This is a genomic window from Methylocystis sp. S23, from assembly GCF_054106005.1.
The window spans coordinates 880,001-1,772,572 of record NZ_CM134185.1 but is presented as its reverse complement, the minus strand read 5'-3'; the positions used below and the strand labels follow the sequence as shown (position 1 = coordinate 1,772,572).

Below are 892,572 nucleotides of genomic sequence, written 5' to 3'. Positions count from 1 at the left end.
CCTACGCATACCCGCAAGCTCGCAAAGACCATGGAGGCTGGTGCTGCAAGAGAGGATTGAACTCTTGGAGCGTATTTGCAAGCATCTGATTTTGCGTGATGTTATCCAACAGCGGAAGGTGATTGTGTAGCAGTTTTGCGCTGCAAAGCAAGCGCGATAGGGCTGCTAGCAAGTGCCTCTAGATACCGGAGCCTACCGAACCCTACGGGAAGCTACCGGAAGCTACCGAAGGTTACGGGAGGATACCGAACCTTATGGGAAGCTACCGGAAGCTACCGGAAGCTACCGAAGGTTACGGGAGGATACCGAACCTTATGGGAAGCTACCGGAAGCTACGGGAAGCTACCGAAGGTTACGGGAAGATACCGAACCCTACCGGAAGCTACAGGAAGCTACCGGAAGCTACGGGAAGCTACCGAACCCTATGGGACTTCGTCACCTTTAATCGATGTCAAGCTTGAACTGTCCAGCGTTTCCAGTTTGCTCCTCCACTGACTTGATTGCGTTTATCCAAGTAGCAAAAGACCTTGTGGGAAGCTTGTAAAAGCCACGCCGACTTTCATCAGCGATGATGATGTCCCGACCCCTGAGAGCTTTTAGCGCGTTGTCCACGTTTGTCTCGCCGACGCCCGACTCCAAGATTATCTCTTGCCTTGAGACCCAGCTATTCTGATGAGCTGCCATTGCATTAAGTACTCTTCTATAATTCTCTGAGTTTATCTGCTCAAAATACATCTTATTAAAATATTTATGCCCAAGTTGTTCAAGCGCTCCATTCTGTTGGTATGCTCCTCCAGCTACATCTGATACATCTATAACGTTATCTGTATCCTTCTCGAAAGCACAGTAGGCAAACTGTTGTATGAAATGCGGGTATCCTTCTGACAAAAGGGCGATCATTTTAGATGCATCGGGAGTAATATCTGTTTTTTGGTTGTTCCTCTTGTTTGCATCTGCAATGCCCCTGTTGATTACGTCAATGCGCTCCAACTCTTCCAACGGCTCCAATGTCATCGCTTCAAAAACCCTAGGGGAAGACTCGTGGCTCGCTCTAAGCTTAGGGACGAGCGTCGGAAGGCCGGCCAACCCCATCAAGCAGTTGCCGCACTCTTTCCTAGTCAATCGTTCAGTGAATAGCTTCAGAAACAAGCCAAGACCGGCCTCCTCGCTCGGGCGGTCAGCTTCGTCGATAAGGATCAGCACCCCATCAAGAGAGTCCTTAGCTTCCACCAGAACGTCTGCCACTGTATCGACCAAGCCAGCAAGATTTGCCGAGTCATCGCCTCTTTCTCGATCTTTTTTGTATTTAACGCCCATGACCTCCCAGTTTGTAAGAAAATCAAAAGCTTTTTTGGCTAGCTCCTTGATGTTGTTTCGATCTGCAATAGCCGACTGAAGAGCTTTACCAATTTCTCTTACAATATCTATTTGGTCTTCACATTGTCCTAGATCAAGTGAAACCACCAAAAAATTAAATGTTGAGCCGTCCTCGCGTTTAATTCTGCCAGATGCGAGTAATTGAATAAAATAAAATAGGGAGCTTTTCCCGATGCCCCGCTCACCTTCGATTAAGAAGTGCTGTGGATTCCCGTGCTTTGCTTGAAAAAGACAACGCTCTATCGAGTGAAGCTCTTCCCCTCTCCCACTAAACATCCCTATTGAAACCAGAGAGTTTGGTCGAAAGGGATTAAACTTCATCAGTTTGCCTCTACTAGGGGGTGCGGTCGGGCCGAGAAGGGTTCGTCCGACTGATGGCGAGGTAGCAAAGTTCATTCGGAGCGCGCCACCAAAAAAATAGCAAAGTGCGTGAGCGCCTCCGTTTAATGGATCGAAACGCCTCTTTCCCCCTGCTCCCCGGCCCGCTCTATCATTGGGTAGGCAGGGAGTCGCACTCAGGGGGCTACAGGCGCTTTTGAAAGCCTACTAAGGATGTTCCTTATGCTAGTTGCTGTCCACGCCCCGCCCCGCGCTGACGCTATGCCACGATGGTTCAGCTCCTTGGCAATAGCATTGAGAGGCAAGCCTTGAGACTGCATCTCGTTGAGCAGCTTCTCAAGACGCTTAGCCCGCTCGTCCGCTTCTTTAACGACGGCTTGGCTTCCCTTGATGCGGCCAGCAGCGGCTACCTCATTGAACTTGCCTCTGTTTCCACCTAGCTTCACGCCTCTGGCCTTGGCTGACTGTAGAGCTGCCTTTGTGCGCTCGCTAATGAGTTCCCGCTCCTTCTGAGCTAACTGGGCCATGATACCGATCACGAAGCTGTCGGCCTGAGGCATGTCACAGCAGACGAACTTCACGCCTGATTTGACGAGACCAAGCAGGAAGTGAGCGTCACGGCTGAGGCGGTCGAGACGAGCTATGACGAGTGTGGCGTTGTAGAGCTTGCAGGCTTCGATAGCCTCCTGAAGCTTTGGCCTATCGTCACGCTTGCCGGACTCGATTTCCACGAAGGTAGAGACGAGGGACCAGTCACCGCCGTTTAGGTAGCTCTCAACTGCTCTCTGTTGAGCTTCTAGGCCGAGGCCGCTTTGACCTTGTCGAGCGGTGGAAACTCTGAGGTAGGCGACGAAATTGCCATGAGCCATGACCTTGTAAGTCCTAACTACCAGCGTTGTGAGATTTTACATAGACTCATTTCAGTCAACGGTCAACGGGCCTGCGCTTGTAGACTTTTCACATACGTTTTCGATTGGTTGCAGACCAGCATGCAAGGTCGAAAGTTGTTTTCGATTGGTTGCAGTCTAACACAGGCATCGAAATACGATGATCCTCGTATGAGTCAAAACACAAGCTAATAATATAAGAACTAAGGAGTATCAATGGGATATAAACAAGGTAACATTTGCTTTATGCAATCGTCTATGACTCATAGAGACGACAACACAAGCAAAGTTAGGCCTAAGCGAAAGCATGTGAAAGACAGTGCTAGGGTAATGGTTGGCACTCGCCTTACGGATGAGCAGGTAACTAAGCTTGATATGTTGGTTGGCTACTACACTCTGGTGACCGGTGTTCAGGCTACGAGGGCAAGCGTCATCGCTGATCTAATTGATATGGCTGAGGTATGAGGTAATAGCTACGTGGTTGCTGTGCGTTTGTTTTTGGTGTTGTTCGAAATCTTGATAAACAGGATAAGGTTAAAATATAGATATGAGCATAAGTCGGCTCAACAACAAGGTATGCATGGAGATTGATCAAGGTAAAATGGATATGACTGAGATAAATACTAAGGATATTGCTAAGGTCATCGCTGAGGCTAGGCAGGAAGTCAAAGGTGTTAAGGGGGTTGAACCCTTTCTTGGGACTGATGCGGACCTTGTGGAAGCGTATGAGCAGCATAAGGAATGGCAGAAGATAAATCAGCTCGATAGCCTTAGCTACGTTCCCGAACCTTTCAGAAAGAAGCAGCTGAGGCTGGTTAGTGCTGGCGCTCTGTTAGACGCTGATGTTCCGCCTCGTAAGCTGATGCTTGGGCCTTGGTTCAAGCGTAACCGCTGTTTTCAGGCCACGTGTTTGAGAGCGACCGGCTGCGCGTAGGCCCATGGCATGAGCTCGTCGAGTTTGCTCGCGAGATGTCCGTCGACGATCTTCGCGAGGACATCGGCCATATAGGCCATCGGATCGACGCCGTTCAGTTTGCAGGTCTCGATGAGCGACGCGACGATCGCCCAGTTTTCGCCGCCTCCGTCCGAACCCGCGAAGAGCGCGTTCTTGCGATTGAGGGCAATGGGACGGATCGCGCGCTCGACGATATTGGAGTCGATCTCGGTGCGCCCGTCGTCGATAAAGCGCGTCAAGCCGTCCCAGCGTGAAAGCGCGTAGCGGATCGCCTCGGCGAGCTTGGTCTTCTGGCTGATCAGCGCGAGCTTCTCGCGCAGCCATGGCTCGAGGGCGTCGAGGATCGGGCGGGATTTTTCCTGTCGCGCTGCGCGCCGGTCGTCCGGGTTCTGCCCGCGGATGTCGCTCTCGATGGCGTAGAGCGCGCCGATGCGCGCCAGAGCCTCACTGGCGATCGGCGCGGGACCTGCTGCGGCGAGTTCGTAGAAGCGCCGGCGGACGTGAGACCAGCAGAAGGCGAGCGACACGCTGTTCTTCTGCGTCAGCGCGCGATAGCCGGCGTAACCGTCGACCTGCACGACGCCCGTGAAGCCGGCAAGATGCGTGAGCGGCTGCTCGGACTTTCGGTTTTGCGCATAGACATAGACTGCGATTGGCGGATCGGCGCCGCCCCATGGCCGGTCGTCACGCGCATAAGCCCAAAGTTGGCCGGTCTTGGTGCGCCCGCGCCCGGGGTCAAGCACCGGCGCCCTTGTCTCGTCGGCGAAGATTTTTGTCGACGATCTGATGTGTTCCAGAAGCCGCTCGTGCACGGGCCGCAAATGCCAGGCGGCGCGGCCAACCCAGTCGGCGAGCGTCGAACGGTCGAGGGCGATCCCCTGCCGGGCGTAGATCTGTGCTTGGCGATAGAGCGGCAAGTGATCGGCGTATTTGGAGACCAGACATGGGCGATTGTCGCCTCGGTCGGCAGGCCGCCCTCGATCAGCCGCGCCGGGGCCGACGCCTGCACGATAGCGCCCTCGCAGGCGCGGCAGGCGTATTTGGGACGCCGCGTCACCAGCACGCGGAACTGCGCCGGCACGACGTCGAGCCGCTCGGAGACATCCTCACCGATCTGATGGAGCGCCCCTTGCAGCAGGGACAGGCTTTATCCTCGATGTCGACGATGGTTTCGATGCGCGGGAGATGCGCAGGCAGCGCGCCACGGTTCGTGCGGCGCTTTCTGGACGCCTTCTCGCGTTCGGTGGCGGACTTGGCTTCCTCCTCCGCGGCGGCGCCCGCTTCCGTCTGTTCGACCTCTTCGAGCGCGAGCAGCATCTGGTCTTCGGGAAGGGTCTCGGCGCGTCGTCCAAAGCGATGGCGCTGCATCTCCTTGATGATCTGCACGAGACGATCGTTGCGCGCCCGCTCGGCGAGGAGCATCGCCTTCAGTTCGTTAGGATCGTCGGGAAGCGTCTCGACCGCCTGCGCCATAGACGCAGAAGACCATATTTTGTGCCGTCTTTCGACGCTCTCCGACGCCCTGATTCACTGTGTCGCATCATCCCGACAAGGCCGGCGCCGACGTCTCCTTCGCGCAGTACGCGCCGCCAGTCTAGCCCCTCCAGCAGCGCCGAAAATTGCGCCGCCGACAACCGCATCACCCCGTCTTCGATCTTCGGCCAGCGGAACTCGCCGTCCTCCAGTCGCTTGGCGAAGAGGCACACACCCGTGCCGTCCCAGAAGACAAGCTTGATGCGGTCCGCCCTCTTCGCGCGAAAGACGTAGATCGCGCCGTCGAAGGGATCGCACTGTATCGTCTCGCGCACCAGCGCCGCGAGACCCTCCGCGCCCTTGCGGAAGTCGACCGGCTTCGTCGCCACCATCACGCGCACCGCGCCCGTCGGACCGATCATTTGGCGGCTTTCAACGCCCGGATCACCGCAGCGATGGTCTTTGCTTGCGCGCCGCGTCCGACCCGAACCGTGACGCCATCAACTTCAAGTTCGATCGTCGGCGTCGAATCGACTTCCTGGCGCACAGCGCGTCGTTCGCGTTTGGTGAGCGGCGCGGGCGCAGGCCCTTGCGTGACTGCGGGAACGAACAATGGCGGCGCGCCTACGTCCTCGCGAGCCTCGGTCTCTTTGCGCGCCTGACGACGCCACGTAAAAGCTGCTGCGGCGTCAGACCATGCCGCCGCGCCACTTCACAAACGCTCGCGCCCTCCGCGAAGCTCTCAGCGACAATCGCCGCTTTCTGATCCGCGCCCCACGTCCTCCGACGCCCCGAGCCCGTGAAGACCTCGATCCGCCGCGCCGGAAACGCTTCAGGCTCCGGCATATGTTTACGCTCTGAAATCGACATGTGTCGGAGCCCTCTATCGCTCCGATTATCGTCCCTACCGCTCGCTCAAAACAGGTGGGAGCAGAACAGCGCTTACGTTCAAGCTGGGTGATGCTGCAATGATTTATGCGCCAGCGGGCATTGGGAAGAGCTTTCTGACTTTGACGATCGCTATGGCGGTTGCTGGCGGTGGGACGATCAAAGGGCTGAACTGGAAGGCTGAGACGCCGACAAAGGTTTTATACATTGATGGCGAGATGCCAACGCCTGACCTTGCCGAGAGGATGAAGATGATCCTTGAAGGTGAGTGGATTGAGGGGTTGGACATTGCTCGGATGCGGGAGAACCTGTCGCTGTTTCCTCGCCTTGGTCAACCGGATGATGACGGGTTTATTGACCTCGCTAAAGAGGAGCATCACCAAATCATTGGTGGTTATGCGGTGAGGGCGGGGAGTGAGCTTGTCGTGTTCGACAATCTTTCGACGCTGACGGAAAGCATGGAAGACGAGAATAGCTCGACTCAGTTCAGGAAGATCAATGCTTTCATATCGAAACTCAAGAGGCGGGGTGTTTCGTGTCTTGTCGTGCATCATGCAAACAAGGAAGGGTTTGCCTATCGAGGGTCGTCGGCGCAAGGGGTGATCTATGACAGCATTATTCAGCTAGGCAAAGCTGATGATGGCGGGGATGCTGAACGCGATGCTGAGGAGGTCACTAAGTTCAGGATTAGCTTCGAGAAGAGTCGGGCTAAGAGGTGTGCTGAGACGTCAACTAAGGTCGTCGCAATGACGGACTTTGGTTATGCGTTGGCTGACGGTGTTGAGCATGATGCTAACCTGGCTAAGGTTATTGAGCGTGTTAAGTCGTTAGCGACTAATGCTCGCCTAGGTGAACATAAGAGGTTGTCTAAGCGACAGGCTCAGGATGCATTTGGGCTCAATCCGGATACGATTTGGAAGAAGGTTGTGATTGGGTTGGACAGGGGTTTGATCAAGGCTGATGAGGTGGAGGCGGTGTTTAGCTGCCCGCCAGCGGATGTTAGGGACGCTATGCTTCGGCAAGCGGATGATCAGGCTGAGTTCTAAGCAGCGTCAACGCTATTGCTCACGCCCTGTTGGACGGGGCGGGCGGTGTGATGGCGGATGTGAAAGGTTGGGGGAGGAGCGTTAGCTCCCCCTCACACCTGAGCGGATAGAACTATTCGTATCGACTCTTGGGTTAGCGGGTGGGCGGTTGCCCCTTCTTTTCTAGGGGGGCGACCACCGACCACTCGTCTCTGGGTGTCTAAAATGTCAGCGCCAAAGCTCGCCCCTTGTAAGAGGAACTATCACGAATAAGCGGTTTAGGATGATTACATACACAATTGAGAACGACGCCACGCGCCAGCGGGCGAAAGAGACAATTAAACTCAATACCATTGCCAATGAGAAGTTGACTTGCAGCGTCCCCGGGTGCGAGGCCAATCGGCGTAAAATATCGAAGTTCTGTAAAACCCATGCTCACTTTCATCAGGACCGTGGACACCCTCTGCTGAGACTGCCAATGGGGGACAAGCGTAAAGCCCTGTTAGCTGAGGGTGAGAAGATGTTGACGTGGCTTTCTGAGCAGCATGGAGCGGAGCGGGTAGAGGGGTGGCTTAAGGCGGCGGCTAGACGAATTAACGCCCCTCGTAGCTCGGCTATTCCACCAAGGAAGATACAGAAGCAAATGACGCAGCGGTCAAGGGCTGAAATCGTACTTGCTTGGTATCTCCATAAGCGTGGAGGCGACGCTCTAGACATTGTGAAGCTGTATTTGGCTGCTGAGCTTTACACTTGGAGGAATGATCCATTCTTCGGACCACAAATCAGGAATGGCTACACCAATCGAGTGGTCGGAACCATCGTAGCCCGGTGGGCTAAGGTCGAACAAGAGCGAGAGGTCTATCAAGTCAGGCTTGAGAAGCAGCCTTCGTGGGCTAACTCCGAGTTTAGAAGGGCTGAGGAAAGTGTGACGGTCAAAGATAGGTATAAGCCTCAACAGTCCGTCTATAAGATGCTCGGTAAGATGGTGAGGGAAATACTAAGTGAGGAAGGGCTATTGATGAGTGTGAAGTCTTATTATGATCATACAGTAAGAGAGTTGTATGCATGACTAAGGGAGGCATTGAGATTGATGCTGTCGATATAAGTCTGCTTATGCAGTCCGTAGCAAGGGTGGAAGCTAAGTTAGACGTGTTGCTCGCACAGGATCGGCCTTCGGATACGCCCCATTCCACAGCCTATATGGACGATGATGACGAGGATTGGATTAAGGGGCTTGATCCAATGACAAGGTTCAACTTGGAACGCGGGTGGACGACGAAAGAGGAGGTTCGGAAGGCGTTGAGGGAGGAGTGAATTTGATGCTCACTCAAAACCGCCCTTGTCCTTCGACAATAATTGGTTTCAATTTTTCAAGCTCCCGCTGCAAGACGAGAAGCTCATAGACGCCGTAGGCCCTTCCTTGTCTGCCCGACGAATGGCCGTCCATTGCATCAACATATTGCTCCTCAATGCCGACGCGCCTTGCACAGGTTATAAAGCGGTGACGGATTGCATGGAGGGGCTGCTTCAAATTTGGATCGGTAAGAACGCCGTCTCTCAACCAAGCTACAACCTTAGAGCCCATGAGGTCGGCTTGAGGCGTGCTTGCCTTCTGGTTTCGTCTATTGGATGGGTCACAAAATAATGGCCCATCGTTAGCAGACTGCACAAACGCTAAGAAGCCAAGCTCTATCAGTCGGGAGTGGACGGGAACCTCTCGAAACTCCCGATCCTTTACCGTTCCTGCATCAGGCGTGAATTTGAAATGTGGGAGGGGGCTCTGTCTGATGTCTTCCTTACGTAGCTGGGCAACTTCCCCACGCCGTGCGCCGGTATAAAGACAAATCAAAGGAAGCCAGCGTTGTGCCGCTTCTATTGTCCCTTGAGCGGCTGTTGCAGGAATTGCAAGGCAAGCTTTGGTGAGCGCCTTGGCTTCTTCGTCGGTCAATCCGTTCTGCCTTAGAAGCGCGGGCTTCCTGACCTTGATATGAACTTCTTTAGCGGGGTTTGCAGGGACAAGCTTCTTGCCTACCGCCCAGTTATAAACCGAGTTCAGTGCGGCCTTCTGCACGTCCCTTGCTGTGCGAGGCTTCATCCCGTCTGCCATGCGTGCGTCAATGTAGGACTGCACGTCTTCAGTCGTCACTTTCCGAGCGTCGGGGTTTTTTAGAAAGGCTGCTAGGGCGTCGAAGACACCACGATAGCGGCTGACTGTTCTAGGTGCTTGGTCAGCTTGCTCAGGGTGTTTAGCCCATTGCTCGAATAGGTCTGACAGAGTGAGTTTTTTACCGCTCTCCCTGCCGGGTTTGCTTGCAGGGTTATTCCACGATGGGAACCTGTTGGCGTCTTCGTCGGGGCGGTAGTCGCCCTCGGCATTCTTTCGGAGCTTCAGATAGGCTTGGTCCGTAGCGCTTGCTACCTCGTCGATTAGACGTGTTCTACTATCATTATCGATGAGCAGACATTCCTTAGCGAGAGTTGCATCAACGAGTGGGCCGAAGTGGGACTCCATTGAAGCGCGCCGCTTAGCTTCTTGACCTATGAGCAACGGTCCCCTGCCCAACTTCCCAGCCTTTGCAACGACGTTGCCGATAAGCAGCTTCTCCCATTTCTCAGCCGCGCCGGGATTGTCCTCTAGGCTTTCGGCGTAGGCCCGGTAGATCGTCCCCGCTAGGGCGACGGCTTCCTTTTGGCTGAGGGCTTTTACCCCAGCCCGTAGGGCGGCAAAGCGGGCCTCGACATCAGCACTGATCCGCGCGTGTTCAGCAGCGGCCTTACGTTTGTCAGGCGTTCTTAGACTGATGACAATTTCATTCTTCCCCCAGCCGGTAGGCCGGTATGAGGCGGGGAGCTTGTCGAGGATGCGCTTTATGTCTTCGGGGATGCGCTTCCTAAAGGCGGGATTGTTCGTCCCTTTACGGGTAATTGGGCGGGCCATTCTGAGGACCATTGTGTAGCAGCCTTGTGTAGCAAGGTGGCTGCGGAACGGTCAACAAAACCAGAAGGTTGCGGTCTATCAATGGGATAGGATGGTGCTGCAAGAGAGGATTGAACTCTCGACCTCTCCCTTACCAAGGGAGTGCTCTACCACTGAGCTACTGCAGCGCTGAGGTTCGCGAGGCCTGCGGCCAGCGACGACGAGCGCCTTTTGCCACAGCGCGGCGCGAGTCGCAAGCGCGGGGCCGCGCGGGATCTTCAGGCCAACAGACCTAAGCGGGCCCGCCGCCAGGCTTTCCCCTTATGGCGAAGGCCGTGTTGACAAGAATACAACCTACAGTAGCATTCATTCGTGATGATTTGCGCCGGCGGCGCTCGTTTCGCGAGCCCGCCGCGCGTTTGCGGCCAGGGGGCTGGCCGCGTTTCGGGCGATGATGGAGGCTGGGGTGGTTGACAGGATTTTATCCGACGATCTTTGGGCGGCCGTGGCGCCGCTTCTGCCGGGGAAGGAGGGAGACCCCGGATGCCGCGGCCGCGACAACCGGCTTTTTCTCGAAGCCGTTTTCTGGATCGCGCGCACGGGCGCGCCCTGGCGAGAGCTGCCGCCGGAATTCGGCAAATGGTATACAACCTATACGCGCTATCACCGATGGGGAAAGAAGGGCGTATGGCCGGGCGTCGTGGAGGCGCTGCAAAAGCGCGGCGCCGCCGGATTGCGCTATGACGCGGTCGGGCTGCGCTGGCCGCAAGGCGGCCAAGCCGCCGGCCCGGCCTCCGCGAGCGGCCAGGGCAAGGCGGCGTGAAAGCCTGAAGCCCGCGCCTATTGAGACTGTGACTGGCTCTGGCTCTGCGTCGGCGCCATGCGCACCTTGACCTCCATGGTCTCGCCGGAGCCGCCGGCGCGCGCGCCGCGGATCGGCGCCGCGCTCAGATAATCGAGGGCGATGGCGAGCCGGACATGGCGTTCGCCCGGCGAGACGCCATGCGCCGGATCGAAGCCCACCCAGCCGAGATCGGGCACATGGGCCTCCGCCCAGGCATGGCCGGCGACCTGCTCCTCGCCATCCGAGCGCAGGTAATAGCCGCTGACATAGCGGGCCGGCGCGCCGATCGCTCGCGCGCAGGCGATGAAGAGATGGGCGAAGTCCTGGCACACGCCCTTGCCATGCTCGAAAGCCTCGGCCGCCGTCGTCGCGGCGTGGGTGGCGTCGGCGTCGAATTCCATTCTGTCGTAGATCGCCGAAAGCAGCGCGTGCAGCGACGCCAGCGCGCCGTTTTCGCCCGCCGTGGCGGCGCGGGCGAAATCGGCGATGGCCGGGCTCGGCGCCGTCAGCGGCGTCGCGTGCAGATAGAGCATGGGCGGGAAGCGCTCAAGCGCGCCCGAGGCGACGCCCGCCGTATCGAAAGTGGTGACGTCGCCCTCGACCATGGTCGCGATGGAGTCAAAGGGACCGTCCGCGGTGAAGCGATGCACGATATTGCCGAAGGCGTCCTCGGCGCTGATCAGCCGGCAATCGCGATCGACGTCGATGCGCCAATCCTTCACATGCTGGCCGTCATAATTGCGCGGCGTCAGGCGCAAATGCTGGATCGCGGATTTCGCGGGCTCCTGATAGCGATAGGTCGTTTCGTGGCGGATGCGGATGCGCATGTGCGGTCCATCGGAAAGAAGAAGCCGCCGCGCGCCGAGGGGGAGCGCGCGGCGGGCCGCCTTACCCATCTATCCATGGGAAAGGCGGCGGAAATCAGAAGAGATATTGCTCCGAGATCAGCGCGCCGAGCCGGTTGTTCTCGCTGATGAAGCTCTGCACGAATTCGTGCAGCCCGCCCTGGAAGACGCTTTCCATGGTGAGCGTCTCGAGCTTGCCGTAGACGCTGCGCGCCTGCCGCTGCGCCGCGCCCTGGCGTCCATGGGCGCGGGCCAGGCTGTCGAGATTGCGCACGATGCTCTCGTAGCAGGAAATGAGGGAGCGCGGCATTTCCGGGCGCAGGATCAGAAGATCGGCGACGAGCCAGGGCTTCATGCTGGTGCGATAGACCCAGTGATAGGCCGTATGCGCCGAGACCGCGCGCAGAATGGCCGACCATTGGAAATAATCGAGCGAGCCGCCGACGACTTCCTTCTCGGGGAGCAGCACGTGATATTTCACGTCGAGCAGGCGCGCCGTATTGTCCGCGCGTTCGACGAAGAGGCCGACGCGCGAGAACCAATAGGCGTCGTTGCGCAGCATGGTGCGATAGGCGCCGCCGTCATAGGTGAGCGAGGTCTGTTTCACGAATTCCAGGAAGCGGCCGAGCTCGTCCGACGAATAGGCGCCGCGGCGCGCCTCCATCGCCTTCAATTCGAGATAGGCGCCGTTGATCGCCTCCCACATCTCCACCGTCAGCGCGGTGCGCACGGCGCGGGCGTTGGTGCGCGCGCTTTCGAGACAGTTGCGGATGGAGCTCGGATTCTCGCGGGAGAAGGTGAGGAACTCGACGACATTCGCCTCGGTCACGGGCTTGCCGGTCTTCTCGAAGGCGACCGCGGCCCCCGAGGAGAGCAGCACGCTGCCCCATTCCGTATCCTCGCCGCCATAGGCCTTGGGCAGCGCCGCGAGGCGCCGCGAGGCCTCGATGGCGCGCGCCAGGAAGTCGGCGCGCTCCATGTAGCGCGCGAGCCAATAGAGATTGTCGGCGGTGCTTGACAGCATGGGGCGTTCCGTTTGCGCGCGCTCGCGGCTGATGTCTTGCCTGATCGTCGCGAGAGCGGCGGGGAGAATGTGAGCGGCCTCGGCGTCCTGGCTGCGCCGCTCGAATTCCTCGAAAGAGCGCGCGCCGTCGAGCATCAGGCCTGCCCCATGATTGCGTCGTCGATCACCCAGGTGTCCTTGGTCCCGCCGCCCTGACTGGAATTCACCACGAGCGATTTCTCGGTCATGGCGACGCGGGTGAGGCCGCCCGGCACGACGCGCACGCCATTGGCGCCCGAAAGGACGAAGGGCCGCAGATCGACATGGCGGGGCGCGACGCCCTGCGCCACGGAGATCGGACAGGTCGAGAGCGCGAGCGTGGGCTGGGCGATGAAATTGTCCGGATGCGCTTTCAGCTTCGCGCGGAACTCCTCGACCTGCGCCCTGGAGGCGTGCGGGCCGACCAGCATGCCATAGCCGCCCGAACCGTTCACTTCCTTCACCACCAGCTCTTCGAGATGGTCGAGGACGTAAGCAAGCGCCTCCGGCTCGCGGCAGCGCCAGGTCGGGACATTCTGCAGCAGCGGCTCCTCGCCGAGATAGAAGCGGATGACGTCCGGCATGTAGGTATACATCGCCTTGTCGTCGGCGACCCCGGCGCCGACTGCATTTGCGAGCGTCACATTGCCTGCGTGATAGGCGCCGATGAGGCCGGCGACGCCGAGCGCCGAATCCGGACGGAAGGTCAGCGGATCGAGGAAATCGTCGTCGATGCGGCGATAAATGACGTCGACGCGGCGCGGCCCCTCGGTCGTGCGCATATAGACGACGTCGTCCCTGACGAAGAGATCGCGCCCCTCGACGAGCTCGACGCCCAGCTTGTCGGCGAGGAAAGAATGCTCGTAATAGGCCGAGTTGAACTGGCCGGGCGTCATCAGCGCGATGGTCGGCTCGCTCGACGCCTTGGGCGGCGCGACGGAGCGCAGCGTCGCCAGCAATTCGTCGGGGTAGTCCTCGATCGGCGCCACGCGGTGCATGGCGAAGAGATCGGGGAAGAGCCGCATCATCACTTCGCGGTTTTCGAGCATGTAGGAGACGCCGGACGGCGTTCGGGCGTTATCCTCCAGCACGTAGAAGCCGTGATCGTCCGTGCGCACGATGTCGACGCCGGCGATATGGACATAGACGTCGTGCGGCACGCGGCGGCCCGCCATCTCCGGGCAATAGCCGGGATTGCCGTAGACGAGCTCGCTCGGAACCTTGCCGGCCTTGAGGATTTCGCCCTTGCCGTAAATGTCCTTGAGGAAAAGGTTCAGGGCCGTGACGCGCTGGACGAGGCCTTTTTCCAGCGCCGTCCATTCGCTGCGGGCGATGATGCGCGGCAGAATGTCGAAGGGGATGAGGCGCTCGGTGGCCTCCTGCGCCCCGTAAACGGCGAAGGTGATGCCGATGCGCCGGAAGAGCAGCTCGGCCTGTTCGCGGCGCGAGGCGAGGAGGGCCGGCGGCGTCGCGGCGAGCCATTGGGAAAGCTTTTGATAGGGAGCGCGGGTCGCGCCGTCGGCGCCGCCCATTTCGTCGAATTGCGTCACGCGATGATCCACTTGTCGACGCTCCTCTCTCTGCCGCGCGCGCTTCTCTTACGAGCGCTTCGGCGTCACGCTGCAGGGACATGACACAAGAAGCGTGCCAGCCGGCCGCCGGGCTGGGCGTCCGCGCTGTCACAGGATTCACACAGTGAAGATTTATCCGGCTGGATGGAAGGACGTCCGGAGGGACAGCCGTTCCTCCTCTTTGTTTTCTGCGGTAGACGGCGTGTATGAAGGCTTCGCGACGAGTCGCCGCATGTCGGGGTTCGCACGCCGCGCGCGCATTCGCCGCGGCGGCTTGCGCGCTGGCCGGGCCCGCCGCTCGCGCAGCCGAGCCCCCGCCGCCGCTCTTCAACTGGGCGGGCCTCTATGTGGGCGCGAGCCTCGGAGCGGGCGTTCCCCTCCATGGCGGCGAGCGCGTGCAGGCGGGGGCCGGCTTCATCTCATCCGCTTTCGATCTTTATCCGATGTCGAATGCGCGCGCCGGCGTCACGGCCGGCGCACAGGCGGGCTATAATTGGCGGAGCGGCCCCTGGGTTTGGGGCTTTGAGACCGATTTCAGCCTGCTCGACGGAAGGCGCGCGCCGAACGGGGCCTTCGTCTCGTCGCCGGTCTACGCCGATCCGCCGGTCTTCGCGCTGACGCCGCTGTCGAGCGCCAATTTCTTCGCCACCATTCGCGGCCGCGCCGGCGTCGCCTTCGACCGCGCGCTGGTCTACCTCACGGGCGGCGTCGCGGCGGGCGGCGCGCGCGGCCCCTCGACGCTCGCGATCAACGGCGCGACCTTCGCCGCGCCATGGTCGCAATCGTCGCGCATGAAATATGCGGTGGGCGCGGGCCTCGAATACGCCTTCGCCGACGCCTGGTCGGCGCGCGCGGAATATCTCTTCCTCAGCCAGTCGCTCAACACGCAGATTTTCGACGACGGCGCGGGGTCTACCTATTATTCGCGCATCCGCAACGAGAACCATATTCTGCGTTTCGGCCTGAACTATCATTTCGGCGAAAAGAACGAGATTCCCGGCGCCATTCAATATGGCCAGCATACGAACGGCAATGGCGCCGGCGAGGGCAAGGAGGAGCAATACAGCGTCCATGCCCAGACCACCAATGTCGCGCAGGCCTATCCGCGATTCCGCGCCGCCTATGACGGGCCCAACAGCTTTCCTTCCGGCGGTCTCGCCAATGTCGGCTCCACCTCCAATATCTTCGCCGGCCTGCGGCTTTGGGAAGGCGGCGCCGTCTATCTCAATCCGGAGGTCGACATCGGATATGGCCTCGCCAATTCCGTGGGCGCGGCCGCCTATGTGAACGGCGCCGTCGCCAAGGTCGGACGCGCCGGGCCCTATATGCGCTTCCAGCGCTATTTTCTGCGCCAGATCATCGGGCTCGGCGACGGCCGCAAGGAGCGCGATCCGGACGAAGGTTCGCACAGCGAGGTGCTCGAATCGACCCAGAACCAGATTTCGGGTCTCGTCGATCGGAACCGCCTCGTCGTCACTCTCGGCAAATTCGCGGTGGGCGACGTCTTCGACGACAATATCTACGCGCACGACCCGACGACGGGCTTTCTGAACTTCGCCTTCAATTCGATGGGCGCGCTCGATTACGCGGCCGACTCCTGGGGCTATACGCATGGCCTCGCCGTCGAATGGAAGCAGGATTGGTGGACGGCGCGCGGCGGCGTCTTCCAGCTCTCGACCGTTCCGAACGGCGTCGACATCGAGCCGCAGCTCTTCCGCCAGTTCATGAGCATCGGCGAGTTGGAGGCGCGATACGAGCTTTTCGGCGAGCCCGGCGCGATCAAATTTCTTTTCTATGGCGACAATGGGTATCTCACCAAGGTCGGCGACGCGATCAACTATTCCTTTCTCACCGGCGACTTCCCCCCGCGCTTCGACACGGCGCGCCGCCGCGCGGTGAAGACCGGCGGCGGAATCAACGTCAAGCAGCAGCTCATGCCGCATCTCGGCTTTTTCCTGCGCGCGAGCATGGACGACGGGCGCTACGAGACCGTCGACTACACCGATGTCGACCGGCAGCTCTCCATGGGCCTTGTCGCGGGCGGCGCGCTATGGGGCCGCGACGACGACGAGATCGGCCTCGCAGGCGCCTTGAGCGGCCTGCACGGCGACCGCGTGCGCTATTTCGCGCTGGGCGGCACGAGCGTCTATATTGGCGACGGCGCGCTTTCCTATGCGGGCGAGAAGAATATGGAAGCCTATTACAAGCTCGGCTTCGGCAAGAATATGGACGTCACTTTCGACTACCAGCTTCTCGTCAATCCGGCGCATAACGCCGCGCGCGGACCGATCAATGTGTTCGGCCTGCGCTATCGCGCGGCGTTCTGACGCCGTCATTGCGAGCGCAGCGAAGCAATCCAGGGGCCGTGACGAGGCTCTGGATTGCTTCGCTGCGCTCGCAATGACGGGCTAACCCAGATAATCTGGCAGACGCTTTTCGAACTCCGGAAAATAGCGCGAAATCGCGCTGACGTCGAAGCCGGAGAGAATCGATTCCTTGGGCTCGCGATCGAGCAGGAAGCGGAAAGCCGCTTCCAGAATCGCTTCGGCTTCGGCCCCCGCGCCGAGCCGCGCGACTTCGCTCCGCGCCAGCGTCACGCGATGGCGCGTCTCGCCCGCTCCCTCTCGGATCGTGACGTCGAAGACGAGCGGATCGCCGGCGCCGGCGCGCGTGACCGAGATCGTCGCGCTCACAGCGCCGCCTCTATGTCCTTCTCGATCGATTGCGGCGCATCGGTGGGCGCATAGCGCTTCACCACCTTGCCGTTTTTGTCCACGAGGAATTTGGTGAAGTTCCATTTGATCGCCTCGGAGCCGAGAATGCCCGGCGCCTCGCGCTTCAGAAGCTTGTAGAGCGGATGGGCGTTGTCGCCATTGACGTCGATCTTGGCGAACATGGGAAAGCTCACGCCATAGGTCGCGGAGCAGAAGGACGCGATCTCGCTTTCCGAGCCCGGCTCCTGCGCGCCGAACTGGTTGCAGGGGAAGCCGAGAACGACGAGGCCCTTGTCGGCGAATTTCTCATGGAGCGCCTCGAGCCCGGCATATTGCGGCGTGAAGCCGCATCTGCTCGCGACATTGACGATGAGCAGCGTCTTGCCCGCATAGTCGCGCAAGGACCTGGTCTCGCCGTCGATGGTCCTGGCCTCGATATCGTAAAGCGTCGCCATGCGCGCCTCCTTTTGGGCCGGAGGCTCGCATAAATTCTCGTCTCACGCCACCAGGCTGTCCGAGGCGCCGGACTCCGTCCCTTCTTCTTCGAGGCCGTATTCCTTCATCTTTCGATAAAGAGTCGAGCGGCCGATGCCCAGACGCCGCGCGATCTCCGACATCTGCCCGCGATAATGCGTCAGCGCGAAGCGGATCGTCTCCTTCTCCAATTCGTCGAGCTTGCGCATCTCGCCATTATTGGCGAGAAGCGGCAGCACATTGGGGTCGCGGATCTCGACGCGCACGATCTCGCGTTCGCGCGGCGGATCCGCCGCGGGCGCGAATGCCGGCGCGGGCGGCACGCGGACGTCGTAGCCGTCGACATGCGCCGCGATTTGCGGAAACTCGGCGACCGTCAGCTCGTCGCCGTCGGCGAGCACCACCGCGCGGAACACGGCGTTTTCGAGCTGGCGCACATTGCCGGGCCAGTCATAGCTTGCAAGCAGCGAGAGCGCCTCGGCCGTGACGCCGCGAATATTGCGGCCCTCTTCCGCCGCGAAGCGCGCCGCGAAACGCCGGGCGAGATCGGCGATGTCCTCGCGCCGCGCCCGCAGAGGCGGAATGCCGATCGGGAAGACGTTCAGGCGATAGAACAGATCCTCGCGGAACTGCCCGCGCTTCACCAGCTCGATGAGATTTTGATTCGTCGCCGAGACGAGGCGGATGTCGACGCGCGCGGGGCGCTTGGCGCCGACCGGATCGATCTCGCCCTCCTGCAATGCGCGCAGAAGCTTGACCTGAATATCGAGCGGCAATTCGCCGATCTCGTCGAGGAAGAGCGTGCCGCCATTTGCCTCAAGGAACTTGCCCGTATGCTTCTCCGTCGCGCCGGTGAAAGCGCCCTTTTCATGGCCGAAGAGAATCGACTCGACGAGATTGGCGGGCAGCGCGCCGCAATTCACCGTGACGAAGGGCTTGCCCTTGCGGTCGGAGCCGCCCTGGATCGCGCGCGCGACCAGCTCCTTGCCGACGCCCGATTCGCCCTCGATCAGCACCGGAATGTTGGAATGCGCCGCGCGCTCGCCCAGGCGAATCACGCGCTGCATGTCGGGGCTGCGCGAGATCAGATCCTTGAAGGTGAGGCTGCCCTGGGCGCGGCGGCTGATGCGGCGGATCTCGCCCGCGAGCGCGTCGGCGGAGAGCGCGTTCTTGATCGAGATCTGAAGGCGTTCGGCCCCGACCGGCTTCACCACGAAATCATGCGCGCCGGCGCGCATGGCGGAGATCACCGCCTCGATCGAGCCATGCGCCGTCTGCACGATGACCGGCGCGCCGATCTTGGCGTCGCGCATGCGCGTCAAGACGCCCATGCCGTCGAGATCCGGCATGACGAGATCGAGGATCAGCAGCGCGACCGGCGCGGCGCCGGGACGCGTGAGGCGCGCAAGCGCCTGCTCGCCGCCTTCGACCGTTTCCGCCTCATAGCCGAAGCGCGTGACCATGGCCTCGAGCAGGCGGCGTTGAACCGGATCGTCGTCGGCAATCAGAATAATGGATGTCATCGCGTTCCTGGCGCCCCCGCCGGCGTCGCCGCGGGGAGTCGATTTTGTCAGCGCGCTATCCTTGCCAAACAGGGTAAAGGGCGGGTTAACTTGCGCAGGGCCGCGCCCCACTATGGGACGCGAAGGGGCGACGGCGCGCGAAAATTCCCAACCGATACGGCGCCGTTCGAGCCCGGCGCGCAAGAAGCCTCCACCGCTTCGGGTTGATCGCGCTTGGGCTTTGCACATATGAAAGGGCGGTCCGTCCCGAACGCTTGCAGATGGTTTCCCCCATGCGCTTCCTCCCGCACGTCACTCGCTCTCCGGCCGAAGCCGAGGCGGCTCCTTCCGAGACTTTGCCCGAATGGAATCTCGCGGATCTATATCCAGGAGTCGACTCGCCGCAACTGAAGGCGGACCTCGCGCGTCTTTCCGGGGAGGTGGCGCAATTCGGCAGGGACTATCGCGGCAATCTCGCCGCGCTCGCCGGCGGCGCGGAGGCCGGCGCGACGCTCGGGGCGGCGCTCGCGCGCTACGAAGCCTTGCAGGACCTGCTCGGCCGGCTCATGTCCTATGCCGGGCTTCTCTATAGCGGCGACACGACCGATCCCGCGCGCGCCAAATTTTATGGCGACGTGCAGGAGAAGGTCACGAACGCCTCGGCGCAGCTCCTCTTCTTCCAGCTCGAGCTTAATCGTCTCGACGACGCGACGCTCCTCGCCGCCGCCGACAAGGCGCCGCTGTCACGCTGGAAGCCGTGGCTCGAAGACATCCGCAAGGAAAAGCCCTATGAGCTCGACGACAAGCTCGAAGAGCTCTTCCATGAGAAATACATCTCCGGCGCGGCGGCGTGGAACCGGCTCTTCGACGAGACCATCGCTTCGCTGCGCTTCAAGGTCGACGGCGAGGAGCTGGCGATCGAGCCGGTCCTCAATCTCATGCAGGACCCGCGCGAAGCGAAGCGCAAGGAGGCGGCGCAGGCGATCGGCGCGACGCTGAAGGCCAATCTTCGGACCTTTTCCCTCATCACCAACACGCTCGCCAAGGACAAGGAGATATCCGACCGCTGGCGCGGCTTTCAGGACGTCGCCGATTCGCGGCATCTTTCCAATCGCGTCGAGCGCGAGGTTGTCGAAGCGCTGGCGAAAGCCGTGAGCGACGCGCATCCTCGGCTCTCGCATCGCTATTACAAGCTCAAGGCCAAGTGGTTCAAAAAAGACGCGCTCGATTATTGGGACCGGAGCGCGCCGCTGCCGGCCGCGCCGAGCAAGCGCTACTCCTGGGAGGAGGCGCGCGGCGTCGTGCTCTCCGCCTATAAGAGCTTCGCGCCGCGCATGGCCGAGATCGCCGGCGATTTCTTCGACAAGAAATGGATCGACGCGCCGGTGCGTCCCGGCAAGGCGCCGGGCGCCTTCTCGCATCCGACCGTGCCGTCGGCGCATCCTTATGTGCTGCTCAATTTCCAGGGCAAGACGCGCGACGTGATGACGCTCGCGCATGAGCTCGGCCACGGCGTGCATCAGGTGCTCGCGGCGCGCCAGGGCGCGCTGATGGCGCCTACTCCCTTGACCCTTGCGGAAACGGCCTCCGTCTTCGGCGAGATGCTGACCTTCCGCTCGCTGCTCGCCCAGGCGGCGGACAAGGCCCAGCGGCGCTCGCTCCTCGCCTCAAAGGTCGAGGACATGCTGAGCACCGTCGTGCGCCAGATGGCCTTCTACGCTTTCGAGCGGAAGGTGCATACGGCGCGCCGCGACGGCGAGCTCACCGCCGATCAGATCTGCGATATCTGGATGAGCGTGCAGGGCGACAGCCTCGGCCCGTCGATCCGCTTGGGGCCGGGCTATGAGGCCTTCTGGGCCTATATCCCGCATTTCATCCATTCGCCCTTCTACGTCTACGCCTACGCCTTCGGCGATTGCCTGGTGAATTCGCTCTATGGCGTCTATCAGAAGGCGCATGAGGGTTTCGCCGAGCGCTATTTCGCGCTGCTGGAGGCGGGCGGCGCCAAGCCTTATGACGAGCTGCTGAAACCCTTCGGTCTCGACGCGCGCGATCCGGCCTTTTGGAACATCGGCCTCGAAATGATCGAGGGGCTCATCGGCGAGCTGGAGGCGATGGAGGAATAAGAGGCGAGGCCGAAAGGCGCGGAAATGGAAAAGGAAAGAAGCGCCTTCGAGCAAGGGATTGACGCCTTTGAGCGCGGACGGGCGCGTGAGGATTGCCCCTATGCGGCCGAAGACGAAAGGCGAAAGCTCTGGATCGAAGGCTGGGACAAAGCCAAACGCGCCGACGATCTCCATGTGGACGGCGTGCCTTGAAGGGACGGCCGCCGCTGCAAAAACGGACTCCAAATTAAAACGCCGGCCAAAGGCCGGCGTTTGGCGATCCGGGATCGTGGACCGCTTATTGCGCGCCGGCGCGGATCGAGAACTTCTCGCTGCCGCAGGTCACGGGGCCCTCATAGACCTTGCCGCTCTCATTCGGCTTGCCGGTCCAGACGCAGTCCTTCTTGCCGTCGGTGCGGTCGGTAAGGTTCAGCGTGTAGACGCCGCCCTCGATCTTGCCATCGAGCTTGTAGGTGACGACCGAGCCGTTATCGAGCTGCAGGTCGGCCTTGCCGCTGACCTTGTCGCCTTCCGTCGTCAGCGTCCAGGCGCCGTTGGCGCGCTTGATGCCCGACGTAGCGATCTCCGTGACGCTGAAGCCCGCGGCGAAAGCCGAGGCGCTGAAGGCCACGACGGCGACAGCCGTGGTCAAAGCAAGCTTGATCATCTGTTTCGCTCCCATAGATTTCGGCGTGCTGGCGGATTCGTCGGCCACAGGGAAGACTGTGCTCGAGAAACGGGGCCGTCACGCCTTCCCTGTTTCGCCGCGTGATGCGAGCGAGAACGGCGGCACTTGGCACGAAGAAGCGCTCAAGGTCAAATAAATTCGAAGTCATCTAAAGTAGGATTCCGATCGCATGAGGAGGCGCGTCGATGACTGACGAATGGCGAAAGGTCGATGATTATATCGCGGGCAAGCTGATCGCGCCCGCGGAGGGACAGGCCGCGACGTCGGAGGCCAACCGGCGAGCCGGCCTGCCGGCGATCGACGTTTCGGCCCCCCAGGGCAAATTGCTTCATCTGCTCGCCGGGTCGATCGGCGCCCGGCGCATTCTCGAAATCGGCACGCTCGGCGGCTATTCGACCATCTGGCTCGCCCGCGCGCTGGGCCAAGGCGGCATGGTCGTCACCATTGAGTTCGATCCCCGCCACGCCGAGGTCGCGCGCGAAAATATCGCTCGGGAAGGCGTGTCGGAGAAGGTCGATCTTCGCGTCGGCGCGGCGCTCGACTTATTGCCGAGGATCGAGGCCGAGGAACCGGGGCCGTTCGACCTTTCCTTCATCGACGCGGACAAGGCGAACAACGCCGCCTATTTCGACTGGGCACTGAAGCTGTCCCGGCCCGGCGCGCTCATTATCGTCGACAATGTCGTGCGTGAAGGCGCGGTCGCCGATCCGTCGACGAAGGACGATGGCGGACTCGGCGCCCGCAGGCTCTTCGATCGCGTCGCCGCCGAGCCCCGGGTGACGGCGACCGCCATCCAGACGGTCGGCGCCAAGGGGTGGGACGGGTTTCTGATCGCGCGGGTGAAATGAGAGCGCCCCCGGGCCCGCGAATATGGGGGCGGCCTCTCCGTCAGACTTCCGCCGGCCGCTTGAGCGGGCGGCGGATCGGCGCGCCGTCGGCGCCGAAGAAGGCCGCTTCGATGCGGCGGCCGTCCTCGTCATAGCGCCAGGCGATGCGGGCGGCGCCGACGTCCTTGGGGACGGTCGGCTTTCCTTCCGCGTTAAAATAGGCCTCCTCGACCTGATTGCCCTTGGCGTCATAAGCCCGGGCGACGCGCGCCGCGCCCACGCTCTTGCGCTTGGCCGGGCGCCCGTCCGCGCCGAAATACATCTCCATCACCTCGACGCGGCCTTTAGCGGGTTGCGTTTCCGCCGGCTCGGGCGAAACCCGGATGGAGCCGTCAACGGCGGCGGTCAGCTTGCCATTTTGCGAGCAACGACGCTCGCGGGAGGAAACGCGGGCGACCGTCTTGACCGGCTTTCGCGTCGTTTGCGGTTTCTGTTCCATGATCCGAAGTCACTGAAGGCGCTCCAGTCGGCCGCAGCTAGGCGGAATATGCGCGGGTGCTCTCGCCCCGCGATAGAGCTGTTTCTCAAAGCTCAACTTCCGATGGAGACGCTGCCTGCATCGGCGCGCCCGCGCGAGCGGGGAGCGCCATTCGACGCCGCTGGCCGCGGCGGGGCTTCAGATCAGGCCAGGGGGCGCCCGCGAGCCAAGCGGCGGCGTCGCGGCTTCGGCGTTCGGCAGCGCATGCTCGAAGGCGAGTCGCGCCTCGACATAAGTGAGCGCCGGCGGAATCTCGCCCACGAAAGGCGACGGCGCCGCCGCGCCGCCAAAGCCCGCGAGATGGACGACGCAGCAGGCGTCGCCATGGCGGGAGGGACGGATGGGCGCGCCGTCGAGCGGAGCGGAAGCCTTGCTGAGGCAGATGGCGTCGGCGAAGAGCGCCGCGCCGCGCGCGCTGGTGACGGCCCCGGCCGCGATACCCTGCAGGATGAGCAGATAGGCGACGAGCAGCGTCGCCGCTGTCGAGCCGAAATGCCGCGTCTTTTCGCTGCGAGGGTTCATGACGACACAAAGCTAGTCACTGACCCCGTCAAGGTCAATGGCGGCCAACGGCCAAGTTGGGACAATCGGGCGAACGACGATCTTGGACGATCAGCCTTTTACGGGAGGGCGGCCGTCCCGCAGCCATAATATGGCGGGGCTCGATCCAACCCGGCCCTGCTCCGCAGGACAACCCGGCCTCCATCCGGCCAGGAGGAGCTCAGGGGCGCCATTCCGGGGACGCCTCGGCGGCGCTTTCCTCCGTCCGGGAAATGTCGATAGCGGCGCGGACGGCCCGCAGGGCGTCGGCGACGCCGGCGCCCGTCGCCGAGGACAGGGTCAGGAGCCCTCGCCGGCTTCCAGCCGGCGGGCCGGCGCTGGCGATGGCGCGCTTCAGGCGCTCCCGCTGCTTCTTCAAATGTTCGGGATCGACGGCGTCGATCTTGGAGAGGGCGACGATCTCGGGCTTCTCGTCCAGCCCCGCGCCATAGGCGGCGAGTTCGCCGCGCACGGTCTTGTAGTCCTTGCCGGCGTGCGCGCCGGCGGCGTCGACGAGATGCAGCAGCACGCGGCAGCGCTCGATATGGCCGAGAAAGCGGTCGCCGAGGCCATGGCCCTCATGGGCGCCCTCGATCAGGCCCGGAATGTCGGCCAGAACGAATTCCCGCCCGTCCTGGCGCGCGACGCCGAGGCCGGGATGGAGGGTCGTGAAGGGATAGTCGGCGATCTTGGGCTTCGCCGCCGTGACGCTCGCGAGGAAGGTCGACTTGCCGGCGTTGGGCAGGCCGACGAGGCCGGCGTCGGCGATGAGCTTGAGGCGCAATATGATGGTGCGCTCCTCGCCCGGCTGACCGGGATTGGCGCGGCGGGGGGCGCGGTTGGTCGAGGTGGTGAAATGGGCGTTGCCGAAGCCGCCATTGCCCCCCTTGCAGATCACCACGCGCTGGCCGACCTCGGTGAGGTCGGCGATCAGCGTCTCCTCGTCCTTTTCGAAGATCTGCGTGCCGACCGGCACTTTCAGCACGGCGTCGGCGCCGCGTCCGCCGGCGCGGTTCTTGCCCATGCCGTGCATGCCGGTCTTAGCCTTGAAATGCTGCTGGTAGCGATAGTCGATCAGCGTGTTGAGGCCGTCCACGCATTCGGCCGCGACATCGCCGCCACGGCCGCCGTCGCCCCCGTCCGGCCCGCCGAACTCGATGAACTTCTCGCGCCGGAAGGAGACGCAGCCCGCGCCGCCGTCGCCGGAGCGCACATAGACCTTGGCCTGATCCAGAAATTTCATGTCAGCTCACGTGGAGGTCAGTTTGGGCCGCCGCGCGCCGAAAGCGGTATGCGCGCCGCCGCGCGTCAGCCGCGTGCGCACGACCTTCACTCGTCCGCCGCGGGCCGGCGCGTCGATCTCGATTTCCCCGAGGGTCGCGAAGCCGAGCTTCTCCTGGACCCGCCGCGACGCGGCGTTGCCGGGCAGCGCATCCGCGACGATTTCCCCGAGCGACGTCATCCCGAACACCAGATCGACGAAAACGCACGCGGCCTCCGTCATCAACCCCTGGCCCCAGAATTCGCGGCCGAGCCAATAGCCCAGCAGCGCGGTCCCTCGAAAGTCCGATCCATGGGCGCCGATGACGCCGATCGCCTCATTGGGCTGGCGCTTCAAGGCGAGCGCCAGCACGAGCCCCTGGCCGGATTCGTTTTCCGCGCGCGCCCGGCGGACGAACTGCTCGGCGTCCGCAATATTGTAGGGGTGGGGGATGGAGGCGGTTTGCGAGGAAACGGCCGGATCGCCCGCGAGCCGCGCCAAAGCCTCCGCGTCGGCGGCGCGCGGCCAGCGCAGCCACATCCGCTCCGTCTCCAGCCTGAAAACGTCGTCGTGGGTAATCTCGGGAAACATAAAAGGCTCCAAGCGAAAGACCGAATGCGGCCCCGGATTTGACAAAGGGGAAAGCGTCGGCCGCTTTCCCCTATCGGCCCAGTTGGGCCTTTTCCGGACATTTCGCTTGGAAGCTTTTCAGCTTCTTGCGCGGGGTCGAGACCTGTCCGCCGGGGAAGGACCGGCGGCGGGTCGATCTCGATCCGTCCGCCTTACTCTGCGGCCTGCGCGGCCGGGACCACGGCGACGCTGGAGCGGCCGCGGACCGATTTGAATTCCACGACGCCGTCGACAAGAGCGAAGAGCGTGTGGTCCTTACCCATGCCGATATTGCGGCCGGGATGCCATTTGGTGCCGCGCTGACGCACGATGATATTGCCGGCCACGACGGATTCGCCGCCGAATTTCTTGACGCCGAGGCGCCGGCCGTCCGAGTCGCGGCCGTTACGCGACGAGCCGCCCGCTTTCTTGTGAGCCATTGTCCTGCTCCGACTTGTTCCTTTGCGGCGGCGCCGGGGCCGCCTCGAATTCCGTTTTTAGATCGAAAGGATCTTGACCAGCGTCAAGTCCTGGCGATGACCGCGCTTGCGCTTGGAGTTCTGGCGGCGGCGCTTCTTGAAGGCGATCGACTTCGGGCTGCGCGCCTGCTCGACGATCTCGCCGGAGACGCTCGCGCCCGCCACGGTCGGGGCGCCGATCCGGGGGGAGTCGCCCCCGACCATCAACACCTCGTCGAAGGTGACCTTGTCGCCCGGCGCGCCGTCGAGCGCCATGACGGTGATGATATCGCCAGCGGACACGCTATATTGCTTGCCGCCGGTTCTGATGACTGCGAACATCGTTTTTCCCTGTGTTCGAGCCCGGCTCTCGCAATTTTCGCATGGAGCGGCCCAAAAAGTCTGCAACTTTCTGGGCGCGATGCGCTGCGGGCCGGCTTCTTGGCAGTTGGACCGGTGCTTTTGCGCGGAAAGCGCAAATGAAAAGCGCGGCGAAACCGCCGCGCCGTAGCGCCAGACACTTAGCCCGCGGGCGCCGCTTTTGTCAATGGGGCGCGGGAGCGCGCGCAGGGCAATCGGGTGAATGCCGGGCATGAACGAATCCCTCCCCTTTACGGGGAGGGTGGCTCTGCGAAGCAGGGTCGGGTGGGGTCAAGCCCGCCACTATTATGGCGGCGCAAACCCCACCCGGCGGTCTTCGACAGCCGACCTCCCCGTAAAGGGGAGGTATGGGGCGGCTAACCGCTCGAGATCGTTGTTCGCCCGATTGCCTGGGAAGGCGCGCGCGGCGTTCCGCGTTGTCCTTGGCGGCTTTCATATAACCTTATTTGGAGCATTGCCATGAAGAAGATGTTGCGCGCGGCCGTGGCCGCTATCGGCTTTTTTGCCTTCACCCTTCCGGCGTCGGCCGCCAAGATCGGCGAAATATGCGGCGGAATCGCCGGAATCCCCTGCGACAAGGATCTCTGGTGCGATCCGGAGCCCGATAGATGCGGCGGCGCCGACATCGCCGGGACCTGCGTCAGCGTTCCGACTTTCTGCACGCGGGAGTTCCGGCCTGTCTGCGGATGCGACGGCAAGACCTACGGCAATGACTGCGAGCGCCGCGCCGCGAAAGTCGCCAAGAAGTCCGACGGCGCCTGTCCCGGTTATGGCAAATAGGCGCTGAGCCGGACGCGCAGCGAAATCCGGTGAAGGCTTCCTCGTCCTGAGGAGCCGCCGGAGGCGGCGTCTCGAAGGGCGAGGAAGCCTTCACCGGACGGCCCCGCGCCTCGGCACGCCGCTTGCGATGGCGCCTCCCGAAGGGGCGCGCCCGATGCTGGATGTCGCGATTGTCGGCGGCGGAATTTGCGGTCTCGCGCTCGCGCGCAGCTTGGCGCGCGGGGCGTCAATCGCCCTTTTCGAAGCGCGCGGGCGGCTCGGCGGGCGCGTCCTTTCTGTCGAGAATCGGACAGCCGGCCTGCGGCTCGATCTCGGCCCAACTTGGTTCTGGCCGCGGACGCAGCCGGCCATTTGCACATTGATCGAGGAGTTGGGCCTCGAAGCCTTCGACCAGCACGACCCGGGCTCGGCGCTGTACTTGGCCGACGCGAAGGCGCCGCCCGTCATCCGCGCCGCGCCCGGCCTCCATGACGGGGCGCGACGGCTCGAGGGCGGAATGGCGTCGCTGGTCGAGGCGCTCGCTGGAAGGCTTCCGCCCGGCGCGATACGTCTCGGCCATGTTCTGCGCGCCGCGCGGGACATGACAGACCATGTCGAATTGCGGTTCGACGTCGGCGGGAGGCAAGTCGGCGTCGCCGCCCGCCGCGTCGCGCTCGCCGTCCCGCCGAGGCTCCTTGCGGAAAGGGTCGACTTCGCGCCGGTGCTGCCCGCCGACCTGCTCGCCGCGATGCGCGACGCGCCGACATGGATGGCGGCGCAGGCCAAGGCTGTCATGGGTTTCGCCGATTCGCCGATCTGGCGCGCCTTCGGCCAGTCAGGCGCCGCCTTCGTCACGCATGATCTCGCAATATTGGGCGAGGTCTTCGACGCCTGCGACGCGAGCGGAAAGCGGGCGGCGCTCGGCGGCTTTTTCGCGCTCTCCCCGGAATTGCGCGAAAAGTTCGGCGACAGCCTGCCGATGCTCGCCGCGCATCAATTCTCGGCGCTGTTCGGCAAGCCGCTCGAAGGCGGCGAGGTTCAGGTCCATGACTGGGCGGCGGAAGCCTTCACCTGCACGAACGCCGACCGCGTCCCGCCGGGCGCCCATCCCGATTATGGCGCGCCGCTTCTGAGCGAACCTCTCTGGAGCGGGAGGCTTCATTTCGGCGCGTCGGAGACGGCGCGCGAGGGCGGCGGCTATGTCGAAGGCGCGCTCAATGCGGCGGCGCGCATCGAGAAACGGATCGCCGCGCGACAGGAGGCTGCGGTCATGACGATGTCGGATACGCCGGTCGAAAGCGGCGTCAATCAAATCTCTCTCGAACGCTTTCGCCAATGGGTGGCGTCGCAGCGCGAGCCGGTCTTCGCGGACTATCGCAAGCGGCTCCATCACGCCTTGTCGCATGGCGCGCGCGACCAACTGACCCAGCGCGCCATGCTCGGCGCGATGGAGGATGTTTTCGCTCACGCTCTCGCGGTGATCGACGAACTGCCCTTCGATCCTGCCTGCGTCGCGATCGAACGCGGACGCTCCGACCTCATGCCGCGCGTGCAGGCGGCGTTCGACGGATTCATTCAGGGCTTTCTGGACGCCGTGATCGACTTCAACCGCACGTCCTGCGCCTTGTCCAATTTTCCGCAGGAGCACCGTCTCTCGAAGGATTATGTGTCGGCGACGCTGCGCGACGTCGCCGCCGCATGGCGGGAATTCTCTCTCGCGGCCAACAGCCGGCTTCTCGCCAGGCGCGCCGACGCGTGACGGCGTCCTCGCGCCCTGGCCCGCAACATGCTTCGTCTTCGCGGATAGCGACATTATGTGCGGAGGCGGACAGTCATGGCCGTGGATCTGAAAGGCGAATGGACGGACGCCGACATCGCGCGGCTCCTCGGATCGGTGGTTGACGATCGGGATTGGCGTCTCGAAGTGAGCAGGGACGGCGTGGCCGCTCTCGTCGACAAGACCGCGAATCCGACCGGCGTCGATTACGACGCGACGCTTCATTGCTTCTTCGAAACCTGGATGGCGGGAACCGATTTCGTCGGTCCCTCGGCTGCGGGCGACAAGACGCTTGTCGGAAAAATCTCGAAAGCGCTGCGCGACAATTTTCCGACGCTCAAGGCCAATAAATTCGTCTTCGTCGATCTCTGATACGGCTTCCGCCGGATCGCTTCGCGACAATGCTCGCATCGCATTGCGAGGAGCATATGCGAAGTCGGGCATGCCCGACTTCGAAAAATGCGACGAAGCAATCCAGAGCGTCATCGCGGCTCTGGATTGCTTCGCTCCGGCCGCAATGACGGCGCACAAGAATGAACCGGTATGAAAGGAGAAATAATGGCGCGCGCGAAAGCCTGTCTCGAACGCGCGAGCGTTCCCGATCGCACGGCGCTTCAGGCCGCCGTCAAGGCGCTCGGCTTCAAGCTCGTCGTGGAGGATTCCTACAAGCCCTTCGCGGCCAAGGGCTATGTTTCCTGCACGCTCGACGGCGAGGACGCCGGTTTCGATCTGCGCTTCGGCGAGATTGAAAGCCCGCCGCCCGCTCTCGCCGCCGCGCTCGGCGCGCGGGATGTCGCGATGACATTCCGCTGGGCGGGCGATCCGCGCGAGCATTACGCCGCCATCGCCGTCTGCGCGGCGTTGGCCGACGCCTTCGGGGCGGTCGTTCACGATCCGGAGCAGGACAGGCTGCTGTCGCGCGACGACCTGATCGCGACGGCGCGCAAGATCGGCGGCGCGTTATAGATATGCGCCGCTCGCGCCCTCACCGCACGCAATTGTTCTGCTGAATGGCGTAGAGCCAGCGGGCGCATTCGGCCTGTTTGGAGAGGGCGCGCCGTTGGCGCCGCTGTCCGCGATAATAATCGTAACCATCGTCCCAGCCGCCGCCGTCCCAGCCATGGCCATAGCCGTCCCAGGCGTTCTGGCGCCGCGCCTGCTGCATGCAGACATTATAGCTGTTCTGCAGGGAGAGGCAGAGCGGAACATTGGGGCCGGCCTGCGCGGCGGACGCGGCGAGAAGCGTGGTCAAGGCGGCGGCGAGGAGAGCGAGGCGTTTGGCGGGCGGCGTTTTCCCGAGCGGCATGGCGTTTCCCTTTATCGAGGCGCCGACGCGCCTTCTCGTCAAACATAGCCGCGCCGGCTGAAGCGGGTCTGAACGTCACCAGCCCGCGACGCGCCGGCAGGCGCTGGAGCCGCCGTCGAATTCGTAATGGTCGCCGCAGGCGAAGGCGACGGGCGGCTGACCGGTCTGCTCGAAAATATCGTAGCCTTCCTTGAGGTTTTTCCAGAACCCCGCCCATTGCTGATAATTGCCGCCGCCGACGAAGGAGAGCCAGCCGCCGCCGGTTTCGCGCGCAATGTTCCCTTCCGTCATGCGGAAAGGGAAGATATGGACGGGAATGTCCTTCTGTCCCGCTTTCAGCGCCGCTTCGACGAAGCCGTAGATTTCCTCGATGCCGCGGTCGGTCATGGCGAAGCAGCCCACAGACTTGCAGGCGCCGTGCACCATCACGAGCCCCCCGGTGCGGCCGTTCTGGCGGTCGAAGGCGTTGGGATAGCCGACATTGAAGGCGCGGTAATAGTTGGAATGCGGGTTCAACTGCTTGGCCGAAACGCTGTAGAAGCCTTCGGGCGACTGGTAGTCCGCCTCTTTCACTTTCGGCCCGAGCCGGCCGGACCATTTGCAGATCGGGAAGGTCTTGTAGAGCGCATAGCGGCCGTTCTTCTTCAGCCACAGCTCCAATTGTCCCTCCTGCTTGAAGATGCGCACGAAGACCGGATCGCCCATGCCGAATTTCGGCGGCGGCGGCTGGAAGGCGTCGTCGGGCGCGGGCCGCAGCGTCGGCTCGGGCAGGCGGGCGACCTGCGGGCCGGCGGGCGCGGCGGCCTCTGCGGGCGCCGGAGCGGCGGGCGTCTGCGCCGGGGCGGCGGCGGGAGCCTCCTTTGCCGGGGCGAGCGCCGCGAGCTTGTCGAGGTCGGCCGGGCGCGCTGGCGGCAGGGGCGCGTCAATGTAATTGGGCGCGGGAGCGGCGGCCGTCTGCGGCGGTTCGGCAGGCGCCTGGGAAGCGGACGGCCATTGCGGAAACCAGGACGAACCCGCCGGCTGGCCGGCTTGTGGCTGCGCGGCTTGTGGCTGCGCGGCTTGGGGCTGGGCAGGCGCCGCCTGCGCGGCGGGGGCCGGCTGTTCGGGCGGCGCTTCGAGCGCGGCGAGATCGCTCGGGCGAGTCGGGGGCAGCGGCGCGACGGTCTCGGCGGCTTGGATGTCGCCGGGCCGCTGAGGCGGGACCGGCGCGACGGGCGGGAAGGACACGACGCCCTCAACGCCCGTCTCCTGTTCGAGCGGCGGCGCCTCGGCGATCGGGGCGGGCTTTTCGTCGAGGGTCGCGGCCGCGGGCGGCGGCGCGGTTTGGGGCGGCAAGGCCGCGACGGGCGCAGGCGGCGGAGAAGCGGGAAGAACAGGCGCGGGGATAGGCTCCTGCGCCGGGGGCGCCGCCGCGCGGCGCAGGCCGGGCAGGATCGAGCCGCCGGCCGGATGCGGCGCGCCGAGAATGGCCGCCTTGTTCGGCGACCCGCCGCCGCGCCCGCCCGCGGCCGGCAGAAAACGCAGCGCCGCGACGCCCATGGCGAGCGCGCCCAGCGTAACGGCCGCCAAAAGGAGATAGGTGGAACGCGGCTTCATAAGCTTTGTGGTTCAATCCTATAGGCGCGGCCGCCGGCTGGCGATGTCTCCCTAGTGACCTGCATCAGTCGAATTGACGGGCTTTTTGGAGGACGTTCATTCGCGGCCGTCATTGCGAGCGAAGCGAAGCAATCCAGGGGCGTCACCGGGGCTCTGGATTGCTTCGCCAGTATTGCGAAGTCGGGTATACCCGACTTCGAGAAAAGGCTCGCAATGACGGTGGAAAACATCAACAAAAAGCCCGACAATTCGAGTGACGAAACCACTAATGCCCCTCGAAGGCGACAAGGGTGCGCACCGGCACGCCCAGCGCCTCGATCTTTCTCGCGCCGCCGAGGTCCGGCAGGTCGATCACGAAACAGGCCGCGACCACCTTGGCGCCCATCTTCTGGAGAAGCCGGATCGCGCCTTCGGCGGTGCCGCCCGTGGCGATGAGGTCGTCGACGAGGATGACCTTCTCGCCTTGCGCGACGGCGTCGACATGCATCTCCATCTCGTCGGTCCCGTATTCCAGCTCATAGGACACGGACACAGTCTTGTGCGGCAATTTGCCTTTTTTGCGAATCGGGACGAAGCCCGCCGAGAGCTGATGGGCGACCGCGCCGCCGAGAATGAAGCCGCGCGCCTCCATGCCGGCGACCTTCTCGATCTTCGCGCCAGCCCAGGGCTGCACCAGCTCGTCCACCGCCTTGCGGAACGCCTTGGCGTCTCCGAGCAGCGTCGTGATGTCGCGGAAGAGAATGCCCTTTTTCGGATAGTCCGGAATGGTGCGGATGGCGGCGCGTAACGGCATGGCGAACCTTTGATCGTCGTCTATGACATGCTCAAGCATAGGCTGAGCCCGCGCTGGCGCGCGCAGCCAAGCTGCATACACGCAAGACGGCTCGGCTCCAAGGATTTCAGGAGAAGCGCCGAGGCCGCCCGCCTGTTTCGGCGTCGCGCCCGGCTCACGCCGACCTTGCGTTCAACCGCGCCATCACCGCGTCGAGCTTCTTCAGCAGTTCCGGATCGCGCGCTTCCGGCGCCGTGAGAATGGCGTTGTCCAGCGCGCGGTCGGAACCGATGGGACAGGGCTCATGCTCCCGCGGGAAATCCTTCAGCACGCGGGCGACGAGCCGAGCCGCGGCGGCGGAGTTCTTGCGCACGATCTCGATCACGGACGCGACGTCCACATGGTCATGCTCGGGATGCCAGCAGTCGAAATCCGTGACCATGGCGATGGTGGCGTAGGAAATCTCCGCCTCGCGCGCGAGCTTCGCCTCCGGCATCGCCGTCATGCCGATGAGGTCGAAGCCGCTGGCTTTGTAGTGCAGCGATTCGGCGTAGGTCGAGAATTGCGGGCCTTCCATGCAAACGTACGTGCCGCCTTCCGCGATCTCGATTCGCTCGTCGCGCGCGGCCTTCGCGATGCGGGCCGAGAGCCTCGGCGCGATCGGATGCGCCATGGAGACATGCGCCACGCAGCCGTCGCCGAAGAAGGAGGATTGCCGCGCGAAAGTGCGGTCGACGAACTGGTCGACGAGCACGAAGAGTCCTGGAAAAAATTGCGATTTGAACGAGCCGCAGGCGGAGACCGAGATGAGGTCGGTGACGCCGGCGCGCTTCAGCGCGTCGATATTGGCGCGATAGTTGATCGTCGAGGGCGAGAGACGATGACCCCTTCCGTGGCGCGGCAGGAATACCGCCCGCGTGCCGCCAATCTCGCCGAAGACCAGTTCGTCCGAAGGCTCGCCCCAGGGCGTCGTCACGCGCTCGCGTCGGACGTTCTCGGCGCCGGGCAAATCGTAAACCCCTGATCCGCCGATGATGCCGACGACCGCGCGCGTCATGCGCCCCTCCATAATCGAAAAATGCGACGACGGCGAACTTATCCGTCCCCGCGCCGAAATCAAAATCGCGCGTCGCGGAGGTTACCTCGTCCCGAGGCGCAAGCGAGGCTCACGTCTCGAAGGACGAGGAAATTCCCTCCCGCCGCCCGATCGCGCTGGGCGCCGTCGCCTTTTGTCAAAATGCCGCAGCCCGATCCGGGCGATCCGCCGCGACGGGCGGCCGCCGCCCGGGCTGATTATTTTCGCGGCGCCCGCCCGCACTGCCCGGAAAACCAGCGACTCGCGCGCGCAAAGCGATGCGCGGCGTGGCGAAGCCGCTTTCGCATGGGGTCATTTGCGCCGCAACATCGCGACCGCCCAAGCGCTTTCGCGCGCGAATTCTGGGCGCCGGACAGGGTTGCGCCGCAAAATTCGCTGTGTTAGGGACCCATCGCCTTGGGACTGGGGCGTTGCCGCTCTTAGTTCCTTGCCCCTGCAGCATCCGTCGCTTCCAAGCCTGCCGCCCATCACGCGAGCGCATCATCGCGTCACGGCGCGGCTTTGAACGATGCGAATTTGACGAGCGATCCAAGTGGCTCAAGACGGAGTTTCGCTTTCCGGCGTCGCGGGACGTTACGCCTTCGCCCTTTACGAACTGGCGTCGGAAAAGAACGCCGCCGACGAGGTCGCCGCGGCGCTCGCCGCGTTCCAGAGCCTCATCAATGAAAGTCCCGACCTCAAGCGCCTTGTGAAGAGCCCCGTCTTCACTGCGCAGGAGCAGGTCAAGGCGCTCGACGCCGTTCTCGACAAAGCGGGAATTTCCGGCGTCGCCGCGAATTTCATCCGGCTCGTCGCCTCCAAGCGCCGCCTCTTCGTTCTTCCCGACATGATCGCCGCCTATCAGGCCCTGCACGACAAGGCGAAGGGCCTCGTGCGCGCCGACGTCACCGTCGCCGCCCCGCTGCGTCCCGATCATGAGTCGGCGCTGCGCCAGGCGCTCGCCGCGGTCACCGGCGGCAAGTCGGTCAGCCTCAATGTTCGCACCGATCCGTCGATCGTCGGCGGCATCGTGGTCAAACTCGGTTCGCGCATGGTCGACGCTTCCGTTCGCACCAAGCTCAACTCAATCCGCACACGCATGAAAGAGGTCGGCTGATGGATATCCGCGCCGCTGAAATTTCCGCGATCCTCAAGAACGAGATCGCCAACTTCGGCAATGAGGCCGAAGTCACCGAGGTCGGCCAGGTTCTGTCCGTCGGCGACGGCATCGCCCGCGTCTACGGCCTCGACAACGTCCAGGCCGGCGAGACGGTCGAGTTCGAGAACGGCGTGCGCGGCATGGCGCTGAACCTCGAAAGCGACAATGTCGGCATCGTCATTTTCGGCTCCGACCGCGACATTAAGGAAGGCCAGACGGTCAAGCGCACCGGCGCCATCGTCGACGTGCCGGTCGGCAAGGAGCTTCTCGGCCGCGTCGTGGACGCGCTCGGCAATCCGATCGACGGCAAGGGCCCGATCAAGGCGACGCATCGCGCCCGCGTCGACGTCAAGGCTCCCGGCATCATTCCGCGCAAGTCGGTGCATGAGCCGATGGCGACCGGCCTCAAGGCCGTCGACGCGCTCATCCCGATCGGCCGCGGCCAGCGCGAGCTGATCATCGGCGACCGTCAGACCGGCAAGACCGCCATCGCGCTCGATACGATCCTGAACCAGAAGCCGCTCAATGACGGCGACGACGAGAAGGCCAAGCTCTACTGCGTCTATGTCGCCGTGGGCCAGAAGCGCTCCACCGTCGCGCAGTTCGTGAAGGTGCTCGAAGAACGCGGCGCGCTCGAATATTCGATCATCGTCGCAGCCACCGCGTCGGACCCGGCCCCGATGCAGTTCCTGGCGCCCTTCGCCGGCTGCGCCATGGGCGAATATTTCCGCGACAACGGCATGCACGCCGTCATCATCTATGACGATCTGTCCAAGCAGGCCGTCGCCTACCGCCAGATGTCGCTGCTGCTCCGCCGTCCGCCGGGCCGCGAAGCCTATCCGGGCGACGTCTTCTACCTGCATTCGCGCCTTCTCGAGCGCGCCGCCAAGCTCAATGACGATCGCGGCGCCGGCTCGCTGACCGCTCTGCCGGTCATCGAGACGCAGGCCAACGACGTGTCGGCCTATATTCCGACGAACGTCATTTCGATCACCGACGGCCAGATCTTCCTCGAAACGGACCTCTTCTATCAGGGCATCCGTCCGGCCGTGAATGTCGGCCTTTCCGTGTCGCGCGTCGGCTCCTCGGCGCAGACCAAGGCGACGAAGAAGGTTGCTGGCAAGATCAAGGGCGAGCTCGCCCAGTATCGCGAAATGGCGGCCTTCGCCCAGTTCGGCTCCGACCTCGACGCGGTGACGCAGCGCCTGCTCAACCGCGGCGCGCGCCTCACCGAGCTTCTGAAGCAGCCGCAATTCTCGCCGCTGAAGATGGAAGAGCAGACCTGCGTGATCTATGCCGGCGTCAACGGCTATCTCGATCCGCTGCCGGTGGGCCGCGTCCGCGCCTTCGAGGACGGCCTGCTGGCCCTGCTGCGCTCGCAGCACGCCGACATTCTCGAAAGCATCCGCTCATCGAAGGATCTGTCCGACGACACGGCCGCGAAGCTCAAGAGCGTCGTCGAGACCTTCGCGAAGTCCTTCGCGTGATGTTGTCCCCTCTCCCCGTTCACGGGGAGAGGGTTAGGGTGAGGGGCAAGGCCGCCATCGCCGCTCCGCCCCTCACCCCGGCCCTCTCCCCGCATGCGGGGAGAGGGGGAAACGCCTCCTCGGGCGCGAACTCTTAAACAAGAAGCACGCTCATGCCCTCGTTGAAGGATCTTCGAAACCGGATTTCTTCCGTCAAGGCGACGCAGAAGATCACCAAGGCCATGCAGATGGTCGCGGCGGCCAAGCTGCGCCGCGCGCAGACGGCGGCCGAGGCCGCGCGTCCCTATGCCGAGCGCATGGAATCGGTGCTCGCCAATCTCGCCGCCGGCGTCGCGACCGGCGGCCCGCAGCTTCTCTCCGGCAATGGCAGGGACGACGTACATCTCCTCGTCGTCGCCACGGCCGAGCGCGGCCTGTGCGGCGCTTTCAACTCCTCGATCGTGCGTCTCGCCCGCGATCACGCCCAGCGCCTGCAGGGCCAGGGCAAGACGGTCAAGATTCTCTGCGTCGGCAAGAAGGGCTACGATCAGCTTCGCCGTCAGTTCGAGAAGGAGATCATCGAGCTGATCGAGCTGCGCGGCCTCAAGACCATCGGCTTCGACAACGCCGACGAGATCGGCAAGAAGGTCATCGCGCGCTTCGAGGCCGGAGAATTCGACGTCGCCACGCTGTTCTTCTCGAAGTTCAAATCGGTGATCGCGCAGCTTCCGACGGCGCAGCAGCTCATCCCGGCGCAGATTCCGTCGAACGAGAACGCGCCGGCGCAGGAAGGGCCGCAGGCTTCCTACGAATATGAGCCCGGCCAGGACGAGATTCTCTCGACCCTTCTGCCGCGCAACATCTCGGTGCAGGTGTTCCGCGCGCTGCTCGAAAACGCCGCCTCCGAGCAGGGCGCGCGCATGAGCGCCATGGACAACGCCACGCGCAACGCCGGCGACATGATCAAGAAGCAGACGACCCTCTACAACCGGTCGCGCCAGGCGATGATCACCAAGGAACTCATCGAAATCATCTCGGGCGCCGAAGCGCTCTGATCGTTAAAATAGACGAGGACGTAAAATGGCCGCCAACAAGCCCACGGGCCGCATCACCCAAGTCATCGGCGCCGTCGTCGACGTGAAGTTCGACGGCCACCTGCCCGAGATTCTCAACGCGCTCGAGACCACGAATCAGGGCCAGCGCCTCGTGCTCGAAGTCGCCCAGCATCTCGGCGAGAATTCGGTCCGCACCATCGCCATGGACTCCTCCGAAGGCCTCGTGCGCGGCCAGGAAGTCACCGACACCGGCGCGCCGATCTCCGTGCCGGTCGGCGAGGAGCTGCTCGGCCGCATCATCAACGTCATCGGCGAGCCGGTCGACGAAGCCGGCCCGGTCCATTCCAGCGGCGTTCGCGCCATCCATCAGCCGGCGCCGTCCTATGCCGAGCAGGCCACCGAGGCGCAGATTCTCGAGACGGGCATCAAGGTCGTCGACCTGCTCGCGCCCTACGCCAAGGGCGGCAAGATCGGCCTTTTCGGCGGCGCGGGCGTCGGCAAGACCGTGCTCATCATGGAGCTCATCAACAATGTCGCCAAGGCGCATGGCGGCTACTCCGTCTTCGCCGGCGTCGGCGAGCGCACGCGCGAGGGCAACGACCTCTATCACGAGATGATCGAGGGCGGCGTCAACAAGAAGGGCGGCGGCGCCGGCTCCAAATGCGCGCTAGTCTACGGCCAGATGAACGAGCCGCCGGGCGCCCGCGCCCGCGTCGCGCTCACCGGCCTCACCGTCGCGGAGGAATTCCGCGACAAGGGCCAGGACGTGCTGTTCTTCGTCGACAACATCTTCCGCTTCACCCAGGCGGGCTCGGAAGTGTCGGCGCTTCTCGGCCGCATTCCCTCGGCCGTGGGCTATCAGCCGACCCTCGCGACCGACATGGGCGCGCTGCAGGAGCGCATCACCACCACGACCAAGGGCTCGATCACTTCGGTGCAGGCCATTTACGTGCCGGCCGACGACTTGACCGACCCGGCGCCGGCCACCTCCTTCGCCCATCTCGACGCCACGACGGTTCTGTCCCGCTCCATCGCGGAAAAGGGCATCTATCCGGCCGTCGACCCGCTGGACTCGACTTCGCGCATGCTTTCTCCGGCGATCGTCGGCGAGGAGCATTACGATGTCGCCCGCAAGGTGCAGTCGACGCTGCAACGCTACAAGTCGCTTCAGGACATCATCGCGATCCTGGGCATGGACGAGCTTTCGGAAGAGGACAAGCTCGTCGTCGCCCGCGCCCGCAAGATCGAGCGCTTCCTGTCGCAGCCGTTCCATGTCGCCGAGGTCTTCACCGGCTCGCCGGGCAAGCTCGTGGCGCTCGCCGACACGATCAAGGGCTTCAAGGGCCTCGTCAATGGCGACTATGATCACCTTCCGGAGGCCGCCTTCTACATGGTCGGCTCTATCGAGGAGGCGATCGAGAAGGCCGCCAAGCTCGCCAAGGAAGCGGCGTAAGAATTGGACTGCGGGCCTTCGGGCCCGCAGTCATCGCGCAAAGACTCGCATCGTCGTCAGGCGAGCCCGAAGGCTCGCGGTCCAAACATCGGGACAGCCATGGCCGCTTTTCACTTCGAACTCGTTTCTCCGGAGAAGCTCCTGTTCTCAGGTGATGTCGAATCCGTTGTCGCGCCGGGCGCCGAGGGCCAGTTCACGGTCCTCAAGGATCACGCGCCGGTGATGACGACGCTGAAGTCGGGCGTCGTCACGGTCGCCGGCGGCGACGGCAAGGTCGAGAAGCTCTTCGTGCGCGGCGGCTTCGCCGATGTGAACGCCGCCGGCTTCACCATCCTGGCCGAACTCGCCGTTCCGCTCGCGGATATCGACGTGGCCAAGCTCGACGCCGACGTCAGAAACGCCAAGGAAGACCTGGCCGACGCCAAGACCGACGAGGCGCGCCAGGCCGCGAGCCTGAAGCTCGCCCAGCTCGAAGAGATGCGAGCCTCCGTCGGGTAAGACGACGACGCGTTCCGCTCCCGTCATCCAAACGCCGCGTCTTGGACGCGGCGTTTTTTATGGAGCCCCAGGCGAGGAGCGAGGACCAGCCTCCCGTCTCACCGGCGCCCGCCCAGGTTCAACAGCCGCAGCACGAGCCAGGCCGGCACCACGATCGCCGCGCCGGCCAGCACATAGCTCACGAGCTTCCCGATCGCGTCGAAGCCCAGCATGTAAATACGGTCGAAGAACGCCTGGACGCCGCGAATAATGTCCCTCGGCTCGATGTCGAGCCACATGAGCAGCGCGCCGACGACGAGGGAGATGAAGAAGAGCCTGACCGCCACATTGAGCGGCGAGCCGCCCAGAAAATCTTCGAACGCGTTCTTGGACGCCATGGAGGAAAATTCCCTGTTGGATTCAGATTGGGAAGGAATCAGCGCAACCTCGCGCCCGGGGCGCGGCGTTTTCTTGTCGAGATGCGGCCAGTTGGCGAAAGGTCCCCGATCGGTCATGAGCGCGCCAGGCCCTTGCTCATAGGCTCCCTCCGGACGGCGTCTCTTCCCTGAAGAGCCGCATTATGCGCCGCATGAAGCGCTCGGTAAAGGAGAGCGCCCTTTCGAACTCCTGCTCGCTCGGCAAGGCTGAGGGAGGCGCCGCAGGCGCGGCGACGGCTTTCAGCCGGGCGTTCTCGACGCGCAGCCTTTCTATTTCCGCCTCGAGCGCGGCGCGCTCGTCGGCGCTCAGGCGGCAGACGGAAACGCCCTCTTTCACCGTGCAGAAGGAGACGGCGCCCGTCTCCCTGTTCAGGCGTAAAAAGCCGCCTTCGGTCGGCTGCAGCGTGAAGCGCTCGCCCTCGGGCGCGATGATCGACGGCGTCTCGCCAGCGCGCGCGGCGAAGGGCAGGCATCCAAGCGTGAGCCATAAGATGAGAAGGCGCATGACAGGGGGACCCGCGCATGGATCGACTGACCGCAAATGGGGGCCGGCGCGGCTTGCGTCAATGGCGGCGCGGGCGCGGCGGCCTCGGTCCCCGCTTGATTGCGGCGCCGCGCTCGGCCATAAAACGCGGCAGGGACGCCGTTCGCGGGTCCCGCAAGGCTCGAGGCGCCAGAAGGGCTTCACGACATGTCGCGTCCGCCGCTCAATTCGCCGTTTCTCCTGGGGTTCGACGAAATCGAACGCGCGCTGGACCGCGTCGCGAGGAGCGGCACGGACGGCTATCCGCCCTACAATATCGAGCGCATTCCGCGCACCGACGCCGAGCCGGAGCGGCTGCGCATCACTCTCGCCGTGGCGGGCTTCACCCGCGACCAGCTCGACGTCTCGCTGGAGGAGAGCCAGCTCGTCATCCGCGGCCGCCAGGTCGACGACCGCGAGCGCCATTTCCTGCATCGCGGCATCGCGGCGCGCCAGTTCCAGCGCGCTTTTCTCCTCGCCGACGGCATGCAGGTGCTCGGCGCCGATCTCGTCAACGGTCTCCTGTCGGTCGATCTCGCTCGGCCCGAGCCGGCGCGGGTGATCAAGAAAATCGACATCGCCGCGCGGGATTGACGATTGCGCCGCCGGCCGGCGGGAACGCGAGGACCGGCGTCGCAGAACATGTGCGGCCGCAGGCCGCGGCGCCCCGAGCGGAAAGCTTCCATTTTTATGGGAGTGGAATGGCGGGTTCTTCAGAAATTTGCGGCATAAGGACAGAGCGGCGGCTCATGAATATGAGGCGGCGAGAGCGCGCCGCGTAAGAACCGTCCGCGGCCCGCTTGCCGGGATCTTTGGATGATTGCAGAGCAGCACATCGTCGCTCCGACCGCCGAGGAGGCGCTGGCCCACGCGCAAACGGAGCTGCGCCGCCTCTACGCGGCCCTCGACAATGTCGACAGCGGCCTCCTGATCCTCGACCGCGATCTGCGCGTGCTCTATCTCAACCCCGTTCTCTACCGCATATTCGGCATTGCGCGGCCCGAGGAGATTTTCGGCCGCGAGCCCGCCTATGAGGAATTCCTGCGCGCCGCCCATAGCGTTTGCGCGGTGGATCTCGAGGATTATATCGAAAGGCGGCTGGCCTGGGTGCGCTCGGGCGACCTTCGGCCCATGGATCTGAACATGAGCAGCGGCAAGGTGATCCGCTGCCATCTTTCCGTCCTGCCCGATGGCGGGCGCATGCTCACCTATAGCGACGTGACCGATCTGGTGGAGCAGGCGCGGGAACTCGAGCGGCTCGCCACGACCGACGCGCTGACGGGTCTTTTCAACCGGCGTCATTTCCTCGCCCTTGCGGAGATGGAATGGATGCGCGCCCGCCGCTATGGGCGGCCGCTATCCTTCCTCATGCTCGACATCGACCACTTCAAGACCATCAACGACAGTTTCGGGCATATCGTCGGCGACCAGGCGATCGTGCATCTGACGCATATCTGGCGGGAGCGCCGGCGATCCTCCGACGTCGTCGCAAGGATCGGCGGAGAGGAATTCGGCGTCCTCCTGCCGGAGACCGACCGGGAGGGCGCCGTCAGAGTCGCCGAGCGGCTCCGGCTCGACGCCGCCGCGAGCCCCCTATCCTTGCCGGAAAGCGTCATTCGCGCGACGGTCAGCATCGGCGTCGCGTCCTGCTCGGCGCTGACGCCGGCCTTTTCGAGCCTGATGGAGGCGGCCGACAGGGCGCTCTACAAGGCGAAACGGCTCGGGCGCAATCGCGTCGTCGTCGAGAACGCGCCGGCGGCCGCCTGAGGATCGGCTATTCCGCCGGCGCGCGCATTGGCGGCCGAGCGCTCATCGCCGTGAGCTTCGTCGCCGCCACGATGGCGGCGATCGTCAGCGCATAGACGACGACCTGCATCTGCGAGGGCTGATCGGCATAGCCGATGAGCGTGTGCAGCACGCGGCCGGGAATGCTCTTGTCGGAGAGAATCCAGGACGTGTCCCACAGCGTGTCGGCGAGCGCCGTGACGGCGCCCGCCTGCTGGAGGAAGGCGACCGCCTGCGCCGCGAGCCCCGCCGCAAGCAGGGTGATGAGCGCGGTTGTCACGGCGAAGAGCTTTTTCGGCGGAATCGAAACGAGGCCGAAAAAGGTCGCGACGCTCGTCAGGGCGCCGAGCGCAAGGCCGGCGCCGCCGCCGACGAGCACGCTCGCCCCCGATTCGCCGGAAGCGAGAACGCCATAGAGGAAGAGCGCGACCTCCGAGCCCTCGCGCAACACGGCGAGGCCGACGACGGCCGCCAGCGCGAAGAGCGTGCGGTCGCCCTGCGCGACCGCCTTGCCGACGACGGAGAGCTCCTGCGCGAGCTCGCGCCCATGCCGCGCCATCCAGATATTGTGCCAGGCGAGCATGGCGACGGCGAGCATCAGCACGCCGGCGTTGAACAACTCCTGCCCGCTGCCCGCGAAGGCCTTGGAAAGCTGCTCCGCGAAGGCCGCGACGATCAGCGCGCCGAGCACGCCCGCGGCGACGCCGCCCGCGATAAAGACGCGGGAGCCCGCCACGCCGCGCGTCACCGCCGCGACGATGCCGATGATGAGGCCCGCCTCGATGGCCTCGCGAAAGACGATGATCAGCGCGCCAAGCATTATTCGACGACCACCTCTCCCTTGGCGCTGTCCTCGTGGAACTCGCCGACGAATTTGTAGCGGCCCGGTTTGAGCGCGCGGAGCGGGAAGGTCGCCTCGCTATTCGCGGGCACGACCTTCTCGATGCGCAGCGGCTTCGACTCAAATTCCTCCGGCGTCGCGTCGAGATTCTTCACGACGAGCGTCGCCGCCTTGTCGGCGGGAATTTTGAGCTCGGCGGGATCGAATTTGTGATCCTTGATGGTGAGCGTATAGGTCTCGGCGAAAGCCGCGCCCGAGAATCCCGTGATGAAAGTCAAAACAGCCGCCACAACCTTGTTCATGCGCGTTTCATCCTGATCGAATACTTCCGCCAAGCAACGTAGGGACCAGCAGCGCGGCCGTCAAAGGGGCGTAATCTGGATTGTTTCCAGAGTGATGCATTGGCGTTTTTCTTACATGCGGCTGTTCGAATTCTTACGGCTAGCCGTCGGGATAGCCATGACGGGCCTTGGAGGCGCGCAGGAGCGAGACCGCTTTCGCGTCCTGCCCCGCGGCGCAGGCGGACGCGGCTTCCGAAATCTCGCCTTGGATCTGGCCGTAGACGCCCTGATTGACATGGCCCATGGCGAGATCGTTCTCGATCACCGCCTTGTAGCGATTGACCGCCGCCGAGCAGCCCGCGCCTTCGGGAAGCGTCGCGCTCGCCGGCGCGGGACGCGGCGGGTCGATTGCGGGTTGCGTCTGCCGGGGCGCGTTGCAGGCGGCGAGCGCCGCGGCGGCGGCGAGGGCGAAAAAGCCGGAAAGGCGCATCTTCTGGTCTCCACTGCTTCGCATTGCGGCAAGTCTTAACCGCAGCGCCAGGAGCCGGCAATGGCGGGACGCGTCAGGTCGTCGCCGCTGCGCCCCCTCTCCCCGTGAAAACGGGGAGAGGGTCGGGGCGAGGGGCAAAGCGGCCGCATGCGCGCTGAGATTTCGGCGGCATGCTACATTCTTGGCGCGGCTTCGCCCTCACCCCAGCCCTCTCCCCGCGCGCGCGGGGAGAGGGGGTGCGCATCGGCGCGAAATGGAGTCCCCATGCCCCTTCCCCCTCCGGGCTATTTCGCCGCCGGCCTCGACGCCGATCCCGAGCTCGCCGCCGCCATCAATGGCGAGCTCGCCCGCCAGCGCGACGGGATCGAGCTCATCGCCTCCGAGAACATCGTGTCGCGTCTCGTGCTCGCGGCGCAGGGCTCCGTGCTCACCAACAAGACGGTCGAGGGCGCGGCCTATGCGCGCTATTATGGCGGGGCGGAATTCGCCGACGCGATCGAGGCGCTCGCCGTCGAGCGCGCGAAAAAGCTGTTCGATTGCCGTTTCGCCAATATGCAGCCGCATTCGGGCTCCAACGCAAACGCCGGCGTGTTTCTCGGGCTGTTGAAGCTCGGCGACGGCATTCTCTCCATGAATGTCGCGGCGGGCGGCCATATCAGCCACGGCCATCCCGCGACGCTCACGGGGCGCGATTACGCCATCGCCCATTATGGCGTCAATCGCAAGACGGAGCGGCTCGATCTCGACGAGCTGCGCGATCTGGCGTGCGCCGCGCGGCCGAGAATGATCGTCGCCGGCGGCTCCGCCTATCCGCGCGCGATCGATTTTGCGGGGCTGCGCGCGATTGCGGACGAAGTGGGCGCCTACCTTCTCGTCGACATGGCGCATTTCGCCGGGCTCGCGGCGACGGGACTTTATCCGAATCCCTTTCCGCACGCCCATGTCGCCACGACCACGACCTATAAGTCGCTGCGCGGCGCGCGCGGCGGCATGGCGTTGTGGAACGACGAGGCGCTCACCTCGCGCATAAATGCGGGCATATTCCCCGGCGTGCAGGGCTCGGTGATGCTGCACGCCGTCGCCGGCAAGGCCGCGTGCCTGGGCGAGGCGCTGAAGCCCGACTTCCGCGCCTATAACGAAGCCGTGCTCGAAAACGCCCGCGCGCTCGCCGAAACGCTCGGCCGGCACGGCCTGCGCATCGTGACGGGCGGGACCGATATGGGGCTGATGCTCGTCGATCTCGCCGCGACGGGCGTAACCGGCGACGTCGCCGCCAAGGCGCTGGAGAAAGCCGGACTCGCGACGAACAAGAACATGATCCCCTTCGATCCGCGCCCGCCGGAGGCGCCCTCCGGCCTGCGACTGTCGAGCAACGCCGGAACGACGCGCGGCTTCGGCCGGTCGGAATTCGAACGGATCGGCGGCTGGATTGCGCGCATTCTAGGCAATCCCTCCAATCTTCACGCAATCGACGCGACGCGCGAAGAAGTGCTGGCGCTGTGCCGGGCTTTTCCTATTTACTAGCCGCGTCACTTCAATCGCGGCGGTCATGGCTTCAAAATTCACGGCGCGCTTCGTTCAGTCGCTCGAAAAGGTCGATGCGGCGGCGTGGGACGCCTGCGCCAATCCCCGGACGCCGGCGGCGGATGACGGCGAACGCTTCAATCCTTTCGTCGCGCACGCCTTCCTCGACGCGCTGGAGCGCTCGGGCTCCGTGGGCGCGCGCACGGGCTGGTCGCCGGTTCATGTGCTGGTGGCGGACGATGCGGACCGCCTCATCGCCTGCGCGCCCGCCTATCTCAAGACGCACAGCCTCGGCGAATATGTCTTCGACCAGAGCTGGGCGCAGGCCTATGAGCGGGCCGGCGGACGGTACTATCCGAAGGTGCAGGTCGCGGCGCCTTTCACGCCGGCGACGGGGCGCCGCCTGCTCGTCGCGCCTGACGCGCCCGAGGGCGCGCGCCAGGCGCTGGTCGCCGCGCTGCGCGGCCTGTGCAAGGCGACGCAGTCCTCCTCGATCCATGTCGCCTATCCGACGCGCGCGGACGCCCATGCGCTGCGCGAAGCGGGCTTCACGCTCCGGGCGGGCGAACAGTTTCACTTTCTCAACGACGGCTATTCGAGCTTCGACGATTTCCTGAACGCGCTCTCCGCGCGCAAGCGCAAGGGCGTGAAGCGCGAAAGGCGCGAGGCGCTCTCCGACGATCTTTCGATCGAGCGTCTCACGGGCGCCGACATTAAAAGCCGTCACTGGGACGCTTTCTTCGCCTTCTATACGGATACGGGCGCGCGCAAATGGGGGCGGCCCTATCTCACGCGCTCCTTCTTCGACCTCGTCGGCGCGGCGATGGCGGACCGCATTCTTCTCGTCATGGCGAAACGCGACGGCGACTATGTCGCGGGCGCCATCAATTTTCTCGGCGACGACGCGATCTATGGCCGTAATTGGGGCGCGCTGATCGAACGGCGGTTCCTGCATTTCGAGGTCTGCTACTATCAGGCCATCGATTATGCGATCCGTCATGGCTATAAGCGCGTGGAGGCCGGCGCGCAGGGCGAGCACAAGCTTGCGCGCGGCTATCGGCCGGTCCTCACCTGGTCGGCGCATGATTTCGCCGATGCGGGATTCCACGCCGCGATCGCCGATTATTGCCGGCGCGAGCGGCGCGCGCTCGACGAGATGATGGCGGAGCAGGAAGCCGCGCTGCCCTTTCGAAAGGCGGAGGAAGAGGCTTGAAGCCTCGCGGCGGCGAAGCGTTTCGGGAAAGGAGCGGCGCATGGCTACGGTTCGTCTGTTGAGCGACGAAGAACTCTCGCCGGAAGCGCAGGCGGTGTTCGCCGACATACGCGCGACGCGCGGGAGCGACTTCGTGAATAATTTTTGGCGCGCGCTGGCGCATGATCCCGCGACGCTGAAGCGCATATGGGAGAGCGTGAAGGCGGTGATGGGCCCGGGCGCGCTGGACCCGAAGGTCAAGGAGATGATCTATGTCGCCGTCTCCGTCGCGCATGGCTGCCCCTATTGCATCCATTCGCACACCGCCGGCGCGCGCGCCAAGGGCATGACGGAGGCCGAATATGCCGAGCTTGTCGCCGTCATCGGCATGGCGTCGGAGACGAACCGCCTCGTGACGGCGCTGGGCGTGCCGGTCGACGAGGCGTTCGAGATTCGCTAGATCGACGCGCGTCCGCCGAAAAGCCGGCGTTCCTTTTCGCCGCGCTCTAAACCTTTAAAATCGATCATATTGTCTGCGTTTAGGCGATTCCGCCTAAACGCGGCGCGATCTATCGCTGCGGCCCGCTTTCGTTCAGCGCCGCATAGGGAATGACCGGCCAGTCCGGATTGTCGCAATTCCTCGCCGCGCGCGGGAAGGACGCGCCGACATAAAGCCCCTTGTCGGTGAGGCGCCAGGCCGGAAAGCTCCAGACCTCTGCGTCGGAATAGTCGCAATCGTCCTTATGCGGCGCCATCTCCTTTGGATGGAAGCGCTTGAGCAAGGCGACGAGCGCCGGCGCAAAGGTCTTGGAGCGATAGTCGAGCCACGCCTCCGAGTCCTTTTTCGGAACGGGCGCCTTGCCGAATTTTAGAAGATCGTCGAGCTCCAGCTCCTTGCCCGTATGCGCGTCGAAACTGTGCCCCTCCAGGCTGAAATCGGGATGCGCGGCCCCGGCGCAGCTCCAGGCCTCGTTGATCGCAAAGCTGACATAGGCGTCCGAAAGATAGGGTCCTTCAACCTCCAAGCTTTCGACGCCCGAGCCGCCCGTCGCGCTCGCGCAACTGAAATATTGCGATATGTTCGCCCATTGTATCTGCGCCAGCCGCCTGTTCATCGCCGCCATGACGGGCGCGGGATAGCCGCCGTCGATTCGAAAGAGACGGACCCCGCTCACGGGCTCGACATGCCAGCGGACCGTCTTCCCGGCGACGACCTCGAGCTTTTGCGGTTTCAGAGTCAGGCCGGCGAGTCGCATCTTTTCATAGAGGTCGAGCTCGTCCGGCGCGTCGGCGGGCGAATCGTCGGCGGCCTCCGGCCCGACGGCGCGCAGCCGGACCGGAAGGGTCTTGCCCTTCGCCGTCGTCAGGCTTCCCTCATATCCCGAAGCGCCGGGCTTGAGGCTGAGCTTGTCGCCCGTCGCGTTGGACTCGAGCTGAACGACGCCCTTTTTGACGTCGCCGCTGAGATCGATGTCGAAACGTCTCGCGCGATAGAAATAACGGCCGAAGACGGAATCGCCCGAGCGCTCCAGCGCCACGACCACGGGCGACGCGCCGACGGCGCCTTCATAAATCTTTTCCGCCGGCTCGCCGTCCTTCGCCGTGGCGTCGCCGGGCGAGAAGAGGGCGGCGGACAGAGAAGCCAGAACGGCCAGCGCGATGCGAAACATGTCGACCCCGATAATGTTGCGGAACGGTTTGGATTAGAAGCCATGGCCATTTGCGCGCGGCTTCGTCAATCCGCCATCATAAACCGCGCCGCCTCCGCTTTGCCGCGCCGGTTCCGGCAAGCGGCGACCTTCGTGGCGCGGGGATGGCGGACCGCGTCCCTCTCGGCCAGGCCGGGGAACAAAGAGCGCCGCGCGGGGATTTAACCGCCTTCCGGGCTGCGCGTCTTCGCCGCCCTCTTTTCGCTCGGAGGACACAAATGCGCCGCTGGCTCGTTTCCGCCTTCGCGCTTGTCAGCGGCTTTTGCTTCGCGCAATTCGCAGCGGCGCCGCCGGACAGGGCGGACATCCGATCCGTCCTTCGCCGCGTCAGCCTGCCGGAGGGCTTTACGATCTCGCTCTACGCGCTCGCGCGCGGCGCGCGGACGATCGCGGTCGGTCCGAAAGGCGATGCGATCTTCATCGGGACCGGCTCCGAGAACCGCATCTATGTGCTGACCCCGGACCGGGGCCACGCCGGAAAGGTCGACGTCCTGAAGACCGGACTTGCGCTCGATCTGCCGCACGGCCTGTGCTTTTCCGAGAGCGGAACGCTTTACGTCGTTGAGCGCAACCGCGTCATCGCCATTCCGCATGCCGAGGAGGAGTGGCGGCGGCCCCGCGCGATCGTCGTCGTGAAGCGGGGCCGGCTCATCCCCAAAGCCGAGGAGCGCGACGGCCATACGCTGCGCGTCTGCCGGATCGGCCCCGACGACAGGCTCTATGTGTCGCTCGGCCAGCCTTACGACGTCCCGCCCAGGGAAAAACTCGCGCTTTACGACCGCACGGGCGTCGGCGGGATCATCCGCATGAATCTCGACGGTTCGGCGCGCGAGGTCTACGCCCGCGGCGTCCGCAATTCCGTCGGCATGGATTTCAACCCCGCCGACGGGGCGCTCTGGTTCACCGACAATCAGTCGAATGAGATGGGAGACGACGCGCCGCCCGGCGAGATCAACCGCGCCGACCGGCGGGGGCTCCATTTCGGCTTTCCGTGGTATGGCGGCGGCCATGCGCGCACGCCGGAATATGCGCGGGAAACGCCGCCGGCCGACGTCGTCTTTCCCGAGGCGGAGGAAGCCGCGCACGCCGCCGATCTCGGCATGGCCTTCTATTCGGGGACCGTCTTTCCCGAGAAATATCGCGGCGGAATCTTTTCCGCGCAGCATGGCTCCGGCGCGCGTGGGGCGCCGGTCGGCGCGCGCGTCATGTTCACGCGGCCCGGCCCGGACGGCAGAGGCGGGATCAGCGAACCTTTCGCCGAAGGCTGGAACACGGGCGCCCTCCCCTATCTCGGACGGCCGGTCGATGTGGCGCAGACGCCCGACGGCGCGCTGCTCGTGACCGACGACGAGAATGGGGCGGTCTACAGGATCTCCTATCAGGGGAGCCTCGTCGCCGGCCGGTGAGCCGCCATCCGCCGGCGAAGCTCGGCTCCCGCTTTTTCGAGCGCGCGCCAATTGCGGCGCAGACCGCCGCGAACCATCTATCGCCCATGCGATTTTTCAGCGAGAGGCCCGATATGCGGATGGCGATCAGGCGGGCCGGCGCGCGGGGCGCGGCCAATTTCGGCTGGCTCGACAGCCGGCACAGCTTCTCCTTCGGCGAATATTACGACCCGGCCCATATGGGCTTCGGGCCGCTGCGGGTCATCAATGAGGATCGCGTGGCGCCGGGCGGCGGCTTTCCAACCCATCCGCATCGCGACATGGAGATCGTTTCCTATGTGCTCGAGGGCGCGCTGGAGCATAAGGACAGCATGGGGACCGGCTCCGTCATCCGCCCCGGCGACGTGCAGCGCATGACCGCCGGGACCGGCGTCACGCATAGCGAATACAACGCCTCCGACGAGGAGCCGACGCATTTCCTGCAAATATGGATCATCCCCGAGCGCGTCGGCCTCGCGCCGGGCTATGAGCAGAAACGCTTCGAGCCCGAAGAGAAGCGCGGAAAGCTGCGGCTCGTCGCCTCGCGCGACGGCCGCGAGGGCGCGATCACGATCCATCGCGACGTCGATCTCTACGCGACGCTGCTCGCCAAAGGCGAGCGCCTGATGCATCGCCTCGCGCCGGGCCGCGCGGCCTGGGTGCAGGTGGCGCGCGGCGCGATCGCCGTCAATGGCGAACGGCTCGAGGCCGGCGACGGCGCCGCCGTGAGCGATTCAGCCGATTTGCGGCTCGAGGGCCTGGCCGAAGCGGAGGCGCTGGTCTTCGACATGGCGATGTGAGGCCCCGGGACGACCGCGTTTACAGGCCCAGCGCCAGCCGTCCCGGATCCTCCAGCGTCTCCTTGACGCGCACCAGGAAGGTCACGGCCTCCTTCCCGTCCACGATCCGGTGATCGTAGGAGAGCGCCAGATACATCATGGGGCGGATTTCGATCTTGCCGTCCGCCGCGACGGGGCGCTCCTGTATCTTGTGCATGCCCAGAATGCCGGACTGCGGCGCGTTGAGGATCGGCGTCGACATCAGCGAGCCGTAGACGCCGCCATTGGAGATGGTGAAAGTGCCGCCCTGCAGATCGGAAATGTCGAGCGCGCCCTCGCGCGCCTTCTTGCCGAGCGCGCCGATAGCCTTCTCGATCTCTGCGAGCGACAGGCGGTCGGCGTCGCGCACCACCGGCACGACGAGCCCCTTATCGGTGCCCACCGCCACGCCGATATGGCAGAAGCGCTTATAGACGATGTCCGTTCCGTCGATCTCGGCGTTGACGGCGGGAATCTCTTCGAGCGCCTGACAGCAGGCCTTCACGAAATAGCCCATGAAGCCGAGCTTCACGCCGTGCTTCTTCTCGAAGAGCTCCTTGTATTTGTTGCGCTGCGCGATCAGCGCCGACATGTCGACCTCGTTGAAGGTCGTGAGCATCGCCGCGACGTTCTGCGCTTCCTTCAGGCGCCTTGCGATGGTCTGGCGCAGGCGCGTCATCTTCACGCGCTCCTCGCGGGCGGCGTCCGCCTGCGGCGCGGGCGCGCGCGGCGCGGGCGCGCGCGGCGCGGGCGCCGGGGGCGGCGCCTCGACGGCGGGCGCGGGAGCGAAGACCTGCTGCGCGGGCGGCGCCGGCGCGCGGGCGGCGAAGTCGATCACGTCGGATTTGAGCGCCTGTCCACGCTTGCCGGAGCCCGCGATCTGCGAGACGTCGACGCCCTTCTCGGCCGCGATCTTGGCGGCCGCCGGAGAAGGCGGCGTCGCCGCGACCGGGGCGGGCGCGGGCTGAGCCGCCGGCGCGGGCGCGGCGGCGGCGGGCGCGGGCTGGGCGGCGGGCGCCGGAGCGGCGGCGGCCCCGCCGGGCGCGATCTGGCCGAGCAGCGCGCCCGGCGCGACCGTCTCGCCTTCCTTGGCGACGATCTCGGCGAGCACGCCGGCGGCGGGCGCGTTCACTTCGAGCGTCACCTTGTCCGTTTCGAGCTCGGCCAGGGTCTCGTCGGCGCGGACCGGATCGCCGGCCTTCTTGAACCAGCGGCCGATCGTCGCCTCGGTGACGGATTCGCCGAGAGTCGGAACGCGAATTTCAGTCATGTCTCTTCGTCCTTGGCGGCGTCTGCTCCCTCTCCCCGCTCGCGGGGAGAGGGCTGGGGTGAGGGGCAAGCAAGCTCAGTTTTTTCCGATACGAACTACGAAAACGGCGCCGGGGCGAAAGCGGCTTCGCCCTTCGCCCCGACCTCTCCCCGCACGCGGGGAGAAGGAATCAGGCCCCGAAGGCGTCGTCCTGAAAGGCCTTTAACTGCGCCAGATGCTTCGACATCGTGCCCGCCGCCGTCGAGGCCGCCGCCGGGCGGCCGACATAGCGCGCACGCTTCGTCTTGCCGCTCACCTGACCGAGCACCCATTCGAGATAGGGCTCGACGAAGAACCACGCCCCCATATTCTTGGGCTCCTCCTGGCACCAGACCACATCGGCGCCCTTGAAGCGCGACAAGGCGGTGACGAGGCTCTTCAGCGGGAAGGGATAGAGCTGCTCGACGCGCAGCAGATAGACGTCGTCGATCCCGCGCTTTTCGCGGTCCTCGAGCAGATCGTAATAGACCTTGCCGGAGCAGAGAACGACGCGGCGAATTTCCTCGTCCGGCCGCAGCGTCGCTTTTTCATGCGTCTCTCCGTCGTCGAGCAGGATGCGCTGGAAGCTCGAAGCCATGCCCATCTCGCCGAGACGCGAGACGCAGCGCTTGTGGCGGAGCAGCGATTTCGGCGCCATGAGGATGAGCGGCTTGCGCATGTTGCGGTGAAGCTGGCGGCGCAGAATGTGGAAGTAGTTCGCTGGCGTCGAAACGTTCGCGACCTGCATATTGTCCTCGGCGCAAAGCTGCAGATAGCGCTCGAGCCGCGCGGAGGAGTGCTCCGGCCCCTGCCCCTCATAGCCGTGCGGCAGCAGGCAGACGAGGCCCGACATGCGCAGCCATTTGCGCTCGCCCGCCGACAGGAACTGGTCGAAGACCACCTGCGCGCCATTAGCGAAGTCGCCGAACTGCGCCTCCCAGAGCACGAGCGCGTTGGGCTCCGCGAGCGAATAGCCATATTCGAAGCCGAGCACGGCCTCTTCCGAGAGCATCGAATTGATGACCTCGAACTTGCCCTGGCGGGGCGAGAGATGATCCAGGGGGATGTAGCGGGCTTCCGTCTCCTGATCGATCAGCACGCTGTGGCGCTGCGAGAAGGTGCCGCGCTCGCTGTCCTGCCCGGAGAGGCGAACCTTGTAGCCCTCGGTGAGCAGCGTGCCGAAGGCGAGCGCCTCGGCCGTGGCCCAATCAATGGCCGTCCCCTCCTCGATGGCGGCGCGCCGATTGTCGAGGAAACGCTGAATCGTGCGATGCAGCCTGAAATCCGGGGGAACGCTGGTGAGCTTCGCGCCGATGTCGCGCAGGGATTCGAGCGGCGCGCCGGTCTTGCCCTTGCGCTCGTCCTCGGTCGCCTGATAGCCGGGCTTCAGCCCCGCCCAGCGGCCGTCGAGCCAGTCGGCCTTGTTCGGCTTGTAGGATTGGCTCGCCTCGAATTCCGCTTCCAGGCGGGCGCGCCAATCCTCCTTCATCCTGTCGGCTTCGGCCTTGGAGAGCTGGCCCTCATTGGCGAGCTTCTCGCCGTAAAGATCGAGCGTCGTGCGATGCGCCCGGATCTTCTTGTACATCAGCGGCTGGGTGAAGCCCGGCTCGTCGCCTTCATTGTGGCCGAAGCGGCGATAGCACCACATGTCGATGACGACGGGCTTCTGGAACTGCTGGCGGAATTCCGTCGCGACGCGGGCCGCGAAGACCACGGCCTCGGGATCGTCGCCATTCACATGGAAGATCGGCGCCTCGACCATCTTCGCCACATCCGACGGATAGGGCGAGGAGCGCGAGAAGCGCGGATAGGTGGTGAAGCCGATCTGATTGTTGATGATGAAATGCACGGAGCCGCCCGTGCGATGGCCCTTGAGCCCCGACAGGCCGAAGCATTCCGCCACCACGCCCTGGCCCGCAAAGGCCGCGTCGCCGTGAATGAGCAGCGGCAGCACGATGCGGCGGTCGCCGCCATGCTGATCCTGCTTGGCGCGCACCTTGCCGAGCACGACCGGATCGACGATTTCGAGATGCGACGGATTGGCGGTGAGCGAGAGATGGACCCTGTTGCCGTCAAATTCGCGGTCCGACGAAGCGCCGAGGTGGTATTTGACGTCGCCGGAGCCCTCCACCTCGTCCGGCAGGACGGAGCCGCCCTTGAATTCATGGAAGAGCGCGCGATGCGGCTTGGCCATCACCTGGCAGAGCACGTTGAGGCGGCCGCGATGGGCCATGCCGATGACGATCTCCTTCACGCCGAGCGCGCCGCCGCGCTTGATGATCTGCTCCAGCGCGGGAACCATCGCCTCCGCGCCGTCAAGGCCGAAGCGCTTGGTGCCGGTATATTTGACGTCGAGGAACTTCTCGAATCCTTCCGCTTCGACGAGCTTGTTGTAGATCGCGCGCTTGCCCTGGTCGGTGAAGACGATCTCCTTTTTCGGGCCCTCAATGCGCGCCTGCAGCCAGGCCTTCTCGTCCGGATTGGAGATATGCATGAATTCGAAGCCGATCGGGCCGCAATAGGTGCGGCGCAGGATCGTGACCATTTCGAAGACGCTGGCGTATTGCAGGCCGAGAACGCCGTCGATGAAGATCTTGCGGTCGTAATCCTCGTCCTTGAAGCCGTAGGTCTCGGGATGCAGCTCGCCATGGTCGTGGCGCTGCTCGAGGCCGAGCGGATCGAGATTGGCGTGGAGATGGCCGCGCATGCGATAGGCGCGGATCATCATCAGCGCGCGCACCGAGTCGCGCGTCGCGCGCTGCACCCCGTCGGCGGTGACCGCGGTCGGCGGCGGAACGGGAGCGCCTTTGGGCGCGGGCTTGGCGGCGGGCGGGGGATAGTCGCCGGTAAGCGCGCTCACCCATTCGCCATTGGCGGCGGGCGGCCAGTCCGGGCGCGCCCAGGAAGGACCGGAAGGCTGCACCGCGCCGGGGACGGCGCCCATTTCGGAGAAGAACCGGGCCCATTCGGGGCCGACCGCCGAAGGGTCGGCTTCATAGGCGTCAAGCAGGCTCTCAATATAGGCGGCGTTCGCGCCCTGGAGAAATGAAGTGGTTGCAAAGCCGTGATTTTGCGCAGAACGCGGGCCGCCGGGAGCCGCCGGTCCGGCCACGCCATCAGTTTCAAGACGCGCCATAATTCTCGCTTCTCTTGAAGCCGAGGGCGGCGCATTAGCGGGCTCGCTCCGCCCGCCGCCGAAGGCTTGTTTGGGGGCGCCGCCAAAAGCGGCGACGCCCTTAATCTAAGTTCTCCGAGGCGGCAAAGAAGAGCGCGGCAGCGCCTAACCTTTAAGCACCTCGACCAAAGTCTTGCCCAGTCGGGCCGGAGACGGCGACACGCGAACGCCCGCCGACTCCATCGCCGCGATCTTGCTCTCGGCGTCGCCCTTGCCCCCGGAGATGATCGCGCCGGCATGGCCCATGCGCCGGCCGGGAGGCGCCGTGCGGCCGGCGATGAAGCCCACAATGGGCTTCCTGCGGCCGCGCTTGGCTTCGTCTTTCAAGAATTGGGCCGCTTCCTCTTCCGCCGAGCCGCCGATCTCGCCGATCATGATGATCGACTTGGTCGCGTCGTCGGCGAGGAACAGCTCCAGCACCTCGATGAAGTCCGTGCCCTTGACGGGATCGCCGCCAATGCCGACCGCGCTCGTCTGGCCGAGGCCCTCGCGGGTCGTCTGGAAGACGGCCTCATAGGTGAGCGTGCCGGAGCGCGACACGACGCCGACCGAGCCCCTGGAGAAGATGTTGCCCGGCATGATGCCGATCTTGCTCTCGCCCGCCGTGACGACGCCCGGACAGTTCGGCCCGATGAGGCGGGATTTGGAGCCCGAGAGCGAGCGCTTGACGCGGATCATGTCCTGCACCGGCACGCCCTCGGTGATGCAGACGATCAGCGGGATTTCCGCGTCGATCGCCTCGCAGATGGCGTCGGCCGCGCCCGGCGGCGGCACATAGACCACCGAAGCCTGCGCGCCGGTCTTGTCGCGGGCCTCGGCCACCGTGTCGAAGACGGGCAGGCCGAGATGCGTGGAGCCGCCTTTGCCCGGGGAGACGCCGCCGACCATCCTGGTTCCATAGGCGATCGCCTGTTCCGAATGGAAAGTGGCGGTCTTGCCGGTGAAACCTTGCGTGATGACTTTGGTGTTCTTGTCGATCAGGACGGACATGCAGCGATTCCTAAAGAGAACGGGCGGCGCGGAAAGCGCGGGCGCCTCGCCCCCCGGGAGAGGAGCGCGGCCCCGCGCCGCGAATTTCGCGGCCGCCAAATTATTGGGAAGAGCGCCCGCTTACAAGGCGGAAAGCGCCCGGAAGACGCGCATGCGACCGGCTGTCGCGACGCCATGCCGGGCGGAGCGCGGCGGCGGGCGCCTCAAAACGGCCAGCGCGGATAGCCCGTCGGCTCCGCCGTCTGGGCGCGGCGCCTGGCCGAGGCGATATAGACCTCGCGGCGGAGGCGATTGATCCCGCCGAGCGGCTGATGCTCGACGAGGCCGTGCCAGGGCGTGAAGACGAGATGCTCGCATTCGCTCGCCTGCAGGGGCTGGTCGAAATCCTGCGGCCGGATCGTGATGACGGCGACGTTCTGATAGGCCGCCGTCCCGTCGGATTTGGGCTTCCATTCCGTATTGGCGCTTTCGATCGGATAGGCCTCGTCATCGGGCTGCAGCCCGTCGGGCCGTAGCTGGACCTGGAAATCGAAGATCACGGGCTCGGCGCCGACGGCGAGGCTCTTCTTCATGGCGAGGCGCAGATAGTCCTTGTCGGGACTGTCCGGCGTCGGCGACGGATTGGCCGGCGCTCTTGGCTTCGCCGCGAATTTCGCGGCCTTGTCCTTGCCAAAGAGGAAAGGCGCGGCCGAGAAGTAGGCGGCGTCGAGCGGGCTCGCGAGCTGGGCCGGCTGAATGACCCGGGTGACGATCCCCGCGATCTTCATCCGCGCTGGATTCTTGGGATCGAAGAAGATCGGCAGGAATTCGCGCGTATTGTCCTTGTGCTCGACCTGGAGCCTGGTGAAGGCGTCATATTCCGCAACGTCCGGAAAGGCGAACATGGGCTGGTTGATGAGCAGGAAGTCCTGCGTCTTGCCGCCGGGCTCCTTCAGGAGCGTCTCGCCCTCGACGCCCATGAGCTTGATCGCCATGCCGCGGCTGTCGGCCTTCTTGTCGTTGACGTCCGGCGCGAGCACGGCGGTGGCGTTGGAGTAGCGAATCCAGGCCGGATAGGTTCTGCCCGGCGTCGCGAAGACGCCCACGCGATATTTCTCCGGCAGGTCGGCCCTAACGGCGAAATCGGCCTTCACGCAGCCATGCGCCTTGGGATGGACGGCGCGGCGGGCCATGGTCTCGCCCGAGGCCGCGCCGTAGCGCTGCTCCAGGAGCTTGCCCGTCAGCTCGACCATTTCCGCGATCTGGGCGCTTTCGCCCGGGGGAACGGCTTCGAAATTCGTGGCGAGGAACTCGTCCGCGCTCGCGCGCGAGAACGGGGCCAAAGGAGCCAGGCCGGCGGCCAAAGCCAGGATCGTCAGTCTCCTCATCTGAAATACTCCAAATATTCGGGCCCCGGAACGGGCCCAGGCAAATGAGTCGCCAATAAACCGGCGCCGCCGCAGGCGCCGGAAACCCGGCCCCGCCTGCGGCGCTTCAAGGTTCAGCGATCGTCAAGACGGTGTCAATGCTGGATTTTTCAGCTTCGACCGCATGACGGAACAAAAAAGCCGGCGGGTCTCCCCGCCGGCTCAATTCGCCGATACGTCCGAGGCGGCCCCCTCCTTCGAGACGCGAACTTCGCTCGCGCTTCGGGATGAGCCTAAGCGTTTGACGCAGATGCGGAAGCCCCTCATGCTGAGGAGGCTCCGCAGGAGCCGTCTCGAAGCGCGCGAGGGGCGTCAGCGCGAACTATCAGCGGTCTGAGCGGGCGGGTTTTCCCGCCCGCTCCATAACCGTCGGATCGGCTCTCCGCCTTACGCCGTGACCGCGCCCAGCGTCGCGACGTCCACCTTCACGCCCGGACCCTGGGTCGAGCTGATGGCGACGCGCTGGATATAGGTTCCCTTCGCGCCCGTCGGCTTGGCCTTGGCGACCGCGTCGACGAAAGCCTTGATGTTCTCGACGAGCTTGCCGTCGTCGAAGGAGGCCTTGCCGACCGTGCCCTGAATGATGCCGGCCTTCTCGACGCGGAACTCGACCGCGCCGCCCTTGGAGGCCTTCACCGCGCCGGCGACGTCCATGGTCACCGTGCCGACCTTCGGATTCGGCATCATGCCGCGGGGGCCCAGCACCTTGCCGAGACGGCCGACGAGCGGCATCATGTCGGGCGTCGCGATGCAGCGGTCGAACTCGATCGTGCCGCCCTGGACGATATTGACCAGGTCCTCGGCGCCGACGACGTCCGCGCCCGCCGCCTTCGCCTCGTCCGCCTTGGCGCCGCGCGCGAAGACGCCGACGCGGAGCGTCCGGCCCGTGCCGTTCGGCAGATTGACCACGCCGCGCACCATCTGATCGGCATGCTTGGGGTCGACGCCGAGATTCATGGCGATCTCGACCGACTCGTCAAACTTGGCCGTGGCGCGTTCGCGCACGAGCTTCACGGCCTCGTCGACCGGATAGAGCCGGGTGCGCTCGACGCCCTCGCGGGCCTTGGCGATTCTCTTTCCAATATGCGCCATGGTCTTACTCCACCACCTGGAGGCCCATCGCGCGGGCCGAGCCTTCGATCATCGACATTGCGGACTCGACCGAAGCGCAGTTGAGGTCGACGAGCTTCTTTTCCGCGATCTCGCGAATCTGCGCCTTGGTCACCTTGCCGACGACGTTGCGGCCCGGCGTCTTCGAGCCCGAGGCCGGCTTCTTGCCGATCTTGAGGCCCACGGCCTTCTTCAGGAAGAAGGAGACCGGCGGCTGCTTCATCTCGAAGGTGAAGGAGCGGTCCTGATAGGCGGTGATGATGACGGGGATGGGGGTCCCCTTCTCGACCTGCGCCGTCTTGGCGTTGAACGCCTTGCAGAACTCCATGATGTTCAAGCCGCGCTGACCGAGCGCGGGACCGATCGGCGGCGAGGGATTCGCCGCGCCGGCCGGCACTTGCAGCTTTATGTAGCCGGCAATTTTCTTCGCCATTTGCTTTCTCCAACGAATGACGGCGCCCGGGCTTCAAAGCCCGTGCGTCGCCGGTTGCAGTTCGTGGTCCGGTCCGTTCTCCCCGATGGCGTCGAGGCGGACCCGCCACGTTTTCCCCCCTCTCCCCATTTATGGGGTGAGGGCCGGGGTGAGGGGCAAGGCGACGCCAAACCCCTCGCCCCTCACCCTAACCCCCTCCCCGCAATGCGGGGAGAGGGAAACGATCAAACCTTCTCGACCTGTCCGAACTCCAGCTCCACAGGCGTCGGACGGCCGAAGATGGACACCGCGACCTTGAGGCGCGAGCGGGCTTCGTCCACTTCCTCGACGAGGCCGTTGAACGACGCGAAGGGGCCGTCCGCGACGCGCACCGTCTCGCCCACCTCGAAGCTGATCGTGGGCTTGGGGCGCTCGACGCCCTCGGCGACCTGGCCCTTGATGCGCATCGCCTCCTCTTCGGAGATCGGCATCGGCTTGTTGTCGGCGCCGAGAAAGCCCGTGACCTTCGGCGTGTTCTTGATGAGCGAGAACACCGGGTCGGTCAGATTGCACTTCACCAGCACATAGCCGGGAAAGAACTTGCGCTCGGTGGAGACCTTGCGTCCGCGGCGCACCTCGACGACCTGCTCGGTCGGCACGAGGATCTCCTCGAAAGCGTCGGTCAGGCCCCGCTGCGCGGCGCCCTCGCGGATCGACTCGGCGACCTTCTTCTCGAAGTTCGAATAAGCGTGGACGATATACCAGCGCATGGCCATGGGGCGCGCTCAGCTCCTGAAAATCACTGTCCCACGCGCAACATCAGGCCGACGCCGAAGCGCAGGGCCGAGTCCACCAGGACGAAGAATAGGCTCGCAAACAGCACCATGAGGATCACGAGTCCGGTCGTGATCATGGTCTCGCGGCGCGTGGGCCAGGTGACCTTGCCCGCTTCGGCGCGGACTTCCTGCAGGAACGTGAACGGGTTGACCATTTCGCTTGCCCGATTTCCCTTGGCGGCGCAGCCTCTTTCGGCGATGCAAAAGAGACGCGAGCCGCAAAACAGTCGCGGCGCGGGACCTTCCGGCCACGCGCCACGCTAGCGGGCTTATAGCGGGTCCCAGCCGGAACGCCAAGGGAAATCTCCGGCGGGAAATCTCCGGCGGCCTGTTGGCCCCCCGGCTTTATCGGCCCATGGCGGCGTCCTTGCGCGGAGCCCGCCCGCAAAGATCGTTTCCCTCCTTTCCCATACGCCTTACCTTCCCTCCCATGAGCGAGCCCAAACCTTACCGCCTCGTCCCCGGCTCCCTCGGCGCGCGGCGGGATTTCCGCATCACGGTCGGCCTGCGCGAGGGATGGGACCCGGAGGGACGGGTCTATGACGTCTCGGAGGCCGTGCGCACGGCGCGGCGCTGGATGCGGCGGCGGGTGGAGGAAGGCAAACCCGCCCTCTCCGGCATGGCCGCGCGCGCCGAGGTGACCTACGCCTGGCGCAGGGAAGACGGCGCGGTGAGCTCCGACCGGGAGCCGGTGGCGATCTTCACGGGCGAGGCGGTCCATGCCTATCTCGGGGCGCTCCCCGACGCCGAGATCGAGGCCATGCTCAATGAATTGGCGGTCGAGCTCGGCCAGGCGCTGGGGCAGGAGCGCATTTATGTCGCCTTTTGCGACCGCACCTGGATTTTGAGCTGCGAGGCGGACCCCGCTTGAAAGACGCCGCGCCGCCTCCGATATGCGGCGAGGCCGAGGGCGACGCGCCCGAGGCCCGGCTCCCGCTCCTTGCGGAATCCGATGTTAATGTGTATAACATTTACATCGGCCGCGCCCGGAAAGCCGGGGCCGACCGCCAACTGGAGCCAAATATGAGCTGCGATCGTTATTCCCGAATGTCCGCGTCTCCCTGGGGACGTCAGGGTGGATGCGCGCATTGGAGGCCGTTCGAAGTCGCGGCCGTGGTCATCGGCTTCTTCATCTTCTGGCCGATCGGCCTAGCCCTGCTGCTCTTGAAGCTATGGGGCAGGAGCTTCGGCTATGAGGGCGATCTGTTCTCCTTCGCGGCCGAGCAGGGCGCGAAGGTCAAGAGCGCTTTCGGCGACGCGGCGCGCGAGAGCGGGCGCGGCTGGGCGGGTCCGTCCTTCATGCGCTCGACCGGCAATGTCGCCTTTGACGAATGGCGCGAGGGCGAGCTCGCCCGCCTGGAGGAGGAGCGCCGCAAGCTCGCCGAGGCGGAGCGCGAATTCGCCGAGCACATCGCCGAGCTGCGCCGCGCCAAGGACAAGGATGAGTTCGAAAGCTTCATGCGCGCCCGCAAGGGGAACGCGCAGTAAGACGCGGTAGAAGCGTCCTCCCCCGTGGCCGGCCCCGCGCCGGCCACAATCCTTTATGAGGCCGCCCGGACGCAATGCGAAAATATTTTATAATTAACTAGATTTTTCGACCTCCGATTAACGGCCCGTTCGTAACGCTACGCGTCATGTTCGGCCGCGTCGCCTATCTCCTGCTTTTGCTCGCCGCGACGCTCGCGGGCTGCTCCGCGCCGTTCAAGCCGCAGCGCCCCGCCTGGCGCGCCCAGGCCGAGAACGCCTGCATCGCGCAAAGGCGCGTGCAGCCCTCCGAATGGGTCGCGCTGGCCAATGAGCTCGAGGGCCCCGGCATTTGCGGGATGACCCGGCCCTTCAAGGTGGCGGCGCTGCAAAATGGCGCGGTCTCCTTCAACGCCACGGCGACGCTCGACTGCCCGATGGTCGCGGAGCTCGAATCCTGGGTCGCCGACACCGTGCAGCCCGCCGCCCAGGCGCGCTTCGGCCAGCGCGTCGCGCGCATCGACTCCATGGGCTCCTACGCCTGCCGGGGCATGAACAATCAGCGCGGCGCGCAGCTCTCCGAGCATTCCTTCGGCAATGCGCTCGACATTGGCGGCTTCGTGCTGGAGGATGGTCGCCAGATCACGCTGCTGCGCGACTGGTGGCGCGGCGACGAGCAGGCGCGGGCCTTTCTGATGGATGTGCATCGCGGCTCCTGCGCGCATTTCTCCACCGTGCTGTCGCCGGGCTCCAACGCCTTCCACTACAACCATATCCATGTGGATCTCGCGCAGCATGGCCGCTCCGGGCGCTCCATCTGCAAGCCCGCGCCGCAGGAGACGCCGCCGCCGGACCAGTCGCCGCTCGTCGCGATGCAGAACGCCAAGCCGATCATGGGCGAGGAAACGGACAATGACACGACCGGCAAGCCGCCGGCCGCGGCTTTCGAGGGCGCCGATTCGCTCGGCCCGATCAACGCGCCGGATGCGCCCCCGCCCCCGCGCCGCGACGATCCGACCGCCGGCGAGGCGGATCTCACATCGTCGATCAGAAGGCGCTGACGGCCTTCACTCCAATGGCCCGGCCTGAGGCTGCCGGAGCTCCGCGTCGATCATGTCGCCGCGCTGCGCGTCCGCTGCGAGCTCGGAACGGTCCGCGGCGATCTCCCGGATCGCCTCGCCGATCTCCGGATTGCGCAAGATCAGCGTCTGCAGGTCATAGGCGTCGAGGATCAGAAGCTTCGTCGGCTCGACCGCGCGAACATTGGCGCTTCTCAACGTTTTGTGCAGCACCGCGATCTCGCCGAAGAACTGACCCTCGCCGAGGCGCACGGGCTCATTGGGCAATTCGACCTCGACCTCTCCCTCCGCGACGAAATACATGGATTGCGCCACGTCGCCGCGCCGCACGATCAGCGCGCCGGCCGGCACGGATTGGGCGTTGAGATAGCGCATGATCTCGGCGATCGCGGTCGCGTCGAGGGAGCGGAAGAGCGGCACGCTCGCGACCATGCTCCATGTGACTACGAATTCCCGGCGATGAATCTCCTCGGCGAAGGCGGTCGCGACGATGCCAACCGGCAGACCGAGCATCACATAGCCCGTCACCATCGTGACCGAGGCGATCACGCGCCCCGCGAGCGTGATGGGCGTCACGTCGCCATAGCCGACCGTGGTGATGGTGACGATCGCCCACCACATGGCGGCGGGAATCGAGCCGAAATTCTCGGGCTGCGCTTCATGCTCGGCGATATGGATGGCGCTCGCCGAGAAGAGGATGGCGCCGAAAAGCAGGATGCCGGTCGCAAGCAGCGCCTTGCGCTCCGCCTCCATGACCGCGACCAGCGTGCGGATGCCGGCCGAATAGCGCGCCAGCTTGAAGAAGCGCAGCAGGCGCAGAATGATGAAGACCCGGAGATCGGCGGCGAAAAAGAACGAAATATAGACAGGCAGAATCGTCAGCAGGTCGATGATCGCGGAGCCCGACCTGACGAAGGCGAGCCGCGCGCCCATGGGCGTGCGGTCCGAATAGGGCGTGTGCTCCGGCGCGCTCCACAGGCGCAGCAAATATTCGACCGTGAAGACGCAGACGGCGAGATATTCGACCGCAAGGAACAGCCGCCGGAATTGGCGATCATATTCCGGCACGGATTCCAGTATGACGGACAGGACCGACAAGGCGACGAGGGCGATGAGCGCGCGATGCACGAAGCGCGTCGCGCGGTCATGCGCTCCCCCGTCCAGAACCACGTGAACGCGACGGCGCAACTGGCGGCGCCAGTGACGTCGCTCGCCTTTCGTCACTGCGCCGCCTTGCCGCGCAGCGCATCCTCGACGGAGGCGAGCGCCTGTTCGATGGCGGCGGCGTTGGGTCCGCCGGCCTGAGCGAGATCCGGCCGGCCGCCGCCGCCCTTGCCGCCCAGCGCCGCGCTGGCGACGCGGACGAATTCGACGGCGCTGTATTTCTCCGTGAGATCGTCGGTGACGCCGACGACGATGCCCGCCTTCCCGTCCGGCGAGGCGCTGGCGATGGCGACGACGCCGGAGCCGATGCTCTTCTTGGCGTCGTCGACGAGCGATTTGAGGTCCTTGGCGTCGACGCCCTCGACGGCGCGGGTGAGAAGCTTCACGCCTCCGACCTCGCGCGCGTCCGGGCCGCCCTCCTTGCCCGCGCCGCCGCCCATGGCGAGCTTGCGCTTGGCGTCGGCCAATTCGCGTTCGAGCTTCTTGCGCTCATCGAGGAGCTGCGCCAGCCGGCTCGGCGCTTCCTCGACCGGCGCGCGCATCAGCGCCGCAATGTCCTGCAGGGCGCGGGCCTGGGACGACAGATGGCGGCGGGCTCCTTCCGCGGTGCGCGCCTCGATGCGGCGCACCCCCGAGGCCACGGCGCCTTCGGAGACGATCGCGATCAGCCCGATGTCGCCCGTGCGCGAGACATGGGTGCCGCCGCACAGCTCGACGGAGAAGGGGTGGCGGGCGCCCGGATCGGGCCGGCCCATGGAGACGACGCGAACCTCGTCGCCATATTTTTCGCCGAACAGCGCGCGGGCGCCGGACTCGATCGCCTCCTCCTGCGCCATGACGCGCGTGTCGACCGGCGCATTGTCCTGCACGATCTCATTGGCGAGCCTCTCGACCCGCGTCAGCTCCTCAGGCGTGAGCGGCTTCGGATGGGTGAAGTCGAAGCGCAGACGTTCCGGCGCCACGAGCGAGCCCTTCTGCGCCACATGCTCGCCGAGCACCTGACGAAGCGCTTCATGCAGAATATGGGTCGCGGAGTGGTTGGCGCGCGCGGCCTTGCGGCGTTCGTGATCGACCTCGAGCTCCAGCGCGAGGCCCGGCGTGATCTCGCCTTCCTCGACGACGCCTTCATGGACAATGAGGTCGCCGAGCTTTTTGAGCGTGTTTTCGACCCTGAAGCGCGCGCCTCGGCCGCGGATGACGCCGACATCGCCGACCTGGCCGCCGGATTCGCCATAAAAGGGCGTCTGGTTGAGGATGATCGCGCCGCGCTGGCCCGGCTTGAGGATGAAGGCCTCGGCGCCGTCATGGACAAGGGCGGTGACGACGCCTTCGCTCTTTTCGGCGTCATAGCCCAGAAACTCCGTCGCGCCCAGCCGCTCCTTCAGCGCGAACCACAGCGTCTCCGTGGCGGTTTCGCCCGAGCCGGCCCAGGCCTTGCGGGCTTCGGCGCGCTGGCGCGCCATCGCCGCGTCGAACGCCTCCTTGTCGACGACGATGCCGCGCGGGCGCAGGGCGTCCTCGGTGAGATCCAGCGGAAAGCCGTAGGTGTCGTAGAGCTTGAAAGCCGTTTCGCCGGAGAATTTGGCGCCCCGGCCCAGCCCCGCGGTCTCCTCGTCGAGAATGGCGAGGCCGCGCGCAAGCGTGGCGCGGAAGCGGGTTTCCTCCGTCTTCAGCGTATCGACGATGAGCGCCTGGGCGCGCGCCAGCTCGGGATAGGCCTGGCCCATTTCGGCGACGAGGGTCGGCGCGAGGCGCCACATCAGCGGCTCCCGCGCGCCGAGGATCTGGGCGTGGCGCATGGCGCGGCGCATGATGCGGCGCAGCACATAGCCGCGTCCCTCGTTGGAAGGCGTGACGCCGTCGGCGACGAGGAAGGACGAGGCGCGCAGATGATCGGCGATGACGCGATGGCTCGCCGCCTGCGGGCCGGCATAGGGCGCGCCGGTAAGATCGGCCACAGCGCTCGTGAGCGCGCGGAAAAGGTCGATGTCGTAATTGGAGGTCACGCCCTGCATCAGCGCGGCGATGCGCTCGAGGCCCATGCCGGTGTCGATCGACGGGCGCGGCAGAGGCGCGCGCCGCCCCGGGGCCGCCTGTTCATATTGCATGAAGACGAGATTCCAGAATTCCAGGAAACGGTCGCCATTCTCGTCCGGGCTGCCGGGCGGGCCGCCCGCGAGCGCCTCGCCCTGATCATAGAAGATTTCGGAACAGGGTCCGCAGGGGCCGGTGTCGCCCATGCTCCAGAAATTGTCGGAACTCGCGATGCGGATGATGCGGCTGTCATGGAAGCCGGCGATCTTCTTCCACAGATCGAAGGCTTCGTCGTCGTCGTGATAGACGGTGACGAGAAGCCGGTCGACGGGGAGCTGGAACTCCTTGGCGATCAGGCCCCAGGCGAGCTCGATCGCGCCTTCCTTGAAATAGTCGCCGAAGGAGAAGTTCCCGAGCATTTCAAAGAAGGTGTGGTGGCGGGCGGTGTAGCCGACATTGTCGAGGTCATTGTGCTTGCCGCCGGCGCGCACGCATTTCTGCGCGGAGGCGGCGCGCGCCTGATGGCGCTTCTCGACGCCGGTGAAGACGTTTTTGAACTGCACCATGCCCGCATTCGTGAACATGAGGGTCGGGTCGTTATGCGGGACAAGCGAAGAGGACGCGACCTTCTCGTGGCCGTTGCGCACGAAATAATCGAGGAAGGCGGAGCGTATCTGGTTGACGCTGCTCATTTTGCGTCTCTCTGAGGCGTGATCGGGATCATTGACCGATCATATGGTGAAAGGGGTCGCCGGGCGTAAGCAGGCGCCGCGGGTTCGACCCGGAAACGCCGTCGGTTGCGCGCGATATGCCAGTCCGCAGCCAATTCGGCAATGAAAAAGGCCCGAAGACCGGGCTTTAAGAATGCGGACGAAGTCGTGTCGGCGCCCCTCGCGCTTCAAGACGCCCGCCATGCGGGCTCTCCTCGGCATGAGAGGCTTCTTTTTCTGCGCCAAACAGTTAACGCGGCTTACGAAAAAGCGGAAACCGGCCTTTCGCGGAAAGCGCGATCTAAACCTTTAGAATCGGTTGCTTATCTGCGTTAGGCGTTCCGCCTGAACGCAGCGCGCTCCATTTGCCCCATTCTAAGGAGTGAGCGAAGCTCGCGTCTCGAAGGACGAGGCCGCCCTCGGAGGCAACGAACTGAAGGGCCGAAGATCGCGCCTCGGGATGAACGCCCGCTGATTTGGGCCCCCGGAACGCCCCTCACTCGTCCCCGTCGCCATCCCCGCCGGCGTCGAGAATCTTCTCGGCGATCAGACCGGCGTTCTCGCGGATCGCCAGCTCGATGCGGGCGGCGGCGTCGGGATTCTGGCGCAGAAAGGCCTTGGCGTTTTCGCGGCCCTGACCGAGGCGCTGGCTGTCATAGGAGAACCAGGCGCCGGACTTCTCGACGACGCCGGCCTTCACGCCGAGATCGATCAGCTCGCCGACCTTGGAGACGCCCTCGCCATACATGATGTCGAACTCGACCTGCTTGAAGGGCGGAGCGACCTTGTTCTTGACCACCTTGACGCGGGTCTGGTTGCCGATCGTCTCGTCGCGCTCCTTGATCGCGCCGACGCGGCGGATGTCGAGACGGACCGAGGCGTAGAATTTCAGCGCATTGCCGCCCGTGGTCGTCTCCGGCGAGCCGTACATCACCCCGATCTTCATGCGAATCTGGTTGATGAAGATGACGAGCGTGTTGGAGCGCGAGATGGAGGCGGTGAGCTTGCGCAGCGCCTGGCTCATCAGGCGCGCCTGCAGGCCCGGCTGCACCTCGCCCATCTCGCCCTCGATCTCGGCGCGGGGCGTCAGCGCCGCCACCGAATCGACGACGAGAACGTCCACCGCGCCGGAGCGCACCAGCGTATCGGTGATTTCGAGCGCTTGCTCGCCCGTGTCGGGCTGGGAAATCAACAACTCGTCCAGATTGACCCCGAGCTTGCGGGCATAGACCGGATCGAGCGCATGTTCGGCGTCGACGAAGGCGCAGACGCCACCCGCCTTCTGCGCTTCCGCGATGACATGGAGCGTCAGCGTGGTCTTGCCCGAGGATTCGGGCCCGTAAATCTCGACGATTCGGCCGCGCGGCAGGCCGCCGACGCCCAGCGCGATGTCCAGGCCGAGCGAGCCGGTCGAAATGGTCTCGATCTCGACGGCCTTTTGATTCTTGCCGAGCCGCATGATCGAGCCCTTGCCGAAGGCGCGTTCGATCTGCGACAGGGCGGCGTCCAGCGCCTTGGTCTTGTCCACGGACGATCCTTCCACGAGGCGGAGATTGGCTTGGCTCACGGCTGAAAATCCCTTCTGGCACGATTTCAAGGGCTGGGGCAACGGCTCCCCCATTGTGCATGATTTGTTCTCAATGCCAAGTTCTTTTTCCGTTCTTTCGGCAAGGTGAGGAGGCCGATCCCCCTGAGAGCCTGAACGGCCGGCGGAGCGCCGGCGGCGGCGTCACCGGCTTCCGCATCTCATATGCAGCGGAACCGACACCGGCAGAGCCGGCGGCCTCTTTTCCCATGCCGCGACGAAATCCGCCTCCATCGCCTTCAGCGGGTCGCGGCCGTGGCGCTCGCGATATTTCTTCACCGCCGACCATGTGCTCAGAAATTTCAGCAGCTCGCCGCAGGAGCCGGCGATCTCGGCGGGAAAGACCGGCGCCTCGCGCTCGGCGAAGGGGAAAGGCAGTTCTTCATAACCGCTGAAATAATAGCGGGCGTTGTCGCCCCAGAACGGACCCAGAATGTCGGTCTTCAGCCGCTCCAGCACGTCGTCGAGCGGGCGGACCCCGGCCCAGGGCCAGTCATAGGTCCATACGGCGATGACGCCGTCCGGCTTCAGCGCCTCGCGCGCGCGCTCATAGAAGCGCGGCAGGTCGAACCAGTGGACCGAGCAGGCGCAGGCGACGAGATCAACCTGGCCCGCGAGCCTAAGATCGGCTTCGGCGGCGGCGAGGCGGTAGTCGATATTGCCGCGCCGCGGGGCCATTGCGAGCTGGCGGGGGTCGGGGTCCGTCGCGACGACGCGCGCGAAATGCGCGGCGAGGCCCTGCGCCGCCTGCCCGCTTCCCGTCCCGCAATCCCAGGCGAGCGCGCGCGACGGCGCGACGCTCGCCAGCCATTCGAAGAGCGCTCGCGGATATTGCGGCCGGAAGGCGCGATAGCCTTCCGCGTCCGCGCCGAAAAGGAGCGTCTGGCAGGGATCCAAGGCATTTTCCCCTTGGGGGAGGAAAGAGGCGCCCCCTAACGCCGGCGCGCGAAGCATAGATCACGCGGCGGCCCGACGGAATCGCCTCGTCGAAGCGTGATCGCCGCGGCCGCGCCAATCCCCTTCAGGCGCGGCTTCGCGACTCGCGCGGCCGGCGGGCGCCCGCCTCTCACGCAAGGGGCGCCCCGAAGCGGCTCCGCTCCGCCTTTCCCCTCCCGCGACCCCCGCAGCGCCGGCGGCTTCTCCGCGCGGCGCCTTTCCTTGAGGGAAAGCCGGAGCGCGACCGCAGAATTGGCCGCGCCGGCCTCTTTAAAACCCCTCAAAAGCGACACACATCTAACCCCAAGACGCGCTGCGCGGCAGGCGTCGACGGGCGGGTCGCAACGGACGCCGAGGAGGAGCGAATGGACGCTAAGATAGCAATCGAACGCAAGGCGCCCTTGCTGACGCCGGAGCAGTTCGCCAATCTGGGCGACGGCATGATCGCCTATGTGAAGGCCATGCGGTCGGAAGACGTGAACCGCCTTTACCCGCAGGCGCCGCAAATTCAGCCCGGCCTGACCATTTTCGCGCTGATCGGCGCGGACGGCGCGCCCATCGTGCTCGCCGATTCGGAAGAAGGCGCGATCGGCAACGCCCGCGAAAACGATCTGACGATGGTCAGCCTGCATTGACGTCACGCGCCGATTCGGCCTGCGGGGAGCCGGAGGGCGCCGATCTTCTTTTCAGCGGTAGATTTCCGTTCTTCCCGCCGCCATCCCCAAAGGCAGGGATTTTGCTTCCCTGGAAAAAAGGGGCGCGCGCCCCGCCATGGAGGCGTTCATGCCCACAACCGAAATCTACGCAGTCTGTCACGTAAACGACGTCGCCAAGCGCGGCGCCGTCGGCTTCGTCCTCGCGCGCCGCGACGGCGACAAGTCCGCGCCCTTTCCGATCTTCGTCCTGCGGCAGGGCAAGACCTACTACGCCTATGTCAATCGCTGCCCGCATCAGGGGGCGCGGATCGACTTTCAGCCCGGCCACTTCCTCGACCAGGGGCACCGCGCGATCATCTGCGGCAAGCATGGCGCGCTGTTCGAGCTGACCACGGGCAAATGCTATGACGGCCCATGCGCGGGCGCGGCGCTCGAAAAGATCGAATGCGTCATCGACGGCGAGGACGTCTGCATCACGGGCGTCGAGCTCGCCGAGGAGGACGGGCTCGATCGTGAGGAAAATGACGAGATGCCGCCGGTCATGATCACGTCGGACTGACCGGCCCGTCGCGCTCTCACCCCTTTCCCCGACCGCAGGCCGAGCAATCCGGAGCCGCTCCTGGATCGCTTCGTCGCAGGCCGCCAAGCCTGAGCCGGGGAAAATCGCCGTTATAGCCGCCTCCGTCATTGCGAGCGAAGCGAAGCAATCCAGGGCGTCATTACGGCTCTGGATTGCTTCGTCGGCTTCGCCTCCTCGCAATGACGGAGGGCGGCCATGCTCCTGGTCGGAGCCGGCGGAGAATCGCCGGCCGATCGCCGTCATTGGGCGCGCAGCGAGGCAATCCATAGCCGCATCACGGCCCCTGGATTGCTTCGCCGCGCTCGCAATGACGGGCGCGCAAGCGTCTCTTATCCGCCTCCGAAGAGCTGCTCGAAAATATTCTTCTCCCGCGCCGCCGGACGGCGGCCGCGCGGGGTCGGCGGGGGGACGGCGCCGGCGTTGGGGATGTCCTCCGGCGGCAGCAGCTCGTCGGCCTCCCGGGCCGCCGCGCGGCCGTGCGGCGGCGGCGGGATCGTCGCCGTCTCGTCGGGCGCGGCGGATGCGGCGTCGCCGGGCGGGGGAGCGGCGGCGCGCTTCTGGGGCTTCGCCGGCTGCGCGGGCGGCTTGTCGTCGCCGGTAAAGATGCCGATGAGATCGTCGAGCGGCCGGGCGACGACCTCTTCCGCCTCGGAGCGCCACGCCCCCGCCGGCAGGCCGGCGACGGGCGCGCCCTTGTGGGCGATCGACATATAGCGGCTCCAAATCTCGACCGGCAGATTGCCGCCCGAAGCCTTTCTGGTCGGCGACGAGTCGTCATTGCCGAGCCAGACGCCCGTGACGAGCCGGCTCGTATAGCCGATGAACCAGGCGTCGCGGAAATCCTGGCTGGTGCCGGTCTTGCCCGCCGCCTGCCAGCCCGGCAGCTCCGCCTTGCGCGCCGTGCCGGTGGCGAGCGTCTCCTGCATCATCGTGTTCATCATCGCCACATATCGCGGCTCGATCACGCGGCCGAAGGTGGAGCCCTTGCGCTGATAAAGCGTTTTGCCGCTCGCCGTCTTCACGCGCGCGATGATGTGCGGCTGCACGCCGATCCCGCCATTGGCGAAAGGGGCGTAGGCCGCGACGAGCTCGAGCGGCGTCACTTCCGACGTGCCGAGCGCGATGGAGGCGTTGGGCTGCAGCTCCGACTGGACGCCGAGGCGGTGGGCCGTCTTCACCACCGCTTTCGGGCCCGCTTCCATGCCGACGCGCACGGCGACCGTATTGAGCGACAGGGCCAGCGCCCGGGTGAGCGTGACGGGGCCGAAATATTCGCGGCTGTAGTTTTCGGGCGTCCAGCCCTTGATGTTGAGCGGCCCGTCCTCGCGCACGGAATCGGGCGTCAGCCCATGTTCGAGGCCCGCGAGATAGACGAAGGGCTTGAAGGCGGAGCCCGGCTGGCGCCTCGCCGAGACGGCGCGGTTGAACTGGCTTTCGGAATAATCGCGCCCGCCGACGAGCGCGCGAATGGCGCCGTTGGGGTCGATCGAGACGATGGCGCCCTGCGTGACGTTGAACTTCGCGCCCTTCCTGTCGAGCTCCTCCTTCAGCGCGCCTTCGGCGATGGCCTGCAGGCGCGGGTCGATGGTCGTGGTGACGACGATGTCCTGGTCGATGGCGCCGATCGTGTCGTCGAGCATGTCCATGACATAGTCGGCGGCGTAGTTGATCGAGCCCGCGCCCAGCTCCTTCACCGCCCGCGCGGGATGGCCGAGGGCGGTTTTCGCCATGGCCTCGGTGACATGGCCCTCCTGCGCCATGGCGGCGACGACCTGGGCCGCGCGCTCGGACGCCCCTTCCGGATTGCGGTCGGGCGCGAGCTTGCTCGGCGCCTTCATCAAGCCGGCGAGCACGGCGGATTCGGAAAGCGTCGCCGTTCGGGCGCTATGGCCGAAATAGCGTTGCGACGCGGCCTCCACCCCATAGGCGCCGGAGCCGAAATAGACCCGGTTGAGATAGAGCTCGAGAATCTGGTCCTTGGAATATTTATGCTCGAGCCACAGCGCCAGGATCGCCTCCTGGATCTTGCGCGAGATGGTGCGCTCCTGGGTGAGGAAGAGATTTTTCGCGAGCTGCTGGGTGAGCGTCGAGCCGCCCTGCATGCCGCCGCGCCCCGAGACGTTGCGCACGACGGCGCGGCCAATGCCGAGCGGATCGACGCCCCAATGCGAATAGAAGCGGCGGTCCTCTATGGCGATGAAGGCCTTGGGCAGGTAAGGCGGCAGGTCGGAAATGCGGATCGCCGCGCCGCCCGTGTCGCCGCGATTGGCGAGAAGCTCGCCGTCCGAGCCCATAATGGCGATATTGGGCGGGCGCTTGGGCACGGCGAGCTGGTCGATGGGCGGGAGCTGCGAGCCGTAATAGACCGCGAGCGCGCCGCCGCCGATCGCGGCCCAGATGGAGAGGGTGAAACCCCAATAGAAAAGCGCGCCGATCATCGAACCCGTTCGCCGTTTCGGCTTCAGTCTGGCGGAGCCGGGGGCGTCGTCGTCCGCGAGTTCCTCCGGCGCCCGGCGGGCGCGCGGCGCGGGCCGCTTCTCCGCGCGCAGCGCGCCGTCATCCGCCGCCTTGTCGAAACTCGGTTCCCGACGTCCGCCGCCACCCGCCATGATCTCGCCTCGAGGCTCTCCGCCGCCGCCTCTCGCGTCATGAGTTCAATTTAAGGAAGGCGCTTTAAGGGCCGGTTAAGAAATCCGGATGGCGCGGGCCGATTAATATTCGTGATTTGCCGCCGGGCCGGGCTGAGCGGCTAAGGCGTGGTCGGGCGGCAAGCGAGCCAGCGGGAGTCTTTTTCCCTCTCTCCGCTCGCGGGGCTAGCAGATTCACACATCTGTGTTGGTTAGCGGCGGCGTTGGTTGGGTGACGGCGATGGCGTATTTTCCGTGCTGGAATTTGAGCCATCCGGCGAGCATGACGACGGGGCCGGGTTTTCCGTAATAGCCGGTCCAGCCGCCGAGGCGGGCGAGCACCCAGGACGCATAGGCCAGGGACCCTCGCGGATGTGGGTTCTTCTGACGCTGCGTCTTGCCTTCGAGGGTGGCGCAATAGGCTTCCAGCAGCGGTTGGTCCTTGGGCTCGAAGGCGTCGAGGAGCGGGCGCAGACGTTGCGGGTCGCCGCCGTCCCGGGCGTGGACGAGTTGTTGGATCGTCACGGCCGCGATCAACGTCGCGGCCGCCAGGGTCTGGCGCGGCGCGTCGTCTTCCATCCGCACGGCCTCGATGTCGAAGCCGCCGGTCTTCATCGTGCGGAACAACTGCTCGATCGCCCAACGGCGTCGATACAGATCGACGACCTCGAGCGCTTGCGCGAGGCGGTCGACGGGGCGCGTCGTGATCAGACGCCAATGGACGTTTTCGCCTGGGGGCGGGTCGATCTCGCGCACGTCGACGAGATGGACCGCGATCGTCGAGGGGTCGTTCTGGGCCGCGCCGTTCCGGGGCCGCGCGAGATCAAAGCGCCCATGCCGGACGGCCAGTGTCGCTTCGCGCGCCGGCCGTCCGGGCCTCGCCGGAAGCGACAGCGTCGCCCGCCCGGCCTCCTCCAGCGCATCCAGGCGCGCAAACAGCCGCTCGCCATCCTCCAGCGCGCGGTCCTGCGCGGCGCGCACGAGGAGGTGAACTCCCGGCGGGCGCCGCGCGAAGGCGGAATAAATATCGCTCTCGCGATCGGCCACGACCGTGACCTCGCGCGCCAAAGCGCAAACTTTCGCCGCCGCCGCCGCGCCCTCCAGCCAGCGCCGGCTTTCCTTGTCCTCGATCGGCCGCTGACGCCGATCCGCCTTGCGTCCCGTCGCGCGTTCAAGGAACTGCGCGTGCGCCAGACCCACGATCGAACCGTCCTCGGCGTCGACGACGAGGGTCGGATGCAGATAGAGCCCGCCGCCGCCCCGGACTTGACGACCGTCGTGTCCTGTATCGCCAGGACCGCGCGCCCGGCGCAACGCGCCGACGCGCGCGCGGCCGCCGTGGCGAACATCTCCGCGCCGGTCACCGCCCGATTGCGAAGAAAGCGCGTGATCTTAATCTCACCGGCCCGGTCGCCGCCGAGCCGACGAATGCGTATGCCCCCGCCGCCCTCCGCCACCAGCCGGGAAAGCAGAAAGGCCCCCTTTTCCAGTCGCGCGTCGCCAAAGCGACCCAGCGTCCGTCCGTCCATCGTCCGTCCCTCCGATTCCTTCAAATGGAATCAGACGCCCAGGCCACATGCAACCAAGATGTGTGAATGCGGTAGGCTCGCGGGGAGAGGGCAGGGTGAGGGGCAAAGCCGCCATGCGAATGGGATTGTCGGTTGAATTCTATAGCAAATTGGTGATTTTCGCGTTGTCGCCTCGCCCCTCACCCCAGCCCTCTCCCCGTTTTCACGGGGAGAGGGGGGCCGGCCCGCTGAAATTCTCCACAAGCCCCGGCCCGCCGCCCCTTGCGATTCCTTGCCCGCCTTGTCAAAGTCTCCGCCCCCGGCGCGAAGCGCCCAATAAGACGCGGACGGTATTGCGGCGATGAAGGTCACGATCGAGAGAGCGGCGCTGTTGCGGGCGCTCGGCCATGTTCACCGTGTCGTCGAACGCCGCACCACCATTCCGATTCTCGCCAATGTGCTTATCGACGCGCGCGACGGCGCGCTGACGCTGAAGGCCACGGATCTCGACCTCGAAATCACCGAGAAGACCGCCGCCGAAGTGGGACAGGCGGGCGCCACGACCCTGCCCGCGCATACGCTCTACGACATTGTCCGCAAGCTCCCTGAGGGGGCGCAGGCGTCGCTCGACGCGAGCGGCGAGACCGGCCAGCTCGCGCTGCGCTCCGGCCGCTCGCGCTTCAACCTCTCCACCCTGCCGGAGAGCGATTTTCCCGACGTCACCTCGGGCGAGTTCAGCCATAAGTTCTCCCTGCCGCCGGCCGACCTCAAGCGGCTGATCGAGAAGACGCAATTCGCGATCTCCAACGAGGAGACCCGCTATTACCTCAACGGCATCTACATCCACGCCATGGAGGTCGACGGCCAGCTCATGCTGCGCGCCGTGGCGACGGACGGCCATCGTCTCGCGCGGCTCGAATTGCCGGCTCCGGAAGGCTGCGCCGGCATGCCGGGCGTGATCCTGCCGCGCAAGGCGGTGCAGGAAGCGCAGAAGCTTATCGAGGACGCGCAAAGCGACGTGCTCGTGGAGCTTTCGACCAACAAGATGCGCTTCTCCTTCGGCGACGCGCTGCTGACGACCAAGCTCATCGACGGCACCTTTCCGGATTACGCCCGGGTCATTCCGGCCAATAACGACAAGCGCCTCACGGTGGAGCGCGACGCCTTCGCCAAGGCGGTCGACCGCGTCTCGACCATCTCCTCCGAACGCGGCCGCGCTGTGAAGCTCGCGCTCACTTCGGGCAAGCTCGTGCTTTCGGTGACGAACCCGGATCAAGGCTCGGCGGTCGAGGAGATTGAGGCGGATTATGACGGCGAGCCGCTCGACGTCGGCTTCAACGCCCGCTATCTGCTCGACATCACGCAGCAGCTCGACAGCGACACGGCGCTCTTCAAGCTCGCCGATCCGGGCTCGCCGACGCTGATCCAGGACCGGGACGGCGCAAGCGCGCTTTACGTGCTGATGCCGATGCGGGTTTGACGTTCCTGTCATTCCCGGGGCGCGAAGCGCGACCGGGAATCCAGAAGCAACGATGTGAAACCCTTGGAGGCGACTCTGGATCCCCGGCGCTTCGCTTTGCGAAGCGCCGGGGATGACAGGAGCGCGGCTAGCGCAAGGGCCGCTTAGGGTTGATAAACGTCCCGGCGAAGAGCCCGAAGCCGAAGCCCGAGAGATGGGCGGCGAGGCTCGACATGGGCAGCAGGAAGTCGGCGGCGATCTGCGCCAGCATGGCGAGGCCCAGCGCCGTGGCGCGGAAGGCGTCGAGACTGGCGCGGTGGCGCAGCCAGTCCTTGACGCGTAGCGCGCCCACGACGCCGAACAGCGCGAAGATGGCGCCCGACGCGCCGACATAGAGCCCGTAGCCCACGAGCCCGCTCGCCATCAGAGCGAGCACGAAGACCGAGGAGAAGAGCGCGCCGCCGAGATAGACGGCGAAAACGCGCGGCGATCCAACCTCATGCTCCAGCTCGCGGCCGATCAGCGCCAGCATCATCATATTGAGCGCGAAATGCAGCGGCCCGTAATGCAGGAAGGTCGAGGTCAGCACGCGCCAGCCTTCCCCATGCAGGGCGAGCGGCGCCCAGAGCGCGCCGAGACGGATCAGCGTCCCGGCGTCCTGCGAGCCGCCCAGCGCCAATTCCGCGGCGAAGGCGGCGGAATTGGCGATGACGAGCAGCAGGGTCACGGGCGGCAGCCGCCAGCCGCGCGCCTGTCTCGCGCTTTCCGCCGCGACGCGCAGGGCGACGCCCTCGACGATCTCCCGCGCGCGCGACGACAGATGCGGGGGCGCCACGGAAATCCTGGCGAGCTGGCGCCGCGCGGCGATGGCCGCGGGCGTCTCCTTGCGGCTCATGGCGAGGCCTTCAAACTCCGCCCGCGCGCCCGCCTCGTCGCCGGCATGGCGCTTGGCGACGGCGACCCAGTAATCTGCCGTGTCGGCGTCGAGACGCATCACGCGCGCCGCGAGCTCTTCCACCTCGCGCGGGCGTCCGGCGAAAGCGAGAACGAAGAGCCAGGAAAAGACCGTCTGCTCCAGCGGCGTCGAGTCGGCGGAGCGCGCATAGTCGCGGATCATCTCCTCGATGCGGCCGGTCTCCCCCAGCGCGCGCAGGCGATAGCCTGAAAGCTGGCGGGCGTTCTCCGGATTCTGCGCGAGGACGAGCGCTTTTTCCCAATCGCCGCGGTCGGCGAGGAGGCGCGTCTCGATCGCCGCCGCCTGCTCCGCCGGCGCCCGCGCGGCGAGCGCGGCGAAAGCCCGGGCCTTCTCGCGAGGATCCTCGATGGCGGCGGCGCGGGCGAAGGCGGCGGAAAGACGCATGGCCGGCGTCGGATGAAAAAAGGCGACGAGATCGGCGCAGCGCGCCGCCGCCTCCAGCCGCCCGGCGCGGGCGTAGCGCGCCTGAAGGGCGCCGAACGCCGTCGGCGCGGCGATGAGCGGAAGAAAGACGAGCGAGACGAGGCCCCCGGCCTCCTGCGGAAAGCTCCACAGCGCGAAGCCGCCGACGACGAGCACCAGCGCGTTCGCCGCCGCGAAGGAGCGCAGCTCGCGCCGGCGCTGCAACAGGCCGAGGAGTAGCGACAGGGCGGAAAGCGCCATCAGATTGACGGCGAGAATGGTCTGAAAATCCATCGGCGTCCCGCGCGCTCGGCAAGTCACGACAAGTCTTGCGCGAGCATGTCCGAGGCGCTGTCGACGAGTCAAATCCGGGGGCCGCGCTTGCGATCGACCATCCGGCGCCCCATTGTTGAAGGCGCGGCCTTGGCCCGCGCAAAAGGGCGCCATGCTGGATTTCTACGTTTTTCTCTGGCCCTGGCTCGCCGCCTGCTTCCTCGCGGGCGCGGCGACGGGGGCGCTCGCCGCCGGAGCGCCGACCCGCCGCGGGCCGGCGCGCTGGCTCGTCTGGGCGGGTCTCGCATTTCTCGCGGCCGTCGCCGCCGCGGCGCTCGGCGCGGTCCAGGGCGCGATCTCGATCTATGTGGAAAGCGCGCTCGGCTGCTTCGCGGCCTTCATCGCCGGCTGCGCCGCGGGCGCCTATGGCTTCCGCCGCAGCTTCGCCGCGCATGAGCGTTGGGCGCTGGGCCTCGCGCCGGCCGCGCTCTTGTGGTGGGGCGCGACGCATCTGGCGCAGCCCGCTTATCAGGCCGTTTTGGAAAAGCGCGTGGCGGCGCTGGCGCAGGCGTCGGGCGTCGATCCCTCCGGCGTCTCCTTTTCCGGCCGCGACGTCGCGGCCACGCCCGCCATCGCCGGGAATGAAAAGCTGATGGCGCGGATCGCCGCCGCGCCGGGCGTGCGCCGCATCGTCGCCGCCAATGTCGGGGAAACGGAAAGCCCGCTTAAGCCCGCGCCGCCGCCGAGCGAATCCGGATCGGACGCCACGGCGACCATCGCGCCGCCGAGCGATCCCAAGGAGATTCTCGCGGCCTTGCCCGCCGGCGATCTCGACGCCGCGACATGCCAGCGCGCGCTCGACGCCGTCGCCGCTTCGGAGCCCGTCGCCTTTCGCCCGGCGCGCGCGACCGTCAATCGCCGCGTCGCGGCCGCCCTCGACAAGGCGGCGGAAATCATCCGCCGCTGCCCCAGCGCCACGATCGAGGTGCGCGGCCATGGCGACGAGGGCGCCGTCGAGGATACGCTCTCGCATCGGCGCGCGGCGGCGGCGGAGCGCTATCTGCGCCGCGAGGGCGTCGCGGGCCGGCGGCTCGTCGCCGTCGGATGTTGCGCGCGCGAGGAACGCCGCGCCGGCGCGATCGATTACATCCTGCGCTGACGCCGTTCTCTTTTGCGCAACCATGTTCGAACGTCGATGAAACTATGGGCGCCGCCGCCGGCTTCCGGTTTACCTCGCGAACTCCCTTGTTTAATCTTTGTTATGCGGCGCGCCGCCAAGCTTGATCCCCTGAAATGGCGGCCCGCCCTTTTTTCGGGGCGCGCAGCGCGCCCCCGACGCCGCGCCGCGGCGACATGCCGGACGGCTTGCTTGCGAGAACGGACTTGAACGCGATCGACCCGACCAATCACGCCCACGCCGCCACCGTCGCCGCGCTGAAGGACGACGTCCTGAGCCGGCTCACCTATACGATCGGCAAGGACAGCGCCACGGCGAGCCCGCGCGACTGGTTCGTGGCGACGGCGCTGGCGACGCGCGACCGCGTCGTCGAATCCTGGCTCGGCTCGACGAAGCGCAATTACCGCGAGGATCGCCGCCGCGTTTACTATCTCTCGCTCGAATTTCTCATCGGCCGCCTGCTCATCGACACCTTGACCAATCTCGGCCTCACCGGCGCCATGCGCGAGGCGCTCGCCGAGCTCGGCGTCGATCTCGACAGGCTGCGCGAGGTGGAGCCCGACGCGGCCCTCGGCAATGGCGGCCTGGGGCGCCTCGCCGCCTGCTTCATGGACAGCATGGCGACGCTCGAGATCGCGGCCATGGGCTATGGCATCCGCTACGATCACGGCCTTTTCCGTCAGACGATCAAGGACGGCTGGCAGCACGAATACCCGGAGGATTGGCTGTCTTTCGGCAATAGCTGGCAGTTCCCGCGTCCCGAGATCACCTATGACGTCGGCTTTGGCGGCCATGTCGAAAGCGCGCGGCTGACCGACGGCTTGCTCGCCCATGTCTGGCGCCCCGGCGAGACCATCGTCGCCGTCGCCTATGACACGCCGGTCGTCGGCTGGCGCGGCAAGCATGTGAACACGCTGCGCCTGTGGTCGGCGCGCGCGCTCGATCCGCTGCGTCTCGACGCCTTCAACCAGGGCGACCATGTCGGCGCGCTCACCGAGCAAGTGCGCGCCGAGGCGATCTCGAAAGTGCTCTATCCGAGCGACTCGACGCCGGCCGGCCAGGAGCTGCGGCTGCGGCAGGAATATTTCTTCGTCTCGGCCTCCTTGCAGGACCTCATCCGCCGGCACATGAAGCAGACCGGCGACATTGCGAAGCTCGCCGAGAAGAACGCGATCCAGCTCAACGACACGCATCCGGCGATCGGCGTCGCCGAGCTGATGCGGCTTCTCGTCGACGTGCATGGCGTCGAGTGGAAGGAGGCGTGGAGGATCACGCAGGCGACCTTCTCCTACACCAATCACACGCTGCTGCCCGAAGCGCTCGAGACCTGGCCCGTGTCGCTCATGGAGAGGCTGCTGCCGCGCCACATGCAGATCATCTATCTCGCCAACGCCGTCCATCTCGACGGGCTGCGCGAGAAGGGCGTGCAGGACGCGGGCGTTCTTTCCTCCGTCTCGCTCATCGACGAGCATAATGGCCGCCATGTGCGCATGGGCCATCTGGCCTTTCTCGGCTCGCACAAGGTCAACGGCGTCTCGGCGCTGCACAGCGAGCTCGTGAAAGAGACGGTCTTCAAGGATTTCCACCGCCTCTATCCCGACCGCGTCGTCAACAAGACGAATGGCGTGACCTTCCGGCGCTGGCTGCTCGAGGCCAATCCGGCCTTGTCGCGGCTCCTGGCGGAGACGATCGGCGCGGGCGTCTTCGACGATCCGGAGAAGCTGATCGGACTCGAAGCCTTCGCCGACGATCCCGGCTTCCAGCAGCGTTTCGCGGCGGCCAAGCGCGAGAACAAGGCGCGCCTCGCCGCCAAGATCTTCGATACGGTGGGCGTGCGCGCCGATCCCGACGCGCTCTTCGACGTGCAGATCAAGCGCATTCATGAATATAAGCGTCAGCTTCTCAACGTGCTCGACGCGGTGGCGCTTTATCTCGACATCAAGTCGCAGCCGTCCCGGGATTTCGTGCCCCGCGTGAAAATTTTCGCCGGCAAGGCGGCGGCGAGCTACACTCAGGCCAAGCTCATCATCAAGCTCGCCAATGACGTCGCGCAGCTCGTGAACGCCGATCCGGCGACGCGCGGCCTGCTGAAGATCGCCTTTCTGCCGAATTACAATGTGAGCCTCGCCGAGACGATCATTCCGGCGGCCGATCTCTCCGAGCAGATCTCGACCGCGGGCATGGAGGCGTCGGGCACCGGCAATATGAAATTCGCGCTCAACGGCGCGCTCACCATCGGCACGCTCGACGGCGCCAATGTCGAGATCAAGGAGCGCGTCGGCGACGACAACATCTTCATTTTCGGCCTGACGGCGCGGGAGGTGGAGGAAAGCCGCGCGAAGGGCATCGACGCGCGCGAGACGATCGCCGCGAGCGCGCGTCTCTCCGAGGCGCTCGCGGCGGTCGCGGGCGGCATGTTCTCGCCCGACGACAGGCATCGCTATGCGCAGCTCGTCGATACGCTCACCTATTACGATCATTTTATGATCACGAAGGATTTCGACGGCTATTGCGACGCGCAACGCAAGGTCGACGCGCGCTGGCGCGATCAGAAGGCGTGGCGGAAATCCTCCATTCTCAATACGGCGCGGGTGGCGTGGTTCTCGTCGGATCGCGCCATTCGCGAATACGCCCGGGAGATCTGGAAGGTCGAGGCGTGAAGGCGGCGCGCTTGCATGAAAAAGGCGGTCGCGCCAAGGCCCGGCCGCCCTGCTCGAATTTAAGAATGAAGGCGAAGATCAAGGAAAGAGTCAGCCCACCGACCGGCGCGGCGTGCGGAGGTTGAGCTTGGTCAGCCGGGGCGCTTCGCGCAGCGGCGCGACGACGGCGGGCGCCGGCGCCTCATATTCCTCTTCCTCGACAAAATCCGGTCGGAAGGCCGCCGGGGCCGGCCCCTCCCGGCGCGCGCCGCTGGTCGTCTCCGTCACGCGCGCCGCGCCGTTGAGAACGCCGCCGCGCGCAACCTCGATCGCGCCGCAATCCCACTTGCCGTCCACGCGGCCGGTGGCGCGCACGGCGAGGAGATGCTTGACGGCGATCTCGGCGCTGACCTGGCCCGAAATGTCGGCGCTCGACGCATTGACCTTTCCCTTGACCGTCCCGCCTTGCCCGACGACAAGAAGATTGCAGGTGATTTCGCCGTCGAACAAGCCGTCGACGACAACGTTGTCGCGCGCCTGAATGACGCCCGTCAGCTCCGCGCCCTCGCCAATATAGACGGACTTTGCCTCTTCATGCCTGAACGTCGCCATTTCGCTTCCCTTCTCGCGAATCGCGCCTGACGGCGAGGTTAAACCTTTCCCGCGCCCGCGCGGCAAATTCATGTCGCGACGGAACAATCGGGTGAAAAGGAGGACAAAGCTCGCTCCGCTCGCAATGGCGGCGGAAAGACTTGAGCAAATGGAAACCGCTAGGCGGGCGTGTCCTTCTCAACGGCGCGAACGAGTTGGACGAAAGCGTCCGCGGCGGGCGAATGGGTTCGGCCTCGCTTCCAGACGAAGCCGTAATTCAGGCGCATCCAGGGCAGGTCGATCGGCAGCAGGGCGCACAGGCCGTCCCTCAATTCCCGTTCGATCAAAGCCGGCAAAGTCACCGACAGGCCATCGCTGGCGAGGACGATGTCTTTCACGGCCGGGATGGATCCGACGACGATCCGGGGTCGAAAGCGATTATTGACCTCGCTGAAAAGGCCGAAAGGCTTCTCGGCCCGCGGCATCTCCATCCGCATGCGCGCGGGCGCCGTCGGCCCGACCCACGGAAACGCCGTCAAATCTTCAAGGCGCAGCTTTGAAAGCCCGGTAAGCGGATGGCCGGTCCGGCAATAGAAATGGAGACGGGAAGCGCGAATGAGCTCGGTCTCCAGTTCCGAATGCTCGATGGCTTCGGAGATGTCGGCGAATCCGAGATCGGCGCGTCCCTGGAAGATGTCGTCGACGACCCGCGTCCAGTCCGTCGTCGAGAGCTCAAGCTGGAGGCCGGGATGGCGCGCCGCAAGCATCCCCATCGCCTTCTGAGCGGAGATTTCGGCGGGAAAGGGGGCGACGGCGACCGTCAGCTCGCCAATGTCCAACCCCTTCGTCAGGGTGATCTCCCGCAAGAGCTCCGAGTGATTGCGGAGCAGCGTTTCTCCTCTTTCGATCACGATCCGCCCGAAGAGAGTCGGCGTCACGCCGTCGTAACGTTCGAAAAGTCGGACGCCGAGCGTATCTTCAAGATGTTTGAGCGTGCGGGTCAGGGAAGGTTGGGACACGCCCAGGGCCTTGGCCGCGCGCCCAAAATGGCGATGCTGGGCCAGGGCGCGAACCATCTCCAGATGGCGCAATGACTGTAAGACCATGAACAGGCGTCCTGACATATCGCCTATGTTATCGATCTATACCATCATTGATATTGGACGATCGAGGGTTCGGCTGTCATTGTCATTGTCTGGCGAATAACTGACAAGCCGGCGTTTTACGCGATTTTTTGCGGGAGAAATGGACCATGACACGGCAGTCGATCCGTTGGCTCGCGCTCTGCGCGGGCTTCGCGCTTGCAACGGCGTTTCCGGCGAGCGCCGCGCCCGAGCAAGGCAAGAAGCCGAACATTCTCGTCATCTGGGGCGACGACATCGGCATGTGGAACATCAGCGCCAACAGCCGCGGGATGATGGGCTACAAGACGCCGAACATCGACCGCCTCGCAAAAGAAGGCCTGTCCTTCACCGATTATTACGGTCAGCAGAGCTGCACGGCGGGCCGCGCCGCCTTTATCGGCGGCAATGTGCCGGTGCGCACCGGCATGACCAAGGTCGGCCTGCCCGGCGCGAAAGAGGGATGGCAGAAGACCGACGTCACCGTCGCGACCGTGATGAAGAGCCTGGGTTACGCCACGGGACAATTCGGCAAGAACCACCAGGGCGACCGCGACGAGCATTTGCCGACGATGCACGGCTTCGACGAATTCTTCGGCAACCTCTATCATCTCAACGCCGAGGAAGAGCCGGAAAATCTGGACTATCCGAGGAATCCCGAGTTCCGCAAGAAATTCGGCCCGCGCGGCGTCATCAAATCCTTCGCCGACGGCAAGGGCGGCCAGACGATCGAGGACACGGGCCCCTTGACCCGGAAGCGCATGGAGACGATCGACGAAGAGACGATCGCCGCCGTCAAGGATTTCATCACGCGCCAGGCGAAGGCGGGCAAGCCCTTCTTCGCCTGGTGGAACGGCACGCGCATGCATTTGCGCACCCATGTGAAGGCGGAGCACCGTGGAATTTCCGGCCAGGACGAATATAGCGACGGCATGGTCGAGCATGACATGCATGTCGGAGAGCTTCTAAAGCTCGTCGACGATCTCGGAATCGCCGACGACACGCTGGTCTTCTATTCGACGGATAACGGCCCGCATTACAATAGCTGGCCGGATGCGGGCACGACCATCTTCCGCAGCGAGAAGAATTCGAACTGGGAGGGCGCCTATCGCGTGCCGGCCTATGTCCGCTGGCCGGGGCGCTTCCCCGCCGGAACGACGCTGAACGGCATCGTGGCGCATGAGGACTGGCTGCCGACGTTCGCCGCCATTGGCGGCGACGACGCGATAAAGGACAAGCTCGCCAAAGGCGTGAAGCTGGAAGGCCGCAAATATAGAAATTACATAGACGGCCAGGATATGTCCGATTACTTCTCGGGCAAATCGAAGGATTCGCCGCGCCACGAGTTCGTCTATGTCAACGATGACGGCCAGATCGTCGCGATCCGCTATGACGACTGGAAAGTGGTCTTCCTCGAAAATCGCGGCCAGGCGTTCGGCGTCTGGCGCGAGCCCTTCACCGAGTTGCGCGTGCCGCTGCTGTTCAATCTGCGCCGCGATCCTCTGGAGCGCTCGCAGCATAATTCGAACAGCTATAATGATTGGTTCCTCGACAGGCCGTTCGTGATCGTGCCGCTGCAGAAGCTCGCGGCGGATTTCCTGACGTCGATGAAGCAATATCCGCCGAGCCAGACGCCGGGCTCCTTCAATCTGGAAAAGATTCAGAAGGAGATCGAAGCCGCCGGACGCGGACATTGACAAGCGCAGGCCGTCGCGCGACGCGCGGCGGCCCCGACATGGACGGCCGACGCGGTGACAAATGCGGATCAAGAAATTCTATCTTCTTCTCGCCTTCGTCTCCGTCTCGATCATCGGGCTGCTCTACGGCGTTTCGCCGGACTGGTTCGCGCGAACCTTCCTCGGCGTCGCGTCGCTCGACGCCGACCTCGCCCATATTTTCCGGGCCATGACGGGGCTCTATGTCGCGCTCGGGCTCTTCTGGCTCTACGCCGCCTTTCACGACGCCTACCGCAAAGCGGCTGTGCTGACGACGGTGGTCTTCTGCGCGGGACTCGTCTCGGGCCGGCTGATCAGCCTGCTTGTCGACGGACGACCGGCCCCGCTATTGATTCTCTATGTGTTCGTGGAGCTCGGGCTCGTCCCCATCGGCTATTGGGTTCTTCGACGGCCGGATTGAGCGCCCTCGATATGGCGGGCAGGATTGACATGACGTTCAAACCCAAGGCGATCATCGTCCTTCTCCTCGTCCTTTGCGCGCCGGCGCGCGCCGAGGACGCCTTGCCCTCCTGGAATGACGGGCCCGCCAAGCAGGCGATCCTCGCCTTCGTCGCCAAGACGACCAAAACCGACGGTCCCGATTATGTGAAGCCCGAAGAACGTGTCGCCGTCTTCGACAATGACGGCACGCTATGGACGGAATAACCGCTTTATACGCAGGCTTTCTTCGCGCTCGATCGCCTCAGGGAGATGGCGCCGCGGCATCCCGAATGGCGCAAGCGGCAGCCCTTCAAGGCGGCGCTCGCGGGAGATCTCAGGGCCTTGGCGGCGCGCGGCCCGAAAGGCTTCGCCGAGATCGTCGGGGCGACGCACGCCGGCGACACGCCGGAGGCTTTTCAGGCCACGGTTTCGCAATGGCTGGCGACGGCCGAGCATCCGAAATTCAAGCGGCGTTACGACCGCCTCGCCTATCAGCCGATGCTCGAGCTTCTCGCCTTTCTGCGCGCCGAGGGCTTCAAGACCTTTATCGTCTCGGGCGGCGGCGTCGAATTCATGCGCGCCTTCGCGGAACGCGTCTATGGCGTGCCGCCCGAGCAGGTGGTGGGCTCCTCCATCGTCACCCGATATGAGGTCGTCGACGGCGAGCCCATGCTGAAGCGCGAGGCGAAGATCGCCTTTATCGACGACAAGGCCGGCAAGCCCATCGCCATCAATCAATATATCGGCCGCCGGCCGATCGCCGCCTTCGGCAATTCGGACGGCGACTTCCAGATGCTGGAATGGACGACCGCCGGCGCGGGACCGCGCTTCGGCCTGATCCTTCATCACGACGACGCGGCGCGCGAAGCCGCCTATGACCGCAAATCCCCCGTCGGGCGCCTCGATCGCGCGCTGGATGAGGCCGGCAAGCGCGGCTGGACGCTCGTCAGCATGAAAAGCGATTGGAAGACGATCTTTCCGCCCCCGACGCGCTGAGCGGATTCAGCGCTGGCGCACATAGCTCCCCGGCGCCGGCTCCAGCGGCACGAGGCCCTTTTCCGGGGCGCCCATGGGCGGCGGCGCGACGCGCTCCTTGGCGCTCGCGCGCGTCAGCCAGGACGCCCAGGCCGGCCACCAGGAGCCTTCGAAGAGCTTTGCGCGCTCGCGCCAGCGCTCGGCGCTGACATAGCGATCGCTGCGCGCGCGCACGCCGAGATGATAGCGGCGCCCCGGATGGCCCGGCTCCGAGACGATCCCGGCATTGTGCCCGCCATTGGTGAGAACGAAGGTGAGGTCGTTATCCGTGAAGAGATGCGTCTTGTAGACCGAGCGCCAGGGCGAGATATGGTCCGATTCCGTCCCCACGACGAACATGGGAACGGCGATGTCCTTCAGGGCGATCACTTCGTCCTCGACCGCGTAGCGCCCGGCGGTCAGCCTGTTTTCGAGGAACAGGCCGCGCAGATATTGCGCATGCATGCGGTAGGGCATGCGGGTCTGATCGGCGCTCCAGGCCATGAGGTCGGTGGCGCGCTCTCTCTCGCCGAGCAGATATTCCGTGATGGCGCGCGCCCAGAAGAGCTCGTTCGAGCGCAGCGCCATGAACACGCCCGACATCTGATAGGTGTCGAGATAGCCCTGGTCCCACATCATGTCTTCAAGGAAGGCGACCTGCGCGGCGTCGACGAAGAGCATGAGATCGCCCGGCTCGCTGAAATCGATCTGCGAGGCGAGCAGCGTGACGGAAGCCAGCCGATTGTCGCCGTCGCGCGCCATCGTGGCGGCGGCGATGGCGAGCAGCGTGCCGCCGAGGCAATAGCCGGCGGCGTGGATCGGGCGGCCGGGCAGGATCGCGTTGATCGCCTCGAGCGCCTCCATCACGCCGCGCTTGCGATAGTCGTCGAAGCCGATGTCTCGATCCTCGGCGGTGGGATTGCGCCAGGAGATCATGAAGACGGTGAAGCCGCGCTCGACCAGATAGCGCACCAGCGAATGATGCGCGGCGAGGTCGAGCACGTAATATTTCATGATCCAGGCCGGAACGACCAGGATCGGCTCGGCGCAGACCGTCTCGGTCGCGGGCTGATACTGGATCAACTCCATGAGATGGTTGCGATGGATCACCTCGCCCGGCGTCGCCGCGACGTCCTTGCCAAGCTCATAGCCATTGCCGCCGTTCTGAGACTGGGTGGCCGCGTCGAGGAAATCCTCCGCGAAATATTTGGCGCCGCGCAGCAGATTGGCGCCGGCCTCGCGGCGCGTGCGTTCGATGACGACCGGATTGAGCCAGGGAGCGTTGGAAGGCGAGAAGACGTCGAGATATTTCGACGCGAGGAAGGAGACGCGCGCGGCGTTGTTCGGCCGCATGCCGCGCACTTCCCGCGTCGCCTTCCGCCACCATTGCTGCTGGGCGAGAAAGGCCTGCTCGAAGAAGAGATAGGGGAAGGTCCCCCAGGCCGGATCGTCGAAGCGCCTGTCCGACGGCTCGGGCGCGAAGGGACGCTCCGCCTTGTCGCTCACGAGATTATGCGCGCCGAAATGCGCAAGGCGCGCGGCGGAGGAGAAGGCGTCGATCGCGAGCTCGAGCTGCCGGCCGGGCGACTCCGCGAGATGCGCCGCCCAATCGATCCAGGCGGACATTTGCGCATGGGGCGAGATCCCCTGCGTGAAGCGCGCCGCCGTCGCCTGAGCGGCGCGGTCGAGCGTCTCGAAGGAGGCGGCGTGCAGGAAGGACATGAGGGGCGACGGCGCGCGGCGCCCCGGCGCGCGCGGCGCGTCGGGCTTGCGTGTTTCGAGAGCGGAATTCATGGCGCGTCCAATCTGTCGCGGAAATATAGCAAATGCGTGAAGACGCCTCAGGGGCCGTCCGCGAGCAATTGCGTGATCGACCCGCCTTCATGGCGGCGCTTGATCGCTTCTGCGAAAAGGGAGGCGGCCGGAATCACGGAGAGCTTCTCCTTCAGGGCGGCGGCCGTCGGATCGTTCGGCCGTTGGGGAATGGAGTCGGTGACGGCGACGCCGTCTATCGGCGCGCTCCGCAGGGTTTCGGGCGCCGCCGACGCGAAGATCCCATGCGTCGCGGCGACGAAGACCTGCGCCGCGCCATGCGCGCGGCAGGCCGACGCGGCGCGCGCGACCGTGTCGCCGCCGGCGATGAGGTCGTCGAGGATAATGACGGCCCGTCCCGCCACGTCGCCCGCGAAAATGTCGCCCGTCACGACCCCTTCGCTGCGGGTCTTGTCCAGGAAGGCCTTGGCCACGGGACGCGCCGACAGGCGCTCGAGACGCCGCCGGAAGATTTCGGCGCGCTTCTCGCCGCCGAGATCTGGCGAGACAACGGCGAGGGGCGCCGCGCCGATGCGAGGAAGAAAATGCGACGCGAAGAGCGCATGGGCGTCGAGCGGAATGGTCTCGCAGCGGAAGGCGTTCTCGAAGGCGGCGATGTTGTGCGCGTCGATCGTGATCACGGCGTCGGCGCGCATGGCCTCGAAGAGCTGCGCGACATAGCGCGTGGCGATCGGGTCGCGCGGCTTGGTGCGCCGGTCCTTGCGCGAGAAGCAGAGATAGGGCGTCACCGCCGTCACGCGCGCGGCGCCGCTGTCCCGCAAGGCGCCGATGAACATCAGGAGCCTCAGCAGCTTGTCCGCGCCGCTCGCCTCCGCTTCGCCATGCAGGCTCGATATGGCGTAGACGTCGCGGCCGCGAACGCATTCGAGCGGGCGTAATTTGAACTCGCCGTCCTCGAAGGCGCGCGCCTCCAAAGGCGAAAGCGCCGCGCCGAGCCTTGCGGCGACCTGCGCGCCGAAAGCATGGCTGGAGCCGAGGGCGAAGAGCGCGACGTCAGGCGCCATCTTTCGACTCCTTGCCTGAAAGCCACGCCGCGATGCGCGGCCATTCATTTTCGATCGTGCGCCGGCCCATGAAAAGCGCCAGGTGCCCGCAAGGCGCAAGCGCCGTCTCCACTTCGCCTCCAATGAACTCCTTGACGGCGAAGACCTGAGCCGGCGGCGCGATGGCGTCCGACGCGCCGGCGAGCAGATAGACGGGCCGGTCCAGCCCGCGCAGCTCGACCCGCTTGCCGAGCGCCGGGAAGCGCCCCTTCGCCAGCAGATTGTCGCGGAAGAGATATTGGAGAACTTCCCGAAAATAAGGCCCGGGCAGATCGAGGCGGCGGCGGTCCCACGCCCGGAAAGCCGCGACGGCGTCCCTCGCGAAGGGAGCGTCGGTCGGAAGCTCGATTTGCAAGCCGTCGGCCAGACGCCGCTCTTCGCTTTCCTCGCGCGGCCAGAGCGGCGCCATGTGATCGCCCTTCACGACGCCGCCGCCGGCGAAAATCAGGCGCTCGATCGAAAGATCCGTCGTCTCTTCGACCCGCCCCGCCAGCGCCGAGCGCGCCGCCGCGACGTCGACCGGCGCGCCGACGGCGACGAGGCGCCGCGTCTTTTGCGGAAAGCGCGCGGCATAGGCCAGCGACAGCCAGCCGCCCTGGCACAGGCCGACGAGGTCGACAGGCGCGCCGATCTCGTCGACGGCGATTGTGAGCTCCGCGAGCAGGGCGTCGATTCCGTAAAGCTGCGTTTCCGCCGTCGCCGACGCCCATTCGACGAGATAGAGCCGTCCGCAGCCGCCACGCAGCAACGCCGCGACGAGACTATGGCCGGGCGCGAGGTCGGCGATCTGCGCGTCGTGCAGCGCATAAGGCGAAACGATCATGACGGGCGCCGCCGCCTCGTCCGTCGCAAATTCCCAGAGGCGCAACAGGCCGAGTCGAAGGATCAGGCGCGCGGGCGTCGACCATTGGGGACCTTCCTTGCGCGCGTCGGCGAGCGGCAGCTCCAGGGCGCGGCGCCAGAGATCCATCGTCGCGATCGGCCAGGCCCAGAGATCTCGCGTCCAAATGTCCCAGCTCATCGCCTTTTCCGTCGTGATCGAGGGCGGGCTATCATATGTGAACATTCAGCAAAAAGGCGACGGCCTTCGAGGCGCGCGAAGCGGTGACGAGCGATGGCGATCGATCCCCAAACGGTCTCTGCGGCGGCGCCGTCGCTTGCCGACAAGGTCCGGTTTCTGACGGATCCCGCGGCTTACGGGCAGGAAAGCGCGAAGGTCGAGCTGGTCGAGACGCATATGTCCTATGTCTTTCTCGTCGGCGCGCGCGCCTACAAGCTCAAGAAGCCGGTTCGCTATCCCTTCCTGGATTTCTCGACGCTCGCGGCGCGGGAGCGCGATTGCCGAGAGGAGCTGCGCCTCAACCGGCGTCTTGCGGCCGAAGTCTATCTCGACGTCGTCCCGCTTACGGCGAATGGGACAGGTTTCGTCATTGGCGGCGCCGGCCTCGTCGTGGATTGGCTGGTGGCGATGCGCCGATTGCCGCAGGAGCGGATGCTGGACACGATGATCGGATCGAAGCGCGTCGAGGCCGCGCATGTCGACGCGATTTGCGACGCTCTTGCCCGTTTCTACCGTCACGCCGAGACGACCAGCCTCGCGCCCGAGGATTACGCCGCGCGCTTCCCGCGGGAGCAGGCGCTCAATCGCGAAATTCTGACGCGCGCGGCTTTCGGGCTCGGCGCCGAGCCGCTGCGCGCGCTTGATCGCCTCGAGGCGCGTCTCGACGCGTCGCGGGCGAGCCTCGAGGCGCGGGCGCGCGCCGGCCGTGTCGTGGACGGCCACGGCGATCTGCGCCCCGAGCATATCTGCCTCGTCGAGCCCGTGGCGATCTTCGACTGTCTCGAATTCAATGCGGAGCTGAGGCAGGTCGATCCTTTCGACGAAATCGCGCTGCTCGGCGTCGAATGCGCGCGGCTCGGGGCGCCGCGCCTTCTGCGCAGCTTCGCGGAGGGCCTTGCGAGCCGCCTCGGCTGCGCGCCGCCATGGGAGACGATCGCGCTTTATGCGGGCTGGCGCGCCGTCCTGCGCGCGCGCCTCTCCCTCGCCCATTTGCTGGAGCCTTCGCCGCGCGCGCCAGGGAAATGGGCGCCGCTCGCAAGGCTTTATCTCGACATCGCGGCGCGCGCGCTTGCGGGCGCCTTTCCGGAAGGAGACGAAAGTGCCGTTTCGTGATCGCGCGGAGGCGGGCAAGCGGCTCGCCGAAGCGCTCCGTCGATTGAAGGGACAGGACGCCGTCGTCTTCGCCTTGCCGCGCGGCGGCGTTCCCGTCGCGGCTCCCGTCGCGGAAAGCCTGCGGGCGCCGCTCGATCTCGTGCTCGTGCGCAAGATCGGCGTTCCCTACCAGCCCGAGCTCGCCATGGGCGCCGTCGCGGATGGCGGAACGCCGGTGGTCGTGCGCAATGACGACGTCGTCGCGCTCGCCGGCGTCAGCGAAACGCGTTTCGAGCGGGCCTGCGCGGAGCAATTCGCCGAGATCGAAAGACGCCGCCGCCTCTATCTCGGCGGACGTCCCCGCGTGGCGGCCAGGGGGCGCGTCGCCATCATCGTCGATGACGGAGTCGCGACCGGCGCGACGACGCGCGCGGCCTTGCAAGCCGTCCGCGCCCAGGCGCCTGCGAGGCTCATCCTGGCGACGCCGGTGGCGCCGAGCGAGACGCTCGACATGCTGCGCCGCGACGCCGACGAGATCGTCTGCCTGGAGGCGCACGACTATTTCATGGGCGTGGGCTGCTATTATGAGGATTTTCGCCAGACCGAGGACGAGGAAGTGATCGCGCTTCTCGAGCGTAACCGCGCAAGGGCGGCGCGCGGCTAAATGCCTCACGCCGACGTCGCGCAGGCGCAAGGCGTCCTGCTAAGCTCGAAAGCGCATTGTCAAGAAAATGACGCCTCGGCGTGCGTCCTTGCGTCCGACGCGCCACATCCGACGGTTTCCGCATGAACGACAAGACACAGCAGACCAACGACCCGAAGGGCGGCGACGGCCGCTATGTCCGTTTCTTCTCGCGGATCGGCATCGGCGACGTGCCGCTTGTCGGCGGCAAGAACGCCTCGCTCGGCGAAATGTATCGCGAGCTGACGGCGAAGGGCATTTCCGTTCCCAACGGCTTCGCGGTCACCGCCGAGGCCTATCGTCATGCGCTCGACGCGGCGGACGCCTGGCCGGCGCTGAAGGCGTCGCTCGACGGGCTCGATGTGGACAATGTCGACGATCTCGCCCGCCGCGCGGCGCGCGCGCGGGAGATCGTCTACGCCGCCGGCCTGCCGGCGGAGGTTGAAGCCGACATTCGCGAAGCGCTCGCGCGCCTCGTCGAGGAATATGGGGCGGAGCTGACCGTCGCCGTGCGCTCCTCCGCCACGGCCGAGGACCTGCCGAGCGCGAGCTTTGCGGGCCAGCACGACACCTATCTCAATGTTGGCGGCGCGGCCAATGTGCTCGACGCCGTGCGTCACTGCTTCGCGAGCCTCTTCACCGACCGCGCCATCCGCTATCGCGTCGATAATGGCTTCGACCATTTCAAGGTCTTCAACTCCGTGGCCGTCATGAAGATGGTGCGCTCGGATCTCGCGGCCTCCGGCGTCATCTTCACCATCGACACGGAGACCGGATTCCAGGACGTGGTGTTCATCACCGGCGCCTATGGCCTCGGCGAGAACGTGGTGCAGGGCGCCGTCGATCCCGACGAGTTCTATGTCTTCAAGCCGACCTATCGCGACGGGAAGCGCGGCGTCCTGAGACGCGCGCTCGGCCCGAAGAAGATCAAGATGATCTTCTCCAATCGCGGCCGCGCCACGACGCGCAACATCCCGACCGATCGAAAGGAGCGCGAGAAGTTCTGCATCACGGACGACGAGGCGCTGACGCTCGCGGGACAGGCGATCGCGATCGAGGAGCATTACAGCGCCAGGGCCGGCGCGCATCGCCCCATGGACATAGAATGGGCGAAGGACGGCGTCGACGGAAAGCTTTACATCGTGCAGGCCCGGCCCGAGACGGTCGCCTCGCGGCGCAACCGCAACATCGTCGAGGAATATAAGGTCGGGAAGCACGGGCGCGTGAAGGTTGAGGGGCGCGCAGTGGGCGCCAAGATCGCCTTCGGCAAGGCGCGCGTCATCGAGCATCCGAGCGAGCTGTCGCGCTTCATTCCGGGAGAGATCCTCGTCGCCGACACGACCTCGCCCGATTGGGGCACGGTGATGAAATCGGCCGCCGGCATCGTCACCAATCGCGGCGGACGCACCTGCCATGCGGCGATCGTGGCGCGCGAGCTCGGCATTCCGGCGATCGTCGGCACGGATCGCGCGACGCATGTCATTCGCACCGGCGATCTCGTCGCCGTGTGCTGCGCCGAAGGCGACGTCGGCAGAGTCTATGAGGGCGAGATCGAGTTCGAGATCGTCAAGACAGACCTTTCAAATCTCGAAAGGCCCGCGACGCATGTCATGATGAATGTCGGCAATCCCGACATCGCCTTCGGCGTCTCCGCGCTGCCCAATGACGGCGTCGGCCTCGCGCGCATGGAGTTTATCATCGCCGAGTCGATCAAGGCGCATCCGATGGCGCTCGTTCATCCGGAACGCCTCGATCCCAAGGAGCGCGCCGAGATCGAGCGGCTGACGGCGCAATATGAAAGCCCGGGCGCTTTCTTCGTCGAGCGTCTCTCGGAAGGCGTCGCGACCATCGCGGCGGCCTTCTATCCCGAGCCCGTCATCGTGCGCATGTCGGACTTCAAGAGCAACGAATATGCGTCGCTGCTGGGCGGCCGCGCCTTCGAGGGCGGCGAGGAAAATCCGATGATCGGCTTCCGCGGCGCCTCGCGCTACGCGCATCCGAACTATCGCGAAGGCTTCGCGCTCGAATGCGCGGCGATGAAACGCGTGCGAGAGGATCTGGGCCTGACCAATGTCAGGCTGATGATTCCTTTCTGCCGCCGCATCGACGAGGCGGAGAAGGTCCTTTCGCTCATGCGGGAGCTTGGGCTCGAACGAGGCAGGGACGGACTCGAAATCTACGTCATGTGCGAGATTCCGAACAATGTGATGCTCATCGACGAATTCTCGAAACATTTCGACGGATTCTCGATCGGCTCCAACGATCTTACCCAGCTCACCCTCGGCGTCGATCGCGATTCGGAAATCGTCGCCTTCGATTTCGACGAGCGCGATCCGGGCGTGAAGAAGATGATCGCGCTCGCGGTGGAGGGCGCGCAACGCAATGGCCGCCATTGCGGCATTTGCGGCCAGGCGCCGTCGGATTATCCGGAGATGGCGGAATTCCTCGTTCGCCTCGGCATCGATTCGATCAGCCTCAATCCCGATACGATCCTGCATACGACGACGCGCATCGCCGCGCTGGAGAAGACGCTCGGGCGAAGCCGAAGGTAGGCGATGAGCGACAGGCGCCCTGGGGCTTGAAAGAGAGGGCGGCGGCGACAGGTTTCGTCCATCGCGTTTCGCGCCGCCTCGGCGGCCGGGGCGCGAATCTCCGTTCCTTGCACATGCTGCGGCGAATGCGTTCAGAGTTTGAGCCGCAGCCTTGCAGAGAGGATGATTGGCATGAACACCCCCGTCAAAATCGCAATCTCGGCCGCCTTCGTCTGCGGCTTCTCGGCCCTCGCCGCTCCGCCGGCCTCGGCCATGCCCGTCGCCAATATCGGCCTCGCGCCGGCGACGGAAGAAGCGCACGCCGTACGCGTCTGCAATCGCTGGGGCCGCTGCTGGTGGAGCTATGCGGGCCATTATCACGGCCGCTATGGCTATGGCTGGCGGCGCCCCTATTACGGACCTCGCTATGGCTGGCGGCATCCCGGCTATGGCTGGCATGGACGCCGTTACGGCTATGGCTGGCATGGCGGCCATGGCTGGCGCGGCGGCCGCGGCCACTGGCGCTGACAAACGCGAAAAACGGCCCGTCGGTACATCCGCGCTCGGGCCGTTTTTCTCCAACGGATCGGTTCCGTCGGCTCATCGAAGAGTTAACGTCCGATCGGGCGATTGCAAGGCGAGCCGTTGTCGGTTCGGCGCCTGCCCGCTTTTTCACGGCTGTTGCCCGCATGTCATTGTGAGCGCCTTTCGAAACGTGCAGTCTCGGCGGCGGCGATTCTGCGCGGGGGAAGGTCGTGGCGAAGAGGCGCTTTCCATATCTGGCGCTCGCGATGGCCCTCGCCACGCAAGCGGCCGCGAAAGAAGCAGACGGCGCGAAGAGCGACGCCGTTTCGCCGCTGACCCGGAAATCGCTCGCCGACATTCCCGGCGGACCGAAGGAGCAGCTTCGCCGCTTCGGGATCGAAACGGATGTCTGGGTCACGCAGTTCTTTCAGGGCGTCGCCGCCGGCGCCAATAACGGCGTGTCGCGCTATGGCGGCAAGCTCGACCTCTTCCTCAAGATCGACGCCGAAAAGCTCGGACTGTGGCGAGGCCTGCGCGTCAATGCGCAATATGAGCATTATATCGGCGACAACATCAACCAGCTCGATTACGCGCTCGTTCCCGTGAGCGCCGCCCAGGCCTTTGTCGCGCGCGACAATTATCACTCGGCGCTGTCGCTCGTCGTGACGCAGCAATTGAGCGAGCGGCTCTCCGTGAGCGTCGGCAAGTTCAACACCATGACGCTCGCGGCGCAGACGCCGCTCATCGGCGGCGGCGGACTCGACACCTTCATGAACCGCGCCTTCGCCTTGCCGTCGACCGGCATCGGCGTCGCCTCGCCCGGCACGGTCGCGGACCGGCTCATCGTGTCGCCGCCCTATATTCTGGGCGGCGCCGCGACGTTGAAGACGGATCTCGCGACCTTCAATCTCTTCCTTGTCGATCCGCGCAACGCGGCCAATCCGCGCGTGCTCCAGCGGCCCTTCGAGCGCGGCGTCGGCGTCGTCGGCGGCGTGACGGTTCCGACGCAAATTGCGGGGCTCAAGGGCTTTCACACCATTCGCGGCGGCTACAGCAACGCCCGCGGCTTCGATCTCGACGATATTGGAGAGCTGCGCACGCGGCTCGCTTCGCTCGTCGGCGTCACCAGGAAGGGCTTCTGGCTCGCTTCCTACGCCGTGCAGCAATATCTCGTGCAGAGCGCCGACAAGCCGAACGCCGGCTGGGGCCTCTTCACCCTGGCGACGCTCTCCGACGGCAATCCGAACCCAGTGAGATGGAGCGTGCTCGCGGGGCTCGCCGGCAATAATCTCCTGCCCGGCCGCGAGAACGACCAATGGGGCGTCGGCTTCTTCCATTACGGCCTGACGACGCCGCTCCTCGCCGGCCTTGCCGAGCGGCGCATCTATCGGCGCAGCGAAGGCGGGATCGAGGCCTTCTATAACTGGGCGATCACGCCATGGCTGCGGCTTACGGGCGATTTGCAGATCGTCGAGCCCTGGACCGCGAACCGGCCGCGCGCGACCTATATGGCGCTGCGGCTGCAGACGCGATTTTAAAGGGCGCCGTCATTGCGGGGAGGCGCAGCCGACGAAGCGATCCAGAGCGCGAGCGCGGCCGCTGGATTGCTTCGCTTCGCTCGCAATGACGGGGCGCTGCGATTAAAGCGGGACCGTTGTTCTCAAAGACCCGCGAGCTTGCTGAAGAGCATCTTCGCGAGGTCGGCCAGCGGATAATCGAAGAGAAGAAGCGGTAGCAGGGGAAGCGCCGCCGCGACGCCGATCGTGGCGACGAGCCGTATGCTGATCGGCGCGAGCCGCATATTGCGCATCGCCTCCACGCGGTTGGCGAGATCGGCGAGCGATTGCAGATCGGCCGTTCCGAGCAGCGGCTCGTCCGGGGGCGCGCCCGCGATCCATTTCCGCTCGAAGCCGTGCACATAGCGCGCGCCCAGCGCCGTATAGTCGCGCAGGCCCTTTTCCTGGCAGGCGCGCAATTTGAACAGGAACAGGCAGGGCGGCGCGAGAAACAGGGCGAAGCTGAGGAGCAGCGTCGCCGCGAGCGCGGGATAGGCGTCGCTCAGAGCCTGCTCGCCAAGCGCGATCTCCTCGGCGAAAGTCGCGGCGACGACGACGGAGATCGCCAGGGCGAGCGGCGCGAAGCGCGAATGCACGGTTTCGAGATAGCCGAGCCCGCCCGCGCCGTCGGGATGCGCGGCGGAGAGGTCGAGCTCCATCCGCGTCAGGCCCCAAAGGAGGCGCCACCAAAGGACGAGCCGCCAGGCCCAGCGAAACAGCAGGAAACGGAACAGGGGCAGGCAAAAGAACCAATACCATGCGCCCGCGAGCGGCAAGGCGCGCAGGACGCGGCCGGTGTCGATCTCGGCCGGAAGTCCCGCATGGCCCAGAAAGCTGACCGCCAGCGCGGCGGCAAGGCTCGCCCCGTCCGGCAGCCAGGAATTCGTCCATCCCGAAAGTCGGCCGGCTTCGGCTTCGAGTTCGGGCAGCGCTTTGGCGCCGGCGATCTCGGCGCGCACGAGCAGCGCCACAAATTCGTCGAGCTTGGCGTCGAGCGCCGTCTCGGCCATGAAGAGCAGGGGAATGGCGAGAAGAAGCCGCGCATGGACGGCGATGGCCGGGACCGTGAACAGGTCATGCGCGCCGCCCTTGACGACAGCCAGCGCGACGAGGACGAGCCAGCATAGCCAGCCGAGCGCAAGGCCCATGGGAATCGTATTGCGTCCGAGGCGAACGAGGCCGAGGCGGGCGCCGAGCTGGAAGAAGGGACCGCCCAGAAGAGAGAAGTGTTCCAGGCTTCCCGCCACGGCGGCTCCCTTCGCGAAATGAAAACGGAGCCGCGCGGGCTCCGTTCATGCGTCAGACCGCCTGCATGGCCTCGGGCTTGGCGCGGCCGCGCTTCACCATCAGCTTGTTGAGCGCCGAAACATAGGCGCGCGCCGACGCGACGAGCGTGTCCGGATCGGCGCCGCGGCCGGTGACGGATTTGCCGTCCTCGGACAGACGCACCGAGACCTCAGCCTGCGCGTCCGTGCCTTCGGTGACGGCGTGGACCTGATAGAGCTCCAGCGTCGCCTCATGGGGCGCCAGCGCCTTGATGGCGTTGAAAATGGCGTCGACCGGGCCGTTGCCCGTCGCCTGATGGGTGACCTTGTCGCCGTCAATGTCGAGCGTCAGCGCCGCCGATTGCGGACCATGCGTGCCGGCCATCACCATCAAAGCGAGCACCTTAATATGGTCATGCGCGCTGACGATCTCGTCGTCCACCAGCGCGATCAGGTCCTCGTCATAGACGAACTTCTTGCGGTCGGCCAGATCCTTGAAGCGGTTGAAGGCGTCCTGCAACTGGTTCTCGCCGAGATCGTAGCCCAGCTCCTTCAGCTTCTCGCGGAAGGCGTGCCGGCCCGAATGCTTGCCCATGACCAGCGAGGTCTTCGACACGCCGACGCTTTCGGGCGTCATGATCTCATAGGTGTGCGCATTTTTGAGCATGCCGTCCTGATGGATGCCGCTCTCATGCGCGAAGGCGTTCCGGCCGACGATCGCTTTGTTGTATTGCACCGGGAAGGACGTGACCGCCGAGACGAGCTTCGAGGCGCGCGTCAGCAGCTTGGCGTCGATATTGGTGTGGTAGGGCAGGATGTCGTGGCGCGTCTTCAGCGCCATGACGACCTCCTCCATCGCGGCGTTGCCGGCGCGCTCGCCGAGGCCGTTGATGGTGCACTCCACCTGACGCGCGCCGCCACGCACGCCGGCCAGGGAATTCGCGACGGCGAGGCCCAGATCGTCATGGCAATGCACCGAGAAGATCGCCTTGTCGGAATTGGGCACGCGCTCGCGCACGGCGCGGAAGAGGGCCTCATATTCCTGCGGCGTCGTATAGCCGACCGTATCGGGAATATTGATCGTCGTCGCGCCGGCCTTGATGGCGGTCTCGACGCAGCGGCACAGGAAATCGATCTCCGTGCGCGTGCCGTCCTCCGCCGACCACTCCACATCCGCGACATGGTTGCGCGCGCGCGTCACGGAGGCGGCGACCAGCTCCAGCACCCGCTCCGGCTCCATTTGGAGCTTGTATTTCATGTGCACGGGCGAGGTGGAGATGAAGGTGTGGATGCGCGGACGCTTCGCCTCGCGCAGCGCCTCGGCGCAGCGGTCGATGTCCTTGTCCGAGGCGCGCGCCAGGCCGGCGACGGACGCGTCCTTCACGCGGCGCGCGACTTCCGCGACGCTCTCGAAATCGCCGGGGCTCGCGATGGGAAAGCCCGCCTCGATGATGTCGACGCCCAACTGGTCGAGCAGATCGGCGACTTCCAGCTTTTCCTCCAGCGTCATGGAGGCGCCGGGCGACTGCTCGCCGTCGCGCAGGGTGGTGTCGAAGATAACGACGCGCTCGCTGTCGTTGGAGCCGTTCGCGGAATGAGTCATGTGGGAAAACTTTCTAGAGCTGCTGCGCCCGATTCCGTCGGGCCGATCCTGGCGGCGTTGCATCCCCTGACGGCCTGGGCTCGCGAGCCCTGCGGGCGGTCAGGGGCGACGAAGCAGCAGCAGCCCGGCAAGCGCGCGCGAGGAAAGCAGGGCGCGCGCGCAAATCGCGCCGCGCGGCTGGCGCGCCTTTTCGGCTCCATATGTGGCGCTCGCGACTGCCACGGTCCAAATCCTCGCTTCGCCGGCCGGGGGACATGCGCCAAGGGGCGCCCGCCCCAGCCGAAACCGCCCCAGAATAGAAAATTGCGCCGCGGCAGGCAAGTCGAAGCCCGCGCGCCCGCAGGGGCGATCGGGTGAAAGTTTCCTCATGCTTCGAGACGCCGCCTTCGGCGGCTCCTCAGCATGAGGGCGAGGATGGTCGTCCTTCCCCCCGATCGCACTGCGCGCCCGGCATGGCCGAAGGTTAACAAAAGTTAAGCCGGACCGCATTTGTTTTTTTACGTTTTCGACCTTTTGCGCCTCTTGCCGAAAGGCCGAAATGAGCCCTAACATCCGTCATGGTCAAAACCGCCTTCTCCATTCGCCACGCGCGGCCCGGCGACGCCGAGGAAATCGCGCGCGTCCACGACGCTTCCTGGCGAGACGCCTATCGCGGCGTCATTCCGGGCGTGGAGCTCGAGCGGATGATCGCGCGGCGGGGGCCGGCCTGGTGGCATTCCGCCATCATGCGCGGCACGGGGCTCCTGGTTCTCGATTTCGACAATCGGATCGTCGGCTATTCGACCTATGGCCGCAATCGCGTCCCCTCCATGCCCTATTCGGGCGAGATCTTCGAAATCTACCTGTCCCCGCAGCATCAGGGGCTCGGCCTCGGCCGCCGCCTCTTCGCGGCCGCGCGCCGGGAGCTCGCCGAGCACGGCTATCTCTCGACCATCGTCTGGGCCCTCGCCGACAATGAGAAGGCGCTCGCCTTCTATCGCAGCCTCGGCGGCCAGACGGTGCGCCGCGCCGAGGAGCGCTTCGGCTCCGACATGCTGACCCGCGTCGCCTTCGGCTTCGTTTCCGCGCCGGTGCGCTAATTCCCTCTCCCCGCTTGCGGGGAGAGGGCTAGGGTGAGGGGCGAGGCGGCATTGCGGGCGATAGGGCTTTGCCCCTCACCCCGGCCCTCTCCCCCTAAACGGGGAGAGGGGGTTATTTCCCCCGCAGCCGCGCCAAAATCTCCTTCGTCGCGAAGCCGTCCGCCGGCTGAATCCCCTCCGCGATCTGGAAGGCGTGCACGGCGTTGCGGCTCGTGCGGCCGAGCTTTCCGTCGATCGTCCCGCCGTAATAGCCCTTTTGGGTCAGAAGCCGCTGCATCGCCTCGACATCGGCGGTCGCGAGCGGCGCGACCCGGGGCCAGGGCGCGAGCGGCATGTCGCGGCCGGCGATGCGCTCGGCGAGAACGGCGACCGACATGGCGTAGGCGTCGGAGGTGTTGTACTGGCGGATGACCTCGAAATTGTCCGAGATCAGAAAGGCCGGTCCGCTCGCGCCCGCCGGCAGATAAAGGCTCGCCGCGCCGCTCGCGGGCAGGGCCGCGCCGTCCGCCCGCGTCGCGCCCAGCGCCCGCCAGCGGGGGAAATCGAGATCGAAGGCGGCGTAGTCGAAGCCCTCGGGCAGGCGAATCTCCGCGACGGCGGGCAGGCCTGGAACCCAACCCGATCTCGCCAGAAAATTGGCGATCGACGCAACGGAGTCGGCATGCGAGCGCCAGATGTCCGGCGCGCCCGCGCCGTCGTCGCTTTCAGCGAATTTCAGATAGGCGGAGGGCATGAATTGCGGCTGCCCCATCGCCCCCGCCCAGGAGCCGCGGAGCTGCGCGCGGGTCGCATAGCCCTTTTCGAGCATGAGCAGCGCGTCGACGAACTCGGCGATGAAGGTCTCGGCGCGATGCCCCTTCCAGGCGAGCGTGGCCAGCACTCTCAGAACGTCGGCGCCGCCGGCGGCCGTCCCGAAATTGCTCTCGACCCCGAGAATTGCGACGACGATCTCGCCCGGAACGCCGTGGCGCGACGTCGCGCGCTGGAGCGGTCCGGCGAGCTCCGACGACGCCGACCGGCCGCGCGACACGCGACTATTTGTCACTGCCCCGGCGAGATAAGCGGGGATGGAGATGGTGAACTCGGCCTGCGTTTTCGGCCTGGCGAGGACTCCGGCCTCCGGCGCCAGCCCGGAAACGGCGGCTTCAAAGGTCTCGCGCGACACGCCCGCGGCCTGCGCCTGGGGCCACAGTCCTTGAAGAAAGCCCGCAAAATCCGCCGCCCGCGCGGGGCCGGCGGCGGAGAGGGCGCCGAGCGCCAAAGCGAGGAGCGCGCGGCGCCGGTCGAGCGCGTCGAGGGAAAAATCGCCTGGCTTCAGGGTCATGGAGGGGCCCTTGTTTGGAAATCTTGTATGTTGCGTCGTTTGACAGGGCCACCGCGCTGCCGTCTACTGTGAACTACACGGTTTATTAGGGGCGAGTAACCTCGTTGTGGGTTTAAGATGACGCATCAGCCGGTAGCCAGGAGCTTCGATAATTCCCGCCGTCTGCGCGAGCAGCCCGCTGGCGTGCCGGTGGATCCGAAGATGCGGCTGCGCAACGCCGGCCTGCGTCCCACGGTGCAGCGCCTGGCGCTGAGCAAGCTCCTCTTCGGCAAGGGCGACCGCCATGTCAGCGCCGAGGCGCTCCACGCCGAGGCCCGCGAGGCCGGCCTCACCATGTCGCTTTCCACCGTCTACAATACGCTCAACCAATTCGCGGAGGCCGGTCTTTTGCGGGAAATCGCGGTGCAGGGCCCGCGAACCTATTTCCATACCCGCACCGCCCCGCATCACCATTTCATGGACGAGGCGACAGGCCGCATGTTCGACGCCGCCGACGGCTCGGTCGAATTCTCCCGCCTTCCGGCGCCGCCCGAAGGCATGGAGATCGTGGGCTGCGACGTCATTATCCGCATCCGCCCGAAGAAGGGCTGAGCCGGGCCGGCCGGCAAATCCGGCGTCTTCTCCCGATGATCAAATTCTCCGTATGGAGCGCCGCTTCGTCGCGCGCGCTCTGACGATTGCGGCATGAACCGCCCGCGCGCTTGGAGCGATTCGCATGCGAATCCGTGGCCCCCGATATCCGCGCCGGCAGCCTGCCGGGCGGTCGGCGTCAGCGGCGCCAAAGAGCCCCGCGCCTTCTTCATAAATTCGAGCGCGCGCGCTTCGCCGCGACGACTTTTTTTCTCGCCGATGCGAAAGCCGCCGCCGCCGGACGAGTCCGCGCGTCTCAAAATTCCGTTGGTCCGTTTGGCTTCGCGTCCATTGTGCGGGAGCGACGAAAACGCGCGGCGCGACAGCGTTGCGGGATGAGCGGTCGTCGGTTAGCATCAAGCTCATGCGCGGCGGGTCTGCCGCGCGTCAAACCAAGATCTGGGAGCATTCCGATGGCGAGCAATCGCGGGTCGGCGTCGACGGACGCCGACTGGGCCGAACATGAAAAGACCTACAAAGGTTTCCTCTGGCTGCTGAAGTTTTCGGCGGCGGGATCCGCGATAACGCTGCTGGCCCTGTACTTCCTCTTCGCGCGGTAAGAAAAGCCGAGCCCCTCACGCCAAGCCGTCAGGGGCCACCGTGACGGCGACGGTTTTCGTTTCCAAGAAACCGGAGTTCGTCATGCGCATCGCCGTATTGGCCGAAACGGACGCAGCAGAGCCGCGCGTCGCGGCCACGCCAGAAACCGTCAAGAAATTCATCAGTCTCGGCGCCGAGGTCGCGGTTCAGTCCGGAGCCGGCGCCGGGTCCGCCCTATCGGACGCCGACTACGCCGCCGCCGGCGGGCTGATCGGACCGGACGCCGCGACGACGCTCTCCGGCGCCGACATCGCCCTGCGCGTGCGCCGCCCCGCGGCGGCCGAGCTCGCCGGCGCCAAGCAGAATCTCGCCCTCATCTGCATCCTGGACCCGTTCGGCAACGAGGCGGCGCTGGCCGATCTCGCCAAGGCGGGCGTCACCGCCTTCGCCATGGAGTTCATGCCGCGCATCACCCGCGCGCAATCCATGGACGTGCTCTCCTCGCAGGCCAATCTCGCGGGCTATCGCGCGGTGATCGAGGCGGCGGCCGAATATGGCCGGTCGTTCCCGATGATGATGACGGCCGCCGGCACCGTGCCCGCCGCCAAGGTCTTCATCATGGGCGTCGGCGTCGCGGGCCTGCAGGCCATCGCCACGGCGCGGCGCCTCGGCGCCATCGTCACCGCGACCGACGTGCGCCCGGCGACCAAGGAGCAGGTCGAATCGCTCGGCGCGAAGTTTCTCGCCGTCGAGAACGAGGAGTTCCAGCAGGCGCAGACGGCGGGCGGCTACGCCAAGGAGATGTCGAAGGAATATCAGGCCGCGCAGGCGGAACTGACCGCAAGCCACATCGCCAAGCAGGACGTGGTGATCACGACGGCGCTGATTCCGGGCCGACCGGCGCCGAGACTCATCTCGGCCGACATGGCGCGCGCCATGCGCGCGGGCTCGGTGATCATCGATCTCGCGGCCGAGCGCGGCGGCAATTGCGAGCTGACCAGGCCCGGCGAAACGGTGGTCGAGAACGGCGTCAAGATCGTCGGCGCGGTCAACCTCGCCGGCCGCATGGCGCCGACCGCGTCGAGCCTCTACGCCAAGAACCTGCTCGCCTTTGTCGAGACGCTCGTCTCGAAGGAGACGAAGCGGCTCGCGATCAATTGGGACGACGAGCTCGTGAAGGCGACCGCGCTCACGCGCGACGGCGCCGTCACGGATGAGCGTTTCAAACAGGCCTGAGCCCAACAAGCATCCCTCTAACGAAGGGCGTCGAACCATGACCGACTCTACCCAGCAATTGCTCGATAAGGCGCGGGCGGCGGCGGAGGCCGCCCGACATCTCGCGGATCAAGCACAGCAATATTCGGACCAGATCGCGCAAACGGCCGCCGCCGTCACCTCGCATGGACTGGGCGGCGGGGCCATCGACCCGGTCGTCTTCCGTCTCGCGATCTTCGCGCTCGCGGTCTTTGTCGGCTATTACGTCGTCTGGTCGGTGACGCCGGCGCTGCATACGCCGCTCATGTCCGTCACCAACGCCATCTCCTCCGTGATCGTCGTCGGCGCGCTGCTTTCCGTCGGCGTGGAAGCGTCGAGCGTCAGCGACACGGGCGCCGACTGGGCGCGCTGGTTCGGCTTCATCGCGCTCATTCTCGCCAGCGTGAACATATTCGGCGGCTTCCTCGTCACCGAGCGCATGCTCGCCATGTATAAAAAGAAGGGCTGACCGCCATGAGCGCGAATATCGCAGCCCTTCTCTATCTCGTCGCCGGCGTGCTGTTCATCCTCGCGCTGCGCGGCCTCTCCTCGCCCGCGACCTCCCGCGAGGGCAATCGCTACGGCATGATCGGCATGGCGGTCGCCGTGGCGACGACGCTGCTGCTGCATCTGCCGCCGCTCGCGGGCTTCGTGCTGATCATTATCGGCGCGGGGGCCGGCGGCGGCGTCGGCGCCTACGTGGCGCAGCGCATTCCGATGACGGCGATGCCGGAGCTCGTCGCCTTCTTCCATTCGCTCGTCGGCCTCGCCGCCGTGCTCGTCGCGGGCAGCGCCTTTTTCGCGCCGCACGCTTTCGGCATCGGCGCGCCGGGCCATATCGAAGGCGGCAGCCTTTTCGAGATGTCGCTCGGCGCGGCGATCGGCGCGGTCACCTTCACGGGCTCGATCATCGCCTTTCTGAAGCTCTCCGAGCGCATGAGCGGCAAGCCGATCCTGCTGCCCGAGCGTCACACGATCAACATCATGCTCGGCCTCGCCCTCGCGGCGCTGATCCTGCTGTTCGTGGCGACGGAATCGGGCTTCTGGCTCTTCCTGCTGATCCTCGTGTCGCTCACGCTCGGCGTGACGCTGATCATCCCGATCGGCGGCGCCGACATGCCGGTCGTCGTCTCCATGCTCAATTCCTATTCGGGCTGGGCGGCGGCGGGCATCGGCTTCACGCTGGGCAATCTCGCGCTCATCATCACGGGCGCGCTGGTCGGCTCCTCGGGCGCGATCCTCTCCTACATCATGTGCAAGGGGATGAATCGCAGCTTCATAAGCGTCATTCTCGGCGGCTTCGGCGGCGAGACGGTCGTAGCCAGCGGCGCCAAGGAGACGCGCAACGTCAAGCAGGGCTCGCCGGAAGACGCCGCCTATATCATGCAGAACGCCGGCAAGATCATCATCGTGCCCGGCTACGGCATGGCCGTGGCGCAGGCGCAGCACGCGCTGCGCGAGATGGCCGACCTGCTCAAGAAGGAAGGGGTCGAGATCAGCTACGCCATTCATCCGGTCGCCGGCCGCATGCCCGGCCATATGAACGTGCTGCTCGCCGAAGCCAATGTGCCTTACGACGAGGTCTTCGAGCTCGAGGACATCAACTCCGAGTTCGGCCAGGCCGACGTCGCTTTCGTGATCGGCGCCAATGACGTGACCAACCCGGCGGCGAAGACCGACAAGTCCTCGGCGATCTACGGCATGCCGATCCTCGACGTCGAAAAGGCGAAGACGGTGCTCTTCCTGAAGCGCGGCATGGGCTCGGGCTATGCCGGCGTCGAGAACGAGCTTTTTTTCCGCCCCAATACGATGATGCTGTTCGGCGACGCCAAGAAGACCGTGGAGGCAATTGTAAAATCGCTGGCGCATTGAGGCCCTCGCCTCTGCCGTCATTGCGGACGAAGCGAAGCAATGACGGCGGATCGGCGGTTACAAGGGCGTTTCCCCGCCGCCGCCGACCACGCATATGAACCGCCACCCGTCATTGCGAGGAGGCGTAGCCGACGAAGCAATCCAGGGCGGCATCATGGCTCTGGATTGCTTCGCTTCGCTCGCAATGACGGTGGATCGGGGCTGGTCATGAAGGCGATTCGCCATCGCCGCCGACCAAGCATATGAGCCACCTCCCTGTCATTGCGAGGAGCGAAGCGACGAAGCAATCCAGAGCAAACATCACGGCTCTGGATTGCTTCGCTCCGCTCGCAATGACGGCGACCGATCAGTCGATCGCGAAGGCCACTGGCTGGAACCAGTTCCTCACGTCCGGCAGGCCGCCTTCATTGTCGACATAGAAGATGCCGCGCTCCGGATGCTTGCTCGCGCCGTAATCATATTTGGCGGCGAAGAAGAAAGTCCGCTGCGGGAAGGGGTGGAACAGGAAGTATTTGTAGTTGCCGATATTGTCGATGCCGAAGTCGAAGGACAGGCGGTCGTTCCATTTGTAATTGACCTTGGTGTCGACGACGAAGAAGGGATCGAAGGCGAAATAGATCCCGTAGGCGCGGTCGTTGTTCGCCATGGTGCGCCAGAGCTTGCTCTGGTAGCGGCCGGCGAGCGTGAAGGCCCAGCGGTCGTCCGGCCGATAGGTGAAGGCGAGCGTCCCGCGCCATTCGGGAACGTTCGGCACCGTCTTGCCGGCGACCGAGGTCGCCCAGGGGAACTCGAAATTGGCCGCGCTCGGCGCCCAGGTCGGATTTGAGATGATCCGCGCATTGAGCCAGGTGCCGCTGCCGAGCACTTCCAGCCCGTGCATGAAGACATTGTCCTTCTGGAACGCCACCTCGACGCCGCTGTTGCGGATGCGCTGGACATTGGTCGGCGTCTGGACGGGCGCGATCGCGCCCACCACGAAAGTCTGCTGGTTGATGATGGCGTCGCGCACTTCTTCGTCGAAGAAGGACACGCGCGCCGTTCCATCGCGCCCGAGCTTGCGTTCGACGGTCAACTCCTTGCTGAGCGCCGACTCGGGACGCAGGTTCGGATTGGGATTGGTCGCCACGCCGCCGACGGCGACGGTCGAAAGATTGTAAAGCTCGCGCACCGTCGGGAAGCGGTTCGCCATGCCCACCGAACCCGTGATCGTCCAATTGTCGTCGACCGTATATTGCAGCGAGCCCTTGGGCGAAAAGCGCGTGCTGTAGCGGTTCGGCTGATAGATCGGCAACCAGTTGGCGACGCCCCCCGTCAGGCCGGTGCCGACATTGTTCACGCCCGCCTGCTGGTTGTAGCCTTCCGACGCCGTCCAATGCTCGCCGCGCAAGCCGGCCGTGAATTTCAGGCTCGGCGCGATATGGAAAGCGTCCTGGAACCAGAGCGCCTGCGTGCGCGTCGTGCCCTGCGCGATCGAAACGGCGGCGCCGGTGCTTGCGGCTGTTCCCGCGGTCCAGTTCGTCGTCAGCCACACCGGATTGTTCAGGTGGAACTGGTCGCCATGCACGCCGAAGCTGATATCGTGGCCCGTGAGCAGGCCCTCCGGCGGCCGGACGATGCCCTTGGCGTCGAACAGCGTCCAATAGGTGCCGCCAAAGACCGTGTCGCGGCCTGTCTGCGTATAGCCGGCGGGAATCGCCGCCGACCAGGGCGAGACCTGATCCGACTGCAGATAGGTGAAATTCGACGCCGAGACCTCGAAATCGAACAGGCCGCCGCTGTTCGACCGCACGGCCGCGGCGTTGACCATGATCTTTTCCTGGACGCGATAATAGCCCTGGGTCGCGAAGCTCTGCAGGATGGCGTTGTTGAGGCCGCGGCCGGCCGTCGTCGCGCCCCAGACCGGGCCATAGCCGGAATAGAGATAGTTCTCGGGAATGGACGTGCCGTCATTCGACCAGAAGCCGAAAGTATAGGTGCCGCGAATGTCCTTGGTGAAGTCATAGGCGAGCTTGAGTTTCGCATTCACCTGGTCATTGGCCAGATTGCCCGTCGAGCCGATGACATTGGCGAAGGTCGTGCCGTAGACATTCGTCGCGAGATAGGCGTTCGGATAGAAATTCGGCGAGGTGACATAGGTGAGCGGCTGCTGCGAGCCGCGCTGCCAATTGCCCGAGATCGTCCAGGAGAAATCGCCCATTCTGTCGCCGGCGAAGAAGCTCGTCACATTATTGACGAGGCCCTTGGACGTTCCCCAGAGCGAGAAATCCTGCACCGAGAGCGTGTCCTTGACCGACACTTCCAGCTTCTCGGGCATGCGCGTGGTGATCTTCAGCACGCCGCCCATCGAGTTGCCGGGATATTGCGCGGCGTAGGGGCCGTAGAGGAAGTCGACGCGCTCGATCTCCTCCGGGGCGACGAGGCCCCAGCGCGGGGCGCCGATCGTGTTGTCGTTGCCGATCAGCGCGGTCAGCAGAAGGTCGTCGGCGTAGACGAGGCTGCGCGCCGAGGAGCCGACGCCCCAGGTGCGGGTCTGCAGCACGGCCTGCGTATCGCCATTATTGCGCTTGCGCACGAAAAGGCTCGGCATGTATTTCACCGCGTCTTCCGTGTCGACGATATTGATCTGCCGCTCGATCTGCTTGCGCGTGACGCTCGCGACCGTGTTCGGCAATTGCCATTTCTCGACGAAGGCCGGGCGGCCGTCCGGGAGCGTCGGCGACCAGCGCGAGACGATGGGCGAGGGAGCCGCGGCCGGCGCCGCGATCGGGGCGGAAGGCGCGGCGGGCCGCGCCGGGCCGCGCGCGGGCGTGGCGGGGCCGCGAGGAGCGCCGCGATGCTGGCCGCTGACGTCGATGGTCGGGAGCGTATGCATGGCGAGCGCCGGCAGCGCGGCGAGAGTCAAGGCGCCGGCGGAGACGCCGCGCAAAAGCACGTAACGGAACATATTCCTGGTTTCCTTCCCTGCGCCGGCGAAGCGGCGGGTCTGATCCGGGCGCGGCGCGCCCTTGCTGGCGAATCAGGCTTGGGAAGGCGGCGCGCGGGCCGGCGCGCTTTTGTTGAAGGCGGACCGTAGCGGCGGCGCTTCCGCGGCGGCGGGAGGACTGCGCCAGTCGAGCGCGATCGACCGCGCGGGCAAAACCGGCGCCTCGCTGTCGATGACGGTCAGTCCGAGCTGGCAGAGCGAGCAGGAAGCGTGGTCATGCGGGACCGGCGCGCCGGCCGGAAGGCTTTTGCCGCCGGCCGGCCGCGCGGCGGATTCGGCGATGGAGGCGATCTGCCGGTGGCAGGGCGCATAGCCCTCGCGCGCCGCCGCCGCGCCCCAGAAGGACGCGCCAATCTGCGTCAGCAAGGCGACGCAGACGATCAGCGATGCGAGGAGCCTTTTATGCATGGGCCGCCGGCGGTTGTCGTGAATCGTGCGGCGCCTGCGAAAAAACGCCTCACGGCGTCGCAGCAATTTCAGTCGGTTGCGAAAATTAACCTTAGTTGCGCGACCGGATGACTTTGCCGCCGGAGACGAGGCTTTCCAAGGTTGCTTGCGTTGTCAAAGATTAAAAAATCCATTAAGAGACTTTTATGTCACAGTTGCGGGACATCGGCCTTAAAATACGCGCGGCGATCGCGATCGTCGCGGTGTGGGCGCTGATGTTCGGCGTGTCCGTGACGGGCGCCGCGACCGCGAGCGCGACGGACGTCGCGCTGAAACGCAACAGCGCCGTCAGCGGCGGGCTTTTCGCCTGCTTCAAGCGTCACCTGACGCAGCGCGCAGACGCCGACGCGGGCGACAAGGCGCCGGCCGAGAAGCATGGCGGCAAGCATCATTGTCCCTGCTGCCTCGCGGCGAGCGCCGGGGCGGCCCTGCTTCCGGAGCGCATTGCGACAGGCGCCGGGCCGGTCCCGTCCCCCAAGCCCGTCTTTTACTGCGTCGCGAGCGGCGACGCGCTTGAGAACGTCTCGTCTCGATCCGCGCACGGCGCCAGAGCGCCGCCATTTCCAGCTTAGAATCTTTCCGATCGGCGAACCCCTGCGCTGGCCCATCGGCTGCATGCGGGTAGAATGTCCGATCAGGGACGCCTTTCGCGTCTGGATCACAACAAAAATCAAAGCAGACGCAGCCGTTGCGCAGATGCGCGCGCGTGTCATCGAAGATGAGTGAAGTTCCATGGATCATACGTCGCTTTCTCCGCTCGCCATGTTCTTGAACGCCGGCCCGGTCGGCAAGGTCGTCATGGCGATGCTGCTGCTCGCCTCGGTCTGGACCTGGGTCCTGATCATCGAAGCGACTTCCGCCGTCATTCGGATCGGCAAGGCGGCCAGGGAAGCTCGCGCGGGCGGGCCCGTCGGCCTGCTCGAGCCCATCGCCGCCGCGGGCCGCGAGTCCTTCGCGCTCGACCTTCCCGACGAGACGATCGGCGACAAGCGCGAGCGCATCGCCGAGAATATGAGCCGCGCGGCGCGCGAATTCCTCACCAAGGCCGAAGGGGGCCTGCCGAATCTCGCGGTGATCTCCTCCGTCGCGCCCTTCGTCGGCCTGTTCGGCACGGTCTGGGGCATCATGACGAGCTTCGCCGGCATCGCGCAGTCGCAGGATACGAGCCTCGCCGTCGTCGCCCCCGGCATCGCCGAAGCGCTCGCGGCCACCGCCTATGGCCTGGCCGCCGCCATTCCCGCCTCGGTCGGCTACAATCGCATCGGCGCCGCCTTTGCGCGTCTCGGCCAGCAGGTCGCTCATTATATTGAAGACGAAGCGCTCCGCATGACGAGCCAGCCCGGCGCCCGCCGCCAATCGCAGAAGGAGGCCGCGTAACATGGCCCTCCCCACCCGCTTCAAAGGCAATAACGACCTTTACCAGCCGCTCGCCGACATCAACGTCACGCCGCTCGTCGACGTGATGCTGGTGCTGCTCATCATCTTCATGGTGACGGCGCCGCTGCTCGCGAAAGGCGTGAAGGTCAATCTGCCCCAGGCCAGCGCCGCGGCGCCGATCAACCAGAAGGATCCGATCGTCGTCACGGTCGGCAAGGACGGAAAGGTCTCGCTCGGCGCCGACGAAACCACGCCGGACGCGCTGATCGACGGCATCCGCGCCATGATGGGCGACGACCATACGCGCGTCGTGCATGTGCGCGGCGACACCGAGGCCGTCTATGGCGAGGTCGTCGCGGTGATGGACAAGCTGGCGACCAACGGCATCACCCATATCGCGATCATGACCAATTCGCGCAGCAAGACGGGCGCGGCGGCCAAGGCCGCCGCCCCCGCTCCGGCTGCGCCCGCGACCGCGGCGGGAGGGGCTAAATGACGGATTTCGCCCTCAGCCCCGAATACGCCAGCCGGCGCGACGAGCCCCCGCCAGGGCCGCCGCCGGTCAATCCGCCCTGGCTGCGTCCGGTCGCCGTCGTCGCCATCGTGGCGCTCCACGCCGCGATCTTCGCGGCCTTCATTCTCGGTCCGAAGCCGGAGCCGCTGGCCCTGTCCGAGAACTATGTCGATCTCGAAAGCGGCGACTTCGTCGAGCAGCAGGAAGTGAGCGCGGCGGAAGACACGCCGCCGCCGGTCGATGTGGAGCAGCCGGAGATCGCGCTGCCGCCGCCGGTCGTCATGGCGCCCGACGCCATTCCGCTGGCGATGAAAAAGGACGACGCCGAAAAGCTCAAGAAGAAGGAAGAGGAAAGCAAGCAGGTCGAGCGCGCGGAGCAGCGTCGGGAGGCGCAGGCGCGGCGTCACGCGGGCTCGCCCGAAGGCAATGGACGTTCCGGCGGCGCCGCTTCCGCGACCTGCCTCGCCCATGTGGCGGCGTCGCTGCGCTCGCATACGCCGGGTTCGACGAGCCTCGGGCCGGGCTCCGCCCATGTGACCTTCCATGTCAATCCGGGCGGCGGCGTCTCCGGCGTCTCCGCGTCGGGTTCGACGCCGGCGCACGCCGCGCTGGCGAGGCGCATCGTCGCCTCGTCGCACGGCCCCAGTAGCTGCGGCTCGGCCTTCGTTAGCCAGAGCTTCGCCTTCCATTGACGCCTCGCGGCGGGTCCCTCGGGAGCCCGCCGCGCCTATTTCTGGAAGCTAGGCCAATGAACGCCCTTCAATGCGGACGAGCGGCGCTCGTCTGCTTTCTCGCCCTCGCCGGCGCCGCGCGCGCCCAGGCGCCCAAGCCCATGCCGGCCGCCGCGCCCAAGCCCGCGGCGGCTACTCCCGCGCCCGCCGCCAAGCCGGCGGCGCAGCCGGCGCCGGCGGGCTCCGGAATGTCGGAGAGCAAATATCTGAGCGCGCTCTACGCCGAGATCGCCAGGCACACGCCGGAAGACAATCCGGCCGGCCCCGGCGAGGTGACGGCGAGTTTCGTCGTCGGCCCGTCGGGCAAGGTCGAAAAGGTCACCATCGACAAGACATCGAGCCCCGCCCATGCCGAGATCGTCAAGAAGATCCTTGCGGCGGTCCTGACGCCCCCGCCCCCCGGCGGCGCGATGGATGTCGGCCAGACCTTCAAATTCCGGTGAGCGATGCGAAAATCCGCCGCCCTTCTCCTTCTTGCGATCTCCTCCGCTTCGGCGCGGGCGTTCGAATGGGACGACGGGCGCGGCGCCTTTCCATTCCGGCCGGTCACGACCCGCCAATATGAGCAGGCGAAGGATCTTGACCATATGAACCGCTTCCGCGCAGGAAGCGGCGATTACGGCGCGGCGGTCGCAAAGCGCATTCTGGCCCGCACGCCGGGCGCCGCGCGCGCCGGCCCCGGCGAGGCGACGGCGCGCTTCCATATCGGCCCGAGCGGCCGGGTGGACGCGATCCATGTCGTCTCGTCCACGCGGCCCGCCCATGCGCGGATCCTGCGCGCGATCTTCTCGTCGCTGCGCGCGCCGCCGCCCCCCGGCGGCTCCTATGAGAACGAGCAGACGATCCGGTTTCACTAGCGCGCGGCGAAAGGCGGGAGCCGCGAGACCGGCTTCGGATTTGGAATCGATTATGCGGCTGCGCGACTGCGCCGTCGCCGCGTGGTTCGGAGCGCAAATGCGCAAAACAAAAGCGGCGCGCCAAGACGCCGGGACGTTGAAAGGCGAGGAAATGAACAGGAGCCGCTTCTTGCAACGCGCCGGCCTTTTCGCCGCGCTGTCGTTTGGCCTGTCCGCCCCGGCGCTGGGCGAGAACGCCGCCGCGCCCGCCGGCGCCGAGGCAAGGCCCGCCGCCGCGGCGGGCCACCAACATGCCGCCGCCGCCTGCGCGGACCCGAGGCCCGAATGCGCCATGACGGCCAATCCGGCCTTCGACGCCAAGGGCAGGCTCTGGATCGCCTTCTCGGTCGGCAAGACGGTCTATGTCGCTTCCTCCCCGGATGGCGGCAAGAGCTTCTCCGCGCCCGCGACCATCGCAACGGCCGCCGACGGCGTGATCGACGCCCATGGCGACGCGCGCCCCAAAATCGTCGCGCTCAATGACGGGACGCTCATTGCGAGCTACACGACGCGGCCCGACAAGCAGATGATCGGCACGATCTTCACATCGCGCTCCACCGACGGCGGCAAGACCTTTTCGGCGCCGCAGGCCATGCTCGCCGAGGGCGGCCAGCGTTTCGAGACCTTCGTCGTCACGCCCAAGGGCCGCATCTACGCCGGCTGGCTCGACAAGACGAATGCGCTCAAGGCGAAGGCCGAGGGCAAGGCGTTCGAAGGCAGCGGCGTCGCCTTCGGCTGGTCGGACGACAAGGGCCAGGCTTTCAGCGGCAAGAAGATCCTGATGGATCACGCCTGCGAATGCTGCCGCACGGCCTCGGCGCTCGACCGCGACGGCCAGCCCGTCTTCGTCTGGCGCCAGGTTTTCGACGGCAATATTCGCGACCATTACGCGGCGAAGCTCTCGGCCGACGGCGCGACGCTCACGGGCGGGCGCGTCTCGGACGACAATTGGGCGATCCATTCCTGCCCGCATCACGGACCCGGCCTCGCCGTCGACGCCAATGGCTGGCACGTCGTCTGGTTCACCAAGGGCAAGAACCGCGAGGGCCTCTTCTACGCGCGCAGCAATGACGGCGGGAAGACCTTCTCCAGCCCGGAGAAATTCGGCGACGACGCCAAGGCGCCCGGCCATCCGGTCGCGCTCGCCGCGAAGGGCCGGCTCTATCGCGTCTGGAAGGAGTTCGACGGAACGACGACGACGATTCCGATGCAGATGTCGCGCGACGGCGGCAGGAACTGGAGCGCGCCGCGCGTGATCGCGCAGACGGAGGACGCGTCGGATCATCCCGAGCTCGTCGCGAACCGGAACGCCGCCTATCTGTCGTGGGTCACGCATAAGGAAGGCTATCGCCTCATCCCGCTCCCGCGCGATGAAAAGAGCGCGGCGGCGCAATGATGGCGATGACGCGTTTTCTTGGACTCGCTCTCGCCTTCGCGCTCGCCTCGGGCGCCGCGCAGGCGCTCGATTTCCAGCCCTATGGCCGCGGCGCCTTTGCGCGGATCGTGAAGGCGCATGCCGGCAAGCCGCTGATCGTTCATTTCTGGTCGGTGACCTGCCCGCCCTGCATCGCCGAACTGCCCCAATGGGCGACGATGATCGGCGAACGCAAGGATATCGACGTCGTCTTCGTCAACACGGATGGCGACGAGGACCGCGCGCGCGCGGAAATGCGCGCCGAAAAGGCCGGGCTCGGCAAGGCGGCGCATTACGGCTTCTCCGACGATTTCGTCGAGAAGCTCTATTTCGAGGCCGACAAGACATGGCGCGGCGAACTGCCCTTCACCGCGCTCGTGGCGCCCGACGGCGGCGTGACGTCGGTGACGGGCGCGATCGACGATCCGCTCGTGACGAAATGGCTGGAAAAGCGCGGCGGGAGGTAGCTTGATTGCTTCGCTATGACGCTCCCCGCGTCATTGCGAGGAGCGTGAACGACGAAGCAATCCAGGGCCGTGATGTCGCTCTGGATTGCGTCGTCGGCTTCGCCTCCCCGCAATGACGGCGCCCGCGAGCGGAAGGCTTGTCCCCAATCGGCGGCACGTCGCCTGATCGCCTCACGACAATGCTCGCAATGACGCGAAGGAAGCAATCAGCCTTATCGCGTCGCGCCCGGCTTCCACAGCACGTCGCCCCTCTCGCGATTGACGTAGCGCGAGGCGACGAAGAGGAAGTCGGAGAGGCGGTTCACATAAGCGAGCGCGGCGGGCGACAGCTCCTCGCCCTCCGTCTGCATCAGCGTCACCATCACGCGCTCGGCGCGGCGGCAGATGGTGCGGGCCATGTGGAGATGCGCGGCCGCCGCCGTCCCCCCCGGCAGCACGAAGGAGCGCAGGGGCGCGAGATCGGCGTTGAGCGCGTCGATTTCCTTTTCCAGCCGCTCCACCTGCGACGGGACGATCACGAGGCGCATGGCCGGATCGAGCGGCTTCTTCGGATCATGCGGCGTCGCGAGCTCGGCGCCGAGATCAAAGAGATCGTTCTGAATGCGCTCCAGCATCGCGTCGAGCAAAGCGTCTTGCGGTTCAATCGCGAGGCGCGCCACGCCGATCGCGGCGTTGGTCTCGTCGATCGCGCCATAGGCCTCGACGCGGATGTCGTCCTTGCGGCGGCGCGCGCCGGTCGCGAGCGAGGTCGCGCCCTTGTCGCCGCCGCGCGTGTATATTCTGTCCAGCTTGACCACGTGATCAACGTCCCCGGAGGTAGAGCACCGTCAGCGCAATGGCCAGCGCGAGGAATTGCAGGCCGACGCGCCAGCGCATCAGGATCTGGGAGCGCTGGGGCGAGCCGGCGCCGCCGCGGAACAAGTTGAAGAAGCCCGCGAGCAGCACGAGAAACACCGCCGCCGCGGCGATAAAGACCACAAGATTGGACAAGGCCGTCTGGCTCCCCGCCGGTTCGTTCAGAGCAAGTAGAGAAAGGCCCGCATGTGAGCAAGCCCGTTATCGGCTGAGCAGCCTTTGCAGATAGTCGAGCTCCTCGGAGGGCCGCTCGGGCTGGCCGAGGCGGCGCCTCAGCTCCTCCTGCACGCGATGGGCCCGCTGGGCGGGCGGCAGGCCGAGCGGGTCGTATTTCTCATGGCCCGCCCGCTGGCCGCCCTGCGACCGGCCCAAAGGATCGCGCCCCTGCCCGTAGCGGCCCCGCGCGCGTCCGCGCTTGCCCTGACCGTCCTGGCCGTCCTCGCCCTCTTCGCCTTCCTGGCCGTCTTCCCCGCGCATCTGCTCGGCGAGCTTGTCGGTCCCCTTGCGCAAGGCGTCGACCGCGCGGCCTTGCGCGTCGACGGCCTTGCCGCGGCCTTCGCCGCCGGGCTTCAGCGCCTCCTCGGCCTCTTTCATCGCCTTGCGGGCGTCGTCCAGCTCCTCGCCGGCCTCGCCCGCGTCGCCCTTCAGCGCGTCCTGCTCGCGTTCGAGCTTCTCGCGAAGCGCCTGCTGGCGCTGGCGCTCGGCGCCGGCGTCGTCGCTTTGCTGCGGCTGTCCCTTCCGGCCGCCGCGCTGCGTCTTGCGCGCATCGTCATCCGTGGGATTTTTCATCCCCTGGAAGGTGTCGTCGCGCAATTGCTGCTCCTCGCGGGAGAGCTGGTCAAGCTCGCTCAAGGCGCGCTGCATCTCGCGGCGGCGCTGCTGCTGCGCGGCGCTCCGCGCGCCGCTTTCGTCGCCGGTCTGGGCGTTTTCCATAATGTCCTGCAATTCGTCGAGAAGCTTTTGCGCCTGCGCCATGTCGCCGGACTTCATCGCTTTCTCGATGTCGTCGAGCATCCCCTGCAAATCCTCGGGCGTGACGCTGTCCGGATCGCCCGAGGCCTCGCGCGGCGGCTCGCCGGGCTGGCGCGGACGCGCGCCGAGCTGCTCCAGGAATTTGTCGAGCGCCGCGCGCAGCTCCTGCGTGCGCTTGGCGATCTCCTCGTCGGAGGCGCCGCGCTGCATGGCTTCGCGCAGGGCCTGCTCGGCGGCGCGCAGATCCCGCTCGGCTTCGGACGTATTGCCGTCCTCGACGCTCAGCGCCATGGCCCAGAGCATATCGGCGACGCCGCGCAATTCGTCGTCGCTGCGCGGCCCTTCGAGCCCGCGGCGCGCCGAGCGCAGGCCGAGATGGATGGCGGAGGGCGTTTCGAAAGCTTCCGGTGCAAGGGAGAGCGCCTCCAGCGCCGCGCGGACATTGGCGCGGGCGTCCGGATCGAGCGCGAGAACGCGCCGCTGCTCGGCGAGCGCCCTGGCGAGCGGCTTGACGAAGCGGCGCTGCGGCAGCGTCGTCTCCACCGGCTCCGACGACCCTTCGTTGCCGGCGGCGTCTTTGGCGACAAGGCGCATCGCGACCTTCGCGCCTGCGTAAGGGCTGTCGGCGAGATCGAGCGTCGCGCGTCCCTCTCCGAGCCCGCCGGCGCCCGCCGGGAGATCGAGCGGCAGGCGCGGCGGATCGTAAAGGGCGCGGCGGCTCCCGCTCCTGCTGAACGCGGCCTCCGCGCTCGTGACGCCGTAATCGTCCTCGGCGCGGAAGGAGAGCGTCATGGAGCCGCGCGCATTGTTGCGCGGCCGGCCGGAAAGGACGATCGCAGGCGCGCGGTCGGGAATGGCGGTCACCTCGAAATCGCGGCCGTCCGGCAGATAGAGCCGCGCCGCGCCGGCGAGGGCGAAGCCGCGCTCCCGCTTGTCCGCATTCTCCACCGGCGCCAGCGCGCCGTCGACGGAAACGGAAGCGTCGGCGGGGCGCAGGCGCAGGGTCGAATTCACGGGCGCCTCCACGGCGCCGCTCTCCTGCGCGAGCACGATGGGCGGGCGGCCCGTATAGGCCGGGGGATCGAACCAGGCGTCGACGCGCTGCGCGGGCGCGAAGATCTGAACCGCGCGCCAGTCGAAGGCGGCGGCGATCCGGGCGCGCTTCTCGTCGCCCGCGACGAAAGCCGCCGCCACGGCGGCGACGAGCGCGACGGCGCGCAAGGCGTAAGGATCGCGCTCCGGCAGGCGCGGCCGCGGCGGCGCGATCGGCGTCAGGGCCAAGGCTTCTTCGAGCCGCTTGCGATGCAGCGCCCAGAGCGCGGCGGTCGCCGGATCGGCGGCCTCGGAGGCGGCGAGCGTGTCGTCGAGCGAGGCGGCGGGCTTCAGCGGACCCCGGGCCGTTTCGTCGAGACGCGCGGCGGCGGCGCGGCGGCGCGGCGGGCCGCGCGCGATTTCGCGGCCGACGAGATAGAGCGCCGCGAAGCCGAAAAGCGCGACGCCCGCCATGCGCGCCTGGAGCGGAGCCGCGCGCCAGAAATCGAGCCAGGAGAGCGTGAGGAAAAGGAGCGCGAGCGTCGCCAGCCCCGCGCCGAGCCGCAACAGGCGTTCGGCGAGGATCGCAAGGGCCGAACGGCGCAGGGCGTGCTCGAGCGCGGCCTCGCCGCCGGGCCGGCGCGCTTCGTTTTCGGCAAGATCGTCCATTCGCTCTCCGGCGAGACGCATAGTCGCCTAGATGGCGGCTCTCCGCCGACTATACAATCTCGCGACGGTCAGCGCTAAGCATGAGAGCAGGAATTCGCCTTTTGCGGGGCGGCGGGGCTAATATGCGCCATGGCGCGCGCGCGACGACAATTTCCAGCCGAGATCGTCTCCGGGCCCTCGACGGACCTCGCCGCCTTGCCGGCGCCGGTGCGGGCGATCCGCGACAAGATCCTTGCGGCGCTCGAAAAGAACGACGTCGAGGCGCTGCGCGTCCCGATCGACTGGAACGAGGTTCGTCCGCTCTTCGCGCGGAGCGGCGCCTTCAAGGCGGGGACGGATCCGATCGAAATCCTGAAGGCGCTGTCCTTCGACGGCAAGGGGCTAGAGACGGTCGCCGTCGCGCGCGCCGCGCTGGCGCAGCCCTATGTGAAGATCTCGCGCGGGCCCGTCACGCTCTATGAATGGCCGGCCTTTGCGCGCCACGCCCCGCCGCCGGCCGACGAGGAAGAAGCGCAGGCGAGATGGCGCTGCGTGCGCTTCGCGGATCTCCCGCGCTCGAATTTCGAGCGCAGGCTTCGTCCGGCGCGTATCGGAATCGCGTCGGACGGCGTGTGGCATTATTTCTGGAGCGAGGATTAGATCACGCCGCGTTTAGGCCGAATCGCCTGAACATGATCCACTAGATTTCCCGTTGCTGCTCGTGCGGCTTCGCGTGCTTGCGGCCTTCCTCCTCGGCGCGTTTCAGCTCCTCGGCCTCATTGGTTTCGAGCGCATGCTCCGCGTCCTTTGCGGCAGGCTCGACCTTGCCGCTTTCGACGAATTTGCGCTGCGCCTCGTTATACTGTTTCGCCGCCGTGCGATTGCCTTCGCCTTCGTTGCGGGGCGCGGTGTCCTTCGTATTGCTCATGCGCGTCTCCTCGTGGTGAGCCATTGAGCTAGCGCCGGGGCCGCAAGTGGAAATCCTCGGCCGTCGCAATTTTTCCGAAAGGGGCCGTTTCCTGCGCCGGCGCGCGTCGCGGCCGGGCGCAGCGCGGCCCGCCCGCTCAGGAAATTTAGGAACATCAAAACCGGGTTCGCGTTGCAGGGAGTGGCGTTGGGGCTGTGGCGAACAGGGACCCAGGAGATGTGGCGATGAGGAATCTACGAAAGACAATGATTGCCGCGCTCGCGGCGACGACGCTGGTCGGAGCGTTTTCCGTCACGACGCCGGCTTCGGCTTGGGGCCGTTACGGATGGGGCGGCGGATGGGGTCGCCCCGGAATTGGCTGGGGCGGCGGATGGGGCCGCCCGGGAATCGGCTGGGGCGGCGGATGGGGTCGTTATGGCTGGGGCGGCGGATGGGGCCGCGGATGGGGCTGGGGCGGCGCCGGGGCCGGCCTGCTCGGCGGTCTGGCGCTGGGCACGATCGCCGGCGCGGCGGCGGCCTCGCCTTACGGCTATGGCGGCTACGGCTATTACGGCTCGGGCTATCCGGCCTATGGCTATGGCGGCGGCTGCACCTGCTGGTGACGCGTCGCGCGGCCTGGTCTATGATGACGCCGGGCTTTAGCAACAACAGGCAACCGCGTTCCTGGCCGCGCGGTTGCCCTCCGGACGGCAAATGTTACGGCGGCGCCATCTGATCCGTTTCGCGCTTTTCCCGCTCTTCGCGGCGGCTCCCGCGAGCGCGTTCGCCGGGTCGGCGGCCTCGTCCAACTGGATGGTCCCGAACAAGGACGTCGCCCTGCATTGTTCGCCGCTTCCCTATAAGATTCACTGCTCGATCTCGCGAATGGCCAATCCCCAATACAGCTCCTTCTGCTTCTATGTGGACGGAAACGGCTATTCCTATCCGATGAAGCGCGACTATCGCTTCGGCTTCCATAATGAAATCGTCAGCGTCAAGGTGCATGACGGGCTGCGCATCACCGGGCTTTTGACGGAAGCGCGGACGGGGAGGAAGGCGAGCTGTTCCGAATAGCCGCGCAACCTCGCGGCGGCCCCTTCCCCCGACGCTACGGCGCCGCCTGGAAGCGCACCGGCTTTCCCGTCGACGGCGTCGCCAGCTCGCCCTCCCACATCACCTTCTTTCCGCGCACGAAGGTTCCGACCGGCCAGCCCGTGACCTCGGTTCCGTGATAGGGCGTCCAGCCGACGCGCGAGGCGACCCATTCGTTGCGGATGATCTCGCGCCGCTTGAGGTCGACGACCGTGAAATCGGCGTCATAGCCCTTGGCGACGCGGCCCTTGCCGGCGATTCCGAATATCCGGTTGGGCCCCGCGCTCGTAAGATCGACGAAGCGCGCGAGGGTGAGCTTGCCCTTATTCACGGCGTCGAGCAGCAGCGGCAGGATGGTCTGCACCCCCGTCATGCCCGAAGGGCTTTTCGGGTAAGGCTGCGCCTTCTCTTCGAGCGTATGCGGCGCATGGTCGGAGCCGATGACGTCGACGACGCCCTGCCGCACGCCTTCCCACAGCGCGTCGCGATGGCGCGCCTCGCGCACCGGCGGGTTCATCTGCGCGAGCGCGCCGATCCGGCCATAGGCTTCGGCGTCGAGCATGAGATGGTTCGGCGTCGCCTCGACGCTCGCAATATCCTTGTGCTGCGCCAGCAGGTCGATTTCCTCGGCGGTCGTGACGTGCAGCACGTGGACGAGCGCCCGCTTCTCGCGCGCGATCTTCAGGAGCCGCCGCGTCGAGCGCAGCGCCGTCTCCACGTCGCGCCAGACGGGATGCGAGCCCGGATCGCCCTCGACGCGCAGACCTTTTCGCTCGTTCAGACGATCTTCGTCCTCGCTGTGGAAGGCGGCGCGGCGGCGCGTATGGGAGAGCACTTCCGCGACGCCTTCATCATCCGCGACGAGAAGCGAGCCGGTCGATGAGCCCATGAAGACCTTGATCCCCGCCGCGCCCGGCAGGCGCTCCAATTCGCCGAGGTCTTTCGCGTTCTCATGCGTGCCGCCGACCCAGAAGGCGAAGTCGCAATGCATGCGCCCCGTTCCGCGCGCGACCTTGTCGGCAAGCGCGGCCTCGCTCGTGGTGAGCGGGCTGGTGTTGGGCATCTCGAAGACCGCCGTGACGCCGCCCATCACGGCGCTGCGCGAGCCGGATTCGAGATCCTCCTTGTGCGAAAGGCCCGGCTCGCGAAAATGCACCTGCGAATCGATCACGCCGGGGAGAATGTGCAGGCCCCGGCAGTCGATCGTCTCGCCGGCCGAGGCGCGGGAGAGGTCGCCGATCGCGGCGATCCTGCCGTCGCGGACGCCGACGTCGCGCGGGCCCTCGCCGTCCTGGTTGACGAGGACGCCTCCGGAGAGGATGACGTCGAAAATTTGCGGCATCGATGGCGCCTCGCTTGCAGTGTCAACGCCCTAGATAAGCACAAGTCGCTGATGCGCCAAGCTGTGCGCGCTCGAACCCATGGGAAAAGAACAATGACCACGGCGATCCTGCTCAAGGACCGCGGCGTTCTCGAAGTCACTGGCGAAGACGCGGCTAAGTTCTTGCATAATCTCGTGACGAACGACATCGCCGCGCTGAAGGCCGGCGAGGCGCGTTTCGCCGCCCTGCTTACGCCGCAAGGCAAGATCCTGTTCGATTTTGTCGTCTTTGCGCTGGGTGAGGGACGTTTCCTACTCGATTGTCCGCTTTCGCTCGCGGAAGACCTCGAGAAACGCCTCAACGCCTATAAGCTGCGCTCGAAGATCGCGGTCGCGAATCTGAGCGACGCGCTGGAGACGATCGTTTTCCCCGACGCGGCGGCGCGGCCCGAGATTGAAGCGGTCGCGCTTGCGCCGGATCCGCGTTCGGAGGCGCTGGGCTGGCGCGCCCTCGCCGAAAAAGGCAGGATCGCCGCGTCCGGCCCGCTCGAGGACTATGAGGCGCGCCGCATCCGCGCCGGCGTGCCGCTCGGCGGCGTGGATTTCGCCTATAGCGACGCTTTCCCGCATGAGGCGGACATGGACCTCTTCGCCGGGCTCGACTTCAAGAAGGGCTGCTATGTCGGCCAGGAGGTCGTCTCGCGCATGAAGCACCGCAATCTCGTGAGGAAGCGCGTGACGCCCTATCGCGCGGCCGGCGCCGCGCCGGCGCCGGGCCAGTCGATCCGCGCGGGCGGGATCGAGATCGGCGTCACCGGCTCCGCCATTGGCGAAGAAGGCCTCGCCCTCATCCGTCTCGACCGTCTCGCCGACGCCAGGGAAAAGGGCGACGCGCCCACGGTCGGCGGCGTCGCTCTGGCCTTCGTCGAGAATAATTGACGACGGAAAGCGGCCGCCCTTCGACTTGGGAAAGTCGAAAGGCGGCCCGAGCTCGACAACTCGAAAGTCACGGAACGCGCGGCCTCTGGCGCGGCGCGCGCGTTTTTCACGTCACTCGGTGAGAAGCGCGACGCCTTCCTTGCCGATCAGGCGATGGATGTTGAGCAGAAGCTGCAGCACCACGCCGAAGACGCCGAGCGCCATCCAGCCGAAGAACACGAAGCCCCAATGCAGCGGCGCGACGAAGAGCTCCTCCATGAACCAGAAGGTATGGCCCCATTCATTGAGGCCGACATTCGGGATGATCATGAAGGGGCCGATCGAGACGATCAGATAGGCGAGCGAATAACCCTTCGAGAAATAGGGAATCCGCGTCTTCGCATGGAAGAAGCAGCCGATCGCCAGCACCGAATAGATCGGGTAGCTCATATAGAATTCGATGATGTGCGACGGCGTGAAGTCGGTGTCGCGGATCACCGTCATGTGCCAGGTGCCGTCCTGCTCGGTGAAGAAGGACGCGCCCCAATAGATCGCCGCCGCATAGACGACGAGCCATTTCACATTGTCGACGATGGCGCGCATTTCCTGGCGCGGCGTGACGGCCGACATGTCGCGCACGCGCGTCTTCCACAGATAGCCGGCAAGCGCGATGCCGGAGACGAGCTCGAGCGGGATTTCCGACCACAGGATCGACATCCAGTAGGTCTGGAATTCCGGCGCGAAGGAGTCGAGGCCGGCGCGCCAGCCATAGATCTGCTCATAAACGCGCACGAGCAGATAGAAGCTGTTGAGAAGCGCGAGGCCGATCCACATGCCCCTGAGATCGACGATGGGCTTTTCGGCGGCGGCGACGCCTGCCGCGGTCTGCGTTGATACGCTCATATTTTCTTCTCCGTTTCGACCGGGAAGCGCCTGTGCGCTTCCGGTGAATGGGAGGATACGGAACGGTAGCCGCTTGCCAGCATGGCGGACTTGCCATTAGTCTTGCAAAGTCGGACAGCGTTTTTGCCAATGGAGAGGCAATTTCCGCCAGCGGGAGGCAAGAGATGGACGTCGCCATTCTCGGTTACGCGGATTGCCTTGGGCAGGGCTTCATCGGCGCGGCGGATCTTCTCGCCATGAGCCTGCGCATGTTGAAGTCGAAGACGCGGCCCGAGCCCTATCGCGTCGTCACGGTCACCCATGACGGCGCGCCGTTCCGCGACGGTTTCGGCCGCGCCCACGCCGCCGACGCCTCCTTCTCGTCGCTCGACGCCTGCGCGGCGGTGATCGTTCCCCCCTTTCTCTGCAGCTGCGACGATCCGCTGCCGCCAGCCGCCGATCTCAACGCGGCGGCCGGCTGGCTCAGGCGCCAGCACGCCATGGGGGCCATCGTCGCCGGCTCCTGCAACGGCGTTTTCCTGCTCGGGGAAGCGGGGCTTCTCGACGGCCGCCGCTGCACGACGACATGGTGGCGTCATGACGAGCTGCGCGCGCGCTATCCGCGCGCCGACGTCGCCTGGGGCGCCGCGCTGATGGAAGACCGGCGCGTCGTCACGGCCGGCGGGCCTTTATCCTGGATCGATCTTTCCCTGCATGTCATCCGCGAGCTGTGCGGGGCCGAGGCGGCGAAGAAGGCCGCCGATTTCACGGTCGTCGACACGGTTCCCGCCACGCAGACGATCTATATTCCGCCGGGCCATCTCACCGCGTCCAATCCCTTCGTGCTGGAAGCGGAGCATTTCGTGCGCCAGGCCGGCGATTCGCCCATGACCTCGACGCAGCTCGCACGCGCCCTGAACGTTTCCGAACGCACGCTGCATCGGCGGCTGAAGGAGGCGACCGGCGAAACGCCGAAACATTTCCTCGACCGCGTGCGCTTCGAGGCCGCGCGCATGTTGCTGGAAACGACGCAAAGCTCCGTGAAGCAGCTCGCGACGGCGTCGGGCTATGCGGATGAAACAAGCTTCCGCCGCGCCTTTCGCCGCTACGCGGGCATGACGCCCGGCGCCTATCGCAACTGGTCGCTGGCGAGACGCGGCGTGAAGGCGTGAGCAACGCCTGGCCGCGATGACCGGACGGCTCTTGCGGAGCCTCAGCATGAGGGCTCTTTCTTCCCCCTCTCTCCGCTTGCGGGGAGAGGGTTGGGGTGAGGGGCAAGGCCGCCCCGACGAACTCGAGCGGCGACTCGCGGAATGGATCTCACATCTTTGTCGCGGACGCTTCGCCCCTCACCCTAACCCTCTCCCCGCTTTCGCGGGGAGAGGGAATGAGCCCGCCTCCCTCTTCCCGCAAGCGGGGAGAGGGTGAAAACGTCCTTCATTCGAACCTACATCGCCAGCGTCATGCGCTCGGGCGCGGCGGCGCGGGGCGGCCGCGTTGACGGCGCGCGCCCCTTGAAGACGAATTTCTCGCGGGCGAGATGATAGGCGGGATCGGGCCCGAAGAAATTCACCTTCATCCAAGCGAGTTCCTCTGCGCGATAGGCCGCGAGCGGCTTCGCCCGCTCGTCGCGCACGCGCCTGTCGTGCTTCTCGCGTAGAAGGTTCCAGAAATCGGCGCGCTGCGCGATCGCCGCCGCCTGCGCCGCGACGTGGCGCTCGAAGGCCTCCGCATCGCCCGCTCCTATTTCTTCCTAGAAAGTCGACTGAAAACGCTCCCGATATTCATCCGGCCCGACATTCAGGTTGCGCTTGAAGGCGCGCCGCATGCGCTCGATCGTCGAGAATGAGCAACGTCAAAATGACGCCAAATTCTGCCACAGCCCGGCTGCGCTAAATCACCCATTCGGGTGACGGCGCGTAAAAAATCCGATTGAGCGTCTTGAAAAGGGGAAGCTTTTCCGCCGAGACAAGCAGAAGGCGCGTCTATAGCTCGAATGCGGCCGATGGGCAGGCTCAGCGGTGGATCGTATCCAGCGCGGCGTCGAGGGCGCGCACCACTCCCAGATTGGCGAAGACGACCGCCGCGATGGCGAAGAGCACGATGGCGAGGTCGCGGGCGGAGACAGGCTTCGCCTCGCGGGCCGGCGATCGATCGATGTCCCGATTGTCCATGTCGGCGGTCCCGAATTGACGCCGCGATGCGCCTACGCGCGTTTCATGACGCTTCCATGAAGCCGATGCGACGCCGGTCGGAACTTCGCGACTTTTGGCCGCTTTCGTTTGGCCGCAAAGCCCGATAAGTTCCGCCCGCGCGACCCGCCGGCGGCGCTGTTTCGCTCTAAAGCAGCGAAATTGCGAACGGTAGATCCACAAAATTTTCGAGGGAAGGACCACAAGTGAGCGCAAGCGACAATTCCGGCCGCGTGACGGCCAGCGTCAACACTCTCGCGGGCGAGATCGTCGACCGGCTCGTCGCCGGCGCCGACCGCTACCGCGTCGCGGTTTCCCGCGGCAGCCTCGGCGAATTGCTGATCGACGCCGGCGCGAAGGCCGCGGGCGGCGTCGACGCCGGCCTGCTGCTCACGGAAATCTGCATGGGCGGCCTCGGCAAGGTCACGCTCTCTCATGCGCCGGGCGCCGCCAAATGGCCGTTCTGGCTGACGGTCGCCAGCAACGACCCGGTCGTCGCCTGCCTCGCCAGCCAATATGCCGGCTGGAGCCTTTCGCACGAGAAGTTCTTCGCGCTGGGCTCGGGCCCCGGCCGCGCCCAGGCGCGCGTCGAGAAGCTCTTCGAGGAGCTTTCCTACAAGGACCAGGCCGGCCGCGTGACCATCGTGCTCGAATCGGGCTCGCCGCCGCCCAAGGAGGTCGTGGAGAAGGTCGCCGCCAAATCCGGCGTCTCGCCCGACAAGGTCGCCTTCGTCTATGCGCCGACGCAGTCGCTCGCGGGCGGCGTGCAGGTCGTGGGCCGCGTGCTCGAAGTGGCGCTGCATAAGGCCCATGAGCTGCATTTCCCGCTCGACAATATTATCGACGGAATCGCCACGGCGCCGCTCTCTCCGCCCCATCCGGACTTCGTGACGGCGATGGGCCGCACCAATGACGCGATCATCTATGCCGGCCGCGCCCATCTCTTCGTGAAGGGCCCGGCCGACGCGGCCAGGGAGCTCGCCGAGAAGCTGCCGAGCTTCAATTCGCGGGACTACGGCCAGCCCTTCGCCGAGATCTTCAAGGCTTACAAGGGCGATTTCTACAAGATCGACGGCAGCCTGTTCTCGCCGGCCGAAGCGCTGGTGACCGCGGTCGAGACCGGCGAAACCTTCCGCGCCGGCAAGATCAATGAGGAACTGCTGGACAAGTCCTTCGGGGGCTGATCCTGTCCCCTCTCCCCGCTTGCGGGGAGAGGGTTAGGGTGAGGGGCAGGGCGTCAGTGGCGGCGTTGAAAGATTTGAGTCATCCCCCTGCCCCTCACCCCGGCCCTCTCCCCGCAAGCGGGGAGAGGGAGAGGCCCCGCGTCGCCGTCTTCACCGACAAGCTCGACTGGCATGTCGATCACACGCTCGCGGCCTTTCGCGCGCTGGGGGCGACGCCGGTCGCGGTGCGGCTCTTCGCCTGCCGGATCGACACGAGCCGGCCCCACGGCCTCGCCATTCCCGGCTTTCACGCTCTCCCCGACCTCGCCATTGTGCGCGCCATCGGCGACGGCTCGCTGGAGGCCATCACCATGCGCCTCGGCGTGCTGCATGCGCTGGAGCGGCTGGGCGTACCTCTCGTCAACGGCGCCCGCGCCATCGAGCGCTGCACCGACAAGAGCATGGCGAGCTTCCTGCTCGCCCGCGCGGGCGTTCCCGCGCCCGAGACCTTCGCCACGCAAAGCCTCGCCCAGGCGCGGGCGATCGCTCGGCGCGAATGCCCGAACGGCCCCCTCGTCATGAAGCCGCTCTTCGGCGCGCAGGGCTGGGGCATAAGGCTCATCGAAAAAGAAAGCGACCTTCCCTCCGCCGAGGAGGCGCGCGGGGTTTTCTATCTTCAGCGCTTCGTGGGCCCGAGCCGCCCGCCCTATGAGGACATGCGCATCCTCGTCTCACGCGGGGAGGCCGTCGCCGCCATGAAGCGGCGCTCCAGCCATTGGATCACCAATGTGCGGCAAGGCGCGAAGCCCGTCGCGGCCGAACCGACGCCGGAGGCGCGCGACATGGCGCTCGCCGCCTCGGAAGCGATGGGAACGGTCATGGCGGGCGTCGATCTGATCGTGAACGCCGAGGGCCGGCCCATGGTTCTGGAAGTGAACTCCATGCCCGGCTGGAGCGGCCTGCAGCGCATCACGCCCTTCTCCATCGCCGAGCGGCTCGCGGCCGACGCGCTGAGCTTGTCCCCTCTCCCCGCGTCGCGGGGAGAGGGCTAGGGTGAGGGGCGAGGCGTCATCGACAATCTTCCACGCGTTCCCGGATTTGGGCCGACAGATTTGACTCTTCCCCCTGCCCCTCACCCCCACCCTCTCCCCGCAAGCGGGGAGAGGGAGAACGCCCCCGTCCCTCACGCCGCAGGCGAGGATGTCGCGGCCGCCTTCGTCGCCGCCTGCGAGGCGGAGCTCGCGGCTCCCAAGCCGGGCAATGTCCATCATTTCGCGCCCGGCCACGGCATGGAGGCCGGCGATTTCATCGCGAGCGCCCGCGCCGCCGCGCCCTTCATCGCCGCGCCCGGCCTGAGCGTCGGGAGCCGCATTCTCGGCGCGGTGGAGGCCACATGGGCGGCGGTGAACCAGAACACCAATCTCGGCATTGTGCTGCTCTGCGCGCCGCTCGCCCATGCGGCGCTGACCGCCGAAAGCCCCGATCTCTCCCGCGAGACGGCGCGCGTGCTCGCCGCGCTGGACATAAGCGACGCGGACGCCGCCTTCCGCGCCATTTCGCGCGCAAGCCCCGCCGGGCTCGGTTCGGCCGAGGCGCATGACGTCGCCGGCCCCGCCGACGTGACATTGCTCGAAGCCATGCGCGCCTCGGCGGACCGCGATCGCATCGGCTACCAATATGCGCATGATTTCGTCGATATTTTCGAGACCGGCCTCGCCGCGCTCCGCGACGCCCGGAGGCGGGGCCATGACGCGCCGCGCGCGACGCTCGACGTCTATATGGCCTTCCTGGCCGCCTTCCCCGACAGCCACGTCGCGCGCAAATACGGCCTCGACGCCGCCCTCGCCTTGCGGAGGGAAGCGGCGCGGCGCATGGCCCAAATGTCGGGCGCCGGGCGCGACGAGGCCTTCGCGCTGGCGCTTGCCTATGATCGCAAGCTTAAGGAAAACAGGCTCAATCCCGGCACCAGCGCGGATCTGACCGTGGCCGTTCTTTTCGCCGATTCCCTTACGGCCATCTTGGCAAGCGCGCACAAAAATGGTTGAGTCCGCGCCGCGCGGGGTGGTCTCGCGGCTATCTGGCCAACCGGTCGGGCCTTTTCGCCTGACGCCGAAAACGAAGGATAGGAGCGCTCGCGGCGCATAGCGCGCGAAACGCTCAGGGGGAACTGGAAAGGAAACGCACATGGCGAAGATCAACAAGATGCTGGTGGGCGAGTCGCTCGTCGGCGAGGGCAATGAAGTCGCTCACATCGACCTGATCCTGGGCCCGCGCGGCTCGGCCGCCGAGCTCGCTTTCGCGAACGCGCTCGTCAACAACAAGGACGGCTTCACGACCCTGCTCGCGGTCGTCGCCCCGAACCTGCTCTGCAAGCCCAACACGATCCTCTTCAACAAGGTCACCATCAAGGGCGCCAAGCAGGCCGTCCAGATGTTCGGCCCGGCCCAGCACGGCGTCGCCAAGGCCGTCGCCGACTCGGTCGCCGAGGGCGTGATCCCCGTCGACGAGGCGGACGACCTCTTCATCTCCGTCGGCGTGTTCATCCACTGGGACGCCAACGACGACAAGAAGATCCAGGACTACAACTATCAGGCCACGAAGGAAGCCATCGCCCGCGCCATCGCCGGCGAGCCCAAGGCCGCCGAGGTCGTCGCCAAGCGCAACGAGGCCAAGCACCCCTTCGCCCCGAACTGAGTTCGGGCGCCGATTGGGTCGCGCTTCGGGGAGCCGTCCGCCGGCTCCCCGTTCGGCCGTTCGAGAGACGCCGCGCAAGCCGGGCGTCTGATAAAATGAATCGGGCTCCGCGCGTGCGCGAACAACAAGACGCCGCAGGACGCGAATGGCGCCGGGAGGGATGAGAACAATGGCTTCTTTCTTTGAAAAGATTCTGGGCGCGCTGTTTCCGAAGCCGGCGACGGGCTTTGGCGGCTCCTCCAGCGCGAGGACCGGCGTCGGCGAGTCGCTCGTCGGCGACGGCAATGAAGTCGCCCATATCGACCTGATCATGGGTCCGCGCGGCTCGGCGGCCGAGAAGGCTTTCGCCAACGGCCTCGTCAACAACAAGGACGGCTTCACGACGCTGCTCGCGGTCATCGCGCCGAATCTGCTCGTCAAGCCCTACACCATGATGTTCAACAAGGTGACCATCAAGAACGCCAAGCAGGCGGTTCAGATGTTCGGTCCGGCGCAGCACGGCGTCGCCAAGGCCGTCGCCGATTCGGTCGCCGAAGGCGTCATTCCGCTCGAAAAGGCTGAAGACCTCTTCATCTGCGTCGGCGTCTTCATTCACTGGGACGCCAATGACGACCAGAAGATCCAGGACTTCAACTATCAGGCCACGAAGGAGGCCATCGCCCGCGCGATGAAGGGCGACCCCAAGGCCGAGCGCGTCGTCCAGGAGCGCGTCACCGCGAAACATCCCTTCGCCGCGAACTAATCGCGACGCCAATCGCGATCACAAAGGGGAGCCCGCGCGGCTCCCCTTTCATTTTTCGGCGAGGCGGGAGAGATCCGCGCGCGTGAGCCGCCCGTCATGCAGCGCGCTCGCGACGAGCGCGCCCGCGGCTCCGGCCTTTTCGAGCGCCAGCAGATCCGCCCCGCCGCGCACGCCGCCCGCGGCATAGACGCCGCGTCCTTGCGCGCGTGCGGCGATCGCGCCGAGGCGCGCAAAGTCGGGCCCGGCATTCGCGCCGACGCGCGCGAGCGTCATGACGATGAGCCGCCGCGGCCAGCCGGCCTCGAATTCCAACAGGGAGGGATGACCCAGAAATTGCTCGCCCATGAAATCCAGCGAGAGAATGATGCGGGCGTCGTCCCGCAATATCGGGAAAGACGGCGCGTCCCGGCAATTCTCGCTTCCGAGCACGAGGTCGACGCGCGCCGGCCGCGCGCGGTTCGGCGCTTGCTCCCAGTTCTTGATCCCGGCGTCGACCCAGAAGCGAAGCTGCGGGAGCGCGGACGTGATTTGGTCGATCGCGGCGGAATTGTCGCCGCGTCCTTCGATTGCGTCGAGATCGGCGATATAGAGCGTTTCGAAGGGATAAAGCGACAGGAGCCCGCGCGCCACGTCGAGCGGCGCGCTCGTCGCGGCGAGCGGCGTTTCGATCGGCGCATATTCGTCGCGCCGGCCGGCCACGGCGCGCATGGCGGCGCCGTTGCGAATGTCGATGACGGGAATGACCTGCATGAGGCATTATAAGCGCATGCCGACGCCGCGAACGACCTGTCTCCTCCCTTTCGTCACGCTTTTCCTTCTCGCGCTCGGGGGAGCGCCCGGCGCCGCCCAGACGATGCAGGGCGACTGGCCCTGCAAGGCCGTGCGCGTTCCCGAGATCGCGCTTGGCGGCGTCTGGAGCGGACCCTCGATCGAGCAGGAGAGAAAAAGCTGGCGCGACGATCCCGGCGTCGCCGATCTCGTCGCCCGCATCGCGCCGCGCCGCACGCCGCTGGAGGAAGCGGAAAGGCTCGTCGCCGATTTTGCGAGAGACGCCGGCGCAAATCGCAAGCCGCGCCTGACCCTGCTTTTCGCGGGCCTCTATGAACGCATGAACGGCGAGCGGCTGGAGGTCGTGAACGGCCTCGACCGATTCGGCCGCCGCCTCAAGGAAATGGCCGAGAAGACGCGCGAGGAGACGCAGGCCTTCTACGATCTGCAAAACAAGAAGCCGCCGGAGCCGGAGGCCGTCAAGAAGGCCGCCGAGACGCTGCAATGGCGCGTCCGCCTCTTCGACGAGCAGCGTAAGATGGTGGCCTATGTCTGCGAAAGCCCGGCGCTGATCGAGCAGCGCCTCGGCGCGCTGGCGCGCAGGATTTCCTCGGAGATGGAGTAGCCTGATCGCCTCGCCGCGACGCCCCCGCGAGCCGAAGGCAATCCGGGCGCTTCGCAGCGCGGACGCCGGGATTCCCGGCGAGAGCCCCCGTCATTGCGAAGAGCGTAAGCGACGAAGCAATCCAGAGCCGTGATATGGCTCTGGATTGCGTCGCTTCGCTCGCAATGACGCCGTGAGCGTTATCGCAAAGCGACAAGGAAAAACCGCAGAAGGGACGAGGGCGATCCGGCGAGGGTTTCCTCACACCGTCCTTCGCCCCGATCGCATCGCTCGCGATGACCTATTCCCGCGGCTCCGGCTTCTTCTCCTCCAGCGGATGTTCGGCCTTCGCCCAGCCGTCCGCGCCCTCGGGATACCAGGAAACATTTGCATAGCCGAGCGTCAGGGCGCGCTTGGCGGCGTTCCAGGACATCCAGCAATCCGTCAGGCAATAGAAGACGAGCGGCTTCGCCCTGTCCGCGCCGGTCGCCTTTTCGAGCCCCTTTTCGAAGTAGCGCCGCGTCGTCTCCGAGAGCGCGCCGAAGCCCGTGTCCGGAAGCCAGACGCCGCCGGGTATGTCGAAGCGCGGCTGCTCGCGCCATACCGCGTTCCTCGGCAATCCTTCGGGCTTGGGGGCATGCGGCAGGACGTCGACGAAGACCGCCGCTTTCGACCGCCACAGCTCGAAGGCCCCGGCCGTGTCGACGACCGTCGCGCCTTTCAGCGTCGCCGGCACGGGCGCGCGATAGGCGTCCATGCGGTAGCCGTCGGGCTCGGGCGGCCGCCTCCCGGTCTCCGCCTGCGCAAGCGAGACGAGCGGCGGAAGGAGCGCCGCGAGAGCGAGGCGCCTCATTTCGGCGCCTTTTGGGCCGGCTGGCCGGCCTCGTCGAGCATGGGCACGCCATAATCGGCGAGGATCCTGTCGATCTCGGATTTGTTCTGGGCGAGAAGCGTATTGAGCTCGCGCTTCCAGTTCTGGTCCGAATGGCGGACGCCGAAGGCGATTCGGAAGGCCATGCGCGCGCCGGGCGTCTCCGGGAGCGGCGCGACATCGAGCTTCGCGCTCGACTTCTTGGCGTAATAGCCCGCGATCGGCCCCCAAAGCAGCGCCGCGTCGATGGCGCCGGTCTCGAGATCGTGAATCATCGCGGCGCTCGAGGATTCGACGCGCGTATCGATCATCAGCGGATAGGGCTTCACGAGGCCGATCATGCCGTTCCTGGCAAGGACGTTGCCCGGCGGCGTATTGGCCACGAGGCCGATGCGGCCCTTCTTTTCCTTCAGGCGCGGATCATCGAGATTTTGAATCCCGTCGAGATCGGAGCCCGCGCGGGTCACGATGGCGTAGGTGGTGCGGTAATAGGGATTGGTGGCCTGAACGAGGTCGTTGCCCTGCGGCATGCCGAGAATGACGTCGCAGAGATGCGCATTGAGCGTATTGCGCACGAAGCCCGTCGCGCCGGGATAGAAGGCGTAGGCGAGCTCCTTGTGGAGCTTGGCGGCGAGAAGCTCTGCGATCCTGTTTTCGAAGCCTTCCCCGCTCTCGTTGGAGAAGGGGAGATTGTTCGGATCGGCGCAGACGCGCAGCACTTTCGGATCGATCAGCTCGATGCCGGCGGCGTTGTCCGAGCCCTTTGCGCCGGCGTCGGGACCCATATGCTGGGCGGGAGCGGAAGCGGCCGCGACGCTCAGAACCAAGGCGAGGAATGGCGGGCGCCAGGCGCGACGGAGAAAGGCGGATCGGTTCACGCGAGATAACTCCTGTTGTCGACGGCCCCCCACGCGGCTGGAGCGCGCGGCGAAAAAGCGGGTCCGCGATTGCGCGGTCGCGGCGTGATCCGGCCGGCGGCGATGAACCACGCCGGCGGATCGGACCCGAATATAGAAACCGTCGCTCCGGCCGGAAACATCCCTGCGCTCGCCGGTCGGCGTGACTTTCGGGCCGGGCAAGGACGGCTTCCCGGAACGCAGACGACCCGGCGACATCGCCGCCGGGTCGTTGCAATTCAGATGAAGGCCGTCCCGGCGGCGGGCGCCCTTACTTGCCGCTCATGCAGGCGGCTTCGGCCTTGGCGAAGGCCTCGGGACGGGCCTCCTTCTTCTCCGGACGGCCGGGCTGGACCGCGCCGGTCGAAAGCGCGCGCAGATACACATAGAGGTCGTCAATATAGCAGACGGCGTTCTTGTTGTCGGCGAAGGCCGGCATGACGCTGTTGCCGTTCTGACGGCCGCCGATGACGATGCCGGCGAATTCCGCGTAGTTGAAGCGCTTCACCGACTCCTTGAGCGCCGGAGCGTAGGTCGAGCCGCCGCCATTCGGGCCGTGGCAGACATGGCATTCGGCGTGATAACGGCGATAGCCGGAGAAGGTGTACCAATCGACCGTGCCGTCGGCGCCGACATTGTAGGTAGGATCGCCCTTCGCGTCGAAATATTTGCCGTCCTGGGACTTGACGGCCTTGGGATCTCCGGGCGCCTCGGCCATGGCGGAGGTTCCCACAAACATCATGACGCCCAGGGCCAGCGCCCCGGCAAGCGGCGATCTCATCATTCTCTCCCTAATCAGGTTCTTCTTCACCATCTAAACGATGGCGCCCGGCGTGACCCTTAGATGAGGGGAACGCCGAGCGCCAGTTTTTCCCGGTGCGACCTTACGTCCTGCTTTAGTTGGGCAGGGCGAAGACGGTCAGCACGCCGCCGAGGGCGGTGTAATTGGCGAGCGAGGCGTAGTTGCCCACCGCGCCGAGGCCTTCATTCGACTTCGACAGGCCGGCCGCGAGGCCGATGCCCGCCCAGCCGCCGACGCCCGACAGAACCGCCACATACTGCTTGCCGGCCGATTCATAGGTGATCACGTTGCCGATGATGCCCGACGGCGTCTTATACTTGTAAAGCTCCTTGCCGGTCTTCGTGTCCACCGCCTTCAGATAGCCCTCAAGCGTCCCGTAGAAGGTCACCCCGCCATCCGTCGACACCGCGCCGCCCCAGGCCGAGAACTGCTCCTTGTTCGACCAGACGATCTTGCCCGTCTTGGCGTCCCAGGCGATGAAGTTGCCCGTGTGGTTCGTGCCGTCGCCCAGCACCTTCCCCGCCGGGAACATTTCCAGCGTCGCGCCGACATAGGGCTGGCCCGCCGTGTAGCTCACGCGGAACGGCTCATAGTCCATGCACACATGGTTCGTCGGAACCAGGAACAGGCCCGTCGCCGCATCGTAGGAAGCCGGCTGCTCGTCCTTCGACCCCAGCGCCGCCGGGCAGACGTTCTGCGTGTTCGTGTCCTCGCCATTGTGCTGCGTCGAATATTTGTCGACGACCAGCGGGCGCCCATAGGTCTTGGACGACTTGTCCAGATCGACCTTCGTCGCCCAGTTCACCGCCGGATCGTATTTCTCGGCGACCAGCAGCTCGCCATTGGTGCGGTCGAGCGTATAGGCGAAGCCGTTGCGGTCGAAGTGAACGGCGGTCTTCACCGTCTTGCCGCCAATGTTCTGGTCGGCGAGGATCACCTCGTTGATGCCGTCATAGTCCCATTCGTCATGGGGCGTCATCTGATAGACCCACTTCACCTTGCCGGTGTCGAGGTCGCGCGACCACAGCGTCATCGACCAGCGATTGTCGCCCGGGCGCTGCACCGGGTTCCAGGTCGAGGGATTGCCCGAGCCGTAGAAGATCTGGTTCAGCTCCGGATCGTAGCTATACCAGCCCCAGGTGGTGCCGCCGCCCGTCTCCCACTGATTGCCTTCCCAGGTGGTGATGCCCGAATCCTTCTCGACCGGCTTGCCGAGATGGGTGGTCTTGCCCGGCTCGATCAGCGTGTCGGCGTCCGGGCCCATGGAGTAGCCGCGCCACACCTGCTTGCCGTCCTTGATGGAGTAGGCGGTGATGTGGCCGCGCACGCCGAACTCGCCGCCGGCGATGCCCACCAGCACCTTGTCCTTGAACACATGCGGCGCCGCGGTCGAGGTCTGGCCCTTCGCCGGATCGCCGTTCTTCACCGACCAGACCAGCTTGCCGGTCTTGGCGTCGAGCGCGATCAGCGTCGTGTCCGCCTGGGCCAGGAAGATCTTGCCGTCGCCATAGGCGAGGCCGCGATTGACCGTGTCGCAGCACATCACCGGAACCACCGACGGATCCTGCTTGGGCTCATATTTCCAGAGGATCTGATGCGCCGGGTCCTTCGCGTCCAGCGCGTAGACAATGTTCGGGAACGGCGTGTGAAGATACATCACGTCCGTCGTCAGCGTCTTCCCCGACGAATCCGTCACCGAAACATTGTTGAGAACAAGCGGAGCCCCCTCATGCCCGCGCAATACGCCCGTCGAAAACTGCCAGGCCGGAGCCAGCTTGCCGACGTTCTCCGCCGTGATCTGCTTCAGGCCCGAATGACGCAGATTGGCGTAGTCGCCCGTCGGAGAAACCCACTGCTTCGGGTCCTTCGACAGCGTCAGCAACTCGTCATCCGCGTTCGCGGCCCCGGCGGCAAACAGCGCGAGAACACCAACTGAAGTCGACAACAACAGCTTATGCATGAGCTTTTCCTCCTGACGACGCCGCGGCGCGCCTTATCGTTGCGCCGCCGCCGACGTCGCGCCTCTCAGGGCGCCTCGACATTGGGAAGGCGTTTTCCGTTTTCGCCTCGCGCCGTTCGTGCGAAAAACTCGATGGCGTCGAGCTGCTCCCGGTTCCCGTCCGGGAGACATCTTCTAACTCGGAAACGCCGGGATAATATGTCGCGAGCGGTTGAATCGCAATCGCAAAAAACGTAAGCCTCGGCATGACCCTCCGTGGCGCTGAAGCTCCAAGGTAAATCAAGATGTTGCGTCGTTTTTTGGCCTTTGCCGCGCCGGTCGCCGCGCTCCTTTTCGGCGCCGTTCCCGCATTGGCCGGCGCGACTTTCAAGCTCGACGAGATCGCCCCCGGCGTCTATGCGCATCAGGGCGAAACATCCCTGATGAGCCGGGAAAATCTCGGGGGCATCGCGAATATCGGCGCCATTGTCGGCGACGAGGCGGTCGCGGTCGTCGACACGGGCGGGAGCCTCGTTCAGGGCGAGGCCTTTCTCGCGGCGCTGCGAGAGAAGACGCAAAAGCCCATCCGCTACGTCATCAATACGCACGCCCATCCCGACCATGTCTTCGGCAACGGCGCCTTCGTCGGGACGGGCGCGACTTTCGTCGGCCACAAGAACCTGCCGCGCGCGCTCGGCGCCCGGGGCGCGTATTATCTCGCCGCCTTCCGCCGGATCATGGGCGACGCGCTTGACGGCGTCACGATCGTCGCGCCGACGCTGACCGTCGCCGATTCGACGACGCTCGATCTCGGCGGGCGCGAGATCGCGCTGCGGGCCTGGCGCACCGCCCATAGCGAGGCGGACCTCACCGCGCTCGATGCGAAGACCGGCACGCTCTTCGCCGGCGATCTGCTCTTTCTCCAGCATGTGCCGGTGGTGGACGGAAGCCTGCTCGGCTTTCTGGACGTCGCCGACAAGCTCGCGGCCGTCAAGGCCGAGCGCGTCGTGCCGGGACATGGGCCGATGGTCGCGCCCTGGCCCAAGGCGCTCGACGACGAGCGCGCCTATCTCACGAGGCTCACCGCAGGCCTGCGCGCGGCGATCGGGGAGGGCGGGAGCGTGACGGATGCGGCGCGAAGCGTCGGCGCGGAGGAGCGCGGGAAATGGAGCCTCTTCGACGACTACCACGCCCGCAATGTCACGGCGGGCTTTGCGGAACTGGAATGGGAGGGGCCGTGACTTTGTCTCACCCGCCCGCCCCGACCTGCGCTAATCTCGCGCCAAAGTCCGGGAGGAAATCCATGTCCATCGCCCGCGCGGCGCTCGCCGCCGTCCTGCTCGCCGCCGCTCTCGCCTCCTCCGCCCTCGCCGAGGCCGACGCCCCCGATCCCTGGCCGGGCCTCGTCACGGATATTTTCCAGGGCCGGGAGATCGCGCCGGCCGACGGGACCATCTCGCTCGACGCGCCCAAGCGCGCCGAGGACGCGGCCATCGTGCCCATGACCCTGCATTTCGCCGACCCGGCCGGAGTGAAGGCGGCGACGCTCGTCATCGACCAGAATCCCATGCCCATGGCCGCGAGCTTCACATTCGGCGAGAAGGCGGGCGTCGATTTCATCGAGACGCGCGTGCGGGTGAACAGCTACACCAATGTCCACGCCGTGGCCGAGACGCGCGACGGCAGGCTGCATTCGGAAGTCAAATTCGTGAAGGCCTCCGGCGGCTGCTCGGCCCCCGCGGGCAAGGACCCGGACGAGGCGCTCGCCAATATGGGCAAGATGAAATATCGCGAGTTCAAGAGCGCGGCCGCGGGAAGACGCGAGGCGCAGATCATGATCCGCCACCCCAATCATTCCGGCATGCAGATGGATCAGATCACGCGCGCCTATACGCCGGCGCATTATGTCGACGCCGTCGAGGTCTGGCAGGGCGATGCGCTGATCTTCAGGATGGAAGGCGGAATCTCCCTGTCGGAAGACCCGAATTTCCGTTTCGTCTATGCGCCGAACGGCGCCAAGACGTTGCGCGTCGTCGCGCATGACAATAAAGGGGGCGTCTATCGGGGCGAATGGCCCATCGCCGACGCGTCGTAGCGCATGGCCAAAAGGGAGCGCCGCGCTCCCTTCTCTAACTTTCCGGCTCAGCCGAAGATGGTGACGGCCGCGCAAAACGCCAAGGGCAGCGTCGCCAGGGCGCAGATCGCCGTCACGCAAGCCACTTTCTCGAATTCAGGCGCCTCCTGGCGCATCTTTCTGACCAACGCCATCTCACTCACTCCCGAAAAGCCACGCTTGTTTATCGCGCGCTCGCTGACGTTTGCGCGCCCTGATTAACGCGCATCCGTGGGAATTGGTTTCAATTGTAATCGTCGCCGCGACATTTTCATCGCGGACCCGTCATATGAAACCATGGTGAAGCTTCGGTTAAGCGCGCGCCGCGACGAGCGGCGCCGGGCGCGCGCGGGCCGGAGCGGGCGCCGGCGGCGTTACATTATTCTCGCTGAAGAGCTCGGCGAGCTTCTCCGTCATGGCGCCGCCCAGCTCCTCGGCGTCCACAATGGTCACGGCGCGGCGATAATAGCGCGTGACGTCATGGCCGATGCCGATGGCGATCAGCTCCACGGGCGATTTGGTCTCGATGTCGTGGATGATCTGGCGCAGATGGCGCTCGAGATAATTCCCCGGATTGACCGAGAGCGTCGAATCGTCCACCGGCGCGCCGTCGGAGATCATCATCAGAATGCGCCGCTGCTCGGGCCGCGCCAGCAGCCGGCGATGCGCCCAGTCCAGCGCCTCGCCGTCAATATTCTCCTTGAGCAGTCCCTCGCGCATCATCAGGCCAAGATTGCGCCGCGCGCGCCGCCAGGGGGCGTCGGCCGCCTTGTAGATGATGTGGCGGATGTCGTTGAGGCGGCCCGGATTGGGCTTCTTGCCCTCATTGATCCATAGCTCGCGCGACTGGCCGCCCTTCCAGGCGCGGGTGGTGAAGCCGAGAATCTCGACCTTCACGCCGCAGCGCTCCAGCGTGCGGGCGAGAATGTCGGCGCAGGTCGCCGCGACCGTGATCGGGCGCCCGCGCATGGAGCCCGAATTATCGAGCAGCAGCGTCACGACCGTGTCGCGGAACTCCATGTCCTTCTCGCGCTTGAAGGACAGAGGCTGCTGCGGGTCGATGATGATGCGCGGCAGGCGGGCGGGGTCGAGCATGCCCTCTTCGAGGTCGAACTCCCAGCTTCGGCTCTGCTGCGCCATCAGCCGGCGCTGCAGGCGGTTGGCCAGCCGGCCGACGACCGAGGAGAGATGCAGGAGCTGCTTGTCGAGATAGGCGCGCAGCCGGTCGAGCTCCTCCGCGTCGCAAAGCTCCTCGGCGCGCACGGTCTCGTCGAAGCGGTTGGTATAGGCGTGATAATCCGCGCCCGAGCGGTCGGCGTTGGTCGTGGCGGGGCGGCGGGCGTCCGAAGCTTCCTCGAGATCGCCATCCTCCGACTCCTCGGCGGTTTCGCCATAAGGCGCCTCGGCCGATTCGCTCTCGCCCTCCTGCTCGGAATCCTCGGCGGCGAGCGCCGTCTCCATCTCGGCGGCGCTTTTCGCCTTGTCCTCTTCCTGCTGCCGCTCTTCGCTCTCGTCCGGGTTCTGGGGGGTCTCTTCCGTATCGTCCTCGGCCTCGGTCTCCTCCGGCGCCTGGGCGCCGGCCATGTCGAGATGGGACAGGAGCTCGCGCACGATCTGGGCGAAATGCTTCTGGTCCTCGACGGCGCCGACGAGCCGGTTGAGGTCGCCGCCGGCGCGCGCCTCGACGAGGTCGCGCCAGAACTCGACGATCTTCGCGCCATGGGGCGGCGGCGCGAGGCCGGTGAGACGCTCGCGCGCCATCAAAGCGAGCGCGTCCTCGAGCGGGGCGTCGTCGCGGCTCACGATCTTTTCCGAGTGGCTGCGCGTATAGCGATCCTCCAGCATCGCGCCGATATTGGCGGCGACGCCGGCCATGCGGCGCGCGCCGATCGACTCGACGCGCGCCTGCTCCATGGCGTCGAAGGCGGCGCGGGCTTCGAGCGTCTCCGGCGCGTAGCGGCGATGCACGAGGTCATCATGGCAGGCGAGGCGCAGCGCGAGCGAGTCGGCCTGGCCGCGCATGATCGCGGCCTCCTTGACGGTGAGCTTTCTCGACGGCTCCGTGATCCGCGCCTTGGCGCCTTCGTCCGTCTGAATCAGCGAAGGCCGCTCGGGCGCGAAGCTCACTTCGAGCTTGGGCGACTTCGCCATGGCGCGCATGGCGCCGGCGACGGCCCTCTTGAAGGGCTCCTGCGGGGCTTCCTTGGGAGTTGCGGGGCGGCGGTTCGTCGGCGCGGGAGGCATTCGCCACTATATGCGCGGGCGCGCGGAAAGGAGCAAGTCGGAGGGGTTATCGTTGATGTTCAGTTTGGCCGGACTCTTGATGAAGGCCCGCGCGCGCTCCTCTCCCCGCGTGCGGGGTGAGAAGCGGGGCTCACGATCTGTGTCGCCAATCAGGCGAGACGCCTCAAAGCTTCCCGCGCTCGGCCTTGCTGAAATTCGACAAATCCCCCTCGGCGGCCGCGCGCCGGCGCCAGGATTTGGCGATGGCCGGATATTTGATCTCCTTGCAGATGCGGGAAACCTGCTGCGTCAGCTTCCGCGACTGGCAGGCCGGGCATTCCGGCGTGTCGGAAGAGCGCACCAGAAGCTCGAACTCGGCCTCGCAATCGTTACAGGAATAGGCGTAGAGCGGCATGATTCTCCTCGCGGGAAGGGTCGTCGCGGGGAGGAAAGCAAGAAATATTCCACCACAAGAGCGCGCGATGACAATTCTAACCCGTCCAATTGTCAGGGCCGTACGAGAGGTGAAGTCAAGGCGCTCCGTTGATCAATCTCAGCGCATCCGCTCTGGTCATTCTCTGGGGCTGCCCCCACCGTCCGTTTGGCGACGATCGTGTGAATACCCATACGAGATTAGAATCGATCGTAATAACCCGGAATTCGACATGCGCCCGGGGCGAAGGCGCGCCTCCGATCGCCAAGGCGCGAGCGCGGCCAGCGGTTGGCTTGCTCTTGCGCGTCGCCGCTTTCTTTGGCGTTCTCTTTTTCGCAGTAGCCTTTCTCGTGGTCATTGGTCACGCTCCCTTTGAAAAAGCGGGATTACGGGGAAATATTGAGGAGATTATTGGCGACCGATAAACCGATCTGAGAAGCGAGATGCGCGTTTTGCGCAGCCGTCGTCGGCACGAGCATTTCCTTGACGACCGTCTTGCCCGCCACCTGTTTGACGGGAACCGGTTCGCCTTTGGTCGGCCCGAGAGTAATCGTCAAATCTTGAGTGCGTGAGCGGGTTGCGCCGAAGAACGAGCCGGCGCCATTTGCGGTTATGCGGACGAGCCTCCAGGTCGGCGTTATGTCGCCGCCAGTCTCTATGACGAACTTAACCTGATGTGAGATCACGTCCTTCTTGTTGGGGTCGGTAGGGAACGTGACTAAGTCCGTCTGACTGGGCGTGACGGCTGCGCGGAGCCAGTCCTTCAGCTTCAAATCGCTGTCGACGATCAGATAGCTCCCCGGGATCGGGTCCATCGTGCAAGCGCGATCTTTGCGCAGTTCGGCGACCGTGTAGAACCAGTTGATCTTGTCGATCCGCGACGCCGTGGAGTTGAATTTTCCGCCGAGGCCGAGCGTATAGAATTGACTTGCCGGCACGGATATTCCCGCCGGGAACCACGTCTTCGCGCCGATCATCGGCGTATTGAACACCACGCCTGGATTGACATTGGTCTTTTCGTCAATGCTCAAAGTGAGCGTCACTTGCGCGCCCCACTTTTCCAACCATTCGAGAAGGCGGGTCTGGCCTTTGAACTGGCGTGCGTCTCTGAGATCGTCGTCCAGAACGGTATTGACCGCCTCGCTTATCTCGCAGCGAATGCGTTGCGCAATCGAATTGACGATAATTTGCTCGTCGCCTTTTTGGCCCCATGCTTCCATGATGTCCGGCGTATAGGTGCCGCATGCGCTCAGGGCGCCGAGCACGGAAAAAACCATCCCGCATTTCAAAATATTTCGCATCATAACTTCGCCCGAGTGAGAAAAATAGAACGCAAAACGCCACTAACAATAATAGCTACGCTCTCATGACTCGCGCGATTTGTCTGTCACGTTTTCGCAACAAGCATTAACTTTTTGGTAAGCCGCGGCCGACCTCAATCCTCCGACAATCGCGTCTTCCCCGGCCCATGCGGCTCGACCAGCGCGCCGAAATCATGCGGCTCCTTTCTGGCGCGCCGGAGCGCCGCGTCCAGAAACCCGGTAAATGCGTCGATATCTTCCTCATGCGTCCGGTGATTGATGATCGCCGCGCGGATGGCGGGGACGCCGTCGAGGATGGTCAGCGAGGGCGCGGCCTCGCCGCGTTCGTGCAGCTCCATGACGATTTCGCGGGCGAGCGAGCCGTCCGCATCGCCTTTCACGCCGAAGCAGACGATGTTGAGCGCGACCGGCGCGCGCATGACGAAGCTGTCGGATTTCCCGATCCACGCCTCGAGCCGCTTGGCCATGCGGCAGCATTGCTCGATGCACGCCGCAAGCTTCCGCGCGCCGAAGGTCTCGATGGTGATCCAGGCCTTGAGCGCGCGGAAGCCGCGCGAAAGGTCGGGGCCGAGATCGCAGGGCCAGGTGTCGCCCGCCGCGAGCCCGCGCGGGGCGCGGGAGAGATAGGCGGCGTTGGCCGCGAAAGCGCGCTTATGCGCCTTGGGGTCGCGGACCAGGAAGAAGCCGGCGTCGTAAGGAACGTGCATCCATTTGTGGAAGTCGAAGGCGATCGAGTCCGCCCGCTCCAGCCCCTTCACCAGCGGCTTCAACTGGGGCGAGAGCGCCGCGAGCGCCCCGAAGGCGCCGTCGACATGGAACCACATATCCTCGGTGTGGGCGACGTCGGCGAGCCGGTCCAGCGGATCGACCGCCCCCGTATCCACCGTCCCCGCCGTGCCCACGACGAGGAACGGCCTGAAGCCCGCCGCGCGGTCGGCCGAGATGGCGTGGCGCAGGGCGCTGATCTTCACCCGGCGCTTGTCGTCGGAAGGGATGAGCCGCAAATGCCGCGCGCCGAGCCCGGCGAGCTCCATGGCCTGCCGCACGCAATTATGCGCCTCGCGCGAGGCGTAGGCGATGAGCTGGCCCTCCCGCGCGCAGAGGCCGTTGAGCCGCACATCCTTGTCGCCATAGGCCTGGTCGCGCGCGACCAGGAGCGACAGGAAATTCGCCATGGACGCGCCGGTGACGAAGATTCCGGAGGCGTCGCCGGGAAAGCCGAAGGCCTGCGCCATCCATTTGGCGATCTGGCGCTCCACGTCGATCGCGATGTGATTGCGCCCGCCGCAATTGGAGTTCATGCCGGCGGCGAGCATTTCCGCGACCATGCCGACCGGCGTGCCCGCGCCCTGCACCCAGCCCATGAACATGGGATGGACGTTGCCGGTCGCGAAAGGCTTGATATAGCGGTCGAAATCCTCAAGCACGGCCGAAAGGTCGCGCCCCTCGGCCGGCAGGTCGCGGTCGAAGCGCGCCTTGGCCTCCTCGCTCGGCGGAATCCAGACGGGGCGCGCCCGCAAATCCCGCAGATAGTCGATCATGGAATCGAGCGCGCGGTGGCTCTCGGCGCGGAAAGCGTCCCAATCCTCGGGGTCGAGATCGACCGGCTTGGTCATTGAGCGGCGCTCGCAGGCGCAAAGGCGGTCTGAAAGGGCATGCGCCGCGCGTCTCCCGGCCTATTCAACGGCGAAGCCAAATAGCCGCTTTTCCCCGCTCTGCGCAACCATGCGTGAGATCGCGCCGCTTGCGGTCAGGGGACCGCGTCCGCGAAACGGGCTCACGAGCCCTCCGATCTGATCAAAGCCAAAAATGCGGCCGGCTCGCGGAGCTCGGCGAAAAGCGGATCGTCGAGGCGATCCGGCGGCGAGGCCGCGAGGGCGTGAAGCGCCGCATCCGCCGCGACGGCGCGCGGGGGAATGCGGAGCCGCCGCGCGATCCGCAACCGCTCGGCTTCGAACGCCCGCAGCAGCCTGGCCTGCGCGACGGTGAGCGCCCGCGCCGGCGCGGGGGCCGTCTCGAAAACCGGCTCCGGCGGCGCTGCGGGCTCCGGCGGCGTTTCCTCCATTCCGCCGGCCGCAATATGAGCCAGCCGGCTCTCCGCCGCCACGCGCCATCCCATCGCCGCCGCCCACGCCCGGCGCGGCCAGGCGAGCGGGCCGCCGCGGCAGTGATCGCATTTGCCGCAAGGCGCGCTCTCCTCGCCGAACTCCGCGAGCAGGGTCCGGGCGCGGCACGCCGGGGTCACGCAGAGCCGGGCCATGGCCTTGCGGCGGGCGTAATCGCCCGCAGCGGCCTCATTCTCCGCTGCGATCTCGGGCGTCCGCCAGCGCAGCGCCAATTCGCGCGGATCGAATAGAGCGAGGGCGCGGGCCGGCGCGCCGTCGCGGCCCGCGCGGCCGATCTCCTGATAATAGCCTTCGATCGAGTTCGGCAGATCGGCATGGACGACGAAACGCACGTCTGGCTTGTCGACGCCCATGCCGAAGGCGACGGTCGCGACCATCACGACCCCCTTGCGCGCAAAAAAAGCGTCCTGATGGGCGCTGCGCGCATAGGCGTCGAGACCGGCGTGATAGGGCAGCGCGTCGAGCCCCAGCCGCGCGAGATTCACGGCGAGCAGATCGGCCGTCCGCCGGGAGCCGCAATAGACGATCCCGCTTTGTCCTCCGCGCCCGATGAAATCGACGATCCGCCGCAACCCCGCGCGCTTGCGCCGGAAGGAGAGGGCGAGGTTGGGCCGCGCAAAAGAACGAATGAAAACATCCGGCTCCCGCGCAAAAAGGCTGCGGCGGACATCGTCGCGCGTGCGCGGTCCCGCCGTGGCGGTGACGGCGAGCACCGGCGCGCCGAGCTTGCGCGCGATCTCGCCGAGACCCCGATAGTCGGGGCGGAATTCATGGCCCCAATGCGAAACGCAATGGGCCTCGTCCACCGCGAAGAGCGTCACGCGGCTCCTGCGCAGCAAATTCTGCGTCCCTTCCGTCGCCAGACGCTCCGGCGCCGCATAGAGAAGCCGCGCGCGCCCGGTCGAGACGGCGTCATAGGCGGCGAGCGCTTCGGCGTCGTCCTGCGCGGAATGCAGGGCGACGGCGGGCAGGCCCTTGTCTTGGAGCGCCCGCAACTGGTCGCGCATGAGGGCGATGAGCGGCGAGGCGACGACGACAAGGCCCGGCCCCGCCGCCGCCGGCAGCTGATAGAGCAGCGATTTTCCGGAGCCCGTCGGCATGACCGCGAGCGCGTCGCGGCCCGCGAGCAGCGCCTCGATCACCTCCCGCTGCCCGGGCAGAAAAGCCGAAAAGCCGAAAATGCTGCGCAGCAATTCGCGCGCGTCGACGCCCGCCCGCCCGCTCATGCACGGCCTTTTTCAAGGAGAGCGGCGGCGATCTCGCGCCATTCCTCGGCCAGAGCGCCCGGATGAGGCGGCCGCCCGGCGCGGCGATACCAGTAGCCGGCGTTCCATTGGTCGCCTTCCTTGCGGTGGAGAAAAGCATGGACCCACATGGCGTCGGCGTCGGCCGATCGATCGACGCATCTATGCGCCTGGTCCCAGTCGCCCCGCGCGTCGAACCAGAGCGCCCGCAGGGCGGGGTCGGCCGGAGACGCGTCCTCCCGGTCGACGGAGGCGAGAAAGGATTCAAGCGAAAGGGTCATGGCGCAAGCCCGCAATTTGCTCGGCCATTATGGCGCGGCCGCCGGCGCCGCGCCATGCGCGGATTGACAGGCGCGGGCCGTCTCGGCCAATTGCCGCCCAATGCGCGAGAGGCCTCGATGATCCCAAGTCCTTGCAACAAGATCTGCACGCTCAACGCGAACCATGTCTGCGTCGGCTGCGGCCGCTCGCGCGAGGAGATCGGAAGCTGGACGCAGCTTTCGGACGCCGAGAAAAAGCAGGTCGTTCGGCGGGCCGAGGCGCGCCTCGACGCCCTGCGCGGCGCGAAGAAACCTTCGGCGGCGAAGGCCTGAGGCGCCCAATGTCGATCCCGGGCAAGCCCGGGACCGAGGCGGGCGCCTTCAGCTCCAAGGAGCGCCCCCGTAAATCTCGATCACAGCCTCTCCAGCGTCGATTCTGCGCTGGAGACGGTCGTAACGCTGGAATTCTCCTCGATATTGATCCAATCGACGACGCCGTCCTTCACGACCGCCGAATAGCGCTTGCCGCGCAGGCCGAGGCCGAATTGATTGAGGTCCAGCTCGACGCCCATGGCCTTTGCGAGCGCCGCCGAGCCATCCGCGAGACCGTCGATCTTGCCCGCCGCGCCGCGATCCTTGAGCCAGGCGTCGAGCGTGAAGACGTCGTTCACCGCCGTAACCGCCACGGCGTCGACGCCCTTGGCTTTCAGCGCGTCGTAATGCGCGACGAAGCCCGGCAGATGCTTGGCGTGGCAGGTCGGCGTGAAGGCGCCGGGCACCGAGAAAAGAGCGATTTTACGGCCTTTGAAATAATCGGAGGTCTTGATGGGCTCGGGGCCGTTCTTGCCCATGATGGTGACGGTGACGTCGGGAATTTTGTCGCCAGCTTTGATGGTCATGCGCTGTCTCGCTTGTGCAGGGGTGAAGCCACCCTTACTTAGCGCGTTTTCGCCGCTTGTCTTCCGTGAAGACTCCGCTTTCCGGGCCTTGCCGCCGTCGGCCGCCTCCCGCCGCGGCGCAGGGCGCTTGTGAGCGGGGGCGATGCGATGCAACATATCTTCCGCCGCAGCTCGACGGAGAGCGCGCGCTTCTCGGGAGAATCAGGAAATGGCCAATACGGAAGGACCGGAAGGGCAGCCCCCGGCCGCTTGGGTCTGGAGCCAGTATCGCGGCGTGCAGCCGGCGGAGCCGCCGGCCGCCGAAGCGCCCGCCGAAGAGGTGGCCGCGCCGTCGGCCGAACCGCTTGGCGCGCCTGAGGCTGACGCGCCCGTCCCGGCGAGGAATTCGAGCCTGATCGGTCTCGGCCTTGCGGCGGCGGTGATCGTCATCGCCGGCCTGACCTGGCTTTTCACGACGAAGCCGGCCTCGGGGCCGACCCTGCCGGAAACGCCGCCGACCGCCGAGGCGCCCGCCCAGAAGAGCGAGGCCGCGCCGCCCGCGCCGGCCCCCGACCCGGCCGCCTCAGCCACGCCCGCCGCGGCGGCTCCCGCCCAGGAGGCCCCCAAGCCCGCCGAGCCGGCTCCCGCGCACGGCAAGAAGAAGAAGCACAGATAAACGGATCACGGCGCGATTGGGCGGTTAGCCCAATCGCGGAAAGACGCGACGAGGCGGCCCCCCGTCCGGCCGCCGCGCTCACGTCCGCCAGGGATGCGCCGGCAGCTCGCCGACGCCGAGCGTCGCGACGCCGGCCTGGGCCACGGCGTGATCATTCTCGACGGACGAGCCGCTGACGCCGACGGCCCCGATCATGACGCCGTCCTTGTCGACGATGGGCAGGCCGCCGGGGAAGGTGATGAGTCCCTCATTCGAATGCTCGATGCCGTAGAGCGGGCCGCCGGGCTGGGAGAGCTTGCCGATCTCGCCCGTCGGCATGCCGAAGAAGACGGCCGTCTTCGCCTTCTTCATGGAAATGTCGATGCTGCCCACCCAGGCGTCGTCCATGCGGTGAAAGGCCTTGAGCACGCCGCCGGAATCGACGACGGCGATGCACATCTGCGTGCCGAGCTCGGTCGCTTTCCGGCGCGCGGCGGCGATGGCCTGCTCGGCCTGATCGATCGTGACATGCATGAAACCGCTCCTCTTGCGCCCGGCGAAGGCCAAGGCCGCATGAGAAGAGATAGGGCGTCGCGGCGCTATTTTGAGGCCGCCTCCGCCGCCTTCGTCACCAGCGCCACGGCGTCCGCCGAACGCCAGGCGGCCGGGCCGTTCATGAGCCCCACCTGGCATCCCTCGGGGTCGATCAGCATGGTGACCGGCAGGCCCAACGCCTTCCCGGCCTGTTTCAGCTCGTAGAAGATATTGGCCTTGGGGTCCGAATAAAGCGTGAGGGCCTTGACGCCCGTCTCCTCGAAGAACTTCTTCGGCCGTTCGGGGCGGGAGGTGTCGATGTTCACGACCACGACCTGGAATTTGTCGGAGCCGAGCTCCGCCTGAAGCTTGTCGAGCTCCGGCATTTCGGCGCGGCAGGGCGCGCACCAGGTGGCCCAGACATTGAGCAGCACGGTCTTGCCCTTGAAGGAGGAAAGCGCGACGGATTTTCCTTCCGGATCGCTGAAGGCGAAATCGGCGAGCTTGTCGGGCTTCCCCGAAATGCTCATCGCGGCGACCTCGCCCTTGGCCATGTCCTTCACGGCCTCGGCGATTTTCGCCGCCCCCGCGCAGTCCTCGGCGCGGGCTTCCTTTACGCTCGGCCCGCCCGCGTATAGAAACCCGGCGCCGGCCGCCGCAAGAACAAAGGTCGCGAGGCTACGCGGAAAGGCGGCGGGCTTTTTCATCAGGCGCAGGCTCCGAGGCGGAAAATGACGAGCAAGATATGGGGCGGGCGCTTCCAGAGCGCAACCGATGCGGTTCTGGAGGCTATCAACGTCTCCATCGATTTTGACAAGCGTCTGGGGCCCCAGGACATTCGCGGCTCGCTCGCCCATATCGCCATGCTGGCCGGGCAGGGCGTCGTCTCGCGGGAGGACGCGGCCAGGATCATCGATGGATTGACGCGTATCGCCGGGGAGATCGAGCGGGGCGAGTTCGTCTTCTCCCGGGCGCTCGAGGACATCCATATGAACGCCGAGGCGCGGCTCGCCGAATTGATCGGCCCCGCCGCCGGGCGCCTGCACACGGCGCGCTCGCGCAACGATCAGGTGGCCACGGATTTCCGTCTGTATATACGCGACGAGATCGACGCGCTGGACGCGCAGCTCGCGGATCTGCAGCTCGCGCTCGCCAAGCGCGCCATGGAAGAAGCCGGCAGCGTCATGCCGGGCTTCACCCATTTGCAATCCGCGCAGCCCGTCACGCTCGGCCACCACCTGCTCGCCTATGTCGAGATGATCGGCCGCGACCGGGGGCGCTTGCGCGACGCCCGCGCCCGCCTCAACGAATGCCCGCTCGGCGCGGCCGCGCTCGCCGGCACATCCTTTCCGATCGACCGCCATATGACGGCGAAGGCGCTGGATTTCGACCGGCCGACCGCCAATTCGCTCGACAGCGTCTCCGATCGCGACTTCGTGCTGGAGACGCTTTCGGCCGCCGCCATCTGCGCCACCCATTTGTCGCGCTTCGCGGAAGAAATCGTCCTGTGGACGACGCCGCAGTTCAATTTCGTCTCGCTCTCGGACAAATTCACCACCGGCTCCTCCATCATGCCGCAGAAGCGCAATCCGGACGCGGCGGAGCTGGTGCGCGGCAAATCGGGCCGCATCATCGGCGCGCTGCAGGCGCTGCTCATCGTGATGAAGGGCCTGCCGCTCGCTTATTCCAAGGATATGCAGGAGGACAAGGAAGGCGCCTTCGACTCGCTCGATTCGCTCTCCCTCTGCATCGCCGCCATGGCCGGCATGGTTCGGGACATGAAAGTGAACCGCGAACGCATGAAGGCGGCCGCCGGCGCCGGCTTCGCCACGGCGACCGACCTCGCCGACTGGCTGGTGCGCAAGCTGAACCTGCCCTTCCGCGAGGCGCATCACGTCACCGGCCGCGTCGTGGCGCTGGCCGAGGGCAAGGGCCTGGAGCTCGAAGACCTCACGCTTGCCGATCTGCAGAGCGTAGAGCCGCGTATATCCAAGGATGTCTTCGCGGTGCTCGGCGTCGAGAAATCCGTCGAAAGCCGCGTGAGCTTCGGCGGGACGGCGCCGGAAAATGTGCGCAGGCAGGCGCAAAGCTGGCTCGATCGCCTGAAGGACAAGGAATGAGCGAAGCGGCGCGCCTTTATCTCGCGACCCCGCCGCTGGCGGACGCCCGCGAATTCCTGCCCGCTTTGACGAGCGCGCTCTCGGCGGGGGACGTCGCCTCGCTCCTCATCCGTTTCGCCGTCGGCGATCCGCGCAAGCAGGAAGAGATCGTCCGCCTCCTCGCGCCCGCCGCGCAGGACAAGGGCGTCGCGGTTCTGGTCGAGGGCTCCGTCACCGTCGCGCTGCGCGCCAAGGCGGACGGCGCGCATATCTTGGGGGCCGGAGAGGCGCTGGCCGAGGCCGTCCAGAAGCTCTCGCCCAAATATATCGTCGGCGCGGGGGGGCTGGCGCTGCGCGACGACGCCATGTGGGCGGGCGAGGCCGGGGCCGATTACGTGCTCTTCGAGGACGACGAGCTGGAAGCCCTCGCCGAGCGCGTCGCCTGGTGGGCGGAGCTCTTCAACACGCCCTGCGTCGCCCGCGCGGCGCGGCTCGCCGATGTGGCGCCGCTCGCCGAGGCGGGCGCGGATTTCGTGATGCTCGACGACGCTGTCTGGGCCGATCCGCGCGGGCCCGCCGTCGCGGCCGCGGAGGCGCTGAAAATTCTTGAAGGAGCGCAGGCATGACGCGCCGTCTCGTCGCGCCGTTTCTTTTCCTCGCGGCCGCCGCGCCCGCTTTCGCGACGCCGGCCGATATCGCCGCCTCCGCGCGCGATCTCGCCTATGGCGCCTATCAGCGCGGCGACTACCGCGCCGCGATGGCCGAGGCGAGGAAGCGCGTCGACGCCAATCCGAAGGACGCGGCCGCGCTGACCCTGATCGGCCGGCTCTATCTCGAGGGCGACGGCGTCAAGCGCGACATGAAGGCGGCGATGGATTGGTTCCGCCGCGGCGCCGACGCGGGCGGCGCCGAGGCCGCCTATCTCTACGGCGTCGCCTCGCTCGAAGGGATCGACATTCCCAAGGACCGCGCCAGGGCGCGCGCCTATCTCGAAAAGGCCGGCGCGCAGGAAAATGCGGCGGCGCTGCATCTCCTTGGCGAGCTGGCGCTCGAGAATGAGGGCCGGGATCCGGATTTCGAGAGAGCCATTGGCTTCTTCAAGCGCGCCTCGGCGGCCGGGAATCCCGACGCCGATTATGCGATCGGCGTGCTCTACAAGACGGGCAAGGGGGTCGCGAAGGACGATCGCGCCGCGGCCGAATGGTTCAAGCGCGCTTCGGACGCCGGCCTCGGGCCCGCCATGGTCGAATACGCCATCATGCAGTTCAACGGCGTGGGCGTCGATCGCGACAAGGCGGCCGCCGTCGATTTGCTGCGCAAGGCGGCGCTCAAGGGCAACGCCGTGGCGCAGAACCGTCTCTCCCATCTCTACGCCGAGGGGCTCGGCGTCGAAGTTGACCTCAAGGCCGCGAAGGAATGGCGCGACAGGGCCAAGGCGGCGGGGCTCAGCGACCCGTCGCTCGACTTCCTCTCCAACGCCCCCGCGCAGCCGAAATCCGCTCCCGCAAAATGACCGCGACGCAAGGGAGTTGCGCGGCGCGGGGAACCGTCCGGCTCCTGCGCCGCTTCGTCAAGCCGAGGCTCGAAAAGCTCGTCTCCCGGGCCGCCGCCGCGCAGCGCCGGCTCGATCCGTTTTTTGCGCAGCAAAAGGCGCCCTTCGCGCCAAACGTTCCCGGCGAATGGACGCCGGCCGAGGGCGCGCCCGTGGCGACGCTCTTCTATCTGCATGGCGGCGGCTTCGTCGTCGGCTCGCCTCGCCTGTTCCGTTTCGCCGCGCGCGGCTTCGCGCGAGCGGGCTTCGACGTCTTCGCCCCGGCCTATCGTCTCGCGCCCGAGCATGTCTTTCCGGCGGCGCTCGACGACGTCTTTCGCGCCTATGAGGCGCTTGTCGCCGCTATACCGGGGCCGGTCGTCATCGCCGGGGATTCGGCGGGCGGCGGTCTCGCCGTCTCGCTGATGGTCCGGGCGCGCGACGCAAGGCTGCGCCCGCCGGCCGCCGCCGCGCTCTTCTCTCCCTGGACCGACATGGCCGTCGCCGGCGCCTCGGCGCGGGAGAACGAAGCGCGCGACGCCTTCTTCACCCGCAGCGCCATCTATATCGGCGCCCGCGCCTTTCTCGGCCGTACGAGCGCAAAAAATCCGCTCGCCTCGCCCGTCTACGCCGACCTAGCGGGCTTGCCGCCGCTCATCATACATACAGGGATGCACGAAGCCTTGCGCGATGATTCGACAAGGCTGGTCGAGAAGGCGCGGGCGGCGGGGGTCGAGGCGGAAATCGAGATGTGGCCCGACGTCCCGCATGGCTGGCAGATGATGGGGTTCCTCCCCGAGGCGCGGGAGTCGCGCGCGAAAGCGATCGCTTTTTTGAAGGAGCGCCTGAAGGTTTCGGCTTAACCCCGAAGAAAGTGAACGACCATCCGGGATGGCTGGGGCCTACCGCATGCACACATCTCGACAGCCAACGCGGTCATGGCCGGGCTTGTCCCGGCCATGACCGCGTTGGCCATGACGGCTGGAGATGCGTGACTCCCATAGCCCTCTATGGAGAGGCCGGCGTTCATGTGATTGTCTCAGCCTAACCCCAAGGCCCGCGGCGCGGAGGATCGAGCGGGTGACTTCCATCCGGCGGCAGGAAGGAGGCTTCGCCTTCGGCCGGCGGCTCGATCGACTCCGGCGGCTGTTCCTCGATCTTGGCCTGCTCCCGATGGACGATCGCGGCGTCCCGCCCGCCCGCGAATTCGATCAGCGCCCGCACCCGCTCGTCGACGGAAGGATGCGTGGCGAGCCAGCCGGATTCCTGCGCCCGCGCCGGGCTCTCGATGAAGAAGGCGTGCATGCGCGACGGCATGTCGGGGATGACGGAATGCGCCTCGATCTTGCGCAGCGCCGAGATCATGGCGTCGGGATTCTTGGTCAGTTCCACCGAGCCGGCGTCGGCAAGATATTCGCGCGAGCGCGACAGCGCGAAGCGGATCAGCACCGAGGCGCCCCAGCTCAGCGCGATGATGAGCAGCGCGACGAGGATGGCGAGGCCGGCGCCGTTTTCGCGCCTGTTGTCCGACCGGCTCGGCGGACGATGGGGCGAGAAGCCGAAGGGGAAGTCCCAGCGCCGGATCGTGAGGTCCGCCGCAAAAGCGAATATGCCCGCGAAGATCACCGCGATCACCATCATCTGGACGTCGCGGTTGCGGATATGGGTCAGCTCATGAGCGAGCACCGCCTCGATTTCCGCGTCGGTCAGCTCCATGAGCAGGCCGCGCGTGACGGCGATCTTATATCGTCCCTCCCTCAGCCCCGAGGCGTAGGCGTTGAGCGCGTCGCTCTCGATGATCTGCAGGGCCGGGATCGGGACGCCGCGCGAGATGCAGAGATTTTCAAGGAGATTATAGAGGCGCGGCGACTCGGCGCGGGAGACGGCGCGCGCGCCGGTCGCGAAATCGATCATCCTCTGATGGAAGAGATAGGCGATCGCGAACCAGGCCCCCGCCGCGGCGACGCCGATCGGCCAGCCGCGCTGGAGGTCCCTCAAGGCCCGCGCGACGATCCAGTCGAAGGGCGCGCCAGGCGGCGCGTCGAAGGCCTCGACGAGCAAGGCGAAGGAAAACATCAGCGCCAGCAGCAGCGCGACGAAGCCCGCGAGCAGAAAGGCCGAGCGCAGCCGGTTGGCGCGGATATGGCTGTAGAGGCCGTAGGCTTTGAACATGGACGTTCCCGCGAGAGGCCAGCCAGATCGCCGCCGCCGTCATTGCGAGCGAAGCGAAGCAATCCAGCGCGCCGCCATCGCCCCTGGATTGCTTCGTCGCATTTTTTTGAAGTCGGTTATACCCGACTTCGCCATACGCTCCTCGCAATGACGGGGCTGGCCGATGGTTAAAACTGCACCTTCGGCGGCGCTTCGACCGCCTTCTGCTCCGTTTCCCCGAGCTCGAAATATTCGATCGGCTGGAAGCCGAAGCGATCGGCGATCAGAAAGCCCGGGAAGCCTTCGCGCATGGCGTTATATTCGGCCACCGTATTGTTCAGGAAGCGCCGCGCGGCGGAAATCTTGTTCTCTATGTCCGAGAGCTCCGCCTGAAGCTGCTGGAAATTCTGGTTCGCCTTCAGCTCGGGATAGGCCTCGGAGAGGGCGATGAGGCGGGAGAGCGCGCCGGTCAGCGCATTTTCCGCAGCGCCCTGGGCGTTCGGTCCGGCGGCGGCGACGGCGGCGTTGCGCGCCTTGACCACGTCCTCGAGCGTCGTCCGCTCATGGGTGGCGTAGCCCTTCACCGTCTCGACGAGATTGGGAATGAGATCGTGGCGCTGCTTGAGCTGGACATTGATGTCCGAAAAGGCCTGCCTGGCGCGCTGCCGCAGATTGACGAGCCCGTTATAGACGCCGACGAGCCAGAAGCCGACCACGGCCGCGAGGCCCAAAAAGACGAGAAGCGCCATGCCCGATCCCTCTCTTGTTCATGCGCCTTCGGCGCCGCTCGCCCGTCGCGGCGCCGCGCCGGCCGGGCGAGCCATGTTAACGGCCGGACCGCGCGAGGCAAAGGCGGTTCCATTTGACGTTGAAGCCGCTCGCGCCTATCTCTTGAGACAATGCTCGACGGTCGCGAAACGCGACGAAACCGACAAGAAACAGCGATGGCTCTTCTGCCGATCATCACCCTTCCCGATCCGCGCCTGCGCAAGGTGTCGCAGCCCGTGGCGCGCATCGACGCCGAGATCCAGCAGCTTCTCGACGACATGCTGGAGACGATGTACGAGGCGCCCGGCATCGGGCTGGCCGCCATTCAGGTTGCGGTGCCGAAACGTATCGTCGTCGTCGACATCGGCAAGACGGAGGAGGAGCGCAATCCGCTCTTTCTCATCAATCCCGAGATCGTCTGGGCTTCGGAGGAGCTTTCCACCTACAATGAGGGCTGCCTCTCGGTGCCGGATTATTTCGACGACGTGAAACGCCCGGCGATGGTGAAGGTGCGCCATCTCGACCGCAATGGCGAGACCAGGGAGCTCGACGCGGTCGGCCTGCTCGCCACGGTCGTGCAGCATGAGCTGGAGCATCTCGAAGGCGGGCTCTTCATCGACAATCTCTCGCGGCTGAAGCGCGAAAGGGTCGTGAAGAAATTCGCCAAAGCCGCGCGGATGGACGGGATCGCCGCGCAGCGCCGCGCCGAGGCCGTCCGCCAGGCGGAAGAAGCCGAGGCCTGACATTTGCGCCTGATTTTCATGGGCACGCCGGACTTCGCGACGGCGCTGCTGAGAGAGCTATGCGCCCGCGGCCATGAGGTCGCGGCCGTCTATACCCAGCCGCCGCGTCCGGCCGGGCGCGGCATGTCGGAAAAGAAATCCAGCGTCCACCAGTTCGCGGAGGCCCAGGGGCTCTCCGTGCGCACGCCGAAAAGCCTGCGCAACGCGCAGGAGCAGGAGGCTTTCAGGGCGCTGAAGGCCGATGTCGCGGTGGTCGCGGCCTATGGGCTTTTGCTGCCGCCGCCCATTCTCGACGCGCCCAGATATGGCTGCCTCAATCTCCACGGCTCGCTCCTGCCGCGCTGGCGCGGCGCGGCGCCGATCCAGCGCGCCATCATGGCGGGCGACAAGGAGAGCGGCGTCGAGGTGATGAAGATGGACGCCGGGCTCGACACCGGTCCCGTCGCGCTCTCCGCCAGAGCGCCCATCGGCCCGGATATGACGGCCGGCGAGCTGCATGACAGGCTCGCGGAGCTGGGCGCGCCGCTGATGGCGGACGCGCTCGATCTTCTCGCGAAGGGCGAACTGCATTTCACGCCGCAGTCCGAAGAAGGCGCCTGCTACGCCGCCAAGATCGACAAGGCCGAAGCGCGCATCGACTGGCGGCGGCCCGCGCAGGCGCTGCACGATCATGTGCGTGGCCTCGCGCCCTTTCCCGGCGCCTTTTTCGAGGGCGATCTCGGCCATGGCGCCGAGCGCGTGAAGGTTCTGCGCACGAGGGTCGAAGCGGGCGAAGGCGCGCCGGGAACGGTTCTCGACGACGCCGGCCTCGTCGCCTGCGGCGAGGGCGCGCTGCGGCTTCTTCGCGTCCAGCGCGCCGGCAAGGGAGAAATGGGGATCGAGGAGTTTTTGCGCGGACGCAAGCTCGCCAAGGGCGCCGTGCTGGAATGAGGGCGGGCGTTCAGACCGCAGCGCCGTTCATGCTGAGGCGCCCCCCACCCTTAATCCCTCCCCGCCACTCCGTGGGGGGAGGGAGGCGGCTCACGCCCAGGACCGCTTCTGTTGTTTCCCGGTTATCCCGAACGGCGCCGCATCTTCCCTCCCCCCACGAAGTGGCGGGGAGGGGCAGGGGTGGGGGGCGGCGCCTGTTCCCGGACCTCGCCCAGCGGCCCGCGCTTTGACATGCCCCGCTATGCGCTCACCATCGAATATGACGGCGGTCCCTTTGTCGGCTGGCAGCGGCAGGCCAATGGCGTGTCGGTGCAGCAGCGGCTGGAGGAAGCCGTCCGCGCTATCAATGGCGAACGCGCCGTCATCCACGGCGCCGGGCGCACCGATGCGGGCGTGCATGCGCTGGGGCAGGTCGCCCATGTCGATCTCGTCCGCGACTGGCGACCGGATCGCCTGCGCGACGCGCTCAACGCGCATTTGAAGCCCGACCCGGTCGCGATCGTCGGCGCCCGCGCCGTCGCACAGGATTTCGAGGCGCGCTTCTCCGCGATCCGCCGCCATTATCGCTATGTCATCGAAAATCGCCGCGCGCCGCTCACCGTGACGTTGGGGCGCGCCTGGCATGTGAAGCGTCCGCTCGATGCGGGCGCCATGCGCGAGGCGGCGCAGCGTCTCGTCGGCCGTCACGATTTCACGACCTTTCGCGCCTCCGAATGCCAGGCCAATTCGCCGGTCCGCACGCTCGAAAGGCTGGATGTGCGCCGCGAGGGCGACCGCATCGAGATCGTCGCTTGCGCTCGCTCCTTCCTGCATAATCAGGTGCGGTCCATGGCCGGTTCGCTCGAACATGTCGGGACTGGCAAATGGACCGCCGACGATCTTGCGGAAGCCCTCGCGGCAAGAGACCGCGCGCGCTGCGGGCAGGTCGCGCCGCCGCACGGTCTCTATCTCGTCGCCGTCGACTATTGAGTCACGGTCGCGGGCGCGCCGGCTCCGCTCGCCTCCGGCTTCGCTGCCTCGTCCTTCGGGGCTTCCGGCTTGTCGACCTTATGCGCGGCCGGATGGTCCGTCTTCTTGGCGGCGGTCTTGTGGGGCGCGGGCGCCTTCTCCTTCGCGAGCGCGCCATGGGTCGGAACAATGCTCGCGGAGAGCACGGCGGCGAGAATGCCGTTCACGCAGCTTCGATTCTGAATCATGAAATCCCCTCTGATCGAAGCCCCCGCGCCGATTCGAATCGGCCGCCCGAGGCAATGAGGCCAAAGGACCAAGGAGATGTTGGGCCTCGCGCTTGGCGAGGCTGCGATTATTTCGTGGCGCAATGGCCACGAACAAGGCTGCGCCGCCGCAAAGATGAACGAGCGCGCGTTCTGGCGACAACGGCGCCTGTGCTAAGGCTTCGCAATTTCGCGCTTGAAAAAATAGATCACTAAAGGTTATGGGGGGCGCTCAAAGGAGCGCGCGTCGCTCGGACGCCCCCGCGATTCACCCCATTTTCTGACGCCTGTGGCGGGCGTTGTGTTATTCTGAACGGCAAAAGCGCCCGAGGGAGGAGCTATGACAATTCTCGCCACAGCACAGACGCCGACGGGCGCCGATCGTGTCATTGAGACGTCCGATCCTCGTTGGGAACGCCTCCATTCTCTTATCGATCGCCACTCTCTTAAGCGCGGCGATTTCATTCTCGCCTCCGGCCGGTCCAGCAAATACCTGTTCCAGTTGCGCCAAACCACGATGCTTCCCGAGGGAGCGAAGCTCCTCGGGGACATCATCGTCGACTATATGAACAAGCAGGGCATTGATTGCATTGGCGGCCTCGCTGTCGGCGCGATTCCGTTGGTCTCCGCTGTTTCGGTTATGAGCTTCCTGAAAGACTCCGCCAAAGACGCTTTCTTCGTCCGGAAGGAACCGAAAGAGCACGGCGCCAGGGAGCGGATTGACGGCCACGTCAAAGCCGGCGGGCAAGTGCTGATGATCGACGACGTCGCAACATCCGGCGGCTCGATCCTGAAGGCTATCGAAGGGATGAACGCCGAATATCCGTCTTGCTACGTTCGCAAGGCTCTGGTGATCGTGGATCGCCAGGAAGGCGCGGCTGAAACGCTAGCGCAGCGCGGCGTCGAGCTGGTTTCGATCTTTCGAAGGGAAGACTTCACTATCTGATAGCCTGTCCGTCAGGCGGCTACGCGAAGGCTTCGGCAAATACAGACGCGGCTCCGCTTCGCGAAATGGCGAGGCTTGCAGACGGGCTTCATGCATTCGCGCCGTCGCGCATCATGGCGCCGAACGCCCAAGACGGCCGCGCGGCGCCTCGGACGCGATTCAAGGCGACTGACATTCAAGGCGACTCATGCGCGTTTTCATCACCGGCGCCGCGGGCTTCATCGGCTTTCACCTCGCGCGGCGCCTTCTGGCGCAAGGCCATATGGTCGACGGCTTCGACGGCATGACGCCCTATTACGATCCCCGGCTGAAGGAGGCGCGGCGGGAGATCTTGCGGCGCAGCAACGGCTATCGCGACACGGTCGCCATGCTCGAAGACGTGCAGGCCTTGACCGAGGCCGCCGAGCAATGCGCGCCCGACATCGTCATCCACCTCGCCGCCCAGGCGGGCGTGCGCTACAGCCTCGAAAATCCGCGCGCCTATGTCGAGGCCAATCTCGTCGGGACCTTCAACGTCTTGGAGATCGCGCGCACGCTTAAGCCGCGCCATCTTCTCATCGCCTCGACGAGCTCGGTCTATGGCGCGAATCCGACCGTGCCCTTCTACGAGACCGATCGCACCGACCATCCTCTGACGCTCTACGCCGCGAGCAAGAAAGCGGGCGAGGCCATGGCGCATTCTTACGCGCATCTATGGTCGATCCCCACCACCATGTTCCGCTTCTTCACCGTCTACGGCCCCTGGGGACGGCCGGACATGGCCCCCCTGAAATTCCTGGACGCGATCGAAAGCGGCCGGACGATCGACATCTATAATCACGGAAACATGCTGCGCGACTTCACCTATATCGACGACCTCGTCGAGGCGATCGCGCGGCTGATGGAATGCGCTCCCGCGCGAGACGGCGGCGACGAGTCGGTCTCGCCTCAGGCGCCCTATCGCATCGTCAATATCGGCCGTGGCGCGCCGGTCCCTCTGCTCGACTTCATCGACGCGCTGGAGGCGGCGGTCGGCAAGAAGGCGGTGCGCAACTATCTCGACATGCAGAAGGGCGACGTGCCCCGCACCTTCGCCTCCGCCGATCTTCTGGAACGGCTCACGGGCTACCGGCCGCAGACTTCCGTTGAAGAGGGGGTGAAGGCGCTCGTCGCTTGGTATCGCGATTATCGTGTGAAGAACGGGCCGTTGCGGCTATAGGCCTCGTTCTTCGTCATAAAATGGCTTCGATTCCTTTGCGATCCGCAAGCGACAGGAGTTTGAGGGAAGGACCGCTCGGGCGCACTTCGCCGCGCTCCCATTTGCTGACGAGAACCTTGGTTACGTTCAACGCCAGTGCAAAGGTAGCTTGGCTCATATGCGATTTCTCGCGGATGCGTTTGATCGCTTCGGGTTGCAGAGGCTCCACGGGCGTCAGGCAGCTCAGATCGAAATCCCGCATTGTGGCTTTATCGATCGCGCCTATCTCGTGGAGATCCGCCGCAACTTCATGAAGCGACCGGAGCGCGCCGCTCCGATAGCGCTTCGTCTGCGTCATATTTCTATCTCCCTCCAACCTTTCTTGGCGCCCAGTTCCTCAAGCTGAGTTTTGGTCAGCTTTTCCAAGGTTTGGGCAAGCTTCAGATAAGCCGCCAGTTCCGATTGCGTCAGATTGGCTTTGCCGCTCTTGGGGAAAATGTGCAGGAAAACCGCGACATTCCCTCTTTTGTAGAAGATCACCGAGCGCAATCCTCTTGATGCGCCCTGGTTGCTCCTTGGAATTCGTTGCTTGATCAGGCGCCCGCCAAGATCGGCGTCTATTAGGCCGGACTCGGCCCGCCTTATTGCTTCCTTGCAGTTTTCTTCAGTAACTTCTTCTCGGCTCGCGTCGCGCCAGAACGACTTCGGAATGTGGATTTTCATCTATGCTCCTTGCGCTAAATCCGCGCAATCTCGGACTGTAAGGGTTCAAGTTTAGGCTCCGTTTAGGTGATGGCGGTCAGAGGAAGTTCCTCCTGACATGCAACCAATATATAATAATCCCTATTACACCGCAAGACCATGGCTCGCCGGGTAATCGATTGATTCCAAGATTGCGCCGGTTCGCTTGGCGATAATTTATTTCGGCATATTCGGACCGCGTTGTTCCGATGTCGCGGCCGTGGCCGACCAGCCGCTCGATGCGCCATGCCTATGATAAGGAATGGCGGCGCAGCTCAGCGCAGCGGGCGCTTGTTCTCTACTTCGAAGACTGGATCGACGCCTTCAAATCCAGTCCGGCGCGCGGTCCATCGCAATAAGCTCCGCGACGCTCGGGCGCGGGCGGATCACGGCGTAGCGGACGCCGTCGACCAGCACTTCAGGGATCAGCGGGCGGGTGTTGTAGGTGCCCGCCTGCACGGCGCCATAGGCGCCCGCCGTCAGCACGGCCAGAAGCTCGCCGGGTCTCGCTTCCGGCATTTTGCGCTCCAGCGCGAGATAGTCGCCGGTCTCGCAGACCGGGCCGACGACATCGGCGACGATCTCCGCGCGGTCCTTCGATTCGCGAACGGGAAGGATATCGTGATGCGCGTCGTAGAGCGTCGGGCGAACGAGATCGTTCATGCCGGCGTCGACGATGACGAAGGTCTTGGCCTCGCCCTGCTTTACGTAAATGACGCGCGTGACGAGCACGCCCGCATTGCCGACGATGAGGCGGCCGGGCTCGAAGACGAGCTTGCATCCGAGCCCGCCGAAATGCTTCCGCACGATCTCGGCGTAGCGTTCGGGATGGTAGGACTGCGGATCGTCGCCCTCATGATAGGGAATGCCCAATCCCCCGCCGAGATCGACATGGGAAATGCGATGGCCGTCGGCGCGCAGCTCGCGCACCAGCTCGGCGAGCAGCGTGAAAGCCTCGTCGAAGGGTTCGAGATCGGTGAGCTGCGAGCCGATATGCATGTCGGCGCCCGCGACCTCGATCCCCGGCAGCTTCGCGGCGCGGGCATAGACCTCGCGGGCGTGGGAGAGCGGCACGCCGAATTTATTCTCGGCCTTGCCGGTCGAAATCTTCTTATGCGTGCGGGCGTCGACGTCCGGATTCACGCGCAGCGACACCGGCGCCGTCACGCCTTTGGCCGAGGCCACGCGGGAAATGGCGCCGAGCTCCGGCTCGGATTCCACATTGAAGCAAAAAATGCCGGCGTCGAGCGCCGCGGCGATTTCCTCCTCCGTCTTGCCGACGCCGGAGAAGGTGATCTTCGACCCCGGCGCGCCGGCGGCCAGCGCGCGGGCGAGCTCGCCGCCCGAAACCACGTCCATGCCCGCCCCCTCCTTGGCGAGAAGGCGCAGCACGGCCTGATTGGAATTGGCCTTCATCGCATAGCAGACGAGGGCGTCGAGGCCGGCGAAGGCTTCCGAGAAGACGCGGAAATGGCGGCGGATCGTCGCCGCGGAATAGCAGTAGAAGGGCGTTCCGACCGCGCCGGCGATGTCGGACAGGGCGACCTCTTCGGCGAAAAGCGCGCCGCTGCGATAGTCGAAATGGCGCATCGCTTTTAAAGCAGCGGGTCGAGAGGGAAGGGATATTGCTCGGGCGGCCGGTTGCCGATCGTGCCGGGAATCGGCGGCGCGGGCGGCTCGGGCCGCGCCCCGCCGGGCGCGGGCGCCGGCGCGTTGCGCCCCGCTTTGGCCTGGGCGGCCGCCTGTTCGGCCTTCAGCGCCTCGCCGCGCGCCTGGACCTCCGGCGGCAACTCCAGCGGGCCGCGTCGCCCGCAGGCGGAAAGGCTCGCGGCGACGGCGAGCGCGAGGAGGATCGGCAGGCTGGATCGGCGAAACGTCACGGGGCGGGTCCGGCGTTTGGAGCGCCTGACGTAAAAGTCGACGGACTTTACGAATACGCTCCAGGAATCGCGCGAGGCGAGAACGCCGGCAATATACCGATCCGGCTCGAAAAGGCGAGAGCGCCGCGCCGACTCGCCGGGGGCCGACGCTTGGCTTCGCCCGATCGCCCGCGTCAGCTCGCCTTGCGCCTCAGCAGGCGGTTCGCGGCGCGCTTGGCGACCTCGCGGATCTGGCGGCGCGTCTGATCGCGGCGGCAGCTCGCAAGGAAGTCGCCCTCGCGGCGCGCGCGCAGCGAGACGGCGAGATCGCAGACGCCGATGCGATCGGGCCAGAGCTTGTCGATCATCGGATGGTTGGCGATGGCGCAGCTATCGACGTATTCGAGGTCTCCCCGCTCCAGATGCGCCTTGGTCTGCTCATAGACGAGCTGGACGCCGGGCGCCTGGGAGCGCATCGATTCGTCGAAGGCGATCTTCCAGCAATAGCTGCGGCCCTGGCTCTCCAGCACGATCGCCATGGCGATGGGCCGGCCGTCGAGGCGCAGAGACTGGATCCTGCAACGATTCTCGCGCGCGAGCATGCGGGTCGCGCTGCGCAGGAAGGTGGCGAGCGCGGGCTCGGAAAGGAAGGCGCCGCGCCCGGCCTTCCAGCCCGAGGCTTCGAGCGCCATGAACTCCTCCGCGGCGACCCGAATCTCTTCCGGCGTCTCGTGCGATTCGAAGGTCAGCCGGCCCATCTCGCGCAGGCGGCGCGCCTGCCGCCGCATGTCGGCGAGCTTCTTCTTGGAGCCCGCCCGCGCGCAAAGCTCGTCCGCGTCGCCGCCGGGCAGCAGCGCGGCGCGCTGATAGGACTCCAGAATCCGCGCCTTGCGGGCGCCCGCCGCCGCGGCGCGCTCCAGCGCCAGCCGGAAGCGGCCGTCGGCCGGCATGCGCGAAAAGACGACGCCGGCCGATTTGCCGTGCGCCTCCATCCATTCGAGGAAGGCCTGGATGGTCTCGGAGGCCAGGTCGCGGTCGACGAGGGGCGTCGCCAGCGCCGCCTGCTTATGGAGCCACATGCGGGTCAGGCCGTCGCCGATCAGCGGAGCGGCGGTCATGATCGGGAACAGCCCCATCATCCGGCCAAATCCGTTCGTCACCACGATGAAGCGGGGCCGCTCGCTTACGGGGAAGTGGCGCGCCGCCGAAAGAGCGAAGCCCGGCTCGTAGAAGGCGTTGGGCTCCAGCGCGCGGGCGGCGAGATCGGCCCAGTCGGCCTGGGCGGCGTCGAGCTGCTCGATGGAAAATTCCCCGGCCTCAAGGCCGGCCTTGGCCGCTTCGAAATCGACGCCCGCCACCAGGCGCGGCGTATGGCGGCCGCTCGCGCGGCCGTCGCCCAATCCGAGTTCCGCCATGGCGAGAGCGACGCCTTTCATGTTCAGGAACGGCGCGACCATCTTCGACAATCCCCTCTCCTGTGCCAATTTGAACCTGCCAGGGAGAAATTCGGGACGCTTGCCCGCGTCTTTCCCCCGTTCACGGGAGCCGGTTCAAAGCCGGCGCCGCTCCGTCAACCCTGGCGCCGCCTCTCGCTTTACGGGGGCGGCGCGCCATGTTTAGGTCTTGCCATGAACACGCTCCGGCTTCTCCTCGTCGCGGCCGGCCTTCTCGCATCGGCCTCGGCCCAGGCGACGGTCCGCATCTCGATCGACCTGTCCAAGCAGCGCCTCACGGCCACCAATGGCGGCGAGACGGTGATGTGGAAAATCTCCAGCGGCCGGCGAGGCTATGAGACGCCGACCGGGCGCTATTCGGTCATGCGGATGGAGGTGGACCACCATTCCGACGAATATGAGCAGGCGCCGATGCCCTATGCGATCTTCTTCTCGCCGCGGGGCCTCGCGATTCACGGCAGTTTCGAGCGCGGCCTCGGCAGTCCGCGCTCCCATGGCTGCGTCCGCCTCTCCGTCGGCAACGCCCAGAGGCTCTTCGAATGGGTGGAGCGGCACGGCGGCGCGACGATCGAGATCGTCGGCGAGACCCACGGGCGCGGCTTCCGGGACGAGCCGGCGGGGGTTGAGCGCATCCGCCCGGCGCGGCGCGCGCGGCCCAGCGAGCCGGCATATCCGGAATACGCGCCGGATCAGACGTACCGATACTTCTGATTTTGCGCCTATTCCGGGCGAAACGTTGCGACTTCGCAACAGTCCCGGAAGAATCAAGGCTAATGTGCGGCTGCGCATTTGCCGCGCCCGGGCTTAACGGCTATCCCTAGAATTTGTGTAATTGCGGACAGCCGAGACGAGAGCAAGCCTTTGACGACATCGAAGACCCCCCTTCTCGATCAGATTCCGAACCCGCAAAAGCTGCGCAAGCTTCAGCCCAGTCAGCTCAAGCAAGTCGCGGAGGAGCTGCGCCGCGAGACGATCGACGCCGTGTCGGTCACGGGCGGTCATCTCGGCGCGGGTCTCGGCGTGGTCGAGCTGACGGTGGCGCTGCACTATGTCTTCGACACGCCGCGCGACCGCATCATCTGGGACGTCGGCCACCAGACCTATCCGCACAAGATCCTCACCGGCCGCCGCGACCGCATCCGCACCTTGCGCATGGGTGGCGGGCTTTCGGGCTTCACCAAGCGCGCGGAAAGCGAATATGACGCCTTCGGCGCCGGCCATTCCTCGACCTCGATCTCGGCCGGCCTCGGCATGGCGATCGCCCGCGACCTTGCGGGCGGCGACAATCATGTCGTCGCGGTGATCGGCGACAGCTCCATGTCGGCGGGCATGGCCTATGAGGCCTTGAACAACGCCGGCGCGCTGGATTCGCGCCTCATCGTCATCCTCAACGACAACGACATGTCGATCGCGCCGCCGACCGGCGCCATGTCGGCCTATCTCGCCCGGCTCGTCTCGGGAGGCGCCTATCGCTCCATCCGCGACGCCGCCAAGCAGCTCGCCTCGCATCTGCCGCGCTTCATCTACGACAAGGCGCGCAAGGCCGAGGAGTTTTCGAGGAGCTTCATCACCGGCGGCACCATGTTCGAGGAGCTCGGCTTCTATTATGTGGGGCCGATCGACGGGCATAATCTCGACCATTTGCTGCCCGTGCTGACGAATGTCCGCGACAAGGACGACGGCCCGGTGCTGGTCCATGTCGTGACGCAGAAGGGCAAGGGCTACGCCCCGGCCGAGGCGGCCGACGACAAATATCACGGCGTCGTGAAGTTCGACGTGGAGACCGGCAAGCAGTTCAAGCCCAAGGCCAACGCCCCGTCCTATACGGGCGTCTTCGCCAAGGCGCTGATCGCCGAGGCCGAGCATGACGACAAGATCGTCGCCGTCACCGCGGCGATGCCGTCCGGCACGGGGCTGGACGCTTTCGGCAAGCATTTCCCGAGCCGCACCTTCGACGTCGCCATCGCCGAGCAGCACGCCGTGACCTTCGCGGCCGGCCTCGCCTGCGAGGGCTACAAGCCCTTCTGCGCGCTCTACTCGACCTTCCTGCAGCGCGGCTACGACCAGGTCGTGCACGACGTCGCGATCCAGCATCTGCCGGTGCGTTTCGCCATCGACCGCGCTGGCCTCGTCGGCGCCGACGGCCCAACTCACGCCGGCGCCTTCGACATCGCCTATCTCGGCTGCCTGCCGGGCATGGTGGTGATGGCCGCCGCCGACGAGGCGGAGCTGATGCATATGGTCTCGACCGCCGTCGCCTATGAGGAAGGACCGATCGCCTTCCGCTATCCGCGCGGCGAGGGCGTGGGCGTGGAGCTTCCCGAGCGCGGCGAGGTCATCGAGATCGGCCGGGGCCGCGTCCTGCGCGAAGGCTCAAAGGTCGCGCTGCTGACCCTCGGCACCCGTCTCTCCGACGCGCTGAAGGCCGCCGAGGAGCTCGAAAATTACGGCGTCTCGACGACGGTCGCCGACGCGCGCTTCGCCAAGCCCATCGACCGCGACCTCGTGCGCCGCCTCGCGGCCAATCACGAGGTCCTCATCACGGTCGAGGAAGGCTCGATCGGCGGCTTCGGCTCCCAGGTATTTCAGGCGCTCTCCGACGACGGCCTGCTCGACGGGACGCGCGGCGTCTTCAAGTTCCGCAGCCTGACCCTGCCCGACGCCTATATCGACCACGACAAGCACGAAATGATGATCGCCAAGGCGATGCTCGACTCCAAAGCCATGGTCGCCAAGGCGCTGGAGCTTCTCGGCGACGAGAAGGGCGCGGCGCGGGCGATGATCGCGTAAGGAAACGCCGCGCTTTAAGGCGTAGTCCGACAGTAAGTAAGCCAGCAATCGCAGGAGTCTTTCCTCTCCCCGCTCGCGGGGAGAGGGTAGGGTGAGGGGCAAGCCGCCATGCGAATGGATGGCGGTCGGATTCCGTAGCAAATCCGCGATTTTCCCGTCGCCGCCTTGCCCCTCACCCCAGCCCTCTCCCCGTTTTCGCGGGGAGAGGGGGACGGCCTAGGACGGATCGACATTCAGGATTCCCAAACGGCGTAAGTGCTGATTCATAGGGTTCCGCGATTTGAGCGGAGGCCAATGATGGGCGTTAAGCGATATGAGTTGAGCGAGGCACAATGGGCGCGGATTGCGCCGTTGCTGCCGGGCAAGGCGAGTGATCCGGGACGCACTGGCTCGGATAACCGATTGTTTGTGAACGGATGTCTGTGGGTTCTGCGGTCGGGCGCGCACTGGCGCGACCTGCCCGATCGCTATGGCAAATGGAAGACGGTGCATCGCCGCTTCAGCCGCTGGTGCCATGCGGGGATATGGGAGCGCGTGTTCGAGGCGCTGACCGCGGACCGGGACAACAAGTATCTGATGCTCGACAGCACCATCGTCCGCGCACATCAGCAGGCGGCGAGCGGAAAAGGGGGCCAAGAATCAGGCGCTGGGGCGTTCCCGAGGGGGACTGACCACCAAAATCCACATGCTCGCCGACACACTGGGCCGACCACTGCGCCTCATCGTCACTGCCGGCCAGGTGGGCGACGTCACCCAGGCTCCCGCCCTGCTCGAAGGACAGACAGGCAATGCCGTGCTGGCCGACAAAGCCTATGACAGCAATGCCTTGCGCGCCATCATCGCCGATATCGGCGCGAAGCCGTGATCCCTTCAAATCGCACCCGCAAGATCATCATCCCGCATGACGCCATCGCCTACAAGCAGCGCAATCGCATCGAGCGATGCTTCAACCGCCTCAAGCACTTCCGACGCTTCGCCACCCGCTACGAACGTCGAACCATCCACTTCGCCGGCTTCGCTTTCCTCGCCGCAGCCATTCTCTGGTTACGCTGAATGTCGATCCGTCCTAAGGCGTTTCATTGTCCCGCACGAGCAGGCGCGGATATTTCTTCGCGCCCGGCTTCGTAAGATCGCCCGGCAAAAAATTCATGCCCGCCGTGGCGACCACCGCCCCTTTCCGCGCGCTGATCCTGTTGCGCGCGACGAGCGCGTCGCCGGCGCCCTCGCCCGTCGCCAGCGCGATTCCGTAGTCGACGCCCGAAATCTCATTGGCTTCGGCGCGCAGATTTTCGCGCCAGCCGCCGAGCGCCACGCCGATCCAGCCCGGCCCGACGATCCGGTTGCCGGTCACGTCGACATTCTTCTCGGCGAGAATGCCGGTGAGCCAGAGCATTTCCGGCCCGAATTCCGGGTCGTTCACGCCCTTGCGCATATTGACGATCATGTTGCCGGAAACAATGGCGCCGTCCGTGCCCTTATCGGTGTTGGCCACCGCAATGCCGGCGCCGGCGTCCTCGATGCGATTGTCCCTGAAGGTCGAGTTTTTGGCCCCGAATTCGGCGTACATCGCCTTCTCGCCGAAGGTCTTGCAGTCGTTTCCAATCACCTCGACATTATGCGCGCCGTTGTTCCGCACGGCGGTGTAGACGCAGCGCCGGATGCGGTTTTTCTCCACCCGAATGACGCCCGCGCCCCAGACCAGGACGCCATTGCCATAGGGCCCGTTGCCGCCCGAGCGGTTGTCGATGTCCTCGATCAGATTATTGCGCACCCGCGAGCCGTCATAGCGGCCGGCGGAGGTGGCGTAGATCAGCACGCCATTGTCGCCGCAGCGGCTGACATGGTTGTTGTCCATGTCGACGCCGAGCCCGTCGAGCGAATAGAGGCCGACGTCTGCGACGTCCGAAATCTCGCTCTGCGCAAAAACGCCCCCGCAGCGCGCGAGGTTCAGTCCGCGCGCGGAGGATTGGCGGATGGCGCAGCCGTGAATCGAGAGATCGACGACGTCGGAAAAATCGAGCAGGCCCTTTTCCTTCGGGACGAAGCCCGCGCCGCCGTCAAAAATGATATTTTCGAGCGTGATCCGCCGCGCCATGCTGGCGGAAAGCAGCGGGCCGAGGCCGGATAGCTTCAGCACGGTGCGGCCGGGCGCGCCCTTGAGGACGGCGCCGTCCGGGAGATCGAGCCCGGTGAGCGCGATCTCGCCAGCCGGCAAAGAGACCGCCGCGCCCTTGCGCGCGGCCTCGCGCAGGCGCCGGGCGAGATCGTCGGTCCGCGCCATGGCGAGCGGAGACGCAAGACACAATGACGCGCTCGCGGCGCCGCAAAGGCGCAGCAAGCGGCGGCGGGAGAGCGGAGCGGGGCGAAAATTGCTGCGCGACATTTTCCGGAATGTGCCGGGTTCCGGCGCGACGGTCGAGGACGGCGTTAAAGAAAGGTAAACGGAGCCTCTTGCGATGATCGGCTTTGTGGCGACCGCCTCCGACGCCTCCGCCGCGCCGGGCGCCTATGCGCTGTGGCTGCGGCTCGGGTCGCCGCTCACCGTCAAGGCCGGCGGGAGCGCCGCCATCCTCGAGCCGGGCGACTATCTCTATTGTGGTTCCGCCAACGGCCCCGGCGGCCTGCGCGCCCGGCTCGCGCGCCATATGCGACAGGAAAAGCGCGCGCATTGGCATGTCGACCAACTGACGGCGGCGGGCGAGATTCTCGGCGCTTTCGTCGTCGCGGGCGGAAGCGAATGCGCGCTGAACGCCGCGCTTTCGGACTTCCCCACGCCGTTGCCGGGCTTCGGCAGCTCCGACTGCCCGCGCTGCGTTTCGCATTTGCGCTATTTTCCGCGCGGCGCGCGGCTTCCTTACGTCTGGGAAAGTGCTAGGAAGGCGGCGAATTCACTGACCCCACCTCCCCCTTGAGGGGGAGGTCGCACGGCCTTCAGGCCGCGCGGGAGGGGGTGACTCCCCGTTTCGGGCGTTCACCCCACCCCGCATCGCTAAAGCGATGCGACCCTCCCCCTCAAGGGGAGGGTGGAGCGCTCGCTGGAAGCAGTCTGTCGATGTCCAAACAAGATTCCACATTTAAGGTCGAAGCCCGTAGCCCGCGCGGCTTCGCGGATCGCGAGGCGGGAGAGATCGCGGCGACGAACCGCATGCTCGACGTCATCCGCTCGGTCTATGAGCTTTACGGCTTCGAGGCGCTCGAAACCCCGGCCTTCGAATATACGGACGCGCTCGGCAAGTTCCTGCCCGATCAGGACCGGCCCAATGAAGGCGTCTTCTCCCTTCAGGACGATGACGAGCAATGGCTGTCGCTGCGCTATGACCTCACCGCGCCGCTCGCGCGATATGTGGCGCAGAATTTCGACCGTATCCCCAAGCCCTATCGCTCCTATCGCTGCGGTCCGGTCTTTCGCAACGAGAAGCCGGGGCCGGGGCGCTTCCGCCAGTTCATGCAGTTCGACGCCGACACCGTGGGCTCCGCCTCGCCCGCCGCCGACGCGGAAATCTGCATGATGGCCGCCGACGCGCTGGAGAAGCTGGGCATTGCGCGCGGCGATTACGTCGTCAAGATCAACAGCCGCAAGGTGCTGGACGGCGTGATGGAGGCGATCGGCGTCGGCGGCGAGGAGAACGCCGCGCGCCGCCTCGTCGTTCTGCGCGCCATCGACAAGCTCGACCGGCTGGGGCCGGACGGCGTGCGTCAATTGCTCGGCGAGGGCCGCAAGGACGAGAGCGGCGATTTCACGAAAGGCGCCGGCCTGCCGCTGCCGGCGATCGACACCATCCTCTCCTTCAGCCTGGGCGGACAATATAAGGACGGCAAGCCGCAATTCGATCTCTTCGGCCTGCTCGGCAAGAGCGATATCGGGGCGCAGGGCGCCGAGGAGCTGCTGGAGATCGAGGATCTCGCCCGCGACGCGGGCTATGGGCCGGACCGTATCCGCATCGATCCTTCCGTGGTGCGCGGTCTCGAATATTACACCGGGCCCGTTTTCGAGGCCGATCTCACTTTCGAGACGCGCGACGAGAAGGGCCATCCGGTGCGCTTCGGCTCGGTCGGCGGCGGCGGGCGCTATGACGGGTTGGTGGGCCGATTCCGGCCGGAGAACACGCCGGCGACCGGCTTCTCCATCGGCGTCTCGCGCCTCTTCGCGGCCTTGAAGCTCGTCGGCAGCCCCATCGTCACGGCGCGGCCGCATGTCGGCCCCGTCGTCGTGCTCGCGCTCGACCGCGACCGGCTCGCCGATTATCAGCGCATGGTCGCGCAATTGCGCGCGGCCGGGATCGCCGCCGAGCTCTATCTCGGCGCGGCGGGCATGAAGGCGCAGATGAAATACGCCGACCGGCGCCGCTCGCCGCTCGTCGTCATTCAGGGCTCCGACGAGAAGGCGAAGGGCGAAGTCCAGATCAAGGATCTCGTCGCCGGCGCCAAGGCGGCGGCGGCCATCGCCACGAACGAGGAATGGAAGGCGGCGCGGCCCGCGCAATTTTCCGCGACCGAGAGCGAGCTGGTCGACGAGGTGAGAAAGGCGCTCGCGGCGCAGAAGGCGCCGGAGTGAAGCGCAGCCTCGCCGCCGTCATTGCCGAGGCGGCGCAGCCGCCGAAGCAATCCAGAGCTGTGGGACGGGCGCTGGATTGCTTCGCTTCGCTCGCAATGACGGCGGAAGGGCATGACCAAGAAGGCCGGCGATTCGAATGCCGAAAACTGGAGTGCTTCGCTTCGCTCGCAATGGCGGCTTCAGGCGCCTTGCCTGCGACAACGCCGGTCTAGGCGCGCTACCCTCGCCGATATAGGTTTAGCCTAAAGAGCAAAGGGAGATGCGCAATGTTCGGCGAACCGCCCAAATCCATCGTCCATCCGACGGACCTTTCCTTCGCGAGCCAGGACGCCTTCGCCCATGCGCTGCGCATCGCCGTGGCGACGCAGGGCCTGCTGCATCTCCTGCATATAGAGGAAGCCGAGCAGCAGGACTCCGACGACTGGGATCGCTTCCCCCATGTGCGGGAAATGCTGGCGCGCTGGCGCATGATCGAGCCCGCCGCCTCGCGCGCCGACGTCGCGGAGAAGCTCGGCGTGAAATTCGTCAAGGCGTCGGTCGAATCGGCCTCGCCCGTCCATGGCGTCGCGGCCTATGTCACGCGGCATCTCTGCGACCTCATGGTGCTGATGACCCACAACCGCACCGGCCTCGAACGCTGGCTCGAGGATTCGATCGCGGAGGAGGCGGTGCGCGAGACGCGCACGCCGGCCCTCTTCCTGCGCGAGGATCAGACCGGCTTCGTCGATCGAGAGACGGGCAAGGTGACGCTCAACACCGTGCTGATGCCGGTGGAGGCGAGCGTTCCGCCCCTCGACGCCTTCCGCCACATCGCCGATTTCGCCCATGCGATGAACCCGGCCGCCGACGTCATGCTGCTGCATGTCGGCGACGATCTGCCGATCTTCGAGGGGCTGCTGCCGCATATCGAATTGCGCAGAGGCCCGGTGATCGAGACCATCCTGGCTTATGCGAGGGAGACCGGCGCCGATCTCATCGCCATGCCGACGCAAGGCCGCCGCGGCCTGCTCGACGCGCTGCGCGGCTCCACGACCGAGCGCGTCCTGCATGAGAGCCCGTGCCCGGTTTACGCCGTGCCGGCGAAGTAGGAGGCGGCCGTCATTGCGAGCATATTTTCGAAGTCGGGCACGCCCGACTTCGCAGAAGCGCGAAGCAATCCAGAGCCACATCGCAGCCCTGGATTGCTTCGCTTCGCTCGCAATGACGGATCAGGCTCCTTTTACAGCGACCGCTGGAACTTCAGCACGCCGCCCTTGAAGCCCTTGAGGGTCAGTTCGTCGCCCTTCACGTCCCAATAGGGGCCGGAGAGCAGCACGTTCCAGTAATCGCGCTCGACGCCCGCAAGCGCGCCGTCGCATTGGCGTTCGTTGACGGCCGGCATGGCCTTGGGGCCGAGGCGGTCGGGACCGATGACGAAAACGCCCGACCAGTTCTTGCAGCCCGAAAAGCCGTTGGCGCGGCCCGTCGAGTCGATGTTGATCCACATCTCGACCGGCGGCGCCTTGCCGTTGATCTCGACGAGGTTGAAGTTGCGGTTATGGGGGAAGGGCACGTAGCGCGGAATGCCGCCCGTGTCCTTGTTCTGAGCCTCGCCGCCCTGCTGCTGCTCCTGACCCTGGCCCTCCTCCGCCGGCTTGGCGCGCTTCTTGGCGTCGGCGGGGCCGGCGATCGCCGCCGCGCACAGGGCCACGGCGAGGATCGAGAAAAATTTGTTCATATGCTTCCTCTCCCCGGCGCGCCTGTCGCTCGCACGAACCATGCGAGCGACAGGAAATCGCGCCAAATCAGATTGCCCGAGCGCATTCATATCGCAAAAGCCGTCAACTTTGGCGCAAGGCGCTCCGGGAATGCTTCCGATCTCACGCAAAATTGCCCGAATCGCGGCAGGCCGCCGCCCCCTTTCCCCGTGAAAACGGGGAGAGGGAAAAGACTCTCGCGACTGCTGCTCACTTACTGTCGGACCACGTCTAAGAACCTCTCCGCCCTTATCACAACATGCTGGGCAGCACGCGGTCCGGCGGGCGGTGGCCGTCCATGAAGGTCTTGATGTTGATGATGACTTTCTCGCCCATATCGACCCGGCCCTCGATCGTGGCCGAGCCCATATGCGGCAGCAGCGTGACCTTGCCGGCCTGGGCGAGCTTGAGGAGCTTGGGCGACACGGCGGGCTCGTGCTCGAAGACGTCGAGGCCGGCGCCCGAAATCTCGTTCGCCTCCAGCATGCGCACCAGCGCGTTCTCGTCGACGATCTCGCCGCGCGCAGTGTTCACCAGAATGGCGTGCGGGCGCAGATGCTTCAGGCGGCGCGCCGAGAGCAGGTGATAGGTCGCAGGCGTATGCGGGCAGTGGATCGACACGATGTCGACCCGGGCCAGCATCTGGTCGAGCGATTCCCAATAGGTCGCCTCGAGCTGCTCCTCGATCTCGACCGCCGCGCGGCGGCGGTTGTGATAGTGGATGGAGAGGCCGAACGCCTTGGCGCGGCGGGCCAGCGCCTGGCCGATGCGGCCCATGCCGACAATGCCGAGGCGCTTGCCGGTGATGCGGTGGCCGAGCATCCAGGTCGGGGACCAGCCGGCCCAATTGCCCTCCGGAATGGCGCGGGCGCCCTCGACGAGACGGCGCGCCACGGAGAGAATCAGCGCCATGGTCATGTCGGCCGTGTCTTCCGTCAGCACGCCCGGCGTGTTGGTCACGGTGATGGAGCGGCCGAGCGCCGAGGCGACGTCAATATTGTCCACGCCATTGCCGAAATTGGCGATGAGCTTCATCTGCTCGCCCGCCTGGGAGATGAGGCCCGAATCAATCCGGTCGGTGATGGTCGGCACCAGCACCTCGGCCGTGCGCATCGCCTCCACCAGCTCATCGTGGCTCATCGGCCTGTCGCTCTCGTTGAGCCGCGTATCGAAGAGCTCGCACATGCGGGTCTCGATCACTTCGGGCAAACGGCGCGTCACGACAACGAGCGGCTTCTTCTTCGGCATCTTGCGCTTCGTCCTCTCGGCTCGCTCGATGGTTGCTGCGTGGCGAAAACTCAAAAACTTCGTTACAACGCATTTGGACCGCGACGTTCGAGCCGGCCAGCCGGCCTGGCCTCTGCACGCGACGCGGCGGCGCCTGCTTCAACCCGGTCTTAACGACGGCAGGCGACAAAAAGACGATGCCGCCCGGCGCTGCATTTTCGTTCCTAGCAGATGGCGGGCCAAAGACAAGACGAGCGATCATTTCCATCATGCGGCAACGGGAAAGCGAAACTTTGACAGGCTTGTGCGCAACGCTCGGCCTCATCGCCCTCATGATCGCCGCGGCGGCGCGGGCGCAGGCGCAGGAGCCGCAGAAGGGGCCGGTGAGCAATCTGCCCGTTCCGCGATATGTCAGCCTCAAATCGGACCGCGTGAATGTCCGCGAGGGGCCGAGCAAGGAGCACCCGACCGTCTGGATCTACCAGCGCGCCGGCCTGCCGATTGAGATCACCGCCGAATTCGAGACTTGGCGCAAGATCCGCGATTCGGAAGGCTCCGAGGGCTGGGTGCTGCATTCGCTGCTCTCCGGGCGCCGCACCGCGCTCGTCGCGCCCTGGAAGAAGGAGCCGCAGACCCTCGTCGCCGCGGATCACGCGACGCCGGTCGCCAGGCTCGGGCCGGGCGTGATCGGCAATTTGCGCGGCTGCGACGGCAAATGGTGCCGCCTCGCCGGGCAGGGCTTCGACGGCTATATGCAGCAGGAGAATTTGTGGGGCGTGTATCCCGGCGAGAAGGTCGAGTAGGATCGCGATCCAAGATCAAGGCGTTCTCCCCTCTCCCGTTCACGGGAGAGGGTGGATGAGGGTTCTATCCCTCTTCCCGCCGCAGCCGCACCACCACGTCCACGCGGTCGATCCTGAGCCCCTTGGGCGGGGTCGGGAGGTCGGCGACGGTCACCTTGGCTCCCGGAATGTCGTGGAGCTCGCCATCCTCCTCGATCAGGAAGTGGTGGTGGTCGCTGACATTGGTGTCGAAATAGACCCGCGCGCCGTCGACGGCGATCTCGCGCAGGAGACCCGCGTCGGTGAACTGGTGCAGCGTGTTATAGACGGTCGCGAGAGAGACCGAGAGATTCGCCGCCACCGCCTCGTCAAAGAGGCGCTCCGCCGTCACATGGCGGTCGCAGCCCTGAAATAGAAGCTCGCCGAGCGCGAGGCGCTGCCGGGTCGGGCGCAATCCGGCCTCGACCAGCATGTCGTGGACGGGTTTGCGCGCCGGAAGGTCGGGCGAGAGCGGTCGGTTGGCGAAAGCGTCCATCGGCGGGCGGCTCATGAGACCTTGGATTTGTTTGATCTATACCAAAAAGACCTGCGAACCTCAACTTCCGGCGCGGCTTTGCGCGCTACGGCGATCGAGCGAAGGTTTCCTCGTCCCGTGGAGCGAGCGAAGCTCGCGTCTCGAAGGATGAGGAAACCTTCATTTCCCGAGATCTGGAACTCGCCCTCGCGCTTCGAGACGCCGCCTTGGCGGCTCCTCATGCTTCGAGACGGCTCCTGCGGAGCCTCCTCAGCATGAGGGCGAGAATTGTCGTCCTTCACCCGGTCGCCCTGCCTTGCGAGCCACATCGGTTTCGCGGCCCCGCAAAAAAGCAGGCGCTTCCGGCGCGCCCCTGGCTATGTTACGGATCACCGGCCCCATAAAACGCGGCCTTCGTCCATTTTGGGCGGAAGACGGCCGAAAACAAGCGGGCGGCGCGCGCTTTCGATTGAGGAGCCGCGCGCATGGGAGAACAGGGCTTTCCAAAAGCTCCAGCGGAGGCGGTGAGATCATGAGCGAGAGGCGCTCGTCATTCGGCTATGAGGATTTGTTGGCCTGCGGGCGCGAGGAGCTGTTCGGCCCCGGCAATGCGCAATTGCCCCTGCCGCCGATGCTGATGTTCGACCGCATCACCGAGATTTTTGAGGAGGGCGGCGAGCACGGCAAGGGCTATATGCGCGCCGAGCTCGACATCAAGCCGAGCCTCTGGTTCTTCGACTGCCATTTCAAGGGCAATCCCGTCATGCCGGGTTGCCTCGGCCTCGACGCGCTGTGGCAGATGGTCGGGTTCTATCTCGCCTGGCTCGGCAATCCGGGCCGCGGCATGGCGCTCGGCGTCGGCGAGGTGAAATTTTCCGGCCAGGTGCGCCCGACCGTGAAGACCGTGACCTATGGCGTCGACCTCAAGCGCGTCCGCACGGGCAAGCTCGTGCTCGGCCTCGCCGACGGCTGGGTGGCGGCGGACGGCCAGCGCATCTATGAGGCGAAGGATCTGAAGGTCGGCCTCGCCAACGCGCCGGCGCCGGAGTGACGCCGCGTCTTTGAAATCGACGGGGAGAGGTCGAGCGAAGCGAGGGTGAGGGGCGAAGCCTCGCTAACGTCCTTTGCAGCCGGAAGATGTCGCGACGAGAATCTTGAGCCGGACATGCTTGCCCCTCACCCCAGCCCTCTCCCAGTGAACGGGGAGAGGGAGAGAAAGAGACAGGGAGAAAGAAGATGAGACGAGTCGTCGTCACCGGCATGGGCATTGTGTCGTCGATCGGCAATACGACGCAGGAAGTGGTCGCGTCGCTGCGCGAGGCGCGCTCGGGCATTGTGCGCGCGGAGAAATACGCCGAGCTCGGCTTCCGCTCGCAGGTTCACGGCATGCCGACGCTCGATCCTTCGACGGTCGTCGACCGCCGCGCCATGCGCTTCCACGCCACCGGCACGGCCTGGAACCATGTCGCGATGGATCAGGCGATCCGCGACGCCGGCCTGACCGAGGCGGAAATCTCCAATGAGCGCACCGGCATCATCATGGGCTCGGGCGGCCCGTCGACGCATACGCTCGTCGAATCCGCCGACATCACCCGCTCGAAAGGCCCCAAGCGCGTCGGCCCCTTCGCGGTGCCGAAATGCATGTCTTCCACCGCCTCCGCCACGCTCGCCGTCTGGTTCAAGATCAAGGGCGTGAACTATTCGATCTCTTCCGCCTGCGCGACGTCGAACCACTGCATCGGCAACGCCTATGAGCTGATCCAATACGGCAAGCAGGACATGATCTTCGCCGGCGGCTGCGAGGAGCTGGAATGGGAGCTCTCCGTTCTCTTCGACGCCATGGGCGCCATGTCCTCTTCCTATAATGACCGCCCGGCCACGGCTTCGCGCGCTTACGACAAGAACCGCGACGGCTTCGTCATTGCGGGCGGCGCGGGCGTGCTGGTGCTCGAAGAATATGAGCGCGCGAAAGCCCGCGGCGCGAAGATCTACGCGGAGGTCGCGGGCTATGGCGCGACGTCGGACGGCCACGACATGGTGGCGCCCTCCGGCGAAGGCGCCGTGCGCTGCATGCGCCAGGCGCTCGCGACCGTGAAATGCCCGATCGACTACATCAATCCGCACGCCACCGCGACGCCGGTCGGCGACGCCAAGGAGATCGAGGCGCTGCGCGAGGTTTTCGGCCGCGAGGACAAGTGCCCGCCCATCGCCGCGACCAAGTCCCTGACCGGCCATTCGCTCGGCGCGACCGGCGTGCAGGAGGCGATCTATTCGCTGCTGATGATGCAAAACGGCTTCATTTGCGAGAGCGCCCATATCGAGGAGCTTGATCCGGAATTCGCCGACATGCCGATCCTGCGCGCGCGCCGCGACAATGTGAAGCTCGGCGCCGTGCTGTCGAACTCCTTCGGCTTCGGCGGCACCAACGCCACCCTCATCTTCAAGCATCCGGATGCGTAAAGGACTGTTGCGGGCCGCCGCTCTCGGAGCGGCCCTCCTCGCCGCGGGCGCCGCCGCCGCCTTTGAGGGGCGCTATGTCGCGGGCTCGAAGGCCTATTCGCAGGAATTGCGGATCATGAAGCGCGCCGACGGGCGTTTCGGCGTCACGGCCGACGTCGCGACGCGCGGCTGCGCGGGAGAGGTCGACGCCGTCGGCGCGGGCGATGGCGACACGCTGAAGGCGGAAGCCAAATTCGACAATGAGACATGCGCGCTCACCCTTCGCCGCACGAGGAAGGGCGTCAGCGTCGAGGAAGACCACTGCGTGCCTTTTCACGGGGCGGCTTGCGAATTCAGCGGCGACTACCGCAAGAAGCGCTGAAGGGCGCGCGGCGGATCGATAGAGAAGGAATGCGATGACGGTTGCGACTGGTTTGATGCAAGGTAAGCGCGGGCTCGTGATGGGCGTCGCCAACGACCATTCGATTGCTTACGGCATTGCGCGCGTCTTGGCGCGCCACGGCGCGCAGCTCGCCTTCACCTATCAGGGCGAGGCGCTCGGCAAGCGCGTGAAGCCGCTCGCCGAGGAGATGGGCTCCCATCTGGTGCTTCCCTGCGACGTCGAGGACATTTCGACGGTTGACGCCGTCTTCGCGCGGCTTCAGGAGGAATGGGGCGGGATGGACTTCCTCGTTCATTCCATCGCCTATTCCGACAAGAGCGAATTGAAGGGCCTCTACGCCGACACTTCGCGCGAGAATTTCATCCGCACGCTCGTCATCTCCTGCTTCTCCTTCACGGAAGCCGCGCGCCGCGCCGCCGCGATGATGAAGGACGGCGGCTCGATGGTGACGGTGAGCTTCGGCGGCGGCACCCATGTCATGCCGAACTACAATGTGATGGGAGTCGCCAAGGCGGCGCTCGACTCCAGCGTGCGCTATCTCGCGGCGGATTTCGGGGATCGCGGCATTCGCGTGAACGCGATCTCGCCGGGGCCGGTGCGCACCATGGCCGGCGCCGGCATCACCGGCGCGCGCGCGATGGGCGCGTTCCAGAAGCAGCACTGCCCCCTGCGGCGAATGATCACGCTCGATGAAATCGGCGGCTCGGCGCTTTATTTCCTGTCCGAGCTTTCCGGCGGCGTGACGGGCGAAATCCATCTCGTCGACGCCGGCTACAATATCATGCTGCAGCCGCGCCCCGAGGATTTGAACGGGGGCGAATGATCGCGGGAGGAGAGGAAATGAGACTGGCGCTTCTGTCGATTGCCGTTTTCCTCTCCGCCGCCGCGCCGGCGCGCGCGCAGAGCGCCGATCCGAGCGTTGGCGCGCGCCTCGTTCAGGAGACCTGCGCGGCCTGCCACGCCGTCGGCGCCGACCCGGAGGCCAAAAGCCCCGACCTCAAGGCGCCGCGCTTTATCGACGTCGCCAAAATGCCGTCGACGACGGAACTGTCCCTCAAGGTCTTCCTGCGCTCCTCGCACAGGAACATGCCGAATTTCATCCTCTCGCCGGAGGAGATCGATTCGACGGCGGCTTATATTTTGGGGTTGAGGAAGTAAGCTGTCAGAGCATGCGGGTGGGCATGCCGAGCGCCGGCCCCGCTTCAAAAAGCTTCCCTGGTGGAGGGTGATGCATGAAGGGTGAGCTATTTCTGCCCGGAGTCCCTATTGACTATGTGCTGGACCGCCTCGCAAAGGCTGGCGGCAAAGAGATCGAATCGGGCAAGTTTCTGAGTTCAGAAAGCTCCGCTGCTCTTGCAGTGAACTGTTTTGGTTGGTTTGTCGAGCAACCTGACCAACTGCCGCCTTTAAAAGGTCTCGAGAGGGCGGGAGTTCCTGAAATGGTGGACATAGAATTTTGTGCACGATTTCCCTGGACTGGCGGACGCCATCCTTGGCTCGACGCTGTTGTGCAGACGTCCTCGACCCTCATCGGGATCGAAAGCAAGCGCTTTGAGCCATTTCGAGACGTAAAAGCCGTTAGCCTTTCAGATGCTTACGACCGTCCTGTCTGGGGCCCAAATATGAAGGGTTTCGAAAGAATGCGAGACCGCTTGCGTTCTGGGGAAGATAGGTTTGTCCATCTGGACGCCGCGCAACTGGTCAAGCACGCATTTGGCTTGGTGACCGAAGGCCGCCGGCGGAACAGGGTTCCGGCCTTGCTCTATCTTTTCGCTGAACCGGCTTCGCAAAACGGTCGCCCCATTGCGCAGAATGATCTTGTCCGGCATCGGGACGAAATTGCTCACTTTGCAGAGGCGGTTGCTGGCGACGACGTAACGTTTCATTCGACAAGCTACAGGGAATGGCTCGAGACTTGGCGTGGGCTCGACAGCCGAATCGCTGCGCATGCTCGGACAATCATCGAAGCGTTCGCGCCATAAAAGAGGAATGGCTAACCGTCTGTGAGATTCAGTCGTTTTTCGATCCGTTCAATTCTCAAACTGGATGGAAGCGATCGAGCCATCTTGTGCGACTTCGCTTTGCATGAATGCGGCCATGTGGCCTTTCATCCCGCGCATGTCCGCTTTCAAATCGACGATATCGCTCGCGATGTCGGCCAGCTTCGACGGGATCGCCTTGAGCGTTTCCAGCAGCAGCTCATTCGTCACATTGTCAGCCATCGCGTCCTCCAACTCCATTGTTCAACATTCTAACTGCTGCGCAGTTTTTAGGAACATGCGCGTCGCCCGGCGGATATATCTGGCTGGCGTCGGACTATATGCCCTTCGGGGCAGTTAGCACGGGAGACGCGCGCCCGACTCTTTTGCTTGACTCTTTCCGGCGTGAGAACAAATATCGAACATACGCCTCGGCGCCCCTCGCAAAACCAGGGTTTCAGGACCGATGTCGCAGAGCGGCCTCTCGGAACGCATCGGCTTTTTGCGGGCCCGCATCGCCGCCATCGAGGCGCGGGGCGGCGCGCCGCCGCCCGCGCGGGAAGCCGGAGGCGAATTTCTCGACGCGCTGCTTGGCCCCGGGCGGGGGAGCTTGAGCGAAATCTTTCCGGCCCGCCCGCCGGACGCGCCGGCGGCCGCGGCCTTCGCCCTCGCCATGGCGCTCCGCGCGAGGGCGGTTCGCGGCGGCGGGGCGCTGGTCTTCATCATCGAGGATCTGAGCGCGCGCGAATTCGGCCTGCCTTACGGGCGCGGCCTCGCGGGGGCGGGGCTCGACCTCTCCTGCTTCGCGCTCGTGCGCGCGCGCCGGCCGCGCGAGACGCTCTGGGCCATGGAGGAGGCGCTGAAAAGTTCCGCCTGCGCGGCGGTCGTCGCCGAAAGCTCTCTTGGTCCCCGGCTTTACGATCTCTCGGTCTCGCGCCGCCTCCTGCTCGCCGCCAGGCGCGGCGGGGCGCTGGGGCTTCTCGCGCCGCAGGGGACCGAGGCCGCGCGCTTTTCCAGCGCCGCCGAATTGCGCGTCGAAGTCGCCGCCGCGCCGCCGCCCGTCTTCGCGTCGCGTCCCCCGCTTGCGCCATTCGCTCCTTTCCGCTGGCGGCTGCGGCTGCTGAAGGCCCGCGCCGGCGTCTTCGGCGAAATCGATCCGTCGCAATGGCGCGGCATTGTCTTCGACCCCGAAAGAGCGACGTTCCGTCATGCGTTTCCTGAGCGTCTTCCTGCCGAGGCTTGCGACCGACCGGCTGCTGCGCCGCCGCGCCGGCGCCGCGCCTGAGGCCTTCGCCCTCTACGCCCGCGTGAAGGGGGCCGAAAGGCTGACTTCCATCGACGCCGGGGCGCAGCGGCTCGGGCTTCTGCCCGGCATGGCGGTCGTCGACGCCCGCGCGCGCCGACCCTCGCTCGTCCTCGCCGAAGCCGATCCCAAGGCGGACGCCGCTCTGGTGGCGGCTCTCGCCGATTGGAGCCGCCGCTTCACGCCGCTCGCCGCCCCCGATCCGCCGGACGGGCTGCTGCTCGACGTGACGGGCGCGGCGCATCTTTTCGGCGGCGAGGCGGCGCTCCTCGACGAGATCGAGGCCCGCCTGCGGGGCCTGGGCTTCGCCGCTTGCGCGGCGCTGGCGCCGGGGCCGGCGCTCGCCCGCGCGCTGGCGCGCTTTTCCGATGTGAAGCTTGTCTCCGACGCGGCGACGCAGGCCGAGCTGGACGCTCTCGTCGCGGCGCTCCCCGTCGACGCGCTGGAGCTGGAGGCCGGGATCCTCGCCGGCATGCGCCGCGCCGGCCTGAACTGCGCCGGCGATCTGCTCTCGCGCCCCCGCGCGCCCCTCGCCGCGCGTTTCGGCCGGGAGGCGCTGGCGCGGCTCGACGCGCTCGCCTGCCGCAGCCGCGATCCCATAACGCCGCGCTTCGAGGCGCCCGCCTTCATCGCCGAGCGGCGCTTTCCGGACGGCCTCACCCGGCGCGAGGACATCGAGGCGACATTGCGCCGCCTCGCCGCCGATCTCTGCCCCCTGCTGGAGCGCGCCAGCGTCGGGGCCCGGCGGCTCGAGGCCGTCTTCTACCGCGTCGACGGGGCGGTGAAGCGCCTCGTCGCCGGGACGAGCCGGCCCTTGCGCGATCCCGCGCGCCTGGCGGCGCTCCTCAATGAGCGGCTCGCTTCCGTGGCGGAGGAGGGGCTCGATACGGGCTATGGTTTCGACGTGCTGCGTCTTTCCGCCATCGAGGTCGAAAGCGCGACGTCCCCGCAGACGGCCCTGGTCTCGCCGGATTTCGGCGCCGGCGACGACGACCGGGACCTCGCCGATCTGCTCGACCGGCTCGGCGCGCGGCTCGGCCTGCGCCGCGTGCAGCGGCTCCATCCGCGAGCCGCGCATCTGCCGGAATGCGCGGTCGCCGCCGCGCCGGCCGCCTTTGGCGCGCCGGAGCGCATTCCGCAAAAGCTGACGGATGCTTGCGATGAGGATGCGCTCCGACCCATGGAAAGGCCCTTGGAAAAAGGCGCGCAGGCTTTCCCGCCGCAGGGCGCGCGCCCGCTGCGGCTCTTCGAGCGTCCCGAGCCGATCGAGGCGACCGCGCTCGTTCCCGACGGCCCGCCCTTGCGCTTCCGCTGGCGGCGCGTGCTGCGCGAGGTCGTCGCCTTTGAGGGGCCGGAGCGCATCGCGCCGCCCTGGTGGGGCGCGGCGCAAGACGGCCTCACCCGCGACTATTTTCACGTGCAGGACAGGGACGGCCAGCTCTTCTGGCTTTTCCGCGAGGGGCTTTATGCGACGGAGACCGCCGCGCCGCGCTGGTTCGTGCACGGTCTCTCCTGAACCGCGGCCTTGACTCGGGGCCTTGCGCCCCCAAGCTAGTAAGCGCGTCATTCTGGCGTCATCTTTTCGAGACGAAGTCGTTCAGCGGCGCCGCTTGCAAAAACCGGCTCCGCCACTCATGCGGGCGTTAGATGCGCAAAGACGAGGATCTCGCCATTTCTTCCCAACCCGGACTGCCCGCCGTCGTACGGCGCAAAAGCTTCTTCGAGACCTTGCAAGACCGACTGCCCCATGGCGCGGCCCATCTTCTCGGGGCGCTCGCCAGTCTCGCGCTTTTCGCCGTCGCGGCCTACATCCTCGCCAGCGTCCTCTCCAACATACGCTACGCGGACGTCGTCGAGGCGCTGAAGGCGACGAGCGGCGCACAGATTCTCGGCGCCCTGCTCTTCACCGCGCTCTCTTACGTCGCGCTCACGGGCTATGACGTTTCGGCCCTGCGGCAGATCGGCCATTACGCCCCCTATCGCGTCGCGGCGCTGGCTTCCTTCGCGAGCTACGCCACCGCCTTCAATCTCGGCTTTCCCGTCGTCACCGGCGCCGCCGTGCGCTACTGGATCTATTCGCGCGTCCAGATGACGGCGCTACAAGTGGCCAATGTCACGGTGATCACCGGCGTCACCTTCTGGCTCGGCATGACCACGGTCGTCGGCGTCACGCTGGTCAGGGCCGCCGAATCGCTGGCCGCGCTCGACCGTCTTCCTGTCGCCCTGCATATGGCCGCCGGCATTCTGATTCTCGCCGGGGTCGCGGGCTATGGCACCTGGGTCGCGCTCGAGCCGCGTCATATCCGCCTGCGCGGCCATGTGCTGGAGATGCCCGGCGTCGGGTCCACGGTCGCGCAGATCGGGGTCGGCGCCGCGGATCTCTGCGCCGCCGCCGCGGCGCTCTATATGCTCATGCCGCAGGGCGTTCACCTGGATTTCACGGCCTTTCTCGCCGTCTATGTCCTCGCCTGCATCCTCGGCGTCATCAGCCATGCGCCGGGGGGCATCGGCGTTTTCGAGGCGACCATGCTTCACGCGCTGCCCGGCGCTTCGCAGGAAAGCGTGCTGGCGTCGCTTCTCCTGTTCCGCGTCGTCTACTATTTCCTGCCCTTCATCGTCGCCCTGGCGATTCTCGGCGCCGACGAAGGCGCGCGCCGCTGGGGCGCCTTGCGCGAGGCGGTCGCGCGCATCATTGACGAACGCACGCCTTGATCGACCTGAATTGAAAGCCAGACGCCTATGCCGCCGCTAAAATGGCCCGCCGAGGACATGCTCGGCCCGGTGATCGAGGCGCTCCCGGAACCGGTCTTCGTCATCGACGCGGAGACCCATGCGCTCGCCTTCAACGGGCCGGCGCGCGCGCTCGCGCCGACACTGAAGCTCGGCGAGCCCATTTCGCGCAGCCTGCGCTCTCCCGACATGATCGACGCCGCCATGCGCGTGCTCGCCGGCGGCAAGGCGGAGAAGGCGGCCTGGGTCGAGCGCCTGCCGCTCGAACGCTGGTTCGAGGCGCATATCGCGCCGATCCGCTTTCCCGGCTACCAGACTGCGGCGATGATCAGCCTGCGCGACCTCACCGAAGCGCATCGCATCGAACGCATGCGCGTCGATTTCGTCGCCAACGCCAGCCATGAATTGCGCACGCCGCTCGCCTCGCTGCTCGGCTTCGTCGAGACGCTGCAGGGGCCCGCGAAGAACGATCCGGCCGCGCGCGACAGATTTCTGAGCATCATGCGCGAGCAGGCGCAGCGCATGGCGCGGCTGGTCGACGATCTGCTCTCGCTCTCGCGGATCGAGCAGCATATGCATGTGCCGCCGGCCGAGGCGGTCGACCTCACAATGCTCGTCGCGCATATCGTCGATACGCTGACGCCGATGGCGGAGGAAAACGGCATCCCCCTCGCGCTCGATCTCGAACCCAACGTCATCGTGCCGGGCGACCGCGACGAGCTGGCGCGCATCATCGAAAACCTGATCGAGAACGCGCTGAAATACGGCCGCAGCGAAGGCGAGCCGCGGCCCGTCGAAATCTCGCTGTCGCGGAGGGGGACGTCCGCCGTATTCTCGGTTCGCGACCACGGGCCGGGAGTCGCGCAAGAGCATATTCCGCGCCTGACCGAGCGCTTCTACCGCGTCGACGCCGGCAAGAGCCGGGCGAAAGGCGGGACGGGGCTCGGCCTCGCCATTGTCAAACACATCGTCCTGCGCCATCGCGGAAGGCTCGGGATCGAGTCCGAGCTGGGCGCGGGATCGCTGTTTCGGGTGACGCTTCCGGCGGTCGACGCCATGTCCCTGAAAATGAGATAAGCACTTGATTTATAAAGAGTTAATCATGTCATAAAACTGTAATGTCATTGTCACAAAACTCTCTTGCCCGGTCGCTAAGAACTGAGCTGTGACAGGCGCCCGGCGCCTCTCTTGTATTGTTCTCGAGCTGAAAGCGATCCTCGCATGATCTCCAAGTTTTTGAAACGGGCCGCCGTCGCGACGGCCGCGCTTGCGGCGATGGCCGCCGCGGCCGTCACGAACCCGGCCCTGGCGCTGGACATCTCCGGCGCCGGCGCCACCTTCCCCTACCCGATCTACGCCAAATGGGCGGAGACTTATAAGAAGGAGACCGGCAACGGCCTCAACTATCAGTCGATCGGCTCCGGCGGCGGCATCAAGCAGATCAAAGCCCGCACCGTGACTTTCGGCGCGACCGACCAGCCGCTGAAGGCCGAGGATCTCGAGGCGGCCAATCTCATCCAATGGCCGCAGGTCATTGGCGGCATCGTGCCGGTCATCAATCTCGAGGGTGTCAATCCGGGCGATCTCGTCCTCGACGGCCCGACGCTCGCCAAGATCTTCCTCGGCGAGATCAAGAGCTGGGACGACGCCGCCATCAAGAAGCTGAACCCGAAGGCGAAGCTCGCCGCGACCCCGATCGTCGTCGTCCATCGTTCGGACGGCTCCGGCACGACCTTCAACTTCACCAATTATCTTTCCAAGGTCTCCGAGGACTGGAAGAGCAAGGTCGGCGAGAATTCGGCCGTGGAATGGCCGGCCGGCATCGGCGCCAAGGGCAATGAGGGCGTGGCCAACAACGTCGCCAACACCAAGGGCGCGATCGGCTATGTGGAATATGCCTACGCCAAGCAGAACAAGCTGACGCACACCAAGCTCGTCAACGCCGCCGGCAAGGTCGTCGCGCCGGGCATTGAGAGCTTCCAGTCGGCCGCCGCCAGCGCCGATTGGGCGAAGTCGCCGGGCTTCTACCAGATCATCACCAATGAGCCGGGCGCCAAGTCCTGGCCGATCTCGGCCGCGACCTTCATCCTCCTTCCCAAGGACTCGAAGGACGAGGCGGCCGCGACGGAAGCGCTGAAATTCTTCGGCTGGGCCTTCGCCAACGGCGCGAAGCAGGCCGAGGAGCTCGATTACATCCCCATGCCCAAGCCCGTCGTCGAGCTCATCAAGAAGAGCTGGGCGAATGTGAAGGGCGCCGACGGCAAGCCGCTGGCGAAATAAGCCGCGCCGCCGCATTCGCGGCGCAGGCCAAGGCGGTTTAGGAATGAGCCGTCTTAATGAAAACGGGCGCCGGTTCGCGACGAACCGGCGCCGGGAGCTCCAAATGACGACGACCGAGCCATCGCGGCGGGAATCCAGTGAGGCGATGAAAATGTCTGATGCAATAATGGAAGGCGTCGCCATGTCTCCTGCGACGACAGCCGACCGCGCAAAGGCGCTCTCGGGCATCGCGCTGTTCGACCGCATCTTCCATCAGATCACGCGCGCAGCGGCCATCATCGTTCTCATCATACTGGGCGGCGTCATCGTTTCGCTGATCCACGGCTCGCTGCCGGCCGTCAAGGCCTTCGGCGTCGGCTTCCTCTTCTCGCAGGCCTGGAACCCGGTCACCGACAATTTCGGCGCCATGCCGGCGATCTACGGCACGATCGTCACCTCGATCATCGCCATGCTGATCGCCGTTCCCGTCGGGCTCGGCGTCGCGACCTTCCTCACCGAGCTCTGCCCCCATCCGCTGCGCCGGCCGATCGGCATCGCCATCGAATTGCTCGCCGGCATCCCGTCCATCATCTACGGCATTTGGGGCCTCTTCGTCTTTGCGCCCTTCGTGCAGACCTATGTGCAGCCGGGGCTGATCTCGCTCTTCAGCGACGTGCCGGTGCTGTCGGCGCTCTTCGCCGGACCGCCCTACGGCATCGGCATGCTGACGGCGGGCTTCATCCTCGCCATCATGGTGCTGCCCTTCATCGCCTCCATCTCGCGCGACGTTTTCGAGACCGTCCCGCCGGTTCTCAAGGAGGCGGCGACGGGCATCGGCTGCACGACATGGGAGATGATGCGCTTCGTCGTGCTCCCCTATACGCGCGTCGGCGTGATCGGAGGCGTCATGCTCGGCCTCGGCCGCGCGCTCGGCGAGACCATGGCCGTCACCTTCGTCATCGGAAACGCCCACAAGGTCTCGGCTTCGGTGCTCGCGCCCGGCACGACGATCTCCGCGACCATCGCCAATGAATTCACCGAGGCGGTCGGCGACCTCTACACCTCGGCGCTGATCGAGCTCGGCCTCATCCTGTTCGTCATCACCTTCATCGTCCTCGCGATCGCGCGCTACATGCTGATGCGCATCGAGCGGAAATCGGCATAAGGGAGGCGCGTCATGTCGCTTTACGCCACGCGCCGCCGGCGCAATTCATTCGCGACCGGCCTTGCCTGGGGCGCGGCGGTCTTCGGCCTGTCCTGGCTTCTTCTGATCCTGCTCGCGCTGCTCTATGAAGGCGTCCGCGGATTGTCGCCCGACGTCTTCACGCAGATGACGCCGCCGCCGGGCAGCCAGGGCGGCCTGCTGAACGCCATCGCCGGCTCGCTCGTCATGACGGCGATCGGCGTCGCCATCGGGACGCCGCTCGGCATGCTCGCCGGCACCTACATGGCCGAATATGGGCGCTACACCAAGCTCGCCGTCGTCGTTCGCTTCATCAACGACATTCTGCTCAGCGCGCCGTCGATCGTGATCGGCCTCTTCGTCTACACGATCCTGGTGCATCCCATGGGGCATTTCTCGGGCGTGTCGGGCGCGGTGGCGCTTTCGCTTCTCGTCGTGCCGGTCGTGCTGCGCACGACGGAGGACATGCTGCTGCTCGTGCCCGGCTCGCTGCGGGAGGCGGCGGCGGCGCTCGGCGCGCCGCGCGCGCATGTCATCTCGCGCGTCGCCTATCGCGCGGCGAAGGCGGGTCTCGTGACCGGCGTGCTTCTCGCGGTCGCCCGCGTCTCGGGCGAAACGGCGCCGCTCCTGTTCACCGCGCTCAACAACCAGTTCTGGAGCACGGACCTCAACGCGCCGATGGCGAGCCTTCCGGTTGTCATCTTCCAGTTCGCATTGTCGCCCTACAAGGACTGGCAGCAGCTCGCTTGGACCGGCGCGCTGCTCATCACGATCGCCGTTCTCGCCCTGTCTGTCACAGCCCGCGCCCTGAGCGCCGGCCGGAGAAACGCAAAATGAACGCCCCCGCTCAGGTGAAGGAACCCGCAACCAAGGTCTCGGTGCGGAGCCTGGACTTCTATTACGGCGCCACGCGATCGCTGAAATCCATCTCGCTGCCGCTGCACGCCAACAAGGTCACCGCCTTCATCGGTCCGTCCGGCTGCGGCAAATCCACCTTGCTGCGCGTGCTGAACCGCATGTACGATCTCTATCCCGGCCAGCGCGCCGAGGGCGAGGTCCTGCTCGACGGCGAGAACATTCTCGATCCGGCGATCGACCTCAACGCGCTGCGCGCCCGCATCGGCATGATCTTCCAGAAGCCGACGCCCTTCCCGATGTCGATCTACGAGAACATCGCCTTCGGCATTCGCCTCTATGAAAAGCTGTCGCGCGCCGACATGGACGCCCGCGTCGAGCAGGCGCTGCGCGGCGCGGCGCTGTGGGACGAGGTGAAGGACAAGCTGCAGGCGAGCGGCCTCGGCCTTTCCGGCGGCCAGCAGCAGCGCCTGTGCATCGCGCGCAGCGTCGCGGTGCAGCCGGAGGTCATGCTGTTCGACGAACCCTGCTCGGCGCTCGATCCGATCTCCACGGCGAAGGTCGAGGAGCTCATCGAGGAGCTCGCCGCGCAATACACCATCGCCATCGTGACGCATAACATGCAGCAGGCGGTGCGCGTCTCCGACTACACCGCCTTCATGTATCTCGGCGAGCTCGTCGAGTTCGGCGACACGGACGAGGTCTTCAACAAGCCTCGCGAGAAGCGCACGCAGGACTATATTACCGGCCGCTTCGGCTGAGGAAGGACGTTCCATGAGCGAACATACCGTCAAATCCTACGATCGCGATCTCGAAGCGCTGGGACGTCGCATTTCCGAGATGGGCGGCGTCGCGGAGAAAATGCTCGCCGAGGCGATGGAGGCCCTGTCCGGCCTCGACGTCGAGCTCGCCAAGCGCGTCGTCGCGAGCGATACGCGCCTCGACGCGCTTCAGCGCGAGATCGAGGAGAACGCCGTGATGACGATCGCGCGGCGTCAGCCGCTCGCGATCGATCTGCGCGAATGCATCGCCGCGATCCGCATTTCGGGCGACATTGAGCGCATCGGCGATCTCGCCAAGAATGTCGCCAAGCGCACGCTCAAGATCGCGACGGAAGCGCGTTTGCCGCGCGCCATCGTCGGACTGAAGTCCATGCATGAAATCGCGGCGACGCAGCTCAAGGACGCGCTCGACGCCTATGCCGAGCGCGACGTCGAGCGCGCCCGCGCCGTATGGGAAAACGACGCCGATCTCGACGCGCTGGAAGACTCGGTGTTCCGCGACCTCCTCACCTTCATGATGGAGGATCCGCGCAACATCTCCTTCTGCACGCATCTCCTGTTCTGCTCGAAAAATCTCGAACGCATCGGCGATCACACGACGAATATTTCCGAAACCATCGTCTATCTCGTGACCGGCGAAGCCATGCCGATGGAGCGGCCGAAGGCGAGGCCCTGCACTTTGGGGAGCGGCGAAGGCGAACCCACGCAATGAACGAGACCGCATCGAGCCAACCCGTCATCCGCGAGGGCAAGAGCGACCGCGCGCCGCGCATCCTCGTCGTCGAGGACGAAATCCCGCTTGCGACGCTCCTTGTCTACAATCTCGAGGCCGAGGGCTATCAGGTCGAACATGTCGACCATGGCGACGAGGCGGAGCTGCGCATCGCGGAGTCGCCGCCGGACCTCGTCCTGCTGGACTGGATGCTGCCCGGGGTCTCGGGCCTCGAAATCTGCCGCCGGCTGCGGGCGCGCGACGTCGCGCGCGACATGCCGATCATCATGCTGACCGCGCGCGGCGAGGAGGCCGAGCGCGTGCGCGGGCTTTCGGTCGGCGCCGACGATTATGTGGTGAAGCCCTTCTCGACGCCGGAGCTGATGGCGCGCGTGCGGGCGCTTCTCCGCCGGGCGCGACCGGAGCGCGTCGCCTCGAAGCTCACGCTCGGCGATATCGACCTCGACCGTGAGACGCGCCGCGTGCGCCGGGGAGGCCGCGAGATCCATCTGGGACCGACGGAATTCCGCCTTCTCGAATATTTCATGGAGAAGCCCGGCCGCGTCTTCACCCGCGCGCAACTGCTCGACAGCGTCTGGGGCATGTCCGCCGAGATCGACGAGCGCACCGTCGACGTCCATGTCGGGCGCCTGCGCAAGGCGCTCATCCGGGGGCGGGAGAAGGATCCGATCCGCACCGTGCGCGGTTCGGGCTACTCCTTCGACGAGACCTTCGGCCGCGATTGATCGCGCGCGCCATGATCTCGGTCTGGATCATATCGCAGGGCCGCCATCCGCAGCGTGGATCATGAGCCAAGCCCCCTCGCCCCGTCTTTGCGAGAGGGTTGGGGTGAGGGGCGAAGCCGCATTATGCGCGGATCACGCGTAGCGCGGCGCCTTGAGCTGCTCGCGCGCGCGGCGGCGGTCTTGCGCCGGCTGATAGGCGATGCGCGCGTGATGGGCGCAATAGGGACCGCCGCCGATCGGCGATTTGCCGCCGCAGAAACGGAACTCGGGCGTCGTCGGATCGCCCATGGGCCAGCGGCACATCGACTCGCGCAGCTCCATCAGCGTCACCCGCTCGGACATCGGAATGACGACCTCCTCCTCGGGATTGGCGCGGGCGACGACCACCGTCTGCGGCGCGAAGGCGAGCGCGACATTGCCGTGCACGGCGTGGCCGCCGCGCGGCGCGGGAGCGGCCGCGACGGCGGTCGTCGCCGCGCGCGGCGCCTTGGCGGCGCGGGGCCGCGGCGCGCTCGCCGTCTTGGCGCGCTCGGCCAGGCCGAGACGGTGGATCTTGCCGATGACGGCGTTGCGCGTGATGCCGGGACCCAGTTCGGCGGCCACCTGACTCGCGCTGAGGCCGTCGCTCCAAAGTTTACGCAACAGCTCGACGCGTTCATCGGTCCAAGACATGTTTGATCTCCAAGCGGCCGGTTCGAGCGTGGATTTTCAAGGAATCCTTCATCGTTCGCTGCGCCGGCGTGAACCAGCGGCGATGCGACGCGCACCGAAACACGAGAAGCGCCATACGGGAGAAACGCGCCCGATCCGGCGAGAAAACTAACGCATTCTTTTGAATCACGGGCGCGAGTCGCTGGCAAGCAAAACGGGGCGTTCTCAACAGGGTTTGTGCGCGCTTTCCCCCGCAACTGTTGCCCGGGCGACTCACCGCGTGGCGATTTTCAAGCAAAACTGAGGCCTTGGCGGGAACGGCGCGCCGCCGCGCGCCTCTGTTAACATTTGACCCGATGCGCCCGCGCGCTTAAAATCCGCCTTCAAATTGCCGCCCCGCCAAAGGGCGGCGCTTTGTTTTTTGGGCGGCGTCGCGGCGCCCACTGGGCTTGGAGCATGATTTTGACTTCTGCGCTCTATCCGACCTATGCGCGGGCCGACATCGTCTTCACGCGGGGCGAAGGCGCATGGCTCTTCGCCGAGAATGGCGACCGCTATCTCGATTTCGCCTCCGGCGTCGCCGTTCTCTCGCTCGGACACGGCCATCCGCATCTCGTCGCCACGCTGAAGGCCGCGGCGGAAAATCCGTGGCACGTCTCCAATCTCTATCGCATACCGGCGGCCGAGGCCCTGGCCCGGCGCCTGGCCGAATCCACTTTCGCCGACGTCGTCTTCTTTGGGAACTCCGGCGCGGAAGCGGTGGAATGCGCCATCAAGACGGCGCGCAAATATCACGCCGCCAACGGCCAGCCCGAGCGCTATCGTCTCGTCACCTTCGACGGCGCCTTTCACGGGCGGACGCTCGCCACCATCGCCGCCGGCGGCAACGCGAAATATCTCGAGGGCTTCGGTCCGCCCATGACGGGCTTCGACCAGGTTCCCTTCGCCGATCTCGACGCCGTCGAAGCCGCGATCACGGAGGAGACGGCGGGCGTTCTGCTCGAGCCCGTGCAGGGCGAGGGCGGGCTGCGCGTCTTCCCGAAGGACTTTCTCGTCGAGCTGCGCAAGCTTTGCGACGCGCGCGGCCTGCTTCTGGTCCTGGACGAAGTGCAATGCGGCGTCGGCCGCACCGGCAAATTCCTCGCCTGCGAGCATGCCGGGATCGCGCCCGACGTCGTCGCGCTCGCCAAGGGGCTCGGCGGCGGCTTTCCCATCGGCGCCTGCCTGGCCACGAGCGAGGCGGCGAAGGGCATGACGCTCGGCGCGCATGGCTCGACCTTCGGCGGCAATCCGCTGGCGACCGCCGTGGGCGGCGCCGTGCTCGACGTCGTTTTGGCCGAGGGCTTCATGCCGCGCGTGGCCGCGCTCGGCGGCGTGCTGCGCCAGCGTCTCGCCGAGCTCGAAGACCGCTATCCCGGCGTCATCGAGGCCGTGCGGGGCGAGGGCCTGATGTTCGGCGTCAAGACGCGCGCGCCCAATGGCGACTTCGCCAATGCGGCGCGCGCGGAAGGTCTGCTGACGGTGCTCGCCGGCGATAATGTCGTGCGCCTGCTGCCGCCGCTGATCATCGACGAGAGCCATATTTCCGAGGCCTTTTCGCGCCTCGACCGGGCCTGCGCGCGTCTCGCGGCGCCCGCTACGCAATTGGGGGCGGCGTGATGACCGCGCATTCCATGACGCGGCCGCGTCACTTCCTCGATCTCTCCGATTTCTCCGGCAAGGAGCTGCGCCAGATTCTCGAACTGGCGAAGTCGCTCAAGGCCGGGCGCGTCAAGGGCGTGGCGCCGGCGCAACGTCCGCTCGCCGGCAAATATCTGGCGATGGTCTTCGACAAGCCGTCGACCCGCACGCGCGTCTCCTTCGACATCGCCATGCGCGATCTCGGCGGCGAGACCATCATGCTCACCGGCGGCGAGATGCAGCTCGGCCGCGGCGAGACCATCGCCGACACGGCTCGCGTGCTGTCGCGCTTCGTCGACGCGGTCATGATCCGCATCCTGTCGCATGACGACCTCACGGAGCTCGCGCGCCACGCGACGGTGCCGGTGATCAACGGCCTCACCAAGCTCTCGCATCCCTGCCAGATCATGGCCGACCTCCTGACCTTCGAGGAGCGTCTCGGGCGGATCGACGGCCGCAGCGTGGCCTGGGTCGGGGACAGCAACAATGTGCTGGCGAGCTGGGTGCACGCCGCCGCCCGCTTCGGCTTCGCGATAAATGTCGCGACCCCGGCCGAGCTGGCGCCGCCGCCGAGCCTCGTTGACTGGGCGAGAGCCAATGGCGCGGCGATGAACGTCACGCGCGACCCCTACGCCGCCGTCGCGGGAGTCGACGCGATCGTCACCGATTGCTGGGTCTCCATGGGCGACGCGGACGAAGACTTCCGCCGCGCCGTTCTCGCCCCATATCAGGTCGACGCGAAACTCATGCGCGCCGCCGCCAAGGACGCCGTCTTCATGCATTGCCTGCCCGCCCATCGGGGCGAGGAAGTCACCGACGAGGTGATGGACGGACCCCAATCCGTCGTCTTCGACGAGGCCGAGAACCGCCTCCACGCCCAGAAGGGCGTGCTCGCCTGGTGCCTCGCGCCGGGGATCGCTTGATGCTCGAGGCGCCGAGCCGGCCCGTCTCGCGCGAGGCGAAAGACGATCGCGTCACGCCTTTCGCCGTGGAGGCGCTCGATCTGCGCGGACGCCTCGTGCGCCTGGGCCCCACCGTCGACGCCGTGCTGAAGCATTACGACTACCCGCCGAAAGCGGCGCGCCTGCTCGGCGAGGCCATGGCGCTCGCGGCGCTGCTCGGTTCGATCCTGGAGTCGCATGGCCGCTTTCAGCTTCAGACGCGCGGCGACGGTCCCGTCGACATGCTGGTCGTCGACTATGACGCGCCCGGGAAGCTGCGCGGCTTCGCGCGCGTCGACGCGGCGCGGCTCGAGGAGGTCTCCAACCCCGAACCCGCGGCGCTGCTGGGCCGCGGCCATCTCGCCTTGACGATCGAGCGCGAGGAGGACGCGGCGCGCTATCAGGGCGTCGTGCCGCTCGAAGGCGAGAGTCTCGCCGAGGCGGCCCACGTCTATTTCCGCCAGTCGGAACAGATCCCGTCTTTCGTCCGCCTGGCCGTGGGCGAGGTCGTGACCCCGCAAGGCCGAAGCTGGCGCGCCGGCGGGCTGCTCCTGCAATATCTGCCGGCGGCGGGCGCGCGGATGCGCGACCTCGACCCCGGCGACGCGCCGGATGGCGGCGGCCCCGCCGAAGAGGAAGACGACGCCTGGACCGAAGGCCAGGCGCTCGCCGGCACGATCGAGGATCACGAGCTCGTCGATCCCTCGCTCTCGGGCGAACGTCTGCTGTTCCGGCTCTTTCACGAGCGCGGCGTCAAGGTTTTCAACGAACGCCCGCTCGAGGAATTCTGCCGCTGCTCCACGGAGCGCATCGAGCGGCTGCTGAAGAGCTTCACGCCGCAGGAGCGCGCCGACATGGTGGGAGACGACGGCCGCATCGGCGTCACCTGCGAATTTTGCGCGACTTTCCGCAGCTTCGATCCGGCGGAGTTCGATTAGCGCGCGCTCCGAACTTTGGAGTCGCGTCTTCTACGATTGAGCGATTCCGCCGACTCGCAGCGCGATCCGCGTCCCTTTGCCCGGCGCGCTGGCGATGTCGAGCGTCGCGCCCGCAAGCGCCGCGCGCTCGCGCATGCCGGCGAGGCCGAAATGGCCCGGCGCCGGCGCCTCCGGGTCGAAGCCCGCGCCGTCATCCTCGATGAGGAGGGCGGCGCCCGCCCGCTCGACCGACAATGCGACGCGCACGCGGCGCGCGCCGGCATGCAGCTCGATATTGCGCAACGCCTCGCGCAGCACGGCGGCGAAGAGCGTCTCGGTCCCCGGCGCGAGCGGCGCCGCCGCCGCAAAATCGAGCGTCATGGCGACATCGCGCCAGCGCGCCTCGAAGGCCTCGGCGATGGCGCGCAAATCCACTTCCTCGCGCCGCGCCGCGCGAGTCCGGGCGATGGCCTCGCGCGCCTCCCGGAGCCCCAGCCGCGCCTGCGCGTCGAGCGCCGCGAGCGCGGCCCTCGCTTCCGGATCGCTCGTCTTTTTGGCGATCAGCCGCGCCTCGGCGATCATCGTCACGATGGAGCGCGCCAGCGTGTCGTGCAGATCATGGGCGATGCGCAGCCGCTCCGTGGCGACGGCCGCGGCGCGCGCCTCCTCCTGCGCCTTTTCCTGGGCGACGCGCAGGCGACGCTCGGCGGTGACGTCGCGCGCCAACGCCTGGAATTCGCCCCCCGCTTCCGGCCCCAGAAAGCTCACCTCCCAGGCGAGCCAGACCGGGCGGCCCTTTGCGTCGCGGGCGGAAAGCTCGAACGAGCTTCGCGCCTCGGCGGCGCTCCCGAGGCGCCAGGGCGCGCCCTCGGCGGGGAAGAGATCGCTCAGAGCCATGCCGGCGATCGCATCCTGCGGGCGCCCGAGAAAGACCGCCGCCGCGCGATTGGCGAAGACCAGCCTGAAATCGGGCCCGAAGCGCAGCACGAGATTGTCGGACGACTCGACGATGTCGCGATAGAGCGCGTCCGCCGCGCGCAGCCTTGCGGCGGCCGCGGCGGCCTGCTGCCGCAGAATCTGCTTTTCGCGCCGGTCCGAGGCCATGAGCCGGTCGATCTGTTCGCCGGCGTGGTCCGGGGAGGTGACGACGAGAAAGGCGCGCAGGCCGGGATCCCAGAAGATGGAAATCGTCACGCGCCGCGTCCAGGGCGGCGCCCGCATGGACGGCAGGACGAGCTCGCCTCCCTGGGATCGCAAGGCTTCGAGGCTCGCCTCCATATTGAGCAGGAGGGGCGAGTCGCAGGCCGGCGCGCCCTTTGGCGGCAGCCAGTCGCTGAGCGGGCCGAGGCGCCGCGCGACCTTGAGCGTCGCGTCGATCTCCCCAAATCCGATATGCGCGCGCGCGAGGGCGTGGAGAAGGCCAGCGGACGCGTCGTCGTCGGTCTCGATCATTTGCGAAGCCTATCACGAAGATAGCCGTTCGACGCGCGGCGCCGGAGCGTGTAAGGAGGCGCGATGCAGGCCAGCTTCGTCTTCCCCCCGCCGCCCACGCCTTCCGTCGCCGTCGCGGGCGACGCGCGCCGCTTCCCCGTGCGGCGCATCTTCTGCGTGGCGCTGAACTACGCCGCGCACGCCCGCGAGATGGGAAAGGAGCCTGGCGCCGAGCCGCCCTTCTATTTCGCCAAGCCGGCCGACGCCGTGGTCGAGGACGGCGCCGTCATCCCCTTTCCAAGCCTGACCGACGATCTTCATCACGAGATCGAGCTGGTCGCGGCGCTGCATGCGGGCGGCCGGGACATCGCCCCGGCGCGCGCGCTCGACTGCGTCTATGGCTACGCCGCGGGGATCGACCTGACCCGCCGCGACCTGCAGAGCGCCGCGCGCAATTCCGGCAAGCCATGGGATTTTTCCAAGGGCTTCGACCATTCGGCCCCGATCGGCGCGATTCGCTCCGCCGCCGACATCGGCCACCCCGCCATGGGCCGCATCGCGCTCGCGGTCAATGGCGCGCCGCGCCAGCAGGGCGACCTCTCCGACATGATCTGGACCTTGCCGCAGATCATCGCCGACATTTCCCGCTATGTGGCGCTCGCGCCGGGAGATCTGATCTTCACCGGCACGCCCTCGGGCGTCTCGGCGATGCGGCCGGGCGACCGGGCGGAAGGGGAGATCGAGGGCGTCGGCTCCATCCGCGTCGCTTTCGCCTCCTAGCGGGAATCCCGTCATTGCGCGCGCAGCGAAGCAATGACGGAGAAACTCCCCCAAAGCCCGTCAATTGGCGCAAGGCCGGCTGTCGGCGCGCATTCCGCGGCGCGCTCCAGCGTGACGTTTCGCGTCGCGCTGCGATGCGGTAGAAGGCGCCGGACGCTCGCCACGGATTGGATCGCAATGCAAGCCGCCGCCTCGCAACCCCCGGCCGAAATGCGGCAGGTCATGGTCGGACTCGGCCTCGCCATGCTGCTGTCGGCGCTGGATCAGACCATCGTCGTCACCGCCATGCCGACGATCGGCGCCGATCTCGGCGAGCCCGAGAATCTGCCCTGGATCGTGACGGCCTATCTCGTGGCGGCGACCGTGGTGACGCCGCTCTACGGCAAATTCGCCGATATTCATGGTCGCCGCATCGTGATCCTGGTCGGCGTCTCGACCTTCGTCATCGGCTCCGCCGCCTGCGCGCTGGCGCCGAGCATCGCCGCGCTGGCCGCGGCGCGCTTCCTTCAGGGCATGGGCGGCGGCGGGCTGATCGCGCTCTCCCAGACGGTCGTGGCCGATCTCGTCTCCCCCCGCGAGCGCGGGCGCTACCAGACCTATTTCGCCGCCGTCTTCGTCACCTCCAGCGTCGCCGGCCCGGCGCTGGGCGGATTTTTCGCGCAATATCTGCATTGGTCGCTGATCTTCTGGATCAATCTGCCGCTCGGCCTCGCCGCGCTCGTCATCGTCAATGCAAGGCTCAAGCGCCTGCCCGAACGGCGCCATCCGCACAGCGTCGACTATCCCGGCGCCGCTTTTCTGGTCATGGCCTCCGGCGCCCTCGTGCTGGCGCTGGGATGGGGCGGCTCGCGCTACCCCTGGGCTTCCGCGCCGATCCTGGGCCTCCTCGCTTTCTCGGCCCTGGCCTGGGCCGCCTTCGCCCGGCGCGCCCGCACTGCCGAGGAGCCATTGATTCCCACGCGCATTCTGAGCCTGCCCATCGTGCGCGACGCCATCGCCTCGAGCTCCTTCGGGCTGGGCTCCTTTGTCGGCCTCTCGGTCGTGATGCCGATCTATTACGAGACCGCCATGGGCCTGAGCGCCCATGATTCGGGGCTCGCGCTCATCCCGCTAATGGTCGCGACCGTCGTCGGCGCCACCTTCTCGGGCCGGATGATGGCGGTCCTTCATCATTACAAGCGCATCCCCTTGCTGGGGCTCGGCGCCGGCGCGATCGCCGCCGGCGCCGCCGCCTGGAAGGCCGACAGCGCCTCGTTCGCCACCCTGAACGCGCTTCTCGCCCTTGTGACGTTCGGCGTCGGGACCATGCTCCCGATCGCGACCGTCTCCGTGCAGAACGCCGTCGATTCGCGCGATCTCGGGACCAACACGGCGGCGACGCAATTCTTCCGGCAGCTCGGGGCGGCGCTGATCGTCGCGCTCTTTGGCGCGCTGGCGCTGGGCGGCGGCCGCGCCGACTATATTGCGGAGGCGAAGCTTTCGCCCGAGGAGATCGCCCGGTTGATCGGAAGCTTCAAGACGGTTTTCGCGGCGCTCGCCATCTGTATGGCGCTCTCCATGGCCTTCATGGCGCGAATGGAGGAGCGTCCCCTGCGTGGCGAGCGCCGACGCTGACCTATGTAGCGGCTTGTGCCGATGGCATGGAATTTTCTACAAAGGCGAAGCCCGCCTTAACGCCCGCAAGGACATCCTCATGACGTCAGTCGACAGTTTCCAGTCCCGCCAGAAGCTCGTCGTGGGCGACAAGACCTATGACTATTTCTCGCTGAAGGCGGCGGAGGCTAACGGCCTGGAAGGGGTCTCCAAGCTCCCCTATTCGCTCAAGGTCGTGCTCGAAAACCTGCTGCGCAACGAGGACGGCCGATGGGTCACCAAAGACACGATCCTCTCCTTTGCGAAATGGTTGGCCGAAAAGGGCAAGACCGAGCGTGAAATCGCCTTCTCCCCCGCCCGCGTGCTGATGCAGGACTTCACCGGCGTCCCGGCCGTGGTCGATCTCGCGGCCATGCGCGACGCTTTTGTCGCGCTCGGGGGCGATCCGCAGAAGATCAATCCGCTCGTGCCCGTCGACCTCGTCATCGACCACTCGGTCATCGTCGACGAATTCGGCGCGCCCACCGCTTTCCAGCGCAATGTGGAGCTCGAATATCAGCGCAATGGCGAGCGCTATCGCTTCCTGAAATGGGGCCAGTCGGCCTTCGACAATTTCCGCGTGGTGCCGCCCGGCACCGGCATCTGCCATCAGGTCAATCTCGAATATCTGGCCCAGACGATCTGGACCCGAACCGAGGACGGCGGAGAAATCGCCTATCCGGATACGCTCGTCGGCACCGATTCGCATACGACCATGGTGAACGGGCTGGCGGTGCTCGGCTGGGGCGTCGGCGGCATCGAGGCCGAGGCCGCCATGCTTGGCCAGCCCCTCTCCATGCTCGCGCCGGAAGTCATCGGCTTCAAGCTCACGGGCGCGCCGAAGGAGGGCGTCACCGCGACCGACGTGGTGCTCACCGTCACGCAGATGCTGCGCAAAAAGGGCGTGGTCGGCAAGTTCGTGGAATTCTACGGCGCAGGCCTGAATCATCTCTCGCTCGCCGACCGCGCGACCATCGCCAATATGGCGCCGGAATATGGCGCGACCTGCGGCTTCTTCCCCGTAGACGCCGAGACGCTCGCTTATCTCAACACTTCCGGCCGCGCCGCCGAGCGCATCGCGCTGATCGAAGCCTATACGGAAGCGCAGGGCATGTTGCGCCGCTCGACCTCGCCCGACCCCGAATTCACCGACACGCTCGCGCTCGATCTCGCCGACGTCGCCCCCTCCCTCGCGGGTCCGAAGCGCCCCGAGGGCCGCGTGCCGCTGGAGGCTGTGGGCAGGGCTTTCGAAACCGCGCTCGCCGGCGAATATAAGAAGGAGGGCGGCCTCGGCCCGCGACACGCGGTCGAGGGCGCGAATTACGACCTCGGCCATGGCGACGTCGTGATCGCCGCCATCACTTCCTGCACCAACACATCGAATCCGAGCGTGCTGATCGGCGCGGGCCTGCTCGCGCGCAACGCCGTCGCCAAGGGCCTCAAGGTCAAGCCTTGGGTGAAGACCTCGCTCGCGCCCGGCAGCCAGGTCGTCGGCCAGTATCTCGCCAGGTCGGGCCTGCAGAAGTCGCTCGACGAACTGGGCTTCAATCTCGTCGGCTTCGGCTGCACGACCTGCATCGGCAATTCCGGTCCGCTTCCCGCGCCGGTCTCCAAGACCATTAATCAACACGATCTCGTCGCGGCGTCCGTCCTTTCCGGCAACCGCAATTTCGAGGGCCGCGTGAATCCGGACGTGCAGGCGAACTATCTCGCCTCGCCGCCGCTCGTCGTGGCCTTCGCGCTCGCCGGCACGGTGGCGACCGACCTGACCAAGGAGCCGCTCGGCCAGGGCGCGGACGGCAAGCCGGTTTTCCTGCGCGACATCTGGCCGAGCAACGCCGAGATCGACGGCTTCATCCGCGAGAATGTGACGCGCGACCTCTTCCGCGACACTTACGCCAATGTCTTTGCGGGCGACACGCACTGGCGCGCCGTGGCGGCGCCGGCGGGCGAGACCTATGGCTGGGACGACAAGTCGACCTATGTCCGCAACCCGCCTTATTTCGCGGGCCTCGCCAGGGAGCCGAAGGCGGTGAAGGACATTGTCGGCGCGCGCATCCTCGCGCTTTTCGGCGACAAGATCACCACCGACCATATCTCGCCGGCGGGCTCGATCAAGGCCGCCTCGCCCGCGGGCAAATGGCTGATGGACAATGGCGTGGCGCAGGCCGACTTCAATCAGTACGGCACGCGGCGCGGCAATCACGAAGTCATGATGCGCGGCACTTTCGCCAATATCCGCATCAAGAACCACATGATGAAGACCGCCGACGGCGTCGTGCCCGAAGGCGGCCTGACCAAATATTATCCCGGCGGCGAGACGCTTTCGATCTACGACGCCGCGATGCGCTACCAGAAGGACGGCGCGCCGCTCGTCGTCTTCGCGGGCGCGGAATATGGCAACGGCTCCTCGCGCGACTGGGCGGCGAAGGGCACGGCGCTGCTCGGCGTGCGGGCCGTGATCGCGCAGAGCTTCGAGCGCATCCACCGCTCCAATCTCGTCGGCATGGGCGTGCTGCCGCTCACTTTCGAGGCCGGAACGAGCTGGGCCTCGCTCGGCCTCGCCGGCGCGGAAACCGTCGCCATACGCGGGCTCGAAGCGGGACTCACGCCGCGCCAGAGGATCGTTGCGGAAATCGCCTTCCCGGACGGCAGAACGATCTCGGCGCCGCTGCTGCTGCGCATCGATACGCTGGACGAGCTGGAATACTTCAAGAACGGCGGCATTCTGCCTTACGTGCTGCGACAACTTGCCTCGTAAAAGAGCGGTCAAATACTGCCGCTATCGTTGACGGCTCGATTTTCATGCGACATCTTCGTGACGCTCGAGCGTGGGAGCTCCCGCGCCGCCCGAAATGGCGGCGCGAGTCGAAGCGACGCGCGAGAAGCAAAAAATAAGAATCGAAAATAGAGGAAACCTGAGGATGAAGAAGTTCTCCCTTTTCTCGGCCATCGCGATATTCGCGGCGATGACCGTCCCGGCCTTTGCGAGCTGCGACACCCACGCCGAGGACGAGCAGGCCGTCTGCGCTTCCAAATGCGAAGACCAGTATCTGAAGGACCAGCAGGGCTGGACCGCCGACATGACGAAAATCAAGGACAACAAGAAATCCTGCGACGAGAAGTGCGGCTGCCCGCAGAACTCGAAGGGCCTCTAAAGCTATTTTCGTTCCAGCCGAACGAGAGGGCGCGCGATCGGCGCGCCCTTATTTTTTGACCGGGCGCGCTCCCGCCGTGACGAACAATAGGGCGGCCGTCGCTCGATCCGCCAATGGATTCAAGTCCTGGCCGGCGGTCTCGCAGAATCCCTTCGAGACAATCCTGGGCGCGGAAGAACTGTCATATGATCGACGCGCGATTGACACAGCGCTCATCTTCCCCCAGTGTTCGCCCGCTTCGCGCGATATGAGGGCCGTTACTGGATCGGCGGGAGGGTTCTACGCCAGCGCCAAGCAAAGCACCCCAAATGTAGAAAGAGGAAGCGCTAAGATGAACAAATTCGCCTTTGTTGCGGCGGCGACCCTGTTTGCCGGCATGATGACCCCGGCTTTCGCCGATTGCGACACCCGCAAGGCTGACGAGGACAAGCAGGCTGCGGCGGCGTCGAAGTGCTACGACGAATATCTCTCCCGCAAGCAGAATTACGGCGCCAACAAGGACGAGCTCCGCGCCGCCTTCCAGGCCTGCAACGAGAAGGCCGGCTGCCCGCAGAATTCGGACCTGCTGAAGTAAGATCGTCCGGCGACCTCAAGAAAGAGGCTTCGGATCTTTGGGGCGCGCAGTTCATGCGCGCCCATAATTTTTGCCTTACTGCCGATAGACGTTGCCGTCCGGACCCTTCCAGCCATTGGGGTCTTCGTAGAAGCGGTATTCCTCGTCGAAAAGCACCGTCTCGCCCGGCGCCACATATTGCCTGCCCTTGGGATCGGAGCTGCGCGGCGCCGTCACGAAATGCTTGCTCGACGAGCAGCCTTCCTTGAACTTGCCGGCGTCGTCCGGCTTGCAGTCGAGATTGGCGCCCTCGGGAAAGAGCACTCTGGCGTTGAAGAAGATCTCATAGCCCTTCTCGCCCGTGGCGTGCATTTCGAGCTTCTCGGCCATCGTCTGCTTGAAGTCGAGGATCTTGCCCGGCTTGTCGAAACGCTGCTTGAGGAGGTTTTCCAGGATCGCCTTGGCGTGTTCCTCGGTCGGATCGCCGCAGCCGAGCCAGCAGCCGGCCAGCGCGGGGCCGGCGAGCGACGCGGCGGCGAGCGACAGGGCGAAAAGTTTCAGATATGCGCCTCGCATTGCGTTTCCTCTTCCTTGCGCCGCCCGATCATGAGACGGGCGATTGGCGCGCAGAGTAAAACGCTTTGTATGAAATGTCTTCAGATCACGCCGCGATTGGCGGGCGATCGGGTGACGGACGACCAACCTCGCTTTTCATGCCGAGGAGTCGTCAAAGGCGGCGTCTCGAAGCGCGAGGGCGAGCTCCGGATTTCGGGAAATGAAGGCTTCCTCGTCCTTCGAGACCCGAGCTTCGCTCGCTCCTCAGGAAGAGGAAACCTTCACCCGATCGCGGAGAACGTGATCGATTCCAGCGCGCATGGCGCGAAAAGCCGGTTCCTGCTTTTTCGCCGCGCGCTCTAACGTCCGGCGTCGGGCGTATCGGTTCCGCCCCAGAGATCCTTCACCTGATCGAAATGAACGCCGGGGTCATATTCGGCGTCGCCGAGATGCAGCCTCTGCGCCGAAAGGCGCCCCATGGCGGCGAGGACCGCATAGGACGCGACGACTCGTTCGCGCTGGGCGAAGATCAGCCCGATGCGCGCGTTCAGCAGTTCCTGCTGCGCGTTGAGAATGTCGAGCGTCGTTCGCTGGCCGGCCTTGGCCTCCTCGCGCACGCCGTAAAGCGCGCGCTCGGCGGCGGCGATCTGCGTTTGCGCCGCCGCGATCTGCGTCCTCGCGGCCTGCAGCGCGCCCCAATTGCCCCGCACCAGGGCGATGACGTCCGCCCGCGCGGCGTCGACGTCGAGCTTGCGCTGTCCGGCGACCTCCTTCGCCTCGCGCACCTGCGACGAGGTGAAGCCGCCCTCATAGAGCGGCACGTTGAGCCGGCCTCCGATCGAGGCGCCGATATTGCGGTTGTAGATCCCCGACATGTCCGTTTGCGTGAAGACATTGCCGACGATGGAGAGCCTCGGCATGAAGTCCGACTCGATCACCTTGATCGAAAGATCGGCGGCGTCGGCGTCGTGCCGCGCGGCGAGAATGACTGGATGCTCGCTTTCGGCGATGCGCTCGACTTCCTCGCGCGTCTTCGGCAGCAGGCCGTCGACGGCGGCGCCGGGCGCGAGCTTCCCGGGATCGACGCCGATGGTCTGGCGATAGGCGCCGATGCTGGCTTCGAGCGCCGCCCGCGCCTGCCCGACGAGCGACCGCCCCGACGCGAGCCGCGCCTCGGCCTGCGCGACGTCGGTCAGAGTGATCTGGCCGTAATTGTAGCGCTCGCGCGTCTGCCGCAATTGCTCGGTCAGAACCGCGACATTGTTTTCCTGCAATTTGAGCGCGGCCGTGTCGCGCAGCACGTTCATATAGGCCGAGACCGCGGCGAAGAGAATGCGCTGCTCGGTGAGCCGCAGGCGCTCGCGGCCCGCGAAGACGTTGGTCTCCGCTTCGCGCGTGGCGTTCTGCGTCTTGAAGCCGTCGAAGATCGGCTGCTCGATGGAGAAATTGGCGGCGCGCGGAACGCTGGAGCCGCTCTGAACGCTCTTGGTGCTCGCCATGGCCGTGGGGTCGTTGAGGTCGATGTCGACCTGCCGCTGCACATTGCGGTTCTGCTGCGCGCCGATAAAGGCGCCGCCATTCGCGCGCGGCCGCATGCCGGAAAGCGCCTGCGGCACTTTTTCGTCGAGGGCGCGCACGCCGGCGCGGCTCGAATTGATGACGGGACTGTTCCTGTAGGCGCGCAGCAACGCGCCGTCGAGCGTCTCCGCTTGTGCAAGAGGCGCCGCGACGCAGAGCGCGAACAGGAGAGCGCGCCGCGCGTTTCTCACATGGCCTCCCGCGCGCGCGCGGCGTTGAGCGCCTTCTCGTCCTCGCCGAAAAACGCGTAAAGCGCCGGCAGGACGATGAGCGTGAGCAGCGTCGCGCTGATCAGGCCGCCAATGACGACGGTGGCGATGGGACGCTGCACCTCCGCGCCCGTCGAGGTCGCAAGCGCCATGGGCGCGAAACCGAGCGAGGCCACGAGCGCCGTCATGACGACGGGACGCAGACGCGTCATCGCGCCCTTGAAGATCGCGTCCCGCTCAGGCAGGCCGCTCACCATGAGCTGGTGAATATAGGTTCGCATGACGAGGCCGTTGAGCACGGCCACGCCCGACAAGGCGATGAAGCCCACCGCCGCCGAGACGGACATGGGCATGTCGCGCGCCCACAAGGCGAGCACGCCGCCGATGAGGGCGAGCGGCACCGCCGTGAAGACGAGCGCCGCGTCGCGCGCCGAGCCCAGGGCCGAATAGAGCAGCAGGAAGATCATGAAGAAGCAGACCGGCACGACGATCATCAGCCGCGCGCGCGCCGCGGCGAGATTTTCGAACTGCCCGCCCCATTCGATCCAGTAGCCCGGCGGAATCTGCACCTTGGCGTCGACCTTGGCGCGCGCCTTATTGACGACGGAGGCGATGTCGCGCCCGCGGACATTGGCGCTGACGACGACGCGGCGCTTGCCGTTCTCCCGCGAAATCTGGTTCTGCCCGTCGGTCGTCGAAAAGCTCGCGACCTGTTTGAGCTGCACGGTGGAGACGTGGCCCTGCGCGTCGGGCGGCAGCGAGACCGGGATCGTCTCCAGCGCGCCGGCGTCCTCGCGTAGATTGTCGCGCAGCCGCACGATGATCGGGAAGCGGCGATCGCCCTCGAAGATCATGCCGGCGGGCTCGCCGCCGATCGCCGCGCCGATCGTGTCCTGCACGGCGCCGAGCGAGAGGCCGTAGCGCGCAATCGCGCTCTTATCCACCTTGATGTCGAGCACCGGCAGGCCGGTCACCTGCTCGACCTTCACGTCTTCCGCGCCGCGCGTCGATCGCAGGATCGCCGCGATGTGATTGGCGGCCTTCAGCATGGCGTCGAAATCCTCGCCAAAGACCTTCACCGCGATATCGCCGCGAACGCCCGCGAGCAGCTCGTTGAAGCGGAGCTGGATCGGCTGCGAGAATTCATAAGCGTTGCCGGGAAGCTTTTCGATCTCGGCGTCGATCTCCTCGATGAGCTTGTCCTTCGCGAGATGCGGATCGGGCCACTGATCCTCCGGCTTCAGCATGATGAAGACGTCGGTGAGGTTCGGCGGCATGGGATCGGTCGCGACCTCGGCCGTGCCCGTTTTTGAGAAGACGTAATCGACCTGCGGCAGCTTGCGGATGACGTTCTCGATGTCGAGCTGCATCGCCTGCGATTGCGTGAGCGAGGCGCTCGGGATGCGATTCGCCTGCATGGCGAGATTCTTCTCGTCGAGCCTCGGAATGAACTCCTGCCCGAGGCCGACATAGAGAAGCGCGGCGAAGAGAAAGGCGGCGACCGCGACGCCCATGACTTTCACCGGCGCGTCCATCGCCCGGCGCAGCGCCGGCTCATAGAGGCGCTTCAGGCCCTTCACGATGGCGTTTTCCTCCTCCTCGCCATGGCCCGAGACGAAGAGCGCGATCATGGCGGGGAAGAAGGTGAGCGAGAGCGCGAATTCCGACAGAAGCGCGATGATCACGGTCATCGCCATCGGATGGAACATCTTTCCCTCGACGCCCGAGAAGCTCAGGATCGGAAGATAGACGAGGATGATGATCGACTGGCCGTAAACCGTCGGACGCCGCATCTCGACGGCGGCGTCGATCACCGTGTCCAGCCGCTCGTCGGTCGTGAGCGGACGGCCGACGAGATGCTGCCGCTCCGACAGACGGCGCAGGCTGTTTTCGGCGACGATGATCGCGCCGTCGGCGATGAGGCCGAAATCCAGCGCGCCGAGGCTCATCAGATTGGCGCTGATCTTGCCGACATACATGCCGATGGCGAGAAAGAGCATGGTCACCGGAATGACCGTCGCCGTCACCACCGCCGCGCGGAAATTGCCGAGCATCGCAAAGAGCACGAGAATGACGAGGCCCGCGCCCTCGGCGAGGTTCTTGGCGACGGTCTTGATCGTCGCGTCGACGAGCAGCGTGCGGTTGAGGATCGTCTTCACCTCGACGCCCGGCGGCAGCGATTTGACGATTCCCTTCATCTTGTCGTCGACAGCGGCCGAGACGGTGCGGCTATTGGCGCCGATCAGCATCAGCGCCGTGCCGATGACAACCTCCTCGCCATTCAGGCTGGCGCTGCCCGTGCGCAGCTCCTTGCCGATGGAGACGCTGGCGATCTCCCGGACGCGGACCGGCACGCCGCCCCGCGTCGTCGCGACCACATCGCCAATGTCCTCGACATTCTCGAGGCGTCCGCCGCTCCTCACGACGAGGCCCTCGCCATTGCGCTCGACATAGCCGGCGCCGCGGCTGACATTGTTTCTCTGGATCGTCGCGGCGAGGTCGCCGAAGGACAGGCCGAGCGACATCAGCTTCGCGGGGTCGGGCTGCACATGATACTGGCGCACATAGCCGCCGAGCGAATCGACGCCGGCGACGCCCGGCACGGTGCGCAATTGGGGACGGATGATCCAGTCCTGCACGGTGCGCAGATAGGACGCCTGCTCGACCGGCGTGCGCAGCAGCGCGCCCTCGGGCGTGAGATACGCGCCGTCCCTCCGCCAGCCGGGCTCGCCTTCCTTCGCGAGCTTGCGCGGCTCCGCATAGCGCACGGTCCACATATAAATCTCGGAAAGGCCCGTCGCGATGGGCCCGATGCGCAACTCCACCGATGGCGGGAAATCCTCGCGCGCCTGCGAGATTCGTTCATTCACCTGCTGGCGCGCGAAATAGATGTCGACGCCGTCGGCGAAGACCGCCGTCACCTGCGCGAAGCCGTTGCGCGAGAGCGAGCGCGTATATTCGAGGCCGGGAATGCCGGCGAGCGCGTTCTCGATCGGATAGGTGACCTGCTTCTCCATCTCGAAAGCGGAGAGGGCCGGCGCGCGCGCATTGATCTGCACCTGATTGTTGGTGATGTCCGGAACCGCGTCGATCGGCAGATGGGCGAGCGCCCAAACGCCGAACGCGCCGACAAGCGCGACCAGCAGGACGACCAGCCAGCGGCTATGAACCGAAAAGGCGATGATCCGCTGCATCATGGGGCGCTAGTCGCTTGCTTCAACTGAATGGACCGGTTCGGAACCCCACCCTGTCCCTCCCCCTTGCAGGGGGAGGGAACGCCGGCGATCCGCGCCCCGCCAAACCTTGATGGCGCGCAGGAGCGGAACCCCCTCCCCATGCCAGGGGGAGGGTTGGGGAGGGGATCCTTCACCTTGGCGGAGATCGTCCACGGCGTCACTCCTCCGGGATTTCGCTCTTGCCCGATTCGGCCTTCAGCACGAAGCTGTTCTCGGCGGCGATCGTCTCTCCGGGCGCGAGCCCCTTGGTCACTTCCACAGAATTTTCGTCGCCATCGCCCAATTCGACGGAGCGCTTCTCGAAACCGTCCTTCACCCGAACGAAGACCGTCGGCTCGTTATGCACGAGCTGCACCGCGGCGCGCGGGACAAGCACTTTCGCCGGGCTCTGCTCGATCGCGATCTCGGCGTTGAGCAATATGCCGGGATGAAGCGCGAAATCGGGATTTTTGAAAGAGGCGATGACATGCCCGGTGCGGGTCTCCGGCGTGATCATCGCGCTCACAATGGAGACCCTGCCCTCGAAGCTGCGTCCGTCCGTCCCCTTGAGGACGACCGGCTGACCGACGCGCACGCTGGCGAGGCTCGCGACCGGCACGGCGAGATCGGTCTCGACCTCGGAAAGATCGGCGAGGACATAGATCTGACTTTCAGCCGTCACCGGCTGGCCGAGATTGACCAGGCGCTCGATGACGCGGCCCTTGATCGGCGCGCGAATCTCTTTCTCCCGCAGCCGGGCGATGGGCTGCGAAGCGAGCGCGGCGATCTCGCTCTCCGAGAGATCCAGCGCGGCGAGCTTGCCGCGGGCGAGGTCGAGCCTCAGCCTCGCCTCGGTGAAGGTCGCCTTGGCTTTGAGAAAGAGCTGCTCGGCGGTGATCTTCTTCTCGAAGAGGCCCTTTTCGCGCTGGAAGAGCTTCGACTGCAGATCGTAATTGGCGAGCGCCGCGAGATATTCGCTCTTCGCGTCGGCCACTTCGCGCGAATCGATGATGGCGACGGTCTCGTTTTTCGCCGCCTCGTCGCCGAGCCTCTTTCGCATTTCGGCGACGACGCCGGACACTTTGGCGGCGACGCGGGCAAGACGGTCCGGGTCCGGCTTCACCGCCGCCGGCACGGTGATCTGGCGCTTGATGACGCCCGGCCCGGCTTTGACGAAGCCGATCCGCGCGGCCGCGATCTGCTCGGGGGAAAGCTTGATCAGGCCCTCCGCGGCGGGCTCAACGCTCGAATCCGTCGCGGCGCCGCTCGCCTCGCCGGGTCCGCGCATCTTGGCGAGAAGCCCCGGCAATGCGGCCCCAATGGCGAGGCTCGCCAGAATTGCGAGAAGGAGTGGCGCGTTGCGGGGCATCGATTCGCTGTGGGGCTTCAGGCGCCGCGGCGCAAGGCCCATGGAGGGTTAACATTGGCGGGACGCCGGCGCCATGGCCGGGCGCGGGCGCGCCGGACTTTTCCCCATGCGCCGCCAGGAACGATTCTTAACGCCCGCCTCTTGCCGCGTCTACGCCAAGCGGACGTCGCGACTGCGACAAAAGCGCTGAATCAAAAACAAAAAAGCCCGGCCATGAAGGCCGGGCTCGGGACGTTTCGCGGGGGAAACGGAACTTAGTATTTCGCCAGGACCGGAGCCGGCGCGCCAAACGGATTGAAGTGCCAGTTCAGGCCCGCGCGGACGGTGTGCCAGCGGAAGGCGACCGTATTGGTCGAGACGTTGAGGAGCGACGCCGGCGCGCCGAGGCCGAAGCTCGCGGCGCCGAGGCCCGTCTGACCGACGGTTCCGAGATCCGTGTAGAGATACTCGACCTTGAGCGACCAGGCCGGGAAGGCCAGCGGGGTCCATTCGACGCCGCCGCCCGCCGTCCAGCCGACGCGCGTGTCGGAATGCGTGGCGGCCGCCTGCGAGCCCCAGGCCGGCGGCACATTGTCGATGCGCGTATAGACATGCGCATATTCGACGCTGCCGTAAGCCAGACCGCCCGTGCCGAAGATCAGCAGGTTCGGATAGGACGGAAAGGTGAAGCCGACGCGGCCGCGGGCGGTGCCGAACCAGTCGACATACTGATTGGCGGTCGCGAAGCCCGAGGACGGAACGCCCCAGAAAGGCGAGAGATAGGCGCTCGCAATGTTCTGACGGGCGCGCAGGTCGGCGGCCTGGATGTCGGCTTCAAAGCCGAGAACCAGCCAGGGGTTGAACTGATAGTTGTAGCCGATCTGACCGCCGCCGAGGACGCCGTTCAGATTGACCGGCACGTTCCATAGGCCGATGGGGCCGTCGAAGAAGGGGCCCGCAATGTTCTGGGCCGCGATCTGACCGCCCTGCATGAGGTCGCCATTGCCGAAGCCGTAGCCGATGTTCACGCCGCCATAGAGGCCGGTCCAGGAGAAGGCCGGCGGCGGGGGAACGTAGACCGGCGGCGGGCCCTTGCGGGACGGGAGGTCGGCGGCGAGCGCCGAACCGGCGACAAGAGCCAGCGCAATGCCGGCGGCGACAGGAAATTTGGCCATTGTGACCCCCTCGTAAGAAAACCTGTTTTCCTTGCGGCTGTCGTCGCGGAAGCGACACCCGCCGTCGTGAAAAGACTTACGGCCGAACCTCGAACACGGTCAATGAAAAGGCGGGCTGAACAAGGCTTGTGCAGTGCGTTTGCCGCCGCGCGTGACAATTGCGCAACAGAATAGGCGCGGGCGATGACGCAAGGGGGGTTATTTGGAGTTGCGTTCGCGCCGCAGCCGCTCCCAATATTCGAGCCGCTTGGCGAGCTCGCGCTCGAATCCGCGCTCCACGGGCCGATAGAGCTTCTGCCGCTTCAGCGATTCGGGCCAGTAGTTCTGGCCGGAAAAGGCGTCCGGCGCGTCGTGGTCATATTCATATCCCTCGCCATAGCCTTCCTCGCGCATCATCCGGGTCGGCGCGTTGAGGATGATCTTGGGCGGCATGAGCGAGCCCTTCTCCTCCGCGAGGCGGCGCGCCTTCTTATAGGCGACGTAGCCGGCGTTGGATTTGGGCGCCGTCGCCACATAGATCAGCGCCTGAGCGATGGCGAGCTCGCCCTCCGGCGAGCCGAGAAAGTCATAGGCGTCCTTGGCGGCGTTGGCGATCACGAGCGCCTGCGGATCGGCGAGCCCGATATCCTCGACCGCCATGCGCACGATTCGACGCGCCAGGAACAACGGGTCTTCGCCAGCGTCGAGCATGCGCGCGAAATAATAGAGCGCCGCGTCCGGGTCCGAGCCGCGCACGCATTTATGCAGCCCGCTGATGAGATTGTAATGGCCTTCCTGCGCCTTGTCGTAAATGGGCGCGCGGCGCTGCACGACGTCCGCGAGCGCGGCGCGATCGAAGATTTCTCCCTCGCGCGCGGCGCGCCAGATTTCTTCCGACAAAGTGAGCGCGGCGCGTCCGTCTCCGTCGGCCATGGCGATCAGCGCCTCGCGCGCGTCGGCGTCGAGCGGCAGCTTCCTGCCTTCCGCTTCTTCCGCGCGCGCGAGCAGCTTCTCGATCGCTGGCGCGTCGAGCGCCCTGAAGGTCATCACGCGCGCGCGCGAAAGAAGCGCGGCGTTGAGCTCGAAGGACGGGTTCTCGGTCGTCGCGCCGATGAGCGTGATCGTCCCATCCTCCATCACGGGGAGGAAACTGTCCTGCTGCGCGCGGTTGAACCGGTGAATCTCGTCGACGAAGAGCAGCGTGCCCTGTCCCGTGGCGCGCCGCGCCCGCGCGGCGTCGAAGGTCTTCTTGAGATCGGCGACGCCCGAGAAGACCGCCGAAATCTGCGCGAAGGCGAGCTTGGTCTCATGCGCGAGAAGGCGCGCGACGGTCGTCTTGCCGGAGCCGGGCGGCCCCCAGAGAATGAGCGAGCCGAGCGCGCCTCCCTGAACGAGACGCGTGAGCGCGCCCGCGGGGCCGAGCAGATGATCCTGGCCGACGACCTCGTCGAGGCGCGTCGGGCGCAGCCGGTCGGCGAGCGGCCGCGGCGCCTGCGCGTCGAGCTTCGCGGTTTCAAAGAGGTCGGGCATCGGTTGCGATCGTTCGTAAACTTATTACTTGGCGTGGTCGACGTTGATTACCACCTCGACGCGGCGGCGACCAACGATTACCCTGCCGTCAAGTAAATGATTCGGCCCGGTAAGCCTGCGTATTGCCGAAAAACTGCGTTTTTCGCGTCGAAGCCCGCGACTAGAGCGGTGCAACAAACGGAACTCAGGATATGCGGACAATAGCTTTCATCACGCAAAAGGGCGGGGCCGGCAAGAGCACGCTGGCGAGCAGCGTCGCCGTCGCCGCGCGCGCGGCCGGAGAACGCGTCTTCCTCATCGATCTCGACCCGCTGCAGACGCTCGTGAAATGGTCGGGCGCGCGCGAATCTTCGGATATCGGCGTCGAGCACGTGCCGCCGAGCAAGCTCGCCAAGGCCATTTCGGCGCTCGAGAAGAAAGGCGTCACGCTCGTCGTCATCGACGCGCCGGGCCAGGACGGCGAGCCCGCCGCCGCCGCGATTCGCGCCGCCGATCTTTGCGTGATCCCCGCGCGGCCGAACGTCTTCGATCTCTGGGCGAGCGAGAAGACCCGCGCGCAGGTGAAGGAAGAAGGCGGCGACTACGCCTTTCTGCTCAATCAGTGCCCTCCCGCGCAGCAGAGCGCGCGCGTCGAGATCGGCGCCAAGGCGTTGCAGGCGATGGGCGGACTGCTCGCGCCGCTCGTGTCGGCGCGCGTCGATTATCAGGAGGCGGCGCGGCTCGGGCTCGGCGTGAGCGAATATAATCCCGACGGCGTCGCCGCGCAGGAGATGAAGGAGCTGTGGGGCTCGATCAAGCGCCGCCTGAAGCGCGCGCCGGCGAAGGCCGCTCCCGCCAAGCCGGCGACGGAGAAGGCCATCCCCGCGCCGAAGGCGCCGGCTCAAAAGGCCGTCGCGCAGAAGCCCGCCGCGGAAGCGCCGAAGAAACCCGCGAGAAAAGCCGCCTGAAGGAAAGCGCCTCACATGCTTTTAGGCGGAATCGCCTAAACGCGATCGTTTCTAAAGGTATAGAGCGCGCTCTCGCAGCCTGTGTCCCCGAGGATATTCGTCATTGCGAGGCGGCGCAGCCGCCGAAGCAATCCAGGGCCGTGATGACGCCTCTGGATTGCTTCGCTTCGCTCGCAATGACGGCGGGAAAGGCTAGAGCGCAGTTCGCGCGCTCCAACTAGGCGATCTCGACGATCCTGGCGCTGTGGTGGATCACCTCGACCTTGTCGCCGACGCTCTTGCCCATCAGGGCCTGCGCGAGCGGCGCGACATAGGGAATCAGGCCCTTGGCGGGATCGGCCTCGTCCTCGCCCACGAGCCGGAACCGGCGGCGCTCCCCGCCTTCGAGCTCTACGACCACCTTATGGCCGAAGCGGACGACGGAATGATCGGCGATGGCGCGCACGACCTCGGCGCTGGCGCGTCGCGCGGTCCAGTAGCGCAGATCGCGCTGGGCGAGCGCGAGCGCATGCTGGTCGTCCTTCGACGTCGCCGCCTCGATCTCGCCGTGAAGCCGCGCCAGCGCGTCGTCGATCTGCCGCAAACCCTCCGGCGTCACCAGATTGCGATGCGGACTGACCGGGCGATCGGGCAGATCCTCGCGCGGATTGTCATCGTCCTGTTCCTTGGTGAAAGCCGAACTCATGCGTCCTACCTTTGCGCCGCAATCTGCAAATGACGAGCGGCCCATAAGCTTGCTGTCGCACGGGCCGCTCGAGAGACATTACAGGCGGGCGGGCGAAAGTCGAGAATGCGCAGCGACGCTGCGACAACGCGGCGCGGCTCTCGCGCGTCGCTCAAGGCATCTCAACGACGACCCGCCCGCGTATCTTGCCCGTCACGATCGCGCGCGCCCTCTCCAGCGCCTGATCGAAGGGCGTCACCTCACACATGGCGTCGATCGTCGCCGCGTCCAGATCCGCCGCGATTCGAGCCCAGGCCTCGCGGCGCAAGCCGATTCTCGGGCGCACGGCCTCGACGCCGAGCAGCGAAACGCCGCGCAGGATGAAAGGCGCGACGCTCGTCGGCAGATCCATCCCGCCGACATTGCCGCAGGCCGCGATCGCGCCGTCGAATTTCGTCTGCGCGAGCAGATTGGCGAGGGTGACGCCGCCGACCGAATCGACGCCCGCGGCGAAGCGCTGGGACTGCAGCGCCTTGCCGGGCCGGGAGAAATCGTCCCGCGCATGGATTTCGCGCGCGCCGATGGATTTCAGATAGTCGGCCTCGGCGACGCTCCCCGTAATGGCGGCGACGCCCCATCCCGCCTTGGCGAGAAGCGCGACCGCGAAGGAGCCGACGCCCCCGGAGGCGCCGGAGACGACGGCGAGCCCATCCTGCGGGGTCAAGCCGTGACGCTCCAGCGCCAGCACGCAGAACATGGCGGTGAGGCCCGCCGTGCCGACCGCCATGGCGCGCGCGGGCGTAAGCGAATCAGGCAGCTTCACGAGCCAGTCGCCGGAAAGCCGCGCCTTTTGGGCGAAGCCGCCGTAATGCGCCTCGCCGATTCCGCAGGCCGTGGCGACCACGACGTCGCCCGGCGCAAAGCCGTCATGGGTCGATCTCGTCACGCGCCCGACGAGATCGACGCCGGGGATCATGGGAAAGCGCCGGACTACGGGCCCCTTTCCGGTCACGGCGAGCCCGTCCTTGTAGTTGATCGCCGAATACAGGACGTCGAGATCGACGTCGCCCGGCATGAGCGCATCCTCGTCCATCATGACGTATCCGGCGCTGTAACGCTCTGAATCCTTGTCGATCAGGACGGCTTTGAAAGAGGACATGCGCGCTCCAAGTTGATCGGGCGGTTTGATTGGGGACGTTACTCCTCAATAGGCGGTTCGGAGAGCCTCATCTAGGCGGCCCGCGAGGCGATCCGGCCGGGCGGCCTGCGTTAAACTTAGGATTGCTGGTTTCTCGGAGTTCCTTCGTGTTATAGGGCGGCTCGCAACATTTGTATCGAATTCTGATCGGAGGCAAAAAGAACCAATATTTCTTGCTGAAATGGAAACGCTGAGATATATTATAGAGTAATCCTCGCCCGTTCGACCAAGCCTCCATCGTAATCGGTTTTGCTCGAGCATTTTGAAGCGGCGACGCTTTCGCGAATAGACGCACAGTCTATCCGGGTCACACAAAGGCAACAGGCGCACTATGACCGTCACCAACAATATCGAACTCGCCGCGGACATCGTCTCCGCCTATGTCAGCAATAATTCCGTCCCGGCGGGCGATCTTCCGCAGCTCATCAGCGAAGTTTACAACGCGCTGCTGCGGGTCGGCTCGAATGTCCCGGCGGCGCCGGCCGAGCCGCCCAAGCCGGCCGTGGCGGTCAAGCGCTCGGTGACGAACGACTACATCGTCTGCCTCGAGGACGGCAAAAAGTTCAAATCCCTGAAGCGCCACCTGCGCACCCAATATGGGCTCTCGCCGGAAGAATATCGCGAGAAATGGGGCCTGCCCGCCGATTATCCCATGGTGGCGCCCAATTACGCCAAGGCGCGCTCCAATCTCGCCAAGCAGATGGGTCTCGGCCAACAGCGCCGCCGCCGCGGCAGCAAGTAAAAGCTCTCGACAAAGCGGAAACCCGCGGCGCCGGGCCGCGGGTTTCTTTTATTTGAGGCTCTGAAGGCCGCGGCTCAGCCTTCGTCGTCGCTTTCTATGTCGCCGTCGATGAGGCCGGAGACGTCGTCCTCGCCCTCTTCCTCCTCGAGGAAGGTGTCGTCATCGCCCGCGTCGTCGATCTCCACATCGTCTTCGACGTCAATGGTCTCCGCCGCGGATTCCTCGGCCTCGACCTCCTCGAGCGACACCGTGTCGGCGCTCTCCTTCTCGATATCGCTCTCATCCTCCTCGACGCGGGCGGCGGCGCGGCTGAGCGCGGCGACCTGGAAGACCGTCCCGCATTTCGGACAGACGATCGGGTCCTTGTTGAGATCGTAGAATTTCGTCGCGCAGGACTGGCATTGACGCTTGGCGCCGAGTTGGGGTTTAGCCACGGTTCGTTAATCCTTGCGAATGAAGCAGCGTGGGAACGCCCGCCTTGATGATTGACCGTCGGGCGCTCGGGTTAGTGGGCTCCGGCGGCGCTGTCAAATGGATAAATGCGCGGGCGCGCGCGGACTGATTCGGCCATTGCAAAGCGCCGCGCGGATTGGCATAAAAAAGGGCGCGCGGGTGTAGCTCAATGGTAGAGCAGCAGCCTTCCAAGCTGAATACGAGGGTTCGATTCCCTTCACCCGCTCCAAATTTTCCCGAAAAATTTATGGAGGCGATCATGTCGGCCGATTTCGAGAATCTCGCCTGCTTTTGAGCGAATGTCCAAGCGCCGGAAGGGCTTCAACTCCGAGACCCATGTGAAGCGGGGACCGAGAATCATCCATGGCGACAAGGAGCTCGTGGAAAAACTCGGCCGCGCCGACCCCTGTCCCTGCGGCTCGGGCCGAAGCTTTCAAACGCTGCTGCCTGAAGTCGGGCCGCTATGACGGCGCGGAACGAGACCATTACTTTCAGAGAATGAGCAAAGCGAGCGGCTCGCCGCAATATAGTCCCGCCGTGAAGAAGGCTAAGGACATCGCCGCCGGCGCCGTGCTGCTGGCGTCCATCGGCGCGGCGGCGATCGGCGCGCGCGTCTTCGTCCCCTTTCTCGTCGAAAAACTCAGCGGCTACCGTCATCCAAATTGCCGGCCTTCTCGCCTATGCCTCCCGCCGTCATTGCGAGCGGAGCGAAGCAATCCAGAGCCCTCGTCACGGCCCTGGATTGCTTCGCTTCGCTCGCAATGACGATGGAAAACGGATGCCCTCCGGGAAGCCCGTCAATTCGGAAGACACAGGCTGCTAGCGCCCGCCCTTCTGCTTCATGGCCGCGAGCAGCGCTTCGCCCAGCCCGCCCGGCGCATTGGCCGCCGGCTTCGCCCCGCGCGGCGCGGCGAATTGCTGGGGGCCGCGCGGCCGATTGGCGTCGCGGCCCTGGCCGCCGCCTTGTCCCGTCTTGGCCTGCTGGCCCGGCGCGTCGTCGAGGCGCATGGAGAGCGAGATGCGCTTGCGCGGCGCGTCCACCTCCATCACCTTCACTTTGACGATGTCGCCGGGCTTCACGACGCTGCGCGGGTCTTTGACGAAGTCCTTCGACATGGCGGAGATGTGCACCAGCCCGTCCTGATGCACGCCGATATCGACAAAGGCGCCGAAGGCCGCGACATTGGTGACGACGCCTTCGAGCGTCATGCCGGGCCTCAGATCGTTCAGCGTCTCGACGCCCTCCTGGAAAGTCGCGGTCTTGAAGGCCGGGCGCGGATCGCGGCCGGGCTTCTCCAATTCGGCGAGCACGTCGGTGACGGTCGGAACGCCGAAGGTCTCGTCCGCGAATTGCGCCGGCCTCAGCCTGCGCAATTCATTCGCATTGCCGATGAGCGACCGGATGTCCGTCTTCGCCGCATCGAGAATGCGGCGCACCAGCGGATAGGCTTCGGGGTGCACGCCCGAGCGGTCGAGCGGATCGTCGCCGTCGATGATGCGCAGGAAGCCGGCGCTCTGCTCGAAGGCTTTGGGCCCGAGGCGCGGCACGTTCTTCAACGCGGCGCGCGTGCGAAAGGGCCCGTTGGCGTCGCGATGCGCGACGATATTCGCCGCAAGCGTTTCGCCGAGGCCCGACACGCGCGCGAGCAGCGGCGCCGAGGCCGTGTTCACGTCGACGCCGACGGCGTTCACGCAATCCTCCACCACCGCGTCCAGCGCGCGAGAGAGCTTCATCTCCGAGACGTCGTGCTGATATTGCCCGACGCCGATGGATTTCGGCGTGACCTTGACAAGCTCGGCCAGCGGGTCCTGCAGACGCCGCGCAATGGAGGCGGCGCCGCGCAGCGACACGTCGAGATCGGGCAGCTCCTTCGAGGCGTATTCGGAAGCCGAGTAGACCGACGCGCCCGCTTCCGACACGACGATCTTGGTGAGCTTCAATTCGGGATGCTTCGACATCAGCTCGCCCGCGAGCCTGTCCGTCTCGCGCGAGGCCGTGCCATTGCCAATGGCGATTAATTCGATCTTGTGCTCGCGCGCGAGGCGCGCCAGCGTCGCGATCGATTCGTCCCAGCGGCGCTGCGGCTCATGCGGATAGATGGCCGTCGTCGCGACGATCTTGCCCGTGGCGTCGATCACCGCGACCTTGACGCCCGTGCGGAAACCGGGATCAAGGCCGATCGTCGCGCGCGCGCCGGCCGGCGCGGCGAGCAGCAGGTCGCGCAGATTTTCGGCGAAAACGCGGATCGCTTCTTCTTCAGCGAATTTCCACAGGCGCGAGCGCGCGTCGACCGAGAGATGCAGCTCGATCTTGGTGCGCCACGCCCAGCGCGCCGTCTCGAGCAGCCATTTGTCGCCGGGCCGGCCGCGATCCTCGATAGCATAGCGGCGCGCGATGCGGCTCTCATAGCCGCCTACGCCGGGCTCGGCCTCCGGCGCCATTTCGAGCTCCAGCATCTCCTCCTTCTCGCCGCGAAAGAGCGCGAGAATGCGATGGGAGGGCAGCTTGGAGATGGGCTGCGAGAATTCGAAATAATCGGAATATTTGACGGCCGCCGCCTCCTTGCCTGCGCGCGGCCTGGATTTCAGCACGGCCTCCCGCCAGTGAGTCTCGCGCAGCGCGCCGATGAGATCGGCGTCCTCGGCGAAGCGTTCGACGAGAATGGCGCGCGCGCCCTCCAGCGCCGCCTCGGCCGTCGCGACATTCTTTCCGGCGTCGACAAAGCCTTCCGCCTGCGCCTTCGGGTCCTTCTCGGGCGAGGACAAAAGCGCGTCGGCGAGCGGCGCGAGGCCCGCTTCGATGGCGATCTGCGCCTTGGTGCGGCGCTTGGGCTTATAAGGCAGATAGATGTCTTCGAGGCGCGCCTTGTTGTCGGCCTCCATGATGACGCGCCTCAGCGCGTCGTCGAGCTTGCCCTGGCTCTCGATCGATTCGAGAATCGCCTTGCGGCGCTCCTCCAGCTCGCGCAGATAGCGCAGCCGCTCCTCGAGCTTGCGCAATTGCGTATCGTCGAGCTGACCCGTCGCTTCCTTGCGGTAGCGCGCGACGAAGGGAACTGTGGAGCCGCCGTCGAGAAGGCCGATCGCGGCCTCCACCTGCCATGGTTTCGCCGAAAGTTCCTCGCTCAGCCGCTCGACAATTGATGTCATTGACGACGCCTCTCTCGAATTGAAGGAGGGAGGCTTGTAGCCAAGCCCGGCGGGAGAAGTCAAAGACCCCGTCCCGCCCGGGCTTCGTCACACACAGATCACTTCAGCCGCTCCTCAAGAAGAGGATGGTCCGGCCAGCATTTCCGATCTTCGCGCGACAGCGGCTCCGCCCGTCCGGGCGACATCAGCCAAGCGGGGATCGACTCGGCGCGCGCGAGATAATTGCCCGGCGCCGCCGTCGTTTCATTCTTTCTCCAGGCCGTGAGGAAATTGCAGTCGCTGACGCCAAAGCTTGCGGTCGCCATCGCCGTCCTGGATTCGATGATGGGCGTCGCCGCCGAAACCAGCACGATTGTCGATATGGCCGTCGCAAAGCGACCGTTGTCGCGCGGCGTCAGAACCGCGATTCGCGCGAAGGCGAAGGAAAGCACGAAGAGCGGCGCAATCGACGCGCGCATCGTGAAATCATTGTAGAGGCCGATGCTATAGACGGGCAATATGAGCAACAGGCCGAGCGCCAGCGCCAGCAGGCGACGGTCGCAGGGCTCGACGATCCTCCAGGCGTAGAGCACGATCGCCGCCTGCGGAATTTCCACGAGGACATGAAGCAGATAGCGCGGGAAAAAGCCCTCGCGCAGGACCAGCCATTCCTTCATCACGCCGCCATTGTCGATCATGAGGTAGACGGCGACCGGCAGGAAGCAAAGGCTGCTCGCGACCGCGATCAGGGTCTCGCGCCCGAACAGACGGCTTGGGAAAAGCGCCATCGCGAAATAAGCGAGGAAAGGCGCCGCGCCCATCACGGCGAGCGGCGACCAAAGGACCGTCGCGGCGAAGGAGACGGGCAAGATCGCAAACGCCACGGCGCCGCGCACATAGAGAAGCGAGAGAATCCCGAACAGCCAGCCCGGCGCCATGTGGTTCGGCGCCCAGAAGAGCAGGGCGAGGTGGCTCGAATACTGCAAGCGAATATCCGAGAAATATTCGCCCCACCATTCGATGTGATCGAAGGGCATGAAAGGCTCGCCCTTGATCGTCTCGGCCGCCTCGGCGATGAGGACCGGCAAGACGTCCAGTCCGCTGAAACCGATGAACACAAGCAGAACCGCCGCCTTGTTGGCCTTGGCGAGGCTGGCGACAAAATAGCAGATGGCGCCGACGATGGTCGCATTCTGGGCGAGCAGCGCGAGATGAGCGGCGTAGAGTCCGGACATGCGGCCGACGAGGCTGGGCAAAAGATACATGCCGAGCGGCGCGCGCAACATATAGAGCGTCTCATCGTTTTGATAGGAAACGGCTGCGCCGTTGCGCACGAGATCGGCGAGGACGGCGTCCCGGACGAGCCAGTCGCGCATCGAATAGAAAAAATGGCCCTGGCCGCCGAGCATACAAAGCCCGAGACCCAGACACAGGGAAAGCGCAAGCGTCGTCGCGTTCACCGGCTTCGCAAGGAGCGCGTTCGCCGACCGCGCGCGCCAAGCCGTAACGGCGGCGCCCACGCAACCCGCCCAGACCAGCGCGGCGGCCGGCCATTCCATCGACGCCGCGAGTATCGCATTCGGCAAAATGAAGAGGAGGACGATAAGCCACAGCACGTCGCCGTCGCTCGGTCTCCGCGCGACGGCAAGCGATCGAGAACCGGCGACGGAATGGACGCCGTCCTCGGCGGCGGGCGTCGAGGGAGAAAAACATGCGACCCGGCCGAAAACGTTGACCGACATTGCTAACCTCATCTTTGAGCCTGCGCGGCGACGGCCGAGAAGACGAAATCGCGCATGAGCGCATAGCTCATCGCCGCGATGAACGGCGTGAGCGCCATCGCCCCCAGCGCCGGAGCGAGCCCCGCCCATTCGAGCGCGCGGAGCCCGGCGGCGTTGATCCAGAACAGTCCGAAGTAGACGCCGACGAAGCGCATGAGCAGGCGCGGATCGGACGAGCCGAATACAAGCCGCCCCGTCGTGCGGAAATTGAACAGGACGCCGAGAATCCAGGAGATCGCCAGGGAGAAGACTACATGCCCCGTCAGGCCGAGGACGATCAGGAAAGCCGCATAGTTGAAGAGCGTGTTGACCCCGCCGACGAGCAGGAACTTCAAAATGCGGGCGTCGATCCTCGGCGCGAGCGCGCGCCAGGGGCCGACGAAGCCGCGCTCTTTGAAAGAGCGCCCCGGCGGGATCGCTTCATCTTTCATTTTGACTCCCCCGGATCGCCATATGCTGGCGATTTGCCGCGTCCGACGAAACGCGGATCGCCGCCAAAGACGCCGGACATTGCGCGCGCGGTCTTCATGAAGGCGCCGCCTTGCGGGGTGAGCCGCCATCCCGAGGAGGCGCGCTCGAGATTGCCGGAAAGCTCCTGCTCCCGGATGCGCCGGTCGATCTGCGCCCAGTCGCTCACATAGACGCGCACAAAGGCGTCGCGCGCCTCCTGCTCCGTCAGCGGACGGTCCGCGGCTTCGAACCGCGACAGCATGAAGACCGAAATTGAGCGGTCGACCGTTATCGGACCGAGAACGAAGGCGGCGAAAAGAAGCGACGTCGCGACGATCGCCGCGCCCAGCGCATCGGCGCCGTCGAGACCGAAGCGGCGCGCGACCCGCGGCAGAGCCGCGATGAAAAACGCCAGCAAGGCGAGAAATACGAGGCCGAGAGCGCCGACGCCGCGATAGAACATGATCCCTGGACCGAAGGCGGCCGACGCCGCACGCAGCAGAGCGACGAACAATGCGCCGCCGATGAGCGCGGCGAGCGCATAAACGAAAATGAGAGCGATGGCGCGGCGCAAAACGGCGCGCGGCTCAATTGCCGTCGTCATGACGCGATCCGTTCATGAGGTAAATTCGGAAATTCGGGTTGGCGTAATCGGCCGTTGCGCGCGCGGTCCAGCCTTCTGGCGCGGCGAACGCCGGATCATGCGAGGAGACGACCAGCGCCGCGATGTTGAATGCGCCGGCGCGCCGGCGCGCTTCATCGAGCGGCAAGCTTGTATCGGCGAAAATCGGCGCGAGCTCGGCGATGCGCGCCTCGACGCCTGCTCGCGGCGCGCCGAAGAGCCGGCCATTATGGCGGTCGGCGACGGCGGTGGGAAATCGACCGTAAAGGCCGTAGCCATAAGCGCGTCCGGCTTCCGGACGCGCCTGCACGACGGCGCCGCGCGGAAGATGCGCGTCGAGCCACGCCCAGGCCGCCATTTCATCGGCCAGAGTCGCGCGCATATGTTCATGCGGAAAGAAAAGGCGCATCTGCGCGACCGCGGCGCCGACCGCCGCATAGGCGAAGGCGAGGCAGACTCCGGCGACGACCCCGACACGCCCCTGAAACAAAAGGCCCTGGCGAAACGCCGCCGCCGTCCAGATCAACGCCGCGAATTGCGCGAACAGCATCGCGCGCCAGCCGAGATCGTTCAGCAAAATCGTCGATTCCACGAAAGAGCCGATCAGGAACGAAGCGGCCGTCAGGCAAAGCAACAACAGCCCAAGCTCATCGGCGTAGCCGCGCCTGCCGGCCTTTCGCCAGAAGACATAGGCGCCGAGAACGAATATTCCGAAATCGACGAGGTAGAACAGCGGCATCGAGGCGCCGCGATACAGCGCGCCGGCCGCTTCCGAGCCGGCGGCGATGTCGATCCACTCGGGACCGCGCAGGCGGAAGCCGATCGGGGCGGAATCGCCGCTTCCCAAACGCGGCGACAGGGTCAGGAGCCAGGGCGTCGCCAGGGCGAGCGCCGAAAGCCCCGCAAGGACGAGTCGCGCCGCTTCGGCGCGCCGGCGGCGCCACAGCAGCGAGAAAAGCCAGAATCCCGCGCCGAGCGCCGCCGGCATCGCCACATAGACGGACTCGCCCGCCATGGAGGCGAAGGCCAGCGCCGCCAGCGCCACGCGCCGCCAGTTTTCGCCGGGGCTCGTCAACGCGATGAAGCCGACAAAGGCGGCGTTCAGCGCCGCGAGGTGATGCGGCACCCACATCACGCTGCTGAACCAGGAAGTGACCTGCTCGTCCCAGTCGCTGAAATGCAGAAAGAGAAAATCAAGCTGGCCGTCCTTCGCGAAATAAAGCGTCGCGAGCGGAAAGAAGTCGAGCCCCGTGGCGAACAACAGCGCGAGAAGCGGCCAGTTCGCGGCGCGCGGCTTGTCTCCAGCCGCCGCATCGGCGCCGCCGCGCCGCATGACCGCCTGCGCAAGCGCGAAAAGCGCAAATCCCATCAAAGGCGCGCTGGCGTAGACGGCATGGCGCGCCGCGATTCCGAGCGGCGCGCCGAGCGCGGCCACGACGGCCGGCAGCGTATAGAAGAGGTAATAATAGGACATCGCCCGGCCCGGCTCGTAAAAGGTCGGATTCCAGGGCGGCGCGCCGGATTCGGCGAGCGACCATGTCGCGGCGGCATGTTTGACGTAATCGACCGCGAGCAGCGAATGCTGCAAGTTCCCGACGCCCGGCATGTCGACGACGAGCGCGATTGCGCCAAGGGTCCAGACCAGCGCGGCGACGATCCATCCCGGATGAGGCGCCGAGTCGGCTGCGCCTTTGCGCATCAGCGCCGGCGCGCCGAGCGCCGCCAGGGCCAGCGCGGAGAGCGTCATCGCCAAAGGCCCCAGCCGGCCCGCGAGGTCGAGAGATATGGGAAGGCACCCGAAGCCGCAGATCAGGGCGACGCCGAGGCGTTCGAGACGCGACCCTTCGGAGAAACCGGGAAACCGCAGGCGCTCCGCGAAAGCGGCCCCGCCGCAGGAGACGATCGTCGACAATAGAACAAAGGCCGCGAGCGTCGATATGATTTCCGAGAGGGCGATCGCCATTGCGCGTCCCGAGGCGTTCCAATTCCAAAGGCGTCGCGCATTATGGCCTTCAGGAGCTTAAGGCCGTGTTTAACGAAAGGAAGGGCGGCGGGCGCCTCTCGCCGCGCGGCGTTAACCATATTTCCCCTGTCGGCGTTGTCTTCGACCGATGCGGCCACGCGCGGAGCCGACGCCAATATCGGACAGTTTCGTTAACGGCGCGGCCAATATGGGCGTCCGCGCCGCCGCTTCCCCGGCGCGCCCGGCGAGATGAAGCGGCGCGCTCGCGCGCGGCCCACAAGATCGGCCCCGGAACCGTTGCGAACGCCGCTCGACTCCTGATTCGTGCATGCTGCGTTCGCGCTTGGGCCGGAACGTTAACGCCCGCCTTTCGCAAGGCGTCAAAATACCCTTTTCCGGCGGTTGACAGGCCGCGATGCGCCGCTTTCCCGTCATCGAGCGCCCGTTCCCCGTTGAATCCCAGCGTTAGTTAAAGACCACGATAGAGATACTATATATGGGGCGAACAGAGCATGACTCGTTGCGAGTCAGCGATTCGGCCGCGATTCGTTCGCGCGCTGTTCAAGAGGTAAAGTCGCGCGCCGCCGAAAGTTCCTTTATGAGACGGCGGCCCCCTAATTTGCCGGCGGCCAGGGTCAAGAACGAGAAGAAGCGACAACGTCCATGCCGCCGCTCCCGCCTGGAAGCCGCGCCGCCGCCCAAGGGGTCGCGGCGGTGCTCGGCCCCACCAATACCGGCAAGACGCATCACGCTATCGAGCGGATGCTCTCCTTTCCGACCGGGCTCATCGGCCTGCCGCTGCGGCTGCTCGCGCGCGAGGTCTATAATCGCGTCGTCGCCAGGGTCGGGAGCGAGGCGGTCGCGCTGATCACCGGCGAGGAGAAGATCAAACCCCGCGCGCCGGCCTATTGGATCTCGACCGTCGAGGCCATGCCGCGCGACGTCGACGTGGATTTCCTGGCGATCGATGAGATCCAGCTCGCCGCCGATCTCGATCGCGGCCATATCTTCACCGACCGGCTGCTGCGCTGGCGCGGCCGGCAGGAGACGCTGCTGATCGGCGCCGGAACCATGGAGCCGATGATCCGCGCGCTTTTTCCCGGCGCGCCGATCTTCGCCCGCCCGCGCCTGTCGCGGCTCGCTTTCGCGGGCGACAAGAAGATTTCCCGCCTGCCCCCGAAGACGGCCATCGTCGCCTTCTCGGCCGAGGAGGTCTACGCCATCGCGGAATGGATCAAGCGCCAGAGGGGCGGCGCGGCCGTGGTGCTCGGCGCCCTCTCGCCCAGGACGCGCAACGCCCAGGTCGAGCTCTTCCAGTCCGGCGACGTCGACTATATCGTCGCCACCGACGCCATCGGCATGGGCCTCAATCTCGACGTGGATCACGTGGCCTTCGCCTCGGACCGGAAATTCGACGGCTGGCGCCACCGCCGGCTGACCCCGGCGGAGTTCGGCCAAATCGCCGGGCGGGCGGGCCGGCATATGAGCGACGGCGCTTTCGGGGCGACGGGGCGCTGCCCGCCTTTCGAGGAGGAGCTGATCGAGCAATTGGAGGACCATCGCTTCGATCCGGTCCAGCTCCTCCAATGGCGCAACAGCGATCTCGACTTTTCCTCGATCGCCGGGCTGACGAACTCGCTGGAGAAGACGCCGGACCATCCCCGCTTCGCCCGCGCGCCCGTCGCCGTCGATCAGCTCACGCTCGAAGCGGTGCGCCGCGACGAAATCGCGCAGCGCAACGCCAAGACCCCGGCCGACGTCGCGCGGCTGTGGGAAGCCTGCCAGATCCCCGACTACCGCAAGACCTCGCCGGCGGCCCACGCCGACCTCGCTTTGTCGGTTTTCGGCTTTATCGCGAGACGCGGCAAGATTCCGGCCGATTGGATGGCTAAACAGATCGCCGCCGTCGACCGGATCGACGGCGACATCGACACGCTCTCCAACCGGCTTGCGCAAGTGCGCACGGTGAGCTTCATCGCCAACCGATCCGGCTGGCTCGACGACGCCGAGCATTGGCAGAGCGACGCGCGTCGGGTAGAGGACAGCCTGTCCGACGCGCTGCACGCCCGTTTGACGCAGCGTTTCGTCGATCGCCGCACCAGCGTGCTGATGCGCCGTCTAAGAGAGAAAGCGATGCTCGAAGCCGAAATTAACGCCGCCGGAGACGTCCTGGTCGAGGGGCAACATGTCGGGAGCCTGCAGGGCTTTCGCTTCACGCCCGATCCCGGCGCGGCGGGGGAAGCCGCCAAGGCCCTGAACGCCGCCGCCCAGAAGGCGCTGGCCGGCGAGTTCGAGGCGCGCGCCACCCGCGTCTTCGACGCGGTGGACGACGCCTTCGTGCTGGGCAATGACGGCGTGATCCGCTGGCTCGGCGAGCCGGTCGGCAAGATCACGGCCGGGCCGACCGTGCTGACGCCGGCGACCCGCGTGCTCGCCGACGAGCAATTGACCGGCGCGGCGCTCGAAAAGGTTCAGAACCGCCTCAATCTCTGGCTCGCCCAGCATGTGAAGAAGCTGCTCGGGCCGCTCGAGACGCTCGAAAAAAGCGAGGGGCTCGAAGGCGTGACGCGCGGCGTCGCCTTTCAGATCGCGGAGGAGCTCGGCGTTCTCGACCGCGCCCGCGTCGCCAAGGAGGTGAAGGGCTTCTCGCAGGAAGACCGCGGCGCGCTGCGCAAGCTCGGCGTGCGGTTCGGCGCCTATCATATTTATCTCCCTCTGCTCCTGAAGCCGGCGCCCCGCGCGCTCGCCTCGCTGCTATGGGCGCTCCAGCATGGCGGGCTCGACAATGTGAAGGGGCTCGAGGAAGTGCCGCATCTCGCGGCGTCCGGCCGCACCTCCTTCGCGGCGGACCCGTCGATCCATAAGGGCTTCTATCGCGCCGCCGGCTTCCGGGTCTGCGGCGAGCGGGTGGTGCGCGTCGACATTCTGGAGCGGCTCGCCGACCTCATCCGGCCGGCCATCGCCTATAAGCCGGGCGTCACCGCCGGCGACCCGCCCCCCGGCGCGGCGGATGGCGAGGGATTCGTGGTGACGGTCGCGATGACCTCGCTCACGGGCTGCTCCGGCGAGGCCTTTTCCTCGATCATGAAATCGCTCGGCTATGTCGCGACCCAGCGGCCCGGCCCGGCCATCACCGCGCCGCTGATTCCGGCGGCCGCCATGGAGCCCATCGCGCCCAAGCCGGCATCCGAGGAGGCGGCGGCGGTCGAAGAGCCGGCGGCCGGGGAGACGGCGGCCGAGCGGACCGAGGAGCCCGCCGCCGAAATCGCGGCCCCGGCCGAGGCGGAGATGGAGGCCGCGCCCGCCGCAGAAGCGCCGGCCGACGCGGCGGAGACGGGCGCCGAAGCGGCCCCGCCGGAGGAGAACGCCGCCGAGCCGTCGGCGACGATCGAGGTTTGGGCTCCGCAGCGCCACGCCCATGCCGGCGGCCCGCGCCGCCACGGCCCCCCGCAGCGCGGCCCCCGCGAAGCGGGAGCCGACGGCGAGCGTCGCGGGCCGCGTCGCGATCGCCCGCGCCCGGCGGAAGCCGGCGCCGCGCCGGAAGGCGGCGCCGCGCGTCCCGCCGGCCGGCCGGACAAGCCGCGCTTCGACAAGCCGCGCTTTAGCGGCCCGCGCGACGACAATCGTCGCGGCCGGCCCGGCGGCGGCTTCAACGCGCCCGAGAAACGCGAAAGGCAGCCTGATCCCGATTCGCCCTTCGCCAAGCTCGCCGCGCTGAAGGCCGAGCTCGAGAAGAAAGGCAAAAGCTGAGGAAAAGCGCCGGAGCGCGGGCTTCGCCCCAGGTCAAATTCTTGACAAGAAGCGGGCGCAATGGGGTTTTCCTTTCCCGCCGCCGCCTTTGCGCGCGGGGATGCTGCAGAAAGCCCGCGCTTTCTTCGCGAATGATCGCTACGATCGACGACGAATTTGATTTTATGCTCGCCTGAGAAGGTCCTTGGAGCGCGCGGCGAAAGGCGAAAAACCGGTTTTTCGCGGGAAGCGCGCTCCGCATTTTGGAATTGGTCGCGTCTTGTGCGATGGGGCGCCGCCGCCCCATCGCGGCGTGATTCTGGGCGACCGGGAGTCGCGAAGGGCTCGAGGGGAACCGAATGAGAAAGATCCTGCCCGTCATCATGTGCGGGGGCTCGGGCACGCGCGTATGGCCCGAGTCGCGCGAGACCTTGCCGAAGCAGTTCATTCCGCTCGTGGGCGAGCGCTCGACCTTCCAGACGACCATGGGCATGCTGGCGGATCCGGCTTTCGAGAAGCCCGTCGTCATCTCCAATAGCGACTATCGCTTCCTCATCGCCGACCAGTTGCGCGAGATCGGCATGCAGGCGGACATCGTGCTCGAGCCGTCGCGCCGCGATTCCGGCCCGGCCGTCGCCGTCGCCGCCGGCCTCGCCGCGCGCCGCGCGCCCGACTCCGTCGTCGTCGTTCTCGCCGCCGACCATGTGGTGCGCGATCCCGCCGGCCTTGTGGAGCTGTGCAAAAAGGCGGGCGAGGCCGCCGCGGAGGGCTATATCGTCACGCTCGGCGTGAAGCCGGACAGCCCGGCGACCGGCTATGGCTATCTGCGCCCCGGCGCGCCGATCCATGAGGGCGGGGAGGTGCTCAGGCTCGACGCCTTCGTCGAAAAGCCCGACCGCGAGACGGCGCAGCGCTATATCGACGCCGGCTATTTCTGGAACAGCGGCAATTTCATCTTCCGCGCCGACGTGATGCAAAGCGAGATCGCGCGGTTCGAACCCTTCATCGCCGAGGCCGCCGAGGCGGCGATCGACGCCGCGGCCAAGGATCTGGGCTTCTGCGTGCTGAACGCCGAGGCCTTCGCCCGCGCGCCCAAGAAGTCCATCGACTACGCCGTCATGGAGAAGACCGACAAGGCCGCGCTCATTCCGGCCGACATCGGCTGGTCGGATGTCGGCACCTGGCGCGCGGTCTGGGAGCTTTCGGATCGCGACGAACAGGGCAATTCGGTTCGCGGCCATGGCGTGGTGATGGACGCGAAGAACGTCCATGTGCGCTCCGAGGAGACGCTTACCACCGTCGTCGGCGTCGACGACGTCATCGTCGTCAGCACCCAGGACGCCGTTCTCGTGCTCAGCCACGAGCATGGCGACAAGGTGAAGCATCTGGTGGACCGACTCAAGACCGAGAACCGCCGCGAGGCGGGCGCGCATAAGCGCATCTTCCGGCCCTGGGGCTATTACCAGTCGATCGACGAGGGCCAGCGCTATCAGGTCAAGCGCATCGTGGTGAAGCCCGGCGAGCGCCTCTCGCTGCAGAAGCACTTCCATCGCGCCGAGCATTGGATCGTGGTGCGCGGCACCGCCGAAGTCGGCCGCGACGACGAGATCCATCTGGTCCATGAGAATGAATCGATCTATCTGCCGATCGGCTGCAAGCACCGGCTCATCAACCCCGGCAAGATCGATCTGGAGCTGATCGAGGTGCAGACCGGCTCCTATCTCGGCGAGGACGACATCGTCCGCTTCGAGGACGCGTATAATCGCGGATAAACGGGACGGCCTCGTCCTTCGAGACGCGAGCTTCGCTCGCTCCTCAGGATGAGGCCTTGCCTTTGCGCACTGAAAAGGAGCCCCTCATGCTGAGGAGGCCCCTTAGGGGCCGTCTCGAAGCATGAGGGGCGTCACCACGAGCCTGGAGCCAGGCCCTTGTCCACCCTCGTCAAAATCTGCGGCCTCTCCTCCCCGGAGACTCTCCTCGCGGCCATCGCGGCCGGCGCCGACATGGCGGGCTTCGTCTTTTTCGAGAAGAGCCCGCGCCATATCGATCTGGAGACGGCGCGCACGCTTGGGCTGATGGCGCGGGGCCGCGTTGCAAAGGTCGCCCTGACCGTCAACGCCTCGGATGAGGCGCTGGAAGAGATCGCCGAAGCGCTCGCGCCCGAATTGCTGCAGCTTCATGGGGCTGAGAGCCCCGACCGCGTCCGCGCGGTGAAGGCCCGCTTCAAGCTCCCCGTCATCAAGGCGATCGGCGTCGCGACGGCCGCGGATGTCGAAGGCGCGAAGGCCTATGAGGGCGTCGCCGACATCCTGCTCTTCGACGCCAAGCCCGCGCCCGACGCTTCCGTTCCCGGCGGCGCGGGCGTAAGCTTCGACTGGGATTTGCTGCGCAATATCGGCGCGAAAAGCTGGATGCTCTCCGGCGGGCTCGACCCGGAAAACGTCGCGGAAGCCCTGCGCCGCACCTGCGCGCCGGCGGTCGACGTGTCCTCGGGCGTCGAGCGCGAGAGGGGGGTGAAGGACGCGGGGAAGATCAGGGCCTTCGTCGAGGCCGTCCGATCGCTTTGATTTGCCGCCCGAAGGCTCTAAAGGTTCTTCCCAGCAAGACATCGGCGGTCGCTCCGCACCGCATCGAGGAAACCCACCTTGACCAAGCCGCTTCCCAATTCCTTCCGCGCCGGCCCGGACGAGAACGGCCGCTTCGGCATTTTCGGCGGGCGCTTCGTCGCCGAGACGCTCATGCCGCTCGTGCTCGATCTCGAGCAGGCCTATGCGCAAGCCAGGAACGACCCGGCTTTTCATGAAGAGCTGACGGGCCTGCATAAGCATTATGTCGGCCGCCCGTCGCCCCTCTATTTCGCCGAGCGCATCACCGAGCATGTGCGCGGGAAGGCGGAGCCCGGGAAAGGCGCCAAGGTCTATTTCAAGCGCGACGAGCTCAATCACACCGGCGCGCACAAGATCAACAATGTGCTCGGCCAGATCCTGCTCGCGCGGCGCATGGGCAAGAAGCGCATCATCGCAGAGACGGGCGCCGGCCAGCATGGCGTCGCCACCGCCACCGCCTGCGCGCGCTTCGGCCTGCAATGCGTCGTCTATATGGGCGCGGTCGACGTCGAGCGGCAGAAGCCCAATGTCTTCCGCATGAAAATGCTCGGCGCCGAGGTTATTCCCGTGCAGTCCGGCGCGCGCACGCTGAAGGACGCGATGAACGAGGCGCTGCGCGACTGGGTGACGAACGTCGCGGACACTTTCTATTGCATCGGCACGGCCGCCGGCCCGCATCCCTATCCGGCCATGGTGCGCGACTTCCAGTCGATCATCGGCAATGAGACAAGGGCGCAGATGCAGGAGATGGAGGGGCGCCTGCCCGATTCGCTCGTCGCCTGCATCGGCGGCGGCTCGAACGCCATCGGCCTCTTCCACCCCTTCCTCGACGATAGCGGCGTCGAGATCTACGGCGTCGAGGCGGCCGGCCACGGCATCAATGTGCCGAACGGCCATGCGGCCTCGCTCACCGGCGGCAAGCCCGGCGTGCTGCACGGCAACCGCACTTACTTGCTGATGGACGATGACGGCCAGATTCTCGAGGGCCATTCCATCTCGGCCGGCCTCGATTATCCCGGCATCGGCCCGGAACATTCGTGGCTGCACGAGACCGGCCGCGTGAAATATATCAGCGCGACCGACAAGGAGGCGTTGGCCGCCTTCCAGCTCTGCTCGAAGCTCGAGGGCATCATCCCGGCGCTGGAGCCTTCGCACGCGCTCGCCAAGGTGCTGGAGCTCGCGCCGCAGAAGAGCGCCGACCACATCATGGTGATGAATATGTGCGGCCGCGGCGACAAGGACATTTTCACCGTCGCGGAGCATCTCGGCGGAATGTGAGCCGCAGCGCCTCATTCGCCATTGCGAGCGCAGCGAAGCAATCCAGGCGCGGCCATAGGGCTCTGGATCGCTTCGCTACGCTCGCGATGACGGCGATTATTCGCGCGCCGCCGCCACGCACCGCTCCGCGATCTCCCGCAGGATCTTCCCCCGCGCCTCGTCGTCTTTGACGCCCGCAAGCGCCTTGCCGCGTTCGGCCTCCTGCTGCGTGCAGAGACAGGTCTCGCGGCAAAAGCCCTTTTCCGCTCCCTCCTCGACGCAGCCTTTTTCGCAGGCCGAGACGAAGGCCTTCAGGTCTTCAGCCGGCGGGACGAGCATGACGAGGGCGGTGAAGAAAGCGAAAAGCAGCGGCTGGTGGACGAGGTAGATCGGCAGGCTGTGACGGCCGAGGAAAAGCAGCATCCCCCTCTCCCCGTTCACGGGGCGAGGGCTAGGGTGAGGGGCAAGGGGCTTCAGCCAGACGGGGGGCTGATCCGACCCAGCGATAGCTTCGGCGGCGATCGGCTCGCTTTTGGCTTCGCCTTTCACCTTAGCCCTCTCCCCGTAAGCGGGGAGAGGGAGCAGGCGCGCCGCCCCCACGCCCAGAATCATCGCTCCCGCCCAGGGAAAGAGCGGGCGCCAGTCCTGGGTCAGCGGCTCGGTCGTCCCGAGCCCCAGCCATTGCAGCCAATCCGAATTGAAGACCGGCGAGGCCAGAAAATGCGGCGCCGCAAAAAAGGCCGCGCCCGCAAGGATCGCGACCGGCCAGGGCGTGAAGAGGAAGGCAAGCGAGACGAGGCTCGCCGCCGCGATGACATGCAGAATGCCGAAGAAGACGAAGGCCGCCGGGAAGACGAGATAGGTGCCGACGCTGACGAGCCCCGCCGCGCCGGCGATGACGGCCAAGCGTCGCCGGAAGGCGCGCCAATGGATGCGCTCCCGATGCGCGAGCACGAGCGAGACACCCGCGATGAACAGAAAGGAAAAGGCGATGGCGTGACCAAAGGCCTTGAAGGGCGCCGACCACGGTATCGACGCATCTATATATCCAAAATGGCCGAGGTCCCAGGTCAGATGGAAGGCCGCCATCGCCAGGACGGCGAGGCCGCGCGCGGCGTCGAGCGCCCGAAAGCGGCGCGCGGTCATTTCTCGCCGCGGAACTTGCCGAAGACCATATCCGGCGCCGAGAGATTATGGCGCGAGGGGAGATGGCGGCCGACCCAGATTTCGGTCGCGCTGGCGCCGGGGAAGTCGATGACCGGGGCCTCCTCCCAGCTCTTGCCGCGCTTGGAGCGCCAAGCGACCATGGCGGCGTCGCTCATCGTCTCCATGGCGTACATGGAGCGCAGAGCCGCGAAGGGGCGGCCGCCGAGCACGGCGTCGTCGAAATCGACATCGAGCGTCAAGCGCTCCTGATCGACGCTTTTGATCGTCACCCGCGCCTCGCCGCCGCGCCTGAACCTCAAAACGAGCGTGCGCGTCCTCGGCTCGAAGACCACTTCCGCCAGATCGACGATCGGCCGCTCCTGAACCTCCACCGGGCCGACCAGGAAGGACGAACCATAGGCGGTCCAGCGCATGTCCTCGAAAGGAAGCGGGCGGGCGCGCCAATAGCCGTCCGGCGGATAGAAGACCATGATCTCTTCCGCGCGCTCGCGATACCACATCCAGAACTGGATGAGATGGAAGCCCTTCTCGACCGTGTCGCCGACGCGCACCGCCACGTCGTTGGGCCGCCAGAAGGAGGGGAAGGTATAGCCCGTCAGCCAGAATTCGGGCGTCTCGAAGAATGTGCGCCGCCGCGCCTGGGCGAAGAATTTCGGATCGTGCGAAAGATCGCAGCTCGACCAGTCCGGCGCCCAGCGGTCGGAAACGATGGTGTTGATATAGGACGGGTGAACCGCCTGGATCTGCAGGCCGCGAATGCGCGGCGAGACGAAATCGAGCTCGATATTGTCCTTCTCGGCGCAAAGCTCGGGAACGGATTTGTTCTCGACCCGCACCTGCAGCTCGTCGGCGAGCTCCTGAGCGGTCGGCTGGGCGAAGGACGGCGACGCGGCGAACGCGCCGGCGCCAATGAGTAGTCGGCGGCGATCGAACATCGTCGTCACGGTTTAATCCTAGCGTCGGAGTAGCCTTCAACGACGCCTTTATTTCACCGGCCGCAAGGCGAAAACAAGGAGAGATGCGTCCGGCGCCGACTTTCGATCCAGCCAGGCGGGAACTTCGCCGCGCGCCAGCAGCGCGGCGAGCCCGTCGGGCGCGGCCGTGACCAGCGGCGACGGCCGCTTTGCGCGCGCGCACCAGACCACGACGTCCGCCCCGGCCTTTCGCAGAATTGATTCGGCCCGCTCCGGCGTCGCGGTGAACGCGTCGGCGACGATTCGATTGCCCCGATTGTCGCGATGATAGGGCGCCGCAAAGACGCTGTGCGGCGTATGGGCGAGAAGATGCGCGCCGAGATCGAAGGGGCCGGCGACGCGCGCGGCCGGCATTGACGCGAGCGGCCCGAAGATTTCGGGCGCGAGGCAGGCGCGTTCGGCGCCTCCCTCCGGATCGTCCTTCGACGGCAGAGCGAGCGCAAGCCCCATCGGCGAGACGAAAATCGCGAGGACGGCGGCGAGCGCGACGCGCAGCGCCGGGCTCACGTCGAGACGCTGGACGATCGCGACGATAGCGGCGGCGAGCGGGACCATGGCAAGCGGCGTCACCGAGGTGAAGACGCGCACCTGCCACAGGCCGGCGGCGGCTCCGATCGCGATCACGGCCGCCGCGGCAAGCCACCGGCGCCGCGCGACGCCTTCGGATTTCCGGGCGAAAGCCAGCGCCGCGGCGAGACCGAGCGCCACGGGCGCGCCGATGGCGACGATCATGCCCGGCGCCGTCTCATGGAGCGAGAAGAGCGGCTTCGCCTCGGCGACATGCGAGAGCCAGAGATCGCGCAGCAGCGGATCGAGCCCGCCCAGCGGATCGCCGACGCATTTCGGCGCGACGAGAAGGATCGCCGCGACGGTCGCAAGGCCGGCGGCCCCGACCGCGACGAGACGCGCGCGCGGCGTCGAAAGACGCGGCGCGAGCGATCCGATCGCGGCGAGCGACAGCGCGCCGACAAGCAGCGCCGCGAGATGCACGAAGGAGAAGGCGTCGCAGGCGGAGGCGAAATAGGCCGAGCGCGGATGGGTAGCGGCGTAGAAGGCGGGGAAGGCCAGGAGCGCGCCGCCCGAAAACCACAGGAGCGGCGCGCGGGCGCCGTCGACGACGAAGAGCAGCGGCGCCGCCGCGATCATCACGGCGAAGAAGGGCAGATTTTCGAGGCTGATCGCGAAGGACAGCGCCATCAGCGCCGCCGCGACGGCGAGAGACCAGGCGCGCTTCGGATCGAGCCCCTGCAGAAAGAAGCCGAAGGCCGCCGCCAGCGTCACGATCTGCGGCGCGTGATGATCGATGCGGCCCGGCGCGAATTGCAGGAACATCGGACCCGACAGCATGGCGAGCCAGATCGCCGCGAGCCGCGCGCCGGCGCCCGAGAGAATTTTCCCGAGCCAGCCCGTAAGGGCGAAGAGCGCGGCGAGCAATGCGAAGGGAAGGACGAGCCGCGTCGCGCGCTCGGCATATTCCGGCGCGAGGAATTTCGAGAAGAAGAGATCGAGCCCCGCGAGCGGAAGATCGACGATGCGCGACCAGTGCATGACGAGCCCGTCCGGCGGATCGAGCCGATGCGCCGTCAGATCGAACCAGCCCTGGCCCGCGAGAAAATCGCGCAACTGCACGGCGCGCATGGCGTCGTCGGAATCGAAAAAGGCGCCCGTGCGCCAGACCGCCGCCGCGCGCAAGGAAGCGAGCGCCGCCGCGCAGAGCAGCGCGACGACGAACACGACGCGCGCCGGCGGACGGACCTCGCCCGCCGCACGGCGGACCGCGAGATTCGTCTCGTCGCCGGGCGTGGCGATATCCGTCATGACGCCCCCTACTCGCCGGCCAAAGGCGCGAAGCCCGGCCAGCATTGCCGCTTCTCGATTTCGAGCCGCCGGCCTTCCGCGCTCAGGAGCCAGCCGGGCGCCTGTTCGACATGGGCGAGATAGTTCGGCGCCGGAAAGCCCTTGTTGATCTTATCCGTCGCCGTCAAGAGATTGCAGTCGTTGATCTCGTAGGTCGGATCGGAAAGCGCGCGGCGGATTTCCATGAGCCCGGTGATCGCGGAAACGAAGATGATCGCCGTCGTCAGCAAGGCGCGCGGCCGCCGGCCTTCGACGAGAAGCGGCGCGCTCTCCGCGAAGATGAACCCCAGCAGGAACATCGGGACCAGCATGCCGCGCATCGCCATATCATTGTCGTCCGCCGTCGCGCCGATGCGATAGAGCGGGAAGAGAATAAGCACGGCGCCGACAAGGGCGAAGGTCGGCTTCAACCATTGCGGAATCGCGTCACGCGAGAAAGCGAGCAGCCAGACCTGCGGCAGGCTGAAGACGAGCGCCAGCGGATACCAGACGAAGAAGCCCTTCTGCTCGAAGAGCCAGTTGCGCGACAGGACAGCCGCGTCAAGCGAAAGGTAGACGAGGAGCGGCAAAAGCAGGACGCCGGCGAAAAGGGCGAGCGCCGTGCGCGGGCGTAGCAGCTCGGGCGAGAGACTCTCGAATCCGCGCGCCAGCAGCAGCGGCGTGGCGCCGATCATGACGAGCGGCGACCAGAACAGAAGCGCGATAGAGCTCAAAGCGAGCAATGCGATGTCGATCTCGCGCCGGATGTTGAGCAGGAGCAGCGTCGCCGTCATCCAGCCGGAGAAGGCGTGATTGGGCGCCCAGAAAATCTGCGGCAACTGCGCCCAATACCAGGCCAGCCAGTTCCAGTTCATGAAATGCGGCTGGATGACGAACTGGCCGTTCTCCTGAAAGAGCCAGCTCTCGAAAATATGCGGAATCGCGTCGACTGGGCCCGACATGACGAAGAGCGCCAGGAAGCGCAATTTCGGCCCGCTCGCAAGCGACGCGACGAGATAGAGGATGGCGCCGAAGAGGAAGGAGTTCTGCAGGAGCAGCGCGAGATGCGCCGCTTTCAGCCCGAAGCCCCAGCCGACGGCCGCGGGAAACATATACATGCCGAGCGGCGCGCGCAGGATGAAGTCGGCGCCCTGATAATGATAGAGGACCGGATATTTATTGTTCACGAGATCGGCGAGCACGGCGTCGCGCGTGAACCAGTCCCAGGTCGAGAAGAAGACGTGATATTCGCCGCCGAGCAGGCAGAGCAGGAGGCTTGCCGCGAGGCAGCCGGCCAGGAGCGGCGGATCGAGCGGCGCGGCGAGAAGGGCGCCGCCCGTCTGGCTGGAAAGGATGAGAAAGGCGATAAGCGCGACGCCGGCGAGGAGCGCAAGCGCGGCGGGCGGCTGCAGGAAGATCGCGAAAATGGCGATCGGCGCCAGGGCGCAAAGGAGCGCCGCCTTGACGAGCTGACCATTGGCGACGCGCAACAGGCTTAGAGATCGCGGCTGCGAAATCGGGCGCGCGCGATCCCAGAAAATATCTTCGCTCATAAAGCGTCCTTTATTTGAAACGCCGGCAGCGCGTCTTCACGCCGCCGTCTTGAACAGCAGGCCCCGGCGCGTGATGAAATTGAACATGAAGACGAAGCCGGCCGTCGCCGCCTTGGCGAGAGTCAGCGACAGGCCGAGCTCGCCAACGAAAAGACGCATGAGCGCCTCCGTCAGCATGAGGCCGACGACGCCCGTGACGAGAAAGCCAAGCATCTCGACGCGCGGCGCGCGGGCGCGGCGGCCCTCGAACACATAGCGGATGCTCAGAAGATAAATGAGCGCGAGCCCCGATAGAAAGCCCGCGGCGGCGGCCTCCAGATAGCCGACGCCGAAAGCCTTGGTCAGCAGCATGAGCACGCCATAGTCGAGAGCGAGCGCGAAGACGCTCGCCGCCGCATAGCGGATCATGTCGCGGATGAAGCGAAAGAGCCGCGCCGGCGTGAGGCGCGCGGCGAACGCGCCCTGGGCTTCCGTCAGCAGCGCCATGATCAGGCCACCTTGCGCGGGACGAGCCGCTCGCTCGTCAGCGCCTCGACGGCGCCTTCGACGCCGGCCTCCGAATATTCGGCGTCCTCATTGACCTGCCAAATGTCGAAGGCCTCTTCCCCACGGACGATATTGAGCGCGGCGAGCATGCCGGTCATCATCGCATGGTCCTGATTGTTGTATTTGTGCATGCCGTTGCGGCCGATGCAGCGCAGCGAGGGAAAGCGCGACGCGATCTCGCGGCGGATCGTGTCGACATTCTGGGCGTAGCTCTCGTCATAGACGGGGTAGGCCTTGGCCTGGCGCACGACGCAGGCGTCGTTCACGTCGTCTGGATTCATGAGCCCGATCTGGCCGATCTCGCGCTTGGCGAGCGCGACCAAATCTTCGTCGCGCGCCGACCACAGCCCGTCGCCCTCGAAGCAGAAATATTCGAGGCCAAGGCAGGTGGAGACGCCGTCCGCGATCATCTCCGGCGACCAGCTCCGGAAGTTCTGCACGCGGCCGACCTTCACCGACGGGTCGTGAATATAGACCCAATTATCCGGCAGCTCCCGCTGCGGACGGCCGATCAGCACCACGGTGAGGAAGTCGCGATATTTGAGGTCGCGCGCATTGAACAGGCTTATCGGGCGCGGCTCGATGGCGTTGACGAGATCGCGCATCGGCGCCGAGGACATGACGTTGCGGGCGAGCCAGGTTTCAACCTCGCCATTCTCATTCCTGGCGCGGACGGTCCAGAGCTTCGACGCCTCGTCATAATGCAGGGCGTCGACGCTGCGGCCCATGAGGAGGCGTCCGCCCATCTCCTGCATCTTGCGCGCCGCCGCCTCCCACATCATGCCGGGGCCGCGGCGCGGATAGCGGAAGGACTCGATCAGCGTCTTGGCGCCCGACTCGCTTTTGCGCAGGCCGAGCGAACGGCGCAGGCCGTCGACGATCGCGGCGCCGAGCGACAGGCCCTTGATGCGCTGCGCCGCCCAGTCGGCGGAAATCTCGTCGCAGCCCATGCCCCACACCTTCTCGGTGTAGGTCTTGAAGAAAATGCCGAAGAGCCGCTCGCCGAACTGGTTGCGCACCCATTGATGGAAGGTCTTGGGCTCCTTGACCGGAAAGGCCTTGGCGCAGGCGAAGGAGGCCATGCACAGGGCGCTCTCGAAGAGACCGAGATTTTTCAGCGCCTCGAAGGCCTTCAGCGGATAGGCGTAGAACTTGCCGCGATAATAGATGCGCGACAGGCGCGGCCGCTCCAGAAAGTCGTCGGGCAGGATCTCGTTCCACAGATCGACGATTTCTTTCGACTTCGAGAAGAAGCGATGGCCGCCAATGTCGAACAGAAAGCCCTTATAGCTCGCGGTGCGGGAAATGCCGCCGACATAGACCGGGTCCTGCTCCAGCACGAGCGCGTCGCGCCCGTGCTTTGCGAGCGTATAGCCCGCCGTGAGGCCGGCTGGGCCGGCCCCGATGATGATGGTTTCAATAATGTCGCCCATGCCGGCCCTGAAATCGGGGCCCGTGCGCGATGCGTGAGCCCTCGTCTGGAGCGGCTCCACAATGGCTCCGCTGCGGCAGCATTGTGGGTGGGAGCCGTTAATGGGCGGTTACGTTAAGGATAAGCTCGGGCTTCGGCGTTCACCAAACCGCCGACAAGGCGCATTTTCGCCAGACATTTCCGGCGCCGCGCCACGAAAATGCGCCAATTCCGCGATTCGCGAAGCTTCCCGCGCCCTCAGTAATAGGGCGCGAAGGGCTCGGCCTGCCAACTGCGAACCGTGCCGCGATGATAGTGGCGGACCGACGCATAGGCCATGGCGTGGGCGCGATGGACGCGGCGGAGGCTGGCGTAGTGAACGGCGTTGCGATGATGCGCCTTGGCGTAGCGGGCGCCGCCCGAGGGCGGGGCGCCCGTGATCGAAATGCTGCCGCCTTCCGACTGCACGATCTCATAGAGGCGCTTGGCGTTGCCCGGCGCGAGACGGACGCAGCCATGCGAGGCGGGACTGCCCAGCGCGCCGGTGGCGTAGGTGCCGTGAATGGCGTAGCCGCCGCGGAAGAAGATCGAATAGGGCATCGGCGACATGTGATATTTGCGGGAATAATGCATCCGCTGCAGGCCGGTCGGCGCGTAGGAGCCGCGCGGCGTCGAATAGCCGGCGCGGGCGGTCGAGACCGGCCATGTGTAGCTGCCCGAGCCCGATTCGACATGCATGGTCTGGGTCGAAAGATTGATATGAATATTGGCGGTGGCCCAGGCGAGGCCGATCGAGGCAAGAAAGGCCGCCAGCGCCACAAGGAAGAGCTTCAAACGCATGACCAACTCCACACGAACAAACAGGAACTGTGAATATAATGACGCGGCCTCCCTTGCAGGGCAACGTAAATGAAACAGTAAGGTTGACCGTCAAGGATTAACTAAGAAGCCTTGCGGAGGCGTAAAGGCCACAAATGTCCGACAGGTGACGAATATGCGCGCATCGAGACTTGCAGCGGCGATTCTGGCGCTCTCTCTCGCGGGAGAGGCGGGCGCCCAGGACAAGGGAACGCTCGACCCGAAGCCCTTGCCGCCGCTCGCCCACCCTTCCGACCCGTCGACGCCGGCGAAAGAGCTTTTCGGCCGGGCGCGGGAAGGGGCGCCGCTCGAACCCGATCCGATCGGCTTCTATTCCAAGGGCTGCCTCGCCGGCGGCGAGCAACTGCCTTACAACGGCCCGCGCTGGCAGGTCATGCGCCCGTCCCGCAACCGCAATTGGGGCCATCCGGCGCTTGTGAAATTCCTGGAGAGCTTCTCGGCGAAAGCGGCGGCGGCCTCCGGCTGGCCAGGCCTGCTGATCGGCGACATGTCGCAGCCGCGCGGCGGGCCGATGCTCACCGGCCACGCCTCGCATCAGATCGGCCTCGACGCGGACATATGGCTGACGCCCATGCCAAACCGCGAGTTGACCCGCGCCGAGCGCGAGGAGATTTCGGCGACCGACGTCGTGCGGGAAGATTTGCTCGACGTGAAATCCGACGTCTGGACGGAAAGCCATCTCGCGGTGATCCGCGCCGCAGCACAGGACCCGAAGGTGCAGCGCATCTTCGTCAACGCCGCCATCAAGCGCGCTTTGTGCCGCGAGGCGGAAGGCCAGTCCTGGATGCGCAAGGTGCGCCCCATGTGGGGGCACAATTACCACTTCCACATTCGCCTCTTCTGCCCCGACGGCTCGAGCTGCCGGGATCAGGACCCGACGCCGGCCGGCGACGGCTGCGACCAGTCGCTCGCCTGGTGGTTCACCGAGGAGGCGCTGCACCCGAAGAAATCGGGCAAATCCTGGCCGCCCATGACCATGGCGGCGCTGCCTTCGGCCTGCAAGGAGGTGCTGAGGGCGCAGTAGCGACCTTTTTTGTGGGATGGGCGCTAGTTGTGACGTCTGATCAGGCTGTTTTCGCGGGACCTTGGACGGTCGGTCGTTCCCTTTTTTACGCTCCCTATCGCTCGACCGCGAGTAATTGCGCTTGTTATAATCCTTAAATCTGAGTAGATTTATATGATAATGACATTCGGCCGATTTTATGGAGAGTCCAATGCGATCGAATCCACCATATTTCCTCAAAGCCTGTATGATATTCGCGACCGCGATGGCCTTCTCGCGGCCTGCTCATCCCGAAGAGGCGCCCCGCATCGTAACGCAGGCCCCATCTTTTGACAAAGTCGCGATTAACCAAGCTGTCGAGAAGATTGCCGCCGAACTTCGCGGAGCCTACGTTTTCCCCGAAAAGGGAAGCCAAGCGGCTGAAGCCATCGAGAAAACGCTGGCGGCGAAGGCCTATGATGGCGTCGCTGACGCTGGTCAGTTTGCCCAGCGGATCACCGCCGACCTTCAGTCGTTAACGGGCGATGACCATATTCGCGTTTTTAACGGTTTTCCGTCCCCAGCCCAGGCCGCGCCGCCGCCGGCGAACAACGCCGGTTTCGAGCGCGTCGACCGTCTGAGGGGAAATATCGGTTACATTCGCTTCTCAAGGTTTGTGCCGCCGGAGATATTCAGGGATGCGGCGGACAACGCCATGCGCCTTGTCGCGAGCACGGACGCGCTGATCCTCGATATCCGAGGCAACAGGGGCGGGCACCCCGCCTCCGTCGCTTATCTGAGCAGCTTCTTTCTCGATCCGGCGCGATCGATACATGTCCACAGCTTGGTCGTTCGCATCCGAGGCACGTCGGATTATCGAACCGAAGAGTTCTGGAGCAGTTCGACGCCCACCCATTACCTCGATAAGCCAGTTTACGTCCTTGTCGGTCCCGAGACTTTTTCGGCCGGCGAAGCATTCGCTTATAACCTAAAAACTCTCAAGCGTGTTGCAATTGTCGGCGTGAGAACAAAAGGGGGAGCGGTTGGGAACCCAGGCGGATTGACGCCTATCGGCTCGAATTTGTTCATCAACGTATCATCGGCGCGGGCAGAAAATCCTGTAACGAAAAGTAATTGGGCCGGCGTTGGCGTTCAACCTGATGTCCAGGCAGCCCCCGACGCCGCCTTGGACACCGCGATGAAGTTGGCTTTGGCGAGCCGAAAGTCTCTTGCGGTCAACGGCGGCGGCGCTGTCTCATCGGCGGAACAAACTGTCAGCTCCGCGTTCGACTATTGGCTTGACGCTCCGTTGTTGAAGATACGCACATCGCCACTCGCGGGGAGCGAAAAGGCGGTTCGACGGCTTGTCGCGGAAGCGATCGCGGAACATCCGAACTACGAACTGATGTCGCCAGAAATCGCGAAAAGGACACGAGACAAGCTTCCCGAGTTGCACGCTAAACTGACTGCATTGGGGGCCATTCGATCCGTCGCGTTCCGGCGGGTTGACGCCATGGGCGACGTTTATAGTGTGGAGCACGAACGCGGCCGGTCGGAATGGACGATCTTCGTGAAGAGTGGAAAAATTCAAGGCGTGATCTTCCCCTTGGGATAAATGTGACTGTGTCGCGCAACTTCTTGACGCCTGCGAGGCATGCGTGAAGAACGCTTTTCAATGCGCGATGGATCTCGAAGTCTGATGGCGGATCACAGCAGACCCCCTAGGCTGTGTGGACAGTTATCTGAGCCATAGGACGATTGCGGCGAGGGTTACGACCGCTCGATAGTTTCGGGCGGTTTTTTCGAAGCGGGTTGCAACGCGGCGGAACTGCTTGAGTTTTGAGAAGCAGCATTCGACGAGATGGCGCTGAGTATAAAGATGCTTGTCGAGCGGATATTTGAGCGCACGTGACGGGTTGTTTGGGATGACGGCAAGCGCGCCCTTCGCGGCGATGGCTTGGCGCAAATAATTGGCGTCATAGGCGGTATCGGCCATGACGACCTCTGCGGGCAGTCCCTCGATCAACGCCACGGCTTGCGGGGCGTCGCCCTTCTGACCGGCGGTCAGCGTGAACCGTCAGGACATCCCAAGCCGCGAACGGCCAGATGTATCTTGGTGCTCAGGCCGCCGCGCGAACGCCCGATCGCCTGATCTTCAGGCCCCCTTTTTCGCCCCGGCAGCGTGCTGATGCGCCCGGACGATCGTGGAGTCGACGATCAGATATTCGAAGTCAGAATCGTCAGACATCGCCTCGAAAACCCGATGCCAGACCCCTTGGCGCTCCATCGACTGAAGCGCCGAAACACACTGTTCCACTCCCCAAACGCTTCCGGAAGATCGCGCCAGGGGGAACCCGTGCGCACGATCCACAGCACGCCCTCCACAAACATCCGGTTGTCGCGGCCGGTCGAGCCCTTCTGGTCAGGCCGGCCAATGATCAGCGGAGCCATCCGCTCCCACGCCGTGTCCGTCAAAACCAATCGATCCATCACACCCAAGGCCGCCTCCCCAAAAGAAGTCTTGAATCTGATTTGCGACCAAATGGGAATCCCTTAGAGTCCACAGGACCTAGACGGAGTTCGCCAGCTTGCGTTTCGCAGATGCTTACATACCTTTGTATATGTGTATGTGAGCGCTTGTAAGATGCAGGCTTACGCGACCCCCATCCCCACCGGGCATGACACGCCCGTGCCTCCTAATCCGCAATAGCCGCCCGGGTTCTTCGCCAGATATTGCTGGTGGTAGGCTTCGGCGTAATAGACGGGCGGCGCGGGCTGGATTTCGGTCGTGATCGGCCCATGGCCCGCTTTCGTCAATACTTGTTGATACGCGGCGCGCGACGCCTCCGCCGCGGCAAGCTGCTCGGGCGTCGTCGCATAGATCGCTGATCGATATTGCGTGCCGACATCATTGCCCTGCCGCATCCCCTGCGTCGGATCGTGATTCTCCCAGAAGATGCGCAGCAGGTTCTCGAAGGAAAGGACGGCGGGATAATAGACCACGCGGACGACCTCGGCATGGCCGGTCCGCCCCGTGCAGACATCCTCGTAAGTCGCGTTCTTCGTCGTCCCGCCCGCATAGCCGACGGCGGTGACGTAGACCCCTTCCCCCGCCTGCCAGAATTTCCGCTCGGCGCCCCAGAAGCAGCCCATGCCGAAGAAGACCTCCTCGGTCCCGAGCGGGTAAGGCGGATCGAGCGGATGGCCGTTGACGAAATGGCGCGCGCCGTGGGGGACCGGCGCCTCCCGGTCGGGAATGGGGCCGAGGCGGCGGGCGAGGTCGATTTTGTCGAGGATGGACATGAGCTGAAGATAAGGCGCGGCTCAGCGGCGCCAATAGCGATTTGTCGCTTCCCGCTTGTGGCTGAGAATGATCATCAGCGCGCCGAGGCCTCCGAGGGCGACGCTCACCGGCAGCAGCATCAGCGTCGTCAGCCCCGGGTCCCATAGAAAGGCCGACTTCGCCTCGAGGTTCGTCTGCATGGCGCGATAAAAGGCGGGGAAGGTCTCCGCCGCGCCCTTGCGCAGCGTGGTCACGGCGAGCCCGCCGCCGGCGATCGAGCGCGTGCCGTCGACGATCAGGGCCATGAAGCCGATCGCGAGCAGCAGCAGGCCGAGAAATCGCGTGAGCAGACGAAGCATTTGCGTAACCATAAGCGTGCGGGCGAAGCCTGTCCACGCGGCGATGGCGGCCGCGCCGCGATCGGAGGCGCCGCCGAAACAGGCGTTTTGGGAAGCGTTAACCTTAATGGGTTCTGATCGGCCATCGAAACCGGAAAACCGCGCAGGGGCGGCGCATTCCGGCGAGGTTCAAAAAGGCGGGACGTCCCGCCGGGATCGACAATGCGCCATCGTGAACAGTCCTATCGTTTCGTTGATGCGTCCGGCGATTATATCGTCCAGGTGTCGCGCGGCCATCGCAGCCGCAAATTCCGCCTCTCGCCCGGGGCGCTCGCCGCCGGCGGCGCGGTTCTCGGCCTTGTCGGCGTCGCCATTGTCGGCGCGGCCGGCTATCTCGCGTTCCGCGACGAGCTCCTCGCCGGCCTGCTCGATCGCCAGACCCAGATGCAATACGCCTATGAGGACAGGATCGCGGCCCTGCGCCTGCGGCTCGACCAGCTCGCGAGCCGGCAGTTCATCGACCAGGACGGCGTCGAGGGGAAGGTGCAGAGCCTGGTGATGCGCCAGGCCCAGCTCGAGACCCGCGCCGCGGTCGTCGCCCAGCTCGTCGAGCGCACGATCTCCCGCGATGCGGGGGTCACGATGATCACGCCCGCGACCCGCGCCGAGCCGCGGAATTCGGCCCTGGACGCCCTGAAGGCCGGCCTGCCCTTCGCGAAGGCCCCCGCCGCCGCGGGCGTCCTGCCCAAGGCGCCGAAGGGCGCCCTCGAGGAGGCGCCGCTGAGCTATACGGGCAAGCCGGAGCCCGAAGGACTCGATCTCCGCCTCGGCGGCGAATCGAAGCCGCTGCCGCTCGCGCCCCCCAACGCCGCGCCCAGGCGCGAGGGCCTCGTGCCGATCGACACGTCCATGGCGCCGCGCGGCGAGCCGAGCGCCGCCCTTGCGCACGCCGCCGATCCCGGCGCGCCCATGCCGGCGCGGCTCGAAAGCCTCGCAATGTCGCTCGATCGCGTCGAACGCGACCAGGCCCGGCGGCTTTCCGGCATCGTCCGGCCGGCCATCGAGGCGGCGACGCGGCTGCGCAACGCCTTCGACATCGCCGGCCTCCCGGTCGATCGCTTCATCCCGAAAAAAACGCACAAGGATTCCGGATCCGCGGTCGGCGGCCCCTTCGTCGCCGCGCCGCCCAAGGGGACGGACAATCTTTTCGAGCGCGACCTCGCCGCCGCGCAAACCGCGGTCGCGACTCTGGACGGTCTGCGGCGCGCCCTGCCCATGACGCCGCTGCGCAAGCCGCTGGCGGGCGAACTGCAGACGACCTCGAGCTTCGGCTATCGGACCGACCCCTTCTTCGGCCGTCCGGCCCTGCATAGCGGCGTCGATTTGCGCGAGGAATACGGCGCGTCGGTCAAGGCCACCGCCGCCGGGACCGTCAGCGTCGCCGGCCCTCAGGGCGGCTACGGCAATCTGGTCGAGATCGACCATGGCGGCGGCCTCTCCACCCGCTACGGCCATCTCTCGGCGATCCATGTCGTCCCGGGCCAGCAAGTGGCCCCCGGCGCCGTCGTCGGCCGCGTCGGCTCGACCGGCCGCTCGACCGGCCCGCATCTGCACTATGAGGTGCGCATGGACGGCGAGGCGGTGGACCCGTCGCGCTTCCTGAAAGCGGCCTCCGCGCTGGGCGGCATCATCCAATAGGCTGGCGATCGGGCGCCGCCATCGCCACAGGCCGACGCGAACGTCCAAATTGGCGGCCATTGACCGGCGCGCCGCCTTAGCGATTGGCTTGAAAGAATTGTAGATACTGGTGTTGACAAGCGCGGCCGCAAGTGAAACCCTGCGGCCATGGCGACGACAAAGGTCTTCAAATCCGGCAACAGCCTCGCGGTGCGCCTGCCCCGGGACATCGCCTTTCCGGAGGGGACGGAGGTCGTCGTGACCCGGCAGGGCGAGAGCCTTATCGTCGCCCCGGCCCGGCTCGACATGAAGACGCTCGTCTCGCGCCTCGCCTTGGCGCCCGCGCCGCCGCTCGTGGAGCGCCCGGAATTCAAGCCGCCGAAGCGCGACTGGGCGGAGCGGGACCGGGAAGGGGCCGATTAATGCCCCGCTATCTCCTCGACGCCACGGTCGTCTTCGCCGCCGCGAGCGGCGAGATGGCGACCCTCGCCAAGCTCTCGCGCCTGTCGATCGGCGAGGTGGCCATGTCGGCCCTCGTCTATAGCGAGTTGCTGAACGGCATGGCGGGCGGCAAGAGCGCCCGGCTCATGGAGAATGTCGCGCTTCTCGCCCAGAATGTCGACATATTGCCCTTCGATCGCAAGGCGGCCGAAACCTTCGGCGAGATGCTGCGCAGAATCGAGCCCAAGCGCCGCCGCATGCTGGACCGCATGGTCGCCGCCCAGGCCATCGCCGAGGGGCGAACCCTCGTCACCCTGGCGCCGCAGGACTTCGCGGACCTGCCGGGGCTCGCGATCGAGAACTGGTCCGTCTGAAAATCATTGCCCGGCCGTCAGCGCATAGCCCGGCCAGCAGACCCTATTCTCGATCCTCAGCCGGACGCCGGAATCCTTCACGAGCCAGGCCGGCGCCGTCTCCATGCGGGCGAGATAATTGGCGATGGAAAAGCCCGGCATGGCCTTGTCGGAGACGGTCAGCAGGTTGCAATCATTGATGGCGTAGGTCGCGTCGCTCAAGCCGCGCCGGATCTCGAAAAAGCCGGTGAAGGCCGAGAGGAGGACGACCCCCACCGTCGCGACTCCCAGCGCCGCCCCGCGATCCAGGCGCGACTGGATCATGCCGCAAAAGCCGAAGGCGAGCACGAACCAGGGCGTCAGCGCGCAGCGCATGGTCATGTCGTTATCGTAGACGGTCACGCCGATCCGGTAGAAGGGCATGGCGATCAGCAGCGCGATGGCGAGACCGACGGCGCCGCGCCGCCATTCGGCGACCTCCGGCCAGCGGGCGATCAAAATCCACGCCTGCGGCAGGCCGAAGACGAGCAGCAGACCGTACCAGAACCAGAAATCCTCCCTCAGGAACAGCCATTCGCGGGTGACGCGGCCGGCGTCGAGACTGAGGAAAAAAGCGAGCGGGATCAGCAGCAACGCCGCCGCCAAAGCGAGCGCGTTGCGCCTCTTGGCCAAATCCCGTGAGAGATGGCGCGCAAGGCGCCAGGCGAGGAAAGGCGCCGCGCCGATCATGGCGAGCGGCGACCAGAAGAGCAGGACGAGGAAGGCGAGGCCGAGATAAGCGATGTCGATCTCGCGCCGGATTTCGAGGAGGAGCAGGATGGCGAAAATCCAGGCCGCCAGCGCGTGATTGGGAGCCCAGAAGAAGGAGGGGATCTGGCCCCAGAAGAAAACCAGCCTGTTCCAAAACATCAGATGCGGCTGGAGAAGGAACTCGCCGCTCTGGAGGGATTCCATATAGTTCTGGACGAGGCGCGGGACGATGTCGACGGGGCTGAACAGCATCAGCAGCGCGAGGAAGCGGAGCGCCGGGCCGCCCGCGAGCCGCGCCGAAAAATAGAGGATCGTCCCGAGCAGAAAGGCGTTCTGCGCGAGCAGCGCGTAATGGGCCGCGCGAAGCCCCTGGCTCCAGCCGATGAGCGCCGGCGCCATATACATGCCGAGCGGCGCGCGCAGGACGAAATCGTCGCCCTGATAATGATAGAAGACCGGATATTTATTCAGCGTGACGTCGGCGAGCACGGCGTCGCGGATGAGCCAGTCATAGGGGCTGAAGAAGAAATGCGCCTCGCCGCTCGCAAGGCAGAGCGCCAGCGCCCCGAAAAGGCAGCCGCCATAGAGCCGCCAGTCGACCTTGGCGGAAAGCAGCGCGCCTGGCGCGAAGCCCGTCGAGAAGAGAAAGGCCAGAAGCCCCGAAGCGCCGAGAAGCGCGACGGCCGGCGCGGGCTCGAGGCGCGCGGCGAAGATCGCGAGCGGCAGAATGACGGCGAGGAGCAGTGCGGAAAGCAGCCTCGCGTCGGAGGTTTCGAGCGCGGCCGAGGCGGCGGGCCAGCGGGGGAGGGAAAGCTGCTCGTGAGACATGCGCCACTGTGAGAAAGAGGGGCGCAAGGATACGCCCGTGAAAGCGAGCGCGAATCGTAGGCGTTATTGATTTCGATTGTCTTGAACGGCGGGATGAGAGATCGGGTTGACGCCCCTCGCGCTTCGAGACGCCCGCTTTGCGGGCTCCTCGGCATGAGGGGCTTCTTTCGCAAGGCATACGCTTAGGCCCCTACTCCACGTCCTCCACCTTCTCGGGCCCGCCGCCATAGATGCGCTGGGCCAGCGAAGCCTGCATGAAGTCGTCGAGATCGCCGTCGAGCACCTCCTGCGGCGTGCCGGAGGCGACGCCGGTGCGCAAATCCTTCACGAGCTGATAGGGCTGCAGGACGTAGGAGCGGATCTGGTGGCCCCAGCCAATGTCGGTCTTGCTCGCGGCCGCCTTGTTGGCCTCGGCCTCGCGTTTTTCGAGCTCCAGCTCGTAGAGGCGGGCGCGCAGCATGTTCCAGGCGGTCGCGCGGTTCTTGTGCTGGGAGCGCTCGGCCTGGCAGGCGACGACGATGCCGGTCGGCATATGGGTGATGCGGATGGCTGAATCCGTCGTATTGACGTGCTGTCCGCCCGCGCCGGATGATCTATACGTGTCGATACGGCAGTCCGACTCGTTGATATTCACCTCGATGCGGTCGTCCACGACGGGATAGACCCAGACGGATGCGAAGCTCGTATGGCGGCGGGCGTTCGAGTCGAAGGGCGAGATGCGCACGAGGCGGTGCACGCCGGACTCGGTCTTGGCCCAGCCATGGGCGTTGTGGCCCTTGACCAGCAGCGTGCCGGACTTGATGCCGGCCTCCTCGCCGGCGGTCTCCTCGATCACCTCGACCTTGAACTTCTTGCGCTCGGCCCAGCGGGCGTACATGCGAAAGAGCATGCGCGCCCAGTCCTGGCTTTCCGTGCCGCCGGCGCCCGAGTGGATTTCGATGAAGGTGTCGTTGGCGTCGGCTTCGCCCGAGAAAAGCGCCTCGATCTGGCGGGTCTGCGCTTCCTTGAGCAAGGCCTTGAGGGCCTCGACGCCTTCCTTCTCCGTGTCCGGATCGCCGGCTTCCTCGCCGAGTTCGACGAGCGTCACCGCATCTTCGAGATCGCGCGCGAGCTTGCCGACCGCCCCCATCTGCTCTTCGAGCTGGGTGCGTTCGCGCATGAGCTTCTGCGCTTCTTCGGGATCGTTCCAGAAACTGGGGTCTTCGGCCTTGACGTTCAGTTCGGCGAGACGGCGGGTCGCGGTCTCGACGTCAAAGATGCCTCCTCAGCAATCCCACGGACTGCTCGATCTGTTCCTTGAGCGCAAGCGGCTCGGCGCGCATGAGGTTTCGTCTTTCGGATATGCAAGGGAGCGGCGCTCCCGGAAGTCGCGCGGAAATTATTCGCCGCGACGCCCCGTGTAAAGCGGGCGCGGCGAAAAGCGCGGAAGACATTCGCCGCGGCTCTGCATGGCTTCGGCCGCTGCGCCGCCTCGCGCGCTTGGCGGAAACGGCTAATAGCCGCCCTCGGCCGGCGGCGCGGGCGGCGCGGAGCCGCGCGGCTTGCTCTCCTCGGCGCTCTCCGCGTCCGTCAGGCCCCAGCGCCGCATCAGGAGCAGCACGACGCCCGCCGCGACGACGCAGACGATCGTCGCGTAGATCACGCCCTCCTCGCTTTCGGAGAAGGGAAGGTTCTTGAGATTCATGCCGAAAAAGCCGGTGACGAAGGTCGCCGGCAGCAGCAGGGTCGTCACCACCGTCAGCACATAGAGCCGGTCGTTGGTTTCGAGGTTGAGGATCGCGTTCAGCTCGTCCTGCAGCAGCCGCGCGCGGTCCTGCAGCGCCTGCATGTCGCGCCCGAGCGACTCCGTGTGCTGAACGAGCCGCGCCGCCATTTCGCGCAACTCATTGTCGCGCGCGTCCTGCGGGTCGTCGTCTATGTCCTCCAGCCGCGCAAGGGTTGAGACGAGGCCGCCGACCTGGCGCGACAACCGTACGGCGTCGCGGCGCCCGGCCCCCAGCACCGGCCGGGCCTTGCGGCCGCGCCCGTCAATGATGAGATCCTCGGCGCGGTCGAAGGCGGCGCCGACCTCATTCGCCATGCGGCTCAGCTCGTCGACGAGATGGGTCGCCATCAACTCGAAAAGCGCGAGCGGCGATTCGACCGCTATCCCGCGCCCGATCGCGCCCCGGGCCGCCTCGACGCAGCTCATGGGGCTGCGGCGCGCCGTGACGACGAAGCGCTCGCCAATGGCGAAGCGCAGGAAATCGGTGCGCGAGGCCGGGCCGGCGAGGGTTCGCTCATGGTCGAGCAGGGCGCCGCTCACCAGCCCCTCCGAATATTCGAGATATTGATGGTCGAGCGGATCGCAGAGCGCCTCGCGGGCGCTGTCCGACAAGGCGGCGATGCGGCCGATGAAGGGCCGCGCGCGCACGTCGGTCAGGTCCATATGCAGCCAGACGAAGCCCTCGCGGCTCGCGCCCAGCGCGTCGAAATCATCCGCCCGCCCGGCCGCGGCGCGGCCCTCCGCATCGAAGCGGATGATCCAGAGACAGCCGGGAACGCCGGCGTGAAGGGCGTCTTTGAGTCGGTCTGGGATCATGGCTCCCGCTTCGCTGAATGTGCTCCAATGACGTGGGGGAAGATGACATACGGATGACGGCCTCACCCGCCCTCGGTCGTCGCCCAGGCCTTGCCGAAGCGGCCGGCGGCGATGTCGATCGCCATGGGCTTCTCCTGAGCCCGACATTAAAGACGAGCAATGGCGAAACCGTAACCGGAGCGGCGCTCGGCCGGATCGCGCCGCGGTCAGGCGGAACGCCTGACGCGGGGCAACGCGGTTCTAAAGGTTAAGAGCGCGCTTCAAGCGAAAGCCGGTTCCCGCTTTTTCGCAAGCCGCGCTCCAGTGGTTTCGGTCACTCGAATCGCCAGTCCTCCTGCTCACATCCTTCCGCCGTCATTGCGAGCGAAGCGAAGCAATCCAGAGCGTCATCACGGCTCTGGATTGCTTCGTCGCCTACGCTCCTCGCAATGACCGGAAGAACGAACGCGCTTCAAAAAGCCCGTCAATTCGACGGACGCAGGCTACTGGATTGCGAAAAAACCGGTTCCCACTTTGGTGGGCCGCGCTCTAGGCGTCCGAGACGCCGACCTTCTGCTCCAGCCGGCGCACGCGCGCCTCAAGATCGCTGATGAGCGCGCCATGGCCGAGGACGGCGGAATGATACTCCACCACAGCGCGCCGCAGGCCGACGATCTGCTCGCGCGTCGCCTTATGCTCCGCGTCGTTCTTCGCCTGCATGGCCAGAAGGTCGGAAGCGACGTCGGCGCGCAGAGAATGGATCTGCGACTGCGTATCAGCGATACCTTCGCGCAATTGGCGAAGCATCTGCAGAACGAGATTATCCGGTTCGTCGGTCATGGCTTAAGCTTACTACGCCGACCGCCTTACGTCATCACCACATTCACCGCGCTCTCGGGCAGCTCTTTCCCGAAGCAGCGCTGATAGAACTCGGCGACCAGCGGGCGCTCCAATTCGTCGCATTTATTGAGGAAGGTGAGGCGGAAGGCGAAGCCGACATCGTTGAAGATGTCGGCGTTCTCGGCCCATGTGATGACCGTGCGCGGGCTCATCACGGTCGAGAGGTCGCCGGCCATGAAGGCGTTGCGGGTGAGGTCGGCGACGCGCACCATCTTGTCGGCGATGGCGCGGCTCTCCTTGCTGGCGCCGTAGGACTTCACCTTGGCGACGACGATATTCGTCTCCGCGTCGTGCGACAGATAATTCAGCGTCGTGACGATGGACCAGCGGTCCATCTGCGCCTGATTGATCTGCTGCACGCCGTGATAAAGGCCCGACGTGTCGCCGAGGCCGACCGTATTGGCGGTCGCGAAAAGGCGGAAAGCGGGGTGCGGGCGGATGACGCGGTTCTGGTCGAGGAGCGTCAGCCGGCCGGAGACTTCCAGCACGCGCTGGATGACGAACATCACATCCGGGCGGCCGGCGTCATATTCGTCGAAGCAGAGCGCGACATTGTGCTGAACCGCCCAGGGCAGGATGCCGTCGCGGAATTCCGTGACCTGCTTGCCGTCCTTGAGCACGATCGCGTCCTTGCCGACGAGGTCGATGCGGGAGATGTGGCTGTCGAGATTGACGCGCACGAAGGGCCAGTTGAGCCGCGCCGCAACCTGCTCGATATGGGTCGACTTGCCGGTGCCGTGATAGCCCGTGACCATCACGCGGCGGTTCTTCGCGAAGCCCGCGAGAATGGCGAGCGTCGTCTGGCGGTCGAAGAGATAGTCCGGGTCGATGTCCGGCACATGCTCGTTGCGCTCCGAGAAGGCTGGAACGACGAGGTCCGTGTCGATGCCGAAAACCTGGCGCGCCGGGATCTGAATGTCCGGGACGCTTTCGAGGCCCGAGCCAGATTTAACTTCTTCGACCAAAATCGTCCTCCGTCTGGCGGGCGGGCAATCGGCGTCGACGATGCAAGCGTCAGACGAGCCGTGCGGCCCTCAGCGTCTTATAGGCATGGATGATTTCCCGCAATTTCTCCTCGCGGGAACGATCGCCGCCATTTGCGTCGGGATGGTGTCGCTTAACGAGCTCCTTATAGCGCGCCCGGATGGCCTCCGGTCCAGCGGTTTCGTCAAGCCCCAGCGCCTCGAAGGCGCGCATGGTCACCGGGGAATAGCGGGGCTGCTTCTTCTCGGCCGCGCGGCGGTGATAGCGGGCGCGATACATGCCGAGCGGATCGCCGGTCGGGCCGCCCTCCTCGCGAAAGCCCGTCTGGCCCCGGCGCGTGCCCATGGCCCAGGTCGGGCGATGGCCGACGGTCGCGTCCTTCATGTAGCGGGCGACGTCGGCGTCGTTCATCCCGTTGAAATAATTGTAGGTCGCATTGTATTCGCGGACGTGGTCGAGGCAGAAGCAGAAATATTGCCCCTCGCGCAGCCGGCCCATGGGCGCGCGATAGGCGCCCTCCGCCTCGCAACCGGGCGAATCGCATTTGACGCCCGCCTCGCGTTTCTCCTCGCGCGGCTGACGCTGCGTTCTGATGCGGTCGAAGAGGGGCGAATTGAGGTTCATTTCATTCCATTATGATGGCGCCGCCCCCCGCCGCAAGCGCGGACCGCGCCAATTTTCATCTGCGCCCAATCTTGCAAGACAGGCGCCCCGGGCTTAGCTGGCGACGAGACTTAAGGAGCGACTATGGCGGATCAGGGCAAAAGACCGGTGGCGGCGAGCATCGAGAAGAAACTGACCGAGGGCCTCGCGCCGATCTCGTTGAAAGTGATCGATGAATCACACCATCACGCCGGCCATGGCCATGCCGGCGACAAGCGTCACGGCAATGAGAGCCATTTCCGCGTCGAGGTGGTGAGCGCGGCCTTCGAGGGCAAGAGCCGGGTGGAGCGCCACCGGCTGGTCAACGCCCTGCTGGCGCGGGAGATCGCGGAAGGGGTGCATGCGCTGGCGATCGGCGCGAAGGCGCCGGGAGAGGCGGAGTAGATCGCGCCGCGTTTAGGCGGCGCTCTTGCGAAACGCCGGGTTTCCGCTTTTTCGCGGCGCGCTCCAGCTAGCCGTCGCCGGCCCCTCCGCCGGCGGCGAAATTCCGCGCCAGCCACGCCGACGTCACAAGGTCGTGCCAGCCGATCGGGCTTCCGCGGCCGTGGAAACCCAGATGCCCGCCGCGCGGGGAGAAAGTCGTCTCCACGGCGGCCAGGCGCGGCCAGTCGACCGCCTCGTAGCAGCCCGCCGGAATCCAGGGATCGTCCATTGCGTGGATAAGGAGCGTCGGGCGGTCTATTCCCTCCAGGAAATGGCGGGACGAATTCCGCTCGTAATAGTCGGCGGCGTCGCGATAGCCGAAACAGGGGGCGACGAAACCGTCGTCGAATTCGACGATCGCCCGCGCCGCCGCGATCGCCGCTCGCTGCGCGGAAGTCAGCGCGGCCCCCGGCGCCAGCGCCTCCCGCTTCAGCGCCGACAACAAGTAGCGGTGATAGACGATATTGCGCGGCGCCTGAATGCGGAAGCTCGCCGCCGCGAGGTCGAGCGGCGCCGATACCGCGACGGCGCCGAGGACGGGCGAATCCCGGCGGCGCTCGCCCATGAATTTCAAGACGAGATTGCCGCCGAGCGAATGCCCGATCAGCGCGACGCCGCGATCGACAAGCGCCCCCGGCAGCCGACGCAGCGCTTCCGCGAGATCCTCCGTCCGGCCGGCATGGTAACGGCCCTTCGAGGTCGGGCGGGAAACGGCCGAGCCGCGCAGATTGAGGCGGAGAACCGGCCATCCTTCCTGCGCCAGGCGCCGCGCCGTGCGCATCACATTGACGCTCGCCTCCGTCCCGGTGAGGCCGTGGATCAGGACGACGAGCGGCCGCGTCGTGGAGCCCGCCGGACCATCGAGGCGGGCCGCCAGCCGGTCGCCGTCCGGCATGGGCAGAAGCAGGCGCGCGCCGCCGCCGAGCTCCCTCGGCCTCGGGCGCAGCATATTGCGAATGGTCTGCAGGTCGGGCCCCCACCAGGGCGCCCGCTCCCGAAAGATCGGCAAGGCTTCGCGGGACATGAGACGGCCGGCCGACCGCTACCCCGGCGCCTCCGCCCCCTCGCAATGAGCCCCGCCTTCCGGACCGCGATCGCCGATCGCCAGACGAAGGGGCGCGGCGGCGAGAAGCCGGTAAGGCGGCGTTTTGGCGGCGCGTTTCATGAGGGCCTCCTGAAGCCTTTGCGCTCAGGAACGTAGGGGGGCGCCCGTCTCGTCGCAATCGACCTCCGTGACCTCGTCCCCCAATTCGATCCGGGCATGGGCCAGCGAGCCGTCGTCGCGATAGGCGTATCGATGCGAAAGCTCCACCTCGCCATAGACCATCTTCTCGCAGGTCGCGAGGCGTCCGGCCGAATCATAGGTCACCCGGAAATAAGTGTTGCGGTTGCCGAGCTCCGCCGCCTTCAGCGGCTCGACCAGCTTCAGCGGCATGCGCACCCCGCTATAAGTGAGAAAATATTTGTACTCCGTCTCCCCGCTCATCGCGTTTCTCCTTGTTTTTCTTTTGCCGCCTCTCACATCGCGCCCTGAGCGGGCGGGATCCTCCAATCGCAGAAAACGCGATCATCCCAAAGTCCGGCGCGCGCGTCTCGCGAAAAGCGGCTCCTGCTTTTTCGCCGCGCGCCCTAGAAAAAATCGCGCCAGCGGCGGTCGCCCTGGAGCGCGACGGCACAAGGCTTGCGGAAAGCGCGCCGGACGGCCCCTCCCCGAGCCGCTTTGTCGCAGATGCGACAGATTCAACGAAAAGGAGTGCGAGAAATGAGACTAGCCGAAAGCTTCGCCAGCGCGACCGCGGAGCAGATCGAGGCGGCCCTTTCGGGCGGCAAGCTGATCCTCTATTCCGTCGGCCGCCCGCCGTCGCCCGACCACAAGATCACCCGCAGCTCGCCTCTCGCCGAATACGTCTTCGCGAGCCCGGCCTTCGACGACGCCAAAGCACCCGTCTTCGCGGAGAACCCTGTCCTCGCGCAACATGTCGGAACCCCCGGCTGGGCGCGCGCGTTCTCGGCGGACGGCGCGGTCGTGGCCGATTTTTCGGTCGGCGCCGGCGCGACGGAGATCAAATGCGAAAGCATTTCCGCGACGCCGGGCTTTCCGCTCAAAGTTCTGTCGCTCGCGATCGCCCTGCCGGCGGAAACGGTCTCCTATGAAAAGACCGAATATGGCCATGTCTATCAGACCGGCCTGGAGAATCCCTATCGCAAGCTCTCGGTGCGCGGCTGATCCCGCGTCGCCGCGGAGTCTTGACGATTACATGACGACAGCGTAGCGCGGGGCGACTTTATCACTTCCCGCGCTATCGGCAGGACATCCATGACTACGACCAAGCCCGGCGCCAAGCCGGCCAATCCCCGTTTTTCCTCCGGCCCCTGCGCCAAGCGTCCCGGCTGGTCGTTCGAAAATCTGAAAGGCGCGGCGCTCGGTCGTTCGCATCGCTCGCCCGCCGGCAAAGCGAAGCTCCGGCAGGCGATCGGCCTCACCCGCGAGGTGCTGCAGGTTCCCGCCGACTATCGCATCGGCGTCGTGCCCGCCTCCGACACCGGGGCGGTGGAGATGGCGCTGTGGTCGCTGCTCGGCCCGCGCGGCGTGGATGTCGCCGCCTGGGAGAGCTTCTCGGCCGACTGGGTGACCGACGTGCTGGAGCAGCTCAAGCTGCCGAACGCCCGCAAATTCACGGCCGCCTTCGGCGAGATGCCGGATCTCTCGCAGATCGATTTCGACAACGACTTCGTCTTCGCCTGGAACGGCACCACGGCGGGCGTGCGCGTGCCCAACGCCGATTTCATCCCGGCGGACCGCAAGGGCCTGACGATCTGCGACGCGACCTCGGCCGCCTTCGCGCAGAATCTTGACTTCGCCAAGCTGGATGTAACCACCTATAGCTGGCAGAAGGTGATGGGCGGCGAGGCGGCGCATGGCATGCTGATCCTTTCGCCGCGCGCGGTCGAGCGTCTGGAAAGCCACACGCCGCCCTGGCCCATGCCGAAGATTTTCCGGCTCACCAATAAGGGCAGGCTGATCGAGGGCATATTCGAGGGCGACACGATCAACACGCCCTCGCTGCTCGCGACCGAGGATTATCTCGACACGCTCGCCTGGGCGAAGTCGATCGGCGGGCTGCCGGCGCTGCGCGCGCGCTGCGACGCCTCGGCCGAAGTCGTCGCCGACTGGGTCGCGAGGACGCCCTGGATCGACCATCTCGCCAAGAACCCCGCGACGCGCTCCAACACCGGCGTCTGCCTCGTCTTCTCGGACATGAGCGCGGCCCGGACCGAGGCGGAGAAGGCGGCGCTCGCCAGGACGATGGTCGCCATGATCGAGGCGGAAGGCGCCGGTTACGATTTCGGCGCCTATCGCGACGCGCCCCCCGGCTTCCGCATCTGGTGCGGCGCGACGGTGGAGGCGTCCGACGTCGCGATCCTGACGCAATGGCTCGACTGGGCCTATGCGGAGGCGACAGCGACGGCCGAGGCGGTCTAATCCGCCCAGTCCGTCGCCATTAGACCCGGCACGCGGTCGAATTCGCGGCGATTGTTGGTGACAAGCACAGCGCGCCGCCGCCGCGCCTGCGCGGCGATAAGAACATCGAAGGGGCCTATCGGGGCGCCGCGCGCTTCCAAATGGGCGCGGATGTCGCCGGCCTCACGCGCGTCCTCCGCGTCGAAGGCTGGCTGTTCGAACCCGGCGGAGAGAAATTCAACGAGAAGCGCTCGGGCCTTTTCGGGCTGCCGACTTTTTGCGATCCCGTAAGAGAGCTCGAACAAAACGATGGACGGAACAATCAGCTTCGTCCCGGCCCGTAGCTCATCCGCCAGCCGCTCGGCATAGCCTGCACGCCGACCGTTGAGCGCGAAAATGACTGCGTTCGTATCCAGGCAAAACATGGAAAGCGTCAGTCGAATGAAATAGACTCGTCGGGCCGAAGCGGCGGATCGTCGGGGATGCCTTCGGGGAAAAAGTCCTTCGCGCCGAGAGCATCCAACCGCCGTCGCCAGGCGTCGACATCGAAGGGCTCGGATTCCAGCGGCTCGAGAACGACCTTGTCGCCCACCTTGCTGACGCGCACCTCCGTCCCCGGCAGCCGGAACTCCTTGGGTAAACGAACGGCCTGGCTGCGGCCGTGCTGGAACAGTTTCGCCGTCGCCATCGTCACCTCCGCCTTTGAGAGTATCTACCAACAATAGATACCTGCTCATCTTCCGACCGACAAGCCCCATCGGAGCCCGCCATGCCGCCCCGCGTCCTCATCTCCGACTCCCTCTCCCCCGCCGCAATCGACATTTTCCGCGGGCACGGGATCGAGGCGGATTTCGAGCCCGCGCTTGGCAAGGACAAAGCAAGGCTCGCGGCGGCGATCGGCGCCTATGACGGTCTCGCCATCCGCTCCGCGACCAAGGTGACGGCCGACATTCTGGCGCGCGCCGGAAGGCTGAAGGTTGTCGGACGCGCCGGCGTCGGGGTCGACAATGTCGACGTCCCGGCCGCCACGGCCAGGGGCGTAATCGTGATGAACGCGCCTTTCGGCAATTCGATCACCACGGCCGAACACGCCATCGCCATGATGCTCGCGCTCGCCCGCGAGATCCCCGCCGCCGACGCCTCGACCCAGGCCGGCAAATGGGAGAAGAACCGCTTCATGGGCGTCGAGATCGCCGGCAAGACGCTGGGCGTCATCGGCTGCGGCAATATCGGCGCGATCGTCGCCGACCGGGCGCAGGGACTCAAAATGCGGGTCGTCGCCTACGACCCCTTCCTCACCGAGGAGCGCGCCGAGGCGATCGGCGTCGAGAAGGTCGAACTGGACGACCTTCTCGGCCGCGCCGATTTCATCACCCTGCACACGCCGCTCACGGCCCAGACGAAAAACATCCTCTCCGCCGAGGCGCTGGCGAAGACCCGCAAGGGCGCGCGCATCGTCAATTGCGCGCGCGGCGGGCTTCTCGACGAGGCGGCCCTCGCCGCCGCGCTGGATTCGGGCCATGTCGCGGGCGCCGCGCTCGACGTCTTCGCGGTCGAGCCCGCGATCGAGAACCCGCTCTTCGGGCGCGCCAATGTCGTCTGCACGCCCCATCTCGGCGCCGCGACCGTCGAGGCGCAGGAAAAGGTCGCCTTGCAGATCGCCGAGCAGATGTCGGACTATCTGGCGCGCGGCGCCGTAGCCAACGCCGTCAACTTCCCGTCCGTCACGGCCGAAGAAGCGCCGCGCCTCAAGCCCTTCGTGACGCTCGGCGAGAAGCTTGGCCTCTTCGCCGGGCAGATCGCGCGCTCCGGCGTCGAGACGCTTTCCATCGTTTTCGAAGGCCATATTGCGCAGCAAAAAACGAAAGCCGTGACGGCGACGGCGCTCTCCGGCCTGTTGAAGCCGATCCTCGAGGACGTGAATCCGGTATCCGCGCCCGCCATCGCCAGGGAACGCGGGATCGCGGTGGAGGAAGTGACGCGCGAGGCGCAGAGCGGCTATGAATCGCTTCTCACCCTCGTCGCCAAGACTGCGGAAGGGGAGATCCGCGTCGCCGGCACGGTCTTCCATGACGGCAAGCCGCGAATCATGCGGATCGGCGAGATCGGCGTCGACGCGGAATTCGCGCCGTCGATGATCTATACGCAGAACGAGGACCGGCCCGGCTTTATCGGCCGATTCGCGGGCTTGCTCGGCGCGGCGGAGATCAACATCGCGACCTTCGCGCTGGGGCGCGACGCGCCCGGCGGCTGCGCCGTGGCGCTCGTCGCGGTCGATGGCGAGCCGCCGGAAGACGCGCTCGCGGCGATCCGCGCGCTTCCGGGCGTCAAGCAGGCGACGACGCTGAAGTTCTAGATCGCGCGCGAGAAGGCGACTGTTGCAGGGGCGCCACTACCGGGCGGGAAACGCGGGGCCGGCCGGCGCGCGGCGCGCTTCGCCCTTGCGAAGGGGGCGCGCCTGCGAGACTAATCGTCGCAGACACGCCGCCACGCCGAATTGCTTCTGCGCGGCCGCCGGCTTTCTCCACTATCGAACAAGGGATTCTCATGCGACGGCTTGTCCTTGCATCGCTCTGCATTCTCGCCGGCTTCGGCGCGCGCTTGCCGCAGGGCGTCGCCGCGCCGCAGCCGGAAACCGATCCGCTGACCGAGCTGTTCGGCGGCGCGCCGGCCTCCGCGCCGGCCGGCGGCCAGGGCCGTCCGCAGGCGGTCGCCATTCCCCGCGAGATGGTCTCCTTCGACGGCGGCTATGCACCGGGCACCGTCATCATCAATACGAGCGAGCGCCGTCTCTATTACGTGATCGGCAACGGCCAGGCGATTCGCTACGGCGTCGGCGTCGGCCGCCCGGGCTTCGAATGGGCGGGCGTGCGCTACATCTCCAGCAAGCGCGAATGGCCCGACTGGACGCCGCCGGCGCAGATGCTGAGGCGCCGCCCCGACCTGCCGCGCCATATGGAAGGCGGGCTCAACAACCCGCTCGGCGCCCGCGCCATGTATCTCTCCGGCACGCTCTACCGCATCCACGGCTCCAACGAGCCGGAGACGATCGGCCAGGCCGTGTCCTCGGGCTGCATCCGCATGACCAATGACGACGTCACCGACCTCTACGACCGCGTGAGGGTGGGGACGAAAGTGGTCGTGACGCGGTAAAACGCCGTTCTTGCTTTTGAACGCGTCCTGCGCCGCCGAAGGGTCGTCATTGCGAGCCGAAGGCGAAGCAACCCAGAGCCGCTATGGCTGCCCTGGATTGCTTCGCTACGCTCGCAATGACGGGACTTGGCGGATGTGCTGGGTCGAGTCCGGCGATGACGCGGAAACAGACCGGCTCACGCCTCCCCCGGCCGGTCCCGATCGAGCCCTTTCGCCTTCAGCTCGTCGAGATAGGCCGCGAAGCTCGCCTCGGCGGTTTCGCCGAGCTGGCGCAGATAGCGCCACGTATAGATGCCGGTGCGGTGCATGTCGTCGAAATCGAGCCGGATCGCGTAATTGCCCACCGGCGCGACGGCGATGATGGCGACGTTGCGCTTGCCGCCGACCGTCTTCTGGTCGGCCGGCGAGTGGCCCTGCACCTCGGCGCTGGGGCTCCTCACCCGCAAGAGCTCCGCGCTTATCGTGAAGCTCGCCCCGTCGTCGAAGGCGACGCGGAGATTGCGGCCATTGTCGAGCACGCGGATTTCGGTGGGCCAGGGATCGGCGGTCACGGAAGGCTCCCAAAATAATGTCGCTGACCGACAATAGCGCCTCCCGCCTTGCGACCGGAAGCGCGCGCAATCGAAGTCTTCGATGGATGCATAGAAATTGCTCGGGCTTCACGACCTTTGCCGACGGCAATATATGAAGGGCTCAAGACGGCGGGACAGCCGTCGGGGAAACGCCGGTATGAACGCCCATACGCAAACGCCTGCCGCCGCCGCGCCCGCGCCGCTCGTCGATCCGTTCGGCCGGGCGGTGTCCTATGTGCGAGTCTCGGTGACGGACCGCTGCGATTTCCGCTGCGTCTATTGCATGGCAGAGCATATGGCCTTTCTGCCCCGGAAGGACCTGCTGACGCTGGAGGAGCTCGACCGGCTCTGCACGGCCTTCGTTTCGCGCGGCGCGAAGAAGCTGCGCATCACCGGCGGCGAGCCGCTGGTGCGCCACGACGTGATGAAGCTCTTTCGCGCGCTCTCGCGCCATCTCGTCGCCGGCAGGCTCGAAGAGCTCACGCTCACCACCAACGGCTCGCAGCTCGCGCGCTTCGCTTCGGAGCTCGTGGATTGCGGCGTGGCGCGCGTCAATGTCTCGCTCGACACGCTCGACCCCGACCGCTTCCGGGCGCTCACCCGAACGGGCGACCACGCCCGGGTGCTCGCCGGCGTCGAGGCGGCGCTGAAAGCGGGGTTGAAGGTGAAGCTCAACGCGGTCGCCCTGAAAGGCGTGAATGAAGACGAGTTCGTTCCCCTCGTCCGCTTCGCCCATGCGCGCGGCATGGACATGACCTTCATCGAGGTGATGCCGCTCGGCGAGCTGGACGGGCCGGCGCGCGTCGATCAATACCTCCCCATGACCGCCGTGCGCGAAAAGCTCTCCGAGGCCTTCACGCTCGACGAGATCGACTACCGCACCGGCGGCCCGGCCCGCTATATGCGCGTCGGGGAGACCGGCGGGCGCGTCGGCTTCATCACGCCGATGACCCATAATTTCTGCGAGAGCTGCAACCGCGTGCGCGTCACCTGCACCGGGGCGCTCTATATGTGCCTCGGCCAGGAGGACGCGGCCGATCTGCGCGCGCCCCTGCGCGAAAGCGCCGACGACCAGCTCCTCCATGCCGCGATCGAGGAAGCGATTCGCCGCAAGCCTAAGGGCCACGACTTCATCATCGACCGCGCGACGCTAACCCCGGCGGTTTCGCGCCATATGAGCATGACGGGCGGCTGATTTCATGTCCCAATCCAAGAATGTCGCTTTTATCGGCCTCGGCGTCATGGGCTATCCCATGGCCGGCCATCTCGCCCGCGCCGGCCACCGGGTCGCCGTCTACAACCGCACCGCCGCCAAGGCGGAGAAATTCGCCGCGCAGCACGGCGCGGCTTTCGCGCCGACCCCCCGGCAAGCCGCCGAGGACGCGGACTTCGTCTTCTCCTGCGTCGGCAATGACGACGACCTGCGTTCCGTGACGCTCGGGCCGGACGGCGCCTTCTCCGGCATGAGGCCGGGGGCGATCTTCGCGGATCATACCACCGCCTCGGCCGAGGTCGCGCGGGAGCTCTACGCGGAAGCGAAGAAGCTCGGTCTCGGCGCGATCGACGCGCCGATCTCCGGCGGGCAGGCGGGCGCCGAGAACGGCCAGCTCACCGTGATGTGCGGCGCGGAGCCCGAGATCTACGCCAAAGCCGAGCCGGTCATGGCCGCCTATTCCCGCGCCTGCCGGCTGATGGGGCCGCCGGGCTCGGGACAGCTCACCAAGATGGTCAATCAGATCGCCATTGCCGGCCTGATCCAGAGCCTCTCCGAGGCGCTGCATTTCGCGAAGCGCGCCGGGCTCGACGCCGAGGCCGTGATCGATCTCATCAAGAACGGCGCGGCGCAGAGCTGGCAGATGGAGAACCGCACCCGGACCATGCTCGCCGGCGCGTTCGACCATGGTTTCGCGGTGGAATGGATGCGCAAGGACCTGGCGATCTGCCTGGCGGAAGCCCGCCGCAACGGCGCCAGGCTCCCCGCCGCCGCGCTCATCGACCAGTTTTACGCGGAGGTCGAGGCGATGGGCGGCAAGCGCTGGGACACGTCGAGCCTGATCGCGCGGCTGGAGCGGAATTAGCCGGCCTATCGACAGGGTCTTTCCCGGGGCCGACGGCGCCTCGGCCATAAGGCGAAATTGTGACGGCCGCCGAAGCAGAAAAAAATTTTTGTGGCGCCGATGCAACCATTTCTCGGGCTCGGCGTTTCCCTGCCAACAAGAAGAGGAACGCCCAAGGCGGCGAGCGTGTCCAGTACGCGCCGAGGGGGAAGTCCTGTCGCAACCCTATTGGGAGGGGCCCTTATGGCCGTTACGCGCGAAAGCCCGTTCGCAAGCCGCACGTCACGGATTGTCCTTGGTGTGACCGTCGCCTTTGGTCTGTGCGCCGCCGTTGCCGCAGCCCCCACCGCGCCGGCCGCCAAGAGTCAGTCCGCCGCCGCCGTCCAGGCGGCGGTCAGCCTCAATGACGACGGCCTGCGTCCGCTCGCGCGTGGACCGGCGATCCGGGTGGGACGCGCCTATGGCGCAGAGGACGAAGATTGCACGCTCGTTCTGAAACCAAGCACAGATGAGCGCGGCCGCGTCCGTTACATGCGCAGCGTGACCTGCGCCAACTGACGAGCCAGCGTCCCCCCGGCCGCAAGGTCAATGGCCACACTGCGAAGGCGAAGGTCGCTCGAAAGAGGGCCTCCGCCTTCTGTTTTTTGGCAATCGAGCTTTGCGTAATTTTATTTCGCGCTTCTCGCGCGACACCAAAGTCGAGTTTTAGAGTCCTATGACCACCGCTTCGAGAGGCCATCCGTCAGGGTCGATTACGAAAGCCGCATAATAGTCGGGCGCATATTTTGGGCGCAGCCCGGGTGGTCCGTTATCACTGCCCCCTTGGGCAAGAGCGGCATGGTAAAAGGCGTCGACCGCCGCCCGGTTTGGCGCGGCGAAGGCGACGTGAAATCCGTCCGGAACCAGTGGCGGCGACGGCCGCAGCTTTATAGCCAACTTGTCGTCGCGATTCTCAACGCCATAGCCGACCGCCGTATCGTCAGACCAAACGCGGCGATAGCCCAGCGTAGCCAGCGCGGCGTCGTAAAAGCGCGCAGAACGATCGAGTTGCGTGACTGCAAGCGAAAGATGATGGAGCATCGGCGTAAGGCCTTCTAAGAAAGCGACTGACGCAGGCTAGGCGCCAGGGTTGAGCCTGAAGGCTCCCATGATAAACAATGCGACGCGCCGCCGTTGACGCTCTTTACGCCGCTCCCTACTGTGCCACGCTTCCCCATATCGCTCAACGGCTACGCAAAACCCATGTCCGCTCCGATTGCCCTTTCGCCCGCACTTCTCGACGCCGCGCGCGTTTCGCCCGCCTGGCCTTTCGAGGAGGCGAAGAAGCTCGTCAAACGGGTCGAGGCGAGCGGCCAGACATCCGTGCTGTTCGAAACGGGCTACGGCCCTTCCGGCCTGCCGCATATCGGCACCTTCGGCGAAGTGGCGCGCACCAGCATGGTGCGCCGCGCCTTCGAGGTTCTGACCGAAGGCAGGATCGCGACGCGCCTCATCGCCTTTTCGGACGATATGGACGGGCTGCGCAAAGTCCCGGACAACATCCCGAACAAGGAGCTGGTCGCCGCCAATCTCGGCAAGCCGCTGACGCAAGTGCCGGACCCCTTCGGCACGCACGACTCGTTCGGCGCGCATAATAATGCGCGGCTGCGCGCCTTTCTCGACGCCTTCGGCTTCGACTATGAATTCGCCTCCGCGACGGACTATTACAAAAGCGGCCGCTTCGACGCCGCCTTGAAGCACATGCTCGCCCGCTACGACGCGGTGATGAAGATCATGCTGCCGAGCTTTCGCGAGGAGCGCGCGGCGACCTATTCGCCCTTTCTGCCGATCCACCCCCGGACGGGAATCGTCATGCAGGTCCCGCTCGCCGGCATGGACGCCGAGGCCGGGACGATCGACTGGGAAGACCCCGAGACCGGCGAAAAATTCACGACTCCTGTCACCGGCGGCCATTGCAAGCTGCAATGGAAGCCCGACTGGGCGATGCGCTGGTATGCGCTCGGCGTCGACTATGAAATGGCCGGCAAGGATCTGATCGATTCGGTCAAGCTCTCCGGCCAGATCGTCCGCGCCCTCGGCGGCAGGCCGCCGGAGGGCTTCAATTACGAGCTCTTTCTCGACGAGAAGGGCCAGAAGATCTCGAAGTCCAAGGGCAACGGCCTGACGATCGAGGAATGGCTGACCTACGCCAGCCCCGAGTCGCTCGCCCAGTTCATGTATCAGAAGCCGACCGCCGCGAAGCGGCTGCATTTCGACGTCATTCCGCGCAATGTCGACGACTATCTGAACTTTCTCGACGCCTATCAGCGGCAGGACTGGAAGAACCGCCTCGGCAATCCCGTCTGGCACATCCATTCGGGAAATCCGCCGCCGCCCGAGACGCTCGAACATGGCGGCGAGGCCAAGGGGACGAGCGTCTCCTTCTCGATGCTGCTCAATCTCGCCGCCGTCGCCAACGCCGAGGATCCGGCCGTGCTCTGGGGCTTCCTTAAGCGCTACGCGCCCGCGGCGAGCCCCGAGAACCATCCGCGTCTCGATAAGCTCGTGGGCTACGCCGTCGCTTACTTTCGCGACTTCGTGAAGCCGGCGAAGCAATATCGCGCGCCCGACGAGGTCGAGCGCGAGGCGCTCGCCAGGATCGACGCGACGCTCGCGGCGCTGGGCGAAGACGCGACGGCCGAAGACATTCAGACGGCGCTCTACGACGTCGCCCGCGCCGTGCCGCGCTATCAGGACGCCAACGCCAAGGGCGCGACGCCGGACCGGCCGGGCGTCTCCAACGACTTCTTCAACATGCTCTATGAGGTGCTGCTCGGCGAGAAGAAGGGCCCGCGCTTCGGCTCCTTCGTGGCGCTTTACGGCGTCGCCAATTCCCGCAAGCTCATCCGGGACGCGCTTGCCGGCGCCTTTCTGAAGCCCGCCGCCTGATGCGCGCCGCCGAAGCCGAGATCCTCATCATTCCGGGCTATCTCAATTCCGGCCCGGAGCATTGGCAGAGCCGCTGGGAGCGGAAGCTCTCGACAGCGCGGCGCGTGATGCAGCGGGACTGGCTGAAGCCGACCCGCGCCGAATGGGCCGAGAAGATCGCCCAGGAGATCCTTGCGGCGACGAAGCCGCCCGTGCTCGTCACCCACTCGCTCGGCGGCGTCGCCGCTCTCCATGCTGCGCAGCAACTGCGCAATAAAATCGCCGGAGCCTTCATCGTCGCGCCGCCTTCGGAGCAGGTTATTCGGGAGCTGCCGGGCGTCGATCAGAACTTCCTTCCCATTCCGCGCGCGCGTCTTCCCTTCCCCGCCGTGGTGGTCGGCAGCAATAGCGACCCTTATTCCGATCCGCCATTCGCCCGCCATCTCGCCGAGGACATTGGCGCGCAATTCATCGACGCCGGCGACGCCGGCCATATCAATGTCGACAGCGGCCACGGCCCCTGGCCCGAGGGCTCGCTCGCCTTCGCGCATTTCGTCGCGAAGCTGTAAGCTCTCCGCCCGGCGCGGCGCGCGGCGCCGCGAACCTCTCGCCCCTGGCGGCGTTACGTCCGCATGTCCGAGATCATGACCCTCGCGGCGCTGGCCGGCGAGGAGGAAGCGTGCACGCGCTGCCCCCTCTATCGCAACGCCACCCAGGCCGTGCCCGGCGAAGGGCCGCGCGAGGCGCGGGTGATGCTGGTCGGCGAGCAGCCGGGCGACGTCGAGGACCTCTCGGGCCGCCCCTTCGTCGGCCCCGCCGGACGCCTGCTCGACAAGGCGCTGGCCAAGGTCGGCCTGCCCCGCGACGAATGCTTCGTCACCAACGCCGTCAAGCATTTCAAATTCGAGCCGCGCGGCAAGCGCCGCCTGCATAAGAGGCCGGACGCCGGCGAGGTCGACGCCTGCCGCTGGTGGCTCGAGCGGGAGCGCGCTTTGGTCGGCCCCGGCCTGATCGTGGCCATGGGCGCGACCGCGATAAGGGGCGTGCTCGGGCGCTCCGAGCCGGTCTCGCGGCTGCGGGGCCGCCTCGCCGACATCGACCAGGGAGCGAAATTCCTCGCCACCATCCACCCCTCTTTTCTGCTGCGTCTCCAGGAAGAAGAGGATAAGCGAAGAGAATGGACGCGCTTCCTGAGCGATCTGGAGGTCGCCGCAGCATGGGCGCGCGCGAGCGACGGAATCCATTCGCATGGGTAGAGCGCTGTTTTTGCTTGCTGTCTTTTTCTGCCTCCCGGCGCGGGCCGAGCTTCTGAAATTGGAGGAGGCCGGCGTGGACCTTCGCGCCTCGCTGAAAATCGACGGCAAGGCATATGCGCCGCCCCTCAAATTGCTGCGCGGCGCCGCGCCCGCGCCGGGCGGCGCGCTCTTCGTCGATCTCGCGCAGCAAAGCGATCTCGCGCCTCTCGCGCAGGCGCGCGGCATGAGCGTCGCCGCGCTCGATCTGAACGCCCTTCCCGCGCCCGTCCGCGCCCAGGCCTTGCGCGATCTCCTGCCCCGGCTGCGCGAGATGACCGGCGCCAGGCGCGTTCTCGCGCATGGGAGCGGCGAGATCGGCGCCGCGCTCGTCGAGGCCGGCGCTCTTTTCGACGGCCTATTGCTGCAGGACGCAGCCGCCGGCGCCGCACAGGCTCCGCGCCGCATCGAGGTCTGGGGCGGCGACGCCTATTGGCGCGCGGCGCCGCGCCCGGCGGCTTCCGGGCCGGAGCCCGAGAATCGCCGAAGCTTCTTCATCGCGGGAACCGTTGCGGGCGCGGCCGTCAATTGCGCGGCGCCCGTCAATGCGCGGTCACAAGGTCCGGCGCTGCGCGCCCTGCTTGTCGTGCTGGACGATTGGACGAGAGGCGTGAAACCGCCCGCCTCTCGCGCGCCCACGGCCGCCGATCTCGTAAAGGCGAGCGCGCTGATCTGGCCGAAAATCCCCGGCCTGCCGCCGCCGCCGGCGGGCGAGCGGCTTACGCCAAAAATCGACGCCGACGGTAACGAAACCTCCGGCTTGCGCCTGCCCGACCAAGCGCTGCCCGTCGCGACCGTCACGGGTTTCGCCGCGCAAAAGGACAGAAACGGCCCACCCTGCATGGCGGGCGCGGCGATCCCTTTTCCCTCGACCAAGGCCGAGCGCAAAAAGACCGGCGACCCCCGCCTTTCCCTGGTCGAGCGCTACGGATCGCGCGCCTATTTCGTCGCGACCATGCGCGTCGTCGCCGACAAGCTCGTCAAGGAGCGGCTGCTGTTGAAGGAAGACGCCGACGCTTACGTGGCGGCGGCGAAGAACGCGCCGTTCTAGCGGGCGACGAGGAAGGCGAGGGACGGGGAGGTCCCGTTAATTCTTCGCGCGTCTCACTTCGACGAAGTCGGGCATATCCCGGCTTAGAAAAAACGCGACGAAGCAAAATCGAGGAGCCTTGCCGCGGCTCTGGATTGCTTCGCTCCGCTCGCAATGACGCGCGGTTCAAGGCGCGGGTTCGCGGAGGACGCTCGCGCCGTGCTCGAACGTATGGCCGGCGTGATGCCCGACATTCTCGAAATGATCGCTTAAATTTTCGCGCGTGCGCGGATCGACGATGGCGAAAGGCGCCGCGACCGCGGCCCCGGCCGCGGCCCCAACGGTGGAGGCGGCGCCGGAGGCGACCATGCCGATCTTCTCGCCCACGCCGGCCTGGCCGTCATTGAGCGACTGACCCGTCGCGAGCCGCGCGCCGATGGAGCGCACCACGGCCGGCGCCTCGGCGAATTTAGTGTGGCCGAGCGCGTCGCCGCCGCCCGAGGAGACATCCGTGAGATCGACGACCTGGATGCGGTCGCGGTCGAACACGTCGAGATAGGGCTCGGCTTGGGGATTGACGGCGCCGAGCCTCGGCTTGTCGCCCCAGACGCGCTTCGAGACGGCGAGCGCCTCGTCATCGCGCGACACGAAAATGGTGAAGAGCGACGGCCGCACGCCCATCGCCGCGATCTGCCGCTTGAACACGTCGAAATCGACGTCGGGCGCGGCGAGCATGACGTTCTTGATCTTGGTCGGCAGGCCGCGATCGCGGATCGCCATCTGGCGCAGCGCCTCGAGCGTCACCCAATTGCCCATGGAATGCGCGAGGATGGAAATCTCGCCGACATTGGGATTGCGGGCGAGCGCCGCCAGGAGGCTCTCCAGCGCATCGCGCGAATAGCTGGCGCTTTCATGATCGTAGCCATAGGCCAGGAGCTTGCCGCGCGACGGCCAGGTGAAGAGCACGGGCGTCACATCCGCCGTGGAGTCATGGGAAATCTGCGCGAAGCGGTAGACGGCCTCCGCGAAGCGCGTATTGAAGCCGTGGACGAAGACCAGCGCCTGCCGTTTCGGCGTCCTCGCAATGCGCCGGTTGAATTCGGCGAGCGCCGCGTCGCGGCTCAGAACATGCGCCTCGACCGTCGTGAATTCCCGCATCGGATCGGGCGTCGCGCTCTCCGGCCACTGCACCTCGCCGACCTTGCGATAGGCGTCCGGCGGAATCGAAACGGCGATGTCCGCGAAGGAAAGCGTGGTCCCGCGTTCGCCGGAGAACATTTCGCCGGGCTGCGATTCGTCCGGCGCGCGCGTGGTCGCGACCATCAGTTTCACAATGCCGGCGCCCGGCGCTTCATAGTGAGTCGGAATGAGAACGCCATGCGGCCGTCCCGCGCAGGCGGCCGCGCCCAGGACGAGAAGCACGGCGAGGCAAGCGCGAATCATCCGCATGAAAGAAGGCGTCCGACGGGCCGAAGGGAGAGAATGCGAGCCAATGCTTCGCGAACTCCTTATCAGATTTGTGGCGGCAATAGGGCTTGTGCGCCGGCGCACGCCAGATTCCCGCAAGCGGGCTTAATGATCGGAGCGTCCGCCGCAAAAGCGGACGCCGGAGGCGGGGCTGGAATAGGGCGAGCTTCCGGCCGAGGCGGGAGGAGAAGTCGTTCCCCAGCGCTTATCCTCCCGCCTTTCTCTCTCCGTCAGTCGTTCGGCGCGAGCATCTTCTCGGGGCGCACGATCTCGTCGAACTCGGCTTCCGTCACCTTGCCGGAAGCGAGCGCCTCCTCCTTCAGGCTCGTGCCGTTCCTATGCGCGGCGCGCGCGATCTTGGAGGCGGCGTCATAGCCGATCTTCGGCGCGAGCGCGGTGACGAGCATCAGCGAGCGTTCAAGGAAGCGCCGGATATTGGCCTCATCCGCCTCGACGCCGTCGACGCAGCGCGTGACGAAGCTATTAACGCCGTCGGCGAGCAGAATGGTCGATTCGAGCAGCGCGAAGCCGACGACGGGCTTCAGCACATTGAGCTCGAGATGGCCCTGCGAGGCGGCGAAGGTGATCGTCGCGTTGTTGCCGAAGACGCGCGTGCAGACCATGGTCAGCGACTCGACCTGGGTCGGGTTCACCTTGCCAGGCATGATGGACGAGCCCGGCTCATTCTCGGGGAGTTTCAGCTCCGCCAAGCCGGCTCGCGGGCCGGAGCCCAGCAGGCGAATGTCGCAGGCGATCTTATAGAGGCCGGCGGCCAGCGAATTCAGCGAGCCATGCGCGAAAACAGCGGCGTCATGCGCCGCGAGCGCCTCGAACTTATTGGGCGCCGAGACGAAGGGAAGGCCCGTCTGCTGCGCGACATGCGCGGCGACTTCCTCGCCGAATCCCTTGAACGTGTTGACGCCCGTGCCGACGGCCGTGCCGCCCTGCGCCAGCGCGAGAAGATCCGGCAGCGCCGCGCGGATGCGCGCCGCGCCATATTTCGCCTGCGCGGCGTAACCCGAAAATTCCTGGCCGAGCGTCACCGGCGTCGCATCCTGCAAATGGGTGCGGCCGATCTTGACGATATGCGCGAACTCCGAGGCCTTGCGCTCGAAGGCCGCCTGCAGCCGCTCGACGGCGGGCAGCAGCTTGCCGGAAATGGCGAGCGCGCCGGCGATATGGATGGCGGTCGGGAAGCTGTCGTTCGAGGACTGGCCGAGATTGACGTGATCGTTGGGATGCACCGGCGCCTTGGAGCCGCGCGGCGCGCCGAGCATCTCATTGGCGCGGTTGGCGATCACTTCGTTGACGTTCATATTGGTCTGCGTGCCGGAGCCCGTCTGCCAGACGACGAGCGGGAAATGTTCGTCGAGCTTGCCGTCGATCACCTCCTGCGCGGCGACGGAAATGGCGTCGGCGATCTCCTTCTTGAGAAGCCCCTTCTTCTCATTCGCCTTGGCGGCGGCGAGCTTCACGCGCGCGAGCGCATGGACGATCTCGATCGGCATGCGGTCGCCGCCGATGGGGAAATTCTCGCGCGAACGCTGCGTCTGCGCGCCCCAATAGGCCCAGGACGGCACGGCGATGTCGCCAAAGGAATCGCGTTCAATGCGGCTGTCTTCTGTCATCGGTCTCGCTCGATAGGCGCGCGGCTCGGCGCCGCGCCGAATGCGGGGCGTTTCAGAGGCACCCTATGCGGCATTTCCCGCCGGCGTTCAATCTCGGCCGACGGTCGAGAGCGCCGCGGCGCGCGTCTCGCCCTCCCGCGACGCGCCGGGCGGCAGCGACATGAGCTCCGCGAGGCGGTTGCGCGCGCGATTGACCCGGCTTTTCATGGTGCCGGGCGCGCAGCCGCAGATTTCGGCCGCTTCCTCATAGGACATGCCCTGGGCGGCGACGAGAATCAGCGCCTCGCGCTGATCGAGCGGCAGCTTTTGCAAGGCCTCGCGAAAATCGAGGAAGTCCATATGCGCATGTTGCGATTCCGGCGCGATCAGCTTCGCGGCGGCCGCGCCGTCGGGATCGGGCGCCTCGCGCCGGCGCTTTCGGAATTCGCTGTAGTAGATATTGCGCAGAATGGTGAAGAGCCACGCGGTGAGGTTGGTGCCCTCCGCGAAGGAATCGAGGCTCCCCCACGCCTTGACGAGCGTCTCCTGGACGAGATCGTCGGCGCGGTCGGAATTGCCGCAAATGGAGACGGCGAAGGCGCGCAGGCTCGGGATGGCCGCGATCAGATCCGCCTTCAGACTTTTGCCTTCGGTGGCGGTCGGTCCGTCTGCGCTCACTCTCTCTCCCCGGGCGCGCCGTTCGACAGGCCCGAGGATACCATATTCTTTTCCAGCTGGTTCAGAAGATTCAGAAAGCGATCAGGGACAGGCTGGGCGACGAGATCGTCATAGAGATTCTGAAGCTCCTTGCCGATCGCGTCGCCGAAGTCGACATTGCGCATCTTCTTATTGGTCCTCTCAGAAGCACAAAGGCTGAGACCGCCGGGGGTCATGCCGTTCGCGTCCGGCGCCTCCTTGCGCCCATTGCCGCGCCGCGACGCGCCGGCGCCCGCTCCGAGCCCGGCGGCGATGGCCGCCACGCCGCGGGAAAGCGTTCCGGAAAAATGACGCGTCTCCGCGCGGTCCTCGTCGGACTGGGCGCGCGCGGCGGCATTCTCCGGATTGTTGTTCACCATGGAGCCCCCGATCTGCAAAGCCATGATTTTCTGTGGCGGACCTATTTCGTCGCGCGATATAGTGCGCTGCACGGAAAGCAAAACGCCGCGCTCAGGGATTGGTTCCTTAAATTGTGCGTGTTGTTTTGACGCAGCGGTCATGATTGCGCTTCCTTTCCGTTCTGGGTCGCCTCCGGAGTGGCGTAACATGTCGGTTTCACGAGAGATTTCGGGTCACCTGCCTTATCTTCGGCGCTTTGCGAGAGCGCTGGTCGGCGCCCGCGAGGGCGGCGACGCCTATGTGTTGGCGACGCTCGAGGCCATCGTCGCGGACCCCCGGAAACTAAAGGAAAATGAAGATCTTCGGGTCTCCCTCTACAAGCAGTTCCTAAAAGTGTGGGCCGCGGCGCCGGTCCTGCTCCCGGCGCCCGCCGGGGAGGGCGAGGAAACCGGCGCGCGCCGCAATCTCGACGCCATTTCGCTGCGGCCGCGCATCGCCTTTCTGCTGCACGCCCTGGAAGGGTTCGATCTCGAGCAGGTGGGCGACACGCTCGACGTCTCGGAACGCGACGCCGCCGATCTCATCGACGCGGCCAATGCCGAGATCGCCGATCAGATCGCGACGGATGTCCTCATCATCGAGGACGAACCCCTCATCGCCCATGATCTGCGCAGCATTGTGGAGGAACTGGGGCATTCGGTCGTCGGCATGGCGCGCACCCATCGCGAGGCCGTCGCCGCCATCGGCGCCGCGAGGCCCGGCCTGATTCTCGCCGACATCCAGCTCGCCGACGGCAGTTCCGGCCTCGACGCCGTGAACGAGATTCTCGACGCCCTGTCGACTCCGGTGATTTTCGTGACCGCCTATCCCGAGCGCTTTCTGACGGGCGCGCCGCCCGAGCCGGCCTTCCTCGTCACCAAGCCCTTCAGCGTCGAGAGCCTCAAGGCGGTGATCAGCCAGGCCTTGTTCTTCAACCGCAGGTCGCAGCGGCGGGAGGTCTGAGGCGGGGCCGGCCGGCCGCCGATCCCGTAAAGTAAGTATTTTTCCTGATAGGTTTTTCCGCCTCCGCAAGCTTGGCTACGTATATTCCACGATTGCAGAAACCTTGGCCGGTTAGGCAAGTTATACGCGTGGCGCTGGGGGCAAGAGAGGCGACCATGCAGGAAGTAGTGAAGAAGTCCAATCGAGGCTTTGCGTCGATGGATCCCGAGAAGCAGCGCGCGATCGCACGGAAGGGCGGGCAGAGCGTCCCCGACGAAAAGCGCAGTTTTTCGCAGAATCCCGAGCTTGCGGCGCGCGCCGGGCGCAAGGGCGGGCAGAGCGTGAATCCGGCGAAGCGCAGCTTCTCGCGCGACCATACGCTCGCGTCGGAAGCAGGCCGTAAGGGCGGACACGCCTCTCACGGCGGCGGGCAGAAGCGGGCGTCGGCTTAAGAGGCGACGCCTTCCTATAAAGCGTTACGCGGCGTAGGGCTTGGAACGCTGCGCGATTAATGAGTATAGCGCGTCATGGTCTCGCGTGGCGCGGATGGTTGCGACAAGGCCAGGGTCGCGAAGCATCCGCGCCGCGCAGGCAAGCGCCTTGAGATGGTCGGCGCCGGATGATTCGGGCGCGATCAGCAGAAACACCAGATCGACCGGCGCGCCGTCCAGCGCCTCGAACTCCACCGGCCGCTCGAGCCGGGCGAAAATCCCGAAAATCGACTTCACCTTGGCGAGCTTGCCATGCGGGATCGCGACGCCCTCGCCGATTCCCGTCGAGCCAAGACGCTCGCGGTGCAGCAGCGCGTCGAAGATCTCGCGCGCCGGCAGGCCGGAGAGCCTCGCCGCCCGATCGCTCAACTCCTGAAGCAATTGCTTTTTGGTCGTCGCCTTCAAGGTGGCGATGACTGCTTCCGGCGTGACTAGATCCGTGAGCCGCATGCGTCGACCTATCCGTTGAACATTGGAGAACCCCGCCCTTCAGCCGGACGGCGGCGCCCGAGAAGGAAATCGCAAGATACATGCCGAGGAAACCGCGAATCTCCGGACGCGGCGGCGTTTCTCTTCTCCCGCGCGAAAGCGCCTTTTGATGGGCGTTAATCGCCCGCGGGCGTGTCGATCCAACCGATATTGTCGTCGCTGCGCCGATAGACAATATTGACGCGGCCGGTATTCGCATGGCGGAAGATCAGGACCGGCGCGCCGGATAGGTCGAGATCGAGCACGGCCGCGGAGACGGACAGGCGGCGCAGCCTCGTGGTCGTCTCGGCGACGACGGCGGGGCTGAACTCGGCCGGCGCCTCGCTCTCCTGATCCGGCGCTTCGAGCACCTGATAGGGCACCACTTCCGGCGCCTCGGGGGCGTGCCCGTCATGATGGCTCTTCAGCCGCTCCTTATAGCGGCGCAGGCGCTTTTCCAGCCGATCGGCGGCCTGGTCGAAAGTGGCGTAGGGCTCCTGGCCGCGGCCGTCCGCCTGGAGAACGATGCCCGAGGTCAGATGCAGGCTGCAATCGGCGCGATAGCCCGAGCCCTCCGGCGCGATCGTGACATGGCCGCTGATTCCGCCGTCGAAATATTTCGAGGCGGCCTGCTCCAGCCGCTGCGCGACATGCATGCGCAGCGCTTCGCCGATATTCATGTTCTTGCCTGAAACTCTCAGGGACATCTCGTTCCGCCCTTTCCGACAAGCGGCGGACCGTCGCGGCCGAGACGCGGAGGTCTCTATGCGCCGACGCGCCGATCACGGATGTTATGATCCCAAATTTCCGAGCGCCCGTCTCGGTGATTCGACCCGGCGCCTGCGGACCCCGCATGGCGCCGCAAAATTTCGCGAAGCGTTAGAAGGCTGAGCGCGCGAAGTCAATGGGCGCCGCAGCAACGGGCGCCCGCGCCGCCGATTTCCACATGCGAGCGGCGCCTTCTGAAGCGCGGCTCGCGACAAGCGGAAACCGGCTTTTCGTAAGAAGCGCGCTCTAAACCTTTAGAATCGATCACGTTATCCGTGTTTGGGCGATTCCGCCTAAGCGCAGCGCGATTTAATGGGCCTGCGCCTGCTCGCGGGCCAGCGCCATCTTGGCGCGGCGGCGGTCGACCGAGGAAGGAATCCGCAAGCTGTCCCGATATTTGGCGACCGTGCGCCGGGCAATGTCGATATTGATGGCCTTGAGCCTGGCGACGATGGCGTCGTCGGAGAGCACCTCTTCGGCGGACTCCCTGTCGATCATCTGCTTGATTCGGAAACGCACCGATTCGGCCGAATGCGCCTCGCCGCCCGTCGTGGTCGCGATGGAGGCGGAGAAGAAATATTTCAGCTCGAAGATGCCGCGCGGCGTCATCATATATTTATTCGAGGTGACGCGGGACACCGTCGATTCGTGCATGCCGATCGCGTCGGCGATGGTGCGCAGATTGAGCGGCCGCAAATGCTCCACGCCCTTGGCGAGGAAGGCGTCCTGGAGGCGCACGATCTCGGAGGCGACCTTGAGGATTGTGCGGCTGCGCTGCTCCAGGCTCTTCGTCAGCCAGTTGGCGTTCTGCAGGCAGGTGGAGATGAAGGTCTTGTCGGCGTCGCGGGCGCCCGCCGAGACCTTGGCCGCATAGCTGTGATTGACCAGCACCTTCGGCAGGGCGTCGGAGTTGAGCTCGACATGCCAGGAGCCGTCGGCCGCCGCGCGCACGATGACGTCCGCGACGAGCGGCTGGACGGGCGCGTCGCCGAAGGCGCGGCCGGGCTTCGGGTCCAGGCTGCGCAGCTCGGCCGCCATGTCGGCGACGTCGTCCATATCGACGCCGCAGAGCTTGGCGAGCTGCGCGAAATCGCGCTTGGCGACGAGCGGCAGATTGGCGACGAATATCTGCATCGCCGGATCGTAGCGGTCGCGCTCCCTGAGCTGGATCGCGAGGCATTCCGCGAGGTCGCGGGCGCCGACGCCGGAGGGATCGAAGCTCTGGATCATGGCGAGGACCGCCTCCGCATCCGCCAGGCCGGCGTCGAGCCGGCCGGCAATGTCCTCGAGGCTCTCGCGCAGATAGCCGGTCTCGTCGACGCCGTCGATGATCGCCTGGCCGATCAGGCGGCGGCGCGGATCGGGGCAGGCGAGGGCGAGCTGCCCGGCGAGATGGTCGTGCAGGCTCGGCCGCGAGGCCACATAGGCCTCGAGATTAGGCGCCTCGCCGTCGTCGCCGCCGCCGCCGGCGGCGCCGCTCCAGGAGGTCGCCGAGAGGCCCGCGCCCTCCAGCGCCGCGCGCGGCGCCTCGGCCGTGACCGCTGGTCCCTCGGGCTCGAAGGCGTTGCTCATATCCGCGCCGAGATCAGCGGAAAGCGTCGCCGAATCGACGGCGAGCGAATCGCGCGCCCAGTCGCCCTCATGGGGCTCGCCGTCGAAAGCTTCGGCTGCGGCGCCCGGGAGATCGCTGAAATCCTCGCCGCCCTTGGCCGCGCCGTCGCCCGCGGCGCCCTCGCCGGAATAGTCGCCCTCCTGGGCCTCGAGGAGCGGATTGCGCTCCAGCTCGTCGTGCAGAAAGGCGGAAAGCTCCAGATTGGAGAATTGCAGCAGCTTGATCGCCTGGAGGAGCTGCGGGGTCATAACCAGGGCCTGGCCCTGGCGCATCATCAGCTTTGTCGAAATCGCCATCTGCGCCAACTCGCACGCTTGCCTACCGACCGCGTTGGCGCGGCCTGTTTCTTGCTTATAACACGGTGCGGAAAGCTCGGCAGGGTCAAATTACCGGCGCCTGGCGCGATGAAACGCCCAAGGGTTAATCAGCCGTCAAAGCAAGCCTGTTCAAGCCGGGCAGGAAAGGAAGACGGTCGTTCCGGTCGGGGACGTCCTGATCCTCAGATCGCCGTCGATCTGGCGGGCGAGGCTGCGCATGAAATCGAGCCCTTCGGCTCCCTCCTTCGCGGCGGCCTCCGGGTCGAAGCCCAGTCCGCAATCGACGACCGTGAGCTCCAGCCGCGCGCCATGTCCGCGCAAGGTGGCGTAGACGGATCCCGAAGCAAGGCCCGGAAAGGCGTGCTTGAGCGAATTGGCGGCGGCTTCCGCATAGATGAGGCCGATGCAATTGGCGCGTCTGAAGTCGACGAGGAGATCGGGATCGACCGAGGTCGCGAGCCGCACCCGGCTGTCGAGGCCGGACACGAGCGCTTTCGCCAGCGCCGGAAGATAAATGCTCATGGAGACGAGGTCGTCGCCGACCTCGTTGAGGTCACAGGCGCCCATCAGGCAGGAAATGCATTTGCGGCAGAGATCGGGCTGCACCGTTTTTCTCGCCTGGGCGGCGAACAGCGTGGAAAGCGTGCCGAGATTATCTCTAAAGCGCCGGCAAAGTCGGTCGTATTTCCCTCTTAACGCCTGTAACTCCACATCCTTTTCATGGAGCTTGGCGTCGAGCTCGGCGACCGTCCCGGCAAAATCTGGGTCGAAATTACCCATGGGCCCCTCGAAGAGATTTTTTACAACCCTGGGCAGTAAAGCAATTATCGATAAAATTTGAAAGCGCAGCATTTAATTTTACATGCGGAAATCCTCGCCGAGATAGATACGTCTAACATCTGGATTGGCCACAATTTCTTCAGGCGGACCCTCGGTCAAGACGTGGCCGTTGTAAATGATGTAGGCGCGGTCGGTCAGACCCAGAGTCTCGCGCACGCTGTGGTCGGTGATCAGCACGCCGATTCCGCGCGCCTTCAAATGCCGCACAAGGTCCTGAATGCCGCCGACCGCGATGGGATCGATGCCGGCGAAGGGCTCGTCGAGCAGCATGAAGGAGGGATGCCCCGCCAAGGCGCGGGCGATCTCGCAACGCCGCCGCTCGCCGCCGGAAAGCGCGACGGCTGGCGTATGGCGCATGCGCGTCAGGCGGAACTCCTCGAGCAGCCCCTCCAGCTCGTCCCTGCGCTTGCTCTCGTCGGGCTGGGTGATCTCGAGGACGGCGCGGATATTGTCCTCAACCGAAAGGCCGCGAAAGACAGAGGCTTCCTGAGGAAGATAGCCGATGCCGAGCCGCGCGCGGCGATACATGGGCAGGGGCGTGACGTCATAGCCGTCGAGCGAGATGACGCCCTTGTCCGGCTTCACGAGGCCGGTGATCATGTAGAAGACGGTGGTCTTGCCGGCGCCGTTGGGGCCGAGGAGGCCCACGGCCTCGCCGCGCCTCACATGGAGGCTCACATCCTCCACCACCCGTCGCGCCTTGTAGGATTTGGCCAGATTATGGACGGAGAGCATGCCGTCCCCGTCATAGCCCGGCCCCTCCAGATAGGAGCCCGCGGCATAGGTCTCGCGCCCATCGTCCGCGGCGCTTTCGGCCCGCGCCCAGGACGGCGCGTCGTCGGGAGGGGCGCCTAAATTTTCAGCAGCCGCCTCGCCGCGCCAGTCGGCTTCCGCCAGATCGTCCTTCTTATGCGAGCGGACTTTCGCCAGCCGCGCCCGCGCGGCGCCGAGCGCCCCGGAAAGGGACTGCGCGGCGGCGCGAAGCCGGGAAAGGGCGGCGAATTGATTCAAGGGGCTCCGTCGCGGAAAGAGAGAAATGAACCGCCATCGGCGTCGCCCGCTCTTCCCGCCAGGCGCCGTCTCGCGCTTCCTAACGCAAGCGCGGGCCTGTCGCCAGATGACCCGCCGCCGCGCCGGGGCGCGCCCGCCGGCCTCACGCCCAGGGACGGGACAGCGCCGAAGCCTTCTCGAAAGCGTCGATCTTGTCGGCCTTCTGCAGCGTCAGGCCGATATCGTCGAGGCCGTTCAGCAGGCAGTGCTTGCGGAAAGGATCGATGTCGAACCTGATCACGCCGCCGTCCGGCCCACGAATTTCCTGGGCCTCGAGATCGACGGTCAGCGTCGCGTTGGCGCCGCGTCCCGCATCGTCGAACAGCTTGTCGAGCTCCGCCTGCGTCACCTTGATCGGCAGAATGCCGTTCTTGAAGCAGTTATTATAGAAAATATCGGCGAAGCTCGTCGAGACGACGCAGCGCAGGCCGAAATCCAGAAGCGCCCAGGGCGCGTGCTCGCGCGAGGAGCCGCAGCCGAAATTGTCGCCCGCGATCAGGATCGTCGCCTGGCGATAGGCCGGCTGGTTCAGCACGAAGTCGGGATTTTCCGACCCGTCCTCCCGGTAGCGCATTTCCGAGAAGAGGCCCTTGCCGAGGCCGGTGCGCGCGATCGTCTTCAAATATTGCTTGGGGATGATCATGTCCGTGTCGACATTCATGATCGGCAGCGGCGCGGCGATTCCCGTCAGCGTGGTGAACTTGTCCATATGTCTCCGCCCGGCGCGTTGAACGATTTTGACGCGCCCTTTAGCAAATTGCCCGGCGCAGGCAAAGGGCCGCGCGAAGGCGGGGGCGAAGCTGGCCGGCGCGAGCGGCCGCGCAAATCCGCCCGGCCTGCGCCATTGCGAGGCGCGCAAGCGGCGATCCCGAGCCGCGTCGCCGCTCTGGACTGCTTCGCCGCGCCCGCAATGGCGGCGTAAGAACGCCGGGGAAGTCGCAAGCGTCCGGATCAGTAGGCGGCGATGACGGGCTCGCCGCCGCCGCCGACATTGAAGCGGTAATTGACGCCCGCCCGGAAAATATTGATCTGCGGATGACGATGATAGCCCCAATTGTGGCCGAAATAGCCGGTCGTTCCGCCGCTGTCGAGATCCATGAAGAGATACTCGCCCTTGACCGACCAGCCGGGGCGGAAGAGCCATTCCGCGCCGCCGCCGGCGGTCCAGCCGACGCGGACACTGCCATGGCCCGTATATTGTCCCCGGAGCGCGCCATAGGCGAAGCCGCCCGTGCCGTAGACGAGAAAGGCGGGCGAGACCAGGAAACCGGCGCGGCCGCGCGCCGTCCCGAACCAGTCGAGCGCAACGCCGATATTGCCGGAGGGCGCGAGCGGCGCCAGGAAGCCGCCGGGCGTGACCGGGCTCGGATAGAGCGCCCAGACGGCGTTCCCGCCGGAGCGCATGGTCGATCCCTGGAAGTCCGCCTCGGCGCCGATGACGATGGCTTCGCGGAACTGCCAGTCATAGCCGATCTGGCCGCCGCCCACGACGCCGCCGGCGTTGCTCCCGCCATTTGTCGAGCCGGGCAGAAACCAGAGCCCGCCCGCGAGCGGGTCCGTATAGGGCGCGAGATTGGCGCGGTTGAGCGTATTCGCGCTCCAGCCGCCGCCAATGTTCACGCCCGCGAAGAAGCCGGTCCAGAGCGCCGGGGGCGGCGGGGGCGGCGCGTAGACGCCCTGGCGCAGGGGAAGGTCGGCGGCCGTCGCCGAACCGGCGAGAAGGGCCGCAATGGCGCCCGCGAAAGCCTGTCTTTTCATAAAGGAAATCTCCTCGGCGCGGACCGAATCCGCGCTTGATCCTGAGGAGATTCCAGCGGAATTACGGTTAATGGCCGCTTAAAGGGCGCGGCGGGTCCAAGGCTTCCGCGCGCATTTGGCGCGGATGTTGCGGCCGCGCCACGCGCCGCCCGCTCAAGCTTCCGCGAGATTCCGGCGCACGCTCATATGAAGCGCCCAGCCGGCGGCCAGCATGGCCGCGCCCCAAAGCATGTATCCCCAGTCCCAGAACGCCCATTGCGACACGGGGACGGTCTCGTTGACATGGTGGATGCCGAGAATGAGGTGATTCACGGCGCCTTCGACGAGATTGAAGCCGCCCCAGCCCATGAGCAGCGCGCCGACGAGCGTGCGCCCCGACCAGGCGAAATGCGGCCGCCGCGCCGCGCGCCACAGGAGAAAGAGGCCGATCGCCACGCAGACATAGGTAAATGCGTGGAAGAGCCCGTCCCACAGCGTGTTGAGCTGCAGATCCGCCACCGTGTCCGTCGGGCGGACATTGCTCAGCATGTGATGCCACTGCAGAAGCTGGTGGAAGAGGATCCCGTCGAAAAAGCCGCCAAGCCCGACGCCCAAAAAGATCCCGGCCGCCGTCGCCCCGCCATTGCGCCTGTCCATGACCGGCCTCCTGAAGCAAAAGGGCGCAACGCGCGTCGCGCGGGCGATGTTCCCCCTCTCGCTTCGACTCGGCCCTTTCTGCTAAAACCATCCGGCGCAGGCGGAGTTTTCACGGCCCCATGATCCCCCAGAACTGGCTCGTCGAGGGAATCGGCTATCTCGCCGCGGCGGCGAACGTCTTCGTCTTCGTGTCGAACACGATGATCCCGCTGCGCATCGCGGCCATCGCCGCCAACGCCCTTTTCGCCGCCTATTTTCTCCTCAAGGGCTATTATCCCCTCTTCGCGCTCAACGCCTTCATGGCGCCGATCAACGTCTTCCGCCTGCGGCAGATGCGGCGGCTCATCGCCGACGTCCGGCAGGCGACGCAACAGGCGAGCGAAGGCGAGTTCGATTATGAATGGTTGCGCCCCTATATGAAGCCGCTCACGCTTCCCGCGGGCTTCACGCTTCACCGCAAAGGCGACCTCTCGGAAGAGGCCTATATCATCGTGAGGGGCGAGATTTCGCTGCTCGAGCCCGGCGTCACGCTGAAGCCCGGCGCCTTTTTCGGCGAGATGGGCTTGTTCACGGAGGAGAACCGCCGTACGGCGACGGTGGCGGCGGCGACCGATGTGGAGCTGCTTTGCGTGCGCTACGACGAATTGCTCGAGCTCGCGGCGCAGAATCCGCAATTCGGATTCTATCTGATGAAGCTGATGATGCGGCGCATGCAGCATAATGTGGAGCTGGCGCGGGACGGCGCGACGGCGAAGGACAAGGGCGCAACGCCATCCGCGCCCGTCATTGCGAGGAGCGTCAGCGACGAAGCAATCCAGGGGCCGTCATAGCTGCTCTGGATTGCTTCGCTCCGCTCGCAATGACGGCCCCCAAAAACAGACGCCCGCTTGCGGGACGAAAGGTCGAGGGAACACATGTCCGAGAAGCTCTATCTCGTACCCGAGGACTGGAAGGACGCCCGCATCGACGACGAGGCCTATCGCGCGCTTTACGAAGAGTCGCGGAGAGACCCGCAGGGCTTCTGGGCGCGGGAGGCGCGGCGGATCGACTGGATCACGCCCTTTACCAAGGTGAAGCATACGAGCTTCGACCTGCACAACGTCTCGATCAAATGGTTTGAGGACGGGACGACCAATGTCGCGATGAACTGCGTCGACCGGCATCTCCCCGAACGCGCGGACCGGACCGCGATCATCTGGGAGGGCGACGATCCCTCCGTCTCGAAGCGCATCACATATGCCGAGCTGCACGAGCATGTCTGCCGCTTCGCGAATGTCTTGAAGAAGCACGGCGTCAAGAAGGGCGACCGCGTCACCATCTATCTGCCGATGATCCCCGAGGCGGCCTACGCCATGCTGGCCTGCGCGCGCATCGGCGCCGTTCATTCCGTCGTCTTCGCCGGCTTCTCGCCGGAGGCGCTCGCGGGCCGCATCGAGGACGCCGCCTCGGAGGTGATCGTCACGGCGGATGAAGGCCTGCGCGGCGGCCGCAAGGTCCCCCTCAAGAGCAATGTCGACGCGGCGCTGGAGAAGGTGGAGGCGAAGAGCGTCATCGTCGTCACGCGCACGGGCGCGGAGATCGACTGGGCTCCCGGCCGCGACTTCCGCTATGAGGAGGAGGCGTTGGCGGTCCATGCCGACTGCCCCTATGCGGAAATGGGCGCGGAGGACCCGCTCTTCATCCTCTATACGTCGGGCTCGACCGGCAGGCCCAAGGGCGTGCTGCATACGACGGGCGGCTATCTCGTCCATGCCGCGCTGACGCATGAGCTCGTCTTCGACCATCGCGAGGGCGACGTCTATTGGTGCACGGCGGATGTCGGCTGGGTGACGGGCCACTCCTATATCGTCTACGGCCCCCTCGCCAATGGCGCGACGACGCTGATGTTCGAGGGCGTGCCGACCTATCCGGGCGTCTCCCGCTTCTGGGACGTGATCGACAAGCATGGCGTGAACATCTTCTACACCGCGCCGACCGCGATCCGCGCGCTGATGGCGGCGGGCGAGGAGCCGGTGAGAAAATCGAGCCGCAAATCGCTGCGGCTGCTGGGCTCGGTCGGCGAGCCGATCAATCCCGAAGCCTGGGAATGGTATCACCGCGTGGTGGGCGAAGGGCGCTGCCCCATCGTCGACACCTGGTGGCAGACGGAGACGGGCGGCATTCTCATCGCGCCGCTCCCCGGCGCGACCGTCTTGAAGCCGGGCTCCGCGACGCGGCCCTTCTTCGGCGTCTTCCCCGAGATCGTGGACAGCGCGGGCCAGGCGCTCGAGGGCGCCTGCGAGGGCAATCTCGTCATCGCCGATTCATGGCCCGGACAGGCGCGCACCGTCCATGGCGACCATGAGCGCTTCGCGCAGACTTATTTTTCCGCCTATCCCGGCAAATATTTCACCGGCGACGGCGCGCGGCGCGACGCGGACGGCTATTACTGGATCACCGGCCGCGTCGACGACGTCATCAACGTCTCCGGCCACCGCCTCGGCACGGCGGAAATCGAGAGCGCGCTCGTGGCGCATGAGAAAGTCTCGGAAGCCGCCGTCGTCGGCTATCCGCACGACCTCAAGGGCCAGGGCATCTACGCCTATGTGACGCTGATGGAAGGCGCCCACGCCACCGAGCATCTGCGCAAGGAGCTCGTGAAATGGGTGCGCGCCGAGATCGGCCCCATCGCCGCGCCCGACGTGATCCAGTTCGCGCCCGGCCTGCCCAAGACGCGCTCGGGCAAGATCATGCGGCGGATCTTGCGCAAGATCGCGGAGGGCGAGTTCGGCGCGCTGGGGGATACTTCGACGCTGGCGGATCCCGGGGTGGTGGAGGAGCTGGTGAGAAATAGGCCGGCGGGGTAGGATCGGCTTTTCGCGCGGGGCCTCGCGACGTCTCTCGCACGGAACGCGCCCCTGAAAATCAGGGACGCGCGTTGACTTAAGGGCAAGCGGGCTTTCCCCGCGCCGCGGAGCGCGAGAGCGCGCTACAGTCCTACTGTCACGACCTTGCTGTTCGTCTGCGAGAGGTTGCGGTAGCGGGCCAGCGCCCAGAGCGGGAAAAAGCGGCGATAGCCATGGTAGCGCAGATAGAAGACCCGCGGAAAGCCCGTGGCGGTGAAGCGGGGCTCGTCCCATAGTCCATGCTCGGCCTGCGTCGATTGCAGCCAGGCGACGCCGCGCGCGACGGCGGGGTGGTCCGCCTCGCCCGCCGCCATCAGGCCGAGCAGCGCCCAGGCCGTCTGGGAAGAGGTTGAGGGCGCGGGCTCATAGCCCTTGTAATCCATCTTGTAGCTGGAGAGGTCCTCGCCCCAGCCGCCATCCGGGTTTTGAATCGAGACGAGCCAGCTCACCGCGCGGCGATAGGCCTCGTGCGAATGCGGCAGGCCGGCGGCGTTGAGCGCGCAGAGCGCCGACCAGGCGCCGTAAATGTAATTCGCGCCCCAGCGGCCGAACCAGGAGCCGTCCTTCTCCTGCTCCTTTATGATGTAATCGACGCCGCGCTTGAGGCAGTCGCTGGTCTCCGGCGTGTCGCCGAGCTGCGCCAGCATGGAGACGCAGCGCGCGGAAACGTCGACCGTCGGCGGGTCGAGCAGGGCGCCATGATCCGCAAAGGGGATATGGTTGAGATAATGGTGGCTATTGTCGGCGTCGAAGGCGCCCCAGCCGCCATTCCTCGACTGCATGCCGACGATCCATTCCCTGGCGCGGGCGATGCGCTCGACATAGGGCTTCTTCTCTTCGCCGCTCGTCAGGCGGTCCATGGCGGTCGCGACGACGGCGGTGTCGTCCACGTCCGGATAATAGGCGTTGGCGTATTGGAAGGCCCAGCCGCCGGGGCGCAGATCGGGACGCTGCGCCGCCCAATCGCCCTTGACGTCGAGCACCTGGAGCGGGGCCAGCCAGTCGCAGGCCGCGCGAGCGCGCTCGCGGGCGTCCGCATCGCCGGTTTCCAGCAGCGCATGGGCGACGAGCGAGGTGTCCCAGACCGGCGAGACGCAGGGCTGGCAATAGGCCTCGGTCTCGTTCACGACGAGCAGGCGCTCGATCGATTCGCGCGCATCCTTCACGCGCTGGTCCGTCTCCGGGACGCCCAGCACGTCATACATCAGCAGGCTGTTGACCATGGCGGGGAAAATGGCGCCGAGGCCATCAAGGCCGTTGAGGCGCGCCGTCGTCCAGCGTTCGGCGAGCTGAACGCTGTATTCGCGCGAACGCTTCGGCATATGGGGCTCGATCAGGCGCAGCAGCTTGTCGATCTCGCCGAAAATATGCGCCCAGGGCCAGGTCTGGTGCTCGCCCTTCGGCCAGACCTTCACTTCCTCGGGCGGCGTGACGAAGAGCTCCTGGATGCGCACACCCTTGGGGTTTTTCGCGCGCGGCTTGCGGGTCATCAATACGAGGAGCGGCACGAGCACGGTGCGGCCCCAATAGGAGATCTTGTCGAGATGGAAAGGGAACCATCTCGGCAGCAGCATGATCTCGACCGGCATCACCGGCACGCCGCGCCAGGGGATTTCGCCATAGAGCGCGAGCAGCGCGCGCGTGAAGACGTTCGACGTCGCCGCGCCGCCATGGGCGAGGATCGCCTCGCGGGCGCGGACCATATGCGGCGCGTTCACGTCGTCGCCGATCATCTTGAGCGCGAAATAGGCTTTCACGCTCGCCGAGATATTGAAGGCGCCGTCCTGGAAGAGCGGCCAGCCGCCATGATCGCCCTGCATGCGGCGCAGATAGACGGCGATCTTGCGCTCGAGCGCCTCGTCGACCGGCTCGGCGCGGTAATGGCGCATCAGCACATATTCGGCCGGGATGGTCGTGTCGGCCTCGAGCTCGAAGCACCAATGGCCGTCGGACCTGCCCTGCGCCAGCAGCGCGTTCTTGGCGCTCTGGATGCTGGCTTCGAGCGCTTCGGCGCCGATGGGGGCGACATTCTCAATGCGCGCGGCTATGTTCATGCGTGCATCCTTTGATCGTGTGAAAACATTTAGGGTTACGCGATTCTGAGCGTCGCGGACGCGCCGGCGTCGGGGCGGTGCGGCGTCACCACGATCTCCACATCCTGTCCCAGTGCGACGAGAAAGCGCAGAAGCCGCTCCACCGAAAACTGCCTGAAGTCCCCATGCAGCAGCTTCGAGACGTCGGGCTGCTGCACGCCGAAAAGCTCGGCGGCCTCCACCTGCTTGAGGCCGCGCTCCTTCAGCAGCGCCTCGATCTTCCCGACGAGCTGCGCCTTGAGGAGACGGTCCTCGGCGCCTTGCGCCCGTGGAGATGACGGCTCTTCGATCATCGCCCTGTTCTTCGGCTTTCAGCCCGGCGTCTCGATTATAGTGATTTAACCATATGGTCAAGTCACGCGAACGCCGTTTGGTTCGTTGGCTATGCGGCCGTCATTGCGAGGAGCGAAAGCGACGCGGCAATCCAGAGCCGCTATGGCTGCCCCTGGTTTGCTTCGCCTTCGGCTCGCAATGACGCGGGCCGTATCCGCCCTCTGGCGCATCGATTGCTACCCGAGCCTCGATCCGCCTCTTTCCGCCCGAGGCGCTCGACATTGTTCGAAAGGGGCAGCCGCATGGACGAGCTTTTTGTGATTTGTCGGACAGTCGAGATCGACGACGCCCAGGCCCATGGATTCGTCCTGATGAAGGCGGAGGAAAGCGGCGAAGCGTCGCCCTGGCCCATCATCGTCACGCGCAAGGGCAATAATTTCTACGGCTTCGAGAATAGCTGCCCGCATGAGGGGCTGCGGCTCGACAAGGACCCTGGCGTGTTCATGGACGAGGAGGGCAATTTCCTCGAATGCGGCCGGCATCATGCGCAATTCGACATCGATACGGGCGAATGTTTCATCGGCCCCTGCCAGGGCGCGCATCTGACTCCCATCAGGCTCGTCATCGACGAAGGCGACGTCTGCGTCACCGGCGTCATGCTCGCGGACGAGTAGGAAAGGCTCCCATGACCGACATGAAGGAATTGCAGCGCCGCAAGACGCTCATCAATCAGGCGATCGTCTATGTCGATCCCGACGCCTTCATCGCCAACTATGTTGGCTGGCTTGAAATCACGACCTTCATCACGGCGCTGCGGGCAGGCGACGTCCAAGTCCCGGCCGACGGCGTGACGCCGCAATTGACGCCGCAGCAGATGAAGGGCGGCGTCGCTGCCAAATATGGCAACGACGCCGTCTTCGCCTTTTGCATGACCGCGGCGCTGAAAGGCGACAAGGCCGCGGTGGAGAAGGTCGAGAAGGCGCTGAGCGAAAGCCTGGGCCCGGATTTTCCGGGCTCGGTCGCCTTCTGGCCGTTCCGTTCCGCGAATGATTCGCCCATCAGTCTGGAGGATCATGTCGGCGCGTCGGCCTATAAGATGCTCGCCGGCGACATCCCGCCGCCGCCCATGCGCGCGCGGGAGAACTGGAATGCGGGGCTGCGCTTCTTCGAGAAGGCGCGCCAGTCCAATTTCGCGCAGGAGATCATCTATCCGCTCGCCGTGTGGACGCGCGCGAAATGGAGCGAGACGCTGGAAAAGGGCGTCGCGTTCCTGGCGCATATCGAGGACAGCGTGCCGATTTTGCAGGAGGCGCTCGCCGAGACGCGCAACGATCAGGCCTTCGTCGCCAATGTTCTGCTGAAGATGGCGCCGGCGATCGAGCAGGATTTGAGCGACGATATGTCGGGGTTTCTGAGGTCGCTGTCGCGGAGGGGATAAGGCGGTTCGCGCTTATGTTATCTCTCGGCTATATGCTCGTCCGTCGTGCGGTTTGCGCCGGACGCCGCTTGCGCTTGCGCGCTTGGTCATAAGGCCAAGCCTATGGATATGAAGGTGTTCCGCCAAATCGAAACGAAGTTTTAACCATCCGCCCGCGATGGTCTTGCAAGCGACTTTGGAGGAGTGAGCATGGCTGCCAGAACGGATATCGAACTTGCCCTGGCCGAGCTCGAGGCCGGCAAATTTTCCTTCCGCATGGTCGAGACGATCAAGGACCATGTCGCGGCGCTCGAGAGCGACCTCGGGCGCGCGAACGGCGCGTATGAGAGCGCCGCCAAAATTCTGCGCGAGCAGGAATATACGATTTCGCGTCTCGAGGGCGAGCTGCGCAAGGCGAATGCGCGGGTGCATGCGCTCGTGAAGGCGAATGCGCTGTCCGAAGCGGCCCTGCGCGCTACGAAGCGCGGCGCGGCTGTGCTGAGCGACGTTTCTGTGATCGCGGGCGAGCAAGCCGTCGCCTTGTCGAAGAAGGCGTTCGTCCAGCTTTCGACCGTCGATCTCAAGGGCGGCCTCGATCGGGCGAAATCCTATCCGCTGACGCAAAAGGCGCAGGCCGGTCTTGCGAATTTCGATCCGCAAGCCGAGTGGAAGAAGCTCAAGGCGCATCCCATCACGGAAAAAACGCTGCGCGAGCTTCAGACCGTCCTTGCCAAGGCGCAGGAATATTTGCCGGTCGCGCAGAAGCGGTTGGCCGCGCTTGTCGACAAGGCGATGGCTTTCATCGCGAAGCTGCACAACAAGGCTGCCTAGGCTTTGCGCGCAGGGGGCGTCATACCGGTTCCGTTTGATTCATTCGCCGTGCGGCCGTCATTGCGAGCCGAAGGCGAAGCAATCCAGAGCGTCGCCGCGGCCCCTGGATTGCTTCGCTTCGCTCGCAATGACGGGGCGCGCGAACGAAGTGATCAAACGGAAACCGTATCAGGAAGCTGACGTCTCCCGTTCACGAGCGCGCTTGCAGCGTCGCCAATTCCGCCGCCTTGTATCCCGACCGTATCGACCCCTCGATCGTCGCCGGAAGCCCCGTCGCCGTCCAGTCGCCAGCTAGGAACAGATTGCGCCATTGCGTCTTCGCGGCCGGCCGGCGCGCTTCCTGCGCGGGGGTCGCGGCGAAGGTCGCGCGTTTTTCCTTCACGATCTGCCAGGGAGGGAGATCTTTCGGCAGGCCGGTCGCGGTCGCGACTTCCGCCCAGATCTTTTCCGCCAAATCCTCGCGCGGTTCGTCCATCAGCCGGTCGGCGCCGCTGATCGTCACGGACAGGCGGTCGTCGAAGGCGAAGAGCCATTCGGAGAGCGAGCCGACCATGCCGAGGAGCAGAGGCTGGCGAGGCGGCGGCGCGATCTTGAAATGGGCGTTGAGAATGGCGCGGTGGTCGTTTGGCGCCGCGAGGCCGGGGATCAGCTCCTGCGCGATCCAGGCGGGCGCGGCCAGCACGACGCGATCCTCGGCCCCGATCGCGATTTCCTCGTCGCCGAAGCGCAGGGCAGAGACCCGCGCGCCCTCGAAGACGATCTCCTTCAACCGCGCGCCGAAGCGCGGCTCGACTCCTTGCGATTGCAGCTTGCGCAGCGCCGGCTCGATGAAGGCGCGGCCAAGGCCGCCCTTGGCGACGAGCGGCCGGCAGGCGTCGCCCCCGGCGGCGAGCGTCTCGCGCAGCACGGCGCCGGCGAGAGTCGCCGAGGCGACGCTCGGCTCGATATTGAGCGCGGAGAGCATGACCGGGCGCCAGAGCTTCTCCCAGAGCAGCCCCTCGCAGCGCATCGTCTCGCCAATGGTCGCGCCGTTCTTGGCGAAAAGCAGCCTGCCAGCGTCGAGATAATCGAGCGGCCCCGTGCCGGGCACGCGACGATCGGCGAAGAAGACCCACCATGGGACTCGCGAAGCGTTGGGCCTCAACTTCCAGCGCCGGCCCGTCCCGTAATCGAGAAAGTCGAATTCGCATTCGTCCGGGCCGACCAGCGCGTCGCTCGCGCCGATGCGCGCGCCATAATTGCGGGCTGCCGTATTGCCGGAGAGCAGCAGATGGTTGCCATTGTCGATGGCGAGATCGAGCGTCGCGTCGAAATAGGAGCGGCAGCGCCCGCCGGCCATGCGCGCGGCCTCGTAGAGCGCGACGCGCTCGCCTTCGTCGGCGAGCCGCACGGCGCAGGAGAGGCCGGCGAGCCCCGCGCCGACAATGTGGATCGTTCCGCTCACAGGAAGGCGTGCCGCACCAATGCGCCGATGAGCTTCATGCGCGACATGCGCACGGGCGCGCGCGGCGGGGCGAAGCCGCGCAGCGAGAGGCCGTCGAGGATGGAGCGATAGCCGGCGGCCATGAGATAGGGGGCCTTCACCGCATTTTTCGGCAATCCGCCCATGACGAGGTCCGCCTGTTCGAAATGCTCGCGCGCGCGGCCCATCACCGGCGCGCAGACGTGATCGAGGGCCGGGCTCGACAGCGCGGCGTGCGGCGCGTGATTGGTGACGCCGGCTTCCGCCAGCGCCTCGCGCGGCAGATAGAGGCGCCCGCGCGCCGCGTCCTCGTCGAGGTCGCGCAGAATGTTGGTGAGCTGAAGCGCGCGGCCGAGATGATAGGCCAAAAGCTTCGGCGCCGTCGGCAGCTCCGCTTCGTCTTCGTCGACAAGGCCGAAGGCGCGCACCGACAGCCGGCCGACGGCGCTCGCGACCCGATCGCAATAGAGTTCGAGCTTCGCCCAGTCGGGCGCGCAAATATCCTCCTCGACATCCATCGCCATGCCGTCGATGATCGCCTCGAAATCGGCGCGGTCGAGCTTGAAGCGGCGGACGGGTTCGGCGAGGAAGGCGCTGCGCGGACGGATGCGGCCGGCGTAAAGCTCGTCGAGATCGTAGCGCCATCGGTCGAGCGCTTCGCGCCGTTCGGCCCGATCGCCTTCATCGTCGGCGATGTCGTCCACCGCGCGGCAGAAGGTGTAGATCGCGAACATCGCCTCCCGGCGCCGCGGCTCGAGAATCCGCATGGCGAGATAGAAGGAGCTTTTGACGGCGACGGTCTGCGTCTTGAGCGGCGCGGCGTCGGTGATGGATTGCATGGTCATTGCGTGGCGTCCGCGATCTTCCGGCGCCGGCGGGTCGCGCGCCGCAGCAGCGCGCCCATCGCGCCGCGCGCGCCCGCGAGCGCGAAGCCGAATTTGCCGGCGTGAACCTTGTCGCGGAGCGGGTCGGCGGCGGCGAGCCGCGCGACGAGCTTCTCCGCAAGCGCCTGAATGGCGCCGACTTCCATGGCGAGGCGCGTATCGTCGATGAGATCGGCGAAGACCCGCGACTGATCGAGCAGGCCGGCGGTCTTCCGGTTGAGGTCGCGGATCGCCGCGAGCAGCGGGGCGGGCGCACGCGCTTCTCCCAGCATCTCGACCGCGCCGCCATGGGCCTCCAGCGCCTCGGCGGTGACATAGACCCGATCCAGATCGCGATAGTCCTTGCCACAATCCTGCAAATGATTGATGACCTGCAAGGCGGCGCAGAGCGCGTCATTCGCTTCCCAGACGCGCGACGGGTCCTCGCCATGCGCGTCGCAGACGAAACGGCCGACCGGCATCGCCGAATAGCGGCAGTAGTCGATGAGGTCGTCCCAGTCGCGATAGCGCAGATAGGTCACGTCGCGCATGAAGGCGGTGATGAGGTCGCGGGCATGCTGCGGATCGAGCTTGCGCGCCTTGCATTCCTCGCGCAGCCTCGCCGCCACGGCTTCGTCGGGGCCGCGATTCATCAGCGCGTTGTCGAGCCGCTCCAGCAGATCGAGCTTCTGCTGCGGGGCGAGCGAGGCGTGGTCCGAAATATCGTCCGCCGCGCGCACGAAATCATAGAAGGCCATGATCGGCGCGCGGTATTGCGGCGCGATCAGGACCGAGGCGACGGGAAAATTCTCGTCGCGATGCGTCTTGCCCGAACGCGTCTCGGCAATGTCGATCATGCAGCCAATGCCTCGGTCTCAGGCGGGCGCCTGGTAACGGCCCTTCCACTCGCCGCCGCGGCCGCGCATGTGCCGCCAGGCCGAAGCGGCGGTAAACCACGTATAGCACGCCGCGACCGCCGGCAAAGCCAAGGCGCGCAGCCGGGAGAGCCCATAGAAGCGCAGGCTCGGCATATAGGCCTGGGCCATGATCGCCCAGGCGACGATCGCGATCTCGCGCGCCGGCGATTCGGCGAAGAGAGCCAGGAAAGGCGGCGCCAGATACGCGACGGCCATGCCGAGGATCGCGGCGGCGAGCTTCACGGGCGAATAGTCGAGCTGCGCATATGCCGAGCGCGTGACCATGCGCCCGATATCGGCCAGATGCGGATAGGGGCGCAGGCTATGGACGTCGTCGGTGAGGCCGAGCCAGATCGGTCCCTGCTTCTTCATCAGCGCCCCCAGCGCGCAATCGTCGATCAGCGCGTCGCGAATCGCGGGAAGGCCGCCGGCCTTGGCGAGCGCCTCGGGGCGAATCAGCATCACGCCGCCCGCCGCGCCCGCCACCTTGCTCCCGGGGTCGTTCACCGCGCGGAAGGGGTAGAGCATCTGGAAGAAGAAGACGAAGGCCGGGATAAACCATTTCTCGGCGGGGCTCGCGCAGCGCAGCTTCACCATGAGCGAGGACAGCGCCGCGCCGCGCGCCGCCGCCCCCGCGACGAGGCGGGCCAGCACATGCGGCGCGAAGGCGATGTCGGCGTCGCAGAACAGGATGAAATCCGGCTGTTTCTCGAGGCCGCGCACGAAAGTGAAGCCGCGATGCATGGCGGCGATCTTGCCGGTCCAGCCATCGGCCGGGCCGTCCGAGCGCAGCACCGTCAGCCGATCGGCCGCGCCCAGCTCCGCCGCCTTGGCGCGGGCGACGTCGCCGGTGCCGTCCGAGCTCTCGTCGTCGACCAGCACGATTTCGAGGCGGCCGGGAAAATTCTGCGTCAGCAGGGAGGCGAGGCTCGCGGCGATGACTTCCGCCTCGTCGCGCGCCGGGACGACGGCGATCACATGCGCGCCCTGCGGAACGGCCGCGCCCTGCGGAACAAATTCGCCGTCACGTTCGGTCAACCGCCAGAATCCTCCGTTGAAAATGAGGAGATAGAGCCAGGCGGCGAGGGCGGCGAGGGCGATGAGGGTCGAAACCATGCGCCCCTTTAGAACAAAGTCCCCAAGCTGGCCAGAGCGTCGCCTCAAGGCGAGGGCCAACGGGCGGGCGCCGGCGTGAGCTTATCCTTCCCCTTTACGAGTTAAGGAGGTCACACATCTCCAGGAAGCCGTCATGGCCGGGCTCGTCCCGGCCATGACAGCGTTAGCGACCTTCGAGATGTGTGCAAAGGGGAGGCATTGGGCGCCAGATGATCTTCACCCGATCGCCCCGCTCAAGGCGCCTCGCGCCGCCGCCAGCCCTGCTCCGTGCGGATATAGCTCTTCTTCACGGCGGCCCAGGCGATTCGGCGCGCCGCCTCCTCCCGCCGGGGATCGCCCGCATGGTCGGCGAATGCGTGGTTGAAGGCGGCGCGGTAGATGTCCTGGGCGTGGGGCGGGAGCAGCCTTTGCAGATTTTCGGGCAGCTCCGCATTGGTCTCGTAGGGCATCGGAGCTCCCGGATCGGGAATTGTTTTCGGCCGCAGGAAAGACCTAAGATAGACGCGTTATATGTAGCGCGCTCCGCCCGATTCTCGCCCTTGGCCGCGGGAGAAGAGACCATGTTTTATCTTGCGATTTTTCTCCTGCTGTCGACCGTCGCCATTCGCTGGGCTTCCCGGCGCGAGGCGGCGCTGCATGGCGACACGGTCTCGTCGCGGCGATGGGAGACCTCCGTCTTCTACCGGGACGACGAGTTCATCGGCTGGGTGACGAGCGGCGCGCCCTCGCTCGACGGCTACGCCCGCGTGCTCGCGCCCTATGACTTTGCCCTGTTCGTCTGTCTCGCAAGCGCCCTCGCCGCAGGGTCGCTCGCCGTCGCGGAGCATTTGCATTTTCCGCAGAGCGGCCGGTGGGTGCTCGCCTTGGCTCCGCTCGCCTACGGCGCCGCCGATTTCGTCGAGGACCGCATCCTGCTTCGCCTGATCGCCGCCCGGCGCGCGACGCAGGCCGAGATTTTGCGCCTGAAGCAGGCGACGCTCATAAAATTCATCGCGCTGGGCGCGGCGGCGGGCCAGACGCTCGTGCTCTTCCTGTGGACGCTCGTGGCTTAGATCACGCTAGGCGGCCGGGGGCGCCGCGACCTGCGCGCTTGCGATTTCGGCGACGATTCGCTCGGCCGCCGCGCGCGGGGCGGCCGCGCGGGTGATGGGCCGGCCGACGACGAGATGGTCCGCGGTGGCCGCAATAGCCTGCGCCGGGGTCATGAAGCGCTTCTGGTCGCCGGCGTCGGCGCCGGCCGGCCGCACGCCGGGGGTGACGAGCAGAATGTCCGGGCCGACGAGGGGACGGATCGTCGAAAGCTCCAGCGGCGAGAGGATAAGCCCGTCGATCCCCGCCGCCTTGGCCTGAGCGGCGCGGCGGGCGACGAGTTCGGCGACGCCATAGGCGTAGCCCGCCGCCTCGAGGTCGGCGTCGTCATAGGAGGTCATGACCGTCACGGCGAGGAGCCTGAGGTCGCCCGCGCCCGCGCGCGCCGCCGCCATGGTCTGGGGATAGGCGTGGATGGTGAGGAAATCGAGCCCCAGGCGCGCGATCTGGCGCGTCGCCCGTTCGACGGTCGCGCCGATGTCGTGGAGCTTGAGATCGATGAAGACGCGCTTGCCCTCGCCCTTCAGCTCGCGCGCCAGCTCGAGACCGCCGCCATAGGCGAGCTCCATGCCGATCTTGTAGAAGGAGACGGCGTCGCCCAGCGCCGCGACGAGCGCGCGCGCCGCCTCAACGGTTTCGACATCGAGAGCGACAATGAGGCGATCTCTGGCCTTATCGGTCATCCATAGGCTCCGCCGTCATTCCCGGCGCCGGAAATGACAATATGGCCGCTTCACGGTTTCCCGCCATGGCCGGCCTTGCGGTAGCGCCAGACCCGCGCCGGCGGGATGTTCATGAGGATCGGCGCGGAGCCCTTGCCCGTATAGGCGCCCGAGACGCCATGGGCGTGCAGCGGCATGGGGGACTTGGCGAGGCCGTAGGTGAATTGGATGAAGAGCCCGTTCTCGCCCATCAATTCGAAGGCCTGATGGAGCAGCTCGACGCGGTCGCGCTCGGGGCGCACCAGCAGCGGCAGGCTGGAGACGACCGTCGCCACTTGTCCGTCGATCTTTCCGTCGAGCGTCTTCTTGAGACCATAGGCGTCGCCCTGCACGATTTTTATGCCCGGGTAGCGCTCGGCGAGCATGTGGCAGAAGCGGGCCTCATATTCGACGAGCACCAGACGCCCCGCCGGAACGCCCCGGGCGAGCAGCGCCTTGGTCACCGGGCCGGTGCCGGGTCCGAGCTCGACGATCTGCCCCTCGCGGGAAAGGTCCACGAAGCCGGCCATGCATTTGGCGAGAGCCGGGCCGGAGGGCTGCACCGCGCCGATGAGCCGCGGATTCTCGATCCATTGCTTGATGAAGCGGGCGCTGTCGGCAAGCGAGCTTTTGGCGTTTTGCAAGGGCGGCTTCCCCGGATTGGCTTCTGTCGGCCTGTTGCGCGCAAACGGCCCCGCTGCCGGGGCCGTGGGCGCGAGAATAGGGGAGGCGTGCGATAAAGACAACGCGGGGCGAGGCGATGCGTGTTTTACCGCGCCCCGTTCCGCCGGCTTGCCGGGCGCCGGGCCGCTTCGAGATACGCCGTCAGAAGCAGGATAAGCTGTTTTTCCAGGCGCGCTTCAAATTCGGCCGAAGCCTGCCCTTCGAGCAGGGTTCGCACGGACCCGACAAGGGCGCTGAACGCGACCGCGCTCGTCATGGCCGGATCGTCGAAACGGGCGTCGGGCGCGCTCGCGAGCATCGCCGCGATCGCCGCCAAGATGCGCATGCGCATGCGGGCGGCCAACTCGGCGCCGCCCCGCTCTTCAGCAACCGCATAAAGCGCCTTCGATTCCTCGGGATCGCGCAGCTTCGCGGCCAGAAAGGCGGTGACGAGGGCGGCGGCCATCTGGGAAACCGGCTTGCCCCGATGCGCGTGGCAGGCGCGGTCCACGGCGCCGGCAACGCCGTCCAGATGGTTTTCCAGGACGGCGGCGAGCAGCGCGTCGCGGTTTGGATAATATTGATAGAGACTGCCGACGGACACGCCCGCGCGCTCGGCGATGCGGGTCGTCGTGCAGCGGCTCAAGCCTTCCTGGGTCAAAACCTGAATGGCTGCAATGCGCAGCGCCTCGACAACGGCTGCGGAGCGGGCCTGAACCGGGGATTTTCTAGGCCTTAAGCCCTGGGCGACGGCGCGCATGCAATGCGAATTCCAAAAATGAGGGGTCCTTCATATCTTCGTCGCGAGACATGAAACAAGGATCACGACGATGACCGACGCGTTCGTCCTCGGCAACCGCATTGTAAGACGGCTTGGCTACGGCGCCATGCAGCTCGCGGGGCCCGGCGCCTTCGGACCGCCCAGGGACCGCGACGCGGCGATAACCGTGTTGCGGGAGGCCGTCGCTTCCGGGGTGAACCATATAGACACCGCCGATTTCTACGGCCCGCATGTCGCCAACCGGCTGATTCGCGAGGCGTTGCATCCCTATCCGGACGATCTCGTCATTGTCACCAAGGTCGGCGCCCGGCGCGGCGAAGACGGATCGTGGATTCCCGCCTTCTCGCGCGAGGAGCTCGTTCAGGCCGTGCATGACAATTTGCGCAACCTCGGCCTGGACGCGCTCGACGTGGTCAATTTCCGCGCCATGTTCAGCGTTCACGGACCCGCCGAAGGCTCCATCGAGGCGCCGTTGACTATTCTGGCCGAGCTTCAGCGGCGGGGCCTTATCCGCCATATCGGCGTCAGCAACGTCACGCCCGCGCAGATCGCGGAAGGACGTCGCATCTGCGAAATCGTCTGCGTGCAGAATCACTACAATCTGGCGCACCGGGCCGACGACGCTTTGATCGACCGCCTTGCCCGCGACGGCGTCGCCTATACGCCATTTTTTCCGCTTGGCGGGTTCGCTCCGCTCCAATCCTCTGCGCTATCCAGTATCGCGCAAGGCCTCGGCGCCACGCCGATGCAGGTCGCCCTTGCATGGCTGCTGCGCCGCGCACCCAATATCCTGTTGATCCCCGGCACCTCGTCTGTCGCCCATCTGCGGGAGAATCTCTCCGCCGCCGAACTCGATCTGACGGACGAGGCGGTTTCTGCGTTGGATGGCGTCGCGCGTGAGACAAGATGACGCTCGGACCCCGCCCCCTCTCCCCGCTCGCGGCTAGCAGATTCACACATCTGTGTTGGTTAGCGGCGGCGTTGGTTGGGTGACGGCGATGGCGTATTTTCCGTGCTGGAATTTGAGCCATCCGGCGAGCATGACGACGGGGCCGGGTTTTCCGTAATAGCCGGTCCAGCCGCCGAGGCGGGCGAGCACCCAGGACGCATAGGCCAGGGACCCTCGCGGATGTGGGTTCTTCTGACGCTGCGTCTTGCCTTCGAGGGTGGCGCAATAGGCTTCCAGCAGCGGTTGGTCCTTGGGCTCGAAGGCGTCGAGGAGCGGGCGCAGACGTTGCGGGTCGCCGCCGTCCCGGGCGTGGACGAGTTGTTGGATCGTCACGGCCGCGATCAACGTCGCGGCCGCCAGGGTCTGGCGCGGCGCGTCGTCTTCCATCCGCACGGCCTCGATGTCGAAGCCGCCGGTCTTCATCGTGCGGAACAACTGCTCGATCGCCCAACGGCGTCGATACAGATCGACGACCTCGAGCGCTTGCGCGAGGCGGTCGACGGGGCGCGTCGTGATCAGACGCCAATGGACGTTTTCGCCTGGGGGCGGGTCGATCTCGCGCACGTCGACGAGATGGACCGCGATCGTCGAGGGGTCGTTCTGGGCCGCGCCGTTCCGGGGCCGCGCGAGATCAAAGCGCCCATGCCGGACGGCCAGTGTCGCTTCGCGCGCCGGCCGTCCGGGCCTCGCCGGAAGCGACAGCGTCGCCCGCCCGGCCTCCTCCAGCGCATCCAGGCGCGCAAACAGTCGCTCGCCATCCTCCAGCGCGCGGTCCTGCGCGGCGCGCACGAGGAGGTGAACTCCCGGCGGGCGCCGCGCGAAGGCGGAATAAATATCGCTCTCGCGATCGGCCACGACCGTGACCTCGCGCGCCGAAGCGCAAACTTTCGCCGCCGCCGCGCCCTCCAGCCAGCGCCGGCTTTCCTTGTCCTCGATCGGCCGCTGACGCCGATCCGCCTTGCGTCCCGTCGCGCGTTCAAGGAACTGCGCGTGCGCCAGACCCACGATCGAACCGTCCTCGGCGTCGACGACGAGGGTCGGATGCAGATAGAGCCCGCCGCCGCCCCCGGACTTGACGACCGTCGTGTCCTGTATCGCCAGGACCGCGCGCCCGGCGCAACGCGCCGACGCGCGCGCGGCCGCCGTGGCGAACATCTCCGCGCCGGTCACCGCCCGATTGCGAAGAAAGCGCGTGATCTTAATCTCACCGGCCCGGTCGCCGCCGAGCCGACGAATGCGTATGCCCCCGCCGCCCTCCGCCACCAGCCGGGAAAGCAGAAAGGCCCCCTTTTTCCAGTCGCGCGTCGCCAAAGCGACCCAGCGTCCGTCCGTCCCTCCGATTCCTTCAAATGGAATCAGACGCCCAGGCCACATGCAACCAAGATGTGTGAATGCGGTAGGCTTGCGGGGAGAGGGTTGGGGTGAGGGGCGAGGCCGCCCCGACGAACTCGAGCCGCGGCCCCGTAATGGATCTCGCATCTATGTCGCGGACGCTTCGCCCCTCACCCTGACCCTCTCCCCGCTTTCGCGGGGAGAGGGGATGAGCCCGCCTCCATCGCCCCGCTTGCGGGGGGAGAGGAGACGGCGCTAGCCCCCGAACAAATCCTTCATCCGGGCGAAAAACCCGTGCTCCTCGGGATGCGTCTCGTGCGAGGATTCCTTCTCGAACTCCGCCAGCAGTTCCCTTTGGCGCTTGGTGAGCTTCTGCGGCGTCTCGACGGAGAGCTGCACATGCAGGTCGCCATGGTCGCGGCCGCGGAGCACCGGCATGCCCTTGGCCTTGGCCTTGAGCTGCTTGCCGGATTGCGAACCTTCGGGAACCTTCAGCTTGATCTCGGAGCCGTCGAGCGCATGGACCCGGATTTCGCCGCCCAATGCGGCGCGGACCATGGAGATCGGCACCCGGCAGTAAAGGTCCGCCCCATCGCGCTGGAAGAAGGGATGCGGCTTCACGGAAAGGAAGATGTAGAGATCGCCCGGCGGCCCGCCGCGCACGCCGGCCTCTCCTTCGCCCGCGAGACGGATGCGCGTGCCGTCCTCGACTCCCGGCGGCACATTGACCGAGAGCGACCGCTCCACCGTCTTGCGGCCCGAGCCCGAGCAGGAAGGGCAGGGATTGTCGATCATCTCGCCGCGCCCCTGACAAGAGGGGCAGGTGCGCTCTATGGCGAAGAAGCCCTGCTGCGCGCGCACGCGGCCATGGCCGGCGCAGGTCGTGCAGGTCTTGGGCTTGGAGCCCTTCTTGGCGCCCGTGCCGGAACAGGCGTCGCAGGTCGCGGAGGTCGGAATTTTCAGCGACGCCGTCTTGCCGTGATAGGCCTCCTCCAGCGTGATCTCCATATTGTAGCGCAGGTCCGAGCCGCGCTCGCGCCCGCCCGAGCGGCCGCGCCGGCCCATGACGTCACCGAAAAGATCCTCAAAAATGTCCGCCATGGAGGCGCCGAAGCCCTCCGTGGAGGAGAAGCCGCCCATGCCGCCCTGCTCGAAAGCGGCGTGGCCGAGGCGGTCATAGGCGGCGCGCTTCTGCGGATCGCAGAGGCACTGATAGGCTTCGTTCAGCTCCTTGAAACGCGCCTCCGCCTCCGCGTCGCCGGGATGGCGGTCGGGATGGCACTGCATCGCCATCTTTCGGAAGGCGATCTTCAGCTCCGTTTCCGTGACGGCGCGGCTGACGCCGAGGACTTCGTAGTAATCGCGTTTGGACATGGTCTGTATCGGAATGCCTGCCGTTCCCTCCTTCTCCCGCTTGCAGGAGAAGGTGTCGCGCGAATGCGCGACGGATGAGGGCCCTCACCCGACCCTCGCTAAAGCGAGGGCCACCCTCTCCCGCGAGCGGGAGAGGGAAAGCGCCCGGTACGACGAAACCCGGCGTTCGTCACGCCGGGCTTCCGTTGGCTAACGCATCCGGCCGCTCAAGGCCAGCCCGCGCTTACTTCTTGTCGTCGCCGACATCCTTGAACTCGGCGTCGATCACGTCGTCCTTCGGGGCCTCGGCCGCGCCGGCGCTCGACGCGTCGGCCTGCTGGGCCTTGTACATCGCCTCGCCGAGCTTCATCGAGGCCTGAGCCAGCTCGTTGGTCCTGGCCTTGATGGTCTCGACATTATCGCCTTCGATCGCGGTCTTCAGCGACGCGATGGCCGCTTCGATCGCGCTCTTGTCGGCGCCCGAGACCTTGTCGCCGTAATCCGCCACGGCCTTCTCGGCCGAGTGGATCGAGGCCTCCGCATGGTTCCTGGCGTCGACCAGCTCGCGCCTCGCCTTGTCCTCGGCCGCGTGCAGCTCAGCGTCCTTGACCATCTTCTCGATGTCGGCGTCCGAGAGGCCGCCCGAGGCCTGGATGCGGATCTGCTGCTCCTTGTTGGTGGCCTTGTCCTTCGCCGTGACGTTCACGATGCCGTTCGCGTCGATGTCGAATGTCACCTCGATCTGCGGCATGCCGCGCGGGGCCGGCGGAATGCCCATCAGGTCGAACTGGCCGAGCAGCTTGTTGTCCTGAGCCATTTCGCGCTCGCCCTGGAAGACGCGGATGGTCACGGCCTGCTGATTGTCTTCCGCGGTCGAGAAGACCTGGCTCTTCTTGGTCGGGATCGTCGTGTTGCGGTCGATCAGGCGCGTGAACACGCCGCCGAGCGTCTCGATGCCGAGCGACAGCGGGGTCACGTCGAGCAGCAGCACGTCCTTCACGTCGCCCTGCAGAACGCCCGCCTGGACCGCCGCGCCGATGGCGACGACCTCGTCCGGGTTGACGCCCTTATGGGGCTCCTTGCCGAAGAACTGCTTCACGACCTCCTGCACCTTCGGCATGCGGGTCATGCCGCCGACCAGCACCACCTCGCCGATCTCCGCCGCCGTGAGCCCGGCGTCCTTGAGCGCCTTGCGGCATGGCTCGACGGTGCGCTGGATCAGATCGTCGACCAGGGCCTCGAACTTGGCGCGCGTCAGCTTCAGGGTCAGATGCTTCGGACCCGTGGCGTCGGCGGTGATGTAGGGCAGGTTGATCTCGGTCTGCGTCGCGGAGGACAGTTCGATCTTCGCCTTCTCCGCCGCCTCCTTCAGGCGCTGGAGGGCGAGCTTGTCCTTCGTCAGGTCGATGCCCTGCTCCTTCTTGAACTCGCCCGCGAGATATTCGACGACGCGGTTGTCGAAGTCCTCGCCGCCGAGGAAGGTGTCGCCATTCGTCGACTTCACCTCGAAGACGCCGTCGCCGATCTCGAGAATCGAGACGTCGAAAGTGCCGCCGCCGAGGTCGTAGACCGCGATCGTGCCGGACTGCTTCTTGTCGAGGCCATAGGCGAGCGCGGCGGCGGTCGGCTCGTTGATGATGCGCAGGACTTCGAGGCCCGCGATCTTGCCGGCGTCCTTGGTCGCCTGACGCTGGGCGTCGTTGAAATAGGCCGGAACCGTGATGACCGCCTGCGTGACGGTCTGGCCGAGATAGGCTTCCGCCGTCTCCTTCATCTTCTGGAGGATGAAGGCCGAGATCTGCGAGGGCGAATATTGCTTGCCGGCGGCTTCCACCCAGGCGTCGCCGTTATTGGCCTTGACGATCTTGTAGGGGACGAGGCCGATGTCCTTCTTGGTCATCGGATCTTCGAAGGTGCGGCCGATCAGGCGCTTGATGGCGAAGAAGGTCTTGTCGGGGTTCGTCACCGCCTGCCGCTTCGCCGGCTGGCCCACGAGGCGCTCGCCGTCATCCGTGAAGGCGACGATCGAAGGCGTGGTGCGCGCGCCTTCGGCGTTTTCAATAACTTTCGGGCTCGACCCTTCCATGACGGCCACGCAGGAATTGGTCGTGCCGAGGTCGATGCCGATAATTTTGGCCATATGCGTTTCCTTTCGCTTTCGAATCCGGACCCCGAAGCGGTCCTATCGACGCCCCAGGACGGCGGCTCGCCATGAGCCCGCCGCGCGATCCAAAGGCGCTTTCGTTCCCCAAGATTGTGTTTGCCCCAGCCTGCCGCAAGGGCAGGCCGCATATAGAAGAAGGAATCATTTGCCACAAGCGCCGTAACGTTTCGGTCTCCAACTGCTGGTAGGGCTCCAGCGACGATTCGCGCCGGGCCTTGACCGCGGATGACGACTGATAAATATTGAAAATCGTCACACGTCACGCCCCGAGGGGCGCGGAGGCGCCGAACGGCCCGATGACCAAGACTTTCAATTCGTTGCTCGTGATATGCATTTTGGCGGCCGCGCTGCCGCTGGGCGGCTGCGGCAAGAAGCAGCAGGACCAGACGGGCGACGCCACGCTCGACCGGCCGGTTCTCGTCTCCCAGCCCCGGCTCGCGGCGCAGTCCCAGCCGCGCGAATTCGCCGCGACCATCCGGCCCCGCGTCGAATCGGATATCGGCTTTCGCGTCGCCGGCAAGGTCGTGAAGCGCTTCGTCCAGACCGGCCAGAAGGTGAAGGCCGGCGACCCGCTCGCGGCGCTCGACGAAAACGACCTCAAGCTCCAGAAGGAGCAGGCGGAGGCCGAACTGTCGGCCGCGAAAATGGCGATGGCCCAGACGCAGGGCGACGAGAAGCGGGCGCTCGCCTTGCGCAAGAACGGCTGGACGACCGACGCCACGCTCGACCGCATCAAGGCCGCGGCCCAGGAGGCGCGCGGCCGGCAGCAGCGGGCCGAGCGCGCGCTCGAGATGGCGCGCAATTCTCTCGATTACGCGACGCTCCGGGCGGATGGCGACGGCGTCGTCACCCAGACGCTCGTCGAGCCGGGCCAGGTCGTCGCCGCCGGCCAGACCGCGATCCGCCTCGCCCATTCCGGCGAGCTGGAGGCGGCGGTGGCGCTGCCCGAGGATTTCACGCCGCTCGCCGACAAGGGCGCCGCGACGCTGACGCTCTGGTCGAACAAGGCGAAGACCTATCAGGCCAGGCTCAGGGAGCTGAGCCCGTCCGCCGACCCCGCGACGCGCACTTTCGCCGCGCGCTATTCGATCCTCGACCCCGATTCGGCGATCGCCCTGGGCATGAGCGCCACGCTGAGCATCGCCGGGCCGGGCGCCCAGCCGGTGATGAGCGTGCCGCTTTCGGCCCTTTTCAACCAGGGAAGCGGTCCGGCGGTCTGGAAAGTCGACGCCGACGGGCGCCTGCAGCTCGCTCCGGTCAAACTCGTCCGCTACGATTCGGACGCGGCGCTCGTCTCCGGGCTTTCGACCGCGGACCAGATCGTCGTCCTCGGCGTCCACAAGCTCGAGGCCGGGCGCAAGGTGCGCGTGATGAAAAAAGGGTGATCGCCTGATCCGTCGCCCTGCGCAAGGGCTAGAGGAGCATGAAATGAAATTGATCGCGAAGGCGGGCGCGCCGATGGGCCGCATGCTTCCCGCGGAGCGGGTCGCCCCCGTCGCCTTGCGTTTCGCCCGATAGAGGATGTCCATGGGCTTCAATCTCTCGAGATGGGCGGTGTCGCGGCCAGCGCTGATGCTGTTCCTGATGCTCGCGATCGGCGTCGCCGGCGGCTGGTCCTATCTGCGGCTGGGGCGCGCGGAAGATCCGTCCTTCACGATCAAGGTGGCGAATGTCACGGCCGTCTGGCCGGGGGCGACCGCGAGCGAAATGCGCGACCAGGTCGCCGATCTCTACGAGAAGAAGCTCCAGACGCTGCCCTATCTCGACAAGATCGAGACCTACACCAAGCCGGGCTTCCTGGCGATGCAGGTCACCTTCAGAGACAATACGCCGCCCCGGGAAATTCCCCAGCTCTTCTATCAGCTCCGCAAGAAGCTGAACGACATCAAGAGCGACTTGCCCGCGGGCGTGCGGGGTCCGCAGATCAATGACGAATATGGCGACGTGGATGGGGTGATGTACGCCGTCACCGGCGACGGCGCGGATTACAATCTCCTGGACAAGGTCGTCGAGGCGCTGCGCCAGCGTCTCATCGAGTCGCCCGACGTCGTGAAGGTCGACGTCTATGGCGAGCAGATGCGCCGCATCTATGTCGAGTTCAGCGAAGCGAAGCTCGCCAATCTCGGGATCGAGCCGCAGGCCATCTTCGATTCGCTCGCCAAGCAGAACGCCGTCAACGACGCCGGCGTTTTCGAAACGTCGTCCAACCGCATTCGCATCCAGGTGACGGAGGAATTGAAGGGCGCCGACGCCATCGCCTCGATCCCGGTGCCGGCCAACGGCAAGGTGATCCGGCTCGGCGACATCGCCAATGTCTATGCCGGATTCGAGGACCCGCCCGTCTTCCTGATCCGCTACAAGGGTCAGCCCGCTTTGGTCGTCGGCGCCGTCATGGCCAAGGGCGGGAACGTCTTCGACTTCGGCAAGTCGGTCGGCGCGGCCGTCGAGGAAATCCGCGCCAAGACGCCGGTCGGGATCGACATCGACCAGATCGCCGACCAGCCGAAGGTCGTCGAGGAGGCGGTGGGCGAATTCACGCGCTCCTTCATCGAGGCGCTCATCATCGTGCTGGGCGTCAGCTTCGTGTCGCTGGGCTTCCGCACCGGGATCGTCGTCGCGCTGTCGGTCCCGCTCGTTCTCGCCTTCGTCTTCATCTTCATGAATCTGATGGGCGTCGATCTGCAGCGCATTTCGCTCGGCGCGCTCATCATCGCGCTCGGCCTCCTCGTCGACGACGCCATCATCGCGGTCGAGATGATGATGGTGAAGATGGAGCAGGGCTACGACCGCATCAAAGCGGCGACCTTCGCCTGGGATTCGACCGCCTTTCCCATGCTCTCCGGCACGCTGATCACGGCGGCCGGCTTCCTGCCGGTGGGCTTCGCGAACTCGGCTGTCGGCGAATATACGGGCTCCATGTTCTGGGTGCTGCTCGTCGCCCTCATCGCGTCCTGGTTCGTGGCCGTGATGTTCACGCCCTTCCTCGGCGTGAAGCTTCTGCCGGATTTCGGCAAGCTGCGCGCGCGTCACGATCCGGAGGAAATCTATCGCACGCCCTTCTACAGGCGGCTTCGGACGGTGATCGCCTGGGCCGTGGACAACCGGCTGCTCGTCATCGGTTCGGTCGTCGGCGTTTTCCTGCTCGCCATTCTCGGCATGGTCGTCGTCCAGAAGCAGTTCTTCCCTTACGCCGAGCGGCTCGAGCTCTTCCTCCAACTGCGCCTGCCGGAGGGCTCGGCCATCGGCGCGTCGCTCGAGGCCGCCAAGCAGGCGGAAGCGCTGATCAAGGACGATCCCGACGCCGCCTTCTACACGACCTATGTGGGGCAGGGGCCGCCGCGCTTCTGGCTGGGGCTCAATCCGCAATTGCCGAACGAGGCCTATTCCGAGATCGTCGTCGTCTCGAAGGACGTCGCGGCGCGCGAGCGGCTCAAGAAGAAGCTCGAGGCGGCCTTCGCCAATGGCGCCGTGCCGCAGGCCCGCGCGCGCGTCGACCGTTTCTCCTACGGGCCGCCGGTCGGCTTCGCGGTGCAGTTCCGCGTCATCGGCGACGATCCGCAGAAGGTGCGGGAGATCGCCTATCGCGTCCGCGACGTGATGGCGACGGATGACGGCGTCGACGACCCGCATCTCTCCTGGAACGAGCAGACGCCGAGCGTGCGCCTCGTCATCGACCAGGATCGCGCGCGGCTCCTCGGCGTGACGCCGCAGGATGTCTCCAACCGCCTGCGCATGGCGATCTCCGGCGTGACGGTCACGACGCTGCGCGACGGCATCGACCAGATCGACGTCGTCGCGCGCGCCGCGCCGGGCGAGCGTGGCGATCTGGGGCGGCTGGGCGACATCGTCGTCTATTCGCGGGACGGCAAGCCGGTGACGGTGTCTCAGGTCGCCAAGATTTCCTACGAGCATGAGGAGCCGATCTTCTGGCGGCGCAACCGCGACATGACGATCACGGTGCGCGCCGGCGTGATCGACGGCGTGCAGGCGCCGGACGTCTCGACGCGGCTCTGGCCCAAGCTCGCCGAAATTCGTGAGCGGCTGCCGGCCGGCTATCGCATCGAGATGGGCGGGGCGATCGAGGAATCGGCGAAGGGCAACAACTCGATCTTCGCCGTCTTCCCGCTGGTCGGCCTCGTCATGCTGACGATCGCGATGTTCCAGCTTCAGGACTTCACGCGCGTCGCGCTCGTCATGGTGAGCGCGCCGCTCGGCCTCATCGGCGCCTCTCTCGCGCTCAATGTCGCGCATGCGCCTTTCGGCTTCGTCGCGCTGCTGGGCCTTATCGCGCTTTCGGGCATGGATATGCGCAATTCGATCATTCTGGTCGACCAGGTTCGGCAGGATCTCGAAACGGGCGACAGCTATCGCGACGCCATTATCGGCGCGACCGTGCGGCGCGTGCGGCCGGTGGCGCTGACGGCGCTGGCGGCCATTCTCGCCATGATGCCCCTGTCGCGCTCCGCCTTCTGGGGGCCGATGGCGCTCACCATCATGGGCGGGCTGTTCGTCGCGACCTTCCTGACCGTGCTCTTCCTGCCCGCGCTTTACGCGACCTGGTTCCGCCGGCGCCTGAACGAAGGGACGCCGGCGGCCGCCTCCGGACATGTCGAAATGGCGGGGCTCGCCGGGGAGGCCGCGGAATGAGCGTCGTCGCCGAGAGCGCGAGCGCGCGGGAGATCGCGCAGCGCGCCCGCATCGTCGCCACTGCGGAGCGTCTCTTCCGCGAGATCGGCTTCCAGAAGACGACGGTCGCCGACATTGCGCGCGCCCTGCGCATGTCGCCCGCCAATGTATATCGCTTCTTCGGCTCGAAATCGGAAATCCACATCGCCGTGGCCCGGCAGTTGATGGGCGAGGTGGAGGCGGCGGCGCAGAGGGTCGCCGCCGGACCCGGGACCGCTTCCGACCGGTTGCGCGCGCTCGTGCTCTGCAATGAGACGATGAACGCCGACCGCTATCTCGCCGACCGGAAGATGCACGACATGGTGGAGGCGGCGCTCGACGAGCACTGGCCCACGATTGACGAACATGTCGACAGAATCGACGCCATCGTTCAGGCCGTCATCGCCTCGGGCATGGAGAGCGGCGAATTCGCCAAAGGCGACGCGCAGCTTGCCGCGAAGCTCGTTCACACGGCGCTCATCCGCTTCTTCCACCCGCGGCTGATGGTGGATTGCGCCGACCGTCCGGAGCCCACAAGCGCGCAGATGATCGACTTCTGCCTCGCCGCCCTGCGCGCGGGCGTCTCGCGATAAGGGCGGGCGCGCGCGGCCAAGAGCAGCGCTCCAGATTTTGGAATGGGCGCGCTTTCCGCGATGGGGCGACTCCGCTTCCGATCGCGGCGCGACCGGGAGGGCTTACGCCGCTCGCCGCGACTGTATAGAATGGCCTGCGCGGCCCCACCAAACAGCAGAGCGGATATGAAGGTCACACTGGTTCAGATGAATTCGATCGGCGACAAGGCCGCCAATCTCGCCAACGCCAAAGCCTTGATCGAACGGGCCGTCTCCCAGGAAAAGCCGGATTGGATCTGCCTGCCGGAGGTTTTCGACTTCATCGGCGGCTCGCGCGCCGAGAAAATGGCCGCCGCCGAAGAGCTGCCGGGCGGCGGCGCCTATGAGACCTGCCGCGCGCTCGCCCGCGAGCACAAGGTCTTCATCCATGCCGGCTCGATCCTCGAGAAGATCCCCGGCGAGGAGCGCCTGCACAACACCAGCGTCGCCTTCAACCGCGACGGCAAGGAAGTGGCCCGCTACCGCAAGATTCACATGTTCGACATCACGGCGCCCGACGGCGCCAAATATCACGAAAGCGCCGCCTTCAAGCCGGGCGACGCGGTGGTGACCTATGATTGCGAGGGCGTCACCGTCGGCTGCGCCATCTGCTACGATCTGCGCTTCTCCTATCTTTTCCAGGCGCTCGCCGAAAAGGGCGCCGACATTGTCGCGCTGCCGGCGGCCTTCACCCTCGTCACGGGCAAGGATCACTGGGAGGTGCTGTGCCGCGCCCGCGCCATCGAAATGCAGGCCTATCTCTGCGCGCCGGCGCAGACCGGCGCCCATAAAGCGGGGCATGAGACGCGCTTCACATACGGCAATTCGCTCATCGCCGACCCCTGGGGCCATGTCGTCGCCAAGGCGTCGGACGGGCCGGGGCTCGTGTCGTCCTATGTGGACGTCGACCGCATCCGAAAAGTGCGCGCCATGATCCCGGTCGCGGAGCATAAGGTCAAACTCGCGGTCTGACGGCCGCCTTGAACGCCGCTCTTGCTGCGGCGCCGCAAGCCGGGATTATGGCGAAGCGGCGCCACGGCCTTGCATCTCTATGATTTATGCGTACTATGGCTCGCGTAAGCTGTTTTGCTTGCGAAGAATAATCAGTTTCGTCGCGTTACTCGAGAGTCCGGGGAATAACGTGTTCACGCCGATCAGCACCCGCGCGACAGACATTCATGCCCGCGTTCATCCCGCATGGTAAGAAGAAACGCGCCCGGAAACACGTTGACGCGCGCCGCTCTGCGGGAGGCCGTTTATAGCTGCTGCCCGACCTTGTCGCGCGCGGAGGCCCGGAAGATTCTCGACGCCACCTTCGACGAGATCAGCGAGGCTTTGCTGCGCGGCGAATCCGTCAAGCTTCGTTCATTTGGAACCTTCAACGTCCGCGCCAAGCGCGAGCGTATCGGCCGAAATCCCAAGACCGGCGTGGAAGCCACAATTACGCCGCGTCGCGTCCTCACTTTCAAGGCGTCTCCCGTGCTCGTTGCGCATGTGAACGGCGACGCCGTCATCCCGATAGAGGATGATTGAGAAGCAAGCGCCGGCCGTGCAAAGGTGAGGGGAGCGCTTTAGCGCCCGCGTCCGATTGCGGGCGACGCCATCCTTCAAAGGGCCAAAGATGCGAAAGTTGAGCGCGGCCGTCGCCGCCTTCGCCGTCCTTGCCGCGCTGATCGGCGCGCATAAGGCGGATACCGATCTGTTCGTTCTCGCCATCGCCTCGGCGCTCTGCGCCACCACCACCTGGCGCGGCGCCGACATGTCGAGCTTCATGAAGATTTTCGCCGCGATCTTCTCGACCGAGACGATCGTCTTCGGCTTCGCGCGGCTGCTGCAGGCGGAGGGGCTGTGGCCGCAGGCGCTCGAAGGCTTCGCGCCGCCCGAAAGCATGTCCGTCACCGTCGCGGTCTTCTCCATCGTCGTCTACGCGGTTTCCCGCATCGCCGTCGTGCAGGAGATGACGCGGATCGCCGACCTTTATTTCGACGCGCCGGATCGCGGCGAAGGACGGGTCTGGCCTTTCCCGCGCTTCACCGCGCATGAAAGCGCCATCGCCGTCGCCATGATCGTGGTTCTGGTTCTCATCAATCAGGGCCAGGTCGGCATTTCCGTGCGCCTCTCCTTCTTCAACCGCGACTGGTTCAACGCGATCCAGGAGAAGAACGCGGCCGAGTTCTGGCGCCAGCTTCTCTATGTCTTCACGCCCTGGGCCTTCATTTACGTCGCATCGGCGGTGATCGAATATGTGCTGAAGTCGATGCTCATCATCCGCTGGCGCCGCTGGCTGACCGAGCATTATGTTCGGCGCTGGCTCGGATCGCATACGCATTACGGCATGTCGCTCGCCGGCGGCGACGCCGACAATCCCGACCAGCGCATCGCCGAGGACGTGAACCGCTTCATCGACGGCGGCGAGGAAGGCTACGGCATCTACTCCTATTCGCTCCTGCTGATCTCGACGATGAGCTCGCTCGTCTCCTTCTCCTTCGTCCTGTGGGAGCTTTCGGGCAATTACGCCTTGCCGGGCACGAATATCTATATTCCCGGCTTCCTGTTCTGGGTCGCGCTGATCTACGCCTCGCTCGGCACGATCGTGACGCATCTCATCGGCCGGTCGCTGACGAAACTCTTCTTCGAGCAGCAGAAGCGCGAGGCGGATTTCCGCTTCTCGCTCGCGCGCCTGCGCGAATATAGCGAGCAGATCGCCTTGCTCGCGGGCGAAGAGGAGGAGCAGGGCTGGCTGCTGCGGCGCTTTCAGCGCGTCTTCGCCAATTATCTGGCGATCGTCCGCAAGCGCAAGGAGCTGATGGCGTTCACGGCGGCCTATGGCCAGATCTCGCCGATCATTCCCTATCTGATCACGGCGCCCTTCTATTTCGCCGGCAAGATCCAGCTCGGCGTGATGTCGCAGACCGCGGGCGCCTTTGGGCGCGTCGAGGGCGCGCTGACCTTCTTCATCAACTACTACACCTTCCTCGCGAGCTTCAAAGCGGTGCTCGACCGCCTGAGCTCCTTCGACCGGGCGATCGACGCCGCGCAAACGCGGCAGCAGGGCGCGCGCGCAATTTCACGCGCCGCCGCGCGCGCGCTGGCCTTGCGGGATGTCGCCCTTTCCTTGCCGGACGGCCGGCGCATCGTGAATGTGGACGCGCTCGCCTTCGAGCCGGGCCAGTCCGCCTTGCTGACGGGGCCGTCCGGCTCCGGCAAATCCACGCTCTTCCGCGCCATCGCCGGCATCTGGCCGCATGTGACGGGCCATATCGTCCTGCCGCAAGGCGCGTCGCTCATGCTTGCGCCGCAGCGCCCCTATATTCCGATGGGAACGCTCGCCCAGGCCGTCGTCTATCCGGGCAATGTGGACGATTATTCCCGCGCCGATATCGAGGAAGCGCTGCGCGCCGCGCGGCTCGCGCCTTTTGTCGAACGGCTCGACGAGGAGAATAATTGGGGCCAGCGTCTTTCGGGGGGCGAGCAGCAGCGCGTCGCCATCGCCCGCGCGCTTCTCGCCAAACCCGACTGGCTGTTCCTGGACGAAGCGACCTCGGCGCTCGACGAGAAGCTCGAGGGAGACATCTACCGCATGCTGCGCGAGCGCCTGCCGCAGACGACCATCGTCTCCATCGGCCATCGCTCGACCCTCCATGACTATCACGACCGCCAGATCGTCATGGAGACGGGCGCCGACGGACTCTTCGCCCCGCGCGACAAGGTGCTCGTCTAGGGGTTTCCGTCACTCGAATTGCTGGCCATTTTGCTTGTGTTTTCCGCCGTCATTGCGAGCGAAGCGAAGCCATCCAGAGCCGTGGGCGCGGCTCTGGATGGCTTCGGCGGCTGCGCCGCCTCGCAATGACGGCGGAGACTGCATGTCCTAAAAAAAAGCCGTCAATTCGGGGGACGTAGGCTGCTAGAAAAGCCCGTTTCCGGGCGGAATCCTAGGCGGGGTGTCGCCTGTCTGTGGTATGAGCGCCGAGTTCCCGGTCTCTTCGCGCCGGGAAGAACAGTCGGAGCGCAACGGCGATGGCGGAAGGCAAGGCAGGCTCGGGCCGCGAGGGCGGCCGCTCGCTCAAGACGCGGGTGAAGACCGCGCGCAAGCGCTCGCTGTCCTCAACGCTCTGGCTCGAGCGCCAGCTCAACGATCCATATGTCGCGCGCGCGAAGCGCGAGGGCTATCGCTCGCGCGCCGCCTATAAGCTCATCGAGATGGACGATCGCCACCATCTCCTCAAGCCGGGCGGCCGCATCGTCGATCTCGGCGCCGCGCCGGGCGGCTGGTCGCAAATCGCCGCCGACCGCGTGAAGGCGAAGGACGGCAAGGGCAGAGTCGTCGGCGTCGATCTGCTCGACATGGAGCCCATCGCCGGCGTCACATTCGCGGTGAAGGACTTCAACGACGCGGACGCGCCCGACGTCATCAAGAACATGCTGGGGGGCGAGGCGGACGGCGTCATGTCCGACATGGCGGCGAACGCCACGGGCCATAAGCAGACCGACCATCTGCGCATCGTCGCGCTCGCCGAGCTCGCCGCCGATTTCGCGATGGACGTGCTGGCGCCGGGCGGCTTCTTCGTCGCGAAGGTGCTGCAGGGCGGGACCGAGGGGCAATTGCTCGCGCGCCTGAAGCGCGATTTCGCGACTGTGCGCCATGTGAAGCCCGCCGCGAGCCGCGCGGATTCGGCGGAGCTCTATGTGCTGGCGACAGGCTTTCGCGGACGAAGGGACGATCCGCCGGCGCGACCTTAGGCCGGGTGGCGCTTCCTCGCGCCGCGTCCGGTCAGCTCGTCGCCGGCATTGGGCGCGAGGCGCAGGAAGGTCGTTGTCGAGAGCGCCGAGATGGCGGCCACGACATAGAAAGCGGGCGCGAAATCTTCCGGACGCAACGCGCCCCCGCCATGCAGCGCGCGCACCGCTTCGAGGGCGGCGGCCCCGATGGCGACGCCGGCGGAGAGCGACAATTGCTGCCCCACGGCCGCGAAGCTGGTGGCGCCGCTCATCGCCTCCTTGGATATGTCGGCGTAGCAGATGGCGTTGAGCGCCGTGAACTCCAGCGACCGGAAGAAGCCGCCGACAAGCAGCACGCCCATGATGAGCCAATGCGGCGTCTCCTGCGTGAAATGGCCGTTGATCAGCAGGAAGGCCGAGGAGATCAGCGCATTGGCGACGAGCACGCGGCGGAAGCCGAAGCGCTTCAGGATCGGCTGCGCCGTCGTCTTCATGACCATGGCGCCCGCCGCCGCGACGAAGGTGAGGAGCCCCGATTCATAGGCGCTGAGATTGAAGCCGACCTGCAGCAGCAGCGGCAGCAGGAAGGGCACGGCGCCGAGCCCGATGCGAAAGAGAAAGCCGCCATAGATCGCCGCGCGAAAGGTCGGGATGCGCAGCAAAGCGAGATCGATGATCGGATGTTCCGCGCGCCGCGCATGGACGAGATAAGCGAGGATCGCGGCGCCGCCGATCCCGATGATCGAAGCGACGATCGGCGCCGGCGCGAAGCCGCGCCCCAGGATGGTGAAGCCGAAGACGATGAAGGAGAGGCCGACCCCCGACAGCGCCGCGCCCTTTATGTCGAGCGGCGGCGCATTCTCTTCATGCAGGTCGGGAATGAAGCGCGCCGTCAACGCGGCGCCGATCAGGCCGATCGGCACATTGATCCAGAAGATGTAGCGCCAGTCGAAATAAGTGGCGAGAAAGCCGCCGAGCGGCGGGCCGATCAGCGGGCCGACCAGCGCCGGCACGGTCAGCCAGGCCATGGCGCGCACCAGCTCGTGGCGCGGCGCCGTGCGCAGGAGAACCAGCCGCCCGACGGGCACCATCATCGCGCCGCCGAGCCCCTGCACCACGCGGGCGGCGACGATGGCGGGCAGCGCATTCGAAAAGCCGCACAGAATGGAGCCGGCCGTGAAGACGCCGATCGCCGCGCGAAAAACGCGTCTCGCGCCGAATGTGTCGGCGGCCCAGCCGGAGAGCGGGATGAAGACGGCGAGCGCGAGAAGGTAGGATGTCAGCGCGAGTTTCAGCGCAATCGGGTCTTCGTGGAGATCGGCCGCCATGGCCGGCAGGGCGGTGGCCAGCACCGTGCCGTCGAGCTGCTCCATGAACAAAGCGGTGGCGATGATGAGGGGCGTGACGAAGGAGAAAGGCGAGCGGTTCTCTTCCGTCATTGCGCGGAGCATATGGCGCAATCGGGCACAACCGACCTCGAAAAATGCGACGAAGCGTCCCGGAGCCGTCGCGCGTCCGCAGATTGCTTCGCTTCGCTCGCAATGACGGTCCTCATATCAGCTTCAGCCCCTTGAAGCTCGATTGTCCGTTGCGGCCGACGATGAGATGGTCATGCACCGCGATGCCGAAGGGCTGCGCGATGGCGATGATGTCCTTCGTCATGCGGATGTCGGCCGCGGACGGCGTCGGATCGCCGGAAGGGTGGTTGTGGGCGAGGATCAGGGCGCTTGCGCCGAGCTCCAGCGCGCGGCGCACCACTTCGCGCGGATAGACCGGCGTATGGTCGACCGTGCCGACGCCCTGCACCTCGTCGGCGATCAGCGCATTGCGCTTGTCGAGAAAAAGGATGCGGAACTCCTCGCGCTCGGCGTAGGCCATGGCGGTGCGGCAATAATCCGTCACGGCGGAGAAGGAGGCGAGCACCTTGCGCTTCTCCAGCGCGCCGCGCGCGAGCCGCCGCGCCGCCGCCTCCGTGACCTTGAATTCGACGATGGCGCTTTCCGGCACGCCCGGAACGTCGCGAAGCCGCTCGGGCCGCGCGGCGAGCGCTTCCGCAAAGGAGCCGAAGCGCTCGACGAGCGCTTTTGCGAGCGGCTTCACGTCGCGTCGCGGAATGACTCGAAACAGCAGCAGCTCCATCAGCTCGTAATCGGCGAGCGCATTCTCGCCCGCTTCCATGAAGCGCTCGCGCAGCCGCTGGCGATGGCCGTGATAATGCGGGACCCGCGCCTCCTCCATGCCCGACGGCTCGGCGTCGGGCGCGAGGGGCTTCGCGTCGCCCTTGGGCGGCGTCATGCGGCCGCGCTGGCCGAGCCGGACGGGTTGTCGAGGCCCTTGGGCGAGACCGTGAAAACTTCGGCGCCCGTTTCGGTGACGCCGATCGAATGCTCGAATTGCGCGGAGAGGGAGCGGTCGCGCGTCACCGCCGTCCAGCCGTCCGAAAGTATCTTCACCTGCGGCCGGCCCAGATTGATCATGGGCTCGATGGTGAAGAACATGCCGGGGCGCAGCTCCACGCCCTGGCCTTTCACGCCGTAATGCAGGATGTTCGGCTCGTCGTGAAAGACGCGGCCGAGGCCGTGTCCGCAGAAGTCGCGCACGACGGAGCAGCGCTCGCTCTCGGCATATTGCTGGATCGCGGCGCCGATGTCGCCGGTGGTGGCGCCGGGCTTCACCACTGCGATTCCGCGCAGAAGCGACTCATAGGTCACGTCGATGAGACGCTGGGCCTTTCTGGGCGCGGCTCCGACCGCGAACATCCGGCTCGCGTCGCCATGCCAGCCGTCGACGATGAAGGTCACGTCGATATTGACGATGTCGCCGTCCCGCAACGGCTTCGAATCCGGCACGCCGTGGCAGACGACATGGTTGATCGAGGTGCAGATCGACTTTCGATAGCCGCGATAGTCGAGCGGCGCCGGATAGGCGCCGTTGGCGATGGCGAATTCGAAGATCAGATCGTCGAGACGCTGCGTGGTGACGCCCGGCTTCACATGCGGGACCAGCATGTCGAGCGCCTCGGCCGTGAGACGGCCGGCCTTGCGCATGCCTTCGAAATCCTGCGGCCCATGCAGCTTGATCTGCCCGCTCTTGCGGCCGGCGGGGGCGAGATGGGACTCGATGAAGGTCATACGCGCTCGTCTGTTTCCGGGGGTTTCGGGTTTATCGACAAGGTAGTGATTTGCGTGGCCAAAGCAAGGACGGCGAACGGGGCGTCCAATGGCCGCGTCGCCGTTTCGGCGCAAGATTTGTATAATGGGAATCGCGGCAACCGGAGCGCCCGCCTGTGCGCTCCCTGGAATGAAAATCGAGCGAACGCCGGCCTTGCAGGAAAAACGTATCGATTCGATCGACTTCTGGCGAGGCGTGGCGCTCGTCGCCATCCTCGTCAATCACATCCCCGGGAACGTCCTTGGCGCCATCACGCCGCGCAATTTCGGCTTTTCGGACTCGGCGGAGCTGTTCGTCTTCCTCTCCGGCGTCTCGATCTATCTGGCCCATGGCGAGAAATTCCGGCGGGGCTCGGCCGCCGCGCCTGCTTTGGCGCGGCGGACGGCGAAGCTTTACGGCGCGCATCTCGTCTTGACGGCCGTCGCGCTCGGCCTGTTCTGGATCGCCAATGAATTCAGTCCCAACGACCTGCTCGGCGCGGAATATGGGCGGGCCACGCCCTTCCTCGACCCTGTCAGGGGAATTCTCGGCATTCTGGCGTTGAGCCACCAGCTCGCTTATTTCAACATTCTGCCGCTCTATGTCGTGCTGATGGCTCTGGCGCCGCTGCTCCTCGCGCTCGGGCTGCGCCGCCGCCTCGCAATGCTGGCGGCGTCGGCGGCCGTTTATGCGGGGGCGCGGCTCGCGGGCGTCAACCTTCCTTCCTGGCCGGAGCCGGGCGGCTGGTATTTCAATCCCTTCGCCTGGCAATTCATGTTTGCGCTCGGCATTTTCTGCGGCGGGGCGCTTCGCGGGAACGGCGTGCCCTTCCATCTCGGCGCCCTGCGGTTTTCACAGGTCTTCACGGTCGCATCCGGGCTCGTCGTCTCCAACGTCTTCGGCTTCGCGCCGGGCCTCGCCGACGAGGCGGGGCGCTATCTCGACTGGGACAAGAGCCAGCTCGGCGTCGCGCGGATCGTCGATTTCGTCGCGCTCGCCTACACGATTTATTTCTCCGGGCTGAATTGGCGCGTGAGGGACACCACGCTTTTCGACTTCTTCGCCCTTTTGGGACGCAATCCCCTGCCCGTTTTCTGTGCGGGCAGCCTGGTCAGCGCGTTGGGCCAGATCCTCTCGGATTCGACGATGGCGTCTCCCATCCTGGATATTCTCTATGTCGGAGTCGCCCTCTTGCTGCTCCATGGCCTTGCCGGCCTCGTCGATCGCGCCGAGCCGGGCCTTGCCCGGAGCCGCGCCGCGGGCAAGGAGAGGGCCGTCAGACAGGCGTGAGGCCCAAATTCACGTGAGACGGCTTTGGCGCCCAAAGGCTTGCGGTCGGGGCCGAAATGGAAGCTTCCGGAAGTCCTTGGGGGAAGCTTTCGCGGACCGGCGAACTTCTGACTGGCGTTTGGCCGAGCAGCCGCCATAATCGCGGGCAGGGAGGCGGGCGGAATGGAAGAACCCGGAACGGGCGAAAGGCCGGCGACGGCGGCGGTTCTCGTGATCGGCGACGAGATCCTGTCGGGGCGCACGCAGGACGCCAATACGCGCTACATCGCCAATTATCTCGCGGAAATCGGGGTCGACCTGCGCGAGGCGCGCATCGTGCCGGACGACGAGGGAGAGATCGTCGCGGCGCTGAACGCCTTGCGCGCCCGCTATACCTACGTCTTCACCACGGGCGGCATCGGCCCGACGCATGACGACATCACCGCCGACGCTGTCGCCAAGGCCTTCGGCGTCGGGATCGGCGAGGACCCGCGCGCCATCGCCATGCTGCGCGAGCGCTTCACCGAAGAAGAGCTCAATCCCGCGCGCCGGCGCATGGCCCGCATCCCCGAGGGCGCGGCGCTGGTGCGCAACGGCGCCTCCAACGCGCCGGGCTTCTGGATCGGCAATGTGATCGTCATGGCCGGCGTGCCGCTCATCATGCAATCCATGATGGACACGGTGGGGCCGCAACTCAAAGCGGGCGCGCGGGTTCAGGTCGAAACGATCGAGGCGGGCGCGATCCCGGAAGGAAGCTATGCGATGAAGCTCGAGGAAATCGCCCGCGCGCATGACGGCGTAAGCATCGGTTCCTATCCGCATTTTTCGGCCGCCGGCATTCGCAACCAGATCGTGCTGCGCAGCCGGAACGCGGCGAGCCTCGCGGCGGCAAGCGCGGCGGTGCGCGCGCTTCTCGCCGCGCTCTCCGCGCAAATCTTATGAGAAAGATGGGGGAGGGCGACATGCAGAGCGGCCCAGACAAAACCTTTCCCGTCTCCTGGGACATGTTCCACCGCGACGCCCGCGCGCTCGCCTGGCGGCTCGCGACGATCGGCGGCTTCTCGGCCATTGTCGCCGTGACGCGCGGCGGCCTGGTGCCGGCGGGCATCGTGGCGCGCGAGCTGGGCATCCGCGTGATCGAGACGGTTTGCGTCGTGAGCTATCACGAGGAGATGGAGCGCGACACGGTCGAGGTCGTGAAGCCGCTGACCGATACGATCCTGGCGCGGCCGAGCGAGGAAGTGCTGATCATCGACGATCTCGTCGATACGGGCGCGACGGCCAAGGCCGTGCGGGAAATGCTGCCCAAGGCCCATTTCGCCACGGTTTACGCCAAGCCCCAGGGCCTGCCCATGGTCGACACCTTCGTCACCGAGGTCTCGCAGGACACCTGGATCTATTTTCCCTGGGATACGGGCCTTTCCTTTCAGGCGCCGATCCGCAAGCCGCAGCGGACGACGCGGAGGGGCTAAAAACGCGCTTGGCGCCGTCGCCGGGCGCGCCCTATAAGATCCTCGCGCATGGTCGCTCCATGCTTCGCGGGCGTGGCGAAACTGGTAGACGCAACGGACTTGAAGGAATTTGAGTGCTCATGCGGGAAACCGCGCGAGTAGAACCGCTCAAAGTCGGGGAAACCTCGAAAGTGGCGATCCCGAGCCAAGCCCGCTTTTTCGCGGGAAGGTGTAGAGACTAGACGGGCGGCGCCTAAGGCGCTTAGTCGCTAAGGCGAAGGGATAGTCCAGACCCCAAACTCGCTCGCGAGCGAGGCGGCGAAAGCCGTGGCGGGTAAGAAAATCCGTAGGGCCGCAAGGCCTGTGCCGGTTCGATTCCGGCCGCCCGCACCATTCCCGCATTCCCTTGTCCTTATGGCGCTCTTCGGCGCGAGCGCGCGGCGCCTACGCTCGTGCCGAAATGGAAGCGGCGCGTTACGTGACGCGCAAGTATCCCCACGTGAAAGGTAAGCCTATGCCGAGACGCATCATTTCGTTGCTCGCGCCCGCCATTATCGCGCTCTTCTTCCTCGCGGCCCGCGACGCGTCGGCGCAGCCCTATTACGGGCTTCCAGGATATTACGGCCATCATCCGCATCGCCATGGCTGCTTCGTCACGACCTCGCCCCAGCACCACACGAAAGGCGTTCGGCATTGGCGCAATCCCTGCCCTTATGTTGAGCGCCGGCATCTCAACCCCTATTATCCGGGCTATCACCGGCCTTATCGCCCGCACCCGCATCCGCATTGAGGAAAGCGGAAGCGCGGGATCGCCAGCATCGCCCGCGCATGGGATGAACGCATGGCGGCCGCTTCCGCCATCATCCTTAACCTTTATTAAGGGTTCGCGGACATGATCGGCGTCGCGTGAAGATGACGCGATCCTGATTCGACGAGCGGTGATGAGCGACGCGGCGAAGCGACTTCAAACCGATCCGGCTTTCGCAAGCGTCTCCGCGCCCGACGACGACGCGAAGTCGAAGGCTTCTTCCTCGCATTCGCGCCTCGATATGATGCTCGCTTCCGGCGGCGACGAGCGCATCTGGCCGGACCCCGTCACGCGCCGCAACCGCTACGGCGCGCCGATCCATCCCGCGCCGGAGGAGATCTGGTTTTCGTCCGCCACGGCCGGCGCCGTGACCGAGCGCGGCTACGCCGCAGCGCGCGACGCCTTCGACGCGTTGTCGCGGGAGGGCGCCGATCTCGCCCGGTGGTTCGACGACATTCGCGCCCGCATCGTCGCGCAATTCGGCGCGCCGGGCGTGGAAGCCGTTCTCACGGCCTCGGGCGCGGAAGCCGAATTCGCGGCGCTCGCGGTCGCCAAGGCGCTGTTCGACCGCCCCATCGCCAATATCGTCGTCGCGCCGGACGAGACCGGCGGCGCCGTCGCGCGCGCTTCGAGCGGCGTCCATTTCGCCGCGACGGCGGCCTTCGAGGCCCATGTCGAGCGCGGCGCGCCGCTCGCGGGCTGGGAGAAGGACGACGTGGCCATGCGCCGCGTCGATATTCGCGACGCCAAAGGGCGGCTGCGTCCGGCGGCCGAGATCGACCGCGCCGCGGGCATGGCCGTCGCCGACGCCTTGCGGACCGGGCGCGCCGCGCTGCTGCATCTTCTCGACTCGTCCCCAACCGGCCGCGGCGGCCCGAGCCGCGCCATTGCGCGCCAGATTTCGGCGAACGCCGGCGGGCGGGCGCTGATTCTCGTGGATGCGCGCCAGCTCCGCTGTTCCTTCGAGCAGATCAGGGCCGATCTCGCCGACGGCTTCCTGGTCATGGTCACCGGCTCGAAATTCGCCGGCGGACCGCCCTTCTGCGGCGCGCTGCTGATTCCGCCGGACAAGGCGGGGAAGCTGCGCGGCATGAGCCTGCCGGCGGGCCTCGCCGCCTATGCGGCGCGCTGCGACTGGCCGCAAGGCCTCGACGCCGCCTTCGAGGCCGCGAGCTTCGCGCCCGCCAATCTCGGCATGGGGCTGCGCTGGACGGCGGCGCTCGCCGAGATCGAGGCCTATGCGACGATTCCCGCGCCTTTGCGCGAGGAGATCGCCGCGCTCTTCGCGGAGTCGGCGCGCCGTTGCGTCGCCGGCAATGGCGATCTCGATTTTCTCGACGCCGAATGCTGGCGGCTCGGCGGCAAGGCCGCGACGATCTTTCCGATCGTCACGCATCGCGGCGATCCGGCTCAGGCGCGGCTCATTTGTGAATCCCTCCGCGCCTCGGCGGGCGTCCTTCAAATCCCCGAGCAGGCGCGCGTCTGCCATGTCGGCCAGCCCGTGGCGATCGGGGGCCGCGCGGTCCTGCGCCTGTGCCTCGGCATGCCGCACGCCAATTTCGTCGCCGGGCGCGTGGCGAGGGGTCTCGATATCGACGCGGCCTTCCTGCCGCTGCGGCGGGACATGGAGCTTCTGTTCCGCAAATGGGGCGCGCTCGCCAAGCGCATCGGCGCAAATGGCAAACTGACGCTCGCCGCGTCCAATCGCTGACCTCGCCGTCGCGCCTCCTCAGATCGAGGGGTCGGTCGACTTCTCGGCGGCAAGCCGGCTGTGGCGGCGGCCGTAGAGGAAATAGATCGCCAGACCGATCGCCATCCAGATCAGGAAACGCTCCCAGGCGATCAGCGGAAGCCGCGACAAGAGCCATATCGAGAAGGCGACGCCGACGAGGGGCGTGAATGGCACGAAGGGCGCGCGGAAGCTTCTCGGCGCGTCGGGCCGCGTCTTGCGCAGCACGATGATCGCGAGGCAAATAACGACGAACGCCGAAAGCGTGCCGATATTGACGAGCTCCGCGACTTCCTTGATCGGATAGACCGCCGCGACGGCCGCCGTCAGCGCGCCGGCGATGAGCGTTGGGCGATGCGGCGTGCGGAAGCGCGGATGCAGGACCGCGAACCAGCCCGGCAGCAAACCGTCCCGGCTCATTGCGAACCAGATGCGCGCGCAGCCGAGCAGAAAGGCGAGCATGACGCTGGCGATGCCGGCGACGGCGGCGACCGAGACGATGAAGGCGACCCAGGGCAGGCCGATGGCGTTGAAGGCCGTGACGACCGGCGCCGGATTGTTGAGCGCGCCGTAGGGAGCGAGGCCTGTCAGCACCAGCGACATCGCCACATAAAGCGTGAGGGACACGGCGAGCGACAGCAGCACGGCGCGCGGCAGATCGCGCTGCGGATCGCGCGCTTCCTCGGCCGCCGTGGTGAGCGTGTCATAGCCGAACACCGCGAAGAACACGACCGCGGCGCCCTCCGCCACGCCCGAAAAGCCGAAGGGCATGAAGGGGACCCAATTCTCGACGCGCACATAGGGCAGGCCGACGGCGATGACGAAGAGCGCCGCCGCGACCTTGACGATCACCATGGCCGTGTTGAAGCGCGCGCCCCATTCGATACGCAAGGTAAGGAGGCCCGCGACGGCCAGCGCGCCAAGCGCCGCCGGAAGGTCGACCACATGGCCGGGGCCGGTCCCCGCCGCGCCCGCGGCCCATTCGGGCGGCGGAAAGCCGAGCTGATTGAGAAGCGCCTGCAGATAGCCCGACCAGCCGATCGAGACGACGGCGACGACGAGCGCGTATTCGAGCAGCAGATCCCAGCCGATGATCCAGGCGACGAGTTCGCCGAGCACGGCGTAGGCGTAAGTATAGGCGCTGCCGGAGACGGGAATGAGCCCCGCAAACTCGGCGTAGGACAAGGCCGCCGCGCCGCTCGCGACGCCGGCGATGAGGAAGGAGAGCGCGACGGCGGGCCCGGCTTGCGTCGCCGCGACGACGCCCGTCAGAACGAAAATGCCGACGCCGATGAGCCCCCCGAGCCCGATGCTCGTGAGCTGCCAGACGCCCAGAACCCGGCGAAACCCTTTATCGGCGGCGGCCTCGGATCGCAGCAGCTCGATAGATTTGGCGCGGGTCAGTTCCCGAAAGCTCATGCTCGGCCCTCCATTGCTGGGCGTCACATAAGCGAAGGCGTGCGCGCTGTCATGCGAGCATAGAGAGCAGCCCGGGGGCCGAGCTCGCATCCGTCGAGGCGCAGGTTATTATCGCGGGGGTCATCGTCGCGACCGGGCCTGTCCGGCCAGCGCGGCGGCTGTCGATCCCGGGCGAGCCCGAGATCGACGCGGGCTTCTCAAATCATGAGGGCGTCATTTTGTCGGCGCTTTGGGAGCGGCCCGGAAGCCGCTCGCCTCGCCGCAGGCTATTTCGTCGCGGCCTCGAGATGCGTCAGCGCTTCTTCGGCGTGCTTCGTGGCGGCCTGGGCTTCCTTCTTCTTGCCCGTGTCGATCGCCGCCTCAAGATGGGTGATCCCCTGCTTGGTGTGCGCGTTCGCCTTTTCGGCCTCCGCTTGCTCGGCGTGTTTCAGCGCGGCTTCGGCATGGGTCACCAGCACGTCGGCATGGCCCATCTTGCCGTGGTCGATCGCTTCTTTCGTATGCTTGATCGCTTCGGTGAGGTGATGGCTTTCGGCAAGCGCGAGTCGCGGCGCGAAAGCGAGACCGAAAGCGAGGGAAAGCGCAACAGCGAAAATTCTGCGGTTCATTGACATCTCCTCGGAATTTGCTCCGCAAGCGTTCATATGGCGCTGCCTGTCGGCAAAATCCAGCAGTCCCCGCCGGGACGAAACAGGATGAGGCGCTCCGCGCGCAGACTGGACCTTCACTGCCGGTCGGCGGCGAAAAGCGCGCAGCTTTCGCCGAATTCGCCGAGGCCGCTTTCCAGATAGGAGGCAAGGAGCGGGCTGCCGAGCAGATAGGCGGATGTCGGCCCCTGGCGCCGCGCCCGCGCCTCGCGCAGCGCCTCGTCCCAGTCCTCCGCGGAATAGTCGCCGCGCCCGATCCACATGAGCGCCACCAGCTCGGCCTGCTCGTCATCGTCCATGGCGTCGATGAACGCCGCGAGCTCGCCGCGCACCGTGTCATAGGCGTCTTCCGTAAGCACGCTGACGAATTTGTCGTCGGTCGCGTTGGAGGCGTCGGCGTCCATGCCTTCATCCTCGCTTTCCAGCTCGCGCGCCTTGACGACGACATAGCAGACCTTGTCGGTGTTGATGGTCGGCATGGGCGTCCCCTTCGCTTTACGGTTCCGGCTTGACCGCGGCCCTTGCCCTGCGGCCTTGCCCTTTGCATATAATCTTCGCGGGCGTCCCCGAAGCTGTCCGCGCAACAATTTTTGGAGCGGAGCGATGCGCGTCGGCGTCCTCAGGGAAATCAAGAACAACGAGTTTCGCGTCGGCTTGACGCCGTCCTCGGTTGCCGAGCTGGCGCATGCGGGACACGAGGTCGTCGTCGAGCCCGGCGCCGGCGACGGCGCCGGGCTCGACGATGCGGAATATGTCGACGCCGGCGCTTCGCTTGCCTCCGCGCGGGAGATTTTCGCCCGCGCCGAGCTCGTCGTGAAGGTCAAGGAGCCACAGCCTTCGGAAGTCGCGCTGCTGCGCCCCGGCCAGCTTCTTTTCACCTATCTTCATCTCGCCGCCGATCGCGCGCTGACGGAGGGCCTGATGCGCAGCGGCGCGCATTGCGTCGCCTATGAGACGGTGACGGCGCCCGGCGGCGGACTGCCGCTGCTTGCGCCTATGTCCGAGATTGCGGGACGTCTCGCGCCGCAAATGGGCGCGCGCTTTCTCGAGAAGCCGACGGGCGGCCGCGGCGTGCTGCTTTCCGGCGCGCCCGGCGTGCCGGCGGCGGAGGTGCTCATTCTCGGCGCCGGCAGCGTCGGTCTCCAGGCGGCGGCGATTTCGCTCGGCATGGGCGCGAATGTGCTGATCGCGGACCGCAGCGTCGACGCGCTGCGCCGCGCGGAAGCGAAGCTCGGCTTCGCCGCGCGCAGCATCTATTCGACCCGCGCCGCCGTCGCCGAAACCATCAAGCGCGCGGATCTCGTGATTTGCGCCGCATTGACGCCCGGCGCCCGGGCGCCGATCCTCGTCACGCGCGACATGCTGAAATCGATGAAGCGCGGCGCCGTCATCGTCGACGTCGCGATCGACCAGGGCGGGTGCTGCGAAACTTCCCGCCCGACGAGTCACGCGGACCCGATCTATGTCGTCGACGGCGTGGTGCATTACTGCGTGACCAACATGCCGGGCGCCGTGCCGCGCACATCGACCTTCGCGCTGAACAACGCCACGCTGCCCTTTGCGCTCGCGATCGCCGACAAAGGCTGGCCGCGCGCTTTCGCCGAAGACGCGCATTTGCGGGCGGGTCTGGAAATCGCCGGCGGCCGCGTGGTTTCCGCGCCGGTCGCCGCCGCGCATAATCTGCCTTTGACGCAAATGGCCGATGTCTTACATGCTTAAAACTGCGTTAAAAGTTGACAATCGACGGTCATTGGCAAGCAACGCGCTGCAATTGCATCCGTGTTTACTATTACTATTCAGTTGACCGGGACCTTTCGCGGAATTTAACTGATCTTATCGGCCGATTCGAAGCGGCGCCGGTCATTTTCAGCGAGGAGCCCCAGCATGTTCATCATCGTCGACGAGCGTGATCTCGTAACGAATGGATACGCCTGTCGATTTGGTCAGGAAGGCGTCGCTTCCGCAGGTTTCCAGCCCGGTCAGTTCAAGGATTGGGTGGCGAGCGCGGGCGAGGGCGACGTGCAGGCGGTCGAGGCCTTCCTCATCGGCGAATGTCCGGAACGCGAGGAGTTCCCTCGAATCATCCGCAGAAGATCGCATGCGCCGGTGATCGCCATGAACGACGCGCCCTCGCTCGAGCAGACGCTCGGCCTTTTCAGCGCCGGCGTTGACGACGTCGTTCGCAAGCCCGTGCATGTCCGCGAAATTCTCGCGCGCGTTCACGCCATCCGCCGTCGCGCCGAAGCGCGGCCCGATTGCGCAACCTTCGGCGGCATCCAGGTCTTCTTCAACGGCGGCGATCCGATCGTGAATGGCGAGACGCTGCCTCTGCCGCGCCGCGAGAGACGCATTCTCGAATATTTGCTGGTCAATCGCGGCCGGCGCTTGACGAAGGCGCAGATCTTCAACGCGGTCTATGGGCTCTTTGACGACGACGTCGAAGAGAACGTCATCGAGAGCCACATCAGCAAGCTGCGCAAGAAGCTGCGCGCGCGGCTGGGTTTCGATCCCATCGATTCACAACGCTTCCTCGGCTATCTGCTGGTGGCGCAGCCCGCATCGTCCGCGGATGGCGGCGGGCTGCGCGCCGCCGGCTGATCGCTCTTTGGCGATCTATGCGCGATCGCCGTCCCGTAAAAACCGGGCCGTGCAGCCGTCATTGCGAGGCGCGTGAGCGCCGAAGCAATCCAGAGCCGCAATAGCTGCTTCGGGCTTGCTTCCCGACTTTGTGAAAAGGCTCGCAACGACGCCGAAGCGTCGTAGCCGTTGCGCCGGGCTGGCGGCCTGAAAAGCTATTCCTGCCGAATAGCGCCGCCCTCGGTTTGGACGATCCATTTTTGCGCGGACAGGCGGATCGATCGCACCTCTCCCAGTCCGGCGATGCGGTCGCCCGGCGCCACGCGCAGAACCCGTCCCTCGGGAAGCCGGATCAGCGCGCTCTCCGCCGATGCGTCGACGATCTCATAAGCGCCCAGCATCGCGCCGCGCGCGCCCCGGGGAATGGCGCCGATCGGCGTATAATCGATTCCGGGCTTCTCCGCGCGGATCGCGGCGCGTGACCCGCGAAGCGCCGGCTTCGCGTAAATCGCCAGATGTTCGATTCCGGCGATTTGCGGCGCGTCTTTCGGCGCGGACGCTTCGCGAAAGGCGAATGCGAAGCTCGCCGCCGCGAGCGCCACGCCGACGCCGCGCAGGATGATCTCCGAAAGTTCCAGCTTCACGAATCGCGGCATGATTTCCTCGATTGACGCATGCGCAGCCTAGCGTCGCGGCATGACCCCGGGCTGAAGCGCCGCTCGACGCCGCAAAGTCTTTGTTAACCGACGCAAGTCCTGAGAAAGCTACGCAATCTAATTTCCGATCATTCTCGATAGAAAAGAGGCCGCCATGCATCCGATGACGCAACTCGATCAGCTTCGCCGCCAGATGGCGGAGGAGCTGACCCAAATTCCGCAATATCGCGCGCTGAAGGCGATGGAGCGCTTCATCGCCGAGCTCTCGGGCATATACGAAACGCGGGCGGAATCGCTCGAGGACGCGGAGAGCGACGAGTCCAGCAAGAAGATCGCGCAAGCGATCGAAAATCATCTGCGGGGCGATCCGGGGCCGACCATCGTGAAGAACGCCGCCTATCTTCCGGTCCATCGCGTCGCGTGAGCGCAAGGCGCGCGGCGGAAGGAAGGCGTCCGCCGCGCGCGTTCAGCGCGGCAGGTCGTCGCGCGAAATGAAGGTAAAGCTCTTGACCAGGGTTTCCTTGACGACGTCCTTTCCCATTCTCTGATTCACATTGACGGTCAATTGGCGCGTCAGCCCCGCGAGATCCGCCTTCCGCATGCGCGCAAAGTCGGTCTTCGAGTCGGCGTAGATCAGCCGGAACGCCTCATCCATGACGAAGCTTTCCGGATCGACGCCGCCATGCGAGTCGGCGGGCGCGCCGACGATGCTGAACTCGGCCGAAACATAGCCCTTGAGGGCGCCGTCCGCGATCACAGGCACGGTAATCGGCTTGATCGATCTGATCTGTCGCGCCTCCCGCCGCTCATCCTTGTCAATTCCGGGATGAAGGCGCCAATACGCGCCCCCATAGGCCGCCGCGAGAGTGACGGCGCAGGCCCAGACGCCGATAAGCAAGCCGCGCATCATCTGCCGCGCGCGCCGAGGCGCCCGACGGTGTAAGTCCCGTCGGACTCGTCGTTTCGAATGCCAACGAGAATGAGCATGGCGATCTCCTGTGTCGCGCGCAGGCGACGTTCGAGGATTTCGGCGTTCGCGGCCAAGGCCTCGCGAAGCCGTCGCGCGCTTTCGTCCAATCCCGCAAGCTCGCCGCGCCGCGCGCTTCTGGACGCGAGCGTGAACTCCAGGAGAGCGTGCGTCTTGCGCGCGTTCAGCGCGTCGAAGTCGAGACGTCCGCCTTCCTTCAAAAGGCGCGACTCCGTTTCGACGATGGACGCCAGTCGATCGAGGCATCTTTCAAGCGCGCGGCCCGAACCCGCCCGAGGCTCGGAATGGCGCGGATCGATCTCGATTCCTTCGGAAAGCATCCGTTATTTCCCTTCAAGTTTCCGAGCGGGGGCTCGCGTCGTAGCTTTGCGAGAGAATCTTCTGCACGCCGATTCCGCCGGCCCGCGCCAATTGCTCGCCGAGCTGCTCCGCCATGAGCGAGCGCCAGACGCCTCCGGCCCCGCCCGAGCCGAAGGCTCCGCTCTCCTCCTTCGGCAGGAGGATTTCGAGCCAGGACTGGAGAAGAAACGCTTCGAACTTTTGTCCGGCCGACGGCGTCTGGGCGTCCGCTCTCGCCGCGGATGGCGACGGGGCGACGCCTGTGCTGAAAGTCCTATTGCGAACATCCGCAACGCCGGCGATATGCGCGTCCCGCGCGTCGTCGGCGCGCGTCGCCCGCTCGAGCCGAGCGAAGGCGAGCCGGGCCTTTCCCAGATTCGCCGCGCGCACGACGTCCGCGACGATGTCGGTGGTCGGAAAGATCGACATGGCCTCTCCCCTTGACTGTCAAAGCGATCCTAGATCGCTCGACTTGCCGCGCGCTGACGACGTTGCGAGGAGGCGCTGCGTTTCGGCGATGCCCTCCTCTCGTCTCAGAACCGCGTCCGCCTTTTCGAGAAGCCTTTCCGTCAATCTGGCGCGCCTGACGAGCTCCTGCGCATGGGCGCGCAGCGTCACTATCGCGCCTTCGGCGTCGCGCCGCTCGCTGGAAAGATATCGCAGGCGGGATCGCGCGAATGTCGGATCGACAAGGTCGGGCGCCTGGAGCGCGGCCCTCTCGGCGCTCTTGAGTTCGGCGAGCCTGGCTTCCGCGGCGGCGAGGCGCGATTGCGCGAGGCGCGAAAGCGAATGCGCGATCTGCGCGGCGCGCGCGAGGCGGTCCCGACGGCTCTTCCTGGTCATCCGCGCAGAACCCAATTCTCGAAATGCGAGGCGAAGGCGACGAAAAAATCCTGCGAGATGACGAAGAAGGCGTAGAGACCGAGAAAAATGGTCAGCGGGCCGGAAACGAAATAGACCTGCGCCTGAGGCGTCACGCGCGACAGGAGGCCGATCGCGACATTGACGATCAGCGCGAACAGCAGGAAAGGACTGCAAATCCGCAGCGCCAAGAGATGGGATTGCGCGAGAAGCCGGGCGATCTCGTCCAGAAGCGCGGCGGGGCCAGGCGCCGCGAGGACCGGCGCCGTCTCGTAGGAAAGATACAGGCCTCGTATAAGCTCCAGATGAATGTCGCTCACGAAGAGCAAGGTCGCCGCCGTCGTGACGATGAAGGACGAAAGCGCGGGGACCGCTTCGGACTCGGCGATCGCGCCGCCGAAGATATTTCCCAGCCCGAAGGACATGGCGACGCTCGTCGCCAGCGTTTCGAGCGCAAGAAAATAGAAGCGGGAGAGCAGGCCGAGGCAGACGCCCACCGTCAATTCGGCGAGAAGCGCCGCGACGACGGAAGCGGGATGAAGGAGATCGACCGCCTTGCGCAAATCCGCCATTAGCGGCGCCGCGAGCGCCACGGAAACGGCCAGGGCCAGAAAGAGGCGGCTTCTCATCGGAATTCTGTCGCTCGAAAATCCGGGCGCGGTCATGAGGCAGCCGCCGACCCGGCAGAACAGAACGAATCCCGGCAGGATAGGGCTCTCGATCGGCGTCACGAGATCGTTCCGAGCGATTTGATCTGCGCGCCGCCCGCAATTTCGAGATGCGACAACACCGCCTGTGAGGGAAAGGGCCGGCTGAGCAGGAGCCGCACATAGGGCCGCGCCTCGGGCGTCGTCAGGACGATGAAAGACTCGCCCCGCTCCAGCCGCTCGCGTATCGCCGCGCCCGCTTCGAGGGAAAATTTCTCGATCCGGGCCGGATCGGCGTCGAAGCCAATGACCTCGCCTTTGGCGTCGCGCTTCAAATGCTCGTGAAAGAACAGATCCCACGGCGCGCCAAGACGCAGGACGCCCAGCGCGCCGTCGACGGAAAGATCGCCGCAGATCTGCGAGGCCAGGCGGGCGCGGACATGCTCGACGATCGCCTCCGCGCGCCGCGCGAAGGGAGCCGCCTCGGCGATCGCTTCGAGAATGAGCTCCAGATTGCGGATGGAGACGCGTTCGACGAGGAGCAGCTTGAGCACGCCCTGAAGCGTCGAATGGCTCACGAGGCTCGGAACCATGTCTTCGACGAGCCGCTTATAGTCGGGCTCGATCCGGTTCAACAGCGCGCGCATGTCCTTGTAGGTGAGAAGCTGGGCGAGATTGTTCCGCAGCGTTTCGGAAAGATGCGTCAGCAGGACGGAAGCCGGATCGATGGGCGAGAAGCCCCGGCGCCTGGCTTCTTCGACCATGACGTCGGAAATCCACATGGCGCGGACGCCGAAGGCGGGATCGATTGCTTCGTCTCCCGGAAGATCGGGCGCCGCGCCGCCGCCGAGGATGATGAGATGATGGCCGAGGCGCAATTCGCTCGTCGCGGCCAGCGCGCCGTGAATCTTGATCTGATAATGTTTCGGCCGAATATCGAGATCGTCGGAGAAGCTGATGTCGGGAAAGACGAAACCGTAGTCGCGCGCGAAGTTGCGGCGCATCTTCAGGACGCGATGGCCAAGCTCCGCCTGCGCCGGCAGCAGGCCGGCCCATAATTGCTTGCCGAGCGACAATTCGACCGGCGGAATGCGAAGAAGCGCGCGCGCGGACTCTTTGGTCTCCTGCTGGCTGCGCCGCTCGAGCGCGCGCTGCGCCTCCTTCTCCTCGAGGCGCGCCTTCTCCGCCTGCCTTGGAATGAGATAGGCGACAAAAGCCATGGCGCCGCCGAGCGCCCCGAAGGGCGCGAGCGGAAGGCCGGGCATCAGCGCCAGCGCCAGCATCAGCGTCGCCGCGACGAAAAGCGCCCGGGGATACATGCCGAGCTGGCGAAGAATGTTCTGCTCCGCCGATCCCCTCGTCCCGCCCTTCGACACGAGGAGGCCGGCCGAGAGCGAAACGATCAGCGCCGGAATCTGGGAGACGAGGCCGTCGCCGACGGAAAGCTTGGCGTAGACGTCCGCGGCCGACGCCAATGTCATGCCATGGCGGGTGACGCCGATGATGATTCCGCCGAAGATGTTGACCGCGAGAATGATGAGCCCGGCGATCGCGTCGCCGCGAACGAATTTCGAGGCGCCGTCCATCGACCCGAAGAAGGCGCTCTCCTCCTCGAGCTCGCGCCGCCGGATCTGCGCCTCGCGTTCGTCGATCAGCCCCGCGGAAAGATCGGCGTCGATCGCCATCTGCTTGCCGGGGATCGCGTCGAGCGTGAAGCGCGCGCCGACTTCCGCGATGCGGGTCGCGCCCTTGGTGATGACCAGGAAATTCACGGTGACGATGATGGCGAAGACCGTCAGGCCGATGACGAAGTCGCCGCTCATCACCAGGCGGGAAAATCCGCTGATGATATAGCCGGCCGCGGTCGAGCCTTCGGAGCCGTTGGAAAGAATGAGCCGCGTCGTGGCGATGTTGAGCGACAGGCGAAGAATCGTGGCGACGAGCAGAACGGTCGGAAAGGAAGAAAAATCGAGGGGCTTCTGGATCCAGAGCGCGACCATGAGAATGAGGACCGACAGGCCGATGGAGAAGGCCAATCCGGCGTCCAGCAGAAAAGGCGGGATCGGCAGGAAGAAGACGCAAAGAATGAAGACGATGGACATGGCGAAGCCGATGTCCCGCGAGCTTGCTTCTCCCTGCGGCCGGGGCGTGGCGCTTGCGTCTGTCATTGGCGCGCTTCCTCAAGCGGCGGCGGTCGCCGCTCAATAGCCTTTTTCGATTCTCGCATAGGCGAATTGCGCGAGCGCATTGATCTTCGAGCCGATGAACGGCGCCGAGAGGCCGAGCACGGCGATCAGGGCGACGATCTTCGGAACGAAGGTCAGCGTCGTTTCCTGGACCTGCGTCAAGGCTTGCAGAAGCGCGACGACGATTCCGACAGCCATCGCGGCGCCGACCAGCGGACCCGAGACGACGAGGATCGTCACGATGGCGCGATGAACGATCTCGAGGGCGTCCGCTTCGTTCATCGTCAACTGATGGAGACGCCGGGCCCGAGCGCGAGCGCGCGGCCGTCCGTGAGATTCATGATCAGGCCGAAATCCGTCATGGTGACGGACATGACGGCGCCGCGCACCGATCCGTCGGCGGAGGCGGCGGTGCGTCCGATGAGAGCGCTCGCTTGCGAAAGCGTCGACATGTCCGCAAGCCGCCCGAGAAGCGCATTGGTCTTCGCCGCCTGCTCCACGGACGAAAATGTTGCAAGCTGCGTGACCGTCTGCGCGGGATCGAGGGGCTTCGTGGGGTCCTGGTTTTTCAACTGCGTGACCAGAAGCTGCAGGAACACGTCGAAGTCTCCCGCCGGCTTGCTCGCGTCCGGCGCCGACGTGGCGGCGCTGGCGGCGGGGAAGATGCTTTGAACGAGAGAGAGCGTCATATGTCCTCCTTTCAGGCGGCGCCGCGTTTTTCGCCGGCCGCCGGCGCCGCGGCGAGCTCGGCTTCGACGCGGAACAGAGCGCGCACGGCCTTGAGCGCCTCGAACGGCCTTTCGTCTTCGATGTGCCGCGCCGCCGCGGCGAGGCCCGTGACGATCCGCGAATCCTTCGCCGCGCCGTTCAGGGACACCAGCATCTCCCGGCAGAGATCCGTCGCGGCGTCGCAATCGTTCGGCGACATGATCATGGTTTGAATGATGAAGTAGAGGCGCTTCATCGGAGTCGTCGCGTCCTCCGCCTGTATGACGTGATTTTCGAGGAGGAAGGTGACGTCGTTGAGCAATTCGACGCAGACCTTGCGATCGACCCGCAGCACGGCGCCGTTGATGAAGATCCGCTCGCCCCGGCGGAGGGAGATGTTCATGCTAGGCCAATCCGTCGGCGATGATTTGATTGAGGTCGATGAGACCGTCGAAATTGCTCGACTTGCCCTCGTCGATGAGATCGGTCTCGCGGCGCATCCAAAGGCCGATGGAAATGAGGGCGGCCCGCAAATCCGCCGGCAGCCCGTTTTCCTCGGCGCTCAGATCGGCGAGGAAAATCGTCCACAGGCGCCGCACGAAGGCGGTCGCTTCGAAGGCCTCGGGGGAGAGCGCCCCGCGCGCCTTCGCCAAAGCGAGCTTGGCGATGGCGGCTTGCAGCGCCTCCCTTTCTCTCTCGCGTGCGCTCTTTGCGGAGTCGCCCGCGATCTCGGCGTAGCGTTGCTGATACATCGCCTGCGTCTCGTCCCCGGCTACAGATATTTCGTGAGGCTGAGCTGGGAGACTCGCGCCGTCAGCGCATAGGCGGCCTCGATCTGGGTCATGAGGCCGCTGACCCTCGCGGCGGCCTCGGATTGATCCACGCCTTCGATCTCCTGAAGCTGAACCAGGAGCGTGTCCGACTGGACGGCCATCAGATCGCTCGACCTCCGAACCTCATTCTGCATGACGCCGAGGCGCGCCTGCGTCTTCGTCAGTGACGCGATCGCGCCGTTCAGGGCGTTCAGGCCGCCTTTCAGGACGACCGCGTAGGACTCCTGATTCATCTTCTCCGCGCCGAGATCCGCGACCATGACATAGGCGGTCGCAAGCTCCCTCAAAGGCGGCTCATTCGCGGTGATCGAACTGTCGATCACCCGGGAAAGGCCGATCTGGCTCTCGAGCGGGCGATCGGACGCCCTCGACCAATCGGCGCGCCATCCCGCCTCCGAAAACAGCGCGTCGAATTCATTCGCGAGGAAGTCCCGCATCCGCGTTTCCGTGATCGAGGCGACGGCCGGGTCGGTTTGCGCAAATCCGAAGGCGCTGGCGAAGGCGGCGTCGAGAGCGGCCTTGTTCGCTTGCGAGGGCTCGGCGAAATAATTCGCGAGCGGCGCGACGTCCGTCTTGATCCCGCCAAAGAGGAAGCCCTCTCCGTCCGAGCTGTTGAGCCTGGCGACAAAGGCCGACAGAGCCTGCCGCGCCTGGACGATGACCGCTTCCTTCTGGCCGCCGTCCGTCTGAGCGGCGAGCAGCGTGGCGCGCATGTCTTTCGCCTCGGCGAGAAGGGCGTCGAGGGCTGTTTGCGTCGACGTCAGCCGCGCCGAAACGAGATCGTTCGCGGCGCGCAGGGCCTCGACCGTTTCCCGCGCGTCGATGAGCGTGAAGCTGCGGCTCGCGCGCACGCCGAGGGCGACGCCGGGATCGGCGTGACGCCCGGTGGTCATTTCCCGCTGGCCGCGGGCGAGATCCGCCTGAAGATTGGCGATGACGCTTCTGACCGAGGCGGTCACGGAATAGGAGGAGGCGATATAAAACATTTTTTCACTCACGCGCGCACGGCTGAAAGGAGGGAATCGAAGAAGGAGTTGACGGCTTCGAGCAGCCTGGCGGAAGCCTGATAGGAATTTTCCAGCGCCAGCATTTGCGCCATTTGGTCGTCGAGATTGACGCCCGTGGCGTTTGAGAGAGCCTGCGTGGTCTGGGAGACGATGGCGTCGAAATAGGTCGCCGCGCCGTCGGACTGTTTTCTTTGCGCCGCGAGCCATCCGATCGACGCGGCGGCGAAGTCCTTCACCGATCCGGCGCCGGCGAGCCCGGCCAGCGAATCGAAGCCCTGAGGCCCGGCGGCGGCGTTGGCGAGCTCCGTCAGCCTCGTCGAATAGCCCGGGGCGCCGCTCGGATTGTAGACGTAGCCCGGATCGTTCGATATGCCGCCGTCGCGAAGTCGCGCCAGCAGGCCGCCTTTCGCCGGGTCGACATTGACGTTGATCTCGATCTGTCCCGCAAGACCCGCGATGAGGGAAACGCCCGGCGCCTCGACGGCGCCGGCATAGGTGAAAAGGCCCGGCAGCGTTTTTCCGCCCGCGCCGCTTTGGTCCGATTCGGCAAAGGCGACGACGAGGCCGCGCGCGATCTCGTCGAGCTGCGTCTGAAAGCGCGGCGCGAGCTCGTCGCGAATCCTGACGAGGGCCTGGATCGATCCCGAACGCAGCGCAAGCGGCGCGCCGGCGCCCGTGACCTGGACGCCGTCTATATAAACGGCCGCTCCGGAGACGCCGGGAGAAAGATTCGGCGTCTCGTTAAATGTGACCTGGCGCGGCGCGGTTTCGAAGAGCGTCACGCCGCTGTCGGTGTAGACGACCATGTCGTTATTCGCCCGCGTCACGGTCGTTACGCCGATCGACTTTGAAAGCTGCAGAAGGACGCCGTCGCGCCGGTCCAGCGCGTCCGTCACATCGGCGCCGGCCGCGCTTCCCGAGACAATCTCGCGGTTGAGCGCCGAGAATTGCGCGAGAAGCGCGTTGATTTCTTTCACGGCGGAGGCGACGCCGATATCCGCCTGCCTGCTTTCGTCCTGGGTCGCCGCGGCGGCGTCGCGCAACGCGGAGACGAGATTATGCGCGGCGTCCAAGGCGAGCTGACCGGCGGTCTCATTCGCGGGCGAGGCGCTGTAGGCCTGCAACGCGCTCGTCAGCCCGGCGATCATCGATGCGGGCGAGCGGCTGTTCGCCGGGTCCGCGAGGTTGAGACTCTGATCGAGCCGCGCAAGGGAATCCACTACCGCCGTCTCGCCGGCCTGCGACGCGCTGGCCGCGAGGAGATTGCGAAACAACGCGGCGTTCGCCGCGCGCCCGACCCCGAGAAACGCCACGCCGTCGTCGCCCGCGGCGACCTTCGCGCGCTTGGCGCTGAGGCCCGCGACGCCGGCGGCGGAAATGTTTCGAGACGTGACGTTGATTTCGTTCGAAATCACGCCGAGCGATTTCGCCGCGACGGCGCCGGCCGAGGTTAGGGACATGAGGCTTTCCGCTTACTTGATGTTGTTGAGGACCTGCAGGATTTCCGAGGCGGCCTGGAAGGATTGCGTATTCGCCGCATAGGAGCGCTGCGCGACGATCATGGTGGAAAGCTCAGTGGCGAGATCGACCGTTGACGCTTCGAGCGTCGCCGAAGCGATCTCGCCGCGGCCGCCGGTCCCGGCGGCGCCGACGAAAATCTGCCCGGACTCGCCATTCGCGGCGTAAACATTGCCGGTGTAGTTGGAGAGCGCGGTGGGCGCGGCGACTTCGGCGATTCCGATGCGATAGGCCGCGGCGAGCTGTCCGTTGTCGAGCTGATAGCTCAGCGCGCCGCTCGGCGAGACTTGCACTTCGCGGATCGCGCCGGCGGCGTTGCCGTTCACGGCGGCGTGATTGACGATGAAGGGCGCGCCGAGCTGCGTCGTGTCGCTCATGTCGAGATTGATCGCCGAACCGCCCGGCGGCGAGAAGCTCAGCGCCGCGCCGCCGAGGATCGAGCCATTCGCCGGCTCGAATGCGAGCGCTTGCGTGGCGAGGGGCGGCGCGGCGTAAGGGAAGCCGCCATTGGTCGCGCCCGTCGAGTCATAGATCGTCATTTCCCAGGCGTTGGCGCCGGTCTTCGCATAATAGACGTCGAGCACGACGGGCTTGCCGAGATTGTCATAGACGGTCAGCGAGGATTTCGCGGAGAAGGTCGCCGTCGCGGCGTTGGTCGAGGGGAGATTGGCGGCCGGCACGCTCGTCGCGGCGGAGGGGAGGTTGGCGGCGAGCGTTCCTTCCGTCGTCGGATTGGCGTAGAGGCGGTCGTTGCGCACGCGCACCACTTCCATATTGGCAAGCGCATCCGTCTGCGCGCCGCTCGGAAATCCCATCAGATAATAGCCAGCGGCGTTGACGAGGCGTCCCTGCGAGTCGGGCGTAAAGGAGCCGGCGCGGGTGAGGAAGGTTGCGCCGGCGCCGTCGGACACGACGAAAAAGCCGTTGCCGCGGATGGCGAGGTCCGTCGCATTGCCGGTATGGGTCAGGGCGCCCTGGCCGGCGACGTCGTAGCGGCTGCGCGTATAGACGCCGCCGCCAAATTGATCCGCGCCCTGAAATCCGTTGAGCACGGTCAGGAAATGCGTGGTGGCGCGCTTATAGCCGACAGTGCTCGAATTGGCGATGTTCTCGGAGATATTGGCGAGCGCGTCCGCCTGCGCGGACATGCCCATGATGGAAGTATTGAACAAACCGAACGTGCTGCTCATGGCGCCGATCCGCGTGAAAAGGTCCCGATGCGATTTAAGACGCGAGGCCTTGTCCGAAGCTGGCGCCGCAGTTTCCCTCGACATTGCGTCCGCCAGGCGCGCGCGCTTAAGGAATCCTCGCCTGTTTCGCATTGGAAAGAAGGGCGCGATGATTGAAGGAGTCCTCTTGGAGGCGAGGCGTCTGCAAGGCGGCCAGTCGGCGCTCGCGCGCTGGCGGGCGCGGCGCGCGGGCGCTCTCGTGTTTCAGCGGCTTGCGGAAAAGGACGCCGATCGGCGCCGCGCGCCGCGTCGGGTCGCGCGTCTCAAATGGGGCAAGGCGCTCGACGGCGACGACCGCTTCCTGTGCGACTGCCTCATCGCGGATCGCGCGGAAGCCGGCGCGCGCTTGAAGCTTGCGCGCAATATCGCGCTGCCGGCTTCCTTCCAGCTCTTCGACGAGGAAAGCGGCGCGATCTATGCCGGCCGGGTCGTCTGGCGGCGCGGCGTCGAGATCGGCTGCCGCCTGTCGCCCGCGGCGACGCCCGGCAAGGCGCGGGCGGCGCGGCGCATGAAGAGCCGCTATTACGCGCTGTAGCGGGAGCGCGCGACGGAAAGCGGGAGCCGGCGACGGGGCGGTCCAGGGGAGAGAGCGCGGCTCTGGATCGCTTCGCTTCGCGCGCAATGACGGCCTTGCGGCCGGCTTTTCGCAAGACGCGCGCCCAGCCGCAGAGCGATCAGGCTTCGCCTCCGACAAAATATTTCGTCCGTCTCTCTTCCGCCCAGCGCGTGGCGCTTCCCGCGCTCGCGGCGAAGGCGCCGGGGTCGAAGGCCGCGCGCCGGTCGTCGGCGGCGCGCGCGAGGAGCGTCGCGGCGATCGAGAGCAGCACGGTGGAAGAGGCCTTCACGAAAGTCGCGTCGTCGGCGCCTGCGTCGCGCGACTCCTTGCGGATGCGCGCGACGAGGCCGCGTATCTCATAGTCGAGCGTTTCGAGGTCCTGACGCAGCGGCGTTTGGAGCTGCTGGCATTCTTCGATCGTCATCGCCGTCAATGCGGCGCCGCGCGCCAGGACTCTCAAGACACTCATGAACGACCCTCTCGATTAGGCTGTCGCCGCAAAGCCTGTGCGCGACGTCTAAACAAAGAATTTCAAAAGCGGCGCGCCCGCGGCGTCCGGCAAGCCTGGCGCAAAGCCCCGCTCAGCCCTCGCGCGCGACGCATCCGGCGCGCTGAAGCTGCGCGGCGAGCGCCAGCGTCTCGCCCTTCAGCCGCGCGAGCTCGGCCTCGCGATTTTCCTCGAAGATCGTCGCCATCGGCGTCGGAACGCCAAAGATGCGCGTGCGATCCTCCGCATGTCGATGGTCCTGCAGGAGTTCGGAAAAAACGAGCGTCCGCATCGCCTTCGCATGCATCGCGGAGAGCTGCCGGCATGTCGCCGTCTCGAAGGCCGAGGGCGGGATCGGCGCGGGCGCGACTTCGCCATGGCGCTTCGCGCAAGCCGAAAGCCCGCAAATCGCCGAAAAGGCCAAAGCCGCTCTCTTGCGTCGTCGCATGCTTGTCTCCGCCCCCGCCGACGCGGGTCGGCTTTTTCTTCTTGGCGGAGAAGGCTGGCGCGAGGCCTTCGGGCTCGGCGCCGCGACATAATGGCCGCGCCACGGCGCTTTCCGATCCCTATCCGTTTGTAATATACGGGGGTTATGTTCGCCGTCGCCGATGGCGGCGAAAGGGCCGCGCTTGTGGCGCTTTTTTTGCCGGCGCAACGTCGATAGACGAGGACAGGCCGGCCCTATACGGCGATACTGCGCAAATCGACTCGGCCGCGCCCGCATGGCCGGGAAAGAGACAGGATAGAGCATGACGATCGGTCGCGACGAAGAGCCTGCGGTCAAACGGCGGAAGGCGCCGGCGGCGACCGAGGCGGTTTCGGAGCGCACGGGCAGGGTCAAGCCGGGAGACAAGGACAAATCCGCGAAGAAGGGCGGCAGGAAGGCCAAGGCGAAGGAGCCGGTCAAGATCCTCGCCGTCGATCCTTCGGACGCCGGGCCGGTCGTTGCGGAGCCGCGGCGGACGGATGCCCCCGAAGCGGCGGCGCAACGGAAAGAGCCGGCCGCCGCCCAGGCCTCAAGCGCGAATCCGCCGCTGCCTACGCCGTTGGCGGGCGTCGACATCGAGATGATGGCCGAGAATATGGCGCAGCTCGTCGACCAGGGGCGGAAGGCCCTGGCGGCGGCGATCGGCAGCGTCGACGCGAGCGGGCCGCGCAGCGAGCTTGCGGCCAATGTCGCCGACGCCACCAAGACGCTCGGGACGGTCGCGGAATACTGGTTCGCCAAGCCCGAGCGCGCCGCTCTCGCGCAAGCGGAGCTCTATGGGGGCCTGAGCGAAATCTGGCGGCAAACCCTGCGACGCTATACGGGCGAGAACGTTCCGCCGATCGTGGCGTCCGATCCGGGCGACAAGCGATTCGCCTCGCCGGAATGGGAGCAAAATCCCTTCTTCGATTGGTTGCGCCAATCCTATCTCTACGCGGCGAGATGGGCCGGCGAGATGGTCGACAAGGCCGAGGGGCTCGACGCGCATACGCGCGCCAAGGCGCAATTCTATACGCGCCTGATCTCGAGCGCCGTGTCGCCGTCCAATTTCATCGCCACCAATCCCGAGCTGCTGCGCGCGACGATCGAGAACAAGGGCGAAAATCTCATTCGCGGGCTCAAGATGTTCGCCGAGGATCTCAGCGCCGGCGGCGGCATGCTCAAGATCCGCCAGACCGACGACAGCAAGTTCCGGCTCGGAGTCGACCTCGCCAATACGCCCGGCAAGGTCGTCTGGCGCAACGACGTGATGGAGCTCATTCAATATACGCCGACGACGGAAGAGGTCTATGCGCGGCCGCTTCTCCTCACGCCGCCCTGGATCAACAAATTCTACGTGCTCGATCTCAACAAGGAGAAGAGCTTCGTGCGCTGGGCGGTGGCGCAGGGCTTCACCGTCTTCATCATCTCCTGGGTCAATCCCGATGAGAGCAAGGCCGAGAAGGGATTCGAGGCCTATATGCATGAGGGCATTCTCACGGCGCTCGACGTGATTGAGAAAGCCACCGGCGAGCGCAAGGTGACGGCGGCGGGCTATTGCGTCGGCGGCACGCTTCTCGCGCTGACGCTCGCCTATATGGCGGCGACGGGCGACGACCGCATCGAGAGCGTCACCTTTTTCGCGACGCAGGTGGATTTCAGCGAGGCGGGCGATCTGCAGATCCTCATCGACGAGGAGCGGATGGCGGCGCTCGACGAGGCCATGTCCAAGACCGGCTATCTCGAAGGCGTGAAGATGGCGAACGCCTTCAACATGCTGCGCCCCAACGAGCTGATCTGGACCTATGTCGTCAATAATTACATGAAGGGCGTCGAGCCTGCCGCCTTCGATCTCCTGTATTGGAATTCGGACTCGACGCGCATTCCGCGCGCCAACCACTCCTTCTACATGAGGAGCTGCTATCTCGAGAACCGCATCACGCGCGGCGAGATGGTGATGAGCGGCGTGCCGATCAATTTGCGTCTCGTGAAGGTTCCCGTCTATTCGATCGCCACGAAGGAGGATCACATCGCGCCGGCGCGCTCGGTTTTCCGGGGCGACAAATTCTTTGGCGGCGACGTGACCTATGTGCTCGGCGGCTCCGGACATATCGCCGGCGTCATCAATCCGCCGGCCAAGGGCAAATATAGCTATATGACCGGCGGGCCGGTGAAGGGGACCTTCGAGGAGTGGGTCGCGAAAGCCGAAGAGCACAAGGGCTCCTGGTGGCCGCATTGGCTGGAATGGGTCACGGCCCAGGCGCCGCGGAAGGTTCCGGCGCGCGAGCCCGGCGGCGGCCGGCTGAAGCCGCTCTGCGACGCGCCGGGCGAATATGTGCGGGTGAAGGGTTAGCGCTCAGGACGCGTGGCCGCGCGCGAGATAGGCGATCCGCGCGGCCATGCGCTCGATCTCGAGCGGATCATACTCGGTCGGCAGATCCTCGGGCGGGACGTCGGATTCGCTTGCGCGCGTCTCCATGCCGTCGCCGCCGAAATAATAGCGCGCGCCGGTGGGCGTGAAGGTCACGACCCATTCGGCGCCCTCCCGCTCGACACGGAAATCGTCGATCTTGAGCGTGTTCGTAGCCGCTGCTTCGTGGGTTGGCGCGGCGGCAGATAGGGTCCGGGGCGCGCTTCGGCAAGGCGCGTCAGATGACGTAATCGAATGAGTCATAGGCCAGCCCGCGCAGGATCTGGTCCATGTCGCGCGCGGGCTGGGATTTCGGCTCGACGCCGACGACCTTGGCCGGCACGCCCGCCACCACGGAATGTTCCGGCACGGCGTGCAGCACCACCGAGCCGGCGGCGATGCGCGAATAGGCCCCGATCTCGATATTGCCGAGAATCTTCGTTCCCGCGCCGATCATCACCCCCCGCCTCACCTTCGGATGCCGGTCGCCGGCGACCTTGCCGGTGCCCCCGAGCGTCACGCCATGGAGGATCGAGACGTCATCCTCGATCACGGCCGTCTCGCCAACCACGAATCCGGTCGCGTGATCGAGGAAGATTCCCTTGCCGAAGCGCGCGGCCGGATGGATGTCCGCGGCGAGCGCGTCCGAGGTGCGGCTCTGGATGTAATAGGCGAAGTCGCGCTTGCCCTTTCGCCACAGCGCATGGGCGAGCCGCGAGGCCTGGATGGCGTGATAGCCCTTGAAATAGAGCAGCGGCTCCATCAGCCGCCGGCAGGCGGGATCGCGCTCGACATAGGCCGCGGCGTCCGCGCGGAAAGCCTCGCCGATCGCCGGCTCGCTCGCGAGCGCTTCGAGAAAGGCGTCGGCGATCGAGGCCGCGTCCATGGCCGAGGCGCCGAGCCGGCCGCTGACGCGATGGATCACCGCTTCCTCGAGACTGCGGCGATTCAGCAATTCCCCGATGAAGAGGGGCGACAGCGTCGGATCGAGGCGGAGCGCGTCCGCCGCCTCCTGTCGCATATGCGCCCACATGGCGTTGCTTTGGGCGCAAAGCGCGCAAAGCTCTTCCTGCGGACGCTCGGCCGCCATCAGAACTTCACCTGCGGCGCCTGCTGGGCGGATTCGCTGGCGGTGAATTCGGCCATGGGCTTCGTCCCCGAGAAGAAGGTCTTCGCCCAAAGGAGCGTCGGGAAGGTGCGCAGCGCGGTGTTGAACTCGCGAACCGCGTCGATGTAGTCGCGCCGCGCGACATTGATGCGGTTCTCGGTGCCCTCGAGCTGCGACTGGAGCGCGAGGAAATTCTGGTTGGATTTGAGGTCGGGATAGGCCTCGCTCACCACCATCAGCCGCCCGAGCGCGCCGGTGAGCTGCGCCTGCGCGTCCTGAAACTGCTTCATCTTCTCCGGGTCGGTGACGGTGGACGCGTCGACCTTCACCGAGGTCGCCTTGGCGCGGGCCTCGACGACCGAGGTGAGCACGTCCTTTTCCTGCTTGGCGTAGCCCTGCACGGTGGCGACGAGATTGGGAATGAGGTCGGCGCGGCGCTGGTACTGGGATTGCACGTCCCCCCATTTGGCCTTGGCGTTTTCCTCGAGCGTCGGAATGGCGTTGTAGCCGCAGCCCGAAAGCGACAAGGCGGCGGCGATCGCGACGGCGAGGGCGCGCCAGCGGGACATGAGGCTCATATGAATCACTCCATGGAAGCGGGCGCGGCCGTCGCCCCGGCTCGTATCGGGCCCCGTTGAACTTAAGCGCTCGCCGGGGACATGGAAAGGGCGCGCCGGGCTCAGATAATTCGCCGCCTTGCCGGCCGTTTGGGGTAGAATGTTCGAGAGAAGGGGAAAGCGATGGCCATCGACGAAATCATCGGCAATTTCGAGCTCTTGGACGAGTGGGAGGACCGCTATCGCTATCTGATCGAGCTCGGCCGCACGCTGGAGCCGCTCCCGAAGGAAGCCTATACGGAGGACAACAAGGTGCGCGGCTGCGCGAGCCAGGTGTGGCTGGAGACGACGCCCGGGCAGGACGCCTCGGGCGCGCCGGTGCTCGGCTTCCGCGGCGACAGCGACGCCCATATCGTGCGCGGCCTCGTCGCGCTGGTGCTGGCGCTCTATTCGGGCCGCCGCGCGCGGGAGATCGTGGAGACGGACGCCCAGCCGCTCTTCAGGCAGCTTGGCCTCGCCGAGCATCTGACGCCCCAGCGCGCCAACGGGCTGCGGTCCATGGTGGAGCGGATCAAGAAGGAGGCGAAGATCGCGCTGGCGGAGTGACGCTTTGCGTTCCATAGCTATGGGACGCTTTGGGCGCGCGCCGATGACGGCCGCGCGCGGGAAGGACGCCCTATTCAGATTTAAACAACGCCAGCGCCTCCGCCGCCAGCACGCCGCCCGTAATGTCGATCGTCTCGAAAGGCGCGGCCTCGGCAAGCGACTTGCTCGGCGTCATGATCTGGCCGATGCGCCTTGAGAGTTGCCGGATGGACGCCGCATAGACCAGCCGCCCGAATCCCGCCCACAGGATCGCGCCCATGCACATGGGGCAGGGCTCGCCGGTCGTATAGAGCGCCGCGCCTTTCATCTCGGCGGCGGGGCGCGACGCGCAGAAATTGCGGATCGCGACCATCTCGCCATGGGCGGTCGGGTCGTTGGTCCTGATCCCCATATTGCGTCCGGTCGCCGCCGCCTTGCCGTCCCGCACGATGACGGCGCCGAAAGGGAAGTCGCCTTTCGCGGCTTCCGCGAGGGCGAGGCGCATATAGCCTTCGTCCTCGGCGCGCGGGCGCGAGAGGACCGCCCTGGCCAATGCCGGGCTTGCGGCGGCGACGCCGACGCTCGTCAATCCGGCGAGGACCGCGCGCCGGCCGAGCGGCCGCCCGCAGCCGCAACCGCAAAACATGTCCTTCATCGTAGCCCTCTCCCGCCGCCCGGTCATCGCGAGAGGCCTTGCCGGCGAGGCGATCCAGCGCCGCAAGAGCCGCTTCTGGATCGCTTCGCCTTCGGCCGGCGACGACGGGCGGCCTATGCGAAGCTTGACACGGCGCGCCCGCCAATGCCACTCGCGGCGCCACGGGAGCGGTCGGCAGGCTGGGCCTCTCATGCCGAGGAGCCCGCGCAGAGGGCGCCTCGAAGCGCGAGGGCGGGCGATTGACGGTTTCCTCGTCCTTCGAGACGGCCCTTTCGAGCCTCCTCAGGATGAGGAAGCCGTTCGTGCGCCGCTCCGGCTCGGGCAACAAGGCGGATTTACAATGTCGAAAGCTTTCATTTTCCCCGGACAGGGCTCGCAGGCGGTGGGCATGGGCAAGGCGCTCGCCGAGAGCTTCGCGCCGGCGCGCGCGCTCTTCGAAGAGGTCGATTCGGCGCTCTCCCAGCCGCTTTCCCGGCTCATGTTCGAGGGGCCGGAGAATGAGCTGACGCTGACCGCCAACGCCCAGCCGGCGCTGATGGCGGTCTCTCTCGCCGCGATCCGCGTTCTGGAGGCCGAATGCGGGCTCGATCTCGCGAGGGACGCCGCCTTTGTGGCCGGGCATTCGCTCGGCGAATATTCGGCGCTCGCCGCCGCGGGGGCGCTCTCCGTCGCCGATACGGCGAAGCTGCTCCGCATTCGCGGCGACGCCATGCAGAAGGCCGTGCCGGTCGGCGAGGGCGCCATGGCGGCGCTGCTCGGCGCCGAGCTCGACCAGGCGAAGGAGATCGCCGGAGAAGCGGCGGCGGCGCTTTCCGCCTGCTGCCAGGTCGCGAACGACAATGGCGGCGGACAGGTGGTGATCTCCGGCGCCAAGGCGGCGGTCGAAAAAGCGATGGAGATCGCCAGGGAGAAGGGAATCAAGCGCGCCGTTCCGCTGCCCGTCTCCGCGCCCTTCCATTGCGCGCTGATGCAGCCGGCCGCCGACGCCATGGCGGCCGCCCTCGCGACCGCCGCCATCTCGGCGCCGAAAGTTCCGGTCGTCGCCAATGTCACCGCCGCGCCGGTCGCGGACCCGGAATCGATCCGCAAGCTCCTCGTCAAGCAGGTGACGGGCGCCGTGCGCTGGCGCGAATGCGTGGCCTATATCGCCGGGCAGGGCGTCGACAAATTCGTCGAATGCGGCTCGGGCAAGGTGCTCGCCGGCCTGCTGAAGCGCATCGCGCCCGGCGCCGCCGGGATTTCCATCGGCGCCCCGGCCGATCTCGACGCCTATCGCGCTTTCTGATTCCTCACATGAAAAAAGCCCGGCCTTTCGGCCGGGCTTCTCAGGATCGGCGCAGGACCGATCAGTAGGAGGCGAGGACCGGAGCGGGCGAGCCGAAATTGAAGTGATAGTTCACGCCCGCGCGAACCGTGTGGAAGCGCGTGCGGTTGTTCACATTGTTGAGGCCCCAGCCCGGGTTGAACGCCCAGTTCTGGTTGTTGCCCGAGACTTCCGTGTAGAGATACTCGACCTTGGCCGACCAGTTCGGCAGGAACATCCACTCGGCGCCGCCGCCGGCCGTCCAGCCGGTCTGAACGGCGCTGTTCTGGTTCCACCAGAAATTGCGCTGCACGTCGGCATAGGCGAAGCCGCCGGTGCCGTAGATCAGCAGGGTCGGCATGCCGGGGAAGGTGAGGCCGGCGCGGCCGCGAACCGTGCCGAACCAGTTGATGCGGGCGGTGGAGCCGCCCCAGCCGCCCCAGGCCACGGCCCAGGCGTTGTTCGCGCCGCCGCCGCCAATGCTCGTGCCCTGGAAGTCGGTCTCGACGCCGACCACGAGCCAGGGCGAGAACTGGTAGTTGTAGCCGATCTGGCCGCCCCCGACGACGCCGCCGGAATTGCCGTTATTGCCCCATAAGACATTGGAGGAGGACCGGTCCTGCCAGCCGCCGCCAATATTGAGACCGCCATAGAAGCCGGTCCAGGTCAGAACCGGCGGCGGGGGGATGTAAGCGGGCGGCGGAGCCTTCCGGGACGGGAGATCCGCGGCCTGCGCCGCGCCGGCCGCGAGGGCCGCCGCGAGAGCGATCGCCGATAGAGTGGTCTTCATAGCGTAACCCTTTGCTCAAGTCAGAACGAATGACCCGCATCTGCCCGACTCGGCGGGCGTGACGCGATGCGGACCCCAAGCCAAGGGACTCTGTTCAAAGACCGGTTTCGAAAGCAACCAACGCCAGGCTAAATTCGGGCGCCCTGGGGTTGAAACTTCGGCTGTGTTGTACTTGCGCCACGGCAAGAACGTCATACTTAAACAACGTGTTAGCCATATTTCTTACAGATTTGTTAGGAACCTCCGGTTGTGGCGCCATGAGAGTCGCGCATTTCGCCGGCCACGGCTGGAGCCCGGCGCGCTTGGCGCGCGCGATCGAATCCATAAGTTTCGGGCCGCGTCCCGCGAATGGCGGGCTTCCACATTTTCGCAGCGCGCCTCGGGCCTCGCAATTTCCCCAATTCCGGTTAAAGGGAGGCGCGATAAGGGGCAGCCGCATGCCGCGGCGTGCGGATAAGGGAGGACGGGAATGTTCGATTTGTCTGGCAGGACGGCGCTGGTGACCGGCGCGAGCGGGGGCATCGGCAAGGATATCGCCCGCGCGCTTGTCGATGCGGGGGCGACCGTGGCGCTGTCCGGCACGCGCAAGGAGGCGCTCGAGGCGCTCGCCGCCGAAATTGGCGGAACGACCCATGTCCTGCCCTGCAATCTCGCCGACCGCGCCGACGCCGACAAGCTCGTCCCGGCGGCCGAGGCGGCGATGGGGAGCGTCGACATTCTCGTGAACAACGCCGGCGTCACGCGCGACATGCTTTTCATGCGCCTGAAGGACGAGGATTGGGACACGGTCATGGAAATCAACCTGACCGCGGCCTTCCGCCTTTCCCGCGCCGTGCTGCGCGGCATGATGAAGAAGCGCTTCGGCCGCATCGTCGGCGTCACCTCCGTCGTCGGCGTCACCGGCAATCCGGGGCAGGGCAATTACGCGGCTGCGAAGGCCGGCATGATCGGCATGTCGAAATCGCTCGCCGCCGAGGTCGCCTCGCGCGGCGTGACGGTGAACTGCATCGCGCCGGGCTTCATCGAAAGCCCGATGACCGACGAGCTGAACGACGCGCAAAAGCAGGCGATCCTCGCGCGCGTGCCGGCCGGCCGGCTGGGCGCGGGCGCGGACGTCGCCGCCGCCGTCGTCTATCTGGCCAGCGCCGAAGCCGGCTATGTGACCGGCCAGACGCTGCATGTGAACGGGGGCATGGCGATGATCTGACGAAAGGCCGGCGCCGGCGCGGACCGCGGCGTTTCGCCGGCGCGCGGGCGGCTCCCGCAAGGGCCGTTTTCCGGGCGCGGGACGGCTTCGGCCCTCTCGCCAAGGAAAACGAAGTGTGTTACCAGACCGACGCCGCGAGAGGGGCGGCGCCGCCGTATTTCCGTAAGACAGAGGCTCGAGCGCAGTTTCGTCGCGCCGCCTTCGGAACGCGGCCGGCGCTCAAGAAATCTTTTGGAGGACACGGCGAGCGGGCGAAGCCCCGCATCGCCGAATCGGTGCGAGCGCACCACAGCAACAGGGACTAAATCACATGAGCGATGTCGCCGAGCGCGTGAAGAAGATCGTTGTCGAACACCTCGGCGTCGAGCCCGAAAAGGTTGTCGACAAGGCCAATTTCATCGACGATCTGGGCGCCGACTCGCTCGACACGGTCGAGCTGGTCATGGCTTTCGAGGAAGAGTTCGGCGTCGAGATCCCGGACGACGCGGCCGAGACCATCCTGACCGTCGGCGACGCGGTGAAATTCCTCGAAAAGGCCAAGGCCGCCTGAGCTAGGGCCCAAGGACGCGCCCGCTTCCGGCGCGCGTCGATCCATGCCGCCCGGCGAGGCTTCGACGGGCGGCTCGCGTTCCAGGCATAGGAAATCCGAGAGTAAGCCATGCGCAGGGTGGTCGTCACCGGCCTGGGCGTCGTTTCGCCTTTGGGCTGCGGCGTCGAAACGAATTGGCGGCGTCTCGTCGCCGGCGAGCACGGCTTCCGCCGCATCGACACTTTCGAAACGGCCGATCTCGCCTGCCAGATCGCGGCCGTGGTGCCGCGCGGCGACGGCTCCGACGGCTCCTTCAATCCGGACGACTGGTTCGATCCGAAGGAGCAGCGCAAGGTCGACGACTTCATCGTCTATGGCGTCGCCGCCGCGACCCAGGCGCTGGCCGACGCCGGCTGGAAGGCCGACACGCCCGAGAAGCAGGAGACGACCGGCGTTCTCATCGGTTCCGGCATTGGCGGCCTGGGCGGCATCTACGAGACGTCGATCACGCTGAAGGAAAAAGGCCCGCGCCGCGTCTCGCCCTTCTTCGTCTCCGGCCGCATCATCAATCTCGTCGCCGGCTATGTGTCGATCCTGCACAGCCTCAAGGGACCGAATCACGCAGTGGTGACGGCCTGCGCCACCGGCACCCATGCGGTGGGCGACGCCGCGCGCATCATCGCCATGGGCGACGCCGACGTCATGGTCGCGGGCGGCGCCGAATCGCCGGTGAATCGCATCGGCGTCGCGGGCTTCGCCGCCTGCCGCGCCCTCTCGACCGGCTTCAACGACCGCCCCGCCGAGGCCTCCCGCCCCTATGACAAGGATCGCGACGGCTTCGTGCTCGGCGAAGGCGCCGGCTGCCTGGTGCTCGAGGAATATGAGCACGCCAAGGCCCGCGGCGCGAAGATCTACGCCGAGCTCATCGGCTATGGCATGTCGGGCGACGCCTTCCACATCACGGCGCCGACTCCCGACGGCGACGGCGCCTATCGCTGCATGAAGGCCGCGCTGAAGCGCTCGGGCCTGCCGGTGAGCGAGATCGACTATGTCAACGCCCATGGCACGTCGACCCCGCTCGGGGACGAGATCGAGCTGAAGGCGGTGGAGCGGCTCATCGGCAATGTCGAGCCGAGGCTCACAATGTCCTCGACGAAATCGGCGATCGGCCATCTGCTCGGCGGCGCCGGCGCGGTCGAGGCGGTCTACACGATCCTCGCCATGACCCACAACGCCGCGCCGCCGACCCGCAATCTCGACCATCCTTCCGTCGAGACGGCGATCGACCTCGCGCCCAAGGCCGCGCGGGCGCGCGAGATCAACGTCGCGCTGTCGAACTCCTTCGGATTCGGCGGCACCAACGCCTCGCTGCTCTTCCGTAAGCTCGCTTAAGTTTAAGCTCGGGCTGGATTTTTCAGGGGATGAACCGGGCGGTCCGTATCGCCCGGTTCATCCGTCTGTTAACCATGTTCGCCCGTTCCTGAATTCGCCACAATGACCAATAGTGTAAGCAGTTGGCGACAAGTCCCTTCGGGCGCTTGGTTCGGGGTCGATCTGGATTGGCGTGATGACGATTATGTCCGACGAGACGGGTGATAAGGGCGCAACGCCGGGCGAGGAGCCCGCCGCCGCGAAAACGGCCGCCGCGCCGGAATCCCCCCTCCCCGAATCGAGCAAGAGCGAATCGCGCGCCGAATCGCCCGAGGCGGAAGCCGCCGCGCCCGAGGCGCCAAAATCCGAGCCCGGCCCAGATGAACCGGCGAAGCCGGAGCCCGAGAAGCCGGCGGAGGCCAAGGCCTCCGAGCCGGTCGCGGCGCGCGCGCCGGAAATCGTCGTCGAGCCCAAGCCTCTCGAAAGCGAGCCGGAGCCGACCGTCGGCTCCTCCATTTTCCGCCGCAGGGCCGCGCTGCAGACCGGCAAGCAGACCCTGCAGCCCGAGGCGCCGCCCGCGCCGCCGCCGAAGAAGAGGAAGCGCCGCGAAGGCACGCTCTCGGCGCTGAGCGGCTTTCTGAGCTTCCTGCTCGTCGCGCTGGTCGCCGGCGTCTTCGGCGTCATCGCGACCCTGCACAAGCTCAAGGAGCCCGGCCCGCTCGGCGCCGACAAGATCGTCTATCTCCCGCCGCGCAGCGACGTGCCGGAAATGCTCTCGCAGCTCGAGCGCGAGGGCGTGATCGACAGCCCCGGCCTGATGAATTTCGCGCTGCTGGTCGAGGGCGCGCGCGGCAAGCTCAAGCCGGGCGAATATCTCTTCAAGAAAAAGGCCAGCCTGCGCGAGGTCATTGACGAGCTCGTCGCCGGCAAGCAGCTCATGCACAGCCTCACCATTCCGGAAGGCCTGACGAGCGAGCAGATCGCCCAGCGCCTGCGCGAATCGGACCTTCTCGCCGGCGATATTCTGGAGGCGCCGAAGGAAGGCGCGCTGCTGCCGGAAACCTATAAATTTCCGCGCGGCTTCCCGCGCGCCAAGCTCATCTCCAAAATGCAGGACGACCAGCGCAAGCTCGTCGAACAGATCTGGGCGAAGCGCGCCAAGGACCTGCCTTTGCGCTCGCCCTGGGATCTCGTGACGCTCGCCTCCATCGTCGAGAAGGAGACGGGGAAGCCCGAGGAGCGCCCGCGCGTCGCCGCCGTCTTCATGAACCGCCTCCGCAAGGGCATGCGCCTCCAGTCGGATCCGACCATCGTCTACGGACTCGTCGGCGGCAAGGCGACGCTGGGCCACGGCATCATGCGCTCGGAGATCGAGAAATGGACGCCCTACAACACCTACGCCATTGACGGCCTGCCCCCGGGACCGATCGCCAATCCGGGCAAGGCGGCGCTGGAGGCGACGGCCAATCCGGCCAATACGCGCGACCTCTATTTCGTCGCCGACGGCGCGGGCGGGCACGTCTTCGCCGAATCGCTCGACCAGCATTCGCGCAATGTCCAGAACTGGCGAAAGATGGAGCAGGATCGCAAGGCCGCGCCGGGAGCCGATCAATCCGTTCCCGCCGCCGTCCCGCCGGCAATTCCCAAGAGCGACAGGCGCACAGAGACGCCGATCGGCCGCCTCGTGACGCTTGGCGGCCATGACGATTATCCGGTCGGCCGGGCCATGGCGGCGGATGAAGGGGCGAGCCACCGGCTCGGCAAATTCTCGCCGGCCGGCGCCGCATTTTTCCTCGGCGGCCATGAAGACCCGACCGCCGAGGCCGCGCCCCATGCGGCGCCTTTGCGCGTGGCGCGGCCCTATTTCACGGAGGACGCGGCCCAGCCGAAATCCCGCGCGCGCTTCGACGCCGAGCTCTTCGCTTCCGGCGGGCCGGCCCCCGGCCTGGATGGCGAGGAGGGCGCGATCGGCCCCGACATGATGGCGCGCGAAAGCGCCGACGGCAAAGCCCTGCCGGACGACATGGCGGACATCGCCGCCTATCCCGTCTCCCCCGCCCGACGCGCCGAGCAGAAGGCGCGCGCGGCGCGCCTCGGCCTCTCCGCGGGTTCGGACGAGCTGCCGACCGAGGCCCTCGGCGCGAGGGTCGCCCCCGAAGAGGCGGCGGCGCCCGTTACGGGCGAGACGCCCGTCGCGCTTGCCCCCACCGCTGCGCAGCGCATCCGTCCCCGCGCCTTCGACGCTTCCGAGGGCACCGCGCTCGATCCGCTGCGCAACAGGAGCTGGGACCTCACCTCCGCCAAGACCGTTCCGCCGACGGCGAACCTGCGCTAAATCCGGGCGAGCCCTCGCGCCCTGGAGACCTCATGACCGATTCGACCGTCGCCAGCATGACCGGCTTCGCGCGTGCGCGCGGAAGCTTTGGGCCGTGGAGCTACGCCTGGGAGCTGAAAAGCGTCAACGCCAAGGGGCTCGACCTGCGGCTGCGCGTCCCGCCCGGTTTCGACGCCGTGGAGATCAAGGCGCGCGCCGCCGTCGCCGCCCGACTCGCGCGGGGCTCCGTCTTCGCCAATCTCGCCGCCAGGCGCGCCGAAGCCGAAGGCGCCGCGCGGGTCAACCGCGCCGCGCTCGACCGTCTGCTCGCCGCGCTTGACGACGTGCCGCTCCATGCGAGCCTGCGCCCCGCCTCGCTCGACGGCCTGCTCGCGATAAGGGGCGTAGTCGAGGTCGTGGAGCCGGAGGATGACGAGGCCCAGCGCGCGGCGCTGGAGCAGGGCGTTCTCGCCACGCTGGAGTCGGCGCTCGACGATCTGCTCGCCTCGCGGCGCGCGGAGGGCGCGGCGCTCGCCGCCGTGCTGCGGGAGCGGCTGACGAAAATCGGCGCGCTCGCCGGACAGGCCGACGCGGCGCCGGGCCGCCAGCCCGAGGCCGTGCGCCAGCGGCTCGCCCAGCAGATTGCCCGGCTCCTGGAGTCCGCCGAGACGCTCGATCCCGCGCGGCTGCATCAGGAGGCCGTGCTTCTCGCCGTCAAGGCCGATATTCGAGAGGAGCTCGACCGGCTCAAGACCCATGTCGCAAGCGCCCGGAATCTGCTCGCCGACGGCGGCCCGATCGGCCGCCGGCTCGATTTCCTGGCGCAAGAATTTTCGCGCGAGACAAACACGCTCTGCGCGAAATCCAATGACGGCGAGCTGACGGCGATCGGCCTCGAGCTCAAGATCGAGGTCGAGCAGTTGCGCGAACAGGTGCAAAACATCGAGTAACGCAACGCTTGAAGCGTAGACATTCGCGTCACGTAAAGTTTAATTGCGACTTGAAGCTAAGCCAATGATCGCTTTTATCAATGATCTATAGTTTTTGTCGACGTCCTGTAAGAGAACGCCATGACTACCGCGCTAAGGGTGAATAACAATCTCGGCGATTGGCCGAAAAATACCTCCCCTTTACGGGGAGGTCGGCGGTCGAAGACCGCCGGATGGGGTTCGCACCGCCACTATATTGGTGGGCATTACCCCACCCGGCCCTGCTTTGCAGGGCCACCCTCCCCGTAAAGGGCTACCGCATTCACACATCTTGGTTGCATGTGGCCTGGGCGTCTGATTCCATTTGAAGGAATCGGAGGGACGGACGATGGACGGACGGACGCTGGGTCGCTTTGGCGACGCGCGACTGGAAAAAGGGGGCCTTTCTGCTTTCCCGGCTGGTGGCGGAGGGCGGCGGGGGCATACGCATTCGTCGGCTCGGCGGCGACCGGGCCGGTGAGATTAAGATCACGCGCTTTCTTCGCAATCGGGCGGTGACCGGCGCGGAGATGTTCGCCACGGCGGCCGCGCGCGCGTCGGCGCGTTGCGCCGGGCGCGCGGTCCTGGCGATACAGGACACGACGGTCGTCAAGTCCGAGGGCGGCGGCGGGCTCTATCTGCATCCGACCCTCGTCGTCGACGCCGAGGACGGTTCGATCGTGGGTCTGGCGCACGCGCAGTTCCTTGAACGCGCGACGGGACGCAAGGCGGATCGGCGTCAGCGGCCGATCGAGGACAAGGAAAGCCGGCGCTGGCTGGAGGGCGCGGCGGCGGCGGCGAAAGTTTGCGCTTTGGCGCGCGAGGTCACGGTCGTGGCCGATCGCGAGAGCGATATTTATTCCGCCTTCGCGCGGCGCCCGCCGGGAGTTCACCTCCTCGTGCGCGCCGCGCAGGACCGCGCGCTGGAGGATGGCGAGCGGCTGTTTGCGCGCCTGGATGCGCTGGAGGAGGCCGGGCGGGCGACGCTGTCGCTTCCGGCGAGGCCCGGACGGCCGGCGCGCGAAGCGACACTGGCCGTCCGGCATGGGCGCTTTGATCTCGCGCGGCCCCGGAACGGCGCGGCCCAGAACGACCCCTCGACGATCGCGGTCCATCTCGTCGACGTGCGCGAGATCGACCCGCCCCCAGGCGAAAACGTCCATTGGCGTCTGATCACGACGCGCCCCGTCGACCGCCTCGCGCAAGCGCTCGAGGTCGTCGATCTGTATCGACGCCGTTGGGCGATCGAGCAGTTGTTCCGCACGATGAAGACCGGCGGCTTCGACATCGAGGCCGTGCGGATGGAAGACGACGCGCCGCGCCAGACCCTGGCGGCCGCGACGTTGATCGCGGCCGTGACGATCCAACAACTCGTCCACGCCCGGGACGGCGGCGATCCGCAACGTCTGCGCCCGCTCCTCGACGCCTTCGAGCCCAAGGACCAACCGCTGCTGGAAGCCTATTGCGCCACCCTCGAAGGCAAGACGCAGCGTCAGAAGAACCCACATCCGCGAGGGTCCCTGGCCTATGCGTCCTGGGTGCTCGCCCGCCTCGGCGGCTGGACCGGCTATTACGGAAAACCCGGCCCCGTCGTCATGCTCGCCGGATGGCTCAAATTCCAGCACGGAAAATACGCCATCGCCGTCACCCAACCAACGCCGCCGCTAACCAACACAGATGTGTGAATCTGCTAGCCGTAAAGGGGAGGGATTTGCTCACGCCCAGCATTCACCCGAAAGCGGCGGCCCGATTGCCTATTGCCGATTGCCTCTTCTCGTGACATTCGTCGCCATGGACCTCTCCCTTCCGCTGCGCCGCGGCGTCGTTCTCATCCTTTCCTCGCCCTCCGGCGCCGGCAAGACTACGCTGACGCGGATGCTGCTGCAGGACCGCGATCTCGATCTCACTCTATCGATCTCGGTCACGACCCGCGCGCGCCGGTCGAGCGAGGTGGACGGCATCCATTATCGCTTCATCGATGAGCGCCAATTCGCCGCGATGCGCGACTCCGGCGATCTTCTGGAATGGGCCGAGGTTCACGGCAATTTCTACGGCACGCCGCGCGGTCCGGTGGAGGCGATCCTGGCGCAGGGGCGGGACTGCCTCTTCGACATCGACTATCAGGGCACCCGCCAGGTGCGCGAGAAGATGGGGGCCGACGCGGTCACGGTCTTCATCCTGCCGCCCTCGATGAAGGAGCTGCGCGCGCGGCTCGAGCGCCGCGCCGAGGATTCGCGCGAGGTCATCGAGCGCCGGCTGGAGAACGCCCGCAAGGAGATCGCCCGCTGGAAGGATTATGACTATGTCATCGTCAATGACGACCTCCAGCGCTCCTTCGACGATCTGATCGCGATCCTGCGCGCCGAGCGCCGCCGCCGGGCGAGGCGCGAGCGGGAGATCGAAGGCTTCGTTGAGCGGCTTCTGAGCGAGTAGAAAGGCGACGAGCGCGCGCTATGTCGCGTTCATGCCCGCCTTCTCCCTCAAGCGCGTTTACGACCCCGCCGAGGAAAGCGACGGAACGCGCGTGCTCGTCGATCGGCTTTGGCCGCGCGGGCTGAGCAAGGACAAAGCCGCCATAGATCATTGGGCCAAGGACGTCGCGCCGAGCGACGAATTGCGGCGCTGGTTCGCTCATGCGCCGGAGCGCTGGGAGGAATTTCAGACGCGCTACCGCGACGAGCTCGAAAGCCCGGAAGCGCAGGAAGAGATCGCGGCGCTGCGCGCAATGGGCCGCAAAGGGCGCGTCACGCTCCTTTACGCCGCCAAGGACGAGGCGATGAATAACGCGGTCGTCCTGCGGGACTATTTGCGCAAATCCGCGCGGCGCGGATGATTGCGGGAGCTTGTCAGTTGTCGCGGAGCGCGCGGAAGGCGCGCGCCAGGGAGACGAAGCCCGAGACATCCACCTCCTCCGCCCGCTTGGTCTCCTCGATTCCCGCCCGCGCCAGCAGCGCGCCCGCATCGACGCCGAGACTCTTGAGGCTCTGGCGCAGCATCTTGCGGCGCTGGCCGAAGGCGGCCTGCGCCACTTGCGAGAGCGCGCGCGGATCGCATGGAAGCGGCGCCGATTTCGGGACGAGCTCCACGACCGAGGAGACGACCTTAGGGGGCGGCGTGAAGGCCGCGGGCGACACGTCGAAGAGGATGCGCGCTTTCGTGCGCCAGCCGCAGAGCACCGCGAGGCGGCCGTAATCGGCGCGCTGCGCCGGCGTCGCGACGATGCGCAGCGCCACCTCCTTCTGGAACATCAGCACATAACGGTCGAAAAGCGACGGCCAGGGCTCCGCCTCGATCCAGCGCGTCAGCAGCGCGGTCGCGACATTATAGGGGAGATTGGCGCAGATGCGGGCGCGGGGCGGCTCGCCGTCATCGCGAACGGCGCGAAGCGATCCAGCGCCATCATCGGGTCCCTGGATTGCTTCGCCTCCGGCTCGCAATGACGGATGTTGGCGCACGAGTTCCGCGACGTCGATCTCCAGCGCGTCGCCTTCGACGATAGTCAGGCGCCCGGGATAATGGACGGCAATTTCGGCGAGCGCTGGCAGGCAGCGCCGGTCGCGCTCGATGGCGATCACGCTCGCGCCCTGCGCCAGCAAAGCGCGGGTGAGGCCGCCGGGGCCGGGACCGACCTCCACGATGACGGTATGATCGAAAGGCCCGGCGGCGCGGGCGATGCGGCTCGTGAGATTGAGGTCGAAAAGGAAGTTCTGGCCGAGCGTCTTTTTCGCGTCGAGGCCGTGGCGCGCGACGACCTCGCGCAAGGGCGGCAAATCGTCGATCACGCCGTCATCCGCCCCGCGAGCTTGATCGCTTCGATAAGGCTCGTGGCGTTGGCGACGCCCTTGCCGGCAATGTCGAAGGCGGTTCCGTGATCAGGCGACGTGCGCACGAAGGGCAGGCCCAGCGTGACATTGACGCCGCGGTCGAAGGCGAGCGTCTTGATGGGAATGAGCGCCTGGTCATGCGTCGGGCAAAGCGCGGCGTCGTAATTTTTCCGCGCGGCGGCGTGAAACATCGTGTCGGCCGGAAATGGCCCGCGCGCGTCGACGCCCCTGGCGCGCAATTCCTCGATCGCGGGAATGATCGTGTCGATCTCCTCGCGCCCCAGCGCGCCGCCTTCGCCCGCATGCGGGTTGAGGCCCGAGAAGGCCAGCCTCGGATCGGCGACGCCGAAGCGTGCGCGCAGATCGCGCGCGACGATTTCGCCCGTCTCGACGATCAGCTCCCTGGTCAGACGCTTCGGCGCCTCGGCGAGCGGAATGTGGATGGTGATCGGAACGACGGCGAGCTCCTCGGCCCAGATCATCATCGCCGGGCGGCAATCCACGCCGTAATGGCGGCGCGCCAGCTCTCCCAGAAACTCGGTGTGTCCCGGATGCGAGAAACCGGCGGCGTAGAGAACGGATTTCGCGATCGGATTGGTCACCACGGCGCGCGCCGCGCCTTTCATGACCCAGTCGACCGCGCGCTCGATGGAGCGGAGGGTCGCGGCGGCGTCCGCGGGGTCCGGCCGGCCGGCCTCGCCTCGAACCGCATGGCCGAGGGGGACCACGGGGAGGGCGCGCGCAAAGACGTTGGCGGCCTCGGCCGGCGTCGTCTCCTCAATGTCGACGTCGAGGGAAAGCGCCCGCGCGACGCTTGCGAGCTGCGCCGGATCCGCAAGGACGAAGAAGGCCGGCAGCGCGGCGGCTTCGCGCGCGAGAAACGCCTTGAGCGTCAGTTCCGGCCCGACGCCCGACGGATCGCCCTGGGTCAGTGCGAGAGAAAGGGTCATTGCGCGCCCGCCCTGGCGCGGCGGGCTCTGCGTCGCAGCGGCTTGGAAGTCATGCCGCGACAGTTGCGCAGGAGCGCGGAGAAATCAAATGCCGTCGGAAAGGTCGGGATAGATAGAGAAAGACTATGTATATTATACGTACACACATGACCTTTTGCTGGGTCCAGACAGGCCTTTGTCGGGCGCGGCGCGCGCACGGCGTTGCATCGCACAATAAAATAATTTCCGAGCCGAGGGTCAAATGCTCGGGGCGGCCTCCTCACGACGCCGAAAAAAGCAGAGCCCCGGCGGTCGCCGGGGCTCGCTTCGCCAGTTTTCGAATCGCTCCGACTTCGCAGTCGATCATTCCCAATCAGCGGGCGCCCTCGAGAATGATATTGCCCGAGGGGTCGTGCGGGCGGCCGTCATAAACATAGGGCGACTGATGGCGCGTCACGTCGCGCGGCGAGGCGCTCAGCGCTTCGTCGCGCTGATGCCGCTGCGTCGATTGGCTCCACGCCTCGCCGAAATCGAAGAATCTGTCATAGGCGAAAGCCGGAGCCGAAGAGAATGCGACGCCCAGCGCCGCGGCGGCGAAGACGAATTTCAGGGACATGATCTTTCTCCATCTCCAGAGCGCCCCGCCAGGGCCCGCGAATTCCCGGGCCCCCGGCGTCTCTGTAAGGGGGAGTCTCATTCATTCCGCTGTCATAAAAAAGTGTAGGATGCTTCGCCCCGCGTGGATCCATGTGCGGTTGCAGCATTCTGCAAGGCGCGGTGGAGGACCGATCGAAAAAACAAATGCGCGCCGCTCGGGAAGAACGGCGCGCATCATGATCCGCGTGAGAAGAGGGGCTGGCCTTACGCCTTGCCGGCCTGGGCGTGCGGCACGCCTTCCTTGTCGAAAAGCGCGGTCAGCTCGCCCGACTGGAACATTTCGCGCGTGATGTCGCAGCCGCCGATGAATTCGTTCTTCACATAAAGCTGCGGGATGGTCGGCCAGTTGGAGAAAGCCTTGATTCCCTCGCGAATCTCGCCGTCGGCAAGCACGTTGATCGCCTTGTAGGGCACGCCGAGATGGTTGAGGATCTGCACGACCTGCATGGAGAATCCGCATTGCGGCGCCTGCGGCGTGCCCTTCATGAAGAGGACGACGTCGGAGGATGCGATCTCGCTCTGGATGCGGCTGTTGATGTCGGACATTTGCTTTCCTTTCGCGACGGCGTTCAAGGCGCCGCCTTTCAGCGTCTATGGTTCTAAGGCGCGCGGGTCGTCAAAGCCAGCGCGTGGAGATCGCCGCCCAGCCGCGCGCCGAAAGCGGCGTTCACCAGCTGATGCTGCCTCACGCGGGTGAGGCCGCGAAACTGTTCGGAGACGACGGTCGCCGCCCAATGATCGTCATCGTCGGCGAGCGCGGTCAGCTCGACGACCGCGTCGGGTAGGGCTTCCTTGATGATCCGCTCGATTTCCGCGGCGGGCATGGGCATTTGCTTCGTCCTCTTTGCGTCATGCATTGTCCGAAAAGACACGGTCGTCCCCGGCCATGAAGGCCGGAAGCGGCGTTTCATGCGCTTCGCGCAGGTCGGACAGCAATATCGGCGCCTCGCCGGGGAGGTTCAAGGAATCGCCGCCCGTCGCGCCGAGCGTGAAGAGCGGAACGCCCGCCTTTGCGGCCGCGGCGCCGATCGCCGCCGCCTGCTCGGGCGTCGCCGCCGTGACGAGATAGCGGGCCTGGTCTTCGCCGAACAGGAAGGCGGACGGCGCCAGGCCGGGCGGCGCAGGGGACATGACGGCCCCGACGCCCGAAGCCAGCGCCATCTCGGCGAGGGCTACGGCAAGGCCGCCATCGGCGACGTCATGCGCGGCGGTCACGCTTGCCGAGAGGACAAGCTCGCGCACGAATTCGCCGTTCTTGCGCTCGGCCGCGAGGTCGACCGGGGGCGGCGCGCCTTCCCTGCGCCCGCATATGTCGGCGAGATAGGCCGATTGGCCGAGCCAGCCTTTCGTTTCGCCGATAAGAAGAATGATCTGGCCGCCCCCCGCGAAGCCCGTGGGCGCCGACTTCGCCACATCCGCGATCACGCCGACCCCGCCGATCGCCGGGGTCGGCAGAATGCCCGCCCCCTGCGTCTCGTTGTAGAGCGAGACATTGCCGGAGACGATCGGGAAATCGAGCGCCGCCGCCGCCTCGCCGATCCCCTGCAGGCAGCCGACGAACTGGCCCATATATTCGGGCCGTTCGGGATTGCCGAAATTCAGATTGTCGGTGAGCGCCAGGGGGGTCGCGCCGCGCACGGTGATGTTGCGCCAGGCTTCCGCCACCGCCTGCTTGCCGCCCTCGACGGGATCGGCCGCGCAATAGCGCGCCGTCACGTCGGTCGTGAGCGCAAGGCCCTTTGGCCCGTCCTTGACGCGAATCACCGCCGCGTCGCCGCCCGGCTGGCGCACGCTGTTGCCGAGAATGAGATGGTCGTACTGCTCCCAGACCCAGCGCTTAGCGCAGAGATTGGGCGTCGAAAGCAGCCTCAGAAGGGCGTCGCGGTTCGACATGGGCGGCGTCACCGACGCCGGGTCGATCACGGGCTGTTTCGGCGTCTCGACCCAGGGCCGGTCATAGACCGGGGCCTCGTCGCCGAGCTCCTTGATCGGAAGATCCGCCTTCACCTCGCCCTTGTGCTTCACGACGAAGCGCAGCGTATCGGTCGTCTTGCCGACGATCGCGAAATCGAGCCCCCATTTGTGGAAGATGCCCTCGGCCTGCGCTTCGAGCTCGGGCTTCAGCACCATGAGCATGCGCTCCTGGCTCTCGGAAAGCATCATCTCATAGGCCGTCATGCCCTCCTCGCGGCAGGGCACGGCGTCGAGGTCGAGCTCGACGCCGAGATTGCCCTTGGCGCCCATCTCGACGGCCGAGGAGGTGAGGCCGGCCGCGCCCATGTCCTGAATGGCGATGACGGCGCCGGACGCCATGAGCTCGAGACAGGCTTCGAGCAGCAGCTTTTCGGAGAAGGGATCGCCGACTTGAACGGTCGGCCGCTTCTCTTCGGCGTCCGCCTCGAAAGCGGCCGAGGCCATGGTCGCGCCATGGATGCCGTCGCGGCCGGTCTTGGAGCCGAGATAGACGATCGGGTTCCCGACGCCGGCCGCCGCCGAATAGAAGATCGAATCGGCGCGGGCGAGACCCACCGCCATGGCGTTCACGAGAATATTGCCGTCATAGCTCGGATCGAACTCCGTCGAGCCGCCGACGGTCGGCACGCCGAAGGAATTGCCGTAGCCGCCGACGCCCGAGACGACGCCGGAGACGAGATGGCGCGTCTTTGGATGCGACGGCCGGCCGAAGCGCAGCAGATTGAGGCAGGCGATCGGCCGAGCGCCCATGGTGAAGACGTCCCGCAAAATGCCGCCGACCCCCGTCGCCGCGCCCTGATAGGGCTCGATAAAGGACGGATGGTTGTGGCTCTCCATCTTGAAGACGCAGGCGTCGCCGTCGCCGATGTCGATGACCCCGGCGTTCTCGCCGGGCCCGCGAATCACCCAGGGCGCCTTGGTCGGCAGCTTGCGCAAGTGGATGCGCGAGGATTTGTAGGAGCAATGCTCGTTCCACATCGCCGAGAAGACGCCGAGTTCGGTGAAGGTGGGCGTGCGGCCGACGAGCTTCAGGATCCGCTCATATTCGTCGGGCTTGAGCCCGTGCGCGCCGGCGAGCTCGGCGTCGACCTTGGGTTCGGCGGGAATGGGGCTGGCGGTCAAGATGTCGCACCTTGCGGCAGGCGACGGCGCTTTTTTGGGCGCCGCGGCGGCGCGGAATGCGCCGGAATTTCTTGGGAGTCACGTCGTTTGGCGTCTTCTCGATTAGCGCCCGCCGTGCTGCAAGGCAACAGCGCCGACATGTTGCGCAAGTGACACAATGGGAAAGAATGAACCATCCACAGATGATTTATTGATGTTTATCAAATACCAGCGACCAAAAACGAGGCAACTTCACTGCGACTCGGCGCGTCGGCGTCGACCGTCGAAGAGAGATTTCTGAGGGGGTTCCGATGAGGGATTTTGTTCGCGGCGCTTTCGCCGCTTTCGCGCTGGGGACCGCTGCGGTCTCCGCTCAAGCGGCCGATCTGCCGAGCCTCAAGGCTCCGCCGCCGCCGCCGCCGGTGATCGAGCCTTTCCATCCCTTCCAGGTTCGCCTGAAGCTCGCGGGCGTGGTTCCGACCGACGGTTCGGCGACGATCTTCGATCGCGGCACCGGCACCTGGCTCGGCAACCAGACCGTCCTGCAGGCCGTCGGCTACAGCCTCGGCGCGGGCAGCGTCTTCGCCGGAGCCAGCACGAATATTTCTTCCTCGATCATCCCGACGGTCGATCTCACCTACTTCCTCACGAAGAACTGGGCGATCGAGGCGATCTGCTGCGTCAGCCCCCATCACGTGACCGGCGTCGGCCCGATCCAGGGCGCGAGCGTCATCAAGACCTGGGTGTTCCCGCCGTCCCTGCTGCTGCAATATCACTTCACGAATTTCGGCGCCTTCCAGCCCTATCTCGGCGTCGGCGTGAACTTCACCGCCTATTGGGGCACCCGCGCGGGCAACCAGACCTTCCCGTTCTTCCTGCCGAACTTCCCGGCGGTCCCGAGCTTCACGACAGCCACCGCCGCCTCGATCACCCCGTCCTGGGGCGTCGTCGGCCAGGCCGGCGCGGATTATATGTTCAACGACCGCTGGGGCGTGAACGTCGACGTCAAATACATCATGATGGAGCCGAACGCTCACGTTTGGGCCGTCAACACCGGCACGCCGTTCGGCCCGCTGGCCGTTCCGCTGAACCTCGCCGTGAAGGTCAACCCGATCGTCGTGTCGGCCGGTCTGACCTATCGCTTCGGCGCGGATTGGGGCGTTCCGAAGATCCTGCCCTTCTAATCCACTGGGATTGGGACAAAAGAAACCGGCCCTCGCGGGCCGGTTTTTTTATGCCTTATACTGCTTCCAGCTATTCATTCGCCGTCATTGCGAGGAGAGTTGGCGACGAAGCAATCCAGGAGCTGCGATGACGCTCTGGATTGCTTCGCCTTTTCGCGAAGTCGGGTATGCCCGACTTCGCGAAAAGGCTCGCAATGACGCGAGAGCGTCGTAACGAAGTAATCGAGCAGCCCTATACGCGCTGAACGCCGCGCCTTATTCGCTCAGGAGCCGGCAGATGGCGTCGAGCTGATCGAGCGACTGATAGCGGATGCGAATCTCGCCGCGCTCGCCCTGATTCTTGATGTCGACCGCCATGCCGAGCGCGTCGCTCAACGTTTTTTCCAGAGCGCGCGTATTGGCGTCCTTGTCTGGCCGCAAGGATTTCCTGCCGGGCGCTGATTCGCCTTCCGATGAGCCGGCCTGCGCCTGCGCCAGGGCCTCGACGTCGCGAACCGTCAGACCCTCGTCGACGATCCGCCGCGCGACCGCTTCGGGATTTTCGACCGCAAGCAAGGCGCGGGCGTGGCCCGCCGAAATGACCCCGTCCCGCACCAGCGCCTTGGCGCCCTCGGGAAGGTTCAGCAGCCGCAACGTATTGGCCACATGCGACCGGCTCTTGCCGATGATCTTGGCGATTTCGCTTTGGGAGTAGCTGAATTCCGCGCCGAGACGCTCATAGCCCTTCGCTTCTTCGATCGCGTTGAGGTCGGCGCGCTGGACGTTCTCGATGATGGCGAGCTCAAGGGCTTCCTTGTCGTCGGCCTCATGGATGACGACGGGGACATCGGCGAGCCCCGCCGCCTGCGCCGCTCGCCAGCGCCGCTCGCCAGCGATAATCTCATAGGCGTCGGCGACTCCCGGAATGGCGCGCACGACGATCGGCTGGATAATGCCCTTTTCCCGAATGGAATTGGTGAGATCGGCGAGATCCTCCTCACGAAATTGCATGCGCGGATTACGCGGATTGGGGCGCAGAAATTCGATCGGAACCTTGCGCTGGCCGCGTGGGCGTTCGGCAGGCGCTTCCTCGCCGGCGTCTCCCAATAACGCCGCCAGGCCGCGGCCCAGCCGCCGGCGCGGTTCTTCCACCATGATGAAAACGCTCCTTACTGGTCGCGGGCTGGTTCAGGACGCAAGCGCATGAAAAAGGCTCAGGCCGCGCGCAGCCGCTTCTCCCGCTGGATCACTTCCGAGGCGAGCTTGAGATAGGCCTGGCTGCCGGAACATTTCAGATCGTAAAGCAGCACCGGCTTGCCATGCGACGGCGCCTCGGACACGCGCACATTGCGCGGGATCATCGTCTCATAGACCTTGTCGCCCATGAAGCGGCGCACATCGGCCGCGACCTGCGTCGCGAGATTATTGCGAGGGTCGTACATGGTCAGAACGACGCCATGGATCGAAAGCTTCGGATTCAACGTTCGCGTGACCTGATCCACGGTCGACAGCAATTGCGAAAGGCCTTCGAGCGCGAAGAATTCGCATTGCAGCGGCACGACGACAGCGTCGGCGCTGGCGAGGGCGTTGATGGTGAGAAGGTTCAAGGAAGGCGGGCAATCGACCAGAATATAATCGTAGCGCCGGCCGCCTTCGTGGCGCTCGGTCGCCGCCAGCTCCGCCAGCGCGCGCTTGAGGCGGAAGGCGCGATCCTTGTCGCCGGCGATTTCTAACTCCACGCCGAGAAGATCGAGCGTCGAGGGCGCGATGGAGAGGCGCGGCACGACCGTCTGCACAATGGCGTCGGCGAGGCTCGATTCGCCGAGCAGCACGTCATAGGTTGAAATCTTCCGGCTCTTTCGCTCGACGCCGAGGCCCGTGGAGGCGTTGCCCTGCGGATCGAGATCGATGACCAGCACTTCCTCCCCGACGGCGGCGAGCGCCGTGCCGAGATTGATGGCTGTCGTCGTCTTGCCCACGCCGCCCTTTTGGTTGGCGAGAACGAGGACGCGCTGGCCGTTAGTCTGTGCGGTCAAAATTGGCCTCTGAAGGTGGATGGACGACGATCAATCTGGCGCGCGGATGCGTGCGGCTCTGAATTGTCTCAAAGGCAAAATTACCGACACGCTTGGCCGCGGTCAATTCGTCCCGCCACTCCTCACCCTTTAAAAACACGCCTTTTGCGCCGTTTTTTAGCGGTTCGCGCGCCAATTCCACGAGCCGCGCAAGAGGGGCGAGGGCGCGGGCGCTGACGGCCTGAATTTGCCCCGCCAGCGGCGGCAGCGCGGTCTCGATCCGCGCGGCGTGGACCATGACAGGCGCGCCTGTTTCACGTGAAACAGCCCGCAGAAAGGCGGCCTTGCGCTGGTCGCTCTCGACCAGATGGACAAGCGCGCCCGGCCGGCCCTTCATTAATAGCGCCGTGACGAGGCCGGGAAAGCCGGCCCCGGAGCCGATATCCGCCCAAATCGCCGCCTCCGGCGCCGCTTCGATCGCCTGCGCCGAATCGGCGAAATGCCGAACCCAGACCTCCTCCAGCGTATTGGGCGCGACAAGATTGATCTTCGCCTGCCAGCGCCGAAGCAGCTCTTCAAAGAGAGCGAGCTCCTCCTCAATCGCCCGGAGAGAGGGGGCAAGCGCAAAAGCGGCCCCCCGGCTATTCTTCGTCACCCCCGTCGCGCCCGCGCCGCGAGGAGGGTCAAGGCCGAGGGCGTCATGCCGTCTATGCGTTGCGCCTGGCCAAGAGTTTGCGGCCTCAGAAAGGCAAGCTTCCCGCGCAGCTCGGCCGAAAGCCCGGCGATCGACTCATAATCGAGCGACTCCGGCAAAGCGAGCTGCTCGTCGCGGCGGAAGGCGTCGATATCGGCTTGCTGACGATCGAGATAGACGGCGTAGCGCGCATCCGTTTCGATCCGCTCGACCGTCGCCATGTCGATCTCGGAAAGCTCCGGCCAGATCTCAGTCAGCCGCGCAACGGAGATGGAGGGTAGCGCCAGCAAAGCGAAGCCGTTGCGGCGCTGGCCGTCCTGATTGACGGGCAGGCCTTGTTTCAAGGCTGCGGACGAGGTCAGAGACACGCTCTCGAGCAAGGCGCGGGCGCGGGCGATCTTCGCCGCGCGCGCTCCGAAAACAGCGGCGCGCGCGCGCCCGACGCAGCCAAAGCCGACGCCTTTCGGCGTCAGCCGCTCATCGGCATTGTCGGCGCGCAGCGAAAGCCGATATTCGGCGCGCGAGGTGAACATGCGATAAGGTTCGCTCACGCCCCTCGTGACGAGATCGTCGATCATCACGCCGAGATAGGCTTCGGCGCGATCGAGAATAATGGCCGATTGTCCGCCCGCGAGACGCGCGGCGTTGAGCCCGGCGACGAGGCCCTGGGCGGCCGCCTCCTCATAGCCCGTCGTGCCGTTGATCTGGCCGGCGAAGAACAGACCCTTGATCCGCTTGGTCTCCAGATTCGGAAATAGTTCGCGCGGATCGACATAGTCATATTCGATCGCGTAGCCCGGCCGTAAAATGCGCGCTTCCGTCAGTCCCGGAATGGAGCGAATGAAGGCCTCCTGCGTCGCGAGCGGCAGCGAGGTCGAAACGCCGTTCGGATAGACCGTGTCGTCATCGAGTCCTTCCGGCTCCAGAAAAATCTGATGCCCGTCGCGATCGCCGAAGCGCGTGACCTTGTCTTCGATCGAGGGGCAATAGCGCGGGCCGGGTCCGGAGATAGCGCCGGTCTTCAACGGCGAGCGGTGCAAATCCGCGCGGATGACGTCATGCGAGGCCGCCGTCGTACGGGTGATGGCGCAGGCAATCTGCGGGTTGTCGATTCGGGTCGTCAGGGTCGAGAAGGGCTCGGGCCTTTCGTCCCCGAACTGCCTTTCGAGACCCTCCCAGCGGATCGTCCTGCCGTCGAGACGCGGTGGCGTGCCGGTCTTGAGGCGGCCCACGGCGAAGCCGGCCGCGCGCAATCGTCGCGAGAGGCCCAGCGACGGCGGATCGTCCATGCGGCCGGCGGGCCGTCGCTCCTCGCCAATATGGATCATCCCGCCCAGAAACGTGCCGGTGGCGATCACGACGGCCGCAGCGCCGATTTCCTCACCTGCGCCGGTCAGAACGCCGCGGACCCTCTCCCCCTCGACCATCAGGTCCTCGATGGGGGCCTCGACGACGGACAGATTCTCGATCGCGTCGATCGCCGCCTGCATGGCGTTCCGATAGAGCTTGCGGTCGGCCTGGGCGCGCGGGCCGCGCACGGCGGGTCCTTTCGATCGGTTCAACAGGCGAAACTGTATGCCGCCCTTGTCGGCGACGCGCCCCATGAGTCCGTCCAGGGCGTCGATCTCGCGGACGAGCTGACCCTTGCCGAGGCCGCCAATGGCGGGATTGCAGGACATGGCGCCGATAGTCGCGCGGGAATGGGTGACGAGGACGGTCCGGGCGCCCAAGCGCGCAGCGGCCGCGGCGGCCTCGCAACCCGCATGTCCGCCGCCGACGACCACGACGTCGAAATTCCTCTCCTGTTTCACGTGAAACAGCCCCGCTATTTGCCAATGCAGAAACGCGAGAAAACGACATCGAGCACATGCTCGACATCCACCGCGCCGACGATGCGCCCGAGCGCCCGCGCCGCGGAACGTAAATCCTCCGCGATAAATTCCAAGTCCTTTTCGAGGGCAAGCGCCGATTCGACCGATGCGGCGGCCGAAGCGACCGCCGCCCGATGCCTCTCCCGTATCAGAAGCGCCGAAGCGCCGTCGCCGAGCCGCGCTTTCGCCCGCTCGGCCACCTCCTTCAGAAGACCGTCGACCCCCGCGCCCGTCTTGGCGCAGAGCCCATGCCAGCCCGCCGGCGCCGGAATGAGGTCGCATTTCGTCGCGACCTTTAGCATTTCCACGCCGGGCGTCGGCTCCGGCCGCTCCTCGCCGCCAGCCGAAAGCCAAAAAGCGAGATCCGCCGTCTCGATCCGCTTCAGGACACGATCGACCCCGACGCGCTCGATCTCGTCCGCCGCCTCGCGCAGGCCGGCCGTATCAACGAAGGTGACGGGCAGGCCCTCGAGATCGAGATGGGCTTCGATCATGTCGCGCGTCGTGCCGGGCATGGCGGAGACAATGGCGAGGTCCCGACGGGCAAGCGCGTTGAGCAGAGTCGACTTGCCCGCATTGGGCCGTCCGAGGATCATGACCAAAAAGCCCTCGCGCATCCGCTCGGAGGCCGGCGCCTCCGCAAGCGCCGCCTGCATTTCCCCAAGCGACCCACCGAGCAAAGCGCGAAGGCGGGGCGCGTCGAAACGCCCGACATCGCCTTCGTCGCTGAAATCGAGTTCCGCCTCCACCAGAGCGAGCGCGTCGATCAGCGCCCGACGCCAATTCTCGACCTTCCGACGCAGCGCGCCGCCGGCGATCCGCAGCGCCTGACGCCGCTGCGCCGCCGTCTGCGCGTCAACCAGATCGGCGAGCGCCTCGGCCTGGGAGAGATCGAGCTTGCCATTGGCGAAGCCGCGCCGGGCGAATTCGCCGGGCTCGGCCGCGCGCAGGCCGGGTCGACGGGCGAGCGCTGACAACACGCCGTCGACTACGGCCCGCCCGCCATGAATATGCAGTTCCGCATAATCCTCGCCCGTCGCGGATCGCGGCGCGGGGAAAAAGAGAGCAAGCCCCTGATCCAGCATTTCGCCGCTCGAAGGATCGAGCAGCGTGACGAACGCCGCCCGGCGCGGTTCGGGAACGGCGCCGGCAAAATCACGGAGCGCGTCTCGGACGCCCGGCCCGGAGAGCCGAATCACGGCGATGGCCGCGCGGCCCGCGCCCGTGCCGAGGGCGAAGATCGTCTCCATGGCTAATCCGCCCCGCCAAGGCATTGCGGATTCCGACATATATTATTGCAGTGCACAAAGATCGCGTGGAGCATGTCGCGCAAATTTTCCATCGCTTGCGTCCGTTGCGGTTGGGCGGTTTCAAAGCCCTCCATCCCAAATTATGCAAGAAGAAAGCGATTGAAGCCTTCTGCGAATTTTCGACCCGAAACGTCAGTCGGAAAGGGGACGAGCGAAGTGCGAATGCAGGGACTGCTATGCCGCCGCCTCGGCCCCGACGATGCGGGTTCCTATCAGTCGATCCGACTCGACGGATTTCGCCGCGAGCCGCGGGCCTTTCGCTATGCGCCCCAAGACGAATCGGACATGCCGGCGTCCGAAGCGGCGGCGCGTCTTGCGCGGGACTGCGTCCAGGGCGCTTTTGACGGCGAGACCTTGATCGGCATTGGCGGCTTGTCCTGGTCCAGCGGCGCCAGGACGCGTCACCGGGCGCTGCTTTACGGCATGTATGTCGACGCCGCCTATCGCGGAACGGGAATATCCGACGCGATCATGCGCGCGCTTCTCGACGAAGCGAGAATGCGGGCCGAAATCGTGACGCTGACCGTCATTTCGGATAATGCGCGCGCGCTGCGCTTTTACGAGCGCTGGGGCTTTCGCCCCTATGGGATCGACAAATGCGCCGCCAAGCTCGGCCCGGGCGATTATCTCGACGAAACCATGATGGCGCTCGACTTCCGCCATGCGCCGTCCGAATGTCAGGTGTTCATCGAATCGAAGAAGGCCTGATTGCCCTTCGGCGTTTCGCGGAGCTTGCCGAGCAGGAACTCGATCGCGTCGACCGTGCCCATCGGATTGAGGATGCGGCGCAGCACATACATCTTCTTGAGAATGTCCGGCGCGACGAGCAGATCTTCCTTGCGCGTGCCGGAACGCGTGATGTCGAGCGCCGGGAAGACGCGCTTGTCGGCGACCTTGCGATCGAGAATGATCTCGCTATTGCCGGTGCCCTTGAATTCCTCGAAGATGACTTCGTCCATGCGCGAGCCGGTGTCGATCAGCGCCGTCGCGATGATGGTGAGCGACCCGCCTTCCTCGATATTGCGCGCCGCGCCGAAGAAGCGCTTGGGGCGTTGCAGGGCGTTGGCGTCGACGCCGCCCGTCAGCACCTTGCCGGAAGAGGGCACCACCGTATTGTAGGCGCGGCCCAGGCGCGTGATCGAATCGAGCAGGATGACGACGTCGCGGCGATGCTCGACGAGGCGCTTGGCCTTCTCGATCACCATTTCGGCGACCTGAACGTGGCGCACCGCCGGCTCGTCGAAGGTCGAGGACACGACTTCGCCGCGCACGGAGCGCTGCATGTCGGTCACTTCCTCGGGACGCTCGTCGATCAGGAGCACGATCAGATAGCACTCCGGATGATTGGTCGTGATCGACTGGGCGATGTTTTGCAGCAGCACCGTCTTGCCGGTGCGCGGCGGCGCGACAACAAGCGCGCGCTGCCCCTTGCCGATGGGCGCGACGAGGTCGATCACGCGGGACGACAGGTCCTTCTTGGTCGGGTCGTCGATTTCGAGCTTGAGGCGCTCGTCGGGATAGAGCGGGGTGAGATTGTCGAAGGGCACCTTGTGGCGCACCTTCTCCGGATCCTCGAAATTGATGGTGTTGACCTTCAGAAGGGCGAAATAGCGCTCGCCTTCCTTCGGGCTGCGGATGATGCCCTCGACCGTGTCGCCGGTGCGCAGGCCGAATTTGCGTATCTGCGAGGGCGACACATAGATGTCGTCCGGACCTGCGAGATAATTGGCGTCGGGCGAGCGCAGGAAGCCGAAGCCGTCCTGCAGCACCTCGACCACGCCCTCGCCGACGATCTCGACGTCGCGCGCGGCGAATTGCTTGAGAATGGCGAAGAGCAGTTCCTGTTTGCGTAGAAGCGAGGCGTTTTCGACCTCGTGTTCCTCCGCGAAGGCAAGCAGTTCAGCCGCGGACTTTTCCTTCAAGTCCTTGAGTTTGATTTCCCGCATGGGGAGTTCCTTGGCCGTAAGTTCCAAAGCGATCAGACTTTTCGTAAGGAGGATGGGCAGGTCGGATGGGACTAGGAGTCACGCCGTCGCCAGGCGAACATCCCGGCGGGTCGCGTTGCGACAGGCTGCCTATTGAGGTGAGCGTTATGTGTCTAAAGCTTTTTTTGCCAAAAGGCAAGAGAGGAGGACGACAGACGGGTCAGAAGGGCTTGACGATCACCATGATTACGATCCCCATCATCAAAACGGTCGGGACCTCGTTCAGATAACGGTAGAATACATGCGAACGCTGATTGGCGTCGGCGGCAAACTGTTTGACGAGCACGGCGTCGTAATAATGCGCCGCCGTCATTCCAATAACCAGAAGAAGTTTCACGTGAAACCAGCCGTCGCGCCAATGTTCTCCGGCGAAGGCGAGGTAAAGCCCCGTCGCCCAGGACACTGTCATTGCGGGCCGCATGATGATTCGCAGCAGCTTCTCCTCCATAATCTTGAAGGTGTCCGACTGCGGTCCGGGCCCGACCTGCGCGTGATTGACGAAGAGGCGCGGCAGATAGAACAGCCCGGCCATCCAGGTGATGATGGCCATCACATGCAGCGCTTTGATCCAGAGATACATCAGCGGCTCGTTTCTTCCTGCGCCCCACCCGACGGGGTCACGCGCGGCGCACGCGCGCGATCAGCCGCTCCACATGCTCGATCGGCGTCTGAGGCAGAATGCCGTGGCCGAGATTGAAGATGTGCGGTCGGCCGGCGAAGGCGGCCAATATCGTGTCAACCTCCCGATCCAGCGCCTCGCCGCCCGCGAGGAGCGCCAGCGGATCCAGATTGCCCTGGAGGCAGATATCGGGCGCCGTCTCGGCGGCCGCCCATCTGGCGTCGAGCGCCGTGTCGAGACCATAGCCGTCTGCGTTCAGGAGGCGCGTAAGGGCAGGAAGCTGGGCGTCGGCGCCGCGAACGAAGGCGATCACCGGCGCGTGCGGCCGTTTTTCCTTCAGCGTCGCCACCATGCGCCGAATGGGCTTCGCGCACCAGCTTTCGAACTCATTGGCCGGCAGCACGCCCGCCCAGCTATCGAAAATCTGCACCGCCTCGACCCCGGCGTCGATCTGGCCGATGAGATATTCCACGGAAGCCTCGACAAGCCGGTCGATGAGCTTCTGGAAGGCCGCATGATTCCGGAAGGCGAAGAGCCGCGCCGGCGCCTGGTCCGGCGTGCCCTTGCCGGCGATCATGTAGCTTGCGACCGTCCAGGGCGCGCCGCAAAAGCCGATGAAGGCGATGTCTGCGGGAAGCTCGGTCTTCACCCGGTCGATCGTCTCGAAGACCGGGGAAAGCTTTTCGATATCGAAGGCGCCGAGCTTGTCGAGGTCTTCGGGCGTCTCGATCGGATCGAGACGCGGACCCTCGCCCGTCTCGAAGGAGACCGTCTGCCCCATGGCGTGGGGCACGACCAGAATATCCGAGAAAAGGATCGCCCCATCGAAATGGAAACGGCGAATGGGCTGTAGCGTCGCCTCGGCCGCCATGGCGGGCGTGTAGCAGAAATCGAGGAAGCCCTTCGCCTTGGCCCGCAGCTCGCGATATTCGGGCAGATAGCGCCCGGCCTGGCGCATGAGCCATAGGGGAGGGATTTCGTGGGCCCTGCCGCGCAGGGCCGAAATCAGGCGTTTCTCTTCTGACAAGTCTCTTTCCCGCTCCGCTCGGCTCGAGGCCGCCCCATGCCGCGAAAGCAGTTAGCCCGAAAGGCCAAAAATTAAAAATCCATTTATAAAAAGACTGATTTACTTTTTGTTAACCATTGAGCGGCGGTCGTTAACGCTTCGTTAAGACCTTTCCCACAGGCAAGGCCGACTCCGCGTGGATTTTCGCCCTATCCGCGCGGGAACGGGGATAGGAGAATAAACGCCGTATTTTCAATTTATTGCCTTTCATATTCCTTGTGGAGCGCCGCGCGCTTCGCCTGTGTATGAGTCTTGCGCCGCGGATTCACCGCCTCGCTTCCGACAGGCGCAAGGCTGTTGATAGATCCGGGCCGATATGCCCAGCTGTCGACAGAGGGGCTTTCGGGACGCCATAATTGTCCCCGCTTTTCCCGATTACGCCCGAGCCTGTGGATACGCCGCGTGAGCGAAAACCGCATCTTTCCCTTCTGGCGCGCCGCGGCGCCGCTGATTCTCGCCTCGAAAAGCGCCGGGCGCCGGCAGGTCCTGGCCCAGGCCGGAATTCCTTTCGAATTGCGGCCCGCCAATATCGACGAGCGCGCCATAGAAGCCTCGCTCGGGCCGGTCGGCGCCGATTTGGTCGCCGCGGCGCTCGCCCGGGCGAAGGCCGCCGCCGTGTCGGCCGGCGCGCCGGGGCGGCTCACGCTCGGCGCCGATCAGACGGCGAGCTGCGAGGACAGAATTTTCGGCAAGCCGGAGAATCTTGAGAAAGCCGCCGAGCTGCTGCGCTTTCTCTCCGGCCGGCGCCACCGGCTGCATTCGGCCGTCGCGCTGCTGCGCGATGGATCGGTGATTTTCGAGACGGTGGCGCAAGCCGATCTGATCATGCGGCCGCTGACGCCGGAATTCATCGCCGCCTATCTCGACGCGATGGGCGAGGCGGCCTTGGCGAGCGCCGGCGCCTATCAGGTCGAGGGGCTGGGGGCGCAGCTTTTCTCGCGGGTCGAGGGCGATCACTGGACCATTATGGGCCTCCCGATTCTGCCCCTGCTCGACGCCTTGCGACGAGAGGGAGCGCTGATCTCGTGAGCGGGCGGAAGATGCTGCGCGTAGGCCTTACCGGCTCGATCGGCATGGGCAAATCCACCACCGCCCGAATGTTCCGAGAGGCGGGCGCGCCCGTGCTCGATTCCGATCAGATCGTGCATGATCTTTATCGCGGCGCCGCCGTCGCGCCGATCGCGGCGGCGTTTCCTGGCGTCGCGGTCGACGGCGCGATTGATCGCGGCAGGCTCGCCGAGCGGGTGCTGGGGGATCCGGAAGCCCTGAAGCGGCTCGAGGACATCGTCCATCCGCTGGTCTGGGCCGCGCGCGACCAGTTTCTCAAGGCGCAGGAGCAAAAGGGCGCGCGCATCGTCGTCTATGACGTGCCGCTCCTCTTCGAGACCGGCGCGGACAAGACGGTCGACGCTGTCGTCGTCGTCTCGGCTCCGGAAGATGTGCAAAAGGCGCGCGTTCTCTCGCGACCGGGCATGACGGAAGAGAAATTCGCGGCCATTCTGGCCAAGCAGCTTCCCGACGCCGAAAAGCGCGCCCGCGCCGATTTTGTCGTGCATACGGAAAAAGGGCTGGAGGCGGCGCGCGCCGAAGTGCGGGCGATACTCGACGAGCTTGGAAGAAGAACGCAATGCGCGAACGACGCCCCGCCGGCGCCGCCCCGAGACAGATAATGAATAGCGCCGCTGTATTACTGGACCGGCCGGAATTTCCGATCCTGCGGGCGAATCGCCGGATCGTCAGGCCGCGCCTGCTGGTCGATTGAGAAAGTCCCTCCGATGCGCGAAATCGTCTTCGACACCGAAACCACCGGACTCGATCCGGCGAAGGGCGACCGCGTCGTTGAGATCGGCGCCGTCGAGATTTTGAATCTCATCCCCACCGGACGCGTCTTCCACGTCTATATCGATCCCGAGCGCGACATGCCGGAGGAGGCGTTTCGCGTTCACGGCCTCTCGCGGGAATTTCTCTCCCAGCACAGGAAGTTTCGCGAGATCGCGCAGGAATTCGTCGATTTCATCGAGGATTCCCCGATGGTGGCGCATAACGCCGAATTCGACGCGCGATTCGTCAACGCCGAATTCGCGATGCTGAACCTGCCGCCGCTCGCTTCCGCGCGCATCGTCGACACGCTCGCCATGGCGCGCCGCCTCCATCCCGGCAGCCCCGCTTCGCTGGACGCGCTCTGCCAGCGCTACGGAGTCGATCTGTCGCGCCGCGATAAGCACGGGGCGCTTCTCGACGCCGGTCTGCTCGCGGAAGTCTATGCGGAATTGCGCGGCGGCCGGCAGGCGGCCCTGTCGCTCGCGACGGTCAGCGTCGCGCGGCGGGCGAAGACTGGCGAATTGCTGCGCGCGCGGCCCGAGCCGCTGCCGAGCCGCCTGACCGCGGCGGAGGCCGAGGCCCACCGCGCCTTCATCGCCGCTTTGGCGAAGACCGCGATCTGGGACAAATATCTGCCCCAGCAACAAGAAAGCGGAGAGCAACCGCCCTCCGCCGCTTGAGGCTCCCGATCGCCTTCGGCGAGGCTCGCAGCGTCACTGCGAGCCGAAGGCGAAGCAATCCAGAAAATTGCGACGCGCGCTCCCCGCAAGACGGGCGCGCGAGCCGCTCGAACGGAAGCGGCGTCAGGCGTTCGCCGTTCCCTGCTGGCCGGCGGCCTCGGCGGCCTTCTGCTGATACAGCGCGACGAAATCGATCGGGTCGATATAGAGCGGGGGGAAGCCGCCGTCGCGCGTCGCATCCGCGACGATCTGGCGCACGAAGGGGAAGAGCAGGCGCGGGCATTCGATCATGACGATCGGATGGATCTGATCCTGCGGAATGTTGAGCAGGCGGAAGACGCCGCCATATTCAAGGTCGAGCTTGAACAGGAGGGCCGCGCCCTCGCCCGCCTGCGCGTCGAGCGCCAGGGAGACCTCAAAGTCGGTCGGCGCGAGCTGCTTGGCGTTGACATTGACCTGAATGGAGATGTTCGGAGCCTTCTCCTGCGGCCCGAGCGAATTCGGGGCGTTGGGGTTCTCGAAGGAGAAGTCCTTGAGATATTGAACCAGCGCGTTCAGGGCCGGAGCGCCGCCCTGATTGGCGTTGGCGCCGTTTCCATTTGTGTCGGACATGTCGGGATCTCCAGCCGCGCCGCCTTGTGGCGGGAAGTCGCGCCCGCGTAACACGTCTCTCGACGCGGAACAAGGCTCAGCGGGCGGTCGAGGAGGCGCCGTCCGGCTTCTTGCGCCGGCGCTTCGGCCGCCCGCCCGGCGTGAGATTCTTCCATTCATGCGGCGCGAGATCGATGGTGCGCGGCCCTTCGGCCTTGTTGGGGCTTTTGCCCCGGTTGCCGATGCGATTCATCGCCGCCGCCCGAACCGAAGGCGATTTCAGCGCGAGTCCCGCGACGTCGGAGGCGAAGCCGGGGAGAATCAGCAGGAAGGAGGCGAAGGCCTGCAAAGCGCCGTCGAACATGGCGCCCTCGGCCCGCAATTTGCCGCGCTCCCGCCAAACGTTCAGAAGCCGCTTCACGTCGGAAAGGCCGAGCGCCGTCGTGCCGAGCCCGAGCAGGATCGCGGCGAGGAGGCCGACCGATCTCAAGACGAAGGCGAAAGCCACGATCTCCAGCGCCAGCCATAGGCCGAGCGCTATGGCGATGAGCTTCGTCCTGTCGTTCACGCTTCGACTCTCCCGCGCCGCAAGCGCCGGCCTGCGGCGATCCGCGCGGCCCCTTGATTCGTGACATGCGAGCCGCGACATGGTAGCCGACAAGACCGAATTCCGGGAGAGATCAATGTCGCCGACCGGCGAACCTTTCGATCCGTCGCTCGTCGTCTTCGCGGCGCTGGCCATCTTCGTCCTATGGAAGCTCCGTTCGGTGCTGGGCATGCGGGTCGACCGCGACGCCCCGCCGCCCGCGCAGTTCCAGCCGCCCGGCCGCGCGTCCCTGAGGCCGACGCCCCTGCCCGGCGCGCCGCCGGCGGACGATCTGCCGCCCGTGCGGCACGAGGATCGCTGGAACGGCGTCGCCGAGGGGAATCCGGCCGCCGCGGAGGGCCTCGACGCCATCGCCGCCGCCGATCCGCGTTTCGACGGGCACGCCTTTCTCGACGGCGCCCGCCGCGCCTATGAGATGATCGTCGGCGCTTTCGCTTCGGGCGACCGCGACGCGTTGCGCCCGCTGCTCTCCAAGGAGGTCTTCGACGGCTTCGCCGGCGAGATCGCGCGCCGCGAGGCGGCGGGCGAGACGATGGAGACGGCGATCGTGGCGATCGACTCCGCGCTGGTCGAATCGGCGCGCGCCGCGCCGCGCCTCAATGAGATCACGGTCCGTTTCGCCGTGCGGCTGATGAATGTCCGCAAGGACAAGACGGGCGAGGTCGTCGAGGGCGGCGGCGCCGTTCCCGTCGAGGAGCTGTGGACCTTCGCGCGCGATCCGCGCGCCGCGGATCCGAACTGGAAGCTTACCGCCACCCGCGCCGCCTGATCCCGTGCGGGCGCCCCGGAATATCGAACCGCTTTCCTACGAGGCGATTCCGGGCTTTGAAGCCGACGATCTCGACGCCGCTTTCGGGGCCTTCCGCCGGTCCGCCCGGCGCCTCGCCGATTTGACGCCCCAGCAGCGGCCCGCCGCGCCGCCGCCCGCCGCGCTGGTCATGGCGGCCCGCGCCGCGCTGAGCGGCGATTCCGACGGGCGGACGTTTTTTCAAAAATGGTTTCGTCCCCATCGCATTCCGCGCAAGGGCTTCGTCACCGCCTATTACGAGCCGGAGGTCGAGGCGCGGCTGGCGCCGGAGCCCGGCTTCGAAACGCCGGCGCTCTCCCGGCCGCCCGACCTCGTCACCCTCAGCGCGACGCCGCTTCGCATTTCGGATCGCGACGCCGTGACCAGCGCCCGCCGCCAGCCGGACGGAACGCTTGTTCCCTATCCGACGCGGCGCGCTATCGAGGAGGATGGCGCCGCGGCCGGCTCCGCCGCCCTCGCCTATGTGCGGGACGCCGTGGAGCTCTTCCTCATCCAGGTGCAAGGCTCCGCCCGTTTGCGCCTCGCGGACGGCTCCGCCATCGCCCTCACTTATGACGGACGCAATGGCCGGCCCTACACGTCGATCGGCCGGCTCATGATCGAGCGCGGCCTCGCGGCGGAAAGCGACATGTCGCTCGAGAAGCTGAAGGCGACCCTGCGGGAAATGGGCGTTGGCCCCAATCAGCCCGGCCGGAGGCTGATGCAGGAAAACCAATCTTATGTATTCTTCCGCCTGGACGATTCAGAGGACCGCAAGCTCGGGCCGATCGGCGGCGAGGGCGTGGCGCTTACGCCGCTGCGCTCCATCGCCGTCGACCGGTCGGTCTGGTGCTACGGCCTGCCCTTCTGGATTGCGTCGCGCCTCCCCTGGGAGGGAGAGGCGGAAACGAAATTCGAGCGGCTGATGATCGCGCAGGACACCGGATCGGCGATTTTGGGCGAGGCGCGCGCCGATCTTTTCTTCAGCGCGGGGGCGCGCGCGGGCGCGCTCGCCGGCCGCGTGCGCCACGACGCGAATTTTATCGTCTTGCTGCCGAGGGAGGACGCCGCGCCGTGACCGACGAAGGACGCCGCTATTCCCGTCGGCTCACCCATGCGGAAGCCGAGCTCTGGACCATGGTCACGGCCAATGTGCGGCCCTTCCGCGCCCGCCCCGCTCCTGTCGCCGAGCCGGCGCTCCCCGCGCCGAAGGTCGCGGAGCCCATGCGCGAGAAGCGGCTTGCGCCCGCCGCTCATCGTGACCGGCCGCCGCCGCCCAAGCCGGCGGCGCCTCTGGCCGAGATCGATCGCCGCATGCGCGTGAAGATCAAGCGCGGGCGCCTCGAGGTCGACGCCAAGCTGGATCTCCACGGGATGCGGCAGGACGAGGCGCAGCGCGCCCTGAACGCCTTCTTGCGCCGCGCCCAGACGGATGGCGCCAAGGTCGCGATCGTCGTGACGGGGAAGGGCCTGTCGCGGGAGGAAGGCGGCGTGCTGCGCCGGGTCGTGCCCATGTGGCTGCAGGCGCCGAACCTTCGGGACGTGGTCGTCGGCTTCGGCGAAGCGGCGCGCCACCATGGCGGCGAAGGCGCGCTCTATGTGCAGCTCCGCCGGGCGGACCGGCATCGCGGGGGTTGAGGGGCGCGAGCCCTCATCCGACCCTCGCTGACGCGAGGGCCACCTTCTCCCGCAGGCGGGAGAAGGAATCGCGCTTCGAGATTTGTGATTCAAAAGCTGACGGTTCTCCCTTCTCCCGTTCACGGGAGAAGGTGGCCCCTGCGTCAGCAGGGGTCGGATGAGGGTTTCAGGACTCCACCGCCTGCGCCGTGATTTCCGGGGCCTTTTCCGGGCGCGCCAGGAAGGCGGTCGGAATGTTCGGGCGGCCTTCTTCCGTCACATGCTGCGCCGAATGGGGCGGGGTCTTCCACTCGAAGGCGTCGAGACGGCCGGTGACGGGCGAGATGGGCAGCCAATGCCGCGATACGGTCCCGTCGGCGATCCAGGCCGGGTCGCGCGGCGCGCGCGAGCCGCGGGCGAGCCATTCGCGCACCGGCCCGCTCGGGCCGAATTCGGCGTCCTCGATCTCGGCCATGAGCAGGCAGGTATGCGCCGTCGGGTGCTGGCCGTCGGCGATGAGCGGGGCGAGCGCCTCGCGCGCCTTGCGGAAATCGCGCGCCGCCAGCGCCGCCTGCGCGACGATGTGACGGCTTTCGGGCGCTTGCGAGGCCATTTTCGCGAGCCGCTCGCTCCGCGCCACGCGCTGGGCGTTGGTCTCCTCGGGGAGCGCTTGCAGATAGACCTCGGCGAGCTCGGGATGCGGATCGGTCGTCCAGACGGATTCGATCAGCTTCATAGCCTGTCTCTGGTCGCCGTGGCGGATCAGAACGCGGGCGGCGGTCGCGGCGGCCGGGGTGAATCCGGGGCGGCGCTTCAAGGCCTGGCGGGCGAGATGCAGCGCGTCATGCGGATGCTCGCGCTCTTTCCGCATCGCCATGGCGGTCTCGATGACGGCCCGCAGCTTCTGCGCGCTCGGCAGGTCGAGCGCCTTGGAGCCGACGCTTTTCTCCAGAGCTTCGCGCGCCTTCTCCCACTCGCCCGACGCCGCGAGATGCTCCAGCACGGCGGAGCCGGCCCAGGGCAGCGGCGCGATCTCATGGGCGGCGGCGGCGAAATGATGGGCGGCCTCCGCATCCTCGCGGCGCTTCGCCTCGACATGCAGGCCCCGCAGCCCCAGGAGCTTCGTTTCCGCATTGAGCGTCATCTTGTGGAAGGCCTTGGCCGCGCCGGTCTTGTCGCCGGCGAGCTGCGCCGCCTGCGCGACGAGCATCTGCGTCAGCGGCTCGTCGGGGATGAGCTTTTCGGCGAGCCCGGCGGCCTTGCGCGCCTTGGCGACGTCGCCGGCGCCGACCGCAACGAGGCCTTGCGAGATCACGTCGAGGCCCTTCGCCTTGCGCCGCTCGCGCGAGCCGCCGGCGACGCGGCCGGGGAGGCGTATGAGCGCCACGACGATCGCCCAGGCCATGATGATCGCGGCGATGAGCAGGAGCAGGCCCGCCACGGCGACGGGGATCGAGGTCTCGATATGCTGGCCGGCGAATTCCAGCGTCAGCGCGCCCGGCTGCTCGATCAGCCATTCGAGCCCATAGGCCGCGACGGCGAGGGCGACGATGAAGAAGAACATGAACAACATGGACGTCGCTCCCGCTTACTTCCTGGCGAGCGCCGCGATGGCGCCGCGCAGCAAATCGTCCGCGGCCTTGGCCGCTTCCGCGCGCTGATGAAGGGTGTCGCCGAATTCCCTCGCCTCGCCCCTGGCCTCGTCCGGAAGGGCGTCGAAGAGGCGCTCGGCGGCGGCGAAATCGTTATGGGCGAGCGCCGCCTCGATCCGCTCGAGCTTGCCGTCGAGGCTCTCGGGATGGGCCTGGCCCGTGGGCCGCACCTTCACGAGCTTGCTCGCGCCTTCAAGGAGGTGGCCCGCTATGTCGCCGCTGTCATGCGGCGCGCCCGCATGGGTCTCGTGCGCCCGCAGCTTCTTGGCGAGAGGCAGGAAGGCGTCGCGCAATTGGGCGCCCGTGGCGGCGCCCTTCTCGGAGAGCTCGACCAGGATCGGCGCGGGGGCGGGATCGGCGTTGAGGCGCGACAGCGCGGCGATCTCCTCCGTGAAGGGATGGCCCGCCTCGAGGTCGCTCCGCAGCGCGAAGGCGACGACGACGGCGGCGCCCGTCATGTCCGGGGCCGCGGCCGGCGCGGGCGCCGGCTTCTCGGCTTCGGCCTTGGAAATCTCCGTCTCCGGCGCGGCGCGGGCCGCGCTCTTCGGCGCGTCGAGCTTGCCGCGCAGGGTCTGAACCTCGTCGCTCAGCGCGTCAATGCGGCCTTCGAGCGCGGAGATCAGGTCGCGATCGGTGAAGCCGTCGGCGTCGGCCGATCGGGCGATCGGGGCGGGGGCGGGCTCGACAGCCGGCGGCGCGGGGGCGGGAAGGGGAGGCGGCGCCGTCGCCGGCTCCTGAGCGAGATCCGCGGGCTTGCGCGGCGGCTCGGGAATGTCGGCGCGACTGGGCTCGGGCGTTTCGGCCGGGGGCTTGTCGAGGACCGGCGCCGCGGGCTCCTTCGCCGCCTCGACCGGCGGGGGCGCCGGAGCCGGAGCCGCTTCCGGCGCGGGCTCGACCGGCTGCGGAGCCGGGACGGCGTCGGGCGCGGGAGGCGGCGACAGCGGCGCTTTGTCGAGGAGCGCGCGATGGCTTGTCGCCTTGGGGGCGGGCTTTTGCGACCCCGTGAGATCGGCGAACAGGGCCTGCGCCTTGTCGAGCGCGCCTCGCGCCTCCGCGAGGCCCTGCTCGACATAATCGGCGGCGAGGCCGAGGCGCGGGTCGACGTCCCGGAAGGTCAGCGCGCCATAGCCGGCGGCGCCGAGAAGAACGGCGAGAGTCGCGGCGGAGAGAAGGAGCTTCGAAAGGAAGCCGCCCCTGCGTTTTTTCTGCGGGCCGGCGGGTCGCGCCGGGGGCGCCTCCGCGCCGTTGGGCGCGGGGCTTTCGACCTTGGAAGCTTTGTCCGTCTTCTCGGTTTCAGGCGCCGCCATGCTCACCGTCCTCGCTGTTTCGCCCCTTTGAGCGGCAGGTATAAAGTAGGCGGCCTGCCCGCGAAACAGGCTTTCGGCGCCTTTAAACCCGCGATCAGCCGGCGGCTTCCGTCAAAGCGAGCGTGCGGCGGGCGATGTCGAGATGCAGGCGCTCGACCATCTTGCCGTCGATCTGCACAACGCCCTTCTCGGCGTTCTCCGGCTCGTCGAAAATGGCGATGATCCGCCTCGCGAGATCAATTTCCTCCGCGCTCGGCGCGAAGATCTCGTTCACCGGGCCGATCTGGTTCGGGTGAATCAGCATCTTGCCGTCGAAGCCCATGTCGCGGCCCTGTTCGGCCTCGCGGCGCAAGCCCGCCTCGTCGTTGAAGTCGTTATAAATGCCGTCGATGATCTCGATATTGTGAACGCGCGCCGCGAGCACGCCGGCGGAAAGCCAGGAGACGAGCGCCGGGCGGCCGGGGGTGAGGCGCGCGCGCGTGGATTTGGCGATGTCGTTCGGGCCCAGCACCAGGACTTCGAGGCGCGCGGCCGGATCGTCGGCGGCGCTCGCGATCTTCTCGATGTCGAAGATCGCGCGCGGGGTCTCGATCATCGCCCAGAGCCTGGTCTTGAAGGGCGCGCCGGCGGCGACGATGTCGGCGGCGGCCTTGAGGATGTCGTCGCGCGAATTGACCTTCGGAATCACGATGGCGTCGGGGCCGGTCGGGGCGATCGCGGCGATGTCGGGCTTGTACCATTCGGAGCCGCGGGCGTTGACCCGCACCACGATCTGGCGCGCCCCATAGCCGCCGCCGATCACCGCCGCCGCGACCTGCGCGCGCGCCGCGGCCTTGGCCGCCTCGGCGACGCCGTCCTCGAGCTCGAACATCAGAACGTCGGCGGGAAGGCTCTTGCCCTTCTCCAAGGCGCGGGCGTTGGAGCCCGGCATGGCCAGCACGCTGCGCTTCAGTTTCGAGATCATTGTCTTGGCTCGCTTCGCGTCTTCAGGTCGATCTTCTCTTGCCGCGAGCGCTGGTCTACACAATAAGAAGCGTCTCCGCCATCGGGCTTTAACGCGTTTGTGGCGGCCCCGCCTCTCTCACCGGATCCGAATATGGCAGCCGATACGAGTCCCGCAGCCGCAAACGGCTTCCCGCCGCATCTCGTCGACGGCTACAAGGTCTTTCTCGAAGGCCGTTTCCGTTCCGAGCAGGAGCGCTTCCGCTCCCTCGCCATCAAGGGGCAGAAGCCCACGACCATGGTCATCGGCTGCTGCGATTCGCGCGTCGCGCCGGAGGCGATCTTCGACGCCGGGCCCGGCGAGCTCTTCGTGCTCCGCAACGTCGCCGCGCTGGTGCCGCCCTATGAGCCGGACGATCATTTTCACGGCGCGTCGGCGGCGCTGGAATACGCCATCATGGCGCTCCAGGTTCAGCACGTCCTGGTGCTCGGACACGGCAAATGCGGCGGGGTGAAAGCCTTCGCGCAGATCGCCGTCAATCCGGAGACGCCGCGGCTGAGCCACAGCGATTTCATCGGCGACTGGATCAAGATGCTGGCGCCGGCCCTGGAGCGTCTCGACCGCGCGCCCGATCCCGAGAACGAAGAGTATCTGCAACTGCTCGAATTCGAGTCGATCAAGCAGACGCTCATCCATCTGCGCAGCTTTCCGATGGTGCAGATTCTGGAGCGCCGAGGCTATCTGCAGCTTCATGCGGCCTATTTCAGCGTGATGGACGGCGAGCTTCTCGCGCTCGACGAGGCGTCGGGCGATTTCCGGCCCGTCGCCGAGCAGGCGCATGCCGCCGCCCTGCAGGAGGCGCGCTGTTGACGGCGCCGACGGCCGGCGCCGCCGCGGCTTGGCGAATTCGCGAAATCTCGGGACTGCATGAGCTCGCGGACCGCTATGACGCGATTCTCTGCGACGTCTGGGGCGTGCTCATCGACGGCAGGAAGCATTTTCCGCGCGCCGCCGACGCGCTGCGCCGCTTCCGCGCGCAAGGCGGCCGCGTGGTCTTGATCACCAACGCCTCGCGCCCCGACGCCGAGGTGCGCCGCCAGCTTCTGGGGCTGGGCCTGCCCGAGGACGCCTTCGACGATCTCGTCTCGGCGGGCGAGCTGACCTGCCGGGAGATCGTGGCCCGCAAGGGGCAGGCCTGCCACCATCTCGGTCCGCCGCGCGACGACGGGCTGTTCGAGGAAGCGGGGCGGCGTCTCGGCGCGCCGGTGCGGAGGGTCGCGCCGGAAGAAGCCGATTACGTCGTCTGCACCGGGCTTTTCGCCGAGCGCGAGGAAATCCCGCAAGATTACGACGAGCGCCTCGCCGCGCTGAAGGCGCGAAACCTGACCATGCTTTGCGCCAATCCCGACATTGTCGTGGCCATTGGCGACGACATCGTCTATTGCGCCGGCGCGCTCGCCGAACGCTACGCGGCCCTGGGCGGCGAGGTCCTGATGTTCGGCAAGCCCCATGCGCCGATCTACGCCGCCGCCCGCGCGCGGCTGGCGGCGCTGCCGGGCGGGCCGGTCGCGGACGCGCGCATCGTCGCGATCGGCGACGGCGCCTTCACAGATCTCGCCGGCGCGGGCCGGGCGGGGTTCGATTGCGTCTTCGTCACGGACGGCGTCCATGTCGCGGAGCTGCGCCCGGACGGCGATGGCGTGGATCATGCAGCGCTCGAGCGGCTGGCGGCGGCCGCCGGCGCGCGTCCTGTGGCTTTGGCCCGCGAAGTTTTCTGGTAAAAGGGAGCGATGGGCGCTCCGCCCGTCCCGCGCAAACGATCCGGTGAATCCATGTCGACGCCGTTCAAAATCTATTATTTCGAAGACCTGAGCGTCGGCATGCGCGAGACGCTGATGAAGGCGGTGATGGATGACGACGTCATCGCCTTCGCGGATCTCTCCGGCGACCGCAATCCGATCCATCTGTCGGACCACTTCGCCTCCAAGACCCGATTCGGCGAGCGAATCGTCCACGGCCTCTATACGGCGTCGCTGATCTCGACCGTCATCGGCATGTATCTGCCGGGTCCCGGCGCGGTCTATTTGTCGCAGACGCTGAACTTCAAGGCGCCCGTCAAGATCGGCGACGTCATCACCGTGGTGGTGGAGGTGATCGAGCTTGTGGAGAAGGGCCGCCGCGCCAAGCTCAAATGCGAATGCCTGGTCGACGGCAAGGTGGTGCTCGACGGCGAGGCGCTGGTGATGGTGCCGTCGCGCGAGCAGGCCGCGCGGACATCCGCGCCTCCGGCGGAGAAGCCGGCGACCGCGTGACGCCTGCCGCGCCTGCCGCGCCTGCCGCGCGCGAATAGGGAAGGCCGGCGCCGGGGCTCGACGATCGAGCGCGCGGCGGGAAAGCGGAAACCGGGCGACGCTGTCCGAAAACCGTCGAGCGCTTCGTGTATGGCGAGAAGCGCGGCGCGCGGCCTCGCCAAGCGGCGGGCGTCGACTTTCTTGCTCCCCTTGCGCTTCCCGCCGCCGCGCGGCAGTTTGACCTGCCCCGAGCCCCTCGTCGGAACAGCCCTTGAGCCACCCTTTCCTCGTCGTCCGTGACCCTGTTTCGCCGCCCGCCGGCTTGGAAGGCGCCGTCGCGGCCATCGGCAATTTCGACGGGCTGCATCGCGGCCATCGCGGCGTGATCGCGCGCGCCCAGGCCCTGGCGAGGAAGCTTGGCAAGCCCTGCGCGCTCCTCACTTTCGAGCCGCATCCCGCCGACGTTTTCGCCGGCAGGCCGGTGATCTTCCGCCTGACGCCCCCCGACGCCAAGGCGGCGCAGGCGGCGCGGCTCGGGCTCGACGGGATGATCGTCCTCACCTTCGGCCGGGAGCTCGCGGCCTGCCCGGCCGAACAATTCGCGCGCGAGATATTGGTGAAGCGCCTGGGCCTCTCGGCGGTCGTCGCGGGCTATGATTTCCGCTTCGGCGCCGGCCGCAGGGGCGACGCGGCCTTGCTCGCGGCGGAAGGCGCGAATCTCGGCTTCGCGGTCGAGATCGTGGACCGCATCACCCAGGACGAGGAAGGAAGTCTCGACGCCGTCTCCTCCACCGCGACGCGCGAGGCGCTGGAGAAGGGCGACGTCGAGCTGGCGCGCCGCCTGCTCGGCCATCCCTATTTCGTGCGCGGGATCGTGCGCCATGGCGAGAAGCGCGGGCGCCATCTCGGCTTCCCCACCGCCAATATCGCGCTCGATCCCTCCAACCGCCTGCGCCACGGCGTCTACGCCGTGACGCTGGAGGCCGGGGGCGTCGTCCGAGAGGGCGCGGCCAGTTACGGCCGCCGGCCCACTTTCGACAACGGCCCGCCGCTGCTCGAGGTTTTCGTCTTCGACTTCTCGGGCGATCTCTACGGGAAGGAGGTCGAGGTCGCCTTTTACGGCTTCATCCGGGGCGAGGCGAAATTCGAGAGCGTCGACGCGCTCATCGCCCAGATGGAGGATGACTGCGCGAAGGCGCGCCGCATCCTCGAGCGCCGCTGATCGGCAACATTAAACATTCTCCGCGCCGCTTGGCGATCGGGCAGGGGGCCCTAGCCTCCTAGGCCTGTCTCATCGGGAGAATGGTCATGAGCGGCGCAGCCCGTCTCCTTGCAACCTGTCTGTCTCTTTTCGCGTTTCTGGCGTCGCAGGCGGCGGCGCAGCCAAAGCGCGTGCTCATCTTCGGCGATAGCCTGACCTCCGGCTTCAACCTGCCCGAAGGAACGGATTTCGCCTGGGCGCTCCGCAAGCATCTCTACCGTCGCGGGCGCGGCGACGTTCAGGTCATGAACACGTCGCGCGCGGGCGACACGACGGCCGTCGGCGTGGATCGCATCCCCCTCGCCTTCAGCCGCGGGGCCGACCTCGTCATCGTGGAGCTCGGCGGCAACGACATGCTGGGCGACGAGGATCCGCGGACGGTCTATCGCAATCTCGATACAATCGTCCGCCACAGCAAGGCGCATGGCGCGCGCGTCATCGTCGCCGGCATGGTCTCGGTTCCCAAGCGCGACCCGACCTATAAGCGCCGCTTCGACGCCGTCTATCCGACGCTCGCGGCGCGGGAGCGCGTGGCGCTCTATCCCTTCTTCCTGGACGGCGCCTTTGGCGACCGGCGCTATATGCTGAGCGACGGGGAGCATCCCAATGAGGCCGGCTCCGATCTCATCGCGGCGAAAATGGCGCCCATGGTCGAGCGGGAGCTGAGGGCGCTGGATCGGCGCGGCCGCTACGGCCGGGCGCCGCATTATTGAAGCACGGGGCCGGAGCGCCTATCTTCGCCTTTCGAAAGGATGCGAGATGAGCGACGAACCCAAAGGCGAGATCGAGATCATTCCGCCGGGCGAAGAGCCCCGCCGGGACCGGGAGGACGCTTTCGCGAGCTCCCGCATCTGGATTTCCTCCGGCTCCGGAGAGGTGAAATTCGTCAAGCTCGGGCCGCTGCAGAGCCTTCTGCTCGGCGCCGGGCTTCTCGCCTTCCTTGCGCTCGGGCTCTTTTTCCTGTCCGGCCTCTTCCTGATCCTCGTCCCGGCCATCGCGCTTCTCGGCCTCGGCGCCTGGGTCGCGAATGCGCTCGGTTTCGGGCCGTTCCGGCGGCTGCGCTAGTTTTGGGGCTTCCCCGCTCCGGCGCCGCTTGCTATCAAGGGGCATGTTGATTTTGGGGCAATTGCGAATTACGGGCCCGGTCCGCGCTTGAGCGCCTGCTCGCGCGGGTTCCGGGTTCCTGGCGCCATTGGCGCTTCCCTTCCAAATCCTTTATGTGACGCGGACCTTGCCGGCCGTCCCGGCGCCGCCCGACCCGGTTGCTAAAGACCCATGAACGACGAAACGCCCAAAGGGCCCGACTATTCCAAGAGCCTCTATCTGCCGGTGACGGATTTTCCGATGCGCGCGGGCCTGCCCCAGCGCGAGCCGGAGCTGCTGAAGCGCTGGGAGGAAATCGGCCTCAATGAGAAGATGCGCGAGGCCGCCAAGGGCCGGCCGAAATTCACGCTGCATGACGGCCCGCCCTACGCCAATGGCAATATCCATATCGGCCATGCGCTGAACAAGATCCTCAAGGACATCGTCACGCGCAGCCAGCGCATGACCGGCAAGGACTGCGTCTATGTGCCGGGCTGGGATTGCCACGGCTTGCCAATCGAATGGAAGATCGAGGAGGAGAATTACCGCGCCAAGGGCAAAAAGAAGCCGGATTTCGCGCAGCCCGACGAGATGATCGCCTTCCGCCGCGAGTGCCGCGCCTATGCGGAAAACTGGCTTTCGATCCAGCGCGAGGAGTTCAAGCGGCTGGGCGTCGCCGGGGAGTGGGATCATCCTTACGCCACCATGGCCTATCCGGCGGAAGCGATCATCGCCCGCGAGATCATGAAATTCGCCGAAAATGGCTTGCTCTATCGCGGCTCCAAGCCGGTGATGTGGTCGGTCGTCGAGAAGACGGCGCTCGCGGAGGCGGAAGTCGAATATGAGGACCATACGAGCGATACGGTGTGGGTCGCCTTCCCCATCCCGCGCGGCGCGGAAGCGGACCTTTCCGACGCGCGCGTCGTGATCTGGACGACGACGCCCTGGACGCTGCCGGGCAATCGCGCGATCTCCTTCTCCTCCAAAATCGCCTACGGCCTCTATCGCGTGACGCAAGCGCCGGAGAATAACTGGGCCTTTCCGGGCGCGAAATTCATTCTGGCCGACAAGCTCGCGGGCGAGGTGTTCAAGGCCGCGAAGGTCGAAGGCTTCGAGCGCCTGCGCGACGTTTCCGCGGACGAGTTGAAAGACCTTATCTGCGCCCATCCCCTCGCGCATCTCGGCTACGACTTCGACGTGCCGCTTTTCGACGGCGACCATGTGACGGACGACACGGGAACGGGCTTCGTGCATACGGCGCCGGGCCATGGCCGCGAGGATTTCGACATCTGGATGGCGAATGGCCGCCGCCTTGCCGAGAGCGGCATTGACAGCCGCATCCCCTATACGGTGGACGAGGACGGCTTCTACACGCTGGAAGCGCCGGGCTTCGCGGGCAGGCGCGTGCTCACCGAGAAGGGCGAGAAGGGCGACGCCAATGAGGCGGTGATCGCGGAATTGATCAAGGCCGGCAATCTCATCGCGCGCGGGCGGCTGAAGCATCAATATCCGCATAGCTGGCGCTCGAAGAAGCCGGTCATCTTCCGCAACACGCCGCAATGGTTCATCGCGATGGACCGGCCGTTCTCTCAGGCGAACCCTCATCCTGAGGAGGCCCGCAGGGCCGTCTCGAAGGACGAGGGTTCCGGAGCCGCATCCTTCGAGACGCGCGCTTGGCGCGCTCCTCAGGATGAGGGTCGTGGAAATTTGCCGACTTTGCGCGACATCGCGCTCGAAGAAATCTCCCGCACGCAATGGACGCCGGCGGCGGGCGAGAACCGCATTCGCGGCATGATCGCCAATCGCCCGGACTGGGTTGTCTCGCGCCAGCGCGCCTGGGGCGTGCCGATCGCCGTCTTCGTCAAGAAGGGAACGCATGAGGTCCTCGTCGACGCGCGCGTGAACGCCCGCATCGTCGAGGCCTTCGAGAAGGAAGGCGCCGACGCCTGGTACGAGACGCGCGCGGCCGAGCGTTTCCTCGCGCCGGAGTATGATCCGAACGAGTACGAGAAAGTCGCGGACGTTCTCGATGTATGGTTCGACTCGGGCTCGACGCACGCCTTCGTGCTCGACGATCCGAAGAACTTCCCGGCCCTCGCCGGAATCCATCGCAAGCGCGACGGCGGCGAGGACGAGGTCATGTATCTCGAAGGCTCGGACCAGCATCGCGGCTGGTTCCACTCCTCCCTTCTCGAAAGCTGCGGCACACGCGGACGCGCGCCCTATGACGCCGTGCTGACGCATGGCTTCGTCCTGGACGAGAAGGGCCGTAAAATGTCGAAGTCGCTCGGCAATGTCGTCGCGCCGCAAAAGGTGATCGCGGATTCCGGCGCCGACATTCTGCGCCTCTGGGTCGCGGCGTCGGATTACGCCGACGATCTGCGCGTCGGTCCCGAGATCCTGAAGACCTTCGTCGATCTCTATCGCAAATTGCGCAACACGCTGCGCTGGATGATCGGCGCGCTGGCGCATTACGGGGCGGACGACGACGCGGCGCTGGAGCATGCGAGCGAGCTTGAGCGGCTGATGCTGCATCGTCTCGTCGAGATGGACGCGCAAATCCGTTCAGCCTACGCGGCTTATGATTACAAGCGCGTCGTCGTGCTGCTCACGCCCTTCATGACGAGCGATCTCTCGGCCTTCTATTTCGACATTCGCAAGGACGCGCTCTATTGCGAGCCGCCGTCGAGCGTGAAACGGAAAGCGTCGCTCGCCGTCATCGAACGCGTCTTCCGCTGCGTGACGGCCTGGCTCGCGCCGATCCTCGTCTTCACGGCGGAGGAGGCCTGGCTCGCACGCTATCCCGACGCCGTCTCCGTGCATGTCGAGAGCTTCCCCGACATCCCCTCGCATTGGCGCGACGAGGCGCTCGCGAAGAAATGGGAAGGCGTGCGCGCCATCCGCTCGGTCGTGACGGGCGCGCTGGAGATCGAACGCGCGCAAAAGCGCATCGGCTCCTCGCTCGAGGCGGCGCCGACCGTCTTCATCGCCGACGGCAAATTGCGCATGGATCTCGACGGCGTCGATTTCGCGGAAATCTGCATCGTCTCCGATATTGGCGTCGAGACGGGCGAAGGCCCGGCCGACGCTTTCCGCCTGCCGGAGGTCAAGGGCGTCGCGGTCGTCCCGAGCCGCGCCGGCGGCGTGAAATGCGCCCGCTCGTGGAAATATTTCGACCCCGCCACGGCGGACCCGGATTTTCCCGACGTGACGCCCCGCGACGCGCAGGCGCTGAAGGAATTGAAGGCGCTCGGGCGCTGGAGCGCGTAAGCTGAGAAATGGAAGCGCGCGCGAAGCCAGCTTGCCCCCTTCCCAACCCTCCCCCGCTTTCGCGGGAGAGGGCGCGCGCCGCGCGGCCGTCATTGCGAGGAGGCCTTGCCGACGAAGCAATCCAGCGCTGCGATAGCCGCTCCTGGATTGCTTCGCCAGTATTGCGAAGTCGGGTATACCCGACTTCGAGAAAAGGTCGCAACGACGCTGTGAGCATTGTCGCGAAGCGATCAGGCGGAAGCCGTATCGCTCCCTCTCCCGCGAAGCGGGGGAGGGCGGGGAAGGGGGCCCTTCATTGAAAGTCCTCCTCGCCTTCCTCGCCAATACGGCCACGAATTTCATCATCGGCCTCATGGTCGCGAAATTTCTCGGCCCCGAGGAATATGGCCGCTTCGCGCTCTCCTTTTCCATCGCCATCGTCGTGCAGACGGCGCTCTATGACTGGCTGCGGCTTTCCGCGACGCGCTTCTATTCGCAGCGCACGCGCGAGAGCGATCCCATCATCCGCTCGACGCTCGGAACGTCCTTTCTCGCGGTCACGGCTTTCCTTGCGATCAGCACGCTGCTCTACTCGGCGGTCGGTCCGGAGCTCGATTTCGACAGCGAGCTGATCCTCCTCGCTCTGCTCACCGCGACGGCGAACGGGCTCTTCGACTATTCGACCGCGCTCGCCCGCGCCCGCTTCGAGGACGGCGCCTATGGGCGGCTGGTCTTCGTGAAGAACGTGCTCGCCTTCGTCCTCATCGGGGGCGGCGCCTTCCTCTTCCGCTCGGCGGGCGTCGCGCTCGCGGGCGGCGTCGCGAGCCTGCTCGGCACGGTGTTTCTCGCGCGCGAGGCCCTTCGCGATCCCGGCGTGCGCTGCCGCGACGCGCAGGGGGAGACGGCGAAGACGCTCATGTCCTACAGCGCGCCCATCGTCGCCGCGCATCTGCTCTATCAGACCATGCCGCTCGCCTCGCGCTCCATCGTCGCGAGCGTCTACGACTTCGCGGAGACGGGCCAGTTCGCTCTGGCCTATGATCTCGGCATGCGCGCCGTCATGGCCTTCGGCTCGGCGCTCGACGTGCTCCTCTTCCAGATCGCCGTCGCCGCCCATGAGGAGCATGGCGAGGATCGCGCGCGCGAGCAGGTCGCGCATAATATGAGCGTCGTCTTCGCCTTTCTGCTGCCGGCCTGCGCGGGGCTCTGGCTCGTCATGCCCTCGGTCGAGGCGCTCATCGTGCCGGGGCAGTTTCGCGGGCCCTTCGGCCATTATCTCGGCCTGCTGCTGCCCGGCCTCTTCGCCATGGGCTTTCTGAATTTCGGCGTGAATCCCGTCTTCCAGATCAGCAAGCGCACGGCGCCGCTCGTCGCCGCCGCCATCGCCGCCGCGCTTGTCTCGCTGCTTCTGCTCTTCCTGCTGCCATGGGGCCGCGACGCCTCCAATCTCGCCATCGCCCAGGCCGGCGGCTATGTCGCCGCGCTCCTCGCGACGATCTATTTCGCGCTGCGCGCCCAGCCTGTCTGGCCCGCCTTCCGGGACCTTTTCGCCGCCATTGTGGGGACAGGGATCATGTTCCTCGCGCTCACGCCGATGCGGGCGATGGAGCCGGGCTTCGTCGCGCTTCTGGCGCAGATCGCGGCCGGCATGGCGATCTACGGGCTCATGGTCGCCGCCTTCGACATTGCCGGGCTGCGCAGGCAGGCCTTGGCTTGGGCGCGGCCGAGGCTCGCGCGGCGAGACGAAAGCCGCGCGCTTTTCGCCCGAACGGGAAATCGTCCGAGCGACAGGAAATCGCGCCGACCGTGAAGCCGCGCGCATTCTCATCGCGAGGTCCTTCGCCTTTTGCGGAAAGGCGCTTCGCGCTTATCTTAAGGACCGACGCTCCGATAGAACGAGGTTCGCGCAATGGTGATGCCGCTATATGACGACGCGCCGCTGCGCCATCTCAAACGCCCCGTCGTCAATCACGCGCTGATCGTCGCCAATATTCTGGTTTTCCTCCTCGTCTATAGCGAGCTTCTCGGCGATCCCTTGACCATCATGCGCGGTTTCGCGATCATTCCCCGCGTGCTGTTCGGAGAGGCGGAACTGGCCGACTGGATTGTCGGCCCGCCGCCGCCGGCGACGCTCGTCACCTCGCTCTTCTTCCATTCCTCGCTGCTTCATATCGCGAGCAATATGCTGTTCCTCTATGTGTTCGGCGACAATGTCGAAGACGCGATGGGCTCGCTCCATTATCTGCTGTTCTACCTCTCCTGCGGCGTCATGGCCGGCGTCTTCTATGTCTACGCCACGCCCCAATCGATCACTCCGCTCGTTGGCGCCTCGGGCGCGATTTCGGGCGTATGCGCGGCCTTCCTGCTGCTTTATCCGGGCGCGACGGTCACGGGCTTCTTCCCGCCGCTCACTTTCGTGATGTTCCCTTTCTGGCTGATCACGCTCGCCGACAAGTCCCGCGCGCCCCTGCGGCGCCTCTTCGGCCTCACGCCGCCGCTCTTCACTTTCCATGCGACGGGCTTTCTCTTCGTCGGGGCCTGGATCGTGCTTCAGCTCGTCAATGCAAGCTGGGGCGGCGGCGAGAGCCATGTCGCCTGGATGGCGCATGTCGGCGGCGTCGCGGCGGGCCTCGTGCTGACGCCGCTCTTCAAGCGGCGCAGGCACAAGCTTCTCGATCGCGGCCCCTACGGCCCGCCCAAGTCGAGCCCCGCGCAGGAAGCGCCTCCGCCCGAGCAGACCGGCCCGGAAGGCTGACGGGACGGTCTCGGGGGACTTGAAAAAGGGGCTTGACCTCCCCGTTTGACTTGCGCGCGCGCCCCCGTTACCAGACCGCCACAGTTTTCTAAGCGGGGCGCGCCGCGTCCGCACTTATCTCCAGAGGTCGCGATGAAAATTCTCGTGCCCGTCAAGCGGGTCGTCGACTACAACGTGAAAATCCGGGTGAAGCCCGACGGCTCCGGCGTCGATCTCGCCAATGTCAAAATGTCGATGAATCCCTTCGACGAAATCGCCGTCGAGGAGGCGCTGCGCCTGAAGGAGGCCGGCAAGGCGACCGAAATCGTCGCCGTCTCCATCGGCCCGGCCAAGGCCGACGAGACGCTGCGCACGGCGCTCGCCATGGGCGCGGACCGCGGCGTTCTGGTCAAGACCGACGAGACGGTCGAGCCGCTCGCGGTCGCCAAGATCCTCGCCAGAATCGCGGCCGAGGAGCAGCCGGGCCTCATCATCCTCGGCAAGCAGGCGATCGACGACGACTCGAACCAGACCGGCCAGATGCTCGCCGCGCTTCTCGGCTGGGGCCAGGGGACCTTCGCCTCCAAGGTCGATCTGACGGACGGCTCCGTGGACGTGACCCGCGAGATCGACGGCGGCCTGCAGACGGTGAGCCTCAAGCTCCCGGCGGTCGTCACCACGGATCTTCGCCTCAACGAGCCGCGCTACGCCTCGCTCCCCAACATCATCAAGGCGAAGAAGAAGGAGGTCGCCGTCAAGGCGCCCGCCGATTACGGCGTCGACATCAGCCCGCGCCTCGAAGTCCTCAAGACCGCCGAACCGGCGTCCCGCAAGGCGGGCGTGAAGGTCGGCTCGGTCGCCGAACTCGTCTCCAAGCTCAAGGAAGCGGGAGTTCTCTGACATGGCCATTCTGCTTCTCGCCGAAACCGCCAATGGCGCGCTCGCGCCCGCGACCGCCAAGGCGCTGACCGCCGCCTCGCAGATCGGCGGCCCCGTTCACATTCTGGTCGTCGGTCCGGGCCTCGACGCGGCCGCCGCCTCCGCCGCCAGGCTCGCGGGCGTGGAGAAGGTTCTCCACGCCGCCGACGCCTCGCTCGATCATGTCCTGGCCGAGCCGGTCGCGGCGCTGATCGTCTCGCTCGCGCCATCCTACGACGTGATCATCGCCCCCTCGACGAGCGCCACGAAGAACGTGCTGCCGCGCGTCGCGGCGCTGCTCGACGTCGCCCAGGTGTCGGACATTATCAAGGTCGTCTCGTCCGACACTTTCGAGCGCCCGATCTACGCCGGCAACGCCGTGCAGACGGTCCGCGCCAAGGACGCCAGGAAGGTGATCACCGTTCGCACGACAGCTTTCGCGGCCGCGCCGGAAGGCGGCTCGGCTCCGGTCGAGTCCGTCGGCGCCGCGTCGAATCCGGGCGTCTCCGCCTTCAAGAGCGAGGAGCTCGCGAAATCCGAGCGTCCGGAGCTGACCTCGGCCCGCATCATCGTCTCGGGCGGCCGCGCGCTCGGCTCGGCCGAGAACTTCCAGAAGGTGCTGGACCCGGTCGCGACGAAGCTCAACGCCGCGATCGGCGCCTCGCGCGCGGCGGTCGACGCAGGCTATGCGCCCAACGATCTGCAGGTCGGCCAGACCGGCAAGGCCGTCGCGCCCGAGCTCTATATCGCGGTCGGCATTTCGGGCGCGATCCAGCATCTCGCCGGCATGAAGGACTCGAAGATCATCGTCGCGATCAACAAGGACGAAGAGGCGCCGATCTTCCAGGTCGCCGATTACGGCCTCGTCGCGGATCTGTTCAACGCCGTGCCGGAGCTCGACGCCGAGCTCGCCAAGCTCGGCAAATAGTTCAAAAATCGGCTCCCCGCGCCGGCGGGCGGCGGGGAGCTGCGACACGACTTTTTCCAAGCTTGCCGGTTTTCTTTCGGACCGATCGCGCGTTATATTGCAGTGCAACGTGGCCGCATTTGCATCGCAGCCGTCCCGCCCTTTGCCGGCGGTCCTCTCGCTATGGTGTTCGGACAATGAGCTTCGAAATTCGCAAAGTCGGCGTTATCGGCGCGGGCCAGATGGGCAAGGGCATCGCGCATGTCTGCGCCCTGGCCGGCTACGACGTCGCCCTCAATGACTTGACGACCGAGCGGATCGAGGCGGGCGTCAAGGACATTGGCGTCCAGATGAAGAAGTCGATCGAACGCGGCTTTCTCACGCCCGACGCGGTCGACGCCGCTTTGCCGCACATCTCGGGCGCGCCCGCGATCCAGGATCTCCGCGACTGCGACATCGTCATCGAGGCCGCGACCGAAAATGAGGAGATCAAGCGCAGGATCCTCACCGACGTCGCGCTCGTGGTGAAGCCCGATGGGATCATCGCCTCCAACACCTCGTCGATCTCGATTACGCGCCTCGCCTCCATCACCGGCCGCCCCGAGCGCTTCATCGGCATTCACTTCATGAATCCGGTGCCGCGCATGCAGCTCGTCGAGCTCATTCGCGGCATCGCCACCGACGACGCGACTTTCGAGGAATCCAAGGCCTTTGTGACGAAGCTCGGCAAGACGGTCACGGTCGCCGAGGATTTCCCCGCCTTCATCGTCAACCGCATCCTGCTGCCGATGATCAACGAGGCGATCTACACGCTCTATGAGGGCGTGGGCTCGGTCGAGGCGATCGACACGGCCATGCGGCTGGGCGCGAACCACCCCATGGGCCCGCTGCAGCTCGCCGATTTCATCGGCCTGGACACCTGCCTCTCGGTGATGCAGGTGCTGCATGAGGGCCTCGCCGACACCAAATACCGCCCCTGCCCGCTGCTCGTGAAATATGTCGAGGCCGGCTGGCTCGGCAAGAAGACCCAGCGCGGCTTCTACGACTATCGCAGCGGGACGCCGACGCCGACGCGGTGAGACTGTGATCCTATTCGCGGCGCCGCAGCCCTCGTCCTTCGAGACGCCGCCTGCGGCGGCTCCCCAGCATGAGGACTGCTGGCCGGCGCCGCAAGAGTCAGGACATGACGCATGTTAGGCCCCTCATCCTGAGGAGCGCGCGAAGAGCGCCTCGCGGAGGACGAGGGGCCGTCTCCATTCTTGAAGCCCTTTCCGCCTTCCCACCGCCGCTTCTTCGCACTAGCTTCGCACCAACTGCGAAGGATCTGATTCCATGGCCACGATCGACGCCGTCCTGAATACGATCGACGCGAATCTGCCCGCGTCGACCCAGCGCCTGTTCGACTTGCTCAGCATCCCCTCGGTCTCGACCGACCCGGCCTATACGCAGCACTGCCTGCGCGCCGCCAATTGGCTGAAGGATCAGCTCGAAGGCCTCGGCTATGCGGCGGAGGTTCGCGAGACGCCGGGCCATCCCATCGTCGTCGGCCACGCCAAAGCGAAGCGCAAGGACGCGCCGCATGTGCTCTTTTACGGCCATTACGACGTGCAGCCGCCGGACCCGCTGGAATTGTGGGAGGCCGAGCCCTTCGCGCCGCGCCTCGTCGACGGGAAGGACGGCCAAGGGGAGAAAGAAATCGTCGCGCGCGGCGCCTCGGACGATAAGGGCCAGCTCATGACCTTTATCGAGGCCTGCCGCGCCTTCGAGGCGAATGGCGGGCTTCCCTGCAACGTCACCTTTCTCTTCGAGGGCGAGGAGGAGACGGGCTCGCCCTCGCTTCCCGATTTTCTGACGAAGCACAAGGACGAGCTCTCGCAGCCCGACATTGCGCTCGTTTGCGACACCAGCATGTGGAACCCCAAGACGCCGGCGATCACCGTCATGCTGCGCGGCCTCGCGCAGGAGGAGGTCGTGATCCGCGTCGCCAGCCATGATCTGCATTCGGGCATGTTCGGCGGGCCGGTGAATAATCCCATCCATGTTCTCGCGAAGATCGTCGCCGATCTCCACGACGCCGAGGGCAAGGTGACGCTGCCCGGTTTCTACGCCGGCGTCCCGGAAATCCCCGAGGACATCGCCGAGCAGTGGCGCAATCTGGAATTCGACGAGGGCCGGTGGCTCGCCGATATCGGCCTCACCAAGGTCGGCGGCGAGCGCGGCCTGGGCGTCATGGAGCAGATCTGGGCGCGACCCACCTGCGACGTGAACGGCATTGTCGGCGGCTATACGGGCAAGGGCTCCAAGACCGTGCTGCCGGCGCAGGCTTCCGCCAAATTCTCCTTCCGTCTTGTCGGCAAGCAGGACGCGAAAGCCATTCTCGAAAGCTTCCGCGCCTTCGTGCGCGCCCGCCTGCCGGCCGACGCCAAGGCGGAATTCATCAATCACGGCGCCTCGAACGCGCTTCAATTGCCCTTCGGCTCCGAGGCGCTCTCCCGCGCCCGCCGCGCGCTCGCCGAGGAATGGGGCAAGGAGGCCGCGCTCGCCGGCTGCGGCGGCTCCATCCCGATCGTCGGCGCCTTCAAGCGCGATCTCAATATGGACGCGCTGATGATCGGCTTCGCGCTGGACGACGACCGCATCCATTCGCCCAACGAGAAATACAGCTACACGTCCTTCCATAAGGGCGCGCGGAGCTGGGCGCGGGTGCTGGACGCGCTGGCTTCCTGAAGCCTGGTGTCGGCGACGCGCTGAAACTCATCGACGACGCAAGTCGGCACGATGCGGGCGAAGTGACCATTGAAGGCGACGAGCAGATCGACTTCATGATGGCTAGGGAGGGCAGCGCCTATCGCGCCGAGATCCTGTCCGTCCGACGAATTCCGCTTCCCCGCGGCGCGGCGGTCGCGAATGCGACGTGAGAGGGATGGCGGCCGGCCGGCGGGTCGGCGTCCCTGGGAAGATAAATTTTATGTGGTCAAAAAAGTAAGATCAGAGAGGGAGTTAACCTTCCAGTATCGTCGCTAAGTCTTTGAATCGAGGATAAATCCAAGGACTGGCGCTTGACGGACGTTACGCTTTAGATCATTTTTGACGCTCTCCCCGCGTCGCAAACAGACGTTTGAAAGGATGCTATCGGGCGCTTTTCTTTGCCAAGTTCAATCTATGAAAATTTAAGAAGGGACGACTCCAATGAGCGGTGACAGTCTGACCGCGGAACGAGCGGCCGAGTTTTCCAAATTATGAAGAAGGCGCTGCTCGTCGTTGCGCTTCTGATTGGCGCCAGCTTCTTTGCACAGAGACATCTGATCGTCGGCGGATCGGGTCCCCCCGAAAAAAGCGTTGATGTTGAGATTGAAGACTCGCCCGACAAATTGGCCGCGCCGCTTATCGTGAGGCGGCCGCCGGGTTTCGGCTATGGAAGCGCGTCCCAGAGAGACAAAACCGATCAACTGAATCTGATCACATTCTATCCGTCGTTCCGGGCGCCGACTCCCGCCGACCGCCTGTGCCGAGGGATTTGCGACGGGCAAATCCTCGTGGCGATCCAGTATTCTCCAAGCGCGAACCGTAGATTGCATGTCCCGAACAATGGCGATTGGTATGCCAAGAGCTTCATGAAGAATTATGGACGATCGCTTCAAACAGGCAGCCGCATCATCACTGTCGTCGATATTCCGCCGGTGGCCGGCTTCACAAGGGTTTTCGACAATATTAACGCCGCTGCGCGGGCCGAAACAAACAGGGTCGTGGGACGCTATCTACTCAAGAAGTCGCAAGACGGAGAAATTTACGATCTGGCTGCAGACTGCTCGATGACGACGCCATTCCATGGCTGTCAGGTACACTTTTCTCTCGCATGCAATCCGGCCATCGGCGTCCATGTTACGGGATGGCCCTATGAGCGCATCGAAGAGGTAACTGCACTCAGGCGCGCGGTCGACGCTTTCGTCACGTCGCTGGTGCAATCGCCGAAATGCGAATAGAGGCTCTTTGTCATGTCGATAACAACATTGCAGTCCTGGCAGGTTGAGACGATCAAAGAAATTACCCAGAACAACCCGGATACCCCCGAGGCGATCTGGAGCGTTCTCGCCAATTGGGGGGATAAATACGCTCAGGCGGCGTGGGCGGGCCTGACGCAGCCCAACTCTCTCTATGGGAAGGCGATATATTATTCGAATAGCCTGCTGGGAATCGACGCCAGCCGCGAACGGCAGGTGATGAAAAATGTCGCGCAAGGTTATGTGCAGCTAATCGCCGACACCCGGGCAAATCCCGACGGAAGCGTCAACCTCCCGACATCCGCTCAAATTGAGGACAATTACTATAGGGCGGCCTTGAGCGCCGGCGCAGACCCGCTCAACGCCATCGATCTGTCGATCGCGAAGATCGCCGGAACCGCGGCTGGCAGCATATTGTTCGCCGGGGAAAATTGGGACACGTTTTTTTTCGGCATGGGCGTGAACCTCGATCCTGCGCGCATAACGTCGACATCCTCGGTCATCAATCAAATTACGCTCGGCGAGGCCGTCGACCATTTTCTGGCCGTTGTGCAATATATGTTTGCCGACATGAAGGACGTGGGCTGGGGGGTCGCCTCAGGCGTCGTGACGCCGCGGAGCGCTACGTTCACGGCACAAATGATCGACTTCATGAAAATGCATGACTCCGCTTTCGCCGACTTGATCGGATTGAAGCTTGCGGATGCCTTGCAGAGTTACAGAATAGGTCAGGCTATCGGGGCCAGCAGCGGCGACATCTCGCCAAATCAGGAATTGATGGCGGCGATCGCTCAGGCTGGACTGGCGGCCTTGGATTCGAGCGCCGCGCCGAGCGCTATGTATTCGATGCTCGCCGACCTTAAATCAGTTGACGGGCTTCTGGATCAGAATCACACAAGTCAGCTATATTACAAGCCCGATGTCGTGACGGCGCTGACAGAAATCGCGGTTCAATACGCCGGCGATCTGGCGCTGCAAAAGGCAATCGACGCAGCGACAAAAAATGGCTTGTTCGAGTTAATCGATAACGCGGACATCCTGAAAGCCTCCTTCGACCCGAACAAATGGAAAAGCACGTTCAATTTGGGCGGCGGAAGCGCCGGCCAGAAAAAAATCGTCGGCGTCGACGATATGATCGTCGCGCTCGGCAATCTGGCGAAGCGGGATGGGGCGAGCGCCTTCTCGCAAGAAATATTAACGGCGCTCGGCAAATGGGCTCCGTACGCCGACTCCGCCAAGAACATCACCTTGCTCGAAATGGCGACCTCGGCGACAGGCGTGACGCTCGATGGTTCCGATACGGCGAACGCGAATAGCGGCGCGGATGGCGGCGCGATTCTTGTTGGCGGCGCGGGGGACGATCTTGTTTTCGGCTCGAAGGGGGACGACTTCATTATCGGCGGGGCCGGCGACGACGTGTTCTTTTCATCGGACGGCGCGGACCTGATTTTCGGCGGCGACGGCGACGACAGCTACGTCGCCAATTCCAATGCGCAGGGCAAATATCTTGGCGGCGTCATCTTTTTCGGGGGCGCCGACAGCGGCGGGCAGGGAATCAGCGACGCCGACACGGCGGATTACACCGCCATTTCCGGCAAGGTTACGATCACTTTCGATAAGACGCTGTTTGGTTACGGCCCCGAGGACAAGAGCCGAGCCACCGTCTCGGTGAGCGGCGCGGAAGACGACAAGCTTTATGGCGTGGAGGAAATTTACGCCAACCAATCCTCGGATCGGCTCATCCTCAAGAACTATGACGGGATTGAGGATTTCCTGAACAGCCTGCCGAATGCGTCGGGGACCGCTGGAAAGACGCCGTTGATCGACTTGCGGGGACAGGCCGTCGATATGATTCCGACGGGGTCGATCGGCGGTTCTGGCGACACGCTCGACACCACGGAGCTTGGCGGCGACAAGGCGCTTGTCTTCAACCTTCGCGATCAGGATGCGCAGTTTGTCGCGGATATGGAGGGGGCGGTTCCGACGCGGCTCGGTCTCGACGGCAAGGTTCCGACAAATTCGTTCGAGGCGGCGAAGTTCGCCGCCACTGTGGTTGCGGAGATGCGGTCTCCGACGGATTTGTCAGGCTACGCCGCCGGCGAGCGGCTCAATCTGAAGAACGTCGAGAGCGTCGCCGGCACGGAGATGTCCGACCTCATCATCGGCGCGGATACGGTCTACACATGGCGGACGCCCGATCCGACGCCGGAGAATCCGGACCCGCAACCGGAGCGCGTCGTCGACAAGGATTTTCGCGGTTATGAGCTGAAAGGCAATGGCGGCGACGACACGATCCTCGTCTATAAAGGGAGCGCCGACCAGATCAATTGGCGTTTGATCGATGGTGGCGACGGCAATGATGTGGTCGTCGCTAGGGATGCCGGCAAGCAATATTACGTCGACCCCGAGACGGGGCAACAGATCCGCAGCGAAATCCGCGGCGGGGCTGGCGACGACGTCATTTTCTCAATCGGCTCCGGTGAAGGCGGCGACGTGATCGGCGGCGCGGGGAGCGATCTTCTCTACAACACCGCCTATAAGGGTCGCATCTGGGGCGACAGCGTCGACGGAACCGGCGAGCGCTCACGCGACGTCTTTCTCTGGTCTCCCGGCTCCTTCATCATGGACGCGGGCGAGGAGGATTTGCTGCAATTCTTTGGGCTTCCGCTCACCGGCGGGACGGGGGTCAAGCACGAGACTGGGGAGCAATGGGCCTATGACTGGGTTTTACCCTTCATTCGCTACGGTCTGAGCGACAGCGGCCAGCTCATCGTTCAGTCGTGGATCGGCAATATCGTCAATCATATCGTCCGTTCCTCGCCCGGCGACGACATCTTGCGCAGTTCGATGATCGTCGAGAACTTCGATCAGGGCGCGGGCGGCAATTGGGCGCATATCGCCAGGGGCGACCTTGGCATGACCTTCCGCATTTGGGATTTCAACGCAAGCGAAAAATTCGGCGGCTTTGAGTCGGTCTGGGGAATGCTGATCAACCGTCTCGACGCGTTGAAGGACTTCGGCAAGATGCTGAAGTGGGTCTCGGCCGACGACCCGCTTGTGCTCGATCTGGACGGAGATGGAATCGAAACAACGGAACGTGATTTTGAAGGCGTTCACTTCGACTTCAACGGCGACAGATTCGCCGAGCTCTCGGGTTGGGTCGGCGCGGATGACGGGTTCCTCGTCATGGACCGCGACGGCGACGGCAAGATCGAGGATATATCCGAACTCTTCGGCCGCCCCGGCGGCTCTGGCTTCGCTGAATTGCGGCTCATCGACGACAATGCCGACGGCAAGATCGACGCGAGCGACGCGCAATTCGCAAAAATGCAAGTGTGGCGCGATCTCAACCAGGACGGCGTTTCGCAGAGCGGCGAATTGTTCTCGCTTTCTGACCTGGGCATCGTCTCGATCGACGCCGTTGGAACGCCGCTCAACGTCACCAGCCCCTCGGGAACGCTGCTGCGCGAACAGGCGGCGTTCACTTACGCCGACGGAAGCGCGGGTAATATTTTCGAGGCGGTGTTCGAGACCGACCCGATCGACACGGTCTTCGCCGGCGACCGCGGAACGGCCGGCTGGGCTGCGCGCGGGGTTGACGGCGCCGTCATCGACGACAAGGGTTTTGGGCTGCTCGCCGATTTGAGCGTCGCCCTCTCCAACGACCTCGCGCTTAACGAGACGGTGAAGGCGACGGCCGCGTCGATGACGACCCCCGATCTCGCCGTGCTGCGCCGGCAGGTCGCGCCCGTGCTCGGCGGCTGGGCGGCCTCGCTCATCGGCGCGCGCGAACTCACGCCCTTGCTTCTCTCCGCCGATGGCAAGACGGTCATTGACCGCGCGATCTGGGTGGAGGATCAGCAAGGGGGGTATTTCGCGCTTGCAAGCGGCGCGGCGCTCCTTGACGCGCAGGGCCAAACAATCGCGCGGCCGCAGCTCGCGGATTTCTACGGCCGCACAGCGGAAGCCGGCGGCGCGCAATGGCGCATCGAGGAGCTGTTCTCGCCGAGCGACCGCGATGCAGCGCTGACCGCGCGCGAGGCTTCCGCCTATCGCGTGACGATCGTCGACGGGCGCGCGGTCGTGCTCGACTTCGGCATAGAGGTCACGGACGCGAACGGCTCCTACTGGCGGCTCGCCAGCGGCGGCTCCGTCCTCAACGGCGATGGCGCCGTCATCGACCGTCCGACGCTTGCCGATCTGCGCGCCTATGATCAGGGCGCGGGCGAGGAATGGCGCGTCGAGTCCTTCGGCTATGACCGCTTCGCCTCGCTGCCTTTCGATCGGGTCGCGGCCTATCTCGTCGACGGCGTGGTGACGCAATATTCGGTCTATGTGGAGGACGCGCAGGGCGGCTTCTATGTGTGGTCGGAGAACCTCGACCGCGCGCTGGAATTGCAGTTCAAGGAAGGAAGGCCCTCGACCTTCAATCTGCGCAATTACGCGATCGACCTCGATAATCTGCCGGAAGCGCAGGCCGCCGACGACAGCGCCTATCGCGCCGAGATCCTCTCCGTCGACGAATTCCGCTTCGCCGCGGCGCTGAGCGGCGTCGAATTCCGTCCCGACGTGCTCTACGCGACCTATGACGCGACGACCGGCTTTCTCGACTATCGCACGGGCGCCGGCGACGGCGTTCCGTCGCGTGACGGAACCGGCTACGCCAGCGTGGTGACGCCGACGCTCGGCCTCGTCGATACGCTGATGGACCAGTATATTCCGGTGAGCCGCGCCGTCGCCGTGCGGCTCGCGGCGCAGGGCGGGCTCGCCGAATATTTCGAAGGGATCGCCTATGACGCCGTGAGCGACAAATTTACGTCGACGGGAAATCGCGAGCTCGCGCCCATGCTCCAGAAAATCCTGGAGCGCGCGCCGGCCGGCTCGGAGGCGCAGATCGCCTGGCTCGGCAAATGGAACGACATCCTCAACGTTCTCTATGCGGATTATGCGCCGAAGGCGGAGGAGGATCTCTCGCATGAGGCGCTCTTCCAGCAGCTCGCCGCCGCCTATGAGAATGTGAGCGCCGCCGGACAGACGCCCGCCTTGACGCTCTCCAAGGCGGCGTCGCTGCTCGGCGTCGAGGCGACGCGTATCGTCACGCACGCCGCCAATGCGACCACCGTCGCCGGAACGGCCGGCGACGATATTTTCTATGTGACGGGCGGCGACCAGACCTTCGAGGGCGGACTCGGCGCCGACACTTATGTCGTCGGCAGGAATTTCGGCCACGACGTCATTCGCGACATCGAGCCGGCGCTTGGCCACAAGAGCCCGGACACGCTGCGCTTCGCGCAAATCGCCTCGACGGAGGTGACGGCATATAAAGACGGCCTCGATCTCGTCATCGAGGTCGATGGGACCGACGACGTTCTCGTCGTCAAGAACCAGTTCGAAGGCAAGATCGCCAGTCTCTTCGGCGGCGATCTCTCCGACGATACGGAGATGGTCAATATCGTCTTCGCCGACGGCGTCATGTGGAACGCGCTCGACATCGCCATCGCGACGAGCCATCCGAGCGACGCGAGCGAAGTCGTGATGGGCACGCCGGTGACGGATGTGCTCGACGGCGGCGCCGGCGGCGATATTCTGCGCGGCGGCGACGGCGGCGATATCTATATCTACAAGCTCGGCCATGGCTCGGACGTCATCGACGAACAAGCGAGCGGCCAGGAACTGGTCAGCCCGACCGTCGACGTCGTCGCCTTCGGCGAAGGGATCACTCTGGAGAATGTGCGTCTGACGCGCATCGGTCAGTCGAAAGACTTGCAAATCGATTTCCTCGACGCAAACGGACAGGTCACCGGCGACCGTCTGGCTGTCAAGAATCAGTTCGAGGCCTCGAACACCATGGTGCTCGGCGTCTATTGGCAGAATCGGATCGAACGCTTCATTTTCGCGGATAACAGCTTCCTCTCGGAAGCCGATGTCATGGCGCAGGTCGTCGCCAACGCCAAGACCGTCGGCGATGACGCGATCTTCGGCTTCGCCAATGACGATACGCTCGACGGCGGGGCCGGCGCCGATTTGCTCGTCGGCGGCGATTATGACGACATCTATGTCTACGGCGCTGGTTATGGCGACGACGTCATTCAAGATCAGCAGCAGGATTTCTTCAGTTCGAGCGAGGACACGCTCGAATTCAAGGATCTGGCGGCCGACGATTTTGACATCATCCGCGTCGGCGACTCGGCGACCGTAACCTTCCGCGTCAAGACGACCGGCGAGGAGTTGACGCTCAAGAACGAATTCCAGCTAACGTCGACGGTTCTCTTCGGCGACTATTACTTTGACAGTATCGATCAGTTCCGTTTTGCCGACGGCGCCATATGGGATATGGACACGCTCGCGCGGTATCTTCTGGCCCAACAGCGCTCGGGCGGCGACGATACGATCTACGGCTTTGATCGGGCCGACGCGATCGACGGAGGCGCGGGCGACGATCGGCTCGAAGGCGGCGCCTATAGCGACACCTATGTTTTCAAGGTCGGCTACGGTCACGACACGATCTACGACAACACCAACGATCCGTTCCTCGCGCCGGGCTTCGACACGCTGGACATGCAAGGGATCAGGTTCAGCGACATTACGATTGGCCGGTTCAAGAATGATCTGATCTTCACGCTGAAATCGACCGGCGAAAGCGTTACGCTTCACGAGCAATATAATCGCTCGAATGGGCAGGCCAACGCCGTCGAGGAATTTCGTTTCGCCGACCAGACCATCGGCTACGCCGATCTCAATCCGGAAGACGTCGATCTCACGGGCTCCAATGCAAGCGAGACTCTTTACGGCACGGATTTCGCCGAAACGATCGACGCCCGTGGCGGCGATGACCTCGTCATTGGGGGAAGCGGCGGCGACATCTACAAATTCGATATTGGCTATGGCCACGACACGATTTTCGATCGTCAGGCGAACGCCGCCTGGAAGGGCGACGACACGATCCGCTTTGGAGCCGACGTCACGACGGACAACATCCGTTTCACACGGGACGGCGTCGATCTGGTCGTCTCCTTTGTCGGTTTCGCCGACACGCTGAGAATTCAGCAGCAATTCGGCGCCTCGAACATGGGCGTCGAGCGGTTCGAGTTTGCGAACGCCGTCATCTGGACGATCGACAATATCAAGGAATTGCTCGCCATTTCGGGCGGCACGCTGGGCGATGACGATCTTCACGGGATCGCCGGGCATGAAAACGTGCTCGATGGAAGACAGGGCAACGACGCCCTCTACGGCGCCGAACTCTCGGACAGCTACGCCTTCGACGGCGCTTACGACTCCGACACGATCTATGAAGCGCTGGACTCGGTCTCTTCCGGCGAGGACGTCATTGTCTTCGGCGAACTGATCTCATCCGAAAATCTGGTCGTTCGCAAGGACGGAAACGACGTCGTTTTCGCCGTCGCCGGAACGGCGGATCAATTGCGCATTGTCAACGGCTTCACGACCCAAAAGATCGAGAAGTTCCGTTTCGATGACAATATTGTTTGGACAATGGCGGATATTTACGCCGGCCTTCTCACTCCGACCGACGGCGACGACCTGCTGGTCGGCTCCAGCAACGCCGATACGCTTGACGGGCTCCGTGGTTCCGATGAGCTGGAGGGCGGTCTCGGCGACGACACGTATAAATTCGACATTGGCTACGGCGCCGATGCGATTCTGGACGATGGCGGCGCGTCCGATCGAATCGTCTTCGGAAGTATGGTTGCGCCGTCGACGCTGCTCTTCCAGGCCGACGGCGCCAATCTCGTGATCAGATTCAAGGGCTACGACGATTCGCTCACCGTTCTCGACGGGCTCGGAAGTTCGGCGCGCCGCGTCGAAAAGCTCGTTTTCTCCGACGGCTCCAGCGTCACTTTTGATGATATTCGTCAACGATTATTGCTACAGCTGACGACAAGCAGCGACGACATCGTCACGGGCTACGCAGACCGAAATGATACGCTGACAGGCGGCCAGGGCTATGATCTCCTCAGCGGGCGCGGCGGCGATGACGTTTACGAGTATCGCGGCGGCGACGGCTACGATATCATCGACGATCAGGGAGGCTCGAGCGTCGACCATCTTTCTTTCGTTGATTACAGTTCCTCTGAATCAACCCTGAAACGGGCGACCCCGACAGGTTCCGATCTCCTGGTTTTGTTCTCGGGGACGGATGATCGCGTCCTCATCAAGAACGGACTAGTCCCCGGCAACGCTTCGGCCATCGAGCGGATTTCATTCGCCGATGGCGTTACCTTGTCGATCGCCGACGTGCAAAGCAAGGTGCTGGGGCAAAGCGGCACGGCCGACAATGATTACATCGTCGGGTTCAATACGACGGACACGCTTGAAGGCGGCGCCGGCGCGGACGTTCTCGACGGCGGCGCCAGCGCCGATACGTATGTGTTCTCGCGCGGCGATGGAAAGGACACGATTAACGATACGGGAAGCTCCTCGACCGAGGCGGACCTTCTTAAAATCCGGGGTTACACGCCGGCTCAGGCGCGTATCATACGTCCTTTTGACGATCGCAACGATCTTCAGCTGCTTTTCGACGGAACAGGCGATCTCATCACACTCAAAAACCAGGTCCCGGTCGGCGCCGGCCGGGGCGTTGAACGTATTGAGTTTGGCGATGGGACTGTTTGGCAGCGCGCCGACTTGACCGCGCGTCTCACGCAAGGCGGCGGCGCGGCGAATGACGTCATTATTGGCACCAGCGGGCCCGACACGCTTATCGGCCGCGAAGGCGCGGATTTACTGCAGGGCGGCGACGGAAGCGACACCTATGCGTTCAACCGCGGCGACGGCGCCGACGTCATTGACGAACGCGACTTCTCCTGGTCGCAAGGCCAATTCGATCAGCTACTTCTCGGGGGCTACACCCCCGAAGAGACCAAGCTCGCGCGCGTCGGAAACGACCTGATTCTCGGCTTCGTCGGCACAACGGATCGGGTCACGCTGCGTAATGCTTTCCACGGCGTCGGCGATCTCTATGAATACGGCGTCGAGCAAATCAAATTCGAAAATGGGGTGGTTTGGAGCCGCAGCGCGATGAAGGCGCTGTGGCTTGCCCAGCAGTCTCGGGCGGGCGACGATTATATTATCGGCTTTGACGGCGCGGATACGCTGACCGGCGGCCGCGGCGACGACATGCTTGTCGGAAAAGACGGATCCGACACCTATGTCTTCAGTCGCGGGGATGGGCATGACATTGTCGACGATCGCACGACCGCCTCGCCAGGCGACCGGCTGCAGCTCAAAGGCTATTTGCCGAGCGACGTCAAACTTTTCCGCGACGGCGTCAATCTGATTCTTCGCTTCGTCGGTTCCGACGACGAAATCCGAATCTTGAGCGCCCTATCGGGATCGGACGCCGATTACGAATACGGCGTTGAAAGCATCGTATTCGATGACGGCGCGCAATGGGGGCGCGCCGACTTCAAGTCCCTTTGGCTTGCTCAGCAACCGACCGCCGGCGCGGACAACATTATTGGCTTTGACGCGAATGACACCCTCGCCGGAGGGGAGGGCGACGACGTCCTAAACGGCGGGGAAGGCGCCGATACCTATATTTTCAACCGCGGCGATGGACGCGACATTATCGACGAAGCGCGCGCTTACGGGAACGCTATAGATCGGCTCGAAATTAAGGGTTACACGCCGGCTCAGACGTGGATCGTCAGGGACGGCGTGGATGCGATCATTCGGTTCGACGGAACGTCGGATGAAGTGCGTCTTGTCAATGGATTCAGCGGCTCGACCAGCGCGAATGAATATGGCGTCGAACTCATCAGCTTCGAAGGCGGCGCCGTCTGGAATCGCGACGCGATCAAAAGCATGTTCTTAGCGTCGCGCTCGACTGCGGGCGCTGACATCGTTGAGGGATTTGGCGGCGATGATACGCTTGCCGGCGGCGCCGGCAATGATCTGCTCAATGGCGGCGACGGCGCCGACACCTATGTCTTCAACAGGGGCGACGGCCTAGACGTTATTGATGAGGGCCGAGCCTATTCGGGAGCCGTGGATAAGCTGCTTATTCACGGTTATACTTCAGCGCAGACCAAACTCTTTAGATACGGAAACGACCTCTACCTGCGCTTTGACGGAACGACAGATGAAATCCGTCTCATCAACGCCTTGGGCGGCGTAGACAACACGCACCAATACGGCGTCGAGCAGATTGTATTCGACGACGGCGCGTCGTGGAACCGCGACGCCATGAAAAGTCAATTGCTTGCCGGAGCTGCGGGATCCGGCAATGGGTTCATCGTAGGCTTTGACGGCGCCGACACGTTGCGCAGCGGCGCCGGAGACGATATTCTCGATGGCGGCGCTGGCGACGACATCGTCATTTTCAACGCGGGCGATGGCCACGACCTCGTCGATGATTCTGCGCGCAATACGCAAGACAAGGTCGTCATCAACGGCTATGCGCCGGCGGACGTCACAGTTCATCAAATTGGCTATGACGCCATCTTGCGCTTCGCGCATTCAATGGATGAATTGCGCCTGACGAATATATTTGGCGCAAGCGACGTCGCTGCGCAGGGAGTGGAGCAGGCCGTCTTCTCCGACGGAACGACATGGAGCCGCACTCAGATCCAGTCATTGCTACGGGCACCGGCGCCGGTTGTCGCTAACCAGATTTTGAACGGAACAAGCGGCGCCGATGTCCTGTCGGGAGGGGCGGGCGACGACCTCATCAACGGCTCGGCCGGCGGAGACACTTACATTTTCGCGCGCGGCGGCGGTCACGACACGATCGACGATGCGGGCGGCGACAGCGAAACGCCATTAGATAGTCTTCAAATCCTGGGCTATGCGTCTACGGACGTTCTCATTCAGCGGCAAGGCGACGACGCCATTCTCCGCTTCGTCGGAACGACGGACGAGCTGCGCTTGGTTGAACAGTTTACGTCGGACGCGCAGATTCAGTCGATCGCCTTCCAGAATGGCGTCACATGGACGAACGCCTCGCTCCGCGACGCATGGCTTGCATCGCAGTCGACGGCCGGAAGCGATACGATCGAGGGCTTTTTCGGCGACGATGTGATTTCCGGCGGTCTGAAAGACGACATGCTCGCCGGCGGCGACGGGTCTGACACTTATATTTTCGATCGCGGCGACGGTCACGACTTTATTTCGGACGCTTCATATGATGGAAGCGTCAATACGCTGCGGCTAAAAGGATATGCGCCGTCGGAAGTGAGCTTGGCGACCGACGGATGGGACCTCATTTTGAGGTTCGCCGGATCTACCGACCAAATCGATCTGACGGGCGCCTTTGCGAGTCTGGCGCGTTCATACGACGAGGGCGTCCAGCAAATTATTTTCGACGATAACGTCGTCTGGAGCCAAGCGACGCTTGCGTCGATGTGGCTCTCGCAACAGGGCGGGACGGCTGGCGCCGACCGGCTGATGGGTTTGGCGAGCGACGACAGGCTTGCTGGCGGCGCGGGCGATGATGTTTTGATCGGCGGTTTTGGCAATGACACTTATGTGTTTAACGCCGGCGATGGGCATGATGTTATCATTGAATACGGCCTCTCGTCCGCGGATACGATCGAGATAAAAGGATACGCGCCGGCGCAGACGATTCTGGCGCGCGATCAGAACGGCGGCGTCATCGTCAACTTCGCAGGTTCGACGGATGAAATCCGATTCGATTTAAGCGATTTCGATTTGGAAGGCGATTTGGCCGGCATTAAGTATATTTGCTTCGAAGATGGCACGATTTGGGATGCGATCGACATTGCTGAGCAAATTGATGCGCAAGCGCTTGTCCGTGGCGATCAGTATAGCCAAGGATCCGCGGACGCGGACACCCTGCAGGGCGGCTTCGGCGCCAACGATCTGCTCGCCGGCGGCGCGGGCGGCGACATCTACATTTTTGGCTTGGGTGACGGTCGCGACTCAATCGCCGAAAATCCTGGCGAAGGCTTCGATGTCGTTCAGATCGAGAACTTCGCATCAACGGATGTGACTGTCTATGCCTACAACCAGGATATCGTTTTTAGATTCGCAGGCGGCTCTGATGTCCTGACGCTTGCCTACAATTGGGATCTCTGGGCCGAATCCAGCATTGAAGAGATTTGGTTCAGCGATAATGTGACGTGGACCGCGCCGCAATTCCAGGCGCTCGCCATAGCTAGCCAACAGACATCGGGCAATGATGACATTCTGGGCTTCAGCGGCGATGAAACCTTCGCCGGCGGCAAGGGCGACGACTTTCTCGCTGGCGATTATGGCGACGATATATATGCCTACACTAAAGGCGACGGCGCGGACATCATCGACGAATGGAGCTATGGCGGAACCGATACGCTCGAACTCCACGGATATACGCCTTCCGAAGTCTTATTCAGCCGTTCTGGACAAGACCTTATCCTCCGCTTTGCGTCGCCCGCCGACTCGATCCGTTTGCTTGCGTCATTCGACAATCTGGATCAGGCCGGAGTCGAGTCGATTGTATTCGACAATGGCGTGACATGGTCGAGCGCCGACGCTTGGGGCGGCCTTATTGCGCCTTCGGCTACAGCGGGCGACGATTATATCGAGGGAACGTGGGACGCCGAAACGCTTGAGGGCGGAAAAGGCAACGACACGTTGATCGGCAATGGCGGCGCCGACGACTTTATCTTCAATGAAGGAGATGGCCACGACTATATCAGCAATGACGGCGAGGGCGTCGTTCATATTCATGGCTATGACGCCGCTGATGTCTCGGCGACAAGATATGCGGGCGTACTCACGCTGCGATTCGCGGATGGGGTCGACTCGATAAGCTTTGACGCGCCGCTCGGCTCCGATTTCCCCTTCGGCGTATCGGAGGTTGTTTTCGATAGCGGCCTGAGTTGGACGATGGGCGATATGCTTACCCTCGCGGTCACTCAGATCCCCTATACGACGGGCGATGATCTGATCACGGGCGGCGAGGCGTCCGATACGCTTGTCGGCGGTCGCGGCGACGATACGCTTCGCGGCGGCGCAGGCGACGACACTTATATATTCGCGAGGGGCGACGGCCATGACACGATTGACGACCCATCACAATGGTGGGGCGGCTTCGATACGCTGGAACTGAATGGCTATCTGCCGAGCGAAATTGTTGCAAGCGCAGTCGGAAACGACGTCATTCTCCGCTTCGCGTCGACAGGAGATTCGATTTCTCTTTTGAGCAGCGTCCATGACGGCGCCGCCGTCAACCGAATCACGTTCGACAATGGCCAAGTTTGGAATGAGGCGACGCTGCGCGCCGCGATAATTGCGAGCGAAGCGACGTCAAGCGACGATAAGGTCTCCGGCTTCTCGACGAATGACATTCTTGCCGGCGGCAAAGGCGACGACCTCCTATCCGGAAATGGCGGGGCGGACACTTATGTCTTCACCCGCGGCGATGGCCGCGACACGATTGATCAGTTGAACTGGAGCAATAGCAGCGGAACGGTTCTGCTCCACGGCTATAGCCCATCCGAAGCGACGGTCAGCGCGGCTGGCGACGATGTCGTTTTGAGCTTCGCCGGAACGGGCGACAAGCTGACGATCAAATACGCCTATAACTTGCATCAAACCGACGGCGTTCAGAGCATTGTCTTTGACTCCGGCGAGAGCTGGACGATGTCCGAGATTCGCCAGCGCATCGTCACGGAGCTTGGCGCGGCAGGCAATGATTGTATCAGTGGTTCGGCGTTCGCAGATGTCGTGACGGGCGGGGCGGGAGACGATCTGCTGCGCGGTGGCGCCGGAGATGACACATATGTCTTCAATCGCGGCGACGGAGCCGATCTCATCGTTGAAGATAGCGGCGCCGGCAGGGATACGCTCGAACTTCATGGCTTCGCGGCGAGCGAGACGATCGCCTCTGCCTATGGCGACGACGTTTTCCTCCGCTTTAGCAATTCGAGCGATTCAGTAACGCTGAAGAACTCGCTGGCCAACGCTGGCTACACGGGTGTCGAACGCGTCACTTTTGATGGCGGCGACGTCTGGACAATGGCCGACATCCGGTCACAAATTTTGGCCGCTCGAGCAAAGGACGGAGCCGATACGATCTTCGGCTCCGATAGCGTCAACGACACGCTTAAGGGCGGGCTCGGTGACGATTATCTTTGGGGCCGCGCCGGCAACGACACCTATATTTTCACGCGCGGCGACGGCAACGACGTCATTCTGGAAGATAGCTTCGCGGGATCCGATACACTTATTTTACATGGTTATACGCCCGAAGATGTCATCGGCGGCGCGGTGTCGGTGGGATCCGATTTCATATTGCGCTTCGCGGGGTCGACTGACTCGGTGACGCTCAAGGGTTCTTTGCGGGATTATTACGGCGAGGGCGTTGAGCGGATCGTTTTTGATAATGGCGTAAACTGGACGCTCGCTAATTTCTTGAACAGCGTTAAAAACCAGTGGGCGACAACAGGCGACGACTTTATCGTCGGAACGCCTTCGGGCAATCGCCTCGAAGGAGGTCTTGGAGACGACATTCTGCGCGGCGAAGGCGGCGATGACACTTTTGTTTTTACGCGCGGCGACGGTCGCGACACGCTATGGGAAGACTGGTTCGCCGGAACCGACACTCTTGAACTGCACGGTTATACGCCGGATGAGGTGATCGCGCGCGCGGTCGCCCAAAGCGCCAGCATCAATGATTATGTACTGAATTTCCGCGGCACGGACGATTCGATTACATTAATCGATTCCTTGCGGGACTATTATGGCGCCGGGATTGAGCGGATCACCTTCGACAACGGCGTCGTCTGGAGGCTGAGCGATTTCCAGAAGAGCGTCACGGAACGCGCTTATACGGATGGAGACGACGTCCTCGCCGGCACGGTTGGCGTCGATCGAATCCGAGGCGGACTTGGCGACGATCGACTGAGCGGCGGCGCCGGCGACGATGTCTATGTCTTCGCGAAAGGCGATGGACGAGACATTCTTCAGGATAAGGGATCAAGCGCAAACGACAGGCTCGAGATTTCCGGCTACCAGGTCGCCGATGCTTCTTTCCTGCGCGTCGACCCGATGTCGACCGATCTTCTCATCTCCTTCAACGGCGGCGCGGATACGATCACAATCGCCAATGGGCTTGCGGCTGGTTCCGCCGACGCCATTGAAAGCTTCTATTTTGCCGATGACGCCGCGACTCTGTCTCTAAGCGCCGTGCAAGCGAGCATGTTGACGGGCGTTGCGTCTGACGGAAGCGATTATTTGACCGGCGCCGCGGGTAATGACGCTTTGGCGGGCCGCGGCGGTTCGGACTATCTGGATGGCGGCGCGGGCGACGACACATACTATTACAACGCGGGCGACGGCGAGGACATGGTGGCCGATACTGGCGCGTCGACCGCCGACATATTGCGTATTTCCGGCTATCGCTCTTCGGACGTTGTTCTTCTCAAGCGCAATCCGCCGGACGGCGTCGATCTTGTTCTGACGTTCACGGCAGCCGGCGATCGTCTGTTTGTCAAAGACGCTCTCGGTTCAAGCGCGCAGGGCGTCGAATCGATCATATTCGACGACGGCGCGTTGTCGCGCGCTGAGCTGCGCGCCAAGGTTCTCGCATTGGCGGGGACCAGCGCCGATGAGCATATCTGGGGCTTTGACGGCGCTGACATTCTGCAGGGCAGGGCTGGAGCGGACTGGCTCTCCGGCGGTCTCGGCGGGGACGTATATCGTTTCGCCAAAGGCGAGGGCGCCGACGTCATCGAAGACAATGGCTCGGCGGACGGCGTAGACGAACTGGTCATCTCCGATTATCGCTCAACCGAAGCGTCGGTTGCGCGCTTCTATAAGGGAGACGACGGACTCGTTCTGTCATTCGCCGGAAACCCGGACGATCAGGTCATCATTCTCAATACGCTGAACGGCGACGGAGGGGATTCGATCGAACGCGTAACCTTCGCCGATGGCGTTACATGGGAGATGGCGAATATTGTCGACATGCTCGGCAATCACGCGCCGGTCGCCCGTGACGATGGTCTCTACAGCGTCATCCGCGGCAAATCCTTGACGATCTCCGCGGCTAACCTCCTGCGTAATGACTATGACTCAGACAATAATTCGATCTCCATTATCGCGGTGAAGAGCGGCGCGCACGGCGCTGTGGCGCTCGACGCCAATGGCGACATCGTCTTTACGGCCGATGACAGCTTCGCCGGCGCAACCACTTTTGACTACACGATCGCCGACGGGCATGGCGGACAATCGACGGCGCGCGTGCAGATGCGCGTCCGCCCGCCGGCTTCCGCCAGCGACGACAGCGGCTTTACAGTGACCGAGGACGGCTATCTTACGATTCGGGCGGCTCAGCTGCTCGCGAATGATTTCGATGGCGACCTGCTGACGATCTCGCAGGTTCTCGATGCGCAACACGGGACCGTCTCGCTGTCGAGCGACGGCGACATCTCCTTCACGCCGGCAGCGGACTATAATGGCTCCGCCTCCTTCCGCTATGTGGCGAACACCGCCGACGGCGGTCGCGCCGAGGCGACAGTGACGCTCAATGTCGCTTCCGCTAATGACGCGCCAGTCGCAATCAACGACGCGGGCTTTACCGTCGACGAGAACGACAATCTGGTCATCTGGAGCGACGATCTCCTCGCAAATGACGCGGATGTTGACGGCGACTTGCTGTCAATCGCCTCAGTGACTCCAGGCGCCCATTTGTCTGTGGCGCTGAATGACGACGGCGCCATCACCGTCACGCCGGCGGCGTATTTCTCCGGCGAGACGTTTTTCACCTACACAATTTCTGACGGCAATGGCGGCGTCAGCACGGCGACCGCGTCGGTTTCGGTCGCTTCCATCGACACGCCGCCAGAAGTCGTCGAGGACCATCTCACGATATCGGAAGACACGCCGATTTATTTTTCCGCCGCGCAACTGCTGGCCAATGACGTTGAGCATGAAGGCCAGACGATGACGATCACGCGCGTCTTCAACGGCTCGAACGCCTCGGCGATCCTTTACGAGAATGGCGAGATCTATGTCACGCCGCGCGTCGATTTCAATGGCTTCGCAGACTTCTCCTATGAGGTGGCGGACGGCGCCGGCGGCTATTCGATTGGTCACGCAGTTCTAACCGTGACGGCGGTCAACGACGCGCCTTTTGCGCTGAACGACGCCTTTAACGACGCCGGCTACCTGCATACGCTGCAGGACACGCCGCTCGTCATCGATCCGGCGACGCTGCTGTCGAACGATTATGATATTGACGGTCTCTCAGTTGCGCTCACTAGCGTCTCCTATGCGACGCATGGCTCAGTCGCGTTGCGTGACGACGGGATGATCGTCTTTACGCCGGATGCGGACTTCTACGGCCCCGCGACTTTCAGATATGTGATTGAGGATGCAAGCCATGCGATCGATGACGCTGTTGTCTCGATCTATGTCGATCCGACGCATGACGCGCCCCCGGTTGCGAATGACGACACTGCCGCGGGCTTCGAGGATGTCGAGCTGATGATTCCGCTCTCCGTTCTCTTCGCCAATGATTATGATGTGGACGGCGTGCCGCTCCAACTCGTATCGGCGAGTTCCGCGTTCGATAGCGTCCGCGTCAGCGACGATGGCGCGGCAATTATTTTCAAGGGCGCGCCGAACGCGCATGGCGCGCGGCCTTTCAGCTACACGATCACCGACGGAAAGAACGGCAATGCGACCGCCAACGTCTTCGTTCAGCTGGCGTCGATGAACGATGCGCCACTCGCCATGCCCGACGCCGCCTCGACAAGTTTCGGCGCTCCGCTTGTCGTACGCATCTCCAACCTCATCGCAAACGACCTTGACGCCGACGTCGATCCCGCCCATGCAGCGGAAGTCTTGCGCTTCGCCGGCGCGAATAACGCTTCCTTCGGCGCGCTGTCCGTTTATGGCAATGAGTTCGTCGTCATCGATCAGGGCGATTCCTACACCGGACCGCTTACGTTCAATTACACCGTCGCCGACGATCAAAATGCCGTTAGTGTCGCTCTTGTATCCGCAACTGTAACGGCGACGCACGCTGATCTGATTTCCGGCTCTGAGCAGCGCGATCTGCTGATCGGCTCGGACCTCTTCGAAGCGATCGATGGCGGCGCGGGCGTCGACGATATTTTTGCGCGCGGCGGCGACGACTCTATTGTCGGCGGGGCCGGAGGGGATAACATCGACGGTGGCGAAGGCTTCGACACGGTTTCCTATGCGGGTTCGAATGTCGGCATTCGTGTCGATATACAGAGTCGGCTCGGGCAAGGCGGCGAAGCGCAAGGCGACATTCTTTCAAACGTCGAGGCAATCGAGGGGTCTGCTTTCTCGGATCAGCTTTACGGCGATGCGGGGGCCAATCGGCTCGCCGGCGCCGGCGGAGCCGATATGCTCGTCGGCCGTGGAGGCGATGACGCTCTCCTCGGCGGCGCGGGCGACGACACGCTCGACGGCGGCGCGGGCGCCGACCATCTCGACGGCGGTGACGGCGCCGATACGGCGGATTACACCGGCGCCGCAACCGGCGTGACGATCTCGCTGCAGGCCGGAACCGCGTCGGGTGGCGACGCTGACGGGGACGTTCTTACGAATATCGAAAATATCATCGGCTCGGGTGAGAGTGACTGGCTCGAAGGCGACGCAAACGACAATGTGCTGGTCGGCGGCCGAGGCGATGATGCGATCCGCGGCCTGACCGGCGACGACATACTTGTTGGCGGAAAGGGCGCCGACGCGCTTGATGGTGGCGAAGGTTTCGACATCGTTGACTATAGCGGCTCTTCGGAAGCTATCGGCATCGACATGTCGGGGGCGACGATCGGCGGCGGCGACGGGCAGGGCGACAGCTTTACAGGCGTCGAAGCTGTTTATGGCTCCTTCCATAACGACACGATCATCGGCGACACAGGCGATAACATTATTCGGGGCGGCGAAGGCGCGGACGTCATCGCCGGCGCCGAGGGTTTCGACACTGCGGATTATGGCGACTCGACTCAGGAAGTCGTCGTCGATCTGCAGACCGGAATCGGCGTCGGCGGATCGGCTGAAGGCGACCAACTGGATTCCATCGAGGCGCTTGTCGGTTCGGCCTATGCCGACAGGCTCAGGGGCGACGCCGGCGCCAATCGGTTTGACGGCGGCGCGGGCGACGATCTCTTGCAGGGCGGCGCGGGTTCGGACGATTATCTCTTTGGCTTCGATTCACGCAATGACTCCATCATCGAGGCTGGCGCGGAGACCGATGTCGACCGGCTCGTGATGAAGGCCGGCGTCACGGCTCAGGACGTGTCGCTCATTCGGGAGGGGGATGACCTCGTCGTCGAACTCGAGCATGATGACGGTTTCATCATTGACAGCGTCAGGGTGACGGATCACTTCGCCGGCGTGCAAACCGGACTCGAAGAAATCGTCTTTGCGGACAACACGACCTGGAGTCGCGCGGATATCGAGCGGCTCTATCGCAATGACCATTTCAACGCGGCCGACGATCTGGTTCGCTGGGGCTTTGAAGATGCGCCCTACACGATTGACGGCGCGCTTCTCATCGAGAACGATACGCCAATCTACGATCCTCTCATCGAGATCGTATCCGTCCAGAACGGCGTTAACGGACAGGCCGCGTTGCAGGCGGATGGCGCGATCATCTTCACCGGCGCGGCGGATTTCCACGGAATCGCCTCTTTCGACTACACCGTGACGGACGGACGGGGCAGATTCTCGACCGCGACGGCGCAAGTTGTCCTCAAACCCGTCAATGACGCGCCCGTTGCGCATGACGATGGCTATAATGCCGGCGGCGATCCAGCCGCATTCACCGGCGAAGAAGACACGCCGCTTTTCCTTCCGTTAAGCGCGCTGCTCGGCAACGATTCGGATATTGACGGCGATCCGCTGTCATTTGCCGGCTTTGGCGTGCTTCTCGACCAGAATGGTCAGCCGCTCGATGGCGTAACCTTTGGGTCTGTCGGCGTCGTTGAAGGAGGCGTGGCCTTTACGCCGACGCGGGACTATTACGGCCTCGCCGGCTTCCGTTATACGATCGCCGATGGGCAGGGGGGGTTTGCCGACGCCCAGGTTCAGTTGCAGATCGCCGGCGTCAATGACGGGCCGCGTCCGAGCGACGATCGCTTCACGGTTTACAATGATCAGCCATTTGACATTCAGTTGTCGCGGCTGATCGCCAACGACCTCGATCCCGAACACGACACGCTGAGCTTTGTGAGCGCCAGCAACGCTGTCAATGGCGCGATTGCGATTGTCGACATTACGGACGGTTCATCAGTTGTTCCGGCCGTGCGGTTCACGCCGACCGCGGGCTTCTTCGGCTTTGCGTCATTCGACTATGCCGTCGCGGACGCGCATGGCGCTCAGGCGATTGCGCATGTCGTGATTGAGGTGAAGGACAACCCGCCGGTCGCTCGCGACGATTTCGGTTTCGAGACGATCGCTAATCAAGCAATCATTATCGACCCAATCGCCTTGCTCGCCAATGACAGCGATCCGGATAATGATGCGATTTCGTTGGCGGAACTCGATCTCTTCCCCGATCACGGCGAAGTTGCGTTCAACGCCGACGGCAAGATTGTCTTCACGCCGCACGCCGATTTCAATGGCGAGGCGAGTTTCGAATATTTCATTAGCGATGGCCGCGGCGAAACCGCGACGGCGACGGTGCACATCGATGTGAAGCCGGAAAACAAGGCGCCTTTCGTCCGCGACGATGTGTTGGAGGGCGTCGAAAATTCGCCGGTTCTCATCGCCGCCTTCGAAGCCTTCGCCAATGACGGCGATCCGGAGGGAGATGTCATCTCCTTCCACAGCTTCGAAATGCTTGGCGCGCTCGCCAATGACTTCACCAATCGCGTTGTCGAAACACGCGACTTCGGGGCTTCGGACTTCGATGTGTCCTCTGCAGCGACTTTGTCGGTCAAGCTTGCCGATGATTCCGCGCTGCCGTCCTGGCTCGCCTTCGATCCGGCGTCGTGGACCCTGAGCGGTACAGCGCCGGCGGATTTCGGCGGCGCGCTCGCCCTGCGCCTGACGGCGACCCAGTCCGACCCGATCTCGCATGAGGATGTGTCGATCACGCGGGATCTTACGATTTCGGCGAATGCTGGCGCGCCGCTATGGCGTCAGATCGTCGCGGAGGACTTCGCCTTGTCGGAAGCCGCTTCCGTCACCGCGAAGCTCGATAATGGAGCGCCGCTGCCGGATTGGCTGCAATTCGATTCGACAAGCTGGACCTTCTCAGGCCAGCCCCCGGAGAAATATGTCGGCCGTTTGCATATCGTGATCGAGGCGCATGACGCCGCGGAACAGATTTCCGGGAAATACGCCTTCGATTTCGTGGTCGATCCGACGATCGAGATCGGCTCCGGCATTCTGAGCACGGACTATGCAAACCGGCCTTTCTACGCCCACACGCTGACGACGGCCGAGTTCGACGCGCCAGTCGGCGCGACATTGACCGCAAGGCTCGCCGATGGCAGGGCGCTTCCGAAGTGGCTGTCCTTCGACGCAGACACGCGCACCTTCAGCGGTAAGGCGCCGAACGCCTTTATCGGCGATCTCGATGTCGAAGTTTCAAGCGAAAGCGTCGACCCCGTTACCGGCGCCGTGACGCGCAATGTCACACACGTACAACTCATCGTCGACGAGATCATTCTCAACGGCGGCGGCGGTTCGCTCGGCGTCGATGGAGACGACCTGCGTCTTATCATCGGCGATCCGGCTTTCACGGGCGCCGTTGCGATCCGTTATGACGCGAAGGATATGAAAGGCGCGGTCAGCGACGAATCCGCCATTATTGTCGTCAATATCCTGCCGGCTCCCGTCGCGATTGACGATGCTTTCGCGACGACGAAGAATGCGCCGCTTAGCCTCAGGATTTCCGATCTTCTGGCCAATGATTTCGACAAGGCGGACAATTTCCGCTTCGAGTCGTTCGCGCAGCCGCAGCATGGATCAATCCGGCTTGTCGCGACGCCGCTGCATTTCGACCTGCCGGAAAGCGCCACGCTCGGCCTCGCCGAGGCGGGTCGCAGCTTCGAGGTGACGCTCGCCGACGGCGCGGCCTTGCCGAACTGGCTCGGCGTCGACGCGGCGACGGGCGCGTTGACAGGCGCGCCGCCGCTGGATTTCGAAGGGTCGATCGCCTTGCGCGTTGTCGCGACGGATGGCCTGCAAACCGTCGCCACCACGCAATCAATCACGCCTGTCGTCGATGACGCTTATCGGATCGTCTACACGCCGAACGCCGGCTATTACGGCCTCGATCGCTTCACTTACAGGATTTCGGACAGCCAGCGCATCTCGGAATCGGCGACGGTTTCGATCAATGTAGAGCCGGCCAATATTCCGCCGGTCGCCGTCGCAGACAATGTCTCCGGCCTCGAGGATACGCCGCTGCAATTCGCGGCGTCTTTCCTGCTGGGGAACGATCGCGGCTTCGACGGGCTTCCGCTCAATCTCGTCGCTTTCGGCGCGCCGGCTCACGGCTCCATCACTATCGAAAATGGCGTCTTCACCTACACGCCGGATCACAATTTCGACGGCGTCGATACGCTCGAATATACGATCTCGGACGGCGTCAACTCCAATGCGACGGGCCAGGTCCACATCAATGTGGCGTCCACAAACCGGGCCCCGCTGACCGGCCTCGACATATTCGATGGTTATGAGGACGAGCCGCTCTTTATCTCGGTTGGCGACCTGCTGAGCAATGACAGCGATCTCGATGGCGACGCGATCAGCTTTATCGGCGTTACGCTCGACGGGCTGCACGGCAAGGCGGTGATCGCGCCCGATGGCCGCATCGCCATTACGTCAGACGGCGATTATTCGGGAGAAGCGCTGTTCACATACACAATTACGGACGGGCGCCTCGATTCGACGGCGCCGCGGGTTTCGGATTATCCGGAAGGAACGACCAGCCTTCCCGCCGAGCAGCGCGGCAATATTCTCGTGCGCTTCGCCGCTGTGAATGATCGCCCTGATACGCAGGCCGATGACTTCGTCATCGCAGAGGACACGCCGCTGACGCTTGCGGCCGTGGCTCTTCTGGCCAATGACAGTGATCGTGAAGGCGATGCGCTAACGCTGGTAAACGTGAGCGCGTCGCTAAACGGCGTCGTGTCGCTGGCCGATGGGGCCGTCATCTTTACGCCGAATGCCGGCTATTTCGGCAATGCCGGGTTCGAATATACCGTCGCGGATGCGCATGGCGCGACATCGAAGGGCGCGGTTACGATCGATGTGACGCCCGAAAATGATCTTCCTTTCGCTTTGCCGGACGACGGCTTCATAATGCTCGAAGATACGTCGCTTGTGATCGATCCCGCGAACCTGCTCGCGAATGATTACGATCCGGATGGAGACCCGATCAGCCTGATTTCGCTGAGTGGCGCGACGTTGCGCGCCGATGGCGTGATCGTCTTCACGCCTGCCGCGAATGCGAATGGCCTATTCGGCTTCAGCTATCAAATCAGCGACGGTTCCGGTTCTGCAGTGACGGGCCTCGTCAGCGTCAATGTGACGCCTGTCGACGACGAGCCGATCCCGGGCGACGATTTTGCCGTCGCGACCGAAGATCATGTCGCGATCCTCTCGGTTCACTCACTGCTGGCCAATGACGCCAATCCCGATGGACGCCAACTGCGCTTCGCGGGTTTCGGCGACATGCATGGCGGCGTCGCGACGCTCGATGACGCGGGCAATGTCGTGTTCACGCCATCGCCCGATTTCAACGGTCAGGCTTGGTTCGACTATTTCGCGGCAGACGCAGTTACGGGCCTCACGGGCGTCGCGCGCGTTGCGATCGATTTCGCGCCGGCGAACGACGCACCGGTCGTCGCAGCGCCGATCGACGCGCAAAGCGTCGCGGAGGACACTCGCTGGACATTCACAGTCCCGGCCGGAACCTTCACCGATGTCGAGGGTGACGCTTTGAGCTATTCGGCGTCGCTTACGAATGGCGACAGCCTGCCCGCATGGCTAGGCTTCGACGCCGAGACACGGACCTTCTCTGGCCTGCCGCCGACGGATTTCAATGGCGGGCTGTCTATACGTGTGATCGCTTCCGACGGAGCGCTGTCGGCGTCGGCCGGCTTCACGCTCGATGTGACGCCCGTCAATGACACGCCGGTCGCGCAAAGCGACGCTGGCTTCGCGGCGGTCGCGGATACGCCCTTGACCATTGCCGCCGCCGCGCTCCTCGCCAATGACAGCGATGTCGACGGCGACGCGCTGGCCGTCATCGCGGTTCATGACGCGCAGCATGGAACGGTTGCGCTTACGGCAACCGGCGTCGTGTTCACCGCGACCGCTGGCTATGCGGGGGCGGCTTCTTTTGCCTATACCATATCCGATGGCAAGGGCGGCCAGGCCAATGCCACCGTCGGACTCACTGTCTCCAATCCGGTGGTCGTTATTAACGGGCCGGCCTATGGCGGGGGCGTCATTCAGGGCTATCCCGGTTTTCAGACCATCAACGCTTTCGGCTGGAGCAACACGATCTACGCCAATGGCGGCAGCGGCGTGATCAACGCAGGCGCCGGCGGCGCGACTGTCTATACCGGCTGGGGCAGCCCGACGGTCAATCTGGCCGGCTATTCCAATGTCGTTTCCGGCGGCGATGGCGACAACGCCGTCTCCGGTTCGGCCGGCAATACGACCGTCACGCTTGGCGACGGTTCCAACGCGGTTTCGACCGGCGGCTACAACAATATTGTTACGCTCGGCAATGGCGCAAACGCCGTGAATCTGGGAGCCGGCAATGGTCGGCTAACGCTGGGCGGCGGCGACAACGTCATCACCATCGGCGGCTATGGCAATATCGTGGCGGCAGGCGACGGCGACAACGCGCTGACGGGCGGTGTGGGCGGCGGGACGTTCATTTTCGGGAATGGCGACAACGTCATTACGACGAGCGGCTATACGAACCGCGTCACCGTCGGCGACGGCGATAATCGCATTACGGCTGGGAACGGCGCGACCATCAGCGCGGGCGACGGCGACAACGCCATCACCCTGGCCGGCTACGGCAATGTCGTTACGCTCGGCTCCGGCGTCAACGCGGTCGCCGGCGGTCTCGGCGGCGATAAGGTCACGGTTGACGGCGGCTCGACGACGATCAGCTTTAGCGGCTGGACCAATCTCGCGACGATCAATGACGGCGAAGCGTTCATCTATGATCATGACGGCGGTTTGGGGGTGAAGGTGGGCGAAGCCGCCGACCATGTCGTGATCAGCGGCTTCGATGCGGCGATGGGCGAATGGATCGACCTGCTGAGCCCGACGATGGGCTATTCGTCGACGAGCCAGATTTTGGACGCATTGCACAGCGATGGGCATGGCGGCACGACGCTGGCGCTCGCCGGGGGCGGTCTGATCGAGATAGCGGGCGTCGCGCCAGATCAGCTTACGGCGGCGAACTTCCGAATAGGATGAGCGGACGTCGCCGCCGTCGCGAAAGCGAAGTCGAAAGCTTCGCTCGCAATGACGGCGGAAAACATCAACAAAAAGGCCAGCGATTCGAGTGACGGAAACCACTAGAAAGGCGGCCGCTCCCCTCGCGATCCTCGCTGGACGCAATCATAGAAGCGGTTCTTGCCGAAAAGCCGCTCGCCCCGGCCTGGCCGCTCGTCCTTCACGAATTCGCAGTTCTCGAAGACGCAGCCCACCAGGCGGCAATCGTCGAACACGCAGGCCCCGCCGAGATTGTCGAGCGCGAAGCGGCATCGCGTGAAGGCGCAGTCGATGAAATCCACGCCCCGGAAGGAGCAGCCGCGAAAGACGCAGTCCTCGAAAACGGCGCGCGAGATCAGCGCGGCGTTGAACAGCTCCCAATACCATTCGACCTGCGTGAAGTTGCAGCCGATTATGGCGCCCTCGACGCTGGGCTTGCTGATCTCCAAATCCTCGAAGCTGCAATAGGCGAAGACCGTTTCGGTCGGCAGCGACGCGAAGCGGCCGCTCTCCGTAAACTCTTCGCCCTGAACCAGGATCATCTCGCCCATGGCCATTCCTCCGTCTCCTTGTCGCACGCGACCGCTCCCCAGGCTCAGGCCGCGCACGCCGGTTTGGGCGACAGATAGGAGCCCAGGGGCGCCGCCGCCTTGCGCGGCCGCACAATCCGAAAAGAGCGAGGGGCTGTGGCGCCATGACTCCGCGGGCCAGCGGGTATGGCGCCTCGGCGGAAGGCTTTGCTAATACGCGGCAATCCGTCGCTCGCATTCCGGCTCAGGATCGGCTATGTAAGAAAACGTCCAAACAAGGCGGCAGGCAGGACGGGGCCTTCCGCCGGGTTTGATGGGCATCAAGGATCGAAGGGTTCCGTAAATGGTGTATGGGCGATATTTCGAGGCGGCCGTCTCCCGTCTGAAGGACGAGCGCCGCTATCGCGTTTTCGTGCATCTCGAGCGCGACGTCGAATCCTTCCCTCTCGCCAGGTGGCATCGCGACGACGGCAGCGTCCAGGACGTCACCGTCTGGTGCTCCAACGACTATCTCGGCATGGGCCAGCATCCCGAAGTGATCGCGGCCATGGTCGACACGGCGTCGCGGGTCGGCGCCGGGGCGGGCGGCACCCGCAATATTTCCGGCACCAGCCACGCCATCGTGGAGCTTGAGCGCGAGCTTGCCGATCTCCATGGCAAGGAGGCCGCCCTCGTCTTCACCTCGGGCTGGATCTCCAATCTCGCGGCGATCTCGACCGTCGCCGACCTGCTGCCGAACTGCGTCATCCTCTCCGACGCATCCAATCACAATTCCATGATCGAGGGCGTGAAGCGCTCGCGCGCCGAGCGCAAGATCTTCCGCCATAACGATCTCGCCCATCTCGAGGAGCTGCTGATCGAGGCCGGCGACCGGCCGAAGCTCGTCGTGTTCGAGAGCCTCTATTCGATGAACGGCAATATCGCTCCGGTCGGCGAGATCGCGGCGCTGGCCGAGCGCTACGGCGCCATGACCTATGTCGACGAAGTCCACGCCGTCGGCATGTATGGCGCGCGCGGCGGCGGCATTTGCGAGCGCGAAGGCGTGATGAACCGCATCGATGTGATCGAGGGCACGCTGGCCAAGGGCTTCGGCGTGATCGGCGGCTATGTCGCCGGCGACGCCATGGTCATCGACGCGATTCGCTCCTATGCGGGCGCCTTCATCTTCTCGACGGCCCTGCCGCCCGCCGTCGCGGCGGCGGCCTGCGCCTCCGTCCGGCTTCTCAAGCGCCGGACCGATTTGCGCGCGGCGCATCAGCGCGCGGCCCATATCACGAAGCACGCGCTCGCGGCGGCCGGCCTGCCCATTCTGGAGAACGGCTCGCATATCGTGCCGGTGATGGTGCGCGACGCGGAGCTGTGCAAGGCGGCGAGCGACCTGCTGCTCTCGCGCCACAATATCTACATCCAGCCGATCAATTATCCGACCGTCGCCAAGGGGTCGGAGCGCCTGCGCATCACGCCGACGCCGCGCCACACGCATGAGCATATTGCGCAGCTCGTCGAGGCGATGGTCGATGTGTGGCAAACGCTCGGCATCGCCTTTGTCGAGCCGCCGGCGCATCTCCATGTCGACCAGAAGAGCGACGAACGCTGCGCCTATCCCGAGATCAAGCTCGCCGCGCAGTGACGAAGCGGCTCGGGGAAGCGTGACGCATGGCCGGGCCCGCCCGGCCATCTTTTTTACGCGAGCGCGTCGCGTCGATTTCATGGAATTTTCAAATCCGCCACGGGGCGTAAAATTTTATCCGTTTGTTTGGGCCGCCGTTAAAGGGCGCGTTGTTTTCTGGTTCGACTACGAACGGACAAACCGCATTCGCTATGGGGTTCGTCGCCATGAGCCGGATTCGATTTTCCTTTGACAGCAATGTCGCGGCGGTCGCGGCGAAGCCGGAGGTCCAGGCGTTCCGGGCGGCGCGAAGACGCGAAATTCCGATCCGGCGCCGCATGAGAGACGCGACGGAGAATTTCGGTCTCTTCGCCTTCGGCTTCGGCGCCGCCACGCTTCTCATTCATTTCGCCGTGGGCTTCTTCGGCGCCTCGCGCATGTCGAGCATGTTTCCGCCGCTCAATCTCTGAAACCGGCTCTGTCCCCGGTCGGCCCCCGTCATCGAGGAGCGAGAGCCGTTTCCCGGCGCGCGCGCTTTGGAATCGGTTCCGCCAATCGCAGCGCGACCCGGGCGCTCTGGATTGCTTCGCCTTCGGCTCGCAATGACGCCGCAAGCATCGTCGACCACGCTTTTCCGTAATCGGGCGACGCCGCCCCGGCGCCGTGCGATCTATCCGCCGAGACAGAAGGCCGCGAGCGCCGCCATATTGACGATCTCCGTATCGGTCGCGCCGAGCTGGGTGATCTGAATGGGTTTGTCGAGGCCGACGATGAGCGGGCCGAGCACGGTGGCGTCGCCCAGCTCCTGCAGCATCTTTGTCGAGATCGCCGCGGAGTGAAAGGCTGGCATGATGAGCACATTCGCCGTGTCCTTCAGCCGGCAGAAGGGATAGGCGCTCATCAATTCCCTGTTGAGCGCGATGTCCGCGCCCATCTCGCCCTCATATTCGAAATCGACGCGGCGCGAATCGAGCACGCGCACCGCCTGATGCACGCGCTCGGTGCGCTCGCCCGGCGGATAGCCGAAGGTCGAGAAGGCGAGCATCGCCACGCGGGGCACGAGGCCGATGCGGCGCGCGACGCCCGCCGCCTCGATGGCGATTTCGGCGAGTTCCTCCGCCTCGGGAAGCTCGGTGATGGCCGTGTCGGCGACGACGACGACGCGGCCCTTGGCGAGAATGAGCGAGACGCCGATGACGCGATGGCCCGGCTTCTGATCGACCACGCGGCGCACTTCCTCCAGCGCGTTCGAGAAATGGCGCGTGACGCCGGTCACCATCGCATCCGCGTCGCCCCGCGCCACCATGGCGGCGGCGAAATGGTTGCGGTCCTGATTGATCAGGCGCTGGCAGTCGCGCAGCAGGAAGCCCTTGCGCTGCAGCCGCTCGAACAGGAACTGCGCATAGACGGCGTTGCGATGGGAGAGCTTGGCGTTGTGGATCTCGATGCCGTCGACGAGCTCCACGCCGGCATTGGCGGCGTTGGCCCTGACACGGTCCTCGCGCCCGACGAGCACCGCCGTTCCCAATCCCTGATTGACGAATATCACCGCCGCGCGAATGACCTGCTGCTCTTCGCCCTCCGCGAAGACGACGCGTTTCGGCTCGCGCCGCACGCGCTCATAGATGGTCTGCATGAGCCCGGCGATGGGATCGCGCCGCGCCGAAAGCTCGTGGCGATAGGCTTTCATGTCGATGATCGGCCGGCGCGCCACGCCCGATTCCATCGCCGCGCGCGCCACGGCCGGCGGCACGACATGGATGAGGCGCGGATCGAAGGGCGCGGGGATGAGATAGTCGCGGCCGAAACGCGGGCGCGCGCCGCGATAGGCGTTCGCGACCTCGTCCGGCACGTCCTCGCGCGCGAGATCGGCGAGGGCCTGCACGGCCGCGATCTTCATCTCCATATTGATGGTCTTCGCCCGCACGTCGAGCGCGCCGCGAAAGATGTAGGGAAAGCCCAGGACGTTATTCACCTGATTGGGATAGTCCGAGCGTCCCGTGGCGATGATCGCGTCGGACCGCGCGGCGCGCGCCTCTTCCGGCGTGATCTCCGGATCGGGATTGGCCATGGCGAAGATGATCGGCTCGGGCGCCATGCTCCTCAGCATGTCGGGCGTCAGCGCGCCCGCGATCGAAAGGCCGTAGAAGACGTCGGCGCCCTCCAGCGCCTCGGACAGCGTGCGCGCTTTCGTTTCCACGGCATGGGCGCTCTTCCATTGGTTCATCCCTTCCGCGCGCCCGCGATAGACGACGCCCTTGGTGTCGCAGAGCGTGATGTTGCGCGGATCGAAGCCGAGCGCCTTGGCGAGGTCGAGACAGGCGATGCCGGCGGCGCCGGCGCCGTTGCAGACGAGCTTGGTATTCTTGATGTCGCGGCCCGTCAGCAGCAGCGCGTTGACGAGCCCGGCCGCCGAGATGATCGCGGTCCCGTGCTGATCGTCATGGAAGACGGGAATGTCCATCATTTCGCGCAGCCGCTCTTCGATCACGAAGCATTCGGGCGCCTTGATGTCCTCGAGATTGACGCCGCCGAAGGAGGGGCCGAGATAGCGCACGGCGTTGATGAAATCCTCGACGTCCTTGGCGTCGACCTCGAGATCGATTGAGTCGATGTCGGCGAAGCGCTTGAAGAGCGCGGCCTTGCCCTCCATGACGGGCTTGGCCGCGAGAGGTCCGAGATCGCCGAGGCCCAGAATCGCCGTCCCGTTGGTGATGACGGCGACCATGTTTCCGCGCGTGGTGTAATCGAAGGCGAGGGAAGGGTCCCTGGCGATGGCCAGGACCGGCGCGGCGACGCCCGGCGAATAGGCGAGCGAGAGATCGCGCTGCGTCGCCATGGGCTTGGTCGAGACCACGGCGAGCTTTCCGGGGCGCCCGCGCGAATGAAAGAGCAGCGCCTCCTTCTCCGTGAAGACGGGGCGATCGCCGATGCTCTCTTTCATTGGGGCAAGCCTTTTCTGATTGCGGCGCAGCATAGCCGGGGGCGGGCGGGATTCACAAGCGGTTCTCGGACGATATCGGACCGGAAGCGGCGCGCCGACGCGCGCCGCGCGCTTGGCTTGGGGCGCCCCGCGCGGCCTTAAGCTCCTCAGATCACCCACCCACCCGCTCGGAACAATCCCCTCCCACCCCGCGTTTCCGCATCTCTTTCGCGTCCGGCGCCCCTGCGCGCCGCTATGGAGGTGGGGATGAACAACATCATCTACATCGTCGGCTTGATCGTGATCGTCATGGCGGTCCTGTCTCTGCTCGGCCTGCGATAGGGGGCCGCCATGACCGACGCCATCCGGCCCGGCTATGCGCCGACGCCGCCCGCCTCCGCGACGGAGCGCGCGGCCTTTTTCACCGCCGTCGATTGGGGCGCCATTCTCGCGGGCGTCGCGGTGGCGACGGCGATCTCCTTTGTCATGGCCGCCTTCGGCTCCGGCGTCGGCCTGTCGCTCGCTTCGCCCTACGAAGGCGCCTCGCCTCTGACCCACGCCATCGCGCTGGCGCTCTGGGTGCTGTGGGTGACGGTCGCCGCCTATGCGGCGGGCGGCTATGTCTGCGGGCGCCTGCGCCGGCGCAATGTCGACGTTCCCCGCGACGAGGCGGAGGTGCGCGACGGCGCGCATGGGCTCACCGTCTGGGCGACCTCCATGCTCATCGTCGCGCTCGCCTTGGGCTCCTCGCTCTACAATCTCGGCAGGATGGGCGTCGATACGGCCGCCCAGCAGGCGCAGAGAACCGGCCTCGTCGTCAACCCGGTCGATTACCGCGTCGACGCCCTGATGCGCGGCGACGGCGATACGGGCCGCCCGGCCGCGCCGACGGCGCGTCCCGGGACGCCCACGCCCGCGGTCCCCATCGCGACGACCGCCGACACCCGCCAGATCGTCTCGCGCATCATCGCGCGCGGCCAGGCCACGGGCCAGATCAGCGACGAGGATCGCGCCTATCTGCAAAACGTGCTCGCCTCGAGCACGGGCCTCAGCCCCGCCGACGCCCGCTCCCGCGTGGAGACCGTCGCGCGGCAGGTGGCGGACGACAACGCCCGCGCTAAGGAGCTCGCCGACAAGGCTCGCAAGGCCGGGATCATTGCGAGCTTCATCGCCACGGCGGCCATGGCGCTCGCGGCCGCCTCGGCATGGAGCGGCGCGACGCTCGGCGGGCGCCATCGCGACGAAAATCTCGGACTTTCCGCGCTCATGCGCTGGTAGGAGGCAAAAATGGGCCGTTCGATTTTGCTCTGGCTGCTCGGCGTGCCAATCCCCATCATCATCCTGCTGGCGCTCTGGCGGTAGCGAAAAGAACCCCGGATCTTCGATCCGGGGTTTTTCTTTCCGTTCCACAGCTAGAACGGGCTCGCGAATGGCGCCGCCGCCGGGGCGCGGCTAAAGTGCGGCCATGAGCGAGAGAGCCCAGAATCAGGCCGGCGCGGCGGCGCGCGCGACGCCGATGATCGCCCAATATATCGAGATCAAGGCGGCGAACGCCGACTGCCTGCTCTTCTACCGCATGGGCGATTTTTACGAATTGTTCTTCGACGACGCCGAGGTCGCCGCGCGCGCGCTCGGCATCATGCTGACGAAGCGCGGCAAGCATCTGGGCGAGGACATTCCTATGTGCGGCGTGCCGGTCGAGCGCGCCGACGACTATCTGCAAAAGCTCATCGCGCTCGGCCATCGCGTCGCCGTCTGCGAGCAGATCGAGGACCCCGCCGAAGCGAAGAAGCGCGGCGCGAAATCGGTCGTGAAGCGCGACGTGGTGCGGCTCGTCACGCCCGGCACGATCACCGAAGACGCGCTGCTCGATCCCGCTCGCGCCAACGCCTTCGCCGCCGTCGCGCGCATGCGCGGCGACGGCGCCTGGCGCTATGGCGTCGCGAGCGTCGATATTTCGACGGGCGCCTTCGCGGTGGCCGAATGCGCGGAGGGGGAGTTGTCCTCGACGCTCGCGCGTCTCGAGCCGCGAGAAATCGTCGCCGCCGAAACGCTCTGCCGCGAGGAGACGCTCGCCGCGATCTTCGCCGCTCTCCGCGCGCCGGTTGCGCCGCTCGGGCGCGAGGCGGGCGACGCGGCGCGGCGGCTGATGGATTTCTATGGCGTCACGACGCTTGACGGTTTCGGCGCGCTCAGCGAAGCGGAGCTTGCGGCGGCGGCGGCCGCGATCCTCTATGTCGAGCGCACGCAGAAAGGGAGCCGCCCGGCGCTTGCGCGTCCCGTGAGCCTGCGCGAGAGCGCGGCGCTCGACATCGACGCCGCGACGCGGGCCAATCTGGAGCTGACGCGCACGCTTTCGGGCGCGCGCGAGGGGTCGCTGCTTTCGGTCGTCGACCGCACCGTGACCTCCGCCGGCGCGCGGCTGCTCGCGGAGCGACTCGCCGCGCCCTCGACCGATCCCGCGCTCATCGCCGCGCGGCTCGACGCCGTCGCCTTCTTTCTGGAGAGGCCGGATATATGCGCGGCGCTGCGGGCGAGGCTCGCGCGCGCGCCCGATCTCGCGCGCGCCGTGTCGCGCCTGTCCTTGCAGCGCGGCGGCCCGCGCGATCTCGCGAGCGTCGGCGCCGCGCTTTCCGCCGCGCGCGGCCTCGCGGATTTGTTCGCCGGCGCGGAGGGGCCGCCCGAAGTCTCGCGCGACGTCGCGACGCTCGCAAGCGCCGATGCGGGGCTCGCGCGGGAGATCGCGCGCAGCCTGAAGGACAATGCGCCGCTCGACAAGCGGGGGGGCGATTTCGTGCGTGAAGGCCGCGACGCGGAACTCGACGAATCGCGCGCGCTGCGAGACGAGAGCCGCGCCGTCATCGCCTCGCTGCAATCGCGCTACGCCGAGGCGACAGGGATCAGGCTGAAGATCAAGCACAATAATTTTCTCGGCTTCTTCCTCGAGGCGCCGGCGGCGCAGGGCGAGAGGCTCTTGCGGCCGCCCTTCGACGAGACCTTCACGCATCGGCAGACCATGGCCGACGCCATGCGCTTCTCGACGCGCGAACTCGCCGATCTGCAAAGCAGGATCGCTTCCGCCGCCGATCGCGCCCTGGCGCGTGAGCTCGCGATCTTCGACGCCTTGTCCGCGGACATCCTCGCGCGCGCGGACGCGCTTCAGGCGCTGGCGCAAGCCTTTGCGCGGCTTGATGTGCTGAGCGCGCTCGCCGAGGTCGCGGAAAAGCGCAACTGGAGGCGCCCGCATGTCGATCGCTCGCTCGACTTCGACATTGTCGGGGGGCGCCATCCGGTCGTGGAAGCGTCGCTTGAGGCCCAGGGCAAGGCCTTCGCCGCGAATGACTGCAATCTCTCGGGCGACGGGGCCGGCCGCATCGCGGTCGTGACCGGCCCGAACATGGCGGGCAAATCGACCTTCCTGCGCCAGAACGCGCTCATCGCGCTGCTCGCGCAGGCGGGCTCCTACGTGCCGGCGAGCGAGGCGCGCATCGGCGTCGTCGACCGGCTCTTCTCGCGCGTCGGCGCTTCGGACGATCTCGCGCGCGGGCGCTCGACCTTCATGGTGGAAATGGTCGAAACCGCCGCGATCCTCAATTGCGCGACGCCGCGCTCGCTCGTGATCCTCGACGAGATCGGACGGGGCACGGCGACCTTTGATGGCCTTTCCATCGCCTGGGCGACGATCGAGCATCTGCACGAGGTCAATCGCTCGCGCGCCGTCTTCGCCACGCATTTCCATGAGTTGACGCAACTGACGAAGCGCCTGGCGCGGCTCGTCAATCTCACCATGAAGGTGACGGACCATGCGGGCGAGGTGGTGTTTCTGCATGAAGTCGTGACGGGCGCCGCCGACCGTTCCTATGGCGTGCATGTGGCGCAGCTCGCGGGCCTGCCGGCGAGCGTCGTCGCCCGCGCCCACGCCATTCTCGCGGAGCTGGAGGCCGCCGACCGCCGCGCGCCGGTCGAGGCGCTGATCGACGATCTGCCGCTGTTCAAGCATGTGGTCGAGGCCGCGCGGCCCAAGGACGCGCTGCGCGAGGCGCTGGCGAAGATCGATCCCGATCAATTAAGCCCGCGCGAGGCGCTTGCGGCGCTGTATGAGTTGAAAAGAAAGCTTTAGCAGCCTGTGTCGCACGAATTGGCGGGCTTTTAGGAGGGCATTCATTTTACGCCGTCATTGCGAGGCGCGAAGCGACGAAGCAATCCAGAGCCGCGTCGACGCCCCTGGATTGCTTCGCTTCGCTCGCAATGACGGCGGAAAGCATGAGCAAAGCGGCCCTCCGGGCGTGACGTCCCGGGTCACCTCCAAAACGGCGCGAGCGCCTTCAGCCGTTTCTCGCTCTTCTTCGCATGCGCCGCGCCGGCCTGCGCCGCATGGGCGAACCAGCCGCGCACGAAGCCCGAGGCGCGCAACGCCGCGCCGCCTTCGGCGTCGATCTCGTCGAGCAGCGCGTTCGCCGTCCCCATGTCGTTAAAGACGCCGAGACCGTCCTGCATCCTGGCCAGCGCGGCCGAAAAGTCCGCGGCTTCTTGCTGGTGCGAAAAGAGGCTCTCGAAAAACTCCGCGCCATAGCGCGCCTTCTTCAGCGCGATGCGGAGCTCGTGACGCTCTTCGGGCGTGCGCCCGGCGAGGCCTTTCGATTTCTTCAGCACGCGCTTGCGCAGCTTTGTCAGCGCGCCTCGCGCGAAATCCCGCGCCGAGCCTTCCTCCGTCGCGCCAGGGGCCGCGGTCCAGTCTCGCTCGGCGACGGCTTTGCGAAAATCCGCGACGAAGCTCGCCGTTCCCGCATCGGCGAGCGCCTCCTGCGCGGCGCGATAGGCCTTGGCGCGATTGCGCTCCAGCGCGTCGAGCAGCGCATGGAGGCTCGGCTCGCCGGCGAGCGCCCGCGCGGGCCCGCCTTCGAGCATCTCGCGGAAAACGTCCCAATTGCGCGCCTGTCCGAGAACGCCCGCAAGCGTCTTCGCGCGGTCGCGGGCGGCGTCGAGCGCCGGGCCGGAAAGCGCGTCCCTGAACAGCCCGATCGCCGCGCGCAGCCGCCGAAGCGCGACGCGCATCTGATGCACGCTTTCGGGCGCCTGCCGGGCGTTGAAAGCCGGGAGATTGGCCTCGAAATGATCGAGCGCGGCGGAAAGGACGCAGACGGCGGCGTCCTCGGCCGAGTCTGTCGAGAGCAGCGCGACGGGCTTCGCCTTTTGAGCCTCGGGCGGCGGCGCCTCGATCACATGCAGGGCCGGATGCGGACCTGCCTTGGGATCTGAAGACGGAACCGAATGCGCCATGGCTTGACCTCTGTCTGTCGAGGCCGCTCAACTGTGGTCATGTGTTTGTCATAATCAAGGGCGCCGGCGGACGCGGGGCAAGGACCGGGATCATTCGCCGCGGCGCCGTTCCGCACGAGCCCATGTCGAGGCAAGCATGTCGAGGCAAGGATGCGGCGGCGCGGATTTCCGGGCTTTCCGGCGCCGGACTTGATTAAGACGGCCTCCCCTGCTTTATCGCGGCGCAATATTCACCCCGCAGGCAGGAGTTTGCGCCCATGTCCGTCTGGCCCGTCTATGGCAAAATCACCGGCCCGATCGTCCTGATCGGCTTCGGCTCCATCGGGCGCGGCATCTTGCCTCTCATCGAACGGCATTTCGACTTCGACAAGAGCCGCTTCACGGTGATCGATCCCGTGGACGCGCATCGCCGCCTGCTCGACGAGCGCGGCGTCGCCTTCCTGAAGGAGAAGCTGACCCCCGAAAATTATCGCGAGCTTCTCACGCCGCTGCTGACCAATGGCGGCGGGCAGGGCTTCGTCGTCAATCTCTCGGTCGACGTCTCCTCGCTCGCGATCATGCAGCTCGCCCGCGAGCTCAACTGCCTCTATGTCGACACGGTCGTCGAGCCCTGGCCGGGCTTCTATTTCGACAAGAAGATGGGCAACGACGCCCGCACCAATTACGCCCTGCGCGAGACGATCCTCGAGGAGCGCCGCAAGAATCCGGGCGGCTCCACCGCCGTCTCCTGCGTCGGCGCCAATCCGGGCATGGTGTCCTGGTTCGTGAAGCAGGCGCTCATCGACATCGCCAGGGACACGGGCGTCCTCGACAAGGAGCCGGCGACCCGCGCCGAATGGGGCGCGCTGGCGCAGAAACTCGGGCTGAAGGGCGTCCATATCGCCGAGCGCGACACGCAGCGCGCGCGCGACCCCAAGCCGAGAGACGTCTTCGTCAACACCTGGTCGGTCGAGGGCTTCGTCTCGGAAGGCATGCAGCCGGCGGAGCTCGGCTGGGGCACGCATGAGAAATCGCTGCCCGACATCGGCCGCACCCATTCGACGGGCTGCGGCGCGGCGATCTATCTGCTCTCGCCCGGCGCCAATACCCGCGTGCGCACATGGTGCCCGACGCCCGGCGCGCAATATGGCTTCCTCGTCACGCATAATGAGGCGATCTCGATCGCCGATTATCTCACCGTGCGCGACGGGGACAAGGTCGTCTACCGCCCGACCTGCCATTACGCCTATCACCCGGCGAACGACGCCGTGCTGAGCCTGCATGAAATGTTCGGCGCCGCCGGCAGGGCGCAGCCGAGCTGGAAGATTCTCGACGAGAATGAGATCGTCGACGGCGTCGACGAACTCGGCGTGCTGCTCTTCGGCCACGCCAAGAATGCTTATTGGTACGGCTCGCAGCTTTCGATCGAGGAGACGCGCGACCTCGCGCCCTATCAGAATGCGACGGGCCTCCAGGTCTCCTCCGCTGCTCTTGCGGGCATGGTCTGGGCGCTGGAGAATCCGGAAGCCGGCATCGTCGAGGCCGACGAGGTGGATTACAAGCGCTGCCTCGAGGTGCAATTGCCCTATCTCGGCCCGGTAAAGGGCTATTACACCGACTGGACGCCCCTCGACGGCCGCCCCGGCCTCTTCCCGGAGGACATAGACGAGAGCGATCCCTGGCAGTTCAAGAATATTCTGGTGCGGTGAAACAGGAGCGTTCCGGGCTGGCGGCTCCGCGCGGCCGCCCTAATTAGTGGCTTCCGCCACTCCAAATGCCGGTCTTTTTGCCGATGTTTTCCGCCGTCCTTGCGAGCGAAGCGAAGCAATCCGGAGCCATGATCGCGGCCCTTGGATTGCTTCGGCGGCCGCGCCGCCTCGCATTGGCGGCGGAGAATGAACATCCTCCAAAAGGCCCGTCCATACGAGTGAAACGGGCCGCCGGATCGCGGCGCCGCGCGCGCCAAGGCGGCCCTCTTCTTACAGGTCCCGGCGAAAGGGGCCCAACATGGCCAATGTCAGCAACGATCTGCCGACCGGCGCCCTGGCCCTCGCGGGCGTCGGCGCGACCTTGGGAGCCGCGCTCGGCGTCCTCGCGGGCGGATTCGACGTCGCCTTCATCGGCGCGATCGGCGGCGCGGTCGTGGGCGGGATTATCGGGCTGATCGTCGATCGCCCCGCCGCCTAGATCGCGTCGCGAGAATTCGGGCGTCATTGCGAGCCGAAGGCGAAGCACTCCAGGGGACGCCCGCGACCCGCGGACTTTTTACCATCAAGCTTGAACGCGGCTCTTGACAGGCGGGCGATGTCGGCCATTCTAGCACGGATGGCTTGGGGACAGGCAAAGCACGGCATTTTCCGGCGCGCGATCATCGCCTGCGCCGTGCTTTCCGTTTTTTCGCTTCAGCTCGCGGCTTTGGTCGGCTCGGCGAGAGCCGCCGGCGAGGCCTCCGGTCTCTCGCCATTCTCCGAGAGCGTCGCCGGGCTTTGCAACGCGAGCGGCGAAGGCGGCGACTCCTCGCATGACGGGCGCGACCCCGCCAAATGCTGCGGCGCCTGTCTGGCGAGCGCGCGCGCATCGTCCCTCCTGGCCTTTGTCGCCGTTTACGCCGTGGCCGCGAACCCGGCGCCGATCGCGCGAACGCTCTTTCTCGGCTGGGAGCGCCGCGAGGATCGGCCTCTCCCGGAGCGGTTGAATAATTGGGCGTCCCGCGCGCCGCCTTCCTTCTCCTGACCGACCGAACGCCGCCGCGAGGCGCGCGCCCCATTCATTCGGTTCAAGCGGCCGGTAGAGCCGCCCTGGGAGAAGCATCGTGTCTCCGTTCCTCTCGTCAAGCGGCGGCCGGCCGCGCGCTTCCGGCAGAAAATCGTCTTCGCTTCGCGAGCTTTTCCTTTCGAACCGGGCTGTCCTTCTTCGCTATCTCGCGCGCAAGGTGGGCTCGAGCGACGCTCCGGATCTGCTGCAGGAAACCTTCGTGCGGGTCGTCAGGCTCGAAAAGCCGGAGACCATCAACGATCCGTCCGCCTTCCTGAAGACGATCGCGACCAATCTGGCGCGCGACTTCATGCGCCGGCGCAAGACGGAAGCGCGTTACATACAATTTGGCGACTATGTCGTCGAAGCGCCGTCCCCGGACGCGCCGCCCGACGAACGCATGGAATATGAGCGCAAGTCCCTTCTGCTCCGTTCGGCGGTCGCCTCGCTCCCGCCGCGGAGCCGCCAGGTCTTCACGCTGCATGTTTATGAGGACGTTCCGCTTCACGAGATTGCGCGGAGGCTGGAGATTTCCGACCGAATGGTCCGCAAGCATATCAGCGTGGCGCTCCGGACCTGCCGCGCGGCGCTGAGAAACGCCCGGGAGTGATTTCCCGGCGCCGGCTCCCGTTTGCCGTCCGACGGCGTCTTGTGCTTAGAGGCCATAAAATGGCGGCGCGTTCATGCCGCGCGAGCGAGGATTGGTCCTCCGATGACGCCCATGAATGAGGAAGCGCGAAGCGATGACTCCGACCCCGCGGGCGACGCGGCGATCGAATGGTTCGTGCGCCTGAGGGCGGGCGATTTGTCGGCCGGAGAGGCGGCCGACTTCGAGAAATGGCGCGCCGGCAGTCCGCAAAACGCCGAGGCCTTCGAAGAAGTCCTGCAGATGTACGGCCATCTCGCCGGGATGAATTCGTCCCGGCGGCGGGCGGGCGCCCATCCGTGGCGGCGGCGGATCGTCGCCGGCGCGTCGGCTTTCGCCGCCGCTTCCCTGGCGCTGATCGATTTCGCCGACATCGACGCGCTGCTGCGGTCCGACTATCGCGCGGGGATCGGCGAGACGAAGCTCGTGACGCTCGAGGACGGCTCGCGCGTCCAGCTCGACTCGCGAACGTCGATCGCGCTTCGCTACGCCGCTTCCGAACGGCGCGTGATCCTTCTGGGCGGCGAGGCATGGTTCGACGTCGCCCCGGATGCGGCGCGGCCGTTTGTCGTCGAAGCGGGCGGCGGGACCGTGACGGCGCTCGGCACGGCCTTCGACGTCGCGCTCGGAACATCCGGCGCGCGCGTCATCGTCGCGAAGCGCCGCGTGAAGGTCTCGAATGGCGGCCAGGACGTCGTCGTGGAGGAAGGGCAGCAAAGCGCCTATGGGCCTGGCGCGGGGGTCGAACCGCCATCGGCCGTCGACGCGACCAGCGCGACCGCGTGGCGGCGGGGCAAGCTGATCGTCGAAAAGAAGCCGCTCGGCGAGGCGCTGCGGGCGCTCGGCCGCTATCGCCGCGGCGTCATATACTGCGTCAGGGCCTCGACCTGCGAGCGCCGGATCAGCGGCGTGTTCGGCTCCGACGATCCGCTCCAGTCGCTTCGAGAGATCGAAGCGTCGCTAGGGCTGCGCGCGATCCACCTGACCAGCTACGTCATTCTGTTGCTTTAAGGCGATCGCCGCCCGCGCGGCTTCGAAAATCTTCGCCGTCGAGGTTCCGCTCTTTCCGCCTGCCGCGTCCAGTGGTCAGGGACCGGGCTCCGGTTCCGACGATCATATGGCGGAGGATGCGGCGCATGGCACGGGGGAAGGTTCGGCGCAGGAGCGCGAAAATGGGGTCGACGGCGGTCGCGCTGGCGCTGAACGCTCTGACGATCGGCGTAGGGGGCCCCGTCTATCCCGCCCAGGCTTCCATTTCCCCGCAAGAGCGCAAAAGCTTCGTTCACGCATACGAGATTCCCGCCGGCTCCATGGGCGCCGCGCTCAACGCCTTCGCCGACAGGAGCGAGCTGCACGTCCTCTACGACTCCCACATTACGGAGCGGCTGAAGACCCCTGGGCTTTCGGGAGCCTATTCCGTGCGGGACGGACTCGACCGCCTCTTGTCAGGTTCGGGCCTTTCCTACCGCCTTTCCGGGAATGGCCGCGCCGTTTCGATCATCTTGGCGCAAGCGGGCCGGACGATGAGCGACGCGAGCCCGCGCGGCGCGACGGCGCTGCCGCCGATCGAAGTGGGCGCCGACCACAGGGCCGACAATGCCGGGAACGGCTCCGGTCGCGGGGCGGGCAAGACCGCCTATGCCGCCGAGCGCGGCGCGATCACGGAGGGCTCGGGAAGCTATACGACGCCGCTCGTCACGGTCGCGGGAAAGACGCCGCTGCCGCGAAAGGAAATTCCGCAATCCGTGTCGGTGATGACGCGCGCGCAGATGAACGACATGCAGTTGAACACCGTGCAGGACGCGATGTTCTGGATGCCCGGCGTCAGCGCGATCTCCAACGACGTCACGCAAAGCCAGCCCGCGTCGCGCGGCTATGTTCTCGACGTCGCGAATGACGGCGTCCCCAGTTATAGCGGCCTGGCCGGCTATCAGCAGCTCGATCTCGCCGTCTATGACCGCCTCGAAGTGCTCAAGGGCCCGGCCGGCCTGCTGAGCGGCTCGGGCAGTCCCGGCGGCGTCCTCAACGTCGTGAAGAAACGGCCGCGGGACGAGTTCAAGATCAGGAGCGAGTTCAGCGCCGGCTCGTGGGACAATTATCGCGGCATGGTGGACGTCACCGGTCCGATCAATGAAGACCGGACGCTGCGCTATCGCGCGCTCGTGCTTCATCAGGCCAGACATTTCTTCTTTGAGCCGTCGCGCGACGGAAACAAATGGGTGGGCTACGGCGCGCTCGAATATGACATCACGCCGGACACTCTGGCGAATGTCTCCTATACCCGTCAAAGAACCGCCGATCCGGCCTATTCGGGCCAGCCGGTGGCGGCCATACCTTTCTTCGGCCAGACCAGCCCCTATTTCCTCGACGCCCCGCGATCCTGGAATCCCTATCCGGACTGGGCGAATTACCGATGGGATACGGAGGACAAGACTATCCGTATCGAACATCGCTTCGGCGGCGACTGGGTCGCGAAGGTCAACTTCAACCGCCGGGACCAGGCTTTCGAGTTTGACGACGCCTATCCGACGACCGGCGTCAATCCGTCCAATTGGAGAGCGCAATACGCCCATCGGCATTTCATCTATTGGTATCATCGAACCGGCGTTGATTCCTATTTGTCCGGCTCGCTCCCATTCCTGCCGCTCAAGAACGCCTTGACCCTCGGCTATAATTACGACCGCTTCTCCTATGAGCACAAAGGCGCGCCTGCCGTCTCCGTGAACAATATTCCGGTCTTCTGGCCGAACGCGCTCGGTCCGAACCTCAGGCCGTTCAGCCAGGGCGGAGAGAATCAGACGCTGCAACACGGCGCCTATGCTCAGTTCCGCGTTACGCCGATCGAGCCGCTCACCTTTGTTTTCGGCGGGCGCCTGACGAATTTCTTCGCCAAGAGCCGCGCCGCGCTGCCGAGCATGCCCGGCGTCTGGAGAGACGGCGCGAAAGCCAATCACCGTTTCACGCCGTACATAGCGGGGATCTACCGGCTGACGGACGAAATCAATCTCTATGGCGGCTATACCGACATTTTCATTCCGCAAACGCAGCAAAGGGCCGACCGCACGACGCTCGACCCGCGCATTGGCGGCCAGATCGAAGCGGGCGTCAAAGGCGAGTTCCTGGACAAGAAGCTCAATACGTCGGTCGCCTGGTTCGACATTCGCGATCAAAACCGTTCTTTCGCCGATCCGGCCAATCCGGGCTATTTTCTTCAGGCGGGGCTGGCCGAGTCCTATGGCGTCGAGGTCGAGTTCTCGGGCAAGCCTTTTGCGGATTATGATCTTCCCGCGATTTCGCGTCCTCTGCCGGGCTTGGACGTCGTCGGCGGCTACACTTACATGAAAACGGCCCTGCTCGCCGACAGGAACAATCAAGGCAGGCCGATCAACTCCTGGTATCCCACCCATATGTTCAAGATCTGGGGCAAATATGATTTCGACGGGGAGCTGAAGGGCTTTACGGTCGGCGCTGGCGTCGTCGCGCAAAGCGGCCTTTCCGGCGCGGTCAACAGCCTGAACGAAGCGCGGCACGGGCCCGCTTACGCGGTCGTCAACGCGATGGCGGCGTACAAGCTCAACGACTATGTGACGCTGCAGGTCAATCTCAACAACCTCACCGACCAGAAATACTACACGCGCGTCGGCGGCGCGAACACCTACAACACGCCGGGCGAGCCACGCAATTTCATGGTGACTCTGCGCGGGGAGTACTGACGCCCGATTTCCCGGCTTCTCGACGCGGCCGCCGTCCAGCCGCCTGAACTTCGAGCTTTCGCAGAGATGATCGTTCACCCGGTCGCCCTGGGGAGGATTTGGACTCTTGCGCGCCGGCGTTATGTTCTATATTTGTTCCTTATTCGCGATATGTTCCGTCGCGGCGGGTCGAGCCGCGTCGGAGCATAAGTCCCCAGAATCGCGAAATGGGAAGCCGGCGCCGCCGGCTTCCCATCGAGGCCGGTTTCTCGCTTCGGGAGTTCGTCATGGGTCGGCTCGCGGAAATCTCTTCCCATCCCGCCGCGGTCCCGGCGGGATCGCTCGTGGAGCCGGAGCGCCGGCGCGGGCGCGGCGCGCTGTCGAAGCGCGGCGGACGCTACGAGGCGGAAAGCCGGGAGGAAATCGACGACGGCTGGGGGTCGCTCGAAAGTCTCGAGGCCCTCAAGACCAATATTCATGTCGAGAAGCCGCGCTCGATCGTCACGCGCAACGATTCGCCCGACATCTCCTTCGACCGCTCCATCAATCCCTATCGCGGCTGCGAGCATGGCTGCGTCTACTGCTTCGCGCGGCCGACCCATGCTTATATGGGCCTCTCGCCCGGGCTCGATTTCGAGACGGAGATCTTCGTCAAGGACGGCGCCGCGCAGCTCCTCGAGCGCGAATTGTCCGCGCCCAGATATGTTCCCAAGGTCATCGCGATTGGAACGAACACCGATCCCTATCAGCCTGTGGAGAAGCGCCATCGCGTCATGCGGTCGATTCTCGAGGTCCTGGCGCGCGCGCGGCATCCGGTCGCGATCGTCACGAAGTCCGCGCTGGTGCTGCGCGATCTCGATCTCCTCGCGCCCATGGCGCGCGAGGGACTCGCGAAAGTCGCTTTCTCGGTGACGACGCTCGACCCGCGCCTCGCGCGCATCATGGAGCCGCGCGCCGCGACGCCCGAGCGCCGGCTCGACGCCATGGAAAAGCTCGCGGCGGCGGGCGTTCCCGTCGCCGTGATGACGGCGCCGGTCATTCCGGCGGTCAATGACGACGAGATCGAAGCCATATTGACGCGCGCGCATGCGGCCGGCGCGCGCGAGGCCGGCTATATCATGCTGCGCTTGCCGCTCGAATTGCGCGATCTTTTCAGCGAATGGCTCGTCGCCCATTTCCCGGACAAGGCGCGCCGCGCTTTGTCGCTCGTGCGCTCGACGCGCGGCGGCAAGATCTACGATCCGACTTTCGGCAAGCGCATGACGGGCGACGGGCCCTATGCCTGGATGATCGGCCGGCGTTTCGAGATCGCCGCGAAGCGGCTGGGCTTCTCCCAGTCGTCGATGAAGCTGCGAACCGATCTTTTCGAACCGCCGCGACGCGGACCGCAGCAGCTCACGCTGTTTTAGAGAGCCGAAAAGGGCGGGAAGCGCGCTCTGCGCCGAGAGATCGATCGCGCCGGAAGGATTTTTCTCGACCTTCCGGACGTCATGCCGCTAAAAGGCGATGCGCGCGGCGTGTCCGTAATTTTCAAGGGTCGGCATGGGTCCGGATTTCCGTCTCGAAAGCCGTCTGCATCGTCAGGGCGTCTGGCCCGTCGCGGGCGTGGACGAGGTCGGGCGCGGTCCGCTCGCCGGCCCGGTCGCCGCCGCCGCCGTGATCCTCGACCCGAAGCGCCTGCCGCGCGGTTTGAACGATTCCAAAGCGCTCACGCAGAAGCAGCGCGAAGCGGCCTTCGAGATCATCATGTCGCGGGCGCTCGCGGTGAGCGTCGCCTTCGTCACGCCGGCGGAAATCGACGCGATGAATATCCGCCAGGCGTCGCTCGCCGCCATGGCGCGCGCGGTCGCCACGCTCTCCCATGCGCCGGCTTTTGTCCTGGTCGACGGTTCCGATCCGCCGCGTCTGTCCTGTCCCTGCCGGGCGATCGTGAAAGGCGACGCCCTGGCGCTTTCCGTTTCCGCCGCCGCGATCGTCGCGAAAGTCGCGCGCGACGCCATGATGCGGCGCCTCGGCGCGGTCTATCCGGATTACGGCTTCGAGACCAATGTCGGCTACGCCGTGAAGCGCCATCTCGACGCGCTGCGCGAAAACGGCCCGACGCCCGCGCATCGCCTGAGCTTCTCGCCGCTATGCGAGGGATGACGGCGCGGTCGTTACGGCTAAGTTTTTTGTTTCATTAAGATTTCCGTTCGAAAAAGGGACGGTTGCCAACCCCGCTCCTATACGCGGTTTTTACTTCGTTTCGGCAATATCGCACGCGTTGGTAGCGTATGCGGTGTTGAGTGAATGAGTAGCGCGCGCGTCGGGGCGGCCCGCCTCCAAACCCGGATAAAGGTCAAGCGTACCGGGTCTTCCATTGCGGGGCCGCTCCGCGCGGCGCCGGCGCGCAATATGATCCTGCAGGGCGATTGCGTCGAGCTGATGCGAGATATGCCGCCGGAGAGCGTCGATCTCGTCTTCGCCGATCCGCCCTATAATCTCCAGCTCGCCAGCAAGCTCACGCGCCCCGATCAAAGCCTCGTCGACGCGGTCGACGACGATTGGGACAAGTTCACGGATTTCGCGGCCTATGACGCCTTCACGCGCGATTGGCTCTCCGCCGCGCGTCGCGTGATGAAGCCCTCGGCGACGATCTTCGTCATCGGCTCCTACCACAATATCTTCCGCGTCGGCGCGATCATGCAGGATCTCGGATTCTGGATCCTCAACGACATCGTCTGGCGCAAGAACAATCCCATGCCCAATTTCCGCGGCCGCCGCTTCACCAACGCTCATGAGACGATGATCTGGGCCGCGCGCGACGCCTCGGCCAAACGCTACACCTTCAATTACGAAGCGCTGAAGGCCGGCAATGAAGATTGCCAGATGCGCTCGGACTGGCTGCTGCCCATCTGCACCGGCGCCGAGCGCCTGAAGGATTCGCATGGGCGCAAGGCGCATCCGACGCAAAAGCCGGAGACCTTGCTCGCGCGGGTGATCCTCTCGGCCTCGAACGCCGGCGATCTCGTGCTCGATCCCTTCTTCGGCACCGGCACGACCGGCGCCGTGGCGAAGCGCTTGCGCCGCGACTATGTCGGACTCGAACGCGAGCCTTCCTATGCAAAGGCCGCCGTCGCCCGCATCGCCGCGATCGAGCCCTTGTCTGAAGAGGCGGTCGCCGCCGCGCCTTCGAAACGCGCGGAGCCGCGCATCGCTTTTGCGAGCCTCGTTGAAGCCGGCCTCATCGCGCCGGGCGCCGCGCTGACCGACGCGAAGAAACGCCACATGGCGACCGTGCGCGCGGACGGGACCGTGTCCCTGTCAGGCTTTGTCGGCTCGATCCACAAGACCGGCGCTCTGGCGCAGGGCCTTCCCGCCTGCAACGGCTGGACTTTCTGGCATTACGAAGAGAAGGGCCGTCTTGCCCCGATCGACGATTTGCGCGCGCAGATACGCGAAAGATTGCGCGAGGCGGCCGAGTAAAAGCCAACGCCCGTCATTGCGAGCGAAGCGAAGCAATCCAGCGCCGCGTCGCGGGCGCTGCTGGATTGCTTCGTCGCTTTCGCTCCTCGCAATGACGATCAAAAAGCCGCCATAGAAGCCTACGAGCGGAACGACGCCGATGAAGGCGCGATAGGCGACGAAGGGCCAGGCGGGGAAGCGCTCGAGAATGCGCAACAGGCGAAAGATTGCGCGAAGGGGCGGAGTAAAGGCCAACGCCCGTCATTGCGAGCGAAGCGAAGCAATCCAGAGCCGCGCCGACGCCCCTGGATTGCTTCGTCGTTTCGCTCCTCGCAATGACGATCAGACCAAAAAGCCGCCATAGAAGCCCACGAGCAGAACGACGCCGATGAAGGCGCGATAGGCGACGAAGGGCCAGGCGGAGAAGCGCTCGAGAATGCGCAACAGGCCCCAGATCGCCGCGAAGGCCGAGATCGAGGCCACGAGAAGACCCACGGATAGGACCGACCATCCGTGAAAATCGAGATGCGCCTTATGCAGCTCCCAAAGCTCCTTCAGCCCCGCGAGCGCGATGGCGGGCAGGCCGAGCAGGAAGGAGAAACGCGCCGCTTCCTCGCGCTTGAGATCGAGGAACAGCGCGGCGGTGAGCGTCGAGCCGGAGCGCGACACGCCGGGGATGAGCGCGCCCACTTGCGCGAAGCCGACGATCATCGCGTCCTTGAGGCTCACATGATCGAGCGTGCGCTTGTGGTTGCAATAGAGCTCCGCGATGGCGAGCAGCGCCGCCATCACGATGCAGGAAATGCCGATCACGGGCAGCGAGCGCAAGGGCGAACCGCATATGTTCAGCGTATGCGAGAGCAGAATGCCCGCAAGCCCGATCGGGATGGTCGCCAGCCCGATCCAGAAGACGAAACGGAAGGTCCAGTCGTTGAAGTCTCGCCGCCTGATCGCGGAAATCGAGCCGACGGCCAGCGTGCGGATATCGCCCCAAAAATAGCTGATGACGGCGGCGAGCGCGGCGAGCTGCATGGCGGCGGAGAAGGCGGAGCCGGGATCCTTCCAGCCAAGCAGCGCCGGCACGATGCGCATATGGGCCGTCGAGGAGATCGGCAGAAGCTCGGAAATGCCCTGGACCACGCCGAGCGCCGCCACCTTCATGTAACCGAGATCGACGAAACCCGTATCGAGTCCGTTGGTGCAAGCCGAGGCCATGTCATTCCCTGTCGGAGGCTGCGCGCGGCGCGCCGTGGAAATTTACCATGGCGCGCATTTGGTTAATGGAGAGCAAATGTGGCGGGCGCGCGAAATAGGCGGCGGAGCCCGGACGTCGCCCGCCTCCGGAAGCTCGGGGAAATCGCCTTCACGGCCGGGACGCTATTTGAACAAGGCGAGCGCTTTCAGGACCGTCACCGAGACGCCCCAGGCGAGCGGAACGCCGACGGCGAGCCAGGACAAGACGAGGATCGGCGAGAACCCAGCCGGCAGCGCGCGCGCCGCCGCTGGCGAATCGCCCTCGGGCTCGAGGCCCTCCTCGACGAAATCCTCGAAATCCGCGTGCGGCTCCTTCTCGTCGCGCTTGACGGCGGCGACGCTCGTCTTCTTCGCCGCCGCGGCCTCCTCGTCGCTCATGTAATATTTCTCCGCCACGGGCCCGACGAGGAGGTTGCAGGCGAGGCCCGCGAGCAGCAGGCCGGCGAGCACATACATGGTCTGATTGTAAGCGGCCTCGCGCGGCACCCCGATCGAGAGCTGATATTCGCGGATATAGTTGACGAGCACCGGTCCGAGCACGCCCGCCGTCGACCAGGCGGTGAGCAGCCGCCCATGGATCGCGCCGACATAATGCGTGCCGAAAATGTCGGCGAGATAGGCGGGAATCGTCGCGAAGCCGCCGCCATACATGGTGATGATGACGGCGAAGAGCAGCACGAAGAGGAAGACGACGCCGCCCTTCGCCGCGAAGGGAACCGCCGCATAGAGGATGAAGCCGGCGACGAAGAAAATGGCGTAGGTCCCCTTGCGGCCGAAGGCGTCGGAGGCCGAGGCCCAGCCGATGCGCCCGCCAATGTTGCAAAGGCTCAGGAGCCCGGTGAAGCCGGCGGCGATGGCGGCGATCGCCTTCTTCTGGTCGCCGTTCAGCGCGTCGAAGCCGAGATCGACGCCGATGAGCTTGCCGCCAAAGACTTCCTGCAGCATGGGCGAGGCCATGCCGAGCACGCCGATGCCGGCCGAGACGTTGAGGCAGAGCACGCCCCAGAGCAGCCAGAATTGCGGGGTCCGCCAGGCGACGTCGAGATGGACGTGGCGATGCGTCACCATGGCGTTGGCGGCCGGGGCGGGCGGCGTCCAGCCGGCGGGCGCCCAGCCCTCCGGCGGCACGCGATAGCCGAGCGCGCCGCAGACCATGAAGACGAAATAGATGGCGGCGAGCGCGACGAAGGTCTGCCAGACGCCGGGCGAAGACGGCGTCGCGAAGACGCCCATGAGCTTGTCGGCGAGCGGCGCGCCGATCATGGCGCCGCCGCCAAAGCCCATAATGGCGAGGCCGGTGGCGAGGCCGCGCCGGTCGGGGAACCATTTGATGAGGGTGGAGACAGGCGAGATATAGCCCAGTCCCAGGCCGACGCCGCCAATGACGCCGGAGCCGATCCAGAGCATCCAGATCTGGTGCAGATAGACGCCGAGCGCGGAGATGAGCAGGCCGCCGCACCAGCAGAAGGCGGCGGCGAGCCCCGCCTTGCGGGGACCGGCGGTCTCGAGCCAATGGCCGAAGATCGCGGCGGAGGAGCCGAGCAGCACGAAGAACAGGGTGAAGGTCCAGCCGAGCATGCTGATCTTCCAGTCGCAATCGGTCGCGAAGACCGTCGCGAGGAAGCCCAGATCGCCCGGGCATTCCTTCGGCTGCGCGCCGCCCACGACGCGCGACAGCGGCAGCCAGAAGACCGAGAAGCCATAGGCCATGCCGATGCACAGATGAATGGCCAGCGCCGCCGGCGGCACGAGCCAGCGGTTGAAAGTCGGCGAGGCGATGGTCCGTTCGCGGCTCAGGAAACTCGATTGCGGCGCAACGGCGACGTCCATCTCTCGACCTTTCCCGGCGCGAAAGACGCCGAAATGACGCTATGCAAAGACGAAGAACGATTGGTTCCCACCATGCATATCGCGCTGCGAAAGATTGATCAATGAAGGGGGCAAAGCGATCGGTCGAAGGACGACTGCGTTTAGGCGGCACGCGTAAACGCAGCGTGATCTAAGGCGTGGTCAAGTGAGCCGGCAATCGCGGGAGTCCTTTCCCTCTCCCCGCTCGCGGGGAGAGGGCAGGGCGAGGGGCAAAGCCGCCATGCAAATGGATGGCGGCTGGATTCTTTAGCAAATCTCCGATTTTCCCGTTGCGGCCTTGCCCCTCACCCCAGCCCTCTCCCCGTTTTCACGGGGAGAGGGGGCCGGCCGAACGATTCGCGCCCGCATCCTCATTCTATGCCGGCGTTTTGGCTGCGTATTTTCCACGCTTCGCTCATGCGCTTCGAGATTTCGCCTGGATCGGTGACCGGCGCCTGCGCCGCCGCCAGCGCGCCGCGCACAGCCGAGGCCTCCGCGGCGATCAGCACGATCGGCCCCGCCATATGCGTGGCGTTGGGCACGGCGGCCAGGATGGCCTCGCGATTGGGATGGCTCTGGACTTCGACGACCCGGTCCGCGACCGGGTCGCGGTCGACGCAGACATAAGGACCGATGACTTCGATTGCGCGGCCATCGGATGTGTTTCGGATGAATGTCACTTGCATGTTCTTTTCCGCCCATGCCCGGTTGATCGCTAGCTTCCTTGTCACAGCGATCATTGAAGCCGTTTACGCGGTCTCGGCGCGCCGTCTTTTTCGACGCCGAGACCCGCGCCGACCTCCTAGCAATTTTGGCGCCTCGGATGAGGAGGCGAAAGGGCTCAGTTCACGCTCTTCTCGATGATATGCGCCAGATCCGTCATGATGACGTTGAGGTCGTAATTCTTCGGCGTATAAACCGCCGAGACGCCCGCCTCCAGCAGCAGCTTCTCGTCCGCCGGCGGGATGATGCCGCCGACGACGAGCGGCGCCGTCACGCCCTCCTCCTTCATCAGCCGCATGACGTCATGCGCGAGCGTGACATGCGAGCCGGACAGGATGGAGAGGCCGACGCAATGCACGCCCTCCTTCTTCGCGGTCTCGACCAGTTCGGCCGGCGTCGAGCGGATGCCGGCATAGATCACGTCGAAGCCCGCGTCGCGGGCGCGCACCGCGATCTGCTCGGCGCCGTTGGAATGGCCGTCGAGGCCGGGCTTGCCGACCAAGAACTTGGCGCGCGCGCCGATCTTGTGGGAGACGCGCTCCACCTCGCCGCGCACCTTGTCGAGCTGGCCGCCGACCTGGCGCGCCGTCGAGGAGACGCCCGTCGGCGCGCGATATTCGCCGAAAATGCCGCGCAGCACATTGCCCCATTCGCCGGTCGTGACGCCCGCCTTGGCGGCGGCGATTGACGGCTCGACCATGTTGCGGCCTTCCTTCGCCGCGCGGGCGAGCTCTTCAATGGCCGCTTGCGCCGCCTTGTTGTCGCGGCTCTCCCGCCAAGCTTTGAGCCGGGCGATCTGGTCCGCCTCGACGCCCTCCGGCACGACCATGATGGAATCTTCCCCGGACGCCAGCGGGGACGGCTCGGTCGAGGTGAACTTGTTCACCCCCACCACGACCTGCTCGCCGGCCTCGATCGCCTCGAGCCGCGCGGTGTTGGATTCGACGAGCTTTCCCTTCATATAGCCGATCTCGACCGCCGCGGCCGCGCCGCCCAGCTCGTCGATCTTCTTCAGCTCGGCCATGGCCTCGCTTTTGAGCTCCGCGACCTTGCGGGCGATCTCCGGATTTCCGTCGAAAATGTCGCCATATTCGAGCAGGTCGGTCTCATAGGCCATGATCTGCTGCATGCGCAGCGACCATTGCTGATCGAAGGGACGCGGCAGGCCGAGCGCCTCGTTCCAGGCCGGAAGCTGCACGGCGCGGGCGCGGGCGTTCCTGGAGAGCACGACGGCCAGCATCTCGATGAGGATGCGATAGACGTTGTTTTCCGGCTGCTGCTCGGTGAGGCCGAGCGAATTGACCTGCACGCCGTAGCGGAAACGGCGCAGCTTCTCGTCCCTCACGCCGTAGCGGTCGCGGGTGATTTCTTCCCACAGCTCCGTGAAGGCGCGCATCTTGGAGAGTTCGGTGACGAAGCGCATGCCGGCGTTGACGAAGAAGGAGATTCGGCCGACGACCTGCCCGAAATCCTCGTCGGAGAGGCCGGCGGCCTTCACGCCGTCGAGAATGGCGACCGCCGTCGCCAGCGCATAAGCGAGCTCCTGCGCCGGCGTCGCGCCCGCCTCCTGCAGATGGTAGGAGCAGACGTTCATCGGGTTGAATTTGGGGCATTCCTTCGTGGTGAAGAGAATGAGGTCCTGGGTCAGGCGCAGCGACTGCTTGGGCGGGAAGACATAGGAGCCGCGCGACAGATATTCCTTGATGATGTCGTTCTGCGTCGTGCCCTGAAGTTTCGCGCGCGGCGCGCCCTGCTCCTCGGCGGCGGCGATATAGAGCGACATCAGCCACACGGCGGTGGCGTTGATGGTCATCGACGTGTTCATCTCGGCGAGCGGGATGCCGTCGAAAAGGGTCCGCATGTCGCCCAGATGCGAGACCGGCACGCCGACCTTGCCCACCTCGCCGCGCGAGAGGATGTGGTCGCTGTCGTAACCCGTCTGGGTCGGCAGATCGAAGGCGATGGAGAGACCCGTCTGGCCCTTAGCGAGGTTGGAGCGATAGAGCCGGTTGGACGCCTCGGCCGTCGAGTGGCCGGCATAGGTGCGGAACATCCAGGGCTTGTCGCGTCGCGGGGCAGACATGTCGTTCATCGGGCTCCTCCTCGGAATGCTGCGATAGCACAGAAGGAGGTTTTGACAAGTTGCGGCTTGGTCGCGCCCGCGCGGCGCCCGCCCTTGGAAGGCGCTTGGTTTACGACAAGGCTTAACCGATCACTCCCCCGACCGCGCCTTCGCCAAATCCCGCGCCGCCTCCGGCCACAGCTCCCGCAACGGCAAAGGCAGGTCCGAGACGACCTTGGCGCTCTCGTTGAAATCCAATTCCCGCCAGATCACCGCGAAGACCGCCCGCGCCGCCGTCGCCGCGTCGACCGGGAAGCCCGGCGGCAGCTCCCTGTCGATCATGTTCTCGAAAGCCTCGACATTGCGGACCGCCATCGGCTTGTCGGCCATATGCCAGCCCTCGTAGAAAAGGCCGCGCAGCAGCATGGGGAGCTGCGCGCCCAGATGAACCGCCTGCTCGGGAGTCAGCCGGTCGCGCAACGCGTGGAGCACGGCGCGCAGCGCGCTGTAGGCATGCGGCCGGTCGCCGAGATTTTCCTCTTCCGCCAATCGCTTGAGCCAGACATTCGCCAACTGGACCGTGTGATCGAGCGCCGCGACTTGTGTATCGCTCATGACCGAGGCTCCGCCTTGCGAGCCCGCCGCCCCGTTCCCTCAGATAAGCGGCTCCCCGGCCCCAGCAACCGACGCGTTTTCGAGGATGGCCGAAGCCCCGCAGGCCGCTTGCTTTCATCATGGGCGAAACCCGCCCGACCCGTCGGAATTTTCACCCTATGCCGGGCGGCGCCGGGCGATTATAAGCGCTGCCGGATTACATATTGTCTCAGTGAGCCCGGATGGGAGGGAGCTTTACCTTGAGCGAGAAGAAAGACCTTTACGAGATGGGCGAAATCCCGCCGCTCGGCCATGTTCCGAAGAACATGTACGCCTGGGCGATCCGTAAGGAGCGTCATGGTCCGCCGGAGACGGCGATGCAGCTCGAAGTCGTCCCGACCTGGACGCTCGACAGCCACGACGTGCTCGTCCTCGTAATGGCGGCCGGCGTCAACTATAATGGCGTCTGGGCCTCGCTCGGCGAGCCGGTCTCGACTCTCGACGTTCATAAGAACCCCTATCACATCGCCGGCTCCGACGCCTCGGGCGTCGTCTGGGCGGTGGGCTCCAAGGTGAAGCGCTGGAAGGTCGGCGACGAGGTCATCATCCACTGCAACCAGGATGACGGGGACGACGAGGAGTGCAATGGCGGCGACCCGATGTTCTCGCCCTCGCAGCGCATCTGGGGCTATGAGACGCCGGACGGCTCCTTCGCCCAGTTCTGCCGCGCGCAGGACCGCCAGCTCATGCCGCGTCCCAAGCATCTCTCCTGGGAAGAGGCGGCCTGCTACACGCTCACCCTCGCCACCGCCTATCGCATGCTCTTCGGCCATGAGCCGCATGAGCTGAAGCCCGGCCATAATGTGCTGGTCTGGGGCGCCTCGGGCGGCCTCGGCGTCTTCGCCGTGCAACTCTGCGCGGCCTCGGGCGCCAACGCCATCGGCGTGATCTCGGACGAGTCCAAGCGCGATTACGTCATGTCGCTCGGCGCCAAGGGCGTGATCAACCGCAAGGACTTCAAGTGCTGGGGCCAGCTCCCCAAGGTCAATTCGCCCGAATATCACGAATGGACCAAGGAAGCGCGCAAGTTCGGCAAGGCGATCTGGGACATCACGGCTAAGAAGGACGTCGACATCGTCTTCGAGCATCCGGGCGAGGCGACCTTCCCGGTCTCCTGCCTCGTCGCCAAGCGCGGCGGCATGGTGGTGTTCTGCGCTGGCACTTCGGGCTTCAACATCACCTTCGACGCCCGCTATGTCTGGATGCGCCAGAAGCGCGTCCAGGGCTCGCATTTTGCCCATCTGAAGCAGGCTTCGGCCGCGAACCAGTTCGTGCTGGACCGCCGCATCGACCCCTGCATGTCGGAGGTCTTCGCCTGGGAGAAGATCCCGCTCGCCCATATGAAGATGTGGAAGAACGAGCACGCTCCCGGCAATATGGCGGTGCTGGTCAATGCGATCGAGCCCGGCCTGCATACGGTCGAGGATGTGGTCGAGGCCTACGACAAGAAGAAGTGAGCGGCTACGCTCCTGTCGTCGTCGCGGGAGCGAAGCCACGGAGAGCCATTCCGGCGCCTAAGCGGCAACCGCCGTCATTGCGAGCGAAAGCGAAGCAATCCAGGGCCGCGCCACGGCGCCGGCTTGCTTCGTCGCTTCTCGCAATGGCGAAGCCGCCCGAACCCGCGACAACCGCGCGCCGGCTTGACGACGCGCCGGGAGGAATGCAGCTTGGGCGCTTTCCCTCACACCGGCGCCCTGCGCGAGGCCACGCGCGCGGGCGGCCGAAAGGATGCGGCATGCTGGAGGCGCGCGATCTCTCCAAGCGTTACGAGGGCGCCGCCGCCCCGGCGCTGAACCGTCTGAACCTGTCCGTCGGCGCAAGCGAAGTCTTCTGCCTGCTCGGCCCCAACGGCGCCGGCAAGACGACGACCGTCAATCTGTTCCTCGGATTCGTCGAGCCGACGGAAGGCCGGGCGCTGGTCTGCGGGATCGACGCGGCGAAGGACCCGCTCGGGGCGCGGGCGAAGCTCGCTTACATCCCGGAGACGGTGATGCTCTACGGCGCGCTCACCGGGCTCGAGAATCTCGCCTACTTCACAGAAGTCTCCGGCGCGCCGACGCCGTCCGCCGAGCTTTTGCCGCTGCTCCGCGCCGCCGGCCTTCCGGAGGAAGCGGCGACGCGGCCGGTGCGCCTCTATTCCAAGGGCATGCGCCAGAAGGTCGGCGTCGCCATCGCGCTGGCGCGGCGCGCCCAGGCGCTCGTGCTCGACGAGCCCACCTCGGGCCTCGATCCGCTCGCCGCCAATGAATTCGCCGCGCTCGTCGACAATCTGCGGCGGGAAGGCATGGCGATCCTGATGGTCACTCACGACCTCTTCCTCGCCAAGCAATGCGGCACGCGCATCGGCATCATGGCCGGCGGCAGGCTGGCGACGGTTTTCGGCGCCCACGACGTCGACCATCTCGGCCTCGAGCGCGCCTATCTGGATCTCTTCAAGACGGGAGCCGCCGCATGAGCGATCTGGCTTTCGGTCCGCTTTCCCGAACGGTTCGGGCGCCGGCGCGGGCGCGCGTCGTTCGCGCCGTCGCCGCCAAGGAATGGCTGGAGATGCGGCGCGACCGGCGCCTCCTCGCGCTTTTCGTCTTCGCCGCGCTCCTGATGCTCGCGGCGCTCGGCTTCGGCGCGGCGGAAAATGCGCGGGTCTCGCGCGAGCGCGCCGCGGCGGCGGAAGCCGACCGCGCCCTCTGGACCGGCCAGGGCGCCAAGAACCCCCACGCCGCCGCCCATTTCGGCCAATACGCCTTCAAGCCCCTCAGCCCGCTTTCGCTCGCGGATCCGGGCGTCGATCCCTATGTCGGCTCGGCCGTCTGGCTCGAGGCGCATAAGCAGAACGAGGCGCAGTTCCGCGCGGCGCGCGACGCCGGCGCGGCGGCGCGCCTGGGCGGATTGTCGCTCACCTTCATCCTGCAGACGGTCGCCCCGCTCATCGTGCTGCTCGCGGGTTTCGCGAGCTTCTCCGGCGAGCGCGAGAGCGGCGCGCTGAAACAATTGCTGAGCCTCGGGGCCCGGCCGCGCGATCTCCTGGCCGGCAAGGCGCTCGCTTTGATCGGGGCGAGCGCCGCGCTGCTCGCGCCCGCCGTCATCGGCGCCGCGGTCGCCGTGGCGCTGATGACGGACGCCAGCCGCCTGTCGCTCGGCGATCAATTCGTCCGCCTCGGCGCGCTGGCGGGGGGCTACGCCGTCTATCTCGCCGGCTTCGCCTTTCTCGCGCTCGGCGTCTCGGCGCTGGCGAAATCGAGCCGCGCGGCGCTGGTGGCGCTGCTCGCCTTCTGGCTCGTCAATTCCTTCCTCGCGCCGCGCCTCGCGACCGACATTGCGCGCAGCCTCGCGCCGACGCCGACCGCGCAGGAATTCCGAGCGGCCATCGCGAAAGACAAGGCCAGGACCTTCGGCCATGACGAGACGCATCCCGCCTTCCTCGCCTTTCGCGACGAGACGCTGAAGACATATGGCGTGTCGCGCGTCGAGGATTTGCCGGTGAGCTTTCGCGGCCTGACGCTGCGCAAGGACGACGAGAACGGCTACGTCATCTATGACCGGCATTTCGGCGCCCTGCAGGCGGCCTATGACCGGCAGGACGCGCTGCGCGCCAGCGCCGGCTTTCTCTTCCCGCTGCTTGCGCTCAAGCCCTTCTCCATGGCCCTCGCGGGCTCCGACAGCCGCGCGCAATTCGATTTCGCGACAGCCGCGGAGGCGCATCGCCGCGAAATCCAGAACGCCGCGAGCGACAATATCATCCATTTCCAGCGCGACGAGAGCTATGTCGCCGGCCCGGAGCTGTGGCGGCGCATCGCCGCCTTCTCCTATCGCGCGCCGACCGCCGCTTTCGCATTGGCTGGAAGCGGCGAGACCGTCGCGGGCCTCGTCGGCTGGCTTGCGCTGACCGTCGCCTTCGCGCTTTTCGCCGCGCGCCGCCTGAGGCCGCTATGAGCGCTTTTCTCGCCGGCCTGCGTTTTGAGACGCTGATCCTGAGGCGCGAGCGCGCCGTATGGCTGGCGCTCGGCGCGCTCGTCGCCGCCATCCTCTTTTCGCTCTCGACAAGCGCCGCGCGCGTCGAGGCGCGAAAGAGCATTGTCGCCGCCGCGCGGGCCGAAGAGGCGCTGCGCCTGGAGGGGCTGAAGAACACGCTCGCAACGCTTGAAAAGGGCGAGGCGAAGGAGGAGCCGCCGCCCTATCGCGACCCGCGCAACGCGGCCTTCATGGGCGGCGGACCCGCCGCCCGCGTCGCCGCGCTCGCCGCCGCGCCGCTGGCGATCGCGGCCATCGGGCAGAGCGACCTCTTTCCGCCGGTGGTGAAAGTGACGACGGGCTCGAAGGACGGCTTTCTTTACGCCGACGAAATCGAGAACCCCGCCAATCTCATGAGCGGGTCGACGGATCTCGCCTTCGTCGTCGTCTTCGTCTATCCGCTCGTCATTCTCGCGCTGGCTTTCAATCTGCTGGCCGGCGAGCGGGAGCAGGGGACGCTCGCCATGACGCTCGCCTCGGCGAGGAAACCGGGCGCGGCGCTTGCAGGCAAGTTCGCGGCGCGGGCGCTGGCTCCCGTCATGGCGACGCTTCTCGCCGCGACGGCCGGCGTCGCGTTCTTCGCAGGCGCCGGCGCCGTCCTCTCCGCATCCTTCGCCAAGCTCGCGGCGATCGTCCTCGTCTACGGCCTGTTCTGGGCGGCGCTCGCCGGCGCCGTCGACGGGCTGGGCAAAAGCTCGGCCTTCAACGCGCTGGCGCTGATCTGCGCCTGGGTGGTCCTGACCATGCTGGCGCCTGCGGGAATCAACAGTCTCGCCGGCTACGCCCATCCCGCGCCCTCGCGCATCGACATGGTTCTCGCCGCGCGCGCGGCCTCGACCGACGCCGACAAGGCGCGCGACGCCGCGCTCGCCCGCTATCTCGACGAGCATCAGGGCGAGAAGCGCGACCGCGCGCGCGAGGGAACGCTGCGCCGCCTCGCGACGCAGGAGGCGGCTTTCGAGCGGGTCGAAGGCGTCATCGCCCGGCATGACGCGCAACTGGACCGGCAGCGCGCGCTCGCCGACCGTTTGGGCTTTCTCTCTCCGGCGCTGCTGACCTATCGCGCGCTCGCCGATGTCGCCGGCTCCGGCGAGGCGCGCTATCGCGGCTTTCTCGACCGCATCGCCTCCTTCCATGTCGAATGGCGGGACTTCTTTCTTTCCCGCGCCAGGGCCGCCGCGCCGATGACGGCGGCGGATTACGACGCCCTGCCGCGCTTTTCCGAGCCGCCGGAACAAACAGACGCCGACCTGGCCGCGCCGCTTGCCGGCGTGCTCATACCAGCGCTGATCCTCGCCTTTTTCGCCGCGCGCGGCTTGCGGCGCGTCCGGCCCTGAGAAGCGCGCCCATCCGCGATGATGCGGCGCAGGGGAGTCCTGTTGCGTCGCAGCCGAAATGACGGCATTTAGGTCGCCAAAATTACCACGGCCCGCAAGGGCCTCATTCCGGGTAGGAAAAGAACGAATGACCGTCGCGACGAAACTCGATCCTGCAAGCTGGCTTTTGGGCGCCAAGGAGGCGCTCGCCGCCGTCGAGGCGCTCTATAATGAAGGGCTTGCGAGCGTTCGCGCCCGCGTCACGAAGGACGGCAAGCTGTCGAACGAGCTGATCGAGGCCGACCAGCACGCCGCGCACGGCCTCTCCTGGCTCGCGACTTATGTTCAGGGCCTGAAGGAGCTTATCGAATATGCCGAGCGCCTTCAGGGCGAAGGCGCCTATGGCGAGACGGAAGAGCTCCTGAACCAGATCGGCTACGCCGAGCTGCTGGCGCAGGTCTATGGCGGCGTTCCGATGAGCCAGGGCGAATTCGTCCGCCTCACCGATTTCGGCCTCTCCGCCGAGCAGATCGCCGCCCGTCGCCCGGCCGCGGTCGACCGCCTCATTCTCTCCGGCAACACGCCCGCGAACCGCGCCCGCCTCGCCGAGCTGATCGACCATCATTCGGCGGCCGAAACCATTGGCGCCTCGGGCCTCGACGAGACGCTGGAGGCCATCCGCAGCGAGATGCGCAAATTCGCCGCCGACAATGTCGTGCCCTACGCGCAGGAATGGCACGCGAAAAACGAATATATCCCGCTCGAGGTGATTTCCGGCCTCGCCGAGCTCGGCGTCTTCGGCCTCACCATTCCGGAGGAATATGGCGGCTCCGGCATGGGCAAGATCGCCATGTGCGTCGTCTCCGAGGAGCTGTCGCGCGCCTATATCGGCGTCGGCTCGCTCGGCACCCGCTCCGAGATCGCGGGCGAGCTGATTCTCGTCGGCGGCACGGAGGAGCAGAAGAACAAATATCTGCCGAAGATCGCCTCCGGCGAAATCCTGCCGACCGCCGTCTTCACCGAGCCGAATAACGGCTCGGACCTCGCGGGGCTGCGCACCCGCGCCGTGCGCGAAGGCGACGTCTACAAGGTGACGGGCAATAAGACCTGGATCACCCATCCGGTCCGCGCGGACGTCATGACGCTGCTGACCCGCACCAACCCCAACGAGAAGGGCTATAAAGGCCTCTCCATGTTCATCGCCGAGAAGCCGCGCGGAACGGACGAGAATCCTTTCCCGGCCAAGGGCATGACCGGCGGCGAGATCGAGGTGCTCGGCTATCGCGGCATGAAGGAGTTCGAGATCGGCTTCGACAATTTCGAGGTGCCGGCGGCGAATCTCCTCGGCGGCGAAGAGGGCAAGGGCTTCAAGCAGCTCATGGAGACCTTCGAATCAGCCCGCATCCAGACCGCCGCGCGCGCGCTGGGCGTGGCGCAATGCGCCCTCGACCTCGGCCTGAAATACGCCAAGGAGCGCATCCAGTTCGGCAAGCCGCTCTTCGCCTTCCCGCGCGTCTTCAATAAGATCGTGTCCATGGCGGTGGAGATCCACGTCGCCCGCCAGATCACCTATTTCGCCGCGCGCGAAAAGGACGAGGGCAAGCGCTGCGATCTCGAGGCCGGCATGGCGAAGCTGCTCGGCGCCCGCGTCGCCTGGGCGGCGGCGGACAACGCCCTGCAAATCCATGGCGGCAACGGCTTCGCGCTGGAATATCCGGTCTCCCGCGTCCTTTGCGACGCCCGCATCCTCAATATCTTCGAGGGCGCGGCGGAGATTCAGGCGCAGGTCATCGCACGGCGTCTGCTGGAAGGCTGACAAGCCTCTCGATCAATTCCCGCATTTCTCCCTCGCCCGAAACGGCGAGGGATTTTTTTTTGCCAATGGCGCGTCCGTCAATTACGAGCATTTTTCTCGAAGTCGGGCATACCCGGCTTCGCAAAAACGCGAAGCAATCCGGAGCCGCATGGCGGCCCCTGGATTGCTTCGTCGGCTTCGCCTCCTCGCGAGGACGACATCCCTGTCGAAATCACGCTTTTTTGTCGGCTCCCCGACACCCCTGTCGGTCGTTTTTTGTGCGGCATGCCAACATTTTTGCACTGCGGCGATTTAGCGCGGAGCGCTGTTATCGTTTGAGATAGTTTTGAGGTGCAGGATCGCCTTTACTCTGGCGAAAGCTCCAGGGCGCATTATATGTTGCAACGCACAAACCGCGCGGCGGCAATGCGCTAGGAAGGGCTCCTCGCGAAGCGGCAAGCTTTTTGCGCCATCGCGCGAGCCAAGGAGGTCGATATGTTGGAATCGGTCAGACAGTATCTTCAGGACTGGTCGGACGCCTGCGAATACGCCAATGAATGCGCGCCCGATCTGTCTTTTCTGGGCAATGGCGAGCCCTTCACGGCGCTGCTCTTCGTCGCCGCCGCCTGCTATCTCGCCTGGGCGGCGAACGAGGCCCGCATTCAGCGCCGCGGCGCGGCGCCCGCCGCCTCCGCGCAGCCGGCCGGCGAATTAAAGGGCGTCGTCGCCCAGATGCAGCAGGCCTCCGCGGCCCCGGAAAAGCTCGCGGCCTGATTTTTGGCGAATGTCGGCCGGCGCGTCCTTTCGACGCGCGGCGGCCACGCTTGTCCTTCCCGCTCCCCGCCGCCACATCATCTCTGGCGTGAGTTTATCGAGCGAGGGACGCAATGAGCGCAGTTATCGTCCATAATGGCGCGTGGGTTCTGATCGGCGACGGCCGGCGCGCGCTGTTCTTCTCCAATCATGGCGACGCCGAGCTTCTCGACCTGCGCGTCGTCGAGACCCGCGTCGAGGATAATCCGCCGACCCGCGAGCAAGGCTCCGACGCGCCGGGCCGCGCTTTTCCGGCCGCAGGCGCGCAGGCGCGCAGCGCCATGGGCAATGTCGACTGGCATGAGTTGGAAGAGGAGCGCTTCGCCCGCGCCATGGCCGACCGCATCAATGCGGCGGCCGAGAGCGGCGAGATGAAGGAAATCGTCATCGTCGCCCCGCCCAAGACCTTGGGCGAAATCCGCAAGGACCTCTCCGTCAAGGCGCAGAGCAAGGTCGCGGGCGAGCTTCCCAAGGATCTGACCAAGCATCCCGTGCCGGAAATCGAGAAGGCGCTGGCGCTGAAGCCGGCGGACTAATCCTTTCGGGCGAGAAGGTCCGGCCGCCTCGCTTGCGTGACCTTTACGGCCTCTTCGCGGCGCCATTTGGCGATTCGGGCGTGGTCGCCGGAAAGCAGGATATCGGGAATGGCGCGGCCCTCAAAATCGCGGGGCCGCGTATATTGCGGATATTCGAGGAGGCCGCCTTCGAAACTTTCCTCCTCGCCCGACAGCTCCTCGCCCATCACCCCGGGCAGCAGCCGCACGCAGGCGTCCGTCAGCGCGAGCGCCGCGATCTCGCCGCCGGAGAGAATATAGTCGCCGATCGAAATTTCCTCGAGGCCGCGCGCTTCGATGATCCGCTCGTCCACGCCCTCGAAGCGGGCGCAGAGGATCACGACCCCCGGTCCCGAAGCCAGCTCTCGCACGCGCTTCTGCGTGAGCGGCCGCCCGCGCGGGCTCATGAGCAGTTTCGGGCGCGGATCGCCGGGCGCGGCCGCGGCGTCGATCGCCGCCGCCAGCACGTCGGCGCGCATCACCATTCCGGGACCGCCGCCCGCCGGCGTGTCGTCCACGGCGCGATGGCGCCCGACGCCATGGTCGCGAATCTGCTTCGTCTCCAGCGTCCAGACGCCGCGCGCCAGCGCGTCGCCGGCGAGGGAGAGCCCGAGGGGGCCGGGGAACATCTCGGGAAAGAGGGTGAGGATGGTCGCGCGCCACATGTGCGGATTGATGTCGCCTGAGGGTTTCTATGCGTCGCCGATGGATTTTCGGCCGGTCGCGACGTTCGCCGCCGGAGTTTTCTCAAGTGTTATTCCTAACAAAATTGTTTGCGCGAATCTTCCCCGGCGCCGCTGGGGCGACGGCGCCCTATCGCAGGAGCATGTCGAGGCGTTCATGGCGCTCGCGGTCGGCGACCTTTCCATTCGGGACGTGACGGAGACGGCGGGAGAGGGGGAGGAACTCGTCGGACGCGTGACCCTGGCGGATGGGCGGACGGAAAGCTTCACGATGCGCGCCGAAAAACGGCCGGACCCTACGCCGCTGTTCGCGACGATGAATGCGATCGCCGCGCGACAGGGCGCGGGCCGTTTCATAGCGGTCGCGAGCGCCGGCGAAGGCCTCATTGTCGTCTGGCTGCGGCCGGAGGAGAAAATCGCCTTCCCGGCCTGGGCGGATATGCAATATTGCGCGGCCGGACCCGCCCGTCGACTGGTTCGATTGAGGGCCAACCTTTTCTTCAAGCCTCCGCTGCAGAATCCCGCGATAGCGCAGCGGAGACGATGATGGTCCTTACCGAATTCCTGTGGAGCGTCACCCGCTTTGGCGGCGCCCACGCCATCATTCCCGGATGCGTCGGCGTTTTCGTCGGCCTTTGGCGGCTCGACGAGAAGAAATGCGCGCGGGACTTCGTCTTCGCGACCATCCTCTGCTTCGCATGCATCTTGGCCGCGAAAATCACGTTATTGACGGGCTTCGATTTCAGTCCCAGCGGCCATGCCGCCATCTCGACTTTCTTCTACGCCGCCGTCGGCTATCTAGCGGCGACGCTGTATCCGTCACTCTTTTCCATCCCCTTTGCGCTCGGCCTGTGGCTCATCATTCTCCTTATCGCCGTTAGCCGCTTCGCGGTCGCGGGACATACGCGCCTCGAAACGCTGATGGGCTTCCTTGTCGGGCTCGCCGCCTTCGAATTTTTTCGCCGCCGGACGCACCCCCGGCCGGCGGCGCTTGCGGACCTTCTTTCCGCGGCGCCCCTTGCGCTAATCGCGGCGATCATCGTGAACCGCCTGATGTCCCTCGGCTTCGTCGACGAAGACAATATCCGCGCTTTCGCGCGATGGCTGCGCTGGGAAATCGTGGGCTGAGCCTTGGCGTTCGCCGGAACCTTTCGCCCGGCGCGCCGGTTCACGGCAAGGGGCGGAGAAGCGCCATGCCGCAGGACCCGACCGCGCTGATCCTCGCTTACTTCATCGTTCCGCTCTGGCTCGCCATGGGTCTGCTCGATTGGTTCTGTCACCGAGCGACGCAGATCGAGACGACGACCGGCGCGAAGGAATCGCTCCTTCATCTGCTGATGTTCGCCGAACTCGGCGGTCCTTTGCTCGCCGCGCTTTTTCTCGACGTCAACGCGCTCGTCATCGCGTTCATGATCGCGATGTTCGCGCTCCACGAAGCGACCGCGATATGGGATGTGCGCTACGCCGAAACCGCGCGTCTCGTGACGCCCTTCGAGCAGCATGTGCACAGCTTCCTGGAGGTGTTGCCGCTGACGGCGCTGCTGCTGGTCGTCGCGCGGCACTGGTCTCAGTTTCTCGCGCTCTTCGGCGCCGGCGACGAGCCCCCGCGTTTCGATCTCGCATGGAAGGGGGAAGAGATTTCGGCCCTCTATGTCGCCGCCGTTCTAGGCGGGGCGATCCTTTTCGGGCTCCTGCCCTATCTCGAAGAGCTGTGGCGCGGGCTCAAGGCGAGCGGCGGCGCGCTGGTTCCGGCGCCGGCGCGCGCGGAGGCGCGAAACGCGCGGCCGTGACTATTCCTCTCGCGCCTCGGTTTCTTCCGGCGGCTCGATGATCACGCGGCCCTCGGAGACGCTGACCACCGGCGCCACGGCCTTTGTGAAAGGAAACAGCAGCGTCTCGCCGCCTTCCAGGGGCGAAACTTCAAGCATGTCGCCCGCGCCGAAATTGCGCATGGCGACCACCACGCCGATCACGCCCCCGTCGCGTCTTTCCGCGCGCAGGCCAATGAGATCCGCAAGGTAGAATTCGTCCTCGTCCTCGGGCGCGGGAAGCTTCTCGCGGGCGATGTAGAGCTCGAGGCCCGTCAGCCGCTCGGCGGCCGAGCGATCGGCGACGCCCTCGACGCGGGCGACGAGCATGTCCTTGCCCTGGGGGCGGACGGAGAGGAGCTTGAAGGTCTTCGCGCCGTTCTTGTCCGTCAGCGCGCCATAGGCCGCGATCGCCAGCGGATCGCCCGTATAGCTTTGCAGGCGAATCTCGCCGCGCACGCCATGCGGCGCCCCGAAACGGCCGAGCAGGACGAGGTTTTTAGCCATCATTAGATTTCTTCATCCTGAGAAGCGAGCGCAGCTCGCGCCTCGAAGGATGGAGGAAATCGACGCGAGCATTCGCCCTCGCGCTTCGAGGCGCGTCCTTCGGACGCGCCTCAGCATGAGGGCGAATGGGATGCGCCATGGCGGAAATTACTCGGCCGCGCTCGCGGCGGCCTCGGCCGCGGCGGCGGCGCGTTCCTGAGCCTTCTTCTTCGGCTGGGCCTTTTGCGGATTGTTGCGGGCCTCGCGCGTCAGAAGGCCAGCGGCGTCGAGCAGGCGCGCGACGCGGTCGGTCGGCTGCGCGCCCTTGGCGATCCAGGCCTTGGCCTTCTCCGCGTCGAGCACGACGCGGTCGGCGGCGTCCTTCGCCTTCAGCGGGTCGAAAGTGCCGAGCTTCTCGATGTAGCGGCCGTCGCGCGGCGAGCGCGAATCGGCGACGACGACGCGATAGAAGGGGCGCTTCTTGGCGCCGCCGCGGGCGAGACGGATTTTGAGAGACATATCGGTTTTCCTTGCTTCTGGCGAATAGGGAGTAGCGAATAGCGAATAGAAGGCGGCCCCGTTTCCATTCGCTATTCGCTACTCCCTATTCGCTCCTTTCACTTCTTTTTCCCGAACGGGTTGAGCCCGCTCAGCATGCCGCCGCCGAGCCCTGGAAGGGCCGGCTTCCTCGCCAGGAGATCGGCCGGGGGAGCGGCCGGGATGCCGGGCGCGCCGGGAGGGGCGCCCCCTAACTTCTCCTGCAATTTCTGCAATTCTTCCTGCGAGGGCATTTCCATGCCCTTGGGGCCGAGCCCCATCATCTGCGCGGCCTTGCCCATGAGCCCGCCGCGCTTGCCGCCGCCGAAGGACTTCATGAGGTCGGCCATCTGCCGATGCTGCTTGAGAAGCTTGTTCACGTCCTCGACCCGCATGCCGGAGCCGGCGGCGATGCGCTTCTTGCGCGAGGCCTTGAGGAGGTCGGGGTTCCGGCGCTCCTGCGGCGTCATCGAGAGGATGATGGCGCGCTGGCGCTTGATGAGCTTGTCGTCGACGCCCGCCTTTTCGATCTGGTCCTTCATCTTCGCGACGCCGGGCAGGAGCCCCATAATGCCGCCGAAGCCGCCGATCTTCTCGACCTGGGCGAGCTGGTCGCAAAGGTCCTGCAGGTCGAATTTGCCCTTGGCCATGCGCGCGGCGGCCTTGCGGGCCGCCTCCGCGTCGATGGCGGCCGCCGCCTTTTCGACGAGCGCGACAATGTCGCCCATGCCGAGAATGCGGTTGGCGATGCGGCTCGGCGAGAATTCGTCGAGCGCGTCCATCTTCTCGCCGACGCCGATGAGCTTGATCGGCTTGCCGGTGACATAGCGCATGGAGAGCGCCGCGCCGCCGCGCCCGTCGCCGTCCATACGCGTCAATACGATGCCCGTCAGGCCGACGCGCTCGTCGAAGCTCTTGGCGAGATTGACGGCGTCCTGACCGGTGAGCGCGTCCGCGACGAGCAGGATTTCATGCGGACTGGCGTAGGACTTGATGTCCGCCATCTCCTGCATGAGCGGCTCGTCGATATGGGTGCGGCCGGCGGTGTCGAGCAGCACCACGTCGTAGCCTTCGAGCCGCGCCGACTCCATTGCGCGGCGCGCGATCTGCACCGGCGTCTGGTTCGCGACGATCGGCAGGGTGTCGACCTCGACCTGACGGCCGAGCACGGCGAGCTGCTCCTGCGCGGCGGGACGTTTCACGTCGAGCGAGGCCATGAGGACGCGCTTGTCATGGCGTTCCTTGAGGCGCCTGGCGATCTTGGCCGTCGTGGTGGTTTTGCCGGCGCCCTGCAGGCCGACCATCATGATGGCGACGGGCGGCCTGGCGGCGAGATCGATCGGCGCCGCCGTCTCGCCAAGGGTCTCGATCAGGACGTCGTTGACGATCTTGACGACCATCTGGCCGGGCGAGACCGACTTGACGACATTGGCGCCCACGGCGCGGTCGCGAACCTTGTCGGCGAAGGAGCGCACCACGTCGAGCGCGACGTCGGCCTCGAGCAGCGCGCGGCGGATTTCGCGCAGCGCCTCGTTGACGTCGTTCTCGGTCAGCGCGCCGCGCTTCGTCAGCCGGTCGAATACGGCGGAGAGCTTATCGGAAAGGCTCTCGAACATGGGCTGTCTCCTCGCGAATGGCGAATAACGCCATTCGCTCCACTCCAAAGCAAAACGCGCCCGGGGGCGCGTCGCGCTGCCGGGCGTTGGCCTGCCGTCTCATGGGCGGCTGGGCGGATCGAACGGTTTTCTCTTTCGAGATCGGTCGGCTTTGTAGGAGGCTTTTCCGGCCCCTGTCAATGGCGGCGCGTCACAGCATCCAGATCAGCATGCCCTGCCGCCGCGCCGCCGCCGCCGCGACGAAGGCCCGCAGGCGGGGGAAATAACGCGCCAGATCCTCATGAGGCCCGGCGGCGCCGTCCTCGCCTTGCGCGCAATGGACGCCGAGCGATTTCAACGCCCGGGCGTCGAGCCGCGCGGCGAGCGCATCGAGGTCGAGGCCGTCGAGAAACCGCGCGAACGCCGCCGTCTCGTCGAGAGAGAGCATGCGCGGCGGGCCGTAGCCGAGATCCTCGCCCACCTCGCATCCGCCCGCGAGCAGGGTCGCCGCCGGCAGGGCGCCTTCCCAGGCGTCGCCGGTGAAGAGGAAATGCAGCATCCGCCAGGATGTGCGCAGATCGAGCACGGGCGCGGACGGTCTCGGTCCCGAACCCCGGCGGCGCAACAGGTCGATATGGCCGAAAAACATTTCGCGCGCGGCGGGACTGAGGGGCGCCCGGCCTTCATCGGCGAGATAGAGGAGCTCCAGCTCCTTCAGCCGCGAAAATTCCCTTTCCGCGAAGCCCGCTTCCACACGCACGCCCAGATCGTCGCCCTCGACGCCCTCGGCGGCGTAGCGCGCGAGGTCGTTCTGGCTTGCATGCTTCAGGTAAAGCGCCATGCTCATCGGCTGTCCCTCCTTTCAAAGGAGGTTCGCCGCCGAGGGTTAACCGCGCCGAGGCGCGAAAAGTTAAAAGGCTAAGCAAAGCCGCGGCGCCTAGCCGATTGGTTTTCCAATTCTTTTTTCTATTCTATTCTCTCCCGCGCAGCTAAGGGAGTCACGCATCTCCAGGAGGCCGTCATGGCCGGGACAAGCCCGGCCATGACGGCGTTGGCGGCTATGGAGATGTGCATCCGGCAGCCCGAAAAGGATGGGAGAGGATCGCGCGTCGTTGACCCGGTCAGAAACCGTAGATCTTCGCGAAATCGGCGTCCTTGGCCGCGACTTGCTTCGCCAGATCGACGACGACCTTGCACTGCTTCCAGGTGGCGTCGTCCTGCATCTTGCCGTCGATCATCACGGCGCCGGTGCCGTCGGGCATGGCCTCCAGCACCTTTTTCGCGAAGGCGACCTCGGCCGGATCGGGCGAGAAGACGCGCTTGGCGATGTCGATCTGGGTCGGATGCAGCGACCAGGCGCCGGCGCAGCCGAGCAGGAAGGCGTTGCGGAACTGCGCCTCGCAGGCGGGGCCGTCGGAGAAGTCGCCGAAGGGGCCGTAAAAGGCCTTGACGCCGGCGGAGGCGCAGGCGTCGACCATCTTGGCGATGGTGTAGTGCCAGAGATCCTGCTGATAGGTGGCGCGCAGCCCCGCGCCCGGATCGGCGTCGGCGATCACCTTATATTCCGGATGGCCGCCGCCGACGCGGGTCGTCTTCATGGCGCGCGAGGCCGCGAGGTCCGCCGGACCGAGCGAGATGCCGTGCATGCGAGGCGAGGCCGAAGCGATGGCGTCGACATTCTTCACGCCCTCGGCCGTCTCCAGAATGGCGTGGATGAGGATGGGCTTCGTCACGCCGTTGCGCGCCTCGAGCTGGGCGAGGAGCTGGTCGAGATAGGCGATGTCCCAGGGGCCTTCGACCTTGGGCAGCATCACGACGTCGAGCTTGTTTCCCACCGCGCCGACGATCTCGATCATGTCGTCGAGCGCCCAGGGGGAATTCAGCGCGTTCATGCGCGTCCAGAGGCCCGTGGCGCCGAAATCGACCGCCTTCGCCATCTCGATGAAGCCCTTGCGCGCGGCTTCCTTGGCGTCGGCCGGAATCGCGTCCTCGAGATTGCCGAGAATGACGTCGACCTGCCGGGCGATGTCCGGGACCTTGGCGCGCATCTTTTCGACATGCGGCGGCACGAAATGGATCATGCGCTCGACCTTGACCGGCGGCTCGCGATAGGGAGCCGGCGCGCCAATGGCCAGCGGACGGTAGAACTGATTTGGCAGTTTCATGCGGGAAAGCTCCAATGGCGCGCGCGACGTCTCGGCGCAGGCGGCCGGGGCGCGCGGAGAAGACGCGTCGAGCTAGCGCAGACGGGGCGAGATGGCAATGGCGGCGGCGGCGAAAGCGGCCGGGTGGGGGAAAGCCCCCATCAATGTTATGGCGGCGCGAACCCCACCCGGCGGTCCTCGACCGCCGACCTCCCCGTAAAGGGGACGTATGGGGCGCCCATGTTCGATTGAACGACGTCGATCACGGAGGACACGCCGTCTTCACCACCACCCCGTCCTGATACCGGAAATACTCAAGGCAGGACTGCTCCCCCACCAGCGCCGGGCGCTTGCCGATCTCGGCGGCCTTCAGGAAATCGACGAGCGACGTATGGCCCTTGCCGTCCCAGTCCATCTCCGCCCAGTCATAGCCCGCCCGCCAGGCCGAAAAGACCCGCATCGACAGGAAAAAGGCCGGAATGGCCAGCACGGCGAGGACGCTCGTGACGATGAGGCGGCGCCGGTCGAAAGGCGAGGACATTGGCGGCTCCCTGCGAAAGAAGCGGCATCATAACGCTTCGCGTGCGACGATGCACTTCGGCGTGGCGCGATCTTCGGCATAGTCTGCGCGAGCACAACCATTCGAGGCTGCTTTGCATCAGGACGACACAAAACCGACCGGCGTTCTCGCCCGCTGGCGCGCCGCCCCGCTCTATCTGCGCATTCTTGCCGGCGTGGCGCTCGGCCTCGCCGCGGGCGCGGCGCTCGGCCCCGGCGCGGCGCCGCTCGCCATGCCGGCCAAGCTCGTCCTGCGCATTCTGGGCGCGCTGGCGCCGCCGCTCATTCTTCTCGCCATCGTCCAGGCGCTGATGCGGGCGCATCTCGGCGGCGGGCGGACGATGCGGCTCGTGACGCTGCTTCTTACAAACACGCTCGTCGCGATCGGGATCGGCCTTTTCGTCGCCAATGTCGTGCAGCCGGGAACATGGACCGCCGCCGCCCGCCCCCCGGCGCCGGCGGAAAAGGCGCACGCCGCCGCCGATCCCTTGGCCCAGCTCTTCGACGCCGTTCCCAAAAGCATCGCCGGGCCTTTCTCCGACGACGGCGCGGTGACGGGCGTCATCCTCATCGCCGTCGCTTTCGGCGTCGCGCTGCGCGGCGTGCGGCGTCACGAGGTGCGCACGATCGAAGACCTCGTGCATGTCGCGCTGACGAGCCTCGTCGCCATCCTGCACTGGATCATCGACCTCGTGCCGCTCGCCGTCTTCGGAATCGTCGCGAGCATTGTCGGCGTGAAGGGCTTTCACGATTTCGTCGCGCTCGGCGGCTTCGTGCTCGCCGTGCTGCTGGGGCTGACGCTGCAGGCCGGCTACTATCTCGCGCGGGTCCGCCTGCAAAGCTGGGTCCGTCCGCGCGATCTCCTGAAGGGCGCGCGCGACGCGCTGGTCATGGCCTTCTCGACCGGCAGCTCCACCGCCACCATGCCGGTGACCTATGAATGTTTGGTCAGGAATGTCGGGCTTCGCGAGCAATCGGCGAGCATGGGCGCGCTGGTGGGGGCGAATTTCAACAATGACGGCACGGCGCTTTACGAAGCCATGTCGGCGCTCTTCGTCGCGCAGCTTCTCGGCATGCATTTGTCGCTCGGAAATCAGTTCGCCGTGGCGCTGACCTCGGTCGTCGCCTCGGTCGGCGCGGCCGGGATTCCCGAGGCGGGGCTCGTCACCATGACCATGGTGTTCAAGGCGGTCGCGCTGCCGACCGACTATATCGCCATGCTGCTGACCGTGGACTGGCTGCTCGACCGCTGCCGCACGGCGATCAACGTCATGGGCGACGTGACGGTGAGCTGCCTGCTGGACGGCAAGACGCGGGAGATGGAAGCGCGCGCCGGAGCCAGCGCCCTAGATTGAGCTCCAAAGCCAGAGCGCGCGCCGTCGCGCGTCAGCCGCATGTCCCGAGCGTCGCGACGCTCTTCTTCGTCAGCGGCGGCGCATAGGTCGCCGCGCAGCTCAGCGTGAAGGCGGGGCGGCCGGGCGCGCGGAAACCGAGCTTGCCTTTGATCTCGCGCTTGCCGTCGGGAATTGCGTTCGAGGCGATGGACGCATTGGCGAGACAGGCCTTCATGTCGAGCGCCATGTCGGCGGCCTCTTCCTCGAGGCCCTTGTCGATCGTCTTGCAGAAAAGGACGCGCTCGTCTTTGGAGGCCGGTTCGGCGAAGGCTGGCGCGGAGAATAGAAGGGCGATCGCGAGCGCAAGCCGTTGCGTCTCTCGACGCCCGATGCAGGGAGAGGGGCAAAGTCCGATCTTCGTCGCCGCCGCTTCTCCCCTCATCCTGATCCTCCACGTTGTCACGGGGAGAAGGAACAAGCTCTCCGCCGCGTCCGCAGGTTCGACCGCGCGCAATGCTTTGGCGAGCACGCGCCTGAACATTTCCATCCGGCCTGCGCCGGCGCCAATATGCCGCTTTGAAATCATGGGGGGAAGGATGAACTGGATGAAATGCCTCTGGTTGCTGATCGGCGCGGCGCTCCCGACGGCCGCCGCCGCCGAGGCGCCCAATTGCCGCAACGGCATATTCGTCGAGGAGGGCGTGATCTACGGCCTCGCGAAGGTCACGGGCGCCGACAAGCTCTTTCTCGTCGAGGACGACTATTATTGCGACAAGGACAAACAGAAAGGCGCCTGTCCCATTTGTCCGAGCGACGACGCTCTCTGCCGCAGCAAGAGCTATGTCCTTCCCGGCGATCTTGTGATCACGGCGCGGTCCTTCAACGGTTTTCGTTGCATCCTCTATCGCAACGAGAAGAATTTCGCGGGCTCGGCCGGTTATGTCCCGGAGGGGCGCCTCGAAGCGCTGCCCATGGCCGAGGCGACGCGGAAGGACTGGCTCGGCGAATGGCGGATGGGCGACGATTCGATCACGCTGCGCGCCAAGGGCGACAAGCTCTCCGCGAGCGGCGAGGCCTATTGGCCCTCGGCCAATCCCTCCCCGAAGGAAGTTCCCGGCGGCCCGCATTTGGGCCAGATGTCGGGCGTCGCGGCGCCAAAGGGCAATCAGGTCGCCTTCATCGACGCGGAAGACGAGTGCCATGTGAGCCTGACGCTGCTGCCGCCCTTCCTGCTCGCCCGGGACAATAATCGCTGCGGCGGCATGAATGTGCGCTTCGACGGCGTCTATCTGCGCGCGGGGAAGGCGAAAAGCCGGTATAAGCGTTAGCGATCGGCGCCGCCCGGGACATTCGCGCCCGTCTCAAAGCGGGAACCGCGATACGGGAGGCGCACAAAGGGGGTCCGAATCGGAACCGCTTGATTCGGGGCGGGCGCCCGTGAAGAAAGCATTATCAGCGGGAGCGAGGACAAGCGCATGAGCGACGCGGCGACGACGGCGAAGATTTTGTGGCGCGGCGCGCGCATGAAATGCCCGCATTGCGGCGAGGGACGCATTTTCAAAGGCTATCTCACGCGCGAGGACGCCTGCCCGAAATGCGGCGAGAGCTTCGAGGGCCTCGACGCCGATGACGGGCCGGCCTGGCTCACCATCGGCCTCGTCGCGCATATCGTGGTGCCGCTGCTTATCTTCCTTGAGCGCGGCGAGCTCATGCCCTATTGGCGGGAGGCGGGGATTCTGATCCTCGTCACGATCGTCTCGACCCTGATCTTCCTGCCGATCTCCAAGGGCTTCTTCATCGCCGCCCTCTGGCTTGTCAACCGCAAGCCCGCCTGAAAGCGAATGCGAGCTTCGCTCGCTCAGGAAGGCCTAAGCGTACGGTGCAGATAAGAAGTCCTTCACGCCGAGGAACCCGCGCAGCGGGCGTCTCGAAGCCCGAGGGGCGTCAACGCTGCCTATCGTCAAAGGCGTAAAGTCACGCCGTCACCGCTTCGGGCTTCGCGGCGGGCTCCGGCGCCGCGGGCGGGAAGGAGAGCTTGGGCTCCCAGTAATTGCCGCGGTCGAACATGTGCCGCGCCTGGGCGTATTGGAACAGGATGCGTGCGACGACGGTCATGGTCTCGGGCTTGCGCACGGCGGCGCCCCAGATCTTGTTCCACATCCGGCCTTCGGCCGCGCCATATCGGGTGATGCGCGCCATGGCGGCCTGGACCGCCTGCCGCTCGACCTCGCGCAGCGCATTCGGATCCATGGGCTTGGGAGCCGGGCCGTTGCGATGGCGGCCGAATGTGTCGATCAGGCGCAGTATGCGCTCCTGGAAGGCGGCGGGCGAATAGAGCGCGTTGCAGAGATTCTGCATGCCGTAATGCAGCTCTTCCATGCTCATGGTCATGCATTGGATGTTGGAGCTCCACGGCACGGCCTGGGTCTCGACGCCGCCGGCGAGCAAGCGTCCCTCCCGCTGAATGCGGTCGAAGAGCGGGGTCGCCTCCGAGGCCATCAGCGCGCCCAGGCTGAAGATCGGGATCGGCGTCGACATGGCGAAATCATATTGCTGCGCGAAGACGCCGGGGCCGTCATGGTCGAAGCCGACGATCATGCCGCCCATGACGGACATGCCGCGGTCGACAAGCTTCTGAATCTCGTCGACGAGGCTGATCTTGAGATTCTGCCGCTTGCCGGTCTCGCGCAGGCTCTCAATGTTCGGCGTCTCGATGCCGACGAAGACCTGCGTGAGGCCGGCGGCGACGCACATGTCGAGCAGCTCGTCGTCGCGCGTCGCGTCGATCGAGATCTGCGTGACGAACTCCATCGGCTTGTCGCGGCGCCATTCGGCGATCGCCGCGAGCAATTCCTTGCAATGGGCGCGATAGGCCGTGAAATTGTCGTCGGCGAGGAAGGTCGTGCGATAGCCGAAGCTCCAGAGCGCGTCGAGCTCGGCGATGACGTGGCCGATCGGCTTATGGCGCTGCTTGCGGCCGAGATACTGGATGACGTCGCAGAACTCGCATTCGAAGGGACAGCCGCGCGAGGTCTGCACCGCGCCGAGCATGGCGCGGTCGTTATTGTAGAGGTCCCAGCGCGGAAGCGGCGAATTGGCGAGCGACGGCTTGTCGCCGAAATAGCTCTCCTTCGGCTTGCGCGCGCTCAGATCGGCGAAAAAGCCCTCGGCAATGTCCTCCGCCTCGCCGCAGACCATCACGTCGCAATGGTCCCGCAGCCGCGCGGGCGAGAGACTCGCATAGGGGCCGCCAATGACGACGGTCTTGCCGCGGCGGCGGAACTCGTCGGCGACGGCGACCATGCGCAGCCGCTGGCTGACCTTGCCGGTGATCAGGATGAAGTCGGCGGGGTGATCGAAATCGACCGGCTCGACCGTCTCGTCGCAGAGCTGGATCTTGAAGTCCGAAGGGGCGAAGGCGGCGACCGTCGCGCTCGCGAGATCCGCCATCATCACGCCGCCGGGATAGCCCTCGGCCCCGAGCGCCTCGCCGCCGAAATAGGTTGGAAAATCGCCTGCCGGATTGATGATGTAAATCGACGTCATGGCTCAGTCTCAGCAAATGAACGTTTGCTTTACTATTTCATCGGATGCGCGGCGTCGCAAGCTTAGGGATAGTCCCCGAGGCGAGACAGTATTCCGCGGCTCCGATCAGGAAATACAATTTTGATTATCAAGGCTATTCTTGAAAGGAGCGGAAGCGCGGCGGCGCGCGGGCCGAAACAGCGGGGATCGCGCCGCGACCGGGAGATTCCAGGGCGGCTGTCGCTCAGCCCTTCTTGAAGGGCTTCACCTCCGTCAAGGCCCATTCCGTCGTCTTCTCGCGGCAGGCCGCGCCCTGCAGCCTTTCGACGCTTTCGCTCGCCGAGACGTCCGCGAGAAAGGCGCGGCAAATCTTGCCCTCGAGCGGATAGGCCTGGCCGACCGGCGTGAAGGAGCCTTTCGCGCCGGATTGCGGATTGTCCCAATTGACGCTCAGGCCGCTGCCCTGCGGATCGAGCGCGGTGCTCATCGCCGCCGCGGCGCGGCGCAGGTCCTCCGTATCGAGATGGCGCGACAGCCTGAGAGGGGGCTTGGCGATGGAGCCGGTCACGTCTTCGGGCGCCCCCCGCCACATCGCCGACTCGGAGGAAGCCGACATGGGAATGGCGATGGAGCAGCTCGACAGCGCGCAAAGGGCGACAAATGAGACGAGGATGGCGGCCGGCGGGAATTGAGCGGCGGGGCCGTCAGCGATATGTCTGTTACACAGGAACTGCAAAGCGCCACCTTCCAACGCGCCGCGCCCGCGAGGGGCGCTCGGGAGAGGATTTTCGCGTGAACGCGTTAACGTCGGGTGACTTCGTGGACGCCGCAGAGCCCTTCGCCCTTTTCGGCGAATGGTTTGAGCAGGCGACGGCAAAAGAGCTCAACGATCCGGAGGCGATGGCGGTCGCGACCGCCGACGCGGACGGATTGCCGGACGCGCGCATGGTGCTGATGAAGGAATGGAGTCCCGAGGGCTTCGTCTTCTACACCAACGCCGAGAGCGCCAAGGGCCGCCAGCTCGCCGAGAACCCGAAGGCGGCGGCGCTCTTCCATTGGAAATCGCTGCGCCGGCAGGTGCGGCTGCGCGGGCCCGTGGAGCCCGTGAGCGAGGCGGAGTCGGACGCCTATTACAACAGCCGCCCGCGCGATTCGCGCATCGGCGCCTGGGCGAGCCGGCAGTCGCGTCCACTTGAAAGCCGATTCGCGCTGGAGAAGGCGGTCGCGGCCCACGCCGCAAAATACGCCGTCGGCGACATTCCGCGCCCCCCCTATTGGCGCGGCTTCCGCATCAAGCCCGTCGCCATGGAGTTCTGGCAGGACCGCCCCTTCCGCCTGCATGACCGCGTGCGCTTCTTCCGCGAGGCGCCGGGCGGAGACTGGCGCAAGGAACGGCTCTATCCATGAGGTGGAGAGCCGCCGGCGCGGCCGCGCTCGTCAGCGCCTTCCTCTTCAGTCTTCCGGCGGCGGGTCAGGGGATTTTCGATCTCTTCGGCCCCGACCGGCCGGCCCATGCGCCGCGTCCGGCGCGGGACGTTCCCCGCGCCGAGAAGAAGAAGCCCGAGACGAAGAGCAAGCGCAAAGGCGCGAAAAGCCCGGCGGAGGCCGTAAAGCCCACGGCGAAAGCCGACGCGTCCGGCGTCGAGTCGCCGCCTTATGAGGGCCAGCTCGTCCGCCTCTCGGAAGTGATCGGCGCGCTCGCATATTTGCGCGAGCTCTGCGGCGAGAGGGACGGCGAGGACTGGCGCGGCAAAATGTCCGCCTTGCTCGACGCCGAGGCTCCGAGCGGTCCGCGCCATGACAAATATGTCGCCGCCTTCAATCGCGGCTTTCGCGGCTATGAGCTGACCTATCGCGCCTGCACCGAGAACGCCAGAACCGCGACGACGCGCTATCTGGACGAGGCGGCCCGAATCTCCCGCGACGTTACTTACCGTTTCGGCAGTCCTTAAGACTCTACTCAATTCTGAATTAACCTTTTGGCAAGACGCGTGTCGCGTCCCGCGGCGGCGTTGTCTAAAGTCATTTCCATGACGCAGCTGACCTTTGCCTCCTTTGACGAGACCGGCGGTGAACAACACCGGGCCGCGCTCGCCTATGTGACCGAAGCCTTCGCCGAAGCGATTCTCGCGGGAATCGAGAGCGATTCCTTCGCGCAGGCGGCCCTGTCGGCGGCGCTGCGCGAGCTGGTCGCGACCTATGGCGAGGAAAGCGTCGCGACTTTCGCCCAGTCTCTGCCGGACCGCATCCGCGCCGGGGAATTTACTTTCGCCGTCCGGCACTGAGGGCGGCGGGGCGGCGCGCCACAAAAGGCGACTGACTTTTCCGTCCAAATCGGGCACAACAGCCTTGCGTATCGGCGCGGCGGGCGAATTTTTGCGCAGGCCCGCGCGCATATCCGGCCCGGCCCCGCGCGGCGGCGCCCCAGACGATCCAATGACCCGCACGATCCTCTGTCTCGCCCGCCATGGCGAGACGAACTGGAATATTGAACGGCGTTTCCAGGGCCAATTCGACATCGCCCTCAACGCCCGCGGCCGCGCCCAGGCCGAGGCCCTGGCCCGCGAATTGAGGGGCGCCCATTTCGACCGCGTCTATTCGAGCGATCTGCGCCGCGCCATGAACACCGCCGCGCCCATCGCGCAGGCGCGCGGCCTTGAGCTGCTCGCGACCCAGCGGCTGCGCGAGAAGGACGACGGCGCCTGGCAGGGCCACACCCATGCCGAGGTGCAGGTGAAATACGCCAGCGACTATCCGCATTATCTCTCGCGCAAACCCGACTTCGCGGCGCCCGAGGGCGAGACGCTGGAGGAGTTCGCCCGCCGCGTCCGCTCGGTCCTGACCGATATCGCCAGGGAAAGCGCCGGCCTCACCGTCCTCGTCGTCGCCCATGCCGGCGTCCTGGACGTCGCCTGGCGCATGGCGACGGGAAAAGGGCTCGGCGAGAAGCGCGAGCATCCCGTGCTCAACGCCACCCCCAACTGGATCGCCTTTGAGGACGGGCGATGGTCGCTCGTCAACTGGGCGCAGCCGGAAGGGCGGCCCGAGATCGCCGCGCCCTGGGACGGCCTGACCCTGCCCCGCCGCGAGGCCGCCCGCGCGCTGATCGTCAACGGGAAGGGCGAAGCGCTGCTGATGCAGTACGCCGGCGGGCTCTCGCCGCATTTCCTGGCGCTCGGCCATCATCATTTCTGGGCGACGCCGGGCGGCGCGCTGAAGGAAGGCGAAAGCTTCGAGGACGCGCTGCGCCGCGAGATGCGCGAGGAGACGGGGCTGATCCTGAACGGCGATCCCGGCCCGGTCGTCGCGACGCGCGAATTCCCCATGGAGCTCGGGGAAGATTGGCAGCAGGCGGTCGAACGCTATTTTCTCATCCGAACGAAAGAGTTCGCGCCCTCGCCGGAGAACCTTACGCCCGAGGAGAGGGCGCATATGTTGGGATGGCGCTGGTGGTCCGCCGACGCCATCGGCCAGTCCGACGAGCTGATCTTTCCCGAAGCGCTCGAAGCGCTGCTGCGCAAGGTGAATTCGTAAAGGGCGGCCGCCGCTCGGCCGGACGCTCCGGCTGGAGGTTCGCGTGGCCCTATCCGCACCCGCCGCGTCCTCGCGCGAGCTGCGCCGCTCCATCGCGGTTCCGAACGATGGCGGGTGGTTGCGGCGCTTCGTCGTTTTCCTCGGCCCCGGCTATCTCGTCGCAACGGGCTATATGGATCCGGGCAATTGGGCGACGGCGCTCGCCGGCGGCTCGAAATTCGGGACGGCGCTGCTTTTCGTCGCGGTTCTCTCGAGCCTCATGGCGATCGTGCTGCAATCGCTCTCCGCGCGGCTCGGCGTCGGCGCGGGCCTCGATCTCGCCCAGGCCTGCCGGGCGCATACGCCCTTTCCCGTCGCCGTCGGCCTGTGGCTCTTCGCCGAAGCCGGGATTTTCGCGACCGACCTTGCCGAGGTCATCGGCACGGCGGTCGGGCTCTCGCTGCTCTTCGGCCTGCCGCTCGCGCTGGGGATCGTCGTCACGGCGCTGGACGCCTTTCTCGTTCTCGCCATGGAGCGGCTGGGCTTCCGCAAGATCGAGCTTTTCGTCTTCGGCATGCTCGCCCTTATCGGCTTCTGCTTCGCCGCGCAGCTCGCTTTGGCGCGGCCCGACATTGCGGAGGTGGCGCGCGGGCTTGCGCCGACGCGGCGCTTCCTCAGCGATCCGGAGATGCTCTATCTGGGCCTCGGCATCCTCGGCGCGACGGTGATGCCGCATAATCTCTTCCTGCATTCCTTCGTGGTGCAGACGCGGGCGGTGGGCGCTTCGATGGAGAAGAAGCGGGAGGCCATCCGCTTCGCCGTCATCGACAGCGCGCTGGCGCTCTTTTTCGCGCTGCTGGTCAACGGCGCCATTCTCGTTCTGGCCGCTGCGACCTTTCACGCCCGGGGTTATACGGAGGTCGCGGAGCTGGGCGAAGCGCACCGCCTCATCGCGCCGCTACTCGGAGAGCCTATGGCGGCGACGCTCTTCGCCGTGGCGCTCATCGCCTGCGGCCTCAACTCCACCGTGACGGCGACGCTCGCCGGGCAGATCGTGATGGAGGGCTTCATCCGCCTGCGGCTTTCTCCGGCCATGCGGCGGCTCGCGACCCGCGCCATCGCCATCGCGCCCGCCATCGCCGTGACGCTATACGCCGGCGAAAGCGCGACGGCGCGGCTTCTGGTGCTGAGCCAGGTCGTGTTGAGCCTGACGCTTCCCTTCGCCGTCGCGCCCCTCGTCCTCTTCACGGCGCGGCGCGACGTCATGGGGGCGCTCGTCGCCCCCCGCCGCACGACGGCCGTCGCGACCGTCATCGCCGCGCTGATCGTCGCGCTCAACGCCAAATTGCTGTGGGACGCCTTGCTCGCATGACCCAAGGAACAAGCCGCGGGCTTGCGCGTTCGAGTGGAAAAACTCGAACACGGCCCATGCTCATGAAAGTCCGCACGCTCGGCGACGCCGAAATCGAAAACGCCCTCATCTCCCCCGCCTCCGTCTTCGACGCGCCCTCCGAGGTGGTGGAGACGAAAGCGCTCGCCAAGATGATGAAAATCGAAATTCTCAAGCGCTGGGAGCTCGACGCCCGCGCGCTCCAGCGCGCGACGGAGGAGAACATGACGGGAGGCGAGCCGGCGCCGCTCGACGCGGTCAATGAGGCCCTCGCCCAGCTCGATCCGGAGGGCAAGGCGCTGGCGGATTTCGAGAAAGCGCCGACGAAGCTCTAGGTCCTGTGGACTCTAAGGGATTCCCATTTGGTCGCAAATCAGATTCAAGAGTTCTTTTGGGGAGGCGGCCTTGGGTGTGATGGATCGATTGGTTTTGACGGACACGGCGTGGGAGCGGATGGCTCCGCTGATCATTGGCCGGCCTGACCAGAAGGGCTCGACCGGCCGCGACAACCGGATGTTTGTGGAGGGCGTGCTGTGGATCGTGCGCACGGGTTCCCCCTGGCGCGATCTTCCGGAAGCGTTTGGGGAGTGGAACAGTGTGTTTCGGCGCTTCAGTCGATGGAGCGCCAAGGGGGTCTGGCATCGGGTTTTCGAGGCGATGTCTGACGATTCTGACTTCGAATATCTGATCGTCGACTCCACGATCGTCCGGGCGCATCAGCACGCTGCCGGGGCGAAAAAGGGGGCCTGAAGATCAGGCGATCGGGCGTTCGCGCGGCGGCCTGAGCACCAAGATACATCTGGCCGTTCGCGGCTTGGGATGTCCTGACGGTTCACGCTGACCGCCGGTCAGAAGGGCGACGCCCCGCAAGCCGTGGCGTTGATCGAGGGACTGCCCGCAGAGGTCGTCATGGCCGATACCGCCTATGACGCCAATTATTTGCGCCAAGCCATCGCCGCGAAGGGCGCGCTTGCCGTCATCCCAAACAACCCGTCACGTGCGCTCAAATATCCGCTCGACAAGCATCTTTATACTCAGCGCCATCTCGTCGAATGCTGCTTCTCAAAACTCAAGCAGTTCCGCCGCGTTGCAACCCGCTTCGAAAAAACCGCCCGAAACTATCGAGCGGTCGTAACCCTCGCCGCAATCGTCCTATGGCTCAGATAACTGTCCACACAGCCTAAACGTTCCCGCCGCGCCGCCGCTTGCGTTAGGCCCGCGCTTCTCCCACATATTGGTCCAGACATTTGCGCCCGCGCCGCTTTCGGGCGGGCGCTCTCATGGGCTATTGAACGAAAATGCGCGACCCTTACGACGTTCTCGGAGTCTCCAAAACAGCGAGCGCGGCCGACATCAAGAAGGCCTATCGCCAGCTCGCCAAGAAATATCATCCCGACCGCAACAAGGACGACGCGAAGGCCAAGGAGCGCTTCGCGGAGATCAACACGGCCTATGAAATCGTCGGCGACGAGAAGAAGAAGGCCCAATTTGACCGCGGCGAAATCGGCCCCGACGGCAAGCCGCGCGGCTTCGAGGGTTTTGGCGCGGGCCCCGGCGGGTTTACGCGCGGCTGGCGCACGGCCGGCGGGGCGCCGGGCGGCGAGCAGCATTTCGAATTCAATTTTGGCGGCGGACAGGGCGGCGGCGGCTTTGATCCGAGCGACCTTTTCGCCGATCTGTTCGGCGGCCGCCGGCGCGGTCAGGCCGCGCCCACGCGGGGCGACGACGTGGTCGCGACGGCGACCGTGCCGCTTGAGACCGTCGCCAAAGGCGGCTCCGCGCGCGTCATCCTGCCGTCCGGCCGCACGCTGGAGGTGAAAATCCCGGCGGGCGTCGAGGACGGTCAGCAAATCCGCTTGCGCGCCCAGGGCCAGCCCGGCCTGCGCGGCGGGGAGCCCGGCGACGCGCTGGTGACGGTGAGGGTCGCGGGCCACCCCTATTTCAAGATGGAGGGGCGCGACCTGCGCATCGAGCTTCCAGTCACGGTCTATGAGGCGGCGCTCGGCGCCAGGGTGCAGACGCCGACGCTCGACGGCAAGGTGGAGCTCTCGATCCCGCCCGGCTCCAATGGCGGCCGCACGCTGCGCCTGCGCGGCAAGGGCCTGCCCGCGACGGAGGGCAAGCCGGCCGGCGACCTCTATGTATCGCTTAAGATCATGCTGCCCGAGGACCCCGACGCCGATTTCGAGGCGAAGATGCGAGAGCTGCGGGACCGGCATGGATATGATCCGCGACGGAAGATGGGGTAAGCGGACTTCATCCGTCAGCTATCTCGCCGGTTCATACCCGCTGAAACGCCCCCCACCCCTGCCCCTCCCCCCACTCCGTGGGGGGAGGGAAGTTGCGGCCTCATTCTGGATCGCGACCGGCATCCACGAAGTTGGGAATATGGCGACCTCCCTCCCCCCACGAAGTGGCGGGGAGGGATCAAGGGTGGGGGGCGCCGCCGCTGCTCGGACCTCTCAAACCGCCCTCCCAGGCCTCGCGACCTTGACCCGCGCGCCATTCCGCGCGACCTAGGGCCAACGTCCAACGGAGCCGCGACGAGAGCCATGACCGACGCCGTCGAAACCCGCCTGCCCGATCCCGTTTCCGCCGAGCCTGCGCCGCGCAAGACGACCTGCGCCGTGCGCGTCGGCGAGGGGCCGGGCGCCGTGACGGTCGGCGGCGGCGCGCCCATCGTCGTGCAATCCATGACCAACACGGACACGGCCGACGTCGATTCGACGGTCGCGCAAGTGATGGCGCTGGCGCAGGCGGGCTCGGAGATCGTCCGCATCACCGTCGACCGCGACGAGGCGGCGGCGGCCGTGCCGCACATACGCGAGAAGCTCGACAGGAAGGGTATCAACGTCCCCCTCGTCGGCGACTTCCATTACATCGGCCACAAGCTCCTCGCCGATCATCCGGCCTGCGCCGAGGCGCTCGCCAAATATCGCATCAATCCCGGCAATGTCGGCTTCAAGGACAAGAAGGACCGGCAGTTCGCGGCGATCGTCGAGCTTGCGGCGAAGCACGACAAGGCCGTCCGCATCGGCGCCAATTGGGGCTCGCTCGACCAGGAGCTGCTGACCCATCTCATGGACATCAACGCGGCCTCCGACCGTCCGATCGACGCGCGCGCCGTGACGCGCGAGGCGCTGGCGCGCTCGGCGCTGATCTCCGCCGCCCGCGCCGAGGAGATCGGCCTCGCCAAGGACCGCATCGTCATCTCGGCCAAAGTGTCTGCCGTGCAGGACCTCATCGCCGTCTATCGCATGCTGGCGCAGCGCGGCGATTACGCCCTGCATCTCGGCCTCACGGAGGCCGGCATGGGCACCAAGGGCGTCGTCGCCTCGGCCTCGGCGCTGGGCGTGCTGCTGCAGGACGGCATTGGCGATACGATCCGCGTCTCGCTCACCCCCGAGCCCGGCGGCGACCGCACCCAGGAAGTGCGCGTCGCGCAGGAAATCCTGCAGACCATGGGCTTTCGCACCTTCGTGCCGCTCGTCGCCGCCTGCCCAGGCTGCGGCCGCACGACCTCGACCGTGTTCCAGGAGCTCGCCCGCGACATTCAGGAACATATCCGTGAGCGCATGGTCGTCTGGCGCGCGCAATATCCGGGCGTCGAGACGCTCAATGTCGCGGTGATGGGCTGCATCGTGAACGGCCCCGGCGAATCGAAGCACGCCGATATCGGCATTTCGCTCCCCGGGACGGGCGAGACGCCGGCGGCGCCGGTCTTCATCGACGGCAGGAAGGCGATGACGCTGCGCGGCGAGGGCATTGCGGAGGAATTCACCCGCATCGTCGACGAATATGTCGCGCGCCGCTATGGCGGCGTGAAGGAAGGCGCGGCGGCGGAGTGACTTTAGCGAGCAACGCTCTCGGTGAGGGCCACGATCCGCCCCCTCGCCCCGCTTGCGGGGAGAGGGCCGGGGTGAGGGGCGAGTTGGCTCATGAATGCTTGGGGCGCTGGCGTCCCGCGACGACGCCCGTGAATGTCGCTTTGCCCCTCACCCTAACCCTCTCCCCGCAAGCGGGGCGAGGGCACCCGCCGCCGCTCGTAAATCACGCCAGGCCGCGGGCTTCAGCGCAGGCGTTTTCAACATTGAATCGAGGCTGCTGAACACATAAGCGCGCGTCATATGCGCGCCGCGCTCAATGTCGAAAGGCTTGCCCCGCAGCCTGGCGACCGGCTCGCTCGCCGCGAGCAGCGCCCGCGCCGGCGCCTCGCCGAAGAGCAGCAGCGCTTCGGGCCGCGCCAGCTCGACATGGCGGCGCGCAAAAGGCGTGAAGACCGCCAGTTGCGGCGGCGTCATCGACATCACGCCGGGCGGCCGCCAGGGGGAGACATAGGCCAGATAGGCGCTCTCGCGCCCGCGCCCGACCGCCTTCAGCATATTATCGAGGAGCCGCGCCTGATCGCCGCAGAAGGCTTCGCCCGTCGCCTCTTCCGTCGCGCCGGGCGCTCCGTCGAGAACCATGAGCGGCGCGCCCGCCTTCCCCGCCGAAAACAGAAAATGCCGCGCCATGTCCCGGAAGGGCGCATGCGGGAATTCGGCGAGGGCGGCGGCGAGCTCGTCGAGCGTGCGGGCGCTCGTCGCGGCTTCTTCCGCCGCCCGCGCGGCTTCCTCGGGCGCGGCGATGGCGGGCGGCGGGCGCGGGCGGTCCCTGGAAGGCTCCCGCAAATCCGGCGTTTCGGCTGGCGCGCGCGGCGCCGAAGCGACAGACGTTTCGACCGGCTTCAGGCTCGCCGCATAGCGGTCATGCGGCGCCTCGTCGAGCGCGAGATCGACGCCGCTCTCGACATACCAATCGAGAAGGGCGAGCAGCGCTGCGCGCGTTTCGGGCGTGTGAGCGAAGGCCATCAATGGAGTTTAGCCGAACCGTTCGGGCGCGTCATGGCCGAGCGTCCTCCTTGCGCCGTCAGGCTGTCATTTGCGAGCGGAGCGAAGCAATCCAGAGCTTCGTTGCGGCCCTGGATTGCTTCGCCTTCGGCTCGCAATGACGGATCAGCAACAACGAAACGCGCGCTCGCTCCCGGCCCCGAACCGCGCATTCTCACGCGCGCGGAAGAACTCCGCGCGCGTCATGATCCCCTGTCCGTCATGCGTCGCCCGTCTATGGGCGACATAGGCGTCGTAATCGCCTTGCCCGACCATCAGCCGCGCGCCGTCGCGCAGCTTTGCCGCGAGCTTCGCGAGATCAAGCCCCGGCGGGCAGCAATTCATCTTCGCTCTCCCGGGTGGTGACGACGTTGGAGGCGCGGGCGTCGCGGATGGATTTGATCGCGAAGCCGAGGATCGACAGAACCAGCGCCATGTAGATCGCGCAGAGGCCGGCGTCGACATAGTCGTTGAAGATCACGCGATGCATCTCCTCGACGGTCTTGGCCGGCGCGAGCAATTGTCCCTTGTCGAGCGCCGCGGCGAATCTCTTCGCATGCGCGAGGAAGCCGATCTTCGGATCGTCGTGGAAGATTTTTTCAAACCCCGCCGTCATGGTGCAGATGTAGAGCCATGTCGTCGGAATGGCGGCGACGAAGACGTAGCGCTCGCGCTTCATGCGGAAGAGCACGACCACGCAGAGCGTGAGCGCCATGGCGGCGAGCATCTGATTGGCGATGCCGAACAAGGGCCAGAGCGTGTTGATGCCGCCCAAGGGATCGATGACGCCCTGATAGAGGAAATAGCCCCAGCCCGTGACGGCGATGGCGGTGGCGGCGAGATTTGGCCCCCAGGCCCGCGTATTGCCGAAGGCCGGAAAGAAGGCGCCGACGAGGTCCTGGATCATGAAGCGCGCGACGCGCGTGCCGGCGTCGATCGTCGTGAGGATGAACAGCGCCTCGAACAGGATCGCGAAATGATACCAGAAGGACATGGCGGTCGCGCCGCCAATGACCTTCGAGAGAATATGCGCCATGCCGACGGCGAGCGTCGGCGCGCCGCCGGTGCGCGAGAGAATGGTCTTCTCGCCGACATCCTGCGCGACGCCCGAAAGCGCCTCCGGCGTCACGGCGAAGCCCCATGCGGAGATCGCCGTCGCGGCGGTCTCGGGCGTCGCGCCGATGACGGCCGGCGCGCTGTTCATGGCGAAATAGACGCCGGGCTCCAGCGCGCTCGCGGCGACGAGCGCCATGATGGCGACGAAGCTCTCCATCAGCATGGCGCCGTAGCCGATGAAGCGCGTCTGCGTTTCGTCCGCGATCATCTTCGGCGTCGTGCCGGAAGAAACGAGTGCGTGGAAGCCCGACACCGCGCCGCAGGCGATGGTGATGAAGAGGAAGGGGAAGACGCTGCCCGCGAAGACCGGCCCCGTGCCGTCGATGAAGCGGCTCACCGCGGGCATTCTAAGATCGGGCCAGACGACGAAGATGCCGAGCGCGAGCGACAGGATCGTGCCGATCTTGAGGAAGGTCGAGAGATAGTCGCGCGGCGCGAGCAGGAGCCATACGGGCAGAACGGACGCCACGAAGCCATAGGCGATGAGCATGAAGGCGAGCGTCTCGCCCTTATAGGCGAAGAGCGGCGCAAGGGTCGCGCTCTCGGCGACATCGCGGCCGAAGGCGATGCTTGCGAGCAGGAGCACGAAGCCGATGATCGACATCTCGCCGATGCGGCCCGGCCGGATGTAGCGGCCATAAACGCCCATGAAGACGGCGATGGGCAGCGTCGCGAAGACGGTGAAAGCGCCCCACGGGCTGTCCGCGAGCGCCTTGACGACGACGAGCGCCAGCACGGCGAGTAGGATGATCATGATGGAGAGAATGCCCGCCATGGCGATGACGCCGGGAATATGGCCCATCTCCGTCTTGATGAGATCGCCGAGCGAACGCCTGTCGCGGCGCGTCGAGATGAAGAGGACGAGAAAGTCCTGCACGGCGCCGGCGAGAATGACGCCCGCGAGCAGCCAGAGCGTGCCCGGCAGATAGCCCATCTGCGCGGCGAGCACCGGCCCGACCAGCGGGCCGGCGCCGGCGATGGCCGCGAAATGATGGCCGAACAGCACCCATTTGTCGGTCGGCACATAATCGAGCCCGTCATTGCGCCGATGCGCGGGCGTGCGCCGCGTCGCGTCGAGGCCGAGCACTTTTTCGGCGATGAAGCGCGAATAGAAGCGATAGCCGATGGCGTAGACGCCGATGGCGGCGGTGACGAGCCACATGGCGTTGACCGGCTCGCCGCGCGCGGTCGCGAGCGTGTAGAGCGCGTAAAGGGCGAGGACGGAGACAAGCGCCCAGGGGAAGTAGGAAATGAGGCTCTGACGAACCGAAGCCGAAGACATTTCGCGCGCCCTGCGTTTTTCCCCTCTCCCCGCTCGCGGGGAGAGGGCAGGGTGAGGGGCAAGGGGGTTTAAGGATCAAGCGTGTTGACGCAACACTATCGACCAGGCGCTAAAGCGTCCATAGCGCGGCGCTGAAACAATAGGGCAGTCGGGTGAGGGAAAACCTCGCCCTCATGCTGAGGAGGCTCCGCAGGAGCCGTCTCGAAGCATGAGGAGCCGCCCGAAGGCGGCGTCTCGAAGCACGGGGCGAGTTCCAGATTTCGGGAAACGAAGGCTTCCTCGTCCTTCGAGACGCGAGCTTCGCTCGCTCCTCAGGATGAGGAAACCTTCACCCGGTCGCCCCTGGCTAAAACAACATTTCGCTATGTTGTTCGTCGGAGAGAGCGGGACGGCGGCTTTGCCCCTCACCCTGACCCTCTCCCCGCGCGCGGGGAGAGGGAAATCGCGCTACGCCGCCGCTTCCGCCGCCATCGGTTCGTAATTCAGGATCGGCGCGAGCCAGCGTTCGACTTCCGAAACCGGCATGCCTTTGCGCGCCGCATAATCCTCGACCTGGTCGCGCTCCACCTTGGCGACGCCGAAATAATGCGCCTGCGGATGGCCGATATAGAGCCCGCTGACGGAGGCCGCCGGCGTCATCGCGAAGCTCTCCGTGAGCTTCACGCCCGTGCGCTTCTCGACGCCGAGCAGATCGAACAGCGTCGCCTTCTCCGTGTGATCGGGCTGCGCCGGATAGCCGGGCGCCGGGCGGACGCCCGCGTAAGGCTCGGCGATCAGCTCTTGCGGCGAGAAGGCCTCGTCCTTCGCATAGCCCCAGAATTCGCGGCGCACGCGCTCATGCATGCGCTCGGCGAAAGCTTCCGCGATGCGGTCGGCGAGCGCCTTCACCATGATCGAGCCGTAATCGTCATTGGCGCGGGCGTAGCGGGCGGAAATCTTCTCCTCTTCCGCGCCGGCCGTGACGACGAAGGCGCCGACATAATCGGCCTTGCCGCTCTCCCTCGGCGCGACGAAATCGGAAAGCGCGATATTCGCCCTGCCGTCGCGCTTGCCGAGCTGCTGGCGCAGGGTGAAGAAGGTCGCGAGCTTCTCGTTGCGCGACTCGCCCGTATAGAGCGCGATGTCGTCGCCCACGCTATTCGCGGGCCAGAAACCGATGACGGCCTTGGGCGTGAACCAGCGTTCTTCCACGATGCGCTTCAGCATGGCCTGCGCGTCGTCGAAAAGACGGCGCGCGGCCTCGCCCTTCTCCGGATCGTCGAGCAGCGCGGGATAGCGGCCCTTGAACTCCCAGGTCTGGAAGAAGGGCGTCCAGTCAATATAGGGGACCAGTTCCGCGACGTCGTAGCTCGCAAAGGCGCGCGCCCCCGTGAAGGCGGGCCTCGCCGGCTCGTAAGCGGCCCAGTCGATCTTGTAGGCGTTCTTGCGCGCGGCCTCGATCGAGACGCGCTGCTTGTCGGCCTGGGCGCGCGCATGCGCTTCGGCGACGCGCTCATATTCGGCGCGGGTCTCCGCGATGTAGTCGCCGCGGCTCTTCTCGGAGACGAGCGCCTGCGCCACGCCCACCGCGCGGCTCGCGTCCGTCACATAGACCGCCTGGCCGCGGCGATAGTTCGGGCTGATCTTCACCGCCGTATGCACGCGGCTCGTCGTCGCGCCGCCGATGAGCAGCGGCGTGTCGAGACCTTCGCGCTCGAGCTCCGCCGCGACGAAGCACATCTCGTCGAGCGAGGGCGTGATGAGGCCGGAAAGGCCGATGAGATCGACCTTCTCTTTCTTGGCGGTTTCGAGAATCTTGGCGCAGGGCGTCATGACGCCGAGATCGATCACCTCGAAATTGTTGCAGCCGAGCACCACGCCGACAATGTTCTTGCCGATGTCGTGCACGTCGCCCTTCACCGTCGCGAGCAGGATCTTGCCCGCCGTCGAGCGCTCGCTCTTGTCGGCCTCCATGAAGGGCATGAGATAGGCGACCGCCTGCTTCATCACGCGCGCCGATTTCACGACCTGCGGCAGGAACATCTTGCCCTGTCCGAAGAGATCGCCGACGACATTCATGCCGGCCATCAGCGGGCCTTCGATCACGTCGAGGGGGCGCGCGGCCTCCTGGCGCGCCTCCTCGACGTCGGTCTCGATATATTCGGTGACGCCGTTGACGAGCGCATGTTCGAGACGCTTCTCGACGCTCGCCTCGCGCCAGGCGGCGTCCTTCTCCTGGCTTTTCGCGGCGCCGCCCTTGAACTTCTCGGCCGCCTCGACGAGACGCTCGGTCGAATCCTTGCGGCGGTTCAGCACCACGTCCTCGCAGAGCTCGCGCAGCTCGGGATCGATCTCCGCGTAAACGGCGAGCTGGCCGGCGTTGACGATGCCCATATCCATGCCCGCCTGAATGGCGTGGTACAGAAACACCGAATGCATCGCCTCGCGCACGGGCTCGTTGCCGCGGAAGGAGAAGGAAAGGTTCGACACGCCGCCGGAGACATGAGCGTGAGGCAGGTCGCGCTTGACGATGCGCGCCGCCTCGATGAAATCGACGCCGTAATTCTCATGCTCCTCGATGCCCGTCGCCACCGCGAAGATGTTCGGATCGAAGATGATGTCCTGCGGCGGGAAGCCCACGACCTCGGTGAGAATCTTGTAGGCGCGCGCGCAGATTTCCGTCTTGCGCGCCAGCGTGTCAGCCTGGCCCTTCTCGTCGAAGGCCATGACGACGACCGCCGCGCCGTAGCGGCGCACTTTCTTCGCGTCCTCGATGAACTTCTCCTCGCCTTCCTTCATCGAGATAGAGTTCACCACGCCCTTGCCCTGCAGGCATTTCAGGCCCGCCTCGATCACCTCGAATTTCGAGGAGTCGACCATCACCGGCACGCGGGCGATGTCGGGCTCGGCCGCAAGCAGATTGAGGAAGTCGACCATCGCCTGCTGCGAGTCGAGCAGGCCCTCGTCCATATTGACGTCGATGACCTGCGCGCCATTCGCGACCTGGTCGCGCGCAACGTCGAGCGCCGCCGTATAGTCGCCATTGGTGATGAGCTTGCGGAACTTCGCCGAGCCCGTGACGTTCGTGCGCTCGCCGACATTGACGAAGGGAATGTCCCTGGTGAGCGCGAAAGGCTCGAGGCCGGAGAGGCGCAGCATCGGCTCGATCTTCGGCGCGATGCGCGGCTTCATGCCCTTCACCTTCTGCGCAATGGCGCCGATATGATCCGGCGTCGTGCCGCAGCAGCCGCCGAGAATATTGACGAGGCCGGCGCTCGCGAATTCGCCGACGAGCTCCGCCATATATTCCGGGCTCTCGTCATAGAGGCCGAACTCATTCGGCAGGCCGGCGTTGGGGAAGGCGCAGACGCGCGTGTCCGCCACGCGGCCAATCTCGGCGATATGCTGGCGCATCTCGCGCGCGCCGAGCGCGCAGTTGAAGCCGATGGAGAACGGCTTTGCGTGGGCGAGCGAGTTCCAGAAGGCGACCGAGGTCTGGCCCGAGAGCGTGCGCCCCGAAAGATCGGTGATCGTTCCCGAGATCATGATCGGAAAGCGCGTGCCGACTTCCTCGAAGGCGTGTTCGAGCGCGTAGATCGCCGCCTTGGCGTTGAGCGTGTCGAAGACGGTCTCGACCAGCATGATGTCGGCGCCGCCCGCGATGAGGCCGAGCGCCTGCTCCTTATACGCCGCGCGCAATTCGTCGAAAGTGACGCCGCGATAGCCCGGATTCGACACGTCGGGCGAGATCGACGCCGTGCGGTTCGTCGGGCCCATCGAGCCGGCGACGAAACGGCGCACGCCCGTCTTCGCCGCGACTTCATCGGCCGCTTCGCGCGCGAGCCTCGCGCCTTCGCGATTAAGTTCGAACACGATGGATTCGAGGCCGTAATCGGCCTGCGCGATGGTCGTCGCGCTGAACGTGTTGGTCTCGATGATGTCGGCGCCGGCTTCGAGATATTGCGTATGGATCGCCTTGATCGCGTCCGGCTGCGTCAGGATCAGCAGGTCGTTATTGCCGCGCAGGTCCTTCGGGTGATCCTTGAAGCGCGGCCCGCGGAAGTCCGCCTCCTCGAATTTGTGGCGCTGGATCATCGTGCCCATGGCGCCGTCGAGAATGAGGATGCGGCTCTCCGCCGCTTCCTCCAGCGCCTTGAGGATTTTCGGGCCGTGAGCTTTGTCGAAGGTCATGCGTCTGCTTTCTCGCGAAGGGGACGAACGCCGAGGAGGTGGCAAATGGCGAAGACCATATCGGCGCGGTTATTGGTGTAGAAGTGGAAATCCTCGACGCCGGCGCGGGCGAGGCCCATCACCTGTTCGACGACCGTCGTCGCGGCGACGAGGGCGCGGGTTTCGGGATCGTCATCGAGTCCCTCGAAGCGCTCCGCGACCCAGCGCGGCACGCTGGCCCCGGCCTTGGCCGCGAAATTCGCGACCTGCCTGTAATTGCGGATCGGCATGATCCCCGGCACGATCGGAATCGTGATTCCCCTCCCGCGCGCCTTGTCGAGAAACCTGAAATAGACGTCGTTGTCGAAGAAGAACTGCGTGATGGCGCGCGTCGCGCCCGCGTCGATCTTCGCCTCCAGCGCGTCGAGATCCTGCTCGATCGAAGCGCTTTCGGGATGTCCCTCCGGATAGGTCGAGACGGAAATCTCGAAATCATGCAGGCGGCGAATGCCACGCACGAGATCGGAGGAATGGGCGTAGCCCTTCGGATTGGCTTCGAATTTCGTGCCGACGCCGGTCGGCGGATCGCCGCGCAGCGCCACGATATGGCGCACGCCCGCCCTCCAGTAGCCGTGCAGAATCTCGCCGATCTCGTCCGCCGAGGACGAAACGCAGGTGAGATGCGCGGCGGGCTTCATCGAAGTCTCGCGGGCGATGCGCGCGACGATGGCGTGCGTGCGCTCGCGCGTCGAGCCGCCGGCGCCATAGGTGACGGAGACGAAATGCGGCTGGAGCCGCTCGAGGCGCTTCACGGACTCCCAAAGCTGCGTCTCCATTTCCGGCGTCTTCGGCGGAAAGAATTCGTAGGAAATGTTGAACCGCTTGCCGGAAGCGGAAGGATGCAGCGCGTTGAACATCAGGCGGTCTCGTAGGAGGAAGCGGGGATGGGATCGGCGACGATGCGCGGATCGCGCGCAAGCCACAATGAGACGGTGAGCTTCGCGCCCTCCTTGGCGCCCGGCGCCAGCTCGCGATGCATGACGGTTTCGAGACCCGCCTGCGCGAGAAGGCCGAGGATTTCGTCCTCGGAAAAGCCGAGACGGCGATGGGCGTGCTTGTCGCGCAGCGCCTCTTCGTGATGGGGCGCGAAATCCACGACGAGCAGCCGTCCGCCCGGCGCCAGAACGCGCGCCGCCTCGCGAATGGCGCGCGCGGGATCGTCGAGATAGTGCAGCACCTGATGCATGATCGCGAGATCGACGGAATTGCGCTCGATCGGCAGCGCGTAAATGTCGCCCTGGCGCAATCGCACATTACGCAGGCCGGTCTCCTCGAGCCGTCCGCGGGCGACGGCGAGCATGGCGGTCGAGAGATCGACGCCGACGGCGTGCTCGGCCTGCGGCGCGAAGAGCTCCAGCATGCGGCCGGCGCCCGTGCCGATGTCGAGCACGCAGCGCGCGGGCGCGGCGCCAATCGCGTCGCGCATCGCTTGCTCGACAAGCGCCTCGGGGACGTGCAGCGAGCGTATGTCGTCCCATTCCGCCGCATGGGCGGCGAAATAGCGCGCGGCGTTCTCGGCGCGCGCCTGGCGCACTTCGCCGAGCCGCGCCTGATCCTCCGCAAGGATGGGATCGTCGGGATCGAGCCAGTCGGCGATGTCGCGCGCGAGCGCGCCGGCCGGCCCGGCGGGCGCGAGGCGGAAGAAGGCCCAGGCGCCTTCGCGGCGGCGCTCGACCAGCCCGGCTTCGGCGAGGAGCTTGAGATGGCGCGACACGCGCGGCTGCGATTGACCGAGAATCGTGACGATCTCGCTGACGGTGAGCTCCGATTGGGAAAGAAGCGCCAGAAGGCGCAGGCGCGTTTCCTCGCCGGCCGCGTTGAGGGCCGCGAGCGCGGGGTCGAGCCTGAGGGTCTTCGGGGCGGTCATTCAACCTCTCATACGAGACATAAAGATATCTATATGCGTTGATTGATTGGGATGCAAGCGTCAAATGGCCTGCGCGCCCCCTGCGGCGCCATGCTGAAACTTGCCGCTTGACGGAATCGAAAATCAGGCGCAACTTTTTGAAACATCGCAACCGTCTCTGGACGAGAGAGGCGGGATCGCTCGGGCGGGACCTCGATGCGGCAGCGATAAGGATGCGTCGGCGAAGACCCCTGTCGTCGGCGAAGCCAAAGCAAATGGTTGCGAGAGGAGCATGACGCCACCGGGTCAGATCGTTTGACCGGCGTTTCGTTCCGGTCAAGACGGGAAATCAGGCTCAGCGCTGCCTGATCGGTCCCGAACCCTCCATAGAGCCTCATAGACCAGGGACAGCCCGCCGCGAAGGCCAAGCAGCGGGCGACCCCTCCCCAGACTGGACCATCCCAGAGCGCTTCTCACTTGGGAGAAGCATCGGCCCCGTGCGCCACAGGCGACGGGGCCTTTTGGCGTTGGCGCGCTTTGGTCTTCGCCTTTCCATCGTCGGGAGACGACGCGCTCCGCGGGAGCGTGAAGCGCGCCGGCGTCGCGCTTGCCAGCCCCTGGATTGCTTCGTCGCTTCGCTCCTCGCAATGACGGCTGAGGAGTCGGCGCAAGCAGAGGCCGCCTTGAGGCGGCCGCTTGTTTTGGAGGAACGACGGCGGTGGAGGCCTCATCGCGGTCGTCCGCCCGATCGCTTTGCGACAATGCTTGCGGCGTCATTGCGAGCCGAAGGCGAAGCAATCCAGAACCTTTAAGAAAACGGCGCTTCGCTCCTCGCAAGGACTGACGAGACGCAAGCGCGGAACTCTCCCGGGCAGCGCCAAACGCTTAGGCCTCATCCTGAGGAGCGAGCGAAGCTCGCGTCTCGAAGGACGAGGCCGCCCTCGGAGGCTTGTCAGCCAATTGAAGGCCGCCCCGTCTTCTCGAATGCCGACGCTTTACGCCGGCGCCTTTTCCTCTTCCGCGGCGACGACCTGCAGGAAGGTCTCGGCCGCCTCGCGGCGCTCGAAGACATGGGGCTGCAATCCGCGCTTGGCCATGGCTTCCTTCATCTTCATGCGGGCGAAAGCCGAAGTCGCGTAGCGCGTCGTCGTCAGATAATAATGCTGGCTTAGATATTCGATCATCTCGGCGTAATCGTCGTAAAGCGCCTCGGCGATCCGGGCGCCGTCGTGATTGACGACGGAGTTCACGCGCTTGCCGACCTTCTGGCAGGCGGCGACCAGCGCGTGGCGCATTTCGTCTATGTCCTTCTTGGTGCGCGCGTTCCAGCCTTCGAGATTGAGGAAGAGAATGTTGCGCGCCGGATCGTAGCTGATCCGCTGGTCGAGATTGAGATTAAGGAGATCGTTGATCAGGCCCATGGGCTCGTCGATGAAGATGCGACGGTCCATCAGCTCCGGCTCGTTGATGATCGGCTTGAAGTCCATGAAGGGAAGAATGTGCTTGTCGATGTCGACGCCCGGCGCGATCTCGACGAGCTCGAGGCCGTTCTCCTTGAGCTGGAAGACGCAGCGCTCGGTCACGTAATAGACCGGCTGCTTGCGCTTCTGGGCGAATTTGCCGGAGAAGGTCGTCTGCTCCACGGAATTGAGGAACTTCTTGTTCCGGCCTTCCTGCACGATATTGACCTTGCCGTCGGCGATCTCGACGCGCAGGCCGCCATTGGTGAAGGTGCCGGCGAAGACGACGAGGCGGGCGTTCTGGCTGATATTGATGAAGCCGCCGCAGCCGTTCAGACGGCCGCCGAATTTCGACGTGTTGACATTGCCCTGCAGGTCGCATTCGGCCATGCCGAGGCAGGTCATGTCGAGGCCGCCGCCGTCATAAAAGTCGAATTGTTGATTCTGCTGGATGATGCTGTCGGCGTTGGTCGCGGCGCCGAAGCTCGACCCCGAGGCGAGCACGCCGCCAATGGCGCCGGCTTCCGTCGTCAGGGTGATATAGGGCGTGAGCTTTTCCTCATTGGCGACGGCGGCGATGCCCTCCGGCGCGCCGACGCCGAGATTCACGACGCCGTTCGGCGGCAGCTCGAAGGAGGCGCGGCGGGCGATGACCTTGCGCTCGTCGAGCGGCATTTTGGCGAGCTTCTCGACCGGCACGCGAACCTCGCCCGCGAGCGCGGCGTTATACATCACGCCATAGTTCATGCGGTGCAGTTCGGGCTGGTCCGCCACCACGACCGCCGAGACCAGAATGCCCGGAACATGCACGTCCTTCGGCTTGATCGAGCCCTGCTCGACGATGCGCTCGACCTGGGCGATGACGAGGCCGCCATTATTGTGCGCGGCCATGGCCTGGGCGAGATTGTCGAGAACCAGCGCCTCCTTCTCCATCGAGATATTGCCCGACGGATCGGCCGAGGTGCCGCGGATGAAGGCGACGTCGATCTTGGTGGCGATATAGAAGAGCCACTCCTCGCCCTGAATGTTGTGATATTTGACGATGTCCTCGGTCGTGACCTCGTTCACCTTGCCGCCGCCGAAGCGCGGATCGACGTAAGTATAGAGGCCCACCTTGGAGAAGAGGCCCGGCTGGCCGGAGGCGCAGGCGCGGTAAAGCTGCGAGATGACGCCCTGAGGCAGGTTGTAGCCGAGGATCTTGTTTTCCTGGGCGGCCTGGGCGACCTTGGGCATGCGGCCGAAATTGGCGGCGATGACGCGCTTCAGCAGGCCCTCGTGATGGAAGCGGCCGGTGCCCAGCCCCTTGGAGTCGCCGGCGCCGGCGGTCATGATCAGCGTGAGGTCGCGCGGGTGCTGGGTCTCGACGAAACGCTTCTCGAGCGCGGCGTGGAGCGCCTCGGGGATACAGCTTTGGACGAAACCCGTCGTGGTCACGACGTCATTGTCGCGAATGAGCGCGATCGCCTCGTCGGCGCTGATGACCTTGTTATTCGCCATTCCTCAGATGTCCCCTCGAGACCGTTCTTATCGTCGCGGGCGCCCCTCGCGCAGCCGCTCGGCGGTCTTTTTGCTCAATTGACGTGCGTCAGGGTAGTGACCACGTCCCCGAAGCGCAATAGCGACGATGCCGCAGCGTCTCCAGGGCTCGCTTCGGCCGAGGCCGCAAGCCTCAGTCGCCGCGATAGACGCAGCCCTCGAAGCAACTGTCGCGGAAGAGTCCGACCTCGCTCAAGCCCGGCAGCGCGGGCGCGAGGTCCCGCCAGATATAAAGACAAAGATTTTCGAGCGTCGGCTTGCCGAGCCCTTCCAGATCGTTGAGGAAGGAGTGGTCGAGCTTCTCGCGCAGCTCGTTCAGGCGCCGGCCGAGCTTGCCGAGGTCCATCACCCATTGCTCCTCGGGCTGGCGCTCGCCGCGAAGAGTCACGCGCACGCGGAAGGAATGCCCGTGCAGATTGCGGTATTTGCCGCCATCCTTGGCCTCGGGGTCGTAAAGGGCGTGCGCCGCCTCGAAATAGAATTCGCGGTATACCTCGAACGTCGCCACTTCCCTTATCCTTTCCCGCGGCCTGCGACATGTCGCGGACGGCGGACCCCTCGCATGAACTCGGCGCGCTTCGTCCAGATCACGGCGCGATTGGGGGGGATCGTCCAATCGCAAAAAGGTGATCGATTCCAAAGTCTAGAGCGCGCTCATCTCGTCGCGCGCTCTAGCGGCTTGCTTCAAGCCAATCGCCAGGTTTGGACCCCCACCCCGACCCTCCCCCTTTCAGGGGGAGGGAGCAAAGCCGCGCCAGTTCCCTCCCCCTGAAAGGGGGAGGGTTAGGGAGGGGGTCCGCATTTGGGACCCGGCCTACCTCACCCCGATCATCTTGTGCGTCTGAACCGACAGCCGCCAGCGCGGATGCGCCAGGCAGTAGTCGATCGCGGCCCTCGTATTGCGCAGAATTTCCGGCCCGTCCATGGGCTGGAGCAGGAAATGGCGGAAGTCGAGCTCCTCATACAGGGCCGGATCGGCGCCGTGTTGCGGATAGACGAGCTTCAATTCGTCGCCCCCGGTCTGGACCAGCGGCGCGCCGGCCTTGGGGGAAACGCAAATCCAGTCGATTCCGGGCGTCGCGGGGAGCGTTCCATTGATCTCGACGGCGATCTCGAAACCTTCGGCATGGAGCGCGTCGACGAGCGCCGCGTCGATTTGAAGCATGGGCTCGCCGCCGGTCAGGACCGTGAAGCGGCCCTCCCGCCCCTCGCCCCAGAGCGCGGCCAGATGGGCGGCGAGATCTTCGGCGACCGCGAATTTGCCGCCGCCCTCGCCATCCGTCCCGACGAAATCCGTGTCGCAGAAGCGGCAGACCGCCTTGGCGCGGTCCTCCTCGCGGCCGCTCCAGAGATTGCAGCCCGCGAAGCGGCAGAAGACGGCGGCGCGGCCCATATGCCGCCCCTCGCCCTGAAGGGTCTTGAAGGCTTCCTTGACGGCATAGGCCATGAGGCTGGCTTTCTGTTCGACCTCGCGGCGCCTCCGATGGCTTGTTTGCCGGCGCGACCCCGATGGGGTTCGGCGAAGGGGCTGACATGCCGGCCGCAACAGCACGCTCAATGTCCGGCAGGCGGGCGCCGAGCTCAAGGGCCTGTCGCGGGCGCCGCCCGCCTGCCGCGCCGATATGCCATCGGACGACGCCGCTTTCAACAAGCGGACCGCCGCGTGTCCGGGACGGCTTAACGCGGCGCCGGATGGCTTCGCTTTGCTCCCAATGACAGACGGGGAGCCCCGCTCATGCCCGTCACCCCCTCTTCGGCTGCTCCTCGTCCTTGTCCTTCTGCTCCGGCGGCTGCGGGCGCGGGTCGAGGCTGCGAATATAGGTCGTAATGTCATCGATCTCCCTGCGGGAGAGATGCATGTCCGGCATGGGCGGATGCGGATCGACGAGGAAATTTGCGATCTGTTTCCTGTCCGTGCGGCGCTGGGCGATGTCGTGGAAGGAGGGCGCGTCGGCGACGGCCGTCGTCTGGTCCTTCTCGACGACATGGCAGCTCGCGCACCAGCGCTTGGCGATGACGGCGCCCTTCTTCGCGTCCCCGGCATGCGCCGGCGCGGCGGCGAAACAGGCGGCCGCGGCGAGGCCGAGGAGAATGGGAGCGCGTGAAGTCGAAGCCATGCGTCTTTCCTTTATTGCGCGGGCGAAACGATTCGCCTCGCGCCGGCGCGATGTAAGCACAACTCTCGCGGCGTGAGAATCCGCGAGCGCCGCGCTCGCTGTATGGCGAATAAGCGCGGCGGCCAAGGCTTTTTCGCGGCCGCGAGACAGCTTGACCCGGGCTGATCGGCGTATTTTTGCAACAGTGGTTGTGCCCTTGTTGCAACAGTCCCGAAGATAAGGCCTAGCGGGCCCGAACGGCGCTCAGAAGCCCCTTTTCAGCCATAAAAGCTGAGATAAGGTCCTCTTGTCACTTGCTCATCCAAGACGCGGGAAGACACCTCCGCCGGCGCCTCGCCGTAGGGGAACGGTCTCCTATTTTCTGCTGCGCGCGAGGATGTGGCAGGCGCAGTTTTGGGTCGCGTATGCGCGCCGGTTTCCGGCGCCCCGGGTCGAGGAAGTCGAAACGCATTATGGTCGGATCCGCGCAAAAGGGCATTCTTTCTGCCGCATCGCACAAGATCAGGGGCGCGGCGCTTTCGGTCGGCTTGTTCGCGGCGAGCTTCGCCATGCTGGTGACCGCCTTCGTCGACCCGGCCCCGGCGCTCGACGCGCCTTCGGCGCGCGCCCCCGAGACGAAGCCGCTTCCCATGTTCAAGAATCCGCGCGCGGCGCTTCGCGCCGGGCTCGAAAGCTATCACGCCGGCGACGCCGCGACCTCCGTCGCCGCGCTGCGCTACGCCGCGGAGGGCGGCGAGCCGCTCGCCCAGTGGAAGCTCGGCCGCATGTACGCCGAGGGCGACGGCGTCGCGCGCGACGACGCCAAGGCCTATGATTATTTCTCCAAGATCGTCGACCATTTCGCCGAGGAAGAGCCGGATCCGCGCGAGCGCTCCATGGCGGCGAACGCCTTCGTCGCCGTCGGCCTCTATCTGCGCGACGGATTGTCGACGGCGAAGATCGAGCCGGATCTCGATCGCGCTTTCGAGCTCTTCCGCTACGCCGCGACCTATTTCCGCAACGCTGACGCGCAATATCATCTCGGCCGCATGTATCTCGACGGCGCCGGCGTGAAGAAGGACATGCGCCAGAGCGTCAACTGGCTGGAGCTCGCGGCGCGCAAGGGGCATCCGCAGGCGCAGGCCGTGCTCGGCCGGCTGATGTTCAACGGCGAGGCCGGGGGCGGGGCGCAGAAAGCGCGCGGGCTCATGTATCTGACGCTCGCCCGCGACGCCGTCGCCGGCGGCGGCGCGAATGAGCAGTGGATCACCGACAGCCACGCCAAGGCGCTCGCCGCCGCGAATGAGGCCGACCGCAAGGCCGCCGTCGCGCTGCTCGAGGACTATCTGCGCGAGCGCAACTGATCCGCCCCCGTGCGGGCCATTGCAAGGCGGCCTCGCCGACGGATCAGCGCAGCAATGGCGGCTCCTGGATTGCCTCGCCTTCGGCTCGCGAGGACGCGGGGCGTCGCTGCGAAGCAACCAGTCGGAAGTATGAAACCCGGTTAATCTGCGGGCGCGGCCGCGCCCCTGAACGTCACCGGGACCAGCAGGCGGCGCATGCCGTCCGGACCCGGCGGGGGGAAGCGGCCGGCGCGGATATTCACCTGTATCGACGGAAGAAGCAGGCGCGGCGCGGCGAGCGCCTTGTCGCGGCCAAGCCGCGAGGCCACGAATTCCTCCTCCGAGACGCCGTCGTGAATCTGGACGTTCTTTTCCCGCTCCTCGGCGATGGTCGTCTCCCAGAGATAAACGTCGCGGCCGGGCGCCTTGTAGTCGTGGCACATGAAAAGCCGCGTCTGCGGCGGGAGGGCGAGCAGACGGCGGATCGAGCGATAAAGCGCCCGCGCGTCGCCGCCGGGAAAATCGGTTCGGGCCGTGCCGTAATCCGGCATGAAGAGCGTGTCGCCGACAAAGACATTGTCGCCGATCCTGTAGGAGACGCAGGCCGGCGTGTGGCCGGGCGTATACAGAACCTCGACGTCCAGTTCGCCGAGAGGAAAATGTTCGCCGTCCTTGAAGAGACGGTCGAAATCGCCGCCCTCCGGGGCAATGTCGTCGGCGAGGAAGACGGGACGGAAAATCTCCTGCACCTTGGCGATGTGCTCGCCAATGCCGACCCTGGCGCCGGTCGCGGCCTTCACGACCGGCGCGGCGGAGAGATGATCGGCATGAGCGTGGGTCTCGAGAACCCATTCCACCGTCAGCCCCTCGTCGCGCGCCGCGGCGAGAACGGCGTCGATCGAATGCGAATCCGCCACGCCGCCGCCCGGCTCGTAATCGAGCACGGGGTCGACGATCGCCGCCTTCATCGTCGCGGGATCGGAGACCAGATAGGTGACGGTGAAGGCAGCTTCGTCGAAAAAGCCCCGAATCTTCGGTTGCGACATGCTTTTCTCCTCGCCGCTTGCTTGCGGCGTAGATATATGCGACTTAACTAAATAAGCAATATCTAATTCAATGCCGAGGCCCGATGCTCACGCCCCTGATTGTGAAGCTCGCCGCCGGGACGCTTTCCGGCGTCATGGTCGGTTTTTCGCTGGGTCTGATCGGCGGCGGCGGCTCGGTGCTCGCCGTGCCGCTCCTCGTCTATTTCGTTGGCGTGTCGGAGCCGCATGTCGCGATCGGCACGAGTGCGGTCGCGGTCGCCGCCAATGCGCTCTTCCAACTCGGCAATCACGCCCGCGCCGGCACGATCAAATGGCGCTGCGCGTCAATCTTCGCGCTTTTCGGCATTGTCGGCGCCTATGGCGGCTCGACGCTCGGCAAGGCCATGAACGGCGAGAAGCTGCTCGCGCTCTTCGGCGCGCTCATGCTCGTCATCGGCGCGCTGATGTTCAAAAGCCGCAGCGGCGAGGGCTACCCCCAGGTCCGGCTCAACCGCGAAAATTTCCCGCGCCTCGCCGCCATGGGCCTCGCGACGGGCGCGCTGTCCGGCTTTTTCGGCATTGGCGGGGGCTTTCTGATCGTGCCGGGACTGATGCTTGCGGCCGACCTGCCGATCATCAACGCCATCGGCTCGTCGCTCGTCTCCGTCTCGGCCTTCGGCGTGACAACGGCGGCGAATTACGCCTTTTCGGACCTCGTCGACTGGCCGCTCGCGGCGACCATTCTCGGCGGCGGCGTGATCGGGGGCCTGATCGGCGCGGCGACGGGACGGCGCCTGTCGGCGGAGCGCGGGGCGCTGGCCGTGGCCTTTGCGGGGATCGTGGCGGCGACGGGGCTTTATGTGATCTGGCGCGCGATTCACGCCCTCATGTGATCAATTGAGCTCCACGCAGACCGGCACATGGTCCGAGGGCTTGTCGCCCGCCCGCGCCTCCTTGACGATCTCGACGCGCGCGAGGCGGTCCGCCGCCTGCGGCGAGAGCAGCAGATGGTCGATGCGGATGCCCTTGTTCTTCTGCCAGGCGCCCGCCTGATAGTCCCAGAATGTATAAAGTCCCGCATCGTCGGCGACGGCGCGAAGCGCGTCCGTGTAGCCGAGATTGAGCAGGCGGCGCCAGGCGGCGCGGCTTTGCGGCAGGAAGAGCGCGTCGGACGCCCAGGCGGCGGGGTCGTGCGCGTCGCGGGGCTCGGGGATGATGTTGTAGTCGCCCGCGAGCGCGGTCGCTTCTTCGAGCTTCAGGAGCGCTCTGGCGCGCGCTGTCAGCGCCTCCATAAATCGCAGCTTATAGGCGTATTTCGGCGTGTCCGGGGGATTGCCGTTCGGGCAATAGATCGAGGCGACGCGCAGAACGCCGCCACCGCCGTCGGAGATCACCGCCTCAATATAGCGGGACTGGCCCTCATGGTCGAAGCCCGGCAGGCCGACGGTCGACTCCTCGATCGGAGACTTCGAAAGAATGGCGACGCCGTTGAAGGTCTTTTGCCCGTGGAGGACGACATTATAGCCGGCGTCCTCCGCCTCCATGCGCGGAAAGGCTGTTTCCTCGCATTTCAGCTCCTGAAGGCAGAGAATATCGGGGTTCGCCTCCTTCAGAAACGAGAGCAGCGGCGTGAGCCGCTGCCGGACGGAATTCACGTTCCAGGTGGCGATGCGCAACAGAACCCCCGAGAGGGGCCTTCGCGCCCCTTAAAATCAATCCAGCCGATAGGCCGCGTGACAGGCGTTGCAGGCTTGCACGACTTGGCTGAGCTCGGCAAGCGCCGGGCGCAGATCGCCGCCCAGCTTCACTTTGCTCGCTTCCTCGGCGAATTTCGACGCCTGGGCGTGCATGGTCATGCCCAGCGCGCGCATCTCTTCCGGCATATGGCTCGCCATCATCTTCGGCATGTCGCCGAGCTCGCCGGATTTGGCGGCCGGCTTGCAGGCGGCCGAACCCGGCGAGCCCATGCCGAGCCGCGTCTCGGCGATCTTCGCGGCCGCCGCGCCGTCGCCTTTCGAAAGCTCCGCGAGAATATCCGCGACGGCCTGCTGATGGCCGCGCATATTGGTCAGCATCATGGCCTTCATCGGCCCCGGCAGATCGACCTCCATGCGCGTATCCTTCGCCATCTTGGACATCATCTCCATATGGCCGTGATGGTCTTCCGCCATCGCCGCGGCGCCCGTGAGCGAGAAGGCGCCGAGGGCGGCGAGATAAATCTTCCGCATCGTTAAGTCTCCCAATTGAGCGCGCGAGTTTAGCGCAGGCGCAAGCGTTTTTCGTAAGGCGAATCGTCACGGCTTCGGCAGGTTGAGGATTTGTCCCGGCTTCAGCTTCTTCTTGCGCCGCGCGGGATTGGCCGCGGCGAGGTCGCGCCAGCGGCCGGCGTCGCCATAGAGCTTCTTGGCCACGCTTTTCAGCGTGTCGCCGCGCTGAATCGTGTAGGTCGAGGGTGGCGACGGCGAAGCCGCGACAGGAGCGGGCGAGGCTTCCTTCTTCATTGGGGCGCCCGGCGTTTCCTCCTTCGGGGCCGCGCCCGGCTCGATCACATGGAATTCCCCACGGATCATACCCATCCAGCAGCTCCAGGGAACGATTCCCGCCCGCCGCGGCGTGAACTCGATGATCTGCATTCCGGGCTTCAGATCGAATTCGAGATTAAGCGACGGCGCGACGATGCGCTTGTTGCATTCCGTCACCTCGGTGGCGTTGATCGCCCATTTGACCGGGACGCCCTTGATCAATGTGAAACGCGACGGCGCGTAGCCGAGCGCGTTCGCCTCCATCGTGATCGTCTGCGTCTCGGATGCGAGCCGCGGCGCGGGCGCCGGCGCCGCGTCCTGCCGCAGCCGCGCGACGACGGAGCCGAGATCATAGCCCCAGCCGGTGAGGATGAGGCCCCGATTGATCATCACCGCGCCGAGCGCCACCACGATCACGCCAGAGGCCTTGAGCAGGCGATGCGTCAGCGCGTTGGAGAGCATCGAGGCGATGGCGCCGAAAGCGAGCATGACGGGGAGCGTGCCGAGGCCGAAGGCGAAAAGCATTTTCGCGCCTTCAATGGGGCTGCCCGTGCCGGCGGCCATGACATACATGGCCTGTAGCGGACCGCAGGCGATCATCAGCCCGTTGAGCAGCCCAATGACGAACGGCCGATGGCGGCCGCTCGCCTCTTTATAGACCCAGCGCTCCAGCGGCGCGGGGAGGCCGAGGCGGAAGCGGCGCAGGGGCGCGAAAAGCCCCAGCATGTTGAGCCCGAAGACAATGAGGAAAAGCCCCGCCGCCATGCCGGCCGCGCCGCGCAAGAGCGGCGTGAAGGCGACGACCGCGCCGAGCGCGCCGAAAAGGGCGCCGATGGCAGCGTAGGAAAGCGTCTTGCCGGCGCCGAAGGCGAGATGAGAGGGCAGCGCGGCCCGGCCGACCTCGGCGTCCGCCGCCGAATAAGTCACGACGAAGGCGCCGCACATGCCGATGCAGTGGAAGCCCGTGACGAGGCCGAGCAGGAAGATGAGCCGGAGGCTCATATGCTGGGCGATGTCCGGCGCGCCGGCCGCGCTGATCCAGCGCGAATCGATGAGGATGAGAGCGGCAAGGCCGGCGAGCGCCATGGCGATAAAGGCGAGGCGCTGCGCGAAAGGGCGGGGGCGCCGCTCGCCGATTTCGACCTGGTAGCCGTTTTCCTCGACGCTCTCGCGAATGGCGTCGAAGCCGATCCGCGCCGGATCGTATTCGACCGTGACGGTTTCGCTCGGATAGTCGGCGTGAGCGATGCGCACGCCCGCCAGCTTTCGCAGGCTCGCCTCGATGACATGCTCGCATCCATGGCAATGCATGCCATGGGCGCGAAAAACGGCCGCGACGTCGCTCATGATCTAGTTGCTTGCGTCAGCCAAGGTGACGACCCCCTCCCTAACCCTCCCCCTTTCAGGGGAAGGAACGCCGGCGTCGCCTCTGCTTCTTCCCTCTGAAAGGGGGAGCGCCGAAGTGGGCGCCCAGCCAGTCGCAAGCCTCTCGATCGCGGCTCGCGAAAAAGCGGAAGCCGGCCCTTTCGCAAAAGCGCGCTCTGAACCTTTGGAATCGACCACGTTCTCTGCGTTTAGGCGCTTTCGCCTAAACGCAGCGTGATCTGGCGTCGATCCATGTCTTACTTGCCGAGCGTGTTGAAGCCGAGCAGCTTGTAGGCGGGACAGAAATTGATGAAGGCCGTCGCCAGCGGCACGAGGCCGATGAAGCCCCATGGCGTCTGCGGCCCGACAAAGGCGAGGCTGAGCAGCAGAAGGCCGGCGGCGATGCGGATCATTTTGTCGGTCTTGCCAATATTCGCTTCCATGACGGCGCTCCCCGCATGTTTGGTCCTCATGCAGAGATAAGCGCTCCGGTCATGCGCGCTCAGCGACTTTGTCGCGAAAGCGGCGCGGCGCATCGTCGCGCATTGGAGCGCGATGCTAGACGCCCTCGTGATCGTCGTCGCCATCCAGCTCGAGCCACATGGCGTTGAGGATGCCGAAGGCGCAAGCGAGGCCGAGGCCCAGAATCCAGGAAAAATACCACATGCGTCGTTCTCCCGGTCAGTAATAGTAATCCTCGCCCTTCTCGATCGCCGCTTCCGTCACGGGCCCGCGCAACACCCAATAGACCCATGAGGTGTAAGCGAGAATGATCGGGAGAAAGAAGACGACGGCGGCGAGCATGAGGCCGAGCGTCGTCTGGCTCGACGAGGCGTCCCAGACGGTGAGGCTCTGGCCCGGATGCGAGGAGGAGGGCAGCAGGAAGGGAAAGAGGCTGAAGCCCGCCGTCGTCACGACGCCGGCGACCGACAGGCTCGAGGCGAGGATGGCGAAGCGCGACCCGATGGCGAGCAGGATGGCGGCGCCGAGCGCGCCGAGCAGGGCCGCGAGCGGCGCGAGCGCGGCGAGGGGCTGGCGGGCGTAATTGAGGAGCCAGTCGCCGGCGCCGATCGCCACATCCTTGCCGAAAGGATTGGAGGGGCCCGAAAAGTCGATCTCCGACTCGATGCGAAAGCCGTCGATCCCGGTCGCGATCCAGAGCCCGGCGCCGAGAAGCAGCAGGACGAGCGCGAGAGCGGCGACCGCGCCGACCCGGCGCGCGCGCGCGGCGATCTCGCCCACGCTCTTGCCCGCAAGCCAGGCGGCGCCCTGCATGACGAGCATGGCGACGCTGACGAGCCCGCAAAGCAGCGCGAAAGGCCGCAGCAGGCCGAGAAGCCCGCCTTCATATACGAGGCGCAGCGTGGAGTCGAAATGGAAGGGCGCGCCGAGGAAGAGATTGCCGAAGGCGACGCCGAAAAGGAGCGACGGCAGCGCGCCCGAAATGAAAAACAGCCAGTCCCAGGTCGCGCGCCAGCGCGGCTCGTCGCGCTTGCCGCGGAAGACGATGGCGACCGGCCGCAGGATGAGGCCGAGCAGCACCAGCAGCATGGCGAGATAGAAGCCGGAGAAGGATGCGGCGTAGAGCGGCGGCCAGGCGGCGAAGGCGGCGCCGCCGCCGAGGATGAACCAGACCTGATTGCCCTCCCAGACCGGGCCGATCGTGTTGATCAGCACGCGGCGCTCGACATCCTTCTTCGCCACGAAGGGATGCAGCATGGCGACGCCGAGATCGAAGCCGTCGAAGACGGCGAAGCCGACCAGCAGCAGGCCGAGGATCGCCCACCAGACGAGGCGCAGGGTCATATAGTCGAACATGCGCGTCTCCTTTTATTCCGCGGCGTCATAGGCGGGCTGCGCCTCGGCAAGCGCGGCGCCGCCGGCTTGCGGGCGCGGCGTCGGCCCGCCATGCGGCCCCTTGCGGATATATTTGACGAGCAGCGCCACGTCGACGACGGCCAGCGCCGTGTAGAAGAGCACGAAGGCCGCGAGGCTCGCCGCGACATTCGACGCTGGCGCGTCGGAGACGCCGAGAAAGGTCGGCATGACGCCGTCGATGATCCAGGGCTGCCGGCCATATTCCGCGACGATCCAGCCGAGCTCCGCCGCGATCCAGGGCAGCGGCAGGCTGAGCATCGTCAGCCGCAGGAACCATGGCGCGCCGCAGCGGCGCCGGCTGGAGAGATAGAAGGCGATGCTGAAGAGCGCGATGAAATAGAAGCCGAGCGCCACCATGATGCGGAAGGACCAGAAGAGGACGGGCACGTCCGGAATGGTCGAGCGCGCCGCCTGCGCGATCTCCTCCCGCGTGGCGTTCTCGATGTCGGGCCGGATGCGCTTCAGCAGCAGCGCATAGCCGAGATCGCGCATCGAGCTCTCGAGCTCGCGCGGCACGGCGGCGTTGGGCCGCCCGCCCTGTTCCGCGATCCATTTATAGCCCGGCAGGCCGTTGCGGATGCGTCCTTCGTTCCGCTCGACGAGCGGCTTGATGCCCTCGACCTCCTTATCCAGCGAGCGCGTGGCGATGAGGCCGAGGACGTAAGGGATCTCGATCGCATATTTCGTCGTCTCGCTCTCGAGGTCGGGCAGGCCGAAAAGCGTGAAGGAGGCGGGCGCCGGCTCCGTCTCCCACATGGCCTCGATGGCGGCGATCTTCATCTTCTGGCTTTCGCCGGCCGTATAGCCGCTCTCGTCGCCGAGCACGACGACCGAAAGGGCCGAAGCGAGCCCGAAGCTCGCCGCGACGGTGAGCGAGCGGCGCGCGATCTCGATATGCCTCTTGCGCAGGATGTAATAGGCCGCGATAGACATGACGAACATGGAGCCTGTCACATAACCGGCGCTGACCGTGTGAACGAATTTCGACTGCGCGACTGGATTGAAGAGCACTTCCTTAAAGGAGGTCAGCTCCATGCGCATGGTCTGGGGATTGAAGGCGGCGCCGACGGGATTGGACATCCAGGCGTTGGCGACGAGAATCCACAGCGCCGAGAAATTGGAGCCGAGCGCCACGAGCCAGGTGACGGCGAGATGCTGGACCTTGGTGAGCCGCTTCCAGCCGAAGAAGAAGAGGCCGACGAAGGTCGCCTCCAGAAAGAACGCCATCAGCCCTTCAATGGCGAGCGGCGCGCCGAAAATATCTCCGACATAGTGCGAGTAATAGGCCCAGTTCGTGCCGAACTGGAACTCCATGGTGACGCCGGTCGCGACGCCCATCACGAAATTGATGCCGAACAGCGTTCCCCAGAACTTCACCGCGTCGCGCCAGATTTCGCGGCCCGTCATGACATAGACGCTCTCCATGATGGCGAGGAGCAGCGCCAGGCCGAGGGTGAGGGGCACGAAGAGGAAGTGGTAGAGGGCCGTCAGCGCGAATTGCAGGCGCGAGAGCGTGACGACGTCGAGATCGAACATTGCGGCTTTCCTGCTTTGGAGCGGATCGTTTTTCGAAAAATTGGCGGGCTTTTCGGAATCCGATCCTGCTCCAGCTTTCTTTTTCTAACGGGGCGGCGCCCTCTGCGCGAGGGCCGCGGCCATATCTGCCGGCGTCACATGCGACCGATGTGACGGGCCGAAGAAAAAAAGGTACAGCAAGAAGATTGCCACGACTTTGAAGACGATGGCCAAAGTCAGCTCCCGGCGAAGCCCGCCGCGCGTCATTTCCGCTGATCCCCGTTTCCGCGGCCGCCGACGCGGCCACGCCGCGCCGAGCTTGCCTCCTCAGAGAACCCGGCGCAAGCGCTCGATCCCGAGCAGCTTCATGACGTAGCGCTCATAGACCGGCTCGCTCTGGCCATTGCGCACCTTGCGCAGGAAATATTTCTCATAGGCGACCTTCGCCCAGTGCACCCAGCGCCCCTGGCTCGACCAGTTGACGTTGCGCGGCGGGATTTGCGGCTGGGCCACGAAGGCGACGCCCTTGTCGCCGAAATCGGCGAGGCACACGGCGTTCCACGTGCCCTCCTTTTTCGGCTCCCTGCCGTCGATCAACGCCGCGATGTTGTGCGCGGCCGCCGTCACCATGGATTCGATCATATAGCCGGTCTTGGGCATGCCGGTCGCGACCGGCGTCGGCTCGGCCGGCGGTATGGCCACGCAAACGCCGACGCCGAAGACATTCGTGAAGGTCGGATTGCGCTGGTTCTTGTCGATGATGACGAAGCCGCGCGGATTGACGAGGCCCTCGATTCCCATCAGCGCGTCGACGCCCGTGAAAGCCGGCATTATCATGGCGTATTTGAACGGAATCTCGTGCGCTTTCTTCACCGAGCCGTCCTCGTCGAGCGCCTCGCATTTGAGGAGACCCGGCTCGATCGTGGTGGTCTTCGCGTTGACGATCCATTTGATGTCGCGGTCGCGGAAGGCGGATTCCAACATCCCCTTGGTGTCGCCGACGCCGCCGAGGCCGAGATGGCCGATATAGGGCTCGGAGGTCACGAAGGTCATCGGCACTTTGTGGCGAATGCCGCGGCGGCGCAGATCGGTCGAGACGATCATGGCGAATTCATAGGCCGGGCCGAAGCAGGAGACGGCGGGCGCCGCGCCGATCACGATCGGGCCGGGGTCCTTGCAGAAATCGTCCCAGGCCTTCGAGGCGATCTCGGCGTGCTGCAGCGTGCAGATCGACTGCGTATGGCCGCCATGCGGGCCAAGGCCGGGAATCTCCTGGAAGGCGAGCTTGGGACCGGTGGCGATGACGAGATAGTCGTAGGACAGGCTCTCGCCATTGTTCAGCTCGATGCGATTCTCCTTCGGATGAACGCGTTTCGCGCCGACATCCGTGAAGCCGATATTCTTCTTCCGGAAAACCGGCGCGAGCGGAACCTTCAGCTCCTCGGGCTTGCGCCAATTGACCGCGAGCCAGGGATTGGACGGCGTGAACTGGAAATTTGGCAGGTCGGAAACGACCGTCACCTGGTGCCGCTTGTTCAGGGCCTCGCGCGTTTCGATGGCGGCGGCGACGCCGCCAATGCCGGCGCCGAGAATGACGATGTGAGCCATGCGGATATCCTCCCGGAGGCGCGGCCCTCGCCGCGACGCCTCGTTATATTCGTAATATCTAAATTAGTAAAATCGCAAAAGCGACTTAGTCACGCTCGGCGTCGCAAAGCGCGCGCAAGGCGGCCGCGTCGGTGATTTCCGCGCCGCCCCGGGACAATTTGACCCAGCCGGAACGTTCGAAAGTCTTGAGCGTGCGGCCGACCACCTCGCGCGCCGTGCCGAGATCGGCGGCGAGCGCCTGCTGCGTGACCGAGATGCGGTTATCCGCGCCGCGCAAGGCGAGAAGACGCTCCGCGAGGCGCACATTGATGCGTGTGCAGACGATCTCCTCGATGCGCGACATCAGCGTCGCGATGCGGCGGCTGTAGCCGTCGAAGACGAGCGCGCGGAAGCTCGCCGATTCGTTCATCAAGGCCGCGAAACGCTCGGCCGCGACGATATAGGCGGTGACGTCCGTCTCGGCGATCCCTTCCGCCGAATAGGCGTCGTCGGACAGAAGCGAGGCGGTTGTCAGAATGCAGGTCTCGTTGGTCGAGACGCGATAGAGCACGATCTCGCGGCCCGATTCCGTCACGCGCTGCACGCGGACGGCGCCCGCGGCGATCAATGGGAAATGCACGCACTGGTCGCCGGGGCGAAAGAGCACGGCGCCGCGCGGGATCTGCTTGCGGATCGCCGAGTCGCGCAGCATCGTCTTCGTGGGCTCGTCGAGTCTGCGAAGAAGGGGAGCGTCCTCGATCCAATCCGGCGCCATTCGGGATCGATCCGTCAGAAGGCCGCGCCGGGCTTCACGCCCATGCGTTTCAACATCATCGCCAGCGGGCAGAAGCCTGTAAAGGCGGCCTGCAGAAGATTGAGGCCGACAAAGCCCGCGAGCAGCATCCACCAGGGCGAAAGGAAATGCGCCAAAGCGACGCCGAGAAGGACCATCGTCCCCGCGAAAGCCATGACGATGCGATCAATGCTCATGCCGACTCTCCTTCTCAAGCTTTCGCCCGCGCGCTCCTGACGTTCCTGGCGGTCTTCCCGCGCGCGGGGGCGGCGGTCCCGCAATCCTGCGCGCAGAACAATTCGTAGAGCAGGCCGATCACGCGCGCGACATTTTCATCGGCGAGCGAATAATAGATGGTCTGCGACGCGCGGCGGGTCTTGACGAGCTTGTCCTCCCGAAGCCGCGCGAGATGCTGCGAGAGCGACGACTGGCTCAGGCCGACCGCTTCCTGCAACTGCGTGACCGAAAGCTCGTCCTTGTGCAGCTCGCACAGCACCATCAGCCGGTGACGATTGGCGAGGGCTTTCAGGAAGCTCTCCGCCTCTTCGGCCTTGGGCCCGAGGTCGACCGGATTTATATTCATAGCCTCTAAATTAAGTTCATCGAATATAGAAGTCAAGCGCGCCGCGTCCGTCGCCATGTCTCGATTTGTCGCATTTCTCGCTCTGGCGCGAGCTTCATATTAGATAATACGAATTAATCGCGCCTGCGCGGCGGCCATTGAAGAGGAGGAAATCCATGGATGGATTCGATCGCAACAGGAATTGTGGGCGCCGGGGCGTGTTGAAGCGCCTCGGCGCCGCGGCGTTTCTTTCGAGTCTCGGCGCGCTCTTTCGTCCCTCTCCCGCGCGCGCGAAATCCAGCAAGGCGGCGGCGGCCTATCGCGGCGCGCCAAATGGCCGCCAGCGCTGCGCCAATTGCTCCTGGTTCGAGGCCCCGTCGGGATGCGGCGTCGTGAATGGTCGTGTAAGCGCCAGCGGCTGGTGCAATCTCTGGGGCTGACTCCGTCGACCTGCAGGCTCGCCGCATTTTTCGGCCGCGAGCGCGGCGCGCCTTCAATTCGAACTTGCTAAATTATACTTTATGAATATAAGAAAAGGCGCCGCCGCGTGGGAGATTTCATGGGCCGCTTCCGTCCGCTTCTTTTCTTCGCCGCCATCGCGGCGCCCTCCGCCGCCCTGAGCGGCGAAATCGCCGTGCATGTCGCGCCAATCGACGACATGAAGGCGGTCGTCGCTTCAGTGGAGCCCGCCCATCAGCTCGTCGCCCGCGCCCGCATCGGCGGCACGGTGACGACGCTGAAGATCAAGGAGGGCGACACGGTCGCCGCCGGCGCCGAGCTCGCCGTCGTCGCCGACCAGAAGCTCTTTCTGCAGATGCAGTCGATCGACCAGCGCATTCGCGCCCTGCAATCCCAGCGCGACAAGGCGAAGGCGGATTTCGACCGCGCGCAGGAGCTGCTGCGCCGCGGCGTCTCGACAAAGGTGATGTTCGATCAGGCGAAGACCGCGCTCGACGTCGCGGAGCGCAATCTTTCGGCCTTGCAGTCGGATCGCAACGTCATCGAGCAGCAGTCGGCGGAGGGCTCGGTGAAGGCGCCGGGACCGGGCCGGATTCTCACCATCCCCGTCTCGGTCGGGCGCGTCGTCATGCCCGGCGAAATCATCGCGACGCTCGCCGAGGACAATTACATTCTTCGCCTGCAACTGCCCGAGCGCCACGCCCGCTTCATGCGCGCCGGCGACCGCGTCGAGATCGGCGAGCGCGGCGTCAATACGGGCGCCGGGGCGCGCAAGGAAGGGCGTGTGCGCATCGTCTATCCCGAAATCCAGGGCGGGCGCGTCATCGCGGATGTCGACGTGCAGGGTCTGGGCGATTATTTCGTCGGCGAGCGCGCCCGCGTCTATGTGACGACCGGCAAGCGCGACGCGATCCTCGCCCCCAAATCCGCCGTCTATCGCCGCGCGGGCGTCGACTTCGCGCGTCTCGCCAATGGCGCCGAAATTGTCGTGCAGGCCGGCGACGCGCATGGCGACGCGATCGAGATTCTCTCCGGCCTGCATGACGGCGACGTGGTGCGGACGCCATGAGCAGGGAGCAAGCGTTTCATCCGGGCGTATCGGGAACGCTGACGCGCGTCTTCATCAATTCGCCGCTGACGCCGCTGCTGCTCCTCGCCTCCATTCTCGTCGGCCTTATCGCGCTACAGGCGCTGCCGCGCGAGGAGGAGCCGCAAATCTCCGTGCCCATGGTCGACATCATGGTGCAGGCGAACGGCTACAAGGCGGAGGACGCGATCGAGCTCATCACGCGCCCGCTCGAGGACATCATCAAGGGCGTCAACGGCGTCGAGCATGTCTATTCGCAGACGCGCGACGATCAGGTAATGGTCACGGCGCGCTTCTTCGTCGGCACGCCGCAGGACAACGCCGTGCTGCGCGTGCACGACAAGATTCGCGCCAATATTACAGGGCTGCCCAAGGGCATTCCCGAGCCGCTCATCGTCGGGCGCGGCATTGACGACGTCGCCATCGTGGCGCTGACGCTTTCCGCCAGGCCCGAGCGCGCGACGGGCTGGACCGACAATGGGCTATATCAGGTCGCCGAGGAGCTTCAGCACGACCTCGCCAAGGTCGAGAATGTCGGCCTAAGCTACATTGTCGGCGGCAGCCCGAACCAGATCCGCGTCGAGCCCGATCCCGAGCGCCTGTCGCAATATGGCGTGACGCTCAGCCAGCTCATCGACAAGCTCACCAACGCCAACCGCTCCTTCCAGGTCGGCGCTTTTCGCGAAGGCAACCGCTCTATTCCCGTCGTCGCGGGCCAGACGTTGCAGGGCGTCCCCGACATCGGCCTGCTTCTGCTGACGACGCGCGACGGGCGGCCCGTCTATGTGAAGGACGTGGCCAATATCGTCGTCGGCGCCTCGGAGCCCGACAAGCGCAGTTGGACGATGACGAAGGAGAAAGACGGCGCGCTCATGAAGCGCCCCGCCGTCAGCATCGCCATCGCCAAGCGCAAGGGCGCCAACGCCGTCATCGTCGCGGAGGACGTGCTGAAGCGGCTCGAATCGGTCAAAGGCCGCATCGTTCCTGAAGATCTTGAGATCACGGTCACGCGCAATTATGGCGAGACGGCCACGGAAAAGGCGAATGAGCTGCTTTTCCATCTCGCGCTCGCCACCGTCTCCATCGTCCTGCTCATCGTCGTGATGGTCGGCTGGCGCGAGGGCGTCGTCGTCTTCGTCATCATCCCGACGACGATCCTGCTCACCCTCTTCGCCTCCTGGCTGATGGGCTACACGATCAACCGCGTCAGTCTCTTCGCGCTCATCTTCTCCATCGGCATTCTCGTCGATGACGCCATCGTCGTCGTGGAGAATATCGTCCGCCACTGGCGGATGCGCAGTGAGCGCAGCCTGATCGACGCCGCGGTCGAGGCCGTGGCGGAAGTCGGCAATCCGACCATCGTCGCGACCATGACGATCATCGCCGCGCTGCTGCCAATGATGTTCGTCTCGGGCCTGATGGGGCCCTATATGAGCCCCATTCCGGCGAACGCCTCGCTCGCCATGGTGTTCTCCTTCTTCGTCGCCATGACGATCACGCCCTGGCTTCTCCTGAAGATCGCCGGCAGGCGTTTCGAACGGGAAGGCGGCGCGAGTGATGACCATTCGCATGAACGCGGCGCCATGGGAGACTTCTACGCGCGCATCGCGACGCCTTTGCTTCAGGGGCGCGAGCGGTCGAAGCGCTTTCTCGCCGCCGTGGGCGTGGCGACGCTTCTCTCGCTTGCGCTCTTCGCGACGAAGAGCGTGCGGGTGAAACTGCTGCCTTTCGACAACAAATCGGAGATCGCCGTTGTCGTCGATCTCCCGCGCGGCGCGTCGCTCGAAGAGACCGACCGCGTGCTGACCGCGGCGGCCGAGCGGTTGAAGGACATTCCGGAGCTGACTTCCATCCAGTCCTATGCGGGCGCGGCCGCGCCCTTCAACTTCAATGGTCTGGTGCGTCACTATTACGTGCGCATGGCGCCGGAGATGGGCGATCTCGCCATCAACCTTCTGCCCAAGGACGAGCGCAAGCGCGCCTCCCACGCCATCGCCCTCGAGGTTCGCGAGAAGCTCAAGGGGCTGCCCATGCCTGAGCGCACGGCCGTCAAGGTGGTGGAAGTGCCGCCGGGTCCGCCCGTGCTTTCAACGCTGCTGGCCGAAGTCTATGGGCCGGACGCCCAGACGCGGCGCGATCTTGCGACGAAGCTGCGCAAGGCTTTCGATGCGGTCGACTTCGTCGTCGACACGGATGATTCATTCGGACAACGCGCGGAGCGGCTGCGCTTCGCGATCGATCAGGAAGCGCTCGAATATCACGGCGTCGAGGAGCGCGCGGTCTATGACACGATCGGCGCGCTGGTGGGCGGCGTGAAGATCGGCTTCTCGCAAAGGGGCGGCGGCGCCAAGCCCATCGACATCACGGTCGCTTTGCCGCGCGGTGAGATGACGCCCGGCGAACGCATTCTTTCGACGCCGCTTCCCGCCGGCGGCACGGTGCGTCAGGGCGCCAATGTCGAGCTAGGCGACGTGGTGAAGGCGACGCGCGAGCTTGGCTCCTATCCGATCTTTCGCCACAATGGCCGCTTCGCGGAGATGGTGAGCGCGGAGGTCGCCGGGCGCTTCGAGGCGCCGATCTACGGCATGTTCGCGGTCGAGGACGAGATCGAGAAGATCGACTGGAGACCACAAGGCGCGCCGACGATCAAATATCACGGCCAGCCGCTCGACGACGCGCAGCCGACCATTCTGTGGGACGGCGAGTGGGAGGTCACTTACGTCACCTTCCGCGACATGGGCGCGGCCTTCATGGTCGCCTTGCTTGGCATCTATCTGCTCGTCGTCGCGCAGTTCGAATCGTTCAAGCTGCCGCTCGTCATTCTCGCGCCCGTGCCGCTGACGCTCCTCGGCATTGTGATCGGGCATCTGCTCTTCAACGCCGCCTTCACGGCGACGTCGATGATCGGCTTCATCGCGCTCGCCGGCATCGTGGTGCGCAACTCGATCCTGCTCGTCGATTTCATCCGCCATCTGCGCGAGAAGGGCATGCCCCTGCGCGCCGCGCTGGTCGAGGCGGGCGCGGTGCGCTTCAAGCCGATCTTTCTCACCGCCGCGGCGGCGATCATCGGCGCGGCCTTCATTCTGACGGACCCGATCTTCCAGGGCCTCGCCATCTCGCTCGTCTTCGGCCTCGCCTCCTCGACGGCGCTGACGCTGCTCGTCATCCCCGCCATCTATGTCGTCCTGCGCGACGACGAAGGACCCGAGGCGCCGCGCGCGCCAGAAAGGACAACGCCATGACAAATGACTGGCCCGAACTCGCCAAGGCGCTCTCCGCCGATCTGCGCAATCTGCGCATCGGCGCGCCGGACCTGATGAAAGCCTTCTCCTCCATGGCGACGACGGCGGGCGCGCCCGGCGCGCTCGACGCCAAGACCAAGGAGCTGATCGCGCTCGCGGTAAGCGTCTCCGCGCGCTGCGACGACTGCATCGCCTTCCACGCCAAGGCGGCCGCGCAACGCGGCGCGACGCGCGAGGAGGTGATGGAGACGCTCGCCATGGCGATCTACATGGGCGCCGGACCTTCCGTGATGTACGCAAGCCACGCGCTGGCGGCCTTCACCCAGTTCGACGCCGAGACGAGTCCCCAGGCGAAATCCGCCTGAACAAGAAGGAAGAAGACATGCTCTCAGCTCTGATGTCGAAACTCATGGGCGGCGGCGGCAATGAAACGCCGACGATTGAGCACGAGGATTTCGCGCGCATGGTGAAGGAAGGCTCCTGCGCCATTGTCGACGTGCGCGAGCCGCATGAATACGCCGCAGGCCATGTGCCGGGGGCGAAGAATTTGCCGCTGTCGCAGTTCGACCCGTCGAAACTGCCGAAGGGCCAGTGCGTCATCATCTGCCAGGCGGGCGGCCGCTCGGCCAAGGCGCTGGGCCAGGCGATTGCATCCGGCCGCAAGGACATCCGTCATTACGCGCCCGGCACCGGCGGCTGGCGCGCGCGCGGCGGCGCGGTGGAGGGGTGATCAAACCATGACTCCGTCATTGCGAGGAGCGTAAGCGAGGAAGCAATCCAGGGCTGCGATGCGGCTCTGGATTGCTTCGCTTCGCTCGCAATGACGCCAAGAGACTTGACGGCTTACGCCGCCTTGCCGATCTCCGTCGCCTTCGGAACTTCGACGAGCTTGCCCGTCTTCACGTCATAGATGTAGCCATAGATCGGGATGTTCTTCGGCGTCAGCGGATGCGAGCGGATGCGCGCCACGTCCTGCGCGACGCTTTCTTCCTGATCCTTGATCGTGTGCCATTTGATGAAATGGCCGGCCGCGCAGCCGCCGCCATTTTGCGGGTTCGACCATTTCAGCGTCGTCATGTCGAGCGCGGCGGTCGACAGGCTGTCTTCGAGCAGCTCGGCCATCACCTCGTCGCAGAACAGCTCCATGCCGCAATTGGTGTGATGGATCACGAACCATTCCGTCGTGCCGAGCAGCTTGTGCGAAATGACGAGCGAGCGGATCGCGTCGTCCGAGGCGCGGCCGCCGGCGTTGCGGATGACATGCGCGTCGCCTTCCGAGAGGCCCGCATATTTCGCGGGATCGAGTCGGGCGTCCATGCAGGTCAGAATCGCGAAGCCGCGCGCCGGCGGCAGAGCGAGCTCGCCCTTCGAACCGAAACCCGCGACGTAAGCGGCGTTGGCGGACATGACTTCGTCGACGATCCTGCTCATCTTCTCCTCCCTTGAAGCGTTTGATTAGACTCTGTGATTTCCTTTTTTCCCTAGCCGGACTTTGTAACGCTTCGATGCGCTTTTCAAGCAAAGGAAGGAAATGATTTTCGTGACAAAGTCGCTTGACTGCGCGAAAGAAGAAAAACCGTGACCGAAGCGCGGAGCGTTACTATATAACGTCCCCGAAAACGATCGTCACAAGGGCTGCAAGCCTGCTTCCCGCAAACATGGTTGGAGTAATGTCAGAATTCGCCGATCTCTTCCCCGGTTTCGCCTCGCATTGGATCGACGCGGGGGCGGGAAAAATCTTCGCGCGGTCTCATGGCGCCGGCCCGGCGCTCGTCCTGCTGCACGGCTTCGGCGAGACGCATGTGGCCTGGCGCAAGATCGCGCCCAAGCTCGCCGAGCGCTTCACCGTCGTCGCCATGGATCTGCGCGGCTATGGCTGGTCGGCGGCGCCCGCCAGCGAGAAGGGCGAAGCTTACGCGAAGCGTGAAATGGCCGACGACGTCGTCAAGGTCATGGAGGCGCTCGGCCATGTGCGCTTCGCGCTCGCCGGCCACGACCGCGGCGCGCGCGTGGGCTTCCGCCTCGCGCTCGACCATCCGGGCCGCCTCGCCAGGCTCGCGCTCATCAACATCGCGCCCGTGGACGATAATTTCGGGGCGAGCGACCTCTGGCGGGTCGGTCGGTCGCGTTTTCTCAGCATGGACGCCCCGCAGCCCGAGGAGCTGATCGCGCTCGACCCCGCCGACTTCTTGAACGACGCGCTGTTGGACTCGTCGAAGGATAAATCCCTCGACGCCTTCGGCGCGCAAGCGCTCGCTTATTATCACGCCGCCTTCAACGACCCCGCGCGCATCCACGCCTTCTGCGAGGACTACCGCGCCGGCGCCACGCTCGACAAAGAGGCGCTCGCCTCCGACAGGGCGGCGGGCAGGAAGCTCATCGTTCCGACGCTCATTCTCTATGGCGAGTCGACCTTTCCGGGCTTGGGCTCGTCGCTCCTCGACGCCTGGAAGGAATGGGGCGACGACGTGACGGGCGCCTCCGTGGATAGCGGCCTTTACGCCATGGAGGAAGCGCCGGAAGCGACTCTTCAGGCGCTGGAGGCGTTCCTCTGATGAATAGCGGCGGCGCGCTCGGCGGCAGGACCGTCGCCTTGGCGCTTGGCGGCGGCGGCGCGCGCGGTCTCGCCCATATCAGCGTGCTGCAGGCGCTGGACGAGATGGGCGTGCGCCCCGTCGCCATGGCGGGCGCGTCGATCGGCGCCATTATCGGATCGGCCTATGCGGCGGGCTTCTCCGGCGCCGAGCTGCGCGCGCATACGGAAGCGATCCTGAGCAATCGCCTCGGCCTTGCGCGCAAGCTCCTTTATGCGCGGGCGCGCCGGCGCCAGCCGCTGCTGCAACGCCTCGCGCATCCGCTCCTCTTCGACGGCGTGCGTTTTCTCGAAGCCTTCTGGCCCGAGGGCATGCCCGAGACGTTCGAGGAGCTGCAAATCCCGATGACCGTGGTGGCGACGGATTTCCGCCGCCGGACGGAGGCGGTGTTCTCGCGCGGCTCGCTGCGCACCGCCGTCGCCGGCTCCATGGCGATCCCCGGCGTGGTGCGGCCGCCGAAAAGCGAGGTCGGCTATCTGGTCGACGGCGGCCTCGTCAATCCGCTGCCTTACGATCATCTGGCGGGACGCGCCGACATCATCATCGCCGTGAACGTCTCCGGCAATTCCGGCATGGAGAGCGAGACCCGCGCGCCCTCGCCTTTCCAGACCATCATCGTCGCCAGCCAGATTCTGATGAATTCGATCAGCTCGCGCATGATCGAGGAGAATCCGCCGGACGTGCTGATCGCGCCCGCCGTGCATCAATATCTGGCGCTCGATCTCTTCAAGACGTCGCGCATCTTCATGGCCGGCGACGCCTGCCGCGACGCGCTGCGCGGGCAATTGCTGCAAGCCGCCGAGCGGCTGGAAAATCAGCGCCTCGACTGAAAGAAGTCGCGCAGCATCCGCGCCGCCTCGCTTTCGCGGATGCCCCCATAGACCTCCGGCGCATGGTGGCAGGTCGGCTGCGAGAAGAAGCGCGGCCCGTGCTCGACGGCGCCGCCTTTGGGATCGCTTGCGGCGAAATAGAGCCGCCGGATGCGCGCGAAGGAAATGGCGGCGGCGCACATGGCGCAGGGCTCGAGCGTCACATAGAGATCGCAGTCGATAAGCCGTTCGCCGCCGATCCTCGCGCAGGCGGCGCGAATCGCCAGCATCTCGGCATGGGCCGTCGGGTCGCGGTCGCGCAGCGTGCGATTGCCGGCGGTCGCGAGGATTTCGCCCGCGCGCACAATGGCCGCGCCGACGGGAACCTCCTCTGCTGCGGCGGCTGCGCGGGCCGCCTCGAAGGCGGCGGCGAAGGGGTCGGAAGAGGTCATCTGGCGGCGTGACGGGCGCCAAATGCCCCCCCTTTACGGGGAGGTCGGCGGTTGTAAGCCGCCGGGCGGGGTTCGCGCCGGCATGCAGGTCGGGGCCGGTCCCATCCGGCCCCGCCGCCCGGGACCGCCCTCCCCGTAAAAGCTAAGGGAGCCACACATCTCCAGAAGGCCGCCAACGCCGTCATCTCGCGCCCCTCCAAGGATCGCGCTTCAAAGCTCTTCGCTCGCCTGCTATCAAAGACCATGGCTGACAAGAAACCAACAAAGCGCTCCGGCGCGCCCGGCGGCGATCGTCCCATGCGCCGCCGCGACTCCAAAACTTTCCCCGGCAAGACTCCGCCCGGCAAGACTCCGCGCGACAAGGCCGCGCGCCATGACGCGCGCAAATTCGCCTCGGACGACAAGCCGCGCGGCGCCAAGCCCGCGACGCCGCGCGCCAAATCCAAGCCCGCCCCCGCGCCCGTCGAAAAGACCAGCGCCTTCGAGGGCGAGCGCATCGCCAAGGCCATGGCGCGCGCCGGCGTCTGCTCGCGCCGCGACGCGGAGCATTGGATCGCCGAAGGCCGCGTCGCCGTCAATGGCGAGGTGCTGACGAGTCCGGCCGTCAATGTGACCGAGGCCGACAGGATCGCGATTGACGGCGCGCCCATGCAGGCGCGCGAGCGCACGCGGCTCTTCCTGTTCCACAAGCCCGCCGGGCTCGTGACGACGGCGAGCGACCCGGAAGGCCGTCCGACCGTCTTCTCATATCTCGAAGAGCGCCATTCCGATCTGCCGCGCCTCGTCAGCGTCGGGCGGCTCGACATCAACACGGAAGGCCTGCTGCTCCTCACCAATGACGGCGGCCTCGCGCGCACGCTGGAATTGCCGGCGACGGGTTGGACGCGGCGCTATCGCGTGCGCGTGCATGGCGAGACCGACCAGGCGCGGCTCGACGCGCTGAAAACGGGCGTCACGGTCGAGGACGTGGCCTACGCGCCCATCGAGGCGCGGCTCGAGCGCGTGCAGGGCGCCAACGCCTGGATCGCGATGAGCCTTGTCGAGGGCAAGAACCGCGAAGTCAAGCGCGTGATGGAGCATCTGGGCCTCGACGTGACGCGCCTTATCCGCGTTTCCTATGGGCCCTTCCAGCTCGGAGAACTGGCGGAAGGCGCCGTCGAGGAGGTGAAGCTCAAGATTCTGCGCGAGCAGCTCGGCAAGAGCCTCGCGGAGCTCGCGGGCGCCGATTTCGCCTCGCCCTTGCGCGCGGAGACGCCGGCCGAGAAGCAGGAGCAGCGCGAGCGGATCGAGAAACGCGCGCGCAAGCATGTCTCCGTGCTGCGCAAGGAGCGCGACGAGCAAAGCGAGAAGGGGCCGCGCGCGCGCGTCACGCGCGGCGCCACGGCCGACCGCAAGGGCCGCGCCGTCGTCGTCGAGCGCGTGACGCCCACGCGGCGCAAGGCGGCCGCCGAGGAGGAAGCGCCCTCGCGCAACGCCAAGCGTTTCGAAGCGATGCGCGCGGGCCGCCGCCCGCCGCTCGGGGAAGCCGAGCGTCCGGGGCGCGGCGGCGCGAAGGGCGCGCGCCAGGCGGGATTTGCGCGGGACGATCGACGCGGCGGCGACGATCGCGGTTCCCGTTTCGAGAGCGCCGGCGGCGAGCGCCCGGCGCGCCCGCCGCGCGGGCGTCTCGACGCGCAGCCGCATCGCGCCCATGGCGACGTCAAGGCCGCGCGCGATCACGCGCGCACGCGCCCGCCGGGCGGAGACCGGAGCAGGGACGATCGTCGTTCGCCTCGCGGCGAAGGCGAGGAGGCGCCGCGCAACGCCCGCGGCGGCGCGCGGCCCGCGCGCAATCGCGGCTTCGACGGTCCGCGCGGCGAGGGCCGGGAGCGTCAGGGCGGAGAGAACCGCCGGGAGCGCGGCGCGCCCGCGCGCAAATTCGACCGCCCACAGGGCGCGTCCGGCTTTGCGCGGGGCGGCGAGGAACGCAAGCCGCGCGGATCGCGGGCGGCCGAAAGCAGACCCGCGGAAGACGCCGCTGCGCGCGGACCGCGCGGCGGCGCGCCGAGACGGGGCCCTCCCAAAGGTCCGCCGAAAGGCCGCGGACCCGGCAGGGGGCCGGAAAAAGGTCCGCGCAAGCCGCGTGGGAAATAGGCGATGCGCATCGTCGGCGGCGCGCTGCGCGGGCGCGCGCTCAACGGCCCGCGCTCGCAGGCCATCCGCCCGACCTCGGATCGCCTGCGTGAATCCGTCTTCGACATTCTCGCTCATCGCTTCGGCGATCCCGTCCGGGGCGCGGCGGTCATCGATCTTTTCGCCGGCACGGGCGCGCTGGGATTGGAGGCGATTTCGCGGGGCGCCGCGCGCGCGCTCTTCGTCGACGACGGCGCGGAAGCCCGCGCGCTGTTGCGCGCCAATGTCGAGGCGCTGGGGCTAGGCGGCGTCACCCGCGTCTTCCGCCGCGACGCGACGAAGCTCGGGGCCGCGCCGCCGGGCGAAGCCTTTTCGCTCGCCTTTCTCGATCCGCCCTATGGCAGGGGCCTGGCCGAGCCGGCGCTTGCGGCGCTGATCGAGGGCGGCTGGCTCGCGCCGGAGGCGCTCGTGGTGATCGAGGAATCCGCCGACGCGGCCCTGGCGCCGCCGGCGCCGCTGAAGCTGGAGGATGCGCGCCGCTACGGCGATACGCAGTTCCTGTTCGCGCGCTTCGCGCCGTGAGTCCCTATGCCGAGGCCGTATTCCCGTCGATGCGCCCCAGCACCCCATTGGGCAGGCGCGGGCCGCCGGCCATATAGCGGTTGCGGTCGCGCACCATTCTGGTGACGCCGGAAAAATCGAGCTTGCCGGAGCCGAGCAGCGGAATGTGCTCGACATATAGAACCTCCGCGGGGATCGACAGATCGGAGGCGCCCTTCGATTTGGCGTAGGCCATGAAATCGGCGCGCGCCGCGTCCTTCTGCTGCGTGACGAGCACGATGCGCTCGCCCTTGCGCGGATCAATCTCCGTCGCGCAAGCCGACAGCGCCTTGGGCCAGAGCTCGGCGGCGAGCTGCTCCACCGCCGCGAGCGACACCATCTCGCCGCCGATCTTGGCGAAGCGCTTGGCGCGGCCCTTGATCGTGACGAATCCCTCCGCGTCGATCGTGACGATGTCGCCCGTGTCGTACCAGCCGTCCTCCGGCGGCTGCAGCACGCCCGGCTTGTCGGCCTTGAGATAGCCCATCATGACATTGGGCCCGCGCACGAACAGGCGGCCGCCTTCCTCGACGCCCGGCACGGGTTCGAGCTTGTGGTCAACGCCCGGCATCAGGCGCCCGACCGTGCCGAATTTGTTGAACATCGGCGTATTGAGCGAGAGCACCGGCGCCGTCTCGGTGACGCCGTAGCCTTCAAGAATGCGGACGCCGAACTTCTCGCACCAGACGTCGCGCGTCGACTGCTTCACCGGCTCGGCACCGGCGACGACATAGCGGATCGAGCGGAAATCGTAAGCATGCGCGCTGCGCGCATAGCCCGCGAGGAACGTGTCCGTGCCGAAGAAGATGGTGGCGTTCGTGCCGTAGATCATTTCCGGCACGATGCGATAATGCAGCGGCGAGGGGTAGAAATAGACCGGCACGCCGGAGATGAGCGGCAGCATGAAGCCGATCGTCAAGCCGAAGCAGTGGAAGACCGGCAGCACGTTGAAGACCTTGTCCTTGCGGCCGAAGTCGATGCGCGCCGCCGCCTGCGCGGCGTTGGCCAGAAGGTTGCGATGCGAGAGCGCGACGCCTTTCGGCGCGCCTTCCGAACCCGACGTGAACAGCACCGTCGCCATGTCGTCGGCCTTGCGCGCGACCACGGGCTTCTTGAAGCGCAGCATGGCGCCGAGCTTGTCGAGGCGCGTGAGGCTCGCGCGCATGTCTTCGAGATAGACGAGCCGGACCTTCTCCTGCAAAGCCTCGACGAGCTTTTCGAGCTTGCCCTTCTCGATGAAGGCGCGCGAGGTCAGGATCGTCTCGACCGCCGCGCCCTCGCAGCCAGCGAGGATATTTGTGGCGCCGGCGGTGAAGTTGATCATGGCCGGCACGCGCCCCGCCGAGGTCACGGCGAGAAAGGTCACGCCCGCGGCGTTGGCGTTGGGCAGCATGATTCCGATCCGGTCGCCCGGCGCGCCGATCTTCGCGATCTTCTCGCCAAGCGCGCGCGCGCCGATGAGAATCTTGCGATAGGTGAGCTGGCCGGTCAGCGGGTCCTCGAGCGCGACGCGCGAAAATCCATGCTTGTCGCCGGCGCGCAAGGCGGCCTCGAAGACCGTCTCGTCGGTCCTGGTCGTGCGGAAGATCAGGTCCGACATGATCTGATAGAGCGCGGCGCCCGCCGCCATGCGGCGCGCCTTGCCCTTCAGCGCCTCGTCGACCGTGAGGCGCACCGGCTCCTGCACGGTGAGCGTGAATTTCGGGAACCAGCGGCGGCGCGCCTGTTCACGCGTCAGGCGCGAGAACATGGTCGCCTCGGGGCCGTCGATCTTCACCGGCACGACGAGGGCGCCGGATTTCTCGGCGATGAGGCCCGCGCCGTCATAGACCTTCATCAGGCTGCCGGTGACGGTGAGGCGCCCTTCGGGGAAGATGACGAGGGACTCGCCCGCCTTCACGGCGTTGACCAGCGTGCGCGTGCCGAGGGGCTTCGACGGATCGAGGGGAATGGCGCGGGTGAAGCGCAGGAAGGGCTTCACCCACCAGCGCTGCGAAATGCCGTGGTCGATGGCGAAGACCGGGTCTTTCGGCAGGACGGAGAGGATCGCCGCCGCGTCGAGGAAGCTCACATGGTTGAGCGCGATGATGGGGTTCGGGCCGGCCTTCTCAAAATTCTCCAGCCCCTTCGCTTCGAGCCGGTAGAAGGCGCGAAAAATGATCGACAGGATGTCGAGCATCGGGTTTTTCACGATGGCGTAGCGGATCCATATGGCCGAGAGCAGCGCCACGGCGGCCATGCCGAGAATGAGCTCGGCGAGCGAGACGCCTTGCGCCTGGAGGAAGGCGACTCCCGCGCCGCCGACCGCCATGAAGGCGGCGTTGTGGACATTGACCGCCGCGACGGTGCGCGCGCGTTCGGCCTCGGGGCTCTGCGCCTGAATGGCGGCGAAGGCCGGGACGATCATCAGCCCGCCGGCGAGCGCGATGAAGGCCATGTCGATCGCGGCGCGCAGCGCGCCCTGCTGCGCGAAATAGGCGGCGGGCGCGAGGCCGGCCGCGTCGTCGCCCGTCTTGCGCAGAAGCTCCGCGACGCCGAGATCGGCGGCGGCGAAGCCGATAATGGCCGCGCCGATGGCGGCGGGGAGCAGCACGATGCGGCCCTTGAGCAGAAAGGCGGCGAGGCCCGAGCCGAGGCCGATGGCGACCGCGAAGATCGCGAGGTGAATGGTGACGACGCTCTCCGCGCCATGGAGAGACCGGGTCACGAGCGGCGGCATCAGCGACATGGCGATGGAGCCGTAGAGCCAGAAGAGGCTCGTCACCGTCGTGAGCTTGCGCAGCTCGGGCCTCGCGCGCAAGGCCCGCAGCAGCTTGAAGGTCGAGCGGAAGATGACGGGATCGATGCGGAGCTCCGGGGCGGCGCTCTTGGTCGAGGGAATGAGCCAGGCGGCGGCGTAGCTCGCGAGCGCGACGGCCATGACGCCCGCCGCGAAGGCGATGGCGCCGAAATGGCTCCCATGCTCCTGCATGGCGAGCCCGCCGGCGATCGTGCCCGCAAGAATGGCGACGAAGGTCGCGCTTTCCACGAGGGCGTTGCCGGCCGGCAATTCCTCGCGCGAGAGATGGTCCGGCAGAATGCCGTATTTCACGGGACCGAAAAGGGCGCCCGTGACGCCGAAGAGCACGAGCGCCGTAAAGAGCGTCGGCACGTCCGAGAAATAGAAGCCCGCCGCCGAAAGGCCCGCGACGCCGATCTCGGCGAAGCTGAGGCGCCGCGCGATCATCGCCTTGTCGAACTTGTCCGCCATCTCGCCGGCGATTCCCGACAGGATGAAGAAGGGCGCGATGAAGGCCGCGCCGGCCAGCGTGACGAGCGACGCGCCTTTCTCGCCGCCGATCTGGGCGAGGATCAGAAGAACGAGCGCGTTCTTGAGGAAATTATCGTTGAAGGCCGCGAAGAACTGACGCCAGAAAAGGGGCGCAAAGCGGCGCGTGGCGAGAAGCGACTGCGACATGCGGAGGATCCGGAAAGGCAAGGCCGACGACAATTGACCAAAGCTGATTAAGGATCGGTCAAGGCCGCCGGCCCGTCGTTGGGAAATCGGGCGGCTCGAATCACGCGACCTTGGACACATCCATCAGGAGGCGTTCGGTCTTGGCGTCCTCGATGCGGTTCAGGAGCTTCTCGGCCTCGACATTGTCGCGGATCGTCTTGGTGAGGATAATGCAGGATTGCACGAGCGTCACCGTTCCCATGAACAGAAAGCCCTTCATCCAATGGTCGATGGGCATCATGAAGACGCCGCCGGCGATCATCGCGACCGAAAGGCCGAAGGAGATATAGGAGAAGGCGACGAAGGCGGGGGAGTGCTTGATCGGCTGAGCGGACATTTGAGTTTTCCTTTTCGACGAGTTTCTATTTTATTTGCCTTATTTTGCGCATCCGTCGGGACGCTCGCGGCGCGGGCTCCTAAGGATGAGGTCGCGGAAGCGTCACGACGGCGCGCCGGCCTTTTCCTTCAGGCGCGCGAGGACGTCCGACGCGCGCGGCTTCACCGGCGGGCCGAAGCCGGCTTTTGCGAGCGTCTCGTTGAGGCTCTCCGCGCTGGGCTCGGCGTCGATTGCGTCGAGCGCCGTCTCGGCCGCGCAGGCCTCCGCCTGCCGTTCGCGCAGACGCGCGAGCGTCGCCTCGGCTTCCGCAAGGGTCGCCTGGCGGCAGGGCGCGTCCTCCACGCGTCCGCGCCGGGCGATGCGCACGGCTTCCGCGGCGCGGGCGATGCGGCGGCCTCTTTCCAGTTCGGCCAGCCGCGCCGACTGGTCGCGGACATGCCGCTCAAGCTTGGCGATCTCGACCGAAAACAGCGCGCGCGCCTTCTCGGCCGCCTGGGCGTCGCCTTCCAGCGCGGCGAGGTTTTCCGAGGCCTTCTCGGCTAGATCCTCGCGGCCGGCCCGCAGGGCGGCGACCGCCCGCATTTCCAGCTCGGCGATCTGCGCGCGCGCGCGGCTTCCAGCTTGCGCGCCTCCGCCTTGTCCTGCGCCATGGCGATGGCGAGCGCCTTTTTCGCACGGTCGGCCGAAAGCGCCGCATCGCGCATCTGCTGGTCGAGAAGGGCCAGCGCATGGCGGTCGGCCAGGCGCTCCTCGGCCTCGAAGGCCTTTCCCCGGAGGAGGGTGACGACTGTCTTGATCATGAGCTTCTCCTTTGTGAACGAGGTTCACATAAAGAGCGATACCCTATCTTTGAACGAAGTTCAAGAGTTGATTTGAACGTCGTTCTAGTTAAGGTTTCCCTACGCCTCGTCAGGGAACCGTTGGAGCGCTGCGCGGTTTCAGCGATGAAACGGGGTTTCACCCCATTCTCGCCGCGCCGGCGGGTCATAGGGGGTCGAAAGGATGATTCGGTGACCGAGACCAGGACCGAAGCTGGCGCGCAGCGCCGGCTGAAATTGCGGGAGCGGCTGCTCGACGTCGCGCGACAGTCGATCGCGGCGCGGGGGCTCGCAGGATTGAAGGCGCGCGATCTCGCCGCCGAGGCCGGCTGCGCGCTCGGCGCCATCTACACGGCCTTCGACGATCTCGACGAGCTGATCCTGCGCGTCAACCTTTCGACCCTGGAGCGGCTCGGCGACGCGCTCGACGTCGCGCTGCGCCGGGCGGATCCCGCCGATGCGCTGCTCGCTCTCGCGCGCGCCTATCTCGATTTCGCCCGGCGCGAGGAGCCGAGCTGGCGCGCCCTTTTCGAGCATCGTCTTTCCGGCGGCGCGCCGGTGCCGGATTGGTACGCCGACGCCCGCAACCAGCTCTTCGGCCGGCTGGAGGCGCCGCTCGCCGCGCTGCTGCCGCAGCAGGACGCGGGCGCCCGCGCGCGCCTCGCCCGCACGCTGTTTTCCGCCGTGCATGGCGTCGTCGCGCTGGGGCTGGAGGAAAAGCTGGAGGCGACGCCGCCCGAGACGCTCGACGAACAGCTCGAAACGCTCGTGCGCCTCATCGCCGCCGGCCTCGCCCGCGAATCCGGCGCAGCCTGAATAGCAAAGGCTTGCCTTGCGCGCCCCGACCTGAGATAGGCGCGCATGGCTTATCTTCTCCTTTTCGCGGTCGCGATCTGGGCGGGCGCGCAAAACGCGCTCGCGGGCGGGGGCTCCTTCCTCATTCTGCCGACGCTGATGTTCACCGGCATGGACGCGCTCGCCGCGAACATCACCTCCTGCGTCGCGCTCTTTCCGGCGCAGGTGGCGACGGGCTGGACCGGCCGGCGCCACGCCGAAGGGGTCGGCGGACTCAGCCTGCGCTGGCTCTTCGTCATCAGCATCGTCGGCGGCGCCGTCGGCGCGGTGGTCCTGCTGGAGACGCCGCGCGGCTTCTTCGCGCGGCTCGTGCCGTGGCTCGTGCTCTTCGCGACGGGGCTTTTCGCCTGGGGCAGCTTCTTCCGAAAGCCGGGCGAAACGCATGGCCATCTCTCCGCCGGGGCCACGAGCCTCGTTCAGTTTCTCATCTCCGTCTATGGCGGCTATTTCGGCGGCGGCATCGGCTTTCTGATGGTCGCGGCCCTCACCATGGCGGGGCAGGCGGTGCGCATCGCCAGCGCCACCAAGAATGTGCTGGCGGGCGTGATGAACGCCTCGGCGGTCGCCATCTTCCTGTTTTCGCCCGATCTGCACTGGCCCCAGGCGATCGTCACGGCGGCGGGCGCGACGGTCGGCGGCGTCGCCGGGGCGCGGCTCATCCATGTGATCGACGAGAAGGTCCTGCGCGTCTTCATCGTCGTCATCGGCGCCGCGCTGACGGCGGGGCTGTTCCTAAAAGCGCCGTAGGAATGGAAATTTACGGCGCAGGACATGGTCGCTGGTGAGAAATCGTCAATTTCTTTAACGGCATAATGCCCCCCGCGTCGAAACCATTCCTCGCGCGAGACCCCATGCAAGCTCCTTTCACCGAAAAATCCCGGCGTAAAATCGCGGCCAGCGACGACAGGCGCGCGGCGCCGCGGCTCAAATCCTTCGCGGAGGTCTGGGCCGATCCGGGCGGAATGGAGCCCGCGATCCCCTGTCGCGTGATCGACATTTCCACGACGGGGGCGAGGATCGACTGTCAGGGCGCGACCCTGCCCGACGCTTTCGTCCTGACCGTCGGCCACGCCAAGCATGTGGCGCATGTGGTCTGGCGCCGACAGACGCTGGTCGGCGTCGAATTCCAGAAAGGCGCGCGGCCGCCGCGCGACGGCGCGAAGCTCGGAGACCGGCGCTAGACCGCCGTCGCGCGAAAAACATCCGCCTCCCGCGAAATGCGGCTATGGACTATTTAGCCATCGCTTTTTCGATTTCGGGGATCAACTGGGCCGCGGCCGCCGAGGCGGTCAGCGGCCCGATGAACTTATAGGCGATCGTCCCGTCGCCCTTCACGACGAAGGTCTCCGGCACGCCATAGACGCCGAAATCGATCGCCGTGCGGCCCGCCGGGTCGACGCCGACGCGCTGGAAGGGGTTGCCCTCTTCCTTGAGGAAACTTAGCGCATTCGCCGCCTCATCCTTGTAGGAGAGGCCGTAAAGCTCGATCCCTTTGCCTTTCAACGCGCCATCCTGCGCGAGCGCCATCAGGATTGGATGCTCCTGTCGGCAGGGCGCGCACCAGCTCGCGAAAATATTGACGACGCTGACATGGCCCTTGCGCAGATCCGCCGTCGTAAAGCCCGGCGTGTCGCCGAGCCCCGCGAGCGCCGGCAGATCGAACTCGGGCGCCGGCTTGCCGATGAGCGCGGACGGAATGCGCGAGGCGTCTCCCGAAAAGAGCCGGACGAGAAAAAGGCCCGCCAGAAGCGTGAAAAGAACGAGCGGCAGGAAGCGCAGGGGCGAGCGCGCCGCCTCGGTCGCGGGCTCGCTCACGGGGCGCCTCCATCTTCGGCCCGGCCCGCCTCGTCCCGGCCCTTGGCGCCGAGACGCGCAAGCTCCGCCTTGAGGCGGCGATAATCGAGAAGGATGCGCGCGGCCATGCCGCCGATCGTAAGAAAGGCGATTGCATAAGCGAGCGCCACGAAGCCCACATGTTCGCTCATTGCGCGGCCTCCAGCGAAGCGTCGCCCTCGTCGCGCGCGGCCTCCTGCAGCGCCTGAAGCGACAGGCGGGCGAGGCGGCGGCGCAGGATCTCGTTGCGGATCGCCATGAAATGCAGGGTCAGGAAGAGAAGCGTCGCGGCGAGCGCCATGACGAGCAGCGGCCAGAGCATGGAGCCGGAAATGGCCGGCCCGCCGATGCGGAAGACGGAGGCCGGCTGATGCAGCGTGTTCCACCAGTCGACCGAATATTTGATGATCGGAATGTCGATCGCGCCGACCAGCGTCATGATGGCGGCGATGCGCGCCCCGCGCGGCGTGTCGTCCATCGTCTGCCGCACGGCGATGAGGCCGAGATAGAGCAGGAACAGCACCAGCATGGAGGTGAGCCGCGCGTCCCACACCCAATAGGCTCCCCACATCGGCTTGCCCCAGAGCGAGCCGGTGACGAGGCAGACGAAGGTGAAGGCCGCGCCGAGCGGGGCGGCGCTCTTCTGCGCGGCGTCAGCGAGCGGATGCTTCCAGACGAGCACGCCGAGCGAGGCCGAGGTCATTACGACATAGGCGAAGATGGCGAGCCAGGCGGAAGGCACGTGGATATACATGATCCGCGCCGTTTCGCCCTGCTGATAGTCGGGCGGCGCCGTGAAGGCGCCGTAGAGCCCGACCGCGAGCAGGATCAGCGTGAGGCCGGAGAGCCAGGGCAGGACGATGCGCGCGAAATTGAGAAAGCGCGTCGGATTGGCGTAGTCGAGGACAGACATCAGGCGGCGCCGTAGCTATGAGGCGAAATAGCGAATAGCGAATAGCGAATAGCGAGTGGAACTTTCCATTCGCTACTCCCTATTCGCCATTCGCCTCCGATCAATTGGCCTTGGTCGGGGCCTTTGTCGAGTCCTTGGCGATTTCCTTGGTCTGCTCGGCCATGATCTGCGCCTTGGACTTGCCGTGCAGCAGCTCCACCGCCGCGATCAACTGCTTGTCCTTCTTCTCGTCCGGGGGCACATAGGCCTGCGAGCCGCTCTTCTCGTCCTCGCCATTCTTGAGATGGCCCTTGAGCGAGGCCTCGCCCTTCGTGTCGTCCTTGCCCTTCAGCTCGTCCGGCACGTCCTGCAGGATGATCATATCGGGATCGATGCCCTTGGCCTGGATCGAGCGGCCCGACGGCGTGTAATAGCGCGCCGTGGTGAGGCGCAGCGCGCCATTGGCGCCGCCGAGCGGGATGATGGTCTGCACCGAGCCTTTGCCGAAGGAACGCGTGCCGATCAGCGTCGCGCGCTTGTGGTCCTGCAGCGCGCCGGCGACGATCTCGGAGGCCGAAGCCGAGCCGCCATTGATCAGCACGACCACCGGCTTGCCCTTGGAGAGGTCGCCCGGGCGGGCGTTGTAGCGCTGGGTCTCGTCGGCGTTGCGGCCGCGCGTCGAGACGATCTCGCCCTTGTCGATGAAGGCGTTGACCACCTGGATCGACTGGTCGAGCAGACCGCCCGGATTATTGCGCAGATCGATGATGTAGCCCTTGAACTTGTCGGCCGGAATTTCCTGCTGGAACTTCGCCATGGCGTTGCGCAGGCCGTCCGCCGTCTCCTCGTTGAACTGGGAGATGCGGACATAGCCGATGTCCTCGTCCTGCTTGCGCGAACGCACGGACTTGATGTGGATCTCGGCGCGGGTCAGCTTGACCTCGATCTTGTCCTTGTCCTTGCCGCGGAAGATCGTGAGCTTGACCGGCGTGTTGATCTGGCCGCGCATCTTGTCCACGGCCTGGTTGAGCGTCATGCCCTGCACGCTCTCGTCGTCAATGGCGCCGATCAGGTCTCCCGACATGACGCCCGCGCGCGAAGCGGGCGTGTCGTCGATCGGCGTGACGACCTTCACGAGGCCCTCTTCCTGCGTCACCTCTATGCCCAGGCCGCCGAACTTGCCCTCGGTCTGGGTCCGCATGTCCTTGAAGCCCTTGGCGTCGAGATAGCTCGAATGCGGATCGAGCGAGGTGAGCATGCCGTTGACGGCGTTCTCGACCAGCTTCTGCTCGTCGGGCTTCTCGACATAATCGGCGCGGACCTTGTCGAACACGTCGCCGAAGAGGCTCAGGAATTTATAGGTGTCGGCGGTAGCGGCGACCGCCGGCGTGCCGATCAGCGCGCGGGCCTGCTGACCCAGCGTCGCGCATCCAGCTCCGATGGCGATACCGGTAGCGAGTAGAGCAGTTTTGCGAATCATCCGCCGACCTTCCGACTGTCTGACTTCGCCCACCATGGGCTCGAGTCGATCGAAGTTCCGTCCTTGCGGAACTCGACATATAAAATGGGCTGTTTCGCGCCGATCGCGATGGTCGCCGCCGTCTGCGCGGCCAAGTCTCCCATGCTGGCCACCGGCTCGCCCGCCAGGACAAATTGCCCGACGTTCACATTCAAGCGATTCATGCCGGCCAGGACGACATAATAGCCGTCGCCGGCGTTAATGATCAAGAGTTGACCATAGGTTCGGTAAGGCCCTGAAAACGCGACCCATCCATCGCAGGGCGCGACGACGACGCCGTTTTCGCGGGCGCCGAGGAAATAGGCCTTCTCCCTGCCGCCGAAGCCGTCGGGCGCCCCGAAACGCTTCAAAACCGGTCCGGAAACTGGGAAATTCAACTTGCCCTTGAGATCGGCGAAGGACACGGCCGGCGCAAGGCGCGCGGCGTCCTTGAAGGGCGCGGCGAGCGCCCTGCGGCGCTGCTCGTCCGAGAGCTTCGCCTGCGCCGCGGCGCGCGCCTCGTCCGCCTTGCGGGCGTTTTCCGCCGCCATGCGGGCCGCCGCGCTCTCCGCCTCCATGCGCGTGATGAGCTCCTTGAGGCTCGTCGCCTGCCGCGCCAGCTTGGCCGCGCGTTCGCTCTCGGTCTGCAGCGCCGCTTGCGCGGCCGAGATGGCCTCCTGCCGCATGGCGATGAGGCTGCCGAGCTTCTCCCGCTGCTCGGCCAGAGCCGTCTTCTCCTGCGCGAGGCGGTCCTGTTCGTGGCGCGCGCTCTCGCGCAGATGCGCGAGCTCGGCGAGATCGCTTTGCAGCGCCCGGGCTTCCGCGCGCATTTGCGGCAACACGTCGCCCAGCGCGAGCGAGGCGCGGACGGCGTCGAGAATGTCCTGCGGGCGCGCGAGCAAAGCGGGCGGCGGACGCCGCCCCATGCGCTGCAGCACCATCAGGACCTCGACGATCAGCGCGCGGCGGCTCTCCAGCGAGGCGACGATCTTCTTTTCGTCCTCGGCGATTTTTCCCAACCGCTCCTCGATCTGGGCGGCGTGCGCTTCGGTCTCCTGCAGCCGGCCCGTCGCCTCGAGCAGCGTCTTGTTGAGGTTTTCGCGAATGGCGGCGTTGGCCGCAATTTCTTCCTCGAGCTTCTTCGTCCGCTCCCTCGAGCCGCCGATTGTATCCTCGACCCCGCGCAATTCGAGGCGCTTGACTGCGACATCCGGGATCTCGGGCGCGCTTCCCGCCTTCTCCTCGGCGCGGACGGCGAGCGAGGAGGCGATGACGAAACCGGCGATCGCGAGCACGCGCCCGTCGCCTCCTCGAAATCGCTCGCTCGACAAATGCATGCGCGCCTTCAACCCTCCCGCGTCCGCGCTCGTCGACGAGGACCGGCGCGGCAAAATATGCCGCCGGAATCTAGACCAGAATGCGGCGGAGGCCCGCAATCACGGCCGCCGCGCGGGGCGTCGAGAAAAGCGTTTCCACGGGACGCCGCAGCTTGCGCCGCCAATTGGGCCGCTCCCGGTCCGTGCCGGGAAGGTTAACGGCCACGCTTTCGCCGGAAAGCTCGTCGAGCTGCGCCATGGCGAGGATCGAGGGCGAATGCGCGGCGAAACGATGCAGCGCCGTCGCCAGCGCGTCATTGAAGGGATCGTTTTCGGCGACGCCGCCGAGAAGCCCCTCGCCGCGCAAGGCGTCGAGCAAGGCGCGCTTGTCCTTGAGGCGGGCGCCGCGTTCGAAAGCCGCGGCGTCGGGCGCCAGCAGGCCGAGGCTTTCCTTCTCGTCGATGTCGGCTCCGCGCCACCAGCCTTCCAGCGTCGGCAGATCATGCGTCGAGACGCAGGCCATCGCCTTCTTCGGATAATCGCGCGGCGGGATGAAGCCCATTCCCGCGCGCTCGAACCAGACGACGCGATAGCTCAGCACGTTTGAAGCCTCCAGCCGCTCGCGAAAGCCCCAAGGCAAGGTGCCGAGGTCCTCGCCCACGACCATGCAATTTGCGCGCGCGCTTTCCAAAGCGAGCTGCGCGAGCAGCGCGTCGAGCGGGTAGGAGACATAGGCGCCCGCATGCGCCTTCTCGCCTTCGGGCGCGAGAAAGAGCCGCGCGAGCCCCATCACGTGATCGATGCGCAACGCGCCGGCATGCCGCATATTGGCGCGCGCGAGCTCGGCGAAGTCCGCGCCGCCGTCGAGTTCGATCGCGAGAGGATTCGGCGCCGGCAGGCCCCAGCTCTGGCCGTCCCGGCTGAAGGGATCGGGCGGCGCGCCGATGGAGAAGCCCTCAACGAGGCGCGCGGCCTTGCTCCAGCTCTCCGCGCCGTCCGGAGCGGCGCCGACCGCGAGATCGCGGCACAGGCCGAGAGCGAGACCGCTTTCGCGCGCCGTTTTCGCGGCCTGCGCGAATTGCCGGTCGGCGATCCATTGCAGGAAGCGATGAAAGCGCAGGCGCGTCGCGTTTTCCAGCGCGAAGGCCGCGAGCGCGTCGCGCGCGCCCTCGCGCAAGGGCTGCGGCCATCGGCGCCAGTTCTCGCCCGCGCGCGTCTCGCTGATCGCTTCGAAAAGCGCGAAACGCGTCAATGTCTCGCCGCCGTCAAGCGCGAATTGCGTGAAATCGGCGACCGGCGCGGCGTCCGGATGCTCGCGCGCCAAAGCGTCGAAACGGGCGAAGGCGCTTTCGAGCGCCCGCTGCTTGAGCGTATGAACGGCCGGGTAGTCGACGGCGTCGAGAGAAGAGAGCGCCCGCGCCGTCTCTTCGTCGAAAGCGTCGCCCAGAAGATCGGCAAGGTCGATGTAAAGAGGATCGAGAAAGCGCCGGTCAGAGGGGTAATAGGGGCTCGCGCGCGAGCAATCCTGCGGGAAAAGCGCATGCAGCGGATTGATCGCGACAAGCGACGCCCCCGCTTCGGCGCTGTTGCGCGCGAGAAGGGAGAGCGTCGTGAAATCGCCGACGCCCTGATCGCCCTCGCGGCGCAGCGAATAAAGCTGCGCCGAAAGACCGAAGCGGCGTTCGTCGTCCGGCAAGTAGCATCGCGCCGGCGCGACGATGAGGCGGCAAAGGGCCTCGTCATTCTCCGCGCGCAAGGCGTAGCGCCCGGCGGGAAGCGGCGGCAATTGCGCGCAATAGCCATGGTTCTCGCGCCCATCCGCGCCGCGCCATGAGCAGGGCGCGAGCGCGGAAAGGGCGACCGGCTCTTCGCGGCCGTCTTCATGCGTCAGAACGAGTCTCGCCGGCGCGCCGTCCTTATTCGCGGAAAGACGCAGCGCGCCGGCCTCATTTTCGCGCGCGACGAGATGTTGGGGCAAAGCGCGGCGGTCGCGCATCTCGGAGAGGCGGGCGAGACTGTCGCGCGCCTCGGGGCGGCTTTGCGCGGGCAGGCCGAGACTCGTCAGCAGCCGCAGCAATGTCTCGCGCGGAACGTCATGCGCGCGGCCGTCGACGTCGCGCCAGCGCGTCGCGACGCCGGCGGCCTCGGAAAGCTGGGCCAGCAGCGCGTCGTCCGGGGGCGAGGCGGGGCGAGGGGGCGCCTGTTTCTCTTCGACAAGCAGCAGGACGGATCGCGCCGCCACGAAAATGCGGCCGGAGACGGTTTCGCTCCGGTCGGGCTCGGCGGCGTCGAAGGCGATGCGCCATTCATGAAGGTCGCGGGCGGGCGGCGGCGTGACGTCGAGCGCCGCCGCGCCGCGATGGAAGACGATCAGAGCGCGGTCGTCTTCCGCATAAAGCGCGACGGTCAGCGTCTCGGCGTCGCCGCGGCGCCAATCTTCCTCCCGCATCGGCGCGCCGGAGGCGGTGAGCCATTGCACGTCGGGGACAGCCGCGCCGTCATGCGCGGCGCCGTCGAGAAAGCGATCCTGGCGCAAGGCGGGATGCGACTTGCGCAAAGAAACGAGTTTCGCCGTCGCCTCGATCAGGGCGGGGTTGGCCTTCGACCAATCGAGCCAGCTGGATTCATTGTCCTGCGCATAGGCGTTGTTGTTGCCTTTTTGCGTATGCCCGAGCTCGGCGCCCATTGCGAGCATGGGCGTTCCGCGCGACAGAAGCAGCGTCGCAAGCAGATTGCGCTGGTCGCGCGCGCGCGCTTCGAGGATCGCAAGATCGCCGCTTTCGCCCTCGGCCCCGTTGTTCCAGGAAAGATTGTCGTTCGTCCCGTCGCGATTCTCTTCGCCATTCGCCTCATTGCGCTTATGCGCATAGGAGACGAGGTCGCGCAGCGTGAAGCCGTCATGCGCGACGATGAAATTGACGCTGCGCGACGGGCTGCGGCGCGCGAAAAAGTCCTGCGAGCCGGCGATGCGCGTCGCAAGCTCCGAGACGCCGGCAGGGTCGCCGCGCCAGAAGCGGCGGACGCCATCGCGATAGCGGTCGTTCCATTCGGCGAAGGGAGCGGGGAAGCGCCCGAGCCGATAGCCGCCTGGGCCGATGTCCCACGGCTCGGCGATGAGCTTCAATTCGCGCAGGATCGGGTCCTGCAGCAGCGCGGCGAGGAAAGGCGCGTTGGCGTCGTAGCCCGAAGGCAGGCGCGCGAGCGTCGTCGCGAGATCGAAGCGAAAGCCGTCGACGCCGCCATGGATCGCCCAGGCGCGCAACGCGTCCATGGCGAGGCGCATGACCGGCGCACGGTCGAAGGCGAGAATATTGCCGCAGCCGGCGTCGTTCACATAATGCGCGCGGTCCGCCGCGAGACGGTAATAGCTGGCGTTGTCGAGTCCGCGCAGCGACAGCGTCGGCCCAAGCTCGTCGCTCTCGCCCGTATGATTGAAGACGACGTCGATGATGACTTCGAGGCCCGCGGCGTGAAGCTTCGCGACGGCCTCGCGCACTTCCGTCCAGCCGCCCGGCGCGAGACGCGGATCGGGTGCCATCATGGCGATGGGATTGTAGCCCCAATAATTGGAAAGGCCGAGCGGCGGCAAATGGCGCTCGTCGATCCAGGCGGCGCAGGGCAGGAGCTCCAGCGTCGTGACGCCGAGCTTTGCGAGATGCGCGATCGCCGCCTCATGCGCAAGGCCCGCAAATGTTCCGCGCAGGTTTGACGGGATATCGGGCTGCGTCGCGGTGAAACCCTTGGCGTGCGTCTCATAGATGATCGTCTCGCTCCACACATGATGCGGCCGCGAGGGCGCCGCCGCTTGCGGGCGCGACATCACGCATTTGGCGAGATGCGGCGCGCTGTCTTGCGTCGCGGTTTCGCCGAAGGCGAACATGCTCGCATGCAGGGACAGCGGCCGGTCGAGCGCGAGCGCATAAGGATCGACGAGGAGCTTCGCGCCGTTGAAGCGATGGCCTTCATGCGGCGCGTCGGGGCCGTAGGCGCGGAGGCCGTAAAGCTGGCCTTCTTTCAGCCCTTCAACGCGGCCGTGAAAGACGTCGCCGCTGCGCGCGGGGAGGCGAATGCGCCGCGTTTCGGCGCCGCTGTCATCGAAGAGGCAGAGGTGGATTTCCTCGGCATGTGCGGAGAAGACCGCGACATTGGCGCCCGTGTCGTCGAGCGTGACGCCGAGAGGTTCGGGCGCGCCGGTCGTGACGCGCATCAGGCTCGAGCCTCTCTCCCTCTCCCCGCAAAGGGCGTCGAAAGACGCCCGTCTTTCGACGGGCTTTGCGGGGAGAGGGTTGGGGTGAGGGGCGGAGCGAGCGCAAGAATCTCTGGCGAATATTTCAGTGGCGCTGGAGTTGTCCAAAGATTGCGTGCTGACGCCTTGCCCCTCACCCTGCCCTCTCCCCGCAAGCGGGGAGAGGGGGGCAACGCGCCCCAGGTCGCCAGCCCTGCGCTCACTCCCGCGCCGCCACCGCCTCGCGATAGAGCGCCGCGTAGCGCCGCGCGGGCTGGCGCCAGGAGACGTCGGTCTTCATGCCGTTCAATTGCAATCTGCGCCACGTGTCCTTGTCCCTGAACAGACGCTCGGCCTGGCGCAGCGCGATGGCGAGCGCCTCCGCTGTCGGCGGCGAAAATTGCACGCCCGTCGCGACGCCGGCCTGAATCGCCATTTCATTCGCGTCGATGATCGTATCCTTCAATCCGCCGACGCGCGAGACGATCGGCGCGGCGCCGTAGCACAAGGCGTAAAGCTGCGTGAGGCCGCAAGGCTCGAAGCGCGAGGGGACGAGGAAGGCGTCGGCGCCCGCCTGAATGAGATGCGCCATGTCCTCGCTATAGCCGATAAAGACCGAGACGCGGCCGGGATAGGCGTCCTGAGCGGCGAGGAAGCCTTCCTCGAGATGTCTATCGCCCGCGCCGAGCAATGCAAGCTGCGCATGGCGCGACATGAGCGTGGGCAGATTGGCGAGCAGCATGTCGTGGCCCTTCTGCCAGGACAGGCGGCTCACGACGCCGAGGAGAAAGGCGTCCGGATCGGGATCGAGATGGAAGCGCTTCTGCAATGCGGCGCGATTCCTTCCGCGCGCCGCGAGAGTCGCGGCGTCGTAAGTCGCCTCGATGCGCTTGTCCGTCGCCGGATTCCATACGTCCTCGTCGACGCCGTTGAGAATGCCGCTCACGACACCGGCGCGGGCGCGCAACAGGCCGTCCAGCCCCATCCCGAATTCCGGCGTCTCGATCTCCAGCGCATAGCTCGGCGAGACGGTGGCGATGCGGTCGCAAAGCTGCAGGCCCGCCTTCAGAAAGCCGATGGCGCCGTAATATTCGACGCCCTCCATGACGAAGGATTCGTCCGGCAGGCGCAGCGCGCCCAGAAGCTCTTTCGCATATTGCCCCTGAAAGGCGATGTTGTGGATGGTGAGAACCGTCGCCGGGCGCGGCCTGCCGCTGTAATGGAGATAGACGGGCGCGAGCGCGGCCTGCCAGTCATGCGCGTGCAGCACATGCGGCGTGAAATCCGCGAGCGCGCCCTGGGCCATTTGCGCCGCCGCCCAGGCGAGCGCGGCGAAGCGGAAGGCGTTGTCGGGATAATCGGCCCCGTTCTTGTCCGCATATGGTCCGCCGTCTCGCGCATAGAGATGCGGCGCGACGAGCGAATAGACGATCTTCCCGTCGAGCCGGCCTTCAAGCGCCCAGGCCGGACCGCCGAAGAGATCGTCGAAGGAAAGAACGGTCTCGCCATGGCCCAGCGCCGCGAGCGCGCCGGGATAGCCGGGTATCAGCGTGCGCGTCTCGACGCCTTCGCGCACGAGCGCGGCCGGCAATGCGCCGACGACATCCGCGAGGCCGCCGGTCTTGACGAGCGGGCTCATTTCAGAGGCGACCGCCAGAACGCGCAAATTCATGAAGCGAGCCTGTCGATCATGGGCTGCGTGATGAGGCACACGCCCTGCTCGGTGCGGCGGAAGCGCCGCGCGTCGAGCTCGGGCTCTTCGCCGACGACGAGGCCTTGCGGAATGCGCACGCCGCGATCGACCACGACATTGGTGAGGCGCGCCGAGCGGCCGATATCGACGTAAGGGAGAACGACCGCATTCTCGACCGTGGCGTAGGAATTCACGCGCACGCCGGTGAAGAGCAGCGAGCGCCGCAGCGTCGAGCCGGAAACGATGCAGCCCCCGGAGACGAGCGAGGACAAAGCCTGTCCGCGCCGCCCGACCTGGTCATGCACGAATTTCGCGGGCGGCGTGATTTCGGCGTAAGTCCAGATCGGCCAGTTGCGGTCGTAGAGATCGAGCTGCGGCACGAAATCGGTGAGATCGATGTTCGCCGCCCAATAGGCGTCGACCGTTCCCACGTCGCGCCAATAGGCTTGCTGCTCGCTCGCCGAGCGCACGCAGGAGCGCGAGAAGTGATGGGCGACGGCCTTGCCGTGCCGCACGATATGGGGAATGACGTCCTTGCCGAAATCATGCGTCGAGCTCGGATCGTCGGCGTCGCGGCGCAATTGGTCGTAGAGGAATTTCGCCTCGAAGACATAGATGCCCATGCTGACCAGCGCGCGGTCGGGATGGCCGGGCATGGCGGGCGGATCGGCGGGCTTCTCGATGAAAGAGAGGATGCGGTCGTCATGATCCGCATGCATCACGCCGAAGCCCGACGCCTCCGCTCTCGCGACCTCGAGACAGCCGATGGTGACGTCCGCGCATTGCTCCACATGCTGCTGCAGCATGTGCTCATAGTCCATCTTGTAGACATGGTCGCCGGCGAGCAGGACGATGTATTTCGGGTCGTAGCTCTCGACGATGTCGAGGTTCTGATAAACGGCGTCGGCCGTGCCGAGATACCAGTGATCCTCGGAGACGCGCTGGCTCGCGGGCAGAATATCGAAGCTCTCATTGCGCTCGGTTCGGAAGAAGCTCCAGCCGCGCTGCAAATGCCGGATGAGGCTGTGCGCCTTGTATTGCGTGGCGACGCAGATGCGCCGAATGCCGGAATTGAGCGCGTTCGAAAGCGCGAAGTCGATGATGCGCGACTTGCCGCCGAAATAGACCGCGGGCTTGGCGCGCCGGTCGGTCAATTCCATCAGCCGGGAGCCCCGGCCGCCGGCGAGAACATAGGCCATGGCGTAGCGCGCGAGCGGCGCATTGTCATAGGCGGCCATCGGTCACATCCTGTGCGATTCGAGGATCATTGTAGACCATCGCTTTCGAATTCGAAGAACAAAGTGGCGAGCGGGGGGATTTGAATGTCCGCGCTCGCCGGAAAGCCCGCGCAGCCTTCGGCGCGCGCATGGATCGCGCCGAGATTGCCCTGGCCGGAGCCGCCATAGATCGCGGCGTCGGAATTCAGGATTTCGCGCCAACGCCCCGCGCGCGGAAGGCCCAGCCTGTAATTATGCCGAGGCGCGGGCGTGAAGCTCGAGACGACGAGGATGGGCTTTGCGCGATCCGCGCCGTAGCGCAGAAAGGCGAAGACGGAACTGTCCGCATCGTCCACAACCACCCATTCGAAGCCCTCGCTTTCGCAATCGCGCGCATGCAGCGCCTCACAGCCGCGATAAAGACGATTGAGATCGCGAATGAAGTCGCGCAGGCCGCGATGCGGCGCGTGGTCGAGCAGACCCCATTCGAGTTCGCCGGCATCGTTCCATTCGCTCGTCTGGCCGAATTCCTGGCCCATGAACAAAAGCTTCTTGCCCGGATGTCCCCACATGAAGCCGTAATAGGCGCGCGCGCCGGCGAAGCGCTTCCATTCGTCGCCGGGCATCTTCGCCACGATGGAGCGCTTCCCGTGCACGACCTCGTCATGCGAGAGCGGCAGCACGAAATTCTCCGCGAAGGCGTAGAGAAGGCCGAAGGTCAGCTCGTTATGGCGCCATTTGCGATAGATCGGGTCGGAGGACATGTAGCGCAGCGTGTCGTTCATCCAGCCCATGTTCCATTTGAAGCCGAAGCCGAGCCCGCCGCTGTCGGTCGGCCGCGTCACGCCGGCCCAGGAGGTCGATTCCTCGGCGATGGTCACGGCGCCGGGATGGAGCCCGTAGACAAGCTCGTTGAACCTTTGAAGAAAGCGCACCGCGTCGCGATTGTCGTTGGAGCCGTCGGGATTCGGCGCCCATTCGCCCGCCTTTCGAGAATAGTCGAGATAGAGCATGGAGGCGACGGCGTCGACGCGCAGCCCGTCAATATGGAAGCGGTCGAGCCAATAGAGCGCGCTGGCGATGAGGAAGTTCGCGACCTCGCGGCGCCCGAAATCATAGATCGCGGTGTTCCAGTCGGGATGAAAGCCGCGGCGAGGGTCGGGGTGCTCATAGAGCGGGCCGCCGTCGAATTGGGCGAGGCCGTGTTCGTCGGTCGGGAAATGCGCCGGAACCCAGTCGAGAATGACGCTTAAGCCCGCTTTGTGCGCGCGGTCGACGAGCCGTTTGAAGCCGTCGGCGTCGCCATGCCGCCGAGTCGGCGCGAAAAGGCCGATCGGCTGATAGCCCCAGGAGGCGTCGAGCGGATGCTCGCTGATCGGCAGCAGCTCGATATGGGTGAAGCCCAACTCGGCGACGTAAGGCACGAGCTGGTCGGCGATCTCGTCGTAAGTGAGGAAGCGCCAGCCCTCCGCCTTGCGCCAGGAGGGCAGGTGAACCTCGTAGATCGACATGGGCGCGCGGCGCGGGTCGTATTTCGCGCGCTCGCGCATATGAACGGCGTCGCCCCAATCATAAGGCTCTGGCGACGCGACGACGGAGGCGGTCGAGGGACGAAGCTCCGCTTCGAAGCCGAGCGGATCGGCCTTGAGCGGCAGGAGATTTCCGTGGCGCCCGACGATCTCGTATTTATAGACCGCGCCCGCGCCCGTTCCGGGGATGAAGATTTCCCAGACGCCGCTGTCGACGCGCTTGCGCATCTGCGCGCGGCGCCCGTCCCACTGGTTGAAGTCGCCGACGACGGAGACGCGCCGGGCGTTGGGCGCCCAGACGGCGAAATTCACGCCCTCGACGCCCTCATGCGTCACGACATGCGCGCCGAGCCGCTCATAGAGCTTCTGATGCGCGCCCTCGACGAGGAGATAATCGTCCATCGCGCCGAGGAAGGGCGGAAAGGCGTAAGGGTCGGCGAAGCGCCGCCGCGCCGCGCCGTTCGACGCCGCGAGACGATAGGGCGCGCGGCCCTGGAGCGGGGTCAATCCCTCGAAGAAGCCGTCGGCGTGGACGCGCTCGAGCGTTGCGATCGTCTCGCCCTCCGGCGTCTCGGCGACGACCGTTTCCGCGCCCGGAACGAAGGCGCGGATGACGATTCCTTGCGCCGTCTCATGCAGGCCGAGAAACGCGAAAGGATCGCCATGGCGAGCCGCGACGATTGCCGCGATCTCCTCCGGGCGTCCCCGCCAATGTGCTGTCGTCATGAAGTGTCGCTGGTCCGATGTCGCGCGCGGAGCCGCCTTCTCTCGCGCGAGGCAAGAGCGACGTCACTTATGATGATGGACCGTCCGGTCCTTCCGGAAAAGCCCCTCGTCGCGGCCACATCGCCGCAGCTCCTAAAAAGCGGCGCCCTTGGTTGACAAGCCCCCGCGCCTTTCGTCTAAACTGCCGGGCAGGCGATGGGGTTCGCCTTGTAACCGCCCTCGGGGCCGATGACTCCTGTTGCGATCGCGCGCCTGGAGTCCGCCTTGCCCAAGCTGCTTCCTAAAATTAGCCGCCTCTCAAATCAAAAGGCGCGCCAATGACCGAACGACTGACCGGCTGGCGCTTCCTGCTGCTTCAGGCGGCGCTCGCCGTCGCCAATGTCATCGCCCTCTCCAACGTGCCGGGCTATACGGTGCTCGTGCCTTACGCCGCCGGAAGCCTTCAGGGCGTCAATCCGAGCTTCGGCACCTGGGGCACGACCGATCATATGATGGGCATCGTGCTCGGCCTGCCCTTCGCGCGCTGGCTCTCCGGGCGCTATGGCGAGCGGCGGGTCTATGTCGCCGCCTTCATGTTCTATGCGTTTTTTTCTCTCGCCTGCGCCTGGAGCCAGACGATCTGGTTCTTCGTGCCCATGCGCTTCCTGCTCGGCGTCGCGGGCGGCGTCATCCTGCCGCTCGGCCAGGCGCTGGCGCTAAGCGAAATAGACGAAAAATACCGCAGCTTCGGCGTCGCCTGGTGGGCGGTGCTCAGCATGGCGCCCTTCACGCTCGGCGTGTTCATGGGCGGCTTCTGGGCCGAATATGTGGGCTGGCGGATGCTCTTCTATTCAAACGTCATCCTCGGCCTGCCCATCGCCGGGATCGTCGCCGCGCTGCTTTACGGGCGACCTTTCAAGCGGCGCATCACGCGGTTCGACACGGTCGGATTCGTCCTGATCTCGGTCACGCTGGTCGGGGCGCAGACCATCCTCAACCAGGGCAATGATTTCGACTGGTTCGGCTCGCCTATTCTGGTTTTCATGCTCATCATGGTGCTGATCGCCTTTCCCGCCTTTGTGATCTGGGAATTGGGCGAGCGTCATCCCGTCCTGGACATCCGCCTCTTTCGTCATCGCAATTACGCGGTCGCGACCTTCTGCTCGCTTCTGGGCTTTCTCGTCATACAGGGAACGCTGTCGGTCTTCATCGGCCAGTTGCAGACGCTGCTCGGCTATACGTCTTCGCTCGCGGGCGGCGTCTATCTCATCATGGCGATTGTCGCGGCGCCGCTCGTCTCCATCGTGCATCTTCTCGTGAAGCGGATGGATCCGCGCTATTTCGCGAGCCTGAATTTCATCGGCTTCGCGGTGACGCTCACCTGGCTGGGCCAGTATGACAAGCTCGCGTCCTTCGACGCGATCACGACGCCGATGCTGTTCTTCGGCTTTTTCCTTGCGACATTCTTCGCGCCGCCTGCGGCCATCGCCGTTCAGGGCCTCGCCGGGACGCAGCTCATCCGCGCGGCGGAGGAGCTCGCCATGCTGCGCACCGCCTTCGGCGCCTATGGCATCACCTGGCAGGCGGTGGTGCAGTTCCGGAGCGCGCCGGCGCACCAGCTCGAGATGGCGGATCATTTCGGCGGAAGGTCCTATCCCTCGCTCGACGTGATGGGCCAGCTCTTCAGCAAGCTGCAGGATCTCGGCATGACCGAGAATGTGGCGCGCGCGCAAATGGCGCGGTTGATGCGCCAGCAGGCGCTGCTGCTCGGCCTCGACGACGCCTTCTATTTCGGGGCCGTGGTCTTCCTCCTGCTCGCCGCGGCGGTATGGCTCGCGCGGCCGTCGCCGCCGGCGAAGACGCCGAAACCCAAGCCGACGCTGATCGAGCTCGAAGCCGAGGAGCTGATGGAGCAGCCCTGAGCGCCGCGTTCAATTCGCTGTCCGCGGCGCGCCTTTCCCGGATTGCTCTCGCTCGCAAGGCCTACGAGCGCACGTCGCTCGTCTCCAGCGCTTTCTCCACTTGCGCCGCATGCGCCTGCGGCGTCTCGGCCTCGTCCTTCGGCAGGAGATGGCGCGGCAGGAAATATGTATTGGCGACGAGCGTCGGCGCGACGGCCGTGCCGATAATGGCGGCGACGAGCGTCGAATATTGCGACTGGTCGATAATGCCGTTGGAAAGGCCGAAGAGCGCCGAGATGGTGCCGAAGGTCAGGCCCGACGCCATCAGCAGCGTCGTATACATCGCGTCCTTGTGCGGCGCGTTGAAGCCGCGCGCCACCGGATAGACGCTCGCGACCTTGCTGGCGATCTCGACCAGAAGGAACACGATGACGCCGACGGGCGCCGCGAGCACGGCGGGCAGCGACACGAAATAGCCGGCGCGGATGAAATAGAAGGGCGTGAGCAGGCCGATGGCGATGGTGCGCAGGCGCCGGATCAGCGCGGCGTCGCGGCCCACGCTTCCCGCGAGCGCCATGCCGACGAGATAGGCGGGCAGGACGGCTTCGCTTCCCGCCCAGGTCGCGAGCGCGCCCAGGCCCATGAGCGCGAAGAGCAGGAATTTCGCTTCGAATTCCGAAGGGCGGCCGCCGAATCGCGCAAAGGCGAGCGGCGTGATCTTCGGGAAATAGACGAAGGCCGCGCCGAGCGCGACGGCGAGGAGCAGCGTCTTGAAGGTGAAGGGCGCGAAGACGAGGCCGAGCGTCACCACTGTGCCGAGATCGGTGATGAAACAGGCGGCGAGGATCGTCTTGCCGTAATCCGTGCGGTTGAAGCCATATTCCATCATCACCGTGTAGACGACGGCGACGGAAGTGGCGGCGAGCGCGATGCCGGCGAGGAGCGCGGGCGAGGATTCCCAGCCGAGCAGATAATGCGCCGCCGCCCAGCAGGCGACGGCCGGAATGAGGAAGCTCGCGCCGCCGATCGCGGCGGCTTCCTTCCATTGGCGCTTGAAGACGTCCGGATCGAGCTCGGCGCCGGCGAGGAAGGTGAGGAGAATGGCGCCGATCCCGGCGAGCGTCTTCACCCAGGGCGCCTGGACGTCGAATATCCAGGCATAGCCGACGAGGCCGAGAACGGCCTGCGCGCTGAGGCCCACCAATATTTCGACAAGCGCGGTGGACAGGCGAAAGCGATTTGCGAGGAGGCTTGCGATAAGCGCCAGGCCGAACACCAGCGCCGCTTGCGCCCAGATCGAGGTCATCTCACGGCCCTCCGCGCGAAGGCCAGGCAGGCCGTCCGTCCGGCGGCAAATGCGCGAGACGCCAGCCTCGACGTCGTTTTCTCAAAGGAAAGCGTTTTCATGCAGACTCCCGCCGTGCAGAGACAAGCAGGAGTCATCAGCCCCGAGGGCGGTTACATGGCGGAACCCCATCGCCGTTCCCATCTAAGCAAGCGGAAACGGGGCTTGTCAACGGGGGCGTGAGAGTCGGCCTGGAGAGTCGGCTTCAAGCGGCGGCGCGAAGGGCGGCAATCCTCGCCTGGTCCTCGGCCCGCCGGGAATGTCGGCCCCGCGCCATCATTTCGCGCCCAGCAGCTCCACGTCGAAGATGAGCCAGCTATTCGCCGGAATGGCGGCGCCCATGGCGCGCGCGCCATAGCCCAGCTCCGGCGGGATGATCAGCGTGCGCCTGCCGCCGACCTTCATGGTCTCGACGCCCTCGTCCCAGCCCTTGATCACCTGGCCCATGCCGAGCGGAAATTCGAAGGGTTCGCCGCGATCCCTGGAGCTGTCGAATTTCTTGCCCTTGGCGCCGTTCACATAGAGCCAGCCCGTGTAATGCACCTTGACCGTCTGGCCGACCTTCGGCGACGCGCCCGTTCCGGGCTTCACGTCGATATATTTCAGGCCGCTCGCGGTCAGCGTCGTCTCCGGCTCGGCGCGGACCGCCGCAGGGGCGAGCGCGAGGCCCGTCAGGCCCGCGAAAATCGCGGCGGAAAGCGTCTTCGAGATGTTGCGCATGCCGTTTCCTCCTATATCACGCTGCGATTGGGCCGCGCGATCGACTCCAAAGTTGAGAGCGCGCGTCTCGCGAAAAACCGGTTCCCGCTTTTTCGCCGCGCGCTCTAAGGGGTTCTTGTCGTTCAGGCCAGAATGCCGCTGTCGCGCGCGAGCTGCAGCAGATCCTTCAGCGGACGCGCGCCGACATGCGAGATGATCTCGGCGGCCGCGAGCGCGCCGAGCGCGGCGCTTTTCTCATGCGGCAGGCCCCTGGTGTAGCCGGTCAGGAACCCCGCCGCGAAGAGATCGCCGGCGCCGGTCGTGTCGACGACCTCCTCGACCGGAAAGGCGGGAGCGGAAATCAGCGTCTCGCCATTTGCGACGATGCAGCCTTTCTCGGAGCGCGTCACGACGCCAAGCAGATCCTTCTCCGCGCGCAGCGCGGCGACGGCCGTGTCGAAATCGGCGGTTTCGTAGAGCGCGTGCAATTCGCTCTCATTGGCGAAGAGAATGTCGACGACGCGGTCGCGGATGAGCGACAGGAACTCAGCGCGATAGCGGCCGACGCAGAAGGAATCGGAGAGGGTCAGCGCCACCTTGCGGCCCTTGGCGCGGGAGACCTTGGCGGCGCGCAGAAAGGCCTGCTTGGCGCCCGGCGGGTCCCACAGATAGCCCTCCATATAAAGAACCTTGGCGTCGGCGACCTGGCTCTCGTCTATGTCCGTCGGCTGCAAGGCCTGGCAGGCGCCGAGATAGGTGTTCATCGTGCGCTGGCCGTCCGGCGTCACGAAGATCAGGCAGCGCGCGGTCGCCGCGCCGTCATCGGCGGCGGGCGTGTCGAAAGCGACGCCCGCCTTGCGGATGTCATGGCTGAATTCGCGGCCCGCCTCGTCGTCCTTCACCTTGCCGACGAAGCCGGCCTTGGCGCCGAGACTCGCAATCCCCGCCATCGTGTTGGCGGCGGAGCCGCCGGAAATGACGGTCGTCGGCCCCATCAGCTCATAGAGCTCGTCGGCGCGCGCCTCGTCGACGAGCGCCATGGAGCCCTTGATGAGGCCGGCGGCGACGAGAGCGTCGTCCTCGGCGCGGGAAATGGTGTCGACAATGGCGTTGCCGATGCCGAGAACATCGAGAGAGGTCATGGGACGATCCGGGTCGGGCGCTGGGCGCGAAATGCAAAACCGGCCGATCCGCGGGGAACCGGCCGGTGCGCTGTTTAGCATCGCGCGGCGGGCGCGCCTAGTCAGTCGATCATATAGCGGAAGCCCACGCGAACCTGCTGGCTGATCAGGTTTCTGGAGAACTGATTGCCGAATCTGTCGAAGCCGTCGATCTTGCCGAGATTGGCGTAGCGATAGCCCACATCGATCTTCCAATGGTTGTCGATGTCATAGGCGACGCCGCCCATGAAGGCGTAGGCGAACCGCAGGAAGGTGCCCTCGCGCCGATTGTCCCAATTCTCCATATAAACTGCGCCGTTTCTCGGATCCGTCCAGGTGACGCCCGCATAAGGCACGCCATTGCCCATGAACCAGTTCATCTGTGCGCGTTGATAGAGCACGTTCACGCCGAGGCCGGCGCCGACATAGGGCGTGAAGCCCCACCAGTTTCCGAGGTCCAGATAGGCGTTGGCGAGGACCAGCATCGATTCTGTGCGATTTTGCACGCGGGGTATGCAGCGCGCGGTCGTAAATATTAAATTTGTTGGGTCCGCCGGATCCAGTACGGCGCCTGTCCTGCAGGGCAAGACTGTGTTCAATGTGGCGTTCTTGTTATAGAGGCTCTCATAGTCCACCGTGACGTCGCCGCGTAGCCAGCTATTGAATTTGTAGCCGCCGCCAAGGCCGATGGTCCAATTGTTCGGGAAGCTGTTCGAGAGTGCAACGCCGCTAATCTCCGACGGCGAAAGATGTGTGGCGCCCACGTCGCCGCGCAGATACCAGTTCGAGCCCCATTCGACCGGGCCTTCCTCGACCAGCGGCGGCGCCTCGATGGCGGGGAAGTCCGCGGCTTGCGTCGCGGGCGCGAAGAGCGCGCCGAGGAGCGCGGTGACGATCGTCGCGCGGGCGCGCAAAGTGGAGCGAACCATTGCATTCTTCCTTGCTCGGGCGCCGGCCGGGCGCGAGGGCGCGGCGCGGGAATGAAGGAAGAATGAGGGATTATGCTTAATGCGCGCTTAATGCGCGGACATGGTTTCCATTTTCCTGAGATCAATCGGAAAAAGGCTTTCGGCGCATTTCTCGCGGAGCGCGCCGGCCTCCGCCGTCATTGCGAGCGAAGCGAAGCTATCCAGAGCCTGCCATCGCCGCTCTGGATTGCTTCGTCGGCTTCGCCTCCTCGCAAGGACGGCGTGTCTGTTAGAACTTGATCGCTGACAGCACGATCTCGATCATGAGCACGTAAAGCGTCGCCGTCACGAAGGCGGGAATCGGCCGCAGCGAAACATGACGCAAGAGGAAAGCGTACATGAACGCGATCCAGACGATGATCGGAAAGAGCAGGAATCGCGCGAGACGATCGGTCGGCAGCGGCGGCGGCAAGGCGACGCCGACGATGATGTGCAGGATGATATAGGCGAGGGCCGCGACCGCGCCCATCGCCGCCATGGCGGTGAGCGTCTTCAGGAATTTCTGTTCCTGCTTCAGGTAGCGCAGCAGATAGAAGGTCGCGCCGTAGAGCGTCGCCGCGCTGGCGACGCCGTAGAAGATGCTGACCGGAAGCGACTTGGAGAAATATTGCGCGCCGGCCTGCAGCACGACATAGGCCGCGAGCGCGCCCTTCATGAGCTGCTCCGACTCGGGGAGCGAGAGCTGCGACGCCTCGAGATTCAGCATCTTCAGGAAGGTCTTGGGCGTCGGATCGTTGACGAACGGAATGTTGAGCCCCATGAACGTTTGATCCCCCGGTGGGCGGCGGCGCGAAGCGGGCCGCGAAACAAGCGAAAAGCCGCCTGGTCCGGGGATGACGGCAGATTCCGGACCGCGCGACTGATTGTCGCTTCTCTAACACGCTTTGGCGCTTCCCGGAAAGCCGGGACCGCCGGCTTGTTGCGGCGCAATACGAGATCAGGGCAGGCGCGTGAGCCAGTCTTCCCGCGCGACGACGTCGACGATGCGCCGCGTCGCCTGCGCCCAGGAGACGCCGAGCGCGCGGGACGGATCGGCGGCGGCCTCGCCTCGCAGGACGGACCGAACCGCCTCCGCGAGCGCCTCCGCGTCATTGACCCTGAAATAGACCGCGCCGTCGCGCCCGACCTCGCGGAAGACGGGGATGTCGCTGCAAATCACGGTCCGCCCGCGCCGGGCCGCCTCGACGATCGGCAGGCCGAAACCTTCGGCGTAGGAGGGCAGGATCAGGGCGCGGGCGTGGTCGTAGAGATAGGAGAGCTCGCCGTCGTCCACATCGTCGAACCAGAAGAGGCGCGCGCCGAATTCGGCGTGATTCCGGATCTGCGCGACAATCGCCTCCTCGAACCAGCCGCGCCGGCCGACGATCGCGAGGCGCGCCTCGATCCCCTGCCTCCACAGCGCGTCGAAAGCGGCGAGCGCGACGCGGTGCCCCTTGCGCGGCTCGATCGTGCCGACCATCAGAAAGACCGGCGCGCCGCCGCCGACCGCGCCCGCGATTTTCTCGCGCGGCGCCTGCGCCGCCGGCGCGGCGAGATCGGCGCCGCAATGGAACCAGCCGATCTTCAATCCCGGCCGATGCGGCAGGCCGCTCGCGGCGACGCAATCCGCAAGCTCCTCCGCGACCGTGCGGGAGATGGCGAGGAACGCGTCGCTTTCGACAAGCGCCTTGCGCAGCCAGGCGCGATAGCGCGGCACGGTCGCCTCGTGGCAGGCGTGCGGATAGAGCTCGGGGATGAGATCGAAAATGCAGGTGACGATCTCGCCGCCCTGCGCGCGGATGCGATCGAAAACGGGGGCGAGCGTCTCGAAGGCGTTCCAACTGTCCGAGAGCGTCAGGAAACGGTCGCCGGGCTCAATCGCGACTTCCGCGTCCGGGCCCGTCTCGCCGCCCCCGAGCGCGGCGATGAAGGCGTTGGCCGTATAGAGTCCGCCCGCCTCGCAGCGGACGGCGAAGACGGGGACGTCGAAGACGGCGCCCGAATGGCAGGCGCGGACGACTTCCTTCACCACGCGCTGAATGCCCGTGCCAGCGTCGCGCTTCACCGTGCCCGTGACGTCGATGAGCAGCCGTTTGGCGGGCAGCGCTCGCGCGGCGACGAGAGGCGCCGGCGCGGCGGCGGGCGGCGGAGCCTCCTTCGGCCGGGGCCGGAAACGCGCCGCGATCGCCGCGCCGGCGTCGGCGAGGCGCTGCTCGATCGGCCGCAGGAAATTGTAGAAATGGCCGGAGACCGAATAGGTCAGCCGGTAGCGCTCATGAGTGAGATGCAGAAGCTCGGCGCGCAGATAATCGAGCTGGAATTCAAGAAGCCTTATGCGTTCGGCGTCCCGGGACGATGAATCGCCGCCGCTCATGCGCGGCCGCTCGCAAATTCCGTCCGCCACTCGTCGAGCAGCGCCTCCAGCATGTCGCTTTGCGAAAAACGCGGCGTCCAGCCCGTCGCCGCGCGGAGCTTCGCGGCGTCGCAGGCGACGCTGGCGATGTCCGTCGCCGAGGGGCGCAGCAATTGCGGATCGACCTCGACCTCGAAGGGAAGCCGCGCCATGGCCCGCAGCTCTTCGAGCAGCGAGGCGATGGCGCGCGCCTCGCCGGAGCCGATGTTGAAGACCGCGCGCGCCGGCAGGTCCGGCGCATTGGCGATCAGCCGCATATAGGCGTCGACGACGTCCCGCACATCGAGAAAGTCGCGCGCCTTGGAAAGGTCGCCGACCTTCATGAGCGGCTTCGCCTTCCCCGCCTCGATCGCGGCGATCTGCGCGGCGAAGGAGGAAAGAACGAAGTTGCGGCTCTTCTGGCCGGGACCGGAATGATTGACCGGGCGCGCCACGATAAGCCGCGCCTCCGGGCCGATGACGTCGCCAAGCGCGCTTTCCGCGGCGGCCTTGGACCGGCTGTAAATGTCCATCGGCCTCAGCGGCGCGTCCTCGGTCAGAACGCCCTCGCGAAAGCTCGCGCCATAGGCGGCCGCCGTCGAGGAGAAAAGCACGACCGCCCGCGGCGCATGGCGCGCGACGGCCGCGCCGAGCCCGAAGGCGCCGTGAAAATTAACCCGCCAGGTCTGCTCCGCCGCCTTGGCGGCCTGCCCGATCGAAGCCTGCCCGGCGAGATGCGCCACGAGATTTGGGCGCAGCGCGGCGACGATCCGGTCGATCGCCGGCTCGTCGAGGAGATCGCCCGTGACGGGCTTGAAGGCGGGATGGACGCCGCCTTCTCCGGGGCGCAGCAGCATGACGCGCTCTGCGTCCGGATAAGCGGCGGCGAGCGCCGCCGCGACATGGGAGCCGACGAAGCCGGCGCCGCCCGTCAGGAGAATGCGCTCATAGGCCGCCATCGCCGCGCCCTCTCGCATGGATCAGGGTTCGAGCCGCAGCCGTTCGAGGTCCGCGTCGACCATCTCCCTTATCATCTGGTCGAGACCGATTTCGGGCGCCCAGCCGAGCGCCTTGCGGGCCTTGCCGGAATCCCCGAGCAGCACGTCGACTTCCGCCGGCCGGTAGAAGGCCGGGTCGATGACGAGATATTTGTCCATGTCGAGGCCGGCATGGTCGAAGGCGATGCGGCACATGTCGCGCACCGTGGTGGTGACGCCCGTGGCCACGACATAGTCGTCCGCCTTCTCCTGCTGCAGCATCAGCCACATGGCGCGGACATAATCCCTGGCGTGGCCCCAGTCGCGCTTGGCGTCGATATTGCCGAGGCGCAGCTCGCTCGCCTTGCCGAGCTTGATCGCCGCCACGCCATGCGTGACCTTGCGAGTGACGAATTCGACGCCGCGCAGCGGGCTCTCGTGATTGAAGAGGATGCCGGAGGAAGCGTGCAGGCCGAAGCTTTCGCGATAATTGACCGTGATCCAATGGCCATAGAGCTTGGCGACGGCGTAAGGGCTGCGCGGATAGAAGGGCGTCTTCTCGTTCTGCATCGGCTCCTGAATGAGCCCGTACATTTCGGAGGAAGAGGCCTGATAGAAGCGGGCGCCCGGCGCGCCGAGACGCATGGCCTCCAGCATATTGGTCACGCCGACGGCGGTGACGTTGGCCGTGAGCACCGGCTGGCGCCAGGAGGAGGCGACGAAGGACTGCGCCGCGAGATTATAGATCTCGTCGGGCTGGACCTCGTGGACCGTGCGCAGCAGGCTGGAGAGATCGGCGAGGTCGGCGTCGTGAAGATGCACCTTGCCGCCAATGCCGAGCCAGCGCAGGCGATGGTCCTCGACGCCGCGATGCGAGGAGCGGCGAATGACGCCGTGAACCTCGTAGCCCTTGTCCAGCAGCAATTGCGAGAGGTAGGCGCCGTCCTGCCCCGTGACGCCCGTCACCAGCGCGCGCTTGGTCATTAATCGTCCTTGTCGAAGTTTCCGGCAAAGGCTTAATGAATCGGGGCTCGCGAGGCAAGTCGGGCCGGAAAGCGGCGCGACGGAAGAAAAAGCCGCCGGAATGGCGTCCGGCGGCTGAGATCATAAACGAGAAGATTTTACGCCTTTTTGGACTCGTCCTTCTCGGGAACCGGCAGCTTGCCTTCCGGCGTGGCCTTGTCGATCGCCACCGGCAGATATTCGGCGAGGAGATCGCGGGCCTTGCTCACATCGACGCCCGCCGCCTCGGCGAGCTTCTTGATCTTTTCGATGCCGACCGCCTGGCCGACCTCAATGGCGCTGATCGCCTGATTCTGGCCGGTCGAAATCCAGGACTCCACCTGCTGCTTATAGCCGCCGCTCTGGAACTTCTTGACGACGGCGTCCAGCCCGCCCTCCTTCTCGACGTAATCCTTGATGAGGCTGAGCGCTTCCGCGCCGATGGCGCCGCCGACGATTGCCTTGAGCCAGCTCATGCAGAAACCTCCTCTCGAAACTCGGGCGGCGCTTTGCCGCGCCTGTCAGATAGTGACCGGCTCCATTGGTTACAATGACGGCCGCGACGCTTTTGTGGCGGCGCGGCGCGGCAGGAGCCCGTGAATTTTGGCTAAATCAGGGGATCGCCAGCCTTTTCGCGCCAGCGCAAAATATCGTCCCAAATTTCTTGCGCCGTCTCGGCGTACCAGAACAGCGCGCGGTCCTCGGGGGCGATGACCCCTTCCTCGACGAGGAAATCCGGGTCGAACACGCGCCGCCAATAGGCTTCTCCCACGAGAACGATGGGCACCGGCTTCATGACGCGGGTCTGTACGAGGGTCAGGGTCTCGAAGAGCTCGTCCAGCGTGCCGAAGCCGCCGGGAAAGGCGACGAGCGCCCGCGCGCGCAGCACGAAATGCAGCTTGCGCATCGCGAAATAGTGGAAGCGAAAGCAGAGATCCGGCGTGATGTAGGGATTGGGGAACTGCTCGCGCGGCAGCGAGATGTTGAGGCCCGCCGTGTCGGCGCCCGCGTCGAAGGCCCCGCGATTGGCCGCCTCCATGATGCCCGGCCCGCCGCCGGTGACGATGGCGAGGCGGCGGCCATCCGGCGCCCGCCCGGCCTCGCCCACGATCCGGCCGAAGTCGCGCGCGATCTCGTAATAGCGCGCCTTCGCGGCGATGCGCTCGGCGACGCGCAGGCGGCGGATCGCTTCCGGGTCGTCCGGCCGCGCGGCCGCCGTATCGCGGGCCTCGGCCAATCTCGCTGCGGCGGCCTTGGGCTCGACGATGCGGGTCGAGCCGAAGACGACGATGGCGTCGGAAATCCCGCGCCGGCGCAATAGAAGCTCGGCCTTCAAATAGTCGAGCTCGAGCCTTGGGCCGCGGGCGTCGTCCGAATTGAGGAAATCAATGTCCGAATCGGCTTCCCGATAGGCCGCGCCCGAAAGGAGCGCGGCGACGCGCCGCGCCGCCTCGGGGTCTTCATAAGCGGGCTTCGGGCGCTCGTCGGGAAGCGGCTCCCGGCGCCGGAGCGGATGCGGCGGGCTGGGTTCGCCGCTCGGGCCTTTGTCGGTTGGACTCATGCGGCGCGCCTTTCTTTATTTCCGCTGCGGCGAGGCGTATAGACGGCCCGGACGCCGCTGGAAGGCGATGACGAAAAGGACTTAAGGGCGAAGAACGATGGCCGGGCATAGTCAGTTCAAGAACATTATGCATAAGAAGGGCAAGCAGGACGCGATCCGCTCCAAGCTCTTCTCCAAGCTGGCCCGCGAAATCACCGTCGCCGCCAAAGCGGGCCTGCCCGATCCCAACATGAACGCCCGCCTGCGCGCCGCCGTTCTCGCCGCCAAGGCCGAGAACATGCCGAAGGACAATATCGACCGCGCCATCAAGAAGGCCTCGGGCGCCGATTCGGAGAATTACGACGAGGTGCGCTATGAGGGCTACGCGCCGGGCGGCGTCGCCGTCATCATCGAGGCGCTGACCGACAATCGCAACCGCACGGCGGGCGAGGTGCGCTCCTATTTCACCAAGGCGGGCGGCTCGCTCGCGGAAACGGGCGCCGTCTCCTTCATGTTCGACCGCGTCGGCCTCATCGAATTCGACAGGAAGGTTGCGTCCGAGGACGCGATGATGGAGGCCGCGATCGAGGCGGGCGCCGACGACGTCTCCTCGACCGATGAGAGCCATGAGATCATCACTTCGGTCGAGAGCCTGCGCGACGTCGCCAAGGCGCTTGAAGAGAAGTTCGGCGATTCGAAAAAGGCCGCCCTCGTCTGGCGGCCGCAAAACGCGATCAAGGTCGACGACGAGGCGGGCGAGAAGATCCTGAAGCTCGTCGGCGCGCTCGAGGACAATGACGACGTGCAGAACGTCTACGCCAACTTCGAAATCTCCGACGCGCTGATGGCGAAGCTCGCGGGGTGAGTTCTCGGGTCGCTCGCCGCTTGGCGTGGCGATCCCCCAATACTTCCCCTTTACGGGGACGCAAACCGCCGGGTGAGGTTCGCGCGCCGCGACGACCATGGTGGGTGGGGGCTATACCCCACCCGGCCCAGCTTCGCTGGTCCACCCTCCCCGTAAAGGGGAGGGACGAGCTCACGCCCGGCGGCGTGAATGAGCGCAGCGCGCCCTGAGCGAACCCGATGCACGTAAAACGCCGCTATCATCACGGTTCGCTCAGGCAGGCGCTGGTCGACGCGGGAATCGAGATATTGGCCGAGGGCGGCCCTTCCGCCCTCACATTGACGGAAGCCGCCCGCCGCGCGGGCGTCACCCCCGCCGCGCCCTACCGGCATTTTTCCGGCCGCGACGCGCTGCTCGCGGAAATCGCGCGGCAGGGCTTCGAGACCTTCGGCGCGCGGATCGAGGCCGCCTGGGACGAGGGCCGCCCGGACGCCAAAACCGCCATGGCCGCCATGTGCGCCGCCTATCTGAAATTCGCCCGCGAGGAGCCGGGCCTCTACGCCGCCATGTTCGGCCAGGCCGCGACGCTCGCCGATCCGGGCGCCGGCGGCGCCGCCGACCATGCGCTGGAAATATTGTGGCGGGCGGTCGTCGCCTGGCTGCAACAGGCGCAGGCCCCGGCGCAGGGCGCGCGCCATGTGGCGCTGCAAATCTGGGCGCTGGCCCATGGCGTCGCGATGCTGACGATCTCGGGTCATTTCGATCCGGCGAAGACGGCGGACCCGGCGACGGTGCTGGACGGGGCGGTGCAGGGGGTGATGGCGGCGGCGGTCGCAAAGGCCAGGGCGACGCCCTAGATATAGGCTGTTTCCGACCCGGGAGCCCCTCCGTGATCAAGCTTTTCTATTCCCCCGGCGCCTGTTCGCTCGCGCCCCATATCGTTCTCGAATGGATCGGCGCGCCCTATGAAACGGCGCGCGTGACCTTCGGCGATCCAGACTATCTCAAGGTCAATCCGGCGGGCGCCGTGCCCGCCCTCGACACGGGTGAGGGCTGGACGCTGACGCAGGCGGGGGCGATCCTCGCCTATCTTGCGCGCCGCTTTCCCGAGGCGAAGCTTTCAGGCGGCGATTCGCTGCGGGAGAAGGCGGAGATCGACCGCTGGTCGCATTTCCTTACGGGCGACCTCCATCCGGCTTTCTTTCCCTGGTTCGCGCCCGCCCGCTACACCATGACGACCGGAACGGAGGCTTATGAATCGACGAAGAAAGCGGCTGTGAAGCTTGTGCGCAGAAAGCTCGAACTGCTCGACGCGCAGCTTTCCGACCGCAGCTTCATCGTCGGCGAGTCCAGGTCCTATATCGACGCTTACGCCTTCCCCATGGAGCGCTGGGCCGCCGCCGCGCTGCCCGACGGACTCGACGCCTTCGCGAATATCCGCGCCCATCACGACCGCCTCGCGGCGGACGCGGGCGCCAAAGCCGCGCTTTCGGCGGAAGGGCTCTAACGGGCCTCTAATTATCGCGAGGCGTCCGCCACGGGAGCCTCGCCATGCTTACGCTTTACTATCACCCCGGCGCCTGCTCGCTCGCCGCCCATATCGTTCTCGAATGGATCGGCGAGCCCTACGCGACCAAGGAAGTCGAGTTCGGGGACAAGGACTATCTCAGGATCAATCCCGCCGGGGCGGTGCCCGCCCTCGACGACGGCGAGGGGTGGATTCTCACACAGGACGCCGCGATCCTGCGCTATCTCGCCAAACGCTATCCGCGGGCGGGCCTCGCCGTGCAGGGCTCGGCGCGCGAGGAGGCCGAGGCCGACCGCTGGAGCTTCTTCATCACCGGCGACCTGCACCCGGCCTTCTTTCCGCTCTTCGTCCCGAACCGCTATACCCGGGCGAGGGAGAAGGAGGCCTTCGACGACATTCGCGAGGCCGCCAAGGCGCTGGCGCATAAGAAATTCGCGCTGGTCGAGGCGCATCTCGCCGGGCGGCGCTTCTTCCTGGGCGAGAAGCGCAGCTATCTCGACGCCTATGTCTTCCCCATGGCGCGCTGGGCGCAGACCATGTTCGACGACGGGCTCTCCGAGTTTCCCTCGGTGCGCGCCCATCACGACATGATGGCGGGGGACCCGGCGGTGCGGAAGGTGCTGGCGGCGGAAGGGGCGTAACCCGGCCGTCATTGCTTCGCTCCGCTCACAATGACGGAGGCGGCGCTGCCCGGGCGACGCATCCTCCCTTGATTCTCTCCCGCGCGTCCCGTAACGTCGGCGGCGTCAAGAATAAGCGGGGCGCGATGCGCGGTCTTCTCGTAGTAGATTTGGCGCCGGAGACGGAGCGGGAATAGGCCCGCATTCCGCCAATGGCGCTTGACCCAGGGCCCCGAGAGGGCCTTTTTTGTTGCCCGCAGGAATGAAGAACGGAAATGACCATGTCGAAGGAAATGACCGGCGCGGAAATGGTGGTCGAAGCCCTGAAGGATCAGGGCGTCGAGATTCTCTTCGGCTATCCCGGCGGCGCGGTCCTTCCGATCTATGACGTGCTCTTCCATCAGGAGAAGGTGCGGCACATTCTCGTGCGCCACGAGCAGGGGGCGGCCCATGCGGCCGAAGGCTACGCCCGCTCGTCGGGCAAGGCGGGCGTGCTGCTCGTCACCTCCGGCCCCGGCGCGACCAACACCATCACCGGCCTCACCGACGCCCTGATGGATTCGATCCCGCTGGTCTGCATCACCGGACAGGTGCCGACTCATCTCATCGGCTCGGACGCCTTCCAGGAATGCGACACGGTCGGCATCACCCGCCACTGCACCAAGCACAATTACCTCGTGAAGAGCGTCGAGGATCTGCCGCGCGTGCTGCATGAGGCCTTCTATGTCGCGACCTCCGGCCGTCCCGGTCCGGTCGTCATCGACATTCCCAAGGACGTGCAATTCGCGCGCGGGACCTATGCGCCGCCGCGCGGCGCGCAGCACAAAACCTATCAGCCCAGGCTCGACGCCGATCTGGAGTCGATCCGCGAGGCCGTGAAGATGATGGCCGCCGCCAAGCGCCCGATCTTCTATACGGGCGGCGGCGTCGTCAATTCCGGCCCCTCGGCCTCGGCGCTGCTGCGCGAGCTCGTGAGCCTCACCGGCTTCCCCATCACTTCGACGCTGATGGGGCTCGGCGCCTATCCGGGCTCCGGCCAGAACTGGCTCGGCATGCTCGGCATGCACGGCACCTATGAGGCGAACAACGCCATGCATGACTGCGATCTCATGATCGCGGTGGGCGCGCGTTTCGACGACCGCATCACGGGGCGCCTCGACGCCTTCTCGCCGGGCTCGAAGAAGATCCATATCGACATCGACCGTTCCTCGATCAACAAGAACGTCAAGGTCGATCTCGCAATCGTCGGCGACTGCGCGCATGTGCTCGAAGCGATTGTGCGCACATGGCGCGCCGAGGCGATGCACGCCGACAAGCAGCCGCTCGACCATTGGTGGGCGCAGATCGACGAATGGCGCGCCAAGAAGTCGCTCGCCTTCCGCAATTCGGACGCGACGATCAAGCCGCAATACGCCGTGCAGCGGCTCTATGCGCTGACCAAGGATCGCGACGTCTACGTCACGACCGAGGTCGGCCAGCATCAGATGTGGGCCGCGCAGCATTATCATTTCGAGGAGCCGAACCGCTGGATGACCTCGGGCGGGCTCGGCACGATGGGCTACGGCCTGCCGGCGGCGATCGGCGCGCAGCTCGCGCATCCGAGCGCGCTCGTCATCGACATTGCAGGCGAAGCGTCGATCCTGATGAACATTCAGGAAATGTCGACGGCGATCCAGTATCGCCTGCCGGTGAAGATCTTCATCCTCAATAACGAATATATGGGCATGGTGCGCCAGTGGCAGGAATTGCTGCATGGCGGGCGCTATTCGCACAGCTATTCGGAGGCGCTGCCCGATTTCGTGAAGCTCGCGGAGGCCTTCGGCGCCAAGGGCGTCCGCTGCTCCGACCCCAAGGACCTCGACGCCGCGATCCAGGAAATGCTCGATTATGACGGCCCGGTGATCTTCGACTGCCTCGTCGACAAGGTCGAGAACTGCTTCCCGATGATTCCCTCCGGCAAGGCGCATAACGACATGCTGCTCGCCGATCTCTCGGACGACGCGGGCGTCGACATCGGCGCCATCATCGACGAAAAGGGAAAGATGCTGGTGTGATTCTCCCTCTCCCCGTTTACGGGGAGAGGGTCGGGGTGAGGGGCAAAGCCGCTTCGCAGTCGATTTGGCCTTGCCCCTCACCCCAGCCCTCTCCCCACAGGTGGGGAGAGGGAGAAAAGTCCAAAGGATGAAAATGAACGCTCCCGCCACGCCGCCCTCTCCCTATTCCGCCTCGACGCGCGACGGCAAGGTCGAGTCGCACACGCTGTCGGTCCTCGTCGACAACGAGCCGGGCGTGCTGGCGCGCGTCGTCGGGCTGTTCTCCGGGCGCGGCTACAATATTGAGAGCCTCACCGTCGCCGAGGTGGCGCATGCCGAACACCGTTCGCGCATCACCATCGTGACCTCGGGCGCGCCGGAGACCATCGAGCAGATCCATCATCAGCTCGAGCGCATCGTGCCGGTGCGGCAGGTGACGGACCTCACCATCGCCAAGCGCTCGCTCGAGCGCGAATTGGCGATGGTCAAGGTTCGCGGACGCGGCGACAATCGCAACGACGCGCTGCAGCTCGCGGAAGCCTTTCGCGCCCGCATCGTCGACGCCACGACCGAGAGCTTCATCTTCGAGCTGACCGGCCGCCCGGACAAGATCGACGAATTTGTCGACCTGATGCGGCCCATCGGCCTTGTCGAGGTCTCGCGCACCGGCGTCGCGGCCATTTCCCGGGGGCCCGACCCGATCTGATCGCTCGGCGGCCCTGAAGGGCCCCGTCGCGTCCTTCGCCCGGAGGGCCCGCCGCCTTATTCCGTGTCATGGCGGCCTTTGACCTCGGCGGCCGCGCCGCGTAAAAGGGCGCGCGAAATTCATGACGTTGTGCGGGCGGTCCCGTCATCCGCCAAAACACCAAGCAATCAGGGAACGACAGGAAATGCGCGTTTACTACGATCGGGACGCCGACATCAATTTGATCAAGGGCAAGAAGGTCGCCATTATCGGCTATGGCAGCCAGGGCTTCGCTCACGCCCTGAACCTGAAGGAATCGGGCGTTCCGGAAGTGGCGGTCGGCCTGCGTTCCGGCTCGTCCTCCGCCGCCAAGGCCGAGGGCGCGGGCCTCAAGGTCATGACGGTTCCGGAAGCCGCCAAATGGGCCGACGTCGTCATGATGCTGACGCCCGACGAGCTGCAGGGCGAGATCTACGCCAATGAGCTCGCGCCGAATCTGAAGCAGGGCGCGGCCCTCTTCTTCGCCCACGGCCTCAATATCCACTTCAACCTCATCGAGCCGCGCAAGGATCTCGACGTGATGATGGTCGCGCCCAAGGGGCCGGGCCATACGGTTCGCGGCGAATATCTCAAGGGCGGCGGCGTGCCCTGCCTCGTCGCCGTGCATCAGGACGCTTCCGGCAACGCCAAGGACATCGCGCTCTCCTACGCCTCCGCCATTGGCGGCGGCAGGGCCGGCATTATCGAGACGACCTTCCGCGAGGAATGCGAGACCGATCTCTTCGGCGAGCAGGTCGTGCTCTGCGGCGGCCTCGTCGAGCTGATCCGCAACGGCTTCGAGACGCTGGTCGAAGCCGGCTACGCGCCGGAGATGGCTTATTTCGAGTGCCTGCACGAGGTGAAGCTGATCGTCGACCTTATCTATGAGGGCGGCATCGCCAACATGAATTATTCGGTTTCCAACACGGCCGAATATGGCGAGTATGTCACGGGTCCGCGCATCGTCACCCCGGCGACCAAGGCCGAGATGAAGCGCGTTCTGGAGGATATTCAATCGGGCAAGTTCACCCGCGACTGGATGCTGGAGAACAAGGTCAACCAGACCTCCTTCAAGGCGACGCGCGCGCGCAACGCCGCGCATCCGATCGAAGAAGTGGGCGCCCGGCTGCGCGCCATGATGCCTTGGATCGGCAAGAACAAGCTCGTGGACAAGGAGCGCAACTAAGTTTCAACTAGCGGCCTGCGTGCGGCCGGGCGGGGCCGCGCGCAGGGCAGGGAGCGCATGAAGGGGTGGGAACATGCACGGTGGGGGCAACCGTACGGTTCGGCTGACCGCCGTGGATAAGCGTCGTCTCATCGCTGAAATGCTCGACTGCCGGATGCGCAGGCAGTACGATCGCTTCGAAAGCTATGTGGATCCCCGCGTCGTCGTCAATTGCAACGCTTGGCGGGAAGGAATCATCGGACCCAATATCTGGTCCGGCGCGCCTGCTTTGCGCGATCTCTTCCGCCGTACGGACGAAAATTACTTCCCGCTCGAACATGAGATTCTCGACATTCTGATCGACAATGACCGCGCGGCGGTGCGCTGGCGCGGCAATTGGCGGCGGCACGCGACGAGCAAGGTCTACCCGATCGACGCCGCCCATTTCCTGCGCTGGGATAACGGGCTCGTCGTCGAGATGCATGAATTCTTCGACGCGCAGTGCAAGTCGGCGTCGTCCTACGCTTCGGTCCCCAGCCTGGAAAGCCTGCTCGCGCCGGGCGCGCCGGAATTGAGCCGCGAGGAAATGGAGCTGCGCGCTCGGCAGCTTGCCGGCCACGACCAGGGCCCGGATTTCGAGCTGCTGAGAAAATGGTGCTCGCCCAATATTGTCTGCGAATTCGTCGGCGACCGCGCGCGGCTGCCCTATGCGGGGCGGCATGTCGGTTTCGAGGCGATGCTGGGCGTCATTCGCGCCGTTAATGTCGATTTCGAGCAGCGGGATTTCGCCCTGTCCGAGATGATGATCGAGGATATGCGGGTGGCGGGCCGCCGCCGGGTGCATTGGAGACATCGCGGGACAGGCCGGGCCGGCGTTTCCGAGCTTGCGGATTTCGTGCGGTTCGAGAAGGGCTTGATCGTCGAGTTCATCGAATTTCGCGACACCGTGTCGCTGGCTCTCATGGGCGGCTGAGAAATTCCTTCCAAAACAAATCTGTTCATGGCCGCGCCGCATTGGCGCGCGGCAGGGCCGGCCAGGAAGCGGTCGACAAGCGACGGCCCGAGCGGGCATAATGATCGGAAATATTGAGAGAGTCTCCGCGCCGCCGACGCTGGCGGCGGGCGAGCGGCGGATCGCGCGGGCGACGAGGGCAAATGCACGGGATGGACGGGAGGCCGAGGCGGGCCGCCGAAAGCGAAACGCGCCGGCGCGTACACGAGCTCATCAGGGTTCGCATGTCCGGGGACGTTCCGGCGACGCTGAAGCTCTTCACGGAGGATGTCGAGCTCAGCTACAATGGCAGGGTCGGCGTGTTCCCGGCAGGCCAATGGCGCGGCTCCCAGGCCCTGCGCGATCATCTGCGGCGGACCGACATCGAATATGAGCCGCTCGACGCGGAGGTGAAGGACGTCCTCGTCGAGGGCGACCGAGCGGCGGTGCGGTGGACAAGCCACTGGCGCCGCCGCGCCACCGGGCAGGTCTATTGTATGGACATGGCGCATTTCCTCCGCTGGCGGAAGGACCGCGTCTCGGAGATGCACGAGTTCCTCGACCATCATGCGCAGCGGCGCGTGACCGATGAGACGCCCAGGAGTTTCGAGGAGATGCTGAATCCGCCCCATCCCGGCCTCAGCCGCGAGGAGATGGCGCGACGCATGATGACGCTCGGCAGCTTCTCGCGCGAGGGGCCGGATATCGAGCTCTTCCGCAAATACTGCTCTCCCGACGTCGTCTGCGAATTTGTCGGCGACCGCCAGGCCATTTCCCATGCCGGCCGCCATCGCGGCATCGACGCGCTCGCCAGCATCGTTCGATCCGTCGCCGTCGATTTCGAGCAGGTGGGCTGCGCGACGCCCGAAATGGTGATCGACGGCGGCTCGGGAGCGACGCGCCGCACGGTGGAATGGCGTCATCGCGGCACGGGCCGCCGCGGCATTGTCGAGCTCGCCGATTTCATGCGCTTCGAGGACGGGCTGATCGTCGAGCTCGTCGAGTTTCGCGACAGCGTCGCGCTCCTGCAGATGCAGGATTGACGCCCCGACATGCCGCTCGGCCTGACCTACCATCTTCTCGACGTCTTCACGGATCGCCGATTCACGGGCAATCCGCTCGCGGTGGTGGAGGGCGCCGACGCATTGAGCGACGCCCAGATGCAGGCGGTCGCGCGCGAGTTCAATCTGAGCGAGACGGTCTTTCTGCTGGAGCCGCGCGATCCGGTCCATAGCGCGCGCATGCGGATTTTCACGCCCGCGGCGGAATTGCCCTTTGCGGGCCATCCGACGATCGGGGCGGCGGCGCTTCTCGCGGAAACGCGGGCGCGCGATCTCTTGTCCCGCCATGGCGTGGCCGTCGCGCTGGAATGCGCGCTCGGCCTCATCCATTGCGAGGCGCTGCGCGGAAGCGGCGGCGTCGCCTATGCCGAGCTGACATTGCCGGGAACGCCCACGACCCTGGAGGGCGCGCCGCCGCCGCGGGCGCTCGCCGAGGCCCTTTCTCTCGCGCCGGAGGAAATCGGCTTCGGCGCCCATCTCCCGACGCGCCATGCGGCGGGGCCGGCTTTCGTCTTTGCGCCGGTCGCCTCGCGCGCGGCGCTGGACCGCGCGCGCCGCGCCCCGCAATTTTCCGCCGTCGCCGGCGCGGCGGCCGGCGTCTTCCTCTACACAAGGGAGACGGTCGATCCCGCAAGCGCGGTCAGCGCCAGAATGCTCGCAAACGGGCTCGGCATAGACGAGGACCCGGCGACCGGCTCGGCCGCGGCGGCCTTCGCCGCGGTCGCGCTCCGCTTCGAGCGGCCCAGCGACGGCGAGCATGAATTATTCATCGAACAGGGCTACGCGATGGGTCGTCCGTCGCGCATCACCTTGCGAATGACGGTCGAGAAGGCGGCGCTGGCGCGCGTCGCCATTGGCGGCCAGGCCGTGCGCGTGGCCGAGGGAAGGCTGCTGTGAGCTTGGATCCAAGCATTGTCGAGGTCGATCGTCTCGATTGCCGCCTCGTCGCGCATCGCTGGGCCTTCGCGGAGGCCGAAGCCGCGACGCTCGACCGGAACTGGGCCGAGCGCCTCGCGCGCAACCCCGCGCTTTACGACGGGCCGGTCCTGCTCGCCTGCCGCGCCGAGATCGGCATGGAAGGCGGGGCGCGCGTGCTGGCGCTCGACGCCTTCGAGACCCGCTTCTCCCGTTTCCTCGGCTGGCGCGATCTCGGCTGGCCGGACCGAAGCGTGTTCAATTGCTTCGCCATGCCGGCCGTTCGCGCGAGCGACGGCGCCTATCTCGTCGGCGAGATGGGGCCCGGTCATTCCGCCGCCGGCCAGCGCTACTTTCCGGGCGGCACGCCCGATCCCAACGACGTGGTCGAGGGCGGCCTCGTCGATCTCCCGGGCAGCCTCGCGCGCGAATTGCGCGAGGAGGCGGGCTTGCCCGCCGAGGAAGGCGTCGCGGCGCGGGGCTGGACCGTGATCTTCGACGGCCAGCGCGTCGCCTGCATCAAGCGCATCGACTGGCCCGCGCCCGCGGCGGCGCTGCGGATGCGGGTCCGCGATTTCCTCGCCCAGGAGGCCGAGCCCGAGCTCTCCGACGTTCACATGATCGCCCCCGGCGTCCATGACGATCCGCGTCTGCCGGCTTTCATGTCGGCCTTTCTCGCGCGCGCCGCGGAGAGGGGCTGAATTCGGGACCGCCTCAGTATAGATTGGCCCCATGACTCGAACCCAGACCCTTGGCGCGGCGCCGACGCCTCCGTCCGGCGGCGGCGACGAGCGCATTGCCGCCATCCGCGCCGGATTGGGCGGGCGCGCGCTCGTCTTCGTCGGGATGATGGGCTCGGGGAAAAGCGCCATCGGCCAGCGCCTCGCCGCCCGCATCGGCCTGCCCTTCGTCGACGCCGACGCCGAGATCGTCGCGGCCGCCGCCGGCATGACAATTCCTGAAATCTTCTCCAAATATGGCGAGCGCTATTTCCGCGACGGCGAGCGCCGCGTGATCATGCGTCTTCTGAATAGCGGCCAGATCGTCCTCGCCACGGGCGGCGGCGCCTTCATGGACCCGCGCACGCGCGAGCGCATCGGCGAGCGCGCCATCTCCATCTGGCTCGACGCCGATCTCAAAACGCTGATGAAGCGCGTGCGCCGCAAGAACGACCGCCCGCTGCTGCATACCGACGATCCGGAGGAAACGCTGCGCCAGCTTCTGGAGCGGCGCCGGCCCGTCTATGAGCTCGCCGACCTCAGGATCGAATCCCGGGACGAGCCGCAGGACGTGATGGTGGAGGAGACGCTGAACGCGCTCGCCGCCCAATTGCCGCGCATCAACGCCACGCGCCGCGCCGCGCAGAAGAAGGACTTCACCAAGGCCATGACTCATTTGCATCTGGAGCGCGCGCAGACGGAGCAGGGCGCGACGCATCGCGAGACGGTCCACGTCGCGCTCGGCGGCCGCTCCTACGACATTCTCATCGGCTCCAACCTGATCGAGGAGGCGGGCGACCATATCAAGCGGCTCGCGCCCGGCGCGGCCTGCGCCGTCGTCACGGACGAGAATGTGGCGCGCCTGCATCTGCCGGCGCTAGAGGAGAGCCTCGGGAAAGCCGGCGTCCGCTACGCGACGATCGTCGTGAAGCCCGGCGAAGGCTCCAAGTCCCTGGCCACCTTCGGCCGCGTCTGCGACGAGGCGCTCGCCGCCAAGATCGAGCGGCGCGATCTCATCGTCGCCTTTGGCGGCGGCGTCGTGGGCGATCTCGCCGGCTATGTGGCGGCGAGCCTGCGGCGCGGCTCGCGTTTCGTCCAGATGCCGACGACGCTGCTGTCGCAGGTCGACTCCTCGGTCGGCGGCAAGACGGGCGTCAATTCGGCCTATGGCAAGAATCTCATCGGCGCCTTTCATCAGCCTTCTCTCGTGCTCGCCGACGTCGACGCGCTGCGGACCCTGCCGCTGCGCGAATTCCGCGCGGGCTATGCCGAGGTGGTGAAATACGGCCTCATCGGCGACAAGCGTTTCTTCGAATGGCTCGAGGCCGACGCCGAGGCCGTCTTCCACAGCCGCGCCGAGCAGATCTGCGCCGTGGCGGTGAGCTGCGAAACGAAGGCCACCATCGTCGCGCGCGACGAGACGGAGCAGGGCGATCGCGCGCTGCTCAATCTCGGCCATACTTTCGGCCACGCTTTCGAGCTGCTCACCCGTTACGAGAGCGAGCGTCTCGTCCATGGCGAGGGCGTCGCCATCGGCATGGCCTGCGCCGCGCGCTTCTCCGCGCGATTGGGACTGTGCTCGAAGGAGGACGCCGATCGCGTCGCACGCCATCTCGCGAGCGTCGGCCTGCCGACGGAGATCCGACAGATCCCCGAATGGCGCGGCGACGCCCAGGCGATCCTCGAGGCCATGTATCAGGACAAGAAGGTCGAGGGCGGCGCCCTCACCTTCATCCTCATGCGCGGCGTCGGCGAAGCCTTCATCGCCAAGTCGGTGGAGCCGACGGAAGTTCTGGGATTCCTCAACGACGAACTGGCGCGGGCGTAACGGACATGCACGGACTTCCTTCCGGCGGCGGGGCGGGTTTCGACTGGACGGACGTGCTGGTCGTCATCGCCTGCGTCTTTCTTTCCGCCTTTTTCTCGGGCTCCGAGACCGCGCTCACCGCGGCGTCCCATGCGCGGATGCATACGCTGGAAAAGGAGGGCGACAAGCGCGCCGGCGCCGTCAATCGCCTCCTGCGCCAGCGCAACCGCATGATCGCCGCGCTGCTGCTCGGCAGCACTTTGGTCAATATTGGCGGCTCCGCCTTCACGACGAGCGTGCTGACGGTGGTCGCGGGCGAGAATGGCGCGGTCTACGCCACCATCCTCATGACCGTGCTGCTGCTCGTCTTCGCGGAAGTGCTGCCCAAGACGCTCGCGATCAATCATCCGGACGCCATGTCGCTGCGCGTCGCGCGTTTCATCACGCCTTTCGTCTCGATCTTCGGCCCGGTGCTCGCCGCCGTGGAATGGATCGTGCGGTCGGTGCTGAAGCTCGCCGGCGTGGAGATCGGCCATGGGCGCACGATGATCTCGCCCTATGAGGAGCTTAAAGGGGCGGTCGACATTCTGCATGAAGAAGGCGAAGTCGAACGCTCGGCGCGCGACATGTTCGGCGGCGTGCTCGACCTTCAGGTGCTGCATGTCGCCGACGTGATGATCCACCGCACCAAGATGCGCACGATCGACGCCGATCTGCCGCCGGTGCAGATCGTGCGGGAGGTGCTGTCGTCGCCTTTCACGCGCATGCCGCTCTGGCGCGAGCGGCCCGATAATTTCGTCGGCGTGCTCCATTCCAAGGATCTGCTGCGCGCGCTCGACGCGGCGGGCGGCGACGCCTCTAAGATCGACATAGATGACGTCATGAACGCGCCCTGGTTCGTCCCGGAAGCGACGACGCTCGAGGATCAGCTCGAGGCCTTTCTCAAGCGCAAGACCCATTTCGCGCTGGTCGTCGACGAATATGGCGAGGTGATGGGACTCGTCACGCTCGAGGACATTCTGGAGGAGATCGTCGGCGACATTCGCGACGAGCACGACCTCGCCGTGCAGGGCGTCCGGCCGCAGCCCGACGGCTCGGTGCTGGTCGACGGCACCGTGCCGGTGCGCGATTTGAACCGCGTCATGGCCTGGAGCCTGCCGGACGAAGAGGCGACGACGATCGCCGGCCTCGTCATCCACGAGGCGGGCGCCATTCCGGAAGCGGGTCAGGTTTTCACCTATCACGGCTTCCGCTTCGAAGTGATGCGCAAGATCCGCAATCGCGTCACCGCGCTGCGCGTGACGCCGCAGGAAGCCGTCGAGGATTAGATCTCGGCGGTGATCGTGGCGCGAACGCCTTCGGGGTCGAAGGCGATGTCGGCGTCGCCGCAGAACTGGCGCGTGAGGACGGTTTTCATCAGATATTGACCGGCGCCCGCGCGCTGGGGGAAAGCGACGGGTGGACCCCCTTGCTCCCGCCACTCGATCTGCAGCTTGCGGCCCTCGCTATCCGCCACCCGCCACTCGACGAAAACCTTCCCGTCCTCGGAGGACAGGGCGCCGTGCTGCTCGGCGTTGGAGAGGAGCTCATGGAGCGCCATGCCGAGCGCCAGCGCGACCTCGGAGCGCAGCTCGATATCGTCGCCGGAGGTCTCGATGCGGTCGCGCAGGCTCGCAGTGTCGCAGGCGAGCGAGGCCGTCACCAGCTCCTTCATCGGCGTTTGCGCCCATGACTTCCTGACAAGAAGCGTGGAGATGCGGCTCAGGCACTGAATGCGGTCGGAGAAGCTGTTCCTGAAACAGGCGAAGTCGGTCGCCGTGCGGGCCGTGATGTTGGCGATGCCCTGGATCATCGCCAGCGAATTGTTCACGCGGTGATGCAGTTCGAGGTTCATCACGCGCCGGTTCTCCTCGGCGCTCTTGATCTCGTCTATGTCGGTCACGGCGACGATCGCCGCCATGACGTCGCCCTGTTCGTTGCGGATCGGCGCGCCGGTGATGTTGATCCAGCCCCATGAGCCGTCGCCGCGCTGATGGCGGCATTCGAGCACGGGCCTTTCCTCTCCGGCAAGCGCGCGGGCCAGCGGATATTCCTCTTGGAGAACCGGCTCGCCATTCTCGTGGACGGCGATCCAATAGCGATAGGCCTCGACGCCTTCGGAATAGATCACGGGGCCGCGGCGGATCGTTTCCAGCGCCGAATTGCCCTCCAATATCCGGCCGCTCGGCGCTTCGGCGATGAGCACGCCGACGGGCAGGGCGTCGATGATGGCGCGTAGCTGATTGTTGAACACCGACGGACCGCCAATGCCGGCGCCGCGGATCAGCTCCGCATTGAGCCGCGTCAGCAAGACGCGCTTGCGGCGCAGCCTCTGTTCGAATTCCTCGAGGGCGCGGGCGATGTCGTCGACATCGGCGACGCCCGTCATGGCCCAGCTCGGCGTCTCGCCGGCTTTCAGGCGATGCGCCATCTCGGCGAGGTTGTGGGTCGCGGCCGTCGTCTCGAGACGGGCCGCGTTCAGCCGGAAAAGCGCGATGATCGCCACGACGAGGCCGATTCCCAGAAGGGCGGCCGTCGCCATTAGGAAATTCGTCTCGCCGGATTGGGGGAGCGCCGTCTCCGTCGCCCCTTTTACGGCGCCCGTTCCCGCGATCAGCGCGAATGCGGGCCCCATTATCCGCGAGAAAGCCTGATCGACCACCAATTGCTCCGCGCCCCCGTTTCGCCGCCGGTTTCTTCGGCGGCTTTTTTTGCCGACGACAAGGGACCCCAACCCTCGCCAGCCGTCATCTCGAAACCGGCGAGGCCTTCGCCGAGTTCCCGAAAGCGCGATCGGGACCGCATATTTCTGAACCCGGCTTTACAGCGCCTTCGTATTCTTACGGGCGGCGAGACCGGTGAGGGTGGGGTCGTCGTCGATCTCGTGCGCGCCGCTCAGCCCCAGATGCTCGGCGAGCTTGGCGCGCGCGCGGTTCAAACGACTCTTCACCGTGCCGACGGCGATGTTGCAGATTTGCGCAGCCTCTTCGTAGGAGAGTTCGGTGATGCCGATCATCAGCAGGATCTCGCGATGCTCCGGCGCGAGCTTGTTCAACGCCTTCTGCACGTCCTGCATGGTGACGTTCGATTCCTGCCCGCCTTTCACGGGAATCTGCTCGGCCAGGACGTTGTCGCTGTCCTGAACCTCGCGCGAGCGCTTGCGGTACTGGGAAAAATAGGTGTTGCGCAGGATGGTGACCAGCCAGGCGCGGAAATTCGTGCCCGGCTCGAAGCTGTCGGCGTGGGACCAGGCCTTAACAAGCGTGTCCTGGACGAGATCGTCGGCAACGCTATATGAGCCTGAGAGCGAGATGGCGAAGGCCCGCAGATACGGGATCTGCGCCACCATTTGCTCTCCGAACGTCGCGTCTGTCATTTCTTCTCGCGCTGTTTGGCTTCGAGCTGGGCGAGCAGCACGACGAATTTGTCCGGGATCGGCTGGTGAATCAGGTCATCGCAGAACGAGCGCAGGACACGCCCCAATTGTTCCTGAATATGCGGCTCCAGAAAGGCGACTTCGGCGCCGTCGATCGGTTCGTCGTCAAGCGGGCGCGCGTCGGCGACCTCGGCCGTCCTCCGGGTTTTCCCTTCCTCTCGTTCGTTGCCTTGCGTCATCTAATCCCTCGAGACGCTCGTCGGAGTCGACGATTGTCCATGAAAGCGCCCTCGCTCCAGGCGCCTCGAAATAGGCAACCCGGTGGAGGCGCAAACGTTCCAGATTGAAGTGGTGGATTTCTATCCCGGCACAACGTAATGCTCAACACGAGCACGAATCCAAGACCGCAGGGTGTCGACATGAACATCTCACGCGAGATCGCTCCGCATCTTCCTTATCTGCGCCGCTTTGCGCGCGCCCTATGCGGCTCGCAGAAGAGCGGCGACGCCTATGTCGTGGCGACGCTCGAGGCGCTTGTCGCCGATATCGACGCCTTTCCGACGAGCATGTCCGCCAAGGTCGGCCTCTATCATCTCTTCATGGCCTCCTGGTCCTCCATCGCGCTCAATGTCGAGGACAGGCCCGAGGACGAGCCGCCGGCGGCGCAGCGCAATGTCAGCCTGCTGACGCCCCGCTCGCGCCAGGCCTTCCTGCTGCGCACGGTGGAGGGCTTCTCCATCGAGGACGTGGCCGATATCCTGTCGATCGCGCCGCAGGAGGTGGAGGCGCTGATCGCGCAGGCGGGCCGCGAAATCGCGGAGCGCGTCGCGACCGACGTCCTCATCATCGAGGACGAGGCGCTGATCGCGCAGGACATCGAATTCATCGCCCGCGATCTCGGCCATCAGGTCATCGGCATCGCCCGCACGCATAAGGAGGCGGTCGAGCTCGCCCGGACTAAGCAGCCCGGCCTGATCCTCGCCGACATTCAACTGGCGGACGGCAGCTCGGGCCTGAACGCCGTTAACGAAATGCTGCAAAGTTTCGATTGCCCGGTCATCTTCATCACGGCCTTTCCCGAGCGCCTGCTCACCGGCGAGCGGCCGGAGCCGGCGTTCCTGATCAGCAAGCCCTACAAGGTGGATACGGTGAAAGCGACGATCAGCCAGGCCCTGTTCTTCGAGCGCAGGGCGACGCGCGTCGCCTGACGGCGGCGCATGGACGGCGTCCGAATTTCGCGCGCTGGAACAACGAAGGCGAGACGCGCGTTGTCGCGTAACGCTGGAGGCCAGTCCGAAGGAGGCGAACATGACCTTGAACGTCGCCGAAAGCCGCGACACGGAGCGCGCGTCGCTCAATACGCCGAGCGATCTTTCCCCGGAAGCGACGGCGACGGTGGCCGAGCGCATCAATCGCCTCGTCGCGGACGCCTATGTGCTTTACCTGAAGACCAAGAATTTCCACTGGCATGTCAGCGGGCCGAATTTCCGCGACTTTCATGAGATGCTCGACGACCAGAGCGCGCAGATCCTCGAATCGATCGATCCTCTGGCGGAGCGCTCCCGCAAGCTCGGCCAGCCGACGCTGCGCTCGCTCTCGCAAATTCTCGAATTGACGTCGCTTCAGGAAAACGAAAGAGACTTCGTTTCGCCTTACGAGATGCTCGTCGAGCTGATGAACGACAATATCGCCATCGCCAAATCGATGCGCGAGGCGCATGGCGTGTGCGAGGATTGGGAGGACGTCGCGACGGCGAGCCTGATCGAGCAATATATCGACGAGACCGAGAAGCGCACCTGGTTCCTGTTCGAGGCCGCGCGCGCCGCCGACGCCGGCGGCCGCTGACAGCCTCTTGCCCTGGCGTCACAAAGCCGCATAAGTTCCGGCGAGGCGTTTGGGCCGGCGCGCGGCGTCGGAAAGGGCAAGATGGCGTCCGAACCGGAGAAGCTGATCGGCGCGGTGACGTCGCATTACGCGGCGGCGCGCGGATTTTTATCCCGCGCCTCGGCGGTCGTCGCCAAGGTCACTTTCAAGATTCCGAAAGGGGCGACGCCGGGCGAGACAATCGACGAGCTCGGCAAGAGATGGGCGCTCACCGAGGAAGAGCGCCTGACCTTGCACATCCTCGTCCGGACGAAGCCCGGCGCCGGCTTTTTCGACGAGAAGATCCAGAGCATCAACCGCGCGGCCTTCCACCGTTCGGCCTTCGCGCTGAATGCCGCCACGCAGCTTCTTTTCGTCGACGTCGCGGCGCAGCTCTACGTGTCCTTGCCGCAGCTCAAATTCGCGCTTTTCGGCGCGAATGTCCTGCTCGCCCTCGTCGCGCATGGCGAGATGCGGGGGCTGTTCAAGGCGATGATCGCGGGCCCCAACGCTTTGCCGCCCAAGCGCCGCTTTTTCGGCCTCTTCCCCAATCCGGAATATAACCGCGCCGTGAAAAAGCATTCGCGGCATTACGCCCGCAGCGCCTGGAAGGAGAAGTCGCTCTATCGGCCCGCCTATTTCATGGACGCCGCGTCCATCTTCCTCGGCGCGCAATTCATCGTCGCGCCGGAGAAGATCATCTTTCCCTTCGGCTTCCTGGTCGGCAAGGCGACGGGGCTTTTCACCACGCTGGTGATGATCTTTGACATATGGCGCGGCGTGCGCGCGGGCGAGGACGCCCGCGTGGCCCGGGAGCGGGAGATCGCCGTCTATCGCGACCTCGATATTTAGGCTCGTCCGTCCGCGGCGCGGCAATATGGCTGCGGCGCATTCCGCCCCCGGCCGGCGCGGGTTAAGGTGGCCCTCGGCGCCGCGCCGGAGGGGCAGGAATGTTTTCCGTTTCGATCAGACGCAAGATCATGGGCATCGCCCTGGCCTTGATCGTGCTGATGGCGATCACCTCGGTCATTTCTCTCGTCATGGTTCGCCGGGCGGGCGACCATTTCGAGGAATTGGCGACGAATTACATGCCCGCCTATGGCGGCCTCGCGCGGGCGCATATTCGCTCGCTCGAGCGCGCGCTCGCCTTGCGGCGCCTAGTCATCGATTCGTCGCAGCCGTCGCCGGACAAGGAAAGGATCGAGGCGCTGCGCAAGATTTTCGTCGCCAAGGGCCTCGATGTCGAGCGCGAGGTCGGCGCCGCCCGCTCGGCGCTCGGCGCGCTCATCCGGGACGGCGGCGCTTTCGACGATCAGAAGACGCTGGTGCGGCTCGACAGCCGCCTCGATTCGCTGATGAACGAAACGCGGCGTTTCCTGAACGACGAGATCGAGCGGATGCTGGGCGCGCTGGAGGCGCGCGACGCGCGGGCCGTCGCGGAAGGCCTCGCGCGGGTTGATCGGCTCCGCGACGAGGTCAATAAGGGGCTCGAGACCGTTCGCAGCGACATGCTCGCGCTTCTGCGCGCCGACGGCGCCGTCACGACAGATATGCTGCGGCAGGTCACGTGGATCGCGGCGGCCTTGACGCTGCTCGCGGCCGCGCTCGGCGTCACCTTCTCGACGCTGGTGAGCGACGGCGTCACCGGGCCGGTGCGCCGGCTGCTGGAAGGCGCGCGCGCGGTGGAGGCCGGCAGGCTCGACCAGGTCGTCGCCGTGACGACGCGCGACGAGATCGGCCATCTCACCGCCGCCTTCAACCGCATGGTCGAGCAGTTGCGCCTGAAGGAGCGCATCCTCGACACATTCGGCCGTTATATCGATCCGCGCGTCGTGCAGGGGCTGATCGACAAGCCGACGCTCGCCGCCGACGGACAGCGCCGCGTCATGACGGTCTTGTTTTGCGACCTCGCCGGCTTCACCGGAACGAGCGCGCGGATGACGCCGCAAGGCCTCGTGAAGGTGCTCAATCGCTATTTCTCGACAATGTCGGAGCCCATTCGCGAGAATGAGGGGATTATCGACAAATATATCGGCGACGCGATCATGGCCTATTGGGGGCCGCCCTTCAACGAGGACGCCGATCAGACGCGCCTCGCCTGTCTCGCGGCGGTCGACATGACGGAGCGCCTGGCGAGCCTGCAAGATTCCCTGCCGGAATTGCTCGGCATGCGCAGCGCGCCCATTTCCGTCGATCTGCGCATCGGCGTCGCGACGGGCGAGGCGCTCGTCGGCAGCATCGGCTCCGACCAGATGATGAATTACACGGTCATCGGCGACACGGTGAATCTCGCCTCGCGGCTCGAGGGCGCCTGCAAGCATTACGGCTTGCGCGCACTCGTCGCCGAAGCGACCGCGAAGGGCGCGGCGGCGCATGTCGAGACCCGCGAAATCGACTTCGTCGCCCTGGCGGGACAGACGAAGCCGGAACGCATCTATGAAATCATGAGCCGAAAGGGCGCGCTGACCGAGGCGCAAATCCTGCTGCGCGAGAATTATGGCGACGGCCTCGCCGCTTTTCGCCGGCGGGATTGGGACGCGGCGCGCCTCGCCTTCGCCGCCGCGCTGGCTGCGGCTCCAGGCGACGGCCCGACGCAGACTTTCCGGAGCCGCCTGGAGCAGATGGCGGCGTCTCCGCCGGGCGAGGATTGGGACGGCTCCTGGCGTCTGGCGCAAAAATAGCGGCGCCCCGCTTTATGTCGCCCGACAACGCAAAATGCTTCCCCGAGGAGCATTGCGCCCGCCCGCATTCAGACGCTCTCGATGCGCGCGAAGCGCGCGCGTCGTTCGAGATTGATCGGCCGCATGGGGCGGCGCGCGACATTCCGTCCGGCGCGGCGCTCCAGCCCGAATGTTGATATCACGGCGTTTCTCGCATCGTCCGGCTGTTTCGCCGCGCGGCTTGCGGGCGAGGCCGGGGAGACGGCCAGGACGCGGCCGTCGATTCTGGACTTGTCGACCATTGGCGGATCCCCCTCGCGGCTTTGGCGATCGCCGCCGATCCTTGCTTATCTCGTGCCAATTGCTGCGCTTATTTTCAGGGCGTCGTCTCACGAAAGAAAGAACCGCTCATTGGCGCTTTTCATGGCGCGGTCGTCACGCGGCGCCCGGCCGGCGGCGTCGCGAACTCGCCGGGAGCGTCGCCTTGTCTTCGCCCGGGTGCGTCAATGTGGTCGATTGCAACAAGGTCGGCGCTCCCCCACTTTGGGGCATGATCCGCCCCCAAATTTCCAACGCCATCGTCGCTTCCGTCCTCTTCGCGGCCGTGGCGGGAGGCGGGATGCTGCTGGTCGCCGGCGGTCCGGCGCTGCACCGCGCGGCCGAGGCGATCCAGAAATGCGATATGGACCTGCGAAGCCTGGTCTTCCTGCCGCGCTGACCACGCCGGATCGGGCGAATCGATTCGTATTTGCGAAAACCCGATTTCCGCTTTCTCGCAACGCTCTCCGGCGGCCGCGCCGCTTTTCGCATCGATCCGACGTCCTATTTGGGAGGAGTCGAGAGAGGAGCAAGGCAATGGCGAGCATGTTCAATTTGACGCCTGTCGAGTGGAAGAAACTGGTTCAGGCTCCCCTGCTCGCGGGCTTCGCCGTCAGCGCCGCCGATCCGAGCGGTTTCGTCGGCCTTCTGCAAGAGGCCTTCGCGGCGGCGCGTTCGCTGTCCGACGCGCGCGCGCCGTCCGGCGACGCTTTGATGCGCGCCGTTGCGGAAGAATTGCTCACCTCGACCGGGCGCGCGGAAGCGCGCGAGGGCGTGCGCACCATCGCGCAGGGCGCGCCGCTCGATGAGATCAAGCATCGCGCGCTCACCGCCCTGAAGGAGGCCGGCGCGCTTGTCGACGCCAAGGCGGGCGAACATGCGCGGCCTTTCAAGGAGTGGCTTTTGCAGATCGCGCGAAGGGTCGCCGAGGCAGGCCTGGAGGACACATTTCTCGGCTTCGGCGGCATTCGGATGAGCGAGAAGGAAAAAGCCGCGCTGCACGAAATTTCTCAAGCCCTGGGCCTCGACGCGGAGACGCCGACATCGGCGGCTTGACGCGCTCCCGCTTCCCGCGCGCAACCGGGACGTCGGAGCGCTTTACCTCGTGCGGTCCCGCATATTCGGCGCAAGGCCCGGTCGTTAACGTTTGGTTAATGACAGAGGAGAAGGGCCATGAAAGCCGTGATCTCGACCGGAATCCTTGGAGCCGTCGCCATCGTCTTGCTGTCCGAGGTGATGAACCTCGTCGTCACCGCGAGCGCCATGCAGCATGTCGCGTCCTACAACGCCTGGATGGCGTTATAGGACGCCCGCATGATTTCGCGAATGCGGAAAGCGCGCTAAGTTCCCGCGCCGCCCGCCTGGGCCGGGCGAGGGGAATCCGCGCGATGCGCAGCAATCCTTTCTTGTCGATCATCGCCGTCGCGGTCCTCGCCGCGGGCGCCGTTTCAGCGTCGCCGCAGAGATGGCCGGAGGGCTTCCTGACGCGCGTCGAGCTCCTGGCGCTGATCCAGACGCTGAACGCTTCCCTGCTAGCCAGCCGCAGCGCGACGGCGACGCTGGAGAAATGGTGCGCGGACCATAGAATGGCCGCGGAGCCGAAAATCGTCGCGAGGCGCGTCGCGGGGATCGACAAGCCCGCAAGCGGGGAGACGCGGGAGCGGCTGCGCGTCGGCGCCGGGGACAAGGTGGCCTATCGGCGCGTGCGGCTGAGCTGCGGCGATCATGTTCTCTCCGAAGCCGATAATTGGTACGTGCCCGGCCGCCTCACGCCGGACATGAACCGCGCGCTCGAGACCACGGAAACGCCCTTCGGCAAGGTCGTGGCGCCGCTGCAGCCCTTCCGTCGCACCATCGAGATGAAGATGCGCTGGTCGCCGCTGCCCCAAGGCTGGGAAATGTCCGGAACCGGCGGGCCCGGCGCCCGGACGGGCGGCGACCTCGCCCTGCCGCGCGAGATTTTCGAGCACGCCGCCATTCTCTACGGGACGGATCAAAAGCCTTTCTCCGAGGTCCATGAGACCTATATGGGCGAAGCGCTGGATTTCGAGCCCCTCCCATCCGCCGAATCGAAAGATTAGCCGGCGCGGCCATTTTGGGGATGAGCCCGGCGCCCAAGCTGTGCTACTGAATTCCCGTTGGAAAACAGTGTCGGGCGCCTCCATGACGGATCAGTGGTACTGCGCGGAAAATGGCGAGAGCGTCGGACCCTTCTCGGCGCGGGAAGTGGCGGACCGCCTCGGCGCGGCCCCCGCGCAAAAGCCTTTTCTCGTCTGGTCGCCCGGCATGAAGGAATGGGTCGACGCCCGCGCGCTGCCGCAATTCGCGCCGCGCGCGCCGGCCGAACCCGCGCCGAAGCAGGCGCCGCCCGCAAGGCGCGGGACGATCGCCGCGCGGGCGCGGCATGAACTCATGTCCTATCTCGCTGTCTCCGCCTATCTCCTGGTGTGGTTCAGCGCGGTCATGTTCTACAAGTCGACGATCCTGCGTAGCGTGGGCATCGAATTCGCGCCCTTCGGCGTCGCGGTGGTGAAGGCTCTGATTCTCGGCAAGTTCATGCTTGTGCTCGAAGCGCTGAAGCTCGGCGAGCGCCGGGAGAGCCGCGACATTCTCATCGTCCAGATCCTGAAGAAGGCGCTGCTCTTCACCGTCGCGCTCGTATTTCTCTCCATTGCCGAGGAACTCGTCGTCGGCCATTTCCACGGAAAGAGTATGAAAGAGACGCTGAGCGAAATCGGCGGCGGCTCGATCGCGCAGATCTTCGCCGCCAGCATCCTGATGCTGCTCGCGCTGATGCCTTATCTCGCCTTCCGCCGCCTCGCGACCGAGCTTGGCGCGCTGCCGGAGCTTCTCTTCACGCGGCGCGATTTCTCGAAGAAGCCGTAGCAGGCGTCTCCGGGCGGTCCGCCTCAATCCCTTATGTCGGCTTGAATCGAGAAGATGTCGAAGGGCGGCGCGTTCTCGCCATTGGCGTAGCCGAGCTCCTCGCCGCTTGCGCCGTTCGGCTCGAAAGCGCGGCGGCCGAGCCTCTCGATCGCCCCGCCATATACATGGATGGCGACGGAGATTTGTTCGCCCGGCGCGTTGGAAAGGAGACAGGCGTTCTCGCTCCCGGAGCGGCGCGTTTCCACCGAGCCGGGCCGCAGCCGCGAGGCCGCCATCGAGCCGCCGAGAGGTTCGCGGTCGATCGATCCGCGAAGCGCGCCTGCAATTTCCCATATTCCGGGTTGCGCGATGGACAGCGCCGCGCCGCCCGACAAGATCGTGCTCGCGACGCAGAAGCGCTCCATGCCGTCTCGATAGATCTGGAATTGACGCGCGGCGCCCGGCGTCGCGACCGAAAACGCGGCGGGCAGCCAATCGTCGCTCGCGAAGAGGCGCGCCATCAGATCCCGGCCAACCGCGAGGATCTCGCGCTCGCCTTCGGCGAGTTCGACCATGGACTGAATGTCCCAGAGGAACCGCTTCAGCGCCGCCGGGACCGGACCTCTCTCCGCCACCGGCGCGCCATGTTCGCCCGCATGCATGTCCCAGCCGGCCTTTCGATTCTTCCCCGCTCGCCCGACGCGCGATGGCGCATGGCGGCTTTAGGAAAGCAAACGCCGCGCCATGCGGAGCGTCATTGCGAGCCGAAGGCGAAGCGATCCAGAGCGCCGAAGAAGCGGCTTCGGGATTGCTTCTTCGTCGCTTCGCTCCTCGCAATGACCTGCGAGCGAGGTCAGGCCGGCGCGCGCGCCGGCTTGACCGGCCCGACGTCGACGTGAATCTCGTCGCCCTCGATGCGCAGGGGATAAGGGTGGAGCGCGTTGCGGACGAGATGCGTCACGCATTTGCCGCTGGCGCAATCGAAGCCCCATTGGTGGTGCGGGCAAATGAGGTTCCGCCCGTCAAAGGCCGCGTCCGTTAGCGGCATGTCCGCATGAGGGCAGCGGCCGCGATACGCCTTGAGCGCGCCGCCGGCCGGCCAGACCAGGAGCACGCTTTTCTTGCCGGCCTGAAAGAGGCCCATGCCCCCTTCATTAACGGCGCCGGCATGGCAGATGAAGGTGAACGCCATAGAAGTCGCCTTTATGAACGAAAGCCCGGCGGGCGACACGCAAGTTGCGGACCAGCGCAAGGAGGCCCGGAGCGCGGGGCGCGGCGTCTTGATCCGCGAAACTGCGCGCTTCCCGCGGCCCGCGGATGGGAATAGGCTGTCGGCCGGCATGGGCGCGCGGCCAATGGAATCGAAAGAATTTCCCGAGGACTTTCTCTGGGGCGTCGCCACCTCGGCCTATCAGATCGAGGGCTCGCCGCTCGCCGACGGCGCCGGGCCGAGCGACTGGCATCTTTTCACGCATCAGCCTGGGCGCGTCGCCGACGGCGGCAATGGCGACGTCGCCTGCGACCATTATCGCCGCTACGCCGACGATGTTCGCCTGATGGCGGAGCTGGGCGTCAAGGCGTATCGATTCAGCGTCTCATGGAGCCGGATCTTTCCGGAAGGCGTTGGCCGGAAAAATCCTCAAGGTCTCGATTTCTACGACAGGCTCGTCGATTGTCTTCTCGCCCGGCGCATCGAGCCCTTCCTCACGCTCCATCATTGGGATTTGCCCGCGGCCCTCGCGCGTCGCGGCGGCTGGGTCCATCGGGACGCGGCGGAATGGTTCGGCGATTACGCGCATGCGCTCTTTCGGGCGCTGAAAGGCCGGGTGCGTTTCTGGGCGACGCTCAACGAACCCTGGGTCGTCGTCCATAACGGCTATGTGAAAGGCCTTCATCCGCCGGGACGCGCCGATCTCTCGGAAGCGGCTCATGCCGCTCATCATCTGCTGCGCGCCCATGCGCGGGCCGTGCAGGCGTTCCGCGCCGATCCGACCGGAGAGATTGGCGTCGTCGTCAATCTCGAGCCCAAGGAGCCCGCCTCGCGAGAGCCGCGGGACGTCGCCGCCGCATTGGACGCCGACGCCTATATGAACCGTCTGTTTCTCGACCCGCTGTTTCTGGGCTCATATCCCGAGGCGGCGGCGCGCATATTCGGTAAGTCTTGGCCCGCCTTTCCCGAGGAGGATATGTCGCTGATATGCGAGCCCTTCGATTTTCTCGGCGTCAATTACTATACGCGCTCCGTCAATCGCGCCGATCCGGCCGCCGCGCCCGACGGCGCCGCGCAAATCCGCCTTGAGGGATCGGCCTATACGGAGATGGGATGGGAAGTTTTTCCGCAAGGCCTTACGCAGACGCTGCTATGGATCGGAAATCGCTATGGCGGGATTCCGCTCTATGTGACCGAAAACGGCGCCGCTTTCGCCGACCCGCCGGAAGATCGCGGCTCGATCAGAGACGCGGCGAGGGTCGACTATCTCCGCCAGCATTTGATCGCCGCCCGTCGCGCCCTCAGGGAGGGCGCGAATCTTCGAGGTTATTTCGCCTGGTCCCTGTTCGATAATTTCGAATGGGCGCTGGGCTATGGAAAACGCTTCGGGATCGTCGCGGTCGATTTCGCCAGCCAGCGCCGGACGCCGAAGCTCAGCGCCGATTTCTATCGCGAGACGATCGGCAGCCGCGGCAGGAACCTGTCGGCCGGCGAGTCCATTGCGGATAGAGAAGCATGAACGCCGTATAAAAAGATCCGCGACCGGCTCATGCAGGAATCGCGGCGGTTGCGGATCGACGGGGCGCTTGCAAAGCGTATTGGCGCGGGCGCGCAACTCAAATAGACTGTCCTTGATGCTTCACCGAGAGTGCGGGACGGATGGTCAAGATTCTGTTCACCGCCAATATTCAGCGCCATGTCGCCTGTCCGGAAATGGAAGCCGAAGGCGCGACGCTTCGCGAAGCGCTGGACAACGCCTTCAGGGCCAACGCCAGGGCGCGCTCCTATGTGCTCGACGATCAGGCCGCGCTGCGTAAGCACATGACGATTTTCATCGACGGCCACGCGCTTCGCGATCGCCTTCGCTTGTCCGATCCGGTAGCGCCCGGCAGCGTGGTTCATGTCTATCAGGCGCTGTCTGGAGGCTGACGGTGAGCGACGCGATCCTCGTTTCGACGCGCAAGGGACTTTTCAGAGTCGTCCGCAAAGCGGGGCGTTGGGACATAGAGGGAGTCGACTTTCTGGGCGACAATGTCAGCCTTGCGCTGACGGATTCGCGCAGCGGGTTCAGTTATGCGGCGCTCGATCATGGCCATTTCGGCGTCAAGCTGCATCGCTCGGCGGGCGACGGCTGGCGGGAGATCGGCGCGCCTGTCTATCCGCAAAAGCCGGAAGGGCTCGACGAGAGGGATATGTGGGGGCGACCCATTCCCTGGAGCACGCAGCGCATATGGGCGCTCGCGGCCGGCGGCGCGGAGGAGCCCGGCGTTCTCTGGTGCGGCACGCTGCCCGGCGGTCTGTTCCGCTCGAGCGACCATGGCGATAGCTGGACGATGATCCGTCCGCTTTGGGACCATCCCAAGCGCACGCAATGGATGGGCGGCGGCGCCGACTGGCCCGGCATTCACTCGATCATCGTCGACCCGCGCGATTCGCGGCGCCTATGGGTCGCCGTTTCGACGGGCGGCGTCTGGTTCACCGAGGATGCGGGCGAAAGCTGGAGCCAGCGCGGCGAGGGCATGCGGGCGGAGCATGTGCCTCCCGAACTCGCCAATGACCCCATCGCGCAGGACATCCATCGTCTCGCGCAATGCCCCGCCGCTCCCGAGCGGATGTGGGTTCAGCATCACAACGGCATTTTCGTTTCCTCGGACGAGGGTAGGACCTTTCGCGAAATTACCGGCGTAAAGCCTTCCGCATTCGGCTTTACGGTCGTCGTGCATCCGCGCGACCCCGACACGGCATGGTTCATCCCAGGGATCAAGGACGAAAAGCGCATTCCATGCGAGGGCCGCCTGATCGTCACGCGCACCCGCGACGGCGGCAGGAATTTCGAGGCGCTGACGAACGGCCTGCCGCAGAGCCACGCCTATGATCTCATTTACCGCCACGCGCTGGCGATAGACGCCAGCGGCGACCGGTTGACGTTCGGCTCGACGACGGGCGGCCTATGGATCAGCGAGGATCAGGGCGACAACTGGTCATGCGTGACGCACACATTGCCGCCGATATACGCGGCGCATTTCGTATAGCCCCCGCGAATTCCGCCATGGGGCAGGTTTTCGCCTGTTATGGGAGACTACGAGATGCGGCGAGAAGGACAAATGGTGCCAGGGGCGGAATCGCAAAAGCGATTTAACAAACGGATTTAATTGCGTGTTTTAGGTGCGACATTATTTCCGCACCCCGGCCATACCCCCTTGCCCAAATTGGTCTGTGGTTCGGTTCCAAAAGTGGGAATGTAATTCCCCATTGAGCCAACCTGTTCGCGTAATCTCGAATGAAAAAGAGCCGCGCGCAAGCGGCTCTTTCGTCGCGTCGTGCCGTAAGAACTTTCACCGGCGACGCGCATCCGATGACGAGCGTCCGCCGGTCGATTGCCGTCGCTGTGGCGGCGCTTCGTCGTGGTCGTCGTCCGTGATCTCCCGACATACGATCTTTCCGTCGAGCGGAAGGGCTTGCAACATGATGTTGAAGCCGCCGCCGTCTTTGTGGGGAAAGACGAGTCCGACGTTCAGCCAGAAGTCATCCTGGCCCTCGCGTCGAATGACCGAATAGGCTCGATGCGTCGGCTGCTTGGGTTGCTCTTTCTCCGCCATTGGAATCTCCCTTCTGGCTCGCTTGCGATCTCCTGCGTGGGCAGGCGGCGAGGGACGCACGGCCCCGCCGCCCGCCAGCGCGGATCACAATGCTTGGGAAGTTGCGGAGACTGAAGGTCAGCGTACGCCTCAATTGGAAGCGGTCAAGGAGGCGAGAAGTTGCTCGCTTTCGAGCGCGTTTCCTGAAAGCCCAGGCGAAAGCGATTTCGCGCACGATGAATCCGCCGCAAGCTCCGACGGTTAGAGCGGCCCTCTGTCTCGCGCCGTTCGATTTTCGCGCCACGAGCTCCTACGCTTTTGGCGTCGGTTTCGCCCCGGTAGGCTCGCGAGCAAGTTCCATCTCGGGCTGTCTTTCTGCGGCGAAGGCCACGGACGCGCGCAAGGCGCAGTGAGGGTAATTGAGGCGGTAAGAGTGAGGGAATCCGTTTCCCTCACGGGCTCGCGGCAACGGTCTGTTTTCGCGTGCGTTCCTCTTCAAGAGCACGCCCGACCCAATGGGCTTTTCAGCTCTTATCAGGCCAGCAGCCGGCGCGGTCGTCCGTCGGCTCCGCGCCACATTGCCGACAATGGATCGGCGGCTCGGAGCGCATGGCGCGAGGTGAAGAGGAAGAGAGAAGAGCCGGCCGCGCCAGGTGGTTGGATGGTTCGCAGCGCGTCGAGCATCGATGCGACGCGGGTCTCGTCGCTCGTGACGAAGAGCACGCGAAAAGATTTCCAGCCGACGTTTCGCTCGAAGAGACGGGAGGCGTAGGCCGAAAGATAGGAGCGAAGTTTGCGCTCGATGCTGGTCTGGGAAAAGTCCGCGCGCGTGATCGGCATTGTTCCTCTGTCGATCTCGACGAGAAAGTTTCGGCGCGCGCCCGTCTTCATGTCGATGGCGAAGGCGATGTCGGGGACAAGTCCGATCTCATGCCGCGTCCCTTGATGCGCGACTGTCACGCGGAGTGCGAAGGGATTGCCGGCAAAAGCGGACGTCACCTTGCCCGGCGAAGTCGGCGCGATCTCTTCCGCGCTGATGTAGTGGTAACCGAAACGTTCGGCCGAAAGTTGCGCCGCGACTTCGAAGTCCGCGATCTCCAACTGGTGCTCGATGAAGGGCCGGCCGGCCTCCCGGTTCCGGCGGCTCCATTCGACATGCGCGGCGTCGAACCCGTCGCGGGCGATCAACAGCCGCGCTCCCCGGTCGGCGAGCGCATAGACCATCGGCGCGGAACCGGCGGTCGGGTAGTAATCGAGTTGGGCGCGCGGCCGGTCGATATAGCCCGCATGATAGAGATGGCAGAGCCGGTCGTTGGTGCGGTCGAGCGACCGCCCCGCAAGCGCCGCGACCTGGGTCGAGCGCAGGAACCGATGCCGGGCGATGTGCCGAATGATGGCGATGTCGCCTTCGGTCACACGGAATCGCGGTGACGTCTCCGCCCGCCGGTATCGCGGCCGGCGCGTTGAAGCCTTGGCGCTCTCGCGCTTGCCCATGCTCCCATTCTACCGCTCCGCGCCCCTGTCGGGGTTGAGCGGGGCGTGTCGGGCTGTGGCGGGGTCGGACGGGCTCGCGCGCGACACAGCCCGTCATAGGGCGTCACGCCGCCAGGAAGCGCCGCACTTTTCCCTCTACCTCTCCACGATCTTTCCCGAAGCGCAGTCGGCTCGTCTCGATGAGACGACGCGCGGACGGCCGCAGCGGCCGGGGCGCGGGGTAGAGATGGAAGGGGATAGGGGAGGATGGCTGTCCGTCTCGAAGGAGCCGCGCCCAGGCGGAGAAGTTGCGAAGATCGAGAAGCGCGTCGCAGCCGCCGAGCCCGATCTGTTCGGCGAGGATCGGCGCGTCGGATGCGCCGGTGCGGCAGGCGACGATCGAGCCGGCGTTGCCGAAGATGGCGGCGCGTAGTGGCAGGGGCAGCTGGTCGAGATATTGATGCGCCAGCGTGAGGGTCAGCGCATACTTCCTCGCCTCGCTCAGAATGAGCGAAAAGCTCTCGGTGGCGAAGGATTGAAATTCGTCGGCGTAAAGATGGAAGACGCGCCGCTCGTCGGCCGGCGTGTCGGCGCGCGAGAGCGCGGCCTGCGCGAGCGCAGTGACGAGCAATGCGCCGAGAAGATGCGCGGTGCTCTCTCCGAGCGCGCCCTTCGACAGATTGCAGATGACGATCGCGCCCTCGTCCATCAGCCGGCGCGGCGTGATCGCGCTCCGGGGCTGCGCCAGCATGTTGCGCAATGAGGGCGTCATCAGCGCCTTGCCGATCTTGTTTTGAATGGGCGCGATGGCCTCGCGGCGAAAGCTCTCCGAGTAGCCGGCGTATTCGTTCTGCCAGTAGGCGCGCACGACGGGATCGCGCACATGCCGGTGCACGAGCTGCACCCGATAGGGCGTGTCGATTAAGAGACGGGGGAGCATGAGCAAGGTTGCACCGGGAACATCGAGCAGCGCGCGCACAGCGTTTGTCAGGATGTAGTCAAGGCGCGGCCCCCAGCTGTCCGGCCACACATGCCGGAAGGCGGAGACGATCCCGTCGGCGACGATCGGCGCAAGGTCGGCCGGCACGCGCGAGAGGGGATTGAAGCCGATCGGCCGCTCGATGTCGGCGGGGTCGATATAGACGAGGTCATTGGTGCGCCTGCGCGGGATGTGGTCGAGCGCGTCGCGCGCGAGATCGCCGTGCGGGTCGAGCAGCGCAACGCCTGCGCCGCTCTCGAAATCCTGGCGCAACAGGTTGAGCAGCAATGTGCTCTTGCCCGTGCCGGTCTGGCCGATGAGATACAAATGCCGGCGGCGCTCCTCCTCGTCGAGCGTGACGAATTCGCCCGAAGCGCGAGCGCCCAGCATGAGTGAGTATGATTGCGTATCCATAGCCGGAAGAGAGCCGGCGTGCCGTGCGCATCGCGTTTTTGCGCATGAGCTTCTTCCAAAACGCCTTTCAACTTTTTGGGCTCATGCGACCAGGGAAGTGATGCGGGCAGCGCCCTCTTCCCGGAAGGCGCGCCGGGACTACGTGGCGTCGCTGTCATTGTGCGTGGTGACGAGACTGCCGAGCCCCCCGCTCACTGTCGGCTCGTTTCCGGCCACGATCCGAAGGGGATGGTGGCCCAATAAGATTATAGCCTCGGATTGTGTGAGTCTCGCAATGTTCGGCTCACGCCAACGAGTTTCGGGCACAATCATTCAGCGAAAACGCTTGGTAAGATCGATCCCAATGATCACCAGATCCTCGATCTTAGGGTATCTATCGGCAAGCGCGAGCCAGTGGCACCGAAGCGCTTCAATAAGGCTATCGAAATCGACATCCCCAGTGGAGCCGGGAATTTGCCAGCCTCCTTTTCCCCCAAGATTAACTAATGTGAAGATGCCAAGGGTAGATCGATTGTCCCGGAGATAGTCTCCGAGAAGCTGGTTTTCCAGCCGTTCAAAGAGTTTCGGGCCTCTCCACTTATTAGCTAGTTTAAGCTCGACAGGGACCGGAGCATCAAAGCCAATCCCATGGAAGCGTAAGTCTGGCCTTTTTGCATCTGCCAACTCTTCTTCTTGTGGAATCGTGTAGCGGCCGAAAGCCTTCTCCCGTAGCTCATGACAAAGGTAATTTCGCATCTCGGGCTCGTCATCAACCTTGAGGAGGATTTTGGCCACGCTGCTATCGCCATTTTCAAGATCGTCCTTCATATCGAGGAGCCGTAGCGTGGCTAAATCTGCCAAGTCTCGGTGGTTGTTCGGTGTGCGGTCGAGACGCTCGTGGAAATCATGAACCTGGGCCGCCGACCATGGTGATATGTCTGCGTCCTGTTCAGCCTTTCGCTTTGCTTGAAAAACGAACCAGGGACGGGCAGCTTCTTCTGGATGTGCTTTCGAGATTTCATCAAGCGCAACATAGGCCGCCTTACCTGGAATTTTGTTAAGTAGCTCAAACAGAGAGTTGCGTGCCTCTTGGGCATTGTCGCGCAGCCCTGGTGAGTACACGCCGCGCCCCACCCGGTCGATATCGTCGCTTCGACGAATGTGCGCGTGCATTAGGAGATACAGATCTTTTAAATGCTCTGGCGAGTGAAATGCCGCGCGCACGCCAGATGTTTCCGATCGTCGGCCCGGCAAGAGGCTCGTGACAAACTTCATCGCAAACCGCCGATCTTGCCTTCTGCGCCGCGAGTTCGGCAATCTCGGTGGTGATTCCGATTGATGGCGCCCCCCTAAAACGAGATGAAGGCGCCCCCGATAACGGAATGATGGCGCCCCCGATTCCGAGATGATCCCGCCCCCTGTAACGGAATGATCCCGCCCGGGTAATTTCGTGCAGTGGCGGGCGCCGCTGTTGGCCTGATCAGGTCGCTTCTTTGGCAATCCAAAGGGGTGATCATGCCAGCGGAGCGGATTACGATGCGCCAGGCGCGCGAGATTATTCGGCTGAAGTCTTTGTCGAGTTCGGCGCACGAGATTTCCCGGCGGCTCGGCATGCCGCGCTCGACGGTGCGGGAGGCGCTCAAGCGCGCGGAGAGCGCCGGGCTTTCATGGCCGCTGCCGGAGGGGATGAACGACGACGCCCTTGAGGCGGCGCTCTACGCCAACCGGCGCAGCAAGCGCGGTCATCGGCGCATCGAGGAGCCGGACTGGGCTGGCGTGCATCGCGAGTTGAAGCGCAAGCACGTCACCTTGATGATTTTGTGGGACGAATACATCGCCGTAAATCCGGACGGCTACAGCTACTCGCGCTTCTGCGAGCTGTATCGCGCCTTCGAAAAGACCCTGTCGGTGACCATGCGGCAGACGCACGTCGCCGGCGAGCGGCTGTTCGTCGATTACGCCGGCGACGGCGTCCCGGTCGTCGTCGACAGGCTCACCGGCGAGATCCGCATGGCGCAGATTTTCGTCGCGGTGCTGGGGGCGTCGAGCTTCACATTCGCCAAGGCGAGCTGGACGCAAACGCTTCCGGACTGGATCGACGCCCACGTCGGCGCGCTCGAGGCGATCGGGGCGTCCCGCAGCTCATCGTGCCGGACAACGCCAAGACCGCCATCGTCAAAGCCTGCTTTTACGACCCGCAGGTCAATCGGACCTACGCGGACATGGCGGCGCATTACGGGACCGCGCTGCTGCCGGCGCGACCCAGAAAGCCGCGCGACAAGGCGAAGGTCGAATCCGCGGTGCTGATCGTCGAACGCTGGCTACTCGGCAGACTGCGCCGCCGAACCTTTTACAGCCTGCCGGAGGTCAGCGCGGCGATCGCTGAGATGCTGAAAACCTCAACGAGGAGCGGCCCCTCCGCCGGCTCGGCGTCACCCGCCGCCAATTGTTCGAAGAGATCGACCGCCCGGCGCTGAAGGCGCTGCCAGTCGAGCCCTATGAATATAGCGAATGGCGTCTGCGCCGCGTCGGCGTCGATTATCACGTCGAGATCGACGCGCACTATTACTCCGTGCCCTATCGCTTCGCCCGGGCGGAGGTCGAGGCGCGGCTGACCGTCCGCGGCGTCGAGATTTTCTGCAAAGGCGAGCGCATCGCCGTCCATTTGCGGATGAGCGGCAACCGCAAGCACACGACCATTCCCGAGCACATGCCCTCCAGCCATCGACGCTATGCGGGCTGGACGATCGAGCGCATTCGCGAGGACGCCCGAAAGATCGGCCCGGCGACAGCCGCGCTCTGCGAGCAGATTTTAGAGGCGAGGCCCCATCCCGAGCAGGGCTATCGCGCCTGTCTCGGCGTCGTCCGTCTTGCCGGCTCGTATGGGATCGAGCGCGTCGAGGCCGCAGCCGAACGCGCCATCGCGATCGGCGCCAAGACCTATGGCTCGATCAAATCCATCCTCGACAACAAGCTCGATCGGAAGCCCGCGCCAAAGCGCGCCGCGGACGCGGCCCCGATCCTCCATCAAAACATCCGTGGCCCGCGCTATTATCATTAGGAGACGCCGACTTGCTCAAACATCCGACGCTCGACCAGCTCCACGCCCTTGGCCTTTACGGAATGGCCAAAGCCTTCGCCGAACTCGCCGAGGCGCCTGAGGCGAATGGGCTCGACCGCAACGACTGGCTCGCCCTGCTGCTCGATCGGGAAGCCTCCCTTCGGCGCGACAAACGGCTGACGGCGCGGCTACGCGCCGCCAGGCTCCGTCAGCAGGCCAGCGTCGAAGACGTCGACTATCGCACCGCGCGCGGGCTCGACCGAGCTCTGTTCCAAAAGCTCGCCGAAGGCCAGTGGATCGACGCTCACGATAATTTGGCCCTGGTCGGTCCGAGCGGGACCGGGAAGAGTTGGCTCGCCTGCGCCATTGGCCAGAAGGCCTGCCGCGACAATCGCTCCGTCGTCTATCACCGCTGGCCGAAGCTCTGCGAGGAACTGGCCCTCGCGCGCGGCGATGGGCGCCATCCGCGCTTGCTCAAATCCCTTGGTCGCGCCGATCTCTTGATCCTCGATGATTTCGGCCTCGAGCCGCTCGACGCCGGCGCCCGCCACGATCTCCTGGAAATCCTCGAAGAACGCTACGGGCGTCGATCGACGATCGTCACCTCCCAGCTTCCCGTGACAGCCTGGCACGACGTCATTGGAGATCCAACTTACGCCGACGCCGTTCTGGATCGCCTCGTTCACAACGCGCATCGCATCGAACTCGCAGGCGAAAGCTTACGCCGCGCGCGCGGCAAACAGGCCAAATCGGCTTGACCCAAAACCACAACAAGTGAGACAAATCTCGTAGGTCGAAAACGCGGCGCCCGGGCGGGATCATTCCGTTACAGGGGGCGCCATTATCCCGGAATCCCCGGGCGGCATTATCCCGTTACAGACGGGCGCCTTCGTCGGAATCCGCAATCTCGGTATCAGAGACAGTGGCTGACCCCTGAATGATGGTTAGTAGCTTGCTCAGACTGCCGGGGTTTTTAATTTCTCGTTGATCAAGTAGCCGAAGTATCTCCTGCGCGATTCGATCCCATGCCCACTGGCCCGACCAACTTACGTCGCTGAGGATGTAGTGAGACTCATTGTCGGGGTCTTCGATTGAAAGCTCATATTCAATTTCCTGCATTAGGAACGCCGAGACTAACTCGGGTCGCGCATCAAAGAGCTTCGGGAAACACGGCGGAAAGCCGTTCAATTCGTGAGCGGCATATCGGCAGGCAAGCAAGACGTCCTCATCCGTCAGACGATCCGGCCAGTCGCTCGTCTCCGACGCTTCAATGTCCAGACCCGCCAGGCCGAAGATAACTGAAATGCAAACCGAATTTGACGGTGCCCTTCGGAACGTAGTTGCGGTCGATATTTGCGCCAGTAAGCAACAAGACCATCGCGATACGCCCGAGCGACATCGCCCCCATATTCCGGGATAAGTTCACGCCAGCGGCCTTCCGACCAACGAGTGGAACTGTGTTTCTCTCGTAAGCGCTCGTGCAAATACCATTGGGCTTGAGAAATATCCGAAGGCTGAGGAAGAGCCGGATTTCGTAGCGAGTCGATATGGTCGAGGATATAGGCTTTGGACTTCTCAAAATATTCTTTGTCACGCTTTTCGCGTGCTCGGGCGCGTTTCTTCCAGGCATTCTCCTGGCGTGTGAACTCGCTTGGAGGCGGATTTAGGAAGTCAGATAAACTAGTCTCAAGTTCTACATTGCCCTGAACTAGCCTTTTCAGGCGTTCGCGCCAAGCTCGCGGTCGGTCAGCCTTTACATATTGATGGAATGCTAAGGATAAGGCGACCAGTTTGTCGTCCTGCTCTTGGCGAATCTCGATCGCATTTGACAGATAATCGAAGTCGTCGGGACCAAAATCCCAAAATGCGCCAAAAAGGCTTACCTGCCAAAAGTTGGTCACGCGGCTTTCGGGGTTGCCATCCAGGGCCAACCTCGCTTGCCGCACGTCATACCAAAGCGCAGCGCGATTAAGCTCGGGCCAAGCGGGAGTGAGCTTCCCAAATTCAGTCCTAACTTTGGAAATCTCATGATCCGACCATCCACGGGCGGCTCGGAGTTTTTGAGTATTTCAAGCGCGTCGTCTTCAAGAGCTTCTGGATTCCTTGCGTGAATAAGACGCTCCACGCCAGTGGCTGCTGCCTTCATCAGCCAAATATAGTTCTGGGAAACCTCACAATAATGGCGCTCGATAACTGGGGAGCGTTCGAGGAGCTGGTTTAATCCAACCAGTAGGCTTGGCAGCAATCCTATGGATGCGGAAGAAACAAAGCCCGCTATCGAATCCGTAAGCTCATCGAAGCTAAAGCGTTCTTTGGGCTCTACGTTCTCCAAAACGGCAAAGAGCCAGTCGATATTCTCGGCCGAAGGTTCTAAATCCGCAATAAGTTCGCTGAGAAGCTTGCGATTTAGGGGCGGCGCTTCTGCAGCGAAACTTCTGCATATCTCAAAGTGGTCCTGCTTAGTCCCTACCGACTTAACAGCTTGGATCGCGGATAGTCGCGTGTAGGTAGAAGCTGCCGGCGAAAGAGCGATGGCTCTCGCTTCGGGAAGCAGTTCCGCAAGCTGCCCCAGCCAAATCATTCTAACCAAAAATCCTCGCAGCTCTTCACTGGAAGCGTAGGTTTTGAGAAGCTGCCGAATCTCGTCGCCTAGATCAGTCTTTGCGAAGCGCTGCACCGCAGAGTAGTCGAGTGCCGATCGCCCCGACGCTCCGCTTGCAATCTGTTCACAAACCTCGGCGAGCACGACCTTCCTGGTTTCAAGGGGAGGGCACTTGGATCGCCGCCTTCAAAAATTACCTCAGGGGCAATATGCCGGAGTCGTTCCCGGATTCGATCATCCAGGATTGCGAGCCATGGCAGAATCGGCCGCATTGTTGGGACAACGACATCCACGCCATACTGGTTACGGAAGAGAAGCGCCTCTACAGTACGTCGCGATGCTGGCCGCCGAAGAAGTTCGGACAGCCATTCCGCAGTAAGGAATTCACGCACCGATCGATGGTGGAACCTGACCGTTCCGTAAATGGCTTCGTCAAATATAGGCCGAGAAAGTAATGATGCATGGTCCTTGTCGTCCCAATCTGGAAGGACTGCGCTCAGGACTATCCCTTTATCCCTGTGCGATCCGTCCGGAACACCGATAGTTGACTCTTGAGTGAGGGTCGCGGCGGCAGCGATGAGGCGCGCTCCTTCCCGTGCGCGTTTTGCGGAAAGTGGGTTCGCATCTGCAAGATTTTGGTTACGTTCCCGCAGCCGACGATCGATGCTATTCCGCATAAGCTCAAGGCGGGCGCCTATGCGGCCTTGGTCTAGCCAAAACTCGACTAGTTCCTCCAGATCTTGCGGTCGTGACGTGAACGAGCCGGCGTCGGCTCGTTCGATTGCATTAAGAAAGGCGTTCGCTTCATCGACCCGCGCGCGCGGGCAAAGGCTCGGATTTGCTGGTTCGAAAGATTATCCAACGTAACGACCGTGAATAGGGGCTTTACGCCCTGTGCGTCACGCTGCTCGATAGAGATTGTCTGATCGCCGAGTTCGTCTTGATCCTCTTCGGCACTGTTAAATGCGATCGTCGTGTCTGGTGCAAATGGAAGGTGCTGTTCACAGAGACGCGCATCAGTCTTAGGCCGCCACGCTGAACTGCGGCCGGTTATGAATATGTGAACTCGATCCATTGCGCTCTGGATGCGGCGTCCAATTTTCAGGATCGCACGTTCGAAGTCTCCCGGATTGCGCAAACGTGCTTCATCCACCGAGTCCAAGAGTAGCCAAGCTTCGTCGTTGGAAGCGAGCCACGTCGTAAACTCCTCAAAAGTCCCTACTTCGAATGCTTCCTCTAGTCATCTGGAACTGAATTTCGCTTCATTGTAAGATCGCTCTTTCGCATGAGAGCGGGAGCGAGGTTATGGCCAACGCGACGGGGCGTCCGATTGCTCCGCTGATCCTGAGTTCGGATGAACGAGCGTATCTCGAACGACAGGTTCGTCGCCATCGCGTAGCGCGGTCTTTGTCCGAACGCTGTCGCGTCATCCTGCGATGCGCGGATGGCATTCCGAGCAAAACCGTAGCGAGCGAACTCGGCGTCCATGAGCACACGGTCGGCAAATGGCGTCGACGCTTTCTGAAGGATCGCATCGAAGGGCTGTTGGATGAGGCTCGTCCCGGCAGACCTCGGACAATCGATGACGATCAGGTGGCCGCCGTCATCGAGCGCACGCTCCGGTCCACGCCAAGGGACGCCACGCACTGGTCGATCCGCTCCATGGCCACTGAGACCGGTTTTTCGCACACGACGATCCGCAGAATTTGGAACGCTTTCGGCTTGCAGCCGCATCGCTCGGAGACATTCAAGCTTTCCAGCGACCCTTTGTTTGTCGACAAGGTCCGCGACATCGTCGGCCTTTATCTGTCGCCGCCCAATCGGGCGTTGGTGCTCAGCGTCGACGAGAAGAGCCAGATACAAGCGCTTGATCGCGAACAACCGGTCCTCCCGATGATGCCGGGCGTCCCGGAGCGCCGGACACACTCCTATGTCCGCCACGGCACGACATCGCTGTTTGCGGCTCTCGACATCGCTTCGGGTTTTGTGATCGGCAAATGCTACAAGCGCCATCGGGCTGCCGAGTTTCTCGACTTCCTCAAGCAGATCGACGCGCAAATTCCGGACGGCCTCGACGTTCACATTATCATGGACAATTACGCCACCCACAAAACCGCCGTCATCAAAAACTGGCTGGCGCGGCGACCGCATTACCATGTGCACTTCACGCCGACGTCGGCGTCGTGGATCAATCAGGTCGAGCGCTGGTTTGCCGAGCTCACTCGGAAGCAGATTCGTCGCGGCGTCCATACCTCGACGAAGCAGTTGGAAGCCGATATCCGAACCTTCATCGAGCGGCACAATGAAAACCCAAAGCCGTATCGATGGATCAAATCCGCAGATGAAATCCTCGCCGCTGTCAAACGATTCTGCCAAAAAACCGACAGAACCTTATGCGGCGAATTTTAGATTCACATGACTAGGGTCCAGACTCATAACCAGTAGCTGACCGTCGCAGCGATGCAGACGGCTGCGAGGAAGTTTGTGGCGCTGCGGTCGTAGCGTGTGGCGATGCGCCTGAAGTCCTTCAACCTACAGAACATGCGTTCGATGGCGTTGCGCTTGCGGTAGAGGAAGGGCGAAAAGCAGCTCTTCCATTTACGGTTCGCCTTAGGCGGGATGTTCGGCATCGCGCCGCCCGCCTCGACCTGCCGGCGAATGGCGTCGCTGTCATAGCCTTTGTCGCCGTGCAGGATCGCGCAGGCGGGCATCTTCGACAGAAGCTCTGCGCCGGCGGTGCAATCGGCGACGTTGCCGCCCGTGAGCATGAAGGCGACCGGGCGGCATTGGGCGTCTGTCAGGGCATGGATTTTGGTCGTGCGTCCGCCGCGCGATCGGCCGATCGCCTGGGCGCGCTCCCCCTTTGCCGCCGCTGGCGGAGCGATGCGCCTTGACCGCCGAGGAGTCGATGAGAAGCTGCGCCGGCGGCCCGCCAGCTTGCGCGAGCGCGTGGAAAAGATTGACCCATACGCCCTTTGCCGCCCAGCGCACATAGCGGTTGTAAAGCGTCTTCCTTGGTCCGTATTCCGAGGGCGCGTCGATCCAGCGCCCGCCGGATTTCAACACATGCACGACGCCGCTGATGACGCGCCTGTCGTCGACTCGCGCCTTACCCCTTGTGTCGGTGGGAAGATGCGGCGCAATCTTCTCAAACTGGGCGTCGGTCAGCCAAAAGCGATCGGGAATCATCGGCGCTTCCTTTCGGAAGCCTGTGAATCACGGCACCGCCCTCACGCCAATAACTTTATGGGTCCGAGCCCTAAATCGTTAGGTATATGTTCAAGTCGCACGAAAAAAGCGGTCTTTCCCTCAAGGCGAAGACGAAAAGCAATTTGGCGGATTTCTTCAGTTTTTCCCGAGCCGGCTTCCGAGAGTATGATCGTGCGGAAGTGCTTCAAAAGATCAGTCCACGTTAGCTGCGGGCCGGTTGAATAGGATTGTGATAAATCAGCATCATCGCTCTCCCGAAGATTGTCAGGAAGCTGGTGGAAGGTGCGATCTAACTGAATAAACGCGTATGGTTCTTCGTGGCCCTTCATCGTAGTGCAGCCTAGCAAAATAGTAAGAAATCAGCACGTTGCCCCAGGGAGCAGAGAGTCGGCCGTCGGTCTACCGCTTATATTCCGGCTGGAAGAGCGAAGGCAATTATTCCCCCTGGTGAGACGTGGAGCGACATTCCCCCTGGAGCCGACACGCTTTCGCGTGGGCGCTTGCCGGCGCTTCGGTCAAGGCCGGCCGTAGGCCGCCCCGCAAGGGGTCGCCTTGGGGGAAGCGCCGGCAAGCGCCATGATCGGCGGGTCGGTCGGGGTGCGCTGGTGGGGAAGCGAGAGGACGATGCTCGCCTTGTCGGCCGCGTCTTGAGCCCGACTCGTTGCAGGGCCGCGCGCGTCGGCGCTGCTTTCCGTCATGCCTGTTACCGCATGATGCTTCATGTCGTCCCTCTCCGGGCTACCCGCCCGACCCCGTGGCTTTTCCCGCAGGCTCTTGCCCATAAGAGACAAGGGCGAAGGCGGCGCGAAAAGCGCCCCACGCTTTTCGCACACTGCCGAAGTCGGGCGCGCGCCCACGCGACGCCCGAAAAAGACACGGGGTCGGGCGGGTAGCCCGACGCGCGCGGCCCGTGCTTTCTCATTCTTTCGGCCTGTTACCCCGCCTTACCCTAAAGGCGGGGTCTCTGGCGGGGTTGTCGCTATCGGACACACGTTCACGCCGCCATTGGCAGCTCGGCATCGGTCGCCTCGGGCGGCACAGGCAAGCCCAATTTTTGGAGCGGAAGGTAATGGAAATAGTACTGGCAGCCGACCGAGATCACGTAGTCGAGCACGTCCTTATATTGCGCGTGCCGGAACCAGTCATTGAGGATATAGATATACTCCACCTCGAAATTCAGCGGCGCGAGGAGCTTGCGATACTACTTTTTTTTGAAGTCGCATGTTTGCAGCTTCTCGTCGACCGATCCACGAATCTTTTGAAATTTCAGCTCGACGATGAACATGGTGTTGTTCACGACCACATAGATCGCGTCGTCGGGCAGCAGCTTTTTCGAGAGATGATCGCGGTAATCGATCCCGTGTTGGGCAAGCATTTTGTATAGGGCGTGTTTGCGGTAGCTCCGCGCCACCTCGCGACCGTCGTAATAGATAACTGAGCCCGTGACGCTGTAGCCGGGAGCGCGAGAGATCGCCGTTAGAAGGTCGCGCTCGTTCTCGAAGTTGAGCCCCGTGCGCGTATTGCCGCCGCCAATTCCGCCGGCCTTCATACGGCGATGGAAAGGGGAGCGCTCCATGTCGATATGGGGGATTTCATCAGGTCTCGATGCCGCTTGATTGAAAGGTCGATATATTTCTTGTCTTTCTCGATGCCGGTGAAATCACGATCGCCGATCAAAGCCGCCGCTATCCCGGTCGTGCTGCTGCCGGCAAAGGGATCGAGGATCGATGCGCCCGGTGGGGTAGAGGCGAGCACGATGCGTCGCAAGAGTTCGAGGGGCTTTTGTGTCGGGTGCTTTCCGTGCGTCTTCTCGCTCGGCTTCGGTGTATGCACGGCCCAAACCGATCGCATTTGCAGGCCGGGCTTCTTCATCATGTCGGCGGGCCATTCGCCGTTCTTCATAGCCTTGTAGTCGAAATAGTGCCGCGCATTCTTATCCTTGCGCGCCCAAAGCAGCGTCTCATGGGAGGCGGTGAAAACCCGGCAAGAGAGATTGGGCGAAGCGTTCGGCTTGAACCAGGCGATGTCGTTGAGCATGTGAAAGCCGTTTGCCTGGAGCGCATAGCCGCACTGATAGATCGAGTGATATGTGCCAGAGATCCAGATCGTGCCGTTGGGCTTCAACAGGCGACGCGCTTCCTCGATCCAGGCGCGATGAAAGTCCATGTCATCGGCAACGCCGCGCGATTTGTCCCAACCGCCTTTGTGGACGGGCGCACGTTTGCCACCGTGAACAGTGAAGCCGCCGTTTGAGAGAAAATATGGAGGATCAGCAAAAACCATGTCGAAGGACTCGGACGGCATGGCAAGCATAACGTTTAAGGCGTCGCCCCTGAACAATCGAAACCCGTCTGCCTCATAGGCGGCCTCCATAAGTCACTGAAATATACCATGCCGAGCCGGAATCGGGAGCACTTGCAGATCCAAGGTCAAAGAGAAGAATAGGACGGGAAACAGATATTGTGCGACAATGAAAAGTTGGCTCTGTCAAGCCGTTTTCTGTCTATGCCTATGTTGTCATGCTCTTTCACCATTGCGTTTCGGATTCTGCTTTTCCCTTTTTTCAAAGACGCATTCCCTGCTGAGTATTTTTCAATATGAGTATTTTCAAATGCGTATTCTTATATAGAGAGACCGGCAATTTCCGCCGCTCGGGAGCGGCAATCCTTGCCGCTCTTGACCGGCAAAATTTGCCGGTCAGGCGCGGCGGCGCGCAGGCTTATCCACAGTCAGAAATAGACGGTACAGGTTCGTCTTTCCAAGCCCGCGCTGCGTGATCTCCAAAAGGCCCGCCGTCTCCAGCTCCTTCAGATACGTGCGGACGCTTCGCTCCCCTGCGCCCATATCGTCGGCGAGCTTCAACTGCCCCGGAAAGCAGGCGTCGTCGGCCCAGGCGTATTTGAGCAGCATCGCATAGGCGAGCTTTGCGCCGACGGTCAGCTCCTTCTTGGTGAGGATGAAATTCGGCACCTGGGTGAAGCCGTGGCGGGTGACAGGATCAGCGCCAACAATCTCTATGTTGCGCGCGATTTCATTGAGCCGGGCAGCGACATGCTCCATATGCGCATTATACCTCGCCACTGCGCGCAAGCGGCGTCACGCGGCGTTTGTGGGGATATGAGGCGCGTCGCTCGCTATCGCTACGCTTGGTCGATCCCTCGTCCTTCGTCCCCGCTTCGCTCGTCAGTCTCATGATGCGCGACTGGCCAGGGCGAAGTCGACCGCCCTCCCCTGCCGAGCAATGGCGTGAGCATCTGCTGAAGCCCGCGCACAAGGTAGTTTGTCTCCTTGTCGCGCTCCAACAGCGCGGCAATCTGCGTGTCCTTCACCTGCGCTTGATCTTTCAGGAATGAGACATGCTCTTTCAGCATGGCGTTCTCGCTTTCGACTTGTGCGACATAGCGCGACATGTCGGACTGTGACGGGGTCGGACGCTCCATATTTTCCGGCGCGACGTTGTCGCGCTCGGCCGCGCTCGCGCGCGGTGTGTCGATGAGGGCGTTTGGCTCAACCACGGGCGCGACTCTGTGCGACATGTCGGCCTGCGGCGGAGTGTGTCGCACTTCGTCGGTAATCCCGTGCAATTGCGCGAGCTGCGTGATCGCTCGTGCAACAGAATCGGGATCGACGAAATAGGTGAGGCCGGTCGCGGTCTCCTCCTTGATGCAGTCAAGCCGGCCGGCGGCGCAGTAGCGTTGCAGGGAGCGGATGTTACGCGGAAGGCCACCCTCCGCGAACAGCCGCGCGGTCTCGTCCAGGGTCAGGGAATAGCGTGTCGCGCTCGGGCGCGCTGTGTCGGGCAGTGGCTGTCGGCCTTCGTCGGGCATTGACGCCAGTATATCACCGGCTCGTCGCACCTCTCGCCAATGTCCACATCTCGGTCTGAATTTCGGTTTTTGACCTAAAGCAGCCAGACTGCGGACGGTCTAATCGAGACGCAGCCGATCTGGATTTCAATGCATGATCACTAACCCGTTGCTGCCAACTATGGCCGGAGCGGGGGTCTATGGCTTCCGAAAATATTCCGCTACCATCCAAGTCACTGCATTTTAACCTGACGGAAGGGCCCAGCGATGCGTTCTGCACTATATTATCCCCATACCAAGCTTGAAAGCCAAAGCCTTTTGAAAACCAGCTTGTTGATGTGGGATCATCTGGAATTTATCGTGCCTTATCCTGAGTATAATACTTCGTACAGAAACAAGGATATCGAGCGCGCTATCGAACTATTCGGTGTGCAGCGTTGCCCAAGCAAGACAGACAAAAGCAAAGCACACGATATCATTGAGGATTTTGCAACTCGACCGCTACCGGACGCCTTTTTTTACAGGACAAATCACCAGGACCGATATTATGAAATTTACCCGCAGAAATTTATGGGTGAAACTTGGGAAATTCTTCAAGATTTGAAGCTAGCCGGAGATCCGCGCCAGAATGCTGATTATCCGCTAACAGAAACGGCCGGTCTCTCTGTTATGTCTATCCTGGCAGATTGCTGTGCGGGCACTACGCGCGTACGCGTCACAGATCGCGGAGCGGCCTACGCGGCCATAACCAATTTGCTCGTTCAAAAACCGGCAGGCGTCGCAGCCGACCGCTATGAACTTGTAGTCCCGTTGACGCTTGCCCTCATCAAAGCGAGTTCGATTCCACTAGAAAACTTGATCAATTTCCGCGAACGAGAGCACAAAGCAGGCGGCCATACACTTCGGGCCCTGCGCCATCGTTACCTGGATAACATTGAGACCCACATCCAATCGCTGCAAAAAGCCGAGACCAGAGAAGACTGGCAAGAACTTGACCGCACTTTTGAGCTAAAAATGAAAGACGATCTTCGCGATCTCAAGGACGAACTGAGGCTGGCGCGCGCAGACGCCGTGTTTTCAAAGGAATTTGTAACAAGTATTGTTGTTGCTGGAGCCTCTGCTTGGGGTGCCATGCATGGGCTGCCACTGGAAATACCACAAGCGTTTACCGCGATGGGTGCACCAGTAACTGTAGGTGGATTACTTTCAACAAAGACTAAATATTCCAACTCTCGCAAATCAATTATGCAAAAACACCCAATGGCTTACTTGTATGAATTAGAAAACTCACGCTAAATGCTGTGCGAGAAGGTTCGAAAGCGACGCACGCGGTTGTCGGCGGACGGCAGCTTCTGGCGGCACAAAGCAGAAAATTCCATTGCCAATCAGCGCAGGTTGCGAAACTCGTCCAGCATGTCGGCCCAGCGTTGCATCAGTTCGATACGCTCGGGCCAGTAACTCGCGCGGTTATAGGCGCGCCGCACCGCGTTCTCATTCTGATGCCCAAGCATCGCTTCTATCACGTCTGGTCGGATACCCCTCTCATTGAGGATCGTGCTCGCCGTCGAGCGGAAACCGTGGGCGGTCATTTCCTCCTGGCTGAACCCCATGCGTCGCAGGGCGGAATTCATGGCGTTCTCGGAAAGGGGCCGCCGGTTCGACCTGATGGAGGGAAACACAAAATCTCCGCTCTCTGAAAGCGGCCAAATTTCCCGGAGCACTTCGAGGGCCTGCTGGGAGAGGGGCACATCTAAATGACGCCGCATCTTCGCCCGCTCGGCCGGAATGCGCCAAACCGCTTTTGTAAGGTCGATCTCTTTTCGGCGTGCGCCGCGAACCTCGCCGGGCCGTGCGCAAGTTAATGCGGTGAAGAGCAATGCCGCCCGGATCGTCGGCCAGCCGTCATACTCATCTATTGATCTCAGCAGGCCGCCCACCTGCCGCTCGTCGACGATTGCCGCCCGATGCTTCACTCTCGGGGGAGTGAGCGCGCCCGCCAGGGCCGTTGTCGGATCGTTCGTGGCGCGTAAGGTGACGATCGCCAACCGGAAGACCGCGCTGATGGTCGAGCGTAGCCGACGGGCGGTCTCTCGTCGTCCACTGCGTTCGACCTGCTTCAAGAGATCGAGAACTTCGGCCGATGTGATTTCGGCGATCGGTCGGGACGCGAGCGGGGCGGCGATGTCTTCCAGCATCCAGCGAAGCTTCGCCCTCGTCATCTTGGCCGATCCCTTGGCCTCGTGCGCTTCAAGAAACTCGGCGGCGATCAGGCTAAAAGTGTTCTTGGCGGAGGTCTCTGCGGCGAGCCGATCGAGCTTCTTCTTGACGTTAGGATCAATGCCCGAGGCGAGAAGCTTCTTTGCCTCGTCGCGCTTCGCGCGCACGTCCGCCAAAGAGAAGAGGGGGTAGGCTCCGAGAGCCAGGAGCCGTTCTTTCCCCAAGAAGCGGTATTTGAGCCGCCAAAGTTTTGAGCCGTTCGGCTGGACGACCATGTGCAAGCCGCCGCCATCGAAGAGCTTGTAGGGCTTCTCGGCCGGCTTCGCGTTCTGAATGTCAAACTGCGTGAGCGACATCGGGGGTATCGCCAAAAGCGGAAATTACCGCGATGCCCCTAATCTACCCCCTTATCGGCGAGAAACAACGTTCCGCCATGAGCAGCTATGACACGAAAATCCGTCCTAACTACCTGATTCTAAGTTCTTTATGAGGGATTATGAGACGCCTTGAAATGAGGTGATGGTGCCCAGGGGCGGAATCGAACCACCGACACTGCGATTTTCAGTCGCATGCTCTACCAACTGAGCTACCTGGGCCCGCGCGTGGCGCGTGGAGGGGCTTATAGAAAGGGCGTCGTCTCTTGTCCAGCGGCTAAAGCAACTTTTCTCCATCGCTTGCCGGCGGCGCCGGCTTCCCCTAAACCCGGGCCTGGAACTGGAGGGAATATGAGCGATATCAGGCGAATTGGCGCGGGTCCGCGCATGAGCAAGGCGGTCGTGCGCGGCAATGCCGTCTATACGGCCGGTCAGGTGGCCGAGAAGACCAAGGGCGGCTCCGTCGCCGACCAGACCCGCGAGATCCTCGGCCTCATCGAGGCGCTGCTGGCGGAAGCGGGCAGCGAGAAGGCCAAGATCCTCTCGGCGACCATCTATCTCTCCGACATCTCTACTTTCGCCGAGATGAACGGCGTCTGGGATGTGTGGGTGGACAAGGAAAATCCGCCGGCGCGCGCGACCGTCGAGGCGAAGCTCGTGACGCCGGATTACAAGGTCGAGATCGCCGTCATCGCGGCGAGGTAGTCCCCGAAAGGGGCAAGGCGGTCCCGGACAGGGGATTGTCGGGGTCCCACCCATAGCGCAGCGTCTCGAATCGGATGGCGAGCATGTCGATCAGAAGCAGGCGGCCGACGAGGCTCTCGCCGAAGCCGACGATCTCGCGAATGACTTCCAGCGCCATCATCGCGCCCACGACGCCGGCCAGCGCGCCCAATATTCCCGCCTCCTCGCAGCTCGGCACGGTTCCGGGCGGCGGGGGCTCGGGGAAGAGGCAGCGATAGGTCGGGTTCGGCCTGCCGTCCGGCCCGGTCTCGAAAGGCCGCAGCGTCGTGAGCGAGGCGTCGAAGCCGCCGACCGCCGCGGTGACGAGCGGCTTTTTCTCATGGAAGCAGGCGTCCGAGACGAGATAGCGCGTCGCGAAATTATCCGAGCCGTCGGCGACGATGTCATAGCGGGCGACGAGCGCGCGGGCGTTCTCCTCCGTCAGCCGCTCGGCGTGCGGCTCGACGCGGACATGCGGATTGAGCCGGGCGATCGCCTCTTGCGCGCTGTCGACCTTGAGGCGCCCGACGCCTCCCGTGTCGTGGATCACCTGCCGCTGGAGATTGGAGAGCGACACGGCGTCGTTATCCACAATGCCGAGCGTCCCCACGCCGGCGGCGGCGAGATATTGCAGCAGAGGCGCGCCAAGGCCCCCAGCGCCGACGGCAAGCACGCGTGAAGATTTGAGTTTTTGCTGCCCGGGGCCGCCGATCTCGCGCAGCACGAGATGGCGGGCGTAGCGTTCGATCTCCTCGGTGCTGAGGCTCATCCGGTCTCCGGCGCTTGCATTGGATATCGAGCCGGCGATGCTGCGACTCGCGCCGATTCGGGCGCAAGGCGGCAGACGGCTTTTCCCATGACCATAGCGGCTTCGCCGCCCGGTCTCCAGCCGAAGGAATATGACGAGATCGAAGCGGCCGTCCGTTCGACCGCGCGCGGCCGCCTCTTTCTCGCGGAGCACGCCCGGCGCGCGCGTGCCCGCCGCGATCGAGCGGCTGGAGGCGCGCCTCGAGGCCCGGCAGGCGCTGGCGCCGGTCGAGGCCTGCATCTTGACCGATCGGCTGAGCGAACTTTCCTGGTCGCTGCCCGAAAGGGGGTCGAGGATTTCGTTTGCGGAAAGCTCGACGCGCTGGCGTGGGAGTTTCGCGGGGCCGGGAGCGTGGCGAAGGCTGTCGAGAGGCGGGCGGCGCGGGAGCCTGTCGTCGCGGTGGTTGCGGAACCGGGGAAGCCGGAGCCCGGGCCGCGGGCGTGGTGCCGCCGCCGCGTTGGAGCCGATCCGCGCCGACCGGATCGACGCGCGCCTTGCGGCGCTGTCAGGGCTGGACCGTCTGCCCCTTATCGACCGTTTCGCGCTTTTCGCCTGAAGCCTTGAGGGCCGCGCGCCCGACGCCGCCGAGCGAGGCCGCGCCGCGCGCATAGGCGATATTGTCCAGGAACTGGCGGGCGCAATTTTCCCATGTGAAGGTCAGCGCATGAGCCCGCGCCGCCTCGCGCGGAATGTCGAGCGCCGAGAGCGCCGCCGCGCGCAGGTCGTCGTCCAGCGCGCCGGCGCCGCTCCCGCCGACGACGTCGAGCGGGCCCATCACCGGGAAGGCGGCGACGGGAAGGCCGCAGGCCATGGCCTCGAGCAGCACGATGCCGAAAGTGTCGGTGCGGCTCGGAAAGACGAACACGTCCGAGGAGGCGTAGAGCGCCGCAAGCTCGACGGGGGTCTTCACGCCGACAAATCTCGCATGGGGGTAGCGCGCCTCGAGCGAGGGGCGCGCCGGCCCGTCGCCCGCCACGAGCTTCGACCCGGGTAAATCGAGGGCGAGGAACGCTTCGAGATTTTTTTCGACGGCGAGACGGCCGGCATAGAGGAAGATCGGGCGCGGGAGATCGAGGGGGATTTTCGCGCCGGGATGGAAAATCCCGTGATCGACGCCGCGCGACCAGCGCAGCAGGCGCCGAAAGCCGCGCGCGTCGAGCTCGCGCGCGAGGCTCGGGGTCGAGACCATGGCGCCGGCGCCGGCATTGTGGAAGCGGCGCAGCGCGGCATAGGCGACGCCCACCGGCAGACCGGTCCGCGCGTGGATATATTCGGGAAATCGCGTATGGAAGCTCGTCGTGAAGACGCGCTTGTTGCGCAGGCAGACGGCGCGGGCCGCGAGGCCGATCGGCCCTTCGGTCGCGATGTGGATATGGTCGTATCCCTGGTCCATTCTTCGGCGCGCGGCGCGCGGCGTCGCGAGCGCGAGGGAAATCTCCCGATAGGTCGGCATCGGGAAGGAATGGAAGTCGCGCGGCGTCAGGAAGTCGATCTCGGCGCCGAGCGGCGCCGCCGCGCGCGCGACGGATTCGAGCGAACGCACGACGCCGTTGACCTGGGGCCGCCAGGCGTCCGTCGCAACCAGAATCCGCATTACGCGGCCGCCGCGCTCGGCGCGGGCAGCGCCTTGATCCGCGTCTGCGGATTCGCGTCGCGCTCCGTCGCGGTGGTCAGCCAATGGAGGATTTCGAAAGTTCCGTCCGCATGTTCGGCGATCGCCGTGCAGCTTTCGACGAAATCGCCGGTATTGACGTAGAGCACGCCGTCAATGGTCTTGATGGTAGCGTGGTGGATATGGCCGCAGACCACGCCGTCGACGCCGCGGCGCGCGGCTTCCGCGGCGAGCGTCTGCTCGAAATCGCCGATGAAATTGACGGCTTCCTTCACCTTCAGCTTCGCCCAGGCGGAGAAGGACCAGTAGCCGACGCCGAACAGGCGGCGGAAACGGTTGAGAACGGTATTGGTCGCGATGGCGACGTCATAGGCCCAGTCGCCGAGAAAGGCGAGCCAGCGGGCGTTGCGCACGACGATGTCGAATTGATCGCCATGGATGACGAGCATCTTCTTGCCGCCGGCCGTCTCGTGCACCGCATGGTCCACCACCTCGACGCCGCCGAAGGTGAGGCCCGTATAGTCTCGCGCGAATTCGTCGTGATTGCCCGGAACATAGATCACGCGCGTTCCCTTGCGGGCCTTGCGCAGCATCTTCTGCACGACGTCATTATGCGCCTGCGGCCAGTGCCAGCCCTTGCGCAGCTTCCAGCCGTCGACAATGTCGCCGACGAGATAGATCGTGTCGGCGTCGTTGTGCTTGAAAAAATCGAGAAGCAGATGGGCCTGCGCGGCCTTGGCGCCGAGATGCAGGTCGGAAAGGAAGAGCGTGCGGTAGCGTCTGGGCTCGGGCTCGGCGGGCGGATGCGCGCGGAAATTCGTCAGATTCTGTTCGGCCATGAGCGCTTTGCCTCTCGCCGTCGACATCGTACGACGCCTTTCACCAGATTCAGGTCACAGCGAGATGACAGCCGCGCGGCGCGCATTTGACGAGCGGCCGCGTCGTTCGATATTTCGAACAGAATCGGATAATGTGCCGTCCGATTTCGGGAGGTTCGCAGGTTCGATGGGCGTCGAAGGCAAGGAAAAGCACAAGATTCTGGAGGCGGGAGCGCTCGCGCTCTCGGGCCAGCTCGGCGCGACCATCCAGCGCCTGCGCAAGGCCTATAATCTCTCCCTTTCGGAACTCTCCCAGCAATCGGGCGTCGCCAAGTCGATCATCAGCCAGATCGAGCGCAACGAGACCAATCCGACGCTCGCCACCATCTGGCGTCTCGCCCAGGCGCTCGACGTCTCGATCGAGCGGGTGCTGCAGACGACCGAGGACGAGCCTTTTCTCGAGAAGACGAGCAGGGCGGATACGCCGATCCTGCTGTCCGACGACGGCAAATGCCGGCTCGCCATCATCGGCTGGATCAAGACGGTGGAGTGGCTACAAGTCTACGATCTCGCCGCCGATCCCGGCGGCGCGCTCGAATCGGACCCCCATCAGCGCGGCTCGGTGGAGAGCCTCTCCGTCCGGGAAGGCGAGCTCGAGGTCGAGGTCGCGGGCGTGAAGGAGACGGCGAAGGCCGGCGAGACGCTGCGCTATCGCTGCGACCGGCCGCATGTGATCCGCAATCTCGGCAAGACGACGGCGCAGGCGACCATGGTCTGCATCCTCAAAGCCGCGGTCATGGAATAGCGGCCTTGCGGCCCGGGAGGGGCGGAAGCCGCCGCGCTGTCGGCGACCGGCGCTTTTTTCCTCCGGCTCGGCGGCCGTTCGCGACGGCCCGCTCAGAAAAGAAGGCGGGCGGCTCGCGCCGTCCGCCCGGAACTCGAAAGCGATATCGCCACCCGAGGCTTAGGAGATATCGCCCACATGCTTCTGGCTGTAGAGCTGGACGCCGAGCTGCTTGATCAGCTCCTGCTGCGTCTCCAGAAAGTCGATATGGCCTTCCTCGCTCTTGATGATGCGCTCGAAGAGCTCCATCGACACGCGGTCATTGATGGAGTCGCAATAGACGGCGGCCTCGATATACATGGCGCGGGCGTCGACCTCCGTCGAAAGATCGGCCGCGATGATCTCCTCGACCGTCTGGCCGATGCGCAACGGATCAAGCACCTGCATATTGGGGAAGCCTTCGAGGAACAGGATGCGCGCCGTGAAATCGTCCGCGTGACGCATCTCCTCGATGGATTCCTTGCGCCACTTCTCGGCGAGCTCCTTGAAGCCCCAATTGTCGAAGATGCGATAATGCAGCCAATATTGGTTGACTGCCGTCAGCTCTGCGCGCAGCCCGCGATTGAGATATTCGATAACCTTCGCGTCGCCGCGCATGTGCAATCCCTTTCCATAGTCATGATCACGCCGCCAGTCCGTCGGCGCGGCAGCTATCACAATCGCCGTTTCCGCCGCATTCGTCCAGCCTCGCGGCGGAGTGCTGGTCGACAATCGCGACGATGCTGCGCACGCAGCGCCCGCATTTGGCCTCGCAGCCCATGTTGCGGAAGACCGAGGCGACCGAGGCGCGGTCGGGGCGAGACCCCAGGGTTTCACGCACATCGCGATCGGACAGGACGTTGCAGGAACAGACGATCATTGCTTCGCCTAGTTTGGAAAGATTGCAAACTACCTTTTACATCAGTAGGTTACAACGTTTCCTCGGTTTTGCAACCCGGCCTTTGTCGGTTTTCCGACATCAACCCGGCTGTCCTGTCGATCACCGCAATCGGCGTGCCGACGAACCTGATTTTGGAAATCTTCCACGCTCGGCAATGGCCTAAAGACAAAAAGGCTGCGGCGCCAAAGCGCTGCAGCCCCAGACGGCCTGCCGGCGAAAGCCGCCGCCGCGCGACGGCCCTTGATCGCGTCCTACCAGCGCGGCCCCCCGCCGCCCCAGCCCTGGCCGCCCCAGGGGCGATATCCCCAGCCGCCGCCCCAGGGACGCGGGCGCCATCCATAGCCGTCGCCCCAGGGACGCGGGCGCGGCCGCCATCCATAGCCATACCCATATCCGCCGCCGCCCCAGCCGCAGCCATAGGGGCCGCACCAGATTTTCTCGATCCCCGGCGCGTTCCCGGCCGCGGCGCCCGGATCGATCCCGGGAAGCGCCTGCGCGGGGGCGAGAGCGGCCGCCGAGGCGCCGGCGGCGGCCAAGGCGGCGAGCAAGTTTTTGACGATACCGGATTTCATGGCGCATTCTCCTGCGGAAATTCGACAGGCGAAGCGTGCCGCGCGCGGCTTGAACCGTCGCTGAAGCCTTCATTCATAAACGATAAAGGAAACGAGCCTTTCCATGCCGCAACTCATCGGCGCCGTCGACCAGGGCACGACCAGCACGCGCTTCGTCGTCCTCGACGAGGAGGGCGAGATCCGCGCTTTCGACCAGCGCGAGCATGCGCAGATCTATCCGCGTCCGGGCTGGGTCGAGCACGACGCGGCGGCAATCCTCGCCAATACGAAAGCCGCGATCTCGGGCGCGCTGGAGAAAGCGCGTCTCTCGCCCGCCGACCTCGCCGGCGTCGGCGTCACGAATCAGCGCGAAACGACCGTCTTGTGGGACCGCGCCACCGGCGCGCCCCTATACAACGCGCTCGTATGGATGGACACGCGCACTCAGCCTCTGGTCGACCGCTTTGCGGCGACGGGCGCGGGCGACCGGATGCGCGCGGCGACCGGCCTGCCGCTCGCGACCTATTTCTCGGCGTTGAAGCTCGCCTGGCTGCTCGATAACGTCGCCGGCGCGCGCGAGAAGGCCGAGCGCGGAGACGCGCTTTTCGGCACGATGGACAGTTGGCTCATCTGGAACATGACCGGCGGCCCCAGGGGCGGGCGCCATATCACGGACGCGACAAACGCCTCGCGCACGCAGCTCATGAATCTCGCGACGCTCGCCTGGGACGACGAGCTGCTGACTCTCTTCGGCGTTCCCCGCGCCTGCCTGCCCGAAATCGTCTCGTCGAGCGAGATCTACGGCGCCTGCGTCGCGCCGCTTCCGGGCGTTCCCCTCGCCGGGGCGCTCGGCGACCAGCATGCGGCGCTGCTCGGCCAGGCCTGCCTCAAGCCGGGCGACGCCAAGAACACTTACGGCACAGGCTGCTTTCTGCTGATGAACACGGGCGAGACGCCGCATGTCTCGACCGCCGGCCTGCTGACGACGCTCGGCTACAAGCTCGGCGCCGCCAGGCCCGTCTATGCGCTCGAAGGCTCCATCGCCATAGCCGGCGCCTTGGTGCAATGGCTGCGCGACAATCTCGGCCTCATCGAGTCGAGCCAGGAAATCGAGGCGCTCGCCAGAACCGTTCCCGACAATGGCGACGTCTATTTCGTGCCCGCTTTCTCGGGTCTCTATGCGCCGCGCTGGCGCGGCGACGCGCGCGGAATCATCGCCGGGCTGACGCGCTTCTCCAACAAGGGACACATCGCCCGCGCGGCGCTGGAGGCCGCCGCCTATCAGACGCGGGAAGCGCTCGCGGCGATGGTCGCGGATTCGGGCGTCGCCGTCGGCGAATTGAAGGTCGACGGCGGCATGGCGGCGAACGACCTCCTGATGCAGTTCCAGGCCGACATGCTCGGCGCGCCCGTGGTGCGGCCGAGGCATCTCGAAACGACCTCGCTCGGCGCCGCCTACGCCGCGGGCCTCGCCGTGGGCGTCTTCAAGAGCGTGGACGACATCGCCTCTCACTGGCGCGCGGCGAAGCGCTTCGAGCCGGCGATGACGGAGGGAGAGAGGGCGCGGCTCGTCGCGTCATGGGAGAAGGCGGTGGAGCGGTCGCTCGGATGGGCCGTTTAGCGATCCGGCCCAAGCAATCCGCAACGACGGCGCGCGAGCGAATCAACTGGAACCAGTATAAGAGCCGCGCCGCGGCTTGATTGATCCTGCGGACCAACGGCCTAATCGAAATCCACCGTCAGCCCGTGCTTGGCGAGCTCCTTCTCGACCGCGTCGAGAATGCGCTGCAATTCCTCTATGTCGATTTCCTTGTCATGGTCGGGCGCGTCCCAGGCGTCGATCTCGTCCAGGCGCACGACGAAGTCCGTCTCCTCGCCCGATTCGGCGTCCGGAGCCTCGGCGTGGATGGTCAGCATGCGGCCGTCCTGATATACGCGGATCGCGCCTTCCGTTATTTCGACCTTGATCTTCGCCCGCGCCATGGTCGCCCTCTCCGCCGATGGTCAAATGAGCCCAGCCAGCGAGGCGGCCTTGCGCATCAGGGTGGGCAGCCCTTCTCTATCTAGATTGCGCCGCGCCGCCCAGCGGCAATTGGAAGCGAGCGGCGTCCTTGCGCCGGCCCGCGCGACGAAGACCGTGGCCGTAAGCGCGAAATGGGTAAAGACATGCGCGACCGGTTCCGGCAAAGCGCGCCAGTCCGCTTCACAGGGCGCGAAGGCCAGCCATTCCTCGGGCCCGACGTCGCGTGTGAAAGGCGTCGCGGGAAAAGCGCTCATCCCCCCGAAAAGCCCCTTCTCCGGGCGGCGGCTCAGCAGCGTCTCCTCGCCGCGCCTCAAGATGAAGATCGCGCCGCGCCGCCTGGGCTTCTCGGCCTTTTGCGCCTTGACCGGATAGGCTTCCTGCGCCTGCGCGGCGAAGGCGGCGCAGCCGGCGGCCCATGGGCATGCGCCGCAGGTGGGCGCGCGGGGCGTGCAGACCGTCGCGCCGAGATCCATCAGCGCCTGCGCGAAATCCCCGGCGCGGGCGGGCGGCAGGAGCGCCTCGACCTTTTCGCGGATGCGCGACTTCGCCTGCCGCGCCGGCGTCTCGATGGCGTGAAGGCGCGCCATCACGCGCTCGACATTGCCGTCGACCGCCGCGCAGGGCTTTTCGAAAGCGATGGCCGCGATCGCCGCCGCCGTATAGGGTCCGACGCCCGGCAGCGCGAGCAGCTCCTCCTCGGCTTCCGGAAAGCGCCCGGCGTGATCGCGCGCGACCCTGCCCGCGCAGGCGTGGAGGTTGCGGGCGCGGGCGTAATAGCCGAGCCCCGCCCAGGCCGCGAGCACGTCGTCGAGCGGCGCCGCCGCCAGCGCCTCCACCGTGGGCCAGCGCGCGAGGAATCGTTCGAAATATCCCTTGACCGTTGCGACGCCGGTCTGCTGCAGCATGATCTCGGAGAGCCAGACGGCGTAAGGATCCGCCCGCGCGCCGGGCGGCGCGCGCCAGGGCAGGTCGCGGCGATGCGCGTCGTACCAGGCGAGGAGGGCGGGGCCGAGCTTTCGCCGCTCGGCGGGAGGCTTTATCATCGGCGCTCAGCTTTACGGGCCTCTCGGCCCCGCGGGCAAGGGCGTAGGGGAGGGAAGAAGCCGCATGAGCGTCGCGCCGCGTGGAAAAGGCGTCTTCGCCCGCCCGCTCGCCGAATATGTGCTTCGCGAGCTCGATCCGCTCGTGGCCAGGCAGGGCTTTGGCGAGGCGTCTCTCCTCATGCAATGGCGCGAGATCGTGGGCGCGCGCATCGCCGAGATCTGCGCCCCCGAGCGGCTGCAATGGCCGGCCCGCGCGCGCAAGCCTTCCCCCCACAAGCCCCAGGAGCCGGCGACGCTCGTCCTGCGCGTCGAGCCGGGCTTCGGGCTTGAAATTCAGCACATGGGCCCGGCGATCGTCGAGCGGGTCAACGCGCATCTCGGCTGGCGCTGCGTCGCCCGCCTGACCTTGCGGCAGCAGGCGCTTGCGGCCCCTGCCGGGAAAAAGCGCCCCCGCCCGGCCCCCGCCGACCCCGCCGCCCGCGCCCGAGCCGAGGCGGCGACCGAGGGCGTGGAGGAGGCGCGCCTGCGCGCCGCGCTGGTGCGGCTCGGCGAAAGGGCGCTCGCGCCGCGAAGCAAAGCGTAATCCGCCACGCAAAAGCCCGTCCAAAGGGGAGTTTCGAGCCCGCGCGCGGGAACGCTTGCAATCCACTGCGCTTGCGAATAGTTTCGCGCCGCTTCGGGCCGCCATAGCTCAGTTGGTTAGAGCACCAGATTGTGGATCTGGGGGTCCCCCGTTCGAGCCGGGGTGGCGGTACCATTCTCTTCCGCAATTTTCGATCGACAGAGACGCACGGGCGCGCATCCGCGTGCAACCGGGAAATCCAAGCGCGGAAGTCTCTCTGCGTTCGTTTGACCACGAGCTTGAGTTGGTGGCGAGGACTTATGAGGGCGAGCGCACGGCGGTAGGCATAGAGCGAGGATCAAAATTAAAGCGGTCGCAACAACGACAGCTGCGCCAATCAATTGCTTATCTGGATCAAAGAGAGAAGCGAGACGCACAGTGTGAGTAGGAATACCGGCCCCCTCCCCGACGGGCCATGTCGAGCGCCTCCACTGCGTCCTCGCCGCCCCCACGTCGCGCTGCGACAAAACACGGATCTTGTCTGCAATTGCGCCAATTAGCGGACGTCAGTGATTCTGACTTATTGAAGGTCCGCGAACCGGTATCCCACGCCCGTTTCGGTCGTCAAAAGGCGCGGATGCGCTGGGTCGTCCTCGATTTTTCCTCTGAGTTGTCCCACGAAGACCCGCAAATATTGGGTGTCGTTCTCATGCGCCGGCCCCCAAACGGCGCGTAGGATTTCACGATGCGAAACGGGCCGACCGACGCGTCTCGCGAGGAAGACCAGAACGTCGAACTCTTTTGGCGTGAGTTTCAACGTTTCCTCGCGTTTGCGGACGAGACGCTTGCCGACGTCAATGACGAGTTCTTCAATGGTGATTTGATCAGGCTCGGCGGCGGTGCTGGCGCGCCGGAGCGCCGTACGCATCCGCGCCAGCAACTCATCCATGCCGAAAGGCTTCTCGACATAGTCGTCGGCCCCGAGGTCCAGGGCCATGACTTTTTCCGCCTCTCGATCCCGCGCGGATAGGACGATGACTGGCGTATTCGTGAAAACGCGGATTTTGCGGAGCGCTTCCTTCCCATCCATGTCGGGAAGGCCAAGATCGAGGATGATGAGGTCCGGCACGCCGTCGCGCAAGGCGTCGAACGCTTCCGCCGCTGTCGTCGCGCTGACGACCTGATAGCCCGAAGCTGTCAAAGCCGGGCGCAGAACGCGCAGGATTTGAGGTTCGTCGTCGACGATGAGAACCTTGTGGCTGCTCATGCGCATGGTCCGCCTTAAGCTTCCTCGGCGGCCGGAAAGCGCATGACGATTCTCGTCCCGCGCCGGCGGATCGCGGGGCTTTGCGCGATGATCTCGCCGCCCATTGCATGGACGAGCCCGCGACAAATGGAGAGGCCGAGACCCGTGCCGGCCTTTCGTCCGTCGGGGCGCCCGCCGCGGTAGAATTTTTCGAAGATCCGCTCGAGATCGGAGGCTTTCACGCCGGGCCCCTCATCAGTGACGGTTATGACAACTTCCGCGCCCTCGCGACGCGCATGAACGATCGCGCCGCCCGGCCCGCCATATTTGTGCGCGTTATCCAGCACGTTGAAAAGGACCTGACCGAGAAGATTTGCGTCTCCGCGGATTGGCCGAAGTTCCGGAGAGACGCTGATCGCCGTCTTCTGCGCGGGGTAGGTTTTGCGGATGCGCTCGACGGCGTCGCGGATCACGGCCGCAACGTCGACGAGATCACGGCGGGGCGCCAAGCCTCCCGCTTCGATACGCGACATGTCGAGCAGATTGGCGATGAAGCGGCCGAGCCGCGCGGCCTCTTCCTCTATCGACGCCATAAGATCGCGCCGGTCCTCAGGCGACAGTTTCTCACCGAGTCGCCGCAGGCTGGTGATCGCCGCCGTGATCGAGGCCAGCGGCGTGCGAAGATCATGTGAGAGCGACGCCAACAAGGTCGTGCGCAATTTCTCATTCTCCTGGAGCGCCGCCGCCTTTATGGAGTCGCCGACCAGACGGGATCTGTCGAGTGCGATGGCCGTCTGCTCGAGCAATGCCGTCAACATGTGCTCTTCCTGCCCGGTGAAGGGCTCGTCGCGCCGCTTTGGCTCGACGCCAAGAACCGCGACGACGCCGCGCGGCGTCGCGAGCGGACGGAATTGAAAGCGGACATTCGGCAGCGTGCCGGTTCGCCAGCCGGAGGCCTCGACCTTGTCCAGCGCCCATCTGGCCGCGCCATCTTCGCCCGCGTCGAGTTGATCGAGCGGCGGCCATGATGCGGCGATGGAAAGCGCGCCGTCGTCCGGCTTGAGGAGGACTACGCGCGGCGCTTCCATCGCCCTTTGAACCTGCGTCGTCGTCACCCACATAATGTCGTCTTCGCTGGTCGAGGCGGACAGCTTCCTGGAAAAATCGAAGAGGGATTGCGCCGTCTCGGCTCTGCGGCGCATCGCCTGTGATTGTTCGCGCATCCGGCTCGCGAGCATCCCTGTGACGGTCGCGACGGAGAGCGAAACGAGGAGTTCGAGAAACTCCTGCGGCTCCGATACGGTGAAACCATAGCGTGGCTCGACGAAGAAGAAGTCGCACGCGAAGAAGGAGAGAACGGCGGCTGCGATCGCGGAGAAGAGGCCTAGCCAAATGGCGCAGACCATCACCGGCAGCAGAAAAATCACCGCCATGTTCGGGATGGGGAGCCAGCGATCAATCAAGAGGCCGACGCCGACGGTCAGGAAAACGGCGACTAGGGCGGCGGCGAGGCCCGCCCAGAAATTGGAAGGCCTGGCCGGCTTCCATGTGAGCCCCGTCTGGGCGCTTTCGCCGGCGCCGGCGAGAAGCACGGCGATATCCTTCGCCCGCCGCGCGATCTCGTCCGGAAGCGAGCGCCTGAAAAGCGTCCCCATAAAGCCCGTGCGGGATCGGCCGAGCACGATCTGGGTGATGTTTTCCTGCCGTGCGAATTTAAGGATTTCGCCCGCGAGATCGTCGCCGGAAAGCCGCGCGGTCTCGGCCCCGAGGCGCTCGGCGAGATGAAGGGCGTCGTCGATCTTTCGAACGACTTGCGCCGATTGCGCCTCATGGCCCGTCCGCTCGACATGGGCGGCGATCCATGAGGCGTTGAGGGCGCTGGCCAAACGGGCGGCTTCCCGGACCGCGCCCTCCGACCCCTCAGCGCCGACGCAAACGAGGAGCCGCTCGGACGTCGCCCAAGGCCCTTCAATGGCGCCTTGCCGCAGGAACGCGACCATCTGATCGTCGACGCGCTCCGCGGTGCGGCGCAGAGCCAGTTCGCGTAGCGCGGTCAGATTGCGTGGCGTGAAGAAGTTTTGCGTCGCGCGTCGCGCTGTCTCGGGGACATAGACCTTTCCCTCCCGCAGTCGCTGGAGCAGTTCGTCGGGCGTTATGTCGACGAGAATGACGTCGGCCGCATCCTGAAGCATGCGATCGGGCACGGTCTCACGAACGGCGACGCCGGTGATCCTGGAGACGACGTCCGCAAGGCTCTCTAGATGCTGAATGTTGAGCGCGCTCCAGACGTCGATGCCCGCGTCCAGAAGCTCTTCGACATCCTGCCAGCGCTTCGGATGCCGGCTGTCCGGCCCATTGGTGTGGGCGAGTTCGTCGACGACGATGAGCCTGGGCTTTCGCGCCAGGGCGGCGTCGATGTCGAACTCCTCGATAACGCGGCCGCGATAGGCTATTTTTCGCCTCGGCAGGATTTCCAGCCCCTCAGCCAAGGCCTCCGTCTCTTTGCGGCCATGCGTTTCGATGAGACCGATGACGATGTCCTGCCCCTCGGCGCGCGCGGCGCGGGCGCGCGCGAGCATTGCATAAGTCTTGCCCACGCCCGGCGCGGCGCCGAGAAAGACGCGCAGCTTCCCCTGTCCCTCCTTGCCGGTCAGGGCGAGAAGGGCGTCAGGGTCGGGGCGGCGTTCTTCCAGGCTCAAGCGCGGCGCTTCTCCAATCTTATCTCAGCGCGTCCAGCGCCATGTTCAGCTTCAGGACGTTTACGCGCGGCTCTCCAACGAAGCCGAAGATGCGGTTGTCGATATGCTCGTCAACAAGGGCCTGGACGCGATCCTCAGGAAGCCTTCGCGCCTTTGCAACGGCCGAGACTTGCGCCAGAGCGTATTGCGGCGAGATGTCCGGATCGAGGCCCGAGGCCGACGTCGTAACGGCGTCGGCCGCGACCATGCCGATGCGTCCGGCGGCGAACTCCGCTTCGATGGCCGCATTGACGCGATCGACGAGTTTCCTCGATGTTGGTCCGAGATTGGAGCCCATTGAGTTCGCCGCGTTATAGGGCGCGTCGACGGTCTTGGAGGGGTCCGCCGGGTCGGGCCCGAGGGTGGCGGAAGGCCGTCCGTGAAAATACCGATCGCTGACGAAGTTCTGCCCGATGAGCGCCGAGCCGACGACGTTGCCGTCGCGCTCGATCAGACCGCCATTGGCCTGCGCCGGGAGCGCGAGCTGAGCGATGGTTGTGATCGCAAAAGGATAAGCCAGGCCTGTGACGGCGGTGAACAGCAGGATCATCACGATTGCCGGACGAATTTGAGAGAGCATGGGCGCCTCCTCAGGCGAGATGCAGCGCGGACACGATCAGGTCGATCGCCTTGATCCCGAAGAAGGGGACGACGAGACCGCCAAGTCCGTAAATGAGCAGATTGCGGCGCAGAAGCGCGGCCGCGCCGACGGGCCGATATTCGACGCCCCTCAAGGCGAGCGGAATCAGGGCGACGATGATCAGGGCGTTGAAGATGACCGCTGAGAGGATGGCCGACTGGGGCGAGGCCAGCTTCATGACGTTGAGCGCATCGAGCTCGGGAAAGGCGACGACGAATAGCGCGGGGATGATTGCGAAATATTTCGCGACGTCATTGGCGATCGAGAAGGTCGTCAGGGAGCCGCGCGTCATCAGCAATTGCTTGCCGATCTGCACGATCTCAATGAGCTTCGTCGGATCGCTATCGAGGTCGACCATATTGCCCGCTTCCCGCGCCGCCTGCGTGCCGGTCTGCATGGCGACGCCGACATCGGCCTGCGCCAGCGCCGGCGCATCGTTCGCGCCGTCGCCGCACATCGCGATGAGACGGCCGCCCTGCTGCTCCTTGCGAATATAGGCGAGCTTGTCCTCCGGCTTGGCCTGCGCGATGAAATCATCGACGCCCGCTTCGCCGGCGATGGCGGCCGCTGTGATCGGATTGTCGCCCGTGACCATCACCGTCTTGATCCCCATCGCGCGCAGCGAGGCGAAGCGGGCCTTGATGTCCGGCTTCATGATGTCCTTGAGATGGATCACGCCGAGCAGGCGCCCGTTCTCGGCGACAGCGAGTGGCGTTCCGCCCACGCGCGAAATGCGCTCGACCGCCCGTTCGAAATCAACCGGGACAGACGAGGCCTGCCCGATAATCGCGTCCACGGCGCCCTTCCGCAGCGAGCGGCCAGGCAGATCGACCCCGGAAATGCGGGTGTGCGCGGAGAAGGGAACGATGCTCGCATCTGCGCCGAGAGCGGGAGCCGCAACGCCGTAACTCGACGCCGCGAGCGAGACGATGGAGCGCCCTTCCGGCGTCTCGTCGGCGAGAGAGGCGAGCAGCGCCGCTTCCGCCATCGCCTGTTCGGTCACGCCGCCGACGGGGACAAACTCGTCCGCCATGCGATTGCCGAAGGTGATGGTGCCGGTCTTGTCGAGCAGCAGCGTGTCGACGTCGCCAGCCGCCTCCACGGCGCGTCCGGAGGTCGCGACGACGTTGAAGCGGATGAGACGATCCATGCCCGCGATTCCGATCGCCGACAGGAGGCCGCCGATGGTCGTCGGAATTAGACAGACGAGCAGGGCGATCAGCACCGTGATCGATAGGGTGGTTCCTGAATACAACGCCAAAGGCCAGAGCGTGACGCAGACAATCAGAAACACGATGGTGAGGCCCGCCAGCAGGATCGACAATGCGAGCTCATTCGGCGTCTTCTGCCGCTGCGCGCCTTCGACGAGCGCGATCATCCTGTCGATGAATGTGGAGCCCGGGGCCGCGGTGATCTTCACTCTGATCCAGTCGGAGAGAACGGTCGTGCCGCCCGTCACCGCCGATCTGTCGCCGCCAGCTTCGCGAATGACGGGCGCCGACTCGCCGGTGATGGCCGATTCATTGACCGACGCGCAGCCCGCGACGACTTCGCCGTCGCCGGGAACGAGATCGCCGGCTTCGACGAGAACCACGTCGCCGACTTTCAACTCGAGAGCCGAAACGCCCTGATAAACGTCTTTCATGCCGGCGGCGCCATCCGCATCAATGAGCCGTTTGGCGTGAGCGTCCGAGCGGGTCTTTCGCAGCGTGTCCGCCTGCGCCTTGCCGCGTCCTTCGGCGACGGCCTCGGCGAAGTTTGCGAAGAGGACCGTGAACCAGAGCCAGGCGGCGATCTGGCCGGAGAAGAAGGCCACGCCATTATAGGCGAGGAGATCGCGGACGAAAAAGCCGGTGACGACGGCGGAAACGATCTCGGTGACGAAGATGACGGGATTGCGCGCGAGCTTTCTCGGGTCGAGCTTGACGAAGGCGTCGATGCAAGCGCGCTTGATGATGTCGGCGTCAAACAGGCCGGGGGCGGCGACTTTGGAAGACATAATCGGCTCCTTAGAAGGTCTTGCCAGCGTGCATGAGAAAATGCTCGATGATGGGGCCGAGCGCGAGCGCCGGGAAATATTGCAGCAGGTAGATAATGATGATGACGCCGAGCAGCAGGCCGATGAAGAGCGGTCCGTGCGTCGGGAATGTGCCGACCGACGCGGGCGCCTTCTTCTTGGCGGCGAAGGAGCCGGCAAGCGCCAGCACCGGCACGGCGAAGAGGAAACGCCCGACGAACATGGCGACGCCGAGCGTTGTGTTGTACCAAAGCGTATTGCCTGTCAGGCCGGCGAAGGCCGAACCATTATTGGCGTTGGTCGAGGCGAAAGCGTAGAGGACTTCCGAAAGCCCATGCGGCCCGGCGTTGGCGAGACTGTCCAATCCGGTCTTCAGCATCAGCGACGCGGCGGTGAAACCGAGCACCGTGAGCGGGTAGATCAGCACGGCCATCATGGCCAGCTTCATCTCGCGCGTCTCAATCTTCTTGCCGAGATATTCCGGTGTGCGGCCGACCATCAGTCCGGCGACGAAGACCGCGATCACCGCGAGGACGAGGAAGCCGTAAAGCCCGGCGCCGTCGCCGCCGGGCGATATGCAGCCAAGCAGCATGTTGAAGAGCGGAACGAGACCGCCGAGAGGGGTGAAGGAGTCGTGCGTCGAGTTGACCGAACCCGTGCTGGTTCCTGTCGTCGCCGTCGCATAAAGCGCGCTGGCGGCGACGCCGAAGCGCACCTCCTTGCCTTCCATATTTCCCGGCGACGGATCGACGCCGATCTCTGTGAGAAGGGGGTTTCCAGCGGCCTCCGCCCAATAGGCGATCAGCGCGCCAGCGACGAGCACGATGCCCATCGTGACCGCGATCCCGCGTCCCTGCCTCGGATCGAGGACAGTTCGGCCAAAGGCGAAGACAGACGCGAAGGGAATGAGAAGAAGCGCGAAAATCTCCAGCATATTGGAGGCGGCGTTAGGGTTCTCGAAAGGATGCGCGGCATTGGCGTTGAAGAAGCCGCCGCCATTGGTGCCGAGTTCCTTGATCGCCTCCTGACTGGCGACGGGTCCGATCGATATGATCTGTTTCGCCCCTTCCAGCGTCGTCGCTTCGACAGAGCCCGCAAGCGTCTGCGGGACGCCCAGCGCGACAAGCACAAGCGCGAAAATAATGGAGAGCGGCAGCAGCACGTAAAGCGTCGCGCGCGTGAGATCGACCCAGAAATTGCCGACCGTCGCGGATTCCGAGCGCGCGAAACCTCGGATGAGCGCGAAAGCCATGGAGAGGCCCGTCGCGGCGGAAACGAAATTATGAACCGTCAGGCCGAGCATTTGCGTGAGATGGCTCATCGTCGTCTCGCCGCCATAGTTCTGCCAGTTGGTGTTGGTGATGAAGCTTAGGGACGTGCTAAAGGCGAGGTCGGCGGGAACGTTGGAGAATCCCTGCGGATTAAGCGGTAGAACGCCTTGTAACCGTTGCAGGGCGTATAGCGAGACGAAGCCGACGATGCTGAAGGCCAGCATGGCAAGCGTGTAGGCAAACCAGCTTTGTTCCCGCGCGGCGTTGACGCCGGCGAAGCGGTAAAAGACTCTCTCCACGGGCGTCAGCGCGGGAGATAGCAATGTTCGCTCGCCGGCGAGAACGCGGGCGATATACCCGCCGAGCGGGATCGCCGCGAGGATAACAGCGACGAGGACAATGGCGATCTGGGCCAATCCCACAAAAGTCATGGCGTCAGCCGGACGCTGCCGGCCCCCCGATTAGAATTTCTCTGGATGAAGCAGCGTGTAGACGAGATAGAAGCCGAGCAGCACGGCGACGATCAGGCCGATGACGGGCTCCGACATTGGCGAGCCTCCTCTACAGACGGCCGCATGCGCGCGCATAGGCTGCCGCGACGACGAAGAGGAGTAAGCTGAGGCCAAGAAATGCGAGGTCGTTCATGCGCGTTCTCCTTGAGAGACTTGCCCAAGGAAAATGCGCTTGGTCTATGTAAAGGCGCCATTAGGATTATCGCCGCCTTTTGTAGGCTGCACGAAGATCACGCTGCTTGGCGGGCGAGTTTTCGGCGCGTTGTGCTAAAATCGCTTCAGGGGTTGCGCTCCCGGACGCTACTCGGGCAAGGCAAGCTCCAATGACGCTGGACGCACAGACCTTGGTACGTGACGCAATGGACCCCTTACGATTCTGGGGCAAAGCAAAGCCAAATTACATTGGCCCGCCGTTTCATCCGCTGGTTTTCCATGCGCTGGATGTGTCCGCCGTTTTCGAGGCGCTTCTCGCTTTAGATCGTTTTTCGACGCAGCGAATTGCGGCTACGTTCCGGGCGCCCGAGAGGAATATTGTCCCGGCCCTCGCCGCATTGGCGGCGCTACACGATATCGGCAAGGCGGATCGGCGCTTCCAGGCGAAAAGCGAGATCGCTTGGCCGCCAGCGCTGGGGAAATGGGCTTCCATGCCGGCCTATGACCACGCGGCGGGAAGCGCAAGGCTGCTGCTCGGCGAACTGAACGACCTTGTCGCGCCGCTTTTTGACGCGGCGCAGGAGCCTCTGGAAAAGGAGGCGCTTATCTGGCCCGTCGCCTTTCATCACGGCAAGCCATGCGACCGCACCGGCTCGAGCGGCCTTTTAATAGACGCGGCCGACGCGGCTCACGCCCGGCTTGTGGCGGAGGCGATTCTCGGCGCCTTTGGCGCGCCCATCGCGCCGCTGCCGTTCATCGACGAGTCCGCCGCCAAATATTTGAGTTGGCTGTTATCCGGCCTCGTGTCGCTCGCCGACTGGATCGGATCTTCAACCGAGCATTTTCCCTATCGCGATCCTTTGAACTTTTCATCGCCCGCCGCCTATCTCGACGACGCGCGTGAAAGAGCCTTCGCCGCGGTTCGGAGGCTTCGACTGGGGCCGACGCCGCTCGCCGCGCAGGCGCGGTTCGACGCGCTGTTCGGCGGGGGATGGGCTCCGAGCGCCGCGCAGGCGCATTGCGCGGAGCGACCGCTTGAAGGCGGGCCAATGCTGGTCTTCATTGAAGACCTTACCGGCTCCGGCAAGACCGAATCCGCCTTGTTGCTTGCGCTGCGCATGATGCAGGCCGGCAAGGGGCAAGGTCTCTTCGTGGCCCTGCCGACCATGGCCACCGCCAATGCGATGTATGCGCGCATGGCGCAGTGTTATCGGCGCATGTTCGCGGAAGGGGAGCGGCCGTCACTCGCGCTCGCGCATGGTCGCGCGCGACTGCATGAAGGCTTTCGCGCCTCGATTCTGCCCCTGCAAAGCGAAGAAGGCGTCGCTGGCGAAATAGAGACGGTGAACGAAGGTTGCGCCGCTTTTTTCGCCGATGACCGGCGCAAGGCTTTGCTCGCCGATATCGGCGTCGGCACGATCGATCAGGCGCTTCTCGCCGTTCTGCCGACCAAATACGCCACGCTTCGCCAATATGGTCTGAGCGGCAAGATCCTTGTGATCGACGAGGCGCATGCCTACGACTCCTACGTATCGCGAGAGGTCGAGCGCTTGCTCTCATTCCATGCGGGTCTCGGCGGGTCGGCGATCATTCTCTCCGCCACCTTGCCGAAGCGCATGAAAGAGGCTTACGCGCGCGCTTTTCGCGGCGGCGCCTTTCGCGACCGGGTTCCGCTCTCCGCCGACGCCTATCCGCTGATCACGTCGATTCCGTTGCGCGGCGACGCGGTCGAAACGCCGCTCGAGGCGCGCGCCGATCTGCGCCGCAGCGTGAAGGTGACGCGGTTCGACGACTGCGCCGCCGCGCTGGCGCGCATCGTCGAGGCGGCGGCGCAAGGCGGTGCGGTCGCCTATATTCGCAACAGCGTCGACGACGCAATCGAGGCTTGCGAGGCCTTGTGCGAGAAAGGGCTGGAGCCGCTGCTGTTCCATGCCCGCTTCGCAATGTGCGACAGGTTGCGGATTGAAGAAGCGGCGCTGGAGATATTCGGCAAGCGTTCGACGCCCGCGCAGCGCGCGGGGCGCGTGCTCGTCGCGACGCAGGTCATCGAACAGTCGCTGGATTTGGACCTTGACCTTATCGTCAGCGATCTCGCGCCGATCGACCTGCTCATTCAGCGCGCGGGCCGGCTGTGGCGTCATATGCGCGACGCGCGGCCGATCGACGGGCCGCAATTTCACGTCGTCTCTCCCGCCCCCGCGCAGGATGTGGGGGCGGACTGGTTTTCGAGAGCTTTTCCTCGCGCCGCCTATGTCTACAAGGCCCATGCGCTGCTGTGGCTGACGGCGAAGACCCTATTCGAGGCCGGGGCCATTCTTTCGCCCGACGGCGTGCGAGGGATGATCGAGACGGTATATGGCAAGGGCGCTGAAGAAACGATCCCCGCGTCGCTGCGCCCGAATTTCGACGCGGCGGAAGGGCGCGCTTATGGCGAGAAGGGCCAAGCCGATCTCAATCTCCTCGACTTCAAAAGCGGCTACGCCGCCGATCATCGTGGATGGTCGGACGACGTGAACACGCCGACGCGGCTCGGCGAGGCGCAGACGACGTTTCGTCTGGCGCTGTGGCGCAATGGCGCGCTGCGGCCTTATGCGATCGATGCGGAGGAGGCCCGCGCCTGGGCGTTGTCTGAAGTCTCCATCCGCGCCGCGCGGGCGAGCGGACGCGGCGCCTGCGCTGCGGAGATGGAGCGCGCCGCTGCGGCGCTCGAAGAGATTTGGCGCAGCCATGGCGACAAGGCGGTAATCCTGCCTTTCGCCGACGAATCCATGCGCGCAGTTGTGGTCGGTGAGAAGGGCGCGGAAAAGGAGATCTTGTATAAGGCGGGGATTGGGCTAAAGATTTGAGGACTTCTCCGCTTGCGCGGGGATGACCCGTTGTGGGACATGGCGCGCAGGCGTCTGAACAGCAGTTCCCCGCATGCGCGGGGATGAAGTTGTGTGATATAGCGCTGAGGCGCAAGTCGGTTGACCAGAACGAGCGAATCGGTCACTAAATGAAACATCCCGCCAGCTCGGCGAGAGCTGGCGGGATGGATTATTAGCTGATCCTGCCATCGTTAGCGCGCGGACAAGAGAAGCGCCGGAGAAAGGAGATCGCCATGTGGCGTGCCTTCTTACCCGTATAGGGGCGGTTTTCGCCGCCCCGACTCGAGAGAGTATAAATTGACAGATTGATCTCGTCAAAACCCGTCATTGCGGGATTTCTTATGCCGCCATTTTCTCTCCTGGAAGCCGCGTGGCTCCCCGTGCGCCGGCGCAGCGGCGCGAAATCTCTTATTCGTCCGACCGAAATTGCAACGCATATGGACGATCCAATCGTCGCCTTTTCATGGGGACGGCCGGATTTCGACGCGGCGTCGCGCGAATTCATGATCGGTCTGCTGGCGACGGCCTTTCCGCCGCCGGCAAATAATCACCGTGCGTGGAAACGGCATTGGGAAAAGCCGCCCGGCGCTGACGACCTCGACAAAGCTTTCGCGCCTTTCGCCGGCGCCTTTGCGCTCGACGGCGACGGGCCGCGCTTCATGCAGGATATCGAAACGCTCGACGACGCCGAGGAAACGCCGGTCTCGGCCCTTCTGATCGACGCCCCGGGCGCCAACACGATCAAGGAGAACAAAGACCTGTTCCAGAAGCGCGGGCAGGTGGCGCTTCTTTCCCGCTCGGCGGCGGCGATGGCCTTGTTCGCCCTGCAAACCTTCGCGCCATCCGGCGGCGCTGGCCATCGCACGTCGCTGCGCGGAGGCGGTCCGCTGACGACGCTCGCCGCGCCGCCCAACGACGATTCGCTTTGGTCGCTTTTGTGGCTCAACACGCCGCCGGAAGACGAGACCTTTGCCCCACCGTCGGAGGAGCGGGACCGCGTCTTCCCTTGGCTGGCGAAGACCTTTGCCTCCGACGGCAAACCGGCGCGGCTTGTCGCGCCCAGCGCCGAGCGCGCGCCCTGGACCGCGCATATCCTGCAAGCCTTGTGGGGAGCGCCTCGCCGCATCCGTCTCGCCTTTAGAGAAAATGTCGAGCGCGCGCCCTGTCCGCTCACCGGACTGGTGGACGATGTCGTCGTAACGGGTTTTCGCACGCGGCCCTGGGGCGCGTCCTATGACGCCTCGTTCCAGCACCCGTTGTCGCCTTATTACCGGCCGAAGGGCAAGGATCCTTGGCTGCCCGTGCACCCGCAGCCGGGCGGCGTTCCCTATCGTGACTGGCCCGAACTTGCTGGGCCCGGCGACGAGGAATCTCGCCCCGCAAAGATGACCGCATTGGCCCAGGAGCGGCTGCGCGGAGGCGGCGTAGTAGAAACTCGGCTCATCGCCTGCGGCTACGATATGGACAATATGAAAGCGCGCGGCTTCGTCGAAGCGCAGATGCCGCTGTTCATCCTGCCAAGCGGCGCGACCGACGCCGCGCGCATGCAAGCGCACGGTTTCACCAAGCGTCTCGTTGAGGCCGCCGATCTCTCCGCCAGCGCCGCCGGAATCGCGGTGCGCATGGCGCTCGCGGGCGAGCGCGCCAAAGGCGACGCGACGCCCTTCGCGGCGCTGCGCGAGCGGTTCTTCCAAGACACGGAAGAGGCCTTTTTCGCGCAACTAAGAAAGCTGTTCGAGATCGCGGAGACGCTCGGCGACAGCGCGGGGCTCCGGCCGTTCGCCGAACAATGGCTTCGAACGTTGCGAAAGAACGCGGTCGATTTGTTCGACGAAGCGGTGAGCTTCGCCGGCATGCCCGAAAAAATAATGGAGCGCGCGGTTCCGGCGCGCCGCGCGCTCGTCGGCGCGTTCTCGGGATACGGGCCGCTGGGCAGGAAGCTGTTCACGGCGCTCGAACTGCCGCCGCCCGAAGGCGCCGGCAAAGGCGGCAGGAAGGCGGAGAGGGGGACATGAGCGAAACGATGAAAAGCGCCGACGAACCCGACCATGGTTTCGTCGCCCTGCAATGGTGGCGGGCTCTCACCGGCCAGCATCCGAGCCGGAAGGAAACCGGCAAGGACCGCGCGGCGCGCGCGCGTCTGCGCCGCGCCTCGCCGACGGACGCGATGTGCGAGGAGGCGACGCTGCAATTGCTCCACGCCTTGAAGCTTTCCCCCGCGCGCCTCCCGCGCGTCGCGACTCTCGCCGCGGTTCTCGCCACGATTCGGGAAGACGACGGCAAGCGGCCTTTCGGACGGCAGATCGGCCGCGAGAAGATCACGGACGCACAATCGGCGAAACTGTCGATGCTGCGCTTCCGTCGCCTGCTCGACGCCGAAACCGAAGAAGAGATCTCAACCGCTTTTCGTCGCGCCATCGCGATCGCCGGCTTCACCGCCAATGTGCGCGACGTGACGCGGACGCTTCTCTTCTGGGAGGACGAAAAGACGAAGCCGCGCCTCGTTCTCGATTATTACGGCGCCGCCGAGCAGAACGGCGCTCCGGCCGACAAACCCGCCGCCGCCTGATTTCCAAACGCCCAGAGGATTGACATGAATCGCTTCGTTCAACTGCATCTCCTCACTTTCTACCCGCCGTCCAACCTCAACCGCGACGACACGGGCAAGCCCAAGACCGCCATCATCGGCGGCTCGACGCGCCTGCGCGTATCGAGCCAGTCGCTCAAGCGCGCCTGGCGCACGAGCGAGGTTGCGCAGACCATCCTCGCCGGCCAACTCGGCGAACGCACCCAGCGCATCGGCGCGCTCGTGCGGGCGCATCTTTCTGGCGTCGACCAGGCAAAAGCGCTCGAGATCGCGCGGGAAGTCGCCTCGGCCTTTGGAAAGGTGAAGGGCGAGAAGGACGACAACCCCGAATTCACCGAGCAGCTCGCTTTCATTTCGCCGGAGGAGCGCGCGGCGGCGCTCGCCTATGCCGACGCCCGCGCGAGCGGCGCGCGCGGCGCGCAAGAGAAGAAAGCGCTTGTCGAGGAGTTGCTGCGCAAGACCGACACCGCGGCCGACATTGCGATGTTCGGGCGCATGCTCGCCGACAGTCCCGACTTCAATCGCGAGGCGGCGGTGCAGGTCGCGCACGCGATTACGACGCACAAAGTGACGGTAGACGACGACTATTACACCGCCGTCGACGACCTCAAGACGGCCAGCGAGGACGCCGGCGCCGGCTTCATCGGCGAAACGGGCTTCGGCGCCGGCGTGTTCTATCTCTATCTCAACATCGACCGAACGCTGCTCGTGAAAAATCTCGGCGGCGACGCGGCGGTTGCAAAAAAAGCCATCGAGGCGCTGATCCGCGCCTCCGCGACGGTCGGGCCGCGCGGCAAATCGGCAAGCTTCGCCAGTTTCGCGCGCGCGAGCTACATTCTCGCCGAGCGCGGCGACGCCGCGCCGCGCACGCTGGCCGGGGCGTTTCTCAAATCCGTGGATCAGGGCGTCCGGCCGGAGGACAGAGAAAAGGGCTTCCTGGAAAGATCCATCGCCGCGTTGAGAGAGACGCGGGAGAATTTCGCCGCGGTCTATGGCGACGAAGGCGTCGCGAGCGCCCATATGGATGCGCTCGCGGGCGAAGGCTCTCTCGACGGCATCGTCGCTTTCGCCGTCGCGGAGCTGTGATGCAAAAGCTCCTGCTGTTCCAACTCGTGGCGCCCATCGGCGCTTTCGGGACGGTCGCCGTCGGCGAACGCCGCGAGACCGCCTCGCGCCCTGCGCATTCGGCGCTCGCCGGCCTCATCGCCGCCGCGCGCGGCATGGAGCGCGCCGACTCGCGTCAGGCGGCCTTTGCCGCCGGCCTTGCTTTCGCGACCCGGCGCGATTGGCTCGGGCCCCTGCTCGCCGATTATCACACGGCGCAGACGCCGCCCGCCCGCAAGGGGAAGGTCTGGGCCACGCGCCGCGAAGAGCTCGCCGGCGAGACGAACACCATCCTCTCGCGTCGCGACTATCGCACCGATTGCGCCTTCACTATCGCCTGCCATGCGGAGGCGGGGCCTTTCACGCTCGAAGAGATGGAGTCCGCGCTGCGCCGGCCGGTCTTCACGCTTTATCTCGGGCGCAAATCCTGCCCGCTCGGCCTGCCGCCGGATCCGAGGATTGTCGCGGCGCGAACGCTGATCGAGGCCTTTGCGGCCTATGACCGCGAAAGACGCCGCCCGGCGGCTTTTGCGAACTGGCCGTCGGGCGCTGGCGAAATCGCCTGCGACGCGCGCCTGCGTCCGCTCGCCGACGGACCCGCCCGCAGGGAAATCCGCCGCGACATTGTCGTGGATCGAAAGAGCTGGCGCTTCGATCTGCGCGACGAATTCATTCTGGCGGGACGGCCGGAGGAGGCCGCGCCATGACGGGGCTCTATTTCTCCCGCGCCGCGCTGCGGCGCTCGCCCGACATCGACGCGCTCGCCCGGACGCTCGCGCCCGACGACCCCAATGAGCGGCTTCAGACCGACCATCGCCTCGTCTGGTCGCTCTTCGCCGGCGACGCCGAGACGAAGCGCGACTTTCTGTTTCGTCGCGAGGATCGCGCCGCCGCTGCGACGCGCGCGCGCTTTCTCATTCTTTCGCGGCGCCCGCCCAACGCGCAATCCGCCTTGTTCGAGGTCGAAACGCAGGACTTCGCCCCGGCGCTCGCGAAGGGCGACCGGATCGGCTTTTCTCTTCTCGCCAATCCGGCCGTCACCCATTGGCGCGAGGCCGGCGGGCAAAAGCGCCGCTTTCGCGACGACGTGGTGATGCACGCGCTCTCCGGGGTTCCGCGAGAGGAGCGTGCGGCGCGCCGGCCCCAGATCGTCGAGACGGCCGGCCGCGACTGGCTCAACGGTCAGGCGGCGCGTGCGGGTTTCGCGCTGGACGAGGAGAGGCTGAAGATCGACGGCTACGATCAGTTCGCGATCGATCGGGGCGCGCCCCGCCGCCGCGCGAAAAAGAATGCAATCGCCGTTTCCGTTCTTTCTTTCGACGGCGAGCTGACGGTCGAAGACCCGTCCCTGTTCCTGCAAAGGCTCGCGGAAGGCTTCGGCCGCGCCCGGGCCTTCGGCTGCGGGCTGATGCTAATCCGGCGGGCGCGATGAGCGATCCGGCGAAAGACCCGCGCGACGGCATGCCCGGCCTCGCGCCGCCGCGTCCCATCCCGATCAAGGATCGCTCCTCCATCATCTTCATCGAATACGGCCAGATCGACGTCATCGACGGCGCCTTCGTCGTCGTCGATACGAATGGCGTGCGCACGCAAATTCCCGTCGGCGGCTTCGTCTGCCTCATGCTGGAGCCCGGAACGCGGCTGTCGCACGCTGCGGCGGCGCTGGCGGCGCGCTCCGGGACCCTGATCGTCTTCGTCGGCGAGGCCGGCGTGCGGCTCTATTCCGCGGGGCAGCCCGGCGGCGCGCGGGCTGATCGTCTTCTCTATCAGGCCAAACTCGCGCTCGACGACAGCCTGCGGCTGAAGGTGGTGCGCAAAATGTTTCAGATCCGCTTTCAGGAAGACGCGCCCGAGCGGCGGTCGGTGGAGCAGTTGCGCGGCGTCGAGGGCGCGCGGGTCAAGCGCATCTATGAGCTCCTGGCGCAGCAGCACGGGGTGGCGTGGCGGCGGCGCGACTACGATCCCTCGAACTGGGACATATCCGACACGCCGAACCGCTGCGTGTCCGCCGCGACCGCCTGCATTCACGGGCTCGCGGAGGCGGCCGTGCTCGCCGCCGGATATGCGCCGGCGATCGGCTTCCTGCATACCGGCAAGCCGCTGTCTTTCGTCTACGACGTCGCGGACCTGTTCAAATTCGAAACCGTGGTTCCCATCGCCTTCGAAATCGCCGGCAAGGCGGCCAAGGGCGCGCTGCGGGAGGAACCGGCCCGCGCCGTGCGCAAGGCGTGCCGGGACGCTTTCCGCCGCGCCAATCTTCTGGAGCGCATCATCCCGACGATCGAAGAGGTCCTGGCCGCGGGCGGGATCGAGCGGCCGCCCGCACCCGAGGACGCCGTCGGTCCCGCCTTCGTCGAAAGGGAGCAATCGGGCGATGCTGGTCATCGTGGTTGAAAACGCGCCGCCGCGGCTGCGCGGCCGGCTCGCCGTCTGGCTGATCGAAGCGCGGGCCGGCGTTTATGTCGGCGTCTATTCGCGCCGCACGCGAGAGATGATCTGGGAGGAAGTCTTGGGCGGCATCGGCGAAGGCAACGCCGTGATGGCCTATGCCGCGCCCAACGACGCCGGCTTTGCGATCGAGACCTGCGGTCGGAACCGACGCATCCCGGTCGATGTGGACGGCTTCTCGCTAATGCGCTTTCATCCCGAGGCGGCGACGCCGGAGGCAGGCGAGCGCCCGCAGCGCCTGCGAAAAAGAGAATAGCGGGCTTGCGGGCCAAAGGCGCCCGGAACGAAGGCGGAACGCCGGTGGGCTGTTTGACATCGTGAAGAAGTCTGCAAATCAATACTCTCTGGCAAGAGTGTTCCCCGCATGCGCGGGGATGAACCGACTGGGAGACGTGATGATGTCTCCCATCTTGCGTGTTCCCCGCATGCGCGGGGATGAACCGATGGCGATCTTGGTTCGTTAGATCGAGAGCAGGTGTTCCCCGCATGCGCGGGGATGAACCGCAATATCTGCCGGTCCAGAATGTGCAAGTCGCGTGTTCCCCGCATGCGCGGGGATGAACCGATTGTCGAGCAGCACATCCTTGGTGAGATTTGGTGTTCCCCGCATGCGCGGGGATGAACCGACGATTGTCATCCCAGATATGCGCGGCCGCGCGTGTTCCCCGCATGCGCGGGGATGAACCGGATCGATGACAGGAAACGGTCTCGGACCATATGTGTTCCCCGCATGCGCGGGGATGAACCGAGGCAATGTCCCGCGCGGCTGAGCAGCGGGCCGTGTTCCCCGCATGCGCGGGGATGAACCGGATTCTGCCGCGGTCACGGTCGCGAGCGCTGCGTGTTCCCCGCATGCGCGGGGATGAACCGAACTTCACCCAGGGCGAGAGCACCGGCTTGCCGTGTTCCCCGCATGCGCGGGGATGAACCGAACGCCGCGAAATAATCGTCAACAGAAAGGGCGTGTTCCCCGCATGCGCGGGGATGAACCGCCGGACCAAAGGGCGGCTATCTTCGAGTCCGCGTGTTCCCCGCATGCGCGGGGATGAACCGACCGCATTTCTCGGCTTCGCCGCCATCGTGGCGTGTTCCCCGCATGCGCGGGGATGAACCGATCCGGGCGGAGTCCGCGCAGGCCTTTACGATGTGTTCCCCGCATGCGCGGGGATGAACCGCGGCCGAGACCTCAAAGCTATCGGCCGAGGCCGTGTTCCCCGCATGCGCGGGGATGAACCGAACCATCGGCGGTCGCTCGTCGCGGCATGGTCGTGTTCCCCGCATGCGCGGGGATGAACCGCTCGCCGAAATTCTGACGCCGCAGCCGCGCCCGTGTTCCCCGCATGCGCGGGGATGAACCGCAGGACGATCAGATCTCTTTGCTTGTTCAGACGTGTTCCCCGCATGCGCGGGGATGAACCGGAATTTGCACGCTGGCCGGGCTCGGCCACAAAGTGTTCCCCGCATGCGCGGGGATGAACCGGCGCACGTCGAGAATGCTACATCGCGCAAATCGTGTTCCCCGCATGCGCGGGGATGAACCGTCAAAAACACAAGGAAGGGGATCGATCCCTCAGTGTTCCCTGCATGCGCGGGGATGAACCGCCCGTCCTGGATGGTTGGACCTGCTTTCATGAGTGTTCCCCGCATGCGCGGGGATGAACCGCTATGTGGAGGCGGCCGTGACGCTCCCTCCGTGTGTTCCCCGCATGCGCGGGGATGAACCGTCCTGATCGCTTCAACGGAGGTTCCACGGTTCGTGTTCCCCGCATACGCGGGGATGAACCGCTGTCGCAGTCCGACATGGCCGCGAGGATCGGGTGTTCCCCGCATGCGCGGGGATGAACCGGCCGACATCCTCGTCGGGCAGCGTGCCGGCGAGTGTTCCCCGCATGCGCGGGGATGAACCGGCAGCGTGCGATGTGCCGCCGTCAGCCCACCGGTGTTCCCCGCATGCGCGGGGATGAACCGCAGACGGACAGATTTCATGTGGTTCTCCGGCTGTGTTCCCCGCATGCGCGGGGATGAACCGTATCTGCCTGTCAAAATCGATAGCGTGTCTCGGTGTTCCCCGCATGCGCGGGGATGAACCGCAGATTGTTGCCCCGCCCGGAACCTGCATCGGGTGTTCCCCGCATGCGCGGGGATGAACCGACATCGAGCGGCGTCACGGCCTATGGCGGCATGTGTTCCCCGCATGCGCGGGGATGAACCGGGATTTTATGGGGGCGCGGTCGATGGCGATATGTGTTCCCCGCATGCGCGGGGATGAACCGACGATCATCCAGAGCAAATCCATCACAGCCTCGTGTTCCCCGCATGCGCGGGGATGAACCGGAGTGGCCTGAGATTCCTGGGGCTACGCTTTCGTGTTCCCCGCATGCGCGGGGATGAACCGGCACGCATCCGAGGCCAACGCAATCTTCGCAAGTGTTCCCCGCATGCGCGGGGATGAACCGCCTTCCGCGGCCGCCTTCGCCCCGCGCCCTCCGTGTTCCCCGCATGCGCGGGGATGAACCGCCGATTGCAATGGCGGTCATTGCGGCGTTTTGGTGTTCCCCGCATGCGCGGGGACGAACCGACGTCGTCCGTGGTGAGCGTCTTCGCGCTGCCGTGTTCCCCGCATGCGCGGGGATGAACCGCCCATGACCTCGGGCGTCGTCGCGAACTTGCCGTGTTCCCCGCATGCGCGGGGATGAACCGGGGCGCTTGGTTGCCGCGTCACCAGCGGCTACGTGTTCCCCGCATGCGCGGGGATGAACCGAAGGCGGCGCGATCAAGACCGCGCGCCTGGGGGTGTTCCCCGCATGCGCGGGGATGAACCGGAACAATCGCGTGCATGCTTGCGATCGAGAATGTGTTCCCCGCATGCGCGGGGATGAACCGCGCGTCACGGAACGAATGCGCGTAGGCCGCGAGTGTTCCCCGCATGCGCGGGGATGAACCGAGCCTGTCCGCCAACCTGCTGATGTTGACGGGGTGTTCCCCGCATGCGCGGGGATGAACCGTGATCCCGCGGCCCCGACGCCGCGCCCGTGACGTGTTCCCCGCATGCGCGGGGATGAACCGTCGTCGGGATCGAGCGCGCCGCCAGCGTTGGTGTGTTCCCCGCATGCGCGGGGATGAACCGACTATCGCGGCCCGCGCCCTGGATGGTCTGCGGTGTTCCCCGCATGCGCGGGGATGAACCGGACGTTCTGATCGGCGGAACGGGGCTGATCGTGTGTTCCCCGCATGCGCGGGGATGAACCGCGGGCAGCGGGATGATGCGGGCGCCGCGAGCCGTGTTCCCCGCATGCGCGGGGATGAACCGATGAAATCGACGGCCGCATAGCAGACGCTCCAGTGTTCCCCGCATGCGCGGGGATGAACCGAGAATTGCGTCTTCCAGCACGTCCATGGTGGCGTGTTCCCCGCATGCGCGGGGATGAACCGTCCTTGATCTGGACGCCCCACTGATCCGCGGTGTGTTCCCCGCATGCGCGAGGATGAACCGGCCAGGGACATTCTCAAAAGCTGCCCAACGAGGTGTTCCCCGCATGCGCGGGGATGAACCGGGTTTCTCAATCGCCTGAGCAACCAGCAAAAGGTGTTCCGCGCATGCGCGGGGATGAACCGGTCTCAGGAGGCTTTGATGGCGGATTTGCTCTGTGTTCCCCGCATGCGCGAGACCTCTGCAAAAGGGCTGCGTTTGGGAGAAGGCGGGGGTGAGGCAGATGAAAGGCGCTTGGGCGCGCTGTGGCTCATAGGGAGAGAAGGAAGAAGAAGGGCTTGCCTCGCCCGGGGAGGGGCGCCGCCCTGTTCAGGAGGCCAGCGCCGCGGCGCGCCGCAAATTGTAGGCGATCATGATCAGATCGAGGTGCAAGGCGTTGGCCGAAAGACCGCGTTAGCGCATGCGCCTGAGCCCATAGCCACGCTTCAACACGGCGAAAGCGCGCTCCACCGCGCCGTGCACCCGGCCGATCAGCTTGTTGCGCACGCCCTGCCAGTAGGGCGGCGTAGCCTGATGCTTGTGGCGGCGGTGCTGGATGCGGTCCTTCACCGCGCGCGCCCGCAGCGCCGTCCGGCGTTCCTCCTTCTCGCAAGCCTTGTCGGCGTAAACGGCCTTCTCCTCGCCGAGGATCAGCGCGCCGGCGACCTCGCTCTCATAGACCTTGGCGGGCGTCAAGACACCGCTGCGGATCAGGCCCGAGCCCTGTCCAACCCGATATCGCCTTGTAGCCAAAGAACAAGGTCCAACCTCGCTGCGTCCAATTGGCGTCCGGATCATGCGGCGAACGGCTTTCGACGTCCTTTGGGCGGAGTTGGAGGGCGGCGGCCGCACCGCGCCCTCCACCAAAGTGGCGTCGATCAGCGCGCCTTTCCTGGCGACGAAGCCGCCCCTTTCCAATTGCGAGCCGATCGGCGAACAACGCCTCGCCCAGACCGGCCGTCTTCAGCGCGTTGCGGAACCGGCACAGCGTCGTCTCGTCCGGCGTCGCGGCGTCCAGAGCGAAGGCTGCACATGGCGGCCGACGATAAACGAGCTGATGGTCAGCCGTGGAGGCGGAAACTCGGCCTCATCGCGCGGAACTGAACCGCCTATGCGCGGCCGATCAGGAAATAGGTTTCCATCAGCCCCTTGCCCTTCATCTCGAGGCCGCCGCGCGCTTGGCATAGATAGCGTCCGCGCAAGCGCTCATAGGTCGATCTGGAAATCTGAATCCGGCTCGGCAGGCTGTGCGACTCGAGCCGGCTCGCGACATTCACCGTATCGCCCCAAATATCGTAAATGAACTTATGGGTTCCGATCACGCCCGCGACCACGTCGCCGGAATTGACGCCGATTCTGATTTCGAGCGGCGCGGGCAAATCCGCATTGAGCCGGCTGAGCGTTTCGATCATCGCCATCGCCAAGTCGACGACCGCCTCGGCGTGATCCTCTCTCGTCCCGAAGAGCCCGCAGGCGGCCATATAGGCGTCGCCGATCGTCTTGATTTTCTCGACCCCGAACTCGAGCGCGAGCGAGTCGAATGTCGAGAAGACGCGCCCGAGCACGCCGACCAATTCCGGGGCCGGCAATTTCGACGAGAGTTCGGTGAAGCCCACGAAATCCGCAAAGAGAATCGTCACATCGGCGAGATGATCGGCGATGACCGTCTCGCCGCCCTTCAGACGCGCGACGATCGGCGCGGGAAGAATATTGAGAAGAAGCCGCTCGGAGCGCTCTTTCTCCATGCAAAGCGCGTCCAAGGCCTCGCGCTCTCGGTCGCGCAGGCGTTTCTTCTCGAGCGACGATCCGACGCGCGCGCGCAGCAGCACCGGATCGAAAGGCTTGGTGAGATAATCCTCGGCGCCGGCCTCGATACATCTGACGATCGAGTCGATCTCCTGCAGAGCGGAGATCATGATGACGGGAATATCCCTCAATGACGGGCTCGATTTCAGCGCGACGAGGACGTCGAAGCCGCTGATGTCCGGCATCAGCAGATCGAGCAATACGAGATCGAAGTCCCGGCTCTCGATGAGCGCCAGAGCGGAGGAGCCATTCTCGGCGAGAACGACGGAATGGCCCTGACGCTTCAGACGTCTTTTCAAAAGGTCGCGATTCGACGCATTGTCGTCGACGACGAGGATGCGGCTCGGCAGCAGTGTCGCGGAATCCGCCTCCCGCGCCGCGATCGGCTGCACTGATTTCAGGAAACGATCCACGACCTTGGCCGCGGACGCCGGCCCCTCGCCGGCGTCCGCAACCGTCGCGGCTTCGCTTTCGGGCAGCGAAAAATCCACTAGGCTGTCAATGCGTATGAGAAGGCGGGACGCCTCCGCGAGGAGCTGGTCGAGATCCTCGACAAGAGCGCCGGCGTCGTCGAAATCCGCCGCGTCTTCGCGCAGCATTTCGCCATAGCCCTTGATGGCGTTGATCGGCGTGCGCAGATCGTGCCGCAATCGCCGCCGATAGTCCTCCCCGTCCCCGTCCGGCTCGCGCCCTGACCGCATTGGATCGACCAGTAACGCAATCAGCCCGTTGAGCGCGCGGCTCGCGCTTTGAATGCGTTCGAGGTCTTCGCGAAAGTCGTCGCGGCCGCCCTTCTCCGCTTCGTCGAGCAGCATTTCGGCGTAGCCCGCGATGGCCTGGGCAGGCGCGCTCAGCTCCTGCTGGATGTACGTGATCAGCGCCCGGTCGGTCCTCGCCGAGGGCGCGTCGCCCTGCGTCGCCATGGAGGACTTATTGTGAAAGAAGCCGACGCATCACGCGGCCCCGGGGTTGAGCAGAGCCGTGATTTTTTCGAGGAGACGGGTAATTTCAACGGGCTTTGTGTCATAGTCTTCACAGCCCGCCTCAATGGCTTTCTCACGATCCCCCGCCATGGCGTGCGCCGTCAAGGCGATGACGGGAATGCCGCGCGTCGATTCATTCGCCTTCACGCGCCGGGTCGCCTCCCATCCGTCGATCACCGGCAGGCTCATATCCATCAAGATGAGGTCAGGCGTTTCAGACGCGGCCATCTCGACGCCCTCTTGTCCGTCGACGGCGATCACGACGGCGTAACCGTTCCGTTTGAGGCGGCGCGACAGCATGTCCCGGTTCAATTCATTGTCTTCGACAAGCAGGATCTTCACCACTTCACTTATCTCCGGAATCAATGAGGATGAACGTCGCCGCCCGAATCGAGACATTGACGCATAACGGAAACGACCTCTTCAAGATAGTCGTGATCCTTGGTGATGATGTCGGCGCGCAGTTCCGCCAAGTCGCGGATATCCTCGGAGTTCAAGTGCTTCGCCGTGACAATGACGACCGGGAGGCGATCGTAAGCTTGACGTTTGCGCAGCTCGCGCAGAAAGCCAAACCCGTCCATTTTCGGCATCATCAAATCGAGAAGGACGAGATCGGGCGCGGGATTTTCGGCAAGCCAGTCGAGTCCATCCTGCCCATTGAAGGCGGCCGCGGCCTGATAGCCGGCGCCTGAGACGGATCGGCGCAGAAGCTCGCGCGTCGCCGCGTCGTCTTCGATGATGAGCACCCTATTCTCGTTGGGGATGTCGCAATATTGCGCAAGCAGGCTTGTCAGCCGCTGCCGGTCGATCGGCTTTGTCAGAAGCTCCGCCGCCCCGAGCGGGATCGCAAGCCCGCGTTCATTGAGGATGGTAATCATGATGACAGGAATGTTGCGAAGCTCGGGGTCCTCTTTCAATTGCTTGAGGACGCTCCATCCGTCGAGTTGCGGCAGCATGACGTCGAGCGTGATGGCTTGCGGCTTGTGCTGTCGCGCCAGGGCGAGCGCCTCGAGCCCGTTGCGGGCGGCGATGACGCGATAGCCTTTGCTTTCCAGCGTCCGCATCAGAAGATCGCGCGCCGTGGCGTCGTCGTCGACGACGAGGATCGTCGCATGAGACGCGGAGGCGGTCGATTCGACTTTTTCCTTGTCGGGGATTTTCCGCTGATCGGGAAGCGTCATCGTAAAGGTCGATCCCGCCCCGAGCGCGCTCTCGACAAAAATATCGCCCCCCAGCGCGGTGCAGAAATGCTTGGTGATCGCAAGCCCGAGGCCGGTTCCGCCGAAGCGCTTGGTCGTCGAGGCGTCGGCTTGCGTAAAGGCTTGGAACAGCCGTCGGAGCTGCTCCTCGGTCATGCCGAGGCCGGTGTCGGAAACGCGAAACAAGACGACGGCGTCGTCGTCCCGCTCCACGCTCAACGTCACTTTGCCGCCGCTCGTGAACTTATTGGCGTTGCTCATCAGATTGAGCAGGCATTGCTTGACTTTCGTCTCATCCGACCAAAACCCGCCAATATCGTCCGGACAGCGAAGTTCGAGCGCGTTGCCGTTCTTTTCGGCCAAGGGCTGAACGATCGACATGACTTCATCCACGAGCGGGCGGATGTCGACCCGCTCGATGAAGACCTCCATTTTTCCGGCTTCGATTTTCGAAAGATCGAGAATGTCGTTGATGAGGCCGAGGAGATGCCGGCCGGCGCTCTCGATTTTCTTCAAGTCTTCGACAGGCTCCTCGTCGCCTTTGTCGAGCGCGTCTTCCTGAAGCATTTCGCTGTAGCCGATGATGGCGTTCAGCGGCGTGCGCAGCTCATGGCTCATATTGGCGAGAAAGGCGCTTTTCGTCTTGCTGGCCTCCTCGGCCGCGACGCGGGCGACCAGCAATTCCTCATTGGCGCGCTGAAGCTCGCGCGTGCGCGCTTTGATCTTGTCCTCCATCGAACTGTAGAGTTCGCGTAGCTCGGCGGTCATCGACTGAATGGCGGCGAGAAGATGCCCTGTTTCGTCGCGGCTCGTGATTTCGAATTCGGCGTCGAGATTTCCGCTCGCGACCTGCTCCGCGACGCGAACGGCGGTTTTGATCGGCTTGGTGATGGTGCGGGCGACCGCGAGCGCCAGGGCCACAATGGGCGGCATCATGAAAAGCAGCAGCGTGAGCGTCGCGCTGCGTTCGGTTCTGGTGAGGGCGAAGGCCTCCTCGGCGCGCTGTTGCACGACCATGCCCCAGCGAAAGGACGGAACATAGGTCCATGAGGCGACGACGGGATTGTGCTCGACATCGTCGAACAGGCCCGAGCCATGAACGCCGGCGAGCGCCCGCGCCAATGCCGGATAAGCCCCGCCCGTCAGCGGCGCGCGAATGCTGAACGCCTTGGACGCATTGCGCCGCAGCGGGTTGATGATGACCATCTCATCCTGATCGAGATGGGCGGCGACGAGCACCTCCCCCGTTTCGCCAAGGCCGGTGTAATCATTAATGGCGCTGTAGAGCTCCCGATTGTCGAGCTGAAACACGACGACGGCGATGACAACGCCGTCGTCGAGAATAGGTCCGGCGATGAAGGCGGCGGGGTCCTTCATGCCCGGATAGATCTGAAAGGCAGAAATTTCGGCTTGCAGCAGCGTTCGCGCGCGATCGATCGCATCGGCGAGTTCTGTGCCGCCGCTCAAATTTTCTTTGAAGACGTCGGCGTCCGATTGGTTGAAAAGAATATCGCCGCCTGGCGAAAGCAGCGCGCAACCCACATAGTTGAACCGATCAGCGAGGCGGCTGAGCGTCGAGCCGTGTTTTGCGACGGCTTGCCGATAGGCGTCGGAGCCTTTGCCGCCGGCTTGTAGCGCCTGGGAAAATTCTCGCGCGGCCTCGCTGATCGAGGGCGTATGCATCAACGCTTCGACGCTTCTGATTTTTTCGAGCGTCAGATTTTCGAGCTGTTCGACTTTCTTCTTGGCGACGACCTGCAACGACGTTTGAACGGCCTGCTCCAGCGACTCGCGCGAGACGTCGTAGGTGCGCCAGGCGAGCAATCCGCAGGAAACGACATTGATGGCTAAAAACCAGAAGACGATCTTGGCGCCGATCGAGCTGTGCAACAGCCTGAGAGGCTTCATGGATCAATTCGCCTCTGTCGGATTGGCCCAGCGGCCGCCCCATCGGGTGTACATGGCGGTCAGAAATTCATTCCACTCCGTCTTGGTGCGCGACGGCGGATAGGGAACCGGACGGATAGGCCGGTTCACTGTCCAGACCACTTCGATCTGGCCGTCGGGTCTGATCTTGCCGACCGAGAAAGATCGCCAGCTGTGCTGGGTGTAAGGGTCGACCGAGACGAGGCCTTCTGGCGCGTCGAGCGTCTCCGTCAACATGGTCCTGCGGACTCTTTCGACGTCGAGCGACTGCTCCTCCTGAACCGCCTTCGCCCAGAGTCTGACACTGAAATAAGAGGTCGCGATCACATCGCTGGTGACGCGGTTGTCCCCGTATTTTTTGCGAAAATTCGCGACGAATCGTTCATTTTCAGGGGTTTTGATCGCCTCGAAATAATTCCACGCGCTGTAATGGCCTTGAAGGCTGCTGATCGGCAGGCTGCGCAGTTCTTCCTCGCCGATGCTCACGGAGACAACGGGCAGCTTTTCAGCGGAAAGACCGGCGTCGGTCAGCGCCCGATAAAAGGCCTTGTTGGAATCGCCGACGACCGAACTCAACACCACGTCCGGCTGCGCCGCCTTTATTCCTTCGACCGCCTTGGAGACATTGGAGCTCCCGAAAAAGATATAATCTTCGCCGACAAGATCCGCCCCCAGCGCCTTGATCGTATCTTTCATGATTTCATTGATGCTGTGCGGCCAGACATAATCGGAGCCGATCAGGTAGAACCTTCTGCCCAGATGATCGAGGCTCCATTTGATGGCGGGAATGACCTGCTGATTCGGCGCCGCGCCCGTGTAAATAATATTGGGAGACTGTTCGAGGCCCTCATAGGCCATCGGATAGACCATCAGTTGCTGATATTTCTCGATCACCGGCATGACGGTTTTCCGGCTCGCCGAGGTCCAGCATCCGAAAATGACCGAGACCTTTTCCTCGACAATCAGCCGCTCGGCCTCTTTTGCGAAGATTGGCCAGTCGGACTTCCCGTCTGCGATGACCGGCTGTATTTTCCGACCCAAGAGGCCGCCTTTGGCGTTGATCTCTTCGATCGCCAGCAGTTCCGCGTCGACCATGGAATTTTCGCTGATCGCCATGGGGCCGGAGCGCGAATGCAGGATCCCGACTTTTATGGGCGCGGCTTCTGTAAAATGCGCAAGACCCCACCAGGACGCCGCGCCCAAAACGGCGAGCGCCGTGGCCACGGAAAAGATGACTCTCGGCGCGCCAAAGGAAGCCTTGGGGGCCATGCGGGACGTCCTGTTTATTGGAATGAATGCGCGGGACAGAGATTTGCCGACATGTTAGGCGATCGCGCCGTTGCGAACTAGACGAGGGGCCAGTCGCGCACCGGGAATTTTTTAAACCATCGTTAAAAAGCGTAATCTTCGCCGGCTCCTTGCGCTAGAACTTTGTTCTGCGGGATTGGGGCGAAGCGGTCGATTAGACGAGTCTTGCCTCGCGCGCTGTTTGCGACCGCCTCGAAGAGGCCCAATCAATTATTGACAATAAATTCAGGGTGATGAAATATAGAATCGAACAATGAAAGAGTTCACAATGGGAAGCCGCGTTAACCGATGGATCACAGTCAATATTACGGTAGCGGCGCCCGTGAATTTATTCTGTTGGAAAAACGCAGGCCCGCCAGACGCAAGCGCGGCAGCAAACGGGGAACGAAGTCGTGCGCCTAGCGCAATGGCTCGCAGGCATTGATGAATCCCGCGGCGGCCCCCGCCCACAGGACGCCCCCGGCGGAAAGAACGATCAGCAGCGTCGACATGTCGTCTAGGAATGTTTCCGCGATCCGTTCCGCCTGGCTGCGTTGGCGGGAAGCGCTGCGCCAGCGGGCGACGAAGAATCCGGCGAGGAGAGCCAGAGCGCCGATCGTGAGCAGCGTGCTTGCGGCGAGCGTTGCGCCCGCGCGGTCGGGCGGCCGAATGTCGATGACGCAGAGCACGGTATGGATCGCGTAGAGGAGCGAGAAGTGGACCGCCCATAGGATTGGACCAAAGAGCGCCCGAAAAAGCGCCTTGGCAAGCGAACCCTCGTGTCGCGCCGATGTTTCCGTCACGGCGGTCCCCTCAGTCGACGACCCTCGGAAAACCGTGGGTCAGCAGCAGGCTGAACAGAGTTTGTCCGGAGGCGTAGTAGGCAAGCAGCGCGGTGTTGTCGAAGGAGACGCGGCGCGCGGCGTCCAGCTTGCCGACAATCAGCCGCGCGAGCACGAACACGCTCATGAGCGCGACCGCGAATGCAAGCTCGCCGTTGAGAATGGCGGCCATATAGACCATCGCGCCGTAAGCGCTTTCCGTGGCCCGCAGCCCGGCGAGCCAAAGGCCCGCGACGTCGGCCGCGACCGAGCCCAAGAGACTGGCGCTCCCGACGATAACCAGCAGCGTCGTCCACACGCCGGCATGTCCGGGACGGGGCAACAGGCGGCCCGCCAGCGCGAATGACGCCGCGCTGAAAATCGCGAGCGCCGAGGCCGCGGCCGGCCAGCGCAGAGGAGGGAGCGCATGTCCGCCCGGCCAGATCTCGGGATGAACCGTCCATAGATAAAGATAAGAAAAGGCGTAGGCGAGATAGAGCGAGGCGGCGACCAGCATCAGCACGACCATCGCCCACCACGAATGGGACGAGGGACCTGTCACATAAGTGGGCGCCTTAAGCCCGCCGCCGATCGCGATCGCGCCTTTCCCCGGACCGGGATCGAGCTCCCAGACCCATACAAAGCATGCGACGATTGCAGCGAGCCCGCAGGCGAGCGCCGGCGCCACGGCCTTCACCGTGAGCAGGAGAAAAAATGCGGCGGTAAAGACGGCGGCGAAGAAATGCGCCCAGCCGGGGCCCGGCATCAGGATGACATATTCCGGCTCGGCGTAGATCGGCGAGGTGACGATCGTTTCCCGCCGCCCGGTCGGCGCATTGGGAAGATAGTAAGCGCCGGCCTCGACGTCTCGCGCAAGGCCCGGCTGATCCCATAACGGTTCGCGGCTGGAGACGTAAGGAATGCTGCGCGTCGAATAGACATCCGTCGGTAGCCATTCAAGCGTGCCCGCGGCCCATGGGTTGCCGGTCGTCACGGCGCTTGGCCTGAATCGTATCGCAAGATCGATCACGAAGAGCAGAACGCCCGCCGCGAGCATGAAAGCGCCGATCGTGGAAACGAGATTGAGATTATCCCAGCCCAGCGCGTGAGGATAGGTCCAGACCCGGCGCGGCATGCCCATGAGGCCGGTCAGGTGCATCGGAAAGAACGCGACGTTGAAGCCGATGAACATCAGCCAGAAGACCGCTCGCCCCAGCCGCTCCGACAGCATGTTGCGGCTGACCATGGGCGCCCAATAGTAAAACGTCGCAAAAAGCGGAAACACCATGCCGCCGACGAGCACGTAATGGAAATGCGCGACGACGAAATATGTGTCGTGGACCTGCTGATCGAAAGGAACGAGCGCGACCATCACGCCCGTCAGTCCGCCGATGACGAAGATGAATAAAAAACCAAAGGTGAACAGCGACGCCGTCGTGATCCGGAAACGCTCGCTCGAGGCGATTGTCGCAATCCAGGCGAAGACCTGGATGCCGGACGGGATCGCGACCGCCATGCTGGCCGCGGAGAAGAAGCCGAGGCTCAACGCCGGCAGGCCCGTGCTGAACATATGATGCACCCACAGACCGAAGCTGAAGAAGCCCGTCGCAATCAGCGCGACGACGATCAGGCGATATCCCACGAGCGGCGTACGGGCCATGGTCGGAACGATCATCGATACGAGACCGGCCGCAGGCAGGAAGATGATGTAGACTTCCGGGTGGCCGAAGAACCAGAACAGATGTTGCCAGAGCAGCGCGTCGCCGCCTTTCGCGGCGGTAAAGAACGGCCAGCCGAAAGACCGCTCGATCTCAAGCAGCATGGTGGCGAGGATCACCGCCGGAAAGGCGAAGACGATCATCGCGGCGAAGATCAGCATCGACCAGGCGAAGATCGGCATTTTGTCGAGCGACATGCCGGGCGGCCGCGTGCGCAGGGCGCCGACGATGATCTCGATCGCGCCCGCGATCGCCGATATTTCGATAAAGCCGATGCCGAGCAGCCAGAAATCGGCGTTGTCGCCGGGCGAAAAGGTCGTCAAGGTCAGCGGCGGATACATGAACCAGCCGCCATCCGGCGCGAGATCGTAAAAAATCGTTGAAAAGAAAACGAGCCCGCCAATGACATAGGCCCATATGGCGAAGGCGCTCAGACGTGGAAAGGGAAGATCGCGCGCGGCCAGCATTTGCGGGAGCAGAATGACGCCCAGCGCCTCTATGGCGGGCACGGCGAAAAGGAACATCATCGTCGTGCCATGGACGGTGAAGATCTGGTTGTAGACCGCCTGCGAGAGAAAGCGATTGTCTCCAACGGCGAGCTGCGCGCGCATCAGCAGCGCGAGGACGCCCGCAAGGAGGAAGAATAGAAAGGCCGCGCCCATATAGAGCAGGCCGATCGAGGTGTTGTTGACGGCCGTGAGCCTCTCCAACCCGCGCGGAAGCGCCCAGATGCGCTCAAGCTCTTCAAGTTCGCCCGGAGGGCGTGGAGTCTCATTGGGAAGATTCACGCGGGAACCTGCATTTTCGGGCGCTCGCGCCCCTCCGAGGGGCGCCGCCATTGTGGCAGGTAGAGCGGCGGCTTACGCGCTCAAGCGAGGTCTGCTAGCGAAGGCCCGCAAGATAGGAAGCCAGCGCGTCCAACTGGCCTTGATCGAAGATGCCGTAGGCGGGCATCAGATTGCCGGGCTTGATGCGCTGATTGTCCGCAATCCAGCGGGCGAAATCCGCCTTGTCGACGCCGAGCGTGGCGGCTCCGATCGAGGTGCGGCCGCCGATATGCGTGAGGTCGGGCCCGAGCTCGCTTGCGGCCGCCGCGCCCCGGATCGTATGACAGGCATTGCAGCCGCCCGCGAAAAACAACGCCTTGCCTTGCCGGGCAAGGGCGTCGGCGGGCTCCCGCGCCGGCGCCGCCTCGCGTCTGAGCCATGCCTGAAACTCTTCCAGCGTCGTAACGACGACGTTGAACGACATAAGGGCGTGAGCGCCTCCGCAATATTCCGCGCATTGGCCCCGGATGATCCCTGTCTTTCGGGCGTTCAGCGTCATCACACTGACGCGGCCGGGAATCATGTCGAGCTTGCCGGCAAGCTTCGGGACCCAGAAGCTGTGAATCACGTCGCGGCTCGTCAGTTCAATCTGAACGGGCCGACCGGCCGGAATGCGCAATTCATTGGCTGATACGATCGGCCGATCATGTTCGTCCCGATAGGTGACGAGCCACCACCAGCGCCGCCCTTCGACGGCGATCCTTACCGGTCGCGCGTCTCCGCCGTCCGGACCGCCGGAGCCGGTCTCGATAAAGCCGTAGGCCAGCAGGGCCGAGAGCGTGACGATGGGAAAGACGACGCCGGCCCCGATCAGGACCGGCTCACGCGCCAGCCATCGGCGCCACGGGAAAGGCGCAAATAACGCCAAGCCGGCAAGGAAGATCAGGACGATGAAGATAGCGCTTCCGCCAATGGCCATCGCCCAAAACAAGAAGGCGGCGCGTTCCGCGTGCAGGCCTTCGGGCGCAAGCGCGGACTGCACGCCCTCGCAGCCGGCTGCGGACAGCGCGGCGGCTGCAAGGAGAGCGGCGTTTATTGCCCGTCGCATCGGCGTCAGCGACGCACGGGGCGCCGCGCCGGCGGCGCCGGCGTCTGGGGCGGAGACGGCTGAACGCTGGCGAAATAGCGCGTCACGCTTTCGATCTGCTCCTCATTTAATCGAGCCGCGATGACGGCCATGATGCTGCTCTGAACCGATCCCGTTCGCTGACCGCTCTTCCAAAGGCGCAGTTGACCTGCAAGATAGCGCGCGCTCTGTCCGTCGAGACTTGGGAATGTCGCCGCGCTCGCGCCGCCGTGGCAGGCGAGGCAAGGCGGGACGCCCGTTTCGAGGTCTCCACGCTCCGCAATCTTTCTGCCTTCTCGTATCCTCGCTTCGTCGGCGGGGGCGCCGCGCATATGCGGCAGTTCGGAATAATATTTCGAGAGCGAGGCGATGCTCTCGCCGTCCAATTCGGCCACGACGGGCCGCATGACGCCGCTCGCCCGCCTGTCTTCCGCGTAATCGCGCAGCGCCAGCTCCAAATATGCGCGAGATTGGCCGGCGAGCTGGGGGACAAGCCCGCTCGCCGCTCCGGGCGCCGGCGGGTCGTGGCAACGGCTGCATTGCGAGAGCGCTTCGGCTTCGGCGCCATATTCCGCAATTTCGCGCCCGCTCCGCGCGGGAAGCGGCAATCCCCCCGTCGACAGCCGGGCATATTGCTCCGCGGTCATCGTCGGCAGCACGCGCAGGAATGCGACAAGAGCCCATATCTCATCATCGCGGGCTATGTCCGGCCAAGCCGGCATTCCGGTATATTTGAGCCCATTCCTGACGATCCAGAATAGCTGAGCCGGCGTCCATGCCGGTACGGCGCGAATGAGATCCGCGGGCTGCGGCGACATGCTCGATGCGATGGGATTGCGCGGCTGTCCCGGGGCGGCGTGACATTGCGCGCATCCGCCGAGATAATGCGCGGCGCCGAGCGCGACCAAATCCGGATCGTCCAGCGATGGCGGCGCGCGGATCAGGAGGCTCTGCGTCTCGATCGACCGGCGCTTGGCGAAGTCCAGGAGCCAGTAGGTGACGGCAAAATGCGGCTTGCTGGCCGCCACGTCGTATAGGCCCGACGCCACAACCAGAAAGACGCCGACGCCGGCGGCTCCGAGCGCGCCCGCCGCGCCCGCAAAGAAGCGCCAGCCCGTCGAACCGCCCATCAATAGGTCCCAGAGGTTGGCATAGGCGGCGAGTCGAGCCGCGAGGCGCGCGCTTCAATGAAGCGCAGCCATTTCGAGGCTGCGCCGACAGCCGTCAAAAGATAGCAAAAGGGGCAAGCCGCCAGCATCATCAGCCCGGCCATATGCTGGTCGTCGAGCGCGTCGCCGCTTCCGCCGCCGGCTCCGCGGTCGATGAGACGCGGCGCAAGAAGCAGCAGCGCGCCAAGGAGGCAGGCGAGCTTGCCGGTGATCGCCAGCGCAAGAACGCCGCGCCAAAGCGCCGCCGCCGCGAGCGAGAGGATGGCCAGCCAAAAAACGAACGCCGAGGCGAACAGCGCCATGTGCATGGCGGCATGGGCGATCGGGCGGTTTTCCACGCCCGCAATGACTCCGGGCGCATGCCAGGCGTAGAGGATGGCGATTTGCAGGATTGCGCCGGCGGCAAGCGCGCGGCCCCAGCCGAAAACGCCATGCAGGAAGCCGCAACGCGCCGCGCCGAGCGCCATGATCGGCGCGAGCGCGTTCATCACGAAAATGTGAGCCGCCATATGCGCGCTGCGGGGGCCGGAAGCGGCGCTCCAAAAGACGAAGAGCGCAAGAACGAGCGCAGTGGAAAAAGCGATGCTTGCGCCAAGCGTTCGGGATTCTCCGCAATCCGCACCAAGCTGCGCCGTCTCGATGGGCATTCTCGCGCGCCTCCTGAAACTCACCCGCCATGACGCACATGCTATTTGGTCGGGGCGCGAACCGCGTCCAGTCGGCGTCGGCGCGGGATTGTCGCCAGCGCCGAGCCGCCGCTCGCCGCCACAGCCGCGTATTCGCTCCGGCGCGACGCCGAAACGCCTGTCTGAATCGCTCTCGCCTTTTTGTGAATTCAACCGCGTCGCCTATGGCTTCGATCCGGCGCAACCAATCCCGCCGGATCCAACTTCTCTGGGCGGGGGACGGCGGAAGCCCGATCGTCATCGATTTCCCGCTCTTCATCGGCTCCGTCACCAGACATGCGACCTTGTACGGGCAGGTCTATGCGGGACAGCAAAGCGTTCCGGTGGGCTCGTACGCCAGCCATTTCGGCTCATCCGACGCGATCATTCAGTATGGCCTGCTCTCTCTGGTCAATTGCAATCTTCTCACCAGCACCGCCAGCACGACATTCGACGTCACGGCGAGCGTCGCGCCCAACTGCTCCGTCACGGCGAATAATCTCAGCTTCGGGACATTGGGCGTATTGAACGCCGCGGTGGATGGCGGCACGACGGTGTCGCCGCTCTGCACGAATGGCACGCCATTCACCATCGGCTTGAATGGGGGGCTTTCCTCCGCGACGGATCCCACGCAGCGCAGGATGACGAAGGCGTCCGAATTCATATTATACGGCCTTTACAGGGACGCCGCGCGCACACAGCCTTTCGGCGATACGGCCGGCGTCAACACGGTCAGCGGGACAGGGTCCGCCTGGCGCAATCGGCGCCGGTTTACGGACGCATTCCGCCTCAAACGACGCCGTCGTCGCGCGTCTACGCCGATACGATCGTCGTTACCCTGACGTTTTGAAACGCTACGAGAATCCGAGCGGCGCCCGAGCTGTGAACAAGGAGCGCTTTCTAGCGGGAACTACTTAGGCCTCCACCGGGTTTTGGCGCAGGGAGGACGTGAACATGCGGCCCGTCATCTCCATCAACAAAGAACATGAGCAAACCCCGCTATTGATCCAGCGTGAGGTCGGCATGGCGGTGCGGCTATCTATCGAGGCTGTCACCCGCGAGCCATTGCCTGAGCAGATGGCGTTGTTGCTCCTGCGTTTGGCCTTGGCCGAGTCGCTGCATGTCGCACTGGCGAAGGAACTGGACGAAGAGGCGCAGAGCGCCTTGAGTCGCTGGGTGGAGGCCTGAGGCGCCGGCGAAAGCAGTGATAGAAAAAATCGCGTGCGTAAGGAAGCGCGGCCCTCACGGCTCGAAGAGCAGATCGAGATTGGCCTGGAAGAGCGCGCCGATATCGAGGGGCTGGGACCGATCGAGCAAGCCGTTATGCACGATGCCGTACCAGATCGGCGCGATCAGCAGCTCCGGGTGATCCGCCAGCGCGTGGGACTTCAACTCTCCGTCCTCCCTCGCGGATTTCACCAGATGACGAAGCTGGTCCAGAAGCGGGTCGAACATTTCGCGACGATAGATTTCCACGAGCACCGGGAATCGCACGCCCTCCGTCAGGACAAGCCGCGCGAGAGCCGCGCGACCCTGCCGCTCCACCGCTTCCATTGCGGGCGACATGGTGCGTCTGAGAAACGCGCCCACTCTTTCGCCCGGCGCCCGGTTGGCGACGTTCACATCGACGACCGCGCTGGCGATCTCCTGCCGAACCACGGCTTCGAACAAAGCTTCCTTCGTGGGGAAGTAGCGATAGGGCGTGCCCTTTGCGACGCCCGCCCGCCGCGCGACCGCCTCCATGGTCGTGCTTGCAAAGCCCCTTTCCAGGAACTCCGCGAGCGCCGCTGAAACGATCGTGCGGCGCGTCTGCGCCGTCTTTTCGCCGCTCGGGCCTCTCTTGCGCGATTGAAGCTTTGCCGTTCGGGACTCGCTTTGCCGCGGATGGGCGACCGCCATCCAACTCTCCATCTCTTGACAAGAAATGACTAAGCGGTCATTTTTAGAAAATCAAGGGCTCGACACCGCGACCGCCTTCATCTTCCAAGGGAAAAAATTGCCGCCCCGCCGGGAACATTGGCTTTTCTCCATCCAGGCGCTTCTCGCCGGCGTCCTCGCGCTGGCGATCGCCTTCTGGCAGGATTTGCCGCGGCCTTATTGGGCGCTCGCGACCGTATACATCGCGTCGCAGCCGCTGATGGGAGCGACCTTCTCGAAGTCCTTTTACCGAGCGATCGGAACGCTGGCCGGCGCCGGCGCGGCTATTCTGCTCGTTCCAAATCTGGTGAATGCGCCGCTGGTTCTCGTGCTCGCCGTCGCCCTCTGGTCCGGCCTTTGCCTGTATCTTTCGATTTTGGACCGCACGCCGCGCGGATACGCCTTCATGCTCGCGGGCTATACGACGGCGATCATCGGCTTCCCGGCGGTTGACGCGCCGATCGAGATTTTCGATCTCGCGCTCGCGCGGACGGAGGAAATCCTTGTCGGGATCTTCTGCGCCGCGCTGGCCTCGAGTCTTCTTTTTCCGCGCAGCGTCGGACCGGCTGTCGCGGAACGCGCGGCGCTTTGGCTTGACGAGGCGCGAGCGGCGGCGCGCGACGCCCTGCGCGAGACCAATGCAGGCGTGAGAGAGGCGCATTGGCTGCGACTTGCGGGCGATACGGCGAAAATCGAATCTCTCGCGGAGCATCTGCCCTTTGAGGCGGCCGCAGACCGCGCGTCTCTCCCGCTGGTTCAGAGCCTTGTTCCGCGCATGCTCATGACATTGGCTGCGATCTCGGCGATCAGGGATCTGACGAACGAACTAAGCGGGCTCGGCGGTCCGTCGCCTCGAATGGCGTCCTTGCTGGCGCGTGTCGAGGCGGCGCTCGCGACCGACGCCGCCGGCGCGAGCGCCGTAACGCCGGACTCGGTCGATGCAGACATAAAGGCTTTGAGCGGCGTCGCATCGTGGCGCGCGCTCGTCGAGTTGAACTTTGCCGTCCGGCTACGCGATCTCGTCGCGCTCTTCACCGACAATAACGCCCTTGCGGGCGCTCTCGCTTCCGACAGGCGGAGCCTGGACATTCCTCTCGCCTTCCCGATCGACGCAGACGCATCGCGCGTTCGCCACGACGAGCATGCCCGGGCGCTGATCGCGGCCGCGACGCTCGCATCCGCGCTCATCCTGTGCTGCGCGTTTTGGATCCTCACGAGCTGGCCGGATGGGGCCGCCGCCGCGATGATGGCGGCCGTCGCCGGCAGTCTTTTCGCGACGCAGGACGACCCCGCGCCTTCCATCCGGAAATTCGGGGTTTGGAGCGCCGTCGCCGTCGCCATTTCGGGCGTCTATGTGTTCGTCATTCTTCCCAGGGTCCATAGTTTCGAGACCCTCGCGCTTGCTCTTGCGCCAGCTTTGCTCGTCTTCGGCCTGCTGATCGCGGAGCCGAAGACTTTCGTGATCGGCATTGCGCTTGGCATTCTCATGCCGACGACCATGGCGCTGCAGAGCGCCTATGACGTCGACGCCAAAGCCTTCCTGAACACCGGCCTTGCAATGATCGCCGGCATGGCGGTCGCGGCCGCTACGACGGCGGCGTTGCGCGTGGCCGGCGCCGAATGGCGTCTTGCGCGATTCCTTCGGGCGAATAATCGCAGCCTCGCGGAGGTCGCCAATATACGGGGCCGGCGCAACGACGCCTATCTGCTCGGTATGATGTTCGACAGGCTGTCGACGATCGCGCCCATCGTTCAATCCGCCGACGAGGATATGCCCGATGCGATGCGGCAGTTGCGGGCTGGACTGAATATGGTCGAAATCCGCAAGGCGCGCGCCGATCTGCCGCATAGCGCCCGCCGACGACTCGACGCGGCCCTGTTGCGCCTGAGAAGAAGCTGCCGGCGGCATGCGCCGTTGGATCAGCGCATGCTCGAGTCGCTCAATCGCGCCATTCAAGCCCTGCGGCCCGACGCGCCAGCGGACAGGATGGCGCTGCTCGCGCTCGTGGGTCTGCGCCGATGCCTGTTCCCCGAAGCGGCGCCCCTTCAGATCGCCAGCTCAGGAGGAGATCCGTGAACGCGGAAGTCAGTTTCCTCGGGCTTTATGCGCCGGGCCTTCTCGTCTGCGCGCCGCTCGCCTACATCTTCGCCTCCCTGGTGAGGACGGCGCTTAGCGCTTCAGGAATTTACGGACTCCTCTGGCATCGGGGCCTGGTCAACCTCGCTGTCTTCGTCTGTCTCCTTGGCGCATTCCTGCACTTTCTTTCGGGGGCCTCGTTATGAAGGAAGCGATCGCGAGATCCTTCGGGTTTCTATTCACCGCCGCGTTGACGGCGGCGGCGCTCTTCGTCGGCTGGCGCCTCTGGGTCTATTACGAAGAGGAGCCCTGGACGCGCGACGGGCGCGTTCGCGCCGAGGTCGTCGCCGTCGCGCCCGACGTCTCCGGCCTTGTGAGCGATGTGCTGGCGCATGACAATCAGCGCGTTCGAAAGGGCGACATTCTCTTTCGCATCGACCGGAAACGCTTCGAGCTGGCGCTGCGCCACGCCGAGGCGACGCTCGCGGGCCGCGCCGCCGCGCTCGAGGTCGCTTCGCAGGACTTCAGGCGCTATCGCGCGCTGGACGCAAAAAACAACATCGCCGTTTCAAAGCAGCAGTTCGAAAATGTGGCCGGCCAGCACGGTCAGGCCCAAGCGGCCTATCAGCAGGCGCTTGCCGAGCGCGATCTCGCCCGCCTCAATCTCGAGCGCTCGGATGTCCGCGCCTCGGTCAATGGGCCGATAACGAATTTCGAGCTGCGGCCGGGAAGCTATGTGACCGCCGGCAAGGCGGTCGCGGCGCTTGTCGACGAGGACAGCCTTCACGTGGACGGCTATTTCGAGGAGACCAAGCTTCCCATGATACATGTCGGCGACCGCGCCGCCATGCATCTGATGGGCGAACGGCAGGCGCTGTTCGGCCATGTCGAGGGGATCGCCGCCGGCATCGAGGACCGCGACAGAAGCAGCGGCGCAAATCTTCTGGCCAATGTGAACCCCACCTTCAACTGGGTGCGGCTCGCTCAGCGCATTCCCGTCCGGATTGCGCTCGATCGGCCGCCGTCGGACGTGCGCCTTGTGGCGGGGCGGACGGCGACGGTCGTCATTGCGCCGGACAGGGAAGGAAACGCCGTCTTCTCCTTGTTTGGCCGACCCGGGACGATTCGATAGCGACGTTACCGGGGAAAGCAGGTTCGATCCGCGCGGATCGCCGGTCTGCCGCCAGCGCCCGATTGCGCGGGCGAGCGTCGTAGCCCAAGAGAACGCCTCGCTTCGCCCGAACCGCGCAGCGACGGCTTCTTGCGGCCGTTCCTTTCCGCTTGGGCGGCGAATCGGGCGCCCGCGCGCTTGACAGATATTTTATTATAAGGCTTTTCAGACCCATAGCTGAAGCATGTCGGGAATGGTCGTGAATTTCGTTTCGATTGATTTTGAAACCGCGAATGACGCTCCCGACAGCGCCTGCTCAATCGGGCTGGCAAAGGTCGTCGCCAGCAAAATCGTTTGCAAGGAAGTCCATTTGATAAGGCCGCCATCCAGGCGATTTCAATTCACCCACATACATGGGTTGACATGGAAGGACGTATCCTCGTCGGAAGATTTTGGCGCGCTTTGGCCACGACTTGAGCCTCACCTCCAGGGCGCGGACTTTATCGCGGCGCATAACGCTTCATTCGATAAGCGAGTGCTGCAGGCTTGTTGCGCGACCTATGGAATACGCGCGCCCGGCCTTCCCTTTCGTTGCGTGCAAATCGCCCGAAATCGTTGGAACATTTATCCTACTAAGCTTTCAGACGTTTGCAGGGAGCTCAAGATCGCTCTCAATCATCACGAAGCGCTGTCGGATGCGCTGGCTTGCGCGCAAATCGTAATCGCAGCCGGTAAACGCGGGTAATGCTGAATCGCATCGCGACTGCTTCAAAGGAGCGACGGCTCAATGACCTCCGGCCCTGCCCCGCAGGCCCAAAGCGCCATACGCCGCGGCGCAACGCTTTTCAGGCGGAGCGCCGGAACGTCATCGAGCGTGAGGATTGAATCCGCGATAAATTCGCTTGCGTAGGCCAGGGCGGCCGATAAATATTTCCACTCGCCTTTCCGAATATGGGATTGAGATGGATCGAACGCAGACAGCTTCATCTTTGATCGTCGAAGCGCGAAACGCGCGGGGCAGGGATTGGCCGAAGGCGATTTTTTGCGCGGCGAAGCTGCGCAGCGACTTTCCAGATAATCCCGCGGGCTATCGCCTTGGCGCGGTTTACGCGCGCGAGCTCGGCCAATATGAGGAAGCGATCGCGATCCTCGCCGAAGGGGCGTCGCATTTTCCCGACCAGGCATGGGTGACGGTTGAACTGGCGTGGACGGCGTGGGCGCGTCGAGACCTCCGCGGAGCCTTTGATCTGGCCGCAAAATTGCGAGACGCATTTCCCGGCGATCAAACCGGATATCTCCTCGGCGCGCTCAGCGCCCGATCCCTTTCCGAGCTTGACGAAGCGCTTACGATCCTGGTCGAGGGCGCCTCGCGGTTCCCCAAAGAAGCATGGGTGACGGCTGAGTTGGCCCGGACCGCGCATGCGCGGGGAGACTTCCTTGAGGCGATGGATTTAGCGGCCGAGCTACGTAGCGACTTTCCGGAAGATCCATCCGGGTACCGCATCGGAGCGATACTCCTGCGCTCTCAGAACCGGCTTGCCGAGGCCTTGCCAATTCTTCGCGAGGCGGCGCTCCGCTTTCCGGCTCAAGATTGGTTTCGAACCGAGTTGGACGAAGTTACGCAGCTCGACGCCAACAGGGCGGAGGCAGGAAAACTAAGCGATATCTTCCGTGGCCGGACAGACGCTCTTTTAAAGTCGGTTATGCGGCCGTCGTCATGTCGGCGCGTTGTCGTGATTGTGGGCATGCACCGCGCCGGCACGTCTCTTTGCGCGCGAATAATCGAACGCCTCGGAATTAAACTTGGCGGCCCGTTGCAGCCGCGAGACTCCTTCAACGCCGATGGCTATTATGAGCTTATTCCAATCGTAAATTGCCACAATGAGCTGCTGCGCGCCTCGGGCACCACATGGGATACGATTCGGATCGTTCGCCCCTTTTCGCACAGGGAGACGCCGGAGCAGATCAAGGACCGGCTGAAGCGGATCGTTTCGGACCAACTGGAAACGGCAAACGGCGTGTGGGCGTTCAAGGACCCGCGAACCACTCATTTTCTTCCCCTCTGGAAGGAAATTTTCTCGGAAATGGATGTGGAGCCGATCTGGCTTCTATGCGTTCGCGATCCCCGAGCCGTGGCGGCTTCGCTCCTGGCGCGAGACGGTCTTCCTCTTGAGCTCGGGGAACTGTTGTGGATTGAACACTATCTCGACGCATTGCGTCATCTGGGATCGGAGATTAGGGGCGTCATCCATTATGACAAGTGGTTTTCCGCCCCGCTTGATCAGCTTGGCGTCGTCGTGAAAGCGACCGGCGCCATAGCCTCGCAACGGGACATGAAGGAAATCGCCGGAACGATAAAGGCTGACCTTAGACATCATAAAGCGGTCACGCCTTACACGTTCGAAATTGCGGAACAGATTCATTCCTGGCTCAGGCAGGATGCGCTCGATTTACAGAATCTGAAGAGGCGGGCGTGGCGCTTGTTGAGCGGCATGGAAGCGCTGGTCCGTTCACATTCGACATCCGTTTGAACGCTTGGGTAGTTGCAACATACTGAAGCCGCGCTTGCGAATCTTGGGGCTCTCCCGTTTGCGTTGGACGTCGGAGCATTGGCGAGCGGACTCGAGGCGAGAACGCAGCCGCATGGTCGCAAAAGGACCGCCGCTCCGCCATGCGATCGCGACATCCGGTTGCCGCGCTCCGCGGCGAAATGTGACGGCGCGAGGCGGCGCGCGCTTAATCCGCCCTATAATTGAGTAAAGGATCGACGCTTTAGCTGAGCCCTTATGCAAGCTTGGAAGACTGTCGCGCTCTTTGGCGGCTTTCTGGTCGCGCTCGGCGCCGCTTATCGGCTATGGCCGCGCGAGAATGCGAGGCCGGCCGGCCCCGCGCCTCAAGCAATCGCCGTTACCGCCGCCACGACGGCGACGGCGGATGTGCCTGTCTTCTTGCGCGGCCTCGGCACGGTGACGGCTTTCAACACGGTCGCCGTGCAAAGCCGTGTGGTCGGCAATATCGTTCGGATCAATTTCAAGGAGGGGCAGGAGGTCAGGCAGGGCGACACGCTTGCGGAGATCGATCCGCGTCCTTTTCAGGCCGTGTATAATCAGGCCAAGGCGACGCTCGCCCGCGATCAAGCGACGCTCGTCAGCGCCCGCAAGGATCTCGCGCGCTACGCGAAACTGCAGAACGGCAATTACATTTCCCAGCAGCAGTTCACCCAGCAACAATCGACTGTCGCGGCCAGCGAGGCCACAATCCAATTGGACGAAGCGGCGGTCGAGGCCGCCAAGCTCAATCTCGATTACTGCTCCGTGAGATCGCCGATCGGCGGCGTCACCGGGCTGAGGCAGGTCGATATCGGCAATCTGGTGCAGGCGAACAGCCAGACGCTCGTCATTGTCACGCAAATCAAGCCGATCTACGTCGTCTTCACCCTGCCTGAAGCCGAAACGCTTCGCGTGCGCACGGCGATGGGCCATGGAACGCTGACCGTGCTCGCATTCGATCAGGCCGATCGGCGGGAGGTCGCGCGCGGCGTTCTCAATCTCGTGGACAATCAGATCGACCAGACGACCGGCGCCGTGAAGCTCAAGGCGCAGTTCGCAAATGCCGACGCCAAATTATGGCGGGGCCAGTTCGTCAATGCGCATCTCGTCGTCGAGACGGTGAAGAACGGCGTGACAGCCCCGAGCGTTGCGATTCAATCCGGCCCGCAGGGCAGCTACGCTTATGTGATCGGGCAGGACGGCGCCGTCGAGATGCGGCCGCTCACCGTGGTGCAGACGGAACGTGAAACCGCGTTGATCGGATCGGGGCTGCGCGCCGGCGAAAAGATCGTGACCTCCGGCTATTCGCGGCTCGCGCCGGGCATGCGCGTGGCAGTGAAGGAGGAGGCGCCCGCCGCCGCGGCGGAAATGCCCAGGGCCGCAGCCAGGTGAATATTTCCACGCCCTTCATTCTGCGTCCGATCGCGACCTTTCTGCTTATGCTCGCCCTTCTGGTGGGAGGCGCCGCGGCCTATTTTCTCCTCCCCGTCGCGGCGATGCCGGAAATAGAGTTCCCGACGATCGTCGTCACCGCCAATCTCCCCGGAGCCGACCCCGAGACAATGGCCAGCTCCGTCGCTCAGCCTCTGGAGCGGCAATTCGCGGCTTTGCCCGGGGTCAACCAGATCAGCTCGACGAGCATCCTCGGCTTCACGCAGGTGACGTTGCAGTTCGATCTTTCCCGACAGATCGACGGCGCGGCGAGCGACGTTCAGGCGGCCATCAACGCCGCGCAGGGGAATCTGCCGAAAAATCTGCCAACGCCGCCGACCTATCGCAAAGTCAATCCGGCGGACAGCCCGGTGATCATTCTCGGCCTCACCTCGAAGGCGCTGCCGCTCGAAACGGTCGATCAATATGCCGATCTCAATATCGCGCAGCAGATCGCGGTAATGTCGGGCGTCGGGCAGGTGCTGATTTTCGGCCAGCAGACCTATGCGCCGACGATAAAGGTGAATCCCGCCGCGCTCGCCTGGCGCGGCGTCGGTCTCGACAATGTCGCGAGCGCCGTTTCCGGAAGCACCGCGCAACTTCCGGTCGGCTCCCTGCAGGGAAGCGAGCGCGCGTTTCAGATCGGCACCAATGGCCAGTTGTTCAATCCGGAAGACATCGGCCGGGTCATCGTCGCCTATCGCAACGGCGCGCCGGTGCGGCTCAATCAGGTCGCGACCGTGGCGGTCGGGCCGCAGGACCCGTTGCAGGCCGGCTGGGTGAAGCTCGAGCGCGGAGAGATGATCGGCGTGTGGCGTCAGGCCGGCGCCAACACGCTGGATCTCGTCGACGCGATCAAGGCCGCCTTGCCGCAGTTCAGGCGCGGCGTACCGGCGAGCATCGAGCTTTCCGTCGTCAGCGACCGCTCGGTCTCGATCCGCGAAAGCTTCGCGGACGTGCAGTGGACTCTCGTCGCGGCCGTCGTGCTGGTCATCATCGTGATTTTCGCATTCCTGAGAAACTTCGGCGCGGCGGCGATTCCAAGCGTAACCGTGCCTTTGTCGCTGGTCGGCACATTCGGGGCGATGTATCTGCTGGGCTACACGCTCGACAATCTCTCGCTGATGGGTCTGACGCTCGCCGTCGGCCTCGTCGTGGACGACGCGATCGTCATGGTGGAGAATATCTACCGCTATCTGGAGAGAGGCCACGATCCCGCAAAGGCCGCGATTGACGGCGCGCAGGAGATCGGCTTCACCATCGTTTCGATCACCATCTCGCTCATCGCCGTCTTCATTCCGATCCTCTTCATGAGCGGCATTGTCGGCCGGCTGTTTCGCGAATTCGGCGTCGTGGTGTCGACGGCCGTCGCGCTTTCCGCGCTTATCGCGCTGACTCTTTCGCCGATGATGGCGTCGCTTCTTCTGCGTAATCCCAAAGAAGCGCGGCATGGGCGGCTTTACAATCTGAGCGAGCGCGCCTTCGACCGCATCGTCGCCTATTACACGCGCGGCCTCGATTTCACGCTTCGCCACCAGCCGTCGATCATGACCCTCAACATCGCCCTGATCGCGGCCTCGGGCTGGCTGTTCTATTCCATGCCGAAGGGCTTCTTTCCGCAAGAAGACACCGGCATCATCTTCGGCGTCACCCAGGCCGATCAGGATATTTCTTTCGACGGCATGGCGCAGCGCCAGCAGAGGGTGGCGGAGATCATCGCGCGGGATCCGGCGGTGGAATCCTTCGGTTCCTTCATTGGCGGGGGCGCCAGTTCCGGCATGAACACCGGACGCTTCTTCATTCAGCTCAAGCCTTATGGCGAGCGCGAGGCCAATGCCGACGCGGTTATTCAGCGGCTGCGCGGCGAGTTCGCGGATGTGCCGGGAGTCTTGACCTTTTTGCAGTCCATCCAGAATATCCGCATCGGCGCGCGCCTGACGGCGACGCAATATCAATACACGCTTCGAGACCTCGATCTGGCGGAGCTGAATGACTGGGCGCCGCGCGCGCTCGCCAGAATGCGAACGCTTCCCGGGCTTCTCGACGTCGCCAGCGACCAGCAAACCGGCGGTTCGCGCTTGATGGTCAATATCGACCGCGACGCGGCGGCGCGGCTCGGCGTCAACGTTACGGGCATTCAGCAGACGTTCTATGACAGCTTCGGCAAGCCCTTTATCGCGCAGCTCTACGGATCGACCAACACCTATCGCGTCGTTCTCGAGGTCGAACCGCAATACCAGACGGAGCAGTCGGCGCTGTCGCGCATATATGTGAGCAATTCCGATGGAAAGCTCATTCCGGTGCGGCAATTTGCGACGCTGCAGCCCATGCAGGCGCCGATTGCGATCAATCATGAAAATCAAGTGCCGGCGGTGACCATCTCCTTCAACCTTGCGGAAGGCGTCGCGCTTGGCCAGGCCGTCGCCAGGATCGAGGGCGCCATGACGGAGATGGGCGCGCCCGCCTCGCTGCAGGGCTCGTTCTCGGGCGCGGCGCGCGAATTCCAGCGCTCGCTCTCCACCCAGCCGCTCCTCATCGCGGCGGCGCTCTTCGTGGTCTATATCGTGCTCGGCGTTCTGTACGAGAGCTTCACGCATCCCGTCACCATTCTCCTCTCGCTGCCGTCGGCGGCGATCGGCGCGCTGTTCTTTCTCAATCTATTCGGCTTCGATCTGACGATGATGGCGATCATCGGCCTGTTGATGCTGATCGGCATCGTGAAAAAGAATGCGATCATGATGGTCGATTTCGCGATCGAGCGCATGCGCGGCGAAGAAATGTCGCCGCAGCAGGCAATTCATGAAGCCGCGATTCTGCGCTTCCGGCCTATCCTCATGACGACGATGGCGGCGATTTTCGTGACGCTGCCGCTCGCCGTGGGCGTCGGCGCCGGCGCGGATCTGCGCCAGCCCTTGGGCGTTGCGGTTGTCGGCGGGCTCATCGTTTCTCAGGCGCTGACCATCTTCACGACGCCGGTGACCTATCTTTATATGGAGCGAATCGGCGAATGGCTGTCGTCAAGATTCGGGCGGCGCGGTTAGATCTTCGCGGTCATTGCGAGCAGGCGACGCGCCAGACGCAGCGCGCGATCTGCAATTCTTCATTGGTGGGGACGACGTAGACGGCGACGGCGGATTGCGGGGGGGAAATTCTCAGGCTTCCGGCGCGATTGGCCGTCTCGTTCAGGGCAATCCCCAGCCAGGCGCAGCCGGCCGCGACCTCGGCGCGGGTCGCGGCGTCGTTCTCGCCAATGCCGCCGGTGAAGACGATGGCGTCGAGACCGGCGAGCGCCGCCGCCAGCGAGCCGATCTCGCGCTGAATGCGATAGACGAAAAGCGCGATCGCCTCGCCGGCCTCGGGCGCGGAGGAAGCGCGAAGCGTCCGCATGTCGGAGGAGACGCCCGAGACGCCGAGCAGGCCTGATTTGCGATAGATCAAATCCTCGAGCTGGCGCGCGCCCATGCCGTACTGGTCGATCATATGCAGCAAGACGCCGGGGTCGAGCGCGCCGCAACGCGTCCCCATCATCAGCCCGTCCACGGCGGTGAAGCCCATCGTGCTCGCGACGCTCTTGCCGTCCTTCATGCCGCAGAGGCTCGCGCCATTGCCGAGATGCGCGACGATGACCCGCCCTCGCGCAATTTCGGGCGCGATTTCCAGAAGCCGTCCCGCGACATATTCGTAGGAAACGCCGTGAAATCCATAGCGCCGCACGCCCGCCTGCGAATATTTGCGCGGAATGGCGAAGGCCTGCGCGAGCGGCGGCTGGCTGGCGTGAAAGGCCGTGTCGAAACAGGCGACCTGCGGGAGCCGCGGATGTTCCGCCAGCATGGCGCGAATCACCGCGAGATTATGGGGCTGATGCAGCGGCGCCAGGGGGATGAAGGCGGCGAGCGTCTGGAGGATCTCGGCCGTCACGGGCAAGGGCGCCGAAAGCGCCCCGCCGCCATGCACGACGCGATGGCCGACCGCGACGATGTCCTTGCCGCCCAGCCATTGCGCGGCGATGCGCATCATTGTCCGGGTCGCGGCGGCGTGATCGAAGCCTTCCGCCGGCGGGCTTTCGCTCAGGACCGTTTCGCCCTCCGCATTCGATAGCTTTGCATGCGGCGTCGCGCCAATGCCTTCGATCAGTCCCCTGAGACGGAGGACGGGATTCGCTGCGGCGTCGAAGACCGCGAATTTGATGCTGGACGAGCCTGCGTTGACGACGGCGATGCTGGACATGTCGTATCTCCGTCAGGCTGCGATTTGGCGCGCCGCCGTCATCCTGCAACGGCGCGCCGAGCCAGGAAAGGAATTTTCGGGCCGCCGCATCCTATCGCCGCCAGCGCGAGAGCGCGCAATCGCGGCGCAAGCGAGACGAGCGTCCCGCTCATCGGGCGGCGCGCGCCGGAGCGTCAGCCCTTCACGCCGACGCGGCCGATATTTTTCGCGATCGCCGCCTTCAAATAGCGGGAGGGGCGGAAGCTGGCGACCCTGCGGGGGAGGACGATGGCGAGAGCGCCGGTGCGCGGATTGCGGCCCGTGCGCTCTTTTCTCTCGACGAGCACGAACTTGCCGAAATTGCACAAAGTGACGTTTTCGCCCGAAATCAGAGCAGTGGAAATTTCTTCGAGGACTTCGTCGACGAGCGCGCCCGCGCGGGTTTGAGGAAGGAAAGAGCAGGCCGAAGCGACCGCCCGGGCCAGTTCGCGTCTCGTTATCGTGCGGCTGGCGCGGGACTTTTTGGCCTTGCGCAAGAATTTATTAGAGCTTTCATAGGCTTGTTCGGCTTCTCTGAGCATCGCCCCGCACCTGTCTCAATGCAAATATACCTAGCGTATTTCTTCTTGCCGCGTTGAATCGTCGACAGTTACACAGAATAGGGGAATGAATTCATCTTTGTCCTTAGCCATTTTGCGCAAAGCGTAGCTGCCGGCGGCGCGCGCCGGGACCGTCCGGACCCATTCCGCCCGATCGCGGGCGCGATCTAGCCGCCGGCCGGCGCGTCATCCGGCGCGGTCGAAGGCAAGAACCCGAACATGTCCCGGTAATGCTTCGAAAACCGGCTCAAATGGAAGAATTCGTGGATCCGGGCGACCTCGCCGACGCCAAGCTTCGGCGCCCGTTTCAAAGCCGCTTGGGCCTGTTGGAGCCGGATCGCCCGCTTCAGCGCGACATAGCCGAGGCCGAATTCCTCTTGCAGGGCGAGCTGTATGCTGCGTCTCGAACTATTGAGGCGTTTGGCGGCGTCGTCCAGGGAGAGCTTGTGCGCGCCATTGGCGGCGGGCGGCTCCCAAAGCAGCTCCTCCACGGCGAGCGCCAATTCGCGCCGGCGCCCGGCGCTCAGTCCGGGTATGAGCAGCCTGGCGGAGAGGATCTGGCCGATGAGCTTGGCGCTTGTCGCGATGATGTCCTCGGGCGAATCGATTCCGCCGTCGATGGGAGAAAGCAGGCGGCGCAGCTTCTCCCTGAGCGCGCCAGCCTGGGGCGTCAGCGGATAAATGAGCGTCTCCAGGCCGAGGGGGCCGCTCAGGCGCTCCAGCAGGCGCGGCGCGGCGGCGTCGGGGACGACGCGCCGCGCCGTCGCCTCTGAAAAGCTCACCACCGTCGCCACGCCGGGAGCCGAGGTCGCGCTGTCGAAACGCGCGCCGCCATAGGCGACGCCGACAAAGGCGTTGCAAACGCGGTTGCCGAGGACGCGCATGTCCGGCGTTTCGAAAAAGGCGATCTTCAGCGCTCCTGGATCGAAGACGTCATGGACGCGGATCGATCCGGCGAAAAGACGCAGCTCCTCGACGGAGAGACCGGGGGCGATCTCGGCATGCTTGCGGACGGCGCGCATCCGGCCCGGGCCGAGCTGGTAGACGCGCGGCCGCCAGCCCGGCGGAAAGGTCCGGCCCGGTTCAAGATGGCTTGCCGAGGTCAACTCGAATCGTCCGCTCATATTCGGGTCCATCTTCGGTCGGATTCCGATAAATGGCAAAGCTTTCGCCCCTTCGCCACAAATCTTTCCGCGCCCGCCCGCGAGATGGGAGCTCGCGCGGGGGGGGGGGGGAACCGACATTCCTTCGGCGACGCTGGGCTTCGCCCCGAGACGCCCCAAATTCCGCGCATTGACGGTTCTCTCGCCGCGGAGACGCCCATGCGCCGGCCCCGAGTGTGGCGGAACGCCATTTTCGCGCTCATCGCCCTTGGCCTGGCGTCTTTCGCCTGGAGCAATCGCTACGGGCCGTCCGCTTCTCCCTATTTCCACCGCAACCGCCTCACCGGGGCTGAATGTCATCGGGGCGTCGAGTGCTGGGTTCCGGGCGCCTCGCCCTGGCGCGCGCCCTCGCCTTAAAGCGCGCTGCGAAAAGTGGGAGCCGATTTTCGCATACAGCGCGCGCTCTATGTTTTTGGAGTCGATCGCGCGATGTGGGCTCTGAGCGCGGCAAGGATGGGACGCTGTCCCTTGACGATCTTCGTCTCGGCCTCGGCGAGGGTGAACCAGGCCGCCCGATCCACCTCCGGAACGTCGATGAAGCGCCCGGATTTCGGGGGCCATTCAAGCCGGCAAAGATTGCTTGAAAGGTGAGCGGGATCGAGGTCGCCCTCGACGGCGAAGGCGAGGACGGTCTTGCCGCTCGGCTGCCTGAAGGCGCCGAGCGGCGTCATCTCGCCCGCAAGCGCGACGCCCGTCTCCTCGAGGAATTCGCGTCGGGCCGCGTCGCGCGGGTCTTCCTCGACGTCGATCTCGCCCTTGGGGATGGACCAGGCGCCTTCGTCCTTCTTCGCCCAGAACGGCCCGCCGGGATGGGCGAGCAGCACCTCGACGCCGCCGGCGCCTCGACGGTGGAGAAGGACGCCCGCGCTTCGCCTCGCCATGCTCAATCTCCGCAGGATGACGGCTTCCCAAAATTTGGCGCGCGCGTCGGGCGGTCGGTTCCCATTTTTTCGCCGCGCGCTCCAACTCCGCGTCAGAGGCCGGATTTCAGCCTCAATCGTCGTCGAACAAGAGCGCAAGGCGAGCTTTGTCGAGGATGAGGAAAATCATGAGGACGCGCGGACTGAGCTTTGGAACCCTTCTCGCTCTCGCGGCCGGGACCGTTCCGTCGCTCGCCGGTCCCTTCGACCGCGGTCCCATCGCCGATTTTCTCACAATCTTCCGTCAGGCGGCGATCCCCAAGCAGCTCGTGGTCTGGCGCCATCCGGAATATAAGGCGGGGACGGTCGTCGTCTCCACCGCGGATCGTCGCCTCTATTACGTTCTCGGCGGCGGCCAGGCGATTGAATATGGCGTCGGCGTGGGTCGCCAGGGCTTCACCTGGTCGGGCGCGAAGACGGTCACCCGCAAGCGCGAATGGCCGGATTGGCGGCCGCCGGCTCCCATGCTCAAGCGCCGGCCCGATTTGCCGCGCTACATGGCGGGCGGGATGGACAATCCGCTGGGCGCCCGCGCGCTCTATCTCGGCTCCAGCGCCTATCGGATCCACGGCTCCAACGAACCCGACACGATCGGCGCGGCCGTCTCGTCGGGCTGCATCCGCATGACCAATAACGACGTGATCGACCTCTATTCGCGCGTGAAGGTCGGCACGAAGGTTGTCGTTTTGAAATAGGCGCGTTTCCGCCTTTCAAAACGGCCGCCCGCTCTAACGATGCGGCGGCGCGCTTGCATCCGCGGCTTTTCGCGTCGCTTCGATCCGCAGACGCGTCCGCCTCGGCTCGCCGGCGCGGCGGAACTGCATCTCGATCTCGCTGCCCGCGCGCGTGACGCCGAGCAGCGTGCGCAATTGCGCGGGGGCCGCGATCGCTCTCCCGTCGACGGCGTTGATCACGTCGCCTTTCGTCAGCCCCGCAAGCGCGGCGGGAGAGGCCGGCTCGACGGAGACGATCTCCGCGCCGGCGCGGCCGCCGGCCGGCGAGCGGATCGAAACGCCGATATGGCCGCGACGCACCTCGCCGCTTTCGACGAGCTGCGACATGATCCGCCGCGCCATGTCGATCGGAATGGCGAAGCCGATGCCGTGGCTCGCGCCGGACTTCGAAAATATGGCTGTGTTGAGTCCCACGAGGCGGCCGTCGAGCGTCACCAGCGCGCCGCCGGAATTGCCCGGATTGATCGAGGCGTCGGTCTGGATGAAATCCTCATAGCCTTCGATGCCGAGGCCGGTGCGGCCCATCGCCGAGACGATGCCGGACGTCACCGTCTGGCCGAGCCCGAAGGGATTGCCGATGGCGAGCACGAAATCGCCGACTTCGAGCGTTCGGCTGTCGCCCATCGGCACGGCGGCGAGATTGTCGGCCTTGATCTTCAGGACGGCGACGTCCGTCGCCTTGTCCTTGCCGACAAGCTGAGCGCGAAAGCGCCGGTCGTCCTTCGTCGTGACCTCGATGACCGAAGCGCCGCGCACGACATGTTCGTTGGTGAGAATAAGTCCGCGCTGGGCGTCGACGATGACGCCGGAGCCGGCGGAGGTCGTCTCGCGCTTCAGGCGCGTAGGGGGAATTTCGAAGAACTCCTGCAGCACCGGATCGGCGACCGCCGGCGCCTCGACGGATTCGATGCGCTTCGTCGCGATATTCACGACGCCGGGCGTCACCGCGCGCACGACGGAGGCGGCCGAGCCCTTCTCGCCGGGCGGGATCGCGCCCGCGGCAAGCGGCGTCGGCAGGAGCAGCAGGGACAAGAAAGCGAGGCGCGAAATCATGGGCGGCCATGCTCGTGAAGGCGCTCGTCAAAATCGTGGCGCGCGCCGGCGTCGCGGACGCCGCTTTTCGCTTATGGTTTAGAAATTCCTACCGCGCCGCGCCGCAGCGTAAATGGCCCTGCGCGGGATCGCGACGCTTGCCGGTCGGCGTCGGCGGCCCGCGCGCGCTTCAAAAGGCGGCGCCGGAAATCAGCACTCATGGCGATGCGCTGATAGCAGGCTGTTTTTATTACGGTTTCATGGCGCGAGAGTTGCTTTGGCCAGCCGGTCGGCCCTAGCTTATCGGAAGCGGGCTTTCGAGCGGAAAGGGGAAGCGGCATGGCGTCGAGCGAATTCCGCCTGCAGATGCAGGGCTATGGTCTCACCACGGCGAATATTCTCTATCGCCTGCCGGATCATCCCGGGATTCTCCAAGCCTATATCTGGCAGGAATATGATCTGCATCCGCATTTTCCGGAGCTGAGGAAGTTCCTGGATTTCTGGACCCGGAGTCTCGACGGGCCGCTGCATGGCGTCACGGTCGCGCATGCGCAATTGATCAAGCCCGCGGAGATGCGGCTGGTGAACGGCGAATTCCGCGTGCATTGACGGGAGCTCTCGTTTCTTGCCGCAAGATTAATTGCCGGCCTTCCGCGCCTGTCCCGGAGCGGGAATTCGGGGACGGGCCGTGGACGAAGACGGTCCGAATCGGGAGCGGCGAAATCGCGCCGTCGATTCGCTAAGAAATGGTTGGTCGCGCGGCCGCCCGTCGCGCGGTCCTTGCCGGCCCGCAATGCGGAAAGCGCGCTGGCGTAATCGCCGGCCCGGCGCCAATATGCCCGCGCCATTTCCTGGCGCAGGGAAGAAACGACATGAAGAAGGAAACGATCAACGGGGCCACGCTCGCAATAGCGGCCGTCTCCATCGCGCTCGCCGGGACCGCGCCCGCCGCGAAGGCCGAAACGGCGACGGCGCGCGTGCATTGCCTCGGCGCCAATAGCTGCAAGGGCAAGAGCGACTGCCATACGCCCAAGAACGCCTGCAAAGGCAAGAACGCCTGCAAGGGCCAGGGATGGGTCTATAAGGAATCCGCTCAGGCCTGCGCGGACGCCGGCGGCAAGGTTCTCGATTAAGGCGCGCGCCAAATCTGCAATCGATCATGCTGCGATCGGGCGATTCCGTTCGGTCGCAGCGTGATCTCGAAGAGCCCGGGGCGTGATCCTTCTCGCGCCGGTCAGCGATTCCACCAGCCGCCGCCGAGCGCCATGAAGAGGGCGGCCGTATCCGAAAGGCGGGTCGCCTCGGCCTGCACCCGCGAGAGCGAGGCGAGGAGGTAGGTGCGCTGCGCGTTGAGCACCGCGATCTGCGAGACCTGGCCATATTTGAGCTGCATGCGGACAATGTCGAGGCTGCGCCTGGCGGCGTCCTCGGCCTTGCGCGCGGTCAACACCGCCTTGGCGTCGGATTGCAGCGCGCGCAGCGCGTCGGCGACGTTCTGGAAGGCGTGAATGACCGTGTCGCGATATTGCGCGTCCGCCTGTTCCAGCGCCGCCGCGGCCGCCTTCTGCTTATTGAGCAGCGTCATGCCGTCGAAGATCGGCTGCGAAATATTGGCCGCCGCCGTATAGAGGCCCGTCCCCGGCGCGAAGAGCTGCGCCATGTGGAAGGCGCTCGCGCCGACATTGGCGGAGAGCGTGATATTGGGCAGGCGGTTGGCGATGGCGACGCCGACCGCGGCGGAAGCCTGATGCAGATTGGCTTCCGCGGCCTTGATGTCCGGGCGCTGCGCGACGAGCTTCGAGGGGAGGCTGACGGGAACCGTCGCGGGCAGCGCGAAGCTCTTAAGTTCGAATAGCTCGCCCGGTCCTTCGAAGGACAGCCGGCCCGCAAGCGCCGTGAGGAGATTGCGCTGTATCTCGAGCTGCTTTTCGAGCGGCGGCAAAGTCTGCTCAAATTGCGCGAGCTCCGCCTCCTGGGCGATCACGTCGGCCTTGGCGATGGAGCCGAAGGAATATTGCCGGTTCAGGATATCCAGCGTCTCGCGCAGGATCGTGATGATGGTCTTCGTCGCCTCGATCTGCCCGCGGATCGAAGCCTCCTGGATCGCCGCGACGATGACATTGGTCGTGAGCGCGAGATGCGCGGCCTCGAGCTGCCAGCTCTGCTGCTCGGCTTGCGCGGTCAGCGACTCGACCGCGCGCGCATTGCCGCCCCAGACGTCCGGCGTGAAGCTGACGTTCATCTGTTTCAGAAACAGGCCGTAATTGGCGTTGGGATTGGTCGTCGCGGGACTCGGAGACGGAATCCCGCTCGCAATATTGGCGGGCGTGGGATAGAACTGCCGGAACAGCGAGGGATTGATCTCGCCGAGCGCGCGATTGTTCGATTGCAGATTGTTGCTGTCGCTCGACGTGAGCAGCGCCTGCGGGAAGAAGCCGCCTTTCTGCGCCTCGGCATTGTAATAGGCGATGCGGACGGCGGCCTCGGACGCCTGCAGCGACGGATTGTTCTCGAGCGACTCCCGCACCAGCGCGTCGAGCGGCTTCGATTTGAAGAGCCTCCACCATTCGGCGGGAATGTCCGCGCCTTCGACGAAACGCTGCCCTTCCCCCGGCGAGGCCGTGCGCTCGGGCGTGAAATAGGGGGCGTCCGGCGCCGCCGGCGGCGCGAAATCGGGACCGACGGCGCAGGCGGCGAGCAGCGCCGAGGCGGCGAGCGCGAAAGGCGCGAGACGCCGGCTCATCTTGCGGGCGCGCCTTCTCGCGCCGCGGCCGTCTCGCTTCCCGCGCGGATGAAGCATTCAATGACGAAATAGAATGTCGGCAGAATGAAGAGCGTCAGCAGCGTCGCCACGACGAGGCCGCCGACGATGACGGTTGCGAGGCTGCGCTGCACGTCGCTGCCGACGCCCGTCGCCAGCGCCGCGGGCAGCATGCCGACGGTCGCGACGGTGGAGGTCATCAGCACGGGTCGGAAGCGTTCGCCGGCGCCTTCCAGCACGCCGGTTTTCACCGCCGCGATGAAGTCGCGCTTCATCGCGGCGGGCTCGACCTCGGTCGCCACCCAGCGCGCGCGCGCGGCGGCGATGCGAACGGCGGACGTCCTGTTGAGATTGGCGACCATGATGATGCCGTTCTGCACCGCGACGCCGAACAGCGCAAGAAATCCGACGCCCGTCGCGACATTGAGGCTGTCGCCCCGAATATGCAGGGAGACGAGGCCGCCGAGGATCGCGAGCGGCACGACGCCGAGAATGAGCGCGGCGTGGCGCAACTTGCCGAAGCCGATGAACAGGAACACGAACATCAGCACGAGAACGGCGCCGACGATGACGGTCAGGCGCGCCTGCGCCCGCTGCTGGTTCTCGAACTTGCCGCCCCAGACGACCTTGTAGAGCGACGGATCATATTTGACGTTTTTCGCGATCCGGCCCTGCGCGTCGGCGAGATAGGAGGAGAGGTCGCGATTGTCGTAATCGACGCGGACGGTCAGCGAGCGCTTCGTCTTGTCGTGTGAGATCGCGCTCTCGCCATTCTGCAGCGTGATCTTCGCGATCTGCGACAGGGCGACCTGCGCGCCGGCCGTCGCGTTGACGAGGAGATTGCCCAGCGCCTCGGGGCTGTTGCGCGCCTCCGGCGGGAAGCGGACGGTGATGTCGTAGCTGCGGTCGTTGACATAGACCTGGCCGATCGGACTGCCGCCGACGCCGGTCTGGATGAGGTTCGCGACGTCCGCGACATTGATGCCGTAGCGCGCCGCCGTGCCGCGATCGATATGAAAGGCGATCTGAGGGATCGGCGGCTCCTGGACGATCGACGTCTGCGTCGTGCCGGGCGTTTCCCGCAAGGTCGCGACGATGTCGGAAGCGATGCGGCGCGTTTCCTTGAGATCCTGACCGAACACCTTGACGACGAGGGCGCTGTGCGCGCCGCTCATCAGATCGTTGACATTGTCGATGATGGGCTGGCTGACGCCCACATCCACGCCGGGAAGCCGCCTCAGCCGCTCGCCGAGACGGCGCACGAAATCCGCCTTGGTCTCGCCCGCCGGCCATTCCTCATAGGGCCTCAGGCCGACCGGCGCCTCGATATGGCTCAACGTCCATGGATCGGTGCGGTCGTCGTTGCGGCCGATCTGCGACACGATGAAGGAGACCTCGGGGAACTCCATCACCGCATTGCGCAGATCGCGCGCCATTTCCTCCGCCTTGCCGATGGAGATGCCGCTCGGCAACTGAACCTGCAGCCATAGCGAACCTTCGTCGAGATTCGGCAGGAATTCGCGTCCGATCGTCGCGCCGGCGAGGAGGACGCCGGCGAAGGCCGCGCCGGCGGCGCCGTAGACGATGCGCGGCCGGTCGACGCAATGGGCGAGCATGCGCCCGTAATTGTCCTGGAGCCGTTCGAGAACGACATTGTGAAAGATCTCGGACGGCTTGTGGAAAGCGATATAAGCGAGGCCGGGAACGACCAGCAGAGAGCAGAGCAGGGCGCCGAACAGCGCATAGGAGATGGTGTAGGCGACCGGCGAGAAGAGCTTCGCCTCGACGCGCTCGAGCCCGAGGAGCGGCAGATAGGCCGTGATGATGATGATCGTCGCGAAGAAGATCGGATTCACGACCTGCCGCACGACGAATTGAACCGTGTCGGTTTCGAGCGGCCGGGTGGGGTTGTGCTCGCGCACCCTCAGGATCGCTTCCGTCACCACGATGGCGCCGTCGACGATGACGCCGAAATCGATGGAGCCGAGCGACAGGAGGTTGGCCGGCAGCTTCGTCAAGTTCATCAGGATGAAGGTGACGCTGAGCGCGATCGGAATCGTCACCGCGACGACGAGGGCGCTGCGCGGGCTGCCGAGGAACAGGATCAGCACGATGAAGACGAGGGCGACGCCTTCCCCGACCGTATGCCCGACCTTCGAGACCGTCGCCTCGACGAGCTCGTTGCGGTCGAGATAGGGGACGATCCGCACGCCCTGCGGCGCGAGCTCCGCCTGGAGCTGGTCGATGCGTTCGTGGACCGCCTTCAGAACCGGCTGGGCGTTTTCGCCCTTCAGCATCTGGATCGTGCCCTGGATCGTATCGGAATTATGGTCCTTGCCGAGGACGCCCTCGCGCTCCTGGCTGCTCAGCCGCGGCGTCCCGAGGTCCCGCGTGAGGATGGGCGTCCCCTTGCTCTCGGTCACGACGATATTGCCGAGATCCTCGAGATCGCGGACGAGTCCGATGCTGCGGATGACATAGGATTGCTCGCCGCGCGTGATGCGGCTGCCGCCCGAGCTGGCGCTGTTGTTGACGATGGCGCGCGAGACGTCGGAAAGGCCGAGGTCGTAGCGCTGAAGCGCCAGCGGATCGACCTCGAGCTCAAATTGCCGCGTCAAGCCGCCGAAATTGGCGACGCTCGCCACGCCCGGAACCTGATTGAGGGCGGGCAGAACCACCCATCGCTGGATTTCGGAAAGCTCGGCGAGGTTCTTCTCGTCCGATTCGAGCGAGTAGCGCAGGATCTCGCCGACCGGGCCGGTCAAGGGGCCGAGCGTCGGCTGATAGGTCGACGCCAGGGGCGCCTGGCTGACGCGCTCCAGAACGCGCTGGCGCGCCCAATAATCCTCCACGCCGTCCTTGAAGACCAGAGTGATGAGCGAGAGGGCGAAAGTGCTGCTTGAGCGGATCGTCGTGAGCCCCGGCGTGCTCGCGAGCGCGCGTTCGAGCGGCACGGTGATCTGCTGCTCGACCTCTTCCGCCGCGAGGCCGCGCGCCTGGGTCGTGACGATCACCGTGACGTCGCCCACGTCGGGATAGGCCTCGAGCTTGAGTTGCGTCCAGGAATATACGCCGTAGAAGAAGACCAGGATCGTCACGAGGATGACGATCAGGCGGTTCCGCAGGCAGAGCTCGACGGCGCGCTCAATCATTCAGGAGGACTCCGCCGCGCACCACGACCCGCTGGCCCGGCTCGAGGCCGCGCACGATCGACGAGCCCTCATAGTCCGCCTCGATCACGACAGGCTTTCTCTGGAAGGTCCAGGGGGCGGTCTCGACGAAGACGCTCGTCGTGTCGTTGACGATGAAGAGCGCCGAGGAGGGAACGAGAAGGCTCTGGGCGGCGGGCGCGAAGAAGCGCACCGAGGCGAACATGTTCAGCTTGAAGATGCCATAGGGGTTGTCGAAGGAAATCCTCACCTTGTTGCGGCGCGTGTCGGCTTCCAGCAACTGGCTGATGATCTGCACGCGTCCGGAAAAGACTTCGCCGGGATAAGCGAGGAGCGTCACCTCGACGCGCTCGTCCTTCTGCACGAAGGACAGGTCCTTCTCCTGCACGCTCGCCGTCACCCACACTTTTTCGAGGTTGGAGATGGTCATCATCGACTCGGTTGCGTTGTCGATGAAATCGCCCGGCGCGGTTTCGAGGGCGGTGACGGCGCCGTCGATCGGAGAGGTCAGCACGATCTGCCGCTGGCCGGAAATGGCGCCGCTGTCGCCGATGACCTCCAGACGCGCTTCCGCGCGCTTGAGCTCGGTCGTCGCCTGGCGGTAGTCGTTCTGAGCCTGCTCCAGTTCGCGCAGCGCGAGGCCGCCCGCCTTGTTGAGGCCGGTCGCCCGCTCGAAGGCGCTCTTTGTGAGCTTCACCGTCGCCCGCGCCTTTTCGGCGTCCGCGACGGCCTGCGCGAGATCGCCCGAGTCGATCGTCGCGAGGCGCTGGCCCTTCTTCACCGTGTCGCCAAGGGAGACGCCGAGGTCGGCGACGCGCCCGGCGACGGGCGCCAGGATTTTGACCGTGCGGGTCGGGTCGGCCTCCACCGCTCCCGTCACCAATTTGCTGCGGCTGATGCTCTTCTGCTGGACCGGCGCCACCACGATGCGCGCCCGATAGGGCGAGCCCTCGGGCGCGAAAATCGAGCTTCCCTTACGGATGAGCTGGGCGCCTTCCGCGCCCGCGCGACGCCCGTCGCCCCCATGGCCGGATTTCACCGCCCAGGTCGCGCCCGCCATGGCGATGGCGGTCGCCGCCGCGATCAAAAGCTTGGCGCGGAGCGACAGCTTTTGAAGCTTCTCGGACGCGGTCATGGGTAGGAATATTTCCTGCGAACGGACAGACCTGTGAAGATAGTCTAATTGTGGCGGCCGCCGTCAACTGGACCGGACGCTATCAACGCGGATTGCACGACTTAATTGTGACGGGCCGCGCCGGATTTGTTTCTGTCCCGTTGCCGCCCGGCGGCTCGTCGGGTCCGGCCCCATGCGATACGCGATCCGTGGCCCGATAGACCGACGGCTCGCACGACCCGCGCAGGCCAGTTTCGGGTCTTCGACGCCCGGCAAGACTTGCAGGAGGCCGCCTCCCCCGCTCTGCGCGAAGCGGAATATATTTCTGCAATATTTCCAGCAGGGCCGGCCGGGAGAGGCGCACGCGGACACGCGACATTCGATGCGCTATAGGCGAGAATTGTTTCGCCTAGCGCTTCGCCCTTTGAGAGGCTGATGACGGCATGAGCAATCGCAGCGCGGTTCTGTTGGTGGAAGACGACGCGGAAATCGGAGAGCTGATTTCCCGGTATTTGGGAAATCACGGGATGGAGGTCACGCGCCTTGCGAATGGCGAGGGGCTCGACGCAAAATTGGCGAGCGGCGCGTTCGATCTCCTCATCCTCGATCTCAATCTTCCGGGGGAAGACGGATTTTCCATCTGCCGTCGCGTCAGGGCGGCGCATGATATTCCCATCATCATCGTCACGGCGCAGGGCGAGGACGTGGACAAGATTCTGGGACTCGAGATCGGCGCCGACGATTACGTCGTGAAGCCTTTCAATTCGCGCGAGCTCCTTGCGCGCATCCGGGCCGTGCTGCGCCGCGCCGAGCCGCAAAGCCGCGCCGGCGGCGTTTCGCAGAGCCAGTCTTTCCAGTTTCTGGGATGGCGGGTGAATCTCCTGTCGCGCGAGGTCGTCTCCCCGAGCGGGATGAAGGTCGCGATGACGGGCGCGGAATTCGATCTCCTGCACGCCTTCTGCGAGAACCCCAACCGCGTGCTCACGCGCGACCAATTGATCAACATGACGCATGGGCCCACCGCCGGCCCCTATGAGCGCAGCATCGACGTGCTGATCAGCCGTCTGCGGCAGAAGCTGGAAAAAGACCCCAAAAATCCGGCGATGATCCAGACGGTGAGATCGGAAGGCTATATGCTGTCCGCGCCAGTTTCACGTGCATGACGCTGCGAGGTCTCATGCGGCGCTTGCAGCCGGATCGACTCGCCGGTCAGATCACTTTTCTGATTCTCGCCTCGATCGTGTCCTTTCAGACGGTGGTGCTGGTCACCTTCCACGTCCTCGACGTCGAAGGCCGGCGTCACATTGTGGATCAGGCGGATTTCATCGCCAGCGTCATTCTCGCGCTGGACGCCGCGCCCAATGACGACAGGCAAAATCTCCTATCCGAATTCTCGCACGCCGTTCCCTTTGCAAATATTCATATCCAAGCGGAGCGACCGGCCTCCGTGGAGGTCGACGACCGTGAATTCGCCAATGAGATCCGCCTCATTCAGACGGATCTCTGGCCAAGCGCCGACGTCTTCGCCTCCGTCGCGCCGTCCGACGCCGCGCCCGGGATCATGGGCGTGTCCCTGCGCAAAGGCGGCTATGCCCTTATCTCCATCACGCAGCACCGCAAGCCCCCGCGCTCGGTCTGGCGCTGGCTCTGGCAGCCTGAGCCGGGCACGCCCTTTCTTCTGACGCCCTGGGCGCTCTCCGCCCTGCTGTTCTTCGTGAGCACGTCCGTGCTCGTGCTTTGGGCGTCGAACGGCATTGTCGAGCCGCTGATCACGCTGGCGCGCCACGCTGAGCTATTTCCCGGCGACGGCGACGGCGACCGCCCGCTGCAGGAGCGGGGACCGAGCGAAGTGCGGGAGCTGACCCGTTCGATCAATCGGATGCAGCACAGAATCCGTTTGATGATCGCCGCGCGCACCCGCATTCTCGCGGCCGTCAGCCACGACCTCAAGACAATCATCACCAGGCTGAATTTGAGGACGGAATTCATCGCCGACGACGGCTTGCGCATGAAGATGCTGCGCGACGTCAATCTCATGGATTCGATGCTGCGCAAGAATCTCGAGCATCTTCGGGCGGAGAGCGACAAGTCCGATTACAGCCCCATCGATCTCGACAGCGTCCTGCAGACCGTCGCCGACCAGTTCGCGGAGATGGGCTGCAACGTGACCTATATCGGCGGCGGCCATCAGATGATCGTCGGCTCGCTGACTGATATGCAGCGCGTCTTTTCCAACCTCGTCGAAAACGCGGTGCATCATGCCGACGAGGTCGTGATCCGAATTCAGGAATCGTCCGACGGCAAGCTGCAGATCGACGTCGCCGACAATGGCGTCGGCATACCCGACGACCAGAAGGCGACGGTTTTCGAGCCCTTCGTGCGCGGCGAACCCGGCCGGACGATGGATCGTCACAGCGGTTTCGGCCTGGGCCTGTCGATCGTGCGCTCGATCGTCAAAAATCACGGCGGAGCCGTTTCCCTGCTCGACGCCTCGCCGCACGGCCTTATCGTGCGCATCACGCTTCCCCGCATGGCCGAAGCGGAAGCGTAGAGCGCAGGGGAAGGACTGCGACGATCCCTCCCCTGTCAAAGACCCCGCAAGCCGTCAGATGCCTTGACGCGTGCTTGAGCCGCTCGTTCCCTGATCGCCGCCGCCCGCGCCCTGATTGGGGTTCTGGGTCGATCCCTGGCTGCCGCTTTCCGATCCCGAACGCTTGTTCTGCATCGATTTGCTGCTGCCATATTTTGCCTTTTCGCCGCCGCGCGCATGATGCTTGTACGATTTCGGGCAGTGATGCGCCCAGGCCGTCGCGGGGCCGAAGGCGATGAGAGGCGCCACGAGCGCCGCCGCCACGAATTTCCTGTTCATTGTGCTCTCCCGTCGGATATTCCGGCGCCGCCGGATCGTTGGGAACTAAGCGACCATGCTCTCGGGACAAGCGTCGCGCATGTTTCCGCTTCATTGCTGCGCAAGCGTGGTCGGAGGTCGCGACGAGCGCGCGTCTTTATGTCGCGCGAGTGGAAAGGATGCGCGCGATCTCCGGCAGGCAAGAGCCGCAATTCGTGCCCGCGCGCAGTTTTGCGCCGATCTCCGCCGCGCTGCGGCAGCCCGCGTCGATCGCCGATTCGATCCGGGTCGCGCCGACGCCGAAGCAGGCGCATATGGTCGGCCCTTCCGAATCGTCGGCGCGGCGCCCGGAAAGAAGCGCGAGGCGTTGCGCCTTGTCGAGACGTTCCAGGGAAAACAGATCAATCGCCGCATCCCACGGCGTCGCCGCCGGTTCCGCGTAAAGAACGCAGGCCGCCTTCTCTTCCGTGAACGCGGCCATGCGGTAGGCGCGGCGGCCGGCGTCGGAATACTCCGCGACGTCGTCGGTTCCTTCCGGGAAGAGCAGGGCTCGCCATTCGCGCGCCGGAACGTCGCTTGCGAGACGATAGGCGAAGCCGCCGACAATGGCGACCCGCGCCCACCAGAACGCCTTCGGCGGAGCCAAACGCCGCCGGACGAGCGCAAAGCCCGTGTTCGCGAAGCTGTGCGGCGTCAAGGCCGCGGGCGTCGCCTTCATCTCCGGCTGCCCGGAGACGGGATCGGCGAAGGGCGCGACCAGGGCGCCGACGCGCGCTTGCGCGGCTGTCTCATTCGTCCAATGAATAGGCGCGAAAATATGCCCTTTCGGCTGGCGATCCGTGACGACGACGCGCAGCACGCAGGCGCCATAGGGCGTCGAAACGCGCGCAAAGCCGCCATCCGAGACGCCGGACGCTTCCGCGTCGCAAGGATTGATCTCGACGAAAGGCTCGGGCAGATGGCGCGCCAGACGCTGGCTGGCGCCGGTGCGCGTCATGGTGTGCCACTGGTCGCGAATGCGGCCCGTATTGAGCCGCAAGGCATATTGCCGTGAAAGCGTCGTCGCCAGGCTCGGCGCCGCGGGCGCGACGAACGCCGCGCGTTTATCGGGCGTATAGAAGCCGCCTTCCGCGAAAAGGCGTTTCGTTCCCTTGCGCGCGCCGGCGGGAAAGGGCCATTGCGTCGGCTCGAGCGCGTCATAGGCGTCGTCGTCGAGCGACGCCAAGCCGCCAATGTCAAAATCCCGCGCGCCGTCATTCTCGAAGGCCGAGAGGGCCGCATGCTCGCGAAAGACGTCGGCCGCCGACTGGTAGTCGAACCCCGAAAATCCCATCCGCTTGGCGACCGCGCTGAAAATCCGCCAGTCGGCGCGGGCTTCGCCCGGCGAGGGAAGAAATGCGCGCTGGCGGGAAATGCGGCGCTCGGAATTGGTCACGGTCCCGTTCTTTTCTCCCCAGGCCTGCGCGGGGAGAAGAAGATGCGCGCCGCTGTTGATCGTGTCGGTCGACAGCATATTGTCGGAGACAACGAGAAGCGTCAGCTTCTTCATCGCGGCGCGCGCCGCGTCGGCGTCGGGCATGGAGGCGGCGGGATTGGTGCCGACGACCCAGAGCGCCTTGATCCGGCCTCTGGCGACGGCGCCGAACATATCGACCGCCTTGAGCCCCTCGCGCTCGGCCATGCGCGGCGCGCGCCAGAAGCGGCGCAGGCGGTCGATATTGTGCGGCTCAAATCCCATATGCGCCGCGAGACTGTTTGCAAGGCCGCCAACCTCTCGCCCGCCCATGGCGTTCGGCTGCCCGGTCAGGGAAAAGGGGCCGGCGCCCGCCGTTCCGATGCGGCCCGTCGCGAGATGGCAATTGATGATGGCGTTGACCTTGTCGGTCCCTTGCGCGGATTGGTTCACGCCTTGCGAGAAGGCGGTGACGGTCCGCTCCGTCCGCGCGAACATTTCGAAGAAGCGCGCGACGTCGCGCTCGTCCAGACCCGTCAGCGCCGCGGTCTCGGCCGCCGAAGGCGCGAGGCGCATGGCGCTCGCGAGGGCGGAGTCGTACCCCTCCGTATGGCCGGAAACGAAGGAGCGCTTGACGGCGCCGACTCTCGCGAGATGCGCGAGCAGGCCGGAAAAAAGCGCCTGATCGGAACCGGGCGCCAGCTCCAGGAAGAGATCGGCGTTCTCCGCCGTCGCCGTGCGCCGCGTTTCGACGACGACAAGGCGCGCGCCGCGTTCTTCCTTGTTGCGCATGATGCGCTGGAACAGAATCGGATGGCACCAGGCCGCGTTGGAGCCGACGAGCACGATGAGGTCGGCCTGGTCGAGATCCTCATAGCAGCCGGGAACCGTATCGGCGCCGAAAGAGCGCTTGTGGCCGGCGACCGTCGAGGCCATGCAAAGGCGCGAATTGGTGTCGACATTGGACGAGCCGACAAAGCCCTTCATCAGCTTGTTGGCGACATAATAGTCCTCCGTCAGCAATTGGCCGGAGAGATAGACCGCGACCGCATCCGGACCGTCGCGCGCAATGATCTCCTCGAAGCCGCGCGCCGCCGTCTCTATCGCCGCGTCCCACGAAATGCGCGCAAAGCCGTCGGCTTCGCGCCGCATCGGATGGAGAAGCCGCCCGGCGAGGCCGACCGTCTCCCCCAGCGCCGAGCCCTTGGAGCAGAGACGGCCAAAATTGGCCGGATGCTCCGGATCGCCGGCAATATGCGCGCCGCCGCCGTCGAAGGCGGCGCGCACGCCGCAACCGACGCCGCAATAGGGGCAGGTCGTGCGAATCGCCGTCGCCGCCGTTGCGCGGGCGCCGGTCGCGCCGCTCGCGCCCGAGCCGGGGATGGTCTCGGCGTCGAGCATCAATAGACGTCCTGCTGATAGCGGCCGGACTTCTTGAGCGCGGCCACGAAAGCGATCGCGTCCTCCACGCTGCGCGCGCCATATCCGGATACGACGTCGACCAGCGCGCGCTCGACATCCTTGGCCATGCGCTGCGCGTCGCCGCAGACATAGATATGCGCGCCTTCCGCAAGCCAGGCCCATAATTCGCGCCCGGCCTGGCGCATGCGGTCCTGCACGTAGAATTTCTCTTCGCCGTCGCGCGACCACGCGAGCGACAGGCGCGTGAGCAGGCCCGTCGCCTTCATCGTCTCGAACTCGTCGGCGTAGAAGAAATCATAATCCGCGCGCTGATGCCCGAAGAAGAGCCAGTTCTTCCCCTTGGCCCCCGTCGCCGCGCGCTCCTGCAGAAAGGCGCGGAAGGGCGCGACGCCCGTGCCCGGCCCGATCATGATGATCGGCGTCGCCGGATCGTCGGGCAGGCCGAAGCCATGCGCCGGCTGCACATAGCTCAACAGCGCGTCGCCCGGCGCGACGCGCTCGGCAAGGAAGGTGGAGGCGACGCCGAGGCGCTTGCGCTTGCCGACCACATATCGGACGGCGTCGACGGTGAGCGACAGCCGCCCCGGCTCCGCCTTGGGGGAGGAGGAGATGGAGTAGAGCCGCGGCTGCAAGGGTTCGAGCGCCTCGACGAACGCCTCCGGATGCGGGCGCGCGCTTGGAAATTTCTGCAGCACGGCGAGGGCGTCGAGCGTCGCGGCGTCGCCGTCGGGATCCTCGCCCTGCGCGAGCAGCCGCGCCTTCTCGCGTTGCGCGCCGCCGGTCATGAAGGAGACGAGCTCGAAAAGCGCGTCGGGCGCCGGCGACAGGGAGACGTCGCATTGCAGCACGTTGCGCAAGGTCTTGCCGCGCACCGGCGTGAGGTGGGACGCGCCGAGCATGGCGATGATCTGGTCCACGAGGCCGAGATCGTTTTTCGCGAAGACGCCGAAACTGTCGCCCGCCTTGTAATCGAGCCCGCTCCCGGCGAGATCGAATACGATGTGCCATGTTTCCTTCGCCGAGCCTTCCTTGTTGAGCCGCCGCCGCGACAGGAACGTCACCGGCGTGGGATTGTCGCGGAAGCGACCCGGCTCCGCGGCGGATTCGTGAGGCTGCGGCGCCGCCGCCATTTGCGCCTCGCGCGGTCCGTCCAGCTCGGCCGCGAGCGATTTCAGCATGCGGACCGTATCCTTGCCGCCGGGCGCGCAAAGATTCAGCCGGACTTCCTTGCGCGCGGCGAGGGCGTCGGCGTAGCTCTCGCAATTATAGCCGCATTGCCCGCAATCCTGTTGCGCCATGGCGGCCATCAGCCGCCGTCGCAGCGGGCGCCCTTCCGCAAGCTTCATGCGAGCGTCAAGGGCGAGCGTCTGGTCGTGCCACGGCGCTTCGCCGTCGTCACCCGCCGCGGCCTCCATGACCGCGGCGTTGGCCTGGGGCGAGAGCGGCGTCACAAGCGCATTGTCGGGCGCGGCGAAGCCGGCGAAGAACCCGCTCAGCCACGCGCGCTGCTCGGGCGAGAAGGGCGCGCTTTCGGGGATGAGATTCGAGGGCGGAGTCATATGGTTCATGGCGAAATATCTCCGTCGGCGAGGCGGCGGATCGTCTCGGTGTCGAGACGCCGCGCAAAGGCGGCGAATGTTTCCGTCGCGTCCAGGCGGTTGCCGCGATAGGCGCGCAGAATGCCGGCGACGGTCTTCGGCGCGTCTTCGGCCTTGACGTTCCGGATGAGCTCGCGCGCAACGGCCGCCTCTTCCGCGAAGCCGCCGCCGACGAGAATGTGATAGCCCGCGACCGCGTCGCCGTCGTCATTGACCGGCACGCGCGCGCCGATAAGCCCGATGTCGCCGATGTAATGCTGCGCGCAGGAATGATGGCAGCCGGTAAGATGGATGTTGATCGGCGTATCCATCGGCGCAGCCGTCTCGCATTGATCGGCGATCTCGGCCGCGTCGCGCTTGGTGTCCGCGGCGGCGAAGCGGCATCCGAAGCTTCCGGTGCAGGCCACGAGGCCGGCGCGAATGGGAGAGGCCTGCGTCGACAATCCCAGGGCGTCGATGGCGGAGACCGCCTGCGCGACGTCGTCGTCTCTTACGCCCGTGACGAGAACGTTCTGCCACACGGTGAGCCGCAGGCCGCCATCGCCATGAAGGCGCGCGATTTCAGAAAGGGCGCGCGTCTGCGCCGGGGTCAACCGGCCGAGCGGCAGAACGACGCCGATCCAATTGAGCCCGGCCTGCTTCTGCTTGTGCGCGCCGATATGGGCCTGGCGATCCTGGCGGGGGCGCGCCGCAAGGGCGCCTTCGGGCGCCCGCGTGAGGCCGCGTCCGAGCTTTTCTTCCACGGCCGCGAGGAATTTCTCGAAGCCCCAGGCGTCGAGCACATATTTCAGCCGCGCCTTGGCGCGGTTGGCGCGGTCGCCATTCTCGATGAAGACGCGGAGAATCCTGTCGGCGACATCGACGGCCTCGTCGGGCCGAACCAGGACGCCCGTATCGCGCGCGAAATCCTTGTGGCCCGTTATGCCGCCGAGCGCGAGGCGGAAATAGACGCCGGGCTCGAGTCCATAGCCGTCAAGGACCTCGACCGCCTGGAACCCTATGTCGTTCGTATCCTCCAGCGCGCCGACGAGGCCGGCGCCGTCGAAGGCGATATTGAACTTGCGCGGCAGGCCGTAGAGCGAACGGTCGTTGAGAATGTGATGATGCATGGCGCGCGCATAGGGACGCGTGTCGATCAACTCCTGTGGATCGATCCCGGCCGTCGGCGTGCCGGTGACGTTGCGGACATTATCGGCGCCGGCGCCCTTGCTCCAGAGCCCGAGATCCTGCACCGCCTCGATGATGTGGACGGCCTTTGCGGGCTCGATTTCGCGGATCTGAAGATTGGCGCGCGTCGTCACATGCAGATAGCCTCCGCCCATATGTTCCGCGAGATCGGCGAGACCGGCGAATTGCCAGTGCGTGAGGACGCCGTTGGGAATGCGCAGCCGAAGCATATAGGCGGATTGCGCGGGCGCGACGTAGAAGAGGCCGTAATAGCGCCAGCGGAAATTATCGTCGGACTTTGGCGGCGCGTTTTCCTTCGCCTGCGCGACAAGGCGCGGATAGGCGTCGAAGGGATGCTCCTCGCGCTTCCATTTTTCCTGATCGGTCAATTTGGCGCCGGTGGCGACGAGGCGGTCCTGCGCGTCGATATGCGCCGCGTCGGGTCCCATGGGCTTTTGCGGCGCGGATTGCGCGGCGCGCCCGCCGCGCGCGGAAAAGCCGGCGGCGAAGCCTTCGAGATAGCGCTTCTGATCGAGCGTGAAGTCAGCCGACATGTCAGGCGGCCTCCTTTAGTTTCGGCGCTTCGAACACGAGATCGTCCCGGATCGCCGCGATGCTGTCGCCGGAGCGGATGAGATCGAGATAGGAGAGCGCGCCGCTGGTGTCGCCGACGAGAATCGCGCCCTTGAGCCGGTCGCCGTCAACGACGAGCTTGCGATAGACGCCGGCCCTCGGGTCCTTGCAGACGATCTCGGAATCCGAGTCCCTGGCCATGAAATCGCCGGCCGAAAAAACGCGCACGCCGGAAACCTTCAGATTGGTCGAAACGACGCTGCCGCGATAGGCGGCCCCGGCTCCGGCGAGGCGCGCGGCGAGTATGCGGGCGTGCTCATAGGCGGGCTCGACGAGGCCGTAGCACAGCCCGCAATGCTCCGCGCACTCGCCGATCGCGAAGATATTGGCGTCGCTGGTCCCGAGGCCGTCATCGACGACGACGCCGCGATTGACGGAAAGACCGGCCGATTGGGCGAGCTCGACATTCGGGCGGACGCCGACCGCGAAGACTACGGCGTCCGCCCGGACGGATCGCCCGTCCGCGAAGTCCACGCGCTCGACGCGTCCCTTGCCGGCGATGCGGGAAGCGTTGGCGTTCAGCATGATCCGCACGCCCTTCTCCTCGACGAGCCGATGCAGAAGGGCGGCGCCGGCGTGATCGAGCTGGCGCTCCATGAGCCGGTCCATCACATGGGCGAGCGTTACGCGCGCGCCGCGCTTGACGAGGCCATAGGCCGCCTCGAGTCCGAGCAGGCCGCCGCCGACGACGAGAACCTCCTTTCCCATCGCGCCGAGGCGCGCGAGCGCCTCGACATCCTGCATGTCGCGGAAAGTATGGACCTCCGGGAGATCGGCGCCGGGGATCGGCAGGCGCAGCGCGCGCGATCCGGTCGCAAGGACAAGCTTCGAAAAGGCGACGCGCTCTCCATCGTCGAGAAAGAGCAGCCGCGATGCGGCGTCGAGCTTTGTCGCCTTCCGGCCGGTCGTCATCTCGACGCCGTTTGCGCGCCACCATTGCCGGGGCTTGAGCACGATGTCGTCGAGCGCGACCTCGCCCGTCAGCGCCGAGGATAGCAGCACGCGATTATAGGCGAGGCGCGGCTCTTCGCCGATCACGCGGATCGCATAGCGATCGGGCGCGGCCATCGTCAGCTCTTCGATGAAGCGCGTCGCGGCCATTCCGGCGCCGACGACGACGAGCGTCTCCTTCGTCATGCTTCCTCCCTCACGCGGCCTCGACATAGCGGCTCCGCTCGTAGAGGAAGTGCAGCACGCGCTGGCGGCGTTCGAGATAGATCGGATCCGCGGCGAGCGCGATGCGGTCGCGCGGACGCCGCAAGGGCACCTCCAGCACTTCGCCGATCGTCGCCTGCGGTCCGTTCGTCATCATCACGATCCGATCCGAGAGCAGCACGGCCTCGTCGACGTCATGGGTGATCATCATCACCGTGTTGCCGAGCTGCTCGTGCAGCTTCATGACCTGATCCTGAAGATGCGCGCGCGTCAGCGCGTCGAGCGCGCCGAAGGGCTCGTCGAGCAGAAGAAGCTTCGGCCGCATGGCGAGCGCACGCGCAATGCCGACGCGCTGCTTCATGCCGCCGGAAATTTCGGCGGGCCGCTTGTCCTTGGCGTGCGCCATCTGGACGAGCTCGAGATTGCGCATCGTCCATTCGTGCCGTTTGGCGCGCGGCTCCGTTCCGCCGAACACCTTGTCGACCGCAAGGCGGACATTGTCGTAGGCCGAGAGCCAGGGAAGCAGCGAATGGTTCTGAAACACGACCGCGCGATCGGGGCCGGGAGCGTTCACCTCCCGATCCTCGAGCAGCACGCCGCCGCTCGTCGGGTTGGTGAGGCCGGCGACGATGTTGAGAAGCGTGGACTTGCCGCAACCCGAATGGCCGATGATCGAGACGAACTGGCCTTTCTCGACTTTCAGGGAAACATTGTCGAGCACCTTGGCGACGCTCGATCCCCGCCCATAGGTCTTGTCGACGCTTTCGATGCTGAGATAGCTGCTCATGTCTCTTCTCCTCAATTCGCCTGGGCGCCGCGAGTCGCCAGATTGCCGATGAAGGCGACGAGGCGGTCGAGGATGAAGCCGGTGAGGCCGATATAGATCAGCGCCACGAAGATGTCGGGCAGGCGCGACGAGTTCCATGCGTCCCAGATGAAGAAGCCGACGCCGACGCCGCCCGTCAGCATTTCCGCCGCGACGATGGCGAGCCAGGAGAGACCGACGCCGATGCGCAGGCCCGTGAAAATGTAAGGCGCCGCGGAGGGAATCATGATCTTCCAGAAGAACTCGATCTGGTTGAGCCGCAGCACCGCGGCGACGTTGCGGTAGTCCTGCGGAATATTGCGAATGCCGACCGCGGTGTTGATGATGATCGGCCAGATCGAGGTGATGAAGATCACGAAGATCGCGGAGGGCTGGCTGTCGCGGAAGGCGGCGAGCGAGATCGGCAGCCAGGCGAGCGGCGGCACGGTGCGCAACACCTGGAAGATCGGATCGAGACCGCGCGTCGCCCATTGCGATTGACCGACGAAGGCGCCGAGCAGAATGCCCGCGAGGCTCGCAAGGCCGAAGCCGACGCCGACGCGCTTCAGCGAGGTGAGCACGCGCCAGCCGAGGCCCATATCCTGCGATCCCGCTTCGTAGAAAGGATGCAGAATAAGGTCGTTCGCTTCGTTCCAGATGCGCAGCGGCGAAGGCAGCGCCGACGTCGGGCCGATGCAGAGGAGCTGCCATGTCAGCAGGAGGAGCGCGAGGGTGACGAGCGGCGGAATCAGGGCGGCGAAGAAAGCCTGGATATTCGCCTTGTATTTGATCAGCAGCGGCGTTCGCCGGCGGCGGTAGGCTTCCTCGATTTCTTCATCGTAGAAGCTCGCCGAGCGATCGCTGTTCGTCAGGGGCATCGTCATCTTGTCTCTCGTCCTTTAGACTTCGGCGCGCTTGATGGACTGGCTCTTCAGATAATCGAGCGGCTTTTCGGGATCGAAGACCTTGCCGTCGAAGAAGGTCTCCTTGCCGCGCGAGGTCGAGGCGGGAATCTCCTTCGCCGAAACGCCGGCGATTTTCGCCGCCTCGCGCCACAGATCCTCGCGATTGACCTTGTCGACGAGGCCCTTGATGTCGGTCTTGGCGTCGAGCTTGCCCCAGCGCATGTCTTCCGTCACGAACCACGCGTCATGGCTCTTGAAGGGATAGGAGGCGTTGTCGCGCCAGAACTTCATGCCGAGCTTGGTGCCCTTCGCGACGCGGCCATTGCCGTAATTGATGTCGCCCTTCAGGCGCCCGACAATGTCGGTCACGGGCGCGTTGAACCATTGGCGACGGCCGACGATCTCGGCGAGCTCGGCCTTGTTTTCCGGCTTGTCGCACCATTGCTGGGCTTCGATCACGGCGGCGGCGAGCGCCTTCGCGGCTTTCGGATTCTTGTCCACCCAGTCGGCGCGCATGCCGAGCGATTTCTCGGGATGCTTGAACCAGATCTCGCCCGTCGTGCAGGCCGTGTAGCCGATGCCCTGATTGACGAGCTGCTCGTTCCAGGGCTCGCCGACGCAGAACGCGTCCATGTTTCCGACCTTCATATTCGCGACCATTTGCGGCGGGGGGACCACGATGGTCGAGACGTCCTTGTCGGGATCGACGCCGGCTGCGGCGAGCCAGTAGCGCAGCCAGAGATCATGCGTGCCGCCGGGGAAGGTCATGGCCACCTTGACCTCCTTGCCGTCGGCCTTCTTCCTGGCGAAGGCGGCTTTCAGCGCATCGGCTTTCAAACCCGCCTTGAGGTCCTTGTACTCATTGGAAACGGAAATGCCCTGGCAATCGAGATTGAGCCGCGCGAGGATGTACATCGGCGTCGGCGCATTGTTCTGCGTCACCTTGCCGGTGGAGATGAGATAGGGCATCGGCGAGAGAATATGCGCGCCGTCAACGCCGTTATTGGCGCCGCCGAGCACCGCATTGTCGCGCAACGCCCCCCAGGAGGCCTGCTTGACGACCTCGACGTCCGGCATGCCGTATTTGGCGAAGAGGCCTTTCTCCTTCGCAATGATCAGCGGCGCCGAATCGGTGAGCGCGATATAGCCGAGGATCGCCTTGGTGGTTTCCGGCCCCGCGCCCTCGGCGAAGACGCCGCGCGGCAGGCCGACGGCGCCGGCGCCGAGAGCGGCGGCCGCGCCTTTCAACAGGCTTCGACGATCGAGACGCATCTGCGCGGGATTCGATTTGCCAGACATTGGCGACATTGCGTTCCTCTTTCCTCGATTTCGCGGCGCATGCCGGAGGCGAAAAAAAAGCCGCTGTCCGAGACGGTCCATGGGAGCGGACGGTTCGGAACAGCGGCGTTGCTGCATGGGTCCTGCCTTGGACCCGGCGCCGGGAGAAGGCGCGTTCAATTTCGAGGTTTGCAAACAGGGCGCCAGAGACCCGCCATGCGGCGGAAGGCTGGAAAACCGGGGGGTTGGAAGACTTGGCGGCGGTCAGCGCGCTTTTCGGGGCGCCGCGCGCTTAGGCGGAAAGGCGCCGCGTCTTTAGGCCCGGCGCATGAAATTTGACGTCAGGACGCCCCCCGGATCGCGAAGGAATCGAGATAGGCGTCGATGTCCCGCGCATTGAAGGGCGATCCTGAAAATGCCGCGATGGGCGCCGCCGCTTTGGGGGCCGATCGCGTCGCGGCGTCGAAGAAGACGGGATTGAAAACGCGTTTCGCGATCCGCAGCGCTTCCGCGGAGAAGCGGGCTTGTCCCCAGCGCAGCATTTGAGCGTAGAGCCAGGCGGCCTGATAGGCGTCGGGGCGCCCCGACGCGCTGTCGCCGAAGATGAGATAATCGGCGTTTTCATCGGGGTTCCCCGCCAGGCGCCCGTCGAGCGCGCGGCGCAGGGACTCCTCGTCGGCGCCGACGCGATCCGGCCGGGCGAGAAGCGCGGCGATTTCCTGCCGGTTCTCGCGCGCGCGAACGTAGTCCGCCGCCTTGAGGCAGGCGCGGATCAGCGCCTCGACGAGCGCCGGCTCTTTTTCGGCGATCTGCTGACGGACGGCCAACGTCTTTTCGGGCGCGGGATGAAAAATCGCGGGGCCGGGATGCAGGATGACGCCGACGCCCATGCGCTCGGCGACCGCGTTCCAGGGCGCGCCGACGCAAAAGCCGTCGACATGTCCCTTGACGAGATTGTCGACCATATAAGGCGGCGGCAGGACGACGAGCCGGAGATCCCGGTCGGGATCGACGCCGCCCTCCGCCATCCAGTAGCGCAACTGATAATTATGCGTCGAGAAAGGAAAGGTCATGCCGAAGGTGAGCGGCTCGGCGTTGCGCTTCTCGCGCGAGGAGACCACCGCCTTCAAGGCGCGCGCGCTCACGGCGGGATCGCCGAGATCGCCTTCGGCCGCGGCGGCGAGACTTGCGTGAAGGTCCGGCGAGACGGTGATGGCGTTGCCGTTCATGGCGAGATTCATCGCGGCGACGACCGGCGCGCGAACATGGCTCAAGCCCAGCGTCGAGGCGACGGCCATGGGCGCCAGGAGATGTGCGGCGTCGTAATGGCCGATCGCGAGACGATCGCGAATGTTCGACCAGGAGACCTCGCGCACGAGCTCGACGTCGAGTCCTTCCTGCTCGGCGAATCCCTTGTCGACTGCGACGAAGAGGCTGGCGGCGTCGACAAGCGGGATGAAGCCAATCTTGATCTGTCGGGCGGCTTTCATTTCAGCAGCTCCGAAGCCGTGATGATGGACTGCGCGATCTCGGCGATCTTCTTGCTTTCGCGCATGGCGACGCCGCGCATCAGCTTATAGGCCTCGTCTTCCGAAAGCTTCTTGGCCTTCATCAAAATGCCTTTCGCGCGGTCGATCGTCTTCCGTTCCTCGAGGTCGGAGCGCGCGCGCTCCAGCTCGCTTTGCAATTTCGCGAAGGCGTTGAAGCGGGAGACGCAAAGATCGAGGATGGATTTGATCCGTTCTTTCTTCAGCCCGTCTACGATATAGGCGGAAACGCCGGCGTCCACCGACGCCTGGATGGAGGCGGCGTCGGATTGATCGACGAACATTGCGACGGGCCGGCGCACGGCGCGGCTCACCTGAAACATCTGTTCGAGCTCGTCGCGCGACGGGTTTTCGAGATCGATGAGGATGACGTCCGGGTCGATCGCATAAACGCGCTTGAGCAGATGATGACGCTCGGCGATGCGTTCGACTTCGGTGAAGCCGGCTTCGCGCAATCCTTCCTCGAGGATCGCGGCGCGGATCGGACTTTCGTCTATGATGGCGATTTTCACGGGTGGGCGGGCGTCGAAGCGGCTCGGGCTTGGCGTTTTGGCGGAACCGCGCTCTCCGCCGCGTGATTTAATTGTGCAGCGCATCCAGGAACGCGTCAACGATTTTGACGATCGCAATATTGCCGAACGTGATTCCGGCAAGGATGCAAGTCGCCTCGAAATAGCGCCAGATTCCTATGCGTCTCGGCGCGGGCCAGAGGCCGTGACAAGGCGTCGCGCCGAAGCGGCGCCGCGCGCTTCCGATCGACATTGTGAGCGTTCCTGCACATGTTCAGGGAGGAATCGCGCGGCCTCGACGACCGCGCGCGCGGCGTCAGATCTTCACCTTCAGCGACATGCCCGCCTGCCAGTTCTTCATGATCTGCGGGCCGTTGAGATTCTGGTAAACAGGCAGGCCCGCTTCCACGGCGAGCGTCCAGTTGTCATAGCCGATGAACTTGCCGCTGATCGAGCCGCCGCCGAAGAGCTCGACCCGCTGGCCCCCGTAAAAGAGCGGATTGGCGGGCGCCGCCGGTCCCCGAATCTCGGGGTCCCAACCGCGGATCGGGCCTTGCATCGTGGCGCTCGCCCGGAACGTCGTCGTCAGTCCCGGTATCCAGGTATAGCCGCCCCAGCCGTTGAGCTCATGGAGGTCGCCCCAGAGATAGCCCTGCGGATTGGGGCCGAGCGGAAAGCGCCCGCGATAGGAAACGCCCCAGGACCACGGCCCGAGATAGCCCGCATAGACGACGCCCGGCATGATGTCGAACGTGCCGGCGCCGAGCTGCATCCCATAGAATCCGCGGATGGTCTGGGCCGTTCCGTTCGGCAGGATGAAGTCGCTGAAGGTCGCGCGGTTGTTGCCGGTGGGGAAGGAAAAGCCCAGAGAGAGCTGGATGCGATTAACGTCGTCCTGATAGATGCGATAGACGCCCGACAATGAAAAGTCGGCAAGGCTCGCCGTCGTGGGGTAGTTCCTCGCAAGCGGCGCGATGCCCCTTGCGCCTCTGAACACCAGCGCCTCGAGACTTTTCTCGATCATGCCGGCGTTGAGCACGACGTTGAAATCCTTCGTCACGCCATAGCTGAGGCCAAGGATTTGCGTCCGGAAGGCGATGTTCTGCGGAACGATGCGAACCGGCTGCGTCGGATTGAGGAAGAAGGGCACCGTCGAGACGACATATTCGTTCGAGACCGTGCGGGTTCCCATCTTGATGCCGGAAAGATTGCCGATGCTCGGCGTGATGGAAACGATGAGCTTGCCGGCGGCGGGCATGTCGACGCCGAAGACGCCCATCGGCCCGGGAGGCGGCGGCGGCGCGGCGGGCGTTGTGGGCGCCGGTGGGGCCGGCTTTTTCGAAATGTCGGCCGCCTGCGCGCCGAGCGACAACAGTGAGAGCGCCGCGCAGGCGATTTGAAGCCGCGCGCGCGAGCGGACATATAGAAGATGGCGTCCCTTATTCATCGTCAGCCTGCCATTTGCTTGCGCGCCTTGCTTCCAGGGAGCGCCGAGGCACAAAAAAGCCGCTGCCCGAGAAGCCGGCGCCTGATGGCGCTTGGCTTTCGGAACAGCGGCGTTGCTGATTGTGACCCGCCTTTGGGTCGGTCCCCGCGAGGCGGAGTTGCGGGAAGACGAGCAAAAGTCACGCCAGAGGCCGCGCTTTACGCGAACCCCGGATTTTTCAAGGATTGCCGAAAGGGACGGCGATCGCCGAAGCGGCGCTGCCGCAAATTCAATCGGCGAACTGACGAAGAAACGTACACGCCGCCGTCAATTTGCGCGCCGGCCTTTGTTCATATTTCCTGCCGTCATTGCGAGCGAAGCGAAGCAATCCAGAGGCGGCCCCACGGCTCTGGATTGCTTCGGCGGCTGCGCCGCTTCGCAGCGGTCCCGCCCGAAATCGCAGCGCGATTCAGGCCGCCTTCGCATCCTTGGCGCCCAGCGGCGCCATGTCCAGTCCCCGGAAGATGGCGCAGCGCTGGAAGGCGGCGAGGTCTGGCGGCGCGTTTTTCTGGTGGCAGAATTTGGCGACGAGCTTGGCGAGTCCCTTGATGTCGCGGCCCGTCGCCTGCGGAAAGACGCGCACCAGCGCGTCGATCAGCCCGTCGTCCAGCGCGAGATTGAACTGCTCCGCCATCACGCGCCAGATGCGGCGCCTGGCCTCCGCGTCGGGCGGCGTATAACGGATCAGCGCGATGCAGCGCGAAACGATGGCCTCGTCAATGTCGTCGACGCGATTGGTGGTGAGAAACAGCAGGCCGTTGAAATATTCCAGCACGCGCAGGAAGACGCCGACGACGGCGTTCATCGCCATATTGTCGTCGCGTCGCTTGATATAGACGTCCGCCTCGTCGATCAGCATCACGGCGCCCCAGCGCTGGGCGCGCGTCAGAATTTCTTTCAGCGCCGTCTCCATGGCGGCGACGTTCAATCCGAGCTGGCCGGAATGGACGCGATAGAGCGGACGCTGGATGATCTCGGAATAGACTTCCGCCGTCAGCGTCTTGCCGACGCCGGGCGGTCCCGCGCAGAGCACGGTCGTGCCGCCGGATTTGCCCTGGACGATATCCTCCATGAGCACGTCCATCTCGGCGGTCAGAATGTCGATGAGGTCGGTCTGCTCAGGCGGCAGGACGAGCTTCTGTTTCAGCGCGGGCTGATATTCGTAGGGCCGCATCTGATCGACATGCACCCAGAGATATTGGTGCAGATCGAGATGGAACATGAAAATATAGGGATGAACCGGGACGCGGGTGAAAAGCCCCTCGGGGATTTGCGCTTGCAGCTCCGCGATCTCGTCTTCCGCCGCGAAGCGGTTGCTCTTGCCCGCCTTGCGCAGGAAGTGACCGAGAATGTCGCCCGGCGCCTCGAGCGTCAGGCTGCGCGCCGACAGGACGCCTTCGTCATTGACGAGCCGGGCCTCGCCGCCGCTCGTCGAAAGCACGACGATATCCTTGCGCGACCAGTCCGTGTCGCGATGCGTGGCGTTGGGGTCCTCGGCGTGAAAGCCGACGCCCTTCGCGCTGAACTGATGTCCATAGCGCCCGCGCCATTCGAAATAAGTCTCGCTCGACGCCTCGAAGGCCGAGACAAGGCCGGGCGTTTCGTGGAGAAAGCCTTTCGCCGCGAGGATCTCGCTCACCGTGCGGCCGACAATGTCCGCGGCCATGATGCGGATCACGTTCGACTGCAGCGTCCCCTTGGCGTTGGCCTTCAGCTCGATCATGATCTTGCCGGCCTCGTCGTTTGAGGACGGCACATAGTCGAGCCGCGTGACGAGATAGGGCAACGGCCGCGCCGCGACATTCGCCGTGAAAAGCCAGCCATGGATGGGGTTGGTCGTGAGATAGCGGACGAGCGCCGGCAGCACGTCCTCGAGCGCGCCGCTCTCGAAGCGCGGGCCTTGCGCGGCGAGCGCGGCGCGGAGCGTGGAAATCTGGGCGGCGCGGGCGCGCAGCTCCGGGCCTTCGCCTTGGTAGCGCCGCTCGAGAAAATCGAGCTCGTCGCCGGAGAGATGCGCAAGGTCGACCTCGACCCGGTCGCTGAACCGCAATTGCGACGCAAGCGCGGCATGCGCGGGAAAGCGCTCGATCAGGGCTTCGACATGAGTTGTTTCGATCTCGATATTCATCTGCGCCGCCGCTCTTCGGGGTAGGGAGGAAGTGTGAGGATGCGCGCATCCTCCACGGCGCCGCCGACCGTGAAGTGGTAGACATCCTGAAATCGCAGATCGCCGGGCGCGAGACCGAGCAGGGCGTGAACCTCGTCGTCGAAAAAGCAGCCAATGCCGGTCCCGGCCAAGCCCGCCGCCGTCGCCCAGAGATAAAGCGCCTGGCCGATCAGCCCCGCCTCCCAATGCAGGCGGCGATAGGCGAAGGCGCCCTCCCGGGCGAGCGCGTCCTCGAATTCTGCGATCATCGCGACGCTGAAGCAGCCCTTGCCGGCGATGGGCTGCAGGCAGGCGGCGCGCGTCGCCTCGCGCTCGACCGAGCCCGCCCGCAAGCGGAAGAGGGGAAGCTCGGCCAGCCCCGTCGGCGCCCAATTGAAATCGGGAGAAAGCGCCTTGCGCAAGCGCGTCGCGAGGCCTTCGTCGCGGGCGAGGAGATAAAGGCCCGGCTCCAGGCCTTCGACGCGATGGACATAGAGAATAAGCGTCACGCGCGCCGGCCATGGAAAGCCGGCCAGCAATGGCGCGGCCCCGGGCAGGGTCGCGGCGAGCATGTGGCGGAAGGCGTCGAGAGACAGCGTCGAGACGCCGTCCATGCGCTGGACGCTCCGCCGGGCGCGAACGACCTCCCCGATGGGCGGGCCCGCGAGGGCGGGCGCGGGCTTGATCGGCGCCGGCGCGACAGGCTCCGTCCACGGCTTTTGGCTCAGCCGCAATGCGCGGTCGATGATCGGCCAACCGTCGTGATCCTCGCTGAGGCGATTGGCGGCGCCATGGAAACGGCGGGGCTCGCCGATGAGAGCGTCGAGATCGGGCTCGGGCGCCGGCGCGCCGCCGGTCGCGATCCAGATCAGCAGGTCCGGATGTTCTTCCTCGCGGCGATGAAAGGCGTCGTCGCGGTCGAGCCCGATCAGCGCCGCGATCTTTGCGTCGGAAGGCGACGCCAGCGCCTGGGCGCGCCATCCCAGGGCGGCGGCGGCCTGGGCCGCGGCGCCCAGCGCATGCCCCGCGTCGAGCTGGCAATAGCGGAAGGCGCGCTCGCCATATTTCCACGATTCGCGCCAGGGAATGGCGGTGAGCGCGAGCAGGAATCCGCCTTCGGGCAGCGCCCGGGCCGCGTCGTAGCGCGCGCGCTCTTCGAGCCCATGCGCCAGCGGCGCGTAATGGAAAAGGCAGGCGACGTCGGCTGCGCCGTCAAGCGCGTTCAGGAGAAGATAGGCCTCCGTCGGATGAAGATTGCCCGACGAGGGATTGTTGCGGACCGCCCATGTGGAGCCCTCGGCGGTTTTCCAGGCGCTCAGGCCGAAGGCAAGCTCGAGGAAGAGGCCCAAAGCGCGCAGATCGAGCGGCGCGGCGAGCGGCGAAGGGCCGGGAAAGGCTTGGGAGGGACCGTCGCTCAGCGGAAGGTCGACGAGCCGCGCGCCCTCGAAACGCCGATAGGGCGAGGGCTGGGACGTCCAGTCGAGAAAGGCGGGGCCCAGCGCATAGCGATTGGGCGCGTGCTTGGTGCGCAGATGGTAGTCGCGAATATCCGCCGGCAGCGCGTCGGGATGCGCATTCATCGCGACTGTCTCGCGCGGGCACGGAACTTGATCTGCATCGCCGGCGGGCCTCTTCTGAGCTCGGTTGCGCCATTCAAGAAGGGCGCCCGCGGGCGAGCCGAGAGAATCGTCCTGGAAATCAGTCGTTTATCGCGAGGACGCATCCTCCTATGTCCGGAAAGTTCAGCTTGACTGTTTCCCCGCATGGCGCTTTTGGCGCATTGGCGACATTGCGGTTTCCCGGACAGCCGTCCCGGCGCTTCACGCTGCGGGAGGCGTCGATCGTCGCCCGCGCGCTGGAAGCCGTCGCTTCGGGAGGGAGTCTCGAGCGGGAGATCTATATGAGCCCGATTGCGAGCGACCAGGATTTCGAGGCTCGCGTCGAGGGGGAGGGCGTCGTCGTCGCCGGCGCCGGCTGTCCCGACGTAAGCCTGGCCTGGCCGGAAGCGGCGGAGCTGGCGCGCGCGCTGAGGGCGGCCGCCGGGGAATGACGGCGAAGGATGCGCGGGCCGCACGGCCGGCGGCCCGCGCAAGGTCGCTATCTACAGAGCTCGCGGTAGCGGCGGCAATTGCCGCGGCCCTGCTCGCCCAAATCTTCCTTGTAGAGACAGGCGCGCCGCAGCTCGCGGCAATCCGCGCCATAACCCCAGCGGCCTCGGTTGTAATCGCGGTGGGTGATCTGCTGGATTCGCGCCTCGGGCGCGGGATCGCTCGGAGCCGCCGCGACGGGCGGCGCGAACGCGGCCATCATGCATGACGCAAGAATGTAAGAGCGCATCGTCTCCTCCTGTACAGCCCCCAAGCTCGCTTGCCGGTCCGCGCCGGCCGCGACTGTGTCGGGGCGGGCGCTTCCGCGGGAAGCGAATGAGCCCTAACGGGCTGTGGGATTGCTTGTTCCCGGCGACGACGCGCGCGTCGCCGTCAACGTCCTCTGCCGCCGAATTGGCGCCGGCAGGCGGGGGACAGAGACTTGATATGCGCCTTGAGGCAATTCTCGACGGCGATGGCGTCCGGTTCGGCCGAGGCGCAGAGGCGGTGCGAGTCCCTCTCGCAGGCGGCTCTCTGTTTCGCCGTTCCTTGCGCCATCGCCGGGCCAAGGAGCAGGGCCGAGAAAAGCGGGATCAGAAATAGCTGACGCATGATGGCTCCTTTCCGATTTGCGCGGGGCCGCGCCTCTCTGGACAGGCGTGAACTGGATCGAGCAAGGAGGATGGCAAGCGCGAGCGTGCGAGCGCGCATCTGGCGCTTCCGCTTGTCCGGCCGTTGACGCGAGGCGCCGGCCGCTCTCTCAGCCGGCCGTCAGGCCGCCATCGATCGGATGGAGTCCGCCCGTCATGAAGCTCGCGCGATCGGAGGCGAGAAAGCAGACGAGCTCCGCCACCTCCTCAGGGGTTCCGACGCGCTGCAAGGGATGCGCAGCCTCTTCCCGCGCCCAGGCGGCGGCGGGGTCGTCGGCGCGCGCGAAAATCGCTTCGGTCAGCGGCGTGCGGATCGTCGCCGGGCAGACGGCGTTGACGCGCACGCCATACGGCGCAAGGTCGAGCGCCATGCTCTTCGTCATCTGCCCAAGCGCGCCTTTTGTCAGGCCGTAGGCGAAGGAGCGTCTCTTGCCGATCAGCGCCTGATCGGAAGCCATGACGACGATCGCTCCTTTCCTTCGCGCGACGAGCCTCGGCGCCGTCTCGCGGAGCGTGTGGATCACGCCCATGAGATTGACGTCGAGGATGAAGCGCAGATCGTCGTCCGCGACGTCCAGAATGGAATTGGCGCGGTGTGCGCCCGCATTGGCGAAGACGGCCGCGAGCGGACCGAAGCGCCGCTCCGTTTCGTCGATCGCGCGCCGCTGATCCTCGCGGCGGCGCACGTCCCCCTCGAAGAAAGCGATGCGCGCGCCGTCTTCCTTCTCCAATGCGCGGCCTTCTTCCTCATTCACGTCCAGAAAGCCGACGCCATAGCCGTCGCGCGCGAAAGCGCGCACGGCGGCGGCGCCGATGCCCGTGCTTCCGCCCGTCACGAAGACGGATCGAGGCGCATTCATGAGGCTTCCCGTCGGTGAGAGTTGCGCAGGCGGCGGACAAGCCGCCGCGAGACGCACGCGCTCGCATGTCGCGATCGGGCGCCCGATCGCGGCGCGCTCTAGTAGGAGGTCAGCGCGGGAGCCGGGGCCCAGTTGAAGTGATAGTTCACGCCGGCGCGCACCACGTGATACTGCGGATGGCGGTGATAGCCCCAATTGCCGCCGAACCAGCCGCGCGCGCCGCCGCTCGAGAGATCGGTGAAGAGATATTCGCCCTTGACCGACCAGTTGGGCATGAACATCCATTCGCCGCCGGCGCCGATCGTCCAGCCGGTGCGGGTGTTGCTGTAGCCCGTGAATTGTCCCTGCACGCCGCCATAGGCGAAGCCGCCGGTCGCATAGACCAGAAAGGTCGGCGTGAAGAGATAGCCGACGCGGCCGCGCACCGTGCCGAACCAATTGAGCGCGACGCCGGCATTGCCGGCCGGGGCGAGCGGAACGAGAAGGCCGCCAGGCGTGACCGGGCTCGGATAGACGGCCCAGGCCTTGTTGCCGCCGGACTGCATGCTCGTGCCCTGGAAATCGGTCTCGAGGCCGAGGACCAGCGACGCCATCTGGTAATTGTAGCCGATCTGTCCGCCGCCCACGACGCCGCCGGCGCCGCCGCCGCCATTGGTCGAGCCGGGCAGGAGCCAGAGGCCGCCGGCGACCGGGTCGGTATAGGGGGTGAGATTGGCGTTGTTGATGCTGTTGGCGCTCCAGCCGCCGCCAATATTGGCGCCGACATAGAAGCCCGTCCAGGTCATGACGGGCGGCGGCGGGAGATAGGCCGGCGGAGCCTTGCGATAGGGAAGGTCGGCGGCGACCGCCGAATCGGACGCGGCCGCCGCCAGAATGGCGATGGCGGCGATCTTGGACATACGCATGAAAGACACTCCGTTACGCATGCGCGGACTGGATCGCGTATTCTGCGGAACGCCCAATCGGCTTCCACTTTTTCGCCGCGCGCTCTGGCTGCGATCGACGTAATCGAACCGGCGAGGATTAAGCCGCAGAGCCGTTAATTTTTTGCGTCGCTTTCATCCTCACGGGGCCGTTCAGCCGCGTGAATCCGAGCGAGGCGCGCGAGGCAGTTCGAGCGTCAGGCATTTCGCCGCGCCGCCGGCCCGCATGAATTCGGAAAGCGGCGTTACGACAGGCGACAGGCCGGCGGCGCGCAGCCTCGATTGAAGTTTCGGCGAACAATCGTTCAGGAAGACGCGGCGCTCGACCGCGACGGCGTTGCAGGCGAAAGCGGCGGCGTCTTCCTCGCTCACCTCGATGCGGCGCTCCGCCGGCGCGAGCGATGCGATGAGCGCCCGGGAATCATCATCGAAGGCCTGCGGAAAATACATCAGCCAGCCGCCGGGCAGCGGGCAGAGGCATGTGTCGAGGTGATAGAAGCGCGGGTCGACCAGCCGGAGACCGACCGCGCGCGTCTCGAAGATGCGTTCGAGCAGTTGCGGGGCCTTTTCGCTCGAGCGCCATCCATGGCCGCACCAGATCAGGCCCCGCGCGCGGTCAAGCAAGGCGTCGCCGGCGCCTTCGAATGCGACGTCCTCGGGCCATGGCGCAACGGAAAAGCCCGCGCGCGCGAACCAGCGGCGGAAGAAGTCTTCTTCCGGCCGCCTCTCCTTGGCGTGGAAGCGCGTGACGACGACCGTTTCGCCGATGGCGAGGCCGGCGTTTGCGGTGAAGACCATGTCCGGAAGGCCGGGCGCGGACGGGACGAAGGCGAGCGGAATCTCCTGCGCGAGACGCCGGCGCAGATTTTCCCACTGCTCGCGCGCATGGGAAGAGCGCGTGCGGCCGATCTGGTTTTCCATCCAAGGATTGATGACGTAATCCACGCCGAAATGATCGGGCGCGCACATGAGAAGCCGCGCGCCGGTCCCCGCGTCGGCGACGCCGGCGCCGCTGCGCTCCGCGACATCCGCAAGCGCGGGGTTGAAGCGAAAAGTCATCGAAAGCCCTTTCTCGTCGGGTCCATGTCAGTTGGAGAGGTCGAGCCCTTCGCGCGCGCTCGCCGGGCGCATTGCCCCGTCCGAACCGAGCAGGGCGAAGAGATCCTTGGGATTGGCGGGCGCCGCGGTCAGCTCGATCTCGCCGCCGACCCCCGTCTCGCGCGCGAGATCGAAGAGGAGGCGAAGAACCGAAAAATCCTCGACGGCGAATCCGACGCTGTCGAAGATCGTGATCGCCTCCGGCGATCTGCGGCCCGGGCGCGCGCGAATCAGCGCGTCATGCAGCTCGGTGACCGGATGCCCGGGATCGAGCTGCTGGATTTCGCCCTCGATGCGCGTCTGCGGCGCATATTCGACGAAGATGTCGGCGCGCAGGAGAAGCTCGCGCGCCAGTTCCGTCTTGCCCGGGCAATCGCCGCCGACCGCGTTGATATGCGTTCCGGGCCCGATCATGTCGTCGGAGAGGATCGTCGCACGCTTCTTGTCGGCGGTGATCGTCGTGACGATGTCGGCGCCGCGCGCCGCCTCGCGGGCGTCGGCGCAGTGCGCGATCTCCACGCCGGAGGGCGCCATGTTGCGCTCGAATTTTTCATGGGCTTCCGGGTCGAGGTCGAAGACGCGCAGCCGATCGACGCCGAGGACGGCGTGAAAGGCGCAGGCCTGGAACTCGGCTTGCGCGCCAAGCCCGATCAGCGCCATCGTCCGGCTTTCCGGCCTGGCGAGATGGCGGGCGGCGAGAACGGAGGTCGCCGCCGTGCGCATGGCCGTCGCGAGCGTCATCTCGGAGAGAAAGAACGGGTAGCCGGTTCCGACATCCGCCAATGCGCCGAAGGCGACGACCGTCTGGAGGCCGAGCGCTGTGTTGCCGGGATGCCCGTTCACATATTTGAAGGCGAAGGTCGCGCCGTCGCTCGTCGGCATGAGCTCGATAGCCCCGCCCGGCGAGTGGCTCGCGAAGCGCGGCGACTTGTCGAAGCCGCGCCAGCGCCCGAAATCCTCGCGCAAATAGTCGACGAGCGTAAACCAGAAGTCCCGGGCGCCGATCCGGCGAACGAGTCGAGCGACGTCCTGCGCGCTCAGGAAGATGGCCATGTTCCGCACCTCGGCCGCGTTGAGATGCGCTAATGCTAGGTCCCCGCCGCGTCGGCGAAAATCGCAAGAATGTACAAATTCTCATAGAAAAATACGCTAATCGCTATATCATTTGAGCAAATCGCCAAGGGGCTAGCCAAGAGCCATGGACGATCTCGATCATCGGCTGATCGCCTTGCTTCGCACGGACGGAAGAGCGTCCCTGTCCGAGCTGGCGAAGCGGCTCGGCGTCTCGCGAGGAACCGTGCAGAACCGCCTCGACCGATTGATCGACTCCGAAATCATCCTGGGCTTCACCGTGCGATTGAAGAGCGGCGCGCCGAGCGATCGCATCCGCGCGATCATGATGATCGAGGTGTCGGGCAAGAGCACGAAAAAGGTCGTGCAGGCGCTTCGCGGCCTGCCGCAGATTCACGCGCTGAACAGCACCAACGGCGCCTACGATCTCATCGCCGAGATCGAGGTCGCCAATCTCGCCGAATTCGACCGGCTGCTGTCGAGCGTCAGGTCGATCGAAGGGATCGCCCGAAGCGAGACGAGCCTGCTGCTGGCGCCCGCCTGAGCGCCGCCAGATAACTCGTTTCCGGATTGCTTCGCTTCGGGCGAGGCGCCGCGCTTTGTCGCGAAGCGAGCGGGCGGATACGCCTATCACATGCGCGCCCGCCTTCTTCCTTCGCCCCGGCGAATCGCGTCGCGCCGCGTTTCGCAGGCCCGGCGCCGGCTTTCCGCATTTTCCGGATTCATGCGCGAGCGCTGGTGCAGCGCCTGCACGTTCCCGGCCGAGCGCAGCGCGTCGAGCATGGGCTCGCAGACAAGACGCCCGGCGCAAGGGTCGAGATGGGAAATGGGGTCCCACAGGCCCATGGGCGTCCAGACGCTGCGGTCGTGCCATTCGGGCATGCCGAGGATCGGATAGAGGCAAACGCCGCGCAACGGCGCGCCGTCGAGCAGCAGCGTCTCGGAGGCGCGCATCACTTCTCGCAGCCATGGCCCGCGATTCTCGCCCACATGGCTCGTCTCGGTGATCATCACCTCATGGCCGTAGCGCCGCCATACGGCGCGTATGAGCGCGTCGAGGGGCGTCCGGCGCGGATCCTCGTCCGCGAGCGGCTGAAAGACGCCTTCCGCGTCGGCGGGGCCTTTCAGCTCCCATTGATTGGTCCAGTAATAATTAATTCCAATAATGTCGAGATGCGCGGGGCTGCCGCCGAGCTCCGGCAGCAGGCGGCCGCAAAGCATGTCCCATGACTGGAAGACGAGATGCTCGTTGAAATAGGCCGCTTCCCTCTCGAGATCGGGCGCGCCCGCCGGCGCGACGACCCGGCATAAGGGGTCGACATTGATGAAGCGCGCTTGGGGCGTCGCGGCGCGTATGGCGTCGATTCCGGCGATCGCGGCGCGCGCCAGGGCGATCTTCAGCTCCCATCCGCGACCTGTCGCATGGGGCGCGAACAAGCCCTTGTCTCCCGCCGCATAGGCGAAGAAAGACGGTTCGTTGACCGGCGTGAAAAAATGCGGCCCCTCCATGCGCGAGGCGATGAAGCGCGCGACCGCGTGGCAGTAATCCGCAAAGCGACGCGGAAAGGCCTTCGACCAAAGATCGACGTCGCGCGGAAATCCATAGTGAAAAAGATCCCAAATGACGTCGATCCTCCGGCGCTTCGCGGCTTCGACGAAGGGTTTGACGGTGGAAAAGTCATGGCGGCCCCGCTCGTCGATGAGCGGCCATCTCGCCGTCTCGCGAATGGCGTGAATGCCGAGAGCGGACAAGTCCCGATAATCCTGGTCGACGGTTCTGTCGTGTCCGGTCGCGGCGACCTGATCGAACCACTGTCCATGCCGGTTATAGCCCGTCGATCCTTCGAAACCGGCAAGAAAGAAGCTGCGAAACATATCCGTCCCTCCCGCATTCGGGTCGTCAATGGAGGAGAAGCGGCGCGCTATCGGACGGCGCCGCGACCGGTGGCCGGCGCGTTCGAGGCGAGGCGTCCGACAGATTGCGCGCCGCCCAGGACCAGGGCGCGATAGGCGTCGACCAGAGGCGTCTCGATGCGCGCGAGATCTCCCCGCGGGTCGGGATCGAGGTCCCACAGACCCATCTGCAGCAAATGGTCGCGAAGCGGGCGCCCGCCCTGCCGATACGCCCAGGTGACCAGCGCGAACATGGGCCACCACGTATAGCCGACGAGCGGAACGCCTTGCGCGCGGAGCGTCCGGACGGCGGCGACGGAATTGTTCAGCCATGCCAGGCGCCGCGCGACGGAGCCCTTGTCGGCGGTCTCCGAGATCATCAGCGGGACGCCATAGCGCTCGAAATAAAGGCGGCCGATCTTCTCGACCAGAGCGCCGGACGCATAGGGCATTCGCACCCTCAAATGTCCGGCGGCGTCGCGCGACAGGCGCTTCTCGGTGAAGATGGGATAGAGATTCACGCCCACGATCGGCAATTGCAGGGGGCGATCCAGAAAGCCTTCGAGACGCTTCTCGCCTGCGCCGTGATCGAGCAGCCAGCGCCACAGCGGATGGCCGGCGTCGACCCGTCCGCTGACGAGATCGAGCGCGAGAAAGACGAGCTGCCGCCGCCGCCAGGCTTCTTCCGCCAAGGAAGCGTCGTCCGTCTCGAACAGATCCGTGGCGTCGACGTGGAAGGGCACGATCTGCGGATCGACGCGGCGCAGCGCATTCACGGTTTCGACAATGCCGCGGCAGATCGCCAGCATGAGCGCGACGAATCCGCTCCAGCTACGCTCATGCGGCGGCCACCAGCCGAGCCGGCCGCAATACCATGCCGTGATGCGCGGCTCGTTGAGCGGCGTGTACCATCTCACGCGCCCGCGAAAGCGCTCGGCGAGGCGTGCGGCGTATTCGGACACATAGCGCGGATAATCAGGATGGAGGAAGGATCTTTCGATCCAGCCGGGCAATCCGTAATGCACGAGGTCCACAATGGGTTCGACGCCCGAAGCGAGCAGGCGCTCGAAAGCGGCGTCGACAAATTCCCACCGCCATTCGTTCGGGCGCGGCTGGATGCGATGCCAGGGCGCGCCGTAACGCGCGCAGGGAACGCCCAAGCTCGCCATCAAGGCGAGATCCTCCCGCCACCGCTCGTAATGGCCGGTCAGCTCATACTCGTCGAGCGTGCGTCCGGTTCGCGGATGCGGGGCGGTGATGAAAGTGTCCTCGATTCCGACCGCCCATAGAAATGCGTCGGGCTCGGCTACGCGGCCGATCTCGGAGAGGCGCGGCAGCATGATCAACCGCCGCCGCCCGCGACTTCCCCTTCCCGATGGTTTGCTTTTCTCGCCATGGGACTCTCGGGATTGCCGCCGCGAACGGGCAACAACTCGCGAGGGAGGGCGTTTGTTCCGCCGCTCGGCCGCGCTCTCGATCGCGCGCCGCCACGCTTTAGAGGCCGCGCGCCCAAGCCGGCCGCAGCGGGGCCGCGTCAGGCGCGACGATGGCGGCGCGCAGCTCCTCCATGAGCCTGGGCTTGTCCGCGCCGAGCGTCCCCTTCAAGACGAGCCAGTTCGAGGCGTGATCGCTGCGAAAGATGGTGCGCTTCAAGTCGAGCGCGGAAATGAAGAGCTCCATTTCCCGCATCAGGCCGGGAATGTCGAGCGGCTCCCATTCCGGAAAATTCCCGCGAAAGCGATCCTCGCCCGTCGGGAAGCTCACCACGAGCGTGGCGAGGAATTCGGGCTGCGCCGCGTTCATCAACGCCGCCGAATTCAATGCATGCTGTCGCGACAGCGCCGCGCCGCCGAGGCCGTTGAGGATCATGACCGAGCGTCTGATTCCCGCGGCCTGCAATTTTTCGAGCGCCTCCCGCGACGTGTCGAAAGTTTCGCCCTTATCGACGCGCGCGAGCACCTCGTCGTCGCCGGACTCGGCGCCGACATAGACGAGCGAAAGGCCGAGCGCTCTGAGGCTCGAAAGCTCCTCCACGGATTTCTTGCGCAGGTTGCGGGGAAGGCAATAGCTCGACACGCGCCGCACGCCCGGCAGTTCGCGGCGGATCGCCTCGAGAATGGTTGTGAGGCGACGCGTCGAGAGCGTCATCGCGTCGCCATCGGCGAGAAAGATGCGTTTCACGCTTTCGCCGAAACGCTCGCCGCAGCGGCGGACGCTTTCGACCAGCTCGGCTTCGTCGCGCGGGCGAAAGCGCTTCTGCGGCGCCGTGTACATCTCGCAGAACGTGCAGCGGTTCCACGAGCATCCGTTCGTCACCGGCAGGATCAGCGACTGGGCTTCGCTCGGCGGGCGGAAAACGGGCTCGATATAGCGAATGGGCGCGAATGTCATGCGCGGCAGGCTGGCTCCCCTCCAAAGTCGAGGCGAGTTTAGCGCATTCAGGGGAAAAACCATATGTCGCCGGGCGGCGCTTCCGTCCGCGCGCCGCGCCGCTGGAACGGAATGCGCCCTTTCAAAGCGGCGCGCGGAGAGTCGGGCGCGTGAGCGATTTTAGAACCTGTGCACGGCCCAAACATGGAAAGTCGCCGCCACCGCGAGGACCGCGCAGAGCGGAACATGCAGAAGCCGCCACGCCCCCAGGGCGCGCTCCAAGGCGGTCATCCGCGAGCGATAGGCGAATCGATAGAGATAACGGCCGACGACTCCGCTCGCGACGACGGCGGCCATTGTGAACAAGGCGACATTGCTGTTGAATGCGCCGAGCCGGAAATTGCAGTGGAAGAGGATGAGAACCGGCCCCGCGACGCCGAAGGCGACGTGCAGTCTGAACCATTTCGGAATGGCGCGCGCGGCTCTGGGGCCTTTGCCGACGCGCTTGCGAACATAATAGACGAACAGCAGCCCCATCATCGAGGCGCCGGCGACGCCGAGCCAATAGCCGAGGCCCGATTTGGGCGTCAGCGCCTCGTCGTCGCTCGCGATCCAACCTGCGAAGAGAATGGCCGCGACGCCAAGCGACGCCAATGCGGGCGTAAATTCGATGATCGGCGCGGCGGCGCGACGCCAATCGGCGGCGTTTGAAACCTGCGACATGGACGCCCTTTCTCCTGGCGGCGGAACGAAGGGCTAAAGCACTTGGGCAAAACGTTTGAAATGAGGCTAAAGTCCTTATGAAACAAAGATCACGAGAACTTCGCAATTCTGCTCCAATGGCGCCGCGCGGCGCGCCTAAGGCAAAGGCCTCATGTTGGGAGCCGAACCGGTCGCGCGCTGCGCCGCATCTGCGATTTTTCGCCGCCTCGCCTTGCTGTTCGTCGCCGGGGCATGCCTGCTCGCGTTTTCGCCGCGCCTCGATGCGCAGACCTCGACGCCTGGGGGCTATTTCTTGCCGAGTTTCGGACAGCCGCTGAAAAGCTCCTTCGATCACGCAAGGACCAAATTTCCGCTCACCGGCGCGCATGCGCAGACCTCTTGCGAAGCCTGCCATTTCAATGGGCAGTTCAAGAACACGCTCTACGCCTGCCCGGCCTGCCACAATGGCGACAGGACCATCGGCAAGCCGCCGAACCATCCGCCTACTTCTCTGAAATGCGCGGGCTGTCACGAGACGACCCTGTTCTCCGACATCAAGATCATCGACCATCTGCAGGCTTCGATGAAATGCGTCGCCTGTCACGACGGCCGGATCGCGCGCGGCAAGTCGGCGACGCATCTTCCGACCTCGGCGCCCTGCGCCGATTGTCACCACACCACTTTGAGCTTCACCGTCGGCGCAACGGCCAACCCGGCGAGCCTGTCGAAGCCGTCGCTTCCCATGAATTTCGTTCGGCGCGAGCTTTCTCCCGGCGCGCCGGCGTCTGGTCGCTTCGATCATCGAAGCGCGATCGGTCCTTGCGCGACATGCCATAATGGCGTCAGCGCGACAGGCAAGCCGCCGCGCCACGTGACGACCCAGGCGCCATGCGACGATTGCCACAAGAGCACGAACACATTCGCCGGCGCGCGCTTCGATCATATGGCCGCCAGAGGCCCTTGCCTTAGCTGCCACAATGGCCGGGACGCGCAGGGCAAGCCGCCCACGCATGTCGTCACCTCCGCGCCTTGCGATAGCTGTCACAAGAGCTTCCTCAGCTTCGACGCCGGGCAACCCGCCTTTCGCCGCAGGGGTTTCTGAAGGTTCGAATCCGCCTGACAGCCCGCCTTGTTCGCCGCGTTGCCCGCGAACGGGGTCCAGGCGCCATTTCTCCATGAAAAAACCGAGCCTTAACGAGAGGATTGCACGCTCCCTCCTCAAAGCTTTGCAAAACACGACGCATCAGTTTTTCGCAAAGGAGAACGGATGCGTCGCGTGGGTCCGTGGTTGCGTTGCGCTTCGGCGCTTGTTCTTGCCTCGATCGTCTCATTCGGCGCAATCGCCGGCCCCTCGAACGAAACCGCGCTCGACAAGGCGCGTGAACTCCTTCGCGCCAAACATTTCGCACAAGCCGTAACCTTGCTCGAGCAAACGCTGGCCGCGGGTCCGTCCGCGCCCGATGCGGACACGCTCGAACTCTTCGGGGAAGCGCTCGCGAAGGCGGGGCGATATCAGCAGGCGCGCATCGCCATGCGGGATTATCTGCGCTTCTATCCCAAGGGCGACGGCGCGGGGCGCGTCAAGATGCGTCTTGGCGCCTTGCCGCCCGAGACGGCGCCGCCTCCCATCCTGGCGACGTCCGGCCCATCCAATCCGGACGAGATCGCCTGGTCCATGACGGGGAGTCTCAGCAGCTATTTCATCCGCGACGATAGCTACAACACGGCGAAAGACATTTCGATCGCGCCGAATGCGCGCGCGGACCCGGACGCGCACCGGCTGCATCAGAACACTTTTCTCACGACCTTCGATCAGCTCATACTCATCAAGCATCCCTATGCGAGAACCAAGATCAAGATTTCCGGCATGGACGAGCACCGCATGCGCCCGGGCCAGTTCGTCTCCAACCAATACGGCCTTTCGCAAGCCTATGTCGAAACGGTCTTCGACGCCCTCGATCTGAGCGTGCGGATCGGACGTCAAACCCGCAACGCCGGCGGCGTGCTGGGACGGTTCGACGGCGCCCTCGTGAGCTGGCAGATGAATCAGATGCTGCGATTCAATGCGGTCGGCGGCTCCGCCAATATCAGCCGTTTCGACGCGCCGCTCAAGGACGGCCGCTTCTTCGCGGGCGCCAGCGTCGATCTGCGTCTCATACCGAATCTGGACGTCAGCTTCTTCGTCATTCAGCAGAATCTTCGCTCTCTCCTCGACAGGCGGGCGATCGGCGGCGAATTCCGCTATGTCGACAAGAATCTCTCGGCGCTCGGGATGATCGACTACGACATCCATTTCAACCGTTTCAACGCCGGAACGCTGTCCGCCTCCCACACTTTCGAAGACGGCTCCGTCCTCGCCGCCGCCTTCGATCATCGCCGCGTTCCCTATCTTGCGAGCTTCAATGCGCTGCAAGGGCAACCCTTCCTGACGCTCTACGACATGCTCAAATTCCGTTCGCAGGACGAGGTGCGGCGCTTCGCCATCGATCGCACGCCATATTTTCAGTCCGCGATGGTGAGCTATGCGCGGCCCTTGAATGAAAAGCTGTCGATCAATCTGGACGCGACAACGACCTATGTGAGCGGCACGCTGCCGTCCGGCGGTGTGGACGGAACGAAGCCGCTCGGAAGGGAATATTATCTTTCCGGCCAGCTCGTCGCCAACGACATTCTGGCTCCCGGCGACCTCTATACGGGCGCTCTGCGTTTCGCGCGTCTTGCCGACTCGAACGTCTATTTCGCCGATCTCGACGCGCGCTTTCCCTTAAGCGAGCAGTTTCGCGTCAGCCCGCGCCTGCGGCTGGGCTACCGGGAAGGCCGCAACGCGCCCCTGCGGGAGACGACGATCTTGCCGTCGCTGCTTTTTGATTATTTCATCACAAGGAATTTCGCCATCGAAGCGGAAATCGCGACAAAATGGATCGAGACGGCCGCGCAGAATTTCCGCGGACAGACAAGGGACACGTCTTTCACGCTGGGCTTGCGCGCCGATTTCGGCAGTGACGGATTCGCCCATTGCGCGGGGCGGCTCACGCCCTGTCTTGCTTCCCTGCTGGCGCCGTCGCGCCCGCCGGACAAGGCGGGAAGCGCCGAGCGGCGGGAGGGCTCCGTCTCCCCGTCTCCCTCTTCGGCCTTCCTGTTCGAAGCCGGCGCGCGCTACTGGTTCGACCGCGGCAGGACCGCTTACGATTATTTCGCGGACGATACGCCCACGCTGAAAGTTTCGACCTTTTCCTATGATCGCTTGCTTTCGCAGTCCGGCGAGCTGTTTTTTCGGGCCGACGCGCGTGAAGGCGTTTTGCGCGACATGTTCCTCAAGGGCTATGTCGACGCCGGCTTCATGCGGGGCGGCCGCCTGCTCGATCGCGACTATCCTCTCGGAGACGCCGGCTCTCTGACGCAGAGCGCCGCTTCCGGGAAAACGACGTCGGGAACCATTGATCTGGGCTACAACCTCTATGCGAGCGAAAGGCTGAGACTCGGGGCCTTCGTCGGTTGGCAATCATGGTTCGCTTCCATCGACGCGAAAGGCTGCGCGCAGATCGGCGCCGGCCTGGCTTGCGTTCCCGCGCTTCCAAGCTCCGTCCGGCTGGTCAGCGAACGCGACCACTTTAAATCCTTCCGCATCGGCGCGGAGCTGGATGTCGCCTTGACGGACAATTTGTCCTGGAGCGGCCAATTCGCATTGGCTTCCACATCTCTTCGCGCCACGGACACACATTACCTCACCTTCGGCGCCGACCCCGCGAAGGGGCGCGGCGGCGGGTTTGAAGCGGAGACGGCGCTCAAATACGCGCTCACCGACCACATGTCTCTCGGCGTGGGGTTGCGATGGCGTCACCAGGACGTTCAGGCGCTGGATATTTTCGGCCAGTTGCTCAAATATCGCGTCGATCGTTTCGGAATCTTCGCGCAGGCGAGCTACCGCTTCGGCTGGGGCGAGCTGTTTCAGTGAAATTGAGACGTCGCAAAGGGCGTCAGTTCAGCAATCGGCCGCGCGTCTTTTCGTCGCCTGCGAGCTCGATCGCGGTCTCGCGCTTCTTGTTCCGCAAATTCCGATCCGCGCCATTGGCGAGGAGCGCGCCGACAATTTCATCATGACCGCGCTCGGCGGCGGCCATCAAGGCGGTCATGCCCAGCGCGTCACGCAGATTCGGGTCCGCTTTGCGGGCGAGGGCTTCGCCGACAAAGCGCTTCAGTCCGCGATGCGCGGAAAGAATCAAAGGCGTCTTGCCGGTTTCCGTCCGCGCGGAAACATTCGCGCCGGCGCGCATAAGCGTCAGGGCCGCTTCTTCCTTGCCTTGTTCCAGGGCCGCGAGAAGCGGCGTATAGCCGAAACGGTCGGCGGCTTCAGGCGACGCGCCTCTTGCGAGCAGCGCGGCGACGACCCAGCTATCGCCATGCCGCGCCGCGATCCAAAGGGCCGTCCGTCCCGCATGGTCGACGGCGTCGATCGGCTCGGCCTGCGACAAGAGATTCACGACGCCGGCGGAGCAAGCGGCGGCCGCGCGCATGAGCGGCGTCTCGCCGTCTTTTTGCGAAAGCGCCCGGGCGCCTTTCTCTCGCAGGCGCATGAGCATGGCGGCGTCGCAATTCCCGGCGGCGAGGAAGAGGGCTGAGTTCAAGGAGGCCTGCTCTATTTTGCCTGTGGCGAGAAGCAGCGCGGCGGCGTCCAATCTTCGATTCCTCGCCGCGAGAATGAGCGGCGTTTCGCCGCGCCGATCCTGCGCATCCGGATCGGCGCCGCGCTCGATGAGGAGTTTCGCAGCGTCGGCGCGTCCCTCCAATGCAGTCGCCATTAAAGGCGTGCGGCCGTCCGCGTCCCTGGTCTCGATCGAGGCCCCGGCGCGCAAAAGCGCTTGGAGAGCCGGAAGATCGCCCCTCGCGGCGGCGTCCGCGACTCCGGCGGTTCCGTTGCGAGCCGTGGCGTCCGGCGACAAGGCGAGTTGCGACAAGGGCGGCGCGCGTCTTGCAATCGTCGGCGGCGCCTGCGGCGGCCGTTCCGAGATCTTCGCGAGCAAGGCCGCCGCCCGCTTGTCCTTCACGGAGGCCCTTTGCAGCCACTCGCGCGCTTTCTCCAAATCGAAAGGCGCGCCCCGCGCCGCGAGCAGCATCTTCGCGAGTTCGTATTGCGCGGCGGGCAGCCCCTTCTGCGCCGCTTCCTGCATCCAGCGAAAGGCCAGCGCGGGATCTTGCTCCTTGCTCATGGCGGAGCGGTAGTAATTCGCGCGTTTCAGGAGCGCCGAAGCGTCCGCGGCGACGGATTTGAGCGATTCGGCGGCCCGCGCTTCGATGCAGGCGCATAGCGCCAGCGCGAGCGGCGCAAGCCGCACTCTATGGAACGCCATATTTCGTTTCGATCTCCACGCCCATGCTGCGCAGGAATTTGGCCGGCGTCTCGCCGCCGGCGCAGACGATCACAACGTCGTTCTTGAGGCGGCGCGTCGCTCCCGCGGCGCGAAGCGTCACGGAATCCGGCTCGATCTTTTCGACGACCGACGAGAGAAGCGTTTCGCATGTCGAATGCGAGAGTCGCATCCGATTGGCGCGCTTCGCACGGTTGAAGGCCTCGCCGCGATAGGAAAGCGTGACCTGCGTGTCTGGCTGCGCGGCAAGCGCCACGGCGGCCTCGAGCGCGCTGTCGCCCCCGCCGACGACGAGCGCCCGGCAGCCCCGATATTGTTCCGGATCCACGAGGCGGTAAACAACTTTGGCGAGATCCTCGCCGGGAACGCCGAGCTTGCGCGGCGCGCCTTGCCGGCCCAGCGCCAATAAAACCGCTTGCGCGCGATAGACCGCCTTTTGCGTCGTCACCTCGAAGATCTCGCCCGTTCTCGAAACGCTTTCGACGCGTTCTCGCTCGTTGACGACAAGTCCGCTGCCTGAGGCCGCCGCCTCGAAGATCGCGATCAGCTCCTCCTTGGAGACTTCGTGACGGTCGATCGCGCCAATCGTCGGCAGCGTGAAGGGCGCCGTCATCACGAGCTTTCCGCGGGGATAATGCGCGACCGCCCCGCCCAATCTCTCCTGTTCTAGAACGACGAAGCGCAGGCCTTTTTCCATCGCCGCGAGACTTGCGGAAAGTCCGGCCGGACCGCATCCGACGATCACAAGATCGAGCGCGTCGCCTCTCGGCCTCGCATTTGCGCTGATCGATTCGATCGCCTGTCGTCCTTGTTCCACGGCGTTACGCACGAGGCCCATTCCGCCGAGCTCTCCCGCGATATAAATCCCGGGCGCATTCGTGCAAAAATGGGCGTCGACGGATGGAAGCTCGACGCCCCGCTTTTCCGTGCCGAAAACCAGGGCGATCGCATTTGTGGGACAGGCGCTCTTGCATGCGCCATGTCCGATGCAATTGGCGGCTTCCACCAATTGAGCCTTGCCGTCGATCAATCCGAGGATATCGCCTTCGGGGCAGGCCCGTACGCAGGCGCCGCAGCCAAGGCAGAGGCCTGCGTCGATTTTCGGATGAAGGGTGGCGGGTTCGACGAGCCCGGCCTCCTGGGCCGCCGCGAGCCTCGCCGAATTCAAGCTTTCGATTCTCTGGCGGCGGGCGACATAGATCGTCCAGGCGACTGCGAGCGGCACTCCATAAGCGACAAATGCGGCTGACGCCATTACGCTTGCCCTCTCTTACGCATTACTCTTTACCGAGAGCTGACCCCTATCCTTGAACGCCAGCTTCTTGCTCTCGAACCGGCGAAATTGTGAGACCTGCGCGACAATATTCGGGTTCCTTTATGATCAGGCGGTTATCGGGCCGCGCGGCCGCGCTATCGCCGTTTTCGCGAACAAGAAGGCCATGATCTTTCCAGGCTGAAGGACGAAGGCGAGTTGCGAGTTTCGGGTTGGATCGCGTTTCTGGTCGCCGTGACGCTATGTTGCGCCGGTCTCGCGCATGCCGACAATCTTGTCGAGAGCCTCGTCATCCCCGGGCCGTTGATAAAAGGCCACGAGAAGCTGGAGAAGGAATGCGAAAAATGCCACGAGCCCTTCTCGCGCGCTTCGCAATCCAGGCTCTGCCTGGATTGTCACAAGGAGATTGCGAAGGATCGCGCGAACCATGTTCGCTTTCACGGGCGAGATCGACTTGCGAGCGTTCAGGACTGCAATCATTGCCATGTCGATCACAAGGGCCGGGACGCCGATATTCTGTCTCTCGACCGGGAGGCGTTCGATCACGGCCTGACGTCCTATCCTTTGCTGGGCGCCCATCGGACGGCGGCTTGCGACGGGTGCCACGCGCCAAAGACGCCCTTTCACAAGACGCCCTCGCGATGCGTGGATTGTCACAAGAAGGCGGACCCTCATAGAGGCGAGCTGCAGGACTGCGATGGCTGCCATGAGCCGTCGAGCTGGCGCGCGCTCAAGAGCTATGACCATGGGAAAACGAAATTCCCGCTGAGAGAAGCCCATAAGGACGTAGCATGCGCCGCCTGCCATATTGGCCAAGCATATAAGGGGATTTCGACCGCCTGCGGCTCCTGCCATCGAATTCAGGATGTGCATAACGGCCGCTACGGCGAAAAATGCGAGAACTGCCACAATGAGAGGAAATGGAAAGAGGCGCGGTTCGATCATGACCGAACGCGGTTTCCTCTTCGCGGCGGCCACGCCCAGACAAAATGCGACGCGTGCCATACGGGGGCGCTCAACGCGCCGCTTGGGACAAGCTGCGTCTCTTGCCATAAGGAGCAGGATCCGCATCGCGGCGATCTCGGCGAACGTTGCGAGCGCTGTCATGGCGAGAGCGACTGGCGCAAGATTCATTTCGACCACGCTCAATCGTCCTTTCCGCTGCTCGGAAAGCACGTCGCGACGCCTTGCGCCGACTGCCATGTCACGCCCGCTTACAAGGAGACTCCCAGCGCCTGCCAGCAGTGCCATAAGGACGTTCATCATAAGGGGCGGCTCGGCGCGGAGCCCCGCTGCGGCGCCTGTCACAATGCCGAGAGCTGGCGCGCCGCGACTTTCGACCATGCGCGGCAGGCGCATTACCCGCTGACGGGCGGGCACGCGAAGCTGGCTTGCGCGGCCTGCCACAAGGAGCCGAATCCCACGACGCTCAAGCTTCCGACGGCATGCGAGAGCTGCCACAAGGACGATCATCACAAGGGCCGCCTCGGCGCGTCGCCGAAATGCGAGACTTGCCACGATACGTCCGGCTGGAGCCATTGGCGTTTCGATCACGCGCGACAGACCAGATTCCCGCTTGTCGGCCGGCATGAAGGCGTCGCCTGCGAGGCCTGCCACAAAGCCGTCAATCCGCCGAACCTGAAGCTGTCGATGGAGTGTTACGCCTGCCACGGCAAGCAGGACGCCCACAATGGCGCATTCGGGCGATTCTGCGAGCGGTGCCACACGCCGACCGGATGGCGGAACGTCCGGATTCCGAATTGAGGGCCAAAGCTCCGCCAGAAAGGAGTCACCAGAAAAGCTTATTGCGGCGCCCTTTTGCGCCTCAATGCCATGGCTTGTTCGTCAGGGGGAAAGAACGGACAAATCACTGATAACGGCTCAACTCGGTCACTATGCGCTGCTGCTGGCGTTCATGCTCGCGCTCGTGCAAGGCGCGACGCCTCTCCTGGCCGGAACACGGCGCGATCCCGCGATTGCGGCGCTCGCCAGGCGCGCGGCTGTCGCGCAATGCGGCGCCATCCTCGTCGCCTTCGCGGTCCTCAGCTATGCGTTCGGCTCCTCGGATTTTTCGCTCGCCGTCGTCGCGCAAAACTCCCACACGACGAAGCCGGCGCTCTATAAATTCGCGGGCGTTTGGAGCAATCACGAAGGCTCCATGCTGCTGTGGGTGGTCATTCTCGCGCTCTTCGGCGCCTTCGCCGCGCGCCGCGGCCATAATATCCCCAGCCGGCTTCTCTCCTTGGCGCTCGCCGTTCAGGCGACGATCAGCGCGAGCTTTCTCGCCTTCATCCTGCTCACCTCCAACCCCTTCGCGGTTCTGGCGCAGCCGCCGGCGGAAGGCGCCGGGCTCAATCCAATTCTGCAGGATCCCGGCCTCGCCTTGCACCCGCCATTTCTCTATCTCGGCTATGTCGGCTTCTCTATGGCCTTTTCCTTTGCTGTCGCCGGCTTGCTGGGCGGCGGCCCCAGCGCCGCCTGGGCGCGTTGGGTGCGGCCTTTCGCCCTTGCCGCCTGGTGCTTCCTGACAATCGGGATCACTCTCGGCAGCTTCTGGGCCTATTACACTTTGGGCTGGGGCGGCTGGTGGTTCTGGGATCCGGTGGAGAACGCTTCGCTCATGCCCTGGCTGGCGGGCACGGCCTTCCTGCATTCGGCGATCGTGATGGAGCGTCGTCATGCGCTCGCCGCCTGGACGATTCTTCTCAGCGTCGTCACCTTCTCGCTGAGCCTCGTCGGCGCCTTTCTCGTGCGCTCGGGCGTTCTCTCGAGCGTCCATTCATTCGCGCAGGATCCTTCGCGCGGCCTCTTCATCCTGGCGCTCGTCGCGACGACGACCGGAGCCGCGTTCGCAATATGGGCGTGGCGCGCGCCGACGTTGGAGAAAAGCGCGTCCTTCGCGTTCGTCAGCCGGGAAAGCGGCCTCGCCTTCAACAATGTGTTGTTGAGCGCCGCGGCGTTCACGGTCTTTCTCGGGACCTTCTATCCGCTCGTCGTGGAAATGATCGGCACGGATAAAATCTCCGTCGGCCCGCCTTATTTCGCGCGCACCTTCGTTCCGATCGGCGCGACCGTCGTCGCCGTCATGGCGTTCGGTCCGGCGCTCAGATGGAAGCGCGACGGGCTGAGCGCGGCCTTCGCGCGGTTGCGGCCCGCCGCGCTCGCGGCGTGCGGCGTTCTGGGCGTCGTCCTCTGGATCGGGCGGGACCTCATCCCGGCTTTCTTCGTCGCTCTTTCGGCATGGCTGGTCATCGGGTCTCTTGTCGCGCTCGCACGCCGCCTTCGACTCTTCGAGGCTTCCGCCGCGACGTCCTTGAGCCTCGCGCGCGCCACGCCGGCGGCGATCTACGGATTGATCGTCGCCCATGCGGGGGTTGGGATCATGGTCGCCGGAATGACAGGCGTCACTTTCTGGTCGAGCGAAAACATCGCGCTGATTCGCCCCGGCGAAATGCTTCGTCTGGGAGACGCCGAATTGCGCCTCGAATCCATCGGCGATGTCGACGGCCCGAATTATCAAGCTCAGCAGGCGCGATTTACGTTGAAGCGAGACGGCGCCTTCAGCGCTCGCCTCGTCAGCGAGCGGCGCTATTTCCCCGTCCGGGATCAGGTGACGACCTCGGCGGGGATCCAAACCAATCTGATCGAGAACTTCTATGTCGCGCTCGGGGAGGCCGGGCAGGACGGCGCGTGGACGGTTCGCTTTTATCGCCACCCGCTGGCGCCGCTGATCTGGACGGGCGCCCTGATCATGGCGCTGGGCGGATTCGTCGCGCTCGGCGACAAAAGGCGCCGCCTCGGCGCGCCTTGCCGAAAGGCTGCTTTCGTCAATGAAGCGGAGCAATATTCATGAAGCGCTTCTTCGTCGCTATGGCGCTTTGCCTGTCCGTCACGACCGCCATCGCCGTGACGCCGGACGAGATGCTGGCCGACGCGACGCTCGAAGCGCGGGCGCGCGCGCTGGGGCGGGAGCTGAGATGCGTGGTCTGTCAAAATCAAAGCATCGAGGACTCAAATGCGGCGCTCGCGCATGATCTGCGCATGCTGCTGCGGGAAAGGCTCTCGAACGGCGACAGTGACGAGGCGGCGATCGAATATATCGCAGCGCGCTATGGCGACTTCGTCCTGCTGAAGCCGCCGATGAAGGCGGTGACGGCTTTGCTCTGGGCGGGACCGGCGCTCTTCCTGCTCGGCGCCCTCGCGCTTTACCTGAATCTCATGCGGCGCGATTCCTCCAAGCTCGCGCCGTTCACCGCCGCGGAGGAAGCGAGACCCGCTCGCTTCGAAGAGCGAGAGTAAACATGATCCTTTGGCTTTTGTTGACGGCGATGACCTCCATCGCCGCGGTGTTCGTCGCCGCGCCGTTCCTGCGCGACTGGGAGACGCGGCCCGACCCTCGTGAGCGCGACATGGAGCAGCTTCGGGAAATAGAAGAGCACGGAGATAGGGATGCGGCGCCTCGACGCGGGAACGGATCGGCTCTCCTGTCGGCAAGGGAACGAGCGCTCGCGGCGATCGGCGTCGCCGGCGTGGTCGCGCTCGGCTCGGTCGGGTTGTTTGCGGTTACCGCGGGGCAGGCGCCGTTGGCTCGGAGCGAGGCGGAAGCCCCCGCGATCTCTCGCGAGGCGCGGACGCCGCCGGTCGAAGAGATGATCGGTCGCCTCGCTCGCCGTCTGCAGGATGAGCCGAACGACGTCACGGGATGGCGCACCCTCGGCTGGGCGCGGCTTCAGACGGATTCATATGCGGAAGCGGCGGCGGCTTACGCCAAGGCGATCGAATTGCAGCCGCACGCCGCGGATAATTACAGCGCGCGCGCCGAGGCGCTGATCAGGGCGTCGCGGGACGAGGTGACCGCCGAAGCGCAGGCGGCCTTGGATGCGGCGCTGGCGCGGGATCCGAAGGACGCTCGCGCCCGCTATTGGCAGGGCGTCGCGAAGAAGCAGAGGGGCGATGAGAGCGGCGCGCGCGAAATATGGCGCGGCCTGCTAACGGAAGGCGCGGAAGGCGACTTCGCGTCGGAGATCAACCGGCAGGTCGCGGCGCTGGAAGGCGGGACCGCCCCGCAAGCGCAAATGGACGAGGCGGCGATGATCCACGCCATGGTCGATGGGCTCGAACAGAGATTGTCGAATTCGCCCAGCGACGCGCAAGGGTGGATCAGATTGATCAAATCTCGAATGGTTCTTGGAGAGATTGAGAAGGCGCGCGCCGCCCTGGAGCGTGCGCTCAATTCATTTTCCGGCGATGTAGAAACGCGTCAGCGTATTGGAGAGGCGGCGAAGGAAGCGGGGCTTTAGAGCGCCGCCTTGCGCGCGGGACGAGCACCCGAAGGCGGCGCGCTTCTAAGATCGCAAAGTCGACCAATTATCGCTTCATTCAAACAGGGTCGGGGCCACATAACAGCCTGATAAATCAATTTTATTTTAACTCGCGCTCAAGGTTTGGGCTCTCGTCTTCTTGAAGAGAAGGCGCGGCGCGCGGCCCATCCTTGCGCAATCAAGAAGGAGATGCGCGAGCCGACGCGTGATCGTGTGAGAGGAGTATGCGTATATGCGTAATTTAGCAGCGGGGATCGCCGCCGTGATGGCGATGGCCGGTCCAGCCATGGCCGCTGATTTGCCGAAGAGGCATCAGGAACCGATCTTCACGCCCCCTCCGCCACCGCCTCCGCCAATGTGGACCGGCTTTCATCTCGGCATGAAAATGGGCTACGGCTTCAACGCTTCACGGCAGCATATCGACAGCATGCGCTTCGAGGGCGGCCTCCCGACGCCGATCAGCGAAGCATGGTCCTATCCGGGACCGTCCTGGGCCGGTTTCCAGGGCGGCGGAGAAGTCGGCTACGACTATCAATGGAGCAATTTCGTCGTCGGCGTCGAGACCGACATTTTAGGGACGAACATGTCGGGCGGCAGTTGGGGCGTGGGACCGATTTATCCGGGCGCGAACTTCGCGTGGGACGGTCGCACCGACATCAGCGTCCCATGGTATGGCACGGCGCGGGGGCGCGTCGGCTATCTCGTGAGTCCGACCTTTCTCGTTTATGCGACCGGCGGCCTTGCCTATGGCGGCGTGAAGCGCCAGCAATATTTCCTGGACAGCGACGCGGATATTGGTTTCGGCCGGCGCCAGTCGACGAGCCTTGGATATACGGCTGGCGCCGGCGCCGAATGGATGGTGGCGCCCAATTGGAGTCTCAAGGGCGAATATCGCTACACCGATCTCGGCGGCGGATGGTCGAGGCCCGACGCGGCGGGCCGCGCTCTCAACATCGCCGAGATCACGCCCGGAATCGCCGCGCAGCCGCCCGTGTTCAAGTCATGGAGCGTCCCGAATGCGGACTTCCATAGCTTCCTTGTCGGCGTCAGCTACCACTTCAATTGATTCCGGCCGAAGTCGTCGCCGCCGCGCCGTGCTGCGACGACGGCTTCTGCATGCGTCGATGCGTCAGGGCGCCTGACGCTCCTTCGCCCGACGCGCTCTCTCCTCCAAGGCGGCGTCGATAAGCGCTCTGATGTCCGGGCGGATCGTTCTCGTGCCCTTCTCGACGAGGCCCGGCAACACGCCGTCGCGGATCTGTTGCGACCTCAATCGGCGCTTCGCTTTCGCGAGGCGGGCGGCTTCGTCCTGGTAAGGTGTCTTGCGCATTTGAGCGATGTAGGGCGCCGCGCGCAATCGCGACACCCTTGGTCGCGCGTTTTCTCATTGGCGCGATCGCCAGCATGTGAAGCGATATGCGCCGCCAACCAAAGGCTCGGCGGCGCGAGGCCGGATCGAGGCGGGAATCAAAGCAGGCGGTTCAAGGCTGGCATTCGTCGCCGGCAAGCATATTTCACAGCACATTGCGGCGGCGCGCCTTCACTGAGGCGCGCCCGAGATCCTCGGAGCCGCGTCCGGGAGCGGGAGCGGCTCGTGAATGCGGTGAACAGGCTTCTTGGCGGCTTGCGGGAGTCCTGGGCGCATGACGTCCTTGCTTCGATCGTCGTGTTCTTCGTCGCGCTGCCGCTCTCCATGGGCGTCGCGATCGCGTCGGGGATTCCGCTGGAGAAAGCGGCCTCCGCCGGCCTGGTGACCGCGATCATCGGCGGTCTCGTCGTCGGGCCTTTGTCGGGGAGTCCCCTTCAGGTCAGCGGTCCCGCGGCGGGGCTCGCCGTTATGGTCGCGCTATATGTGCAGGACTTCGGCTTTGAGGCGCTCGGACTGATCGTGTTTCTTTGCGGCTTGGCGCAATTCGCGGCCGGGCTCTTGCGCATGGGGCCGATATTTCGCGCCGTTTCTCCCGCCTTGATACAAGGGATGCTCGCGGGAATCGGCGTCCTCATCTTCGCGTCGCAGTTTCACGTGATGGTTGACGACTTTCCGCCGGGAACAGGGCGAGAATTCGGGGGCGTCATCAATCTTTGGCGGCTGCCGGAGGCGATTTGGAAAGGCGTCACGGAACCCGTGCATCAGCCGGCGGCCTTTCTGGGACTGCTTACCATTTCCATTGTCGCGCTCTGGGTCTTGTTCGCGCCGAGAAAATTGAGGCTGACGCCGGCGCCGCTTCTCGGCGTGGTCGGCGCGACGGCCGTCGCGACAATGCTCGATCTCGACGTCAAGCGCGTGCCGGTGCCCGACCGGCTACTCGACGCCATTGACCTCCCGGCGCTGGACACGCTCAGCCGTCTGCGGGAATCCGCGATCTGGCTCGCCGGCGTATCGCTTGCCTTTGTCGCGAGCGCGGAATCCTTGCTCACCGCGACCGCCGCGGATTCCATGCAGCGCCATGCCGAGCGCACGAAATATAGCCGCGAACTCGCGGCGCAGGGCGCAGGCAATATGCTATGTGGGTTTCTGAACGTTCTTCCGATCACGGGCGTGATTGTCCGCACCTCGGCGAATATTCTCGCCGGCGCTCGAACCCGGCTGTCCGCCTTTCTGCACGGCGTCTGGATTCTGCTCTTCGTGCTCGTCTTTCCCAACGCGCTGAGCATGATTCCGGTGGCGAGCCTTGCGTCCGTCCTCGTTTATACCGGCGTAAAGCTGGCGCGGCTCCAATTCCTGAAGGCGCTCTGGAAAGAGGATCGATTCGAGGCGCTCGTCTACGGCGTTACTTTCGCGGGAGTCGTCGGGCTTGATCTGCTGACCGGGGTTCTCATGGGGATCGGACTCGCGCTTGCGCGGCTGATCTATACTTTCTCGCATCTCAATATTTACACGCTGCGAGAATCCGGCTCCGACGTCATTCACGTTCACCTGGTCGGCGCCGCAACGTTCATCCGGCTCCCGCAGCTCGCGGCCGCGCTCGAACAGCTGCCGGCGCGGTCGGACGTCCATATGCATCTTCCCCAACTAAGCTATGTCGACCACGCCTGTCTCAGCCTTCTCGTCGAGTGGGGCGAGAGACACGAAGCCGAAGGCGGCGAAGTCCATCTCGACTGGGACATTCTTCGGAGCCTCTTCGCGGAAAGGGCCTGGCGCGCCGACTCATAGCGCACGCGAAAAGGCGGAAAACCGATTTTTGCGAGAAGCGCGCTCTAAACGATGGCGCCCGGCGTGACCCTTAGATGAGGGGAACGCCGAGCGCCAGTTTTTCCCGGTGCGACCTTACGTCCTGCTTTAGTTGGGCAGGGCGAAGACGGTCAGCACGCCGCCGAGGGCGGTGTAATTGGCGAGCGAGGCGTAGTTGCCCACCGCGCCGAGGCCTTCATTCGACTTCGACAGGCCGGCCGCGAGGCCGATGCCCGCCCAGCCGCCGACGCCCGACAGAACCGCCACATACTGCTTGCCGGCCGATTCATAGGTGATCACGTTGCCGATGATGCCCGACGGCGTCTTATACTTGTAAAGCTCCTTGCCGGTCTTCGTGTCCACCGCCTTCAGATAGCCCTCAAGCGTCCCGTAGAAGGTCACCCCGCCATCCGTCGACACCGCGCCGCCCCAGGCCGAGAACTGCTCCTTGTTCGACCAGACGATCTTGCCCGTCTTGGCGTCCCAGGCGATGAAGTTGCCCGTGTGGTTCGTGCCGTCGCCCAGCACCTTCCCCGCCGGGAACATTTCCAGCGTCGCGCCGACATAGGGCTGGCCCGCCGTGTAGCTCACGCGGAACGGCTCATAGTCCATGCACACATGGTTCGTCGGAACCAGGAACAGGCCCGTCGCCGCATCGTAGGAAGCCGGCTGCTCGTCCTTCGACCCCAGCGCCGCCGGGCAGACGTTCTGCGTGTTCGTGTCCTCGCCATTGTGCTGCGTCGAATATTTGTCGACGACCAGCGGCGCCCATAGGTCTTGGACGACTTGTCCAGATCGACCTTCGTCGCCCAGTTCACCGCCGGATCGTATTTCTCGGCGACCAGCAGCTCGCCATTGGTGCGGTCGAGCGTATAGGCGAAGCCGTTGCGGTCGAAGTGAACGGCGGTCTTCACCGTCTTGCCGCCAATGTTCTGGTCGGCGAGGATCACCTCGTTGATGCCGTCATAGTCCCATTCGTCATGGGGCGTCATCTGATAGACCCACTTCACCTTGCCGGTGTCGAGGTCGCGCGACCACAGCGTCATCGACCAGCGATTGTCGCCCGGGCGCTGCACCGGGTTCCAGGTCGAGGGATTGCCCGAGCCGTAGAAGATCTGGTTCAGCTCCGGATCGTAGCTATACCAGCCCCAGGTGGTGCCGCCGCCCGTCTCCCACTGATTGCCTTCCCAGGTGGTGATGCCCGAATCCTTCTCGACCGGCTTGCCGAGATGGGTGGTCTTGCCCGGCTCGATCAGCGTGTCGGCGTCCGGGCCCATGGAGTAGCCGCGCCACACCTGCTTGCCGTCCTTGATGGAGTAGGCGGTGATGTGGCCGCGCACGCCGAACTCGCCGCCGGCGATGCCCACCAGCACCTTGTCCTTGAACACATGCGGCGCCGCGGTCGAGGTCTGGCCCTTCGCCGGATCGCCGTTCTTCACCGACCAGACCAGCTTGCCGGTCTTGGCGTCGAGCGCGATCAGCGTCGTGTCCGCCTGGGCCAGGAAGATCTTGCCGTCGCCATAGGCGAGGCCGCGATTGACCGTGTCGCAGCACATCACCGGAACCACCGACGGGTCCTGCTTGGGCTCATATTTCCAGAGGATCTGATGCGCCGGGTCCTTCGCGTCCAGCGCGTAGACAATGTTCGGGAACGGCGTGTGAAGATACATCACGTCCGTCGTCAGCGTCTTCCCCGACGAATCCGTCACCGAAACATTGTTGAGAACAAGCGGAGCCCCCTCATGCCCCCGCAATACGCCCGTCGAAAACTGCCAGGCGGGCTGAAGGCTCCCCACATTGTCGGCCGTAATCTGCTTGAGACCGGAATGACGGAGATTGGCGTAGTCGCCCGTCGGCGACACCCATTGCTTCGGGTCCTTCGACAGCGTCAGCAATTCGTCGACGGACGCGGTTGCTGCGGGAGCGGGCGCGGGAGCCGCCGGCGCCGGCTCGGCGGGCGGCGCCGAGAGCGCAATGGCGGCGGGGGGCTTGGGCGACGAAGGTTCTTCAGCCTCCGCGCTTTCATGCGCCGGCGGAGCCTTCGCGCCGGGCAAGGAGTTGCCAAGAAAATACACGCCGCCTCCCGCGAGCCAAATGACCGCGGTCGTAACAAGAAGATTTCGCGTATCCGGTTTCATGTTTCTCTCCCTATCATGCGGCGATTCTTTCCCGCGCCTGGCGAGGCGCCGCTCAAAGCTGTTCTTCTCTCCGGGGGCCGCGCCAGCAGTCCGCTCCGCATTCTCCGCGCTTTTTTAACTGTCCCTGGGCAGCGCGCAATCGTTTCGGGAGCGGGCCGGCCGCTTCCGGCGCGCGGCTCGGCCGTCAAAGCCGCCGCCGAGCCGCCAAATCTTCCCTTCTCATTGATTCGCCGACAGTTTCTAGCAAACAGGAAATGTTAGTGCATTGTCGGGCTTTCGGCCAGTGCAGGCGGCGGCGCGGATTGGCGTTTCAACCGGAGCGGAGCAAGGGAGGGCCATGCGTCCATGCGTCGGTCTCGTCCTTCGCGACAATTCTCAGCCCTGCTTGCGGGCCGGGCGCGCAATGGCGATGGACGCGACGCGGAGAGCGACGGGAGGCGAGCGTCGTCAGAGGGGCGGAGGATGCGCAGGGCGGATGGCGGCGCGGTCCGGCATGTTGCGCATCGCGCGCGCCGCGCCACGGCGCCCGTTGTCGGCCGCTTAGCCTTCTATCGATGATCCGCGCGAAACTGAACGGGCACCTCGAACGACAAGCCTTCATCCGCGAGGGCGGGCGGCGGCGCGGGCACAGGGTCGGCGCGCCGCATCATGGCGAGGGCGGCCTCGTCAAAAGCGGGCTGGCCCGATGAGCGCCGGATATCATAGCTGAGCACATGGCCGCGCCGATCTATGACGAAATGGACGCTCGCCTCCGCGGAACGCCTGCCGCCGCCCGCGGGATAGCGCTTCGCGCGGTTGAGGTGGGCCATCAACGCCTTCCGCCACGTCAGCTTGACGGCGTTCGCGGCGGCGTCCGCGCCATTCACCGGCGCGGCGGGGCGATCGGCCTGCTTTACAGCATCCGATTTCGGCGGAGCCGTCGCTTCGGACGCCGCGGATTCGCTGGAGACGATCTGCTGGGCCTGCCGCGACTTCTGGTCCTCGACAGGTTTGTCCGGCTTGGCGTCGCGCGACAGTTCGGCGTCATCGGCCTCCGCCCTCGCTATTTTCTCTTCGTTGCTTTCCTTCGTTTCAGCGGAGGCGACGGAGGGCGCCGCGGCGGCGGTCTCGTCGGTGACGGGGCCGGGAGGAAGTTCGGTCGGCTCAACGTCGCGCGCCGCCACGGGCTCGAGCGAAAGCTCGATTGCCGGCGCGCCTGTCGCGTCGTCTTCGAGATCGCCCTGCAAGGTGAGGAGCGCCGTCGCCGCGCCCCCGGCATGCAGGAGGATTGCGCAAAGGGCGGCGACGCTCCAAAGGCGGTTGCTGGGAGTTTCCTTAAGAAGAGCCGCCGCGCCGCTCATTTCGCGCCGCTCGCATCCTTGCCGCCGGCGTCGAGCGCGACGAGGGCAACCTTCAGAAAGCCGCCGGCGCGCAGACGCTCCAGCACCGCCATCATTTCCCCATAGGGGACCGCGCCGTCGGCGCGAAGATAGACGCGCTTGCCTTTGTCGCCGATCTGCCTTTCGAGCGTCGCGACAAGATCGTTGCGCTTGACGGGCGTATCGCCGATCGCGATCGCGAGATCGGATTGGATCGTCACATAGACGGGCTTTTCCGGCTTTTCATGCGGCGCCGCATTGGAGGCGGGCAGATCGACCGGCAGATCCACGGTCGCGAGGGGCGCCGCAACCATGAAGATGATGAGAAGGACCAGCATCACGTCGATGAAGGGCGTGACGTTGATCTCATGCGTTTCCTGAAGGTCGCCTTTGCCGAGATGCGCCGCCATGATCCCTTACTCCGCCGCGTGGATTTTGCTCGCGTGACTTCCGCGATCGAGATCGCGGGAAACAATGCGCAGCAGTTCGCCGGAGACATTGGAGACGAGTTCGAGATAGGCGCCGGTCTGGCGCGCGAGATGATTGTAGATGAGCACGGCGGGAATGGCGGCGAAGAGGCCGATGGCCGTCGCGAGAAGCGCCTCCGCGATGCCTGGCGCGACGACGGCGAGATTGGTCGTCTGCGCCTTCGAGATGCCGATGAAGCTGTTCATGATGCCCCAAACGGTTCCGAAAAGGCCGACGAACGGGCCGGTCGAGCCGACGGAGGCGAGAAATCCCGTGCCGCGCTTGATCGACAGCGCCTCGGCGCGCTCGACTTCCGCGAAACAGGAGGCGACGCGCTCCTTGACGCCGGGGCCGGAGAGAATGTCGGAAGAAAGCTTCAATTCGCGAGTCGCTTCCGAAAGGAGAGCGGCGGTCAGACGGTCGCCATTGCCCAAGGCGAGACGCGCCTCCGAGAGTCCGCGCGCCTCGGCGAGCTTCGCGATGGCGTCGAGGGCGCGCTGACGCGCGCGCTTCAGCTCGATCGTCTTTGCGATAAGAACCGTCCAGGTTCCAATCGAGGCCAGCAGCAACCCGATCATCACGATTTTGACGACGATGTCGGCGTTCGAAAACATCGTCCAGACCGAGAGGTCGTGAGGCTTGGTCGCCGCGATGGCTGCGTCGAGCGCGTGAGCGGTAGGGGAGCCCTGAGCCCAACTCGTGGAAATGAACGCTTCGAGGGAAAGCATTCCCAGGAACGCCGAACGCATCGTGATTTTCATGCTTCCGCCCATATCCGAATGAGGTTGTGGTAGATTCCGGTCAGCCGGACGCAAGCCGGGTCGCCTGCGCCAAGCCGACTGCTCAAGGACTGGATCGCCTGGTCCAAATCGAACAGCAAAGCGCGGGCCACATTGTCCCGGATCATGCTTTGCAGCCAAAAAAAGGACGCCACGCGTTCGCCGCGCGTCACTTCACGCACGAAGTGAAGGCTTGTCGAAGGGTAAAGAACGAGATCGCCCGCGGCGAGCTTCACCTCCTGTCGCCCCGCGCGATCTTCGATCACGAGCTCGCCGCCGTCGTAATCTTCCGCTTCGGAAAGAAAGAGCGTGCAGGAAAGATCGGTGCGAATGCGGATCGCCGTGCCGGGAACGCCGCGTATCGCGTTGTCAACGTGAAGACCGAAATTATGTCCGACGCCGTAACGGTTGAACAGCGGCGGGAATATCTTGTGCGGAAGCGCCGCCGAAACGAAGGTTGGACAATTGGCGAGGGCCTGCAAGACATGCTCTCCCAGTTCCCGCGCCGCCGCGCCGTCCTGCGGCAATTGCAGATTGTTCTTCACGAGTGAAGATTGCGAGCCGGCCGTCATGCGTCCGTCCTCCCACGGCGCGGCCGCCATCGTCTCGCGGAAGAAGGCGACCTGCTGTTTGTTCAAGACTTCGGGGATGCAGATCAGCATGGGCGGCTACGCTTCCCCCCAGATGCGAATGAGGTTGTGATAGACGGTCGAGAGCTTGCGCATGTCGGGATCGTCGCCGCCAATGCGCGGCGACAGCTCCTGTATGGCCGCGTCGAGGTCGCAGACGAGATCGCGCGCTTCATCCGACTGGATCATGCTCTGCAGCCAGATAAAGGACGCGATGCGCTCCCCTCGGGTGACCGGCGTCACCATGTTCAGGCTGCCGGCGGAAAAGAGCACCACGTCTCCCGCCTGCGGCTTGAATTTGCGGGACCCGAAAATGTCTTCGACGATCAGGTGGCCGCCGTCATATTCCTCGGGCTCCGACAAGAGAAGCGTCGCCGCGAGATCGACGCGGATGCGCGCGCCGGTCATCGCGTCTCCGCGCACCGCATTGTCGACATGCGGATCGTAACGATCTCCCGCCTCATATTTCTCGAACAGAGGCGGGAAGATTCTCAGCGGGATCGCCGCCGCGACGAAGGCTGGACTGGCGAGCAGGGCCGCCGCCGCCGCCGACCCGAGCTTGCGCGACAATTCGGAGTCGGGCGGAACCTGGCGGTTCCGCTTCGCCGTCTTGCTGGCGCCTCCGGACGACGCGCCGTCCTCCCACGACGCGCCGGCGAGCGCGTCGCGCAGCCGCAGGACTTCCGCCTTTCCGAGCGCCCCTGGAACATGCGCGAGCATCGTCGCTCCTCCTAAAACTTCACATGCGTTTCGAGATAGACGGCGCGCCCCGGAGCCACCTGCGTGTAAGGCGTCGCCGTCTGATAAAAGGCGTCGTAATAGGTGCGGTCGAACAGGTTGCTGACCGTCAACTTCACGCCGACATTTTCTGAGATGTTCGCTTCCCCGAAAATATCGAAGCGCCAATAGGACGGCAGGATCGTCGGCACGTTCAGGAAAGGGTTCGCGGCGGTCGGCACGATCACGCCGGCGGCGTTGATGCCGGGCGCGCCATTGGCGATGATGTTGTTGCCGCCATAGATTTTCGAGCGGTAGATCACCTGCCCGCCGATCTCCAGCCCGTTCATGCTCAGACCGATCAGATCGCCGAACTTGTATTTCGTCAGCAGGCTGAAGGATTCGTGCGCGATATTGGCGAGCTGCAAGCCGATATTCGACCGGACATAGGAGTTGGTGGCTTTCGACTCCATGATCACCAGGCCGCCGATGGCGCTCCATCTGTCGGTGATGTTGCCCGCGAGCTCAAGATCGACGCCTTGAATGTAATAGGCGGCGTCGCCGGTGGTGACGCCCGCATTCACCTCGCGCGCGCCGCTGACGTCGGTTCTGAAAAGGGCGCCCGTCGCGAGCAGGTGCTCGAAGACCTGCCACTTCACGCCGATCTCCTTGGCGCGATTATATTGCGGCGGGAAGATCTGCGCGGCCGCCGACAGGCCGCCATAATTGGCCGCGCCGCCGTCAAGCTCCGCGCCGACCGGATTGCTCGAGGTGGCGTAGGCCGCATAGAGGCTGACGTCCGGCAAAGGCTTCAACACCAGGCCGGCGTTGTAATTGACCATGAAGGAATGGTTCTGCGCGAAGGTCGTATAGCTCTCGTTGCGGCTGGTGATGTCGTAATCGTCAAAACGCACGCCGGCGTTGGCGATGACGACGTCCTGATAGTTCGCCGTCTCGATCAGATAGCCGGATTTCGTATCGACGGCGATGCGCGTGACGTTGGGGTTTCGGTAAGGCTCGTTCAGGAATGGCAGATAGGTGCAGGGGAGGAAGAGATTGCAATTGAGCTGGCCGGCGACGATCGGCTGGCCGTTGAATTCCGAGTTGAGCCCCTGATAGTTCGTGCGCGTCACGCCCTCGCGGGAGAACTCCACGCCGGCGACCGCCTCGTGCTTGATCGGACCCGTATCGAATTTGATATTGGCGTCCGTCTGATTGGCGAGGACGTTGGTCACCTGATAGCGGCTCTGCGCGCCGATCGTCACGGTCCGGGCCGCCAGATTGCTGTTTTGCGTCAGCGTGCCGACATAATCGATCATCGAGCGGCCCTGACGGAGCCGGCTGCTCAGCGTCAGATTCTCATTATAGCGATAGGTCGCCGTAAAGGTCCCGAAGTCCTGCGTATAAACCGAGAAGTCGCGGTTGATCAGTCCGTACCAAACGTAACGCGGGGTGATCCCTTCCGGATAGGGCCGGTTCTTCGCGCGGTTGTAGGGCACGCCGAAGTCCGGCAGGCCGTTCTGATAGACATGCGTATATTGCGCGGTGAGCGTTAGGTCCTCGATCGGCTTGAACACGACAGAGCCGGCCACGCCATTGCGGTCGTCGGTGACGAAGCTGCGGCCGGCGACGTTCGCGTCCTGGAAGAGGCCGTTCAATCGCACCGCCAGGATCGGGCTGACGACCTTGTTGACGTCGAGCGTGAAGCGCTTCGTCTGGTCCGAGAAGCCGCCAAGCGCGCGGAAATCCACGAAATCGCTTATGGTGTTCGCTTGCTTGGTGACGATGTTGATCGCGCCGCCGGAGGTGCCGCGCCCCGCGAAGGTCGATCCCGGTCCGCGAAGGATTTCCACCTGCTCGGTGTAGAAATTCTCGCGCACATTGACGCCCGGGTCGCGGATGCCGTCGACGAAGATGTCGTTGCGCGCGTCAAAGCCGCGAATGAAGAAGCGGTCGCCGAAGGCGTTGCCGCCCTCGCCGGTTCCCAACGTCACGCCGGCGGTGCTGCGGCCGATCTCGCGCAGGTTCGTCGCATTCTTGTCCCGAAGAACTTCCTTGGTCAAGACAGTTACGGTCCGCGGCGTATTGAGGATCGGCTGCGTAAACTTGTTGGATTGCAGCCGAACGGCGCGGTAGGGCGCGACCGGATCCGCGTAGGGGTCCCTTTCCGCCTGAATGAAGAGCGGAACGCTCGGAGCCGCGCTCGGCGCGCCGCCGCCGGCCCCGCCCGCCGCCGTGCTCGCGGAGGTCGGGCCGGAGCGGCGCTGTCCCGTCGAAGCGTGACTTTGCGCCGGGTGATGCGCCGGCTGCGGCCGCGCAACGACGGCCGGGGTCGGTTTCGGCTTCGCCGGGACCGCCGCCGGACGCGGCTTCTCGCGCGGGGCGTCCACCTTGACGGGCGGCAAGGTCGTCGACGGCTCCTGGGCGCGCGACGCGTCGACCCCCGAGGCGACAAGCGCCGCGACGCCCAGCGCGGTCGCGGCGGTTCCGCCGCGTAAATTCGCGCCCGTCGAAAAATTGCGCAGAGACCTGAGGGAAAGAGGTGACTTGATCGAGCCTTTTATGCGTTCCACGGAATCCGCCCTCCAGCCGATGAGCGTTGTTTCATTGGCTGGCTGGCTGAGCGTGGCGCTTGGCTGGCTGGCTATTCGTCTCGAGCGAGACAATCAATTTATAGGGACGATCCATCTGCTCAATCAATTGGAAATAACATTGCGTAATTTGGAAAATCTCCAAATAGAAATGACGGAATGCTTACAGGACAAACGCATCAATGTCTTGTTGACGACATTGCGAATGTAGAAATATTCCAATCATCATGTCTTGCTATTGACGGGTTCAGCGTAGCTGTTGAACTTCTTTCCGCATGAAGGAAAAAACAAACGCGCCGAAGCAGCAGGACGCGGCGAGACCGTCCGAGACCCGGAATGCGAGCCAGGGGCTCGAGTTCGACGCGCATGAGCTGCTTGGTTCCGGAAAGGAAGCGATCATCATTCATGCGGGCGAACGCTATCGCTTGCGCATTACGGCGAACAACAAGCTCATTCTAACGAAATAGAACCCTCCCGATTGCGGCGCGATCCGGACGCCCGGCGCGGGACGCTCGCTTGCGGCTTATTCCGGGATCACCCCGAAGCCCGGCTCGCCGTCTACCGCGCCGGCTGCGCGCTGGCCGCGCCGCCGGCGAAGGCGCCGTCGATCCATAGGCCTTCCTTCAGCACCTTGCCGGTTTTGTCGGTCAGAACGCCGTGGCCGTTCGGCTTGTCGTTCTTGAAATCGCCGGTCCATTTGCTGCCGTTCGGGCTTGTATAGACTCCGGCGCCCTCGCGGCGATCGGCGACGAATCCGCCCGTATAACGCTGGCCGTCGGGATAGACCATGGTTCCCTGCCCATGTCTCTTGTCGTCCTTGAACGCGCCGACATATTTCGACCAGTCGTCATAGATGTAGGAACCCAGGCAATCGGTCCAGACGACCTTGCGGCTCGTCGGGCAGGGCGGCGGCTCGCTTTGGGCCGCCGCCGAGAGCGTCATCGCGATCGAAAGCAGGAGGGTTCCCGCAACGGACCGTGCAAGCATCTTCGGCCTCCGGAATCAATGGGCGAGCGGCGAGGGGCGTAGCTGGAAGTTCACGACCAGCGGCGCCGAATAGGTTTCCGGGGTCTTGCCCGGCGCGCCGGGAGCGGGAGCGTCCAGCGCCTCGATATGGAAGGGCGTGCGATTGCCCGATGTGGCCCAGAGGCCGCGGCCCTTCCACCCGGCGTTTGGATCGTCGATGCGCCCGTCGACGCCCTTGGCGTAGAAGCCCATCGGATAGGGCACGCGCAGCTCCACGATCCGGCCGTTCACCAGCGCATGCAGCGAGTCGGACTGATTGCCGGTCGCGAACGGCGTATTGGGTCCGAGGCCGAGAATGTCGTGCTGGTCGACCCAGGCGTAATAAGGCGTCTCGGCCGAACCGGGCGCCCCGGCGAAGCCCGGGCCCGGCAAAGGATAGAAGCTCCAGCCTTCCGGACATTTCTCGCCCTTTTCGGCGTCGGCGCCGTTGAGCGGGCCTTTGCATTTGCGGCGGTCGAAGCTTGCGAGATGGCCGCTGCCGAGCGCCGCCCAGAAGACGCCGTTGCGGTCGACGTCGGCGCCGCGTATGCCGTAGCCCGGCGGCGGGACCTTGTAGATTTCCGTCAGCGCGGTCTCCGGCGGATTGACGCCGAGCGCGACGCGCACGGCGTAGCCGGGGAAAGTGAGATTGGAGCCCCAGACCGATCCGTCCGCCGGGCTCGCCGACACGCTGTAGAGTCCATAAGGGACGCGCGTGTCTTTCGCGGGATCGGCGGGCTTGCCCGGCTGGTTATAGTCCTCGCTGCGCTTGCCGTCCCCATTGGTGTCGACGACGAGCGCGGTCCATCCCTGCGACCGCGCGCTGTCGCCAGTCTCCCAGAACTTCTTCGTGTTCACCCAGCCGAGGATCGCAAGCTCTCCCTGGCCGACATTGTTGAGGAAGAGCGTGTCATTCTCGTCCTCGGCGAAATTCAGATGATGCGAACCGAAGCACGTATCGATGAAAGACCATTTCCCGGTCTTCGGATCATAGACCGAAACCTGTCGCGCATTGCCGATGAAGCCCTCCCGCTTGTCGGGAAGGGGATAGAGCTGCGCGGCGCGGATGGGCGACGCTTTCGCGCAATAATCCGGCGTGTTTCTCGGCGAACGCGCTTGCGCGGCGAAATAGACCCGGCCTTGCGAATCCATGGTCGGCGTATGCGCGTTGAATCTGGAGTTCCAAAGGATCTCCCTGCCGAAATAGGGCGAAGGCTCGATCACGGGATTGGCGAGGAGCGAACTCGGCGCGTCTTTATCGCGGAGCTGCGCCGGGAGTAGCGACTTCGTCTCCTTGATCGGATCGAGGACGGGAATGTCGTCGCTGCCGAGCTCGGTCGCGCCATAGATGAGCCCGTACGGATTGACCGTCGGCTTGCGCTTGTCGGTCAAAGCGAGGTCGTGAAGATAATGTCTCGCGTCGGCGTAATCGCGTACGGTCAGGACGATATTGCGCTCGACGCCCGAGGGGCGCGGCGGCGTTTCATGTGGCAATTCGCCGGCGGCGATGCGGTCGGTCCAGTCCGCGAAGAGGGCGAGCTGGCCGCCCTCGGCGGAATCGAGCCGTTCGACGCCGTTGATCATCGCCGCGCCGCCTTGTCCAGACTGCAAGCGCCGGCGCCAGGCGTCGACGGAGGAGGGGAAATGGCCGAGCGAGGCGGGGAGCGTGCGCGTCGCGACATTGCCGAGCTGGTGGCAGGGGCCGCAGCCATTCGTCTTCACCAGATCGAGCCATTGCTCCTGCGACTTGAAATTTTCGGGCACGCCATTGCCGCTCGCGCCCGTGCCGGGAAACTTCTCGCGCCCCGGAACCTTCAGCAAGGAGAGCCAATAGATCGGCGGATAATATTGAGCCGCCGCCGAAAGGCTCGGGGCGACGATCGCCTGCAGATCGACTTTTTGCCCACGCTCCGCATCGACTTTCGGCGAGTCGACGAGGCCGTAGCCGCGCACCCAGAGGCGATAGCGCGCCTTCGGCAGATCGGGAATGACATAGCGGCCTCGTTCGTCCGTGACGACGATCTTTGCGAAGCGCACGCTGAATTCCGTCGTCTCCGCGATAACCCAGACTCCCGCTTCGGGACCGACGCGGCTCGTCACCACGCCGCCAATGTCGTCCGAGTCGAGCGCGAGGGTTTCAGCCGACGCCGTCGCGAGGGGCAGCGAGAGGATCAGGCCGAGGGCGAAGGAAGTTTTCATTGCGATTTTCCTCGAAGCGGACGCTCGCGAATTGCCGCGGCGCGGCGCAAGCTAGCATGATAAATCATATCCACAAGAAGGATAATTTAAATCAGCGAAAATCCAGGCGGCGCGCATCTATGGATGTTGTCACATGAAAATAGGTAATTAAATTCGTGACGGGAACAGCCAAGTTGGTTATTGCATATTAAAAAGGTATGATTATAATCGCATCGTTCTCGCGATGGGAGGTGGGTCATGGCTCGTGCCGCTGCTTGCGCGCTCAACCGAAACGACGGCGGAACACGACGGTTCCTTGCTTTGGGCGCGGCGGCCTTCTTTTTCTTCGCCTTGCGCGCGGGAATTCCGGCGCATGCCGAACCGAGCGTCTATCCGACCGGGACCACGATCTACGATCCGGCGCACGCCCATAATTCTTTCGTGCTTTTTCCCGGCGGCGACGACGTTTCGCGTCTCATCGACCTTACCGGCAAGGTCGTACATGAGTGGCGATATACGGGGCAGCCGGTCGTCTATGTCGACCCGTCGCTGATCGGCGGCGCGCGGGGCCATGTCCTGGTCTCGCTGGAGACGGAGGAAGGCAAAGGCGCGGATCTTGTGCCGGGGCGCACCCAGACGCGCATCCGCAAGACGGTTGGAGAGGTCGATTGGGACGGAAAGAAGGTTTGGTCCTTCGGCGCCAGCGCGCCGGGCGGCCGCGCCCGGCAGCATAACGACATTGCGCGCCTGCCCAATGGCAATACGCTGGTGCTCGCGAATGTGCTCTATCCGCTGCCGGGCTTCGCCGCGCCGCAGGTGCTCGACGACGTCGCCTATGAGGTCAATTCGGAAGGCGACATCGTCTGGACATGGGCCGCCTCGGATCATCTCGACGAGATCGGCTTCGCTCCCGAGGAGCTGAAGCTCGTCAAGGCGTCGAAAAACGCGGATTTTCTTCACGTCAACAATCTCAAGCCGGTCGGCCCAAACCACTGGTTCGACGAAGGCGATCAGCGATTCGCGCCGGACAATCTCATTTTCGATTCACGCTCCGCCAATTTCATCGCGATCGTCGATCGCAAGACGGGCAAGATCGTCTGGACGCTCGGCCCGCATTTTCCGCCGGTCGCGGAGGATGGCGGCGCGGCGGCGCGCAAGATCCCGCGTCCGGTCGATCAGATTTCCGGACAGCACGACGCGCATATCATCCCTAATGGCCTGCCGGGCGCCGGCAATCTGCTCGTTTTCGACAATCAGGGCGAGGCGGGATACCCGCGCGCCGCCATTTCCTATACGGGCGGCTCGCGCGTGCTGGAGATCAATCCGATCACCAAGGAAATCGTCTGGCAATATACGGGCGGGAGCTCGGGCCAGCCGGGATGGGCGTTCAGAAGCACGCATATCAGCAACGCCCGCCGCTTGCCGAACGGCAACACCTTCATCGACGAAGGTCAGATCGGCCGGTTCTTCCAGGTGACGCCTGCGGGCGAGATCGTGTGGGAATATATCAACCCCTATCCGCGCCGCGGCAAGGATCAGGACGGCCGTGCGACCGTCAACTACTCGGTCTATCGCGCGCAGCCCGTTCCCTATGAATGGGCGCCGGAAGGAACGCCGCATGACGAAAGCGCCGTGACGCCCCCGGAGAATGCGAGCTTCCATATTTCGGCGAAACAAAAATAGCTCAAACGAGCGAGGTCGAATCATGTTTCATGTCTATCTGGTCAAGATCGGCGCGAGCCATGTCGGCATCGTCGCGCACGGACCCGAAGGCTATCGCTTCTACGCCATCGAGCAGGCGTTCCACGAGCTCGAGGACCTTGTCTTCGACAGCGCGGAAGACGCGCGGAGCGCCGCCGCGATACTTTCGGACCGGCTGTGAGCCTGAATGGCGGAAAAGCTTGATAGGATATCGACCATGCTCAAAATCATGAACGCCGCGATCGGCGCCGGCGCCGTCGCGGGTCTGGCCGTCGCGCTCCAGATCGTCATTCCCGGCGTCGCCGAAACGACGGACGGCTTTATTCGCCTCCTGCCCGAGCAGACGCCCTTCAAATCCCCGCTGGGCGCCGGGCCGTCGCAAGCGATCATCTATGGCGATCCCTCGAAGCCCGGCGTTTACGTCGTGCGAAACCGCTTTCCGCCCGGCGCGCATTCCAATCCGCATTTCCATTCGCAGGACCGGCACGCGACCGTGATCAAGGGCGTATGGTATACGGGCGTCGGCGAAAAGATCGATTTCAACGCCGCCGTGCCGCTGAAGGAGGGCTCCTATATGCTGCACCCGGCCAATGGCGTGCATTGGGACGGGGCCGGCGAGGAAGAAGTGATCGTCCAGATCGTCGGGGTCGGGCCGGTGACGACGACGCCTGTCGGCGCCCATGATCCGCAGAGCGGCAATTGGCCGAAGGCGAAATAGAGGCTCACCGAAAAAGCTGCGAGTCGCGGCCGCCGCGATTGCGCAGCGAAGCGATGCTCGTGCGATCGAGAATGAGCGCGATCGATTCCCGCACGTCCAGCATGATGTCGCGTATCGCGCAGGCGTCCTCGTCCGGACAATCCGCGCAGCGCTGATAGGCGGTGCGGCTCGCGCAGGCGATCGGCGCGAGCGGGCCGTCGAGGATGCGGATGATCTGGCCGACGGTGACCTTCTCGGCCGGGCGGGCGAGCTGATAGCCGCCGCCCTTGCCCTTGCGGCTGTTGAGAATCCCCGCATTGCGCAATTCCACCAGAATCGCGTCCAGGAACTTCCTGGGGATGTTGTTCGCCGCCGCGATGTCGCCGGCAAGGCATTTGTCGTCCGCCGCGGCGAGATGAATCAGCGCCTTCAGACCGTATTTCGCCTTGTTCGAGAGCATTGTTCTTCAGAGGCTGCGGAAGGCGCGAAGCGCGCGCGGTCGCGACAGGACGCGCGGTCGGCCTCCCATCGGGATCCATATTTAGTTATCGTATAGGAGATCAGGAAAAATCCAAAGCGGCCTCGACAGGCCGTTTCAGCGCGAGCGCGGCGGACTTTTATCCTATTGACGGCAGCGGGAAATTCTCAGGTGAGAACGTCCCGGGTTCGGGAGAAGCGCGCTTTGGACGGTAAGCGCTGAGACGAACCCGGGACGCTTCCAAGCGCCCTATTGCGCCGCCGAAGCGGATTTGGCGCTCGAACCGCCTCCCTCGGATACGAGGGCGACTTTCAAATAGCCGGCCGCGTTGATCACGCCCATGGCCTCGGCGACCTTGCCGTAAGCGACCGCCTTGTCGGCCCGCACGTGAATGCGGCGGTCCCGGTTGTTCTCGCTGTTCTCCTTGAGGACGGCGAGCAGGCCTTCCGTGTTGCCGGCTTCCTTCTTGTCGACGAAGTAGGAGCCATTGGCGTCGACGCTGACGACGATCGGCGGCTGCTGATCGTTGAGCTGTTTCGCCTGCGTCTTCGGCAGATCGACGGGGATGCCGGACGTCATGAGCGGCGCCGCCACCATGAAGACGATGAGCAGCACGAGCATGACGTCGACGAGCGGCGTGACGTTGATGTCGGCGATGGGCTGGGAATCGAATTCCGAATCGTGCTTACGCAACGCGAAGGCCATTGCGCTCTCCTCTCTTGGACAGGTGACGTGACAGTTCGACCTCGAAGACGCCGATGAAGGCGGTGAGGCGCTTGCCGTAGGCGCCGATGTCGCCGCTGATGCGGTTGTAGAAAATGACCGCCGGAATGGCGGCGACGAGGCCCAGCGCGGTGGCGAAGAGGGCCTCGGCGATGCCGGGCGCCACGACGGCGAGGCTGGTGTTGTTGGAGGCGGCGATGCCCTGGAAGGAGTTCATGATGCCCCAGACCGTGCCGAACAGGCCGACAAAGGGCGCGACGGCGCCGATGGTGGCGAGAAACGGCAGGCGCGCCTGGAGCTGGTCGAGCGCCGCCGAACTTGCGAGCTGGGCGACGCGATGCACGCGCTCCTGCAGCGAGTCGCGCTGGCCTTCGGTGTAGAGCAGATCGGCGGAGCGCGTCTGCTCCTCGACCATCGCGCGGTAGACCTGCACGAGGGGATCATTTTCCGGGGCGTCGGCAAAGCTCTGCGCGACAGCCGCGACCGGCAATCCATCCTGAATGCTGGCGATGAGCCCGTCGGCGCGCTTGTGGAGGATGCGTAGCCGGATGAGCTTCTCGGCGATGACCGCCCAGCCCCAGGCCGAGGCGATGATGAGCAGGACGATGACGCTCTTCACGATGGCGTCGGCCTGCAGGAAGAGCTCGATCGGCGTCAGCGTATGCGCCAGTGCGGCGGACGCCGTTGCAGTGACTGGTTCGGCCATGGATTTTTGCCTTTCGTCTGGGAGGAGAATCAGGGGCTGAAGGTGATGGAGCCGGAAAGCGAGACCGGCTTTCCGGGCGCGGGCACAGAGCCGCAGCGGCTGCCGAGCCGGTTGGCGACGGCGTCGAAGGCGCCGTTGCCGGAGGAGGAAACCGAAAAGGAGGTGAGCGAACCCGTCGCGCTGAAGGAGGCGCGATAGCCGACATGCGCGGTGCGCGGGGCCTGCGATTCGGGATAGGCGTTGGCCGCCGCGCGTTGCATGCATGCGTGGAAATGGTTGGCGATCGCGGAAGGCGTCGCGCCGGGCGGCGCCGCGGGCGCTCGCACGGCCGGAGCGTCGGTGCGGGCGGCGGCGTTCGGGCGGGCCGTCGGCGCGGGCTTCGCGTCGGCGCGCGGCTTCGCCGGCGTCTCGACCTTCTTCTCGACTTTCGGGATTGGCTTTTTCTCGGGCTTGGGCGCGGGCTTCATTTCCTCGACCGGCGCGATCGGATCCATGAGCGGGGGCGGCGGCGGGTCGGGCAGAGTCAGTTCCTCAAGCGGCGGCGGGGTATCCTCGGGCGGCGGCTCTTCGACCGGCATCGGCGCCAGCTCGATGACCTGCTGCTCCTCCACAGGCGCTTCCGCCGTCTTGAACGACAGCGTCACAACGCCGCCCAGCAGCAGCGCATAGACGGCGATAGCCCCGATCTGCGCGGGGTAATTGGGTTTTTGGGAACCGGATTGCAGCAGGCTCTGCGCGCCATGCGGATCGAAAACGTACTCATCGACCGCGTCAGCGGCCTCAAAACTCGGCGCGGCAGCACTCGACATCGCATCGCCCTTTCCAATGAGAAGCTATGAAATCGATTATTAGAATAGTATTCCTATAGACGCAATATGATAATTGGACAAAAGAACGTCATCAAAGCGGCGCCGCGAAACGAAAGCGGCTCGCGGCGAAAAACCGCGAGCCGCGCGAAGGCGCCTAATAGCCGCGGCTATTTGGCCAGCGCCGAGAATCCGGGGATCGGCCCCGCATTGAAGTGGTAGTTGACGCCCCCTCTCACAATGTGGCCGGCGCTTGAGAGATTCGCGTTGACGACGCCGAGATTCGTATTGTAGGCGACGCCCGAGTCGGCGAGCCAAGCGTAAAGATATTCGCCCTTGAACGAAAGCTGGTCGTTCCAGGCGTATTCGAACCCCGCGCCGGCCGTCCAGCCGGGACGAAGCGTCGGTCCCGTGCTGAGCCGGCCATAAGTCGGGGGGAAGAACGCCGTGAAGCTATTCGAAACGAAATTCGTGCCATAGGCGAGGCCCGCCGTCGCATAGACGAGCCAGCGCGGCGAAATCGTATAGCCGACGCGACCGCGGAAGGTGCCGAGCACGCCGGCGGTCGTCGAACTCGGATAGAAATTGCCGACGCGCTCGGCTTGGATAAAGCCGCGATAGCCGAAATCCGCCTCGGCGCCGAGGACGATCCTTTCGCTCCATTGCCAATTATAGCCGATCGTGCCGCCGCCGACGAAGGCCGGCCCTCGCAGCGGCGTCTGGTTGGCGAGCGTGAAAGCGCCTTCGCTCAGGATCGCGCCGGCATAGACGCCCGCGTAACCACCTTGCCAGGTGAAGGCTGGCGGCGGCGGGGGAGGCGGCGGCTCCTTGGTTCTCGGGAGATCGGCGGCGTTCGCGGCGATGGCGGCGAGCGCCATGGCCGAGCCAAGCAGGACGGCGTTGAAGCTGTGTTTCATGACGAAAGACTCCTGATTTTTTGAACTCAATAGAGCTTGACGCGCAGCGTGGCGCCGAAGGTGCGAGGGTTGTCTGCGGCGAAGGTGACCGAGGGGGCCGCGGTTGGGCTGCCAATCGTGGAGGCGATGAAGACCCGCTCGTCGAGAAGGTTTCTGACCCACAGATTGAAGCTGTAGACGTCATCGTCCGTCTTCAGACCGACGCCGGCGTTCACCAATGCGTAAGGCGCCTGATAAATCGGATAGACGGACACCGGGCTTGAGAGCGACGTCTTCGCGCGCCAGGCCGCGTTCGCGTAGCTGAACAAAGTCACCGGACCCGCATATCCGACTCCGGAAAGGAAGGGTCCCAGCGGGTATTCGTGATTGAAGCCGACATTGAAGGAAACGGGCGCCACCGGATTGTTGCCCGAAACGCCGCCCGTGATCCGCTTTCCGGAGAGGCTGATAAAGGCGGGAGCGGCGACGCCGTTGATATTGGATGCGGCCGGCCACGTCCATTCCTGAGGCGGCGCGGCTTTCTCATAATCAACATAGCGGGCGTCGGTATAAGCTCCTGCGAAGGTCAGCCAGAGCCGGTCGATCGGGCTCCAGCGGCCATCGAATTCGAATCCCCGCAGACGAACGTGCCCGATATTTCCCAGGAAGTTGCGGCGCAGCGGAATTCCCGTCACGTCGGTGTAGTCCGTGTTCACGAGAATCGACTGAAAATTGTAGATGTCGTTCCAATAGAAGTTGCCGTTGACGATGAGCCTGTTGTCGAGCCAGTTAGTTTTGAGGCCGATTTCATAGTCCCATGACGTCTCCGGCTTGGTGACGAGCGGCTGGAAAGCCTTGAAATTACCCGCGCTGTCGAGGATCGGCAGCGCCTGGGTGTTGACGGCGCCGGATTTTTCGCCACGCGCGACGGAGCCGTAAACCATCACGTTTTCGTTGTAGCGATAGGACGGATTTACGAGGCCGGAAATCGAATTGTTGCGCTTCTCGACGCCGCCCGTATCGAAGAAGGTGGTGCCGCCGGTCGCCGTTCGAACGGCGGCGATTTGGTTGAAACTCGTAAGATTTTTGATCCAGCCGAAGTCCGATCCCCCGCGAATTTCAAATGTGTCGCGCAGACCAGCCGTCAGCGCCCACTGCTCGTCAATATGCCAGGTCGCCTGTCCGAAGAGCGCGGTGCTGAAGGTGCGCGCCTTGCCGTCATTGCGCGCCTCAAGGCCCCACAGATTGAGCGGGTTGGCGTTGATGTTGTTTTGGAACCACTGATTGGCTTGCGCGCCGTAATCAACGTGGTTGTACGACCAGACCTTCTCGTAGAGATTGTAATTGCCGATCGTCCATTCGAGCGTCTGTCCTTGCGGGGACGCCAGCCTGGTTTCATGCGAAAACTGATCGACGAAAACGTCGAAGGCGTTGCTGCTCACATCGGTGAGCTGATTGCCCATCGAGTTGCGCGGATGGAGGATGAACTCGCGCCACGCCGAGACAGCCGTGAGCGTGTTCTCGCCGATCGTATAATTTATTTCATTCGACAAGCCCGTCGTCCGCTGGTCCAGCTTGCCGAGGCGGGTCAGATAGGGGTGGTAAGGGTCGAAGGTCAGAATCGGCCGGCCGAGGCGCGAGGCGAGGTTTTGCGAATAGCGACGGGCCACGGCGCCATTGGCCCAGAAGGGAAACGAGTCGCCATTGACGCCGCCGTAATTGTTGTATTCGTCGGAGCGCAGACGATCGAAGATCAGTCGGTCCGTGAAATTGTCGCCGACATAGAGCAACTGGCCTCGGATGCCCCAGCGGTTATTATCGAGGAGCTTTTGGCTGTTGAACTGATTGTTGATCCATCCGTCGCCCCGATCATAGAGAAGCGTGACGCGATAGGCGAGTTTCTCGTCGATGATCGGGCCCGTGACGTTGAGCTTCTGGATCACGCGATTGTAATTGCCGAACGTCGTTTCGGATGTGGCCGAACGGGCGAAGGACGGCAATTGCGTGCGGATCACGACGGCGCCGACGGTCGTGTTCTTGCCGAGCAGCGTTCCTTGCGGGCCACGGGCGACCTCGAGCGATTGCAGATCGACAAAGTCCGCCCACTGGAAGCCGACATGCGTATAGAAGACGTTGTCGACGATGAGTCCGACGGCGGATTCGGAGCCGTCGGCGCCGCCCGAAATGCCGGAAATGCCGCGAATGGACATGGCCGAAGTGCGCGGATTGGTGATCGACGGCACGAAGTTCGGAACTTTCTGCGCGAAGTCCTGCAAGCGCTCGAGGCGTTCGCGTTCCTGCGTCTTCGCGCCGACGACGCTGACCGGCAGCGGCACGTCCTGCGCCTTCTCCTCGCGCTGGCGCGCGGTTACTTTGACTTCCTCGACTTGCGCGTCTTCCGCCCGCGCGTCGTTCGTGATCGACGCTGCTACGAAACCGCCCGCCAGAGCGAGAGGCGCAAGCCCGACGCTTGTCAGAAGTTTTCTACGAAACGCTATGGCGTTGCACCTCATCATGGGACTCCAGACATCGCTGATGCGCAGCGTTATTATCAATCAACTAACTATGTAGGATTATAAGGTCCGGTCAAGCTCTAAACGCCACGATTCGCCTGAGGCCAACGCGCTCGGCGACGATTGCGAAAGGCGTGTTACACGCTTGCAACAGAGCGTTCGTCAAAAAAACGGCCGCGAGTTCCCAAAGCGATTGCGGTCAGGCGCGACATGACGGCCAGCGGGGAGCCGTGATGCGAAAAGCTATTCAATGAGTATGCTAGAAGCTCGCGAAATCCGCGTTCGGCGCCGGGGCCAATTGCAGTCCGACAAAAAGCAGCGCGGCGATCGCGACAATGAGGACCAAGGCGAGGGCGCCGCGAGACGATCCGATCGCTTCGTCGGAAGAGACGAGCGCGGTCGGCTTGGAGCCAAAGATCATGGCGCGGATAAGCGGTTCCTTTTTCAAAACGACATGCGCGCCGACGGCGCCGACATGCAGGCCGACGGCGGCGAGAATCACATAAAACAGCTTCCGATGCAGCGAGGTAAGGAGCAGGCTTTGCTGCTTGCTCACCAGTCCCGCCAGCGGACCCGAGTTGAAAATCTCGTCGTCGCCGAAGAGTCCGAAGGACGCTTGCGCGCCGAGCAGGAGCAGCAGCGCGAGCACCATCAGCGCGCCGAGCGGATTGTGGCCGGCATATCGCGTATGGCGTCCGCGGCCGACTGCGCTGACATAACGCAGCACGCCCCTCGGTCCTTCGACGAAATTCGCGAAGCGCGCATGCCGGGTGCCGACAAAACCCCAGACGATGCGGAAGACGACGAGAACGATCGTCGCATAGCCGAAAAGGAGGTGGAGCTGGAAATAGCTTGCGCCGAGCTTGTTCGTGACATAGGCGCCGGCAAGCGCGGCGACGAGACCCCAATGGACGAGCCTGATGGGCCAATCCCAAACCTTTCGAAAGCTCTCTTTCGAGCTGAAAGCCGCGCCGCTGGAAAGGCGATCGTTCTCGATGGTCGTCATTTGGAGGCTCCCCGTCGCCGCGCGTCGGCTACTTCGCCTTATAGTTCTCGTGGCAGCCCTTGCAGTCGCCGGCGAGAGAGGCGACCGTGGCCTTAAAGGCGTCCGTCGCGCCTTTCTCCTTGGCGTTCACTTCCGCCAAGGCCTGCGCATGCGCCTGGAAGTCCTTCAGCTTTTTGTCGAAGTCCGCGCGGTTGCTCCAAATGTCGGCCTTGGCCTTGGAGTCGGGCTCTCCGACATTCGAGCCTTCCGGAAAGGCCTCCTCGACGATTCCGGCGAGGAAGGCGATGCGCGTCGCGCGCTTCGTCGCCTCCGTCTCGTCATAGGCGACATTGCCCTTCGAGACGGCCCCGAACCAGCGGAAGGCGTTGCCGATGAGCGTGTAGGCTGCCTTGCGGTTCTCGACGGCCTGCTTCGTCGGCGACGGGCCCGCCGCAGCGGCGGCGGGCTGGGCGCTTTGCGCCTGCGCCGTCACAATGGCGGATCCGACGATCAAAAGAGCGGCCCCGGCGACAACGAGCTGAGAGGCGCGGATGGACGTATCGGTCATTTTCATTGAACCCCGTTGAGTTTTATAGCTCTTATTCATTAGAGCTTGTGTTCGTCGCGCCACTTGCGGACAAAAGTCAGCGTGTCTTCAACATGACGGCTCGGATTGGAGTCGGTCAGCGAAAAGGCGATCTTTCCGTCCGGCAGGATCACATAGGAAATGCGATCGGCGACCGTATCGCCATTCGCGCTCGGCTTCAGGCGCTTGGCGTCGTATGCCGTGATGACGCTCAGCGTCGGATCGGCGGCGACCGGGAACTTGTCGCGACATTCCTTCGTCGAGAATTCGCGCTGCACCTCAATCGTATCGTAGGAAACGCCGATAAGGCTCGCGCCGGCCGCGGCGAAATTGTCGTAGCGCTCGGCGAATTCATGCGCCTCCACCGTGCAGCCCTTCGTGAAGGACTTCGGATAGAAGTAGAGAACGACGGGGCCCTTCTTCAGCGCTTCGGCGAGCGAGAAGGTGAAATCCTTTCCGCCAAGCGCCGCTTGTGCGCTGAAATCGGGAGCGAGATCGCCGGGCTTCAAGGCGGCGTCCGCGGCGGTCGTCGCCAAGGCGAAGACCAGGACGGAAAGCGCAAACAGCTTTTTCATCGCGATGCGCCTCCTTATTTCGCGGGAGCCGCCGGAGCCGGAGCCGACGCCTGCGGCGCGGCGGCCGTCTGAGCGGGCGGCGCGATCTTCACGAGCGAGCCGCCTTCGTCCTCATAGTCGCGCACGCCGATGGCGCCGACGACATGAAAGCCATAATTCGAGAGAAGATCGCCGACCGCGCCGGCCCGATGCGCGCGATTCGACACGATGACGATCAGACGGTCGCGCGGAATATAGGAGAGGCTCCGCTGCACATCGGCGGTCTGAATGCTGAGATAGGCCGGGAAGCCGCCGAATTTCGTGAGCTCGTCGGGCCGACGGACGTCGAGCACGAGAAGCTGCTCCGGGCGCGACGCAAGCGCGTCGAACGCGGCGCGACTGAGCCGAAGCGTCTTGTAGGTATAAGCGGGATCGTTCGCGCGGGTGACAGGCCCCGGCTGCGCCGTCGGCGCGGGGGCCGGCGCGGCGCCGTCCGCGGCGACGGAGACGCCCGTCGTCGCGAGAACGATCGAGAAAACGGCGAGAGACAAGATGTTCTTCATTGGGAGAGCCTCTATAGGAGTCAGCCGCGCAGATGCGCGTTGAAGAATTCGATGGTGCGTCCCCAGGCGAGCTTCGCCGCCGCCTCGTCGTAGCGAGGGGTCGTGTCGTTGTTGAATCCGTGCTGAACCTTGGGATAGACGAACGCCTCATAGGGGATTTGAGCTTCCTTCAGCGCCGCTTCATAGGCCGGCCAGCCCGCATTGATGCGGTCGTCGACGCCGGCGTAATGGAGAAGGAGCGGCGCCTTGATGTTCTTAACCTCCTCGGCCTTTGGCTGGGCGCCGTAGAAGGGGACGACGGCGCCGAGGCCCGGAATCCTCGTGGCGAGGAAATTGGCGACTCCGCCGCCATAGCAGAAACCGACGACGCCTACTTTGCCGTTGCCGTCCGGAAGCGCCTTCAACGCGTTGGCCGCGGCGATGAAATCCTTGCGCGTCTTTTCCTGGTCGAGCTTCTGGAAGAGCTCGCGGGCCTTGTCTTCGTCGCCGGGATAGCCGCCGAGCGGCGCCAGGGCGTCGGGCGCGAAGACGATGAAATTTGCGAGGGCAAGACGGCGCGCAATGTCCTCGATATGCGGATTGAGGCCGCGATTTTCATGCACGACGAGGATGAGGGGCAGCTTTCCCGAAGCCTTCGCCGGCTTGACGAGATAGCCTTTCACCGTCCCGTTGCCCTCGGGAGACGGATACTCGACCGTTTGTCCGGCGACGCCCGGATCATCCTTCTTCACTTGCTCGGCTTCCGCGAAACGTGGTCGCAAGGCTTCGAGCGTCGCGGCGGCGCCGGCGGCGCCGAGTCCAAGTCGGGCGATGCGGTCGATGAAGCCGCGTCGATCAATGTCGCCATGGACATATAGATCGAACGCCTTCAGAATGTCCGGATCGAAATCGTCGGCAGTCTTGCGGGTCATAACTTGCTCATTGGTTGGGGCGGGCGCGAAACGCTCAACGCGCGAGGCGCGGCTTGTAGATGTCGTGGCAGGATTTGCAGAGATTCGGCGCTTCGCGCGCGGCGGCGGCGGCGGCTTCGAAATTGGCGCCGTCGACATTCGCCAGAACGTCATTGATGACTTTCAGGCCCTTGCGCGAGATTTCGACGGCGTCGTCGGCGCCCTTTTTCGTGAAATACGCCTCCGTGTATTTGAATCCGTCAAGGAGAACCTGAGCATCCTCCCGCGCGGCGTCCGCGTTCTGCGCCATGATGTCCGGCTCGAAATATTTGATCGTCTTGTCCAGATCACGCATGAGGTCGTTGTCGTAGTCGCGGAGGTCGATGGCGGCGATGACGGGCGCGCTGGCGATGACGGCAGCGAGCGCGACGAGAAGGTCGAGGCGAATCGCCTTTAGAAGCTCGATCATTTCGTTACCGTGATCTTTCCTTTCATCCCCGGATGCAGGTCGCAGAAAAAGAACGCTTCCCCCGCGGTCTGCAACGCGACGCCAAAAGCTTCGCCCTCGTCCAACTGCTCTTTCGAGCGATAGGTTTCGCCATTCGGCGTCTCGATGACGACCGAATGCGGAATCTGATCATTATTGACGAACTCGACCTTGCCGCCGGCCTTGACGCTCAGATCCGGCGGATTGAACATATAATGTTCGATCGCGATCCTTGTCGGCGCATCTTGCGCGGTCGCGGGATGGCTGGGACTGGCGGCGGCGACCGCCAGTCCGATGATGAGGAACGCAAGCCTCCGATATTCAAGCATCGCCTGGGGGCCTATGCGAGAATGTCTTTGACGACCTTGCCATAGACGACGGTCGGCCTTTCGGCGCGGCCGGCCCGCTTGTAAATCGTCTTGAGATGGTCGAGACCGAGAAGATGGAGCACCGTCGCGTGGATGTCGTAGGTGTCGACCGGATTCTCGACCGTCTTGAGACCGATTTCATCGGTCTGGCCGTAAGTGAAGCCGTGCTTCAGGCCGCCGCCCGCGAGCCACTGGGTATAGCCCCACGGATTGTGGTCGCGGCCGTCGCCGCTCTGGCCGTAGGATGTGCGGCCAAATTCCGAGGTCCAGATGACGAGCGTCTGATCGAGAAGGCCGCGCGACTCGAGATCCGACAGCAGGCCCGCGATCGGTTTGTCGACCGCGCGCGTATGGGCGCCGTGGTTCTTTTCGAGCTGGCGATGCGCGTCCCAATTGGCGTCGTCGCCGGCGCCGGCTCCTTCGATCGGACCGGACACGACCTGAATGAAGCGAACGCCGCGCTCGACCAGACGGCGGGCGCGCAGAAGCACGGTGCCGTAATCCTTCGTCGCATCCTCATTGAGGCCGTAGAGCGCCTTCGTCGCGTCGGTTTCCTTGGAGAGATCGACCGCCTCCGGCGCCGTCGCCTCCATGCGATAGGCGAGGTCGTAGGAGCGCGTGCGCGCTTCGAGCTCGGTGTCCTCCGGATGCGCGGCGCCGCGCAGATCGTTGAGCTTCTTCAGCAGGTCGAGGCTCTCGCGCTGCTGCTGCAGGCCGATCAGATCCGGCGGCGCCTGATGCAGAATCGGCTGAGGGCCGGGGCGGAAAGCCGTGCCCTGATAGACCGCCGGCAGGAAGCCGGAGCTCCAGTTGACCGAGCCCGCGCGCGGCTCCCGCTTGCCGTTGTAAAGCACGACATAGGGCGGCAGATCGGGATTGGCGGAGCCAAGCGCATAGGTGACCCAGGCGCCGAGCGAGGGCCGGCCGGGAGAGAGATCGCCGGTATTGAGCTTGAGAATGGAAATGTCATGCGTAGCGCCGACCGTGACGCTCGACTTGATGAAGGTGAGCTTGTCGGCGTGCTGGGCGATGTTGGACGCCCAATCGGAAAACCACGCGCCGCTTTGGCCATATTGCTTCCAGGTGCGGTTGGAGGCGAAAAGCTTGCCGACGCCGCCCTGGGTCGAGGTCTTGATGCCCTTGAGGAAGGACTCCGGCACTTCCTGCCCGGCGAGCCGCACGAGCTCCGGCTTGTAGTCGAAGAGATCGAGCGTTGAGGGCGCGCCGTCCATATGCAGCCAGATGACCGATTTCACTTTCGGTTCAAAATGCGGCGGCTTGGGCGCGAGCGGGTCGACGAAAGTGGCGGCGTTGGCGTCGGGGACGCCGAACCAGCCGCCGTCCGGCAACATCCCGCTGACGGCGTATCCGCCAAGGCCATATGTGGCTCCGCGCAGCCATTCGCGGCGAGAGGTTTTGATCAACATGTCGACAGTTCCTTCCAAATGGAGATGAGGCGGATTTGGAGCGCGCCGGCGAAAAAGCGGACCGGCCTTTCGCGAGGCGCGCGCTCTAAACTCTGGAGTGGGTTGCGCCTTCCGCGATCGGGCGGCTCCGCCCGATCGCGGCGCGATCTAGAAGCGGTAGACGAAGTCGTTGGAGTTCACGACCGTGTGCACGAGGTCGACAAAGGCCGAGGCGCGCAGCGGATCGGCGGGATTTTCCTTGGCGCCGACCGGCAGCGCGATGGAAAGCTTTCCGTCATCCGCCTTCTGGGCGATCGTCCTTTGATGCTGGTCGAGGAAGGCGCGCAACGCTTCCTTCTCGGCCTCCGTCGCCTTGCGTGCGAACAGGATCTGGTAGAGACGATCGATGCGCGCCGTCTCGTTCTGTCCTGCTTCGTTGATGACCCGACCGGCGAGCGCCTGCGACCATTGGAAGATCTGATCGCTGTTGTATAGCGTCAACGCTTGCAGCGGCGTCGTCGTCACGTCGCGTTTGCTGTGAATCTGCTGCGCGTTCGCCATGTCGAAGGTTTCGAGAAGCGGATAAGGCAGGCTGCGACGCGTGAAGATGTAGATGCTGCGGCGCGTGTAATCCTTCGGATCCTTGGACGTCGTCCAGGCCGGATCGGCGTTGAAATTGTTGCCGCCGGAAAGGTTGGCCGGCAGCGGCGGGAAAACGCTGGGGCCGCCGATCTCGCCATTGAGCTTGCCCGACGCGACGAGGATGGAGTCGCGAATCTCTTCGGCTTCAAGGCGCTTGCGCGGGAAGACTGCGAGGAGCTTGTTCTCGGGATCGACCTGGCCGACCTCCTCGCGATAATCCGACGATTGGCGATAGGTCGAGGACAGCAGAATGTCGCGATGGAGCTTCTTGGCGCTCCATCCGTCCTTCACGAAGCGGTCGGCAAGATAGTCGAGCAGCTCCGGATTGGTCGGCTTGTCCCCCGCCTTGCCGAAGTCGGAGACGGTCACGACGATGCCCTTGCCAAAATACTGGTTCCAGATGCGATTGACGAAGACTCGGGCCGTGAGCGGATTGGAGGGGCTCGCAAGCCAGTTCGCCAAGGCCGTGCGCCGTCCCGACGACGTCGCCGTCGGCTTGATGTCGGGCTTTTCGCTCGTCATCGCCTCCGGGAAGGCCGGCTGAACCTCATCGAGCGGCTTTTCGTGATTGCCGCCAAAGAAAATATAGGTCGGCGGCGCATCCGGATGGCCGAGCTCCGACGCGGTGGTGAAGGTGTTGGCGCCGCGGTTCGGCCGCTTGTCGGCGAATTTCTGAAGTTCGCGCGTGAGCTTCTGATACTCTTCGAACTTCTGCACCATTTCGGGGCTGTGCTCGGGCGCCGTCTTGTCTTCTGCGGCGTAGCGCAGGAAGGCGGCGAGCTGCGGCTGATCGGTCACCGCGTCGAGACGGTGGTTCACCCAGCGATCGAGCGCGTTCCACTGCTCCTTCGGCTTGAAGATCGACTCCCGGCTGTCGGTGAGATAGCGCTCCTTGTGATATTTGAGCGCCGCGTCATGGACGCTGTCGATGATGGCCTTCTGCCTGGCGCGAATATCCTTGGTCGCCTCGTCGTAGATCGCCTTCGCCGCCTCATAGGCGAGTTCCTGCTCGCCTTTCGCCGCCGGCGCCTTTTCCTCGAAAGCCGTGTTCGCGAAGAAGGCCTGCAGCGAGTAATAGTCCTTCTGCGTGAATTTGTCGGTCTTGTGATTATGGCAACGCGCGCAGCCCACGGTCGTGCCGAGAATCGCCTGGCCGATCGTGTCGACAATGTCGGTGGCGATCTGATATTTGCGCTGGATCAGATCGCGGGAGTTGCTGTTGTCCGGATAGCCGGCGAGGAAGCCGGTCGCGACGAGCACGTCCTGATTGCCAGGCGCGAGTTCGTCGCCGGCGATCTGCTCTTGGATGAAGCGCGAATAGGGCTTGTCCTCATTGAACGATTTGATGACGTAGTCGCGGTAGCGGAAGAGATTGGGGCGCGTGCTGTCGTTCTGGAAGCCGGTCGAGTCGGCGTAGCGCGCGAGATCGAGCCATAGACGCGCCTGCCTTTCGCCATAGCGCGGCGAGGCGAGAAGACGGTCGACAAGCTTTTCATAGGCGTCCGGCGCGGAGTCGTTGACGAAAGCGTCGACCTCCTCGGGAGTCGGAACGAAGCCCCAGGCGTCGAGCGTGGCGCGGCGGATGAAGGTCGCGCGATCCGCGTCCTGCGAGGGAGTCAGACCCCGGGCTTCGATTTTCGCAAGGACGAAAGCGTCGAGCGGGGACCGCACCCACTCCTTCTGCTTCACGATCGGAACGAACTGCGCCTGCGCCGGCAGCCAGGACCAATGCGGCTTTGACGGCTTTGGCGTCTCCGCCGCGGCCCCTGACGCTGTAGGCTCGTTCGTTTTCACTTCCGCGGCTACGGCGAGAGCGCCGACGGAAACGCTCAGTAGCATTGCGAGATAGGCTTTCTTGAGGGTGCTCTTCATTTTTTCGGCCTCAATCCAACGGCTTATTGCTGATTGACGTGACTGCTTTTCGACGGGGGCGCGCCCGAATGTTTGCGAAGCTTAGATCACATAGACTACAAAGTCTACCTATAAGATATGAAAAACTGCGCCCTCATTGGCGGGGGAAGAACAGCTTCCACAGGAGCGTTCGTCGGAATCGAAGCGAGAAAGCGCTTGCGACCGCCGGCGACGCGCTTTTTCCAGGTCGAGAGAAAGTTCGGAGAGGCTTTCGCGGGTCAACCGAGCCAAGCAACTCCCGCCGCCAACGCGCTTTGCGCTGGAATGCCCGTGCTGCTCCCGGGTCGGGGCCTTGCGGGCGGCGTCTTCCGGAGGGGCGTCTTGGAGGAAGATGAACGCTCCGAGCGCCGAGACGCGGCGCCGATGGCGCCGGGAGCGCCCGACGGAGATGGCGCCGAGCGACTATCCTACAGGGACAATAGATAAATGCGCATCTAACAGGCGGCGTCGCATAGCCCCGGCTCATAGGACATCACCAGATAAATCGTCGCGGGCGCCGAGCCGAGATTGCGATAGCTGTGCGGAATGTCGGCAAGGAAATCGATGGCGTCGCCTTCTCCAAGAATATGAGGCGCCTCCCGTCCTACCGACACTTCAACCGAGCCCTTCGCGACGACAAGGTTTTCTTTCGTGCCCGGCGCGTGAGCCTCGACCGTCTGGCGGTGATGAGGCGCGAGCACGATTTCGTAAAATTCCGCCGCGCGCTGTCCGCTGTATGGAAACAATGGGCGCGTTTGGAAATTGCCGTCATGCGAGGTGACGCTGTGCCGGCGATTGTTCCGGATGACGAGAACGTCGCGCGGCCCTTTCGACGCGACGAGGCTTCCAAATGGAATTCCGAGCGCGTTCGCGATGCGCCAAAGATGATTGATCGTGGGGGTTATCGCCCCTCTCTCGATGCCGAGCAGCTCCTTCGGATCGATGCCGCTGAGTTCCGCGAGCCGTTCGAAGGAACGGCCTTTCTTTGCGATCAGCTTCTTGAGCCGGTCGGCGACGGTCGCGGCGACGGCGTTTTCCGCGGCGGCGTTGCGGTCTTCGAGATGTCTTGACATGTCCATAAATCCTATCATCTAAGCATTTAACGATTCTCCTGGGTTGAGGTCAAGGCCCCAACGGGGCAAAGACAATATGCTATGGAAATCAATTTCATTACCGCTATCGAAGTTGGCCGCGTGTCTGGAGTGCTTGTCAATTGAACCATACTAAAATAGTGTATTTGAGTTTCGTCGATCGCCATCGACGTCCAGTTGGAGCCGCGCTCATGAAGTCCCGTTCGGTTTTTTTCTCTATGATGGCCCTCGCGGTCGCCGCGACCGATATCGCGCCCGCAAAAGCAGAGCTTTTGACGTTGAAAGCGCTGTCGACTCCGATCGCGCTGAGCATCGCGCAGACAGCTTATGACTCCTGCCTGCAGCAGGGCTATCATGTGTCCGTCACCGTCGTCGGCCTCGAAGGCCAGGCGCTCATTTCCTTGCGGGGGGACGGCACATCTCCCCACACGATCGAGAACAGTCTGCGCAAGGCCTATACGTCGCGCACCTTCCGCGTCCCTTCCGGGGAATTCGCCCAGCGCGTGAAGGACAATCCGACGTCCGGGCAAGTGCATCTCGCCAATATCGTCGCGGCGCAAGGGGCGCTGCCGATCAAGACGGGGGACACGGTGATCGGCGCCGTCGGCGTATCCGGCGCGCCAGGAGGCGAAAAGGACGAAGCCTGCGCGAAGGCGGGAATAGAGAAGGTCGCCGATCAGTTGAAGTGAAGACGATCGCGGAACGGTAAGGATAGAGGCCCGACCGAATTGGCGGGCCTCTTTTTTGTCGCGGATAAGTGAGATTGCAAAAAGAAGCCGCCCCGAGGGGCGGCTCAAGTCAGAGGAAGAGGAACGACGTAAAAAATGGGGGAGCGCGTCGTAGCTCTATTATTGCGCAAGCGGTGGCTGGCCGATCGCCGCGCGCAGGTCCGCCAGAGCCACGACGCGCGGACCGTGAAGACCGACGATCTGCGTGACGTCGAGCTTCAATTTCTGGATATTGTCGTAGAGATTCACCGAATAGGGGTTTGGCGTCTTGGGCGGCGGCGCGTCTTTCGCGGTCGGCGTATAGGCGTCCGCCTCAATGGCGATTTTCTCCGCCGGCAGGTAGATGAGCGCCAAATCGTCGCTATGGCCGCTGCCGGCGATGCGATGCACCTCGATCTGACGCGATCCGTCGGAGAGAACGTACTTATCCGTATAGGTCTCGAATTTCGCGGCCTTCCTCGACTGCGACAAGCGGTCGGGGCGCAGCGTGTGCGGCGCGGCCCAGGCCTTCTCGTAAAAGGGCTTGTCGAGTTCATGCGTCACGATCGCGGCGCCGGCGTCGACGAAGGTGCGCAGGCCGCCCGAATGATCGAAATGGACGTGGCTGTTCACCAGATATTTGATCGGCTTGTTCGGCGCGATCTCGGCAATCTTGGAGATGAGCGCGAGAGAGCGGTCTTCATTGAGCGGCGCCTCGACGAGGACGACATGATCCTTCTGCTCGATCGCGACGCTGTGATGCGTGCCGCCAGTGAGCCAATAGACGCCTTCCGCGAGCTTGTTGACGGTCACGGTCGGGGCAGGGGCCTTGAAGCTCGCGACGTTCTCCGGAACGGGGATGTCGGCTCCGGGATTGAGTTTCGCCGAGGCGATCTTCAAATGCAGCACGGGATAGCCGCCCTGCGTGCGGGTCAGTTCGGCCGGGAACTGCACGCCGCCGAAATCCTTATAGCCGGAGAATTTCGTTTCCACCTGTGTGTCGCCCAGCACCGGGCTGTCGATCCAGGTGCGAACCCATTCGAGCTGATTGGCGGCGTTGATATAGCCCTCATATTTGTGGCCGGCTGCGGCGAAAGAGACTTGCGCGCCGGCGCCGGAGGCTTCGGATTTCGCGCCATTGGCGAGGGCGGCCTTCAGAAAGCCTTGCGGCGTCGTCCAGATTTCCGCCGTCCGCTCCTCGACGGCAGCCAGTTGCGGCGTGGCGACGGGCGCTGCGTCCGCGGGCGCGCCCTGCGGCGGCGCGACGTTCCACGCCTTGTCGCCGCTCACGAACCAGGAAAGCTTCTGCTCGGTCGGCGTCGGGCGCAGGCGGCCCGGCTCGACAGTCTGGATGCGGGTGAGCAGCACGCGCGCGGCCGGCGCCTCGAAATTCACGCTCGCCGAATAGCTGCGCAATTCGAATTGCGGCCACGCGCCGCCCGGAACGGGCGCCTGGCCGAACTGATACCAGTGGCCGGCGCCGGCGAATTCGAGAGATGCAGCGTTAACGGCGCCGAGCGCCGCGGCCGCCTCCTGAAGCGAGGCGGCGTCCGCGCCGATCGGGAGAAAGACGAAGGCGGCGGTCAGGCCGCGGAGGGCGATGGAGGGAATATGCATCATTGGGTTCGATATTCCTTATCCCTAGTGGATAAGTAGATTTAATGCGATCAAAGGGCAGAGAGTCAAGGGAAATCTTCGATAGCCGGCTTAAAAAGCATACGCCCTGAATAGGGAATCATACGCCTGGGCGGCTTGCTTCCACTCTTAGGCGGCGCGTGAAGGCCATGCGCAGGCCCTTCATGAAGCGCTCCGCCTTGTCGACATAGAGGAACATGACGGGGGTCGTATAAAGCGTCAGCAATTGGCTGACGACCAGCCCGCCAATGATCGCGACGCCGAGCGGTTGCCGCATTTCCGCGCCCTCGCCCGAGGCGATGGCGAGCGGCGCCGCGCTCATGATGGAGACGAGCGTCGTCATCACGATCGGCCTGAAGCGGCTGGCGCAGGCCTCGACGATCGCGTCGCGCGCCGAGTATTCGCGCAGGCGCTCGGCCTCGATGGCGAAATCGACGAGAATGATCGCGTTCTTCATGACGACGCCGATGAGAAGCAGGACGCCGATCATTGCGACGATGCTGAATTCCGTTCCGCATATGAGCAGCGCGGCCAGCGCTCCGAGCTCCGCCGAAGGGAGGGTGGAGAGGATGGTGAGCGGGTGAAAGAAGCTCTCGTAAAGAATTCCCAGAATGATGTAGACGGCGGCAAGGGCCGCCGCGATCATGAAAGGCTGATTGGCGAGCGCGTCCTGATAGCTCGCCGCGGTCCCCGCGAAGGCGCCCTGGATCGAGGTCGGCGCCCCGACTTTCGCAATGGTTTCCTTGATGGCCTCCTCCGCGTCGCTCAACGCCCTGCCCTCTGCGAGGTTAAAGGAAATCGTAACCGCGGCGAAGTGCCCCTGGTGGTTCACCTGCATCGGCGTCGGCCCGGCGTTAAGAGACGAGAAGGATGCAAAGGGAATCATGCGTTCCGAGGCGTTCGCCGGCGCCGCTATTCGCGTGGGGGAGAGGGCCGGCGCCGGAGCGCCGCCGCGCGCGCCGATATAGAGCTCCGCCAGCGCATTGGGCGTCTCCCTGTATTTTTCCGCGAGCTCCAGCACGACGTGATATTGGTTCAGCGGTTCGAAAATCGTCGACACTTGCCGCTGACCGAAAGCGTCATAGAGCGTATTGTCGATCTGGCTCGAGGTGAGGCCCATCCGCGCGGCGGTCTCGCGATCAACCTTGACATCCGTGCGCAGGCCTTTTTCCTGCTGGTCCGAATTCACGTCCGCCAGCGCCGGGTGGCGCCGCAGCGCCTCGGTGATGCGCGGGGCCCATTGGCGCAAATCGTCGAGCGCGTCGGCCATGAGCGTATATTGGAAAAGCGCGCTGCTCGACCGGCCGCCGACGCGGATGTCCTGAACGGATTGCAGGAAGAGCTGGGCGCCTGGAATTTGCGCAAATTTCGGGCGTAGCCGGGCCACGATCTTTTCCGCGGAAACCTGACGTTGCTTCAGCGGTTTCAGCGTCACCAGCAAATCGGCGACATTCACGGAGCCGCCCGGGCCGAAGCTGCCGCCGATCGAGCCCGTCGCCGATTCGACGCCCGGGTCGGTCTGCAGAATCGCGATGAACTGCTCGAGCTTGCCCTTCATGACGGTGAAGGAGACGCTCTGATCCGCGACCAGGGCTCCGCGCATGCGTCCCGAATCCTGCACCGGAAAGAAGCCCTTCGGTATCACCGTGAAGAGATGATAGTTCAGGCCGACCAAAGCGGCGAGTAGCGCGAGCGCGACGCGGCGCCGGCAAAGGACGAATTCCAGGCTCGATAGATAGAAGCGATGCAGGAAGGCGAGGCAGGCTTCGCTCGCCTTGAAGAGCCAGAAATTCGAGCGGCGCGGCGTATCCTTCAGGAGCTGCGCGCACAGCATCGGCGCCGCCGTCACCGAGAGGACGAGCGAAACGAGAACGGCGACGGAAAGCGTCGCGGCGAATTCCCGCATCATGAGGCCGATGATGCCGCCCATGAACATGATCGGCAGAAACACGGCGATCAGCGAGAGCGTCATCGACAGGACGGTGAAGGCGACCTGCTGCGCGCCGAGAAGCGCCGCCCGCGTGCGGGTCATGCCGCCTTCCATGAGCCGGACGACGTTTTCCACCACGACGATCGCGTCGTCCACGATGAAGCCCGTCGCGATCGTCAGCGCCATCAATGAAAGATTGTTGAGGCTGTAATTGAGAAGATACATGCTGGCGAGCGCGCCGAGCAGGGAAACGACGACGCAGACGCCGGGGACGACGGTCGCGCGCGCGTCGCGCAGAAACACGAAGACCACGATGATGACAAGGATGACGCTCAGCGCCAGCGTCGTTTCGATCTCATGCAGAGAGGCTCTGATCGTCAGGGTTCTGTCCTGCACGATGCGCATCTCGGCCTCGGCTGGCAACGCCGCGGAGAGCGGTCCCATCAACGCCTTGATGCGGTCCACGACCTCGATGAAATTGGCGCCCGGCTGGCGATAGATCTGAATCTGGACGCCCATGCGCCCGTTGCTGAGGCCGAAATTCCGGGTGTCCTCCACGGAATCGATCACTTCGGCCACGTCATGGAGCTTGATCGCCGCCCCGTTGCGGTAGCCGATGATGACGCCCGCGTAATCCCGCGCCTTGCGGGACTGATCGTTGGCGTAAAGCTGATAACGCTGGTCGCCCGAGACGATGGCGCCTTTGGGGCCGTTGTAATTCGTCGCGCCGAGAGCCGCGCGCACGGTTTCGAGCGACAGGCCATATTGCGACAAGGCGCGCGGATTGACCTCCACGCGGACCGCCGGAAGCGCGCTTCCGCCGACCGTCACCTGGCCGACGCCCTCGATCTGCGCGAATTTTTGCTGGAGAATATTGGAGGCGACCTCGAAGAGCGCTCCTTGAGACAATCTGTCCGAGGTGAGCGAGATGATGATGACCGGGACTTCGGCCGGATTCGACGTTCTGAAGGTGGGATTGTTTCGCAGACTGGCCGGCAGATCCGCTCTCGCGGCGGCGATCGCCGCCTGAATATCGCGCTGCGCGCCGTCAATATTGCGGTTCAGATCGAATTGGAGACCGATACGGGTCGAGCCGAGCGAGCTCGACGACGTCATTTCCGTCACGCCGGCGATCTGTCCGAGACGCCGCTCGAGCGGCGTCGCCACCGAGGACGCCATAATCTCGGGGCTCGCGCCCGGCATGCTGGCGGAAATGGAAATGACCGGATAGTCGATCTGCGGAACCGGCGCGGCCGGCAGGACGAAGAACGCGACGAGGCCCGCAAGACAAAGCCCCAGCATCAGCAGGCTCGTGCCGACGGGACGGTCGATCGCGCGTTCGATCAGACGCATTCTTCGCGCGCTCCGCCGGAGGACGGGACGCTCCGCTCATCTTTGAACGGCAGGCGCTTCGCCAGACCGTCGAAGGCGAGATAAATGACGGGCGTCGTGAAGAGCGTGAGGATCTGGCTGAGGATCAACCCGCCGGCGATGCTGACGCCGAGCGGGAGGCGCAGTTCCGAACCTTCGCCGCCGCCGACGATCATCGGCAGCGCGCCGAGCAGCGCGGCGAGCGTCGTCATCAGGATCGGACGAAAGCGCAGAAGACAAGCCTTGTAGATGGCCTCGCGCGGCGAGAGCCCTTCATCGCGCTCCGCCTGCAGGGCGAAGTCAATCATCATGATGGCGTTCTTCTTGACGATGCCGATGAGGAGAATGATGCCGATGACGCCGATGATCCCGAGATCGTTCCCTGTGAGCATCAACGCCAGAAGGGCGCCGATGCTCGCCGAAGGCAGAGTCGAGAGGATCGTGATCGGATGAATATAGCTCTCGTAAAGAACGCCGAGCACGATATAGACGGTGACGATCGCGGCGAGGATGAGCAGCAGCGTGCTTGTCGCCGACGCGGCGAAAGCCTGGGTCGCGCCCTGGAAGACAGTGATGACGCTCTGCGGCGTCCCCATGTCGCTCTGGGCCTGCTTCAGAGCGGCGATGGCGTCTCCGAGCGCATAGCCCGGCGCCAGATTGAAGGAAATCGTCGTCGCCGGGAATTGAGCGAGATGGTCGAGCGATAGCGGCGCCGCGGTCTCCCTTATCGAGACGAGCGACGCGAGCGGCACTTCCGCTCCGCCGGCGCCGGGTACGCGAAGGGAGCCGAGCGCTTCGACTCCCGGAACGCTTCGTTCGTCCGCCTGAAGAATGACGCGAAACTGGCTCGTCTGGGTGAAGATCGTCGAGACGATCCGCTGACCGAAAGCGTCGTAGAGCGTGTTGTCGATCGCCGAGACGGTAATGCCGTAGCGCGCGGCCGCGTCGCGATCGATCTCGACATAGAGCGCGCGGCCGGAGGTCTGGGCGCTGCTGGAGACGTCCTCGAATGGCGGCAGGCTCGCCAGCCGATCGACGAGCTGCGGCGCATAGGCGGCAAGCTCTTCGGGGTTCGCATCTTGCAGGGCGAAGTGATAGGCTCCGCGTCCGCCGCCGGAATCGATGGTGAGATCCTGCACGGGCTCCAGGAAGATGGAGATTCCGCCGATTTGCCGCGCCGCCGTCTGCAAGCGGCGAACGACCTCCATCGCCGTAGCCTTGCGCTCCGATCTTTCCTTCAGCTTGATCAGGACGCGGCCGTTGTTGAGCGTCTTGTTCTCGCCGTCGACGCCGAGCGTCGAAGTCACGGAGTCGACCGCTTCGTCCTCGAGGAGGCGCTTCACGAGCGCCAATTGCCGGCTGGACATGGCGGAGAAGGAGACGCTTTGCTCTCCGATCGTCGCGCCCTGTATCAGGCCCGTGTCCTGAACGGGGAAGAAGCCCTTGGGAATGACGATATAAAGAGCGGCCGTGAGGCCGAGCGTGGCGAAAAAGACGGCGAGCGTCGCGCGGGAGTGATTCATCACCCGCGTCAGCAAACGGCCATAGACGTCGATAACGGCGTCAAACCATGTCGCGCCCTTCGCATGGCTGTCGACATGGCCGTGCATGTCGCCCTGTGCGAGGAGCTTGCCGCAAAGCATGGGCGCCAAAGTAAGAGAGACGATCGCGGACAGGACGATCGTCGCCGAGAGCGTCACCGCGAACTCCCGAAACAGCCGGCCGACGACGTCGCCCATGAAGAGCAGGGGGATCAGAACCGCGACGAGCGAGATCGTCAGCGAAACGATCGTGAAGCCGATTTCGCGCGCGCCTTCCAGCGCGGCGTCGACAGGCGTGCGGCCCTTTTCCAGATAGCGCGCAATGTTTTCGATCATCACGATGGCGTCGTCGACGACGAAGCCGGTCGCGATGGTCAACGCCATCAGCGTCAGATTGTTGAGGCTGTAGCCCAGAAGATACATGGCGGCGAGCGCGCCGATCAGCGAGAGAGGAACGGCGACGCTGGGGACGAGAGTCGCGCGCAGGCTGCCGAGGAAGAGATAGATGACGCCGACGACCAGCAGGATGGCGAACAGGAGCTCGAATTGCACATCCTCGATGGAGGCGCGGATGGTCGTCGTGCGGTCCGACAGAACCGTCAGCTCGACGGCGCCGGGAAGCGAGGCCCGCAGGTTCGGCAGCAGGGCTTTGATCTGATCGACGACCGCGATGACATTTGCCCCGGGCTGCCGTTGAACGCCGATGATGATGGCCGGCGTCAGGTCGCTCCACGCGCCGAGCTCGCGGTTCTCCGCGCCATTGGCGACCTTGGCGACGTCGCGCAGACGCACGGGGCCGCCGTTCCGGTTGGCGACGATGAGCTGGTCGTAATCCTTCGGGCTCCTCAACTGATCGTTGGAGTCGATGGCGAATTCCTGCGAGCGGCTGTCGATGTTGCCTTTCGGAAGATTGACGTTGGCGCTCGAGATCGCCGTGCGCAAATCCTCAAGCGACATGCCGTAGGAGGCGAGCGCCGCGACATTGGCCCGCACGACCACGGCCGGCCGGTTGCCGCCATTGACGCTGACGAGGCCGACGCCGGAAAGCTGTGAGATCTTCTGCGCGATGCGCGTGTCGGCGAGCTGCTGCACGTCGGTCAGCGGGATCGTCCCGGAGGTGAGGGCGAGCGTGAGGACGGGCGCGTCGGCGGGGTTGATTTTCGCGTAAACCGGAGGCGCCGGAAGATCCGCGGGAAGAAAGCTCGCCGCCGCGTTGATCGCCGCCTGCACCTGCTGCTCGGCGACGTCGAGCGTCACCTTCAAGCTGAATTGCAGCGTGATCACGGAAGCTCCGCCGGAGCTTGTCGACGCGATCTGCGTGAGGCCCGGCATCTGCCCGAGCTGTCGCTCGAGCGGCGCGGTGATGGAGGACGCCATCACCTCCGGGCTGGCGCCGGGATAGAAGGTCCGGACCTCGATCGTCGGGAAATCGACCTGGGGAAGCGCCGCGATCGGCAAGAGGCGATAGGCGATCGCTCCTGCGAGAAGGATCGCCGCCATCAGCAGCGAGGTCGCGACGGGGCGCAGAATGAAGGGTCGTGAAATATCGACGGCGCTCACGACGCGCCGTTCTTTGCGGCAGGCCGGCGGCTGGGCCCGCTTGGCTCGCGTTCGGCGCCGGGAAGCGCGACTGCCGCGCCCTCGCGAAGACGATCGGCGCCTTCGACGACGACTTTCTCGCCGGCGGCCAGACCGTCGCTGACGACGACCTGCTCGCCTTGCGCGGGGCCGAGTCTCACCGGCCGCGCCTGCACCGTGGCGTCTTCTCTGATGGCGTATACGAAGGGACCTTTCGCGCCCTGCTGCACGGCGGCGGACGGCGCGAGCGTGGCGTCGCGGAGCGTGTCCACGAGGAGATCGGCGTTGACAAACTGGTTCGGGAAAAGCCGCTCGTCCTCGTTCTGGAATTCGGCGCGGAGCTTCACCGTGCCCGAAGATGCGTCGATCTGATTGTCGACGGCGATCAGATGGCCGCGGGCAAGTTCGGTCGACCGCTCGTGATCATAGGCGACGACCGTCAGCGTCTCTCCCGCGCGCGTTTTTTTCAGCACCGCGGGAAGCCGGCTTTCTGGAAGCGTGAAAACCACCGTTATGGGCGACAATCGCGTCACGACGGCGACGCCGTTGGCGTCTCCCGGCTGGACGTAATTTCCCTGATCGACCTGGCGCAGGCCGACGCGGCCGTCGATCGGCGAAACGATCTTGCAATAGGCGAGATTGAGCCGCGCCTGGTCGACGAGCGCGCGATCGATGGCGACCGTCCCTTTATATTGGTTGATCAGAGCGCGCTGCGCATCGACCTGCTGCGCGGAAATCACGTCCTTCATCTTGCGGATGAGCGCCTCGTAGCGCGCGAGGTCACGCTCGGCGTTCTGCAGCAGCGCCAGGTCCTTTTGCAACTGGCCTTCCGCCTGCGCGAGCGCGAGCTGGTAGGGACGAGGGTCGACGCTTGCGAGAACGTCGCCCGCTTTCACATATTGCGCTTCCTTGAAATCGACGTCGACGAGATGGCCCGAGATTCGCGTCTTCACCACAGCGGTCGCCGACGGCGTCACCGTGCCCAGTCCGCTTAGAACGACCGGAAAATCGCCTTTCACGATTTCGGCCGCGGCGACGCGAGTCGGCGTCCGGCCAGGCCCTTTGCCGATCTGGCCCGCTTCTTTCGGATTGCCTGCGACCTTGGAGTAGCCATAGCCCAGGCCGGCGATGGAAAGCGCGACCAGCGCAACCCCGGAGACGAGTCGCAGCGTCAGCCTCAATTTATGCGGACCGTACCCGCGCCGATCATTTTCGGCGATGTCGGAACTCATCGCGGTTCAGCCCTTTTCAAAGTTGAGACGATAAAGCTATCTAATAGATAGAAATAAGGCAAGAACCATTCTCCAAAAAAGGCCACGCCGAGGCGCGCCATTTCATATGTCTGTGATAAATACTCGTATAAACAATTATATAAGTTGATTTGACGATCGCCTCTCGTTCTCGCTGTTGCGCCAATAACGCTATTGTTATAGTAGGATATAAATGGGAATGGGAGTTTGAAAAATGGCCGGAAGGGCGCTTTCGACGACGTTGCTGCTTTCACTCGCGCTTGGCGCGTCGCTCATCCCGCTTCAATCGAAGTCCGAGCCCGAGCTTGCGCGGATCGGCGTCGCGGCTTTCGGCGATTGGCGGACGGATGGTCCGGGGCAATGGCGCAAGATCGCGCCTTCGGACCTGCCGAAGCCGCTCGCCAGCGAGCCGAAGGCGGAACGGTCGCAAATCGCCCCGCGCCCCGCGGGCGCCGCGCCGAAGACGGCTGACGGATTCAAGGTCGAGACATTCATCGAGGGGCTCACCGGCCCGCGCGTCCTGCGCTTCGCGCCGAATGGCGATCTGTTCGTCTCCGAAAGCAGCGCGGGCCGCATCCGCGCCTTCAGATTGGCCGACGGCGCGCTCAAGTCTTCGCAGAGCGAAATTTTCGCGAGCGATCTCGAGCGTCCTTATGGCGTCGCATTCTACCCTCCCGGTCCCGACCCGAAATATGTCTATGTCGGCACGGTCTCGAAAGTCGTGCGCTTTCCGTATCGCAAGGGCGATCTGAAGGCGTCCGGTCCGGCCGAGCTTGTCGCCGGCCCCTTGCCGACAGGCGAAACCGGTCATTGGACGCGGGATATCGTCTTTTCGCGCGACGGCAAGACGCTCTTCGTCGCCGTTGGATCGAGGTCGAATGTCGCGGACGGGCATGTCAGGCCTTCGCCGGCGGAAGTGGCCGAGCTCGAAGCGCGGAACGGCGTCGGCGCGGCCTGGGGGCCCGAACGCGATCGCGCCGCGGTTCTGACCTTCGACCCCGACGGCGCGAACAAGCGCGTTTATGCGAACGGTCTGCGCAATTGCTCGGGTTTGCAACTGCGTCCCAATAGCGACGAATTATGGTGCGTGGTGAATGAGCGCGACATGCTCGGCGACGATTTGCCGCCGGACTACGCCACACGCGTCGCGCCCGGAGCGTTTTACGGTTGGCCCTGGTATTATATTGGTCGAAACGAGGATCCGAGGCATGCCGGCGCGCGTCTCGACCTCGCGGACAAGATCGCCGTTCCGGACGTGCTGCTGCAACCACATTCGGCGCCGCTCGGCATCGCCTTCTATGAGGGCGATCAGTTTCCGGCGGAGTACAAAGGCGACGCCTTCGTCGCGCTGCACGGATCATGGAACCGCGCGAAGCGCACGGGTTACAAGGTCGTTCGCCTGAAGTTCAAGGACGGACGACCGACCGGCGAATATCAGGATTTTCTCACGGGCTTCGTGTTGGACGACGCGCGCGTCTGGGGGCGGCCGGTCGATGTCGCCGTCGCGCCGGACGGTTCGCTCCTCGTCAGCGAGGATGCGAACGGAACGATCTATCGCGTTTATCGCGACGCGCGATGAGACGACGCCCCTTCGCCATGGCGAGGGGGCTGCGCCTAATCGAGAAGATGTCCGGCGCGATCCCGCTTCGCGGCGAGGTATCGCATGTTGTGAGTGTTCCTTCGGCCGATAATCCGGTGGTCCGACGCGACGACGAGGCCGGCGGCCGCCAATGCGCCGATCTTCTTCGGATTGTTGGTCATGAGACGGACTTTCGAGACGCCGAGCTGCTTCAGCATTTCTCCGGCGAAGGCGAATGTGCGCCCGTCTTCGTCGAATCCCAGAATCTCGTCGGCGTCGAATGTGTCGAAGCCGCACGACTGAAGCTGATAGGCGCGGATCTTGTTGGAGAGCCCGTTTCCGCGTCCTTCCTGGTCGAGATACAGCAATATGCCGCCGCCATATTCGGTCATGTAGCGCACGGCGTGGCGCAACTGATCGCCACAGTCGCATTTGAGGCTGCCGAAAAGATCGCCGGTGAGACAGGCGGAATGCAGCCGCACGATGACCGGCTCTTCCAGCTTCGGCTGCCCGACTATGATGGCCACCTGATCGCGGAGTCCTTCTCCGCCCCGAAACAGCACGAATTCCGAATTCGGCGCGCCTTCGAGCGGGACCGGCGCGCGGCTCACAATGCGCAGGCGCCGCTCTCGCGCGCGGCGGAAGGCGTCGACATGCGACGCCGTCGTCGCGAGAAGTCCACGCGCCGCCGCGTCGGGCGCCGGAATGAGCAGCGCGGCCGGCAAGACATGGGCGAGGCGAAGAAGCTGCAATGCGCTTTCATAGAGGAACGGCGCGACCATGACGGGCGCGTCGAGACGGGCTTGCGGATCGCAGGCGAGCGTCGCGATGCGCGCGAGGTCGATCGATGGAAGCGCGACAAATCCCGCGCCTTGGCGCTCGGCGCCGAGGCGCTTCAGGCGAGCGGGCGCGAGCGCGAGATGCGCCGCGCCGCGCGCGATCGCTTCGATATGTTCGACATTTCCCGCCTCAAGGGATTCGACGCCGAGGACGAACACTTGGCGCGACTCGTCGCGTAGAAGGATCGGCCTTCCGGCCCGGACCTCGGCGATTGCGCGTTCGACCTCGATCTCCCCAATTGCTTCGCATCCGAATTTTTCGCTCATTCGATCCGCCTGTAAACTCCGGCGGTTGTAATACTACATAAAATTGGTAGGATAAATGGTCTCCAAAGAGATTATTCGGGAGTGAACGCGTGGAGCAGGTCGTCATCCGTTTTCCGCTCCCGGTTGACATGGAGCCCCAACTAAGAGCGATCTTCGCGCCGTTTCGGGAAGCCTCGCCCGAGCGCCCCTTCGTCGTCGGCCAGCTTGGCCAGTCGCTCGACGGCCGCATCGCGACCGCAAGCGGCGAGTCCCGCAATATCAGCGGCGCGGCGGCTCTGGACCATCTGCACCGGATTCGCGCCCATGTCGATGCGGTCGTCATCGGCGCGGGCACGGTCGTTGCGGACGATCCGCAACTCACCGTGCGTCGCGTTTCCGGCAGAAGCCCCGCGCGCGTCGTCATTGATCCGGCGGGAAGACTTGATCGAAACGGAAAATGGCTGGCGCAAGACGGCGCGCGGCGCATCCTCGTCACCGCCACGGATGCGATGACGCCCGACGGCGTCGAGACCGTCAGGATCGAAGCCCAAAACGGCGTCATCCCACCGGCCGCGATCATCGACGCGCTTTATGCGCGGGGATTGCGCCGAATTCTGGTGGAAGGCGGCGCGCGTACGGTCGCCGCCTTTCTCGAGAGCGGCTGCATCGACCGTTTGCATGTTCTGGTGACGCCTCTGATCATAGGGTCCGGTCGAACCGGTCTGGATCTTCCTCCCATCCAGCGACTCGATCTCGCCTTGCGGCCGCGATCGGAAGTTCATGTCCTCGGGGGCGGAGACGTGCTTTTCGACTGCGATTTCTCGGACCGCCGACAGGGCGCGAACTGAGCGAGGGGCGCGTCATGGCCGCGGATCGCGGTTACGGATTTCCGGCGAAATGCCTTCATTGGCTCGTCGCGCTTCTGGTTTTCTTCCTTGTCCCGTCGGGTCTCGCCATGGCGCGGCTCCCGCCGGGCGAGACGCAGGACAGGCTTTTCGTTCTTCATGAGTCTTTCGGCTTGACGGCGTTGGTCTTGACGATCTTGCGCGTTATCAACCGATGGCGTGCGCGGCCGGGGCCTGCGCCGGTTCTCTCGCGAATGGAGCGCCTGCTGTCGGTCGCGGTCCATCGCGCGCTCTACGCGCTCTTGCTCGCGACGCCGATCATCGGCTGGCTTGCCTTGTCGGCCTATGGGCTCGGGCCGTCTTTCTTCTGGGTCGGCGAAGGGCCGGCGCTTCTCGCCAAGGATTCGGGCTTGGCGAAAAGTCTCTTCCAACTCCATTTTTTCTGCGGCGCGCTGGTCGGCGCGCTGGCGCTTCTTCACATTGCCGGCGCCGTTATTCATGTTCGCAAGCGAGACGGATTCGTCTCGCGCATGTCGCTCTTCGGCAAACGCAGCTAATCGCGCCGCGAGGGGGGCGGATCGCGGCGCGCTTTATGCCGGCGCGGCGAAGAGGTCGAGATGGCCGATTTCACAGCGGGCGGCGATTCGCCGCGCCTGGCGCCAGTCTTCAACGACGGTCGGATCGAGCCGGCCGGTCTGGCCAATCGCCTGCGCCGCGCCATCGGCGAGGGCCATGATGAGCTCGCGATCGTCCTCGCCGAGCCGCCAGGGCGAATAGGCGGTCGAAACGCGATAGCCATGCGCCCGCAAGCATTCTTCGAGCGCGGCGCCGGCTCGCGGCCCGGCGGCGCGGCCAAAGCCCTTGTCTCGTCCCTGATGCGCATGAAAGGCGGCGAGCGCCGCCGCGTCCGCCGGATGAGGCGGCTCCCAGATTTCCTGACCCGAATAAGTGAGCGCGGCATAAAGCGGCAGCCGGCGCCGCGCGACTTCGCCGCAGAAGAACGAAATCCACTCTCGCGAAGCGAGATCGAAAAAGGCCGCGGAAGTTACGAGGTCGATCCGCCCCTCGAGAGCGGCCTCCGGCGCGCTTGCGAGATCGACGCAACGGAATGCGACATCCGCGAGTCGACGCCCGCGCGACTCGCGCAAAGCCGCCCATGCGGCGAGCGTCTCCCCCGCGGCGGCGAGCAAAACCGGATCGTAATCGACAAGCAGCCAGCTTTGCGGCGCAGCGATGAAGGGCGCGAGCCCGCGCAGATTGGAGCCGGTTCCGCCGGCGAGATCGACGACCGTCACATGCGCGCGGCCGGCGAAGTAGGACGAGACCTCGTCTCTCAGGCGCGGATTGCGGGCGCGATGGTCGGCGGCTTCGCGAAGGGCCAGCCATTCTTTCGAAAACGTCATATGGCGCGCGCTCCGACACGCCGCGCCGCTTCGACGATGATGCGAGCGGCGTTCTCCCAGCGGGGCAATCGCCGGCCGGCGCGCCAAGCGGCCTCGGCGAGACGGCGCCGCAAGGCCTCATTCGTCATGGCGAAACGCAGCGCCGATCGCAACGCCCCGCACTCTCCCGGCGGAACTTTCAAGGCCGCGCCGTCCGGAATGGTTTCCGCGGCGGCGCCGCCCGTCGTTGTGACGACGGGAAGGCCGTGCGCGAGCGCTTCGGCGAGCGCCATGCCGTATCCCTCGTAAAGCGACGACGAGACGAAGATGTCGGCCCCGTCAAAAAGCGCTTGCAGCGCGCCGCTGGAGAGCTCGCCGGCGAGATCGACTCGCGCCGTCAGGCCATGCGCCGAAATTAGCGCCTGTAGCGCGCGCGCCGTCCCGGGCGCGTGATCGCGGCTGCCGGCGATGGTCAGGCGCCAGTCGAGATCGGCGAGCCCGGCGAGCGCTTCGACGAGGATGTCGAAACCCTTGCGCGGGATGATCGAGCCGACAGCCAGGAGCGAGAGCGGATGCGCGGTTCCGCGCGCCCGGGGCGCAGGGTCCGTTCCCGGCGGCGCAATCGACATCTTGTCCGGCGGGACGCCGAAGCGGCTTTCGAGCGTCCCGCGCACATGCCGGCTCGTTACGATCACATGCGCGGCGGCGGCGAGAACGCGGCGCTCATTTTCCTCGAGGGCGGAAGCGCGCGCCCAGCTCAATCCGGCTTCAAGGCAGAGCGGATGGTGGCACAGCTCGATAACCGGCGCGCGAATCTCACGGATGGCGGCTTCCGGCAGGGCGCCGCAGGCGAGGCCGTCCATGAGAACGACGTCCGCCGGCCGATATGCATGATTGAGCGCCTCGACGGCGGCGGCGGCATCTTCCGGCGATGGGTTGGGAAAGCGCCCCGCGAGAGGAAGATGGATCATTTCCGCGCCGAATGCGCGAGCCGCGCCAAGGATGCGCCGGTCATATTCATAGCCGCCTGTCCGGGCGGAGAGATCGCCCGGTATCGCGAAAAGAATCCGCGTCACGCCGCGACAGGTCCCTCGAACCAGGCGCGGGCGACATGCGACTCGTGCAGCGTCACCCGGATTTTCGTGACGCCCTCGCCGCCGGAACCCAGCGCGCCCGAGCGCGCCGCCGCGGCCATGGCGTCGAAGACGTGGCGCGAGAGAAACTCGGTCGTCGTCTGCTTCCCCTTGAAAATCTCGATCTCGTCGAGATTCCGATAGTTCAATGGCGCGAGCGCCGCCTTCAAGGCGTCATGGGCGCGCCCGATATCGACGACGACCGCGTCGTCGGTCAGCGTCTCTCGAAAGAAGGCGACGTCCACGACGAAGGTCGCGCCATGCAGACGCTGCGCCGGGCCGAACAATTCTCCGCGAAAGCTGTGGGCGATCATGATGTGATCGCGAACCTCTACGGCATACATGCTTGTCTCCAGTCGAATGATGTTCTCAGTAGCGCACGACGGTTCCCAGACCGGACGCGCCGGCGGCGAGGATCGAGGAAAGCGCGTGCGGCAAATCGTCGAACGCGACCTCCCGCGTGATGAGCTCGTCGAGCCGCGCGTCGTCGAGCAGTTCGAGCGCCTTGTCGAGCCGGCGCGCATGAGGCCAGCGCGGGCGGCGCGTCGGCGCGACATGCCCGACCTGCGACGAAACGAGTCGCAAACGATTTGCGTGAAAGGCGCCGCCCAGGGGAATTTCGGGCGCGGCGTCGCCGAACCAGCTCGCCTCGACGATAACGCCTTCCAGCCCGGCGCATGCGAGCGCAAACGAAAGACCCTGCGCGGAGCCGCTCGTGTGAAAGACGGCGTCGGCTTGCATGGCCGGAGCGTCGATATCGGCGGGCGCGGCGAAGCGCGCCCCGAAGCGACGCGCAATGTCGCCGCGCGTCGGGTCGATATCCGTCACCGTAATCTCCGCGCCGGGAAGCCGCGCGGCGAGCGCTGCGATGAGAAGCCCCAGCACGCCGGCCCCGATGATCATGATGCGGTCGCCCGGCCCGGCGCCCGAGTCCCAGACGGCGTTCAGGGCCGTTTCCATATTCGCGGCGAGCGTCGCGCGTCGCGCGGGCGTCGTGGCCGGAACGGGCCGCAGCATGTCGATCGGCGCGATAAAGCGATCCTGGTGCGGATGCAGACAGAAAACCGTCTTGCCCAGCCAATCGGCGGGGCCGTCTTCCACGCGACCGACGGCGCAATAGCCATATTTCACGGGGAAGGGGAAATCGCCTTCCTGCATGGGCGCGCGCATGCGCGAATATTCCGACGGCGGAACGCGTCCCTCGAAGACGAGCCGTTCAGTGCCGCGGCTGATCGCGCTCCAGAGCGTCGCGACAAGGGCTTCGCCCGGCTCGCGAACGCGCAGCGGCGCCGGCCGGATCGCCGCCTCACGGGGGCCTTCCATCCAAAGAGCGCGCGCTGTTTTCTCAGTGCGGTTGTCGGATTTCATCTCGACCCTTGCGGGAGTCTCGTCTATCAAACCTGGAGAATTAACCGAAAGCCGTTGGCCGCGCCAGCGAATACTCCCTGCATTGAGTAGGAAATCATGTCTGTTCGCACGCCGGCCGGGTTGCAAAGCGTCGCGGAGCTCGCATGGCGGCGCCGTTTCGTCGCGGCGCTGGCGGCCGCCGTGTATGCCGGGCTGCTGCTTTGGCTCGGCGCCCTCTTGTCGCATGGGGGATGGAGCGCGGCGGATGCGGCGATCCTGGCGGCCTTCGCCGTCGCCGCGCCATGGAACGTTCTCGGCGTCTGCAACGCGGCGCTCGGCTTCTGGCTTCTGCATGGGCGCCGCGACGGCCTCTCTCAGGCCGCGCCTTTCATCGCCGCCGGAGAGGGCGGCGGCGCGCATCTGACGCAGCGCATCGCCATGCTCATGACGATCCGCAACGAGGACGCGGCGCGCGCGATCGGACGATTGCGCGCCGTCAGGGAGAGCGTCGACCGCACGGGCGAAGGCGGCTGGTTCGACTGGTTTGTCCTCAGCGACACGGATGATCCGACGATCGCCGCGGAGGAGGAGGCGGCCGTCGCCGCCTGGCGCGCCGAGGCGGGCGCCGATCGTCTGCATTATCGCCGGCGCGCCGACAATCGCGGCTACAAGGCCGGCAATATCCGCGATTTCTGCGAGCGCTTCGGCGCCGGCTTCGAGTTCATGGTTCCGCTCGACGCCGATAGCCTGATGGATGGGGAGACGCTCCTGTTCATGGCGCGCATTTGCGAAGCCCATCCGCGGCTCGGCATTTTGCAGAGCCTCGTCGTCGGCGCGCCGTCGCGATCCGCCTTCGCCCGCATCTTCCAGTTCGGCATGCGCCACGGCATGCGCAGCTATACGATGGGCGCGAGCTGGTGGAGCGGCGATTGCGGGCCCTTCTGGGGACACAACGCCATTGTGCGCATCGCGCCCTTTCACGAACATTGCGGCTTGCCGAGCCTAAAGAACGGAAGAGACATCCTCTCGCATGATCAGATCGAAGCCGTCCTGATGCGGCGCGCCGGCTTCGAGTCGCGGGCGCTTCCGATCGAGACGGGCAGCTATGAGGAAAATCCGCCAACGCTTCTGGATTTCGTCACGCGAGACCTGCGCTGGTGCCGCGGCAACATGCAATATGTCGGACTCTGGGGCCTGCCGGGGCTCCTGCCCATGAGCCGCTTCCAGCTTTTCTGTGCGGTGAGCATGTTCATCGGCGCGCCGGCCTGGACGGCGATCATTCTTCTTGCGCCCCTCGCCGCCGCGCAGGCCGCGAGCGATTTTCCGAGCGGGCCGCTGAAGGTCTTTTATCTGCTGTTTCTCGCGCTCCACGTCTCGCCGAAGCTCGCCGGCTTCGCGGATGTCGCCCTGACGCGCGGCGGATTACAGCGTTATGGCGGCGCTTTCCGATTTTTTCTCGGCGCGGCGATCGAGCTCGTGAGTTCCTTCGTCGTCGGCGCGACAACGAGTTTCAATGTCAGCTTGCTTTTGATCTCCCTGCCTTTCGGGCGCCCGCTCGATTGGGGCCGGCAGTCGCGCGACGCTCATGGCCTGAGCGTTTACGACGCGGCGCGCGCCCTCTGGCCGCACGCATTATTCGGCGTCGGATTGCTCGCGCTGGGGCTCGCTGTCTCGCCCCAATTGCTGATCTGGTCGCTGCCGGTCACCTTCGGCTATCTCGCCGCCATCCCCTTCGCGGTCGCCACGGCGTCGCCGCGCCTTGGCGCCTGCTTCGCCAAAATCGGATTATTTTCGACGCCAGAGGAACTTGCGGCCGGTCAACAGCTTGATAATCTCGAGGGGACGAATGATCGCGACGACGGCGCCCCGGGGGACGAGAAAAGGGCGCTTTTAATTTCATACTGAATGAGTATGATTATGTCGCGTGATTTGGTTCGCGGAGCTGGAGTTCCGAATGGCCGGGATGGTTCGATCTGGTCGTGCAAGCAGCAATGTGATCTGGCTCGACCTCAGGCGCGGCCGCCGCTTGCGCGCAGCTTCTCTTATGCCTGGTCTCGCCGCCATCGGCGCATTCGCTCTCTTGACCGGTCTGGCGGCCAATTTTCTGGCGGAAGCGATCGTCGCTTGGATCGGGCATGACCGAGCCTTTGCGTTGAGCCTGATTTCGGCGTCAAGCTTTCTGTAAGCTCGGCAAGGCGCGGCGGATGGGCGCGCATGGAAGCGTTCGGCGATCCGGCTGAAGCCGCCTTCCGGACCACGCTTCTCGATCGCGACCAAGGCGGATGGGCTTCGCCGTCGGATCGCGGGCGGCGTCCGCCTCACGGCGCCGCGGCGTAGTTCTTCGAAAGGATTTCGGGCCTCCGCGCATTTTCCTACTTGTCTTGTAGATAAATAAGATTAGCATCGCTTCCGCGCTTCATATCGAAGCCCTTTGTGTTCCCCAAGCAGGAAAGAAACATGGCGAAGATCAACAAGCTTCTGGTCGGCGAGTCGCTCGTGGGCGAAGGCAACGAGGTTGCGCATATCGATCTGATCATCGGGCCGCGCGGCTCCGCCGCCGAGCTCGCCTTCGCCAACGCGCTGGTCAACAACAAAGACGGCTTCACCACGCTCCTCGCGGTCGTTGCGCCGAATCTGCTGACGAAGCCGAACACGATCCTGTTCAACAAAGTGACGATCAAGGGCGCGAGGCAGGCCGTCCAGCTCTTCGGTCCGGCGCAGCATGGCGTCGCCAAGGCGGTGGCGGACTCGGTCGCGGAAGGCGTCATCCCCGTGGAGGAGGCGGATGATCTCTTCATCTCCGTCGGCGTCTTCATTCACTGGGAGGCGAGCGACGACAAAAAGATCCAGGACTACAATTATCACGCCACGAAGGAAGCCATTGCGCGCGCCGTCGCCGGCGAGCCGAAAGCCGCCGACGTCGTCGCGAAGCGCAACGACGTCAAACATCCATTCGCCGCGAACTGAGGGCCCCCAACCACCCGCGGCGGTGGCGGCCGCCGGCGCAATTTCGCGTCGGCGGCCGCTTTGCGCTCGAGATTTTCATGTCACGAAAGAAGAACATCCCGCGCGGCGTCGATTTTTCGGCAGGCGGCGGCCTTATCGACCGGCGCTGGTTCATTGCCGGCGCAAGCGGACTCTTTCTCTCCGAGCGCGGGCGCGCCGAGAGCCTGGTCGTCGAGCCTTGGATGAAGGAGCCGGGCGCGCCCTTTGCCGCCTATGGCGCGCCATCCCGTTTCGAAGAAAAAGTCGCGCGCGCATTCGTCAATCCGCCAAATACGCCAGGGGCCGGCGCCGCGCGCACGCCTTTGCATCGGCTGCAGGGAATGATCACGCCTAACGGCCTGCATTTCGAGCGCAGCCATAGCGGCGTTCCCGACATCGATCCCGACAGGCATCGGCTGCTCATTCACGGCCTCGTCCGGCGCCCGCTCGTTTTCGATCTCGAGGCGCTCTCCCGCTATCCGATGGAGTCGCGCATCGCCTTCGTCGAATGCGGCGGCAACAGCGCGGCGCTCAATCAGAAGGAGCCCGTGCAGGCCAATGCGCAAGCGCTGCACGGACTCGTCTCCTGCGCGGAATGGACCGGCGTGCGGCTGTCGACTCTGCTCGACGAAGCTGGCGTCGATCCGCAGGCGAGATGGGTGTTGGCCGAAGGCGCCGACGCGGCGAGCATGAGCCGCAGCGTTCCGCTCGCCAAGGCGATGGACGACGCGCTGATCGCGCTCTACCAGAACGGCGAGCGCATTCGCCCGTCCAACGGCTATCCGATGCGGCTGCTATTGCCGGGCTATGAGGGCAATATGCAGGTCAAATGGCTGCGGCGGCTGAAGCTGGTCGAGCAGCCTGTCATGACCAAGGACGAGACCTCGAAATACACATTGCTTCAGCCCGACGGCGTGGCGCTGCAATTCGTCTTCCCGATGGAGGCGAAGTCGGTGATCACCCATCCCTCGCCGGAGCTGACATTGAAGGCGCCGGGCTTCCATGAAATCTCCGGGCTCGCCTGGTCGGGCTATGGCAAGATCGCCAGGGTCGAAGTCTCCGCCGACGGCGGAAAGAGCTGGGCGCCGGCGGCGCTTCAGGAGCCCGTCCTCTCCAAGGCGCTCACGCGCTTTCGCCTGCCCTGGCGGTGGGACGGCGGGCCCGCCGTCCTGCAAAGCCGCGCCACGGACGAGACCGGAAATATGCAGCCGACGCGCGAGGCGCTGCTGGCGCGCCGCGGCCCGCGCGCGGTCTATCACTTCAACGCCATTGCGAGCTGGCGCGTCGGCGAGAAAGGCGACGTCAAACATGTCTATGCCTAGACTGGCGCTCTTCGTCTCGCTGCTTGCCGGCGCCGCCACGGGCGCCTTGGCCGAAAGCCCTGGCCTCGGCCGCGTCGTCACGCCGGAAGAGGCCGCCCGCTACGACATCAGCGTCGCGCCCGATGGCGCCGGCTTGCCTGCGGGCGGCGGAACCGCATCGCAGGGCCGCGCCGTCTATGAAGCGAAATGCCTCGCCTGCCATGGCGAGAAGGGCGCCGGGAAGCCGAACGACCAGCTCGTCGGCGGCTTCGGCACGCTCAAGGGCGATCAGCCGGCGGTCAAGACGGTCGGAAGCTTTTGGCCTTACGCCACGACGCTCTTCGATTATGTCCGCCGCGCCATGCCGTTCAACGCGCCGAAATCGCTTACCGACGAAGAGGCCTATGCCGTGGCGGCCTATCTTCTTCATCTGAACGGCGTGATCGACGAGAGCTTCGTCGTCGACGCGCGCTCGCTGCCCAAGGTCGAGATGCCGAACCGCAACGGATTTGTCCGGTTCGCGCCGGGGCAATGAAGTCAAATCCTGGTTGCGGCCTGGCCAAGGCGACCGGGGGAAGGTTTCCTCATCCCGCGGAGTGAGCGAAGCTCGCGTCTCGAAGGACGAGGAAACCTTCATTTCTCGTAATCTGGAGCTCGCCATCGCGCTTCGAGACGGCTCCTGCGGAGCCTCCTCATGCTTCGAGACGCCGCCTTCGGCGGCTCCTCAGCACGAAGGCGAGGTTTGTCCTCCTTCACTCGATCGCCCTGGCGGCTTGGCGGCTTGCCGAGGTTCTTTCGCGCGATAGATGGCGTTATCGGGCTAATGGCAGAAGGATTCTCGCCATGAACTCGATGCGCCTGATCCATTCGACGGCCGGAGCCGCTTTTGTCCTTGGGCTGTCAGTCGCGCCGTCATCCGCGTTCACGCCTGCGATCTATGACGACCGGCCTATTCTTGTGCGGCCGGCTCCCCACCATGGATGGCCCGGAGATTGCCCGACCTGCTACAAAGGGCACGACTTCGGTCGCGATTGTTTCCAGAATGTCTGGAATGGCTTTGAGTCAGTTTGGACGAATGTCTGCATCTGGGGATGGCATTAGGGTCGATACGCCCAGTCGCAGGCGTCATGAGAGCGCCCAATCTCCACCGTCATTGCGAGCCGAAGACGAAGCAATCCAGAGGCAGTGATGTGGCTCTGATTGCTTCGCTTCGCTCGCAATGACGGGGAAGACAATCGACGCTCCGGCTCTTGACGCTTAAATCATACTTATTTTATAGACTTTATGCCGCTCAAGCTCGAGAGCGCGATTGTTGAGGAGAAAGAGATGCGCATGAAATATTTCGAGGCCTTGGCGCTCATGCTTGCAATGATCGACCTCGCCTTCGCCCAGTCCCCCGCGCCGCAGCCGGCTCCGGCGCCCGGCGCGGCCGCGCAGACGCAGAACCCGCCTCCGCCGCCTGCGCGCGGTCCCGCCCTCGATCTCGCTGTTGAAGCCGCGCAGGCGGCGATCGAAGCCGGCAAGGCCGCCGATCAGAAAGTCGCCGTGAGCGTCATCGACTCCGCCGGCGTGCTCAAGGCGGTTCTGGTCTCCGACGGAGTCGGCCCCCGGGCCGTCCAGAACAGCAATTTCAAGGCGCAGGCCGCGCTCGCCTTCAAGAAGACGTCGGGCGAGCTCGCCGAACAGATCAAGACCGACAAGACGCTCGCCCAGCAGATCGCCGCCAATCCCAATTATTTCCCGCGCGCCGGCGCGATTCTCATCACGGTGAACGGCGAGATTATTGGCGCGATCGGCGTGGGCGGCGCGCGCGGCGGCGACAAGGACGAGCAATATGCGCTCGCCGGCCTGCAGCGCGTGCAGGCGCGGCTGAAATAAGCGTCCGCTTTCGATCATAAGATAGCGTGGCCGGCGCGTCGCCGCCGGCCTTTCCCGCATGCATCATCAGCCAGCGCAGAGCGTTCCCATGACGATTCGAGCTTTGAAATCCGCGTTGCTCTATGGGTGCGCCCTGATCGCCGCGAATGACGTGACGGCGCAGGAAGCGCTGCCAAGGACCGAACCGGCGCCCGCCGCGATCACGGAGCCCTCGCGCGACAAGACGGCGCCGTCCTGGCCGCAAAACGCCAAAGCGCGGGCCGGCGCGCCCAATATCGTTCTTGTCCTGCTCGACGATGCGGGCTTCGGAGCCACCTCGACGTTTGGCGGCGCCGCGCAGACGCCGTCGCTCGACAGGCTCGCGCGCGAAGGCCTGCGCTACAACGCCTTTCACGTCAGCGCGCTCTGCTCCCCGACGCGCGCCTCGCTTCTGAGCGGACGCACCGATCATCAGGTGGGCTTCGGCTCCGTCGCCGACGCGGCGGCGGGCTACCCGGGCTACAACGCGCATTGGCCGCGCAGCGCGGTCTCCATCGCCCGCGTTCTGCGCGACAATGGCTACAGCACCGCCGCCTTCGGCAAATGGCACAACACGCCCTATGACGAGATTTCGCCCGTCGGTCCCTTCGATCGCTGGCCGACGGGTCTCGGCTTTGAATATTTCTACGGCTTTCTCGCCGGCTATGACAGCCAATGGGCGCCGCGCCTTTATCGCAACACCCTTCCCGTCGATCGCGCGCGAACCGCCGGCGATCATCTGACGGCCGATCTCGTGGACGACGCCGTCGGCTGGCTACGCAAGCACGAAGCCGTCGCGCCGGACAAGCCCTTCTTCCTTTATTTCGCGCCCGGCGCGACGCATTGGCCGCATCATGTCGCGAAAGAATGGATCGCGAAATATCGCGGCAGGTTCGATCAGGGCTGGGACAGGCTGCGCGAGGAAACCTTCGCCCGCCAGAAAGCGCAGGGCGTCATTCCGGCCAATGCGGAACTCACGCCGCGACCCGCCGAATTGCCGGCCTGGAATTCGCTCAAGCCCGAGGAGCGCGCGCTCTTTGCGCGTCAAATGGAGGTCTACGCCGCTTTCATGGAGCACACCGACCGCGAAATCGGCCGGCTGCTTGATACGCTGACGGCCGACGGCGTCGCCGACAATACGGCGATTTTCTACATTGCCGGCGACAATGGCGGGAGCGGCGAAGGCGGACTCGAAGGACGCGACCTGCTCCGCGGCGACGGCTCCGCGCCGTCGGCCGCCGAGCGCCTCGGGCAGGCGGACCGTCAAGGCGAGGAGATCTTCGATAATCACTATTCCGCCGCCTGGGCATGGGCGACCAATACGCCCTTCCAATGGACCAAGCAGGTCGCGTCCCATCTCGGGGGCGCGCGCGATCCGCTGATCGTGTCGTGGCCGGCGCGCATCAAGGACAAGGGCGGTCTTCGCGCGCAGTTCCAGCACATCACCGATATCGCGCCGACGATTTACGAACTGGCCGGCGTCCAATTTCCCGACACGGTCGACGGCGTGCGCCAACTGCCGCTCGAAGGAAAAAGCTTCGCTGCGAGCTTCCTTGATCCGGCGGCGCCGAGCACGCATGAGCGGCAGGTTTTCGAGACCTCGGGAAACCGCGCAATATACAAGGACGGCTGGTGGGCGGGCGCGCGCCATGTTCCGCCATGGGGAGGCGTGCGCGCCGAACAGGCGCCGATCGGACAACATCCATGGGAGCTTTACGACCTTCGAAACGATTTCAGCCAGGCCCACGATCTTGCTTCGTCGCGGCCGGAAAAGCTCGCCGAGCTCACCGCGCTCTTCGACAGCGAAGCCAAGCGCACGCAGATCTATCCGCTCGCGCCGAAGCGAGAGCGCCTCGCTTCTCCCGCCGACGGTAGGCAAAGCTTCGTCTACCGCCCGGGGGCCGATCACATACCCTCCCGCATCGGCCCCAAAGTGAGCGGGCGAGCGCATCGAATCACGGCCGATATCACGATCCCGGAGCAAGGCGCGGAAGGCGTGATTTTCGCCGATGGCGGGGATTATGGCGGCTTCGCCCTCTATGTGCGGGATGGCAGGCTGACCTACGCCGCGAAAACCTTCGGCAATGTCGCCGGAAAGATCGCCGCGCCGGATCCGCTGCCCAAGGGCGCCGTCCGCATCGTTTTCGATTTCGAACCGGCGCAGCCGCAGACGCCGCCGGGCCCCCGCGGACCTTTTCCGGGTCGGGGCCGGCTTTATGTCAACGGATCCGCCGTCGCGGACGGCCCGCTCGAAAACCTCGTGACGTCATATAACGAAACCCTCGATGTCGGAAAGGATACGGGCGCGCCTGTGGGGCCCTACGCGGCGCCCTTCGCCTTCACCGGCGCCATTGACGCCGTGCGCCTGGATTTGCAGTAAGTTGCGCGTCGGCTCGTTGAGCTTCCTAACTGATCCGCGCGGACAGCGGACAGAAAGGCTCAGGCTTCGATCCTGACCTTCGGCGGCGATCAGGAGGCGCCCGGCTTGCAAGATGGAGGAAGAGGCGTAGCCTCTTGCTGGACCAGGGTTCGCCAAAAAAGTGGAGGTCGGGATGAAGCGCCTCTTTGCACTCGCGATTCCAGCCACGTTATCAGCCGCAAGCTTGCTGGCCTTCTGTAGCGGCGCTGAGGCGGCCTTCTTTCCGAATTCGGTAACCATGCGGCCCCTTGCGCTACCCGCGCAGTATAGCCCCTTTCAGCAGTATGGCCCGGGCGTGCGTCAGGACTCGATCGCAGGCAGAGCAGCCTTTTGCCGCTGCTACCCCTATTACGGCTTCAAAAAAAGACTGATTTGCCGCTACCCTGGCAGGCCGACCACTATTCAAATCGTCGACCGCTGCTATTAGCAATCGCGCCGCCCCTGTCGTCGAGGGGAGATCAACGCGTCGTGAACCGCGTTGATCCCCACGAACAATCGACTGCTTACAAAGCGTGGCCTTCGGCGGGTTCAAGACCGCAATGGCGTCATATGCGGGCCGCCTTCAAGCGGGCTCCCAAGCCTGCTTGGACGCCAGCTTTTCGGCTTGAGCGCCGGCGCGCAGCCGTGCGGGTCGATTTTCCAGGCCGCTCCAATAAGCCTCGAATTCCGGGCGCTTGTCGATCACGCCAAAGCGCAGGCCAAATCCAATCATGGATCCGACATACACATCGGCGGCCGTGAATGTGTCGCCGGCGATAAAGCGGCGACCCGTTACGGCCTTGGCGAGCGTATCCATCACGGCGGCGTAGGAGCCATAGCCGAAGCGTCTCTGCAGCTCCGGCGTCGCCGGATCCCAGCCGGTCGCGTGATTGCTCATCGCCGGCTCCACGCAGCCGGCCGCGAAAAACAGCCAGCGATAGTAATCGGCGCGCGCGGCAGGCGCTGGCGCGAGCCCGGCTTGCGGGAATGCGTCGGCGAGATAGGCGCAGATCGCGGCTGTCTCCGACACTACCGTATCGCCGTGCCGGATGGCCGGCACCTTGCCCATCGGATTGACCGCCAGATATTCCGGCGCCTTCATCGTCGTTCCGTACTCCTTCACTTCGATCGAATAGGGCGCGCCGATCTCCTCCAGCATCCAATGCGCGACCATGCCGCGCGATTGCGGATTGGTGTAGAAAATGAGTTCCTTTTTCATGGCTACTCCATTCGCCTGTCCTGAGGCGGAGCGACCATAAGCGAGAATGCTGTCAGCTTCTGGCAGCATATTTAGCCGCCATTCCTTCACCAGCGTTTGACGCCGGCGCGGCGAACGGGTCTCCAATATCCGCGCCGTTTCAATCCGATCGGTTCGAAAATGACGGAACGCCGCCCGCAACTCGCACCAGCCGGCGAGAACGCGCGCGGATTCGAAAAAGCCGAGCGCCACGGGCCATATGATCCGCTCTGTACGCGCGCCTTTCTCGTCGCGATAGGAAATGGCGAGCTTGCGCTCTTCGCGTAGCGCCCGCCGCAGCAGCCTCAGTTCGACATGCTGAGGCCGCTCCCATCCCGGGCCGACGATAAGCGCGTCGTCGTCCAACCGGGCTTTGAGGTCTTGAGGCAGGACGGCCGAAATTTTCGCCACAGCGTTGCGCGCGGCGTCGGAAAGCGAATCGTCGGTGCGCCGCGCCACCCATTTTGCGCCAAGCGCCAGCGCTTCGATCTCCTCTTCTGAGAACATTAGCGGAGGCAGGAGGAAACCCGGCCGGAGCACATAGCCGACGCCTGGCTCGCCGTCGATTTCAGCGCCCATGGCCTGCAAGGCGGCGACGTCGCGATAGAGCGTTCGCAGGGAGACGCCCGCCTCGCGCGCGAGCTCCGCCCCGCTCACGGGCCGGCGGCGGCGGCGCAGCATCTGCAAGAGCTCGAACAATCGATGCGTTCGGGACATGGCGGCAAACTATCATAGCTCCTGTCAAATGATGACAGCAGAAGACTTCCGCCTTGGTTTTTCCGGCCGGGTAGGGGCGTCCAGACCGGTTCTCCGCTTAACCGAATCTTGAATCATTATGCGTCAAGAACGGCGGCGTCTATCTCGGCCTCCGCGCCATCGCGGGGCGTCCGCTCGCGATCTCGCTCCCTGACCGCCCGACACAGACCCGAAAGGGGAAACCCGCGCCATGAGCACCATCGGCATTCGAGGAACATTCTTCGATTTCGTCGACGATCCGTGGAAGCACATCGGCAATGAGAAGGAAGCCGCCCGCTTCCACCAGGATGGCCTGCTGGTCGCGACCGACGGCGTCATCGACGATTTCGGCCCCTATGAGCGCGTGGCGAGCGCCTATCCCGGCATCGAGATCACCCGCATTGAGGATCGCATCATCGTTCCTGGCTTCATCGATGGCCACATTCATTTGCCGCAGACGCGCGTCCTTGGCGCCTATGGCGAGCAATTGCTGCCGTGGCTGCAAATGTGGATCTACCCCGAGGAGCTGAAATATAAGGACCGCAACTACGCCCGCGAGGGCGTGAGGCGCTTTCTGGACGCGCTGCTCGCCAGCGGCACCACCACCTGCCAAGTGTTCACCAGCTCCTCGCCGGTCTCGACGGAGGAGCTCTTCGAGGAAGCGAGCCGGCGCAATATGCGCGTCATCGCCGGCCTTACCGGCATCGATCGCAACGCGCCGGCCGAATTCGTCGACACGCCGGAGAACTTCTATCGCGACAGCAAGCGGCTGATCGCGCAGTACCACAACAGGGGCCGCAATCTCTACGCCATCACGCCGCGCTTCGCCTTCGGCGCCTCGCCGGAGCTTCTCGACGCGTGTCGGCGTCTCAAGGAGGAACATCCGGATTGCTGGGTCAACACCCACATCTCCGAAAATCCCAGCGAGTGCCGGGGCGTGCTCATTGAGCACCCGGACTGCCAGGACTATCTCGGCGTCTACGAGAAGTTCGGGCTCGTCGGCCCGAAATTCTCCGGCGGACACGGCGTCTATCTGTCGGACAGCGAGTTTCGCCGTATGTCCGACAGCGGCGCCGCAGTGGTGTTCTGCCCGTGCTCGAACCTCTTTCTCGGCAGCGGTCTCTTCCGCCTCGGCCGGGCCACCGACCCCGAGCGCCGCGTGAAGATGTCGTTCGGCACCGACATGGGCGGCGGCAATCGCTTCTCGATGATCCATGTGCTCGACGAGGCCTATAAGGTCGGCATGTGCAACAATACGCTGCATGACGGCAGCCTCGATCCCGCCCGCAAGGACCCCGCCGAGGCCGAGCGCAACAAGCTTTCGCCCTATCGCGGCTTCTGGTCGATCACGCTCGGCGGCGCCGAAGGCCTGTATATCGACGACAAGCTCGGCAATTTCGAGCCCGGCAAAGAGGCGGACTTCGTCGTCCTCGATCCCAATGGCGGCCCGATCGCACAGGCCTGGCGTCAGTCTTTGATCGCCGACGGCGGCCGGCCGCGCACGGTCGAGGAGGCGGCGAACCTGCTGTTCGGCGTGATGACGGCCGGCGACGACCGCTGCGTCGACCAGACCTGGGTAATGGGCGAGCGTCTTTACAAGAAGAGCTGAGCGGAGGGCGCGAGATGACTGCGAGCCGGGACGCCGCCGACGGGCCGGTCGCGCTCGTCATCCAGCGCCGCATCACGGACGAAGGCTTCGCCGCGTTCACGCGTTGGACCGGCGAGGTCGGCGAGCGCCTTGAGACCTGGCCGGGATTCCTCGGCCAGGCGGTGACGCCGCCGCAGCCTCCGGCCCAGGTCGACTGGGTGCAGATCCTGCGCTTCGCCAGCGCCGCGGCGGCGCGCGCATGGCTGCAGAGCGACGTGCGCGCCCGTTTCGTCGAAGAGGTGCGCGGCTACTTCGTCGGGCCGGAGGACATCCACATTCTGTCCGACGTCGGCGGCCGCCGGGAGACCGCCGTCTCCGCCGTCATCTCCTTTGACGTGCCGCCCGGAGAAGACGACGCCTTCCTGGCGTGGCAGCGGCGAATCCAGGCGGCCGAGGCCGAGTTCAAGGGCTTTCTGCGTCACAAGATCGAACGGCCAATCCCCGGCTTGCATGACGATTGGATCATTATTCTGTCATTCGACACTGACGCCAACCTTGGCGCCTGGCTGGACTCGCCTGCGCGGCGGGCGCTCCTCGAGGAGGGCGAGCGCTTCAACGCTGGCATGACCGTGAAGCGGGCGAGCCATGGCTTCAATTTCTGGTTCCCATCCGCGCAAGCGCCGGCGCGGAACCCCTCCTTCATCTTCAAGTGCAATCTCGTCGTCCTGCTCGTCCTCTACCCGATCGTCTATCTTTGGAGCTATTTCGTCAGCGGGCCGATTATTGACGCGCATGGCGTCCCGCCCTGGCTGTCGCTGTTCATCGGCAATCTCGTGAGCACTCAGTTGCTCGGTTGGTGGGTCGCGCCGGCGGCCTTCAAGGCGTTCGGCTGGTGGCTCGAGCCGAAGACGACAACATTCCGGCGGTTCGGCGGCTATTTCCTCGTCGTGACGCTCTACGCCGTCTCCATGGCCGCATACGCTTTCCTGCTTGCCTCGAACCGTGACAAGGCTGACGTCACATTGACCCAAATGGAGCTGGAGCCTTTTGCGTTTATATTGACGCATATACTGGGGCGCTGACGTAGTCGGCGCATTCGTCGCGTGTAGGTGAGGATTTGCCAGGGACGTCATGCGCGTCGGCGCGGCTGCTTAAACCCCCTCTAGTCATGTGAATCTAAAATTCGCCGCATAAGGTTCTGTCGGTTTTTTGGCAGAATCGTTTGACAGCGGCGAGGATTTCATCTGCGGATTTGATCCATCGATACGGCTTTGGGTTTTCATTGTGCCGCTCGATGAAGGTTCGGATATCGGCTTCCAACTGCTTCGTCGAGGTATGGACGCCGCGACGAATCTGCTTCCGAGTGAGCTCGGCAAACCAGCGCTCGACCTGATTGATCCACGACGCCGACGTCGGCGTGAAGTGCACATGGTAATGCGGTCGCCGCGCCAGCCAGTTTTTGATGACGGCGGTTTTGTGGGTGGCGTAATTGTCCATGATAATGTGAACGTCGAGGCCGTCCGGAATTTGCGCGTCGATCTGCTTGAGGAAGTCGAGAAACTCGGCAGCCCGATGGCGCTTGTAGCATTTGCCGATCACAAAACCCGAAGCGATGTCGAGAGCCGCAAACAGCGATGTCGTGCCGTGGCGGACATAGGAGTGTGTCCGGCGCTCCGGGACGCCCGGCATCATCGGGAGGACCGGTTGTTCGCGATCAAGCGCTTGTATCTGGCTCTTCTCGTCGACGCTGAGCACCAACGCCCGATTGGGCGGCGACAGATAAAGGCCGACGATGTCGCGGACCTTGTCGACAAACAAAGGGTCGCTGGAAAGCTTGAATGTCTCCGAGCGATGCGGCTGCAAGCCGAAAGCGTTCCAAATTCTGCGGATCGTCGTGTGCGAAAAACCGGTCTCAGTGGCCATGGAGCGGATCGACCAGTGCGTGGCGTCCCTTGGCGTGGACCGGAGCGTGCGCTCGATGACGGCGGCCACCTAATCGTCATCGATTGTCCGAGGTCTGCCGGGACGAGCCTCATCCAACAGCCCTTCGATGCGATCCTTCAGAAAGCGTCGACGCCATTTGCCGACCGTGTGCTCATGGACGCCGAGTTCGCTCGCTACGGTTTTGCTCGGAATGCCATCCGCGCATCGCAGGATGACGCGACAGCGTTCGGACAAAGACCGCGCTACGCGATGGCGACGAACCTGTCGTTCGAGATACGCTCGTTCATCCGAACTCAGGATCAGCGGAGCAATCGGACGCCCCGTCGCGTTGGCCATAACCTCGCTCCCGCTCTCATGCGAAAGAGCGATCTTACAATGAAGCGAAATTCAGTTCCAGATGACTAGGGTCCAGACTCATAACCAGTAGCTGACCGTCGCAGCGATGCAGACGGCTGCGAGGAAGTTTGTGGCGCTGCGGTCGTAGCGTGTGGCGATGCGCCTGAAGTCCTTCAACCTACAGAACATGCGTTCGATGGCGTTGCGCTTGCGGTAGAGGAAGGGCGAAAAGCAGCTCTTCCATTTACGGTTCGCCTTAGGCGGGATGTTCGGCATCGCGCCGCCCGCCTCGACCTGCCGGCGAATGGCGTCGCTGTCATAGCCTTTGTCGCCGTGCAGGATCGCGCAGGCGGGCATCTTCGACAGAAGCTCTGCGCCGGCGGTGCAATCGGCGACGTTGCCGCCCGTGAGCATGAAGGCGACCGGGCGGCATTGGGCGTCTGTCAGGGCATGGATTTTGGTCGTGCGTCCGCCGCGCGATCGGCCGATCGCCTGGGCGCGCTCCCCTTTGCCGCCGCTGGCGGAGCGATGCGCCTTGACCGCCGAGGAGTCGATGAGAAGCTGCGCCGGCGGCCCGCCAGCTTGCGCGAGCGCGTGGAAAAGATTGACCCATACGCCCTTTGCCGCCCAGCGCACATAGCGGTTGTAAAGCGTCTTCCTTGGTCCGTATTCCGAGGGCGCGTCGATCCAGCGCCCGCCGGATTTCAACACATGCACGACGCCGCTGATGACGCGCCTGTCGTCGACTCGCGCCTTACCCCTTGTGTCGGTGGGAAGATGCGGCGCAATCTTCTCAAACTGGGCGTCGGTCAGCCAAAAGCGATCGGGAATCATCGGCGCTTCCTTTCGGAAGCCTGTGAATCACGGCACCGCCCTCACGCCAATAACTTTATGGGTCCGAGCCCTAGGGACTTCTTCTACGTCACCGTTCAGCGCGTGGAGGTTGCAGAAAAGGTCCAGGAGCATCTGGAACTCGAGCGCGAGACGCCCCCAAATTAGCCGAGATCGAAGCAACCTTTTAGGCTGTGCGGAGGAATTCACGATTGAAGATCGGTCGGACACGGATGGACGAGGAAGACTGGGCGCATACGCTCGCGGTGTTTCGGGCCTGCCTTCCGCGTCGCGGACGCAAGGCCGAAGACGATCGCCGGTTCCTCGAAGCGCTTCATTTCTTTACGGTCGAAAACGTTCGATGGCGGCGCGCCGCCAGAGCGGTTCGGACACTGGAACAGCGTATGGAAACGTTTTGACCGCTTGAGCAAGGTCAGCGTGTTCGAGGCTTTCTTCGACACGCTCGCTTCCATGAGTTCGTCGGCGCATCTGATCCAGATGTTCGATTCGACCATCGTGCGCGCGCACGTATCGGCCGCAGGCGCAAAGGGGCAAGAAGCGCAGGCGCTCAGGCGTTCGCGCGGCGGCTTCACCACGAAAACGCCAAGTCGGACGCATCGGGCGATATCATCGCTTTCGACCTGATCGGCGGCGAGGCTGCCGACGCGCCGCATTTCGAAATGCTGCTCGACATCGGCCTGGATATTCGGCCGCGCGCTGACAGGGGCTACGCCAGCAAGGCCAACCGCACCGCGGCAAGAGCGCGCGGCATCGCCCCGGTCATCCCGCACAAGGCCAATGAGAAGAACAAATCGAAGTTCTTCGCCAAGACGCTCTACAAAGCCCGCGCCCGTATCGAGCAAGGCATGGGACGCATCAAACGCTTCAAGCGCGTCGCCCTACGCTGCGAAAAGACAGCCCGCAATTTCCGATCCATCGTCAGTTTCGCCGCAGGCCTATGCTTAATCAAATTCGTCCACACAGCCTAGCATCTCCTCGTCAACACTACCGGTGTTGTTCGCCGTCGAAGGAATGGCTCGACAAGGAGCAAGTTCGTCCCCTCGCGTTGCGATAGCGGGAACTTGCATGTCGGCGTCCACGCTGGTTATCATGAAAATGTTATTGTGGAATTGACCATCGAGGACCTCGGATGAGGAAGAGAAAGTTAGAAACGTCATTCAACGGCCCCCTAAGCAGCCGCCCGCTTGGCTTCGGAATTGCACAATGACTTTATATTATCCGCTGACCAAGGCGCAGTTCGCTATCTGGGTCGCCCAAATGCTCGACCCGGCGAGCCCGGCATACAATATCGGCGAATACATAGAGATTTCGGGCGTTATCGATCCAGAACTGCTCAGAATTGCCGTCAAGCGCGTCTTCGATGAAACCGACACTCTACGTCTCCGCTTTGTCGATTTTGGCGAGGGGCCAAGGCAATATGTCGTGCAAGACGAAGTTCTGGAAGTCGCCTATTTCGATTTGAGCCGCGACGTGAATCCCGCTCCGCGGCCGAGGAGTGGATGCGACGGGACATAGAAAGTTCTAGCGATCTTATCCATGGCCCGTTGCATGCTTTTGCTATTTTCAAAATAGACACAAATTGCTTCTTTTATTACCATCGCTACCATCATGTCGTTTTCGACGGTTTCAGCGTAACCCTTTTCGCGCGGAGAGTAGGGGAGCGCTACGCCTCATTGGTCGCAGGTTCGCCGCTTGAGGCGCAAGCTCCCGGCTGCTGGCTTGATATCCTCCGTGATGAAGAAAGCTACCAAGGTTCCTCGCGATATACCCGCGACCGGGACTATTGGATGGCGCGGCTCAAGGACAGACCGGAGCGGGTGACCCTCTCAGGTAGGCTGCCGCCCGTGGTTCCCCCACGCGGGTTCATCCGCGTCACCGATTACTTGCCCTATCCAGTGGCGGAAAAGTTGCGGACCTTGGGGGCGGCCTGCGGGGCTAGCTTGGCTCAGGTCATCACCGCCGCCGCAGTAATCTATCTGCATCGTTTCACGGGTGAACGGGATATCGTCGTGGGCATGCCCGCGAGCGCCAGGGTGGGCGCGAAAGCGCGCAGTGCTCAAGGGATGATGGTGAATGTCCTACCGCTGCGGCTGGCCGTCGATCCCGAGCTTAATTTTGAAGAATTCTTACGGGAGGCGACGAGGACGATACGTGACGCCTTTCGTCACCAGCGCTACCGTAGCGAGGATTTGTGCCATGACTTTCGACTGCGCTCGAACGAGGACGGTTTTCACGGCTTGGTAGTCAACGTCATCTCTTTCGACTTCGTTCTTGATTTTGCCGGCTGTCCCGCGCAAATCCACAACATTTCGAATGGTCCCGTATTTGAACTTTCTCTGAACTTATATGAAAGCAAGAACGCTTCCGATCTGCGCATCGATTTCAATGGCAACCCTTCACATTACACCGGCGATTGCTTATTGGCCCATATGCAGCGCCTATTGGCTCTACTATCCCGTCTTGTAGATTCTGAGGAGGACGGTCCCATAGCTCAGTTGAGCTTATTGAGGGACGGAGAGAGACACACCGTACTCTATGATTGGAACGCCACGGCCGCGGATTATCCGCACGACAAATGCGTCCACGCGCTGTTCGAGGAGCAGGCGGCGCGCACGCCGGATGCGGCGGCAGTCATATGGAACGGCGGGCGGATGACATACGCCGAATTGAATGGGCGGGCCAATCAGCTGGCTCGCTATCTGCTCGGGCTCGGCGTTCAGCCAAGCGACTGCGTGGCGATCCTATTGGAGCGATCGCCGAGCTTGGTGATCGCGGAACTGGCGATTCTCAAATGTGGCGCAATCTATGTGCCCCTCGATCCGGACTTTCCGGAACGGCGGCTCGCGTTCATGATCGCCGACTGCGCAACTAAGATCGTCGTTTGCCAGGAGGGTGAGGCGCTAGTCCACTCGGACGGATTACTTCACGTAAGCGTCGATGAGGCCTTGGCGGCTTCCGACGCGGCCGGCAATCCGAATTTGCCCTGCAACGGCGAAGCTGCGGCTTATGTCATACACCTCCGGCTCTACCGGCGAGCCCAAAGGCGTCGTAGTTCCCCACCGAGCGATTAGCCGACTAGTGCTCAACAACGGCTACGTAGAAATAGGCGTCGGCGATCGCGTGGCCTTTGCAGCTAACCCGGCATTCGATGCGTCAACATTCGAACTGTGGGCGCCGCTGCTCAACGGCGGCGCCGCTGTCGTGATCGACAAGGCGGCGGTGCTCGACTCCGAACGGTTCGGACAGACGTTGAAGCGGCATGCCGTCGACGTCTTATGGCTTACAGCGGGTCTTTTCAATCAATACGCGTCGAGATTGGGGAAGACTTCCCGCGTCTCCGGCACCTCTTGGTCGGGGGCGAAAGTCTCGATCCCCGGACGATTGCTCATGTGCTGCGCCGCAGCCCTCCGCGACACTTGCTCAATGGTTATGGACCGACTGAAACAACGACCTTTGCGGCTACTTATGAAATCAAAGAGGTGCCTGATGGATCACAGAGCATTCCCATTGGCCGTCCGATTGCCAACACCAGAATCTACCTACTGGATTCGTTTGGCGAGCCTGTTCCGATCGGGGTGGCTGGGGAGATCTACATCGGCGGCGCGGGAGTGGGTCGAGGTTATTTGAACCGTCCGGAACTGACGGCGGCGCGCTTTATTGCGGATCCTTTCAGCGGCGACGCGCAGGCGCGGCTGTATCGGACCGGCGATCTGGGACGGTGGCTGCCGGACGGGAACCTTGAGTATCTGGGACGTTTGGACGACCAGGTGAAGATCCGGGGGTTCCGGATCGAGCTGGGGGAGATCGAGGCGGTTTTGGGCCGGCACGCTGCGGTGCGGGAGGCGACGGTCCTCGCGCGCGAGGACGTCCCGGGCGAGAAGCGGCTGGTGGCGTATGTGGCGCCGGCGGCGGATGCGCCGGCCGACCTGGTTTGGGAGCTGCGGACGCATCTTCGCGCCAACCTGCCGGACTACATGATCCCCACGGCGTTCGTGACGCTCGAGCAGCTTCCGCTGACCCCCAACGGCAAGGTCGACCGCAAGGCCCTGCCGGCTCCCGAGGAGGAAGCGTTCGGCAGGGGGCCTATGAGGAGCCTCGGGGCCCGGCGGAGACCGCGATCGCCGCGATCTGGGCCGAGCTGCTGCAGGTTGAGCGGGTGGGCCGCAACGACAATTTCTTCGAGCTGGGCGGGCATTCCTTGCTCGCGGTCGGCGTGATCGAACGGCTGCGTCGGCAGGGCTGGCGCGTTGAGGTGCGGGCGCTGTTCCTCGAGCCCACTCTGGCGGGCCTGGCGGCCACCATCGCCAGCGGGCCTGTGGAGGTGGAGGTTCCCCCAATCTCATTCCCGCCAGCTGCGAGGCGATCCTGCCGGAGATGCTTCCGCTGGTTCGGCTGACGCTGGAGGAGATTGAGCGGGTGACGGCGGCGACGCCGGGCGGGGCGGCCAATGTGCAGGACGTCTATCCGCTTTCGCCGCTGCAGGAAGGGATCCTGTTCCATCACCTGCTGGCGCGCGACGGCGATCCGTATTTGCTGTTTGGGCTGTTCGGGTTCGAGAGCCGGACGCGGCTGGACGACTATGTGCGGGCGCTTCAGACGGTGGTCGATCGGCACGACATTCTGCGCACGGCGGTGCTGTGGGAGGGTCTGCCCGAACCCGTGCAGGTGGTGTGGCGGCGGGCTCCGGTGGCGGTGGAGGAAGTAAGCGTCGACGCAGCCGCAGGCGATGCGGCGCAGCAACTGTCGGAGCGGTTCGATCCGCGCCATTACCGTCTGGACGTGCGGCAGGCGCCGCTGCTGCGGCTGTTCGTCGCTTATGACGCGGCGAACGGGCGCTGGCTGATGCTGCAGCTCTTCCATCATCTGGCGATGGACCACGCCACGCTGGAGGCGGCGCAGCGGGAGATCGAGGAACTGCTGTCGGGTCGGGGCGAACGGCTGGCGCGGCCGTCGCCGTTTCGCAATTTCGTCGCGCAGGCGCGTCTGGGCGTGTCGCGCGAGGAGCACGACGCCTATTTCAGCGAACTGCTGGGGGACGTGGAGGAGCCGACGGCTCCGTTCGGACTGACCGACGCCCAGGGCGACGGGTCTGGGATCGTGGAAGCGCGCCTGCCAGTCGAGGCGCCGCTGGCGCGCCGGCTGCGCGAGCGGGCGCGGGCGTTGGGCGTGAGCGCGGCGAGCGTCTGCCATCTGGCGTGGGCGCAGGTGCTGGCGCGGGTTTCCGGCCGGGACGACGTGGTGTTCGGCACGGTTTTGTTTGGCCGCATGCAGGGCGGGAAGGCTCCGACCAGGCGCTCGGCCTGTTCATCAACACGCTGCCGGTGCGCATCCGCATTGGCGAGGAGGGCGCGCGCGACGGAGTGCTGCGGACGCATGCGCAGCTCGCGCGCCTGCTGCGCCACGAGCATGCGTCGCTGGCGCGGGCGCAGCGCTGCAGCGGCGTCCCGGCGTCGGCTCCGCTGTTCACGGCGCTGCTGAACTACCGGCACATCGCCGCCGTCGGCGACGCCGGCGCGCCGGCGCGCGAGGTTTGGGCCGGGATCGAGTTCCTGAAGGGAGAAGAGCGGACGAACTATCCGCTCGTCCTGTCCGTGGACGATCTCGGCGAGGGCTTCGCGCTGACGGCGCAGGTGCGGTCGCCGACCGTCGATCCAGGACGGGTCTGCGCCTATATGCACCTGGCGCTGGAGCGTCTGGCGGAGGCGCTGGAGCGCGCGCCGGCGACGCCGCTGCTCGGCGTGGAGGTGCTTCCCGACGACGAACGGCGGCGGCTGCTCTACGATTGGAACGCCACGGCGGCGGATTATCCGCGCGACAAATGCGTCCACGATCTGTTCGAGGAGCAGGCGGCGCGCACGCCAGACGCAGTCGCGGCGTCGTTCGAGGAACGACAGCTGACCTATGAGGAGCTCGACCGTCGCGCCAATCAACTGGCGCATCGTCTGATCGGGCTGGGGGTGGGTCCCGAGACGCTGGTCGGCGTGTGTCTGGAACGGTCGCTGGATCTGATCGTCGCGCTCTTGGGCGTGCTGAAGGCGGGAGGAGCGTATCTGCCTCTGGATCCAAGCTATCCGGAGGCGCGGCTCGCCTTCATGCTCTCGGACGCGCGGGCGCCCGTGCTGCTCACGCAAAAAGGCTGCTGGATCGGCTGCCGGCGTTCGGAAGCGTTCTGTGCATGGACCGGGACTGGCCGACAATCGCGGCGCAGCCGGACGCCGCGCCAGACCCCGGGCGACCCCCGATAATCTCGCCTATGTCATCTACACCTCAGGGTCGACGGGACGGCCGAAGGGCGTTCCGATCCGACATCGGAGCCTGTCGAATCTGGTGAGTTGGCATCGGCAGGCTTATGAGGTGACGCCATCCGACCGGGCGACGCAGATCGCAGGGCTGAGCTTCGACGCGTCGGTCTGGGAGATCTGGCCGTATCTTGCGTTCGGGGCGAGCGTCCATATCGCCACGGATATGATGCGGTTGGATCCCAGCCGACTGGCGCGCTGGCTGATGGAGCAGCGGATCACTCTGACATTCCTTCCGACCCCGCTGGCGGAGGCTGCGTTGGTCGAGAGCTGGCCAGAGACGAGCGCCTTGCGCGTTCTGCTGACGGGAGGGGACAGGCTCAGTCGCCGGCCAGCTGGCGCGCTGCCGTTCCGAGTGGTCAACCACTACGGGCCGACCGAGAATACGGTGGTGAGCACCTGGGCGGAGGTGTCGGCGCGAGAGGTTTCGGATAGCGCGCCTCCCATTGGCCGGCCATTGCCCAACACGCGCGTCTATGTGGCGGACGCCCATCTGCGGCCGGCCCCGATCGGAGTGGCCGGGGAGCTTCTGGTGGGCGGGGCGCAGCTGACCGCGGGTTATTTGAACCGTCCGGAACTGACGGCGGCGCGCTTTATTGCGGATCCTTTCAGCGGCGACGCGCAGGCGCGGCTGTATCGGACCGGCGATCTGGGACGGTGGCTGCCGGACGGGAACCTTGAGTATCTGGGACGTTTGGACGACCAGGTGAAGATCCGGGGGTTCCGGATCGAGCTGGGGGAGATCGAGGCGGTTTTGGGCCGGCACGCTGCGGTGCGGGAGGCGACGGTCCTCGCGCGCGAGGACGTCCCGGGCGAGAAGCGGCTGGTGGCGTATGTGGCGCCGGCGGCGGATGCGCCGGCCGACCTGGTTTGGGAGCTGCGGACGCATCTTCGCGCCAACCTGCCGGACTACATGATCCCCACGGCGTTCGTGACGCTCGAGCAGCTTCCGCTGACCCCCAACGGCAAGGTCGACCGCAAGGCCCTGCCGGCTCCCGATCGCTTTGGGACGGAGGAAAGCTATATCGCCCCACGGACACCGACCGAGGAGATCGTGGCCGACGTCTGGGCGGAAGTGCTAGGTTTGGAGAGAGTAGGCGTCGAAGATAACTTTTTCGACCTTGGTGGGCATTCTCTGTTGGCGACCAAAGCCTTGTCATTGCTGCAAGAGCGAGTGGGAATCAATCTGCCGATCCGACTGATGTTCGAGTCGCCAACGCCAGCAGCGCTGATCGAACGCCTAATGGCTCAAAGCCGGGCCGAAGACGGCCCCAAAGTGGCGTCGAATGAGCCCGCGGACTTCGGAAGGCAACAACGTGAATCCGAAGCCGCTGGCGAGGGATAATGCATGTAGTCCTTGAAAAGCAACAGGCCTACTTGACGACCTGGACCGGTTTTCGATCCAGCCCGGAATCATTAATTGTTACTCTGAATCAGATGGGCTCTCGTAAAGGGCTATTCTGGTGTTTGCAAGGCTATCGCGAGCTCACACAGCTTGCCGAACATCTTGGATCTGACCAGCCTATCCACGGCATGCGTTCTGGATACCTTGTCATGGACTATACAGAGGAGAATGTCTGCGCGATCGCGTCACATTATGCTTCGGAAATGATTGCCCTACAGCCTAGCGGATCATTCTTGATTGGAGGCAACTGTCAGGGTGGCGTGATTGCATACGCGATCGCATTGCGTCTGCGCGAGCTAGGTCGTGAAGTTTCGCTGCTTTTCTTAATGGAGCAGGGCTCGTTCGCCTACTACGAAGGGCGTGTTGCATTGATTTTCGGCCGTGATAGTCATTTCAATCCCTACGCCCCGGGAGCAGACCCTGACGCAACGTTTCGTACGTCGTATCCGACAGGGCACAGTCGACATCATCAAAGGCGCACATGGACAGTTCTTTGAATCGCCAAACATCGAGACGCTCGCTGAAGCGCTCAGCAGACGCTTAGAGGATGTTATGCACCTTGCATGAGCCTGTGGTGCGTTTGAGCCTAAGGTAGGCGCGGGCAGCCCTGCTGATTTTTCATCTGGCCGAAAAACTCGGTTGGCGCTTTTATTCGAGCGTCCAGAAATGTTCCGTCTCCCGCCAGGAGAGATGATCGATCCTCCGATGCTTCAGCAAAACGATGGCGGACTGACCGGTTGCAGATCAGCCCGCCATGCCCTCATCGAAGCGAGAGATTCAAAGCAGGTCGATGACGAAAGTGCAGTCGAACGCGATTTTGTTCGCGCTTGCGAGCTGGCTCAGATCGACCGCGCCAGAGAGACGGACGGTCGCGGCCTTACCACGGAACTTGCCATCTCCCGAGAGAACTTCATTGTTCCCGGCACGGGGATCGACCCCGTTATGCGGGTCGCGGGCGACGGAGCGGCCGTGGGACTGACAGGCTGAACGGTCGTTCGACCGCGCGACACGAACGCCTTCGCGGAAATGGAAAATGGTCGTCGCCGTCAAGGACGTGCCGTTCCCCTCCGGCACGAAATCCGAAAGGCAGTCGGTCGCAGTTCCTATAACGTAACCGCTGTTTTCAGGCCACGTGTTTGAGAGCGACCGGCTGCGCGTAGGCCCATGGCATGAGCTCGTCGAGTTTGCTCGCGAGATGTCCGTCGACGATCTTCGCGAGGACATCGGCCATATAGGCCATCGGATCGACGCCGTTCAGTTTGCAGGTCTCGATGAGCGACGCGACGATCGCCCAGTTTTCGCCGCCTCCGTCCGAACCCGCGAAGAGCGCGTTCTTGCGATTGAGGGCAATGGGACGGATCGCGCGCTCGACGATATTGGAGTCGATCTCGGTGCGCCCGTCGTCGATAAAGCGCGTCAAGCCGTCCCAGCGTGAAAGCGCGTAGCGGATCGCCTCGGCGAGCTTGGTCTTCTGGCTGATCAGCGCGAGCTTCTCGCGCAGCCATGGCTCGAGGGCGTCGAGGATCGGGCGGGATTTTCCTGTCGCGCTGCGCGCCGGTCGTCCGGGTTCTGCCCGCGGATGTCGCTCTCGATGGCGTAGAGCGCGCCGATGCGCGCCAGAGCCTCACTGGCGATCGGCGCGGGACCTGCTGCGGCGAGTTCGTAGAAGCGCCGGCGGACGTGAGACCAGCAGAAGGCGAGCGACACGCTGTTCTTCTGCGTCAGCGCGCGATAGCCGGCGTAACCGTCGACCTGCACGACGCCCGTGAAGCCGGCAAGATGCGTGAGCGGCTGCTCGGACTTTCGGTTTTGCGCATAGACATAGACTGCGATTGGCGGATCGGCGCCGCCCCATGGCCGGTCGTCACGCGCATAAGCCCAAAGTTGGCCGGTCTTGGTGCGCCCGCGCCCGGGGTCAAGCACCGGCGCCCTTGTCTCGTCGGCGAAGATTTTTGTCGACGATCTGATGTGTTCCAGAAGCCGCTCGTGCACGGGCCGCAAATGCCAGGCGGCGCGGCCAACCCAGTCGGCGAGCGTCGAACGGTCGAGGGCGATCCCCTGCCGGGCGTAGATCTGTGCTTGGCGATAGAGCGGCAAGTGATCGGCGTATTTGGAGACCAGTCATGGGCGATTGTCGCCTCGGTCGGCAGGCCGCCCTCGATCAGCCGCGCCGGGGCCGACGCCTGCACGATAGCGCCCTCGCAGGCGCGGCAGGCGTATTTGGGACGCCGCGTCACCAGCACGCGGAACTGCGCCGGCACGACGTCGAGCCGCTCGGAGACATCCTCACCGATCTGATGGAGCGCCCCTTGCAGCAGGGACAGGCTTTATCCTCGATGTCGACGATGGTTTCGATGCGCGGGAGATGCGCAGGCAGCGCGCCACGGTTCGTGCGGCGCTTTCTGGACGCCTTCTCGCGTTCGGTGGCGGACTTGGCTTCCTCCTCCGCGGCGGCGCCCGCTTCCGTCTGTTCGACCTCTTCGAGCGCGAGCAGCATCTGGTCTTCGGGAAGGGTCTCGGCGCGTCGTCCAAAGCGATGGCGCTGCATCTCCTTGATGATCTGCACGAGACGATCGTTGCGCGCCCGCTCGGCGAGGAGCATCGCCTTCAGTTCGTTAGGATCGTCGGGAAGCGTCTCGACCGCCTGCGCCATAGACGCAGAAGACCATATTTTGTGCCGTCTTTCGACGCTCTCCGACGCCCTGATTCACTGTGTCGCATCATCCCGACAAGGCCGGCGCCGACGTCTCCTTCGCGCAGTACGCGCCGCCAGTCTAGCCCCTCCAGCAGCGCCGAAAATTGCGCCGCCGACAACCGCATCACCCCGTCTTCGATCTTCGGCCAGCGGAACTCGCCGTCCTCCAGTCGCTTGGCGAAGAGGCACACACCCGTGCCGTCCCAGAAGACAAGCTTGATGCGGTCCGCCCTCTTCGCGCGAAAGACGTAGATCGCGCCGTCGAAGGGATCGCACTGTATCGTCTCGCGCACCAGCGCCGCGAGACCCTCCGCGCCCTTGCGGAAGTCGACCGGCTTCGTCGCCACCATCACGCGCACCGCGCCCGTCGGACCGATCATTTGGCGGCTTTCAACGCCCGGATCACCGCAGCGATGGTCTTTGCTTGCGCGCCGCGTCCGACCCGAACCGTGACGCCATCAACTTCAAGTTCGATCGTCGGCGTCGAATCGACTTCCTGGCGCACAGCGCGTCGTTCGCGTTTGGTGAGCGGCGCGGGCGCAGGCCCTTGCGTGACTGCGGGAACGAACAATGGCGGCGCGCCTACGTCCTCGCGAGCCTCGGTCTCTTTGCGCGCCTGACGACGCCACGTAAAAGCTGCTGCGGCGTCAGACCATGCCGCCGCGCCACTTCACAAACGCTCGCGCCCTCCGCGAAGCTCTCAGCGACAATCGCCGCTTTCTGATCCGCGCCCCACGTCCTCCGACGCCCCGAGCCCGTGAAGACCTCGATCCGCCGCGCCGGAAACGCTTCAGGCTCCGGCATATGTTTACGCTCTGAAATCGACATGTGTCGGAGCCCTCTATCGCTCCGATTATCGTCCCTACCGCTCGCTCAAAACAGGTGGGAGCAGAACAGCGCTTACCCTATAACTTCGCCTTTCCGTACATCAATCAGTTGAAGATCGAAGCACATTTTGACTGAGGATCAGCCAAAGGTTCTTAAGATGATAGCGGAAGCTAGGCTCTCTCGAAGATCGCGCCTAAATTCTCCGGCAGCGCCGGCGCCTTCGTGCTTGCAATAATCTCAGGTATTGCGGACGTCGACGCCATTTCTCTGACAATTGCGCGCTTTGGCGCAGCAGGGATCGGCTTTGAAATCCGCCGCGCTGGCGGTTTTGCTTGCTATCCTCTCCAACTTCGTCGTCAAGGTCGGCACGGGTTGGGCTATCGGCGGCAGGAAGGTGGGCCTACGTCTCGCCGCTATTTCTATCATAGCCTTTGGCGCTGGCGTCGTATCTTTAATGATTGGCGCGGCGCGCGGGATTTAGTGACAGCTCCTTCTAAGCCATTTAGAGGCGTGCGATTGGCCGCCTCTGAAGCTCCGCACGTCGTCCTGTTGTGGTCTCAAATGCTCGTTATGATATCAAAAGGCCTCGAGGATAAGCATTGGCGCATAATCGACGCCAAGGCTCTCGTCGATCTTGCGCTTGGGCAACTCGATCTTGCGCTTCGGCGTATTTTCGTATGGAATTGCGCTGAGGATATGAGTGATAACGTTTAGCCGCGCGCTCCTCTTGTCGTCTGATTTCGCGACATGCCAGGGCGCCCATGGCGTATGGGTCGCGGCGAACATGTCGTCCCGAGCGCGCGTATATTCGTCCCAAAGCGCATAGGATTTCACGTCCATTTCAGTCAGCTTCCAAAGCTTACGGCCGTCATTGATGCGGTCGTCGAGACGCTTCGTCTGCTCCCCGGGACTGACTTCCAGCCAATATTTCAGGAGAATGACGCCCGACTCCACGATCGCCTGTTCGACCTTCGGCGCGGCGCTCAAGAATCCTTCGACCTGCTTTTCCGTGCAGAAGCCCATCACGCGTTCAACGCCCGCGCGATTGTACCAGCTACGGTCGAAAATCACGATCTCGCCTCCCGCAGGAAGATGCGGCAGATAGCGTTGAATATACATTTGAGACTTCTCGCGCTCCGTCGGCGCGGGCAGCGCAATGACGCGGAATGTCCGGGGGCTGACGCGCTCGGTCAGAGCTTTGATGACCCCGCCTTTTCCGGCGCCGTCGCGCCCTTCAAATAAGATGCAAATCTTTTTTTGCTCTTGCCGAACCCATTCCTGAAGTTGCACGAGCTCGACATGCAGCCGCGCAAGCTCGGCCTCATAGGTTTTGCGCGGCAGCTTTTCCGGCGCCCCTGATTGCGTCGCCGCGACATCAAGGGGCGCGCCCGCCCCCTTGCCTTTGCCCTTCGCCTTATTCTTCTTGCCCATGGCCCGCTCCGCGCCCGAGACGTCGTTACGCGAAATAAAGATAACGCTGGCTGCGCGGGGCGGCTATCGGAACGTTTTGAATTCGGGTCACGCAGCCAAACTGGCGTGAGCTTCGCCGTCCTCCATAGACGAAGGTTTGTCAGACTTTTGCGATCTGCAACGGTCTGATAGACTCTTGTGCATTGCGGCACCGGTCCCGCTCGTCCGGGCGTGCGCAGTGAGGAATGGCGTATGGCTGAGACCGTCCTCCCTTCTACAAACTTTCTATTCGACTATTGGCGCGACGCCTGTGAGCGTTCGATTCTTTTCCTGGATATCCTTCGTCGCCGAGGCAATGATTATCTCGCGCAGAGCGCTCGCATCGCGCCACATGTTCTGAATTTTGACGCGGAGGTCCTCATTGACGGGCGTGCGCTGCGAAAGCCCGTCAATTACGCCCTTGTGCGCATCGTCCCGCCGGGGGACGTCGCGATAGATCCGGACAAACGGCCCTTCATCGTTTTCGACCCGCGCGCCGGCCATGGGCCCGGCATTGGCGGAATGAAGCACGACAGCGAAATTGGCGTCGCCCTGCGGGCCGGCCATGCTTGCTATTTCGTCGGCTTTCTGCCGCACCCTGTCTCCGGCCAGACAATCGAAGATGTCTGCCGCGCGGAAGCGCAGTTCGTCCGCAAGGTCATTGAACGGCATCCGACCGCCGACGGCAAGCCGGTTCTCATCGGCAATTGCCAGGCAGGCTGGCAGATCATGATGATGGCGGCTTTGGAGCCCGACCTACCTGGCCCGATCCTCGTCGCCGGAACGCCGCTTTCCTATTGGGCCGGCGTCCGCGGCAAGAATCCCATGCGCTATCTCGGCGGGATGCTGGGCGGGACATGGCTCACCGAGTTCACGAGCGATCTCGGCGACGGCGTCTTCGACGGCGCCTGGCTGATCTCGAACTTCGAGTCCAACAATCCGTCCAATACGCTCTGGACCAAGCAGTATAATGTTTATTCGAAGGTCGATACGGAAGGGCCACGCTATCTCGAATTCGAGAAATGGTGGGGCAATCCCGTGCTGCTGAATGGCGAGGAAATCCAGTTCATCGTCGACGACCTCTTCGTCGGCAACCGTCTCGCGGCCGGTGAAATCGTGATGGGCGGCGAAGCCGTCGATTTGCGCAAGATCAAATCCCCGATCATCGTCTTCTGCTCGTTCGGCGATGATATCACGCCGCCCCAGCAGGCGCTCGATTGGCTGCTCGATCTCTATAAGGATGTCGGCGACATCATCGCCAATGGCCAGACGATCGCCTACTGCCTGCATCCGAGCGTCGGACATCTCGGCATCTTCGTCTCCGGCAAGGTCGCCAAGAAGGAGCATGAAGAGTTCGTCTTCAACATCGACCTGATCAACGTAATGCCGCCGGGCCTCTACGAAATAGTCCTGACGGAAGCCGACCCCGCAGCGTCCCATGCGGAGCTGATCTCAGGCAAATATATTGCAAAGCTTTCGCCGAGGACGCTCGACGACATACGCGCGCTGGGCTGTAATGACGACGCAGACGAGCGCCGCTTCGAGACGGTCGCCCGGGTTTCCGAGATCAATAAAGCGGCCTATGAGCGCTTCCTGCAACCAACCGTACAGGCGCTTTCGACGCCCGCGACCGCCGAATTCCTGCGCGAGACGCACCCAAATCGCGTGGCTTTCCGCGCCTTCAGCGACCGCAATCCCGCCATGCGGCCGATCGCCCTCGCGGCGGAACAGATCAAGGCGAACCGCCATCCCGTCGAGCCGGATAATCCCTATTTGGCTTTCGAGAAGATGGCTTCCTCGTGGATCGTCACGAATCTCGACATCTTCGCCAAATGGCGCGAGGCCGTGACGGAAAACATCTTCCTGTCAGTCTATGGCGCGCCGTGGCTGCAGACGGCGGTAGGAATTGCGCCGGCCGGATCAGAAGCGGATGCGATCGCGATCGAGGCTCCCAAGGCCTCAGCGCTCATGGACGCGGCCATGTCGCGGGGCGGGCCGATTGAAGCGGGGTTGAGGGCGTTGCTCTATATCCAGGCGGGCGAAGGCGCCGATGAGCGTCATTTCAACGCCATAGAAGCGTTACGCAGGAGCGCGCCCGAGGGAGAACGGGTGAGCATGCGTGAGCTCAAGGAGATGATGAGCACACAAGCCTCCTTGTTACGGGCCGATTCCGCCACCGCTCTCGATGCGATCTCAAAAATGCTGCCGCAGGACACAGAGCGCCGGAGGAGGCTGCTCGGCACGGTCTATGACCTCGCGACAGCTGACGGCGTTCTTCTTCCAGACCAGATGACGCGCTTCGACCGCGTCAGGGAAGCGTTCGGCCTTGTGGACGCGCATATCGGCGTCCTTCCCGACCTCAAGACAAGCAAGGTGGCCTGATGAAGTCTGCTACCAAGCCTGAAGCCCATGAAAAATATGACCGGTTGATCGAAGCCGCGTCGGGCGCCGGTCCCATCGCAACCGCTGTGGCGCATCCTTGCGACGAGGTATCGCTCAAGGGCGCAATGGAAGCGGCGCGGCTCAAACTGATTGAGCCCATATTGGTCGGGCCGGCGGCGCGCATTCGGGAGGTCGCCGCTCAATTCGGCGCCGAGATCGGCGCTGTGAGGATTGTCGACTCGGCGCATAGCCATGACGCGGCGGCCAAGGCGGTCGAGCTTGTCCGCAATGGCGAAGCGGATACGCTGATGAAGGGCAGCCTGCATACGGACGAAGTGATGTCCGCCGTCGTCGCGCGCGAGACCGGCATTCGCACGTCGCGCCGCATCAGTCACTGCTTCGTCATGGACGTGCCGGGCCATCCGGACCCGCTCATCATCACCGACGCCGCCGTGAATATTGCGCCCACGCTCGAAGAGAAGGTCGACATCGTGCAGAACGCCGTAGATCTTGCCCATGCGCTACGGTTTCCCGAAGTGCGCGTGGCCGTCCTTTCGGCCATGGAGACGGTCAATCCAAAAGTGCAGTCGTCGATGGACGCGGCCATGCTGAGCAAGATGGCCGACCGGGGCCAGATCACTGGCGCCCTTGTCGACGGCCCACTTGCGCTCGACAACGCCATCGACGACGAGGCGGCGGCGACGAAGAAGATCGTATCGCCCGTCGCCGGCCGAGCCAATGTGTTGGTGGTTCCCGATCTCGAAGCCGGCAATATGCTTGCCAAAAGCCTCACCTTCCTTGCGGGCGCGGACAGCGCCGGCGTCGTGCTCGGCGCGCGCGTTCCGGTGATCCTCACGAGCCGCGCCGACTCGCTCATCGCCCGTCTCGCCTCCTGCGCGGTGGCCGCGCTTCTCGTCCAATCACGCCGCGACGCGGCGGCGAAGCGGAGCTGAGCGCCGCCATGCAGACGGGAGTCGCGCAGGTTCTTGCAGGCAAAAAGGCGCTCGTCGTCGGCGTGGCCAACGATCAATCGATTGCTTATGGCTGCGCGAAGGCTTTTCGCGCCGCGGGGGCCGAAATCGCCGTCACCTGGCTGAACGACAAGGCGCGGCCGCATGTCGAGCCGCTTGCGAAGGCGCTTGGCGCGGACATTCTGGCGCCGCTCGACGTGACCAGGCCCGGCGAACTCGAGGCGGTCTTCAAGCTGATTTCAAACCGATGGGGACGGCTCGACATTCTCGTTCATTCCATCGCCTTCGCGCCGAGGGAAGATTTGCAGGGCGGGCTGCTCGATTGCTCGGCGGAAGGCTTCGCCAAGGCCATGGACATCTCGTGCCACTCCTTCATCCGCATGGCCCGCCTTGCAGCGCCGTTGATGACGGATGGCGGCGCGATGTTCGCCATGAGCTATATCGGCGCCGACCGCGTCGTTCCCAATTACAATGTCATGGGGCCAGTCAAGGCTGCGCTGGAATCGGCATGCCGCTATCTCGCCTATGAACTCGGACCGAAAGGCGTTCGCGTCCATCCCGTCTCGCCCGGCCCGTTGAAGACGCGCGCGGCCTCCGGCCTCAAGGACTTCAACCTCATGCTGAATGAAGCCGCCTCCAAGGCGCCTCTCGGCGAGTTGATCGACATTATGGATGTGGGCTGGACCTGCGCATATCTCGCGACGCCCTTCGCCCACAGGCTCACGGGCGACACGGTCTATATCGACAGCGGCGCCAGCATCGTGGCCTGACGGGAGAGAAAATGTCCGCCATCGCCGTCGTCAACGCCGGTTCTTCGAGCATCAAGTTTGCAATCTTCGGCGCTTTAGAAGCGCCAGCGCTCCGACTCAAGGGCCTCATCGAAGGGATCGGCGCGACGCCTCGCGCCAAGTTGTCCGGCCCTGGCGGTGAGACCGTTTTAAAAGAAGACCTGCCGCCTGACGGCTTCGATCACGCCGCCGCGACGCGCGCCATGATGCGCATCGCCGCCCCCTGGCTCGACGGCGGGGATATAGCGGTCGTGGGTCATCGCGTCGTGCATGGGGGCGGCGAATTTTCCGCGCCCGCGCGCGTGACCGAAGCCTGCGTCGAAAAGCTCGCCGCCTTTGTTCCGCTGGCGCCGCTACATCAGCCGCATAACCTCGCGGTGATTCGAGCCTTGCTCGCCGAGCATCCGCTGCTCCCGCAAGTCGCCTGCTTCGACACGGCATTCCATACGAGCCAGCCGCCCATCGCTCAAGCTTTCGCGATCCCGCGGCAATATTCGCAGGCCGGCGTGCGGCGCTATGGCTTCCACGGCATCTCCTATGAATATGTCGCCAGCAGATTGAAGGAGATCGCGCCGGACATCGCCAAGGGGCGCGTGATCGTAGCGCATCTCGGCAATGGCGCGAGCCTCTGCGCCATGAAGGACGGCAAGAGCGTCGCGAGCACAATGGGTTTCACCGCTGTCGACGGCCTCGTCATGGGCACGCGTTGCGGCGCGATCGACCCTGGAGTTCTGCTCCATATGATCGACCAATTCGGCTTCAACGCCCGTGATCTCGAAGACTTGATTTATCGCAAATCGGGCCTGCTCGGCGTCTCGGGCATATCTTCCGATATGCGCACGCTACGCGCCTCCTCCCAGTCGACGGCCAGGGAGGCGATCGCGCTTTTCGTTTATCGCATCGTCCGCGAGATCGGCTCGCTTGCAGCCGCGCTTGGCGGCCTCGACGCCATCGTCTTCACCGGCGGCATCGGCGAAAACGACCCCGAGACCCGCGCGGAAGTCGCTGCGGGTTGCGGCTGGCTGGGCGTGGTCCTTGATGGCGAAGCAAATCGCCGCGGCGAAATACTTGCCTCAAGTGAAGGCTCTCGAGTCGCGATACTCGTCATTCCGACGAACGAAGAACTTGAGATTGCGAAAAGCGCGTGGCGGATTGCCTGCTCTCGGGATTTCGCCGCCTGATATTCTGTTAAAAAAAGGAATCATTAGTGGAGCTACGGTCTTAAGAAGCTGTTAAACTACGATTGAGTCGGCGAATGGCCAAGCTTCTGGCTGTAACGCCGCAATGGGGAATGGCTTAGATGGCAGGAAAAACCACGCTGTTGATTGCGGCAGCCGTCATCGGGGTTGGGGCGTTCTTCGGCTATCAATATTGGCAGGAAAAGCAGAACGCGCTGCCCGCCGGCATCGCCTCCGGCAATGGACGCCTCGAAGCCAAGCTCGTCGACATCGCGCCGAAGGAATCGCTGCGCGTCAAACAGATCTTCTACGAGGAGGGCGACCTTGTGAAGCCGGGCGACGTGGTGGTGCAGATGGACACCAACACTTTGCAGGCCCAGCTCGAGGAAGCCAAGCTCAACGTCGTCGCCACGCAGGAGAAAGAAGCGGTCGCCAAGGCGACGATCGCGCGCAGCAAGGCCCAGATCGAGCTCGCCAGGGTTGAAGTCAATCGCAGCAAGAATCTTGTCGCCCAGCGCGCCGGGTCCCAGCGCGAGCTCGACGTGCGCAACACGACGCTGAAGACGACAACCGCCGCGCTACAGGAAGAAGAAGCCAAGCTGCGGACGATCCAGCAGGAAGTGAATGTCGCGAAGGCGAAGGTCACGACGATCCAGACGCGAATCGACGACGCAACTCTCCACTCGCCCATTCTCGGCCGCGTGCTCTACAAGCTGGCCGAGGTCGGAGAGGTGCTCGGCGCCGGCGGCAAGGCGATGACGCTCGTCAATCTCGAAGACGTCTATATGGAGATTTTTCTTCCGTCCGCCGACGCCACGAGAGTGAAGCTCGGCGCAGAAGCGCGTATCGTCGGCGACCATACGCCGGGCCGTGCGGTCCCCGGCCTGGTCAGCTTCGTTTCGCCGGAAGCGCAATTCACGCCCAAGCAGGTCGAGACGAAGAGCGAGCGCGAAAAGCTGATGTTTCGCGTGAAGATCAAAGTGCCTGAAAAAATCGTCAGCTCCTATATCGACTACGTCAAAACTGGCGTGCGCGGCGTCGGCTATGTGAAGCTCGATCCAGCCGTCGAATGGCCCGCCTGGCTGCAGAGCGCGGCCGCGCCCCCGGAAACGGCGGGCAAGAATGCCCAGCGTTGACGCGCGCGAGGCCTCGCAGGCCATGAGTGCGAAGGCGCTTCAGGCGACGAGGCCGGAAGAGCAAAACCCTTCGGAGCGCGCGCCGGTCGTTTCCGTTTCCGGCGTCACCCATCGCTACGGGGCCGCCATCGCGGTCGACGATCTGTCGCTCAACATCCCGGCCGGCCTCATGGTCGGCATCATCGGGCCGGACGGCGTGGGCAAATCGACGCTGATGGCCCTGATCGCGGGCTCGAAGAAAATCCAGCAAGGCAAGGTGATCGCGCTTGGCGGCGACATGGCCGACGCGCGGCACCGCCGCGACGCCTGCCCGCGCATCGCCTATATGCCGCAGGGCTTGGGCAAGAATCTCTATTTTGAGCTGAGCGTCAAAGAGAATGTCGACTTCATGGCGCGGCTCTTCGGCCTGTCGGCCGCCGAGCGGCCCGCGAAAGTGAAGGAGCTGCTCGACGCCACGGGCCTCGGGCCATTCCCGGACCGTCCTGCCGGCAAGCTGTCCGGCGGCATGAAGCAAAAGGTTGGCCTCTGCGGCGCGCTGGTGCACGAGCCCGATCTGCTCATTCTCGACGAACCGACGACGGGCGTCGATCCGCTGTCGCGCCGCCAGTTCTGGACGCTGATCGACGACATCCGCGCCGGCCGGCCGAGCATGAGCGTCATCATCTCGACGGCCTATATGGACGAAGCCCAGCAATGGGACTGGATCGTCGCCATGGACGCCGGCAAGGTGCTGGCGACCGGCACGCCCGCCGAGCTGATGGCGCGCACGGGCACGAGCGATCTCGAGAAATGCTTCATCCAGCTTTTGCCGGAGGAGAAGCGCACGGGCCATGTCGAGCTGACGATTCCGCCGCGCCCCGAGGGCAAGAAGGAAATCGCCATCGACGCGAAGGGGCTCACGCGCCGCTTCGGCGATTTCGTCGCCGTCGACCATGTGACGCTGACGATCGAGCGCGGCGAAATCTTCGGCTTCCTCGGCTCAAACGGCTGCGGCAAGTCGACGACGATGAAGATGCTCACCGGCTTGCTGCCGCCGACCGAAGGCTCGGCGACGCTTTTCGGCCAGTCGGTCGAGGCCGGCAGCATCGAGGTGCGCAACAATATCGGCTATATGACGCAGGCCTTCTCGCTCTACGGCGAATTGACCGTGCGCCAGAATTTGGTGCTCGACGCGCGGCTCTATCACATCGAGCCGAAAAAGGCGCAGGAGCGCATTGAGCAGCTCGTCGAGAAATTCGGCCTCGGCCCCTATATGGACGCGCTGGCCGGCGATCTGCCCATGGGCCTGCGCCAGCGCCTGTCGCTGGCCGTCGCCGTTCTGCATGACCCGCCGCTGCTCATTCTCGACGAGCCGACCTCGGGCGTCGATCCGGTGGCGCGCGACAGTTTCTGGGAATTGTTGATCGACCTCTCGCGCAATCAGGGCGTCACGATCTTCGTCACCACCCACTTCATGAACGAGGCGATGCGCTGCGACCGCATCTCCCTGATGAACGCCGGCAAGGTGCTCGCCTGCGACGACCCGCAGAAGCTGATCGAAGCGCGCGGCGCGGCGACGCTGGAAGAGGCCTTCATCGGCTATATGGAGGACGCCATCGGCGCCGCCGCCGCCGGCAAGGCCGAGGAAGCCGCCGCCGCGGCGGCCGACAAGGCGCTGGAAAAGCCGGAGCCGCGGCATCTCTCCGGCATGGCGCTGCGCATCGGGCGCATGCTCGCCTACAGCGCCAATGAGGCGATGCAGATCCTGCGCGATCCCGTGCGCCTGGCTTTCGCCTTTGTCGGCTCCGCGCTTCTGATGCTCGTCTTCGGCTTCGGCATCACGACGGATGTCGAGCATGTCCGCTATGCGGCGTTCGACCAGGATCAGTCCCCCGAGAGCCGCGCCTATCTTCAGCAATTCGCGGGAACGCCGCGCTATTTTCGCGAAACCCGGCCCGTCGGCTCGGCGGAGGATTCGCTGAAGCGCCTTCAGTCGGACGACATCTCCCTCGTCGTCGAGATCCCTCCGAATTTCGGGCACGATCTTCGCAAGAACGCCCGTCCCGAGGTGCTGGCGCAGGTCGACGGCGCCAACACTTTCCGCGGCGAGACCGTCTCTCAATATGTGCAGGGCGTTCAGGACAAGGCCTTGCAGGATCCGGCCAACGGGCTGGATCTGAAGCCGCCGAAATACCGGGCGAACTTCCAGGACCGCTATATGTACAATCCGACGTTCGAGAGCGTCTATGCGATGGTCCCGAGCGTTCCGCCGATCCTGCTCATTCTCATCCCCGCCATTCTGATGGCGATCAGCGTCGTTCGCGAGAAGGAGCTGGGGTCGATCATCAATTTCTATGTGACGCCCACCGGACGTCTCGAATATCTGCTTGGCAAGCAGCTCCCCTATATCGTCATCGGCATGCTGAATTACTTCATCCTCGTCATTATGGCGATTGTGGTGTTCGGCATTCCGATCAAGGGGAGCTTCCTGATGCTCACGCTTATCACGCTCCTCTACGTGACCGCGACGACGGGCCTCGGGCTCGTTATTTCCACATTCGTGTCGAGCCAGGTCGCCGCTGTCTTCATTACGGCGATCATCACCCTGGTCCCGACCATTCAGTTCTCCGGACTCCTGCAACCGGTCTCGACGCTCGCGGGCCGCGCCAAGATGGTCGGCACGATCTGGCCGACGACCTATTACATGCATGCGAGCAAGGGCGCCTTCACGAAGGGGCTCGGCGCCGATCTCCTCATGCAGGACGTGATTTTCCTCGCCTGCTGCATTCCCGTTCTGTGGGCCGTAAGCACGCTTGCGCTCAGGAAGCAGGAGAAATAGGCGATGAAATCCCTGCTCAACATCTTTTACCTCGGGGTCAAGGAGCTGCGCAGCCTCGGCAGCGATCTCGTCATGATGTTTTTCGTCGCCTACGCCTTCACCGGCACGATCTATATCCAGGCGACCGGCACATCGAGCGAGGTGAACAACGCTTCGATCGCCTTTGTCGACGAGGATCATTCCGCTCTCTCAAAGGAGCTGATCAACGCCTTCTATCCGCCCCGCTTTCAGGAGCCGGAGCTGATCGACGCCTCCGAGGTGGAAACGGCGATGGACGAAGGTCGCTTCATGTTTGTCGTCACCATCCCGCCGCGCTTCGAATCCGACCTGCGCACGGGGCGCCATCCCGACATTCAGCTCAGCATCGACGCCACGGCCATGCAGCAGGCCGCAATCGGCGCCGGCTATATCAAGAATATCATCAATCAGCGCGTGACCTCTTTCTTCAGCCGCGCGAGCGGCGCGACGCCGCAGCCGATCAATCTCGTTATTCGCCGTCTCTTTAACCCGAATGGCGTCACCTCTTGGTTCGCGAGCGTGGTCGGCATCATCAATCAGGTGACGATGCTCACCATCATTCTGACCGGCGCAGCCGTCATCCGAGAGCGCGAGCATGGCACTCTGGAGCACTTGCTCGTGATGCCGCTGTCGGCTTTTGAAATCGCTATGGCGAAAGTATGGGCGAACAGCCTCGTCATCCTGCTGGCGACGGCGGCCTCGCTCTATCTGATCGTGATGAAGGCGCTCGAAGTGCCCTTCGCCGGCTCCATCCTGCTCTGGTTCACCGGGGTCCTTCTCTATCTCTTTTTCGCCACGGCGCTCGGCATCTTCCTCGGCACCATCTCGCAATCCATGGCGCAATTCGCGCTGCTGATCATTCTGGTGGTGGTGGTGCTGCAGCTTCTCTCCGGCGGCAACACGCCCGTCGAGAGCCAGCCGATCTGGCTGCAATATATGACCTTCTTCCTGCCATCGCGGCACTTTGTGAGCTTCTCGCAGAAGATCATCTATCGCGGCGGCGGCATAGAGGCCGTCTGGCCGCAATTCGCCATGGTCGCGGCCGTTGGCCTCGCTTTCTTCAGCTACAGCCTTTCGCTGTTCCGTAAATCCATCGCGGTGACGAAATAATGAACGTGATCCTTCGCAAGAGTGGCGGGCGACCGACCTCCGGAGAACGCTATTTCCGCAATCTGAACGGCAAGCTGGCGGCGCTGAGGACGAAACGAAGACTGCCCTTGATCGGATTTGCGCTCGCGCTCAACGGCTGCGCACTTGGTCCTGACTTTCTGCCCCCGGAGGCCTCGGTTCAAGAGAACTGGATCGAGAAGAAAGACAAGCGAGTCTCCAACAAGGAAGTAAAGAGCAACTGGTGGCGGGCCTTCAAGGACCCGACGCTCGACCGGCTTGTTTGTCTCGCCGCCGAACAGAACCTTCCGGTGCAAATTGTCGGCCTGCGCATTCTTGAAGCGCGCGCGCAGCTCGGGATCGCCATCGGGCAGATGTTTCCACAGCAGCAGGAAGGCACGGGCTCGGCGACCTGGAACAAAGTCAGCCAGCAGGCGGCAAACCGCTCGCAGCTCCCCACCCACCACTTTGCGGATTACTCGATTGGGATGGACGCTTCCTGGGAAATCGATTTCTGGGGGCGCTACCGGCGGGGCGTCGAGGCCGCCGATGCAACCATGTCGCGCTCAATCGCGGATTATGACAACGCCCTTGTTTCGCTGACCGCGGAGGTGGCGCGGACCTATGTGTCGCTCCGCACCTTCGAAACGCTTCTTGAGATCGCCCGCGAGAACGTGCGCCTGCAGAAAGAGGGCTTGCAGATCGCCCAGGCGCGCTTCCGCGCCGGCGCCACTTCCGAGCTCGACGTCGCCCAGCAGAAAGCCTTGCTCGAGAACACGATCGCCAATATTCCGCAATTCCAGACCGGCGTGCAGCAAGCCAAGAACGCTTTAAGCGTCCTGCTCGGCCAACCGCCGGGAGGCGTGGACAAGCTGCTGCATGGCGCACAGCAAATCCCCTACGCGTCGCCGCGCGTCAGCATTGGCCTGCCAGCCGAGTTGCTCAGACGGCGTCCCGACATTCGGGCGGCTGAGATGAACGCCGCCGCCGAGAGCGCCCGCATTGGGATTGCCGAATCGGACCTCTATCCGCGCTTCTTCCTGTTCGGCGAAATCGGGGTAGAGTCAGCCGATATCGCCAAGCTGTTCGCGCCGGGTAGCTTGTTCCTCACAGTAGGGCCATCCTTCCGGTGGTCCATTCTCAATTATGGCCGCATCGCCAACAACATCCGGGCTCAGGACGCACGCCTCCAGCAGACCCTCGTAAATTACGAAGACACCGTGATCAGGGCCGCCCGAGAAGTAGAGGATGCGCTCATCGCGTTCCTGAAAGCTCAGCAGAGCGCAGCGTCGCTCCGCAGATCTGTCGCCGCTGCACAACGGGCGGTCGAACTCTCCTTCATCCAGTATCGGGAGGGAGCCGAGAATTTTCAGCGCGTGCTGGATGCGCAGACCCGGCTCCTCGATGAGCGCAACCGTCTGGCTCAGACGCGCTCGGACATCGCGAATAATCTCGTCGCGCTCTACAGAGCTCTTGGCGGCGGCTGGGAGATTCGTGAGGGCAAACCTGTTGTTCCGCCCGTTACGCAGGCGCAAATGGCCAGCCGCACGGATTGGGGCAATCTGCTTCCTGCGCAGGTCCCTCCGCCTACGCCCGATTTGACTTTGCCCACCCCTGCGGGACAAACTCCACTGCTGTTACCGCCAGATTACGAGGCTGCGCCGATGCCGCCTGCAAGGCCGGCCAATCCATGAAAGGACTAGGCTCAGGACTCGTTGATTGAGATAGAATGCGACGGCTGCTGCGATGCGAATGGCCGAAAAGAAGGCGTGGGCGCATCGATCGTAGCGTGTGGCGATGCGCCGCAAGTCCTTAAGTTTTGCGAAGAGGTTTTCGATCTTGTGCCGGTGGCAATAGAGCCTTATCGTAATCGAGTGGCGCCCTGCGGCTTTTGGTAGATGGAATGCAGGGCTCTGTCCCACGCTTCTTGAGCGCCGCGCGGAACCAGTCGCTGTCATAACCCTGTCGGCGATCATAACGGAAGCGGGCGGGAGAGCGTCGAGCATTAGCCGCGCGCCCTTGTGGTCGCTCATCTGATCTTCGGTCAGCAACACACGAGCGGCTTGCCGGCGCTGTCGCAGACGACGTGAAGCTTGGAGTTCAACCCGCCTTTCGTGCGGCCGATGCAGCGGGAAAGAACCCCATTTGGCGCCATCAAAAAAATGAGCTCGATCCGAGACCCTAACAGCGTAGCGCCAATTAAACTCCATAGTTCGTTCGCCCGTGACTTCTCAGTCAACCGCTTGCGGCGCGGTGTGACGCTAACGAGTCAGGTCCAAAGTGTCGGAAGATCGCTTGCGACGCCGAGCAGGACTTTCACCCTAATGCTTGAGCATCTGTTGACGCTCATAACCTTTGGCATGGAATATTTACCAGAAGACATCTGTGAAGGGGCTTATGAGCCATCTTGCTGCACCACCTTGATGGCGCGCTATGCAGCTTATTAGATTACGATATACGTGAGCCCTTGCCGGAACGCATGGTTGATTTGTTCAAAATAATTGAACAGCGACGGTTCTGCGTCCTCGATACTGGCTCCAACGATTATGTCGGGCTTGGCGCTCTTGTCCAAGCATGGGGCCACTAAGGATATAGAGGCGATGCTCTAGTGTCGTACGGCCTCGCATCGCGTTATCGGCGAGACTTAGGCAGCTGCATAAGCCTCATCATCGAAATGGGAACCGTTGCTCTATCACGACGTTTCCCTAGCAGGTCGCCTCAGGGGAATAAGGTGGTCAAGAAAATTCTTCTCATCGCTTTCATTGTCGCTGGCTTTGGCTCAACACAAACGGCCAAGGCGGGATGCGGCTATTATTTCGTCCCCCAGCCCGTTAGCGCCCGGGTTATTTACCTCGATGGCGCGCCAAGGCGCGACGGCTTCTGGAGGTGCAGATTGACTCCGAGATATCGCTGGTTATGCGACGGATGGGAGGGGCCTGGATATTCGTTCGATGGCAACATTGTCACCTGTTATTGATTTTGCGTCGCGCCTCCTTTGATTAAGGGATGGTTTGGCGAGCCTAGCTCTCGCACTAGTGAGGTTGATCCTCTGCCGCGAGCTTGCAGAAAACTCTCTGATTTAATAAATGGTTGTCGGTCTTCAAGATTTTTTCATTGCCAGTCATGAGCAGCGATCTATGTTGAAAGGAGTGAGCCTTGGCGCTCACTCGCGCAGCGTTTTTGAAGATCGGCGCTGGCCATGCGTTCCTACTTGTCCATCCCCCTTCTGATTATCGTCGCTCTTAATCATTCTCAAGTTGCAAGTGCTCGCGTTTTTATCCACGTCGACCTTTCCAGCTAGACGATGCATGTGCAGTCCTCCCGCAAAAGTTATTCATGGCCGGTCTCAACCGCACGCGCAAGATGTGTAACCCCTCGTGGCAATTATTCTGCCACAAGCCTGCAAAGGATCCACTACTCACAAAAATACGACATGTCTACAATGCCCCATTCGATCTTTTTCCGCGGGGGTGTAGGGGGTCATGATCTTTGGCCACCCTGCTAGGCCGGCCATCGGCGGCCGAAGGCGCTAAGTCTTCAACGGGTTATCTCGCACTCGGCCGCGTGGGGGATTTGGCCACTTCCGGGCGGATTTTGGCCGATCTGGCGGGTTTTGTGGCCAAAGGCGGCCGCAGGCGGGCGGCGCGCAACCGTTTGCGTTCATTGGGGATGCGCCGGGGCGGGGCTCCGGCGAGGGACGCGGGGAGGGGGGGGCGAGTCTTCGCGCGTGGACAAAATGCGCAAAAGTGGCCAAAGATCGCTGCTATGTCGAAGTAAAACAGCGTGTTGCGATTTTTTGTGGCCAAAGGCGGCTCAAGCGCCCGGATGGGAACGCATTAGTCCTTAAAGGCGACGGTCATGGTCAGCTCCTTACCCCGACGCGCGGCGATAAACTGAGCGGCGCCGAGGTCGACGATCTCGGTGGACTGGGTATCGATGGCGCGGCTCGAAGCATCCATGCATGCGCCCACCTGTCTCGGCGGAACCTTGGGAAGAACCAGCTTGACGACGATGGGTAGAATGACCATCAGGTGCTCGCCCTTACAAGCAGCACAATTAATAGTGACCGATCGGAGCCCCTTGCCGTCTTCTCGCGACTGAACGTCGAGCGTGGTCGTTTGGACCGAATAAGAGCAGGTTCGCCCATATCCGTCCTTGCACTCGCCTTTATAGGCATTCGCCCGCCAACTTCGTGCCAGAGGCGCCGCCTCGAAGCGCTCCCCGAAATTATCAGCCGTTAGGGGCGAGGCCGCGTAGGCCGGGGCGACGCCGAGCATTGCGGCGATGGTGAGAAAAGAGAGAAAGAAGCGCATCTGACCCCTCCTATCTGGAGCCACGTTTGACTTTCGGTTGATCACGAGCTGGCATAATCACACCTAAATTCAGGCCAGCGCGCGCGACTGTAAGCTTACCGAGAAACCCGCCGACATCCATTTCCTCGAACCCCTCATAGGTAAAGCGCAGAGTTCGCCTGCATTTTTTGGTCTGTGACTTATCGATCGTGTCGCAGTCCCGCTCGATCATTTTGCGCTCGCTGTCTGGATAGAGCGCCGTGAAATCGACCCGGCTGCGCGGACCAGTGCATCTGAAGTCTCCAACGTCGGCATAAAAGCAATTTAGTTCGACCTGAAGGATTTTCATGTCCCACTTATGGGTCTGGACAGAGAGGTCGCCCGCAGAAATTGCTGTAAAATCGGAAGATGATGCGAATGCGCCGGCGATTCTTTCAAGGCGGGCAGACATATCCTCAGACGTATCTGCCGAGGGCCGCTCATCATTTACGTTCGCTGCGGCTTTCGGCGGCTCTGGGGGCTCGGGCGCGGCGGCGGCCGTCTCAGTCTGCGTCGGCGAGGCCGGCGCAATGGCAACCGAAGGCTCTGAAGCGTTATTTGCCGCCTCGATCGGCGGGCAAGATGGCGCCGGCGCCTGCTTTTCGGGCTTGAGGGCGTATCCGAAAGCAACGGCTAATATCAAGCCACACAAGTATAGGATCGGCCGCATGTAATTTTTCCTCCTACAAAAGCCGCTCCGTCCAGAATACGCGCCCGTGCACCCGGAGCTGCTCCGCATCGGCCTTTGAGAGACGTAGGGGAGGATACACGGCTGAATTGTCAGAAATCAGCGTGAGCGTCCCGTCTATTTGACGCTGGACCCGCTTAATAAGGACGTTTTCGTCGATCGAGACGACATAGATCGCGTCTCCCACGATCTCTTTCTGGGAGCGATCGACAAGGACGATCGAGCCGTCCTTGATCGTCGGCTCCATGGAATCGCCGCGCGCCTTAATGAACTCGACGCGGCTTGTGTTCGCGCCGAGTTCCCGTAGGCGAGCGCGTGAAAACGAGAAGGAAGCTTCTCCGCGTTGAGCGTCGTTTTTGGCGCCGTGGCCGGCGGACGCGGTGACGGACAGCAGCGGAATCGAAATCGGGTCAGAGACATCTATGTCCTGCCTAATAGCCGAAACGTCCTCTCCCATAAGGACGGAGACGTCCATATTGAGGGCCTTGGCAAGTTTCTCCATCATTTTCATGCCCGGCACGACGTTTTCGTTGGCGTAGCGGGTCAAATTCCGCACGGAAATCCCTGAAATTCGTGAAAAAGCGGACTTTCCGCCAGCCCTCTGGATGGCGGCGTCAATTCGCTTCGCGAGCGGCGTTCTGTGGTCCTCCCCACCGTCGGACAATCATGTCTCCACAAGGACATCTATGGACTTGACGATAGGACACCAATGTCCTACCCTTCAACAAGTTGAAGTTGCGGAAATGCTTAACATGCCCCCTGGACCGACGCCAAATACGACCGCCGGCGCCGCCCCGCGCCGGGTCTGGACTCAGGCCGACATTATCGCGGCGCTCGCAAATCGCGAGGCGCGCATCACTAAGCTCGCCCAGCGCGTCGGCCTCGAACGCAGCACGCTCTCCAAGGCGCTCACCACCCGCGATATGGCGCCGTCCCACCGGATCATCGCCGCCGCGATTGGGGCAACGCTGCACGAGCTGTTTCCCGATTGGTATGGGCCCGACAACAAGCCCCTGCCGCCGCCGCTTGATCACGGCTGACCCTTTCCGGGCGCGCCCCCCTTGAGCGCCCGGATCGCGCGGCGGGCCTGCTCCCGCCCCAGGCTCCTCGGCCCGCCGCGCTTTTCATTCACAGGCTGCGAAGAGACCCATGAACCGCCGAAATCTTGCGCTCGATAAATTGTTCGTCCCCGAGACCCGCATCCGCACGCTCGACCGAGCCTGGGCAGAGGCGATCGCCGCGAATATGGCCGAGCGGGGACAGTTGCAGCCCATTCTAGTCCGTCAGGAAGGCGAGCGCTTTCGCGTCATCGCCGGCGAGCATCGCTATGAGGGCGCGAAGATGCTGGGCTGGACGATGATCGACTGCAGCGTCGTCGGCGAGGAGGTGTCTGACGAAGAGCTCGAACTCTACGAAATCGACGAAAATCTATTTCGCAACGACCTGTCGCCGCTGGAGCGCGATATCAGCCTTGCGCGGCGAAAGGAGCTTTACGAGCGTCTGAGCCCGAATGCGGCGACCCACGGCGGTGACCGAAAATCAAAACGACAAAATGTCGCTTTGATCGCCTTCTCCAAGGACGCGGCCCGCAAGACGGGCCTCAACAAGCGCACAATCGAGCGCTCAGTAGCTCGCATCAGGAACCTCGCGCCCGAGGTCATTGCGGCGCTGAGGGGCTCGCCGATCGCCGACAACGCCTCGGAAATCGAGGCGCTCTCCAAGATGCCGCGCGACCAGCAAATCAAGATCGCAGGCGCGATCGCGCGCGGGACGAAGACTCTGCTCAACGCCCGCAAGGCGGTGGGACTCGCGCCCGCGCTGCCGGACCCGACCGACGCGGCCTACGCGAAGATCGAGGCCGCCTGGGCGCGCGCGCCGAAGGCGGCGCGCGAGAAGTTCCTCGACGCGATCCTGCCCACCTGGCGCAAGCTGAAGGTCACGATCGAAGAGCCGGCGCCGAAGGCCTCCGACGCTCCCGCCAATGACGACGAGGCGGGAGACGAGGAATGACGCGCGAATTTGACTGCATCGAGTGCGGCCGGCGCATCGTCAGTTTTGGCCTCTGTCCGGGGGCAGATCACTCCCTCTGCGGGATGTGTCTGGTGAACCCTGGCTGGTTCAAGATCGCAGCCGTGCGGGCAGTCGTCGATCCTGACCACGATGGCCTCGACGCCGTCGAACGTCTCCAATCAAAGGAGACGCGCTGACCCATGGCTCGCGGCGCCCGCATCATCCCCCTGCCCGCTTCCGAGCGCTCTCGCGAGATCGCGATCGAGGGCGACAAGCGTCAGATCGAGATCACCTTCGAGTCGACTCTGACGGGGCGGCAGCGCCAGACCATGCAGGCGCGGGCCGCGTTGCTCCAATATTGCGACGCCAAGGCGGTGACGGGCCTGTCCATGCTGGCGGCTTATGAAGCCACGGCGCGCGAGGCCAATGCCGGCCTGTTGCCCGCCCATCTGCAGTCCCTCGTGCCCGTGGCCAATGACCGCTCCGGCGGATCCGCGCGCCTCTCCGCGCGCACGCTGCGCCGCTGGGCGGCGGATCGCAAGAAGGCTGGCGTCGCCGGCGTCGCGCCGTCGAAGACGCGCGAGCGCGAGCCCGCCCCCGCGTGGATGGACGCCTTCCTGAGCTATTACGCGCGGCCGATGAAGCCCTCGATCGCCGACGCGATGCGTCAATGGCAAGAGGATCATCCCGAAGCGACGCTGCCCTCCTATTCGGCCGTGCGCGCCGCGCTCGACAAGCTCTCGCATATGGAGCGGGCGCGGGGCCGCGAAGGCCGCCTCGCGCTGAAGGCGCGGCAGGCCTATGTCAAGCGCGACACCTCGGACCTCTTGCCCGGCTCGGTCTACGCGGCCGACGGCACCACCTGGGACCGCGAGGTCGAGCATCCGATTCACGGTCGGCCCTTCAAGCCGGAAATAACGGCGATCATCGACGCGCATACCCGCATGTGCGTGGGCTGGAGCGCCGGGCTCGCCGAGGGCTGGCAGGGGACGATCGACGCGTTGCGCCACGCCTGCTCGGCCTGCATTCCCGCGATCTTCTACTCCGATCGCGGCTCGGGCTACGTCAACGAGCGCATGGATTGCGAGATCACGGGATTCCTCGCGCGCCTCGGCGTCACGCCCATGCGCGCGCTGCCTTATCATTCCTGGGCCAAGGGCAATGTCGAGGCATTTCAGAAGCAATGGATCACACTCGCCAAGCGCGCGCCGACCTTCACTGGCGCGGGCATGGACAAGGAGGCCAAGCAGCTCGTCTTCAAGACGACGCGGCGCGACATCGCGCTCGTCGGCGCGTCCCGGCTGCTGACGTCCTGGGGCGACTTCCTCGGCGAGGTCGCGGATTTCATCGGCAAATATAATGCGCGCCCGCATCGCGGCCTGCCGCGCATGCGCGACGCGGAGACGGGCGTCAAGCGGCATCTCTCGCCCAATGAGATGTGGGCGAAGGCCATCGCCGAGCGCGGCTTCGAGGCGATGGTCCCGACGCCGGAGGAGATGGACGATCTCTTCCGCCCCTATGAAATCCGCACGGCGCGCCGCTGTTGCGTGCAGCTCGGCACGAACTCCTATTTCGATCTCGCTCTCGACCCCTTCCACGAGCAGGAAGTCATGGTCGGCTACGACATGCGCGACGCTACGCGCGTCTGGGTGCGCGAGATCGACAAGACGAAAGACGGGCGAATCCCGGGCCGGCTGATCTGCGTCGCCCGCTTCGAGGGCAACAGCCAGCGCTACGTGCCGGTGAGCATGGAGCAGCGCGCGATGGAGAAGCGCGCGCTGGGCCGAAAGCGCCGGCTCGAAGGGCATCTGTCCGTCGTCGAGGCGGAGCTGCGACCGGGCGTGACGCTCGATCCCGCCAATGCGCCGCATCTCGAAATCCCGGCGCCCGTTTCTTTTTCCGCGAGCCCCGCTCGCGATTCCGAATCCTCGCAAGAGGAGGCGGCTTCCCCGGCGCGTAGCGTCGTCAGCGAAGAGGTAGAGCGTTTCGCTGCTGTCGGGGAAGCCGTGAGTAACAGCGGTCGTCCGGCGTTTGTGGACGACGCGGCCTTCGCGCGCTGGATCGTCGCGCATGGGGCCGAAGCGACGGAGACGGACCGCGCCTACGCGGCCGAACTCATCAACGATCGAACGACAAGGGAAATGCTCCGGATCAAGGGCGTGGACATCGTGGCGTTGCAGGCCATCGCGGTCCGCAGAGACGCCTGATCCGGAGCGTCAGCGAAGAAGGCTTTGATACATGAAAAAGGCATTCGTCGAAACCGAAAATGTCGCCCGGTTTCTCGACGCGCTCGCCGGCCTGCAGAAGCGCGGCGCCGACGAAGCGAATCTGATGGTCGTCGACGGCGAGCCCGGGCTCGGAAAATCCACCACCATGGAATGGTGGGCGACGCAGCACGGCCTGCCGTTTCTGCGCGCCTGCAAGGAATGGACGCCCGCCTGGTTCTTGTCCGATCTTCTCGGCGAGCTCGGCGTCGCGCCGCAGCGCTCGGTGGAGCGGCGCTACAAGCAGGCGCTCGCGGAGCTGACGCAGCGTCGCGGCCATGCGGATCTGCAAAAGCAGGTGTTCGCGCTGGTGCTCGACGAGGCGGACCATGTCTCGCGCAGCGGCGCCATCATGGAGACGATCCGCGATCTCTCCGACAATGGCGACATTCCCGTCATCCTCGTCGGCATGGGCCGGCTGCGGGACAATCTCACGCGATTTCCCCAGATCGCCTCCCGCATCTCTCGCTACGCCCGCTTCGAGCAGGCCTCACGCGACGACGTGCGCCGCATGCTCGACGCGCTCTGCGACTATCCGGTCGATGAGATGCTTACCGATTTCGTGCATCGCGTGACGCTCGGCCGCAACCGCGAGATCAAGGAGGCGATCCGCGCGATCGAGGCCTTCGGCCGGCGCAACGGCGCGGGCGCGCAGAGGCCTGTGCGGCTCGCCGATCTCGCCGGCCAGACGCTCATCAACGATCGCCGCACTGGCCAGCCCATCGCCGTCCCGGGAGGCCTGTGATGGCGGACACCAAAGCCCGGCAGGGCGATGCATCCCAGGCGGTGGCGGCGGCCTTGCGGCGCGGGCCGCTCACCACCGAGCAGCTCGCGAGGCGAGTCGGTAAGCCGCGCAAGGCGGTGGCCGAGACCGTCGGCCGCCTCATCATCGGCGGCTATGTCGAGCGCAGCGAGCGCGGCGTCTACAGCCTCTCCGAGGAGGGCAAGCGCAAGATCGAGTCGGGCGAGCGCTTTCGCCCGGGCCCGCGCGGGCCGCTCGCGAATCCGCAGGCGCCAAAGACCGGCCGGCTACGCCAGCGCGCCTGGAACGCGATGCGCATCAAGAAACGGTTCACGGTCGAGGACCTCGTGACGCTCGCCTCGCGCGGCGGCGAGAAGCTGCCGCACAACAATCTCCAGCGCTATCTGCGCGCCCTCGCCGCCGCCGGCTACGTCACGAAGCGCGCATCGCGCTCGATGGAAGGGCAATCGCCCGCCTCGAACGGCCTCATCGTCTACCGGCTCGAAAAGAACTCGGGCGAGGTCGCGCCGAGCGTCGCGCATGACGGCCGCTCGATCTTCGATCACAACACGAAGGAGCGCGTGACATGGTGACTCCTCAGCTCGACGGGCCGGCGCTCGATATTCTGCGCGCGGCGGTGGAACGCAGCTCCATTGCGGCGGTGGCGCGCCAGCTCGACTATTCGCGCCCGGCGGTCTCGCAGGCGCTCGCCGGCAAATATCCGGGCGACGCGCGCCATCTGCGCGCGGCGATATTGGAGACGCTTACTGGCCGGCATAACTGCCCGGCGCTGGCGCGCGAGGTGGCGCAGAGCGAATGCGCCGCCTTCCGGGCGAAGCCCCTGCCCTGCGGTCCCCGCAGCGCCGTAGCGCGCTGGGAGACATGCCAGCGCTGCGATTTCAACCCGGCGAGCATGGGAGGCGTCGATGGCTGAGCCCGTCCCCTGCTGCCTCTCCGAGGACCTGAAGATCTTCGCGACCATGATCGACGAGCGCTACGCCAACGGCGAGACGCTGTCGGATGAAAGCTTTGCGATCATCGTCACCGCGTTTCGCATGTTCTCGGTGGAGGCGCGGTCCCTCGAAGACGAGCTGCTCCTCCTGCAGAGCCGCCTCAACGCCGCCGACTGCCGCATCGAGGCGCTGACGATCCCCGATTATCTCGGCGATCATCTGCGCGAAGCGGCGATCCGCGACGGCGAGCGCGCGGGTCGCGTCGTCGATCTGCGCGCGATCTTCCGCGACGAGCAGGAATACAATCGCGCCTCGCGGGACGACGGAGACGCGGCATGACCGCCTCCGTCGCCCTGGCCGACATCATCGACGTCGTCTGCGAGCATTTCCGTTGCTCGAAGATCGACCTGCGATCGCAGCGTCGGACCGCGAAAATCGTCGAGCCGCGTCAGATCGCCATGTATCTCGCCGCGAAGATCACGGAAAAAAGCCTGCCGCAGATCGGCAATGCGCTGGGCGGACGCGATCACACGACCGTGCTGCATGGCGTTCGCAAGGTCGAGGGGATGCTGGCGCGCAACGCCTGCACGCCGCTCGCCCATACCGTCCTCACGCTCGAAGCCGCCGCGCTGGCCCTGGCCGAGCTGCGCGGACGCGGCGTGCTGCCCGAGCCCGAGGAGGAGATCGCGCCGATCGACCTCGCGCGGCGCGTCTATGCGGGCGGGCGCAGCGCGGCGATGCGTCTGCCGGCCGACAAGATTTTGGAGCTCGCCGACGCGCTGATCGCCGCCGAAGAAGAGCGCGAGATGCTGGCGCGCGGAATCGCCCCGGCGCCGCTTTTCGTCGAGGCGCCGTCCGGACTCCTCTTCGACATCGTCCACGATTTCGTGGGCGCCGAGGCGATGCTGCGCTCTCATCCCTCCATCAATCTGCGCGCCGTGCGCGACGCCGCCGTCGAGCAGATGCGCCGTCGTGCGGGCGAGAGCGGCGCGGTCGACGCGGCCGTCGCCGCCTATGACGCTATGCGACAGGCCGAATTCACGGCCGCCGAGCGCGACGCGACCGAGCGCTACCGCCACGCCGTGAGGGCGCTCGCCAATGGATTTCTGAAAACACAGGAGATCGCCTCCAATGTCTGACCATATCCACATGATCAACGGCAAACCGCACCGCCTGGACGCTCGCGGCGCCTATGTGCCGGAGGCGGCCATCAAGCCGATGGATCTCCTCATCGACGAGCAGGTGCGCAAAATCATGGGCTTTGCTCTCGACCTCAACGGGCGCATCGCACGCTTCCGCGGGCACACCTTCGACGACATCGGCTCGCTGCAGGCGCTGATCGACCAGGAATATGGCGCGAAGCTCGGCGGCAAGAAGGGCAATCTCACCCTCACCACCTTCGACGGTCTCATGAAGGTGCAGGTGCAGGTGCAAGATCAACTCGACTTCGGTCCAGAGCTGCAATCAGCCAAGAAGATCGTCGACGAATGCCTGATCGAATGGTCGGCTGAATCGCGCGACGAGCTGCGCGCCCTCGTCACCCGCGCATTCCAAGTCGACAAGGAAGGCAAGATCAACCGCGCCGACATCTTCACCCTGCTGCGCGTCGAGATCGAGGACGAGCGCTGGCAGCGCGCCATGGGCGCCGTGCGCGATTCCATTCGCATCATCGGCTCGCGCACCTATGTCCGTTTTTTCGAGCGCGACGCGCCGGACGCCGACTGGCGCTCGGTGACCATCGATCTGGCCAATGCGTAAGGGGTAGCGTCATGACCGAGTGGAAAGGCTTCAAGATCGTCGACATGCGCGTGCGCCCGCACGCGGCGGTGAGCGAGGGCGTAAAGACGATGGTCTACATCGTCGAGGCCTTCGTCGTGGAGGAAGGCAGCGCGGGCTGCTGGCTCGCCTTCGCCAACCGCGACGGGGCGATCTCCCGCACATCCTCGAAAGAGGCCGTCAGCTTCGAGCGCCTCATGCGCTCGCGCTACGGCCTGCCGGTTCCGCAGATGGAGGATGCGGCGTGAAAGACCTCGTGCCCTTAAAAGAGTGCCCCGTTGGCCTCTTCGAGTTTTGCGGGACTCTTTGTCTCATGACCGAATATTCGGGTCCGTCTGAGGGGGGATGGAATCGAGACGCCTATGTCGTCGAGAGCGGCGAATACTTTTGGGGCAACGCGACGACGGCGGAGGAACGTGACGCGTTGCTTGTCCGGCCCATTGACCGTGTAACTCTCAGAAAGGTGCATCAAAATCTGCGCACGGCGAGGGTCATATCGTGACCACCCTCGCCCAAACCAAGGCCATCCACGCGCTGCTGCGTAAAATCCCGCACTACACCGATGACGACTATCGCGCCTATCTGCGCCGCGATTTCGGCGTCGCGTCCTCGAAGGACCTGACGACCGCGCAGGCCGAGCGGGCGCGCAAAATGCTTCAGACGCTCGCCGGCGACAATGGCAAGGTCCGGCGTGCGAGCGTCACGGCCGAGGGGCCCTTCGCGAAGAAGCTGCAGGCGCTGTGGATCAGCGCCTACCATCTCGGCGTCGTCCGCAGCCGCGACGACAAGGCGATGATCGCCTTCGTCGAGCGTCAGACGAAGGTCTCGCACACGCGATTCCTGACGGACGCCGGCGACGCGAAGAAAGCCGTCGAGGCGCTCAAGAGCTGGATCGCGCGCGAGGCCGGAGTCGAATGGCCGGATCGCGACGAGTCCGAGGGCGCGATCGACACGAAGCGCGCCGTGGCGAAAGCCGCTTGCCGCCGCATGGTCGAGATGGGCGCCTTCGATCTTCACGGCTTCGACTTCGAGCAGTCCTGGCCCTCTGCATTCGTCAACTGGGCCTTCAAATCCGGCCATGTCCCGGTCGCCAACGAGGCCGCCTATCAGCCTGAGCACTGGGACGCGATGACGGCGGCCGCCGGGCGCCGCATGCGCGTGAAGGCCGGCGCGAAGAAGACGAGGGCGGCATGAAACAGCGCAAACCCCTCACCCCCGCCGCGCTCGACCGCATCTACGGCGCGCGGCTGATCAAAGCCGCCGGCTTCGACCGCTCGGCCATCCTGAAATTCGCTCGCGCGTGGATGCGCGATCAGCAGGTCTCCTGGGGCCATGCGCAGCGGCACGCCTGGGCGGTCGCGCGCGGGCAGATGGATAAAGCCCGCGCCTTCGACGCCGCGCCGAGGCCGGCGCAAATCGAATGGAGGATGGCGGCGTGAATCATCGCTCGGACATCATCGATCTCGACCTGCATTTCCACCATGAGACCGAGAAGGCGATCCTCGTCTCGGAGAACGGCATTCGCGACGCAGGCCAATGGCTGCCGAAGTCGCGCATCGAATTCGAACGCCGGGCCGACGGCTCCGTCGTCGTTTCCCTCCCGGAGTGGCTCGCCGAAGAAAAGGGGCTGATGTGATGCAGAGGATATCGGAAGAATATTTGAGCAAGCCGCTCACAGTGAGGCCAGGAGACCGTTTGCATCGGCTCGTCGCTCTACTCTTCGACACGTGGTTCGACGATCTGACCACGGAGCGCATCGCTGAGCTGGAGCGTCTCGTCGAATCGTGGCGGTGGTGCGATTCAAACGCCAATCGCGTCGACACGGATGACTGATGACGCCGGCCTCCAGCTCGATCTCTTTCGGCGCGTGCACAAGCCGCGCGCGCAGCGGATGCGCTACGCCGATCGGGGCAGGGACGCGCTCGGCGATTACCACCTGTTTCGCTGCCGGCGATGCGGCGGCGAGCTGAAATATCGGTGCGAGGTGAAGATCGGCGTCAATGCCGGCGACGTGACCAGCGTCGTGTTCGCGCGCGGCTTGCCGTGCGACGCCTGCAACAAGGGGAAATGAGCGATGAAGCGGACTGTTGAGGTAGTCTTTGTCGTCGATGTCGAGATGGACGAAGCGAAATTCACGCCCGAGTTCATGGCGGAGTTTTATAAGCATTTCTTCCACATTGACACGCTCGACGAACACGCCGGCCATATCGCCCAGCTTGCCGTCCGCGAGGTGCTCGATGAGCGGTTCACCGAGGGATATGGCCCGCTGAAGGATATGGGGATCGAGGCGAAGGTGCACATGTTTGACAAGCCGCGCATCATTGAGATCGCGGAATGAAGAAAGCGGCTCTCCTCCTCTCCGCCCTCGCGCTCACCGCCCCCGCCCAGGCCGGCTGGTGCCAGATCGACCGGCTCGCTTATGCGCCGGCCGAGGACCTGGAAGCGATCGACGTCGCGCTGATCGGCGCCGCAAGGAAGCGCATCGACTTCGCCGCTTACGCCTTCACGGACGTCCGCATCGTCGAGGCGCTGGACGCGGCGGCCACGCGCGGCGTGGCGATCCGCCTCTATCGGGACGCCTCCCAGGCGACGATCCCCATGCCGGGCCCGCTCGCGCGCGCCTATGACCGACTCGCCGCGCGCCGCAATGTCGAGATCAGATACAAGGGCGACGGCCCCTTCATGCATCTCAAGGCTTATGCGGTCGACGGCGCCGTGCTGCGCGAGGGCGCCGGCAATTTCTCGCATTCGGGCCTCACCCGCCAGGATAATTCCCTGATCGTTCTGCGCTGCAAAGCGGCCGTAATGCGCTTTGAAAGCGCCTTCGAAGCTATGTGGAGGCGGCCGTGACGCTCCCTCCGTCTCGCATCGGCGAAAAAGGCCAGCGCTTTGAAATCCGCTGGCGGCGGCGCGGCGACGCGCCCGACTCTCATCGCATGCTCGGCTGGGCGGTCAAAATCGTGGGCGCGCGCGAAATGCGCGCCGCCTGGTGGCAGGCGCCGGACGTCGCTGTCGTCTGGATCATCGACCGCGAGACAGGCAAGCGCGTGTCATGACCATCCTCGCCGATCTCGACCGCGCGGAAATCGAGGAGCTGGCGCGCCTCTATCGCGTCTCGGAGATCGGCGTGCTCACTGCGCGGGCGAACGTCGCCCGCCGTCATGCGGACCGGGCCAAATCCCGCTGGCGCGCGGAATCGGAGAGGACGGCGGCATTGGCGAAGGCGGCAAGCGAGATCGGCAAGCGCGACGGATTCAGGGGCGACGCATTTCGCGACGCGCACGCCGCGGCCCACGCCCAGCGCGGTCTCTCGCAGGACGCCGAGCGCGCCTATGTGCGCGCCGAGAAGAAGGCTCAGGCCGCGGAGCGGGCGCTGAAGCGGGCAAAGGGGGCGCTGGCTTGACGATCTATGTCACCGATCACGCGCTTCTGCGATACATCGAGCGCATTCACGGCGTCGACGTCGAAACGCTGCGCAAGGATCTGCAGCAAAGGGCGCTGCGCTGCGCGACGGCGGCGCAGATTCTCGGCGCCAGCGAATATCGGATCAATTGCGGCGACATGCAGATGCGCGTCGTGGGCAGGAATGTGGTGACGATCGTGCCTCCGAGGGAGAAGGCATGAGTCAAGCCTGCTCTGGCGTCTATCGCGAGGTGGCGCGGCATTGCGGCATGGACGTCGCCCGCGCGCTGCATCAGCATTATGTCGGCTGGGGGCTCAAAGTCCCGAAGCGCGTCAGCGCCGATCATCCGATCGCGCGGCGCATCGGGTTCGATCTCGCGCAGCGCCTGTGCCGGCATTTCGGCGGCTCGCAGATCGAGATTCCGTCGCGCTGGCTTTCGGGCAGGGAGCTTGAACGCCTCATCCTCGAACTCTATGCCGACGACCGAAAGATCTGCGACATCGCGGCCGAGACGCGCTGCACGCGCCGGCATGTCGAGATGGTGCTGAAGAAACGCGGCCGTCCGCGCTCGCGGCGCCAGGGAGAGCTGTTCTAGCTGCGAAACCTTCGCAGCGAGCTTCCGGACGAAATCAGCCACCGTGCCTCGAAATGGAGGCTATCGTGGCCACTTCCCAGAAACAAGATTTTACGCGGCTCGTCCCGATCCCCGCCAAGATCAATGTCCGCGTCCAGTCGGCCGGCAATCGCTTCATGCTCGCCTCGCTCGGCAATCCGCGCTCGTCCTACTCGCAGAAATGCCAGGCGGTCGCCAATCGCGCGCTCGTCGCGAAAATCATCGTCGAGAGCGTCGGGCCGTTTCGCGTTTCGGGCTACAAGCCGGCGGTCGACAGCCTCAGGGCGATCATCGCGGACATCAAGGCGGAGCATCCGGAAATCTATCCGCTGCTCGGCACGGCCGGCATGCTCTGCGCGCGCCTGGTGCGCGGCTCGACGAGCTCCATCTCCAATCATTCCTGGGGCACGGCGATTGACCTCACGATCGCCGGCCAGCTCGACGCGCCCGGCAACGGCAAAGTCCAATACGGGCTCACTCTCATCGCGCCGATCTTCAATCGACATGGCTGGTATTGGGGCGCCGGCTTCTCCCGCGAGGACGCCATGCATTTCGAGGCGGGCCGCGCGCTGATCGAGCAGTGGGCCGGCCTGAAAACCGTGCCCGGCGTGCTCGACATGCTCGATCTCGGCGATCGCGGCTCCGCCGTTGCCGATCTACAAAAGCTGCTCAATGCGCGCGGCGAGAAGCTTGTGGCCGATGGAATTTTCGGGCCGTCGACGCGCGCGGCGCTCGTCGCATATCAGGCCGGCGCCGGCCTCGATCCCGACGGCGTCGCCGGGCCGGCGACGCTCGCGAAGCTGCGTGACAAGGGAGTCCCGGCATGAGAGCCGTCATCATGACATTGAGTCTTCTCGGCGCGATCGGCTCCGGCCTCTACGCGATCCTCGCATGGTTCGCGGCGGCCAACAGCAACGCCCAGACGTCTCTTTGGATGCTCCAGGACGCCAAGACGGCCGGCTGGACCTGTTTGATCTGCGCCATCGTCTTCCTCGTCGCGTGGCGCGGGTGATGCGCATGCGTCAGGCCGTCATCATCGCGCTGCTCGCGCTCTCCGCCCTCGGCCCGCTGATCCTGTCGAGCTGCGCCGCCATCCACGCCTGCCAACAGGGACTCTGCCGATGAAAATCACCGACTTTTTGATCGGCGACATCGTCAAGCTGGCGGGTTCGAGCACGAAAATGGTCGTCCACGACATCGATCCGGGCGGCGACGCCGCGCTGATCTAGGGCGAGATCGTCTGCCGCTGGTTCAACGACGCCGGCGATCTACAGGAGTTCCGGTTCAGGCCTGTTGAGCTGATCAATCTCGGGGCGGCGAATTAAACGCGCGGGCTCGAGTCTTTTGAGAGGGGTTTCCCGGCCCATTCAAGCCGGGTCACGAACGAAAGGAAACTGTCATGGAAAAATTGGCTGCGCTGCTTGACGGCAAGAAGACCTATTTCACCGTGTTCGGCATCTTCGTCGCTGGCGGCCTGCAGGCGCTGGGCTACGAGCTGCCGTCGTGGGTTTGGACCATGCTCGGCGGCGCGAGCGCGGGTTCGCTGCGCCTCGCGATCGCCAAGATCGAGAAGAACTGAGCCAGCGGAGCTGAGCTCCGCCGATCAAGCGCGGTCGCCCAAGGGCGGCCGCCTCTTCCCGCCCGGAGACTCCCATGCATCTGGTGGATTGGATCATCCTCGCGATCATCGGCGCGATCGCGGTGTATCTGCATACGGGATATGCGGCGCGCCGCGACATCCGCCGCCTGCTGGAGGAGACGCTCGCCGAGTTGCGGCGAGTCGTGGACGCGCTCGACGAACCCTTCGTCGACCTCGACGACGACGCGCCGGACATGATCGCGGCGCTCGACGCCTGGACCAAGGAACGGCGCCTCGCCGAGGCGAGGGGCCGTTTCGCCGAAATCATGCAGGAGGCCGCGTGACATGAACTGGCTCGCTTTGCTCTTTGTCATCGTCGCCGTCCTCGCCATCGTCGGCGCGCTCGCCTGGCTGATCTGGTCGACGAGCGCCAGTCTCGCCGAGGCGCGGGCCCTCGAAGAGGAGATCGCGGCGGCGCGCCGGCGCGAGGCCGACGCCAAACAAGCCGAGGAGACCCGCCGTGAGATTGATCGCTCTGATTTCGGCGACGCTGTCGATCGACTTTAGCGCCGAGGCGCTCGCCATGTCCTATCCGGTCTATGTCGACGAGACATGCCGGACCATGGTCGAGGCGCGCTCGACGCCGGCGCTGAAGGCCTGGATCAAGCGCCAGTGCCCGCAGGGCGAGGCCTCGGACGCCACGATCTGCAAGGATTTCGCGCCCTTCATTCGCGACGTCGCGGGAAACAACGAAAACTGGCGTCGCAAATGCGCGACGCCGAAACCGTGAATGGAGAGGCCGGTGGTGAACGGGGGGGATTGGGGTAACGCCGCGCAGATCATGTCGGCGGGGGTGGCGGCCGTCGCGCTGATCCTCTCGGCGCTCTCGTTTTTCCGGCACGGAAACGAGAAGGCGATCGACAGCATCAAGGAGGATATGAAGGCGCTGCGCGACGACGACGCGCGGCAATTCGAGCGCATCGACAAGATCGAGGCCGATCTCGCCGGCGTGAAGGCGGACGTCAAGCATCTGCCCACGGTCGACGACGTCCACAAGATCGCCATCGAGCAGGCGCGGCAGGGCGAGATGCTGCGCTCGCTGACGGATGTCTGCGGCGGACTCGCAGGATCCGTGAAGGCGATCGAACGCGCATTGCTGGAGCGCGAGGCGAAATGAGCCTCTCCTCCATCCGCGAACAGGACGCCCGCCTCCTGATTCTTCGCACGCTGGACGCGAGCGCGAAGAACGGCCAGCCGCCGATGCTGACGGCGATGCAGCTCGATCGCGTGCTGACGGGCCATGGCTACATGGACCCACAGGAATGGCTCTATAAGCAGCTCGACTTTCTCGCGCAGATGGGCGCCGTCCAGGTCTCCGACGCCGAATTCGGCAGGTCGGTGTTGCTGCTCGACGCGGGCCGGAACCATCTCGCCATGTCGCCATCGCTGCCCGGCGTCACCACGCTCTCTCTCTCCGAGGTCGGCGCGAGGCTTATCGCCGAGCAAATGAAGAGCAGGTGAGCGATGGCGCGCGACGAACAGAAGCTCCGCGATCTGCGCAAGGCCTATGTCGTCGACGGCCAGTCCCTGCCGCTCGCCGCGCTCGCCGCCGGCGTCCCGGACGGCACGGCGCGGCGCTGGAAGCGCGAGGCGTCGGAGCGGGGCGACGATTGGGACCGCGCCCGCGCGGCGCAGACCATCCAGGGCGCGGGCCGCGATAGTCTCCTGACCAAGGCCGTCGAGGATTTCGTCATCCAGTTCCAGGCGGCGATCACGTCGATTTCGGACGGCGGCGCCGAGATTGATCCGGTCGTCCGCGTCGAGATGCTCGCCAAGCTCTCCGACGCGTTCACCAAGACCATGGCCGCCGCCGGCCGCGTCAGCCCGAAGATTTCGGAGCTGGGCGTCGCGCTCGACGTGCTCAAGCGTTTCGGCGATTACGTCGCCAAGAACCATCCGGACGGCGCCGAGACGCTGATCGAGGCGCTGGAGGGCTTCGGGGCGAGCCTGAGCGAGGTCTATAAGTGATGCGCCCCTTCGGGATGGCGCGGCGCAGCAAGGGCGTGATCGTCGTCGATCCGCCCTGGCTCCAACAGATGCGCTCGGCGAAGGGCGAGGGCAAAGCCCCCCAGGCGCATTATCGCTGCATGACGATCGAGGAGATTTGCGCGCTGCCCGTGGGCGAGCTGGCCTTCCCCGATTGCTGGCTCTTCCTGTGGACCTGCGCGCCGCTGCTCGACAAGGCGTTTGTCGTCATGAACGCCTGGGGCTTCGACTATTGCACGCGCATGGCGTGGCGGAAGATCGGGAGCCGCGGCGGCCAGAAGGTCGGCCCGGGCTTCGTGGTCCGCACGATGCATGAGGACATTCTCATCGGCAAACGCGGCGAGCCGCCGCAACTGAAGGCGCTCCCGTCGATCGTGGAGAGCGAGCCCATGTCCCGTTTTCCTGCATCATCTGATGCAGGGATTTGGGGCGGCTCGATGTTCGACGGACTCGCCCGCGAGCACAGCCGCAAGCCCGATGAGTTCTACCGCCTCGTTGAGGACTTCGCGCTCTCGGAGCATCGCGCCGACCTCTTCGCGCGCACGCGCCGCCCGGGCTGGGAGAGCTTTGGCGACGAGCTGGGCAAGTTCGAGGGGGCGGCATGACGGGAAAGATCGCCTTCAAGGCGCGCATGACGGGCGCCGATCTGAAGCGATGGCTGGCCGAGGAAAAGGAAAATCTCGCCAGGCGCAGAGCGTGCCCCGGCCATCGATTCCCGCTGCTCGTCGCTGAGTGGGATCGGAAATACGAGTGCTCGGTCTGCGGCGCGACGGCGAAGGCCGAATATGTCATGCAATATTGCGAGGGCTTTAAGGCCGCCGGCGGCGATCCGCGTGTGGTCTGCTCCAATGTGGAGGGCGAGGCTTGAAAGTCACCCCCTCCGCCTTCCGCGACGAGATCGCCTCCTTCACGGACGCGCTACGCCGCCGCGTCGAGGCGGAGGTTGACGGCTTTCCGACCGATCCGGCCGCGCGCCGCGAGCGCCTCGCCAAGGTCAAAGAGCCGGCGTCGGGATTCCGTTTTTTCTGCGAGACCTATTTTCCGCACTATTTGACCAAGGCCCCGAACCGGCTGCATCTGCATCTCTTCGAGCGTCTGCCGCAGATCGTCGAGAAGACGCATTCCGGCGAGCGCGGCGCCCGCGAGATCAAGATCGCGCCGCGCGGCTCGGCCAAATCGACGCTCGTCTCGCAGCTCTTCGCGCTCTACTGCGCGCTCTTGAAAAAGCGCCGCTACATCATGATCGGCATGGACGTCTACGAGCAGGCGGCCATCATGGTCGCGGCCATCAAGGTGGAGCTCGAAGAGAATCCGCGTCTCGCCCAGGACTTCCCCGAGGCCGTGGGCCAGGGCCGCGTCTGGCGCGAGGGCGAGATCGTCTTGCGCAACGGCGCGAAGATCGAGGGCGTCGGCTCCAAGCAGAAAGTGCGCGGCCGGCGCAACGGTCCCTACCGCCCGGACCTCTTCCTGCTCGATGACATCGAGAACGACGAGAACGTCCGCAGCCCGGATTATCGCGACAAGCTCGAATCCTGGGTGCTGAAGGCCGTGCTCAAATGCGGCCCGGCCGACGGCTCCATGGATTTGATCGTCGTCGGCACGCTGCTGATGCAGGACGCTGTGCTGGCGCGCCTCGCCAAGAAGCCCGGCTGGCGCACGGACAAATTCGCGTCGATCGTCGAGTGGCCGGCGCGCATGGATCTCTGGGACCAATGGGAAGAGATCCACCGCAATGAGGGCGAGGAGGCCTCCGACGCCTTCTACGCCGCTCGCCAGGCGGAGATGGACGAAGGCGCCGTCCTCAACTGGCCGGAAGAGCAGCCGCTGCTGATGCTGATGAAGGAGCGCGCGGAATCGCCCGCGGCCTTCAAGAGCGAGCGTCAGAACGAACCCGTCTCCGAGAGCGCGCCCTTCCAGAATTTCACATATTGGGTCCGTCTCCCGCCGAATCTCCTGCTTTTCGGCTCGGTCGATCCGTCGCTGGGCAAGAGCAACCGGCGCGCGGATCCGAGCGCGATCATCGTCGGCGGCTTCGACCGCGAGACGGGCGCGCTCGACATTATCGAGGCCTCGGTCCGCAAGCGCCTGCCCGACGTGATCTGCGAAGACGTCATCGCGCTCCAGCGCCTCCATAATTGCGCCCTGTGGTTTATCGAGGCCGTGCAGTTTCAGGAGTTTCTGCGGACGGAAATCATGAAGCGCGCGATCAAGGCCGGCGTCCCGCTGCCGGCGATCGGCGTCACGCCGCTCGCCGACAAGAGGCTGCGCATCGAGCGCCTGCAGCCGCCGATCGCCGCCGGCCTCATCCGCTTCCAGGTCGGGCAGCGCGCGCTGCTCGAACAATTCGAGCAATGGGACCCGAACAACACCGCGAACCATGACGACGGGCCGGACGCCGTCGAGATGCTGTGGACCAACGCCATCCTGCACGCCACGACGCCGCTCGATCCCTCGACCATCGGCCGCATTGGCGGGCGCGAGACGATCGGCGGCTATCGGCTCGGCTCCGGATTGAGAGGCTATCGCCTATGAAAACTTCCAAGCCCAGCTCCAAGGCCAAGGCGCTCGTCGAAGGGAAGGCGAAGGCGCCGCCTTCTGGCCTCATCGCCTCGGCCGCCGTCGACATCACCATTCCGCGCTACACCAAGGTGCTCCGTCCGAGCGACGAAACCTTGCTCCACAATGGCGGCGGCAAGGGGATCGCGCTTTACCGCGAGGTCCTGAGGGATGGCCGGGCCTATTCCGTGCTTCAGAAGCGCAAGCGCGGTCTCGTAAAGCGCGAATTTGTGGTGAAGCCCGCGAGCGAGGCGCGCATCGACAAAAAGGCCGCGCAGATCTGCGAGCGGCAATTGAAGGCGCTCGATCTCAACGCGGCGACGCTCGGCCTGCTCGACGCGACGCTGATGGGATTCGCCGTGGGCGAGGTGGTGTGGGAGCGCGACGCCGGCGAGATCGTCGCGCGCAAGTTCCCGACGCATGATCAGCGCCGCTTCGTCTTCGGACCCGAGGGCGATCCTCGCCTCCTCACCTGGGAGAATATGGCCTGGGGCGAGGAGCTGCCTGATCGCAAGTTCATCGTGCATCGCTTCGAGCGGCTGTCGTCGGACCCTTACGGCTGGGGCCTCGGGCGCATCCTCTTCTGGCATGTCCTCTTTAAGAGGGAGGGCGTCGCGTTTTGGATGAAGGCCTTGGAGCGCTTCGCGACGCCGCTGCCCGTCGCCAAATATCCGATGGGGTCGCTGCCGGACCAACAGAGGATTCTGCTCGAGTCGCTCGTCGGCGCGCTCGTCGAGGGCGCGCTCGTCGTCCCGGCCGGGACCGAGATCGACTTCGCGACGGCCGCCGTCAGCGGCACGCTGACGCATGAATCCTGGTGCCGCTATTGGGACGAGCAAACGGCGGAGACGGTTCTCGGCGAGACGCTCTCGACTAATATCGGCAGTTCCGGGAGCAAGGCCGCGGCCTCGACGCATAAGGAGGTCAGCGATGAGCTGATCGACGGCGACGCGGAGCTGCTCGGCAAGACGCTGCAGGAGACGCTGCTCTCCTGGATCACGCTTTACAACGTCCCCGACGCACAGCCGCCGCTCGTGACCTGGCCGCGCCCGCGCGAGATCGCGGAGGAGGAGGAGGCGTTCTCGAAGCGCGCCGACCGCCGCAAGCGCGATCTTTCGAACCTCGCGCAGATGAAGGCCATGGGCTGGGCGCCGGCCGACGAGCAGGCGTTGGTCGAGGAGATCATGGACACGGAAGTCGTCGCCGTGGCGCCCGCGCCCGCGCCGGGGGACGACGCGGAGGTCCCGCCGCCGCCGACCGGAACGACCTCGTCTTTCGCCGAAGGCGAGCCCGACGTCGAAGAGCAGGCGGCGCTCCTCGAGGAGCAGACCGCGCCGATGATCGGCGGATGGTTCGACGCCATCCAGGCGGCGATCGGCGAGCTGCTCGCGCAAGGCAAGGACCTCGCCGATCTGCCGGAGGCATTGGAGGCGCTGTTCCCGGCGCTCGATGAAAAGAAGCTCGCCAGGGCGCTGGGCGCGGCGTTCTCGGGGACGCGCAAGCAGGCGCGGGCCGATCTGCAGGCGCAGATCAAATGACGCATCCCATCGAGGCGCTCTTCGCCGACAATCCGGGAGACGAGCTTCCCGACGACGCCTCGCCGCCCGAGGGCGAGGGCGTCGAGCTGCCAAAGGCGGCGTCCGGCGCGGCGGCCGGCCGCCACGTCGCCCGCGCCATCAAGGAGGGCGTGATCGCCGATGTCTACGAGGCGCTGAGCGAAGCGATCGCCGCCGGCGAGACGCTCCAGACCTTCACCGAGCGCGTCCAGGAGATCGCCCGCACGAAGGGCTGGTTGGCGACGCAGACCGAGCAGCATCGCGCCTGGCGCGCCCAGATCATCTTCGAGACGAATATGCGGATGCATTATCAGGCGGAGCGCTTCCGGCAGCTCTCCGAGCCGTCGATGATGGAGTTTTATCCCTACTGGCAATATGTGCATGGGCAGCTTCGCACGCCGATGCGCCCGCGTCCGGAGCATGTCGCCTTGGACGGGCTCGTGATTCGCGCAGACGATCCCTGGTGGCGGAAGTATTTCGGGCCGAACGGATGGGGCTGCACCTGCGGCGTGCGCGTCGTGTCGCGCTGGGACCTGACGCGGATGGGCAAGAACGCGCCCGACGAGCCGCCGAAATGGGGGACGGTGAAATACGCCGATCCCCTCACGGGAGAGACGCGCGATATTCCGAAGGGCATTGATCCTGGATTCGACTGCACGCCCGTCGAATGGATCGAGCGCCTGCCGCTGCGCGCGAAGGAAATGCGCCAGAAGGCCTTCCAGGAAGCCGAGAAGGCGCGGGCCGCGAGGCCGCCGATCGAGGTGAGGCTGTGAGCATCGAGATCAAGATCACGATTCCCGAAAGGGGCGAGGGCCTCGATCGCTTCAAGGAGAAGATGAATCGGCTCGACGAGATGTGGCGCATCGTCGAGCAGCGCGAGCTGGAACTGACCTTCGAGCGCTTCTCAACGAAAAAGACTCCGGACGGCGCGGCCTGGCCGGCCAACAAGCCGCTGACGCTGATGCTCCGGCGCGGCGGCTCGATGATGAATGTGAGCGGCGCGCTGAAAGGCTCCATCACCGCCTCGGGCGGCGGGCTGCGCTACGTCATCGAGCCGCATACGGTCTACGCCGCCATTCACCAATTCGGCGGGACGATCGTTCCGAAGAAGGGGAAGTATCTGCGCATCCCGATCGGGAAGGGCGTGCGCATGAGCGCCGAGACGGCCGCGCGCGCCGGCGTCGAGACGACGCGCGGCCGCAAGGGCAAGGACGGGCAGATCGTCCACGGCAAGAGCAAAGCGGATGGCGCGATCTTCCTCAAGCAGGTGACGATCCCGGCGCGCGAATATCTCGGAATCGGCGCCAAGGATCGCGAGATGATAGAGACGACCGTCCGAGAGTGGTTCGGGCGGTAGCGCCGTCCGGAAGAGACATCCCCATAAACGGCCGCTGATGCGCGGAACGCGCGTCCCGCTACCCATATAGCGGCCCCTACCGAATCCTAGCGTCAGATGGGCGTCAGATTTTCGGCAATCGCCCCTCCAAGCTGACGTTCGTCCCTCGCTTGCCAAAGCGGGCGTCGGAGGCGATGCTTTCACGCGTCTCCTCTCCCGAGCGGCGGAGAGGCTGCGAACTCTTCGCAGCGAAAAGCCCCCTCGCGGCGGGCAATGTGCGGCCCGTCAAATCGAGGGTCGCATGAATTCAGCAAAACGCATCGAGGTCTTCAAGCCCGGCGTCTTCACGCCGCTGGTTGGCGAGCCCATTGCGTTTTCGGCCGCCGATCTCGCTTTGCTCGCCCAGGAGTATGACCATGTAAGCGCCCCCGCGCCGATCGTCGTCGGCCATCCCAAGACGGACTCGCCCGCCTATGGGTGGGCGAAGTCCTTCGTTTGGGACGAGGGCGCGCAGAGGCTCTTCGCGGAGCCGGAGAAGCTCGCTCCCGCCTTCGAGGATGCGGTGCGCGCCGGCGCCTACAAGAAGATCAGCCTCTCATTGTTCCGCCCTGACGCGCCGAACAATCCGCGACCCGGCAAATGGTATCCGAAACATATCGGATTTCTCGGCGGCGCCGCGCCTGCCGTTCCCGGCCTCGCGCCGGTGGAGCTGGCGACGGACGACGAAAGCTGCGTCAGCATCGAATTCGGCGACGGCGCCTTCATGGACGTCGCCTCTCTGTTTCGCGGACTGCGCGACTGGATCATCGAGAAGAACGGCCGCGAGGAGGCGGAGCGCGTTCTGCCGAATTGGACGATCGAATGGATCGAGCAGGCCGCGCGCCGCGACGATGACGGTCCCGGCCTCTCCTACGCAGAACCCCAGGAGTCCCAAATGAGCAAGGAACAGGATGCGGCCTTCGCCGAGCGCGAGGCCGCGCTGAAGGCCCGCGAGGACAATCTCGCAAAGCAGGAGGCCGCGATCGCCGATCAGGCGCGCAAGACGCGGCATGAAGGGCATGTCGCCTTCGCCGAAAAGCTCGCCGACGAAGGCCGGCTTCTCCCCGTCTTCGTGCAGAAGGTCGCCGGCGCGCTCGACGCGCTCGCGGATCAGCCGGCCGAGGCGAGCTTCGCCGAGGGCGACAAGATCGAAAAGAAGGCGGCGCTCGACATCGTCAAGGAAGTGCTCGCGGGCGCGCCGAAGATCGTCGAGTTCGGCGAGAAGAAACTTGCCGCCGACAGGTCGTCGCCGGGCGCGGCCGAATTCTCCGCCCCCGCTGGCATGGACGTCGATCGCGAGGGCCTGGAGCTGCAGGCCAAGGCGATCGCCTATCAGAAGCAGAATCCGAGCGTCTCTTTCGTCGACGCCGTAAAGGCCGTGGGAGGCAAGTGACATGGGCTACGTCAATCACGTCACGCTCTCCGACACGCGCAAGGCGTCGGGCGTGGTCGTCCAGAACCGCTTCGTGAAGTTCGACGGCGCCCAGGCGGGCGCGGGCGATCTCGTCCATGGCGTCGCGGCCTATGACGCCGCCGACGGCCAGCTCTACGCCTCGAACATGACCGGCCTGCTCTCGGTCGAGGCCGGCGCCCCGGTCAATGCCGGGCAACGCGTCAAGAGCGACCTCCAGGGCCGCGCCATTCCGGCGCTGGATACGGACGACGCGGTCGCCATCGCCGACTCGACGGTCGCCGGCGCCGGCTACGCGCTCAAGATCGTGCGCCTCTCGATCACGCTGCGCGCCATCGCCTGACGCTTCTTAGGAGAAACCCATGGCCCCCCAGAACATGAACCTCGGCCAGGCGCGGGTCATCGATCCGATCCTCACCACGCAGGTTCGCGGCTACACCAACGCGCAATACATCTTCCCCGCGCTCTTCCCCTACGCGAACATTCCCGTGCGCGGCATGCGGATCATTCGCTTCGATCAGCGCGCCTTTCGCGTCGAGAGCGGCACGCGACGGGCGCCCGGCACGCCGACGCCCGCCCTTACCTTCGGGTTCGAAAGCGATCCCGTGGCGCTCTACCAGGATGCGCTCGACGCCGTAGTGCCGCGCGAAATCCAGGAGGAGGCGGCGGCCGTGCCCGGCATCGACATGGGCGCGCGGGCCGTGCAGCTCGTCACGGATAAGATCGACCTCGGCCACGAGGTCGCGTGCGCCGCGCTCGCCATGACGCCCGCGAATTACAGCGTTGGCCAGAAGACCGGGCTCACGGGAACGGACAAATTCTCGGACCCCGCCAGCGATCCGCTGCAGATCGTCGGGGATTTGAAGACCAAGCTTGCGAAGCGCATCGGTCGCCAGCCGAACACCATGGTCTTTGCGCTCGACGTGCTGCGCGCGCTGACGCGCAACTCGAAGATCAAGGATCAATTCAAATATACGAGCGGCGAGTCGATCACGGTCGACATGATCGCGCGCTATCTGCAGATCGAGAAGATCGTTGTGGGCGAGGCGATCTATCTGCCCGAGGGGGCGGCCGACGGCGCGGGCCAGTTCGTGTGGGGCGGCGGCTCCGTCTGGCTCGGCTATGTCGATCGCGGCGGCAGCTACCAGGTCCCCTCCTACGCCTACACCTATCGCCTCAACGGCTATCCCATCGTCGAGCAGCCCTATTGGGACCGCTCGCGAAAGAGCTGGATTTACGGCCTCACGCAGGAGCGCGCGCCCGTCGTCGCCATGCCGGACGCCGCCGAGCTCATCTACAACGTGCTGTAAGGAGGTCCTATGGCCAAGGCTCCCCAGAAGGCGGCCGTTAAGGCGGATGGCGCGCGCTACACCTATCCCGTTCTGGGCGCGCTGCTATGCGACGGCGAGACGTTCGACGCCGGCGACACGATCGAGATGACCGCCAAGGAGGCGCAGCCGCTCATCGACGGCGGCACGCTCGGCGCGGCGCTCGCGGCCGTCAACGCTCCCGCGTAGCGCGTCAAAGGACATCCCATGCCGCAAGAGCTTCTGACGGTCGATGAGTTCGTCGCGCGCATCGGCGCGACGATGGCCGACGACGTCGCCGGCTCCGGCCTGCGAGGCCAGCGCACGCTCGACACGGTGAAACTCTCCGGCGCGATCGGCTATACGGAGGCGCTCGTCGTCGGCTATCTGGCCGCGCGCTACAAGAAGCCCTTCGATCCCGTTCCGGACATCGTGAAGGGATGGGTGACGGACATCGCGCTCTATCGCCTGCGTTACAAGGTGGGCGACACGTCCGGCGTCGCCGAGCAGATCAAGCAGCGCTACGAGGACGCGATGGAGCAGCTGCGCGACGCGCAGAAAGGCCGGCTCGTCGTCGATCCGACGCAGGGCGGCGTGGACGATCAGCCCGCCCAGGAAACCCCCGTGCTCTACAAGGGCAGGCCGTCTCGGGCGGATGAAATCCTCGACAGCTTCGCGCTCTCGACCGGCGGCGGGATTCGGCGCTCATGACGATCCTGCCGGACGATCCCTCGCCCGCTCTCGCTGCGGCGCTCTCCGGCGCCCAGGAGACGCCCGTCACCTGGCCGGTCACATTCGTCGACGCGGTCAAGGCGATCCTGACCGAGGCCATGCCGGGGCAGTTCAAGGTCGCGGATTTTCCCGACCGGCCGGAGGATTTCGACATCGGCGAATATGAGGGCGCGGTCCTCGTCCACTGGATCGGCTCCAAATATGCGCCCTCCAACGGCGTCATGCCGATCAACAAGAAGCGCCGCTTCACGTTCGACGTCGCGGTCATTGCGCGCGGCGTTTCCGGCATGCTCGGCGCGCCCAACGTCATCGAGCTGGTGCGCCAGACGCTGCAGGCCCGGGTGATCGAGGGCGCGACCGCGCTCGATCCGGTCGACGACGGACTCGCCGGGCGCAACGATCAGACATGGCGCTACGACATCACCTTCCAGGCCGAGGCGCCCGCGATCGGCGGGCGCTGGCCGCATCCGAGCGAGGCTCCCTGATGAAATTCATTTGGAACGGCCCCTCCGGCGCCGAAACGATCTATCCGGCCGACGTTGGATTCGAGAACGGCAAGGCGAATAAGGAGCCGCTGTTCGAGGGCTGGCTGACGCCCGGCAAGACGACGCTCGATCTGCCCGAGGATCATCCTCAGGCGCTCGTCTGGAAGGCGCGCGGCTGGCTGAAGCCGGCCACAGAAGAGCCGGTTGCGGAAGAGCCCGCGACGGAAGAGCCGGTCGTGGAAGAAGCGGCCGAAAAGGCTCGCGCTTCGCGCCGCACCCGCCGTAACAGCGAAGGAGCCTGACATGGCCGGCGAGAACTATCATCACGGTCCCGAGATCATCGAGAATTTCGACGGCTCGGCCTCCGTCAAGGACGTCAAGGCCGCCGTCACCTATCTGCAGGGCACGGCGCCGATCCACGCGCTCTACAACACGCCCGAGGCGCGCGCGCCCTACATCAACCGGCCGATCATCATCCGCACGCAAAAGCAGGCGTCGCAAATCTTCGGCGATCCCGCGACCGCAGCAGGCTATACGATCCCGGCCGCGCTCTATTCGATGTTCAACAAGGACACGACGGGCAAGGGCGCGGGCACGATCGTCGTCAACAACGTTTTCGACCCGGACGTCCACAAGACGGCGGGCGTTCCGGACCCGACGCTCGTCGACTCGGCGGCGATGGTGGGCGGCGTCGACGTCGCCGGCCGGCCCTATGGCCTCGATGTCGCCTTCGCCTGTTACAACCGCTTCGGCTTCTTCCCGCGCCGGGTCATTGCGCCGGGATTCACCGGCCTCGCCGGCGTGCGCGAGAAGATGCTGACCGTCGCCAACAAAGTGCGTGGCCATACGATCTGGGACCTGCCCGCCGGAACGACCGTTCAGCAGGCGATCGAGACGCGCGGCGTCAGCGGCGCCTTCAACACGGCGAGCGAGCGCGTCGCGATCTGCTATCCGCGCGTCTCGGCGCTCGATCCGGTCACCGGCGAAAATACGCTGCAGCCTTACAGCCAGCATTTCGCGGGGGTGTGGAACGTCGCGGCCATGCAGACGGGGCCGCATCGCTCGCCCTCGAACCTGCCCATGCCCGACGTCGCCGGCACGGAGATCGACATCTATTTCGCGCCGGGCGCCTATGACACGGATACGAATCTTCTCAACGAGAAGGGCATCGTCACGACGATGACCACCTTCGGCTCCGGCATCAACACCTGGGGCGCGCATTCCGCGAAATGGGCGACGGTCTCCGACCAGATGGCCTGGCTGCATGCGCGCGCCACCATGGACGTGCTGGAAGACGCGATCCTCTTCTACATGCTGCCCTACACGGACAATTTCGCGAGCCCAGCCATTGTCGACGCGGTCGAGGAACGGATCCGCGCCTATCTCCACACCAAGGAGCCCGGCGGCGACGGCTGGCTCTACGGTTCGAGCTTCTATTTCGATCGCCAGCGCAACACCGCCGAGCAGATCGCGAATGAAGGCCGGGTCTACTACACGCTCAAGACGGCGATCATGGGCATCATGCATCGCATCACCATCGAGAGCTATATCGACCTCAATTTCGTCAACACCGCCCTCGGGCTGGTGACGGGGTAGTTTCCGGCGCTCGCTCTGCCCCGGGGCAACCGCTCGCGCAAATAGGAGCACACCATGGCAGCCGCCAAGATCGGCCAGATCACTCAGGCCGACGTGTATCTGGAAGACAAGTCGATGGTCGGGCGCTTCCGCGATTTCGGCACGCCCGATCTCGAATGGATGGAGGTGGAGCACGAAACGCTCGGCCAGGTCGCCGTGCTCTCTCTGCCCGGCCGGCCGCTCAAGAAGCTCACCGGCAAGGCGACGATCGAATTTCTCGACAGCGATCTCTATCCGCGCCTCTACAATCCCGCGACCTTCCTGCCGCTCGCGCTGCACTCCTATGTCGACGTGTTCGGCTCGGCGGGCGTCGACAAGGACAACAGCTATCGCGTCGTCACCAACGTCACGCTCGCCATCCGCAAGGTCGGCGGGCGCGTCTTCAAGCTCGGCGAGCGCTTCGAGGGCGAGATCGAATGGTCCGCCACGCGCTTCGTGCAGGGCGTGCCCGGCCAGACGCCCTGGACCGAGATCGACGTCATCAACCAGGTCTGCCGCGTCAACGGGCAGGACGTCTGGTCGACTTACTGAATACCAGAGAGGGCGGTCTGGCACGGCTCGCAAGGCCTCCAGCACCCATTGGGGACGCTACGAACGTAGGGGTTCAGCCCGCCGCCCGCACGAAATCCCGAAGCGAAACAACCGAAGGCAAAACCGGGAGTGGCCAACGGCGCTCTCGGTCGGGGTTGGAGTAGGCGAGGCCCCCGCGGAGGGTGTCCCCCGCTAGCGCAGCGGGCCATAGCGCAGGCCCGTGAAATTCGGGCCACCTCATTCCTATAGGAGCGATCATGCCCGAAGCCATTCTCGCCGACACGCCCGCCGCCGAACTCAAGGGCCTCGCCAAGCTGAAAGCCTTCAAGGAGAAGGCCGTCGCCGCCGGCGAAATCTCGCACGTCCTGCCCGACAGCGGCGTCACCATCACGCTTCCGGCTTTCAAGCCGAATGCCGCCTGGATGAAGGCTCAGGCAATGGGCGACGGCGACGCCGATCGCGCGAGGCGCATCTACATCGTCACGCTCTGCCGCTTCGACGGCGAGCGCCTCACGCTGGACGAATATAGCGACCTCATCTCCGCGACGGACCATCTCGCCTGCGTCGCCAAGGTGTTCGAGTCCGAAGAAGATCGTCAGAAGGCCACGGGAAAAAAGTAGCGGCCTGGCCCAGCCCTTTCGACCATGTGCACATGGTCAATAAGGGCTGGCGCCACGACGATCTGACGGCGATGAGCGTCGAGGAAGCGGCGTTCTGGGTTGGGCAACAGGCCGAATATGACCGGGCGGTCGCGGAAGCGATCCGCAAGGCGGCCGAGAAGTAGATCGCGGGCGGCAAGAAGGAGCCAACGATGGCGGATATGGACTTCCAACTCGTCCTCGAAGCCATCGTCAAGGGTCAGGACGCGCTCGACAAGCTCGCCAAATCCGAAGAGCAGATCGCCAAGGCGGCGAAAGCCGCCAACGAGTCGCAGGCCGCGAGCGCCGGCAAGGCGGACGCGGCGATGAAGCGCGAGGCGGAGGCCATGCAGCGCGCCGCCACGGCCGCCAAGAGCCTCGGGACCGGCGCGCACGCCGCCGCCGGCGCGTCCACCCAGCAGGCCGCCGCCGCCGAGCGCGTGGCGACGGCCGAAAAGCGCGCCGCCGACGCGACGAAGGCGCATGCGACGGCGGCGACGATGGAGGCGAAGGCCGTGCAGACGGCGGCGCGGGCGCAGAGCGGGGCGGCCGTCGCGGCGGCCGGGGCGCGCGGGCGTGACGCGCGCGGGCGGTTTCTGCCGGGTGGTGGGAGAGGGGAATTCCTCCGCGAGGCGGCCTCGCAGGCGACTCCCTACGGATATCTGCTTGGAGCGGGGGCCGCCGCCGCCGGCGGCGCAGCGATCGGCATCGGCGCCTACGCCGCCTATGAGACTTCGAAGCGACTTGCGACGGCGAGCGTCGGCGAAGCCATGTCGCGAGAGGTGGCCTTCGCTCAGGTTCAAAAGAAGGTGAACCTCGAAGCCGGGCAGAGTTGGGAACAGCTCGATCGTCAGATCGCAAAAGTGTCGACGACGCTTGGCAAGAGCTATCAGGACACGGCGGCTATATTCGACCAGGGCGGCGCCGCAGGCATTGCCGGCCGGGACCTTGAGACGTTCGGCTTGCTCGCCGCGAAAGTGGCGACGGCGTGGGACGTCGACGCGCGCTCCGCCGCGCAGATGCTCACTGAGGTTCGCGCGCAGACCGGCAAGACCATTCCCGATCTCGAAAAGTTCGCGGACAAGGTCAATTACCTTGGCGACATCTCCGCCGCAGCCGAGCGCGACATCGGCGCCATGTATCAGCGCGCGGCGGCCGGCATGGCGGCGGCGGGCGTGGGCGAGGATCAATCGCTCGCCATGATGACGGCGCTGCGCGGCGTCGGCATGCAGGATGAGGTGGCGTCGCGATTCCTTACCTTCTTCTCCGGCAGACTGCGCACGGCGACGAGCTGGAAGGATGGGCCGCTGGAGGCGCTCAAAGCCATCGGCATGACGGCAAAAGAAGTCGAGATGGGCATGCAAACGAAGCCCATGGAGACCATCCTGACGTTCCTCGACAAGGCGTCGCACGCCAAGAACGTCGTCGGCACGATGAAGGATATTCTCGGGGGTGAGTGGTTCGACGAGGGCCTCCGCTTCGCCCAGGCGGCTCCGGAGATCATCCGCCTGCTCGATGCGCTTTCGAAGGGCAACTACAATAACTCGATGCAGTCGGCGCTCGACATCGAGCTCGGCACCACGGAAGCGAAGATTAACAGGCTCAAAGCCTCGCTCACAGACCTGATGGCCACCTGGGCGAAGCCGTGGGCCAAAGGCGTGCTGGAGCCGATCGTCGAGGCTGCCACGAAGAAAATTGACGAGCTGCGTGCGGCTGAAGAGCGGTCGCAGGCGTCGAAGGCGGGGGTGAAGCCTAAGGGCCTTTCGGTCGCGGACTACGAAGCCGCCCTCGGGCTCAATCGCGAGCCGCCGGCTGTGATTAAGCAGACACCGACGATGGCGCTGTCTGAAGGCAACACGCCGCACCTCGCCCGGACGAAGGGGTTCGGCAAAGACATGCTCGACGCCAGCCAGTTCGCCCAGGCGGCCGAGAAAGTCACGAATGCATCGAACAGCGCCTTTGACGCCCTTCAGAAATTGAACGGGACAACGGCGACGGTGAACGTCGACGCGAGCGGGGCGATCGCGTCGGCGGCTGCGGCGCAGAAGGCGATCGACTCGCTTACGCAAAGTATTCGGACTCTTAACAGCCTCGGCGCGCCCGGCGCTGTCCGGACGCCCGCGCTGCAGCCGGGCCCCGAGCATTCTCGCCTCGAAAAGCACGGCCGCATCAATCTCCCCGCCACTGGCGTGATCGCCTCGCGTGGCGGGCTGCGGCCGGCACATGTCGCGAATGGCGGGCACACCATCCATTACGCGCCGCGCGTCCAGGTCGCCGGCGGCGGGGACGTCGCGGCGGAAATCCGCAAATATCTGCGCGAGCATCCTCATGAGCTGGCGGCCATTCTGCGCCGCGAGAGCGACGCGAAATCGCGTCTCTCCTATCGTGACACCGCCTGATGTTCGCTCTGCTCGGCGCCATCCCCATCGGCCTCTCGCCGCTCACCGGACCCACGGAGGCCGGGGGCAGCGAGAAGGCGACGCTGGCGCGGATCGACGTCGCGACCGGCAAGCCGGCGCTTCAGGACATGGGCGACGATCTCGCGGGCAAGAAGCTTTCGTTTTTCTTCTGCGAGAGCTTTTGCGATCCCGAAAGCGAGATGGGCCGGCTGCGCGAGGCGCGGCGCGCGCGCACGCCTTTGCCCTATGTGCCTGGCGACGGCGCCTTCGCCGGCGTGCGCTTCATCGTCGAAAGCATCGACGACGAAATCCGAAAGACGACGCCGGCGGGCCGGGTCGTCAGAATCGAGGCGCATCTGACGCTGATCGAGGCGCCCGTGCAAAATCTCGAAGGGCTGGCCCAGCAGCTCCAGCAGGCGGTTGCGCCGGCGCGGGCGGCCAATGCGGCGCTCAATGTGCTGGCGAGGCGCTGATGGGCTACATCGTCGAAACCACGAAGCCGGGCGATCGCTGGGACCTCATTGCCTACCGCATGTATGGCGACCCGAGCCGCTACGCCCCGATCATCGAGGCCAATCGCGCGCTTTTCGCGACCGCGCCGCTCGCCCCGATCCCGACCGTGCTCGAGGCGGGACTGGAGCTCCGAATCCCGATCCTCGACGACGTCGAGTCGGCGGACGACGTCCCGCCATGGAGGCGCTGATGCGCGCGATGACGGACCTCCCCGCGCTCGGCGCGCCGACCGCGAAGCTCTATTTCAAGGGGCGCGAAATATGGTCCGACATAGAGAGCGAGGTCATCTCGCTGACGTTCACGGACAATCTGGACGACGAGGCGGACGAGATCATTCTCGATCTCAAGAACGACCATGGGCGTTGGTTCGACAGATGGTTTCCCGACCTCAACGACGAGCTGCGCGGCCAGCTCGGCTACAAGGGCGGCAAGCTCCTCGACATGGGCACATTTTTTCTCGACGAGCCCAACGCATTCGGAGATCGAGCGGGAGACATCTTCCGCATTCGTGGCCAATCGAAGCCCGTCGACAAGGCGCTGAAGACGCCGAAGACGCGCGAGTTCGAAAGGAAAAGCCAGCGGCAGATCGCGCATGGCGTGCTCTCCGAGCATGGGCTAGCGCTTGTCGGGACGCCGCCGGAGATCGCCTTCGAGCGCGTGACGCAGCGGCGCGAGCGCGATCTCGAATTTCTCGCGCGGCTCGCCAATGATTACGGCAGTTTCTTCGCGGTTAAGGGAAAAAGGGCGATCTATATGGATCGCGACGAGCTGTTCTCTCGGCCGGCCGTGCGAATGCTCGCGCGCGGCGAGCGCGCCATCATCAGCTATAATCTGACGCATAAATCCGAGGGCACGCACAGCAAGGCGCGCGTCAGCTATTTCGACGGCAACAAGAAGAAGCTTATCGACGTCGAGGCCGAGGACCGGGACATCCAGACGGGCGACGCGCTGCGCATCGACGAACGCGTCGAGAGCCAGGGCCAGGCGAAGAAGCTCGCCGAGTCGCGCCTGCAGAAGGCCAATATGGCGGCCTGGGGCGCGACCTTCGAAATCTACGGCGATCCCTCCTGCCAGGCCGGGCAGACCGTGCAGCTTTCGAAATTCGGGCGGTGGGACCGCAAATACATCATTTCGAGCGCGCGCCACCGGCTGGCGCGCGGCGGCTATACGACGAATATGGAGCTCGACGATGCGCGGAAAGCAGCAAAGTAGCGCGCTCCAGGGCAGCGCGCAGTTCAAGCGGGGCGTCGTCGAGAAGATCGACTCCGAGAAGCCCTGGCGCGTGCGCGTGAAATTCCAGGACGAGGACGGCGTCCAGAGCTTCTGGCTCTCGATCATGAGCGCCGGCGCCAAGGGCAATCGCCACGCCCATACGCCGCGCGAGGGCGAGCAGGTGGCCTGCCTGGTGGACTGGCGCGGCGAGGACGGCGTGATTCTCGGCGGCCTCTACAGCGAGGCGGATGCGCGGCCGGAGACCGCGAAGGAAAACCACCATGTCGAATTCGAGGACGGCGCCATCCATGAGCACGATCCGAAGACGCATGTGCATCGGATCACGCTGCCGCAACAAGGCACGCTCTTTTTTGCGGTCGGTGACATGCGCCTGAAGCTCACCAAGGACGGCGGCGTCGTCAACAAGCCGATCGTCCTCGGTCAGGTGGACGAACCGCAGAGGAGGAAAAAATGAGCGACGCGGTGAATGCGGGCGAGCTGCGGGCTTTCGTCGAACGCATCGAGAAGCTCGAAGAGGAGAAGCGGGCGATCGGCGACGACGTCAAGGACATCTACGCCGAGGTCAAGGGCACGGGCTACGATCCGAAGATTATCCGCAAGATCGTCTCGCTGCGCGGGCAGGACAAGGCGCGCCGGCAGGAGGAAGAGGAAATCCTCGACCTCTATATGTCGGCGCTCGGCATGTCGTGAGGTGCGATGATGGACATGTTCACAAAGGACATGAGTCCGGAGGCGAAGGAGCGCCGGGCATTTGGTCAATACAGCCCGGAGGAGCTGGCGGCGGTCGAGCGGTTGCGGGCGGCCGCCGACGAATTGGAGCGCGTGCTCGACTCCCTTGGCGACAGCGATCTATTGCAGCGCGCGCGACGCAATCTCTACGCGCTTAGGATGGGCGCGAAAACGCATATCCTCTATCCGTGGTGATGGGGCGCGAGTAGCGGGGCCGGGTTGCCCCGGACGCGGGCCGGGCTACGCGTGCGAGTTCTCTCCGCTTGACACACCGCGCGACACACAATATAAAACACGAGTCAACTGAGACGCCACATGGCGCAAGGAGATGAAAATGACCTCCAGAAATTACCAATTCGTCGACGTCGACGTCGACGCCGCCTGGCGTGACAATCATCAGACCTGTCCGGCCGTCGCCTCCGCAATATTCGCCATCGCCGACAAATCGCGCACGGCCGAGGAAATCTGGGCCGAACCCACTCCGGCGGAAATCGACCACATCAAAATGGCGATCGAAAATTATATCTCCTGTGGAGACATCGAGCCGAGCGATGACGGCCGATACGAGTGGGGATTCGACGCGATCCGGCTGTGACCAGATCTTGCGAAATCTGCGGCGGGGCGATCCCGCCGCAAATGAAACCGACCGCGAAAATCTGCTCACCGGACTGTCTGCGGGTCAAAAAGCGGATTGAAGCGCGCGCGCGCCGCAAGGCCGCGCGCGGCGGCCCGCGCCTCTGCGTCGTTTGTGCAGCGGAAATCCCGTTTGGGCGCCGAGCGAATACGTGCAGCGATGTTTGCCACACGATCAAGCGACGGGCGCAACACCGGGATCACAAACGTCGGGAGGCGACTGAGCGCCCGGAGCGTCTCGCGGCGCGCGCAGAGCGCCAACGCCAGCGACGCGCGACCGACCCGGAATTCGCCGACGCGCTTCGAAACAAGGCGCGCGCCTGGGCCCGGGCGCGGCGCGACGATCCCGAGCAGGTGCGAAAAATACGCGCCGCCGCCCGGAAATTTTGGGAGGCGCATAAACACGACATCATCGAGAGCCGCCGACAGCGGATCGAGGCGATGACGCCAGAGCAGCGCGCGCAATTCGAGGAGAGGCTGCGCCTCTATAGCCGGAAATTTTGGGAGGCGCATAAACGCGACATCATCGAGAGCCGCCGACAGCGGATCGAGGCGATGACGCCAGAGCAGCGCGCGCAATTCGAGGAGAGGCTGCGCCTCTATAGTCGGGATTGGCGACGCGCCTGGCGCGAGCGGATGCTCGCCGATCCGGAGGCGCGCCGGGAATATAGGGCCCAGCAGGCCAAAGGGCGCGCCGACCGCGCCTTGAGGCAACTATTCGCTCTCAGCGCGAAATTGGAGGATTTGACGGATGAGTGATTTGACGACGGCGGGCCTCACGCTGCAGGGGCTGGCGACGGCCGATACGGAGACGCTGCGCCGCGAACTGGGGCGCGCCATGCGCATGACGGCGGAGAGCCTCGTCTATCTCGCCGCGATCTGGCATGAGCTGGAAAGCCGCGGGGTGGATCTGTCGGCGCTGCGGACCGGCCTCAGCGCCTACCTCCCGCTCATCGCGAGCGGACGCGCCGATCCCGAGGCCGTCATTGCGTTTGCGGGTCAGCCGACGCTCATGCGCGCGATCACGCAGCTCCCCGTTGATGAGCAGCGCCGTCTGGCGGCGGGCGGCGCGGTGCGCGTCGTCATCCAGACGCCCGACGGCGTGGAGTCCGAGCGGGACATTACGCCGAATTTGCTCTCCGCAGCCGAGGTCAGGCGCGTATTCGCGCCGGGGGCCATCCGTTCCCCGGCCGAACAATCCAGGCTAATCCGCACCGCGCGCAGCCATGCGCGGCGGGCCGTCGCGGCGCCGCCGTTCAACGCCGCGCGCGCCGCAGACTTCGAGCCTCCGCCGGTTGGCGACGACGCGAAAAACGTTGTCATTCCGCTCTCGCCCGCCGAGCACGAGGCGCTCAAAGTCGCTGCAGCGCGGTTGGATTTGCCGCTGCGCGATTTGGCGCGGCGCATCATTCTCGCAGGGTTGGAGGGATAAGTGACGCAAGCGATGCGCAAAAACGTCTATTTGGACGCACGGACATTGGATTTGATCGGTCGCGACGACAGTCTGTCAGGATCGATTCGACGGATCGTCGACCGCTATGCGGAGTTCGTGCGCCGCGAGCGGCCATGGGAAATGTTTGAGGCCGCCGAGCTGGATGCGATTCGTGACGCGTGCCTGTCCTGGGCGGCGGAGCCTGCGGCGACGATCATCGGCGGCATCGCGCTCGAAATCAGAGATGCTGATGTTGACGGTCTCGGGCGCAAATGGGGCGTCGACGCCGCCGCTCTCGCGGACAAAATAGACGCACTCTCGCCCGCTCGACAGATCGCCCTCATGGATTGGATCGAGCGACAGCGCAACGCAACGGAGACCGACGCGAAGTTTTAGGCGGGCAATCCGCGCCGCGCGCCCTTTGCAAATTTCCGAAATTCTGCAAACTGACCGCACTGCCTGACTCACGCCGCTGCGAAAAATTCGCAGCGATTTGGCGTAGCCCGCGCGCGAAGAACGGGCATGCTCGATTGGCGCTCGATCGATTACCTGCATTGGCAGCCCAAGCGCGGCGCGCTGGGCGAGGCGCTGTTCGGCTATCTCGATCCGCTACAGGCCGTCCGCGCGATCGCGCTGACCGAGAAGGGCACATGCCCGCTCCACCCCGAGAAATGCGTGCGGCTCGTCCCCTGGATCGACCAGCCCGAAAACATCGCGCGTCCGAACATGGCGCGCGAGCTTTGGGACGCGGTGACGACCTACGAGCCGCGCGTCGTCATGCAGCGCGTCGAGTTTCAGGGGGCCGAATATTCGCATTGGCGGGCGCTGCTCAGCGTCGTGCTCGCCGGCGACGTCGAGAAGCGCATCCACATCGTGGAGGTCCCGATTGGCGCGGCTTGACGATCCGGGGCCCTATAATCTCGACATGCTGCGGGCGCTGCCGGCGCCCGAGCTGTTCGAGCGCGACCCCAAGGTCCTGGAGCAATCTCTCATCGCGTGGTTCGAGGCGGCGACCGGCCGCACGCTCTATCCGATGCAGATCGAGACGCTGCTCATCGGGACGGTGGCCTATCTCTGGTCGCTGATGGCCGAGGAGGCGCGCATCGCGCATATGCAGCGCTATGCGGCGCTGGCCGACGAGCCCTGGCTCGCGCAGCTCGGGGCGCAGCCGGGCATCGAGACGCCCCGGCTCGACGCCGTCGCCGCGACGGCCATGGCGCGCTTTTCGCGCACCCAACTGGGCGCGGCGGTCGTGATCCCGACCGGGACGCGCGTCAGCGCCGGGTCCGACACGACCGTCTTTCTGACGGTCGCCGAGGCGACGATCGGCGCGGGCGTCTATTCGGTCGACGTGCTGGTGCGATGCGCGACGCCCGGCTCCGCCGCCAACGGCCTGACGACCGGAAAGATCAGCGCGATCGTCGACGCCGTCGCCGGCGTCGAGACGGTCGCCAATGTCACGACGTCGGCCGGGGGCGTCGATCGGGAGAGCGTCGACGCCTATCGGCTGCGCCTGTGCAACGCGCTGGAAAAGGCGAGCACGCGCGGCCAGCGGCGCGGCTATGTCGAGCATGTCATGGCCTATACGGGCGCCATCATCGCCGTCGCCGCCGTGCGTCCGCAGCCCTGCTATGTCGACATCTATCCGCTGACGGCGACGGGCCCGGCCGGGCCGGCGCTGCGCGCGCAGATCGAAGAGCATCTCTACGATCTGCAGGAAAACGAGCTGTTGCCCATGGGCGACCTCGTCACCGTGAAGCCGCCGGAGCCCTATCTTCCGGAGTTCCGCCTCGTCGTTTACGCGACCGCCGATCGCATCGGAACGCGCGTGGCGGCGGAGGCGGCGGCGCGCGACGTGCTGCGCGGCTGGGGGTCGCGGCTCGGCGGCGAGGTGCTGCCGCAGGTGGTGCGCGAGGCGGCCAAGTCCGCTTCGGGCGCCAGCAATGTCGAGAGCGTGAGCCTCAAATATCGGCGTCTCCAGCCATGGGAGTTCGTCGACGGCGAGAACGCAGAAATCCAGGTCGACGTGCGCCTCCCGGAGGATGAGCAATGACGCGGGTCCCCGATCGCCGCGCGCTGCCCGTCTTTGTTTTCGACGATCGCGGCCGAGCTATACATTTCGCGATGACGCAGGTGACGGGCGCCTTCGACTGGCAGGCCGCCATGGCGATCCGCTGGCCGGACGTCCCGACCGTCATGCTGCCCTACGCCATCCGCTCCCTCGGCGTGCAGGACTATGTCGAGCCGGGGATGCGGGAGGTCTATCAGCGCCGCGTCGTCGAGAACGCCATCCCGATTAAAATCCAGGAGGGCACGATCAAGGGCGTGCGCTTCGCGCTGTCGCTGCTCGGCATGACGGTCGAGTGGACGCAGTGGCATCGACGCCAGCCGCTCGGCATGCCCGGGACGCATCGCGCGGTGGTGCGGCTGGAGGAGCGGCTATTCGAGGGCGAGCCGCTCCTTTCCGAGCGCTCGCTCCTCCACGCCAAGCGCGTCATCGAGACGGTCAAGCGCCACTCGCAGGACGTCGATTTCATGGTGGCGGCCGACACGGCCGCAAAGGCGCGCGTCGCCGCCGTGGGCGTGCGGCCGATGCATTTCGGCTTCCTCGAGGGAGTGGCCGAATGACGCGGGAGGCGATCAAATTCAAGATCACGGCGGCCGGGCGCGCCGCGACCGCCTCGCCGCCTTCCGGGCTGCGCGCGGCCTTCACGCATATCGCGATCGGCAAGGGCGACGCGGCGAAGCCGGCCGACGCCGCCGGCTACCAGCCCACAGGGGACGAGACGGCGCTCGAGCGCGAATTCATGCGCGCGCCGCTGTCGGCCGGCTCGAAGCCCGCGCCAGACCAGATCGCCTTCACGGGCCAGATCGACGGCAACGAGACGGGCTGGATACACGAGATCGGGCTCTTCCTCGATGACGGAACGCTTTGGGCCGTGTGGTCCGAGGACTCGACCGTGATCCAGCGCTATGACGAGGACAATCAGCCGGTCTATGGCGCGCCGCTCGGCTACAAGGCGCTCGGCGTGCCATTCCTGCTCTCGGCTGTCGTCACCGTGCAGGATTTCGACCTCGACTCGATCGACATCGTCGTCAACGGCCCGCCGATCAGTGTGACGGTCAATCGCTACGATTCGCAGATGCTCAATCTGCTGGCGATCGTCACCGATCGCGCGCGGGCGCTCCACGATCTCGAAGCCGCGCGCCGCGCCGACGAGGCGCGTCTGGGCGATCTCATCGAGCGCAATCACGCTCTGGAGGCGCGCGTCGCCGCCCTCGAAGAAAGGTTTGGGTCATGAGCGCGGAAACGGAAGCCCTGCAGGCGGCGGCGGCGCAGCTCTATGCGCTGTTGCAGCAGCTTAAAAAATCGAACGTCCAAATCGTGCATGGCGTCGACGTCGGCGCGGTCAATCACGTCACGATCGCGCCGACGCCGGCGGTGACGGCGTGGAGCGACGACCTGGTCATCGTCGCCAGCGTCGCCTCGCCGAATCTCGCGCCGAGCCCGGACCTGAAGGTTTCGGACTTGCCGGCGATTCCCATCGTGCTGTTCGACGATACGGGCATCCTCCCCGGCGATCTCGACGGCGTCGCCCTATTCAAAATCCGGGGCACGGGGACGGTCGAGGGGCCGAGGGCGGCGCTGCTCTTCCTCGGCCCGGCCGCCTATGCCAGGCGCTTCCCCGCACTCTCGCCCGGAGCCTTGCGGCCGATCGTCTATGACGATGGACTCAACAAATATGGCGGCGCGATCTCGACGGCCAATGAGGTGCGGGCGGGAAGCGTCAATGACACGATCGTGACGCCGAAGGCGCTCGCCGACGCGCATAAATGGACGGCGCTCGCGGACACGCCGACAGTCGCGTGGGACATGGCCAGCGGCTTCAACAAGACGCTCTCCATGGGCGCCTCTCGCACCTTCGCTTTGCCGACGAATCTCAAGGAGGGCGTGCCGATCTGCCTCCTGATCACGCACGCCGCCGCCAACAATGTCGGGGCCTGGGCGGCGGGCTGGAATTTCGGCGCGGCCGGGGCGCCCGTGCTGTCGACGCAAATCGGCAAAATCGACATGGTCACCGGCATTGTCGGCTCCGTCGATCCGCCGCGTATCGACGCCGCCTTTCGGAAGGGCTGAGCCATGATGCCTTTCCCGCACATTATCGGCGCCGGCTCGCGCGGCCTGACCTTCGTGCCCGACGACATCGTCTATTCGTCGGCGATGTATGGGCGCGGCTTTTCGCGGATCTCGCGCGGCGGACTCACCAATGCCGGCGGCGGGCTGCAGCCCAGCGTCTGGGGCGGCATGCAGATCGACGCGCTGCTGCAGGCGACCGGGCCCAATGGCGATCTGGTGGTGGCGATCGTGGGGCTCGCGCTGCCGCGCGACGTCTTCCACTCGGTCATTGTCCCCGGCCTCAATTCGGGCGCGCGCTTCGTCGCGACGGCCAGCAATTTCTTCTATCCCGTGGGCACCGGCTACAATGTCACCGTCTGGCAATGGTCCGGAGTCGCCGGCGTCATCGCCGGCGGCGACGTGATGTTCGAGTGACGGCCATGCTGCTGCTCATCTCTGACAATTCGCCGGTCTATCCGCCCTATGTGGACGCGGACGGCTATCAGTATCCCGAGAACATCATCGATCTATTCTCGGACGAGCGCCTCGCGCAGCTCGGCTGGAAGCGCCCGCCGCCGCCGGCGCCGACGAAGGATGAGCTGAAGGCCTATGCCTATGATCGGCGCAAGGCGAAGAGCCGCGCGACGATCATGGTCGCGATCCCGCAGGCGAGCGGTCCGGCGATCGCCGTGCCCTTCCTGTGTTCGGCCGACAATATCGAGGACCTCGCCAAGGCGGAGCGCCGCGCGCGTCGCGATCCTGATTACATTTTCACCTGGGCGCGGGCGGCCGGCACGCTGGAGCTGACCGCGACGCAGGTGCTGGCGATCGCCGACGGCGTCGACGACTTCACCCAGGCGACCTTCGTCGCCCTCGCGGAAATCTACACGGGGATCGACGCCGGCGGCGTCGAGACGAGGGCGGAGATCGACGCTTATCCCTGGCCGGAGGTCGCGCCATGACGGCGACGGATCAATGGGAGGTGGTGCGCGGCCAGTCGATCGACCGGACGATTGCGCTGCCGGCCGACGGCCCCGATCCCCAGCATGACGGCTCGTGGTTCGTGCTCGCGCTCAAAGCCGCGCGCGCCGACGTCGATTCCGTGCTGGTCTTCGACTCGCGTGATCCGAAGCGGGCGCTGACGATCGAGGGCTGGGACGCCGGCCAATTTCTCGTGACGCTCTCATTCCGCGCCTCGCGCGGCGAGACGCTCGCCATTCCGGCCGGCTCCTATGTCGGCGACCTGATGCATGGCCGCCCCCGGCCTCAACACAATTTCGGGCCGAAGGTCTCTCCCATCGCCGCCGTCAGCGTCGTCGTCCTTTGAGGTATCGAGCCATGAAACGCCTCGCCGCTCTTTTCCTGCCGCTGCTCCTGATTGCGAGCCAGGCGCTCGCACAGGGCTCGGTCACGCCGCTCGGGCCGAAGGGCGACAGGGGCTGCTCGCTGCTCGAATTCCGCCCGTCGAATGCGACGCCGGAGCCGTCGCCCTCGCTCGGCATGGATTGCGATCTGGCTCTCGATCTCCGATCGGGGCGGTGGTGGGGGCCGAAGGAAAACGGCGAGTGGGGCATCTCCCGCTCCATGGCTCCGGTCGACGCCGCGCGAGCGATCGCCGATCAGTCGGCCGTTTTCCGAGACGCCGCTCAGCAGGCCAGAGACGCCGCACAGGCCGCTCACATGTCGGCCGTCGCACAGGCCGCCGCCGCCCAAGCGGCGGCTTCCAACGCCTCGCTGAGCGCGGCGGCGGCCAATACGAGCCGAGCGGCGATCGACGCATATTTCCCCGGCGGCGTGCTCCAGTCCGAAAAGGGGGGCGCCGGCGACATCCTCGGCATATTGGAGGCCAACGGGCTCGGGCAGGTCTCGGCCGCAGCGACGCTCGGCTCGGGCGAGCTGCTGCGCAAGAGCGGTGCGGGCGGGGTCAGTTTCGTGGGCCTCAATGTCTCAGGCGTTGCGTCTGCGAATTCGTTCCAGGCGCCGGCGGCGGGCGGCTTCTACTCCAACGTCGGTCCCGTCAACATCACCCGGCTGGCGGATCGCGTCTTCGTCGGCGCCGACGCGAATTACGCCGGGACCTCCAATTGGTCGCCGTCGTCGTTTCCTGGCGGATGGGAATGGTTCCCGCGCGAAAGCACGGGGATGGTCACGTCGCCCAATGGGCGCATCGCGCTCACCGCTTTTGTGAAGGGCTCTCTCGACGACGCGGCGAATCCTGGCTTTTGGGTCATCAACAACCAGAACACAATCCTGGCCGGCGGGGGCGGCTACACTGACGGAACATACACGAATGTGCCTCTGACTGGCGGCAGCGGCGCGGGAGCCAAAGCGACGATCACCGTCGCCGGCGGGGCGGTGACGGCCGTCAATGTGACGGATGGCGGCAAAGGATATTTGCCGGGCAATCTGCTGACAGCGTCGATCCCCGGCGGTTCGGGGTTCTCATACCGCCTCGATAGTTACGGCGTGTGGATGCCCTCGCGAATTGCGGGAAATTACGGCTGCGAGAACGACACGACAACCTACAAAACCGCGTGCTGGGCTGGCTATTTCGAGACCTACCGCCATCCCGGCGCCGGAACCGTCAATACAATCGAGATCGACACTTTCAACGCCGGCGATTTGGTCGTCCTCGACCCATATGCGACAGCGACCTATTTTGCTGGCCTGACGATCGGCGTCATCAACAGTTGCGGCGGCTCCATCTACAGCGTCACGCCGCACCCGTGCTCGGCCGCCTATCTCGTCTCTGCCGGCGCGTCGTCCTGGGACAAAGGCATCGTATTTCAGGGCGGCGCGATCACCGGCGTCAACGGACAGGCGGGCACGGCGGAGGGCGATGCGATCGAAATGTTGCCCGGCCATCGCACAAGGTGGTTGAAGCCCAATCGGGCGCCCGGCTTCGAACTCGTCAGCCTCACGACGACGGCCACCGCGAGTCTTTCGCGCATCGAGGCGGGCGATTTTTACACGAAGCTGACCATCAACGGTCAGCAGAGCTGGAAGGGCGACAGCGGCGGCAATCTGTTCGTGGGTCTCGCCAGCGCGACGGGCGCGACGGTCGGATTTCCCTACATGCCGGCCGTCGCAGGCGCGCCGAGCGGCGTCCCGAGCGAGCTGCCGCCGAACTATGCGCCCTACCTATGGGACGGCGCTAGCGGGCATCTCAACGTCTATTCGGGCGCCTGGTTCGCTCTCGCGACGCTCGGAGTGGCGAACACGTTCACAGGGCAGCAGACGTTCACGGCGCGCATATTTGGGGAGGGCGCGGGCAACACCTGGCCGACCGCCGACGTCGACGGCGCCATGTGGGGCGTGCGCGACTCGTGGCTGTATGCAAAGGCGGGCAATGGGCGCATCGCCATCGGGGGCTTCTCCCGCTCCTCGAACACGGTCTCGCCCTATCACGACACGATCGGCGCCGCCGGATTTGCGATCGCGGATTTTGCCGGAAGACCCGCATGGGGCGGCTATTTCGATTGTCAGTTCGAGTCGGGGACGCAGTGCTACGGCGTCGAGATCGCGGTCAAAAACAAAGGGCCCAATCTGACCTCCACGCCGTATTTTATGACGTCGGGCACCTACGGCATCTGGGCGCCGGGAGGCGGCGACAACGCCTATGGAGGGGCGTCGACCAATCCCAGCAATACCGCCATCGCCATCGGCCGAGGCGGAAACACTTGGAACCGGGCCCTTGTAATTGCAGCCAACGCGCTCACCGGCGATGATGGCGCGACGGGGACCGCCGTCGCGATCGAGATGGCCAAAGGCCACATCGTCTCCTGGCGGGCGCCCGGAAACGTCCAGGGGGCCTCAATTCGATCCGACGTCACCGGCGCGGCCGGCTCGGATGTGTCGCAAGTCTTCGAGGACGCAAAAGTATCGTGGTTCGGCGCCGGCGGCGGCTCGACCATAGCGAGCCTGTCTCACATTTCCGGCGCCGTGAATTATCTGCGCCTGGTCAACAATATCGCGGCATTCGCGCCGCAGATCGTCGCCGCCGGCTCGGACGCCATTATCGATATCGATCTCGTCCCCAAAGCGGGGGGCGGCGTTCGCGTCGCCGGCGCCGCCGGCGCCGATATTCGCCTCGCGCAAGGCGTCGTGGAGCTCGTCGAGATCAGCGCTCCGTCCACGCCCGCGGCGAACAGGATGCGGCTGTGGGTCGAGGACAATGGCTCCGGCAAGACGCGGCTGATGGCGCAATTTGCCACCGGCGCGGCCCAACAAATCACCATCGAACCCTAAAGGAGCATGCCATGAAATCAGCCCGCCTTCTCGCCGTCGCGCTTCTCGTCTCCGCCGCTTTGCCGGCGCATGCCGGCCCGGCGCCGGACCTGGACACGGAAAACGTCACGCCCATTATCGAGACCATTCAGCCCGGCAAATTCCGCCTCCGAGAGGGCGGCCTGATCTGTGGACCGTTCGAGTTTGAGGGACTCGACCGCACCAAGATGTGGGTTGTGCCCGCGGGCGCGTGCATCGGCGACAGAGCCGCCGCGCAGTAATTCCAAACCGAAGGGGAAATCCGATGAAGCATTTGGTCTGTCTGATCGTCGCCCTGTTCGCTTTCGCCGCTCAGCCCGCTCACGCGGAGCCGATGAAGCTCACGGTCAAAGAGCTGCGCGAAATCAAGGTGGGCCTCCAAGCGCTGATGAGCGGATTGGAGACGAGGATTCGCGAGGGTGAACGAGATCGTGTCATCCGCGAGCAATATCATTTCGCCTCGGCCGCGCTCGACAGCGCGGCGGCCAAGGACGTCGTCCGCGTCGAAGCGGCGCTGAAACCCGTCGAGACGGAGCTGTCGGCCGCGCTGCGCCGCATTTGCCCGTCGCAGGACGATTGCCGGATCGCCGACAAGGACGATGCGGCGACGCGCGACAAGAAGGGCGCCGCGATCCGTCAATTCGATGACGAGCAGGACAAGGCGGCCGCCTCGGAGCTGACGGTCGACCTGATCCGGCTAAGCGAGCAGAACCTCGACGAGGTGACGCCGAAACTCCCGATCGCCATCCGCGCGGTCCTTTGGCCTCTCACGAAGTAGCGTCGAGCCAGTCGCACAGCGCGCCGCCTATGGGCGGCGCGGCGTCAGAAACCCGCCGAAAAGCCCCGCCGACTGACGCTGGAAAAGGCGCGCGTTGGAAAAATGTGGCCAAAGATCGCAGCGAAAATGGCCAAAGATCGCAGCGCGCTACAGGGGGCTACGCAATCCACGGCTCTTACGCAACTGGATCGTTAGGCCGCCCGGCCTCACCTGGGTGTATTCGGGGAACCCGTCTGGGAGAAAGACGAACCTGTCTCTGGCTCGGCGGAGGAAGCTATTCCGGAAATTCGGAAATTCGGATTGGAGACCGGAGGCCAGAACCACCCCCACATGGACCCGCCTTCGGCGGTCTCGAATCTCCGCGGCAAGAGCCCGCAGAATGCGGGCCTTTCGGCCGCTTTCGGGAAAGTCTCGGGAATTGGCGATTGCCTGGCTGGGGCGGGAGGATTCGAACCTCCGCATGGCGGAATCAAAATCCGCTGCCTTACCACTTGGCGACGCCCCAAAGCGCCCGCTCTCCATAATGCCGCGTGGGCGGCTCCGCAACCCGGCTGTGGCGCCGAAAGGCTCAGGACCAGGCCTTCAATCGGGCGAGGCGGGCGAATTTCTTGGATTGGTGGCGGTCCATGCGGTCCAGCACGTCCCGCAGGAAGCGCACGCCCTGCGGCAGATAGGCGCCCTTGTTCAGCATGACGGCGTCGGCGCGCTGGGCCATGGCCGCGTCGGTCGTCTCGGCGCGGCTCGCCACTCCCTCATGGACGAATTGATCCAGGACTTGCGTGGCCCAGATCACAGGCGCATACGCCGCCTCGCAGAGCCACAGCATTTCCTCCTGCATTTCGGAGAGGCGGGCGAAGCCGACTTCGACGGCGAGATCGCCGCGCGCGATCATGACGGCCGTCGGATGGCGCGTCGCCGCGCGCGTCATCAGGCGCGGCAGGTTACGCACCGCCAGCGGCGTCTCGATCTTCAACACGATCCCCTGCGGCGGCCGGTCCCCGCGCCGCGCCGCAAGCTCCGCCTCGAGACGCGCGACGTCTTCGGCGCGTTGCACGAAAGAGAAACCGACGAGGTCCGCCAAGTCGACGACGGCGTCGAGATCGGCGAGGTCCTTTTCGGTAAGCGGCGAGAGATCGAGTTCCGCCGTAGGCAGATTGACGCCCTTGCCCGGCTTGAGGCGCAAGCCTTTCGCCCGTGCGGCGACGATCTCGACCTCGACGCCCTCATTGTCGCAGGCGACGACGCGCCCCGTCGCCTTGCCGTCGTCGAAGGAGATCTCCGCGCCGATCTGAAGCTGCGAGACGATTTGAGGAAAATTCAGGGACGCGGCCACGTCCTCGCCGCGCGGGTCGAGCCTCGTCGTCAGCCGGAGGCGGTCGCCGGTCCAGAGGCGGCGTTTCTTCGGCCCGCAAACTTCCTCGACGCGCAGCTTGGGCCCCGCAATGTCCATCAGCACCCGGCAGGGACGGCCGGCGCGTTCCGCCGCGGCGCGGACATGGCCCGCCATGCGCGTCCAGGCGTCGGCGTCGTCATGGGCGCAATTGATGCGCGCGCAATCCATTCCGGCGGCGATCAGCGCGGCGACAAGGCTCGGATCGTCCGCGGCTTCGCTCGGCAGCGTCGCGATGATGCGCGTGCGGCGCCCGGCCTTCGCGCCGAAAATCCTGTCGCAGGCCCGTTGCAGCGGATCGCCGCCGCTTCGCGCGGGATAATCCGCTTTTTCTCCGCAAAGTCTGCGCAGCGTCGCGAGCAGCGCGTCGAGCGCGGGCAAAACGTCGGCTTCGCTGCGTCCGAGCGAGGAGAGGCCGAAGGCGGCGAGGCGGAGCTGCAGAGCGATGAGATCGCGGCTGCGCAGCGACAGGTAATGGGCGAGGTTGCGCGCGCCGGCCTCGGCGTCAGGCGCAAGGCCCCAATCGGCGAGACGCGCCTCGCCCTCCCGCGCGACCGCCTCGCGCAGCGCCGCGACATCGCCGCGCAATTCCAGCAGCTCGCCTTGCGCGTCGTCCATTCCGTTGCGGCCGTGCATTTCCTTGTCCGTCTTTTCGCCCGTCGCATTCTCAACGGCAAGACGACGAATTTGTTACAGAGAAGCTCGCTGCGCCTTTGCGTCGCAGCCTGCGGCGCGCGCCTCAATGCGCATTCTGCCGTTCCCCGGAGAGTCGGCGCAGCCGCGATTCCTCGAGATCGAGCTCCGCCTCGACGCCGTGCAGCGTCGTGTCGTGGACGCAGCCGAGGCGGTGGAGGCGAAGAAGTTCTCCGCGCGCCGCGGAGACGGCGGCGAGCGCCATATCGAAATGCGCCTTGCGCATCTGCGCCACCGCCTCCCCTTCCTCGTGGTTCTTGCGATAGACGAAGACGCGGCGGCGATACTCTTCGAGAAGCTTGGGGTGGCGCTCCTGGCCTTCGTCGTCAATATCGGCGGCGATCAGCGCGAGCGCGGCCGCGTAGATCTTCTCGCGCGCCTCGTGATCGTCGAGATGCGGCGTGGGATCGACCAGCGGGGCGGCCGGCTTCAGCCATTTCACCAGCAATCCCAGCGTTGCGCCCTGGATCAGCACGGTGACGGCGATGGCGACGAAAGTCGTCAGGACGATGAAGCCGCGGCCGGGAAAGTCGAGCGGCAAAGCAAGAGCGGCGGCGAGGCTCACCACGCCGCGCATGCCCGCCCAGCCGATGATCACGGGGATGGAGAGCGGCGGATAGGGGTCGCGCTTCCGGATGGAGGCGAAGAGCAGGCGCGGGAGATAGGCCGCCGGGAAGACCCAGACGAAGCGGGCGGCGATCATCGCGCCTGTCACGATCAGCGCCTGGGGCAGGGCGGAGGACAAGGCCGGACCGAAGCCGCCAAGCTCCTCCACCACCTTGCGCAACGCCAGGCCGATGAGGATGAAGACCAGCGCCTCCATGACGAAGACGGCCGAGCGCCACACCGCCTGCGCCTCGAGCCGGCTTTCGGCGTCGAGAATGGCGTGCTGGCCCCAGCCCATGATGAGGCCGCAGGTCACGACGGCGAGCACGCCCGACACATGCAGCGCCTCGGCGCCGATATAGCTCGCCCAGGCGACGAGGAAGCTCGCAATGATGATGAGCTGCGTGTCGCGCAGCCGGCTCATGGCGAGATTGACGAGAAGCCCCGCGGCCGCGCCCACGGCAAGGCCGCCCGCCGTCAATTGGCCGAACATCAGCGCCGCGTCCGACCAGCTGAAGACGCCGGTCAGCGCGGCGGCGGCCGCCACGCGATAGAGCATGAGGCCGGAGGCGTCGTTGACGAGACTCTCGCCTTCGAGAATGGTCACGAGCCGCGCGGGCACGGGAAGCCGCGCTAGCACCGCCTTGGCCGCGACGGCGTCGGGCGGCGAGACGATGGCGCCGAGGCAAAAGCCCGCCGCGAGCGGCAGCGCCGGCAGCAGCCAATGGACGACGAAGCCGACCACCGCGGTCGTGAAGATCACCGCGCCGACGGCGAGCATGAGGATCGGCCGGAGATTGAGCCTGAAATCGCGCCAGACGGTGAAATAGGCGCTCGATTGCAGCAGCGGCGGGAGGAACAGCACGAGAATGAAATCGGGGTCGATCTCGAAGGGGAGCCGCGCCGGCGCGAAGGAGAGCGCCATTCCGCCAATCACATAGGCGGCGGCGGGCGGCATGCGGAGCCGCTTGGCGAGGATCGAGAGAACCAGAGCCGCCGTGAGCAGCGCGAGGAGAATGACGAAGGGGGCGTGGGCGATCATATCGCTTCGGGGCTTGGGAGGGAGGCCTCAACCTAGAGCAGGAGCGGCGCCAAATGGAAGGCGTCAGACGCCGATCGACCCCGCGCGCGCCGCCGCCTCGCGCAGCGCCGCGATATTGCCGGCATATTGCGCGGGCCCGCCGCGAAAGGCCGCCGAGCCCGCGACCAGCGTATCGGCGCCGGCCTCGACGATCGCCTGGGCCGTTTCCGGGGTCACGCCGCCGTCGACCTCGAGACGGATCGGCCTGCGCCCGATCATCTCGCGAATGGCGCCGATTTTCGCGAGCTGCGAGGGAATGAAGCTCTGGCCGCCAAAGCCCGGATTGACGCTCATGACGAGGATGAGGTCGACGTCGTCGAGGATATAGTGCAGGCAGCTTTCATGCGTAGCCGGGTTGAGCGATACGCCCGCCTTCTTGCCCCGTGCGCGGATCGACTGGAGCGAGCGATGAAGATGCGGGCCGCCCTCTGCGTGGACGGTGACGATGTCGGCGCCGGCGTCGGCGAAGGCGCCGATATAGGGGTCGATGGGCGAGATCATCAGATGCACATCGAGCGGCAGCGTCGTATGCGGCCGCAACGCTGCGACCACGCCGGGGCCGAAGGTGATGTTGGGCACGAAATGCCCGTCCATCACGTCGAGGTGAATCCAGTCGGCGCCGGCGGCTTCCATCGCGCGCGTCTCCTCGCCGAGTTTGGCGAAGTCGGCGGAGAGGATGGAGGGGGCGATGAGGATGTCGGACATGGCGTCGCCTAGTTGATTTGCGTGCGCCAGTCACTAGCATAGAGCGACGGCGGGGCGCGACAAATGCCAGTGGTCTTTCGGCATGAGGGTTACAAGTTCTTCTTCTACTCGAACGAGGGCGACCCTCGCGAACCTGTTCATATTCATGTGCGCAAGGGCGAGGCGGTCGCGAAATTCTGGATAGCGCCCGTGAGCCTTGCCGCAAGTGACGGCTTCGACGGAAGACCCTGCGCCTGCTGGCCCGCCTAATTGAGGACCGGTCAGCGCTGATCGAAAGGACATGGCATGACAATTTCGGCTAAATCGCTGCGTTTTGACCACGCATGTGGGTCGAATTGTCCGACGGCCGCGTCCTGGGCGTTCCGCTCGCCTGGTTTCGGCGCCTCCTCCACGCGACGCCCCGGCAGCGGCTCGCTTTCGAGATCAGCCGCGGCGGCCTCCATTGGGAGGGATTGGACGAAGATATTTCGATCGCAGGGCTTCTGGCCGGGAAGGGCGATCAGACGCAGGGGCGCGAGGCGGCGGCTTGAGGGGGAACGGGACTTCGCACCGGATTAATGTTGACTGTACTCGGCGGACTTGCTGAATCCGAGCGCGAGCTGATCCGCGCCCGCTGGGGCGGCCCCCTGCCCTCACCCGCCATCAGCGCGAGGAGGCGCTTGCGTCGCTCGCCGAAGGCGTAGCGCGACGTGAGTAGATCTCGCGCTGTGCTTCTTCGGGAATCGGGCGAGCCCGTTCGCTGCATAGAAGGCGCTCGCACGTTCATCTTTTGCGCCCACAGCGCATAAGCTCCATTATGCAATACGAACCCCCAGCCGGGAGGCCACCCTCGGCCGGCGGGGGGAAAACATCACTCCGCCGCCTGCTTCGTCGCGAATTTCGGATCAAGCGCGCCGCTCGCATAGCGCTTGGCCATTTCGGCCATCGGGACCGGCTTGATCTTGCTCGCCCAGCCGGCCGTGCCGAATTCCTCGTAGCGCTGGCGGCAGACCTTCACCATGGCTTCCTGCGCGGGCTTCAGATATTTGCGCGGGTCGAACTCGCCCTTGTTCTTGCCGAGCGTCGCGCGGATCGCCGCCGTCATGGCGATGCGGCAGTCGGTGTCGATATTGATCTTGCGCACGCCGAACTTGATGCCGTGCTGAATCTCCGCCACCGGCACGCCCCAGGTCTGGGGCATTTCGCCGCCCGCCGCGTTGAAGGCGTCCTGCAGCTCCTGCGGCACCGACGACGAGCCGTGCATCACCAGATGGGTGTTGGGCAGGCGGCGGTGGATTTCCTCCACGACATTCATCGCGAGGATGGCGCCGTCCGGCTTGCGGGTGAATTTATAGGCGCCGTGCGACGTGCCCATGGCGATGGCGAGCGCGTCGACCTTGGTGCGGGCGACGAAATCCTCGGCCTGCGCCGGATCAGTCAGCAACTGGTCGTGCGAGAGCTTGCCTTCCGCGCCGTGGCCGTCTTCCTTCTCGCCCTCGCCGGTCTCAAGCGAGCCGAGCACGCCAAGCTCGCCCTCGACCGAGGCGCCGACCCAATGGGCGAGATCGACGACGCGGCGCGTCACGTCGACATTGTACTGGTAATCGGCGGGCGTCTTGCCGTCGGCCTTGAGCGAGCCGTCCATCATGACCGAGGAGAAGCCGAAGCGGATGGCGCTGGCGCAGGTTGCTTCGCTATTGCCATGGTCCTGATGCATCACGATCGGAATATCGGGATACATAGCGATCAGCGCCTCGATCATCTTGGCCAGCATGATGTCGTTGGCGTAGCTGCGCGCGCCGCGCGAGGCCTGGATGATGACCGGCGCGTCGACGGAAGAGGCGGCCTCGAGCACGGCGAGGCCCTGCTCCATATTGTTGATGTTGAAGGCGGGCACGCCATAGTCATGCTCGGCCGCGTGATCGAGAAGCTGTCGCAGGGTGATGAGGGCCATTGGGAAGATTCTCCCTTTCAGAGGGCGGTCGCCGAGTGAAATAGCGGGAACTTGCGCGGTTATCTACAGCGTACCGAACAGGAGGGCCAGTCGGGGCGGCGGGCGAAGCCTGAGCCGCAAACGCCGCCGAGGCCGTCAGTGGCTCTCGGGCGGCAGGCCGACATGGCGCTCGAGGCGGCGCAGGCGTTCCTCGAATTCGTTCAGCAGGACGCCATGCCCCACCGCCGAGGAGTGATATTCGACCACCGCGCGGCGCAGTCCCAGGATCTGATCGCCGAGACGCTTTTCGAGAGTCAGCATGTCAGACGCGACATCAGCGCGCAGTGAATGGATTTCTGAGCGAAGCTCTGTTTTGGTCTCCGCAATCTCGGCGCGGAGCTCAGCGCCCAGATTGTCCACTTTCTTGTCGATCTTGCGCAGCAGCGCCAATGTCAGGTTTTCGGGTTCGTCGCTCAATGCAGCGTCCATTGTGTCAATGCGCCTCACCGGGTAATCCCGGCCGAGACACTTTAGCACATTCTCGCTCGCGGCGTCTCATATTGTAAAGCTCTCGCCTATGCCTGAACCAGCGCGATGGCGGCGTCGATCACGGCCTCGGCCGTGATCCCAAAATGCTTATAAAGTTCCGCCGCCGGGGCGCTCGCGCCGAAGCCGGACATGCCGATGAAGGCGCTGCGCTCTCCGAGCCAGCGGTCCCAGCCGAGCCGGGCCGCCGCCTCGACGCCGATGCGCGGACCCTTGCCCAGAACCTGGGCGCGATACTCCGCCGGCTGCGCCTCGAAAAGCTCCCAGCAGGGCATGGAGACGACCGCGGCCTTGATCCCCTTCGACGCCAGCGCGTCGGCGCCGGCGAGCGCGATCTCCACCTCGGAGCCCGTGGCCAGGATCGTCACGTCGCGGCCGCCCGTTGGCTCGCGCAGCACATAGGCGCCCCTGGCCGAGAGATTCTCGGAGACAGGGCGCTCCAGCGTCGGCAGGTTCTGGCGCGACAGGCTGAGGATGGAAGGCGTCGCCTTCTGCGCGATCGCCAGCTCCCAGCACTCCGCCGTCTCGATCGCGTCAGCCGGGCGGAAGACGAGGAGGTTCGGCATGGCGCGCAGCGAGGCGAGATGCTCGATCGGCTGGTGCGTCGGGCCGTCCTCGCCGAGACCGATGGAGTCGTGGGTCAGCACATAGATGACGCGCAGGCCCATGAGCGCCGAGAGACGGATTCCGCCGCGCGCATAATCGGAGAAGACCAGGAAGGTGCCGCCATAGGGCGCGAAGCCGCCATGCAGCGCGATGCCGTTCATCGCCGCCGCCATGCTGAATTCGCGCACGCCGTAATGAATGTAGCGGCCGGAGAAATCGCCCGGCTTCACGGAGCCCATGCCCTTGGTGAGGGTGAAGTTCGAATGCGTCAGGTCCGCCGAGCCGCCGATCGTCGCGCCGGTCGCGGCGTTGATGACGCCGAGCGTCATTTCCGAGGATTTGCGCGTCGCGACCTTGGGCTTCTCGGCGGCGAGCGCCGCGCGGAAGTCGGCAAGCGGGCCTGCAATCTCCTTCGCCACGTCGTTCGACAGGAAGGTCTCGAAGGCGCGCCCCTTGGGTGAGGCGGCGCGGCGCTTCTCCCAGGCCTCGCGGGCGGCGGTCCCGCGCCGGCCGGCGGCGCGCCAGGCGGCGAGGATTTCTTCCGGCACCTCGAAGGGCGTATGCGGCCATTCCAGCGAGGCGCGCGCCGCCTCGATCTCGGCGGCCCCGAGCGGCGCGCCATGCACGGACTCCTTGCCCTGCTTGCCGGGCGCGCCGTAGCCGATCACCGTGCGGCAGGCGATCATGGAGGGGCGCGGATCGGCCTTGGCGGCCTCGATGGCCTTGGCGACCGCCGCCATGTCGTGGCCGTCGACCCGCTGCGCGTGCCAGCCGGCCGCCTCGAAGCGCGCGCACTGGTTCGTCGAGGTGGAGAGGTCGGTCGGGCCGTCGATGGAGATCGAATTGTCGTCCCACAGGACGATCATGCGCGAGAGCTTCAGATGGCCTGCGAGGTCGATCGCCTCATGCGAGAGCCCTTCCATCAGGCAACCGTCGCCCGCGACGACATAGGTGTTGTGGTCGACGAGGTCGTCGCCGAAGCGCGCGGCCGAGAGGCGTTCGGCGATCGCCATGCCGACGGCGGTGGCGAGGCCCTGGCCGAGCGGGCCGGTCGTCGTCTCGACGCCGGGGGCGTGGCCGTATTCGGGATGTCCGGCGGTGGGCGCGCCGAACTGCCGGAAATTCTCAAGATCGGCCTTCGTCATGCCGGGGTAGCCCAGAAGATAATGCAGGGCGTAGAGCAACATGGAGCCGTGGCCGGCCGAGAGCACGAAACGGTCGCGATCCGGCCAGTCGGGGCGGCTCGCGTCGAACTTCATGAAGCGCTGGAAGAGCACGGTCGCGACGTCGGCCATGCCCATGGGCATGCCGGGATGGCCGGATTTGGCCTTCTCCACCGCATCCATGGCGAGGGCGCGGATGGCGTTGGCGCAAAGGCGCGCATCAACTTTTGCTTCTGACATTTCTTCGTTCTTTCACGTTGCGCTCTTTCGGCGCCTGACGAGTTCGAGGATCCTCGGCGTGAGGATGAGTTGCATGGCGAGATCGAGCTTGTTGCCGGGAATGACGATGGAATTGGCCCGCGACATCCAGCTTCCGGCGATCATGGCGACGAGATAGGGGAAATCCACGTCTCTCGGATCGCGAAAGCGAATGACGACGATCGACTCGTCCGGCGTCGGAATGGAGCGCGCGACGAAGGGATTGGAGGTGTCGACAGTCGGCGCGCGCTGGAAATTGATATCGGTCTCCGAGAATTGCGGGCAGATGTAATGCACGTAGTCGTGCATGCGGCGCAGAATGGTCTCGGTCACCGCCTCCGTGGTGTAGCCGCGCGAATGGCGGTCGCGATGGAGCTTCTGCGTCCATTCGAGATTGATGACCGGCACGACGCCGATCTTGAGGTCGGCATAGCGCGCGACATTGACGTCGTCGGTCACGACCGCGCCATGCAGCCCCTCGTAGAAGAGAATGTCCGTATTGGGCGGAAGCTCCTCCCAGTCGGTGAACTGGCCGGGGGGCGCGCCGAGGAGAGCGGCCTCGTTCTCGTCATGCGCATAATGACGGTAGCGGCCAGAGCCCGTCTCGCCATATTCGCGAAAGAGGTTCTCGAGTTCGGAAAGCAGATTGGCGCCAGGGCCGAAATGGCTGAAATGGTAATTGCCGCCCGCCTGCGCCTCCGCCATCTTGGCTTTCATCTCCTCGCGGTCGTAACGGTGGAAGCTGTCGCCCTCGACATAGGCGACCTCGATGCGCTCGCGGCGGAAAATCTGCTCGAAGGTCGCCTTGACCGAACTCGTGCCGGCCCCGGAGGAGCCGGTGATCGAGATGATAGGGTGTTTGACCGACATGGGCGCGCTACCCACCAAGTTCCTCTACGAGCTGGCCGCGGCCCCGCCCGCAGGCCCGCCGCGCTCGGCTTGTCGCATGGCGGCCCCGCAAAGAAAAGGCTTTTGAAAGCCGAAGCCGCGCAACCGCGACCGCCCCCGGCCGCGCCCGCTCGGAGGGGCGGGGCCGTTCTGATGATGGAGTCGCGGCGCTGTGACAAGCGCTTGACTTGGCCCGCGGCCGCGACCTATATCGCTCCCGTCTCAAAAAGGCCGCGCCAAGACGGTCCGGGGCGGAGTAGCTCAGTTGGCCAGAGCAGGGGAATCATAATCCCTGTGTCGGGGGTTCGAATCCCTCCTCCGCTACCAATCCAAAAACATCGCAATGTAACCATATATTATCTGATGTTGCGCCGCGGATCCGCTGGCCGCCGCCACTTTTCTTGTTGCGGCGTACACGCGCGCAGAATGGCCGAGTTCGCCGGTGGCGACCTCTTTTGTCGGAGTTTGCAAAGCGCGGAGCCCGGACGGCGGTTGATCGCTCCGTCAGCGAAACCCGCTCCCCACCGACATTCGCGCTGCTGCGGCTACCTTGTTCGCGCGATCAGACCAGGATCGTCGCGAGGATTCGCGCCGTCGAGGCGAGAGCCGGCGCGACGCCTTCGATTGCGGCGGCGCTTGAAGGCGATTGCGTCTTTTGGAGAAGGGCCATGGCTTCGGACGGCAGCGCCCCGCAATCGACCAAGCGGCGGATGTCGCTATCGGCGGCGCCCTGGCCGTGCACGGGCGCTTCGGCGCGCGCCGCCAGCAACGCCGTCGCCATGGCGCGCAGCGACTTGGCGAGCAGCGCCGGCGCCTCCTCCGGAAACCCGCCGTCGGCCAAGGTCTTCGCCATCCGTAGCGCGCGGTCGGCCTCGGCTATGGCGTCGGCCTCTCGGGGCGCGGCGCCCGCGGCGGCGGGGGAGTCCGCGGCCAGTCCGGGCGCCCGATAAAGTTCCCGCGCCTCGAAGGAGAATTGCAGCAGACCCGCGCCGGCCAAGCGCCGCATGGCGCGCCATGCGGCGACGCCCACGAATTCTGCGGTGAAGGCGTCGGCCGCCGCCGCGCGCGCGGGTTCGGCCGCCAATCCGTCGCCATCCGCATCGACAACGATGAGCAGATGCGGCCTTCCGTCGGCGCCTCGGCGCTCTTCGACGAGTAAGGCTCTTTCGCCGAGGCGGTCGACGAGATCCCCGACGAACGCCTCCTGCGCGGAAACCATCCGCGGTCCGCCGCGCGGGCGTTCTCCCATCATCGCCTGCATGCGTTCGATGAAGGCGCCGCGCCCGGACGGCATTTTCAACGCCGAAACGTCGCCGGCGCCGTCGAGGACGCCATCGGCGAGGGCCTGCTTCTGGCCGATGAGGTGAAGAATGCTGTGCTCGATGCTGTCTTCCGTGACAAGATTGACGACCGACACGGAGCGGCGCTGGTTCTTGCGCCAAGCTCTGGCGATGCGCTGTTCGAGCTTCGCCTCGACGCCCATCTCGCCCGCGAGCTCGCGCACCATCGTCAGCATTCGTTCCCATTCAGAGAAGACGGTCACCTTCCGATCCGGCTCGTCGAGGAGATCGGCGAGGATTTTCTCCAGCTCGGGCTTTGGGCTGATGCGGCAGTTCGGATCGAGAATCGCCGGCGTGTCGCAGACCATGCGCATGCAGGCGAGCAATTGCTGAAGCCGATCGAACTTCTTCCGCCGCAGCGGACGCCGCTGCGCCTCGGCGATCAATCGCGCCGCAGGCTGGCGGTAGTCGTCGTAACGAAGCTTCTGCTCCTCCGCATGGAAACGAAGTAAGTCTTGACCGTGCGGCCGGGCAGCTCCTTCTCGACATCGGCCTTGCGCCGGCGCAGCATCAGCGGAGCGATGCGCTCGCGCAGCGCGGCGAGATTTTTGTATTCTATCGGACGTCCGCGCTCATCGAGCTCATAGAACTCGCGGTCGAAGCGGAATAGCGGGCCGAGCAGCTCCGGATCGAGATATTGGGCGATCGAATAGAGCTCGTCGATCCGGTTCTCGATCGGCGTGCCGGTCAGCACGAAGGCGTAGGGCGAGCGGAGCGACTTTACGCAGCGCGCCGTCTTCGTCTGCCAGTTCTTGATGCGTTGCGCCTCGTCGAGCACGACGACGTCCGGCTTCAATATCTGGTTGATGTCCGGGGCGTCGCTCAGCACCTGCTCATAGTTGACGATCGTGAAGAAGGCCGGTTCGCGATAGGCTGCGAGGCGCTGGGCGTGCGGTCCGAATACGAGCCGCGTCGCGCGGGCGCTGAAGCGGCCGATCTGTTAGTCCCACTCGGCCTTCAGCGACGCCGGGCAAACGATGAGGACCCGCTCGACGCCTTTGCGCCGCGCCAGGAGCTCGCAGCCGGCGATCGCCTGGATGGTCTTGCCGAGCCCCACAGGGCGCGCTCGCCGAAGGCGAGATGGATTGCTCCATCATGCTGATACGGCAATAGCGGATGGGTCAGGACATCGAGCGTCGCGCGGCCGGCGGAAACATCGGCGGAAAAAGCGGCGGCCGCTTCGACCCGTTCGCGCCGGCGCCTCGCCCGCTCCAGCCAGGGAACGAAATGGCGGGAGATTCGGATGGTCTCGCGCATAGCTGACGGCGCCTTCGCCAGGGCCGCCGTCAGCTCTTCGATCCGCCGCGGCGAAGCGGCGAGCGCCCCGTCTTCGTCGAGCCACGGGCGCAGTCATTCGCGCGCCTTTTCCAGCGATTTCGTCTCCGCTGTCGTCGGCCAAGCGATGGCGGGCGTCGCCTCCCCCCGACGATCCAGAAATATCTCGATGCTCGGGCTCCCTTGCGCCGCCGCCGCGCGAAAGGCCCGCGCTTTTCCACGCCGGAGCGCCGTCAGCGCGCCCTCTATGTGCTTACAAGTCCCGAGCGCATTGACCCGGTGGTCGATGCAGCCGCAGGAATTCGTGAAGCCGCCGAGATTTCTTATCTCCACCTCGTAATCGGCGCCGCTCGTCGAGCGGACCCGGAAATCGCCGAAAAATTCGTGATTAGAATCGTGCGCGACGACATCGAGGATTTCGGTGCTGCCCCGCCAGCGCCGCAGATCGATCTCGTCGCTCGTGCGCCAGCCGAGAACGGGTTTGCGTTCGAGCGCGCGACAAAGGCGCTCTTGACTGAACGGCCGATCGACTTGAGGATAGGTTCCGTTCCTAATTTTTACCATTGCGTTGAGGATGACCATGGCTATTAAAGATGGAAGGACGCTTGGATTGGCGCTCTCTGGCGGAGGGTTTCGCGCGACGCTCTTCGGATTGGGCTCGGTGTGGCGGCTGAATGACGCCGGACTGCTCGGCAAGATCGACAGGGTGACGAGCGTGTCGGGGGGGTCGATCCTCGCTGGCGTCCTCGCCCATCGCTGGGCGCGCCTGAAATTCGATAATGGCCGCGCCGCGAATTTCGTGGAGACGATCGCCGATCCGATCAGGCGGTTCTGCGCCCAGACGATCGACGAAGGCGCCATCCTCTGGGGCGGCCTGAACCCTTTTAAGACCGCCGGCGAATATCTCGCCGATCGTTATGACAAGGATCTCTTCGAGGGCGCTACGATCAAGAACGGCTTGCCCGTCTCCGGCCCCGGCAATCCGAAATTCATCATTTACGCGACCAATCTCCAGACGGGCCGCAGCTTCCGTTTCCGGCAGGACATGATCGCGGATTACATGCTGGGAATTTCCAAAACCATCGACGTCCCGCTCGCCTTCGCGGTTGCGGCGTCGAGCGCCTTTCCGCCCGTTTTCTCGCCCGTGACCTTCCACACCGATCCGGCGTCCTGGAGCGACGGGGAAAACTTGCCCAATCTCCGCGTCCTGCGCGAGAAGATCTTTCTCGCCGACGGCGGCGTATACGACAATATGGGCCTCGAATCGCTCGTCGATAATGTCGACGTCGTGCTGGTCAGCGACGCCGGCGCGCCCTTCGAAATCATCGAGGCGCCGTGGAACGACTATCTGCTTCAGCTCGGGCGCGTGCGAGACATTCTGATCGATCAGACCCGCGCCCTGCGCAAGCGCTGGCTGATCACGGATTTCGACGCGAAGCGAAAACACGGCGCTTATTGGGGCATCGGGACGAAAATGTCCAAATATCCGGCCGCGCCGCGCATGACCGACGACACGTCGATCAGCGACGCGCTCGAAAGCGTGCCGACGCGGCTGAACGCCTTCGATGAGCAGGTCCAGGGCCGTCTGATCAATTGGGGCTACGCGCTCTGCGATATTTCCTTGCGCCTGCGAGCCGGGTTGGAGACCCCTATGGCGACGGAATGGCCTGATCCCGCCCACAGGCTGTAGCGCGCCTTTCGCCGCTTTCACCGTGAGGTTCCGGATGGACCGGCAGGGTCTCGCCAGATGGAGTCTTGGGCTTTCGGATGCGGAGTTTCCGCTGGCGCTCGCCGCGCTCGGCGTTCTCACGGCCTTTCAAGGCAAGGGCCTTGCGCCGGTCCATGACGGATCGACATGGCGCGTCGACGCGCTTTCCGCCTTCCTGGCGGAAGGCGCGCGGCGGGACGGCGGCCTGCTGTGCTGGAAGCCGCCGCGCCTTTCCAGAAGGAAGGCCGCGCCGCAGGTCTCCGTTCCGGCAAAGGAGTCGGGCCGGACGCTCGGCGTCGATTGTCCGGCCCCTCGGGATCTCGTCGATCTCTGGCGGACGCTGGCGACTCGCGAGCAGCCGCGCCTCGCAATTCAGGTCGATCCGGCGGGCGCAGACGGGGCCCTGGCCTTCGCCGAACTCTTGAGCCGCGCCGACATCGGCGCGGCAGGCGTTTTTATCGAAACTGACTCTCCTTCGGATGGCCGCGCGGATTGGCGCTGGCCGGTCAAGCTCGGCATGTTGCCCGAGGACCCCATCGCCGCGCCTTTCGAGTTCATGACGGCGACGGGCCAGCTCGAAGAGGCTCGTCCCTATCGCTTCGTCTTCGCCGACCGGGACTATTCGCGTTTGGAAATACTGGTCATCGGCCGCGACGCGACGGACGCCCTGACGCTCCTGCTCACGAGGCGGCCCCGCCTCCGCTGCGGCCTTGTGATCCTTTCGGGACTCGGCGGCGAAACGCTTCGAACGGCGGAGCCGATTCTGCGCCTGATCGCGGACAGGCTCTCTGCGCAAGGCGTCGCCGTGGCGGATCGTCTCGCGTCGCCCGACTTGTTGGCCCGGACGCTCGACGACTTCTGCGCGAAGCTTTCGCACAATACGCCCCTGGACGTGGCGCTGCGCGAGGCGTTCGGGCGGGACGCGATCCTGCTCGCGAACCGGGAGCTTCTGCGCGCCAGCGGTCTGCACCTCGCCGCGAGACGGGTCTCGGCGAAACTTCGCGGCTTGCCCGCCGGCTCTCGTCTCATCGTTCCCGGGAAGGTTGTCGCCCAATTGAGCTTGCCGCGCCTCGACACGCTCGAATCCTTTAACGCCCCGGAAGAATATGTGCGGCCCCCCGGCCGGCGGACGCCGGCTTCACGCATCACGCCGGCCGAGGCGGCGGAGGCGCTGGCCAACGCGCTGCCGGGTTTTCGCTTCGAACGCGAAAGCAACGAAGCTTCCGCCATTTCCAGGCTGAGCCGCATCGTCCGGCGCGCCGATCGCGAGACCGCCGGTCAAAAGGCGGCGCGTTTCGTGCGGCAGAAGAGCTTCGTTAGCAAGGACGGGGCGCTCGTCGAGACGCGGGGGCCTTACGAGGTCGGGCGGAACGTCCTGTTGCAGGTGAGAATCGGACCAAGACGCGGGGGCGAGATCACGGCGCCGACGCCCTTTCCCGACGAAAAGCTGCCGTCAGACGTGGACGGCCATCGCCTCCTGATCGTCTTTCACGAGCCGCGCCAGTTCGACGCGCCCCTGTCGAAGGAGATTCGTCTCCCGCGCGCGGGCGACAGCGAGACCGCCGAGTTCGTCTTCGCGCCCAAGGAAACCGGCGACTTCATGGGTCGCGTCTCGGTCCTGCATCGGGGGCGCGTCCTGCAGACCGTCCTGCTGCGCACCAGGGTGGTCGCTCCCGGAGCAAGGACCGCCGAGGGCGACGACATCCGTCTCGAAGACGAGATGGTCGTGCGGCGCGACTGGTCCGGCCTTGGACGGCGCCGGGAATTCGATCTTGCCATCGTTCTCAATCACACGCCGGCGGGCGACGCGACGATGACTGCGGTGGGGCGACCGCGTCTGGACCGACAGGCTCGACGACCTCAAACCCGTGCTGCTCGAGATCAACAACGCCATTTCAAAGGTCGCGAGAAGCGTGCAGGATTACGGCGACGGCCTCGATCAGGGCGAAAATCCCAAGTTGCTCGTGAGGCTGGCTCGGCTCGGCGGCGAGATCCTGTCTCAATTGCGCGAGGATTTCGACGCCATCCGAAGCGACGCGATCGAATATTTGCAGCTCGTCAGCGCCCGGCCCGACGCCGTCTTGCCGCTGGAGTTCCTTTATGACTTCGAACCGCCGGCCGAAGGCGCGCGGATCTGCCCGCAGCATAAGGAAGCCCTGAGCGGCGGACAATGTCCGAAGACTTGCGCGCGCGCGAGCGACCGGCGCGCCTATGTGTGCCCGATGGGCTTCTGGGGATTAAAGAAAGTCATCGAGCGCCACATGCGCCCGCTTCGCGAGCCGGGCGTCGCCGTCGCCGTGGAATCGGAGCCGGTCGACGGCCGCGACAGCATCGAGATCGCGGACAATATTGTGATCGGCTACAGCGCCGAGGTGAAAAGGGAGCAGATCGCCTCCCTGGCCGAGCAGGTGCGCGAGACGTTCCACAAGACGCCAACGGTCGTCGCGAACTGGAATTCCTGGGTGGACGCCGTCAAGACGACGCGGCCGGCGCTTCTGGTGGCCTTTCCCCATAATGAGGGCGAGGGAATCGATATCCGGCTGGAGATCGGCGGCGACAAGCTGAAGGCGATCGACGTGACCGCGGAGCATGTCCGCTATGACGGCAAGCCGGATCCGGTGGTTTTTCTGCTGGGCTGCGACGTCGCCGGCACAGCGCAGGATTTCGCGAGCCACATCCGCCATTTTCGTCAGCAGGGCGCCGCCGTCGTCATTTCCACGGTCGCCACGGTTTTCGGGGCGCACGCCGTGCGGGTCGGCGAAGAAATCCTCTCGCGCCTGCTCGATGGGAAGAACGAGAAGAAATTCGCCACTATCGGCGAGGCCATCCGCGACGCCAAGCGCCACGCCTTGCTCGACAGCGTGCCAATGGCCTTGTGCGTCGTCGCCTTCGGCGATGCTGACTGGCGGCTGTAGATTTCAGGGGCGGAGGTTTTGCAATGGCTGGCGAATTCATGCGGATCGAAATGCTGCCGGCGCTGCATGGCGACTGTCTGCTGGTGGAATATGGCGACGCTGGCCGTACGCGGCGACTGCTCGTCGACGGCGGTCCGATCGGCGCTTTCGAGGCGCTGCAGGCGCGGATCGACGCCTTGCCGGCGGGCGATCGGCGTTTCGAGCTGATCGTGCTGACGCATGTCGACACGGATCACGTCGACGGACTCGTGCGCCTGTTCGCGACGCCCAAGCCGTGGCCTTTCGTCGTCAAGGACGTCTGGTTCAACGGCTGGCGACATCTCGAGCCGGCGCATGGCCTCCTCGGCGGCAAGCAGGGAGAATATTTCAGCGCGCTTCTCTCGCGCCGGCTCGATGACGACGCCTGGAACGGCGCCTTTGGCGGCGAGGCCGTGGTCGCGCCGGAGGAGAGCGATCCCCCGACGCGCCAGCTCGCGGGCGGAATGGTCCTGACGCTGCTGTCGCCGACGCCGGCCAAGCTCGACAAGATGCGCGCCGCATGGCGCAAGGATCTCGGCGACGCGATCGACCCCGGCGATCTCGATGCGGCCTGGGAGCTGCTGTCGAAGACCAGGAAATATCTGCCGACGGAAGGTTTGCTCGGCGGCGGGCCTGAACTTGAGAAGCTCATCGAGAAGCAATCGCGTCCCGACAACGCCGCCGCGAACGGCTCCAGCATCGCTTTTCTGGCGGAGTTCACGGCGACGGGAAAGAGCGCCTTGCTGCTGGCGGACGCCCATCCAGAGATCGTCTGCGGCTCGCTGAAGCGCCTTCTCGCCCGGCGCGGATTAAGGCGGCTAAAGGTCGACGCGGTAAAGGTCGCGCATCATGGCAGCAAGGGCAATACGACGGAGGAGCTCATGTCTCTGATTGAGAGTCCGCGCTTCCTGTTCAGCACCAATGGCGCGCAATTTCATCACCCCGACCGCGAGGCTGTGGCGCGCGTCATTTCCCGCTCGGCGCATCCCGGGCCGACGCTCTTTTTCAATTATGAGACGCCGTTCAACAAGGAATGGGGCGAAAAGGACCGACAGAAGGACCTCAATTACACGGCCCGTTTCAACACGGATCCGCAGAAGGCCCTGGTCGTCGAATTATAGGGTTTCAACTGTCGTCGCATCCGGCTTGGGCGCCGGCCTCCGTCCGCGGCGCGGGAACGTCATTATCGGCTTCTTTATCTCGTTGCAGATAAGCGGGCAGTTGTGGCTCGCGGCCGATGAGATCGGCGAAATGCGCTTCGAACGCCCGCCCCGCGAGCGCCGCGTCGAGGCCCGCCAGCGCGGCCGTTATCAAATCGGCTTCCTCTTCATCCATCGTGCGCATCGCCGTCCCGAGATGAACGAGCACATGCGCGCCGGCAGGCTGTGCGCCGATCAGCAGCATGGAGATGCGCTCGATACGGCCGGCGCCTTCGCATAGCGCCGACATATCGTCGCCTTCGATCACGCGCATCGGAACGCCGAGGCACATGGGAGTCCGCTCCGTCCGCCGCCTCAGTCGCCCGCGCGCGAGGCCTTGCGGCCTGCATGGGCCACGCCAAGGGCGCAGACCGCGACGATCGACAGCCAGCCGAAGGCGACGGCGAGCGCGAGGAGATGATCCGATTGCGTCGCGATATGGGTGAGGCTTTCGGCGAGCCCGTAGGCGTGCCCGCCCGGATGCGCCGACGCCGCGGCAGGCGCGAGCGCCGCCATGACGGCGATCAATCGCAAAAAGATCATGTCAATCCCTCCATTCGCCGGCGGCGCGCGCGCCGCTGCGGCTTTCATAGCTCTGATGATCCAGATCATGGCCCAGCAGCGCCTGGTCCGGCGCCAATGGTTCGGCGCGCGGCGCGCAATCGACGCCCCATTCCAGCAGGACGCCATGCGCCGCCGCGACGGCGTCGTCGATCGCGCCATGGACCGGCGCCGTGAGCGGGCCGCCCCAGTTTTCAAGATCGAGCGGCTGGCAGCCGACAAGCGCGAGGCGCGAAGGATAGTCGCCCAGAAGATCGGCGGCGCTCAGCACTTCCTGAAAGCCGGTCTGATGCAGGCTCATCTTCTTCGAGCCGGTGAATTTCGGCGCCTCGCCGTCGCGCACGATCTTCAGCGTTCCCGGCGTCAGGCCGTAATCGATCGCGTCGAAGACAAGAAGGTCGTCCGCCTCCCGCACATATTGCACGAGATAGAGTCCCTGCGTCCCGCCATCGAGCAGGGTGACATTGTCCGGGAGCGCGTAGCGGCGATGAAAGGCTTCCACCGCCCGCACGCCGAAGCCTTCGTCTCCCCAAAGTATGTTGCCGATGCCGAGGACGAGAACGCGCCGGGCCACGATCACGCTCCGTCCTTGAAGTGGCGCTCGCCCGAGATCATCGAGGAAATGATGCTCTGACGCGACATGATGTCCTCGCGCACGGCCGCATAGATGTGGATGATGATGAAGGTGACGAGCACATACATGCCGAGATGATGCCAGGTGTGCACCTCCTGGCTGTTGGGCCAGATAGAGAAGACCCAGCCGAAGAGCCCGGCCTGCCAGCTATCGGCGCCTTCCCCTTCCGAATAGAGCGCGAAGCCGGTGACGATCATGAACGCCGCGGTCAGCGTGTACATCACGAACATCGCCGACTGCGCCAGCGGATTGTGGCCGACATATTTTTTCGGCGCTTTTTCAAGGAAGGCGTACCAGCGGATTTCATGCGCAAGCTCCTTCCAGAAAGAGGCGCGCCAGACCGGCACATAATAAATCTGCCGCGAATGCTCATTGCCCGCGAACGCCCAATAGGCGCGCAGCAGAAAGCCGACGGCCATGATCTGGCCGGCGGCGAAATGGGCGAAGCGGATATAGCCCATGACGAAATGCTGCGACGCCTCCCCAGCGACCGTCGGCAAGGGAGAGCCGATCAGATAGCCGGTGGCGATCAAAACGAAGATCGCGAGCGCGTTGACCCAATGCCAGAGCCGCACCGGCGCTTCATAGACATAGACGGTCGGCTGCGCCACGACCCTTTCGCCGTGAGAATCGGAGACGTCGATGCGCGTAATGTCGGTCATGAGCTCCTCCTCAGCGCACCTGCACCTTCGCCATCTCCTGCCCGTCTTCGCTCATCACATGCGTCGAGCAGGCGAGGCAGGGATCGAAAGAGTGAATCGTGCGCAGGATTTCGACCGGCTGCGAAGGATCGACCATGGGCGTGTTCATCAGCGACGCCTCGAAGGCGCCGATATTGCCCGCGGGATCGCGCGGCGAGCCGTTCCATGTGGTCGGCACGACGCATTGGTAATTGTCGATCTTGCCGTCCTTGATCTTGATCCAATGCGCCAATGCGCCGCGCGGCGCCTCGGTGAAGCCGACGCCCTTCGTCTCCCTGGGCCAGCTCGCCGGCTCCCACTTTTCGACATTGGCGGTCGCAAGATCGCCGGCCTTGATATTGGCGATCAGCTTGTCGAAGAAGTGGCGCATCTGATAGCCGGCCCACTGGCTTTCCAGCGCGCGCGCCGCCGTGCGGCCGAGCGTCGAGAAGAGCGCGGAAGTCGGCAGATCGAGGTCGCGCAACACCTTCTCGACCGGCTCCTTGAACTGCGGCTTGCCCTGCGCATAGCCGATGACCCAGCGCGCCAGCGGGCCGACCTCCATCGCATGGCCGCGCCAGCGCGGCGCCTTGATCCAGGAATATTTGCCGCCTTCGTCAAGCTCGACGATATTGGTCTTGGTGCCCTTGGCTTTCGGTCCCAGCTCGTAATGCGGCTCGGTGACGCCGTCCCACGGATGCAGACCCTTGGTTTCGTCGCCATATTTGTACCAGGAGTGGGCGACGAACTCCTGTATCTCCTCCGGATCGCGATGATCGACGGGATGGATCTCGTCGAGCTTGCCGTTGACGATGGCGCCGCGCGGCAAAAGCAGGCTCTTGTCCGTATAGTCGTTGGCGCGTTCCGGCACGTCGCCATAGGCGAGCACGGATTTGCCCGACAGGCCGCCGCCATAGAGCCAGTCCTTGTAGAAGGAGCCGATGGCCATGATGTCGGGGATATAGACCTTGTCGTTGAACTCGATCAGTTGATCGATGATGCCGTCGACAAGGTTCAGGCGCTCCATATTGATCGCGCCGACCGCGCCGGTTCCGTCGAGATTGATCGCGCAGGGAACGCCGCCGACGAGCCAGTTGGGATGCGGATTCTTGCCGCCGAAGATCGTGTGGATTTTCACGATCTCCTTCTGGAAGTCGAGCGCCTCGAGATAATGCGCGACGGCCATCAGATTGGCTTCGGGCGGCAGCCTATAGGCCTTGCTTCCCCAATAGCCGTTCTTGAAGGGACCGAGCTGGCCGGATTCGACGAATTTCTTCAGGCGCGTTTGCAGGTCCTTGTAATAGCCGGGCGAGGATAGCGGCCAGCTCGAAATCGACTGCGCCAGGGCGGAGGTCGCCTTCGGATCGGCGCTGAGCGCCGAGACCACATCGACCCAGTCGAGCGCATGAAGATGATAGAAATGCACGATGTGATCATGCACCTGCAGGGCGAGCTGCATGAGATTGCGGATCGAATTCGCGTTCTCGGGAATCGTGATTCCGAGCGCGTCTTCGACCGCGCGCACCGAAGTGAGCGCGTGAGTGCCCGTGCAGACGCCGCAAATCCGCTCCGTGAAGGCCCAGGCGTCGCGCGGGTCGCGATTCTTCAGGATCACCTCGATGCCGCGCCACATGGTTCCGGTCGAAACCGCGTTGCGGATGACATTGTCGGAATCGACATTCACCTCGACGCGCAGATGGCCTTCGATGCGCGTCACGGGATCGACGACGATGCGCTTGCCGCTATTGTCGAGTCGGAAGCCATTGGGCGTGTCGACGCCCGCGGAGGCCGTCGCGGCGACGGCGGGAGCGGCGCGATTTTGCGAGATGCGCTGTTGCGTCATGGTCGTTGTCCTGGAGAAGCGGCGTCAGGCCGAATGATCGTTGTTCTTCGAGACGATGCGCTTGACGGCCGTCGCCGCCGCATGCGCTGCGACCGCCGCGCCGACGACGCCCGCCGCCGCAAGGCCGATCTCATCCGCGTTCTTCTCGACGCCGAATTGATGGATATTGCTCAGCCGCTCGTAGAACGGCCCCTTGTCCCAGAAGCCGTCCTCGGAACAGCCGATGCAGCCGTGGCCCGACTGGATCGGGAAAGAGACGCCGCCGTTCCAGCGCACCGTCGAGCAGGCGTTATAAGTCGTCGGCCCCTTGCAGCCCATTTTGTAGAGGCAATGGCCTTTGCGGGCGCTTTCGTCGTCCCATTGCTCGACGAACTGGCCGGCGTCGAAATGTGGACGGCGATAGCATTTGTCGTGGATGCGCTGCGAATAGAACATTTTCGGCCGGCCCTGCCGGTCGAGCTCGGGCAGCTTGCCGAAGGTCGTCACATAGGTGACGACGCCGGTCATGACCTCGGCGATGGGCGGGCATCCCGGCACCTTGATGATCGGCTTGTCCACGATCACCTTGTCGATCGGCGTCGCCTGAGTGGGATTGGGCTTCGCCGCCTGCACGCAGCCCCATGAGGCGCAGGCGCCCCAGGCGATGACCGCCATGGCGTCTTCCGCCATCCATTTCAGCTTCTCGACGAAGGGCCGCCCGCCGTCGATACAGAACATGCCGCCTTCATTGAGCGGCGGATTGCCTTCGACGGCGAGAATATATTTGCCTTTGTATTTGTCCTTCGTCTCCTCGAGGATCGCCTCCGCCTGATGGCCGGCGGCGGCCATGATTGTGTCGTCGTAATCGAGCGAGATCATCGACAGGACGACGTCCTTCACAAGCGGATGCGCCGAACGGATGAAGCTTTCCGAGCAGCAGGTGCATTCGAGCCCATGCATCCAGATGACGGGCGTGCGCTCCTTGGTTTCGAGCGCGTTTGCGATCTTCGCCGCGCCGATCGGACCCATGCCGAGGCTGGCGGCGGTCAGGCTGCAAAATTTCGTGAAGCTTCTGCGCGTCACGCCCTGTCGGCGAATGACGTCGTAAAAAGTTTCGATCGCGGCCATTCCCGCTCCTCCTGGTGGCGTCTTCTTCCCTTCGTCGCGATCTCGCGTCGCGCTTTGTTTTCAAAGGCCGAGCAAGGTCCAGGCCAAGCGGCGCCGGTTGATTGAAGTTAATTTAATTCCAATAAGCTACGAGAGATCGGGCGACGCCCTGGCAAGAATTTTCGCGCCGTGGCGGCTAGTCGATTTTCAATCGGCGGAAAGGCGCTTGCCAGCCCGTCATTCAATGCGCCGTACAGACCATGCAGGGATCGAAAGAGCGGATGACGTGCTGCACGGAGGCGGCGCGCGCGCCATGGCCTTCGAGCGGCGCGCCGACAAGCGCCTGCTCGACGGGTCCGGGCGCGCCGGAAGCGTCGCGGGGCGAAAAATTCCAGGTGGTCGGCGCGATGATTTGATAGGCGTGAATCTTTCCCTTCTGTGCGCCGAGCCAATGGCCGAGCGCGCCGCGCGCCGCCTCGACAAGGCCGACGCCCTCGCCTTCGCCATCTGGCGGCGCCGCGAAACAGAAGGGCTCGTTCAGTTCCAATGACATCGCCCAGCCTTCCGCCGCCTCAGCGATCATTGCAAGCTCAATGAGCCGCGCGACGACGCGCACGAAGACATTGGAGCCGCGCGACCGCGCAATGAGCGCGCGCACCAGCGGATGGCCGTGAACCGCGAGCCGTGCGACCGCGCCGACCTCCGCCGGCCGACCCCGAAGACGCGGCGCCTTCGCGAAGGAATAGGCGCCGGGCTTATCGACATGAGGCTCGGTGCGCGCGAGCGGCGGCTCCTGCGGGCCGTCGCGCATATAGGCATGCGATACGTCCTCGCGAATCGCGGCGGCGTCGAGCGGCGACGGCGCGCCCGTAACGGGATCGAATACGCCGGCGTTCAGAAAAGCTCCCGCCTCGCCGCGATAGGCGCCATAGCTCATCAATGGATTGGCGGCGCAGCCCAGATTTTCCAGATCGAGCGCGCGCGCGATGCGGCAAAAGGCGGCGAAATCCCCATCTGCGCCCGCGCCCTCGCAGAAGCGCTCCAGCTCCGCGGGCGTCTCGAGGCCGAGCGCCGCGTCGAGCGGCGCCGCGAAGACCGTCGTTTCGAGAAACCGGCGAAAGTCGCGGGTGATCGCGACGAGCTGCGCCTTTCGCCCGAGATCGACGGCGCAGGTCGTTCCGCCGGGCTGGAAGGCGAGACTGTGCGGCCATTTGCCGGCGAGGAAGCCCATGATTTCGAGGAGGCGCCGGCGCGCCTGCAAAACCTCGTTCGCCGCGGCGCCTTCGATCGCCTTGAATCGGCGCGCCGCCGCTTCATGCCAGCCTTGGCCGGCATATTGCGCGCGCGCGAAATCCGGCATGAAGAAAATATAAAAATGCGTGAGATGATCGGCCATGTTCTCGGCGGCATGCGCCAGATTGGCCGCGACGATTCCATTATGCGGCGGCGCGACGCCGCAAAGCGCCCGCAACGCCGCCGCCGCCGCCAAGGATTGCGAGACGGAGCAGATGCCGCAGATGCGCGGCGCGATGGCGAGCGCGTCCGCCGCCGGCCGTCCGACGAGAATTTGCTCGAAGCCGCGATAGAGCGGCGCCGTCACGCGCGCGGAAGCGACAGCGTCGTCCTCGATGTCGAGCGACACTTCGAGATCGCCCTCGACGCGATTGAAGGGACCGAGAAGAAGGCGCGTCATTCCTTTGGCTTTCTCGCGCCGCGCGGCGGCACGACGATGTGATCCGCCGTGGCGTTCTTGCGCACCCGCTGCGGCGTCGCCGATTTCGACAAAGCCGCGAGCGCCATGAACCAGGCCTTCGGCATGTCGAGGGGCAGGCCGACCGGCACGCCGCCGATCTTCGGCGTGTGGTGATAGTCGCGAATATCCTCGAAGCTCGGCGATGTGCAGTTTATGCACGCGAAGCCGCCCTTGGTGCAGGAGCCGGCGCCGTTCCAGCCGCGCTGATTGCAGTCGCCCGCCGCCTGAGTCGCCTTGCAGCCGAGATGCTCCATCAGGCAACCGCGCTGCGACAGCGTTTCCGCGCTCGCCTTGAACTCATAGAACTCGTTGCGGCTGCATCCATGATGCGCAAGATGATCGACGTAGAATTTCGGCCGACCGAGCGCGTCGAGGTCATCCGCCGTCATCGCGCCGAGCGCGAGCGCCGCGAGCGTCTCCATGATCCAGCCGGGATGCGGCGCGCAACCCGCCACATTGATGACCGGCAGGCCGCGCCGCGAGCGATAATCGGAGCCGAGCGCGCCGCCCGCAATGGCCTTGCGCCATTGCAGGCCGGCGGCGTCGGTCGGGTCGGGATCGGCGGCGGGAACGCCGCCAAAGGCCGCGCAGGAGCCGATGGCGACGCAATAATCCGCTCTGGCGGCAAAAGCGCGCGCCCAATCGAGCATTGCGCGTCCCGTGCCGGCCAGACGATTGAAGAGACCCGTGCCGTCGGGCCCGCAGAGAATCGCGCCTTCGACGCAAAGCGCGTGCAGCGGCGTTTCCCCGCTCTCGACGCGCGCCAGAACGACGCGCGCCTCCTCGGCCGTCTCTTCGCTGACGCTCGGGTGCCACAGCAGATTGACGCCCAGCGTCTCCAGCTCGCGAAACCATCCGCCGGCGCCATGTTCGAGCATGGACATGGTGCAGCCGCCGCAGCTTCCCGCCTGCAGCCATAAAATGTTGAAGGCGCCGCCGCTCATCGGCCTTCGTCCGTCGCGCTCCGGGGCGGCGCGCTGTTCATGGGAAGCTGAACGGTGAAGATCGCGCCGCCGTCCGGCCGATTGGCGGCGACGATGGAGCCGCCATGCTCCTTGACGATGGAATAGCTGATCCAAAGACCAAGGCCGGTTCCTTCGCCAACAACCTTCGTCGTGAAGAAGGGTTCGAAAATCTTGTCGAGCACGAGTTCGGACAATCCGCGCCCATTATCCTCGACAATAATTTCGGCCCGGCCGTTGGCTTCGCGCGTCGCGACGCGGATGCGGGGCGCGGCGATCTCCTTCGTCGCGTCGAAGGCGTTGTCGATGAGATTGACGAGCACCTGATGAATCTGGCCTTCATGCGCGTCGACGACGACGCCCGCTTCGCAATTGAAGGAAATATCGGCGCGGGTCTTCTTGCTGCGCGCCGCCCAATTGGCCGCCGTGCGCGCGATCCTTTCAAGATCGACGCGCTGCGTTTCGGCCGGCCGGCTGAAGGACAGCCGCCGCAAGTTCCGCACGATGTCGCTGATGCGGACGGCGCCGTCCATCATGCCGCCGATCAGGGAGGGAAGATCGGCCAGAATGGCGTCGATCCTCAGGCGAAGCCGCAGTTCGTCATTCTTGTTCGGGCGGGCTTTTTCGATATATTCCGTCAGCGCGCCGCGATATTTGTCGAGCGTATGGATATTGCCGTAAATGAAGCTGATCGGATTGTTGAGCTCATGCGCGACGCCCGCGACAAGGCGCCCGAGGCTCGCCATCTTCTCCTGCTCGACGAGCTTGCGCTGCGCCTTCTGCAATTCGAGATGCGCATGGTGCAGCGCCTCATAGGCGCGCTTCAGCTCGCCGATCGGACGTCCGGTGAGCACGGCGCCGACGCGCCGCCCGGCGTGATCGAAGCGGGCCGAGCAATTGATCGCCATGAGATCGGATGCGCCGTCCGCGGCGATAAAACGCAATTCGCACTCCGTGACCTTGCCCGCGACGCCTTCCGCAATCTTCTGCAAGGCGCTCGCGCGATCTTCCTCGATCAGGAAATCCGCGAGGCTCGCGCCGAGCAGCTTCCCCTCGTTCAATCCGGTGATGCGCTGGAAGGCGGGATTGACCTGAAGAATGCGGCCCTTCTCGTCGCTGACGACGAGAATGTCGGAGACGGAGGCGATAACGCTTGAAATGAACTGCTGCGCTTCCTCAAGCTCGGCGTTCTTAATTTCGAGATCGGACTCGTAACGAATGAGGTCGGAGTAGACTTCATCGACCTTGTGAAGGACTTCGAGCCACATATTCTCAGTCTGGGCGTCGTCGGGCAGTCCCGCGCTCTCCGAGAGGAGATCGAGCATATTGTTTGGGCGAGAGGCCTTACTCATCGCCATCGCGCAGATCCCGCTCGACGCCATAGCGTTCGATCTTGCTACGCAGCCCCACACGGGAAAGGCCGAGCTCCTCCGACGCGCGGCTGATATTGCCGTCGAAGCGGCGTAGCGCGTCTTCGATCATTTCGCGCTCCAGCGCCTCGACGCGCGTCTTGAGCGCGCGGCCCGCGCTTGCATGCCCATTCATGAGGCGCGGCGCGAGAATGCGCGGCGACAGGAGATTCGCCGGCAGCGGGCCGTCATTTTCCGAGAGCGTCACCATGCGCTGGATTTCATTATGCAGCTCGCGCACATTTCCCGGCCAATCGTATTTCGCAAGGCGCGCCAGCGTCTCGGAGGCGAAGCCTCTGACGCCGCGCCGGAAGCTGCGATTGACGTCCGCGAGGATGCGCATGGCGATGAGCTCGATGTCCTGCGGCCGTTCGCAGAGCGGGGGCAGGTGGATCGGAAAGGCGGCGACGCGATAATAGAGATCGCGCCGGAACCGGCCCGCCGCGATTTCGTCTTCAAGGCTTCGGTTCGTCGCCGCGATCAGGCGCACATTGACCTTGCGCTGCCGCTGCGCGCCGAGCGGCCGGATTTCGCCCTCCTGCAGCACGCGCAGCAAGCGCACCTGAAAGGCGGCGGAGGTTTCGCCGATTTCGTCGAGGAAGATGGAGCCGCCATCGGCGAGCTCAAAAAGGCCGACGCGATCCTGATAGGCTCCGGTGTAAGCGCCCTTCTTGCAGCCGAAAAGTTCGCTCTCCAGCAATTCGTCCGGCAGCGCGCCGCAATTCTGCACGACGAAAGGCTTGTCGGCGCGATCGGAGCCGTAATGGATCGCGCGCGCCAGAAGCTCCTTGCCGGTTCCCGACGCGCCGGTGATAAGCACCGAGATGTCGTATTCCGTCGCCTTTCGCGCCAAAGCGACGACAGGCGCGACGGGGCTTTCGGGGTGGTGAATGATGCGGCTGAATTCGAAGAGCCGCTGCTCCTTGCGGCGGCGGGTCGCGATCTGTTCGTTGAGAACCTCGGCGGCCGGCTTATTGTCGAGGCCGGCGCCGACCTCCTTCTGGTAGCGATAGAGCTGCGCCGCGTCGCGCACGCTGGCGATGAGCTTCTCCGGCTCCCAGGGCTTGGTGATATATTGATATATGCCCGCTTCATTGACGCCGGCGATGATATCCTCGGACTCCGTATAGCCGGAGATGATGATGCGGATCGGATCGGGCCAGGCGATGCGCGCGCGCTTTAAGAAATCGACGCCGCTTTCGCCGGCCATTCTGTGATCGCAGAGAATGACCTGCACGAGTTCGCCGTCGAGGACGCCCTCGGCCTCCTTCGCCCTCGAGACGCAAATCACGTCGAATTCGTCGGCGAGGACCCGCTGCAGCGCCTCGCGCGAACGAAGCTCGTCATCGATCACCAGCACGGTCGAGGAAGAAGTCATGGCGTCATCCGGTCCGCATCGCAGCGCCTTAACATATACGAGGAAGCTGTTCGCCGGACAGCCAGTCGACGATGCGCCCGCCGCCGAAACGCGTGCTCATCTCGACGAAATTGCGCTCGTCTTCGACGGCATGGCCGATCAGGGCGGCCTCGCGTCCGAGCGGATGGGCGCGCATGGCGCCGAGCAGCGTCTCGGCGGCCTCGGGCGCGCATATCGCCATGAGCTTTCCTTCATTGGCGACATAAAGGGGATCGAGTCCGAGAAACTCGCAGGCCGCGGCGACCTGCGGCTTCACCGGGATCAACTCCTCTTCGACCATGAAGCCGACATTGGACTGATGCGCGATCTCGTTGAGCACCGCGGCGAGGCCGCCGCGCGTCGGATCGCGCATCACCCGCAAGGCGCCGCCCGCCGCGGCGGTCATGACGGCCGTGAGCCCATGGAGCGGCGCCGAGTCGGATAGAATCTCGACGCCGAATTCGAGATTCTCGCGCCGCGACATGATGGCGACGCCATGGTCGCCCATGGAGCCGGAGACCAGCACCGCGTCGCCGGGGCGCGCCTTGTCGCTCGACAGCGACAGGCCGTCCGGCAAGACGCCGACGCCGGCGGTCGAGATGAAGACGCCGTCCGCCTTGCCGCGCTCCACAACCTTGGTGTCGCCGGTGACGATCGGCACGCCGGCGGCGCGCGAGGCCGCGCCCATGCTTTGGGCGATGCGTTGCAAATCGGCGAGGGCGAATCCTTCTTCGATGATGAAGCTCGCGGAAAGATATTTCGGCGTCGCGCCGGCCATGGCGATGTCGTTGATCGTGCCATGGATGGACAAGGAGCCGATGTCGCCGCCCGGGAAAAACAGCGGCGAGACGACATAGCCGTCGGTCGTCATCACGAGCCGGCCGGTCTGCGCGTCGAGCGACGCCTGGTCGTCGTTGCGGCGCAGCCAGTCATTGCCGAAGGCCTCGTGAAAAATATCGGCGACGAGCTGCGCCATGGCGCGCCCGCCCGAGCCATGCGAGAGGTCGACGCGGCCGTTCTTCACGTCGAGCTTGCGCTGAACGGGCTTCATGACGAGGCTCATGAGGCCGCCCTTTCGATGCGCGCCCGGCTGCGGTCGCGAAACCGCCCATAAGCGTAATGCGCCGCGCAGGAGCCCTCCGACGACACCATGCAGGAGCCCATCGGCGTCTCGGGCGTGCAGAGAGAGCCGAAGAGCTTGCAGTCCGTTGGCTTTTTAGCGCCGCGCAGAATCGCGCCGCATTCGCAGGCCGGATTGTCTGCGGCCGCGACGGTGCGAACGCCGAAGCGCCGCTCGGCGTCGAAATCGGCAAAGGCGTCGGAGAGGCGAAGCGCGCTCCGCGGCACGAGGCCGAGCCCGCGCCACTCGAAACTGTCCCGCAATTCGAAGACTTCGTCCATTTCCCTTTGCGCCCGGACATTGCCGTCGCGCGTCACGGCGCGGACATATTGGTTCTCGATCGCGCAGCGGCCGTCATTGATCTGGCGGACGAGCATCAGGATCGACTGCATCACGTCGAGCGGCTCGAAGCCGGAGATCACGACGGGCTTGCGATAGTCGCGCGCGACGAATTCATAGGGCCGCGCGCCGATCACCGTGCTGACATGGGCGGGGCCGACGATCCCGTCGAGCGGCGTCGCCCCGTCGCCCTCGCCCGCCAATATGGCGCGCATGGCGACGGGCGTCAGCACGTGATTGCAGAAGACCGAGAAATTGCGCAGCCCTTTCGTCTTTGCTTGCTTGATCGCGAGCGCTGTCGGCGGCGTCGTGGTCTCGAAGCCGATTGCGAGGAAAACCACTTCCCGCGTGGGCTCCGCCTCGGCGATGCGCAGCGCGTCGAGCGTCGAATAGACCATGCGGATATCCGCGCCCGCCGCGCGCGCCTTCAGAAGACTCGCGCCGCGAGACGCCGGCACGCGCATCAGATCGGCATAGGTGCAGAGCGTTACGCGCGGATCGGATGCGAGCTTGATCGCATCGTCGATGCGGCCCACGGGCAGGACGCAGACCGGACATCCGGGGCCATGGATCATCACGACGTTCTTCGGCAGCATGTCCTCGACGCCATAGCGGGAAATGGCATGCGTATGCCCGCCGCAAAACTCCATGAGGCGGTAGTCCCGGCCGGGATCGACCTCGGCGGCGATCGTCGCCGCGACGCCTTTCGCGAGACCGGGATCGCGATATTCGTCCACATATTTCATGACGGCGTCTCCATCGCCGCGGCGTCGCGCAACAGCGCCAGGGTGCGCTCGGCCTCTCCGGCGTCGATCTTCGTCAGGGCGTAGCCGACGTGAACGACGACGAAATCGCCGACCGCGACATCGTCCACGAGCGCGACGCTGACCGTCTTGGACACGCCGCCCATATCGATGCGGGCCATGCCGTCGTCGAGAAGCTCCGTCACCTGCGCGGGGATCGCTAGACACATAGGGTAAGATCCTGGAGATTTCGAGATTGCGCGAGCGCGCGCGCCATCGCCGCCTGGCCGAACGAAAGGCCGCCGTCGTTCGGCGGCAGCTTTCGCGCGAGCAGAGGCCGCAAGCCGAGGTCTTTCAGCCGCGCCGTCAGCCCTTCGGCAAGAATGCGATTCATCATGCAGCCTCCGCCGAGCGCGACAATATCGAGGCGCTGCGCCGTCGCCGCCCTTGCGACGAATTGCGCGAGTCCTTCGATGAGCGCGCCGTGAAAAAGCTCCGCGCCCTCGCGCGGACTCATGCGTCTTTCGGCCAGCGCGTCGAGAAGCGGCAGAAAATCGAGTTCATCGTCCGCGAGCCGGAAGCCATTCTCCATCTTGCGCGGCGTGACGACAAGCGCCTCCATCTCCATCGCCGCCTGGGCTTCGTAATGCTGGCGCGCCGAGAGTCCGAGGAGCGCCGCGGCGGCGTCGAAAAGGCGGCCCATGCCGCTCGTCACCGGCGGCGCATATCCTTGTTTCATGAGTCGCGCCATCTCCAGCGCGCGCGGCTCATCCGCAAAGAAGCGCGCCGCCGCGTCGAGCCGCCCGAGCTTCGCGAGCGCGCCGACGCCCATCCGCCAGGGCTCGCGCGCGGCGCGGTCGCCGCCCGGCGCCGGCAGCGGCGCGAGTCCGCCCAGCCGTCGCCATGACGCGCGGTCGAGACGCATCAATTCGCCGCCCCAGGATTGTCCGGCGTCGCCAAGCCCATGTCCGTCGAGCGCCAGACCAAGCGCCGGCGCCTCGATGCGATGCTCCGCGAGAATGGCGGCGAGATGCGCCGCGTGATGCTGCGTGCGGATGAGCGGAAGGCGCTGCTCCTCGGCCCAGCGCGTCGAATGATAATCGGGATGGAGATCGCAGGCCACGATCTCCGGCGTCACGTCGAGAAGCTCGATGAGCCGCTGCGCGGTCTCGCGATAGAAACGCCCCGTCGCGGCGTTTGAGAGATCGCCGATATGCTGGGAGACGAAAGCCTCGCGTCCGCGCGCCACCGTGACCGTCGCCTTGAGATGCGCGCCGGCGGCGACGACGCAGGGACCGTCGGCGCCAAGCTCGATCGGCTCCGGCACGAAGCCGCGCGCGCGGCGCAGAAAAGCCGGCGCGCCGGCGACGACGCTCACCACCGAATCGTCAATGCGCGTCACGATCTCGCGATCATGCGTCACGACGAGATCGGCGATGTCGGCGAGGCGCGCCCGCGCCTCGTCATTGTCCTTCACCAGCGGATCGCCGCCGAGATTGGCGCTCGTCGCGACAAGAACCAGTTCTTGCGGCTCCTCGCGCCAGTCGCCCGTCGCGGGCGCGCCCGCCGCCGCGTGAAAGATGAGATGATGCAGCGGCGTATAGGGCAGCATGACGCCGATGCGATTCAAGCGCGGCGCAATGGCGTCGGCGAGAACGCCCGCGCTTTGCATCAGCACGATGGGCCGCGCCACATCCTGAAGCAGCGCGAGCTCCTGTTCCGTCGCGCGCGCAATCGTCGCGACCGAGGCGGCATTGGCGGCCATCGCCGCGAAGGGCTTGGCGTCGCGCGCCTTGCGGCGGCGCAATTCCTCCACCGCCTCGCCGTTCCGCGCGTCGCACATCAGATGAAAGCCGCCGACGCCCTTTGCCGCGACGATCTTGCCGGCGCGCAGCGCCGCGACGATCTCCGCCAGCGAAGAGGAGAGCCTTGGCCCACAGGCCGGACAGCAGAGCGGTTCGGCGTGAAAGCGGCGACGGTTTGCCGGATCACGATAGTCGCGCGCGCAATCGTCGCACATGGCGAAGGGCGCCATGGAAGTCTGCGCGCGATCATAGGGAAGCCGCCGCGTCAGCGTATAGCGCGGCCCGCAATGCGTGCAGGCGACGAAAGGATAGAGATGAAAGCGGCTCGCGGGATCGAAGAGATCTTCCAGGCAATCGTCGCAGACGCCGGCGTCGGGCGCGATGCGCGTCGCGCTCCTGCCGCCGACGGATTCGAGAATGACGAAATTCGACGATTCGCGCGGCGCGAGCTCCTCGACCTCGATCGCGTCGACGCGCGCGAGCGGCGGCGGACGACGCGACAGCGCATCGAGAAATGCGTCAATGCGTTCGCCCTGCACTTCGAGCAGCACGCCGGCTGCGTCATTCCTGACAAAGCCGTCGAGGCGCAGGCGCGTCGCGAGGTCATAGACGAAAGGCCGGAAGCCGACGCCCTGCACCGCGCCGCGCACGCGCACCCGCAGGCGGCGCGGCGTTGTCCGAGCGGCGACCGCTTGGGCCATTCGCTTTACTCCGCGACCGCCATGCGCGCGGCGCGCGCTTCGATCCAGGCGTAAAAGGCCTTCATGCCCTCGCCGGTGCGCGCCGAAACGACCAGCGTCTGCAGATCGGGATTGACCGTGAGCGCCGCCGCCATGCAGGCGCCGACGTCGAAATCGAGATGCGCCAGAAGATCGGACTTGTTGAGCAGCATCAGATCGGCGGCGGCGAACATGTCGGGATATTTGAGCGGCTTGTCCTCGCCTTCCGTCGCCGACAGCACGACGACCTTATGCGCCTCGCCGAGATCGAAGGCCGAAGGGCAGACGAGATTTCCGACATTCTCGATGAAGAGCAGCGCGTTCTTCTCCGGCGCGAGCGTGTCGATCGCATGGCCGACCATATGGGCGTCGAGATGGCAGCCCTTGCCGGTGTTGATCTGCAGGGCGCGCGCGCCGGTCGCGCGAATGCGCTCGGCGTCGTTCGACGTCTGCTGATCGCCCTCGATCACGACGATCTCGCGGCGCGCCTTCAAATCCTCGATGGCGCGCACGAGAAGGCTGGTCTTTCCGGAGCCGGGGCTGGAGACGAAATTCAGCGCGAAATTGCCGTTCGCCGCCAGACGATGGCGGTTCTCGCGCGCATAGGCGTCGTTCTTGGAAAGAATGTCGCGCTCGATCCTGACGATCCGCTCCTGGCTCAGGCCGGGCGCATGAACGCCGGCAAGCCCCGCGCCGTAATGGATCGAGTCGCCGCCATGGGCGTGATGGTCATGGTCATGGTCGTGAGCATGATGGTCGTGGTCATGGTCGTGATGATGATGATCATGGCCAGCGTGCGTATGTGCATGCGCGTCGCGCTTTTGGGCCTTGTCCGAATCCTCGACGGCGCTTGTTCCGCAGCCACAGACAGTGCACATCAGGAGACCTCCAGTTCGATGAGGCGAAAATCGTCGCCGCGCGTCACTTGAACGCGATGGCGTCCGCATTCGGGACAGGCGCCGAAGCGCTCCGTCAACGCGACTTCCTTGCCGCAATCGAGACACCAGCCGGCGCCGGGAACGTCCAGCAAATCGAGGGCGGCGCCTTCGCATATCGAGCCGCGAACGACCGCGTCGAAACAGAAACGCAAAGCGTGCGGATCGACATGGCTCAGCGCGCCGACGGCGACGCGCAGGACGGCGACGCGGCGCGCGTCGGCCTTGCGCGCTTCCTCTTCGGCGAGATCGACGAGAGCTTCCATCAGCGACATCTCATGCATGCTGCGCCTCGCGAATTCGGATATTGCAGGATGCGCAGGGATCGAACAGAGCCGCAAGCGTTGCGACAAACCGCCGCGGATCGGCGACGTTGAGCCTCGCCGCCGCAAGCGCCCGGGCGAAAGGCCCGGCGGGATGGAAATTCCATTCCGTCGGCGCAAGAATATCATATGCCGCCACCGCGCCCGAAGCGTCGATTTCGACGCGGTGGCACAGAAATCCGCGCGGCGAGTCCACCATTGCGAAGCCCTCGCCGGGCCGGTTCGAACGCGCGACGAGGAGGTCTTCCTCGTCCGCCAGAAGCTGCTTGCTCCCCAGCGCGTTCAAGGCGTGCGCGATATCGTACAGGCGCGCCTGGAGCCTTCCCGCCAGCAGGCCGATATCGCCGCGCGGGAAAGAGAAGCGCCGTGCGAAAGCGCCCGTTTCGACGATGCGTTGCGGCAGATGCGGGCGCGCGAGAAAATCCGCGTTTCGCTCACAGAGGGCGTCATGCACCGTCTCGGCGTCACGAAGAGCGAGAAAATCCGCGCCCTCTTGCGCGCGCGCGTGCTGCGCATATTGCGCGACGTCGCGCCACAATTCGGCGAACCACCCCTGCGGGCCTTGCGCCGAATCCGGCGACGCGCCGATTTCGCTTGCCGCCTCTTTCAGCGTCGCGTGAAGAGAAGCCCCATTTTCCTCGTCGGCGGCGCGGGCGGCGGCCAGCGCCCTGCGCAAGGCGGGAAGACATGCGAGGCGCCTCGGGTCGTTCTTCTCGCCGGGCCAGTCCAGCACGCTGGCGCGCAAATGTTCCGCAATGCGCTCGGCGTAGAGCATGCGCCTCCAGCGCCGATGCAAGGCGTCGGGCGCGGATTGCGATTGCGCCGCCGCCACCGCCGCTTCGCTGGCGATGCGCTGCGAGGCGGCGCAGAGGGTGAAGACGGAGCCGATGACGCGCGGCGCGTCATGCGCGGCCTTGCCGTGGAGCAGCCGCGCGGCGTCGACCTGGCGTCGCGGCGCGATTCTCGCCTCTCCGACTCTGTCCTCGATGCGCGTCACCTCGACGCCGATGCTTGTCGACATCTCTCCCCGCTCGCTCATGGCGCGACAGTCGCTTCGTCGCGCTTCGCGCCGAAAAGGAGCGAACGCCGATCCAGCATGGCGGGTCTTTGCGCCGCGGCGTCGCGCGCATCCGCCGGCGCGGGCTCGAATAATTCCGCGAGCGCGGCGACGGCCACGGCGCGCGCTGCGGCGTGATCGGCAAAGCCGTCCATCGGAGAAAAGAGCGAGCAGCTATCGACGCGGCCGAAGCCGTCAAGCCGTCCGACGATAAAGCCCACGCGCCCGGCGGGCAGCGGCCAATGCGCCGTCTCGCCCGGGGGCCTCGGCGGAAGCTCCTCGGCGCCCGAGGCGCAGACCGTGAGATTCATGAACCAGGGCGTGAGAATGACGCCGAGCGCATGGCCGCCATAGGGCCGGAAGCCGATCGCCTCTATCTCGAGCGCCGGATTGCAGATCGGCAGATCGCGCATCGCCTCGTGCGCGCGCCGATAGCGGTCGACGAGCCGCGCGCCGGCGCAGATCGCCGCCTCGCGCGCGGGATCAACCGTCGCGCTCATCGGCAAGCCTCATGAATCTCGTTCGCGGCGCGTCGCAATTGGGACAGCGCCAATCCTGCGGCAATGCGCTGAAGGATACGCCGGGCGGAATCTGCCAGACTTCGTCGCCAAGCGCGGGGTCATAGACATGCCAGCACACGCCGCATTCCATTTTGGCGTCGACTTCGGCCTCGCGCGGCGCGTCGAAATTCTCGAAGCTCATTGGAAATAGGCCTCGTAAATTTCGCGGAGCCGCTCGCTCGAGTCGCGGAAATCCTCGGTCGCCGCGAGCGCCGCGACGGGCACGCCGCCGATTTCGAGCGTATCGAGGATGATCTCGTCCATGGCGTTGAAATATTGCACGGACCAGACGTGGCGAGTCGCCGTCGCATGAATGCGGCATTTGCCATAGCCGCGCGACAGGAGGCCGACGGGCCCTTGCCCGAGCGAAGCCTGCAGAAAGCCCATATCCTCCGGCGTCATCGGAAACAGCATGAAATTGACGATATGCGCCTTGTCTCCCAGCGCGAAGGCCACGACGCGCGCGCGGATTTCCGCGAGCAGCGGCATGACGTTCATTGCGCCCTCGGGCGCATCGCCGAATGAAACGTCGCGCGCATTGGCGATCGCCGCGCGCTTCACGACCTCGGGAACGGCGCCGACCTCGAGATAATCGCCGACCAGCCGCTCGTCGGCGCCGGTGAAGCGCACGCGCCAGAGGCCCGCCATCGTCGATTCCGCAATTTGCGCGGTGACGCCGTCGGGCAGCGCGACGACGCCGCTCACTTCGCCCGCGCCGAGCGCCTGACCGAGAAGCTCATGCTCGTCGGCGTCGCGGTCGGTGACGTCAAAGAGAACGCCCGGCTCCTCCGCCTTCTGGCGGGCGAGCGCCTCGGCCACGTCGAGGAGCAGGCCGCCGACGCCGGCGCAGCGGCGAATGAGGTCTTCCGAATCCTTATTCGCGAGCTTGCCGGGGCGCAGCGCCGCGCCGGCGGCGAAGACGTCGTCGAGGCCGATCGGCATGATCGTCATCGCTTCTTCGGCGCCTTCGGGCGCCACCCAGAATCCTGCTTTCATGGGTCACGCTCCGCGATTGAAGGAGATTTCGACCTGCGGCCTTTTCGGACCGGCGAGCGCGGGCGCGGCGGGATCGAGAAAACTTTCGATCTTCGCGATGTAGTCAGCCCAATCCAGGATTTTCGGCAGGACGCCGACCGGCTCGCGCCCGCGCATGACGACAAGGCTTGGCGACACATAAGCGTGAAGCCGAGGCCGCAGCCTTTCTTCCGCCTCGGGCGCGACGACGGCGCCGCGCAGGCGAGGAAAAAAATGCGACAGCAGTTCCGGCAGCGCCACCGCGACATCGCCCGTCTCGGGACGGTTCCCGCCATCGCCGGAGAGGAACAGCAGAGCCTGCGCGCGCTCCTTCGATACGCCATCGAGAAATTCGTCGATGCTCAGATCGTCGACGAGCGGCAGCCGCGCCCGTTCGATCAGGCGCCGCAGCAAGGGCGACATCGGCCATTCCTCCCATTTTCTTTTTTGGAGGCGTTGCAATGTGGGCGCCAAGGCGGGACCCGCGCCTCATGCGCTTCAAACTACTAGAATATAAAGATTTTATGAGAACAGAAATTTGTATGGCGGCTCCAAGCTGGAATCCTCCTTATACGTATGGCAAGAATCTTTCCAGATTAGCAAGGTGTTCTGCCGATCGTTGGCGGCGATCTCGGCGGCGCGGAGGCGCAATTCCTGACCCGGACGCGCGCAATTGTTCTCGTCATCGATTCGCAGGCGGAAGCGCCCGCCGATCCCGCGCTTGTGCGCGACGTGTTGGGTTTGACGCTTGGCGAAGCGCGTTTGGCCGCTCTCGTCGCGACCGGCCTTGCGCCGAAATCGGCGGCCGAAAAGCTGGGCGTCACGGAAAACACCGCGCGCGCCGTGCTCAAAAGCGTGTTCGCCAAAACCGGCGTCTCCCGCCAGAGCGAGCTTGCCGCGCTATTGACGAAATTGGTTCTGCGGTGAGGCGTGCGCGGCCGGCTTCTCCTGCGTCGGAAAATCGATCCGCCGGCGCTGAACGAGAGTTGATGCGACGAGACGATCCCGCAAATGATCGCGATCCTCGCGGCTTTCACGGCGAGGAACAAAAAGCGACGGTGAAGGTCGCCGCAAAGGCGTGGGCTCATGCGCGCGCCGCGGGCCGGACTTTTGATGCAACTACAGATTGGGAAAGCGCGGGCTCGCGCGACTCTGGCGGAACCGACCCTCATCACGCGCGTTAAGCTGAAATGACGCCATGGCCGCGCCGGGAGCCGGCGCGCGAGCCGTCTTCCAAGGCGACATCGACTCCCTACCCCTGGAATGGCGGCGACGGAAGAGGCAGCCAAGTGAACAATCCTATCGAAGACGCGCAAGCGCCGGACACGACGCCGCGCCCGCGCCCCAAACGTCAGCAGCGCGCGCTCGACATTCTGGTGGTCGAGGACGAGTCGATCATCGCGAAAGACATAGAGCTGATCGTGAACGATCTCGGCCACCGGGTCATCGGCCCGGCGCGCACGCATGAGGAAGCGCTGTCGCTCGCCTTGAAGGCGCGGCCCGCCGTGATCGTCGCCGACGTCAAGCTCGCCGATGGCAGCTCGGGAATCGTGGCGGTGGACGAAATGCTCAAAAGCATCGACGCCTCGGTCATTTTCGTCACGGCCGTGCCGCAATGGCTGCAGACCGGCGAATTGGAGCCGGTTCTGGTGATCCCGAAGCCCTATTCCGTCGGCGACGTCAAGGCCGCGATCGCGCAGGCGACCACGCGGCGTTCGCAATCGATGGAAATCATCATGGCGACGAAATCCGCCGTCAGCCGGCTCACGCGAAAGCAATAGCAGCCGCGCAAACCATGCGGCGATCCTTCGCGGCGGCCCCCCTCGCGGGGCGGCCGCCAATCGCCTATTTAAGGCTGCATAACACCAAAACTTTCGAGGGAGGGAAGATGTACAAGAAGATTCTCGTGCCCGTGGATCTGGGCGAATCGGAGATGGCGAAGCTGGCGCTCGACGCCGCGCAGGCGCTCGCCGAAACCGACCCGGCCTCGCAGTTGCGGCTCATCAACGTTCAACCGCTCGTGCCGGTCGCCTTCGTCGACTACATTCCGCCGAATTTCGACGAGGAGATGCGCGAAGTCGCGGAAAAGGACCTTACCGATATGTCGCAGAAGGTTGATCTGCCGCGCGGGCGGGTCTCCTCGACCGTGCGCTTCGGCGCCGTCTATCCGGAGGTGCTGGCCGAGGCCGAGGATTGGGGCGCGGACCTCATCGTCGTCGGCTCGCATCGTCCCACCATGGCGACCTATCTTCTCGGCTCCAACGCCAAGACCATCGTCCGCCACGCCAAATGCTCGGTGCTGGTGGTGCGGCAATAGGCGCGGCTGGCAGGTCGAGGGGGCGGGGGATAGACTGTCGGACATGGTTCGATTCGCGCCCCTGCCGCTCTTCTCCTGCCTCGCGGCCTTCATCCTGTCGTCGCCCGCCGCCGCGGCGGGAAAGGATGCCATTAAACGCGGGGCGGCGATCGCGAAGGTCAATTGCGGCCATTGCCACGCGATCGGCCGCGCCGGCGAGAGCCCCAACCCGAAATCGCCGCCCTTCCGCTATCTCGCCCGCAAATATCCGCTTCATAATCTGGAGGAGGCGCTGGGCGAGGGCATTGTCGTCGGCCATGAGGGGCTGGAGATGCCGCAGTTCCGCTTCGGCGCGAAGGAGGTCGAGGCGCTGCTCGCTTATTTGGGATCGATCCAGAAGCCTTAGCTTGCTTCCGGCCCGGCGGGGGCGGATCGCCGCGCGCGGCCGCAGGCCGCCTTTGCGCTCGGGGAAAGGCTGGTCTAAAACCTCCGGAAAGCAGCCGAGGAACAGATGTCCGCCATCCCTGATTTCACCAAGATCCCTTTCGCCGCCGCCAATGTCGCGCAGGAGGCGCCGCTCCGTAGCTGGCTGACGCCCGAAGGGATCGAGGTGAAGAGCGCCTATGGGCCGCAGGACGTCGAGGGCCTGTCCTTCATCGACGGCTATCCTGGCGTCGCGCCCTTCGTGCGCGGGCCCTATCCGACCATGTATGTCGCCCAGCCCTGGACGATCCGCCAATATGCCGGCTTTTCCACGGCCGAGGATTCGAACGCCTTCTACCGCCGCAACCTCGCCGCCGGCCAGAAGGGCCTGTCGGTCGCCTTCGACCTCGCGACCCATCGCGGCTATGATTCAGACCATCCCCGCGTCATGGGCGATGTCGGCATGGCGGGCGTCGCGATCGACTCGATCTATGACATGCGCACGCTTTTCGACGGCATTCCGCTCGATCAGATGTCCGTGTCCATGACCATGAACGGCGCCGTGCTGCCGGTTCTCGCGCTTTTCATCGTGGCGGCGGAAGAGCAGGGCGTCTCGGTCGACAAGCTCACCGGCACGATCCAGAACGACATTCTCAAAGAATTCATGGTGCGCAACACCTATATCTATCCGCCGGAGCCCTCCATGCGGATCGTGTCGGACATTTTCGCCTATACCTCGCAGAATATGCCGAAATTCAACTCGATCTCGATTTCCGGCTATCACATGCAGGAGGCCGGCGCCTCCGCCGACCTCGAATTGGGCTACACGCTGGCCGACGGCGTGGAATATGTGCGCGCTGGCGTCGCGGCGGGGCTCGACATCGACGCCTTCGCGCCGCGCCTGTCCTTCTTCTTCGCCATCGGCATGAATTTCTTCATGGAGGTCGCAAAGCTGCGCGCCGCGCGCCTGCTCTGGGCGCGGCTCATGAAGGACTTGGGCGCCAAGTCGGAGAAAAGCCTGACCCTGCGCACGCATTGCCAGACTTCCGGCTGGTCGCTCACCGCGCAGGACGTTTACGTCAATTCGATTCGCACTTGCGTCGAGGCCATGGCCGCTACGCAGGGCCACACCCAGTCGCTGCACACCAATGCGCTGGACGAGGCGCTGGCGCTGCCGACCGATTTCTCGGCCCGCATCGCCCGCAACACGCAGATCGTCCTTCAGCAGGAAAGCGGCACGACGCGCGTGATCGACCCCTGGGGCGGCTCCTATTATGTCGAGCGCCTCACGGCGGAGCTCGCCAAGAAGGCCTGGGAGCATATTGAGGAGATCGAGGCGCTTGGCGGCATGGCCAAGGCGATCGCGGCCGGCGTGCCCAAGCAGCGCATCGAGGAGGCCGCCGCCAAGACGCAGGCGCGCATCGACAGCGGGACGCAGGTGGTCGTCGGCGTGAACAAATACCGGCCCGAGAACGACGCCAAGCCGAATGTCCTCAAGGTCGACAACGCCGCCGTGCGCGCCGCGCAGCTCGACAAGCTCAAGCGCCTGCGCGCCGAGCGCGACGAGGCGCGGGCGCAGGCCGCGCTGAACGCGCTGACGGAGGGCGCGACCTCCGGCGCCAATCTCCTCGACCTCGCCGTGAAGGCGGCGCGCGCCAAGGCGAGCGTCGGCGAAATCTCCTATGCGCTGGAAAAGGTCTTCACGCGCCACAAGCCCAAGGCCAACGTGATTTCGGGCGTTTACGCGAAAGAGGCCGGCAAGGACAGCGCGCAGGTCGGCCGCGTCGTCGGCATGACGCGCGACTTCGAAGAGAATACCGGCAAAAAGCCGCGCATCCTCGTCGCCAAGATGGGCCAGGACGGCCATGATCGCGGCCAGAAGGTCATCGCCTCGGCCTTCGCCGATATGGGCTTCGACGTCGTGATCGGCGATCTTTTCGCCACGCCCGATGAGGTGGCGCAGAAAGCGAAGGAAGCCGACGTGCATATTGTCGGCGTCTCGACCATGACCGCCGGCCATCTGACGCTCACGCCGGAATTGCGCGACGCGCTGGCGCACGTCGGCCGCGAGGACATTATGATGGTCGTCGGCGGCGTCATTCCGCCGGACGATTTCCAGGCCCTCTACGATTTCGGCGCCGCGGCGATCTTCCCGCCGGGCACGAACATTCCAGCCGCCGCCGAGCAGCTCCTGCACGAGCTGAACATCCGGCTGGGCTTCGCGCAGCGGGAGTTGGCGAAGGCGGGGTGATCGCAGGTTGAAGACGCCGGCCTCATTCCCTCTCCCCGCGAGCGGGGAGAGGGCCAGGGTGAGGGGCAAGCGGCGACATGCGCGCCGGGACTTCGACGGCGTTCCTGCGCCATATCCTGACGATTCCTAATGCGGCCCCGCGAGCGGGGAGGGGGCTAAGGCGTGTAATCTTCGAGGGGCGGAGAGGTCTCTTCAGACCGGCGAAGAGAACCCTCTTGCCGCCGCGCCGCTCCATCGCCATTTGCAGGGCGCCGCCGCGCCGGCGGCTGTTCGAGGCCATCCATGACTTTCATGTTCGACGCCGCGCTGGCGGCGTTGCGCGAGATTCTCTCGCCGCCCTTCCGCAACGTGCTCTTCAAGAGCCTCGGAATGACCTTCCTGTTTCTGGCGCTGGCCTGGGTCGGTCTCGACAAACTGGCTTTGTCCTATCTCGCGGTCGATCATCCATGGCTGCAGATCGCGCTGACTTACGCCACAGGCGTGGGCCTGTTCCTCTTTCTCGCTTTTTTCCTCGGCCCGATCTCGGTGCTGGTCGCCGGCCTCTTTCTCGACGATCTCGCCGATGTCGTCGAAGCCGATCTTTATCCGCCGGGCGAGGGCGGGCGGGCCATCCCCGCTTCGCAGGCGATCCTCATGGGCCTGCGGTTCGCCGCCGTCTCGGCGGGCGTCAACGTCATTGCGCTGTTCCTGCTGCTCCTGCCGGGAATCAACGCGATCGCCTTCCTGCTGGCCAACGCCTATCTGCTGGGACGCGAATATTTCCTCTTCGCCGCCACTCGCTTCCGGACGCTGGAGGAGGCGACGGAATTGCGCCGCCGCTATGCGCCGCAGCTCTTTCTGGCGGGCCTGTTCATCGCGGCCTTCGTCGCGACGCCGGGCCTCAACGTGTTGACGCCGCTCTTCGGGGTCGCCTTCATGTCGCGCATCCACAAAATGCTGTCGCGCGGGAGCGCGCGCTGGGCGGAGAGGTAGTGATGCCCGCGCCAAGCGCTTGGGCTCGAACGCGCAACGCGCTTGCGCGTCATTGCGGGGAGCGCCGGCGACGAAGCGCTTTAGAGCCCTGATGTGGCCCCGGATTGCTTCGCCGCTATTGCGAAGTCGGGTATGCCCGACTTCGAGAAACCGCTCGCAATGACGGCCGAGATGGCTGACTCTCTGGACTCAGGCCCCCAGGCGCTGCGCCTGATACTGGCCGGTCTTGCGATAGCGATAGAGATAGGTCGGCGCGATCGCTTCGATGGACTGCGGCTGAATGCCGAGCCCCTGCAGCGTGCGGCCCTCCCTGATGGCGGCTTCGCTCACGACATTGTCGTGCTTGAGCAGCTCCACCTGATCGCCGGTCATGCGGAGAAGCGTCGGGAAGAGGCCGAATGACAGCCTGGTGAAGAGCTGAGTGACCGAGGCGACGAGCTTGCCGGTCGAGAAGGAAAGCTTCGCCACGCGGCGATCGCGACCGGTGACCTTCAGCACATAATCAATCAGCGCCGCGAAGGTCTTCACCTCCGGCCCGCCGAGCTCATAGATCGCTCCCGCCTTGGCCTCTCCCGCGACGGCCTTGGCCACGGCCTCGGCGACGTCGCCCACATAGACCGGCTGGAACCTGGTTTCCGCGCCGACGACCGGGATCACCGGAAAATAGCGCGCCATGGCGGCGAAGCGGTTGAAGAACTGATCCTCGATCCCGAACACCACCGAGGGGCGCAGGATGACGGCGGAAGGAACGGCTGCGAGAATCGCCGCCTCGCCCTCGGCCTTGCTGCGGGCGTAGGCGGAGGCGGAGCTCGGATCTGCGCCGATCGCGGAAATGTGAACGAGATTGTCGATTCCCGCCGCCCTGGCGGCCTCGGCGATGACCTTCGCGCCCTCGGCCTGAACCTTGGAGAATTTCTGCGCGCCGCCCTCCGCCAGAATCCCGACGAGGTTCACCACGGCCGAGGCCCCGCGCAGCGCCGCCGCAACCGATTCGGGATGGCGCACATTGGCCTGAACCGCCATGACCTGGCCGACGCGCCCCTGCGGCTGCAGATGGAAGGCGAGGTCCGGCCGGCGGCAGGCGATGCGCACGCGCCAGCCGTCCCGGGCCAGCGCCCGCACGACATAGCGCCCGATGAAGCCCGACCCGCCAAACACCGTCACCACGCGTCCCGCGCCCATGTTCACGCCGCTCATCGCTTTATGCTCCATTCGCCGCGCCGGCGTCGCCGGCTTGCAAAATTTGTCGCCCGTGCTCTAGCGAAATTCCGCCCGGAAGGAAATGCGGCGCCGGACGGCGCTCGGGGTTCTTTTTGAACGCCCGCGCGCTTTTTGGCGACGCCCGCATTGACAGGACAGGGCCGGCGCCCCTAAGAGAGCGCCCACATGCCCAGGTGGCGGAATTGGTAGACGCGCTGGTTTCAGGTACCAGTGGTGAAAGCCGTGGAGGTTCGAGTCCTCTCCTGGGCACCATCAATCCAGATGTGCTAGTCTCATCAGGACCTTACTGATTTTGTAAGGGTTGCATTGGTCCCGCTGCCACACAAGGCAGCCACACAATGATCCTGAGAATGACAAGTCCCTGGAAGCATCCAAAGACCGGCGTCTTCTATTACCGTCAGCGGCCCCCCGGCCGCCGTTCTCACCCGAATGCAGGGGGAGCGATTGCCCCTCACCGTGGATGGATTGCGCGTAAGCATCCAGGTCCGGGATACCGTCGCGGTGTCCCTGAGGACGAAAGAGATCGGCAAGGCCAAGGAACGCTTCCGCGACGTTTCAACGCAAATCCATCGCCTGTATCAGTCTTTCGACGAGGGGGCCGTGGCGCTCTCCCATGAGCAAATCATGCAACTTGCCGGGGAGTGGTATCGAACGCTCGTGAGCCGCTACGCGGACCGTCGTCGGAAGCAAGGCGAGTCCCCCGCACGGCGGATAGTCGCCCGCTGCGACCACCTACCCCCTCCCGCATAGAGCGCCCTTCAGCGTCCCGCCGCCCATCAGGCGGGGCGTCTGCTTTCGCGCGTCTGTCCGCGACATGCTCTCGCAGGGCTCTGGGGTAGGCGATGTGGCGGCCGTGGCGGGACTCTCGCGGCAGACTGTCTACCGCATTAGGGACGATGCGGCCGGCGCTGAAATGGCTCTTGCCGAATGGGGCTTGTGAGCGCGGCATACCGACGCCACGGGGTAGCCAATGGACCGCGACGGCCGTTAAGCGGTCCGCGAATGTTTTAAGTGTGCGTGACTGGATCAGTGCTTTTTGTTCCGAGTGCGCCGCACCCAGGCTGCATCGGGGTTTTCGTTCCGGATCGTCGGGTAACGTAGCGGAACGCAACGCTGCGCGGTTCGGCCAACACTGTCTCGCAAGCGCCCACAGTAACACTTTATCGACCTAGCGTTCTGTGCCAGAGATCAATCACAAAGCGGCAGCAATAAAGCTTACTTCTGGTAAAAGCGCTCCTGCTGCCAAGCTAGGGTCCGCGCGAGGTCTCCAATGAAGCTCAGAAGAAGGCCGATATTGTGGTTGCTATGGCTTCTCAGGATAATAATTTTTATTATAGACTGTTTAACACCCGCAACTCTAAACGTCGCTTTCTGCAACATAATGGTATCATTTATTTCAAAGGACATCGGAATAAATCGGAGAGACCTTTGGCTCATGGCTTTCGTGAGCGTCGCCTTTGCTCTGCTCGCGCCGCTCATCGGCTTACCAATAACACCCGAGGAGTCAGTTTCGATCATCTGGTTTAACCGCGCGATGGTGGCGGCAACCATCCTGATCGTCGCCTATAACCAAGATAAGAGCGCCAAAGCCGAGCGTGAATTGCGCGAAGCAATCCGCGCCCGTGAGGTCTTTCTCGCAACCCTGGCTCACGAACTCCGAAACCCCCTTGCCTCTATACACAATGGCATAGCCACAATGCAGCGGAATCCAAGCCCCGATGAGAGCCGTCGGAAGCTTGTCGAAATCATAAAACGACAGGTTGAACATCTAGTTAGACTTGTGGACGAGCTACTGGAAATCTCCCGGATCAAGGGCGGGAAGATAAAGCTGCGAGCAGAGCTGGAGGACATATCAGTTATCGTGGAAGGCGTTTTGGAGGCCTATCGTTCGCGCTTCGAAGCTGCACATCAGCAAATCTCGCTGAGGGTCCATCAGGACACGTTGATTACTGAAGTCGATCCGGTTCGAATCGCTCAGGTTTTCGCCAATTTGCTCGATAATGCTTCTAAGTTCACGCCGGAAGGCGGCGCGGTCGACTTATCGATTGAGCGAAAAGATGAGTGGGTAGCCATCTCCGTGCGCGATAACGGGCGAGGAATTTCCCCCGACGCGCTGCCTAACATCTTCTCCCTGTTCGCAC

Annotated in this window: 847 protein-coding genes, 7 tRNA genes, 19 pseudogenes, 1 CRISPR repeat array and 2 riboswitches (1 of these 876 running past the window's edge); of the genes and pseudogenes, 438 read left to right on the top strand and 435 right to left on the bottom strand. The window is 65.2% G+C overall.

Features of this window, described 5'->3' with window-relative positions; genetic code table 11:
• Positions 1-441: 441 nt before the first annotated feature.
• Together ACV7JP_RS08795 and ACV7JP_RS08790 are read right to left on the bottom strand one after the other, a co-directional pair.
• Complete coding sequence (locus tag ACV7JP_RS08795) at positions 442-1,698, bottom strand: ATP-binding protein (RefSeq protein WP_457798840.1); 1,257 nt, start codon at positions 1,696-1,698, stop codon at positions 442-444.
• Between the two features lie 194 nt (positions 1,699-1,892).
• The gene (locus tag ACV7JP_RS08790; protein ID WP_457798839.1) at positions 1,893-2,585 is read right to left on the bottom strand and encodes a recombinase family protein; all 693 of its coding nucleotides are present in this window, start codon (positions 2,583-2,585) and stop codon (positions 1,893-1,895) included.
• Between the two features lie 598 nt (positions 2,586-3,183).
• Between ACV7JP_RS08790 and ACV7JP_RS08785 the strand changes: the two genes are divergently transcribed.
• Entirely contained in the window at positions 3,184-3,537 is a 354-nt protein-coding gene (locus ACV7JP_RS08785) for a hypothetical protein (RefSeq protein WP_457798838.1), read from the top strand.
• Here the strand turns inward: ACV7JP_RS08785 and tnpC (ACV7JP_RS08780) are convergent.
• The 4 genes and pseudogenes from tnpC (ACV7JP_RS08780) to ACV7JP_RS08765 all read right to left on the bottom strand — a co-directional run bounded on the left by tnpC (ACV7JP_RS08780) (position 3,501) and on the right by ACV7JP_RS08765 (position 5,877).
• A pseudogene (tnpC, locus tag ACV7JP_RS08780) lies at positions 3,501-5,031 on the bottom strand (IS66 family transposase). The gene ACV7JP_RS08785 and the pseudogene tnpC (ACV7JP_RS08780) overlap by 37 nt on opposite strands.
• 101 nt (positions 5,032-5,132) lie before the next feature.
• Positions 5,133-5,453: pseudogene (tnpB, locus tag ACV7JP_RS08775) on the bottom strand (IS66 family insertion sequence element accessory protein TnpB); the annotation flags it as partial.
• Entirely contained in the window at positions 5,450-5,578 is a 129-nt protein-coding gene (locus ACV7JP_RS08770) for a hypothetical protein (RefSeq protein ID WP_457797107.1), read from the bottom strand. The gene ACV7JP_RS08770 and the pseudogene tnpB (ACV7JP_RS08775), both read right to left, overlap by 4 nt.
• Positions 5,579-5,655: 77 nt before the next feature.
• Complete coding sequence (locus tag ACV7JP_RS08765) at positions 5,656-5,877, bottom strand: transposase (RefSeq protein WP_457797106.1); 222 nt, start codon at positions 5,875-5,877, stop codon at positions 5,656-5,658.
• 11 nt (positions 5,878-5,888) lie between these two features.
• On the opposite strand from ACV7JP_RS08765, the gene ACV7JP_RS08760 reads away from it, so the two are divergent.
• The 3 genes from ACV7JP_RS08760 to ACV7JP_RS08750 all read left to right on the top strand — a co-directional run bounded on the left by ACV7JP_RS08760 (position 5,889) and on the right by ACV7JP_RS08750 (position 8,258).
• The gene (locus ACV7JP_RS08760) at positions 5,889-6,965 is read left to right on the top strand and encodes an AAA family ATPase (RefSeq protein ID WP_457799054.1); all 1,077 of its coding nucleotides are present in this window, start codon (positions 5,889-5,891) and stop codon (positions 6,963-6,965) included.
• Between the two features lie 457 nt (positions 6,966-7,422).
• Positions 7,423-8,013 (top strand): hypothetical protein, encoded by a 591-nt coding sequence (locus ACV7JP_RS08755; protein ID WP_457798837.1) that lies wholly within the window; start codon positions 7,423-7,425, stop codon positions 8,011-8,013.
• Positions 8,010-8,258: a hypothetical protein gene (locus ACV7JP_RS08750; RefSeq protein WP_457798836.1), complete on the top strand. Its 249-nt coding sequence runs from the start codon at positions 8,010-8,012 to the stop codon at positions 8,256-8,258. Before ACV7JP_RS08755 ends, ACV7JP_RS08750 begins: the two co-directional genes overlap by 4 nt.
• A 13-nt stretch (positions 8,259-8,271) precedes the next feature.
• Here the strand turns inward: ACV7JP_RS08750 and ACV7JP_RS08745 are convergent, their stop codons facing one another.
• Positions 8,272-9,894, bottom strand: coding sequence for a DUF6538 domain-containing protein (locus ACV7JP_RS08745; RefSeq protein WP_457798835.1), 1,623 nt, complete (start codon positions 9,892-9,894; stop codon positions 8,272-8,274).
• A gap of 80 nt (positions 9,895-9,974) precedes the next feature.
• Positions 9,975-10,049: transfer RNA gene (locus ACV7JP_RS08740), tRNA-Thr, on the bottom strand.
• A gap of 266 nt (positions 10,050-10,315) precedes the next feature.
• On the opposite strand from ACV7JP_RS08740, the pseudogene ACV7JP_RS08735 reads away from it, so the two are divergent.
• Positions 10,316-10,573: pseudogene (locus ACV7JP_RS08735) on the top strand (transposase); the annotation flags it as partial.
• A 128-nt stretch (positions 10,574-10,701) separates the two neighbouring features.
• Here the strand turns inward: ACV7JP_RS08735 and ACV7JP_RS08730 are convergent.
• The 3 genes from ACV7JP_RS08730 to ACV7JP_RS08720 form a co-directional block, all read right to left on the bottom strand.
• Positions 10,702-11,532 carry a transglutaminase family protein gene (locus tag ACV7JP_RS08730; RefSeq protein WP_457799053.1) on the bottom strand — a complete coding sequence of 277 codons (831 nt, stop codon included), beginning with the start codon at positions 11,530-11,532 and terminating at the stop codon, positions 10,702-10,704.
• A 94-nt stretch (positions 11,533-11,626) separates the two neighbouring features.
• Positions 11,627-12,574 carry an alpha-E domain-containing protein gene (locus ACV7JP_RS08725; protein WP_457799052.1) on the bottom strand — a complete coding sequence of 316 codons (948 nt, stop codon included), beginning with the start codon at positions 12,572-12,574 and terminating at the stop codon, positions 11,627-11,629.
• A gap of 134 nt (positions 12,575-12,708) precedes the next feature.
• Positions 12,709-14,154 carry a circularly permuted type 2 ATP-grasp protein gene (locus ACV7JP_RS08720; RefSeq protein ID WP_457798834.1) on the bottom strand — a complete coding sequence of 482 codons (1,446 nt, stop codon included), beginning with the start codon at positions 14,152-14,154 and terminating at the stop codon, positions 12,709-12,711.
• 215 nt (positions 14,155-14,369) lie between these two features.
• On the opposite strand from ACV7JP_RS08720, the gene ACV7JP_RS08715 reads away from it, so the two are divergent.
• Positions 14,370-16,490, top strand: coding sequence for a carbohydrate porin (locus ACV7JP_RS08715; RefSeq protein ID WP_457798833.1), 2,121 nt, complete (start codon positions 14,370-14,372; stop codon positions 16,488-16,490).
• Between the two features lie 81 nt (positions 16,491-16,571).
• Here ACV7JP_RS08715 and ACV7JP_RS08710 read toward each other — a convergent pair whose 3' ends face one another.
• Genes ACV7JP_RS08710 through ACV7JP_RS08700 form a run of 3 tightly spaced genes read right to left on the bottom strand, consistent with a single transcriptional unit; the run spans position 16,572 to position 18,874 of the window.
• Positions 16,572-16,856: a hypothetical protein gene (locus tag ACV7JP_RS08710; RefSeq protein WP_457798832.1), complete on the bottom strand. Its 285-nt coding sequence runs from the start codon at positions 16,854-16,856 to the stop codon at positions 16,572-16,574.
• On the bottom strand, positions 16,853-17,332 hold the full coding sequence (locus tag ACV7JP_RS08705; protein ID WP_457798831.1) for a glutathione peroxidase: 480 nt from the start codon (positions 17,330-17,332) through the stop codon (positions 16,853-16,855). Before ACV7JP_RS08705 ends, ACV7JP_RS08710 begins: the two co-directional genes overlap by 4 nt.
• 42 nt (positions 17,333-17,374) lie before the next feature.
• Positions 17,375-18,874, bottom strand: a complete 1,500-nt coding sequence (locus ACV7JP_RS08700) for a sigma-54-dependent transcriptional regulator (RefSeq protein ID WP_457798830.1) — start codon at positions 18,872-18,874, stop codon at positions 17,375-17,377.
• 272 nt (positions 18,875-19,146) lie between these two features.
• Here ACV7JP_RS08700 and ACV7JP_RS08695 point away from each other — a divergent pair, with 272 nt between their 5' ends.
• Positions 19,147-20,979, top strand: a complete 1,833-nt coding sequence (locus tag ACV7JP_RS08695) for a M3 family oligoendopeptidase (protein WP_457798829.1) — start codon at positions 19,147-19,149, stop codon at positions 20,977-20,979.
• 24 nt (positions 20,980-21,003) lie between these two features.
• Positions 21,004-21,171, top strand: coding sequence for a ribosome modulation factor (locus ACV7JP_RS08690; protein WP_457798828.1), 168 nt, complete (start codon positions 21,004-21,006; stop codon positions 21,169-21,171).
• An 85-nt stretch (positions 21,172-21,256) separates the two neighbouring features.
• Here the strand turns inward: ACV7JP_RS08690 and ACV7JP_RS08685 are convergent, their stop codons facing one another.
• Positions 21,257-21,625, bottom strand: a complete 369-nt coding sequence (locus ACV7JP_RS08685) for a hypothetical protein (RefSeq protein WP_457798827.1) — start codon at positions 21,623-21,625, stop codon at positions 21,257-21,259.
• Positions 21,626-21,831: 206 nt separating this feature from the next.
• Between ACV7JP_RS08685 and ACV7JP_RS08680 the strand changes: the two genes are divergently transcribed.
• Positions 21,832-22,494, top strand: a complete 663-nt coding sequence (locus tag ACV7JP_RS08680) for an O-methyltransferase (protein WP_457798826.1) — start codon at positions 21,832-21,834, stop codon at positions 22,492-22,494.
• Positions 22,495-22,534: 40 nt separating this feature from the next.
• On the opposite strand, the gene ACV7JP_RS08675 is transcribed toward ACV7JP_RS08680, so the two are convergent.
• The 6 genes from ACV7JP_RS08675 to rplU form a co-directional block, all read right to left on the bottom strand.
• Complete coding sequence (locus tag ACV7JP_RS08675; RefSeq protein WP_457798825.1) at positions 22,535-22,972, bottom strand: hypothetical protein; 438 nt, start codon at positions 22,970-22,972, stop codon at positions 22,535-22,537.
• A 177-nt stretch (positions 22,973-23,149) separates the two neighbouring features.
• The gene (locus ACV7JP_RS08670; RefSeq protein WP_457798824.1) at positions 23,150-23,533 is read right to left on the bottom strand and encodes a DUF2946 family protein; all 384 of its coding nucleotides are present in this window, start codon (positions 23,531-23,533) and stop codon (positions 23,150-23,152) included.
• Between the two features lie 199 nt (positions 23,534-23,732).
• Positions 23,733-24,794, bottom strand: coding sequence for a GTPase ObgE (gene obgE / locus ACV7JP_RS08665; protein WP_457798823.1), 1,062 nt, complete (start codon positions 24,792-24,794; stop codon positions 23,733-23,735).
• 6 nt (positions 24,795-24,800) lie between these two features.
• The gene (locus tag ACV7JP_RS08660; protein ID WP_457798822.1) at positions 24,801-25,403 is read right to left on the bottom strand and encodes a GNAT family N-acetyltransferase; all 603 of its coding nucleotides are present in this window, start codon (positions 25,401-25,403) and stop codon (positions 24,801-24,803) included.
• Between the two features lie 191 nt (positions 25,404-25,594).
• Positions 25,595-25,861 carry a 50S ribosomal protein L27 gene (rpmA, locus tag ACV7JP_RS08655; protein WP_457798821.1) on the bottom strand — a complete coding sequence of 89 codons (267 nt, stop codon included), beginning with the start codon at positions 25,859-25,861 and terminating at the stop codon, positions 25,595-25,597.
• 57 nt (positions 25,862-25,918) lie between these two features.
• Entirely contained in the window at positions 25,919-26,221 is a 303-nt protein-coding gene (rplU, locus tag ACV7JP_RS08650) for a 50S ribosomal protein L21 (RefSeq protein ID WP_457798820.1), read from the bottom strand.
• Between the two features lie 498 nt (positions 26,222-26,719).
• On the opposite strand from rplU, the gene ACV7JP_RS08645 reads away from it, so the two are divergent.
• The 4 genes from ACV7JP_RS08645 (at position 26,720) to ACV7JP_RS08630 (ending at position 29,762) form a co-directional block, all read left to right on the top strand.
• Positions 26,720-27,040, top strand: a complete 321-nt coding sequence (locus tag ACV7JP_RS08645; RefSeq protein WP_457798819.1) for a Kazal-type serine protease inhibitor family protein — start codon at positions 26,720-26,722, stop codon at positions 27,038-27,040.
• Positions 27,041-27,194: 154 nt separating this feature from the next.
• On the top strand, positions 27,195-28,778 hold the full coding sequence (locus ACV7JP_RS08640; protein ID WP_457798818.1) for a flavin monoamine oxidase family protein: 1,584 nt from the start codon (positions 27,195-27,197) through the stop codon (positions 28,776-28,778).
• A 75-nt stretch (positions 28,779-28,853) separates the two neighbouring features.
• Complete coding sequence (locus ACV7JP_RS08635) at positions 28,854-29,168, top strand: hypothetical protein (RefSeq protein ID WP_457798817.1); 315 nt, start codon at positions 28,854-28,856, stop codon at positions 29,166-29,168.
• A 186-nt stretch (positions 29,169-29,354) separates the two neighbouring features.
• The gene (locus ACV7JP_RS08630; protein ID WP_457798816.1) at positions 29,355-29,762 is read left to right on the top strand and encodes a hypothetical protein; all 408 of its coding nucleotides are present in this window, start codon (positions 29,355-29,357) and stop codon (positions 29,760-29,762) included.
• Positions 29,763-29,781: 19 nt separating this feature from the next.
• Here the strand turns inward: ACV7JP_RS08630 and ACV7JP_RS08625 are convergent, their stop codons facing one another.
• The 4 genes from ACV7JP_RS08625 to ACV7JP_RS08610 all read right to left on the bottom strand — a co-directional run bounded on the left by ACV7JP_RS08625 (position 29,782) and on the right by ACV7JP_RS08610 (position 33,527).
• Complete coding sequence (locus ACV7JP_RS08625; protein ID WP_457798815.1) at positions 29,782-30,102, bottom strand: hypothetical protein; 321 nt, start codon at positions 30,100-30,102, stop codon at positions 29,782-29,784.
• A 75-nt stretch (positions 30,103-30,177) separates the two neighbouring features.
• Positions 30,178-31,698, bottom strand: coding sequence for a L,D-transpeptidase family protein (locus tag ACV7JP_RS08620; protein ID WP_457798814.1), 1,521 nt, complete (start codon positions 31,696-31,698; stop codon positions 30,178-30,180).
• A 265-nt stretch (positions 31,699-31,963) separates the two neighbouring features.
• Positions 31,964-32,491, bottom strand: a complete 528-nt coding sequence (locus tag ACV7JP_RS08615) for an adenine phosphoribosyltransferase (RefSeq protein WP_457799051.1) — start codon at positions 32,489-32,491, stop codon at positions 31,964-31,966.
• 154 nt (positions 32,492-32,645) lie between these two features.
• Positions 32,646-33,527 (bottom strand): S-methyl-5'-thioadenosine phosphorylase, encoded by an 882-nt coding sequence (locus tag ACV7JP_RS08610; protein WP_457798813.1) that lies wholly within the window; start codon positions 33,525-33,527, stop codon positions 32,646-32,648.
• 571 nt (positions 33,528-34,098) lie between these two features.
• On the opposite strand from ACV7JP_RS08610, the gene ACV7JP_RS08605 reads away from it, so the two are divergent.
• The 5 genes from ACV7JP_RS08605 (at position 34,099) to ACV7JP_RS08585 (ending at position 39,176) form a co-directional block, all read left to right on the top strand.
• Positions 34,099-34,662, top strand: coding sequence for a F0F1 ATP synthase subunit delta (locus tag ACV7JP_RS08605; RefSeq protein WP_457798812.1), 564 nt, complete (start codon positions 34,099-34,101; stop codon positions 34,660-34,662).
• Entirely contained in the window at positions 34,662-36,191 is a 1,530-nt protein-coding gene (gene atpA / locus ACV7JP_RS08600) for a F0F1 ATP synthase subunit alpha (RefSeq protein WP_457798811.1), read from the top strand. Before ACV7JP_RS08605 ends, atpA begins: the two co-directional genes overlap by 1 nt.
• A 152-nt stretch (positions 36,192-36,343) precedes the next feature.
• The gene (locus ACV7JP_RS08595; protein ID WP_457798810.1) at positions 36,344-37,225 is read left to right on the top strand and encodes a F0F1 ATP synthase subunit gamma; all 882 of its coding nucleotides are present in this window, start codon (positions 36,344-36,346) and stop codon (positions 37,223-37,225) included.
• A gap of 25 nt (positions 37,226-37,250) precedes the next feature.
• Positions 37,251-38,678 carry a F0F1 ATP synthase subunit beta gene (gene atpD, locus ACV7JP_RS08590; RefSeq protein WP_457798809.1) on the top strand — a complete coding sequence of 476 codons (1,428 nt, stop codon included), beginning with the start codon at positions 37,251-37,253 and terminating at the stop codon, positions 38,676-38,678.
• Positions 38,679-38,777: 99 nt separating this feature from the next.
• Positions 38,778-39,176 carry a F0F1 ATP synthase subunit epsilon gene (locus ACV7JP_RS08585; RefSeq protein WP_457798808.1) on the top strand — a complete coding sequence of 133 codons (399 nt, stop codon included), beginning with the start codon at positions 38,778-38,780 and terminating at the stop codon, positions 39,174-39,176.
• 98 nt (positions 39,177-39,274) lie between these two features.
• On the opposite strand, the gene ACV7JP_RS08580 is transcribed toward ACV7JP_RS08585, so the two are convergent.
• A complete protein-coding gene (locus ACV7JP_RS08580; RefSeq protein WP_457798807.1) occupies positions 39,275-39,553 on the bottom strand; it encodes a DUF6460 domain-containing protein in 279 nt (92 codons plus the stop codon).
• A 136-nt stretch (positions 39,554-39,689) separates the two neighbouring features.
• Positions 39,690-40,097, bottom strand: coding sequence for a hypothetical protein (locus ACV7JP_RS08575; protein ID WP_457798806.1), 408 nt, complete (start codon positions 40,095-40,097; stop codon positions 39,690-39,692).
• Between the two features lie 186 nt (positions 40,098-40,283).
• Between ACV7JP_RS08575 and ACV7JP_RS08570 the strand changes: the two genes are divergently transcribed.
• Together ACV7JP_RS08570 and ACV7JP_RS08565 are read left to right on the top strand one after the other, a co-directional pair.
• A complete protein-coding gene (locus tag ACV7JP_RS08570) occupies positions 40,284-40,709 on the top strand; it encodes an Hsp20 family protein (RefSeq protein WP_457798805.1) in 426 nt (141 codons plus the stop codon).
• A gap of 222 nt (positions 40,710-40,931) precedes the next feature.
• Positions 40,932-41,882 (top strand): GGDEF domain-containing protein, encoded by a 951-nt coding sequence (locus ACV7JP_RS08565; RefSeq protein WP_457798804.1) that lies wholly within the window; start codon positions 40,932-40,934, stop codon positions 41,880-41,882.
• A gap of 7 nt (positions 41,883-41,889) precedes the next feature.
• On the opposite strand, the gene ACV7JP_RS08560 is transcribed toward ACV7JP_RS08565, so the two are convergent.
• From ACV7JP_RS08560 to ACV7JP_RS08550, 3 genes are all read right to left on the bottom strand, one after another.
• Positions 41,890-42,720: an FTR1 family iron permease gene (locus ACV7JP_RS08560; RefSeq protein WP_457798803.1), complete on the bottom strand. Its 831-nt coding sequence runs from the start codon at positions 42,718-42,720 to the stop codon at positions 41,890-41,892.
• Positions 42,720-43,043, bottom strand: a complete 324-nt coding sequence (locus ACV7JP_RS08555) for a cupredoxin domain-containing protein (protein ID WP_457798802.1) — start codon at positions 43,041-43,043, stop codon at positions 42,720-42,722. Before ACV7JP_RS08555 ends, ACV7JP_RS08560 begins: the two co-directional genes overlap by 1 nt.
• Before the next feature lie 139 nt (positions 43,044-43,182).
• On the bottom strand, positions 43,183-43,512 hold the full coding sequence (locus ACV7JP_RS08550; protein WP_457798801.1) for a hypothetical protein: 330 nt from the start codon (positions 43,510-43,512) through the stop codon (positions 43,183-43,185).
• Between the two features lie 264 nt (positions 43,513-43,776).
• On the opposite strand from ACV7JP_RS08550, the gene ACV7JP_RS08545 reads away from it, so the two are divergent.
• The 3 genes from ACV7JP_RS08545 to ACV7JP_RS08535 are packed head-to-tail and all read left to right on the top strand — an operon-like array spanning position 43,777 to position 46,688.
• A complete protein-coding gene (locus ACV7JP_RS08545; protein ID WP_457798800.1) occupies positions 43,777-45,036 on the top strand; it encodes a serine hydroxymethyltransferase in 1,260 nt (419 codons plus the stop codon).
• 25 nt (positions 45,037-45,061) lie between these two features.
• On the top strand, positions 45,062-46,249 hold the full coding sequence (locus tag ACV7JP_RS08540) for a GNAT family N-acetyltransferase (RefSeq protein WP_457798799.1): 1,188 nt from the start codon (positions 45,062-45,064) through the stop codon (positions 46,247-46,249).
• Between the two features lie 40 nt (positions 46,250-46,289).
• Complete coding sequence (locus ACV7JP_RS08535; RefSeq protein WP_457798798.1) at positions 46,290-46,688, top strand: carboxymuconolactone decarboxylase family protein; 399 nt, start codon at positions 46,290-46,292, stop codon at positions 46,686-46,688.
• A gap of 109 nt (positions 46,689-46,797) precedes the next feature.
• Here ACV7JP_RS08535 and ACV7JP_RS08530 read toward each other — a convergent pair whose 3' ends face one another.
• A complete protein-coding gene (locus ACV7JP_RS08530; protein ID WP_457798797.1) occupies positions 46,798-47,898 on the bottom strand; it encodes a hypothetical protein in 1,101 nt (366 codons plus the stop codon).
• A gap of 257 nt (positions 47,899-48,155) precedes the next feature.
• Between ACV7JP_RS08530 and ACV7JP_RS08525 the strand changes: the two genes are divergently transcribed.
• Both ACV7JP_RS08525 and ACV7JP_RS08520 read left to right on the top strand, forming a co-directional pair.
• Complete coding sequence (locus ACV7JP_RS08525) at positions 48,156-49,343, top strand: PQQ-dependent sugar dehydrogenase (RefSeq protein ID WP_457798796.1); 1,188 nt, start codon at positions 48,156-48,158, stop codon at positions 49,341-49,343.
• 119 nt (positions 49,344-49,462) lie between these two features.
• Positions 49,463-50,161, top strand: a complete 699-nt coding sequence (locus ACV7JP_RS08520) for a pirin family protein (RefSeq protein WP_457798795.1) — start codon at positions 49,463-49,465, stop codon at positions 50,159-50,161.
• 19 nt (positions 50,162-50,180) lie between these two features.
• Here the strand turns inward: ACV7JP_RS08520 and odhB are convergent, their stop codons facing one another.
• The 8 genes from odhB to secE all read right to left on the bottom strand — a co-directional run bounded on the left by odhB (position 50,181) and on the right by secE (position 59,551).
• Positions 50,181-51,449, bottom strand: coding sequence for a 2-oxoglutarate dehydrogenase complex dihydrolipoyllysine-residue succinyltransferase (gene odhB / locus ACV7JP_RS08515; RefSeq protein ID WP_457798794.1), 1,269 nt, complete (start codon positions 51,447-51,449; stop codon positions 50,181-50,183).
• 169 nt (positions 51,450-51,618) lie between these two features.
• On the bottom strand, positions 51,619-54,603 hold the full coding sequence (locus tag ACV7JP_RS08510) for a 2-oxoglutarate dehydrogenase E1 component (protein WP_457798793.1): 2,985 nt from the start codon (positions 54,601-54,603) through the stop codon (positions 51,619-51,621).
• 144 nt (positions 54,604-54,747) lie between these two features.
• The gene (sucD, locus tag ACV7JP_RS08505) at positions 54,748-55,632 is read right to left on the bottom strand and encodes a succinate--CoA ligase subunit alpha (RefSeq protein WP_457798792.1); all 885 of its coding nucleotides are present in this window, start codon (positions 55,630-55,632) and stop codon (positions 54,748-54,750) included.
• A gap of 203 nt (positions 55,633-55,835) precedes the next feature.
• Entirely contained in the window at positions 55,836-56,999 is a 1,164-nt protein-coding gene (locus tag ACV7JP_RS08500; RefSeq protein WP_457798791.1) for a catalase, read from the bottom strand.
• A gap of 426 nt (positions 57,000-57,425) precedes the next feature.
• Positions 57,426-58,130, bottom strand: coding sequence for a 50S ribosomal protein L1 (rplA, locus tag ACV7JP_RS08495; RefSeq protein WP_457798790.1), 705 nt, complete (start codon positions 58,128-58,130; stop codon positions 57,426-57,428).
• A 4-nt stretch (positions 58,131-58,134) separates the two neighbouring features.
• Positions 58,135-58,581, bottom strand: coding sequence for a 50S ribosomal protein L11 (rplK, locus tag ACV7JP_RS08490; RefSeq protein ID WP_457798789.1), 447 nt, complete (start codon positions 58,579-58,581; stop codon positions 58,135-58,137).
• A gap of 224 nt (positions 58,582-58,805) precedes the next feature.
• On the bottom strand, positions 58,806-59,336 hold the full coding sequence (gene nusG / locus ACV7JP_RS08485; protein ID WP_457798788.1) for a transcription termination/antitermination protein NusG: 531 nt from the start codon (positions 59,334-59,336) through the stop codon (positions 58,806-58,808).
• A 23-nt stretch (positions 59,337-59,359) separates the two neighbouring features.
• Positions 59,360-59,551 carry a preprotein translocase subunit SecE gene (secE, locus tag ACV7JP_RS08480; RefSeq protein ID WP_457798787.1) on the bottom strand — a complete coding sequence of 64 codons (192 nt, stop codon included), beginning with the start codon at positions 59,549-59,551 and terminating at the stop codon, positions 59,360-59,362.
• Between the two features lie 275 nt (positions 59,552-59,826).
• On the opposite strand from secE, the gene ACV7JP_RS08475 reads away from it, so the two are divergent.
• From ACV7JP_RS08475 to ACV7JP_RS08465, 3 genes are all read left to right on the top strand, one after another.
• Positions 59,827-60,267: a hypothetical protein gene (locus tag ACV7JP_RS08475; protein WP_457798786.1), complete on the top strand. Its 441-nt coding sequence runs from the start codon at positions 59,827-59,829 to the stop codon at positions 60,265-60,267.
• A 152-nt stretch (positions 60,268-60,419) separates the two neighbouring features.
• On the top strand, positions 60,420-60,884 hold the full coding sequence (locus tag ACV7JP_RS08470; protein ID WP_457798785.1) for a DUF2852 domain-containing protein: 465 nt from the start codon (positions 60,420-60,422) through the stop codon (positions 60,882-60,884).
• Between the two features lie 146 nt (positions 60,885-61,030).
• Positions 61,031-61,921 (top strand): extensin-like domain-containing protein, encoded by an 891-nt coding sequence (locus tag ACV7JP_RS08465; protein ID WP_457798784.1) that lies wholly within the window; start codon positions 61,031-61,033, stop codon positions 61,919-61,921.
• 6 nt (positions 61,922-61,927) lie between these two features.
• Here ACV7JP_RS08465 and ACV7JP_RS08460 read toward each other — a convergent pair whose 3' ends face one another.
• From ACV7JP_RS08460 to ACV7JP_RS08445, 4 genes are all read right to left on the bottom strand, one after another.
• Entirely contained in the window at positions 61,928-63,163 is a 1,236-nt protein-coding gene (locus ACV7JP_RS08460) for a cyclic nucleotide-gated ion channel (protein ID WP_457798783.1), read from the bottom strand.
• Positions 63,160-65,829, bottom strand: a complete 2,670-nt coding sequence (gene alaS, locus ACV7JP_RS08455; RefSeq protein ID WP_457798782.1) for an alanine--tRNA ligase — start codon at positions 65,827-65,829, stop codon at positions 63,160-63,162. Before alaS ends, ACV7JP_RS08460 begins: the two co-directional genes overlap by 4 nt.
• 514 nt (positions 65,830-66,343) lie before the next feature.
• Complete coding sequence (gene recA, locus ACV7JP_RS08450; RefSeq protein ID WP_457798781.1) at positions 66,344-67,414, bottom strand: recombinase RecA; 1,071 nt, start codon at positions 67,412-67,414, stop codon at positions 66,344-66,346.
• A gap of 162 nt (positions 67,415-67,576) precedes the next feature.
• Entirely contained in the window at positions 67,577-68,329 is a 753-nt protein-coding gene (locus ACV7JP_RS08445; protein WP_457798780.1) for a class I SAM-dependent methyltransferase, read from the bottom strand.
• 404 nt (positions 68,330-68,733) lie between these two features.
• Here ACV7JP_RS08445 and ACV7JP_RS08440 point away from each other — a divergent pair, with 404 nt between their 5' ends.
• Complete coding sequence (locus ACV7JP_RS08440) at positions 68,734-69,003, top strand: BQ00720 family protein (protein ID WP_457798779.1); 270 nt, start codon at positions 68,734-68,736, stop codon at positions 69,001-69,003.
• A 148-nt stretch (positions 69,004-69,151) separates the two neighbouring features.
• The gene (locus tag ACV7JP_RS08435; protein WP_457798778.1) at positions 69,152-69,583 is read left to right on the top strand and encodes a Rieske (2Fe-2S) protein; all 432 of its coding nucleotides are present in this window, start codon (positions 69,152-69,154) and stop codon (positions 69,581-69,583) included.
• A gap of 350 nt (positions 69,584-69,933) precedes the next feature.
• On the opposite strand, the gene ACV7JP_RS08430 is transcribed toward ACV7JP_RS08435, so the two are convergent.
• Positions 69,934-72,213, bottom strand: coding sequence for a transglycosylase domain-containing protein (locus ACV7JP_RS08430; RefSeq protein WP_457798777.1), 2,280 nt, complete (start codon positions 72,211-72,213; stop codon positions 69,934-69,936).
• Between the two features lie 213 nt (positions 72,214-72,426).
• The gene (locus ACV7JP_RS08425; RefSeq protein ID WP_457798776.1) at positions 72,427-73,545 is read right to left on the bottom strand and encodes an IS4 family transposase; all 1,119 of its coding nucleotides are present in this window, start codon (positions 73,543-73,545) and stop codon (positions 72,427-72,429) included.
• 555 nt (positions 73,546-74,100) lie between these two features.
• On the opposite strand from ACV7JP_RS08425, the gene dnaN reads away from it, so the two are divergent.
• Entirely contained in the window at positions 74,101-75,219 is a 1,119-nt protein-coding gene (gene dnaN / locus ACV7JP_RS08420) for a DNA polymerase III subunit beta (protein ID WP_457798775.1), read from the top strand.
• 127 nt (positions 75,220-75,346) lie between these two features.
• Here dnaN and ACV7JP_RS08415 read toward each other — a convergent pair whose 3' ends face one another.
• A complete protein-coding gene (locus tag ACV7JP_RS08415) occupies positions 75,347-76,870 on the bottom strand; it encodes a rhomboid family intramembrane serine protease (RefSeq protein ID WP_457798774.1) in 1,524 nt (507 codons plus the stop codon).
• A gap of 151 nt (positions 76,871-77,021) precedes the next feature.
• Between ACV7JP_RS08415 and ACV7JP_RS08410 the strand changes: the two genes are divergently transcribed.
• On the top strand, positions 77,022-78,008 hold the full coding sequence (locus tag ACV7JP_RS08410; protein WP_457798773.1) for an OmpA family protein: 987 nt from the start codon (positions 77,022-77,024) through the stop codon (positions 78,006-78,008).
• Between the two features lie 194 nt (positions 78,009-78,202).
• A complete protein-coding gene (locus ACV7JP_RS08405) occupies positions 78,203-80,686 on the top strand; it encodes a glycogen/starch/alpha-glucan phosphorylase (RefSeq protein ID WP_457799050.1) in 2,484 nt (827 codons plus the stop codon).
• A gap of 90 nt (positions 80,687-80,776) precedes the next feature.
• Here the strand turns inward: ACV7JP_RS08405 and ACV7JP_RS08400 are convergent, their stop codons facing one another.
• Both ACV7JP_RS08400 and ACV7JP_RS08395 read right to left on the bottom strand, forming a co-directional pair.
• Positions 80,777-81,277, bottom strand: coding sequence for a bactofilin family protein (locus ACV7JP_RS08400; RefSeq protein ID WP_457798772.1), 501 nt, complete (start codon positions 81,275-81,277; stop codon positions 80,777-80,779).
• Positions 81,278-81,435: 158 nt separating this feature from the next.
• Complete coding sequence (locus ACV7JP_RS08395) at positions 81,436-82,362, bottom strand: LysR family transcriptional regulator (protein ID WP_457798771.1); 927 nt, start codon at positions 82,360-82,362, stop codon at positions 81,436-81,438.
• A 146-nt stretch (positions 82,363-82,508) separates the two neighbouring features.
• Between ACV7JP_RS08395 and ACV7JP_RS08390 the strand changes: the two genes are divergently transcribed.
• The 3 genes and pseudogenes from ACV7JP_RS08390 to ACV7JP_RS08380 all read left to right on the top strand — a co-directional run bounded on the left by ACV7JP_RS08390 (position 82,509) and on the right by ACV7JP_RS08380 (position 85,529).
• On the top strand, positions 82,509-84,074 hold the full coding sequence (locus ACV7JP_RS08390) for an arylsulfatase (RefSeq protein WP_457798770.1): 1,566 nt from the start codon (positions 82,509-82,511) through the stop codon (positions 84,072-84,074).
• Positions 84,075-84,135: 61 nt separating this feature from the next.
• Positions 84,136-84,513: a DUF4345 domain-containing protein gene (locus ACV7JP_RS08385; RefSeq protein ID WP_457798769.1), complete on the top strand. Its 378-nt coding sequence runs from the start codon at positions 84,136-84,138 to the stop codon at positions 84,511-84,513.
• 29 nt (positions 84,514-84,542) lie between these two features.
• A pseudogene (locus ACV7JP_RS08380) lies at positions 84,543-85,529 on the top strand (HAD family hydrolase).
• Positions 85,530-85,535: 6 nt separating this feature from the next.
• Here the strand turns inward: ACV7JP_RS08380 and ACV7JP_RS08375 are convergent.
• From ACV7JP_RS08375 to ACV7JP_RS08365, 3 genes are read right to left on the bottom strand one after another with little or no spacing between them, the layout of a single operon-like run.
• Positions 85,536-87,341, bottom strand: coding sequence for a PHA/PHB synthase family protein (locus ACV7JP_RS08375; RefSeq protein ID WP_457798768.1), 1,806 nt, complete (start codon positions 87,339-87,341; stop codon positions 85,536-85,538).
• A gap of 47 nt (positions 87,342-87,388) precedes the next feature.
• Positions 87,389-88,384 carry a ribose-phosphate diphosphokinase gene (locus ACV7JP_RS08370; protein ID WP_457798767.1) on the bottom strand — a complete coding sequence of 332 codons (996 nt, stop codon included), beginning with the start codon at positions 88,382-88,384 and terminating at the stop codon, positions 87,389-87,391.
• Positions 88,374-89,444 (bottom strand): alpha/beta fold hydrolase, encoded by a 1,071-nt coding sequence (locus ACV7JP_RS08365; RefSeq protein ID WP_457798766.1) that lies wholly within the window; start codon positions 89,442-89,444, stop codon positions 88,374-88,376. Before ACV7JP_RS08365 ends, ACV7JP_RS08370 begins: the two co-directional genes overlap by 11 nt.
• A gap of 93 nt (positions 89,445-89,537) precedes the next feature.
• On the opposite strand from ACV7JP_RS08365, the gene ACV7JP_RS08360 reads away from it, so the two are divergent.
• From ACV7JP_RS08360 to ACV7JP_RS08340, 5 genes are all read left to right on the top strand, one after another.
• Complete coding sequence (locus ACV7JP_RS08360; protein WP_457798765.1) at positions 89,538-90,596, top strand: hypothetical protein; 1,059 nt, start codon at positions 89,538-89,540, stop codon at positions 90,594-90,596.
• Positions 90,583-91,239 carry a phosphoribosyltransferase gene (locus ACV7JP_RS08355; RefSeq protein ID WP_457798764.1) on the top strand — a complete coding sequence of 219 codons (657 nt, stop codon included), beginning with the start codon at positions 90,583-90,585 and terminating at the stop codon, positions 91,237-91,239. Before ACV7JP_RS08360 ends, ACV7JP_RS08355 begins: the two co-directional genes overlap by 14 nt.
• Positions 91,240-91,361: 122 nt before the next feature.
• Positions 91,362-93,809, top strand: a complete 2,448-nt coding sequence (ppsA, locus tag ACV7JP_RS08350; RefSeq protein WP_457798763.1) for a phosphoenolpyruvate synthase — start codon at positions 91,362-91,364, stop codon at positions 93,807-93,809.
• Positions 93,810-93,980: 171 nt separating this feature from the next.
• Positions 93,981-94,316, top strand: coding sequence for a hypothetical protein (locus tag ACV7JP_RS08345; protein WP_457798762.1), 336 nt, complete (start codon positions 93,981-93,983; stop codon positions 94,314-94,316).
• Positions 94,317-94,543: 227 nt separating this feature from the next.
• A complete protein-coding gene (locus ACV7JP_RS08340; RefSeq protein WP_457798761.1) occupies positions 94,544-95,851 on the top strand; it encodes a carbohydrate porin in 1,308 nt (435 codons plus the stop codon).
• A gap of 122 nt (positions 95,852-95,973) precedes the next feature.
• Here ACV7JP_RS08340 and ACV7JP_RS08335 read toward each other — a convergent pair whose 3' ends face one another.
• Positions 95,974-97,116, bottom strand: coding sequence for a hypothetical protein (locus ACV7JP_RS08335; RefSeq protein WP_457798760.1), 1,143 nt, complete (start codon positions 97,114-97,116; stop codon positions 95,974-95,976).
• Between the two features lie 52 nt (positions 97,117-97,168).
• Positions 97,169-98,737 carry a 2-isopropylmalate synthase gene (locus ACV7JP_RS08330; RefSeq protein WP_457798759.1) on the bottom strand — a complete coding sequence of 523 codons (1,569 nt, stop codon included), beginning with the start codon at positions 98,735-98,737 and terminating at the stop codon, positions 97,169-97,171.
• Positions 98,738-99,294: 557 nt separating this feature from the next.
• Between ACV7JP_RS08330 and ACV7JP_RS08325 the strand changes: the two genes are divergently transcribed.
• Positions 99,295-99,816, top strand: coding sequence for an N-acetyltransferase family protein (locus ACV7JP_RS08325; protein WP_457798758.1), 522 nt, complete (start codon positions 99,295-99,297; stop codon positions 99,814-99,816).
• 112 nt (positions 99,817-99,928) lie between these two features.
• Here ACV7JP_RS08325 and ACV7JP_RS08320 read toward each other — a convergent pair whose 3' ends face one another.
• Complete coding sequence (locus ACV7JP_RS08320; protein WP_457798757.1) at positions 99,929-101,140, bottom strand: lytic murein transglycosylase; 1,212 nt, start codon at positions 101,138-101,140, stop codon at positions 99,929-99,931.
• A 117-nt stretch (positions 101,141-101,257) separates the two neighbouring features.
• Here ACV7JP_RS08320 and irrA (ACV7JP_RS08315) point away from each other — a divergent pair, with 117 nt between their 5' ends.
• The 5 genes from irrA (ACV7JP_RS08315) to ACV7JP_RS08295 all read left to right on the top strand — a co-directional run bounded on the left by irrA (ACV7JP_RS08315) (position 101,258) and on the right by ACV7JP_RS08295 (position 105,436).
• Positions 101,258-101,731: an iron response transcriptional regulator IrrA gene (irrA, locus tag ACV7JP_RS08315; protein WP_457798756.1), complete on the top strand. Its 474-nt coding sequence runs from the start codon at positions 101,258-101,260 to the stop codon at positions 101,729-101,731.
• Between the two features lie 134 nt (positions 101,732-101,865).
• Positions 101,866-102,330, top strand: coding sequence for an aa3-type cytochrome c oxidase subunit IV (locus tag ACV7JP_RS08310; RefSeq protein WP_457798755.1), 465 nt, complete (start codon positions 101,866-101,868; stop codon positions 102,328-102,330).
• An 82-nt stretch (positions 102,331-102,412) separates the two neighbouring features.
• Positions 102,413-103,546: a Re/Si-specific NAD(P)(+) transhydrogenase subunit alpha gene (locus ACV7JP_RS08305; RefSeq protein ID WP_457799049.1), complete on the top strand. Its 1,134-nt coding sequence runs from the start codon at positions 102,413-102,415 to the stop codon at positions 103,544-103,546.
• 37 nt (positions 103,547-103,583) lie between these two features.
• Positions 103,584-104,033, top strand: a complete 450-nt coding sequence (locus ACV7JP_RS08300) for an NAD(P) transhydrogenase subunit alpha (RefSeq protein WP_457798754.1) — start codon at positions 103,584-103,586, stop codon at positions 104,031-104,033.
• 5 nt (positions 104,034-104,038) lie between these two features.
• Positions 104,039-105,436, top strand: coding sequence for an NAD(P)(+) transhydrogenase (Re/Si-specific) subunit beta (locus ACV7JP_RS08295; RefSeq protein ID WP_457798753.1), 1,398 nt, complete (start codon positions 104,039-104,041; stop codon positions 105,434-105,436).
• Positions 105,437-105,782: 346 nt separating this feature from the next.
• Here the strand turns inward: ACV7JP_RS08295 and ACV7JP_RS08290 are convergent, their stop codons facing one another.
• Both ACV7JP_RS08290 and ACV7JP_RS08285 read right to left on the bottom strand, forming a co-directional pair.
• Positions 105,783-108,380, bottom strand: coding sequence for a TonB-dependent receptor (locus ACV7JP_RS08290; RefSeq protein ID WP_457798752.1), 2,598 nt, complete (start codon positions 108,378-108,380; stop codon positions 105,783-105,785).
• Between the two features lie 72 nt (positions 108,381-108,452).
• Positions 108,453-108,827 (bottom strand): hypothetical protein, encoded by a 375-nt coding sequence (locus tag ACV7JP_RS08285; protein ID WP_457798751.1) that lies wholly within the window; start codon positions 108,825-108,827, stop codon positions 108,453-108,455.
• 185 nt (positions 108,828-109,012) lie between these two features.
• Between ACV7JP_RS08285 and ACV7JP_RS08280 the strand changes: the two genes are divergently transcribed.
• From ACV7JP_RS08280 to ACV7JP_RS08245, 8 genes are all read left to right on the top strand, one after another.
• Positions 109,013-109,438, top strand: coding sequence for a DUF2946 family protein (locus ACV7JP_RS08280; protein WP_457798750.1), 426 nt, complete (start codon positions 109,013-109,015; stop codon positions 109,436-109,438).
• Positions 109,439-109,598: 160 nt separating this feature from the next.
• Positions 109,599-110,243, top strand: coding sequence for a MotA/TolQ/ExbB proton channel family protein (locus tag ACV7JP_RS08275; RefSeq protein ID WP_457798749.1), 645 nt, complete (start codon positions 109,599-109,601; stop codon positions 110,241-110,243).
• A gap of 1 nt (position 110,244) precedes the next feature.
• Positions 110,245-110,739: an ExbD/TolR family protein gene (locus tag ACV7JP_RS08270; RefSeq protein WP_457798748.1), complete on the top strand. Its 495-nt coding sequence runs from the start codon at positions 110,245-110,247 to the stop codon at positions 110,737-110,739.
• Positions 110,736-111,449 carry an energy transducer TonB gene (locus tag ACV7JP_RS08265; protein ID WP_457798747.1) on the top strand — a complete coding sequence of 238 codons (714 nt, stop codon included), beginning with the start codon at positions 110,736-110,738 and terminating at the stop codon, positions 111,447-111,449. Before ACV7JP_RS08270 ends, ACV7JP_RS08265 begins: the two co-directional genes overlap by 4 nt.
• Positions 111,450-111,505: 56 nt before the next feature.
• On the top strand, positions 111,506-111,931 hold the full coding sequence (locus ACV7JP_RS08260; RefSeq protein WP_457798746.1) for an energy transducer TonB: 426 nt from the start codon (positions 111,506-111,508) through the stop codon (positions 111,929-111,931).
• A gap of 3 nt (positions 111,932-111,934) precedes the next feature.
• Positions 111,935-112,345 carry a hypothetical protein gene (locus ACV7JP_RS08255; RefSeq protein ID WP_457798745.1) on the top strand — a complete coding sequence of 137 codons (411 nt, stop codon included), beginning with the start codon at positions 111,935-111,937 and terminating at the stop codon, positions 112,343-112,345.
• Between the two features lie 169 nt (positions 112,346-112,514).
• Complete coding sequence (locus ACV7JP_RS08250) at positions 112,515-113,780, top strand: exo-alpha-sialidase (RefSeq protein ID WP_457798744.1); 1,266 nt, start codon at positions 112,515-112,517, stop codon at positions 113,778-113,780.
• Positions 113,781-113,785: 5 nt separating this feature from the next.
• Complete coding sequence (locus ACV7JP_RS08245; RefSeq protein ID WP_457798743.1) at positions 113,786-114,265, top strand: TlpA family protein disulfide reductase; 480 nt, start codon at positions 113,786-113,788, stop codon at positions 114,263-114,265.
• 212 nt (positions 114,266-114,477) lie between these two features.
• Here ACV7JP_RS08245 and ACV7JP_RS08240 read toward each other — a convergent pair whose 3' ends face one another.
• The 3 genes from ACV7JP_RS08240 to ACV7JP_RS08230 all read right to left on the bottom strand — a co-directional run bounded on the left by ACV7JP_RS08240 (position 114,478) and on the right by ACV7JP_RS08230 (position 117,793).
• Positions 114,478-115,062: a cob(I)yrinic acid a,c-diamide adenosyltransferase gene (locus tag ACV7JP_RS08240; RefSeq protein WP_457798742.1), complete on the bottom strand. Its 585-nt coding sequence runs from the start codon at positions 115,060-115,062 to the stop codon at positions 114,478-114,480.
• 4 nt (positions 115,063-115,066) lie between these two features.
• Positions 115,067-115,255, bottom strand: a complete 189-nt coding sequence (locus tag ACV7JP_RS08235; protein WP_457798741.1) for a twin transmembrane helix small protein — start codon at positions 115,253-115,255, stop codon at positions 115,067-115,069.
• Positions 115,256-115,321: 66 nt separating this feature from the next.
• Entirely contained in the window at positions 115,322-117,793 is a 2,472-nt protein-coding gene (locus tag ACV7JP_RS08230; RefSeq protein ID WP_457798740.1) for a TIGR02302 family protein, read from the bottom strand.
• Positions 117,794-117,922: 129 nt separating this feature from the next.
• On the opposite strand from ACV7JP_RS08230, the gene ACV7JP_RS08225 reads away from it, so the two are divergent.
• On the top strand, positions 117,923-118,432 hold the full coding sequence (locus ACV7JP_RS08225; protein ID WP_457798739.1) for a hypothetical protein: 510 nt from the start codon (positions 117,923-117,925) through the stop codon (positions 118,430-118,432).
• 40 nt (positions 118,433-118,472) lie between these two features.
• Here the strand turns inward: ACV7JP_RS08225 and ACV7JP_RS08220 are convergent, their stop codons facing one another.
• Complete coding sequence (locus ACV7JP_RS08220; protein ID WP_457798738.1) at positions 118,473-118,700, bottom strand: hypothetical protein; 228 nt, start codon at positions 118,698-118,700, stop codon at positions 118,473-118,475.
• Between the two features lie 245 nt (positions 118,701-118,945).
• Here ACV7JP_RS08220 and ACV7JP_RS08215 point away from each other — a divergent pair, with 245 nt between their 5' ends.
• A complete protein-coding gene (locus ACV7JP_RS08215; protein WP_457798737.1) occupies positions 118,946-119,302 on the top strand; it encodes a hypothetical protein in 357 nt (118 codons plus the stop codon).
• Positions 119,303-119,393: 91 nt separating this feature from the next.
• Positions 119,394-119,753: a hypothetical protein gene (locus ACV7JP_RS08210; RefSeq protein WP_457798736.1), complete on the top strand. Its 360-nt coding sequence runs from the start codon at positions 119,394-119,396 to the stop codon at positions 119,751-119,753.
• 34 nt (positions 119,754-119,787) lie between these two features.
• Here the strand turns inward: ACV7JP_RS08210 and ACV7JP_RS08205 are convergent, their stop codons facing one another.
• Positions 119,788-121,113 (bottom strand): dihydroorotase, encoded by a 1,326-nt coding sequence (locus ACV7JP_RS08205; RefSeq protein ID WP_457798735.1) that lies wholly within the window; start codon positions 121,111-121,113, stop codon positions 119,788-119,790.
• Positions 121,114-121,206: 93 nt separating this feature from the next.
• Here ACV7JP_RS08205 and ygfZ point away from each other — a divergent pair, with 93 nt between their 5' ends.
• Complete coding sequence (ygfZ, locus tag ACV7JP_RS08200; protein WP_457798734.1) at positions 121,207-122,031, top strand: CAF17-like 4Fe-4S cluster assembly/insertion protein YgfZ; 825 nt, start codon at positions 121,207-121,209, stop codon at positions 122,029-122,031.
• A gap of 111 nt (positions 122,032-122,142) precedes the next feature.
• Here ygfZ and amoC read toward each other — a convergent pair whose 3' ends face one another.
• The gene (gene amoC / locus ACV7JP_RS08195) at positions 122,143-122,913 is read right to left on the bottom strand and encodes a bacterial ammonia monooxygenase, subunit AmoC (RefSeq protein ID WP_457798733.1); all 771 of its coding nucleotides are present in this window, start codon (positions 122,911-122,913) and stop codon (positions 122,143-122,145) included.
• A gap of 164 nt (positions 122,914-123,077) precedes the next feature.
• Between amoC and ACV7JP_RS08190 the strand changes: the two genes are divergently transcribed.
• Positions 123,078-124,064 (top strand): GlxA family transcriptional regulator, encoded by a 987-nt coding sequence (locus ACV7JP_RS08190; protein WP_457798732.1) that lies wholly within the window; start codon positions 123,078-123,080, stop codon positions 124,062-124,064.
• Between the two features lie 275 nt (positions 124,065-124,339).
• Here the strand turns inward: ACV7JP_RS08190 and ACV7JP_RS08185 are convergent, their stop codons facing one another.
• Positions 124,340-124,528 (bottom strand): hypothetical protein, encoded by a 189-nt coding sequence (locus ACV7JP_RS08185; RefSeq protein WP_457798731.1) that lies wholly within the window; start codon positions 124,526-124,528, stop codon positions 124,340-124,342.
• A gap of 379 nt (positions 124,529-124,907) precedes the next feature.
• Complete coding sequence (locus tag ACV7JP_RS08180; RefSeq protein ID WP_457798730.1) at positions 124,908-125,066, bottom strand: hypothetical protein; 159 nt, start codon at positions 125,064-125,066, stop codon at positions 124,908-124,910.
• A gap of 224 nt (positions 125,067-125,290) precedes the next feature.
• Between ACV7JP_RS08180 and mch the strand changes: the two genes are divergently transcribed.
• The 5 genes from mch (at position 125,291) to fae (ACV7JP_RS08155) (ending at position 129,683) form a co-directional block, all read left to right on the top strand.
• Positions 125,291-126,268 (top strand): methenyltetrahydromethanopterin cyclohydrolase, encoded by a 978-nt coding sequence (gene mch, locus ACV7JP_RS08175; RefSeq protein WP_457798729.1) that lies wholly within the window; start codon positions 125,291-125,293, stop codon positions 126,266-126,268.
• A gap of 74 nt (positions 126,269-126,342) precedes the next feature.
• Complete coding sequence (locus tag ACV7JP_RS08170; protein ID WP_457798728.1) at positions 126,343-127,299, top strand: RimK family alpha-L-glutamate ligase; 957 nt, start codon at positions 126,343-126,345, stop codon at positions 127,297-127,299.
• A gap of 60 nt (positions 127,300-127,359) precedes the next feature.
• Positions 127,360-128,292: a triphosphoribosyl-dephospho-CoA synthase gene (locus tag ACV7JP_RS08165; protein ID WP_457798727.1), complete on the top strand. Its 933-nt coding sequence runs from the start codon at positions 127,360-127,362 to the stop codon at positions 128,290-128,292.
• Between the two features lie 139 nt (positions 128,293-128,431).
• Positions 128,432-128,941 (top strand): formaldehyde-activating enzyme, encoded by a 510-nt coding sequence (gene fae, locus ACV7JP_RS08160; RefSeq protein ID WP_457795917.1) that lies wholly within the window; start codon positions 128,432-128,434, stop codon positions 128,939-128,941.
• Between the two features lie 169 nt (positions 128,942-129,110).
• Positions 129,111-129,683 carry a formaldehyde-activating enzyme gene (gene fae, locus ACV7JP_RS08155; protein ID WP_457798726.1) on the top strand — a complete coding sequence of 191 codons (573 nt, stop codon included), beginning with the start codon at positions 129,111-129,113 and terminating at the stop codon, positions 129,681-129,683.
• 48 nt (positions 129,684-129,731) lie between these two features.
• Here the strand turns inward: fae (ACV7JP_RS08155) and ACV7JP_RS08150 are convergent, their stop codons facing one another.
• Complete coding sequence (locus ACV7JP_RS08150; protein WP_457798725.1) at positions 129,732-130,433, bottom strand: HisA/HisF-related TIM barrel protein; 702 nt, start codon at positions 130,431-130,433, stop codon at positions 129,732-129,734.
• Here ACV7JP_RS08150 and ACV7JP_RS08145 point away from each other — a divergent pair.
• Complete coding sequence (locus ACV7JP_RS08145) at positions 130,432-131,076, top strand: hypothetical protein (protein WP_457798724.1); 645 nt, start codon at positions 130,432-130,434, stop codon at positions 131,074-131,076. The two genes, ACV7JP_RS08150 and ACV7JP_RS08145, sit on opposite strands and share 2 nt — an antisense overlap.
• A gap of 280 nt (positions 131,077-131,356) precedes the next feature.
• On the opposite strand, the gene ACV7JP_RS08140 is transcribed toward ACV7JP_RS08145, so the two are convergent.
• From ACV7JP_RS08140 to ACV7JP_RS08125, 4 genes are all read right to left on the bottom strand, one after another.
• Positions 131,357-131,908 carry a PQQ-dependent catabolism-associated CXXCW motif protein gene (locus tag ACV7JP_RS08140; RefSeq protein WP_457798723.1) on the bottom strand — a complete coding sequence of 184 codons (552 nt, stop codon included), beginning with the start codon at positions 131,906-131,908 and terminating at the stop codon, positions 131,357-131,359.
• Positions 131,905-132,711, bottom strand: coding sequence for a substrate-binding domain-containing protein (locus ACV7JP_RS08135; protein ID WP_457799048.1), 807 nt, complete (start codon positions 132,709-132,711; stop codon positions 131,905-131,907). The genes ACV7JP_RS08140 and ACV7JP_RS08135 overlap by 4 nt, the downstream gene beginning before the upstream one ends.
• A gap of 382 nt (positions 132,712-133,093) precedes the next feature.
• Positions 133,094-133,561: a c-type cytochrome, methanol metabolism-related gene (locus tag ACV7JP_RS08130; protein ID WP_457799047.1), complete on the bottom strand. Its 468-nt coding sequence runs from the start codon at positions 133,559-133,561 to the stop codon at positions 133,094-133,096.
• Between the two features lie 157 nt (positions 133,562-133,718).
• A complete protein-coding gene (locus tag ACV7JP_RS08125; RefSeq protein WP_457798722.1) occupies positions 133,719-135,584 on the bottom strand; it encodes a methanol/ethanol family PQQ-dependent dehydrogenase in 1,866 nt (621 codons plus the stop codon).
• A 284-nt stretch (positions 135,585-135,868) separates the two neighbouring features.
• Between ACV7JP_RS08125 and ACV7JP_RS08120 the strand changes: the two genes are divergently transcribed.
• Both ACV7JP_RS08120 and ACV7JP_RS08115 read left to right on the top strand, forming a co-directional pair.
• Positions 135,869-136,804: a quinoprotein relay system zinc metallohydrolase 2 gene (locus ACV7JP_RS08120; protein WP_457798721.1), complete on the top strand. Its 936-nt coding sequence runs from the start codon at positions 135,869-135,871 to the stop codon at positions 136,802-136,804.
• A gap of 62 nt (positions 136,805-136,866) precedes the next feature.
• Entirely contained in the window at positions 136,867-137,658 is a 792-nt protein-coding gene (locus ACV7JP_RS08115; RefSeq protein ID WP_457798720.1) for a quinoprotein dehydrogenase-associated SoxYZ-like carrier, read from the top strand.
• Between the two features lie 47 nt (positions 137,659-137,705).
• Here the strand turns inward: ACV7JP_RS08115 and ACV7JP_RS08110 are convergent, their stop codons facing one another.
• From ACV7JP_RS08110 to ACV7JP_RS08080, 7 genes are all read right to left on the bottom strand, one after another.
• The gene (locus tag ACV7JP_RS08110) at positions 137,706-137,831 is read right to left on the bottom strand and encodes a hypothetical protein (protein WP_457798719.1); all 126 of its coding nucleotides are present in this window, start codon (positions 137,829-137,831) and stop codon (positions 137,706-137,708) included.
• Between the two features lie 157 nt (positions 137,832-137,988).
• On the bottom strand, positions 137,989-139,920 hold the full coding sequence (gene cobT / locus ACV7JP_RS08105) for a cobaltochelatase subunit CobT (RefSeq protein WP_457798718.1): 1,932 nt from the start codon (positions 139,918-139,920) through the stop codon (positions 137,989-137,991).
• Between the two features lie 163 nt (positions 139,921-140,083).
• Positions 140,084-140,314 carry an FmdB family zinc ribbon protein gene (locus ACV7JP_RS08100; RefSeq protein ID WP_457798717.1) on the bottom strand — a complete coding sequence of 77 codons (231 nt, stop codon included), beginning with the start codon at positions 140,312-140,314 and terminating at the stop codon, positions 140,084-140,086.
• Between the two features lie 404 nt (positions 140,315-140,718).
• Positions 140,719-141,636: a hypothetical protein gene (locus ACV7JP_RS08095; RefSeq protein WP_457798716.1), complete on the bottom strand. Its 918-nt coding sequence runs from the start codon at positions 141,634-141,636 to the stop codon at positions 140,719-140,721.
• 131 nt (positions 141,637-141,767) lie between these two features.
• Positions 141,768-143,270 (bottom strand): pyridoxal phosphate-dependent decarboxylase family protein, encoded by a 1,503-nt coding sequence (locus tag ACV7JP_RS08090; protein WP_457798715.1) that lies wholly within the window; start codon positions 143,268-143,270, stop codon positions 141,768-141,770.
• A 161-nt stretch (positions 143,271-143,431) separates the two neighbouring features.
• Positions 143,432-145,006: a RecQ family ATP-dependent DNA helicase gene (locus ACV7JP_RS08085; protein ID WP_457798714.1), complete on the bottom strand. Its 1,575-nt coding sequence runs from the start codon at positions 145,004-145,006 to the stop codon at positions 143,432-143,434.
• The gene (locus tag ACV7JP_RS08080) at positions 145,003-145,305 is read right to left on the bottom strand and encodes a hypothetical protein (RefSeq protein ID WP_457798713.1); all 303 of its coding nucleotides are present in this window, start codon (positions 145,303-145,305) and stop codon (positions 145,003-145,005) included. Before ACV7JP_RS08080 ends, ACV7JP_RS08085 begins: the two co-directional genes overlap by 4 nt.
• Positions 145,306-145,359: 54 nt before the next feature.
• On the opposite strand from ACV7JP_RS08080, the gene ACV7JP_RS08075 reads away from it, so the two are divergent.
• Positions 145,360-145,617, top strand: coding sequence for a DUF1289 domain-containing protein (locus ACV7JP_RS08075; RefSeq protein ID WP_457798712.1), 258 nt, complete (start codon positions 145,360-145,362; stop codon positions 145,615-145,617).
• An 80-nt stretch (positions 145,618-145,697) separates the two neighbouring features.
• Here ACV7JP_RS08075 and ACV7JP_RS08070 read toward each other — a convergent pair whose 3' ends face one another.
• Positions 145,698-146,183 (bottom strand): redoxin family protein, encoded by a 486-nt coding sequence (locus ACV7JP_RS08070; protein WP_457798711.1) that lies wholly within the window; start codon positions 146,181-146,183, stop codon positions 145,698-145,700.
• A gap of 208 nt (positions 146,184-146,391) precedes the next feature.
• Here ACV7JP_RS08070 and ACV7JP_RS08065 point away from each other — a divergent pair, with 208 nt between their 5' ends.
• Positions 146,392-146,838: a hypothetical protein gene (locus tag ACV7JP_RS08065; RefSeq protein ID WP_457798710.1), complete on the top strand. Its 447-nt coding sequence runs from the start codon at positions 146,392-146,394 to the stop codon at positions 146,836-146,838.
• A 78-nt stretch (positions 146,839-146,916) separates the two neighbouring features.
• On the opposite strand, the gene ACV7JP_RS08060 is transcribed toward ACV7JP_RS08065, so the two are convergent.
• Both ACV7JP_RS08060 and tlpA read right to left on the bottom strand, forming a co-directional pair.
• Entirely contained in the window at positions 146,917-147,351 is a 435-nt protein-coding gene (locus ACV7JP_RS08060) for a GlcG/HbpS family heme-binding protein (protein ID WP_457798709.1), read from the bottom strand.
• 65 nt (positions 147,352-147,416) lie between these two features.
• Positions 147,417-148,058 (bottom strand): thiol:disulfide interchange protein TlpA, encoded by a 642-nt coding sequence (gene tlpA, locus ACV7JP_RS08055; RefSeq protein ID WP_457798708.1) that lies wholly within the window; start codon positions 148,056-148,058, stop codon positions 147,417-147,419.
• A gap of 24 nt (positions 148,059-148,082) precedes the next feature.
• Between tlpA and argH the strand changes: the two genes are divergently transcribed.
• The 4 genes from argH to ACV7JP_RS08035 are packed head-to-tail and all read left to right on the top strand — an operon-like array spanning position 148,083 to position 151,844.
• Entirely contained in the window at positions 148,083-149,471 is a 1,389-nt protein-coding gene (argH, locus tag ACV7JP_RS08050) for an argininosuccinate lyase (protein ID WP_457798707.1), read from the top strand.
• Positions 149,468-150,076, top strand: coding sequence for a thiamine phosphate synthase (locus tag ACV7JP_RS08045; RefSeq protein WP_457798706.1), 609 nt, complete (start codon positions 149,468-149,470; stop codon positions 150,074-150,076). The genes argH and ACV7JP_RS08045 overlap by 4 nt, the downstream gene beginning before the upstream one ends.
• Entirely contained in the window at positions 150,073-150,963 is an 891-nt protein-coding gene (locus ACV7JP_RS08040; RefSeq protein WP_457798705.1) for a tetratricopeptide repeat protein, read from the top strand. Before ACV7JP_RS08045 ends, ACV7JP_RS08040 begins: the two co-directional genes overlap by 4 nt.
• On the top strand, positions 150,960-151,844 hold the full coding sequence (locus ACV7JP_RS08035) for an alpha/beta hydrolase (protein ID WP_457798704.1): 885 nt from the start codon (positions 150,960-150,962) through the stop codon (positions 151,842-151,844). The genes ACV7JP_RS08040 and ACV7JP_RS08035 overlap by 4 nt, the downstream gene beginning before the upstream one ends.
• A gap of 181 nt (positions 151,845-152,025) precedes the next feature.
• Here the strand turns inward: ACV7JP_RS08035 and ACV7JP_RS08030 are convergent, their stop codons facing one another.
• Both ACV7JP_RS08030 and ACV7JP_RS08025 read right to left on the bottom strand, forming a co-directional pair.
• On the bottom strand, positions 152,026-153,153 hold the full coding sequence (locus ACV7JP_RS08030) for a M48 family metallopeptidase (RefSeq protein WP_457798703.1): 1,128 nt from the start codon (positions 153,151-153,153) through the stop codon (positions 152,026-152,028).
• Between the two features lie 167 nt (positions 153,154-153,320).
• Positions 153,321-153,881 carry a LemA family protein gene (locus ACV7JP_RS08025; RefSeq protein ID WP_457798702.1) on the bottom strand — a complete coding sequence of 187 codons (561 nt, stop codon included), beginning with the start codon at positions 153,879-153,881 and terminating at the stop codon, positions 153,321-153,323.
• Positions 153,882-154,076: 195 nt separating this feature from the next.
• Between ACV7JP_RS08025 and def the strand changes: the two genes are divergently transcribed.
• The 3 genes from def (at position 154,077) to truA (ending at position 156,542) form a co-directional block, all read left to right on the top strand.
• Positions 154,077-154,643: a peptide deformylase gene (def, locus tag ACV7JP_RS08020; protein WP_457798701.1), complete on the top strand. Its 567-nt coding sequence runs from the start codon at positions 154,077-154,079 to the stop codon at positions 154,641-154,643.
• Positions 154,644-154,661: 18 nt separating this feature from the next.
• A complete protein-coding gene (fmt, locus tag ACV7JP_RS08015; protein ID WP_457799046.1) occupies positions 154,662-155,573 on the top strand; it encodes a methionyl-tRNA formyltransferase in 912 nt (303 codons plus the stop codon).
• Positions 155,574-155,804: 231 nt separating this feature from the next.
• On the top strand, positions 155,805-156,542 hold the full coding sequence (truA, locus tag ACV7JP_RS08010) for a tRNA pseudouridine(38-40) synthase TruA (RefSeq protein WP_457798700.1): 738 nt from the start codon (positions 155,805-155,807) through the stop codon (positions 156,540-156,542).
• Here truA and ACV7JP_RS08005 read toward each other — a convergent pair.
• Positions 156,536-156,769, bottom strand: coding sequence for a hypothetical protein (locus tag ACV7JP_RS08005; protein ID WP_457798699.1), 234 nt, complete (start codon positions 156,767-156,769; stop codon positions 156,536-156,538). The genes truA and ACV7JP_RS08005 overlap by 7 nt on opposite strands.
• 358 nt (positions 156,770-157,127) lie before the next feature.
• On the opposite strand from ACV7JP_RS08005, the gene pyrE reads away from it, so the two are divergent.
• A complete protein-coding gene (gene pyrE / locus ACV7JP_RS08000) occupies positions 157,128-157,733 on the top strand; it encodes an orotate phosphoribosyltransferase (RefSeq protein WP_457798698.1) in 606 nt (201 codons plus the stop codon).
• A 187-nt stretch (positions 157,734-157,920) separates the two neighbouring features.
• Complete coding sequence (locus tag ACV7JP_RS07995) at positions 157,921-158,931, top strand: SDR family NAD(P)-dependent oxidoreductase (protein ID WP_457798697.1); 1,011 nt, start codon at positions 157,921-157,923, stop codon at positions 158,929-158,931.
• Between the two features lie 13 nt (positions 158,932-158,944).
• Here the strand turns inward: ACV7JP_RS07995 and ACV7JP_RS07990 are convergent, their stop codons facing one another.
• The 5 genes from ACV7JP_RS07990 to ACV7JP_RS07970 form a co-directional block, all read right to left on the bottom strand.
• Positions 158,945-159,268 (bottom strand): helix-turn-helix domain-containing protein, encoded by a 324-nt coding sequence (locus ACV7JP_RS07990; RefSeq protein ID WP_457798696.1) that lies wholly within the window; start codon positions 159,266-159,268, stop codon positions 158,945-158,947.
• Positions 159,265-159,633 carry a type II toxin-antitoxin system RelE/ParE family toxin gene (locus tag ACV7JP_RS07985; protein ID WP_457798695.1) on the bottom strand — a complete coding sequence of 123 codons (369 nt, stop codon included), beginning with the start codon at positions 159,631-159,633 and terminating at the stop codon, positions 159,265-159,267. Before ACV7JP_RS07985 ends, ACV7JP_RS07990 begins: the two co-directional genes overlap by 4 nt.
• Positions 159,634-159,975: 342 nt before the next feature.
• Positions 159,976-161,241: a diaminopimelate decarboxylase gene (gene lysA, locus ACV7JP_RS07980; RefSeq protein ID WP_457798694.1), complete on the bottom strand. Its 1,266-nt coding sequence runs from the start codon at positions 161,239-161,241 to the stop codon at positions 159,976-159,978.
• Between the two features lie 5 nt (positions 161,242-161,246).
• A complete protein-coding gene (gene lptM / locus ACV7JP_RS07975; protein ID WP_457798693.1) occupies positions 161,247-161,531 on the bottom strand; it encodes an LPS translocon maturation chaperone LptM in 285 nt (94 codons plus the stop codon).
• A gap of 173 nt (positions 161,532-161,704) precedes the next feature.
• Positions 161,705-162,967: a GNAT family N-acetyltransferase gene (locus ACV7JP_RS07970; protein WP_457799045.1), complete on the bottom strand. Its 1,263-nt coding sequence runs from the start codon at positions 162,965-162,967 to the stop codon at positions 161,705-161,707.
• Between the two features lie 171 nt (positions 162,968-163,138).
• Between ACV7JP_RS07970 and ACV7JP_RS07965 the strand changes: the two genes are divergently transcribed.
• The 5 genes and pseudogenes from ACV7JP_RS07965 to ACV7JP_RS07945 all read left to right on the top strand — a co-directional run bounded on the left by ACV7JP_RS07965 (position 163,139) and on the right by ACV7JP_RS07945 (position 166,807).
• Complete coding sequence (locus ACV7JP_RS07965; RefSeq protein WP_457798692.1) at positions 163,139-163,675, top strand: L,D-transpeptidase; 537 nt, start codon at positions 163,139-163,141, stop codon at positions 163,673-163,675.
• A 150-nt stretch (positions 163,676-163,825) separates the two neighbouring features.
• The gene (gene dxs / locus ACV7JP_RS07960) at positions 163,826-165,754 is read left to right on the top strand and encodes a 1-deoxy-D-xylulose-5-phosphate synthase (RefSeq protein ID WP_457798691.1); all 1,929 of its coding nucleotides are present in this window, start codon (positions 163,826-163,828) and stop codon (positions 165,752-165,754) included.
• Positions 165,755-166,048: 294 nt separating this feature from the next.
• Positions 166,049-166,405, top strand: a pseudogene (locus tag ACV7JP_RS07955) (IS5 family transposase); the annotation flags it as partial.
• 34 nt (positions 166,406-166,439) lie between these two features.
• On the top strand, positions 166,440-166,619 hold the full coding sequence (locus ACV7JP_RS07950) for a transposase (protein ID WP_457798690.1): 180 nt from the start codon (positions 166,440-166,442) through the stop codon (positions 166,617-166,619).
• Positions 166,616-166,807, top strand: a complete 192-nt coding sequence (locus ACV7JP_RS07945; RefSeq protein WP_457798689.1) for a hypothetical protein — start codon at positions 166,616-166,618, stop codon at positions 166,805-166,807. Before ACV7JP_RS07950 ends, ACV7JP_RS07945 begins: the two co-directional genes overlap by 4 nt.
• Before the next feature lie 13 nt (positions 166,808-166,820).
• Here ACV7JP_RS07945 and ACV7JP_RS07940 read toward each other — a convergent pair whose 3' ends face one another.
• Positions 166,821-168,137: a TIGR03808 family TAT-translocated repetitive protein gene (locus ACV7JP_RS07940; protein WP_457798688.1), complete on the bottom strand. Its 1,317-nt coding sequence runs from the start codon at positions 168,135-168,137 to the stop codon at positions 166,821-166,823.
• A gap of 73 nt (positions 168,138-168,210) precedes the next feature.
• On the opposite strand from ACV7JP_RS07940, the gene ACV7JP_RS07935 reads away from it, so the two are divergent.
• From ACV7JP_RS07935 to ACV7JP_RS07925, 3 genes are all read left to right on the top strand, one after another.
• Positions 168,211-168,666 (top strand): GIY-YIG nuclease family protein, encoded by a 456-nt coding sequence (locus tag ACV7JP_RS07935; protein WP_457798687.1) that lies wholly within the window; start codon positions 168,211-168,213, stop codon positions 168,664-168,666.
• Between the two features lie 140 nt (positions 168,667-168,806).
• Positions 168,807-170,309: a histidine--tRNA ligase gene (hisS, locus tag ACV7JP_RS07930; protein ID WP_457798686.1), complete on the top strand. Its 1,503-nt coding sequence runs from the start codon at positions 168,807-168,809 to the stop codon at positions 170,307-170,309.
• A gap of 266 nt (positions 170,310-170,575) precedes the next feature.
• The gene (locus ACV7JP_RS07925) at positions 170,576-171,397 is read left to right on the top strand and encodes a universal stress protein (protein ID WP_457798685.1); all 822 of its coding nucleotides are present in this window, start codon (positions 170,576-170,578) and stop codon (positions 171,395-171,397) included.
• 131 nt (positions 171,398-171,528) lie between these two features.
• On the opposite strand, the gene ACV7JP_RS07920 is transcribed toward ACV7JP_RS07925, so the two are convergent.
• Both ACV7JP_RS07920 and ACV7JP_RS07915 read right to left on the bottom strand, forming a co-directional pair.
• The gene (locus ACV7JP_RS07920) at positions 171,529-172,026 is read right to left on the bottom strand and encodes an META domain-containing protein (protein ID WP_457798684.1); all 498 of its coding nucleotides are present in this window, start codon (positions 172,024-172,026) and stop codon (positions 171,529-171,531) included.
• Positions 172,027-172,297: 271 nt separating this feature from the next.
• Positions 172,298-173,293 carry a 2-hydroxyacid dehydrogenase gene (locus ACV7JP_RS07915; RefSeq protein ID WP_457798683.1) on the bottom strand — a complete coding sequence of 332 codons (996 nt, stop codon included), beginning with the start codon at positions 173,291-173,293 and terminating at the stop codon, positions 172,298-172,300.
• A 248-nt stretch (positions 173,294-173,541) separates the two neighbouring features.
• On the opposite strand from ACV7JP_RS07915, the gene ACV7JP_RS07910 reads away from it, so the two are divergent.
• Positions 173,542-174,075, top strand: coding sequence for an SH3 domain-containing protein (locus ACV7JP_RS07910; RefSeq protein ID WP_457798682.1), 534 nt, complete (start codon positions 173,542-173,544; stop codon positions 174,073-174,075).
• A 64-nt stretch (positions 174,076-174,139) separates the two neighbouring features.
• Here the strand turns inward: ACV7JP_RS07910 and irrA (ACV7JP_RS07905) are convergent, their stop codons facing one another.
• Complete coding sequence (gene irrA, locus ACV7JP_RS07905; RefSeq protein WP_457798681.1) at positions 174,140-174,604, bottom strand: iron response transcriptional regulator IrrA; 465 nt, start codon at positions 174,602-174,604, stop codon at positions 174,140-174,142.
• Positions 174,605-175,100: 496 nt separating this feature from the next.
• Between irrA (ACV7JP_RS07905) and fabA the strand changes: the two genes are divergently transcribed.
• From fabA to ACV7JP_RS07875, 6 genes are all read left to right on the top strand, one after another.
• The gene (gene fabA / locus ACV7JP_RS07900) at positions 175,101-175,619 is read left to right on the top strand and encodes a 3-hydroxyacyl-[acyl-carrier-protein] dehydratase FabA (protein ID WP_457798680.1); all 519 of its coding nucleotides are present in this window, start codon (positions 175,101-175,103) and stop codon (positions 175,617-175,619) included.
• A 185-nt stretch (positions 175,620-175,804) separates the two neighbouring features.
• The gene (fabB, locus tag ACV7JP_RS07895) at positions 175,805-177,028 is read left to right on the top strand and encodes a beta-ketoacyl-ACP synthase I (protein ID WP_457798679.1); all 1,224 of its coding nucleotides are present in this window, start codon (positions 175,805-175,807) and stop codon (positions 177,026-177,028) included.
• The gene (locus ACV7JP_RS07890) at positions 177,021-177,389 is read left to right on the top strand and encodes a hypothetical protein (RefSeq protein WP_457798678.1); all 369 of its coding nucleotides are present in this window, start codon (positions 177,021-177,023) and stop codon (positions 177,387-177,389) included. The genes fabB and ACV7JP_RS07890 overlap by 8 nt, the downstream gene beginning before the upstream one ends.
• A 34-nt stretch (positions 177,390-177,423) precedes the next feature.
• The gene (gene fabI / locus ACV7JP_RS07885; protein ID WP_457798677.1) at positions 177,424-178,233 is read left to right on the top strand and encodes an enoyl-ACP reductase FabI; all 810 of its coding nucleotides are present in this window, start codon (positions 177,424-177,426) and stop codon (positions 178,231-178,233) included.
• Positions 178,234-178,250: 17 nt separating this feature from the next.
• Entirely contained in the window at positions 178,251-178,568 is a 318-nt protein-coding gene (locus ACV7JP_RS07880) for a c-type cytochrome (protein WP_457798676.1), read from the top strand.
• 74 nt (positions 178,569-178,642) lie between these two features.
• Entirely contained in the window at positions 178,643-179,392 is a 750-nt protein-coding gene (locus tag ACV7JP_RS07875) for a PGN_0703 family putative restriction endonuclease (RefSeq protein ID WP_457798675.1), read from the top strand.
• A gap of 48 nt (positions 179,393-179,440) precedes the next feature.
• Here the strand turns inward: ACV7JP_RS07875 and ACV7JP_RS07870 are convergent, their stop codons facing one another.
• A complete protein-coding gene (locus ACV7JP_RS07870; protein WP_457798674.1) occupies positions 179,441-179,632 on the bottom strand; it encodes a hypothetical protein in 192 nt (63 codons plus the stop codon).
• A gap of 223 nt (positions 179,633-179,855) precedes the next feature.
• Here ACV7JP_RS07870 and ACV7JP_RS07865 point away from each other — a divergent pair, with 223 nt between their 5' ends.
• The 10 genes from ACV7JP_RS07865 to phoB all read left to right on the top strand — a co-directional run bounded on the left by ACV7JP_RS07865 (position 179,856) and on the right by phoB (position 189,959).
• On the top strand, positions 179,856-180,674 hold the full coding sequence (locus ACV7JP_RS07865; RefSeq protein ID WP_457798673.1) for an ImuA family protein: 819 nt from the start codon (positions 179,856-179,858) through the stop codon (positions 180,672-180,674).
• Positions 180,598-182,208 (top strand): Y-family DNA polymerase, encoded by a 1,611-nt coding sequence (locus tag ACV7JP_RS07860; protein ID WP_457798672.1) that lies wholly within the window; start codon positions 180,598-180,600, stop codon positions 182,206-182,208. The genes ACV7JP_RS07865 and ACV7JP_RS07860 overlap by 77 nt, the downstream gene beginning before the upstream one ends.
• A 131-nt stretch (positions 182,209-182,339) precedes the next feature.
• Positions 182,340-183,404, top strand: a complete 1,065-nt coding sequence (locus tag ACV7JP_RS07855) for a lysylphosphatidylglycerol synthase domain-containing protein (RefSeq protein WP_457798671.1) — start codon at positions 182,340-182,342, stop codon at positions 183,402-183,404.
• A gap of 27 nt (positions 183,405-183,431) precedes the next feature.
• Complete coding sequence (locus ACV7JP_RS07850) at positions 183,432-184,499, top strand: ATP-binding protein (protein ID WP_457798670.1); 1,068 nt, start codon at positions 183,432-183,434, stop codon at positions 184,497-184,499.
• 144 nt (positions 184,500-184,643) lie between these two features.
• On the top strand, positions 184,644-185,702 hold the full coding sequence (gene pstS / locus ACV7JP_RS07845; protein ID WP_457798669.1) for a phosphate ABC transporter substrate-binding protein PstS: 1,059 nt from the start codon (positions 184,644-184,646) through the stop codon (positions 185,700-185,702).
• Positions 185,703-185,853: 151 nt separating this feature from the next.
• Positions 185,854-186,846 (top strand): phosphate ABC transporter permease subunit PstC, encoded by a 993-nt coding sequence (gene pstC, locus ACV7JP_RS07840; protein ID WP_457798668.1) that lies wholly within the window; start codon positions 185,854-185,856, stop codon positions 186,844-186,846.
• Positions 186,847-186,858: 12 nt separating this feature from the next.
• Positions 186,859-187,701 (top strand): phosphate ABC transporter permease PstA, encoded by an 843-nt coding sequence (gene pstA, locus ACV7JP_RS07835; RefSeq protein ID WP_457798667.1) that lies wholly within the window; start codon positions 186,859-186,861, stop codon positions 187,699-187,701.
• On the top strand, positions 187,698-188,480 hold the full coding sequence (pstB, locus tag ACV7JP_RS07830; protein WP_457798666.1) for a phosphate ABC transporter ATP-binding protein PstB: 783 nt from the start codon (positions 187,698-187,700) through the stop codon (positions 188,478-188,480). Before pstA ends, pstB begins: the two co-directional genes overlap by 4 nt.
• A gap of 13 nt (positions 188,481-188,493) precedes the next feature.
• Entirely contained in the window at positions 188,494-189,213 is a 720-nt protein-coding gene (gene phoU, locus ACV7JP_RS07825) for a phosphate signaling complex protein PhoU (RefSeq protein WP_457798665.1), read from the top strand.
• Complete coding sequence (phoB, locus tag ACV7JP_RS07820) at positions 189,210-189,959, top strand: phosphate regulon transcriptional regulator PhoB (RefSeq protein ID WP_457798664.1); 750 nt, start codon at positions 189,210-189,212, stop codon at positions 189,957-189,959. Before phoU ends, phoB begins: the two co-directional genes overlap by 4 nt.
• 132 nt (positions 189,960-190,091) lie before the next feature.
• Here phoB and ACV7JP_RS07815 read toward each other — a convergent pair whose 3' ends face one another.
• Entirely contained in the window at positions 190,092-190,631 is a 540-nt protein-coding gene (locus ACV7JP_RS07815) for a GcrA family cell cycle regulator (RefSeq protein ID WP_457798663.1), read from the bottom strand.
• Between the two features lie 435 nt (positions 190,632-191,066).
• On the opposite strand from ACV7JP_RS07815, the gene ACV7JP_RS07810 reads away from it, so the two are divergent.
• From ACV7JP_RS07810 to ACV7JP_RS07800, 3 genes are read left to right on the top strand one after another with little or no spacing between them, the layout of a single operon-like run.
• Positions 191,067-192,269 carry an acetylornithine transaminase gene (locus ACV7JP_RS07810; RefSeq protein ID WP_457798662.1) on the top strand — a complete coding sequence of 401 codons (1,203 nt, stop codon included), beginning with the start codon at positions 191,067-191,069 and terminating at the stop codon, positions 192,267-192,269.
• Positions 192,269-193,213 (top strand): ornithine carbamoyltransferase, encoded by a 945-nt coding sequence (gene argF, locus ACV7JP_RS07805; protein ID WP_457798661.1) that lies wholly within the window; start codon positions 192,269-192,271, stop codon positions 193,211-193,213. The genes ACV7JP_RS07810 and argF overlap by 1 nt, the downstream gene beginning before the upstream one ends.
• Entirely contained in the window at positions 193,213-194,169 is a 957-nt protein-coding gene (locus tag ACV7JP_RS07800; protein WP_457798660.1) for an Hsp33 family molecular chaperone, read from the top strand. Before argF ends, ACV7JP_RS07800 begins: the two co-directional genes overlap by 1 nt.
• A gap of 30 nt (positions 194,170-194,199) precedes the next feature.
• Here ACV7JP_RS07800 and ACV7JP_RS07795 read toward each other — a convergent pair whose 3' ends face one another.
• Complete coding sequence (locus tag ACV7JP_RS07795) at positions 194,200-195,600, bottom strand: histidine kinase (protein ID WP_457798659.1); 1,401 nt, start codon at positions 195,598-195,600, stop codon at positions 194,200-194,202.
• Between the two features lie 63 nt (positions 195,601-195,663).
• Between ACV7JP_RS07795 and ACV7JP_RS07790 the strand changes: the two genes are divergently transcribed.
• The 5 genes from ACV7JP_RS07790 to ACV7JP_RS07770 all read left to right on the top strand — a co-directional run bounded on the left by ACV7JP_RS07790 (position 195,664) and on the right by ACV7JP_RS07770 (position 201,723).
• Positions 195,664-196,359 carry a fumarylacetoacetate hydrolase family protein gene (locus ACV7JP_RS07790; protein WP_457798658.1) on the top strand — a complete coding sequence of 232 codons (696 nt, stop codon included), beginning with the start codon at positions 195,664-195,666 and terminating at the stop codon, positions 196,357-196,359.
• 177 nt (positions 196,360-196,536) lie between these two features.
• On the top strand, positions 196,537-197,973 hold the full coding sequence (locus ACV7JP_RS07785; RefSeq protein WP_457798657.1) for an MDR family MFS transporter: 1,437 nt from the start codon (positions 196,537-196,539) through the stop codon (positions 197,971-197,973).
• 79 nt (positions 197,974-198,052) lie between these two features.
• Positions 198,053-200,752, top strand: coding sequence for an aconitate hydratase AcnA (gene acnA, locus ACV7JP_RS07780; protein ID WP_457798656.1), 2,700 nt, complete (start codon positions 198,053-198,055; stop codon positions 200,750-200,752).
• Positions 200,753-200,915: 163 nt separating this feature from the next.
• A complete protein-coding gene (locus tag ACV7JP_RS07775) occupies positions 200,916-201,149 on the top strand; it encodes a hypothetical protein (RefSeq protein WP_457798655.1) in 234 nt (77 codons plus the stop codon).
• A gap of 331 nt (positions 201,150-201,480) precedes the next feature.
• Positions 201,481-201,723, top strand: a complete 243-nt coding sequence (locus ACV7JP_RS07770; RefSeq protein WP_457798654.1) for a hypothetical protein — start codon at positions 201,481-201,483, stop codon at positions 201,721-201,723.
• Positions 201,724-201,798: 75 nt separating this feature from the next.
• Here ACV7JP_RS07770 and ACV7JP_RS07765 read toward each other — a convergent pair whose 3' ends face one another.
• From ACV7JP_RS07765 to ACV7JP_RS07740, 6 genes and pseudogenes are all read right to left on the bottom strand, one after another.
• Positions 201,799-202,278 (bottom strand): hypothetical protein, encoded by a 480-nt coding sequence (locus ACV7JP_RS07765; protein WP_457798653.1) that lies wholly within the window; start codon positions 202,276-202,278, stop codon positions 201,799-201,801.
• Between the two features lie 338 nt (positions 202,279-202,616).
• Positions 202,617-204,026 carry a TolC family outer membrane protein gene (locus tag ACV7JP_RS07760; protein ID WP_457798652.1) on the bottom strand — a complete coding sequence of 470 codons (1,410 nt, stop codon included), beginning with the start codon at positions 204,024-204,026 and terminating at the stop codon, positions 202,617-202,619.
• On the bottom strand, positions 204,023-207,241 hold the full coding sequence (locus ACV7JP_RS07755) for an efflux RND transporter permease subunit (RefSeq protein WP_457798651.1): 3,219 nt from the start codon (positions 207,239-207,241) through the stop codon (positions 204,023-204,025). Before ACV7JP_RS07755 ends, ACV7JP_RS07760 begins: the two co-directional genes overlap by 4 nt.
• Positions 207,242-207,437: 196 nt before the next feature.
• Positions 207,438-208,628 carry an efflux RND transporter periplasmic adaptor subunit gene (locus ACV7JP_RS07750; RefSeq protein WP_457798650.1) on the bottom strand — a complete coding sequence of 397 codons (1,191 nt, stop codon included), beginning with the start codon at positions 208,626-208,628 and terminating at the stop codon, positions 207,438-207,440.
• A gap of 422 nt (positions 208,629-209,050) precedes the next feature.
• A pseudogene (locus tag ACV7JP_RS07745) lies at positions 209,051-209,782 on the bottom strand (outer membrane protein); the annotation flags it as partial.
• Between the two features lie 198 nt (positions 209,783-209,980).
• Entirely contained in the window at positions 209,981-211,291 is a 1,311-nt protein-coding gene (locus ACV7JP_RS07740; protein WP_457798649.1) for a replication-associated recombination protein A, read from the bottom strand.
• A 191-nt stretch (positions 211,292-211,482) separates the two neighbouring features.
• On the opposite strand from ACV7JP_RS07740, the gene ACV7JP_RS07735 reads away from it, so the two are divergent.
• Positions 211,483-212,238: an AAA family ATPase gene (locus tag ACV7JP_RS07735; protein WP_457798648.1), complete on the top strand. Its 756-nt coding sequence runs from the start codon at positions 211,483-211,485 to the stop codon at positions 212,236-212,238.
• Positions 212,239-212,455: 217 nt separating this feature from the next.
• On the opposite strand, the gene greA is transcribed toward ACV7JP_RS07735, so the two are convergent.
• Both greA and ACV7JP_RS07725 read right to left on the bottom strand, forming a co-directional pair.
• Complete coding sequence (gene greA, locus ACV7JP_RS07730; protein WP_457798647.1) at positions 212,456-212,923, bottom strand: transcription elongation factor GreA; 468 nt, start codon at positions 212,921-212,923, stop codon at positions 212,456-212,458.
• Between the two features lie 151 nt (positions 212,924-213,074).
• Positions 213,075-214,061 carry an MDR family oxidoreductase gene (locus tag ACV7JP_RS07725; RefSeq protein ID WP_457798646.1) on the bottom strand — a complete coding sequence of 329 codons (987 nt, stop codon included), beginning with the start codon at positions 214,059-214,061 and terminating at the stop codon, positions 213,075-213,077.
• Between the two features lie 370 nt (positions 214,062-214,431).
• On the opposite strand from ACV7JP_RS07725, the gene ACV7JP_RS07720 reads away from it, so the two are divergent.
• On the top strand, positions 214,432-214,842 hold the full coding sequence (locus ACV7JP_RS07720; protein ID WP_457798645.1) for a MucR family transcriptional regulator: 411 nt from the start codon (positions 214,432-214,434) through the stop codon (positions 214,840-214,842).
• Between the two features lie 74 nt (positions 214,843-214,916).
• Here the strand turns inward: ACV7JP_RS07720 and ACV7JP_RS07715 are convergent, their stop codons facing one another.
• On the bottom strand, positions 214,917-215,276 hold the full coding sequence (locus tag ACV7JP_RS07715) for a TIGR02300 family protein (RefSeq protein WP_457798644.1): 360 nt from the start codon (positions 215,274-215,276) through the stop codon (positions 214,917-214,919).
• 174 nt (positions 215,277-215,450) lie between these two features.
• Between ACV7JP_RS07715 and ACV7JP_RS07710 the strand changes: the two genes are divergently transcribed.
• The 3 genes from ACV7JP_RS07710 to ACV7JP_RS07700 all read left to right on the top strand — a co-directional run bounded on the left by ACV7JP_RS07710 (position 215,451) and on the right by ACV7JP_RS07700 (position 216,060).
• Positions 215,451-215,524, top strand: a tRNA-Gly gene (locus tag ACV7JP_RS07710).
• Between the two features lie 70 nt (positions 215,525-215,594).
• A complete protein-coding gene (locus ACV7JP_RS07705) occupies positions 215,595-215,762 on the top strand; it encodes an SEC-C metal-binding domain-containing protein (RefSeq protein WP_457798643.1) in 168 nt (55 codons plus the stop codon).
• A 31-nt stretch (positions 215,763-215,793) separates the two neighbouring features.
• Positions 215,794-216,060, top strand: a complete 267-nt coding sequence (locus ACV7JP_RS07700; protein WP_457798642.1) for a diacylglycerol kinase — start codon at positions 215,794-215,796, stop codon at positions 216,058-216,060.
• Between the two features lie 54 nt (positions 216,061-216,114).
• Here ACV7JP_RS07700 and ACV7JP_RS07695 read toward each other — a convergent pair whose 3' ends face one another.
• The 5 genes from ACV7JP_RS07695 to ACV7JP_RS07675 all read right to left on the bottom strand — a co-directional run bounded on the left by ACV7JP_RS07695 (position 216,115) and on the right by ACV7JP_RS07675 (position 223,240).
• Positions 216,115-218,445, bottom strand: coding sequence for a Tex family protein (locus ACV7JP_RS07695; protein ID WP_457798641.1), 2,331 nt, complete (start codon positions 218,443-218,445; stop codon positions 216,115-216,117).
• 98 nt (positions 218,446-218,543) lie between these two features.
• Positions 218,544-220,166, bottom strand: coding sequence for a hypothetical protein (locus ACV7JP_RS07690; RefSeq protein WP_457798640.1), 1,623 nt, complete (start codon positions 220,164-220,166; stop codon positions 218,544-218,546).
• An 8-nt stretch (positions 220,167-220,174) separates the two neighbouring features.
• Positions 220,175-220,636 carry a GtrA family protein gene (locus tag ACV7JP_RS07685; RefSeq protein WP_457798639.1) on the bottom strand — a complete coding sequence of 154 codons (462 nt, stop codon included), beginning with the start codon at positions 220,634-220,636 and terminating at the stop codon, positions 220,175-220,177.
• Entirely contained in the window at positions 220,633-221,259 is a 627-nt protein-coding gene (locus ACV7JP_RS07680; RefSeq protein ID WP_457798638.1) for a hypothetical protein, read from the bottom strand. Before ACV7JP_RS07680 ends, ACV7JP_RS07685 begins: the two co-directional genes overlap by 4 nt.
• Positions 221,243-223,240 (bottom strand): hypothetical protein, encoded by a 1,998-nt coding sequence (locus tag ACV7JP_RS07675; RefSeq protein WP_457798637.1) that lies wholly within the window; start codon positions 223,238-223,240, stop codon positions 221,243-221,245. The genes ACV7JP_RS07680 and ACV7JP_RS07675 overlap by 17 nt, the downstream gene beginning before the upstream one ends.
• 663 nt (positions 223,241-223,903) lie before the next feature.
• Here ACV7JP_RS07675 and ACV7JP_RS07670 point away from each other — a divergent pair.
• The 4 genes from ACV7JP_RS07670 (at position 223,904) to trpB (ending at position 230,853) form a co-directional block, all read left to right on the top strand.
• A complete protein-coding gene (locus tag ACV7JP_RS07670; RefSeq protein WP_457798636.1) occupies positions 223,904-226,990 on the top strand; it encodes a helicase-related protein in 3,087 nt (1,028 codons plus the stop codon).
• A 338-nt stretch (positions 226,991-227,328) separates the two neighbouring features.
• Positions 227,329-228,741, top strand: coding sequence for a mannose-1-phosphate guanylyltransferase/mannose-6-phosphate isomerase (locus ACV7JP_RS07665; protein ID WP_457798635.1), 1,413 nt, complete (start codon positions 227,329-227,331; stop codon positions 228,739-228,741).
• A 156-nt stretch (positions 228,742-228,897) separates the two neighbouring features.
• Positions 228,898-229,536, top strand: a complete 639-nt coding sequence (locus ACV7JP_RS07660; protein WP_457798634.1) for a phosphoribosylanthranilate isomerase — start codon at positions 228,898-228,900, stop codon at positions 229,534-229,536.
• A 78-nt stretch (positions 229,537-229,614) separates the two neighbouring features.
• Positions 229,615-230,853 carry a tryptophan synthase subunit beta gene (gene trpB, locus ACV7JP_RS07655; RefSeq protein WP_457798633.1) on the top strand — a complete coding sequence of 413 codons (1,239 nt, stop codon included), beginning with the start codon at positions 229,615-229,617 and terminating at the stop codon, positions 230,851-230,853.
• Between the two features lie 96 nt (positions 230,854-230,949).
• Here trpB and ACV7JP_RS07650 read toward each other — a convergent pair whose 3' ends face one another.
• From ACV7JP_RS07650 to ACV7JP_RS07620, 7 genes are all read right to left on the bottom strand, one after another.
• The gene (locus tag ACV7JP_RS07650; protein WP_457798632.1) at positions 230,950-231,978 is read right to left on the bottom strand and encodes a heparan-alpha-glucosaminide N-acetyltransferase; all 1,029 of its coding nucleotides are present in this window, start codon (positions 231,976-231,978) and stop codon (positions 230,950-230,952) included.
• Positions 231,975-232,934, bottom strand: coding sequence for a hypothetical protein (locus ACV7JP_RS07645; protein ID WP_457799044.1), 960 nt, complete (start codon positions 232,932-232,934; stop codon positions 231,975-231,977). The genes ACV7JP_RS07650 and ACV7JP_RS07645 overlap by 4 nt, the downstream gene beginning before the upstream one ends.
• Before the next feature lie 48 nt (positions 232,935-232,982).
• On the bottom strand, positions 232,983-234,791 hold the full coding sequence (locus ACV7JP_RS07640) for a hypothetical protein (RefSeq protein WP_457798631.1): 1,809 nt from the start codon (positions 234,789-234,791) through the stop codon (positions 232,983-232,985).
• Between the two features lie 8 nt (positions 234,792-234,799).
• The gene (locus ACV7JP_RS07635) at positions 234,800-236,362 is read right to left on the bottom strand and encodes a hypothetical protein (protein WP_457798630.1); all 1,563 of its coding nucleotides are present in this window, start codon (positions 236,360-236,362) and stop codon (positions 234,800-234,802) included.
• A 36-nt stretch (positions 236,363-236,398) separates the two neighbouring features.
• Positions 236,399-236,848 (bottom strand): GtrA family protein, encoded by a 450-nt coding sequence (locus ACV7JP_RS07630; protein ID WP_457798629.1) that lies wholly within the window; start codon positions 236,846-236,848, stop codon positions 236,399-236,401.
• A 2-nt stretch (positions 236,849-236,850) separates the two neighbouring features.
• A complete protein-coding gene (locus tag ACV7JP_RS07625) occupies positions 236,851-238,341 on the bottom strand; it encodes an NAD(P)/FAD-dependent oxidoreductase (protein ID WP_457798628.1) in 1,491 nt (496 codons plus the stop codon).
• Positions 238,342-238,577: 236 nt separating this feature from the next.
• On the bottom strand, positions 238,578-239,159 hold the full coding sequence (locus ACV7JP_RS07620; RefSeq protein WP_457798627.1) for a L,D-transpeptidase: 582 nt from the start codon (positions 239,157-239,159) through the stop codon (positions 238,578-238,580).
• A 154-nt stretch (positions 239,160-239,313) separates the two neighbouring features.
• On the opposite strand from ACV7JP_RS07620, the gene mepA reads away from it, so the two are divergent.
• The gene (mepA, locus tag ACV7JP_RS07615; RefSeq protein WP_457798626.1) at positions 239,314-240,222 is read left to right on the top strand and encodes a penicillin-insensitive murein endopeptidase; all 909 of its coding nucleotides are present in this window, start codon (positions 239,314-239,316) and stop codon (positions 240,220-240,222) included.
• A gap of 226 nt (positions 240,223-240,448) precedes the next feature.
• Positions 240,449-241,795 (top strand): S41 family peptidase, encoded by a 1,347-nt coding sequence (locus ACV7JP_RS07610; protein ID WP_457798625.1) that lies wholly within the window; start codon positions 240,449-240,451, stop codon positions 241,793-241,795.
• A 123-nt stretch (positions 241,796-241,918) separates the two neighbouring features.
• Here the strand turns inward: ACV7JP_RS07610 and ACV7JP_RS07605 are convergent.
• From ACV7JP_RS07605 to ACV7JP_RS07595, 3 genes and pseudogenes are all read right to left on the bottom strand, one after another.
• A pseudogene (locus tag ACV7JP_RS07605) lies at positions 241,919-242,679 on the bottom strand (IS5 family transposase).
• A gap of 153 nt (positions 242,680-242,832) precedes the next feature.
• Complete coding sequence (gene msrA, locus ACV7JP_RS07600) at positions 242,833-243,483, bottom strand: peptide-methionine (S)-S-oxide reductase MsrA (RefSeq protein WP_457798624.1); 651 nt, start codon at positions 243,481-243,483, stop codon at positions 242,833-242,835.
• 21 nt (positions 243,484-243,504) lie between these two features.
• Entirely contained in the window at positions 243,505-243,822 is a 318-nt protein-coding gene (locus ACV7JP_RS07595) for a hypothetical protein (RefSeq protein WP_457798623.1), read from the bottom strand.
• Positions 243,823-244,023: 201 nt separating this feature from the next.
• Between ACV7JP_RS07595 and ACV7JP_RS07590 the strand changes: the two genes are divergently transcribed.
• The 3 genes from ACV7JP_RS07590 to ACV7JP_RS07580 all read left to right on the top strand — a co-directional run bounded on the left by ACV7JP_RS07590 (position 244,024) and on the right by ACV7JP_RS07580 (position 246,293).
• On the top strand, positions 244,024-245,499 hold the full coding sequence (locus tag ACV7JP_RS07590) for a peptidoglycan DD-metalloendopeptidase family protein (RefSeq protein ID WP_457798622.1): 1,476 nt from the start codon (positions 244,024-244,026) through the stop codon (positions 245,497-245,499).
• 147 nt (positions 245,500-245,646) lie between these two features.
• Positions 245,647-245,901, top strand: a complete 255-nt coding sequence (locus tag ACV7JP_RS07585; protein ID WP_457798621.1) for an antitoxin — start codon at positions 245,647-245,649, stop codon at positions 245,899-245,901.
• Positions 245,901-246,293 (top strand): PIN domain-containing protein, encoded by a 393-nt coding sequence (locus ACV7JP_RS07580; protein ID WP_457798620.1) that lies wholly within the window; start codon positions 245,901-245,903, stop codon positions 246,291-246,293. Before ACV7JP_RS07585 ends, ACV7JP_RS07580 begins: the two co-directional genes overlap by 1 nt.
• A 3-nt stretch (positions 246,294-246,296) precedes the next feature.
• Here ACV7JP_RS07580 and ACV7JP_RS07575 read toward each other — a convergent pair whose 3' ends face one another.
• The 6 genes from ACV7JP_RS07575 to ACV7JP_RS07550 all read right to left on the bottom strand — a co-directional run bounded on the left by ACV7JP_RS07575 (position 246,297) and on the right by ACV7JP_RS07550 (position 252,918).
• Positions 246,297-247,850, bottom strand: a complete 1,554-nt coding sequence (locus ACV7JP_RS07575; protein ID WP_457798619.1) for a hypothetical protein — start codon at positions 247,848-247,850, stop codon at positions 246,297-246,299.
• A gap of 190 nt (positions 247,851-248,040) precedes the next feature.
• A protein-coding gene (gene prfB / locus ACV7JP_RS07570) for a peptide chain release factor 2 (protein ID WP_457798618.1) occupies positions 248,041-249,172 on the bottom strand; the annotation gives its coding sequence in 2 pieces (ribosomal slippage) (positions 248,041-249,102 and positions 249,104-249,172; 1,131 coding nt in all).
• Between the two features lie 170 nt (positions 249,173-249,342).
• The gene (locus tag ACV7JP_RS07565; protein WP_457798617.1) at positions 249,343-250,431 is read right to left on the bottom strand and encodes a CorA family divalent cation transporter; all 1,089 of its coding nucleotides are present in this window, start codon (positions 250,429-250,431) and stop codon (positions 249,343-249,345) included.
• Positions 250,432-250,959: 528 nt separating this feature from the next.
• The gene (locus ACV7JP_RS07560; RefSeq protein ID WP_457798616.1) at positions 250,960-251,250 is read right to left on the bottom strand and encodes a hypothetical protein; all 291 of its coding nucleotides are present in this window, start codon (positions 251,248-251,250) and stop codon (positions 250,960-250,962) included.
• 26 nt (positions 251,251-251,276) lie between these two features.
• Positions 251,277-252,275 (bottom strand): cobaltochelatase subunit CobS, encoded by a 999-nt coding sequence (gene cobS / locus ACV7JP_RS07555; protein ID WP_457798615.1) that lies wholly within the window; start codon positions 252,273-252,275, stop codon positions 251,277-251,279.
• Positions 252,276-252,324: 49 nt separating this feature from the next.
• Positions 252,325-252,918, bottom strand: a complete 594-nt coding sequence (locus ACV7JP_RS07550; RefSeq protein ID WP_457798614.1) for a J domain-containing protein — start codon at positions 252,916-252,918, stop codon at positions 252,325-252,327.
• A gap of 123 nt (positions 252,919-253,041) precedes the next feature.
• Between ACV7JP_RS07550 and ACV7JP_RS07545 the strand changes: the two genes are divergently transcribed.
• A complete protein-coding gene (locus ACV7JP_RS07545) occupies positions 253,042-253,341 on the top strand; it encodes a BolA family protein (protein ID WP_457798613.1) in 300 nt (99 codons plus the stop codon).
• A gap of 67 nt (positions 253,342-253,408) precedes the next feature.
• Here ACV7JP_RS07545 and ACV7JP_RS07540 read toward each other — a convergent pair whose 3' ends face one another.
• The 3 genes from ACV7JP_RS07540 to ACV7JP_RS07530 are packed head-to-tail and all read right to left on the bottom strand — an operon-like array spanning position 253,409 to position 254,866.
• The gene (locus ACV7JP_RS07540; protein WP_457798612.1) at positions 253,409-254,404 is read right to left on the bottom strand and encodes a YheT family hydrolase; all 996 of its coding nucleotides are present in this window, start codon (positions 254,402-254,404) and stop codon (positions 253,409-253,411) included.
• Positions 254,405-254,422: 18 nt separating this feature from the next.
• Entirely contained in the window at positions 254,423-254,545 is a 123-nt protein-coding gene (locus ACV7JP_RS07535; RefSeq protein WP_457798611.1) for a hypothetical protein, read from the bottom strand.
• A gap of 24 nt (positions 254,546-254,569) precedes the next feature.
• Positions 254,570-254,866: a DUF6156 family protein gene (locus ACV7JP_RS07530; protein ID WP_457798610.1), complete on the bottom strand. Its 297-nt coding sequence runs from the start codon at positions 254,864-254,866 to the stop codon at positions 254,570-254,572.
• 276 nt (positions 254,867-255,142) lie between these two features.
• Here ACV7JP_RS07530 and ACV7JP_RS07525 point away from each other — a divergent pair, with 276 nt between their 5' ends.
• Together ACV7JP_RS07525 and ACV7JP_RS07520 are read left to right on the top strand one after the other, a co-directional pair.
• Complete coding sequence (locus ACV7JP_RS07525) at positions 255,143-255,607, top strand: hypothetical protein (protein WP_457798609.1); 465 nt, start codon at positions 255,143-255,145, stop codon at positions 255,605-255,607.
• A gap of 90 nt (positions 255,608-255,697) precedes the next feature.
• The gene (locus ACV7JP_RS07520; RefSeq protein ID WP_457798608.1) at positions 255,698-256,864 is read left to right on the top strand and encodes a phosphoserine transaminase; all 1,167 of its coding nucleotides are present in this window, start codon (positions 255,698-255,700) and stop codon (positions 256,862-256,864) included.
• On the opposite strand, the gene ACV7JP_RS07515 is transcribed toward ACV7JP_RS07520, so the two are convergent.
• A complete protein-coding gene (locus ACV7JP_RS07515) occupies positions 256,861-257,268 on the bottom strand; it encodes a PIN domain-containing protein (RefSeq protein ID WP_457798607.1) in 408 nt (135 codons plus the stop codon). The genes ACV7JP_RS07520 and ACV7JP_RS07515 overlap by 4 nt on opposite strands.
• A gap of 8 nt (positions 257,269-257,276) precedes the next feature.
• A complete protein-coding gene (locus ACV7JP_RS07510; RefSeq protein WP_457798606.1) occupies positions 257,277-257,531 on the bottom strand; it encodes an antitoxin in 255 nt (84 codons plus the stop codon).
• Positions 257,532-257,612: 81 nt separating this feature from the next.
• Here ACV7JP_RS07510 and serA point away from each other — a divergent pair, with 81 nt between their 5' ends.
• The gene (gene serA, locus ACV7JP_RS07505) at positions 257,613-259,199 is read left to right on the top strand and encodes a phosphoglycerate dehydrogenase (protein ID WP_457798605.1); all 1,587 of its coding nucleotides are present in this window, start codon (positions 257,613-257,615) and stop codon (positions 259,197-259,199) included.
• A 191-nt stretch (positions 259,200-259,390) separates the two neighbouring features.
• On the top strand, positions 259,391-259,996 hold the full coding sequence (locus ACV7JP_RS07500; protein WP_457798604.1) for a L,D-transpeptidase: 606 nt from the start codon (positions 259,391-259,393) through the stop codon (positions 259,994-259,996).
• Positions 259,997-260,172: 176 nt separating this feature from the next.
• Here ACV7JP_RS07500 and ACV7JP_RS07495 read toward each other — a convergent pair whose 3' ends face one another.
• Entirely contained in the window at positions 260,173-260,547 is a 375-nt protein-coding gene (locus tag ACV7JP_RS07495) for a gamma-butyrobetaine hydroxylase-like domain-containing protein (protein WP_457798603.1), read from the bottom strand.
• A gap of 178 nt (positions 260,548-260,725) precedes the next feature.
• Between ACV7JP_RS07495 and moaA the strand changes: the two genes are divergently transcribed.
• The 3 genes from moaA to ACV7JP_RS07480 all read left to right on the top strand — a co-directional run bounded on the left by moaA (position 260,726) and on the right by ACV7JP_RS07480 (position 263,183).
• Complete coding sequence (gene moaA / locus ACV7JP_RS07490; RefSeq protein WP_457798602.1) at positions 260,726-261,763, top strand: GTP 3',8-cyclase MoaA; 1,038 nt, start codon at positions 260,726-260,728, stop codon at positions 261,761-261,763.
• 4 nt (positions 261,764-261,767) lie between these two features.
• Complete coding sequence (locus tag ACV7JP_RS07485; RefSeq protein ID WP_457798601.1) at positions 261,768-262,646, top strand: NAD(P)-dependent oxidoreductase; 879 nt, start codon at positions 261,768-261,770, stop codon at positions 262,644-262,646.
• A 222-nt stretch (positions 262,647-262,868) separates the two neighbouring features.
• Positions 262,869-263,183 carry a hypothetical protein gene (locus tag ACV7JP_RS07480; protein WP_457798600.1) on the top strand — a complete coding sequence of 105 codons (315 nt, stop codon included), beginning with the start codon at positions 262,869-262,871 and terminating at the stop codon, positions 263,181-263,183.
• Between the two features lie 147 nt (positions 263,184-263,330).
• Here ACV7JP_RS07480 and ACV7JP_RS07475 read toward each other — a convergent pair whose 3' ends face one another.
• On the bottom strand, positions 263,331-263,705 hold the full coding sequence (locus ACV7JP_RS07475) for a VOC family protein (RefSeq protein WP_457798599.1): 375 nt from the start codon (positions 263,703-263,705) through the stop codon (positions 263,331-263,333).
• A gap of 162 nt (positions 263,706-263,867) precedes the next feature.
• Here ACV7JP_RS07475 and ACV7JP_RS07470 point away from each other — a divergent pair, with 162 nt between their 5' ends.
• The 4 genes from ACV7JP_RS07470 to ACV7JP_RS07455 all read left to right on the top strand — a co-directional run bounded on the left by ACV7JP_RS07470 (position 263,868) and on the right by ACV7JP_RS07455 (position 267,875).
• Positions 263,868-265,553, top strand: coding sequence for a lysine--tRNA ligase (locus ACV7JP_RS07470; RefSeq protein WP_457798598.1), 1,686 nt, complete (start codon positions 263,868-263,870; stop codon positions 265,551-265,553).
• Entirely contained in the window at positions 265,553-266,101 is a 549-nt protein-coding gene (locus ACV7JP_RS07465; RefSeq protein ID WP_457798597.1) for an RBBP9/YdeN family alpha/beta hydrolase, read from the top strand. Before ACV7JP_RS07470 ends, ACV7JP_RS07465 begins: the two co-directional genes overlap by 1 nt.
• A 63-nt stretch (positions 266,102-266,164) precedes the next feature.
• Positions 266,165-266,788: a UdgX family uracil-DNA binding protein gene (locus tag ACV7JP_RS07460; RefSeq protein WP_457798596.1), complete on the top strand. Its 624-nt coding sequence runs from the start codon at positions 266,165-266,167 to the stop codon at positions 266,786-266,788.
• Between the two features lie 73 nt (positions 266,789-266,861).
• Complete coding sequence (locus ACV7JP_RS07455) at positions 266,862-267,875, top strand: alpha/beta hydrolase domain-containing protein (RefSeq protein WP_457798595.1); 1,014 nt, start codon at positions 266,862-266,864, stop codon at positions 267,873-267,875.
• Positions 267,876-268,040: 165 nt separating this feature from the next.
• On the opposite strand, the gene ACV7JP_RS07450 is transcribed toward ACV7JP_RS07455, so the two are convergent.
• From ACV7JP_RS07450 to ACV7JP_RS07435, 4 genes are all read right to left on the bottom strand, one after another.
• Positions 268,041-269,303 (bottom strand): alpha/beta hydrolase, encoded by a 1,263-nt coding sequence (locus ACV7JP_RS07450; protein WP_457798594.1) that lies wholly within the window; start codon positions 269,301-269,303, stop codon positions 268,041-268,043.
• A gap of 248 nt (positions 269,304-269,551) precedes the next feature.
• Complete coding sequence (gene fumC / locus ACV7JP_RS07445) at positions 269,552-270,949, bottom strand: class II fumarate hydratase (RefSeq protein WP_457798593.1); 1,398 nt, start codon at positions 270,947-270,949, stop codon at positions 269,552-269,554.
• A gap of 87 nt (positions 270,950-271,036) precedes the next feature.
• A complete protein-coding gene (locus ACV7JP_RS07440) occupies positions 271,037-271,606 on the bottom strand; it encodes a sigma-70 family RNA polymerase sigma factor (RefSeq protein WP_457798592.1) in 570 nt (189 codons plus the stop codon).
• Positions 271,603-272,145 (bottom strand): NepR family anti-sigma factor, encoded by a 543-nt coding sequence (locus ACV7JP_RS07435; RefSeq protein WP_457798591.1) that lies wholly within the window; start codon positions 272,143-272,145, stop codon positions 271,603-271,605. The genes ACV7JP_RS07440 and ACV7JP_RS07435 overlap by 4 nt, the downstream gene beginning before the upstream one ends.
• 46 nt (positions 272,146-272,191) lie before the next feature.
• Between ACV7JP_RS07435 and ACV7JP_RS07430 the strand changes: the two genes are divergently transcribed.
• On the top strand, positions 272,192-272,986 hold the full coding sequence (locus tag ACV7JP_RS07430) for a response regulator (protein ID WP_457798590.1): 795 nt from the start codon (positions 272,192-272,194) through the stop codon (positions 272,984-272,986).
• Between the two features lie 155 nt (positions 272,987-273,141).
• On the top strand, positions 273,142-273,417 hold the full coding sequence (locus tag ACV7JP_RS07425) for a con-10 family general stress protein (RefSeq protein ID WP_457798589.1): 276 nt from the start codon (positions 273,142-273,144) through the stop codon (positions 273,415-273,417).
• A gap of 24 nt (positions 273,418-273,441) precedes the next feature.
• Here ACV7JP_RS07425 and ptsN read toward each other — a convergent pair whose 3' ends face one another.
• From ptsN to ACV7JP_RS07385, 8 genes are all read right to left on the bottom strand, one after another.
• On the bottom strand, positions 273,442-273,906 hold the full coding sequence (ptsN, locus tag ACV7JP_RS07420; protein ID WP_457798588.1) for a PTS IIA-like nitrogen regulatory protein PtsN: 465 nt from the start codon (positions 273,904-273,906) through the stop codon (positions 273,442-273,444).
• A gap of 155 nt (positions 273,907-274,061) precedes the next feature.
• Positions 274,062-274,631 carry a ribosome hibernation-promoting factor, HPF/YfiA family gene (hpf, locus tag ACV7JP_RS07415; protein ID WP_457798587.1) on the bottom strand — a complete coding sequence of 190 codons (570 nt, stop codon included), beginning with the start codon at positions 274,629-274,631 and terminating at the stop codon, positions 274,062-274,064.
• 370 nt (positions 274,632-275,001) lie between these two features.
• Complete coding sequence (gene rpoN / locus ACV7JP_RS07410) at positions 275,002-276,600, bottom strand: RNA polymerase factor sigma-54 (RefSeq protein WP_457798586.1); 1,599 nt, start codon at positions 276,598-276,600, stop codon at positions 275,002-275,004.
• Positions 276,601-276,750: 150 nt separating this feature from the next.
• Positions 276,751-277,401, bottom strand: coding sequence for an ATP-binding protein (locus ACV7JP_RS07405; protein WP_457798585.1), 651 nt, complete (start codon positions 277,399-277,401; stop codon positions 276,751-276,753).
• A 78-nt stretch (positions 277,402-277,479) separates the two neighbouring features.
• Positions 277,480-278,472, bottom strand: coding sequence for an LPS export ABC transporter ATP-binding protein (gene lptB / locus ACV7JP_RS07400; RefSeq protein ID WP_457798584.1), 993 nt, complete (start codon positions 278,470-278,472; stop codon positions 277,480-277,482).
• A 142-nt stretch (positions 278,473-278,614) separates the two neighbouring features.
• A complete protein-coding gene (leuD, locus tag ACV7JP_RS07395) occupies positions 278,615-279,220 on the bottom strand; it encodes a 3-isopropylmalate dehydratase small subunit (RefSeq protein ID WP_457798583.1) in 606 nt (201 codons plus the stop codon).
• 242 nt (positions 279,221-279,462) lie between these two features.
• Positions 279,463-280,269 carry an outer membrane protein gene (locus ACV7JP_RS07390; RefSeq protein ID WP_457798582.1) on the bottom strand — a complete coding sequence of 269 codons (807 nt, stop codon included), beginning with the start codon at positions 280,267-280,269 and terminating at the stop codon, positions 279,463-279,465.
• 153 nt (positions 280,270-280,422) lie between these two features.
• Positions 280,423-280,905: a DUF2243 domain-containing protein gene (locus tag ACV7JP_RS07385; protein ID WP_457798581.1), complete on the bottom strand. Its 483-nt coding sequence runs from the start codon at positions 280,903-280,905 to the stop codon at positions 280,423-280,425.
• 119 nt (positions 280,906-281,024) lie between these two features.
• Here ACV7JP_RS07385 and ACV7JP_RS07380 point away from each other — a divergent pair, with 119 nt between their 5' ends.
• Both ACV7JP_RS07380 and acs read left to right on the top strand, forming a co-directional pair.
• Entirely contained in the window at positions 281,025-281,735 is a 711-nt protein-coding gene (locus ACV7JP_RS07380; protein ID WP_457798580.1) for a Crp/Fnr family transcriptional regulator, read from the top strand.
• Positions 281,736-281,819: 84 nt separating this feature from the next.
• A complete protein-coding gene (gene acs, locus ACV7JP_RS07375) occupies positions 281,820-283,751 on the top strand; it encodes an acetate--CoA ligase (protein ID WP_457798579.1) in 1,932 nt (643 codons plus the stop codon).
• A 122-nt stretch (positions 283,752-283,873) separates the two neighbouring features.
• Here acs and shc read toward each other — a convergent pair whose 3' ends face one another.
• Both shc and ACV7JP_RS07365 read right to left on the bottom strand, forming a co-directional pair.
• Positions 283,874-285,844 (bottom strand): squalene--hopene cyclase, encoded by a 1,971-nt coding sequence (gene shc / locus ACV7JP_RS07370; protein ID WP_457798578.1) that lies wholly within the window; start codon positions 285,842-285,844, stop codon positions 283,874-283,876.
• A gap of 35 nt (positions 285,845-285,879) precedes the next feature.
• The gene (locus tag ACV7JP_RS07365) at positions 285,880-286,176 is read right to left on the bottom strand and encodes a helix-turn-helix domain-containing protein (RefSeq protein WP_457798577.1); all 297 of its coding nucleotides are present in this window, start codon (positions 286,174-286,176) and stop codon (positions 285,880-285,882) included.
• 282 nt (positions 286,177-286,458) lie between these two features.
• Between ACV7JP_RS07365 and ACV7JP_RS07360 the strand changes: the two genes are divergently transcribed.
• The 3 genes from ACV7JP_RS07360 (at position 286,459) to ACV7JP_RS07350 (ending at position 288,404) form a co-directional block, all read left to right on the top strand.
• A complete protein-coding gene (locus ACV7JP_RS07360; RefSeq protein WP_457798576.1) occupies positions 286,459-286,830 on the top strand; it encodes a Rieske (2Fe-2S) protein in 372 nt (123 codons plus the stop codon).
• Positions 286,831-286,841: 11 nt separating this feature from the next.
• A complete protein-coding gene (locus tag ACV7JP_RS07355; RefSeq protein WP_457798575.1) occupies positions 286,842-287,594 on the top strand; it encodes a hypothetical protein in 753 nt (250 codons plus the stop codon).
• 189 nt (positions 287,595-287,783) lie between these two features.
• Positions 287,784-288,404 (top strand): hypothetical protein, encoded by a 621-nt coding sequence (locus ACV7JP_RS07350; protein WP_457798574.1) that lies wholly within the window; start codon positions 287,784-287,786, stop codon positions 288,402-288,404.
• Between the two features lie 190 nt (positions 288,405-288,594).
• Here the strand turns inward: ACV7JP_RS07350 and hpnE are convergent, their stop codons facing one another.
• From hpnE to ACV7JP_RS07325, 5 genes are all read right to left on the bottom strand, one after another.
• Positions 288,595-289,848: a hydroxysqualene dehydroxylase HpnE gene (gene hpnE, locus ACV7JP_RS07345; RefSeq protein WP_457798573.1), complete on the bottom strand. Its 1,254-nt coding sequence runs from the start codon at positions 289,846-289,848 to the stop codon at positions 288,595-288,597.
• Positions 289,845-290,711, bottom strand: coding sequence for a presqualene diphosphate synthase HpnD (gene hpnD, locus ACV7JP_RS07340; protein ID WP_457798572.1), 867 nt, complete (start codon positions 290,709-290,711; stop codon positions 289,845-289,847). Before hpnD ends, hpnE begins: the two co-directional genes overlap by 4 nt.
• Positions 290,708-291,586 carry a squalene synthase HpnC gene (hpnC, locus tag ACV7JP_RS07335; protein ID WP_457798571.1) on the bottom strand — a complete coding sequence of 293 codons (879 nt, stop codon included), beginning with the start codon at positions 291,584-291,586 and terminating at the stop codon, positions 290,708-290,710. The genes hpnD and hpnC overlap by 4 nt, the downstream gene beginning before the upstream one ends.
• An 18-nt stretch (positions 291,587-291,604) precedes the next feature.
• Complete coding sequence (locus ACV7JP_RS07330) at positions 291,605-292,762, bottom strand: glycosyltransferase (protein ID WP_457798570.1); 1,158 nt, start codon at positions 292,760-292,762, stop codon at positions 291,605-291,607.
• 233 nt (positions 292,763-292,995) lie between these two features.
• Entirely contained in the window at positions 292,996-293,211 is a 216-nt protein-coding gene (locus ACV7JP_RS07325; RefSeq protein WP_457798569.1) for a ChaB family protein, read from the bottom strand.
• A 111-nt stretch (positions 293,212-293,322) separates the two neighbouring features.
• Between ACV7JP_RS07325 and ACV7JP_RS07320 the strand changes: the two genes are divergently transcribed.
• Complete coding sequence (locus tag ACV7JP_RS07320; protein WP_457798568.1) at positions 293,323-293,814, top strand: hypothetical protein; 492 nt, start codon at positions 293,323-293,325, stop codon at positions 293,812-293,814.
• Between the two features lie 6 nt (positions 293,815-293,820).
• Here the strand turns inward: ACV7JP_RS07320 and pyrF are convergent, their stop codons facing one another.
• The 3 genes from pyrF to ACV7JP_RS07305 form a co-directional block, all read right to left on the bottom strand.
• Positions 293,821-294,534 carry an orotidine-5'-phosphate decarboxylase gene (pyrF, locus tag ACV7JP_RS07315; protein WP_457798567.1) on the bottom strand — a complete coding sequence of 238 codons (714 nt, stop codon included), beginning with the start codon at positions 294,532-294,534 and terminating at the stop codon, positions 293,821-293,823.
• Positions 294,535-294,584: 50 nt separating this feature from the next.
• Entirely contained in the window at positions 294,585-295,196 is a 612-nt protein-coding gene (locus tag ACV7JP_RS07310) for a class I SAM-dependent methyltransferase (RefSeq protein WP_457798566.1), read from the bottom strand.
• Between the two features lie 125 nt (positions 295,197-295,321).
• Positions 295,322-295,975 (bottom strand): TetR/AcrR family transcriptional regulator, encoded by a 654-nt coding sequence (locus ACV7JP_RS07305; protein ID WP_457798565.1) that lies wholly within the window; start codon positions 295,973-295,975, stop codon positions 295,322-295,324.
• Between the two features lie 70 nt (positions 295,976-296,045).
• On the opposite strand from ACV7JP_RS07305, the gene ACV7JP_RS07300 reads away from it, so the two are divergent.
• Entirely contained in the window at positions 296,046-296,906 is an 861-nt protein-coding gene (locus ACV7JP_RS07300) for an aldo/keto reductase family oxidoreductase (RefSeq protein ID WP_457798564.1), read from the top strand.
• Positions 296,907-296,948: 42 nt separating this feature from the next.
• Here the strand turns inward: ACV7JP_RS07300 and ACV7JP_RS07295 are convergent, their stop codons facing one another.
• The 3 genes from ACV7JP_RS07295 to dnaK form a co-directional block, all read right to left on the bottom strand.
• Entirely contained in the window at positions 296,949-298,256 is a 1,308-nt protein-coding gene (locus tag ACV7JP_RS07295) for an IS4 family transposase (RefSeq protein ID WP_457798563.1), read from the bottom strand.
• A gap of 276 nt (positions 298,257-298,532) precedes the next feature.
• Complete coding sequence (dnaJ, locus tag ACV7JP_RS07290; RefSeq protein WP_457798562.1) at positions 298,533-299,651, bottom strand: molecular chaperone DnaJ; 1,119 nt, start codon at positions 299,649-299,651, stop codon at positions 298,533-298,535.
• Between the two features lie 223 nt (positions 299,652-299,874).
• Entirely contained in the window at positions 299,875-301,770 is a 1,896-nt protein-coding gene (gene dnaK / locus ACV7JP_RS07285; protein ID WP_457798561.1) for a molecular chaperone DnaK, read from the bottom strand.
• A 320-nt stretch (positions 301,771-302,090) separates the two neighbouring features.
• Here dnaK and ACV7JP_RS07280 point away from each other — a divergent pair, with 320 nt between their 5' ends.
• From ACV7JP_RS07280 to ACV7JP_RS07250, 7 genes are all read left to right on the top strand, one after another.
• The gene (locus ACV7JP_RS07280) at positions 302,091-303,179 is read left to right on the top strand and encodes an efflux RND transporter periplasmic adaptor subunit (RefSeq protein ID WP_457798560.1); all 1,089 of its coding nucleotides are present in this window, start codon (positions 302,091-302,093) and stop codon (positions 303,177-303,179) included.
• 142 nt (positions 303,180-303,321) lie between these two features.
• On the top strand, positions 303,322-306,441 hold the full coding sequence (locus ACV7JP_RS07275; protein ID WP_457798559.1) for an efflux RND transporter permease subunit: 3,120 nt from the start codon (positions 303,322-303,324) through the stop codon (positions 306,439-306,441).
• A complete protein-coding gene (locus ACV7JP_RS07270) occupies positions 306,438-307,052 on the top strand; it encodes a TetR/AcrR family transcriptional regulator (RefSeq protein ID WP_457798558.1) in 615 nt (204 codons plus the stop codon). The genes ACV7JP_RS07275 and ACV7JP_RS07270 overlap by 4 nt, the downstream gene beginning before the upstream one ends.
• A gap of 165 nt (positions 307,053-307,217) precedes the next feature.
• Complete coding sequence (locus ACV7JP_RS07265) at positions 307,218-308,042, top strand: carbon-nitrogen hydrolase family protein (protein ID WP_457798557.1); 825 nt, start codon at positions 307,218-307,220, stop codon at positions 308,040-308,042.
• 225 nt (positions 308,043-308,267) lie between these two features.
• The gene (locus tag ACV7JP_RS07260) at positions 308,268-308,603 is read left to right on the top strand and encodes an integration host factor subunit alpha (RefSeq protein WP_457798556.1); all 336 of its coding nucleotides are present in this window, start codon (positions 308,268-308,270) and stop codon (positions 308,601-308,603) included.
• 88 nt (positions 308,604-308,691) lie between these two features.
• Positions 308,692-310,791: an ABC transporter ATP-binding protein/permease gene (locus tag ACV7JP_RS07255; protein WP_457798555.1), complete on the top strand. Its 2,100-nt coding sequence runs from the start codon at positions 308,692-308,694 to the stop codon at positions 310,789-310,791.
• Between the two features lie 296 nt (positions 310,792-311,087).
• Positions 311,088-311,810: an RlmE family RNA methyltransferase gene (locus ACV7JP_RS07250; protein ID WP_457798554.1), complete on the top strand. Its 723-nt coding sequence runs from the start codon at positions 311,088-311,090 to the stop codon at positions 311,808-311,810.
• Here the strand turns inward: ACV7JP_RS07250 and ACV7JP_RS07245 are convergent.
• The 3 genes from ACV7JP_RS07245 to map form a co-directional block, all read right to left on the bottom strand.
• Entirely contained in the window at positions 311,807-313,228 is a 1,422-nt protein-coding gene (locus ACV7JP_RS07245; RefSeq protein ID WP_457798553.1) for an MFS transporter, read from the bottom strand. The two genes, ACV7JP_RS07250 and ACV7JP_RS07245, sit on opposite strands and share 4 nt — an antisense overlap.
• 112 nt (positions 313,229-313,340) lie before the next feature.
• Positions 313,341-314,084 (bottom strand): RadC family protein, encoded by a 744-nt coding sequence (gene radC / locus ACV7JP_RS07240; RefSeq protein ID WP_457798552.1) that lies wholly within the window; start codon positions 314,082-314,084, stop codon positions 313,341-313,343.
• A complete protein-coding gene (map, locus tag ACV7JP_RS07235; protein WP_457798551.1) occupies positions 314,081-314,920 on the bottom strand; it encodes a type I methionyl aminopeptidase in 840 nt (279 codons plus the stop codon). The genes radC and map overlap by 4 nt, the downstream gene beginning before the upstream one ends.
• A 169-nt stretch (positions 314,921-315,089) precedes the next feature.
• Here map and ACV7JP_RS07230 point away from each other — a divergent pair, with 169 nt between their 5' ends.
• The 5 genes from ACV7JP_RS07230 (at position 315,090) to ACV7JP_RS07210 (ending at position 320,178) form a co-directional block, all read left to right on the top strand.
• Positions 315,090-316,229 (top strand): OpgC family protein, encoded by a 1,140-nt coding sequence (locus ACV7JP_RS07230; RefSeq protein ID WP_457798550.1) that lies wholly within the window; start codon positions 315,090-315,092, stop codon positions 316,227-316,229.
• A 162-nt stretch (positions 316,230-316,391) separates the two neighbouring features.
• Positions 316,392-317,150, top strand: a complete 759-nt coding sequence (locus ACV7JP_RS07225; protein ID WP_457798549.1) for a competence/damage-inducible protein A — start codon at positions 316,392-316,394, stop codon at positions 317,148-317,150.
• Positions 317,151-317,170: 20 nt separating this feature from the next.
• Entirely contained in the window at positions 317,171-317,680 is a 510-nt protein-coding gene (gene gpt / locus ACV7JP_RS07220) for a xanthine phosphoribosyltransferase (protein WP_457798548.1), read from the top strand.
• Between the two features lie 493 nt (positions 317,681-318,173).
• On the top strand, positions 318,174-318,449 hold the full coding sequence (locus ACV7JP_RS07215; protein WP_457798547.1) for a hypothetical protein: 276 nt from the start codon (positions 318,174-318,176) through the stop codon (positions 318,447-318,449).
• Between the two features lie 151 nt (positions 318,450-318,600).
• Positions 318,601-320,178, top strand: coding sequence for a hypothetical protein (locus ACV7JP_RS07210; RefSeq protein WP_457798546.1), 1,578 nt, complete (start codon positions 318,601-318,603; stop codon positions 320,176-320,178).
• An 18-nt stretch (positions 320,179-320,196) separates the two neighbouring features.
• On the opposite strand, the gene ACV7JP_RS07205 is transcribed toward ACV7JP_RS07210, so the two are convergent.
• The 3 genes from ACV7JP_RS07205 to ACV7JP_RS07195 all read right to left on the bottom strand — a co-directional run bounded on the left by ACV7JP_RS07205 (position 320,197) and on the right by ACV7JP_RS07195 (position 322,741).
• Positions 320,197-321,615, bottom strand: a complete 1,419-nt coding sequence (locus ACV7JP_RS07205) for an amino acid permease (protein WP_457798545.1) — start codon at positions 321,613-321,615, stop codon at positions 320,197-320,199.
• Between the two features lie 266 nt (positions 321,616-321,881).
• Positions 321,882-322,223, bottom strand: a complete 342-nt coding sequence (smbP, locus tag ACV7JP_RS07200; protein WP_457798544.1) for a small metal-binding protein SmbP — start codon at positions 322,221-322,223, stop codon at positions 321,882-321,884.
• A gap of 116 nt (positions 322,224-322,339) precedes the next feature.
• Positions 322,340-322,741 (bottom strand): DUF3775 domain-containing protein, encoded by a 402-nt coding sequence (locus ACV7JP_RS07195; RefSeq protein WP_457798543.1) that lies wholly within the window; start codon positions 322,739-322,741, stop codon positions 322,340-322,342.
• 124 nt (positions 322,742-322,865) lie between these two features.
• Here ACV7JP_RS07195 and ald point away from each other — a divergent pair, with 124 nt between their 5' ends.
• Together ald and ACV7JP_RS07185 are read left to right on the top strand one after the other, a co-directional pair.
• Entirely contained in the window at positions 322,866-323,981 is a 1,116-nt protein-coding gene (gene ald, locus ACV7JP_RS07190; protein WP_457798542.1) for an alanine dehydrogenase, read from the top strand.
• A 165-nt stretch (positions 323,982-324,146) separates the two neighbouring features.
• Positions 324,147-324,860, top strand: a complete 714-nt coding sequence (locus ACV7JP_RS07185; protein WP_457798541.1) for a response regulator transcription factor — start codon at positions 324,147-324,149, stop codon at positions 324,858-324,860.
• A 194-nt stretch (positions 324,861-325,054) separates the two neighbouring features.
• On the opposite strand, the gene ACV7JP_RS07180 is transcribed toward ACV7JP_RS07185, so the two are convergent.
• Positions 325,055-325,495 carry a hypothetical protein gene (locus ACV7JP_RS07180; protein ID WP_457798540.1) on the bottom strand — a complete coding sequence of 147 codons (441 nt, stop codon included), beginning with the start codon at positions 325,493-325,495 and terminating at the stop codon, positions 325,055-325,057.
• Between the two features lie 154 nt (positions 325,496-325,649).
• On the opposite strand from ACV7JP_RS07180, the gene ACV7JP_RS07175 reads away from it, so the two are divergent.
• On the top strand, positions 325,650-325,919 hold the full coding sequence (locus ACV7JP_RS07175; protein ID WP_457798539.1) for a hypothetical protein: 270 nt from the start codon (positions 325,650-325,652) through the stop codon (positions 325,917-325,919).
• A 42-nt stretch (positions 325,920-325,961) separates the two neighbouring features.
• On the opposite strand, the gene ACV7JP_RS07170 is transcribed toward ACV7JP_RS07175, so the two are convergent.
• The 13 genes from ACV7JP_RS07170 to ACV7JP_RS07110 are packed head-to-tail and all read right to left on the bottom strand — an operon-like array spanning position 325,962 to position 335,772.
• Positions 325,962-326,405 carry a flagellar basal body-associated protein FliL gene (locus tag ACV7JP_RS07170; RefSeq protein ID WP_457798538.1) on the bottom strand — a complete coding sequence of 148 codons (444 nt, stop codon included), beginning with the start codon at positions 326,403-326,405 and terminating at the stop codon, positions 325,962-325,964.
• Positions 326,402-326,803, bottom strand: coding sequence for a hypothetical protein (locus ACV7JP_RS07165; RefSeq protein ID WP_457798537.1), 402 nt, complete (start codon positions 326,801-326,803; stop codon positions 326,402-326,404). Before ACV7JP_RS07165 ends, ACV7JP_RS07170 begins: the two co-directional genes overlap by 4 nt.
• A 13-nt stretch (positions 326,804-326,816) precedes the next feature.
• Positions 326,817-327,251 (bottom strand): rod-binding protein, encoded by a 435-nt coding sequence (locus ACV7JP_RS07160; RefSeq protein ID WP_457798536.1) that lies wholly within the window; start codon positions 327,249-327,251, stop codon positions 326,817-326,819.
• A gap of 18 nt (positions 327,252-327,269) precedes the next feature.
• Positions 327,270-327,665, bottom strand: coding sequence for a hypothetical protein (locus ACV7JP_RS07155; protein ID WP_457798535.1), 396 nt, complete (start codon positions 327,663-327,665; stop codon positions 327,270-327,272).
• Entirely contained in the window at positions 327,662-328,414 is a 753-nt protein-coding gene (locus tag ACV7JP_RS07150) for a flagellar biosynthetic protein FliR (protein WP_457798534.1), read from the bottom strand. Before ACV7JP_RS07150 ends, ACV7JP_RS07155 begins: the two co-directional genes overlap by 4 nt.
• Positions 328,411-330,498 carry a flagellar biosynthesis protein FlhA gene (gene flhA / locus ACV7JP_RS07145; protein WP_457798533.1) on the bottom strand — a complete coding sequence of 696 codons (2,088 nt, stop codon included), beginning with the start codon at positions 330,496-330,498 and terminating at the stop codon, positions 328,411-328,413. The genes ACV7JP_RS07150 and flhA overlap by 4 nt, the downstream gene beginning before the upstream one ends.
• A gap of 33 nt (positions 330,499-330,531) precedes the next feature.
• The gene (locus tag ACV7JP_RS07140) at positions 330,532-330,798 is read right to left on the bottom strand and encodes a flagellar biosynthetic protein FliQ (RefSeq protein ID WP_457798532.1); all 267 of its coding nucleotides are present in this window, start codon (positions 330,796-330,798) and stop codon (positions 330,532-330,534) included.
• A 2-nt stretch (positions 330,799-330,800) separates the two neighbouring features.
• Positions 330,801-331,205: a flagellar hook assembly protein FlgD gene (flgD, locus tag ACV7JP_RS07135; protein ID WP_457798531.1), complete on the bottom strand. Its 405-nt coding sequence runs from the start codon at positions 331,203-331,205 to the stop codon at positions 330,801-330,803.
• 11 nt (positions 331,206-331,216) lie between these two features.
• Positions 331,217-331,627 (bottom strand): flagellar biosynthesis repressor FlbT, encoded by a 411-nt coding sequence (gene flbT, locus ACV7JP_RS07130; RefSeq protein ID WP_457798530.1) that lies wholly within the window; start codon positions 331,625-331,627, stop codon positions 331,217-331,219.
• Between the two features lies 1 nt (position 331,628).
• Positions 331,629-331,976, bottom strand: coding sequence for a flagellar biosynthesis regulator FlaF (flaF, locus tag ACV7JP_RS07125; protein WP_457798529.1), 348 nt, complete (start codon positions 331,974-331,976; stop codon positions 331,629-331,631).
• Between the two features lie 20 nt (positions 331,977-331,996).
• Positions 331,997-333,043 carry a flagellar hook-associated family protein gene (locus ACV7JP_RS07120; protein WP_457798528.1) on the bottom strand — a complete coding sequence of 349 codons (1,047 nt, stop codon included), beginning with the start codon at positions 333,041-333,043 and terminating at the stop codon, positions 331,997-331,999.
• Between the two features lie 8 nt (positions 333,044-333,051).
• Positions 333,052-334,524, bottom strand: coding sequence for a flagellar hook-associated protein FlgK (gene flgK / locus ACV7JP_RS07115; RefSeq protein ID WP_457798527.1), 1,473 nt, complete (start codon positions 334,522-334,524; stop codon positions 333,052-333,054).
• 12 nt (positions 334,525-334,536) lie between these two features.
• Positions 334,537-335,772 (bottom strand): flagellar hook protein FlgE, encoded by a 1,236-nt coding sequence (locus ACV7JP_RS07110; protein WP_457798526.1) that lies wholly within the window; start codon positions 335,770-335,772, stop codon positions 334,537-334,539.
• 148 nt (positions 335,773-335,920) lie between these two features.
• On the opposite strand from ACV7JP_RS07110, the gene ACV7JP_RS07105 reads away from it, so the two are divergent.
• Positions 335,921-336,346, top strand: coding sequence for a hypothetical protein (locus tag ACV7JP_RS07105; protein WP_457798525.1), 426 nt, complete (start codon positions 335,921-335,923; stop codon positions 336,344-336,346).
• Between the two features lie 139 nt (positions 336,347-336,485).
• Here the strand turns inward: ACV7JP_RS07105 and ACV7JP_RS07100 are convergent, their stop codons facing one another.
• Positions 336,486-336,836, bottom strand: coding sequence for a hypothetical protein (locus tag ACV7JP_RS07100; RefSeq protein ID WP_457798524.1), 351 nt, complete (start codon positions 336,834-336,836; stop codon positions 336,486-336,488).
• 112 nt (positions 336,837-336,948) lie between these two features.
• The gene (locus ACV7JP_RS07095; protein ID WP_457798523.1) at positions 336,949-337,302 is read right to left on the bottom strand and encodes a hypothetical protein; all 354 of its coding nucleotides are present in this window, start codon (positions 337,300-337,302) and stop codon (positions 336,949-336,951) included.
• A gap of 301 nt (positions 337,303-337,603) precedes the next feature.
• On the opposite strand from ACV7JP_RS07095, the gene phaC reads away from it, so the two are divergent.
• The gene (gene phaC / locus ACV7JP_RS07090; RefSeq protein WP_457798522.1) at positions 337,604-339,673 is read left to right on the top strand and encodes a class I poly(R)-hydroxyalkanoic acid synthase; all 2,070 of its coding nucleotides are present in this window, start codon (positions 337,604-337,606) and stop codon (positions 339,671-339,673) included.
• Positions 339,674-339,676: 3 nt separating this feature from the next.
• Here phaC and ACV7JP_RS07085 read toward each other — a convergent pair whose 3' ends face one another.
• The 3 genes from ACV7JP_RS07085 to ACV7JP_RS07075 form a co-directional block, all read right to left on the bottom strand.
• On the bottom strand, positions 339,677-339,847 hold the full coding sequence (locus tag ACV7JP_RS07085; protein ID WP_457798521.1) for a hypothetical protein: 171 nt from the start codon (positions 339,845-339,847) through the stop codon (positions 339,677-339,679).
• Between the two features lie 121 nt (positions 339,848-339,968).
• Positions 339,969-340,820, bottom strand: coding sequence for a serine O-acetyltransferase (cysE, locus tag ACV7JP_RS07080; protein ID WP_457798520.1), 852 nt, complete (start codon positions 340,818-340,820; stop codon positions 339,969-339,971).
• A complete protein-coding gene (locus ACV7JP_RS07075; protein WP_457798519.1) occupies positions 340,820-341,416 on the bottom strand; it encodes a LemA family protein in 597 nt (198 codons plus the stop codon). Before ACV7JP_RS07075 ends, cysE begins: the two co-directional genes overlap by 1 nt.
• Positions 341,417-341,578: 162 nt before the next feature.
• On the opposite strand from ACV7JP_RS07075, the gene ACV7JP_RS07070 reads away from it, so the two are divergent.
• The gene (locus tag ACV7JP_RS07070; protein ID WP_457798518.1) at positions 341,579-342,001 is read left to right on the top strand and encodes a SufE family protein; all 423 of its coding nucleotides are present in this window, start codon (positions 341,579-341,581) and stop codon (positions 341,999-342,001) included.
• Positions 342,002-342,071: 70 nt separating this feature from the next.
• On the opposite strand, the gene ACV7JP_RS07065 is transcribed toward ACV7JP_RS07070, so the two are convergent.
• Complete coding sequence (locus tag ACV7JP_RS07065) at positions 342,072-342,635, bottom strand: nucleoside deaminase (RefSeq protein ID WP_457798517.1); 564 nt, start codon at positions 342,633-342,635, stop codon at positions 342,072-342,074.
• 340 nt (positions 342,636-342,975) lie between these two features.
• Here ACV7JP_RS07065 and fabD point away from each other — a divergent pair, with 340 nt between their 5' ends.
• Complete coding sequence (gene fabD / locus ACV7JP_RS07060) at positions 342,976-343,920, top strand: ACP S-malonyltransferase (RefSeq protein ID WP_457798516.1); 945 nt, start codon at positions 342,976-342,978, stop codon at positions 343,918-343,920.
• 61 nt (positions 343,921-343,981) lie between these two features.
• Here fabD and ACV7JP_RS07055 read toward each other — a convergent pair whose 3' ends face one another.
• The gene (locus tag ACV7JP_RS07055; protein WP_457798515.1) at positions 343,982-344,728 is read right to left on the bottom strand and encodes an outer membrane protein; all 747 of its coding nucleotides are present in this window, start codon (positions 344,726-344,728) and stop codon (positions 343,982-343,984) included.
• Positions 344,729-345,197: 469 nt separating this feature from the next.
• Here ACV7JP_RS07055 and fabG point away from each other — a divergent pair, with 469 nt between their 5' ends.
• From fabG to ACV7JP_RS07015, 8 genes are all read left to right on the top strand, one after another.
• On the top strand, positions 345,198-345,935 hold the full coding sequence (gene fabG, locus ACV7JP_RS07050) for a 3-oxoacyl-[acyl-carrier-protein] reductase (protein WP_457798514.1): 738 nt from the start codon (positions 345,198-345,200) through the stop codon (positions 345,933-345,935).
• Positions 345,936-346,245: 310 nt separating this feature from the next.
• Positions 346,246-346,485, top strand: coding sequence for an acyl carrier protein (locus ACV7JP_RS07045; protein ID WP_016918578.1), 240 nt, complete (start codon positions 346,246-346,248; stop codon positions 346,483-346,485).
• 108 nt (positions 346,486-346,593) lie between these two features.
• Positions 346,594-347,856, top strand: coding sequence for a beta-ketoacyl-ACP synthase II (fabF, locus tag ACV7JP_RS07040; RefSeq protein WP_457798513.1), 1,263 nt, complete (start codon positions 346,594-346,596; stop codon positions 347,854-347,856).
• Positions 347,857-348,031: 175 nt separating this feature from the next.
• Positions 348,032-350,170 carry an endolytic transglycosylase MltG gene (gene mltG, locus ACV7JP_RS07035; protein ID WP_457798512.1) on the top strand — a complete coding sequence of 713 codons (2,139 nt, stop codon included), beginning with the start codon at positions 348,032-348,034 and terminating at the stop codon, positions 350,168-350,170.
• Positions 350,171-350,202: 32 nt separating this feature from the next.
• Positions 350,203-351,099: a YicC/YloC family endoribonuclease gene (locus ACV7JP_RS07030; RefSeq protein ID WP_457798511.1), complete on the top strand. Its 897-nt coding sequence runs from the start codon at positions 350,203-350,205 to the stop codon at positions 351,097-351,099.
• 392 nt (positions 351,100-351,491) lie between these two features.
• On the top strand, positions 351,492-352,802 hold the full coding sequence (locus ACV7JP_RS07025; protein ID WP_457798510.1) for an IS4 family transposase: 1,311 nt from the start codon (positions 351,492-351,494) through the stop codon (positions 352,800-352,802).
• Between the two features lie 106 nt (positions 352,803-352,908).
• A complete protein-coding gene (gene gmk, locus ACV7JP_RS07020; protein WP_457798509.1) occupies positions 352,909-353,550 on the top strand; it encodes a guanylate kinase in 642 nt (213 codons plus the stop codon).
• Positions 353,551-353,581: 31 nt separating this feature from the next.
• Positions 353,582-353,950 carry a DUF488 domain-containing protein gene (locus ACV7JP_RS07015; RefSeq protein WP_457798508.1) on the top strand — a complete coding sequence of 123 codons (369 nt, stop codon included), beginning with the start codon at positions 353,582-353,584 and terminating at the stop codon, positions 353,948-353,950.
• A 13-nt stretch (positions 353,951-353,963) separates the two neighbouring features.
• Here the strand turns inward: ACV7JP_RS07015 and rsmA are convergent, their stop codons facing one another.
• The 6 genes from rsmA to purL all read right to left on the bottom strand — a co-directional run bounded on the left by rsmA (position 353,964) and on the right by purL (position 359,623).
• Entirely contained in the window at positions 353,964-354,899 is a 936-nt protein-coding gene (gene rsmA, locus ACV7JP_RS07010) for a 16S rRNA (adenine(1518)-N(6)/adenine(1519)-N(6))-dimethyltransferase RsmA (protein ID WP_457798507.1), read from the bottom strand.
• Positions 354,896-355,891 carry a 4-hydroxythreonine-4-phosphate dehydrogenase PdxA gene (gene pdxA / locus ACV7JP_RS07005; protein WP_457798506.1) on the bottom strand — a complete coding sequence of 332 codons (996 nt, stop codon included), beginning with the start codon at positions 355,889-355,891 and terminating at the stop codon, positions 354,896-354,898. The genes rsmA and pdxA overlap by 4 nt, the downstream gene beginning before the upstream one ends.
• A gap of 352 nt (positions 355,892-356,243) precedes the next feature.
• Positions 356,244-356,486 carry a hypothetical protein gene (locus tag ACV7JP_RS07000; protein WP_457798505.1) on the bottom strand — a complete coding sequence of 81 codons (243 nt, stop codon included), beginning with the start codon at positions 356,484-356,486 and terminating at the stop codon, positions 356,244-356,246.
• Between the two features lie 245 nt (positions 356,487-356,731).
• Positions 356,732-357,073 carry a Grx4 family monothiol glutaredoxin gene (grxD, locus tag ACV7JP_RS06995; RefSeq protein WP_457798504.1) on the bottom strand — a complete coding sequence of 114 codons (342 nt, stop codon included), beginning with the start codon at positions 357,071-357,073 and terminating at the stop codon, positions 356,732-356,734.
• 53 nt (positions 357,074-357,126) lie between these two features.
• Entirely contained in the window at positions 357,127-357,357 is a 231-nt protein-coding gene (locus tag ACV7JP_RS06990; RefSeq protein WP_457798503.1) for a BolA/IbaG family iron-sulfur metabolism protein, read from the bottom strand.
• 19 nt (positions 357,358-357,376) lie between these two features.
• Positions 357,377-359,623 carry a phosphoribosylformylglycinamidine synthase subunit PurL gene (gene purL, locus ACV7JP_RS06985; RefSeq protein WP_457798502.1) on the bottom strand — a complete coding sequence of 749 codons (2,247 nt, stop codon included), beginning with the start codon at positions 359,621-359,623 and terminating at the stop codon, positions 357,377-357,379.
• A gap of 290 nt (positions 359,624-359,913) precedes the next feature.
• On the opposite strand from purL, the gene ACV7JP_RS06980 reads away from it, so the two are divergent.
• Positions 359,914-360,786, top strand: a complete 873-nt coding sequence (locus ACV7JP_RS06980; protein WP_457798501.1) for an OmpW/AlkL family protein — start codon at positions 359,914-359,916, stop codon at positions 360,784-360,786.
• A 255-nt stretch (positions 360,787-361,041) separates the two neighbouring features.
• On the opposite strand, the gene ACV7JP_RS06975 is transcribed toward ACV7JP_RS06980, so the two are convergent.
• Genes ACV7JP_RS06975 through mnmE form a run of 5 tightly spaced genes read right to left on the bottom strand, consistent with a single transcriptional unit; the run spans position 361,042 to position 366,595 of the window.
• The gene (locus tag ACV7JP_RS06975; protein ID WP_457798500.1) at positions 361,042-361,920 is read right to left on the bottom strand and encodes a ParB/RepB/Spo0J family partition protein; all 879 of its coding nucleotides are present in this window, start codon (positions 361,918-361,920) and stop codon (positions 361,042-361,044) included.
• A gap of 59 nt (positions 361,921-361,979) precedes the next feature.
• Complete coding sequence (locus tag ACV7JP_RS06970) at positions 361,980-362,801, bottom strand: ParA family protein (RefSeq protein WP_457798499.1); 822 nt, start codon at positions 362,799-362,801, stop codon at positions 361,980-361,982.
• Complete coding sequence (rsmG, locus tag ACV7JP_RS06965) at positions 362,785-363,435, bottom strand: 16S rRNA (guanine(527)-N(7))-methyltransferase RsmG (RefSeq protein WP_457798498.1); 651 nt, start codon at positions 363,433-363,435, stop codon at positions 362,785-362,787. The genes ACV7JP_RS06970 and rsmG overlap by 17 nt, the downstream gene beginning before the upstream one ends.
• Positions 363,432-365,285 (bottom strand): tRNA uridine-5-carboxymethylaminomethyl(34) synthesis enzyme MnmG, encoded by a 1,854-nt coding sequence (gene mnmG, locus ACV7JP_RS06960; RefSeq protein ID WP_457798497.1) that lies wholly within the window; start codon positions 365,283-365,285, stop codon positions 363,432-363,434. The genes rsmG and mnmG overlap by 4 nt, the downstream gene beginning before the upstream one ends.
• A gap of 14 nt (positions 365,286-365,299) precedes the next feature.
• Entirely contained in the window at positions 365,300-366,595 is a 1,296-nt protein-coding gene (mnmE, locus tag ACV7JP_RS06955; protein WP_457798496.1) for a tRNA uridine-5-carboxymethylaminomethyl(34) synthesis GTPase MnmE, read from the bottom strand.
• 222 nt (positions 366,596-366,817) lie between these two features.
• Between mnmE and ACV7JP_RS06950 the strand changes: the two genes are divergently transcribed.
• Positions 366,818-367,363, top strand: coding sequence for an N-acetyltransferase family protein (locus ACV7JP_RS06950; protein ID WP_457798495.1), 546 nt, complete (start codon positions 366,818-366,820; stop codon positions 367,361-367,363).
• Here ACV7JP_RS06950 and rho read toward each other — a convergent pair.
• The 3 genes from rho to hemE all read right to left on the bottom strand — a co-directional run bounded on the left by rho (position 367,333) and on the right by hemE (position 370,286).
• Complete coding sequence (gene rho, locus ACV7JP_RS06945; RefSeq protein ID WP_457798494.1) at positions 367,333-368,601, bottom strand: transcription termination factor Rho; 1,269 nt, start codon at positions 368,599-368,601, stop codon at positions 367,333-367,335. The two genes, ACV7JP_RS06950 and rho, sit on opposite strands and share 31 nt — an antisense overlap.
• Positions 368,602-368,800: 199 nt before the next feature.
• Positions 368,801-369,220 carry a protoporphyrinogen oxidase HemJ gene (gene hemJ, locus ACV7JP_RS06940; RefSeq protein ID WP_457798493.1) on the bottom strand — a complete coding sequence of 140 codons (420 nt, stop codon included), beginning with the start codon at positions 369,218-369,220 and terminating at the stop codon, positions 368,801-368,803.
• A gap of 37 nt (positions 369,221-369,257) precedes the next feature.
• Complete coding sequence (hemE, locus tag ACV7JP_RS06935) at positions 369,258-370,286, bottom strand: uroporphyrinogen decarboxylase (protein ID WP_457798492.1); 1,029 nt, start codon at positions 370,284-370,286, stop codon at positions 369,258-369,260.
• Between the two features lie 441 nt (positions 370,287-370,727).
• Between hemE and ACV7JP_RS06930 the strand changes: the two genes are divergently transcribed.
• The 3 genes from ACV7JP_RS06930 (at position 370,728) to dnaQ (ending at position 372,826) form a co-directional block, all read left to right on the top strand.
• On the top strand, positions 370,728-371,354 hold the full coding sequence (locus ACV7JP_RS06930) for a Maf family protein (RefSeq protein WP_457798491.1): 627 nt from the start codon (positions 370,728-370,730) through the stop codon (positions 371,352-371,354).
• A gap of 11 nt (positions 371,355-371,365) precedes the next feature.
• Positions 371,366-371,995: a dephospho-CoA kinase gene (gene coaE, locus ACV7JP_RS06925; protein ID WP_457799043.1), complete on the top strand. Its 630-nt coding sequence runs from the start codon at positions 371,366-371,368 to the stop codon at positions 371,993-371,995.
• 105 nt (positions 371,996-372,100) lie between these two features.
• The gene (gene dnaQ, locus ACV7JP_RS06920) at positions 372,101-372,826 is read left to right on the top strand and encodes a DNA polymerase III subunit epsilon (protein ID WP_457798490.1); all 726 of its coding nucleotides are present in this window, start codon (positions 372,101-372,103) and stop codon (positions 372,824-372,826) included.
• A gap of 123 nt (positions 372,827-372,949) precedes the next feature.
• Here the strand turns inward: dnaQ and secB are convergent, their stop codons facing one another.
• Complete coding sequence (secB, locus tag ACV7JP_RS06915; protein WP_457798489.1) at positions 372,950-373,438, bottom strand: protein-export chaperone SecB; 489 nt, start codon at positions 373,436-373,438, stop codon at positions 372,950-372,952.
• A gap of 76 nt (positions 373,439-373,514) precedes the next feature.
• The gene (locus ACV7JP_RS06910; RefSeq protein WP_457798488.1) at positions 373,515-373,985 is read right to left on the bottom strand and encodes an FxsA family protein; all 471 of its coding nucleotides are present in this window, start codon (positions 373,983-373,985) and stop codon (positions 373,515-373,517) included.
• Positions 373,986-374,100: 115 nt separating this feature from the next.
• Here ACV7JP_RS06910 and ACV7JP_RS06905 point away from each other — a divergent pair, with 115 nt between their 5' ends.
• Genes ACV7JP_RS06905 through ACV7JP_RS06895 form a run of 3 tightly spaced genes read left to right on the top strand, consistent with a single transcriptional unit; the run spans position 374,101 to position 376,449 of the window.
• Complete coding sequence (locus ACV7JP_RS06905; protein ID WP_457798487.1) at positions 374,101-374,793, top strand: Tim44/TimA family putative adaptor protein; 693 nt, start codon at positions 374,101-374,103, stop codon at positions 374,791-374,793.
• 4 nt (positions 374,794-374,797) lie between these two features.
• The gene (gene mltA / locus ACV7JP_RS06900) at positions 374,798-375,889 is read left to right on the top strand and encodes a murein transglycosylase A (RefSeq protein ID WP_457798486.1); all 1,092 of its coding nucleotides are present in this window, start codon (positions 374,798-374,800) and stop codon (positions 375,887-375,889) included.
• Positions 375,886-376,449: a Smr/MutS family protein gene (locus ACV7JP_RS06895; protein WP_457798485.1), complete on the top strand. Its 564-nt coding sequence runs from the start codon at positions 375,886-375,888 to the stop codon at positions 376,447-376,449. Before mltA ends, ACV7JP_RS06895 begins: the two co-directional genes overlap by 4 nt.
• A gap of 166 nt (positions 376,450-376,615) precedes the next feature.
• Here ACV7JP_RS06895 and ACV7JP_RS06890 read toward each other — a convergent pair whose 3' ends face one another.
• The 3 genes from ACV7JP_RS06890 to ACV7JP_RS06880 all read right to left on the bottom strand — a co-directional run bounded on the left by ACV7JP_RS06890 (position 376,616) and on the right by ACV7JP_RS06880 (position 380,351).
• On the bottom strand, positions 376,616-378,001 hold the full coding sequence (locus ACV7JP_RS06890) for a heme biosynthesis HemY N-terminal domain-containing protein (protein ID WP_457798484.1): 1,386 nt from the start codon (positions 377,999-378,001) through the stop codon (positions 376,616-376,618).
• 15 nt (positions 378,002-378,016) lie between these two features.
• Entirely contained in the window at positions 378,017-379,387 is a 1,371-nt protein-coding gene (locus ACV7JP_RS06885) for a COG4223 family protein (protein WP_457798483.1), read from the bottom strand.
• Between the two features lie 94 nt (positions 379,388-379,481).
• Entirely contained in the window at positions 379,482-380,351 is an 870-nt protein-coding gene (locus ACV7JP_RS06880) for an HpcH/HpaI aldolase/citrate lyase family protein (protein ID WP_457798482.1), read from the bottom strand.
• A gap of 132 nt (positions 380,352-380,483) precedes the next feature.
• Here ACV7JP_RS06880 and ACV7JP_RS06875 point away from each other — a divergent pair, with 132 nt between their 5' ends.
• The 16 genes from ACV7JP_RS06875 (at position 380,484) to ACV7JP_RS06800 (ending at position 422,175) form a co-directional block, all read left to right on the top strand.
• Positions 380,484-381,200 carry a carbonic anhydrase gene (locus ACV7JP_RS06875; RefSeq protein WP_457798481.1) on the top strand — a complete coding sequence of 239 codons (717 nt, stop codon included), beginning with the start codon at positions 380,484-380,486 and terminating at the stop codon, positions 381,198-381,200.
• Positions 381,197-382,111 (top strand): TIGR01459 family HAD-type hydrolase, encoded by a 915-nt coding sequence (locus ACV7JP_RS06870; RefSeq protein WP_457798480.1) that lies wholly within the window; start codon positions 381,197-381,199, stop codon positions 382,109-382,111. The genes ACV7JP_RS06875 and ACV7JP_RS06870 overlap by 4 nt, the downstream gene beginning before the upstream one ends.
• 51 nt (positions 382,112-382,162) lie before the next feature.
• Positions 382,163-382,642: a MaoC family dehydratase gene (locus ACV7JP_RS06865; RefSeq protein ID WP_457798479.1), complete on the top strand. Its 480-nt coding sequence runs from the start codon at positions 382,163-382,165 to the stop codon at positions 382,640-382,642.
• 250 nt (positions 382,643-382,892) lie between these two features.
• A complete protein-coding gene (locus ACV7JP_RS06860; RefSeq protein WP_457798478.1) occupies positions 382,893-383,843 on the top strand; it encodes a bifunctional riboflavin kinase/FAD synthetase in 951 nt (316 codons plus the stop codon).
• A gap of 86 nt (positions 383,844-383,929) precedes the next feature.
• Positions 383,930-384,595: an arylesterase gene (locus tag ACV7JP_RS06855; RefSeq protein ID WP_457798477.1), complete on the top strand. Its 666-nt coding sequence runs from the start codon at positions 383,930-383,932 to the stop codon at positions 384,593-384,595.
• A 46-nt stretch (positions 384,596-384,641) separates the two neighbouring features.
• Entirely contained in the window at positions 384,642-384,947 is a 306-nt protein-coding gene (locus tag ACV7JP_RS06850; RefSeq protein ID WP_457798476.1) for a hypothetical protein, read from the top strand.
• A gap of 210 nt (positions 384,948-385,157) precedes the next feature.
• Complete coding sequence (ileS, locus tag ACV7JP_RS06845) at positions 385,158-388,235, top strand: isoleucine--tRNA ligase (protein WP_457798475.1); 3,078 nt, start codon at positions 385,158-385,160, stop codon at positions 388,233-388,235.
• Positions 388,236-388,530: 295 nt separating this feature from the next.
• Complete coding sequence (locus tag ACV7JP_RS06840) at positions 388,531-390,024, top strand: lipopolysaccharide biosynthesis protein (RefSeq protein WP_457798474.1); 1,494 nt, start codon at positions 388,531-388,533, stop codon at positions 390,022-390,024.
• Positions 390,025-390,123: 99 nt separating this feature from the next.
• On the top strand, positions 390,124-390,969 hold the full coding sequence (locus ACV7JP_RS06835; protein WP_457798473.1) for a rhomboid family intramembrane serine protease: 846 nt from the start codon (positions 390,124-390,126) through the stop codon (positions 390,967-390,969).
• Between the two features lie 132 nt (positions 390,970-391,101).
• Positions 391,102-391,848, top strand: a complete 747-nt coding sequence (locus tag ACV7JP_RS06830) for an electron transfer flavoprotein subunit beta/FixA family protein (protein WP_457798472.1) — start codon at positions 391,102-391,104, stop codon at positions 391,846-391,848.
• Position 391,849: 1 nt separating this feature from the next.
• Entirely contained in the window at positions 391,850-392,794 is a 945-nt protein-coding gene (locus tag ACV7JP_RS06825) for an electron transfer flavoprotein subunit alpha/FixB family protein (RefSeq protein WP_457798471.1), read from the top strand.
• Between the two features lie 176 nt (positions 392,795-392,970).
• A complete protein-coding gene (locus tag ACV7JP_RS06820; RefSeq protein ID WP_457798470.1) occupies positions 392,971-393,852 on the top strand; it encodes a 3-hydroxybutyryl-CoA dehydrogenase in 882 nt (293 codons plus the stop codon).
• 253 nt (positions 393,853-394,105) lie between these two features.
• Positions 394,106-395,500: a M20/M25/M40 family metallo-hydrolase gene (locus tag ACV7JP_RS06815; RefSeq protein WP_457798469.1), complete on the top strand. Its 1,395-nt coding sequence runs from the start codon at positions 394,106-394,108 to the stop codon at positions 395,498-395,500.
• Positions 395,501-395,562: 62 nt separating this feature from the next.
• Entirely contained in the window at positions 395,563-395,691 is a 129-nt protein-coding gene (locus ACV7JP_RS06810) for a hypothetical protein (protein WP_457798468.1), read from the top strand.
• Between the two features lie 321 nt (positions 395,692-396,012).
• Entirely contained in the window at positions 396,013-396,756 is a 744-nt protein-coding gene (locus tag ACV7JP_RS06805; protein ID WP_457798467.1) for a hypothetical protein, read from the top strand.
• A gap of 12 nt (positions 396,757-396,768) precedes the next feature.
• On the top strand, positions 396,769-422,175 hold the full coding sequence (locus ACV7JP_RS06800; RefSeq protein WP_457798466.1) for a cadherin-like domain-containing protein: 25,407 nt from the start codon (positions 396,769-396,771) through the stop codon (positions 422,173-422,175).
• Between the two features lie 101 nt (positions 422,176-422,276).
• On the opposite strand, the gene ACV7JP_RS06795 is transcribed toward ACV7JP_RS06800, so the two are convergent.
• Complete coding sequence (locus tag ACV7JP_RS06795; protein WP_457798465.1) at positions 422,277-422,750, bottom strand: pentapeptide repeat-containing protein; 474 nt, start codon at positions 422,748-422,750, stop codon at positions 422,277-422,279.
• Positions 422,751-423,066: 316 nt separating this feature from the next.
• On the opposite strand from ACV7JP_RS06795, the gene hemA reads away from it, so the two are divergent.
• Together hemA and ACV7JP_RS06785 are read left to right on the top strand one after the other, a co-directional pair.
• The gene (gene hemA, locus ACV7JP_RS06790; RefSeq protein ID WP_457798464.1) at positions 423,067-424,353 is read left to right on the top strand and encodes a 5-aminolevulinate synthase; all 1,287 of its coding nucleotides are present in this window, start codon (positions 423,067-423,069) and stop codon (positions 424,351-424,353) included.
• 206 nt (positions 424,354-424,559) lie between these two features.
• Positions 424,560-424,802 (top strand): hypothetical protein, encoded by a 243-nt coding sequence (locus ACV7JP_RS06785; RefSeq protein WP_457798463.1) that lies wholly within the window; start codon positions 424,560-424,562, stop codon positions 424,800-424,802.
• Between the two features lie 200 nt (positions 424,803-425,002).
• Here the strand turns inward: ACV7JP_RS06785 and ACV7JP_RS06780 are convergent, their stop codons facing one another.
• Positions 425,003-427,276, bottom strand: a complete 2,274-nt coding sequence (locus ACV7JP_RS06780) for an NADP-dependent malic enzyme (protein WP_457798462.1) — start codon at positions 427,274-427,276, stop codon at positions 425,003-425,005.
• A gap of 330 nt (positions 427,277-427,606) precedes the next feature.
• Between ACV7JP_RS06780 and ACV7JP_RS06775 the strand changes: the two genes are divergently transcribed.
• Together ACV7JP_RS06775 and mutS are read left to right on the top strand one after the other, a co-directional pair.
• Complete coding sequence (locus ACV7JP_RS06775; RefSeq protein WP_457798461.1) at positions 427,607-428,533, top strand: hypothetical protein; 927 nt, start codon at positions 427,607-427,609, stop codon at positions 428,531-428,533.
• A gap of 187 nt (positions 428,534-428,720) precedes the next feature.
• Positions 428,721-431,375 (top strand): DNA mismatch repair protein MutS, encoded by a 2,655-nt coding sequence (gene mutS, locus ACV7JP_RS06770; protein WP_457798460.1) that lies wholly within the window; start codon positions 428,721-428,723, stop codon positions 431,373-431,375.
• A gap of 179 nt (positions 431,376-431,554) precedes the next feature.
• Here mutS and ACV7JP_RS06765 read toward each other — a convergent pair whose 3' ends face one another.
• Positions 431,555-432,535, bottom strand: coding sequence for a CHAD domain-containing protein (locus ACV7JP_RS06765; RefSeq protein WP_457798459.1), 981 nt, complete (start codon positions 432,533-432,535; stop codon positions 431,555-431,557).
• Between the two features lie 257 nt (positions 432,536-432,792).
• Between ACV7JP_RS06765 and ACV7JP_RS06760 the strand changes: the two genes are divergently transcribed.
• The 9 genes from ACV7JP_RS06760 (at position 432,793) to ACV7JP_RS06720 (ending at position 443,071) form a co-directional block, all read left to right on the top strand.
• A complete protein-coding gene (locus tag ACV7JP_RS06760; protein WP_457798458.1) occupies positions 432,793-434,223 on the top strand; it encodes a homospermidine synthase in 1,431 nt (476 codons plus the stop codon).
• Positions 434,224-434,521: 298 nt separating this feature from the next.
• Positions 434,522-434,701, top strand: coding sequence for a hypothetical protein (locus ACV7JP_RS06755; RefSeq protein ID WP_457798457.1), 180 nt, complete (start codon positions 434,522-434,524; stop codon positions 434,699-434,701).
• Between the two features lie 117 nt (positions 434,702-434,818).
• Positions 434,819-435,247: a hypothetical protein gene (locus tag ACV7JP_RS06750; RefSeq protein ID WP_457798456.1), complete on the top strand. Its 429-nt coding sequence runs from the start codon at positions 434,819-434,821 to the stop codon at positions 435,245-435,247.
• Between the two features lie 79 nt (positions 435,248-435,326).
• Positions 435,327-435,878, top strand: a complete 552-nt coding sequence (locus ACV7JP_RS06745) for an RNA polymerase sigma factor (protein ID WP_457798455.1) — start codon at positions 435,327-435,329, stop codon at positions 435,876-435,878.
• A 102-nt stretch (positions 435,879-435,980) separates the two neighbouring features.
• Positions 435,981-436,925, top strand: a complete 945-nt coding sequence (locus ACV7JP_RS06740; RefSeq protein WP_457798454.1) for a FecR family protein — start codon at positions 435,981-435,983, stop codon at positions 436,923-436,925.
• Between the two features lie 161 nt (positions 436,926-437,086).
• On the top strand, positions 437,087-439,627 hold the full coding sequence (locus ACV7JP_RS06735; protein WP_457798453.1) for a TonB-dependent siderophore receptor: 2,541 nt from the start codon (positions 437,087-437,089) through the stop codon (positions 439,625-439,627).
• A gap of 266 nt (positions 439,628-439,893) precedes the next feature.
• Positions 439,894-441,015, top strand: a complete 1,122-nt coding sequence (locus ACV7JP_RS06730; protein ID WP_457798452.1) for a PA0069 family radical SAM protein — start codon at positions 439,894-439,896, stop codon at positions 441,013-441,015.
• 133 nt (positions 441,016-441,148) lie between these two features.
• Positions 441,149-441,751: a ribonuclease HII gene (locus ACV7JP_RS06725; RefSeq protein WP_457798451.1), complete on the top strand. Its 603-nt coding sequence runs from the start codon at positions 441,149-441,151 to the stop codon at positions 441,749-441,751.
• A 144-nt stretch (positions 441,752-441,895) separates the two neighbouring features.
• Positions 441,896-443,071 carry a DNA methyltransferase gene (locus ACV7JP_RS06720; protein WP_457798450.1) on the top strand — a complete coding sequence of 392 codons (1,176 nt, stop codon included), beginning with the start codon at positions 441,896-441,898 and terminating at the stop codon, positions 443,069-443,071.
• A gap of 321 nt (positions 443,072-443,392) precedes the next feature.
• Here the strand turns inward: ACV7JP_RS06720 and ACV7JP_RS06715 are convergent, their stop codons facing one another.
• The 5 genes from ACV7JP_RS06715 to ACV7JP_RS06695 all read right to left on the bottom strand — a co-directional run bounded on the left by ACV7JP_RS06715 (position 443,393) and on the right by ACV7JP_RS06695 (position 449,552).
• The gene (locus ACV7JP_RS06715; protein WP_457798449.1) at positions 443,393-444,265 is read right to left on the bottom strand and encodes an undecaprenyl-diphosphate phosphatase; all 873 of its coding nucleotides are present in this window, start codon (positions 444,263-444,265) and stop codon (positions 443,393-443,395) included.
• Between the two features lie 162 nt (positions 444,266-444,427).
• Complete coding sequence (locus ACV7JP_RS06710; protein WP_457798448.1) at positions 444,428-446,134, bottom strand: OFA family MFS transporter; 1,707 nt, start codon at positions 446,132-446,134, stop codon at positions 444,428-444,430.
• 389 nt (positions 446,135-446,523) lie between these two features.
• Complete coding sequence (locus ACV7JP_RS06705; RefSeq protein ID WP_457798447.1) at positions 446,524-446,838, bottom strand: hypothetical protein; 315 nt, start codon at positions 446,836-446,838, stop codon at positions 446,524-446,526.
• A 155-nt stretch (positions 446,839-446,993) separates the two neighbouring features.
• Positions 446,994-448,967, bottom strand: coding sequence for a protein meaA (locus tag ACV7JP_RS06700; protein WP_457798446.1), 1,974 nt, complete (start codon positions 448,965-448,967; stop codon positions 446,994-446,996).
• A 120-nt stretch (positions 448,968-449,087) separates the two neighbouring features.
• Entirely contained in the window at positions 449,088-449,552 is a 465-nt protein-coding gene (locus ACV7JP_RS06695) for a DUF2267 domain-containing protein (protein WP_457798445.1), read from the bottom strand.
• A 239-nt stretch (positions 449,553-449,791) separates the two neighbouring features.
• Between ACV7JP_RS06695 and ccrA the strand changes: the two genes are divergently transcribed.
• From ccrA to ACV7JP_RS06660, 7 genes are all read left to right on the top strand, one after another.
• Positions 449,792-451,048, top strand: a complete 1,257-nt coding sequence (gene ccrA, locus ACV7JP_RS06690) for a crotonyl-CoA carboxylase/reductase (RefSeq protein WP_457798444.1) — start codon at positions 449,792-449,794, stop codon at positions 451,046-451,048.
• Between the two features lie 278 nt (positions 451,049-451,326).
• Positions 451,327-452,046 (top strand): ABC transporter ATP-binding protein, encoded by a 720-nt coding sequence (locus ACV7JP_RS06685; protein WP_457798443.1) that lies wholly within the window; start codon positions 451,327-451,329, stop codon positions 452,044-452,046.
• A complete protein-coding gene (locus tag ACV7JP_RS06680; protein WP_457798442.1) occupies positions 452,043-453,521 on the top strand; it encodes an ABC transporter permease subunit in 1,479 nt (492 codons plus the stop codon). The genes ACV7JP_RS06685 and ACV7JP_RS06680 overlap by 4 nt, the downstream gene beginning before the upstream one ends.
• Positions 453,518-454,936: a DUF3526 domain-containing protein gene (locus ACV7JP_RS06675; protein WP_457798441.1), complete on the top strand. Its 1,419-nt coding sequence runs from the start codon at positions 453,518-453,520 to the stop codon at positions 454,934-454,936. The genes ACV7JP_RS06680 and ACV7JP_RS06675 overlap by 4 nt, the downstream gene beginning before the upstream one ends.
• Before the next feature lie 127 nt (positions 454,937-455,063).
• Entirely contained in the window at positions 455,064-456,731 is a 1,668-nt protein-coding gene (locus ACV7JP_RS06670) for an acyl-CoA dehydrogenase family protein (protein WP_457798440.1), read from the top strand.
• A gap of 474 nt (positions 456,732-457,205) precedes the next feature.
• The gene (locus ACV7JP_RS06665; RefSeq protein WP_457798439.1) at positions 457,206-457,484 is read left to right on the top strand and encodes a hypothetical protein; all 279 of its coding nucleotides are present in this window, start codon (positions 457,206-457,208) and stop codon (positions 457,482-457,484) included.
• Between the two features lie 113 nt (positions 457,485-457,597).
• Positions 457,598-458,059, top strand: coding sequence for a baeRF12 domain-containing protein (locus ACV7JP_RS06660; protein WP_457798438.1), 462 nt, complete (start codon positions 457,598-457,600; stop codon positions 458,057-458,059).
• On the opposite strand, the gene trmD is transcribed toward ACV7JP_RS06660, so the two are convergent.
• On the bottom strand, positions 458,056-458,742 hold the full coding sequence (trmD, locus tag ACV7JP_RS06655) for a tRNA (guanosine(37)-N1)-methyltransferase TrmD (RefSeq protein WP_457798437.1): 687 nt from the start codon (positions 458,740-458,742) through the stop codon (positions 458,056-458,058). The two genes, ACV7JP_RS06660 and trmD, sit on opposite strands and share 4 nt — an antisense overlap.
• 175 nt (positions 458,743-458,917) lie before the next feature.
• Between trmD and ACV7JP_RS06650 the strand changes: the two genes are divergently transcribed.
• From ACV7JP_RS06650 to ACV7JP_RS06640, 3 genes are all read left to right on the top strand, one after another.
• Complete coding sequence (locus tag ACV7JP_RS06650; RefSeq protein ID WP_457798436.1) at positions 458,918-459,307, top strand: hypothetical protein; 390 nt, start codon at positions 458,918-458,920, stop codon at positions 459,305-459,307.
• Positions 459,304-459,888 carry a hypothetical protein gene (locus ACV7JP_RS06645; RefSeq protein WP_457798435.1) on the top strand — a complete coding sequence of 195 codons (585 nt, stop codon included), beginning with the start codon at positions 459,304-459,306 and terminating at the stop codon, positions 459,886-459,888. Before ACV7JP_RS06650 ends, ACV7JP_RS06645 begins: the two co-directional genes overlap by 4 nt.
• A gap of 65 nt (positions 459,889-459,953) precedes the next feature.
• Positions 459,954-460,550 (top strand): diguanylate cyclase, encoded by a 597-nt coding sequence (locus ACV7JP_RS06640; protein WP_457798434.1) that lies wholly within the window; start codon positions 459,954-459,956, stop codon positions 460,548-460,550.
• On the opposite strand, the gene rimM is transcribed toward ACV7JP_RS06640, so the two are convergent.
• From rimM to ACV7JP_RS06610, 6 genes are all read right to left on the bottom strand, one after another.
• On the bottom strand, positions 460,551-461,078 hold the full coding sequence (gene rimM / locus ACV7JP_RS06635; protein ID WP_457798433.1) for a ribosome maturation factor RimM: 528 nt from the start codon (positions 461,076-461,078) through the stop codon (positions 460,551-460,553). It lies immediately after the preceding gene.
• A 144-nt stretch (positions 461,079-461,222) separates the two neighbouring features.
• Positions 461,223-461,573, bottom strand: a complete 351-nt coding sequence (rpsP, locus tag ACV7JP_RS06630) for a 30S ribosomal protein S16 (protein WP_457798432.1) — start codon at positions 461,571-461,573, stop codon at positions 461,223-461,225.
• Positions 461,574-461,671: 98 nt separating this feature from the next.
• A complete protein-coding gene (gene ffh, locus ACV7JP_RS06625; protein WP_457798431.1) occupies positions 461,672-463,207 on the bottom strand; it encodes a signal recognition particle protein in 1,536 nt (511 codons plus the stop codon).
• A gap of 190 nt (positions 463,208-463,397) precedes the next feature.
• Complete coding sequence (locus ACV7JP_RS06620; protein ID WP_457798430.1) at positions 463,398-464,033, bottom strand: DUF1877 family protein; 636 nt, start codon at positions 464,031-464,033, stop codon at positions 463,398-463,400.
• Between the two features lie 274 nt (positions 464,034-464,307).
• Positions 464,308-465,351 carry an HpcH/HpaI aldolase/citrate lyase family protein gene (locus tag ACV7JP_RS06615; protein WP_457798429.1) on the bottom strand — a complete coding sequence of 348 codons (1,044 nt, stop codon included), beginning with the start codon at positions 465,349-465,351 and terminating at the stop codon, positions 464,308-464,310.
• A gap of 241 nt (positions 465,352-465,592) precedes the next feature.
• Positions 465,593-465,871 (bottom strand): hypothetical protein, encoded by a 279-nt coding sequence (locus ACV7JP_RS06610; protein ID WP_457798428.1) that lies wholly within the window; start codon positions 465,869-465,871, stop codon positions 465,593-465,595.
• Between the two features lie 112 nt (positions 465,872-465,983).
• On the opposite strand from ACV7JP_RS06610, the gene ACV7JP_RS06605 reads away from it, so the two are divergent.
• The gene (locus tag ACV7JP_RS06605) at positions 465,984-467,243 is read left to right on the top strand and encodes a dicarboxylate/amino acid:cation symporter (protein WP_457798427.1); all 1,260 of its coding nucleotides are present in this window, start codon (positions 465,984-465,986) and stop codon (positions 467,241-467,243) included.
• A gap of 31 nt (positions 467,244-467,274) precedes the next feature.
• On the opposite strand, the gene ACV7JP_RS06600 is transcribed toward ACV7JP_RS06605, so the two are convergent.
• Entirely contained in the window at positions 467,275-467,664 is a 390-nt protein-coding gene (locus tag ACV7JP_RS06600) for a hypothetical protein (protein WP_457798426.1), read from the bottom strand.
• A 163-nt stretch (positions 467,665-467,827) separates the two neighbouring features.
• Between ACV7JP_RS06600 and ACV7JP_RS06595 the strand changes: the two genes are divergently transcribed.
• On the top strand, positions 467,828-468,550 hold the full coding sequence (locus tag ACV7JP_RS06595) for a hypothetical protein (protein ID WP_457798425.1): 723 nt from the start codon (positions 467,828-467,830) through the stop codon (positions 468,548-468,550).
• A 147-nt stretch (positions 468,551-468,697) separates the two neighbouring features.
• A complete protein-coding gene (locus ACV7JP_RS06590; protein WP_457798424.1) occupies positions 468,698-469,057 on the top strand; it encodes a DUF983 domain-containing protein in 360 nt (119 codons plus the stop codon).
• 139 nt (positions 469,058-469,196) lie between these two features.
• Here ACV7JP_RS06590 and ACV7JP_RS06585 read toward each other — a convergent pair whose 3' ends face one another.
• Both ACV7JP_RS06585 and ACV7JP_RS06580 read right to left on the bottom strand, forming a co-directional pair.
• Complete coding sequence (locus tag ACV7JP_RS06585; protein WP_457798423.1) at positions 469,197-470,768, bottom strand: radical SAM protein; 1,572 nt, start codon at positions 470,766-470,768, stop codon at positions 469,197-469,199.
• Positions 470,769-470,991: 223 nt separating this feature from the next.
• Positions 470,992-471,498 carry an RT0821/Lpp0805 family surface protein gene (locus ACV7JP_RS06580; protein WP_457798422.1) on the bottom strand — a complete coding sequence of 169 codons (507 nt, stop codon included), beginning with the start codon at positions 471,496-471,498 and terminating at the stop codon, positions 470,992-470,994.
• Positions 471,499-471,539: 41 nt separating this feature from the next.
• On the opposite strand from ACV7JP_RS06580, the gene pdxH reads away from it, so the two are divergent.
• From pdxH to ispG, 9 genes and pseudogenes are all read left to right on the top strand, one after another.
• Entirely contained in the window at positions 471,540-472,154 is a 615-nt protein-coding gene (gene pdxH, locus ACV7JP_RS06575) for a pyridoxamine 5'-phosphate oxidase (RefSeq protein ID WP_457798421.1), read from the top strand.
• Positions 472,151-472,699: a TIGR02301 family protein gene (locus ACV7JP_RS06570; RefSeq protein WP_457798420.1), complete on the top strand. Its 549-nt coding sequence runs from the start codon at positions 472,151-472,153 to the stop codon at positions 472,697-472,699. Before pdxH ends, ACV7JP_RS06570 begins: the two co-directional genes overlap by 4 nt.
• 78 nt (positions 472,700-472,777) lie before the next feature.
• A complete protein-coding gene (locus ACV7JP_RS06565) occupies positions 472,778-473,032 on the top strand; it encodes a hypothetical protein (protein WP_457798419.1) in 255 nt (84 codons plus the stop codon).
• Positions 473,033-473,183: 151 nt separating this feature from the next.
• On the top strand, positions 473,184-474,281 hold the full coding sequence (locus ACV7JP_RS06560) for a histidine phosphatase family protein (RefSeq protein WP_457798418.1): 1,098 nt from the start codon (positions 473,184-473,186) through the stop codon (positions 474,279-474,281).
• Between the two features lie 43 nt (positions 474,282-474,324).
• Complete coding sequence (locus ACV7JP_RS06555; RefSeq protein ID WP_457798417.1) at positions 474,325-475,632, top strand: Nramp family divalent metal transporter; 1,308 nt, start codon at positions 474,325-474,327, stop codon at positions 475,630-475,632.
• A 56-nt stretch (positions 475,633-475,688) separates the two neighbouring features.
• Complete coding sequence (locus ACV7JP_RS06550) at positions 475,689-475,985, top strand: hypothetical protein (protein WP_457798416.1); 297 nt, start codon at positions 475,689-475,691, stop codon at positions 475,983-475,985.
• A gap of 70 nt (positions 475,986-476,055) precedes the next feature.
• Positions 476,056-476,817 (top strand): annotated as a pseudogene (locus ACV7JP_RS06545) (IS5 family transposase).
• Between the two features lie 131 nt (positions 476,818-476,948).
• A complete protein-coding gene (locus ACV7JP_RS06540) occupies positions 476,949-477,899 on the top strand; it encodes a DnaJ C-terminal domain-containing protein (RefSeq protein ID WP_457798415.1) in 951 nt (316 codons plus the stop codon).
• A 303-nt stretch (positions 477,900-478,202) separates the two neighbouring features.
• Entirely contained in the window at positions 478,203-479,498 is a 1,296-nt protein-coding gene (gene ispG / locus ACV7JP_RS06535; RefSeq protein ID WP_457798414.1) for a flavodoxin-dependent (E)-4-hydroxy-3-methylbut-2-enyl-diphosphate synthase, read from the top strand.
• A 147-nt stretch (positions 479,499-479,645) separates the two neighbouring features.
• Here ispG and ACV7JP_RS06530 read toward each other — a convergent pair whose 3' ends face one another.
• The 10 genes from ACV7JP_RS06530 to ACV7JP_RS06485 all read right to left on the bottom strand — a co-directional run bounded on the left by ACV7JP_RS06530 (position 479,646) and on the right by ACV7JP_RS06485 (position 494,084).
• Positions 479,646-480,500 (bottom strand): uracil-DNA glycosylase, encoded by an 855-nt coding sequence (locus tag ACV7JP_RS06530; RefSeq protein WP_457799042.1) that lies wholly within the window; start codon positions 480,498-480,500, stop codon positions 479,646-479,648.
• Between the two features lie 144 nt (positions 480,501-480,644).
• Complete coding sequence (locus tag ACV7JP_RS06525; RefSeq protein ID WP_457798413.1) at positions 480,645-480,863, bottom strand: YbdD/YjiX family protein; 219 nt, start codon at positions 480,861-480,863, stop codon at positions 480,645-480,647.
• Positions 480,838-482,916: a carbon starvation CstA family protein gene (locus ACV7JP_RS06520; protein ID WP_457798412.1), complete on the bottom strand. Its 2,079-nt coding sequence runs from the start codon at positions 482,914-482,916 to the stop codon at positions 480,838-480,840. The genes ACV7JP_RS06525 and ACV7JP_RS06520 overlap by 26 nt, the downstream gene beginning before the upstream one ends.
• Before the next feature lie 447 nt (positions 482,917-483,363).
• The gene (gene metH, locus ACV7JP_RS06515) at positions 483,364-487,086 is read right to left on the bottom strand and encodes a methionine synthase (protein WP_457798411.1); all 3,723 of its coding nucleotides are present in this window, start codon (positions 487,084-487,086) and stop codon (positions 483,364-483,366) included.
• Positions 487,083-487,982 carry a methylenetetrahydrofolate reductase [NAD(P)H] gene (gene metF / locus ACV7JP_RS06510; RefSeq protein WP_457798410.1) on the bottom strand — a complete coding sequence of 300 codons (900 nt, stop codon included), beginning with the start codon at positions 487,980-487,982 and terminating at the stop codon, positions 487,083-487,085. The genes metH and metF overlap by 4 nt, the downstream gene beginning before the upstream one ends.
• The gene (locus tag ACV7JP_RS06505) at positions 487,982-488,992 is read right to left on the bottom strand and encodes an ArsR/SmtB family transcription factor (protein WP_457798409.1); all 1,011 of its coding nucleotides are present in this window, start codon (positions 488,990-488,992) and stop codon (positions 487,982-487,984) included. Before ACV7JP_RS06505 ends, metF begins: the two co-directional genes overlap by 1 nt.
• A 974-nt stretch (positions 488,993-489,966) precedes the next feature.
• Entirely contained in the window at positions 489,967-491,928 is a 1,962-nt protein-coding gene (locus ACV7JP_RS06500) for an acyl CoA:acetate/3-ketoacid CoA transferase (RefSeq protein WP_457798408.1), read from the bottom strand.
• 172 nt (positions 491,929-492,100) lie between these two features.
• Positions 492,101-492,475 (bottom strand): 6-pyruvoyl trahydropterin synthase family protein, encoded by a 375-nt coding sequence (locus ACV7JP_RS06495; RefSeq protein ID WP_457798407.1) that lies wholly within the window; start codon positions 492,473-492,475, stop codon positions 492,101-492,103.
• A 306-nt stretch (positions 492,476-492,781) separates the two neighbouring features.
• Positions 492,782-493,414 (bottom strand): 7-carboxy-7-deazaguanine synthase, encoded by a 633-nt coding sequence (queE, locus tag ACV7JP_RS06490; RefSeq protein ID WP_457798406.1) that lies wholly within the window; start codon positions 493,412-493,414, stop codon positions 492,782-492,784.
• Positions 493,415-493,709: 295 nt separating this feature from the next.
• The gene (locus tag ACV7JP_RS06485) at positions 493,710-494,084 is read right to left on the bottom strand and encodes a c-type cytochrome (RefSeq protein ID WP_457798405.1); all 375 of its coding nucleotides are present in this window, start codon (positions 494,082-494,084) and stop codon (positions 493,710-493,712) included.
• A gap of 452 nt (positions 494,085-494,536) precedes the next feature.
• Between ACV7JP_RS06485 and ACV7JP_RS06480 the strand changes: the two genes are divergently transcribed.
• Positions 494,537-495,427 carry a tetratricopeptide repeat protein gene (locus ACV7JP_RS06480; RefSeq protein ID WP_457798404.1) on the top strand — a complete coding sequence of 297 codons (891 nt, stop codon included), beginning with the start codon at positions 494,537-494,539 and terminating at the stop codon, positions 495,425-495,427.
• 140 nt (positions 495,428-495,567) lie between these two features.
• On the opposite strand, the gene ACV7JP_RS06475 is transcribed toward ACV7JP_RS06480, so the two are convergent.
• A complete protein-coding gene (locus tag ACV7JP_RS06475; RefSeq protein WP_457798403.1) occupies positions 495,568-496,452 on the bottom strand; it encodes an MBL fold metallo-hydrolase in 885 nt (294 codons plus the stop codon).
• Between the two features lie 83 nt (positions 496,453-496,535).
• Between ACV7JP_RS06475 and ACV7JP_RS06470 the strand changes: the two genes are divergently transcribed.
• The gene (locus ACV7JP_RS06470; RefSeq protein ID WP_457798402.1) at positions 496,536-497,324 is read left to right on the top strand and encodes a sulfite exporter TauE/SafE family protein; all 789 of its coding nucleotides are present in this window, start codon (positions 496,536-496,538) and stop codon (positions 497,322-497,324) included.
• On the opposite strand, the gene xth is transcribed toward ACV7JP_RS06470, so the two are convergent.
• The 12 genes from xth to ACV7JP_RS06410 form a co-directional block, all read right to left on the bottom strand.
• Complete coding sequence (xth, locus tag ACV7JP_RS06465) at positions 497,325-498,107, bottom strand: exodeoxyribonuclease III (protein ID WP_457798401.1); 783 nt, start codon at positions 498,105-498,107, stop codon at positions 497,325-497,327.
• Between the two features lie 36 nt (positions 498,108-498,143).
• Positions 498,144-498,659: a hypothetical protein gene (locus ACV7JP_RS06460; RefSeq protein ID WP_457798400.1), complete on the bottom strand. Its 516-nt coding sequence runs from the start codon at positions 498,657-498,659 to the stop codon at positions 498,144-498,146.
• 66 nt (positions 498,660-498,725) lie between these two features.
• Positions 498,726-500,300 (bottom strand): urease accessory protein UreH domain-containing protein, encoded by a 1,575-nt coding sequence (locus ACV7JP_RS06455; RefSeq protein ID WP_457798399.1) that lies wholly within the window; start codon positions 500,298-500,300, stop codon positions 498,726-498,728.
• Between the two features lie 275 nt (positions 500,301-500,575).
• Positions 500,576-500,761, bottom strand: coding sequence for a YgaP family membrane protein (locus ACV7JP_RS06450; protein WP_457798398.1), 186 nt, complete (start codon positions 500,759-500,761; stop codon positions 500,576-500,578).
• A 115-nt stretch (positions 500,762-500,876) separates the two neighbouring features.
• Entirely contained in the window at positions 500,877-500,984 is a 108-nt protein-coding gene (gene cydX / locus ACV7JP_RS06445) for a cytochrome bd-I oxidase subunit CydX (RefSeq protein WP_457798397.1), read from the bottom strand.
• A 15-nt stretch (positions 500,985-500,999) separates the two neighbouring features.
• A complete protein-coding gene (cydB, locus tag ACV7JP_RS06440) occupies positions 501,000-502,136 on the bottom strand; it encodes a cytochrome d ubiquinol oxidase subunit II (RefSeq protein WP_457798396.1) in 1,137 nt (378 codons plus the stop codon).
• A 12-nt stretch (positions 502,137-502,148) separates the two neighbouring features.
• The gene (locus ACV7JP_RS06435) at positions 502,149-503,732 is read right to left on the bottom strand and encodes a cytochrome ubiquinol oxidase subunit I (RefSeq protein WP_457798395.1); all 1,584 of its coding nucleotides are present in this window, start codon (positions 503,730-503,732) and stop codon (positions 502,149-502,151) included.
• Between the two features lie 84 nt (positions 503,733-503,816).
• Positions 503,817-503,978, bottom strand: a complete 162-nt coding sequence (cydP, locus tag ACV7JP_RS06430; protein ID WP_457798394.1) for a cytochrome oxidase putative small subunit CydP — start codon at positions 503,976-503,978, stop codon at positions 503,817-503,819.
• 60 nt (positions 503,979-504,038) lie between these two features.
• Positions 504,039-505,319 carry an NAD(P)/FAD-dependent oxidoreductase gene (locus tag ACV7JP_RS06425; RefSeq protein ID WP_457798393.1) on the bottom strand — a complete coding sequence of 427 codons (1,281 nt, stop codon included), beginning with the start codon at positions 505,317-505,319 and terminating at the stop codon, positions 504,039-504,041.
• An 85-nt stretch (positions 505,320-505,404) separates the two neighbouring features.
• The gene (locus ACV7JP_RS06420; protein WP_457798392.1) at positions 505,405-506,073 is read right to left on the bottom strand and encodes a Crp/Fnr family transcriptional regulator; all 669 of its coding nucleotides are present in this window, start codon (positions 506,071-506,073) and stop codon (positions 505,405-505,407) included.
• Positions 506,074-506,087: 14 nt separating this feature from the next.
• On the bottom strand, positions 506,088-506,288 hold the full coding sequence (locus ACV7JP_RS06415; protein ID WP_457798391.1) for a YgaP family membrane protein: 201 nt from the start codon (positions 506,286-506,288) through the stop codon (positions 506,088-506,090).
• Positions 506,289-506,302: 14 nt separating this feature from the next.
• Positions 506,303-506,674, bottom strand: a complete 372-nt coding sequence (locus ACV7JP_RS06410) for an ArsR/SmtB family transcription factor (RefSeq protein ID WP_457798390.1) — start codon at positions 506,672-506,674, stop codon at positions 506,303-506,305.
• Positions 506,675-506,829: 155 nt separating this feature from the next.
• Between ACV7JP_RS06410 and ACV7JP_RS06405 the strand changes: the two genes are divergently transcribed.
• The 5 genes from ACV7JP_RS06405 (at position 506,830) to ACV7JP_RS06385 (ending at position 512,171) form a co-directional block, all read left to right on the top strand.
• Positions 506,830-507,093 (top strand): high-potential iron-sulfur protein, encoded by a 264-nt coding sequence (locus tag ACV7JP_RS06405; protein ID WP_457798389.1) that lies wholly within the window; start codon positions 506,830-506,832, stop codon positions 507,091-507,093.
• Positions 507,094-507,212: 119 nt separating this feature from the next.
• Positions 507,213-508,181: an efflux RND transporter periplasmic adaptor subunit gene (locus ACV7JP_RS06400; protein WP_457798388.1), complete on the top strand. Its 969-nt coding sequence runs from the start codon at positions 507,213-507,215 to the stop codon at positions 508,179-508,181.
• Positions 508,178-511,441, top strand: coding sequence for an efflux RND transporter permease subunit (locus ACV7JP_RS06395; RefSeq protein ID WP_457798387.1), 3,264 nt, complete (start codon positions 508,178-508,180; stop codon positions 511,439-511,441). The genes ACV7JP_RS06400 and ACV7JP_RS06395 overlap by 4 nt, the downstream gene beginning before the upstream one ends.
• Complete coding sequence (locus ACV7JP_RS06390; protein WP_457798386.1) at positions 511,438-511,806, top strand: carboxymuconolactone decarboxylase family protein; 369 nt, start codon at positions 511,438-511,440, stop codon at positions 511,804-511,806. Before ACV7JP_RS06395 ends, ACV7JP_RS06390 begins: the two co-directional genes overlap by 4 nt.
• A gap of 17 nt (positions 511,807-511,823) precedes the next feature.
• Positions 511,824-512,171, top strand: a complete 348-nt coding sequence (locus ACV7JP_RS06385; RefSeq protein ID WP_457798385.1) for a rhodanese-like domain-containing protein — start codon at positions 511,824-511,826, stop codon at positions 512,169-512,171.
• Between the two features lie 113 nt (positions 512,172-512,284).
• Here ACV7JP_RS06385 and ACV7JP_RS06380 read toward each other — a convergent pair whose 3' ends face one another.
• On the bottom strand, positions 512,285-512,872 hold the full coding sequence (locus ACV7JP_RS06380) for a carbonic anhydrase (protein ID WP_457798384.1): 588 nt from the start codon (positions 512,870-512,872) through the stop codon (positions 512,285-512,287).
• 239 nt (positions 512,873-513,111) lie between these two features.
• Between ACV7JP_RS06380 and ACV7JP_RS06375 the strand changes: the two genes are divergently transcribed.
• On the top strand, positions 513,112-513,996 hold the full coding sequence (locus ACV7JP_RS06375; RefSeq protein WP_457798383.1) for an alpha/beta fold hydrolase: 885 nt from the start codon (positions 513,112-513,114) through the stop codon (positions 513,994-513,996).
• Complete coding sequence (locus ACV7JP_RS06370; protein WP_457798382.1) at positions 513,996-514,865, top strand: patatin-like phospholipase family protein; 870 nt, start codon at positions 513,996-513,998, stop codon at positions 514,863-514,865. The genes ACV7JP_RS06375 and ACV7JP_RS06370 overlap by 1 nt, the downstream gene beginning before the upstream one ends.
• On the opposite strand, the gene ACV7JP_RS06365 is transcribed toward ACV7JP_RS06370, so the two are convergent.
• On the bottom strand, positions 514,850-515,296 hold the full coding sequence (locus ACV7JP_RS06365) for a nucleoside deaminase (protein ID WP_457798381.1): 447 nt from the start codon (positions 515,294-515,296) through the stop codon (positions 514,850-514,852). The two genes, ACV7JP_RS06370 and ACV7JP_RS06365, sit on opposite strands and share 16 nt — an antisense overlap.
• Positions 515,297-515,539: 243 nt before the next feature.
• On the opposite strand from ACV7JP_RS06365, the gene ACV7JP_RS06360 reads away from it, so the two are divergent.
• Both ACV7JP_RS06360 and rsmD read left to right on the top strand, forming a co-directional pair.
• A complete protein-coding gene (locus ACV7JP_RS06360; RefSeq protein WP_457798380.1) occupies positions 515,540-517,429 on the top strand; it encodes a pseudouridine synthase in 1,890 nt (629 codons plus the stop codon).
• Positions 517,430-517,432: 3 nt separating this feature from the next.
• On the top strand, positions 517,433-517,990 hold the full coding sequence (rsmD, locus tag ACV7JP_RS06355; RefSeq protein ID WP_457798379.1) for a 16S rRNA (guanine(966)-N(2))-methyltransferase RsmD: 558 nt from the start codon (positions 517,433-517,435) through the stop codon (positions 517,988-517,990).
• Between the two features lie 4 nt (positions 517,991-517,994).
• On the opposite strand, the gene ACV7JP_RS06350 is transcribed toward rsmD, so the two are convergent.
• The 3 genes and pseudogenes from ACV7JP_RS06350 to ACV7JP_RS06340 form a co-directional block, all read right to left on the bottom strand.
• Positions 517,995-521,465, bottom strand: coding sequence for an acyl-[ACP]--phospholipid O-acyltransferase (locus ACV7JP_RS06350; protein WP_457798378.1), 3,471 nt, complete (start codon positions 521,463-521,465; stop codon positions 517,995-517,997).
• Positions 521,466-521,565: 100 nt separating this feature from the next.
• On the bottom strand, positions 521,566-521,841 hold the full coding sequence (locus ACV7JP_RS06345) for a YiaA/YiaB family inner membrane protein (RefSeq protein WP_457798377.1): 276 nt from the start codon (positions 521,839-521,841) through the stop codon (positions 521,566-521,568).
• A gap of 102 nt (positions 521,842-521,943) precedes the next feature.
• Positions 521,944-522,641: pseudogene (locus ACV7JP_RS06340) on the bottom strand (PspA/IM30 family protein).
• A 210-nt stretch (positions 522,642-522,851) separates the two neighbouring features.
• On the opposite strand from ACV7JP_RS06340, the gene ACV7JP_RS06335 reads away from it, so the two are divergent.
• From ACV7JP_RS06335 to ACV7JP_RS06325, 3 genes are all read left to right on the top strand, one after another.
• Positions 522,852-523,475 (top strand): TetR/AcrR family transcriptional regulator, encoded by a 624-nt coding sequence (locus ACV7JP_RS06335; protein WP_457798376.1) that lies wholly within the window; start codon positions 522,852-522,854, stop codon positions 523,473-523,475.
• 45 nt (positions 523,476-523,520) lie between these two features.
• Positions 523,521-524,261 carry a sulfite exporter TauE/SafE family protein gene (locus tag ACV7JP_RS06330; protein WP_457798375.1) on the top strand — a complete coding sequence of 247 codons (741 nt, stop codon included), beginning with the start codon at positions 523,521-523,523 and terminating at the stop codon, positions 524,259-524,261.
• Between the two features lie 104 nt (positions 524,262-524,365).
• Positions 524,366-524,695 (top strand): PilZ domain-containing protein, encoded by a 330-nt coding sequence (locus ACV7JP_RS06325; RefSeq protein ID WP_457798374.1) that lies wholly within the window; start codon positions 524,366-524,368, stop codon positions 524,693-524,695.
• 49 nt (positions 524,696-524,744) lie between these two features.
• On the opposite strand, the gene ACV7JP_RS06320 is transcribed toward ACV7JP_RS06325, so the two are convergent.
• From ACV7JP_RS06320 to glgB, 9 genes are all read right to left on the bottom strand, one after another.
• The gene (locus ACV7JP_RS06320) at positions 524,745-525,329 is read right to left on the bottom strand and encodes a DsbE family thiol:disulfide interchange protein (RefSeq protein WP_457798373.1); all 585 of its coding nucleotides are present in this window, start codon (positions 525,327-525,329) and stop codon (positions 524,745-524,747) included.
• Positions 525,326-525,499, bottom strand: coding sequence for a heme exporter protein CcmD (gene ccmD / locus ACV7JP_RS06315; RefSeq protein WP_457798372.1), 174 nt, complete (start codon positions 525,497-525,499; stop codon positions 525,326-525,328). The genes ACV7JP_RS06320 and ccmD overlap by 4 nt, the downstream gene beginning before the upstream one ends.
• A complete protein-coding gene (locus tag ACV7JP_RS06310) occupies positions 525,496-526,260 on the bottom strand; it encodes a heme ABC transporter permease (protein WP_457798371.1) in 765 nt (254 codons plus the stop codon). The genes ccmD and ACV7JP_RS06310 overlap by 4 nt, the downstream gene beginning before the upstream one ends.
• Positions 526,261-526,360: 100 nt before the next feature.
• Positions 526,361-527,719, bottom strand: coding sequence for a S41 family peptidase (locus ACV7JP_RS06305; RefSeq protein WP_457798370.1), 1,359 nt, complete (start codon positions 527,717-527,719; stop codon positions 526,361-526,363).
• Positions 527,716-529,032 (bottom strand): murein hydrolase activator EnvC family protein, encoded by a 1,317-nt coding sequence (locus ACV7JP_RS06300; RefSeq protein WP_457798369.1) that lies wholly within the window; start codon positions 529,030-529,032, stop codon positions 527,716-527,718. The genes ACV7JP_RS06305 and ACV7JP_RS06300 overlap by 4 nt, the downstream gene beginning before the upstream one ends.
• A gap of 112 nt (positions 529,033-529,144) precedes the next feature.
• On the bottom strand, positions 529,145-533,260 hold the full coding sequence (gene glgX / locus ACV7JP_RS06295; protein WP_457798368.1) for a glycogen debranching protein GlgX: 4,116 nt from the start codon (positions 533,258-533,260) through the stop codon (positions 529,145-529,147).
• Between the two features lie 238 nt (positions 533,261-533,498).
• A complete protein-coding gene (gene glgA, locus ACV7JP_RS06290) occupies positions 533,499-534,950 on the bottom strand; it encodes a glycogen synthase GlgA (protein ID WP_457798367.1) in 1,452 nt (483 codons plus the stop codon).
• Entirely contained in the window at positions 534,947-536,209 is a 1,263-nt protein-coding gene (gene glgC, locus ACV7JP_RS06285; protein ID WP_457798366.1) for a glucose-1-phosphate adenylyltransferase, read from the bottom strand. The genes glgA and glgC overlap by 4 nt, the downstream gene beginning before the upstream one ends.
• Before the next feature lie 26 nt (positions 536,210-536,235).
• Entirely contained in the window at positions 536,236-538,443 is a 2,208-nt protein-coding gene (glgB, locus tag ACV7JP_RS06280; protein ID WP_457798365.1) for a 1,4-alpha-glucan branching protein GlgB, read from the bottom strand.
• 182 nt (positions 538,444-538,625) lie between these two features.
• Positions 538,626-538,688: riboswitch (Fluoride riboswitch) on the top strand.
• 72 nt (positions 538,689-538,760) lie between these two features.
• Here glgB and ACV7JP_RS06275 point away from each other — a divergent pair.
• Complete coding sequence (locus ACV7JP_RS06275; protein ID WP_457798364.1) at positions 538,761-540,344, top strand: MFS transporter; 1,584 nt, start codon at positions 538,761-538,763, stop codon at positions 540,342-540,344.
• Positions 540,345-540,405: 61 nt separating this feature from the next.
• On the opposite strand, the gene ACV7JP_RS06270 is transcribed toward ACV7JP_RS06275, so the two are convergent.
• From ACV7JP_RS06270 to ACV7JP_RS06225, 10 genes are all read right to left on the bottom strand, one after another.
• Positions 540,406-541,629, bottom strand: a complete 1,224-nt coding sequence (locus ACV7JP_RS06270; protein ID WP_457798363.1) for a cation:proton antiporter — start codon at positions 541,627-541,629, stop codon at positions 540,406-540,408.
• A gap of 120 nt (positions 541,630-541,749) precedes the next feature.
• A riboswitch (Fluoride riboswitch) is annotated at positions 541,750-541,813 on the bottom strand.
• A 131-nt stretch (positions 541,814-541,944) separates the two neighbouring features.
• Positions 541,945-542,388, bottom strand: a complete 444-nt coding sequence (locus ACV7JP_RS06265; RefSeq protein ID WP_457798362.1) for an FKBP-type peptidyl-prolyl cis-trans isomerase — start codon at positions 542,386-542,388, stop codon at positions 541,945-541,947.
• Positions 542,389-542,510: 122 nt separating this feature from the next.
• Positions 542,511-543,509, bottom strand: a complete 999-nt coding sequence (locus ACV7JP_RS06260) for an adenosine kinase (RefSeq protein ID WP_457798361.1) — start codon at positions 543,507-543,509, stop codon at positions 542,511-542,513.
• Between the two features lie 101 nt (positions 543,510-543,610).
• On the bottom strand, positions 543,611-544,456 hold the full coding sequence (locus ACV7JP_RS06255) for an outer membrane protein (protein WP_457798360.1): 846 nt from the start codon (positions 544,454-544,456) through the stop codon (positions 543,611-543,613).
• Between the two features lie 268 nt (positions 544,457-544,724).
• The gene (locus ACV7JP_RS06250) at positions 544,725-545,255 is read right to left on the bottom strand and encodes a hypothetical protein (RefSeq protein ID WP_457798359.1); all 531 of its coding nucleotides are present in this window, start codon (positions 545,253-545,255) and stop codon (positions 544,725-544,727) included.
• Between the two features lie 177 nt (positions 545,256-545,432).
• Complete coding sequence (locus ACV7JP_RS06245) at positions 545,433-546,848, bottom strand: glycosyltransferase family 4 protein (protein WP_457798358.1); 1,416 nt, start codon at positions 546,846-546,848, stop codon at positions 545,433-545,435.
• Complete coding sequence (locus ACV7JP_RS06240; RefSeq protein WP_457798357.1) at positions 546,845-547,825, bottom strand: NAD-dependent epimerase/dehydratase family protein; 981 nt, start codon at positions 547,823-547,825, stop codon at positions 546,845-546,847. Before ACV7JP_RS06240 ends, ACV7JP_RS06245 begins: the two co-directional genes overlap by 4 nt.
• 21 nt (positions 547,826-547,846) lie before the next feature.
• Entirely contained in the window at positions 547,847-548,827 is a 981-nt protein-coding gene (gene gmd, locus ACV7JP_RS06235) for a GDP-mannose 4,6-dehydratase (protein ID WP_457798356.1), read from the bottom strand.
• A 137-nt stretch (positions 548,828-548,964) separates the two neighbouring features.
• The gene (locus ACV7JP_RS06230) at positions 548,965-549,321 is read right to left on the bottom strand and encodes a YidB family protein (protein WP_457798355.1); all 357 of its coding nucleotides are present in this window, start codon (positions 549,319-549,321) and stop codon (positions 548,965-548,967) included.
• Positions 549,322-549,452: 131 nt separating this feature from the next.
• Complete coding sequence (locus tag ACV7JP_RS06225; protein ID WP_457798354.1) at positions 549,453-550,406, bottom strand: LOG family protein; 954 nt, start codon at positions 550,404-550,406, stop codon at positions 549,453-549,455.
• A gap of 97 nt (positions 550,407-550,503) precedes the next feature.
• On the opposite strand from ACV7JP_RS06225, the gene ACV7JP_RS06220 reads away from it, so the two are divergent.
• The 13 genes from ACV7JP_RS06220 (at position 550,504) to ACV7JP_RS06160 (ending at position 564,120) form a co-directional block, all read left to right on the top strand.
• Positions 550,504-551,250 (top strand): YebC/PmpR family DNA-binding transcriptional regulator, encoded by a 747-nt coding sequence (locus tag ACV7JP_RS06220; RefSeq protein WP_457798353.1) that lies wholly within the window; start codon positions 550,504-550,506, stop codon positions 551,248-551,250.
• A 218-nt stretch (positions 551,251-551,468) separates the two neighbouring features.
• Positions 551,469-552,086, top strand: a complete 618-nt coding sequence (locus tag ACV7JP_RS06215) for a TetR/AcrR family transcriptional regulator (protein WP_457798352.1) — start codon at positions 551,469-551,471, stop codon at positions 552,084-552,086.
• 32 nt (positions 552,087-552,118) lie between these two features.
• Positions 552,119-552,736, top strand: coding sequence for a glutathione S-transferase family protein (locus ACV7JP_RS06210; RefSeq protein ID WP_457798351.1), 618 nt, complete (start codon positions 552,119-552,121; stop codon positions 552,734-552,736).
• A gap of 44 nt (positions 552,737-552,780) precedes the next feature.
• Positions 552,781-553,398 carry a glutathione S-transferase family protein gene (locus ACV7JP_RS06205; RefSeq protein ID WP_457798350.1) on the top strand — a complete coding sequence of 206 codons (618 nt, stop codon included), beginning with the start codon at positions 552,781-552,783 and terminating at the stop codon, positions 553,396-553,398.
• Between the two features lie 260 nt (positions 553,399-553,658).
• A complete protein-coding gene (locus ACV7JP_RS06200; protein ID WP_457798349.1) occupies positions 553,659-555,431 on the top strand; it encodes an acetolactate synthase 3 large subunit in 1,773 nt (590 codons plus the stop codon).
• A gap of 133 nt (positions 555,432-555,564) precedes the next feature.
• Positions 555,565-556,116 carry an acetolactate synthase small subunit gene (gene ilvN, locus ACV7JP_RS06195; protein WP_457798348.1) on the top strand — a complete coding sequence of 184 codons (552 nt, stop codon included), beginning with the start codon at positions 555,565-555,567 and terminating at the stop codon, positions 556,114-556,116.
• 184 nt (positions 556,117-556,300) lie between these two features.
• On the top strand, positions 556,301-557,320 hold the full coding sequence (gene ilvC / locus ACV7JP_RS06190; RefSeq protein WP_457798347.1) for a ketol-acid reductoisomerase: 1,020 nt from the start codon (positions 556,301-556,303) through the stop codon (positions 557,318-557,320).
• Between the two features lie 112 nt (positions 557,321-557,432).
• Positions 557,433-558,272 carry a nuclear transport factor 2 family protein gene (locus ACV7JP_RS06185; protein WP_457798346.1) on the top strand — a complete coding sequence of 280 codons (840 nt, stop codon included), beginning with the start codon at positions 557,433-557,435 and terminating at the stop codon, positions 558,270-558,272.
• A gap of 182 nt (positions 558,273-558,454) precedes the next feature.
• Positions 558,455-559,333, top strand: coding sequence for a nuclear transport factor 2 family protein (locus ACV7JP_RS06180; protein ID WP_457798345.1), 879 nt, complete (start codon positions 558,455-558,457; stop codon positions 559,331-559,333).
• A gap of 9 nt (positions 559,334-559,342) precedes the next feature.
• Positions 559,343-560,248, top strand: coding sequence for a PhzF family phenazine biosynthesis protein (locus ACV7JP_RS06175; RefSeq protein WP_457798344.1), 906 nt, complete (start codon positions 559,343-559,345; stop codon positions 560,246-560,248).
• A complete protein-coding gene (locus ACV7JP_RS06170; RefSeq protein ID WP_457798343.1) occupies positions 560,245-560,967 on the top strand; it encodes an NUDIX hydrolase in 723 nt (240 codons plus the stop codon). The genes ACV7JP_RS06175 and ACV7JP_RS06170 overlap by 4 nt, the downstream gene beginning before the upstream one ends.
• A 31-nt stretch (positions 560,968-560,998) precedes the next feature.
• Positions 560,999-562,813, top strand: coding sequence for a 3-dehydroquinate synthase (aroB, locus tag ACV7JP_RS06165; protein WP_457798342.1), 1,815 nt, complete (start codon positions 560,999-561,001; stop codon positions 562,811-562,813).
• A gap of 5 nt (positions 562,814-562,818) precedes the next feature.
• On the top strand, positions 562,819-564,120 hold the full coding sequence (locus ACV7JP_RS06160; protein WP_457798341.1) for an HlyC/CorC family transporter: 1,302 nt from the start codon (positions 562,819-562,821) through the stop codon (positions 564,118-564,120).
• Here ACV7JP_RS06160 and ACV7JP_RS06155 read toward each other — a convergent pair.
• The 3 genes from ACV7JP_RS06155 to ACV7JP_RS06145 all read right to left on the bottom strand — a co-directional run bounded on the left by ACV7JP_RS06155 (position 564,117) and on the right by ACV7JP_RS06145 (position 566,446).
• Positions 564,117-565,493 (bottom strand): HWE histidine kinase domain-containing protein, encoded by a 1,377-nt coding sequence (locus tag ACV7JP_RS06155; RefSeq protein ID WP_457798340.1) that lies wholly within the window; start codon positions 565,491-565,493, stop codon positions 564,117-564,119. The two genes, ACV7JP_RS06160 and ACV7JP_RS06155, sit on opposite strands and share 4 nt — an antisense overlap.
• A 159-nt stretch (positions 565,494-565,652) precedes the next feature.
• Positions 565,653-566,207, bottom strand: a complete 555-nt coding sequence (locus ACV7JP_RS06150; RefSeq protein WP_457798339.1) for a sigma-70 family RNA polymerase sigma factor — start codon at positions 566,205-566,207, stop codon at positions 565,653-565,655.
• Entirely contained in the window at positions 566,204-566,446 is a 243-nt protein-coding gene (locus ACV7JP_RS06145; protein ID WP_457798338.1) for a NepR family anti-sigma factor, read from the bottom strand. Before ACV7JP_RS06145 ends, ACV7JP_RS06150 begins: the two co-directional genes overlap by 4 nt.
• 180 nt (positions 566,447-566,626) lie before the next feature.
• On the opposite strand from ACV7JP_RS06145, the gene ACV7JP_RS06140 reads away from it, so the two are divergent.
• From ACV7JP_RS06140 to ACV7JP_RS06125, 4 genes are all read left to right on the top strand, one after another.
• Entirely contained in the window at positions 566,627-567,415 is a 789-nt protein-coding gene (locus ACV7JP_RS06140) for a response regulator (protein WP_457798337.1), read from the top strand.
• Positions 567,416-567,515: 100 nt separating this feature from the next.
• Positions 567,516-568,052, top strand: a complete 537-nt coding sequence (locus tag ACV7JP_RS06135) for a Dps family protein (protein WP_457798336.1) — start codon at positions 567,516-567,518, stop codon at positions 568,050-568,052.
• A gap of 81 nt (positions 568,053-568,133) precedes the next feature.
• Entirely contained in the window at positions 568,134-568,922 is a 789-nt protein-coding gene (locus tag ACV7JP_RS06130; protein WP_457798335.1) for a hypothetical protein, read from the top strand.
• A gap of 98 nt (positions 568,923-569,020) precedes the next feature.
• Positions 569,021-570,751 (top strand): adenylate/guanylate cyclase domain-containing protein, encoded by a 1,731-nt coding sequence (locus tag ACV7JP_RS06125; protein ID WP_457798334.1) that lies wholly within the window; start codon positions 569,021-569,023, stop codon positions 570,749-570,751.
• A 68-nt stretch (positions 570,752-570,819) separates the two neighbouring features.
• Here ACV7JP_RS06125 and ACV7JP_RS06120 read toward each other — a convergent pair whose 3' ends face one another.
• Positions 570,820-571,032, bottom strand: a complete 213-nt coding sequence (locus ACV7JP_RS06120) for a hypothetical protein (RefSeq protein ID WP_457798333.1) — start codon at positions 571,030-571,032, stop codon at positions 570,820-570,822.
• Between the two features lie 182 nt (positions 571,033-571,214).
• Between ACV7JP_RS06120 and ACV7JP_RS06115 the strand changes: the two genes are divergently transcribed.
• The 5 genes from ACV7JP_RS06115 to ACV7JP_RS06095 all read left to right on the top strand — a co-directional run bounded on the left by ACV7JP_RS06115 (position 571,215) and on the right by ACV7JP_RS06095 (position 573,934).
• Entirely contained in the window at positions 571,215-571,448 is a 234-nt protein-coding gene (locus ACV7JP_RS06115) for a hypothetical protein (RefSeq protein ID WP_457798332.1), read from the top strand.
• 137 nt (positions 571,449-571,585) lie between these two features.
• Positions 571,586-572,104 carry a hypothetical protein gene (locus ACV7JP_RS06110; RefSeq protein ID WP_457798331.1) on the top strand — a complete coding sequence of 173 codons (519 nt, stop codon included), beginning with the start codon at positions 571,586-571,588 and terminating at the stop codon, positions 572,102-572,104.
• A 117-nt stretch (positions 572,105-572,221) separates the two neighbouring features.
• The gene (locus ACV7JP_RS06105) at positions 572,222-572,353 is read left to right on the top strand and encodes a hypothetical protein (protein ID WP_457798330.1); all 132 of its coding nucleotides are present in this window, start codon (positions 572,222-572,224) and stop codon (positions 572,351-572,353) included.
• A gap of 83 nt (positions 572,354-572,436) precedes the next feature.
• Entirely contained in the window at positions 572,437-573,129 is a 693-nt protein-coding gene (locus tag ACV7JP_RS06100; protein WP_457798329.1) for a hypothetical protein, read from the top strand.
• 67 nt (positions 573,130-573,196) lie between these two features.
• Positions 573,197-573,934 carry a DUF4339 domain-containing protein gene (locus tag ACV7JP_RS06095; protein WP_457798328.1) on the top strand — a complete coding sequence of 246 codons (738 nt, stop codon included), beginning with the start codon at positions 573,197-573,199 and terminating at the stop codon, positions 573,932-573,934.
• A 23-nt stretch (positions 573,935-573,957) separates the two neighbouring features.
• On the opposite strand, the gene ACV7JP_RS06090 is transcribed toward ACV7JP_RS06095, so the two are convergent.
• Both ACV7JP_RS06090 and ACV7JP_RS06085 read right to left on the bottom strand, forming a co-directional pair.
• Positions 573,958-574,575 (bottom strand): hypothetical protein, encoded by a 618-nt coding sequence (locus ACV7JP_RS06090; protein WP_457798327.1) that lies wholly within the window; start codon positions 574,573-574,575, stop codon positions 573,958-573,960.
• Between the two features lie 191 nt (positions 574,576-574,766).
• Positions 574,767-575,105, bottom strand: coding sequence for a Rieske 2Fe-2S domain-containing protein (locus tag ACV7JP_RS06085; RefSeq protein WP_457798326.1), 339 nt, complete (start codon positions 575,103-575,105; stop codon positions 574,767-574,769).
• A gap of 163 nt (positions 575,106-575,268) precedes the next feature.
• Here ACV7JP_RS06085 and ACV7JP_RS06080 point away from each other — a divergent pair, with 163 nt between their 5' ends.
• The 3 genes from ACV7JP_RS06080 (at position 575,269) to ACV7JP_RS06070 (ending at position 578,155) form a co-directional block, all read left to right on the top strand.
• Complete coding sequence (locus ACV7JP_RS06080; RefSeq protein WP_457798325.1) at positions 575,269-576,642, top strand: GH1 family beta-glucosidase; 1,374 nt, start codon at positions 575,269-575,271, stop codon at positions 576,640-576,642.
• A 140-nt stretch (positions 576,643-576,782) separates the two neighbouring features.
• The gene (locus ACV7JP_RS06075; RefSeq protein WP_457798324.1) at positions 576,783-577,052 is read left to right on the top strand and encodes a hypothetical protein; all 270 of its coding nucleotides are present in this window, start codon (positions 576,783-576,785) and stop codon (positions 577,050-577,052) included.
• A 2-nt stretch (positions 577,053-577,054) separates the two neighbouring features.
• A complete protein-coding gene (locus ACV7JP_RS06070) occupies positions 577,055-578,155 on the top strand; it encodes a WD40/YVTN/BNR-like repeat-containing protein (protein ID WP_457798323.1) in 1,101 nt (366 codons plus the stop codon).
• Between the two features lie 303 nt (positions 578,156-578,458).
• Here the strand turns inward: ACV7JP_RS06070 and ACV7JP_RS06065 are convergent, their stop codons facing one another.
• The 4 genes from ACV7JP_RS06065 to ACV7JP_RS06050 all read right to left on the bottom strand — a co-directional run bounded on the left by ACV7JP_RS06065 (position 578,459) and on the right by ACV7JP_RS06050 (position 582,821).
• A complete protein-coding gene (locus ACV7JP_RS06065) occupies positions 578,459-578,722 on the bottom strand; it encodes a hypothetical protein (protein ID WP_457798322.1) in 264 nt (87 codons plus the stop codon).
• Positions 578,723-579,235: 513 nt separating this feature from the next.
• On the bottom strand, positions 579,236-580,117 hold the full coding sequence (locus ACV7JP_RS06060) for a replication-relaxation family protein (RefSeq protein WP_457798321.1): 882 nt from the start codon (positions 580,115-580,117) through the stop codon (positions 579,236-579,238).
• A 181-nt stretch (positions 580,118-580,298) separates the two neighbouring features.
• Positions 580,299-581,543, bottom strand: coding sequence for a type IV secretory system conjugative DNA transfer family protein (locus tag ACV7JP_RS06055; protein ID WP_457798320.1), 1,245 nt, complete (start codon positions 581,541-581,543; stop codon positions 580,299-580,301).
• 336 nt (positions 581,544-581,879) lie between these two features.
• Positions 581,880-582,821 carry a hypothetical protein gene (locus ACV7JP_RS06050; protein ID WP_457798319.1) on the bottom strand — a complete coding sequence of 314 codons (942 nt, stop codon included), beginning with the start codon at positions 582,819-582,821 and terminating at the stop codon, positions 581,880-581,882.
• Between the two features lie 261 nt (positions 582,822-583,082).
• Between ACV7JP_RS06050 and istA the strand changes: the two are divergent.
• Positions 583,083-584,607: pseudogene (istA, locus tag ACV7JP_RS06045) on the top strand (IS21 family transposase).
• 11 nt (positions 584,608-584,618) lie between these two features.
• Entirely contained in the window at positions 584,619-585,365 is a 747-nt protein-coding gene (istB, locus tag ACV7JP_RS06040; protein ID WP_457798318.1) for an IS21-like element helper ATPase IstB, read from the top strand.
• A 115-nt stretch (positions 585,366-585,480) separates the two neighbouring features.
• Here the strand turns inward: istB and ACV7JP_RS06035 are convergent, their stop codons facing one another.
• From ACV7JP_RS06035 to ACV7JP_RS06020, 4 genes are all read right to left on the bottom strand, one after another.
• On the bottom strand, positions 585,481-585,726 hold the full coding sequence (locus ACV7JP_RS06035) for a hypothetical protein (RefSeq protein WP_457798317.1): 246 nt from the start codon (positions 585,724-585,726) through the stop codon (positions 585,481-585,483).
• Between the two features lie 113 nt (positions 585,727-585,839).
• The gene (locus tag ACV7JP_RS06030; RefSeq protein WP_457798316.1) at positions 585,840-586,508 is read right to left on the bottom strand and encodes a hypothetical protein; all 669 of its coding nucleotides are present in this window, start codon (positions 586,506-586,508) and stop codon (positions 585,840-585,842) included.
• Entirely contained in the window at positions 586,505-587,353 is an 849-nt protein-coding gene (locus tag ACV7JP_RS06025; protein ID WP_457798315.1) for a hypothetical protein, read from the bottom strand. The genes ACV7JP_RS06030 and ACV7JP_RS06025 overlap by 4 nt, the downstream gene beginning before the upstream one ends.
• Positions 587,354-587,933: 580 nt before the next feature.
• Positions 587,934-588,371 carry a hypothetical protein gene (locus ACV7JP_RS06020; protein WP_457798314.1) on the bottom strand — a complete coding sequence of 146 codons (438 nt, stop codon included), beginning with the start codon at positions 588,369-588,371 and terminating at the stop codon, positions 587,934-587,936.
• A gap of 143 nt (positions 588,372-588,514) precedes the next feature.
• On the opposite strand from ACV7JP_RS06020, the gene ACV7JP_RS06015 reads away from it, so the two are divergent.
• Positions 588,515-589,618: an IS630 family transposase gene (locus tag ACV7JP_RS06015; RefSeq protein ID WP_457798313.1), complete on the top strand. Its 1,104-nt coding sequence runs from the start codon at positions 588,515-588,517 to the stop codon at positions 589,616-589,618.
• Positions 589,619-589,641: 23 nt separating this feature from the next.
• On the opposite strand, the pseudogene ACV7JP_RS06010 reads toward ACV7JP_RS06015, so the two are convergent.
• The 7 genes and pseudogenes from ACV7JP_RS06010 to ACV7JP_RS05980 all read right to left on the bottom strand — a co-directional run bounded on the left by ACV7JP_RS06010 (position 589,642) and on the right by ACV7JP_RS05980 (position 594,246).
• Positions 589,642-590,398: pseudogene (locus tag ACV7JP_RS06010) on the bottom strand (IS5 family transposase).
• Between the two features lie 41 nt (positions 590,399-590,439).
• On the bottom strand, positions 590,440-590,748 hold the full coding sequence (locus tag ACV7JP_RS06005) for a hypothetical protein (protein ID WP_457798312.1): 309 nt from the start codon (positions 590,746-590,748) through the stop codon (positions 590,440-590,442).
• Positions 590,749-591,413: 665 nt separating this feature from the next.
• Positions 591,414-591,587, bottom strand: coding sequence for a hypothetical protein (locus ACV7JP_RS06000; protein WP_457798311.1), 174 nt, complete (start codon positions 591,585-591,587; stop codon positions 591,414-591,416).
• A gap of 33 nt (positions 591,588-591,620) precedes the next feature.
• The gene (locus ACV7JP_RS05995) at positions 591,621-591,995 is read right to left on the bottom strand and encodes a hypothetical protein (protein WP_457798310.1); all 375 of its coding nucleotides are present in this window, start codon (positions 591,993-591,995) and stop codon (positions 591,621-591,623) included.
• Entirely contained in the window at positions 591,965-592,732 is a 768-nt protein-coding gene (locus ACV7JP_RS05990) for a DNA-methyltransferase (protein WP_457798309.1), read from the bottom strand. The genes ACV7JP_RS05995 and ACV7JP_RS05990 overlap by 31 nt, the downstream gene beginning before the upstream one ends.
• Before the next feature lie 384 nt (positions 592,733-593,116).
• On the bottom strand, positions 593,117-593,479 hold the full coding sequence (locus ACV7JP_RS05985; RefSeq protein WP_457798308.1) for a helix-turn-helix domain-containing protein: 363 nt from the start codon (positions 593,477-593,479) through the stop codon (positions 593,117-593,119).
• 80 nt (positions 593,480-593,559) lie between these two features.
• On the bottom strand, positions 593,560-594,246 hold the full coding sequence (locus tag ACV7JP_RS05980; protein ID WP_457798307.1) for a hypothetical protein: 687 nt from the start codon (positions 594,244-594,246) through the stop codon (positions 593,560-593,562).
• Between the two features lie 246 nt (positions 594,247-594,492).
• Between ACV7JP_RS05980 and ACV7JP_RS05975 the strand changes: the two genes are divergently transcribed.
• Complete coding sequence (locus tag ACV7JP_RS05975) at positions 594,493-595,521, top strand: hypothetical protein (RefSeq protein ID WP_457798306.1); 1,029 nt, start codon at positions 594,493-594,495, stop codon at positions 595,519-595,521.
• Positions 595,522-595,610: 89 nt separating this feature from the next.
• Here the strand turns inward: ACV7JP_RS05975 and ACV7JP_RS05970 are convergent, their stop codons facing one another.
• Together ACV7JP_RS05970 and ACV7JP_RS05965 are read right to left on the bottom strand one after the other, a co-directional pair.
• Positions 595,611-596,798 (bottom strand): tyrosine-type recombinase/integrase, encoded by a 1,188-nt coding sequence (locus ACV7JP_RS05970; protein WP_457798305.1) that lies wholly within the window; start codon positions 596,796-596,798, stop codon positions 595,611-595,613.
• Between the two features lie 164 nt (positions 596,799-596,962).
• Positions 596,963-597,038: transfer RNA gene (locus ACV7JP_RS05965), tRNA-Phe, on the bottom strand.
• Between the two features lie 129 nt (positions 597,039-597,167).
• On the opposite strand from ACV7JP_RS05965, the gene ACV7JP_RS05960 reads away from it, so the two are divergent.
• Positions 597,168-597,521: a RidA family protein gene (locus ACV7JP_RS05960; RefSeq protein ID WP_457798304.1), complete on the top strand. Its 354-nt coding sequence runs from the start codon at positions 597,168-597,170 to the stop codon at positions 597,519-597,521.
• Here ACV7JP_RS05960 and ACV7JP_RS05955 read toward each other — a convergent pair.
• The 3 genes from ACV7JP_RS05955 to ACV7JP_RS05945 form a co-directional block, all read right to left on the bottom strand.
• On the bottom strand, positions 597,505-598,308 hold the full coding sequence (locus tag ACV7JP_RS05955; RefSeq protein WP_457798303.1) for a HesA/MoeB/ThiF family protein: 804 nt from the start codon (positions 598,306-598,308) through the stop codon (positions 597,505-597,507). The two genes, ACV7JP_RS05960 and ACV7JP_RS05955, sit on opposite strands and share 17 nt — an antisense overlap.
• 544 nt (positions 598,309-598,852) lie before the next feature.
• Positions 598,853-599,941, bottom strand: coding sequence for a glycosyltransferase family 4 protein (locus ACV7JP_RS05950; protein ID WP_457798302.1), 1,089 nt, complete (start codon positions 599,939-599,941; stop codon positions 598,853-598,855).
• A complete protein-coding gene (locus ACV7JP_RS05945) occupies positions 599,941-600,798 on the bottom strand; it encodes a UDP-2,3-diacylglucosamine diphosphatase (protein ID WP_457798301.1) in 858 nt (285 codons plus the stop codon). The genes ACV7JP_RS05950 and ACV7JP_RS05945 overlap by 1 nt, the downstream gene beginning before the upstream one ends.
• Positions 600,799-600,964: 166 nt before the next feature.
• Here ACV7JP_RS05945 and ACV7JP_RS05940 point away from each other — a divergent pair, with 166 nt between their 5' ends.
• Positions 600,965-601,582 (top strand): helix-turn-helix domain-containing protein, encoded by a 618-nt coding sequence (locus ACV7JP_RS05940; protein WP_457798300.1) that lies wholly within the window; start codon positions 600,965-600,967, stop codon positions 601,580-601,582.
• Positions 601,583-601,741: 159 nt separating this feature from the next.
• On the opposite strand, the gene bfr is transcribed toward ACV7JP_RS05940, so the two are convergent.
• From bfr to ACV7JP_RS05925, 3 genes are all read right to left on the bottom strand, one after another.
• Entirely contained in the window at positions 601,742-602,218 is a 477-nt protein-coding gene (gene bfr, locus ACV7JP_RS05935) for a bacterioferritin (RefSeq protein ID WP_457798299.1), read from the bottom strand.
• Between the two features lie 25 nt (positions 602,219-602,243).
• A complete protein-coding gene (locus tag ACV7JP_RS05930; protein WP_457798298.1) occupies positions 602,244-602,480 on the bottom strand; it encodes a (2Fe-2S)-binding protein in 237 nt (78 codons plus the stop codon).
• 272 nt (positions 602,481-602,752) lie between these two features.
• Entirely contained in the window at positions 602,753-603,073 is a 321-nt protein-coding gene (locus ACV7JP_RS05925; RefSeq protein WP_457798297.1) for a hypothetical protein, read from the bottom strand.
• Between the two features lie 103 nt (positions 603,074-603,176).
• On the opposite strand from ACV7JP_RS05925, the gene glpK reads away from it, so the two are divergent.
• A complete protein-coding gene (gene glpK / locus ACV7JP_RS05920) occupies positions 603,177-604,673 on the top strand; it encodes a glycerol kinase GlpK (RefSeq protein WP_457798296.1) in 1,497 nt (498 codons plus the stop codon).
• A 101-nt stretch (positions 604,674-604,774) separates the two neighbouring features.
• On the opposite strand, the gene ACV7JP_RS05915 is transcribed toward glpK, so the two are convergent.
• Together ACV7JP_RS05915 and mutY are read right to left on the bottom strand one after the other, a co-directional pair.
• A complete protein-coding gene (locus ACV7JP_RS05915) occupies positions 604,775-605,035 on the bottom strand; it encodes an Imm74 family immunity protein (protein WP_457798295.1) in 261 nt (86 codons plus the stop codon).
• A 21-nt stretch (positions 605,036-605,056) separates the two neighbouring features.
• Positions 605,057-606,118 carry an A/G-specific adenine glycosylase gene (gene mutY, locus ACV7JP_RS05910; RefSeq protein WP_457798294.1) on the bottom strand — a complete coding sequence of 354 codons (1,062 nt, stop codon included), beginning with the start codon at positions 606,116-606,118 and terminating at the stop codon, positions 605,057-605,059.
• A gap of 64 nt (positions 606,119-606,182) precedes the next feature.
• Here mutY and ACV7JP_RS05905 point away from each other — a divergent pair, with 64 nt between their 5' ends.
• Complete coding sequence (locus tag ACV7JP_RS05905) at positions 606,183-606,701, top strand: DUF721 domain-containing protein (RefSeq protein ID WP_457798293.1); 519 nt, start codon at positions 606,183-606,185, stop codon at positions 606,699-606,701.
• Positions 606,702-606,798: 97 nt separating this feature from the next.
• Positions 606,799-606,875: transfer RNA gene (locus ACV7JP_RS05900), tRNA-His, on the top strand.
• 385 nt (positions 606,876-607,260) lie between these two features.
• Here the strand turns inward: ACV7JP_RS05900 and ACV7JP_RS05895 are convergent.
• The 6 genes from ACV7JP_RS05895 to kdpF are packed head-to-tail and all read right to left on the bottom strand — an operon-like array spanning position 607,261 to position 615,179.
• Positions 607,261-607,947, bottom strand: a complete 687-nt coding sequence (locus tag ACV7JP_RS05895) for a response regulator (RefSeq protein ID WP_457798292.1) — start codon at positions 607,945-607,947, stop codon at positions 607,261-607,263.
• A 14-nt stretch (positions 607,948-607,961) separates the two neighbouring features.
• A complete protein-coding gene (locus ACV7JP_RS05890; RefSeq protein ID WP_457798291.1) occupies positions 607,962-610,625 on the bottom strand; it encodes a DUF4118 domain-containing protein in 2,664 nt (887 codons plus the stop codon).
• Positions 610,626-610,644: 19 nt separating this feature from the next.
• The gene (kdpC, locus tag ACV7JP_RS05885; protein ID WP_457798290.1) at positions 610,645-611,244 is read right to left on the bottom strand and encodes a potassium-transporting ATPase subunit KdpC; all 600 of its coding nucleotides are present in this window, start codon (positions 611,242-611,244) and stop codon (positions 610,645-610,647) included.
• Between the two features lie 10 nt (positions 611,245-611,254).
• Positions 611,255-613,303 (bottom strand): potassium-transporting ATPase subunit KdpB, encoded by a 2,049-nt coding sequence (kdpB, locus tag ACV7JP_RS05880; RefSeq protein ID WP_457798289.1) that lies wholly within the window; start codon positions 613,301-613,303, stop codon positions 611,255-611,257.
• Between the two features lie 10 nt (positions 613,304-613,313).
• Positions 613,314-615,023, bottom strand: coding sequence for a potassium-transporting ATPase subunit KdpA (gene kdpA / locus ACV7JP_RS05875; protein WP_457798288.1), 1,710 nt, complete (start codon positions 615,021-615,023; stop codon positions 613,314-613,316).
• A gap of 30 nt (positions 615,024-615,053) precedes the next feature.
• Positions 615,054-615,179: a K(+)-transporting ATPase subunit F gene (gene kdpF, locus ACV7JP_RS05870; protein WP_457798287.1), complete on the bottom strand. Its 126-nt coding sequence runs from the start codon at positions 615,177-615,179 to the stop codon at positions 615,054-615,056.
• 248 nt (positions 615,180-615,427) lie between these two features.
• On the opposite strand from kdpF, the gene cas3 reads away from it, so the two are divergent.
• The 8 genes from cas3 to cas2e all read left to right on the top strand — a co-directional run bounded on the left by cas3 (position 615,428) and on the right by cas2e (position 624,519).
• Positions 615,428-618,103: a CRISPR-associated helicase Cas3' gene (gene cas3, locus ACV7JP_RS05865; protein WP_457798286.1), complete on the top strand. Its 2,676-nt coding sequence runs from the start codon at positions 615,428-615,430 to the stop codon at positions 618,101-618,103.
• 362 nt (positions 618,104-618,465) lie between these two features.
• Positions 618,466-620,139, top strand: a complete 1,674-nt coding sequence (gene casA / locus ACV7JP_RS05860) for a type I-E CRISPR-associated protein Cse1/CasA (protein WP_457798285.1) — start codon at positions 618,466-618,468, stop codon at positions 620,137-620,139.
• Positions 620,136-620,693: a type I-E CRISPR-associated protein Cse2/CasB gene (gene casB, locus ACV7JP_RS05855; protein ID WP_457798284.1), complete on the top strand. Its 558-nt coding sequence runs from the start codon at positions 620,136-620,138 to the stop codon at positions 620,691-620,693. Before casA ends, casB begins: the two co-directional genes overlap by 4 nt.
• 24 nt (positions 620,694-620,717) lie before the next feature.
• On the top strand, positions 620,718-621,797 hold the full coding sequence (cas7e, locus tag ACV7JP_RS05850) for a type I-E CRISPR-associated protein Cas7/Cse4/CasC (RefSeq protein ID WP_457798283.1): 1,080 nt from the start codon (positions 620,718-620,720) through the stop codon (positions 621,795-621,797).
• Positions 621,797-622,522, top strand: coding sequence for a type I-E CRISPR-associated protein Cas5/CasD (gene cas5e / locus ACV7JP_RS05845; RefSeq protein WP_457798282.1), 726 nt, complete (start codon positions 621,797-621,799; stop codon positions 622,520-622,522). The genes cas7e and cas5e overlap by 1 nt, the downstream gene beginning before the upstream one ends.
• Positions 622,519-623,247, top strand: coding sequence for a type I-E CRISPR-associated protein Cas6/Cse3/CasE (gene cas6e, locus ACV7JP_RS05840; RefSeq protein ID WP_457798281.1), 729 nt, complete (start codon positions 622,519-622,521; stop codon positions 623,245-623,247). The genes cas5e and cas6e overlap by 4 nt, the downstream gene beginning before the upstream one ends.
• Positions 623,244-624,209, top strand: a complete 966-nt coding sequence (gene cas1e, locus ACV7JP_RS05835; RefSeq protein ID WP_457798280.1) for a type I-E CRISPR-associated endonuclease Cas1e — start codon at positions 623,244-623,246, stop codon at positions 624,207-624,209. The genes cas6e and cas1e overlap by 4 nt, the downstream gene beginning before the upstream one ends.
• A complete protein-coding gene (cas2e, locus tag ACV7JP_RS05830; protein ID WP_457798279.1) occupies positions 624,190-624,519 on the top strand; it encodes a type I-E CRISPR-associated endoribonuclease Cas2e in 330 nt (109 codons plus the stop codon). The genes cas1e and cas2e overlap by 20 nt, the downstream gene beginning before the upstream one ends.
• 97 nt (positions 624,520-624,616) lie before the next feature.
• Positions 624,617-627,878: direct repeats of the CRISPR family, unit length 29 nt; unit sequence GTGTTCCCCGCATGCGCGGGGATGAACCG.
• A gap of 268 nt (positions 627,879-628,146) precedes the next feature.
• Here the strand turns inward: cas2e and ACV7JP_RS05825 are convergent.
• From ACV7JP_RS05825 to ACV7JP_RS05780, 10 genes are all read right to left on the bottom strand, one after another.
• Positions 628,147-628,428, bottom strand: a complete 282-nt coding sequence (locus ACV7JP_RS05825) for a transposase (RefSeq protein ID WP_457798278.1) — start codon at positions 628,426-628,428, stop codon at positions 628,147-628,149.
• A 413-nt stretch (positions 628,429-628,841) separates the two neighbouring features.
• Entirely contained in the window at positions 628,842-630,461 is a 1,620-nt protein-coding gene (locus ACV7JP_RS05820; protein WP_457798277.1) for an adenylate/guanylate cyclase domain-containing protein, read from the bottom strand.
• A 30-nt stretch (positions 630,462-630,491) separates the two neighbouring features.
• Positions 630,492-630,866, bottom strand: a complete 375-nt coding sequence (locus tag ACV7JP_RS05815; RefSeq protein ID WP_457798276.1) for a response regulator — start codon at positions 630,864-630,866, stop codon at positions 630,492-630,494.
• 17 nt (positions 630,867-630,883) lie between these two features.
• Positions 630,884-633,628: a response regulator gene (locus ACV7JP_RS05810; protein WP_457798275.1), complete on the bottom strand. Its 2,745-nt coding sequence runs from the start codon at positions 633,626-633,628 to the stop codon at positions 630,884-630,886.
• A gap of 3 nt (positions 633,629-633,631) precedes the next feature.
• Complete coding sequence (locus tag ACV7JP_RS05805; protein WP_457798274.1) at positions 633,632-634,915, bottom strand: urea ABC transporter substrate-binding protein; 1,284 nt, start codon at positions 634,913-634,915, stop codon at positions 633,632-633,634.
• 437 nt (positions 634,916-635,352) lie between these two features.
• Positions 635,353-635,736, bottom strand: a complete 384-nt coding sequence (locus ACV7JP_RS05800) for a hypothetical protein (RefSeq protein ID WP_457798273.1) — start codon at positions 635,734-635,736, stop codon at positions 635,353-635,355.
• Positions 635,737-635,746: 10 nt separating this feature from the next.
• Positions 635,747-638,260: a cytochrome c oxidase subunit I gene (gene ctaD, locus ACV7JP_RS05795; protein WP_457798272.1), complete on the bottom strand. Its 2,514-nt coding sequence runs from the start codon at positions 638,258-638,260 to the stop codon at positions 635,747-635,749.
• 94 nt (positions 638,261-638,354) lie between these two features.
• A complete protein-coding gene (locus tag ACV7JP_RS05790) occupies positions 638,355-639,347 on the bottom strand; it encodes a cytochrome c oxidase subunit II (protein WP_457798271.1) in 993 nt (330 codons plus the stop codon).
• A gap of 5 nt (positions 639,348-639,352) precedes the next feature.
• Positions 639,353-640,495, bottom strand: a complete 1,143-nt coding sequence (locus tag ACV7JP_RS05785) for a c-type cytochrome (protein ID WP_457798270.1) — start codon at positions 640,493-640,495, stop codon at positions 639,353-639,355.
• On the bottom strand, positions 640,495-641,181 hold the full coding sequence (locus ACV7JP_RS05780) for a cytochrome c oxidase assembly protein (protein WP_457798269.1): 687 nt from the start codon (positions 641,179-641,181) through the stop codon (positions 640,495-640,497). The genes ACV7JP_RS05785 and ACV7JP_RS05780 overlap by 1 nt, the downstream gene beginning before the upstream one ends.
• A gap of 29 nt (positions 641,182-641,210) precedes the next feature.
• Here ACV7JP_RS05780 and ACV7JP_RS05775 point away from each other — a divergent pair.
• The 3 genes and pseudogenes from ACV7JP_RS05775 to ACV7JP_RS05765 form a co-directional block, all read left to right on the top strand.
• Positions 641,211-641,933, top strand: a pseudogene (locus tag ACV7JP_RS05775) (Csu type fimbrial protein); the annotation flags it as partial.
• A complete protein-coding gene (locus tag ACV7JP_RS05770) occupies positions 641,858-642,049 on the top strand; it encodes a spore coat protein U domain-containing protein (RefSeq protein ID WP_457799041.1) in 192 nt (63 codons plus the stop codon). The pseudogene ACV7JP_RS05775 and the gene ACV7JP_RS05770, both read left to right, overlap by 76 nt.
• Positions 642,050-642,153: 104 nt before the next feature.
• Positions 642,154-642,387, top strand: coding sequence for a hypothetical protein (locus ACV7JP_RS05765; protein WP_457798268.1), 234 nt, complete (start codon positions 642,154-642,156; stop codon positions 642,385-642,387).
• Between the two features lie 54 nt (positions 642,388-642,441).
• On the opposite strand, the gene ACV7JP_RS05760 is transcribed toward ACV7JP_RS05765, so the two are convergent.
• Positions 642,442-643,098: a TetR/AcrR family transcriptional regulator gene (locus ACV7JP_RS05760; protein ID WP_457798267.1), complete on the bottom strand. Its 657-nt coding sequence runs from the start codon at positions 643,096-643,098 to the stop codon at positions 642,442-642,444.
• 97 nt (positions 643,099-643,195) lie between these two features.
• Here ACV7JP_RS05760 and ACV7JP_RS05755 point away from each other — a divergent pair, with 97 nt between their 5' ends.
• The 7 genes from ACV7JP_RS05755 (at position 643,196) to ACV7JP_RS05725 (ending at position 653,325) form a co-directional block, all read left to right on the top strand.
• The gene (locus ACV7JP_RS05755) at positions 643,196-645,193 is read left to right on the top strand and encodes an FUSC family protein (RefSeq protein ID WP_457798266.1); all 1,998 of its coding nucleotides are present in this window, start codon (positions 643,196-643,198) and stop codon (positions 645,191-645,193) included.
• Complete coding sequence (locus tag ACV7JP_RS05750; protein WP_457798265.1) at positions 645,190-645,399, top strand: DUF1656 domain-containing protein; 210 nt, start codon at positions 645,190-645,192, stop codon at positions 645,397-645,399. The genes ACV7JP_RS05755 and ACV7JP_RS05750 overlap by 4 nt, the downstream gene beginning before the upstream one ends.
• Positions 645,396-646,325 (top strand): efflux RND transporter periplasmic adaptor subunit, encoded by a 930-nt coding sequence (locus ACV7JP_RS05745; protein WP_457798264.1) that lies wholly within the window; start codon positions 645,396-645,398, stop codon positions 646,323-646,325. Before ACV7JP_RS05750 ends, ACV7JP_RS05745 begins: the two co-directional genes overlap by 4 nt.
• 232 nt (positions 646,326-646,557) lie before the next feature.
• Positions 646,558-647,049, top strand: coding sequence for a 3'-5' exonuclease (locus ACV7JP_RS05740; RefSeq protein ID WP_457798263.1), 492 nt, complete (start codon positions 646,558-646,560; stop codon positions 647,047-647,049).
• Between the two features lie 217 nt (positions 647,050-647,266).
• Complete coding sequence (locus tag ACV7JP_RS05735; RefSeq protein WP_457798262.1) at positions 647,267-648,835, top strand: tetratricopeptide repeat protein; 1,569 nt, start codon at positions 647,267-647,269, stop codon at positions 648,833-648,835.
• A 255-nt stretch (positions 648,836-649,090) separates the two neighbouring features.
• Complete coding sequence (locus tag ACV7JP_RS05730) at positions 649,091-650,245, top strand: efflux RND transporter periplasmic adaptor subunit (protein WP_457798261.1); 1,155 nt, start codon at positions 649,091-649,093, stop codon at positions 650,243-650,245.
• Positions 650,242-653,325, top strand: a complete 3,084-nt coding sequence (locus ACV7JP_RS05725; protein ID WP_457798260.1) for an efflux RND transporter permease subunit — start codon at positions 650,242-650,244, stop codon at positions 653,323-653,325. The genes ACV7JP_RS05730 and ACV7JP_RS05725 overlap by 4 nt, the downstream gene beginning before the upstream one ends.
• A 10-nt stretch (positions 653,326-653,335) precedes the next feature.
• Here ACV7JP_RS05725 and ACV7JP_RS05720 read toward each other — a convergent pair whose 3' ends face one another.
• From ACV7JP_RS05720 to ACV7JP_RS05710, 3 genes are all read right to left on the bottom strand, one after another.
• Complete coding sequence (locus ACV7JP_RS05720) at positions 653,336-654,511, bottom strand: acetate/propionate family kinase (protein WP_457798259.1); 1,176 nt, start codon at positions 654,509-654,511, stop codon at positions 653,336-653,338.
• Between the two features lie 173 nt (positions 654,512-654,684).
• The gene (locus ACV7JP_RS05715) at positions 654,685-655,071 is read right to left on the bottom strand and encodes an HU family DNA-binding protein (RefSeq protein WP_457798258.1); all 387 of its coding nucleotides are present in this window, start codon (positions 655,069-655,071) and stop codon (positions 654,685-654,687) included.
• A 185-nt stretch (positions 655,072-655,256) separates the two neighbouring features.
• Complete coding sequence (locus ACV7JP_RS05710) at positions 655,257-656,213, bottom strand: helix-turn-helix domain-containing protein (RefSeq protein ID WP_457798257.1); 957 nt, start codon at positions 656,211-656,213, stop codon at positions 655,257-655,259.
• A 198-nt stretch (positions 656,214-656,411) separates the two neighbouring features.
• On the opposite strand from ACV7JP_RS05710, the gene ACV7JP_RS05705 reads away from it, so the two are divergent.
• Positions 656,412-656,609: a hypothetical protein gene (locus ACV7JP_RS05705; protein ID WP_457798256.1), complete on the top strand. Its 198-nt coding sequence runs from the start codon at positions 656,412-656,414 to the stop codon at positions 656,607-656,609.
• A 47-nt stretch (positions 656,610-656,656) separates the two neighbouring features.
• On the opposite strand, the gene ACV7JP_RS05700 is transcribed toward ACV7JP_RS05705, so the two are convergent.
• A complete protein-coding gene (locus ACV7JP_RS05700) occupies positions 656,657-657,133 on the bottom strand; it encodes an NUDIX domain-containing protein (protein ID WP_457798255.1) in 477 nt (158 codons plus the stop codon).
• 167 nt (positions 657,134-657,300) lie between these two features.
• Between ACV7JP_RS05700 and ACV7JP_RS05695 the strand changes: the two genes are divergently transcribed.
• Positions 657,301-657,867 carry a L,D-transpeptidase gene (locus ACV7JP_RS05695; protein WP_457798254.1) on the top strand — a complete coding sequence of 189 codons (567 nt, stop codon included), beginning with the start codon at positions 657,301-657,303 and terminating at the stop codon, positions 657,865-657,867.
• A gap of 33 nt (positions 657,868-657,900) precedes the next feature.
• On the opposite strand, the gene ACV7JP_RS05690 is transcribed toward ACV7JP_RS05695, so the two are convergent.
• Positions 657,901-658,959, bottom strand: a complete 1,059-nt coding sequence (locus ACV7JP_RS05690; protein ID WP_457798253.1) for a S1C family serine protease — start codon at positions 658,957-658,959, stop codon at positions 657,901-657,903.
• Positions 658,960-659,277: 318 nt separating this feature from the next.
• Here ACV7JP_RS05690 and ACV7JP_RS05685 point away from each other — a divergent pair, with 318 nt between their 5' ends.
• Complete coding sequence (locus ACV7JP_RS05685; RefSeq protein WP_457798252.1) at positions 659,278-659,547, top strand: usg protein; 270 nt, start codon at positions 659,278-659,280, stop codon at positions 659,545-659,547.
• Between the two features lie 263 nt (positions 659,548-659,810).
• Positions 659,811-660,071, top strand: coding sequence for a BufA2 family periplasmic bufferin-type metallophore (gene bufA2 / locus ACV7JP_RS05680; RefSeq protein WP_457798251.1), 261 nt, complete (start codon positions 659,811-659,813; stop codon positions 660,069-660,071).
• A 101-nt stretch (positions 660,072-660,172) separates the two neighbouring features.
• On the opposite strand, the gene ACV7JP_RS05675 is transcribed toward bufA2, so the two are convergent.
• Genes ACV7JP_RS05675 through ACV7JP_RS05665 form a run of 3 tightly spaced genes read right to left on the bottom strand, consistent with a single transcriptional unit; the run spans position 660,173 to position 666,004 of the window.
• A complete protein-coding gene (locus tag ACV7JP_RS05675) occupies positions 660,173-661,681 on the bottom strand; it encodes an efflux transporter outer membrane subunit (RefSeq protein WP_457798250.1) in 1,509 nt (502 codons plus the stop codon).
• Positions 661,678-664,851, bottom strand: coding sequence for an efflux RND transporter permease subunit (locus tag ACV7JP_RS05670; RefSeq protein ID WP_457798249.1), 3,174 nt, complete (start codon positions 664,849-664,851; stop codon positions 661,678-661,680). The genes ACV7JP_RS05675 and ACV7JP_RS05670 overlap by 4 nt, the downstream gene beginning before the upstream one ends.
• Positions 664,844-666,004, bottom strand: a complete 1,161-nt coding sequence (locus ACV7JP_RS05665) for an efflux RND transporter periplasmic adaptor subunit (RefSeq protein WP_457798248.1) — start codon at positions 666,002-666,004, stop codon at positions 664,844-664,846. The genes ACV7JP_RS05670 and ACV7JP_RS05665 overlap by 8 nt, the downstream gene beginning before the upstream one ends.
• A gap of 422 nt (positions 666,005-666,426) precedes the next feature.
• On the opposite strand from ACV7JP_RS05665, the gene ACV7JP_RS05660 reads away from it, so the two are divergent.
• Positions 666,427-667,146 (top strand): response regulator, encoded by a 720-nt coding sequence (locus ACV7JP_RS05660; protein WP_457798247.1) that lies wholly within the window; start codon positions 666,427-666,429, stop codon positions 667,144-667,146.
• Between the two features lie 14 nt (positions 667,147-667,160).
• The gene (locus tag ACV7JP_RS05655) at positions 667,161-668,534 is read left to right on the top strand and encodes an ATP-binding protein (RefSeq protein ID WP_457798246.1); all 1,374 of its coding nucleotides are present in this window, start codon (positions 667,161-667,163) and stop codon (positions 668,532-668,534) included.
• A 54-nt stretch (positions 668,535-668,588) separates the two neighbouring features.
• On the opposite strand, the gene ACV7JP_RS05650 is transcribed toward ACV7JP_RS05655, so the two are convergent.
• The 14 genes from ACV7JP_RS05650 to ACV7JP_RS05585 form a co-directional block, all read right to left on the bottom strand.
• A complete protein-coding gene (locus tag ACV7JP_RS05650) occupies positions 668,589-668,852 on the bottom strand; it encodes a hypothetical protein (RefSeq protein ID WP_457798245.1) in 264 nt (87 codons plus the stop codon).
• 136 nt (positions 668,853-668,988) lie between these two features.
• Complete coding sequence (locus tag ACV7JP_RS05645; protein ID WP_457798244.1) at positions 668,989-671,685, bottom strand: nitrate reductase; 2,697 nt, start codon at positions 671,683-671,685, stop codon at positions 668,989-668,991.
• Entirely contained in the window at positions 671,685-673,274 is a 1,590-nt protein-coding gene (locus tag ACV7JP_RS05640) for a sulfite reductase subunit alpha (RefSeq protein ID WP_457798243.1), read from the bottom strand. Before ACV7JP_RS05640 ends, ACV7JP_RS05645 begins: the two co-directional genes overlap by 1 nt.
• On the bottom strand, positions 673,271-675,025 hold the full coding sequence (locus ACV7JP_RS05635) for a NirA family protein (protein ID WP_457798242.1): 1,755 nt from the start codon (positions 675,023-675,025) through the stop codon (positions 673,271-673,273). Before ACV7JP_RS05635 ends, ACV7JP_RS05640 begins: the two co-directional genes overlap by 4 nt.
• A gap of 1 nt (position 675,026) precedes the next feature.
• On the bottom strand, positions 675,027-676,241 hold the full coding sequence (locus ACV7JP_RS05630; RefSeq protein WP_457798241.1) for an NAD(P)/FAD-dependent oxidoreductase: 1,215 nt from the start codon (positions 676,239-676,241) through the stop codon (positions 675,027-675,029).
• Positions 676,242-676,251: 10 nt separating this feature from the next.
• Positions 676,252-677,046, bottom strand: coding sequence for an ABC transporter ATP-binding protein (locus tag ACV7JP_RS05625; RefSeq protein ID WP_457798240.1), 795 nt, complete (start codon positions 677,044-677,046; stop codon positions 676,252-676,254).
• Between the two features lie 11 nt (positions 677,047-677,057).
• The gene (ntrB, locus tag ACV7JP_RS05620; RefSeq protein WP_457798239.1) at positions 677,058-677,948 is read right to left on the bottom strand and encodes a nitrate ABC transporter permease; all 891 of its coding nucleotides are present in this window, start codon (positions 677,946-677,948) and stop codon (positions 677,058-677,060) included.
• Between the two features lie 15 nt (positions 677,949-677,963).
• On the bottom strand, positions 677,964-679,277 hold the full coding sequence (locus ACV7JP_RS05615; RefSeq protein WP_457798238.1) for a CmpA/NrtA family ABC transporter substrate-binding protein: 1,314 nt from the start codon (positions 679,275-679,277) through the stop codon (positions 677,964-677,966).
• A gap of 311 nt (positions 679,278-679,588) precedes the next feature.
• Positions 679,589-680,737, bottom strand: a complete 1,149-nt coding sequence (locus ACV7JP_RS05610) for a CmpA/NrtA family ABC transporter substrate-binding protein (protein WP_457798237.1) — start codon at positions 680,735-680,737, stop codon at positions 679,589-679,591.
• Entirely contained in the window at positions 680,734-681,306 is a 573-nt protein-coding gene (locus tag ACV7JP_RS05605) for an ANTAR domain-containing response regulator (protein ID WP_457798236.1), read from the bottom strand. Before ACV7JP_RS05605 ends, ACV7JP_RS05610 begins: the two co-directional genes overlap by 4 nt.
• A 67-nt stretch (positions 681,307-681,373) precedes the next feature.
• On the bottom strand, positions 681,374-681,556 hold the full coding sequence (locus ACV7JP_RS05600) for a hypothetical protein (protein WP_457798235.1): 183 nt from the start codon (positions 681,554-681,556) through the stop codon (positions 681,374-681,376).
• Positions 681,557-681,619: 63 nt separating this feature from the next.
• On the bottom strand, positions 681,620-682,750 hold the full coding sequence (locus tag ACV7JP_RS05595; protein WP_457798234.1) for an alpha-amylase: 1,131 nt from the start codon (positions 682,748-682,750) through the stop codon (positions 681,620-681,622).
• 448 nt (positions 682,751-683,198) lie between these two features.
• Complete coding sequence (locus ACV7JP_RS05590) at positions 683,199-684,917, bottom strand: ATP-binding protein (RefSeq protein ID WP_457798233.1); 1,719 nt, start codon at positions 684,915-684,917, stop codon at positions 683,199-683,201.
• Complete coding sequence (locus ACV7JP_RS05585; protein WP_457798232.1) at positions 684,914-686,515, bottom strand: SagB/ThcOx family dehydrogenase; 1,602 nt, start codon at positions 686,513-686,515, stop codon at positions 684,914-684,916. The genes ACV7JP_RS05590 and ACV7JP_RS05585 overlap by 4 nt, the downstream gene beginning before the upstream one ends.
• 167 nt (positions 686,516-686,682) lie before the next feature.
• On the opposite strand from ACV7JP_RS05585, the gene ACV7JP_RS05580 reads away from it, so the two are divergent.
• Positions 686,683-686,985, top strand: a complete 303-nt coding sequence (locus tag ACV7JP_RS05580; RefSeq protein ID WP_457798231.1) for a hypothetical protein — start codon at positions 686,683-686,685, stop codon at positions 686,983-686,985.
• Between the two features lie 47 nt (positions 686,986-687,032).
• On the opposite strand, the gene ACV7JP_RS05575 is transcribed toward ACV7JP_RS05580, so the two are convergent.
• The 6 genes from ACV7JP_RS05575 to ACV7JP_RS05550 all read right to left on the bottom strand — a co-directional run bounded on the left by ACV7JP_RS05575 (position 687,033) and on the right by ACV7JP_RS05550 (position 691,606).
• On the bottom strand, positions 687,033-687,272 hold the full coding sequence (locus ACV7JP_RS05575; RefSeq protein ID WP_457798230.1) for a hypothetical protein: 240 nt from the start codon (positions 687,270-687,272) through the stop codon (positions 687,033-687,035).
• A gap of 143 nt (positions 687,273-687,415) precedes the next feature.
• Complete coding sequence (locus ACV7JP_RS05570; protein WP_457798229.1) at positions 687,416-687,634, bottom strand: hypothetical protein; 219 nt, start codon at positions 687,632-687,634, stop codon at positions 687,416-687,418.
• A 148-nt stretch (positions 687,635-687,782) separates the two neighbouring features.
• Complete coding sequence (locus ACV7JP_RS05565; protein ID WP_457798228.1) at positions 687,783-688,532, bottom strand: SDR family NAD(P)-dependent oxidoreductase; 750 nt, start codon at positions 688,530-688,532, stop codon at positions 687,783-687,785.
• A gap of 98 nt (positions 688,533-688,630) precedes the next feature.
• Complete coding sequence (locus tag ACV7JP_RS05560) at positions 688,631-689,431, bottom strand: outer membrane protein (protein WP_457799040.1); 801 nt, start codon at positions 689,429-689,431, stop codon at positions 688,631-688,633.
• A 177-nt stretch (positions 689,432-689,608) separates the two neighbouring features.
• The gene (locus ACV7JP_RS05555) at positions 689,609-690,514 is read right to left on the bottom strand and encodes a dimethylarginine dimethylaminohydrolase family protein (protein ID WP_457798227.1); all 906 of its coding nucleotides are present in this window, start codon (positions 690,512-690,514) and stop codon (positions 689,609-689,611) included.
• Positions 690,515-690,541: 27 nt separating this feature from the next.
• The gene (locus ACV7JP_RS05550; RefSeq protein WP_457798226.1) at positions 690,542-691,606 is read right to left on the bottom strand and encodes an ornithine cyclodeaminase; all 1,065 of its coding nucleotides are present in this window, start codon (positions 691,604-691,606) and stop codon (positions 690,542-690,544) included.
• A 145-nt stretch (positions 691,607-691,751) separates the two neighbouring features.
• Between ACV7JP_RS05550 and ACV7JP_RS05545 the strand changes: the two genes are divergently transcribed.
• Positions 691,752-692,168, top strand: a complete 417-nt coding sequence (locus tag ACV7JP_RS05545) for an Lrp/AsnC family transcriptional regulator (RefSeq protein ID WP_457798225.1) — start codon at positions 691,752-691,754, stop codon at positions 692,166-692,168.
• Positions 692,169-692,254: 86 nt separating this feature from the next.
• Here ACV7JP_RS05545 and ACV7JP_RS05540 read toward each other — a convergent pair whose 3' ends face one another.
• From ACV7JP_RS05540 to ACV7JP_RS05525, 4 genes are all read right to left on the bottom strand, one after another.
• Entirely contained in the window at positions 692,255-693,499 is a 1,245-nt protein-coding gene (locus ACV7JP_RS05540; protein WP_457798224.1) for a glycoside hydrolase, read from the bottom strand.
• 47 nt (positions 693,500-693,546) lie between these two features.
• Positions 693,547-694,857: a family 1 glycosylhydrolase gene (locus ACV7JP_RS05535; protein ID WP_457798223.1), complete on the bottom strand. Its 1,311-nt coding sequence runs from the start codon at positions 694,855-694,857 to the stop codon at positions 693,547-693,549.
• A 154-nt stretch (positions 694,858-695,011) separates the two neighbouring features.
• Positions 695,012-695,908, bottom strand: coding sequence for a radical SAM protein (locus tag ACV7JP_RS05530; RefSeq protein WP_457798222.1), 897 nt, complete (start codon positions 695,906-695,908; stop codon positions 695,012-695,014).
• 159 nt (positions 695,909-696,067) lie between these two features.
• On the bottom strand, positions 696,068-696,610 hold the full coding sequence (locus tag ACV7JP_RS05525) for a hypothetical protein (RefSeq protein WP_457798221.1): 543 nt from the start codon (positions 696,608-696,610) through the stop codon (positions 696,068-696,070).
• 151 nt (positions 696,611-696,761) lie between these two features.
• Between ACV7JP_RS05525 and ACV7JP_RS05520 the strand changes: the two genes are divergently transcribed.
• Entirely contained in the window at positions 696,762-697,691 is a 930-nt protein-coding gene (locus ACV7JP_RS05520; protein WP_457798220.1) for a cytochrome c3 family protein, read from the top strand.
• 318 nt (positions 697,692-698,009) lie between these two features.
• Positions 698,010-700,544, top strand: coding sequence for a hypothetical protein (locus ACV7JP_RS05515; RefSeq protein ID WP_457798219.1), 2,535 nt, complete (start codon positions 698,010-698,012; stop codon positions 700,542-700,544).
• A 22-nt stretch (positions 700,545-700,566) separates the two neighbouring features.
• On the opposite strand, the gene ACV7JP_RS05510 is transcribed toward ACV7JP_RS05515, so the two are convergent.
• The gene (locus ACV7JP_RS05510) at positions 700,567-701,937 is read right to left on the bottom strand and encodes an ankyrin repeat domain-containing protein (protein WP_457798218.1); all 1,371 of its coding nucleotides are present in this window, start codon (positions 701,935-701,937) and stop codon (positions 700,567-700,569) included.
• A complete protein-coding gene (locus ACV7JP_RS05505) occupies positions 701,924-703,210 on the bottom strand; it encodes an NAD(P)-binding domain-containing protein (RefSeq protein ID WP_457798217.1) in 1,287 nt (428 codons plus the stop codon). Before ACV7JP_RS05505 ends, ACV7JP_RS05510 begins: the two co-directional genes overlap by 14 nt.
• Before the next feature lie 216 nt (positions 703,211-703,426).
• Between ACV7JP_RS05505 and ACV7JP_RS05500 the strand changes: the two genes are divergently transcribed.
• The 5 genes from ACV7JP_RS05500 (at position 703,427) to ACV7JP_RS05480 (ending at position 709,615) form a co-directional block, all read left to right on the top strand.
• Positions 703,427-704,992 (top strand): cytochrome c3 family protein, encoded by a 1,566-nt coding sequence (locus ACV7JP_RS05500; RefSeq protein ID WP_457798216.1) that lies wholly within the window; start codon positions 703,427-703,429, stop codon positions 704,990-704,992.
• A 109-nt stretch (positions 704,993-705,101) separates the two neighbouring features.
• Positions 705,102-707,081 carry a heme lyase CcmF/NrfE family subunit gene (locus tag ACV7JP_RS05495; RefSeq protein WP_457799039.1) on the top strand — a complete coding sequence of 660 codons (1,980 nt, stop codon included), beginning with the start codon at positions 705,102-705,104 and terminating at the stop codon, positions 707,079-707,081.
• On the top strand, positions 707,078-707,527 hold the full coding sequence (locus ACV7JP_RS05490) for a cytochrome c-type biogenesis protein (protein WP_457798215.1): 450 nt from the start codon (positions 707,078-707,080) through the stop codon (positions 707,525-707,527). The genes ACV7JP_RS05495 and ACV7JP_RS05490 overlap by 4 nt, the downstream gene beginning before the upstream one ends.
• A 2-nt stretch (positions 707,528-707,529) precedes the next feature.
• Positions 707,530-708,528, top strand: a complete 999-nt coding sequence (locus ACV7JP_RS05485) for a tetratricopeptide repeat protein (RefSeq protein ID WP_457798214.1) — start codon at positions 707,530-707,532, stop codon at positions 708,526-708,528.
• A 253-nt stretch (positions 708,529-708,781) separates the two neighbouring features.
• Positions 708,782-709,615, top strand: coding sequence for an outer membrane protein (locus ACV7JP_RS05480; RefSeq protein ID WP_457798213.1), 834 nt, complete (start codon positions 708,782-708,784; stop codon positions 709,613-709,615).
• 63 nt (positions 709,616-709,678) lie between these two features.
• On the opposite strand, the gene ACV7JP_RS05475 is transcribed toward ACV7JP_RS05480, so the two are convergent.
• Positions 709,679-709,879 (bottom strand): hypothetical protein, encoded by a 201-nt coding sequence (locus tag ACV7JP_RS05475; RefSeq protein WP_457798212.1) that lies wholly within the window; start codon positions 709,877-709,879, stop codon positions 709,679-709,681.
• A gap of 273 nt (positions 709,880-710,152) precedes the next feature.
• Between ACV7JP_RS05475 and ACV7JP_RS05470 the strand changes: the two genes are divergently transcribed.
• Entirely contained in the window at positions 710,153-711,703 is a 1,551-nt protein-coding gene (locus ACV7JP_RS05470) for a SulP family inorganic anion transporter (RefSeq protein WP_457798211.1), read from the top strand.
• A 126-nt stretch (positions 711,704-711,829) separates the two neighbouring features.
• On the opposite strand, the pseudogene ACV7JP_RS05465 reads toward ACV7JP_RS05470, so the two are convergent.
• The 7 genes and pseudogenes from ACV7JP_RS05465 to ACV7JP_RS05435 form a co-directional block, all read right to left on the bottom strand.
• Positions 711,830-713,697: pseudogene (locus ACV7JP_RS05465) on the bottom strand (methanol/ethanol family PQQ-dependent dehydrogenase).
• Positions 713,698-714,407: 710 nt separating this feature from the next.
• Positions 714,408-715,199, bottom strand: coding sequence for a TonB family protein (locus ACV7JP_RS05460; protein ID WP_457798210.1), 792 nt, complete (start codon positions 715,197-715,199; stop codon positions 714,408-714,410).
• Positions 715,196-715,627, bottom strand: coding sequence for a TonB system transport protein ExbD (gene exbD / locus ACV7JP_RS05455; RefSeq protein ID WP_457798209.1), 432 nt, complete (start codon positions 715,625-715,627; stop codon positions 715,196-715,198). The genes ACV7JP_RS05460 and exbD overlap by 4 nt, the downstream gene beginning before the upstream one ends.
• 6 nt (positions 715,628-715,633) lie before the next feature.
• Complete coding sequence (gene exbB, locus ACV7JP_RS05450) at positions 715,634-716,413, bottom strand: tonB-system energizer ExbB (RefSeq protein WP_457799038.1); 780 nt, start codon at positions 716,411-716,413, stop codon at positions 715,634-715,636.
• A gap of 29 nt (positions 716,414-716,442) precedes the next feature.
• Positions 716,443-717,126, bottom strand: coding sequence for a Fe2+-dependent dioxygenase (locus ACV7JP_RS05445; RefSeq protein ID WP_457798208.1), 684 nt, complete (start codon positions 717,124-717,126; stop codon positions 716,443-716,445).
• 6 nt (positions 717,127-717,132) lie between these two features.
• Positions 717,133-717,813 (bottom strand): Fe2+-dependent dioxygenase, encoded by a 681-nt coding sequence (locus ACV7JP_RS05440; RefSeq protein ID WP_457798207.1) that lies wholly within the window; start codon positions 717,811-717,813, stop codon positions 717,133-717,135.
• 11 nt (positions 717,814-717,824) lie between these two features.
• Positions 717,825-720,281 (bottom strand): TonB-dependent receptor domain-containing protein, encoded by a 2,457-nt coding sequence (locus ACV7JP_RS05435; RefSeq protein WP_457799037.1) that lies wholly within the window; start codon positions 720,279-720,281, stop codon positions 717,825-717,827.
• Between ACV7JP_RS05435 and ACV7JP_RS05430 the strand changes: the two genes are divergently transcribed.
• A complete protein-coding gene (locus ACV7JP_RS05430) occupies positions 720,202-720,612 on the top strand; it encodes a hypothetical protein (protein ID WP_457799138.1) in 411 nt (136 codons plus the stop codon). The genes ACV7JP_RS05435 and ACV7JP_RS05430 overlap by 80 nt on opposite strands.
• A gap of 64 nt (positions 720,613-720,676) precedes the next feature.
• Positions 720,677-720,868, top strand: a complete 192-nt coding sequence (gene hemP / locus ACV7JP_RS05425; RefSeq protein WP_457798206.1) for a hemin uptake protein HemP — start codon at positions 720,677-720,679, stop codon at positions 720,866-720,868.
• Between the two features lie 91 nt (positions 720,869-720,959).
• Here hemP and ACV7JP_RS05420 read toward each other — a convergent pair whose 3' ends face one another.
• Together ACV7JP_RS05420 and ACV7JP_RS05415 are read right to left on the bottom strand one after the other, a co-directional pair.
• Complete coding sequence (locus tag ACV7JP_RS05420; protein WP_457798205.1) at positions 720,960-721,388, bottom strand: MORN repeat-containing protein; 429 nt, start codon at positions 721,386-721,388, stop codon at positions 720,960-720,962.
• 15 nt (positions 721,389-721,403) lie between these two features.
• Positions 721,404-723,605: a carboxypeptidase-like regulatory domain-containing protein gene (locus ACV7JP_RS05415; RefSeq protein ID WP_457798204.1), complete on the bottom strand. Its 2,202-nt coding sequence runs from the start codon at positions 723,603-723,605 to the stop codon at positions 721,404-721,406.
• A 237-nt stretch (positions 723,606-723,842) separates the two neighbouring features.
• Between ACV7JP_RS05415 and ACV7JP_RS05410 the strand changes: the two genes are divergently transcribed.
• Genes ACV7JP_RS05410 through ACV7JP_RS05400 form a run of 3 tightly spaced genes read left to right on the top strand, consistent with a single transcriptional unit; the run spans position 723,843 to position 726,003 of the window.
• A complete protein-coding gene (locus tag ACV7JP_RS05410) occupies positions 723,843-725,267 on the top strand; it encodes an aryl-sulfate sulfotransferase (protein ID WP_457798203.1) in 1,425 nt (474 codons plus the stop codon).
• Between the two features lie 22 nt (positions 725,268-725,289).
• Positions 725,290-725,466 carry a hypothetical protein gene (locus ACV7JP_RS05405; RefSeq protein WP_457798202.1) on the top strand — a complete coding sequence of 59 codons (177 nt, stop codon included), beginning with the start codon at positions 725,290-725,292 and terminating at the stop codon, positions 725,464-725,466.
• 36 nt (positions 725,467-725,502) lie between these two features.
• Positions 725,503-726,003 carry a cupin domain-containing protein gene (locus ACV7JP_RS05400; protein ID WP_457798201.1) on the top strand — a complete coding sequence of 167 codons (501 nt, stop codon included), beginning with the start codon at positions 725,503-725,505 and terminating at the stop codon, positions 726,001-726,003.
• Positions 726,004-726,007: 4 nt separating this feature from the next.
• On the opposite strand, the gene ACV7JP_RS05395 is transcribed toward ACV7JP_RS05400, so the two are convergent.
• From ACV7JP_RS05395 to ACV7JP_RS05320, 16 genes are all read right to left on the bottom strand, one after another.
• The gene (locus ACV7JP_RS05395) at positions 726,008-726,442 is read right to left on the bottom strand and encodes an RrF2 family transcriptional regulator (protein ID WP_457798200.1); all 435 of its coding nucleotides are present in this window, start codon (positions 726,440-726,442) and stop codon (positions 726,008-726,010) included.
• 267 nt (positions 726,443-726,709) lie between these two features.
• Positions 726,710-727,165 carry a protein TolR gene (gene tolR, locus ACV7JP_RS05390; RefSeq protein WP_457798199.1) on the bottom strand — a complete coding sequence of 152 codons (456 nt, stop codon included), beginning with the start codon at positions 727,163-727,165 and terminating at the stop codon, positions 726,710-726,712.
• Positions 727,146-727,889: a MotA/TolQ/ExbB proton channel family protein gene (locus ACV7JP_RS05385; protein ID WP_457798198.1), complete on the bottom strand. Its 744-nt coding sequence runs from the start codon at positions 727,887-727,889 to the stop codon at positions 727,146-727,148. Before ACV7JP_RS05385 ends, tolR begins: the two co-directional genes overlap by 20 nt.
• Positions 727,890-727,918: 29 nt before the next feature.
• Positions 727,919-728,698 carry an energy transducer TonB gene (locus tag ACV7JP_RS05380; protein ID WP_457798197.1) on the bottom strand — a complete coding sequence of 260 codons (780 nt, stop codon included), beginning with the start codon at positions 728,696-728,698 and terminating at the stop codon, positions 727,919-727,921.
• 167 nt (positions 728,699-728,865) lie between these two features.
• Positions 728,866-729,612: an outer membrane protein gene (locus ACV7JP_RS05375; RefSeq protein ID WP_457798196.1), complete on the bottom strand. Its 747-nt coding sequence runs from the start codon at positions 729,610-729,612 to the stop codon at positions 728,866-728,868.
• 26 nt (positions 729,613-729,638) lie between these two features.
• The gene (locus tag ACV7JP_RS05370) at positions 729,639-732,107 is read right to left on the bottom strand and encodes a TonB-dependent receptor (protein WP_457798195.1); all 2,469 of its coding nucleotides are present in this window, start codon (positions 732,105-732,107) and stop codon (positions 729,639-729,641) included.
• A 256-nt stretch (positions 732,108-732,363) separates the two neighbouring features.
• Complete coding sequence (locus ACV7JP_RS05365; protein WP_457798194.1) at positions 732,364-733,110, bottom strand: cytochrome b/b6 domain-containing protein; 747 nt, start codon at positions 733,108-733,110, stop codon at positions 732,364-732,366.
• A 28-nt stretch (positions 733,111-733,138) separates the two neighbouring features.
• Positions 733,139-733,657: a c-type cytochrome gene (locus ACV7JP_RS05360; protein ID WP_457798193.1), complete on the bottom strand. Its 519-nt coding sequence runs from the start codon at positions 733,655-733,657 to the stop codon at positions 733,139-733,141.
• Between the two features lie 38 nt (positions 733,658-733,695).
• Positions 733,696-734,250 (bottom strand): peroxiredoxin, encoded by a 555-nt coding sequence (locus tag ACV7JP_RS05355; RefSeq protein ID WP_457798192.1) that lies wholly within the window; start codon positions 734,248-734,250, stop codon positions 733,696-733,698.
• Positions 734,251-734,264: 14 nt separating this feature from the next.
• Entirely contained in the window at positions 734,265-734,792 is a 528-nt protein-coding gene (locus ACV7JP_RS05350; RefSeq protein WP_457798191.1) for a rhodanese-like domain-containing protein, read from the bottom strand.
• A gap of 20 nt (positions 734,793-734,812) precedes the next feature.
• Positions 734,813-735,703 carry a dienelactone hydrolase family protein gene (locus ACV7JP_RS05345; protein ID WP_457798190.1) on the bottom strand — a complete coding sequence of 297 codons (891 nt, stop codon included), beginning with the start codon at positions 735,701-735,703 and terminating at the stop codon, positions 734,813-734,815.
• Positions 735,704-735,737: 34 nt separating this feature from the next.
• A complete protein-coding gene (locus tag ACV7JP_RS05340; RefSeq protein WP_457798189.1) occupies positions 735,738-736,151 on the bottom strand; it encodes a hypothetical protein in 414 nt (137 codons plus the stop codon).
• A complete protein-coding gene (locus tag ACV7JP_RS05335) occupies positions 736,148-736,498 on the bottom strand; it encodes a cupredoxin domain-containing protein (protein WP_457798188.1) in 351 nt (116 codons plus the stop codon). Before ACV7JP_RS05335 ends, ACV7JP_RS05340 begins: the two co-directional genes overlap by 4 nt.
• A gap of 11 nt (positions 736,499-736,509) precedes the next feature.
• A complete protein-coding gene (locus tag ACV7JP_RS05330) occupies positions 736,510-737,964 on the bottom strand; it encodes a DUF1501 domain-containing protein (protein ID WP_457798187.1) in 1,455 nt (484 codons plus the stop codon).
• A 147-nt stretch (positions 737,965-738,111) separates the two neighbouring features.
• Positions 738,112-740,457, bottom strand: a complete 2,346-nt coding sequence (locus ACV7JP_RS05325; RefSeq protein WP_457798186.1) for a DUF1549 and DUF1553 domain-containing protein — start codon at positions 740,455-740,457, stop codon at positions 738,112-738,114.
• Between the two features lie 473 nt (positions 740,458-740,930).
• Positions 740,931-741,548, bottom strand: a complete 618-nt coding sequence (locus tag ACV7JP_RS05320; protein WP_457798185.1) for a helix-turn-helix domain-containing protein — start codon at positions 741,546-741,548, stop codon at positions 740,931-740,933.
• 209 nt (positions 741,549-741,757) lie between these two features.
• On the opposite strand from ACV7JP_RS05320, the gene ACV7JP_RS05315 reads away from it, so the two are divergent.
• Entirely contained in the window at positions 741,758-742,255 is a 498-nt protein-coding gene (locus ACV7JP_RS05315) for a GlcG/HbpS family heme-binding protein (RefSeq protein WP_457798184.1), read from the top strand.
• Positions 742,256-742,414: 159 nt separating this feature from the next.
• Here the strand turns inward: ACV7JP_RS05315 and ACV7JP_RS05310 are convergent, their stop codons facing one another.
• The 4 genes from ACV7JP_RS05310 to ACV7JP_RS05295 all read right to left on the bottom strand — a co-directional run bounded on the left by ACV7JP_RS05310 (position 742,415) and on the right by ACV7JP_RS05295 (position 751,560).
• Complete coding sequence (locus tag ACV7JP_RS05310; protein WP_457798183.1) at positions 742,415-743,893, bottom strand: MBL fold metallo-hydrolase; 1,479 nt, start codon at positions 743,891-743,893, stop codon at positions 742,415-742,417.
• Positions 743,894-744,008: 115 nt separating this feature from the next.
• Positions 744,009-747,191 (bottom strand): efflux RND transporter permease subunit, encoded by a 3,183-nt coding sequence (locus ACV7JP_RS05305; protein ID WP_457798182.1) that lies wholly within the window; start codon positions 747,189-747,191, stop codon positions 744,009-744,011.
• Positions 747,182-750,310 carry a multidrug efflux RND transporter permease subunit gene (locus ACV7JP_RS05300; protein ID WP_457798181.1) on the bottom strand — a complete coding sequence of 1,043 codons (3,129 nt, stop codon included), beginning with the start codon at positions 750,308-750,310 and terminating at the stop codon, positions 747,182-747,184. The genes ACV7JP_RS05305 and ACV7JP_RS05300 overlap by 10 nt, the downstream gene beginning before the upstream one ends.
• Positions 750,307-751,560: an MdtA/MuxA family multidrug efflux RND transporter periplasmic adaptor subunit gene (locus ACV7JP_RS05295; RefSeq protein ID WP_457798180.1), complete on the bottom strand. Its 1,254-nt coding sequence runs from the start codon at positions 751,558-751,560 to the stop codon at positions 750,307-750,309. Before ACV7JP_RS05295 ends, ACV7JP_RS05300 begins: the two co-directional genes overlap by 4 nt.
• Positions 751,561-751,792: 232 nt before the next feature.
• On the opposite strand from ACV7JP_RS05295, the gene ACV7JP_RS05290 reads away from it, so the two are divergent.
• Entirely contained in the window at positions 751,793-753,157 is a 1,365-nt protein-coding gene (locus ACV7JP_RS05290) for a PQQ-dependent sugar dehydrogenase (protein ID WP_457798179.1), read from the top strand.
• Positions 753,158-753,192: 35 nt separating this feature from the next.
• Here the strand turns inward: ACV7JP_RS05290 and ribA are convergent, their stop codons facing one another.
• On the bottom strand, positions 753,193-754,263 hold the full coding sequence (gene ribA, locus ACV7JP_RS05285; protein ID WP_457798178.1) for a GTP cyclohydrolase II RibA: 1,071 nt from the start codon (positions 754,261-754,263) through the stop codon (positions 753,193-753,195).
• A gap of 89 nt (positions 754,264-754,352) precedes the next feature.
• Between ribA and ACV7JP_RS05280 the strand changes: the two genes are divergently transcribed.
• Together ACV7JP_RS05280 and ACV7JP_RS05275 are read left to right on the top strand one after the other, a co-directional pair.
• Positions 754,353-755,090, top strand: coding sequence for a RibD family protein (locus ACV7JP_RS05280; protein WP_457798177.1), 738 nt, complete (start codon positions 754,353-754,355; stop codon positions 755,088-755,090).
• A gap of 14 nt (positions 755,091-755,104) precedes the next feature.
• Positions 755,105-755,644, top strand: a complete 540-nt coding sequence (locus tag ACV7JP_RS05275; RefSeq protein ID WP_457798176.1) for a cytochrome b — start codon at positions 755,105-755,107, stop codon at positions 755,642-755,644.
• A gap of 33 nt (positions 755,645-755,677) precedes the next feature.
• Here the strand turns inward: ACV7JP_RS05275 and ACV7JP_RS05270 are convergent, their stop codons facing one another.
• From ACV7JP_RS05270 to ACV7JP_RS05255, 4 genes are read right to left on the bottom strand one after another with little or no spacing between them, the layout of a single operon-like run.
• A complete protein-coding gene (locus tag ACV7JP_RS05270) occupies positions 755,678-756,490 on the bottom strand; it encodes a class I SAM-dependent methyltransferase (RefSeq protein WP_457798175.1) in 813 nt (270 codons plus the stop codon).
• Positions 756,487-757,545, bottom strand: coding sequence for a glycosyltransferase family 4 protein (locus ACV7JP_RS05265; RefSeq protein ID WP_457798174.1), 1,059 nt, complete (start codon positions 757,543-757,545; stop codon positions 756,487-756,489). Before ACV7JP_RS05265 ends, ACV7JP_RS05270 begins: the two co-directional genes overlap by 4 nt.
• Positions 757,542-757,946 carry a 6-pyruvoyl trahydropterin synthase family protein gene (locus tag ACV7JP_RS05260; protein WP_457798173.1) on the bottom strand — a complete coding sequence of 135 codons (405 nt, stop codon included), beginning with the start codon at positions 757,944-757,946 and terminating at the stop codon, positions 757,542-757,544. The genes ACV7JP_RS05265 and ACV7JP_RS05260 overlap by 4 nt, the downstream gene beginning before the upstream one ends.
• Before the next feature lie 25 nt (positions 757,947-757,971).
• Positions 757,972-758,925, bottom strand: a complete 954-nt coding sequence (locus tag ACV7JP_RS05255) for a zinc-dependent alcohol dehydrogenase (protein WP_457798172.1) — start codon at positions 758,923-758,925, stop codon at positions 757,972-757,974.
• A gap of 141 nt (positions 758,926-759,066) precedes the next feature.
• Here ACV7JP_RS05255 and mdoH point away from each other — a divergent pair, with 141 nt between their 5' ends.
• From mdoH to ACV7JP_RS05220, 7 genes are all read left to right on the top strand, one after another.
• Entirely contained in the window at positions 759,067-760,854 is a 1,788-nt protein-coding gene (mdoH, locus tag ACV7JP_RS05250) for a glucans biosynthesis glucosyltransferase MdoH (RefSeq protein ID WP_457798171.1), read from the top strand.
• A gap of 49 nt (positions 760,855-760,903) precedes the next feature.
• A complete protein-coding gene (locus ACV7JP_RS05245) occupies positions 760,904-761,134 on the top strand; it encodes a hypothetical protein (RefSeq protein ID WP_457798170.1) in 231 nt (76 codons plus the stop codon).
• 272 nt (positions 761,135-761,406) lie between these two features.
• Positions 761,407-761,916 carry a formaldehyde-activating enzyme gene (gene fae, locus ACV7JP_RS05240; protein WP_457798169.1) on the top strand — a complete coding sequence of 170 codons (510 nt, stop codon included), beginning with the start codon at positions 761,407-761,409 and terminating at the stop codon, positions 761,914-761,916.
• Between the two features lie 77 nt (positions 761,917-761,993).
• Positions 761,994-763,256 (top strand): sulfite dehydrogenase, encoded by a 1,263-nt coding sequence (soxC, locus tag ACV7JP_RS05235; RefSeq protein ID WP_457798168.1) that lies wholly within the window; start codon positions 761,994-761,996, stop codon positions 763,254-763,256.
• A complete protein-coding gene (locus tag ACV7JP_RS05230; RefSeq protein ID WP_457798167.1) occupies positions 763,243-763,770 on the top strand; it encodes a c-type cytochrome in 528 nt (175 codons plus the stop codon). Before soxC ends, ACV7JP_RS05230 begins: the two co-directional genes overlap by 14 nt.
• A gap of 797 nt (positions 763,771-764,567) precedes the next feature.
• On the top strand, positions 764,568-765,113 hold the full coding sequence (locus ACV7JP_RS05225) for a GlcG/HbpS family heme-binding protein (protein ID WP_457798166.1): 546 nt from the start codon (positions 764,568-764,570) through the stop codon (positions 765,111-765,113).
• 88 nt (positions 765,114-765,201) lie between these two features.
• Complete coding sequence (locus tag ACV7JP_RS05220) at positions 765,202-767,511, top strand: arylsulfatase (RefSeq protein WP_457798165.1); 2,310 nt, start codon at positions 765,202-765,204, stop codon at positions 767,509-767,511.
• A 601-nt stretch (positions 767,512-768,112) separates the two neighbouring features.
• Here ACV7JP_RS05220 and ACV7JP_RS05215 read toward each other — a convergent pair.
• Positions 768,113-769,483 carry an HTH domain-containing protein gene (locus ACV7JP_RS05215; RefSeq protein ID WP_457798164.1) on the bottom strand — a complete coding sequence of 457 codons (1,371 nt, stop codon included), beginning with the start codon at positions 769,481-769,483 and terminating at the stop codon, positions 768,113-768,115.
• A gap of 229 nt (positions 769,484-769,712) precedes the next feature.
• Here ACV7JP_RS05215 and guaD point away from each other — a divergent pair, with 229 nt between their 5' ends.
• Both guaD and ACV7JP_RS05205 read left to right on the top strand, forming a co-directional pair.
• Positions 769,713-771,110 (top strand): guanine deaminase, encoded by a 1,398-nt coding sequence (gene guaD / locus ACV7JP_RS05210; RefSeq protein ID WP_457798163.1) that lies wholly within the window; start codon positions 769,713-769,715, stop codon positions 771,108-771,110.
• Between the two features lie 14 nt (positions 771,111-771,124).
• A complete protein-coding gene (locus ACV7JP_RS05205; RefSeq protein WP_457798162.1) occupies positions 771,125-772,171 on the top strand; it encodes an antibiotic biosynthesis monooxygenase in 1,047 nt (348 codons plus the stop codon).
• A gap of 94 nt (positions 772,172-772,265) precedes the next feature.
• On the opposite strand, the pseudogene ACV7JP_RS05200 reads toward ACV7JP_RS05205, so the two are convergent.
• From ACV7JP_RS05200 to ACV7JP_RS05190, 3 genes and pseudogenes are all read right to left on the bottom strand, one after another.
• A pseudogene (locus tag ACV7JP_RS05200) lies at positions 772,266-773,369 on the bottom strand (IS630 family transposase).
• Positions 773,370-773,447: 78 nt separating this feature from the next.
• Entirely contained in the window at positions 773,448-774,203 is a 756-nt protein-coding gene (locus tag ACV7JP_RS05195) for an IS5 family transposase (RefSeq protein ID WP_457798161.1), read from the bottom strand.
• Between the two features lie 203 nt (positions 774,204-774,406).
• A complete protein-coding gene (locus ACV7JP_RS05190) occupies positions 774,407-774,874 on the bottom strand; it encodes a hypothetical protein (RefSeq protein ID WP_457798160.1) in 468 nt (155 codons plus the stop codon).
• Between ACV7JP_RS05190 and ACV7JP_RS05185 the strand changes: the two genes are divergently transcribed.
• The 10 genes and pseudogenes from ACV7JP_RS05185 (at position 774,827) to ACV7JP_RS05140 (ending at position 782,422) form a co-directional block, all read left to right on the top strand.
• A complete protein-coding gene (locus ACV7JP_RS05185) occupies positions 774,827-775,189 on the top strand; it encodes a transposase (RefSeq protein WP_457799036.1) in 363 nt (120 codons plus the stop codon). The two genes, ACV7JP_RS05190 and ACV7JP_RS05185, sit on opposite strands and share 48 nt — an antisense overlap.
• Before the next feature lie 235 nt (positions 775,190-775,424).
• Positions 775,425-775,736 (top strand): condensation domain-containing protein, encoded by a 312-nt coding sequence (locus ACV7JP_RS05180; RefSeq protein WP_457798159.1) that lies wholly within the window; start codon positions 775,425-775,427, stop codon positions 775,734-775,736.
• On the top strand, positions 775,721-777,292 hold the full coding sequence (locus tag ACV7JP_RS05175; protein WP_457798158.1) for a condensation domain-containing protein: 1,572 nt from the start codon (positions 775,721-775,723) through the stop codon (positions 777,290-777,292). Before ACV7JP_RS05180 ends, ACV7JP_RS05175 begins: the two co-directional genes overlap by 16 nt.
• Positions 777,228-777,787: pseudogene (locus ACV7JP_RS05170) on the top strand (AMP-binding protein); the annotation flags it as partial. The gene ACV7JP_RS05175 and the pseudogene ACV7JP_RS05170, both read left to right, overlap by 65 nt.
• A gap of 9 nt (positions 777,788-777,796) precedes the next feature.
• Positions 777,797-778,438 (top strand): AMP-binding enzyme, encoded by a 642-nt coding sequence (locus tag ACV7JP_RS05165; RefSeq protein ID WP_457799035.1) that lies wholly within the window; start codon positions 777,797-777,799, stop codon positions 778,436-778,438.
• Entirely contained in the window at positions 778,378-778,617 is a 240-nt protein-coding gene (locus ACV7JP_RS05160) for a phosphopantetheine-binding protein (protein WP_457798157.1), read from the top strand. The genes ACV7JP_RS05165 and ACV7JP_RS05160 overlap by 61 nt, the downstream gene beginning before the upstream one ends.
• Positions 778,596-779,699 carry a condensation domain-containing protein gene (locus ACV7JP_RS05155; RefSeq protein WP_457798156.1) on the top strand — a complete coding sequence of 368 codons (1,104 nt, stop codon included), beginning with the start codon at positions 778,596-778,598 and terminating at the stop codon, positions 779,697-779,699. The genes ACV7JP_RS05160 and ACV7JP_RS05155 overlap by 22 nt, the downstream gene beginning before the upstream one ends.
• Positions 779,582-780,466 carry an AMP-binding protein gene (locus ACV7JP_RS05150; RefSeq protein WP_457798155.1) on the top strand — a complete coding sequence of 295 codons (885 nt, stop codon included), beginning with the start codon at positions 779,582-779,584 and terminating at the stop codon, positions 780,464-780,466. The genes ACV7JP_RS05155 and ACV7JP_RS05150 overlap by 118 nt, the downstream gene beginning before the upstream one ends.
• The gene (locus ACV7JP_RS05145; protein WP_457798154.1) at positions 780,393-781,865 is read left to right on the top strand and encodes a non-ribosomal peptide synthetase; all 1,473 of its coding nucleotides are present in this window, start codon (positions 780,393-780,395) and stop codon (positions 781,863-781,865) included. The genes ACV7JP_RS05150 and ACV7JP_RS05145 overlap by 74 nt, the downstream gene beginning before the upstream one ends.
• On the top strand, positions 781,865-782,422 hold the full coding sequence (locus ACV7JP_RS05140; RefSeq protein WP_457798153.1) for a thioesterase domain-containing protein: 558 nt from the start codon (positions 781,865-781,867) through the stop codon (positions 782,420-782,422). Before ACV7JP_RS05145 ends, ACV7JP_RS05140 begins: the two co-directional genes overlap by 1 nt.
• A gap of 280 nt (positions 782,423-782,702) precedes the next feature.
• On the opposite strand, the gene ACV7JP_RS05135 is transcribed toward ACV7JP_RS05140, so the two are convergent.
• From ACV7JP_RS05135 to ACV7JP_RS05105, 7 genes and pseudogenes are all read right to left on the bottom strand, one after another.
• Positions 782,703-782,975, bottom strand: coding sequence for a hypothetical protein (locus ACV7JP_RS05135; protein WP_457798152.1), 273 nt, complete (start codon positions 782,973-782,975; stop codon positions 782,703-782,705).
• Positions 782,976-783,048: 73 nt separating this feature from the next.
• The gene (locus ACV7JP_RS05130) at positions 783,049-783,198 is read right to left on the bottom strand and encodes a transposase domain-containing protein (protein WP_457799034.1); all 150 of its coding nucleotides are present in this window, start codon (positions 783,196-783,198) and stop codon (positions 783,049-783,051) included.
• Positions 783,199-783,282: 84 nt separating this feature from the next.
• Positions 783,283-784,022: pseudogene (gene tnpC / locus ACV7JP_RS05125) on the bottom strand (IS66 family transposase); the annotation flags it as partial.
• 313 nt (positions 784,023-784,335) lie between these two features.
• Positions 784,336-784,578 (bottom strand): annotated as a pseudogene (locus ACV7JP_RS05120) (transposase domain-containing protein); the annotation flags it as partial.
• A 101-nt stretch (positions 784,579-784,679) separates the two neighbouring features.
• A pseudogene (gene tnpB / locus ACV7JP_RS05115) lies at positions 784,680-785,000 on the bottom strand (IS66 family insertion sequence element accessory protein TnpB); the annotation flags it as partial.
• Positions 784,997-785,125, bottom strand: a complete 129-nt coding sequence (locus ACV7JP_RS05110) for a hypothetical protein (protein WP_457797107.1) — start codon at positions 785,123-785,125, stop codon at positions 784,997-784,999. The pseudogene tnpB (ACV7JP_RS05115) and the gene ACV7JP_RS05110, both read right to left, overlap by 4 nt.
• Positions 785,126-785,202: 77 nt before the next feature.
• A complete protein-coding gene (locus ACV7JP_RS05105; protein WP_457797106.1) occupies positions 785,203-785,424 on the bottom strand; it encodes a transposase in 222 nt (73 codons plus the stop codon).
• A gap of 328 nt (positions 785,425-785,752) precedes the next feature.
• On the opposite strand from ACV7JP_RS05105, the gene ACV7JP_RS05100 reads away from it, so the two are divergent.
• Positions 785,753-785,929 carry a hypothetical protein gene (locus ACV7JP_RS05100; RefSeq protein WP_457798151.1) on the top strand — a complete coding sequence of 59 codons (177 nt, stop codon included), beginning with the start codon at positions 785,753-785,755 and terminating at the stop codon, positions 785,927-785,929.
• Positions 785,930-786,024: 95 nt separating this feature from the next.
• Here the strand turns inward: ACV7JP_RS05100 and ppk2 are convergent, their stop codons facing one another.
• Positions 786,025-786,879 carry a polyphosphate kinase 2 gene (gene ppk2 / locus ACV7JP_RS05095; RefSeq protein ID WP_457798150.1) on the bottom strand — a complete coding sequence of 285 codons (855 nt, stop codon included), beginning with the start codon at positions 786,877-786,879 and terminating at the stop codon, positions 786,025-786,027.
• A 231-nt stretch (positions 786,880-787,110) separates the two neighbouring features.
• Between ppk2 and ACV7JP_RS05090 the strand changes: the two genes are divergently transcribed.
• From ACV7JP_RS05090 to ACV7JP_RS05055, 8 genes are all read left to right on the top strand, one after another.
• Complete coding sequence (locus tag ACV7JP_RS05090; protein ID WP_457798149.1) at positions 787,111-789,279, top strand: DUF3141 domain-containing protein; 2,169 nt, start codon at positions 787,111-787,113, stop codon at positions 789,277-789,279.
• Positions 789,279-790,232 (top strand): phosphate acetyltransferase, encoded by a 954-nt coding sequence (locus tag ACV7JP_RS05085; protein WP_457798148.1) that lies wholly within the window; start codon positions 789,279-789,281, stop codon positions 790,230-790,232. The genes ACV7JP_RS05090 and ACV7JP_RS05085 overlap by 1 nt, the downstream gene beginning before the upstream one ends.
• Before the next feature lie 8 nt (positions 790,233-790,240).
• A complete protein-coding gene (fabI, locus tag ACV7JP_RS05080) occupies positions 790,241-791,020 on the top strand; it encodes an enoyl-ACP reductase FabI (protein ID WP_457798147.1) in 780 nt (259 codons plus the stop codon).
• Between the two features lie 11 nt (positions 791,021-791,031).
• On the top strand, positions 791,032-792,219 hold the full coding sequence (locus ACV7JP_RS05075; RefSeq protein ID WP_457798146.1) for an acetate/propionate family kinase: 1,188 nt from the start codon (positions 791,032-791,034) through the stop codon (positions 792,217-792,219).
• A gap of 119 nt (positions 792,220-792,338) precedes the next feature.
• Entirely contained in the window at positions 792,339-793,352 is a 1,014-nt protein-coding gene (locus ACV7JP_RS05070) for an HlyD family secretion protein (RefSeq protein ID WP_457798145.1), read from the top strand.
• A gap of 22 nt (positions 793,353-793,374) precedes the next feature.
• Positions 793,375-796,170 carry a ribosome-associated ATPase/putative transporter RbbA gene (rbbA, locus tag ACV7JP_RS05065; protein ID WP_457799033.1) on the top strand — a complete coding sequence of 932 codons (2,796 nt, stop codon included), beginning with the start codon at positions 793,375-793,377 and terminating at the stop codon, positions 796,168-796,170.
• 3 nt (positions 796,171-796,173) lie between these two features.
• The gene (locus tag ACV7JP_RS05060) at positions 796,174-797,298 is read left to right on the top strand and encodes an ABC transporter permease (RefSeq protein ID WP_457798144.1); all 1,125 of its coding nucleotides are present in this window, start codon (positions 796,174-796,176) and stop codon (positions 797,296-797,298) included.
• Positions 797,298-798,989 (top strand): efflux transporter outer membrane subunit, encoded by a 1,692-nt coding sequence (locus tag ACV7JP_RS05055; RefSeq protein ID WP_457798143.1) that lies wholly within the window; start codon positions 797,298-797,300, stop codon positions 798,987-798,989. The genes ACV7JP_RS05060 and ACV7JP_RS05055 overlap by 1 nt, the downstream gene beginning before the upstream one ends.
• Here ACV7JP_RS05055 and ACV7JP_RS05050 read toward each other — a convergent pair.
• The 4 genes from ACV7JP_RS05050 to ACV7JP_RS05035 form a co-directional block, all read right to left on the bottom strand.
• Positions 798,933-799,505: a transposase gene (locus ACV7JP_RS05050; protein ID WP_457798142.1), complete on the bottom strand. Its 573-nt coding sequence runs from the start codon at positions 799,503-799,505 to the stop codon at positions 798,933-798,935. The two genes, ACV7JP_RS05055 and ACV7JP_RS05050, sit on opposite strands and share 57 nt — an antisense overlap.
• Positions 799,506-801,131: 1,626 nt before the next feature.
• Positions 801,132-801,608, bottom strand: coding sequence for a hypothetical protein (locus tag ACV7JP_RS05045; protein WP_457798141.1), 477 nt, complete (start codon positions 801,606-801,608; stop codon positions 801,132-801,134).
• A gap of 10 nt (positions 801,609-801,618) precedes the next feature.
• Positions 801,619-802,296, bottom strand: a complete 678-nt coding sequence (locus ACV7JP_RS05040; protein ID WP_457798140.1) for a hypothetical protein — start codon at positions 802,294-802,296, stop codon at positions 801,619-801,621.
• 13 nt (positions 802,297-802,309) lie between these two features.
• Positions 802,310-802,978 carry a S24 family peptidase gene (locus ACV7JP_RS05035; RefSeq protein ID WP_457798139.1) on the bottom strand — a complete coding sequence of 223 codons (669 nt, stop codon included), beginning with the start codon at positions 802,976-802,978 and terminating at the stop codon, positions 802,310-802,312.
• Between the two features lie 79 nt (positions 802,979-803,057).
• Here ACV7JP_RS05035 and ACV7JP_RS05030 point away from each other — a divergent pair, with 79 nt between their 5' ends.
• The 56 genes from ACV7JP_RS05030 (at position 803,058) to ACV7JP_RS04755 (ending at position 835,395) form a co-directional block, all read left to right on the top strand.
• Positions 803,058-803,354: a helix-turn-helix domain-containing protein gene (locus ACV7JP_RS05030; RefSeq protein WP_457798138.1), complete on the top strand. Its 297-nt coding sequence runs from the start codon at positions 803,058-803,060 to the stop codon at positions 803,352-803,354.
• Between the two features lie 109 nt (positions 803,355-803,463).
• Entirely contained in the window at positions 803,464-804,324 is an 861-nt protein-coding gene (locus tag ACV7JP_RS05025; RefSeq protein WP_457798137.1) for a ParB/RepB/Spo0J family partition protein, read from the top strand.
• The gene (locus ACV7JP_RS05020; RefSeq protein ID WP_457798136.1) at positions 804,321-804,521 is read left to right on the top strand and encodes a hypothetical protein; all 201 of its coding nucleotides are present in this window, start codon (positions 804,321-804,323) and stop codon (positions 804,519-804,521) included. The genes ACV7JP_RS05025 and ACV7JP_RS05020 overlap by 4 nt, the downstream gene beginning before the upstream one ends.
• Positions 804,522-804,524: 3 nt before the next feature.
• A complete protein-coding gene (locus ACV7JP_RS05015) occupies positions 804,525-806,531 on the top strand; it encodes a Mu transposase C-terminal domain-containing protein (protein WP_457798135.1) in 2,007 nt (668 codons plus the stop codon).
• A 31-nt stretch (positions 806,532-806,562) separates the two neighbouring features.
• On the top strand, positions 806,563-807,333 hold the full coding sequence (locus ACV7JP_RS05010) for an AAA family ATPase (RefSeq protein ID WP_457798134.1): 771 nt from the start codon (positions 806,563-806,565) through the stop codon (positions 807,331-807,333).
• On the top strand, positions 807,333-807,923 hold the full coding sequence (locus tag ACV7JP_RS05005) for a hypothetical protein (RefSeq protein ID WP_457798133.1): 591 nt from the start codon (positions 807,333-807,335) through the stop codon (positions 807,921-807,923). Before ACV7JP_RS05010 ends, ACV7JP_RS05005 begins: the two co-directional genes overlap by 1 nt.
• Positions 807,917-808,264 (top strand): hypothetical protein, encoded by a 348-nt coding sequence (locus ACV7JP_RS05000; protein WP_457798132.1) that lies wholly within the window; start codon positions 807,917-807,919, stop codon positions 808,262-808,264. Before ACV7JP_RS05005 ends, ACV7JP_RS05000 begins: the two co-directional genes overlap by 7 nt.
• Positions 808,257-808,622: a hypothetical protein gene (locus ACV7JP_RS04995; RefSeq protein WP_457798131.1), complete on the top strand. Its 366-nt coding sequence runs from the start codon at positions 808,257-808,259 to the stop codon at positions 808,620-808,622. Before ACV7JP_RS05000 ends, ACV7JP_RS04995 begins: the two co-directional genes overlap by 8 nt.
• Entirely contained in the window at positions 808,619-809,422 is an 804-nt protein-coding gene (locus ACV7JP_RS04990; RefSeq protein WP_457798130.1) for a helix-turn-helix domain-containing protein, read from the top strand. The genes ACV7JP_RS04995 and ACV7JP_RS04990 overlap by 4 nt, the downstream gene beginning before the upstream one ends.
• Entirely contained in the window at positions 809,415-810,041 is a 627-nt protein-coding gene (locus ACV7JP_RS04985) for a DUF3164 family protein (RefSeq protein WP_457798129.1), read from the top strand. Before ACV7JP_RS04990 ends, ACV7JP_RS04985 begins: the two co-directional genes overlap by 8 nt.
• An 11-nt stretch (positions 810,042-810,052) precedes the next feature.
• Complete coding sequence (locus tag ACV7JP_RS04980) at positions 810,053-810,307, top strand: hypothetical protein (RefSeq protein WP_457798128.1); 255 nt, start codon at positions 810,053-810,055, stop codon at positions 810,305-810,307.
• 250 nt (positions 810,308-810,557) lie between these two features.
• Complete coding sequence (locus ACV7JP_RS04975) at positions 810,558-811,253, top strand: regulatory protein GemA (protein ID WP_457798127.1); 696 nt, start codon at positions 810,558-810,560, stop codon at positions 811,251-811,253.
• Entirely contained in the window at positions 811,250-811,498 is a 249-nt protein-coding gene (locus tag ACV7JP_RS04970) for a hypothetical protein (RefSeq protein ID WP_457798126.1), read from the top strand. The genes ACV7JP_RS04975 and ACV7JP_RS04970 overlap by 4 nt, the downstream gene beginning before the upstream one ends.
• Positions 811,495-811,695, top strand: coding sequence for a hypothetical protein (locus tag ACV7JP_RS04965; RefSeq protein ID WP_457798125.1), 201 nt, complete (start codon positions 811,495-811,497; stop codon positions 811,693-811,695). The genes ACV7JP_RS04970 and ACV7JP_RS04965 overlap by 4 nt, the downstream gene beginning before the upstream one ends.
• A 59-nt stretch (positions 811,696-811,754) precedes the next feature.
• Positions 811,755-811,892: a hypothetical protein gene (locus ACV7JP_RS04960; RefSeq protein ID WP_457798124.1), complete on the top strand. Its 138-nt coding sequence runs from the start codon at positions 811,755-811,757 to the stop codon at positions 811,890-811,892.
• Positions 811,885-812,130 (top strand): hypothetical protein, encoded by a 246-nt coding sequence (locus tag ACV7JP_RS04955; RefSeq protein ID WP_457798123.1) that lies wholly within the window; start codon positions 811,885-811,887, stop codon positions 812,128-812,130. Before ACV7JP_RS04960 ends, ACV7JP_RS04955 begins: the two co-directional genes overlap by 8 nt.
• Before the next feature lie 3 nt (positions 812,131-812,133).
• Positions 812,134-812,397, top strand: a complete 264-nt coding sequence (locus tag ACV7JP_RS04950) for a hypothetical protein (RefSeq protein WP_457798122.1) — start codon at positions 812,134-812,136, stop codon at positions 812,395-812,397.
• On the top strand, positions 812,394-812,909 hold the full coding sequence (locus ACV7JP_RS04945; protein WP_457798121.1) for a phospholipase D-like domain-containing protein: 516 nt from the start codon (positions 812,394-812,396) through the stop codon (positions 812,907-812,909). The genes ACV7JP_RS04950 and ACV7JP_RS04945 overlap by 4 nt, the downstream gene beginning before the upstream one ends.
• Complete coding sequence (locus ACV7JP_RS04940; RefSeq protein WP_457798120.1) at positions 812,906-813,115, top strand: hypothetical protein; 210 nt, start codon at positions 812,906-812,908, stop codon at positions 813,113-813,115. Before ACV7JP_RS04945 ends, ACV7JP_RS04940 begins: the two co-directional genes overlap by 4 nt.
• The gene (locus ACV7JP_RS04935) at positions 813,112-813,462 is read left to right on the top strand and encodes a hypothetical protein (RefSeq protein ID WP_457798119.1); all 351 of its coding nucleotides are present in this window, start codon (positions 813,112-813,114) and stop codon (positions 813,460-813,462) included. The genes ACV7JP_RS04940 and ACV7JP_RS04935 overlap by 4 nt, the downstream gene beginning before the upstream one ends.
• Positions 813,459-813,683, top strand: a complete 225-nt coding sequence (locus ACV7JP_RS04930) for a hypothetical protein (protein ID WP_457798118.1) — start codon at positions 813,459-813,461, stop codon at positions 813,681-813,683. The genes ACV7JP_RS04935 and ACV7JP_RS04930 overlap by 4 nt, the downstream gene beginning before the upstream one ends.
• Positions 813,680-814,057 carry a Mor transcription activator family protein gene (locus ACV7JP_RS04925; protein WP_457798117.1) on the top strand — a complete coding sequence of 126 codons (378 nt, stop codon included), beginning with the start codon at positions 813,680-813,682 and terminating at the stop codon, positions 814,055-814,057. Before ACV7JP_RS04930 ends, ACV7JP_RS04925 begins: the two co-directional genes overlap by 4 nt.
• A gap of 65 nt (positions 814,058-814,122) precedes the next feature.
• Positions 814,123-814,902, top strand: coding sequence for a peptidoglycan-binding protein (locus ACV7JP_RS04920; RefSeq protein WP_457798116.1), 780 nt, complete (start codon positions 814,123-814,125; stop codon positions 814,900-814,902).
• Positions 814,899-815,087 carry a hypothetical protein gene (locus ACV7JP_RS04915; RefSeq protein ID WP_457798115.1) on the top strand — a complete coding sequence of 63 codons (189 nt, stop codon included), beginning with the start codon at positions 814,899-814,901 and terminating at the stop codon, positions 815,085-815,087. Before ACV7JP_RS04920 ends, ACV7JP_RS04915 begins: the two co-directional genes overlap by 4 nt.
• Before the next feature lie 387 nt (positions 815,088-815,474).
• On the top strand, positions 815,475-815,654 hold the full coding sequence (locus ACV7JP_RS04910; RefSeq protein ID WP_457798114.1) for a hypothetical protein: 180 nt from the start codon (positions 815,475-815,477) through the stop codon (positions 815,652-815,654).
• Positions 815,655-815,728: 74 nt separating this feature from the next.
• Positions 815,729-815,998, top strand: a complete 270-nt coding sequence (locus tag ACV7JP_RS04905; protein ID WP_457798113.1) for a hypothetical protein — start codon at positions 815,729-815,731, stop codon at positions 815,996-815,998.
• Position 815,999: 1 nt separating this feature from the next.
• Positions 816,000-816,221: a hypothetical protein gene (locus ACV7JP_RS04900; protein ID WP_457798112.1), complete on the top strand. Its 222-nt coding sequence runs from the start codon at positions 816,000-816,002 to the stop codon at positions 816,219-816,221.
• Positions 816,175-816,444: a hypothetical protein gene (locus ACV7JP_RS04895; RefSeq protein WP_457798111.1), complete on the top strand. Its 270-nt coding sequence runs from the start codon at positions 816,175-816,177 to the stop codon at positions 816,442-816,444. Before ACV7JP_RS04900 ends, ACV7JP_RS04895 begins: the two co-directional genes overlap by 47 nt.
• Positions 816,445-816,831 (top strand): hypothetical protein, encoded by a 387-nt coding sequence (locus ACV7JP_RS04890; RefSeq protein WP_457798110.1) that lies wholly within the window; start codon positions 816,445-816,447, stop codon positions 816,829-816,831.
• Positions 816,828-817,175 (top strand): hypothetical protein, encoded by a 348-nt coding sequence (locus ACV7JP_RS04885; protein ID WP_457798109.1) that lies wholly within the window; start codon positions 816,828-816,830, stop codon positions 817,173-817,175. Before ACV7JP_RS04890 ends, ACV7JP_RS04885 begins: the two co-directional genes overlap by 4 nt.
• Positions 817,176-817,178: 3 nt before the next feature.
• Positions 817,179-817,682, top strand: coding sequence for a DUF1804 family protein (locus ACV7JP_RS04880; protein WP_457798108.1), 504 nt, complete (start codon positions 817,179-817,181; stop codon positions 817,680-817,682).
• Positions 817,682-818,305, top strand: a complete 624-nt coding sequence (locus ACV7JP_RS04875; RefSeq protein ID WP_457799032.1) for an MT-A70 family methyltransferase — start codon at positions 817,682-817,684, stop codon at positions 818,303-818,305. Before ACV7JP_RS04880 ends, ACV7JP_RS04875 begins: the two co-directional genes overlap by 1 nt.
• Complete coding sequence (locus ACV7JP_RS04870; protein WP_457798107.1) at positions 818,302-818,568, top strand: hypothetical protein; 267 nt, start codon at positions 818,302-818,304, stop codon at positions 818,566-818,568. The genes ACV7JP_RS04875 and ACV7JP_RS04870 overlap by 4 nt, the downstream gene beginning before the upstream one ends.
• Positions 818,565-820,232, top strand: coding sequence for a phage terminase large subunit (gene terL / locus ACV7JP_RS04865; protein ID WP_457798106.1), 1,668 nt, complete (start codon positions 818,565-818,567; stop codon positions 820,230-820,232). Before ACV7JP_RS04870 ends, terL begins: the two co-directional genes overlap by 4 nt.
• Positions 820,229-821,794, top strand: a complete 1,566-nt coding sequence (locus ACV7JP_RS04860; RefSeq protein ID WP_457798105.1) for a phage portal protein family protein — start codon at positions 820,229-820,231, stop codon at positions 821,792-821,794. The genes terL and ACV7JP_RS04860 overlap by 4 nt, the downstream gene beginning before the upstream one ends.
• Positions 821,791-822,585 (top strand): phage head morphogenesis protein, encoded by a 795-nt coding sequence (locus tag ACV7JP_RS04855; protein ID WP_457798104.1) that lies wholly within the window; start codon positions 821,791-821,793, stop codon positions 822,583-822,585. The genes ACV7JP_RS04860 and ACV7JP_RS04855 overlap by 4 nt, the downstream gene beginning before the upstream one ends.
• A complete protein-coding gene (locus tag ACV7JP_RS04850; RefSeq protein WP_457798103.1) occupies positions 822,582-823,169 on the top strand; it encodes a phage virion morphogenesis protein in 588 nt (195 codons plus the stop codon). Before ACV7JP_RS04855 ends, ACV7JP_RS04850 begins: the two co-directional genes overlap by 4 nt.
• 280 nt (positions 823,170-823,449) lie before the next feature.
• Complete coding sequence (locus ACV7JP_RS04845; RefSeq protein ID WP_457798102.1) at positions 823,450-824,580, top strand: hypothetical protein; 1,131 nt, start codon at positions 823,450-823,452, stop codon at positions 824,578-824,580.
• Position 824,581: 1 nt separating this feature from the next.
• A complete protein-coding gene (locus tag ACV7JP_RS04840) occupies positions 824,582-824,941 on the top strand; it encodes a capsid cement protein (RefSeq protein WP_457798101.1) in 360 nt (119 codons plus the stop codon).
• Positions 824,942-824,960: 19 nt separating this feature from the next.
• On the top strand, positions 824,961-825,908 hold the full coding sequence (locus ACV7JP_RS04835) for a hypothetical protein (RefSeq protein WP_457798100.1): 948 nt from the start codon (positions 824,961-824,963) through the stop codon (positions 825,906-825,908).
• A 9-nt stretch (positions 825,909-825,917) separates the two neighbouring features.
• A complete protein-coding gene (locus tag ACV7JP_RS04830; protein WP_457798099.1) occupies positions 825,918-826,115 on the top strand; it encodes a hypothetical protein in 198 nt (65 codons plus the stop codon).
• Positions 826,116-826,133: 18 nt separating this feature from the next.
• Positions 826,134-826,616, top strand: coding sequence for a phage protein Gp36 family protein (locus ACV7JP_RS04825; protein WP_457798098.1), 483 nt, complete (start codon positions 826,134-826,136; stop codon positions 826,614-826,616).
• Positions 826,613-827,122 carry a Gp37 family protein gene (locus ACV7JP_RS04820; protein WP_457798097.1) on the top strand — a complete coding sequence of 170 codons (510 nt, stop codon included), beginning with the start codon at positions 826,613-826,615 and terminating at the stop codon, positions 827,120-827,122. The genes ACV7JP_RS04825 and ACV7JP_RS04820 overlap by 4 nt, the downstream gene beginning before the upstream one ends.
• Positions 827,122-827,424, top strand: a complete 303-nt coding sequence (locus ACV7JP_RS04815; RefSeq protein ID WP_457798096.1) for a hypothetical protein — start codon at positions 827,122-827,124, stop codon at positions 827,422-827,424. Before ACV7JP_RS04820 ends, ACV7JP_RS04815 begins: the two co-directional genes overlap by 1 nt.
• 1 nt (position 827,425) lies before the next feature.
• Positions 827,426-828,718, top strand: a complete 1,293-nt coding sequence (locus ACV7JP_RS04810; RefSeq protein WP_457798095.1) for a phage tail sheath family protein — start codon at positions 827,426-827,428, stop codon at positions 828,716-828,718.
• A gap of 54 nt (positions 828,719-828,772) precedes the next feature.
• Positions 828,773-829,288, top strand: coding sequence for a phage major tail tube protein (locus ACV7JP_RS04805; RefSeq protein ID WP_457798094.1), 516 nt, complete (start codon positions 828,773-828,775; stop codon positions 829,286-829,288).
• 257 nt (positions 829,289-829,545) lie between these two features.
• Positions 829,546-829,908, top strand: a complete 363-nt coding sequence (locus ACV7JP_RS04800; protein WP_457798093.1) for a hypothetical protein — start codon at positions 829,546-829,548, stop codon at positions 829,906-829,908.
• A 32-nt stretch (positions 829,909-829,940) separates the two neighbouring features.
• Positions 829,941-830,072, top strand: coding sequence for a hypothetical protein (locus ACV7JP_RS04795; RefSeq protein WP_457798092.1), 132 nt, complete (start codon positions 829,941-829,943; stop codon positions 830,070-830,072).
• A 27-nt stretch (positions 830,073-830,099) separates the two neighbouring features.
• Positions 830,100-832,325, top strand: a complete 2,226-nt coding sequence (locus ACV7JP_RS04790) for a phage tail tape measure protein (protein WP_457798091.1) — start codon at positions 830,100-830,102, stop codon at positions 832,323-832,325.
• Positions 832,325-832,798: a phage tail protein gene (locus ACV7JP_RS04785; protein ID WP_457798090.1), complete on the top strand. Its 474-nt coding sequence runs from the start codon at positions 832,325-832,327 to the stop codon at positions 832,796-832,798. Before ACV7JP_RS04790 ends, ACV7JP_RS04785 begins: the two co-directional genes overlap by 1 nt.
• The gene (locus ACV7JP_RS04780; protein ID WP_457798089.1) at positions 832,798-833,028 is read left to right on the top strand and encodes a tail protein X; all 231 of its coding nucleotides are present in this window, start codon (positions 832,798-832,800) and stop codon (positions 833,026-833,028) included. Before ACV7JP_RS04785 ends, ACV7JP_RS04780 begins: the two co-directional genes overlap by 1 nt.
• Positions 833,028-834,050 carry a phage late control D family protein gene (locus ACV7JP_RS04775; protein ID WP_457798088.1) on the top strand — a complete coding sequence of 341 codons (1,023 nt, stop codon included), beginning with the start codon at positions 833,028-833,030 and terminating at the stop codon, positions 834,048-834,050. The genes ACV7JP_RS04780 and ACV7JP_RS04775 overlap by 1 nt, the downstream gene beginning before the upstream one ends.
• A complete protein-coding gene (locus tag ACV7JP_RS04770; protein WP_457798087.1) occupies positions 834,028-834,525 on the top strand; it encodes a phage baseplate assembly protein V in 498 nt (165 codons plus the stop codon). The genes ACV7JP_RS04775 and ACV7JP_RS04770 overlap by 23 nt, the downstream gene beginning before the upstream one ends.
• Positions 834,522-834,761 (top strand): DUF2312 domain-containing protein, encoded by a 240-nt coding sequence (locus ACV7JP_RS04765; RefSeq protein WP_457798086.1) that lies wholly within the window; start codon positions 834,522-834,524, stop codon positions 834,759-834,761. The genes ACV7JP_RS04770 and ACV7JP_RS04765 overlap by 4 nt, the downstream gene beginning before the upstream one ends.
• Before the next feature lie 6 nt (positions 834,762-834,767).
• Complete coding sequence (locus tag ACV7JP_RS04760; RefSeq protein ID WP_457798085.1) at positions 834,768-834,995, top strand: hypothetical protein; 228 nt, start codon at positions 834,768-834,770, stop codon at positions 834,993-834,995.
• A 139-nt stretch (positions 834,996-835,134) separates the two neighbouring features.
• Positions 835,135-835,395 carry a hypothetical protein gene (locus ACV7JP_RS04755; protein WP_457798084.1) on the top strand — a complete coding sequence of 87 codons (261 nt, stop codon included), beginning with the start codon at positions 835,135-835,137 and terminating at the stop codon, positions 835,393-835,395.
• A gap of 65 nt (positions 835,396-835,460) precedes the next feature.
• On the opposite strand, the gene ACV7JP_RS04750 is transcribed toward ACV7JP_RS04755, so the two are convergent.
• Positions 835,461-836,147, bottom strand: coding sequence for a hypothetical protein (locus ACV7JP_RS04750; RefSeq protein WP_457798083.1), 687 nt, complete (start codon positions 836,145-836,147; stop codon positions 835,461-835,463).
• Positions 836,148-836,184: 37 nt separating this feature from the next.
• Between ACV7JP_RS04750 and ACV7JP_RS04745 the strand changes: the two genes are divergently transcribed.
• The 13 genes from ACV7JP_RS04745 to ACV7JP_RS04685 all read left to right on the top strand — a co-directional run bounded on the left by ACV7JP_RS04745 (position 836,185) and on the right by ACV7JP_RS04685 (position 846,026).
• Complete coding sequence (locus ACV7JP_RS04745; RefSeq protein ID WP_457798082.1) at positions 836,185-836,865, top strand: hypothetical protein; 681 nt, start codon at positions 836,185-836,187, stop codon at positions 836,863-836,865.
• On the top strand, positions 836,866-837,261 hold the full coding sequence (locus tag ACV7JP_RS04740) for a hypothetical protein (RefSeq protein WP_457798081.1): 396 nt from the start codon (positions 836,866-836,868) through the stop codon (positions 837,259-837,261).
• A 126-nt stretch (positions 837,262-837,387) separates the two neighbouring features.
• Entirely contained in the window at positions 837,388-837,765 is a 378-nt protein-coding gene (locus ACV7JP_RS04735; protein ID WP_457798080.1) for a hypothetical protein, read from the top strand.
• Entirely contained in the window at positions 837,752-838,918 is a 1,167-nt protein-coding gene (locus ACV7JP_RS04730; protein ID WP_457798079.1) for a baseplate J/gp47 family protein, read from the top strand. The genes ACV7JP_RS04735 and ACV7JP_RS04730 overlap by 14 nt, the downstream gene beginning before the upstream one ends.
• On the top strand, positions 838,915-839,493 hold the full coding sequence (locus ACV7JP_RS04725; RefSeq protein ID WP_457798078.1) for a phage tail protein I: 579 nt from the start codon (positions 838,915-838,917) through the stop codon (positions 839,491-839,493). Before ACV7JP_RS04730 ends, ACV7JP_RS04725 begins: the two co-directional genes overlap by 4 nt.
• Entirely contained in the window at positions 839,490-840,167 is a 678-nt protein-coding gene (locus ACV7JP_RS04720) for a phage tail-collar fiber domain-containing protein (protein WP_457798077.1), read from the top strand. The genes ACV7JP_RS04725 and ACV7JP_RS04720 overlap by 4 nt, the downstream gene beginning before the upstream one ends.
• The gene (locus ACV7JP_RS04715) at positions 840,164-841,003 is read left to right on the top strand and encodes a hypothetical protein (protein WP_457798076.1); all 840 of its coding nucleotides are present in this window, start codon (positions 840,164-840,166) and stop codon (positions 841,001-841,003) included. Before ACV7JP_RS04720 ends, ACV7JP_RS04715 begins: the two co-directional genes overlap by 4 nt.
• Before the next feature lie 3 nt (positions 841,004-841,006).
• Entirely contained in the window at positions 841,007-841,417 is a 411-nt protein-coding gene (locus ACV7JP_RS04710; protein WP_457798075.1) for a hypothetical protein, read from the top strand.
• A gap of 5 nt (positions 841,418-841,422) precedes the next feature.
• A complete protein-coding gene (locus ACV7JP_RS04705) occupies positions 841,423-841,944 on the top strand; it encodes a hypothetical protein (protein WP_457798074.1) in 522 nt (173 codons plus the stop codon).
• Complete coding sequence (locus tag ACV7JP_RS04700; protein ID WP_457798073.1) at positions 841,941-842,309, top strand: hypothetical protein; 369 nt, start codon at positions 841,941-841,943, stop codon at positions 842,307-842,309. The genes ACV7JP_RS04705 and ACV7JP_RS04700 overlap by 4 nt, the downstream gene beginning before the upstream one ends.
• An 11-nt stretch (positions 842,310-842,320) precedes the next feature.
• Positions 842,321-845,230, top strand: a complete 2,910-nt coding sequence (locus tag ACV7JP_RS04695) for a hypothetical protein (RefSeq protein ID WP_457798072.1) — start codon at positions 842,321-842,323, stop codon at positions 845,228-845,230.
• Between the two features lie 11 nt (positions 845,231-845,241).
• Entirely contained in the window at positions 845,242-845,490 is a 249-nt protein-coding gene (locus ACV7JP_RS04690) for a hypothetical protein (RefSeq protein WP_457798071.1), read from the top strand.
• A 23-nt stretch (positions 845,491-845,513) separates the two neighbouring features.
• Positions 845,514-846,026, top strand: a complete 513-nt coding sequence (locus ACV7JP_RS04685; RefSeq protein ID WP_457798070.1) for a hypothetical protein — start codon at positions 845,514-845,516, stop codon at positions 846,024-846,026.
• Between the two features lie 430 nt (positions 846,027-846,456).
• Here ACV7JP_RS04685 and ACV7JP_RS04680 read toward each other — a convergent pair.
• The 4 genes from ACV7JP_RS04680 to rpe all read right to left on the bottom strand — a co-directional run bounded on the left by ACV7JP_RS04680 (position 846,457) and on the right by rpe (position 850,501).
• A tRNA-Gln gene (locus ACV7JP_RS04680) sits at positions 846,457-846,531 on the bottom strand.
• Between the two features lie 63 nt (positions 846,532-846,594).
• Entirely contained in the window at positions 846,595-848,052 is a 1,458-nt protein-coding gene (locus ACV7JP_RS04675) for a pyruvate kinase (protein WP_457798069.1), read from the bottom strand.
• Positions 848,053-848,155: 103 nt separating this feature from the next.
• Positions 848,156-849,757, bottom strand: coding sequence for a Na+/H+ antiporter (locus tag ACV7JP_RS04670; protein ID WP_457798068.1), 1,602 nt, complete (start codon positions 849,755-849,757; stop codon positions 848,156-848,158).
• A 63-nt stretch (positions 849,758-849,820) separates the two neighbouring features.
• Positions 849,821-850,501, bottom strand: coding sequence for a ribulose-phosphate 3-epimerase (gene rpe / locus ACV7JP_RS04665; protein WP_457798067.1), 681 nt, complete (start codon positions 850,499-850,501; stop codon positions 849,821-849,823).
• A gap of 63 nt (positions 850,502-850,564) precedes the next feature.
• Here rpe and ACV7JP_RS04660 point away from each other — a divergent pair, with 63 nt between their 5' ends.
• Together ACV7JP_RS04660 and ACV7JP_RS04655 are read left to right on the top strand one after the other, a co-directional pair.
• Positions 850,565-850,750, top strand: coding sequence for a DUF4160 domain-containing protein (locus ACV7JP_RS04660; protein ID WP_457798066.1), 186 nt, complete (start codon positions 850,565-850,567; stop codon positions 850,748-850,750).
• A gap of 36 nt (positions 850,751-850,786) precedes the next feature.
• Positions 850,787-851,031, top strand: a pseudogene (locus ACV7JP_RS04655) (DUF2442 domain-containing protein).
• A gap of 320 nt (positions 851,032-851,351) precedes the next feature.
• Here ACV7JP_RS04655 and fba read toward each other — a convergent pair.
• The 4 genes from fba to ACV7JP_RS04635 all read right to left on the bottom strand — a co-directional run bounded on the left by fba (position 851,352) and on the right by ACV7JP_RS04635 (position 855,856).
• Positions 851,352-852,434, bottom strand: coding sequence for a class II fructose-bisphosphate aldolase (gene fba, locus ACV7JP_RS04650; protein WP_457798065.1), 1,083 nt, complete (start codon positions 852,432-852,434; stop codon positions 851,352-851,354).
• A gap of 135 nt (positions 852,435-852,569) precedes the next feature.
• Complete coding sequence (locus ACV7JP_RS04645; protein ID WP_457798064.1) at positions 852,570-852,890, bottom strand: hypothetical protein; 321 nt, start codon at positions 852,888-852,890, stop codon at positions 852,570-852,572.
• 98 nt (positions 852,891-852,988) lie between these two features.
• Positions 852,989-854,968, bottom strand: a complete 1,980-nt coding sequence (gene tkt / locus ACV7JP_RS04640) for a transketolase (RefSeq protein ID WP_457798063.1) — start codon at positions 854,966-854,968, stop codon at positions 852,989-852,991.
• 12 nt (positions 854,969-854,980) lie between these two features.
• A complete protein-coding gene (locus ACV7JP_RS04635; protein WP_457798062.1) occupies positions 854,981-855,856 on the bottom strand; it encodes a phosphoribulokinase in 876 nt (291 codons plus the stop codon).
• 268 nt (positions 855,857-856,124) lie between these two features.
• Between ACV7JP_RS04635 and ACV7JP_RS04630 the strand changes: the two genes are divergently transcribed.
• Positions 856,125-856,201 (top strand) — tRNA-Met (locus ACV7JP_RS04630).
• Positions 856,202-856,436: 235 nt separating this feature from the next.
• Here the strand turns inward: ACV7JP_RS04630 and ACV7JP_RS04625 are convergent.
• The 4 genes from ACV7JP_RS04625 to ACV7JP_RS04610 all read right to left on the bottom strand — a co-directional run bounded on the left by ACV7JP_RS04625 (position 856,437) and on the right by ACV7JP_RS04610 (position 859,071).
• On the bottom strand, positions 856,437-857,600 hold the full coding sequence (locus tag ACV7JP_RS04625; RefSeq protein WP_457798061.1) for a hypothetical protein: 1,164 nt from the start codon (positions 857,598-857,600) through the stop codon (positions 856,437-856,439).
• On the bottom strand, positions 857,597-858,061 hold the full coding sequence (locus tag ACV7JP_RS04620; protein ID WP_457799031.1) for an SNF2-related protein: 465 nt from the start codon (positions 858,059-858,061) through the stop codon (positions 857,597-857,599). Before ACV7JP_RS04620 ends, ACV7JP_RS04625 begins: the two co-directional genes overlap by 4 nt.
• 93 nt (positions 858,062-858,154) lie before the next feature.
• Positions 858,155-858,271, bottom strand: a complete 117-nt coding sequence (locus tag ACV7JP_RS04615; RefSeq protein WP_457798060.1) for an SNF2-related protein — start codon at positions 858,269-858,271, stop codon at positions 858,155-858,157.
• A gap of 293 nt (positions 858,272-858,564) precedes the next feature.
• Complete coding sequence (locus tag ACV7JP_RS04610) at positions 858,565-859,071, bottom strand: hypothetical protein (RefSeq protein ID WP_457798059.1); 507 nt, start codon at positions 859,069-859,071, stop codon at positions 858,565-858,567.
• On the opposite strand from ACV7JP_RS04610, the gene ACV7JP_RS04605 reads away from it, so the two are divergent.
• The 4 genes from ACV7JP_RS04605 to ACV7JP_RS04590 are packed head-to-tail and all read left to right on the top strand — an operon-like array spanning position 859,070 to position 864,251.
• A complete protein-coding gene (locus tag ACV7JP_RS04605) occupies positions 859,070-860,179 on the top strand; it encodes a patatin-like phospholipase family protein (RefSeq protein ID WP_457798058.1) in 1,110 nt (369 codons plus the stop codon). The genes ACV7JP_RS04610 and ACV7JP_RS04605 overlap by 2 nt on opposite strands.
• 34 nt (positions 860,180-860,213) lie before the next feature.
• Entirely contained in the window at positions 860,214-862,301 is a 2,088-nt protein-coding gene (locus ACV7JP_RS04600) for a hypothetical protein (RefSeq protein WP_457798057.1), read from the top strand.
• On the top strand, positions 862,201-863,112 hold the full coding sequence (locus ACV7JP_RS04595; protein WP_457798056.1) for a hypothetical protein: 912 nt from the start codon (positions 862,201-862,203) through the stop codon (positions 863,110-863,112). The genes ACV7JP_RS04600 and ACV7JP_RS04595 overlap by 101 nt, the downstream gene beginning before the upstream one ends.
• 23 nt (positions 863,113-863,135) lie before the next feature.
• Positions 863,136-864,251 (top strand): hypothetical protein, encoded by a 1,116-nt coding sequence (locus tag ACV7JP_RS04590; protein ID WP_457798055.1) that lies wholly within the window; start codon positions 863,136-863,138, stop codon positions 864,249-864,251.
• Between the two features lie 4 nt (positions 864,252-864,255).
• On the opposite strand, the gene ACV7JP_RS04585 is transcribed toward ACV7JP_RS04590, so the two are convergent.
• From ACV7JP_RS04585 to ACV7JP_RS04485, 21 genes are all read right to left on the bottom strand, one after another.
• Positions 864,256-864,621: a HypC/HybG/HupF family hydrogenase formation chaperone gene (locus ACV7JP_RS04585; RefSeq protein WP_457798054.1), complete on the bottom strand. Its 366-nt coding sequence runs from the start codon at positions 864,619-864,621 to the stop codon at positions 864,256-864,258.
• A gap of 23 nt (positions 864,622-864,644) precedes the next feature.
• The gene (locus ACV7JP_RS04580; RefSeq protein ID WP_457798053.1) at positions 864,645-864,872 is read right to left on the bottom strand and encodes a hypothetical protein; all 228 of its coding nucleotides are present in this window, start codon (positions 864,870-864,872) and stop codon (positions 864,645-864,647) included.
• A gap of 1 nt (position 864,873) precedes the next feature.
• Positions 864,874-865,470 (bottom strand): HyaD/HybD family hydrogenase maturation endopeptidase, encoded by a 597-nt coding sequence (locus ACV7JP_RS04575; protein ID WP_457798052.1) that lies wholly within the window; start codon positions 865,468-865,470, stop codon positions 864,874-864,876.
• Positions 865,467-866,186 (bottom strand): Ni/Fe-hydrogenase, b-type cytochrome subunit, encoded by a 720-nt coding sequence (cybH, locus tag ACV7JP_RS04570; RefSeq protein ID WP_457798051.1) that lies wholly within the window; start codon positions 866,184-866,186, stop codon positions 865,467-865,469. The genes ACV7JP_RS04575 and cybH overlap by 4 nt, the downstream gene beginning before the upstream one ends.
• 10 nt (positions 866,187-866,196) lie before the next feature.
• On the bottom strand, positions 866,197-868,047 hold the full coding sequence (locus ACV7JP_RS04565; protein ID WP_457798050.1) for a nickel-dependent hydrogenase large subunit: 1,851 nt from the start codon (positions 868,045-868,047) through the stop codon (positions 866,197-866,199).
• Between the two features lie 24 nt (positions 868,048-868,071).
• Positions 868,072-869,154, bottom strand: coding sequence for a hydrogenase small subunit (locus tag ACV7JP_RS04560; protein WP_457798049.1), 1,083 nt, complete (start codon positions 869,152-869,154; stop codon positions 868,072-868,074).
• A 220-nt stretch (positions 869,155-869,374) separates the two neighbouring features.
• Positions 869,375-870,826, bottom strand: coding sequence for a nickel-dependent hydrogenase large subunit (locus ACV7JP_RS04555; protein WP_457798048.1), 1,452 nt, complete (start codon positions 870,824-870,826; stop codon positions 869,375-869,377).
• The gene (locus ACV7JP_RS04550; RefSeq protein WP_457798047.1) at positions 870,823-871,830 is read right to left on the bottom strand and encodes an NADH-quinone oxidoreductase subunit B family protein; all 1,008 of its coding nucleotides are present in this window, start codon (positions 871,828-871,830) and stop codon (positions 870,823-870,825) included. Before ACV7JP_RS04550 ends, ACV7JP_RS04555 begins: the two co-directional genes overlap by 4 nt.
• Positions 871,827-873,206, bottom strand: a complete 1,380-nt coding sequence (locus tag ACV7JP_RS04545; protein WP_457798046.1) for a sensor histidine kinase — start codon at positions 873,204-873,206, stop codon at positions 871,827-871,829. The genes ACV7JP_RS04550 and ACV7JP_RS04545 overlap by 4 nt, the downstream gene beginning before the upstream one ends.
• Entirely contained in the window at positions 873,193-874,635 is a 1,443-nt protein-coding gene (locus ACV7JP_RS04540) for a sigma-54-dependent transcriptional regulator (protein ID WP_457798045.1), read from the bottom strand. Before ACV7JP_RS04540 ends, ACV7JP_RS04545 begins: the two co-directional genes overlap by 14 nt.
• A gap of 28 nt (positions 874,636-874,663) precedes the next feature.
• Complete coding sequence (gene hypE, locus ACV7JP_RS04535) at positions 874,664-875,716, bottom strand: hydrogenase expression/formation protein HypE (protein WP_457798044.1); 1,053 nt, start codon at positions 875,714-875,716, stop codon at positions 874,664-874,666.
• Positions 875,713-876,858, bottom strand: a complete 1,146-nt coding sequence (gene hypD, locus ACV7JP_RS04530; protein WP_457798043.1) for a hydrogenase formation protein HypD — start codon at positions 876,856-876,858, stop codon at positions 875,713-875,715. The genes hypE and hypD overlap by 4 nt, the downstream gene beginning before the upstream one ends.
• On the bottom strand, positions 876,855-877,085 hold the full coding sequence (locus ACV7JP_RS04525) for a HypC/HybG/HupF family hydrogenase formation chaperone (RefSeq protein WP_457798042.1): 231 nt from the start codon (positions 877,083-877,085) through the stop codon (positions 876,855-876,857). The genes hypD and ACV7JP_RS04525 overlap by 4 nt, the downstream gene beginning before the upstream one ends.
• Positions 877,076-879,361 carry a carbamoyltransferase HypF gene (hypF, locus tag ACV7JP_RS04520; protein WP_457798041.1) on the bottom strand — a complete coding sequence of 762 codons (2,286 nt, stop codon included), beginning with the start codon at positions 879,359-879,361 and terminating at the stop codon, positions 877,076-877,078. Before hypF ends, ACV7JP_RS04525 begins: the two co-directional genes overlap by 10 nt.
• Positions 879,362-879,366: 5 nt before the next feature.
• Positions 879,367-880,257 (bottom strand): hydrogenase nickel incorporation protein HypB, encoded by an 891-nt coding sequence (gene hypB, locus ACV7JP_RS04515; protein ID WP_457798040.1) that lies wholly within the window; start codon positions 880,255-880,257, stop codon positions 879,367-879,369.
• Positions 880,257-880,598 carry a hydrogenase maturation nickel metallochaperone HypA gene (gene hypA, locus ACV7JP_RS04510; RefSeq protein WP_457798039.1) on the bottom strand — a complete coding sequence of 114 codons (342 nt, stop codon included), beginning with the start codon at positions 880,596-880,598 and terminating at the stop codon, positions 880,257-880,259. Before hypA ends, hypB begins: the two co-directional genes overlap by 1 nt.
• On the bottom strand, positions 880,591-881,658 hold the full coding sequence (locus tag ACV7JP_RS04505) for a nickel-dependent hydrogenase large subunit (RefSeq protein ID WP_457798038.1): 1,068 nt from the start codon (positions 881,656-881,658) through the stop codon (positions 880,591-880,593). The genes hypA and ACV7JP_RS04505 overlap by 8 nt, the downstream gene beginning before the upstream one ends.
• Before the next feature lie 14 nt (positions 881,659-881,672).
• Positions 881,673-882,194: a [NiFe]-hydrogenase assembly chaperone HybE gene (hybE, locus tag ACV7JP_RS04500; protein ID WP_457798037.1), complete on the bottom strand. Its 522-nt coding sequence runs from the start codon at positions 882,192-882,194 to the stop codon at positions 881,673-881,675.
• Positions 882,178-882,396 carry a rubredoxin gene (locus tag ACV7JP_RS04495; protein WP_457798036.1) on the bottom strand — a complete coding sequence of 73 codons (219 nt, stop codon included), beginning with the start codon at positions 882,394-882,396 and terminating at the stop codon, positions 882,178-882,180. Before ACV7JP_RS04495 ends, hybE begins: the two co-directional genes overlap by 17 nt.
• On the bottom strand, positions 882,393-883,250 hold the full coding sequence (locus ACV7JP_RS04490) for a hydrogenase expression/formation C-terminal domain-containing protein (RefSeq protein ID WP_457798035.1): 858 nt from the start codon (positions 883,248-883,250) through the stop codon (positions 882,393-882,395). The genes ACV7JP_RS04495 and ACV7JP_RS04490 overlap by 4 nt, the downstream gene beginning before the upstream one ends.
• 3 nt (positions 883,251-883,253) lie before the next feature.
• Positions 883,254-883,691, bottom strand: a complete 438-nt coding sequence (locus ACV7JP_RS04485; RefSeq protein ID WP_457798034.1) for a hydrogenase accessory protein — start codon at positions 883,689-883,691, stop codon at positions 883,254-883,256.
• A gap of 339 nt (positions 883,692-884,030) precedes the next feature.
• On the opposite strand from ACV7JP_RS04485, the gene ACV7JP_RS04480 reads away from it, so the two are divergent.
• From ACV7JP_RS04480 to ACV7JP_RS04455, 6 genes are all read left to right on the top strand, one after another.
• Positions 884,031-884,195, top strand: a complete 165-nt coding sequence (locus tag ACV7JP_RS04480; RefSeq protein ID WP_457798033.1) for a helix-turn-helix transcriptional regulator — start codon at positions 884,031-884,033, stop codon at positions 884,193-884,195.
• A gap of 362 nt (positions 884,196-884,557) precedes the next feature.
• Complete coding sequence (locus ACV7JP_RS04475; RefSeq protein WP_457798032.1) at positions 884,558-885,049, top strand: response regulator; 492 nt, start codon at positions 884,558-884,560, stop codon at positions 885,047-885,049.
• 107 nt (positions 885,050-885,156) lie between these two features.
• Positions 885,157-885,585, top strand: a complete 429-nt coding sequence (locus tag ACV7JP_RS04470; protein ID WP_457798031.1) for a universal stress protein — start codon at positions 885,157-885,159, stop codon at positions 885,583-885,585.
• Between the two features lie 43 nt (positions 885,586-885,628).
• Positions 885,629-885,970 carry a c-type cytochrome gene (locus ACV7JP_RS04465; RefSeq protein WP_457798030.1) on the top strand — a complete coding sequence of 114 codons (342 nt, stop codon included), beginning with the start codon at positions 885,629-885,631 and terminating at the stop codon, positions 885,968-885,970.
• A 105-nt stretch (positions 885,971-886,075) separates the two neighbouring features.
• Positions 886,076-888,238 (top strand): methylmalonyl-CoA mutase, encoded by a 2,163-nt coding sequence (scpA, locus tag ACV7JP_RS04460; protein WP_457798029.1) that lies wholly within the window; start codon positions 886,076-886,078, stop codon positions 888,236-888,238.
• Positions 888,239-888,520: 282 nt separating this feature from the next.
• Positions 888,521-889,210 (top strand): sulfate transporter family protein, encoded by a 690-nt coding sequence (locus ACV7JP_RS04455; protein WP_457798028.1) that lies wholly within the window; start codon positions 888,521-888,523, stop codon positions 889,208-889,210.
• A gap of 189 nt (positions 889,211-889,399) precedes the next feature.
• On the opposite strand, the gene ACV7JP_RS04450 is transcribed toward ACV7JP_RS04455, so the two are convergent.
• Positions 889,400-890,422 (bottom strand): complex I NDUFA9 subunit family protein, encoded by a 1,023-nt coding sequence (locus ACV7JP_RS04450; protein WP_457798027.1) that lies wholly within the window; start codon positions 890,420-890,422, stop codon positions 889,400-889,402.
• 176 nt (positions 890,423-890,598) lie between these two features.
• Between ACV7JP_RS04450 and ACV7JP_RS04445 the strand changes: the two genes are divergently transcribed.
• The 3 genes from ACV7JP_RS04445 to ACV7JP_RS04435 form a co-directional block, all read left to right on the top strand.
• Positions 890,599-890,683 (top strand) — tRNA-Leu (locus tag ACV7JP_RS04445).
• A gap of 562 nt (positions 890,684-891,245) precedes the next feature.
• Positions 891,246-891,371: a helix-turn-helix domain-containing protein gene (locus ACV7JP_RS04440; protein ID WP_457798026.1), complete on the top strand. Its 126-nt coding sequence runs from the start codon at positions 891,246-891,248 to the stop codon at positions 891,369-891,371.
• Positions 891,372-891,866: 495 nt separating this feature from the next.
• A protein-coding gene (locus ACV7JP_RS04435) for a sensor histidine kinase (protein ID WP_457798025.1) crosses the window boundary here: on the top strand, positions 891,867-892,572 show its 5' portion. The gene runs 182 nt beyond the window's last position; the window shows 706 of its 888 coding nt (coding positions 1-706); it begins with the start codon at positions 891,867-891,869; its stop codon lies off the right edge, out of view.

What these genes read in the sequence shown, in the direction of transcription:
- ACV7JP_RS07215 (WP_457798547.1), top strand. Translation starts at nt 318,174, where the DNA reads ATGCCGAGACGCATCATTTCGTTGCTCGCGCCCGCCATTATCGCGCTC.
- ACV7JP_RS07225 (WP_457798549.1), top strand. Translation starts at nt 316,392, where the DNA reads ATGGAAGAACCCGGAACGGGCGAAAGGCCGGCGACGGCGGCGGTTCTC.
- ACV7JP_RS08150 (WP_457798725.1), bottom strand. Translation starts at nt 130,433, where the DNA reads ATGCAGGTCATTCCCGTCATCGACATTCGCAACGGCGCCGCCATGCGC.
- ACV7JP_RS06475 (WP_457798403.1), bottom strand. Translation starts at nt 496,452, where the DNA reads ATGTCGCAACCGAAGATTCGGGGCTTTTTCGACGAAGCTGCCTTCACC.
- ACV7JP_RS06850 (WP_457798476.1), top strand. Translation starts at nt 384,642, where the DNA reads ATGAGCGACGAACCCAAAGGCGAGATCGAGATCATTCCGCCGGGCGAA.
- ACV7JP_RS07620 (WP_457798627.1), bottom strand. Translation starts at nt 239,159, where the DNA reads ATGCGTTTGAAGCTCTTCCTTGTGGCGCTGGCGGCCTTTCTTGCCTCG.
- ACV7JP_RS05675 (WP_457798250.1), bottom strand. Translation starts at nt 661,681, where the DNA reads ATGAGCCGGCGTCTCGCGCCTTTCGCGCTCGCCGCCTCGGCGCTGCTC.
- ACV7JP_RS05970 (WP_457798305.1), bottom strand. Translation starts at nt 596,798, where the DNA reads ATGTCGCTCACGCAGTTTGACATTCAGAACGCGAAGCCGGCCGAGAAG.
- ACV7JP_RS07590 (WP_457798622.1), top strand. Translation starts at nt 244,024, where the DNA reads ATGCGCCATCGTGAACAGTCCTATCGTTTCGTTGATGCGTCCGGCGAT.
- ACV7JP_RS08230 (WP_457798740.1), bottom strand. Translation starts at nt 117,793, where the DNA reads ATGGACGATCTTGCCGAAAACGAAGCGCGCCGGCCCGGCGGCGAGGCC.
- ACV7JP_RS08255 (WP_457798745.1), top strand. Translation starts at nt 111,935, where the DNA reads ATGCGAAAATCCGCCGCCCTTCTCCTTCTTGCGATCTCCTCCGCTTCG.
- ACV7JP_RS08305 (WP_457799049.1), top strand. Translation starts at nt 102,413, where the DNA reads ATGCGCATCGCCGTATTGGCCGAAACGGACGCAGCAGAGCCGCGCGTC.
- ACV7JP_RS04745 (WP_457798082.1), top strand. Translation starts at nt 836,185, where the DNA reads ATGAGTGATTTGACGACGGCGGGCCTCACGCTGCAGGGGCTGGCGACG.
- hpf (WP_457798587.1), bottom strand. Translation starts at nt 274,631, where the DNA reads ATGTCCCTGAGAGTTTCAGGCAAGAACATGAATATCGGCGAAGCGCTG.
- ACV7JP_RS06680 (WP_457798442.1), top strand. Translation starts at nt 452,043, where the DNA reads ATGAGCGATCTGGCTTTCGGTCCGCTTTCCCGAACGGTTCGGGCGCCG.
- ACV7JP_RS07500 (WP_457798604.1), top strand. Translation starts at nt 259,391, where the DNA reads ATGCGACGGCTTGTCCTTGCATCGCTCTGCATTCTCGCCGGCTTCGGC.
- ACV7JP_RS05220 (WP_457798165.1), top strand. Translation starts at nt 765,202, where the DNA reads ATGACGATTCGAGCTTTGAAATCCGCGTTGCTCTATGGGTGCGCCCTG.
- ACV7JP_RS05925 (WP_457798297.1), bottom strand. Translation starts at nt 603,073, where the DNA reads ATGAAATCCGGTATCGTCAAAAACTTGCTCGCCGCCTTGGCCGCCGCC.
- secB (WP_457798489.1), bottom strand. Translation starts at nt 373,438, where the DNA reads ATGTCCGACACAAATGGAAACGGCGCCAACGCCAATCAGGGCGGCGCT.
- ACV7JP_RS08645 (WP_457798819.1), top strand. Translation starts at nt 26,720, where the DNA reads ATGAAGAAGATGTTGCGCGCGGCCGTGGCCGCTATCGGCTTTTTTGCC.
- ccmD (WP_457798372.1), bottom strand. Translation starts at nt 525,499, where the DNA reads ATGAGCGAACATGTGGGCTTCGTGGCGCTCGCTTATGCAATCGCCTTT.
- greA (WP_457798647.1), bottom strand. Translation starts at nt 212,923, where the DNA reads ATGAGTTCGGCTTTCACCAAGGAACAGGACGATGACAATCCGCGCGAG.
- ACV7JP_RS06560 (WP_457798418.1), top strand. Translation starts at nt 473,184, where the DNA reads ATGACCCGCACGATCCTCTGTCTCGCCCGCCATGGCGAGACGAACTGG.
- ACV7JP_RS08325 (WP_457798758.1), top strand. Translation starts at nt 99,295, where the DNA reads ATGGTCAAAACCGCCTTCTCCATTCGCCACGCGCGGCCCGGCGACGCC.
- ACV7JP_RS08520 (WP_457798795.1), top strand. Translation starts at nt 49,463, where the DNA reads ATGGCGATCAGGCGGGCCGGCGCGCGGGGCGCGGCCAATTTCGGCTGG.
- ACV7JP_RS06540 (WP_457798415.1), top strand. Translation starts at nt 476,949, where the DNA reads ATGCGCGACCCTTACGACGTTCTCGGAGTCTCCAAAACAGCGAGCGCG.
- ACV7JP_RS06405 (WP_457798389.1), top strand. Translation starts at nt 506,830, where the DNA reads ATGGATGGATTCGATCGCAACAGGAATTGTGGGCGCCGGGGCGTGTTG.
- ACV7JP_RS06305 (WP_457798370.1), bottom strand. Translation starts at nt 527,719, where the DNA reads ATGATTCGCAAAACTGCTCTACTCGCTACCGGTATCGCCATCGGAGCT.
- ACV7JP_RS07180 (WP_457798540.1), bottom strand. Translation starts at nt 325,495, where the DNA reads ATGCCGCGATTCGTGAAGCTGGAACTTTCGGAGATCATCCTGCGCGGC.
- rpe (WP_457798067.1), bottom strand. Translation starts at nt 850,501, where the DNA reads ATGTCCGACATCCTCATCGCCCCCTCCATCCTCTCCGCCGACTTCGCC.
- ACV7JP_RS07915 (WP_457798683.1), bottom strand. Translation starts at nt 173,293, where the DNA reads ATGCCGAAGAAGAAGCCGCTCGTTGTCGTGACGCGCCGTTTGCCCGAA.
- ACV7JP_RS07230 (WP_457798550.1), top strand. Translation starts at nt 315,090, where the DNA reads ATGAAAATCGAGCGAACGCCGGCCTTGCAGGAAAAACGTATCGATTCG.
- ACV7JP_RS08090 (WP_457798715.1), bottom strand. Translation starts at nt 143,270, where the DNA reads ATGACCAAGCCGGTCGATCTCGACCCCGAGGATTGGGACGCTTTCCGC.
- ACV7JP_RS06255 (WP_457798360.1), bottom strand. Translation starts at nt 544,456, where the DNA reads ATGGTTCGCTCCACTTTGCGCGCCCGCGCGACGATCGTCACCGCGCTC.
- fabF (WP_457798513.1), top strand. Translation starts at nt 346,594, where the DNA reads ATGCGCAGGGTGGTCGTCACCGGCCTGGGCGTCGTTTCGCCTTTGGGC.
- ACV7JP_RS04760 (WP_457798085.1), top strand. Translation starts at nt 834,768, where the DNA reads ATGATGGACATGTTCACAAAGGACATGAGTCCGGAGGCGAAGGAGCGC.
- ACV7JP_RS05365 (WP_457798194.1), bottom strand. Translation starts at nt 733,110, where the DNA reads ATGACGACCATCGAGAACGATCGCCTTTCCAGCGGCGCGGCTTTCAGC.
- ACV7JP_RS08400 (WP_457798772.1), bottom strand. Translation starts at nt 81,277, where the DNA reads ATGGCGACGTTCAGGCATGAAGAGGCAAAGTCCGTCTATATTGGCGAG.
- ACV7JP_RS05075 (WP_457798146.1), top strand. Translation starts at nt 791,032, where the DNA reads ATGTCCGCCATCGCCGTCGTCAACGCCGGTTCTTCGAGCATCAAGTTT.
- ACV7JP_RS04465 (WP_457798030.1), top strand. Translation starts at nt 885,629, where the DNA reads ATGGTTCGATTCGCGCCCCTGCCGCTCTTCTCCTGCCTCGCGGCCTTC.
- rpsP (WP_457798432.1), bottom strand. Translation starts at nt 461,573, where the DNA reads ATGTCTCTCAAAATCCGTCTCGCCCGCGGCGGCGCCAAGAAGCGCCCC.
- ACV7JP_RS07140 (WP_457798532.1), bottom strand. Translation starts at nt 330,798, where the DNA reads ATGAACGAAGCGGACGCCCTCGAGATCGTTCATCGCGCCATCGTGACG.
- ppk2 (WP_457798150.1), bottom strand. Translation starts at nt 786,879, where the DNA reads ATGGGCAAGAAGAATAAGGCGAAGGGCAAAGGCAAGGGGGCGGGCGCG.
- gmk (WP_457798509.1), top strand. Translation starts at nt 352,909, where the DNA reads ATGGACCTCTCCCTTCCGCTGCGCCGCGGCGTCGTTCTCATCCTTTCC.
- ffh (WP_457798431.1), bottom strand. Translation starts at nt 463,207, where the DNA reads ATGTTCGAGAGCCTTTCCGATAAGCTCTCCGCCGTATTCGACCGGCTG.
- ACV7JP_RS06505 (WP_457798409.1), bottom strand. Translation starts at nt 488,992, where the DNA reads ATGACCGCCCCGAAGACCCTCAGGCTCGACCCCGCGCTCGCGGCCCTC.
- ACV7JP_RS05275 (WP_457798176.1), top strand. Translation starts at nt 755,105, where the DNA reads ATGGCCGCGGATCGCGGTTACGGATTTCCGGCGAAATGCCTTCATTGG.
- ACV7JP_RS04715 (WP_457798076.1), top strand. Translation starts at nt 840,164, where the DNA reads ATGAGCGCGGAAACGGAAGCCCTGCAGGCGGCGGCGGCGCAGCTCTAT.
- ACV7JP_RS07560 (WP_457798616.1), bottom strand. Translation starts at nt 251,250, where the DNA reads ATGACCGACGAACCGGATAATCTCGTTCTGCAGATGCTTCGCCAATTG.
- ACV7JP_RS07165 (WP_457798537.1), bottom strand. Translation starts at nt 326,803, where the DNA reads ATGCTTTCCGAAGGAATCGAGATCGATCCGCGCCATTCCGAGCCTCGG.
- glgC (WP_457798366.1), bottom strand. Translation starts at nt 536,209, where the DNA reads ATGGCCGCCTATGACAATGCGCCGCTCGCGCGCTACGCCATGGCCTAT.
- ACV7JP_RS05310 (WP_457798183.1), bottom strand. Translation starts at nt 743,893, where the DNA reads ATGATGCATATTCCCTCCATCGCCCTCCGCGGCCTGACCGCCGCCTTC.
- acnA (WP_457798656.1), top strand. Translation starts at nt 198,053, where the DNA reads ATGACGTCAGTCGACAGTTTCCAGTCCCGCCAGAAGCTCGTCGTGGGC.
- ACV7JP_RS07950 (WP_457798690.1), top strand. Translation starts at nt 166,440, where the DNA reads ATGCTCGCCGACACACTGGGCCGACCACTGCGCCTCATCGTCACTGCC.
- ACV7JP_RS08120 (WP_457798721.1), top strand. Translation starts at nt 135,869, where the DNA reads ATGTTGCGTCGTTTTTTGGCCTTTGCCGCGCCGGTCGCCGCGCTCCTT.
- ACV7JP_RS08570 (WP_457798805.1), top strand. Translation starts at nt 40,284, where the DNA reads ATGTCGCGTCCGCCGCTCAATTCGCCGTTTCTCCTGGGGTTCGACGAA.
- ACV7JP_RS06835 (WP_457798473.1), top strand. Translation starts at nt 390,124, where the DNA reads ATGGTGATGCCGCTATATGACGACGCGCCGCTGCGCCATCTCAAACGC.
- ACV7JP_RS06375 (WP_457798383.1), top strand. Translation starts at nt 513,112, where the DNA reads ATGTCAGAATTCGCCGATCTCTTCCCCGGTTTCGCCTCGCATTGGATC.
- ACV7JP_RS04880 (WP_457798108.1), top strand. Translation starts at nt 817,179, where the DNA reads ATGGCGCGCGACGAACAGAAGCTCCGCGATCTGCGCAAGGCCTATGTC.
- hemP (WP_457798206.1), top strand. Translation starts at nt 720,677, where the DNA reads ATGAAGGAAAAAACAAACGCGCCGAAGCAGCAGGACGCGGCGAGACCG.
- phoU (WP_457798665.1), top strand. Translation starts at nt 188,494, where the DNA reads ATGAGCGAACATACCGTCAAATCCTACGATCGCGATCTCGAAGCGCTG.
- ACV7JP_RS06160 (WP_457798341.1), top strand. Translation starts at nt 562,819, where the DNA reads ATGCACGGACTTCCTTCCGGCGGCGGGGCGGGTTTCGACTGGACGGAC.
- ACV7JP_RS04585 (WP_457798054.1), bottom strand. Translation starts at nt 864,621, where the DNA reads ATGTGCCTCGGCGTTCCGATGCGCGTGATCGAAGGCGACGATATGTCG.
- ACV7JP_RS08410 (WP_457798773.1), top strand. Translation starts at nt 77,022, where the DNA reads ATGCTGGATTTCTACGTTTTTCTCTGGCCCTGGCTCGCCGCCTGCTTC.
- ACV7JP_RS04670 (WP_457798068.1), bottom strand. Translation starts at nt 849,757, where the DNA reads ATGATCGCCCACGCCCCCTTCGTCATTCTCCTCGCGCTGCTCACGGCG.
- ACV7JP_RS07755 (WP_457798651.1), bottom strand. Translation starts at nt 207,241, where the DNA reads ATGATGCAGCGGATCATCGCCTTTTCGGTTCATAGCCGCTGGCTGGTC.
- cydP (WP_457798394.1), bottom strand. Translation starts at nt 503,978, where the DNA reads ATGACGCGCGGCGGGCTTCGCCGGGAGCTGACTTTGGCCATCGTCTTC.
- ACV7JP_RS08540 (WP_457798799.1), top strand. Translation starts at nt 45,062, where the DNA reads ATGGCTTCAAAATTCACGGCGCGCTTCGTTCAGTCGCTCGAAAAGGTC.
- ACV7JP_RS06735 (WP_457798453.1), top strand. Translation starts at nt 437,087, where the DNA reads ATGGGGTCGACGGCGGTCGCGCTGGCGCTGAACGCTCTGACGATCGGC.
- ACV7JP_RS04765 (WP_457798086.1), top strand. Translation starts at nt 834,522, where the DNA reads ATGAGCGACGCGGTGAATGCGGGCGAGCTGCGGGCTTTCGTCGAACGC.
- ACV7JP_RS07935 (WP_457798687.1), top strand. Translation starts at nt 168,211, where the DNA reads ATGATCGGCTTTGTGGCGACCGCCTCCGACGCCTCCGCCGCGCCGGGC.
- ACV7JP_RS04485 (WP_457798034.1), bottom strand. Translation starts at nt 883,691, where the DNA reads ATGTCGCCCTTGCTGCGGCGCCTGATCGAACGGGCGCGGCTGCCGCTC.
- casB (WP_457798284.1), top strand. Translation starts at nt 620,136, where the DNA reads ATGAGCGAAACGATGAAAAGCGCCGACGAACCCGACCATGGTTTCGTC.
- ACV7JP_RS04525 (WP_457798042.1), bottom strand. Translation starts at nt 877,085, where the DNA reads ATGTGTCTAGCGATCCCCGCGCAGGTGACGGAGCTTCTCGACGACGGC.
- ACV7JP_RS08370 (WP_457798767.1), bottom strand. Translation starts at nt 88,384, where the DNA reads ATGGCGCCTGACGTCGCGCTCTTCGCCCTCGGCTCCAGCCATGCTTTC.
- ACV7JP_RS06130 (WP_457798335.1), top strand. Translation starts at nt 568,134, where the DNA reads ATGGCGTCCGAACCGGAGAAGCTGATCGGCGCGGTGACGTCGCATTAC.
- ACV7JP_RS05740 (WP_457798263.1), top strand. Translation starts at nt 646,558, where the DNA reads ATGGTCGTGAATTTCGTTTCGATTGATTTTGAAACCGCGAATGACGCT.
- ACV7JP_RS07675 (WP_457798637.1), bottom strand. Translation starts at nt 223,240, where the DNA reads ATGGCGATCGCCCTCTCGGAAATCATATCGACGCTCGCGGCCTTTGTT.
- ACV7JP_RS06975 (WP_457798500.1), bottom strand. Translation starts at nt 361,920, where the DNA reads ATGGTGGAAGAACCGCGCCGGCGGCTGGGCCGCGGCCTGGCGGCGTTA.
- irrA (WP_457798681.1), bottom strand. Translation starts at nt 174,604, where the DNA reads ATGAGCCGCCCGCCGATGGACGCTTTCGCCAACCGACCGCTCTCGCCC.
- ACV7JP_RS07405 (WP_457798585.1), bottom strand. Translation starts at nt 277,401, where the DNA reads ATGGGTAATTTCGACCCAGATTTTGCCGGGACGGTCGCCGAGCTCGAC.
- ACV7JP_RS05720 (WP_457798259.1), bottom strand. Translation starts at nt 654,511, where the DNA reads ATGTCCAGCATCGCCGTCGTCAACGCAGGCTCGTCCAGCATCAAATTC.
- ACV7JP_RS08530 (WP_457798797.1), bottom strand. Translation starts at nt 47,898, where the DNA reads ATGTTTCGCATCGCGCTGGCCGTTCTGGCTTCTCTGTCCGCCGCCCTC.
- ACV7JP_RS06390 (WP_457798386.1), top strand. Translation starts at nt 511,438, where the DNA reads ATGACAAATGACTGGCCCGAACTCGCCAAGGCGCTCTCCGCCGATCTG.
- argF (WP_457798661.1), top strand. Translation starts at nt 192,269, where the DNA reads ATGACCGCGCATTCCATGACGCGGCCGCGTCACTTCCTCGATCTCTCC.
- secE (WP_457798787.1), bottom strand. Translation starts at nt 59,551, where the DNA reads ATGGTCAACCCGTTCACGTTCCTGCAGGAAGTCCGCGCCGAAGCGGGC.
- ACV7JP_RS04985 (WP_457798129.1), top strand. Translation starts at nt 809,415, where the DNA reads ATGTCTGACCATATCCACATGATCAACGGCAAACCGCACCGCCTGGAC.
- ACV7JP_RS05645 (WP_457798244.1), bottom strand. Translation starts at nt 671,685, where the DNA reads ATGCTCGACGCCGAGACCATCCCCGGCTCGGGCGCGAGCGGCGCGACC.
- ACV7JP_RS06470 (WP_457798402.1), top strand. Translation starts at nt 496,536, where the DNA reads ATGCTCACGCCCCTGATTGTGAAGCTCGCCGCCGGGACGCTTTCCGGC.
- ACV7JP_RS04900 (WP_457798112.1), top strand. Translation starts at nt 816,000, where the DNA reads ATGAACTGGCTCGCTTTGCTCTTTGTCATCGTCGCCGTCCTCGCCATC.
- ACV7JP_RS08365 (WP_457798766.1), bottom strand. Translation starts at nt 89,444, where the DNA reads ATGAGCTGGGACATTTGGACGCGAGATCTCTGGGCCTGGCCGATCGCG.
- ACV7JP_RS04950 (WP_457798122.1), top strand. Translation starts at nt 812,134, where the DNA reads ATGAAGCGGACTGTTGAGGTAGTCTTTGTCGTCGATGTCGAGATGGAC.
- ACV7JP_RS06585 (WP_457798423.1), bottom strand. Translation starts at nt 470,768, where the DNA reads ATGACGTCGATTTACATCATCAATCCGGCAGGCGATTTTCCAACCTAT.
- ACV7JP_RS04605 (WP_457798058.1), top strand. Translation starts at nt 859,070, where the DNA reads ATGGCTATTAAAGATGGAAGGACGCTTGGATTGGCGCTCTCTGGCGGA.
- ACV7JP_RS06550 (WP_457798416.1), top strand. Translation starts at nt 475,689, where the DNA reads ATGCTCATGAAAGTCCGCACGCTCGGCGACGCCGAAATCGAAAACGCC.
- ACV7JP_RS07320 (WP_457798568.1), top strand. Translation starts at nt 293,323, where the DNA reads ATGTTTTATCTTGCGATTTTTCTCCTGCTGTCGACCGTCGCCATTCGC.
- ACV7JP_RS05215 (WP_457798164.1), bottom strand. Translation starts at nt 769,483, where the DNA reads ATGTCCCGAACGCATCGATTGTTCGAGCTCTTGCAGATGCTGCGCCGC.
- ACV7JP_RS04470 (WP_457798031.1), top strand. Translation starts at nt 885,157, where the DNA reads ATGTACAAGAAGATTCTCGTGCCCGTGGATCTGGGCGAATCGGAGATG.
- ACV7JP_RS06645 (WP_457798435.1), top strand. Translation starts at nt 459,304, where the DNA reads ATGATGGTCCTTACCGAATTCCTGTGGAGCGTCACCCGCTTTGGCGGC.
- ACV7JP_RS06180 (WP_457798345.1), top strand. Translation starts at nt 558,455, where the DNA reads ATGCACGGGATGGACGGGAGGCCGAGGCGGGCCGCCGAAAGCGAAACG.
- ACV7JP_RS04780 (WP_457798089.1), top strand. Translation starts at nt 832,798, where the DNA reads ATGGGCTACATCGTCGAAACCACGAAGCCGGGCGATCGCTGGGACCTC.
- ACV7JP_RS05760 (WP_457798267.1), bottom strand. Translation starts at nt 643,098, where the DNA reads ATGGCGGTCGCCCATCCGCGGCAAAGCGAGTCCCGAACGGCAAAGCTT.
- ACV7JP_RS05510 (WP_457798218.1), bottom strand. Translation starts at nt 701,937, where the DNA reads ATGGCGTTCCATAGAGTGCGGCTTGCGCCGCTCGCGCTGGCGCTATGC.
- ACV7JP_RS08565 (WP_457798804.1), top strand. Translation starts at nt 40,932, where the DNA reads ATGATTGCAGAGCAGCACATCGTCGCTCCGACCGCCGAGGAGGCGCTG.
- ACV7JP_RS05260 (WP_457798173.1), bottom strand. Translation starts at nt 757,946, where the DNA reads ATGTATGCCGTAGAGGTTCGCGATCACATCATGATCGCCCACAGCTTT.
- ACV7JP_RS08795 (WP_457798840.1), bottom strand. Translation starts at nt 1,698, where the DNA reads ATGAAGTTTAATCCCTTTCGACCAAACTCTCTGGTTTCAATAGGGATG.
- ACV7JP_RS04815 (WP_457798096.1), top strand. Translation starts at nt 827,122, where the DNA reads ATGAAATTCATTTGGAACGGCCCCTCCGGCGCCGAAACGATCTATCCG.
- ACV7JP_RS05370 (WP_457798195.1), bottom strand. Translation starts at nt 732,107, where the DNA reads ATGATGAGGTGCAACGCCATAGCGTTTCGTAGAAAACTTCTGACAAGC.
- ACV7JP_RS08275 (WP_457798749.1), top strand. Translation starts at nt 109,599, where the DNA reads ATGGATCATACGTCGCTTTCTCCGCTCGCCATGTTCTTGAACGCCGGC.
- ACV7JP_RS04560 (WP_457798049.1), bottom strand. Translation starts at nt 869,154, where the DNA reads ATGGCCGCGATCGAAACTTTTTACGACGTCATTCGCCGACAGGGCGTG.
- ACV7JP_RS07585 (WP_457798621.1), top strand. Translation starts at nt 245,647, where the DNA reads ATGGCGACGACAAAGGTCTTCAAATCCGGCAACAGCCTCGCGGTGCGC.
- ACV7JP_RS06085 (WP_457798326.1), bottom strand. Translation starts at nt 575,105, where the DNA reads ATGGCGTTCACCTTCATCTGCCATGCCGGCGCCGTTAATGAAGGGGGC.
- ACV7JP_RS08575 (WP_457798806.1), bottom strand. Translation starts at nt 40,097, where the DNA reads ATGCGCCTTCTCATCTTATGGCTCACGCTTGGATGCCTGCCCTTCGCC.
- ACV7JP_RS05985 (WP_457798308.1), bottom strand. Translation starts at nt 593,479, where the DNA reads ATGGAGCATGTCGCTGCCCGGCTCAATGAAATCGCGCGCAACATAGAG.
- ACV7JP_RS08100 (WP_457798717.1), bottom strand. Translation starts at nt 140,314, where the DNA reads ATGCCGCTCTACGCCTATTCCTGTAACGATTGCGAGGCCGAGTTCGAG.
- ACV7JP_RS07610 (WP_457798625.1), top strand. Translation starts at nt 240,449, where the DNA reads ATGATATTCGCGACCGCGATGGCCTTCTCGCGGCCTGCTCATCCCGAA.
- ACV7JP_RS07850 (WP_457798670.1), top strand. Translation starts at nt 183,432, where the DNA reads ATGCCGCCGCTAAAATGGCCCGCCGAGGACATGCTCGGCCCGGTGATC.
- dnaK (WP_457798561.1), bottom strand. Translation starts at nt 301,770, where the DNA reads ATGGCCAAAATTATCGGCATCGACCTCGGCACGACCAATTCCTGCGTG.
- ACV7JP_RS06650 (WP_457798436.1), top strand. Translation starts at nt 458,918, where the DNA reads ATGGCGCTCGCGGTCGGCGACCTTTCCATTCGGGACGTGACGGAGACG.
- ACV7JP_RS06825 (WP_457798471.1), top strand. Translation starts at nt 391,850, where the DNA reads ATGGCCATTCTGCTTCTCGCCGAAACCGCCAATGGCGCGCTCGCGCCC.
- ACV7JP_RS04870 (WP_457798107.1), top strand. Translation starts at nt 818,302, where the DNA reads ATGACGGGAAAGATCGCCTTCAAGGCGCGCATGACGGGCGCCGATCTG.
- pstB (WP_457798666.1), top strand. Translation starts at nt 187,698, where the DNA reads ATGAACGCCCCCGCTCAGGTGAAGGAACCCGCAACCAAGGTCTCGGTG.
- ACV7JP_RS04495 (WP_457798036.1), bottom strand. Translation starts at nt 882,396, where the DNA reads ATGAGCTTCGAGAATTTCGACGCGCCGCGCGAGGCCGAAGTCGACGCC.
- map (WP_457798551.1), bottom strand. Translation starts at nt 314,920, where the DNA reads ATGACCTTCATCGAGTCCCATCTCGCCCCCGCCGGCCGCAAGAGCGGG.
- ACV7JP_RS08395 (WP_457798771.1), bottom strand. Translation starts at nt 82,362, where the DNA reads ATGGTCTTACAGTCATTGCGCCATCTGGAGATGGTTCGCGCCCTGGCC.
- ACV7JP_RS06865 (WP_457798479.1), top strand. Translation starts at nt 382,163, where the DNA reads ATGTCGACGCCGTTCAAAATCTATTATTTCGAAGACCTGAGCGTCGGC.
- ACV7JP_RS06220 (WP_457798353.1), top strand. Translation starts at nt 550,504, where the DNA reads ATGGCCGGGCATAGTCAGTTCAAGAACATTATGCATAAGAAGGGCAAG.
- ACV7JP_RS05745 (WP_457798264.1), top strand. Translation starts at nt 645,396, where the DNA reads ATGAAGGAAGCGATCGCGAGATCCTTCGGGTTTCTATTCACCGCCGCG.
- ACV7JP_RS07540 (WP_457798612.1), bottom strand. Translation starts at nt 254,404, where the DNA reads ATGTCCCGCGAAGCCTTGCCGATCTTTCGGGAGCGGGCGCCCTGGTGG.
- cas2e (WP_457798279.1), top strand. Translation starts at nt 624,190, where the DNA reads ATGCTGGTCATCGTGGTTGAAAACGCGCCGCCGCGGCTGCGCGGCCGG.
- ACV7JP_RS08270 (WP_457798748.1), top strand. Translation starts at nt 110,245, where the DNA reads ATGGCCCTCCCCACCCGCTTCAAAGGCAATAACGACCTTTACCAGCCG.
- ACV7JP_RS04820 (WP_457798097.1), top strand. Translation starts at nt 826,613, where the DNA reads ATGACGATCCTGCCGGACGATCCCTCGCCCGCTCTCGCTGCGGCGCTC.
- ACV7JP_RS04805 (WP_457798094.1), top strand. Translation starts at nt 828,773, where the DNA reads ATGGCAGCCGCCAAGATCGGCCAGATCACTCAGGCCGACGTGTATCTG.
- ACV7JP_RS05195 (WP_457798161.1), bottom strand. Translation starts at nt 774,203, where the DNA reads ATGATTCCCGATCGCTTTTGGCTGACCGACGCCCAGTTTGAGAAGATT.
- ACV7JP_RS06380 (WP_457798384.1), bottom strand. Translation starts at nt 512,872, where the DNA reads ATGAGCAGGATCGTCGACGAAGTCATGTCCGCCAACGCCGCTTACGTC.
- ACV7JP_RS07260 (WP_457798556.1), top strand. Translation starts at nt 308,268, where the DNA reads ATGGTAAGAAGAAACGCGCCCGGAAACACGTTGACGCGCGCCGCTCTG.
- ACV7JP_RS07985 (WP_457798695.1), bottom strand. Translation starts at nt 159,633, where the DNA reads ATGAAAATCCACATTCCGAAGTCGTTCTGGCGCGACGCGAGCCGAGAA.
- ACV7JP_RS07575 (WP_457798619.1), bottom strand. Translation starts at nt 247,850, where the DNA reads ATGTCTCACGAGCAGCTTTCCCTCCCCCGCTGGCCCGCCGCCTCGGCC.
- ACV7JP_RS06150 (WP_457798339.1), bottom strand. Translation starts at nt 566,207, where the DNA reads ATGACAGACGCGACGTTCGGAGAGCAAATGGTGGCGCAGATCCCGTAT.
- ACV7JP_RS04840 (WP_457798101.1), top strand. Translation starts at nt 824,582, where the DNA reads ATGGGCTACGTCAATCACGTCACGCTCTCCGACACGCGCAAGGCGTCG.
- ACV7JP_RS06090 (WP_457798327.1), bottom strand. Translation starts at nt 574,575, where the DNA reads ATGCATGCGGGCGAACATGGCGCGCCGGTGGCGGAGAGAGGTCCGGTC.
- ACV7JP_RS05710 (WP_457798257.1), bottom strand. Translation starts at nt 656,213, where the DNA reads ATGAGCGGACGATTCGAGTTGACCTCGGCAAGCCATCTTGAACCGGGC.
- ACV7JP_RS05025 (WP_457798137.1), top strand. Translation starts at nt 803,464, where the DNA reads ATGAACCGCCGAAATCTTGCGCTCGATAAATTGTTCGTCCCCGAGACC.
- rsmD (WP_457798379.1), top strand. Translation starts at nt 517,433, where the DNA reads ATGCGCATCGTCGGCGGCGCGCTGCGCGGGCGCGCGCTCAACGGCCCG.
- ACV7JP_RS06125 (WP_457798334.1), top strand. Translation starts at nt 569,021, where the DNA reads ATGTTTTCCGTTTCGATCAGACGCAAGATCATGGGCATCGCCCTGGCC.
- ACV7JP_RS05610 (WP_457798237.1), bottom strand. Translation starts at nt 680,737, where the DNA reads ATGAAAGCCGCCCGACAGATCAAGATTGGCTTCATCCCGCTTGTCGAC.
- ACV7JP_RS06665 (WP_457798439.1), top strand. Translation starts at nt 457,206, where the DNA reads ATGTTGGAATCGGTCAGACAGTATCTTCAGGACTGGTCGGACGCCTGC.
- ACV7JP_RS06215 (WP_457798352.1), top strand. Translation starts at nt 551,469, where the DNA reads ATGCACGTAAAACGCCGCTATCATCACGGTTCGCTCAGGCAGGCGCTG.
- ACV7JP_RS05585 (WP_457798232.1), bottom strand. Translation starts at nt 686,515, where the DNA reads ATGAATGCGCATCCCGACGCGCTGCCGGCGGATATTCGCGACTACCAT.
- ACV7JP_RS06590 (WP_457798424.1), top strand. Translation starts at nt 468,698, where the DNA reads ATGAGCGACGCGGCGACGACGGCGAAGATTTTGTGGCGCGGCGCGCGC.
- ACV7JP_RS07480 (WP_457798600.1), top strand. Translation starts at nt 262,869, where the DNA reads ATGGCCGTTACGCGCGAAAGCCCGTTCGCAAGCCGCACGTCACGGATT.
- ACV7JP_RS07695 (WP_457798641.1), bottom strand. Translation starts at nt 218,445, where the DNA reads ATGACATCAATTGTCGAGCGGCTGAGCGAGGAACTTTCGGCGAAACCA.
- flaF (WP_457798529.1), bottom strand. Translation starts at nt 331,976, where the DNA reads ATGTATCAGCAACGCTACGCCGAGATCGCGGGCGACTCCGCAAAGAGC.
- ACV7JP_RS05600 (WP_457798235.1), bottom strand. Translation starts at nt 681,556, where the DNA reads ATGTCGATCGGAAGCGCGCGGCGCCGCTTCGGCGCGACGCCTTGTCAC.
- fabI (WP_457798677.1), top strand. Translation starts at nt 177,424, where the DNA reads ATGACGGTTGCGACTGGTTTGATGCAAGGTAAGCGCGGGCTCGTGATG.
- ACV7JP_RS04660 (WP_457798066.1), top strand. Translation starts at nt 850,565, where the DNA reads ATGCCAGTGGTCTTTCGGCATGAGGGTTACAAGTTCTTCTTCTACTCG.
- ACV7JP_RS08440 (WP_457798779.1), top strand. Translation starts at nt 68,734, where the DNA reads ATGGACGCTAAGATAGCAATCGAACGCAAGGCGCCCTTGCTGACGCCG.
- ACV7JP_RS06520 (WP_457798412.1), bottom strand. Translation starts at nt 482,916, where the DNA reads ATGTCTTCGGCTTCGGTTCGTCAGAGCCTCATTTCCTACTTCCCCTGG.
- ACV7JP_RS08640 (WP_457798818.1), top strand. Translation starts at nt 27,195, where the DNA reads ATGCTGGATGTCGCGATTGTCGGCGGCGGAATTTGCGGTCTCGCGCTC.
- shc (WP_457798578.1), bottom strand. Translation starts at nt 285,844, where the DNA reads ATGAACATAGCCGCGCGCATTGAGAATGTCGCCCCCATCGGCGCCGAA.
- ACV7JP_RS08005 (WP_457798699.1), bottom strand. Translation starts at nt 156,769, where the DNA reads ATGATTCAGAATCGAAGCTGCGTGAACGGCATTCTCGCCGCCGTGCTC.
- ACV7JP_RS05630 (WP_457798241.1), bottom strand. Translation starts at nt 676,241, where the DNA reads ATGACGAAGGAGACGCTCGTCGTCGTCGGCGCCGGAATGGCCGCGACG.
- ACV7JP_RS08065 (WP_457798710.1), top strand. Translation starts at nt 146,392, where the DNA reads ATGGCCAATACGGAAGGACCGGAAGGGCAGCCCCCGGCCGCTTGGGTC.
- ACV7JP_RS06055 (WP_457798320.1), bottom strand. Translation starts at nt 581,543, where the DNA reads ATGCTGGGCGCTCGCGCTTCGGGCGAATTCGTCACGCTCGACGAGGAG.
- ACV7JP_RS06885 (WP_457798483.1), bottom strand. Translation starts at nt 379,387, where the DNA reads ATGGCGGCGCCTGAAACCGAGAAGACGGACAAAGCTTCCAAGGTCGAA.
- ACV7JP_RS06500 (WP_457798408.1), bottom strand. Translation starts at nt 491,928, where the DNA reads ATGGCGAATAACAAGGTCATCAGCGCCGACGAGGCGATCGCGCTCATT.
- ACV7JP_RS06480 (WP_457798404.1), top strand. Translation starts at nt 494,537, where the DNA reads ATGGTCGGATCCGCGCAAAAGGGCATTCTTTCTGCCGCATCGCACAAG.
- ACV7JP_RS08690 (WP_457798828.1), top strand. Translation starts at nt 21,004, where the DNA reads ATGGAAAAGGAAAGAAGCGCCTTCGAGCAAGGGATTGACGCCTTTGAG.
- ispG (WP_457798414.1), top strand. Translation starts at nt 478,203, where the DNA reads ATGACCGACGCCGTCGAAACCCGCCTGCCCGATCCCGTTTCCGCCGAG.
- ACV7JP_RS08190 (WP_457798732.1), top strand. Translation starts at nt 123,078, where the DNA reads ATGGACGTCGCCATTCTCGGTTACGCGGATTGCCTTGGGCAGGGCTTC.
- ACV7JP_RS06820 (WP_457798470.1), top strand. Translation starts at nt 392,971, where the DNA reads ATGAGCTTCGAAATTCGCAAAGTCGGCGTTATCGGCGCGGGCCAGATG.
- ACV7JP_RS04835 (WP_457798100.1), top strand. Translation starts at nt 824,961, where the DNA reads ATGGCCCCCCAGAACATGAACCTCGGCCAGGCGCGGGTCATCGATCCG.
- ACV7JP_RS05295 (WP_457798180.1), bottom strand. Translation starts at nt 751,560, where the DNA reads ATGAGTTCCGACATCGCCGAAAATGATCGGCGCGGGTACGGTCCGCAT.
- ACV7JP_RS08220 (WP_457798738.1), bottom strand. Translation starts at nt 118,700, where the DNA reads ATGAGCAATACGAAGGACACCGCGCCCCGCAACGAAGGCGAAGGCAAT.
- cas3 (WP_457798286.1), top strand. Translation starts at nt 615,428, where the DNA reads ATGACGCTGGACGCACAGACCTTGGTACGTGACGCAATGGACCCCTTA.
- def (WP_457798701.1), top strand. Translation starts at nt 154,077, where the DNA reads ATGGCTCTTCTGCCGATCATCACCCTTCCCGATCCGCGCCTGCGCAAG.
- queE (WP_457798406.1), bottom strand. Translation starts at nt 493,414, where the DNA reads ATGGCCTATGCCGTCAAGGAAGCCTTCAAGACCCTTCAGGGCGAGGGG.
- ACV7JP_RS08110 (WP_457798719.1), bottom strand. Translation starts at nt 137,831, where the DNA reads ATGGCGTTGGTCAGAAAGATGCGCCAGGAGGCGCCTGAATTCGAGAAA.
- ACV7JP_RS07045 (WP_016918578.1), top strand. Translation starts at nt 346,246, where the DNA reads ATGAGCGATGTCGCCGAGCGCGTGAAGAAGATCGTTGTCGAACACCTC.
- ACV7JP_RS07595 (WP_457798623.1), bottom strand. Translation starts at nt 243,822, where the DNA reads ATGCTTCGTCTGCTCACGCGATTTCTCGGCCTGCTGCTGCTCGCGATC.
- ACV7JP_RS07765 (WP_457798653.1), bottom strand. Translation starts at nt 202,278, where the DNA reads ATGCGAGGCGCATATCTGAAACTTTTCGCCCTGTCGCTCGCCGCCGCG.
- ACV7JP_RS05480 (WP_457798213.1), top strand. Translation starts at nt 708,782, where the DNA reads ATGCGTAATTTAGCAGCGGGGATCGCCGCCGTGATGGCGATGGCCGGT.
- ACV7JP_RS06525 (WP_457798413.1), bottom strand. Translation starts at nt 480,863, where the DNA reads ATGAATTGCTGCCCGCCGGGGCTTGATCTCGCGAAGCTCGCGGCAAAG.
- cas5e (WP_457798282.1), top strand. Translation starts at nt 621,797, where the DNA reads ATGCAAAAGCTCCTGCTGTTCCAACTCGTGGCGCCCATCGGCGCTTTC.
- ACV7JP_RS07270 (WP_457798558.1), top strand. Translation starts at nt 306,438, where the DNA reads ATGAGCGTCGTCGCCGAGAGCGCGAGCGCGCGGGAGATCGCGCAGCGC.
- ACV7JP_RS08695 (WP_457798829.1), top strand. Translation starts at nt 19,147, where the DNA reads ATGCGCTTCCTCCCGCACGTCACTCGCTCTCCGGCCGAAGCCGAGGCG.
- ACV7JP_RS08785 (WP_457798838.1), top strand. Translation starts at nt 3,184, where the DNA reads ATGGAGATTGATCAAGGTAAAATGGATATGACTGAGATAAATACTAAG.
- ppsA (WP_457798763.1), top strand. Translation starts at nt 91,362, where the DNA reads ATGAACGACAAGACACAGCAGACCAACGACCCGAAGGGCGGCGACGGC.
- ACV7JP_RS06485 (WP_457798405.1), bottom strand. Translation starts at nt 494,084, where the DNA reads ATGGCTTCGACTTCACGCGCTCCCATTCTCCTCGGCCTCGCCGCGGCC.
- ACV7JP_RS08070 (WP_457798711.1), bottom strand. Translation starts at nt 146,183, where the DNA reads ATGACCATCAAAGCTGGCGACAAAATTCCCGACGTCACCGTCACCATC.
- ACV7JP_RS07065 (WP_457798517.1), bottom strand. Translation starts at nt 342,635, where the DNA reads ATGAAGGACATGTTTTGCGGTTGCGGCTGCGGGCGGCCGCTCGGCCGG.
- msrA (WP_457798624.1), bottom strand. Translation starts at nt 243,483, where the DNA reads ATGTCCATCCTCGACAAAATCGACCTCGCCCGCCGCCTCGGCCCCATT.
- ACV7JP_RS07970 (WP_457799045.1), bottom strand. Translation starts at nt 162,967, where the DNA reads ATGGTCGCGCCGTTCCTGAACATGAAAGGCGTCGCTCTCGCCATGGCG.
- rplK (WP_457798789.1), bottom strand. Translation starts at nt 58,581, where the DNA reads ATGGCGAAGAAAATTGCCGGCTACATAAAGCTGCAAGTGCCGGCCGGC.
- ACV7JP_RS04675 (WP_457798069.1), bottom strand. Translation starts at nt 848,052, where the DNA reads ATGCACGGCCGCAACGGAATGGACGACGCGCAAGGCGAGCTGCTGGAA.
- ACV7JP_RS05085 (WP_457798148.1), top strand. Translation starts at nt 789,279, where the DNA reads ATGAAGTCTGCTACCAAGCCTGAAGCCCATGAAAAATATGACCGGTTG.
- ACV7JP_RS05395 (WP_457798200.1), bottom strand. Translation starts at nt 726,442, where the DNA reads ATGCTCTCGAACAAGGCGAAATACGGTCTGAAGGCGCTGATTCATCTC.
- glgA (WP_457798367.1), bottom strand. Translation starts at nt 534,950, where the DNA reads ATGAATTTGCGCGTTCTGGCGGTCGCCTCTGAAATGAGCCCGCTCGTC.
- ACV7JP_RS05695 (WP_457798254.1), top strand. Translation starts at nt 657,301, where the DNA reads ATGAGGACGCGCGGACTGAGCTTTGGAACCCTTCTCGCTCTCGCGGCC.
- mltG (WP_457798512.1), top strand. Translation starts at nt 348,032, where the DNA reads ATGACGATTATGTCCGACGAGACGGGTGATAAGGGCGCAACGCCGGGC.
- ACV7JP_RS05410 (WP_457798203.1), top strand. Translation starts at nt 723,843, where the DNA reads ATGGCTCGTGCCGCTGCTTGCGCGCTCAACCGAAACGACGGCGGAACA.
- ACV7JP_RS07890 (WP_457798678.1), top strand. Translation starts at nt 177,021, where the DNA reads ATGCGTAAAGGACTGTTGCGGGCCGCCGCTCTCGGAGCGGCCCTCCTC.
- ACV7JP_RS06980 (WP_457798501.1), top strand. Translation starts at nt 359,914, where the DNA reads ATGAGGGATTTTGTTCGCGGCGCTTTCGCCGCTTTCGCGCTGGGGACC.
- ACV7JP_RS07580 (WP_457798620.1), top strand. Translation starts at nt 245,901, where the DNA reads ATGCCCCGCTATCTCCTCGACGCCACGGTCGTCTTCGCCGCCGCGAGC.
- ACV7JP_RS06725 (WP_457798451.1), top strand. Translation starts at nt 441,149, where the DNA reads ATGGGTCCGGATTTCCGTCTCGAAAGCCGTCTGCATCGTCAGGGCGTC.
- ACV7JP_RS08470 (WP_457798785.1), top strand. Translation starts at nt 60,420, where the DNA reads ATGAGCTGCGATCGTTATTCCCGAATGTCCGCGTCTCCCTGGGGACGT.
- ACV7JP_RS06695 (WP_457798445.1), bottom strand. Translation starts at nt 449,552, where the DNA reads ATGAGCGATACACAAGTCGCGGCGCTCGATCACACGGTCCAGTTGGCG.
- ACV7JP_RS05180 (WP_457798159.1), top strand. Translation starts at nt 775,425, where the DNA reads ATGACTTTATATTATCCGCTGACCAAGGCGCAGTTCGCTATCTGGGTC.
- ACV7JP_RS08140 (WP_457798723.1), bottom strand. Translation starts at nt 131,908, where the DNA reads ATGAGGCGCCTCGCTCTCGCGGCGCTCCTTCCGCCGCTCGTCTCGCTT.
- ACV7JP_RS04980 (WP_457798128.1), top strand. Translation starts at nt 810,053, where the DNA reads ATGACCGAGTGGAAAGGCTTCAAGATCGTCGACATGCGCGTGCGCCCG.
- ACV7JP_RS05335 (WP_457798188.1), bottom strand. Translation starts at nt 736,498, where the DNA reads ATGCTTGAATATCGGAGGCTTGCGTTCCTCATCATCGGACTGGCGGTC.
- ACV7JP_RS04890 (WP_457798110.1), top strand. Translation starts at nt 816,445, where the DNA reads ATGGAGAGGCCGGTGGTGAACGGGGGGGATTGGGGTAACGCCGCGCAG.
- ACV7JP_RS04790 (WP_457798091.1), top strand. Translation starts at nt 830,100, where the DNA reads ATGGCGGATATGGACTTCCAACTCGTCCTCGAAGCCATCGTCAAGGGT.
- ACV7JP_RS05895 (WP_457798292.1), bottom strand. Translation starts at nt 607,947, where the DNA reads ATGAGCAGCCACAAGGTTCTCATCGTCGACGACGAACCTCAAATCCTG.
- bfr (WP_457798299.1), bottom strand. Translation starts at nt 602,218, where the DNA reads ATGCGCGGCGACGCGAAGGTTATCGAATATCTCAATCGCGGGCTGCGC.
- ACV7JP_RS07355 (WP_457798575.1), top strand. Translation starts at nt 286,842, where the DNA reads ATGACCGACATGAAGGAATTGCAGCGCCGCAAGACGCTCATCAATCAG.
- pdxA (WP_457798506.1), bottom strand. Translation starts at nt 355,891, where the DNA reads ATGACCCTTTCTCTCGCACTGACCCAGGGCGATCCGTCGGGCGTCGGG.
- ACV7JP_RS06145 (WP_457798338.1), bottom strand. Translation starts at nt 566,446, where the DNA reads ATGACGCAAGGCAACGAACGAGAGGAAGGGAAAACCCGGAGGACGGCC.
- ACV7JP_RS08415 (WP_457798774.1), bottom strand. Translation starts at nt 76,870, where the DNA reads ATGGATTTTCAGACCATTCTCGCCGTCAATCTGATGGCGCTTTCCGCC.
- ACV7JP_RS06880 (WP_457798482.1), bottom strand. Translation starts at nt 380,351, where the DNA reads ATGATCTCGAAACTGAAGCGCAGCGTGCTGGCCATGCCGGGCTCCAAC.
- ACV7JP_RS07475 (WP_457798599.1), bottom strand. Translation starts at nt 263,705, where the DNA reads ATGCTCCATCATCTTTCGCTTGCAGTCACGCAACTCGATCGTTCTGCG.
- ACV7JP_RS06075 (WP_457798324.1), top strand. Translation starts at nt 576,783, where the DNA reads ATGGTCAAGATTCTGTTCACCGCCAATATTCAGCGCCATGTCGCCTGT.
- ACV7JP_RS07460 (WP_457798596.1), top strand. Translation starts at nt 266,165, where the DNA reads ATGTCCGAGATCATGACCCTCGCGGCGCTGGCCGGCGAGGAGGAAGCG.
- ACV7JP_RS05475 (WP_457798212.1), bottom strand. Translation starts at nt 709,879, where the DNA reads ATGCGCAAGACACCTTACCAGGACGAAGCCGCCCGCCTCGCGAAAGCG.
- ACV7JP_RS07435 (WP_457798591.1), bottom strand. Translation starts at nt 272,145, where the DNA reads ATGACCGCTGCGTCAAAACAACACGCACAATTTAAGGAACCAATCCCT.
- ACV7JP_RS05330 (WP_457798187.1), bottom strand. Translation starts at nt 737,964, where the DNA reads ATGTTGATCAAAACCTCTCGCCGCGAATGGCTGCGCGGAGCCACATAT.
- ACV7JP_RS08095 (WP_457798716.1), bottom strand. Translation starts at nt 141,636, where the DNA reads ATGATGCGAAATATTTTGAAATGCGGGATGGTTTTTTCCGTGCTCGGC.
- ACV7JP_RS06795 (WP_457798465.1), bottom strand. Translation starts at nt 422,750, where the DNA reads ATGGCCATGGGCGAGATGATCCTGGTTCAGGGCGAAGAGTTTACGGAG.
- ACV7JP_RS05320 (WP_457798185.1), bottom strand. Translation starts at nt 741,548, where the DNA reads ATGTCAAGACATCTCGAAGACCGCAACGCCGCCGCGGAAAACGCCGTC.
- ACV7JP_RS05460 (WP_457798210.1), bottom strand. Translation starts at nt 715,199, where the DNA reads ATGAGCGGCGCGGCGGCTCTTCTTAAGGAAACTCCCAGCAACCGCCTT.
- ACV7JP_RS05650 (WP_457798245.1), bottom strand. Translation starts at nt 668,852, where the DNA reads ATGAACAGGAAATTCGTGGCGGCGGCGCTCGTGGCGCCTCTCATCGCC.
- mepA (WP_457798626.1), top strand. Translation starts at nt 239,314, where the DNA reads ATGCGCGCATCGAGACTTGCAGCGGCGATTCTGGCGCTCTCTCTCGCG.
- ACV7JP_RS07000 (WP_457798505.1), bottom strand. Translation starts at nt 356,486, where the DNA reads ATGTCCCTGAAATTCGTCTTCGCCGCCGCGGCGCTGGGCGTCGCATTC.
- ACV7JP_RS08715 (WP_457798833.1), top strand. Translation starts at nt 14,370, where the DNA reads ATGAAGGCTTCGCGACGAGTCGCCGCATGTCGGGGTTCGCACGCCGCG.
- grxD (WP_457798504.1), bottom strand. Translation starts at nt 357,073, where the DNA reads ATGTCCGACATCAACAGCCGCATCCAGAGCGAGATCGCATCCTCCGAC.
- ACV7JP_RS07245 (WP_457798553.1), bottom strand. Translation starts at nt 313,228, where the DNA reads ATGACGGAAGAGAACCGCTCGCCTTTCTCCTTCGTCACGCCCCTCATC.
- ACV7JP_RS05975 (WP_457798306.1), top strand. Translation starts at nt 594,493, where the DNA reads ATGCGTTCTGCACTATATTATCCCCATACCAAGCTTGAAAGCCAAAGC.
- ACV7JP_RS04580 (WP_457798053.1), bottom strand. Translation starts at nt 864,872, where the DNA reads ATGATCTTTTTGCGATTGATCGCCGTCATGGCGGCGCTCGCGCCTGCC.
- rho (WP_457798494.1), bottom strand. Translation starts at nt 368,601, where the DNA reads ATGCGGGAAATCAAACTCAAGGACTTGAAGGAAAAGTCCGCGGCTGAA.
- rplA (WP_457798790.1), bottom strand. Translation starts at nt 58,130, where the DNA reads ATGGCGCATATTGGAAAGAGAATCGCCAAGGCCCGCGAGGGCGTCGAG.
- ACV7JP_RS04695 (WP_457798072.1), top strand. Translation starts at nt 842,321, where the DNA reads ATGAAACGCCTCGCCGCTCTTTTCCTGCCGCTGCTCCTGATTGCGAGC.
- cas1e (WP_457798280.1), top strand. Translation starts at nt 623,244, where the DNA reads ATGAGCGATCCGGCGAAAGACCCGCGCGACGGCATGCCCGGCCTCGCG.
- ACV7JP_RS08345 (WP_457798762.1), top strand. Translation starts at nt 93,981, where the DNA reads ATGAACACCCCCGTCAAAATCGCAATCTCGGCCGCCTTCGTCTGCGGC.
- hpnD (WP_457798572.1), bottom strand. Translation starts at nt 290,711, where the DNA reads ATGACCATGCAATCCATCACCGACGCCGCGCCGCTCAAGACGCAGACC.
- ACV7JP_RS05525 (WP_457798221.1), bottom strand. Translation starts at nt 696,610, where the DNA reads ATGTCGCAGGTTTCAAACGCCGCCGATTGGCGTCGCGCCGCCGCGCCG.
- ACV7JP_RS05105 (WP_457797106.1), bottom strand. Translation starts at nt 785,424, where the DNA reads ATGCCGGAGCCTGAAGCGTTTCCGGCGCGGCGGATCGAGGTCTTCACG.
- ACV7JP_RS05155 (WP_457798156.1), top strand. Translation starts at nt 778,596, where the DNA reads ATGCTTCCGCTGGTTCGGCTGACGCTGGAGGAGATTGAGCGGGTGACG.
- ACV7JP_RS08330 (WP_457798759.1), bottom strand. Translation starts at nt 98,737, where the DNA reads ATGACTCATTCCGCGAACGGCTCCAACGACAGCGAGCGCGTCGTTATC.
- ACV7JP_RS05445 (WP_457798208.1), bottom strand. Translation starts at nt 717,126, where the DNA reads ATGCTGATCTGCATCCCCGAAGTCTTGAACAAACAGCAGGTCGCCTTC.
- ACV7JP_RS06610 (WP_457798428.1), bottom strand. Translation starts at nt 465,871, where the DNA reads ATGTCCTCGCCTTTCGACCGGCGCCGCCTCATCGTCACGAGCGTCCTC.
- ACV7JP_RS08225 (WP_457798739.1), top strand. Translation starts at nt 117,923, where the DNA reads ATGGCGCGCGCGCGACGACAATTTCCAGCCGAGATCGTCTCCGGGCCC.
- fae (WP_457798726.1), top strand. Translation starts at nt 129,111, where the DNA reads ATGGCTTCTTTCTTTGAAAAGATTCTGGGCGCGCTGTTTCCGAAGCCG.
- rimM (WP_457798433.1), bottom strand. Translation starts at nt 461,078, where the DNA reads ATGATGGCTAAAAACCTCGTCCTGCTCGGCCGTTTCGGGGCGCCGCAT.
- ACV7JP_RS04545 (WP_457798046.1), bottom strand. Translation starts at nt 873,206, where the DNA reads ATGGCGATGAGTAAGGCCTCTCGCCCAAACAATATGCTCGATCTCCTC.
- ACV7JP_RS07155 (WP_457798535.1), bottom strand. Translation starts at nt 327,665, where the DNA reads ATGACCAGGAAGAGCCGTCGGGACCGCCTCGCGCGCGCCGCGCAGATC.
- ACV7JP_RS07690 (WP_457798640.1), bottom strand. Translation starts at nt 220,166, where the DNA reads ATGTCGGTCAACGTTTTCGGCCGGGTCGCATGTTTTTCTCCCTCGACG.
- ACV7JP_RS06990 (WP_457798503.1), bottom strand. Translation starts at nt 357,357, where the DNA reads ATGCCCATGCCCGCCGCGGAAATCGAGCGGATCATCAAGGAAGCCCTA.
- ACV7JP_RS07390 (WP_457798582.1), bottom strand. Translation starts at nt 280,269, where the DNA reads ATGAAAAGACAGGCTTTCGCGGGCGCCATTGCGGCCCTTCTCGCCGGT.
- ACV7JP_RS07470 (WP_457798598.1), top strand. Translation starts at nt 263,868, where the DNA reads ATGTCCGCTCCGATTGCCCTTTCGCCCGCACTTCTCGACGCCGCGCGC.
- ACV7JP_RS06765 (WP_457798459.1), bottom strand. Translation starts at nt 432,535, where the DNA reads ATGGCGCATTCGGTTCCGTCTTCAGATCCCAAGGCAGGTCCGCATCCG.
- ACV7JP_RS05055 (WP_457798143.1), top strand. Translation starts at nt 797,298, where the DNA reads ATGAACGTGATCCTTCGCAAGAGTGGCGGGCGACCGACCTCCGGAGAA.
- ACV7JP_RS07670 (WP_457798636.1), top strand. Translation starts at nt 223,904, where the DNA reads ATGCCGCCGCTCCCGCCTGGAAGCCGCGCCGCCGCCCAAGGGGTCGCG.
- ACV7JP_RS06105 (WP_457798330.1), top strand. Translation starts at nt 572,222, where the DNA reads ATGAAAGCCGTGATCTCGACCGGAATCCTTGGAGCCGTCGCCATCGTC.
- ACV7JP_RS08550 (WP_457798801.1), bottom strand. Translation starts at nt 43,512, where the DNA reads ATGCGCCTTTCCGGCTTTTTCGCCCTCGCCGCCGCCGCGGCGCTCGCC.
- ACV7JP_RS06640 (WP_457798434.1), top strand. Translation starts at nt 459,954, where the DNA reads ATGCCGCAGGACCCGACCGCGCTGATCCTCGCTTACTTCATCGTTCCG.
- ACV7JP_RS06110 (WP_457798331.1), top strand. Translation starts at nt 571,586, where the DNA reads ATGGCGAGCATGTTCAATTTGACGCCTGTCGAGTGGAAGAAACTGGTT.
- guaD (WP_457798163.1), top strand. Translation starts at nt 769,713, where the DNA reads ATGAGCACCATCGGCATTCGAGGAACATTCTTCGATTTCGTCGACGAT.
- hypA (WP_457798039.1), bottom strand. Translation starts at nt 880,598, where the DNA reads ATGCATGAGATGTCGCTGATGGAAGCTCTCGTCGATCTCGCCGAAGAG.
- ACV7JP_RS07940 (WP_457798688.1), bottom strand. Translation starts at nt 168,137, where the DNA reads ATGTCGCGCAGCAATTTTCGCCCCGCTCCGCTCTCCCGCCGCCGCTTG.
- ACV7JP_RS07910 (WP_457798682.1), top strand. Translation starts at nt 173,542, where the DNA reads ATGCGGCAACGGGAAAGCGAAACTTTGACAGGCTTGTGCGCAACGCTC.
- hisS (WP_457798686.1), top strand. Translation starts at nt 168,807, where the DNA reads ATGTCCAAACAAGATTCCACATTTAAGGTCGAAGCCCGTAGCCCGCGC.
- ACV7JP_RS08705 (WP_457798831.1), bottom strand. Translation starts at nt 17,332, where the DNA reads ATGGCGACGCTTTACGATATCGAGGCCAGGACCATCGACGGCGAGACC.
- amoC (WP_457798733.1), bottom strand. Translation starts at nt 122,913, where the DNA reads ATGAGCGTATCAACGCAGACCGCGGCAGGCGTCGCCGCCGCCGAAAAG.
- ACV7JP_RS08555 (WP_457798802.1), bottom strand. Translation starts at nt 43,043, where the DNA reads ATGAACAAGGTTGTGGCGGCTGTTTTGACTTTCATCACGGGATTCTCG.
- ACV7JP_RS06775 (WP_457798461.1), top strand. Translation starts at nt 427,607, where the DNA reads ATGACCGACGCCATCCGGCCCGGCTATGCGCCGACGCCGCCCGCCTCC.
- exbD (WP_457798209.1), bottom strand. Translation starts at nt 715,627, where the DNA reads ATGGCGGCGCATCTCGGCAAAGGCGACCTTCAGGAAACGCATGAGATC.
- ACV7JP_RS06615 (WP_457798429.1), bottom strand. Translation starts at nt 465,351, where the DNA reads ATGAAACTGCCAAATCAGTTCTACCGTCCGCTGGCCATTGGCGCGCCG.
- ACV7JP_RS07665 (WP_457798635.1), top strand. Translation starts at nt 227,329, where the DNA reads ATGAGAAAGATCCTGCCCGTCATCATGTGCGGGGGCTCGGGCACGCGC.
- ACV7JP_RS07640 (WP_457798631.1), bottom strand. Translation starts at nt 234,791, where the DNA reads ATGACGGATATCGCCACGCCCGGCGACGAGACGAATCTCGCGGTCCGC.
- radC (WP_457798552.1), bottom strand. Translation starts at nt 314,084, where the DNA reads ATGACGCCGCCCAAGGGCGACGCGAAGCCCCTCGCGCCCGACGCCGAG.
- ACV7JP_RS05360 (WP_457798193.1), bottom strand. Translation starts at nt 733,657, where the DNA reads ATGACCGATACGTCCATCCGCGCCTCTCAGCTCGTTGTCGCCGGGGCC.
- ACV7JP_RS05020 (WP_457798136.1), top strand. Translation starts at nt 804,321, where the DNA reads ATGACGCGCGAATTTGACTGCATCGAGTGCGGCCGGCGCATCGTCAGT.
- ACV7JP_RS04910 (WP_457798114.1), top strand. Translation starts at nt 815,475, where the DNA reads ATGGAAAAATTGGCTGCGCTGCTTGACGGCAAGAAGACCTATTTCACC.
- ACV7JP_RS07430 (WP_457798590.1), top strand. Translation starts at nt 272,192, where the DNA reads ATGTCGGTTTCACGAGAGATTTCGGGTCACCTGCCTTATCTTCGGCGC.
- ACV7JP_RS06905 (WP_457798487.1), top strand. Translation starts at nt 374,101, where the DNA reads ATGTCGCCGACCGGCGAACCTTTCGATCCGTCGCTCGTCGTCTTCGCG.
- ACV7JP_RS08085 (WP_457798714.1), bottom strand. Translation starts at nt 145,006, where the DNA reads ATGAGCGGGCGGGCGGGCGTCGACGCGCGCGAATTGCTGCGCAGCATT.
- ACV7JP_RS06360 (WP_457798380.1), top strand. Translation starts at nt 515,540, where the DNA reads ATGGCTGACAAGAAACCAACAAAGCGCTCCGGCGCGCCCGGCGGCGAT.
- ACV7JP_RS05140 (WP_457798153.1), top strand. Translation starts at nt 781,865, where the DNA reads ATGCATGTAGTCCTTGAAAAGCAACAGGCCTACTTGACGACCTGGACC.
- ACV7JP_RS05625 (WP_457798240.1), bottom strand. Translation starts at nt 677,046, where the DNA reads ATGAGCAGCTATCTCAGCATCGAAAGCGTCGACAAGACCTATGGGCGG.
- ACV7JP_RS06785 (WP_457798463.1), top strand. Translation starts at nt 424,560, where the DNA reads ATGAGCCGGATTCGATTTTCCTTTGACAGCAATGTCGCGGCGGTCGCG.
- ACV7JP_RS05530 (WP_457798222.1), bottom strand. Translation starts at nt 695,908, where the DNA reads ATGACATTCGCGCCCATTCGCTATATCGAGCCCGTTTTCCGCCCGCCG.
- ACV7JP_RS06015 (WP_457798313.1), top strand. Translation starts at nt 588,515, where the DNA reads ATGGCCAACGCGACGGGGCGTCCGATTGCTCCGCTGATCCTGAGTTCG.
- ACV7JP_RS07995 (WP_457798697.1), top strand. Translation starts at nt 157,921, where the DNA reads ATGCGCGTTTTCATCACCGGCGCCGCGGGCTTCATCGGCTTTCACCTC.
- ACV7JP_RS05930 (WP_457798298.1), bottom strand. Translation starts at nt 602,480, where the DNA reads ATGATCGTCTGTTCCTGCAACGTCCTGTCCGATCGCGATGTGCGTGAA.
- ACV7JP_RS07925 (WP_457798685.1), top strand. Translation starts at nt 170,576, where the DNA reads ATGTTCGGCGAACCGCCCAAATCCATCGTCCATCCGACGGACCTTTCC.
- phoB (WP_457798664.1), top strand. Translation starts at nt 189,210, where the DNA reads ATGAACGAGACCGCATCGAGCCAACCCGTCATCCGCGAGGGCAAGAGC.
- ACV7JP_RS06875 (WP_457798481.1), top strand. Translation starts at nt 380,484, where the DNA reads ATGGCAGCCGATACGAGTCCCGCAGCCGCAAACGGCTTCCCGCCGCAT.
- gmd (WP_457798356.1), bottom strand. Translation starts at nt 548,827, where the DNA reads ATGACCAAGCGCGCGCTGGTGACGGGCGTCACGGGGCAGGACGGCGCC.
- hypE (WP_457798044.1), bottom strand. Translation starts at nt 875,716, where the DNA reads ATGAGCCTCGTCATGAAGCCCGTTCAGCGCAAGCTCGACGTGAAGAAC.
- ACV7JP_RS07055 (WP_457798515.1), bottom strand. Translation starts at nt 344,728, where the DNA reads ATGAAGACCACTCTATCGGCGATCGCTCTCGCGGCGGCCCTCGCGGCC.
- ACV7JP_RS07160 (WP_457798536.1), bottom strand. Translation starts at nt 327,251, where the DNA reads ATGTCGATCTTTCCGACCACCGACATCGTCGCGGACGTCGTGCGCGCG.
- ACV7JP_RS07305 (WP_457798565.1), bottom strand. Translation starts at nt 295,975, where the DNA reads ATGCGCGCCGTCGCCCAGGGCTTAAGGCCTAGAAAATCCCCGGTTCAG.
- ACV7JP_RS04720 (WP_457798077.1), top strand. Translation starts at nt 839,490, where the DNA reads ATGACGCGGGAGGCGATCAAATTCAAGATCACGGCGGCCGGGCGCGCC.
- ACV7JP_RS07185 (WP_457798541.1), top strand. Translation starts at nt 324,147, where the DNA reads ATGTTCATCATCGTCGACGAGCGTGATCTCGTAACGAATGGATACGCC.
- ACV7JP_RS06565 (WP_457798419.1), top strand. Translation starts at nt 472,778, where the DNA reads ATGACGCAGCTGACCTTTGCCTCCTTTGACGAGACCGGCGGTGAACAA.
- ACV7JP_RS07325 (WP_457798569.1), bottom strand. Translation starts at nt 293,211, where the DNA reads ATGCCCTACGAGACCAATGCGGAGCTGCCCGAAAATCTGCAAAGGCTG.
- argH (WP_457798707.1), top strand. Translation starts at nt 148,083, where the DNA reads ATGACGAGCAAGATATGGGGCGGGCGCTTCCAGAGCGCAACCGATGCG.
- ACV7JP_RS06755 (WP_457798457.1), top strand. Translation starts at nt 434,522, where the DNA reads ATGGCCAATGTCAGCAACGATCTGCCGACCGGCGCCCTGGCCCTCGCG.
- mnmE (WP_457798496.1), bottom strand. Translation starts at nt 366,595, where the DNA reads ATGGAGACGATCTTCGCCCTCGGCACGGGCGCGGGCCGCGCGGCCATC.
- ACV7JP_RS06365 (WP_457798381.1), bottom strand. Translation starts at nt 515,296, where the DNA reads ATGACCTCTTCCGACCCCTTCGCCGCCGCCTTCGAGGCGGCCCGCGCA.
- tolR (WP_457798199.1), bottom strand. Translation starts at nt 727,165, where the DNA reads ATGGCCTTCGCGTTGCGTAAGCACGATTCGGAATTCGATTCCCAGCCC.
- ACV7JP_RS08280 (WP_457798750.1), top strand. Translation starts at nt 109,013, where the DNA reads ATGTCACAGTTGCGGGACATCGGCCTTAAAATACGCGCGGCGATCGCG.
- ACV7JP_RS04590 (WP_457798055.1), top strand. Translation starts at nt 863,136, where the DNA reads ATGGCTGGCGAATTCATGCGGATCGAAATGCTGCCGGCGCTGCATGGC.
- ACV7JP_RS08790 (WP_457798839.1), bottom strand. Translation starts at nt 2,585, where the DNA reads ATGGCTCATGGCAATTTCGTCGCCTACCTCAGAGTTTCCACCGCTCGA.
- ACV7JP_RS05175 (WP_457798158.1), top strand. Translation starts at nt 775,721, where the DNA reads ATGCGACGGGACATAGAAAGTTCTAGCGATCTTATCCATGGCCCGTTG.
- ACV7JP_RS05290 (WP_457798179.1), top strand. Translation starts at nt 751,793, where the DNA reads ATGGCCGGAAGGGCGCTTTCGACGACGTTGCTGCTTTCACTCGCGCTT.
- ACV7JP_RS08135 (WP_457799048.1), bottom strand. Translation starts at nt 132,711, where the DNA reads ATGGGTCCCGACGCCGGCGCAAAGGGCTCGGACAACGCCGCCGGCATC.
- ACV7JP_RS08685 (WP_457798827.1), bottom strand. Translation starts at nt 21,625, where the DNA reads ATGATCAAGCTTGCTTTGACCACGGCTGTCGCCGTCGTGGCCTTCAGC.
- ACV7JP_RS04705 (WP_457798074.1), top strand. Translation starts at nt 841,423, where the DNA reads ATGCTGCTGCTCATCTCTGACAATTCGCCGGTCTATCCGCCCTATGTG.
- ACV7JP_RS06750 (WP_457798456.1), top strand. Translation starts at nt 434,819, where the DNA reads ATGTCGGCCATTCTAGCACGGATGGCTTGGGGACAGGCAAAGCACGGC.
- ACV7JP_RS05945 (WP_457798301.1), bottom strand. Translation starts at nt 600,798, where the DNA reads ATGGCCGAACAGAATCTGACGAATTTCCGCGCGCATCCGCCCGCCGAG.
- ACV7JP_RS05190 (WP_457798160.1), bottom strand. Translation starts at nt 774,874, where the DNA reads ATGCGGCGCGTCGGCAGCCTCGCCGCCGATCAGGTCGAAAGCGATGAT.
- ilvC (WP_457798347.1), top strand. Translation starts at nt 556,301, where the DNA reads ATGCGCGTTTACTACGATCGGGACGCCGACATCAATTTGATCAAGGGC.
- ACV7JP_RS06135 (WP_457798336.1), top strand. Translation starts at nt 567,516, where the DNA reads ATGACCTTGAACGTCGCCGAAAGCCGCGACACGGAGCGCGCGTCGCTC.
- hypB (WP_457798040.1), bottom strand. Translation starts at nt 880,257, where the DNA reads ATGTGCACTGTCTGTGGCTGCGGAACAAGCGCCGTCGAGGATTCGGAC.
- ACV7JP_RS06275 (WP_457798364.1), top strand. Translation starts at nt 538,761, where the DNA reads ATGACCGAACGACTGACCGGCTGGCGCTTCCTGCTGCTTCAGGCGGCG.
- phaC (WP_457798522.1), top strand. Translation starts at nt 337,604, where the DNA reads ATGACGATCGGTCGCGACGAAGAGCCTGCGGTCAAACGGCGGAAGGCG.
- ACV7JP_RS05955 (WP_457798303.1), bottom strand. Translation starts at nt 598,308, where the DNA reads ATGAGCCTCAGCACCGAGGAGATCGAACGCTACGCCCGCCATCTCGTG.
- ACV7JP_RS08130 (WP_457799047.1), bottom strand. Translation starts at nt 133,561, where the DNA reads ATGTTTGTGGGAACCTCCGCCATGGCCGAGGCGCCCGGAGATCCCAAG.
- ntrB (WP_457798239.1), bottom strand. Translation starts at nt 677,948, where the DNA reads ATGACGATGCCCCTGACGAACAGCGATCGCTCGGCGAGCTTCTACGAT.
- hemJ (WP_457798493.1), bottom strand. Translation starts at nt 369,220, where the DNA reads ATGTATCTCTGGATCAAAGCGCTGCATGTGATGGCCATCATCACCTGG.
- ACV7JP_RS05355 (WP_457798192.1), bottom strand. Translation starts at nt 734,250, where the DNA reads ATGAAAAAGCTGTTTGCGCTTTCCGTCCTGGTCTTCGCCTTGGCGACG.
- ACV7JP_RS05940 (WP_457798300.1), top strand. Translation starts at nt 600,965, where the DNA reads ATGGGCGTCGAAGGCAAGGAAAAGCACAAGATTCTGGAGGCGGGAGCG.
- ACV7JP_RS04995 (WP_457798131.1), top strand. Translation starts at nt 808,257, where the DNA reads ATGGCTGAGCCCGTCCCCTGCTGCCTCTCCGAGGACCTGAAGATCTTC.
- ACV7JP_RS07255 (WP_457798555.1), top strand. Translation starts at nt 308,692, where the DNA reads ATGCGAAAGTTGAGCGCGGCCGTCGCCGCCTTCGCCGTCCTTGCCGCG.
- ACV7JP_RS06620 (WP_457798430.1), bottom strand. Translation starts at nt 464,033, where the DNA reads ATGAGCATGGCGCTTTACCTGAAGCATGCAAGCCAGAACGACCTCGCG.
- metF (WP_457798410.1), bottom strand. Translation starts at nt 487,982, where the DNA reads ATGTTCAACGCGCTGCATCCTTCCGCTTCCGGCAAGCGGTTCAACATT.
- ACV7JP_RS05735 (WP_457798262.1), top strand. Translation starts at nt 647,267, where the DNA reads ATGGATCGAACGCAGACAGCTTCATCTTTGATCGTCGAAGCGCGAAAC.
- ACV7JP_RS05255 (WP_457798172.1), bottom strand. Translation starts at nt 758,925, where the DNA reads ATGGAAGGCCCCCGTGAGGCGGCGATCCGGCCGGCGCCGCTGCGCGTT.
- ACV7JP_RS08025 (WP_457798702.1), bottom strand. Translation starts at nt 153,881, where the DNA reads ATGGCGCTTCTCGTCTTTTTGGGCCTCGCGGCCGTGGTCGGCTTCTGG.
- ACV7JP_RS05340 (WP_457798189.1), bottom strand. Translation starts at nt 736,151, where the DNA reads ATGATCGAGCTTCTAAAGGCGATTCGCCTCGACCTTCTCGTCGCGCTC.
- ACV7JP_RS08680 (WP_457798826.1), top strand. Translation starts at nt 21,832, where the DNA reads ATGACTGACGAATGGCGAAAGGTCGATGATTATATCGCGGGCAAGCTG.
- ACV7JP_RS07725 (WP_457798646.1), bottom strand. Translation starts at nt 214,061, where the DNA reads ATGTCCTCTTTCAAAGCCGTCCTGATCGACAAGGATTCAGAGCGTTAC.
- ACV7JP_RS06715 (WP_457798449.1), bottom strand. Translation starts at nt 444,265, where the DNA reads ATGGCCTCGGCTTGCACCAACGGACTCGATACGGGTTTCGTCGATCTC.
- ACV7JP_RS06385 (WP_457798385.1), top strand. Translation starts at nt 511,824, where the DNA reads ATGCTCTCAGCTCTGATGTCGAAACTCATGGGCGGCGGCGGCAATGAA.
- ACV7JP_RS04700 (WP_457798073.1), top strand. Translation starts at nt 841,941, where the DNA reads ATGACGGCGACGGATCAATGGGAGGTGGTGCGCGGCCAGTCGATCGAC.
- ACV7JP_RS04810 (WP_457798095.1), top strand. Translation starts at nt 827,426, where the DNA reads ATGGCCGGCGAGAACTATCATCACGGTCCCGAGATCATCGAGAATTTC.
- ACV7JP_RS06710 (WP_457798448.1), bottom strand. Translation starts at nt 446,134, where the DNA reads ATGGACGTCGCCGTTGCGCCGCAATCGAGTTTCCTGAGCCGCGAACGG.
- ACV7JP_RS05685 (WP_457798252.1), top strand. Translation starts at nt 659,278, where the DNA reads ATGGCGTCGAGCGAATTCCGCCTGCAGATGCAGGGCTATGGTCTCACC.
- ACV7JP_RS05765 (WP_457798268.1), top strand. Translation starts at nt 642,154, where the DNA reads ATGCGGCCCGTCATCTCCATCAACAAAGAACATGAGCAAACCCCGCTA.
- ACV7JP_RS05000 (WP_457798132.1), top strand. Translation starts at nt 807,917, where the DNA reads ATGGTGACTCCTCAGCTCGACGGGCCGGCGCTCGATATTCTGCGCGCG.
- cysE (WP_457798520.1), bottom strand. Translation starts at nt 340,820, where the DNA reads ATGGCGGCCGAGCGTCCGCAGGAAGAGCTTTGCGCGCTTTGCGCCCAA.
- ACV7JP_RS04455 (WP_457798028.1), top strand. Translation starts at nt 888,521, where the DNA reads ATGACTTTCATGTTCGACGCCGCGCTGGCGGCGTTGCGCGAGATTCTC.
- ACV7JP_RS08205 (WP_457798735.1), bottom strand. Translation starts at nt 121,113, where the DNA reads ATGCCGCAAATTTTCGACGTCATCCTCTCCGGAGGCGTCCTCGTCAAC.
- ACV7JP_RS08610 (WP_457798813.1), bottom strand. Translation starts at nt 33,527, where the DNA reads ATGACGCGCGCGGTCGTCGGCATCATCGGCGGATCAGGGGTTTACGAT.
- ACV7JP_RS08560 (WP_457798803.1), bottom strand. Translation starts at nt 42,720, where the DNA reads ATGCTTGGCGCGCTGATCATCGTCTTTCGCGAGGCCATCGAGGCGGGC.
- pstA (WP_457798667.1), top strand. Translation starts at nt 186,859, where the DNA reads ATGTCGCTTTACGCCACGCGCCGCCGGCGCAATTCATTCGCGACCGGC.
- mdoH (WP_457798171.1), top strand. Translation starts at nt 759,067, where the DNA reads ATGTCTGTTCGCACGCCGGCCGGGTTGCAAAGCGTCGCGGAGCTCGCA.
- ACV7JP_RS05420 (WP_457798205.1), bottom strand. Translation starts at nt 721,388, where the DNA reads ATGCTTGCACGGTCCGTTGCGGGAACCCTCCTGCTTTCGATCGCGATG.
- ACV7JP_RS06740 (WP_457798454.1), top strand. Translation starts at nt 435,981, where the DNA reads ATGACGCCCATGAATGAGGAAGCGCGAAGCGATGACTCCGACCCCGCG.
- ACV7JP_RS07875 (WP_457798675.1), top strand. Translation starts at nt 178,643, where the DNA reads ATGAAGGGTGAGCTATTTCTGCCCGGAGTCCCTATTGACTATGTGCTG.
- ACV7JP_RS06700 (WP_457798446.1), bottom strand. Translation starts at nt 448,967, where the DNA reads ATGAACGACATGTCTGCCCCGCGACGCGACAAGCCCTGGATGTTCCGC.
- ACV7JP_RS04540 (WP_457798045.1), bottom strand. Translation starts at nt 874,635, where the DNA reads ATGACTTCTTCCTCGACCGTGCTGGTGATCGATGACGAGCTTCGTTCG.
- ACV7JP_RS04770 (WP_457798087.1), top strand. Translation starts at nt 834,028, where the DNA reads ATGCGCGGAAAGCAGCAAAGTAGCGCGCTCCAGGGCAGCGCGCAGTTC.
- ACV7JP_RS06065 (WP_457798322.1), bottom strand. Translation starts at nt 578,722, where the DNA reads ATGGCGGAGAAAGAGCAACCCAAGCAGCCGACGCATCGAGCCTATTCG.
- ACV7JP_RS08245 (WP_457798743.1), top strand. Translation starts at nt 113,786, where the DNA reads ATGACGCGTTTTCTTGGACTCGCTCTCGCCTTCGCGCTCGCCTCGGGC.
- casA (WP_457798285.1), top strand. Translation starts at nt 618,466, where the DNA reads ATGCCGCCATTTTCTCTCCTGGAAGCCGCGTGGCTCCCCGTGCGCCGG.
- ACV7JP_RS07275 (WP_457798559.1), top strand. Translation starts at nt 303,322, where the DNA reads ATGGGCTTCAATCTCTCGAGATGGGCGGTGTCGCGGCCAGCGCTGATG.
- ACV7JP_RS05690 (WP_457798253.1), bottom strand. Translation starts at nt 658,959, where the DNA reads ATGATTTCGCGCCTCGCTTTCTTGTCCCTGCTGCTCCTGCCGACGCCG.
- ACV7JP_RS05385 (WP_457798198.1), bottom strand. Translation starts at nt 727,889, where the DNA reads ATGGCCGAACCAGTCACTGCAACGGCGTCCGCCGCACTGGCGCATACG.
- fmt (WP_457799046.1), top strand. Translation starts at nt 154,662, where the DNA reads ATGGGCACGCCGGACTTCGCGACGGCGCTGCTGAGAGAGCTATGCGCC.
- ACV7JP_RS05550 (WP_457798226.1), bottom strand. Translation starts at nt 691,606, where the DNA reads ATGGCCATCTTCCTGAGCGCGCAGGACGTCGCTCGACTCGTTCGCCGG.
- ACV7JP_RS07550 (WP_457798614.1), bottom strand. Translation starts at nt 252,918, where the DNA reads ATGAACCTCAATTCGCCCCTCTTCGACCGCATCAGAACGCAGCGTCAG.
- ACV7JP_RS05780 (WP_457798269.1), bottom strand. Translation starts at nt 641,181, where the DNA reads ATGCCCATCGAGACGGCGCAGCTTGGTGCGGATTGCGGAGAATCCCGA.
- ACV7JP_RS04800 (WP_457798093.1), top strand. Translation starts at nt 829,546, where the DNA reads ATGCCCGAAGCCATTCTCGCCGACACGCCCGCCGCCGAACTCAAGGGC.
- ACV7JP_RS06890 (WP_457798484.1), bottom strand. Translation starts at nt 378,001, where the DNA reads ATGTTGTTCATGTTCTTCTTCATCGTCGCCCTCGCCGTCGCGGCCTAT.
- ACV7JP_RS08385 (WP_457798769.1), top strand. Translation starts at nt 84,136, where the DNA reads ATGCGGATCAAGAAATTCTATCTTCTTCTCGCCTTCGTCTCCGTCTCG.
- gpt (WP_457798548.1), top strand. Translation starts at nt 317,171, where the DNA reads ATGCAGAGCGGCCCAGACAAAACCTTTCCCGTCTCCTGGGACATGTTC.
- ACV7JP_RS05655 (WP_457798246.1), top strand. Translation starts at nt 667,161, where the DNA reads ATGCGGCGCTTGCAGCCGGATCGACTCGCCGGTCAGATCACTTTTCTG.
- ACV7JP_RS05565 (WP_457798228.1), bottom strand. Translation starts at nt 688,532, where the DNA reads ATGAATGCGCCTCGATCCGTCTTCGTGACGGGCGGAAGCACGGGCATC.
- ACV7JP_RS05700 (WP_457798255.1), bottom strand. Translation starts at nt 657,133, where the DNA reads ATGGCGAGGCGAAGCGCGGGCGTCCTTCTCCACCGTCGAGGCGCCGGC.
- ACV7JP_RS04845 (WP_457798102.1), top strand. Translation starts at nt 823,450, where the DNA reads ATGAATTCAGCAAAACGCATCGAGGTCTTCAAGCCCGGCGTCTTCACG.
- ACV7JP_RS06325 (WP_457798374.1), top strand. Translation starts at nt 524,366, where the DNA reads ATGCAAGCTCCTTTCACCGAAAAATCCCGGCGTAAAATCGCGGCCAGC.
- ilvN (WP_457798348.1), top strand. Translation starts at nt 555,565, where the DNA reads ATGAACGCTCCCGCCACGCCGCCCTCTCCCTATTCCGCCTCGACGCGC.
- mutS (WP_457798460.1), top strand. Translation starts at nt 428,721, where the DNA reads ATGAGCGAGAGAGCCCAGAATCAGGCCGGCGCGGCGGCGCGCGCGACG.
- ACV7JP_RS08295 (WP_457798753.1), top strand. Translation starts at nt 104,039, where the DNA reads ATGAGCGCGAATATCGCAGCCCTTCTCTATCTCGTCGCCGGCGTGCTG.
- ACV7JP_RS04935 (WP_457798119.1), top strand. Translation starts at nt 813,112, where the DNA reads ATGACCATCCTCGCCGATCTCGACCGCGCGGAAATCGAGGAGCTGGCG.
- sucD (WP_457798792.1), bottom strand. Translation starts at nt 55,632, where the DNA reads ATGTCCGTCCTGATCGACAAGAACACCAAAGTCATCACGCAAGGTTTC.
- ACV7JP_RS07735 (WP_457798648.1), top strand. Translation starts at nt 211,483, where the DNA reads ATGCGGACAATAGCTTTCATCACGCAAAAGGGCGGGGCCGGCAAGAGC.
- ACV7JP_RS07740 (WP_457798649.1), bottom strand. Translation starts at nt 211,291, where the DNA reads ATGCCCGACCTCTTTGAAACCGCGAAGCTCGACGCGCAGGCGCCGCGG.
- ACV7JP_RS06760 (WP_457798458.1), top strand. Translation starts at nt 432,793, where the DNA reads ATGTCCGTCTGGCCCGTCTATGGCAAAATCACCGGCCCGATCGTCCTG.
- ACV7JP_RS08115 (WP_457798720.1), top strand. Translation starts at nt 136,867, where the DNA reads ATGTCCATCGCCCGCGCGGCGCTCGCCGCCGTCCTGCTCGCCGCCGCT.
- fae (WP_457798169.1), top strand. Translation starts at nt 761,407, where the DNA reads ATGGCGAAGATCAACAAGCTTCTGGTCGGCGAGTCGCTCGTGGGCGAA.
- rpmA (WP_457798821.1), bottom strand. Translation starts at nt 25,861, where the DNA reads ATGGCTCACAAGAAAGCGGGCGGCTCGTCGCGTAACGGCCGCGACTCG.
- hypF (WP_457798041.1), bottom strand. Translation starts at nt 879,361, where the DNA reads ATGGCCCAAGCGGTCGCCGCTCGGACAACGCCGCGCCGCCTGCGGGTG.
- ACV7JP_RS06310 (WP_457798371.1), bottom strand. Translation starts at nt 526,260, where the DNA reads ATGTCTGTCCTCGACTACGCCAATCCGACGCGCTTTCTCAATTTCGCG.
- ACV7JP_RS06140 (WP_457798337.1), top strand. Translation starts at nt 566,627, where the DNA reads ATGAACATCTCACGCGAGATCGCTCCGCATCTTCCTTATCTGCGCCGC.
- hybE (WP_457798037.1), bottom strand. Translation starts at nt 882,194, where the DNA reads ATGAGCGCGACGGTTGATCCCGCGCGCGAGGCGGCGATCTGCGCCGGC.
- dnaQ (WP_457798490.1), top strand. Translation starts at nt 372,101, where the DNA reads ATGCGCGAAATCGTCTTCGACACCGAAACCACCGGACTCGATCCGGCG.
- ACV7JP_RS05380 (WP_457798197.1), bottom strand. Translation starts at nt 728,698, where the DNA reads ATGTCGAGTGCTGCCGCGCCGAGTTTTGAGGCCGCTGACGCGGTCGAT.
- ACV7JP_RS07365 (WP_457798577.1), bottom strand. Translation starts at nt 286,176, where the DNA reads ATGATCGAAGAGCCGTCATCTCCACGGGCGCAAGGCGCCGAGGACCGT.
- obgE (WP_457798823.1), bottom strand. Translation starts at nt 24,794, where the DNA reads ATGAAATTTCTGGATCAGGCCAAGGTCTATGTGCGCTCCGGCGACGGC.
- ACV7JP_RS08265 (WP_457798747.1), top strand. Translation starts at nt 110,736, where the DNA reads ATGACGGATTTCGCCCTCAGCCCCGAATACGCCAGCCGGCGCGACGAG.
- ACV7JP_RS04860 (WP_457798105.1), top strand. Translation starts at nt 820,229, where the DNA reads ATGAAAACTTCCAAGCCCAGCTCCAAGGCCAAGGCGCTCGTCGAAGGG.
- ACV7JP_RS04565 (WP_457798050.1), bottom strand. Translation starts at nt 868,047, where the DNA reads ATGACGCAACAGCGCATCTCGCAAAATCGCGCCGCTCCCGCCGTCGCC.
- ACV7JP_RS07870 (WP_457798674.1), bottom strand. Translation starts at nt 179,632, where the DNA reads ATGGCTGACAATGTGACGAATGAGCTGCTGCTGGAAACGCTCAAGGCG.
- ACV7JP_RS08405 (WP_457799050.1), top strand. Translation starts at nt 78,203, where the DNA reads ATGCCGGACGGCTTGCTTGCGAGAACGGACTTGAACGCGATCGACCCG.
- ACV7JP_RS05230 (WP_457798167.1), top strand. Translation starts at nt 763,243, where the DNA reads ATGTCTATGCCTAGACTGGCGCTCTTCGTCTCGCTGCTTGCCGGCGCC.
- ACV7JP_RS08125 (WP_457798722.1), bottom strand. Translation starts at nt 135,584, where the DNA reads ATGCATAAGCTGTTGTTGTCGACTTCAGTTGGTGTTCTCGCGCTGTTT.
- ACV7JP_RS06855 (WP_457798477.1), top strand. Translation starts at nt 383,930, where the DNA reads ATGAGCGGCGCAGCCCGTCTCCTTGCAACCTGTCTGTCTCTTTTCGCG.
- ACV7JP_RS06035 (WP_457798317.1), bottom strand. Translation starts at nt 585,726, where the DNA reads ATGCAGGAAATTGAATATGAGCTTTCAATCGAAGACCCCGACAATGAG.
- ACV7JP_RS07705 (WP_457798643.1), top strand. Translation starts at nt 215,595, where the DNA reads ATGTCCAAGCGCCGGAAGGGCTTCAACTCCGAGACCCATGTGAAGCGG.
- ACV7JP_RS05990 (WP_457798309.1), bottom strand. Translation starts at nt 592,732, where the DNA reads ATGCTTGCCATGCCGTCCGAGTCCTTCGACATGGTTTTTGCTGATCCT.
- ACV7JP_RS05050 (WP_457798142.1), bottom strand. Translation starts at nt 799,505, where the DNA reads ATGGAGTTTAATTGGCGCTACGCTGTTAGGGTCTCGGATCGAGCTCAT.
- ACV7JP_RS05640 (WP_457798243.1), bottom strand. Translation starts at nt 673,274, where the DNA reads ATGAACCATATGACTCCGCCCTCGAATCTCATCCCCGAAAGCGCGCCC.
- ACV7JP_RS08260 (WP_457798746.1), top strand. Translation starts at nt 111,506, where the DNA reads ATGAACGCCCTTCAATGCGGACGAGCGGCGCTCGTCTGCTTTCTCGCC.
- ACV7JP_RS07525 (WP_457798609.1), top strand. Translation starts at nt 255,143, where the DNA reads ATGAGACTAGCCGAAAGCTTCGCCAGCGCGACCGCGGAGCAGATCGAG.
- truA (WP_457798700.1), top strand. Translation starts at nt 155,805, where the DNA reads ATGCCCCGCTATGCGCTCACCATCGAATATGACGGCGGTCCCTTTGTC.
- ACV7JP_RS08435 (WP_457798778.1), top strand. Translation starts at nt 69,152, where the DNA reads ATGCCCACAACCGAAATCTACGCAGTCTGTCACGTAAACGACGTCGCC.
- ACV7JP_RS05345 (WP_457798190.1), bottom strand. Translation starts at nt 735,703, where the DNA reads ATGACCCGCAAGACTGCCGACGATTTCGATCCGGACATTCTGAAGGCG.
- ACV7JP_RS07075 (WP_457798519.1), bottom strand. Translation starts at nt 341,416, where the DNA reads ATGAGCCTCATGTCCCGCTGGCGCGCCCTCGCCGTCGCGATCGCCGCC.
- ACV7JP_RS06005 (WP_457798312.1), bottom strand. Translation starts at nt 590,748, where the DNA reads ATGAAGGGCCACGAAGAACCATACGCGTTTATTCAGTTAGATCGCACC.
- ACV7JP_RS07635 (WP_457798630.1), bottom strand. Translation starts at nt 236,362, where the DNA reads ATGAGCGAAGATATTTTCTGGGATCGCGCGCGCCCGATTTCGCAGCCG.
- ACV7JP_RS06330 (WP_457798375.1), top strand. Translation starts at nt 523,521, where the DNA reads ATGGCTTATCTTCTCCTTTTCGCGGTCGCGATCTGGGCGGGCGCGCAA.
- ACV7JP_RS06345 (WP_457798377.1), bottom strand. Translation starts at nt 521,841, where the DNA reads ATGTCCGCTCAGCCGATCAAGCACTCCCCCGCCTTCGTCGCCTTCTCC.
- ACV7JP_RS06410 (WP_457798390.1), bottom strand. Translation starts at nt 506,674, where the DNA reads ATGAATATAAATCCGGTCGACCTCGGGCCCAAGGCCGAAGAGGCGGAG.
- ACV7JP_RS05560 (WP_457799040.1), bottom strand. Translation starts at nt 689,431, where the DNA reads ATGTCCAAGATCGCCGCCATCGCCATTCTGGCGGCGGCCGCGTCCGAT.
- ACV7JP_RS04490 (WP_457798035.1), bottom strand. Translation starts at nt 883,250, where the DNA reads ATGAAAGCAGGATTCTGGGTGGCGCCCGAAGGCGCCGAAGAAGCGATG.
- ACV7JP_RS06830 (WP_457798472.1), top strand. Translation starts at nt 391,102, where the DNA reads ATGAAAATTCTCGTGCCCGTCAAGCGGGTCGTCGACTACAACGTGAAA.
- kdpC (WP_457798290.1), bottom strand. Translation starts at nt 611,244, where the DNA reads ATGCTCTCTCAAATTCGTCCGGCAATCGTGATGATCCTGCTGTTCACC.
- ACV7JP_RS06080 (WP_457798325.1), top strand. Translation starts at nt 575,269, where the DNA reads ATGGAATCGAAAGAATTTCCCGAGGACTTTCTCTGGGGCGTCGCCACC.
- ACV7JP_RS07990 (WP_457798696.1), bottom strand. Translation starts at nt 159,268, where the DNA reads ATGACGCAGACGAAGCGCTATCGGAGCGGCGCGCTCCGGTCGCTTCAT.
- ACV7JP_RS05665 (WP_457798248.1), bottom strand. Translation starts at nt 666,004, where the DNA reads ATGACCGCGTCCGAGAAGCTTCAAAAGCTGTCGCTCCGCGCCAAGCTT.
- ACV7JP_RS05915 (WP_457798295.1), bottom strand. Translation starts at nt 605,035, where the DNA reads ATGGCGCGGGCGAAGATCAAGGTCGAAATAACGGAAGGCGCGATCCGC.
- ACV7JP_RS06460 (WP_457798400.1), bottom strand. Translation starts at nt 498,659, where the DNA reads ATGCGGAAGATTTATCTCGCCGCCCTCGGCGCCTTCTCGCTCACGGGC.
- ACV7JP_RS07380 (WP_457798580.1), top strand. Translation starts at nt 281,025, where the DNA reads ATGATCCCCCAGAACTGGCTCGTCGAGGGAATCGGCTATCTCGCCGCG.
- ACV7JP_RS05505 (WP_457798217.1), bottom strand. Translation starts at nt 703,210, where the DNA reads ATGGCGTCAGCCGCATTTGTCGCTTATGGAGTGCCGCTCGCAGTCGCC.
- ACV7JP_RS06270 (WP_457798363.1), bottom strand. Translation starts at nt 541,629, where the DNA reads ATGACCTCGATCTGGGCGCAAGCGGCGCTGGTGTTCGGCCTGGCGCTT.
- kdpF (WP_457798287.1), bottom strand. Translation starts at nt 615,179, where the DNA reads ATGCGCGCGCATGCGGCCGTCTGTAGAGGAGGCTCGCCAATGTCGGAG.
- ACV7JP_RS05045 (WP_457798141.1), bottom strand. Translation starts at nt 801,608, where the DNA reads ATGCGCTTCTTTCTCTCTTTTCTCACCATCGCCGCAATGCTCGGCGTC.
- ACV7JP_RS08545 (WP_457798800.1), top strand. Translation starts at nt 43,777, where the DNA reads ATGCCCCTTCCCCCTCCGGGCTATTTCGCCGCCGGCCTCGACGCCGAT.
- fba (WP_457798065.1), bottom strand. Translation starts at nt 852,434, where the DNA reads ATGGCCCTCATCACCCTGCGACAGCTTCTCGATCACGCGGCCGAGCAT.
- ACV7JP_RS04990 (WP_457798130.1), top strand. Translation starts at nt 808,619, where the DNA reads ATGACCGCCTCCGTCGCCCTGGCCGACATCATCGACGTCGTCTGCGAG.
- ACV7JP_RS04685 (WP_457798070.1), top strand. Translation starts at nt 845,514, where the DNA reads ATGAAGCATTTGGTCTGTCTGATCGTCGCCCTGTTCGCTTTCGCCGCT.
- fabA (WP_457798680.1), top strand. Translation starts at nt 175,101, where the DNA reads ATGAGCGAGAGGCGCTCGTCATTCGGCTATGAGGATTTGTTGGCCTGC.
- ACV7JP_RS05040 (WP_457798140.1), bottom strand. Translation starts at nt 802,296, where the DNA reads ATGCGGCCGATCCTATACTTGTGTGGCTTGATATTAGCCGTTGCTTTC.
- ACV7JP_RS05270 (WP_457798175.1), bottom strand. Translation starts at nt 756,490, where the DNA reads ATGACGTTTTCGAAAGAATGGCTGGCCCTTCGCGAAGCCGCCGACCAT.
- cydX (WP_457798397.1), bottom strand. Translation starts at nt 500,984, where the DNA reads ATGTGGTATTTTTCCTGGATTCTGGGCCTCGGCCTCGCTTGCGCCTTC.
- ACV7JP_RS05205 (WP_457798162.1), top strand. Translation starts at nt 771,125, where the DNA reads ATGACTGCGAGCCGGGACGCCGCCGACGGGCCGGTCGCGCTCGTCATC.
- ACV7JP_RS07630 (WP_457798629.1), bottom strand. Translation starts at nt 236,848, where the DNA reads ATGGCGCTGCTGACGGAAGCCCAGGGCGCGTTCGCCGCGCGCCTCACG.
- ACV7JP_RS07105 (WP_457798525.1), top strand. Translation starts at nt 335,921, where the DNA reads ATGATTGAAGGAGTCCTCTTGGAGGCGAGGCGTCTGCAAGGCGGCCAG.
- ACV7JP_RS05490 (WP_457798215.1), top strand. Translation starts at nt 707,078, where the DNA reads ATGAAGCGCTTCTTCGTCGCTATGGCGCTTTGCCTGTCCGTCACGACC.
- ACV7JP_RS06350 (WP_457798378.1), bottom strand. Translation starts at nt 521,465, where the DNA reads ATGTCGCAGTCGCTTCTCGCCACGCGCCGCTTTGCGCCCCTTTTCTGG.
- ACV7JP_RS06245 (WP_457798358.1), bottom strand. Translation starts at nt 546,848, where the DNA reads ATGAGCGGCGGCGATTCATCGTCCCGGGACGCCGAACGCATAAGGCTT.
- ACV7JP_RS05545 (WP_457798225.1), top strand. Translation starts at nt 691,752, where the DNA reads ATGGACGATCTCGATCATCGGCTGATCGCCTTGCTTCGCACGGACGGA.
- ACV7JP_RS07920 (WP_457798684.1), bottom strand. Translation starts at nt 172,026, where the DNA reads ATGAACAAATTTTTCTCGATCCTCGCCGTGGCCCTGTGCGCGGCGGCG.
- ACV7JP_RS08285 (WP_457798751.1), bottom strand. Translation starts at nt 108,827, where the DNA reads ATGCATAAAAGGCTCCTCGCATCGCTGATCGTCTGCGTCGCCTTGCTG.
- ACV7JP_RS08670 (WP_457798824.1), bottom strand. Translation starts at nt 23,533, where the DNA reads ATGAACCCTCGCAGCGAAAAGACGCGGCATTTCGGCTCGACAGCGGCG.
- ACV7JP_RS06805 (WP_457798467.1), top strand. Translation starts at nt 396,013, where the DNA reads ATGAAGAAGGCGCTGCTCGTCGTTGCGCTTCTGATTGGCGCCAGCTTC.
- aroB (WP_457798342.1), top strand. Translation starts at nt 560,999, where the DNA reads ATGACTCGAACCCAGACCCTTGGCGCGGCGCCGACGCCTCCGTCCGGC.
- ACV7JP_RS05440 (WP_457798207.1), bottom strand. Translation starts at nt 717,813, where the DNA reads ATGCTCGCGCATGTTCCAGGGGCGCTCGGAAAGGCGGAAGTCCTGCGG.
- ACV7JP_RS05805 (WP_457798274.1), bottom strand. Translation starts at nt 634,915, where the DNA reads ATGGCCCCCAAGGCTTCCTTTGGCGCGCCGAGAGTCATCTTTTCCGTG.
- ACV7JP_RS04440 (WP_457798026.1), top strand. Translation starts at nt 891,246, where the DNA reads ATGCTCTCGCAGGGCTCTGGGGTAGGCGATGTGGCGGCCGTGGCGGGA.
- ACV7JP_RS05305 (WP_457798182.1), bottom strand. Translation starts at nt 747,191, where the DNA reads ATGCGTCTGATCGAACGCGCGATCGACCGTCCCGTCGGCACGAGCCTG.
- ACV7JP_RS06400 (WP_457798388.1), top strand. Translation starts at nt 507,213, where the DNA reads ATGGGCCGCTTCCGTCCGCTTCTTTTCTTCGCCGCCATCGCGGCGCCC.
- ACV7JP_RS06720 (WP_457798450.1), top strand. Translation starts at nt 441,896, where the DNA reads ATGAGTAGCGCGCGCGTCGGGGCGGCCCGCCTCCAAACCCGGATAAAG.
- glgB (WP_457798365.1), bottom strand. Translation starts at nt 538,443, where the DNA reads ATGACGACAGCACATTGGCGGGGACGCCCGGAGGAGATCGCGGCAATC.
- ACV7JP_RS05820 (WP_457798277.1), bottom strand. Translation starts at nt 630,461, where the DNA reads ATGGCGACGCAGGGCGACGCGCCCTCGGCGAGGACCGACCGGGCGCTG.
- ACV7JP_RS06265 (WP_457798362.1), bottom strand. Translation starts at nt 542,388, where the DNA reads ATGCGCAACATCTCGAAGACGCTTTCCGCCGCGATTTTCGCGGGCCTG.
- ACV7JP_RS08465 (WP_457798784.1), top strand. Translation starts at nt 61,031, where the DNA reads ATGTTCGGCCGCGTCGCCTATCTCCTGCTTTTGCTCGCCGCGACGCTC.
- ACV7JP_RS04875 (WP_457799032.1), top strand. Translation starts at nt 817,682, where the DNA reads ATGCGCCCCTTCGGGATGGCGCGGCGCAGCAAGGGCGTGATCGTCGTC.
- ribA (WP_457798178.1), bottom strand. Translation starts at nt 754,263, where the DNA reads ATGAGCGAAAAATTCGGATGCGAAGCAATTGGGGAGATCGAGGTCGAA.
- moaA (WP_457798602.1), top strand. Translation starts at nt 260,726, where the DNA reads ATGAACGCCCATACGCAAACGCCTGCCGCCGCCGCGCCCGCGCCGCTC.
- ACV7JP_RS06570 (WP_457798420.1), top strand. Translation starts at nt 472,151, where the DNA reads ATGAGGTGGAGAGCCGCCGGCGCGGCCGCGCTCGTCAGCGCCTTCCTC.
- ACV7JP_RS06260 (WP_457798361.1), bottom strand. Translation starts at nt 543,509, where the DNA reads ATGACCTCTCTCGATGTTCTCGGCATCGGCAACGCCATTGTCGACACC.
- ACV7JP_RS08535 (WP_457798798.1), top strand. Translation starts at nt 46,290, where the DNA reads ATGGCTACGGTTCGTCTGTTGAGCGACGAAGAACTCTCGCCGGAAGCG.
- ACV7JP_RS07350 (WP_457798574.1), top strand. Translation starts at nt 287,784, where the DNA reads ATGGCTGCCAGAACGGATATCGAACTTGCCCTGGCCGAGCTCGAGGCC.
- rplU (WP_457798820.1), bottom strand. Translation starts at nt 26,221, where the DNA reads ATGTTCGCAGTCATCAGAACCGGCGGCAAGCAATATAGCGTGTCCGCT.
- smbP (WP_457798544.1), bottom strand. Translation starts at nt 322,223, where the DNA reads ATGAACCGCAGAATTTTCGCTGTTGCGCTTTCCCTCGCTTTCGGTCTC.
- ACV7JP_RS04905 (WP_457798113.1), top strand. Translation starts at nt 815,729, where the DNA reads ATGCATCTGGTGGATTGGATCATCCTCGCGATCATCGGCGCGATCGCG.
- fabD (WP_457798516.1), top strand. Translation starts at nt 342,976, where the DNA reads ATGTCGAAAGCTTTCATTTTCCCCGGACAGGGCTCGCAGGCGGTGGGC.
- ACV7JP_RS08045 (WP_457798706.1), top strand. Translation starts at nt 149,468, where the DNA reads ATGAGCGAAGCGGCGCGCCTTTATCTCGCGACCCCGCCGCTGGCGGAC.
- rbbA (WP_457799033.1), top strand. Translation starts at nt 793,375, where the DNA reads ATGAGTGCGAAGGCGCTTCAGGCGACGAGGCCGGAAGAGCAAAACCCT.
- ACV7JP_RS07485 (WP_457798601.1), top strand. Translation starts at nt 261,768, where the DNA reads ATGTCCCAATCCAAGAATGTCGCTTTTATCGGCCTCGGCGTCATGGGC.
- ACV7JP_RS07880 (WP_457798676.1), top strand. Translation starts at nt 178,251, where the DNA reads ATGAGACTGGCGCTTCTGTCGATTGCCGTTTTCCTCTCCGCCGCCGCG.
- ACV7JP_RS06705 (WP_457798447.1), bottom strand. Translation starts at nt 446,838, where the DNA reads ATGCAAGTGACATTCATCCGAAACACATCCGATGGCCGCGCAATCGAA.
- ACV7JP_RS08500 (WP_457798791.1), bottom strand. Translation starts at nt 56,999, where the DNA reads ATGAGGAGACTGACGATCCTGGCTTTGGCCGCCGGCCTGGCTCCTTTG.
- ACV7JP_RS07280 (WP_457798560.1), top strand. Translation starts at nt 302,091, where the DNA reads ATGACCAAGACTTTCAATTCGTTGCTCGTGATATGCATTTTGGCGGCC.
- ACV7JP_RS04955 (WP_457798123.1), top strand. Translation starts at nt 811,885, where the DNA reads ATGACTGATGACGCCGGCCTCCAGCTCGATCTCTTTCGGCGCGTGCAC.
- ACV7JP_RS05635 (WP_457798242.1), bottom strand. Translation starts at nt 675,025, where the DNA reads ATGTCGGCTGACTTCACGCTCGATCAGAAGCGCTATCTCGAAGGCTTC.
- atpD (WP_457798809.1), top strand. Translation starts at nt 37,251, where the DNA reads ATGGCCGCCAACAAGCCCACGGGCCGCATCACCCAAGTCATCGGCGCC.
- pstS (WP_457798669.1), top strand. Translation starts at nt 184,644, where the DNA reads ATGATCTCCAAGTTTTTGAAACGGGCCGCCGTCGCGACGGCCGCGCTT.
- ACV7JP_RS06455 (WP_457798399.1), bottom strand. Translation starts at nt 500,300, where the DNA reads ATGAGCGACGTCGCGGCCGTTTTTCGCGCCCATGGCATGCATTGCCAT.
- ACV7JP_RS07100 (WP_457798524.1), bottom strand. Translation starts at nt 336,836, where the DNA reads ATGAGTGTCTTGAGAGTCCTGGCGCGCGGCGCCGCATTGACGGCGATG.
- ACV7JP_RS05715 (WP_457798258.1), bottom strand. Translation starts at nt 655,071, where the DNA reads ATGCTCAGAGAAGCCGAACAAGCCTATGAAAGCTCTAATAAATTCTTG.
- ACV7JP_RS05535 (WP_457798223.1), bottom strand. Translation starts at nt 694,857, where the DNA reads ATGCTGCCGCGCCTCTCCGAGATCGGCCGCGTAGCCGAGCCCGACGCA.
- ACV7JP_RS07095 (WP_457798523.1), bottom strand. Translation starts at nt 337,302, where the DNA reads ATGCGACGACGCAAGAGAGCGGCTTTGGCCTTTTCGGCGATTTGCGGG.
- ACV7JP_RS06800 (WP_457798466.1), top strand. Translation starts at nt 396,769, where the DNA reads ATGTCGATAACAACATTGCAGTCCTGGCAGGTTGAGACGATCAAAGAA.
- leuD (WP_457798583.1), bottom strand. Translation starts at nt 279,220, where the DNA reads ATGGACAAGTTCACCACGCTGACGGGAATCGCCGCGCCGCTGCCGATC.
- ACV7JP_RS08595 (WP_457798810.1), top strand. Translation starts at nt 36,344, where the DNA reads ATGCCCTCGTTGAAGGATCTTCGAAACCGGATTTCTTCCGTCAAGGCG.
- ACV7JP_RS04925 (WP_457798117.1), top strand. Translation starts at nt 813,680, where the DNA reads ATGAGTCAAGCCTGCTCTGGCGTCTATCGCGAGGTGGCGCGGCATTGC.
- fumC (WP_457798593.1), bottom strand. Translation starts at nt 270,949, where the DNA reads ATGACAGAAGACAGCCGCATTGAACGCGATTCCTTTGGCGACATCGCC.
- ACV7JP_RS08475 (WP_457798786.1), top strand. Translation starts at nt 59,827, where the DNA reads ATGAGCGAGCCCAAACCTTACCGCCTCGTCCCCGGCTCCCTCGGCGCG.
- ACV7JP_RS07650 (WP_457798632.1), bottom strand. Translation starts at nt 231,978, where the DNA reads ATGACCGCGCGCCGCTTTCGGGCGCTCGACGCCGCGCGCGGCCTCGCC.
- ACV7JP_RS07110 (WP_457798526.1), bottom strand. Translation starts at nt 335,772, where the DNA reads ATGAGCAGCACGTTCGGTTTGTTCAATACTTCCATCATGGGCATGTCC.
- ACV7JP_RS05590 (WP_457798233.1), bottom strand. Translation starts at nt 684,917, where the DNA reads ATGAATATCGAGATCGAAACAACTCATGTCGAAGCCCTGATCGAGCGC.
- ACV7JP_RS06595 (WP_457798425.1), top strand. Translation starts at nt 467,828, where the DNA reads ATGAAATGCCTCTGGTTGCTGATCGGCGCGGCGCTCCCGACGGCCGCC.
- ACV7JP_RS08290 (WP_457798752.1), bottom strand. Translation starts at nt 108,380, where the DNA reads ATGTTCCGTTACGTGCTTTTGCGCGGCGTCTCCGCCGGCGCCTTGACT.
- ACV7JP_RS05595 (WP_457798234.1), bottom strand. Translation starts at nt 682,750, where the DNA reads ATGAATAAGGGACGCCATCTTCTATATGTCCGCTCGCGCGCGCGGCTT.
- ACV7JP_RS08765 (WP_457797106.1), bottom strand. Translation starts at nt 5,877, where the DNA reads ATGCCGGAGCCTGAAGCGTTTCCGGCGCGGCGGATCGAGGTCTTCACG.
- ACV7JP_RS08675 (WP_457798825.1), bottom strand. Translation starts at nt 22,972, where the DNA reads ATGGAACAGAAACCGCAAACGACGCGAAAGCCGGTCAAGACGGTCGCC.
- pyrE (WP_457798698.1), top strand. Translation starts at nt 157,128, where the DNA reads ATGACAATTCTCGCCACAGCACAGACGCCGACGGGCGCCGATCGTGTC.
- ACV7JP_RS06425 (WP_457798393.1), bottom strand. Translation starts at nt 505,319, where the DNA reads ATGGCTCACATCGTCATTCTCGGCGCCGGCATTGGCGGCGTCGCCGCC.
- ACV7JP_RS08145 (WP_457798724.1), top strand. Translation starts at nt 130,432, where the DNA reads ATGAGGCATTATAAGCGCATGCCGACGCCGCGAACGACCTGTCTCCTC.
- ACV7JP_RS07545 (WP_457798613.1), top strand. Translation starts at nt 253,042, where the DNA reads ATGGCGGATCAGGGCAAAAGACCGGTGGCGGCGAGCATCGAGAAGAAA.
- hemA (WP_457798464.1), top strand. Translation starts at nt 423,067, where the DNA reads ATGGTGTATGGGCGATATTTCGAGGCGGCCGTCTCCCGTCTGAAGGAC.
- ACV7JP_RS05415 (WP_457798204.1), bottom strand. Translation starts at nt 723,605, where the DNA reads ATGAAAACTTCCTTCGCCCTCGGCCTGATCCTCTCGCTGCCCCTCGCG.
- ACV7JP_RS04855 (WP_457798104.1), top strand. Translation starts at nt 821,791, where the DNA reads ATGACGCATCCCATCGAGGCGCTCTTCGCCGACAATCCGGGAGACGAG.
- ACV7JP_RS05405 (WP_457798202.1), top strand. Translation starts at nt 725,290, where the DNA reads ATGTTTCATGTCTATCTGGTCAAGATCGGCGCGAGCCATGTCGGCATC.
- dnaN (WP_457798775.1), top strand. Translation starts at nt 74,101, where the DNA reads ATGAAGGTCACGATCGAGAGAGCGGCGCTGTTGCGGGCGCTCGGCCAT.
- ACV7JP_RS06100 (WP_457798329.1), top strand. Translation starts at nt 572,437, where the DNA reads ATGCGCAGCAATCCTTTCTTGTCGATCATCGCCGTCGCGGTCCTCGCC.
- ACV7JP_RS06420 (WP_457798392.1), bottom strand. Translation starts at nt 506,073, where the DNA reads ATGGCGCCGGATTGGATCGAGGACGCTCCCCTTCTTCGCAGACTCGAC.
- ACV7JP_RS07770 (WP_457798654.1), top strand. Translation starts at nt 201,481, where the DNA reads ATGAACAAATTCGCCTTTGTTGCGGCGGCGACCCTGTTTGCCGGCATG.
- ACV7JP_RS08210 (WP_457798736.1), top strand. Translation starts at nt 119,394, where the DNA reads ATGTTACGGCGGCGCCATCTGATCCGTTTCGCGCTTTTCCCGCTCTTC.
- ACV7JP_RS06175 (WP_457798344.1), top strand. Translation starts at nt 559,343, where the DNA reads ATGCCGCTCGGCCTGACCTACCATCTTCTCGACGTCTTCACGGATCGC.
- ACV7JP_RS05575 (WP_457798230.1), bottom strand. Translation starts at nt 687,272, where the DNA reads ATGCGCTCTTACATTCTTGCGTCATGCATGATGGCCGCGTTCGCGCCG.
- ACV7JP_RS04775 (WP_457798088.1), top strand. Translation starts at nt 833,028, where the DNA reads ATGCGCGCGATGACGGACCTCCCCGCGCTCGGCGCGCCGACCGCGAAG.
- ACV7JP_RS05785 (WP_457798270.1), bottom strand. Translation starts at nt 640,495, where the DNA reads ATGGGCGGTTCGACGGGCTGGCGCTTCTTTGCGGGCGCGGCGGGCGCG.
- ACV7JP_RS07750 (WP_457798650.1), bottom strand. Translation starts at nt 208,628, where the DNA reads ATGCCCCGCAACGCGCCACTCCTTCTCGCAATTCTGGCGAGCCTCGCC.
- ACV7JP_RS05950 (WP_457798302.1), bottom strand. Translation starts at nt 599,941, where the DNA reads ATGCGGATTCTGGTTGCGACGGACGCCTGGCGGCCCCAGGTCAACGGC.
- ACV7JP_RS05570 (WP_457798229.1), bottom strand. Translation starts at nt 687,634, where the DNA reads ATGCGTCAGCTATTTCTGATCCCGCTTTTCTCGGCCCTGCTCCTTGGC.
- ACV7JP_RS05005 (WP_457798133.1), top strand. Translation starts at nt 807,333, where the DNA reads ATGGCGGACACCAAAGCCCGGCAGGGCGATGCATCCCAGGCGGTGGCG.
- ACV7JP_RS04945 (WP_457798121.1), top strand. Translation starts at nt 812,394, where the DNA reads ATGAAGAAAGCGGCTCTCCTCCTCTCCGCCCTCGCGCTCACCGCCCCC.
- ACV7JP_RS08615 (WP_457799051.1), bottom strand. Translation starts at nt 32,491, where the DNA reads ATGCCGTTACGCGCCGCCATCCGCACCATTCCGGACTATCCGAAAAAG.
- ACV7JP_RS08375 (WP_457798768.1), bottom strand. Translation starts at nt 87,341, where the DNA reads ATGAATTCCGCTCTCGAAACACGCAAGCCCGACGCGCCGCGCGCGCCG.
- cas7e (WP_457798283.1), top strand. Translation starts at nt 620,718, where the DNA reads ATGAATCGCTTCGTTCAACTGCATCTCCTCACTTTCTACCCGCCGTCC.
- ACV7JP_RS04970 (WP_457798126.1), top strand. Translation starts at nt 811,250, where the DNA reads ATGAAACAGCGCAAACCCCTCACCCCCGCCGCGCTCGACCGCATCTAC.
- ACV7JP_RS05315 (WP_457798184.1), top strand. Translation starts at nt 741,758, where the DNA reads ATGAAGTCCCGTTCGGTTTTTTTCTCTATGATGGCCCTCGCGGTCGCC.
- ACV7JP_RS07800 (WP_457798660.1), top strand. Translation starts at nt 193,213, where the DNA reads ATGCTCGAGGCGCCGAGCCGGCCCGTCTCGCGCGAGGCGAAAGACGAT.
- ACV7JP_RS06815 (WP_457798469.1), top strand. Translation starts at nt 394,106, where the DNA reads ATGGCCACGATCGACGCCGTCCTGAATACGATCGACGCGAATCTGCCC.
- flhA (WP_457798533.1), bottom strand. Translation starts at nt 330,498, where the DNA reads ATGACAGACGCAAGCGCCACGCCCCGGCCGCAGGGAGAAGCAAGCTCG.
- ACV7JP_RS08750 (WP_457798836.1), top strand. Translation starts at nt 8,010, where the DNA reads ATGACTAAGGGAGGCATTGAGATTGATGCTGTCGATATAAGTCTGCTT.
- ACV7JP_RS08745 (WP_457798835.1), bottom strand. Translation starts at nt 9,894, where the DNA reads ATGGTCCTCAGAATGGCCCGCCCAATTACCCGTAAAGGGACGAACAAT.
- flbT (WP_457798530.1), bottom strand. Translation starts at nt 331,627, where the DNA reads ATGAACATCTCCCTCCGCCGGGGCGAGCGGATCTTCATCAACGGCGCC.
- ACV7JP_RS06685 (WP_457798443.1), top strand. Translation starts at nt 451,327, where the DNA reads ATGCTGGAGGCGCGCGATCTCTCCAAGCGTTACGAGGGCGCCGCCGCC.
- ACV7JP_RS06225 (WP_457798354.1), bottom strand. Translation starts at nt 550,406, where the DNA reads ATGAGTCCAACCGACAAAGGCCCGAGCGGCGAACCCAGCCCGCCGCAT.
- ACV7JP_RS05670 (WP_457798249.1), bottom strand. Translation starts at nt 664,851, where the DNA reads ATGATTGAGCGCGCCGTCGAGCTCTGCCTGCGGAACCGCCTGATCGTC.
- ACV7JP_RS06200 (WP_457798349.1), top strand. Translation starts at nt 553,659, where the DNA reads ATGTCGAAGGAAATGACCGGCGCGGAAATGGTGGTCGAAGCCCTGAAG.
- ACV7JP_RS07565 (WP_457798617.1), bottom strand. Translation starts at nt 250,431, where the DNA reads ATGATCCCAGACCGACTCAAAGACGCCCTTCACGCCGGCGTTCCCGGC.
- ald (WP_457798542.1), top strand. Translation starts at nt 322,866, where the DNA reads ATGCGCGTCGGCGTCCTCAGGGAAATCAAGAACAACGAGTTTCGCGTC.
- ACV7JP_RS04725 (WP_457798078.1), top strand. Translation starts at nt 838,915, where the DNA reads ATGACGCGGGTCCCCGATCGCCGCGCGCTGCCCGTCTTTGTTTTCGAC.
- ACV7JP_RS07205 (WP_457798545.1), bottom strand. Translation starts at nt 321,615, where the DNA reads ATGAGCTTTCGGGAACTGACCCGCGCCAAATCTATCGAGCTGCTGCGA.
- ACV7JP_RS07210 (WP_457798546.1), top strand. Translation starts at nt 318,601, where the DNA reads ATGAGCGACGCGGCGAAGCGACTTCAAACCGATCCGGCTTTCGCAAGC.
- pstC (WP_457798668.1), top strand. Translation starts at nt 185,854, where the DNA reads ATGTCTGATGCAATAATGGAAGGCGTCGCCATGTCTCCTGCGACGACA.
- ACV7JP_RS08580 (WP_457798807.1), bottom strand. Translation starts at nt 39,553, where the DNA reads ATGGCGTCCAAGAACGCGTTCGAAGATTTTCTGGGCGGCTCGCCGCTC.
- ileS (WP_457798475.1), top strand. Translation starts at nt 385,158, where the DNA reads ATGAACGACGAAACGCCCAAAGGGCCCGACTATTCCAAGAGCCTCTAT.
- ACV7JP_RS04450 (WP_457798027.1), bottom strand. Translation starts at nt 890,422, where the DNA reads ATGGAGCATAAAGCGATGAGCGGCGTGAACATGGGCGCGGGACGCGTG.
- ACV7JP_RS08320 (WP_457798757.1), bottom strand. Translation starts at nt 101,140, where the DNA reads ATGACCCTGAAGCCAGGCGATTTTTCCCTCGACGCGCTCGACCGGCGC.
- ACV7JP_RS04555 (WP_457798048.1), bottom strand. Translation starts at nt 870,826, where the DNA reads ATGACGCGCCTTCTTCTCGGTCCCTTCAATCGCGTCGAGGGCGATCTC.
- ACV7JP_RS08625 (WP_457798815.1), bottom strand. Translation starts at nt 30,102, where the DNA reads ATGCCGCTCGGGAAAACGCCGCCCGCCAAACGCCTCGCTCTCCTCGCC.
- ACV7JP_RS07385 (WP_457798581.1), bottom strand. Translation starts at nt 280,905, where the DNA reads ATGGACAGGCGCAATGGCGGGGCGACGGCGGCCGGGATCTTTTTGGGC.
- glgX (WP_457798368.1), bottom strand. Translation starts at nt 533,260, where the DNA reads ATGCGCGTCACGACCGGCGCGCCCGAACCTCTCGGCGTCACGCTCGAC.
- ACV7JP_RS07195 (WP_457798543.1), bottom strand. Translation starts at nt 322,741, where the DNA reads ATGCCGACCATCAACACCGACAAGGTCTGCTATGTCGTCGTCAAGGCG.
- kdpA (WP_457798288.1), bottom strand. Translation starts at nt 615,023, where the DNA reads ATGACTTTTGTGGGATTGGCCCAGATCGCCATTGTCCTCGTCGCTGTT.
- ACV7JP_RS08510 (WP_457798793.1), bottom strand. Translation starts at nt 54,603, where the DNA reads ATGGCGCGTCTTGAAACTGATGGCGTGGCCGGACCGGCGGCTCCCGGC.
- ACV7JP_RS07520 (WP_457798608.1), top strand. Translation starts at nt 255,698, where the DNA reads ATGACTACGACCAAGCCCGGCGCCAAGCCGGCCAATCCCCGTTTTTCC.
- ACV7JP_RS08635 (WP_457798817.1), top strand. Translation starts at nt 28,854, where the DNA reads ATGGCCGTGGATCTGAAAGGCGAATGGACGGACGCCGACATCGCGCGG.
- ACV7JP_RS04915 (WP_457798115.1), top strand. Translation starts at nt 814,899, where the DNA reads ATGAGAGCCGTCATCATGACATTGAGTCTTCTCGGCGCGATCGGCTCC.
- ACV7JP_RS05995 (WP_457798310.1), bottom strand. Translation starts at nt 591,995, where the DNA reads ATGGAGCGCTCCCCTTTCCATCGCCGTATGAAGGCCGGCGGAATTGGC.
- pyrF (WP_457798567.1), bottom strand. Translation starts at nt 294,534, where the DNA reads ATGACCGATAAGGCCAGAGATCGCCTCATTGTCGCTCTCGATGTCGAA.
- ACV7JP_RS06600 (WP_457798426.1), bottom strand. Translation starts at nt 467,664, where the DNA reads ATGAGGGGAGAAGCGGCGGCGACGAAGATCGGACTTTGCCCCTCTCCC.
- glpK (WP_457798296.1), top strand. Translation starts at nt 603,177, where the DNA reads ATGCCGCAACTCATCGGCGCCGTCGACCAGGGCACGACCAGCACGCGC.
- metH (WP_457798411.1), bottom strand. Translation starts at nt 487,086, where the DNA reads ATGACCTTCGACAAAGCTCACGGCCCGAAAATCCTCAAGGCGCTGGAG.
- rpoN (WP_457798586.1), bottom strand. Translation starts at nt 276,600, where the DNA reads ATGGCGATTTCGACAAAGCTGATGATGCGCCAGGGCCAGGCCCTGGTT.
- ACV7JP_RS06120 (WP_457798333.1), bottom strand. Translation starts at nt 571,032, where the DNA reads ATGGTCGACAAGTCCAGAATCGACGGCCGCGTCCTGGCCGTCTCCCCG.
- ACV7JP_RS05400 (WP_457798201.1), top strand. Translation starts at nt 725,503, where the DNA reads ATGCTCAAAATCATGAACGCCGCGATCGGCGCCGGCGCCGTCGCGGGT.
- hypD (WP_457798043.1), bottom strand. Translation starts at nt 876,858, where the DNA reads ATGAAATATGTGGACGAATATCGCGATCCCGGTCTCGCGAAAGGCGTC.
- ACV7JP_RS07855 (WP_457798671.1), top strand. Translation starts at nt 182,340, where the DNA reads ATGCGCAAAGACGAGGATCTCGCCATTTCTTCCCAACCCGGACTGCCC.
- ACV7JP_RS04550 (WP_457798047.1), bottom strand. Translation starts at nt 871,830, where the DNA reads ATGAGCGGCGGCGCCTTCAACATTTTATGGCTGCAGGCGGGAAGCTGC.
- ACV7JP_RS08430 (WP_457798777.1), bottom strand. Translation starts at nt 72,213, where the DNA reads ATGGCGGGTGGCGGCGGACGTCGGGAACCGAGTTTCGACAAGGCGGCG.
- ACV7JP_RS06395 (WP_457798387.1), top strand. Translation starts at nt 508,178, where the DNA reads ATGAGCAGGGAGCAAGCGTTTCATCCGGGCGTATCGGGAACGCTGACG.
- ACV7JP_RS07785 (WP_457798657.1), top strand. Translation starts at nt 196,537, where the DNA reads ATGCAAGCCGCCGCCTCGCAACCCCCGGCCGAAATGCGGCAGGTCATG.
- ACV7JP_RS04825 (WP_457798098.1), top strand. Translation starts at nt 826,134, where the DNA reads ATGCCGCAAGAGCTTCTGACGGTCGATGAGTTCGTCGCGCGCATCGGC.
- fabB (WP_457798679.1), top strand. Translation starts at nt 175,805, where the DNA reads ATGAGACGAGTCGTCGTCACCGGCATGGGCATTGTGTCGTCGATCGGC.
- mutY (WP_457798294.1), bottom strand. Translation starts at nt 606,118, where the DNA reads ATGATAAAGCCTCCCGCCGAGCGGCGAAAGCTCGGCCCCGCCCTCCTC.
- ACV7JP_RS07815 (WP_457798663.1), bottom strand. Translation starts at nt 190,631, where the DNA reads ATGTCTTGGACCGATGAACGCGTCGAGCTGTTGCGTAAACTTTGGAGC.
- ACV7JP_RS05555 (WP_457798227.1), bottom strand. Translation starts at nt 690,514, where the DNA reads ATGACTTTTCGCTTCAACCCCGCGCTTGCGGATGTCGCGGAGCGCAGC.
- serA (WP_457798605.1), top strand. Translation starts at nt 257,613, where the DNA reads ATGCCGCCCCGCGTCCTCATCTCCGACTCCCTCTCCCCCGCCGCAATC.
- ACV7JP_RS07775 (WP_457798655.1), top strand. Translation starts at nt 200,916, where the DNA reads ATGAAGAAGTTCTCCCTTTTCTCGGCCATCGCGATATTCGCGGCGATG.
- ACV7JP_RS07450 (WP_457798594.1), bottom strand. Translation starts at nt 269,303, where the DNA reads ATGCGGATGATTCGCGCTTGCCTCGCCGTGCTTCTCGTCCTGGGCGCG.
- ACV7JP_RS07070 (WP_457798518.1), top strand. Translation starts at nt 341,579, where the DNA reads ATGGCCATCGACGAAATCATCGGCAATTTCGAGCTCTTGGACGAGTGG.
- ACV7JP_RS06230 (WP_457798355.1), bottom strand. Translation starts at nt 549,321, where the DNA reads ATGAGCTGGCTCAAGGCAATCGTCGGCGGCGCCATCGGCGCGGAAGCG.
- ACV7JP_RS07680 (WP_457798638.1), bottom strand. Translation starts at nt 221,259, where the DNA reads ATGACGACGGCAATTGAGCCGCGCGCCGTTTTGCGCCGCGCCATCGCT.
- ACV7JP_RS08730 (WP_457799053.1), bottom strand. Translation starts at nt 11,532, where the DNA reads ATGCGCATCCGCATCCGCCACGAAACGACCTATCGCTATCAGGAGCCC.
- ACV7JP_RS08700 (WP_457798830.1), bottom strand. Translation starts at nt 18,874, where the DNA reads ATGACATCCATTATTCTGATTGCCGACGACGATCCGGTTCAACGCCGC.
- ACV7JP_RS07865 (WP_457798673.1), top strand. Translation starts at nt 179,856, where the DNA reads ATGTCGCAGAGCGGCCTCTCGGAACGCATCGGCTTTTTGCGGGCCCGC.
- cybH (WP_457798051.1), bottom strand. Translation starts at nt 866,186, where the DNA reads ATGACCGACATTACGCGCATCGACGTCTCCGATTCTCACGGCGAAAGG.
- ACV7JP_RS05010 (WP_457798134.1), top strand. Translation starts at nt 806,563, where the DNA reads ATGAAAAAGGCATTCGTCGAAACCGAAAATGTCGCCCGGTTTCTCGAC.
- ACV7JP_RS05790 (WP_457798271.1), bottom strand. Translation starts at nt 639,347, where the DNA reads ATGCGACGGGCAATAAACGCCGCTCTCCTTGCAGCCGCCGCGCTGTCC.
- cobT (WP_457798718.1), bottom strand. Translation starts at nt 139,920, where the DNA reads ATGCCTCCCGCGCCGACGAACCGCCGCCCCGCAACTCCCAAGGAAGCC.
- ACV7JP_RS05350 (WP_457798191.1), bottom strand. Translation starts at nt 734,792, where the DNA reads ATGAAGAACATCTTGTCTCTCGCCGTTTTCTCGATCGTTCTCGCGACG.
- ACV7JP_RS08300 (WP_457798754.1), top strand. Translation starts at nt 103,584, where the DNA reads ATGACCGACTCTACCCAGCAATTGCTCGATAAGGCGCGGGCGGCGGCG.
- kdpB (WP_457798289.1), bottom strand. Translation starts at nt 613,303, where the DNA reads ATGTCTTCCAAAGTCGCCGCCCCCGGCCTGTTTGACGCCGACATCATC.
- ACV7JP_RS07265 (WP_457798557.1), top strand. Translation starts at nt 307,218, where the DNA reads ATGAAGGTCACACTGGTTCAGATGAATTCGATCGGCGACAAGGCCGCC.
- acs (WP_457798579.1), top strand. Translation starts at nt 281,820, where the DNA reads ATGTCCGAGAAGCTCTATCTCGTACCCGAGGACTGGAAGGACGCCCGC.
- ACV7JP_RS07175 (WP_457798539.1), top strand. Translation starts at nt 325,650, where the DNA reads ATGCATCCGATGACGCAACTCGATCAGCTTCGCCGCCAGATGGCGGAG.
- hpnC (WP_457798571.1), bottom strand. Translation starts at nt 291,586, where the DNA reads ATGATCGACATTGCCGAGACGCGTTCGGGCAAGACGCATCGCGACGAG.
- ACV7JP_RS07465 (WP_457798597.1), top strand. Translation starts at nt 265,553, where the DNA reads ATGCGCGCCGCCGAAGCCGAGATCCTCATCATTCCGGGCTATCTCAAT.
- ACV7JP_RS07300 (WP_457798564.1), top strand. Translation starts at nt 296,046, where the DNA reads ATGACCGACGCGTTCGTCCTCGGCAACCGCATTGTAAGACGGCTTGGC.
- ACV7JP_RS05015 (WP_457798135.1), top strand. Translation starts at nt 804,525, where the DNA reads ATGGCTCGCGGCGCCCGCATCATCCCCCTGCCCGCTTCCGAGCGCTCT.
- nusG (WP_457798788.1), bottom strand. Translation starts at nt 59,336, where the DNA reads ATGGCCATGCGCTGGTATATCGTCCACGCTTATTCGAACTTCGAGAAG.
- ACV7JP_RS05225 (WP_457798166.1), top strand. Translation starts at nt 764,568, where the DNA reads ATGAAATATTTCGAGGCCTTGGCGCTCATGCTTGCAATGATCGACCTC.
- ACV7JP_RS05060 (WP_457798144.1), top strand. Translation starts at nt 796,174, where the DNA reads ATGAAATCCCTGCTCAACATCTTTTACCTCGGGGTCAAGGAGCTGCGC.
- ACV7JP_RS05485 (WP_457798214.1), top strand. Translation starts at nt 707,530, where the DNA reads ATGATCCTTTGGCTTTTGTTGACGGCGATGACCTCCATCGCCGCGGTG.
- ACV7JP_RS08040 (WP_457798705.1), top strand. Translation starts at nt 150,073, where the DNA reads ATGACGCGCCGTCTCGTCGCGCCGTTTCTTTTCCTCGCGGCCGCCGCG.
- ACV7JP_RS07790 (WP_457798658.1), top strand. Translation starts at nt 195,664, where the DNA reads ATGCAGGCCAGCTTCGTCTTCCCCCCGCCGCCCACGCCTTCCGTCGCC.
- ACV7JP_RS08660 (WP_457798822.1), bottom strand. Translation starts at nt 25,403, where the DNA reads ATGTTTCCCGAGATTACCCACGACGACGTTTTCAGGCTGGAGACGGAG.
- ACV7JP_RS06435 (WP_457798395.1), bottom strand. Translation starts at nt 503,732, where the DNA reads ATGTTCGATCTCGACGTCGTCACGCTCTCGCGCCTGCAATTCGCGCTG.
- cydB (WP_457798396.1), bottom strand. Translation starts at nt 502,136, where the DNA reads ATGTTCGACTATATGACCCTGCGCCTCGTCTGGTGGGCGATCCTCGGC.
- ACV7JP_RS07030 (WP_457798511.1), top strand. Translation starts at nt 350,203, where the DNA reads ATGACCGATTCGACCGTCGCCAGCATGACCGGCTTCGCGCGTGCGCGC.
- ACV7JP_RS07330 (WP_457798570.1), bottom strand. Translation starts at nt 292,762, where the DNA reads ATGGTTTCGACCCTCATCGCCCTCGCCGCCCTCGCCGCCTGGCTCTAT.
- ACV7JP_RS06730 (WP_457798452.1), top strand. Translation starts at nt 439,894, where the DNA reads ATGGGTCGGCTCGCGGAAATCTCTTCCCATCCCGCCGCGGTCCCGGCG.
- ACV7JP_RS04610 (WP_457798059.1), bottom strand. Translation starts at nt 859,071, where the DNA reads ATGGTCATCCTCAACGCAATGGTAAAAATTAGGAACGGAACCTATCCT.
- ACV7JP_RS07360 (WP_457798576.1), top strand. Translation starts at nt 286,459, where the DNA reads ATGGACGAGCTTTTTGTGATTTGTCGGACAGTCGAGATCGACGACGCC.
- ACV7JP_RS07720 (WP_457798645.1), top strand. Translation starts at nt 214,432, where the DNA reads ATGACCGTCACCAACAATATCGAACTCGCCGCGGACATCGTCTCCGCC.
- ACV7JP_RS08630 (WP_457798816.1), top strand. Translation starts at nt 29,355, where the DNA reads ATGGCGCGCGCGAAAGCCTGTCTCGAACGCGCGAGCGTTCCCGATCGC.
- tkt (WP_457798063.1), bottom strand. Translation starts at nt 854,968, where the DNA reads ATGTCAGAAGCAAAAGTTGATGCGCGCCTTTGCGCCAACGCCATCCGC.
- ACV7JP_RS06530 (WP_457799042.1), bottom strand. Translation starts at nt 480,500, where the DNA reads ATGGCCTTCGCTCACACGCCCGAAACGCGCGCAGCGCTGCTCGCCCTT.
- flgD (WP_457798531.1), bottom strand. Translation starts at nt 331,205, where the DNA reads ATGACGCTCTCTCTCGTTCAAAGCATCTTCCCCGCCGCCAGCGCCGCC.
- ACV7JP_RS06050 (WP_457798319.1), bottom strand. Translation starts at nt 582,821, where the DNA reads ATGAAGTTTGTCACGAGCCTCTTGCCGGGCCGACGATCGGAAACATCT.
- ACV7JP_RS08620 (WP_457798814.1), bottom strand. Translation starts at nt 31,698, where the DNA reads ATGAAGCCGCGTTCCACCTATCTCCTTTTGGCGGCCGTTACGCTGGGC.
- atpA (WP_457798811.1), top strand. Translation starts at nt 34,662, where the DNA reads ATGGATATCCGCGCCGCTGAAATTTCCGCGATCCTCAAGAACGAGATC.
- ACV7JP_RS04735 (WP_457798080.1), top strand. Translation starts at nt 837,388, where the DNA reads ATGCTCGATTGGCGCTCGATCGATTACCTGCATTGGCAGCCCAAGCGC.
- ACV7JP_RS06370 (WP_457798382.1), top strand. Translation starts at nt 513,996, where the DNA reads ATGAATAGCGGCGGCGCGCTCGGCGGCAGGACCGTCGCCTTGGCGCTT.
- ACV7JP_RS05520 (WP_457798220.1), top strand. Translation starts at nt 696,762, where the DNA reads ATGTTGGGAGCCGAACCGGTCGCGCGCTGCGCCGCATCTGCGATTTTT.
- ACV7JP_RS07685 (WP_457798639.1), bottom strand. Translation starts at nt 220,636, where the DNA reads ATGAAAGATGAAGCGATCCCGCCGGGGCGCTCTTTCAAAGAGCGCGGC.
- ygfZ (WP_457798734.1), top strand. Translation starts at nt 121,207, where the DNA reads ATGACCACGGCGATCCTGCTCAAGGACCGCGGCGTTCTCGAAGTCACT.
- ACV7JP_RS05375 (WP_457798196.1), bottom strand. Translation starts at nt 729,612, where the DNA reads ATGAAACACAGCTTCAACGCCGTCCTGCTTGGCTCGGCCATGGCGCTC.
- ACV7JP_RS07795 (WP_457798659.1), bottom strand. Translation starts at nt 195,600, where the DNA reads ATGATCGAGACCGACGACGACGCGTCCGCTGGCCTTCTCCACGCCCTC.
- ACV7JP_RS04795 (WP_457798092.1), top strand. Translation starts at nt 829,941, where the DNA reads ATGGTCAATAAGGGCTGGCGCCACGACGATCTGACGGCGATGAGCGTC.
- ACV7JP_RS06250 (WP_457798359.1), bottom strand. Translation starts at nt 545,255, where the DNA reads ATGGGGCTCAACATTCCGTTCGTCAACGATCCGACGCCCAAGACCTTC.
- ACV7JP_RS05030 (WP_457798138.1), top strand. Translation starts at nt 803,058, where the DNA reads ATGCTTAACATGCCCCCTGGACCGACGCCAAATACGACCGCCGGCGCC.
- ACV7JP_RS08725 (WP_457799052.1), bottom strand. Translation starts at nt 12,574, where the DNA reads ATGCTGTCAAGCACCGCCGACAATCTCTATTGGCTCGCGCGCTACATG.
- flgK (WP_457798527.1), bottom strand. Translation starts at nt 334,524, where the DNA reads ATGTCCCTAACCTCGGCCGGCGCCGTCGCGGCGAAATCGCTCGGCGTG.
- ACV7JP_RS04690 (WP_457798071.1), top strand. Translation starts at nt 845,242, where the DNA reads ATGAAATCAGCCCGCCTTCTCGCCGTCGCGCTTCTCGTCTCCGCCGCT.
- ACV7JP_RS07625 (WP_457798628.1), bottom strand. Translation starts at nt 238,341, where the DNA reads ATGGGCGACATTATTGAAACCATCATCATCGGGGCCGGCCCAGCCGGC.
- ACV7JP_RS05980 (WP_457798307.1), bottom strand. Translation starts at nt 594,246, where the DNA reads ATGCCCGACGAAGGCCGACAGCCACTGCCCGACACAGCGCGCCCGAGC.
- ACV7JP_RS05540 (WP_457798224.1), bottom strand. Translation starts at nt 693,499, where the DNA reads ATGTTTCGCAGCTTCTTTCTTGCCGGTTTCGAAGGATCGACGGGCTAT.
- ACV7JP_RS05090 (WP_457798149.1), top strand. Translation starts at nt 787,111, where the DNA reads ATGGCTGAGACCGTCCTCCCTTCTACAAACTTTCTATTCGACTATTGG.
- ACV7JP_RS05615 (WP_457798238.1), bottom strand. Translation starts at nt 679,277, where the DNA reads ATGTCGCCAATGTCTGGCAAATCGAATCCCGCGCAGATGCGTCTCGAT.
- exbB (WP_457799038.1), bottom strand. Translation starts at nt 716,413, where the DNA reads ATGCTTTCCCTCGAAGCGTTCATTTCCACGAGTTGGGCTCAGGGCTCC.
- ACV7JP_RS07170 (WP_457798538.1), bottom strand. Translation starts at nt 326,405, where the DNA reads ATGATGCGCGGCTTGCTTATCGGCGTCTGGGCCTGCGCCGTCACTCTC.
- ACV7JP_RS04830 (WP_457798099.1), top strand. Translation starts at nt 825,918, where the DNA reads ATGGCCAAGGCTCCCCAGAAGGCGGCCGTTAAGGCGGATGGCGCGCGC.
- ACV7JP_RS08035 (WP_457798704.1), top strand. Translation starts at nt 150,960, where the DNA reads ATGACCGCGACGCAAGGGAGTTGCGCGGCGCGGGGAACCGTCCGGCTC.
- ACV7JP_RS05705 (WP_457798256.1), top strand. Translation starts at nt 656,412, where the DNA reads ATGCGCCGGCCCCGAGTGTGGCGGAACGCCATTTTCGCGCTCATCGCC.
- ACV7JP_RS05960 (WP_457798304.1), top strand. Translation starts at nt 597,168, where the DNA reads ATGAGCGATATCAGGCGAATTGGCGCGGGTCCGCGCATGAGCAAGGCG.
- ACV7JP_RS07535 (WP_457798611.1), bottom strand. Translation starts at nt 254,545, where the DNA reads ATGAAACGCGCCGCCAAAACGCCGCCTTACCGGCTTCTCGCCGCCGCG.
- ACV7JP_RS08215 (WP_457798737.1), top strand. Translation starts at nt 118,946, where the DNA reads ATGATTGCCGCGCTCGCGGCGACGACGCTGGTCGGAGCGTTTTCCGTC.
- ACV7JP_RS04885 (WP_457798109.1), top strand. Translation starts at nt 816,828, where the DNA reads ATGAGCCTCTCCTCCATCCGCGAACAGGACGCCCGCCTCCTGATTCTT.
- ACV7JP_RS05245 (WP_457798170.1), top strand. Translation starts at nt 760,904, where the DNA reads ATGGCCGGGATGGTTCGATCTGGTCGTGCAAGCAGCAATGTGATCTGG.
- irrA (WP_457798756.1), top strand. Translation starts at nt 101,258, where the DNA reads ATGACGCATCAGCCGGTAGCCAGGAGCTTCGATAATTCCCGCCGTCTG.
- ACV7JP_RS07425 (WP_457798589.1), top strand. Translation starts at nt 273,142, where the DNA reads ATGCAGGAAGTAGTGAAGAAGTCCAATCGAGGCTTTGCGTCGATGGAT.
- fabG (WP_457798514.1), top strand. Translation starts at nt 345,198, where the DNA reads ATGTTCGATTTGTCTGGCAGGACGGCGCTGGTGACCGGCGCGAGCGGG.
- ACV7JP_RS05070 (WP_457798145.1), top strand. Translation starts at nt 792,339, where the DNA reads ATGGCAGGAAAAACCACGCTGTTGATTGCGGCAGCCGTCATCGGGGTT.
- ACV7JP_RS07965 (WP_457798692.1), top strand. Translation starts at nt 163,139, where the DNA reads ATGAACACGCTCCGGCTTCTCCTCGTCGCGGCCGGCCTTCTCGCATCG.
- ACV7JP_RS06205 (WP_457798350.1), top strand. Translation starts at nt 552,781, where the DNA reads ATGCTTACGCTTTACTATCACCCCGGCGCCTGCTCGCTCGCCGCCCAT.
- trmD (WP_457798437.1), bottom strand. Translation starts at nt 458,742, where the DNA reads ATGTGGCGCGCGACCATCCTCACCCTCTTTCCCGAGATGTTCCCCGGC.
- ACV7JP_RS08525 (WP_457798796.1), top strand. Translation starts at nt 48,156, where the DNA reads ATGCGCCGCTGGCTCGTTTCCGCCTTCGCGCTTGTCAGCGGCTTTTGC.
- ACV7JP_RS05905 (WP_457798293.1), top strand. Translation starts at nt 606,183, where the DNA reads ATGAGCGTCGCGCCGCGTGGAAAAGGCGTCTTCGCCCGCCCGCTCGCC.
- ACV7JP_RS05730 (WP_457798261.1), top strand. Translation starts at nt 649,091, where the DNA reads ATGCAAGCTTGGAAGACTGTCGCGCTCTTTGGCGGCTTTCTGGTCGCG.
- ACV7JP_RS07700 (WP_457798642.1), top strand. Translation starts at nt 215,794, where the DNA reads ATGAGCAAAGCGAGCGGCTCGCCGCAATATAGTCCCGCCGTGAAGAAG.
- ACV7JP_RS08755 (WP_457798837.1), top strand. Translation starts at nt 7,423, where the DNA reads ATGGGGGACAAGCGTAAAGCCCTGTTAGCTGAGGGTGAGAAGATGTTG.
- soxC (WP_457798168.1), top strand. Translation starts at nt 761,994, where the DNA reads ATGTCACGAAAGAAGAACATCCCGCGCGGCGTCGATTTTTCGGCAGGC.
- odhB (WP_457798794.1), bottom strand. Translation starts at nt 51,449, where the DNA reads ATGACTGAAATTCGCGTTCCGACTCTCGGCGAATCCGTCACCGAGGCG.
- ACV7JP_RS05325 (WP_457798186.1), bottom strand. Translation starts at nt 740,457, where the DNA reads ATGAAGAGCACCCTCAAGAAAGCCTATCTCGCAATGCTACTGAGCGTT.
- ACV7JP_RS04505 (WP_457798038.1), bottom strand. Translation starts at nt 881,658, where the DNA reads ATGTCGACAAGCATCGGCGTCGAGGTGACGCGCATCGAGGACAGAGTC.
- scpA (WP_457798029.1), top strand. Translation starts at nt 886,076, where the DNA reads ATGTCCGCCATCCCTGATTTCACCAAGATCCCTTTCGCCGCCGCCAAT.
- ACV7JP_RS06670 (WP_457798440.1), top strand. Translation starts at nt 455,064, where the DNA reads ATGACCGTCGCGACGAAACTCGATCCTGCAAGCTGGCTTTTGGGCGCC.
- fae (WP_457795917.1), top strand. Translation starts at nt 128,432, where the DNA reads ATGGCGAAGATCAACAAGATGCTGGTGGGCGAGTCGCTCGTCGGCGAG.
- ACV7JP_RS06675 (WP_457798441.1), top strand. Translation starts at nt 453,518, where the DNA reads ATGAGCGCTTTTCTCGCCGGCCTGCGTTTTGAGACGCTGATCCTGAGG.
- lysA (WP_457798694.1), bottom strand. Translation starts at nt 161,241, where the DNA reads ATGCGCCATTTCGACTATCGCAGCGGCGCGCTTTTCGCCGAAGAGGTC.
- ACV7JP_RS07015 (WP_457798508.1), top strand. Translation starts at nt 353,582, where the DNA reads ATGCCCGCCTTCTCCCTCAAGCGCGTTTACGACCCCGCCGAGGAAAGC.
- ACV7JP_RS08075 (WP_457798712.1), top strand. Translation starts at nt 145,360, where the DNA reads ATGCGCGGATTGACAGGCGCGGGCCGTCTCGGCCAATTGCCGCCCAAT.
- ACV7JP_RS07250 (WP_457798554.1), top strand. Translation starts at nt 311,088, where the DNA reads ATGGCGGAAGGCAAGGCAGGCTCGGGCCGCGAGGGCGGCCGCTCGCTC.
- ACV7JP_RS07515 (WP_457798607.1), bottom strand. Translation starts at nt 257,268, where the DNA reads ATGTTTTGCCTGGATACGAACGCAGTCATTTTCGCGCTCAACGGTCGG.
- bufA2 (WP_457798251.1), top strand. Translation starts at nt 659,811, where the DNA reads ATGAAGAAGGAAACGATCAACGGGGCCACGCTCGCAATAGCGGCCGTC.
- ACV7JP_RS06950 (WP_457798495.1), top strand. Translation starts at nt 366,818, where the DNA reads ATGCAGGGACTGCTATGCCGCCGCCTCGGCCCCGACGATGCGGGTTCC.
- ACV7JP_RS05810 (WP_457798275.1), bottom strand. Translation starts at nt 633,628, where the DNA reads ATGAAGCCTCTCAGGCTGTTGCACAGCTCGATCGGCGCCAAGATCGTC.
- ptsN (WP_457798588.1), bottom strand. Translation starts at nt 273,906, where the DNA reads ATGCGGCTCACGGATCTAGTCACGCCGGAAGCAGTCATCGCCACCTTG.
- ACV7JP_RS07120 (WP_457798528.1), bottom strand. Translation starts at nt 333,043, where the DNA reads ATGTTTTATATCGCCTCCTCCTATTCCGTGACCGCCTCGGTCAGAAGC.
- ACV7JP_RS05660 (WP_457798247.1), top strand. Translation starts at nt 666,427, where the DNA reads ATGAGCAATCGCAGCGCGGTTCTGTTGGTGGAAGACGACGCGGAAATC.
- ACV7JP_RS06240 (WP_457798357.1), bottom strand. Translation starts at nt 547,825, where the DNA reads ATGGCGGCCTATGAGCGCATTCTCCTGACGGGCGGCGCCGGCTTCGTC.
- ACV7JP_RS08080 (WP_457798713.1), bottom strand. Translation starts at nt 145,305, where the DNA reads ATGACCCTTTCGCTTGAATCCTTTCTCGCCTCCGTCGACCGGGAGGAC.
- alaS (WP_457798782.1), bottom strand. Translation starts at nt 65,829, where the DNA reads ATGAGCAGCGTCAACCAGATACGCTCCGCCTTCCTCGATTATTTCGTG.
- ACV7JP_RS08180 (WP_457798730.1), bottom strand. Translation starts at nt 125,066, where the DNA reads ATGGACAATCGGGACATCGATCGATCGCCGGCCCGCGAGGCGAAGCCT.
- ACV7JP_RS04710 (WP_457798075.1), top strand. Translation starts at nt 841,007, where the DNA reads ATGATGCCTTTCCCGCACATTATCGGCGCCGGCTCGCGCGGCCTGACC.
- ACV7JP_RS04600 (WP_457798057.1), top strand. Translation starts at nt 860,214, where the DNA reads ATGGACCGGCAGGGTCTCGCCAGATGGAGTCTTGGGCTTTCGGATGCG.
- ACV7JP_RS08585 (WP_457798808.1), top strand. Translation starts at nt 38,778, where the DNA reads ATGGCCGCTTTTCACTTCGAACTCGTTTCTCCGGAGAAGCTCCTGTTC.
- ACV7JP_RS07860 (WP_457798672.1), top strand. Translation starts at nt 180,598, where the DNA reads ATGCGTTTCCTGAGCGTCTTCCTGCCGAGGCTTGCGACCGACCGGCTG.
- dnaJ (WP_457798562.1), bottom strand. Translation starts at nt 299,651, where the DNA reads ATGTCCAAACGCGATTACTACGAAGTCCTCGGCGTCAGCCGCGCCGTC.
- ACV7JP_RS04785 (WP_457798090.1), top strand. Translation starts at nt 832,325, where the DNA reads ATGTTCGCTCTGCTCGGCGCCATCCCCATCGGCCTCTCGCCGCTCACC.
- ACV7JP_RS08360 (WP_457798765.1), top strand. Translation starts at nt 89,538, where the DNA reads ATGGCGATCGATCCCCAAACGGTCTCTGCGGCGGCGCCGTCGCTTGCC.
- ACV7JP_RS06415 (WP_457798391.1), bottom strand. Translation starts at nt 506,288, where the DNA reads ATGAGCATTGATCGCATCGTCATGGCTTTCGCGGGGACGATGGTCCTT.
- ACV7JP_RS07810 (WP_457798662.1), top strand. Translation starts at nt 191,067, where the DNA reads ATGATTTTGACTTCTGCGCTCTATCCGACCTATGCGCGGGCCGACATC.
- ACV7JP_RS06780 (WP_457798462.1), bottom strand. Translation starts at nt 427,276, where the DNA reads ATGAAAGAGAGCATCGGCGATCGCCCCGTCTTCACGGAGAAGGAGGCG.
- ACV7JP_RS08030 (WP_457798703.1), bottom strand. Translation starts at nt 153,153, where the DNA reads ATGTTCAAAGCCTACGGCCTCTACAGCCATATCCGCGCCAACCGGCTG.
- coaE (WP_457799043.1), top strand. Translation starts at nt 371,366, where the DNA reads ATGCTGCGCGTAGGCCTTACCGGCTCGATCGGCATGGGCAAATCCACC.
- ACV7JP_RS04755 (WP_457798084.1), top strand. Translation starts at nt 835,135, where the DNA reads ATGACCTCCAGAAATTACCAATTCGTCGACGTCGACGTCGACGCCGCC.
- tlpA (WP_457798708.1), bottom strand. Translation starts at nt 148,058, where the DNA reads ATGAAAAAGCCCGCCGCCTTTCCGCGTAGCCTCGCGACCTTTGTTCTT.
- ACV7JP_RS04635 (WP_457798062.1), bottom strand. Translation starts at nt 855,856, where the DNA reads ATGTCGGTCAAACACCCTATCATCTCGATCACCGGCTCCTCCGGGGCC.
- ACV7JP_RS07645 (WP_457799044.1), bottom strand. Translation starts at nt 232,934, where the DNA reads ATGTTCGATCGCCGCCGACTACTCATTGGCGCCGGCGCGTTCGCCGCG.
- ACV7JP_RS08390 (WP_457798770.1), top strand. Translation starts at nt 82,509, where the DNA reads ATGACACGGCAGTCGATCCGTTGGCTCGCGCTCTGCGCGGGCTTCGCG.
- ACV7JP_RS06450 (WP_457798398.1), bottom strand. Translation starts at nt 500,761, where the DNA reads ATGGAAGCGAATATTGGCAAGACCGACAAAATGATCCGCATCGCCGCC.
- ACV7JP_RS08060 (WP_457798709.1), bottom strand. Translation starts at nt 147,351, where the DNA reads ATGCATGTCACGATCGATCAGGCCGAGCAGGCCATCGCCGCCGCGCGC.
- ACV7JP_RS07510 (WP_457798606.1), bottom strand. Translation starts at nt 257,531, where the DNA reads ATGGCGACGGCGAAACTGTTCCAGCACGGCCGCAGCCAGGCCGTTCGT.
- cas6e (WP_457798281.1), top strand. Translation starts at nt 622,519, where the DNA reads ATGACGGGGCTCTATTTCTCCCGCGCCGCGCTGCGGCGCTCGCCCGAC.
- ACV7JP_RS06660 (WP_457798438.1), top strand. Translation starts at nt 457,598, where the DNA reads ATGAGCGCAGTTATCGTCCATAATGGCGCGTGGGTTCTGATCGGCGAC.
- ACV7JP_RS07530 (WP_457798610.1), bottom strand. Translation starts at nt 254,866, where the DNA reads ATGAGCGGGGAGACGGAGTACAAATATTTTCTCACTTATAGCGGGGTG.
- fabI (WP_457798147.1), top strand. Translation starts at nt 790,241, where the DNA reads ATGCAGACGGGAGTCGCGCAGGTTCTTGCAGGCAAAAAGGCGCTCGTC.